Here is a 922,746-nt window from a genome sequence, read left to right as displayed (position 1 = left end):
CCTCTTTACTATTTTTATATTCTTGGCCTGAGAGTAAAGAGCGACTGTGTCTATAAATAATTACATAAAATAATAATTTAGTGGATTATTTTAATTTTAAGGAGGAAATAGATTTTGAATAGTGATGATTTAAAAAGAGAATGCGCAAAAGAAGCTCTAAAGTATATAAAAAATAACAGTATAATAGGTCTTGGTGGAGGAAGTACTATATCTTATTTAATCGACTACATAAGAGAAAATAGAAATCTAAATGTGAAGGTGGTTACTCCCTCTTTTAAAACTAAAATGTTGTGCATAGATAAGGGATTAGAAGTACTTCATACTTGTGTCGTAGATGAGGTATCTATAGCATTTGATGGTTGTGATGAAGTGGATGAAGAGTTAAATGCTTTAAAAAGTGGAGGAGGAATACATACCAAAGAGAAATTGATTGCTAGTATGGCAGAAGATTACGTATTACTAGTGGACAAAGCTAAATTTTCAAAGACATTAACCTTTAAACATCCCGTAGTTTTAGAAGTATTGCCAGATGCTTTAAAATATGTTGAAAAAAAGCTTAAGAAAATAGGTGGAGTACCAATTCTTAGAACTAGTGCAGCCAAAGATGGCGGAACAATAACTGAAAATGGAAATTTGCTAATTGATACAGATTTTAATAATGTCACAAATATTCAAGAACTTGAAAATAATTTAAAAAATATTTCTGGAGTTATTGACACTTCTTTATTTACCAAGGTAGTTACTAAGGTTTTAATTACTGATGAGGAAGGTACAAAGGTAATATCTAAAAATTGATATAACTATTATAGAGTATTTTTTTATTTAAAGTATTTTTTACAAATTAATCAAAGCATATTTGATAAAGTGGGACTTGTTTATTATTTAATGATGCAAGTCCTTTTTTGTGTTGTATTAAAAAATAAATGTAAATTTACAATAATTAATGGATAAGATTTTAGATATAGATAAAGATAATTGTATAACTATAAATATTAAGATAAAAGGTGTAGTATATGGAAAACTTTATAGAATTAAAAAATGTTAAGAAAATTTATAATATGGGTGAAATTATTGTAAAAGCAGTAGATGATATTTCATTTTCTATAGACAAAGGAGAATTTGTAATAATATTAGGGGCCAGTGGTGCAGGTAAATCTACTATATTAAATCTTTTAGGTGGGATGGATCATGTGACTGAAGGAAGTATTTATGTAGATGGAAAGGAAATAAGCAAATATAATAAAAAAATGTTAACAAAATATAGAAGAGAAGATATAGGTTTTGTATTTCAATTTTATAATTTAGTTGAAAATTTAAATGCATTAGAAAATGTAGAGTTGGCAGTGGAGATATGCAAAGATGCTGTGAATCCTAAAGAAGTACTTAAAAATGTTGGACTTGAAGCCAGAATGAGTAATTTCCCGTCTCAACTATCTGGAGGAGAACAGCAGAGAGTATCTATTGCAAGAGCACTTGCTAAAAAACCCAAACTTCTTCTCTGTGATGAACCCACAGGAGCATTGGACTATAGTACGGGAAAATCTGTATTAAAATTGCTATTGGATACTTCACAAAACTATAATATGACAGTTATAGTTATAACTCATAATTCAGCTATTGCACCAATGGCCAATAAAATAATAAATGTAAAAAATGGGAAGATAACAAGCTTAAAGAAAAACTTAAAACCTGTATCTATAGAAAGTATAGAGTGGTAGCTATGAAGAAGACTTTTTTTAAAAATTTGTTTAGAGATATAAAAAAGAGTATTTCCAGATTTTTGTCTATAGTTATAATTATTGCTATAGGCGTAGCCTTTTATGCAGGAGTGAGAGCTACAAGCCCGGATATGAAAATATCTGCAGATTACTATTTTAACAATAATAATTTTATGGATTTTAAATTGATTTCTACTCTTGGTATAACTGAGGATGATATAGAGGCTATTGAAAAACTAAAAGGTATATCGAAAGCAGAAGGTTCTTATTCAATAGATGGGGTGATAGAAAAAAATAATCACTCCATTGTAGTTAATATTAATTCATTACCTGATAAAAATTCTATGAACAGAATAAATATTACCGAGGGCAGAACTATTAAAAGTGATAAAGAAGTAATAGTTGAAGAGAGATTTCTTAAAGAGTATAAGTTAAATATAGGGGATATCATAGTTATTAAGTCTGGTAATAAAAGTAATATAAAAGATAATTTAAAAAATGATAGCTTTAAAATTGTTGGAACAGCACAATCACCGTTATATATATCGGCTCAGAGGCAGATAAGTTCAGTGGGAGATGGTGATGTAAAGGGATTTATATACATACTTCCAGAAGTATTTAAAAATGATGTTTATACAGAAATGTATGTTAGATGTAATAATAAAGAATCTAGATACAGTCTTTTAAAAAACGAAGAATATAAAAATATTATGACTGAAATGGAAAAACAGCTTAAGTATGCAGGAATTGAAAGAAATAAAATAAGATATATACAGGTTTTAAAAAATGCTGAAGATAAAATAGATGAAGCAGAAAACAAATTAGTTATTTCTAGAAAAGAAGTAGAAAATAAAGTCTTACAAGGACGTAGTAAAATTGAAGAAGCTAGAGATAAATTAAATCAGGGCAAGGTGGAATTTGAGAAAAATGAAAGTGATTTTAATAAAAAAATATCTGATGCTGAAAAACAGATATCCCAAGGTAAAGTTAACATTAAAATCGCAAAAGAAAATATAGATTTAAAAGATAGAGAGATAGAAAATGGCAATATAGAAATTAAAAAAGCAAAAGATAAAATTAGCCATTCTGAAAATAAGTTGATGGAAAGTAAACTGCAAGCGGAAAATAGAATATTAAAACAAATGAAGGCAAAATTGGAAAAAGCAAAAAATAATAAGGATTCTATGCCCTTTAATCCATTATATATAAGAGAATACAATTCTATATATAACATATATAAAAACATAAAGGGAAAAGATTTTGACAGTATATATACTAATTTAAATGATAGTGGCTTTATAGATATATTTAATGGATATTTTGATATAAAAGTCTTAAAAGCTAATTTTGATAAAGCTGCTTTGGATATAAGCAAAGGAAAACAGCAAATATTTACTAGAGAACAGTTATTAAAAGAGGGAGAAATAAAACTTAAAAAGGGAAAATCTGATGTGGAAGTAAATAAAAAAAGATTATCAGCTTTAGAAGTAAAACTTGATAAAAAGAAAAAAGATGGAATTGCAAGGCTTAGTAAAGAAAAGATAAACATAAAAGATAGCGAAAAAGCTATTAATGAAAATATTGAGAAATTAAATGCTGAGGAATTAAAGGCAAATTCACAGCTTAAATTAGCAGAAATAGAAATTCAAAATAATAGAGAGAAACTTAAGCATATAAAAAATCCACAATGGTATGTATTAGGAAGAGCTTTTAATATAGGTTATGAGAGTTTTAGACAGGACAGTGATAGAATTGATAATATAGGAAAGGCATTTCCTTTAATATTTTTTCTAGTAGCTGCACTGGTAAGTTTAACTACCATGACTAGAATGGTACAAGAAAAAAGAATTGAAATAGGAACATTTAAAGCCCTTGGCTATTCAAGACTAGCCATTGTATCTCACTATTTAATATATTCATCTTTGGCAAGTATCATAGGAAGTATTATAGGAATATCCTTTGGATTCAGATTATTTCCACCACTTATAATGAATGCATATGGTTCACTATATACTATTCCCCATTATTTAACACCTTTTAATGCTAATTTGGCATTGAAAGCATCTTTAATAGCTATAATTTTTACAACCTTGGCATCTATAGGGGCTGCCTTAAGTGAATTAAGAGAGGTACCTGCTTTACTAATGAGGCCTAAACCGCCTAAAGCTGGAAAAACTATATTAGCAGAAAAAATGAGTTTTTTATGGAAAAGACTTAGTTTTACAAAAAAAGTTACTGCGAGGAATATATTTAGATATAAACAGAGATTTTTTATGACAGTAATAGGCATTGCTGCCTGTACAGGATTAATTATAACTGGTTTTGCTCTTAAAGAGGGTATAATTGGGGCAATGTATAAACAATTTAATGAAATTTACAAATATGATATGCAGATTAATCTTAATGACTATGTAGACAGTGAAAAAAAGAAGAATATATATAATAGTATTATAAAAAAAACTAATATAAAATCCGCTCTATTTATATATTCAAAAAATGCTTCTGTTAAGGAAGCAGGAGCAGGAAGTGAAGATGTATATATAATAGTACCGGAGAGTAAAGATGAGCTCAATAGATATATAAACCTCAGCATGGATGATAGTACTTTAACACTTGGTGATGAAGGAGTAGTAATTACAGAGAAATTATCAAAACTCATAAATAAAAAGGTTGGAGATAATTTTAAGATAAATATAGAAGGTAAAGTAGTAGAGGGTAAGATATCATCTATAACGGAACAATACATTCAGCATTATATTTATATAAGCCCCAGCTATTATAAAAAAATTACTGGTGAAAATATAGAATTCAATAGTATGTATGGAACTTTATATAATTCTTCAAACAGCAGCCAGGAGAACACCTTAAGAATGTTAAAAACTATAGATGAAGTTAATTCTGTAAGTTTTAAAAATAATATTAAGGTGAGTCTCAATAAAAGTATTGACAGTATAAATTCAGTAGTTTTAGTATTAATAATATCAGCAGGAATACTAGCTTTTGTGGTAATATATAATCTTACTAATATAAATATAAATGAGAGAAAAAGAGAATTAGCTACTATAAAGCTTTTAGGGTTTTATGATAATGAATTAGCTCTGTACATATATAGAGAAAACATAATACTAACAATTATAGGTGCTTCTGCGGGAATACTGTATGGCATATTTATTAGTAAGCTTATAATAAGTAGTGCAGAAATAAATGCAATGATGTTTATAAAGAGTATAAATTTTATTTATTGCATTTATTCTTTTATGATCACAATAGTATTTTCTTTCATAGTTAATTTAATAATGTATAATAGATTTGCTAAAATAGACATGATAGAGTCTTTAAAAAATCCAGAATAAAAATTATTATTATAATTAAGTTAACAGATTACTGTAGGAAACATGAAATTTTTCAATAGTATTTATACTAATAGATAGATAAATTAACTAAAGGAGCTATTTCACTAACATTGTGAGATAACTCCTTTAATATAAAATTTCTTCAATCGAAGTAAATAGAAATTACTAATTTCCTATTATATGAACTTTTACATTCCTTCTGCCCCAACTTAGAGCTTCACTATCAGAGTGTACATATAGATCTATTATATTTCCTTTAATAGCACCACCAGTATCACTGGCGATGGCATAGCCATAACCTTCTACGTATACTTTAGACCCCAGTGGAATAACTCTAGGATCAACAGCTATAGTACTATAGCCATTAGGGTCTCTATGAGTTTTATTACCGGATGCCGTAAAGCCATTATCACTATAAGCGGTTGCTTCCATATATAATACATTAGAAGAATTACCACTAGGTATGGCACCACGATTTATAGGTACAGGGGAACTTGTACTACCGCTTACAGGATTACTAGCTACTTTTTTTGATGTATTTTCAGATTGTGCAACCTGTACAGACTTTTTAGCCTGTGCTTGTGCAGCAGCTAATTTAGCTTGCTCAGCAGCGGCTGCAGCTCTTGCAGCTGCCTGTGCTTCAGCCTCTTCCCTTGCCCTCTGCTCCGCTATTAATCTATTCTCTTTTTCTTTTGCATCAGCAAGTAATTTATTCTGCTGTTTTATGTCATTGTTTAGATTTGATAAAATAGATTCATTATTGGCTTTTAAAGCAGTTAATTGATTATTTTTATCATCTAAATCTTTCTTCTTGTCATTTATAACATTCTTTTGTTCTTGTAATTGAGCAACAAGCTTATTATCATATTTCATGACTATAGAAATTGAATCCATTGATGATATAAGATCACTTACACTACGGGACCCTAAAATTACATCTAGGTAGTTGTTGCCACCGCCACTTATATATATGGCTCGTAAACGTTTTTTGAATAAAATCTCCTGCTCTTTTGAATGTTCTTCCAAGGTATTTAATTTTTCTTCAGTTTTTTGAATGTCTTGGTCAATTTTGTTCATGTCCTTTTTATTTTTGTCCACTTTTTCTATTATGTCATCAATTTGTGTATTTAAGTTTTTAATTTTACCCTCTAGTTGTTTTTTAGTATTTTGAGTTTGCTTTAGTTCAGCTGATTCATCAGTGGTCGGTGCAGCAAAACAATTGCTGCCTATGATGATAGTAAAAAGTGCTACCATCATAATAATGGACACCGCTTTTTTGTTCAATATAGCTTTCCTCCTTAGACTGGTTATCAACCTATTTTGCTTTTTATTAAGCAATAATTTATATTATAACATAATATAGCTAAAGATATGTTAAAAATTGTAAAAATAATTTAGAATTGATAAAGTGAATGTTTTAATTGAAAATGTGCTTGAATACAGTAGTGAAAATTAATATGTGTTAATAGATACCAACTACTTACTTTATATAAATAGTAAATATTTATACATTTTAGCAGGAAAAGATTTTTTTAATTAAAACAAATATTTTTACAAGTTTACTCTTATTAATTAATCTTACTTAACTAGAATTTATATTTTCATTAAGCTTAGATTAATTATCCTAAGGTGTGAAAATATTCTTTTTATAGTTTAATTATATAATAGAATATTATCTCATCCATTATAGGATAAACTTATATTATGTTATATGAAAGTATATTATAGATAAATTGCTTTTAGAAGTCAAGTTGTAGTAATAACTTCTAATAAACAGAACGTGTAAATGTTTTATAACTTGTATGATATTATACTTTGAGGAATATGTCAAATTTACTAATGAATTAAAAGTCTTTATTAATGGCATTTCTGTTGATTTTAAAGTACTATTTTTAAGTTTAATATATCTATAAATAATAAAGTGTAGAATAATAAATTAATCCGTACTATCAATAAACCAAGACAAGTACGGATTAATTTTTATTCTATTCTTCGTAAATATTATTTTTTATTGTTGAAGTCCATTGATTATCAGTAGCTGTTTTTTCTTTTTTATGAGAATAATTTTCTTTTTTTGATGAAGCTTCAGGTGTTGAAGTCCATTGATTATTAGTGGCTGTTTTTTCTTTTTTACTCATAATTTTAATCTCCTTTTGCCTATAAATAAAATTATATAAAGTAATTTAAATATATAATTTTATATAATCATTAAATAATTTTTATAATTATATTTTTGCTTAAATAAAAATTTTAATTCAAGGAAATATGTGTAATATAATAATTTTAAATAATAGAGACAGAATTTAAAAAATTATAAATTCTGTCTCTATTATAAAATTGGATTAATGGTGGTAATTATTTAAAATTAAAAAGTTAGCTCTTCTAGAATTATTTACAATACACATTTTTTTAAACAATTTTAAGTAAAAATATTTTAACAAAAATACTAATATATTTGATAGATTGATATTAAATAAATATATTAATATTAAATAGAGTTTAAATTTTTTGCACCATTATTATTTTTTTGAATAAAATGGATATAAAATAAACAAAAAGGCTAGATTAATAAAAGTAAGGAGGTTATGTTATATGAAATTTCCTATACTAAGTAAAAATAGTTCTTTAAATATAGATAATGATAATTATACTTTGGAGCAGCTATCTGAGAAATTAGAAATTGAACAAAAAGAATTAAATAAAGCCATAATGGAGGATAGAAACAAAGGAGTTATTGCTGAAGAATTATTTGATACTATACAAACCTGTATTGGGATGCTTAATAAATTATCTGAAGATGGGATAGACATGAGATATCTAGCTTTGAAACATGAAAAGAAATTAATTAAATTAGGATGGAGATGGAGAGGTTATATTGAGTTTAAAACTATGATAATGGAAAGAAATCTTAAAAAATAATTAAATGTTAAGAGAATAATGGAGTGAAATACACTATCATAGTATAAAAATTTGATAGTGTTTTATTTATTTTGATTTATTGAGTAAAAAATTTTTAAAAGGGAAATATATTATTAATTCTAAGGTGAATTACAATTAATGTTTAGAAAGGATGATTTACATAGCTATGAACAATAAAGACTATCTTGGAAAATTATTTAGAACTTTTGATGATTTTGTTTCCCTGGTGGCTTCAAGAGAATTGGAATATATTATTTTTGATGCAAAATATACTACTTATTTTAATAATAAGATGAGAAAAGTATTAAATGAAATAAATAGAAGTAAAAGGGATTTAGAGCTTTTTGTAATGTTTAATACAAGAGGAGAGATTGCTATTATTGATTCAAAGATCGTAGGAAAATATATAGCAAATTATTATAATATTCAGATGGAAAAATATTATAAAGATATAAAGCTCAATAAAATAGTATGGGATGTAATTAATGGAAAAAGTAAAACTAAAACTAAAAGAGATTTTATGGTTATTTCATATAAAATAATCTATAAAGTATTAAATGAAATATATATGGATATAAAGTGTAACAAGAGTATTTTAAATGAATATAAATTTAGGTATGGACTTGAAAATTATTCAAGAAAAAATATTTCAACAATAGTTATTTCTATATTGATATTGGAAGATATATGTAATTATATTGGTATTGAAGAAGATATATTATTAGATTACTTAAGAAAAATATATGATGATAATATATAATAATCGACAAAAAAATCATTATTTATGATAACATAAAAAACTTAATTAGTATAGATATATTGATTTAAAGAAATATTTATAATAATAGTGTCATTTCAAAGAGATAAATAATTATTTTATTATATCACAAATTGACACTTTTCTCTGATTAATAGTGTTAGTATATTTTTATTAAGTAGTGGGGGGAATTTGATAATGAATATAGTTGATGTTTTTACTAAATCAATAACAAATGATGAAATTGAACATAAATATGAGTATAGGATAACAAAATCAAATATAGAGATTTACAATTATGGTGTAAATAATGATGTACAATCTTATGGAATTGAAATTGAAAGAAAAGACATACTAAATGGGAAAACTATTAATTTAGAGAGGGATTCTGTATATAATATAAGTCCTCATAGACATAAAGTACAGCAATTAACTAAGTTATTATATGATAATGAAGTTTCTCCAATAAATGCCATTGAAATTCTAGGTGACTATGTTGATGAATATATTATTGATTTCGATAATGTACTTAAAGAAATTTCTATTGGATAGAGAGGTGAACCTCTCTTTTATTTTTATAATAATTTCATATTACATATATTCAACTTATAGTTAAATATTTTTAAAGCATAAATATATATTTTAGGTTGAATACATATGATGAGAGTAACTATATTAAAATTAATATATTATAATAGATAGTTATTATATGATTGATTTAAATAAGCGTTAGTATAGACTTCAAATAAGTGACATTCATTGATAATAGTTTACCTTATATATTATAATAAAGTCATATTAAATAATAAAGTGTATTCGCATAAGTGGGAAAAGACGAACTAAAAGGCAAAGTATAAAGTTCAAAGAACAAATATCAAATAGGAAAAAGTGTTTCGCCCTTTTCTACTTATGCTTTTAAAGGAGACTGTTATATGATATTAGGTGTGGGCATAGATATAGTGGAAATAAATAGGATAAGAGATGCTATAGAAAAAAATTCATTGTTTTTGAAAAAGGTGTATACTCAAAATGAAATTGAATATTTAAAAAGCAGAAATTTGAGACCGGAATATGCAGCTGGAAGATTTGCGGCTAAAGAAGCTGTCTCAAAAGCCTTGGGAACTGGATTTATGCAGTTTAGTATTCGTGATATAGAGATAGATAGAAATGTTAAAGGAAAACCAGTAGTAATTTTAAAGGGAAAGGCAAAACAAATAGCAAATAAATTTGGTGATTATAAAATACATTTAAGCATATCTCATAGTAAAGAAAATGCAATAGCGTATGCTATATTAGAGGTGATTTAATTGAAATTTGTATCAAGTAATATTATAAAAAAAATTGATAATTATTGTATAAATGAATTGGGAATTTCAGAACTGGTTTTGATGGAAAATGCGGCTTTAAAAGTAATAAAGAATATAGATTTAAAAGATAATAGTTATTTCACTGTGATTTGTGGAACTGGAAATAATGGTGGAGATGGATTTGCTGTAGCAAGACATCTAATTTCATTGAAAAAAAATGTACAAGTTTTCTTTGTAGGAAATGTAGAAAAAATGACTGATAGCTGCAGAGCAAATTATTCTATTTTAAAAAATATGGAAGTTAATATAATTTTCATTCAAGATTTAAAAGATATAGAGCATTTAGAAGTATATTTGGTTTATTCAGACGTTATTATAGATGCACTTTTAGGTACTGGTATAAACAGAAATGTAGAGGGGATATATGATACTGTTATATCAACTATAAATGAAAATTCACAATTTACAGTATCTATAGATGTACCTTCAGGATTAAATAGTGATACTGGGGATGTAATGGGAAATTGTATTGATAGTAATAAAACCATAACCTTTGAGCTGTACAAAAGTGGATTTTTGAATTACAATTCAGAAAAGTATACTGGAGAAATTATTGTTGAAAAAATAGGTATACCAGAATTTGTGATAAGTGAATTTCATGATGGCGGCTTTGTTACAGATAAAGATATATTTAAGAAAAAAGTTGCAGTTAGAGATAAATATTCTCATAAAGGTAATTATGGAAGAGTATTGATTTTTGCAGGATCAGAGCAATATACTGGTGCAGCCTATATAAGTACAGAAGGAGCAGTTAGAAGCGGAGCTGGACTCGTAACTTTATGTTGTGATGAAGACATACTTCAAACTTTAAGATCTAAATTCAATGAAGCAATGACTATTTCCTCTAAAAATATAGAAGGTGTAAATAAACTCTTGGCAAATAGTAATTGTGTTGCTGTAGGACCAGGAATGGGTGATAATGAAAATACATATAAAGTTTTAAATTTTGTATTAAAAAATAGTAAGTGTCCTGTGGTTATAGATGCCGATGGAATAAATGTATTAAGTAAAGATTTAAGTATATTGGAAAATTCCAAAGTACCTGTATTAATAACTCCGCACCCAGGTGAAATGTCAAGACTTACTGGATTACCAGTAGATTATATAGAGAAAAACAGAATCAAAGTTGCTAAGGAATTTGCAAAGAAGTACAATGTCATTGTACTTTTAAAGGGATACAATACTGTTATTACCAAGGGTAATTCAGTTATAGTAAATTCTACAGGTAATAGTGCAATGGCATCAGGTGGAATGGGTGATTGCCTGACTGGTATAATAACATCGTTTATAGCTCAGGGACAAGATGTTATTGATGCTGCTGTAACAGGTGCATTTTTGCATGGATATTGTGGAGAGATGTTGTCAAAAGAGATGTTTAACGTCAGTGCCAGCGATGTATTGGATGCAATTCCCTATGCCATAAAAAAATTACAAAACTAATAATTAAATATGAATTTTGAGGACAAGAATTGAATAGATATTAATAAGAAAATTATTTATTTGGAGGAGTTATGAAAAAAATATTATTAATATTTATATCAATTGTCTTGATTCTAATAGTAACTGGATGCGGAAAGGGAAAGAATGATAAAAGTAGTATAGCGTATTTAAAAGATTTAAAAAGCTATACTACAGATATGAGTATTGAAGTTAAAAATAACAAACAAAAGCTCGATTATAGTGGTAGACAAATGTATTTTTTAGGTTTAGGATATAGATTAGAATTAAATAATCAAAGGGTGCTTATTTACAAAGATGATAAAATTTATATTACTGATTTGCAAAATGGAAATAAGTATATTACAGATATGAATTTCGATGATGTATACAAAATCAGTTTTTTGGGAAATTTTATTGATTTATTATACACAAATGAAAGAATAAAAACTTCTTATAAAACTGTAAATGGTAAGAAATATGAACTTATAAATACAGATATGCCTGATAGTAATAGAAATATAAGTCATGGTATTTTATATGTAGATGTTAATAAAAAGATTCCGCAAAAACTAGTTGTATATGATATAAAGGAAAATGAAAAATTTATAGTAAATTATAAAAATTTTGTACCAAATTGCAGTGTAGATAAATCTCTTTTCAGAGTTAACTAAAGGAGTTATTTATCTATTATCAATATAAAGTAAAGACATATCTGGGAAGGTGATAATATGTTTAAACATTTAAGACCTGTTTGGGCAGAAATTAATGTTGATAATTTAGAATTTAATATGAGAGGGATAAAAAAGCTTTCCAAAAGTAATGAAATCTTTGGAGTGGTAAAAGCTGATGCCTATGGACATGGAGCTGTTGATGTTGCAGCTGTGCTTTTAGAAAACGGTGTTACTAGATTGTCAGTGGCAGTAGTAAGTGAGGCTGTAGAACTTAGAAGAGCGGGAATTGAATGTCCTATTATGATTTTAGGATATACTCCTTTAAGTCTTGCTGATGAAATACTAAAATATGATATAGAACAAACTGTATTTTCCTATGAATATGCATTGAAACTTTCTTCAATAGCCGAAAAGAGACATATAAAAGTTAAAATACACATAGCATTAGATACGGGGATGGGGAGAATTGGATTTTTGCCTGATGGTAAAAGTATAGAGGATGTATATAAAATAAGCAGGTTGCCAAATATAGAGATAGAAGGATTGTTTTCTCATTTTTCTACAGCGGATGAAGAAAATAAGGAATATACTTACAGGCAATTTGAAATTTTTAATTCTTTTTATAAAAAACTTAAAGAAAAGGGTGTATCAGTAAGAATAAGACATATAGCTAATAGTGCTGCTATTATGGAATTGCCTAATACACATCTTGATGGAGTACGACCAGGTATAATATTGTATGGATATTATCCTTCCGGGGAAGTAGATAAGAGCAGATTAGAATTAAAGCCTGTAATGACTTTAAAAACAAATATAGTACATATAAAAACTCTTAAAAAAGGAGAATACATAAGTTATGGTAGAAAATTTACCTGTGAAAAAGACAGTATTATAGCAACATTACCTGTAGGTTATGCTGATGGTTATACAAGACTTATGTTTGGAAAAGCAAAAGTTATAATAAATGATAAATTTGCCCCAGTGGTTGGAAGAATTTGCATGGATCAGTGTATGGTAGATATATCTCATATTCCTGAAGCTAAAGTTGGAGATGAAGTTATACTTATGGGACAGTCTTTAAATTGTAAATTTGATGCCGATGATATTGCTAAAAATATAGACACTATAAATTATGAAGTTGTTTGTATGGTAAGTAAAAGAGTTCCTAGGGTTTATGTGAAACATGGAAAAGTTACAAAAATAAGGAACTATGTATAACATATTCATAAGAAAAATGTAGATAAAATATAACGAATCCTTTGACATATTGACAAATTTTAAATTATAATAGGTACATACATATTTTCGTTTTGGTAAATAGGAGGTATTAATTGTCCAATGTCAAGCTCAAAGAGATTAGTAGTAAACCTCTCAGATACACTATGTAGTGAATTTGATAAAGCACTAAAGGAAGATTGTAAAAAAAGAAGTGAATTTATTCGTGAAGCAATAATATTATATATAGAAGAGAAGAAAAAAATCAATTTTATGGAAGAAATGAAAAAGGGATATATGGAGATGTCAGAATTAAACCTAGAAATTTGTGAAATGGGTTTTTGCTCTGATATAAAAGAATTAAAAGAATATGAAGTTAAGCTTTCGGAGAGTGATTTGCCTGATGACGATGGTGGTGAAACGAGGAGATATATTCTATGCTGATTTAAGTCCAGTAGTTGGATCAGAACAGGGTGGAATAAGGCCTGTTATCATTATTCAAAATGATATAGGCAATAAGTACAGTCCTACAGTAATTGTAGCAGCGATTACTTCACAGATAAATAAGGCAAAACTTCCAACTCATGTTGAAATTTCTTCAGAGGAATATGGATTAAATAAAGATTCGGTAGTTTTGTTAGAACAGATAAGAACTCTTGACAAAAAACGACTTAAGGAAAAGATTGGTCATATGACCGAGAGTGATATGGAAAAAGTAGATAAAGCACTCTTAGTAAGTATAGCTCTTAAGTGTGATTAATATTTTAAGTCATTTAGAATTATATATTTTAGATAGCATTCTAGTTTATTCTAGAATGCTATTTTTGATTTTAATAATAAAGGATATAAATTCTAGTAATTAATTACTGATATTTTTAGTGCTATTTTTAACATGTTTTATATAAAAATAGCATTTTATTAGATATTTTAACATTTAGTATATATTAAATAATTATATTATTAATTAATTAAAAACATAATAAAAATTAAATTTAAAATATATGTTATTTTATTAATATATGTGTTATTATTATTGTATAAATATGCTATACTATATTACATAAGTGTAGTCTTTTAAAAAGTTTATAACTAGGATTGTTAAATATGTAGTTATAAATAGGGGGTAATAACATGCAAAATGATTTAAAACTTCTTAAGGAAAATGCTGTAAAAATTAGAGAAGATATTATAACTATGCTTACTGAGTCAGCTTCAGGTCATACAGGGGGTTCATTATCGGCAGTAGAGATATTAACAACTTTGTATTTTAAAGAAATGAATATAGATCCTGAAAATTCAAAGGATGAGAATAGAGATAGATTTGTCTTATCTAAAGGTCATGCAGCACCAGCTCTCTATAGCACTTTAGCGGAAAGAGGATATTTTAATAAAAGTGAGTTAAAGAGTCTTAGAAAATTTGGATCTATCCTTCAGGGGCATCCTAATATGAATTATGTACCTGGTATAGATATGTCCACAGGATCTTTAGGACAGGGAATTTCAGCAGCAGTGGGAATGGCGTTAGCAGGTAAAATTGACAAAAAAGATTACAGGGTTTATGCACTACTTGGAGATGGTGAATTAGAAGAAGGACAGGTTTGGGAAGCATCCATGGCTGCGGCACATTATAAATTGGATAACTTAACTGCTTTTGTTGATCACAATGGACTTCAAATTGATGGAAAATGTGAGGATGTAATGTCGCCAGAACCAGTAAGTAATAAATTTGAAGCTTTTAATTGGCATGTAATTAATGTAAATGGACACGATTTTAATGAATTAATACAGGCGATAGACGAAGCTAGGAAAACTAAAGGAAGACCTACAATGATAGTATGTAAAACCATAAAGGGAAAAGGTGTAAGTTTTATGGAAGACCAAGTTTCTTGGCACGGAGTTGCACCAAATAAAGAACAATGTGATAGAGCTTTAGCTGAGATTAGAGCGGAATAGTAAAAGTTGATTTATTGTCAATAAAGTATTATTTTGGAAGTTTTTGCTTGAACTAAATTTCTATATAAGTTACTTAAAAGTTTTTAATTGTCAACCGGATAAAAATTAAATTTTAGTTAGGAAGAATATGGGAGGGTAAAATAATGTCAAAGAAAGTAGCCACAAGAGAAGCTTATGGAAAAGCTTTAGCTAGAATAGGATCAAACAATAAAAAAATTGTTGTGCTGGATGCGGATTTGTCCAAATCTACTAAAACGGCAGAGTTTAAAGAGAAATGCACTGACAGATTTATTAATATGGGAATTGCAGAGGGTAATATGATGTCAGTAGCAGCTGGACTTGCTACTTGTGGTAAAATTGCCTTTGCTAGTACTTTTGCTATATTTGCAGCAGGAAGAGCTTTTGAGCAAATAAGGAATTCTATTTGTTATACTAAACTGAATGTAAAGATATGTGCTACTCATGCGGGAATTACAGTGGGGGAAGATGGAGCGTCACATCAATCTGTAGAAGATTTATCTTTAATGAGAAGTATCCCAAATATGACTGTTATATCTCCAAGTGATGCAGTTGAAACAGAAGCGGCTATTGAAGCTATAGCTGAATATCAGGGACCTTGTTATGTTAGACTTGGAAGAGCACCAGTAAATGTTATAAATGATGTACCTGATTATAAATTTCAAATTGGTAAAGGTGTTGTCTTAAGAGAAGGTACAGATGCAGCTATTGTTGCTACGGGGATTATGGTAGATGCAGCTTTAGAAGCTCATGATATATTAAAAGATCAAGGTATAAATGTTAAAGTAATTAACATACATACAGTAAAGCCTATAGATAAAGAATTAATTATTTCAGCAGCAAAAGAAACTGGTATTATTGTAACTGCAGAAGAGCATAGCATAATTGGAGGATTAGGTTCAGCAGTTTGTGAGGTTACTGGAGAAGAATATCCTGTGCCTGTGCTTAGAGTTGGTATTAAAGATGTATTTGGAGAAAGTGGAAAACCAGATGAACTTTTAAAAGCATATAATTTAACTGCTCAGGATATAGCAATGCAGGTTAAAAAAGGTATAAACTTAAAAAGTAATCAGCTGTTGTTCAAGTAACCATTAAAACACCATATCATAGGCGTTCACTTCCAGTGGACGCTTTATTATTGTTAGTTTTAAATATTTTTAATTTAAATTTTGTAATATTCTATTGTCAAAGATAGAATAATCTATGACGGTATATATACTTTATTTATAATAAAAAATTAATAATTGAATTGAAATTATATTAACTGTATAAACTAATAATCAATAAATCTTATTTAGTTGAAATTTGTTATATCAATTAAGGTTAGATAAATTAAGTAGAAAATTGTTTCTATTATCTTTATAATAGAAGTAAAATATCCCAACTACTGGTTATAGGATAAAATATCTAAGAAAATTAAGCGGTGATAAAATGAAAAAATTAAAAGAATATGTAATAATAACAATAGGATCTTTAATAGTTGCCCTAAGTATAAAGCTTTTTTTAGAACCGAGCAAAATAGCTGCAGGTGGAGTTATGGGAATAGCAATAATATTAAATGAAGTATTCCCAATGCTTTCAGTAGGACTTTTAATGACTTTGTTGAATTCGGCTTTATTTATACTGGCTTTCAGTGCTATAGGCGGAAAATTTGGAGCCAAAACCATATATTCAAGCTTAGGTCTTTCAGGAATGGTTTGGATTATGGATCATTTTTTTACCTTCGGAACTATTACTAACAATGTATTGCTTGCAACGCTATTTGGAACTCTTTTAAGCGGTATTGGTATGGGTATAGTATTTAATCAGAATGCCTCTACTGGAGGAACTGATATTATTGCAAAGATTTTAAATAAGTTTTTTCATATTGATATTGGTAAATCTTTACTAATTGTAGATCTTGTTATAACATTTTTTGCAGGAGCTACCCTTGGTGCTGACCTTGGTATGTTTTCACTGTTATCAGTTATAATTCAAGGTTTTATAATAGATATGGTTATAGAAGGATTTAATAGATGTAAACAAATAATGATAATTAGTAGAGAAAATGAAAAAATAAGTAAATATATCATAGAAAAGCTTAATAGAGGGTGTACTATTTTTAATGGTAAAGGTGGCTACACTGGGAATGATACTTTTATATTATATACAGTGCTCAGTAGAAATGAATTTATAAAATTAAGGAATTATATAAAAGAAGTTGATGATAAGGCTTTTATATCTGTAAGTGATGCCAGGGAAGTATTGGGAAATGGTTTCAATAATATAATAAGCGAAGATTAAACTTATGTGTTTAATTATCATATAGAATTTATTGAATAATTTTATTAAGATTATAATTATGTGAAAATAATGGGATAAATGAAAATTTATTTTGTAGAAAAAATATATATTGTTAAATATTATAGGGATAGGAATATTCAATTAATAAAATTAATACAATTTTAATAAAAATGTGACTTTAGAAAATGGTTAAGTATGCTATAATTATTACAAGCGTATTGCGTAGATAAAACAATATAAGTTGAGGAGATAAATAATGATTGAGTTTAAAAATGTCAGTAAGGTTTATATGAATGATGTTGTAGCACTTTCAAATATTAATATAAGTATAAAAAAGGGTGAGTTTGTTTTTTTAGTTGGTCCTAGTGGAGCTGGTAAATCTACTTTTGTAAAGCTTCTGATGAGAGAGATTGAACCTACTGCTGGAAGTATAATAGTAAATGACACTGACATTACTACATTATCTAGAAAACAGATTCCTTTTTATAGGAGAAAAGTGGGAATGGTATTTCAGGATTTTAGACTTATACCAACGCTAAATGTTTATGAAAATGTAGCTTTTGCCATGAGGATTATTCAGGCAAGTCACAAAGAAATAAAGAAAAGAGTACCTCTAGTATTAGCAATGGTAGGGTTGTCTGATAAATATAAAGATTTCCCAAATCAGCTCTCTGGTGGAGAGCAGCAAAGAGTTTCAATTGCTAGGGCCATAGTAAATAATCCAGCTATACTAATAGCGGACGAGCCTACAGGAAATCTTGATCCGGATACTGCTAATGATATAATGAATATAATAAGCGATATAAATAGAGCGGGTACAACTGTTTTAATGGCAACACATGCTAGGAATATAGTTAATGATATGAAAAAGAGGGTTCTAGCTATTGAAAATGGTGTCTTGGCTAGGGATGAACAGAGAGGTAGATACGATGAGAATTAGTACTATTAAGTTATTTATTATAGATGCTATGAAGAGTATAAGAAGAAATGCAACAATAAGTTTAGCGTCTGCAGCTACGGTAATGGCTACATTATTTATTTTGGGAGCCTTTTCAATGCTCCTTTTAAATGTAAAAGTTGGTATAACAGATGTGGAATCACAAGTTGAAGCTCAGATCATTTTAAAGGATGATATTAAAATAGATCAACAGCAGCAAGTATATAATAAAATAAGTAAATTAGATGGTGTAACAAGTATTACTTTTAAAAGCAAAAAGCAGGCATTGCAAGATTTGAAACAGCAATTGGGCGACAAGAATAAAGGGTTAGTTGCAGGTATGGAAAATGATAATCCTCTTCCAAATTCATATATAGTAAAGGTTAAGCAGCCTGATTATGTATCACAAGTTGTTAGCGCAGTACAGTCTGGCGGTAAATATATGGACGGTATAGAACAAGCTAAGGATGGAAGAGATATAGTTAATAAGATTTCAGCAATAACTAAAACTATACAGTGGGTTGGAGGAGCTTTATTTGTTATATTAATAGGAGTTTCGTTATTTCTTATAGGAAATACTATTAGACTTGCGGTATACTCAAGGCGTAAAGAAATTAACATAATGAAATATATAGGTGCTACAGATTGGTTTATAAGATGGCCTTTTATTATAGAAGGAATGATAATTGGATTGTTTGGATCTATCGTATCAGTGTTACTCTTATATTATATATATGGATTAGCTTATAATAAGGCAACTTCTTCAATATCTATGATGATGAGCTTTATAAGTCCTATTTATATATTTACACATATATCTTGGCTATTTATGATTATTGGAATATTTATAGGAGCTATTGGTAGTATAATAGCAATAAGAAAATTCTTAATAGTGTAAGCTACATTTATTAATATAATATTGTCTTAAATTTAAATTGAATATATAATTTTGACATGCAGATATAATTTTATTTTGCATGTCATTTTATTTACTTAACTTTGAATTATGAATTATACTATAGTAAAATAACATTTTGAATAGAAAACATATATAGATTATTTTATTTATAGATTTTAACCAAAAAATTTATAGGCTTTAATTAATTTTTTAAGAATTTTGCAATTTATTTTTTTATAGTGTTATAATTAATTCATATTTACATAAATAATAAAAGGAGTACTACCAAAACAGAGGAGTGAATATATTGATAAATAACAAGAAAAAATGGATAATATTTACTGTGGCTATATTAATAGTAACAAATGTGCTGACATTTTTAATTGGGAATAGAGTTACTTTAAGTTTACCTAATGGAAATGTAGAGATAAGCAGAACCAGTTTAGATGAAGTAATGAAATTTAAAAAGTTATTTTTAGTAAGAGAACAATTGTATAAATATTATGACGGTAAAATTGATGATAACGCTTTAGTGAATGGGGCTATTAAAGGTATGACCAATTCTCTTAATGATCCTTATACAGTATTTATGGATGCAGAGGAAACAAAGTCTTTTAATAATCAACTTCAAGGACAGGAGTATGTAGGAGTTGGTATACAGGTTGAAAATAGAGAAGATAAAGTTACTGTTAATGCTGTATTTGAAGGTTCACCAGCAGAAAAAGCCGGTGTAAAATCAGGAGATAGTATAATTAAGGTAAATGGAACGCAAATTACAGGAACAGAGCTTAATAAAGCAGTTTCTCTTATGAAGGGAAAAGAAGGTACAAATGTAACATTAACTATACAGAGAGCTGGTAAGGGAAATTTTGATGTAGTTGCTAAAAGAGAAAAAATTGAATACAATACGGTTACAGGACAGATGTTATCTAACAGTATTGGTTACATAGACATATCTATGTTTGATGAAAATACCGGAGAAAATTTTAATAAAAAATTACAAGAACTCAAGAATTCAGGAATGAAAGGATTAATATTGGATTTAAGAGATAATGGAGGCGGAATTTTGGATGATTGTTTAGATGTTGCATCTAACTTCGTAGATAAAGGAAAGACTGTAGTTTATACGGTAGATAAAAATGGTAAAAAACAAGTTTATAAATCAAAAGGTGGAAGTGCTATTGGTATTCCATTAGTAGTACTTACAAATGGAAATACAGCTAGTGCATCGGAAATATTCTCTGGTGCAATAAAAGATTATAAGGCAGGTACTTTAATTGGTGAAAAAACTTTTGGTAAAGGGGTAGTTCAAACAAGTTTTAATACTGGAGATAATACTCAATTAAAAGTTACTATATCAAAATGGTATACTCCTTTGGATGAAAATATAAATCATAAAGGATTTCAACCAGATATGGAAGTGAAATATCCACAAGAGTTGTTAAATAAGCCTTATGATAGAAATTCAGATCCACAATTTAAAAAGGCTTTAGAAGTAATCAGCAGTAAGATTAAATAAATATTTTTAGCAGTATTGAAGCTTTATTTACAGAGTGACTTCAGATAATGTATATTTTTGTCTGAAGTCATATATTTAACCTGACTAACTTGGCGTAAGTCTCCAACGCACTCTGTACAGCCCACACACAAAATCAAAAAGAAGATTTTGGTTCTCTGCTTGCACTCTGTGAAAGCGACCAAATACAAAATAAATTTTGTTTTGTCTGCTTTTCTTTAAGTGGGAGTTCGACGCCAATGCCAAGTAAGTCATGCATTTGCAGTTCTAAAATTAAGATGGGATAAAAGAATCCCCACCTGAATTAAGAACTTGCTTCAATTGTGATAGGATCACAGGGAAAAGTAGTTTGGTGAGAGGGGAATTTTATTTTAATGAATATTGCATTATATGTACTTAAGTCAATTTCACAGGCAATAATTACACCACCATATGTTTTTATACTTCTTATGTTAGCATTTATACTATACACAAGGAATAAAAAAATTGTTATGATGCAGAAAATGATAATAGGTGAACAGCTAAATTCAACTTTTGTATTGACTATTTCTCAAATAGTTATTGGAATATTTGCTGGAACTATAGCTAGCTTAATAAGTTCTTATCTTGGAATAGCATTTGTCAGTCAAATAACTATAACTTTAATGTTTATGATATCCATTATACTTATGATATTTGGCAATAGATTTATATGTTTTTCCTATTCTGCTGGTATATTGTCTTTGATGAGTGTAGGTATACAGTTTATAGGGTTGATTTACCATATAAATATGAATCAATTTGAGTTTTTAAAGACAAATGTAGTTATGCTGATTTCACTTGTAGCTATATTACACATAATAGAAGGTATACTTGTGATTATAGATGGGGATAAAGGAACAATTCCTGTATTTACTAATAAAAATAATACTATAATAGGAGGATTTGCACTTAAAAGATATTGGATAATTCCTGTAGCATTGATGTTTGTTTTAAGTGGTCCAAACATTTCATCTGGATCTGAAGTTATTGGTTACAGCATAGTAAAAAATGCTGCTGTTGCTTTTTTTGCCTTTTATGGAGTAATAGGATACAATTCTATAACTTTTACAAGGAGCAAGAAAGAAAAAGTTATATCTTCAGGGATGGGCATAGCAATATATGGTATTATTTTGCTTATAGTAGCACAAATTGGCAGAATAAATTTATTAGGGGAATTTTTAATAGCTATTTTTGCACCTTTAGCCCACGAAATAATGCTTAAAATCCAAACTTATATGGAAACAAAAGGAGCACCTAAATATGTAAGTACTGATGAGGGACTTATGGTTTTGGAAGTGGCACCATCTTCTCCAGCTTCTGAAATGGGAATTAAAAGTGGAGATAGAGTAGTTGAAGTAAATGACAAAAAGATAATAAATGATCAGGACATAATAGAAGCTTTAAATAATGTATCCACATTTATATGGCTTAAAATAAAAACTGTTCATGGAAAATTAGAACAAGTTGATTATAATAAAATGAATAAAAATAAAAGATTGGGAATAGTTTTTGTTCCTAGAACTATTCCTAAAAATAGTGTAGTTATGAAATATGATAGAAGTTCTTTTCAAGAAACTTTGGATAAAGTAAAGAAAGATGAAGAAGATAAAAAATAACTCTACGGAGTTTATATAAATAAATTGACAATAGCATTATGAAAGTGTAAAATTGTTATACGAACAAATGTTCAGTGGAGGAATTTTGTATGGGTAAATTTAAAATATGTTCAAAATTTAAGCCTACAGGAGATCAGCCTGATGCTATAGATAAATTGGTGAAAGGAGTCCAAAGTGGCAATAAATTTCAGACTTTGCTTGGAGTTACAGGGTCAGGAAAAACTTTTACCATGGCTAACATAATTGAAAGATTACAAAAACCAACTTTAGTATTAGCACATAATAAGACTTTGGCAGCACAATTATGTTCTGAGTTCAGAGAATTTTTTCCAGACAGTGCAGTGGAATATTTTGTATCTTATTATGATTATTACCAACCTGAGGCCTATGTACCTCAAACGGATACATATATAGAAAAAGATGCATCTATAAATGACGAAATAGATAAATTAAGACACTCAGCTACATCGGCACTTTTTGAGAGACAGGATGTAGTCATTGTAGCTTCTGTATCTTGTATTTATGGATTAGGTAATCCTGATGAATATAAAAAGTTATCCATTTCCTTAAGAGAAGGTATGGAAAAGGATAGAGATCAGGTGTTAAAGAAGCTTATAGAAATTCAATATGAAAGAAATGAGATAAACTTCATCAGAGGAACTTTTAGAGTCAGAGGAGACACACTGGACATTTTTCCAGCATCCTCTACCAGTAAAGCTATAAGAGTGGAGTTTTTCGGAGATGAAATTGACAAAATAAAAGAATTTGATGTATTAACTGGAAATATAATAGGTGAACTTAAGCATACCGTTATTTTTCCAGCATCCCATTTTGCTACTTCAAGAGATAGATTAGAAGTAGCTATAAATAAGATAGAAGCTGAGCTTGAAGAAAGACTTAAACAACTTACAGCAGAAGACAAACTTTTAGAGGCACAGAGACTTAAGCAGAGAACTAATTTTGATATAGAAATGATGAGAGAAGTGGGATATTGCACCGGTATTGAAAATTATTCCAGGATTATGGATGGAAGATCCGTGGGAGAGCCACCCAAAACACTTATAGACTATTTTCCGGAGGATTTTATGTTGTTTATTGATGAAAGCCATGTAACACTTCCTCAGGTTAAAGCTATGTATGGTGGTGACAGATCTAGAAAAAATACACTTGTAGAATATGGATTTAGGCTTCCATCGGCTTTTGATAACAGACCTCTTAAATTTGAAGAATTTGAGAAAAAATTTCACGATGTAATTTTTGTCAGTGCCACGCCCGCTAAATACGAATTGGAGCATTCAACTAATGTGGCAGAGCAGATAATAAGACCTACTGGATTACTGGATCCTGAGATAATTGTCCTTCCAGTTAAAGGCCAGATAGATGATTTGTATGGAAAGATAAATGAAACTATAGATAAGGGCTTTAGAATATTAGTTACTACTCTTACAAAGAAAATGGCTGAGGATTTGACAGATTATTTGAAAGGGATGAATATTAAAACTAGATATATGCACTCTGATATAGATACTATAGAGAGAATGAAAATCATTCAGGGACTCAGAAAAAAAGAATTTGATGTTTTAGTGGGAATCAACCTTTTAAGAGAAGGGCTGGATATTCCAGAGGTAGCTTTAGTAGCTATTTTAGATGCAGATAAAGAGGGTTTTTTGAGATCAGAAACATCTCTTGTTCAGACTATAGGAAGGGCAGCAAGGAATTCTGAAAGTAAAGTTATAATGTATGCAGACACTATAACTAGATCTATGGATAAGGCTATAAGTGAAACCAATAGAAGAAGAACTATACAAATAGAATACAATACAAAAAATGGAATTGTTCCTACCACTGTAAAAAAAGATATAAGAGAAATACTGGAGATATCTAAAGTGGCAGAAGAAAAAGCTGAGTATAATAGTTTAGAAGAGGCAGTAAATGCAAATAATGAGAATATAGAGAAAGTAATTAAAAAATATGAAGAAGAAATGAAACAGGCAGCTAAAGACCTTCAATTTGAAACTGCTGCAAGACTTAGGGATACAATTTTTAATCTTAAGAAAAAGCTGAAGAAAAAATGAAAAGTTCATAGATTAATTGAGTTAATGTATCAATTGATCTATGCTTATAAGGGGTGAAATACTTTGCAGGATAAAATAGTTATTAAAGGTGCTAAGGTAAACAATTTAAAAAATGTTAGTCTCACTATACCTAGAGATAAATTTGTTGTATTTACAGGACTTTCTGGATCGGGAAAATCTTCTTTAGCTTTTGATACTCTTTATGCAGAAGGTCAGAGGAGATATGTAGAATCATTATCTTCCTATGCAAGACAATTTTTAGGGCAAATGGATAAGCCGGATGTAGAATACATTGAAGGACTTTCTCCAGCTATATCTATTGATCAAAAAACTACAGGAAGAAATCCAAGATCTACTGTTGGAACAGTTACAGAAATATATGACTATTTAAGATTGCTTTATTCTAAGGTAGGTATTCCTCACTGTCCAAAATGTGGTAAGGAAATAAGACAACAGACCATTGATCAAATGGTGGATAAAATTTTAGAACTACCAGAAAGGACCAAAATACAAATATTATCACCAGTAATTAGAGGAAGAAAAGGTGAACATGTAAAAGTACTGGAAAATATTAAGAAAAATGGATTTGTAAGGGCAAGGATTGATGGGGAGATACAGGAAATTGAAGGTGAATCAATTAAGCTTGAAAAAAATAAAAAACATCATATAGATGCAATTGTGGATAGAATTGTTATAAAAGATGGAATAAAGAGCAGACTTACAGATTCATTGGAAACGGCTTTAAAACTTGCAGAAGGAATTGTAATAGTGAATATAATTGATGGAGAGGATATGCTCTTTAGTGAAAGTTTTGCATGTCCTGATTGTAATATAAGTATTGGAGAATTAGCTCCAAGAATGTTTTCCTTTAATTCACCTTTTGGGAAATGTGATACTTGTGATGGACTTGGAACCCTTATGGAGATTGATGAGGATTTAGTTATACCAGATAAGGAGAAAAGTATATCAGAAGGTGCCATAGCTCCTTGGGGAGAAGGAAGACTAAAGGAAGATTCCTGGACCTATAGTATACTTACAGCTCTTCAAAAAAGATATAATTTTACTATAGATACCCCTGTAAAAGATTTGGATCCTGAAGTATTAGATATAATATTATATGGAACTAAAGGGGAGAAACTTGTAGTCTATTATAATAAAGACAATCAAAACATGCAGTTTAACCATCAGTATGAAGGTATTATAAATGAACTTAGAAGAAGATATATGGAAAGTAATTCTGAATATATAAAAAATGAAATAGAAAATTATATGAGTGATAATCCCTGCCCTAAGTGTAAAGGAGCTAGATTAAAACCAGAGGTATTAGCGGTTACAGTGGGAGATAAAAATATATTTGAATTTTGCAGCTTACCCATAAGAGACGAACTCAACTTTATAAATAATTTGGAATTAAGTGAAAAGGATAAAATAATAAGTAATCAGATACTTAAAGAAATAAAAGACAGACTGAAATTTTTAATTGATGTAGGGTTAGATTATTTAAATCTTACAAGAGCGGCTAGAACCCTCTCAGGAGGAGAATCACAGAGAATTAGACTTGCTACTCAAATAGGATCAAGTCTTGTAGGGGTTTTATACATACTTGATGAACCAAGCATTGGTCTTCATCAAAGAGACAATGATAAATTAATAGCTACTATGAAACATTTAAGGGATATAGGAAATACATTAATAGTAGTTGAACATGATGAAGATACTATAAAAGAAGCAGATTTTATAGTAGATGTAGGACCTGGAGCAGGAGAACATGGAGGAGAAATAGTTGCAGCTGGTGATCTTCAATATATTAAAAATTGTAAAGAATCTATAACTGGTCAATATATTACTGGAGAGAAAAAGATAGATGTACCAAAAAAAAGAAGAAAATTCAGCGATAATTTTATTAAAATAATTGGTGCTAAGGAAAATAATTTGAAAAATATAAAGGTAAATTTCCCAATAGGAGTATTAACTTGTGTAACTGGAGTTTCTGGATCGGGAAAGAGTACTCTTGTCAATGAAATATTATATAAAGGACTTAACAAAAAAATAAATCACAGTAAGGCTAATCCAGGAAAACATAAGGAAATTCAGGGGATAGAAAATATTGATAAAATAATAGATATAAATCAGAGCCCTATTGGAAGGACACCAAGATCTAACCCGGCTACCTATACTGGAGTATTTGATATAATAAGAGAATTATTTTCTGTAACAAATGACGCTAAGATGAGAGGGTATAAACCTGGAAGATTTAGTTTTAATGTTAAAGGTGGAAGATGCGAAGCCTGCAAAGGTGATGGAATTATAAAAATAGAGATGCAATTTCTATCAGATGTATATGTACCCTGTGAGGTATGTAAAGGAAAGAGGTATAATAGGGAAACTTTGGAGATAAAATATAAAAACAGGAATATAGACGATGTACTGAATATGACTGTAGAAGAAGCAGTGAAGTTTTTTGAAAATATACCTAGGATTAAAAATAAACTAGATACATTAATGGATGTAGGATTAGGATATATAAGACTTGGGCAGCCTTCAACACAACTTTCTGGAGGGGAAGCTCAGAGAATAAAGCTTGCCTATGAATTATCTAAGAGAAGTACTGGGAAAACTCTTTATATATTAGATGAACCTACTACGGGGCTTCATATAGATGATGTAAGCAGGCTTGTTGAAATACTTCAGAGACTTGTGGATACTGGAAATACTGTAGTAGTTATAGAACATAATTTAGATGTAATAAAGTGTGCAGATTATATTATCGATTTAGGACCAGAAGGCGGGGAAAAAGGAGGAAATATATTGTGCACAGGTACTCCTGAGGATATAGTAAAAAATAATTTATCTTATACAGGACAATATTTAAAAAAAATGCTATAATTGTACTAGGACTAGCATGAATATTATGCTGGTCCTTTATATTACACGGCGAGAAGGTGAAGTGTTTGATACTTAATAATTTATATCTAGGATTAGTACTAGAGACTTCAGGTTTTAGTAAATTAAGTCTCATCTTTAAAATATTTATTATTGCAGTAATATATTTAATAATTGCTTTTGCACTTAGAATAATGTATAAAGACATGAAAAGTGGAGATAAGAAGCGAGTAAAAAGAAAAAAGACCTTTGGTTTAGAAGTTGTAGATGGCGGAATGAATAATATGGTAAGAAAGGGTTCAGTGATACCCATAGACCGTGAAGTAACTATAGGACGAAAAGAAGATAATACAGTTGTACTTGCTGAGGAATATATTTCAGGTCATCATGCAAGAATTTATATGAAAAATAATAATTATATATTTGAAGACTTAAACAGCACTAATGGTACTATAGTAAATGGACAAAAAATACAGGAGAAAGTGTATATTCGTCCAGGAGACAAAATAGAAATAGGAACAATTGTATTTAAGGTAATAGGATAGGTGAATTATGGATAGTATAAAAGAAGAAAAGCGGTTGCTTAGAGTTACATATCTTTTTTGTATAATAAGTTTTTTTAATATATTTTTGATAAAAACACCCTTTGATAATGTAGCACTTATTATAGGTGGAATTATATGTATACTTATGGGATATTCAAACTTTATAGTTAGAAGATTTTTCCCTGATGGAGATAAATACATTCTCATTTTTGCCTGCATACTTTCAAATATAGGTATGGTTATGATATATAGACTAAAGCCCGCTGATGCCATAAAGCAGATTATATTTTTTGTGGTTGGAATTGTAATCTTTATTTTGATAGTGGTTATATTACCAGAGCTAAAAAAATATGTGAAGTTTAGATATATATTTCTTGTATTAACCCTGGTATTTATATCTATGCCTACTCTACTAGGGGCTGCTGATGTTAACGGTTCCCAGAACTGGGTTCATTTTGGCGGCTTTAGTTTTCAACCATCAGAGTTTGCAAAATTATTTTTAATTGCCTATTTGGCATCTGCTTTCAGTAAATATAAGAATTTTAAACAACTTATAGAACCGGCATTTATAGTAATGGTTTCGCTTGGTTTTATGGTATTGCAGAAAGACCTTGGTTCTGCACTTATATTTTTTGCTATATCAGTAACTATGTTATATATTTGTACTGGTAAATTTAAATATGTTTTAATTTGTCTATTGTTGTTTTCAGCAGGAGCTTTTATAAGCTATAAACTGTTCGGGCATGTAAGACTTAGAGTTATGATATGGCAGGATCCATGGCCTTATAAGACGAATCAAAGTTATCAGGTAGTGCAATCAATGTACTCTATAGCTTGGGGAGGATTATTCGGAACCGGTTTAGGGCTAGGATATCCAGGATTTGTGCCAATAAATGATTCTGACTTTATATTTGCATCCATAAGTGAAGAAATGGGAGTACTTATGGGATTTGCAATAATGATTTTATATTTCTTGTTATTTTATAGATGTATGAGAGCAGCTCTATTTGCAGAAGATAAATTTTCAAGGCTTTTAGCAGTTGGCTACAGTGCGATGATAGGTGCTCAGGTATTGGTAATAGTAGGGGGGGTCACAAATATGATTCCACTTACGGGGATTACCCTGCCACTTGTAAGTTATGGAGGTACTTCCATGATTATTACATTTATGGCACTTGGCATACTGCAAAAGATCTCTGAAGGAGGAAGGTAAGCTTGAATGATATTTCCGTTGGAATAAAGAAGGTATTGTTTGTTTTTCTCTTATTATTTATAGTGGTTATATCTTATGTTGCATATTTTGAAGTATATGTGGCTCCTAAAATTGTAAATAATACAGATAATAAAAGACTTTGGGCTAAAAGAAATGAAGTATTGAGAGGAACTATTTACGATAGAAATAAAAATGCTCTTACAAAGAGTTCAAGGGTTAATACATTAACTCAAAAAAGAGAGTACACTGGTGGTGCCGTATTTGCGCATGTACTGGGCTATGTGAATCCAAGTTATGGAATAACTGGCCTTGAATCTAAGTATGATCAATATCTTATGGGTGCAAATGATATGAGTATAGTGCAGTATTTAAAAGAATTTATAGCTAATAAGGGCTCTGTAAAAAAGGAAGATAAAAAGGGAAATGACCTTATTACCACTCTTGATAGTGATGTACAAAAACAAGCCTATAATCTATTGAGTAATACTGGACAAAAAGGGGCGGTAGTGGCACTTAATCCTAAAACTGGTGAAATATTGGCCATGGTATCAGCACCTTCTTTTAATCCAAATGATAGTGAACTTACAGCACAGTGGAAATCAATTTCTACTGATAAAAGCAGACCCTTATTAAATAGAGCTGTATCTGGTCTATATCCGCCTGGTTCTACTTTTAAAACTGTTACAGCTATAAGTGCATTAGAAAATATTAGTGGAGTTATGAATCAAACTTTTAATGATACTGGAGGAATTAGATTTAATTCAAAGTATGCACTTAATAACTTTGGAGGAGAAGTCCTTGGAAGTATAAACTTAAAACAAGCTTATATACACTCTAGTAATCAAATATTTGGTACCTTAGGTTTGACTTTAGGTAATAATAAGCTAAAAAAGACAGCAGAGGATTTTTATTTTAATAAAGATATACCTAGTGATGGTATTGTCATAGATAAAAGTAGATTTCCTACTTATGATTCCAGTGAACCGGGAAATATAGCACAAAGCGCTATAGGACAAAGTCAGGATCTTGCTACACCCATGCAGATGGCATTGGTAGCAAGTACCATAGCTAACGATGGAGTAATGATGAAGCCCTATCTTGTTAATTCTGTAATATCAAGTACAGGAAATACTATAATGACTTATAAACCTGAAAGTATAGGAAATGTTACTACTCCTGAAATAGCTGCCACTATGAAGGAATTTATGAGAGGTGTTGTAACAGATGGTACTGGAGGAAATGCAGATATAAGTGGTTTAAATGTATGTGGAAAAACTGGTACAGCAGATCATCAGGATACATCAAATGCAAGGCCTCATTCATGGTTTATTGGATTTGCACCTATGGAAAATCCTAAAATTGCAGTAGCTGTAATTGTGGAAGATGGAGGTCAGGGAGGTATCCAGGCAGCTAAAATAGCTGCTGGGGTTATAAAAACTTCACTTTCAAAATAGGTCAATGATATAAATATAAACAAAGGAGAAATGTATGACAGGAAAGACTCATGCTGTAATGGGAGCATCTGTTGGAATTGCAATAAGCAGTAAGATTCCTGGAGAATTGAGTATTATAGCGGTGATAATTCTTATTATTTCATCACTGCTGCCAGATATAGATCATCCTAAAAGTATATTTAATAAATATATATTACCAGTAAAAAATAAAATGGTTAAGGTAAGCGTGTATGGAGGCATAGGGACAATATTAATAGTATTTAATATATTTTATAGGAATATACCTGAACTTATGGTGATTGGAATGGTACTGATAATTGTTGCTTTTTCATCGCATAGAATGGGATTTACACATAGCATATTAGGTATGATTGTATTTGCATTTATAGTAAATTATAGGGCTTTACAATATAATAATATCTATTTAGTTTATTACTTTATCATAGGATATAGTACACATATCATAGGTGATATGTGTACTAATAGGGGAGTGCCTCTTTTCTATCCCTTAAAAGGTAAAAATATAAAATTTCCCTTTACTTTTAGAGTAGGATCTAATAATGGAAAATTCATTGAAGATATTATAGTGATTATTTCTATTTTATACATAGCTTATCGATTTCCAATGCTCCTTAAGTTAAAATAGGAGGTGATTTAATGTTTGATTTCAAGTATCAGCTAAAGCTTTTGCCAGATAAACCAGGAGTTTATCTTATGAAGAATTCTCTAGGTGAAGTTATATATGTGGGTAAAGCTAAAATTTTAAAAAATAGAGTTAGACAATATTTTCAAAGTTCTAAGAATCATTCTGAGAAAGTAAAAGCTATGGTGAAAAATATAGCTGAATTTGAATATATCGTTACAGATTCTGAGATAGAAGCTTTAATTTTAGAATGTAATTTAATAAAAAAATACAAACCGCGATATAATATTTTGCTTAAAGATGACAAACACTATCCTTTTATAAAAATAACTACAAATGAAGATTTTCCAAGAATTTTTGTAACAAGAATTATTGCAAAAGATGGAGCAAAATATTTTGGACCCTACGTAGATGTTTCGGCAGTATATGAAACTATGGAGCTAATAAAAAAAATATTTCCTATAAGAACCTGTAAAAGAACTATAATAGAGAATGGAAATATTACAAGACCGTGCCTTAATTATCATATAAATCTTTGTACGGCACCTTGTGCAGGGCTTATAAGTAAAGAGGATTATAGTAAAACTGTAGGAGAAATTATAAATGTTTTAAATGGAAAGGATAGTATTATAATTAAGCAGCTTAAAATGGATATGGAAAAAGCTTCAGAAGAGATGGACTTTGAGAGGGCAGCTTTTTTAAGAGATAAAATTATAGCTTTAAATAAAGTAAGTGAAAAACAGAAAATAATGACAGGCAGTTTTGAAAATGAAGATTTTATAAATTTAGACAGTGATGAAAAGGATACCTGTGTAAATATATTTTTTGTGAGAAATGGAAAAATAGTTGGAAGAGAACATTTTATGCTTGAAAATACTTCTGGAGAAGATAAAGCTATAATCATATCCCAATTTATCAAAGAATTCTATGGTGGAACAGCTTTTATACCTAAAAATATATATGTACCAGATATATTGGATGTAGAACTTTTAGAACAGTGGCTTACTATGAAAAGAGGTTCAAAGGTAGAAATTAAAATTCCTCAAAAAGGTGATAAGAAGAATTTATTGGAAATGGTAAAAAGGAATGCTTCCGCTACTCTAGATCAATTTAAATTAAAGATATTACAAGATAAAGCTTTACATAAGGAAACTTTACAGGATTTAGCTCATATACTAAATCTTGAAGAACTTCCTAATAGAATTGAGGCCTATGATATTTCTAATATTCAGGGAGTTGATTCCGTTGGTTCAATGGTGGTATTTGAAAAAGGAAAGCCCAAAAATAGTGATTACAGGCGTTTTAAAATAAAGACAGTTAAGGGAGCCAATGATTATGACAGTATGAGGGAAATACTTATCAGAAGATTTAAAAGGGGATTGGATGAGGTTAAAGCTATAGAAGAGAGAAATTTAGAATTAAGTGCGGGAAAGTTCTGTATTTTCCCAGATCTTATACTTATGGATGGCGGACTGGGACAAATAAATATAGCTTTAGAGGTTTTAAAAAAATTAAACATAGATATACCTGTTTGTGGTATGGTTAAAGATGATAGACATAATACAAGAGGACTTATATATAATAGCGAAGAATTGTTTTTGAAAAAAAACTCAAATGTAATGCATTTTATTACTAGAATTCAAGACGAAGTTCACAGATTTGCTATAAGTTATCATAGAAGTCTTAGAGATAAAAGAATTCTTCACTCTGTATTAGAGGATATACCTAATATAGGTGCTAAGAGAAGAAAAGAGCTTTTAAAAAAATTTGGAAGCATAGATAATATAAAAAAAGCTTCTTATAAGGAATTATTAAGTATAGATTCTATTGATACTAAGGCTGCAAATAGTATATTAGATTATTTCGGTAAGGCATCTTTAGAAAAATAGCTATTTGAAACATCATTTTTTTATATTTAATTAGAATAATTGAATTTATTGTAAGTAATCTAAGAATTTTTTCGATTTTTATTAAATTATATATTAAATTTCCTAGAAAAGAATGTAAACTTAAAAATTTTATTCTTGATTACGATAGAGGGATAGATTATACTAAATTTTATATGAATATTTTTGAGGAGATTCAATATGGAGCATTTTAATGATTTTTTGATTAAACTATCTAAAATAATTGACGAAGAAAACATAGAATTTAATGCAGAAATGAAAGAACATACTTCATTTAGAGTAGGTGGACCTGTAGATGTATTGGTGACTCCTACTAATTATGATGAAATAATTAATATAATACAACTATGTAAGAATTATAATGTTTCCTTCTATATAATTGGTAATGGATCTAATTTATTAGTTAAAGACGGTGGAATTAGAGGTGTGGTAATTAAGCTTACAAAACTAGACAAAATCGTTGTAGATGGCGAAAAAATAACAGCCCAGGGAGGAGCAACTATAGCAAAGACCAGTAGGATTGCTAGAGATGCTAGTCTTACTGGATTAGAATTTGCATGTGGCATTCCGGGAAGTGTAGGTGGGGCTTTAGCCATGAATGCTGGAGCTTATGATGGAGAAATGTCAATGGTAGTGGAAAGTTCATTGGTATTAGATAAAAATGGAAAGTTTTTAAAATTGGATAAACAACATTTAGAATTGGAATATAGAATGAGTACTATATTAAAAAATGATTATGTGGTTTTAGAAGTTACTTTTCAACTAAAAAAAGGTGATTATGAAAAGATTAAGAATAGAATAGATGAACTTATGGAGAGAAGAAGAGAGAAGCAGCCTTTAGAATATCCTTCAGCTGGAAGTACTTTTAAAAGACCAACGGGATATTTTGCAGGAAAACTTATTCAAGATAGTGGACTTAAAGGCAGAAGAGTAGGGGATGCAGAAGTATCTACTAAACATTCAGGATTCATAATAAATAAAGGTAATGCTACGGCTAAGGATATACTTGATTTAATCCATATAGTAAAAAAGACCGTTAAAGAAAAATTCAATGTAGAACTTCATCCAGAAGTTAGAATAATTGGAGAAGATAAAAAGAAAAAAAACTGATTTTATGTTTTTAAAGCATAAAATTAATCTTTTATGCTATCATATTTATATAAACTTTTCACATGACTAACTTGGCGTAAGTCTTCAACTTCTTCAAATGGGAGTTCGACGCAAAGTAAGCCATGCATTTGCAGTTCTAAAATTCAGATGGGATAAAAGAATTCCCACCTAAATTAAGAACTTGCTTCAAATTGATAGACAGGGAGGTTAAGATGGTGAAGATAAAAAAGGTATCATTAATAGGCTTAGGAGCTATTGGTTGTGCTTATGGAAGTAAAATATATGACATGAATCCCGACTCAATAAAAATTATAGCTGGCGGTGAAAGGATAAAAAGGTATAGAGAAAATGGATTTTTTATCAATGATAAAAAATATGATTTTAAATATGTAACTCCAGAAGAAAAATGTGAGCCGGCAGATTTGATTTTAATAGCTGTAAAATCAAATCAGTTGTTAGAAGCTATGGAAGATATCAAAAATCACGTGGGAGAGAATACCATTATATTATCTTTATTAAATGGAATTACCAGCGAAGAAATAGTCGGTAAAAAGTTTGGAATGGATAAAATGCTTTATTCCCTATGTGTTGGTATTGATGGCAATCGTGATAAAAATAATATTAAATTTTCCAGCTGTGGAAATATAACTTTTGGAGAAAAAAAGAATGTTAATTATTCAGAAAGAGTAAAAGCGGTAAAGGATCTTTTTGAAGAGGCTGATATACCCTATGAAATTCCAGAAGATATGATGCATGCTCTATGGTGGAAGTTTATGATTAATGTCAGTATAAATCAATCTTCGGCAGTGTTAAGAGCTAAATATGGTGCTTTTCAGACTAATGTTGAAGCAAGAAATCTTATGGATTCAGCTATGATGGAAGTAATAAAGTTATCCGAAAAAGTGGGTGTAAATTTAAATAATGATGATGTAAAAAGATGGTATGAAGTGTTGTATAGCATGAATCCTGATAGCAGAACTTCAATGCTCCAGGACATCGAAAGCTGCAGAGAAACAGAGGTAGAGATGTTTGCAGGTACAATATGTAAGTTGGGAGAAAAATATAAGGTGGATACTCCTGTAAATAGGACTTTATATAGTATAATAAAAGTTATTGAAAAGAAAGATAATTAATTTAGAGGTTGCCCTTAGATTGTAAATTTTAAGGACAACCTTTCTTTTCTGATGATTCATCTGATGAATATGAGTTTGGAAGATGATAATGGAATAAATATGTATAAAATTTAAGAGTATAGAATTTTCATGCTTGATAGCTTTATGTTATAATTAAAAGACTATTAAAATAATATTTTGATAGCTTAATTGATAAATTTAATTAGCAATGTAATTATACATTGAATATCTATAAATGAAATTTTAGTTTTAAGAGAGAATTTAGAATTAGAAAGGTAGGTGAAACCCTGATTTAGAGTATATTAATAACAACTAGATCAGGCATTTATGAGATTTGTAATTGTTACAGGATTATCAGGAGCTGGTAAAACTCATGCAATAAGAAGTTTAGAGGATTTAGGATATTTTTGTGTTGATAATTTACCGCCAACTTTAATATCAAAATTTGCAGAAGCCTGTTTTCAAGCAGAGGGTAAGATAGATAGAATAGCATTAGTTATAGATATAAGAGGAGGAGAATTTTTTCATGATTTATTTGAAAATCTCAGTAAGCTTGAAAATGCAGGATATAAATATGAAATATTATTCTTAGATGCCAGTGATGAAGTACTTGTGAAGAGATATAAAGAATCTAGAAGAAAACATCCACTTTCACCTCAAGGAAGAGTTATAAAAGGCATTGAATTGGAAAGATTAAAATTAAAACAAGTAAGAAATAGAGCAAATAATGTAATAGATACTTCTAATCTTACTACCAGAGAACTAAGAGAAAAAATAACTCAAATATACGAACAGGAAGGGCAGATGGAAACTCAACTTATTATAACAGTACTGTCCTTCGGCTTTAAATACGGCATACCAGTGGATTCAGATTTGGTTTTTGATGTGAGATTCCTGCCAAACCCATTTTACATACAGGATTTGAAGTATTTCTCAGGAAATGATAAACCCGTAAGTGATTATGTATTGGGATTTGAAGAAACTAGAGTATTTATAGATAAATTAGCTGATATGCTTGAGTATTTAATTCCTCATTATTTAAAAGAAGGCAAAAGACAGCTAATAGTTTCCATTGGATGTACTGGTGGAAGGCACAGATCTGTTACTATAGCAAATTCTATTTACTCAAAGTTAAAGGCTTCAGGGCATAATGTTAATGTAGACCACAGAGATATTAATGAAGATGTAAATAAAGGTGGTAAAAAATTATGAAGCTAATAGATTGGATCAGACCTGGCATTAAAGTTAAGAGATGGGTAATGCTTGGAATCCTAGGAATTATGCTGATTACCTTTGGATTAGCAGAGATTATTAATAAAAGCAGGTTTTATAGTAAGGAATATAATGCTTATTATATATTTCTTATAATAAGCGGAGCTTTCATACTTTATATGTCAGTAACTCAGGGAATGAAATCTATTATTGCGTTAATAAATAAAGGATACTTAAATGTATCTTTGGACTCAAGAAAACTTGGAAATCTTATATATGAAAAGAGACTTTTAGTAAAGGGACCTAAAATTGTTGCCATAGGTGGTGGAACAGGACTTTCCACTATGCTTAGAGGATTAAAATATTATACATCAAATATAACAGCAATCGTTACAGTAGCTGACGATGGAGGCGGCTCAGGGGATTTAAGAGAAGATCTTGGAATGCTTCCTCCTGGAGATATAAGAAACTGTATTTTAGCTTTATCAGATACAGAACCATTAATGGAGGAATTATTACAGTATAGATTTAAAGATGGAAGGCTTAAAAATCAAAGTTTTGGTAATCTATTTTTAGCAGCTATGGATGGATTATCAAATAATTTTGAGGAAGCTGTAAGAAAGATGAGTTCTGTATTAGCTGTAACTGGTAGAGTTGTACCTGTAACTTTGGAAAATGTCACTCTAAAAGCGGAACTGAAAAATGGAGTAATTGTAGAAGGTGAATCAAATATTCCGGAAGCTGTAAAACAATATGAAAGTGCTATTGAAAGAATATTTATAAATCCTAAAGATGTAAAGGCACTAACTGAAGCCATTAATGCTATATTAGAAGCAGACGCAATAATACTCGGCCCGGGAAGTCTTTACACCAGCGTAATTCCAAATCTTTTGGTAAAGGACATAGCTTCTGCACTGCATAAGACAAAAGCTTTGAGATTATATGTTTCCAATATAATGACTCAACCTGGAGAAACAGATGGGTATTCTGTATCGGATCACATAAAAGCTATATATAAACATGTAGGAGATGGTATAGTAGATTATACGGTGATAAACACTGAAGAAATAGATGAGGTACTTCAGGATAAGTATCTTGAGAAGACTTCAGAATTAGTTAATATAGATGAAGAAACTCTGAAAAAAATGGGTGTAGGAACCGTTAAGGGTAAATTTATAAAGATTAAAAATGGATATGTAAGACATGATTCAGAGAGATTAGCAGATATATTAGTTGAAACTATTATGGATAAGAAATTGTTCTACGATCGAAAGAAAATTATTGAATATTTCTATTTGTCTGAGAGATTAAAAGAAAACAAAGGATTTGAAAGAAAAGAATAAAAATCAAAGAGGTGTATTGATTGTTTATTTTTAGCTAAATAAAAGAATTTTAACATTAAATATATTGGAGTCTTATACTTTTAAATATTTAAACTAAAAATAAATGAGGAGTAGAATAAAAATGTCATTTTCATCTAAAGTAAAAAATGAAATTTGCAGATTTACTGATTTTTCAAAAAAGGAAGCTGTAGCAGAATTATCTGGTATAATGAAGGCAAGTGGAACTCTTTCTTTTGTAGGAAATAAAAAAATAAATTTTAGAATTATTACGGAGAATCCTGCTATAGCAAGACTAATATTTAAATTGTTAAAGGATCATTTTAAAATACATACTAAGCTAATGGTGAAGAAAAGTAATTCTCTAAAGAAAAGTAATGTATATATAGTTCACATAAGTGAGGAAATGCATATAGGGGATATTTTGAAGGAAGTAGGAGTGCTGAAGGAAGATAATGGTATTATATCATTAAATTATGGTATTCCTGAAAGAATAATTAATGGAGATGAATATAAAAAATTATATATTAGAGGTGCATTTTTAGGTGGAGGAAGTATTAGTAATCCTGAAAAAACTTATCATTTGGAATTTGTAACTCACAATGAACAGTATTCAAGAGAGCTTAGTAGTATAATAAATAGTTTTGGATTGAATTCCAAGGTTATACAGAGAAAAAGCAGTTTTGTGGTATATATAAAAGAAGGAGAGCAGATAGTAGATTTATTGAATATAATTGGAGCTCACAGCAGTCTTTTAGAATTTGAAAATATTAGAATAATGAAAGAAATGAGAAACAATGTAAATAGATTGGTTAACTGCGAAACTGCAAATCTCAGTAAGACTGTTAATGCGGCAGTGAGACAAGTGGAAAGTATAAAGCTCATTGAAAAGGAAATAGGACTTTCAAGGCTTCCTAAAAATCTTAAAGAAATAGCTGAAATAAGATTAAATTTTCCAGATGAATCTCTTAAAGAATTGGGGCAGATGTTGAATCCACCAGTGGGAAAATCAGGGGTTAACCATAGACTTAGAAGAATTGAAAAAATTGCAGGAGAACTCAGAAGAGAGGGAAGATAAAAACTTATGTCAAAACATCAGGAAATTATAAATTATGTACGTTCACTTAAATCAGGAACTAAAATATCGGTTAGAGGCATAGCAAATAAATTAGAAGTTAGCGAGGGAACTGCCTATAGAGCTATAAAAGAATGTGACTCCATGGGTATTGTTACTACCATACCAAGAGTTGGAACTATAAAAATTGATAAAGTTGAAAAAAAAAGTATTGAAAGTTTAACTTACGCAGAGGTTGTAAATATAGTTGAAGGAACAATACTTGGTGGAGAAAATGGTATTCATAAAACTCTCGATAAATTTTTAATAGGTGCTATGACCTATGATGCAGCAAAAAAATATATTAGTCCGGGATCTCTTGTCATTGTAGGTAACAGAGAGGATATACAAAGCCTCGCACTTATGAGTAATTGTGCTGTTTTGATAGCAGGGAGCTTTGGATGTGCAGAAAATATAAAGAAATTGGCAAATGATAAGGAGCTACCTGTAATTTCTTCTTCCTATGACAGTTTTACTATTGCTACTATGATAAATAAAGCAATATCAGAAAGTCTTATAAAAAAAGATATCATATTAGTAGAGGATATTATGGAATCAGATGTAAATTATATGAACATGGATGATTCTGTAGGTAAATGGAGAGAGCTTTTAAGAACTACTAAACGTGATAAATATTTAATACTGGATCGTAATAAGAAAATAGTGGGAATAATTACGCTTAAAGATATAGATATTGATATAGAAAATGATGAAATTATAAGTAAATTTATGAATAAAGATATAATGACTGTTACTCCTAAGACTACTGTAGCATATACGGCTCATATTATGGGATGGGGAGGGGTAGAACTGGCCCTTGTAATGGAAGATAAGGAATTAGTAGGTATAGTTGACCGTGAAGATGTTATAAAAGCCCTGCAATATGCATTAAGACAGCCTCAAGTAGGAGAAACTCTTGAGGACATTATACTTAAAAATTTTAAGTATGAGTATAATGAGTTGGGAAGAATGCATTTTAACGGTAGAATAATAGCTGAGATGTTAGATGTTATAGGAACTGCTTCTTGGAGTTCATTGAATATGCTATTGTCAACTATGGGAATTATGACATTAAGACATAAAAACAATATAAATGTTTCCGTAGATAGTATTACTACGTATTTTATGAAACCAGTTCAAATGGATAGTGTCATAGATGTTTTTACAGAAATAGTAGATATGGGAAGAAATTTTTCTAAGGTACAGGTTGATATGTTTGATTGTAATAAAGAATTAATTTCAAAACTCATGTTATCTGCAAAAGTGCTCAAAAAGTAGTTAGATTTTTTAAATTTATTATAGAGTTGAAATTTTTTTGATTTCATATATTATATAATTTATAAGGAGGAGTTATTATGTTTACTCATATTGTATTTTTTAAATTAAAGGATAGAAATAATACTAAAAAGGCAAAAGAATTACTTCTTTCCATGGAAGGAAAGATATCCTTTTTAAAGGAAATTAAAGTTGGAGAAGACGTAGTACATTCACAGAGATCCTATGATATAGCATTGATTACTAAGTTTGATTCTAAAGAGGATATGGATAATTATCAGGTGAATCCAGTACATGTAAATGAAGTAGTAAAGTACTTAAAGCCTATGCTGGAGGGCTCTGCTTCTGTGGATTTTGAGGAATAGAGGAGGAGTCAAATGGAGAAGGAGAGTTCACATAAGGATTTTGTTCATCTCCATGTACATACAGAGTATAGTCTTTTAGATGGTTCTGGTAAGATAAAAAAATTGGTTTCAAGGGCTAAAGAACTTGGAATGAAAAGTCTTGCTATAACAGATCATGGTGCTATGTATGGAGTGGTGGATTTTTATAAAGCTGCTAAAGAAGCTGGGATAAAACCAATTATAGGCTGTGAAGTATATGTAGCAGGAAAATCTATGCATATAAAACATCCAGATAAAGAAAATGAAACTTATCATCTTGTATTATTGGTAAAAAATGAAGAGGGCTACAGGAACCTAATGCAGATAGTGTCTTCTGCTTCCATTGAAGGATTTTATTATAAGCCTAGAGTAGATCACGATTTTTTAAAACAGCACAGCAGTGGAATAATTGCTCTAAGTGCTTGTTTGGGAGGAGAAGTACAATCTAAGATTTTAAAGAAAAGTAGGGAAGCTGCAGTAGAAGCTGCTCTTTTTTATAAAAATATATTTAAAGATGGATTTTATCTTGAACTACAATATCATGGAATTGATGAACAGCTGAGGGTAAATGAGGAACTGGTAAATATGTCAAAAGAACTGGAAATCCCCCTTGTAGCTACCAATGATGTACACTATATAGATAAAAGAGATTATAAATCTCATGATGTCCTTCTATGTATTCAAACAGGAAAAACTGTCAACGAGGAAAATAGAATGAGATATGCTTCTGATGAATTCTATTTAAAATCTCCAGAAGAGATGTATAAACAGTTTTCCTATGTACAAGAAGCTATGGATAATACCTGTAAAATTGCACAAGAGTGCAATTTTGACTATAAATTTCATGAATCAAAATTGCCTAATTTTCCATTAAAAGAAGGATTAGATCATTTTGAGTATATGAAAGCCCTTTGTTATGAGGGACTAAAAAAGAGATATAATCCTGTAACAGATGAGCTTACAGGTAGACTGGATTATGAACTTAAAATAATAAAAGAAATGGGATATGTGGATTATTTTTTAATAGTATGGGATTTTATAAGATTTGCCAGAGAAAATGGTATAATGACAGGGCCAGGAAGAGGCAGTGGAGCAGGTTCTATAGTAGCCTATACCCTAGGAATTACTAAGATAGACCCTATAAAATATAATCTTATTTTTGAAAGATTTTTGAATCCAGAGAGAGTATCTATGCCCGATATAGACTCTGATTTTTGTTATGAAAGACGTCAGGAAGTTATAGATTATGTGGTAGAGAAGTATGGTAAAAATAATGTTTCACAAATTGTTACCTTTGGAACTATGGCAGCAAGGGCTTGCATAAGAGATGTAGGAAGAGCAATGGATTATTCCTATGCGGAAGTGGATAAAATAGCTAAAATGATACCCTCTATGTTGAATATTACCATTGATAAAGCGCTTGAAATCAATCAGGAGTTAAAACAAATCTATGAGGAAGATGATAGAATTAAAACTCTTATTGATATTTCAAGAGATTTGGAAGGGCTTCCAAGACATACATCAACCCATGCTGCGGGAGTGGTTATAGCATCGCAGCCTTTAGTAAATTATGTACCACTTCTTAGAAATGAAGATGCCATAGTAACTCAATTTACTATGAATACGTTAGAGGAACTTGGATTATTGAAGATGGATTTTTTAGGACTGAGAACACTTACAGTTTTAAGAGATGCTGTAAATATGATAAGGGATAATAAAGGGGTAAAAATAGACTTAGATTCTATAGACTTTAATGATGAAAAAGTATATAAGATGATTGGAGAAGGTAAAACAGTTGGAGTATTTCAATTGGAATCTCCGGGAATGACAAGTTTTATGAAAGAACTTAAACCAGATAATTTTGAGGATATAATAGCCGGTATAAGTCTTTATAGACCTGGTCCCATGAAAGAGATACCAAGGTATGTAAAAAACAAAAATGATCCAGAGGGAGAAGAATATATCACACCAGAACTAGAGCACATATTAAATGTTACCTATGGCTGTATGGTTTATCAGGAACAGGTTATGCAGATAGTTAGGGATCTTGCAGGATATTCCATGGGAAGAAGTGATCTGGTAAGACGTGCTATGTCGAAAAAAAAGCATCATGTAATGGAAGAGGAAAGGCGTAATTTTATATATGGAATTACAGATGATGAGGGAAATATAGAAGTAGCAGGATGTCTTAGAAATGGTATTTCAGAAACAGCTGCTAATAAAATATTTGATTCTATGATGGACTTTGCAAGCTATGCTTTTAATAAATCTCACGCAGCAGCTTATGCAGTAGTAGCCTATGAAACTGCATATCTTATGAAGTATTATCCAACAGAATTTATAGCTGCTATGCTTAACAGTGTAATGGGAAATAATGAAAAGGTAGCATATTATGTAAGATTTGCAAAAGAAATCAATACAGAACTTTTACCGCCAGATATAAATGAAAGCTTTTCAAAATTTACTGTTAAAAATGAAAAAATACGTTTTGGAATGGCTGCAGTTAAAAATGTAGGTGTTAATGTAATAGAGAGTATAGTTAAATCTAGAAATGAAAAAGGTAAATTTATAAACTTTGTTGATTTTTGTAACAAAGTCGATATTGGAATAGTAAATAAAAGAGCAGTTGAAAGCCTCATAAAGGTAGGAGCTTTTGACTATTTTAAAATATATAGGTCAAGACTTTTAGCGGTTTATGAAAAAGTAATGGATGGAATCAGTAATCAGAGAAAGAAAAATATTGACGGACAGATAAGCTTATTTGGTAATTATCAAATGAATAGTGAAAATTCTTATAGTGATATGGATGTAAAGTATCCAGATATTAAAGAATTTCAAAAAAAATATATATTGACAATGGAAAAAGAGATGACCGGTCTCTATATATCGGGACACCCTTTAGATGAATATAAAGAAACTTTAGATGCTTCAGTAAATACAAATATATCAGATATAGTAATTGCAGAATCTTTGGAAGAAGTAAATTCCTCTGAAAACTATAAGGTTAAAGACGGGGATAGAGTAGTTATAGGCGGCATATTGACAGAGGTAACAAAGAAAATAACCAGAAATAACTCCATGATGGCATTTTGCAAAATTGAAGATATGTATGCTTCCGTAGAAGTTATAATTTTTCCTAATGTACTTGAAAAGTTTAAAATTCTTATAAAAGAAGATGAGATGATAATACTAAAGGGACGGGTAAGCATAAGAGAAGATGAACAACCTAAAATTATATGTGAGGATATAAAACCATTGGTAAAGATAAATAGTTCTAAGGTTTATATTCAAATTGAAGATGAAAATCAGGTTGTAAATACTATAAAAGAAATAGAAAATTTTCTTTCGGAATTTAAAGGTAGTACGCCCATATATATATGTACTAGGAAAGAAAGAAAAAAGTTTATGCTTCCCAGCAGTTTATGGATAAAAGAGGATATAGAGATATTAAACTTTTTGAGGAAGAGATTTGGAGAGGAAAATCTAAAAGTATGTTAACAATTATTGTATATTATTTTGTAAAATAGTACAAAATAATATGGATAATTTTTAATTTATTATATAATATAATAAAATTTAATTATATTTGTTATAAAGCATTGAAGTTTTTCTCTATTTCTATTAGAATAAAGACGGAGTGATTAATTTTTAGGGTGGACATTTCAATTCATAGTGAATTTTATAAAGCGTGTGGGACATATTTAGTCCCCGATGGTCGTAGGAGGTATGTATATGAAAACAATAGCTGTGCTAACAAGTGGTGGAGATGCACCTGGTATGAATGCTGCCATAAGAGCAGTGGTAAGAACTAGTCTTGACAAAGGAATTAAGGTTATGGGCATTAAAAGAGGTTACAGTGGATTAATAAATGGTGAACTCTTTGAAATGAAAAGACAAGATGTATCTGATATAATTCAAAGAGGTGGTACTGTTTTAAGAACTGCTCGTTGTGCTGAATTTTTAACAGAAGAAGGTAGGAAAAAGGCTGCAGGAGTTCTAAAGGTATTTGGTGTAGATGGATTGGTAGTTATAGGTGGAAATGGATCATTCATGGGAGCACAAAAGCTTTCAAAACTTGGAATTTCTACTGTGGGAATTCCTGGAACTATAGATAATGACTTACCATATACAGAATATACATTAGGATTTGATACCACTTTAAATACAGTATTAGATGCAATAAATAAATTGAGAGATACTTCTACTTCTCATGAAAGGGTAAGCATAGTTGAAGTAATGGGAAGAGACTGTGGAGATATTGCTCTATATTCAGGTATAGCTGGAGGAGCAGAAAGTGTTATAATTCCAGAAAAAGGTTATGATTTTGATGAGTTATGCAAAACTATTCTTGAAGGAAAATTAAAAGGAAAGATGCATAGCTTAATTTTAGTGGCAGAAGGTATAGGTGGTTCAATGGAACTGGCTAAACAGGTAGAAAGTGTTACTGGTATTGAAACAAGAGCAACTATTTTAGGACACATACAAAGAGGTGGAAGTCCATCTGCCTTTGATAGAATGCTTGCTTCAAGAATGGGAGTTAGGGCTGTAGAAGTTCTAATTGAAGGAAAAACATCCAGAGTTATTGGAATAAGAGAAAACAAAATAACAGATGATGATATAGACGAAGCATTAGCTGTACCAAGAAAATTTGATGAAAGACTTTATGAGATATCAGAGATACTTTCAAGATAGCTTTCATTAAATATATATATATTAGAATTTTAAAGTATAAGGAGAGTTTAAGAATGCAAAAGACTAAAATGATATTTACCATAGGACCAGCAAGTGATACTGAAGAAATGTTATCAAAATTTATTGAAGCAGGAATGAGTGCTTCAAGACACAATTTTTCACATGGCGACCATGCTGAACACAAAACAAGAATGGATCTTATTAAAAAATTAAGAGAAAAATACAATAAGCCAATAGCTATAGTACTTGATACAAAAGGACCAGAAATAAGAACACATAATTTTGATGGTAAAAAGCTTGAACTTCAAAAGGGATCTAAATTTACAGTAGTTTGCGGAGAAGAAGTTCTTGGTGATGCAACAAAATGTTCTATAACTTACACTGACTTATATAAAGATGTAGTGCCAGGAAATACAATATTAATCGATGACGGTCTTGTAGGATTAACTGTTGATGCAGTTGAAGGTACAAATATCCATTGCACAGTAGCTAATACAGGATTTGTAGGAAGTCATAAAGGTGTAAATGTTCCTAATGTTTCAATAAAGCTTCCAGCTATGACAGAAAAGGATAAATCTGATCTTATATTTGGATGTGAACAAGAAGTTGATGCAATAGCAGCTTCATTTATAAGAAAAGCAGATGATGTAAATGCTATAAGAAAAGTTCTTCAAGAAAATGGCGGAAGCAATATACTAATCTTCTCAAAAGTAGAAAATCAAGAAGGTGTAGATAATATAGATGAAATTATCGAAGCTTCTGATGGTATAATGGTAGCAAGAGGAGACATGGGAGTTGAAATTCCTATAGAATTAGTTCCACTAACTCAAAAAATGATTATTGAAAAATGTAATAAGCTTGGAAAACCAGTTATAACAGCAACTCAAATGCTTGATTCCATGATAAGAAATCCAAGACCAACAAGAGCAGAAGCATCAGATATAGCAAATGCAATATTTGACGGTACAGACGCTATAATGTTAAGTGGTGAAAGTGCTAATGGAGATTATCCAGTAGAAGCTACACAAACTATGGCAAAAATCGCTCAGGCTGCTGAAAGACAATTAAACTATAAAGATGTACTTGCAAAGAGAAAAGAAAATTCAGTTAAAAATATTGCCAATGCAATAAGCCTTGCTACTTGTGAAACAGCATCAGAACTTAATGCAGCTGCAATAGTTACTGCTACTCAAACAGGAAATACAGCAAGAATGGTTTCAAAATACAGATCAGAAGCACCAGTGATAGCTGTAACACCAAGTGAAAAAGTTGCTAGATCTCTTGCATTAAGCTGGGGAGTATCTCCAATAGTAGCTGAAAAAGTTGAGTCTACAGATGAATTAATAGTTAGATCAGTAGAAAAAGCTAAAGAATACGAATATGTTAAAGATGGTGACTTAGTAGTTGTGGCTGCAGGTATACCAGTTCAAAATACAGGAAGTACAAACATGATGAAAGTTCATGTAGTTGGATCTGAAAAATAGTTTTTAGGAATATATAAATTTGTATTGAATAGTTATTAATTATTCAAATACATAGAAGTATTGTGTATCAAATGAATCTTACTTGGCGGAAGATTATTATACTCCTGCTAAGTTTAGATGAATTATCTAAAAATATATAGTTGTTGTTTCTTACTTCTATGTAGTGTTACAGGGCTATTTATTAGATAATATTGAAAATATAAAAAATGAGCATTATTGATTGTAAAATTAATAGTGTTCTTTTTTATTAAAAATTTACTTTTTGAATAATATTTTATATTGTGGTTAAAATAATAAGATGTTAAAATATACTGGAGTATTGAAAATTTGGCAACTGATTCATTTATAGCACCTTAATAAGGTGCCCTTTTTTGTTTTTTGAATATTTTTATTTAAATAGGAAGAAAATAAGAGTATTTAATAATATGCTTTTAAAAAGATTCTAAACTATGAAAATTTCTTTGTAAGGAGTAATATAATTATGCCAAATTTAATATGTAGTGCTATAAACTGTTTAAATAATATTGATGGATTATGTACAGCTAGAATTATACATATAACAGGAAAAGATATAAATTCTAATAACAAGACTTATTGTAATACTTTTAGGTATAGAACTCTGAAAAATTCTTTGACAAATCTAAGAAATACAAATCTGCTAGGGGAAATAAAACAGATTTTTAATAAAGATTCCATAGTTATGAGTCCCAAAATAACCTGTGAAATAAATAGGTGTGGATATAATTTTAGAGGAGAATGTATATCATTAAAGGTTCAGATATATGGAATAAATTGTAATAGTGATCAATGTACAGAATGTGAAACTTTCAATGAAGGAAATTTTTAAAAATTAAAGTTAAGGGTGGTATAAAATTCTTTTCAATAAAGGTTTTATATCATTTTTTATTTTATAGGATAATTAACTATTTATTTGAAATTTTTATAAGTGAATTTTATGTATTATAATGTAAAAATATACGTAAATAAATAAAAAAATATATAAATAATACAAAATTTTATTTATAATAACTTAATATTAATAAATTTTATCCGATAAATATAATAATAAATAATATTTGTGTATAAATATAAAAATCTATAATGATAATAGCATACTTACTGAAAGGTAGGGGCGCAAAGCCATGAGTCTAAAGAAAATTCCAATTTCCATGATTGTCAGGCTGCCAAAATATAGTTATAACAATAATTTGTATTTTTGTTTGTATTTTGGTGTCTATAGTTTATGGACACCTTTTAATTTAGTATTGTTTCAGAAAAAATAGAGTGAAAAATCATATTTAATTATTGCAGTATAAATTAAAAATAAATTAGATGGAGGGAAGTTATGTTTAAAACAAAAATATCAATTATTGGTGCGGGGCTTGTGGGTTCATCTATAGCACATACTTTAATGCTAAGTTCAATAGTAACGGATATTATATTAGTTGATATGAATATGGAAAAAGCTGAGGGAGAGGCTATGGATTTAAACCATTGTATACCTTCAATAATGCCTATAAAAGTAAAAGCGGGGAAATATTGTGATTGCGCTGATTCTAAGATAATAATTATAACTGCTGGGACTATTCAAAAACCAGGAGAATCAAGATTAAATCTTACGCAGCGTAATACTGATATAATGAAATCTATAATAAGTGAAATCAAAGATTATTGTAAAGATTCAATTATTTTAATAGTTAGTAATCCAGTTGATGTTTTAACTTTTGTAGCAAATAAATTAATTGATACTGAATCAAAGAAGATAATAGGTTCTGGAACAATTTTAGACACTTCAAGATTTAAATTTTTAATAAGTGAATATATTAATGTAGACAGCAGAGATATATGTGCCTATATAATTGGTGAGCATGGGGATAGTTCTGTTCCTGTATGGAGTGCAGTAAATATCTTAGGTGTAGATATGGAAAAGTTTTTGAATAAACATCACAAGGTTGAAAAAATAAGAGATATAATACATAAAGAAGTAGTAGAGTCTGCATACAAAATAATAGAGAAAAAAGGTTCAACTTATTACGGAATTAATGATGTATGTATATCACTTCCAACTATTATAAATTCTTCAGGTATAGAAAAAGTAATAGATATCCCGTTGAACATAGGCGAGGTAAAAAAACTTAAAGAATCAGCTAATTCATTAAAAAGTATAATTTCAAGTTTGAATATTTAATATTCATCTTAAAAAAATCGTAAATACTGATAAAACAAAAAAGGAGGATATGATTATTTTTTTACGATTTTAATAGTCATAAATAATATATGAACAAAATAGATGATTTACTTATACAAATGGAAAACATCATACAAAAAGATTTAAATAAAGAGGGAGTAATACATATATTAAATATTTTAAAATGTTCTTTTCCCTTTGAAATACTAGATGAAATTCAATTATATGGAGACTATCTACCTAAAAACAAAGAAATAGGTTTTTCAGAAGAAAAGAGATATCTACATTTTTTATGGGATGCATTGGACAAGTCTCCTATGTGTCTTATAGCTAACTTTGCCATTCCATTTAGAGCAATACTAGCAAATAAGCTATTTAAGTCTTGTGGAAAAAATTTTATATGCGAAGAAAATGTTCGTTTCAATGTGCCAGATAATATGGAAATAGGTGACAATGTTTTTATAAATAAAGGAACACTTATAGATGCCAAAGGTGGTTTAATAGTTGGAAACTCAGTAGGAATAGGAGAAGGAGTAACAATATTTACACATTCTCATGCAGAACATGATCATTCACTGAGAACTTATGCCCCTGTTATAATAAAAGATTATGCAAAGATATATTCAAATTCAACTATATTACCAGATACAACAATTGGAGAACAGTCCATAGTTGCAGCTTGTTCTTTAGTAAACAAAAATGTTGCACCAAATTCTTTGGTAGCAGGAATGCCTGCTAAACATATAAGAGATAGAAAGACTTTTGATAATACTAGAGACAGATTGGGACATGTATGGCTTTATAATGGTGAATTCCAAAAAGAGGAGAGCTCTCAAAAGAAATAAATATTTAATGCAATTAAAATAAATTTATTTACCTATAAAAAATTAGATTTCAGTAGCTACTTATAATAGTATAAAACTAAAAAGACGTCTCACAGTGTGTATATGCATTGTGAGACAACTTTTAATTATTACAAGGAGATAAAAATTTATGAAAATGTCTTTTAAATCTAAACTTATTGCTATGATTTTACCATTGGTTATAGCAGGATTATTAATATTAACAGGAGTAGCATATATACAATCAAAAAATGTAATAGAAACAGAACTTATCAATGCTATGTCCATAAGGACTGAGGAATCTACAAAGCATATTGATACCTGGCTCACAGGCAGGCTGGCAGAAGTGCGTGAAACTGTACAAAGTCCAATTTTAAAACGTATTTTGCAAACTAATCCCAATATGGATCTTAAAAAGAATGATGATTCCATAAGATTAATTGATGAATTAAATTTATCCCGTTGGAATTTTATTAATACTGCATATCCAAATCAATATGCTGCTTTACATATTTTAAACACTTTAGAACCAAATGAGTGGTCAAATACTGATAATTTAAGTAAACTTACAGCAAGATATTATAATGCAAAGACTGGAGAATTTAAAACCGATCCTTGGGCTAAAGCTGCGGCTACAGAAGCAGCAGAGAGATATTCTAAGTCAAATGGTATTCCCTATGATGCCATTTTTAAACCGGCATATTCACAAGCTTATGGAAGAAATGTAGTTATGATGGTAGCTTGGCTTAAAAATGACACTGGAAAAGTTGTAGCTGGAGCAGGGTCAAGTTTAACTATAGAAACTGTAGAAAATCAAGTTAAAAACTTAAAGTATGGTAATAAGGGGTATGGAGTATTATTATCAAATGATGGAACTTTTGTTGTACACCCAAATAAAAATTGGGCAATGAAGGAAAAGGTAAGTACAGTTAATGACCCAGCTATGCAAAGAATTTCTGAACTTGCTGCCAGTGGAAAATCAGGAGTATACAGGTATAGTGAAGGAAAAGAAAAGAAGATTGCTTTTTATGATTCAGCATCAATAGCAGATTGGACAGTTGTCAATGTGGTATATGAGGATGAACTCTTTGCTTCCTCAAATAAGCTGCTTACTATAATGCTTATAATAGCCTGTATAATAATTGCAATTGTATCTTTAACAATTTATTTTGCAGCTAGTCATCTTATAAAACCACTGACTAAGCTCAATGATTTTGCTGAAATTGTATCCACTGGAGATTTAAGTGGCTCTATAGAAATTAATTCAAAGGATGAGATTGGAAACCTTGCAAGGGCTTTTAATAATACCATTGGAGCACTTAGAGGTATAGTGGGAGACATAAGTGTGGAAGCAGAAAAAGTTAACAATCTATCCAGTAATCTTGCCACCTCTTGTAATGACAGCAGTAAGGTTACAGAAGAAGTAGCCAAGGCCATACAAGTGGTAGCTGAAAATAGTACAGAGCAGGCAAAACAGGTAGGATTATCTGCTGATAAGACTGTGGAGATGGAAGAAGCAAGCAGATCAGTTACTGATAAATGTAATTATATGATTGAAACTGCTGAGCAATCTCATAATATAAGTGCTGTAGCCTTTGAAGCTGTGGAAAAGGCCATTTACAGTATGAAGGTAATAGTTGAAAATAATGAAAAGAATTTAGGTGAGAGTAAATTATTGCTTGAAAAATCATCAGAAATCGGTAAAATAGTTGAAGTAATTACCGGCATAGCTAATCAAACTAATTTACTTGCCCTTAATGCAGCTATTGAAGCTGCCCGTGCAGGAGAACAGGGGAAAGGCTTTGCTGTGGTAGCTGATGAAGTTAGAAAACTTGCAGAACAATCTGCTGTAGCTGCCAATCAAATATCTAATCTTATTAGTGGAATACAAACGCAGATTGCATCTATTACTGATAGTATGAATGATGGATCACAAGAAATTACTAGTGGTATGGAAACAGCAGCTGAGGCTGGAACCCATTTTGATGATATTGAAAAGGCTATAAGTAATATTTTCTCCGTTGTCCGTGATGTAAATTCTGCCACAGAAACAATGATTGAGACTGCTAGTAGTACTGTAACGGAGATGAAATCCACCTCTTCTATATCTGAGCAGACAGCAGCAGCAACAGAAGAAGTATCCGCAGCAGCAGAGGAACAGGCAGTTACTATGGATGAGATAGGTAATACAGCAAATCAACTGTCAACTCTTTCTCATAGACTTAATGAATTGGTATCTAAATTTAAGACTAAATAATATGGACTAGTGATTAGTGGTTGTAAAATTCCACACTTAAAGGAAGGATCATAACCACATGTTGCTGGATAATTCATTTAAACTATAATATTCATTTGATAGTGAAAGAAGCTGACCTGAAAAAATAAGAAAAAGCACTCTGAAAGGGTGCTTTTTTAGTGCATAATTTGCAATTGTATTCTGTGTGTAATAATGGATTATATAGGATATTATTTATAATGATTAAACCTAAATTATAATTTTAACTTTCAGCTAGCTTCTATCTTTATCATGTATAGTATATATTAGCGTGTACAAAGTTAGGTAGATATTTGTAAGTGGTTATAGATATATAAAGAAAATGGATAGAGATTTACCCTAGAGAATAACGGTTCTAAGTATCTAAAATACAGATAATTAGAACTCTGTCAGTAAGTTTCAGAGGTATAAAAAAACTCCATCTGAAACAAAGAACTCTGTTTATGTAATATATTTATGATATAATTAACTAGAAAATTTATCTCGTAAACAGTTTATATCAATGAATTTTTACTTAGTTGGAGTTTGCGCTCTAATTAAATTTTTAAATAAATTATTTAGTAACGTATTTCTGTTATCTTTAACTTTAGGAGTTGCAGCATTATAGCAAAAATAGTTATTGGATAAAATCAAAAGTATTATAGTGACAGTTAAGGGGATAATTTATATATAAAATATCATTGCGATGGAAAGGTGTAATTATTTAATGAAAAACAGTGTACCTGTAGTTAAAAATGAAGAATACATAATTGATATAGATTCCTTAGGTTATGAAGGAAAGGGAATAGGAAAAGTAAATAATTTTACTGTATTTGTTAAAGGAGCTTTAAAAGGAGAAAAGGTTAGGGTTAAGATCATAAAGGTAAATAAAAACTTTGCCTTTGGAAAGCTTATAGATATAATAAAACCATCAGTACATAGAGTAGAACCTGTCTGTAGTATATATAACAGATGCGGTGGCTGTCAGCTGCAGCATTTAAGTTATAGTGAACAACTGATTTTTAAAAGGAAAAGAGTGGAAGACTGTCTTGAGAGAATTGGAAAATTAAAAATCAATAAAAACTATAATTATGAGGATAAAAATAACCATAAATACAATGAAAATATAATAAATGATGGTGAAATAATTGAGAGTAATAACAGGGATTTTTCAAAAGACCTTAAGGACAGCAGCGGAATAATTATTCATGATACCATAGGAATGAACAATCCCTATAGATATAGAAACAAGGTTCAACTGCCTGTAGGAAATATAAAAGGCAAATTTTTAGTGGGATTTTATTCTCCAAGAAGCCATAATATCATAGACATGGAAGAATGCCATATTCAGCATATTGCAGGAGATAAAGCAGTAGAAGCTATGAAAAAATGGCTTTCTAAATATAATATATCTGTATATGATGAAAAAACGGGTACAGGACTGGTAAGACATATAATGGTAAGAAAAGCCTTTAAAACTGGTGAAGTGATGATAGTAATTGTAACATCTCAAGATAAATTACCTTATAAAGAAGAATTTGTAGAACTTATGCAGAAAAATATAGAAGGCTTAAAAAGCATAGTTCAAAATATAAACAGTAATAATAGCAATGTTATATTGGGAAAAACATGTAAAACCTTATGGGGAAAAGATACTATAGTTGATTCCATTGGAGAATTTAAATTTAATATATCACCTTTGTCATTTTTTCAGGTTAATCCAGTGCAAACAGAAATTTTGTATAACAAAGCTTTGGAGTATGCGGATCTTAAGGGAGATGAGATTGTATTTGATGTCTACTGTGGAACTGGAACTATTTCACTATTTCTATCTCAAAAAGCTAAGAAGGTATACGGTGTTGAAATTATACCCCAGGCAATAGAAAATGCAAAGATAAATGCAAAGCAGAATAACATATATAATGTGGAGTTTATAGTAGGAGAATCAGAAAAGGTCATTCCTGAAATTATAAATACTGGCGTAAAAGCTGACGTAGTGGTGGTGGATCCACCACGCAAAGGCTGTGAAAGATCTCTTTTAGAGGCTATAGCCAAAATGAAACCTGAAAGAATAGTTTATGTGTCCTGTGATCCTGGAACTTTGGCAAGAGATCTTGGCATATTAGATGGACTTGGATATAAGACGATAGAGGTGCAACCGGTGGATATGTTTCCGATGACAGGGCATGTGGAGTGCTGTGTGTTACTAAAAAAAGCTGAAAAATAAATGGATGACTCCGAGAATCTATAAAAGATTTTCGGAGTTCCATCTGATACAACACTGGTGAAAATTTAATTTAAACTTTTCACCAGTGTGATATACTTTTTGTATTTTTTCGCCATCACCAAAATGTCGTTCAGAGTATTTTTTACATTATATAAAAAATACATGTTATTTCCTTAATAGGGTTAAAAGGAAGTCCAATATTACTTTTTGTTTTTAGTTCTATATGGTCTGAAGAAGGCCCGAATTTCTTCAGCTAGAAGTTCAGGTTCTTCCATGGCAGTAAAATGTCCTCCACTAGGCATTGTAGTTAAGCGGGTGATATTTAGATTACGTTCAGCCCATTCTTTAGGTGGTAACAATATATCAGCCGGGAAAAGAGCTATACCTGTTGGCACATCTATACGCCGCATTGATGGCAAAGAGTGCATGTTTTCATAATATATACGTGCTGATGATCCTATTGTATTTGTAACCCAATAGATCATTATATTAGTGAGCAGTTCATCCTCGCTAAATCTTTGCTGTAAGTCACCATTACAATCGCTCCATGCACGAAATTTTTCAATAATCCAAGCAGCCAAACCTACTGGTGAGTCAGAAAGTCCGTATGACAGAGTTTGAGGTTTTGTGGATTGAAGAGACATATAAGCTCCCTCATTGGAAATCCATGCAGGGGCACTTTTCTTGTAGTTTAATTCTTCTTCTGAAAGTTCTTCATCCTGTGAAATCATGAGATCTCTAATGATACCAATATCGGTAAGGTGGATTCCCATTAGAAGTTCGGGATGGTTTAATGCCAGATATCTTGTAACACCTGAACCAACATCCCCGCCTGCAGCAGCGAATTTACTATAGCCAAGTTTTTCGGTCATTAGTTTTGCCCAGAGCTCAGAAACACGATAATTATTGACACCACTATGTTTAGGGCGGCTAGAGAAGCCAAATCCGGGTAGTGAAGGGACAATTACGTCAAAAGAGTCTTCGGGATCACCGCCGTGATGGGCAGGATCAGTAAGAAGAGGAATAATCTTTTGGTAGCGTATGTAACTATCAGGCCATCCATGAGTAAGAATAATTGATATAGGACTAGGCCCATTACCACGCTCATGTACGAAGTGAATATCTATCCCATCCACATTACAGCGAAACTGAGAAAAGCGGTTTAACTCGGTTTCTTGTGCACGCCAGTCAAATTGTTCCCGCCAATACGAAACCAGCGATTGCAAATAATTTATATCAGTACCTCGTTCCCAAGTTGAGCCTTCTAACTGATCAGGCCAGCAGACATGTTCTAGTCTGTATTTTAAATCATCAAGTACTTCATCAGATACTTGAATATGGAAGGGTTGAATAGACATAATGATTCTCCTTTCAATAAGTTATAGGAAAATTTGTTAACCATAACTTTTCTTCAGTAATTATTAACAGTATATCATTTAAAAATTATGATACAATGTTATAAATGAAGCTTTAAACTATACTATTTGTTAATGGAGGAATATTTATGCCCCAAATGGACCGTCATAAGAATAGAACTGTATATATTGAATTTATTGCAGATGAAAGTTTTAGTAATCTCCCGTATAAGGAGAGATTCACTATAATTTTTATTACAAGTGGAAGTATGAATTTACAACTGAATGACTATCCCATAAAAATTGTTGCTCCAAGTATTCTTTGTTTGTCTATGGAGGATACCATACAAGTTTCCGAAAAGCAGAATGTATCTTCACAGTCATTTTGTTTCCATCCTAATTTTTTTAATACAGCTCATTTTTCTGAATCCCAGGGCTATATGTCAACCAGTTTAAAAATAGAAACAGGTCTTTCGCTTTTTAAAAAAGATAATATTCATAATGGGGTATATACTGTAACTGAGAAATCCTATCCCAAATTATATGAGTGGTTCTTTGTTATAGGAACAGAAGTATATGCACAGAGCGATTCACTTTGGGTGTGCAGAATAAAAAAGTACCTAATACAAATATTAGGGTTACTTGAAGAGTTGAGCCACCATAGCGAACAATCACCTGTCAATTTAGTTTTGGAATATATACACACAAACTATTCTGATAAAATAAGTTTAGAAGACTTAACAAGATGTGCTCATTTGAATCGCGTGTCACTAAATAAAAGGGTTCAGGATTTATGTGGATGTACAGCTATGGGATACCTATTCTCATATCGTCTAAAGGTTGCAGAGAATCTTCTGACGCATACAGGTATGAGCTTGAACGAAATTGCGCGTGCTGCCGGGTTTGAGTATGACACGTACTTTATAAAACAATTTACTGCTAAAAGAGGCATGACTCCAACTGAATTTCGAAATAGCTCACGGGAGTTTGGAAATTACCAATGATAAATTTCAATTTTGCAAAGAAAATTAGTTTCGGTAAATCTTGTAAAGAAACATTTCTGCAGATATACCTAATTCACCGATAAGACGGAACAGGGCATCATAGCTTGGTTTCTTGCTTTCGTTCTCAATCGACATGAGATAGCAATGAATATGTCTCTTCATCGTCTAAACTATATTTTTACTCTACTTCTGAAAAAATATAGTTGACAATTAGTCTAATTAGACTATAATATTTAAGTGTCATTAGTCTAATTAGACTAATGATAAATTTGGTGGTTTTTGATATCTAGGAAAATTTACTGAAGCAATGAATTAAATAAGTAACTACTTAGTATTTATTGAGAACTGGAAACATTTCTTCATAAATATTAAATAAAAAGAGAGGATGAAAAAAGTGGTTAAATCGTTTTTAATGTTAGGACAGTCAAATATGGCTGGACGGGGATTTATTCATGAAGTACCCCCGATTTATAATGAAAGAATACAAATGTTGCGTAATGGTAGATGGCAAATGATGACTGAGCCCATCAATTATGACCGTCCTGTTTCGGGAATAAGTCTAGCGGGTTCATTTGCAGATGCATGGTGTCGTCAAAATCAAGAAGATATTATTGGCTTAATTCCTTGTGCTGAAGGTGGAAGTTCACTGGATGAGTGGGCTGTAGACGAAGTGCTTTTTAGACATGCAATAACTGAAGCTAAATTTGCTATGCAAAGTAGTGAGTTAACAGGAATTCTATGGCATCAAGGAGAAAGTGATAGTGTTAATGGTAACTACAAAGTATATTATAAAAAGTTACTTTTAATTATTGAGGCTCTTAGAAAGGAGTTGAATGCTCCAGATATTCCAATTATTATTGGTGGTTTAGGAGATTTTTTAGGCAAAGAAGGATTTGGAAAAAGCTGTACTGAATATAATTTCATTAATCAAGATTTAGAAAAATTTGCTTTTGAACAAGATAATTGTTATTTTGTCACTGCTTCAGGTTTAACTTCTAATCCTGATGGTATTCATATTAATGCAATTTCTCAAAGAAAATTTGGTTTACGATATTTTGAAGCCTTTTCTAATAGGCAACATGTATTGAAGCCATTAATTAATGAAAATGAGTTGCTAAATTTAAATCATGACAGAACACATACCGAAGCAGAAAAGATATATATAAAAAGTATGGATTTTGCATTAGGAAAAATATCATATGATAAATTCGTATCTCAAGTCATGCAAATCAACAATGATTAAACCTTATAATTATGAAATAACTATTAATATAATTTTGAGGAACATAAAGGAGATGTTTTTTTGATACCATTACTAATTTTAGGTTTATTAAAACAAAAACCAGGTTCTTACGGATACGAATTATTAGCGTTAATGGAAGACAGACACTATAAATATATAGTGAATTTCACTAAAGGGTCATTCTATTATAATCTTCAACAATTAGAAGAAAAACAATATATTAAAAAAGTTGACCAATTAGACAATACTAGAGAGACGCGTAATTATATTATCACTGAACTAGGGAATAAAGAATTTGAAAAATTGATGTATAAGTATGGCTCTAAGACTGAGTATGTAAATTTATCTTTTTATGCAGCAATGCTATTTGCTAATGAATATAAAAGCGAGGAACTAAAAAAGCTAATAGAAATACAAATCGAACAAACTAATCAGAAAATTTTTTTATTAGAACAATCTCTTGAACATAATGAGACTATCCCCACTTATTTTAAAAAAATGTTGGAAAATTCACTTTCTCATCACTTAGTAAATGTTCAATGGTTTGAAGGATTGTTAAAAGATTTAAGAAATGAAAATTAATTTAAGTGAATATCTGTTATTTAGAAATCCATAAGGATAAGTTGAAGTGGGTATGTGCGAATTGGATTATGGAGATATAGAGTTTTTGTGTGAAACAACAAGGCCTAGTAAAATAGGCAATTTCAAAAATTATAGTTTGTAAATCCTTTTGTGTATCGGCTATAACTCACGACCTCCGCTCTCTAAAAAGCCCCCCCCGGGGTATAAGTACAATAATTCTGCGTTTCAGTATCATTATTTTGCCCAGACACATCTCGAGTGTGTTGTTAAGATAGAGAAGAAATAGCCTGATATCAAAGGCTTGGGGCATTTTGCCCCTTTTTTAATGTGCGTTATATACTGACGTAAGGACAATAAAAAGGAAATGATATCCAAGTATAAAATTATAAATAAAAAAGAATAGAAAAAAGCATAGCCAAGTCCTAAAATATAAGTTGAATCTATCAAAACAAACTTATAAAAAAGGAGACAAGGCTATGTTAAACAACTAAGAATATATTATCGCAGAATTAGGAAAAATACTATATGAGATTTTGTCCATATCAACCAAGAAACTAAAGAATTTGGTATGTATTGTTATAGGAATACTGTTATGAAAATCAGTGATAATGTCAGAAGTATCAGAGAAACTGAAAGATTGTTATACAGATGCCAGTGAGGAAAGTAAAATGAAAAGAATTTACAGATTTTTTGTAAGTACAACAATAAAATCAGATTATTTTATTATAATTTTATTGATGAAGTTATGAAAAAGTATATAAAAAGAAGCAATAACAAGAAAATGGTTATAATATTTGATCATACAACTGTGAAAGGTAAATTTTTAATACTTAAGTTTTCGCTGAAGGTAGGAAAAAGAGCAGTGCCACTGTGGTATAAAATATTTGAATACGGTGAAAAGATAATAAAAATTTTAAGCACATAAAGCAGGGAATAAGTGAAATTAAAGAATTTATAGATTCATACAATTACGAAGTTATACTTTCTGGCAGATAGAGGGTTTAAAAGCATAGATTTATTTAGATTTATAGATAAATTAGGATGGAAATACTGTATAAGATGTACCAATGGCATGCTAATAAAAATAGAAAGAAAAGAAAAAATATAATTTGAAATTAAATTTAATACTTTATGATATCTAGGTTCATCAAAAAATTAAATAGACATTTAATTTCCGTGGACAAGTACACCTGTTTTTGATTGCATTAATTTCCTGATTATGATTATACTGTCTTTACAAGCATATTATTCAATTATTATCATTTGATAATATAATCTTATACATAATTTTTATGTTAATTATTCTTATTTAATGCAATTTACTGTACGTAAGTCAGGGATGAGTTCCTTAAGAGAGCAGAAACTAATCCGGATGTATTTAATAAACCAGGATTTGAAAATATTAAATTAAACTTTATTTTTCTAAAATCTTAATTGTAATTTATTAATTTTTATATATTTGCTTTGTAATATTAACAAATCCTTTTATATGATCCTGCTTATTGTTTTTGTGCCATGCAATTCCATAAGAAATTGAATCATTTATATCTATAGGAATAAAGGAAAGCTCAGGATCTTTTGGACATACAAAGTCTGGCATTACTGCGATACCAAGTCTTCCTTTAATCATTGCATAGCTAATAAGTGGTCCGTCACTAAAATAAACAGCAGACATTGGACATTGTGTTTGGATATTTTTTTGTACACGTGTCATTTCAGATGGAGATTTTAAAGGATCTAACAAAATCAGAGACTGATTTTTTAAGTTATCTATTCTAATTATACTGTTAAAAGCTAATGGATGATCTTTAGGTAATACACAAACAAATTTGCCAATAAAAAGTTCTTCGTAACAAATATCAGATAAGTCTTCAATGCTTTCTTTCACAGTAAAAATAAAATCAAAATTGTGATTTGTAAATAGGTGTCTTTTCTCTTTGAAATCAGCTATTTTTAAATACATATGTATATGTGGAAATTTTTCTTTAAAAGAACTTAATATATTGGGAAGATATTTTACCTCTGTATTACCTTCATAACCAATAGACAAATTAGAATCAAAGTCTTTTGCATAATTCTTTGCTTTTGCTATGGCTATGTTTGTTCTTGTTAAAATATCTTTCATATCATTATAAAAAGAAACACCTGCTGGAGTAAGCTCTACTTTTCTCTTTGTTCTAATAAATAACTTTAATCTAAGTTCGTCTTCTAGAGTATTAATCTGATGAGTAACAGTAGGTTGCGTAATGTATAAAAGTTCTGCAGTTCTAGAATAACTGAGAGTTTCAGCTAAATTAACAAAACATTCAAGTTGCTTAATATGCATCTTAATTGACCTCCTGTATTAATAGAAGTTTTCTATTAATGATAACATATTTCAATTTCATTTCCAAGAATTAAAATGTTAATATATTAACAAAGGTGGACATTGATGATTTAATATTTAAAGTTTATCTAATAATTTATTAAATTATTCAATTAATTATATATGGAGGAATAAAATATGCGTTATATTGTTACAGGAGCAGATGGGCAATTAGGTGGAAGAGTGTCATCAAATATGTTAAATGAGGTATCTGGAGATCAATTAATTTTTACATGTCCAGAATCCATATTCAACATAATTTGGAAAGTTCCTTAAGTACTAGTGACAACAACTCAACATTTCCGCCTTATTATGAGAAATCATTGAAATTATCTTGTGTGGTGCGATGATATGCCCTATTTCAATTTATCGATTCTCGCATTTTAATTTCTGTATCTGTATCTGTGTCCGGTGCAGGAGCATTAATAAATAATTTTAGATTCATGTTGTCTGATACAAAAAAGCTGGTATGTTCAAATGTCAGTTTCCCTGCTATTGGGTGATTGAAAATTTTATAGTTTTCTTTTTTGTTTCCAACATTATGCATTGACCACCATTTATTAAATTTATGACTCTCATTTATTAAATTTATGACTCTCATTTCTTAGTTTTTGGACAAATTCAGTTACCCATGGGTCTTCAATATACTTACCGCATTCCGCCCGAAAGCGGGCAATAAACCCTTGTGGCTGATGTTCCCAATTATCAAACATTTTCTTGTATTAGGAATTGGTAAATGTCAGCCAAATATAATTTCTATCCATAATGCTGATGTTTTCAAAATCTATTAGAGCTACTTTGGCGGCTTTATTCCAGGCGATAATATTCCAGCGGGTATCAAGAATCAATGAAGGTGAGAGTAACAGGCTATCCAGTATACGTTGCAGCATGAGGTTAATGAACTGTTGGTGTGGCGGAATGCTCATTGGTGAGGTCTGGTTTGCAAGGGTATACAAATGACGTGTTTCATCTTCATTCAGCATTAATACCGGACAGACTTTCTAATACTTGTGCCGATACCTGTATCTCTCTTCCCTGCTCCAGCCATGTATACCATGTAATTCCAGTACCGGCAAGAGAAGCAACTTCTTCCCGTCTTAGTCCGGGTGTCCTGCGGCGGGAACCTTCTGGAAGCCCTACTTGTACAGGAGAGATTTTTGATCTGCGGGTTTTTAAAAAATCACCAAGCTCTTTATATCTGGATATTACCTCTTTATGAGCGGATTGTTGATAGGCATATTGCTTTCACATGTGGTAAGTGGTCTGATTGGAATCGTAGGAGCATTATTTTCCCCATCAGCAGGTAAGATTTCAGACAGAAAAGGGACACAATTTACAGTTGGAATAAACATTGTTGTTATTATAACTGCTTATACCGTATTAAGTATATTGGGATTTAAGCTATGGGGACTGATTGTAGGTGTTATTCTGCTTGATTTGGGAGTTCAGTCCTGCAACGTCAGTAATCAGGCAAGGATTCATCAGTTAAGTGAAGAAGCACGTAACCGTGTGACATCAGTTTACATAGTATCGTACTTCTTAGGCGGGTCTTTGGGTTCTTATTTGGGAACATTCAGCTTTCAGCATTTCAGTTGGATTGGGGTTTGTGTTGTCGGGCTTTTAAGCCAGTTGGTTGCCGGGGCTGTTCATATAAGTGGGAGCAGGCACGTAGGATAACCTCTTCATCAATCTTTAATTTCTATGTTTACGCTACTGCAAAAGAATTGTCATATTATGTGAATTATGAGGAAAAACCAATCGGGAAAGATTATGTGTTCTCGGAGTTGATAAATCTAGCCCATAACAAGAGTGAAAATCAAGTGTTGGTGTCTTTTTCGGTGAAATATTTTGACCAGCGGACAACGGCAACACAGATATCGCAATTTGATTTGGTGCTGGAAAATTGTGAAATGAAAAAACGAATACAAAAAGCAGAAAACTCGTAAAAATTTCAGATTTTCTGCTTTTTGTAGATTTGAAAATAGTTCATTAATCTAGTTCGATGACCTTTATAACCAGTCCTTAAAAACAACTTGACTTAAAGCGCGCTTTAAGTGATATTTTATGTATGTAAGGAGGGGTTCTTTTATGGCAGACCTTGAAATAAGTGATGTATCAAAATTAATGAATCTAAAACCACATACGCTAAGGTACTACGAAAGCATCGGATTAATCACAGATATAAAAAGAAATGCTTCTGGAAAAAGAGTATACAGTGAGGAAGACATAAAATGGCTTGAGGTTATAGGCAGGCTTAGAGAAACCGGTATGAACATAAATAAAATGAAGAAATATGCTGAATTACGGAGAATGGGAGATTCAACTATTACAGAAAGAAAAAATATTATGAAAGAGCATTTAGAATTTATTGAAAGAAAGATTGAAGAATTATCAAAATCACGAGATTATGTTGCAAAAAAAGTTGAGATTTATACGGAAATGGAGGAGAATTTGAGTGGAAGATAGATTAAAACGAGGATTAAAAAAATTACGAGAAGTAGACGGGAAAGCCGGTGAAGATATAGCAAATAATATGAATGATATATTTCCGGATTTTGTTAAGTATATGATTGAGTATGTCTGGGGTGATATATACTCAAGAGATATATTGGATTTAAAATCAAAAGAGATGGCTGTAGTTGCAGCATTAACGGCAATGGGAAATACAGAACCACAATTAAAGGTTCATATAAATGGAGCACTAAATGTTGGGTGTACTATTAATGAAATTAAAGAAATAATACTTCAAATGACCGCATACTCTGGTTTTCCAGCATGTATAAATGCGATGAATGTATTAAAAAACTTATTAAAGGAACGTGAGAATCAAGGGATAAAGGATTGTATAGGAGAGGAACCAACAAATAAAGTTTTACCTACGGAAAGATACGAAGTTGGTCTAAAAGAACTTTGTGAATTGGATAGTCATCAGGCGGAACTTCTTAATGAAACTTACAAAGATATTTCACCGGATTTAGTTCAGCTTATAATATGTGGCCAAGCAGATATTATGGCAAGAGACAATTTAAATAGAAGACTTAGGGAGCTATCTACTATTTCAGCTTTGGCAGCTTTGGGGACTGCTGGCCCACAGTTAAAATTTCATATTAATGCAGGAATTAACATAGGTTTAACAGCTGATGACATTAAGGAAATCATGCTTTTGATTTCTGTATATTCAGGTTTTCCAAAAGCCATAAATGGAACAAACGCTTTAAAAGAGGTTTTAACAGAGAGAAGCATTAAAGGAGCGGGATTAGAAATTGAGTAGCAATATAAAAGATTCTATTAATACAAACAGATTTAATAATATATCTAACGATTTTCCAATTCTGGGGCTGCTTGCTTTGACAATGACAGGATTTACAGCAATTATGACAGAAACGCTTCCGGCAGGTCTGTTGCCACAAATGGGAAAGAGCCTTGAAGTCTCCGAAAGTCTTGTTGGGCAGTTAGTTACGCTATATGCGATTGGCTCATTAATTGCCGCTATACCATTGATTACCATGACTCGAAGTTGGCGACGTCGCCAACTTCTCCTTATATCTACTTGCGGATTGCTTATTTTTAATACAATTACAGCATTATCCTCTAATTATACATTGACATTAATTGCACGCTTTTTTGCAGGAGTATCTGCCGGCGTTTTGTGGGGAATGATTCCTGGATATGCTCGACGCATGGTTTCAGATAATTTAAAGGGACGAAGTTTAGCTATAGCAATGATGGGTGTTCCAATTGCCTTAGCCTTTGGAGTACCTGTTGGGACATTTCTGGGCAATATTATTGGATGGCGTTATATATTTGGATTTATGGTAATACTTAATCTGATATTGGTAATATGGATTATTTTAAAAGTCCCTGACTACCAAGGGCAATCAGATAAATCCTCGGTTTCTGTTTTAAGTATATTTAAGACTCCTGGAGTATACTCTATTTTATTTGTTATCATGACTTGGATACTGTCTCACAATATTATTTACACATATATACATCCATTTCTTAAGTCATTGGGTATGGGAAATCATATTGATTTGGCATTGTTTATTTTTGGTATTTCAGCAATTGTAAGCATATGGATTGTTGGTCTATTCATTGACCGTTGGTTGCGTTTATTAGTTTTGATTAGTATATTTGTATTTTTGTTGGATTCAATCATATTTGGAATGTCTATCAATAATCTTATAGCTACCTATGTATGTACTGCTATTTGGGGACTGACATTTGGCGGCTCATCTACACTATTAAGCACATCACTTGCTAATACTGTTCCAGATGAAGGCGTAGATATAGCCATGTCAATAAGCACTACTGTATGGAACTTGGCTATAGCAGGGGGAGGATTAGTTGGTGGAATACTCCTTAAAAGTTTTGGTGCTACTTCGTTTCCTAAAGTATTATTTATATTATTAATTATAGCATTTTTGATAGCTTATATGGCAAAAAAACATGGATTCACTAAATAAAAACATAAATCTGAAAATTATTTATCATAACGGGATTATTTCGTAAATAGATAAGAAATTTTAATCATTAAAAAGTGAGAGTTGGTTTTAATTAATCAAAATATTATCCTTAATAAACATCACATATAAAATATCTTGACCAGCAGACAAAAGCAACGCAGATATCGTAGTTTGATTTGGTGCTGGAAAAGGACGGAAACTGGAAAATAATAAAGTAATAAAATTAAATAAAGAGGCAGATAATTGAATTATGATTATCTGCCTTAATTGATGTTATATAGTAATTAGAGTTGATGAAATGAAAACCCAAATTCTATAAATTTAAGTAATTGTTTGGATAACATTTTAGAAATACAATGAAAATTATTCTTTCTTAGGAATATGTTTTTCTCCCCACTGATACATCAATTCAAGAATAGGAATAAGAGTTTTTCCTTCATTAGTCAAAGAATATTCAACTTTGGGAGGAACTTCATTATATTGCTCCCTATGAATTAATTTGCTTGTTTCCAATTCCTTTAGTTGTTTGCTTAATGTTTTATGCGCAATTGGTTGTAGCTCTTCCCTTAATTTGTTGTATCGTATCACTTCAGCCTTATAAATCTCCCATAATATAATCCATTTCCATTTACCTTCCACTGCTGACATTGTGTAATACATTGGGCATTTACCAAACTTGCTCTCAAAATCTATCATATAAACCTCCTTTACTAACTAAAAGGCTAGTATATAACAAATATGTGCATACTTGAACACCTTCTCATTAGCATATATAATTTATAACATAAAGTCAAGGTTAAACACCAGAAAGGAAAATGTCATGAAAATAATAGGAATAAATGGAAGTCCTCGAAAAAACAAAAATACTGCAATTTTGCTAAAGAAAGCTCTTGAAGGTGCAGAGTCATGTGGAGCTGAAACAGATTTCATTCACCTTTATGACTTTGAGTATAAAGGATGTATTAGCTGTTTTGCCTGTAAATTAATAAATGGAAAAAGCTATGGAAAATGTGCATTTAAAGATGGATTAACGCCTGTTCTTGAAAAAATATCAGATGCAGACGCAATAATTCTTGCATCTCCGATATATTTCGAATCAGTTACAGGTAATATGAGGTCTTTCATGGAGAGACTACTGTTCCCATACCAAACTTATACTGATGGATATAAAAGTATATTCGGACGGAAAATTCCAACTGGATTTATCTATACAATGAACGTAACAGTGGAGCAAATGAACGAGTTAGGTTATGCGCAGGGATTGAAATTTTCAGAAATGGATTTAAAGAGAGTATTTGGTTATTTTGAATCATTAGTTGTGAACGATACTTATCAATTCGACGATTACTCAAAATACGTTGTGACAGTTTTTGATGGAGCTAAAAAGGCAAAGGTAAGAGAAAAGGAATTCCCAGTATATTGCAAAAAAGCATATGATTTGGGCGCGAAATTCACACAAATAAATTTATAAGGAGGACATCAACATGGAATTTGATAAGCTGATACATCACAGATATTCTATGAGAAAGTTTAATAATCAAGAGGTTGAACAAGAAAAAATAAATGCTATTTTAGAAGCGGGCAAGGCTGCACCTACTGCGGTAAATTATCAGCCACAACGTACTCTTGTATTAAATACTAAGGATTGCCTTGAAAAAATAAAGGACTGTACCCCTTATCATTTTAATGCACCCTTGGCTCTGATAGTTTGTTATGATAATACTTCTAGCTTGAAAAGGCCTGTTGACAACAAGGAAACAGGAGAAATCGATGTAAGCGTACTCATATGATGTTAAAAATAACAGATTTGGGATTGAGTAGTACATGGGTAGGAAATTTTAATTCTCAAAAAATAAGAGAAAGTTTTGCATTACCGGATAATATTATTCCAGTTGTAATATTACCGATTGGATATCCCCATGAAAAGAGTGTTCCTCATATCAATCATGAAAAACGTTTTGATATAAATGTAACTACCTTTTACAATTCATTTTAAATTTGCCTATTATATAATAACTGGCAAATAAAATCTAATTTGGTTTGATTTTAGATTGAACAGGGAAAGATTATTGATAAAGAGATAGTAAAACTCGTAGAAAATAGTCTATTCACAACATTGACAAATGTAAACTTTGATGCAGAGGTTCATGTAAGAAGATTAAAGGAATCACAAAAGATAAAGGAAAGCTTAAGAAATGAAGCGCCTGAAGGAGAATATCCAGATGCTGCTACATATAATCTAAGTGATACTAAAGAAGCTATGTTAAAGGATTCGGTAAAAGCAGAAATTATGTATGACCAAGATCTTGATGCTGATATTCGATCCTTAAGATCAACTATATTATATGGATTAAAAGGTATAAGTGCTTACGGACATCAGGCAAGGTTTATTGGTTATAATAGTTACCAAGTAGATCAATTTTATTTTTTGGGACTGGAATCTACCACGAATGACAACTTAGCTCTTGAAGATATGATACGTATGGCTATGAGAACTGGAGAGATGAGTGTACAAGTAATAAAAACTCTAGATGCAGCAAATACCACTAGATACAAAAAACCTTCACCTCATAAGGTAAATGTTAATATTAAAAAAGGTCCATTTATTATAGTATCCGGACATGATTTAAGAGATTTAGAAATGCTACTTGAGCAAACCGAAGGTAAGGGAATTAACATTTATACTCATGACGAAATGCTTCCGTCACATGGATATCCAGAATTAAAAAAATATAAACATTTAGTAGGTAATTTTGGTTCTGCTTGGCAAAATCAGCAGAAAGAATTTGATGGAATACCAGGCTGTATTTTAATGACAACTAATTGTTTAATGAGACCAAGAGAAATATGTAAAGATAGAATATTTACTACTAGCGTTGTAGGTTGGGATGGAGTAAAATATATAGGAGTTTCTGAAGATGGAACTAAGGATTTTAGTGAAATAATAAATAAAGCATTAGAACTAGGTGGATTTAAAGAAAATGAAGAAGAAGAGGAAATACTAGTGGACTTTGGACATAATCTCCATGCCGCTCACCATTGTACTTTCTTGGTATGAACAAAAGGCTGTAGCTGATTTACTAGCACTATTATCACTGGTCATAAAAGGAATGTACTTAGGACCAAGTTTGCCAGCATTCTTATCATCTATAAAAATACATAATCCAATTAATAATGCTCTTTTAACTTTATTTAGCAATATAAACCTATGTTGATGGTGAATTATATTCATAATATATGAAATTATTTTTGTCATTTTAAACCCCACCTTTACAGCTTATAATGTTTAATTTAATATATCACGTTATAGTAAAATTTGCTGTGACCATCGTCACAGCAATCATATTAATTTATTTCATAACTGACCTGAAATACGCCAATAAAGAGTTTTTATCATTTATGAGAAATTTTTTCTAAGATAACTAATGATCAGGTATATTATTATAATTAGTTGTTTGAGGTGTATTAAGATAAGCTTCAAATAGCTAAATTAAAATTATTTTACACATGTATTGAAAATTGTACAATAATTACCTTTGCTAGTTCTACATTTGGAGCAACTAAGGCATATAGAAGCTTTTCTATCTCCAGATTTCCACCTTTTTATCAAATCAGGTTCTGCGAGTAAAGGTCTAGATAAACCAAAAAAATCAATATTTGTTTCATTCAATAATTTTTCAATCTTATCAATATTCTTAAATCCACCTACCGTAATTATTGGAATGTTAATTTCATTGCTAATTATTTTTGCATACTCAGTAAAATAGCCTTCCTCTTGTATTCTATATCCATCAAATACTTCTCCAACCATTGACTTAGCTTTTCCATGAATATTACCAGTAATTTCAATAGCATCAACACCTACTTCTTCTAGTTTTTTACATATAAGTTTGGTCTCATCAAAAGTTAATCCACCTTGAAAAAATTCACTAGAAGTAAGTTTTATTAAAATTGTAAATTTATCTCCCGCTTTTTCTCTTACTTTATTATATATTTCAAGTAAAAATCTCATTCTGTTAGCTAAGCTGCCACCATATTCGTCAGTTCTTCTATGGTTAAATTTTGTTTTCGTTCCGCCATAAGCTACTTGCATTATTATTTTTGAATTATAATTATGGACAATATTAGTTAGCTTTTTATATTCATCAATAAATGAATCATCATATATTCTCATCATACCATGATTAGGTTGTTCTTCTTTTACAATATTGGCATATCCCGTTATAATTAATCCTACACCAGACTTTGCTAGATTTTCATAGATCTTATAAAGTTTATCCGTAAGATGTCCATCTTCTGTAGTCATATTTTCCCATGTAGCACTTCTAAGAAATCGGTTTTGTATAGAAATATTCCCTAATTTAGTTTCTTCAAATAAAGTTTTCATTTAATCAATCCTTTCAAAGTCATATTAGACTCTTTATCAATTAATTTTAAAATTAATAAATAAAATAAGAATATTTTTGCTCATCAATCTTTCTTGTGATCTAAATAAGAATAAATTTCATTCACTGGCTTCTTCAAAGAGTTCGTTTTCCTCATAATTTTTTATTTCAGTTTTTTTCTCAAATTTAATTCCTGAAAAAAGTAAACAGCCTCCAATTAGTACTATCCCTGCTGCCACTTTCAAAGAAAGATAATAATTTTGAGTAGATGATGCTAAAAATCCAGCTATTGTTGGTCCTATCATTTGACCAGTAGCATATATGGCTGTAAAATATCCAATAAAATTATTTTTGCCTGAGGGGCTTATTTCATTTACTAATGTTGTACCAAGTGCAGTTATTCCCACAAATGTAGCTCCAAATAATAATGCGCTTATAATAATACCAGTTTTGGACATCCAAAATACAGGTATCACAATCCCTATGGCTTGCATAAGCATTGCTATTATTAGTGATTTAACGAATCCGCATTTTTTCCCAAGTGCTGACCAGATTATGCATGATGGAGCAGCAGCTAATCCTACTACAACCCAAACCAATGCAGCATTTCCATTAAAACCTGGAATTTTTTCAGCTATGGCGACGATAAATGTGCCTGTGACTATATAGCCCAATCCTTCAAATCCATAGGATATAAATAGCCAGGGAAGCCATTTAGCTGGAGGAATTTGGGGAAGATTTTTATGATTAATTTTGGGAGAACATACAATTGGTTTGTCTTTTAGCCATTTCCATACAAATACAGTGAGGATAATGCTTATTATACCTAATCCAATCCATGCACCTTCCCATTTGAATAAATTACTCAAAATTGGAACTACAATGCCAGATAGAAAAATGCCAAGACCTGGTCCTGAATAGAAAAATCCTGACCAATTTGTTTTATTTTTAGCAGCTAGATTATCCAGTACTATACTTGAAGCTAAAATAAATGCTAAGGCACTGGCAACTCCAGAGAAAAAACGAAATACAAACCAAAGTAAGTAAGAATGGGATACTCCCATAAAAGCAGTGGTTAGAATACTAATAATAACGCTTGACCTCAATAAAATAGTTCGGTACCGCTTCATAGGAATGATTCCTGCTAATATTGATCCAATCAAATATCCTGCATAGTTAATTGAAGCAAGATATCCAGCAACTGTGTTTGAAAAAGAGATATCATTTTGCATAAGTGGAAGTATTGGAGTATAGGCAAATCTGCCAATGCCCATAGCAATGATTAAAGCCGATATTCCGCCTAGTAAAAATAAAAAAAGTTGTTTATTCAAACTCTCACCCTCTTAAAAAATATAATACATTAGGGCTGAACCTTGGCGGAAAACGAGCAATACATTTGGCAAGCTTGCTATTTGACACCTGCCAGCAATAGCTATGGGAAATTGTTTTTTTGATGTCCAGATGCAGACGTTATGAATATATTTCAAATTGAATCAATCGCAAACATAGAACACAGGAAGAAGATGTAAGCATATGAATAATGAAATACAAGTAGACGAGACGGTTATCCATTCTTTTCATCAAATGTGGGATGGATTTCCGGGCTTGCACGCCTGATAAATAAGAAATATGTTGTACTTGCATCTAATAAAGCTTCGAAGGAAAAAGGATTTACAGAAGGTGTTATATATGCAAGAGTATTAACTCCGGGATCACATAAAGGGTGCCTAGCACATGTTATGTTGAAAACACAGACGGCTCAGCTTGACAGGCCAGCAGAAGATAAAATACGGGAATGGATACCAGTAGAAGGGTATGAAGAATTATTTGTTCAATTCACATTGACAATTCCACAAAAGAAGTAATTTTTTAATATTCTTGTCAGCAATAGAATTAGCTTTAGAAGTTATATTATGGGAATACAAAGTTGACGCTTATATTTTCATATTGATGAGAGAGTTCTTCTTCTATGCAGGATGTTTTTTGAAGCAATTCTTTCTTGCTGATTGTGTCGGATTGGCTATCCAAATGAACGGAGATTCTGAAACTCATACCAATTTTGTGAATATGGCAGTTTTTAAGAACAGTATCCTTTGGAAGATGCCTTCGAAGAACTTGTTCAATTGGCACTATTATTTCCTGTTTGGTGACGATTCCGTTGGCAAATTCAATAAATGAATCCTTCAAAACCTTTATTGGTTCCTTTATAGAAAATGTTACCAATATAATTGTTATAAAAAAATCTCCTGTATACAGCAAAAAGGAAAAAGGACTGTTCTCATTACCTCCTTCAGTGATGAAAGAAATTATCAAGACACCAACGCCAATTCCACCTGACATAAGACCGTCAATTAATGTAGATCTTGCTTCTGCGGTCAGCATTGTGCTTGTATTGTTGGTGCGTTTGTTTTGATTCCAGTAAAAAAAGGACAAGGCAATACACAGAATCACCATAACTATTTCATAGGGAATGACAGGACCATAGTTCATTTTTTCACCAATTCCATGGAGAAAGTAATTCAGAGCCTTGGTGGTGACGCTTATAGTAGCATAAACTAGCAGGACAAGTGTAAGCATAGTTTTCAAAATAGCATAAAAGGGCTCAAGCATGAAATATCCATGGGGAAAAGATTTACTTGTCTTTTTGCTATGCTTGGATATAATTATTGCTACTATGCCGGATAGGACGGCAACCAACGTAAAGTACGCATCCAGGAAAAGAGCTCCTATTTTTGTTATATGGTAGACCCATAGCCCTGCTCCTCCCATCAGAATATTTGTGGCAATTCCGACAATCAACGCTCTTTGCTCATATTTTTTCTGGTTCATGTAAAGCCTCCTTTTATAAGTTGTTGTCAATTTTAGTAAGAATACTTTTTAACTGCTTTATTTCATCCTTACTTAGAACGGATAAGCAGTTTTCATATATCTTATCAAAACGACGGTAGCTTTCATCAAAATACTGTTTTACATTATCGCTTATTTCCAAGTAGTAAACACGTCTATCTTTTTCACAGGAAATTTTCTGAACATATCCTTTCTCAATATAACGTTTCATAATCTGAGTTGCAGCGGGTTTTGTAATCTGAGCCGTTTCTGCAAATTGTGTAAATGTTGGTTTTCCTAAGCAGTAAAGAATATCCAGATAATATTCTTCGTTTACCGTCATATCAGGAAAACATGAAGAACTAGCACTATTTTGATATATTGCCATAATTTTGTTATAGACACGAGAAAAAATTGAACTGATTTCTTTCATGATACACCTCCAATTAGTTAATAAAATTAATTTATTTTCTTAACTATATTAACATTTATTTTAAAATTTTGTCAAGTTAATCTTAAAAAATTCGGAAAGAAATGAACCTCTATGTTAAAAAAAACACATTGATGATAGGGTTTTATACCAAACTTTTATAAATACCTTCAATGCCATCATTGAAAATAAGGATTACTTTATGGAGAAGTGGAAGGATGGACTTAAGAGTGACAATGTTTGAAAGGAAAAAGATTATTGTAAGCTTGTTTGATGGGACTGATATACTTTTTGGTTTTAGTTCTATATGGTCTGAAGAAGACCCGAATTTCTTCAGCTAGAAGTTCAGGTTCTTCCATGGCAGTAAAATGTCCTCCACTAGGCATTGTAGTTAAGCGGGTGATATTCAGATTGCGCTCAGTCCACTCTTTTGGTGGCAACAATATATCAGCCGGGAAAAGAGCTATACCTGTTGGTACATCTATACGCCCCATTGGAGGCAAAGAATGTGTGTTTTCATAATATATACCTGCTGATGATCCTATAGTATTTGTAACCCAATAGATCATTGTATCGCTGAAATGACAGCCTTCTTGAACGAGCAGCCAAGTGAGTCTACAGAATTTGATGAGCAGCTGGTAAGGAGGCTTATTGAGAAGGTAACGGTCTTTGATTATAAAGTCATTGGTGAATTCAAATCGGGTGTTGAAATTGAGGTTAAAATATGAGGTAAAGTATATTTTCATATGTTCGTTTTAATAAAAAATCTATTTTGGCATATTTTTTTCACCCCATTTACACATGGATTCAAGTACCGGATATAATGAAAGTCCTTTTTCTGATAGAGAATATTCTACCTTTGGAGGAATTTGAGGATATTCCTTGCGTATTATTAAGCCATCATTTTCTAATTCTTTAAGCTGAACACTTAGTGTTTTGTATGTAATTGTGCCGATAAGACGTTGTAACTCGTTATACCGAATTGGTTGTGCTTCAATAAGCCAGTAAAGTATAACCATTTTCCATTTACCACTTATCAACGAAAGAGTGTATCCAAATGGAATATTTTTTAGGCTTTCAATAGGTTTGTATTCTTTCATGCTCATATTATCACTTCCCTTTAGGATAGTATACATCAAAAAAGTGCATACTATTATATGTATATGTAATATTGTATACTAAGAATAAAATAGTGAAGCTGGATGTGAAAATAAAGGAACTTAGAGAAAGAGGAATAAGATTTTTAGGTTATATAAATCCTTATATTGCTGTAGAAGGTTATTTATTTAAGGAAGCCAGTAAGAAAGGATATTTAGCTAAGAATAACAAGGGTCAAGATTATTTGGTGGAATTTGGAGAATTCTATGCAGGTGTAGTAGATTTCACCATACCTGAAGCCTATGAATGGTATAAGGTTGTAATCAAAAAAGAAATGATTGATTTTGGACTTTCCGGCTGGATGGCTGATTTTGGTGAATATCTGCCAACGGATGTTATTTTAAACAATGGAGTCAGTGCTGAAATAATGCATAATGCATGGCCTGCTATATGGGCAAAGATAAATAGAGAGGCAGTAGAAGAGGCAGGAAAGCTTCAGGATGTTACATTTTTCATGAGGGCAGGTTATACGGGAAGTCAAAAATACTGCACAATGATGTGGGCAGGAGATCAAAATGTAGATTGGAGCTTGGATGATGGATTAGCTTCTGTAATTCCAGCAGCATTATCCCTAGGAATGACAGGATGCGGACTTCATCACAGTGATATTGGAGGCTATACTACTCTATTTGAAATGAAAAGAACAAAGGAATTATTTATGAGATGGGCTGAAATGGCTGCATTCACTCCTGTAATGAGAACTCACGAAGGTAATAGACCAGAGGATAACTGGCAATTTGATTCAGATGATGAAACTCTAGAACATTTTGCAAAGATGAGCAGAATATACACCACTTTAAAATCATATACTAAAGCCTTAGTAAAGGAAAATTCAGAAATTGGAGTGCCTGTACAAAGACCTTTATTTATGCATTATGAACAGGATAAAAGAGCTTATAATATTAAATATGAATATTTGTATGGAAGAGATATATTAGTAGCACCGGTTTATGAGCCAGGTAAATCTACTTGGAAGGTATATCTTCCGGAAGATGAGTGGATACATATATGGACAGGTAATGTATACAAGGGGGGAGACATAGAGGTAGATGTACCTCTTGGCAAGCCAGCAATATTTTATAGAAAAGCTTCTGAATATGTGGAGATATTTAAATCCTTGTCAGAGCATGTTTAAGCATAGCTGAATAGTTACAGATTAAACCTTTGATTTTGAATAAGGTCTATTAGATTCTTTGATTTTCTAAAAATTGGGAAGCTTCTGTTTGCTAAAGCTTATTTCATAATCTACATCAGCACTATGCTTATTAGTTGAACAATTAGGAAAAAGCTTATTAGCACAATATGTTACAACAGTGCTTGTAAGCATATAATTCCTTAAAGTTTCTATTTCTTATCAACTAATCAATATTATAGTTATTTGTATTTTAGTAGGTTGACTTTGTATATTATCTGAAGCTATGTTTCAATCCTCTAAAGGATTATCACTTGTATTATATAAATAGATGTTATTTATTTTGATGTATCTGCCATAACTCAGCACCTCTCTAAGCCTATTTTAAGGCAAAAAAAGAATCTAGCAGAAATACTAGATTTGTATAAAAAGGTACACCATAAAGTAAGTCTTTTTAAAAATATTTTAAGATAATCTTTAATTAAAATATAACAAATTATTTAAGATCCGTATTTAATTTATTAGCTATATCTATATTTTGAAAGTTCATTAGTAAAATTATTTAAAAAATCAACATTTGTTGCATAATCAGTACTATCCAAATTATCTTGGTATCTTGTTGTGAAATAATTTGTGAAATCTTTCATTAGATTTAGGTATCCGTCAACATTATTATTAGTGATATCAATAGTATCACCAGTTTCCTTTTGATAAGCATACATATAGAATGTCATACCTTTAGGAATTGTACTATTTTCAGCGGCTACCCTGTAAGCTTTTCTTACATTTGCAGGAGCATTAAGTGGTGGAAATGATTGAACAGCATTTTTATAAAAGTCTAGTGAATGAATAGTAAAGTCTAAGCCTGCTGATTTTAGATGTTGATATAAAAGTTCATCCTCTTCCTTTTGTACTGGATTAGATTCATTATTTATTTCATCCATTATCTTAGTATCAGTGTTATTGCTTACTGATTTACTAATAAAATTACTATTGAAATAGGAACTAGAAGATACTTGACTAATATTCATACACCATACCATCCTTTAAATTATTTTGACAATCCTTCAATTTTTTTAAATTCATCCACGCTTATCGTTTTTGTTGGACTTTCCTTTAATATTTTTAACAAATTTGCTGTTTTACTAGATTTAGATGTATTGTTTATTTTTAATAAACTTGAAGAAGCAGTTGCTGGTGGTTCAATATCCAAAGTTATTGTATCACTCATTGTATTGTAAGGATAATTATAACTATTACAAGCCATTCTAATACTATTTACTCCAGTAGGTACATTTGTTAATGCTGTTACTTTAATAAATCCAACAACAGTATTATTAGAATCTGTTATACCGAACGAATCAATAGTCTGTTTATTATAAGGTGTTAACATCGTCCCATAGCCTAATTGATAGGTTACAATATAAGGCACTGAATCTTCTACTGGGATTGTTGAAGCATATGAAGCATCAAGATAACTATAATCTGGATAATATAAGTCATGCTATGAATAACCCATTATGTAAAATTCAGTAATTGGTGGTGCTGTAGCAGCTTGTACATTTTTTGGATTACTAAAGCTATTAATACCTACAATAGATAAAATTAGTACAATAGCAACCAAAAAAGGTTTTAATGATTTTTTCATAAAAACACTTCCTTTTTAATAATTTATTTACATTTTACCTAATAGTATATAAAATGTAAAATTATCTATTATATTACCTAAATAATCTATTTAAGTAATATAAAATTTAATGATATTTCTTATTTGGTATATATTTCGCTTTATATTTTCAATATTTTTATTAAGCTAATCCTGACTGTAGCAAGGAGAAACTTTTAGTCATCTCCTAGTACTTCCGAGGTTATAACAGGAGATGATTATCATGCCAAATATTAAACCAGTTTCAGATTTAAGAAATTATACGGAAGTACTAAAAGAAGTAACAGAAGATAGTCCAGTTTATCTAACTAGAAACGGACGAGGAGAATATTCAATTATAAAATTTAAGGAATTAGATAAGTTAAAAGTCATAGTCAGATTATTAGCAAAGATGGAAGAAGAAGAAAAATCAGCACGAGAGAAAGGGTGGATTTCAGCAGATGATGCCGAATCTGCTTTGGGATTATAAGTATGTTAAAAGTTGAATATTCTCAAGCGTCATTAGAAGATTTGCAACGTATCCGTGATTACATTTTAGCTAATTGAGGAGAGAATATTGCAGAGAATCTCGAAAAAGATTATATCTGATATTAGAAGCTTAGTAGCACCTCAGAGGTCATACACAGTATCTATTGAAAACAGCCACTGCAGTGCATAGGGAAATCGTCTGACAAAGGCTTCTTTACTATGAACTGCTCCATTATCTAGGGTTAATTTTAAATTTCCTTGTACAAAACCTTTGGATAATAGTATTCTACAACCTTCTTGAACTCTTTTTACCATAAATTTTTGTATGTTTTTTTTAGTTAATCCTTCTTCGCTGCCTACATCCATATATATTTTATTATTTAAAACTTGTAGGTCTTGTTCTATCATAAAGTCAATAAATCCTTCATACCATAAAGAAGGGGATATGGCACCAATCTTACCAAAAATGTTAGGATAGATATAAGCAGCATATAATGAAATAAGACCACCTAAAGATGCACCTATGATTCCAGTATTTTCTTTATCCTTCTTAGTGTTATATTTACCATCTATATAAATTTTTAATTCTTCCACTATAAAAGATAAATATTCTTTACCTTTACCGCCAAAATCTTCACCTTTTTCTACTAGTGATTTTGAATACCAAGGTGTATATTCATCAATTCGCTTCTTACTTTCTATGCCAACTAATAAAAATTCTTTTAATGCTTTATTTTTAAACATAAGCTCTAGTTTTTCTAATATATTATATTTATTGTAATCAAATAGACTTTCTTTATCTTGAACATATACAACAGGAATTTTAGCTTTATACTTTACGTAAGATGGCGGAATATATATCACTAAGTTTCTATTTTTAAATTTATCTTTAACTATTACTCCCTTCAAATTTTTTTCCTCCTTAATCTTTTACTGAATATTTTTATATTTAAAGTATAATATTTATTTTTATATTAGGCTATATATTAATGATGATAATCATAAATAACTGAATAGTTTAATTTATAAAATTTAAAGGATATTATTTTAAAATCACTAATATCGACCTCAATTGTAAATCGAATTGCAACCCTTCAACTCTATTTGAGTTATAAAATTTTTGATTAAATATATATGCTCAGGAGGTTGCATCCTGGCTTACAAAAAGATTGGTGATGAGCCAGTCTTTTTTGTTGCATTATTTTTATCAGAGATTTATCCTTAAAACGTTGGTGGCAGAATGGAGGATATATGTCTAAATTTTTTACTTATGAAGAAAGACTTGAGTTACAGAAACATCTGAAAGAAAGTCTTTCATTTAAAGAAATCAGTCGCAGATTAGATAAGAATCCAACTACGATTTCCAGAGAAGTACGTAAAAACAGCTCTGAAGTTGCTACAGGTTATCCTGGTTTCCCTTATAATACTTGCAAGAACCGTTTTAACTGTAGAAAGAAGAATATCTGTGGCAATGACTGCTCTAGAAAATCGGCGGCCTACTGTAAGCTGTGTGCTCAGTGCAATGCAAGATGCGATGATTTCATAGAAGAAATATGTACTGCCAGATTTCGTGTCCCATATGTGTGTAATGGCTGTGAAAGCCTTGGCAAATGCACATTACTCAAAAATATTTATGATGCAGAACATGCCCATATCAAAGCTTCAGAAGTAATATCGGAAGCAAGAAGCGGTTTATGTGTTTCTGAAGATGAAATAGCAAGACTAAACGCTATTATTTCTCCACTGGTTAAAAACGGTCAATCTGTTCATCAAATATACGTTACGCATGAAGATGAACTTATGTGTAGTGAGAAAACTATTTACAACTATATAGACGCCTGCCTGTTTGATGTACGCAACATTGATCTTCCTCGCAAAGTTAAATTCCGCGAACGTTATAAAAAGCCGGAATTCAAGGTAGATAAAGGTTGTCGTATTGGACGTAATTACGAAGACTTCAATGTTTTTCTGAATAAGAATCCAGATATATCGGTGGTACAGATGGATTCTGTGATTGGAACCAAAGGTGGAAAATGTATTCTTACTATTCACTTTGTGGAAAGCAGCTTAATGCTGGCATTCCTGCGTGATGCAAATACCTCCCAATCCGTGATTGATATATTCAACATGCTTGAAAAAGATCTTGGTGAGGAACTTTTTCGAAAACTGTTTCCTATTATCCTAACAGATAACGGCAGCGAGTTTTCCAACCCAAAAGCAATCGAGTATCGTCCTGGACCACGGTTTGGTTTAAGAACCCATGTGTTTTACTGTGATGCGGGAAGTCCGTTTCAAAAAGGAGCGATTGAGGTAAACCATGAACTGATACGTAGGGTTCTTCCTAAAGGAACTAGTTTTAATAGCCTGACGCAAGAAGATATCAGTCTGATGATGAACCATATCAACTCATACAAAAGAAAAAAGCTGAACAACCGTAGCCCATACGAAACGTTCAGCTTTTATCACGGAGAAGAAGTTTTAACAAAACTTAGATGTGCACCAGTTGCAGCCAGTGACATCATGTTAAAGCCAGTTCTTCTCAAAAAATAAAACGATAAAACTGCGCCGCCAGCAATTCATACAGAAGCTAAACAGGGGTGGATTCTCCGATTACAAAAAAATCGAGAGGGAATCGACCTCCCTTTGGCTTGCAGTTTTCTATTATGATACAGCAGAAAAGTAGGAAAATCAAACTGCATTTTGGTTAAAAAAACTGCATTTCATTTACAAAACTGGCTTTTCGAGTGCAAAAACTGCATTTCATTTACAAATATTTAGTTGTTGATTACAAACATTGCATCTGGTTTTACAAAGTTGCGTCTTCTTTTACTATTGAGTTCACTAATATCGAAATATCAATTTGAACAATAAATATATAATTTAAATTAATAAAAATTTATTGACAAACAATAAATATGATATTAAAATCAAAGTACAATAAAGTAGTAAGGTGCTTTTATGAAACGCAAACAAGTTTCAATAATTTTCTTAACTTTCAGAAATAGTTGGAATAACCATGGCTAGTCTTTCCATATTGAAAAATGGAAAGGCAAAAGCCCTTCGATTATCAACTTTAGAGGCAATTTGTAGGACTCTAGAATGTTAGTCTGGAGATAGTTTAGAAGGCAAAAGTTACGAAAATAAAAAATAATACCTAATAAGGAGGTAAAGTTCAATGTACGATATAGTGATTGTTGGAGCTGGACCAGCCGGAGCCACTTTAGCCAGACTGCTTGGTAAAAAATTAAAAATATTAATTATGGATAAAAGGCAACTGCTAGATATGAATTCTAAAAGCAATTTTGAAAAATGTTGCGGTGGATTACTTGCTCCGGATGCACAGCAGATGCTAGCCAAGTTTGGACTAGGCATTCCTAAAGATATATTAGTTGGGCCTCAGCTATTTACGGTGAGAACTATCGATATTCAGAATAACATAGAACAGTATTATCAACGTCACTACATAAATGTTCATCGAGAGAAATTTGATAAATGGTTAGTTTCAATGGTTCCTCCTGAAGTTACAGTAGTTTGTGAGGCAGTCTTTAAAAGATTTGAAATAGCAAATGATAATAATATTAAGGTGCAATATTTTGAACAGGGGAAAGAACGTACTATTTATACAAAAGTTTTGGTAGGTGCAGATGGAGCTTTTTCAACTGTAAGAAGAAAGATTTCATTAGACTCACGAAATCCCAAGACATATATTTCAATTCAAGAATACTATAAAATGAATAGTAATCTACCATATTTCTCTTCCATATTTGATGATGATATCACTGATTTTTATTCATGGACAATTCCAAAGGATGATTTACTTGTTTTGGGAACAGCAGTTATGCCAAAGAATAAACCCTATGAAAAATTTATGGCATTAAAAAAGAAGCTTATTTTGAGAGGGTTTGAGTTTGGTCCCTGTGTAAAGAAAAATGGTGCTTATTTATTGAGACCTGAAAAACTGGATCAGATTTGTCTTGGTAAAGCAAATATTCCATTAATTGGTGAAGCTGCTGGCTGGATTAGTCCTAGTTCCGCTGAGGGATTAAGTTATTCATTTAAAAGTGCATATGCATTAGCAAATGCAATACAAAAGCGGCCTGATAGTATTATTGCTGAATATTATCGAAATACCAATAAACTACGGATTAATATAAGATTGAAACATCTCAAGTCACCATTTATGTACAACACTTTTTTAAGGAAGATAGCAATGAAATCAGGTTTAATGAGTATGGATATTATTAATTAATCATTGCAAATTTACTAGATATGTATTAATATATATAACGGTAAATTTCAATATTCAGATGAAGATAGCGGGAGAGTTATGGTTATATCCATTCACCGAAGAAGTAAATCTTTCAGGTATCTATTTAATTAGAGATGACTGCTATTAGATGAAACCTTGGAGAGACTCTTGATGAGCACCGAAGGAGAAAGTCGTACGGCAAAACTCTCAGGTAAAAGGACAGGGAAAAGGAAAAGAAAAAGGCAGCATATTTCTTATCATTTCTTATAAAAGTACTTACTTAAATCAATTTTACTGTACGTCTAGTATTACTTCAATCATAAAAAGGTGACATTGACATGAATTTATCAGTAGTAATATTAGAAAGGCGGAATACATATGTCGGAAAATGAAAATCTATCCAGAGGGTTAAAAAATCGTCATGTTCAGTTACTTGCAATTGGAGGTGCAATTGGAACTGGATTATTTCTTGGTGCAGGCAGATCCATTCATCTGGCTGGTCCATCTATTTTATTTGCATACACCATAACAGGGGCAATTTGTTTCCTTATTATGCGTGCTCTTGGGGAATTATTGCTTTCCAATTTAAATTATCATTCTTTTGTAGATTTTGTACATGATTATTTAGGAAACACAGCAGCATTTATTACAGGATGGACCTATTGGTTCTGCTGGATTTCACTTGCTATGGCTGATTTAACTGCTTCAGGACTTTATATTCAGTACTGGTTCCCAAGTATACCTCAATGGGTTCCAAGCTTTATATTCCTTTTAATTTTACTAGCTATGAACCTTACTGCAGTAAAATTATTTGGTGAAATGGAATTCTGGTTTGCATTGATTAAAATTGTTGCAATTTTATTGCTGATTATAATTGGTATATTTATGATTGTTAAAGGATTTTCTACAAATGCTGGTGTATCTAGTTTTTCAAATCTTTGGAATCACGGTGGTTGGTTTCCAAATGGGGCAAGTGGTTTTATACTTTCTTTCCAAATGGTTGTATTTGCTTTTACTGGAATTGAATTGGTTGGTTTAACAGCTGGTGAAACTGAAAATCCAGCACAGGTTATTCCAAAGGCCATTAATAACATTCCAATTAGAATTATTATTTTCTACATAGGGGCACTTATTGTTATTATGAGTATATATCCATGGAATTCAATTAATCCAGCTAAGAGTCCCTTTGTACAGGTATTTGCTGCAGTGGGAATTGCAGCAGCAGCAAGTATTATAAATTTTGTTGTACTGACATCAGCTGCGTCTGCTTGTAACAGCGGTATATTCAGTACAAGTCGTATGGTTTATTCTCTTGCCAAAGAAGATAATGCACCTAAGTCAATGGAAAAATTAACTTCTCATAAAGTGCCTTCTAATGCTTTAATATTCTCTGCAGCTGTCATATTAATTTCAGTTATCCTGAGCTATATTATGCCAGAAGGAGTATTTGTACTTATTACCAGTGTATCAACATTCTGCTTTATATTTATTTGGGCTATTATAGTTGTCTGTCATCTAAAATATCGCAAAGCTAATCCTGAACTTGCGGCTAAGAGCAAATTCAAAATGCCCTTTTACCCAATTGCCAACTATGTAATTTTAGCATTTATTGCTTTTGTTTTAGTTGTATTGGCGCTTAATAAAGAGACTCGTGTGGCCCTATTTGTAACACCTGTATGGTTTATAATGCTTTGGGTGATTTATAGTAAGGTTAGTGTTCCTTCTTTCTCAAAGGATACAGCTAAATTACATAAAATAGAATAAATATAAGCAAATTTGATTTTATACTTTAAAATTAAAGAGAAAATTAAAAATCCAGTTGAGGTAATATTAGTTATTTCAGGTTTAAATCAAAAAGAATATAATGTGGTGAAGCTTAGCTTTACAAATCAAATAAATAATCCACCTGAACTTATTTGTATTGAAAAAATTTTTATTTAGGATGTGTTTTCTATGAAAATACATCTGTTTTTTTGTATTTTTTTATATAAAATTTCAAAAGATAATCTTAAATGCTAATGTCTTAAAAATATTAGTATTAATTTAACAGTTTTAACAATATATTTTATATTGAAATTTTTATAAATTTATTTTAAGTATTGATTAAATAATATAATTATGATATCTTATTATCATAGAATTGTAATTATTAAATAATAATTAATGTTTATTAATAAGGCGTAAAAGGAGAGATTAATATGAGCAAAATTGTTTTGGTAGGTGCAAATCATGCTGGGACTGCAGCAGCTAATACTATTTTGGATAACTATCCTGAAAATGAATTGGTTATTTTCGATAGAAATAATAATATCAGTTATTTAGGATGTGGTACTGCTTTGTATGTTGGAAGACAAATAGAAGATACTGCTGGTCTATTTTATTGTTCTCCAGAAATATTTGCTTCTAAAAAAGCTGTGGTACATATGGAAGCAGAAGTAAAAAATGTGGATTTTCAAGAAAAGAAAGTTTATGCGGTAGATAAAAATGGCATAGAAATAGTTGAAAGTTATGATAAGTTAATTTTGGCTACAGGATCCCTTCCTATTATTCCTAAAATTCCTGGAGTTGATTTAGAAAATGTAGAAAATGTGAAGTTATTTCAGGATGGTCAAAAAATTGATAAATTGCTTCAAGATGGTTCAATTAAAAATGTAGCAGTAGTAGGAGCAGGGTATATTGGAGTTGAAATTGCAGAAGCCATTAAACGTCGTAATAAACAACCTCTATTATTTGATGTGGCAGATACTAGTCTTTCAAGTTATTATGATGAATGGTTCAGTCATGACATGGATGAAATCTTAAAAGACAATGGAGTAGAATTACACTACAATGAAATGGTTAAGAAAATCAAGGGTGATACTAAGGTAACGGGTATTGTCACTGATAAAGGCGAGTATGATGTGGATTTAGTAATTGTTTGTATAGGATTTTATCCAAATAGTTATATTGGTAAAGATAAAATTAATACTATTGGAAATGGAGCTTATAAGGTAAATCTTAATCAAGAAACAAATATTAAAGATGTATACGCCATTGGTGATTGTGCTACTGTATATAGCAATGTCATAAAACAGAGTAATTATATAGCACTGGCAACTAATGCAGTACGCAGCGGTGTAGTAGCCGGACACAATGCTTGTGGTACATCTATTGAATCAGCAGGGGTACAAGGTTCTAATGGAATATGTATATTTGGATATAAGATGGTGTCTACTGGTCTTAATTTAAAAGCTGCAAAAAAAGCGGGATTTGATCCAGTTTATACACAGTATGAAGATTTACAAAAACCGGCTTTTATTAAAGAAGAAAATGAAAAGGTAAAAATTCGTATTATCTATGATAGGGAATCCCGCAGAGTACTAGGGGCAGAGATGGCTTCATATTATGATATTTCCATGGGTATTCATATGTTCTCCTTGGCCATTGAAGAGGGAGTTACTATTGATAAGATAAAACTTCTTGATATATTCTTCTTACCTCATTTTAATCAGCCTTATAATTATATAACTATGGCAGCATTGAGTGCTAAGTAATAGTATAAAAATAAGGTATTAATATTTACAGTAGGAAATCTTGTGACTGTAGACTTGTATTAATTTTAATAATAAAAATTATATAAAAAGGCATTCAATCTGTGAATTGAATGCCTTTTATGCATCTGAAATACATAATTAATTTTTTATTACAGTCAACAGCATTTTAAATTTTTTACGAGCTTCTAAACCGTGTGGGATATTAGAAGGCATAACTATAGTTTCTCCTTCTTTAACCGTAAATATATTGTCACCTATGGTGATTTCAGCTTCTCCATCTAATATCTGGACCATAGCATCTCCAGGAGTGACATGGGAACTTATACCTTCATTCTTATCTAGTGAAAATAAAGTAATATTTGCATTAGGTGTCTGCGCAATAGTTCTGCTTATAACCTGGCTTTCTTGATAAGATACTAATTCTTTTAGATTGACTATCTTTGAAAATTCTATATTTTTTATTAAATTATTCATTATCTTCACCTCTTTATATTCTTTAATCATAGTATAAGCCTTTTATTGATAAAAATATGTATCACAGGTTACCAAATGTATAAATTTAATTTGCTATATAGAGATTTTAATTGTGATTTTTATAATTATTTTAAATATATTACTTATATATTGACACTGGGAAATATAAGTAATATAATTACAGCTAACATATATGTTTACTAAGATTCGAGTTTTTTATATTTTAATTAATTAATCACATCAATTATGACAATCTAAGAATAAGCCTGTTATTAAAGAAAATTGAAACAAGTTCTTAATTCAGGTGGGGATTCTTTTACCCCCTCTGAATTTTAGAACTGCAAATGCATGGCTTACTTGGCGTCGAACTCCCACTTGAAGAAAAGTAGAGAACCCAAATTTTAATTTGGTGTGAATCACTTTCACAGAGTGCAAGTAGAGAACCCAAATTTTAATTTGGTGCGAGGACTGTACAGAGTGCGTGGGAGACTTACGCCAAGTTAGTCAGGTTAAATATTATGAATGGGGGCATAAATTTGAATAGTGTTAAAAAGAAGATAGTTTTAGTTATTATTATTTTACTGGTCATTGGCATTTATCCTATTTATAAAATTGTTTCTAGCGATAAAGCTAGTGCAGCTGTAACAAATAAAAAGAATATTCAAGTATCATCTATAAATTTTGACAAAACTACATATAGCTTAAGTATAGGTAATACATATGCTTTAAATGAAATTATATTGCCTAGTAATGCTACAAATAAAGCTGTTACATGGTCATCATCGTCACCTAATATAGTAAAAGTAGATTATGATGGAGTTATAACTGCCCTGCAGAAAGGCACAGCAAAGATTACAGCAACTACTGATGATGGAGATAAAACAGCTGTCTGTACCGTAACTGTAAATGATCGTGATGTTAATGATACAGTAATAACTTTTAAAGACAAAAATTTAGAACAAAACATAAGGTATAATATTCATAAACCTACAGGTGATTTATATAAAAGTGATGTTAAAAATATTACTAATTTATCTGCGAGTTATCAAGATATAAAAGATATTAGCGGTATAGAAAATTTAATAAATTTACAAGTACTTAATTTAAGCAGAAATCAAATAAAAGATATAAATGCTATAGGAAATCTAACTAAATTAGAGACGATTTATCTTGAAAATAATCAAATAAGTGATATAAGTCCGCTAAAAGGGTTAGCTAACTTACAGATTCTTGGATTGAAGAAAAATCGAATAAATGATATTAATTCACTAAAAGGGTTATCTAATTTAAAAACTCTTGCTTTAAATTTTAATGAAGTAAGTGATATTAATGTATTAAAGGAATTAAGCAATTTATACAGTGTTGATTTACAATCAAATAAGATAAGCGATATAAGTTCATTAAAAGACTTAAAAAACTTACAGTATCTTTATTTAGAGTCTAATAAAATAAAAGATATAAGTATATTGAAGAATTTAACTAATTTACAGGATATTAGTTTGGAATCTAATGAAATAGACGATATAAGCAGTATAAATAACTTAACTAAGTTAAATAGTCTTATTTTATCAAATAATCAAATAAGTGATATTAGCGCGTTAAGCCAATTGACTAATTTGCAATTTAAACTTGATCTAGAAGGAAATAATATAACTGATGTAAAACCATTAAAGGGATTAGTTAAATTACAAAATCTTGTACTGAATTCCAATAAATTGAGTAATTTAAGTGGGCTAGATTCTTTAACTAATTTACAAATACTTGAACTAAAAAACAATCAAATAAGCGATATAAATCCATTAAAAAAAATGTCTCGTCTTCAATATCTTTTTTTACAAGGAAACAAAATTAGTGTTGATAATCAGCAGGCATTGAAAAAGGCTCTATTGCAGCTAAAAAATATATATTTTTAAAAGTATTGTATATATTTTTAGGGGTAAAAACGATATGAAATAATTTATTTCAATAAAACTTTGTTTAAAATACAGTAATAAAATTGTAAATAATTTAATCAAGGGAAATTAAAATTATAATATAACTTTAATTTCCCTTGATTTTTATTTTATAATTTTACAATGTTATTTTTGATTTCATTTAAGTATTATTGATAAAAATTATATATATAAATTTTTTGATTAATTTTAATAATAATAGTACTTATATAGATTATTTAATGAATATACGGTAAAATAATTGTATGCATACATAATATTGTCAAAAATAAATGTTGTTAATACATAAGTTCTTTTTAAGTTAAGGTATATAACATGATTTAAAGGTGCTTATAATTTTGTTTTTAGGAGAATACCATATGAATATAATGAATCTTTCAGAAATAATGGATAGGTCTATTGAAATTTTAAAAAAATATATTAAAACTATAATTTTATTTAATCTTGCCTATGGTGTTATTTCATTTATCGCAGTGGTTGTGTTATTTGTAATAGGAATAATTTTAATGTTTTTATTTCGTGATAGTCTGACAAGTCCAATAATCTTTGGAATCATATTTTCTATTTTGTCTCTTTTGGGAGTTTCATTTTTTTTATCTACAAATATAGGGATGATTAAAATTTCCAGTCAAGATTTTCTTGGAGGAAAGGTCTACGCAGATGAAGCAATAAAAATTTCCTTTAGATATATATTTAAAGTATTTGCTATTGTAATATGTGTTTTTATTTTGTTTATTCCTGTTATGGCAATTTTAGGAACTATAATTTATTATGCTTACAAAGGTAATGAACTGATATTTAATTCTTTTGACTTCTATAATCCAATTGAAATAACTTTAATTATTACTTCAGTAATAATATTATTAGTTACGGCTATTATATTTTTATCTTACATAACTTGGATTATATTCTCTCTTCATACACTTGTTATAGAAAAACAAAGTATTTTCACATCAATAAAACGTAGTTTTCAATTAGTTAAAGGTGATTTTTGGAAAATACTTGGATGTATAATAATATTCAGTTTATCAACTTTTGTAATAAGACTATCCCTTGATAGTTTTTTGGCTGTGATATTGAGCATATTCTATATGCTTCTTAAATTTTTAAGTGTAGAAGGAGATTATGTCACTTTTATGGGAGTAATTTTTGTATATGCCAGATGGCCTTTAAGTATTTTATCCTGGCTTGTTATTTCACCAGTTGTTACTATAATGATATCCCTATTATACTTTAATCAGAGATTTAAAAAGGAAGGCTATGACATTCTATTAAAGCTTAAAAAAATACAACAAAGTGAAGAAAGGAATAGAACAAGTGAATCTACTGAGTTTAATGATACCATCTGAAACACAGTTTAATGATACAGTACAGGAAATACTTAAGGGTGCTGAGTATAAACATTTAAATAATGCTTTTAGTGATATGATAGAGGGAATTAAAGAAACATTGATAAAACTTATTTTAAAAGTTCTTGAAAATACTTTTTCTAATATGTCTAATGTTTCTTCAATATCTGAAAATCTTTCTACTGTGTTCATAATTATAGGTATTTTAATATTATTGGGTTTGATAATTTTTATATCCATAAAAATAAGTAAGTCCTTTGAGAAAAGACAGAGAATAAGAGAAATATTAGGAGAAAAAATAGATAATAACACTACGCCAAATAGTTTAAGGCACAAGGCTGATAATTTTAGAAAACAAAAGGATTTTAGGAAGGCTATACGTTATGAATTTATAGCATTATTGCTTCTAATGCATACAAAGGGTGTTTTATATCTTGATGAAGCAAAAACCAATAGAGAAATTTATGAATATCTTGAGAAGAATAAAATTTCTACTTTAAAAGCTTTTAAATATTTGTCAGAAACTTTTAATGAGTGTTGGTATGGTCATAAATTAAAGGAAGATAGAGTATATGATCAGTGGCAATCCAATATGTCTTCAGTTTGGAATGAGGTGATAAATCTTGAAAACAAAAATAAGTAGGGATTTAATATTATTTATTATATTCATTCCTGTTTTTCTTATAATTACTTTTTATGTATCCAGCAGAATGCAGGATAAGATGCCTTCCTATTCTGTCAGTAATAAATCAAAATTTGGGATTAGTGTTTTTTATGAAGCCATGAAGAAACTTGATTATCCTGTAGAAAGAACTCTAAAACCTGTAAATACATTTAGTACAGATAATATTCAAATAGTACCTGCAGGTGGGGATTTTGATATAAATTCTGATGATATAAAAAACTGGATAAATAAAGGAGGTAAACTTATATATATTGCTCCTGAAAGTATACATTTTATAAATTATGCAGTTCCACAGGAAGAGAAGGGTGATTTTACTGTATACAAATATGGTAAGGGTAATATTATTACTTACAATTCATCAAATATTACAAATAAAACTCTAATGGTAAATACTAATAAAGCTTATGAATTTCTTAAGGAGATTGATAGATATTCTTATAACAAAATATATTTTAATGAAAATTACTTGTTTTCTTTGGAGGGTGGTAAATCCCTATGGGATTATGTACCTTTACAATTGAGATATTTTATCTATCAGATTTTAATAATAGTGGTTGCATTTTTCTATTACAAAGGTAAAAGATTTGGCAGATCAATCCCATTGTATGAAGAGATTGAAAGAAGTGAAAATGAATACTTATACTCTGCTGCATCTTTATACAGATCAGCAAATTGCTGGGATATTATGCTTGAAAATTATTATGAAAGCTTTTTAAGACAAATTAATTGCTCTCATGAAAATTGGCTGCATTACTGGGGAAAAAAGGAATTTGATTCTCTTGAACAGGCAAAAAAGGTATATAAGTTCATTGATAAAAAAGATAAGAAATTAAAATCAAAAGAATGTATGTCTATAATTGCCAGTATAGAAAATTTAAAAAATATTGAAAAGCAAAGGAGAGATTCATATTGGAAAATAATCAAGAAAAGCTTGTAAAAAATAGTATAGATAAAATAACCTCAGAATTAAAAAAAGTAATAGTGGAGCAGGATGAATTAATAGAATTCTCCCTTATAAGTTTAATTTGCGGAGGGCATGTCCTTTTAGAAGGAGTTCCTGGTCTTGCTAAAACACTAATGGTTAAAGCTCTATCAAAAATAATTTCTATGGAGTTTAAAAGAATTCAATTTACTCCTGATCTGATGCCGGCAGATGTAACGGGTACGAAAATATTCAATATGCAGACAAGGGAATTTGAACTTAAAAAAGGTCCTATTTTTACAAACTTACTTTTAGCTGATGAAATTAATCGTACTCCACCTAAGACACAGGCAGGACTTTTAGAAGCTATGGCTGAAAATACTGTTTCCATTGACGGGGAAATGATTTCTCTTCCTTCTCCTTATATGGTACTTGCAACACAGAATCCTTTGGAATATGAGGGAACATATCCACTGCCAGAGGCACTGATAGATAGATTCCTAATGAAGCTCGTAATTGATTATCCATCTATTGCAGCGGAAAAAGAAGTTCTAAAACGTCATCATCAAGGTTTGCATAGTATAGATTTGGACAATTATAATTTACAAAAGGTATGTACAGCAGAAACTATTTTAAAATGCAGACGGGAAGTGCAGTCAGTAGGAATAGAGGATAGCCTTATGAAATACATAGTAAGTATAATTTCTGAAACTAGGAATAATCCTCTTATTGATATAGGAAGTTCTCCTAGAGGGTCCATTGCTGTGCTGGAATGTTCTAAAGCTTATGCTGCCTACTCAGGTCGTGATTATGTAATTCCAGAAGATATAAAAAAGGTAGTTATACCAACACTAAGACATCGTATAATTTTAAAACCAGAATTAGAGCTTGAGGGAGTCAATCCAGAACAGGTGCTTTCAGATATACTATCAAAAGTAAAAGTACCCAGGTAGGAGTGATATTATTGAATTTTACTAGACGTTTTATTTGTTTATTGTGTCTGGGATTTTTAATCCTTATTTTGGAAATTATAGTAAATAATTATTTTAGCTTATTTATAATTTATAATTTAATCTGTGCTGCACTGCTTATAACAGATTACTTTATATCCGTTAATGAGCAGGATTTTATAGTTGAACGCTGTGGAGATGAAAATCTATCTATTTATGAAAAAGAGTCTATAGGTTTTAAAGTATACAATAAAGGTGATTATAAGTTATATGTGAAATTGAAGGATGAGATACCTGATTTCCATTTTAAAGCTGAAAATAAAATTATGGAAGACTATATACTTCCTAAAGAGAAGAAATTTCTACAGTATTTTGTAGTTCCAACTAAAAGAGGAGCCTTTACTTTTAATAATGTCTATGTAAAATGTAGAGGAAAATTAGGGCTATGTGAAAAAATATTTAAAATAAATATTTCTAAGGAATATAAAGTGTATCCCAATTTAAAAAATCTTCGTAAATATAGGATTAGTATATGCAATAATAGAATGTTTAAACAAGGTCAAAGAAATTTGAGAATTCTTGGAAAGGGAACTTCTTTTGAAAGTTTAAGAGAATATGTATCTGGTGATGAGTATAGAAAAATTAATTGGAAGGTTACAGCTAGAGCAAATAAACCTATAATAAATCAATATGAACCAGAAAAAAATCAGCACGTATATATATTTATAGATGCAGGCAGACCTATGAGTTACAGTATAAAGGGCTACAGAAAGCTGGATATGGCAGTAAATACTGCCCTTGTTTTATCCGATGTAGTAAATCGTACTGGAGATCAGTCAGCACTTATATTATTCAGTACAGAAGTGAAAAACATGCTTTTGCCAGGTAAAGGTAATGAGCATAGAGCTAAAATGCTGGAAATGCTCTATCACGTACAACCCAATAATGAAACTTCAAATTATGATGAAGCCTTTTACTATTTTAAGAAGAAAGAACGTCATAATAGTATAATTTTTCTTTTTACGGATTTTGATACTTTAGAAGAAGCAGAAAATATGATTAAAGTATTGCCCATTATTTCAAGAAACAATAGAGTTGTAATAATACTAATGAAAAATGAGGAATTAAATAAAATAAGTACTATGGAAATTAAAAATGAAAAAGATATATTTAATAAAGGTGTGGCACTGGAGCTTTTAGAGGATAGACGTAAAATTATAAGTTTACTTAATAGGAGAGGGGTTCTTTGTCTGGAATGCGCCGCAGAAGAAATTGAGTATGCCGCAGTGAATAAATATATTCAGGTTAAAAATAAAAGTTATTTATAGTTTATAAGCACTAGGTAATGTTGAGTGATATAGATATCCAACTTGAAGTATAAATTTATAATTTTAAAATGCATTTATAATTATAAATATTTGATTATAAAACTGTGGATATCTATATTAATAATACTGACTGTCTTAGCAACTTTAATGTAAATGCAACTTTAATTAACTATTTTTTTATTATATAGGGAAGTGAAAAATATATAGCTAAAATTAAAGCAGTTACAGCGGCGAAGATAAGCTTTATTACTGCAGGAATATTAAGAGGAGTAAAAAAGCCTTCTATAATACCTGCTATTATAAGCATAAATACTATTCCGCCAAGTAAGGACACAGCATTTTTTGTACCTTTTATTAAAGAATGTATTCTGGAATATTCACCGGGTATAAGTATACTTTTGGCAATTATCAGGCCTGCTGCTCCAGAGATGAATATAGCTGTGAGTTCAATTATTCCATGGGGTAAAATCAGTGACCAATAGTTTATTGGATCACCATAGGAATAAATCAATGCCGTTAGAGCACCAAGGAGTGCACCATTAAAAAATAATGCATAAATTGTACCAATTCCTAGGGTTATACCCATAACAAAAGCTTTTAATGACACAGTAATATTATTTGTCATTATATAGCTGGACATAAGTGGATAATTCCATTGGCTGTTCCCAGAAGATCTACCGCTTTTTATTCCCTGTACCAAACTTGGATCTAAAAAAATATTTGCATTGTCGGAGTTATATAGAACTAATATAAGACTCAATAATGTTCCTATAATAAAAAATGAAAAGGAGCCTAATATATACCATCTGTATGTTTTTAAAAGTTTTGGGAAGCCATAGCATATGTAATCTTTAATTTCTTGCAGAGGTATCTTTTTTACAGTGTAAATATAGTTTTGACTTTTACCAATTATAGAATTTAAATACATCACTACATTACTCTGTGGATAATGAGTTTTTGCATAAGCTAGGTGGTGACTGCTTAGCCTAAAAAGGCTTAAAAATTTTTTTACATTTGTTGAAGATAAGGATTTAATACCTTTTTTATGAATTTTCATGGAAAGTTCCTCAAGTTCTCTCCAAGTGTCTGAATTTGACTTAATAAATCTTTCTTCGTTCAATATTTTCACCTCATGACTATTTTATCAGATTAAGGTGAAATTGTGTATATTTGTATTGGAGTGATAATATGAAAAAAATTAAAATTACAACCCCTGAAAATATAGATATAGAGTATGCTCTTGCAGGACTAGGGTCAAGAAGTGCTGCAGCTTTTATTGACATGCTTATTCAAAGTATAGCGATAGTTTTACTTATTGTTGCAGCAGTACTTATAAGAAATTATTCAAATTGGTTTTGGGTAAAATATTATGGATGGATATTAGGTATATGTTTATTTATTTCTGTATTAATTATTTATGCTTATTTTATAATTTTTGAGCTTAATACCAATGGAGCAACTTTTGGAAAAAAAATTCTTAAAATAAGAACTATAAGAGAAAATGGTCAGCCTATTACATTAAAACACTCTGCTATAAGAAATTTATTTAAGATATTTATAGATATGCTTGGAGTAGGTGTGGTATTAATGTTTTTTTCAAAGAAATATAAGCGATTAGGGGATTTTGCAGCATCTACTATAGTTATAGCTGATGAAAATAAAACTATGCCAATTACTTTGGAGGATCTTCAAAACATAAATGAGAATTTTAGTTATTATATATCCAAAGAAGAACAGGAGATTTTAAGAGAATATTTTCAAAGAAAGAATCAATTAGAAAATTATATTGAATTGAGACAAGAGCTAAGAATGCATTTTACAAATAAATTTGAAAGCTTAGGAATATTAAAAGAATGGCAGGATTTTATAAGTAAAATTTAAATGGGTATACGAATAAATATTTTTTATTCCATTAGTAGCCACTGAATTCATCTAAGCTTGGAAGGGTATAATAAAACTCTTCCAAGTTTAAATGAATTGATACTGTTTATTTACAGATTAATACTTTGAAACCTCTTTTAAATTCTCATAAAAATTAGCGGTTGTTGTATTGATATAGGGAATAAGGAACAAATAGCCTATAGCTGCCAAAATTAATAAAATAATACCTAATACAATACTTGTATCAAGTAACGAAATAACAATAACATATCCTAAGACTAAAGCAATTGATATAAGTATACCCCAACCTATAAAGCTAAGGTGAAGAAGAAATAATTTACCTTTATGACCTGTCATCATTTTTTTACTTTCTCGTAGTGCATTCATTGCTCCTATTTCAGGATTATCATTGAGTATATAAAAAGCCATACTATATCTGTATGCAGCAATTATACCAGGTATTATGAAAAGTAAAGACCATAGAAATGTAAATATTCCCATTAATAACATTAATACAAATGAAGATGCAAAATTTTTAAAACCATCAAATAAATTTTCGAATCTAAAATCTTCATTTCGTACAAGTCTTAAAAAGCATGAAATGAGTCCAAATGTTAGTGGCCCAGATATAATCCAAGATACTATTGCTCCAGCAATAGGTATGCATCCTAATAATCCAGTTATAAGGAAAAATATAAAGTATAATAAAATTGCTGTTCCCCATTTTCCTTTCAATTGTTTTCGAGATAGAGCTCTTAACTCAGAGTTGTTTTTTATAAGTCCAGTATTGGTTTCCATAAAATCTCTCCTTTAAAAATATATAATAATATAATAATATATTATACATGAGGAAAATATTACTTTACAATAAAAATATACATTATTGTTACAAATAATAAAAATTAATACAAAATAATAGAAGTTTATATTATAAAATATGTAGAAATAACATATTTTATATAAAATTTTGAAACTTATAGGAGATGCTAAAATAGATTTAAAAATAATTTAATAATATGGTTTTATAGAAAAAGGTTTAATATGGAGGATTATTTATGGGTATATATGAGGATAATGCAGTAAGAGAGTTATTGAATTGGCAGAAAGAAATGACAAAAAAATCTGGATTTATGGAAAACCTAACTAAAGGTGCTCAAAAAAAGATAAATAATATTATTCCTGAAAAGCTTCATATTGTAATAACGGAAGCAATAAAGAATATGGTAAAGGCAGTGATTTTTGGCTCAGAATATACTACTTCATCTCCGTTAATAAATCAATCCCTTGAGATTAGAGAAAATATGGTTAGAGAGAAGATTGATTTTTATAAAAAAGCAGCAGCAGTTAGTGGAGCAGGTACTGGAGGAGCTGGATTTTTGGTGGGTTTAGCAGATTTTCCTATACTTTTGAGCCTAAAAATGAAATTTTTATTTAAGTGTGCAAGTCTATATGGTTTTGATGTAAAGGACTATAGAGAAAGATTGTATATACTCTATGTATTTAAACTTGCTTTCTCCAGTCAGGAAAAGAGAAATGAAACTTTTGATATTATTAAAAATTGGGATATATATTATAAAACTTTGCCTAAAGATAAAGAAGCTTTTGATTGGAGAGAATTTCAGCAGGAATATAGAGATTATATGGATCTTGCTAAACTGCTGCAAATAGTTCCTGGAATTGGAGCAGTAATAGGCGCTTATGCAAACTATAAGCTTATGGATCAGCTTGGAAAAACTGCAATAAATGCATACAGATTGAGAGTTTTTAAATTTAATTAGCTGTCTATATAATAGCAAGGTCTTAAGTAAGTAAATAGAATAATTTTGTAAATATTAAAAAAGAAGATGAGTATATAATATTCTATATAAATTATTTTAAAAATAAATATATATAAAAGTATAAATATTATCTGAATTTTATGATATCATTGTCATATAAAAATAATTTTAATATTTTTATTTATACCTAAAGTTAAAAGATTAGGAGTTGGTACTCTGTGTCAGAAAAAGCTGTTGTTAAGGAAGAAAATAGGATAAAGATAAAAAAGCCTAGAATGTATAAGGTTATTATGCATAATGATGATTATACAACTATGGAATTTGTTATTAAAGTTCTTACTGAGGTTTTTAACAAAGATGCTATTGAAGCTACAAAGATAATGTATGATGTACACAAAAAGGGTATTGGAATAGCTGGAGTATATACTTATGATATAGCAAAGACTAAACTTAATCAGGCTATGGATATGGCAGAAAAAAGTGGCTTTCCCTTTAAATTAAGTATGGAAGAGGAATAATTATGAGAATAGATGATTTATTAAATGAAATTATTACTGCTGGTTACAATGAGGCTAAAGATAAAAAACACGAATACTTTACACCAGAACATATTCTTTATGCTTCACTATTTTTTGATGAAGGAAAAAAATTGATAAAAAACTTTGGTGGAGATGTGGAACTTTTAAAAAATGATTTAAATACTTATTTTAAAGATAATATAAGTATTGTAGAAAATGCTGATCCAATACAGACAGAAGGAATACAAGATATATTAAATAAAGCGGCACAACATATATTGGCAGCGGGGAAAAATGAAATTAAATTAGGCGATGCTATTATAGCCATATATGATGAGGAAGAATATTTTGCTAGCTATTTTTTAAAGAAGCAAGGTATAAAGAGACTTGATATTTTAAACTATATTACTCATGGAGTTTCTCTTGTAGAAGATTATGAAGACATAGGTGAAAATGAAAATAGTGATAAAAGTCAAAGTGAAGATAAAAATAGTATAAATGAAGAAGAAAGTTTTATAAGCAAATTTACTATTGATTTGACAAAAAAAGCAAGAATGGGAAATATTGACCCTCTTATAGGCAGAGAAGATATTTTAGAAAAGAGCATACAGGTTTTATGCAGAAGATTTAAGAATAATCCTGTACACGTTGGGGAACCTGGTGTAGGTAAAACTGCCATAACAGAGGGTCTGGCAAATTTAATTGCTGAAAATAAAGTTCCAAAGGCTCTTAGAGGAAGTAGTATTTATTATCTTGATATGGGAAGCTTATTGGCAGGAACTAGATATAGGGGAGATTTTGAAGAGAGGATAAAAAAGGTTTTAAATAAGCTGAGAAAAAAGGGAAACGTTATTGTATATATTGATGAAATTCATACTATAGTGGGGGCGGGTTCTGTCTCTGGAGGATCCATGGATGCTTCTAATATTTTAAAACCATTTTTGCTAGATGGAAGAATTAAATTTATAGGGGCAACCACCTATGATGAGTATAAGAAGATTTTTGAAAAAGATAGAGCACTATCTAGAAGATTTCAAAAAATAGAGGTGTTGGAACCTTCAGTGGAAGAAACTTATAAAATTTTACTTGGTCTTAAATCAAACTATGAAAAATTTCATGAAGTGGAATATACAAATGAGGCCCTAAGTGCAGCAGCAGAGTTATCTGCAAAATATATTAATGATAGATTTCTCCCAGATAAAGCTATTGATGTAATAGATGAAGTTGGGGCCTATATTAAGATACATAAAGCTAATGAAGAGGATATAAGTATAATAAAGGAAGAAGATATTCAAAAAGTTATTTCTTCCATGGCAAAAATTCCAGAGCAAAATGTATCTACTAGTGAAATTGATAAGTTGAAAAGTCTTGAAAATGATATGAAGGCAGAAATATATTCACAAGATGAGGCCATAGAAACAGTTGTTAGAGCCATAAAACGTTCTAGAGCAGGGTTTAATGAAGACAATAGAACTGTTGCAAATTTATTGTTTGTAGGACCTACTGGAGTGGGAAAAACAGAAATATCAAAACAATTATCAGAAATACTGGGGATACCTCTTATAAGATTTGATATGAGTGAATATCAAGAAAAACACTCTGTTGCGAAGTTAATAGGTGCACCACCGGGATATGTAGGATATGAAGAAGGAGGACTATTAACAGATGCTGTGAGAAAAACTCCTTATTGTGTACTTTTATTAGATGAAATAGAGAAAGTCCATCCTGATATCTTAAATGTTCTCCTCCAATTGATGGATTATGCAACACTTACAGATAATACAGGGAAGAAAGCTGACTTTAGAAATGTTATTTTGATAATGACTTCTAATGCAGGTGCTTCTAAAGTTGGAAAATCCATAATCGGTTTTGGTGAGAGAAAATTGGAAGGTGAAGAGATCCAAAAGGAAGTTGAAAGAGTATTTTCACCAGAATTTAGAAATAGACTTGATGATGTTGTAGTATTTAACCCTATTAGTGAAGACATGGCATTACTGATTGCAAAGAAAGCACTTAGAGAATTTGAAGAAAAGCTTTTACAGAAAAATATAAAATTAAAGATTACGGATGCTTGTTACAAATGGATTGCAGAAAAGGGATATTCATCAATTTATGGAGCTAGAGAAATTTTTAGGGTAGTACAGCATAAAATTAAGCCTTATTTTGTAGATGAAGTTCTTTTTGGAAATTTATCTAAAGGCGGAACTGCCGTGATAGATGTTAAAGATGAAGATATAATAATCAGCAATGATTTTAATTAAAAGTTTTTTTATATTGGAGTAATAAAAAGCCATATTATAATGCATTATTTATGTATTGTAATATAGCTTTTTTATTTAAAATATTTGTATTGAATTATTGTATAAAAAATAGTAATTTGTAAATAATCTAAAACAAGTGGACAGCTTATTTTGAGGTCAGCTGCTGTAAAAATAATATATTTATAACAGCAGCTAAATTTTATTTGAAAATTTATCCGATGACTATCAGCCGCAATACTTCCAACGCACTCTGTACAGTCATCGCACCAAATTAAAATTTGGGATCTCTACTTTTCTATCAAAGTGGGAGATAATGGCTGGTACGTCTCTGAATAACGATTTCTAAGTTTCATCTGGAAAGAAACTTCGCCTGAAACAAAGAACTCTGTTTGTAGATTATATTTATTAATTATTATACAAAGAATTTTATAAAAATCAAATGTTATGTGATTATTAAAAAAAATGAAAAAGTTGAAAAGGAGTGTCTGATAAATGGAAATTCCAATATTGAAAAATAGTTTTAATACGAAGATAGATGAAATAGAATTTAAAGATTTGGTGAAAAATTTGTATAGTCATTGTAATAAACTTGATGAAGCTGGAAAAATGGAATTCTCGGAAAATAAACAGAAAATATCCACTGAAACTTTATATATAATTCAAGACTGCATTCAAATATTAAAGCAGCTTAAAGACAGTGGATATAATATAGATATAGATTTCCAGGTCCATAAGTATAAGCTTAGAAAATACAAAAAAGTTGGAACTGCAGAGTTAAAATTTAATTTTTAGCTACTTTCCCTAATTACTAAATCTGGACGAACCAATATATTCGATGCTACATTTTTCTTTTCTATAAGATCTGTTAATAGTTTAACGCTCAAGGAACTGGTAGTTTCTACCTTATTATCTACGGAGGTCAATTCAGGATAACAGCATCTAGCAAAAATAGAATTGTTAAAACCTGTAATGGCCACATCTTTTGGAATATGAAGACCCAAAGATCTGAGTTTCTTTATGCCTCCAATAGCAGTTATATCTTCACCGAATATTATAGCTGAAAATTTTTTATTTAGTTGGATGAGTTTTTCTACAGCATCAGCTCCTCCTTCTAATCCCTTTTTTACATTTATTATAGAATTATCATCTATAGAAAGATTATTTTTATTCATACCCATTATAAAGCCTTCTTTTTTTTGATTGGCACTGTAGGTATTTTGATCTTTTACATATACAATGTCTCTGTGACCACTATTAATCAAATGATCTACACAAAGGCTTATGCCATAAGCATCATCTACTAATATCGAGTGTGTATTTTCTATATTTAAGAAACCATTTATAATAACCATGGGAATATTATTAATGTAGGAAGCCATGGAAGATTTTATATCATCATCGTTAAATACCGACCCCATCAATATAATTCCATCTATATTTCGTTCCGATAACATTTTAATATAATTAATACTCTCCATAGTTTTTCCACCAGTATTGCAGAGAATTACATTGTATCCTATTTTATTGAATTCTCTTTCAATTATATAAGCGGTATTTCCATGATGTATATCTGTAATATCTGTAGTTACTACACCTATTGATTTCATGGATTTGGCTACTAAACCTCTTGCTATAGCATTAGGCGTATAATTATATTTATTTAATATAGATTGGACTTTTTCTTTTGTCTTTTTACTTATATTCTCTTTATTATTGAGGACTCTAGATACTGTTGTTATGGAAACTCCTGCTTCTTTTGCAATGTCATATATATTCATATTTATTCCTCCATAAAAGCTAAAAAATTGAAAGCGCTTATAATTTTAAATATATATCTATGATTTATTGTATATTTATGTAAATTATTGTTGCTATTATTAAAAATAAATTAATGTAAAAAATTTTTATATTAATTTATTTTTAATTTTATATTAATTATATTTTATTAGTATATATAATGTCAAACTTAACTGACAATGGACAAAAATATAATTCTTTGATTATAAGAGTAATACTCAGTAGCAAGGGTATTAGTACTGCATAGATTGCGAATAATGCAATTATTATTATTTAAATTATAACTGTGAATTTAAAAATAGTTAGTTATATAGAAAAAATAAATTTTATTATATTTTGATAAGTCTTATTAAAGTATTTATAGAAAAAAATTTTAAAAATAACTATTGAAATATTTTTTCACATGTACTATAATTAAGACATGGTTATGAAAGCCCTTTCATAAAATAGTCAAGAATATGACTATAGGGGGATATATAATGAACATAATTAAAAATTCGGGGGTGTAATTATGATATTTGGTGATATAAATAATCTTGGTGATATGGAGAAAAGTCTTCCTGGACCTATTTTGAAAACGATTAATTATTTAAAGAATAATGATTTTTTAAATATGAAAGCAGGTGTCTATGAAATTGAGGGAAATGATATATTTGCACAGGTTATAGATGCTACTACGAAAGAAAAAAATGATGCAAAACCTGAAGTTCACAAAAAATATATTGATGTTCAATTTTCTGTAGAAGGCAAGGAGAAAATAGGTTTTGCTAGAGATACTGGTAATAATAAGATTACAGAGGATTTACTTGATGAAAAGGATATTAAGTTTTATGAAAATGCAGAAAATGAAATAGATTTGATAATGAAACCGGGAAATTTTGCAGTGCTTTTTCCAAATGATGTCCATAGACCTGCCTGTTCAGTAGGAACTCCAGAAAGTATAAGGAAAGTTATTGTAAAGGTAAATACTGCATTGCTTTAGAAGGTGAAAAAATGATGAGAACTGTACATTGGGGAATGATTGGCTGCGGGGATGTAGCAGAGGTCAAAAGTGGGCCAGGATTTTATAAATGTGAAAATTCAACCTTAGAAGCTGTAAGCAGTTTGAGAGTCGAAAAAGCTAAGAATTATGCTAAAAGGCATAATGTTCCTAAGGTTTACGAAAGTGCAGATGAATTAATTAATGATCCAATTATAGATGCAGTATATATTGCAACGCCTCCAGCTTTTCATAAGGAATATGCCATAAAATGTGCTATAGCTAAAAAGGTTGCCTATATTGAAAAGCCTATGGCGCAGACCTATAAAGATTGTCTGGAAATAATACAAGAATTTAAAAAAACTAATACCTGTGCTTTTGTTGCTTATTATAGAAGAGCTATGGAACGCTTTAATAAAGTTAAAGAATTAATTGATAATAAATTTATAGGAGATATAAGATTTGTAAATGTGATTTTATATAAAAAAACTGAAAAAGAAGATTATTGTAAGAACAATTTACCTTGGAGATTGATACCAAAAGTTGCTGGCGGAGGAAAATTTGTTGATATGGCAGTTCATGCAATTGATATTTTAGATTTTCTATTTGGACCTCTTTCAGAAGTGAAGGGAAAGGCATCCAATCAAGCTGGATTATACGAAGTAGAAGATATAGTAACAGCTAATTGGAATTTTAAAAATGGTATACAAGGTACTGGAACTTGGTGTTTTACAGCTTTTGAAAACTATGATAAGGTTGAAATAATAGGAAGTAAAGGGAAAATATATTTTGAATTTTTCAGCCAAAATCCTATATATGTAAAAACAGAAGAAAATACAGTAGAATATAGATATAATGATCCTGAACATGTTCAGCAACCTTTCATTCAAAGTATAGTAAATCAATTGACGGGAAAAGGAAAATGCAATGGTGATTTAGAAAGTGCTGCAAGGACTAGTAAGGTAGTAGATGAAATATTAAAAGAATACAGAATAAATAAAAATTTTAAAGAATTTATTTAAATAAAGAGGTGTAAATTTTTTATGAAAGCTGTTTATTTAGAGGATCCAGGGAAAATAGGTATTAAAGACATAAAAAATCCTATTAGAAAAAAGGGTGAGGCTCTCATAAAGGTAAAATCCATAGGTATATGCGGGTCTGATATAGGTGCATATCGTGGTACCAATCCCTTAGTAAGCTATCCTAGAGTTATAGGTCATGAAATAGCCGGTGAAGTAATAGATGTAGAAGAGAATGATAAGGATATTAAAGTTCACGATAGAGTAATAATAGATCCTTATGTCTATTGTGGAAATTGCTATCCTTGTAGTTTGAAGAGAACAAATTGTTGTGAAGATTTAAAAGTTTTAGGAGTTCATATAGATGGCGGAATGACGGAATTATTTTCTCATCCAATTAAACTTATGAATAAAGTTCCAAGTAACATTTCCTGGGAACAAGTACCTATGGCGGAACCGCTTACAATAGCACTTCATGCTATTCACAGGACTGAGGTCAAAGAAGGAGAACATGTAGCTATAATAGGGGCTGGTCCTATAGGACTTTTGGCAGCACTGGCTGCATTAGCTTATAGAGCAACACCAGTACTTGTGGATATAGTAGATGAAAGATTGGAGTTTGCAAAGAAATTAGGAATAAAATACATTATAAATTCAAAAAATCAAAATGCAGAGGAAGTTATAAAAAATATTACTAACGGAAGGATGGCGGAGGTTGTAATTGAAGCGTCTGGAGCAAATACAGCTATAAGAAATACTATTGATTTTGTTTCCTATGCAGGAAGAATAGCATTTACAGGATGGCCTAAAAAGGACACTTTGCTTCCTACAGGACTTTTTACTAAAAAAGAAATCGATATCAGGGGATCAAGAACTAGTGCTGGTGAATTTCCCGAGGCATTGGAATTAATATCTAAAGGTATTATAGATGTAAAACCTATAATTAGTAAAGTGGTTAGGCTGGATGAAGTACCAGAATCAGTGAAGGACTTATCAGAACATCCAGAAAAATATTTGAAAATAAATGCTGTATTATAGATAAAGTATTTATATATAAAATAAAATTTATAAAAGGAGAGGGAAAACCTATGCAGATGACATTTAGATGGTATGGAGATGATGATAAAGTAACTCTGGATCAGATAAAACAGATACCGGGAGTAACAGGAATAGTATCCGCAATTTATGATGTTCCTGTAGGTGAAGTATGGCCTATGGAAAAAATAATAGCCCTAAAAAAGAAGATAGAGGATCATGGCTTAAGTTTTGAAACTGTAGAAAGTGTACCAGTTCATGAAGATATAAAAATGGGACTTCCAACTAGAGATAGATATATTGATAATTATTGTGAAAACTTAAGGAATTTATCTAAAACAGGAATAAAAGTTGTTTGTTATAATTTTATGCCAGTATTTGACTGGACTAGATCACAGTTGGATTATGAATTAGAAGATGGTTCCACAGCACTTATATACAGACAGGAAACTGTAGAAAAGATGGATCCTGTAAAGGGAGAATTATCTTTACCAGGATGGGATTCAAGTTACACAAAAGAGGGACTTAGAGATTTACTAAATCAGTATAAGGAAATTTCAGAAGAAGACCTTTGGAATAATCTAAAATATTTTTTAAAGAAAGTTATTGCTGTAGCTGATGAAGTATCAATAAAGATGGCAATACATCCGGATGATCCACCTTGGTCAATATTTGGTCTTCCAAGGATAATAACCAGCAAGGAAAATTTTGACAGATTGATAAATCTAGTAGATAGCCCAAATAATGGTATAACTCTTTGTTCAGGTTCCTTAGGACCTAATCCTAAGAACGATATACCAGATATGATTCGTTATTTTGGAGGTAAGGGAAGAATACATTTTGCACATACGAGGAATATAAAAATTACTGGAAATAAGAGCTTTGAAGAGTCAGCTCATAGAAGTGAAGATGGTTCCTTGGATATGGTAGAAATTATGAAGGCCTATCATGATGTAGGTTTTGATGGACCAATGAGGCCAGATCATGGAAGAATGATATGGGGAGAAACTGGAAGACCTGGATATGGACTTTATGATAGAGCTTTAGGAGCAACTTATTTAAATGGCATATGGGAAAGTCTTGAAAAGCAATCTAAATAAAGATTAATTGCAACATTATAGGAAGTCTCGTGAAATAGAACATAAAAAACTAAATCATAAATTAAAAATTTATAGGGGGATGTAGTTTATGGAATTACCATTTCAAATTGATTTAAAAGATAAAGTTATAGTAGTTACTGGTGCTGGTGGAGTTATATGTGGTACTTTTGCTAAGGCATTAGGTCAATGCGGAGCCAAAATAGCTGTTTTAGATAGAAATGAAGAGAGAGCTGCTACTGTTGCAAAAGAAATTAATTCCAATGGTGGAGTTGCCATCAGCGTGGTAACAGATGTACTTGACATTGAAAGTCTTAAAAATGCTAAGAGTGTAGTAAATGAAAAATTTGGTACTTGTGATGTGCTATTAAATGGTGCAGGAGGTAATAATCCAAAGGGTACTACTTCAAAAGAATATCTATCTAAAGAAGATTTAGAAAATAAAAAAGAAGGAGAAACAACTTTCTTCGATTTAGACCCAAAGGGCATAGAATTTGTCTTTAATTTAAATTTCCTTGGAACACTTCTTCCAACTCAAGTATTTGCAACTGATATGATAGATAAAAAAGATGCAGCTATAGTTAATATATCTTCCATGAATGCTTTTACTCCTCTTACAAAAATTCCAGCATATAGTGGCGCCAAGGCAGCAGTATCTAACTTTACTCAATGGTTGGCAGTGCATTTTTCAAAGGTTGGAATAAGAGTTAATGCAATAGCTCCAGGTTTTCTTATAACCAATCAAAATAAAGCACTTCTGTTAAATGAAGATGGAAGTTATACTGAAAGATCTAAGAAAATATTAAATGCAACTCCAATGGATAGATTCGGTGAATGTGAAGAATTATTGGGAACATTACTTTGGCTTATAGATAGCAAGGCTTCAAGCTTTGTAAATGGTGTAGTTATACCAGTAGATGGAGGTTTCTCTGCTTATTCTGGTGTTTAAATAATAATCATTAATATATAAATATCCTAAATAATATATGTTAAACTCTGTTTAGATAAGTTAAAAAGCTTATCTAAACAAGAGTTCTGTATCCTTATCAACAATCACATCATAGATATTAATTATTTTATATACAATATAAAAGATTAAAAAAATAATTCCCTAAAAATATATTATTAATAAATGATTTGTATAAAAGTTTATTTTGTTACTAGTAATTAGATGTTTTTGGTAAAAATTATTGTAAAAGTAACAATATTTAATTATAGGTAATAATAAAAATACAACCGTTTGGTAAACGCTTTCATAAAAATATAAATTAGGAGTGTGTAAATATGAGTGAAAGTACATTAACAACAAAAAAAATTCCCAATAAACGTTGGTTGCATATTATTCCACCTATTCTTCTGGTATATATAGTGGCTTACATGGATCGTACCAATGTAGGTTTTGCTATGGCAGGCGGAATGAGTAAAGAACTTGGAATGACTGCTAGTGTCTCAGGGATAGCAGCTGGCATATTCTTTATAGGATATTTGTTTCTTCAAGTACCGGGAGGACAAATTGCAGAGAAAAGAAGTGCTAAAAAATTTATAAGTTTTACTATAATAGCTTGGGGTATTCTTGCAATTGCTTCTGGATTTTCAAGAAATACAACTCAGCTGCTTATTTTAAGATTCTTACTTGGAGTTGCAGAAGGTGGAGTTATGCCAGCAGTGCTTACAATAGTTCGTCATTGGTTTCCAAGCGAAGAACGTGGAAGAGCTACAGCTTTTGTTATAATGAATAATCCTATTGCCTCAATTATAACAGGACCTCTTTCAGGACTTATTCTAACTAAATTTACATGGCACTATGTATTTATAATAGAAGGAATAATATCATTGGCATTAATTTTAGTTTGGTTACCATTAATAAGTGATAGACCGGAAACCGCTAAGTGGATCAGTAAGGAAGAGCGAGATTATCTTGTTGAAAGATTAGAAGCAGAACAAAAATGTATGGAAGTAAGTCAGCAGAAAAAGACATCTTTAAAGGATATTTTAAATAATAAAACTTTATGGAAATTAGTGCTTATATTCTTCTTTGTTCAAACCGGTGTATATGGATATACTTTGTGGCTGCCAACAATTCTTAAAAATTTAACTAATACAGGTATGGGTCAGGTTGGAATTTTGTCTATTTTCCCTTATATAGCAACTATAATTGGTTTATTTGTTTTTCCATCCCTTTCAGATAAGAGTATGAAGAGAAAAAAATATATTGTAATTACAATTGTAGGATTTGCAATATGCTTATATTTATCAGTTGGATTTCAGCAGTCTATATGGTTATCTTTCATAATGCTTGTAGGTTGTGGATTATTTTTACAAGCATCTTCAGCTATATTTATGACGATACCACCAGCAGTATTCAGTTCAGAGGTAGCTGGTGGAGCTACTGGACTTATAAATGCATTGGGTAATCTTGGTGGATTTATAGGACCTTTCTTAGTTGGACTTTTAATGCAGGTGTTTAGTTATAGTATGAGTATATATAGTCTTGTAATATCTTTAGTACTTGCTATTATAATCACTTTTACTTTACCAAAAGAGAAGAATGATTGCGCTCATCAAACTGTGCCAGAAAATTCAGTAAAAAATACTTCTGATGTGAAATCTGAATTTTAAGAATAGATGTAAATAACTTTTTATATTGAATTTAATAAAATATTGAAATATTATCCTTCTTGTATTATAATTACTTATGAAAGGGCTTTCATGAATACGCATTATAATATTTAAGAAAAATTTTTATAGATAATAGAGTTAAGTGAGGTGTGGTATGATATTTGGAAATATAGACAATATTGACGACATAAAAAAGGTATGTCCCAAACCAATATTGAAAGCTGTTAACTACTTGAAAGATAACGACTTTAACAATATGGAGGCAGGGGTATATAGTATCATGGGAGATGATATATATGCTCAGGTAGTAGATAAAATTACAAAAGATAAACAGGAGGCAAAGGCAGAAGTTCACAGAAAGTATATTGAAATTCAGTTTTCTGTGGGAGGTAATGAGGTTATAGGTTATGCAAGGGACACTGGAAATAATATTGTTACGGAAGAATTACTTGAAGAAAAAGATTCTATTTTTTATAATAATGTAGAAAATGAAATCGATTTATTCATGAATGCTGGAAGCTTTGCAATATTTTTTCCAGAAGATGTTCACAGACCTTGGTGTGCTTATAATAAACCCTGTAAAGTTAGAAAAATTAATATAAAAATTAATAGAGATTTAATTTAGTTAATTTAAGACTATAATGAATGTTATTTAGTGATGAGATTTTATATTTTAATAAATATTAGATGAGTTATCCAGTAGCATAAAACTATTATCCCCATCTTGCTTGTATAAGATGGAGTGTTACAATTATTAGTTATAGGGTAAATTTATTATGAAAGGTAAGGTTTTGTTATGAGAGTTGGTTTTGAGGAAATGAAAAGTGAATTCAAGAGAATATTAATTAAAAAAGGCTTCAGTGAAGAAAGAGCGGAAGCTTCAGCACAATTATTTACTGAAACTAGCTGTGATGGAGTTTATTCTCATGGATATGTTAGATTTCCAAGAGTAATAGAATATATAGATAAAGGATTTATAGATATAAATGCAGTTCCAAGCAAAGTGGAAGGTACAGGAGCTTTTGAAAAGTGGGATGGAAATCTTGGAATGGGAAATTTAAATGCCAAGTTTTGTATGGATAGAGCTATAGAAATAGCTAAAATAAATACTATAGGATGTGTTGCTTTAAGAAATACAAATCATTGGATGAGAGGAGGCAGCTATGGATGGCAAGCAGCGGATAAAGGCTGTATAGGAATTTGCTGGACTAATACTTTTACCAACATGCCTGCATGGGGTGCTAAAGATAGCAGGATAGGTAATAATCCTCTTATATTGTCTGTACCAAGAGAAGGTGGACATCATGTAGTTGTTGATTTGGCTATGGCTCAATTTTCTTATGGAAAAATTGAAGTAACAAAACTAAATCATGAACAATTGCCAATACCAGGTGGATATGATACAAAAGGAAATATAACTACAGATCCAGCTGAAATTGAAAAGACTGGTAGGGTTTTGCCTATAGGTTATTGGAAGGGCTCTGGACTATCAATACTGTTGGATCTTATAGCTACAGTATTGTCAGGTGGAAATTCTGTTTCTAAAATAGGTAAAATAGATGGGGCATCAGAGTATAAACTATCACAGATATTTATAGCTGTTGATGCTGAAAAAGTAGCTGGAAATCAATTCTTAAAATCTGCTGTAGATGAAGTACTAGAAGATGTGAAAGCCTCACAAAAGGTAGATGAGAATAAGGAAATATTCTATCCTGGAGAAAGAACATTAAATACCAGGGAAAAGAATCTAGATCTTGGAATACCTGTAGATGAAGCAGTATGGACAAAAATAAAAAATATGTAGAAATGAAATGTTGGATGTTTTAATTACTTGTTGTAAAATAAAAACTTAAATTGTCGTAAAATAAGAAAGAAGAATGGACAAAATTCTTCTTTCTTATTTTTGTACTATTCTAAAGTTTTATGGAAATAAGGTAGCATGTTGTTATTAAATATAAGGAGGAATCATATATGAATTATTTTGATTTGAAGGGTAAAAAAGCTATTGTTACTGGAGGAAGCAGCGGTCTTGGTAAAGGAATGGTTGAAGGATTATTAGAGGCTGGAGCAGAAGTGGTTATTGTAGGTGTATCTGATAGATGCTATAAAACTTGTGAAGAATTTAAAAAATTAGGATACAGAATACATGCAGTAAAAGGTGATGTTGGAGAAATAGATGGATTAATAAAATTATTTAATGATTGTTTAGATAAACTAGATGGAACTTTGGATATAATGATAAATAATGCGGGTATTCAGAGAAGAAATAAAATTGAAGAATTTATACTGGAAGATTGGAATGAGGTTATCAATGTAAATCTTACAGCTGTTTTTCAACTATGCAAGCTTGCGGGAATAGAAATGATAAAAAATGGTGGTGGGAAAATTATAAACATTGCATCCATGCTTAGTTTCTTTGGTGGATATACTGTACCTGCTTATGCTGCAAGCAAAGGAGGGGTAGCACAACTTACCAAAGCACTTGCAAATGAATGGGCAAGTAGAGGGATCAATGTAAATGCTATAGCACCAGGGTATATTGATACTGATATGAATACTAATTTAATAAAGGATGAAATTAGAAATAATGAAATACTTTCAAGAATACCACAGAGGCGTTGGGGAATACCTGAGGATATAAAGGGAATAACTATATTTTTGGCCTCTAACGCTTCTGATTATGTAAACGGTGCTATTATACCATTAGATGGAGGATATTTAGGAAGGTAAAATATTATAGTTAGGATTGATACCATGAAAGTTATTGTAGATAGATTTGAAGGTAAGTATGCTGTATGTGAAAAAGAAGGCAATGTAATGATTAATATTGAGAAATCGCAATTACCTAAAGGAGTAAAGGAAGGAGATGTGATTATCATAGAGTCAAAAAATATTTATATAGATTTAGATGAAACAAAATATAGAAGATCTAAAATTAAAGAATTAATAAAAGATATCTGGAAATAATATTGAAAAATATTCCCATAATATTTTATTGATTTTATAAAATGCTCCATGATTTATTAATACTTAAGTATAATTTAAAAGTAAAATTTTTTTAAAATAATTTTTATATAAAATTTCAATAAATAATTAGTATGAAAATTTTATTGACAAAAAAAATTTTTTGATTTATTATATAGTAAATCGAATAAAGCTTATCAAGAGAGGTAGAGGGACTGGCCCGTTGAAACCCGACAACCAGCATTATTGTTAGTATGCATGGTGTTAATTCCAGCAGATTGTTTCTGAGAGATAAGGAAAACTATTTTAGTTTGCTAGGTTGTTTTCCTTTAAATGGAAAACAACCTTTTATATTTACTTATTAATGACTTTGCTTTGTAATATTTTATGCATTGATAATTTACATAAGGTTAAGAGTTTATGTTTTCTATTTTTGTGTGAAAGTAGAAACATACTATGTAAGTTTTAGGTAATTAATAATTAGATGGAGTAATGCTAGGTTTTAATAGATAGGACTCAATTGTTGGAATAAGTGCATTAAGTGTAAGACATAATTAATATATATAACTATGTTTTCTATAATAACCCATTAAACTGATATGATAAATATGAAATTATGGGTGCATTTTGCACAGTAAAAAGCTAGATTTAATTTTATTAAGATAGGAGTGAGTGTTTGTCGATGCCGATAAATATACCGAATAATCTTCCAGCAGCTAAACTTTTGAAAGAGGAAAATATATTTGCTATTGATGAAAATCGTGCTAATAAGCAGGATATAAGACCGCTTAATATTGTGATAATGAATTTAATGCCTCTAAAAATTGTAACAGAGACACAAATACTAAGGCTTTTAAGTAATTCACCGCTGCAAGTAGATATAACTTTAATATATCCTAAAACCCACTCTTTTAAAAATACTTCAGAAGAGTATTTATTTAGATATTATGAAACTTTTGAGGATATAAAAAATAAAAAGTTTGATGGCATGATAATTACAGGAGCTCCTGTGGAACAGATGGATTTTAAAGATGTAGATTATTGGAATGAATTGGTTGAAATTATGGAATGGAGTGTTCATAACGTATATTCAACTTTTCATATATGTTGGGGTGCTCAAGCTGGTTTATATTATCATTATAATATTCCCAAATATCCTCTTTCCCAAAAAATGTTTGGAGTGTTTCTTCACACAATAACTGAAAAAAATGTAAATTTACTAAGAGGGTTTGACGATGTATTCTTTGCTCCACATTCAAGACATACAGAAGTGAGAAGAGAGGATATTGAAAAAGATTCAAGGCTTAAAATTTTATCTGAATCTAAGGAGTCAGGTATATATATAGTCACAGCAAAGCATGGACGACAAATTTTTGTTATGGGTCATTCAGAGTATGATCCTCTAACTCTAAAGAGTGAGTATGATAGGGACATTTCACAAAATAAGAATATTGAAATTCCAAAGCACTACTTTATAGAGGATGATCCAAGTAAAGAACCTATAGTAAGATGGAGAAGTCATTCTAATTTGTTATTTTCAAATTGGTTGAATTATTACGTATATCAAGAAACACCTTATAATTTAAATGATATTAAATAATAAAAATTATATTTTGCATTTAACAGTATAGTCTAATTTCTCATTAATAAAACTCAAATTTATTTTAGAGATCTGTTTATATGTAAAGTATATAATATATAAAATATAATGAAAAGGAGATATTAAGAATGAGTGAAGAAAGAAAGTATAGTTTTGAAACACTTCAAGTACATGCAGGTCAGGAGGTAGATCCAACAACAAGATCAAGAGCAGTTCCAATTTATCAGACAACATCTTATGTTTTTAAGGATGCAGATAATGCGGCAAATTTATTTCAATTAAAAGAACCTGGAAATGTTTATTCAAGAATAATGAACCCTACTACAGATGTTTTTGAAAAAAGAGTGGCAGAACTTGAAGGTGGAGTTGCAGGTCTTGCAGTTTCATCAGGTCTTGCGGCAATCACTTATTCAATACTTAATGTAGCTAATTCAGGAGATGAAATAGTATCTGTAAGTACTTTGTATGGTGGTACTTATGAACTATTTGCAGTAACTTTAAAAAAGCTCGGTATAAAAGTGACATTTGTTGATCCGGACGATCCTGAAAATATAAGAAAAGCTATTACAGATAAGACAAAGGCTGTCTATGCTGAAACTCTTGGAAATCCAAGAATTAATGTACTTGATATAGAAGCTGTAGCTAATATTGCTCATGAAAATAAAATACCTTTGATAATAGATAATACATTTGCTACTCCATATCTTGTAAGACCAATAGAATATGGTGCTGATATAGTGGTACATTCTGCTACTAAATTTATAGGTGGACATGGAACTACTATTGGAGGAATTATAGTTGATGGAGGAAAATTTGACTGGAGAGCAAGCGGCAAATTCCCTGATTTTACAACACCGGACAAAAGCTATAATGGACTTGTATATGCAGATTTAGGAGCACCTGCATTTGCTTTAAAGGCAAGAGTACAGCTTTTAAGAAACACTGGAGCAACATTATCTCCTCAAAGTGCATTCTTATTTTTACAGGGCTTAGAATCTCTATCTTTAAGAGTTGAAAGGCATGTATCAAATACAAGAAAAATAGTAGAATTCCTAAGTAATCATCCAAAAGTTGAATGGGTAAACTATCCTGAATTGCCAGATAGTCCATACAAAGGATTAGCTGAAAAATATCTACCAAAAGGAGCTGGTTCAATATTTACTTTTGGAATAAAAGGCGGCCTTGAAGCAGGTAAGAAGTTTATAAATAGTGTTAAATTATTTTCACTGCTTGCAAATGTGGCAGATGCAAAATCTCTTGTAATTCATCCTTCAAGTACAACTCATGCAGAACTTAATGAAGAGGAACAAAAAGCTGCAGGAGTTACTCCAGATCTTGTAAGACTTTCAATTGGTGTTGAAGGTGTAGATGATTTAATATATGATTTGGATCAGGCTTTAGCACAGGTATAAATATATAATTCATTTATAGATTATAGTTATCAGAAATCTGTCTCGTTATTAACAAAATTACGAGGCAGATTTTTTATTATAAAATAGTTAAAAATAATAGGAGCTGTCGCACTAAAAAATTAGTGGGACAGTTTTTTGCGTAAAAAAATAAATCTCCCACTCGGAAGAGTGAAAGATTTATAGTAAAATTAACATATGGCAAAATATATTAATTTACATAAAAATTATACTTTAAATCGCGGAAGTTATCAATTAAAACTTCCACTAAATATGGATTACATGATTCCAGATAATGATTCGGTGCGTTTGCTAAGTCAGTTTGTAGAGGAGATGGATTTAACAGATTTATATTTGACTTATTCTCGATTAAGGGAAAATCAGGCTACGCCTCGTCAGATGCTGAAGATTGTACTTTATTCTTACATGAATCATAGATATTCTTCTAGGGAAATGGAAACCTCCTGCAAAAGAGATGTAAATTTCATGTACCTTTTAGAGGGTTCACCAGTACCAGATCATTCTACCTTTGCAAGATTCCGTAGTATCCACCTTTCTCAATGCGCAGAAACAATTATGGCAGAAATGACAAACTTTCTTTATGAAATTGGAGAAATATTAGGGGACGCTATATTTATTGACGGTACAAAGATAGAGGCATGTGCCAATAAGTATACTTTCGTTTGGAAAAAAGCAGTTTCAAAAAATTTGGAGAGACTACTTTATAAATTAGCTGATTTTGTAGCTGAATGCGAAGAACTATACGGACTAAAGCTCGTATATGAAAACAGAGTAAAAATAAAGCATGTAAAGAAGCTACGCAAGAAACTTTATGCCTTGAAACAAGAAGAAAATATTGAATTTGTACATGGATGTGGTAAAAGGAAAACTCCAATTCAACGTTCTATTGAAAAACTCGAGGAATATCTTAATAAGCTAAAAGAATACACACAGAAAATCCATATCTGCGGTAAGCGTAATAGCTATTCGAAGACAGATAAAGATGCAACTTTTATGAGGATGAAAGAAGACGCCATGAAAAACGGTCAGTTAAAACCTGCTTACAATGTGCAGCATGGAGTTGATTCTGAATATATAGTGTGGCTTACTGTAGGCGATCAGCCTGCGGACACCACAACGTTGATTCCATTTCTAAAAAGCATGGAGAACTTCTTGTATTTTAGATATTTAAAAATAACTACAGACTCAGGCTATGAGAGTGAAGAAAATTATGTTTATACTAAAGAAAATGGACAGTTATCATATATTAAGCCAGCAAATTATGAAATAGCTAAAACAAGAAAATATAAGGATGATATAAGCCGAATAGAAAACATGGACTATGATGAATTTGGTGATTATTATACTTGCAAAAATAATAAGAAGCTAACAGTAAATAGAATAATAAAAAGAAAAAGTAAGACTGGTTATGTAAGTGAAAAAAACAATCTACACATGTGAGGATTGCAGTAATTGTAATCAAAAAAATAAATGTATAAAAGGACATAACTGTAAAACGCCATTAGAGGATAGAGTTAAAAATCTTGAAACTTCAAAGCTCTTCAACATGCTTCGCAAAGAGAATCTTGAAAGAATTGTAAGTGAAGAAGGTTGCGAGTTAAGAATGAATCGAAGTATTCAAGCCGAAGGCTCTTTTGCAGAGATAAAACAGGATATGGGATTTCGTAGATATCTAAGTAGAGGTAAAAAGAATGTTTTGGCGGAAAGTATTCTGTTAGCTATGGCACATAATATAAATAAGCTACATAATAAAATCCAGTCAGATAGAACTGGAACACATCTTTTTCCACTTAAAAAGAGTGCTTAATTTTAAAATCTTAAAAACTCTGCAAATCAAAAAAGGCCTTAATATCAAAGGTTTATTAAAGTGCGCCATTTTTTAATTATCGAGCTTATTGGGGATTAAAATATCATTAAATTTTCTATGACACACACAAAAAACGCTGCCGCGTTAGCATACTTTTTTATGCTAATGCGACAGCTCCTAAATTACATATCAAAAAGATTCTAGACTATTTACCACTTAATTTATTTTCGTACTCCTGAACCATCTTTTTAACCATTTGACCGCCAACAGAACCATTTTGTCTTGAAGTAAGATCCCCATTGTATCCTTCAGTTAAAGGAGTACCAACTTCATGAGCTGCTTCCATTTTAAATCTGTTTAAACCTTCTTTTGCTTCTGGTACTAAAATTCTATTACTTCTACTTGCCATGTGTTCCATCTCCTTTTAATTAATTATTTATGTTACAATAGTATATTGTGTAGTTTGAATAATCGTATTCTAGGGAATTGAAGGTGGGACAGGAAATAAATCCAAGCTGTAAAGTGTTTGTATAAAAACTTTCAATTCTCAATATATAAAATGAAAGTATATTCTGCATTACTATATTGATTATTTTTTTATAAAATGTTAATCTAACAAGTATGGTTTTTATTATATAATTTTTGAAAACAAAAATTATTTAAGAAAGGAGATAGATAGAATGAAAAGCTTGAACAAATTTTTCCAATATTATAAGCCCTATAGAGGATTATTTTTTGCAGATATGTTTTGTGCTTTGCTTTTATCAGCTATAGATCTTATTTTTCCTATTATAGTAAGATTTTTATTGAATGATGTATATGTCTTGAAGAATGAAAATAAGATACTAAAATATGTTTTTATAATTGGAGCAGCTTTACTTATAATGTACATAGTAAGATATTTTTGTCAATATTTTATAACCTCTTGGGGACATATTATGGGTGCAAAGATGGAAGCAAATATGAGGAAAGACCTTTTTAATCAATTTCAAAAGTTACCATTTTCATATTACGATAATAATAATACGGGAACACTTATGTCGAGAATAATAACAGATCTTTTTGATATATCTGAATTGGCACATCATGGTCCGGAAGATTTATTTATTTCCATATTGAAGATAGTAGGCTCGTTTATTATACTTTCAAGTATTAACCTTCCAATAACACTTGTGCTTTTAGTTATTACTTTGGGAATGGTATATTTTTCTGTTTTTTATAATAGGAAAATGAAACATGTATTTATGAGAAATAGAAAGGAAATTGCAGAGGTTAATGCAGTTGTACAGGATAGTCTTGCAGGCATAAGAGTGGTAAAATCTTTTGCTAACGAAAATGTTGAAGAAAAGAAATTTAAAAAGGGAAATAAGCAATTTTTAAAAACCAAGGAAGAAAGCTATTTCATAATGGGAAAATATTATAGCGGAAATGGTTTTTTTCAGGGAATATTATATCTTGCTGCCATACTGTTTGGAGGAATATTAATAAGTAAGTCATTGTTAAGTGTGTCAGATTTGGTAATTTATATTCTATATATAAATATATTTTTAAATCCAATTGATAAATTAGTTAATTTTACAGAACAGTTTCAAAGAGGTATTACAGGTTTTGAAAGATTTTTACAAGTAATTAATACAAAGCCTGCAATTGTAGATAAAGAAGATGCAATAGAAGTATTTAATCCAAGGGGAAGTATTAAATTTAATAATGTTTCTTTTGGATATGATGACAAAAATGATGTTTTAAAGGATATAGATATTGAAATATCAGCTGGAAAAAATATTGCTTTGGTAGGTCCTTCAGGAGGTGGAAAGACTACTTTTTGTAATCTTATACCGAGATTTTACGAGGCTACTAAGGGGGATATAACTATAGATGGGATAGATATAAAAGATATAAAATTAAATTCTTTGAGAAATGCTATAGGACTAGTACAGCAGGATGTATATATGTTTGGTGGAACTATAAAAGAAAATATAGCTTATGGTAAACAGGATGCTACAGATGAAGATATAATAGAAGCAGCTAAAAGGGCAAATATACATGAATTTATTGAGAACTTGGAATATGGATATGAAACTCATGTAGGTGAAAGAGGGGTTAAGCTTTCAGGTGGACAAAAGCAGAGAATATCTATAGCTAGAGTTTTTCTTAAAAATCCTCCAATATTAATACTTGACGAAGCTACATCTGCTCTTGATAATGAAAGTGAAAGATTTATACAGCAGTCTTTAGAGGAACTTTCAAAAAATAGAACAACTATAGTTATTGCTCATAGATTAAGTACTATAAGAAATTCAGACCAGATAATAGTATTAACTGATAATGGTGTAAAGGAAAAGGGAAGTCATAAAGAGTTAATCGCAAAAAATGGATTATATGCGACACTTTATAATATGCAATTTGATATATTAAAATAAGATAATTAGATATTAAAATTATATAGTGAAAGGATTAAAGATATGGAACTTTTAAAGAAAAGAATATTAAAAGATGGAATTGTCATTAAGAATAGAATATTAAAGGTTGACAGTTTTTTAAATCATCAAATGGATATAGAACTATTTAATGAAATAGGAAAAGAATTTAAAAATAGATTCAAGCACAAAAATATAACAAAAATACTTACAATTGAAGCTTCTGGTATTGGAATTGCATGTATAGCAGCTCAACATTTCAATAATGTACCTGTAATATTTGCAAAGAAATATAGTGCTACAAATCTTGATAAAGATGCCTATGAGTCAGAAGTATATTCTTTTACTAAAGAAGAATCTTATAAAATAAGAGTTTCAAAAAAGTACATAAATAGTGGTGATAGGATTCTTATCATTGATGATTTTCTTGCTAGTGGCAGTGCAGCACTTGGATTAATTGACATAATTAGACAAGCTGGAGCTGAAGTTTGCGGCATAGGAATTGTAATTGAAAAATATTTTCAGGGTGGAAGAAAAATGATAGAGGAATGCGGTGTATATCTTGAATCTCTGGCAATAATAGAGGATATGAAAGATAACAGATTAATTTTTAAATAATATCAAAATATTCATTGAATTTGAAAATGTACTCATTTGGCTGTTGAAAATTGGATTTTAATGATTCTTTTAATAGTAGAATAGCTAAAGAGCTGTCTCACATTTATGCATATATATGGTGAGACAGCTCTTTTTATAAGCTGCTAAATATTAAACTGCTAAATTTCTGATATTCACTTATTCTCTTACAGCTTTTTTTCTAGTAACCACTTTATAAATTATAAAAATTACTAGTAATATTACTACGGCTATATCTGCATAATGATAATAAGAATGTATAGTTTCCCAGTTTTCACCCATTATAAATCCCAAATATACCAGAAATGTACTCCATATTGCAGATCCTACTACTGTGTATAATACAAATTTTGAAAAATTCATTTTAGCAACTCCAGCTGGGAGAGATATAAATGTTCTAATAACAGGTAGAAGCCTTGAAAAGAATATTATCTTATCACCATACCTGTTAAACATGGAATCACTCTTTTCAATTTTTTCTTTTGATAAATGGAGTTTGCTTGCATATTTTTCTACAAGTGGTCTTCCCCCTAGAGAACCTATGAAATAAGCTATAATAGATCCAGTAGTTCCACCTAAGGTCCCCGAAATTATTACTATTACTAAATTTAAATGTCCTTGAAAGCTTAAATATCCACCAAAGGGTAAAATAATTTCACTGGGGATAGGTATACAAGCACTTTCAAATAACATACCTAAAAATGTTCCTAAGTAACCAAGCTTATCCAATATACTTATTAATATATTTATGATGTTTTCTACCAATTTTAATGCAGTCCCTTCTTATAATAATAACCAGCAAATAAATATTATTTAAGATGAATTGATATTTTGATTATCTAATAAATAAAATTTTAAATTTTGCTTTAGTTATTTAAATTAATTTATGTAAAATATGCTATAATTATATTTTAATATTTTAATAAGAAATTTTCTATAATAATTTTTAATAAAATACAATTTGTAATATAGATATCCAGCTTGTATAAATTGTGAAATAGTTAAATAGATGTTCATTGACAATTTTAGACTATAATGATATCATATTATAAGTGAGATAGCCTTTAAATTCAGTTCCGTGAGACTGGGAAGGTAAAAGTAATGGAATTTTTATGCCTTCTTTTGTGGAGGCATTTTTTAATGCACTAAAATAAATATACAAGAAAAAGATTGATTTTATCTTATCAATTTTAATACCTTTAAATTTAGTACAGGGAGACTAAGAAGGAGGATGATTATGTTAAAGGGAAGAAGTCTTATTGATCCTATGGATTTTACTATAGAAGAGCTTGAAGAAATATTTTCTCTGGCTGATAATATAATAGAAAATCCCAAAGAATATTTGCATGTAGCAGAAGGAAAAATTTTAGCAACGCTTTTTTATGAACCTAGTACAAGAACTAGATTTAGTTTTGAGGCTGCTATGCTAAGACTTGGAGGACAGGTGGTTGGTTTTTCAGAGCCTAATTCCAGTTCCGTGTCAAAAGGAGAAACTGTAGCAGATACTATCAGAATAGTATCTTGCTATGCGGACATAACTGCTATGAGGCATTCAAAAGAAGGAGCACCTAAAATAGCCTCCATGTATTCAGAGATTCCTGTGATAAATGCAGGTGATGGAGGACATCAACATCCAACTCAGACACTGACAGATCTTTTAACTATAAGAAAAATGAAAGGAAGTCTTTCAAATTTTACCATTGGTATATGTGGTGACTTGAAATTTGGAAGAACAGTTCACTCTCTTATAAAGGCAATATCTAGATATGAAAATAATAGACTTGTATTAATTTCTCCTAAAGAGTTAACAATACCAGAGTACATAAAAAAAGAAATACTTGAAAAAAACAATATAGAATATGTGGAAGCAGAAAATTTGGAAGATGTAATAGATGGATTAGACATACTTTATATGACAAGAGTTCAAAGAGAGAGATTTTTTAATGAAGAAGATTATATAAGGTTAAAAGACAGTTATATATTGGATAGGCAAAAACTTGATAATGCAAAAGATGATATGATAATACTGCATCCTCTTCCTAGAGTTAATGAAATAGATTATGAAGTAGATGAAGATAAAAGAGCTTGTTATTTTATACAGGCGAAATTTGGTATGTATGTAAGAATGGCGTTAATAGCTAAGCTTTTGGGGGTGTGCTAATTGATTACTATAAATAGTATAAAAAATGGCATAGTTATAGATCACATAAAAGCAGGTCATGGAATAAAGATTTATAATTATCTGAATTTACTAGATGCGGACTTTCCTACAGCTTTGATTATGAATGTAAATAGTACAAAAGATAAGAAAAAAGACATTATTAAAATTGAAAATGTAATAGATTTAGATTTTAAAATGCTTGGTCTCTTAGATCCTAATATTACGGTTAATATAATAGAGGACGAAAAAATCAAGGAAAAGAAAAAGCTCAGTTTACCGGAAAGAGTTGAAAATGTAATTAAGTGTAAAAATCCAAGGTGTATAACTTCTGTTGAAAAGTATGTTCCTCATATATTTCATTTGGTAGATAAAGAAAAAGGGGAATACAGATGTGAGTATTGTGATGAAATAGAGACAATATAGAGTATATAAAATAAAAATAATTAACAAAATAGCTTATATATTTAATAAAGATTTTCTTTTAACCTGACTAACTTGGCGTAAGTCTCCCCCTTCTTCAAGTGGGAGTTCAACGCCAAGTAAGCCATGCATTCGCAGTTCTAAAATTCAGATGGGGTAAAAGAATCCCCACCTGAATTAAGAACTTGCTTCAAAATGTGATATAAGGAGCGAAAAAAATGGAACTGTTAGTAAAGAACGGAAGAGTTATAGATTATACCTCAGATTTTGTTGGTGATATATATATTAATAATGGAATTATAGAAGAAATAGGCTATAATTTACAAAAAGATTGTGATATTCTTGATGCAAAGGGATATGTAGTTACACCTGCCTTTGTAGATTTGCACAGCCATTTTAGAGATCCGGGATTAGAATACAAAGAGGATATAAAAACAGGAAGTAGAGCGGCAGTAAGAGGTGGATACACTACTGTAAATCTTATGGGAAACACTAAGCCTGTATGCAGTGATATGAGAACAGTAAATTATGTTGTAAATAAAGCCAAAGAGATAGGTCTTGTGGATGCATATCAAACTGTTAGTATTACCAGAGATCTTCAAGGTAAAGATATAAGCCATCTTGAAAAAATTGATGATTCTGTAAAGTGCATATCTGATGATGGAAAAGGTGTAAACAGCGACAGGATAATGCATGATGCTATGGTTGTAGCAAATAAGAGAAATTTTGTGGTCATGTCCCATGCAGAGGATGAAGAAATTACTCCTATAAGTACAAGATTGTCAGAAAATATGATGACAGAAAGAGATATTACACTGGCTAAATTTACTGGATGTCATTTGCATCTATCTCATGTTAGTACAAAAGAAGCTATGAAAGACATTATTGAAGCTAAAAAAGAAGGTTTTAATATAACCTGTGAAGTAACACCACATCATATAGCTTTAACCGGGGAAAATTTATACAAAGTTAATCCGCCAATAAGAGAGGCTGAAGATGTAGATTATATTATAAATGCCATTAGAAAAGGGTATGTGGATGCTATAGGAACAGATCATGCACCTCATAGTAAAGAGGATAAGGAAAAGGGAGCCTGTGGAATATCGGGGATAGAAACTTCATTTTCTGTATGTTATACAAAACTTGTTAAAGAGGGAAATTTAACTATAAATAAGCTTTCAGAGATAATGTCAAAAAATCCTGCTGATATACTAAATATCAATAAGGGAAAAATATCTATAGGATATGAAGGAGACTTAGCAATCATAGATTTGGATAATAAATATACTGTTGATTCACAAAAATTCCACTCAAAAGGAAAAAATACACCTTTTAATGGGATGGAGTTATATGGAACAGTTATTAAAACTATAAGAGCAGGTAAAATTGTTTTTCAAAACATGTAGGAGGATTTATTATGATTATAGATGAACTTTACCAAAGAGTTGAAAAAAATGGGCATGTTTGCTTGGGACTAGATACTGATATAGAATACATACCAAAATGGTTTTTGAATAAATACGATAATTTGGAAGATGCAATATTTAATTTTAATAAAAAAATAATTGATGAAACTATTGATGTGGCTGCCTGTTATAAAGTTCAAATTGCATATTATGAAGCTTATGGAATCAATGGTCTCAAAGCTTATGAAAAGACTTTAAAGTACATAAAGAATGAGAATGCTATATCTATAGCTGATATAAAAAGAGGGGATATAGCAAAAACTGCCGAAATGTATGCAAAAGCTCATTTTGAAGGAGATTTTGAAAGTGATTTTGTTACTTTAAATCCTTATATGGGTTTTGATAGTGTAGAATCATATGTTCCGTATATTAAAAACAAGGAAAAGGGAGCGTTTATTCTTCTTAGAACATCAAACCCTGGTTCAAAGGATATTCAATATATAGATGTTGAAAACGGTGAAAGAGTGTATAATGCTGTGGGTGATAAGATATATGAAATTGGTAAAGATTGTCTTGGAGAATGTGGATACAGTTCTATAGGAGCTGTAGTTGGATGTACTACTGGCTTTGAAGGAAAACAGATAAGAGATAAATATGAATCAACATTTTTCTTAATACCAGGTTATGGTGCACAAGGAGGAACTGCTGAAGATGTGGCTAATTACTTATCAAAGGGTAATGGAGGAATTGTAAACTCTTCAAGGGGTATACTTCTTGCGTATAAGAAAGTTGAGAATGGAGAGCATAGTTTTGAAAAAGCTGCAAGAAATGCTTCTATAAATATGCGGGATGATATTTTAAAGCACATAAGTTAAGGCATATTCAAATAAATAACTAGTCAGTATGCTAGCCTATTTTGAATCCTACTGCGTCGGCAGAACCCTCAGATAGCCCACTATCCTGGTCACCTGCTTCCATGTTGGATTCAAAATATTCGTCGCATCTTTGACTTACTATTTATTTTCACATGCCTAAAATATTTATATTTGGAGGGAACTCATGAGCGAAAAATATATGGTGAAAAACGTATTTAGTAATGAAAAGATAGAGGAAGATATATATGAGATTACTATAGATGGGAAATTTGAGGGTAATCCTGGTCAGTTTTATCTGTTAAGAGCTTGGGATGAAGAACCTGTATTATCCAGGCCTATAAGCATATATGATAAAGATGAGGAAAAAATAAAATTTTTATATAGAGTGTGCGGCAGAGGAACAGAAATTTTAACTAAATTAAAAAAAGGTGACGAAATAAAACTTACAGGACCGCTTGGAAATGGTTTCCCTTTGGAAAAATTGAAGGGGAAAGTTGCTTTAGTGGCAGGAGGTATTGGTATTGCACCAATGCTGTATTTAGCCAAGAAATTAAAAAATTCTTCATTGGATTTATATGCTGGGTTTAGAAGCGGTAGTAAAACTGTGGATGATGTGGGAAAAAATGTTAATAAATTATACTTATCCACAGAAAATGGTGAAGTTGGACATAAAGGATATGTAACAGATTTGCTTAATGTGGAAAATTATGATGTGGTAGTTTGCTGTGGACCAGAAATAATGATGTCAAAGATAATTAAAATGTGTGATGAAAAAAAGGTGCCATTATATGTATCTATGGAAAATAGAATGGCCTGTGGAATCGGTGCATGTCTTGTATGTACTTGTAAAACTAAAGATGGAAGAAAGAGATCTTGTAAAGAAGGTCCTGTATTCTTAGGAGAGGAGCTAGTAATAAATGACTAATGTTAGTATTTCTGGAGTTGATTTTAAGAATCCTGTAATTGCTGCCTCTGGAACTTTTGGTTTTGGAAATGAGTATATGAATTATTTTGATGTAGGTAGACTTGGGGGAATTTCTTCGAAAGGCTTGACTATTATGCCTAAAGAAGGTAATAATGGTATGAGAATTTATGAAGTAGCTAGTGGAATAATGAATAGTGTAGGATTACAGAATCCGGGTGTTGAGCATTTCATAAAAGAGGAACTAGAAGATATGAAAAAGCTCAATACTGTAGTAATAGCTAATTTAGGCGGAGGAACAACGGAGGATTATGAAAAGGGCATTGAATTGCTTGATAAGACAGATGTAGATATTATAGAATTAAATATATCTTGCCCAAATGTTAAGCATGGTGGAATGGCTTTTGGCATAAAATCTAAAGTTGCCTTTGATGTAGTCAGCAAAGTGAGAAAACTTTGTCATAAACCTCTTATGGTAAAATTGTCACCTAATGCTGAGGATATAGTGGATATGGCCGTTAAATGTACTGAAGCAGGAGCTGATTCTATATCTTTGGTTAATACTTTTAAGGCTATGGCAATTGACATAAATAAAAGGAGACCTGTATTTGACAATGTAAGCGCAGGACTTTCTGGTCCCTGTATAAAACCTATTGCTTTAAGAATGGTATATGAGGTAGCAAAAGCGGTAGATGTACCTGTAGTTGGTATGGGTGGTATATCTAATGGAAAGGATGCTATAGAATTTATCATGGCAGGAGCAACTGCAGTGCAGGTTGGAACAGCTAATTTTATGAAACCGGATATATGTGTTGATATAATAGAGGATATTGAAAAATTTATGGAAAGAGAAGGAATAAATAATCTTTCAGAAATAATCGGTATAATTAAATAACTTAATATAGTGTTAACAATATTAAGTATCAGGATTTTTTACTAAAATTAGTTTTACATGAAATATTTAAGAATTTTTGGCTGCTATAAGCTAATTTAGTTTTTACAAAATTATTTAGGATAAATTTTAGGAGAGTGTTTAAATTATGGAAAATACAGATAACAAAGTTATAGAAATACTAAAAGAGTCAGAGGCTCTTTTAGAAGGACATTTTTTACTATCATCAGGGAGACATAGTGAAAGATATTGTCAATGCGCTAAACTTTTACAGCACCCTGATAAGGCAGAAAAAGTTATACAGGTAATTAAAGATAAAATAAAAGATGTAGATTTTGATATAATCGTTGGACCTGCTATGGGAGGAGTTTTGGTTTCTTATGAACTGGCAAGACAAACAGGAAAACCAGGAATTTTTGCTGAAAGAGTAGATGGTAAAATGACTATTAAAAGAGGATTTGAAGTTAAAAAAGGAGATAAGGTAATAATTTCAGAAGATGTTATTACTACAGGAAAATCTTCTCTTGAAGTCGTAAAAATTTTAAGAAACATTGGAGCGGAAGTAGTAGCACTATGCTGTATAGTAGATAGAAGAGCTAAAGATGTAAAAACTGAATTCCCTATATACAGTGCCGTTAAGCTTGAAATTGAAAGTTATGAAAAAGAAAATTGTCCTCTTTGCAAAAAAGGTATACCATACATAAAACCTGGCAGCAGAAATATAGTTTGATTTATCAAATATTTTTAGTATAATTGACTTTATTTAAAACATAATTGTTTGATTTGTAATTGTTGAATTAAATACAAATTTATAACTTTAATATGATTTTATAGGTTTAGATTTATAGAAGAATTTTAACTTATGAAATCATATTTTTTTATTTTAATCTATGTATGATATAAGTAGATTTTACATAAACTTTCATTCAGGAGGAATGTTTATGTTGAAAAAATTGTGTAAGATTATATGTATAGTTACAGTTATAGTATTATTAACCTCTTCCTGTGGAAGAGGAAGTGAAAGTGCACAAACTTTTAATCCCAGTAGCCCTGCAATAAAAAGTATAAACTCTATAAAACCTGCAGTAGAAAGCAGCACAAAAGTTGATTTTCCTAAAAATATATATAAGATGGATGTAAATTTGGATACTAAATCAAAAATGTTAACAGGTGAAGAAAAACTAACTTATATAAATAAGAGTAAAATTTCACTTAAAGAAGTGTATTTTCATATTTACCCCAATGCCTATAGAGAAAAAGAAACTACACCTGCTCAATTTGGCTTTAATGAAACCTTCCCAGAGGGATTTAGTGAAGGAAATATGAACATAAAGGACATATATGTAAATGGAAAAGTTTCTGATTTCGAAATAAGTGGAAAAGATAAGACAATATTAAGAGTACCATTAAAAAAAGAATTAAAACCGGGAAGTAAAGTTAATTTTAATTTAAATTTTACGGTGAAAGTTCCTAAAGGGAAAGATAGATTAAGTTATTATAATAGTTCTTATAATTTTGGAAATTGGTATCCTATAGCTGCAGAATATGACGATAAAGGATGGCATTTAGATTCATATTATAGTATGGGAGATCCTTTTTATAGTACAGTTTCTGACTACAAGGTAAATATAACAGTGCCTAAGGATTATGTAGTGGCGGCTACAGGGGAGTCTGCCAGGGAAAAGCTAAAAAAAGGTCTAAAGACCTATTCTTTTAGTGAATCTAATGTAAGAGATTTTGCCTTTACTACTAGCAACAAATTTAAAGTTAAGGAAGAAAAGGTAGATGGCATAAATATAAAATGCTATAGTCTTGGTACAGATAAAGAGCTCTCAGAGCAAATGAATTATGCAACGAATTCTATAAAGATCTTTAATAGATTTTATGGTAAGTATCCCTATAAAACTTACTCTGTAGCAGAAAGTAGCTTTTTAACAGGTATGGAGTATCCTGGTATAGTTTTTATATCCGATAATCCAGTATATAAAAAAGGCGGTTATTATGAAGCTATTGTAGTCCATGAAACAGCTCATCAGTGGTGGTATGGTGTCATAGGTGATGATGAGGTCAATGAAGCTTGGCTAGATGAGAGTTTTGCCTGCTATTCTGAAAATATATATAATGAAAGTATAAAAAATAGCAGAGAATATTTCTTACAATTAAAAGATTATTACTATATATATTCTAAAAATAACCCTGATAAAAAAGTTATGTTAAAGCCAGTACAGGATTTTAAAGATGACATGGAGTATTCAATTCTGGTTTATTATAAAGGAGCTGTCATGCTGGACGATTTTAGAGAAAAGGTAGGAAATGAAAATTTCTTTAAAATAATTCAAACTTACTACAACAGATACAAATATAAGGTTACCAGAACGGAAGACTTCATAAAAGTATCAAATGAAATTACGGGGAAAGATTGGAATGAATATTTTAATAAATGGTTAAAAGGTGAATAAATTATTTTTAAAATAAATAATTGATATATATGTAATAATAGTGTATTATAATATATAGAAAATTAAATACGACCTTTAAATTTGGTCCAGAGAGGCTGAAAAGGTAAGATTGTATATAATTGTGTAAAAGCAGCATTTTTATGTATAGCTTTATTTCGTATGCAACGAGCCTTCTGCCATAGTAGAAGGCTCTTATTTTTATGTAATGAGCATAAAGTAAGAAATATAAGCACATAACGTAGGTTGACAGGGAAAATGAATTTATGTTAATGTATGAATAAATATAAAAAAAGCTGTATAAATATTAATGACAAGGTTTTTTAATATAAAGAAGAGGTGGATTTTATGAAAGGCATATTATATTTGGAAGATGGAACAATATATAACGGAGATGGTTTTGGAAAAATTGGAACATCTGTTGGTGAATTAGTTTTTAATACCTGTATGACTGGATATCAGGAAGTACTTACTGACCCATCTTACGCAGGACAAATAATAAATATGACATATCCTTTGATTGGTAATTACGGAACAAATTCTTTTGAAAATGAATCAGATAAGGTATATGCTAAAGGCTTTGTGGTAAAATCTGTATGTAATAATCCATCAAATTATATGAATGAGGCTAGCTTGGATGATATGCTTAAAAGTATGAATATAGTTGGAGTTTACAATGTAGATACTAGGTCTATTACAAAAAAAGTAAGAAATGTAGGATCTATGAAGTGTGTAATATCAAATGAAGAATTCTCTGTAGAAAAACTTAAGGATATTATGGAAAAAACAGAACTTAGCAAAAGTTATGTTAGAGATGTAAGTCCAAAAGCTGTTAAGCATATTCCAGGAACCGGTTCTAAAGTTGCATTAATGGATTTTGGAGCTAAGCAGAATATAATTGAAAACTTAAAGCAGAGAAATTGTGATATTACAATATTTCCCTATGATGCTACTTATAATGATATTATGGATATAAGCCCAGATGGATTATTCTTAAGCAATGGTCCTGGAGATCCAAAAGCTATACCAGAAACAATTGAAACAGTAAGTCATTTAATGAAGGTTTTACCTACCTTTGGTATATGCCTTGGACACCAAATATTAGCACTAGCTGTAGGTGGAGATACTTACAAGTTGAAGTTTGGTCATAGAGGTGGAAATCATGGAATTTATGATATTGAAAGAGATAAAGCTTATATAACTTCTCAAAATCATGGCTATGCAGTAGATGAGAAAAGTATAGAAAGCAAAGGTATGATAGTGACTCATAGAAACCTTAATGATAACACTGTTGAAGGAATGAAACATAAATCTTTACCAGTTTTTTCAGTACAATTTCATCCAGAAGGAGCACCGGGACCAATAGATACAGCTTATTTATTTGATAAATTCATAACTATTATGGATGGAACTATTAATGACAAAGCAATGTAATAAAATTACTTACTGTAAGATTTAATTAGTTACTACAGATATATATTTATTATAATTTGGCCTCTCTAGTTTTAGATGCCCAATACTAATGATTTTGGAGGAAACAAATATGCCTTTAGACAAAACTATAAAAAAAGCTCTTATTATTGGATCAGGTCCAATAATTATCGGTCAAGCGGCTGAATTTGATTATTCAGGTACAGAAGCCATTAAAGCCATAAAAGAAGAGGGAATAGAAACTGTCCTTGTAAATAGTAATCCAGCTACTATAATGACAGATTACCATATATCAGATAAAGTATATATAGAACCTTTGACTGTGGAAGCATTAGAAAAAATAATAGCTTTTGAAAAGCCTGACGGAATATTAGCAGGTTTTGGCGGCCAAACAGCTCTTAATCTTGCTATGAAACTAAGAGATGAGGGAATTCTTGAAAAATATAATGTAAGGCTTCTAGGTGTAAATAGTGAAGCTATAAAAAAAGCTGAGGATAGAGAAGAATTTAAAAATCTTATGGAAGAAATAAATGAGCCTATACCTAAAAGTATAATTGCTACTCATGTTGATGAATGTATTGAATTTGTCAATAATTATGGGTTTCCAGTAATTATAAGACCGGCATATACACTAGGTGGAACTGGCGGCGGAATAGCAGAAAATATGGAAGAGTTGATTGAAATAGCCAGCATGGGAATCGAAATGAGTCCTATAGATCAGATACTTCTAGAACAAAGTGTTGCTGGATGGAAGGAAATTGAGTATGAGGTAATTAGAGATAAAAAAGATAACTGTATAATTATATGTAATATGGAAAATATTGATCCTGTGGGTGTTCATACTGGAGACAGTATAGTTGTAGCACCTTCACAGACTTTGAGAGATACAGAATACCAAATGCTTAGAAACGCAGCCATAAAGATTATAAGAAATCTTAAAATAGAAGGTGGCTGTAATATACAATATGCATTGGATCCAAAAAGTAATAATTATATAGTAATAGAAGTAAATCCTAGGGTAAGCCGTTCCAGTGCATTGGCATCTAAGGCTGCAGGCTATCCAATAGCTAAGATAGCTGCTAAAATAGCTATTGGATATAGTTTAGATGAACTAAGAAATTATGTTACTAAAAATTCCAGTGCTTGTTTTGAGCCAGCTTTAGATTATTGTGTTGTAAAGATACCAAAATGGCCTTTTGACAAATTCAGTACAGCCCTTAGAACACTTGGTACACAGATGAAAGCTACGGGAGAGGTAATGGCCATAGATAGAACTTTCCACAATGCTCTTTTAAAGGCTGTTACATCTTTAGAGGGGAAATTTAGTGCCCTTAGAATTGATGCTTTTGAAGCATTAGATGTGGACACTCTTATAGATAAAATAAAGAAACAGGATGATGAGAGAATTTTTGCTATAGCAGAAATTATGAGAAAAGGTATTTCAATAGATGAGATCCATAATGTAACTAAAATAGATAAATGGTTCTTAGAAAGCATTAAATTAATAGTAAACACAGAATTTAAGCTTAAGGAAGATCCATCAGAAGAAAATATAATTGATGCCAAAAAAATGGGATTTACAATAAAAGAAATAAGCAGACTTACAAAAATAACTGAAAGTAAAATATTAGATGTTTTAAATGATAATAATGTTAAACCAGTTTATAAAATGGTAGATACCTGCAGTGGAGAATTTGAAGCTGATACTCCTTATTATTATTCATGTTATGAAGAGGAAGAAGAAGATACTATTTCAGAAGAACAAAAAATAATAGTTTTAGGTTCTGGACCTATAAGAATAGGTCAGGGAATTGAATTTGATTATTGCTGTGTTCATGGAGTTTGGGGTATTAAAGATGCTGGGTTTAAATCTATAATTATAAATAATAATCCAGAAACGGTAAGTACAGATTTTGATACAGCAGATAAATTGTACTTTGAATCACTATACATAGATAATGTTCTTGATATTATTGATAAGGAAAAACCTTATGGTGTCATTGTACAATTTGGTGGTCAAACGGCTATAAATCTTGCAGAAAAACTTTATAAAAAAGGTATAAAGATTCTTGGAACTTCCTTTAAATCCATAGATTTAGCTGAGGATAGAGAAAAGTTTAGTGAACTCTTAAATAATATAGATATACCATTACCTAAAGGTTTTTCGGTAACAAATATGAATGAAGCCTATAAAGCAGTTGAAGCTTTAGGATATCCTGTACTGGTTAGACCTTCTTATGTAATAGGAGGAAGAGCTATGCAGGTAGTACATGATAGAGATACTCTTGAAAAATATATGAAAGAAGCGGTTAATTTATCTACAGAGCACCCTGTACTCATAGATAAGTATATAAGGGGAACAGAGATAGAAGTAGATGCAATTTCAGATGCTGAAAATGTATTAATACCAGGTATTATGGAACATGTAGAAAGAACTGGAGTACATTCAGGAGACAGTATAACAATGTATCCAACTAGAACTCTTTCAAAAGATGTGCTTAATACATTAAAAGAATATACAGAGAAAATTGTAAAGGCGCTTGCAATCAAAGGACTTGTAAATATACAATATGTATTTGATGGAGAAAATGTATATGTAATAGAAGTAAATCCAAGAGCCTCTAGAACAGTACCTATTTTAAGTAAGGTTACTGGAATACCTATGGTAAAACTTGCTGTAGAAATCATACTTGGTAAGAAGCTCAAAGAACTTGGATACGGTATTGGTATTAATGAAAATCATAAATTATGTGCAGTGAAAATACCTGTATTTTCTAATGAAAAGTTAGTGGATGTAGATACTTATCTAGGACCTGAAATGAAATCTACCGGTGAAGTGCTTGGGGTAGGTCATGATTTTGAATCTGCAATATATAAAGGATTCTGTGCAGCAAATTATCAGATACCTAAAAAAGGTAATATATATGTATCTTTAAAAGATATAGATAAATTAGAAGCCTTAGAAGTAATTAAAAAATATATTGAATTAGGCTTCAATATAATTGCCTCTGAAGGAACAGGAAAATTTTTAAGAGATAAAAATACAGAGTGTACTATAAAACCATTATCTGATATAATAGACAATCTTATTGAAAATAAAATAGCCTTCATAATTGATTCACCTACTAAAGGAAATAATATTAATACTTTAGGATTTAAACTTAGAAGAAAGGCAGCAGAACATAGAATACCCGTATTTACCTGTATAGATACTGCAAATATATTTGTAACGGCTGTAAACTATAAAATATCAGGTAAAGATGTGGAATATTCTTCTATGAATAAGTATTTTGTAAAATAAAGAAAATTATAATTCACATAAACCGCTATTTAATTTAAAAATTTTAACGGGGATTTTAAAATGCAATATATAAACACTATCAAAGTTATTGTTAATAAAATAATTTTGATAGTGTTAATTTTTAATTATTCTAATTTAATAATTACATAATAAGATTTATTTTAGATATGATACTTTTCACCTGACTAACTTGGCGTAAGTCTTCAACTTCTTCAAGTGGGAGTCCAACGCCAAGTAAGCCATGTATTTGCAGTTCTAAAATTCAGAGGGGGTAAAAGAATCCCCACCTGAATTAAGAATTTGCTTCAATAGTGTTAACTTTAAATATACAAAAAATTATTATTAAAATATTATACAATGAGTTATAATATTTAATGTATGCTTATGTAAGGAGGTTTTAAAATGGGAAAACCAAGTATTTTTAGCAATCAGTATAGAAGTGAAATGAGAAAGAGGAGAAATAGAATTATTCTTACTATAATAGCAGTTATTATTGTGGTTGTAGTTGGTATAATAGTAATTTCAAATAATTGGACTAAAAATAATTCTGATGTGAAAAATATATCCCAAGGAAGCAGTAATAAAAATCAAAATACGGCAGTTAATAAAGATGCATCTAAAATTGATGAAAAACAGAATTCTGATAAAAAACAAGAAGAGAAATCAGAAAAAATATTTACTGTGAATATAGCTGATGGAAAAGTTTTAAATATTAAATACGATGATAGTTCTAATGTAAAGAAGATTACAAATATACAGAATCAAGATTCCGATATAGATTTCAATATTAACCCATCAGGAACTTTTGCTGTTGCCTACGAGAAAAGCAAACAGAGTTTAACACTTATAAATGCAAATGGAACATCTTCAGATATAACAAATACTTCATATACTTCAAGTAATGGGAAAGTATTTACAAAAGACAGTATATTAGCTCAAAAAAATAATTACATATGGCAGCAATTACCTAAATTTATTGACGATGAAAATATAGCATATATAAGTCAATTGCCATGGCTCAATAAAGCAAATAAATATATATGGAAATATAATATTAAAGATAAGACGAATACGAACACAAATATAACAGGTGAAAATATTCAAATAAATAATATTGTAAATGGCAAAGGACTGGAAGTAATAGTAGATAATATTACTGGATATTTAAAAGGAGACGGTTCTTTAAGTAATTAAAAACAGTGTTTAGGAGAGATTTTATGGAGATTGGGTTATCGTCAGCAGTTTTTTATCCAAATATAAAGACAGAGGATAGTATAAAATTAATTTCTGATTTAGGATTTACCTGTGCTGAGGTGTTTCTAAATAGTCCTTTTGAGTATGAAAATGATTTTATTAAAAAGCTTACATATATAAAAGAAAGTTGTGGATTAAAAATAAATAGTGTACATAGTTTTTCATCTTCTTTTGAACCCTATCTTTTCGATGCATATAAAAGGAGAAGAAGAGATATGTTAAAGTTTTTTGAAATGGTATGTAAAGCAGGAAGTTCTTTAGGAGCAAGTTGTTATACCTTTCATGGCATGAGAAATGGACCAACAGATTTTATAAGTAAAGATTTAATACATGATGTGTATAATAATCTTACATATATAGCAGGAGAAAATGATATAAAATTAGCTCAGGAAAATGTGTCTTGGTGTATGTCCAGTAACCTTGAGTATTTACAGGATTTAAAGGATAACTGTAGATACCCTTTGTACTTTACCCTTGATATTAAGCAGGCTTATAGAGCAGGAGTAAATCCATTAGAATATTTAAATATTATGGATAAAGATTTAATAAATTTCCATATTAATGATAGGAATGATATATACTCTTGTCTGCTGCCTGGAGATGGTGATGTAGATTTTCAAAGCATATTCAGTAAAATCAAGTCATTAAATTACAAAGGAAATGCTATAATGGAGGTATACAGTAATAATTATACTTCTTATGAGGATATAAAAAAATCTAAAAGATATCTAGAAAAATTTGTTTAAATTAAGAAATAAATTAGTTAACTTATAATTGTAAACTAATAGGTGTTTGTTATATAATATATTAAAGTAGTTTTTGTTACCAATAAATTTAATTAGTAAGCATTGGATAAATGGTCATTAGATTGCAGTAGACTATTTTTTAATATTATTTGTAAATGTATGAGAATATGTTATAATATTAAAGTTGAAATAAGAAGGCAGTACTTATAGGAGGAATTTACGTATGAACGCTAAAATGGAAAAAGTAGAAAATAACGTGGTTAAACTTGAAATAACAGTTGAAGCAGAAAAATTTAATGAAGCAGTTCAAAAAGCATATAAAAAGAACAGCAAAAAGTTTAATGTACCTGGATTTAGAAAAGGAAAAGCACCTTTATCTATAATTAAGAAATACTATGGAGAAGGAGTATTTTATGAAGATGCAATAAACTTCTGTTGTGACGATACATATCCAATAGCTTTAAAAGAAAATGATATAAACCCTGTTGACTATCCAGAAATTGATATAGTTGAAATTGGTGAAGGAAAAGATCTTGTATATACAGCTAAAGTAACTGTAACTCCAGAGGTTGAACTTGGAGAATACGAAGGTGTTGAAGTTAAAAAAGTAGAATATCCTGTAACAGAGGAAGACATAGATAACGAATTAAAGGCTACACAGGAAAAAAATGCAAGAATAGAAACAAAAGAAGAGAATGAAGCCGTAGAAAAAGGCAATATAGCAGTAATTGATTTTAAAGGATCTGTAGATGGAGTAGCCTTTGAAGGCGGTGAAGCTACTGACTATTCACTAGAGATAGGTAGTGGTGCCTTTATAGATAATTTTGAAGATCAGCTTATTGGACTAAAAAAAGGTGAAACAAAAGATGTAGAAGTTACTTTCCCAGAGGAATATGGTAAAGAAGAATTAAATGGTAAAAAAGCTGTATTTAACGTAACTATAAAGGAAATAAAGATAAAAGAATTACCTGAGATAGACGACGAATTTGTAAAAGAAGTATCAGAATTTGATACTCTTGAAGAACTTAAAAATGATATAAAGACAAAAAAAGAAGAAAGTAATAATGAAAAAGCAAAAGCAGAATATGAAGATCATGTAGTAGATGCAGTATGTGATAATGCAAAAGTTGATATTCCAGAAGTTATGATAAAAAATGAAACAGATCAAATGATTAAAGAATTAGAAATGAAATTAAAATATCAAGGATTAGATTTAGATTCTTATTATAAATTTACAAATAGCTCAGAAGAAAAAGTTAGAGATTACATGAAAGAAACTGCTGAAAAGAGGGTTAAAACAAGACTTGTCATTGAAAAAATAGCTGCTGTTACAGAGATTAAACCTACAGAAGAAGAATTGCTAGAAAAGGCAACAGAGGCAGCTAAGCAATATGGAACTAAAGATGTGGAAAAAATGGCAAAAGTACTTTTAGATGCACAAAGACCTATGCTTGAACAGGATTTAACAAATGGCAAAGTTATAGATTTATTAGTAGAGAAAAGTAAGGCAATTGATTAAAAAATTTTTTAATTATATATTGATTATTTGCTGTTATATGTTAGCATAATATAAAAGGGGTTAATTGCCAGAATGATTTTCTGGCAATTAATTTTAATATTTATACATGAGGAGGGAATTTTTATGGCTTTAGTACCAATGGTAGTAGAACAAACAAATAGAGGAGAAAGGTCTTATGATATATATTCTAGACTTTTAAAGGATAGAATTGTATTTCTGGGGGAAGATGTAAATGATGCAACTGCTAGTTTGATTGTTGCACAGCTTCTATTTTTGGAAAGTGAGGATCCAGATAAAGATATATCACTGTACATAAATAGTCCAGGTGGTTCCATAACTGCTGGTATGGCTATTTATGATACAATGCAATATATAAAACCAGATGTATCAACAATCTGTGTTGGTATGGCAGCATCAATGGGAGCATTTCTATTAACTGCGGGTGCAAAAGGTAAGAGATTTGCACTGCCTAATAGTGAAATAATGATTCATCAACCGTTGGGCGGATTTCAAGGTCAGGCCACAGATATAGGGATACATGCCAATAGAATATTGAGTATTAAAAAGAAATTGAATTCAATTTTAAGTGAAAGAACTGGTCAGCCTTTAGAAATTATAGAAAAAGATACTGAAAGAGATAATTTCCTAGATGCTGTAACTGCTAAAGAGTATGGCTTAATAGACGAAGTTATTACAAAAAAGAAATAACCTTTAAAGGGGTGCAGATATGTCAAAATTTGAGGATAAGAAACAATTAAGATGTTCTTTTTGTGGCAAAAGTCAAGATCAAGTTAGAAGGCTTATTGCTGGGCCAGGAGTATATATTTGTGACGAATGCATAGAGTTATGTTCTGAAATAATAGCTGATGAGTTTGAAGATAATTCTTCTGTAGAAGTAGGTTCATTACCAAAACCTATTGAAATAAAAAATTATTTAGATCAATATGTTATAGGACAGGAAGAAGCAAAAAAATCCTTGGCTGTAGCAGTTTATAATCACTACAAGAGAATAAATTCCAATGTGTCCAATGAGGATATAGAGCTGCAAAAAAGTAATATTTTACTTTTAGGACCTACAGGTTCAGGTAAAACTCTTTTAGCTCAAACTTTAGCTAAGTTTTTGAATGTTCCTTTTGCTATAGCAGATGCTACTACTTTGACTGAAGCAGGTTATGTAGGAGAAGATGTAGAAAATATCTTATTAAAGCTTATACAGAATGCTGACTATGATGTAGAGAGAGCTGAAAAAGGTATTATATATATCGATGAAATAGATAAAATAGCAAGAAAATCTGAAAATCCATCTATAACAAGAGATGTTTCTGGTGAAGGTGTACAACAGGCACTTCTTAAAATTTTAGAAGGTACTGTTGCATCTGTGCCACCTCAGGGAGGAAGAAAACATCCACATCAAGAGTTTATACAAATAAATACAACTAATATTTTATTTATTTGTGGAGGAGCCTTTGATGGTATAGATAAAATAATAGAACATAGAACTAGAACTAGTTCTATGGGATTTGGGGCAGATGTTCAATCAAAGAAAGAAAAAGACATTGGTGTTTTATTAAAAGATATTATGCCAGGAGATTTATTGAAATTTGGTCTTATTCCTGAATTTGTTGGAAGATTACCAATTCTTGTTACGCTGGATGCATTAGATGAAAAGGCTTTGATAGAAATATTGAGTAAACCTAAAAATGCATTGGTAAAGCAATATAAAAAATTATTTCAGATGGATAGTGTAGATTTAGAATTTAAAGAAGAGTCCCTTACTGCTATAGCTAAAGAGGCTATAAGTAGAAATACTGGTGCAAGAGGATTAAGAGCAATAATAGAAGAAATGATGAAAGATATAATGTTTGATATACCATCAAGACAGGATATTAAAAAAGTATCTATAACAGAGGATACTTTGAAATCAAAGACACCAGAGTTTGAATTAAAAGATGCAAGTGAAATACCTGCATTACAGCCTCAAGTAAAAAAGACTGAGGATATAAAAAAGAAAAAGGGTCCAGAAACTGCTTAAATCTTAAAGAAGAGTAATGTTTAGTTACTCTTCTTTTTATTATGGAATATGTTATCATAAAAATGTGCATACTAAAAATAATATTGTTCTTAAAATTATTTTTAGAAAGGAATGGATATTTTATAATATCTTTGGTGCAGATTAATATGACGAATATTTTATTAACTATAGAAATAATTTTTACTGTTATAGTTGGATTATATTTTTTCAACGCTTTAAAGAGTCAACAATCCAGTAAAATTGTAATCAATAAAGATTCTACAAAAGAAATGAATAATCTTCAAAAACTCAGAAAAATAACTCTTACTACTCCTTTAACAGAAAAAAGCAGACCCATAAGTTTTGAAGAAATAATAGGCCAAGAAAAAGCTTTGAAGGCCTTAAAGGCAGCACTTTGTGGACCTAATCCACAGAATGTGATAATTTATGGACCACCTGGAGTTGGTAAAACTGCTGCAGCTAGATTGGTTTTAAAAGATGCTAAGAAAAGAGATTGCTCTCCTTTTAAATTAGATGCAAAATTTATTGAAATAGATGCTACCACCGTGAGATTTGATGATAGGGGAATTGCAGATCCTTTAATAGGATCCGTTCATGATCCTATATATCAGGGGGCTGGATCCCTTGGGGTAGCAGGTGTACCTCAGCCAAAGCCTGGTGCAGTTACTAAAGCTCATGGAGGAATTCTATTTATCGATGAAATTGGTGAATTACATCCTATTGAAATGAATAAACTTTTGAAAGTATTAGAGGACAGAAAAGTATTTTTTGAAAGTGCCTATTATAATTCCGATAATAGTAATATGCCTAATTATATAAAAGAAATTTTTGAAAAAGGGCTTCCTGCAGATTTTAGACTTATAGGAGCTACTACAAGAAATCCTGAAGAAATTTGTCCAGCATTGAGATCAAGATGTGTAGAAATATTTTTTAGGGCATTACTGCCAGATGAGGTGGAAAAAATTGCTAGCAATGCATCTGATAAAGTAGGAACTAAGATAGAGGAAAGAGCATTAAATTTAATTGGAAAATATGCTAATAACGGAAGAGATGCTGTAAATTTAGTTCAATTGTCTGCTGGTATTGCTATAAATGAAAATAGAAATGAAATAAATTTACAAGATGTAGAATGGGTTATTGAAAATGGTCAATATTCACCGCAACCTGATAAAAAGATAAATAATAGACCTCAAATAGGTTATGTAAATGGTCTTGCTGTGTATGGTGCAAACATAGGAGCGGTTATGGAGATAGAAGCCAGTGCAAAAAAAATAAAATCAAGAAAGGGAATTTTAAAAGTAACTGGTATCGTTGAAGAAGAAGAAATAAAAAATTCTACAGGTAAAATTTTAAGAAAGAGTAATGCTAAATGTTCTATTGAAAACGTCATTACAATGCTTGAAAAAATTTTTGATATAGATTGTGATAAATATGATATACATATAAATTTCCCTGGGGGAATACCTGTAGATGGTCCATCAGCAGGTATAAGTGTGGCAACAGCAGTATATAGTGCGATAATGGAGATGCCTGTAAATAATAATGTAGCTATGACTGGAGAGATATCTCTATATGGTAAAGTTAAACCTGTAGGAGGTATGAATGCCAAGATAAATGCAGCAGTGAAAGCAGGAGCAGATAAAATTATAATACCTAAAGAAAATTGGCAGGAAAGTTTTAATAATATTTCTGGTGTGGAAATTTTTCCTATTGAACATATAAGTGAAGTATTTAAAATAGCTTTTTCTACAGACAATAAATCTGAAAAAATTGTAGTTGAATCTAATGCAAAAATTCTTGCTGCCCAAAAACTGAAATTTTGATTTTTGAATTTAGAAATAAATTAATTAAATAATAGTACTTATAATTGAAAAAAACTTGTTTTAAATGTATAATGTATAGGACTATCTATATGATTAGATAGTAATGAAAGTGAGGAGAGAAATATGAGCAGTAACAATATAAAAATTCTTCCTCTAATTCCGCTAAGAGGTATAGTTATATTTCCTTATATGGTAATGCATTTTGATGTTGGCAGAGAGAAATCAATACTTGCTTTAGAGGATGCTATGATAAATGAACAAGAGATATTCCTGGTAGCACAAAAAAAAGCAAAGACTGAATCACCAGAAGAAAGAGATATATATTCCATAGGTACTATTTGTACTGTTAAGCAGCTCTTAAAATTACCTGGCAATACTATGAGAGTATTAGTTGAGGGAAATAAAAGGGCAAAAATTAATAAGTATATTGAAAAAGAACCATTTTTTAAAGTGGAAGTAGAAGAAATTGAAAATAAAGATTTATTGAATGATGAAAAAATTCAAGCTTTGATAAGATTAGTAAAGGAAAGTTTCAGCACATATATAAAGCTTTCAGGTACAGTACCTAGTGATGCATTAATACCACTGGATAATGTTGATGATCCAGGAAGATTTGCAGATATAGTGTCTTCTTATTTAATAATAAAGCAAGATAAAAAGCAAGAGATGTTAGAGGCAATTACTCCTATTGATAGATTGGAAAAAGTACTTGAAGTACTAGAAAATGAAGTTAATATACTTGAAGTGGAAAAAGAGATAGGAAATAAAGTCAGAGATAAAATAGATAAATCTCAAAAGGATTATTATTTAAGAGAACAAATTAAAATTATGCAGGAAGAATTAGGAGAAGAAGACGAAGATAAAAAGGAACAAAAGAAATATAAGAATAAAATAGCAAAAAGCAAACTTCCTAAAGAAGTTAAAGATAAAGCTATGTACGAATTAAATAAGCTAAAAAATTCTGGGAGTTATTCCTCAGAAGGAGGAACTATAAGAAATTATTTAGATTGGATTTTGGATTTACCTTGGAATGTAAAGACAAAGGATTACATTGATATAAAAAAAGCAAGGGAAATTCTTAATAAGGAACATTATGGACTTAATGATGTTAAAGATAGAATTATTGAATACCTTGCGGTTAAAAAAATAAGTAATTCATTAAAGGGACCAATACTCTGTCTTGTAGGCCCTCCAGGGGTAGGAAAAACATCTATCGCCAGGTCAATAGCCCATGCACTAAATAAAAATTTTGTTAGAATGTCCCTTGGTGGAGTAAATGATGAGGCGGAAATAAGAGGTCATAGAAGAACTTATATAGGTGCAATACCTGGTAGAATAATATATAGTATGAAAAAGGCAAAATCAAAAAACCCCCTTTTTCTATTAGATGAAATAGATAAAATGGGAGAAGGCTATAAAGGAAATCCTGCAGATGCACTTTTAGAAGTTTTAGATAGTGAACAAAATAATACTTTTAGAGACCATTATTTAGAATTAGATTTCGATTTATCAGAAGTTATGTTTGTAACTACAGCTAACACTCTGGATACGATTCCAGGACCACTTTTAGATAGAATGGAAATAATAGAAGTATCAGGCTATACTTCAGAAGAAAAATTCCATATAGCTAAAAATTATCTTATACCAAAACAATTGCAAGAGCACTCTGTGGATTCCAATAAAATTATCTTTAGTGATAACAGTATTTATTATATAGTAGATAATTATACTAGAGAATCTGGAGTAAGAAATCTTGAGAGAAACATTGCTAAAGTAATACGAAAATCAATTGCTGATATGGTAGAAAATGATAAGAGAAATATAAATATAACAATAACTCTTGTAAAAAAATATTTAGGCCCAGACATATATACTTTTGATAAAGTGGATAAGGATGATAAAGTTGGTATAGTTACGGGTATGGCTTGGACTGGCTATGGTGGAGATACTTTGCCTGTGGAAGTAGCAGTGATGCCTGGTAGTGGAAAATTATCTCTTACTGGTCAATTAGGTGATGTAATGAAGGAATCTGCAGAGACAGGTTTTAGTTATGTTAGAACTAATGCAAGTAAATATGGAATTAATGAAAAATTTTATAAAGAGAAAGATCTACACATCCATGTACCAGAGGGAGCTGTACCTAAAGATGGCCCATCAGCTGGGGTAACAATGATAACAGCTATGGTTTCTGCTTTGACTGATACAAAGGTAAAACATAATATAGCAATGACAGGAGAAATTACACTTACAGGAAGAGTTTTACCTATTGGCGGGCTTAAGGAAAAATCCTTAGCGGCCTATAGAGCAGGTATAGATACAGTTATAATTCCAAAGGATAATAAGAAAGATTTAAAGGATGTACCTAATTCAGTGAAAAGCAAAGTGAACTTTATATTGGCTGAAAAAGTTGAAGATGTGATAAAAACTGCATTGGTTGGTGATATAGATGGAAATAAAACAAGCTGAATTTATAATTTCAGCTGTAAAGAGAGAACAATACCCTAAAGATCAATTGCCAGAGATAGCATTTGTAGGAAGATCTAATGTGGGAAAATCTTCTATAATAAATGCACTTACCAATAGAAAAAAGTTAGTGAAGGTAAGTGGTACTCCTGGAAAAACTAGATTGATCAATTTTTTTCTAATAAACGATAATTCATATTTTGTGGATTTGCCAGGATATGGTTATGCGAAAATATCCAAGGAACAGAAAAAGGATTGGGGAAAAATTATAGAAACTTATTTAAAGAATAGAAATCCTCTTAAAAAAGTCGTACTCTTATTGGATTGCAGAAGAATACCTAATGAAGATGACATACTCATGTATAATTGGATTAAACATTATGGTTATAACTGTATGATAATATCTACTAAAAGTGATAAACTAAATAGAAGTGAATTATCAAAAAGTGAAAATACCATAAGAAAGACTTTAAAACTCCAAGAAAATGAAAAAATAAGTTTTTATTCATCCTTAAAAAAAGCGGGTACAGAGGAATTATTGGATAAAATTTTCTCTGAAGTTATATAAAAAATTATTTATTTTCAATAAATTTGAATAAGGATTTAAAAAGTGGATATTATAATAAATGTGATTGAAGATAATATCTTCAAGAGTGTGAAATGAGGGCAATTATGTAGTCTTTATTTTATACTAAAACCCCCCATCCCCCTTGGGACCGTAAAACGGTCCCTTTTTAATATATTAGGAATTTAAAAATTTTTTGTATAAAAATATTGCCCGGCAGGGCTTGAAAAATCTAATGTTAGAAGTTTGAGGAAAATATTACAAGTAATATTTTGGAATAGGATTTTTGATATAATTATTAGCAAATTTAGTGATTGGTGATGATTATGCAAGGTGTTATAAAACAAATATTTGTGGATAATTGGGAAAAATTCAGTGAGATATATAAAGGGAAAATTAGAGCTAACATAAGTAGAGAAGTTGATAAGATGATTAATTGTAAATCCTTAGATAATGGATTTATTGAGTTTAAGTGTGAAAATTGTGGTCATATAAAAAGAGTTGGATTTAGCTGTAAAAGTAGATTTTGTACCTCATGTGGTAAGAAAAAATCTGAAGAATGGTCTGATGAAATGGTGGCAAGACTTATTAACTCAAAGCATAGACATATGGTATTTACAATTCCACAGGAACTTAGAATATATTTTGCTAGGGATAGAAAACTATTATCATTATTACCTAAATGTTCAGCAAAAGCAATTATGAGCTGGTTTAGAGATTTAAATAAAAAAGAATGTTTTACACCAGGAATAATCTCAGTAATTCATACTTTTGGAAGAGACTTAAAATGGAATCCACATGTTCACTTAATTGTCACCGAAGGTGGTGCTGGAGAAATTACAATTTGGAGGAATACAAAACATATAAATTATACAGCACTAAGGAAAAGATGGCAAAAAATATTGTTAGACGAAATAGGAATTAATCTTAAAAGTGGAAAAAAAGAATTTAAAAAATTAAAAAATAAGCTATATAAAAGGTTAGAGAATGGATTTTATGTATATGGAAAAGGTGAAATAAAAACAGCAAAGCAAGCAGGAAAGTATGTTGGAAGATATACAGCAAGACCAGCTATCGCTGAATCAAGAATAATAAAGTATGATGGTAAAAAAGTAACTTTTCGTTATGAAAGACATGAAGATGGTGAAGAAGTTGTAGAGGAAATAGATGTTATTGATTTTATAGGTAGAGTAATAAGACACATACCAGAAAAGAATTTTAAGATGATAAGATATTATGGAATATATGCTAAAAACACAAGACATAAAAATAAATTTTTTAAGTTGGTAAATGAAAAAGTTGCTGAGTTCAAAAGAAAAATTAATAATTGGCAAACAAGAATACTTCTTACATTTGGAGTGAATCCATTAAAATGTGAAAAGTGTGGAACACAGATGAAATTTCATGATATATACTATAAAAATGTAAGTGTAAGAGAAAAATTTAAAGAGAAAATAATAGGTGAAAACAAAATAAAAATTGAAGAGATAATGTACAATTATGGTGTGATTAAGGGAATAATTCGTGATAAAATAGAGCCATTATATGTATAAAGGAAGGTAGTTATTATGGCTAAAAAGAATAAAAAAATAAAAGATAAACAAAGGGCAAAATATAAAGCTAAATTGAAAGAAAATTTAATTGAAGAAGACGGAGTCTTATATATATGTACAGAATGTGGAGTGGAAGAATATATACCAAGGGATGTAGTTGAGATGTTTGATGAAATAGATGATGAAAATGTAATTGAACCTCCTACATTTAGTTGCGAGAAATGCGGAGCTATAATGAAACCAAGAAAATATGACGGAGTTCATGGTATAACTTATGAGTATTAAAATGCGGAGCATCAATATGCTTCGCAAAGGTTTTAGCTTTATAAAAATATTATGAAATAGATATGCTAAGAAATGGGTCTAATTAAAGGGCTTCGCCCAAAAGAAGTTGAGCGAAGCGAAATAACGCGGCTGTGGCCGCTTTTTTATTTTAATAAAATTTTTTGGTATTATTTTTGAGAGAGAATTTGAATAGATAATATTTTAAAATAATTTTTATCACTTGGGTCTCCTTGTGACTTTAATAATAGATCTAAAGTGTAATTTTTTACTACATTTTTATCTTTATTGGAAATTGCTTTAAAGTTTAGTGTCCATTTAGTTTCAGTAATATCTCCATCCTTATTGCAACGGTTGTCCATAAAAATACCATCTTGAAATGTAAAAGTATTGTCTGAAGCAGATAATGTATTTATAGCATTTATATAGGCAGCGTCAGTATCAGGCAAAAATATGTCTAGTGGCTTTTCAGATTGGTTTTCAGGTAAACTCTGAATATAATTTATAAAGGATAGAATAGAATCTTTACCTAAAAAATTATCATTGTAATCATTGAAATAATTTATAAGCTTACCTTGAGAAAATATGTAATTAGACATAGTTATAGTATTCTTATATATATTGCCAGATATTATTTTTGGAGTCCTATTATTATGAAGATCTATAAATCCTATTAAATTATTAGCATTACATAAGAGATCTTTAAATTTATTATTATTCCATATAAATGTATGTTGAATTGATTTACCATTTTCAGAGGCTTGGATAAAAACTTCTGGAATTTTGTCCCTAGATATATCTAGAAAAGTAACTCTTAAAGGCCAATAATCATAATGATTACCAAGTGTATCTAGTTTTTTATTAGGAGTTAGAGGGTAATTTTTACCGTTAGAAATTACATCTATATTATAGCCTTTATCAGTCCATTTTATGGATATCAAGTCCTTTATTCCATCACCAGTAATATCATGATTTTTTATAGTTTTATTAGTGTTTATGGTACTGATAGTTGGTAGAGAATCTTTTGAAATAAAAAATAAAATTGACAATATAATTAAAAGTATAGTTAAAACAGAGTAATAAATATATTGTTTTTTGAAAAAAAATACTTTAAGTTTCATATTAATCACCTCATAGAAAATATATGATTAACATGATTAAGTTAGTATAAAAAAATAGATTATGTATTAAATACATAATCTATTGGGGGAAATAAAAAATTAGTAGACACTATTCTAAAAATCAGTATTGTCTTTATCCGCACAATCTTTACAAACACCGTAAAAATAAACTTTATTAGTCAATACTTTATAGTCGGTAAATTCAGCTATTTTATCATTTAAATTAGTAAAAGATACATTCTCTACATCATCTACTCTTCCACAGCACACACACTGTATATGTGGATGAGAACATACATTACTATCATATCTAAAATTACCTTCACCAACATTTAGCTCATTGACTAAATTTACTTCTGTAAGAGTTTTAAGTGCTTTATAAACAGTAGCTAAACTCATAGTTGGATAATCTGTTTGTAAAGCTTTGTATATAGTTTCAGCAGAAGGATGTTCTTTAGTAGATTGTAAATATTTATATACGGCTATGCGTTGAGGTGTCAATTTTAATTTTTTTTCTCTAAATATATTAGTTATGCTGTTCATAAACACCATCCTTATTTTTTAATTAATTATATTATATAATAAACATTATTAGTTGTCAAAAGGATAATTTTGGTAGTAAATAAAGTAACAGTAAGGTATACATGGAATTCATATTTTACATATATTAATATAAAAACTGGAAATTCAAATGAATTTTAAATACGTAATATTAATTTTAAAAAAATTAGCTATAATTTATAGAATGAATTAACATTTAATATATTTATAGATAATATAAATAATATATCAGAATATATATTTTTTACAAGATTTATTTAAAGTTAATTTATTCCTTTAATTTTAAGGCTAATTAAAATTATCTTCAAAAATCTAATGAAGAAGTTGCATGTTTTATACAATTTCATAAGTTTTAATAAAATTATTAAGAAGATAATTTTTAAAATATCTTTGAAACATACTATATGTTTTTATGTGTTTAATTTGTTGGGGTGAACTTGAAAGGGGGAGTTTTTTTGAAACGTACTTATGTTTTAGATACAAATGTTATCCTCTATTCTCCAGGAGCAATAACTTCTTTTGCAGACAATGATGTAGTTATTCCAGAAGTAGTTCTTGAAGAATTAGATTCATTTAAAAAAGACAATAGTGATTTAGGAGCTAATGCAAGACATGCAGCAAGAATATTAGATAAATTGAGAAAAGAAGGTAATATAAATAAAGGCATAAATCTTCCCGGTGGAGGTAAATTGAGAGTTGAGATGAATCACCATGATACAGTAATTCCTCAAAGTTGGGATAAATCTAAGGCTGATAATAGAATACTTCAGGTGTGTAAAGCTCTTAAGGAGCAGGGAGAAGATGTATATTTAATTAGTAAAGATATATTTGAAAGAATAAAAGGAGATTGCGTAGGCGTAAATGTAGAAGATTTTTATGAAAAAGTAGTGCCAGAATATGACAGTCAATATACTGGTAGAATTGATGTCTACGTGCCAGCAGAAAAATTGCAGGATTTTTTTAAAAATAAATATTTGGATTTACAAAATGTTTTAAGCTATTCTTATGAAGATAAAGAATATTATAAACCTCAGTTGTATATGAATCAATTTGTCATAATCCATTCAATGGATAACGATAAGCAAACAGCACTTGGCAGATTTGATGGAAAAAAAGTAGTTCCACTTATATTTACAGAGATGAAACCTCTGGGGCTTACCACAAGGAATGTTGGACAAAAATTTATGCTGGAAGCTCTTTATACTAATGCGGATAGAGCTCCATTAGTAATAATAAAAGGGCCTGCTGGTACCGCTAAAACATTATTTTCTTTAGCAGCAGGGCTTTATAAGATATTAGAAGAAAATGACTCAGAATACAGGAGAATTCTTGTATGCAGGCCTAATGTGACTATGGATGAGGATATAGGATATCTTCCTGGATCGGAGCAAGATAAAATCTCTCCATTTATGAGACCTATTTTTGATAATTTGGAGATACTTGTAGATTCAGATGAAAATGAAAGATATAAAAATGAAGGAGAGCTAAATGATAAAATAAAAGAACTTTTTGATAGAAGAATAATAACTACCGAAGCAGTAGCTTTTCTTAGAGGAAGATCCATATTGAAAAATTGGGTTATAGTAGATGAAGCACAAAATTTATCTCCTAAGCAGGTTAAAGCTATAATTACACGAGTGGGAGAAGGTACTAAGCTTATATTAATTGGGGATCCGGACCAAATAGATCATCCTTTTTTAGACTCAAGATCAAATGGGCTCTGTTATGCTGCAGAAAAGATGAAGGGAAGTAAGATATGCTATCAGGTTACGTTAAAGTTTGATGAATGTGAAAGATCTCCACTTGCTTTTGAAGCATCTAAAAGGTTATAATAATATCCAAGTACTCTGTTTATATATTACAGAGTACTTTTTGCTAGGTAACTTATTGTCAGCTAGTTAAAAACAATTAACAATTATTTTGTTTTAAATTTTAGAAACAAATTGCTAAAGTGATCAAAATAAAAATAAAATTTTAATCTGACTATAGTATTTTAAATTTTATAAATATTATGATTTAATTCTTAGTTACAAAAAATATACAATTTATATGTGAAAAGCTATTAAAAATGTTGTAAAATATAACTTAGGTATGTAAAACAAATTACATTTATGGGATTCACACTATAAAAAAAATTTTTATGAGGTACAGAAATGAAAAAGAGAGTTAATAATGAAACCAATTTAAGGAAAAATAGAATTAATAAAAATAGAGTAAAAAAAGTTAAAAGGTCAAGACTTTTAATATACTTTATAATTTTTCAGATTATTTTTGGCATAGCTACTGCTCCATTTATAGTTTTTTATGGGCCCTTTTCTACGCTTAAAAAGATGATTGTAGGTCAAGCTATGAGTACAATGAGCCATCAATATATAGCTACGCTTTTTTTATCGGAAAAACAGATTAACGATATATTGTATAGTGGTGAAGGCAATGGTAATCAAAATGATTCTGGAGTCATTGGCTCATTAGAGGAAGATTTACAAAAAATAAAAGTAGGAAATCACGATAATACTATTGAACTAGAAAAAGTTGATGGTAAAAAATTTACCGGTTTAATGCTAGTTGTCCATGATCCCACAAGGGTCAAAATTGGGTATTCTTCTAAACTTGGAGATGTAGGAGAAAAGACTAGCCAAATAGCTAAAAATAATGATGCAATAGCGGCTATAAATGGAGGAGGATTTCAGGATAAAGCTAAAAATTCTACAGCCACTTGGACAGGAACAGGAGCATTACCTACAGGTATAATAATTTCAGGTGGAAAACTAATTTATCCAAAAGAAAATGTAGATTATAATCAAAAATACATAGGAGTAACTGGTATTACGAAAGAAGGTCGTTTAGTAGTAGGTGATCACAGTATAAATGAATTAATGAAATACAACGTTAAAGAAGCTATATGCTTTGGCCCAACACTTATAGCAGGAGGGACACTGATGACCAGAGACAGTTATGGAAGACCTATAGATAGCCAGGGAGCTAATCCAAGAACTGCTATAGGCCAAAGAGCTGATGGAGCAATTCTTATGCTTGCTATAGATGGAAGACAGGGACTACAGATGGGAGCAACTATTGGCGATGTACAAAGAGTTATGAAAGAACAGGGAGCAGTAAATGCAGTTAATCTTGATGGAGGAGCTTCAACTACTTTATACTATAATGGAAGCGTACAAAACAATCCAAGTGATAAGTTTGGTGAAAGACCAATACCAACTGCTATATATGTGAAATAGACGAGGAGGATTAAGTAGTGAGAGCTTCTAAAAGAATTGTTACATGGGTTATAGTTTCATTGATATTACAATGTTCTGTTTACTTTTATTTAAATAATTTTTATTTCTCTCCAGAAGGAAATATAAAATTTACAAAAATGAATACTTTTGATAAAAAAAATACAATAAAACCTAATGTTACATTTTTAAGCAGTGATGAAAATATATCATTAAGTGATAATTTTGCCTATACGGCATCTTTGACTGATGGAATTGTAAAAGTAATGGATACTAGTACAGGAGAAAAGAGAAAGATAAGTTTTGGTAATGGAGTAAAATGCCTAGCTTATAAATGGGTGCCGGATACAAATAGAATGATCATAGCAGAGGAATTATATAATAGTAGAGGAAGAAAAGTTATAAAATTTTTCTACTATGATGCTGAAAAGCAGGAAAAAGCGGAGATATATAATTACGAGAATAAAGTAGAAAACTCAATGCCAGTAGGTGAAAGGGTAGATTTTCAAATTTCGGAATTAACTGGAGTACTCTATGCAAAGATAACTTATAGTAAAGTCTTGGCTAGCATATATAGATTAGATAGAAATGAAACTCTTAAAAGAGAGAGTACTGTAACAAGGAATATAGGGAATATATCTGTAGCTGCTAATAATGATCAGTTGTTATATGAGGATCTAGCTTATGGTGGGATACATAGTAATTATACGCCAAGGAGTACAGTAAGGCTTAATAAAGGTTCAAGTGTTTCACTTCTTGGCTCAGACGATGATGATAATTTTTATTTGGGACTTGGAAAATCTAGGATTAATAAGATATACTATGGAAAACTTACAGAGAATACTTCTCAATGGAAAGAAATATCTTTAAATACTCCAGCAGATATTAATAACATTATAATAAGTCCAGATAACAATGTATATGTAGTTGACAGAGAACAGGGAAATATCCTAAATGTAAAAAATAATAAAACAACTAACTTTAAAGGTACTTTTATAGAATTAAATAATAATTCAATTATTTCAAAAGTTGACAATAAACTTACTATAAAATCTTTCTAAGGTATATGAAAATAAATAGAAAGCCAAAGAGGAGGACATTTATTTGAATGTTCCTAAAAGTAAATTAATCATGAACACTATTTAAAATTTTGTCTATTTATAGTAGAATGTAGTAGTATTTATTTTAGAAAGGATAGATAAAATGTCTGATTCCAAATTAGAAAAAGAAGGTAAGAGGAAAAATAAATTTAGTAAATTAAAATATTCAATGGGTTTCCTTCTATTTGAGATTATTTTTACATCTATTACTTTAGTATTTATAGTATTTTATGGACCTTTTTTAAATATAAAAAAGACAGTTGTTGGTGCATTTATGACTTCTGGCAGACATCAATATGTAGCTAAATGGTTTTTGTCAGATGCAGATATAAATAAACTTACTAACACTGATTTAGCCCATCAAAAACTTAGTGAGAGCACAGAGAAGGTAAACGTAGACCAGATAAATGTTGAGCATAAAAACGACAGTGACATAGAAAGATATGATGTTGATGGTAAAAAATTTAAGGGATATATGTTAATCATACATGATCCAACTAGGGTAAAAGTTGGTTATACAAAGAATCTAGGTAAAGAAGGTCAATGTACTAGTGTAATTGCACAGGAAAATAATGCAATAGCAGCTATTAATGGTGGAGGTTTTAGTGATGAATCTTCTTCTGGAAATTCTAAGTATACTGGAACTGGAGGAAATCCTATAGGTATTTTGATGTCTAAAGGAAGGGTCATATCAAATAATTCGGGAAATTTATCTCAGAAAGTACCTACTATGGGAATTGATGTTGATGGAAAATTATTGGTCGGAAATTACAGTATTGAAGATTTAAAATCAAGTAATGTCACAGATGCTATTTCTTTTGGACCTGTGCTGGTGATAAATGGTAAACCTCAGCCCATTACTGAAGAAGGTGGTATTGCTCCGAGAACTGCTATAGGACAGAGAAAAGATGGCGCTATACTTTTGTTGGTTATAGATGGAAGACAATTAAAGAGTGCTGGTGCTACCTATGAAGATGTAAGAACAGCTATGCTGCAGTATGGAGCTGTAAATGCTATAAATTTGGATGGAGGTTCTTCAACTACAATGTATTATAATGGAGATGTTATAAATAATCCATGTGATGCTGTTGGGGAAAGATATGTACCTTCAGTTGTCTATGTTGAAAACTAGGAGGAAACCAATGGGCAAAATACTAAAACATATAACTATATGGATTATTATATCTTTAGCAATACAATTTACTACATTATATTATATAAATAAAAATTATTTGCAGGCAGAGGCAGCCTTTCAAACAAAAAAGATAGAGGTAAAATCAACTAAAAAGCAAGAGGCATCAATAGATATACCGGTAGATGTTCAAAAGGTAATGGCATCTTATGATGGAAATTTCATTTCTTATTGTCAAAATAATATTATTAAAGTCATTAATACTTCTAATGGTCAGGAAAAGAGTGTAAAGGCCTCTGAAGGTAATAAAATATCAATGTATAAATGGTTACCGGATAGGCATAGAATTATTATAGCAGAGAAAACTGCTGGTGATAATAGCGGTAGTATTGAATTAAAATATTATGATGCTTCTAAAGATGTTAAAGATAATATAGAGAGAATATCTTGGTCAAATAGTGAATCAGAGGTAGAAGATATACAAGTTTCACCGATAACAAATCTGATGTTCTTAAAAGTTAAAAGAGATTCCTCAAGAACAGATGTTTATGAAGTAAATGCCATGAATGAAGTAACTAAAATTAATATAAGTACTAAGCTTGGGAATATTAAAATTCTTCCTCATGAAGATGAATTGATTTATGAAAATACCTATAGTAATAATATACAGACTACAAATAAAAACCACAGCATAGTATTTAAAGATATTCAGAATCCCGTTATTTTGGGATGTGATAATAATGATAATATTTATATAGGAAATCTTTCTAACGGTAAGATAGATAAAATATATTATGGAAGTCCACAAAACTCTACAGATCAATGGCAGTTATTAAATCCTACTGAAGCATTTAATACTAAAGATGTATATATATCAGAAAATGGAGAAATATATGTTGATAGTCCATTAAAAAAGCAGGTACAAGCTTTAAAGAGCAATAAAATTACTGCTTATGCAGGAAATTTACTTGAAATGAATGAAAAGGTTATAATTTCTAATGATAACGGAAAATTAGTGAAAACCATTTATAAATAAGTCTTAATTAGTATTTGTTGTTATCTATCTATATATAAGTTAGAGATAACAGCGTATATACTTGTTTATTTAACATAAATTATTAAATACTAAGTTGATTTTTGGACTTATTTTACTATTTTTCAATAAGTATTATATATTTATTGAAAATTTGTTATAATGAATATATGTTGTTTAAAAAGGAGGAATATTTTTTGTTTGATTCGTCAACACTTTTAAATAAAATTTTATTAATACCAGCCATATTATTAGCCTTTACAGTTCATGAATATGCTCATGCGTTTGTAGCAGATAAATTAGGTGATAAAACTCCTAAATTTCAAGGAAGACTTACATTAAATCCAATAGCACACATTGATCCCATAGGATTTATATTGATATTGTTGATGGGATTTGGCTGGGCAAAACCTGTACAAACTAATCCTAGTGCTTATAAGAATTATTATAAAGATGATTTAAAGGTATCAATTGCTGGACCATTATCTAATTTAGCAATAGGTTTAATTTTTGCATTTGTAACTGCAATACTTTCTAAGATAGTACCAATATCGGATCTTACTGCTGTTATTATAACTATATGTACTTTTATATCTTATTTAAATTGTATGCTTTGTATATTAAATCTTATACCAATACCTGGATTTGATGGGTTCCACGTTTTAAGGGATTTATTTCCCAAGTTTTTTTACAATATAGCTGATTCTATGTATAGATATCAATTAATTATATTTATAGCTTTTGTAATGCCTATAATTGGAGGCAGATCAGTTTTTGATTATATCGTAGGAATACCTTCAAATGCCATATATAGAGCTTTTAGAAATTTGGCTTCAGTAGTTATAGGTTAAGAAATTATATAATTTAATTACCAGAGAAATATATACAATAGATATATTACGGTGTTTTGAATATAATGGTTAATTTGTTTTATTATATTTTTAAGACATCGTTTTATTTTAGTGCCTATATGAATTTATTGTGATTAATTGATTATCTATAAATCTGGTACTTTTATGTTTTTAATAAGTAAAGTGTTATATAAATTATTTATTAAGTAGAGGTCAATAGATTTTTTATTATTATATTATATACTTAGAATGAGATTAACGGAGGAAAAACAATGCGACTTAGAAAAAAGTGGTGGGCTAGACCTGAAATGGAGGAAAGTCCATTAGTTATAACAGAACCTAGAGAATACACAGGTAGATGGAAAGAAATATTTAATAATGATAATGAAATATACTTAGAACTTGGTTGTGGCAGGGGAGAATTTATAACTAAAAATGCAATAGACAATCCAGATAAAAATTATATAGCCATAGATTTAAAGGATGAAGTTTTAGTATATGTACTTAGAAAGATTAAAGAGGCTGAACTTGATAATGTTAGAATAATCCCTCTTGAAATAGCTTTTATAACTGAAATATTTGATAAGAATGAAATAAGCAGAATTTATATTAACTTTTGTAATCCGTGGCCTAAAGATAGACATAATAAGAGAAGACTTACTCATACAAGATTTTTAGAAAAATATAAACAATTTATAAAACCAGGTACGGAAATTTGGTTTAAAACTGACAATAGAGAATTGTTTGATGCTTCTTTAGAATATTTAAATAATTTTGGATTTGAACTATTGTTTTATACTTATGATTTGCATAGGAGTGGATTTGAACCTAATGTAATGACTGAATATGAAAAAAAATTTACTGATCTAGGTATGGAAATTATGTTTTTAAAAGCTAAGTTAAAAGATAGTAACAATTAACTAGTAATATGTTAATAGTATAATAAATGCTAATCTGGATAACATATATATTAAAATGAATGTTACTGTTTACCTGTAATATTATTGTATGACTTAAGGAGGAGTTCTATGCAATTTGCCTTTAGAAGTTCACATATAATACAAGATACTATTAAAAACAATAATAATGATGTTATCGCATATAAGTTAGAAAATGGAGATATAATAATGAAGGAAGAGGCAGTAAGTATGGCATCTCAGGGATTGATTAGAGGAGTTACAATTGAGTCTGATTCGGAAGGAAATGAACATTTGAAAAATATTGAAGATCCTAATAGTATGAGTTGATTTAAATTATAATATATTCTATAGAACTTGCTTGATTGTAAATATTCAAGTAAGTTTTTTTGCTGATTAGGAATAATTATAATTACCTTTAATTTTTATTTTGAGGTATGTATTATAAATTTTATGCAAATTTAATTATTTATTAATTGACAAAGTATACACTTTTTATGGATAATAACTTTAGTGTAAATTTTTTGTATGGGGGTTTCCAATTTGAAAAAGTGGATTATAGACATTAGGTTGTTAAGACAAATTGATGTACCATTAGTAGTTGTTACATTAGCTATAGCTATTTTTGGTGTTATGAATATATATAGTGCAACTAGAATTTCTTCAGGTACTTTTTATTTAAGAACGCAAGTTATATATATACTTGTAGCCATAGTGATTTGCTATATTATATTATTAATTGATTATAATTTAATAAGTAATTATTCAGATGTTTTTTATTGGATTGGTATAGTATTATTATTGGCAACTGAACTACAGGGTACTGTTATAAATGGTTCCAATTCATGGCTTAAATTAGGACCTTTACCAGCTATACAACCAACAGAATTTTTAAAAATAGCATTAATAATTATTATTGCTAAAAAAGTAAGTACTATGGATGGAAGTATAAATGAACCTAGAAATTTGATTAAGATAATAGTATACACAATGATACCTCTAATATTAATACTGAAACAGCCTGAAATGGGATTAGCTGTAATATGTATTTTTATAGTTTCTTCTATATTATTTATATCAGGACTTAATTTAAAAATAATATTGGGAACTATAGCTTTAGGTATAGTTGTATGTTTTATAGCCTGGGAAGTGTTGTTACAACCTTATCAAATAGCAAGAATAACCTCATTTTTAAATCCTGAAGCTCATCAACAGAGTACAGGCTATCAGCTTATCAATTCAAAGATTGGTATAGGATCGGGGGGATTTTGGGGTAAGGGATATCTAAATAGTACTCAAATATCTGGAGGCTATGTACCTTTCGCTCATACAGACTTTATATTCTCGGTAGTAGGAGAAGAATGGGGGTTAATTGGTACTGGTACACTTTTAATTTCATATGGAATACTTCTTTATAGAATATTAAAAATATCTAAAATGTCAAAAGATATTTTAGGTAAACTCGTTTGTGTGGGGACTTTTGCTTCACTTACATTTTCAATATATCAAAATATAGCAATGACTATAGGTCTTACACCTATATCGGGAATAACTCTTCCTTTTATGAGTGCAGGAGGTAGTTCTATAATATCAAACTTTATGGCTTTGGCATTAGTGTTAAATATAAGTATGAGAAAGAAAAAAATAAATTTTTAGTATTATTAAGATGGAGATAAAGGGCTTTTCAGATAATTTCAGTTAATATCTGACAGGCTCTAGTTTCTATTTGACAAATAGTATACTTTTATTAATAATGAAAATAGCATAAAATTTTGTTTGGAGGTCCTTAGCTTGAGAAAATGGATTATAGATGCTAGATTATTAAGACAACTAGATATTACTTTGATCATTACAGCACTTGCAATTTCAATTTTTGGAGTCATGAATATATATAGTGCTTCAGGTATTTCCTATTTGAGAACACAAATTATCTTTATAATTATGGCAATATTAATTTGTTATGTTATATTATTAATTGATTATAATATAATGAGCAATTATTCTGAAATTATATACTGGATTGGAGTTGTTTTATTATTAGCTACAGATATACAAGACATGAGTGTAAATGGTGCTAATTCATGGCTTAAAATAGGCCCACTACCAGCTATTGAACCAGCAGAATTTTTTAGAATGGCATTAGCATTAATTATTGCTAAAAAAATAAGCTATATGGAAGGCGATATAAACAGACCTAAAAATCTCATTAAGATATTATTTTATACTGCCATACCCACAATAATGCTCTATAAACAGCCTAATTTGGGTATGGCAATAATTTGTATTTGCATATCCTTTGGCATACTTTTCATATCAGGACTTAATTTAAAAATAATATTTGGAGCTATAGCTCTAATTATACCTGCCTCATTTATTGTATGGAAAGCACATATTCTAAAGGCATATCAGATGGCAAGAATAACATCTTTTTTACATCCAGAGCTTACAGAGCAGACTACAGGATATCAGTTGACTAATTCAAAAATAGGTATAGGTTCTGGCGGTATTTTGGGAAAGGGATTTTTACATGGTACTCAAGTAGCAGGAGGATATATACCAGAAGCCCGTACAGATTTTATATTTTCAGCAGTAGGTGAACAATGGGGACTAATTGGTGCTATTGTACTTTTAGCATTATATGTAATAATTCTCTATAGGATATTGGTTACAGCTAGAAATTCAAAGGATAATTTGGGAAGGTTTATTTGCATAGGAACATTTGCAGGACTCACTTTCTCAATATATCAAAATATAGCAATGACTATAGGACTTGCACCTATCTCTGGAATAACTCTTCCGCTTATGAGTGCTGGAGGAAGTTCTATAATAGCCAACTTTATGGCTTTGGCATTAGTATTAAATGTTGGAATGAGAAAGAAAAAGATAAACTTTTAATAATAAAGAGTTTTGGGGGAGTTATAGTTTAATGGGATGTTTAGATGGAAAAGTTGTACTTGTAACTGGATCTTCTAGAGGAATAGGAAGACATATAGCCATAGAAATGGCAAAGGAAGGTGCATCAATAGCAATAAATTATTTAAAAGATGAAGTTGGGGCAAAAGAAACTTTGATGATTTTAAATAGAGAGGGAGTTTATGCAAAAGAATATAGGGTAGATGTAAGAGATTTTGAAGCTGTAACGGCTATGATGAAAGATATAATAGAGAATTTTGGTAAAATAGATGTATTGATTAATAATGCAGGCGTATCAAAAATAGGATTATTTATGGATCATTGTGAATCAGATTACAATGAAGTTTTTGATGCTAATTTTAAATCTGTTTTTAATTGCACTAATGCTGTGATAAAGTATATGCTGGAAAAAAAGAAAGGTTCTATAATAAATATCTCTTCTATATGGGGAAATGTTGGAGCTTCCTGTGAAGTATTGTATTCGGCGTCAAAAGGAGCCATAAATTCATTTACAAAGGCACTGGGAAAGGAACTGGCACCTTCAAACATAAGGGTAAATGCTATATCGCCAGGAGTTATTGATACGAGCATGAATAGTGTATTTAGTGATGAGGATATAAAAAATATTAAAGAAGAAATTCCTATGATGAGATTTGGAAGGTGTGATGAAATTGGAAAATTAGCAGTATTTCTTGCCAGTGATAATTCAAGTTATATAACTTCACAAATTATAACTATAGATGGTGGTATGTTATAATAAATCTTATTATATGAATAGTTAGAGGATAAAATGGCAATATTTCTAATAAATGAATTAAAAGGAGTGATTTGTTTATGGAAATATTGTTACTGGTTTTTGGAAGCTCGTTTGCAGTGTTTTTTATTACTATGGGTATGAATTCTATTATTAAAAGAAATAGTAAAACTAAATTTTATTTTATAGGAGTAATTATTTCGTTTATAATAGCATTTATAGGCTTTTGGAAGATTCCTATAAATACAGAAAATAATCTCTCCAATAAAAATGATGTTACAATGTCAAAAGATCAAGGATCAATAATAACCAATCTTGAAGCTATGGATAGTCAGGCTGTAAGCAGTGTCATAAAGAACAATCCATTAAATGTAAGCTTTATTAACAATGGTTTGAATGGTGCTGTGCTAATTCAATTTGATGGTAAGAATATACTTGTTGATTCTGGAAAAACTGATAATATAAAGTATATAGAAGACTCTTTAAAAGGACATTCTGTAAAAAATATAGACAGTATTATTTTAACTACTTCAGATGAGGATTCCATTGGAGCAGCTGCTGATCTTATAAAAAATTATAATATAAAAGATATAAGATACATTGAAGACTCGATAAAAAATGGTAAATCTTTTAAAGATATACAATCCTCGGCAGAGGTAAATAATACTATTGTTAAAAAAATAGATTCATCTTACAGTATTAATAATGCTATTATAAGCACTAGCAGTATTACAAAGGGAGTTAAAGTTGATTTTAAATTTCCAGAGGATCAATATGATTCCAGTATACAGGCTATGTCTTTTGTTAAGGATTCCTTTAACAATGAAAGTAATCAAAATTTACGTCACTCTGTAACTACAAGTTGTGATTCTTTAGGTAATATAGTTGTGTCTGTAGCTGCTTACAGGAATTAAAAATTATTTATTAATTATATTTTGTTATATCCTCTTATTATTTTTTTATATTATAAATAATTAAAGTAGTATGGCAGTATAAATATAAGTTTTATATTTGTATTATAAATTAAAAAATAGTATAATTTGAATAAGTATTAAATGATAACAGATATTATTTTTTAGCCAACTATGGAATTGGAGTGATTTGGTGTTACAATTTAAAAAGCTTGATTTAGAGGATAAAGAATTATTTGATAAATATTTAAAACCTTTTAACTTTAAAAGTTGTGAGTATTCTTTTACAACTCTTTTTATATGGAAAGAAGCCTGTAATATAGAGTATGCCGTATATGATGGTGTACTTATATTAAAAAAGATGGATTTTAATGGTAAGACTCATTTTATGCAGCCAATTGGTTATGATAAAAATCAATTAAAAGAAATTTTTCAAGTACTTGATAATTATAAAATAAAAAACAATATGGACTATTTATTTAAGGATTTAGAATGTGAATTTGTAGAAGACCTGAGAGAATATTGCCCTGTGGAAAGGGAGATAATTGAAGATAGAGACAATTTTGATTATATTTATCCAAGCAATAGTCTCATATCTTTAGCAGGAAAAAAGCTTCATGGCAAGAAAAATCACTATAATCAATTTGTAAAAAATTATGATTATTATGTTAAAAATATAAGAGAAGTACCTATAGAAAATTGTATTGAATCTATTAATAAGTGGCTTATGCACAAGGGTGATGTAATAGATGAATATTTAAAATATGAAGCACAAGGTATAGAAGCGATATTAAAAAATAAAGATAAATTAGAATATAATGGTATAGTTGTTTATGTTAAGGATGATATAGTTGGATTAACTATAGGAGAAAAAGTCAATGAAGAAATGGCTATTATTCATATTGAAAAGGCAGATCCTGAGATTAGAGGACTTTACGCATTTGTAAATAAAACTTTTGTTGAACAATGTTTTAGTGATGTTCAAGTAATTAATAGAGAACAGGATTTAGGAAAAGAAGGACTTAGAAAGGCTAAACAATCATATAAGCCTTTTGAGTTCGTAAAAAAATACATAATTCAGTAAAAAAGAAAGCTATTAATTAAAAAATAAATATTGATTAAACTTGAGAGTATTCTTACTATTAAAGTTATATACTAATATCTATTTTTAATAGTAAGATAATATTAAGCTATGCTACAATGTAAGAATACATTGTAGCATAGTATAAATAATTAAAACAAGATTTTTGTAAATAACTAAAATTAAAAGTAAATTAATAAATATTTACTTTTAAAAATATTCTATTTACTAGTACCTTTATTAGCAGCAGATTTCTGATTTAGTTGTCTTGTTTCTTCAAGATTGGAATTAGAAGCTGTAGTATTTGAAAAACTAGAATTAGCAGCTCCACTATTAGCAGCAGATTGTTGATTTAATTGTCTTGTTTCTTCAAGACTAGAACCAGCTGTAACATTTGAAAAATTGGAGTTAGCAGCACTAGCATTGCCTTTATTAGCGGCAGATTTTTGATTTAATTGTTTTGTTTCTTCTAATGATTTGTCCATATGAGTAATCTCCTTTTAAATATAAATTTTATTTACTGAAAACCAGTACGTTTTTTAGATTACCCAGATGTACATAAATATATAATGAAACATTTTGGATGATATTGAAAAATTATGAATATATTATTTCTTCGCCTCTTTTTTGTATTTCAATAATTGTAGTATTTGTGTATTTTACTTTTTCTTTAAATTTTGTAGTAATTGAAAATTTGCTTCCAAAATGCATTGGTATAAATAACTTTGGGTTCAATTCTTTTATAAAATATTCCCCGCCTATATAATAATATTCCTTAAGCCTTGGATCTACAGGACAAAAAGCTATATCTATATCAATTCCCTCTAATTTTTTTATTTCTGATTTAAAAGATTTCTCCATACTTAAATTAAATTCTCCATTTTCATCCCACCAATTCCACCAATTTAAGTCTCCTGAATGGAATATATTAATATTGTCTACTTTTACTAAAAAAGAAACACCCAAGTCATTGGAACTAAAAGCTTTAATATATATATTATCTAAATATAAATCTTCATAAGGAGATAAGATATTAATATTAGTATCTTTATTATCTATATTAGTAATATCATTGCTTAATACATAATTAATATCGGGTCTTATTTTTTTCCAGGTGAATATAACTGGATTAAAGTGATCAAAATGACTGTGAGAAGAAAAAACTATAATTTTTTTTGGAATTTTTAAATTTAATTCTGAAATAGCACCATTTTCTATGGATTTTATACCTTTTGAAACAGAATCTTTATAATAATCAAATATTAAAAGGTAATTTTCTGTTTCAACTGTAAAACCGCTGTTATATAGATAATTAATTTTTGCTCTATAATTATTCATAACTACCATCCTTTCATTGATTGATTTAAATATTATATAATGTTTATTTAATAAATATTATTGCACATATCTATACATATTTCTATAGACCTTATACATAAGTTGAAGTTCTAATTTACAATTTATAACAAATAAAAATATATCTTTCTATGAGTTTTAAATTATGAATTCAGCATATACAATAAATATTTTAAATTTTAAATATATTATATTATAATATATTTGTAATATATAAATAGGAAAGGGTTGGTGGAAATGAAATTTAAATTTGATCATTACAATTTTAATGTTTTAGATTTAGAAAGAAGTCTTTCATTTTATAGAGAAGCTCTTGGTTTTGAAGAGGTAAGAAGACATAATGCAGAGGATGGAAGCTTTATTTTAGTATATCTTGGAGATAAGGAAACAGGATTTACCTTAGAACTTACTTGGCTTAAAGATAGAAAGGAAGCTTACAATCTCGGAGAAAGTGAATTTCACTTAGCTGTAAAAACAGATAATTTTCAAGATGCTCATGAACATCATAAAAAGATGGGATGCATATGTTATGAAAATGAAGCTATGGGAATATATTTTATAATGGATCCTGATGGATATTGGATTGAAATTGTACCTAATAAAAAATAAATATTTTACTATATATTTATGACTTATTAACAGAGTTCTAAGTATCGGTATTTATTATACTTGGAACTCTGTTTTATATTAATTCCAATTAAAAATATAATTATCAACGGTATTTTTAATGTGGTTTCATATTATTTTTCTTTAACCATCTATAAAAATTTATTGAAAAAATTTTACTACAAATAGGAAATAAAATAGGAACTATTCTGTTAATAATACTGCCGATAATAAATAAAACGGAAGGATATATGCTCTTTAAATTTAATTTTATACCCAGTATTATAATATCAGCAACAATATTGACCGATTGTACAGGCCAGGGGATAGGGGCATCATTTCCACCAGCTCGTGTAAAAAAATTTGTTCTCGTTGCTACTGGATAAACTAAAGTAAGTCTTCCTCTATTCCTCATTTCATACCTGTAAGTTTTTGCAAACATATGCATAGCAGCTTTTGTTGAACAATAAAGAGAATAGCCTGGCAGAGGGAATGTACTTACTGCAGAACAAGTTATAACCATATGATAAGGTTTGTTTACATTAATCTCTTTCATTTTCTCAGTACTGTATATAGGTGAAAAAACATTAGTCTTATATATTTCTTCTGTATGTTGCCAATTTGCCTCCGCAATTTCTTCACAATAGGCAAAACCGGCATTGGCTATAAATATGTCTATATGATTAAATACATTTACAGCATATTCAAATAATTTATCAATTTCTTCTTGTCTTGATATGTCACAGGAAAAGGGTATAACTTTATCGTTATTAGGTATCATATCAATATTTCTTGCTACAGCAATTATCTTTACATCGTAATTTAGTAACTTTTTTAAAAGTCTTGCTCCAATACCTGAAGAAGCACCAGTTATAATTATATTTTTACTATTTATATTCATATGCTGCCTTCTTTCATATTTAATCACAGTATGTGTATATTAGAATTATATACCTAAAGTGGTGTAAGTTATAATATTATATTAAAAATTTCTTGTTTGCATATAATTTTGTTGAATAATTTGATATTTAAAGGAGTTTATCTATATAAAAATTAAATTTAATTAAAGAAAGGAAAATAAGTTATGAATTATAAAAAATATAGCAGTAAAATAGAAATTATAAAGGGTGATATAACTAAAATTCAAGTAGAAGCCATTGTAAATGCAGCTAATAGCAGACTTGCTGGAGGAGGTGGTGTTGATGGGGCTATTCACAGAGCTGCTGGAGGAGAAGAACTCCATAGAGAATGTATTAAGATAATAGAAGAAAAGGGAAATTGTCCTCCAGGAAAAGTTGCTATAACTTCAGCAGGAAAACTTAAAGCAAAATATATAATTCATACTGTAGGTCCAATTTGGAGAGGCGGCAATAACAACGAAGAAGAAACTCTATCACAATGCTATTGGAATACACTTAAACTTGCTATTGAAAATAAAATTAAAACTATAGCTTTTCCAAATATAAGTACAGGGATATATGGATTTCCAAAGCTACCAGCGGCAAAGATTGCACTAAATACTGTTTCAAAATTTGTAGAAGAAAATAAAGACATAGAGAAGGTTATTTTTGTTTGTTTTGATGAAGAGAATTGGGGGATTTATAGGGGGATGCTTAACAGTGCTAGAAAATAGATATATCTATAATTTAATTTAGTAAATTGATAATATTCAATAAGATTTTACCAAGTAAGATAAAAATAAAGATACCTATGAAGTACTTATACATAAGGCTTATAGGTGTTTTTCTATTAAAATTTACGTAAGACTAAAAATAGCTGGTAAAATTTTTGCTAAATCCTTTATTTTTAATGAATAGAGCATTATAATTATAGTAAAGAATGGCTAGTTTTAAGTAGTTGAACCTTAACATAGGATGTATTTAAATAATTTTAAGTATCTAAATTACATTACCTTGCTCTAGTTGAACCTTAACATAGGATGTATTTAAATTGGACAGGGATTGCAATTACTGGTGGTCTTACTCCGTTGAACCTTAACATAGGATGTATTTAAATTTGAGTAACAGCATTGCTTTAAAGGTAAGTACCACAGGTTGAACCTTAACATAGGATGTATTTAAATCAGGTCGAAATTGCTAAAAAATTAAATGCCAGTCAGCGTTGAACCTTAACATAGGATGTATTTAAATGACTATATTGCATCTTCCTGTAGATGGTATAGTTGGGTTGAACCTTAACATAGGATGTATTTAAATCAGTCATCTTTATCTATGCTCTTATGCTCCTTACCGTTGAACCTTAACATAGGATGTATTTAAATATATGTGAACTCAATATCTTGTAGAGAGCATCTAGTGTTGAACCTTAACATAGGATGTATTTAAATAGTGAATGGCAAGAAACAAGAATTAAAGGCAAACTGGTTGAACCTTAACATAGGATGTATTTAAATTGCGTTGATATACCGTCTAACAGCAGAGAAAAAGTAAGTTGAACCTTAACATAGGATGTATTTAAATAAAATCTTGGTTGATGAATTTAGTGTAACAGGTAAGTTGAACCTTAACATAGGATGTATTTAAATCCTCAAAACAAAAGCTAAGCTATTAACCTTTGTTTGTTGAACCTTAACATAGGATGTATTTAAATATAATGTATTAAACACAAAAGACATTTTAAAGAATAGTTGAACCTTAACATAGGATGTATTTAAATGCTAGCAGGTAAAGCTACACCAGTAACAATAGATAGTTGAACCTTAACATAGGATGTATTTAAATACTAAGTGGAATTATCAGGATGAAGAATCACTTCTTGTTGAACCTTAACATAGGATGTATTTAAATTTATTACATCCGTTTCGTTTCTTCTAGCCAGTTTGGTTGAACCTTAACATAGGATGTATTTAAATTGTGAAAAAATAAAAAAAGAACTTGACAGAAAAAGGGTTGAACCTTAACATAGGATGTATTTAAATTTGTAACTGTAAACAGTGAGGAAGTTGAAGTGATTTGTTGAACCTTAACATAGGATGTATTTAAATGTAAAATTTGATTGTCCTCATTGCGATGAAGAAAGTTGAACCTTAACATAGGATGTATTTAAATATTATTACTGTGTATTGGACTGAGATAGAAAAAGTGTTGAACCTTAACATAGGATGTATTTAAATAAATAGGATAGGTGCAATACCAAAGCATACATTATAGTTGAACCTTAACATAGGATGTATTTAAATAAAAGTTGAAGAAGATGTTGCAGTTGCTAATAGTACGTTGAACCTTAACATAGGATGTATTTAAATGCAAATTTGGTATGCTGATCTTGGCGATGAAAAATCAGTTGAACCTTAACATAGGATGTATTTAAATGACATTTCATATTTGATAAGACTTGTTTCTTGTTTTTGTTGAACCTTAACATAGGATGTATTTAAATTTGCAATAGAATGTGATAAAGACCATACTCATATGTGTTGAACCTTAACATAGGATGTATTTAAATGAGAAGCTAATTATACCAAAGAGATATGTATTGAGTTGAACCTTAACATAGGATGTATTTAAATTTTCATTTTCTACGGAAGAATTGAATTTATTTGTAGTTGAACCTTAACATAGGATGTATTTAAATAGTAATGACTAAAAAGGAATTAGTTTTGAATATAAAGTTGAACCTTAACATAGGATGTATTTAAATCTTGGAACTCCAACGGAACTTGGCAATCACCTAAATGTTGAACCTTAACATAGGATGTATTTAAATCCAAACAAGATGGCGATAGAGTTTATTTATTTAGTGGGTTGAACCTTAACATAGGATGTATTTAAATATAATATGGATTGAAGAGTGTTCAGAAGTTAAATAGTTGAACCTTAACATAGGATGTATTTAAATTCTTTACCAATTGCAAACATAGCACTGGCAGAGATGGTTGAACCTTAACATAGGATGTATTTAAATAATTAATGAACTTGTAAAGAGCTCATATTCTTCTACGTTGAACCTTAACATAGGATGTATTTAAATAAAACAAAAATAGAAAGGTAGGTGAATTTATCTATGGTTGAACCTTAACATAGGATGTATTTAAATGGAAGGTGTTACAAAGGATGAAATTATAAAAGTATAGTTGAACCTTAACATAGGATGTATTTAAATACAAATATCTGCGGCATTTGGTATAAAATTGCATGTTGAACCTTAACATAGGATGTATTTAAATGCACAAAAAATGATTGTTAATGCAACTTTAGCATCAGTTGAACCTTAACATAGGATGTATTTAAATTACATATTGACTTATATCTGTATCTAAACTACCACCGTTGAACCTTAACATAGGATGTATTTAAATGTTAAAATAAAGGATAAATGATTAATAAATATGTTATAATATTAATTATCTAATATTTAAATTAAGGATGGGATTTTATTATGGATAGAACAGAGTTATTAAATGTTATTAAGAATGGAGAAAATTCATATATAGAATTCAAAGAAGAAGCTATAAAAGCAAAAGATTTGGCAGAAGAATTTGTAGCTTTTGCTAATGCCGAAGGTGGAACGGTGCTAATAGGAATAGCTGACGATGGAGGCATAAAAGGGGTAACTGATAGTAATATAGAAGAGAAGATTATGAATATTTGCAGGAATAATTGTATTCCTAATATAATTCCTCTTTATGAAGAAATAGAATTTAATCAATTGAAAGTTGTAGTAGTTGCTATTTCAAAGGGATTAAATAAACCTTATTATACTGTTGATAATAAATATTATATAAGAGTAGGTACTACAAAACGAATTGCTTCAAGAGAAGAATTAATGAGATTATTTGAAGCCAATGGAAGTATTCATTTTGATATATCTCCAGTTTATAATACTTCTATAAAAGATTTACACTTTGATATTATAAGGGATTACTTCTTCAAGTACAATACTTTTGATTTATATGAAGAGGACAAAAAAAGTGTTGAAAGAATATTAATTAACGCAGATATATTAAAAGAAGTAGATGGAAAAGTAGTGTGTTCTGTTGGTGGCTTATTGATATTTGGTAAAAATCCAGATAATACTTTGCCACAGAATGGTATTAGTTTTGCTCATTTTCGTGGAAATGAAATAACTGATGAACTTATAGATAAAAAGGTTATTAATGGAAGATTGCAAGATATAGCAGAACAGACTCTAGTTGTACTAAAAAATAATATGAAAAATCCTTCAACTATTAATCAGCTAAAGAGAGAAGAACGAGAGGAGTATCCTGTATTGGTATTAAGAGAAGCTATTGTGAATGCTCTTGTTCATAGGAATTATAGTATTTCAGGATCTAAAATAAGAGTCTTTATGTTTGATGACCGTATTGAATTCCATAGTCCAGGAAAGCTGCCTAATACTGTTACAATTGAAAAAATGAAAATAGGAGTGTCTTATGCAAGGAATCCATTCTTAGTAAAGTATATGGAAAATATGAGATACATAGATCAGCTTGGCAGGGGGATTCCTATGATAATGAAAGAAATGAAGGATATGGGAGTTAAAGACCCTGATTTGAGAGAAGTAGGAGAGGAATTTATTCTTACAGTGTATAAATGATAAATATTAGTTATGTGTAATATAAAAACTATAAATAAATGCTTTATAGTTTTTAAAAATGAAGGTTTATTATGTATAAGCCATATTGAATATTATTTAAAATAGATAGATTTATATAAAAAATATGTGGTGATAAAAATGTGTAGGATAAATCCAAAAGTAGATTTTGCTTCTAAAAAATTATTTTGTAGCCTAGAAAATAAAGTGGATAAGATTTCCATATTTTAAGAAAAACTATAGCAATAAATATACTGGATTTCAACTACTAGTAGGAAGAACATTTTCATAATGTATATAGAATATATAATGAAAATACGAGAAAAGAATTATCAAATATATTTGAAATGCACTTCATAGAACTCGGTAAATTTAAAAAACACTATAAGGATTTGAATGATACATTGAATATATGGATAACATTTTTAAATAAAGCCTATGAAATAGATGTAAATAAAATCCCTGAACAATTATCACAGGATGAAGCTGTGAAAAAAGCTATAGAAAAACTTGATATAATGTATTTGGATAGTGAAGAAAGAGAATTGTATGAAAATGATTTAAAGAGTATGAGAATTCAAAAAGCAGAGTTAAAAACTGCAGAAAGAAAAGGGGAAAAGTAATAAGGCTATAGAAATAGCAAAGAATTTATTGGATGTATTGGACGTAGAGACAATTGAAAGGAAGACTAGATTGGATGTAGGGGTTATAAAGGAACTTAAAAATAAAAATTTAATTTAAGTAAATTTTGAATAAAACTTTTTAAAAATAAAAAAATGATTTTTAAGATTAATAATTATTTTCTTATTTTATTTGTAATTTTTATTAAATTATTATAAAATAGAAACGACAATTTATAAGGTTAATGTATTTAAACCATAATAAATATTGTATTTAAAAACTTAAATTATTAAAGGAATGATATAAGTTTTTTGAACCTTAACAAGTATTGTTATTTTATGAATTCTAATCAATTAGAATTCATAAAATAACAAATATCAACTTAAATTATTAAAGGTAAATTGACAATATTAGCTTTAAATGATATATTAATAATTACACCACTTTACAATAAAATTAACTAGCATCATTTAGAGAAGCTAAGGAATTAATTGCCTTTAGAACTTCCTCTTGAATTTTGTGCTTTTGTAGCTTTTGCACGAAAGTGCGTAATATTAACTCTTTGGATATTTGGTAAGATACAGCATTTTTTATTACCTGAGGACTCTCAAATTTGTATTTTAAAAAGTTCCTATTAATAAAAGGTAATATTACTGCAAAGCTATAGGCGACAGCCAGTAAGTTAACATATTTTTCTATAGCTTCTTGAGACCTTACCATATATTTACCAAAAGACCAGAAGAATTTATGCTTATAAAAAATAACTTCTATATTCCATCTTATTTTGTATGTATAAAATGGAATAAGATGTGGTTTACTTTTATCAATATTTAAATCATCAGTAATATAGTTTTTAAAAGCTTTCAATTCTGAAGGTTCTATAGAACTAATGTACAGTCTTACAGATGAGAATTTATCAATATCTGTAGTAGTTACAGTTACAAATACTGGTTCATCAAATAAGTTTGTTATTACTTTTTTAGTTGCTATATAGTAGTTATCTACTTTTTCATAGTTAAAATTTTTAATCTTGAGTTTTTCACCTTTTTTTCTTGGGCGTCCTCTTTTACCTGTAGGTTTAGGTTGTAAATCATATAAGCAAGTATCAGAACGTACCGCCCCTATTATATCGATGTTATTGAAGTTTTTTAATATTTCTAAAAATGGTTTTTTAGTATACCAGCTGTCGTATAGTACAATAACTTGATAATCTATAAGTAGTGGCATAACATTTGCAATCATATTTCCTGCAATTTCAAGTTTACTTTTTGTTTTATCATACAGCTTATATCCTACTGGTAAACTAATATATTTAATTTTACCGTTAAAAAGTACAGGTATATTTATGACTAAAGATACAAAACAATGTCCATTTAGGTACGAAGTACCATTATGCTGCGCATGGTCAAAAAGTTTACTATAACAATCAAATTTGTTCCCAAATTTAGGTTGAAGAGTATCATCTACAATTAAGAATATAGTAATAGATGATTTTATATCTTCTGGAATGAGAGTTAATGCTATTCTAACTGTAACTATCATTAAACTCTCTACCGAAAACTTGGTGTAGGATAAAAAGTAATAAAAGCTATTTAGAACTTTAGTCCAATATTTTTTTATAAAATTATCATATAAAAATTTTATTGAGCGAAGCTCTTGAACCTCTAGTATAGCTTCAATGAGTATAACAAATATAACAAAGCTTCGCTTCTTAAAAATTGATCTATATTCACTTAAATAAACTTTTATTGTTTGAATTAATGATTTTTGGTCAATACTAACCATAGTACCAGATACCTCCATTCTCTACTGGTTTCTTTCAAAGTTAGTATTGATATTTTAGAGGTATTTGGTACGTTGTATTTTTTGGTATTTTTTAATTACTTGTAAAGTGGTGTAATAATTAGAAAAACAATTTAAAATCATTAAGGTGGGGGAGAGCATAGTGGATAAATATAATACATTAACTTTAATAATGATGATTTTATACATAGTAGTGTCTGATATAAAATTTAGTTTAGTGAAAGTTGATAAAAAATCCAAATAAAATTTATTTTTAAAGCAAAAAAATAAAAATGCACAAAGATTTTCTATAATACTCAAATTTGTAATTTCAAGTTAGGATTAAAGCCTTATGTTATTAATTTAAAGAAATAAGGCTTTTGATAAGATATTATTACAAATTTCAAATGAAATATTTTTAATAAAAAAAATAAAAAAATTAGTATAAAATGGAGGAATTATAGAATATAGGTAGAATAATATACATCAAGTGTAAATTATCTTAAATTACTTAAGAAAAATCTATATATTTATTTTATTATGTCTAAAAATTAAAATGAGAGGAGAGTAACATGAATATATTTCAATGTGATTTCAAGGTTTATTTATTAAAAAATATATTTAAAAAAGATATTCAGGAATGTTTAAGTAAACTAATTGACAAATCTTTTTATGAAAATCCTAGTATGAAAAATTTTCATGATGAAAATAAGATTAAAAAGTATTCATTTAACCAGCTATATCCTGTAGAAAAAAATGGAATATATAAAGAAGGTTACATTTATAATTTTCAAGTTAGGTGTATTGGTGAAGAGTTAAAAGATCACTTTATTAGACACTTGACTAATGAATATACTTCTAATATGAAAATACTTACTTCCATCAGTAAGAAAATAATTAAGAGACCCATAGATAGAATTTATAGTATTTCATCATTGATAGTAAAAATTGCTGATACTGAAAAGACTCAATACTGGAGAAACAACCACAATGAAGAAGATTTCTTTGAATACATTAGAAAGAGTTGTATAAAAAAGTATGAAATGTTGACTGGTGAAGTCTTGGATAAGGAATTAAGACTTTTTAACTACGAACGAATAGACAACGTAAAACCCATAGCCACGAAGTTTAAAGATAAGAAACTCTTGGGGGATAAAGTAACTCTAAATATTGAAACCAGCAATGAAGCACAAAATATATCTTATATGCTTATAGGGACAGGTGTGGCAGATATGGCTCCCCGAGGATACGGATTCATAAACTATCAGTATGTTAAATAATGAAGTGAGGTGATTATTATTGATAAATGAAATTTGTGAAGTGTTTAATAGAGAATATGAAAAATTAGAAGATAATATGATTACTGATGACTACACTCTTGCACTTGGTGACTATGCAAGGTTTACATTGGAAGATACCTATGACACATTGGAATTTTTCAAAGTTGATAAAAATACAGATGTAGAACAAGATGATTACAAATATTTTGCAAAATTAGATTTAATGAGCACACTTATTTCAATGAATAAACCTATTGATTCTAAAAAGATTATTCACAGCAATAATATATATACATTTTTCATAAAAAAAGATAATTTAGATCCTAAAAATGGGAAACTTAATGATGACATTATTGATGAATATTACAATATATTAAAAAATCCATCACTTAAATATAAAAACAAACGTAAAAGCATGGAACTATATTTAGAAATGGAAGAGGCTTATGGAAAGCCTAACATAGAACTTATTGATAAAATAAATTTTTGGATTAAAGAAAATATATTTAGTATGGAGAAACAATTCAGTAATGAGAAAACATATCTTAAATTATTTTATGATACAAGTTTGGAAAATTACAAAGGTGAAAGTGAAAAATATATTCTTCCTAACATTTATAATAGTACAGATTACAATGTGAAGATTAATGGAAAAGTTTATGGACTTCCTGATTTTAATATGGGATTAAATTCTAAAAAACCATACTTAGAAAATAAAACAAGAAAAAGTAAGCTACCGATATTGGTAGCCAGAGATAAAATAATAATACAAAAAAAGCTTTTTGATTATTTAATGAATCATTCAGCTCAAGGTAAAAATTATCTTTATATTGATAAAGAGATAGAAGGAGTATCTCCAAAGGAAAACAATAAAAATAATTTTCAAGGATATTTTTTAAGAGTAACTAAAGGAAAAGAAGTTCAAATTGAAGATAGTGATAGTATTACTAGATATAACTATAATTTCATAAATTCTATAAAAGTTATTCCTATATTAGAAGATGGAGTTGGAAAAGACTTTAAATTATTAAAAGGGCAATTAAAGAATATTGGAGAGCTTAAAATAGCAATAGATGAAGTGTTTTTTTATAAATGGTTAAATGGAAATTTATTTACAGAGGCAAAAAAAATAAGTATAAATGATAGTGTGTTAAAGAGAATACTTATTCAGTTAAGATATGGATTTTATACATGGTTTTATAAAGGAGACGATTCTATTGTAAGATCCTTCTGGAACAAAGTAACCAAGGAAATTTTGTATAATTCCATGAGTGAAGGCAATATAAACGGAGCTATTAACCAATTTAATTTAAGACACACATTGCTGGATTATTTTGAAAACAAAAATGGAGGAGAGAATATGGCACGTATTATAGAAAATATTCGAAGAGATGTAGATGAGAAAATAAATATAATAAAAGATGAAGAGTATAAAGTAGAGATAGACAATGATAAAGAATACTATTTTTGTATAGGTCAATTAATGAGATATTTTTATGTAATAAATAAATCTAATAGTAAAAATTATTCTTTTCTTAGACCGCTTTTAGTTGCAAATGATGATAAATTCATGAAAGAACAACTTAAAAGGTTATTTGTAAAATATAGCTATGCAATAACAGGATCAATAAGATTTAATAATATGTATTATATGGTGTCTGCATATGAATCAAAAGAAGTTGTAGATCAAGATACTTTTATAGCTGGATTTTTATGCCCGAATTTAATACTAAAAAAGAAAGAAGAAAATAATTAAAAAAACTTGGAGGGAAATTAAATGAATAGAGTATACGGTGTTATTGGAATTAAAGCAATTATGGCAAATTGGAATGCTGATTTTAGTGGATATCCTAAAACAACTAATGATGGCAGTATATTTGGGAGTGATAAAGCCTTAAAATACAGCATAAAAAAGTATTGGGAAGATAGAGGAGAAAGAATACTTTATATGAAATCCTATAAAGTTGATAAAGATAAGATGAGACCAAGATCTTTGGAAGAAAGATATAATCAATTATTTAATACAACACTAAAAAATGAAGATAGTACTACAGTAATTAAAAATCTTTTTTCAGCTACAGATGTTAAAGCTTTTGGGGCTACTTTTGCGGAAGAAGGAAACAATATATCACTAATAGGTGCAGTGCAAATTGGACAGGGATTTAACATTTATAAAAAAGCATTTCCAGAAGAACAGCAGATACTCTCACCTTTTAGAAGTGACAAAAAACCTAAAAAAGGGGATGAAGCAAAAGAAGCAAATCAAAGTACTCTTGGTACAAAAATTACTACTGACGAAGCACACTATTTATATCCATTTTATATAAATCCTATATCCTATAACAATTATGTAGAAATGGATGCTACGGAAGGATATACGGAGGAAGATTACAAAAAATTTAAAGAGGCCGCACTTATAGGGGCAACTGCACTTAATACCAATGCAAAAGCAGGCTGCGAAAATGAGTTCGCTATATTTATAGAGACAGAAGAAGATACTTATCTGCCAAATTTAGCACAGTTTATAACCTTTGATGAGGAAGATGGAAATGAAGCATCAAGTAGAACGCTTAAATTTGAGCAATTGAATAGTCTATTAGATGGAGTTAGAGATAAAGTTAAGAACATAGAGATTTATTACAATAACTATAGTTTAAACATAAAAGGAGATACACTAGAAGGAGCTAGAAAATTTAATATATTTACTAGAAAGGAGCTTTAAAGAATGCAGGTTATAAGATTTAAGCTTTCAGGTAAGACGGCATTTTTTAAAAAGCCAGATGTAAATACCTACTATTATTTTACTTATGGAACTATACACAAAATAGCTGTTCTTGGTATTATGGGCAGTATCTTAGGATTAGGTGGATATAATAAGCAAAGTGAAAATAGTAAAAATGAAGTTTATCCTGAATTTTATGAAAAGTTAAAAGAATCAAAAATAGCTATAATAACTTGTAATGACAAAGGTTATATAACTAAGAAAGTTCAAAGTTTTAACAACTCAGTTGGTTATGCAAGTTTAGAGCAAGGTGGAAATCTTATAGTAAAGGAACAATGGCTTCAAGAACCTAAGTGGATTATATATGTAAAAATTGATGAAGCTACAGAAAAGTTTGCAGAAATGCTTGAAAATAAAAAGGCTATGTTTATCCCTTATTTAGGTAAAAATGATCATTTTGCAGATATTACAGAACCTAAAAGACTTAATTTAAAAAAATCAGACAATTCAAATACTGTAGATAGCCTATTTATTACTAAGAATTTTCAAGTGGGGAATGCTACCATTAATAGAAAGATACTTTCATGGAAGTATCAAGAGTATTTGCCAGTATCTCTTGATGAAGAATTAAATCAGTATCAATTTGAAGATTTTACAGCTACCAATAAGAAAGTATTAAGTAATAGTAATGTAGATTTATACCGTGATGATGAACTTGATAAGGTGGTATATTTCTTTTAAATTAAATTTCTTGGGGGATAAGAATGTATTTCAATAATATAGATATTTTTAAAGTGAAGGATCATATAGATAACTTGGATAATATATATGCCCATACGAATGATAAAAATCCTAATGAAAAAGAGGAAAAACTTACAGAACATACGAAGCGTACTCACGATTATTTCATTATGTTAGTTAAGCAAAAGAATCTAGAGAATGTATTTATAAATCTGGAAAAGATATTTTTTCAAGATAAAAATATAGAATTAATTAATTTGTGGAAAGAAATGACAATTAACTGTATATGTATGCATGATATAGGTAAAATAAATCCTGGCTTTCAATGTGATGTAATGAAAAATGAAAGATATAAACATAATAATGCAGATGATAGCAAGCATTCATTATTAAGTTCATATTTTTATATAAGTTACTTTGACGAAAAAATACAAAACTCTTTATTATCTGAGGAAGATAAAGATTATATAACTTATTTCATGTATATAAATGCTTATCTAATATCTAGGCATCATGGATATTTAAAAGATTTTAGAGAGTATAAAAATTCTTATGAAGGGCATGAAGGCAATTCACAAGAAGAAATAAATGAAGAAAAAGAAAATAATTTTCCTGATCTTAAATTTAATGTACTTGAAAAATGCATTTGTGAAGTGTTTCTTGAAGATAGTTTTAATGAAATAACATATAATAGATTAAAGAAAAATGACAAATTTAATTTCAATATATATATTTACTCTAAATTATTGTTTTCCTTGTTAACAGCTTCTGATTACTATGCTACTTCAGAATTTATGGATGGACAAAAAATAGCGGATATTGGCATAATAACTGAAGAATTAAAGGGAAAATTTAAGAATGCTTTTGATAATTATGCAATTACTAAAGAGATAAGGAATTATGGAAAGAATCCAGTTTTAGATGAAAATTATGAAAATATTAATCAGCTTAGAAGTGAGATTACCTTAGAAAGTGAAAAAAATTACTTAAAGAATAAAGATAAAAACATATTTTATCTTGAAGCACCTACTGGTGCTGGAAAGACTATAACTTCTGTAAATCTGGCAAGTCTTATGTTGAATTCAGATAATAGATTAAATAAGCTTTTTTATGTATTTCCATTTAATACTTTAGTAGAACAGACAGAGAAAGGGTTAATGGATATATTTCAAAATAATGATGAAATAAAACAAAATATATCGGTTATTAATTCTTTAACACCTATAAAAACTGTTGACGAAAATGAAGATTATAAAGATTTTAAAAGTAAAGAAGACAATAAAAAAATTGACTATAAAAGATCATTGTTAAACAGAATATTTCTACATTATCCTTTTATTATAACTACTCATGTAAATCTATTTAGTTATCTTTTTGGAACTAGCAGAGAAGAGGGGTTTCCTCTAATTGATATATGCAATTCTGTAATTATTATTGATGAAATACAAAGTTATAAAAATGGTATATGGAAAGAAATAATAAATTTTTTTAATTCCTATGCAGAAATTTTAAATATAAAACTTGTCATAATGTCAGCAACGCTTCCAAGACTAAATAAACTTGTAGAGGGAGAAAATGATAATTTTGTATATCTCATTAATAATAGAAAGCATTATTTTGAAAATCATTTTTTTAAAGACAGAGTAAAATTTGAAATTTTAGACTTGAGCAAAGTAGATAAGGACAATAAATATGAAGATGCATTTAAAATCTTAAGTGATAACATAGAAATGGAAAGTAAATCTGATGATAAAATCTTAATTGAATTTATTTTTAAGAAAAGTGCCGATAGATTTTTTGACTATTTTAAAAGTAATTATGATTTTAAAAATACTACTGGACATGAAATTAAAATTATAACCTCTGATGATAATAAGATAGATAGACTAGAAATTATAAATTTAGCTAAAGAAAAAAATCGTAAAGTTATTATTGTGGCAACTCAAGTTATAGAGGCTGGTGTTGATATTGACATGGATTTAGGGTACAAAAATATATCAATATTGGATTCAGAAGAACAGTTTATGGGAAGAATAAATAGATCCTGTCTCAATGCGGGAAGAGTTAAGTTTTTTAAATTAGATTCTTGTGGAATACTTTATCAAAGCGATGTTAGAAAAGAAAAAAGATTCACTCTTGAGGATGAGAATATACAGGGAATTTTGAGAAATAAGGATTTTGAAAGTTATTATAAAAATATTATATCTGAAATTGAAGTAAGAAAAAAGCGAAAAAATGACAGTGGATATTTAGCTTTTATTAAAGAGCTTAATAGATTAAATTTTGATAAAATAAAAGACTACATGAAGCTTATAGATGAAAAAGTTGATCAAAATAAATATACTATTTTTCTTTCAAGGGAAATAAAGGACCTGCATGGAAATATAATTCATGGTAATGAAATATGGAAAGAGTATGAGAATTTATTGATGGATAATAAAATAGATTATGCTGAAAAAAGAGTAAGACTTTCTGAGATAAATTCAAAATTAAATTATTTCATTTATAAGGTTAAAAGAGTTGAACAATATAATGAAGTGTTAGGAAATATTTTCTATATTGAAAATGGAGAAGAGTATATAGTAAATGGAAGATTTAATAATGAAAAGTTTATTGGAGAAACACCAGATCAGGCTAATTTGATACTATAAAAAATAAAATGATGTTTTAAATATAGATAAGAAACTTCATATATGAACCTATATATTAAAATAATATTTAATTATGAGATTGAGTATCTATAATTTTAAATCAACACATGAACAAAGCTTCCAAGGGGGCATTCCTATGAAAATCACAGGTACAATAATAAACTACTATTTCCACTGTAAACGTCAATGCTGGCTTCACGCAAATAGAATAAATCTCGAAGATAACAGCGAAGAAGTTAGGATAGGTAAAGTTTTGCATGAACTAAAAGCAGAAGGAAAGAAAAATACAGAGATATCTATAGACAACATTAAAATAGACAAAATTACTGAGGACTATTTAGTTGAAATTAAAAAATCAGATGCAGATTCTGAGGCTGTAAAGTGGCAGGTGTTACTTTACTTAAAGAAATTAAGAGAGAAAGGCATAGAGAGAAAAGGTAAAATTGAATTCATAGAAAAAAATAAACAGGATAAAAAAATCATCTACATTGAGCTTACGGATAAAAATGAAAAAAACTTGAATGACTTTTTGTATAACATAGAGCAATTTCTTATTGAAGAAGAACCACCAGCAGTAGAGCTAAAACCAAAGTGCAAAAAATGTGCTTATTATGAATATTGTTTTATTTAATAAAACTGAAAATAAATAATGAATTTAATATGACAAGAATGAACTATATTGGACAAGCGATATAGTCTGAAGATAATAATAAACCTAGGTGTTAGTGTTCTACTACAAAACATTAAGTAAGCATATTGAATGATTAATTGTTTCAAATGTTTAATCATTACTAAAGATTATAGAGGGAGAGAGTACTATATGGGGAAGGGAACAAGGTTTATAATGTCTCAAGGAGAAATAACTAGAAAAGATAACTCCATTTGTTTTAGAAGGAATAGTAAAAATGTATATATGCCAATAGAAGCCATAAGGGAAATTTATTTTCTAAATGAGGTAAGCTTAAATACTAAATTTTTAGATTTTGTAGCAAAAGCTGGTGTTGTTATACATTTTTTTAATTACTATGGATATTATAGTGGAACTTTTTATCCAAAGGAATATTTGATTAGTGGAAAGATGACTATAAAACAATCAGAAGCTTTCATAAACAATAGGATAGAGATTGCAAAAGCTTTTGTAAAAGGTATAGCAGCTAATATATATGAAGTTGTTTATCATTATTATAAACATGATAAAAAAGAAACAAAGCTCTTTCTAGATTGGATTAAGAAAGATTTTATAGATTTAATGGATAAGAGTAGTGATATAAAGCAAATATTATTTTTAGAAGGCCAGGTGTGGATGCAGTTCTATGATAACTTCAAATATTTTCTGCCGGAGAATTTCTTAATGAACAAGAGGGTAAAAAGACCACCTGATAATCCCATGAATGCTATGGTTTCCTTTGGTAATTCTATACTTTATGCTAGAACTATTTCCCAGATATATCATACGCATTTGAATCAAAGTATAAGTTTTCTTCATGAACCAAGCGAAGGACGATTTTCTTTAAGTCTTGATTTATCTGAAGTATTTAAACCAGCAATTGTATTTAAAACAATATTTGATCTAGTTAATAATAAAAGAATACAAGTATCCAAACATTTTGATAAAAAATTAAATTATTGCCTATTAAATGAAGCTGGGAAAAAGATATTCGTTGAAGCACTAGAGACTAGATTTAATAATGTGTTTCAACATAAAAAGTTAAAGAGAAAAATAAGCTATGAAACAGCTATAAAGCTTGACGGATATAAACTTATAAAACATTTGATTGAGAAAAGAGAGTTTACTCCATTTAGTCTAAAGGAGATGATGTAATATGCCTAAGGAAGTTAACTATAATTATGCATTTGTTTTCTATGATGTGAATGAAAAGAGAGTAAATAAAGTATTTAAGATTTGCAAAAAATATTTTAAACATCATCAGAAATCTGTATTTCGAGGAAATATAACTCCTGCTAACCTTATAAAATTAAGGGCAGAGATAAAAAAAATTATAGATGAAAGAGAAGATTTTGTATCTATAATAAAATTAATGAGTGAAAATAGTTTTCGTGAAGAAACTCTAGGAGTAAATGCTAATAATAGTGAATCATTGATTATATAATTGGTATTAATACTTTTATTATGTATATAATTTAGTATATACAATAGTAGTAGTGGAAGAAGGTGAACCATTTGAAAAAATTAATTCTAATAGGTATTTCAGGTTTTAAAAAATTAATAGAGAGTAATTGTTATTTTATAGATAAAAGTTTATTAATAAGAGAATTTATAGAGAATTCTTCAGAGATAATGCTAATTCCAAGACCAAGAAGATTTGGTAAGACTCTTAATATGAGTATGATAAAGTATTTTTTTGATATAAGGGAAGAAAGTAAAAATTTGTTCGATGGTCTGAAAATAGAAAAATGTGAAAATATAAAAAGCTTAAAAGGAAAATATCCTGTTATATATATCTTTTAAGGATTTAAAAAGTAGCAGCTATGAAATTTTTTGTGAGAAAATAAAGCTTGTAATATCAAAGGAATACCAGTCACACAAAGAAGTATTACTAGGAGATAAGCTAGATGAAGTAGATAAAACATTTTTTGAGAAGATTTTAAAGGGAATGGGTACAGAAGCCGACTTAGAACTAAGCTTAGCTTACTTATGTGAATATTTATATAAATATTATGGGAAAAAAGTAATATTATTAATAGATGAATATGATACTCCAATAGAAGCTGCATACATAAATAAATATTATGATAATGTTATTGGTTTTATGAGAAATATTTTAGGTTCAGCTTTAAAAGATAATATCTATCTTCAAAAAGCTATGGTTACTGGAATTTTAAGAGTAGCCAAAGAAAGCATTTTTTCAGGATTAAATAATTTGAGTGTCTCATCTATAATAAATTATAATTTTAGTGATAAATTTGGCTTTACAGAAAAAGAAACAAGAATTTTATTAGATTACTATAATATTTCGGAAGATATAGAGAATATAAAGCAATGGTATGATGGATATATTTTTGGTAATGAAATTATCTATAATCCTTGGTCTATAGTAAATTATATTGAAAATCCTTTAGAGGGATTAAAATCTTATTGGGTCAATACCAGTGCTAATGAGTTAGTAAAAAAATTTCTTTCAAAGAGTGATGAAACTACAAAAAGAGATCTTGAAATGCTTATGGAAGAAAAATCCATAAAGAAAACTGTAGATGATAATATCATAATGACTGAGATAGAATATTCAAGTGAAAATATTTGGAGTTTTTTATTATTTACGGGATATCTAAAGGCTACTAAAAAGGAAAATATAGATGGAGAATTAATCTGTGAGTTAAAAATACCAAATAAAGAGGTGTATACTTTTTATAAAGGTATAATAAAGAAATGGTTTTCTGAAACTATAAATAATACAAAATATAATGCCATGATAAATGCCCTAGTATCAGGAGATGTTAAAAGCTTTGAATATATAATGAAAGAGTTTGTAATAAATAGCATAAGTTACTTTGATGCAGCTGGAAAAGAACCAGAAAAAGTCTATCACGCTTTTGTTTTAGGAATGTTAGTATCTCTTTCAAATGAGTATTATGTAAAATCAAATAAAGAAAGCGGATATGGGAGATATGATGTAATGCTAATTCCTAAAAATATATCAAAATTAGGCATAATAATTGAATTTAAGAAAATAAATGATTTCTCTGATAGTACTATTGAAGAGGTTACTAAGGAAGCATTGGATCAAATTTATGACATGAATTATAGAGCAAATTTAGAAGAAAAAAATATTAAGAATATACTAGAATTAGCTATTGTATTTAAAGGGAAAAATGTTAAAGTTACATAAAGATAACAATAATTATCTTCTAACACCTCTTCGTCTAAACTTAGGAACAACAAATTGAGTTACAATAAAAATCAATAATGCTACTGATGCTGCAAATTGGATAGCTTCATGTCCTAATGGGTTTATGTGGGATATGAAGGCTATAGTATCAAAGATAAAGTGAGCTATTATTAAAATATAAAGATTTTTATATTTTAATAGATATAAAAAGCATGGAATTGTATTAAACATTATAGGTATCATAGCTGTTAGCTTATAATTAATTCCATGCATAGCTCCAAATATTGTACAGGTGATTAAAATAGATATAAGTATATTAACTAGATTTTTTCTATGTATTATAGATAAGAATGCAATAAATATGGTGAATTTAAAAAACTCTTCACTAAAAGCTACAATTACTGTCTGTATAACGTGATTATTTAAATAGTAGTTTAATGAGTAGGAAATATTTTTTATACCTTGGGGATCTGGGTTTCTCATAATTAAAATTACTAATGAGGATATAATTATTTGAATACAATATAATTGCATTGATAAGAATAGTATTTGCTTTAAAGATTTATTTCCTGTATTGAGATATGAAGATACATCAGACCAACCAGGAATTAGAGCAAAAAGTATAAAAATTAAATAAAAAACAGCCTCAAAAATTATATGGTTTTTTATAGGACGATAGGCAAGAAATAAATACATAATTGGAATTTGAAGTAGATAAATAATAGATTTATATTTTTCAGTAAATTTGATATCATAAAAATTATACATAAATACTCCTTAAATTGTTGATTATTTTAAATTATATTAATAAGAGATAATAAGTATAACTGGAATATCTATTCTAGTATTAACTATCAATAAATCTTACTTAGTAGAGTTTTATAATTTTACTAAGTTTTGATTAATTATACAGGAATGTGTCACTGTTATTGAATAAAATAATTGAGAAAGTTATTGAGCAATAAATTTTTAAGGGCAATATGAGGAACACCAATAGTTATAAGGTATATTTGAGGACAGAACTTTATTATGCCTAGGTAGGAAATCTTTTAGAAAAATATATTGACAATTACATTAAATAATAATATACTTAAAATCAAGTTATTGATATTGGATGTAAAACTAAGATGGAGAAAAAAATGTTCGTTTTGTTAATCGAAGAGAGTCGGCGTTAGGTGAAAGCTGATATTAGCATGAATATATAATGATCACTCCGGAGTTTCCAAGTTGAAAGATTTTTATCAAGTAGATAAGGACGTTTACCAGCGATATATGGTTAGGATTAACAGTGAATTTTTTATTTCATTAAGATCCGATTTGAGAGGCGGTTAATGTAATAACCGCAAAAAAGGTGGTACCACGGAAGTTAATCTTTCGTCCTTATGAGCATATGATTGTATATTATATGTGCTTATAAGGACGAGAGATTTTTTATTTATATTAAATTTTTAGAAAGAGGGGTTTTAAGCTATGGAACAGAGTTCAGTAGTGGAAAAAGAAAATGAAACAAATTGTATAACTTTAAATGATGTGTTAGAAGCAAGAGAGAGAATAAAAGATATATGTATAAATACAAAATTAATATATAGTTCATGTTTTAGTAAAGAAAGTGGTAATGAAGTTTATATAAAGCCAGAAAATCTTCAAATTACTGGAGCATTTAAGTTAAGAGGAGCATTAAATAAAATAAGCAAACTAAGTGATGATCAGAAAAAAAGAGGATTAATAGCATCTTCTGCAGGAAATCATGCACAAGGTGTTGCCTATTCTGCAAGTAAACTTGGAATTAAAGCAACTATTGTTATGCCAGAAACTACGCCTTTAATAAAAGTACAGGCTACTAAAAGTTATGGTGTTGATGTAGTTCTTAAAGGACAGATATATGATGAGGCTTATGAAGAAGCTAAGAGATTAGAAAGAGAAAATGGATATACTTTTATACATCCTTTTGATGATTTAGATGTTATGGCTGGACAGGGAACTATAGCTCTTGAAATAATAGATGAATTAAAAGATGTAGATGCTATTTTAGTACCAATAGGTGGCGGCGGATTGATAAGTGGTATATCCGTAGCAGCAAAAGCTTTAAATCCTAATATAAAAGTCATAGGAGTTCAATCAGATGGGGCAAGTGCGATGAAGGTGTCTTTTGATACGGGTATATTAACTGCATCAGATAAAGTTGATACTATTGCAGATGGAGCGGCAGTAAAACAGCCAGGAGATAAAACTTTTGAGGTAGTTAAAAAATATGTAGATGAAATTGTAACTGTAAGTGATGCAGAACTTATAGAAGCTGCCTTTGTACTTTTAGAAAAACATAAGCTTGTAGCAGAAGCTACTGGAGTTATGTCCTTAGCTGCTTTAAAGAGATTGAATTTTAAAGGTAAAAAAGTAGTTTCACTAATAAGCGGAGGAAATATAGATGTAGTAACTATAGCTTCAATGCTTAATAATGGATTATTGTCTAGAGGAAGAATATTCTGTTTTTCAGTTAAATTACAGGATTCTCCAGGACAATTATTAAATATTTCAGAAATATTGGCAAAACAAAAAGCAAATGTAATAAAATTAGATCATAATCAATTTAAAGCTATTGACAGATTAAAAGATGTTATGCTTGAAGTTACTGTAGAAACTAATGGACATGAGCATATACAGGAAATAGTAAAAGCTTTAAATGAAGCAGGATATGATGTTTATAAAGTTTATTAATATTAAAAAATATGTTGACATTATAAATAAAAATGTATATCATATTGATTAAGGAAAATTTAATAGATACGAATATTGTTCTTATCAAGAGAGATGGAGGGACTGGCCCAATGAAATCCAACAACCGGCATTTATATTTAAATGTGACGGTGTTAATTCCAGCAGAAATTTTTTCTGAAAGATAAGAAAAGAAGCCAATAGTATTATTTGCTGCTTTTCTTATGAAAAGCAGCTTTTTATGTTGCAAAAATAAGATCAAAATTATGATAAAAATAAGTTAAATTGTTTATTATAAAAATTCAATATATAAGCTCTTATCAAGAGTGGTGGAGGGATAGGCCCGATGAAACCCGGCAACATTCAACTACAGTTGAAAATGTGCTAATTCCTACAGAATTTTCTGAAAGATAAGAGGCGATTTTATAGCCTCTCATCTTTTAGAGGCTTATTTTTATTATCAATAGTATTATTCTGTTTATAAATTCTATTTAGTCAGTTTTGTATTTTCATCTAATATTTATAATATAGATTAAATTTGAGAAATTATATGTTTTACCGGGGAGGGATTTTTATGTCAGAAAATTGTAGGAGATTAGAAACAATTATGGTTCAGGGTTCTAGGGAGAAAGAAGATATAAAAGGTGCTATAAGCACACCAATATATCAGAGTGCAACTTTTAAGCACCATGGATTGAATGAGAGTACGGGATATGATTATTCAAGATCAGAAAATCCAACAAGGGAGGAACTTGAAAATACAATTGCAAAACTTGAAGGTGGGAAGGCTGGATTTGCTTTTTCAACGGGTATGGCAGCTATAGATGCAGTTATAAGACTTTTTATACCTAAAGACCATATAATTGTATCGGAAGATTTATATGGTGGAACCTATAGATTATTTGAAGAAATATACAGAAGATATGGTATTGAAACTACTTATGTAGATACAACAGATATAAAAAAAGTTGAAGAATCCATAAAGAAAAATACTAAGGCTATTTTTATAGAGACACCTTCAAATCCTATGATGAGAATAACGGATATAAGTAAAATAACATCCCTTGCTAAAGCATTTAAAATATTAACTATAGTAGATAATACATTTTTGAGTCCATATTTTCAAAGACCACTTCTATTGGGAGCGGATATAGTAATTCACAGTGGAACCAAGTTTCTAGGAGGACATAATGACACTCTTGCAGGAATCATAGTGGCAAATAAATTTATTGAGGAAATTAAATTTATGCAGGTATCTACTGGAGCAGTGTTGTCCCCCTTTGATAGTTGGCTTATATTAAGAGGGATAAAAACTCTGGCTATAAGATTAGAAAAACAGCAGAAGAATGCAATAAAAATATCTAAATGGCTTAGTGAATGCAAAAGGGTTAAAAAGGTTTATTATCCAGGACTTAAAGCTCATAAGGGGTATGATATATCAGTAAAACAGACTACTGGTTTTGGATCAATGATATCTTTTGAGGTAAATGAAAGAGAAATTATTGAGAAATCACTTAAGAAATTTCAAACTATATATTTTGCAGAAAGTCTCGGCGGTGTTGAAAGTCTCATAACTTATCCTTATATTCAGACCCATGCCTCAATACCAGAGGATATAAGAAACAGAATAGGAATTAAAGATACACTTTTAAGACTGTCTGTGGGAATCGAAAATGTTAAGGATTTAATAGAAGATCTTGATAGATCATTAAATTTATAATTTAGGTAAAGGAGATAGAAAAATGGATTTTGGAACTAAACTTATTCACAATGGGAATGAAATAGATAAGACCACAGGAGCTTTAAGTATACCTATATATCATGCTTCAACTTTTCATCAATTTGATATAGATAATTTTGGTAAATATGATTATTCAAGATCAGGTAATCCTACAAGAGAAGCTCTTGAAAATACTATAGCTGCTTTGGAAGAAGGGGATAGTGGTTTTGCATTTTCTTCTGGAATGGCTGCCATATCTTCTGTATTGTCTATTTTTTCTGCTGGAGATCATATTTTAGTTTGCAGAGATGTTTATGGTGGTACCTACAGGGTAACTTCTTCATTTTTTAAAAAATTTAATGTGGAAACAACTTTTATAGATGCTACTAACATTGGAGAAATTAAAGAGAGAATAAAAAACAATACTAAGGCTATATTTCTTGAATCGCCTTCTAATCCACTTTTAAAAATAACTGATTTTAGAGCAGTTATAGAAGTTGCTAGAAAAAATAACATCGTAGTTATCGTAGATAATACTTTTATGTCTCCATATCTTCAAAATCCTATTAAATTGGGAGCAGATGTTGTGGTACATAGTGCTACAAAGTTTATTGGAGGACATAGTGATGTTATAAGTGGACTTGTGGTAGTAAAAGGCAAGGAACTTTCAGATAAAGTGAAGTTTGTACAGAATTCCTTTGGTGCTGTTCTTGGACCACAGGATTGCTGGCTGCTTTTAAGAGGACTTAAAACGCTTAAAGTGAGATTGGACTATCAGCAGAAAAGTGCACTTAAATTAGCAAAATGGCTTAGAGAACAGGAAGAAGTAGCTAAAGTTTATTATCCTGGACTGCTAGAACATCCAGGTAGTGAACTTCATCTGTCACAAGCTAAAGGTGGTGGAGCAGTTTTATCTTTTGAAACTAAAGATGATGAAACAGCTAAAAGGTTTATGAGAAAGGTAAAACTTGCAGCAGTAGCAGTGAGCCTTGGAGGGGTGGAAACTATAGTTTCCTATCCAGCTAAGATGTCACATGCTGCTGTCCCAAAGGAAGAGAGGGAAAGTCTTGGAATAAAGGATAGCCTTATAAGAGTTTCTTTAGGTCTTGAGGAAACAGAGGATATTATAAAAGATTTTAAAAATGCACTTTCTATATAATATATAAAATAGAATCATTATGCTGTATAAAATATTCAGTGTGATGATTTTCCTTTTATCATAGAGAATTTTGAATTTATTTAGTTTAAATATTCACATATGTCGTAAAAATGAATTTTATAGACTGGTAAAAAGTCATTATAATAATTTGTTAAGAGTTATTATTGTATAAAAAAGTCTTTCACAAGGAGATGAGCTCTAGTTATCTCCTTGTTTCTTAGAATAACTTGCAGAAGTTGAGAATAAAATGCAGAACTTCCATTTGACATTATATTTAGCTATTATGCTATAATAAATTAAATAATATAAAACTTTAGGAGGATATAATGAGTAAGTTACAGGAAATACTAGATTATAATAAACTTTTCGTAGAAAATAAAGAGTATGTTAAGTACATAACATCTAAAAATCCAAATAAGAAGTTAGTAATTTTATCATGTATGGATACTAGATTAACAGAACTTCTTCCAAAGGCATTAAATCTTAAAAATGGTGATGCTAAGTTCATTAAGAATGCTGGTGCTTCTATAATGCATCCCTTTGGAAGTATAATAAGAAGTATTATAGTAGCTGTTTATGAATTTAAAGCGGATGAAGTGTTAGTAATTGGACATCATGGTTGTGGTATGAGTAACTTAAATGGAGACGAAGTTTTAGAAAAAATAGTGCAAAGAGGTATCTCTAAAGAGGTTATAGAAACTCTATGTAATGCAGGAATTGATATAAAAAAATGGCTACATGGTTTTGATTCAGTAGAAGAATCTATTAAAGAGAGTGTGGAATTAATAAAAAGTCATCCACTAATACCTAAAGACATAGTGGTACATGGTTTAGTGATAGATCCAGAAACAGGGAAATTAGAAGTTGTTGTTAATGGATATGAATAGCTCTATATAGAGTATTTTTTATACACAAATATAAAAGTGGTATTTATATTAAAAAATATTATTTATCCTAAAAAAGTATACAAAGAATTATTTCAAAAATAAAAAAGTATTAGTAGTGATTAAATGTATCATAACGCAATCTGAGTTATGATGCATTTTTATTTAAAATTATTTTTCTATATATTATTAATCATAATGAAGGCTCCTTCAAACTATAATATATTATTCAGCAGTTAATGAATATTAAAATATATAATTATACAAGGAGGTCATTATTATGGTTAATATATTGAAGGTTAATGATAAAATTGAAATTTTGAAGGCATTTCTCAGTATTATTATTGCAGAGGGAATAGGAATATTAAGTGTATATGTAGGAAATGCAGATTCTAAAATATATGAAGCTTTAGAAAAGCCTGTAATAGCGCCTACAAGCTATATTTTTATAATAGTGTGGCCTATTTTATATTTACTAATTGGATTAGCGGCTTATAGAATATGGGAATGGAAGAAACAAGATAGATATGAAAATGGAACTTTAAAGCTGTATAGTTTTCAACTTTTTCTAAATTTTTTATGGCCTATACTATTCTTCAGATTTAGATTATATGGACTTGCATTCGTTGAATTATTAGTACTCATCATATTTATATTATTAACTACTTTTCATTTTTTTAGACAGGATAGATTGTCAGGATTTCTTATGATACCCTATATAATATGTAATTCTTTTGCAGCAGTTTTAAATTTTGCACTATGGTTTTTAAACTGTTAAATTAAAAGTAATGAATTTTAAACATATTATTTTTATATTTATTTTATATGGAAATATTAAATGATAAAATTTATAATAAATATATAATTGATAAAGTTATTCTGTCATATAATTAAAATAAAAAGATATTTTGATTAAAAATTAGCAAATAGGGTAATGAATTTTATTAGTAGGAATTATTATATTTACATGTAAAATATATAAGATACTTAAGAAAAATGGGGAGGATAAAATTTTGAAGGATGAAATATTAAGGCTTTTAAAAGAAAATACAGAGGGATTTATATCAGGGCAGGAAATTAGTGAAAGATTTGGGGTTAGTCGTACTTCTATATGGAAATACATAAATCAATTAAAATTAGAAGGATATGAAATTGAATCAGTATCAAAAAGAGGTTATAAATTAATAAAATGTCCAGATTTACTGACTTATGAAGAAATTCAAGAGGAGTTGCATACTGAATTTATAGGAAGAAAAATAATACATTTAAATAGTATCGATTCTACTAATTCCAAAGCTAAAGATATAGCGCTAGAATTAGAAGAAGATGGGGTTGTAATAATAGCAGAAGAACAGACCAGGGGAAAAGGAAGATTAGGAAGAAATTTTATATCTCCAAGGGAAAAAGGAATATGGATGTCAATAATTTTAAAGCCTGATATAAATCCACTTAAGGTATCTCTAGTAACACAAATAGCCGCAGCAGCTATAAATAAGGCATTTAGAGAAATGAAAATAGAAACTTTTATAAAATGGCCTAATGATATACTTTTAAATAGAAAGAAAATTTGTGGTATACTTACTGAAATGAATGCAGAATTGACAAAAGTGAATTTTATAGTTATAGGTATAGGTATCAATGCAAATCTTGATGAAGATGATTTTTCAGAAGAAATTAGAGAAACCGCTACTTCTATAAAAATAGAGATAGATAAAAAAATAAGCCGAAAAAAAGTAGTAGGAAAAATATTGAATAATTTTGAACCTTTATATAAGGATTTTATAGAAGAGGATAATATAGAAGAAGCTATGAAGATTTGTAGAGAAAATTCCATTTTAATAGGAAATGAAGTGAGAGTTATTAGAAAAGATGAATCCATAAAAGCTCATGTGATTGATATAAATAAAAATGGAGAATTAGTGGTAGAGTATGAAACTGGTCAGGTAGAAAATTTAATATCTGGAGAAATATCTATAAGGGGTTTAAAAAGTTATGTCTAAAAGCCAGTAATTACTGGCTTTTAAGTTTGTTTTCTATATATTCTGAAAGTCTATTTTCCCAGCTTGGAAGCTCTAGGTCAAAACAATTTTTAATGAGAGATATGTTTAAAGAAGAATTTTTAGGCCTAGTAGCAGTATTTCTTAAAAAGTTCTCAGGTATTTCTAGTATACTTCTTTCTATACCAGCATAGTTGAAAATTTTTTTTACCCAAGCTGATTTAGTTGTACTTAATGGATTGCCGCAGTTATATATTCCGTATAAATCGGAGTGAAGCATTTTTTCAATTACCCTGCATAAGTCCTCTACGTATGTGGGGTTTCCCATTTCTGTACTGCATACGAACATAGACACATTACTATTATTCAGTACCTTTTGTACAAAGCAATTTTCTTCTCCGAATATCCATCCGGTTCTTATAATGAAATATTTTTTGCAGAGAGTTCTAATAAGTTTTTCTCCAGCGAGTTTTGTTTTACCATATATATTTACCGGATGGCACTTATCTGTTTCAAAGTAAGGGGAATCTTTATCTCCATCATAAACGTAGGAAGTAGATAAATAAATTATAGGAATATTTAGTATGCTGCAAGGATAGGCAGCATTTAAGGTGCCTATGGTATTTATAGTGTAGGCTAGAGATTCATCGCCTTCACAAATATCAATATTGTTCATGGAATCAAGATGAATTAAGAGATCAGGATTGCTGTCAGTTATTTTTTTGTAAGTTGAATTTTTATCAGATATGTCTAATTCATCACGATTAAAGCTATCTATTTCTATATCTTTAGTATTTTTAAACCTATTTTTGATATATTTTGCTAAAGAATTTTCAGCTCCTGTAATCAGGATTTTCATAATAGAACTACCTCCTTGAATAATGCAGTCATAATAAATTTATATGCAGTAAAAAGTTAAAATAGTTCTATTGATTAAATTAAGTACTAGATATATAATTTTATCCAATGACTACAGAACTTCATATTTGTATGTTTTTATGTAAGTATAAATTATATTAAAGTATTGTTTCATAGATATATTATAGTGAGGTGATAGTATTGACTATAGATAAAAAGGAATTTGAATTTGAAAAAGATAGATTGAATTCTACAAAAAAATGGATAGACAATGAAATAAATATAATAAATAAAAATGACCTGGATCTTCAAAATAAAATAAGTGAACTTAGAAAACAAGCTAAAGGCAGATACAACGAAGAACTGGAAACAACTCAAAAGCTATATAATATAACTCATAAAAACTTAGAGAAATACACAGAGGCAAAAGATCAGCCCTATTTTGCACGAATAGATTTCAGAGAGAAATACAGAGATAATGAAAGCTATTATATAGGTAAATTTGGGCTTGGAGATAGTAAGACAGGTGATGAAATTGTAATTGACTGGAGGTCTCCCATAGCAGATTTGTATTATAGTGGAACTCAGGGGGAAACTTCTTATGAAATACCAGATGGTTTTGTAGATGGAACCTTAAATTTAAAGAGAAAATTTTTAATTAGAGATTCAAAACTTAAAGACGCATTTGATGAAGGTATAAATGAAATTATATTAAAATCAAAAGGTGAGGATAATGTTTTAGTAGACGAGTTCTTAAAGATAAATCTTGAAGAAAGTGTAAGCAGTAAACTTAAAGATGTAGTAGCTACTATACAAAAAGAGCAAAATGATATTATAAGAGCTAGTAAAAACTCTCCTCTTATAGTTCAAGGCTCAGCAGGTTCTGGAAAAACCACCATTGCACTACATAGGCTTGCATATCTTTTATATAAATATAGTAAAACTATATCAGGAAACAATATTTTAGTTATTGCACCTAATAAATTATTTTTAGATTATATATCAATGGTACTGCCAAGTCTTGGTATTGATAAAGTAAGACAAAAAACCTTTGAAGAACAGGCTGTAGAAATTCTTCAGTTAAAGGGCAAGATACTTACAAAAGATAAAAAGCTGACTGGCTTATTAGAGGAAGAAGATAAAAATAATAAGCTTATGCTGGAAAGCAGCAGCCTTAAAGGTTCAATTTTGTATAAATCTATTATGGATGATTATATATCCTATATAGAAACTAAGGACTCAGAAATTGAAGATATAAAAGTGGATAAATATGTTCTGTTTTACTCTGAAGATATAAAAAGACTTTTTATAAAAGATATGAAACATCTACCTATAGATAAGAGAAAAGATGAGATAAAAAGATATTTTATGATTAAATTTAATGATAGAATTTTAGAAATAATGGAAAAAGTGGTATTTAAATATGAATATAATATAGCTAGAATAAAAAAGCTTATGGAAGATGGTCCTGAAAGAAGAAAAAAAATAATAGAACTTTATGACGAAAGAGATACCAGTAAAAAATATATATTAAAATCAGCAAAACATAATATAGAAGAGTACTTTGAAAACTGGAAGCATAAAGATACAAAAGAACTTATTTATAAACTTTTTAATGATGAAAATATATTTGATAATGTGGTTAAAAACAATATATCAAAGGAATTGTCACAATATATAAAAGATGAATTAAATCATAGTCTAGAGAAGGGTATCGTGGATAGTGATGATTTATCCTCTATGATTTATTTGAAATTTAGAATTGAGGGTGTGGAAGAAAAATTTAGATTTAAACATATTGTTATAGATGAAGCACAGGATTATAGTCCTTTTCAATACTATATAATTAAAGATATGGCAAAAAATAATTCCTATACTATAGTAGGGGATATTGGTCAGGGAATTTATTATTACAAAGGTGTAAATGATTGGGAAAAGTTTATTAAAGAAGTATTTAACAATGAAGGGAACTATGTGCAGTTAACTCAAAGTTATCGTTCTACAGTAGAAATTATAGATTTTGCCAATAAAGTATTAATTAAGCAGAAAAATAGTCTTAAACCTGCAAAACCTGTGCTAAGACATGGAGCTAAACCTGAAATCAAAGAATTCCAAAATAACAAGGATTTTGCTTGTAATTTAGATGAAATAGTAAATCATTGTGAAAAAATTGGTAAAAGCAATGTGGCTGTAATAGGAAAAACCTATGAAGAATGCAAAAAGATAAAAGGATTTTTGAAAAAATACAGCAATTATAATTGGAATATAATAAAGGATACGGATAAGAATGTAAATTTAGAAAAGATAATTATTCCATCTTATATGACTAAGGGATTAGAATTTGATTGTAGTGTTATATATAATTGTGATGAAGGAAATTACAATGACAGTGAATTTGATAAAAAGATATTATATGTTGTACTTACAAGAGCTCTGCATCTAGAATATATTTTTTATAATAAAAAGTTATCATCTCTTTTATCTGATGTATAAAAAGTTATTGTTAATTGATAATATATATTTTGAAAATTGATTTTGAAGAGCATATAATATTTATATGAAGAGGCCGTCTCACAATGCATATATATACATTGTGAGACGGCTTTTTAATTTATATATTTGAAAGTCCAATCAACCAAATCAATAACTAATTTAGTCGTAGAATCATTTCTGTCTAATAAAGTGTTTAGTTCAACCATATCCATAGATTTTATAAGCTTCGTATTCATGAGGTATTTTAGCAAAAATTTTGCATCTTCTACAGACATACCATCTGTAACTGGAGTTCCAGTGCCAGGAACTATAGATGGATCAAGACAATCTATGTCAAAACTTAAATGTACTGCCTCTATTCCATTTTCCATAAGTTTGTGATGAATTTCTTTCAGAATAGATTCTATACCCATATTTTTTATATTTTCCATAGAATATACATTTAAGCCCTTTTCTTGAACTAGGCTAAATTCTCCTGAATCCAGTGATCGTGCTCCAACTATAAATACATTTTTATATTTTACCTTTATACCTTTAAAGTATAAATCTGTTAGAGATTGTGGACCTATTCCCATGGCAGCGGCTAAAGGCATTCCATGTACATTACCAGAAATGGAAGTCTCATCAGTGTTTATATCTCCATGAGCATCCACCCATATTACTGCAAGATTTTTGTAGTATTTACTAGCACCAGAAATGCTTCCAAGTCCTAAAGAATGATCTCCTCCAATTATAAAAGGAAAGCTTCCAGAAGTAAAAGAGCTGTATACTTCATGAGCAAGATTTGTATTTACATCTATAATAGGTTTTAAATATTTCATTCTGCTATTATAAGAGAATTTAGTGTTTTCATCTACTTTAGGAACAAAAATATTTCCACAATCATATATTTCATGATTATCATTATGAATTACATCTATTATATTATTTTCTCTTAATTTGTTTGGAGCACAATCTACACCTTTTTTATCAGAACCATAAAATAATGGTACACCTATCATATTTACAATCATACGTAACACCTCCTGTAAGTATATTTTTAAAAAATTTTAAGCAGTGATAATAATTTAGATATTTATGTGATATTATATTACAAGATAAACTTTTAATATTAGATTTAACCAAAAAAGCTGATAAATATTAAAAATTTTTGGAGGTTTTTTATTATGGATAAAAAGAGTATTGTAAAATTTTTAAAGGAAAATCAAATAGATGATATAGAGGAAATAAAATATATAGAAGATATTTATATTCTAAGATTTTATTATGACTTTGACTCTTCTGAAATAGAAGCAGCTGAAGCTTATGCTAATGATGAATGCACGGAAGATAAAGAAAGTGAAGTTTGGTATAATGAGTTTTTTAAACCTTATCTAAATGATATAGCTATAGACAATGTAGGAGATATACTTGAAGATTGTATGAATGAATTCAATATAGCTATTCAGTTTATTACCTATGAATATGAAGAGGAAGAGGAGTCCAGCGAAATAGTTGCTGTATTCCATGATATAGAAAAATCAGTGGATATAAAAAAGGTTATAGATGATTTAAAGCTCTAGTAAGATTATCTTGTAGTTCGTTATTAAGTAAATAAAAGATATAGGGAGTAAAATGGAGATAGTACCTATTTAGACTATAAAAATCACATAAATTCAACAAGTGAAAATTTGAAACTAAAATAAAAAATGTTATAATAATACACGTAGTTAATTCTGATGTGCCCGTGAAGCTTATATGTTCAACCGACATAATCAATAAGGGATTTTCAAAATATTATTTGTGAATATGGAACTTCCGTTTAGTATAGAAGTAGATAGAAGCAAATTGAGAAAAACCCACCTGCTATAGTGCGGGTGTGACTTTTAAGTGTGGCGACACGTCGGAAGTATATTTGATAATAATGTTTTATTAATTAGTGACATGGGATCAGGTCCCATGTTATAAAAATGTAAAAATATGGCCTCATGGTCAAGCGGCTAAGACGTCGCCCTCTCAAGGCGGAATCACGGGTTCGATTCCCGTTGGGGCTACCAAATAAAGAAATAAGCCAGTTTACAGGTTTTGTAGGCTGGCTTATTTTTTATTTTCTCACACATTAAATAAATAGATCATTTAATTTTTTTAACTAATTATGAAATATAGATAATTTATTTTTCGGGATTATTTTCGTGATATTTCACATTCTATAAATTCATTCTTCATTTTTTATTCAAATTATTTATATATTTTATAATAAGTGTAATTTTTGTATTTATTTATAAATTTTGAAAAAATATTTAAGAACTACTTCTTTAATATTTAGAGTTAAAAAACAATAAAGATTTATTTAATAAATAATTTATATATTTTATAAAATATATTGTTATAATAATATGTAATATTATGGTGAACAATGATATAATTAAATATAATAGAATATAATATTATATTATATAAATAATTTTATCTAATAGTTATGTATAAGGAGCGAATGCTATGGAAGTTGTGAATAAATTTGTAAATAAATATAATAAGATTACTGCAGGAATAATAGTTTGTGTTTGTACCTTATTTACTGTATATTTTTTGTTTTCAATATATTTTATGAATCATCTATATTTTGGTTCTAAGATTAATGGTGTTGATGTATCGGGTAAAACAGTAGAAGAAATAAAATCACAGATAACTTCTCAGCTGAATACATATTCTTTGAATATAAAAGAGCGAGGTGGCAAGAATGAACAAATTAAAGCAGGTGATATTAATTTAAAATACCAGTCTGATGAACAATTTAATAATATCAAAAAGGAACAGAATCCTTTAAAATGGCCTTTATCATTTTTTAATAAAAAATATACTAACATGACGGCAGAAATTTCATATGATAAAGGGATGTTAGAAAAAAGGATAGATAATTTATCAGCCCTTGCGGATAGCAATATAATTGAACCCAAAGAACCAAGTTTTAAATATGTGAATAATTCTTTTACAATTGTAGATGAAATTAAAGGTAACAAAATAGATAAAAATGTTTTACTTAAACGTATAGAAGATGCCATATCTAATCAAGAATCAACAATAGATTTAGAGTCTTCTAATTGTTATACAAATCCTAAGTATACTTCAAAGTCTCAAGAAGTTATTAAAGCTAAGGACATGCTTAATAAATATGTATCTTCAAAAATAACATATAATTTTGGAAATAATACAGAAATTTTAGATGGTTCAACAATAAATAAGTGGCTTACAGTTGATAATAATTTTAATGTTGTACTTGATGAGTCAAAAGTAAAAGAATATGTAAAATCCTTTGCTAATACTTATAATACCGTTGGAAAGACAAGGAGTTTTCATACATCATCAGGGAATACTATAAATGTTAGTGGTGGTGATTACGGTTGGCAAATTAACATTAATAAAGAAGTACAAAATTTAAGTGAAGCTATAAAAGGAGGACAAACAGTAACAAAAAAACCGTCATATACTACTACCGCTACATCTTATAACAGTAATGATATTGGAAATACCTATGTAGAAATAGACATGACAAAGCAGCATCTATGGTTTTATAAAAATGGTTCACTGGTGGCCAATGGAGATGTTGTTACAGGTAACGTAAGCCTTAATCATACAACACCTCCGGGTATTTATAGATTGAAATATAAAGAAAGAAATGCTACTTTAAAAGGTGAAGACTACAGTACTCCTGTTAGTTTCTGGATGCCCTTTAATGGAGGAATTGGAATACATGATGCAACTTGGAGAAGTGTATTTGGTGGACAGATATATAAGACGGATGGTTCTCACGGTTGTGTAAATTCACCATACAATTTGGCCGAGACAATATTTAATAATATTAATGTAGGTACTCCTGTTGTGTGCTATTATTAGAAAATTGCTGAAAATTAAATTAATTTAAATTTTTAGTTTTAATGTATATTGAATTGACAAACTTTATAACTTTACACAATATTAATGGGTTTTTGAAATTAATCACATAAATAAAAGCTAAACTATGAATATAAACAAAATAAATATTTATAGAGGATGTGTTTAATTTGAAAAAATCTAATAAAATAGTTAGTGCTATTATTGCAGCTTCTCTTTCTGTATTAATATTTGCAGGTTGTCAGAGTAATAGTAGTACAAGTTCTCAAAATTCAACGAAAAAATCAACTGAGGAGAAAACTGCTAATAGTGAAGAAATGCAAAAAAATTTTGAGAGTAAACTTAAAGAACTGGTAAGTGCTGGTACAATAACAGAAGCTCAATCAACTAAAATATTAAGTACACTTACATCTGATATGAGTAAAATGGGAAATAAAGGGCAAAGATCTAATAGGGAAAGGGAAAATCCTCTGGAACAAGGTAGTTCAGTATCACCTGAAAATAAAGATGAGGAAAACACTACGGGCAATGAACAAGGTCAGGTTGGGCATGCAAGAAATAATCCTTTAAGTCAATTAATAAGTGATGGAGTTATTACAGAAGATCAAGCTAATAAGGTTATGAGTGCTTTAATGGGAGATAGACAAAATTCTAATGATACAAATAAGAGTACAAGCAGCAATGTTACAAATCAATAGTAAAGTATCAGAGTAAGTTTGCTGACCTGATATTTCTTATATAATTAACATATAAAATTGATTTAATAACTAAAATATTAGCTTTATAAGTATAAAGTATTCTCTAATAAAAATTTTTTATTAGAGAATACTTTATTAAATCTACAGGAATTTCTTTTGATGGATCTTCAAGAATTGACTTTTTATTTAATCTAATCTTGATTTAGAGTGATTTCTTATAAGATCTATAGAAAATTTTACAAGATACAAAAAAGTAACTACATTTAAAAACGAAGTAAGTATGGTCAATAGGTTATAAGAACTTGTACCAAATCCATTAAATCTATCAAATAACACTGAATGAGTGTTAATATAGATTATTAATGTGAATAGGGCAGACAATATTAATAATCTTATATTTTTATTATATATGTAAGCTGCAATTGAAATAATAATAGATGCAAACATATATCTTTCATGCATTCCTACAGAAAAATTAAATACACCAACTACCTGAATAAGAGCTGCAATAAATGCAGAATATTTGCTGGTGATCTTTATATATACAAATCCTGAAAAAATAGTGATAAGTACAATAAAAATCATTCCAAAGGTATGATAATCTAATATAAACATAGTATTTGCAGCATTAACCATATTTGCTTTAATTAAGCTAAAAAAGTTAAATGCATTGATAGAAGCGTAAGGATATTCCTTTATTGTGCTCATATATAGATTGAAAGTCCAAGTTATATTACCATTATTTATGGAAAAAGGCAATATAATGATTATTGCAGTCAATAATGCCGGCAAAATACACTGAATGATACTCTTTATATTTCTTCTTTTTATTAGTTCAAATAAAAGCAGAGGGAGAAGTATTATTCCTTGTGGTTTCATAAGAACTAAGATTGTAAATAAAACTGAAGAAAATACTAGTTTGTTATTAGATAAGAAAAATATTGAAAGTATAGCTATGAAAGCAAATACAGAATCTGATTGACCCCAAATACTTGAATTAATTAAAACTGCAGGGTTAAAAATATAGAAAGCACTTAGTAAGATAGCAAATTCTTTAGATAAATGCTTATATGCTATTTTATATATAAAATAACCAGATAGAATGTCTGTAATTATAGATGGCAATTTAAGAAAAAGATAATAATAGTTATTAAATATAGGTGTATTTGCAAGCTTTCCTATTACAAATAAAATATAAATATAAACCGGTGGATAATCTATAGAAGAATTATTGTCGTATATTTGTAAGATATTATTTGCAGCATTGGTAGCCCATCTTTTATATAAACTAATATCAAAGGGATGTCCATCTATTAGTAATCCAGAATAAATACGTAATAAAATTCCTATTATAAGTATGCCTAATATAAGTGCACAAGCATCAGAATTTTTTAATTTTATTTTTTTACAAATAAAAAGTAAATAAATAGATATTGATAATGTAAAAAACAGCAGTGAATATGTTATAAATGCAGAGGAATATTTACTATAGGAACTGTTATTATATATATTTGGTCGATTTTTATTATCTTCCGAATTTGATCTAAATCCTCTTGAAGATGGCTTAGGACTTTTATTACCATCAGTACTTAAATTTAATGAATTAGGGGTACTGCTCTGTAAGATGTGAGTATTAGGTTTAGCACTTTTGATTTTTAAGTTATTATCTATAGCTGTGATACTTTTTTGTGAAAGGTTTTTTGAAAAACTACTACTACCATAGTTCAATACAGTATAAATACATAGACCAGCTAATAGTAAGGTTATTAATACTATAATTATTTTTAATAGATTATTTTTTAGAAATTGCAAGTTCATTCCTCCTAAATTATAGTTCCTATTAATTAATTATAGACAAAAGTTATTGAATTATTATTAAATTTTTATGTGAATTTTATGTGATGTATTTTGAATTCTTTATCACATAAAGTTCACATAATTTTTTGATATTTACACAATAACTATTAAGTATAATTTTGCCATAGACAAAATTTAAGTCTTATGGATTTTAATTTTGTTCTATAGAAATACTTATTATAACATTATATAAAGAAAAGGGTGAATAGTATATGAAAAAAATTAAATTTACTAGAGAAACAATTGCACTAATAATAATTGTAATATTATCTGCAATACTAAATTTTGTAAATCTTAGCAGTGCACAATATAACTCCTATTATGCAGCAGCAGTAAAAAGTATGACAACAAGCTTTAAGAATTTTTTCTTTGTGGCTTTTGATCCAGCTGGATTTGTGACAATTGATAAGCCACCTGTAGGTTTTTGGTTCCAGGCAATTTCAGCAAAAATATTTGGATTTAGTACAGTAAGCATTTTGTTACCTTCAGCTATAGCTGGAGTACTATCGGTAGTAATAATATATATTATCGTTAAAAGAGCTTTTGGAACATCAGCAGGATTGTTGTCAGCCTTATTTCTTGCAATAACTCCTGTCTTTGTGGCCGTAAGCAGAAATAATACCATAGATAATATACTTATATTTTTCTTGTTACTTTCCTGCTTAGCACTTTCAATTGCAGCAGGAAAAGGAAAATTTAAATATCTAATATTGAGTATGGTCCTTCTGGGCATTGGATTTAATGTAAAGATGCTTCAAGCCTATTTAATAGGACCTGCACTTTATGTAACCTATCTCCTTTCAACAACAGTTTCATTTAAGAAAAGAATAATAAATCTTGCAGCAGGTACAGTGATATTGCTTGTAGTATCTTTATCCTGGGCGTTAATAGTTGATGCAATTCCATCATCAAGTAGACCTTATGTTGATAGTAGCACTAATAATACTGTAATGGAACTTATTGTTGGACACAATGGATCAGAAAGATTCTCATTATCTAAAAATAATAATGGACCAGGAAACATAGGAGGTGGAGGTACCCCACCTGGAATTTCTGGAAATAATTCAAGTTCTTCCTCAAATAGCGACAATACAACGGGAGAGCAAAGACCTTCAAGGGATTGGAGACAACAGGGTAATTCTAATGGATCTTTTCCATCAGCAATGGCTGGAGGTGGACCAAGCAGCAATCCTATGGGGGGCGGATCAGGACTTCAAGGTAGTTTTGGAGGACAAACTGTCCAAGGGTTTAGAAGATTGTTTTCTAAAAATATGCTTTCGGATCAAATTGTATGGTTCTTACCTTTGGCAATTATAGGATTTATAGCAACTGTTATAAGAGAAAAAATGAGATTTAAGCTTGATAACAAAAAGAAACAATCTTTAATGCTATGGACTGTATGGTTTTTTCCGTTATTTTTATATTTTAGCTTTAACGTAGGAACTTGGCATGATTACTATTTGACAATGCTTGCTCCGCCAGCCTCAGCTTTAGCAGCAATAGGGCTCGTATCAATGTGGAAAATGTTTAAAGAAGGTGGATGGAGATCATGGATTTTACCGACAGCACTTATTGTTAATGGAGCAGTACAATTACTAGAATGTTCTTATTTTACAAGTTATTCATCTATTGTATTAGTATTAATGATAATAATAGCTGTTTTAAGTATAGGTTCTTCTATAGTTCTTATAATATTAAATTTATCGGGTAAAGATAAATATTTAGATTTAAAGAAAATTTTTTCATGCATAGCCATTATTGGATTTTTGGCAGCTCCTTTTACTGGATCAGCAGCACTTCTGTCTGGAGGAGGAAATGGATCTTCACCTTATGGTGGACTTGAACTTCTATCTGAAGGAGGAATGGGGGTCAGAATGGGGAATAATGGCCTTAATTCAAATACAAAACTTATAGAATTTTTACAAAAAAATAAGACTTCTAAACAAAAATATCTACTTGTAGTTTCTAATTCAAATTCTGCGTCAGATATAATAATTAATACAGGAGAACCTGTAATGTCTATTGGAGGTTTCCTTGGCAAAAATAATGCTATTACATTAGAAGAATTCAAGAAAATGGTTGTAAATGGAGAAATAAGATATGTAATGGCAGGTGGCATGGGACAAGGAAATGGAAGCAGTGATATAATGAACTGGGTTAAACAAAATGGCAAACTTGTTTCTTCCAGTGAATATAGTGATTCAGATAACATCAGTAATAATGTGAGTGATTCCAATTCAAATAGTATATCAAATTCAAAAAATGATAATAGAGATGATGGAAGAAATGGAAATTCATCACAACAGCTTTATGATTTAAATTCTTATACAGAAGCTAATAATTAATTAAATAGATGAATCTTAAGATTATCTTTCCTGAAAAGAAATAAATATTTACAGATATTTGGTAAGAATTCTAGATATTCACTAAAATCACATTTCAATAATTTGTTATCAATATTAGAATGCTTAAAGCTGTCTTGCAATGTATATACATAGTAAGACAGCATATTTTTTACTAATTAATTTAAATAAAAAAATAAGTATGCTTTAAGCATACCTAACAAATAATATATATAAATTAAAATATAAAATGCAATCAAAAAAATCATTTAAAATAATTAAGATGCTTTTTTTAATAATTTTCGTGCATTGTGATATTCAACTAATAGTTTGTCCAATTTTTGACTGTAAGTAACTACTTTATCGTCAGTTAAAGAATTATTGAGTAAAAGCTTATATAGCTCATTTCTCAGATCATCTATTTCACTGACTAAAAGATTCAAGTTATAATCCATATTAAACCCTCCTTATTTCAAATTACCCCTTATCTTTTTGACTGCAAATTTATTTTACCAAATTATGCATCACATGTAAAATGATTTTAAAAGCCATTAAAAAACATAAATCTACATCTGATGTCAATTTACACTTAAATTCAAAGATTTATTCAAATTTACTGTTTTTGGTATGTGTTCGAAGATGTTGAAAAAAGCTATCTGTTATAATATGTAAATGACGGAATGTGTCATATATTTTATCTAATATAACTAATTATTCAAAGTTGTTTTTTTTGTAGAATAATTGTGTTATAATATTTATGTAAAATAGGTTATTTATAAAGCAAATATATTTTTACTGATATATTTAATCATAAAATGAGGTTGAAGACAACAGATATCATGTATGGATATATTGGTTGTTTTTTAATATGCTAAAATTTGGACACAGAAATATTCAGGAGGTAATTTTATTTATGTTGAAAGTTGATATAACAATGGCTCTCGTAAGAGTAACAGAAGCTGCGGCTATAAGATCAGCAAAATTTATGGGAAGAGGAGATAAAATAGCTGCAGATCAAGCAGCAGTGGATGGAATGGAAAAGGCTTTTGATTTAATGCCTGTAAGAGGAACTGTTGTAATTGGAGAAGGGGAGCTTGATAAGGCACCTATGCTTTATATAGGTCAAAAAGTTGGAATGAATAAACCTGATATGCCTGAAATGGATATAGCAGTTGATCCCTTAGATGGAACTATTTTAATTGCTAAAGGATCCCCTAATGCCATAGCAGTTGTTGCTATGGGACCAAAGGGAAGCCTGCTTCATGCACCAGATATGTATATGAAAAAAATAGCTGTAGGTGCTGGTGCTAAAGGTGCAATAGACATAGATAAAAGTGTTGCTGAAAATGTAATAAGTGTGGCAAAAGCACTTAATAAAGATGTGACGGAACTCACAGTAGTAGTTCAAGAGAGAGAAAGACATGATTACATAGTTCAGGAAGCAAGGGATATTGGAGCAAGAGTTAGACTGTTTGGAGAAGGAGATGTGGCTACCATTTTGGCTTGCGGATTTGAAGAGTCAGGAATAGATTTGTTCATGGGAATTGGAGGAGCTCCAGAAGGAGTTATTGCAGCAACAGCTATAAAATGTATGGGCGGAGAAATGCAGGCAAGACTTATGCCTTATAGTGAAGAAGAAAAGATAAGATGTAAGTCCATGGGTATTGAAGATGTAAATAAAACATTAAATATAGATGATTTGGTAAAATCAGATGATGTTCTCTTTGCAGCTACAGGTATAACAGATGGAGATCTTCTTAAGGGTGTTTCCTATTCTAAAAGGAGATTTGCTACTACGCATTCTATTGTCATGAGCTCTGAAACTGGTGTAGTAAGGTTTGTTGAAGGAAGACATGATTTAAGTAAGAGCGAATTAGTAATATAATAATATTTAATTATAAATTCATGAAAGGCGTGATATTTAATGCCTGTTAAGGTTAAAACATTAGTAGAAGATTTAGGGTTAGAAGTACTTATTGCAGGATCAGAGGAGACAGAAGTTTGCTTAAGTGACATAAACAGGCCTGGATTGCAATTTGCTGGATTTTATAATTATTTTGCCAACGAGAGAATACAGATTGTAGGGAAAACAGAATGGAGCTTTTTGGAGGCAATGAGATCTGAAATAAGAAAAAAAAGATTGAAAAAATTTTTTCAATTTGAAACTCCATGTATAATTATAGCAAGGGATCTTATACCTCATGAAGAATTTATAGAAGAAGCTACGAGAAGAAACACATGGCTTGTTAGGTCTAATGCTATTACTACTAGATTTATAAGTAAGGTTATGAATTATTTGGATGATAAATTGGCACCGGAAACAAGACTTCATGGAGTTCTAGTGGATGTATATGGTTTTGGTATACTTATAACCGGTGAAAGCGGTATAGGTAAAAGTGAAACGGCTTTGGAGCTTATAAAAAGAGGCCATAGGCTTATAGCTGATGATGCAGTTGATATCAAAGCTATTGAGGGAGTATTACATGCAAGATCACCATTTATAACTTCAGGAATGCTTGAAGTCAGAGGGATGGGTATAATAGATGTTCCAGCCCTGTATGGTCTTAGTTCTGTTTTGGAAACAAAAACTATTGATTTAGTTATGTATTTAGAACAATGGAAAGAAGGCAAGGATTATGATAGACTTGGGATAGATAACGAATGTATAGAAATTCTGAATGTTCCCGTAAGAAAAATGACATTGCCTATAAGACCGGGTAGAAATTTAGCTGTCATAATTGAAGCGGCTGCAGCAAATTATAGATATGGACTTAGCTGTAAGATATCACCAGTGGAAACAATTAATCATAGAATGGATGTGAATGAAGACGAGTAATGCAAAAAGTGATTTTAGAGAATGTATAGCTAAAAGAAGAGAAGAATTATCCTTATCAGACAAAAAAGAAAAAGACAGTGCTATATATGAAATAATAACTAAAAGTAAGGAATTTATTGAAGCAGAAGTTCTATTTATCTATGTAAGTTTTGGTAAGGAAGTGGATACACACAATATAATAAAATACGCTCTTAATTTAGGTAAAAAAGTCTGCGCTCCAAGGGTTATCAGTCGCTTAAGTGGAATGAAAGCACTTAAAGTAAATGATTTAGAAGAACTTGAATTGAGCAGCTATGGAATTTTAGAACCAAAGGATACAGCAGAAGAAGTAAAGTTAGACGATATGGATTTGGCTATAATTCCAGGCTTGGCTTTTGACTTAAAAGGAGATAGAATTGGCTACGGTGGTGGTTTTTATGATAGGTTTTTTTCAAATAAAAACTCACGTGTAAAAAAAATGGCTTTAGCTTATGGATTTCAACTATTTGATAAAATTCCTATAGAAGATCACGACATGTCTATTGATTGTATAGCAACTGAAAATGCTTTGAAAAGTATTAGATAGTATATATTAGGTAGAATAGTACATAAGTATAGTAATGATTACATTGCTATATCTATTTTAGCATATAGAAGTAAATTCTTTATATGATAGATAATTAATTTAATACTTTGTTATAATAAAGTGTTAGAATAATAGCTGTACAGGGGTGTATAGTTGCTCTAAATTTAGTGGAAGTACCAATTCCACTAGATAAAATTCATTGAACTGGGAGGGAATGTTATGTCAGATAAAAAGAGTGATTTGGAAAAAAACTATGAGTATGCATGGCAAAAGTATTCTCAAGGAGATTTAACTAAAATATTTGAATTGGCAGATAGATATAAAAATTTCATATCTATATGTAAAACTGAAAGAGAGTGTATTGCTGAATTTATAAAACTAGCAAGAAAACAGGGCTATTCAGATATAAATGATATTATAAATGATGGTAAGACATTAAAAGCTGGAGATAAAGTATATGCAAATAATAGAGGAAAAAGTTTGGCTTTGTATGTAATAGGTAAAGAACCTTTTGAGAAGGGATTAAAAATATTAGGAGCTCATGTAGATTCACCAAGAATGGATTTAAAACAGAATCCTCTTTATGAGGATACAGATCTGGCAATGCTTGAAACTCATTATTATGGTGGAATAAAAAAATATCAATGGGTTACTATACCTCTTGCAATACATGGAGTAATAGTAAAAAAAGATGGAGAAATAATAAATGTAATTATTGGAGAAGATGAGTCGGATCCAGTCTTTGGAGTATCAGATCTCTTAATACATTTATCTCAGGATCAGCTTAAAAAATCTTTAGCTACTGGTATTACGGGAGAAGATTTAAACATACTAGTTGGTAGTATACCATCATCAGACAAGGATATAAAAACTAAAGTTAAGTACAATATACTTAAAATTTTGAATGAAAAATATAATATAAGTGAAGAAGATTTTGTATCTGCAGAACTGGAAGTTGTCCCTGCCGGAAAGGCCAGAGATTATGGTTTTGATAAGAGTATGATTATGGGGTATGGTCAAGATGACAGAATATGTGCCTATACTTCCTTTGAAGCTATGATGGATATAAATGAAACTGATAAGACCTGCGTAACAATACTAGCTGATAAAGAGGAGATTGGGAGTGTTGGAGCTACTGGTATGCATTCAAAATTCTTTGAAAATGCTACGGCAGAAGTGGTGCAATGTGCCGGAGATTATAATGATATAAAGCTTAAGAGAGCTCTTGCCAATTCTAAAATGTTATCTTCCGATGTAAGTGCAGCTTTTGATCCAAACTATCCTTCTGTTATGGAAAAGAAAAATACAGCTTATCTTGGAAAGGGTGTTGTGTTTAATAAATATACAGGAGCAAGAGGGAAGTCTGGTTGTAATGATGCTAGGGCTGAATATTTAGCTGAAATAAGGGCTATGATGGATAAGCATAATGTTTCCTGGCAGACTTCAGAACTTGGCAAGGTGGACCAAGGTGGTGGTGGAACTATAGCATACATACTTGCACAATATGGCATGGATGTAATAGATTCCGGAGTAGCACTTTTAAATATGCATGCTCCTTGGGAGATTTCCAGCAAAGTAGATATTTACGAAACCCAAAATGCCTATAGGGCTTTTCTGATAGAAGCCTAATTATCAGTGAATTTTAAAAACTTCTGAGTGTGTATTTTAAAATGATTGAAACACATTCAGAAGTTTTTTTATAAATATACAGGATATCTACATAGCATCTATTGATTAAATTTCTTAAGAAATTTTTCTATATTATAAGAATCCAAATAAACAGAACCTAGAGTACCATGTTTTGTATCAGCTTTTTCACCACTGTGAAAATCAGAACCAGCAGTTATTAATTTATTATAATCTTTAGCTAGTTTTAATAGTCTTTCAGTATCCTCAGAAGTGTTAAGGGGATAAATGGCTTCTATTCCATCAAAATCAAACTTCAGTAACTCCTTCACTGGAGTTTTTTTCGCCAATACAGGATGAGCAAGTACAACAATGGAATTTACAGATCTGAGTAATTGTATCCCCTCTTCTAGTGGAAGTTTTTTATTTGGAACATATGCCGGGCTTCCTTCATTTATAATGTTTTTAAAAATATAGTCTATAGTATAGTTGTATCCAGCATTTATTATAGCTTTCGCAATATGAGGTCTTGCCACTACGCCATTTGCACTTTGGAGAACCTTTTTATAGTCAATGTCTATATCAAAAAATTTTTTTAGATTACTTGTTATAATTTCAGCTCTTTTTACTCTATAATCAGTTAAATTCTTTAGAAAATCCTGAAAATCACTGTTATTAAAAGAATCATCTTTAAAATAAGCAAGTACATGAATGCTTTCATCATTGTATCGTGTTGAAAGTTCCATACCAGGGATTACTTTTAAATTTAATTTATTGCCTGCTAGGACAGCTTTATTAATACCTTTTGTAGTATCATGATCAGTAATTGCCATAATATCTATATCTTTAGTCTTGGCTAAAGTTACTAACTCTTCTGGAGAAAGTTTTCCATCGGATTCTGTTGAATGACTGTGAAAATCACCTTTAAAATACATTAATTAAATCACTTCTTTCCTATTTTACATTAGAAATATTATATACTAATAATGATAATAATGAAATAGTGTTTTAATCTCTTGGAATGGAGTATTTACAAAGTGAAAAAAGATTATAGGATACAGGTATATTCTCCATACTGATATAATCTTTATTATAAGAGCCATCCCAAGGATATACAGATATATATTTTTCATTAAATACTTCTATGACATACTTGTCCGTTTTAAATGTAAAATAAATTTTATAAGTGGGCTTTCCTGGTAAGTCTTTTGGTTTACTTATGAAATCCTTTCTGCTGAGATAAAAAATAAAATTTTTAACTGTATCATTTTGATCTTTAGTAAGAGTATGTTCTCTATAAAAATTAGTGTCTAGTATTATTCCTAAAAATGAATTTTCAAATTTCATGTCTCTAGTAAGCAAATTTGTATAATAAAAATTATAGGGTTTTTGACGTTTTAAAAGTGAGGTGGAATTAGCATCAAGACTACAGCCTGTAATACTTAAAGTAAGAACAATTATAATTCCTATGTAAATTAATTTATTAACTTTCAATGCTATTACTCCTTTTGTAAGTATTCTCTAAATTAAAATATGAAAATATTAGAGTTTTTATTACAATATTAAATTTTAAAAATTAAAATAGTTATTTTGAAGATAATTATAGGTGTGATATAATTTAGTATGCTAATGTTTTATGAAAGTTATGATTTTTATTTATAAAAGGAGAGATATTTAAATGCCACAGCATTCTTTGTCAAGAACAGAGCTTTTGATTGGAAAAAAATCTTTAGATAAATTAGAAAATAGTAAGGTAGTAGTGTTTGGTATAGGTGGTGTAGGAAGTTTTACAGTAGAAGCACTGGCTAGGGGAGGAATAGGTAAACTTGTACTCGTAGACGATGATACAGTTTGTTTAACCAATATAAATAGACAGATTCATGCTACCTTTAAAAGTATAAGTAAACCCAAGGTAGAAGTTATGAAGGATAGGATACTTAGTATAAATCCTAGATGTGAAGTGACAATACATCAGACCTTTGTAAAAGAAGATAATATAAGTGATATTATTGGATTAGATACAGACTATGTAGTAGATGCTATAGATACTGTATCATCAAAAATATCATTAATATTATGGTGTAAGGAGCATAATATTGAAATTATAAGCTGTATGGGTACAGGAAATAAACTGGATCCAACTAAATTTCAGGTTACAGATATATATAAGACAAAAATATGTCCTTTAGCGAAGGTAATGAGACATGAAATGAGAAAGAGAGGAGTAAAGTCTTTAAAAGTTTTATATTCTGAAGAAATTCCCTTAAAGCCTAAAGAAGATGAAGTTATAACTTGCAAGGAAGGCTGTGTGTGTACTGGAGGAACAAAAAAATGTCTTGCTAAAAGACAGATACCTGGGAGTATATCTTTTGTACCTCCTGTAGCTGGGATGATAATAGGAGGAGAAGTTATAAAGGATATAATAGGGATTAGTTAATTTTATATTTTAAGTGATATATAATGGGAACTGAATTTTATAGGCAGGTATATGCTTGTTCTATGAATAATCCAGAAAAGCTGTATGATTTTTAGTTATATAAATTTTTGCAGCTTTTCTAGATTGACAAATCTCAATAATTAATTTATGAGAAAAATGTACTATGAAAAATAATTTTAGCTGCTTTTTCTGTTTTTATGATGCCTTAATTTATCTTCTATAGTTAATCCAGTTTTTTTCTCATCTATTCTGACTACGGTTATTACTCTTTCACTGCCAACTTCAAAGGGAATTCGGTGAACTTTTTTTATAAGCTCAAAGACTTCATCATATTCACCTTCAACGGTGGTACTCATAGCTCCTATTTCATATTTTAAGCCGCTATTCTTTATATAGTCAATGGCTGCGTCTACCTGCCTATATAGTTCTTCTTCTGAAACAGCGGGAACTAAGGGCATAACGGCTATATCTGCAATTACCATATATTATCATCTCCTCTATCTGTAAACATTATTTTTTTCATTTTTACTTAACATACTTATTGGTAATAATGCAATTAAGAATACACAAATTATACCATCTGTAAGCATAAATGTGCCATTTACAACTAAAGAATAAATTATTGGAGACATTTCCTTTGGAGCAAAACTTCCAAAGAATACTACTCCAGATATAAAATGAAATATAAATTTTGCAAAAATAGCAACTATGGCTCCAATTACTTTTTTAGATTTAAAGTATCCAGCCAGACCAAGTGCCATGGATGGAAGGGGATAATCAAACAGCAGTTGTATAGGATGAAGTATATAAGGATCTAAGAATAAAGTAATTATTCCATGGAGGAACCCTGTTAAAAAACCAATCTCTGGACCATATATCAATGCTATTATAAGTATAGGTACTAGGCTTCCAAGGGTTACACTGCCGCCTTGGGGGAAATGATACAGCCTAAAAATTTGAAGTACTGCAGATAAAGCCAGGGCTATCCCGATCCTAGTAGTAATTTTAGGCGTTATCTTAATCCTTTTGATTTTTATGAATACAAAAATTAGAATTAGTACGCCTATTAAAGTGATTATAGCTGTAGGATGCTTCAGTATCTCAGCTAAATTTTGCGTTAATGAAAAAACTTTAACAGGAAAGAGTTTTAAATTAAAAAAATTCATGTGAAAACCTCCTATAATAATTTTACTAGGAGACCTAATGTCGTTAAAAGATTAAATAATATAATAAAGGGCTAAAGAAAAAATGCTTTCCTACGCTAGAATTATCTAGATCAGGTCTGAGGGTTAATGAACACCATTTCTCAGCCATTAGGCACCCCTAGCTAATTTGTAAATTATGTTCTTATAAATTATATTACAATAGCAAGAGGTTTACAATATTGTTTTATTGATGATATGGTTCCACATGAATTAGTGTGTTAGAATCAGGAAAAATAGTTTTTATGTCCTTTTCTATGAAATTGCATAAATTATGAGCTTCTATTAAGGAATAATCTGAATCTACAAGCAAGTGAAGGTCTATTTCACGGGTATAGCCACTTTTTCGTGTTCTAAGTTTATGATAAGATTTTACTTCGGGATACTTTTTTATAATATCTAAGATTTTACCTATATCTTCAGAAGATAATCGACTGTCTACTAGATCTTTCATGGATTTTTTTACGAGACTTATAGATGTTTTTATGATTAAAGAGGCAACTATGATAGCTGAAATTGAATCAAATATTCTTAAACCAGTTATTTTTAAAACTATAAGACCTGCAAATACACCAAAAGAAGTAAACACATCAGTCAATAGATGTAGGGCATCTGCTTCTAAAGCAATGGATTTTTCTTTTTTTGATATTCTCAATATATTAAGAGAAATTATGAGATTAATTACAGTGGAAATAAACATAATTAGTAATCCAGAATGTATATTTTCTATGGAGGAACCAGAAAAGAGTTTATTTAAAGATTCATATACTATAATAATTCCGGCAAATAAAATTAAAAGGGCTTCAACAAAACCAGATACATTCTCATATTTACCATGACCAAAAGGGTGATCTTTATCCTCTGATTTGCTAGCTTTTTTTATAGAAAAAAAAGCTATAAGGCTAGCAATTAAATCAATAGAGGAATGAATTCCTTCTGATATTACACTTATGGAGTTCATAGATATTCCTGCGGAAATTTTAAATATAACCAGTATACTATTTGATGCTATAGATAAAAAAGCACCATTTTGTTTGTTCATTTTTATCTCTCCAGTTATAATTATTTCAATTGATAATAGAAACAAAATCATTATGTTTTATTATATGTGATTATATAAGAGTTGTTCACAAAAAAATATTTATATAATTATTGATTATGATTGTCAATTGATATTGAATGGAAATTGATTTTGCAGTATTCAGGTAAACTAATTGAATTTATTTATTACGTAAAATTATAAAAATGAACATAATTTTAAAAGACTTACTCTGTATATATAAGTTTGTTATAATTAAGAAAGGTATAATAATATTAATATAAAATTTGATATGGATTATACGGAAAGGAAGATACTAGATGAATTTAATATCTCTTGAGAATATAAATAAAAGTTATGGAGAAAAAATATTATTTAATGATATTTCACTTGGAATAAATGAAGGACAAAAAATTGGATTGATAGGAGTTAATGGTACTGGAAAATCTACTCTTCTAAAGATTATAGCTGGAATAGATACTGCGGATACAGGAAAAATTATAAAAAAGAATAAATTAAGAATAGAGTATCTGTCTCAAAGTACAAATTTTACAAAGGATGATAGGGTTATTGAAGCTGTTTTTAAAGGTAATTCACCAATAATGATATTATTAAGGGAGTACGAAAAAGTTGTGGAGAAACTCTCTAAAAATCCTCAGGATACTATACTTCAAAGTGATTTCAACAGACTTTCAGAAAAAATGGACACATTAGAGGCATGGAACATTGAAAGTGATGCAAAAACTATTTTGACAAAGCTTGGCATAAACAATTTTGAAGACAATGTAGAAAAACTGTCAGGAGGGCAACGAAAAAGAATAGCATTGGCAGGGGCTCTCATATCACCTTGTGATTTACTTATATTGGATGAACCTACTAATCATATAGATGATGAAACTGTAAGCTGGCTGGAAAACTATTTAAATGGAAGAAAAGGATCAGTAATTATGATTACTCATGATAGATATTTTCTTGATAGAGTTGCCAATGAAATATTGGAATTGTATAAAGGAAAATTATACAGCTATGAGGGAAATTACAGTAAATATCTTGAAAGTAAATTGGATAGATTGAGTAAAATGGAAGCTAAGGAAGAAAAGAGACAAAATCTAATAAGAAATGAGCTTAAATGGATAAGAAGAGGTGCAAAGGCAAGATCTACAAAACAAAAAGCCAGGCTAGATAGATTTAAATCTTTAACAGATGAGAATATAGATATAAGCAATGAAAAAGTTGAAATATCAGTTGGAAATACAAGACTTGGGAAAAAGATAATAGAAATTGATAATATAAGTATGAAGTTTCAGGATGAAGTTTTGATATCAGATTTTAGCTACATAATAGGTAAAGAAGATAGAATAGGTATAGTTGGACCTAATGGTATGGGAAAGAGTACTTTTTTAAATATAATTTCGGGAAAATTAAAACCTGTTTCGGGCTGTGTAGAAATTGGTGAAACTGTAAAATTGGGATATTTTTCTCAGGAATACAGAGATATAGATGAAAGCTTGAGGGTAATAGATTATATAAAGGAAACAGCAGAATATATGCGTACATCAGATGGTACACTTATAAGCGCATCGCAAATGCTGGAAAAATTTTTGTTCCCAGGTGTTTTGCAGTATAGTCCTATATCTAAACTTTCTGGTGGAGAGAAGAGGCGATTATATCTTTTAAAGGTATTAATGGATGCTCCAAATGTATTACTCCTAGATGAACCAACTAATGATTTGGATATAGAAACATTAACTATATTAGAGGAGTACATAGAAGAATTTACAGGAACTGTTATAGCTGTATCCCATGACAGATATTTTTTAGATAAAATAAGTAACAAGATTTTTGCCTTTGAAGGAAATGGAAAAATATTAGAGCATACAGGTAATTATACAGATTATATTAATTTTCACAATACAATTGATGAAGAAAAAGATAGCAAAGCAAAAAAGCAAGTTAAACAGGAAAAAGAGCATAGAGGAAATAAAAGGGGCAAGATGTTGAAATTTACTTTTAAAGAGCAGAAAGAATATGAAGAGATAGATAGTAATATATCCAATACTGAAAGTACTTTAGAAGAAATAAATAAAGAGATAAGTAAATCCTCTAGTGATTATGTTGTCCTGCAGGAATTAATGAATAAAAAAGAGGAAACAGAAAATTATTTGAATTATCTTTTAGATAGATGGGTGTATTTAAATGATTTAGCAGAAAAGATTAATAATAAAAATGGCTAGAATATTTTTATATAGTTAATTTGATTTATTTATGGTTAAAATAAAAATATGTGATAAATTTTTTGATGAAAATATAGAAAAACATAAAAATTAAAGTGGTGATAAATTTTGCATAAAAAAAATAGAAGGTTGGCAAATTTACTTCTTTTAATATTTGCTATTGGTTTTCTAATTTCCTATGCATTTAAGGATAATTTTGCAGCTGAACTTATTTCAAGATGCTGTATGGCGGCACTTATAGGGGGACTTGCAGATTGGTTTGGAATAACAGCTATATTTAAAAAGCCCTTTAATATGAATTGGCCGGAGTTTTTATTTAGAACGGATATTATAAATAAAAACAGAAATAGAATTGAAGAAACTATTATAGATACAATAGAAAAAGAGTTATTGAGTAAAGAGAAAATAAAAGATGAACTAAAAAGCTATAATTTGGCAGGAATTATAATAAGATTCATAAAATCTAAAGAAGTTGATGCAGCATTAATAAAATCTATTGATGAATTTTTTCCTTATAAAGATAAGATATTTAAAGGTGAGAACAGTTTAATATATGATTTTGCTTTAAATTTTTTAAAGAATATTAAAATAAGTCCATTATTATACAAGAGTTTCTGCTGGGCTTCTATTAGAGGTTATGATGATATATTTATAGACAAAATTATTGACTCAGCTGTTACTATTTCTAAAAAGGAGGATATAACTGAATTTCTAGAAAAATTATATAAAGATGCCTTAAAAAATTATGAGAAAGATAATATAAATAGAAAAATTACAAATAAGATGATATTAAATTATATATTAGATATATCGCCAGACAGTGCAGCTTACAGTATTCAAAAGAAAATAGTAAAGACTTTAAATAATATGAAAAGTTATGATGATAAAAATAGAATAATATTAAAGGATAAATTGGATACTTATATATTAAAATTTAATAATGACACAGAATTTATAAATAGAGTTGAAAATTATAAATTGGAATTTTTGAATAAGAATAATTTTTTAGAAGAAAAAATCAATAAAATTTTAAATGATTATATTATTGAAAACTTCTATAATAATAAATATTTAATTAAAAGTTTCAAATTGCAAAAGAGAAAATTGATATTAAAATTTCTAAAGGATAAGGAAAAGGTCAAAGAGATTGATAGGACTATTAAAAGTATATTATTCAATATTATTGATGATAAATATAGTTATATAGGAAATTTAATAAGAGAAAACTTAAGTAAATATAATAATGAAGAAATTGTAAAAACCATGGAGCATAAGCTTTCAGAAGATCTTCAGATCATTAGAATAAATGGTTCTATAATAGGAGGATTAGTGGGATTATTTATATTTTTATTGACATTTTGGATAAAATAGTTTTTATAGAGCCTGTGGAAACAATTAGTATTAGGTAAATTAATTTAGTAGTGTGTCAATTGCCATTAAATCAAATTTAAGGATAATTCCTAAAAGATGGGGAAGTGGTTTAAGTGAATTATAAGAATAAAGCAAATATTACTTTACTCTGTGTATTTTTAGTTTTTATAGTAACTTTATTTTTAAGATATTTTTATGGAAATATTTTTATTTTTAATTTTCTTTTTATAGTAATGGAGGCATCTTTAGTAGGTGGAATTGCAGATTGGTTTGCTATTACTGCTATATTTAGTAAACCCCTTGGTATATCCTATCATACAGAACTTATACCTAGAAATAGAAAAAAAATTATACTTGGAATTTCAAATATGGTAGAAAAGGAATTATTGACTAGTGAGGTTATAAATAAAAGAATTTCCCAAGTAAAAGTAATTGATAAATTAATTATATTTATTGAAAATAAAAAATACAGTATATTAAAATATGTGGAGAAATATATTAATGACTATATTTCTAATCATGGTAAAGATACGCTAATATATATTTATAATAATCTAATTGAAAAGCATATAGAAAAGTTTAGTATAACGGATAATATAAAGCTATTAATTAAAGAAATAGAAAATAACCAAAGCGAAGAAAAAATCATTGATTTTATTATTGATGGGGCTATTAAAATATGTGAAAGAGAAAGAACTAAAGATTTTATATACAGTAAGCTAGTAGAGTTAAAAGAAAAAAAAATTAACAATTTTTTTTCAAAATTAAGCTTTTCAATATTTGAAAAAACAGACAGTGTAAATTTTTTAAGTGCTGCTTCTAGTATTCAAAATGGTATTATTGACAGTTTTTTAGAAATGAAAAATAAAGATAGTGATATGCGAAGGATGTTAAAAGAACAATTCAGGGAATGTATTTCCAATATAGAATATCATAGAGAGGGAATAGAAGAATTTAAAATTAAATTAATACGAGAACTGGATATAAGATCTATAGCATTTAACAATCTAGATGAAAATAATAAACAAACATCTATTTTGTGTAAATGGATACTTTTACAAATGAAATTTTGTTTTAAATACTTTGTTAGGAATGAAGATTTGAAGAAATCAGCAGAAAATATATTAAAGAATATTATTTGCAGTTTTGCAGAAAAAGAACATAGATTTATAGGTACTATTGTAACTGAAACTTTAAATGAATTTGATGATAAAAAGCTAAATGAATTTGTAGAACATAAATTTGGTAATGACTTACAGTGGATAAGAATTAATGGATCTGTAGTAGGTGGAATTATAGGTGCACTTATGTTTATATTTTTGACTTTTATATATGATCCTTATATAGTTCCTATTATAAGAAATACATTGTAATTAAAAAATTTCTATATGTGATTTTTGGAGAAAACTAATTCTATAGAATTCAGATAGAATAATGTTACTATTCAAGAAATTTTAAAATTCATGATTATATGAAATTCTTTGGTAAGATAAAGTTATTAATTAAGGAGGAGAAATTTTTGATTGAAGAGATAGGTATAATAATTTTACTTATAATAGTAAATGCATTTTTTGCAGCGGCAGAAATAAGTATAATATCATTAAAGGAAATAAACATTGAAAAAAGAGCTAGTGAAGGCGATAAGAAGGCAAAATTACTTCTAAACATAATAAAAGAGCCTAGTAAATTTTTGGCTACTATTCAGGTTGGTATTACTTTGACTAGCTTTTTTACTTCTGCATCTGCAGCAGTAGGATTGTCTAATGGATTTAAAATTTTTTTGCAGAATACTAATATAAGTTTCTTAGTGAATAATAGTTCACGAATAGCTTTTATATCGGTAACAATAGTAATATCCTTTTTTTCTCTACTTTTTGGAGAGTTAATCCCAAAGAGAATAGCTCTTGCAAAAGTAGACTTTATAGCAGATAAATCTATAGGGATTATTCATATTATTAATGTTATAAGTAAACCCATAGTAGAGGCACTTACTGCATGCACTAATTTTTTTGTAAGATTAATTCTGGGAAAAGACAGTAACAAAGAGGAAGATATAACAGAAGAAGAAATAAGAATGATGATAAATGTAGGAGAAGAAAAAGGTATTTTTCAAGCTATGGAAACAAAAATGATAAATAGCATATTTGAATTTGATGATACTACTGTAGTAGATATAATGACTCCAAGACCAGATGTAATAGCACTTGATATAGAAAGTGATTTTCAAGAGACGATTAAAGTTATTACAGAAGAAAAATATTCTAGAATTCCTGTATATAAGGAGAATATAGATAATATTGTAGGTATATTATATAGTAAAGATATAATTGACTATATGGCTTTTAAAAAAGATCATACAAAATTTGATTTAAAAAATTTTATAAAAGAACCATTGTTTGTAATAGAATATAAAAAAATTGATGAACTATTAAAGGATATGCAGAAAAGAAATATACATATATGTATAGTAATAGATGAATACGGAAGTACTGCAGGTATAGCAACTATTGAAGATATGTTAGAGGAGATTGTTGGAAATATCTATGATGAATATGATGAAAAAGAGGATGAAATACATAAGATTAAGGAAGGTGAATTTGAAATAGATGCAGGTATAAGCATGATAGAATTAAATAAATTGCTACAAACTGATTATGAAGAAAATTACGATACGGTAAGTGGTCTTATATTAGATCGGATAGGCAGATTGCCAAAAGAAGGTGAAAATATAATAATTGAAAATTTTAATTTTAAAATTCTCTCTGTGAAAAAAAGAAGAATAAAAAAAATATTGGTAACTAAAATTAAAGAAGAAAATTTATAAAAATAGTTATAAATTATAGATTTATCATATTAAATTACTATTGAGAAAATTCATATTTAGTAGTAATATTAAATTGTAAGTAAATTCTGAAATAAACATTTATAAGAAAATATTTAATATAAATAACAATTACGATAATTTAAATATTTTTAATAAAACATTATTGGGGAAGTGTTAGTTTTTGCAAAATGAGAAATGTGTGGTATGTGGAAAAGCGGGAGAAAAACACCATATAATTTTTAAATGTGAAGGCGGTCTTGATTTCCCATTAAATTATATTTATCTTTGTGCCGAACATCATAGGGGGAAAAAAAGTCCACACAGAAATAGAAGAATAAATCTCATGTATAAATTGGAATTTCAAACTAAATTAAAGAATATTTTGGCAAAAGATTACTATTCCATGGATGAGATAATAAAAACATTATCTTTAAATCCTTCTCAAGGAAGAAGTATATGTAAAAAATTTAAAATCTATAAGGAAGGATATAAAAGAGAAGATATAATAAAACGACTTATGGGTGGAAAATTTTATTATGACTTTATGTTAGATGAGTTTTATGACGATTCTTGGAATATAAGTAATGACTTTATAGATGATTTAGATCTAAATTTATATGGTAACTGTGAATTTTAATAAAGGATACACAATTAAAGTTTTGAATATTTATTATAATATTTAAAATTTTAATTGTGTTTTTTATTATAGATATTTAATGTATAATTAAATATTGTAAATTATAATTATATTATACAGTTTGAATTTTAAAGATATAAATTTATTGATTTAAACTATAATATATAGAACCAAAAATGTTATAAAAATCATAGTAATTATAAATATACTTTGGGCAAGATAAGTTTATAGATGTATTATATAAATATAATGTGGGAGTGAGAGTATATGAGTAATGATTTAACTAATACAAAAAATAATAAAAAAGAAGATGGAAATTTCAAAAAGAAAAATATTAAACATAGTCCTAAAGATGAAAGTTCAAGGGCAGAATTAGATGAAAGATTAAAAGTAACAAGTGAATTTTAAAATATAATTTTATAATTTGTTGATTTAATAGACAAAATAACCTAAGGAGTGAGAAAGTCTATGGAAAAGCATGAAAAGACAAATTACAGACCTAAAGCACAAAATGCAGGTAATGAGCCTAAAACTTGGTCACATAATCCTAATAGTGCAAAATATCATTCAAGAAGTGCAGAATTTAAAGCAAAAGAAAAAAATAATTGATAAATATACGTTATCTCACAATGTATTTATATACATTGTGAGATAAATTTTTGTTCATTATAAATACTAAAGATAAATATTAAAATCTAATTTTTAATAATTAATTGTACTATATTTTTAAGTTTAATTAATATTTCTTCTTTTGAGATAATCTCTTGCTTGAAAATTAAATAGTTTGATGTAATAATATTATTAATAATTAAGTATTTTTATTTGAAGTGTAGGTGAATAATTTGGATAAAATTGTCTGTTTGGTAGGAGAATCTGGCTCTGGAAAATCTACTGTAGTAGAATGTCTGGAAAGAGAGGGATATAATTATATAAAAAGTTATACTACAAGACCTAAAAGAAGTGAAAATGAAAATGGACATATTTTTGTGGACGAAGAGTATTTTAAAAATAAATACAATAATGAAAGATTTAAAGAAAAATTGATTGCATATACGGAATTTAATGAATATAAATATTGGAGCACAGAAGAACAATATAAAGATAAGGGTATATCTGTTTATACAGTGGATCCCTCAGGAGCAAGTGAACTTAAGAATAATACTAAAAATTGCGAAGTTATTGTTATATATTTGAGAGTAGATGCTGAAGAAAGATTTAATAGAATGGAAAAGAGTAGAGGAAGAGACCATGCCTTAAATAGACTTAACTATGATCGTAAAGTTGATATATTTAACATAATTCCATGTGATTATGTGGTAAATGGTAATAGAACTATAGAAGAAATAGTTAAAGATATAAAAGGAATAATATTTTCATTAACAATATAAAAAGGTATTAGGCTTTATATTGTCTAATTATTTAAAAAATTACAATAATTAATATTTACAGGTTAAAATGTAAATATATTAATTAAATTATCAGAAAATATAAAAAATTCCCACTATAAAATATTTTTATTGAGGAGATGATGTATTATGCTTTTATTTAAAATTAAACCTAAAAGAAATACTTACTATAAGACACCATCTGACTATTGGACAATAAATATATTTGATCAAGAAGAAATAAATTGGTGGTGTAAAGAATTAAGCTGTTCAGAGCAGGAATTAATAGGTGCAGTTAATAAAGTAGGGGATTCTACTTACAAGGTAAAAGAATATTTCGGAGAATATTGATTTTTTAATAAAACTAAGGGACTAACTCACAATGAATATATGTGTATTGTGAGTTAGTTCCTTAGTTATTTTATTTAGCTGGCTCTAACTTAATGACAAATCGTTTATTTGGAGTATATGTAAGTATATACCTTTGGCCTTTCTTAATTTTAAAATCAGTTGATCCACAATAAAAAGATTTACCATTTGCTAAAAAATCATTACCAAGCTTACTGGATAATCCGATTTTTTCAACAGTACAAGTGCTTACTAAAAAATTTTTAGTTAAAATATAATTCATATCTTGAAAATAAGGTAAAGTATCCTTAATTACTATAATTAAGATCAAAGCGGCTAAAGTAACTATAATTAATATGAAATCTTTAAGCTTTTTTTCAAACATTTCTTTGATACATGAAATTAATCCAATTAAGAGTACTAAAATAATAAATAAAGTAAAGCCTAAGTTTATCCAAAAATATTGCATAATTAATCTCCTTTCACTATATAGATTTAATCTTCATTATGTATAGACGATAGAAAGGCATAAATTCCTTTAAATAATATAAAAATTTAAATTTATTAATAGAATGTACTTATATAATATTTAATTATTGTTATAGATAAATAATACACTATAAGTAAGAAAAAATCAATATTCTATATTATGATATAAAAAATGACCGCATCACACAGTATTAAAACTAAGTGATACAGTCATTCTTCTAATTATTTGGTGCCGGTGGTGGGATTTGAACCCACATGGTTTCCCGCACGATTTTGAGTCGTGTGCGTCTGCCGTTCCGCCACACCGGCAAAGCTGACATGTAATAATATAACATAAGGACTGTATATAGTCAAGTTTTTATTAAAGTTTGTTTATTATAAATTAAAAGTAAATAAATATTATTACATTTATAATAAAATTTTAATGTGTTTTTATTATAAAATAATGTGAAATTTTAATTATATATGATTTTATTTTAAATAAATAATAATTTTAAATATATTACAATTATAAGCAATACCAAAAAACAAATAAACATTAATAGACATAAATGGAAGTTTATATAGCAATAAAATACAAAAATTCTACTATAAAGCTATGTTTTTTCAAAAACGTATTGTTAGTTTTTAAACAATTTGCTACAATGAAATAGGTTAAAAAGTAATTACTAGTACATATTCAAGTAGAATTATGTACACCCTTTTTATTATGCAAAGGGTAATTGTAAATTATTTGTATAGGAAGGAGATAAAAATATGATTTACTCAACAGAAGTATCAAACATGATGTGCGTTGCTAAAGGACCTAACCATGGACCAGCACCAATACCAGAAGAAGGAAAATGGGTACAAGCTAAAGAAATTAAAGATATATCAGGATTAACACATGGTGTAGGTTGGTGTGCTCCTCAACAAGGTGCTTGTAAACTAACTCTTAATGTTAAAGATGGTGTTATTGAAGAAGCATTAGTTGAAACAATTGGATGTTCAGGAATGACTCATTCAGCTGCTATGGCTTCAGAAATACTTCCAGGAAAAACTATACTTGAAGCATTAAATACTGACCTAGTTTGTGATGCTATAAATACTGCAATGAGAGAATTATTCTTACAGATAGTATACGGAAGAAGCCAAACTGCTTTCTCAGAAGGTGGACTACCTATTGGAGCAGGTCTTGAAGATTTAGGAAAAGGTCTTAGAAGTCAAGTTGGTACAATGTACGGAACTAAGGCTAAGGGAACTAGATACTTAGAAATGGCAGAAGGATATGTTAAACACATAGGTCTTGATGCTAACAATGAAGTTATTGGTTATGAATTTATACACCTTGGAAAAATGATGGACATGATTAAAAAAGGTATGGACGCTAACGAAGCTATGGAAAAAGCTACTTCAAGTTATGGAAGATTTGCAGAAGCTGCAAAAGTTATCGATCCAAGACACGAATAATAGGTAAGGAGGAGAATAGTAATGGCATTATTTGAAAGTTATGAAAGAAGAATAGACCAAATTATACCTGTATTAAAAGAATACGGCATGAATTCAATTGAAGACGCTAAAGCTGTCTGTGATGAAAAAGGAATAAATGTTTACGATATAGTAAAAGGTATTCAGCCAATATGCTTCGAGAATGCGTGTTGGGCTTACACTGTAGGTGCTGCTATAGCAATAAAAAAAGGTTGTACAAAGGCTGCTGACGCTGCTGAAGTAATAGGTTTAGGATTACAAGCTTTCTGTATACCTGGATCAGTTGCAGATGACAGAAAAGTTGGTATAGGACACGGAAATCTAGCTGCAATGCTTTTAAGAGAAGAAACTAAATGTTTCGCTTTCCTTGCTGGACATGAATCATTTGCAGCTGCTGAAGGTGCTATTGGACTAGCTAGATCAGCGAACAAAGTAAGAAAAGAGCCTTTAAAAGTTATACTTAACGGTCTTGGAAAAGACGCTGCATTTATAATTTCAAGAATAAACGGATTTACATATGTTCAAACTAAATTCGATTATTATACTGGTGAATTAAATATAGTGAAAGAAACTGCTTATTCAGACGGAGAAAGAGCTAAAGTTAGATGTTATGGTTCTGATGATGTTAGAGAAGGTGTTGCAATAATGCACAAAGAAGGCGTTGACGTTTCAATAACAGGAAACTCAACTAACCCAACTAGATTCCAACATCCAGTTGCTGGAACATACAAAAAAGAGTGTATGGATCTAGGAAAGAAATACTTCTCAGTTGCATCAGGTGGTGGTACTGGAAGAACTCTTCACCCAGATAACATGGCAGCAGGTCCTGCTTCATATGGTATGACTGATACTATGGGAAGAATGCACTCTGATGCTCAATTTGCAGGTTCATCATCAGTTCCAGCTCACGTTGAAATGATGGGTCTTATTGGAATGGGTAACAACCCAATGGTTGGAGCTTCAGTTGCAGTAGCAGTTGCTATTGAAGAAGCTTCAAAATAAATCCATTGATGAAGGCTTTGATTAACTAGAATAGACTATTTTAAATACACATATCTAATAGATTTTAATATCTATGGATGTGTGTATTTTTTTTATACATAAAAAGCTACTCCCATCTATACGTGTGAGGAGGTGTATAAATTGAAAAAAATAAATATGAAAACTAAAGTGGATAATAAAACTTTTGAAGAAGGCTTTGAACAATTTATATTGGAACATTGCACTATGAAAAATTTTAGACCAAGTACAGAAAAACATTATCGAGAAGTGATAAAATATAGTTTTTATAAATTTTATGATAAGGATACTAAATTAAATGAATTGGAACAAGATGAAATTAATAACTATGTTTTGTGGCTAAAAGAACGTGATATAAAAGATAGTACAGTTAATATTCAACTAAAAGCACTAAAAACAGTTATTAAGTTTTTCAAGGATAAAGAATGGATAGATAGTAGTATAAAAGTAGAATTAATTAGAGCTAATATAGAACAAATAGAAGCTTATACTGACGCTGAGATAACGAAGCTATTAACAAAACCAAACTTAAAAAAATGTAGTTTTGTAGAGTTTAGAAATTGGGTTTGTGTCTGTTTTCTTTGCAATACAGGTGCTAGAAGGTCTACTTTAATAAGCATACAAATTGAAGATTTAGATTTAGATAATGGTTATTGCTATTATAGGCATACAAAAAATAGAAAATCACAAACAGTACCTATATCTCCAAGTATGTGTAATATTCTTAAAGAATATTTAGAGTATTTACCAAAAGATTGTATATATCTATTTCCTACTGTTTTAGGAAAACAAATGCAACCTAGAAGTTTATCACATACGGTAGATGACTATAACAAATCTAGGGGAATAAGCAGAACAGGCATTCATAAATTTAGGCATTGGTTTGCTAAGAAAAGTGTGTTATTAGGAATGGATTTAATAAGATTACAAAAAATTCTTGGTCACAGTAATTTAGAAATTTTAAGAAATTACGTAAATTTATTAACTCAAGATTTAAAGAAAGATGAAGTGATTTTTAATCCATTAGAAGATATGCAAAGAAAAAATAAAGAAATAAAGCATATAAAGCTTAGACGGTAGAAATTAATAAGAGGTGATTTATAAATGAGTGAATATAAATTTTTAGACCAATTTTATAAAGATGCATTAATAGATCCAAAACAGATTGTATTTAAAGAAGTAAATGTTAGTGATTTATTTGTAACCATTTATATAGTTGCTAAAAATAAAAATATGTTCGATATTTTTACAGCAGTAGGGGATATAGACAAGCCTATAAAAAATGAAAGTATTAACCATGTATTAGTTTTTGAAAATCAACTAAAGAAATTATGTAAGCAAATAGAATAAGCCAGTGCCTAGACCACACTGACTTATCTCATAAAAAATTGAATATAGTTTAAATGAAACCTTACCAATTCCAATTACCGTACCTTGATTTTATCAAAAAAATGGGATTTGGTCAAGGTCTAATTTCCTATTGCCTTTTTTTAGGGTGATAGGTCAGTTATCTAAGCACTGGAATAACTATAAAAATATCCAGTAGGTTAGTTGAGCCGCTGCAAATAAATCAACTATTACACATAAAACACTATTCCCTTCTTTAGTGGTGTAATGCAAGGTGCGGACTACCATTAAAGGTTCGGGCAGGTTACTTGGTGATATAGTATCAGGTAGGTATTAACAAGCCATATAGGTACTTATAGGACAAGTATTATAAGTTAAGTTAATATTGCAGTAGCAATAAATAAGAAGGGTATTAGCGACGTCACAAGGCTTTAACCAACTATAGATTAATAGTTTATCTACTTATATAAGTAATTAAGATTTTTTCTTTTTTGCTTGTATAGGTAGATAAACTATATCCACTCAGAACACAGACATTTCCCAACTATAAGAGATTAAGTTCAATAGGGCAAGAGATGAATCAAAAGAAGTATGAATTTTATTCAAAATAAGATAAGATTATATTAATATATTATTTTTATATATTATAAATTATTGGGAGGGATTAATATGCAACCAGATAAAGAGCAACTAAGACAAGTAATAGCAAATGGTAATGATAATGTAGATAATATTTTGCTTCTTAACAGAGATGGCAATTTTATTCTTTTTCAAGGAGCAGGGGGAGGTGCGGTAGAACATTTAGATTACGTTACTAGATGGGAAACATTTGATGCAGGAAGTGATTATGTAGGAATTGAAGCATCAAAGGATGAGAAATTATTAGATGATTTAGTGATGAAATGGGCTAATGAGGCATGGAAAAGGTATGAAAAAACAGGGAACACTCAAATAATGAATCCATATTTGTAATTATATATTAAGTGTTTAATTAAAATACTGTATTACTAGTTAAACAATACAGTATTTTAATTAGAATTAGAAAATCTACAAACAGCAGACAGTAAAAGATTTATAAAAGAAAGTAGAAAAAGAGTTTTCAAATCAATTATCGATGATTAATTTGGGTACTGGAAAATATTTGTTTTATTGGATGTACCTTTAGAAAATATTTTGTATATTATTATCTATAAATTCTAATCCCACATCATTCTACGATACTCTACAGTTTTATGTTTAATAGAATTAACGTTTTCATACATTAAATCTCTAATTTTCATATATTCGATTACATCATCTTTTGAGCAGTTATACTCTTTGATTTGCTCACTTAAACATATAATTTTACCGACGGCAATTTCATATTTAGCAATAATCATTTCTAAATCTTCTATGTTTGAATCATATAATTTATCATCTTCACTAATGTTTAAATAAGTATTGTAAGTAGTATTAAAATTATTTGACAATGTATCTATATTTGACTTATTTCTTATCTCTCTATAGTAATTATTATAATCTAATTTTTGATCTTTCTTTTTAGGGTTCTTTGAAAAGTATTTATAAGTGTATATGTGAAAATATCGGCTATATTCATAATTTCTGTATACTTTAGATACACCATTCATATCTTTTTGTATAAGCAGTTCTTTTTTTACGGTATCATATAAATCTTCAAACATTAAATTCAACCTCCATTCTGTATGTAATTATATCACATTATTTACACAATAATATATTGATAAGCATAACAAAAACAGGACTATTTTATAAAATAATTTAATAAAATGGCTGTAAGCATAAGCTTTTTGATCACTTATGAGAAATTAAAATACAACGTCATTTATTGAATATTATAATTATGCAGCCGACAATACCTTGTAATTCTGCTTTAGTTACGATACATAGTGATTAAATTCTACTTTACTTTCGATATCTAATTTAAAATAATAAATACAAAATTTATTAAAAAATAATATTATAACACTTGCAATTCTAGATATATCAATGATTATAAGGATTTTGGCTAGTAGAATATAATGTTATATAAAAAGATTCAATTTATGCCGATGTGATTTATTACAAGGTAATGTCGTAAGTAAATACTAAAACATATCGGATAAATTTTTTTTCAAAGTCTTTTTAAAAATAAAATCATTTTGCTTTAATGGGGTTTTATATAGTTCTAGTAATATATTTGTCAATTGTTTGTTTTTTTCTTGTTCTATTTTTAATTGCTCAAGAATTGGTTCCGAATATTTTTTTAGTGCAATATCTAATTTTTCTTCAATAATTTTTTTTATTTCAGAGTTAAATTCCTTAGATTCTAATTTTAAATTTTTATAATTTTCATTCATAATATTTGTGATTTTTTTATAATTTTCATCCATAAGATTTTTAAGTTCTTTTTCTATTAATTCCAATTCTTCATTTAAATGTTTTGACAATTCTTTTGATAATTCTTTTGATAATAATTTTATAAAAATAGGGTCATTCTCTTTCAATCTATCCATACCATCATCTATAGTCTGTTTTTTTAAATGCTCGTATACTTGATAAATGGTAAAATGATTTATTCTAAGTAATTTTTGAATCTGTTTTAAAGTATTTATATCTTCTTCTTTAAACCGTCTATGACTACCTTGCCTTTTAATTGGAATAAAATCTTTAAATTTTGTACACCAAAATCGAATTGTGCTATCTAATTCTCCCAGCATTTTTGCTACTTCGGTTGTTGAATAATATATAGTTTCCATGTATAACCTCCAAAATTTTTATTTTGTAATAGAAGAGCTTTCATCATCAATATAATCTATAACATCACTTAATTTTATATTACTATCAAGTGCCTTAAAAGCCTTGACAATTGCATTTAAGTCTTCTGAATTAATTCTCTTAATATTTTCACTATAGTAGAGACCAATTGTTGAAGGTCGGATTCCTGTTTCATCTGCTAACCATCGTTGGCTCTTTTTAAATTTACCCAACAAATCTGATATGTAAAATTTTATCATAATAGTTCGCTCCTTAATATGCATTACTACTTTATAGGTTAAATTATACCTTTTATGTATATAAAAGTCAAGTGAAAGTTAAAAAATGTTCTTAAGAGTTATTGACTTGTCACGTTAGGAGTGATATTATATATGTATAGGAGATGAATTAACTGATAAATAAAATATTAAGGGGAATAGAAAATATGTTTTTAAAAGATGGCAATATTAAAGAATTTGGTTTTGAGGTTGGTTTCCAAGAATTTGAATTGTATTTAAATGAAGTATCAGAAAAAACTGTTACACTAGATATTCACGGGATAGTTAATACACAACTTACTTTTGAAGATTTTGGTTGGTATATAGATGAGTACAAGCATAGTAATAAAAGAGTTTTAATATTAGATGATTTAACTGAACAAATATGTTCCGTACTTGTAGATATGAAAGACATTAAAAAGATTATTATGGGTGTTGGGTTCTTTGAAGGTAGTTATATATTAATTCTCAAACATAATATCATGTACAGATTTATTATGGAAGAGTAGGTGATAGAGTAAAAAATATAAAAATATGAAAAAATTATAAAATAAATATTGACAAGCTATAATGTAAGATGATAAAATAATTTACGTAGCCAAGATATGGCACTTAAAGAAAATTGCATAAAATGTTATAAATTAAACCAAGAGGAGTCGGTGATACAAGAAGGTATTTAACACGCAATTAGATTTAAGAATTTAAGTTGATATTTTACATTATTGTTAAGATTTTATTTTATAATAGGATTACATACATTTATAATACTTAATAACTTTAATTGAATGATATTTAATTTACACTTATAAGCTTTTTATATTATATGTTTATAATATTATATAAAGTCTATTTGGGTACGATTAGAATATTTATAAGTATTATTTGTATATAAACCAATAATGTTGAATAATATATTGAATTTTTAAACCTAATTAGTATTGTTAAATCATTCTTAATCACATTGGCTCTTTTTTATTCGTGTTTTTAATTAAAATGTTATATAGTAGCAGATTAATTAATATAAATATTAAATTTTTTAGGAGGAATAATAAAATGATAAAAAAATAACAACATGAAATCAAAAGAAAAATACAAATTATACAGGAGGTTATTTAATATGATGCTATATGTAACTGATGATGATTCACCAGAAGTTAAAAAATGGTACAGATTATATACTTATTTTGCATGTGCAACAGAAAATACATGGGAAAACTTCTTAAACTCAATAGATTGTTTGGAAATACTGGGATACTTAAAAGACGACAAGGAAATTCTTAAAGAAGTAACAAAAACCCGATTCAATTTAGCAAAGGACGCAGAATTTAATTTAAGTGAGGATGCATGTTAATACGAATTATAAGTAGAGTAGAGATTGAAAATATTATTGATTTTCTTTGATCTTTGAAATAAAATCATTGGCTAAATACAAATTTAATTATAACACAAAAAGAATATAGAAAATTATTAAAAAAATCTATACTTAAATCTTGACATATTCAAAAAAATAACATATACTTGAGAAGTCGATACAAAAAGTTCATATAAAGTTAATACTCATAATAGAGGGTTACTCCAATAACCTTCTAACAGTATTAATATTATTACCAATTTAATTAACTTCTATACATTCACGATGAATATTTAACTTTTTAATTTATTATTATGTATTTGATGGTGTTTCTTTAAACTGTACTGTAATTATATCATTATACAAATTGGAAGTCAATGGGCAACCGTCTATAATAAAATATTATGAACACATAGCTCTAAACTGGCTGATACCAAGGGCTTCAAAGATTAGACCTACCCCAAAAACAAATATTTTATACAAAAAAAGTACATTTTTATACTGATATTTTAGTGCTTTTATACCAATATTTTAGGACTTTTATACTGATATTTCAGAATTAACATAAAAAATATAAGGTGGCGACCCAAAAACGCAGAATGAAAGTGAGGAAAAATAAATTATGAAAAAGAAAATTTTTATTAAAAATGATATTAACTTAGGAAACGGAATTATTTTAAATAATTTTCAAAAAGAAAATATTGATTTATTAATTAATAAAATTGAACAAGGTAATTTAATTATTTTATCAGTTAAAGAAGGGTCATCATATGTGATAGTTCAAAAATTTTCTTATGGTTATGAAATGGATGTAATTGGTGATAAGTCATGTAATTCAGACAATACCTGGGTACAGATGAAACATGATAACCATAGTTTAAGAGTTGCATTAAAGGTAATATATCAAACACCAGAAATAAGAGATACAAAATTTTATTTATATAAATATAATGAGGAAAATATAACAGAGACTTATATGAAAATTATTGATTTATTACTTAAACAGATAAACAAGACAAGCTTATTAAAAAGCATATAAATCAGCAATGATTTTATAAATATATAAAAATAAAATTTAGGAGGAAAATTAATATGTTAAATTATGATGAACTAAAAAAGGTTATGAGAAAAGAAGGTTGTACAGAAGAAGAAATTAAACAACAAATTAAAGATTTAATGGAATCCGAAGAAGAATGGGCAATGGAGGAACAAAAAGAACAAGAAGAACAATATTCAATTATATGTCCTAAATGTGGGAAGAAAGCAATGCCATTTATGGATACAAATGCACCAGAAGAATTACAACCAATGATTTATGGACATAAATGTGAAAAGTGTGGATGGATAGAGTAATTGAAATAATATAATTTTGAATAAAATAGGAGGATATTTCAAATGGATAAATATGTATTAATAGATGGAGACAAAATTAATGGAAAGGTGATTGTACATACCAGTGATTTACAGGAAGTAACTGTGGATAACGAAAATGATTCTATTGTAATTAATAAGAATACAGGAGAACATTACAAAATTAAAGGAAACCCAGAGCATCCTTATTATAATGTTGTGGATACCGTGAATTCTATAGAAAGTAAAGGTGATAATATTAACAATTTAAGATATTTATATTGGTCAGATGATAATAATGTAGGTTTTTATAAAGAAAGAAAAGAGGATAAAGAACTAACAAGTATTGATGTATTAGAAATTTTACAAAGAAATAATATTAATAATTTCCTGAAAAAGTTTGATAGTAAATACATGGTTGTTACAAAAGAAGGTATATATAAATTGGAAAAATGCAATAGTATTGGTATTTATACTTATAAAAAAGTAGAGACTTTTGAACCGTATGAGGGAGAGCTGACAATTTATAATGAAGATAAATGGCTGGATGGAGTTAAAAGAAATTCTAATATTAAATCTTATACATTTGAAGAAGATGAAAGTGATGAAACTATTTAACTAATATATATAAGGGTAGTCAGTAACTGCCTATCCTTATTATATAAACTTGTAGCATAATATGAATTATTAAGTAGATAAGAGGGTGAGCATTATAAATCAATTGGATAAAATCAATGAAATAGATGAAATTACAAAAGAGATATTAGAACTAAAACAACAAACTGCACAAAATATTATTGAAATAGGTAAAAGACTAAGCAAGATTAAACAATCCTTAAATCATGGGGAATTTAAATTGTGGCTAGAAGAAAAAGTAGATTATACTCCAAGGACAGCACAAAAGTTTATGAAAGTAGCAAAAACTTTTGAAAAAACGAAGTCGCCTTCACTTTTAAGTTCAGAAAAATTATATTTATTAACTAATTTATCTGAAGAAGATAGAGAGATATTTATAAATAATAATGATATAGAAAATATGTCTACTAGAGAACTTAAACAAGCTATTAAGGAGATTAAAAAGTCAAATAAAAAGCTTATAGAACCTAAAGATGTAAAGTGTGATGTTAATGTAAATAAACTTATAGAAAATGATAACTATCTTATGGATGATTATTATGAAGCTGATAAAATATGGGAGGATACTGCTAGATTAAAGTGTAATATTGAATTTTTAACTGGAAGTTTTGATTTTGATAATAATGGAGATTTAGAATTAGATAGTGTTGAGAGTCTTATTTTAACAAGGTATTTAAATAAAGAAATTAATCATAATCAATTAGAAAAAGTTATTAAAATTCGCAAAATGGATATACCTTTTATCTATAATGAGGATAAATTTAAAAAATTCCTTGATAGTTTAGATTTATGGAATAGCTATCAACATATATCGGAAAATGGTGATAAATACTATAATGCATTAGAAAATATTGATTTATCGTATGAAAATGTTTGTGAGTTTATTTGGGAAAAAAATGAAGAAGAAAGGCAAAGTTATATTGAAGATAATAAATATATATTTAATGAAAATAATATCACAATAGCCAAAGGATATATAGATACAAATGCATATATATGTATCTACAAGGATAAAGAATTATTTGCACATTACCCAGTTACATCTAATTACCATAGGTATCTTTATAATATTACTGAATTATTTAGATTCTATAGGATTAATAAAAGATATCTAAAGCTAGTAGATAAATTTATTAAACAACAACAAAAAGATGATTATGAAGAATTAATAGAAAGATTTAATAGAGCTAAAGAAACTGCTAAATTTATTTTTGAGAAAGACAATGAGTGTTATATGCTGATTTCTTATGCAACTAATAGGGATTGTATAAAAGTATATAAGCATAAAAAGGAATTAACCTATTATATTTTTGATGTAGGAATGTGCTTAGAAAATTTAGAGTTTTATAATACTATAATAACTAATAATTGGTTAGATGTTATAAAAGATAAACTAGATTTTCAACCTAAATACTTAATTAATTTTCATAAAGAACTTAAAACAAAAGCTAAAAAGGTTAAAGAAGAAATAGAAGAAGCACAAAGAAAGCAAGAAAAAAATTATGAGGATTTCTATAAAAATTATAACTTTTTCGGAGAGAAGAAAACAAATAATAGTTTAGAAACGGATTGACCCCTTTATTTTCAACAAAAGCTAACGAATGCTAACTATATTATAGATTTTCTTATAAACTCATTTGGACTTAAATAATTTAAGCTTCCATGAATTCTTTCTTCATTATAGAACTCTATATACTCATCAATAAGCATATACCCGTGAGTAAAGTTCCTAATCTCATTCCAACTAATGCACTCCTTAGAAAGTAAGGAATGAAAGGACTCTATATGTGCATTATAGTTAGGTGAGCTTGTTGGGATAAGCTCATGATATATATTATTTGTTTTGCAGAATTGTTCAAATTTTACAGATGTAAACTGGGGACCATTATCGCTTCTTAAAACTATATTTGAAGTAACATTATTCTCTATAAGTGCTCTTTTTACAGCTGTTTTTGCATCTTCTGTGGTAGCAGTTGGTGTAATTTCTCTACCAACTAATTTTCTAGAATAAACGTCAATAATATCAGTAAGCATTATAAACTGTCCATTTAAAGCTTTTACATACTTTATATCAATTTGCCATAATTTATTTATAGCTTTTACATCTCTTGCGATAGCAAGATGTCCTTGCTTAGTGTGTTTTACATATGGAAGAAGCAATCCTAGCTTTTTAGCTAATCTATATACTTTTTTGGCATTAAGTTGAAGTCCATGACTCCTACGGAGTATACAAGTTACTTTTTTATAGCCATAGAATGGATATTTTTCACATGCCTCATGTAAAAGAGTTTCAATAACAGAGTCATCAACAATGCAGTTGTTTATTCCATATGAAAAACCAGGTATTGGTCTACCGACATTTCTTATTGATGATTTTTTATCCACAACAAGTTTTTTCCTTGGGTAAAATGATGTTCTTGATATTTGTAATAGCCTACATGCTCTAGAGATCTTAAGTCCCTTTCCAGTATATTTTATTCCAAGAGTCTTTTTATCTTCTAACGTAGGTAATTCTTTTTTTTTAATAATTCTTGAAGCATATCAAGTTCTAGCTCTTTTTTGCCAATAAGCTCTTTAAGTTTACGGTTTTCTTCTTCTAGAGCTTTTTCTTTAGGCGTAGCCTTTTTATCCTTTGGCTCTGTTGCATTAATTACATTAAGTTGCTTCTTAAATGTAGATAATGTTGATGATGTAATTTCATATTTTTTGCATATTTGTGCATTAGTTAACCCTTTATTTAATTCTTCAACTATTTTAATTTTTTCCTCTAAAGTATACTTTCTTCTTCCCATAGTTCTAACCTCCACTGTGTATTTTTATACTACCATGCTCGTTAGATTTTGTCGAAGGTTATTATGGGGTCAGAGAGGAAATATTTACAGAAGCTGAACAAAAATTATTAAAGGAGATACTGGTAAATGAAAAAATAGCTAAAAAATTATATCTTATGGCAGCAATGGAGTTTCATCCTGATAAGGTAGCTAAAAATGGAGAAGGTGCTGTTAAAAGAGCTGAAGAGCAAATGAAATTATTAAATGCTATAAATTTAAAAATAAAAGGTTAAAGCTAATTAAATATAGGGGGATTATTATATGAAAGATAAAAAATTGTATAAGTTACTAAAATTAAATTTAAAAAATGTATTTGAGGAAGATAATAAAGATGGTAAAAAGGAAAATGTAATATATATTAAAGAATCGGATTTGACAAAGAACTTAACACTTATAAGAGAAACAGATACTATAAGAATTGCCAATGCATTAAGTAATAACATAGAGGAATTAGAAGGATATAAATATATAAAAGATTTAATTGCTTTTTCCGTGAACGTGGGTACATATAAAACTATTATAAAAGATAAAAATAGTTTAATTAAGATAATAATTACTAAACCTCAACATATTAGTAAGAAGAAATTACATAATATCAAAAGTAAAAATAAGATTAATAATATAAAAATGTATTCTAAGAATATAAAGGATGTTATAGATAAAACAATAGTATTTAAAAGACTTCTATCTTCTAGCGGAAATATTAGAAATAAAAAGGTTATATACATTAAGCAAGATTTATGGAATAAAGCAAATGAAATATTATTATGTGGTTTACCTAAAGATATGAAGCATCCAGTGTTTAGTAAATTTAATAGTTACTATGCTTTAGTAAATACAGATAGTATACCGGTTACAACTCCTAGTTTTATTGTTGTGGATGACTATGAACATGAAATTGAAGAATACTTTGATATAGTAGAAGAAACTGCTAAAGACATTTATAAAGTAAAGAATAACCAAAAAAGAAAAATATCAATTTTGCCATTTGACGGGGGTGGATTAGTTGATATTTCACTTGCGAAACAATGGCATAATGAATTGGAATTAGACTATGTACCAGCAAGTTTTCAGTTCAGAGCAATACCAGGAATTAAGGGTAATTTATTTACATTTGATATTAAATCTTTTGCAGAACAAGAAGGTGTTACTCCAATTGTGAAGGATGCTTTCGGAAATAAACATAATGTATTAAAAGAAGGAATTAATTGTATAATTACTAAAAGTCAATTTAAATTTTTTAAGCAGTATAAGGAATTATTTGGGGAGAAGAAAGCTTTTGATACATGGAAGGAAAATTTCAATAGAGAACTATATGGATATAAAAAAACATTTAATATATCCAGAGTCTCTCCAAAATGTGAAGAATTAAAAGATAAGATTCTATTATCATATCAACCACTTCAAAGTTTAGATATTAGTCAAATTGATATTGAAAAAATATGTAAAACAACTGTAGATTTTATAAGTAATATCTCTACAAATGTTGATGAATTTTTACAATTTAGAGGCATTAATGAAGAGAATAATACTTATAAAATACCTCCTTATTATAAATCATTAGCAAAAAATAAAAGTTTGTTTAATGATAGTTTTATTCAATCTAAAGTAAAAGAAGACTTGAAAAGATTTAAAGAGAATACACTTAAAGGTTGCATATGGATTAATGGTAATTTTCAAACTTTAGTACCTGATGTTTTGGCACTGGCAGAGCATTCTTTTGGATTGGATATTAAGGGGGGATTAAATAAACATGAAGTATATAGTAATTATTGGATTAAAAAAGATAAATCAGAAATAGATGTTATAAGATATCCTCATATAGCCAATGAACATAATTTATTGAAAGTAGTAACTCCAAAGAAGTTTGACTGGTATCAGTATAGTACTGAAGGAATTGTGACTTCAATCTATGATTCATTAGCCTTAAAAGCTAATAGTGCTGATTATGATGGAGATGAAGTTGCATCAACCAGTAATGCTATTATATGTAAAAATGCTAGAAATCAAAAAGCAAATACAATTTACAATATTGATTATGTTGATTCTAATGCAAAAGAAATAGAATCTAAAAGTATAGATGATATGAAAGAAATAATTGATTGTGATGTACGAGGAATGTCTAATGATATTGGTAAGGTAGTAAATTGTATTACCACTTTATGGAGTATAGAAGATAAAAATAAAGAGATTAATGATGACGGTTTAACGGCAATGGATTGCATTAAAATCATGTCAATTGTTGGTTCTAAGACAATAGATTATGTTAAACATGGAGTTAAAGCTGATATACCAAAAGAAATAAAAGTGCTCGTAGATGGAATAAAAAAACCAAAATTTCAAAGAGTCATATATAAAAGTAATGTGAAGACAGAAAGAGAAATAAATAATAATAATAAAATACTTGGAAAAGAAAAAGTTAGATTATTTAATAACAATGATTGCACTATGAATAGATTATACGATTATATGGAACAACAAATTAAACCTATAAAACTATATATTACTGAAGATATAGAATTTAAATTTACGGATTTGTATGATAACAAAAAAATAAATATTAGAAGTAGTAAATCTTATAAATTAATAGAAGAAATGATGTTTAATTTTATAAAAGATAGTAATGAAATATCACAAAAGAATTCTATAGAAAATAAATCAAAGGATTGTAATAACGATGATACAGAGCAGGAACATAGCTATAAATGGACAATCTTCTACAACCACGTGAGAACTGAATTAATAAATTTATTACTCAATAAGAATTTAAAACTCACTAAGGACAAGTTGCTAGATTATGTAATTTATATTTTCTATGAAAATAAAGAATTCATAAAACATAATGATGATAAAGCTCTACTTTGGAATGTATTTGGAAATGAATTAAATGTTAGATTACATGGGGAAAAATTAAGACCGACTAAAGAATATACAGAAGAAGAAATTGAGAAAAAGCTAGAGAGAGCCGAAAAGCTTAAAAATAAAGTTGGAAAAATAAAGGAGCAATCTAATAAAGTATACATAAAAGATTTTGCTGGATATTTAGATGTAAAAATTAATACCAATGTTATAAGGAAGATTAGGAAATTAACTAAGGATATAGATGAAAAAAGATTATTAACAGTTTTATATGTCATTAGTCAATTCAGTAAAACTTATAACAAAAAAGAAGTAGAAAGTGAAATATTCAGCATAGAAACCAGTTCAAAAAATAAAATTACTAAAAGCAATATTCAAATTTTAGCAAGGATTGATGATAGAAAATACAAAAAATTAATGAAAAGATTAAATGATAATAAAATGATTACAATAAATACAAATAAAAATGGCACTATTTTAAAGATTAAAATTAATATTGAATGTGATGAAGAAGACAATGAGGTTTTACAGGATATTAATAAGTGTAAAACTTTATTTAAATATTTTAGATAGTTAAATAAAGTTAAAGTCTATATGTACATAGGGGGTATCTGTAAAAGGATACTCCTATAACAAAAATAATAAGGACGTAAATATTATATACATTAAATATAGAAAAAGAGCAAGAAAATGGGGACATTTATCATATTATTTTTATAATTGTATAAGTTATAGAGATTCTAATGATAAGAAAGTAAAGACTAAACAGGATTATATATTAAAACTAGATCAGGAGGATATAGAAAGTAGAGATTATATAAATTATGAAGATATGAAAACTTTAAGGAAAAAAGATATTAAAACATGGATTAGATTAGTTTCTAAGATTGAATTTGATATTTTAACTTATGAAAATTGTACTTACATTTAGATAAAAATAATAAAGTATTTGTACTTGTAAGTACAAAATTAATGGCGTGCACATAATGGATGCACCTATCAAAAAATTCAGGAGGTAATGATTATGGAAACAACTAATAGTAAAAAGAAATATTATCATGTTAACAAAAAATATATGGCAGATGCACTAAACTTTCTAGGGTGCAAATTCTATAAATTTACAAATGATGATGGGACGGTATATAGTTTTGAAGATAATGAGAAATTTAGAATTGCATTAACAGGATTAAATCAATTAAGAAATCAATTAAGAAAAATGTAATGGGAGATTAATATTATATGAAGATTCAAAATTTAGAATTAAATATTAAATATAAAAGTTATAGAGCAATATGTACTACGTTAGAGGAAGAAATCAAAACAGGCAATGCAAAAATAGCACAATTAAAAGATTGGTCAAGATATTTTAGATACCATAAAGAGGGTAATGGATTTATTGTTGATGAGATATATGGCATTCCAAAGGAAAAGGTGGATAATAGAAAAGGGCATAGTGGTAAATCTGAAGGTAGTAGAAATAATTATATAGGTATTTATGGTAAATATATAGATATATTATTAGAAAATAAATTATATAATATAATACAAAAAAGACAAATCAAAGAAGATAATATAGTTTACATAACCAATGTTTGTATAGCAGAATTAGTAAAAATGGTTAATTTTAATTATAGGACTTGCAATGCTAATAGGGAAAAATTTCATAGATATCTATATAAAAAGAATTTATCTAGCTCTTTAGCGGAACAAGATATATTTACTTGTATATATGCTCATATAAGACCTGCAATAATATCTTCATTAACAAGATTAGAAAAGTCAAATAAGATTGTTGTACAAGCATCTTACATATTTTATTTAAATGATTATAAGCAGAGATGTGCAACAGATAAAGAAACAAAATATATTAAAGAGGTTGAAAAAGAACAAATGCAAGTGATGGAAATAACTAATGCACAAAAAATGTGGAATATAAATATCAGAAAGAAATTTTATGAAAAAGTACAAAAAATAGTATTAGATCATTTTGCAGAAGTAGATAGTGAAATAAATGGATATTATCAAGGATATAAAATTACAGTAGAAAATTGCAATGCACAAGAGAATATTAAAGCATTAGAAAAAGAATTTAATACTTTATTTGCTGCTAATGTAATGGATTCTATTAGCAAAAAGATAGAGAAATTAAAAGATGATTGGGGCGGTATTGTATTATTTAAAAATGAATGGGATAGAAAAAGAATCGGATTGAAATATGGTAAATCTATAGAACGTTTAATTAAGATATTAATAAGTTATAATACATTAAATATTACAGATATCATAAGCAATATAAAAACTCAAAAACAAATAGATCAAGAGAATATAGAATTAGCAAAGGATTTTGATTTTTTATTTAAAGAAGTAGAGTAATAATAGTATAGCAGACAACCCCCCGTACCTTGGGGGTTTTCCGCACCTTTCCCGAAGCTAACTTTCATAATTTTGCTACGTTTCACTACGCAAAAGTTATTCAAGTTATGGAATATTTTTAATTTTTCTCAATCACAATATAAAAAGTTGTCCAAGTTTCAGAAATCATAAATATACAATTAATTAATGTTATAATATATTTACGAGAACTGAAAGATGGACAACTTTTATAATTATACTGAATTGCTAGGTGATACATGCTAATAAATAAGTTCAAAAAATGATATTGTTGACACAAAATATTGCGTGCTTTTCGCAATTTTTGGGGCAAAGGCTGTAAAATATTAGATTGCCTTAGTGTCGTAGGAAACTTGTTTCCGTTAGACACTTGGATAGATAATTTTTAGAGTTGAAGCCATGTGCACGTGATATTCTATTTTACTATTTTTAATATTTGCATAGATTGCAGTAAAGCTGCTATAAAAGCTATTATTTGGGATATAATAATTAATGCTTTTATTAACATGTTTTTTATAGAAGGTTTATTTATTGACATATTACCTATAATAGTTATTAGTCCTCTAACTAGTCCAAATATTCCTAATAATAAAATAAAGGAGAAAAGTACATTTAACCAGATATACAAAAAATAATAATGTAATAATTGGGTAATAATAACTAATATTAAGCCTACTCCAAAATCATCAAATCCAATTATTTTATGTTTTTCAATTATTTTATTTAATTCAATAGTTAATCCTAAAATTCCTATTAAAATAACAATAATACTAACAGTTCTTGTTATAAATTCATTTCCAAAAAACTTTGGTATAAAAACAAAATATAATCCAATAATTAAAAAACTAAAAGATAAAGCTAATTCATCTTTTGTATTTTTGAGGTTACCACCATAATTTTTATCTTTCATATATTTATCACTCCAAAATCAATATAATATCATGTTGACTATTACTTAATAAATAATCTTTCATTGGTCTGTGTGTATATTTTAAAGCTAATTGGAATTTAAAATAAGTTTCATTTTTGAGTGGAATTAATCCATATGTTCTTTATAAGTAATTATAACATTAATAATAAAATTATATTTTATTTTTATATAGAAAAGATGAAATAAGACAATGCTTTTCAAGTAAATAAAATTATTTGTGTTTTCATATTATATAATAATCATTATTTGAACTTCGACAAAATATAAAAAACTGCGACAAAAATAAAGCGCATTTTATAATAAATATCAATAAAAAATGAACATTAATGCTAAAAAATGTAAAAGTTAATATAGGAAAGGGAATAATGAAATAAAAATTACGTATAATTGGAGGTGATAATATGCTAGAACAAGAGATTGTTAGATTAAAATTAATTGAATATATAAATGAATATGATGTTAAAAGTAAAAGATTTTCAAAACTATGTGATGTAAGTGAAGTAACAATATCTCTATTTATTAATGGTAAACGTATGTTGTCACAAAAAAATTTACACATAATTTGGAATGATATAAATAATAATTAATATTGAAAGTCTTAAAATGAATTTATTAATAGGTATTATTAGATTGATTCTAGGACTTTCGCAGTCTTAGGTCTTTTGAAAATTTTATAAATTTTCTTGATTGTGTGAAAGCATATTTATTTTTTTAATGGTTAGTTTTTCGTAGGATTTTTGTTGTGAGTTCGATTCTCACCGCCTCCTTAATCGTATAAAATCCTACATATTCTAATGAATTAATAAGTTAAATGCAGTCATATCATTTTGAGGTGGTTGTTTTTATAAAATACTTTATACATTGTTAAGGGACTCCACATCCCTGTTTTTGAGTATATATAAAGAGAGCATCTAATGGGGATTAGGTGCTTTTTATTATGTATTTAAATAATGGAGTTTGTTAAGAGTGTATAAAATTCAATATGCTCAAAAATAAAATGTGGAAGGAAGTGAATAGCTATATTACAAATAATGGCTATTAAATAAAGGTATTTGGAAGGTAGGTGGAGCTGTCAATACGGACAATAAAGTATTTATATACAATTTAACAATACGACTAAAGGCATAAGTGGTAATAATGCTAAAAAAATGGAACAAAAATTAATAGGAAAAAATAGTAGATTAAATGAAGTAAATTATGATGATAGACTTGAAAAAAAGGCATATCATACTTGGTACAATATGTTGACTAGATGCTATAACGAAAAATGGCAGGAAAAATATCCTACATATAAAGGATGTATAGTGTGTGAAGAATGGCACAATTATCAAGTGTTTTCAAAATGGTTTTATAAAAATTATTATGAAATTGAAGGGCATAGGATGGATCTAGATAAGGATATTTTAATTAAAGGAAATAAAATTTATAGCCCTGAAACATCGATATTTGTACCTCATTGCATCAATGCTTTATTTATCAAAAAAGATGCAAATAGAGGTCAATTACCAATTGGAGTAAACGTAGCACCTTCAGGTAAATATTATTCTCTATGTAGTAATATACATAATAAAAAACCTATAAGAATAGGATTGTATGATAATATTGAAGAAGCATTCTATGCATATAAACATTATAAAGAAAATTTAATCAAACAAATTGCAGATGAATACAAAGACGAAATCCCTAAAAGACTTTATGATGCTTTGTATAAATATGAGGTTGAAATTACAGATTAAAATACAATATATTTTATCTTATAAATAATTATATAATATATTTATTTATATTTCAATGCTTTTATTAAAAAGTTTATAAAAAATCATAATAATTATAATATATATTAATTACAATAGTCAATAATGAAATGTTAATATATTATTAATAAAATTAATTTAATAATAAAAACAGCTTTTACAATCTTGTAGTTAGCTGCTTTTTTATTATATATTTTTTTTCATAATTCCCTTAAGATTTCTTTTATAAATAGATATAAGTATCTTTTCTTATATCTATTTATATTTTAGGCGAAAGAATCGCATGATTTTTAAAATGAGTTTATTAATACCTAGTAAACTGATTCTAAGAATCATTATTCTTAGGGAAAATATCTTATTTAAAATTTTGTTGTCAATAATTTGATGGTACTTATTACTAGTCAATAATGTTTTAATATAAGTCATAATTGGTAATTTTGTTTACTTTATGTTAGTTCAAATCTAACCTTCCTCATAAATGAAAAGTAAACTGTGTATGGGGATAATGCTATATAAAGCACACATGAATGTGTTAGAGACTAGTAAATAGTCTCTTATTTTTTGTTAATTTTTTTAAACAAATGGAGGAAATAACATGGAAACGAGGGATTGCATTGAAAAATTAATTGCAACAGGATTTAAGGCAAATGTAATAGCATCTTTTATGGGTGTAAGTGATGCATATATAAGTATGTATAGAAAGGGTAAAAGAAATTTAAGTAAGAAAAATCAAATGAAACTTACTGAATTTTTAAATAAATATAAAAATATTTTATAAAGGGTTTGATTTAAGTAACTATTATCTAGGGGCTAAATTAAAAACTTGAAAGGGGATTAAAAACAATGGAATTAAGCGAACTAAATTTAAATGAGGAGCAATTAAGTGGTGTACAGACTTATATTAAGGATGTAACTGCAAAAGCAAGAGAAGGACTGTTTGATGAAGATACAGTTACTAAAAGAATACAAAGTGAAACAGACAAAGTAAGAACAGAGTATTCTAAGAAATTAAAAGATGTAGAATAAATGAAATAAAAAATGCGGTTGACGGAGCAACTTCTGTAGTAGAAGCAATAGCTAATTTACCAAAACCATTACAGCAAATGCTTTATATATTACCTCAAGTAGCTATAGGAGTGAAAGTATTTTCTAGTTCATTGAAATTTATTACTGGAAGCAACTTAACTCAATGGTTAGATAAAGCTAATTTATCTTTTACCGCACTTGGACATACTTTTAGTACTGGTGCAAGTACATCAGTTAAAGGATACGAAGCGGCAGTTCAATCTTTAAGTAAAGAAGTTCTTAAAGGCAATATTACAGCAGAAGAGTCAGCAACCATTTTAAATATTGTTGGTCAAAAAATGGGAATTGCTAAATCTAGTACAAATGTATTAGCATCAGCAGAACAGGCATTAAATGCTCAAGTGGCGGCAGGGACAATAACTAAACAAGAGGCAACTATTGCTTTAGATGCTTTAAAATTAAAGACTGCTGCTAATGCAACAACTTCAGCAGCTGCAACTGCATCTAATACAGCGTTAGCAGCGTCTCAAAGAGCAGTAATGATGTCATCTTTAGCCTTAAGTGCAATTATTGCAGGAGTTACGTTAGGTATAAGTGCATTGATTATTGGATTCTATTCATTTCATAGAAGTGTTTCAGACATAAGAAATGATATTACTGATTTATCCCAGAAGATGAATGAAACTAATGAATCTGACCAGTTATTAAAAAGATACAAATCCTTAGAAGACCAATTAAAAAAAACTAGTAAATCTAGTGAAGAATACAATAATATACAAAGTCAAGTTTTAGAAGTACAGAGACAATTGGCGGAAAAATTTCCTACTTTAATATCTGGATATGATGCAGAAGGTAAAGCGATAGCAACGAATTATGAAGCTTTAAAGAAATATAATGATGAAAAGAAAATACAAATAGCAGGAGAGCAAGGAAAAAATTATGATGATTTAAAAGATAAATTAACAAATTCGGTTGGATCTTGGCAAATGAATCAAATTGACATATATAATTCCAAAAAACAACAAATGGACACATACGAAAAGAATGGTCAATGGGAAAAATATGATAACGCTGCATCGTCAATAAAAGATATTTCTAAAAATATAGATTCTTTGAATAATAGTGCTGCTACTCTATATTATGCTCTTGGTAGAGATACAGAAATGTTTGATACCCAAACAGGAAAATGGATTAAGTATTCTCAATTCATAAAGCAAAATTCTTCGATAACTGAAGGAAATACAAGTAAAAAGAAGGATAATACTGATGCTAATTTAGAAAATGGAGATGCAATTGAAAAAGCTAGTGAGCAAGTAGATAATGCTTATACAATTCAACAGAAATATCAACAAGCTTTAACTACTTCTACAGATAACGTTAAAGATTACAGTAAATACATCAAAGAAATGAATGATAATAGCGGTCATCTTAAAGCGGCATCTGTAGAAGATATAGTTAAAAATCATCCCGAGTTAATACAATATTTAGGTGATGAGAAAACTTTATATGACCAAATTAATAATGCTATTGATACTAATAAAGAAAACGCTCAACAAGCATATATGGGGATGATGGTATCTCGAGAGCAAAATAATCAACAATTGGTAGAGGAGATACAAACATATCAACAATTAGAGTCTTCTCACAAAACTGATACAGAGACAAGGAAGCAAATGTCAGATATAGCTAAATCTTTAGCTGGACAAATTGAAGGATTAATTGTTATTACTGATGCAGAAGGAAATAGTAGAATTCAAAATATAGGATTATTGAATAGTCAAATGAATATGTTATCTCAAGAAGGTGAAGCATATAAAGCTTTGGCTAATGTAAAGATATCTACTACAAAAGAGTCTTCTATAATTGATACTGGGGTTACACAAACTACTTATGCAAATGCAAAAACTAGAATTGGTGTAATTATGGCAGAAGTTCAAGCTTTACAAGCTAAAAGAGATGCAGAAGCGGCGGTTGCATCAGCAGGTGGAGCAATGGATATGCCTACTGACAAAGCATTTAAACCTTATAATGATGAAATTAATGCTAAACAAGCAGATATACAAAAAATACAAGATGCGATGAGTTCTTTAGATAAAATATGGAATGACTCGGGCAAATATAAATCTAGTGTTTTAGACAATATGGATACTGCATCAGAAGGTGGATATAAAACAACGAAATCTAAAGCAGATACTGAAGCATCAAAAGCATTAACAGCGGAATCACGTAATATAGCTAATCGTGAAAGAGAACTTGATGTTGAATCTAAAGGATTGGATGCTCAACGTAAAGCATTGGAATTACAAAAGAAACATGCCCAAGATTCTTTAGAAGAAGGTTATTGTTACGTGTCAAATTATTTAATCCTTAAAAAGTCAAATTATTTCAGCCTAAAATTAGTAATAATGTGGTAAAAAATCAGTTTAAATAATCTTACTAATGGCAAATTAAGTCTCAAAAATCAAATTAAATAACCCTTTCTCCACAATATCCACAATGTATAAAATTCTAAAATTGGTCAATAAATATAGGCATAGAAAAACACTGCTCAGAATAAGCAGTGTAAAAAATTTTAAATTGTAAGATCAATTTCACTCTGAGATTTATAAACTGTATCTGAATTAATAGAAGTAAGTCTTTCATTAGCACCAGAGATAAGGCACATTCTCGTTAGAGAATTTAGTGGTCTTATAGCTCCATTAGTGCTTGAATAAATGAGTTCAAAAGCATCATCAGTAAAAATTGGTTCTGAACAGCCTGCGGCTTTTAGCATAGAAGTTATGTAGGGCTTACATTCATCATGCGTTAGCCCTTTTAAGCAATAATTCATTATGATTCGTTGACGTAGTGCTTCATGGACCTGCCTGCTGAGTTGAAGTAAAAAATTAGGTTGACCTGAAAGAATTAACATAGCATAATTCTTTGAGTCCATATGAAAATTAAATATTATTCTTAAATCATCAAGAATGGAATTGCTTAAAAATTGACATTCATCAATTATAATAACTGGAATTACATTTTTACTGTGGCTATAAGTGTATATAGACTCTTGTATTTGCTTAAACATAGTTACTTTTTTCTGAGCATGAATTATTCCAAGACCATCGCATAATGCTCTATAGAAGTCCATAACAGTTAAAGTGGAAATAGGAATGTATACGCACTTATATAAATTTGGATTTAGTGAATCTACAAAATTGCGGAGCAAGAAAGACTTACCAACTCCAGGCTCTCCAGTAATAACGCCAATCCCTAAAACAGATTTTAAAAATTCTAATCTATTCATTGCTTTAGAGAAATCCTCAGATTTAAAACTGTATTTTAAGTCAAGATTTTTATCAAAAGGATCAAAAGTTAAGCCATAAAAAGCTTTATACATAATATCAACCTCCGGTTAGTTAGCTTCAAAGGCAGAAAAATCAACAGAATTAGTATTGTTAGTTCTTCTGATTTTTGAATTATCAATTTTTTTAACAGGGAAAATAGTATCTTCAAGTTTACCATCCTGTGAAAAAATATAAGCTTTATCAATAGATGATGGATCATAGCGTATATTTATTTTGTCACCAACATATTTTAGTGGTACTTCAAATATTTTTGTACCTATAGATACTGTGGAGTCATTTTTTACAGTACGGAGTACTTTATATAAAAATAAATAGTCTAGTTCAGTTTTAGAATCAATAAATCTTATATTTTCAACATTAGACATGTACTTATCAATTGGTTTTTTGTTTATTGAGGAATGTATAGTGTTGTTATAACTGTTAACATAACCCGACAGGGATTCATTTAAAAGGTCTATAGATTTAAAATCATTCCAATTAATTGAATTCATCCATTGTTTTTGCATAGTTTGGAACCATCTTTCAATTTTGCCCTTAGATTGAGGGGAATATGGTCTTGCAAAACTTAAAATACTACCAAGAGCTGCACAAATCAAATGAAATTGCTCACTTTTATATATCTTTCCATTATCAACGAAAACTTTTTTAGGAATTCCCTTTGATGCTACCGCATCTTTAAATACAGACATAAGAGATAAAAGATCATCTTTAAAAAATGCTTTGCATCCTACAATGACTCTACTGGAATCATCTAAAAAAGCTATAATATAAGTCTTGAATTTTTTATCTTCTATAGTAAGGTAAGGACCTACAGATACGTCAGATTGCCAGCATTCATTGGAAAACTCAAATTCAAAGGCTCTTCTATCATCAGGTACAAGCTTTTTAGAACCTATCTTAGCCTTATTTATAAATCTAGTTACTGTTGACAGGGAAATACTAGTTTCACTTTCAAAACCTTTAGCTATAACTTCATGATATATGTACTTGGCAGTTTTTTTAGGTGAATTTAATTTACTGTTTATAATAAATTCTTTGGTTTCATTTGAAATTTTTCTGGAAGTACCTTTATCAGCTCTTGATTTTGGATATAAGCCATCAATACCATATTTCCTATATTGAACTAGCCATCCTTTGATTGTTGCAGGAGAATACTCTTTTTTCTTGCCGTTAGGCAGTGTATAAGACTTTGCTGCAATTTCTGCTAAATAATCTTTTACAGAAGTCTGAGTAAATGTATTGGTTATAATGGGTGCAATCAGAGAATAACGAAATAATGCTATCTTTTGATTAAATTCTTTTAATATCATTGATTATCAACCTCCTATTTTTATTAATAATTATGACTTAAAATCGATATTTAAACCGTTAAAGGTTGTGTGGAATTATACAAAAATTTTAGATAGAACAAGAGAAATGAGGACAAGATTGATATAAAAAGACATTAAAAAAGTGTGAAGTATTTAATTTGATAAAAAAGATAGATCTAATTTGTACCTATTAAATTATCATTTACAAAAGAAATACTTAGGCATGTGTAAAAAATAATCCAAGTTAAAATCGTGCCTTAAACGGCAAAAGATAATAATTTTTTTTATGATATCAATAGGTAATTTGCTATTTATGTTAGAATTATAGAATTTATACTGTGCAAAAAATAAACGAATACTCGATAATGAGCTTACTAGCCTATTTTTCCAAAATGATAGATCTGTTGTATTAAGAGATGAGTAGTTAATATTAAGAGATTTTATAAGAGTTAATATTTTACTAAAGGAATAACCTAGTTTTAGCATCATAATAATAGAAGTTAGAATAACTTCATAAGCATATTGCCTATAAGGAATAATAAAACTGGGTATAAGAGAATAGGTTTTACCACAGGATTGACATTTACAACGCAGGATGACTATCTTGTATGCACCTTTAAGGGTAATTAAGTTTCTATAATAAAATCCATGTCTGTACAGCTTACCTTCAAATCCACATGCTTCGCATCCATATTTACTTGGAAATTGATTAAACTTACAAAGTTTATTGTATTTTTTTATTCCGTAAGGCATTTTTACTATATTTATCATTATTATTTCTTCTCATAATTAAAAAATTTTCTCCTTACTAATTATCGTCAGATTAAATAATCTTATTCTTTTTGAGTCAGATTATTTAATCTGACCTATAAATTAAGTCTATAATAATTTGACTTTTTTGAATGTTTTTTAGCTTAAGTAAAATGCCTAATAACAGGTTATAAAGCTGAACAGGCACAACAAAATGCAATAATTGATAAATATAAATCTCAATTAGATATGTTGCAAAAGAAAAAGGATTTACAGGATGAAAATAATTCAGCTATTGATTATGAGAATAAAATAAAGAAAGACCAATTAGAATTAGATAATGCACAGAATGAAAAAACTGTATTAATAACTGAAAATGGTCAAGCTATGTGGGTAGCAGACCAAACTAGAATAGATTCTGCCAGAGAACAATTAGCAAAAGACCAAGAGGATTATAGACGTTGGAAAGAAAACCAAGCTATTGAAAAACAGAAAACTGATATACAGGATAAAATTGATGCAACTAGTAAAGCAAAGGATATAGCACAGGAAAATTATAATACTCAAAAGGATGCAATAGAAAAAACATATGAAACTAAATTTGAAGCAATTGATGCACAGAAAGATGCTATTAGTAATCAAAAGGATGATATATCTAATCAAAAAAATCAATTAAATGATAAAAAAAGTGATTTAGCAGAACAACAAAATAATATTAATAATAGTAGAAATGCCTTAGATGGATATGCTAAGGGGACTGATGATGCTGATGAAGGTATTGCAGAAGTAGCTGAAAATGGATTAGAAATAGTAATCGGTAGACAATCTAGAAAATTTCAAGGTGGAGAACAAGTTATACCACATAATGAATCTATGAATATACTAAATGGAACTAATTCTATTGATGTTAATTCTGATTCAAGTAAAAACATTGATAAACAATCAAAATCAGCTAAAAATACATTAAATGCAATAGGGACTACTATTGAAAATAATAAAAATCTAGTTAAAAAGCCAGTTAATGAATTATTAGATGAAGTTGATGATAATGTTCAACATTTTGTAAATGAATCACCACAATATGGTAAAGATACAAATAAAAATGTTGGAGATTCAGTTACTAATAATAAATTATTAGTTAAGAAACCTGTAGATGATTTAATTACTGAAGTTGTAAATCTGATTCAGAACTTTGTTAATAATGCAGGACAATATGGTCAAAATACTGATAAAAATATTGGTACTGGTATAACTAATACTCAAGAATCCGTATTAACTCCTACTAGAACATTAATATCTAATGTTAAAGGATTAATTACTCCTTTCGTATCATCAATGCAAGGTGCAGGTAAAAATATTGATATTAATATTGGTAAAGGTTTATCAGATGGCAATGATGATTTAATGAAAAACATTGAAAATTTATGTAAGAAGATGGTAGATAAATTCAATGAAAAATTAGATATTCATTCACCTAGTAAGGTTATGTATAAGATAGGTCAATATATGATAGAAGGACTTATTAAGGGTATGGATGAATCTGATATTGAAAAATTTATTACTGATAAGGTTAGTGGAATGACTGGTGCAATTAATGGACAAGTTGCTAATGTACCAGGTAGTGTGACAGATTGGTTAAAAGAAGCTATAAAATTGACTGGAGTACCTGAAAGTTGGCTACCAGCATTACAAACTATTGCGATGCATGAATCTAGTGGAAATCCTAATGATATTAATAATTGGGATAGCAACGCTAAAGCTGGTCATCCGAGCCAAGGATTAATGCAAACCATACCGTCTACTTTTGCTGAGAATATGGTATCTGGTCATAATCAAATATTAAATCCTATAGATAATGCGGCGGCGGCTATTAATTACATAAAAAGTAGATATGGTACTGTTAGTAATGTTCCTGGAATAAAGGCACTTGCACGTGGAGGAAACTATATAGGGTATGCTAGTGGAGAAGAATATGTTCCAGAAACTGATAGATATCAAATAAATGAAAAAGGTGAAGAGACAATATTATTAAATAAAGGTAGTGGAGTAGTAACATCAGAAAGAACACGAGGATTAAATATATTAGCGGATAATGTTCCTAATATAATGAATACAGTAGATAAATTAAGTATGTTTATGCCACAATTAAATACACCTGATTTTAGTAATATAAAATTACCACAGCAATCTCAAAATATTGATAATAGTAAGAAAATTCATATTGACAATGTAGAAATAGTGCAACCAACAGATTTTGAAGATTTTGTAACACAATTTGAACAGTATGTAATTACTCATACTTAGAATTATAATAGTAGAAATAAATAAGGTATAGAATTGAACTTAAAATCTAATTCTATACTTTATTATTCTTTATAGATTAAAAAAAGGATAAATTTATCCTAAATATGATATAATATATATAAGATAAATATTTGGAGGGATTTATATGCTAGTGAATACTAAGAAAATCATTTCTATGTCTGAAGCTAATCAGAATTTTTCTAAAGTAGCAAAAATGGTTGATGAAGATAAATCTGTAGTAATAATGAAAAATAATAAGCCTAAATATATTCTTTTGGATTTTGAAGAATTTAGTAAAGAGACTTCTTCAGAAGAACAGTTAGATACTATTGCTGATAGAATATTAGAAGAAAATATGGAAGCGTTTAAGGAATTAGCTAAATGAAGTACATTTCAATTGAATATGTTTTAAAACTTCATAGCAAACTTATAGAAACTACAGGTGGATCAAGTGAATTAAGAGATATAGAATTGTTAAAATCATCAATAGAAAATTCAAAAGCAACTTTTAATGGACAAAATCTTTACCCTACTATTGAAGATAAATGTGCAAATATTTGCTATAGTATGATAAATAATCATCCTTTCGTAGATGGAAATAAAAGAATAGGACTATATGTAATGCTTATATTATTGGAATACAATGGGATAAAACTAAAGTTTACTCAAAATGAATTAATTAATCTAGGCTTAGGTATAGCAAAAGGAGATTTTAAACAAGAGTATATAATATTATGGACAAAAAATCACTATGCCAAGTAATTGTGTATAGTGATTTTCATTTAATATATACAAAATTATACATTAGGTTAAAATATTATTTCTAGATTTTGTTTTGATGTGCTATAAGCTATAAAATATAATTATTGAAGATATTATTAAAACATAGTAATATCATATTTATAATAATATTAAACAAAGGAAAGAAATTATATGAAAGATAGAAACAAAGGTATAGCACAATCTATAAGTATGTTTGGTATTTTTTTCGGAAGATGGTTTTCAAGAAATTTTGGAGATAATACCTATTTTGGATTGAATGGTAGAGTATTAATAGGTATAATAGCTGGGATAATAATAGGAATGGCTTTAATAATTTTGATTACAAAAAAGTTTTATTTTGCATCATTTATATTTTTAGTTTTATTTTCGCCTATGATAATAACATATATAGGAATGTATTATGATAATACAACTTTAATGGACGTAGGTTTTGTAACTTTTATTATTATATTAATAATATTTTTAATAATTACAAAGCGATATGTAAGAACTACTAATGATAGCGATGATAATATCAATTATGATAGATATAAAAATAAATATTAATATAGGAAATTTTTAGGGCGTTGCCAGAAATGGTAATGCTTTATTTTTTTGACTTTTTATTAGGAATAATGAAGAAATTATTGATACATATACATAATTATGATTATAATGGTATCAAGTAAAGACCAAAAATATTGATATATAAATAAAAGAAATGTAGGATTTAGGACTTAATGAAAGAGATATATTTATTGATAAGGTAAACAGTAAGAATTTTAATAGGCAGTAGCATCAAGCATTAAAACAATGTTTATGTGAAGATGATTTACTTTACATTAAGTCATTGGATACATTTGCTAGGAATTATAAAGAGATAATGTAAGATTAGATTTAAAAAAGAATACATTTTATAAATTAGTAAAACAATTTGAAGAAAAATAAGTTAATAGAGAGGTTTAATAAATGGATAATGATGTTAAAGTCTATAAAGAAAATTTGATGAAAAATATCTTTTATACAGAGGAAGAAGTATCAAAAGAAGAGTATAAAAAATTAGATAAAGATGAACGATATACACTTGGTAGTGATCTTGGAGAAGGAGAAAAATATTATAAAAAAATACCTCTTAATATTGATGATAGTGAATTGGCACTATTGATCCAATTAAAAATATATGAAAGGTTAGAACAAATTGACAATAAGCAGTCAACAATAAAAAATATTATGGTATTTTGGCTTATAATTACAATAATTGGCTTATCAATTGGCGTTATATTAATTAATAATTAAATTATAATTACATAATATCTATGCTATTTTTATCTTGATTTATTTTTTTTATTCCTTGGATGTTTTGTAATTAAAGACGGTCAATGGACTTGAGTATCAGATTCATTAAAGGTAAATAAAGCTAAGGAAGAGATTTAAGAGGCTCAAAATAGATTAACTAAAACTCAAATATTAATAAAAGGATTAGAATAGTAATTTATAAGTATAAAGATAGTTATAAAAATTAACTGTCTTTTTTAAGTTATTATAAATTATTAAATGTAAAAACTTATTGACATTTAATTTGAATCATTGCTAAAATATAAATGTAAAAAGAATTTTACATTTTAGGAGATGATTTTATGAGGAAAATGGATGAAATGGAATTAAGTATTAACTTGAAAGCAATAAAATGGGCTTGGGCTTATACAATTATATTTTTGTTTGGTTGGATTGTTTATGATTATCTTCATGGGAATAGAAATTCGGTGTCATTATTTCTTTTGATAACTCAAAATTTTGTTTGGATAGCAGTTCAATATTTTTTAAAATGGAAGATGAACAAAGATGAAAAATAATATAAAAAAACTAAGAAAAGAACTTGGATATAGGCAGGAGGACATGGCAAATACTCTAGGGGTAACTAGGCAAACTATTAATGCAATTGAGAATGAAAAGTATAACCCTACACTAGAATTAGGAATGAAGCTTGCTAGATTATTAAATACTACAGTAGAAGAATTATTTATACTTGACAGTTAAAGGGTGTCCTAAAATAGGATATCCTTATTTTTCATGGGTGGGAATTTTGAACTGCCTTAAATTTGAGAGACTTTATTTTTTAGAGTATTTAAGTGTTTAAGATAGAAATAAAAATATATCTAAATTAAATATTGTAAAAAGTAAAAAAAGGTATTGCAATTATATTAGTAAAAGTTTAATATAATTATATTAGATGTGTGTATAGATTCATAAAAGATGCGTTTATTTATAATTATAAATAGTCTATAAACCTAGTGTTTTCATCATCAGTTCCAGCTCACGTTGAAATGATGGGTCTTATCGGAATGGGTAACAACCCAATGGTTGGAGCTTCAGTTGCAGTAGCAGTTGCTATTGAAGAAGCTTCAAAATAAGCCGATTTAGATGTAATCAGCAAATAAAGTTTGTCCATGAAGCATGGAGGAAATGCAAGAGAAATCTTGTATACCTTCATGCTTTTTTCGTTTTCTCGTTCAATTATGAGAGAAGATGTAAGAAAATAGGGGGATTATTGGGTGGGTAATTGAGGGAAATGATATGAATTTAAAATGCGAATATTTGGAGAAAATATTGAGAAAATCATTGAAAATACAATGGCTAAGGGAGAATAATCTAAGGATTATTCTCCCTTAATAAGTGGCTTATAAGACCACCGTAGGTGGGGAAAGGGAGAAGAAATAATGAGATTATAGCAGGTTTTGGATTGGAATTATTATAGAAAATATAGTGATAAATTATAGTGATGCAGCAGTTATTAGCGGAGGTTAAGGGAGGAAAAAACAAACGAGAGATGTATGAGAAAGAAAATGAGAGGATTTGAGAAAATGCAAGAACCTCTAAAAAAGTGCAAGTTCAGGGACAAACTTAATTTTCAGAGTACAAGAGAGATTTAATACTTAGTAAATTAAAAATTAGAGAATACACGTTAATGTATAAAAATTTCATTAGCGTGTATTTTTATTTTTTTGAAAGGTGTTAATATTAGCTAAATGAGAAGAAAAACGAAAATAATTACAGAAGACAACGTGATGTTTAAACAGGGCTTTTAATGTTTTTAGATAACTGTAAAGCTAAAAATTTAAGACCAACAACTATAGAGCATTACAAACAAGGTTATAAATCTATTGTTAGATTTTTGATGAAAACAGTTTGATTAAAGATATTATACAGGAAACTACGGGTAATTATGTAATTTATTGTAAATATAATTTAAATCTTGCATCTCAAACTCTTCATACGCATGTTAGGAATTTTAAAATTACATTGTATTATTTTATGAAACTAGAATATATGAAAACATTCAAAATTCAATTACCTAGAGAGTGGCAAAAGAGGGGAAAAGCAAATTGCATGAAATGTGAGCGCCTAGAATGATGGAATCATAATATTAGTTATAGGCTTTAATAAGGTTTTATTAAATAATACATAATTAAAATAGGCAGTTTAAGGGTAAATCCTAGATTGCCTATTTTTTTCGAACTATATTTGTTACGTCTAAAAAGAATATTATGTTATAACTAATTTAATAATTAACAGTATGAATGCCAGCCATATTGATACAATTGGTATTGCAAAATACCACCTTTTAGGTTTTCCGATAATCCATAAATTTTCTGCTTCAATTCTGCATTTATTAAATATTTCTTCTGGTATAAATTTTATTGTTATTACAACAAGTATTGGAAGTAAAATCAGATCATCTAACAAACCTATAACAGGTATAAAATCTGGTATAAAATCAATAGGTGATAACGCATATCCAATTGTAATCACTGCAAAAATCTTTGCGATTACTGGTGTTTCTTTCTTCTTTAAAGCAATGAATACAGTAGGTATATCTAACTTTAATTTTTTCTCTTTAACTTTTAAATCCATTATTTAAACTCCTATTCACTGTTCTATTTTATTCCAGGTTATTTTATTAGTCTGTATTGTTTTATAATGACAATTATACATTGCATTAAAACAAATATGTTTTAATTAAATATTGTGAAAAGTAAAGATTTTATATTGCATAACCCATAAAAATAATATATTATAATAATATACATTTAACGTGAGTAAAATGTGTAATACATTTTTAATTAACCAAGTATTTGTGCAACTTTAGGAGTAAAACTCCTAAACTGTCGTTGAAATGATGGGATTTATTGGAATGGATAATAATCCAATGGTTGGAGCTTCAGTTGCAGTAGCAGTTGCTATTAAGGAAGTTTCTAAATAATTGAGTTTAAATTGCTTAGGATTTAAAAATCCATATAAAATATTAATATCAAAAAAGATACATTGTATCATAAAAAAATGATATGATGTGTCTTTTTTTATTTTTAAAATACATAATGTGAAGACAAATAAATTTATAGTGAAAAATTTTTTTGTTCAAATATCTTTCTTTTAAAAATTATGAAGGAAAAAAGCAATTTATTGTAGAATATCATATATAGTAATTATTCAATACTGATGGGGGGATTAAAATGAAAAATATTAAAAATTTGTTAGTATCAAAATCAATGAAATTTTTAGGTTCTATAGCTTTATTTTTAGGAGCAATAGTTATAGTACCAACATCAACTCTTTTAGGACATCAGCCAAAGTGCCCTGATGAATTTCTAAAATAGAAATTCATTTTTTATAAATGCCATGGATTAATGTTTTTATCTATGGTATTTATAAAAAAGTTATAATTAAAGGAGATACTATGGCTATTATAATGGAAATACTATCAGATGTTATTGAATCATTGCTCTTTCTAGGAATTTTTGCAGCACTACATAATAAAAAAAGATTTTTAATAGAAAATAAATTAAGATCAATCTTATTTTGTATATTATTTGTGTCTATGACTTATTTCAGTACAATTTATATTAACAATATCTATCGTATATTATTTATTACAATATTTGATATTTTATTATTGGCTTACATTACAAGAATAAAAATATTCGCGTCTATAGTCATATTTTTTGTATTCCTTTCAGTGCTTTCTGTAACTGAATATTTTATTGGAATTATTGAAATGATTATTTTGAATATAAACCTCAATCAAATTTTTTTGAATTTTAAATATTCACTTGTTTTTATAATAGCTACTAAAATAATGCAAGTAATTATTGTATTATTACTTTTCAGATTTAGTAAGTATTTTAATAAGTTCAAATTATTTCAACAAGAAGGTATTCTTTTTTCTAATTTAATAATGCAAATTGGAGTTTTTGCATTACTTATACTTATTATTAATTTTAGTATTTTTGATGTAAAGGATCTTAAAATATATAATTGTTTTATATTCATCGTATATTTTATATTTTTAATAATACAATTAAATGGATTAAAAGAATATAGAAGAATTGTAAATGTGGAAGCTAAATATAAAATACAAGAACATCAGATTAAAGACATGGAAGAGATAATTAAAATAATTAGACAAGAAAAGCATGATTTCGCAAATCATATTAATGTTATATGGGGGTTATGTTCTCTAAATAAACCAGATACTGTTGAAAAGATAAAAAACTATGTAAATGGAATTTCAAATACACTTCATTCATCATTTAAATACATAGATACTGGCAATGATTGTTTAAGTGGATTGCTATCTATAAAAAGTAATTATGCAGTAAAAAATAATATAAATTTTGATATAATGATTGATGAACCTTTCAGCTCAATAGAAATTAAAGAAAATGATCTAATAAGTATTATAAGTAATATTATAGATAATGCCTTTGAAGCATTTGAAGTTAAATCTAATATTGAAAATAAAGAGATAACAATAGATTCTTTTAGTAAAGATAATAAATTTTTTATTGAAATATCTAATAATGGAGATATGATTCCTGAAGATATTCAAAATAAAATTTTTGATAGAGGATTCTCTACAAAGACTAAAAAATCACAAGATCATGGATTCGGATTATATATTATTAAACAATTGATTGAACAAAATAATGGAATTATATCCCTAGAAAGTACTCTGGAAAGAACTACATTTTTAATTGAATTTAAAATGAAGGAGTTTAGATAAATAAATACAAGTATAACTCTTTTATAAAGAAAATTTCTGAATCAAATCATAAATATTTTCTTTACAGAATATTGCATAATTGTCATATTGTTTTTGTGATGTAAGATTATTTTCAAGTGGATATCATGGAAAACTTATTGAGGTTGCTTTTTCATAAGTTTTAATTAGTAGTATTGTAGATATAAAAAAAATCAATTCAAATATAAAAAATACCTGAAAATATATTTATCTCCAGGTATTTTTTAATATATTACGAATGCAAAACTTTATTACCACTGATGAATAACAGATGGATCATCAAATATGGAATCCAGCTTTTTTAAAAATGGAATAATAGAACTGAAATCAAGTGCTCTATGATCAAAGGCTAGGCACATTGGAAGTGTTTTTCTTATTCCTATTTGTTTAGATCCGTTGTCATCTAAAAAAACTCCTGGTTTTTCCTGAACTGAGCTTAGGCCTATCGCAAATACTTGTGGTGGTATAACTTCAAGTAGACAAAAAGAGCCTTTTTGTTCTCTATAAAGAGATCCAATATTTGAAAATGTTATTGTTCCATAAATAAAGTCCTCTTTTGTTAGACGTTCACTGTCAGGTATTTTATAATAATTATCTTTTTCTTTACCTTCAAGATAGGGCTTTTCACTGCTGAATTCCGACGACAGTATATTTGTTATTTCTTTAATGTCTGAATTATTTATTTTATTAGTCAAATTTGAAATGTAGTCAGAAATTTCTTCTAATGATAGTTTACCAGCATTCATTATACTTGGAGTTATATGAGAACCATCAGATAAAATCCAGGGAATAGCTATGTTAATTTCATCTAATATATGTAAAGTACCATCGCACTTTTCGTGATCATATTCTAAATATGAATTCAAATCAGCAGCACTTAACAATCCCTCTGATATAACTTTTATCATTAAACTATTAAAGGAAATTTTCTTCCCTTCACTTTTTAATTTTTTAGATAGTTCAACAAATTCTTCATAAAAGTTTGTTATGTCTGGCTCATAGTTGTAAGTAATATGTGGTATATTATACCATGATTCTCCCGTTGCATGAGCAACGATTTTTCTTTTAGCATCAAAAGGTATGGATTTTTTTATTTTAATGTTATTATTTGTCATAACTAAGTCCTCCTTATGTGTTAGTATAAATTCAGTTATATAATTATTATTGTATAATTTATCTTTTTTATTATAACGTAATAAAAAGAATATTTCTACTTTTTCAAATATTTATTCAGTATGATTCAGCTATTGTAAAGTGAATTTAGTATATATACTAAATGTAGTAAGAATTTATTTTTAGTTTTGTGGTATGTTTATATGAGTAGGCATAGTTCATTCATAATTGCTCCATAATTTAATTTTATAATTTAATTATAGAAAATTAAAAGGAAGGTGATATTATGTTTGGTTGTGGTTATGGTAATGGATTTATAGGCGTGGGAGGGCCATATCTCATAATATTTATGATAATACGACTTTTAATAATTATAGGAATAGTTGTTGCAGCAGTAAAATTATTTAAGGGTTATTTTAAGGTAAATAACAATGCAATTAAAACTCTTGATAACATGTATGCTAAAGGAGAAATCAGCGAAGAAGAATATAAAAAGAGGAAAGAATTTATCAAAAATAACTAGAGATTAATCTCTAGTTATTTTTGATATAATGATAATTGTAAGAAATAATAAATTGTATTGAGGTGCTCGAAAAATGAAAGATACCATTAATATACTTGTAGTTGATGATGAATATACAATACTGGAAGTAATTAAAGCTTATTTAGAAAAGGATAATTTTAAAGTATATATAGCAACAAATGGTGAAGAAGCCATTGAAATTTTTAAAAAAGAGAATATTAAACTCATCGTATTGGATTTAATGCTTCCTAAAATTTCTGGAGAAGAAGTTTGCAGAAAGGTAAGATCAGTATCTGATGTTCCTATTATTATGCTTACTGCTAAAATAGAGGAAGATGATAAAATTGAAGGCTTAGCGATAGGGGCAGATGATTATCTTACAAAGCCTTTTAGTGTAAGAGAGCTTGTAGGAAGAATAAGAGCACTTCTTAGAAGAGCTTATAGAGATGATAATCCACTTGCTGATTATCTTGTATTTAATGATGGTGATTTGAAAATAGATGTGAGAAAAATGAAAGTTAAAAAGAAAAATAAAGAAATAGATATCACTCCTTATGAATTTAAAGTATTGGTAGCACTACTTACGAATCCTGGTCAGGTATTTACAAGAGAACAATTAGTTAAAAAGGCCTTTGGAATTGAATATGAAGGCTTTGATAGAACGGTGGACAGCTATATAAAGAATGTAAGACATAAAATTGAAGACGACACTAAGAATCCTAAATATATAAGTACAGTTTATGGAGTAGGTTATAAATTTACAGGCTCAAAATCTTAATAATATTTTAGTTAATACAGGAGGTTATAGTAGTGAAAATAACACTTGGTAAAAAGTTAGCCTTAGGTTTTTTTATTGCTCTTATGGGCTCTTTAATCATTACTGGTATTATTTCAAATTTAAGGATTTCCAATGAATTTAGTAAATATTTAGTAGATGAACACAATACAAGGATAAATGAAATAGTTAAATTTATTGAAGATTCTTATAATAAAGATAATGGATTTTCAGGTGACAGCCAGGAAGCAATGGTCAGAAATGCAAATATGAATGAATTATATATTGAAGTAAGAGATAATTCAGGTAGTATTCTGTTTTCTTCAGGGACTACGTACATGCAGCATAAAAATATGATGAATTCAATGATGGGCGAAGGGAAAAACGGCATGATGGGCAATTTATCCAGTATTAATTCAGGAGAGTACAAAGAAGAAAAACATGAACTGACTAAAGATAATAGTGTAGTGGGGACAATAATCATTGGTTATTACGGCAGCTCTTATTTTTCTTCCAATTCATTAGCGTTTATAAATAATCTTAATCAATCCTTTATAATATCTTTTTTTATAACATTGATTTTTGGATTATTAATAACTTTCTTTTTATCAAGGCAGATTGCATCTCCTCTTGAAAAGATAACTAAAACTGCTTCTGAAATGAGAATGGGGAATTTAAAAGTTCGTTCTAATATAAAATCCAATACAAAAGAAATAGAAGAACTAGCTTGCTCAATAAACTACCTTGCAGAAACATTACAGAATCAAGAAGAACTCAGAAAAAGGCTTACTTCTGATATGGCTCATGAAATAAGGACTCCGCTTACTACTCTAAAAACTCATGTTGAAGCTTTAATTGATGGCATATGGGAACCCTCAAAAGAAAGATTTCAAGTATTTTATGAAGAATTAGATAGACTTTCAAAATTAGTAAATAATCTTAGAAACATATCAAAATTTGAGCAGGCAGATATAACTCTGAATAAAAGTAAATTTAATTTATCTTCTGAAATTGCAAATATTGTAGATACTTTTAAGCCTATATTTATGAGAAAAAACTGCATGATTACGGCTGAAGTTGCAGAAAATATAATTGTATATATGGATAAAGATAATTTAAAACAAATACTGCACAATCTTCTTTCAAATGCCAATAACTATCTTGAAATTAATGGCAGAGTAAAGGTATCTCTATTTGAAAAAAAAGACCATATTATAATAGAGGTAGAAGACAATGGTATAGGCATTTCTGAAAAAGACTTACCCTATATATTTGAGAGATTTTATAGAAGTGATATATCAAGAGACAAAAATACTGGCGGATCAGGCCTTGGACTTACCATAACTAAAAGTTTAGTAGAAGCTAATGGAGGAAAAATACGGGTTAAAGGTAAAATTGGAGAAGGTACTGTGTTTAGTATAAGCTTTCCTAAAAATATATGTTTATAATACTAATCATCCCTAATTTTAATCTAGAATACTTGAACCTTAATTCAATATATTCCTATTATCAAAATTATATATAAGTTGCAATTAGAATTGCTCATTTAATAAATAAGATTTAGTTAGAATCTGTTTATATGTAATGAATATAATTTATTGTAATATATATAAAGTTGTTTTATATAATTTTCAAAAATAACACCTGAATTGCCTAGTAAGAACTCAGTTAATTCAGGTGCTATTTATTACTATATAAGCATTTTATTTATATTGCACATGATTTCTTTCAAATTCATTAGCGCAATTCTTACTGTAAAAATAATATGTCTTGTCATCTATCTTTCTAGAGATAGCATCTTTCTTTGATACATTCATACCGCATACAGGATCTCTAGTAGTATCTATACTTATATTTGTATACAGTATAGAATTATGTAGATAAAATGAAGAATAACATATTATTTAATTACAATGGGCTTTGTACCATAGTGTATAGAAGCTATACCTCCGGACAGGGATTTGTAGCTAGCATTTTTGAAACCTGTAGATTCAAAGGCATACTTCAGATCAGATTTTGACATAAATTTGTTTACAGAGTCTCTAAGATAGGAATAGGCATTTTTATCACCAGTGCCTAAATATCCAATAATGGGGAGTATGTTGTTGAAATATACTCCATATACTTGTTTGAATATAGGTATTTGTGGAGTTGATAATTCTAAGCAAATTGCTTTTCCACCTGGTTTTAGAACTCTGTAGATTTCAGATAGTGCCTTTGTCTTATTGGGAATGTTTCTTAATCCAAAGGCAATAGTCACACAATCAAAGCTGCAGTCTTTAAAAGGGAGCGCTTGAACATCACCTTTAAGTAATTTAAATTTATAGTCAGGAATACTTTTATTAAGATTTTTATAACCTACCTCAAGCATAGCTTCATTGAAATCTAAACCTATAACTTCAGTATTCTTACCAACTTTTTTGCAGGTATAGTATACCATTTTACCAGTACCGCAGCATAAATCCAAAACTTTACTGTCTTCATTTATATTTGAAATATTTATAGCTTTTTTTCTCCAAAGACTATCAATATTAAGAGTTAATACTGTATTCAATATATCATATTTTTCAGCAATAGATGAAAAGATATTTTGAACATTTGATTTTTCACTGGTCATATGCTAACCTCCTTTTTATATTAATGGGAATAAAACAAATATTATAAGATCCCAAAGTGCATGAGATATAATTACTGGTGTAAGAGTTTGTTTTCTTTTGTAAATCCATCCCAAATATAATCCACACACTAAAGCTGCTAAAACTAACATGAAGTTTCCAGTAATAATGTGTACTAATGCATAAAGTACTGCTGATAAGATATATCCTTTATTTTCTCCCAATATTCTAGATAAAGTAGTTTGAATAAAGCCCCTCCAGTAAATTTCTTCTCCTGGACCAATTGACAAAAGAAGCAGTAAGCTTATAAGTTTTAGGTTTCCCTGTGCTTTATTATTGTAAATTGATAGTATTTCTGTATCTTTGAATGAAAATAAATATCCGGATATTATATTTCCAAGATAAAATATAGCATATAACACAATAGCTGAAAAAATACCTAAAAGTATATCTTTGAGGGCTATTTTCTTAAAAACAAAAATGCTATTTTTTGAAAATGAGGCAGCAAGTATTAGAATAAATATAGAAATACTCATTTCTATCCAAAAGTTAAAAGGCTTAATAACAAACAATAAATACCATAAAACTGATGCTAATATTAATGTGAAACATATATAAGCTAAACTTTTTTTATTTTCAGTCAAAAAAACAACTCCTTTGAAGGGTAAAAATTCATATTAGCTAATTTAAGCAAAATTATATTTGTTATGTGAAATTGTATAAAGTTGCAATTAAAATTGTTTATTTAATAAATACATTTAGATAATAGCTACTTAAAGGAAATGAATATTTTATAAAGAGAGACCATACTATCATTCTTATCTAATAACTAGGGGCTATATTTTAAAACACAATGTATGAGTCCTTAGATTTTGATGAGAGATATGGTCTTAAAGTTTTAATATTTAGATTTTAACAGCTTAAATTACATACGCATTTCCATTGGAAGAGCAAATAATATAAGATTTACAACTGCTAAAAATACTAATAATATTGTATAAACAACTGTGGTTTTTATGGAATTTTTGTTTCCATAAGTATGCTTTGAAATCTTATATACAGTATATATTGAACCTAAAGCTCCAATAACAATTAATATATATTGAAGGGCTTGTATAGTTTCATTATCTAATAGAGCTGTTGATCCATGCATGTTTACCCCGAAAAGTTCTACAAAGGTGAAAATTACAGATTTACCTTCTGCTAGTAAATGAAATAAGTTATGAGCTATATGAGCTGCTAAATCTAATGGTATAATAGCATATCCAAATCTGGCAAAATTTTGTCTAACTGAGTCTCCATTAAATTTCTTTGCAATCAATCCTGTTACAGAAAGTAGAATAATAGGAATTAGCATTGCAATAATAAAAGTTACAGTGAAAGTTACATAGTAGCTTGTAGTTCCAGTTGTGCGTTCAAGCCAGCTTAATATATCTTTCCATATAGCCAGCATAGTGATATTTTGAACAAATACAATACCCATAATTACAACAGCAAGGAATGATTCCGGAAGCTTTGGCTTACGAATAGACCATAATTCTTTAGTAGGTACGCGTGGATACATTTTAATGGAATCATTAGGACAATTTTTTACACAATTACCACAAAAATTACATTCTGCATTGGTTTCCATAGCTCTTGGGAACTCAAACATTGGACATCCATCAGCTTTTTCACTACCTTTATAGCAGGCAAGTACCTTACATTTAGCACATTTTTCAGGAGTTGCTCTTAGTTCCATCATACCAACTCTTGTATAGTTGCTAGATACACCGCCAAGGAAGCATAGATATCTACACCAGGTTCTGCGTTCAAAGAACGCACCTGAAAAAATAACTCCAGCGGTAATAATCAGTAGTACAACTGCTGAACCACGAGGGGATTCAACAACTCCCCAAACATGGTCGCTCCAGGTTATCATTATAAACATTGCATCTATAATCCATATTCCATATTTTCTCAAGAATTTAGGAACTGGACGATTATTGCCAACAAACTTTTGTACAAGATCATTTATAAGTCCAAAGGGACATATAGCACACCAAAATCTTCCAAGGAGAAATAACATGATTGGAAGTAAAGGCCACCAGAGCACCCATGTACCAGCTGTACCAAAGTTGTCGTGAGCAACAGATGGGCCAACTAATAATTCATAGACAATAAAAGCAAAAACTATTAAAACTGGCCACTGAAATATACCAGGATACCATCTGCTTTGCATAAATTTTTTAAACATTTTATTTTTAAGTAAATTTACATTGGACGAGGAATTAGAATCTTTTTTATCCTCATATTTTGTTTTTTCTTTTTCTTCCATAAGAATTATTACCTCGCTTTCTAGGCTGCTGAAGCTTTCTTCTTACTTTTAGATACTGCAGCGATAATAATGATTAAAGCAACTAAACCTAGGAAACCACCTATTACAAACCAATTGGGACCAGAACTAGACACTTTTACATCAAAATCAGCCATTTTTTCCTGATTTGCTGCTGTAAAATCTGTTTTAATTGTCCAATTACCTTTATCAGAGAAATTTACGGTTCCAGTATATTCTCCCTTTTCATGACCTGGTTTAAAGTCAATAGCTTCAGGCTTAGAATTATTCATCTTCATGTCATCCATATTATTACCTGGCATATCAGCAGTTACTTTAACATTTGCATTTTCTATTGGTTGTCCCTTTGTATCATAAAGTTTAATTGTTAATTCATTATCGCCAGTTTTCAATGTATCACTGCTTAAAATTAAGTCTGCTTTTATTCCATCTACATTTTTCTCGATTTTAGTTCCGTCGCTATCCGCCAGTGCTGTTGTGGATAATGCAAGTACGAAAAGTAAACCTAACACTACATTTTTGATTAATTTTTTTTTCATATCGTAAAATTCCTCCTATTAAATAAATTTCATTAAAACATTAACTGGTGATTTTTTTATTAAATATCTTAGGTAAAATAAATCTATCAAGTCCTAAAATATATGCATTGGTACCAGCAACCATAAGTAAAATAGCTGCAGTATATAAAATAGGATTTGTACTAGTTGTACCTGCTAACATATAGTTTAAATTCATGAAAGCTCCTGCAATAAGACCAACAATAGTTAAAGCTCCAAGAATTAAAGAAATACCAACTAATATTTCTCCAAATGCAACTAAATAACTAAAAATTTTAGCATTAGGCAGGGCGAAGCTTTTAATAAAACTTGCATACCACCATTGTACTAATGGATGCTCTCCTGTGGCTTTTGCAAGCGCACCCTTTAGAAAGCCTGTTATGGATACACCAGCTTTACTTCCAATCCAACCTTGCCCGGTAATTTTTTCTATTCCTGCAGTTAGCCACTGATATCCAAGCCAAATACGCAGAACTGTCCAAATTATACTAAATCTTTTGTCACGAAATATTTTCATAGTTTTATTTCCTCCAATTTATATTTTTAAATGCCAGACATTTTTTATAATAAATTTATAAAAGTCTAATATATAACAACATAATCTCAGATATTTCATATGCAATACCTGAGTTATGGACACAATAAATAAGTGAGTAGTATGTTTCTTCCTTATATAATTTGTTAGTATATATATTGAAGCGAATGGCCTAAGTATATAAATTTTATATGAAGATATTATGAAGATAAAAATAAATTTAGAAGGTAAGCATATAGTGTTAATTAAAATTTTTTTCTCCTTATAATTGTAATCTTCATAAGATTAACATATTAATCTGATAAAATAATTTAGAAATATATACATTAATAAGAAATATAGTTTTAAATTCTATTTATTATAAAATTACAAATATATGAAACTAACTGTGATGTATAAGTTTATATATAAATTTGGAGGTAATATTTTTGCAGAGTATTAGGAGAAGACTAGGTATAATAATAATTTTTTGTTCAATTATTGCTGTAATTTTATCAGCACTATTTGTTAACTGGGCACTTAACAGCACATTTAATAAATATATGATGAACACTCAAAATCAAAGAAATCAAAGAATTGTCGATTATTTTCAACAAATATATAAAAGGGATAAAAAATGGACTGTAAATTCTGGAGAAGAAATGATGCATGAAGCTTATATGAGCAACTATTGTTTAACTCTCTTAGATGATAATAAAAATGTAATTTGGGGTATGAATCCAAATGACATAAGAGAAAGATATCACTTAATGATGCAGAGGGCTGGAAATAATAATGGAGTCTATACATCAAATTTCTTTGAAATTAAGACAGATGGAAAAATTGTAGGATATGTAGAAATTGGTCAGTATTCTCCAATTTTGTTATCTCAGCAGGATATAAATTTTAAAATATCAATAAATAGAAGTATTATTATTAGTGTTTTAATAACAATTTTTATAGCTGTTATAATCAGTATAATCATATCGAAACAATTTTCTGCACCTATTAAAGCAGTATCAGATACTTCAGTTAAACTTTCTAATGGAAATTATGATTCTGTTTCCAATATAAAAAGTAATATAAAAGAACTGAATAATCTCACTGAAAGCATAAATACATTAGGTAAGAGATTGAAAGAACAGGATCAGCTTAGAAAAAGATTAGTTTCAGATATTTCTCATGAAATAAGAACTCCACTAAATATTCTTCAAAATAATTTAGAAGCTATGATTGACGGAATATTTCCTGTAAATGAGGAGCGTTTAAATTATCTAAATGATGAGGTTATAAGGTTTGGAAAATTATTAAATAATTTAAATCTTTTAAAAGAATTCGAAGAAGAAAAATTAACTCTTAATACAACTACTATATTTTTAGATGAACTCGTATCTTCTGTAAGTAATGAGTTCTATATTGACTTTGAAAATAAAAATATTAAATTTAATTTAAATATTGATAAGGATAAGGATTTTCAAATAATAGGAGATGAAGATAAAATTAAACAGGTTTTTATAAATTTGTTAAGCAATGCCATTAAATTTACTCAGGCTGGAGGAAATGTGTGGGTTAATATAGATGCAAATAAGGATAAGGTTATAGTTAAAGTTAAAGATGATGGTATGGGTATAAAAAGGGAAGATTTGCCTTATATTTTTGAAAGATTATATAGAGGAGATAAGAGTCGACATGAAATAGAAGGGAGCGGTATAGGATTAACTATTGTAAAAAGAATACTTACTCTTCACTCTGCAACCATTAATGTTGAAAGTGTCGTTGGTATAGGGACATCATTTACATTATATTTCAATAAGAAAATGTCTTAATATGTGATTAAAATAATGGGAATAATTATCAAAGATTTCGCTTCTTTAATGAATATTTAAAAAGCGGATAAAAAGTTTACTTATAATCTTGATAATTAGTAATGATCTATATATTTATAAAATAAGGAGAATAAGAATGAATAATATTTTAATAATTGAGGATGAAGCAAAAGTATCAGAGGTAATTAAAGCCTATCTTGAAAGAGAAGGATATAAAGTATATTGTGCAATTAAAGGATATGACGGACTTAATCTATTCAATAAAATGGATTTTCAGCTGATTATATTGGATTTGATGCTTCCAGATATTGATGGGGAAGAGGTTTGTAAGTTTATAAGAAAAACATCCGATGTGCATATATTCATGCTTACTGCAAAAGTGGAATTAAGTGACAAAATCCAAGGACTTAATATTGGAGCTGATGAATACCTTACTAAACCATTAAGTCCAAGAGAACTTACCGCAAGGGTAAATGCTTTGTTTAGAAGGGTAGATTCAAATAAAACAACAATGCTTTCCTATGATAATGGAAAACTTAAGATTGATAAAGAAAAGAGAAGTGTGCTATTAAAAGGAGAAGATATAATTTTGACTCCAAATGAATTTGATATTTTATATACACTTGCTTTAAATGAGGGTAAAGTTCTATCACGAGAACAGCTTATTCAAAATGTATATGGTATCGATTTTGAAGGATATGACAGAACTGTAGATGTCCATATTAAAAATCTAAGAAAAAAAATAGAGGATAACAGTAAAACACCTCAATATATAATCACTGTTGTTAAAGTGGGGTATAAATTTGGTGGCAAAAGGGATATATAATATTGTTTTAAAGCATTTTATTAAAAGAAAAAGTTAAGTGATTAGTTTCACAATTATCTTCATAAAATCTACATGGTGTTATATTATAATAAATCAATAAAATAACTAAAGATTTATTTGTACTGAGGTGTATAGCTTGAAATATCATAAAATACAAATCAAATTAGATAATCCACTTACTTTCTTAAAGTATTTTAAAAATGAAGAAAGTTTTTTCTTTTATAATCCATTGAAAAAGGAATTTATTTTTGGAGCAAAGCGTTTAAAAGCCCTGTCTTTGGAGGAATGTTTAAAGGACTATCCATATACTTTTTCATCAATGACCTTTTTTAATTCCATCAAAGATGAAAAGTGGTCAGGCTTTGGAAATGAAAATATTGCATTTGAATATTATTTAATTGAAAAGAAAGGTATACAGACGCTTTATTATTTGAAAGATTTTGTTGAAATTGAAAATATGAAAGTGGAATTTTATAGACATTCTTTTAGATATGAAATGGATGATTATAATTCTTGGGAGCAGCTATTTTCTGCTGCTCATAATGCTATATTGAATAAAGAATTAAATAAAGTTGTTATTTCAAGAGAGGTTAAAATTAAATGTAATGGGTCAATAAATACAGAAAGTATTTTACAAAATCTTTTGAAGCAGAATGCAAATAGTTTTATATTTTCATATCGTAAAGATGGAAAAACTTTTCTGGGTGCAACACCTGAAATTTTAATTCAAAAAGAAAAAAATAATATTTTAAGCTATGCCTTAGCTGGTACTGTTTTGCGGAGTTATAAAGAGGATGAGGGTGAAGGGGAAGGATTGTTAGTTGATATCAAAAATCGTCATGAACATCAAATCGTCATTGACTCGATAGTTAATTCTATGAGGAATTTTACAGATGAATTGACAGTGGATGAAACAAAGATTTTGGAACTTAAAAATTTATATCATTTACAAACTTGTATTCATGGGAAAAATACAAGCAGAACTCTGCTTCAATGGGTAAAGTTGCTTCATCCTACACCTGCACTGGGAGGAGATCCCGTAAATAAAGCATTGGAACTTATTAAAAGATATGAAAAGCATGAAAGAGGTCTGTATGCGGCACCAATAGGAATAATAGATGAAAATGGAGACGGAATATTTGTAGTGGGGATACGATCTGCATTGATTGAAAAAAATATAGTCTATGCGTACAGCGGCTGTGGTATAGTGGATAAATCAAATTGCAAAAGTGAATATATTGAAACTACAAATAAATTGAAAACTATAATTGAAAGTTTATCCGATAAATAAGATTTATTGATAGTTGAGAGGGGAAAGAAATGACAAATTACATTGCAGCTTTAGTTGATGAATTATATGAATTAGGTGTTCGTGAGGTTGTAATTAGTCCTGGATCACGTTCTACGCCTTTAGCATATTTATTTTGCGAGCATAACTTTAATAATTTTGTGAATGTTGATGAACGATCCTCCGCCTTTTTTGCACTTGGAATTGCAAAGGAGCATGAAAGACCGGTGGTATTAGTGTGTACTTCAGGTTCAGCAGCAGCAAATTATTTACCTGCAATTGTAGAAGCAAAATATTCAGGAGTGCCATTAATTATTTTAACAGCTGACCGTCCGCCTGAATTGCGTAATGTTGGGGCGCCACAGACAATTGATCAAAATAAAATATTTAATAATTTCACTAAGTATTATGAAGAATTACATTTACCCGAGGAAAATGAAAATATGTACCGTTATGTGCGTGTGGTTATGCAAAGGGCATATTCAAATGCCATGTCAAAAGAATATGGCGTAGTTCATATTAATATACCGCTTAGAGACCCTTTAATTCCAGAGTTTGAAGAGTTGAATTTCACTAAAGGACGATTTGAAAATAAATTTGAATATATAAAAGGTGAAAATCAAGTTATTTTTGAATCTTCAATTCTTAAGAATAAGAATGGTATTATTATTTGTGGGGGAGATGCCTATTCAAATTACCATAAAGAAGTTATAAAACTAGGAGAACGCTTAAAAGTACCTGTATTAGCAGATCCAATTTCCAATTTTAGAAATTATTCAAAAGATATCATTGTTGATAGCTATGATGCATTTTTAAAAAGTGATGATATTAAAAGAGAATTGAAGCCTGAGTTTATCATTCACTTCGGGCAAGTGGCTGTATCAAAACGCCTTCAACAATTTTTGTCTATGCATAAAGATGCTCTATATCTACAAGTATCTGAAACATTTTACTACCATAATCCAGCCCTTTCAACGAAAAAATATATTGTTTCATCACCAAGAGCGTTTGCTCAGTCTATTTCAATTGAAAATAGCAGCACAACTTATTTATCAAAATGGCTAAATTATCAAGATGAAATGAGAAAACAATTAAATAGCACTAAAGAGGAAGCAAAGTTGTTCGAAGGAAAATTGATTCAAAGTTTGCAAAATCTCCTTCCATCTGGAAGCAGATTGGTTGTTTCAAATAGTATGGCAATTCGCGATGTAGATTATTTCTTTGAAGCACGAAATCAAAATATCAAGGTATTGTGCAACAGAGGGGCAAATGGAATAGATGGTATTGTTTCCACCGCATTAGGAATATCTACATCAAATAAGCCAACGGTATTGTTGACTGGTGATTTGTCCTTTTATTATGATTTAAATGGATTATTAATTGGCAAAGCAAATAATTTAAATTTGATTATTTTGTTATTAAATAATAATGGTGGAGGTATATTTAGGTATTTACCACAAAGTAAAGAAAAAAATTTCAGTTATTTATTTTTAACTCCTCATGAGATAAACTTTGAAGGTATAAAAACTTTATATGGTATAACATATTATAAAGCAATTGACTATAAATCATTTGAAAATGCTTTCAATGAAGCATTAATTTTAGATGGAATTAAGCTTATTGAAGTGAGAATTGATTCTGAGTTAAGTAAGAGGCTGCATGATAAATATACAACTTTGTAAAATAAGTTATTACGAATATTTTAAACTTAGGAAAGTTTAATTGTTATATATCCAATGTTGTATAGATTCATAATAGCTCCATAATTAAACAGTACAATAAATATATAAAGAAAAATAATTATGGGAGTGATATTAAATGAAAAATAAAATTTTAGTTTTAGTACTATCAGGTGTACTTGCAGTAGGAATTATTTCAGTTGTATATGCACAGGGAAGAAATAACACAAGTTCCGATAATTCCAGTAGCCCAATGATGAGTGCACAAAATATAGGATCTCAGTTAAAGGATAGCTTTAACAATATGATAAAAATAATGCAGGATAATGGTTTTAGTGATGAAGCAAAGGCTATGCAAAATAGAGATTATGATGCTATGAATAAGTTTATGAATAATTTGAATGATACTGATTATAAAAAGATGATTGATATAATGCAAAGCAATGGATACGGGTCTATGGCTAACATGATGAAATCCGTAGATAAAGGCAATATGACACAAATGCATCAGGACATGATGGGAAGATAATTAGTTAAAATCTCAGATGCTTTACGATTAAAAATAAGATTTGCAATACATTTTAACAAAACAGATGTTAAAATTTTTTAAATATATGTTTATACAATTTTTATATAGTCTTCATATTCTCTTTATATTAAATCATTATAATGTAAAGAGAAAAATTTTGTTTAAAACGTACTAAGGAAGAGAGGAAACTACATGAGACGGGGGATAGTTTTACTAGTAGCCATAGCAATTAGCAGTTCCATATTTTCTTATGCATATGGAGCAGGGATTCAGGACAGTCAAAACAAACTAAATGAAATAAACAAGTCTATTCAGCAAAGTAAGGACAGTCTAAATAATGTTACTGCAGACAAAAATAATGCAGAAAAAGAATTGGAAAACTTAGATAAAGACATGAATCAAGTGGGTTCACAAATTCAGAAACTAAATGGTAAAATTGCAAATCTAAATTATCAGATAAAGGAAAAAGAAAATGATATTGAAGTAAAAAAACAGGAATTTTCTAAAGAAAATCAATTGTTTAAATCAAGAGTTAGAGCTATGTATCAGTCAGGAAATAGTGGATATTTGGAAGTAATCCTAAATTCAAAGAATTTTTCTGATGTCATAAGTAGAATAGATATGGTAAAAAGAATCATTGCTTATGATAAAGCACTTATGTCTGATATTAAAGATAGGCAGGAGAGTCTGGAGAAAAATAGGCTGGAACTTGAGAGTAATAAGAACATTGCAGCTAAATTAAAGAATGAGGCAGACGGAAAATATAAGTCTTTGCAGACCACAGCCAATGAAAAAAAGCAATTAGTTGAAAAGCTTGAAAAGGACAAGAATTTTTATGAAAATATGATTTCCAAAGAACAGTCTGAATCTCAGAAACTTGAGAAATCTATTCAAGAAATTAAAAAAGAAAGCAGCAGAATTGTGGCTTCAAGAGGGGGGAATATTGGTGCATCTTCTTCACAAAGCAGTTCTCAAGGAGATAAAATCAGTACATCGTCTTCAAAAATTAGTTCTAAAGGAAACTTGTTTTCTGTAACAGGGAGCTCTTATCCTATAACCTCTCCTTTTGGTATGAGGTTTCACCCTGTTTTAAATTACAGCAGACTTCATGCAGGTATGGATATAGGTGTACCAATGGGTACTCCGATTTATGCTTTAAAGGATGGAGTGGTCATTGCTGCAGAGTCCATGTCCGGATATGGAAATGTAGTAATGATTAATCATGGAGATATAACTTCTGTGTATGCACATAATTCCTCATTAGCTGTGTCGGTAGGTCAGAAAATAAAAGGTGGACAGCTAATTTCATATTCAGGTAATTCTGGTGTGTCTTCAGGAGCACATCTTCATTTTGAAATAAGAAATTCAAGTGGACAACCTATAGAGCCTAGTGGTTATTATGTAAATTAAATTTTGGTATTTAATGTTAATAAAAAACAAATGATAGAAAAATATATATTTTGAATTAATAGGGTATTTATTGTATTTAAGGCAATAAATACCCTATTGGTTTTGAAAGAATTTTATTAAAATAGACTATGCTATATGCCCTCATAAATTAGATTATTATCTTTAATGTTTTTTATTTTACCAGTAAGTATTGTTTCATTGACCATGTTTTGTATCATTTTTCTAGAGATTGTTTTATCTTCATATATAACTTTTATTTTTTTAGATTCAAGACTTAGTTCTAAGCTCTTTACACCTGGAAGATTGCTTAGGCATTTAACTACGTTTATTAGACACCTATTACATAACATATTATATTGTTTAAATTTAACTATACTATCTTTCATATATAAAACCTCCTTAGTAGTAAGATACAAAATTTATATGTAGATTATATGAAAAAATAAGAAAATTACTTTTTAGATTTAATTGTAATTGCAAGTAATTCACAATGATAAGAAGTATATTTAAAGGAGATACAATTATCTTCATAATATCTTTATAAGTATTTTGTACAATAAGTTTTAAGAAAATATAAGAATGATGAATATACAAGCTTGCAAGGTGATAGCATGATTATTGAAATTGAAAATATTAAATATCATTTTGAAATAAAGGGTGAAGGCAAACCAATTGTTTGTTTACATGGCTTTTCTGAAAATTTAAGTACTTGGAATTTACTTGAATTAAAGGGACATCAACTGATATTGATAGATTTTATTGGGCATGGAGAAAGTGATAAACCATACTTACGTAAATATTATAGCTTGAAAGTGATAATTAAACACTTAAATAAGCTCATTTATCAATTAAACTTAAAAAAATATTCAATGTTAGGTTATTCCATGGGGGGAAGAATTGCCTTAGCCTATGCGGTAGCTTATTCACAGGAAATTGATAAACTGATTTTGGAAAGTTCATCCTATGGTGAAGCGGGATTCATAAATCGCTTTAAACGAAGAAGAAGGGATTTGAATTTGGCAAAAAATATACTGAAAAATGGAATAGAATGGTTTGATGAGTATTGGTCAAATTTGAGTATATTCCAATCACAAAGAAAACTACAAAAACATACTATAGATGAAATAAGAAAAAGACGTTTATCGAACAGAACTTATGCACTTTCAAATACGTTGCTGTGCACTGGACAAGGAAAATTTCCATGTATGAAAAGTCATATAAGTAAATTATCTATGTCTCTATTATACATCAGTGGAGAATATGATAAAAAATATAAGCATATAGGTGAAAATTTTAAAGAATTCAATGCTAACATTAAACATGAAACAATGAAGGGTGTGGGACATAATGCACATATTGAAGCACCTGATGCTTTTATTGAAGTTTTAAGTAAATTTTTATAAGAAATCTTTCATAGTAAAAATCTTATATCTGTATTATAAGTAATAAAATTATAAAACATTAAAATGTAGAAAGGAGTCACAAGATGAACAAATTTCCTTGGAGAGAATTAAAACGTAATTATGAAGATGTTATTTATGAAGTATATAATGGAATTGCAAAGATCACAATCAATCGTCCTGAAGTGCGTAATGCATTTCGTCCAAAAACAATTATGGAATTAATTGATGCTTTTACCTTAGCTCGTGAAGATGAAAGAGTAGGTGTAATTATTTTAACAGGCGCAAATCATGGGCAAGATCAGGATAAAGAGGCATTTTGTTCTGGTGGAGATCAGAAGGTACGTGGCCATGGTGGTTATGTTGGAGATGATAATATACCACGTTTAAATGTTTTAGATTTACAACATCTGATTAGAATACTTCCAAAACCGGTTATAGCAATGGTAAATGGTTATGCAATTGGTGGTGGACATGTATTACATATAGTATGTGATTTAACAATTGCTTCTGAGAATGCCAAGTTTGGACAGACAGGACCAAAGGTAGGTTCTTTTGATGGTGGATATGGAGCAGGGTATCTGGCACGTATTATTGGTCATAAAAAAGCACGAGAAATTTGGTATCTATGCCGTCAATATACTGCTAATGAAGCACTTGATATGGGTCTGGTGAATGCGGTGGTGGCCTTTGATGAATTGGAAGAAGAAACAGTAAAATGGGCAAAAGAAATCTTACAGCATTCACCTACAGCCTTACGTTTCTTAAAAGCATCTTTTAATGCCGATACCGATGGATTGGCCGGTTTGCAGCAATTAGCTGGAGATGCTACATTATTATTTTACACTACAGAGGAAGCAAAAGAAGGACGAGATGCCTTTAAAGAAAAGCGAAATCCTGATTTTGAGCAATTTCCTAAATTTCCGTAGAGTAGTATTAAACTATATAACTAGATGATAAGAGTAAAAAATAGTGAAAATGAATTTGATAAAGGTGAAAAAATGAATTGGCTTAAAAAGTATAGTGTTGAAAGACCTGATAAAAAATTTATTAATGATCTAACATTTAGAAAAGTATATGAGAGTGTAACAGACTTGGCTAAAAAACTATTTTCATATGTAAAAAATGAGAAAAGAGTTGCTCTTTATGCCAATAATTCAGATGATATGGCACTTTTCTTTTTGGCACTTCAATTTTTAAATAAAGAAGTGTTGATGCTGAATACACGTTTAACTGATGAAGAAATAAAAAAACAATTAAAATTATTAAAGGTTCAAATTGTTTTTTCTTATGATAATAAATTTATATCCTTTAGTAAAGTATATAAAAGTGAAAAACAAGATATAAAATTGGTAGAAGAATTTGATGAAGAAAGTATTGCAGTTATAATGAATACCAGTGCCACAACAGGAGAATTTAAATCAGTACCTATACGCTGGAAGCAGTTTTACTCTCATGTAAAAGCATCTCAAAAAAGTCTTGGAGTAACAGAGAAGGATAATTGGCTTGTGGCATTACCAATGTATCACATTAGCGGATTATCCATTTTAATACGAAGCTTATACAATGGAACTTCTATTACCATATTAGAGAAATTTCACGAAGAACAAGTTATAAAATTAATTGAGAACGATAGAATAAACATGATATCTATTGTGCCAACAATGTTAAATAGGATTGTGGATAAGATTGGAAAGCATAATTTACGTGTAGTGTTAGTAGGTGGTGAATTTATTCCTAAGCCGATGGTTGAGAAAAGTATAGCAAAAAATATCCCCATTTACAAAACTTATGGAATGACTGAAACAACAAGTCAAGTTACAACCTTTTCTGTATTAGATTATCCAGAAAAAATTGATTCTGTGGGATTGCCGCTTGAAAAAGTAACTGTTAACATTGAAAACCCTGATAAAAAAGGCATTGGGGAAGTTGTAATTAAAAGTCCAATGCTAATGGATGGATATATTGAAAAGAAAAAAGTTTTTAATTGTTTTAATTCAGAAGATGTAGGCTATATAGATGAAGATGGATTTCTATATATACTTGATCGCCGCAAAAATATAATTATTTCTGGTGGAGAGAATATATATCCAAAAGAGATTGAAAATATTTTATATGCACATCCCAAAATACAGGAATGTGCAGTGGTAGGGGAAAAGGATGACAGATGGGGACAAGTTCCTATACTATATGTGGTTTCTCCAATAGATAGACAAGAAATATTAGCCTATCTTTCAAGTAAACTGGCAAAATATAAATTACCTAAAAAAATTATTTATCTAGAAGAGCTGCCTAAAAATGCTTCAGGGAAAATATTAAAAAAGAATTTCACCTGACTAACTTGGCGTAAGTCTCCCACGCACTCTGTAAAAGTGGGAGTTCAACGCCAAGTAAGCCATGCATTTGCAGTTCTAAAATTCAGATGGGGTAAAAGAATCCCCACCTGAATTAAGAACTTGCTTCAAAAGAGGTTGATTAGATGCGAATTAATAGAATAGAACTTTTCCATGTTAGAATTCCTCTGAATTTTATATTTAAAACATCAAAAACTGCTATAGATCATCGTGAGACAATTATAATTAAAGTTACTGATGAACTTCAGAATAAAGGTTATGGTGAAGTAGTTGCATTTAGTGAACCCTCTTATACTAATGAAACATTAATAGATTCCAAGTATGTATTAATGTATAATTATATTCCAGATATAATACGCAAGGATATTAAACATCCCTTTGATATTCATAAATGGATCAAGCCATTTTATCCAATGGCGCTTGCAGCACTGGAAAATGCTTTGGTAGATTTATATGCTAAAAGGCAAAAACAATCCATTATGGATGTTGTATTTAGTGAAGGAACTAATGATGACATATATGCAGGAATTGTATTAGGAGACCAAGATGTTCAGACATTAATTAAACAAATTGACCATTATCAAAGTGAAGGGTATGTTCGTTTTAAAATAAAGATTAAACCAGAAGATGGATTTTTAAAATTGAAGACTATTAGAGAAAAATATGCTAATATTCAATTGCTAGCTGATGCCAATAAAAGCTATAAGTTTCAACAAATTAATGAATTGAAGAAATTGGATGAACTAGACTTACTTTGCATAGAGGAACCCCTAGATTCAGTGGATTTTTTAGAATATCAAAGACTTCAAAAAGAGCTGAAGACCCTCATATGTCTTGATGAAAGTATTCAAACAATTAATGATTTAATAACAGCAATTGAACTTAAAGCCTTCAAGGTATTAAACATAAAAGTAGGACGTGTGGGGGGACTATATTATGCAAAAAAAATGATTGAATTATGCAGAAAAAGCAATATTGAGTATTGGGTAGGAAGTATGGTGGAAAGTGGTATTTCTAAAGCATTGCATGTACATTTAGCCAGTCTAAAGGATACTTATATTCCTGGAGATTTGTCATCATCAAATCGATACTTTAAAAGGGATATAATTAAACCAGAAATAATAGTTAAGAATGGTATTATTAAAGTACCAGAAGGCTATGGCTTAGGTGTAGATATTGACAAAGCATCATTAAAAAATTATACAATTGACTACAAGAAAATAGGTGATTAATAGTATATGAACTTAATAGAGGGTTTAAATATTGAATATGTCCATGTATATGAAAGTGGACTTGAGGCTAAAATGACTTTGACACAATTTCATGATCAAACCTTTGGCTATTTGCATGGTGGTGCAACTATTGCCTTTGGAGAAACTATTGCTGGATACGCTTCAAATAAAAAGATAAATAAAGATGAAATGGCAGTAGGTCAAAATATTACTGCAAATCATATGAAGCCAAAAAAAATAGAAGGTTATATTATTGCAAAAGGGAAGCTTATGCGTAAGGGAAAGACATCTCATGTCTGGAGTATAGAAATGTTTGATGAAGATAAGTTGTTAATTTCATATTTAACTGTTACAAATTCCATTATTAAGTCAAATAAAGATTAGCTGTTATGATTTACTAGAAAGCTATTTTTATGTTAAGAATAGACACTTAAGTGAGGAGAGATGAGAATATGAGTTTTAAGTCAATAATAAAACTTATGGATATAAAAACTCTTGTTGCAGGAACTATTCCTGTAATTTTAGGTTCAATATATTCATTTTATGCTTTTAAAAAATTTAATATTCTTTATTTTATATTATTGATATTTGCCATGATATTGATTCAAAGTTCTACTAATATGATTAATGACTATTTTGATTTTAAACGAGGAGCAGATAATGGAAAGAGTGGTAATGAAAAAGCTTTAATAAGCGGTGAGATTACCTCTAACCAGGTATTGTTTATTATAGTTATATATGAAGTGATTGCTTCTATAATTGGTATTTTTATAGCCAGTCAAACAAGCTATTATATTTTACTGGTTGCTGTTGTAGGAGGTATTGTTTCAGTATTATATGCTTTTGGACCTTTGCCAATTTCCTATACACCCATAGGCGAAGCAGTGTCAGGAGTAACTATGGGTATTGGTATAACTACCACGGTGATTTATATTCATTCAGATGTATTTACCTTGAATACAGTGCTGGTAGCAGTTCCTACTGCTCTATTTATTGGTACTATATTATTGTCTAATAATTTAAGTGATTTACAAGAGGATAGATTAGTTGGAAGAAAAACTTTACCTATAATTATTGGCGTCAAAAATGCTGAGAAGCTGTGGATATTTAATGTAATAGGACTGCTTGTATTGACTGCTGCTTTAGTAGTAATGAATATTTATCCTGTTGTTGTACTGGCACCTGTTATTGTGTTTTTTCCATATAAATCAATCTCTAATTTTTTATCCTATGATAAGAATGTTCATACAAAGGGAAGAACAATGGGTCTTATTGGACAGGTTGGATTGAAATACCATATAACAGTAATTGCAGGTTTATTAATATCAATTTTAATCTCTTCATTTATTCAATAATACCTAACTTGATTCTTCTTAAGCAATAGTCTAGTTCTTCTTTATTTTCTAGTCTATTGTTATTTTTTACTATTGGAATAAAAACTTGTACTTTAGTACTATATCTAAATACTTTTAATACATATGGACTTTTTTTATTTAAGACCATGTATATAAAACAGGCGAATTGTCTATTTATAAGGGCGGAATATATTAATTCTTGATTTTTTAAAATTATAATTTCTTTTAGATTATTGTATTTATGCTGAATTAAATCATTTTTATCTCTAATTTTATTAGATATTTTTCTTGGCATATATTATACTCCTTTGAATTTAATTTTTATATATTTAGATTTTTATTGACAAAAATATATTAAGACAATATTGTATGCTAAGCATTCATAATCCGCATTTTTAAAACTACAATTCTGAATTTAAGTTTAAATTGATTTTTGTCATAAATTTTTAGAAAATAATGGGAAAATAGCCTGATTTAAGATCTGTCATAGGTGTAAATACAATATAGCTTGCAGTTAAAATTTAAAATACAAATTATATATTTTTATAGATAGGGATTTAAGGCTTAGTTAGTTCTTGACAGCCTGATATTATTTGATTTTAGAATTAGCATGTTATGTATTGAGATAATTGAATAGCTGGACTTTTATAATGCCATTTGAAGCATTGGAAATATTCATTCCCAATACTTACTTACAATTGCATTGCTGAAAGTCTGATTATTAGAGCTTTTAATACTATTGTGGAAAGCATTAGAATAATTATTAAAGTAAATAATCTGATTTTAATTAATTTAATTCCAATATACCAGTATCTTTTTAATATTTCTGACTTACAGTAGTTTAAGCATTTTCAGCTTTACTATGTGAGAATGTTAAAATATGATCAACCATGTTTATTAAGCTATCTTTATAGGTCGAAGCTTTAAAATTTTTTAATGAATTTTTAGCTTTTTCACCAAAATAATTAGCATCTTCCAAAGTTACATTATTTATGGTTTTTATATCGCCATCCATATAATCATCAATTATTTGGTATGTCATACCAAGATTTAAGCCGTATTCTTCTAAATCTAATATTTCCTCTTCACTTCCTCCGGCAATTTCACATCCTAAGCTGCAGCAAATCCCCATAAAAGAAGCTGTTTTGCCCTTTATGATATTGAAATACCTTTCTCTATCCGGTAGAGTATTTTGAGCCTGATCTACTTCAGCAGCACACATATTTGCAGTTACTTGAATCAAATTGTGCACTAATTTTTTAGGAAGGTATTTATTAATGATCAAAAAAGCATGAGCATAAAGTACATCACCAGTCAGCACAGATATCTTTTTTCCGTAGGTTTTATTTAAGGTTTTTTGACCTCTGCGAAAGATATCATCATCAATGACATCATCATGAATTAAACTTGCACTATGTATGAGCTCTACCGCTACAGCCAGCTGTAATAGTGAAGATTCAGCATGAGTTGAAAGCTTTGAATTTATAGTTCCTGCTGACAATAAGACTAAGGTAGGACGAAGATGTTTACCTGGAATCTTAAAAAAATAATCTATGATTTCATGTATTGAATTATAAATCATACTTGAACTTAAATTTTCAAGTTCTCTTTCTACTTGATCAAGTTCACTTATTATTGGTTTATAAATTTCTTGAAATTTCATTTATTCTCAAAACCTTTCTTATATTATTCAGGATAATCAAAAAATTCTCACTTAATTGATATTGTGGTTAATTATATAAAAAAGATGTAAAGATAATATGTAGATATTAAGGTGTCTTAAAAAGTATGTTTACTTATTTTTTTAAATCTTCATAATATCTTTATATTATTTTGTAATTATTGTCTTTAGATAGATTTAACTAGTAGAGTAATGAATAAAAACATTTCTCTTTGAGAGTTAGATGGAGAGGAGATAAAATGTTACAAAATTTTCTGATGATAGGAATTTTTCTCGTAGCCTCATTTGTCTTTGGAATGGTTGTCTTGTTAACTGCTTACTTTGTAAGACCTAATAAGCCCAATAAAGAAAAGCTATCTACTTATGAGTGTGGTGTTGAGACTACTGGCTCAACTTGGATAAGGTTTAAAGCCAGTTATTTTATGTATGCCTTGGTATTCCTGTTTTTTGATGTTGAAACAGTTTTTCTTTTACCCTGGGCAGTGAAATTTAAGACTCTGGGCTTATTTGCCTTTGCTGAGATGTTTATTTTTATTGGTATTCTAATCATTGGTTTATGGTATGCGTGGAAAGAGGGGGCATTAGAGTGGAAATAAAATCTGAACAGAATAAATTTATTCAAGAGGAGATAGAAAAAAATATTAAATTAACTAAATTAGATGATGCATTAAATTTTTGTCGTGCTCATTCTTTTTGGCCGCTAACATTTGGTTTAGCCTGCTGTGCTATTGAAATGATGGCAGCAGGAGGTGCTCGTTATGATATTGCACGCTTTGGCTATGAAGTTTTTCGTGCTTCACCAAGGCAGGCAGATTTGATGATCGTTGCTGGGACTATTACTGAAAAAATGGCACCTGTAGTGAAAAAAATTTACGAACAAATGCCAGAACCAAAATGGGTAATTGCTATGGGAAGCTGCGCTACCAGTGGTGGTCCTTTTGTAGACTCCTATAGTGTTGTCCCTGGTGCAGATACTTTTTTACCAGTAGATGTCTATATTCCAGGTTGCCCTCCCCGGCCTGAAGCATTACTTCATGGACTTTTAACGTTAAAGGAAAAAATTATTCATCCGAAAGAGGTGGGTATGAGTGAGTAAAATTTGTGAACGGATGATTTCGTCATTAAAAGAAGAGTATCAGCAAAATGTTGAAATCATAGAAAATACGCAAATGGCTATTTGTATAGAAGTTAATATTTTTTTAGGAACTGTAAAAAAGGTAAAAGAGTATGGTTTTAATTTTTTAGTGGATTTGACGGCAGTGGAAGAAGAAGGATTAAGCTGTATTTATCATTTTATGTCCTTAAGAACTCATGAGCTAATTAGAATCAAGGTAAAACTTGATGAAAAACTTGAGATTCCTTCATTGACTAAGGATTGGACGGCGGCCAATGTTCAGGAAAGAGAAGTATATGATCTATTTGGGATTAACTTTACTGGCCATCCGAATTTAAAGAGGATATTGTGTCCAGATAATTTTATTGGACATCCACTGCGAAAAGATTTTAAAATTATTCAGCGAAGATAGAGAGGAGGTTTGGTGATGATACAAGAGAATGTGTTTCATACTGAGGAAATGACTCTAAATTTTGGACCACAGCATCCTAGTACTCATGGGGTATATCGAGCAATTTTTACTTTGGATGGGGAGAGTATTGTCAATGTGGAAAATGTTATTGGCTACTTACATAGAGGTATGGAAAAATTAGCTGAATCCAGAACCTATACCCAATTTATACCTTATACCGATAGATTGGATTACTTATCCGGGATGTTAAATGAATTAGGTTATGTTCAAACGGTGGAGAAGCTTATGGAAATTAAGGTTCCAGAAAGAGCCGAATATATTCGCATCATTATGGCTGAACTGCAGAGAATAGCCAGTCACCAAGTTTTTTTAGGCAGTATGGCAATTGATCTCAATGGCCATACCCCTTGGATGTATTTTTTTAGAGATAGAGAAAAAATTTTGGATTTATTTGAAATGGTTTGTGGCTCCAGAATGACAACAAATTATATGCGCATTGGAGGAGTAAGTCAGGATCTGCCTGAGGAATTTATTCCAAATTTAAGAAATTTCCTTACAGAGATGGACAAAAATTTTGTAGAATATGAACGCATTATTACAGGCAATGAAATTTTTCAGGCCAGAACTAAAGATGTGGGCATTATTAATGGGGAAAGAGCTTTGGATTATGGATTGACAGGTCCAAATTTGAGGGCCTCCGGTATTGATTTGGACTTAAGGCGTGATGTACCCTATGGTATTTATGATCGTTTCAAATTCAAGGTGATTGTCGGGAAAAATGGTGACTGCTACGAAAGATGGCTAATGCGTATTGGTGAAATGGAGGAAAGTATAAAAATTATTAAACAAGCATTACAGCAAATTCAAGAGGGACCAATCTTAGCTAAAGTTCCTAGAATGATAAAACCACCAAAGGGAGATGTTTATCATCAAATTGAGGGATCTAAAGGTGTTTTAGGTTATTATCTTGTAAGCGACGGATCCAATAAACCTTATAGACTTCACATTCATGGACCATCCTTTGTTAATCTTGGTGCCTTCCCTGAAATGGCTAAAGAAGGTACAATTCAGGATGCAGTGGCTATTTTAGCCTCATTAGATCCCATATTGGGTGAAGTGGATAGATAATAGGAGGGAAAAATGGAAAATATCTTTATAAATATATCTAACTGGGCTGAAAAATTGATTTTGGCATTAGGAATACCCAATGTTTTGGTGAGTATCATTATGAGTATTATTTATTTTATAGCTATTGTAGTTTTTGTTTTGTTAAATGCTATGTATTTAATCTATTTAGAGAGAAAATTTTGCGGCTTTTTGCAGCAGCGTCTTGGACCAAATAGATTCGGTCCTCGGGGGATTCTTCAGAGCCTTGCCGATGTGGTTAAGCTTTTAGGTAAAGAAGATATTATTCCCAGTAAAGCAGATAGATGGGTTTTTAGGTTGGCATCTTTATTAGTTATGGTTCCTGCTCTATTAGTTTACGCGGTTTTACCCTTTGGCAAAAATATGATTGCAGCTAATTTAAATTTGGGTGTAATTTATTTTATAGCCATTTCAGGAACCGCTTCCGTACCCATTCTAATGGCAGGATGGGGATCTAATAATAAATATTCTCTCCTAGGGGGAATGCGAGTAGTTGCCCAAATGATAAGCTATGAAATACCTATGATTTTTTCTCTTCTTGGCATTGTCATGCTGAGTGGTTCTTTAAATCTAGGAGAAATCATTTCAGCACAACATAATGTCTGGTTCATTTTTTTACAGCCTATTGCCTTTGTTGTTTACTTTATTGCTGCAACAGCAGAGCTGAATAGGGGACCTTTTGACTTACCTGAAGGAGAGCAGGAGATAGTAGCTGGACCATTTACAGAATATAGTGGAATGCGATATGCACTTTTTTATCTTGCTGAATACACCAATATGTTTGCTATTTCGGCACTTATGGTAACCTTGTTTTTTGGTGGAGCCAGCGGTCCCATATTACCTTCCTGGATTTGGTTTATCTTAAAAACCTATGTAATAATTTTATTATTTATGCTGGTTCGCTGGACTTTTCCTAGATTTAGGTTGGATCATATGATGTCTTTAAATTGGAAATATCTTATTCCTATTTCTTTGATGAATGTTTTATTTACGGGAATAGGTGTTAAGATATTTCAGTTAATTAAGGGGTGAGCGCATGTTTGGTAAAGGATTAATCAATGGTCTTAGAGTAACCTTAGGGCATTTATTTGAAAAAAATATTACACAGCAGTATCCAGAACAGCATCCTAAGCTGCCAACCCGTTCCATTTGTTCTTTTAAGCTGGATTCAGAAAAATGTACTTCCTGTGGTATTTGTGCTTTAAGCTGTCCTAATAGAGTTATTACCATTGACAGTTATAAAGATGAAAATAATAAAAGACATCTAAGTAAGTATGAAATGGAATTGATGTACTGTCTTTTTTGTGGACTTTGTGTTGAAAGCTGTCCTAGTAAAGCCTTACAGTCTACTTCTGATTTTGAATTAAGTGTTTACAATAGAGCTGGAACCAAATTGACATTATTCAGCAGTAAGGAGGATTTGCCATGATTTCGTCTTTTGTTTTTTGGCCCATAGCAATTCTAATTTTAGCCTGTGCCATAGGAGTTATTCATTCAAAAAATATTGTGCATAGTGCACTATTATTGATATTAACCTTTATGGGTATTGCAGTAGTTTTCATTTTTCTTGAAGCGGATTTTCTTGGCTTAGTACAGATTTTAATTTATGCCGGTGCTATTTCTATTTTAATCGTATTTGCTGTAATGCTTACACGAAGAATTGAAATGAAAAATAGTAATCCATTTAATAAATTAAGATGGGCTAGTCTAATATTTTGTTTAGGATTTTTTGGGTTGATTGTACGTTTGATTCTAGTTACTGGTTTCACTTACAAAAATTTAGAAGTAAAAAATACAATTAGCTCTATTGCAGAAGGATTTTTTGGAAATTACATGATTCCCTTTGAAATTTCTGCCATACTTTTGTTGATTGCTATGGTAGGAGCTATTATTTTAGCTAAAGGAGTGAAAAATTAAATGGTTGGTTTAGAGGGTTATCTTATATTAGCAGCAGCTTTGTTTTGTGTTGGACTTTATGGAGCTTTTGCAAAAAGAAATGTTATAAGTGTATTAATGTCTGTGGAAATTATGATGAATGCAGTTAATATAAATTTAGTAGCTTTTAATAGGTTCTTAGCACCTGAAAAAGTTACCGGACATCTTTTCGCTATTTTTGTCATTGTGGTTGCAGCAGCTGAAATTGCTTTAGGATTAGCTATTATCTTAAATATTTACCGCAGCCGTAATACAACTAATGTGGAAGATTTCAATATTTTGAAATGGTAGGTGTTATGATGATATTTATAGGTTTAGCTTGGTTAATTCCAATATTTCCAGCAATTGCATTTTTGTTTATAAGTTTTATTACAAAAAGATTTAAACCCGTTAGTGCAGTAATTGCAATAGCAGGTATGGGTCTTTCTCTTATATTTTCTTTAGGTGTTTTTTATGAGGTCATTACTTCTGGAGTTAGTATTAATCAGCCTGTTGAATATGCTGTTTCCTGGCTTTCAGTTCCCATTAATATTGGAGCTGGAGTATTAATTGATCCACTTACTGCAATTATGCTTCTGATTGTGACTTTTATTGGATTGCTGGTGGAAATATACTCATTAGGATACATGCAAAATGATCCAGGGTTTTCTAGATTCTTTGCAAATTTATCGCTGTTCAGCAGCTCCATGTTAGGCTTAGTAATTGCCAATAACTATTTTCAGATGTTCTTTTTCTGGGAATTGGTAGGTTTGTGTTCCTATCTTCTCATTGGCTTTTATTTTCATAAGCCTTCAGCTGCAAGAGCTAGTAAGAAAGCGTTTATTGCCAATAGAGTAGGAGATTTTGGATTTTTGTTAGGAATTCTCTGCCTTTTCATAGCTTTTGGAACTTTTAATTTCAGGGAACTTGCTGTTAGTATTCCAGTTTATTCCAATGTTCTCTTTCTTATTATTGCGGCATTATTAATTTTTGCAGGTCCAGTGGCAAAGTCAGCTCAATTTCCACTGCATGTGTGGCTTCCAGATGCTATGGAAGGAGCAACACCAGTAAGTGCTTTAATTCATGCAGCTACCATGGTGGCTGCAGGTGTGTATCTTATTGCACGTGGTTATATCTTATTTTCTTCATTACATGAAGTGAGTTTAGTAATTGCTTACATTGGAGGAATAACTGCCTTTATGGCAGGTACTATTGCTCTGGTGCAAAGGGATTTAAAAAGAATATTGGCCTTTTCCACCATGAGCCAGTTAGGTTATATGATTATGGCAATGGGTGTAGGAGGATTTACAGCTGGAATATTTCATCTTACCAGCCACGCATTTTTTAAAGCTCTATTATTTTTGGGTGCTGGTAGCATTATTCATGCTGTTGGGGTACAGGACATTTTTAAAATGGGCGGTTTAATTAAAAAAATGAAAATTACCAGCTGGACTTTCATTATCGGTTCTCTAGCCCTGGCAGGGATTCCACCTTTGTCTGGTTTTTTTAGCAAGGATGAAATTTTATCTGTAACTTACGAGCATGGTTATAGGTTTTTATATTATTTAGGTTTGTTCACAGCATTTTTAACAGCTTTTTATATGGCCCGTTTGGTTTTTATCGTCTTCTTTGGTCAGGAAAGGCAAAAGAATCCAGTACACAAAACTCCTTGGAATATGAAGTTACCTTTAATAATATTATCAGTTTTTGCAGTATTCTATGGTTTCCTGAGTAAGACTTTTGCTTCATACATATATTTTCAGGCAGCTAAAGGTATAGAGCCAAACCTAATCATAATGAGTGAATCGGTGGCGGCAGCTTTCGGTGGAATCATATTAAGCTGGCTTATATATGGTAAGCAGGTAGTGTCAAGTGAAGCTCTTAGTGTGAGATTTAAGCCAATTCATCAACTTCTTTTTAATCAATACTATTTTAATGAGCTTTATAATTGGCTATATGAGAGAATAGTTTCAAATATTTCACGTTTCTTCCACTGGTGTGATCGAAAGATAGTAGATGGAATTTTTGATAATACTACTTTTTTAATAAAAAGGATGGGTATCAAGCTTAGACTTGTTAACTCTGGCAGTGTGCAGAATTATGCCTTCATCTTTTTTATAGCAATTGCTTTCATAATTTTATGGCTGGCAGCACCGATTTTAGGAGGGATATAGATGCAATTTCCGATATTAACATTAATATTATTAGCACCCATTTTAGGTATTATAATAATACTTTTGTTTCCGGCCTCTAAAGTTAAGGAAATAAAAGTAACTGCAGCAATTGTCACTTCAATTTCATTGCTGCTGTCCATTGTAGCTTTTGTAACTTATAATAGGGGAACAGGTGGGCTTCAATTTATAGAATCATATCCCTGGATACCTGCCTTTGGAATAAATTATTCTGTAGGAGTAGATGGTCTAAGTCTGCCTTTGATACTGCTTACTTCCATCGTTATTTTTACAGGTGTCTTTGCATCCTGGAAAATGGAAAAGAGAATTAAGGAATTCTTTATATTTCTACTGTTATTGGTTGCAGGTGTTTTTGGTGTATTTATTTCCCGAGATTTATTTTTGTTTTTCCTATTCTTTGAAATAGCTGTCATTCCAATGTATGTATTAATTGGAGTTTGGGGAAGTACCAGAAAAGACTACGCAGCAATGAAATTAACTCTGTATTTATTGGTAGGCAGTTCACTTGTTTTAGTTGGGATCATTGCAACCTTTGTCTATGCAAATGGTCTGGGCATAAGAAGTTTTGATATTCAAACTCTAAGCAGTATCAGTTATAGTTTTGGATTTCAGAAATTTGCCTTTTTTCTCATGCTAATAGGCTTTGGTGTTTTAGTTCCAATGTGGCCTTTTCATACCTGGTCTCCTGATGGACACGTAGCAGCACCAACAGCTGTGAGTATGCTCCATGCTGGAGTTCTGATGAAGCTGGGAGGTTATGGAATTATAAGGGCAGGAATATTTCTTTTCCCGGAAGGTGCAAAATATTGGGTTCCCTTAATTGCAGTACTATCCATTGCCAATGTAGTATATGGCGCTCTGGTTGCCATGGCTCAAAAGGATTTAAAATTTGTAATTGGTTATTCCAGCGTAAGTCACATGGGATATGTACTTTTAGGGATAGCTTCTCTAAATGTTACAGGAATTGATGGGGCAGTAGCACAGATGTTTGCTCATGGCATTATGACTGCATTGTTCTTTACTTTAATAGGTAATATTTATCATAAGGCTCATACAAGAGAAATTGCTAAATTTGGCGGTTTAATGCATCAAATGCCAAGAATATCCATTGGCTTTATAATTGCTGGCTTTGCATCACTGGGGCTGCCAGGGCTAAATAATTTTGTTGCTGAATTTCTCATATTTATAGGTTCCTTTAGCAAAACAACAAAACTATTTTCAGTTATACCCTTTAAAGTTATCTCAATTTTAGCTGTTCTAGGAATTGTCATTACTGCCGTATATATATTGAAGGTAATTCAAGATACTTTCCTTGGTCCTAGAAAAAAAGAATGGGATCACTTAAAAGATGCTAAAGGCGTGGAAATGGTTCCTATAGTTATCTTATCAGGTGTATTAATATTCTTTGGACTATTCCCAGCACCGCTGATTAATCTTATTCATAGCGGGGCAATTCCATTGATTAAGAGAATATCAGAAGCAGGGCTTATAGGGAGGGGATTTTAATGGTTAGCTATATAGTTGAACTTTTAACTGCAGCTTTATGTATTATTCTTTTGGCAGTAAATTTATTACTTCCAAAGCATAAAGAAAAATTTGCACTGCTCACAGGAATAGGTCTCCTTACGATTTTAGTAATTTCTTTATTCAATGGTAATCATCCACAAACTTTCTTTGGTGGAGCTTACATTATTGATGCTTTCAGTACTTTTTTTAAACAGCTGTTTTTAATTGCTGCCATCTTAACGGTTTTAGTTTCTAAGGATCATATAGTATTTAAGCAAGGAGAGTTCTATGCCTTAATTGTTTCAGCACTTTTGGGAATGATGATTATGGCATCTTCTGGAGAACTTATAACCCTGTATATGGGGTTAGAATTAATGACCATTTCCTTTTGTATTTTAATTGCTTATCGAGGGGATGAAAAGTCCAAAGAAGCAAGTTTAAAATATATTATTTTAGGTGCAATGTCTTCAGCAATTTTTCTGTATGGCTTAAGTTTAATGTATGGTGTAACACAAACTACCATTATTAAAGAAATTGCTGGCGTACTATCAGCAGGGCATCTTGTACCATTAGAAATACTGGGAATGATATTTTTAATGGCAGGTTTTGCTTTTAAAATCTCTATTGTTCCTTTTCATATGTGGGCACCAGATATTTATGAAGGAGCACCTACTTCAATTACTGTATTTTTGGCAGTAGCATCTAAAACTGCTGCTTTGGCAGTTTTACTAAGACTTTTTATGGGCGGTATGTCATCAGTTTCCAGTTATTGGGTTGAATTAACCATACTCTTAGCTGTTTTAACTGTAATATTAGGTAATCTAGCTGCCATTCCTCAGACTAATATAAAAAGAATGCTAGCTTACTCAAGTATTGCTCACGCTGGTTATTTTTTATTGGGTGTTGTTGCTGATTCAAGCCTTGGTGTGGCAGCAATTTTACTCTATAGTTTATTTTACCTTTTTGCCAATATGGGCGCTTTTGGGGTTGCAATTGCCGTTTCTAAAGCAACAGGCAGTAATGAAATTAAAGATTATGCTCATTTATCCCAAAGGTCACCTTTTCTGGCGGCAGCTATGCTCATTTCTTTACTTTCCCTGGCAGGAATGCCGCCCTTGGCTGGATTTATAGGAAAATTTTATCTTTTCTTAGCTATAATAGAGAAGGGACAATTATGGCTGGCGTTTTTAAGTATTGGTATGAGCGTGGTATCAGCATACTACTATCTTAGAGTGGTTAAGGTCATGTACTTTGGAGAAAGTCCTAAGGGATTTGAAACAATTACTGTGTCAAAAAGTACTAAATTGGCACTGACTGTATCTATGATAGCCCTTGTGGTTCTTGGAATTTATCCAAACCAATTAATCAATGTGGTTTTAGCGGTTTCTAAAGCGTTTTTACCGTAACAATTGAAAAACTTAAGATATATGTTATTTTCTGATTTATATGATTATTGTAAAGGTATTGGTAAATTTGGTGAAGACTACAAAATATTATTTAAGATTGCAAAGAATCAATAATAGATAAAGATTATAAAAGAGTTATGGTAAAGGTACTGTATATATTTGCCATAGCTTTTTTATTTTATCTAAGTTAATAGCAATTATTCTAGTATTTTTGTATTCATTAATTGAAATTTTCATATTTTCTACACATTAATTTGATAAAGTTAACCTAGAAACCTAATTAGGAAATAGGAGGTATTGTAGCTTGAATAAAAAATTTAATGGATATAGTGCATTCTTATAATGAGAATGAAACTCATTAATAAATAATTAAAAATATCATTAAAGGGCGGTAATCAATATGAAGAAAAAAAGAATAATAATATCATTAGCAGCAGCACTTTTAACAACAGCAATTTTAGCAGGATGTGGTAGAGCAGCATCTACAAACACTTCTGAAGGGGAAAACAAAAAGGAGCAGGTTGTTAACGTATATTCTGAGAGAAATTATGACACTGATAAACAGCTTTTTGCAGATTTTACAAAACAGACAGGCATTAAGGTTAATGTAGTTGAAGGAACCGCAGATGAGTTGCTGGAGAGGCTAACAAGGGAAGGTAAGGATACTGAGGCTGATATGTTTGTAACAGCGGACGTAGGAAGATTACATAGGGCTAAAGAGCAAGGACTTTTGCAGTCCTCTTTATCAGACACTATATCAAAAAATGTTCCGGAGAATTTAAGGGACAAGGATGGCCAATGGATAGGCTTAACAGTAAGAGCAAGAGTTATTGTTTATGATAAAGAGAGAGTAAAGCCTGAGCAGTTATCAACTTATGAAGATTTAACAAGTCCAAAGTGGAAAGGTAAAGTTGTAGTTAGATCTTCAAGCAGTGTTTATAATCAATCGCTACTTGCTTCTTTTATAGCAATAAATGGTGAAGAAAAAGCCAAAGAATGGGCAAAGGGAATCGTAGCGAATCTTGCAAGAGAACCAAAGGGAAATGATAGAGATCAGGCTAAAGCAATAGTATCAGGTGTAGGTGACGTTGCAATAATGAACACATATTATATAGGAAAGATGATTAATTCCTCTGATGCTGAAGAAGTGAATGCAGCTAAGAAGGTAGGAGTTTTCTTTCCAAATCAAGTAACTAACGGAACACATATAAATGTAAGTGGTACTGGGATTACAAAGAGTTCTAAAAATAAGGAAAATGCAGTTAAGTTAATAGAATTCTTATCAGGTGCAGAAGCTCAAAAGAGCTTTGCAGAAGCCAATTTTGAATATCCTGTAAATAAGGCTGTTGAACCTTCAGAACTTCTTAAGTCTTGGGGAGAATTTAAAACTCAAGATATAAACTTAACAAAACTTGGCGAGTACAATAAGAAGGCAGTAGAAATAATGAATGTAGTAGGTTGGAAATAATTTTAAAGGCAGTCTTCCTGGACTGCCTTTAGTATTAGTAAATGCTACTTTAAGAAAAGGATGTGGAAGTAATTGAAGAAATTTAAATTCATGAAATATAAGCCAAGCTCCTGGGGACTTTTAAGTTTTATATCTGTACTTTTGGTGATTTTGCCATGTATGTATATATTATTTCATATATTTGATAAACCAAATGAAAACTGGTATCATATTAAAGCTTTTCTTTTGAAAGATTATATTATAAATACTATAAAGATAGTTATTGCTACTGGATTTTTTACAATGATAATTGGAACTACATTGGCCTGGTTAATTGCCGCTTATGATTTTCCCTGTAAAAGAATTTTTAAATGGGCACTTATTCTACCTCTCACAATACCCACCTATATAGCTGCTTATACATATAATGGGATATTTAATTACACTGGAGTAGTACAGATATTTCTTAGAAATGTTATGAAGATGAATTTGGATCCTAAATATTTTGACATAATGTCAATAAAAGGTGTAGTGTTTATATTTACAATTTTTTTGTTTCCTTATGTTTATATGATAACTAGATCATTTCTTGAAAAGCAATCTGCTACACTTATTGAGAATGCAAGGCTTCTTGGAAGAGGAGGCAGTGATATTTTTATACATGTAATTTTGCCTATATCTCGTGGAGCTATTGTTGGAGGTACTTCATTAGTACTGCTTGAGGTACTTAATGATTTTGGTGTAGTATCTTATTTTGGAGTACAAACCTTTAGTACAGCTATATTTAAAACCTGGTTTTCCTTAGGAGATACCAGTACTGCAGTAAAACTGGCTTCTATGTTGATGGTTACAGTGTTTATTGTATTAATTATAGAGAAGTGGCTGCGAGGAAGAAAAAAATATAGCTATACTACAGCTAAAGTGAGAGAAATTGTTCCTGTAAAATTAAAAGGGGTAAAAGCTGTAGGAGCACTTCTTTACTGCTTTAGTATTTTAAGTATGGGTTTTATTATACCACTGCTTCAACTAAGTCACTGGAGTATTTTAACTTATAAAAAAATACTTAATTTTAAATTTGTAGGCTTCATGTTTAATTCTATATGGCTGAGTATTATAGTAGCAGTACTTATAATAGTTATGTCTGTAGTTATTGCAAATTTTTGCAGAATAAATAGTCATTGGATTTCTAAGGTTTTTTCTAAAATATCTATTATGGGATACTCTATTCCTGGTGCGGTTATTGCAATTGGAGTAATTCTTCTAATGGTAAGTGTAGATCGAAAGATGGTAGGGATTTATAAGGATATTGATTCTAGCTCAAAGACACTTGTGTTGAGTACAAGTGTGTTCATGTTAGTTTTTGCTTACACTATAAGATTTTTAGCAATAGGTTATCAAGCCATTGAATCAGGATTTGACAAAATAGGAATGAAGTTTTCAGAAGCTTCAAGGACATTGGGGTATGGTGTTACTAAAACATTTTTCAAAGTGGACTTACCTATGATGAAACCAGCATTAATCAGCGGTTTTGCATTAGTTTTTGTTGAAATAGTAAAGGAACTTCCATTAACTTTAATTTTGAGACCTTTTAATTTTAATACTTTAGCAACAAAGACCTATGAATATGCCAATGATGAAATGATACATGAAGCTTCAATTCCATCACTTATTATAATACTTGTTAGTATTGTTTCAGTATATTTACTTTATAGAATAGAAAATAAGGAGAGAAGATAATGTTTATAGAAATACGTAATTTAACTTTTAAGTATAGAAATTCACAACAAAAGACACTTAAGGATGTCAGTTTCAATGTGCAAAAGGGTGAAATACTTTCTATTCTAGGGGAGAGCGGCGGAGGCAAGAGTACAATTCTAAGGTTAATAGCAGGACTGGAGACACCTTTAAGTGGCAGCATTATTGTAGATAATAAAATTATGTTTGATAGTAATACTCTTGTTATACCTGAAAAACGAGGGGTAGGTATGGTATTTCAAGATTACGCTCTTTTCCCACATATGAAAGTAGATGATAATATCAAATTTGGACTTACTAATCTTAACAAGAAGGAAAAGGATGTTAGAGTTTTAGAAATGTTAAAACTTGTTAACTTACAGGATTTTAGCAGTCGATATCCACATGAACTAAGCGGTGGTCAGCAGCAAAGAGTTGCCATTGCAAGAGCTTTAGCTCCAAAGCCATCAGTACTTTTATTGGATGAACCCTTTAGTAATTTGGATACGGATTTAAAGAGTAAAATCAGGGAAGAATTAAAATCAATATTAAATCAAGCAGGCATAACGTCTATTTTTGTAACTCATGATAGAGAGGATGTTAAGAGCATAGCAGATAAAGTAGTTACTTTGAAAGAAGGAGAAATTTTAAAATCAGGGAAACTTGAAGAAGTTTTGTGAATTTATTCCGAAATCTGCACAAAAATAGCATAGAATGATCTATGTCCGTAATATCAGGAATTTATAAATAGCATACTATATTTCATTATTTATTTTTTACAAAGCCCAATATTGTAAAAATATTGAGTTTTGTAAGTTTTCGTGTCGTTGTTGACTCAAATCTTCATATGTTCTACACATTAATGTAATAAAATAAATTAGGAATTAATGTAGGGAGATCCATAAACAAGATTTTACTTTGTATTAAATATATAAAATTAGGGGGATAATAATTTGAACAAGAGAATATTATCTGCTGTTCTGGCTTTGGGTGTAGTACTTACAATGAATGTTAGAGCTTTAGCGGAACCATCCTTAGATGAGCAATTAAATTCATCACAGCAGCAATATAATCAAGAACAAAGCACGTTAAATGAAGCACAAAAAAAGGTCAGTGATATAGAATTAAAGATAGAAATGCTGGATGACGAAATTCAGAAGAATATGATTGAAATTGATAATGTTAAGGGTAAAATAAGTAAAACAGAGGCAGACATAAATAATGCACAAAAAAGCATTAAGAGAGCTGAACAAGATATAAAGGCTGAAAAAGAACTCTATAATAAGAGAATGAGAGCTATGTATATTAATGGCAGCGGTGGATATATAAATATTCTATTGGATTCTAAAGGAGTGAGTGATCTTATTTCAAAGGTGGAAACGATAAAGAGTATAGCTGAATTTAACGACAAAATAATATCAAATTTGAACGAAAGAAGACAAGCTGTACAGGAGAAAAAAGATAAATTTGCACGTGATAAAGAAAAATTAATTGTTTTAAAAAGTGATAGTGAGAAAAAGTTAAGTGATTTAAATAATAAAAAAACACAGCAGCAGCCACTTATTGCAGAGGCTAAAGCACAGCAGAATTCAGCAGCTGAATTAAGTGCATCTACAAAATCTCAAATTGATGCAATAAAGCAAAGAATTGCATCTGCTAAAGCGGCTGAACAGGCGGCTGCAAATGCAAGTCAAAATAATAGTTCAAATAATGCAAATAGTGAAGCAAATAGATCTACGAATATTACTGCCAATAACAATTCAAATACAAATGTTAGTATAAATAGAGGAGGATCATTACCAGCAAGTACTGGCGGATCTGTTTCAAATGATTCAGTTATAGCATATGCATCAAGTTTTTTAGGTACACCATACGTATGGGGAGGTACATCTCCAAGCCCTGGTTTTGATTGTTCTGGATTTACCCAATATGTATATAAAAAATTTGGCGTATCGGTTGGCAGGACTACATATGATCAAATAAAAGATGGAGTAGGAGTGTCAAGAGATCAGCTTAAGCCAGGAGATTTAGTTTTCTTTGGGACATACTCTAATCCACATCATATGGGGATGTATGTAGGAGATGGCATGTATATACATGCACCACATACAGGAGATGTGGTTAAAATATCACCTCTAAATAGAAGTGATTATTTAACAGCTAGAAGAGTAAAATAAAATTAATAAAAAGCTGTGATTTTAAATTCTTCATCTTATCTACATAACTTTTATATATAATACATATAGACAATGGATTAAGGCACATGAAAGGGAGTAAAAAGTTAAAGATATGGATTAGTATACTGACTGGCTATTTCTTTTAATATGCATAAAGGTATTTGTGCTTTTAATATAAAAGAGAGGTGATTGATTTGAAATTTCTAGCTGAGAACTGGTGGTATTTCTTGATTGTTTTTGCAATGGCATTTATGATGTTTAGAAAAGGAGGATGCTGTGGAAGTCATTCTCATCAGGAAGCTAGTAAGATTAACTCTGGGAAAAATATGAATAGCTGTTGCAAGGATAAATCCTCAGAGAACAAAAGAGAATAAAAATTAGTATAAAACTAAGATTGAAGATAAACAGAATTTTGAGATTTATTTGGAATAAAAATTTTTATTAGAATTTTAGGAGGAATATTATGAATTGTCATGATAATAAAAATAATAATCAAGAAAAACCACATAGTCCTTTAAAACATATGCTTCATATGATTCTTTGTTGTGCCATTCCAATTCTTTTAGTGGCAGCTCTACCATTTTTGAAGTTAAATGGAACGCTCAACACAGCTATATTGGCTATTTCACCACTTATATGTCCTATAATGATGGGATTTATGATTTTTATGATGCTAAAAGGTTCAAAGAAGAAAAAGGCAGGTAATGAGAATTTGCAGGAAAGTACACAGATAGCGAAAAAAGATTAAAAATTAAGATATAAATGATAATAAGATTTATTAGTTAAATAGATTTCTATTTTGGAAAGATATGCCCTTGGAGTAGTTTGTGAAGTTTCACTATTTCAGGGGTATTTTTATATGTAAATATAAAATTAATAATGATGAAACACTTACATTAATTTACATGGTTTTAATTTCAATGAATTACAGTTGATGAACCCCATTTTTTTATAGATAGTAGTAACAATGGACAAACTGCGTCCTGCATACTTCCTTTAGATACATTAAGTTCTATTGAAGACAAGTAATCTAATAATTCTCAAATTACTTGTCTATTTTAATATTGAATATTTTACAATTTTTATTTATAGTAGTTTTGCTTAAATATTTTTTTTATTTCGCATAAATCATTAGTAAATCCAAGTGCTGCCATGAGTTTTATTCTGGCCTTTTGTCCATTAAGGTTGCCGCCTAGAATCACTCCTCTATTAGTAAGATCTTTTCCTCCTCCTTTATATCCATAGCTGTCAGAAACTTTTCCGGTTATGCATCTTGAAACTAGAATTATAGGTATATTTCGATTTATAGCATAATCGATCCCGGGAAGCATACCTGGTGGTATATTTCCGCTGCCCATACCTTCAATAACTATGCCTTTTGTTCCTGAATCAACACAAAATTTTATAAGTTTATAGTCCATACCACAGGCACACTTTATAAGAGATACACCACTTTCAATTTTTGATACAGATATATATTCAGATTTTGAATAATCAAAATAAAAATATGGCTTGTTATTGTCAACAAAACCTATAGGACCAAAATCCAAACTTTTAAAGGTATCTAGAGAATGAGTATTGGTCTTTGTTACCTGGGCAGCACAGTGAATTTCACCATTCATTATAACTAAAACCCCTTTGTTTTTAGCACTTTCAGATGCTGCTGTAAGAACAGCAGTCACTAAATTTGCAGCACCATCCCATCCAAGCTCAGAGCTGCTTTTCATTGCTCCTGTAAAAATTACAGGATTTGAAGTATTACAAGTTAAATCCACTAAATATGCAGTTTCTTCAAGTGAATCAGTTCCGTGAGTTACCACTATACCATCATAAACTTTAGCCTTTTCACTTATCATTTTTGATAATTCCAGCATCTTTTCTGGAGTTATATGGGGACTTGGGATAGTAGAAAAATCCATACAGTGAATGTTGGCTATATTGTCTACATTTGGGATTAGATCTAATATATCTTTACCACACATAGATGGAACGGATGCATTTATATTTTTATCTCTTTTCATTGATATAGTTCCACCAGTAAATATAATAAGAATGTTTTTCATTTTATTGCTCCTTGTCTTTATTCTGGGGGTAAAATTATAAGTGATCATTAAATGAAACAAGCTATTAAATTTACTTTTATTTTATCATAATCTGTTGGTAAGGTATATGTGAAAAATAATGTAAAATTCAATGTAAATGTTTTATAATTAATAAATTGACAAAAGATGTTATTGATTTAGTTATTTGCTTAAGAAATTATTAATTTTGCTTATGTATAAAAGTAAAAAGAAATACCCAAGTTAAAATATCATGTTTTTGTTTATATTATAAAAATTTGTTAAACTAATAAAATCAAGCATATATTAAAATAAATATAATAACTATAGGTGTATAAATTAACAATTAGATATGATTTTAATAAAAAATGTGGTATTATAGAATAAATAGAAAAATAAATAACTGTTATATAACTGAATAAAATTTTAATTTTATAATTTAAAGATAGTTGGTGGGAGTATTATGAATAATAAAGTAGAACAAGCTGTATGGAAATTTAGCAGAGGAGTTAATTGTGCTCAAAGTGTATTGTTAACTTATTGTAATGAATTGAATTTAGATATGAATTCAATTCTAAAATTAGGAAATGGTTTAGATGAAAAACTGTATAAAAGTGAAGTTTGTGGAGCAGTAACTGGGGCAATAATGGTTTTAGGCTTAAAATATGGAAATAATACAAATATAGATAGTGCATCAGAAGAAAAAGTTTATGAAATGATTAATCTTTTTAGAGAAAGATTTCAGAAAATGAATTGTTCAACCATATGCAAAGATTTAATTGGATGTAATTTAAGGCAAAAAGGTATGAGGGATTATGCTATACAAAAAGGTGTATTTAAGGATATATGTCCTAAGCTTATTAAAGATGCCATTGATATTATAGAAGAACTTAAGTGTTAAATTATAATGATAATTAATCTTACTTAGTAAGAGTTTTTGCTCTTACTAAGTTTAGATGAATTATAGAGATAATAGGATGATTATATGATACTAAAATTTATTTATGCTGGAAAAGAAATAGAGTTTGAAGTGATTTTTAGTAAGAGAAAGACCATGGAAATATCTATAAATCCAAATGGAGATATTAAAGTTAGATCACCTGTAGGAATCTCGGAAGAAGTAATAATAGAACAAATGAGAGTAAAGGCCACTTGGATTGTTAAAAAACTTTATCAGTTGAAACATAGGAGAATTAAGTCTTTAATTAGAAAATTTGTTAATGAAGAAATATTCATGTATTTGGGAAAAGAATATTTTTTATACATAGATAGGAACCCCAATGTACTTAAACCAGAAGTTAGCCTGGTTGATGATAAAATTATAGTTACTATTGATAATAAAAATGAAGAAAATATAAGAAAAATTATGGAGCTTTGGTATAGAGAAAAAGCAAAACAAGAGATAATCAAGAGAATTAATTTTTATCAGAAATTTTTTGATAAAGTTCCTCTAGAAGTTAAGATAAAAGAGCAAAAGAGGAGATGGGGGAGCTGTACATATAGAGATTCACTTCTTTTTAATTGGAGATGTGTTATGGCTAGAGAAGATGTTTTGGATTATATAGTAGTTCATGAAATGTGTCATATGGTTCAAAAAAACCATTCAAAACAGTATTGGGATTTAGTACATTCCATTTTACCAGATTATAAGAAAAGGCATCAATGGCTTAAAGATAATACTTTGAAGATGGATTTTTAATTTTAATATTATATAGATTGGTGATACATATAGAACAAATTATTAAGAATTTTGTTGATAATGATCTATAAATATATAAAATATAGGTGTATTCTTCAAAATATTTATTAAATCTTCATATTTTCTTAACAAACATTTGATAAGATAAGTTATAATTAACATATTAGGGTATTTATCCGATAAATTGCTTGTTTACAATATTTTTTTATAGAACGAGAACAAGTAGTGGATAAGTATTTAGATAACGATTTCTGAGCATTAGATAGAACAAAAATCTATATAACACTGAGAATTTTAATATTAAGTACATAGGGGGATAAAAATTTGAATAGGAGAATACTTTCTGTTATTTTAGCATTAGGAATAGTTTTTACAGCTAATGTTAGAACTTTAGCCGCGCCATCTTTAGATGATCAGCTCAATCAATCACAAGATAAATATAAGCAAAGTCAGAATATGATAAATGAGGCACAAAAGAAGATTAATGATATAGAAATAAAAATAGAGATGCTGGATAATGAAATTCAGAAGAATATGGCTGAAATTGATAATACAAAAAATAAGATAGCTAAAACAGAAGACAGTATAAATAATGCAAGAAAGAGTATTGAAAGATCAGAACAGGATATAAAGGCTGAAAAAGAACTCTATAATAAGAGAATGAGAGCCATGTACATTAGTGGCAATAGTGAATACATAAATATTTTATTGGATTCTAAAGGTGTAAGCGATTTTGTTTCTAAGGTTGAAACAATAAAAAGTGTAGCAAAATTTAATGATAAGATAATATCTAATTTAAGTGTGAGAAGGCAAGCAATTCAGGATAAAAAGGACAAGCTTGAAAGGGATAAAGAAAAATTAGTTGTATTAAAAGTTGAAAATGAGAAAAAAGTAAATGAGTTAAATAATAAGAAATCAGAACAACAGCCTCTTATTGCAGAAGCAAGAGCACAGGAAAGCGCAGCAATTGAATTAAGCACTTCTACAAAAGCTCAAATTGATGGAATAAAGCAAAAAATTGCAGAAGTTAAAGCAGCTGAGGCTAGAGCAGCTGAACAGGCGGCACAGCAGCAAGCAGCGGCAGCTTCAAACTCCAATAATTCAGGAAATCAGACAAGTTCAGCAAAAAATATTACCGCAAGTAGTAATAACAATATAAGTATAAATAGAGGTGGAGCAGTACCTTCTAATTCTTCAGGTAATTCAATTATAGCTTATGCTTCTAACTTTTTAGGAACTCCATATGTTTGGGGAGGAACATCTCCAAATCCTGGATTTGATTGCTCGGGATTTACTCAATATGTGTATGCAAAATTTGGAATATCCATTGGAAGAACTACCTATGATCAAATAAATGATGGAGTAGCTGTGTCAAGAGATCAGCTTCAACCGGGTGATTTGATTTTCTTTGGAAGTTGGGGTGACCCTCATCATGTAGGTATGTATGCTGGTAATAATATGTACATACATGCACCTCGTACAGGAGATGTAATAAAGATATCACCATTAACTAGAAGTGATTATTTAACAGCTAGAAGAGTAAAATAAAGTAAGACTAATAAACGTTTGATGAAAATCAAGCGTTTTATTTTTATATATTAGGAATTTAAAAATTTTTTGTATAAAAATATTGCCCGGCAGGGCTTGAAAAATCTAATGTTAGAAGTTTGAGGAAAATATTACAAGTAATATTTTGGAATAGGATTTTTGATATAATTATTAGCAAATTTAGTGATTGGTGATGATTATGCAAGGTGTTATAAAACAAATATTTGTGGATAATTGGGAAAAATTCAGTGAGATATATAAAGGGAAAATTAGAGCTAACATAAGTAGAGAAGTTGATAAGATGATTAATTGTAAATCCTTAGATAATGGATTTATTGAGTTTAAGTGTGAAAATTGTGGTCATATAAAAAGAGTTGGATTTAGCTGTAAAAGTAGATTTTGTACCTCATGTGGTAAGAAAAAATCTGAAGAATGGTCTGATGAAATGGTGGCAAGACTTATTAACTCAAAGCATAGACATATGGTATTTACAATTCCACAGGAACTTAGAATATATTTTGCTAGGGATAGAAAACTATTATCATTATTACCTAAATGTTCAGCAAAAGCAATTATGAGCTGGTTTAGAGATTTAAATAAAAAAGAATGTTTTACACCAGGAATAATCTCAGTAATTCATACTTTTGGAAGAGACTTAAAATGGAATCCACATGTTCACTTAATTGTCACCGAAGGTGGTGCTGGAGAAATTACAATTTGGAGGAATACAAAACATATAAATTATACAGCACTAAGGAAAAGATGGCAAAAAATATTGTTAGACGAAATAGGAATTAATCTTAAAAGTGGAAAAAAAGAATTTAAAAAATTAAAAAATAAGCTATATAAAAGGTTAGAGAATGGATTTTATGTATATGGAAAAGGTGAAATAAAAACAGCAAAGCAAGCAGGAAAGTATGTTGGAAGATATACAGCAAGACCAGCTATCGCTGAATCAAGAATAATAAAGTATGATGGTAAAAAAGTAACTTTTCGTTATGAAAGACATGAAGATGGTGAAGAAGTTGTAGAGGAAATAGATGTTATTGATTTTATAGGTAGAGTAATAAGACACATACCAGAAAAGAATTTTAAGATGATAAGATATTATGGAATATATGCTAAAAACACAAGACATAAAAATAAATTTTTTAAGTTGGTAAATGAAAAAGTTGCTGAGTTCAAAAGAAAAATTAATAATTGGCAAACAAGAATACTTCTTACATTTGGAGTGAATCCATTAAAATGTGAAAAGTGTGGAACACAGATGAAATTTCATGATATATACTATAAAAATGTAAGTGTAAGAGAAAAATTTAAAGAGAAAATAATAGGTGAAAACAAAATAAAAATTGAAGAGATAATGTACAATTATGGTGTGATTAAGGGAATAATTCGTGATAAAATAGAGCCATTATATGTATAAAGGAAGGTAGTTATTATGGCTAAAAAGAATAAAAAAATAAAAGATAAACAAAGGGCAAAATATAAAGCTAAATTGAAAGAAAATTTAATTGAAGAAGACGGAGTCTTATATATATGTACAGAATGTGGAGTGGAAGAATATATACCAAGGGATGTAGTTGAGATGTTTGATGAAATAGATGATGAAAATGTAATTGAACCTCCTACATTTAGTTGCGAGAAATGCGGAGCTATAATGAAACCAAGAAAATATGACGGAGTTCATGGTATAACTTATGAGTATTAAAATGCGGAGCATCAATATGCTTCGCAAAGGTTTTAGCTTTATAAAAATATTATGAAATAGATATGCTAAGAAATGGGTCTAATTAAAGGGCTTCGCCCAAAAGAAGTTGAGCGAAGCGAAATAACGCGGCTGTGGCCGCTTTTTTATTATAAAATAAATAGTAAGATAAAATAAATTGTAATTTAGTGTTAAAATATAATAGGGAATAGTAATATAATTTTATGTTAAATATAAATCAAGAGGGTGGTATTTTGAAATGTGAGATAAAAACTAATAAAAATCAGGAATTTATTAATATAACAAATTTGGTTAGAGATGCTGTAAGAAAAAATGATGTTAATGATGGTATTGTTACTGTATTTGTTCCTCATACCACTGCAGGAATAACTATAAATGAAAATGCTGATCCGGATGTAGTGACAGATATGCTATCATCTCTAAATAGAAGATTTCCAGTTGAAGATGGATATTTACATAGAGAAGGAAATTCTCATGCACATATAAAGGCGTCACTCATGGGATCATCTTGCAGTGTGATTGTAGAAAATGGTAAATTAATGCTTGGCACCTGGCAGGGAATTTATTTTTGTGAATTTGATGGACCAAGAAGAAGAAATATTTATGTAAATATAATAAGAGGGTAAAAATATTTAAATATTTTCTATTTTTAATATTCTCATATAGATTACTTTTTAAAGTGCAAAAATTATTTTGTAATGAAGTTAGTCTAATTATGATATAATATGTATAAATATAAGATTGTTAGAGGTGGTTATTGTGAAAAATGGAAAAGTTATTGCTTCTATTCTAGGTATTATTACAGTTTTATCTTTAATTGTAACAATATGTACTTTGATTAGCAAAAATAAATCTTATATAGAAGTAAAAAATAATTAATCTTTATGCTTAAATGATAGAAGGTTTATGGCAAATACTATATTTAAATTTAATTGTCTATTAAATTTAAATATAGTATTTGTTAATTATTTGAGCATTTTAATGACAAATTTTTTGCATTCTATAACTAAAATATCTTTATTAAAATTTGAATCTTTATTATAAAGAACTTCATGACACATTCCTTCAATTAAAGCGTATACTAAAAATAATTTTTCTTTTATGTTGGAAAAACTAGAGGTGTATTCAGAAAGTTTTTCCATATATTTATCTATTTGAATTTTCTGATGTTCATTATAACAATTCTTAATGTAAGTATCTGTACAGGCTAGCATGGCAATTTCTTGATGAAATCTTGGAGAAAATTTATGGTTTTCAAGCACTGAATTTACAATAACATCTACTAAGGATATTAGATCATTTTTATTTTTTATCTTATTTAAATTTTTTATTGTATTGTTATATATAGAATTACTGTATAATTTTAAGACTTCAACAAAAATATCCTTTTTATCTTTAAAATAAGCATATACGCTTCCTGTGGCTAAGCCTGCCTCTTTGGCTATTTCAGCTGTAGTGGTATTTAAATATCCTTTGTCATTGAATATTTTAGTAGCAGTATCAATTATTTTTTTTCGCTTTTCAATAGATCTTTTTTGTACAGGTATACGTATTCCTTTACTCATATATTATCACCCACTTAAATTTTAGAATTAATTTATTATTTTGTCAACAATATGAAATGTATTTCATATCATTGGTATTTTGACTATTATTAATGAGTTGTATTAATAAATGAATAAAAAATACAGTAAAAAAATTAGAAATTTATAAAACTCACTTGATTTTTATATAAATACTAAATATAATAATATAAAATGATATAAAACATAACTATATAGATAAAAAATTCCATATAGTTAATAAATATATTAAATGAAATTATTTGCATTATAATATAGAATGATTTTATTTGCAAAATGTTTTTTAAAGTAATATAACTTGATAAAATGAATTTATTTTATCTTGAACTAGAACAATTATCATAGATAGATTGAGTATTGAAAGGGTGATATTATGATAACAAAAGATATAACTATAGGAAAGATAATTAAACATTATCCTGAAAAGCTTGAAGTTTTGATGGAATTTGGGCTATATTGCAATGATTGTCTTTCTGCTAAGTTTGAAAGTGTAGAAAAAGCAGCAGCAGTTCATGGACTTGATGTTGAGGAATTGATTTATCAATTAAATTTATCTGAGGAGAGATGAAAAATGTTAAAAAAATATGAGATTCTTTTAACTGTGGTATTTATGGGGATTTTTGCAGGTATATATTTATATGTGTATGGAGAAATTTCTAGAGAAGCAAGTATAGCTGTTTTTTTCTTGGGTATGCTGAGTTTATTTTCTTTTGCAGCTAATGATAATGATATTGAAAAATCTATATATTCTTTGGAAAATATTGAAATGCAGTAGAACATATAAAAAATAACCGATTAGCATGTTTAGTATATTTTGTTTTTTTCTTTGCTTTTAGATGCTTAAATAATTTTTGAGATTATATATATAGTATTGACATTTAACATAATCAGATATATGATATAGAAAAATGAAAATTAAAGCCAATGAAGAGAAGTAGTAGATATAGAAAATTAGTTAAAGCGAGTTTGGAATGGTGGGAGCCAAGTACTATAGTCTATATTGAATGGATCTCTGAGGTGTGATGCGAAATAGTAGTAGCAGTAAACGGTAGTCTACCGTTAAAAAGACAGGGTATCGAGTAAAATCTGTACCTGATGAAGATTGCTTTATATTAAGGTGGTATAGCAAAATAACCATTTTGTCCTTATTGGATGAAATGTTTTTTTGTTTCTATGGCTTTTAATTTTGGCTTATTTAATGCTAGTTCATGAAGCGTTTAAGGCATTAAATAAAAAGTTAACTTTAAGGATAATTATCTTATTATAAATCAAAAAATATGGGTGGCACCACGGTCACTTCGTCCCATTTTAGGATGAAGTGGCCTTTTTTTATTCTATAGATGAATTAAAATTAAATTATAAAACTGAAATATAATTTTATGGAGGTAAAGGATGAATAAAAAATTACAATTAAATGATTTTGTTCTCATAGGGAGGACTTTTGAAGAGTACTATAAAATGTTTGATTTAAAAGACTTTAGTAAAAGCGAAAGAATATTAGATGTAGCCTCAGGAGTAAGTTCGTTTTGTGCAGAAGCAAATGCAAAAGGATATAATGTTACCGCTGCGGATAGAGTTTATGCATTCAATCCTGAGGAAATAGAAGAAAAATGTGCAAAAGATTTGGAAGAAACCATGGAGAAAGTGTCAACAATAAAGGAGCTATATAAATGGAACTTTTTTAAAGATATTGAACAATTAAAAAGTCATCGTGAAAGAGCATATAGAGGATTTATAAAAGACTTTAAATTGCATAAGGAAGATAGATATATAAGTTCAGAATTTCCTAGTAATAATTTTAAAGGAAATCAATTTGATATATCGCTTATATCACACTTTTTGTTTTTATATGATGAACATATGAGCTATGAATTTCACAAACAAATTATTAATGAGATTATAAGAATAACAAAGAAAGAGATAAGAATATTTCCAATTGCCAATTTAAAAGCTCAAAGATCTCCTTTTATTGAGAAATTTATGAAAGATAAAGCTTTTAATAATTATGAAATTAATATAGTGAAAGTTAATTACGAATTTATAAAAGCTGGAAATGAAATGCTAGTAGTTAAGATTAAGCAATAAATAACGCAAAGGGCGGGTCATTTTTATTTTGCTATTGGTTATGAAAAATCAGCTGAATATTTTAGAAAATTGTTGTAATATATAATAAGTACACATGAAATATCTAGTGACATTTAGCTGTTATCTCAAACTTTCAAAATAAATGTTACGGTGGCTATTCATGATACAGGTAATATTAAAATATATAAAGGTTGTGATATTTAATGAATAAATTGTTTTTTATTTCCGATATACATGGCTCACTATACTATCTAAAAAAGATTTTAGAAATATATGAAAGTGAAAAAGCTGATTATATAATAATTTTAGGGGATGAATTATACCATGGACCAAGAAATCCACTGCCGAAGGATTATAATCCTAAAGAAGTATCACAGATTTTAAATACATATAAAGATAAAATTATAGCTGTACGTGGAAATTGCGATAGTGAAGTTGATCAAATGGTACTGGAGTATCCTGTAATGGATACCTATTCTATATTTTTATATAACAATAGAAGATTGTTTTTAACTCACGGACATGTATATAATAGAGATAAATTACCTTATTTAAATAGCGGTGATGCTATAATATATGGTCATACTCATATACCTTTAGCTGAAAAGCAAAATGATATTTTTGTAATTAATCCGGGATCTATCAGCATGCCAAAAGAAGGTAATCCTAATTCCTATGGAATTCTAGACGATGACATTTTTAAAGTTAAGGATTTAGAGGGTAATACTATTAAAGAAATAAGTTTCAACAAATAATTAAATTAATTTAAATCTATGAATTAATTTAATATGAAAAATGATAAAAATATTGTATTATAATAATGGATGTTAATTTTTATAAACCTTAAGAAAAACTATAAAATATCCACATAATGGAATAATGAGGTGAACCAATGAGTATTTTAACAAAAAAAAATACAATACATACAAAATTAAAGGGTAGAGAGTTATTGAATAATCCTTTTTTAAATAAAGGAACTGCTTTTTCAAAAGAGGAAAGAAAAAAACTTGGATTGGAAGGATTATTGCCTATACAGGTTGAAACTATAGAAAAACAGGAAAAGAGATGCTATAAACAGTTTAAAGTAAAACCAGATAATTTTTCAAAGCATCTATTTTTAATGGATTTATATGACATAAACAGAACACTTTTTTACAAGGTAGTTACTTCTCATATAAAAGAGATGCTTCCTATAATATATACTCCTACTATAGGTACAGGAGTAAAAAAATATTGTGAAGAATTTAAGAGCCCAATGGATAGTTTTTATTTATCTATAGATGATAGAGAAAATATGGATAAGGCTTTTGATAATTTAAGTCTTAATGAGGATGATATTGAAGTAATGGTTATTACGGATTCTCAAGGTATTCTTGGGATTGGTGACTGGGGAGTAAATGGAATAGACATATCTATAGGTAAGCTTGCTGTTTATACTGCAGCAGCAGGAGTTGATCCATCTAAAGTACTGCCGGTAGTTTTAGATGTAGGAACAGATAATAAAGAACTTCTTGAAAGTGAATTTTATTTTGGAACTCCTCATGAGAGGATACAGGGTAGTAAATACTATGATTTTATAGACCAATTTGTAAAAACAGCATTAAAAAAATTCCCTAAGGTTCTAATACACTGGGAAGATTTTGGAAGAGAAAATGCACATAAAGTTCTGGAAAAATATAAAGATAATATTCTAACTTTTAATGATGATATTCAGGGTACTGGTGCTATGATAGTGTCTGCAGTTATGTCTATGAGTAAAGCCTCAGATACTCCTTTGAAAGAACAAAGGATAGTGATATTTGGAGCAGGAACAGCAGGTATAGGTATAGCAAATCAGATTTCTGCAGCTATGGAAAGAGAAGGATTATCAAAAGAGGAAGCTAGAAATAGATTTTGGTGTATTGATAGATATGGACTTCTTATTGAAGACATGAATACAGTAATAGATTTTCAAAAACCCTACGCAAGAAAGCGAAGTGAATTTTTAGAATTCAAAGATAAAAATGTGGAATTGCTTGATGTGGTTAAGATAGTAAAACCTACTATGCTCATAGGATGCTCTGGAGTATCTGGTGCTTTCAAGGAAGAAGTGATAAGGGAGATGGCTAAAGGAGTGGAAAGACCAGCTATAATGCCTATATCAAATCCAACAAATCTTGCAGAGGCAGTTCCAAAGGACTTGATAGAATGGACTGAAGGAAGAGGACTTGTAGTTACAGGCAGTCCCTTTGAACCTGTAGAATATAAGGGTACTACTTATAAAATAGGTCAGGCAAATAATGCTCTATTATTCCCAGGTCTTGGTTTTGGTGCTATGATAGCAAAACCTAAATATATAAGTGAAAGATTGCTTGAGGCATCATCAAAAGCTGTAGCTGAATTTGTGGATTTAAGTGAAAAGGGTGCTCCACTTCTACCAGAAGTTGAAAAACTCCATCAGGTTTCACAGGCTGTAGCTGTAAAAGTCATAGAAGCAGCTTTAGAAGAAGAAATTAATACTGTTGAAATTAAAGATGTAAAAAAAGCTGTCAGTGATGCAACTTGGTATCCGGAATATAAGGATGTATTGCCGGAGGATTAATATTTTCAGGTTTAATGATAAAATTTTAATAATTTAAGAAAAGACGAAACTTTTCTATATTTGTTCTTTGAACTTTATACTTTGATTCTTGTTTCGTCTTTTCTCACCACTATGGCTTAGAGGCAATAAATCTATATTGCTTTGTATTAACTAAACATATGACTTTATATTATAATCATCAGGAAGATGACTGGTATCATTTAAACACAATATAAGAGGATTCATATTATCATCAAAGTATAATCTGGTTATAGAAGTATTACCTAGACGAATTTTGTGATACATACTCATATTCCAGTTAAAGATACCTATCAAAGCTGCCTTTATGATACCTCCATGAGCAACTACTGCAATATTTTTATTCTTGTTTTCTTTAACGATTTCTAAAATGGCATCTGTGGCTCTTATACTGGCTTTCTTTAGGCTGCCATCTCCGCCGCAAAGAGGACCTGTAGTATCATCTATCAGCCAGAGCTTAAATAGTTCAGGGTAATTATTTTTTATATCTTTTACAGTTAAACCTTCCCATTCACCAAAATCTATTTCACGTAATTGTGGATAGATTATGGGGTGAAGATTCATATCCTCTGATATGATTTTTGCAGTTTTTAAAGCTCTCTTTAATGGACTACAATATATATAGTCAAAATTTTTTTTAAATCTGTTCTTTAAAAATTCTGCTTGTAATATACCCTCTTTTGACAAATCTATATCTTTACTTCCTTGAAATTTTCCTAAGGCATTCCATTCAGTTTCTCCGTGTCTTATTAGCATTATTGAAGTGCTCATTCAAAACCTCCATGTATTATTTGTTTTTATTAATTATCATAAGCATAAATCATATAATTAAATTGTCAAGCTTTAGAATTTTATATTTTAAGTTTAACATATAAAGTGAAGTTATAAAAATATATACATAATATAATACTGATAATGCTAAGTAAAATAAATTTAAATAAAATTCTATTAATAATTTTTGTAAAATCCATTGACAGTTATGTGAAAAATATATATCATATGAAATAAAGAAATTTAATAATTTTAATTTTTAATCTTATCAAGAGAGGTGGAGGGACTGGCCCTATGAAACCCGACAACCGGCATTTAATGGAAAATGTGGCGGTGTTAATTCCAGCAGAGGTTTTCTGAAAGATAAGAGAAGAAGTGAGTATGCGTTATTTACTGCTTTTCTTAGGAGAGGCAGTTTTTATTTTTGATTTTACACTTGGAAAATCTATATAAGATGTTTAGTCTATTTATAATATTAAATTTACGTTATTTACAGGTTAGGGGGCTTGCTATTTATGAAGTGCAGTATTAAAGATTTACTTGATAAAAAAATTGTGATACTTGATGGAGCAATGGGTACTTGTATTCAAAGCTTTAGACTGGAAGAAGAAGATTATAGAGGAAACCTTCAGTGTAATATAAATCAGAAGGGAAACAATGATATATTAAACATTACAAAACCAGAGATAATAAAAGAAATACATAGGCAATATTTTGAAGCTGGTGCGGATGTAGTTGAAACAAATACTTTTAATGGAACCAGCATCTCTCAAAGTGATTATGGTATGGAAGATAAAATATATGAGATAAATTTTAATGGAGCAAGGCTTGCAAGAGAAGTAGCTGATGATTTTAACAGCAAAGATCCTGAAAAACCTCGTTTTGTAGCTGGCTCTGTAGGACCTACAAATAGAACGGCTTCCCTTTCACCAGATGTAGAAAATCCAGGCTTTAGAAATGTAACTTTTGATGAACTTTCAAAGGCTTATGGAGATCAGATAGAAGGACTTATAGATGGTGGTGTGGATTTTATAATTATAGAAACTATATTTGATGCTCTAAATGCAAGAACTGCCATATTTGCTGCAAAAAATGCATTTGAAAAAAAGGGAATAAAACTTCCTATAATGATTTCAGGAACTATTGCAGATAAAAGCGGAAGAATTTTATCTGGGCAGACTCTTGAAGCTTTTGCAGAGACTATGAGAGATGAGGATGTACTCATTATAGGACTCAATTGTTCTTTTGGAGCAAAGGATCTTATTCCCTTTATAAGGCAGTTGTCAAAAACTCAAAATAAATATATAAGTTTTTATCCTAATGCAGGTCTGCCTAATTCCATGGGAGAATATGATGAACATCCTGACGATACTGCAGCATTTGTAAAAGAAATTGCAAGGGAAGGGCACATTAATATTGTAGGTGGCTGCTGTGGAACTACACCTGACCATATTAAAGCCATAAGTAAAGCCGTCAGCGATGTACAGCCGAGAAGAATTCCAGAACTTGAAATGGAAACTGTCTTTTGCGGTCTTGAAGCTCTAAAGATAAATAAATCAAATAATTTTGTAAATGTGGGAGAGAGAACAAATGTAGCCGGTTCTGCAAAATTTGCAAGACTTATAAGGGAAAAGAAATACGAAGAAGCACTAACGGTAGCTAAAAACCAAGTGGAAAATGGAGCACAGATTATAGATGTAAATTTTGATGATGCTCTTTTAGACGCTAAAACGGAAATGGACACATTTTTAAAACTTGTTGCCAGTGAACCGGAAATCTCAAGAGTACCAATAATGATAGATTCTTCAAAGTTTGAAGTGCTTGAAGCTGGACTTAAGGCAATTCAAGGTAAAGCTATAGTAAATTCCATAAGTCTAAAGGTAGGAGAAGAAGAATTTATAAGGCAGGCTCAATTGATTAAAAAATATGGAGCGGGAGCTGTAGTTATGGCCTTTGATGAAAAAGGTCAGGCAGATACTTATGAGAGAAGAATTTCCATATGTAAAAGAGCCTATGACATACTAGTAAATAAAGTAGGATTTTTACCTTGCAATGTTATCTTTGATCCTAATATTTTGGCCATTGCTACGGGAATAGAAGAACATAATAATTATGCAGTAGATTATATAAATACTACAAAGTGGATAAAGGAAAATCTTCCTTATGCAAAGGTGAGCGGAGGGGTAAGTAATTTATCCTTCTCTTTCAGGGGAAACAATGTTATAAGAGAAGCAATGCATTCAGTATTCCTGTATCATGCTATAAAAGCGGGTATGGATATGGGAATTGTAAACCCTGGAATGATTCAAATATATGATGAAATTGATAAGGATCTTCTTGAAAAAGTAGAAGCAGTAGTATTGAATAAAACACCAAATGCAGCAGAGGAACTGGTAGAATTTGCAGAAAATTATAAGGCTGCAGAGGGAAAAGAAAATGACAATAAACATTCCTGGAGAGATAAAGATTGCAAAGAAAGATTAACTCATGCTCTTGTAAAGGGGATAGTTGAGTATATTGATGAAGATGTAGAAGAATGCAGAGTTCAGCACCATAGAGCATTGGAAGTAATAGAAGGACCTTTAATGGATGGAATGAAAACTGTAGGTAAATTATTTGGAGAGGGAAAGATGTTTCTTCCTCAGGTAGTTAAAAGTGCTAGGGTTATGAAAAAAGCAGTGAGTTTTTTACTACCTTATATTGAAGAGGAAAAGAAAGAGGGAGGCAGCACCAGTGCGGGAAAAGTTGTCTTTGCTACGGTTAAAGGTGATGTACATGATATAGGTAAAAATATAGTATCAGTAGTTCTCTCCTGTAACAATTTTGAAGTGGTTGACCTTGGAGTAATGGTACCTGCAGAAACTATTTTGGAAACTGCAAAAAAGGAAAAGGCAGATATAATAGCACTTAGTGGGCTTATAACTCCATCCTTAGAAGAGATGGCAAATGTTGCTGAAGAAATGGAGCAGCAGGGCTTTAAAATACCTTTAATGGTAGGTGGAGCAACTACCTCTAAAACTCATACAGCATTAAAAATTGAAACACAGTATTCTAATGGAGTAGTTCATACTACAGATGCCTCAAAAGCAGTGGAAGCGGCAAAAAAATTAGTTGATCCAGAGAAGAGAGAAGCATATATAAAGGAAGTACAACAAGAATATAAAAATATAAGAGAAAATTATTCTAAAATAGATAGAAAGCTTGTAACTATAGAAGAAGCAAGAGAAAAGTCATTAAAACTTGACTGGAATAAGGATATTGTGGAAACTCCAAACTTTACTGGAATTAAAAAATTTCTCAACTTTCCAATAAAGGAGCTTAGAAAGTATATAGATTGGACATTTTTCTTCATTGCCTGGGATATGGGAATGATATATCCTAAAATTATGGAAGATCCTAAATATGGTGAAGAGGCAAAGAAACTTTACAAGGATGCTAATGATATGCTGGACATTTTAGAAAGAGAAAATATACTCACTGCTAATGCTGTTTTTGGAATTTTTCCTGCGAACTCCGTAGGAGATAATATTGAATTATATAGTGGTGATAAAGCTGAAACCTTTAATATGCTAAGACAGCAGGAGGTTTCAAAGAAAAATGTATATAGATGTCTTTCTGATTATGTAGCCCCTAAGGAAAGTGGAATAAAGGACTATATAGGTGGATTTATTGCTACGGCTGGTATAGGTGCAGCTGAATATGCAAACAGACTGAAAGAAAAAGGCGATGAATATGGAGCTGCCATGGTAAAAATTCTTGCAGACAGATTAGCAGAAGCTTTTTCTGAATATCTTCACATGGAAGTAAGAAAGAACTATTGGGGATATTCTCCTCATGAAAATATAGAAATTTCAAAGGTGCTGAAGGGCGATTACATGGGAATAAGACCAGCCTTTGGTTATCCATCCTTAAGAGATCATGCAGAAAAGACAAAGCTCTTTGATATTTTAGACCCAGAAAGGGAATTGGGAATAAATTTAACTGACAGCTATATGATGAATCCTGTAGCCAGTACCTGTGGACTTTATTTTGGAAATAAAGAGGCAAAATATTTTGATATAAACAAGATAGGCAAGGATCAGGTAGATGATTATGCAAAGAGAAATAATAAAGAATATAGAGAAATAGAAAGAGTATTAAATACAATATTGATTTATAAGTAAATGAGAATAAGCTTTAAAATAACCTTCAAAAGCAGGCTTGCTATGTGATTTAGGATATCCTTCATTTCATTAAGAAAAGCTAACCTTGGCTTAATTTGAAATTCTATGACTTTTAAACTCACTTCGTTTAAACAGTAAAAGTCACTTAACGAATTTCAAAGTCGCCAAGGTAAGTTTTTCTAATAATTTATTCGAGGATATCTCTACAATTCACATAGCAAGCCTATGAAGGTTATTTTAAGCTTTATTATTATGAATGTAAAGATAGCAATATTTAGGCGTACTATATAGGAACGGATAAAAAGGAGGGATTATTTCCCTCCTTACTATTTTACAGATTTTAGATATGTAATATCTACACAGTTTAAACCTGTTACAACTTCTAATTTTTTTAAGTTATTTTTTATTTCAGTTAAGTCCTGTTCAATTTCTAAATGACGATTAGCATTCTTAGGTTCTAAGTCGGACACGATAGCTTTTAGTTCTTTTATATCTGACTTAACTTCGTTCATGTCAGTTTGAAATTTTTGCTGATTTTCTTCAAGTTTTTGTTGATTTACTTCAAGCCTTTGCTGATTTCCTTCAAGTCTTTGCTGACCTGATTTTAAGTCGGATATATCCTCTTTAATGTTACTGATTTCACTTTTAATGCCGCCAAGTTCATTTTTAATTCCACTGATTTCAGTAACTAATGTTTGTAACAACTGCTCATATTTATCCAATTTACGAATCACCTCCGATATTCTAATTATATATTATTAATAAGCAATTTTGAAGCATTATTTTTCACCTGATTAACTTGGAGTAAGTCTCCCCCTTTTTCAAGTGGGGGCTCAACGCCAAGTAAACCATGTATTTGCAGTTCTAAAATTCAGATGGTGTAAAAGAATCCCCACCTGAATTAAGAACTTGCTTCAATTTTACTTTGGTAAATTATAGAAAGCATTATTGCTAAATAGTAATAGGTAACCAATAAATAACTAGCGTCATATACTAACTCATAGGTAGTAATATGAAGGGTGGAAGCTGGTTATGGGCTTATGGTTTGTAGTAATATTACTTATAGCAATAGTTAGTAATACGGATAGTTTAGCTGTTGGGATTTCCTATGGTACAAGAAATATACTTATACCCTTTTTATCAAATATACTTATAGCATTGATAGGAGGTATTGGAACTCTTATGTCAATGTATATAGGTAAGGGAATATCAGCTATTTTAAACCCTAAAATTGCTGGATATATGGGATCGGCAATTATAATAATAGTAGGAGTTTGGATCTGTATAGGGGAAATAAAAAACAATATGAAGAAGTCTTCAGCAGAAGAAAAGGAAAAAACCTCAGGGACAGGTCTCAGCAGTTACTCTTTTTTCGGCAGGATTCCAAAGGTTTTAGAAAATCCATTTTTAGCTGACTGGGATTTTTCTGGTTATATTAGTGTTAAAGAGAGTTTGGTGCTGGGAATTGCCCTGGCAGTAAATAATATGGCAAATGGTATTGGAGCCGGCATGGCAGGGATCAATCCTGTAATCACTTCAATAGTTGCATTTCTTGTAAGTCTATTTGCAATTTGGATAGGTATAAAGCTGGGACACGAATATGTACACCGCTGGCTTGGAAAATTGGCTGCACCTGCAGCAGGCATTATACTTATACTTATCGGAATTTATGAAATATTTTTTTAAGGAATTTTTTAATAAGTCTAGGCTTAATTTATGAATTTTATTTAAATTGGGCTTAGATTTTGTCAATAAAATAGAGTTCCATAATAAATAAAAATTGTTAATATGTAATTGTTTTGATTATATATTGGCAAAAAGTGTATTTTAAATATAATAAAAGCTATGATAGTATATAAATATAGAAAAATTGTTAAATAGATATTTTTATTGTTAAAAATATTAAATTAGTATTACTACAGGCAGGTGATATATCTAGTGAAAAATATTCTAGTGGCAGAAGATGATATTAAACAATGTGAAAATTTAAAGAAAATGCTATACATGATAGATGCTGAATTTAATATACATGAAGCTCAGGATAAAGATCAGGCATTAAAAATTTCAAATAATGTACATATAGATTTATTTTTTATAGACATTTCTTTAAAAAATTCTTCAGGATTAGAGCTTGCTCTTGACCTTAGAAAAATATCTAGATATGAATTCAGTTGGATGGTTTTTTTAACTACTCATGTAGAATATTTAACTCAGGCTTTTAAACAGGCACATTGTTATGATTATATTGTTAAGCCCTATGATAAAGATGAGATTATAAGTATGATTAAAAAATTTAGTGCTCATGCTAAAAATAATTCTGTTCAGGAAAAGGAAAGAAAGTCTGTATTTCTTGACTTAAAAAGCGGAGTCAGCATGAAATTTTATATTGATGAAATAATCTTTATTGAAAGCAGTATGAGGACATGCATAGTAAATACTATAAGGGACAGTTACACCTTAAAGAAAGTATCCTTAAAAAATATATTGAAGCTTATAAACTGTAATTATATAATTCAAAGTTATAAATCTTTTTTAGTAAATATTAATTATATAAAGTTTATTGAAAAGATAGATTCCAGATTAAGTGAGCTTTACTTTGAAAAATCCAGTAAAAAAGCTCTTTTGGGATATAAATTTAAAAATAGTGTTTTGGAAAAATTAAAAGGAAAATAAATTATATTAACCAAGGGGGATAGAATGATTGAATTTATTAAAACTTTTAGCAATATTTTTATTGAATTGATTACAATTATATTTTTGTGGTCTAAACTTTTCTTAAAAGAAGAAAGTAACCTGTCAAAAAATCTATCTGTAATTTTTATAAGTTCAATAGCAGTAACCTTTATTGATTTGATGGATATTAATACTGTTTTTGGATTTTTGATTACCATATTTGCAATTAAATTTTTGTACTGTAAAAAATTAATTAAAACAATTCTTGAATTTGTAATATTAGGTGCAGTTCTTATTATACTGCAATTAATAGGTATATTTTTTCTACAGCAATATATTAATGAAATGTATTCAGAAAGATTTATGAGTGATATTACAATCAATATACTTATTTTAATTATAGCTATATTGGGTTACTATTTAATATTCAATAAAAGAAAAAAAAGTATACAAATTATAGATTCTAAAGTTATATACTATTTTTCCATAAATATTGGAATGTGTTTAATAATATCCAAGATAATATGGGAATATAATAAAAATATTATTTTATATAATGTGATGATTTACATAGTATGTTTAGTAATAATCTTTTTAGTACAGATATATTTGTTTATATATATATCAAAAATTATAGAAGAAAAAAGGGTGTTAGAAGTACAAAAGGAATATAGTTCCATTATAGAGGCTACCATTGATGAAGTTAAGAGAAAACAGCATGATTTTAAAAATTATATAAATACCATAAATGGAATGATTGAAGTAACGGATGAAAAACTGTTAAAAAGTCAATTAAAAGAATATATTAAATCATCAATTTCTGCAAATAAAAATATAGAAGATATATTATACATAAATAATACAATAATAAAAGCTATAGTATATAATAAGAAATGTGAAGCAGAAAGACTTAAAATAAAGTTTTTATACAATGTAAAAGATAAGTATTTAGAAAATAAGTTGCGAGATTATGAAATATCAGATATACTTGGCAATCTTTTAAATAATGCCTTTGAAGCGGTACAGATTCAAGAGGAATATAAAAATAATATTAAAACAGTTATTTTGAACATATTAATTGAAAATAATAAAAGTATAATAGAAGTTAAAAATAATGGAATACCCATAAAAGAAGAACAGATTAATAGTATATTTAAAAGTGGGTTTTCTACTAAGGAAGGTAAAAATAGAGGATATGGACTGTACAATGTGAAAAAAATAGTGAAAGGAAAAGGTGGTGACATTCAAATGTTTTTTGATGAAGATTACACTGTCTTTAAAATTATCATTTAAATCATCAATGAATCTTACTTAGTTGGAGTTCGAACTCCAACTAAGTTTAGATAAATTATCTAGGAACGTGTCGCTGTAACAGGATAAATTCTATTTAGTGAAAGTAAAAGACTTCCACTAGATTTAAAATAAGAATATCGTATATACCTAGGCTGAAAGGAAATAATGTAGAAAATTAATCATTATATAAACTTTTAGGCGGGGTAGGTTCCCCTAGAAGGAATAAAGAACTAGACACAGTTATAAAGCTGGCTACAGCAATTAAACAAAAGCCTGCCTTATTTAAGATGGATTTATGTAGTTTTTTATTAATCATTTATTTTCACCTCCCAGTAGAAAAATTTGAAGAACTTCTAATAAAATTGTAGAGAATCCACAATTTAAATAGCTTGGATTATCAACTTTAAATAACAAAATACATATCCAAGTCAACACAGAAAAAACTGATATCAATTTTAAATTATACCTTCTTTTTTCTGTTTTAACAGGCCTTTTAAAATTCGGAAAAGGTGCATATAAAATGATTATCAGTATACTCAATATTGAAATTCCATAATAAACTAATGCATTAACATTAGAAAATGAAGAAACTATCAAAGATGTAATTATAAAAAAGAATGCTGAAGATAATAAACACCTCAGAGTAGTTTTACAATGGTAACCACCTATGAAAATCCTAGTGGAAATTAAAACAATCATAGAAAATAAGAAATAATGTAACCTTCCTAAAATAGAAAATACTAAAATTAAGATGATTATCTTAAATAGTTCGCCTAAAATAACCTGTAATACATAATTTATTTTATCTAAATCATCAGAATTGCTTATATCACTATTGTACTTTATATATTCAGTTATCTTGAATGCACATTTATTTATCATTTTATCACCTTTTATGTATCATTTGACTTCTAAGATACTAAAAATTTAAACAAATGTATATGAGCAAGGCATGAAACGTCATTTTTTGAACATAAACAGTTATTTTTAAAAAATATACTGCAGTTTATGTTTAGAAATTAACGTTTTGTGTATAATAGGTTTAAATTTGGTGATTTTTATGTGAAAATAAATTTGTAGATAAGCAGTACATAAAAATATTTTTCTATAAAGTTACACTGTTTTATTAAATCAGATCCTTTTACTGTATATTTTATGCTAGTTAATAAACAATACAGATTAGGTATAAAATTATTATGATGGAGGGGTAAACATGAAAAAATTAATTATGTCAGGTATTGTTTCTCTTATAATATTAGCAATAAGTGTACCAGCTTTTGCTGATACAGCTCTATTTGATTTTACACTTAATCCAGGACAATCTGGTTATTCTAGCTTTGTGCATAAGGCAGATAGTGAACAACGAGCTTATGTAAGTATTACGAGCAGCAATTTTATAAACAGTGATAAAACATGGTTTCGTGTAAGAGATTCTGCTGATAATATAAAAACTGAAACTAAGTGGGCTAATGCAAATATAAGTTTTACATTGAATTATATATCAACAGGATATGCTGGTGATTATTATAGACTTAAAGGTCAACAAGATTCAGCTAGTCCTTACTATGTGCATGTAGCTGGTCGTTGGACACCATAATAACAATAAAATAAGTGGTCAAGCTTACTAGCAGCTTGATCATTTATTTTTTATGATAAAAATCTTAAACCTATTTAAGATTTTATTAATTTTTTAATTATGTAAGAATGAATAAATCATAAAAAATTATTATATTCTTATGAATTTTAATTTATTTATAAGAAAACATTGATGATAACGATAGTACCTTTTTTATTGTTATATTAACGGTTGTAGTAATGTACAAAAAATATATAAATTTCTATATAATAAATAATTTTTACAATTTCACAACATTTCCATGAAAACTTTATAAAAGTAAATTGATACCATAATACAAGTGATTATAAATTACTTATAAATTTCATTTACAAAGCGGGAGGTTCATTAAGCTAATGTTAAAATTAAACAAGGCCTTATTAAGTTTAACAACAATTTTTTTTATTCTCACGTTTTCAGCATGTACCACTGAGGAAATTATAAAAACGGATAAAAGTACAAAAAATAATAGTACAGAGGTAAGTGGTAAAGAATTAAGTGCAGATCAGTCGGGAAAATATAAGGCATCACTAGGAAATAATATAGTGGTAGATGCTGTGGTAGACAAGCCAAATATAAATAATGCATCTATATTACAAGTTGAAGATGCTGTATTTGACGAAAAAAAGCTATGTGATATATTTTTAGGTTCTAGTGTAGTAAAAAAAGAAAAATCTCCATATAGTACACAATATTCTATTGGGGGAAGAATACTTGATATTCCTTTTAAAGCTCCATTTAAAGTTAATACACCTTTATCAAAACATATTGATACCATTGTTAACACATTACAAAGTGGTAATCTTAATAAATTTAAATCTCAAGAACTTCCATTTATGACAAAGGAAAAAGCAATTGAAGAGGCACGTAAAGTTTTGATGGAGCTAAGTATTATTCCTTATGGTTCGCCTACTGTTTATGCATTAGACAATAAAACTATTAAGCAAGAGCAGGAGCGACTTCTTAGGGAGGATAAAGCTTTTAAGGATTTTGTAGATATGGGAAAGATAAGACTGAAAGATAACTGGAGCAACGAAGATGACAGCTATTATATATTTTTTCGTAACTCTATTAGAAGTATTCCTTGTGATCCATTTGGTTATGCAGTTACAAATACTGATATTCAGGCAGAAGGTAGTGAGGTAAGTATACTTATTTCTAAAAATGGTATACAATCTTTTTTTATAAATGGTACAGTATATCGTGAGAAATCCGTAAAAAAAAGTAATTTACCTTTAATTACAATATCTCAGGCACTTATCAGTATTGAAAAAAAATATTCTGACGTGATATTATCAGATAAAATAGTAGTGTCTGGTATATCTTTAGTGTATTCACCTGTAGTAACTAATTCAAAAGGGGAAAATCGAAATATAGAATTAATACCTACATGGCTTTTTAATATTAATCAGAGAGAAAGTAAAGGGAAAGAAGAGACACAAATTTATACTAATGTTCGTATCAATGCAGTAGATGGAAAGGAAATTCGTTAGGAGGATTTTTATGAATCGTATTATTCACACTATATTCATGGATATACGGAGAGCTTTTATATCCTATGGTTTTTGGGCATCTGTAATTGCCGTATGTATTTTTTACTATGCAGCTTCATGGAATGAAATGAAAATTGCGTCAGACGGTCTTTATCTTTTCAAATATGCTTCTGAAGCAAGTGGTATAGGTGCTTTGGTAATAATATTATGTGTATTACCATACACTAATAGTTTTTGTACTGATTGGAATAGTCAATATATAAAATTTATAGCAGTACGCAGTGGTATAAAAAATTATGGTGTCTCAAAGGTTATTAGCTGTGCATTATCCTCTGGCTGTGCTATAGCCATAGGAATGATATTGTTTTTTATATCCCTGATGCCATGGATAAAACTTGTTTCAACCTCTGCAGCAAATTTTGAATCTTTTGCTACTCAAACTTTAGGTGGTATTTACCTTTCGCAGGGGCATTATATTATGTATTTTGCAGTATATGTATATCTTGCTTTCCTTACAGGTGCATTTTGGTCTGTTGTAGGACTTTGCGCATCCGCTTATCTTCCCAATAAATATGTTGCATTGTGCACACCTTTTATTGCATCCTCTTTGATCAATATAGTCACCTACAAATTTCCTGTATGGTTAAGATTAAATAGAATAGCTGAAGGAAGCTTTATAATAAAGGGAACTTTTTTTAGTTTGGTATATGCTACAGTGTTGTATAGTATACTTATAATTTGTATTGGTTTATTATTTGTGAATAGTGGAAAAAGGAGGTTATCTAATGGCTAATTTACAAAAAACTTTTTTTATATCCATTAATAACATTAGAAAATGGGCATCAAATCCTCGAATTTATATTTTAGCTGCATTACTTTTTTTGATGCTATGGAACTATGTCAATCCTATATTAAGTTTTTCTAAAATTGTAAATTATAGAGTTGCACCTTGGTTATTTCCATATATATCAAACTGGTATTTTACACAGATGCTAATGATGCTGGGTATAGTCTTCCTCTTCTGTGATGCACCCTTTATGGATGAATGTCAGACCTATCTTATGGTAAGAAGTGGACGTATACCTTGGGGTGCAGGTCAGGTTCTATATATAATGTTGGGTACAGCTATTTATTTTTTATTTATTGTGATTATAAGTATATTAATATTATCTCCAAGCTTATTTTTAAGTAATGGTTGGGGAAAAGTGCTTGGCACTTTAGCTCAAACAAATGCAGGTCAAAAATATGGAATACTTTTACCAATAAGTTATAATATACAATTGCAATATACTCCCATAGAAGCTCTTTTACTAAGCTTTCTACTACAATGGTGTGCAGGTACTATGGTTGGACTTGTGATGTTTATAATAAATATTTATTTAAAGCGTTCAATTGGTGCCATAGTTGGTTCTTCTATTGTGCTATTTGATTTCGTAGTTGCAAATAGCTTGCCTTATTACTACTATCATTTTTCACCATCCTCCATGGCGCGGTTAACAATACTTGACCCAACGGGAATGTCACCAAGGCCTACAAACCTTTATGCTTACATATTCTTTATCATTGGTATAATAGTGCTAAGCGTCATTTCAGTTATATCAGTACGTAAGCGGCAGATAGAAGTGCTTCCGCCAGTTTAAAATTTTGAAAGAACATAAAAATAAAGGAGGAATCGTGCATGAATAATTTGGCAGTATGTGTTAATGATGTTTGCAAAGCATTTAAAGAAAATCAGGTTTTAAAAAATGTTTCTATAAATTTTGAGAAAAACAAGATACATGGTTTAATTGGACGAAATGGTTCTGGTAAAACAATGCTTTTAAAATGTATATGTGGTTTTGTACCTATAACTTCTGGCGAAATAATTGTAAATGACAAAAGGATTGGAAAGGATACAGATGTTCCTAAAGATGTAGGGATAATTATAGAAACTCCAGGGTTTTTACCAAATTATAATGGTTATAAAAATCTGAAATTTCTTGCTTCTATTAATAATATTATTGATAAAAAAGATATTAAATCAGTTATAAAGCGAGTTGGACTTGATCCTGAAAGTAAAAAGTGGGTAGGGAAATACTCTCTCGGGATGCGTCAAAGATTAGGTATGGCTCAGGCTATAATGGAGAATCCATCTATTTTACTATTGGATGAACCATTAAACGGCATTGATAAACATGGGGTAAAGGATATGCGTGAATTATTGATTAAACTACGGGATGAAGGGAAAACCATTATACTTGCCAGCCACAGTGCAGAAGACATTGAAATGCTTTGCGATACTGTAAGTGAAATGGATTCAGGGGTACTCACTGTCCTTAGATAAGAAATATGCAACAAAATTTCTATATATTTTTGAATCATAGGTAACGGGAAATAGTGAAAGATGTTCATAGTAGTATACTTTGGTAATCAATATACAATTTAGAAGAGCAGTTTATAAGAGAAAGGGATGCTTTTTCAACATCCCTTTTTAAGTTACCCAAAAAGCTAGGATGTATTTATTTTGTAAAATTTAAATAAAAAGTCTGTCTGACGTAACAGTAAATGCTATAATATTGTACATATCTATGAAAAAAGCAGGTGATTCAATGAACAATATTCTAGTAGTGGAAGATGAAATACCTATTTCAAATGTAATATGCAAATATTTAAAAGTAGCCGGATATGATACAGAAACAGCTTATAATGGACAAGAGGCTTTACATAAAATTGAAACAGATAAATTCGATTTAGTATTATTGGATGTTATGATTCCTTATCTAAATGGTTTTGATTTGATAAAAATTCTTAAACCTAAGAATATTTCTGTAATCTTTTTAACAGCTAAGGATGAACTGACAGATAAGCTTCAGGGTTTTAGATTAGGTGCAGATGATTATATTACAAAACCTTTTGAATATCAGGAATTATTGGCACGTATAAGAGCTGTACTAAACAGAAATAACAAACTTACAAATAAAATTGTTTATGGTGATGTAGAAATTAATTTAGATAGTCATGAAGTTATAAAGAATGGTAAACAGATAGAATTGCTGCCTAAGGAATATGAATTGTTGATTTTATTCATAAAGAACAGGCATATTGCTTTGACAAGAGAAGTTCTCATGCAAAAGGTATGGGGTTATGATTTTATGGGAGAAACAAGAACTATAGATGCTCATGTGCAGCGCATAAGAAAAAAATTAGGATGGAAAAATGAAATTAAAACAATTTTTAAAACAGGCTATAGATTGGAGTAAAATATGAGATTTTGGCAAAAAATTTTTCTTAGCGGATATATTGTGCTATTCTTATCTTTCAATGTGATTGGCATACTATGGCTTAGCAGAGATTATAGTGATATGGTAAAAAGAGAAAATTCCGTTGCACTTTTAGCTCATCAATCCTTTCAGCAGTCTCTATATACCAGTCTTGTTTATTGGAAAAATCAACTGGCAGACTCACCAGATATATATAAGGTTTACCAATCAGATATTATATTAAAGCTTACCCATACAGGAGATAATTCAAGGCAGGTTATAGTAACAAATTCCAATAATGAAATTATTTTTTCAAATACCAGTGATACAATAAAAAATAACATAGAAAATACTATGAATAAGCTTGATAAAGATATTTCTTATGGTATGTATAAGTTAGATAAGGACAGAGTGATTATTGCTGGGAATAGCTTTAAAGTTGGAGATGATTCCTTTAATCTTTATACCATAAATAATATTACTGAAGAATATAACTATCAAAATAAAAAAATAAATGATTTTATAGAGTTTGGCTCTATAATTTGTATTCTTGCTGCAGGTATATTAGGTATTATTTCATATTTACTTACTAAACCTCTTAGAAAACTTGAAACTATTACTAAGCACATATCAGAAGGGGATTATTCCAGAAGAGTACCTTTGGTTGGAAATGATGAAATTTATCACTTGACTGAGCAAATAAACCTTATGGCAGAAACAATAGATAATAGAGAGAAGAAACTTAAAAGTATAGCTGAACAGAGACAGAGATTTGTGGAAAACTTTACTCATGAATTAAAAACGCCACTTACATCTATTATAGCCTATGCCGATCTTATGCGTACAGTAAAGCAGGAACCCTATGAAATGGATGAAGGACTTAATTATATATCCAGTGAAGGGAAAAGACTTTCTTCTATGGCCCATAAGCTTATGACTATGTTTCACCTAAAAAGTGGGGACCTTGAACTTAAAACTACACCATTGGATATTATATTTGAACAGGTGCATGACATTCTTAAATTACGTTTAAAGGAAAAGAATATTGAACTTAAAATTCATTGTGATGATATTTCTCTCAATATAGAAAGAGATCTTTTTAAAACTCTACTGATAAATCTACTGGATAATTCTATAAAGGCAAGCACATATGGAGATGAAATCTATCTTGCGGGTAAAGAACAGGATGATAAAATTATTATTGAAATTATAGATAAAGGTTTTGGAATACCCGAAAAGGAATTGTCATACATAATGGAACCATTTTATATGGTGGATAAATCTAGAACTCGTAAACACAATGGTGCAGGTCTTGGCTTAACTCTTTGTAATGAAATTGTTGTATTACATCATGCTGTTATGAATATTAAAAGTGAGGAAAATAAAGGTACTTGTGTATCAATTATTTTTAAAAAGGGGAAAAGCGGTGGTGAAACAGAATTATAAAAAGAAAATAATTTACTGTAATAATACATTATTTATAACAATAGCACTGTTTCTTGTGGTTATACTGACAGTTATATTCAGCAGGAGAATAATACCTTATCTGTTGATGAGTGTTAACAATAAGAATATAGGTGTAATCCATAAGATAAGCGGCTTTGAAATTCAAGCTTTATTAGAAGATACTAAAGTGAAAAGTATTATATTAGTAAAAAATGATAAAGATGCAGAAAACATGGCAAAAAAATATGAAAAACTACTTTTTGGCAGCAATTTTCAGGATTATAAGGTAAATATACTTCAAAGAAATAAGGATTTTTGGAGATTAGAATTAAGAGCAAAAAATCCATCTGAAAAAACTTACTATACTGGTGGTGAATATTTTATATCTCCAAGTGGTGAACTTTTAGGTTTTCAAATGTTAGATTTTAATACAAAATCCAGTGCAGCTTTAAATAACGAATCAGTTAGAGAAGAGGCTTCTAAGGCAGCAAAGGAGATACTTCAAAGCTTAGGTTATGAGGATGATTATACATTGCAGTTGAGAGAACATGATATAGTGATAACCAGATTATCAGTTAGATATCAGCCAATGTATTTATCTTTTGGAATGTATGAAAATAAACTTTATCTATTGAATATGAAAGGTAATTGGACAGACTAACATAAAATTAGTCTATACTCAGTGGAAATAACATATGACAGCCCTTAATAATTTATCAATATCTCTTAAGTAGAACATGAAATGATATCACAAATATATTGCAGTTTATGCTTGAAAATTAACAGTTTGTACATAATAGGTTTAAATTTAGTGAACTTTATGTAAGAATAAATGTGTAAGGTACGTATCTATACAAAATATTTTGAAATCCAAAAATTTGATTGTACAGTTATTTTGTCATATTAAATTAGCAAAATATTAATTTATGGAGGAAATTTTATATGAAAAAATCAAAAAAAATAATTGCTGTTTTAGCTCTTTTAGCAATACTTGTTCCATATACAAATGCCAAAGCTACTACTGATATGGTAACTAGTGCAGGACATAGCTTTAATAATGATTGGGAAGCTTCTGTAACTAGTTCTAGGTATAAATATATATATGGATATAACACATCTTGGATAAATGAAGATTATGTACATGCAATTCATTATGACTACCAGCATGATGCAGCAGTTTCAAATGGAGGTGGTGGATCTGGTAGAGATAGTGCAGGTCCTAATAGCTGGGCGAAAATCGAGATTACACATAAAAGTTCAGCAGTAAATTATGGAATAATATATTAGTAGTAATATATCACTATGTTTATTGATAAGTATTAAATTTTTAAAATTTTACCATTAGTATTCACGTATATGATATTAATGGTAAAATAATATATTATTATAATCATTATCCATAATGATAATTAAAGATCCGGAGGGTTTTTTTTTGAAAAAAATTAAGTTTATTATCAGTTTTTTCATTATTTTTATAGGTTTTTTAATTATAGGGGAAAGCCATGTTTTTTATTTAGATAATTTTTATACTCAATACAATAATACTACATTATATTTACAAGGGAATACAACCAGTGAAGAAATGATTGCTGATATAGTTGATTCATCAAATAAAAATAGAGTTCAGGTATTTACATTCATAAGGTCTCATCCATCTATTTCTCTTACTGAATACGATATTTATTGTACCCCAGGAGCTGAAAAACATATAAACGAAATTTCAAATATATTTGGAAGAAAATACAGAAGTCTTTTTTTAGGGAATGCTAATTTTAAATTTAATAATATTCAGAGTATACCTAATATTAAAAGTCAACATGATTATTATGTTATTGGCAGTAAGGAACAAGTTAATAAATTTAAGATGGATTTAATTGATAAATATGCAGGCAATCATCCTAAACAAGGCTATGCTGATAAGGAATCAAGAAATAATACAATGGCTATATGGCTACTTATCATTAGTATTATTTTATTATTGTCTTACTATGATGCTATCAAGCAAAAAAAAGAAAATGTTGTTAGGATCTCTATGGGAGAAAGAATAAGTAAGATTATCTTAGAAAATGTTCTCTTAGATTCTCTAGTATTCATAATAACTTTTGTAATAATACTATCTATTTTATCAAGATATACTTACATATTGTTTCATTTTAAAATTTCAATTATAGCATTTATTATTTTATTAGGTATCAACAGTTTATTGTATTTAAATTTATATTTTTATGATGTAAAAGAAGTTTTTTCTAACAGCAGAAGTTCTAAAAATTTGTTAGCACTTAATTATGTTTTAAAATTAGTGACAACTATTATTACCATTTTTATAATATCTAGTAATATAGCCTTAATTTCTCAATCTTATAGTTTTTATAAACAAAAATCTTTTTTTGATGCCCACTCAGATTATTACTATATTGAGTTTGTGTATAAGCAAATTGAAAACAGTAATGGCATTATTGATAATAGGGTTTTTGATAAATCTGCAAGTGCAGATGCAGAATTTTATAGAGAATTCTTTGAAGAGTTTCACGTAACTTCAGTAAAAAATATCTCGGATTTTTTAGGTATAAAAGGTATTTCAGCTAATAGAAATGCTCGTGCTTATTTATCAAGTAAGATAGATGAAATTAACAATGTTAATTTAGATAAAGATTTTTATTTTATATTACCTGATAAAACAAAAAATAAATCTGACATTATTAATCTACTAAAAAATGATATACGAGCTAAAGAGGGTACTGAATTTGTTTACAATTATGGTGTGATTTATTACCATAATAATATAGATATTGTTGGAATAGACGAGGATTATATATATGGAAGTGATTTAGTTAAAAACCCTGTTATTCTTTATAATAACATGTCAGGTAAGCAAGTTAGAAGTCAGAGTAGTGATAAGGATTCAATAAAAGGAGATTATTTAGCAGACGTTATGTATAAACTATCATCAGAAGATGCATTTGATAAATTTAACAAATTTATAGTAGACCATAATTTAGAAGAGCAGTTTATTGAAAAAAATAATTCGTTGGAAAAATATGAGAATATGTGGATTATAGCTAAAAAGGCTTTGTATATTAATTTAGTATTTAGTATTTTAGTTTTACTATTGGAATTTATTATTATTAACTCAATTATAAAACTAGAGTATGAAGTGAATGCCATTGAGCTTTCTATTAAGAAAGTCTTAGGATATAGTATTTTAGAAAAAAATAGGAAAATTATTATGTTGACAATTATAACTACAATATCAAGTATAATAATGGCTGTTATTGTTGCTATAATACTGAAAACTGAAGAAGTATACTATTTAGCTTTTGGAGGAATAGGAATCTTAGTATTAGAACTATCTGTTATTACATTTTATATACATAAAATTGAAAATTCTAAAATTCAAAACATACTGAAAGGAGGAAATTTATGATTGAAATAAAAAATTTAAATAAAAAATTTGATGAAAAAATAGTATTTTCAGATTTTAATTTAACAATAGAAAATGGGGATTTTATTATATTTTCTGGACCAAGTGGTTGTGGAAAAACAACTTTATTAAATATGATTGGTGCAATTGAAAAAATTGATAATGGAAAAATAATAGTTGACGGTATAGATATTAAAAATAAAAAGAATCATCTAAATTATTACAGAACAAAAATAGGTTTTTTATTTCAAAACTTTGCATTAGTTGATAATAAGACTGTTAAAGAAAACTTAAAATTAATTCGTAAGGATTGCAAAACAAATTTATCAATTGAAGATGCTTTGAGTATTATAGGTTTAGAAGACAAATTAAATAAAAAGATATATACATTATCAGGAGGAGAGCAGCAAAGAGTAGCTTTGGCTAGATTGATGCTAAAAAAGTGTGATGTTATATTGGCTGATGAGCCTACAGGTTCTCTTGATAAAAAGAATGCAGAAGCTGTACTTGATATTTTAAAACAGTTAAATAAACAGGGTAAAACCATTATACTTGTTACCCATGATGAGAATATAAAAAAACAAGGAAATAAAGTGGTGAATTTATGAAGAAGATTACTGGAAAAAGAATTTTTATATTTATCATATTAGTATTTGTAGCTCTAAATATTAGCTGGTTTCTAATAACAACCATCAAATATAATAAATTTGTAAAAGCTGTACCGAAAGATCGAGATGGTGTACATTCTCTATTAAAAGATGGTTACAATTATCATGTAAAAAAACCAGATTACTTACATTATACAGGGAATTTGGCAATATCAACTAGATCAGCTAGTAATAGAGGTGAGCTTTTAATTATATGGCCATTGATATCAGGTGGATATGAGTATGGTTTTAGTATACAAGAGGATAATGAAGCATATGAACTCTATGTGGATAAAAATATGAAACCAATAGACACAACTGATACATATGTTATACAAAAATTTGAAGAGCATAAAGCTGGTTTAGAACAACTATTTTCTAAGGCTGATGAGATGTGGCAGTTAAAATAATACTATGTTATGGAAAAGAATCAATTTATACAAGAGATTAAAAGTAAGATAAAAAATTAAAAAGCTACAAACTAATCAATGCAGTAATTAGTTTATAATTGATGCAGTGATTTTTTTGTAAGAGTTAACTGTAATTTAGAAAATTAATAATCTTATTATATTTCATTAGAGAAATGTATATGATATAGTATTATTAGGTAAATGTAAACCTAAGTAGGGATGAGATTAGTAATTAGCATAGTACTTTTACTAAATCTAATTATAAGCTTTGGATAACAATATGTATATACAACAAATTTGGTGGTGATTATATATGAATAATATTATAGATGAAGTCAAGCGTTTTATCATTAATATAAATAAAAAATACGCAATAAAATTTGCATATATTTTTGGATCACAGGCAACAGGAAAAGCTTCGAAAAATAGTGATGTAGATATAGCGGTATACTTTAAAAATAATTATACAAATTTGGAAGAGGCTTTTATAAGAGGAGAGATTATAGAAGAAGGAAAATCTTTTTTTAAGAAGAATATAGACATAGTTTCACTAAACAATGCCTCACTGCTATTAAAATATGAAATAATTCATGATGGAATAGTAATTAAGGATGATGATGAAAGAGGAGATTTTGAGTCCTTATCTCTAAGAGAGTACTTTGATTTTAAATATTATTCCGATATATACGATAATGTAATTATTGAAAAAATAAAAAAAGGGGAATATTTTAGAGGGTAAAATTTATGGTAAAAAGAGAAATTGTGATTTCAAGGATAGATAAATTGAATGAATATATGAGAATACTTAAATCTTTAACAAAATATGATAGGAAAACATATATTAATGATCCATTGATATATGGATCTGCAGAAAGATTTCTTCATTTAAGCATAGAATGTATTCTCGATATAGCAAATCATGTTATAGCAGATATGAGATATAGAAGACCAGAGAATAACAAAGATATATTTTTAGTGTTACATGAAAATAAAATAATTGATGAAAAGTTGAAAAATAATCTTTGTAATATGGCAGGATTTAGAAACATTTTAGTTCATGATTATTTAAAACTAGATAGAGCACTAGTATATGATATTATAAATAATAATTTAAATGATATAGAAGATTTTATAAAAATAGTAGTGGAATACATATAATAAAAGTTAATCTATTTTTCAGAAATTAAAACTTTTATATAAGAAGTAATTTTAAAAGATAATTAAAGTATAAATATTAGTACAGATATTATGATGCTATTCAAGGAGTGTTTTGGGAACACTCCTTTTTTGCATATCTAAAATTTCAATAAAGCTTTTCTTAAGAAATTTGTAAGAATCTTATTGAGTATATTGTAAATTTCATATTCTATAATCTAATTACAGGCTGAAAAGGAGGGATTAAAGATGTTATGATATAATATATTGCTAGAAGAAAAGGGGAAGCTGTATGAAAAAATATAATATACTAATAGTTGATGATGATCAGGAAATAAGAGATGCCATAAAAATTTATCTGAAAAGTGAAGATATAAATATATATCTGCAAAGGATGGTTTAGAGGCTTTAATGCTTCTAGAAGAAGAGGAAATTCATCTTATCATAATGGATATAATGATGCCAAAAATGGACGGTATAAAAGCCACTTTTAAAATTAGAGAAAATAAGAACATACCAATTATAATATTATCTGCAAAGTCTGAAGATACTGACAAAATATTAGGACTTAATATAGGGGCTGATGATTATATAACTAAGCCTTTTAATCCCATGGAATTAGTAGCTAGAGTACGTTCTCAGCTTAGAAGATATATTAATCTTGGTAATTATAAAAATAGTGAAGATAAAATAGTGGTAAGAGGTTTAGTACTAGATAAATCTTCAAAAGCTGTACAAGTTGAAGGAAAAGATGTGCGTGTTACACCTATTGAATACAAAATTTTAGAGCTACTCATGGAAAACAGAGGCAGGGTATTTTCCATTGAACAAATTTACGAAAGAGTTTGGCAGGAGCCTTCCTACAATGCTGAGAATACTGTGGCAGTACATATAAGAAGAATAAGAGAAAAAATAGAAATAAACACTAAGGACCCAAAATATTTAAAGGTGGTGTGGGGTATTGGGTACAAAATTGAGAAATAATAAGTATGTGTTAGGCGGCACATTAGTACTATTAATTTATTTGTTGTCATTTTCACTATTTTTAATATCAGATGTGTATAAAAACAGAAGTTTTTATAAAAGTGAACCCTATTTTAGCAGTGATAGATTTACTCATGAGTTAGATGTTTTTTCTAAAAATCTTATGAGTTTTTATTTTGATTACAAGGATTTTGATAATAAATCTGATAATGAAAAGGTCAGTGATAATGAGGTGAATTCTGCATTATCACTAAATGAAAGATATATAATGAACGCTCAGCAGGAAGCTACAAACAATTACTATAATCTTATAGTGGAAGCTATAAATAGAGGAAATTATGATGCTGCAAAAAATCTAAATGAAGAGATGACAAAGAAAAGAGAAGATATTAGAAATAAAAATTCAAAGACTTATGATGAAATACGGGATGAAATTATTAAATGGAAAACTAATGACTATGAAAATATAAAAATTAGTCTTATGAAAAATACTTATATTAAATATTATATTAGAAATTTTAAAGCTAATGAAGTATATACTAATATGAATCCTGCCTTGTCTGATGACGAAGTCGAAAATTATATTAAAGATAATGCCTTGTACTCAATGCACTTTCCAAATGATTTAGAAGAAACTAAAAATAATTTCTTTAATAATAGTTATCTTAATAGCTATATAATAATTCCAAAGGATATTGATAAGAATAGTTATATATATAAAGACTATGAATACTATAATTCAGTTAGAAGTAGAATTATGAATGAACAGGTTATGCTATTGGCGGTAATTTTAATAATTGCAGCACTATTTGTGTATCTTCTTTATAATAAGAAGTTTTTACAGAATACAAGTTTAGCGAAAAAAATATTTTCATTTACAAGAAGAATACCTTTAACCTTAAAAATAATTATTGTTTTAATTTTGTTTCTAGCAGTAGTTTTTTATATGGAAAATTTATATTTCTTTTATGTGCCTTTAGACATTGTCCATTTTTTAAGACTTACATTACTTTCAAGTTTTGTTTTAGTTTTATCAATTATATTGATTGATATAATTATGATAATAAAAAATAAGGATAATTTGAAACACGAAATAAAAGGTATAATAGTAAATCATATTTTGTTAACAATTAAATATTTGCTAGAATATAAGAAAAGTATACTTAAAATAGTTTCTATTTTAAGTATAGGTATAGTTATATGTATTTATATGTTTATACAACAAATTAGTAGCTTTTTTATAGCTATTGTTTGCATTATTTACATATTAATTATATTTATTTATGTTATGAGAACTTTTGTAAAATTTTGCAAAATAGCACATGGAACAGATAAAATAACAAGTGGTAATCTTAACTACGAAATTGACATTTCAGGTAAAAGTACCATGGCAAAGCTGGCAAATAATATAAATAATATGAAACTTGGTTTTAAAAAGGCTGTGGAAGATCAGGTTAAAAGTGAACGACTAAAATCAGAGCTTATAACTAATGTATCCCATGACTTAAAGACACCTCTAACCTCCATAATAAATTATGTGGATTTACTGAAGGTTGAGGATATAACAGAGCAGGAGAGAATAAATTATATAAGTATATTGGATAAGAAATCTCAAAGAATTAAGGTGCTCATAGAGGATCTATTTGAAGCCTCAAAGCTTTCCAGCGGTAATATTGAAATGAATATAGAAAGGATAGATATTACTTCTCTGTTAAAACAAGCCTTAGGAGAGCTAAATCATAAAATTGAAGAATCAAATCTGATATTTAAAATAAATATATCGAAAGAAAAAATGTATTCAAATTTAGATGGAAAGAGAACCTGGAGAGTATTTGATAATTTGATAAACAATGCATTAAAATATTCTCAACCCAATACAAGGGTATATATAAATTTAGAGGAACAAGAAGAGAACATAGTATTTACAATTAAAAATATATCCGCCTATGAGCTGGATTTTAATGCTGAGGAAATATTTGAAAGATTTAAAAGAGGTGATAGTTCAAGAAGTACTGAAGGATCAGGGCTTGGTCTTGCTATAGCTAAAAGTATAGTTGAACTGGAACAGGGGTCAATTGATATTAATATTGATGGTGATCTATTTAAAGTTATAGTTAAATTTAAAAAAATCAAGTCATAAGAATTATTTATGCAAAGATGGATATTATAAAGATTATTAAATAAAAGAAGGGGCTGTCGCATTAGCACAAAAAAATATGCTAACGCGGCAGCGTTTTTTGTGTGCTTCATAGAAAATTTAATAATATTTTAACACCCAATAAGCTCGATAATTAAAAAATGGTGCACTTTAATAAGCCTTTGATATTAAGGCTTTTTTTGATTTACAGAGTTTTTAAAATTTAAAAATTATGCACTCTTTTTAAGTGAAAAAAGATGTGTTCCAGTTCTATCTGACTGAATTTTATTATGTAGCTTATTTATATTATGTGCCATAGCTAACAGAATACTTTCCGCCAAAACATTCTTTTTACCTTTACTTAGATATCTACGAAATCCCATATCCTGTTTTATCTCTGCAAAAGAGCCTTCTGCCTGAATACTTCGATTCATTCTTAACTCGCAGCCTTCTTCACTTACAATTCTTTCAAGATTTTCTTTGCGAAGCATATTGAATAGCTTTAAAGTTTCAAGATTTTTAACTCTTTCTTCTAATGGCGTTTTACAGTTATGCCCTTTTACGCATTTGCTCTTATGCTCACAGTTACTGCAATCCTCAGAAGTGTATATTGTTTTTTCGCTTATATAACCAGTCTTACTTTTTCTTTTTACTATTTTATTTACTGTTAGCTTCTTATTATTTTTGCAAGTATAATAATCACCCAATTCGGTATAATCCATGTTTTCGATTCTGCTTATATCATTTTTATATTTTCTTGTTTTCGATATTTCATAACTTGTTGGCTTAATATATGATAACTATCCATTTTCTTTAATATAAACATAATTTTCTTCACTCTCATAGCCTGAGTCTGCAGTTATTTTTAAATATCTAAAATACAAGAAGTTTTCCATGCTTTTTAAAAATGGAATCAACGTTGTGGTGTCCGCAGGTTGATCACCTACAGTAAGCCACACTATATATTCAGAATCAACTCCATGCTGCACATTGTAAGCAGGTTTTAACTGACCATTTTTCATAGCATCTTCTTTCATCCTCATAAAAGTTGCATCTTTATCTGTCTTGGAATAGCTATTACGCTTACCGCAGGTATGGATTTTCTGTGTATATTCTTTAAGTTTATTAAGATATAACTCAAGCTTCTCGATAGAACGTTGAATTAGAGTTTTTCTTTTACCAGGTCCATGTACAAATTGTATATTTTCTTCATGCTTCAAGGCGTAAAGTTTCTTGCGTAGCTTCTTTATGTGCTTTACTTTTACTATATCTTCATATACAACTTTTATTCCATACAGTTCTTCACATTCAGACACAAACTCAGCTAATTTGCAAAGTAGTCTATCCAAATTTTTTGATACTGCTTTTTTCCAAACGAAAGTATATTTATTTGCACAAGCTTCTATTTTGGTACCATCAATAAATATAGTATCCCCTAGTACTTCTCCAATTTCATAAAGAAAATTTGTCATTTCAGCCATTATTATTTCTGAACACGGAGCAAAATGAATACTACGAAATCTTGCAAAGGTATAATGATCTGGTACTGGTGAACCCTCTAAAAGGTACATGAAATTTACATCTCTTTTGCAGGAGGTTTCCATTTGCCTAGAAGAATATATATGATTCATGTAAGAATAAAGTACAATCTTCAGCATCTGACGAGGCGTAGCCTGATTTTCCCTTAATCGGGAATAAGTCAAATATAAATCTGTTAAATCCATCTCCTCTACAAACTGACTTAGCAAACGCACCGAATCATTATCTGGAATCATGTATTCCGTATTTAGTGGAAGTTTTAATTGATAATTTTCATGATTTAAAGTATAATTTTTGTGTAAATTAATGTATTTTGTCATATGTTAATTTTACTATAAATCTTTCACTCTTCCGAGTGGGAGATTTATTTTTATGCAAAAAAGCTGTCGCACTAATTATTTAGTGCGACAGCCCCTTCTTTTGCGTTTATATTAATTTTATATAATTAAAACTATAACTTTTTCACATTCAAAGCTCTCATGGAATTAAATACGGCTATAAGGGCTACACCTACATCTCCAAATACAGCTTCCCACATATTTGCAAAGCCCAGGGCACCTAGAATTAGAATTACAGCCTTTATTCCCAGTGCAAAAATTATATTTTGCCAAACAATAAACTGAGTTTTTCTTGCTATTTTTATAGCAGTAACTATCTTTGAAGGTTCATCGGTCATAATTACTACATCAGAAGCTTCAATGGCAGCATCTGAACCAAGGCCGCCCATAGCAGCGCCAACGTCAGCTCTTGCTAGAACAGGGGCATCATTTACTCCGTCACCTACATATAATATTTTTTCTTTAGGTGATTTCATACTATAGAGTATTTCAAATTTATCTACTTTTTCATTTGGGAGCAATTCAGAGTAAACCTCGTCTATATTGAGTTTATTGCCTATGGCTGTTCCAACTTTGGCAGCATCACCAGTAAGCATGATTGTTTTCTTTATGCCAAGTGTTTTCAAATCCTTTATAGTATTTGCAGCATCAGTTTTTATTTCATCAGATATTACAATATATCCAGCATATAGATTATCTACTGCTATATGAATTATAGTTCCTATAGTATTTGAATCTTCATAGGCTATATTTTCTTTTTTCATTAATTTTAAGTTTCCCGCAAGAATGTTTTTACCATTTACAGTAGTTTTTATTCCATAGCCTGCCAGTTCACTGTAATTTGAAGTATCAGTATTTATATTAGTATTTTTGCAAGGATTTAATATACTCTTTGATATTTTCCCTGCAGAAGAAGAAGTTTTTAATTTTTTCAAGTTAATAGTATTTGGCATGATATTCTGGCACTTTGCTTTAACTTTGCAGGCAGCAATATGAGAATTAGGTACTGATTCAAGTTTTCCGTACTTATCTTCATAACATTTTAAAATAGATTTTGCTATAGGGTGATTGGAATAGTTTTCTGCCAGTGCAGCATATTTTAAGAGTTCATCCTCTGTAAAATTATTTGTGGCATTTATTTTTGTAACTTTAAATACACCCTTTGTTAAAGTTCCGGTTTTATCAAATACTACAGTTCTTACATTGTATAGAGCTTCTAGATAATTGCTGCCTTTAACCAGTATACCTTTCTTTGAAGCTCCCCCTATACCTCCAAAGAATCCTAGTGGTATGGAAATTACAAGGGCACAAGGACAGGATACTACAAGGAAAACTAAAGCTCTATATATCCACTGGGAGAAAGTATCATCAGGAATTATTAGAGGAGGTATAATAGCAAGTAATACAGCTGAAAGTGTAACTACAGGAGTATAGTATTTAGCAAATTTAGTTATAAAGTTTTCTGTTTGAGCTTTTTTACTGCTAGCGTTTTGAACAAGATCTAATATTTTAGATACTGCGGATTCAGTAAAAGGCTTTGTAACTTTAACAGTTAGAACTCCATTTTGATTTATAAAACCTCCCAGTATTGTACTGCCTGAGCTCACTTCTCTTGGAAGGGATTCACCTGTAAGATCAGAGGTATCCACCATGGAAGTGCCCTCTAATATAACTCCATCTAGGGGAACTTTTTCACCGGGTTTTATAAGAATAATGTCATCTATGGATACTTCTTCTGGGTGTACTTTTTTAAAGCTGTCATTAACTTTAACATTAGCAAATTCAGGTTTTATATCCATAAGTTTTGTTATAGATCTTCTGGACCTATCCACTGCCATATCCTGAAAAGTTTCACCAATTTCATAGAAAAGCATAACAGCTATACCTTCTGAGTATTGTTTAATTGCAAAGGCTCCAATACTTGCAATACTCATGAGAAAATTTTCATCAAAGACTTCTCCTCGAAGTATATTCTTTAAAGATTTCATTAATACATTTCCACCTATTAATAGATAAGCTGCAATTGAAACAATAAGTCTCAAGGTAGAAGCATCTGAAAGAAAAAAAGTAATTATATATAATATTACACCGGCAATAAGTGCTGCAATTTTAAATTTCTTGTTGGCACTAGCTTCTTCATGAATATTTGTGCTATCAATTTTAGCGCTGGTATCTATTATTTTAACATCTGGTTCTAGTTTTTTTATAATATCCTTAGTTTCATCTAATATTCTTATAATTTCATTTTCATCTTTTATTTCCAATGTTAATTTTTTAGATACGAAGTCCATATTGGCTGATTCTACACCAGAAATATTTTTTGATTTATTTTCTATCTTAGCTGCACAGTTGGGGCAGCATAGACCCTCCAGTATAAGTTCTTTCTTCTTTGCGTCCAAGGTAACCCCTCCATCCTTAAAGCAATTTAGATATTATTATATTTATCTAAATTATCTAAATTATCTTAAATATCTTTATAAAAGTGAGTATATTTAGAATTAAATTAATTCATATAGGGATGCATCCTTATCCTAAGTTAATATATGAATAAAGTTGATATATAGGATAATATATTACTTTTCTGTTATATGTGCTAATCCCTGGTTAAAAATTTCTACTACATGATTATCATCAAGAGAATAGTAAACTACTTTGCCGCTTCTTCTATACTTAACCAGCTTAGCCTGTCTTAATGTTTTTAACTGGTGTGATACTGAAGACTGTTTCATGCCCAGTAGTGCAGATATATCACATACACACATTTCTGAGATAGACAGAACGTGAAGAATTTTAATTCTTGTAGTATCACCAAATACTTTGTACAAATCGGATAAATCATAGAGCAGTTCTTCATCAATCATATTATTTTTAACTTTAGTAATTATATCTTCATGTATTACATTACAGTTGCAGCTTTCTATGTTTTCTATTTCTTTATTACTCAATAGATCACTTCCTTTATTACAATTTATGTATGTTCATATGCTCATATGTTCATATGTTTATATATTTAATATATGACTAATTTTAAATTTAGTCAATGATTTTTCAGAAAATTTATTATAATAAATTTTCTGTTATATTTCTTATTTGATTTAGAAATATATTAAAATAGTTAAAAAAGCTTTCTCACAATACAAGAGAGTGTATTGTGAGAAAGCATCTTTATAAAATAGTCTTTTAAATTATTATGTTTAAGATTTAACTAAACAATAAAAGTAATAACTCTTAAATTTAGATAATAAAAATCCTTATCTGTATGTACCAGAATACTTTAAGCTTACATTTACCGCATTATATAGAATTATAGATACTACAGTATTTATTATAGTAGCGGGTACAACTACGCTTAGAACAAGTGCTGTGAAGGTAGATGGTAATCCTGCTACAATAGAGGCAACTATGAGAAAAACAGTTCCGCTTACTGCGGTACATACAAATCCTATTATAGCAACCATAATCTGTTTTGGTACTCTGTTTTTCATTGCTCTAAACATAAGAAAAACCACCTGACAGGTAATGAGTTTATCAACTATATTACCTACTTGTCCCCCTGGGAAAGTACTTATAATTGCACAATAAATACCTGATACTAATCCAATTAAAATAGTTAGCTTATAATCATCAGCTAATATAATTGCTATAAACATCATTGCTAATAAAAAATTTGGTCTCATACCCATGACAAAGGGTGGTGTTATTTGATATAATACCATTCCTATGGCTAGCAGAAGAGCTATGGTGACTAATTTTCTGAGGTTGTTCTTTGAACTCATTTTAATCCACTCCCTATAAAATTTAATTAATTTTTAAATTTTACTTTATGTAAAAATAAATGTCAATAGAATTATTTATAAAAATATGCTAATATTATTTTGAGACAAAGGGTTTATTTATAAAAATTTATATATTATAATAGCTAAGTACGAATAAAATTATTTATTGCGAATTTATTGTTCGTAAATATCTATATAAGGAGAATTAAAATATGGATAACACTGTTAGAAGAATATTTGTAGAGAAACGAGGGGGATTTAATGTTGAAGCCCTTGAATTATTAAAGGATATTAAAGAAAATCTTAACATTAAACAATTATCCAGTATCAGAATTTTAAACAGATATGACATAAGTGGTATTTCAGATGAGGAATTTGAAAAGTCAAAAAAAATAATATTTTCTGAACCTGTAACAGATAATGTATTTAATGAAAAAATAGAGATTAAAGATAATGATATTGTCTTTGCTGTAGAATACCTGCCGGGTCAATATGATCAAAGAGCTGATTCCGCGGATCAATGCATTAGAATATTATCACAAAATGAAGATTCTAAAGTGGCAACGGCTAAGTTGTATATTTTAGAGGGAGATCTTAAGGAAGAAGATATAAAAAATATAAAGAATTATTGTATAAATCCTGTGGACTCTAGAGAAGCCCTTCTTGAAAAACCAGATACTTTGGAATCAGAAGCAGAAATACCAGAAAATGTAAAAATTCTGAAGGAGTTTTCAAGTCTGTCAGAAGAAGCATTAGAACAATTCAGAATAAGTGAAGGTCTTGCCATGAGCCTTGCAGATCTCAAATTTTGTCAGGAATATTTTAAAAACACAGAAAAGAGAAATCCAACTTACACAGAAATAAAAGTAATTGATACCTATTGGTCAGATCATTGCAGACATACTACTTTTGACACAAAGTTAAATAACGTAGAATTTGAAAAGGGTAAATTTAATAAAATTGTTAAGCAGACCTTTGAAGAATATGAAAATTCAAAAGTTAATTTAAAGAGAGAAGATAAGGCTACATGTCTTATGGATGTAGCTCTTATGGCCATGAGAGAGCTTAAGGCAGAGGGAAAACTTCAGGATTTGGATACTTCCGATGAAATCAATGCCTGCAGTATAGAAAAAGAAGTTGATATTGATGGAAAAAAAGAAAAATGGCTAATTATGTTTAAAAATGAAACTCATAATCATCCTACAGAAATAGAGCCTTTTGGTGGAGCAGCAACTTGTATAGGTGGCTGTATAAGAGACCCTCTTTCAGGAAGAGTTTATGTGTATCAGGCAATGAGAGTAACTGGAAGTGGAGATCCTAGAACAAAAATAGAGGATACTCTTCAAGGTAAACTCCCACAGAGAAAAATAACTGTAGGAGCCGCTCATGGGTATAGCTCTTACGGTAATCAGATAGGTCTTGCTACAGGGCAGGTAACAGAAGTATATCATGATAATTACGTAGCCAAGAGATTAGAAGTAGGAGCGGTTATTGGAGCAGCACCAAAGGAGAATGTAGTAAGAGAGAAACCACAATCTGGTGATATTATAGTACTTCTTGGCGGAAGAACAGGAAGAGATGGCTGTGGTGGTGCCACAGGTTCTTCTAAAGAACATGATGAAAAGTCTATACTTACTTGTGGTGCAGAGGTTCAAAAAGGAAATGCACCTACAGAGAGAAAAATACAGAGATTGTTTAGAAATACTGAAGCAAGTAAGCTCATAAAGAAATGTAATGATTTTGGTGCTGGTGGAGTTTCCGTGGCTATAGGAGAATTAAGTGATGGTTTAGATATAAATTTAAATTTAGTACCAAAAAAATATGAGGGATTAGATGGAACTGAACTTGCAATATCAGAATCTCAGGAACGTATGGCTGTAGTTGTAACGGAAAAGGATGCAGATAAGTTCATTAGTTTGGCACTTGAGGAAAATCTGGAAGCAGTTAAAGTGGCAGTAGTAACTGAGGACAGAAGATTAAAACTCAGATGGAGAAATAGTTATGTAGTTGATATAAGCAGAGATTTTCTAGATACAAATGGTGTAAGACAGGAAATAGATGTATATGTTAAAAAACCAAAGAAATCTTTAAATTATTTTGAAAAAGATGAAAAAATTAAAGATGTAAAGAAAAAGTGGTTCTCCACATTAAAGAATTTAAATGTGTGCAGTCAAAAGGGTCTTGTGGAGAGATTTGATAGTACTATAGGTGCAGGAAGCGTGTTCTTGCCTTTTGCCGGTAAATATCAGATGACTCCTACAGAGGCTATGATAGCCAAAGTACCAGTGTTAAAAGGAGAAACCAATACAGCAACAATTATGGCTCATGGTTATAATCCTAATTTATCAAGCTGGAGCCCTTTCCATGGAGCAGTTTATGCAGTAGTGGAGGCTGTGGCAAAGGTAGTATCTTGCGGCGGTAGATATGATACTATAAGACTTACTCTTCAAGAGTACTTTGAAAGACTTGGGAAAACACCAGAAAGATGGGGAAAACCTCTAGCAGCACTACTTGGAGCATATCATGCTCAGAAGATGTTTGGTATACCAGCTATAGGCGGAAAAGATAGTATGTCAGGTACTTTTAAGGACATGGACGTACCACCTACTTTAGTTGCCTTTGCAGTGGATGTAGTGAATGCCAATAAAGTGGTATCTCAGGAATTTAAAAATTCAGGGAATACTGTGGTATTAGTTAAAGCGGCAAGAGATGAAAATGAGTTACCAGATTTTGAAGTACTTAAAAAGAATTATAAGAGAATTCATAAAATTATTGAAAAAGGCAGGGTACTTTCTTCATATACAGTAAAACAGGGTGGAGTTGCTGAAGCTATAACGAAAATGTGTCTTGGAAATAAAATAGGTTTTACCTTCAATAAAAATGTTTCCGAAGAACTTTTATTTGAACATTGCTATGGATCTATAATTCTTGAAATAGATAAGGAAGAAAATATAAAGAAGGTTATGGATGGAGCAAACTATATAGTCCTTGGAAAAACTAATAGTAATGCTGATATCAATTATGATAAGATTGAATTCAGCATAGAGGAATTATTAGAACAGTGGACTAAACCTTTAGAGTCAGTATTCCCAACTAAAACTCAGGTAAGCAGCGAAAAGATAGAAAATGGTGTTTGGGATAAGAGAAGTACAAAAGCACCTGTTATAAAATATGCAAAACCAAGGGTATTTATACCTGTATTCCCTGGTACAAATTGTGAATATGATTCAGCAAGAGCCTTTGAAAAAGCAGGAGCAGAAACTAGTGTTAAAGTATTTAAAAATTTAACTCCAGAACTTATAAAAGAGTCAGTAGATTATATTGCAAAGGAAATTGATAAATCACAGATGATCATGCTTCCAGGAGGTTTTAGTGCTGGAGATGAGCCTGATGGTTCAGGTAAATTTATTGCTTCAGTTTTGAGAAATTCTAAAATTGCAGAGAGTATAATGAAACTTCTTAAGGAGAGAGACGGACTTATGCTTGGTATATGTAATGGCTTCCAGGCATTAATAAAGTTAGGACTTGTACCATTTGGAGAAATAAGGGATATAGATGAAGATTGTCCTACGCTTACTTATAACAATATAGGAAGACACGTATCCAGAATGGTAGATACAAAGATTGTTTCTACACTATCACCTTGGTTCAGTCAGGTTAACTGCAATGAAGTTTATACTATACCAGTATCTCATGGAGAAGGAAGATTTGTTGGAAAAGAAGAAGTAATTAAAAAGCTGTTTGAAAATGGTCAGGTAGCTACTCAGTATGTGAACTTTAAAGGTAATCCAACTTATGATATTGACTTTAATCCTAATGGATCTATGCAGGCTATCGAAGGTATAACAAGCCCTGATGGAAGAATACTTGGTAAAATGGGTCATAGTGAGAGAATAGGAAATAATATTGCAAAAAATATACCTGGAAATAAGGATCAAAAAATATTTGAATCTGGAGTAAAATATTTTAAATAAAAAAGATATAAATATGTAAAATATGTGCTTGATTTTTTATTAACAGATAAATATTATATAATTTATAATTTCAAGCGCATATTTTAATAAATATATAAATATATGAATCGAATATTATTAAAAAGTTATTTTGAGTAATATTTATAACGAATAAAGAGACTTAAAAATAATTTAATGTACGTCGTATACACGAATGTTATTGTCAATAGATTTATAAACACATTGACTTTTTATAACTCTAGTGATAATATTTATTTGCGGATAATTGTAAAATTAAATATGCATCCATATAATCCTGATAATAGGGTTCGGGAGTTTCTACAAAAAGCCTTAAACTTTTTGGCTATGGGTAAATTTATAAAGCAGGAGGGTTAAGAAATATTAGCTCTCTGTATTAAAGTGGCTCTTAAGTGAATTTACTCAAATTTCATTTTTGAGCATTTTTAATTTTATATTTAAAATTAAATAAGATTTTTGTTATATTTTGTTGGAAAACTGACAAATATTTATTAGTCTGTACGTAATTATCATTATTTATCAATAAATTCTGTAAAAAATAAACAATAAAATTTGTTTAATAGTATAGGAGGAAATTATAAATGAAAGTTGCAATAATATTTGGTAGTAAGTCAGATGTAGATAAAATGAAAGGTGCTGCCAAGGCTCTTAAGGAATTTGATATTGAATACAGAGTTCACATACTATCAGCTCATAGAGTTCCTGAAAAATTATCTCAGGTAATACAAGATCTAGAAGCTGAAGACTTTGATTGTATAATTGCAGGGGCAGGACTTGCAGCACATCTGCCAGGAGTAATTGCTTCACATACTACACTTCCAGTAATAGGAGTACCTATAAATGCAGCTCTTAATGGATTGGATTCACTTTTATCAATAGTTCAAATGCCAAAATCAATTCCAGTAGCTACTGTTGGAATAAATAACAGCTACAATGCAGGAATGTTAGCAGTTCAAATGTTATCATTAAAATATCCAGATTTAAAAGAAAAACTTATTCAATATAGAAAAGATATGAAAAGTAAATTTATAAGTGAAAATGAAGAAGGAGTGGAATTATAATGACAAAGAAAGAATTATTATATGAAGGTAAAGCAAAAAAGGTATATGCTACTGATAAAGAGGATGAAGTTATAGTTTATTATAAAGATGATGCTACAGCTTTCAATGGAGTTAAGAAGGGACAGATAGAAGATAAAGGAGAATTAAATAACAGCATAACTTCTATGTTATTTGAACTTGTAGAAAAACATGGTGTAAAAACTCACTTTATTGAAAAACTAAACGATAGAGAACAGCTTTGTAAAAAAGTAGATATAGTTCCACTAGAGGTAATAGTAAGAAATGTAGCAGCAGGAAGTATGGCTAAGAGACTTGGTGTGGAAGAAGGAAGTCCATTAAAGACTACTGTATTTGAGATTTGTTATAAAAATGATGATTATGATGATCCATTAATTAATGATACTCATGCAGTTGCACTAGGATTCTCAACTTTTGAAGAATTAAAGACTATTTATGCAATGACTGATAAAGTAAATGAAATACTTAAGGAATTTTTCTTAAAACAAAATATTAAGCTTATTGATTTCAAATTGGAGTTTGGTAAAACTGCTGACGGGGAAATACTATTAGCAGATGAGATATCTCCAGATACCTGCAGACTTTGGGATGCAACTACTAATGAAAAACTTGATAAAGACAGATTCAGAAGAGATATGGGAAATGTAAAGGAAGCTTACGTTGAAATATTAAACAGAATCGCAGGAAAATAAATTTTTTTAAGAGAGGGAGTTTACTGTGATAGATTTAGAACAAGATAAACTTAAAGAGGAATGTGGTGTTTTTGGTATTTTTTCAAAAGAGAATATAGATGTATCACATTTGACCTATTACGGACTCTATGCTCTTCAGCATAGAGGACAGGAAAGTGCTGGTATTGCAGTTTGTAATAATGGTAATATTGACGTGCATAAGGGTATGGGACTTGTAACGGATGTTTTTGATAATGATAGTCTTGATAAGATGATTGGAAATGCAGCTATCGGTCATGTAAGATATTCTACTACAGGTGGAAGCTGTGCTAGTAACGCCCAGCCTATAGTTAGTAATTTTGAAATGGGTTCGATCGCTCTTGCACACAATGGAAATCTTGTAAACACAGATATTATAAGAGAGTTATTGCAGTATGGTGGAACTTCATTTGAAACTTCAATAGATACGGAAGTTGTACTTAAATTAATTGCTAAAAATGCAGCAAAAGGCATAGAAAATGCTATAACAGATGCAATTCAAGCCATTAAAGGTTCTTTTGCCATTGTTATCTTAACAGAGGATAAGTTAATCGGAGTTAGAGATCCTAACGGTATACGACCTCTCTGTATAGGTAAATTTGATGATAATAGTTATGTAATGTGTTCTGAAACCTGTGCACTTGATGCAGTAGGTGCTGAATTCGTAAGAGATGTAAATCCAGGAGAGATTGTAATAATAGACAAAGAGGGAATAAAAAGCATAAATTTTGCAGAAAAAACCAAATGTGAAACTTGTGTTTTTGAATATATATATTTTGCAAGACCAGATAGTGTTATAGATGGAATTAGTGTCTATAATTCAAGGGAACTTGCAGGAGAAGAACTCTACAGAGAAGCTCCAGTAGAAGCTGATATAGTAATTGGTGTACCAGATTCAGGGCTTGCAGCAGCTGCAGGGTATGCCAAAGCTTCAGGTATACCTTATGGTATAGGTCTTATAAAGAACAGATATGTGGGGAGAACTTTTATATCACCTACGCAAGAGCTTAGAGAAAAGGCGGTTGCAGTAAAATTAAATCCTTTAAAAGTAAATATTGAAGGAAAAAGAGTAGTAATTATCGATGATTCCATTGTAAGAGGAACTACAAGTAAGAAACTAGTAGATATACTCAGAAAAGCAGGAGCAAAGGAGATACATTTTAGAGTATCCTCTCCTATTATAAAGTATCCTTGTTATTTTGGAATAAATATAGCCTCTAGGAAAGAACTTATAGGCGGACATAAGACGGTAGAGGAAATAAGAGAGTTTATAGGTGCAGATAGTCTTGGCTATTTAAGCATAGATGCTCTTTTAAAGACTTTAGGCAAGGAAAATAATTTTTGCCTTGGATGTTTAAATGCGGTGTATCCTGTATCTGCTCCTATGGAAGTAGAAAAGGAAAGATTTGAAGTATAAATTTGAAAGGTTGTGTACTAATGGTAACTTATAAGGACGCTGGTGTAAATATTGAAGAGGGCTATGAAACTGTAAGCAAAATAAAGAATTATGCTAAAAAAACTTACTCAAAAAATGTATTAAACAATTTAGGTAGCTTTGCAGGAATGTTTGCTCTAGGGAATTATAAAAATCCTGTACTTGTTTCTGGTACAGATGGTGTTGGAACAAAACTTGCCATAGCATTTAAGCTGAAAAAGTATGATACAGTTGGTATTGATTGTGTTGCAATGTGTGTCAATGATATTTTATGTCATGGTGCAAAACCGTTATTTTTCCTTGATTATATGGCTTGCGGTAAGCTTGAATCTGAAACCGCATCACAAATTGTAAAGGGTGTATCAGAAGGTTGTCTTCAGGCAGAAAGCGCTCTTATAGGTGGAGAAACAGCTGAAATGCCAGGATTCTATAAAGATGGAGATTATGATTTGGCTGGTTTTTCTGTAGGTATAGTTGAAAAAGATGAGATTATAGATGGAAGTAAAATTCAAGATAAAGATGTACTTATAGGAATTTCATCTTCTGGTGTTCACAGCAACGGGTTTTCCCTTGTAAGAAAATTAGTACCGGATATGGATATAGATTTTAATGGTAAAAAAGTTGGAGAAGTTCTTCTTGAACCAACAAAAATATATGTAAAACCTGTATTAAAACTTATGGAGAAGTTTGAAATAAGAGGTATGGCCCATATAACTGGCGGTGGTTTCCACGAAAATATTCCAAGAATGTTTAAAGGGGATTTTCAAGCTGTAATAAATAAAGACAGTTATGAACTTCCAGAAATATTTAAATATTTGATGTCTCTTGGAGTAAAAGAGGAAGATATGTATAATACTTTTAACATGGGTATTGGTTTTGTATTATGTGTAAAAGAAGAAGATAAAGATGCAGTAATAAATGAATTAAAGGAATTTGGAGAAAAAGCTTTTGAAATTGGCTATGTAAAAGCAGGAGGCAATGGTGTATGTATAAAATAGCAGTGCTTATTTCAGGCGGAGGCACAAATTTGCAATCTATAATTGACAAGGTTAAGGCAGGATATTTGGATTGTAAAATTGAAATAGTAATTAGCGATAATGAAAAAGCCTATGGAATAGAAAGAGCTAAAGAAAATGATATATATGCTGTGGCTTTATCAAAAAAGCAATATGGAGACAAATTATCTGATGAAATTTTGAAAATTTCACAGGAAAGAAATGTAGATTTAATTGTTACAGCAGGCTTTCTCTCTATAATAAAGGGTGATTTGCTTAAGAAGTTTAAAAATAGAATAATAAACATTCATCCTTCACTTATACCTTCTTTTTGCGGTAAAGGTATGTATGGTTTAAATGTGCATGAAGCGGCCATAGAATATGGTGTTAAGATTTCAGGCTGTACAGTACATTTTGTAGATGAGGGGACTGATACAGGACCAATTATCATACAAAAGTCAGTGCCAGTATTTGCAGAGGATACTGCTGAAGAGCTTCAGAAAAGGGTCCTTGAAAAAGAACATGAAGCATTACCAGAGGCAATTAAACTTATAGAAACAGGTAAAGTAAAAGTTCATGAGAGAAAAGTAATTATAGAAAATAATTAATTCTAAGTGCGGTGGGCTCTTTCCAAGAGCGGAAACTGGTAAAAATTATAACCGTCGGTGCGACGGGTTTAGCGTGGGCAAACTTACTACAATAGGAGTATTGACCACGAAAACCCCTACTTGAACAAAGTAAGTGGAGAGTAGTTCACAAGAATAAGGCATCTGAAAAGAACATAAATTAGTATACTAACTAGTTATTTCTTTCATGATGTCTTATATTATGGATAAAAGTTTCAGCATTGCTTAATAATAAACGTTAATAATTATTAGATCAAAATTATCAATAAATTTTGTTTAATGGAAAATTTTTGTTCTAACTAAGTTTAATTGAATTTTATATTATTAATTATTTTTGAGTTTAACTATAGATAATGGAGGTAATAAATATATGATAAAAAGAGCCTTAATCAGTGTATATAATAAAGACAAAGTACTTGATCTAGCTAAGTTCCTCATTGAAAAGGATGTAGAGATAATTTCAACAGGTGGTACATACAGATATTTAAAAGAAAATAACATAGCAGTAACAGAAGTAGAAGAAGTTACTGGATTTCCTGAAATGATGGATGGAAGAGTAAAAACTCTTCACCCTAACATCCATGGAGGCATACTTGCCATAAGAGATAATACTGAACATATGAAAGCTATTAAAGCTAAAGGAATTAAACCTATTGATATGGTAGTAGTTAATCTTTATCCTTTCTTTGATAAAGTTCAGGAAGATTTAACCTTTGAAGAAAAAATTGAATTTATAGATATTGGCGGCCCTACTATGATAAGAGCGGCTGCAAAGAATTTTCAGGATGTAGTTGTACTTACAGACGTTAATGACTATGAAGATGCTATAAATCAGATAGATAAAAATGGTGATGTAGATTTTGAAAGCAAAAAGAAATTTGCAGGTAAAGTATTTAACTTAATGGCTGCTTATGATGCAGCTGTAAGCAGATTTTTGCTTGGTGATGAAGTTTATCCGGAGTATCTTAATATGTCCTATAAAAAATCTATGGATTTAAGGTATGGTGAAAATCCTCATCAAAGTGCTGCTTATTATGTATCCACAGCTACAAAAGGAGCTATGAAGGACTTTCAGCAGTTAAACGGTAAAGAACTTTCCTATAATAATATAAAAGATATGGATATAGCTTGGAAGGTAGCTTGTGAATTTGAAGAACCAATGTGTTGTGCACTAAAACACAATTCTCCTTGTGGTGCAGCTATAGCTGACAATATTCATGATGCCTATGTTCGTGCTTTTGAATGTGATCCTACATCAATTTTCGGTGGTATAGTTGCCGTTAACAAAAAATTGGATGCAGCAACTGCAGAAGAACTTGTGAAGATTTTCCTTGAAATAGTAATAGCCCCTGATTTCGATGAAGTTGCACTGGAAATTTTAAAGACAAAGAAAAATTTAAGAGTTATAAAGGCAGAGCACAAGCCACAGGATCATAGAGAGTATGCTAAAGTAGATGGTGGAATTTTAGTACAGAGTTCTGATGATAAGCTTATAGATGAATTGAAATATGTAACAGAGAAGAAGCCTACAGAAGAAGAATTAAAGCAGCTCTTATTCGGAATGAAAGTGGTGAAATATGTTAAATCCAATGCCATACTAGTAGTTAAAGATGGAATGGCTAAAGGAATTGGCGGCGGACAGGTAAACAGAATATGGCCAACAATTGAAGCTCTTGATAGAGCAAAGGATGGTACCCTACTTGTATCGGATGCTTTCTTCCCATTTAACGATGTTGTAGAAGAAGCAGCTAAACACAATATAAAGGCAATAATACAGCCTGGTGGATCTATAAGAGATCAGGATTCCATTGATGCCTGCAATAAACATGGTATTGCAATGGTGCTTTCAGGAATAAGACATTTTAAACACTAATATAGAAGTGCAATAGTTGGAAAAGACGAAACAAAAATACAGTGGAGAGTTAAGAGTTGAAAGTTGAGAGTGAAGGAGATTTTTTCTCCGTTACACTACGAAAAAATAATTAAATAATTAATTCTAAAGCATTTTCGCAGTATAACGGAGAAAAAGCATCCCTAACTCTTAACTGGTTTTTAACTTTCCACTGTCCACTATCAACTTTCAACTGAAAAAAGTGTTTCGCACTTTTCTCCTAGTTTTGTATCATTTTTTATTAAAAGTAAGGAAGTGATAAATTGAAAATTTTACTTATTGGAAATGGTGGTAGAGAACATGCTATAGCATGGAAAATGGCACTTAGCCCCATTGTAGATAAAATATATTGTGCACCAGGAAATGGTGGTACTCATCTTGAAGACAAATGTGAAAATGTAAACTTAGATACTATAGATGAATTATTAAATTTTGCAAAAGTAGAAAAAATAGATTTAACTGTTGTAGGTCCAGAAGCAAAGCTGGTAGAGGGTATTGTAGATGTATTTAAAGAAAACGGATTAAAGATATTTGGACCATCAAAGGCAGCAGCGGAGCTTGAAGGAAGTAAAGCTTTTGCTAAAGCATTTATGAAAAAATATGGAGTTAAAACAGCTGCTTATGAAGTTTTTGAAAATGTAGAAGAAGCCCTTGACTATGCAAAAAAGTGTCCTTATCCAATAGTTATAAAAGCAGATGGCTTGGCAGCAGGTAAAGGTGTAGTTATATGTAACACTCAGCAGGAAGCTGAGAATACCTTAAAGGATTTTATGGTAAATGATGTATTCAAGGGATCTGGTAAAAAAGTAGTTATGGAAGAATTCCTTGATGGAGTAGAAGCTTCAATACTTTCTGTTACAGATGGAAATGTTATTGTACCTTTTATATCAGCTAAAGATCATAAACAGATTTTCGATGAAGATAAGGGACCTAATACAGGTGGAATGGGTGCTATAGTTCCTAATCCTTACTGCAGTGAAGATGTAATTAAAGAATTCAATGAGACTATGTTAAAGCCTACTCTTACTGGAATAAAGGAAGAGAAAATGGATTACTGCGGAGTTATATTCTTTGGTCTTATGATTACTAAAAAAGGTACATATTTACTGGAGTACAATGTAAGAATGGGAGATCCTGAAACTCAGGCAGTGCTTCCAATGCTGGAAACTGATCTAACTGAAATTATATTAGCTGCTATAGATGGAAAGCTTAATGATGTGGAAATCAAGTGGAAAAAAGGCGGCGCTTGCTGCGTAGTACTAGCTTCTAAAGGATATCCTGGAAGCTATGAAACTGACAAAACTATTGAGATTAAAGGGGAAGACAATAAAGTATTTATAGCAGGAGCTAAGTATCAAGAAGATTCTCTAAAGACTTCTGGAGGAAGAGTTATGTCCATTGTATCTACTGGTGATACAATAGAAGAAGCTATTAAAAATACCTATGAAGATATAAAAAATGTAAATTTTGATGGTATGTATTTTAGAAAAGATATAGGAACGCTATATAGATAAGGGGAATAATCCAAGAAATTATTTCCTAGATTATATTTATTAAATTATAAAGAATAATTTAATAAAAGGTTTAGATATATAATTAAGATCTATTAATAAAAACTAGTATCCAGTTAAATATTGGATACTAGTTTTTATTATCAAAAAATCTGTCTATTATTTTTTGTGACATACGCACATTTATGTTAGCTTCAGCTATAAGAGTTAATACCATAAGTATTAATTCATTTTTAGTGTTGTCACCATGATCTATATTTTTTAATTTATTCTTACTTTTCTCCAAAATAGAATAAAAATGTTCACTATAATTATTTTCATTTTCTCTTTTTAATTCTAAAAAGGTATCATATAAATTTTCCACAGAGATAAGTTCGCTACTTTCTTTCGACATATCTTCCAATAGGGGTTTAAAAACTTTTCCTATATCAGATAATGACAAACTTTGTTTTAAAGTGTATATTATAGATAGTAGAACTATTTGTTCTTTAGTATATTTTTTGCTTTTAACAGGTGGAAAGATTTTAGCTTTAGCGTAGTTGTTAATCATAGTTTTAGTCATTATTTTATCTTCACTATTTCTTTTTAAAGAAGAGAGCTTACTTTCAAACAGAGTAGTCACTTGATCCATATACAAATCAATATTGGGAATATCACTAAGAGTTAGCTCGCTAAATTCAGTAATTTCAGAGAGAATATCATCTAAGTTTTTATCTTCATTTGTGTCCAAATAAATCACCTCGTAGTTTATTATATAGTATTTATTACTATGAAGCTAGATATAAATATAAAGTTTTTTTATATGAAGGTGAGAATAATAAATTGAATGTATCTAATTTTATAATTAAATATTGTTTTAAAATTCAAATTCAGAATAGAAAGCATTTATAAATTAATCAATATGTAAGTTTAGTTTTAAACCATTTGAGTAAACCTTTTCTTAATATATAAGTATACAATATAGTATTGATAAATTCATATTAATAAAAGTATATTTATAATTGGATATCCATAATAAATGTGGAAATAATAAAAAATAAGTTTACAAGTATATATGAATATAAATTATAAGAATGCATAATATTATTTATAAAGAGTATTGCAATATAGATGTATTATTATTATAATAGTAATATATTGTTACATAGTATGTAAAACTACGTAATGAATATATGGATAAAGGAGTGGGTGTTGTGTTTAAAAAGTTTAGAGAGCCTGTTAGTGGACTGACACATTTGTTTGGAGTGGGTATTTCTATAATTGGATTAATCATTTTAATTAAATATGCTTTAAAATTAAGTGATGTTCAATATATAGGTGCCTTCGTAGTTTTTGGAGTAAGCTTAATATTGCTTTACAGTGCCAGTACAGTTTATCATTTGACTGCTGCTTCTCAAAAGGTAATTAAAGTACTTAGAAGGATAGATCATTCCATGATATATGTTTTAATTGCAGGCAGCTATACACCTATTTGTTTGATTGCATTAAAAGGAAAGCTTGGATTAACTATTTTGACTATCATATGGAGTTTAGCTGTATTTGGTATACTGGTTAAAAATTTTTGGTTTGATGCACCTAAATGGCTTTCAACTTTCTTTTACATATTTATGGGATGGCTTGTAATAGTGGCAATCTTTCCACTAGCAAGAGTATTTACAGGTATTGCTATAATGTGGTTGGTTATAGGCGGCATAGCCTATACTGTAGGAGGAATAATATATGGTCTGGATCGTCCAAAATTAAAAAACAAATATTTTGGTGCTCATGAGATATTTCATATATTTGTACTTGTAGGGAGCTTTTGCCATTATTGGCTTGTATTAAGGTATGTAACCATTATGTAATTTATTTATAAAATCCCTATATAATTAATTGTAAATTTTATATAAAAAAATTGTTATAAAGTTAAAATAACTTTTCATTGGTAAACAAAAAGTGTTATAATGTAAAAATAGGTGATGGAGTTCACCTTTAAGTGCTGAAATGCTGATGACTCCTACAGATTTTATCTGTGGGAGTTTTTTGCATTTAATAGGAGGAGTTTAATTTGAAAAAATATATGTATATTGGTGCCTTTGGATTTTTGGGAGCAATACTTAGATTTTATGTAAAAAATATAAAGTTTGAAAACTATAATGGGCAAATACCTGTAAACACACTAATTATTAATATAACTGGAAGTTTCTTTTTAGCATTTATATTTACCTTAATAATGGAGGGATATAATATAAAAGAAAAATTAAAATTAGGTATTACTACTGGACTTTTAGGAACCTATACTACTTTTTCTTCACTGTGCAAAGAGGAATTTAATTTAATATTAAAGAGAGAATATTACTCTGCTTTTATGTATATTTTTTTATCCTTATTTTTAAGTGTTTTAAGTATATGTGCTGCTACCATACTATCAAAATTTATATTAAAAAAGTTAAGTCAAAAGAAGTACAATCTAAAGATGTAAATAGTATTTATTGATAATATTTAAAGGTATTATGTTAAAATAAAATCATCAGGAGGATAAATATGGAATATATGCTGGTAGGGATAGGTGGCATTTTAGGAAGCTTATCCAGATATAAATTAGGCAAAATCATAATTTTAAAAACTAAGAGTACTTTCCCTATAGGGACTTTTATTATAAATATTACAGGTGCTTTTTTATTGGGACTACTTACTTCAATAAATTCCGATAATTCTATTTATAGTTTTATTGGAGATGGATTTCTAGGAGCTTATACTACCTTTTCTACTTTTATGTATGAAGGATTCTCACTTTTTAAGAATAATAGAAAATTAAATGCTGTATTTTATATAGGCATTTCTATTATAATAGGAATAGTAGGATATTCTATGGGATATGGTATAGGTAATTTATAAGAGTATGATGGACTAGATTGAAAAATTTTTATTATATAATTGGTGCTGTTTTTAAAGCGTTATATAATTGGAAATTTATATTGTTGGAATATACTTAAGAATTGATCGTTAGAGGGGGAGATAAAATGAAATTTATTACTTATGTAAAGGAAGATAGAGAAAGTATAGGAGTATTAAAAGATAACTATATCATAGATTTTAGCTACATATTTAAAAATATAGGGGAAGAAAATCCACCTGAAACTATGATGGAGTTTATAAAGTATTCAAATAAGAATAAATTAAATCAAATAGAAGAATTTTTAAATAGAGATAATTTAGAAGAATTTTCTGTAGATAGAGTTAAAGTATCTGCACCTATCCCTTATCCTGAAAGAAACGTTTTTTGCCTTGGAAAAAATTATGCAGAACATGCAAGAGAGGTAAAAATAACCAGGATAACTGGTACAGATATTCCAGAAAATCCTATATATTTTACTAAGATTGCATCCCCAGCTATAGGACAAGAGGATAGTATAAAATTTTCTACAAAGGTTACACAGCAAGTAGATTATGAATCTGAACTGGCAGTTATAATAGGAAAGGATGGATCAAATATAAAAGAAGAAAATGCAGAAGATTATATATTCGGTTATACCATAATTAATGATGTTTCTGCAAGAGATCTTCAGGGGAAACATACTCAGTGGTTTAAAGGTAAGAGCTTGGATACCTTTTGTCCTATGGGCCCTGTTATCGTTCATAAAAATGAAATACCCTTTCCAGTAGAATTAAATATAGGTTCTAAGGTTAATGGTGAATTAAGGCAGAATTCAAATACTAAAAAGCTTATATTTGATATACCCTACATTATAAGTGATCTATCAAAGGGAATAACCTTAAAAGCTGGAGATATAATAGCAACAGGTACGCCTAGTGGAGTGGGAATGGGATTTGATCCTGTAAAAGTACTGAAGGATGGCGATGTAGTAGAATGTTTCATTGAAAAAATAGGAAGTTTAAAGAATGAGATTAAAGAAATTTAACCTGACTAACTTGGCGTAAGTCTCCCCCTTCTTCGAGTGGGAGTTCAACGCCAAGTAAGCCATGCATTTGCAGTTCTAAAATTTAGATGGGGTAAAAGAATCTCCACCTGAATTAAGAACTTGCTTCAATTTATTTATATTTATGCATAGATTAATTCAATATAAAAAATTTTAAAATAAAGCTTTATTTAGTAAATTAAAGCAATCAAATATATAAAAGTGGAGCTGTCTCATAATTGTATACATGATATATGTATTATAAGACAGCTTTTGGTTATTTTGTTATTAAAAACAACAATTAGATAAGTAGGTTTTTAAAGGGTTCCTTTTATTTTAGGAAGTTTAATTGGTTCATAAGCAGGTATGTTAAAAGCTTTGATAATTTTTAAGGATTTTGAAAAATCTTTAAAAAAATGAATATCTTTATCCATAAATTCATACTTTAAACTATTATTGAAATAGTTACAGTAGGAGTAATAGTCTTTTCTCTCTCTAGAATATTTTTTATAGGATTCACCAGATTTTTTTATAATTTCTCTGCAAAGGTATAAGTTACAAGGGTGAGGTCTTAATTGAAAATCTATAGTACATCCTTTTTTGCCAACAAAAGGACAAACTCTAAAGAATAATTTAGAGTCAAAGTCTAATTGAGGATTATTGTTTTTACAATATACTTTATGTTTAATACTATTGTAAAAACCCTGTACTTCTATAAAGTATTGAGATATTTTTGAATTTGCATTTTTTATAAGTGAATAAATAAAATCTATTTTACCTATGTTTATTATATTTTTAATATCCATAAGGGTATACTTGGGAAAATACCAACAGCAGCCTCTATTTATACCTATATAAGAAGTAGATTCTATAAAATTTTTACAATTTCCACAGGTATCGCAATGAAAAACAGGTATATTATCTTTGAATTCACAGCTCAATGTAAACATAAATAGTCATCCCCATTCATAAAATTGTTTAGATATTAAATTACAAATTAAAAATAATAATTTATTTAATAAGGTATATGAAAATAAATAGGCTAGCATACTGACTAGCTATTTATTTGAATGTGCCTAAGCTCTGAGAGCTTCTAAAATCTCATTTCTTGGTAGATTACCTTTTATTAGATCTTCATCACTTTTTTTTAGAAGATCACTGTAAAATTCTTTAAGATTATTTTCTGTAAAATCTTTTTTTTGAGGATCTTTTATAAGATCATAAAGATAGTCCTCCGCTTTAGAGAATACACCCAGTGATTTATAAAAATAAAATAGCTTTTCTTGATCCTCTGAAGTAATTTCAAACTTTTCCATAGCATTGGCAATTTCTTGTGAAAGTTCTTTATAACCTTCTAATTCACATTCAAGTTCCAAGGAAAATATAGTATAAATTAAACTAAAAGCCTTTGAATATCTAAAATATGCTTCATTATAGTTTCCTTCTTCATAAAAGATATTTCCTTCTTCAAATAGAAATACTGCTGCAATGGCACATTGTATACCTTGAATTTTATCGCCTTTTTTCATAAGATTTAAGAGATCTTTTTCAGAAACAGAATTTACAAAGCTGGAACTGAAACCGAGAAATCTTTTGAAGGCTTTATCAATTAAGGTAAAAGCTTCTAATCTTAAATTTTTAACATTCTTTATTTGTTTTATTACAGAAAGAAATTCTTTGGATATTTTTGAATTATAGTCATCCTTTATCAAGTAAAACACCTCAATTTCTAAGTTTTTATTTATTGTATTATAGTCTATAATAAGTATTATAGTAAATATATCTAATTTATAAAATAGATATGAAGTGAAATTTTTACAATATATTTACATTTAATTATCTAGTTATTAATAGTTTTGTTATGTGATAATAAATGTGGTAATATATATTTTAGTTTATAACTTTAAAATTAATATATTAGGGAAATATACTCTTAGCAGTATTTTTAATATAAAACTTTAAAAGTCCTAGTGATAATGATGAGATGAAGATTTTAACAAAGAAAGTCCGAGAATGGAGAAGTGATTAGATGATGGAAAGATTGCTTATATTAGATGGCAATAGTCTTATGAATAGAGCTTTCTATGCAATACCTGCCTTAAATAATTCAGAAGGTTTAAATACTAATGCTATTTATGGATTTATAAATATGCTGTTTAAAATGAGGGAAGAACTTAAACCTAATTATATAGTTACAACTTTTGATAAAAAGGCACCTACTTTTAGGCATAAGGATTATAAAGATTATAAGGCTGGCAGAAAGAAAATGCCTCCAGAACTTTCAGAACAGTTTCCAGTAGTAAAGGAACTTTTAGAAAAGCTTGCTATAAACATATTTGAAATAGAAGGCTTTGAGGCAGACGATTTAATAGGAACTCTTGCTTCTTTCTCCAGAAATCAGGGGATAGAAGTTTATATAGTTACAGGGGATAAAGATGCTCTTCAACTGGCAGAGGATAATGTAAAGATAGTCATAAATAAAAAGGGAATGACAGAAAAAGAAATTTATGATAAAGATAGAATGCTTATGGATTATGGAGTTACTCCAAAACAGTTTATAGATGTGAAAGGTCTTATGGGAGATAGTTCGGATAATATTCCAGGAGTACCTGGTATTGGAGAAAAGACAGCACTTAAGCTTATAAAGGAATATGGCAGCATTGAAAATGTTCTTATGAATATAGATAATTTAAGTGGTAAAAAGATCAAAGAAAACCTTAAGGAGTATAGAGAGCAGGCGGTATTTAGTAAAAAGCTTGCTACTATAGTAACGGATGTTCCAATAGAGATAGATTTAGAAGACATAAAATCCAAGGAGAAATTCGATGTAGAAGCTGTAAGGAAAATGTTTGTGAAGCTTGAATTTAAAAGTCTCATGAATAAGATTCCAGTTTCCTCTAAGGAAGATGGGCAGGAATCTTTAGAGGATATAAAAGTAGAATATAAACTTATAGATACTATAGAAAAACTTAAAGAAGCAGCAAATTCAATAAAGGATATATTGTATATTTTATTTGAAAATGAAGATGAGCAAATTTATTCTAAGAGCAGTATAAAGAAAATATATTTAAATACAGGGGATAGAAATTATATAATTGATTATGCTGAAATTTTTAACAGTGATTCGGAAGAATTAATAGGTGTTTTGAAAAAAATTTTTGAAGATGAAAATATAGAAAAAGTCATTCATGATTCAAAAATACCTTATACTATATTGGCAAAAATAAATGTTTCACTAAAAGGATTGATTTTTGATACAAAGATAGCTGCTTATCTCATTGATCCAGCCCAAAGTGAATATGGACTTAATGGACTAATAAGAGATAATTTAAATATAGATATAAAAGATGAAGATGAACTTCTTAGAGTAAAAGAAATCCAATATTTAAAGCCTATCTACGAAGATTTAAGTGAAAAGATAAAGTTATTAAATATGGAGGAGTTATTTTACAATGTAGAAAAACCTTTAATAGAAGTGCTATCATCTATGGAAGCAAGAGGTTTTAAAATTGATAAATTAAAGCTCAATGAACTAGGAGAGAAATTTAGTGAAAAAATACAGGAGACTAAAGAGGAAATTTACAGTCTGTCTGGGGAAGAATTTAATATAAGTTCGCCAAAACAGCTAGGTAAAATTCTATTTGAAAAGCTTGATTTGCCTGTAATCAAGAAGACAAAGACAGGATATTCCACTAATGCAGAGGTACTTGAGAAATTAAGAGATAAGCATCCTATAATAGATAATATAACTTATTATAGGCAGCTTACAAAATTGTATTCCACTTATGTGGAGGGCCTTAAAACTGTTATTGATTCTGATGATAGAATACATTCAAGTTTCAATCAGACGGTTACCACTACAGGAAGACTTTCAAGTACGGAACCTAATCTCCAAAATATACCTATAAAGCACGAAATGGGAAGAGAGATAAGAAAGGTATTTATACCTGATGATTCTGAATGTGTAATCTTATCTGGAGATTATTCACAGATAGAATTAAGAGTTCTTGCCCATATTGCCAATGATGAAAATTTAATAAATGCCTTTAAACATCACAGTGATATACATACAAAGACTGCTTCAGAAGTATTTAATGTGCCAATTGATCAGGTTACACCTCTTATGAGAAGTAATGCAAAGGCAGTTAATTTTGGTATAGTTTATGGTATAGGGGATTTCAGTCTTGCACAGGATCTTAAAATACCAAAAAGTAAGGCAAAGGAATATATAGATACTTATTTTGAAAGATATCCTAATGTAAAAAAATACCTTGAGGATATTGTAATTAAGGCAAAGGAAGATTTATATGTTACCACTATATTAAATAGGAGAAGATATATACCTGAAATAAAGGCCAGAAATAAAATGGTAGCATCTTTTGGAGAAAGACTGGCCATGAATACTCCAATACAGGGAAGTGCAGCAGATATAATTAAGTTAGCTATGGTAAAGGTATATAACAAACTTAAAGAAGAAAATTTAAAGAGTACTATTATACTTCAGGTTCATGATGAACTGATTTTAAATGTATATAAGGATGAGATTGAGGTTGTGAAAAAATTAGTTAAAGAAGAAATGGAGAATGCAATTGAACTAAAGGTTCCATTAGAAGTTGATATAAATATAGGGGAAACTTGGTATGAAGCAAAATAAATAAAGAATTGGGGAATGATTATGTTAAAGGTGGGACTCACAGGTGGAATTGGAAGTGGAAAGAGTACTGTAGCTAGGATGTTTAAAGAGAGATCTATTCCTGTTATAGATGCAGATGTTATTTCAAGAGAAGTTTTAAATATTTATCCTGAATTACTATCAGAAATAAAACAGGAATTTGGAATAGAATTTTTTGATGGAGATGGAAAACTTTTAAGAAGAAAGCTTGGAGATTATGTATTTGCCTCCTATGCTAGAAGAAAAAAATTAGAGGAAATAATAATGCCCTATATTAAAAAGGACATATTCAAGCATATTAAACTATATGAGGATTTAAAGGAAAATATTTGTGTCCTTGATGCTCCAATACTAATTGAAACGGGAATAAATAATGATATGGATTTGAATATTCTAGCTTGGGTTGATAGAGAAACACAAATAAAAAGAGTTATGGAAAGAGATAAAATGAACCTTCAGCAGGTAATCAACAGAATAAATGCTCAGATGCCCTTGGAAGAAAAGAAAAAATATGTAGATGTTATAATAGATACCAGTGTAAGTATAGACTATACTGAAAGTCAAGTTGAAAAACTATTGACATCTATAAATATATTGTAGGAGGAACAATGAAAGGAAAAAGTTTACTATTCATTTTTGTTATAGTGGTTATAGTAATAGTTGCAGCATTAAATGTAAAAACAATAGGAAAACATTATTATCCTATGAAATATTCTAAATATATATATGAATATTCAAGTAAATATAATTTGAGTCCCTACTATGTAGCTGCTATTGCAAAAACAGAAAGTAATTTTAATCCAGAAGCTAAATCTAATAAAAATGCCTATGGAATAATGCAGATAACTGAAGAAACAGGGCAATGGGCCGCAGAAAAAATGGGACTTAAGGGCTTCAGTGCTGATAAGTTATATGATCCCGAATACAGTATAAGAATGGGATGCTGGTATCTGGATAATCTTAGACAGGAGTTTAACAACTGGGACTTGGTATCTGCTGCCTATAATGGTGGAAGAGGTAATGTTAGATCTTGGCTCAACAATAAAGATCACTCAAAGGATGGAAAAAATATTCACTATATACCTTTCCCTGAGACGGACAAGTATGTTAAGAAAATAAGGGTGAACTATAATATATATAGATGGCTTTATAGTAATAATTAGTTTGAAAATAAGTTTTTAAATTGATATTGTAAATAATTTAAAGCCGAGCTTTGATATTCTACATTTCAATATCAAAGCTCACTTTAGTTTAAATATATAATATGATTTGTTTTTTAGTAACAACTATGTTTTTAGATATGCAAAAAACTATTGACGAAATCAAATCTATATAATATAATCTATATCGTGATTATTTACAGTATATGAAAATACTTATTTAATAGAGATAGTTGTTTTTTAGTAAAAATTAAATATGCGAGAGTGCTGGAACTGGCAGACAGGCTACTTTGGGATGGCGTTATGTCAGTGCCAAAGTTGAAGTAAAGATAGTAAAAAATCCTCGTTAAAATAAAAATTTAAATATTATGCAGGTGTGCTGGAATTGGCAGACAGGCACGTTTGGGATGGCGTTATGTCAGTGCCAAAGTTGAAGTTAAAATTGTGAAAAACCCTCGTTAAAATAAAAAATTGAATATTATGCAGGTGTGCTGGAATTGGCAGACAGGCACGTTTGAGGGGCGTGTGTCGAAGACGTACGGGTTCAAGTCCCGTCACCTGCACCAGATGGAACTACTCATTAAGATGGGTAGTTTTTTGTTAGCTTTAATTCGAAAAGTAATACAGCAAACCATTAAAGATAATTCTTTAAAAAAATTTCACAAGTCAATAAAGTGATATCAATATTTATGAGAATTACTTGCTGAATATATAAGATTAAAGAGAGATAAGCAAAATTTTGTGCAAAATCTTAAAATAATATATTATAATGTATATATTAAGTCAGTGTAGGATGTGGTGAAAGTGAAAAATAAAAAACACATGTATCTTTTAATAAATTTGCTTCCTGTACTTATTACATTTTATTTAATTAAGTTTAAGAACACATTTGCAAAAGAAAACTGGTATATTATAGTTATGTGTTATTCATTGCTGGTTTTTGTGAATGTAATGTGGTATATGCAACCCTCAATAACTTATGAAAATAGAATGAAAATTAGGAGAACATATTATTGCATAAGTACTTTTGTATTATTATTTTTATTGGGGACAGTAGATAATAATATTATAAATATTATAGGGCAAAATAAGTTAGGTATTTCAAATAATCTAGTTTTTACATTATACACTTTTATTGCTATAATATTAGTAGATATATTTATAATTTCATGCAAAGGGCTAGATGAAATTACATTTGGAGCTACTAAGGTAAAATTTCATACAATAGAAAAAAGCATTGAGACCCAAATAAACATTACGGAAACATTGATTGATAAGATAAAGTCAGAATATAAGGCTGTGCAGAATATTGATTTATACATAAGTGATGTAGAAAATGACTTGAGAATGGCTGCAAGTAATACAAGTCATGATGTTGATATTTTAAAGCATTTAGAAAATTATTTGGAAAAATATTTTTGTACACAAGAAAAAGACAAAATTCATATTGAAATATTGGCTTTAGAAGAAGTGCAAAGTTGTTTAAGTTTATCAAATAGTATAAAGAAATATTATTCACGATATGAAAGTATTGTAATAGAAACAAGATTATTTGATGAAAATAATAAACATTACTTATGTATTCCTTATCAGTGTACCTTAGTACCTGATGTTGAATCTATTATTATTTTAAAATCTGATTCTAATTTAATTTTAGCAGAAGAATGTATTATATATAATTTAACTAAAATTTTTGAAAACAAGTTATTGTCTATTATCGATGAAATAAATTGCACACAGGAACAATAAAGTTGTGAGAGGAGGGTACGAATATGAAAAATATTTCTAGAGCCGTAAACTGGAATAAGCTTAAAGATGCTAAAAAAAATGTTAAAAGTAATAGAAGTATTAATTATGCATCATATGCATCATCACGACATATAAATGATAGAATATCAGATGCAAAATCACGTTCAGAAATTGCCATTACTCTACTAAAGGAAGCAACTAAAGAGAGAAGATAGTAAAGATAAGTATATTCTTAATAGATGACATCATATCATTATAGTAAAGTAATTTATTGGGGATATGAATGCGATGCCTAGAAAAGTTAACTGGACAAAAATTCAGGAGGCAAGAAATTTAATTAGAAAAAATAAAACTTTTGTTATTAAAAATATAAGTACAAGTTTTTTCAACGAGGATAGGGTAGCGATTGCTAAAAGAGAAATGATGATAACTATAGAATTATTAAAATGTTATTTTCAATAATGTTAACCTCATTGAAATTATGCTTCCTATGACATGGCATGTGGAATGCGTGGTTCTGCTATATAATAAGGAGTATTACGATAGGAAAGTTAAGGCTGAAGTGGTAACGGAAGTTTAGGATAGAATTAAATAGAGGTTTATGTATTATATAAAGGGCGTTCATATTATGTAAATGAGTGCTCTTTATTATTGCCCAAAATAATAAAATTACTGAAAATATATCCCAAAAACATACAACTATGTTATTATAATATTATATTTTGGGTATAGGGGGGAATGAAAAATTGTATTTTATTGATACTCCTTGTTATATAGAAGGAAATAAAAAGTTAAGGAAGCCACAAATTGAAGCATACTTAAAAATTTTATCTCATTTTAAAAGTAATCCAAAAGAAGCTTCATTGGTTGTCTTACCAACAGGAACAGGTAAAAGCGGATTAATATCAATAGCACCTTATGGCATATGTGAGGGCAGAGTATTAATAATAACTCCTGGAACTGTAACAAAAAAAAGTATAGCAAAAACTATGGAAGCTTTAGAAGATAATTTTTGGATAAACATGGATGTTATATTTAATATAGATGACCTTCCGGTGTTAGTACCATATAAAAATGAATTGTTTGATTCTGAATTATTTTCAGCTGACATTGTTTATACTAATGTTCAGAAACTAAATCCTAATTTTCAGAATTCTTTGTTAAATAGAGTGAAACCTGATTTTTTTGATATGATAATTGTAGATGAAGCACATCATGCACCAGCTAATACATGGCAAGCAGCGTTAAATTATTTTAAGGATGCAAAGGTATTACATGTAACAGGGACACCTTACAGAGGAGATGGGCTAAAGGTTCCTGGTAAGTTAATACATGAAACAAAACTGTCAGAAGTCATGGAAGCTAGGTATGTAAAATGGCTAAGGAACAAAACATTGAGTTCTTCAGAAATATATTTTATCGATGAGAAAGGTAAAAAACTTAGTATAGAAGAAGCAAAAAATTTACATGATGAAGAATGGGTTCAGCGTTCAGTTGCTATGTCAGATGAATGCTCTTTAGAAGTTGTACGTAGTAGTATAGAAGAGTTAAATGAATTGAAGAAGCATTCACCTAATGTTCCTCATAAAATAATGGCTTCAGCTTGCAGTATAAGACATGCTGAAAGGTTATATGAATTATATAAATCTGAAGGAATAGAAGTAATTTTGATACATAGCAAAATGCCCAAGAATGTGCAAGAAGAAAAGTTTAAGGATATTGAATTAAACAAGTGTAATGTGGTGATTAATGTTGGAATGATGGGAGAGGGCTATGATCATCAGTATTTAACAATAGCAGCTTTATTTAGACCATATAAAAGTTTGAATATGTTTGCACAAATTATAGGTAGAGTTTTAAGAGCAATTCCAGATGAATATATTACTGCATATGAAATTGATAATAATGCGCTAGTAATATATCATAAAGAATTAGGAATGGATAAATTGTGGGATTATTTTAGAAAAGAGACGGAAGTAGTAGATCATTATAAAAAAATTAGAGAAATTGATTTTAAAGATGATGAATATGAAAAACGGGAAGTCTTATATGGAAAAACAATAGTTGAGGGTGAAATTTTAGAATTTAAGGACTCGTACAGTGAAAGTATAGATTTTAATGCTGAATATGAAAAAGCAAAGTTAGTAATAAATGATGAAGTAAATAAAAGAAAAAAGGAATTAGAAGCATTAGGTTGGGATAAAGAAGATATTGAGGATGCTATAAATAATTTAATTAAAAAAAAGACAAGAAAAAAATCAGATGAGTTAAATAAAATATATAATGAAAAAAGACCTTTAGAGAGAAGAAAAATGATAAAAAAAATACTCAAAGAAAAAATTGAGTTAGTAGCTATTGAACTTCTTAATAAATATGGCATCACTGAAAAGGGAACAGAATTATATTTAAAATTTAAGAGAAGTTTACCTTCATATACAAAATCCAATACTAAAAATGATGGTGTACTTGTAATATATATAAACACAAAATTAAAAGTTAAATTTTCTGGACGAGATGAAATGGAAATAGATGATTTAATAAAGGCAGAAGAATATTTAGATGTTATAAAACTTGAATTGAGGAGGATATTAAATGGAATACAATTACATAAAAATAAATGATAGATTAGAGGAATTGATTAATTTAAGGATGAATAAGGGGGTACAGCCCAATGAACTTATGGAGAATATTACAAATGAAGAGTATTCAAAGGTAAGTGCTAAAAAATTTTTTGGAGGAATTCAATGTAATGTAGAGTTTTCTGATTACGGAATTTTCGACAATATAAAATCAAAATATGAGTATGTTTATATTTATGACAATGATATGTTTTTAAAAGAAATTAGAATGATTAAGAATAAAATAGAAACAAATATTTGGAATAAAGTGAGTGAAGAAAAGAAACTATTAGATGACATTATGTTGCAATTAAGGAATATTCCTAATAGTAGCAAATATATAAATAAATTTATTGAAACTTTACCAAATGATTTATTACAATTAATTTCTGATAACTATTCTTTTATTAATATTGTATAATAATGATATGGCACTTGTAAAATACAGGTACTTTTCTTTTGTAATAAAAAAGAAAAATTTATTGAAAATTCTTGATTTTCATTATAAAATATGGAAAGTGTGAATATAATTGTAATATATATTTTTACGAATAAGACTTTGGGGGGATATAATGAAAATAATTTCTGTTTTCAATAATAAAGGGGGCGTTGGAAAAACAACGTTGTCTTATCATATGGCATATGCACTTACTGAAATTGGATATAAAGTTCTGATGATAGATCTTGATCCTCAATGTAATTTAACTATACACGGGATTGATATAGAACAACTACATGATATATGGAAAAAAGAAGATGAATTTATTGAAACAGGATTTGATGCTGCAAAAAAAGAACTATCATCAAATGAATTCTTAGAAATGAATAAAGAACCGAGAACTATTCATTACCTATTAAAGCCAACAGAAGAAGGAACAGGTGATTTGGAAACTTTGCCACCACCATTTGTAATTACAGATAAATTAAATATAATTCCTGGTAGATTAACATTACACATGTATGAAAATAAAATATCATCTAGATGGACTGAGGCATATGTAGGAGATCCATTAGCCATAAGGACTATAACTAAGATTAGAAGCTTAGCTTGCGATTATGCTAGAATATATGGCTTCGACTTTGTAGTAGTAGATACATCACCTAGTTTAGGCGTATTAAATAAAGTTATTATTTCTACAGTTGATGGTTTTTTAATTCCAGCGTTACCAGATATGTTTTCAATGTATGGAATAAAAAATATAGGTAGCTCTTTGGCAAACTGGAAAAAAGATTTCGATGCCATATATAATTTGATTTCAAGTCAGAAAAGAAAACAATTTCCTAGAGAGTTTGTAAAATTTCTTGGATTTACAATTTACAATGCAAAAAAATATAATGGAAATAATAATAATCCTTGGGATTTAGCACAATCACATTATAATTATGCAAAACAAATACCATTAACAATAAAAAAATACATAAGTAAGGAAATTAGAAAACATTTAACAGAAGATATGATAAATACCCCAGTAGGATTAAAAAATGTAATGCATTCTCATAATACACTACCAGGAATGGCACAGAAATATAAGAATCCAATATGGAAGATACCAAGTTTAGGCAACTTAGGAATAGAGGATTCAGCTACAATAAGAGGAAATAGAAAGATTTATGAGAATACAAAACAAGCATATATTAATTTTGTAAAAGACTTATTAGAAAGAATAAAAACTCTAGAATAATTTAATATTTCAACACTATAGAGCAGCTGTTAACTCAGGTGCTTTTATCATGTCTAAATTTAATTTTTATTTACATTAATTATGGCTTTGGATGTTTCAACAATAAGTTTAAAATCTAATTCACTGCAATTCTCAGTTACTTTAGCTAATTCATCTTTTAAGTATTCTTTTGATTTATATATAGAATCTAAAAGTATTAAATCAGGTGTAATCTCAAGTGCATTGCATATTTTTACAAGAGTTGGAAGACTCAATTTTGTTGTCCCACATTCTATGTGACTCATATGTTCTTTTGACACATCAATCATTTCTGCAAGTTTTTCTTGAGAGATATTTAATTTTAATCTTTCTTCTTTTATCCTAATTCCAATCTTCTTATAATCTAATCCCATAACAAAATCCATCCTTTTATATAAGTTTAGCAACTTCAATAATTTTTAAGAATGAACTATATAAGCATAATGCTTATAATAGGTTGATTAATGATAAAAAAAGTAATAAAATTGGAGTTGAACTATGTAGACATATTGCTTATAAGAGGCGGTGAATTTATTGGAACATCATAATGATTTAACATTTTTTACAAATGAACCAGATAGAAATTTATATGATAGATTTTCAAAAATATTAAAATCAAACACAAAATTTTTTGATGTGCTTGTAGGTTATTTCAGAACCAGTGGCTTTTATTTGATGTACCCTGCTATGGAATACATAGAGAATATAAGAATATTGGTTGGTTTAAATGTTGACGGAAAAACTGTTCAAATAATTCAAAAGTCAAAAGGAGAACAATTATCTTTTGAAATGTCTCATAAAGAAGTAAAAGATGAATTTAAAGATAATATACAGGATGAAATGGAAAATTCAGAAGATAGTTTTAAGGTTGAGCAAGGAATTAAAATTTTTATTAAGTGGTTACAGTCTGGAAAACTTAAACTTAGGATATATCCTGAAAGTCCAATCCATGCAAAAGTTTATATCATGAGAAAAGACATGGATAAATGCCAAGATACTTATGGTTCTGTAATTACAGGTTCAAGCAATTTTTCGCAGGCAGGTCTTGTTAACAATCTTGAATTTAATGTGGAACTTAAAGATAGCAGAGATGTTGATTTTGCTTTAGAAAAATTTGAGGATTTATGGAGCAGAAGTATAGATATTACTAATGAATATATAGAAACAATTAACAAGCATACATGGATTAGAGATGATATAACACCCTATGAATTATTTTTAAAGACCCTTTATGAATATTTTAAAGAGGAAATCAATGAAGATAAAAATGACACATGGATTGATAAACTTCCTGATAATTTCATGAGGTTACAATACCAAACTGATGCAGTAGTTCAGGCTAAAAAGACATTGGAATCCTATGATGGAGTATTTATTTCTGATGTTGTAGGACTTGGGAAAACTTATATTTGTGCAATGCTTATGCAGAGATTAAAAGGGAAAATGCTTGTTATATGTCCACCAGTCTTAAAGGATTATTGGGAAAGGACATTATACCAATTTGAAGTTGGTACTGCCACAGTTGAATCTCTTGGAAAACTTGATGATATTTTAAATGATAATGAAATTATGAGTAAAACAAAATATGTTTTTATAGATGAAGCACATAGATTTAGAAATGGTAAGACAGAGAGTTTTGAAAAAATACATAGGATTTGCTACAACAAAAAAGTCGTATTAGTTACAGCAACCCCGCAGAATAATTTTTCTACAGATATAGCGAATCAAATATATCTATTCCAGCCTAAAAATAACAGCGCAATAATACCTAATAATAAAAACCTTGAAGGATTTTTCAACAAATTAGATGGACAACTTAAAAAGTTAGAAAGAGGTACAAAGGAGTATTCAGATACATTAAGATCAAATTCAGAAATAATAAGAGATGAGGTTCTTAGAAATGTAATGATAAGAAGAACCCGTAAGGAAATCATGGAGTTTTATAAAGATGACCTTGAAAGGCAAGGACTTAAATTTCCGGAACTTAATACTCCTGAAAAAATAGTTTATATATATAAAAATGAAATTGAAAAGGTATTTAATTATACAGTTTCAGTTATTAAAAGCATGAATTATTCAAGATATCAACCTCTTACATATCTTAAGAAGATAAATAAGGACATAGCTTCTCAAATGGTTTCTCAAAGAAATATGGGTGGATTTATGAAGTCTATACTCATTAAGAGATTAGAGAGTAGTTTTGAGGCATTTAAGAAAACATTAAATAGATTTATAAAATCCTATGAACAGTTTATTAATATGTGCCAAAAAGGTGATGTTTACATAAGTAAAAAAGTTGATGTTTACGACCTTTTAGATAATGGTGATGATGAAAAACTAATGGAACTCGTGGATGCAGATAGAGTTCAACATTATAAAATAAATGAATTTCGAGAAGATTTTATTTCAGCCTTAAAGCAAGATTTGTTATTTCTAAAATTACTGCAGGAACAGTGGGAAGACATAATAGATGATCCTAAAAAAGACCAATTTTTATTTGAATTACAAAATAATAAAAATTTTAAAGATAACAAGATGATAATATTCACTGAATCTAAGGAAACAGCAGAATATATAGGATTATATTTAGAAGAAAAATATCCTGAAAAAGTACTTGTATTTAGTGGACAAGGTTCAAGACGTGAAAGAGATAAAATTGAAGCTAATTTTAATCCAGATTATCATGGGAATAAAAAAGATAATATTAGATACCTTGTTACAACAGATGTGCTTGCTGAAGGCATTAACCTTCACCGTTCTAATATTATCGTAAATTATGATTTGCCTTGGAATCCAACCAAGGTAATGCAGAGGGTAGGTCGCATAAATCGTGTTGGAACAGAGCATGACAGAATTTATGTTTTTAATTTCTTCCCCGCTGCACAGGCAAATGCAGAGCTTTCTATGGAAGAAAACATTATCTCAAAGATACAAGCTTTTCATGATACTTTAGGCGAGGACTTTAAATATTTATCAGAGGATGAAGAGGTTACATCCCATAAATTATATCAAAAGTTAAATAGCAATGACATTTTCGATGAAGGAGATAGTTATGGCGAATCTGAACTTGAATATTTAAGTCTGATAAGAAAAGTAAGGGACACTGGTGAAAAGCTTTTTGAAAAAATAAAAAGGTTACCTCAAAAATCAAAGAGTAGTAGGGAAATTCAAGGTATAAAAAAAGAAGCCACTTTATCATTTTTAAGAAAAGGAAGCTTAAAAAAGTTTTATATAACAGATGGTATTTCTATAAAAGAAGCAACTTTTATAGAAGCAATGAAATACTTAAAGTGCACTGAATATGAAAAGAAGTTAAACGTTCCTAAAGAATACTTTGAACATTTAAAGATTAATAAAGAAAAATTTGAAGATTTATTTAATGAAGAAATATTTGTAAACACTGATAAATCATCGAGAACTGGTAATGATGCAAAGATTATTAAAATACTTAAGGGAATTTTAAAAGCTTGTAAGGCTTTCACAGACGAGCAAGAAAAGAAAATAAAATGTCTGCAAGAGTTATGGGAAGATGGGAATATTCCTTCAAGCATTAGTAAAGAAGTTGTGAGAGTAATAAAAGATATGAATGACCCGATAAAGATTTACTACGAAATAGAAAGGCTCGTTCCAGATAAATATTTTGAAAAACGAGAGAACAAGCAGAAGAAAAATATTGAGGGAAAGATAAAAGTCATTCTTTCAGAGTATTTACAAAGGGGTGAGAAGTAGAAATGGTTACAGCAAAACTTCAACTATTACAAGAAACTTTTGAGAGTAAATTTGATATAGATAAATTTAAGACTTTTACAAGGGAATTCTTTAATGAACCAGAAATGCTTTCAGGGAGAAGACATACAGGAATATGGAGAGAGTATGAAAATAGTATTATATCTTATAGTGATATAGCTAAATTCAAGGATGCAGTAGGAAATAACATCATAGTTTTTGCAGTAGAGTTAAGAAGTGAAAAGGGTGTAGAGAGAGCAAGGAGCCTTCAAAGAAACTTCATTTCAAAAATACTTGATAAGCAAGGTTGCGAAGCTGCCATAGTAGCATTTTATTCAGAACATGATGTTAACTGGAGGCTTTCATTTGTAAGGCTTGATTATACATTTACAGATAAAGGACTTGAATTGGATTTGACACCTGCAAAGAGATATTCTTATCTTGTAGGTGAGAATGAAACAAGCCATACTGCGCAGAAACAATTGTATCCTATATTTGAGAATGATAAGGATAATCCTAAACTTGATGAAATAGAAGCTGCATTCAGTATTGAAAAGATTACTAAAGACTTCTTTGAACAATACAAAAATAAATATTATGACTTAAAAGAATATCTTGAAAAAGATGAGGCATTTATTAATGAAACATTAGCATTAGGATTTGAAATTGATAAATTTTCAGAGCAATTTGCTAAAAAACTTATGGGACAACTTGCCTTTTTATATTTTCTTCAGAAGAAAGGATGGCTTGGTGTTAGAATAATGCCAGCGATACATACAATTTCAATTGATTCATTTAAGGTGATTTATGATAAACAGGACGGTATCAATAAAAACGTATTAGAAAAGGTGTTTAAAAATACCAAAGATGGAAATATGAAGTTGTCATCTGAGGAATTATTTATGATCGATGAACATGAAGCAGAACTTCTATCAGATTGTTTTATTGGGACAGAATATGATATGCCATGGGGAAGTGGAAATAGGAGATTTATTAGGGAAATTTTTGATTTTTGTAAAGAAAATACGAATAATAATTTCTTTGATGATTATCTAGAGCCATTTTTCTATGATGCCTTAAATAAAAAAAGAAAAAATCAATATTTTAAAAGATTTAATTGTAAAATTCCATTTTTAAATGGAGGGTTATTTGAACCGTTAGAAGGTTATCATTGGAAAGATGTAAATTTTCAAATTCCAAATGAACTTTTCTCAAATAAAAAGGAAAAAGGTAGAGAAGCTGACGGTATTTTAGATATATTCGATCGTTTTAACTTTACAATGAATGAAGACGAGCCTCTTGAAAAAGAAGTAGCTGTTGACCCAGAAATGTTAGGTAAGATATTTGAAAATTTATTAGATGTAAGCGATAGAAAATCAAAGGGAGCATTTTATACACCGAGGGAAATTGTTCATTACATGTGTCAAGAAAGCTTAATCAATTATCTTGTAAATGAAGTAAATGTAGCATATGAGGACATGAAAGAATTTATTTTATATGGTGAACTGATTAGGGATGCTGATAGTAGAAAAAATGTGGGATATAGTAAAGATTTCACAATTAAGCAATCAATTTTTGATAATATTGTAAACATAGATGATGCATTAAAAAATGTTAAGGTAGCTGACCCAGCTGTTGGCTCGGGAGCATTTCCGTTAGGTATGTTAAATGAAATTATTAGAGCTCGAAATAATATTACGGAATATATTATAAGAAAAGATAAAGAAGGAGCATTCGGAAAAGAGTATGGAGAAGAATTTATAAGAAAATGGCGTTCTCCATATAAAATGAAATGGGATACAATTAAAAATAATATATTTGCAGTAGATATTGAACCAAGTGCAGTAGATATTGCAAAGCTTAGATTATGGCTTTCGGTAGTGGTAGATCAAGAAATTGATGATGAGAATTTAGAACCTCATCCACTCCCAAACTTAGATATGAACATTCATATTGGAAATAGTTTGATTGATGAATATGAAGGAATAAAGCTATTTGATGAGTCTATACTTGCTCAAAAGGATAATAAGAAAGGTAAAAAAGCAAGTGGAATGTCAGAGCAATTAAGACTTTTCTTTGATTCAGATGAGATTTTAAAAGAAATGTTTGATAAACAAAGCCAGTATTTTGACGAAGCCAATGAAAAGAACAAAAAGGATTTAAAGGAAAGAATTGATGAGTTAAGAGATCAGCTGATAGTTTATAAGTTGAGAGAAAGTGGAAATAAAGAGGCATTAGAAAAATATAATGCTATTAAACATGAGAAATCAAAACCATATTTTATTTGGGAACTTGAGTTTGCAAAAGTATTTCAGGATAAAGGTGGCTTTGATATTGTAATTGGCAATCCTCCATATGTTTTTACTAGAGATACTGATTTATCAGAAATGAAAAATTATATAACTAACAATTTATTAAAAGGGCTTAAAGGTAATCAAGAAGGGAAAGCAAAACAGTCAGGAAAAATCAACTTATTTGCAATATTTATTTTAAGAACTGTAAATTTGTTAAAAAAGAAAGGACACTTGGGCTTTATAATCCCAAATACCTTATTAAGGGCAACGGTGTATGATGTTATTAGAAAATTCATATTAGATAATACAGCAATCCTTAATATTGTGGATTTAGGAGAAGGCGTTTTTGAAAATGTTACTGCTTCATCAATAATAATTATTTTAGAAAATAATTATTCTGATGACAATGAAGTCAAAATTACAGACTCTGTAATAAGTGAAAACTTAAATATTATAAAACAACAAAGCTTTAATAATAATACAAGCTATACTTTTAATATTCATACAAATAGTAGTAAGGATGATATTTTTGAGAAAATACGTAAAAATACAAAAGTATTAGGAGATATAGTAGATATTTCATGTGGAATAGCTACACAAGGAGGGAAAAGTAAATTTATAACTGATTGTAAAATATCAGAAAAGTACAAGCCATTACTGGAAGGAAAAGATATTAAAGAATATAGACCAGAGTTTAAATACAAATATATAATTTATGATAAGAATCTATTGCACAGAGCAAGAAAGGAAGAAAGCTTCTTAGCAAATGAAAAACTTATTACACAAAGAATCGGTGGCGGCAATAAAGTATTAGTTGTTGCTTATGATAATAAACAATATTATACATTTAATTCTACTAATATAATGATTTTAAAAGAACATAGTAATTTTAACCTTAAATATGTTTTAGCAATATTAAATTCAAAGTTAATGAATTGGTACTATGTGCAAAACTATACAAATGGTTCTAAATTAACGGTAAATATATCAAAAACTTTTCTTAGTACGTTACCAATAAAATATACTAATTCAGATTTTGAAGATAAAATAGTAGCACTTACTGACAGAATTATTGTTGGTTTCGAAAAAAATTTAAATTTTCAAGGCACTGTTGAATTCGAAGATTATAAAAACCAAATTGATAAATTTGTGTTTGAACTATATGAAATGACACCGCAAGAAATAAAAATCATTTTAAATAATAATGGCTAAGGAGGAGTAAAATATGGCAGATATAAAATTTGAAATCAAACAAACTATAGGTACTCTTTCAGAATCACCAAAAGGCTGGAAGAAGGAACTAAATCTAATAAGCTGGAATGACAAAGAACCAAAATATGATTTAAGAGACTGGGATTCAGAACATAAGAAAATGGGTAAAGGGGTAACTCTTAATGCCGAGGAATTGAAGAAGCTTAGAGATTTACTTAATTGTATAGAACTATAATAATTCTAGAGCACTAGGTACAGCAGTATCTGGTGTTTTATTTTGCAACAAATTGAAGGAATTTTTTGTGAAATATAGAATTATATATAATTATGTAAAAAATATAGAGATGCATAAATATTACATAGTTTAATTAGCCAATAGTAGATAATATAGAAAATTAGAGAGGGAGATGTAACAGTAACTGTGAGTAATTATTGTAATAAAAATTTGGATAATGAGTTAGATGATGTTGTAAAGTTCAAATTTTATGTTTACGGTGTAGAAGAATCTAAAATTAATGAATTTGAGGAAATGGAAAAAAAATATTATGAAAATATGGAGAATAACTTTGAACCTGATGAGTTTTATTTTTTTGAAGAGTACTGGAGGGAGTGGTGGGAATATAATTCAAATATTTTTTGGGGCTATATGGAGAAAACACATGGTATTTTTAAAGCTAGTAAAAGTGGATTAAAAGGATTTATAGAATTTGAAATAAATAAAATTGTAAAGGAAAGAAAAAATTATGAAGTGATATATGAATATGATGTTGTTAATAATACTGGAATAATAATTAATATTATCATACAAAGAATGATTGATGAAGAAGGTCAAATAGATAAGGAAGATAAATATGATAATGATTTAGAGAATATTAAAATAGATATTAAAAACTTTTGGATTAACAGATTAGAAGAAAGGAAAAAGCAGATAGGAAAAGATATTGTAAGATATAAATGCATTTGGATTGAAGATACACAATCGCTTGATTTATCAAATAAAGCATATAGTAAAATAAATATAATAGAAAATTCATTAAGAACCTTTATTAATAAGATAATGTTAAATAGATGTGGGCTAAATTGGCAAGGAATATTTTTAAAATCAAAGGTTGAAAAGAACTATTCTAATCGAACTGGAGGATATAAGGCAGCGGTTAAAAATTTTAGCGACATCGATGATTTTCTGCTGTCAATTGATGCAATGGATTTAGTAAATCTTATGGATTATGAAGAAGAATTTATAATGCTAAAAGACGTTGATAATAAAGTAAATGAATTGAATGAAAAAATAAAAAATACTAACAGCAACATACATTGGTGGAATGCTAAAAAAGTTGAAATGCTATTTGACGAAATAGTTAATAAAAATAAAATAAAGAGCAAATCCGTTTGGGAGAATTATTTTTCAGATTTATTTGATATTAAAGATAAATATGGAGCAGAAAAGTCTAGTGAATTATTAAAATCTAATTTTAGAGAACAATGGAGAGAATTCTGTATGTACAGAAATCACATTGCACATAATAAATTTATTGATAGCATTTTTTTTAACGATTTGCAGAAGTTAATTAATGAATTGAAATACGAAATAGATGAAGCAGAAAAAGAATTTTCTTTAGTGATAGAAAACGAAAAAAATTCTTCTAGTTGGAATTATGATTTAGTGTTTGTTAGTAAAAAAGACAGAGAAAAAATTATACATCAACAATTAATAGAGCTAACCTGTAATATAGTAAATGAATTTAAATGCAGAGGTATAGATATAAATATAGGAAAAGGATTTAGATATTACGTAAATGAGAGTAAAGAGTTTGAAGATGAGGTTAAAATTTTTATAAATAAAACTAGAAATAGTGTAAAAGCAGTTAAAATTTTTGAAGTTCAAACTGATAATAAGATAACTTTGCAGTTAACTAGAAAAAAAGGAGAATTATGTTCATATATTGTTGAATTTTTAGTTAATGAAAACTTTATTAAAAGAACAGAAATAGGTCATGATGGACATGGATTTTGCTGTGAAGGATATGGTGAAATAACAGGAGATGATAATAACTCAGAATATTACAGAGCAGTTATAGGACAATCATGGGATTATTGGGCAGATTTTAAAAATAATATAATAGGATATTTGCATGAATTATTGAATAAAATTTGTAGATAATATAAAAGTTATGATTTTAATGTAGAGTTGTTAGCGAATATTACTATTAGAATGTTATTTATAAGTAGAGTAAAATCACTAGGTATAATTTAAATGTATCTGGTGTTTTATTTTTTGTAAAACAGAAGGAAATTTAAGTATCTTGTGGAATATAATAATAATTAAATCCGAAATATAGATTAATATGGGGGACAGGGGGATTATATGATTTCAAAACGTCAATATCACATATGGCAGTATAATCTTGATGATATTTATGAAAATGATGGCAAGCTTATGGTTAACTTTTCTGAGGAAGAAGCTGTAAATACTAGTGAAACATTAATGTTATATATTTTAAATGAGAAAATAAAGAAATGTAAATATGATTATAAAAAAGAATATAAAAAGGATGAAAATGGTAATGAGATAAGAGTAAAGAAAAATATTGCACCTATAATTACAGTTGAAACGGGTAGAAGTAGAAATGAAGAGCAAACTGCAAAGCTTAAAAAACTTTTAGAAAATGGATTTTATATTAATACTGACCCACTAGGGCATTTTGTATTTTTAGATAATGTGCTTTCAGGGTCACAGAATAAAGAGTGCAGACAGATTTTTGTTTATGAAGATTATTATGAAAAGCTTAAAGAGTATATTTCTCTTGGTGCTGAGCCTAATAAATGTACTGTATCAAAGAACCTAACAAGAAATGCCTTGACTACAACAGATGTTTATTTAGTTCCTGTTCACATAAAAGAAGTTGGAATATGTATTATCCCAGACTGTGAAGTGCCTGTATATGAAGATGTAAATATTATAAAATCCTATACTCGCACGGAAGAGGAAGAAAAAAAGTATGAAGAGCTAATGGCATGGATTGAGGCTGATAAAGAGTATTATAAAATGATAAAAGAAGCAAGTGAAGCAGTTAATTCTGTTGATTGTAAGGTAGAGAAGAAATCTAAAGAAAACAGACAAAAGGGAACATATAAGACTGTTAATCAATGGAAAGATACTGATCGTAAAGTAAAAGCAGAGGAACTTGGAAATCCTAAAGCAAGAATATATGTGGATACTAAATCAAAATACTATCCTTTATATATTGAAGAGCAGACTGACGAAATAGGAAAAGAAGAAATAAAGGAGATTCCAATTACCGAGTGGTCAACTGGACTGCAACTTTTTACTGATGAGAATCATAAGTGCATTGAAAATGTTTTTGACGGCATGGGTATTATTTCAAAGGAACTAGGTGTTACGTGTCAAATTATTTAATCCTTAAAAAGTCAAATTATTTCAGCCTAAAATTAGTAATAATGTGGTAAAAAATCAGTTTAAATAATCTTACTAATGGCAAATTAAGTCTCAAAAATCAAATTAAATAACCCTTTCTCCACAATATCCACAATGTATAAAATTCTAAAATTGGTCAATAAATATAGGCATAGAAAAACACTGCTCAGAATAAGCAGTGTAAAAAATTTTAAATTGTAAGATCAATTTCACTCTGAGATTTATAAACTGTATCTGAATTAATAGAAGTAAGTCTTTCATTAGCACCAGAGATAAGGCACATTCTCGTTAGAGAATTTAGTGGTCTTATAGCTCCATTAGTGCTTGAATAAATGAGTTCAAAAGCATCATCAGTAAAAATTGGTTCTGAACAGCCTGCGGCTTTTAGCATAGAAGTTATGTAGGGCTTACATTCATCATGCGTTAGCCCTTTTAAGCAATAATTCATTATGATTCGTTGACGTAGTGCTTCATGGACCTGCCTGCTGAGTTGAAGTAAAAAATTAGGTTGACCTGAAAGAATTAACATAGCATAATTCTTTGAGTCCATATGAAAATTAAATATTATTCTTAAATCATCAAGAATGGAATTGCTTAAAAATTGACATTCATCAATTATAATAACTGGAATTACATTTTTACTGTGGCTATAAGTGTATATAGACTCTTGTATTTGCTTAAACATAGTTACTTTTTTCTGAGCATGAATTATTCCAAGACCATCGCATAATGCTCTATAGAAGTCCATAACAGTTAAAGTGGAAATAGGAATGTATACGCACTTATATAAATTTGGATTTAGTGAATCTACAAAATTGCGGAGCAAGAAAGACTTACCAACTCCAGGCTCTCCAGTAATAACGCCAATCCCTAAAACAGATTTTAAAAATTCTAATCTATTCATTGCTTTAGAGAAATCCTCAGATTTAAAACTGTATTTTAAGTCAAGATTTTTATCAAAAGGATCAAAAGTTAAGCCATAAAAAGCTTTATACATAATATCAACCTCCGGTTAGTTAGCTTCAAAGGCAGAAAAATCAACAGAATTAGTATTGTTAGTTCTTCTGATTTTTGAATTATCAATTTTTTTAACAGGGAAAATAGTATCTTCAAGTTTACCATCCTGTGAAAAAATATAAGCTTTATCAATAGATGATGGATCATAGCGTATATTTATTTTGTCACCAACATATTTTAGTGGTACTTCAAATATTTTTGTACCTATAGATACTGTGGAGTCATTTTTTACAGTACGGAGTACTTTATATAAAAATAAATAGTCTAGTTCAGTTTTAGAATCAATAAATCTTATATTTTCAACATTAGACATGTACTTATCAATTGGTTTTTTGTTTATTGAGGAATGTATAGTGTTGTTATAACTGTTAACATAACCCGACAGGGATTCATTTAAAAGGTCTATAGATTTAAAATCATTCCAATTAATTGAATTCATCCATTGTTTTTGCATAGTTTGGAACCATCTTTCAATTTTGCCCTTAGATTGAGGGGAATATGGTCTTGCAAAACTTAAAATACTACCAAGAGCTGCACAAATCAAATGAAATTGCTCACTTTTATATATCTTTCCATTATCAACGAAAACTTTTTTAGGAATTCCCTTTGATGCTACCGCATCTTTAAATACAGACATAAGAGATAAAAGATCATCTTTAAAAAATGCTTTGCATCCTACAATGACTCTACTGGAATCATCTAAAAAAGCTATAATATAAGTCTTGAATTTTTTATCTTCTATAGTAAGGTAAGGACCTACAGATACGTCAGATTGCCAGCATTCATTGGAAAACTCAAATTCAAAGGCTCTTCTATCATCAGGTACAAGCTTTTTAGAACCTATCTTAGCCTTATTTATAAATCTAGTTACTGTTGACAGGGAAATACTAGTTTCACTTTCAAAACCTTTAGCTATAACTTCATGATATATGTACTTGGCAGTTTTTTTAGGTGAATTTAATTTACTGTTTATAATAAATTCTTTGGTTTCATTTGAAATTTTTCTGGAAGTACCTTTATCAGCTCTTGATTTTGGATATAAGCCATCAATACCATATTTCCTATATTGAACTAGCCATCCTTTGATTGTTGCAGGAGAATACTCTTTTTTCTTGCCGTTAGGCAGTGTATAAGACTTTGCTGCAATTTCTGCTAAATAATCTTTTACAGAAGTCTGAGTAAATGTATTGGTTATAATGGGTGCAATCAGAGAATAACGAAATAATGCTATCTTTTGATTAAATTCTTTTAATATCATTGATTATCAACCTCCTATTTTTATTAATAATTATGACTTAAAATCGATATTTAAACCGTTAAAGGTTGTGTGGAATTATACAAAAATTTTAGATAGAACAAGAGAAATGAGGACAAGATTGATATAAAAAGACATTAAAAAAGTGTGAAGTATTTAATTTGATAAAAAAGATAGATCTAATTTGTACCTATTAAATTATCATTTACAAAAGAAATACTTAGGCATGTGTAAAAAATAATCCAAGTTAAAATCGTGCCTTAAACGGCAAAAGATAATAATTTTTTTTATGATATCAATAGGTAATTTGCTATTTATGTTAGAATTATAGAATTTATACTGTGCAAAAAATAAACGAATACTCGATAATGAGCTTACTAGCCTATTTTTCCAAAATGATAGATCTGTTGTATTAAGAGATGAGTAGTTAATATTAAGAGATTTTATAAGAGTTAATATTTTACTAAAGGAATAACCTAGTTTTAGCATCATAATAATAGAAGTTAGAATAACTTCATAAGCATATTGCCTATAAGGAATAATAAAACTGGGTATAAGAGAATAGGTTTTACCACAGGATTGACATTTACAACGCAGGATGACTATCTTGTATGCACCTTTAAGGGTAATTAAGTTTCTATAATAAAATCCATGTCTGTACAGCTTACCTTCAAATCCACATGCTTCGCATCCATATTTACTTGGAAATTGATTAAACTTACAAAGTTTATTGTATTTTTTTATTCCGTAAGGCATTTTTACTATATTTATCATTATTATTTCTTCTCATAATTAAAAAATTTTCTCCTTACTAATTATCGTCAGATTAAATAATCTTATTCTTTTTGAGTCAGATTATTTAATCTGACCTATAAATTAAGTCTATAATAATTTGACTTTTTTGAATGTTTTTTAGCTTAAGTAAAATGCCTAATAACAACTAGGAGATTACTTTGAAGAAGTTCTTCACGTTAATTATCTTGTTACAGGATATCAACTTAGGCTTCCAGCAGTTAAAGGCTTTTTCCCAGTGGTAGATTTTCATTCGTATTTTAAGGAACATAATATTGAATACATAACTGATATGTGGGGACAAAGCCATGAAGTTAGTGGTATCAATATAATTACTACAGAATCAACTTTTAAGGGGAAATTAAATGTAACAGGTCTTAAAGAAGATGGTTCTGAAAAGAAAGAATGGTTATTTGGCAGCATAAAAGAGTATATAGATTTGCTTGATAAATACGGCTATGATGTTATAGGTATTTCAAACTTTGCAAAGCCTGTGGAAGAAGAATTTAGAAGAGCAACTTATCAGCTGTGGCTGGCACTTAATATAAACAGATTGGACTTAGTTGCTCTTTCTAATACTCAGGGTGATGTTATTCATAAGGTTCTAAGTATTTACCGTAAAGATGAAATAGACTGGCAGGATATTAAGTATATTGAAACTTTCCTAAATCTTATCCAAAAGGAGAATGCTGACACTAATCTGGCAAAAGAATGTGCAGATGCTATTAAAGCTATCCATATAAATAAAAAGATGGTCTTTGATAGAAAGGTAATCCAGACTATTAAAGATGTTATAAATAAAAAGCTTAATGATATGTGTATGGGAAGATTCTATGTAAAAGGAAAATACCTCTATGTTACACAGGATATTCTTGCCTTTTTAAAATATGCAGGAACTGAAAATAGAGCAAAGTGGGAGTATTCAGGTTTCCTTGGAAAGAAACAGTTTTATTGTGGTGGTAAAATAACAGGTAGAAATTTACTAGCAAGGAATCCAATCATGAGTTACTCAGAAATTGCAAAGGTTAATTTTGTAGACTATGAGGGGGAAGATTCAGAGTTTATTAAGCACATGGATAATATAATTCAAATGCCACTTGGTACAGAGTCTAATAGACTTGGGGGCAATGATAAAGATGGCGATGAATTATTTGTACTATCTACAGATTATAATTTAAAAGAAATAAAGATTGAGTATTTACAGAATTATAACTTTGTTGTTAAAAATGAGACCAGTGAGAATTTTAATAAAAACTTACTTGATTTAATAAATCAGAAACTACAAGAACACTTAAATAAGCAATTTTCTAATAAAGATGTGGTGACTATTGAAGATTTTGTTGTTCCATCTTTGGTTCAAGTTAATGATGAGGATAAAGCTACTGCTCCTAGTAAGGAGTGGAATAAAGAAAATGTAATACAGTTTATTATTGAATCTGAGGACAAAACTGGTGTAATAACTGATATTAATACTGCTGTTGAAAATATTGCAAATGAAGAAAGGAATCTACCAAAGTATGCTCTGCCTATTGCTATAATGAAAGATTTGCAGGGAAAGATGATTGATGCAAGTAAGAGTGGTTTGTTTGACCAAGTAGTTGTGCCAGAGGTTATCAAGCTTAAATTTAGAGAAAAGCCTCAATTTATGTATTTTAAGGATGGGAATAAATTTAATAAGGATTATTCAACTGAGTCTGCTATGGATTTCTTTTCAGAAAGGATGCAGAAGTTTAAAGAGTATGTTAACAAAGTTATGAGAGAGGATACCAATAGAAAAATAAGGACTCAAAAGTTTGAAAATATTTACAATTATTTAATGAATCCAGAACTTGATGGTAATAAAGTGCAGAAGGTCATAGAAGAATTAGGTAGTATATATTCAAAGTTTATAAATGAGAATAAGACACTTGCTATATTGAAATCTAAAATAAATGCTTATTCTAGTGATGACAAATATAAAAGAGAACGTGAAATTGTTGATCAGAAATATAAGGCTTTGTATGAGAAAACAAAGAAGGCAGCAGAAGATGTTTGTAACTGTCCATCTCTTCTTGCCACTGCTGCTGTTCGTATGACATATATAAACTCAAAATATAATAATCAAAATGATAACTACTCCTTCTGCTGGATTGTTGCTTCTGAAGGAATTCTCCAAAATATTAAAATGCATGAGGATAAAGAAAAAATATATGTAGTTAAAGCTGATAAAGGAGAAGATGATGTTTTTGAATGGCTTGGAGAATATTATAAAACTGAAGTTTTTGATGGGGAGTATCCATTAGATTTTAATGAAGAAAAAGATATGAGTATTCCTGATAAATATTTGATAAAAGAAAATGAGGAGCTTCAGGATATTTGTGATTTAAAAATCACTATTATGGGAGTTGAAAAAGGCAAGGCAGAAGAAGTTGCTCAAAAGATGCTTGGTAATCCATATAAATTATTTGTTACTGAAAATAACTGGCTTGGAATTGATGGCAATATGAGCATAAAGGAAAGAGAAACTCTTACTTCAGGAATTGATTTAAGAAAATATATTGATCATCATATTACTATAAAAGAAATTGTTACAGCAAAGAATTCTCAAACTATAATTAAAGCAATTGCTGATGTTAAAGGATAGAACGCCAGCGAAGCTGGCTTAGAGTGGACAATGCAGAGTTAATGTATTGCTCCACACTAAAATATAGGAGGTCATAATCAATATGAATAATGAAACAATTGTAATATTACAGGAGAGAATGGCAGGTTATTTGATGTTTCGAAGATTTCATAAAATTGGTGAAAAGAGAGATTTAAAGAATTCACAGAGAAACATTTATATATTTAAAGATTCGCCTGAAATTAGAAATGCTATGGAAGAATATAAGACACATAAAGAACTTATGAGCTAGATGTAAGGTGGGGGAACGGTATATATGGGGGAGTTGAAAAAACAAGAGAAATCTATATTTGATGAAATAGTCTACAATAAAAGAGTTGAAGAAAAAAATGGTGAAACAATACAGTATCAGTATTTTTTTAGTCATGTAATAAAATCTAATACTGTAAATGAATTAATTGAAAGCACAGATGAGAAAACAATTGAAATTGCAAATTCTGTGAAAGAAAATTCAAAGAAGGTATTTGAAGATAATAATGCATATGTATCAGAACAACAAGTGAATTTCTACAATGATTGCACCAAGCTCATTTATAGTGCTTTAAAAGTAGAAAATCCAATTTTAATTCCTGTTAGATGCGGTTTTGGTAAGAGTACTTTTTTAAAAACTCTTATAGGTACAATTATAGGAAAAACTAAGTATGGCTTTGTTTCAAGTGAAATCAAAAATAACTATTTGCCAATGATAATAACTACAGATAGAGTAAATGATTTAAAAGATCTTAGTAATTACATTACTAAAAAATATGGATATTACAATGATTACACTTATTATGATGAGAAAGTTAATGATGTGGTTACTACTAAGCAGCCATACATATATGTTTTAAAGGGTTGGAATAAAAGTATACAATGTAAAAATTACAAAAAGGTTAAGACTTATAAAGAAAGTATCATAAGGTGTACACAAGAAAAGTGTGAATTTTTTGATAATTGTGAAATGGGAAGGCAGAAAAGAGAACAACTGTATTCACCGATACTTGCAATGACAAATGCCAGATTAAGCTATCTAACAAACACAGTTGATGCAGATAAAGGAATAAATAGATTTACAAGTTTTGTTGACAAAGATAAAAAAGAAATAACAAGAAAAAGGTTACTGATAGATGAAAAACCTCAATTACTTAACAATAGTGTTGTTAGTGTTGATGAAATTGGTAAAATGAAAAAACTTGTTAATAATTATGATTCTTCAGATGATGAAAAATATAATAACTACAAATTGGAAATGTTAAAAGAACTAAATAATATTGAAAAAAGAGTACTTGAAATACAGGAAGAATTCAAAGATTATAGGAATGCTTTTGTAGTATTAGACGAAGAAATATTTAGTGCAGAATTTAAAGAAAATTGGTTTAATTTCTTTAATCTAAAATATAATCAATATATAAGTGCATTTGAGAATATGTTTAGGAATGGTGCTCTTTGGTGTAAAGGCAAAAAAATGTTTTTCTATACTACAAGCAGAAATAGTTTTAATGTTGGAGATTTAAAAACATTTATATTTGATGGAACTGCAGAAATGAGTCTTGAATATGAAACAGGAGAAAATGATTTTGTATATTTGAATATTGACGATTATAAAAAATACGATTATGTTACTTTCCATATAATTCAAGAGAATTTTAGCAGGAATTCTATTAAAAAGAGACCTAAAAAGTTAAAAGCTGTTTGTGATTGGATTAAAGAAAGTATTAATGACAAAACATATGTTATAAGCTATAGAGAATGTGATGATATACCTGTAAATGAGATACTAACAGAAAACTTGAAAAATATTCCTAATATAGTAATGTGTAAGGATAGCAATAAATTACCTTATTTCGGGAACACAAAAGGAAAGAATGATTGGAGTAGCTGTATCAACATGGTTCAAATTGGATGGAATAGATACAACTCAGATATTTATATTGCTGAATATTTAGCATCCAGTCATATTATAAAAAAGCAGATTAGGGAAAGGTATGAAAAAACAAAATACAAAATACCTGAACTATTATTTGGACTAGATGAACGAGGGAAATTTAAATTTCATGATCTTGAGCAGTATAGGTTAATGAAAATGATTGTTGACTTTGAACAGGAAGCTTTTAGAACTAGAATAAGGGAATTTAGTAGTAATAAAGAAGTGCATATATATTTATTTGCCGTTAGTGATGCTATGAGAAGTATGATATGGCAGAGATTTAGTAAGTGTAAATTTATTGAGCATAGAGAGATTAAACAATTTGATGAATTTAAAAAACTTGACAGAAAAGGAAATGAGGATATTGAAAGATTAATTAATTGGATGGACAAAGAGTGGAATAAAAAGAAGATTGAAAGTAAGAATGTAAAGGAACTACTTAAGGTAAATAATGATAGTTGGACTTATGTTTTTAATAAAGATAAAGGTTTTCAAAAGATGTTAAAAGACAGAAGAGTAAAACAGAAAAAAGAAGGAAGAAAATATTACTTAATTAAATATTAAAAACTAAAAGTTAAGACCTTTATAGCATCTAATCGTTGATATATAAAGGCTTAGAAAGATTTAAATAGTAATTTCTTTATATAATAATTAAATAAGGATTTTACGAGTGAAAGTCGTATAAAGCTTTATATGACAAGGATTGATGGTATAAAAGGTGCAAATGATATAGGGATATGAGATGTGTTGTTTGATGATTTGAATGTAAATAGAATTAAAAAATAACATTCAGCTCTGAGGGGGTATGGGGGTGGTAGAGCTAAAAAAACTTTTATGTAGCAAAGCGAAATAAAAGTTTGGTAGCACCCCCATGTGAGTGAAATTAGTCTAATTGTTTATTGGTGTTGAAATAATATAAATAATCAATAGAAAAGAATTAAATATAGATTATAATAATTTTCAATGCATATAAGGTTCCTCAACGCCAGCGAAGCGTGGCATTGAGTGGAAAAAGAAAAAAGTATTGGGATTAATAGAACTGTCTATTCAAATAAGAGTAGGCAGTTTTTTTATTATTAAAATTAAGGAGGATCAGCAAAATGTACAATAATTTAAAATTAACTATTTCAGAAGAAAGAAAAAATAATATAAAGAATAAACTGTTATGCTCAATTGTTTTTAAACATAAAAATTTAACTAAGTTAGAAACAAAAAGTTTACAACAATTAAATCCAGAATATATTACAGCTTATTATACTTTATACAATAAGATAAACACTGAAGCAGAAGCCCGAAATAACATAGCATGGATTAAAAGAATATATTATTTTTTTAAGGATGAACTTAAATGGTGGAGAGAATTAAAGCATGAATGGACAGAAACATATAACAAAAATCTTATTGAAATCAGAAAAAAGCTGGGATTAAATGGTGAAGAAATACTAAATATAGACCAAATATCAGAAGAAGAATATGATAATTTAATGTATCTTCAGGAACGTATTGATATGTGTGATAACAATGTAGGATACATTAAAGATTTATTTATTACTTTGAATAATAAGCTTATGGAATGCTGTAAATATATAGAAAATATATCCTTTAATGATTTCTGTTCATTGATTGGAATTAACAAAGTTACAGCACTAAAAAATCTTAAAGATCATTTTGATTATACTAAGGGTGATTATTTTTCTTATTACTATAGTTTGCTATGGTGGGGAATAGAAGATGCTAGAGAGGAGGAAGGGTGGAAAAGTAATAGAAATGGAATGCCTTATTTTTACCTTTGCACTGAAGCTTTCTTATTTGAATTAGATAGAAATAAAGAAGCCAAGAAAAAGGTTGATGATTATTTGATTTATGACATGGGATTAGGAAGCAGTATGTATACATTAAATACTAATCAAAATGGTGAGCAAACTATAGAAAAATATTATCCACCATTAAAAGCTATTAAGTAGGGAGTGTCTTAGGATGCTCCTATTATTTTTGAAAGGGGAAATCAAATGGAGTTTAAAAAGTTAAAAATTAACCAGTTAAAACATGCAGAATATAATCCTCGAAAGGATTTAAAGCCTGGGGATTTAGAATTTGAAAAAATAAAGAATAGTATTACAGAGTTTGGTTACTGTGAACCAATAATTGTAAACAGTGATTTTACCATTGTAGGAGGACATCAAAGAGCTAAAGTATTAAAAGAACTTGGTTATGAAGAAATTGATTGTGTAGTAATTGATATTGATAAAACTAAGGAAAAAGCATTAAATGTTGCTTTGAATAAGATTAGCGGTGAATGGGACTTTGAAGCTTTGGCAAAGTTACTGGATGATTTAAAAGTTGAAGATTATAATGTGGAGCTTACAGGTTTTGATATGAGTGAAGCTGAAAAGTTATGGGATGAATACATAAAGGAAGAAACACAGCAAGAGGAAGAAGAAATTCCTGAAGTGTCAGAAGGACCTGTAATTAAAACAGGAGATATTATATTGCTTGGTAAACATAGATTGATTTGTGGAGATGCAACTAAATCTGAAGATATAGAAAAATTGATGAATGGAAAAAAGGCTAAGCTTACAGTTGTAGATCCTCCATATGGAATAGCTTATGTGGGGAAAACAGAAGATGCTTTAACTATACAAAATGATAATCTTGATGATGAAGAATTTTATAATTTCTTACTTGAAGCATTTAAGAGAATTTATGAAGCATCAGATGATGGAGCAAGTATGTACATATTTCATGCAGATGCAAAAGGATTAATTTTTAGAAAAGCATTTGTTGATTCAGGATTTAAACATTCTCAATGCTGTATATGGGTGAAGAATACTTTTGTTATGGGAAGGCAGCCATACCAGTGGCAACATGAACCAGCTTTATTTGGCTGGAAACCTACAGGAGCACATTATTGGAATGGGGATAGAAAGCAGAGTACAATATGGAATTTTGATAAACCAAGAACTAATGATGTACATCCTACCATGAAGCCAGTTCCTCTTATTGAGTATATTATTAAAAATTCAAGTAAATATGGTGATATTATTGTAGACACTTTTCTTGGCAGTGGTACTACTTTAATTGCATCAGATAAGGCAGATAGAATTTGTTATGGAAGTGAGCTTGATCCCAAGTATTGCCAAGTTATTATTGAAAGATGGATTAATTATAAGGATGAAGCAAATGGTGATGATGTAATTATAGAAAGGGATGGACAGCAATATAAATATTCAGAATTGAAGGAGGAAGTGGTATGAGTAAAGCACAAGCTATTATTGCAATATTATATTTAATTTATATATTTATTGATTTAGAGTATATTTATGAAGCAAAGTCACTGGTAAAATTTCATAAAAACTATGAGCAAGGTATTATAATTTTTATAGTTGGACTTATAGGGATGTTTATGAATTGTATTTTTATTCAGTTTACTATTCCATTTGTTATTGGATTTTTTGCTAATCTTATTTATTGGTTTATAGCAGATATGTTAGTAATTAAAGCACAAGCAACTAATAATTAAATAGGTAATTTATTTCAAACATTAAGTTGACTTTACTGTGTTATAGAGTGATTAATGTACACAACAAAAACATAGGAGGTCAGTAACCATGAAGAATCAAGCTTTTGGAATTGAAATTGAACTTACAGGAATTACAAGGAAAAAGGCAGCAAAAACATTAGAACAATATTTTAATACAACAGCCATTTATGAAGGGGGAGGATATTGTACCTATAAGGTCAAGGATTCACAGGGAAGAGAATGGAAAATTATGAGGGACTCAAGCATTGAACCTGAAAAGAAATATATCAACGGTGAAATAAGGAGACCAACAAGTTCAGCTGATGAATATAAGGTTGAACTTGTAAGTCCTATATGTAAATATGAAGATATTGAAACTATACAGGAAATTATACGAAAGCTTAGAACAGCAGGAGCTTCTTCAAATAATAGTTGTGGTATACATATCCATATTGATGGAAGTAACCATAATGAAAAGACTTTGAGAAATATTACAAATATAATGGCAAGTAAAGAGGATTTGATATATAAAGCCTTACAGGTTGGAGGGGTAAGAGAATACAGGTATTGCAAAAAGGTTTCGGAAGAATTCTTAAAGGATATAAACAAAAAGAAACCTGAAAATTTACAAGACCTTAAAAAAATATGGTACGAACCTTATGGAGGAGATGGGAGCAGTCAGCATTATCACTCAAGCAGGTATCATGGATTAAACCTTCACAGCTTTTTTTCAAAAGGCACAATAGAATTTAGACTTTTCAATGGAACTACCCATGCAGGAAAAATTAAAGCCTACATACAATTTTGTCTAGCAGTAAGCCAACAAGCAATAAATCAAAAAAGTGCATCAGCAAAGAAAACTGTAACCGATAATGAAAAATATACATTTAGAACTTGGCTACTAAGGCTTGGATTAATAGGAGATGAATTTAAAACAGCAAGAGAACATTTACTTGCAAACCTAGAGGGAGATATAGCATGGAGACATGCAGCTTGAAGAAATAGGTAAAGAGGGTGAAAATAATACCCCACCCTCTAATCCTAAAATGTGAGAGGAGAAATTTTCAATGAATAAACTTTATATAGCTTATGGAAGCAATATGAATCTTGAACAAATGGCATATAGATGCCCAACAGCAAAGGTAAAAGGAGCAGGTAGTATAATTGGTTGGAATCTAGTTTTTAGGGGAAACAAAGGCAATGCTTATGCAACAATCGAGCCTGTTGAAAATAAAGAAGTTCCGGTGGTTATATGGGAGATAGAACCTTCTGATGAAAAGGCACTAGATAGATATGAAGGTTATCCTCGGCTTTATAGAAAGGAAAATATAAAAGCTATTCTCGATGGTGAAGAAGTAGAAGCTATGGTTTATATTATGAATGGTAAGGCTATTGAAAAACCAAGTCAAAGGTATTATGAAATTATAAAACAGGGATATATTGATAATGGAATTGATGTTGGGATTTTAGATGGATTTTTGAAAGGTTAAATGATTGATTTATGAATTAGTATGAATGTGTTTTTGTTGAGAGAACTCTGTAAAAAGGGTTCTTTTTATATTGTAGTTATCCTTTTATTGGTATAAAATTATCAGTAGAAGGGGATGGTTTTATGGGTATAGAAAGTATATTAAAGAAAGAATTAAAGCTAGAAGATAATTTTGATTATCATGTGTTGTATAATGATGATAGAGGATCTATACATAAAGATGAATATAAATCATTAATTTATTGGTGTATTAAAGAAAAAGTAATTGAAGTTAAAAAGTATATTATACAAGAAAAGATTTCTCAAGATATATTTTATGATATAGCCGACAAAAAAGGCAGAGAACAATATCAATTAAAAGAAATGTTAAAAGAGTACCACCAAGAAAACTATTATAATATTGCACCATTTATATATTTATTAGAAATTGTAGAACCAAATTATAAAATAAATAGCAAAAGAAAAGAGTATGAAGATCCAGTTTTAGAATTTCCAGATAATATTTTAATAGGACACAGATTTAAAGGAACAAATGCATTTTCAAGATTATATTTTCAGGATGACAAAATTGCTATAAATTCATTTAATGATGAAATTGAAAATTTAGTTGATACTTTAGAAATAGATGATATTATGGTTTATGTGTTAGTTGTTGAAAATGCTGTAAGAAGTGAACAAAATATTGTTCTTTATAAATTAACTAAAAATGATATGTTTAATAAGTTGAAAGATGAGGCTGAACATAAATTTCTTGAAGAAATAAATAAGTATATAAATAAATTATAATTTATAAAAGTATCAGGTTAGTACTGATGCTTTTTTAATTGGAGGTGAGGTGATGAAAAATAATAGAAAGGCTTTAACCAAGTATGAAACCAATGTTAAACCTAAACTTGATGAAATAAAACAATGGGTTACAGATGGACTTACAGATGAAGAAATTGCTGAAAATCTTAATATACATGTATGGACTCTTGGAGATTATAAAAAGAAACATTCAGAATTATCCAAAATTATAGCAAGACCCAGTAAATGGGAAACGCATATATTACCTAATCTTAAGGACATACAGAAGTGGTGTGAGGAAGGAGTGACAAATGATATTATTTGCCAACGATTGGATGTACAAGAAAGCACATGGTATGAATATCAAAATAAGCATCCAATTCTAAAGGAGTTAGTCCAAGCATCAAAATCTGTCATGGATACAAAAGTCGAAAATGCTCTTCTTAAAACAGCCCTTGGTTATGAATATGAAGAAATAAAAACAGTTATTGAAGAAGATAAAAATGGAAAGAAAAGAACAAGGATTGAGAAAACTAAAAAATATATGCCTCCTAATCCAACTGCTCAAGCCTTTTGGTTAAAGAACAGAAGACCTGAGTTGTGGAGTGATAGAAGAGAAATAATACTTGATACAAAGGCTCAGGAAGAGGAAAGAAAAAAGCTTTTCTTAGATATGATAAATGAAAATGAAGTCCCTGCCGATTATGAAGTTTCAGAGGAAACCACCGATGTAGGTGGAGAAGATAGCGAAGCATAAAAATATTATGTATCCAGTTTTTTTATAGATAAACCTTAAAACCATTGCTATGAATGGCTTAACACCGTCAGCATATCTTGCAAACTGACTGCATAATGATTGTTATGTCTTTACTTATTGTCTTGAATGTGGACACCACTAGAGTTATCATGTGACAAATGATATTGAAGGTGGTGTTTTTATTTTGGATTATATTAAAGGCTTTGAGGATTGGCTTAAAGAAAGAGATAAAAGTAACAATACAATAAGCTGTTATTTAAGAGACATAAAGGAGTTTGAGGGGTGGCTTTCTATTTACAGCAGTGATGGGTTGCGGGAAGTGCCACAGATATTTTTGATACATTTTAAGAAATTTCAAAAAGGCACTGAAGCTTCAATAACTACAATAAATAGAAAGTTGGCTTCAGTAAATTCCTTCTATAAATATATGTATCAAAAAGGTTTTATAAATGAAGAATTAAAAGTTGAACAATACAAAGATAAAGATGCTAAGCAGTATAAGGGATTAGATGAGAGACAGTTATGGAAGATTAGAGCAGAAATACATAAAGCAAAAAATCTGTTTCATATTTGTATATTTGAGATTCTTATAAATACAGGGATTAGAGTTTCAGAACTTATAAATATAAAGCTTTCTGATATACAAATCAGCGATAGGAAAGGTTCTCTTACTGTAATAGGGAAAGGAGAAGCTAAAAGAACAGTTCCTTTAAATAAGGCTGGAAGGAAAGCAATAACTGATTATTTAGCAGTAAGAAGGAATGATGAAAGTAGATATTTGTTAATAGGGCAGAGAGGTAAATTAAAAAGAAATGCTGTAAATTTAATATTAGAGAAGTATGGAAATAGAGCAGGAGTAAAGGTAACGCCACATATGGCTAGGCATACACTTGGGTATAATTTAATAAAACAAGGGAATCCAATTACTACAATTCAGCAGATTCTTGGACATGAAAATGTCCAGACTACTAATCGATATACTTTAACTACAGAGAGGGATATAAGTGCAGCTCTAGAGAGATTGGAATAATATTATATACAAATCTCTCTATTAATACATTAAAAATTATTAATCATGTAATTTGCTAATTTATCGTATTCCTTTTCAGTTTTTTTCATTAAGGAAACTTGATTTTGAGACCAAGTTCCTCTACCTATATCACGGGTTGGTTTAGCAGATTTTAAATATTTTATAGGTGTATTTTGAACAATACTATCGGGAGCCATAACATTTAAATCTTCAATTTCTCCAATTGGTTCAGATGGTACAAAAGATGGAACACAAGCATATGCAGATATTTTCTTCAAGTTAGGAATTAATTTTTCTTGAATTGCACTTGAAATCTGATCGTATTGGGCTTTGTCAGCACCAATTGGCTTATTATTTCTAGTATCAAATCCATTAAATATCCAACCAGCGAATTTAGGATGACCTTTTGTAGGAATAATAGTATCGTATCTGTTAGAGGCTAAATACCTATCTTTACCTTGTTCCCAATCAGTAATAAAAGCAGGAAGTACTTCGCCAATTAAGCCAACACAGTATGCAGAAAATAAATCAGGGGTGCATGGAACCATAAAATAATCAGAACAGTATAGTGCTGCTCTAACCAAAGTGTTAAATGATGGTGGTAAATCAATAAGAACAAAATCATATTCCAAATTATTATTTTTTTCAATTTCTTCTACAAGTTTGTGTATAAGCATAAAACGATATAATCCAGAACCACTTATAACATCAGTACCAACATTTAAAATATCAGCAAAATTGTTGAGCCAAAAGTCACCAGGTACAATATGTAATGTTTTCTTTCTTCTTTGGTTACTTTTTGGTTTTAGAGTGCAAGTAGAACCTATTATATTTTGTTGTATATATGGTTGAGCAAAGGAACGGATAGTTTGTCCATATGGATATTTTTCAGAAGTATTTAAACAAGCAGCAAATTCACTACCTCCAAGTGTAGCAATTGAAAGATTACATTGAGGATCAAAATCTATGAGTAATACCTTTTTACCTAATTCACTTAGAGAAATACCTAAATTCCAAATAATTGTAGTTTTTCCGACACCACCTTTGTTGTTGAAGATAGAGACAGTTGTTTTCTTCATTTTTTCATCCCCTAACTGTTAAGATAAAAGTTATAATACATCTATATGAATTATTTTACAATATATACAATAGTAAGTCTATCAACATTTAGAAATTTAGAAAAATACAAGGAGTGATGTCGTTATAAATAAAGAATTTCAACAACAAAATAAATTATTACATCAATACATACAAAAATACTTCTCACCACAAAAAATAAAACAGCTTATAGAAACATTCTCATTTTCAGAACTCCGTAAGCTATTAGGTGAGATGGATATAGAATTCTTTGCTCTCTGTTATTTTCCGAAATACTTTGATAGGCAGTTTGGAAAATTCCACAGGGAGCTTTTTAATGAATTGAAATATATGTTAAACAATAAAGGGTTAATTGAAGCTTTTGGATTACCAAGGGAACATGGTAAAAGCACGATTAACTCTTTTTTATTTCCGTTGTATTCTACACTTTATAATAAATCTCAGTTTACATTGATTATTTCAGCCACAGAGCAAATTGCTGTTCCTTTCCTTGATATGATTAAATCAGAGTTTGAAGAGAATCAAATGCTTATTGAGGATTTTGGTATTAGAAAGGGCAACAGATGGAATAACAATGAGATTTGGATTAAGACTAAAGGTGGAATTGATTCTTGTATTATGATTAGAGGAATTGATGGATCTTTAAGAGGAATACATTATAAGCAGCATAGACCTACATTGGTTCTGTTAGATGATCTTTTAAAAGATGATACTGCTAAAAGTGAAGCTAAAAGAGAACAGGTTAAAAGTACATTTACAGATGTAGTGCTTCCTATAGGAACTCGTGATACTAATATTCTTGTAGTTGGTACAATTCTTCATGAAGAGGATTTAATGTCTGAAATGCTTAAAGGTAAAATTCCAGGAGTAAGAAGTATTAAAAAGGCAGCAGTAATAAGCTTTGCTGAAAGAGATGATTTATGGGCAGAGTGGGAAACAAAATATAATAATTTACAGGATGAAGATAGAATTAAAACAGCTCTATCTTTTTTTTATGCCAATAAAGAGGAAATGTTAAAGGGTACAGAAATCCTATGGGATGAATACTTAGATTATTATTATTTAATGTGTAAAAAACAAGCTATGGGAGAGAATTCTTTTCATAAGGAACTTCAAAATAATCCAAGAAGCACAGATGATTATATATTTCAAAATATTAGTTATTGGGATAGACTACCTAACTTTGAAGAAATGGAGGTTGTTGTATATATTGACCCTGCTATTAAAAATGGAAAGAGAAATGACTATTCAGCTATAACAGTCATAGGGAAGCATAAAAAAACTAATCAAAAATATGTTATTGATGGAAGTATAAATAAACTTCTTCCCGATGATTTATTTACATTAGCAGTAGAAAAATTAAAATTATTTCCTGTAGATAGGATAGGCTTTGAAACCATACAGGCACAATCCTATATGAAGCAGAAATTTGAGGAAGAACTATGGAAGAATAAAATTTATATACCAGTTGAAAGTGTAAATAGCAAAGGTAAAAAACATGAAAGAATAATAAGTCTTGAACCAGAAATCAAAAAAGGACATATTTTATTCAATGCAGATAATAGGGCTTACAATAACCAAGTTAAGGATTATAACAAATTTGCTAAACATGATGATGCTCCGGATAGTTTATATGGAGCAGTTCAGTTATTGCAGGGAATGAAGAAGTTGAAGTTCTTTGATAGAAGGTTATTATTTTAATTGAAAGCATCAATCATTATGTTATAATATACATATATATGTGGTATTAAGAATGAAACATAAGGTGATAATATGGATGTACATATAAATTTAAAAATTAAGTCAAATCAAAACTATGAAATTGCTAATTTAGCTCAACAAAGAAAATACTATGATGTTGCTGTGAGTAGATACTATTATTCACTATTTCAACTTATTGATTATATTATGTATAGTAGTAATAAAAACTTTATAATTCCAAGCTATGAAGCACCTCATGCATATACGATTAAAAAATTCAATATATTTATTCATAAAAACAAAAGATGTAAAAATATATTAACGGACGAGAATATTGCCGATTTGATGGTATTGCAAGATTTAAAAAGATGGAGGCAGGATGCGGATTATAAAAATAGATTTATAAAAGAAGAAGATTTTATAAATGAATTTATGAAAAAGTATGAACCGTGTTATAAAACTATAAATGAAAAAATAATGTGTCAGGAGTGAAATGTATGAATAATTATATTTTAGATAAAATTTGTGAATTTATTTCTTTGGTAAAATCTGAATTAAAAGTTAAGATAGAGATAGGATATGAATATAATGAAAAAGAAGATATGTTTAATTTATGGCACGACTATGTAAAGTTCGATGATCACAATTTTAAGAAGGTTATAGGAAAAGGCATAAGATTATGTTTTTTTGAAAATGATATTTTTAATATTTCAATATCATACAGAAATGATAAAGCAATGGAAGTAAAAAAGATATATAATACTTTACAACATGTAGAAACTCAATCTTATAATTTAAAATTGAGTTTTGAAAATGCTATTGATAATCAAAACTATAATATTAAGATTGACTCTGAATTAGAAAATATTAATAAAAATTTTAAAATAAATTTGCCACAGCAAGAATGTATAATGAGTAAAAAAATAAATACAAATGTGGAAATATTGGAGGTGCCAGCTGCATGATGGATAAAGATAAACAGCCAGGAATTAGTTTTGATGGTATTTTATTATCTAAAGAAAGCTTTTATAGAGTGCCTTCTATGCCAGATAAGTTAAAAATAGATCTTAATTTTAGTATGGTTTTAAATAGTCTAAATAGTTCATTTTCAAATGAATTGAAAACTAATTTAATATGTTTATCAAATGAAAATGAAGAAGTTTTAAAATTTGAATTTACTTTTGTCGGGATTTTTTCAGTTGTGGATGGAGAAGAAAATATGGATATAAAGAATTTTATGGAGCATAATTCTCCAGCAATTATGTTTCCATATATAAGAGAACATATTACAAGTGTTACGCAAAAATCTGGAATTAATCCTATACTATTACCACCAATAAATATAATAGCATTAACTAAAAATGTAGAAAATAATATTTAAAAATGGAAAAGACTGATTTAAGTCTTTTTTTTATGTGAATTTTTAAGAAGGAAGTGTTAATTTGGAATTAAACGAACAACTAATAAAAGACTGTTTACAGGAATTAAGAACAAATCAGCAGTCAAAAAAAGTATATAAAGACTACTACGAAGGTAACCATTCTATTTTAAAAAACTACAGAATGCAAGATTCAAGAAGCAATATGAAGCTAGTTTTTACATATCCTAAGAAATTTGTAGATAATGAAGTAGGATATATTTTAGGAGAGCCAGTTAATTATGTTTCTAAAAGTGATAATGATGAAGCTATTAATTATATTGACCTAAATTTAAGTCATTGGGATAAACATCATAATCAAGAATTAAGAAAGCAGAGTGAAATATTTGGTGAGAGCTATGAGCTTCAATATATAAACTCTGATGGAGAATTTAGTGCAATGGTTTTAAATCCAACTAATTGCTATGTACTAACGGATGGAACTGTTGATGATAATGTTATACTGGCACTATATAATTTTAAGAAAAAATTCGATATAAGTGAGTACCTTGATGTGTATTTTCAAAATTATATTTATCATTATAGATTGGAAGGTAGTGAGATAATAAGTTTAGGAGAAGATATACACATATTTGATAGAGTACCTATTGTTACTTGTCAAGCAAATGCAGAAAAACATTGTGGCTTTAAAGATATTATTTCTTTGGTGGATGCCTATAATGCCTTAAATTCTGACTTGGTGAATGAGATTGCTGATTTTAGAAATAGCTATATTTGTATTGAAGGGGCAACTATTGAGGAAGAGGATTTAGCTAAAATGAAATCTATGGGGATAATTCAAGTGCCATCAAATGCAAAGGTATATTTTCTTACAAAGCAAATTAATGATTCTTTTGTTCAAAATGAACTAAATAATATTGAAAAGAAAATCTACGATTTAAGCGACCAAGTAAATTTTAATGAGAACTGGGCTAGTAATACATCATCATTAGCATTAAAAAATAAATTAATTAATCTTGAAAATAGATGCTCATTAAAAGAAAGTATAATGGAGAAGGTTCTAAAGCAAAGGCTAAGGAACTTTTTTTTATTTATGCAAAAGAAAACAGGTAAGTATTTTGATTACAGGGATATATCTATAAAGTTTACTCGAAACCTCCCTGTTGATTTGGCTACTACTGCTCAAATAATTACACAATTAAAAGGTGTTATTTCTCAAGAGACAGCTCTTTCACTTCTTAATTTTGTAGAAAATCCAAAGCTGGAACTTGAAAAGTACAGGAATGAGCAAGATTATAATATGATTGATTTGGAAAAGGTGAATGACAATGGAGGACAATGATTTAAGTAAAGGTATTAAAGATATAAGAGTTGAGATGGAACAGAAAGTAGTAGCGCCAATAAATACAATTCTCAAAGAATATAAGAAAAGCCTTGAAAATATAAAAAATGAAATAGCTCAGTTATATTTAAAATATTCAGTAGATGGAGTTTTAAAAGTCAGTGAAAAGCAAAGAGCTAATGTGTTACTGTATATAGAAAAGAAACTTATTGAAGAAATGAGGAAGCTTGGAGATGTAGATGAAAAAGAAACTACAGGATTACTCAAAGAAGTTTTTGGTGAAAGCTATTATAAAACAGCCTATGAGATAGATAGAGGAATGGATATTAATTTAAAATTCCCACTGCTTACCACTGAATTTATTGAGAGTGCAATTAAAATGCCAATAAAAGGAGAAATGTTCTCAGATAGGATTTGGTCAAATAAGAAGAAGCTATTAAATAGAGTGAGAGATGATGTCAAAAGTGCAGTTATTGAAGGAATACCAATTGATAAATTAGCAGCTCAAATAAAAAAAGATTATGGAGTAAGTGCATATGAATCAAGAAGACTTATTTACAATGAAGTGGCAAGATGTGTAGGGTCAGCACAGGATGAAATATATACAAAAACTGATGCAGTTGTAGAAGTAATGTTCGATGCTACGTTAGATAATAAAACATCTAAAATATGTATAGGTTTAGATGGGAAAAGATTTTCTAAAGATGAACATCCTATAATTCCAGAAGATACTCATATAAATTGTCGTTCGTGTATAATTCCAGTAGTTGAAGGTTGGAATCCAACAGTTAAAAGAGAAAATATAAAAGGAAAGGATGGAGAAAAACCTATTATTGATTATACTGATTATGAATCATGGGTTGAAAGCAGGGGGATTGATAAATGATATGAAAAATATTAATAAATTTAAAAGGTTGATAATAAAAGATTGTGCAAATCATTTTATTGAACAAGGCTCTATTAATCATTATTGTTGTATGATTGATGGAGTCTGTCTATTTTTTGAAAATAAAGAAAATGAAAGATGTGGATATTTTGAGGAAGGAGTGCTGCCTTTAGATGGTGTTTTAGAAAGAGGATATTATACAGAAATTGATGTTAAACCTATTAAAGAACAAGGCGATAAACCTAAACCAAGAATTAAATGTAAAAATTGTGGTAAGAATATTCAAGCAAATTCTAATAGGTAGCGGTATTGTGATATATGTAAGAAAATTATTAAAAGAAAACAGGCAAGGGTATCAATGAAGAAAAAAAGAGATAAGGGGTAGATGTTAACCGTTAGATATACCTCAAAGATAGTAATACCAATGGGTGTAAAATTGAAGAGTTAGGTTTTAATATAAATACACGGTAAGCCCATTTTTTATGGTTTTATTGGTTAACATTGGTTTATTATGATATAATTGTTGCAGGCTAAATTATTTTAATGATTTGAAATTGTAAGAAAATGGCCAATGAAAATTATTTATATAATACGCAGGTAAATAGTAATTTGAATCAGTGGAGGGACAATATGGTATCATCAAAAAAAGATCTTTTGAAGAAAATCATTGGGGTTTTGGGAGACTCAGGGCGTGAGGCATTTAATTCTATTATTAACAATGAAGTTGAGGAGGCCGTGGCTTATGAAAGAGAAAATGGAATTATAAATGCAGCTGCTGCGCTCAAAGACGCAAAGGTTAATGAGGAAGATATTCTCACTTTTTTGCAAAAACATTGGAATATATGTAGAGATGAGGCTGAAGATTACTTAAGAGTCAAGTATCCATACAGAGAACTGGAGTCTTATTTAACCAAGCGAGGGTTGAGCTCTGAGGCTGTTGAAAACTTTATGAAGTCAAATTTGGTTAGAATCAAACTGCGACATAATCAAATACTATGGAAGTTATCCCCTGAAAAGTTGATGAAAGCAATAGAGGAAAATAAATAAGCATATAGTCTAAACAGTTCTACAAATTCCAATTTATCGGATACTTTCTTAAGTTAACACTAACTAAAAAAATAGGGGGATAATGAAAATGAAAATAAAAAAACTGGCGATACTTAGCCTTTGCGTGGCTCTGCTCATAACAATATTTAGTGGGTGTAGCTCCACGCCTACAAGCACTGGAAATGACAGTAATACCACTAAAAAGCAAATACCTGACTTGACGGGTGAATGGAAACAAGAAAATAGCAAATCTGCTGATTCTTATCAAGCTGCAACAATAAGTGGTGATACGATTACAATTTACTGGGTAAGTGATAAAGGCGACACAAAATCACTTTATTGGGCTGGTTCTTTTGACGCTCCAACAACTGCTGACGAACCTTATTCATGGACTTCGAAAAATGACCATAGTAAAACTAAAAGTGCTTTGCTAGCTTCGAGTGATGATACTAAAACTATCACATACCAAAACGGTGTATTAAGCTATGAAGCTTCTGCTATGGGCACGACTACAACGGTTAAACTCAAAAAGCAATAATAATGACAACAAAAGAGCGGAGGGCTTTCGTGCATAACCCACCAAATAAGCATAATGCTATAGTTAAATTCCAATTTGTCTGACTGAATAAAATGAGAATAATTTATGGCTGGGTTAATGCAAATTTTTCATATATTATAAAACCAACACAAATAAATATTAACAAAACTAGGCATCCGAAAGGGTGTTTTTTTTATATTACCGAGGGATTGAAGTCTTTAACTAATAAGGGGAAGATTCAATAACTCAAACAAAAAATAATAAAATCAAGGAGGAATTTTTATGGAAGAAAACAAAGAACAACAAAATACTGAGGGCACAGAAAATCTGGACACTCAAGGGGATAAGGATATTAATATTGAAGGAATATTAAACCATCCTGAATTCAAAAAGTATATGGAGTCTTATGCTGATAAAAGAGTTTCAGACGCAGTAAAGACTACTGAGAAAAAGCTTAAAACAAAATTTGAGGAGGAAAAGAAAAAATCAGAAATGACTCAAGAGGAGCTTTTACAGCAGAAAGAAAATGAATTAAGAGACAGAGAACTTAAGTTAGAAAAAATCCAGTATTTCAAGGATAAACAATATGACCTTGATTTACTGGATTTTGTTTTTGGTGAGGATATTGAAGCTATTAAGGAAAATTCAGATATGCTGGTAGCTAACATTAATAAGGTTATTGAACAGAAAGTAAATGAAAGACTTAAGGGTGGCTATGTTCCACCAAAGAATGATGACAGTAAAAGTAGCAATACAGACAGCATTGGATTAAGACTTGCAAAACAAATTGATGAAAGTCAGAAAAGGGCTGTAGAAAGCCAAAACCAATATTTTAAATAAAAGAGGAGGAATTTTTATGAGTAAATTTATTGAAACAACTTACACAAACAAGAAGGAAATTTTAAAATTTCCAGATCACTACATTGCTATTGCAGTAACGGTGGATGATACAGCAATTACTGCAAATGCTGATGGTAAAAAGATTGTTCCAGCAGGAACTATAGTTGGGGGCAGTACTAAGCCAGTACTTACAAATACTGATGAGCCTGCTTCTAAGAAGAACGTTCAGGGTACTGATGCAGATAAAGCAGAAGGTGTTCTTTTAGATGATGTGGATGTTACTTTTGGAAAAGCTTCTGGAGCAATGATTATTCATGGCTTTATTGCAATAGATAAACTACCAGAAGCTCCAGCTGCCAGTGCAGTTACAGCTTTAAAACAAATTACATTTATAAAATAAGAAAGGGATAGGTGATATTTAATGGCAAACATATTTGATTTAGTAAACTCAAAGGAAATAGGTACATATTATACAAACAATCCATCTAATTCAGTTCCATACTTAGGAGCTACATTGTTTCCAAGTAAGAAGCAGTTAGGACTTGATTTATCATGGATTAAAGGAGCAAATGAATTACCTGTAGCTTTGATGCCTTCAGCTTTTGATACAAAGGCAACGCTAAGAGACAGAGTAGGTTTTTCAAAGATTGAGACTGAAATGCCATTCTTTAGGGAAGCCATGAGAATTGGAGAAAAAGATAGACAGGAAATAAACAAGGCAGCAGGGGCATCAAATTCACAGTACATAATGCCAATAATTCAGAAAATATATGATGATGTTAACGGTCTTGTTCAAGGAGCAGAGGTCAATAATGAGAGAATGAGAATGCAGTTATTGAGTACTGGAAAAATTCTTATTACAGCTAACAGAGTAAATTTAGATTATGACTATAAATTTAAGGCAGCTCATAAGGAAACTCTGCTTACAACAGCTAGATGGAGTGATAGTGAAAACTCAACTCCTGTAGAGGATATTATGAGATGGCAGAAGGTTATTGAAGATGATACAGGAGAAAAGCCAACAAGAGCTATTTGTTCACTTAAAACTTGGAATTATTTAATGGTGAATAAATCTATAAAATTAGATTTAAATCCAATAGGTGGACAAAATGTTATTGTGACAGATGCTATGCTTAAACAATATTTTCAGACTAAGCTTGGACTTTCTATTGCTGTATACAATAAAAAGTATGCACTTCAAGATGGAAGTACTAATCAGTTCTTTCCTGATGATATTTTTACATTAATACCAGAAGGAAATCTTGGGAATACATACTATGGCACTACTCCAGAAGAATCAGATTTAATGAGTGGAAACACAGATGCACAGGTTCAAATTGTAAATACAGGAGTTGCTGTTACTACAATAAAGATACCTCATCCAGTAAATGTTGAAACTATTGTAAGTGAAATAGCTATGCCTTCATTTGAGAGGATTGACAGCATTTTTATAGCAACAGTACATGCATAAATATTGAAATAAAATATTTTAAGGGCTGATGTAAAAGTCAGTCCTATTTTAATTTAAAAAAGATTATAAAGAAAGGGTGAAATTTATGGCAGCTAATAATGAAGAAGGCAAACAAGAAAATAAAACTACCAAGTCAAAAAATATGGATACAGTGGAGTTTATCATAAATGTTAAATATGGAGATAAAGTTTTAAAAATAGGTGAAACGCTAGAAGTATCTCCTATACAGGCTAATATTCTTGCTAAGCAGGGTATTGCTAAGAAATTGTAGGTGATAGTTATGCTGGAAGAAATAAAAACACTGCTTGGTATTTCAGATAACGCTAAAGATGAACTAATAAATCTTTATATTAGAAAAGCTGAGACCATGATTAAGAATTATCTAAATAAAGATATTAGTGATTTTTCAATTTATCAGGATGCAGTAAATGAATATGCTGTACTTTGTTTTAATAAAAAGGGAAATGAAGGACTAAAGCAATATGCTCAGGGTTCAAAGAGCGGAACATACACTAATGATTTGCCTGATTCTGTGAAAGCACTGCTGCCTATGCCCAGGATTAAAATGAAGGGGTGATTGGATGATTAAAAATTATTTGGTAAGTGTATATAACAAAGAAGAAGGATATAAGGATGAGTATGGAGCCTTTGCAGAAGGAGATTTAAAATTTATAAAATCTAAGTTTGTTGATATTCAGCCCTATTCTACAGAATTATTGCTGAAAGACTATGGCTATAACATTGAAGTTTCAAGCAGAATCTTTGATGAAATTGATGACGATATTAAAATAGGAACTATTCTTCAATATAAAGATGAACAGTATGAGGTAAGAAAAATTATAAATTGGGATGACTACAGGGAGGTGATGTGTTATGGGATATAAGAGTTATAAGGATAAAGTGTTAAAAGCTTTAGATGAAGCAAAAAAGGATGCCTGTGAAACTATAGGAGCTTTTGTTGTAGCAGAAGCAAAGCTTAGAACTCCTGTGCTTACTGGTAATTTAAAGAGATCAGAAACCTTTGAGGTAATGAGTGATAACAAGGGAGTAATTGTTGGAAGTACTCCAAATGCACCTTACGATATCTGGGTTGAAAAGGGGACTGAATCTCAGAAAGCTAAGCCTCACTGGGAGCCAGCAGTTATGGAGAATATTTCAAAAATAGAACAGCTTACAGGATATAAAATTAAAGAAAAGATGAGTGGTGATTAATTTGCTGGATATTTATAAAATCATTAATTCTAAAGTAGGAGAAGTATGTTCAAACTCCTTTGCAGATCATTACCCTGAAGAAAAGAAAAAAATATATCCCTATGTTGAATTTAAGTTTCCGAGTACTCAATCAAATGGCTTTAGTGAAGTAAACAATCTTGATATTGATATATGGAATAACAAAGCAAATGATATTTTTGAAATTGAAACTATTACTGAAAACATAGACAAGCAGTTAAATAAATTACAGGTAAATAATGAAACAATGCAGCTTTGTATTTTTAGAAACAATCCATATAAATTAAGGATTAATGATCCGGATATTCATATTCAAAGAAGACAATTAAGATATATCTTAAAAGTTTACTATAAATAAGAAAGGAAAGTGATAACATGGCAGTTAACAGTACAAATACAGTTGGATACACGTCTACAACACCTGACCATTTATTAATTGATAGCGGTGCATTATATAAAAACTATGGCATTGACACAAAAGAAGAGTTAATAGGTGCAACTTCTGGTGGTAACGAATTTGATATTACAGTTAAAACTAGGCAAGTAAAATGCGATGGGATAAAGGGAAATGCTAAAGGATTAGAATTTATTACTGATGTAGAAGTTACTCTTAAGACAAATATGCTGGAAGTAAGAAGTGATATATTAGTTATAGCTTTAATGGCACAAGTGGATAGCGTAGCAAATCCTGATTACGATATTATAACAGGTAAAACTTACATAGCAGACACAGATTATTTGGATAACATAGCATTAGTAGGGAAGCTTTCAGGAAGTCAAAAACCAGTAGTTATAATTCTTAAAAATGCTTTATCTACAGATGGAATAAAGTTCAAAACAGAAGATGACAAGGACAATGTACTTCCAGTAACTTTTACAGGGCATATTGATCCCACTACACCAGATATTCTTCCTTATGAAATACATTTCCCAAAATTAAGTTAAGAACTATATAATTTCATTACTAAAAAGTTATTTAAAAACTATAAATACTTATACATATTTTAAGCACTCTTTAAACAGGGTGCTTTTTCTTTTTATAAAAAATAATTGAAAGGGGTAATTACATATATGAGAAAATTGAAAACCAGTGATTTATTTTCATTAAGCAGAATCTTTAAAAAGATGGATATAAAGGATGAGATTAAGACTTTGACAAGAGATATAACAGGCTTAAGTGAAGAGGAAAAAATAAAAATTAGTCAGGAACTTCAAGTAAATTTATCTATTCTCTTTATTGAAAATATAGGAAATGCAGAAAAGGAAGTATATAAACTATTTGCTAGTTTAACGGATAAAACTGCTGAAGAAATAGAGAATATGGACTTAGATAAATTCTTTAAATTAATACAGGAACTATTTAATCAAGAGGGCTTTGAAAATTTTTTATCCAGAGCACTCAAATAGAAGATGAATTTGAGTGCATGGACTTACTTTTAACTAGATACAAAAACATTGACTATGTTATGGATATGGATTTAGAAGAGGGGATAGAAATAATAAATACAGCTTATAAAAAGAAGGCAGAAGAAATGCTGTGGCAGAGGTGGCTGGTGGATTACTCTAATATGGACAAGGAACATTTTATTCCTTTTACAGATTATAAAAATAAAGTATTCAAAGATGTAAATATAACTGAAAATAACAACAAAGTTAGTAAAGAGTCTATTGAAGAAACTGCTAAAAAAGCTATTGAAGAAGCTGAAAGAATAAAGAAAGCAGATCAGAAAGGAGGTAGTACATAATGCAGATATTTAGTCTGTTTGGTGAGATACTTTTAAAAGATAACGGAGTAGAAAATGAACTAAACAAGATAGATAAAAAAGCTAGAGATACTGGAAATAATTTTGACAGTACATTTAGCAAAATAAGAAATGGAATATTAAAGATTGGAGCTGTACTTGGTGTTGGTTTTGGCTTTAAATCAATGATAGAAGAAGGTTATAAGTTGGCAGAAAGTGCAAGTAATTTATCAGAAGCTCAAAATGTAGTTGAGCAAACCTATAAGAGCAGTGCAAAATCAATTGAAGCATGGACAGCTACCACAGCAAAATCTGCTGGAATATCTCAAACAGCATCAATGCAGTGGGTTGGTTTTATGGGAGCAATGCTTAAGAGTTCAGGAGTAACTGAGCAAAAAGCTGGAGACATGTCTAAATCCTTAGTTCAGCTTACAGGGGATATGAGTTCTTTTTATAATGTGGGTACATCTGATATGTGGGAAAAAATAAGATCAGGCATATCTGGAGAAACAGAACCTTTAAAAGCATTAGGTATTAATATGAGTGTAGCTAATCTAGAAGCCTATGCACTTAGTGAAGGAATTAAGAAACCCTATGCTCAAATGAGCCAGTCAGAACAGACAATTCTCCGTTATAACTACTTGATGTCAGTAACTAAGGATGCTCAAGGGGATTTTGGAAGAACTTTGAGTACAAGCTTTGCAAACCAAGTAAGAGTTGCACAATTAAATTTGACAAATTTAGGACAAAGTATTGGTACAGTGCTCCTGCCTTATTTTAATAACGCAGTAACAGCTTTCAATACCCATATTCCTCAAATGCAGGCTCTTGTAAGTAATGCTGCTAAAAATATAGGTGATACAATGCAAACATTACTGCCTAAAATAGGAGAAATAATAACGGTTGTAATAAAACTTGCACAGGATTTAATACCTAGCTTTGGTAAATCTACAGGAGATGCAAAATCAAAAACTTTAGACTTTGTAAAAGGCGGTTTGGATTTAGTTATAGCTAGTTTGAAATTTTTAGATGAACATATAACAGCAGTTAGAATAGCCTTAGGTATATTAGGTGGTGTTTGGGTAATTCATCAAGGAATACTATTAATACTAAATGTACAACTGGCAGTTCAAAATGCACTTAAAGCGGCACATGCAATTGCCAGTGGTATAGAAACAGCACAAATTATAGCTTTGTATATAGCAGAAGGTATTCATAATGGAATAATGATAGCTGGAACAGCAGCGCAAATAGCATTAAATGCAGCTACCTCAGCCTTTGGAGTAATATTAGCAGTTGTAACTAGTCCTATATTTTTAGTTATTGCAGCACTAGCAGCATTAGGTGTAGGAATATATTTGGTAGTTAAACACTGGGATGTTGTAAGTGCAAAAACTAAAGAAGTATGGAACACAATAAAAAGTGCAGTACATGAAGCAGTAGAAAATATACGTGAAAAAATACAAAGTGCAGGAAATGCTATAAAGGCAGCTTGGAATTCTATTTGGAATTTTAAAATACCCCATATTGATTTACCACATTTTAATGTAACGGGCAAATTAAGTTTAAATCCTCCCAGTGTACCATCTTTAGGTGTTAAATGGTATGCACAGGGAGGTATTTTTGACAGTCCAAGTGTTATTGGTGTTGGTGAAGCTGGAAAAGAAGCAGTAGTACCTATTAATAAACTTGATGAATTGATAGCAAGTTCTATTGAAAAAGTTAAAGATAAAAATATGGGAAAAGGTTTAACACTTAATATTGAACATTTTTATAATAATACTGATAAAGATATTGAGCAGTTAGCTTATGAATTAGAGTTTTACAGACAGAAGGTTGCTATGGGGAAAGGAGGAATATAATGCTCAGTTTTAATTTTAATAGTAAAGATAGTTTTAATGATTATGGTATTTATGTTCTTCAAAATCCATCTATTTTGTCTCCCAAGAGGAGAGTGACCACCAGCAATATACCAGGAAGAAATTCATCATTAAGATATGATGAAAACACCTATGAGGATATTACTATTTCTGTCAGCTGTGGTGTAAAAGATGACAGCATTGCAGATAAGATTGATGACATAAAGGGCTGGCTTATAGGAGCAGGAGAAAGTGAACTTATCTTTGATTTTCAGCCTAATAAAAAATACATAGCCCAAGTAGTGAACTCCATTGACTTTGCTCAGTCCATTGAGATTTTTAGTGAGTTTCCAATAATATTTAACTGCAGACCTTTTAAATACGCAGTAGACAATTCTATTATAACCATGACTTCTTCAGGAATAATAAATAACATAGGAACAATATATTCGGAACCTAAAATAAAAGTTTTTGGCAGTGGAGATATAAATTTAAATATAGGTTCACAGGTTATAAATCTAATAGGAATAAATAACTACATAATAATAGATTCGGTTTTGCAGGACTGCTATGATGACAATGGCAGTAACTTAAATAATAAAATGAATGGAGAATTTCCTATATTTAATGCAGGGGATAACAATATATCTTGGACAGGCAGTGTTACTAAATTAGAAATTACACCTAACTGGCGGTGGTTATAATGATATGTATTTATAATAAAAAGACTACTAAAGGAAACTTCAATAATAACGGTTTAGCAGTACTAAATGAATGCATTAAATGTGAAGTAACAGAAGAATTAAATGGAGACTATTCACTATATATTGAGTATCCAATCTTTTCAAAGAAAGTTGAATACTTTGATAAATACAACATTATAAAAATTGATAATGGACAGCTATTTAGAATTTATAGATACAAGAAAGATGATAGAACAAAACTTATTATGGTATGGGCTAAGCATATTTTTTATGACTTATCTTACTACTTTATAGAGGATTCAAGAGCTGAAAATTGCAGTATAAAAACAGCTATGACTAAAGCCATGATAAGTGATTTACTTAATATTTATACCGTTGATAGTGATATAGTTTTGGCAAACACTCTATATATGGTTCAGTGTAATGTTGTAGAAGCTATGTTCAAGATTATTGAGAGATGGGCAGTAGGTGAATTAAAAAGAGATAACTATGATATAAAAATAATGCAAGCAATAGGAAAGGATAATGGAGTCTTAGTTAAATATGGTAAGAACATTGAAGGTATAGATATTATATATGATTCTACAGATATAGTTACAAAGCTTTATCCAATAGGTAATAATGGCTTAACTTTATCTGAAAAATACATAAGTATTGTAAATTGGGGCAGTGAAGAATATCCTCCATTTCCTATAGTTAGAAAAGTTAAATTTGATGCAGATGATGAACCTACAGTAAGAACTCTGGCACAGGAAGCTGCTGAAACTATAGGACTTGAAAGAACTACCATAGAAGTAGACTTTTTAGAATTATCAAAAACAAAGGAGTATAAAAACTATGAACAGCTTGAATATGTAAATGTAGGAGATATAGTAACTTTATATTACAGTGAGTGGGATATAAATGTTAAATTGCCTGTTGTGAAAATAGTAAGTGATGAGATAACTGGCTTAAACACAAAGGTAACTTTAGGACAGCCTAAAAAAGCCATACAGGACTTAAATGCAATAGTTAAAACTGCTACGGATGAATTGGGAAATAAAGTTGCTCAGGCATTAAGTTCCATGATGTACTATTCTAATACAAATTCCCTAGCAGCTTCTACAACTTCAATTCAAGCAATTTATTTGGGCGTTACTGCAGTTAGTAATACAAATCTTACATGCTTAATTTCAATATATGGAACAGCAAGTGTAGTTAATACTTTGACAATAAATATTCAACTAGATAATAAGACTATAGCTTTTGTGCCAAAACAAAAATTACAGCAGGGTGATAATGTTATAGGAATACCTTTAGGGATACCACAAGTACAAGCTGGTGCTCATTATTTGAGTATAAATTTGTCTGTAGATACTGGAACTTTCACTATTCCAGCCTTTAACTGTCAATGTATGCTTGACGGTAGAAATTTACAAGGAGGATTAAGTGCAGAGCGTCCACATGCAGAAGCTAGTGAGTTCCTACATTATATATACATTAATTCTACAGATAGAGTTCACTCAGGTGAAAATACAAATGTGATAATTGCTCAGCCAATTACTATTCAAAAGGGAGAGATGATACCACGCTCAATTTATAATTCAAACAAAAATATAATGGAAACAGTAAACATTATTTTAAATTAATAGAGGAGGTTTGATTATGGCTGTAAGAGAAAGTTTAGCCTACAGTAAAGATTTAATTACTGGAAAATTAAAAGAAATAACTAAATATAAACCAGAAGGATATCCCATGAGAGGAGTATTCTCAGTGGAATTATTTGATGCATCAACAGGAAAGAAAACTTATGAAGCAAAAAGTGAAAACAGAATAACTCCAGTATATGCCAATGCGGCATACTTAGATGCTTTTTGTGGAAGAATTTTAAACAATTCTGTTGATAATGTGATTACCAATGCTAATGGAAATACTGATAATCCCTGCAGATGTATGCTGCTCACTGATGGAAATGTTCCAGAAGATTTATATGATTACTGGACGTTCGGAAATATTATTGGATATGCCGATTTATGGACTACCTACTCAGGAAGTGATAACTTAAGAGGAACAATAAATCAAAGTGAAACAACTTTTATTGATAATCTTCAGGTGAATAGCAAACTGATTCAAAGTAAAACAAGACATTTTGTTGTGGATTTCCCCACAAATGCAGCTAATGGAACCTTTAGCAGTATTTATCTTATGGGTGGTGCTAAGACATCTTTTTCAGCATATTATCCAGGTTATTATAATTTATATACTAAAATATATTTAACTCTTGGAGGAGGAACTGCAAATGCGATATGTATTGATGATAATAATATATACAATTATGCTACTACAACCTCTGGGTCTACCACTTTGTACGTAATTGATAAAAGAACTTATATGCAAAAGGACAATATTGTACTTCCCTTTCCAGTCTATGCGATGGAGTATGATAAAATCAATGAGACATTTTGGGTTGCTTTAAGCAGTGGAGCATTTAAAAAATATGATAAGAATTTTAATTTGTTAAATTCTTACTCAAAAACTTCCCCTTATACGTTATCAGGTATTTCAGATATATGTGTAACTGATGCATATATTCTGATATCCTATAGAGGTGCATCTCAAAATGGAACTTCCAATAGGGCAGCTATAACAGTATATAATAAATCTGATGGAATTTATAATAAAACTATAGATGTTGCTTCTTTTACATACAGTTATATTAGTTTATCAAGACTTAAGGCAAAGGGGAAAATATTTGTTAAAGTAGGTGATTCCAGTGGAACTGTGGTAGTTTTAAATGAAAGCGATTTAAGTGTTATGTCATCAAATGCTGGTAATATAGGCTCCTTTACAAACTCTGCTACATTTGAAAATTATAATTATTATTTGAGATGGGATGATGACACTCAGCTCTTTATAAGAATTAATACAACAACTGGAATTTTATATGTTTCGTATTTAGTTCCTGCTTTTGCACATACACTTCTAGCGTCACCGGTAACTAAAACCTCTACAAATACAATGAAAATACAATATGATTTAACAGTGGATTATGTATATCCACTGGATATGCCTGCACATTAAATAAAACATTACATATGAATCTGAGTAACAAGCTTACTTGGATTCTTTTTTTATGTCATTTAAGACGACACATTACATAAATTTCGGGGGAAATAAATATTTTGAGAATTAATTGAAGGGGGTATGGGGTTTGGAACAAGTAGAAATTATAAAAGATAATCATCCAAGAATAAATAAAGTTGTACATAAATATGCTGGAACTTCTAAATGGGAGGAGATTCTAGAAAAGATAATAATTAATCACTTAAAATCAGATAAATTGCTTGATTAAGCAAAAATAGAATTATATCATGTGATGAACCAAGAAGGAACGCCATTTAGACGTTCCTTCATTTAAAAGCGGGAGGGATAAAATGAAGGCTTATGGATATGTAAGAATTTCAAGAGATGAAGATAATAAAAAAGAAAGTATAGAAACTCAGAGAAAAGTTGTAGAAGACTTTGCCAAAGAACAGGGTTTCATTTTAAATGATACATTTCAGGATAATAATGTAAGTGGATATACATTTGAAAGACCATCACTATTGCAATTAAAGGAATTAATAGAAGATAATAAAGTAGATATATTAGTAGCAAAAGACCTTTCAAGAATAGGCAGACATAATGCAAAGACACTTCTATTTCTAGATTATCTAGATGAACATAATGTAAGGCTTATGCTTAAAAATGATAATTATGATAGCGATAGTGATGATGATTCAATAATTGGAATTAAAACCTGGTACAATGAAATGTATTTAAAAGATTTGAGTAAAAAGATAAAAACTAATATAAAGCAAAAACAAAAGGAAGGGCTTGTTATAGTACCTAATTATGGATACATGAAAGATCCTAATAATCCTAAAAAAATAATAGTTGATGAGGATGTAGTTGATACAATAAAATTAATATTTAGACTCTACATAGAAGGAATGGGCTGTACAAAAATAGCCCATTATTTAAATGAAAAACATGTAGAAACTCCATCAATTCATAAAATGAAAAAGTTTGGCTTTGGCTGGAAGCCTGATTGGACTCAAAAGGAATTATGGTATGCTACAAGTATTAAAAGGATACTTCACAATGATGCTTACATAGGAGTATTAAGGTGTGGAGTTACCAAGCTTTCTAAGATGAAAGGCAAAAAGGTTAGAATTCCAAAAGAGGAACAGATAGTTCACGAAAATTACTTTGAGCCAATAATAAGTAAAGATGATTTTGAATTGGTTAAGATGTTAGCTGAAAGTAGATGCAATAATAATATAAGAGCTAAAAATGAAAAAATACATAGATATGCAGGTATATTAAAATGTGGTGATTGCAATAAGGGATTTGTAGCAAGAAAAAATAAGACCCAAAATTATGAACATAAAATTACATACGTATGTGCTACTTTTCACAGATATGGCTCAGAATTATGCAATGGACACAGGCTATTTGAAAGTGATATTGATGAACTGGTACTTGATGAAATTAAAAGTTTATTACATAATGCAAAGATAAATCTTGATAATATAGATAAAAATATAGAAGAAAAAAGAAATCATAGAAAAGACTATGATAAAGCCATTGAAGTATTAAAAATTAAAATTGTTGAACAAAAAGAAGAAATTAAGAATTATGCTAAGCAGCTTGCCAAAGGATTAATTGGTGAAGAAATATTTGAAGAATTGACCAGTGAAGCAAAAGTGGAACTGGATAAATTAGAAAAGCTCTTAGTCGAGGCAGAAAATTCAAGAGATAATCATGCAAATGACAAGGAAAAGATAATAAAGTGCATTGAGGTTTTGCAGAAGATATTAGATAAAAATGAACTCACCAATGCGGATGTTACAATGCTCATTGAAAAGATAGTGGTAACTGAAACAGATGAAGTAGGCAAATATAATATGTCCAAGCTCGATATTGAGATTAACTGGAATACACAGTTTGTTCTATAGGCATGAAATAAGTAATTATGATATAATAAGTTAAATTATAACAATAAATTCATATATTATGGGGTGATCTTATGGATTTTAAGTATGTTTCAGGAGATGAGAGAGAAGCTTTATATAATGAAGTTTGGGCAGAACCAATGACAATTGTAGCAAAACGATATAATATGTCTCATAAGAGTATTACAAAAAAACTTCTTGAAAAATGTTTATTGAATAGTTTAATAACGAAGATAGTTTATTAAAAATGAAATATATGCTATAATTTAGGAAATTATGTATTTTGAGAGGTTTATATGGACAATATAGATAAGAGTCTTGATATAAAAAAACTTGAAAAAAAATATAAGAAGTCTTATATCGTATTTTTATTAAAAAAAACTTGGGGAATAGGTAAGATTAAAAAAAACTTATCCACTTTAAATAGAGATAATGAATATAAAAAAGAAATATTTCCTACACCATTTCCTAAAACAATCGATGATCTTAACAGTGATAGCTATTTAACTGAAAACTTAAGTTTAGATATTCAATTAAATTGGGCTAGCAATATTATATATATTTTTAGAAAAGAAATTAATGTATTTTTGAAATTGAAAAAACAATTTGAATACAATTTAATAATTGGAAATTTAAAAAAGTCTTTAAATATATTAGATAAAATATATGAGAAATTTGGATTATCATATTGGTATATAGAAAATAAATTGCTAGTACTTCAATATGTGTATGGATATGAAGAACAGCGTGATTTTTACAATGAGATGATTAGTCCAATTGATAGGAACTTTATATCAAATATAATAATAGAACAGGTTGACAAGAAAATATATAAGAGCTTCTCGTACAATCAAATTAAAAAGTTTTTTGAAAAAGAAATTAAACCTGCTAAAGATGCTTCTAAATATAAAGAAATAGTTGAATACATTATTTTTAAGATAAATCCATTTTATAGTGAAGAAGAATTTAGTTGGGGAGAGATTCTAGCTTTTGAAAGTAAGTCTTCAATTATAGATTATTATTTAACTACTTTAAGAATTTTAAAGTTTACAGTTACTAAGAATAATTATAGTAAAATTAATGTTTCAGGAATTATTAATGTAATTAAATTGCTTACAAATAGTATTGATGATGAAAATTTGAAAAGCTTATATTCTATCTCTAATTTTAAACATAATTATTATAAAGAATCATATTCAAATTCAAAGATGATTCTTCAGCTTATTGATAGTTATACAATTGGAGATTACAAGAAGTGTATTAAATTATGTAATGTACTTTTAGAAAATGAAATATTAAGTGCAGAAGTACTAGAGTTGTACCCTAAGTGTATAATAAAGTTAAATATGGAATTGCCCAAGCTATTTGAAGGTAGTTTTTTAGATAACTATTTAAAAGCAAGAATAAGTTTAGAACTAAAAGATAGTAGTATAGAAGATAGCATAAATATTCTTAAAAAACTTTCATTATCGGTATCATACACAATTTTGGGTGAATATGTTCACTCATATATACAACGAGAATATAATAATTCAAAAGAACTTAAAATGTCATCATTTAATTTAATTGGTTACTTAAATTATAATTATATTAATCCTTTGCTCATTGAGTTTATTAACGAAGATGAACATAAAAAATATATTAATGAATTATATCTTTCTTACCCTAATTCTATAACAATAAAAATGTACAAGACTATATATGAAAATAATATAGAAGAATTAAAAAAAATTCAATTACCTAAGGATAGATATTTAAAATATTATTCAAAAATTTTGATAAATCAAGGGAAGTATAAGGATGCTATAATAATACTAAAGAAACTAGAAATAGTTTGTAGTTCAATAGACCTTAATGAAATTACTAAATGGTTATTAGAGTGTTATTTAGATTTAAATATGATTGAAGTTAGTTTGGAAATAATCGTTTTATATTCACTTAAAAATAATAGTTTATATTATAATTTTTCTTTTACAAGAATTTTAAATAAAATTGATTTAAATATAAAGGAGCATTTAAATCTTGCAATTTTTTATGATTTATATATAAAAAATATAGAAGATGTTGAGGAAATAAATAATGACTTACAAGAAAAACTTTTTGATGCATATGAAGATTATTTAGATAGTCAGAATTGTAATAAGCCATCTGAGTTACTTAAAGAGTCTTTGAATGAAAAGTCAATTTATTTTTTAAATAATATTTGTTCAATTTCTTTGATATCAAAAAGTACAGTTTTTGAAGATATGGCAGAGGTAGAAGATGAGAGAATAAATCTATGTAACTTTCTTATAAAAAATGATTTAAATAATTATGATAAGTACCTTACAGAAATAAGTTACTTATCAGAAAAAAGATTATTAAGGAAGAGTTTAATTGAAGTTGAAAATAATAAAATAGCAGTAGATGTTGTAAAAATAAAAAATGCAGTTGAAAAAACAATGAAAGATAATTACTATAGATATATTTCTAATTGTAACAAAAGTGTAACAAATATTGAATATGTTGTTGAAAAAATTACCAAGGATGTATATGATCGTGAAATAATAGGACATATTCCTAAGGATGATAATATTAGATTGATATTTTCTCTAATATTATCTTTAAGAGACCATTTTATATCTAATACAAACTATGGATTGGATGGAAACTTAAGTCTTGAGATAAGACATGGTAAGATTATTTCTCAATTAAGAAGACCTTTTGAACAGTACCATTTAATTACTGCAAAAGATAAAAATACTCAAAAATATACTATAAATAAATATTGGTTAAAAAAATATTCTGATTTTACTGAAAAAGATAAAATAATAATATCGGAAAAATTGAATGCTTTTTCTGAAAAAATTGATAGCTATTTTTATCGAGTAAAAGATATATGGATACAGATTAGTACAGAAAGTAATGAAAATGGTGGAGTTTTTAATTTTTCATTTTCAATTGATACACTAGAAGCTATGTTACAAAAAATAAACAAAAATACAGAGTTTGATGAATTCTTAGATTATGTATTTGAAGTTCTTTGGAGAAAAACCGACAATAATCTTGTTGCTATGAGAAAGAAAATTACTGTCGATTTGAATGATTTTATTAATAATGAATGTATTAATTTATTAAAGGAATTAAATAATGTTTCACCTGAAAGTAAATATAAATGTTCAGAATTAAAAAACTCAATAAATTCAGCTAAAACGGCTTCTCAATATAATTTGGAAACTATTGCAAATTGGTTTAATATTTCAGATGTCATGGAAGGAAAGCCATTTTTTATTGGACATGCCTTAAATGTAGCATTGGAAATGCTTAAAAGTATGCATCCTAATATTCAAATACTATGTGATGAAAATATAGATGAAGAAATAATATTGCCTAGAAGAACTCTGAAAAATTATGTTAATATATTCTTTATTTTACTTGAAAATACTATTTCTCATAGAGACGTAAATCAGAATGAAATTTATACAAAAATCAATGTTTTTTTGCAGAATAAGAATGTGATAGGAATAAGTTTTATAAATAAATCTAAGTGTTATAACAGAAGTACGATAGATTGTAATAATTTGACTGAAATTAATGAAAGCCTAAAGAAAACAGTATCTACTGAAATTATAAAGAAGGAAGGTGGTACTGGATTTTTAAAAATTAGGAAGATTATTACTATTGATTTAAATAGTACAGTTGAAAAAATATATCTGTTTTATAATATTGATTCTATGTTTGAAGCAGATATAAGGTTTATCACGGGGGATATTGTTTATGAAGATATTGATCGTAGAAGATGATAAATTAAAAATAGAACAACTTGCAAATATTATTACAAATACTTTTCATATTGAATATTTAGAAAAAAAATATTCATTTCAAAGTGGTATGAAAGAAATAAAACAAAACAAATATGATTTAATTATATTAGATATGAGTATGCCAACTTTCGATATTTCACCAAAAAATAATTGTGGACCTATAATGTCTTTTGCTGGGAAAGAAATAATGAGACAGATGAAAAGAAAGAATATTGAAGCTCCTGTTATTGTTGTTACTCAATATGATACTCTAGGAGAAAAAGCCATAAAGTTATCTCAATTAAACAACGAATTAGAATTAAAATTTGGTGATTTTTATTTAGGAGTTGTTTATTATGACATTACACTTGAAAATTGGAAAGAGGATATAGTTAGAGTTATAAAAAAAGTTTTAAAATAGGGAGCTGTGATCTATGAAAATATTAGTTGTAGATGATAACTTAGATAAAATAAAACATATTTTATCTGTAATTAATGATATTTCAGGATATAAAATAGATAGAACAGATTATGCATTAGAATCTATAGATGCCAAAAGAAAACTAGAAGAAATTTATTATGATATTGTAATACTTGATATTATGTTGCCTGAAAGAATAAATGGTAAGGTAGTAGAAGATGGTGGAGTTAAATTATTGGAAGAAATCAAAAGAAAACCCAAGTATAATTATCCAGGAAATGTAATAGGTATAACATCAAGTGAATCAGTTATTGAAAAATACAAAAATAGCTTTTTTTCATGTATAAAATATGAAGCAGACACATGGAATTGGAAAGAAGAATTGGATAGTTATATTAAACTTGCTTTGGATACAACATTATCTAAACAAAGGAATAGCATAGTTGATTATAACTATGATGTTGCAATAGTTTGTGCACTCAGGCATACTGAACTTGAAGCAATTAAAAAAGTATTTGGTTTAGAAAAATTAGTTGAGCATAAAAATGATTGTGAAAGCTATTTTGAAGGATCTATAGGTAAAGGTAAAAATATTAAAAAAATTGTAGCAACTTCTTGTGTGCAGATGGGATTAACTTCAGCTGCTGTATCTACAATGAAGATAATAGAAAGGTACAGACCTAGATATGTTTTTATGACGGGTATTGCAGCTGGAATAAAAGGAAAAGTTAATTTTGGAGATATTCTAATTGCTGATCCCATATGGAATTATAGTAATGGAAAATATATTACACGAGATAACGATGTCTTTTTTTGTGCTGACCCAATTCAGCTGAGAATGGATGTTGAATTAAGTAGACTTATAGTGGAACTATCATATAATAAAGAGATATTGAAACAGATAAAAAAAGAATATGATGGTGAAGCTCCAAGGAATAATTTAGATTGTAAAATCGGTTCATTTGCTTCAGGAGAAGCTGTACTAGCGAATTCTAAAAAAATTGAATCTGTGAAAGATCAGTCTAGAAATTTAATTGGAATTGATATGGAAGCATATTCGGTTTATTTTGCTGGACAGTATTGTACAAAGCCAAAACCAAAAGTTGCAAGTATTAAATCGGTATGCGACTTTGGAGATGAGACTAAGGGAGATAACTATCATGATTATGCAGCGTATACAAGTGCAAAATTTTTATATATTTTGATAAATCAATATTTATAATGTAATTACACGTATTCATTCTATGTAATAGTAACTCTGGTATAAAAAGTAAATTTAAAATTATAAAACTATAGATAATTTGTTGGAAATCTCAAATGGTTGAAAATAAGTTTGATTTATTTGAATGATAAAGAAACATAATATGAATATTTAACTTTAATTTTAAGGATAAAAAATTATAAGTTTATTAAAAAACAATCATGTTTTTCAGAAATTAAATATTTTATAAAATAAAAAGTACCATAATATAACGCCACCTTGAGGGGCGTGTGTCGAAGACGTACGGGTTCAAGTCCCGTCACCTGCACCAAAGTAAATATATTCTGGGGTATTTGTGAAGCTCTTATTTTGAACCTACAGTTCAAGCAAGGGAGTTCAATATTTAGATGAGGATATGTACATTCTAGTGAGCCCTTTTATGGCATGAATGAGTTAGAGGCATCTGTGAGAGCACCCACCTATCGAGAGATAGGTGTCAAAATTAGAGTAACGGTATTTTGGAATTACATTTGAAAGTAAGGAGAGGTTGATTAAAATCTCTCTTTTTTTATATATTAGGAATTTAAAAATTTTTTGTATAAAAATATTGCCCGGCAGGGCTTGAAAAATCTAATGTTAGAAGTTTGAGGAAAATATTACAAGTAATATTTTGGAATAGGATTTTTGATATAATTATTAGCAAATTTAGTGATTGGTGATGATTATGCAAGGTGTTATAAAACAAATATTTGTGGATAATTGGGAAAAATTCAGTGAGATATATAAAGGGAAAATTAGAGCTAACATAAGTAGAGAAGTTGATAAGATGATTAATTGTAAATCCTTAGATAATGGATTTATTGAGTTTAAGTGTGAAAATTGTGGTCATATAAAAAGAGTTGGATTTAGCTGTAAAAGTAGATTTTGTACCTCATGTGGTAAGAAAAAATCTGAAGAATGGTCTGATGAAATGGTGGCAAGACTTATTAACTCAAAGCATAGACATATGGTATTTACAATTCCACAGGAACTTAGAATATATTTTGCTAGGGATAGAAAACTATTATCATTATTACCTAAATGTTCAGCAAAAGCAATTATGAGCTGGTTTAGAGATTTAAATAAAAAAGAATGTTTTACACCAGGAATAATCTCAGTAATTCATACTTTTGGAAGAGACTTAAAATGGAATCCACATGTTCACTTAATTGTCACCGAAGGTGGTGCTGGAGAAATTACAATTTGGAGGAATACAAAACATATAAATTATACAGCACTAAGGAAAAGATGGCAAAAAATATTGTTAGACGAAATAGGAATTAATCTTAAAAGTGGAAAAAAAGAATTTAAAAAATTAAAAAATAAGCTATATAAAAGGTTAGAGAATGGATTTTATGTATATGGAAAAGGTGAAATAAAAACAGCAAAGCAAGCAGGAAAGTATGTTGGAAGATATACAGCAAGACCAGCTATCGCTGAATCAAGAATAATAAAGTATGATGGTAAAAAAGTAACTTTTCGTTATGAAAGACATGAAGATGGTGAAGAAGTTGTAGAGGAAATAGATGTTATTGATTTTATAGGTAGAGTAATAAGACACATACCAGAAAAGAATTTTAAGATGATAAGATATTATGGAATATATGCTAAAAACACAAGACATAAAAATAAATTTTTTAAGTTGGTAAATGAAAAAGTTGCTGAGTTCAAAAGAAAAATTAATAATTGGCAAACAAGAATACTTCTTACATTTGGAGTGAATCCATTAAAATGTGAAAAGTGTGGAACACAGATGAAATTTCATGATATATACTATAAAAATGTAAGTGTAAGAGAAAAATTTAAAGAGAAAATAATAGGTGAAAACAAAATAAAAATTGAAGAGATAATGTACAATTATGGTGTGATTAAGGGAATAATTCGTGATAAAATAGAGCCATTATATGTATAAAGGAAGGTAGTTATTATGGCTAAAAAGAATAAAAAAATAAAAGATAAACAAAGGGCAAAATATAAAGCTAAATTGAAAGAAAATTTAATTGAAGAAGACGGAGTCTTATATATATGTACAGAATGTGGAGTGGAAGAATATATACCAAGGGATGTAGTTGAGATGTTTGATGAAATAGATGATGAAAATGTAATTGAACCTCCTACATTTAGTTGCGAGAAATGCGGAGCTATAATGAAACCAAGAAAATATGACGGAGTTCATGGTATAACTTATGAGTATTAAAATGCGGAGCATCAATATGCTTCGCAAAGGTTTTAGCTTTATAAAAATATTATGAAATAGATATGCTAAGAAATGGGTCTAATTAAAGGGCTTCGCCCAAAAGAAGTTGAGCGAAGCGAAATAACGCGGCTGTGGCCGCTTTTTTATTTAACTGTATAATTAATTTGACACGGCTATTTTAAAATTGGGAGTTGAGTATATGAGAGTGCTAGATTCTTCTGATAATATGGATAGTTTTATAAAAGAAAATAAAATTTCAATGATATATTTCTCTTCAAATGCTTGTAACGTGTGTGTTGGACTTTTACCTAAAATAGGAGAGCTTATGGAAAAATATAGAAAAATTGCTTATGTTAAAGTGGACATTGATAAATTGCAGTCAGTTGTAGGTAAGTATTCAATTTTTACTTTACCAGCTATCATTTTATTTATAGATGGTAAGGAGATAATTAGAGAAGCTAGATTCATAAGTATTGTTGAATTAGAAAAAAAGATACAAAGATTTTATGATCTTGTATAATAAGAAGTTGATATTAATGCTTGATTACAAGTTTATGAATATCATTTAGGCATACAGTTTATGAAAGCGATATTCTATTGAGGATATCAAATTTAGTAAATGATAAAGATATTTTATTAAGGTGGAATTCATTTTGTAGAAAAACAATAAAGTTTCATTTAGACTTTAAAGTAGTCATTTTAGAGATATTAAAGTTTATAGAAATACCTTTTAAGGCAATATTAGAAGAAGATGAAACATTTTATATATGGTATCATGAACAAAAAACAATATGTAAAAATTAAGGAGTAAATAATGAATTATAATAAGCTTTATAATAAATACATGAAGCTGTTAGAAGAAAATCAAATGCTCAGGGCATAAAATGAAAACTACAGAAAGCATTAAGAAACGGTATGTTTTTGCATAAGTTTTAAATTAATTGCTCTGCAAAAAATGGATATTGCTAAACTGGGCAAATAGCAGCAGATGTTTCTTGAACGGCGAATTGTGATATAATATACACACTGAAGTTTGTGAAAAGGTGGTGTTTTCGTGACAAAGGCTAGTAAAATTCTATTGTTGTTATATGGACTCTTGTTAATTTGGATATTACTTTTCAAGTTTTCGATTTCACCTAGTGCTGTAATTAGTCGAGCAGTTGATGGTGCAAGTTTTCGACATATTAATTTGATACCTTTATTGGAATCTGGTGGTAGAAAAGAAGTTTTACTTAATTTTATTGTCTTTATTCCGTTGGGGGTTTTTGCTCAAATAGTAGGCAAGAAAAATCCAGTAGTTAAAAATGCAATTTACATTTTGTTATTTAGTCTAGTTATTGAAATGAGTCAGTATATTTTGGCAGTCGGTGCTACCGATATAACAGACCTTCTTACGAATACACTTGGTGGTGTCGTGGGAATACTGATTTATTTAGGATTAAGTAAAAGTGTTAATGAAAAAATGCTGGATAAGATACTGACCGTTGCAGGATTAGTATTATTAGGTTTGGCAATGTTATTTGTTTTCTATTTGGTATTTTTCATGGGAGTTCGGATTAAATATTTTAACTAAAAATTGATACTTGATAACGTTTCTTTATTGGGATTACGGCACTCTTCTTGGGAAAGTGGGGAGCTGTTTCACGTTTCAATTTTTAAGAGATATTAAATCGCAAATCTATACGAAGACGTATGGGTTCAAGTCCTGTCACCTGCACCAAGATAAAACTACTCATGAAATATGGATAGCTTTTGTTATAAATATGATATAATAATAGTAAATTAAAGATTGTAAAGAAATAATGATTTATATATAAAATAATTCTAATGCATAATAAAATATATCAAGTATATATAATTATATTATATTTTTATACACTTGATAGAGATGGATAGATTACGTTACATAAACTAGACAACTAAATTACCTTATACAAGGAAGTGACATTATGCCAAAAGATAGATTAAATAAAGTTAGTTGTAGTTCCTATAGATGTGAAATTGAAGTTACTTTAGAAATTTTAAGTGGTAAATGGAAAGCTCTTATTATTTGGAATCTTAGCATACATAAAGTTATAAGATATAATGAATTCAAAAGATTAATTCCAGGAATAACTCAAAAAATGTTAAGTCAACAATTAAAAGATTTAGAACAAAATGGACTAGTTAATAGAACTGTTTATTATGAAGTACCACCTATGGTTGAATATTCACTTACTAAAATGGCAGAAGATTTAATTCCTATTTTGGAAGCAATGGATAAATGGGGAAAGTATTTTGTAGATAATTATAAACACTCAAATTTCACCTCTTAAAATCTATTTGCTTCTATAAATAATTAAAGTTATAGCTAGTTATTAACCAGCTATAACTTTTGCATAAACTTAGAAATTAACTTCTGTTCCATAATAAGTAGCTTCAAATAATTTCTTCATCTCTTCTACAGATATTTCTCTTGGATTTGTACCTGTACAAGGATCAGCTACCGCACTCTTAGAAATCTCATCTAATTTAGATTTAAAATCTTTTTCTGACAAACCAAATTCTTTTAAAGTCGCAGGCATGTTCATAGCAACTCTAAAATCTTTAACTAATTGAATTAATGATTGAACTAATTCATCTGATGTTTTTCCCTTTAACCCTAATCTCTTAGCTATATCAGCATAAGCAGCTCCAGCTTTTTTTGCATTAAACTGTATAGCATACGATAAGTATATTGCATTTGCACAACCATGAGGAATATTGAATATTTTTCCTGTCTTATGAGACATTGAATGAACTATTCCAAGTATTGCATTAGAGAATGACATACCAGCTAAGCATTGAGATATATGCATATCTTTTCTAGCTTTCTCTTCTTCCTTAAAGGATTTAACTAAATTATCAACAGTCATTTCTATTGATTTCATAGCCAATGCATCAGTTATTGGATTTCTAACTGTTGAAACATAAGCTTCAAAAGCATGAGTTAAAGCATCCATTCCTGTATTAGCAACTAATGTTTTTGTCATACTTTGAACTAAATTAGTATCAACTATAGCAACATCTGGAGTTATATTATAGTCAGCTATTGGATATTTAATTCCTGTTTCATGGTCAGTTATTACTGAGAATGAAGTAACCTCTGTACCTGTACCACTTGTAGTTGGTATAGCTATAAATTTAGCTTTTTGTCTTAACTCCCGTAAGTTAAATGGCTTAGCAGCCTCTTCAAATGTGAACTCTGGATATTCATAAAATATCCACATTGCTTTAGCAGCATCGATTGGTGAACCGCCGCCAATACCGATTATTAAATCTGGATTGAAATTTTCCATAACTTCAACACCTCTTCTAACCGTTGCAACTGAAGGGTCATTTTCAACACCTGAAAATACTGTTGTCTCAATATTAGTTTCTTTTAATAATTCTTGTATTTTGGGAACAGTTCCGTCCTTTATTAATCTTTCAGAACCAATAACAAGCATTGCCTTAGTTCCCTTTACTGATTTTAAATGCTCTATAGCATTATCTCCAAAATAAATATCTCTTGGTATAGTAAATCTTTGCATTTACATTTCCCCCTTAAATTAATCTTTCTTTGTGTCCTTGATACGAGTATTAGTATAAATCTATTAATTTCAAAAAAAAAGAAGCCACTTTTCGGTAGGACGGTTTCAAAAAGGTAGGAAATATGGTGGTTTTAATAAAATAAATCTTTTCTTCTATGTAGTTGGGTTTACTGCATATTCTTTTTGAATATGCAGCAGTGAGGAAATATGAACTAAATAAATATAAAGGATGGATTTGTACTGCCTTTTTTATTTATTGAATTTTGTAATCTTGCTGAATTTACTATTATAAAACTAAAATGTATAATATTTTTATAAATAATAAAAATGGAGTGATTTGTGTGAGCGCTTTATACTATTTTTATAAATTTTCATAGATGGGAAAAGAAATCTTTAAATTATTGGGAACTTTAAAACAAACAAACTATTATTTAATAGTTATAGATTTAAGACATGCTTTGGAATAAAATGCTAACCATTACAGTTTAATGATTATTTATGATATAATTTAAAAAAGTAAACCAAATTATAAGTTAATTTAATGAGAAATTGTAAGTAAAGACGAAGTAGCTATAAAGTTAGTTAATGTGATTTTAAATATTGGAGGCTGATCTTATGGAAAATCAAGGATTAGAGGTCATTGGTAAACGAAGAAGTATTCGTAAATATAAAAAAGAGCAGATTTCAGAAGAAAAACTTTCTCTAATTATTGAAGCTGGGCGTTTTGCCCCAAGTGGTGGAAATAATCAAACAAATCATTTTATTGTAATACAGAATGGAGAAACTCTTCAAGAACTAAAATCTATGGTAGAAAAAGAATTTGCCAAAATGGAGATTAAAGAAGATACCTATAAGAGTCTAAAAAATTCAATTTTAGCATCGAAAAAAGGTGGTTACGATTTTACATACAATGCTCCTACATTAATTGTGGCTGCAAATCAAAAAGGATATGGTAACGCTATGGCAGACTGTTCAGTTGCTTTGGAAAATATGATGCTGGCAGCAGTTTCTCTGGATATAGGGTCTTGTTGGATAAATCAGCTTTACTGGTTAGAGGATAATAAGTCTATTCATGCATACATGATGAAATTGGGTCTAACTGAAAATGAAAGGATTTGTGGAGGACTTGCACTAGGATATTCTCAAATATCAGATATGGTACCCCTTAAGAGAATAGGAAATACTGTTACTTATATTAAGTAATAATATAAATCGATTAGTATTAACTAAAAATATAGACCAGCTAGTAAAAGTCAATAAAAATTAAAAAAATAATTTATGAGTAAAAATTTGCATAGCAAATAATCCATTGAAAAAGCACGAACAATGGAATTAATTGTAAGATGATTAGTCTTTAAGTTTTTAGCCGTTAGGCTGCTGTAGTAGAACCATTATTAAGATACATTTTAATATGTATTTTAGGATCACGTATTTCATACTCTTTTTGGTTCCTTAGGACGGAGAATATGTAATTAACAAGTTTATGCATTATTGCCACTAAAGCAACCTTTTTGCTTTTACCATTTAGGTTTTCTTTATAGTAGGTAAGTAAAACTTTGTTTATAGGTTCACCGCTTCTACTGGTTCGTATGGATGCTAATGCCACAGCATATAAGGCTCTTCTGCCTATTCTGGTACCACGTTTAGACATAGTATTTTTATTACTGTTAAACTTACCAGATTGATTGACAGATGGGTCAATACCAAAGTAAGCAACTAAATGTTTAGCTTTTACAAAACCTTTAATATTGCCTATTTCACTCATTATTGTGATGGCAGTTAATTCACCAATACCTGGTATTGAGTAAATCAATTGAACATTTTTCTTAAATTGCTCTGAAATCCTATTGCTTTTCATCAATGAATGAATTTCATTTAATAAATTGTTAAGCTGATTTTCTAAAGTTTCTATTACAGAAATTGTGTTCATGATTTTTACAAACAGGCTAGGCGATTTAAGACCAATGTAAATAGCTTCTTCAGCAGCATCAATTAGCTTTTTATAGATTTTTTCACTATATGTTAGTCCTTTTCTTGAATGACTGCGAATAAGATCTATTAACTCATTTTTATCAGCATTTAAGATAGCTTTAGGACTTGAATATTCTTTTAAAATTGCTATTGATGTTTTGCAAGTAATGTTTGAAAAAACAGAGCTATAGCTAGGAAAAATAATTTTTAAGTCGGTAGAAAGCTTTTTCTTAAAAGTAGATTTACTATCAGTAAACTTATAGTAATCTCTACAGAGAGCTTTTAAGGTATAAATTTCAATATCAAATGCAGAAGTATATTTAACATTTTGAAATTTGCCTATTTTAGCAATGGTTAATGCATCTTTTTTATCATTTTTCACTTTTCTTATGTCTCCATTCTTGTTACAATTAGTAATGAGTGGATTTAAGATACATGTTTCAAATGTATCCCTAAGAAAGTGGAAAAGAGTAAGATGGTATACACCAGTAGATTCCATGAAAATTGCCGTTTTCATGTTAAACTCTTCTTCCGCTTTTTTTATTTGATCTACTAGGTAATCAAAACCATTTCTATTGTGCTTAATTTTAAAAGGCTTTCTATAAACTTCACCGTCAGGTGCTAGTATAGCAACTACTGAAAAGTCTGCTGATACATCGATTCCAACTATTGGTCTATAAAAAAATTTACTCATAAAATAATATCTCCTTTGCTTTGTGAGATAGAATAGATATTCCATTTCTATCAGTAATTCTATAACCTTGTTTGTGACACGGGTAATTCCCAAAGGGAAACCCAACCAGCTAAACATAGAACTCTCACTGATGGAATGATACGCTAATTTTCGGGTATCAATGACTCGTTAGAGTTACTTCCCAGGAGGAATACATCTATCTTCTATTCAGGAGATATTATACATCAATATTTACTAGTATGGATTCCCACTTGGGAAAAATAGAAAACTAAGTTAGATGAGATTAGTACACCCTATCGGGTAGAAAATCTTCGAATAAATTAAAAGAAATGAGTTGTAATGTTCGTTAGAATTCAAGATAGTTTTCTATTGAATGTTATGACTACATTATACAAGAGGGGAATTATTAAAGGAAAAAATGAACAAAAAAAGAACGACAATTTGAATTATGACAACGAAAGAAGAAGGAAAAACACAATGGGCATTAATTATTTATAATGTATTAGAAAATAAGATTGACAATTATATTACTATAAGATACACTTATAATATCATTAAATGGCAATATTTGTAATGAAATTTGTCGAAAATAGGTTTTTCATTTCATGAGAGCGTCATATTATCTTGAAAAAAGATTTCTAAATTATTTACTTCAGATTAATCAAGTATTAACACTTATGATGAAATATCATATAAAATTTTAACATCAGATCATCATTTTGAAGTTTCACAACTGATAAATTAAAATATAATAAAAAATTAGGAGGTTCTTTATGAAAAGTGTGAAAAAAATTATTTTCTTAGTAATTGTTTTATGTTTTACTATGATGGGCACAGTTATCGTAAGTGCAGCACAATATAATGTATCAGGTAATAATACGTTTGATACAGCTTATTCTGCTGGAACATGGAATGTGGCAAATAGCTACATGAGGTCATTTAACCCGCAAGAAACAAGTTCATTTATTTCGTTTAGTGCTACTGCTGGTGACCATATCGGCATTAGAATGACAGATGTAGGCTTAACACCTACAACTGACTTAAATAATTTTACATTAACAGTTTATAAGGCTGATAGGACACCAGCATTGCCACCAGGCATTCCACTGACTGACCCCAGTCTGCCTACTCTTAGATTCAAATATATAAGATTCGATGTTCCTACTACAGGTACATACTATATTTCTATGGTAAGGAATTCCAATCTTGATCAAAGCACTGTTGGTACAATCAGCTTTGAAAATAGAATTAAAAGTGGAAACGGTACATTTACTATGTCTCCGTCATCTATATCAAATCCGGGCAATGTAAATCTGCTGCCAGGTGGCGTTGAATCAAGCGTAGCCAGTGTTGATTTAACCCAAAACGCTTCTATTCCTAAGGACGCAGCCGTTACAAAAGTCACAACCTCTTCCACGCAAACGCCAAGTCAAGGCAATGTACATCATGAAGTGAAGTTGAGTTCACAGAGTGCTTGGTATATAGCTACCGTTTCCAGCGCTACAAGCGGTTCCTATAACATATCAGCCGCCAATAACTTAGCTGCAAAATCGGTATGGCAATTTAGATACAATGCTATGGCCATGGGATCATCTACAATGTCAAACATTAAGTTGAACTTAAGCTATACCTATGATTATACACTAGCCTATCAACCGTAAATTACAATTTGTGCCGCCGGTGTTAGCGGTGAGAGGAGGGGCAGTATGTCCAATATAAGTATTAGTAATGCCATTAGTTACAACACTACAACCATCACCAGCAAACCAGTTTCTTCTGGCAATGCTACTAGTAATGCTACGACACAGGATTCCGTTGGAGATTCAGCCGCAATTAACAGTTCCAACCCAAGGCCTGTAACTGAAACTGACAAAATTAGAGAAATTTTAGAACCTGTTTATCGTTCTGAAGTAGCTTATGACCGAAGTGTATGTAAATCTGATAGTGATTTACAAGAATATATCTGGAAAAAATATCAGATAACACCTTTACCTGATCTGAGGGTGATAAATGGAGCTGATTGTTCACAAAGATTAGCGATGGCTGAAACTGAATATTATATGGCGAAGTATGGAACCTTACAACTAAAAGGCGGGACATCATTCGTATCATGCATGGACTCGCATTTGAATGGTAAATACAACATAAATGCTGATGTTATGGAGGCATCACAAAAACTCTACGACCGTCAACAGGTAAACAGCCAAATGAATAGTATGTTTCTTAAAAATGGCATTCAAATTCCGCAGAATCTACGATTAACCTTTACGATAGACCCCAATAACTATAAAATGAAAGTGTCAGGAACGACAGATAGTACTTTGATTGCTCAATTGGAAAGTATTTTGCAGAGCGGAGAAAATGCAGGAGAATTGTTCAAACACATTATCAAATCTGCCGGGTTTCCATCAAAATATAATCAAGTACAATTTACTGACGCACAAAACTCCAAGTACCAGTTTGCTTTGCAAATCAAGCGATATACAGGCTACAGCATGAGAGATTTGCCGCTTATAGACGGAGCTTTCCGTACACCAGATGGTGACGATATTTTCAATGTACTCAAAAGTGCCGTTGAAAATGATTCATATTACAAAGGAGATTCAGTTAGCAGAAATGCTTTCCTTAAATGGACAGGAAATGAACTGAAAACTCTTTCCGTAAATGGATATGATTCTGTACCAGATATGTTTCTCAGTATAGATTGGCAAAATGGGTCTTTGTATGATGTTGGACAAACAAAGCAGTATGGAGACGGTGAAACAAAGTGGATACAAAACCTTATACAAGATACAGGAAGTGGTTGGTTTTATAATAAGACAGTTTAAAAATATTCAAAAATTTTTGAGATTAGTCAATACTTTTAAAAGTTATGCATTTATATTTAACAGAGATTTCAGAGATCGTAATTACTTTTGTGGAAAATAAACAAGGATAAAATTAAACAAGGCAAGTGATTTTGCAAAAAAAGTCAATTACATATGTGCAATTGACTTTTTTTCGCTTTGCATGGTAAAATTTGAGTATGTATTATTTATTTAATGATGTTCACGATTTCTTAATTTTCAAAGAGCTTTTTGCTGCTTAGTATTATCATGAATGCTAATAACAGTTGAGAGGAGTGATAAAATGAAGAATATAATTGAAGTTCGGAATTTTGTAAAAAAATATGGTGATTTTACAGCTGTAAATAATGTTTCATTTGAGGTAGAGGAAGGCAGCATTTTTGCTTTTTTAGGTCCAAACGGAGCGGGTAAAAGTACTACAATTAATACACTATGCACTATATTTGACAAGACTGATGGTACACTGCTGATTGATGGAAAAGACGTTTCTCGTGATAGGGATGCAGTTAGAAGTATTATAGGAGTTGTTTTTCAAGAATCAACACTGGATAATAAAATGACTGTTTTTGAAAATCTAAATATGCATTGTTATTTTTATGGAATTCCTAAAAGTGAAATGCTTGAACGTATTGAATTTGTTTTGGATATAGTGGACTTAAAGGATTGGAAAAAATCAATGGTGAGCAGTCTGTCAGGTGGTATGAAACGTCGTGTGGAAATAGCAAGATCTCTCCTACACTATCCTAAAGTATTATTTTTAGATGAGCCAACTACAGGGCTTGATCCTCAAACAAGGGCACATATATGGGATTATATTGTGAAGCTGCAAAAGGAAAAAAACATAACAATTTTTCTAACAACCCATTATATGGATGAGGCTGAGATCTGCAGCAAAGTTGCCATTATGGATGATGGTAAAATTGTTGCCATGGATACACCATATCATTTGAAGCAGCAATATACAAAAGATAAGGCATATATTACAACCAGTGACGAGCAAGGGTTAGAAGCACTGCTTAATAAAGAGGAATTTATTTACAAGAAAAAAGATGGCTATTACTCTATTGAAGTCGAAAAATTGCCAGAATTTATGGAAGTATTGAGTATTCAGAAATCCATGATTAAAGATTTGGAAATTAAAAAAGGAACATTGAATGATGTGTTTTTAGAAATTACAGGAAAAGATATAAGGGAGTGAGAAATTATGCAGGTTATAGCAGCTTTATGGTTCAGAAATCTTAAAATTTTTGCACGGAATCGTGTTCAGCTTGTTTTCACAATTATCATGCCGTTTTTCTTTTTATATGTGTTTAGTGCAATATTTAAAAATGACAATATTTCCAATCCGGTAAATTATATGCTTGCAGGTATTGTTATAACAACTGTCTTTCAAACTGCCATTACTATAGCTACCAGTACAATTGAAGATATTGTTTCGGGTTTTATGAAGGAAGTGCTGGTAAGCCCGGTTAAACGAATGCAGATTGCTGCGGGTCAGCTCTTGTCTGCAGCCACAATAGCAACTTTACAGGGAATTATAATTTTATTTATTGGCTATTTTATAGGTCTTAAATTTACATCTTTTATTACACCTTTTGCAGTAATTGTTGTAATGGCTGCTGTGGGACTTGTGTTTTCTGGTTTGGGGTTATTTTTAGCTGCACTGGTAAAGAATTCTCAAACCTTTCAAATTGTAATAACGGCTATTACAATGCCATTGACATTTCTTTGTGGCGCATATATTCCACTTTCGTTGTTACCAAAAATATTGCAATATTTTGCTTACCTCAATCCAATGACATATACAACAGCATTTTTTAGAACTATTATATTGGAAAAGACTTCTTTAACAACGGAGCAATTGATTGAGGAACAACTTGCTTTTAAAATTGGAAATTTTGTAATTACTCCTACTATCAGCATGTTGATTGTAATAATTTTTGGACTTGTATTTTTATTACTGGCAACATTAGTTTTCTCAAAAGTAGATTTTTCAAGAATTAATCGTTCTAAAAGTAAAGAAGCTGATATATGGAGTTAGTGATAATAGTGTAAAATAATTGACGTGTGTAGTAATCTAAATAGGTGTACTGCACACGTCAATTGTTACTTGTAAAATATTTTTTATATACATTTTATAAATATAATAACACATAATGAATAATTAGAAAATTATATACTTATATATTATTAAAGTTAAATAAGGTATTTTTGTTAAAAAATTATCTAATGACCATATTTATATATGGTATAATATAGATAATATTTAGATTGTATTACTAATAAATATTTTTAATAGCTTTTACCAATAAAATTAATTAATAAAATTTAAAAACATGTAAATAAAATTAATTAATTAAAATTATAGAGGTATTTAAATTGTTAAATTTTTTGCAATGTAAATTTTGATAATTACCCGTAAGTATAACCCAATATTAATTTATAATGTTATTTTAATATTACTTCTTGTATTGAATTTTATTGTATCTATAAAAGAATAAATTAATATAAGAATAAAATAAGGGGAGTGTATATAATGAAAGCTAAGATAACTAAAATCAAAGGAATTTATCAAAAGGGAAAATCTTTCAGCAATATAGGAACTTACTTTATGGCATATAAGGGTAAAAAATATTATAGTGGAGATGTAATAACCATATATGACAGGCATAATATTTCTTATAATACTATAATTGTTGAAGAAAATAGTAAGTGTTATATCTATGGATTTTCATATGCAAGTATTAATGGTAACATAGATAAAAGTGAAATATCTGATATAGTTCTATATAAAAGCTATAAGGATTTAAAAGATGGAGAAATTATTTTTGATTTTAAAATATGTATTACAGAAAAGAATAATATTACGGAAAAAGATAATTCAGATATAAGAAATGCAGATCAGAGAGAAATTAATGTTAATCTAAGTGCAGAAGTCAAATTAAGATTAGTAGAAATGGATTTATATCCTTTGTTAGATAGGATAAAAGACACTAATTTAAATGAGGAACAAAAAATGGCTATAGATGAAAAATTACATGAATTGGGAAAGCAATATATAATTTTATATGATATAGTAAAAGAACATAAATATATAGAAAAAAATAGTTTGAACTAATTAATTCTATTTTTTAAAGCAATGCACTAAAATTTATTATATTTTATGGATATATCTAAAATACTTATAATGACTCCCTGTTTTTAGTTTGTAAAAATAGGGGGTCATTATAAGTATTTTTAAGAAAATCAGATAAATAGTAATTGGTTATTAAAAAACAATAGAGAATTGAAAAAATAAGTATTATAATATAATTAATAATTTGGTACAATATGTATATTTGATAAAGACACTAAATATTATGTGAAATTTCATTAAGAAGGTGATTTAAAAAACAGTATTAAGAAAGTATTTACAATGATAGATTTATTTTATGAAATTTTAATTATGAAATTTATCAGGATGATTATAATAAAATATTAAGATAGGATGAGTGTTTTGTGTCAATAAAGGGAAAGTTTTATTCAAGCTTAAAAACTGATAGAAAAAAATTTTTAAAATATTCAGCTGTAAAGATATGTTTTATATATTTGATCCTTGGTTTTAATTGGATTTATTTTTCGGATAGAATTGCAAATAAGTTATCTAATAAAAAAAGTATTGTATTGATTATAAATACATATAAAGGATGGATTTATGTTTTGGTAACATCAATTATTTTATATTTATTAATCAATATTTTTTTAAACAAGGTTTGTTTAACTGAGAAGAAACTTGATGATAGTTATAAAAAATTAGAGCAGGTAAATGAAGAACTTCAAGCATATGTACAGCAATTGGCAGCTTCTGAAGAAGAGTTAAAAATACATTATGATAAAACTATGAAGATCAATGAAAGGTTAAGTAGAAGTGAAGAAAAGAATAAAAGTATTATTAAGGCTATACCAGATTTGATATTTATATTAGATAATAGAGGATTTTTTATTGATTGTAATACAAATGATGAAAACAGATTATTAGTTCCTAAAGAGAATTTTATTGGAAAAAATCTTTGGGATGTTTTGCCTGAAGAAGTAGCTGATATTGCCTGGAAAAAGATGAAAATGTTATTTAAAAATGGAGAACTACAAAATTTTAAATATAAATGGAATTATAACAATAAGGGTATAGATGAATATTATGAAGTTAGAATGGTGAAAAATAGCGAAAAAGAAGTGCTTTGCATGGTAAGAGATATTACTGAAGAAAAATACATGGAATTAAAATTAGAATATTTAAGTTATCATGATCAATTAACAGGTTTGTATAATCGCAGATTTTTTAATTTAGAATTAGAAAGATTGGATACAGAGGCAAATCTTCCTTTAACTATTGTTATGGCAGATGTAAATGGATTAAAGCTCATAAATGATTCTTTTGGTCATGTTATGGGAGATGAATTACTTAAAAAGGTTTCAGGATCTATCATAGAGGGATCTAGAAAAAATGATATTATAGCCAGACTTGGAGGAGATGAATTTATAATTCTTTTGCCTAGAACAGATATTATTAAAGCAGAACAGATTATTAAAAATATTAAAAATATAGCTTCTAAGCAAAAAATAAAATCAATTAACATATCTATTTCTTTTGGTTATGAAGTTAAAAAGAAGAAAGGGCAAAATATAAAAGAAATTTTAAAGAAAGCTGAAGGTTATATGTATAAGAAAAAACTCTTTGAAAGTCCAAGCGTAAGAGAAAAAACTATAAAGGCTATAATTAGTACTCTTCATGAAAAAAATAAAAGGGAAGAGCAGCATTCTTTTAGAACGGCAGAGTTGTGTAGAAAAATGGGGAAGGCACTTTCCTTACCTGAAAGTGAAATTGAGGATCTTAAAACTGCTGGATTACTTCATGATATAGGTAAAATTGCTATAGAAGAAAATATACTCAACAAAAAGGAAAGATTAACATCTAATGAAAGGGAAGAGATGAAGAGACATCCAGAGATAGGTTATAGAATATTAAGTACAGTAAATGATATGCTTGAAATATCACAATATGTATTAGCCCACCATGAAAGATGGGATGGATGTGGATATCCCAAAGGACTGAGAAGAGAAAAAATACCACTCCAATCAAGAATTATAAGTATAGCGGATGCTTATGATGCAATGATTAGCAAAAGAAGCTATTCTGATGTTATGCCAGAAGAAATTGCTGTACAAAAATTGAGAGAGGATGCTGGGACTCAATTTGATCCGGCATTAGTAAATATATTTATTCAAGAAGTACTAAAGAAATAATTATAAAATACTACAAAAAACTGTATTACAATGCATATATGTACAGGCATTGTAATACAGCTTTTGATTATTTTACTATTAAAAATAGTTATTAAAATCTGATTTTTCATAGCTAAATAGTAATAGCTCTAAGTTTGACAGTTATTTATTTACCAGGATTTATAAACATTTGAACCCAATAAGGAGTACCATTTGTATCTTTAACCATTCCAACTCCTATTTCTGTGAAATTGGAATTTAATATATTTGCTTTATGACCTGGAGAATTCATCCATCCATTCATTACATCTGAAGGAGTCTTTTGACCATATGCAATATTCTCACCAGCAGCACTATAGTTTATACCAAATTTTTTCATCATATCAAAAGGTGAACCATAGGTAGGCGAAGTATGGCTAAAATAATTCTTATCTATCATATCCTGAGCTTTAGCTGTAGCAACTTTAGATAACTCAGCATTAGCTTTAAGTGGAGCTAGTCCATTTTTACTTCTTTCTACATTCACTAATTTAATTACTTCAGTTGCCTCCGCGCTTATAGCAGAATTAGAAGCTTGTCCGCTATTTTGATTTGTTGTATTAGCATTATTTGTTGCAGGTTTAGTAACCGGTGCAGTTGAATTAGTATTATTTGCTGCAGGCTTAGCAACCGGTGTGGTTGGTTTAGTGTTATTTGCTGCAGGTTTAGCAGCAGGTGTAGCTGGTTTAGTGTTATTCGTAACCGGCTTTGTAGTTGTTGTATTTGTTTTAGTAATAACTGCCCAATTTTTTAGTTGAGGATATTTATCTAAAATATTTTTTATCCAAGCTTCTTCTGTTGCGGAGTTAGTACAAGTAACTTCAGCTGCCTTAGCAGTATTTGGTGCAATTGTTAATATAGTTCCTGTTATAGCTAATGCTGCGATTATTGATTTAACTCTTCTATTCATAAAGAAAAACCCCCTAAAAGTTTTAGATTATTACGAATTTATATTAAATGTGTAATATAAATTTATAATCTAATTTTTGTTTTGTTTTCAAAACTTATGTTAGAGTATAAATAATAAATATGAATATTGTGATTCTATTCTGTAAACAGAATAAAAACATTTGAAAAAATATTCAGAAAATTATAGTAAGTGAGGATTATATTTGTATATAATCCTAGGATTATATTAAAAATATAGTGTTTGTTACATAATTAAGGAGTAATCATAAAATAGATTTTTATAATAATGATTTAAATAAAATCCTAATTAAAAATAACTTATACATTAAAAAATGTTTAAAACTATATAAAAAATATAAATAATGGTATATAATATTATAAGATGCGAACATATATTCTTATTAAATGAGGTGAATAATATGGATAACACTATAGAAAAATTAAGAGAGAAATTGCATTTAATGTTAAATTCTGATGAATATAATTATGAAGAAATATTAAAAGTAAGCCAGCAATTGGACAAACTAATTGTAGATTATTATAATTTACAATTAGCTCACTAGAAAAAATTTTTATGTATATTTTTAAGAATATTATATAACCATTAGTTAAATAATAAAATTTATTTTTACTATCTATAAAATCTTAAGTAGTGATAAAAATATATAGATAAGGTTATAGACTAAATGATAAGCTTTTCTATTAAGCAAAATCTCTATAATAAATTTTTTAATATTGAAAATTTTCAGTATATTCTGTATTATTAAATTGTAAGTAGGATTTACACATTATTTATAGAAAAATTAATAATACTAGAGTTTGGAGGGATGTATTATGAAGTTAAAATTTCAAGAATTATTTAGAGCTTTATATAAAAAAATTTTTTTCAGTATTAAACGATTTCCTATAACTTTGATAATTATATTGATTACTTCAATTATTCTTATTTACTATAATCACAGCTATAAATTTGTTTCAAGTGAAAACAGAGAATTAATTAAGCGATTTGCTATGATTTCATCTTTGGGAATTCCAATTTCTTTATGCGTAAAAATGTTTTTTGAAAGAAAATCAAAAATAAATATATTGATAAAGGTAGTTATTTATATAGCTTCATTTACTCCTTTAATATATTTTTATTATCTATTTAAACAGGGGGATATGATATCCATCACAAGTTATATAGCTTTTACTATTGCTTTTTATATAATCTTTACCATTGTACCATATTTTTATAGAAGAGATAATTATGAAATGTATATAGTAAAGCTTTTTACTAATTTTTTTATTACTTACCTTTATTCATTAATACTTTATGGTGGATTATCAGCTATTATTTTTACAACAGATAAACTCTTCAATATAAATATAAATGGTAATATATATATAGATATATTAATATTAGTTATATGTATTTTTGCTCCAGTTTATTTTCTTTCTAGTATACCAAAATATAATGAAACAGTTACTTCCTATAGTTATCCAAAAGTTTTAAGTGTACTAATTATATACATTATAATTCCGATTATAATTATTTATTCTATTATAATGTATGCATTCTTTGTAAAGATAATTATTACTGGAGAATGGCCAAATAACTTAATATCTCATTTAGTATTATGGTATTCATTAATTGATGTTTGGATAATACTTTTTATTTATCCATTACAAAAAATTAATAAATTCACTAAAAATTTTACTCTTTGGTTTCCTAGAATAATTATTCCTATAATGATTATGATGTTTATAGCTATTGCTATAAGAATTAATTCCTATGGAATAACGGAATCTAGATATTTTGTTGTATTAGCTGGAATATGGGTATTTATAAATATGGTTTATATAGGGTTTTATAAAAACTCAAAAAGACTATTTATAACCTTATCATTAGCTATATTTTCTCTTATATCTGTCTTAGGTCCTTTTAGTTCTTATAAATTATCAATATATAGTCAAAATAATAGGTTTAAAAAAATTCTTGAAAAAAATCATATGATTACTGAGTATAATACTGTAAAGCCTGCATCATCAATATCTAAAAATGATATTCTAGATTTAACATCTATTATTTACTATTTTAATAATAATCACAAATTAACAGATTTAAATTATATACCTGAAAAATTTGGTATAGATAATATTGAAGACGTGTTTGGATTTAAACCAGATTATTATGTACCTGGTAATGATATAAATAATATTAGCTATACTTTAAATGGTAATGAAATAGTATTTCCAATAGGTGAATATGAGTACTTTATTGAGTATAATAATTATATAGTGAAAGATAATTCTATTAAAATAAAGGATAGGGATATAACTATAACCTATAATAGGAACGATTCAGAATTAAAAATAATTAAAAAAAGTGAACAGGTGTATAAAATATATATTAATGATATTGTCCATAGGATAAATGAAAAAAATAGAGGAAAAGATATTTCATCAATAGATGATATGACTTTTATGGATGAAAATAATAAAATTAAAATAAAACTAATTTTTAAAAATATTTATGGAACTATTAATGATGATAAAATTCAATCTTTAGAAACTAATTTTTATACTTTTATAAGCATAAAATAAATATATAAGTATGCTTGTCTCTGTATATTTGAGGTAAGCATATTTATTATTTTTAAATTAAATTAAAAGTTAATTATAAATTTATTTCATAAATATGTATTGACAAAAAAATTCATGTAGAATATAATTACTTTAGTAATTAAACATATTAAATTTATATGTTTAATATGTTTATGTAAATTTATTAAACTGACTAGAAAACTAGAGGTTTAAATTTAATTGTTATATTTGTTGTGATAAATACACTAATTACTAAATTTTATTATGTTAATTTTTTATGATTAATATAATGTTTGGAAATGTTTAAATGTGTATTTATTTAGAGACAACTTATATTGAATTGAATTTAAGCCTTTTGTATTAATAAAATTACATTTATAGATATCCAACTTGAAGTATATACTTTTTGAAATATACTTGTACACTGGATAGATACAATATAGCTAAACGGTTTAATAAATAGTTTATGAATTTAGTAAAATTTTATATAAAGTTATGGAATTGGAGATGAAAGAATGCCGAAGGAAAAGAGAATAAATTTGGATTTTGTAGATGTTGAAAATCGTGAGAAACGTTTAGGCACAATTACCGCTTGGGATGGTTCTGCATCAGATTTGGTAAAAGAATCAAATTATCAGATTAGAGCACTTAAAAAAGGTAAAGGTTGTGCTGGCGAAAAGGGCAAAGGATGCAAGCTTTGTGAATTAAAAATGCCTTTTAATCAGCAGACTATGTGTAGTCAGTCTATAGTGGGATGCCAGGTTGGAAATATACCTGATGCAATTTTAATAGAGCACTCATCTATAGGATGCTCTGCAATTCATCCTAGATTTAATTTAGGCTATAAAGTGGGATTAATACGCAGAGGAAAAAAGGTTGAAAATATACAAATATTAAGTACAAATCTTTTGGAAAAAGATATGGTATTTGGTGCCACACAAAAATTAAAGCAATCTATACAGGATGCTTGGGTTCGATTTAATCCCAAAGCAATTTTTATTTCAGCAGCCTGTGCTACGGCAATTATTGGTGAAGATATAGCCAGTGTAGCTAAAGAAGCTGAAAATGAACTTGGAATTCCAGTTATTCCTCTATCCTGTGAAGGCTTTAGATCAAAACATTGGAGCACAGGATTTGATATCTCTCAACATGGGATTTTAAGACAAATAGTCAATAAACATCCTAAGAAGCAAGAAGATCTAATAAATATTATAGCTTTATGGGGTACTGATTATTTTAGTGAAATGCTTAACCCAATAGGACTAAGAGTAAACTACGTGATAGACATGGCCACTGTTGACGAATTAGCCCAATGTTCAGAAGCAGCAGCTACAGCTACTTTTTGTTTTACATTAGGATCTTATATGGCAGCCGCATTAGAACAAGAATATGGTGTTCCTGAAATTAAAGCACCACAGCCTTATGGTTTTAAGGGAACAGATACTTGGCTTAGAGAAATAGGAAAAATTGTCCATAGAGAAGATCAGGTAGAAGAATTTATTAAAAGTGAACATGAAAGGGTTAAACCTAAAATAGAAGAGTTGAAGAAAAAGCTTAAAGGTGTAAAAGGATTTGTTGCAACAGGTTCAGCCTATGCTCATGGAATAATTGCAGTTTTAAAAGAGCTTGGACTTGAGGTAGATGGTTCTATAGTATTTCATCATGATCCTGTTTATGATGGAGGAAATGAAGATCAAGACAGCTTGAAATTTTTGGTGGAGAATTATGGTGACGTAGAGCATTTTACAGTAAGTAAGACACAACAATTTCAGTTTTATGGAATACTGAGGAGAGTTAACCCTGATTTTATAATTATCAGACACAATGGATTGGCTCCATTGGCGGCTAAGGTTGGTATTCCAGCATTCCCATTAGGAGATGAACATCTTCCTTTCGGATATGAGGGAATAATCAGAATGGGAGAAGCGTTATTAGAGGTACTTGCTCATAAAAAATTTGGCGAAAATTTAAAGAGACATGTTAAGCTGCCTTATACAAAATGGTGGCTAGATCAAGAAGATCCATTTGTTCTTGCTAAACATCCTGAAATTTTAGATGAAGAATAATAAATAATAAATTTTGTTGTAAAAAAGGAGATATTTATGTTAGGCAAATTAAATTCTAATGAACAGACTAATTCAATAGTTCATCCACGTTATGCCTGCGCTATAGGTGCGGCATATACTGTAGCAGCAATTCATAAGGGGATTCCTTTAGTACACTGTGGTCCTGGTTGCGTTGATAAACAATATTTCATGCTTTCTTATAATAATGGTTATCAAGGAGGGGGATACAGCGGGGCATCTGTTATACCAAGTGTAAATGCTGGAGAAAATGAAGTTGTATTTGGTGGAGCTAAAAAGCTGGATGACCTTATAAAATCATCTTTTAAAATAATGGATGGAGACTTATTTGTTGTATTGAGTGGATGTATCGGAGAACTAGTTGGGGATGATGTAGGTTCTATTGTTAAAAAATATCAGAAAAAAGGTTATCCTATTGTATTTGCAGAAACTGGCGGATTTAAGGGAAATAATTTAATTGGTCATGAAATAGTTACTGAAGCTATAATAGATCAGTTTGTAGGGGACTATGAAGGAGAAAAGGAAAAAGGATTGATAAATCTTTGGACTGAAGTACCTTATTTTAATACTTATTGGCGTGGAGATTTTATTGAAATTAAGAGAATACTTGAGGGAGCTGGCTTTAAAGTTAATGTTTTATTTGGTTCAGAAAGTAAGGGCGTAGAGGAATGGAAGAACATTCCTAAAGCTCAGTTTAATCTGGTACTTTCCCCTTGGGTAGGAGTTAAAACAGCTAAGCATTTAGAAGAAAAATACAATCAGCCTTATTTGCATATCCCTATTATTCCAATTGGCGCAGAGGAGACAACAAAATTCATACGTCAGGTTGTTGATTTCGCAGGAATAAATAAAGAAACAGCTGAAGAGTTTATTAAAAAGGAAGAAGATAGATATTATTATTTCCTTGATCATTTTTCTGATTTCTTTTCTGAATTTTGGTTCGGATTGCCATCTAAATATGCAGTTGTAGGTGACAGTGCATATAATATAGCCTTAAATAAATTTTTGGTAAATCAGCTTGGATTAATTCCAGTAAAGCAAATTATAACAGATAATCCACCGGAAAAGTACAGACAAGCTATTCAGGAGGAATATAAAAATTTGGCGAAGGATGTGTCTACTGAGGTCGAATTTATTGAGGATGGATATATTATCGAGAAAAAATTAAGAGAATCAGATTTTGGAAGCAGTACACCAATAATATTTGCTTCAGCTTGGGAAAGAGATGTAGTAAAAGAATTAAAGGGGTTAATAGTTGAAGCTAGTTGCCCAGCTACTTTTGAAGTAGTAGTTAATAAAAGCTACATTGGATATACTGGTGCATTAACTCTGTTAGAAAAAATATACACAACTTCAATAAGTAATGGATTATAGATATATAATAGACTAGAATACTGATTAGTTGTTTATTTGAATGTGTCTTAGAGGCTGCCGCATTAGCATAATTTTTTATGCTAGTGCAACAGCCTTATTTTTTATATGCAATTTATTTTTTATCTTGTTCAGCACATCTACCTAAGGTAAATAAAAAATTATAGAGATTTGCATGCCTAAGTTCATCAGTTATAATTTCCGTAAGCATATTTATATGAACTCTATTCTGCATAGCAAAAAGAATTCTTCTGTATCTTTGAACAGCCGCTAATTCTCCCTGTAATGCTCTTTTAATTCCACTACAGTATGATAGGGGTTTTTCAAAGCTTACATTTTCATCAGGTGTTAATACTTGACCGGTTAATTCTGTATAAATTTTTCTAAACATTCCATTATGCTTTATTTCATCGTTTCTAATACTTGTAATTATACTCTTGGCTTCCTGAGTAGGGGCAGTATTTATTAGATAATCATAAAAGAGTTCATCTTCTCTTTCACCAGATACTGCTTCCTTAATAAGGTTTATTGCACCAGGAAGATTTCCAGGATAAGTATAAGGATCAGTTTGCATAGTATTGTCATTTCGGTACATATGAGAATAAACTGGATTAAAAGTAAAAGGATAGTAATGGTACATTAATTTAACCCCCAATTTAATTAACTACAATATATTTTATTAAATAATATTGAAAAATGTTAATATATCTTGGATAAATAAATTTTTCAGTATGAATTTAAATTGTATAATAAGCAATTCAGTGATAAAATTATACAGTGGAATTTGTATTTAATGAAGATAAAATAGATTAAAGGTGGTACTATATGAGAAACTTAAAAATGACAATTCAGTATGACGGAAGTAGATATAAGGGCTGGCAGAAACAAAAATATGGTGAATCAACTATACAATATAAAATAGAAAATATACTATCTAAAATGACTGGAGAAAACATACAGGTAATAGGTTGCGGAAGAACTGATGCAGGGGTTCATGCTGAAAATTATATAGCAAATTTTCATACAGAGTGTGAATTGACTATAAATACCATGCTTGACTACTTGTATGAATTTTTGCCAGAAGACATAGTAGTAAAAGAGATGGAAGATGTTCATGAAAGGTTTCATGCAAGATACAATGCAAAATCCAAAACTTATGTGTATAGAATAGACAATAATAAATTTAGAGATGTATTTACTAGAAAGTATATTTATCATACTGATGAGCAGCTTAATTTAAAGGAAATGAAAAAAGCAGCAGAGATTTTAATTGGAACTCATGATTTTAAGAGCTTTACTAATTTAAAATCTAATAATAAATCTACCATTAGAACTTTGAATTACATAAATATATTAGAAAAAGATAATATTATAGAAATGGAATTAAATGCAAATGGATTTTTGCTTAATATGGTAAGAATTATTGTTGGAACTCTCTTAGAGGCAGGTAAGGGTAAACTTAGTACCGTAGATATACAAAAAATACTAAGAGAAAAGAAAAGAGAAGAATATGGACCTATAGCCTATTCAAAGGGTTTGTATCTAAAAAATGTTCAATATTAATATTGAACATTTTTTAAAATTAATTGATTGATAAAAATTATATGTAAATTAAATATTTAACATTATTGCATAGATTTTTAGAAATTATAAAATAAGAGAAAAAGTTTTATACCATAAAAAGCTAAAAGGAAACTGAATTTACGTAATATATTGAGATAATATTATATTGTTTGAAAAATAACTATTATTGAAGTTATTTGAATATAATGATATTATAGGAATGTAAAGTAAGATTATGGAAATGAATTTATAGTTTTAATATTAATTTGCAATATAATTATATTTCTTGTGAAAACGATTACTAAACAAATTGTATTACTTTCTGATTAGAAAATGATAAGAGGTGTGGAATATATTTTACTGTAATCCAAATATTTGTAGATAAGTGATCTGCCTATAATTCGACAAATACAAAAGCGACGTAGTCGCTTTTTGTATGAGAATAAAAAGTTACAGAATAAATATATTTAATAATGTTTCAGTATATAAATGGGGGGAAAAATTATGAATGCTTATTTATTATTTTTTATTGCGCTTATTCCAATTATATGGCTGCTGATTTCTCTAGTAGTACTGAAAATGCCAGGTCACAAGACATGTCCTGCTACACTGTTTATAACTATAATTTTAGCTATATTTGTCTGGAAAATGCCTTTAGTAGAATCAATAACTGCTTCTTTAGAAGGAGTAGCAATGGCAATATGGCCTATAATGCTTGTAATAATTGCTGCTGTATTTACTTATAACCTATCTGTGTATACTAAAAGTATGGATGTCATTAAAAAGATGATGACAGGTATTACTACAGATAAAAGAATTTTGGTTCTCATTCTTGCCTGGGGATTTGGCGGTTTTCTTGAAGCTATTGCAGGGTTTGGAACGGCAGTAGCCATACCGGCTAGTATAATGGCAGCTCTTGGCTTTAATCCAGTATTTGCAGCAATTATATGTTTGATTGCAAATACAACACCTACAGCTTTTGGGGCTATAGGACTTCCCGTTTCTACACTTGCTAAGATAACCAATATAGATGTGAATATGTTAAGTTATGCCGTTGGGATACAATTGGCACTATTAATTATTATAGTTCCAATAATATTAGTTATGCTGACGGGTAAAAGTGTTAAAGCTATAAAAGGAGTATTTTTTATATCTTTGGCTTCAGGACTTTCTTTTGCAATCCCCGAGATTATAGCTGCTAAATACCTGGGAGCAGAATTACCTGCAATACTAGGTTCTGTTATTTGTTTGATAGTTACTGTAGGGATAACTAAAGTATTTTATAAGACTTCCTCATTGAAAAAAGTTGATAGAGTATCTCTTAAAGAGGGATTTCTGGCATGGATACCATTTATTTTGATTTTTATATTTATTATATTTACCAGCCCTTTATTTAAGCCAATAAGTATTACATTATCAAATATTCAGACATCGGTTCAAATTTATACAGGTAAGGGTGCCAAAGCCTATTCATTTTTATGGATTTTAAATCCAGGAACATTGATTATAATAGCTACTTTTATTGGAGGATTGATTCAAGGAGCTAGTGTTAAAGAAATAGTAAAGGTTTTTATAAATACAATTAAACAGATGAGTAAATCTACAATTACAATAATATCAATACTGGCATTAGCAAAAGTTATGGGGTATTCTGGAATGGTAAAATCCATAGCTGTTGTATTAGTGTCAGGAACAGGAAAGTTTTATCCAGTAATAGCTCCGTTAATTGGTGCTCTTGGAACCTTTGTAACCGGAAGTGATACCTCTGCTAATGTTTTATTTGGCGGTCTTCAAGTTGAAATGGCAAAATCTTTAGGATTAAATCCTTATTGGCTTGCAGCAGCTAATACTGGAGGGGCAACGGCTGGAAAGATGATATCACCTCAAAGTATAGCTGTAGCAACAGCTGCTACGGGTATAGCAGGAAAAGAGGGAAAGATATTAAATTCAACACTAAAATTTTGTGTAGTTTATGTAATAGTACTAGGAATATTTGCTTATTTTATGGGGCCGGTATTTGGATTCTAAATCTATTATCTATAAGTGTTAAAAGGATTTTTTAATTTTAATTAGATGTAATAGTTATTATATAGTATAATTAGTATAAAGTTGTTTATATAGATTGGTATAAAATGTATTTGGAGGTAATCTACTTAAATGATATGGATAATTGCACCAGCTAAAAGCATGAATGAACATAAGCATATAGCTGCTACTGTATACACTAAGCCTATATTTATTGGAGAAGCTGAAACTCTAATTGGGGAGCTTAAAAAATATGACCCTGTACAACTTTCAAGTTTAATGAAGATAAGTGATAAATTATCGGAATTAAATATTGTAAGGTATCATAGATGGAAAAGTATCCATGATAAAGTTAATTCGAAAAGAGCCATAGCTTATTATGACGGTGAAGTTTATAAACAAATAAATGCAGAAGAACTGGATTCTAGGGCACTGAATTTTATGCAAAGGCATTTAAGAATTATATCTGGATTATATGGAATTTTAAGACCTTTTGATATAATAAAGCCTTATAGGTTAGAAATGGGCATTAAGTTGAAAAATTCTAGAGGAAATGATTTATATGATTTTTGGAGAGAAAAAATTACAGATTATTTTAATGAGGAGATAAAGGAACAAAAGGATGATATTTTAATAAATTTGTCTTCTAAAGAATATTCACAGGTTATAGATGTGAATAAATTTAAAGGAAGTATTATAAATATAATTTTTAAGGAATACAGAAATGGTAAATATAAAATTATTCCTTTTAATGCTAAGAGGGCAAGGGGGCTTATGGTTAGGTATATGTCAGAAAATTATATTGAAGATCCTGAAAAGTTAAAAGATTTTGATTATGGATATAGCTATAATCAAGAGTTGTCTACAAATTCAAATTGGATATTTTTAAAAGATATATTTTAATATAAAACAAAAGTTTTGATTAGAAAATATATTGAGTGGAAGAAGAGGTGAAGGAGCCTGTATTTATAAAACAGGTACGAAAGATGAATACTGAAAGACAAAAGAACTTTATAATAAAGCTGGCATATATTTTAGTTATAGCGGCATTGATATTTGTTATTTTAAAATATGTAATTCCACTATTTATGCCCTTTATTATTGGATTTTTTATTGCTTTAATTTTAAAACCTATTATAAATTTTATCAGTAAAAAAATTAAAATAAAAAGAGTTAAAATTTCGGCAGTGGTATTAATAGTTTTTTATTTGTTATTTTTTTTGATTATTAGTATGTTTGGGGTGAAAATATATACTTATACAAAAGAAATGTTTTATAATTTACCTCAATTTTATGTTAATACTATAGAACCTGTATTAAATGATGTTGTAATATGGCTAAGGAAAACCGCACCTCAAATGGATATTTGGATAGCTAATAGTTTTGAAAGCATAAATGATTCTATACTTTCCTTTGTAAAATCTATGTCTTCAACGGTTATGAAGGCTATTATGAGTGTTGCAGGAGGAATACCATCATTTTTTATAAGATTTTTATTTACTATCGTAGCATCTTTCTTTTTTACAATTGATTATAGCAAGATAACTAAATTTATATTAATGCAGTTTTCAGAAAAGAATCAGAATATAATATTAAATGTTAAAAAAAATGGTGTGGATACAATTTTCAAGTTCATAAGAGCCTATGCCATTTTGATTATGATTACATTTATAGAATTATCTATAGGATTAACTATATTAAAAATACCTAACTCAATTTTATTTGCAGCACTAATTGCTATAATAGATATATTGCCAATTTTGGGTACTGGAGGAGTTCTGCTGCCCTGGGCAGCTATATGTATTATTACTGGAAATGTAGGTTTAGCTATAGGATTAGTTGTTTTATATTTGGTGGTGCTTGTAATAAGGCAGACTTTAGAACCAAAGGTAGTGGGTAATCAGATAGGACTTCATCCACTTGTTACATTGATGTGTATGTTTGTTGGTGCACAATTATTTGGATTCATCGGATTATTTCTTCTACCTATTCTAGTAACCATATTAAAAAATATGAATGATGAGGGAGTAATCCATCTTTTCAAGTATTAAAGAATTAGTGAAAATCATCTATAAGTTCATTTATAGATGATTTTTTATTTTATCTAATTAAGGTCGTTCCAATACTATTGTTGATTGGTATAAAATTAAAATTTTGTATTTCTACTTTTATTAAATTAGAAGTTAATACACTTAATTTATTTGTACAAAAATTAAAAAAGCTATTGAAAAATATTGAAATTATGATAAAATTAATATTAGATAATAACTAATATTAATTAAAAATTATTTTAGAGGTGATTGTTATGAATAATAATAATAATAAAGATTTAGATAAAGATATAAAAGTAGATAAAAACCTTTTGGAAGATAAAAATATTTTCATTCCTGAAGAAGATGAAATAGTTATGAATTGTGAAGGTGAACCTTGTAACTTTTCATATTTTCAAGAATAGTATAAAAATTTAAATTTAAAACATTATATAAAATTATTTTACTGCAAGGGGGAAATAACATAAATGGCTCATATTGTTTTTTATACTAAACCAGGCTGTAGAGGAGGGATAATGCAAAAGCAATTACTTATCTCTTCAGGTCATGAGATAGAAGAAAGATCTATTTTAGATGAAAAGTGGACACCAGATACACTCTATCCGTATTTAAAGGGATTAAATGTTAAAGAGTGGTATAATAAAAATGCTGTAGCTGTTAAAAATGGTACTGTAATTCCAGGAAGTTTACCTGAGGATAAAGCTCTTGAACTGCTTTGCAGTGATCCACTACTGATTAAGAGACCTCTCATGATAGTAGGTGATAAATTAGTAGCAGGATTTAATGTTGAATATTTAAAGGAATTGATAGGATTGTATAATATTCCAGAAGAAGATTTGACTAAGTGTCAGGGAAAAACTGAAGCTAGTATTTGTGAAAAAAATTCATAGAATGAGTTGTAATGAAAAAGAATAGAAAATTTATTAAAATTGTGGGATAGAGAAATTTATAATGTATATTATAAATTTCTCTATCTTTGATTAAAAGAAGATTAGAATAAGCCTATATAATTACTACCAGTAACACTTTCATCTTCTACAAAACAGGATATTTTTTAAAGAAAATAAGTATTATTAATGATAATTTTATAACAAAAAAGTCCTTTAAATTAATATTTAGAATCAATTTATTTTATTTTTATGTGATATGAATATTTTATAATACTTGATGTTAACAAAAAATTAATATTAATTATTATTCATCTGAGTTACATATAGATATCTGAGTCTTTAATTAAAAATTTTTGATTATAAATATATCTTAAACTTTGTATTTTAAAATTATAAATTTGGATATATATAGTGAAATTAGTTTCAAACTAAAACTAAAAAATTTGTAAGCCTTAATAATACTATATTTGTATCTATTAATTTTAAGCTTGGATGTAGTTTCACTATATATAATTCCTATAAAAATATATTTATATTTTTTATTAACTTAAAAAACTGCGTCACAATGCGGAATATTGTAACGCAGTAGTATTTTATCTATTCAAAAGATTAATATAAACCTATCTTGTCATCTGAAATATTTATAAATATATTTTTGGTCTGAGTATAGGCATCCAAAATTGATTTATAAGTTTCTCTGCCTATTCCAGATTTTTTATATCCACCAAAAGGAGCACCAGCAGGTAATTGATTGTAAGTGTTAACCCACATTCTACCTGTTTCTACGGCTTTAGCTACTCTTAAGGCTCTATTTATATTTGTAGTCCATACTGCACCACCAAGACCATATTCAGATTCATTTGCAAGCCTTATAACTTCAGCCTCATCTTTAAACTTTATAACTGTAGCTACAGGACCAAATATTTCCTCCTGGGCTATTCTCATGGTATTTGTAGCATCTGCAAGAATTGTTGGTTTAATAAATTCTCCAGATGAAAGCTCACCTTCATTAACCTTATAGCCGCCAGTTATAAGAGAAGCACCTTCTTTTTTGCCAATATCCACGTAATTTAATATCTTCTCTAATTGACCATGATTTACTTGAGCACCCATTTGAGTTTCATTATCCCAAGGAAGACCTACTTTTACTTTTTCAAAGGCTTCTTTTAAAGAGGCGAGGAATTTATCATAAATGCCTTCTTGAACAAATAATCTTGAGCCGGCACAGCAAACTTGACCTTGATTGAAAAGTATTCCAAGTTGAGCACCTTCAATAGCTTTTTCAAAAGGAGCATCATCAAAAAATATATTTGCAGATTTACCACCTAATTCTAAAGTAGCAGGTATAAGTTTATTGGCAGCTTCCTTTGCAACTTCATAACCTATTTCTGTAGAACCAGTAAAAGCAAGTTTACTGAAGCCTTTGTGTTTAAGCATATAATCTCCAGATTTAGAACCTTTTCCTGTAATTAGATTCAATACTCCTGCAGGAAGTACATCACCTATAGTTTTTACAAGTTCCAAAAGGCTTAGAGAAGTAGATGATGATGGGTGAATAACTATGGTATCTCCTGCTGCAAGGGCTGGTGCTATTTTCCAAGCTGCCATGAGCAGTGGGAAATTCCAGGGAATTACCTGACCAACTACACCAATAGGTTCTTTTAAAACTATGCTCAATGTGCTATTATCTATATCTTGGGCAGTTCCTTCTTCTGTTCTTATAGCAGCTGCAAAATATCTAAAATGATCTGCACTGGCTGGTACATCTATATTTAGAGTTTCTCTTAAAGGTTTTCCGTTATCAAGGGTTTCTACTAGAGCTAAGTGTTCTAAATTTTCTTCAATTAAATCAGCGATTTTTAAAAGAATTTTACTTCTTTCCTCACGACTTACTTTTTTCCATTCGTGAAAAGCTTTCCAAGCTGAATCTACGGCTTTATCCACATCGTCATTGCTAGCGTCTGTAAATTCAGAGAGAAATTTACCATTCGATGGATTATAGGCCTTAATAGTACTTTTTTCAGTGCTGTCAATCCATTTGCCCCCAATATATAGCTTATAATTTTTATCTACAGTATTTTCAATATTTTTATTTGTTAATGACATAATAAAACCACCCCAATCAAGTTTTAATAGTTTATAAGTTTATAATATCACTATTATTTTTATTGTCAAATAACAGAAAATATGTTAAAAAATTATCAATTTTTGGACTTTATATATCAAAAAAGCTTAGCAAAGTTTTTGCTAAGCTTTTTTTCTTCGAGTGAATAAATAGATAAAGAAAACAAATATAAATAAAGCTAAAAGGATGACAACTACTTTTGAATAAACGTCTAAAAATCCTAAAATTTGCTGCCATTTGTCACCTAAAATAGCTCCGGCACCTATAAGTACAATATTCCATATAAGAGATCCGGCAGTTGTAAGCAATAGAAAAGAAGAAAATTTCATTTTAGAAATACCGGCAGGTATAGAAATAAGACTTCTAAGTAAAGGTACCATTCTACATAAGAAAACAGTTTTATTTTCATATTTTTCAAACCATAAATAAGCTCTGTCAACATCTTTTCCCTTAATTCTCAGTACACGGCCATAGCGTTCAACTAATTCATTAAATTTAAGAGCTCCAAGCAGCTGGCCTATTTTGTATAGGACGATTGCTCCTACTACAGAGCCTGCAGTAGCAGATAATATAACTCCTTCTAAAGTTATATTAGATTTTGTGGTCATAAAACCACTGAAAGTTAAAATTATTTCTGATGGAATTGGTGGAAAAAAATTTTCTACAGCAATTAATAAAAATACTCCTAGATATCCTATTTCTTCGATAATTGCAATAATATATTGTTCCATTAATTTAATCTCCTTATAAAAGCTAAATTTTTAAATTACACATTATAGATAACAAACTTTATATATAAGTTTAAAAAAATTTTATATTTTAAAACAGTATTGTATATCTATAATAAAATATTAGGCATTATTAGTATAAATAAAAATGTGAAGTAATGCAAAAATATTTTGAAAAATTCATATTTTTTTAATTTTTCGATTAGTATTCCAGTATCTTTCATTAGTATGTTTTATGTGATATTATTAAATTTATACATATGTGAAAATGATTACACGGTTTCTAGGAGGATTTTATGAATAATATCAATAATCAATTTATAATATCTATGTTTATTATAATACTTGGATATGTCTGTAAGAGGTTTAATATAGTCAAAGAAAAAGACGGGGAAGGGCTGGCAAGAATAGTTATCAACATTACATTACCCTGTTTAATTATAAGTACCTTTAGTACCTTAAAGGTTGAATATTCACTTATTAAACTTACATTAATAAGTGTTGCCTATGGAATTCTTATGACAGTAGTTGGTATGTACTTATTTAGGAAAAAAAGGAAGAAGACAAAAGGTATTCTTCTTATGCTTCTTCCAACTTTTAATATAGGTCTTTTTGCTTACCCACTTGTTCAAGCTATTTGGGGGCATGAAGGTGTAAAATATTTTGCCATGTTTGATGTGGGAAATTCTTTTATAATATTTGTATTATGTCATATTATTGCCAGTTATTATTCCAAAGAAAGTGAAACACTTGATATTAAATCAGCAATTTTTAAGGCATTTAAATCTATACCTTTGATTACATATATTATAGTAGTAGTTATAAATATATTGGGCATTAGCATTCCAAAGATGATAATTGATTTTTCGGGTATTATATCAAAAGCAAATATGCCTATGTCCTTAATACTTTTAGGTATATATTTGAGCTTTAAGTTCGATTTTAAAAATTTTAAGGATATTATTTCTATATTAGCCTTAAGATATATAATAGGCTTCAGTGTAGGACTATTATTCTTTATATTTTCACCCTTTGATAAAATGACAAAATATACACTTTTTGTTGGATTTATTCTTCCCATAGCTTCTACTATTATACCTTTTTCCATAGAATTTAACTATGATGCTAAACTTGTAGGTGTACTATCGAATATGACCATATTAATAAGTTTTATATTGGTTTGGATTTTAGTAGGTATAACAACTTAATATATTATAACTCTTAATTATCAATAAATCCTATTTTACAAAAGATTAATGGTGTTAAAAGCATTAGGTTAGATTTATTTTTTTGGAGTGTATTCAGCAGAAACATTTTTTATTAAAGTATCATTATTCTTTGAATCTTTATTTATATAATTAGCTTTTGCAGTAGAATCATTCTCAGAATTTCCAACCTCTATCTCGCCGCTATAAAGAACTCGACTGCCCCAGTAAATGTTCCCTTCTATTTTGTAAACATATTTACCTGGTTTTACAGCAGAACCTTTTGTATCTTTACAATCCCAGATAAGAGTGATGTTCCCTGGACTTTGTGTTGCGCTACTAACAGTATCTATTTCGCTTTTTGATGCATTTTCCCATTTTGATTTTTTAATCCATTCTGTAAGAGCTTCTGATCTTTGCTTATAACCACCACTAGCAGTGTAATTGCTGGCATATATAGAGCGAATATAATTGCCATTAGAATCTTCTATCCATACAGCTACTTGATTACTAGCTAGTTTACGTATATAGCTAAGATTGTATTTGATTTTTACAGAACCGGGTGACTGTTCATTTGAACTGCTAATTTGTGAGCCGCTCTCATTTGGATTTGAAGTATTGTTTGTAATGGCAGTATTATTAGAAATATTATCAGGTTTTTTTACACTACATCCACTTAAAAATACTAACATACCCATGGATAGAGCTAAAGTTTTAATTTCTGGGCTTTTCATTTTAATACCTCCCGTTAAAGCTATAAAATTATATATTTTATGGTAAACTTATTGGTTAAATAAGTCAAATTATAAAAAATTAACTTGCGATTTTTAAATATATACATATTAAGATTAACTGTACAATAAAGATGATTACATGCACTTTTGTTGTATTTTATATTGTGGTTTTCATATTTTGCTGATAAAATAACCATATGTAAAATGTCTAAATATAACTAATTATAATATTTAGTTACTATTTAAATTGGTTATATTAGATTTTGTTCTTTTATGTTAACAAAATGAAAAACAAAGGATGTGTACTTATGAAAAACAAATTTAAATCTATCATCTTTATCATTTTAATTTTCTCTCTAGTAGGATGTGGAAATAACAACAATGCTAATAATGCTAATGCTCAAAAAGCAGAAGAAAAAAAGCCTGATACAAAAATAATTACTGATGTTACAGGCAAAAAAGTAGAAATACCTACAAATATTAAAAGAATAGCAGATTCGTGGCAGGCCCATAATGAGGTTATTACTATGCTTGGTGCCGGAGACAAAATTGTTGCTACTGTGCTTACTGAAAAGTCCAGACCGTGGTTATACAAAGTAAATTCACAGATGCATAATGCTGTAACTGTATTTAACAGTGACGGAAGTGCTAATACAGAAGAACTTATAAAAACGAAACCAGATATTGTATTTATGCCTTTAAATGCAAAAAATGCAGATCGGGTATCACAACTTGGTGTACCTACAGTTCAATTAAATTTTACTGATTTCGATGGACTTAAAAAAACTTTTAAACTTACAGGAGAAATTCTTGGAAGTGATGCTGAAAAAAGAGCAGATGAATACATATCATATTTAGATGGTAAGCTCAATATGATAACAGATGTAACTTCTAAAATACCGGAAAGTGAAAAGCCTAAGGTGCTTCACGTAACATCATTATCTCCACTTACAGTTGATGGAAGTGATACAATAATTGATGCATGGATAAAGGTGGCTGGTGGAATAAATGCAGCTTCTGACGTAAAAGGTAATAATAAACAGATATCTATGGAACAGATGCTAAAATGGAATCCAGATGTAATTATATTAAGTAGTAATACTTTAATGAAACAAAGTGGTAAACAAATTAAAGATATTTTATTACAGGATCAAAGCTGGAAACAAGTAAATGCAGTTAAATCTGAAAAAGTATATTTTAACCCAGATGGAGCTTTTTATTGGGATAGATATAGTGCAGAAGAAGCATTACAAATACAATGGGCTGCTAAAACATTGCATCCAGATAAATTTTCTCAAATGGATATACTCAAAGAAACTAGATCTTTCTATAAAAGTTTCCTAAATTATGATCTTTCAGAAAAAGAAGCTAATAAAATTATCAATAATGAAGCACCTGATAAATAAATATATAGTGAAAGGATTAAATATGGATATACAGCATATAATAAATGATTACTGGTCAGAGAGATCAAATGAGTTCAGTAAGTGCAGACTAAAGGATTTACAAGGGTTTCAACGAAAGATTTGGACAGCGATTATTAGAGAAAAGATACCCTCTGGCAGGGGACTTCATGCTTTGGATGTAGGAACTGGTGGAGGATTTTATGCTGTACTTTTATGTGATATGGGTTTTGAGGTTACAGCTATAGATTATTCAGATAAAATGATTGATAATGCCAGAGAAAATTCTAAAAATCTAGGATATAAAAATATAAAATTTATTAAAATGGATGCTCAAAATTTAGAATTTAAAGATGAAAGTTTTGACTTTATAATATCAAGAAATGTAACATGGACCTTACCAGATCCTGAAAAAGCTTATAAAGAGTGGTGCCGTGTTCTTAAATCTAAAGGTAAAATTATGAATTTTGATGCTAATTATGGACAAACTTTTAAATTAGCTGATGAAAAAGGTGAAACTTATAGAGAAATGCAAAAATGGGTACCTAGTTCCTACAACCGCACTTTACAAAGTGAAGATCTCATTCGTAGAAGGAATGATTTTGCAAAACAATTATATATATCTAATTATGTAAGACCTCAATGGGATGTAGATATACTTATTAAAAATGGCATTAGAAAAATAGATATAGATACAGATATAAGCAGTAGAGTATATGTTGATATACAATATGCACAGGGAAAAAATGAGGGAGAAATTCAGAAAAAAAGAGATTTTGGATCAGACTCGGAAATGTTTATGGTATATGCTGTTAAAAAATAGGAGAATTATTTGCAAAATATTAAAATATAATTGTTTCAATTTAATGGTATCTGCTTAAGTAGATACCACTTTTTATAAAAAGTAGTATAATAATAAATAAGTATAAAAAATCAGCATGACAGAGAATGGTTACCAAAATTTTTAAAAGAGCTGTAAAAAGGAAGGTGGAAATATGTATGATGTTGCAATTATAGGTGCTGGTGTTGTAGGAGCAGCTATAGCAAGGGAACTCTCAAAATATCAAATATCTATTGCAATTATTGAAAAGAATAGTGATGTGTCTGAAGGTACTACAGGTGCAAATTGTTGTAATATTTATGAACCTTTTCGTCAGCCTAAGGGAAGTTTAAATCAAAAATTACTAATAAGAGGAAATGAAATCTATGATGAAATGTGCAGAGATTTAGATGTGCCTTTTAAGAGAATGGGATCCATTACAGTAGGTTTTGATGAAGAGGATAGAGAGAAAATAGAAAATATGTATAATAAGGCAGTTGAAAACAATGCTTCCGGTGTACGTATAGTAAACAGAGAAGAAATAGCTAAATTAGAACCCAATATAGATGAAAAATTTAAATTTGGATTTTATTCTCCAAATTGCGGGTGTGTATGGCCCTTTCAATTAGTAGTGGCCTTAGTTGAAAATGCTATGGATAATGGCGCTGAATTGTTTTTAAATAGTGAAGTTAAAAATGTAGAAAGAATTGCTAGAGGTTTTAAAATAATTACAAAGGATAAGTTTATATATACAAAGTATGTAATAAACTGTGCTGGACTCCATGCAGATGAAATAAACAATTCTTTAGCAGAATATTCTAAATACACTATTGTACCTAAAAGGGCACAATTTATTGTATTCAATGAAAATATAGGAACTATGTTTAAACATCTCGTAAACAGATGCCCTAAAGAAGGTGATAGAGGATTAAATATTTTACCTACTGTTGGGGGAAATATTGTTATGGGACCTGTATTTGAGACTGCACCAGATAAAGAAGCACTTGGAACTTCAGAAGATAAAATTGAAATTTTAAAGAAAAAGATGTCCAGGCTAAGTGATAAGATACCTTTTGACAAAGTTATAAGATGCTTTGCTGGATTAAATGGTAAAGAAGAAAGCGGAAAAGTTATTTTAGGTGAATCTGAGGAAGTTAAAGGTTTTATAAATGCAGCCAGTGTAGATCAGGGAATAACTTGTGCACCAGCTATTGCAGAAATGATATCAGATATAGTTAAAGATATATTTGAAAGGGATTATGAACCTATAAAAGAAAATCCAGATTTTAATCCTAAAAGGAGAAGGATTTATAGATTTAAAGAACTTAGTGATAATGAAAAAGAAGAACTATTAAAAAGAGATCCCAAATATGGACGAGTTATATGCCGCTGTGAAATGATTACAGAGGGTGAAATAGTTGATGCTATCCATAGAAACTGTGGGGCTACAACAGTTAAAGGAATAAAAAATCGTACAAAGGCTCTTATGGGAGAGTGCCAGGGAGGATTTTGTGAACCTAGAATTTTAGAAATCCTAGCAAGGGAGCTTGGAAAAGAAATGAATGATATCCAATATGACAATAGAGGATCTTATATTTTGTCAGATAATATATGATCCTTTAATCTATAATAATATTATCTAAAAGTCAATAAAAGATTACGTGGAAAGTGGGTGAGATATTTATGATTAATTATGATATTGTAATTATAGGTGGTGGTCCAGCAGGTTTGGCAGCTGCTATAGAAGCTAAAAAAAATGGTGCAAAGGATGTACTTATTATAGAAAGAGAAATGGAATTAGGCGGTGTTTTAAGGCAATGTGTACATAGTGGCTTCGGAATTCATATATTTAAAGAAGAACTTACAGGCCCAGAATATGCAGAAATATTTATTGATAAAGTAAAGAAATTGGAAATTGAATATAAGTTGGATACCATGGTACTAAGTATTGACAGAGAAAAGCATATAACTGCCAGCAGTGAAAATGAAGGATTTATAAAAATAAAAGCTAAAGCAATAATTTTAGCTACGGGCTGTATGGAAAGAGTTAGAGATTCTATAGGAATATTTGGAAAACGCCCTGCAGGAGTATTTACAGCTGGAACCGCCCAAAGGTTTATAAATATAGATGGATACTTAGTAGGTAAAAAGATAGTTATTTTAGGAGCTGGAGATATAGGCCTTATAATGGCACGGAGAATGGAAATGGAGGGTGCAGAGGTGATTGCTGTAGTTGAAAAAGCTAATTCACCGGGAGGATCCTATAGAAATGTAGTTCAGTGTTTACAGGATTTTGATATTCCGCTTTTGTTAAATCATACAATAACAGAAATACAGGGAAAAGAAAGAGTGGAAGCTGTTATTGTATGCCAAGTTGATAAAGGAGGGAATCCACTGCCTGAAACAAGTAAAAAGTATGAATGTGATACAGTGCTCCTTTCAGCAGGTTTAATACCAGAAGCAGAACTTGCAAGAAATGCTTCTATTGAAATAAAAAGTACAGGTGGAATAAAGATAGATAATTTAAAACAGACAAGTAAAGATGGAATTTTTGCCTGTGGAAATGTAGTAAAGGTACATGACCTTGTGGATAATGTAACTAAAGAAGCAGAAGAAGCAGGCAGGAATGCTGCTTTATATATAAAAAATTAAGTTAGGGGAGGTTACGGTCTTGGTTGATAATTTAATATGTACGGTTTGTCCTGTGGCCTGCAATATGACTATTGAAGGGCAGAGAAAGGATAATTATATAGTTAGTGGTAATAAGTGCGATAAAGGTAAAAGCTATGCAATCCAAGAAATTAAAAATCCTGTAAGAATATTTACTAGTACCATTAATATAACTGGAGGAAGTATAAAAAGACTTCCTATTAGAAGTAAAGAACCTGTTCCTAAAAATATTATAAGAGAAATTATTACACCTATCAGAGAAATTAAGGTAAAAGCACCTATAAAAAAAGGTGACGTAATTATTAAAAATATTTTAGGATCGGGAATAGATATTGTAGCTTCTAGAAGTGTTGATTAGGAATTATCAACTTTCAACTAAAAAAGGGAAACATGACACCTGTTGGATGAAATGTTTCACTTTTTTAAATTATTGTGGATAATTTAACGTTTCATTACTAATCTTTAAAAGCACTTCATTAAGATATTTATTTGCAACGTATTTAGCCATAGGAAGATTCATATCGAGATAATTTCCACAGTCTCTAGCTGCAGCTCCAGGAATTTCTCCTTCATAATTTGCTACAAATTTAAATAAATCAATTAATAAATTCACTATATCTTTTGACTCATAATCCCCAGCTAATATCAGATAAAAACCTGTTCTGCAACCCATAGGTCCAAAATAGATAGTTTTTGATGAGATGTCTTTATCATTTCTCAAATAAGTTGCTGCTAAATGTTCTATTGCATGAATTTCAGCAGTATTTAATACTGGTTCCAGATTAGGCGTTGTAAATCTAAGATCAAAGGTAGTAATAATATTATCACCAACAGCATCCTTTCGTGAAACATATACTCCTGGTTTCAATTTCAAATGATTTACTGTAAAACTTGCTATTTTTTCCATAGCATATTTCCCCTCCATTTTTTACTTTTAATTTATTCAGTTACATAATAATAAATTATAGTTTTTTAGTATAAAAATATTATAACACTATAGCAGAAAAATAATATAGATGCAATTTAATACATATCCACTCACGTAAAGGTATTCTGTATATTTCAGACTATATTATTGAAACTTACTTATCTATAAGCTTGTAGTTATTATATAAATTTTATTATATATGAATAAACTTATAAATACAATATGTATAGTTGGTAAAAGCAAATTATTCCATGAAATATTTATAAAATAGAATTTAAAATGATTATTATGTTAATTTATTATATATATAGTAATAAATTTTAATTAGATTAATAATATTTTATTAAATATAATATTGTATCCAATAGGATTATTATATAGGGAGGAATAATCATGAAAAAAAATTATTATAATAACTTTTTTGCTAGACATTATCAGAACAGATATCCATACAGAAAGCCTTATGAAAATTTTGCTGAAATTCCAGTATTTCCAATAATGAATTATCAGGAAAGCTTTTTCCCGGTAATGCATGAAAATACTTTATCAGATAATGAACTTGAATTTAGAAATTATAATGAACTTGATATAAATTATAATATGGATATATATGGTGCTATGGATTGTGAGGAGAGTTTTTTTCAGAATAGGAAAGATTTTCATTTTCCCCAAATTGGGCCTTCTATTACGGCCATGCCTACTATAATTGATTTTGAAGAAGAAGATTAATAAATACAAGATAATTTTTATAATTTATTATAGGATTTTGTGAAATAAAATTTTAATTCACATCAAAAACTCCGTTTATATTAAGAAGATTTTTACAGGGTGAAAGGAAATTATGATTTTATGTAGAATTTATTAATAGAGAGAAGAGGTGGAGGTATGTTTGATGTAAATATAAAGTATGGAGATGTGAGCATTTCAAGTATAGAAAAAGAAGATGTTAAACATATACGGATGTGGTATAATAGCCAAAAATCTTTTCTATACAACAGTAATGATTATCTGGAAACTAATGAGTTCTATGAAAGATTTATAGAATATTATATGAGTGAATGTGAAATTTTCTTGAAGATAAAAAAGATGAATAATATTATAGGTATTTTCAAAGGTAGGATTGAATTTAAAAATAAAAATATGGTATGGGTATCCTGTTTTGATATGGAGACAGTTTTTTTAGATAACAATGAAGGAAACATTGTATTAGATAATATATTAAAATTCTTTTTACATAATTTTGGTATAGAAGATTTCTTAATAGGTGTTTCGGTGAGAGATAAAAAAATACTAAATGTATTAAAAAACAGTGGATTTCAAATGGTTAGAATAAGTAATGATTTTTTTATGAATGAAAGCAATAGTGGAAATGCAGTAATATTAAAAAAGAAAATATATGGTTAGAAAAGGATAGGTTTTAATAAAAAATATCAGAGTTCTGTGAAGTGTACATTGTATTTATTAAATAATAGCGTATTATATCTCAAATTCTAGTATAAATTTCACTATATTAAAATATATTTATAGTAGTGAAATTTAAGGAGGATGAGAAAATGAGATATACCAGATATGATATAAAGAGAAAAGAGAAAACCAATAGAATATATTTTGTAATTGTATTTATAATATTAGTATGTGCAATATTAATAGGAACTTTTGTATCAAATATATTTTTAAAAAATAATAGCAGTATTACAGGAACTTCAGAAAGTGGAACTGTTTTCAATCAAAACACTTCAAAGGATGAGGCAAATTTTGTATTTTTGCAATGTGGTATATTTACTAGTAAAGAAAATGCTCAAGATTTAATTAACAAGCTTAATAAAATAGGTAATCCTTTTGAAGTAGAAGATGATGGGAAGATAAGAGTTATATTTGGAATTTACTTCAATCAAAAGGATTACGATGCTTCTGTAAAACTTTTAAAGGATAATAAATTTGAAGCACATGATATAAGTTATAGTCTTAATAAAAATGACATTTGTGATTTGCAGATAATAAGTATTTTAAATGCAAATTTACAGATTATAAATAAAGCCTATGATAAGGATGTTAAAGAAGTTCAGACAGCTGCTTTAAAAGATTGGACTAAAAAGCTTGATAAAGTGGAAGGAAATTATAAAAATAAAAAGGTTTTAGATGAAATGAAAGAGTATATTTATAAGCTTCCAGAAAAATTTTCAAAAAGCAATGCTGATGGCAATAAAGTATATCTATATTCTCAATTAAAAAAGTTGTCTAAATAGTCTGCTAAAAGCAGACTTTTTAATTGAAAACAAACTAAAAAATTTTTATTAATAACTCACAGAAATACTTGTTTAAAGCTACATTAAATGATAAACTATATTAGACATACAGGGTTTAATTTAACAAGGAATTTGCCAATATATTTGGTGAAAATTTAAAAAAATTACATTTCTTATATATTGATAAAATAGGTAAAATTGCGACAAATGATGCATGAACACTGAGTTTTACGACTATGTGTATGATATAGCAATGTAAATCTATTTTATATAATATTAGGATTTTGTTAATAATGTTAAGAGGTATAAGTCTTAGTATGGTGATTATCACATTGTAAGTATAGTATTAAAGATAGTATTATGCAGAAATCATTGGGAAGTGAAAGCATGAACTTAATTTTAGCTTCGTCCTCTGAAAGAAGAATAGAACTTTTAAAGAGAATTACTGAAAAATTTAAAGTTATTCCAAGTAATTTTGATGAAAAGAAGATTGAATTTAAAAGTAATGTTCCTGAATATGTTATGACGCTGGCAGAGGGAAAGGCAAGAGATGTTGAAGGTAAAATAACTGAAAGAAAAAATACTTTCATTATAGGATGCGACACCGTTGTTGCATTTGAAAACATTATTTTGGGAAAACCTAAAGATGAAAATGATGCATTCAGAATATTAAAGATGTTAAGTGGCAATATTCATAATGTATACACAGGTATCTCAATACTGGATTTGAGTTCTGGTAGAAATAAAATAGATTATATGTGTACAGAAGTGAAATTTTCCAATTTAACAGATGAAATGATCAATAAATATGTATATTCTGGAGAATGTTTAGATAAAGCAGGTGCCTATGGTATACAGGGTAATGCTGCAATTTTTGTAGAATCTATAAATGGGTGTTTTTACAATGTAGTTGGATTACCGCTTAATAAATTAAATAAGATGTTTGGGGAGATGGGAATAAATCTGTAAAGGAAGGTGCAGTATGGCTGGTTCTTTTAAAATTATGGATTTGCCCGAAAATGAAAGACCGAGGGAAAGGCTTTTTAGATATGGCGCTGAAGTTCTATCTAATAGTGAACTTTTAGCTATAATATTAAGAAGCGGAACAGCTAAAGAAAATATATTGAGTTTGTCAAATAAGCTATTAAAACTTAATGGCGGACTTAATGGACTATTAAACTTAAATGTTGAACAGCTTTTGCAAATTGATGGTATAGGTATGGCTAAGGCAGTACAATTAGTTGCATTAGGTGAGCTTACAAAGAGATTTGGTACATATAAATCAGGAGACACTTACAGCATTTCAAAGCCTAAAGATGCTGCGGTTTTGGTGATGCAGGAAATGAAAAGTTTGAACAAAGAAGTGCTTAAGGTTATTTTGTTGAATACAAAGAATGTAGTTATAAGAATAATAGATGTATCTGTTGGAAGTTTAAATTCTTCTATAGTGCATCCAAGAGAAGTTTTCCATAGTGCTATTTTATCTCATAGTGCATCAATTATAATATGCCATAATCATCCATCAGGTGATCCAACACCTAGTACTGAAGATATTAATATCACTCATAGATTAAAAGAATGTGGTAAGATAATTGGGATTGATCTCCTGGATCATATTATTATAGGAGATGAAATTTATGTGAGTTTAAAAGAAAAAGGAATTTTGTAAGGTTGAAAGGAGAAAAATTTAAATGGGATTTTTTGGTATATCTAGAGACATGGGTATAGATTTAGGAACAGCAAACACCTTGGTTTATGTAAAGGGAAAGGGGATTGTTTTAAGGGAACCCTCCGTTGTAGCTATAAATACAAATACAAAGACTGTACTTGCTGTTGGTAATGAGGCAAAGCAGATGATAGGAAGAACGCCAGGAAATATAGTAGCTATAAGACCTTTAAAGGATGGAGTTATAGCTGATTTTGATGTTACAGAGAGCATGCTTAGAAAGTTTATTGCAAAGGTTACCTCAAAAGGAGCTTTTGCAAGTCCTAGAATAATAGTTTGTTTTCCATCAGGAGTTACAGAAGTGGAGAAAAGAGCCATTGATGAAGCTACTAAGAGAGCTGGAGCTAGAGATGTACAGCTTATGGAGGAACCAATGGCAGCAGCTATTGGAGCAGGACTTCCTGTAGAGGAACCTAAGGGAAGCATGGTAGTAGACATAGGCGGTGGTACAACAGAAGTTGCAGTGGTATCTCTTGGGGGTATAGTTACTAGTAAATCACTAAGAGTTGCTGGAGATGAATTAGATGAGTCAATTATAAACTACATTAAAAAAGTTTATAATTTAATGATAGGTGAAAGAACGGCAGAAAATATTAAAATGCAGCTTGGATCAGCTTATAAGGTTTCAGATGTGGAAGAAACCATGGAAATAAAAGGTAGAGATTTGGTTACTGGTCTTCCTAAAAATATTGAAATAACTGAATCAGAAGTTAGAGAAGCTTTAAAGGAACCAGTAGCTTCTATAGTAGACTCTATTAAACTCACTCTTGAAAAAACTCCGCCAGAGCTGGCAGCAGATATTATGGATATAGGTATAATGCTTACAGGAGGAGGAGCTCTTCTTAGAGGTCTAGATTGTTTAATAAATAATGAAACCCACATGCCTGTACATATAGCAGAAGCACCATTAGATTGTGTAGCATTAGGAGCTGGTAAAGCTCTTGAACATTTTGATAAAATAAGTAAAAATAGAGGCTAAACATGAAATTTGTAAAAAATAGACTGGCAGTAACAATTATTGTTCTGTCAGTTAGCTTTTTGGTGCTAATAGGCTATAGTGTAAAAAGACAAAATCCTTCTTTGATGGAAAATGGCGTGGGTGTTACTTTTAATTCAGTACAGGGTATTATTTATAGAGGTATTAGTGGTGTAAAAAATTGGACTGGTTTTATAACTCATTTTTCTGAAGTAAAACAGGAAAATGAAGATTTAAAGAAGAAGAATATACAGATGCAGCAAAAGGTTGCAGCTTATGATTCTTTAGAAGCAGAAAACAAGAGATTGAGAAACATGTCGGATTTTAAAGATCAGCATTCTCAATATAATTATGTTGCTTGTAATATTATAGCAAAAGGTGCTAATAGTTTACTAGATACATATATTATAGACAAGGGTAAAAATGATGGAGTTAAAAATGGATTGGTTGTGATTACTCCAGAGGGACTGGTAGGTAAAGTTATATTTACAGGAAATAGCTGGAGTCAAGTTGGTGGACTAAATAATCCAAATGTTCAGGTGGCAGCTAAGATTCAAAACACAGGAGACACTAATGGTTTTGTAAAAGGATATATAAACAGCTATAATGAAAAATTAGCTATGATAGATAGTCTGCTTATGGATACAGATATAAAAAATGGATATGAAATAGTTACTTCTGGTGTTGGCAATATGTATCCAAAGGATATTCCTATAGGGAAAGTTACCAGTGTGGCAGACGATAAGACTAAAATTAGCAAATATGCCATAATTAAGCCTTATGTGGACTTTAATAAATTAGAAGAGGTATTTATTGTTGAACCTAAAAATACCGACGAAATAAAGTACTAGGGTGATATAGATGAAAAAATTTTTAACTTTGATAATAATAATTTTTATACTTATGGTGATGGATAATTCAGTTATGCCTTTTGCTGCGGTATATGGTTACTATCCCAGCCTGCTTTTTATATTTGCTTTAAGTTATTCAATTATAAATGACAGATTCTCTGCACTTGGAATGGGTATTATAACCGGAGTACTGCAGGATGTATTTTTCCCAAATGTATTTGGTATCAACATTTTGTTAAATATGCTTTTATGTGTACTAGCAGGTGAAATAGGAAGAAATTTATTCAGGGAAAAGAGATTAATGCCTGTTGTTTCCGTATCTGGATTGATTCTATTTAAGGGGATATTAATTTTTATAATATTAGATGTGATGCATATTCAAATTAGTCTATACAGTTCTTTGATTATTGCGGTATATAGTCTTATCATAACAATATTTGCCTATAAATTTGTATTTAACTTATGTAAAAAAGATTATATGATACGTAAATGGAAATTTTAAGGGTGGTGATTTTATGATAAAGAATAAAAAGAGAAAAAAGATATTTAATAGATATTCTGTTTTAATCATAGTTATGCTGATGGCTTTTTCTGCTATTGGAGTAAGACTTTTTAATTTACAGGTGGTTCAGGGTACATATTATAGTGAAAAAGCCAATACCAAATCTCATAAGCTTATACCAGAGGAAGGACCAAGGGGAGCCATTACAGATAAGAATGGAATAAAACTTGCTACTAACAAGCAAAGTTACGAGGTTACTTTTATGGATACGGAAGATAGTGAAAAACAGTTCTTCCAGACCATGGCAAAGGTCTTTGGTATTTTAGATGAAAATAACGAAAAACAGGATGACAGTTTTGCACTTAAGGTGAATCCCTATAGATTTGAGTTTAATACCAGTGATGCCAAAAGCATTCAGACTTTACAACTTAGATTTTTAAAGGATAGGTCACTTGAGGATTCAATTTTAAAAAAGCAATTCGACAGTAAAAAAGAAGCAGATTTAACGGATGCAGAAAAAAGTAAATTAAATGCGGAACTGCTCAAGTTAACTCCAGAAGAGGTGTTCAACACACTTATTGATGATAAGCACTATGGTGTTAAATCAGGAGTTTCAAAAATTAAAAGTAATTATACTGTAGAAGATCTAAGAAGATACCTTTTGGTAAAAGATGCTATAAAAATGAATAGTTTTTCTGGATATAAACCAGTACCTATTTCCAGTAATGTAAAGAAAGATACATATCTGGTGTTTTTACAGAGAATATCAGAGCTCCCTGGTGTAAATGCAGATATTCAACCTATGAGGTATTATCCCTATGGCACTCTTGCTTCCTCTGTTCTGGGTTATATAAATAAAATAAGTTCTACAGATCAGCAGAAGTATTCTGAAAAGGGTTATGATGTAAGCAGTGATTATGTAGGTGCTTCAGGCATTGAAGCTGTTTATGAAGACAGGTTAAGGGGAGCTAATGGAGGAGATATAGTTCAAATTGACAAACAGGGAAGAATAACAAGTAACTTGGCCAGCAGAGAATCCTATCCAGGACAGAATGTGCAGCTTACCATTGATGCTAATGTACAGTATGCTGCAGAGCAGGCACTGCAAAATAGAATGAATTATTTACAGCAAACAGGAACTGTTTGGAATCAAAGCACAAGAAATGCTACAAGAGGAGCAGCTGTAGTTATTGATGTGCATACGGGAGGAATTTTAGCTCTTGCCAGTACGCCAAGCTTTAACCCCAATGACTTTGCAAACCCCAGTGGGTTAACTGAGGAACAGGTGGAAAAGTATTTTAGTCCTGATTTCCAAAAAATGGCAAAGGATAGAGGTATGTCTCAAGATTTAATTAACTTTATGTTTCCAGTAGACAGCAGTATTAAGGGAAATACCACAAAAAGAGTAGATAAATATGATTTTTTCCCAAAGTATCTGTATAATTATGCTACTATGTCATTGTTGCCACCGGGATCAACTTTTAAGCCATTAACAGCCATTGCGGGGTTGCAATCAGGTGTCATAAATTCTACATCAACAGTTAATGACCAAGCTTTTTTTACGGGAGATGATGGAAAGCCTATACTATTTCCTTCAGAAAAAGCAAATGGTATTGTAAATGTCGTTAGTGCACTTGGATATTCAAGTAATCCATTCTTTATGAATGTAGGTAAATTGCTTAAAGACCAGTATGGTAATGATGCTTTAGCAAAATATGCATGGCAATTTGGACTAGGGGCAGATCCTAATGGAGGAAATGCCAGTACAGGCATTGAAATACCAGAAAACTTTGGTCAGGTATATAATGTTATATCCAAAAGAAATGTAAACTCAGTACAATTTCTTCTAAATATTATCGATTATTTAAACAAAGGATCAAATGATAAAGGTATTGACAATTTTCAGACAATAGATTTATATGACAGAGTGGATGACAGTAAAAAAGTTTTAGAAATTAAGGGCAAAATAAAAGATTCAATAAAAACAGCTATTAAAAGTGGAAAGATAGACAGTGATAAAAATTATATAAACTTATATACACCATTGTTTAAGGAATTAATAGATACTGATCCTAAGTATAAAGGGAAAAATTACAGTGATAAAGATATAAATAAGATAGTTACAATTACTTATAGTGAAATAAAAAATGCTATTAATGACTCAAATTTAGGATATAATATTTATAATGCATCTATAGGTCAAGGTATAAATGCCTTTACTCCTCTTCAGATGGCAAGCTATGTATCTACTATTGCCAATGGAGGAACTAGATATAAGGTTCATCTATTAGATAAAATAACAGATGCTGATGGTAATGTGTTAACTGAGACCAAACCAGAAGCATTAGATAAAATTAATATCAGTGTTGAAAATAGAAATTTAGTTATGAAAGGTATGGAAAATGTTACTGGTACAGGAGGGGCAGCAGGTACAGCGGCGGATGCATTAGGATCTTTTAACAACTATATACCTAGTGCAGGTAAGACTGGTACAGCTCAGGTTAATTCAGATATACAAAATAAAATTGGCAGATCTGACTATGCTTGGTTTGTAGGTTATGCACCTGCTGATAACCCTCAAATAGCCGTAGCAGTAGTTATTTTTGATGGTGCTTTGGGTAGCCAATCTGCATATGTAGCTAGAGGAATTTATGAAGGATATTTTAAAGATGAACTTATTAAAAAGAATTATAACAACTTTAGTATAGAAACTGATTTAAATAAAAAGACAGCTGATAAATAAAAGTAACTTCAGAAGTGAAAGTATGTAATATAGGCTTCAATTAATATAAACATCATAAAACTTAGTTCTAAATTATATGAGTTTCATGATGTTTTTTGTTTCATTAATAGCTTTTTTATTTTTATTGAATAGATTTTAGCATACATTTTTATTCAGTTTAAATAATTTTTCTTAATTAACGTGAGTTTGAAAAAATCAATTTATTAGTGGATAAATATAGTGATGAAAAAATGTAAAAAAGGATACCTAATAACTTTTGTTGGTATAATATAACAATTAAGCTAAAACAATGTACTCATATTTGACATGTGTTTTTCAAGTGGTCATTTATAGTTTCTATAATAAATCTTTTTCTAAGAAGAAAGAATCTTATCTTATATGAGCATTAGTTTATTTTTCATATTTTTCTTTATCTTTTTTATGAGCTGTATACCCTTAGAATAAAGGATATCTGATATCTTCTTGAGTAAATAACCTTTATCACCAAATAGTTTTCCAAACAGCTCTTTTGCTAGTGATTCTATGACTTTAGGATCTCTATCATCTACATTTCTTGGTATTAGATAGAAAGAGAGAATTTCGCCTTTATCATTGATAACCAGATGAAGTTTAAAGCCATAAAACCAGCCTGTTGAACTTTTACCACGCTCTGCTATTCCTTTAAAAGCCTTGTGAGAATGTATTCTTCTGTTATGGCAAACATCAAGGATTGTGGAGTCAATAAAGGAAATTCTTGTGCACTTGCTAGTTCTAAACTTTGTCATGTATAACAGGTTCGTAGAACTAATGCAGGAAGCATTAATTCTACGAACCTGTTATAGCTTACAAGCTTTGTAAAATAAGGCTTTAGAACAGTAGAAACGTGTTCTTTATAATAATTTTGAATGTTCTGTAGCATGATAGATGAAAATATACAGTTATTGTCATAATCTTACTTAAGCAAAGAATTTTACTTGATGTAAATATTAACATACAAAGCTGTATAATTCATCGGATAAGAAATTCCATAAAGTACATTCCATCTAAAGACAGTAAAGAATTTATGAAAGATTTCAAAAATGTATATAAAGCTGTTAATGAATCTACAGCGGCTGACGTCTTACAAACACTAGAAGAAACCTGGAGAGATAAGTATTCTATAGTAATAGATTCATGGAATAATAATTGGGAAAATCTATCTACTTATTTTAATTTTCCTCCGGAAATAAGAAAGATAATATATACCACTAATGCTATCGAAGGATTCAATAGGCAACTAAGAAAATTTACAAAGATAAGGACTACATTTCCTATAGATGATTCCTTAAGAAAAGCCCTTTACCTTTCTACAGAACAGATTATGCTTAAATGGACCTCACCATCACCAAATTGGCATATACTTTGGCTCAATTAACTTTAATGTATAGAGATAGACTTGAACAATATATATATAAAATATGAATTAAAGCTTGCACTATTTTAATTATACATGAATAATAATGGTATTTTTGCAAATAATAATAACAAATAAAAGCTATATAAACCCAGTCTTAGTATTATCATATAAATTTAAAATTACTACAGAGATAATTTCCCATAGTAATTTCCAGTTTTGATTTATCATGTTTATTATATTTTACACAGACTTATGGGCTTTCTCATAGCTTTAGAAAACTTTAGTTTTTGAATAGATTTTAGTCTAAATCTTTAGATGGCTTTAGCCTTAACTGCGACTTTTAGTCGCTTAAACAACCCCTGTTTTAGTACAGGGTGGTTGAGTTAATTTTCTTTTAGTTCCAGTACTATGTTCCATTTCTAAACCAACTAAACCTTTTGATTTATAATTTTTTATATATCTGCCTACGGCATGAATCTCTAAACCTTCCATCTTAGCTATTCTTTTATTAGTAAATCCTTCATAATGTCTTAATAATACTGAATATCTTTTACACATCTCTATATTTTTTATTGTTTTTAGAGCCTTTTTAAGTTCACTAACTCTTTCTTCACATTGGATATCATTTTTTTATAACTAAAGTTTTCATATAAAAATCCCCTCTATAATATCTTTTTTATTTATTTTGGATTTTTATAGGTCCTTATATTAATGGTATTTTTTATATGTGAATTTTTATTATTACAACTTATATATAACAAAATATTAATATATAGTAATATTTTATTATGCTTTTAATTTTAGAATTTAATTATTTTGATTTTTAAGATATTATCTTTAGAGTTGAATTTTTGTGCAAAAAGAATAAAGCACTACAAATTATGATATATTGTTTGTAGTGCTTCCTTTTGATTCCAAAAACAAAAAGGTGCTGTAGCACCTTAAAAATTAATTTCTAATTTGATATAGTTGGTTTATATTTAATTATACCAACCATTTTTATCTCTTAAAACATCATATGTATTAGGACCAACTAATCCATCAGCAACTAATCCATTATCATGTTGAAATCTTTTTACTTGTGTTAAGGTATTAGATCCAAATACTCCATCAACATATCCACAATTATAACCAAGGTTATTTAAACCTTCTTGTATACATCTAACAGGAAATCCAGTATCTCCATAACTAACATATCCTTTTGTTTCCCAAACATACCAAAATCCAACTTCACCCCATGCTGTTGCTATTTTTACAGTTCCAGGTATAGTAGGTGTAGATTTATTAGTATCCTTATTGGTAGTACTTGTAGTAAGTGGTTTGTTATTTATAGTTGAAGCCTTATGAGAATTAGTGCTTGTACTAGTAGTGGCAAAAACTGGTGTTGATGATATTATTAAGGTAGTCAAAAGTCCTAAAGTTAATACTTTAATTTTTTTGCTTTTCATTGTTAAATTCCTCCTTAAAAGTTATATTATAATTAGTATATACTATATAATTAGAAAATTTTGTTGAATATAGTCGTATACAACAAAAAATATTAATTATATGATATTATTATATTATATTACATTTTAAAGGAGAGATTATATTGAAAAGAATTAAAAGGTTTATTTTTATTTTATTATTTTTTGCTATATCGGTATTAAATATTAATGCTTATGGACAAGAAGTCCCTAATAGTAGTATTAACTTAATCATTACTTATAAAAATAATGGCATTGACAAAAATATCGAAAGTTTTATAAGTAATTCTAGTGGACAAGTTATTTCTGAGATGCCTGAATTAGGAGCTATAGAAGTAAGATGTAATCCTAACCTGATACCTAAACTTAAGAATTATTCAAATGTAGAATCAATATCACCAGATCTTATAATCAAATTACAGAAAACAAAAATAGTACCATTTACTGAAGTAAATAAAGTTAGTACAAATAATGCTGATTTATTCAACAAATATCAATGGGATATTAAAAAAGTAACAAATAACGGTAAAAGCTTTAATTTGCAAAGTGGAAATCATAATGTAGTTGTAGGGATTATTGATACTGGTGTTGATGAAAATCATCCAGATTTAAAGTCGAATTTTTTAGGAGGTAAGAATTTTATTCCTAAAAATTTTGAGAATGATCCAACTGAAACTGCTGATCCTAATGATATAGAAGATAGAAATGGACATGGTACCCATGTTGCAGGTACAATTGCAGGTAACGGTAGAATTATTGGAGTAGCACCTAATATCGGTTTTAAATCATATAGAGTTTTTAATGCATTAGGAGATACTAGTGCATCAATAATTGCTTCGGCAATAATTCAAGCAACAAAGGATAAAGTAAAAGTTATTAATTTAAGTATTGAAGGATATAATTTCAAAGGAAAATGTTTTTGGACAGACCCATCTACAGATACAGTTTATGATCTTGGAAATGATATGAAGGATTATTCATTATATAAAAAGGCTATTAAATATGCTGTAAATAATGGGGTTACAGTGGTAGCTTCAGCAGGAAATGATTCTTTAGACTGTTCTAATGGCAAAAATATAACAGATTATCTTAACGAAGAATATGGCAGCCAAGGATTTAAATATGTTGGTGTAGGTATCGAAGTACCAGGAGATATTAAAGGTGTAATAAATGTTTCTGCTACAGATGAAAACAACACTCTTGCATCCTATTCTAATTATGGATTAGGTGTTGTAGATATAGCTGCACCTGGTGGTGATATGAATTTCGTGAATGATTCAATAGATTTTTCATCTATGTGTCTTAGTACATATCTTAATAATTCATATATGTATATGGCTGGGACCTCAATGGCTGCACCTAAAATATCTGCTACTGCTGCTCTTATTATAAGTGAATATGGTAATGTTAGACCTGAAGTAGTAACTAAAAAAATTTATAAATCTGCTGAGTCATTAAATATAAAAGATTCTAATAAATATTTTGGACATGGTTTAGTTAATGCATATAATGCATTAACTAATTATTAGTATATACGAGAAGATGATTAAAATGAATAGAAATAAATATTTTAAGGAAGTAGATGAATTAATTAAGAAAAATGAAGATCTGATAAAGGAAGATTTTGAATTACTTTATTTATCAGTATCTGGAGTTAAAATGGATGTGAATATTAGTTATTTAGCAGATAAAATAATAAGAAGTTTAAATAATAATGTTGATTTAAATGTATTAAATTTTTGGGAATTTTTACAGACAGAAATTGGTAGGGCAATAGTAAAAGCAAAATTTAAATTGGATAATGATATATATTTTGTAGATGATGTTAAAGAAATAACTGGATTTTCAAGAGAATTTATATTAGAAGAGATAAAATCTAAAAATATAAAGTATGAAAAGCGAAATTCAGAGATTTTTTTTACAGGAGATAACATTAGAGAATATCTTTCTATAAAAAATATAGATAAGTTTGATAAAGAAATTGAAGAAAGATATGAAGAACAACGAAAAAAATTGATTAATGGTATCTTCAAAAGATAAAATTAATAAGAAATGAGTAAGAGTAAAGTAAAATAAAAGTACTTTACTCTTATTTTTTTGTTTAAAATATTAATAATTTATCTTTTTTATAAGTTTGCTTTATATTTTTAATATAACTACACATTTATTTTTATATAAAAATTAAATATAAATTATTACATTTTTGTAAATACAGGTTACATATATCGTAAAATCCCCCTTTTTATAAGTTGATAGGAAAAAAAGGGGGATGTATCTTGGATAAATTAAGATGTTTGGTAGGAAAAGCCAAAAATAATAATGAAGAATGTATGTTATTTATTATTAGAAAATTTAAGCCATTACTAAAAAAATATAGTAATAAATTAAATTACGATGGGTCAGATAGTGATTTAGTAATAGCTTTAATAGAAATTATTAATTGTATTCCTATATATAAAAATTCAAAATTTAATGAGGACAAGTATATAGTTGGATATATTAATAATTCTATTAAGCATAAGTATATTCAACTATCTAAAAGAAATGAAAATATAATAAAAAAGGAAACCGAATTGGATTTAAATATTATATCAAATTATGAAGCAATTCAAGATTGGAATTTAATAGATACTAGTATATTTATAAACAATTTAGTAGACAAGCTATCATCCTATCATAAATATATTATAAAAAAAATTTATATATATAACATTTCAGAAGCTGATTTGGCTAAAGAATTAAATATTTCTAGACAATCTGTAAATAGAGCTAAAAATAGAGCGTTAAATAATTTGAGGAAAATTGCTACTGAATAGTGTGGTGAGCAAATAAAAATGGAGAATGATGTACTAAAATTAGCAGCATCTCAAGGTATATGGGCTTTACTAGCTATAGTATTAATATTTTATATTTTAAAGGCTCAGGAAAAAAGGGACCTAAAACAACAAGACAGAGAAAAAAATTATCAAAAAATAATATTAAAGTTAACAAAAGAATTTGAGGTAATAGGACATATACAAAAGGATATCAATGAAATTAGGGAATATATAGATAATAAAAGTTAAGGAAAGTGAGATTATGTTAAAAGATAGAATTAATGAAATATTACCAGTGGTTATGAGTACTGTTATTTCTATATTAGGAATAATCATTACTACTTTAGGCGCTTATACTGTTAATTTTATTAAGTTGAAAAGAGATTCAGTTATTAATGAAATTAGTATAAATAAATATAATCAGGATAAAAAATTAGCTTTAGATATATGGAACATAGTAGAAGAGCATTTTAGAGTTAATGAAATAGTCACAAATGCTCTTAATAGTAAAATTAAAATGTTTAATTATGAAATAAAAAAGAAATGTCCTTATCTAACACAGCAGGAAATAGATTTTTTAAGACAAGCTGTAGCAGGTCAAATAAACAGTATCAAGAATGAAATAAATGATTAAGTATACAGAAAGGAGTATAACCTTATGAAAGGAATAGATATATATTCGGGTCAAGGAAATATTGATTTTAATAAAGTAAAAAATGATGGGATAGAAATAGTATATATTAAAGCTACAGAAGGTTTAACTTATACGGATGATACTTTTAAAAATTTTTATAATGACGCAAAATCAGTGGATCTTAAAGTGGGTTTTTATCATTTTTTAAGAAATAATAATCCTGTAGAAGAAGCTAAACATTTTATTAATGTAACAAATGGATTAGAGGTTGATTGCAGATATGCTATAGATGTAGAAGTTGTGCTGGGACAAACTTCTGATAAAATTTTAAATAATGTAACACAATTTGCTAATTATTTAAAAAGCAATGGAAAAGATATAGTTGTATATACGTATACAAGTTTTTTGAAAGAATATCTTAAGAGTATTAACAATAGCTTTCAATTATGGATAGCTGAATATGGAGTAAAATCTCCTAATATTAATGTACCTTACATAGGTTTTCAATATAGTGATAGTGGAAGTGTATGCGGAATAAATGGAGAAGTAGATTTAGATGAATTTAGTGAATCTATTTTATTAAGAAATGCGGGAAGTAATTTAACTTTAAATAATTGCAATATTCAATCAATAGATGGATTTGTCAATGAATATAATTTTCATAAGGTTAAGAGTCTACAGGAACTTATAAATGGATTAGGGTTAAAGGATGATTCAGGTAACAGCTTGATTGTAGATGGCATCTTTGGAGAATTAACGGAACAGGCTTCAAGAAAACTCCCTATAGCACAAGTAACAGGTTACCATAATGATGCCTATACAGATTGGATTGAAATACAATTTAATCAGAAACCAGATCATTTTTTTGGAAAGGTTATGGATAATATTATAAGGGAATTTCAAAGATTAAAAGGATTAATTGTAGATGGTAAAGTTGGAATTAAAACATTAAAAGAAATATTAAAGCAGCCATAATTATAAATTAATTCTAATACAGGGTTACAAATCATTTCTTAAAGTCTTTTTTATATATGAATACAAAATAATTTAAGAAATGAGGTTGTAAAAATGGATTTAATGGTTTCACAAGTTCAGCAGTGGTTGAACACTACTTATGGTAATAATGAAAATTATACGACAATACCTGAAGATGGAGTAACAGGCGGAGGAACAGTAGCAGCATTAATAACAGCTCTTCAAATTGAATTAAATATTTCACCAGCAGATGGAGTTTTTGGTCCAGCTACACAAGCTGTATGTCCAACTTTATCTAGTGGAAGTACTGCTCAAAATCAGGTTTATATTCTACAAGGTGCTCTATATTGTAAGGGCTATAACCCAAATGGACTTGATGGAGGATATGGTAATGGTGTTATAACTGCTGTAAAAAAATTTCAGGCAGATGCTGGTTTAACAACTCAAGATGGAATAACAACGCCTATGATATTTAAAGCACTATTGAATACTGATGCTTTTGTATTATTATCTAGTGGAGATTCTAATATAAGAATTATACAGCAGCATCTTAATAGGGATTACAATAATGTATTTGGACTAATACCTTGTGATGGTATATATTCAAAATCAACTAATGTAGCCTTAATAAAAGCTTTGCAGCATGAAGAAGGAATTGCTACAGATGGTATTTGGGGACCCACTACACAAAATTTATGTCCAACAATTCCTGGTCAATATGCTAATACAAAATTCATATTATTACTCCAATATGCTTTATATTGCAATGGTTATAATCCAAATGGTTTTGATGGACTATATGGTAATGGAGTTAAGAATGCGGTAACAAGTTTTCAGGTATTTGCAGGATTATATGCTGACGGATATGCAGGAAAACAGACATGGGCTTCCCTTTTAGTTAGTTATGGTGATCCGAATAGACAAGGAACTGCATGTGACTGTTCTACTACTATAACAGATGAAAAAGCAGCAACGCTTAAAGCTAATGGATATAATATTGTTGGAAGATATCTTACTGGAAGATATGCAATGACATTTGAGGAGATATCAGTTATATCTCAGAATAATCTTAAAGTTGTTCCTATATTTGAAGTTGGAGGATATCAGTTAAGTTATTTTACTTCTTTACAGGGAATGGTAGATGGAAACTCTGCAATGGTGGCAGCTACTACTTTGGGTTTTCCTGACAATACCATAATATATTTTGCAGTAGATTTTGATGCTTTGGATGAAGACGTAACAAATAATATCCTTCTATATTTTCAGGCAATCAACAACAGATTTACTGAATTAAATTCAAGTTATAAAATAGGTATATATGCTCCTAGAAATGTATGCAGCAGAGTTGCAGGAGCAGGATATTCATGCAGTAGCTTTGTATGCGATATGTCTTCAGGATTTAGTGGAAACTTAGGATATCCATTACCACATGACTGGGCATTTGATCAAATATCTACTATTTCATGTGGAAGTGGATATGGATATATAGAAATTGATAATAATATTTGCTCTGGTAAAGATACTGGTGTAAGTGTTCCAATTAATGGTGGCAAATGGGTACCAAACAGCACCTTTGCTAAAGTAGTATCATTTGCTGGATTTTTATATGATCCGAATCAAGATATTATATATTCTAAGATAGATCCACTTCAAGAAAATTTTGGGTATTGTAAATTTTATGATGATAGTGCTGCTACAACATTAATGAGTACAATAATTGATTGTGAGCCAATTTATTTTACGTATGACACTAAAGATTGGTTAATTGAATTATGGAAAGGTCAGTATTGTCTTGAAACAGGAGCAGAAATAGGTATTTATAATAGAGACTCAGGAATAACTGACCCGAGAGATGCTGTATTAGGTAAATTTTTTGATTGTGCAAGACATGACCTTTTAAATATGTCATTTGTATTAAAAAAAGATGGTGTAGAGATATTTAGAAGGGGACCAGAAAATCACTGGTGGCTAACAGGTTTTAAATGGGGTGAATTTACTGCTAATCCAAGTAATGATTTGACAATGGATGTAACTATTACATTAGAAAATTTAGTAATGAGAAAGGCATTTTTGAAAGGATTAAATGATTTGGGATATATTGAATCTAATATAGATATAAATAGTCCATCTAATCCAACTGGTCCAGTAATATGGAATGAAGAAAATACAGTAAGTTTTACTTTTGATGTTCCTAAATCACAGCAACCACAGTCAAAAATAGATAATTTTAATTCTATTCAATCACAAAATCAATCCCGTGTTGCAGACTATAATTTAATAAAGAATGAACTAAATTTAACTAGTAACGATCCTAATTTAATACAAGAAAGTACAATTGAAGAATTATCAACTGAAGCTCAAGAGGCATATAACAGAATTACAGATTGGTTTAATTCTATTATACCTAATTTAGAGAATATTACAAATTCTTAATTGTGATAAATTATAATTATATTATTAAATTCCATAGTAAGAAAAACTATTACATAGCTAACTGTTTTGTTAGCTGTGTAATATCTTTCATTTTGACTTTGTGAATATGAACAATGCTTTTTTAAATATTTTATTATCCTCTTTAAAAATAGCATCTCTTTTAAGTTATTTATACGTTTTTTCTTTGTTAAATAATTCTATTATTATATTCTTGTGTATAGTTTCTAACTATTCTTACCAATTTTACGTTTTTGTTAAGTTATAACTTTGTATTATCATCAAATATGTAAATCTATTGATATATTTTATTTGGTGGCATATTGATTTAAAATACTTATAATCTTGTTATAGTACTCTTTATTAGCGTCAATATTATTTACATTTTGTTCTTTTACTAATATAAGAAGCTTTTCTAAACTGGTTGTTTTAGTGTTTACTAGTGCCCCATGTTCCAATAAACTCTTTATAATTGTATAGGTTCCATAGTTAGATTTTTTAGCACATGCATATTCTAAAACTGTTTTACCTTTATTGTCAGTAGCATTAACATCTGCACCATTTTTAATTAGGAGGTCTAAAACTGTATAGTTTTCATAATTAACTGCTGTAATGAGAGGAGTGTATCCATCTGAAGATGCTTTATGGTTTACATTAGCCTTGTTTTCTATAAGCAATTTCACAATATTATAATTTTGTTTCTCAGGTACAGCATACATGAGAGGTGTATATCCTTTTTCTTTTCCATCACTATATCCTTTAAATTCAATGTCCACTGTAGCCTTATGTTCTATAAGAAGCTTTGCGATATCATATTTGTCTACTCCCGTACACGCATGTGTTAATGCTGTATAATTATTCCCAGTATTTTGGTCTGGATTAGTTCCACTATCTAAAAGCTGTTCTACTCTTGATAAATCTCCTCTATCGGCAGCTGCTTCTAGTGTTAACTCATATTGTGTTTGGCGATGGTTGTCGTATACAAGCATACCACCAAAAGCTGTGGGAATAACAAACATTATTGAACCAGCTAGTAGTATGATAATTAATAGTATACGAATTATTAAATTTGCTTTTTTACCTTTCTTTTTCTTGTATGCTTTGCATCCTATAAGTCCTATTATTGATGGCACTGTTAGGATGAAACTGGCAAAAAACATAATAATCATAATAAGAACAAAACCTGTGGCTGCCATTTAAATTACCTCCAATTTTGGTTAACTAAAATTAATGTTAAGTATTTATTTTTGATTATATATAGATTTCTAACTTCCCACCAACATTTAAATAAGCTTATTGTTCAGTTCATAGGGAAGATTTTTTAGTTTTTTGTATTTTTGAAATAAGGTAATAGATATTACATTATTATTTTTAATTATTACATAAAGATATATTAAAATAATATCATATATTTAAGTATAATTTCTATATTCAAGAAAATTTTCTAAAAACATAATGTATACTAAATTATGATAAGAATTTTAAGGTAGAAATTAACTTAGTAACAAAAGTTAATTTTTATAATAAAAACATGATTTTAAAATAAATATTTCCTGTAATTATTTTAAAAAATCAATTATAAAAGAAGGATTTTTAATAAATTATGTTGAAATGTATAAAAGAAGCTTAAAAACCTTTGGAGGTTTAATATTTATGGGTGAAGAAAAGATTGTACTAAAAGGAAATAAAGATGGACTAAATGTGCTAATTGATATGAATGCCTTTAAAGATTTCGGTGAAATGCTGGAAAAATTAGAACAAAAGCTTTTGAGAGGTAAAAGATTTTATAAGGGTTGTACATTAAAAATCACTACGCAGCTTAAATTTATAAGTGAAAGAGAGCTTAGAAAATTAAAGGATATTCTTTTTGAAGAATTTCTTATAAAAGATTGTATATTTCAGGACATTGAAGAAAATGAAAGTAGAATTTTTACAGGGATTTATGAAGGAAGAACTAAATTTTTAAGAAAAACTGTAAGAAGTGGTCAGGTAATAAGTTATTCTGGAAATATTGTTATAATAGGAGATGTAAATCCAGGTTCTGAAATTTTTGCGGCTGGCAATATCATTGTCCTTGGAACTCTTAAGGGGGATGTACATGCTGGTGTAAACGGTAATGAGCAGTCAATTATAGCTGCTTTTAGACTGGAACCTAAGGTTTTGCAAATAGCTAATATAATGACAAGAGCTCCAGAAAATGATGAGAAGCCTGATTACCCGGAGGTAGCAAAAATAAAAGGAAAAACTATAATTGTAGAACCTTATTCACCTAATAAATTCATATAATGGAGGTAAATTAAATGGGAGAAGCTATTGTAATAACATCTGGAAAAGGTGGAGTTGGTAAAACTACTACTACGGCAAATATTGGTACGGCACTTGCAGCTATGGGTAAAAAAGTAGTTATGGTGGATGGAGATACAGGACTTAGAAACTTGGATGTGTTAATGGGCCTTGAAAATAGAATTGTCTTTACACTTCTTGATGTAGTTGAGGAAAATTGCAGGTTAAAGCAGGCACTCATAAGAGATAAGAGATATGAAAATTTGTTCCTGCTGCCTACAGCTCAGACTAGGGATAAAAATGATGTAAACGCGGAACAGATGCTCAATTTAATTAATGAACTTAAAAGTGAATATGATTATATATTGATTGACTGCCCTGCAGGTATTGAACAGGGATTTGAAAATGCTGTAATAGGTGCTGATAGGGCCATTGTTGTGGTAAATCCAGAAGTCACATCAGTGAGAGATGCTGATAGGGTAATTGGAAAACTGGATGCTAGAGGACTGGACGATCATAAGCTTATAATTAACAGGATAGATGCAGATATGGTAAAGCAAGGGGACATGCTTGGCATTAATGATATAATAGACAATCTTGCAATAAAGCTCATTGGGGTTGTACCTAATGATAGGGATATAACAATTTCAACTAATAGAGGAGAGCCCATAGTATTAAATAACAATTCAAAAGCAGGACATGCATTTTCTGATATTGCAAGGAGAATAATCGGGGAAGAAGTTCCTTTTATTCCCTTAGAGGATCAGGAAACATCAAAAGGTTTTGTAGCTGCTATAAAAAAAATATTTAAATTTAGATAGTTAGGAGATAAGGTATGGATTTATTCAGATTATTTTCAAACAGACCTTCTTCAAAGGATGTGGCCAAAGAAAGATTAAAATTGATTTTAATTCATGATAGAGCTGATTTATCTCCAGAACTTCTTGAACTTATAAAGGGTGAGATAATGAATGTAATAGCAAGATATGTGGAGATTGATAATTCTGATGTGGAAGTAAAACTTACAAAAGTCAAAGAACAAGACGGAAATTCTCCTGCACTTGTAGCAAATATACCTATAAGAAAAATGAAAGCTAAAAAATAAAATTATTAAAAAAACTGTTCTAAGATAATTAGGGCAGTTTTTTTGTCATAAAAATTTATTAAATAAATATATATGATATTGTATGAATTATATATGGGGAGGAAATAATGGGTAGCTTCAATAGTCAGTATGGAAATTACTACAATACTTTATCAAAGAAAAACTATGGTCAGAATAGATTATCATACAATGGACAATCTAGTTTTCAACAACCTTTTTTTACTAAAAAGAAACTTTTAAGGACTTTTGAAATACAGCTTATTGGTACTTTAGTTCTCTTTCTCGTTGCATTTACCTGTAAAATTTATGTTAATCCACAGACAAAGGCAGTATATACTTATTCTAAAAGCATTGTAAATCAAAATTTTGATTATAAATCTGCAATGATATATTTAAAGGAAATCAATGTAAATAGTTTAATAGCTTCGGTTAAAAGTGGTAACATAACAGATATTCAGAGTAAAGTGATTAATTGGATTGATATTCTTAAGACAAAATTTACAGGAGGTAAAACTACAAGGGAAAATATAAGTCATAATTTTATATTACCTGTAAGCGGTAAGTTGATACAAAGCTATGGCAGTATAAAAGACAATAATAAAAATTTGGTAAAATTTCGTAAGGGTATAAATATATATTCCACCTTGAATTCAGATGTAAAAGCTTCCTATGATGGATTTATAAAAGAAATTGGAGAAGATAAATCTCTTGGAAAATATTTAGTTATAGATCATGGAAGTGGTATTGAGACAAAATATGCTCATATGGATTCACTTAAAGTTAAAAAGGGTGATAAAGTTATTAAGGGACAAATTATTGGAAGAGCTGGTAGTACAGAAGACAGAAAGAATTCATCACTATATTTTGAATTGACATATATGGGTGAAGAACTTAATCCCCAAGAATACTTAAACATTTAATATTTTAGGGACTTTGAAAATGAATAGTCAGTATTTTAGTATTGACTATTTATTTTTGTATTTGTAAGCAATGAACTTGGAGTGATCCTTTGATTAAAATAAATAAATTTTTTATACCGTATATAATACTACTTATTTTTATAGGCTTTAATGGAAATCTAATTACAGCTTTTATAATGGTTATTTTTCATGAATTTACCCATTATTTTGTAGCTAGATATTTTGGATTTAAAAGCGGTAATGTTGAAATTTTGCCTTTTGGTGCTGTACTAACGGTTAATGATTTTGAAGAAGCATCTTTTAAAGAGGATCTAATAATTTCACTGTCAGGACCAATATTCAATTTAGTACTGGCAGTAATTTTTTATATAGTGTACTTATATTTTCATAATACAATTATAAATTCTCTATTTTTAACTAATGCTGCTCTTGGCGTATTTAATCTAGTGCCGGCATTGCCTTTAGATGGTGGTAGAATATTTAGAAATTTAATGGCTAGAAAGATAAGATACAGACTTGCAAATTTTATTATTATTATAGTTAGCATATGTATTGGAAGTGCATTTATGTTATATTATATATATTGCTTTTTTAAAGGTCAGATGAACTTGTCCTTTGGGATTATAGCACTTTATATAATAATATATTCTTTTAGGGAAAAGGAAAGGATAGCATATATAATTATGAGTGATATTATAAAGAAAAAGTTTAAATTTATTAAAAGAGGATATATAGAAAATAAAAGTTTTTCTATATACAGTAAAAATGATTTGTTGAAGGCCCTTAGTCTTGTAGAGAAAAATAAATATAATATATTTACAGTTCTTGATGATGAGCTTAGGGTTATAGATATAATTTATGAAGAGGAAATTTTGGAGGCCTTGAAAAGTTATGGTAACATAACTCTTGAAGAACTTGTAGATATACGAGAAAAAAATGAATTGTAAATTATACACTTTTGATAATACATTTTATATGTTAGAATATCAATGAATTGTAATGCAGCAGCTAAGGAGGAAATGTAATTGAAAAAAATAACTGATGATATTTTACATAGAGTTGAGAAACCTGCCAGATATACTGGTGGAGAATTCAATTCCTGTGTTAAAGATAAAAATAAGGTAGATATAAGATTTGCCTTTTGTTTTCCAGATGTATATGAAGTTGGTATGTCTCATCTAGGTATGAAAATACTTTATCATGTTTTAAATAAAAGGGAAGATACCTATTGCGAGAGAAGTTTTGCTCCTTGGCCGGATATGGAAAAGTTAATGAGGAAAGATAATATACCATTGTATACTCTTGAAACAAAGGATTCTTTAAGAGAATTTGATTTTATTGGATTTACACTCCAATATGAAATGAGTTATACAAATATTTTAAATATGCTGGATATGGCTGGTATAGAAGTAAGAGCCTCAAAGAGAAAGGAAGAAGACCCTATAGTAATATGCGGAGGTCCCTGTGCTTATAATCCTGAACCACTATATGACATAGCTGATATATTTTCTATTGGAGAGGGAGAAGAACATCTAAATGAATTACTGGATTTATATAAAAAATATAAAGGTAAGAGTAAAAGGGAATTTTTAAGAGAAGCTGCTAAGATAGAAGGAACTTATGTGCCAAGTCTCTATGAAGCTTATTATAATGAGGATGGAACCCTAGAGGAATTGAGACCCAAATATAAAGATCTGCCTAATAAGATAAAAAAGAGAATAATTAGTAATTTAAATGAAGTAGAATATCCAGATAAACTTATTGTTCCTTACAATGAAATTGTACATGATAGAATTATGCTTGAAACTTTTAGAGGATGTACTAGAGGATGTAGATTTTGCCAGGCAGGAATGATCTATAGACCTGTAAGGGAGAAAAAATCAGAAAAATTATTGGATATATCAGAAAAATTAATTGAAAATACAGGGTATGATGAAATTTCTCTAACCTCCTTAAGTATTTGTGATTATTCTGACATACAGAGTTTAATTAATTCTATGATAGAAAAGTACAGAAATGAAAAGGTTGGAATATCACTTCCATCTCTTAGAATAGATTCTTTTTCAGTAGATTTGATAAAAGAGATTCAAAAGGTAAGAAAAACAGGACTTACTTTTGCTCCAGAAGCGGGATCTCAGAGAATGAGAGATGTAATAAATAAAGGAGTAACAGAAGAGGATCTAATTAATTCTGTGGGAAGTGCTTTTAAAGCTGGATGGTCCACTATTAAACTTTATTTTATGATAGGTCTTCCTTTTGAGACTATAGAGGATGTTAAGGGAATAGCCTATTTATCTAAAAAAGTTGTAGAAGAGTATTATAAAGTTCCAAAGGGAGAGAGAAAAAAGGGATTAAAGGTTACCGCAAGCACCTCTATATTTGTACCTAAACCCTTCACTCCTTTTCAATGGGCACCAATGGATAAGATGGACTCTGTAAGAGAAAAAATAGGTGAATTACAAAAGGTTATGGAGAGAAGAGTAACTTATAATTGGCACGAAACTCCTGTAAGCTATTTAGAGGCAGTCTTTGCCAGAGGAGACAGGAGAATGTGTGATGTGCTTGTAAGAGCTTTTGAAAAAGGAGCAAAGTTTGATGGCTGGGATCAATACTTTGATTATGAACTTTGGATGGAAGCACTAAAAGAGTGTAATGTAGATGGAGATTTTTATGCCTATAGGGAAAGAGAGTATGATGAAGTTTTACCGTGGGATTTTATAGATATAGGTGTAGATAAAGAATTTCTAATTAAAGAAAATGAAAAGGCAAAAATAGCATCAGTTACTCCTGATTGCAGAGGCGGATGTAAGAATTGTGGAATAAATGTAAACTTTAAAGAAGGGAAGTGTTTTGAAGGTGCGATATCTAATTAAATTCACTAAGGGATCAGACATAAAATTTGTTTCTCATCTGGATATTATGAGAACTATTCAAAGAACTTTTAAAAGAGCATCGCTTCCTGTAGATTATTCAAGGGGATTTAATCCACATATGAAGTTGTCCATTGCGCAGCCTTTGTCTGTAGGTATGTATTCATTAGGAGATTATATGGATATAGAATTTAAGGAAAAGGTGGAAGAAAGGGAAATAGAAAAAAACTTTAATGAAAGTTCCACAGAAAATATAAAATTATTAAAAGTAGTAGGTATCAGAGAACCCTATGATAAAAATGGTAAAAAAGTTCCTCAGGCTATGGCAGCTATAGATGGAGCAAGTTATATAATAAAAATAAAATATTTAAATACAGATAATCTTAGTTCTGAGCTTGATAATATGCTTAAATCTAAAGAATGGAATATTGTGAAAAAGACTAAAAGTGGTGAAAAAGAGGTTAATATTAAGCCTATGGTTAAAGATTTAAAATTGACTATAGAAGATAATTACCTAATTATGAATGCACAAATTTCCTGTGGCAGCAGAGAGAATTTATCTGCAGATTTATTGGCACAATATATAAAGAAAAATACTAAAGCTGTAGATGAAGAGGCTTTTACGGAAATGGTTAGAACTGAAATGTATGGAATTAAAAATAAGAAATTAGTGCCACTATGGCAGTATTTTCAGCAATAAATATTATTAGAGGTGCTGAAGTTGAAAAATATATTCGTTGAAAGGCAAGATAGCTTACTGAGAATTGCTATAACGGAAAAAGATAAACTTATAGGATGTCGTATGGAGGAAGAAGGTACAGAGGTATATCCAGGTCAAATTTATAAGGGCATAGTTAAAAATATTGTACCTGCTATAAAATGTGCTTTTATAGATATTGGTCGTGGCAAAAATGGCTATATGTATATGGATTCCAAATTTAATAATGTAGATATAAAAAAAGGTCAGGAAATTTTAGTTGAAATCATTAAAGAAAGTATGGGATCTAAAGGTCCTAAACTCACTAATAAAATAACTGTGCCTGGAAGGTATGCTGTAATCGAAACTTTAAATAATGAAATTTCTATTTCAAAAAAAATAGTAGATAGTGAAGTCCAGAATTACCTGAGAAAAAATATACAAAAACCTGATAATACAGGCGTGATGCTTAGGACTAATGCGGAAAAAGTACCTATAGATGAAATAAATGATGAAATTAAAAGATTGTATGAAATTTATCAGGATATTGTGAGAAGGTCAAAGTTATCTAATAAACCTGAGATCATATATAATGATGATGGTGCTTTGGGCAAAGTTTTAAGGGATCTGTTAGATGAATATACAGAAAAAGTAATTGTAAATAGTGAAAAAGATTTTCATTTTATAGAAAATTATATAAAAAATAAAAAAGATATAAAAATAAAATTGGAAAGACATAATTCTTCCATTCCAATTATGGAATACTACAGTATTGAAAAGAAAATATTAGAGCTCAGAAATAATACTGTAGAACTTCACTGTGGTGGTTCCATAGTAATTGATAAGACAGAAGCTATGTATGTTATTGATGTAAATTCAGGTAAGAATGTCAGGCAGAGAAATATTAAAAATACTGCAGAAATTACAAATATAGAAGCAGCAAGGGAGATTCCTCTGCAAATTAGACTTAGAAATTTGAGTGGCATAATAGTTATAGATTTCATAGATTTAGAGGATGATGAGGTGAAAAATAAGATTTTAAATATCTTAGAAAATGGCTTTAAAGAGGATAAAAATAAAACCATAGTCTATCCTTTTACAGAGTTAAATATTGTGCAAATAGCCAGAAGAAGAAGGGGAAAGTCCATATTGGACTACATTGAACAAAGATGCGGCAATTGTAACGGCAATGGAAAAGTATTAAAATTATCCTATTTATCTAATTTAATAAGGAACAATATACTCAGATTAGATAGTGAAAGTGAAAATTTCAATAAACATATTTATATTGAAGTAAATGATGAATATAGAAATATTATATTAAATCATACAGATAAGTTCATAAAGTCTATAGCAGGTGAAGATAAAAATATTTATGTAAAGTTTATAAAGTCTTTTGATACATATAAAGTTTTTCCTTTAATTTATCAAAGTCAAATAGAAGAAAAAAATATATATAGAATATATGGATAAATTTATTTACAAATATTATTATCTGTGTTAAAATGGCATTTGTAGACCGCGCACACAAGGTTTTGTATAAACAGTTTACTGTACCTGAGTTGGCGAGACTGGTTTGAGGAGGTGTTTTAATGTACGCAGTATTAGTTACTGGAGGAAAACAATATAAAGTTTCAGAGGGAGACGTAATATTCGTTGAAAAACTTGAAGCTGAAGTTGATTCTAATGTAGAATTGACAAGTGTTCTTGCGGTTGGAAAAGAAGATGGATTAGTTATAGGTAAGCCTGTAGTTGAAGGCGCTAAGGTTGTTGCTAAAGTAGCAGAACAGGGAAAGGCTAAGAAGGTTATAGTTTTCAAATATAAGCGTAAAAAGGACTATAGAAGAAAACAAGGCCACAGACAGCCTTACACTAAGCTTTTAATCGAAAAAATTGAAGCATAGTCATGATTGATATTATTTTTATGAAAAAACATAATTGTCTTGTTTCTTTTAACATAAAGGGGCATGCAGGTTTTGCTGAAGAAGGATACGATATTGTTTGTAGTGCCGTATCTGCTTTAGCTTATACCTTTGCTAACGGTATTACAGAAGTTATTGGAATAGATGCCGATATAAATATCTGTGATGGTTTTTTAAACTTGAATTTAGAAAATCAAAACTGTGACAATATAGAAAAATGTCAAGTATTGCTGAAAACAATGTTATATGGAATTCAGAATATGAAAATTAATTATGGTGACTATATAAGAGTAGATATAGAGGAGGTGCAGTAGAATGTTAGTTATGAATCTACAGCTATTTGCTCATAAAAAAGGAGTAGGTAGTTCAAAAAACGGTAGAGATAGTGAGTCTAAAAGACTTGGAGTTAAAAGTGCTGATGGAGAATTTGTACTTGCTGGAAATATATTGGTTAGACAGAGAGGAACAAAGATTCACCCTGGAACTAATGTAGGTAAAGGATCTGATGATACTCTTTTTGCTAAAGTTGACGGAGTAGTTAAATATGAAAGAGTTGGCAGAGACAAGAAAAAAGCAAGTGTTTATCCTGTAGTTGTAGAAGAAAGCATAGCTGAATAATTTAAAGCACCCTTATAGGGGTGCTTTTTTACTCCATAAAAGGAAGGTGAAAATGATGTTTATTGATACAGCTAAAATATTTATAAAATCTGGTAATGGAGGTAATGGCTCCGTTTCTTTTAGAAGAGAAAAATATGTACCACTAGGTGGTCCAGATGGAGGCGACGGTGGTAATGGTGGAGATGTAATCTTTATAGCAGACCAGAATATGACCACTCTTTTAGATTTTACCTATAAGAGAAAATATGTGGCAGAAGTTGGAGTACCTGGTTCAGGATCAAAATGCTATGGTAAAGATGGAAAGGATCTTTATATAAAAGTTCCTATGGGTACAATAATTAAAGATGTGGAAACTGGTAAAATTATTGGAGATTTAGCTCATGCAGGAGATAAAGTTATTGCTGCTAGAGGTGGTAAGGGAGGAAAGGGAAATGCAAAATTCTGTACTCCTACAAGACAGGCACCAAACTTTGCAGAGCCTGGTATGCCAGGAGAGGAAAGATGGATAACTCTAGAACTTAAACTTTTAGCCGATGTAGGGCTTATAGGATTCCCAAACGTAGGTAAATCTACTTTGCTTTCTATGGTGTCAAAGGCAAAGCCTAAAATTGCAAATTATCACTTTACAACTATAAAGCCTAATCTTGGTGTAGTTAGTTTACCTGGAATTCAAGGATTTGTCATGGCAGACATTCCAGGTATTATTGAAGGAGCTGCAGAAGGTGTGGGGCTCGGATTGCAATTTTTAAGACATATTGAAAGAACCAGACTCCTTATTCATGTAGTCGATATCTCTGGCAGTGAAGGAAGAGATCCTATAGAAGATTTCATTAAAATTAATGAAGAGTTAAAAAAGTATAGTGTGAAGCTTTGGGATAGACCTCAGATAATAGCTGCAAATAAAAGTGATATAGCTTATGATGATGAAAATTTCAATAATTTTAAAAAGAGATTAGAAGAAATGGGATATAAAAATATTTTTAAAATTTCAGCAGCTACAAGGCAAGGGGTAGATGAATTGCTAAAAGAAACTGCAAAACAGCTCTCTAATATACCTGTTACTGAACTTGAAATTAGTGAAGAAGAAAGATTTGTCCCAGAGGAAAAGAGATTTACTTATGAGATTCATAAGGAAGAAGATGCTTATGTAATAGAGGGATCTTTTGTGGATAGACTGTTTAACAGTGTAAATATTAATGATCCTGAATCGCTTATGTATTTTCACAAGGTTCTCAGAAACAAAGGCATTATTGATGAATTAATCAGCATGGGAATAAAAGATGGTGAATTAGTAAGATTAAATGACTTTGAATTTGAGTTTTTATTGTAGGAGGAATTTTAAAATGATAACAAGCAAACAGAGAAGTTATTTGAGAGGTCTGGCAAATAAAATTCAGCCTATTTTTCAAATAGGTAAAAATGATATAGAAGAAACTTTTATAAAACAAATAAATGATGCACTTACTGCTAGGGAACTCATAAAGATAACGGTCTTGGAAACCAGTGACTATACTGCTAGAGAGGCTAGTGATTTACTTTGCAAAAAATTAAAGTGTGAAGGTGTTCAGGCAATTGGAAGAAAATTTGTATTATATAGAAGATCTAAAGATAATGCTAAAATAGAATTGCCTGTTTAGTCATACTGAATAAATAACATAAGTGCATATATATTTTTGCATTATATATAATAGAATTCTGAAATTGAGAGTTTGTAATTATACTTTAATTTTTGGAATTCTATTTTTATTATTAATTATATGAGAAGAAAATGTAATATTACAATAAATTACATATATCTATATTATAAATATGATATAATGTATTTGTTATATTTAACAATTGAAGAATTAAACATTATTTTAATGATATATTAAAGAGGTATTAAAATGAAAAAAGGCATTTTAGGAGGGACTTTTGATCCTCTTCACAATGGACATTTAAATATTGCTTATGAAGCAGCAGAAAGATTGAATTTAGATAAAATAGTTTTTATACCCACAGGTAATCCTCCTCATAAAAAAGATAAGCTAGTAACAGATGCATCTATAAGGTATAAAATGGTTGAAAATGCAATAAAAGATGAAGCTATTTTTGAGATAGATGATTATGAAATCAATAAAAAAGATCTAAGTTTTACTTATATTACTTTAGAATACCTTAGTAAAAAGGAACCAAATACTGAGTGGTATTTTATAAGCGGAGCTGATTGTCTTGTTGAAATGGAAAGTTGGAAAAATATTAAGAGAATATTAGAACTTTGTCATTTTGTAGTATTTAGCAGGGCTGGGTATAAAAAGGTGGAGCTGGAATATCAAAAAGAAAAAATTCAGAAAAAATATAACGCAGATATTATACTTTTAAATTTACCATTAATGGATATATCTGCATCTTACATAAGAGAAAAAATTAGATGCAGTAATAATATATCATATTTAGTACCCAATTCAGTTTTGAAGGATATTAATAGACTAAAACTTTATCAGGGAGAGAAGTATTATGTGGAATGAATTTGAAATGGAAGAGTATCTAAAAAAGAATTTAACAAAGGGAAGATTAAAACATAGCTTGGGTGTAAGGGATACTGCAGAAATATTGGCAAAAAAATATGGGGCAGATGTCCATAAAGCCAGAATTGCTGGTTTAATACATGATTGTGCCAAACAAATGGATGAGAATAAGATATTGGATATTTGTTCTGAAAATGGATACAAATTAGATTATATAGCCTGTAAAAATCCTTCTATTATGCATGGAGCAGCTGCATCTGTAATTGCTAAAAAACTAATGGGAGTGGAGGATGAGGATATATTAAATTCAATTGAATACCATACAACAGGTAGAAAAAACATGAGCTTGTTAGAAAAAGTAATTTATTTAGCAGATTATATAGAACCTTCGAGAGATTTTCAAGGAGTTGATATTCTCAGAGAAACAGTAAATAAAGATTTAAATGAGGGATTGCTGCTTTCGTTTAATAATACTATAGAATTGGTAATTTCAAGAGGAAATTTAATTCATCTGAATACTGTTGAAGCTAGAAACTATATTATATGTAATGAAAAGTAGGTGTATTTAATGGGGGAAAAAAGGGAAAGAAAAAAATCAAATAAAGTGATGAAAACAGTTATAATTATAGCTTTGGCTTTAATTATATGTGTTGGAGTCGGAGTTACATGTTTCACTGTTTTCTATTTATCAAGTATTAATAGTAAGTCCAGTGCTATTAATATTAATTATTTAGAACCACAGAAGGGGCAGCCTGTAAATATATTAGTAGCAGGAGTAGATATAGCTTCTAATAATTCCTTGGAGTTAGGAAAGAAAAATAATATAAAAAAGGCAAATGCCATAGTACTTCTTCACTATGAACCTAAGGATGAAAAGTTAAAAATTATCTCAATTCCAAGAGATACTATGATTAAACTAAATGAAAAAAGGCAGAAAATAAATATATCTAATTCTGTAAATGGTCCTAAGTATTTGACTAATAATGTAGAAGAGTTGATGAATACAAAGATTAATTATTATGTTCAATTGGACTATAATGCTTTTAGAAGTGTAATTGATTCTCTTGGTGGAGTTGATGTAAATATAGATAAGAACATGAATTATGATGATAATGTGCAAAATTTACATATAAATTTTGATAAGGGTCTTACTCGTTTAAATGGTGAAAAAGCAGAAGAATACTTTAGATGGGTTAAAAATAGCAGTGATAAAGATTCAGAAGGTAATGATTTACTTAGGATAAAGAATCAGCAGATGCTCATGGAGTCAGTTATAAATAAGTTTGGAAAATTTTCTACTATTTTTAGATATCCTGCTATAATATCTTCGATCTCTAAACATTTAGAAACAAATATGACTCCTAATCAAATTTTAAAGTATGCACGAATTTTCAGTAATTTAAAAAATGAAAATATAAGTCTTACTACAGCAAAAGGATTAAAAGTTTCTATTGAAGATGAAAATTATTTTTTATTGGATACAGCAGGTAATGCTGCTAATCTTTCTACATCTAAAACGGTAAGTAAATCTGAGGATATAAATAATTCAATATTAAAAATAAGTATACTAAATGGAACGGATAAAGCTGGACTTGCAAAAAATTATCAGACAAAGTTTAAGGATTATGGATTTAACAATATAATTACTGGTAATGCACCAAAAAAACCAGTAGAAAATACTAAAGTTGTTTTTTATGGTACTGATGAAAACCAGTTGATACAGATAAATAATAGTATAAATAAGGGTTTAAAAGCTGATAGTTATGAAATTGTACCGCAAAAGACTTCAAAATATGATGTATTAATTATTTTAGGAAATGATTTAGGCATATGAAAATAAATAGAAAGTAAAGATGCTACAGATATTTTGAATGTGCCTTAAATAAGTAGTATAGAAGAGGATATAAAATGAATAGTAAACTCACATATTATATAGAAAATGATGATGCAGATATTAAAATAAGGGAATATCTAAAGCATAAATTAAATTTATCTACAAGGTTTATAAAAAAGGCAGCTATAGAAAAGAGAATAACCGTAAATGATTGTGCAGTAAAAATGAATTATGTACTTAGACTTAAAGACAGAGTTGAAATAGATACTTTTAGAAAAGAAGAGCAGGATATAACTCCTGAAAAGATGGATATTGATGTAATATATGAGGATCAGGATTTGATAGTTGTAAATAAACCAGCTGGAATTGTGGTTCATCCTACTAGAAGTTATCCAGAAGGAACTCTTGCCAATGGGCTTTTATATTACTTTAAAGAAAGAGGAGAAAAATGTATAGTCAGGCTTGTAAGCAGACTTGATATGGATACTTCTGGATTGATATTAATAGCTAAAAATCAATTTTCCCATATGTCATTGGCTAGGGATATGAAATTAGATACTTTTAAAAAGGGATATTTAGCTGTAGTACAAGGTAATTTAAAGGAGAAATATGGAACTATTGATCTGCCAATATATAAACAAGAGAATAATATAAGAAGAGTAATAGATGACAGAGGACAAAGAAGTATTACTCATTACGAAGTAGTGGAGAGTTTTGCACAAGGCGAACTTGTAAAGCTACAATTGGAAACAGGCAGAACTCATCAGATAAGAGTGCATTTAAACAGTATAGGACATCCAATTTTAGGAGATACCTTATATGGCGGTGAAGACAATAATATTATAGCAAGGCAGGCCTTGCATGCGTATAAACTTACATTTCCTCATCCAAGGACTGATAAAATAATAGAGCTTTCAACAGATTTACCTGAAGACATAAAGAATTTAATAGAAATTCTTAGATAAATAGAGTCACTTATTCTAGAAGGAGTTCTTTTCTCTATCTGAAATTTAGAAATGCACTTTACAAATTGCTATAGTAATAAAAAATACTGTCTCATAATGCTTATACACATTATGAGACAGTATTTATTTTAATCTTTTGTATTTTATATATCTTTTTCTTCGAAGCACAGATTTTCTTTTAATTCTATAGAGATTCAACAAAAATAAAACTATCAATAAACCTATTATATAAATAATTTTATTATTTTTAATATTTTTTGAAATGGAGTTAATGGATGCAGTTTTAGGGTTATAATCTGAACTGCTCACAAGTTTTAGAGTTCCAATTTTTTCTGAATTTAATTTCATATTTAAATTTGAAACTACATCGCCTTTATGAAAATATTTATTCTCCAAGGAGGTTTCATCAAATTTAAATGTAGGCACTTTACTGGAAGTTGTATCATTCACATAATAAAAATCCTCTGAGGCTAAAAGTGAGATTCTATTTCCATCCCTTTCTTTGAAATAGGTTACTACGTCACCCTTTGAATACATTTTTTTTAATTGAAAATTTTGAAATCCATAATCAAAAAGAGCTCTTGTATCCTGAAAAAAAGTTTTATCTTTGCTATGTAAAATTGTTACTATAAGTCTATGATTATCTCTTGTGGCACAGGCCACGTAAGAATGAAGTGATTGTATAGTATAACCTGTTTTACCACCCTCTGTTCCCTCATAATAATATGAAGGAAAATTCTTATAGAGCAGTTTATTTTCATTATTAAGAGTTCTATCACGTTTTGTTAAATTGGGATCCGTTTTATTTGTAGGAGCCATAGTATAGCTGATTGTACTGGCAATTTCACCGAACTCTGGATGAGATGCAAGTTCTCTTAAAATTATAGCCAAATCTCTAGCTGAAACCTTATGATTTGGATTATACAATCCATTTGGATTTTGAAAACTGGCGGAAGTACAGCCAAGTTCTTTTGCCCTTTTATTCATAAGATTAGCAAATTCAGGAACAGAACCACTTATGTGATCTGCTAGTGCCACGGCAGCATCATTAGCAGAACGTAAAAGAAGGGCATATAATAAATCTTTTACGGTGATTTTTTCTCCATTTGCTATATTTATTCTGTTTCCATCCAATAGTTCCAAATCTTTACTGGTAAAATCATTGCTTACAGTAACTACATCATCCAGTTTGCAATTTTCTAAAGCAAGTAAAGCTGTCATTATTTTTGTAGTAGAAGCAGGGGGGAAGGCCTCATCTATATTCTTTCCATATAATATTTCACCAGTTGTGGCATCCATTAGAACCACACCATCTCCATTTATATTAGGCGGTGCTGGTGTGTCAGCATTAACAGTGTAAGTTGTGTTAGCAATTAATAATAAAAGCGTAACAGCAATTGTTATTATCTTTTTCATGCTTACCTCCCGAATTTATTTTTCTTGTAACAGTATAGCAAAAAAAATATGTTATGGCAAAATAATTGAAAAATGACTAATTTTTTTAGAGGTTGTTAATAATCTTAATAATCTATTCAGGAGGTAATTTTAGTGAATAAGAAGAAATTTTTAGGGTCTATTATAATATTATCTATATTTTTAATATTCCTATTTGTTGGATACAGATTACAAAATGAAAAGGCAAATTCAAAAAATGATAATATATCTATATATAAAGAAGAAAATATGGAAAACAATTATAATGAAGCGAATAATGAAATACAAAATACGAAAGATAGTGATGGAAAAAAGGAAATAAAAGCACAAATTTATGGAGAAATTAAAAATCCAGGAGTGTACTCCTTAAAAAGTGGTGACAGAATCAAAGATTTAATAGATCTAGCTGGCGGTTTTACAGAAAACTCAGAACCCTATAGTATTAATGGAGCAAAAAAAGTAGTGGATGGAGATAATATAGAAATTAAATCAAAGCAAGATAAATTAAAGGGAATAAATATAAATAAATCGGAAAGCAATTCATCTTTAAATAATTCAGGTGATTCAGGCTCTAATAATGAAAATGAAAAATTAGACATAAATTCTGCTTCAGAAGAGGATATAGTAAATAAAAAAATACCTGGAATAGCAAAGGGATTATCTAAAAAGATTGTTGAATACAGAGAAAAGAACAATGGAAGAATAAATTCCCAAAAGGATTTAGAAAAAGCCATAGGGCCAAAAAGGGCAGAAAAAATTATGGAATATATAGAAATAAATTAACAGTTCTTTAAATTAAAAGCAAATCATAAAATATTAAAGACGAAATTATTAAAGTTAGTTGAGCTGAGAGTTAGTAAATTGGAGGCTTTATTATGGATATAAAAAATGTAGTATCCAAATATAATTTTAGTATTCTAATATTGAGATTTTTTGCTATGATAATTGATATATTAATTTTTGCAGTAATTTTTTTATATTTGGAATTGGCATTTGAAGGAGAACTTAATATTAAGATGATTATAAGAATTTTCTCCGTTATACTTATATACTATTCACTTTTAGAAGGATTAACTGGCTATACTTGGGGAAAGCTTATAATGGGTGTAAAAGTTTTAAATAAGGATTTATCTGTGCCTGGGTTTTTAAAGGGAATAATACGTACATTTATAAAAATTTTAGAATTTAGTCCTTTTTTACTTTTTGGATTAGTGTCTGTAATATTTATTTTTATTTCGAAAGATAAGCGGAGACTTGGAGATGTATTTACTAATACTTATGTAGTAAGAATGAAGGACTTACAATTGTTATATTATAATAAAGAAAAAATAGATTCTGAAGAACTGAATTACACAGAAGTTATTTGCCATAATGTATTATTAAATAGTTGGATAAAGTTTATCAATTTAACAAAAGAGTTAAATATAAAAAAAATTATTGTAAAGCAGATAATTCCTATTATTATAAGTATAACTTTTATTTTAATTACTTATAAGTGTAGTGATTACATAAATATAAGCAGCAATAAAGTTTTAACTGGTTGTAAAGATAAATATGAAATAACATTACCAGAGGGGTGGGATGAGAATAGAAAACTCAATAGTGACGCAATTTTTCAGTTATCTAATGAAAAAAATAAAAACTATATTATCGTTATATCTGAAAACAAGGAAGATATTATAAAGGAACTTACTTTAGAACAATATTCTAATATTATTAAAAGCAATATACATAAGAGTATAGATAACGCTAGAATAGAAAATTCAAAAAATACAAAAATAAATAATCATAAAGGAATTCAATTTGAAATTACAGGATATATGAATAAGATAAAAATAAGATATCTATATATAATTCTTGAAACTAAAGATAATTTTCAACAGATAATAGCTTGGACATTGGATTCAAATTATAATTATGACAAAGAAAAAATGTTAAATATTATAAAAACTTTTAAAGAGGATGAAAATAAATTTAATGATAATGAAAGTATATAGAAAGTTTATATAATGTATCTAAACTTAATGGGAATGAAATCCCATTAAGTAAGAGCATTAATGTATAGATATACAACTTGAAATATATTTAGATTTTTCTACAATAACCTAGTCAAGTTATTGATTATTATCAATGTTTAATTAAGAATTTAGATATCTATACTATTTTAATAAAAGTATTCGTCATATAATCTATTGGTACAACCATAATCAATTAGTACAGGCTTTTTATCTAATATTCCCCAAGAGGAAATTGTTTTTACATCTGGATAGAGCAGGTCATAATGTTTTGCAATTTTTTTTAGAGTTTGAAAAAATTCACTATCTGGCCTAATGTTAGTGAATTCAAAAATGTTTCCATGTCTTACTCCAAGCATTTCCGTAAAAGGTAAAGCTTTTCTCATAACTACCATGTTTTCCTTATACCATACTATAGGACAAAAATATTTTTTATATTTTTCATCAATATTATTAAAAATGTAATTTTCAGTTCTAGATTGATATTTTCCAGTTCTATTTTTAGATATTTTGATTACAAAGTTTTCATCAAATTGGTAGACCATTCTGCTTGCACCTTGACCTAAAAAAGTATATTTATCCCTTAAATTGTGACGCAAACGATGGCGATCAACTGAATATAGACTTTCAAATATATCTACTGGAACATTTGAAGTATCCATAAAATCACCCCTATTGGTACTGCAGTATAATAATAAAATATCCTTCCTTATTAATATATAAAATCTTTTATGAAAGTGACTATGATTTCAAAATTTATAGTTAAAAATTTTCATATTTAATAAAATATAATATTTTAGTATAATAAAAATATATTAGTAATTAATGGAGGTAAATTTTTTATGACAGATTGGTGTAATCTATCATGGACTGATGTAGTGAATTTATTTCAAAGTGATAGTAATAAAGGCTTAGATGATAACAAAGTTTTAAAAAATAGAGAGGATTTTGGTTCCAATGAAATAAAGTTAAAGAAAAATAGATTATTTATAGATTTATCTAAAAAATTATTTAAACCGTGGATAATTTATTTGGTAATTGCTATTATTGTGCAATTTGTTATAGGTAGTTTTATTTCAGCAGTAATTTTATTGATTATACTTTCAACAAATATTTTTATAATTATTTTTAGAAAATATAGAAACCAGAAAATTTTTATATTGTTGCATAAGCTAAATTTTGGATATTGTAATGTAATAAGAAATGGTAACTTAATTCGTATAAAAAATACAGAAGTAGTAGTTGGGGATATAATTACTTATGAAAAAGGAAGTATTATACCAGCAGATGTAAGAATAACTAATTGTGATGAACTAATGGTAAGAGAAGAGTCAATTACAGGTGATCAAAATATAGTAGAAAAGTATTCTGCTAAAATTAATAAAAATGACTTAAATCAATCTGAGATGAAGAATATACTATTTAAATCTTCTACAGTTCATAGAGGAAGTGGGGAAGGCATAGTAGTAGCAGTAGGGCTAAATACAGAAATAGGCAAATATGTTAATCCTCTTATTAATATTTGCCAGAATAATAGTAGTTTTTATGAAAATACATACAATATACAAAATATTTTATCTATAATGGGATTTATAGGTTTAATAATAATATTTATTATTAGCAGATTCAGAGGCGATAATTATAATAATTACATAGGGATTTCGGCTGCTATTTTTAGTACATTAGTTCCTATTTACTCAATACTGATAGTAATTTTTATGTATTTTATTATTAGAAAAAAGAAAAAAAAAGAAAAAATATTTCTAAATAATATTGAAAAAATTGAAAGTATAGCTAATACAGATGTAATTTGTATGGATAAAATAGGAATAGTTACAAAAAAATTAATGATTTTAAAAAAGATTTATGATGTAAGTGAAATTCATAATTTAGAGAGAAATTTTATTATAAATGATAATACAAAAAGAATATTGGAAATAGGGATTCTATGTAATGATGTAAAAGATGAATGTAACTACAATGAAAAAGACGAACTTATGGAGAAAGCTTTTGTAGTGTTTGGAAATAAATATAATATAAAAAAGAGTATATTGGATGAAATTCACAAAAGATTACTAAAACTTCCCTATGAAGAAGAAAGCGGAATAAAAACTACAATAAACAAAGTTGATAAAAAATATAGAGCCTATATAAAAGGAGATTTAAAAGAAATTATAAAAAAATGCACTCATATTATGAGAAATGGTATTGAAAAGGAAATAACAAAAGAGGATATTGAGAATATAAAAAATTCTAATATAAGTTTATTAAGTGAAGGTCTTTATGTATTGGCTCTTGGTTATAGAAATTTTAATTATAAACCAAGCAGAAATGAGAATATAGAGAGTAATATGGTTTTTGCCGGATTAGCTGCTTTTGATAATCCAGTAATGAATCAATTTGAAAATAATCCTATTGAAAGATGTAGACCAATGACAATAAAACCTATAATTTTTACAGAGGAAAATAAGCTTAGTGCTGAGGCTTTTGGTAAAAAAATAGGAATATTAAATGCATCAGATATGGTTGTTTCTGATGTAGAAATTGATTATATGAATAAAACAGATATAGAAAGAGCTGTAGAAAAAGTTAGTATTTTTTCAAGAATAAAAGCTTACAATAAATTAAAGTTAATGAATGAATATATACAGCTAAATCATAAGCTTATGTTAATTGGCAATACCATTATAGATTTACCTTCGTTTATGACAGCTAATATACATATTTCCTTTGGAAATAAATGTAGTAATATAATAAAAGAAATTAGTGATATTTATTTTGAAAATATGGATTTTAATAAATTATTAGACTTGATAAAATCCAGCAAAAATTATATATACATTATAAGAAAAATTATTAGATGTCTATGTATATTTAGTCTTAGTGAATTTCTCATTTTTATTTTAAGTGTAATTTTTAATTCTGGTATACCTTTTAATTTAAAAAATATATTTTGGAATAATATATTTAATGGATTTTTACTATCTATAGCAATTTTTTTCTCATGTAATAATGGAAATAGAGATTATTATGAAATTGAAGATAGCGAAGATGATGTAATAAATGATGTTTCCTTTACATATGTTAGAAAAAATCTATTGTTAAATTCCATTTTATTAGGTGGTATAACCTTCTTAGGATTCTATGTTTCTAAAATCATGAAAAGTAATGCTTATGAAACAGTGGCTTTATCTATATTGTATTTTTTACAGATAATATTTATAATAAAAAGAAATTTGTTTAAAAATCTATATTTTAATGGAATAATATTAATTTATATTATAATTAATTGTGGTATATTATATACAAATTTTGCTAAAGATTTATTTGATTTAAAATTTATAAATAATAAAGATATAAATATTATTGTAGGAAGTTTAGTTTTATATGTATTAATTATATTAATCAAAAATATTTCAAAAAAAAATACAGAAATAATATGATTATATTTATTTAATAATTAATATGGATAGATTATATATATACAAATAGAGATTTGTTATTTTACATATATTATATTATATATTTTGTTTAAGGCCTTAGGTTATTGGATAAGATAATAACACGGAGGTGGATATTATGATGGAAGATATTTTTGAAACTGTTAGTGAAGACAGTAATACTATATATTTAGATATGCCTAAAAAAGACTTCTTATTTAAGTACGATAATTTAAATAGGGATTCAGCACAAAATTTGGTGGATAATTATTTTAAGGAAAAAGGCAGAGATGGTATACCTGAAGTTAAGGAAATAAGTATTGATGATTCTCGTGGAATAATGAAAATAACTGTAGCGGTTAATTATGATAGGAATTTTAAACTTGAGGAATATAAAATTCCAGATTCATTAAATGAGGCAAGAAAATGATGGATAAGCCTCTTGTATATTTTTGTATTTCCATGATAATGGGATGTATTTGTGCTTTGATTCTACAAATAAACTTATTTTTAGATGTAGCTATTGCTGCATCTTTTTTTATCATTATAGTGTTAAGCTGTGAAAAAAAGTATAGTTTTATCGTAATAGGATTTTTTATAATAGGATTCATAAATTTTAATTTATATTTTAAATTGGATTTAACCAATAAATCTAGTTATACCTTTAGAATTATTACAAAAAATAAATTTTATGCTACGGGAAATTATAAAGGTAGGAATATAAGTATTAGTGGAAATATTTTTGATGTTCAACAAGGAGAAAAAATAACTGTCACTGGAGAATTTGAAAAAAATATAGATTATGAGAATGGAAGTCTAGGTGATTTTAAAGTTAAATATGTTAAAGACAAACAGAGAGATACCATTTCCTATTTGTATTCCTTTAGAAAAAATATATATAATAAATTCTATTGGAAATTTGGAGAAAGAAATACTGCAAAAATAATGTCTGTAGCTTTTGGTGATACTTCTTATTTGTCTATGGAGGATAAATATGATTTTAAAAAACTTGGAATAGTACACGTTATAAGTGTATCAGGTCTTCATATGGCAATAATATTTAAAGTGCTGGAAAGCTTTTTAAATTTACAGATATCTATATTTATTTCCATTATATATACCATATTTACAGGATCTCAGGCAGCTACTTTGAGATCACTTATAATGATAATTGTATTAAAGCTATCTAAAAAACTTACTAAAAATTATGATGCTTTTTCGTCATTGAGTATAGCTGCTATGATTCTGCTTATGATTAAACCTTATTATGTTATAAATATTGGATTTGGGCTTTCATTTTTATCAACATTGGGAATAATTTTATTTTATAAAAAGTTATCTAAAGTACTATATAGACTACCCCTTAGATTAAATGAAAGTATAAGTTTGACTTTAAGTGCACAGTCTCTTTCTATGCCTTATGTTCTATTCAGTATTAAAAATTTTGCTTTAGGATTTCTTTTAGGGGATTTATTTATTATTCCACTATATTCTATTATTGTAATTCTATCAAATATAGCTTTAGTTGTAAGTTTTATAAAGCCTATTTTCAACCTAGTATGTGCATTTATCAATATTATAATGATGTCAATTAATGGAGGCACTGTATCACTGATGAAAGTATCTCCACCAATTGTATATATATCAACTATAAATACAATATTTATTTTATTTTTATATCCCTGTTATATACTTATGAAAAAAGGCTATGAAAAATTAAAATTTGCTCCTATAATATTACTTTTAGCTATAATAATTTATCAATATAACTTCTTTCCAAAGATAGATCATGTTGCTTTAAAAAATGGCAGCGGTTTTATAGTACGATATAGAGGTGAAGATATCTTAATAGCTAATTATGAAATAAAAGATGAAGATGAAAAGAGTAGATTGCAGGGAATGCTAAGCGTAGATACTTTTATGAGCAATTATAGTGAAGATTATAAAATTGCAATAGCTAAGTATTTAATTTATATACCTAAATGTCAAGGAAAGGAGAATAATATAATAAAAGTTATTAAAAAGGATAATAGGATTTCACTAATTGATTTTAAAGGGGATACTGTAAAGTATAAAACCATGAAGATGAATAAAAATTATGATATAATGAAAGTCAATATAAATAAAAAAAATAGAAGTATTGATTTACCTAAGAACAATATTAATTTTCAAATATTTGCAGATAGAGTTATAGTTTATACGGATTAAAAATTTTTTGAATTTTGTCTAGATGCAAATATGTAATATTGGAGGATGAAATGATTAATTTTTTAGATTTAGACAGTAGAATAAAAAAGACAATAGATAATTTTTATATATTTTGTGGTCATAATGAACAGATGATAAAAGATAGTATTAAAAAAATTGTTAAGCTTTCAGTAAATAATGATTTTTTAGATTTAAATTATTTTGAATTTGATGGAGTGGCTGTAACTTATGAAGAAATAATTAATTCCTGTGAAACGTTGCCTTTTATGAGTGATAATAAAGTTATAGTTGTCTATAGGGCAGATTTTCTTTCTGACAGAACTAAGCATATAAATAAAAATGGAGATACCATATTAAAAAAATTAAAAAAGTATAGTGAGGATTTCCCAAAACAAAGTATATTAATTATGTATTATGTTTTTGATAATGATAGGGAAAAAATCAGTAGTAAAGTAAAACGGTTAGATAAAAATGCTTGTGTAGTAGAATTTACTAAATTAAAAGGTGTTATGCTTCAAAATAAAGTAAAGGAAATATTTAATGAGAAAGGGAAAAATATTGACAGAACTAATTTAAGTTTTTTCTGCAGTGAAGTTGAAAATAATATGGATATAATTAAAAATGAGGTAGATAAGCTTTGTTGTTATACGGAAGGAAGAAATATTGAAAAACAAGATATTTTAGATCTTCTTCCACAAAAAAGTGATAATGATATTTTTAATCTTGTGGATTTTTTATCTCAAAGAAGACCGGAAAGAGCTATAGAAGTTTTATCAGAGCTTATTTATAAGGGAGAAAAAGCTACAAATATTTTATCGATGATAGAAAGACAATTTAGAATTATGATGAATTTAAAAATTGGTATGGAGAATAAAAGGGGAAAGGAGGAGCTAGCTAAAGAATATAGGCTTCATCCCTTTATATGCGAAAAGATGATGAGACAATGTCAAAAATACACGTTGGAACAAATAATAAAATCAGAAGAAATATGTATTGAAACTGAAAGGGAACTAAAAAGTCAAGGAAGTAATGAAAGGGTTAAATTAGAATTGCTTATAATAAAAAGTGCTATGGTTTAGTATATTAATTAGATATAATAAGCAAATCATTATAATAATTTTACAAAAAATAAATAGGCCGGTGCTTATACACCGGTTTATTTATTATGCAGTTAAAGCATTTAATTTTAGTGCTAATCTTGATTTAGATCTAGCCGCTTTATTTTTATGAATAACTCCTTTTGAAACAGCCATATCTAAAGATTTAACTACCTTTACATAATTAGCTTTAGCTTCTTCAGCTTTGTTTTCTGTAACTGCTAGTTCAAATTTCTTTATAACAGTTTTTAGAGCAGATTTTATCATCTTATTTTTAAGAGTCTTAGTTTGAGTAACTTTAATTCTTTTTTTTGCAGATTTTATGTTAGCCATTAATTTTCACCCCCTTATATTTTTATAACACTCGCTTTTGGGGAATATTATACGAGCTTTCTCCATATTTAACAAAAAATATTATAACATTAAAAAAAATATTCTTCAAGCATTAATCAGAAGTTATTTATAACTTTGTAAGTTAAATTAACAAAAAAGAATAGTTAAAATTTGTATGGGAAAGATAGATTTATAAATATTTAATGGGAGTGATTATTTTGAGTATAAGAACAGACCTTGCAGTAGAGGCAAAAGAAGTATATGAAAAGGAAAATAGCAGAAAGATTCAAGGGGTTGAAGTTTCAAACAGTAATAAAGGTAAAATAAAAATAACCAATGTAAAAGTAGTTACGGAAGAGGGAGCAAAAGCTATGGGTAAACCTAAAGGAACTTATATAACTATAGATATGCCTAGACTCATTCACTATGATATTGATGCTATGGATGATGTAAGCGAAGTTCTAGGGGAAGAACTTTCAAAACTTGTAAATTTGGAAGATAGTATGACGGCACTGGTAGTAGGACTTGGTAATTGGAACATAACTCCTGATGCTTTAGGACCTAAAGTTGTTTCAAAAATAATGATAACAAGGCACTTAAAGGAACTTGTACCGGATAGTATCGATGAGAGAATAAGGCCTGTATGTGCTTTGGCACCAGGAGTGCTTGGGATTACAGGTATGGAAACTAGTGAAATAATAAAAGGAGTAGTAGATAAAATTAAACCTAATTTAATAATATGTATTGATGCTTTGGCATCAAGAAAAATGGAAAGGGTAAACTCAACGATACAAATTGGTACTACTGGTATTTCACCGGGATCTGGTGTTGGAAATAGAAGAATGGAAATAAGTGAGAGAACACTGGGGATACCGGTCATAGCGGTAGGCGTTCCAACAGTGGTAGATGCAGCTACTATGGCAAACGATACTATTGATATGGTAATTGATCAGATGATTAATAGTGCAAAACAGGGAGGAGATTTTTATAATATGCTTAAAACTATGGATAAAAATGATAAGCAAAGTATGATAAAAGAAATATTAGATCCTTATGTAGGAAATCTTATGGTTACACCTAAAGAAGTAGATATGGTTATAGATTCTATATCGAAAATAATAGCAAATGGAATAAATATTTCTCTTCAACCTGCTCTTGGTAGAGAAGATATAGATAGATTTTTACAATAAATAAAAGTTATAAATACATATTATTTCTCATATAGTTTAATTAAGGCATATTGAAGCAAGATCTTAATTCAGGTGGGGATTCTTTTACCCCATCTGAATTTTAGAACTGCAAATGCATGGCTTACTTGGCGTTGAACTCCCACTTGAAGAAAAGCAGAGAGTCCAAATTTTAATTTGGTACGAATCGCTTTCACAGAGTGCGTGGGAGACTTACGCCAAGTTAGTCAGGTGAAAGAAATAATTGGATGTTGTTTTTATTTCTTTTGCTTTTTTATAAGCGGGAGGTAATGTGGATGATTAATAAAGGGATAAACCATGAGAAGAATAGTTTTACATTAATTTTAGGTCTTACTATAATGATATTTTCTATTTATATGTTCTTTAGTTTTTTTAATTTACAAAAAACTCAGCAAAGATTAACTGGCAGTAAAGGAAATATGTTCTATGTGCAGATGGTTAATTATGTTATGCCTATAGTTAAAGTTACAAATTTTGATGAAGAAGATATGGCAGAAAGTACATTTTCGCTAAAAAGTGGACTTTTAAATTATATAGGAATTAACTTAAGAAGTCCTGACGAAATTTTAAAAAAGGAAATATCTTATTTTAAAGAAGATAATAATTATGTAGCTTATAATGTTGATAATAGAATAAGTGATTTTAATTTGAAAGATAGTGATATAACTAAAACCAGTACAGACAACAATGTGAATAAAGATAATAATGAACCTAAGCAGATCTTTCAAATTTATAATCCTCAACTAAAGAAGAATTTAGATAATTCAAAGCCGGAAATACTTATATATCATTCTCATACCACTGAAAGTTATGGACAATATGGACCAGATAATCTTGATCCTACGAAAAATGTATGTGCCGTTGGAGATGAACTTGCTAAAGAGCTCTCTAATAACTATGGTATTTCTGTAATACATGACACCACTATACACAATGTTTTAGCTTATAATAAAAGTTATCAGAGATCAGGAGAAACTCTAGATAAATATTTAAAAAAATATGGGGATTTCAAAATGATAATTGATATACATAGAGATTCGGATCCCAATAAAGCTAATGTTACTGCCAATATAAATGGAGAAAATGTGGCTAAAATAATGTTTGTAATGGCTAGAAAAAATCCTCATTTTGATAAGAATATGTTGATTGTAAATTCTATGCTCAATACAGCAAAAAAGAATTTTCCAGGATTGACTATAGGAAATGGAATATATTACTATGATTATGGAATGAATTTTTTTAATCAAGCAAAAAGTAATAATGCATTTTTATTGGAAATTGGATCCACTCCAAATTCCCTTGATGAATCTAAGGCCTCATCAAAGTATATAGCAAGAATGATTGCAGAATATTTAAATGGAAAAAAATGAATAAAAACCATAAAAGAGTACATCCTTTAAATATCAGGAGGTACTCTTTTTATGAAAAGAAAAATATATTATATTTTTATTTTATTAATAATATTGGAAATAGTTATTGGACTGGGCATAAATAATATTGCTTTAAATAGAAATATATATTCTAATGAAATACATATGAAAGCCTCAGAAGTATCTTATAGAAATAAGATAAATAAATATAACTTAGATGATATGGAAAAAAAATTAGATTTACTTGAAGATAAAATGGATAATCCTGAGAAATATGAATCAGATGACACAGATATAGTTTTTAAGGTATATGTACCAAGATTTAGAATACTTTTTAGTATGAATCCTTTAGATTTAAGATTTGAAACTAAAAATTATAAAGTATATTTAAATAACAGCATAATGCGCAGCATAGAAAATGAAATAACTTATATGTCAAATATATTTGCAAAATTATTGAATAATATTATGGATAACTTAGGTAATAGTGATAAAAAATTCAATAATGTTAAATCTCAAATAACTTCATTTAAAGAAGGAATTTACCCAAGGACTGATTACTTTAATACTTCTAATTTTTTTAAGAGCATAGAAAGAATAATAGCCTCCTTGAAAAATGATTTCTAAGTATTTGAAATAAAACACTAGAATTTTATTTACAGTAATTAAAATTAAGATAAAAACCTTCGTTATTGACATAATCTCAAGTATTTGTGTTATAATTTAAGCTGATTTTATATATATAGTTATGGAAAAATACTTTTAAATAAATGGGGGTAATTGATTAATGCAAAGCAAAAGAGAACAAAATATAAGAAATTTTTGCATAGTTGCTCATATAGATCACGGAAAATCTACACTTGCAGATAGATTATTGGAAAAGACAGGAACCCTTACTCAAAGAGAGATGGAACAGCAAGTGCTTGATAATATGGAGCTTGAGAGAGAAAGAGGTATAACTATAAAATCTCAGGCAGCAAGACTTGTGTATAGAAGAGAAAATGGAGAGGAATATATATTGAATTTAATTGATACTCCAGGACATGTAGATTTTAATTATGAAGTATCTAGAAGCCTTGCTGCCTGTGAAGGAGCTATATTAGTTGTAGATGCCACTCAAGGGATACAGGCTCAAACTCTTGCTAATTGCTATTTAGCTGTAGATCATGGTCTTGAAGTGGTACCAGTTATAAACAAAATAGATTTACCCAGTGCAAGACCAGATGAGATAAAACAGGAAATAGAAGATGTAATTGGAATAGAGGCATCAGATGCACCTCTTATTTCAGCTAAAACAGGGTTGAATGTGGAAGATGTTTTAGAAGCTGTAATAGATAAGATACCAGCTCCCGACGGAGATGAAGATGCACCATTAAAAGCTCTTATATTTGATTCCTATTATGACAGTTATAAAGGTGTGGTAAGCTATATTAGAGTTAAAGACGGTATTGTAAAAGCTGGAACCAAAATAAAACTTATGGCTACAGGGAAGCAGTATGAAGTTACAGAGGTGGGGGTTTTTGTACCTAATTTTTATCCTATAAAAGAACTTAGGGCAGGAGATGTTGGATATGTAACAGCTTCAATTAAGAATGTAAGAGATGCAAGAGTAGGAGACACAATGACTGAGATTGGAAAGGGTGCCGTAGAGCCATTACCTGGTTATAGACCAGCTATACCTATGGTATATAGTGGTATTTATCCTGTGGATGGAGCTAAATATGGTGAACTTAAAGAAGCATTGGAAAAACTTCAAGTAAATGATGCGGCTTTAAATTTTGAACCAGAAACTTCTATAGCCTTGGGATTTGGTTTTAGATGCGGTTTTCTTGGACTCCTCCATATGGAAATAATTCAAGAAAGAATAGAAAGAGAATTTAATCTTGATATTATAACTACGGCTCCATCAGTAATATATAAAGTTACAAAGACAGATGATACTATTTTAGAGATAACAAATCCAACAAATTTACCAGAGACTTCTGAGATAAAATTTATGGAAGAGCCTATAGTTAAGGCTTCCATAATTACTCCATCTGATTATGTTGGAGCTATTATGGAACTTTGCCAGGATAGAAGAGGAACTTTTATAGATATGCAGTATATAGAAACTACAAGAGTTATGCTAAACTATAAAATGCCTTTAAATGAAATTATATACGATTTTTTTGATGTATTAAAATCAAAGAGTAGAGGATATGCATCTTTTGATTATGAACTTGATGGATACACTCAAACTAAATTGGTAAAATTGGATATAATGCTAAATGGAGATGTGGTAGATGCTCTTTCAATGATTGTACCAGAAGAGAGAGCTTACAATAGGGGAAGAAGTATAGCTGAAAAGTTAAAGGAAATAATACCAAGGCAGATGTTTGAAATACCTATACAAGCAGCAGTAGGAGCAAAGATTATTGCAAGGGAGACAGTAAAGGCACTTAGAAAGGACGTACTTGCTAAATGTTATGGTGGAGATATAAGCAGAAAGAAAAAGCTTCTTGAAAAACAAAAAGAAGGTAAAAAGAGAATGAGACAGGTGGGAAGTGTGGAAGTTCCTCAAGAAGCATTTATGTCTATACTAAAAGTAGACTGATATTATTAAAAGAAAATGAGAGTATCAATGAATCTTACTTAGTTGGAGTTTGTACTCCAATTAAGTTTAGATGAATTATATAAAATTAGCTATTAAGTTAAGTTGATATTAATTAAAAAATGAAATTACAATGGAGTAGATAATATGGAAAAAACCGCCTTATACATTCATATACCTTTCTGTAAACAAAAATGTTTATATTGTGATTTTCCTTCTTTCGCCAATAATGAAAATTTAATGGAACAGTATATTATAGCATTGAATATAGAAATAAAAAAAGTTGCAGATAAAAAAATATCAACAATTTTTATAGGTGGGGGAACTCCCACCTATTTAAATTTACAATGTTTAAAAAATTTAAAAGAAATTTTAAAAAATTTAAATTTATCTAAACAAGTAGAATTTACAATAGAAGGGAATCCTGGAACATTTACAAAAGAGAAACTTAAAGTTTTAAAAGATATGGGAGTAAATAGACTCAGTATAGGTCTTCAGTCAGTACAGGACAGTTTACTAAAAACTTTAGGAAGAATACATAATTATAATGATTTCTTAAATAGTTATAATATGTCTAGAAGTATGGGTTTTAATAATATAAATATAGATTTGATGTTTGGTCTTCCTGGACAGAATGTTGAAATGTGGAAACATTCTTTAGAAGTTATAGTTGATTTAAATCCGGAACATTTATCTTGCTATAGTCTTATATTAGAAAAGGGCACTCCTTTTTTTAATAAATATGATGAAATGGATTTACCAGATGAGGATGTTGTAAGTGAAATGTATTCTATTACAAAAGAGTTTTTAAGTAAAAATGGATATTTTCAATACGAAATTTCTAATTTTTCAAAGAAGGGTTTAGAATGTAAACATAATCTTACCTATTGGAATTTACAAAATTATATTGGAATAGGTTCGGGAGCACATTCATATTATGATGGAATAAGGTATAGAAATGAATCTAATGTAAAAAAATATATACAATTGATTAAAGAAGATAATACTGCAGTAGTAGAAAATTATACTAATACATTAGAAGATGAAATGGAGGAATTCATATTCCTTGGACTTAGAAAAATTAAAGGGATTTCTATAGAAGAATTTAAAAATAGATTTAGAAAGGATATATTTTCTATTTACAGCGATGTTATAGAAAAGTATCAATCTCTGCATATGCTAATTGTTGAAGAAGATAGAATGTATTTTTCACCAAGAGGAATGGAAATATCAAATTATATACTGAGTGATTTTATTAATATATAATTTGATGAATATAATTTATACGAACATGTATACTATTATTTAGATATAAATATGATATGGCAATATATCTAGTAATTTTAAGAATTAAGGAGTTAAATTTTATAAATGCTTAAATTTAATCTCAATTAATTATAATAAAAAACTTGACAAAAAAATTATCCAGTGATATTTTAAAAACATAGTGATTAGCACTCAACACGGACGAGTGCTAATAAAGAGGTGATAATTATGGATGGGATTGATGGTAGAAAACTAAAGATACTCAGTGCAATAATAAATGATTATATAAATACAGCAGAGCCAGTAGGTTCAAGAACTATAGCCAAGAAATATGACTTAGGTATAAGTTCTGCTACTATAAGAAATGAAATGGCAGATCTTGAGGATATGGGATATATAGAACAGCTTCATAGTTCCTCAGGGAGAAAACCGTCAGATAAAGGTTATAGATTTTATGTTGATCAAATTATGCAGGTTTCAAAATTATCACCACAAGAAGAGTATATGATAAAGAGTCAGCTTATTGATTTTGCATTATTTGAAGTTGATAGACTCATACGTCAAGCCACTGTTTTACTATCAGAGCTTACAAAATTAATAAGTGTTGTCAAAACTCCATCTGTGGAAGAAAGCAGAATAAAGTCAATACAACTTATAGGTATAGATAATTTCAGTATTGTATCAGTTATTGTAACTGACAGTGGTCTTATAAAGAACAATATTATAAAAGTTAAAAATCCACTGGATAATAAAGTACTAAATAAGATAAATAATTTATTAAATTTAAGACTTAGAGATTTAAGTATAAATATGATAAATCTTGAAGTTATAAATAATCTTAAAAGGGATCTTTATGGTTATGAAGATATATTTGATGCAATTATTCCACATCTATATGACAGCTTAAATAGTAAAAGTAATAATTCAGAAGTGTATTTTGAAGGAATTACAAATATATTGGATTATCCTGAATTTAAGGATATAGAAAGAGCTAGAGAGATTTTATCTTTTGTAGATGATGTCAGTAATATAAAAAATATTTTAGATAATAAATCTAAAATATCTATACGTATTGGTCATGAAAATTATATTCCAGGTGTAAGAGATTGCAGTATTATATCTGCAGTTTACAGCTTAGGGGAAAGACAACTTGGCTCAATAGGTGTAATAGGCCCAACCAGAATTCCTTATTCAAAGGTTGTTTCTATATTAACAAAGGTAACAAAAGAATTGAACAAAAACATTAATAAGATTTATTTTGATGATGATTAGAGGTGAAGTGAATGTCTGATATTAATAATATTGACAAAGAGACTAATGAAAACTTGAAGAATGAAGAGGTAAATGAAACTTTGAAAGATAAGCAGAATGCTGATTCATCTGAAATCCTTGAAGATGAGCAAAAACTTGAAGATGAAGAATTTGAAGAGTTACAAGAAGATGCCTCATCTAAAGATAAGGAGCTTGAAGAAATGAAGATATTGAACAGTAAGCTTAAGGATGAAAATGAAAAGTTAAAAAATGAATTGGACACAGTTAAAGAAAGACTTCTAAGAACTGTAGCTGAATATGAAAACTACAGAAACAGGACAGCTAAGGAAAAAGAGGGAATATATTCAGATGCTTGTGCTGATGTACTAAAAGATATATTACCAGCTCTTGATAATATGGAAAGGGCTTCTTCTATTGATGGTAGTGTGGAAGATTTAAAAAAGGGAATTGAAATGACAGTGAGACAGTTTAAGGATTCTCTTACAAAGCTTGGAGTAGAAGAAATAGATTCCAGCGGGGAATTTGACCCAAATGTACACAATGCAGTTATGCATATAGAAGATGAAAGCCTTGGAGAAAACAGTATAGCTGAAGTACTTCAAAAAGGATATAAAAAGGCAGATAAAGTTATAAGATACAGTATGGTTAAAGTCGCAAATTAAGATAGTTTAAAATAAATAGCACATAAGTCATTTATTTTAAATATGTCTATAAATAGAAATATTACTTAATTTAAAATAGAATAAATTTTTAAATGAAAACTAGGAGGTTTTACATTATGTCAAAGGTAATAGGTATTGACTTAGGAACAACAAACTCATGTGTTGCAGTTATGGAGGGAGGAGATCCTGTTGTTATAGCAAATGCAGAAGGGGCAAGAACTACTCCATCTGTAGTATCATTTCAAAAAGATGGTGAAAGACTAGTTGGTCAGGTTGCAAAAAGACAGGCAATTACAAATCCTGATAAGACAATAATATCCATAAAGAGACACATGGGTACTGGTTATAAGGTTAATATAGATGGAAAAGAACATACACCACAGGAAATTTCAGCTTTCATACTTCAAAAGTTAAAAGCAGATGCTGAAGCTTATTTAGGTGAAACAGTTACTCAGGCAGTTATAACTGTACCAGCATATTTTAATGACAGTCAAAGACAGGCAACAAAAGATGCTGGAAAAATAGCTGGCCTCGAAGTATTGAGAATAATAAATGAGCCTACAGCAGCTTCTCTTGCATATGGTCTTGATAAAATGGATACAAATCAAAAGATATTTGTTTATGACCTTGGCGGTGGTACTTTTGATGTATCTATACTAGAATTAGGAGATGGAGTTTTTGAAGTAAAAGCTACTAATGGTAATACACGTCTTGGTGGAGATGACTTTGATAATAAAGTTATGGATTATATAGCTGATACTTTTAAAGCTGAGAATGGTATAGATTTAAGAAATGATAAAATGGCACTTCAAAGATTAAAAGAAGCTGCTGAAAAAGCTAAGATAGAATTATCATCTTCTACTCAAACTAATATAAATTTACCATTTATAACTGCAGATGCTACTGGTCCTAAGCATATAGATCTTAATCTTACAAGAGCAAAATTCAATGAATTAACTAGTCAACTAGTTGCAGATACAATAGAACCAATGAAAAAAGCACTTGCTGATGCAGGACTTAGCATAGGTGATATTGATAAAATATTACTTGTAGGTGGATCTACAAGAATTCCAGCAGTACAGGAAGCTGTTAAAGAATTTACAGGCAAAGATCCTTCAAAGGGCGTTAATCCAGATGAATGTGTTGCAGTAGGTGCAGCTATTCAAGCAGGTGTTTTAACTGGAGATGTTAAAGATGTATTACTTCTTGATGTAACACCATTAACACTTGGAATTGAGACTTTTGGAAATGTTGCTACTCCATTAATAGAGAGAAACACTACTATACCTACAAGAAAGAGTCAGGTATTCTCAACAGCAGCAGATGGTCAGACTTCCGTTGAAATACACGTAGTTCAAGGTGAAAGGCCAATGGCTAATGATAATAAGACTCTTGGCAGATTTACATTGTCAGGAATTGCTCCAGCACCAAGAGGAGTTCCTCAAATAGAAGTTACATTTGATATAGATGCAAATGGTATAGTAAATGTTTCTGCAAAGGATAAGGGAACTGGAAAAGAAGCTAATATAACAATAACTGCATCAACAAACCTTAGTGATGATGAAATAGATAAGGCTGTTAAGGAAGCAGAAAAATATGCTGAAGAAGATAAGAAGAGAAAAGAATCTATAGAAGTAAAGAACAATGCAGATCAAATTGTTTATCAGACAGAAAAGACATTAAAGGATCTTGGAGATAAGGTTTCTGCTGAAGATAAATCCAGCATTGAAGCAAAACTTGAAGAAGTAAAAAAAGTTAAAGACGGTGAAGATATAGAAGCTATAAAGAAAGCTACACAGGAATTAACTGATGCCTTCTATGCTGTTTCTTCAAAAATATATTCAGCAGCTCAAGGAGCAGAAGGAGCACAGGGAACAGCTGGTGCGGCAGGTGCAGGAACTGAAAATAATGAAGAAAAGAAAGATGACAATGTAGTAGATGCTGATTATAAAGTAGATGAAGATAAATAATTATAGAAAAAATATAATCTACACAGTATAATATATATAAGGGAAGGGGCTTACCATTCCCTTATATTTGAGTTATAAAGACTAAAAATGTTGTTGTATGTAGCATTGTTTTCTTAAATATTATATAATGCTGAATGTACGTTTAAGATAAATAAGCAATTTGTTGTTATATAGGTGGTGAATTGAATGGCAAAAAAGGATTTTTATGAGGTACTTGGTTTACAGAAGGGTGCCAGTGAGGATGAGATCAAAAAGGCTTTTAGAAAGCTTGCAATAAAATATCATCCTGATAAAAATAAAGGAAACAAGGAAGCCGAAGAAAAATTTAAAGAGATAAATGAAGCTTATCAGGTTTTATCAGATCCTCAAAAAAGAGCACAATATGATCAATTTGGAACAGCTGATTTCAATGGAGCAGGTGCTGGTGGATATGGAGGTTTTGATGGAGGAGGTTTTGACTTCTCAGATTTAGGAGATATATTTGGGTCATTCTTTGGTGGTGGATTTTCACAAGGGGGAGGACGAAGGCCTAATGCTCCTCAGAGGGGAAATGATATGGAATACTCCATAAATTTAACCTTTGAAGAAGCGGTTTTTGGGGTAGATAAGGAAATATCTATTACTAGAAGTGAAACTTGTGATACCTGTCATGGATCTGGTGCGAAACCTGGAACTTCTCCAAAAACCTGTGATAAATGTCACGGCTCTGGACGCATAAGAGTTCAAAGGAATACACCTCTTGGAAGTTTTGTTAGTGAAACAACCTGTGATAAATGCGGAGGTAAAGGAACTATAATTTCAGATCCTTGTCATACCTGTCATGGATCTGGTGTTCAGAGAAAAAAGAGAAAAATAACGGTAAAGATACCAGCAGGAGTAGATACTGGAAATGTAATACCATTAAGAGGCCATGGAGAACACGGAAAAAATGGAGGTCCTGCTGGAGACTTATATATAAATATAAGAGTAATGCCTCATAAGACCTTTAAAAGACAAAATTTTGATATATTTATAGATAGTCATATATCTTTTGTGGAAGCTACATTGGGAATTGAACTTAAGGTGCCAACTATAGACGGAGATGTAAAATATGCGGTTCCAGCAGGTACTCAGCCGGGAACAAGATTTAGACTTAAAGGTAAAGGCGTACCTAGAGTTAATGGAAGCGGAAGAGGAGATCAATATGTAAGAGTCATAGTAGATATACCAAAGGGGTTAAATGAAAAACAGAAAGAGGCTCTTGAGATGTTTGAAGAAGCTAGTGGTGGAAAATCTGAAACTAGTGGTAAAAAGTCTTCATTTTACGATAAATTAAAGCATGGATTTAAATAAATTTTATTTTTTATAGGTTGAATTTAAAAATCGCACATATTTTGTGCGTTTTTTTTGATATAATAATAATAGGAATAAGTTTTAATAAATAGTTAGGAGGGATATTTATGATGATGAATCTTGAAAATAAGGATATTGATAGATTGAGAAATCTTATCAGTAATAGAATTGCCGAACTAAGATATGATATAAATGATGAAATGCAGTATGGTGAGGATGAAATAAGAAAAGTCATAAGAGAATATAAAGCACTCCTAAAAAAAATTAATGAACAAACAGTGAAAACAGGTGTGATGAAATAAAAAAGATTGATATTATTATGCATTTCGGGTAAATATTTTAGAGATCTTAAGATTCTAAATTGCAAGAAAATTCATTTAATTTTCTTGTATACCGAAATGCTTTTTATTTTTTATCAATATGAGTCTATATTCTCATATTGATAAAAATGAAGAAAAAGTTTATTATAATAATATTGAAAATCATAGATTTTAAATATCTTATTGTTACTCTATTGATATTTTCTCTTATATGATTTACTATAGATTTTATGTGAAAATTATATTATTTTAATATATTTATTGTAATAAGAAAGGCTTAAAATATACAAATTATAGATGGAGGAGTTAAATTTTGGAAAAAGATTGGTTAGAAGTAAGTATAATCACCAGTAGCGAAGCTGTAGAAGCTGTTAATGGAATACTATACAATACAGATGTTAAAGGAGTTTCTATCGAAGATCCTAATGACATAGAATTTAAAAAGAAGCATCCAGGGGATTGGGATTATTTTGATGAAACATTGTTGACAGTGAAAGATGGAACTACCATAAAGGCGTATTATAAGGAAGGCAAAAATTTTAATGAATACATAGAGTATATAAAAAAATCTATAAATAATCTAAGTGAATTTGGTATAGATAAAGGAGCGGGAATTGTAACTGTAAATACAGTAAATGAAGCTGATTGGGAAAATAATTGGAAGAAGTATTATAAACCAACAAAGGTTGGAGCTAGAGTTGTAGTAAAACCCATTTGGGAGAATTACATAAAAAAAGATCATCAACTTGTTGTGGAATTAGATCCAGGAATGGCTTTTGGAACAGGTACTCACGAAACCACAAGAATGTGTGTTCAGGCATTGGAAAGATATGTGGAAGATGATTATACTGTATTTGATATAGGAACTGGTTCTGGAATACTTGCCATTACTGCTGCAAAGTTAAATACTAAAAAGGTTACTGGTGTAGATTTGGATCCTGTGGCTGTGGATTCAGCAAGAGAAAATATAAAATATAATGATTTAAGTAATATTGAGATTTTACATGGTGATCTTATGGAAGTAGTTCAAGGCAAAGCTAATATAGTGATAGCCAATATAATAGCTGAAGTAATAATGCTATTGACTCCAGATGTACCTAAATTTTTGGAAAAGGGAGGATATTTTATTTCCTCTGGTATAATAAAAGATAGAGCTGAAGAAGTTATTTCCACCCTTAAGAAAAATAGATTTGATATACTTGAAGTAAATAACCAAGGTGAATGGATATGTATAGTGGCTCAGCTTTAATAACAGCAGGGAGAGTGTAGAATTTTATGCATAAGTTTTTTGTGCCTGAAAATAATATGGATGGAAAGATTGCAACTATTACAGGAGATGATGTTAAGCATATTTACAAAGTATTAAGACTCAAAGCCGGAGACAAGATAAATATAAATAATTATAAAGGAAAAGAATTTGTTGCAGAAATAAGGTCTATAGATAAGGCTGCTGTTATTTGTAATATAATAGAAGAAGTTAATGCTGACAACGAAAGTAGCATAAAGATTCATTTATATCAAGCCCTTCCAAAGGCTTCAAAAATGGAACTTATAATTCAAAAAGCTACAGAACTTGGAGTTATTTCAATAATACCTGTTATAACGAAAAGAGTTGTTGTAAAAAATGAATTCGGTGAATCAAAAAAAATAGATAGATGGAATAAAATAGCTTTGGAAGCTTGTAAACAGAGTAAGAGAACTCTTATACCTAAAGTTAAAAATACTATTGATTTTAATGAATTCTTAGAGGAAGTGAAAGAATTTGACTTAATAGTTGTTCCCTATGAGAACGAAAAAAATCATGGTATTAAAAATATGATTTCAAACATAAGAGACAGATATATAACCAACGTAGCTATAATGGTTGGTCCGGAAGGCGGTTTCGAAGATGAAGAGATAAAGCGTTTAGAAGAAGTTGGTGCATATATAGTAACTTTAGGACCAAGGATATTGAGGACGGAAACGGCAGGGTTTGTATGCTCCTCTTTAATTATGTATGAGTTAGGAGATATTGGAGGGGAAATTCAATGAAGGTTGCCTTTATAACATTGGGATGTAGAGTAAATCAGTATGAAACTGAGGCTATGGCAGAAAAATTTATAAAAGAAGGTTTTAAAGTAGTAAACCATAATGATGCAGCAGATGTATATGTTATAAATACATGTACAGTCACCAATATGGGAGATAGAAAGTCAAGGCAGATGATAAGCAAAGTTAAAAAATTAAATACAGAAGCTGTAATTGCTGTAGTAGGTTGTTATTCACAGATTGCTTCTGAGGAAATATCACAAATAGATGGAGTAGATGTTATTTTAGGTACCAAGAACAAAGGTCAAATTGTGTATTTTGTTAATAGAGCAATAAATGAAAAAAATCAAATTATAGCCGTAAATGATATTTTTACTGATAAGAATTTTGAAGAGCTTAATATAGAGGAATATCAAGATAGAACTAGAGCTTTTCTTAAAATACAGGATGGATGTAATAGATTTTGTTCTTATTGTTTAATTCCCTATGCTAGAGGTGGTGTATGCAGCAAAGATCCAGAAAAAGTACTGGAGGAGGTTAACAAATTAGCTGATCATGGATTTAAAGAGATTATCTTATCAGGAATACATACAGCCTCTTATGGGATAGATATAGAAGGAGATTGGAATCTTGTAAGATTACTGGAAGAGATAGAGAATATACAAGGGATTGATAGAGTGAGAATTGGTTCTATTGATCCTACCTTTTTCACAGAAGGAGTTATTGAAAAGATAGCTGCTTTAAAAAAGTTATGCCCTCATTTTCATCTTTCTCTTCAAAGTGGTTGTGATGAAACTCTACGCAGAATGAATAGAAAATATACCTCAGAGGAATATAAAAATATAGTAGTAGAACTTAGAGAAAATATTGAAGATGTATCTATAACTACAGATGTAATTGTAGGTTTCCCAGGAGAAGATGAAAGTGAATTTGATAGTACTTATAAATTTTTAAGTGAAATAAAATTATCAAAAATGCACATATTCAAATATAGTCCAAGGGAAGGAACTAAAGCTGCTAAAATGAAAGAGCAGGTAGATGGGGCTATAAAGGAATTGAGGAGTAAAACATTAATTGAATTGAATGATAAGCTTGAAAAAGAATTTATTAATAGATTTATTGGTAGAAAAATGAAGGTTCTCTATGAAGATAATTTTAAAGGTATTAATAATTTATATGAAGGCTATACTCCAAATTACATAAAAGTAATTTCTAAATGTGATAATAATATATGCTCAGAGGTTCTAGAAACAAAATTACTTAAAATGAAGGATGAGCATTTAATAGGAGAGATTTTATAGAATATATAAATTAAAATATTTATAGCTTAAGTTAAGAAAAAAGAAAAAATTTTCAAGTTTTCTAAAGGGAAATGGAATATTTTGTTGAATAAATAAATAGAGGGAGGTGATAAAATGGAAGATTGTATATTTTGCAAGATATTAAAGGGAGAGATACCTTGTGATAAGGTATATGAAGATGATAGAGTTCTAAGCTTTAAAGATATAAATCCTGAAGCACCTGTACATGTCTTAATTATACCTAAAAAGCATATAAGTAGTATAAATGAATTAAAAGAAGATGATGAAAAGCTTATAGGATATATTTATACTGTGGCTGGAAAAATTGCTAAACAATTAGGCATATCAGAAAAAGGATATAGAATAGTATCAAATTGTGGAGAAGATGGTGGACAGACGGTAGGTCATATACATTTTCATTTTCTCGCAGGAAGAAAGTTAAACTGGCCTCCAGGTTAAAAAACAAACTTTATTAACAAATTTTATATAAATTATTTTAATATACTTGAAATTGTTGACATTAATAATTATAATGTTGTATAATAAAAAATGTGCTATTTAGCCCATATAGAAGCTAGTTTAAATTTAAAATTTGAATTGTGCTAGCGGAGGGAGGGATACAGATGTCAGAAATTAAGGTTGGAGAAAATGAAACATTAGAAAGTGCTCTAAGAAGATTTAAAAGAAAATGTGCTAGAGCTGGAGTTCTCTCAGAAGTAAGAAAGAGAGAACATTATGAAAAACCTAGCGTGAAGAGAAAGAAAAAATCAGAAGCTGCTAGGAAAAGAAAGTTTAAATAGGGTTTTGAAAGAAGGTAGACAGATGTCCCTTAAGGAAAAGCTACAGCAGGATTGGAAAGATGCCTTAAAAGGTAAGGATAAATTTAAAGCTAATGTAATTAGTATGGCCAAGGCTGCTATCTTACAAATTGAAAAGACTAAAGTAGTTAAGTTAAATGACGAAGAAATTATTGAAGTTTTAGCAAAGGAAGTTAAGTCAAGACGTGACGCTTTGCTTGAATTTAAAAAAGGCAAACGACAAGATTTAGTTGATACAGCTAATGCTGAAATTGAAATTCTTATGAGTTACCTTCCTCAGCAGTTAACAGAAGACGAAATAAAAGATATAATAAAAAGTGCAGCTAGTGAAGTTGGTGCTAATAGCATAAAAGATATGGGAAAAGTTATGGCTGCTATTGTTCCTAAAACTAAGGGACGTGCTGATAATAGTAAGGTGAGCAGCCTAGTAAAAGAATATTTAAATAAATAATGTAATATGTTAAGTCCGGTTTTACCGGGCTTTTTATTTTTTTGAGTAATTAAATCTATTTTTCCTTCATAAATTTATATAAGAGCATTTTGTGGATTAAAGGATGGGAGTATGCAGAATAGAATTTCAAAGGTTAAAAAGGATTTGGCGGAAAAATTAGATATACCTGCAGATGTGATTTTAAATATACCGAAGATAACTATAGTTGGCAACGATGAAATAACCATTGAGAATCATCAGGGGATTTTGCAGTTCAGCGATAATTTTATAAGAATAAAATCCAGTCTTGGCAATATAGGTATAGAAGGAAGTAATTTTGAGATTTTATTTATTTCAGGTACTACTATAGTGCTAAGTGGTGTCTTTAAGTCTATGGAATATGAGGGGAAGTAGAATGGGAAATAAATTTAATTTTAGAGAGTATAAAAACGGAACTATAACAGTACAGCTTCAATCTAAACAGATAGAGAGAATTATAAATATATTATGGTCTCATGGAATAGTTATAAGTAATATAAAGAGAAATAGTATAAATGTAATAACTTTTGATACAAGTTTTAATAATTACTACAAGGTGAAAGATTTAGCTTCTAGGACAAATAGTAAGATAAAAATACTAAATAGAAGAGGAATGATATTTTTAAAAATAAAAGTAAAAAGGCGAATATCTATGGTTATAGGAGTGTTTTTGTTCATAGGAATCATATCCTACCTGTCAAATTATATATGGGGGATTGATATAACTACTGAAAAGAATATTGCACCTTATGAAATAAGGGAAGAACTCAAAAATATTGGTATAACTCCTGGAATAAATAAAAAAAAGATAAATGTATATGATATAGAGGAGAAATTAAAAACTAATAATGACAATATAATGTGGGTAAGAGTAAGAATTCAAGGGTCTAAACTTAAAGTAACTACAACAGAAAGACAAGCGCCCCCGGAAGTTGTAAGAGATGATAGTCCCTGTGATCTCATGGCAAAAAAAGATGGACAGATAGTAAGAATATATACAAAGGCTGGAACGTCAGTAGTAAAGCCAGGAGACATAGTGAAAAAAGGGCAGATTATAGTTAAAGGCGAGCAAGGGAATGAAGGCAGTGAATATGAGGTACATGCTAGTGGCAGTGTTATAGCAAAAATTTATTATGAAGAAACAAGAACTGTATCTTTATTGAGAAAGGAAAAAAATAGGACAGGTAATCAGTTTGCAAACTATTATATATCTATATTGGGTAAAAAATTTTATTTGAAAAATAGTTTAAATAAATTTGCTAAGTATGATAAAATAGAAGAGAATAATAATTTCATAAAAAAGGAAATGTATTATGAAACTCAGGAAAAAAATATAAAAGAAGACCCTAAGGTTCTCGTAAATAAAACAGCAGATTCTATATATAAAAATATATTAATGAATTTTGATAAATCTGTTGATGTTATTGATAAATCGGTGGAAAGCAGCATAGAAGGAAATACTTGCAGAGTAAGAGTACTGGTAACTACAGAAGAGAATATAGCAGAAGATGCAAAATAGTTTGAAAAATTTAAAATCACAAGATAGGATATTTTAGATAAACAAAAGGGTGAATTATTATGAAAGTAATAGATTTGATAGAAAAGAAAAGTATTTCAAAGATATATATATATATAATTACATTTATTATAATCTACTTAATTATGCTTAGTTCTGTTGTAACTCAAAAATATGATCTTAAAGAAGGGGATATAGCAAAGGTAGATATAAAAGCTTCAAGAGAAGTAGAAGATAGATTAGCAACAGATGCTAGAAGAAAACAAGCAGCAAATTCAGTAGGTCAGCAATATAATAAAAGGACAGAAGTAGGTGTAAATTCAGAATCAGATTTAAATAACAATTTTGATAAAATAAATAATATAAGAAATTCCAATGTGGATGTAAATCAAAAATCTTTTAATATAAGAAATTCTATAGTCTATAATCTATCTGATCAGGATGTTAATACATTAATTACTATGAATAAAGATGAATTCGACAGTCTCAGAGCGTTAATAATAAAAAGTATTAAAGGTATATATTCTAATGATATAAGGGAAGGAAATAGTGATGATATTAAAAAGGCTCAAGATTATGTAAATTTACAATTTACTAATTCTAAATTCACCAAGAATATAAATGATTTAGGAATTGAAATATCTAATTTTTATATAAAGCCGAATCTTTTTTTAGATGAAGATAAAACCAATGAAATAAGAGATAGTGCAGAAAAAAAAGTTTCACCAGTAATAATAAAAAAAGATCAAATTATTGTAAAAGAAGGAGAACCAGTAACTAAAGAACAATTACAAATATTGCAGGATTTAGGCCTTTTAAACAGTAATAATAATTTTAATTGGTTTATGTATATTAACCTTGCAGTATTAATTTTAGTTGTATTATTTATAGAAATATTTTATTTATATAAATTTCATGAAGATTTATATAAGGATAACAGCAAATTAATATTAATATTTTTGCTTAATATAATCTCATTAATTTTAGCTAGATCTATATACATAATTTCTCCATTTTTAATTCCTTTAGCTTGTATGCCGATGCTTTTGATACTTTTAATAAATGATAAAGTATCTTTATTTATAAGTATATTGAACTGTATACTTATTAGTGGAGTTGTAGAATTTAATGCACAGATAACGCTTATTTCTGTAACCAGTGCACTACTTCCTGTAATTGTACTGAAGAAAATGCAGATGAGAAATGATATATTGTATTCATCAATTTATGTAGCTGTAATAAATTCATTAATTACTTTTTCGGTGGGATTTTTAATTAGTAATAATGTTGTAGAGGTATTAAAGATAACAGGATTTTCATTTTTGGGTGCCTGCATTTCAGCTATATTGACAGTTGGGTTTCTACCATTTTTGGAAAGCACTTTTGATATCGTAACTACTGTTAAGCTTTTAGAACTGTCCAATCCAAATCAACCTTTATTGAAAAGATTGTTAATGGAAGCACCAGGGACCTATCATCATAGTATTCTAGTAGCAAATATTGCAGAAGTAGCAGCGGAAAACATTGGAGGTAATCCAGTATTAACTAGAGTATGTGCTTATTATCATGATATCGGAAAGATAATAAGGCCTTATTTTTTCAAAGAAAATCAAATTGGAAATGATAATCCTCATGATAAAATATCACCTAATTTAAGTGCTTTAGTTATAATATCCCATGTAAAAGATGGATTGGAGTTAGCTAAGGAATATAAATTACCAAAAGCAATACAGGATACTATAGTAGAGCACCATGGCACTACTTTAGTAAAATATTTTTATATAACTATGAAAAATCTAAGTGAAAAGCCAGAGGATATAAGTGAAGAGAGCTTTAAGTATCCTGGACCTATTCCAACTACTAAAGAGAATGCAGTAATAATGCTGGCAGATAGTGTAGAAGCTTCTGTAAGGTCAATTTCTAATCCTACAAGGGGTAAGATTGAAGAAATGGTTAACAATATAATAAAATCCAGACTAAATGAAGGTCAGCTTGATAATTGTGATTTAACTTTAAAGGATATAGATATTATAAGAAAATCTTTTTTAAAGACTTTAGATGGAATTTATCATCAAAGAATTGAATACCCTATAGATAAATCTCAAATACGCAAATGAAGAGGCAGAGGGAGATAGTTTATGATTTTTATTGATAACAGACAAGATAAAATAAAATTTTCTTCAGAAGATGAAAAGATAATGAGAGACATAATAGACTATGCGCTTAGAGAAGAAGGTGTTACTGTAGATTATGAAGTTTCAGTTATATTAATTGACAACGATGAAATTAAAAGAATAAATGGTGAAATGAGAGATATTCATAGGGTGACAGATGTATTATCTTTTCCAATGCTTGAATACCCTGAAGGAAGAGTATATAGTCAGGTTTTTGGAGAAAATAAATTTGATGAAATTTTTTTAGATAATGGAAAGCTTATTCTGGGAGATATAGCTTTATCGCTAGAAAGAGCAAAAAAGCAGAGCATAGAATTTAATCATTCTTTTATAAGAGAATGTATATATTTAACTGTTCACTCAGTACTCCATCTTATGGGATATGATCATATTTTAGACGAAGATAAATTGGTTATGAGAAGAAGAGAAGAGGAGATATTAAACAAGTTCAACATAAATAGATAATCATAAAAGGGTGGCTGATTATGAAAGTAAGAAAAGTAGTTGATAGTTTTAATTATGCTATCGATGGAATACTATATGCTGTCAGAACTCAAAGAAATATGAGAATAGAGATGATAGGTGCATTACTTGTACTTACTGCATGTTTCTTTACAGATTTAAGCAAAATAGAACTGCTCATTATAACCATAACTATCACTATGGTTATAAGTGCTGAAATGGTAAATACAGCAGTGGAATGTACAGTGGATATGTCGGCAAATTATTATCATCCACTGGCTAAAATAGCAAAGAATGTAGCAGCAGGGGCAGTATTAGTTACAGCTATAAATTCTGTGCTAGTAGGATATATTATATTTGGAGAAAAATTAAAACCTATATCCTTTAATTTAATAGCAAAGATAAAAAATTCTAATCCTTATATGATATTCTTTATATTAGTAATTGTATCTATTAGTACGTTGATAATTAAAGCTATATTTGGGGAGGGTACTCCTTTAAGAGGAGGTATGCCTAGTGGTCATAGTGCTATTGCCTTTGCAATTGCTACTTCTATTACATTAATGTCTCAACAGCCTACAGTGATTATATTAAGTTATTTTTTAGCTTTTATAGTGGCTCAAAGCAGAGTGGATTCAGAAGTACATTCAATTCTTGAGGTACTGGTAGGAGGAATATTTGGTACTTTGTTAACTATATTATTATTTAGATTATTTGAATAAAATTTTTAATAGGAGAATTATATGAATTATAAAAAATTAATTTTGAAAGCTATGGAGGCTAGGGAAAAAGCTTATGCACCTTATTCAAAATTTAAGGTAGGAGCTGCTGTAATAATGGATGATGATAAATTATACTCAGGTTGTAATATAGAAAATGCTTCTTATGGGGCAACAAATTGTGCTGAAAGAACTGCCATATTTAAAGCTGTATCTGAGGAAAGTAAAATTATTAAGGCTATTGCAATTGTGGGAGACACTGTGAATTATACATATCCCTGTGGCATTTGCAGACAAGTAATTGAAGAGTTTTCTGATGGTAATACAAATATAATTTTAGCTAAAAATGAAAATGATTATATTATAAAGAGTTTTAGTCAACTTTTTCCAGGAGCTTTTTCAAAAAAAGATTTAATTTGAACACTTTAAATAAAATTTTATTAAACAAAAGGAGAAAATATGTATAAATCAGGTTTTGTTACGATTATAGGTAGACCTAATGTTGGAAAATCTACTTTATTAAATTATATAATGGGGGAAAAGTTATCAATAGTATCTAGTAAACCTCAAACTACTAGAAACAATATTCAGACAATACTTACAGGAAAAGATTCTCAGCTTATATTTGTAGATACACCAGGAATACATAAACCTAAACACATGCTTGGAGAATATATGGTAAAAGTTGCTACAGATTCATTTAAAGATGTTGATTTAATAGTTTTTGTTACTACCCCTGATGTTACCATGGGTAAAGGAGATGAATTTATTTTAGAGCAGCTTAAGGAAGTTAAAATTCCTGTTTTTCTTGTAGTAAATAAAATAGATGAGACTACTAAAGAAAGAGTCGCAGAAACCTTAAAGAATTACTCTGAAAAATTTAATTTTAAAGAAATCATACCTATATCTGCAGCAAAAGGTAAAAATGTAGATAAACTTTTAGAAATTATGGTAGAAGCTATGCCAGAAGGTCCCCAATATTATCCGGAAGATATGTTGACAGATGTGCAAGAGAGATTTGTAGTAAGTGAAATTATAAGAGAAAAAGCATTGAGACTTCTATCAGAAGAAGTACCACATGGTATAGCAGTAGAGATAATGTCAATGAAGCAAAAGCCTAATGGTAGATATAATATAGAAGCTACTTTATTCTGTGAAAAAAACTCTCATAAGGGCATTATAATAGGTAAAGAAGGCAACATGCTAAAGAAAATAACTAAATATTCTAGAGAAGATATAGCAAAATTTTTAAATATAAGAGTTGATTTAAAAATTTGGATTAAAGTTAAAAAAGAATGGAGAGATAATCCATTTTTACTAAATGAACTGGGATATAAAAAATCAAAAAAATAATTAATTCTTATAAAAGAGGATACAATATAAATAATGGGGTGATTTTCTGTCTATATTTAATAGCAGAGGCGTAGTTATAAAATCTATGGATATAAAAGAAAATGACAAAATGTTGTGGATATTTACAGAAAAATTTGGTAAAATAACAGTAATGGCAAGAGGGACAAAAAAAAGCAGAAGTAGATTAATGCCCATTTCGTTGATTTTTTGTTTTGCAAATTATATTTTATTTAAAGGGAAAAGTATGTTTAGTATTAATGAAGGTGAAATAATAGATTCTTTTCAAGAATTTTTATCTGACTTAGATATACTTACCTATACTTCATACCTTTGTGAGTTAATTGATTTATCAATGACTGAGGGAGAAAGTAATAGAGAATTGTTCAGGGAATTTGTCACTGCATTTTATCTTATAAAAAATAAAGTAGGAGACATTGAAACCTTAATTAGAACTTTTGAAATTAAGCTTTTAACTTTAACTGGGTATGGTTTGAATTTAGATTCTTGTGTAAAATGTCGAAAAAAGTTGTCAGTTTCTAATTATCTTAGTTACCAATATTATGGTGGCATTTGTAATGAGTGTACAAAGGATAATGGTAAAATTATAAGTTATACTGCTTTTAAAGTATTGAGTTATTTATCTAGATTACCCTTGGATAAGGTTTATAGAGTTAATCTTAACAGCAAAATTAAAGATGAAATCTATAAAGTTTTAAGTGATTTGATTTTACAAAGTTACGGTAGAAAACCAAAAAGTTTAGAAATACTGTATAGTCTAAAGAGGAGTGATTAATATGGCAGAAATAACATTAGAGAAAATTGATATTATAAGAGATAGAACTGGAGTATCCTATACTGAAGCGAAGGAAGCATTAGAGGCTACAGAGGGAAATGTAGTAGATGCACTAATATATATAGAAAGAAACTCAAAAACTACAAAGGAACAAATTTATACCTCAAAAGAGGAATTTACTGAATGGATAAAGGAAACCATAAGAAAAGGAAATGTAACAAGAATTAGAGTAAAAAAAGATGAAAAAGTTCTTGTAGATATACCTGTAAATGCAGGTGTAGCAGCAGGAATTGCAATAGCTGCAGCACTTCCAACTTTACTTGCTGTAATATTTTTAACTGCTGTAGTTACCAGAGTAACTGTAGAAATTACAAAGGAAGATGGAAGTGTAGAGGTAGTTAATAAAATTATAGAAAATGCTGTTTCAAATGTTAAAGATAAAGCAGCAGAAGTTAAAGATAAATTTTCTAAAGAAGATAAACATAGTGATGGTAACTCTTATCAATATACTGTAAAGTTTGAAGATGTAGATAAGAATAAGACAGATGATATAAATAAAGAAGATAAATAGAGCTTTTAATGCTTATAAAAATTACCTTGTTAATTTAATAAGGTAATTTTTTATTATAACATTTAATTAGACGTAATTAAATGTTATAATAAAATTGTAGGAATTAGAAAGGGGTGTTACTCATTAGATTATCACCAAGACAAAAGGAAATAATAAAAATAGTTAAGGAAAAACAACCTATAACTAGTGAACAACTGGCGGGAAAATTAAGTGTTACAAGAGCTGCTTTAAGACCTGACCTTGCAATTCTTACTATGACTGGTATATTGGAGGCAAGGCCTAAAGTGGGATATATATATTCTCAAAAACCATCCAATAGCATAGTATATGATTATATAAGAAATATAAAGGCAAAAGATATAATGTCTAAACCTGTAGTCATGGAGGAAGAAACTAAAGTTTATGATGCAATTATATACTTATTTTTAAATGATGTGGGGACATTATTTATTGAAAATAAAGGTTATCTTGTAGGAGCTGTATCAAGAAAGGATTTTTTGAAAATTGCCATGGGAGGTACTGATATGAATCAAGTACCTGTTGGTGTAATTATGACAAGAATGCCTAATATAATTTGTGTAGAAGCCGAAGATTCAGCATATATAGTAGCTAAAAAGATAATAGAACATGAAGTTGATAGTTTACCGGTGGTAGAGAAAATTATGGAAGGAAACAAAGAGCTTTATAAGATTATTGGTAAAATATCTAAAACAAATATTACAAGACTATTTGTGAAGCTTGGTGACGATGTTTAAGAGTTTAATTAAATTTATTATATAAATAAAATGTTTTTTAAAAGGGGGATGTGACTATGGAGAATAAAAAGTATGTATATCTTTTTAGTGAGGGAAACGCTAAAATGCGAAACTTATTAGGAGGAAAAGGTGCAAACTTGGCAGAAATGACTAGACTGGGGATACCAGTTCCTCAAGGTTTCACTGTTAGTACAGATGCTTGTTTGAAATATTATAAAAATGGGGAAAAAATATCAGAAGATATTATAGAACAGATAAATAATTCCATAGAAGATTTGGAAAAGATAACTGGAAAACATTTTGGCATCTCAGACAATCCATTACTTCTTTCTGTAAGGTCTGGTGCCAGGGTGTCTATGCCTGGAATGATGGATACTATTCTAAATCTGGGATTGAATGATGTTACCGTAGAAAAAATAGCTGCCTTAACCAAAAATCCTAGATTTGCATATGATTCCTATAGAAGATTTATACAAATGTTTTCTGATGTAGTTATGGGAATAGAAAAGAGGAAATTTGAAGATTTAATTGACAAAGCTAAAGGAGAAAAAGAAGTAAAGTATGATATTGAACTGGATGAAAACGATTTAAAAAAATTGGCTTTAGGATTCAAAAAACTTTATGAAAGGGAAATAGGTAAACCGTTTCCCGATAATCCAAAAGAACAGCTTATAGAGTCTATAACAGCTGTATTTAGATCTTGGAATAATCCTAGGGCTATAGTATATAGGAGATTGAATGACATACCAGGAGAATGGGGTACCGCTGTAAACGTTCAAGCTATGGTTTTTGGTAATATGGGCAGCAATTCAGGTACAGGAGTGGCCTTTACGCGAAATCCAGCTACAGGAGAAAATAAAATATTTGGAGAATATCTTATAAATGCTCAAGGAGAAGATGTAGTTGCAGGAATAAGAACCCCAGAACCTATTGCAAAACTTAAGGAAGATTTACCAGAATGTTATGAGGAGTTTATAAATACTGCTCATAGATTAGAAAATCATTATAGAGATATGCAGGATATGGAGTTTACAATCGAGCAGGGTAAACTATATTTTTTACAGACAAGAAATGGTAAAAGGACTGCCCAGTCTGCTTTAAAAATAGCAGTAGATATGGTTAATGAGAGAGCTATTACTAAAGAACAGGCCATTTTAAAAGTAGAACCAAGACAACTGGAGACACTTTTACATCCCGCTTTTGATGCAGAGGATATTAAGAAAGCAAAGGTTATAGCTAAAGGACTTCCAGCATCGCCGGGAGCTGCCTGTGGTAAAGTTTATTTCACTGCAGAGGAAGCAAAAAAACATCATGAAAAAGGAGAAAAAGTAATACTTGTAAGATTAGAAACTTCACCAGAAGACATTGAAGGAATGGTTGCAGCAGAAGGAATACTTACAATAAGAGGTGGTATGACTTCTCATGCAGCAGTAGTTGCTAGAGGGATGGGAACTTGTTGTGTAGCAGGGTGTGGTAGCATAAGTATAGATGAGGAGAAAAAGGTTTTTAAAGTTCAAGGGAAAGAATATATTGAAGGTGATTATATATCTCTTGACGGGAGTACGGGAAATGTATATGGAGGAGCTGTTAAAACTACTTTACCAGCTGTAAGTGGCAATTTTGAAATATTTATGAAATGGGCGGATGGAATTAAAAAATTACAAGTTAGAACTAATGCTGATACTCCTAAAGATGCTAAAGAAGCAATAAAATTTGGTGCTAAGGGTATAGGACTTTGTAGAACTGAGCATATGTTTTTTGAAGTAGATAGAATTCCAGCTGTGAGAGAAATGATAGTAGCATCTACTGTAGAGCAAAGAAAAAGAGCATTAGATAAGTTATTGCCAATGCAAAGGGAAGATTTTATAGGGATATATGAAGCTATGGAAGGAAATCCTGTAACCGTAAGATTTTTGGATCCGCCACTACATGAATTTCTTCCTTCAGAGGAGATGGATATAGAGAATTTATCAAAGGAAATGAATATAGATTTACAGGATCTTAAAGCAACTATTACATCGCTTCATGAGTTTAACCCTATGATGGGTCACAGGGGGTGTCGACTTTCAGTGTCCTATCCTGAAATAGCAGAAATGCAAACAAGAGCTGTTATAGAAGCCGCACTTTATGTTAATAAGACAAAAAAACTTAATATAATTCCTGAAATAATGATACCTCTTGTAGGAGAAATAAAAGAATTGAAATTTGTTAAGGACATTGTAGTTAAAACTGCAGAGGAAATAATTAATAAATCAGGTGAAGAGCTTAAATATCAGGTGGGAACTATGATAGAGATACCAAGAGCAGCACTTACAGCTGATGAAATTGCCAAGGAAGCAGAGTTTTTTTCCTTTGGTACAAATGATTTAACTCAAATGACTTTTGGATTTTCAAGAGATGATGCAGGTAAATTTTTAAGTTATTATTACGATAACAAAATATATGAATTTGATCCTTTTGAAAAATTAGATCAGATCGGTGTAGGAAAACTTATAAAAATGGCAGTGGAACTTGGTAAAAAGACTAGACCGGATATACATCTTGGTATATGTGGAGAACATGGGGGAGATCCATCTTCTGTGGAGTTCTGTCATAATGTAGGGCTAGACTATGTTTCTTGTTCACCTTTTAGAGTACCTTTAGCAAGACTTGCTGCAGCACAGGCACAAGTTAAAAATCCAAGATAGAAAAATATTTATGATTAGTATTATTATATATTTAAAAATCAGATACAATTATTAAAAGTAAAAAGGTGTTTTACAAATGATTTTTTTAGTTTGTGAAACACCTTTTAAAAATTTTTTATATAAATTTTAGGATATTATAATAAGTAATTTTCCTCAATAAAATTTTTGAACCCATATATCATTTCTAACTGTTTTTCGGTGTGCTTAACAGTTTTCGACAATAATGTTATAAAAGAAGATTTGTTGCATTTTTCTATGTTATTATAATAGTCCCTTGAAAGTTTCCAATACTTTTGAGGAAAACTTATATAAGATAGAATATATCTATAGTCATCTACAGTTAAGGGTATAATTTTTTCATATTCATGTATACAATCTATTAGAAGATTTAAATCCCAATTTGTATTTTCACGTTTTAAAAATCTTCTAAGAAAATATGAAATGTCATGAGCACAATAATCCAGTTTGCATTTATCAAAATCAATTATCCAAACATTTTGTTTATTGTCGAAGATTATATTTTTATTTACGAAGTCTAGATGACAAAGGGATTTTCTCATATTGCTAGTATTTATATGTGAGGCTACATCATTAGATATTTTAGCTAGATTAATACATATGTCAAAATGACTAATGAATATATTAGAAAAAATATCCTGATATTCAAAGGCTAAATTTGAGTAATTAAGTAATTGATGAAAGTGCTTATTCATAGATGAATATATGTTCTCGTACCCAAGCCTTAAGTTACTTCCCTCTATGGGGAAAAAGTTTTCTGTATACTTATGGACCTTGGCCAAAGTTTTAGCTGACTTGATTATATGAGAAGTATTGTCATAATTACATTTTTCACCTTCTATCCAGGGAGTTAATATAAAAATCATATCATTATAAATTACAAATCTTCCACCTGATTTTGTAGAAAGTATTTTTGGAACATTTAAATTAAATCGGTAGAGCCATTCAATACTAGAATATACAAATAGAAGTTCTTCTACGGTATAGTAGACTTTTTTTAAACAGTAAGATTTGGAGTTATATTCTACTTTATACACAGCTCTTTGCTTATCGGTATCTTTAAATTTAATCTGGTTAATATAAGCATTTTCCAAATTATATTCACTTAGTATAAACTTTTTTAATTTATCTTCAGATAATAAAATATATTTTACAGCCGATTGAGGCATAACTAACACTCCTTACATGAAGCATATTTAAAGAATTATACATTATAATAATATTAATAAAATTTTTATAATATACGTTTAAATAAAAGGTTATTAATAAAATAATAATTCATGAATATATTATTAAAAAATTATAAAAATAAAAAAGGAATTTTAGCAATTATTATAGAATAAAATAAACAGGATAGGTGATTAAAATGCATATAAGAGAGATAATTGAGGAAAAAGAAAAAAAATTAATGAATGCTCATGGTACTATCTCTCTAAATACAATAGGGAGACAAAGGGCAGAAGAATTAGACGAAATAAGAACTTGCTTCATGGTTGACAGGGATAGAATAATTCATAGTAAATCCTTCAGAAGATTAAAACACAAAACTCAGGTCTTTATAAAAACATTTGGTGACCATTATAGAACAAGACTTACTCATACTGTAGAAGTATCGCAGATTGCAAGAACTATAGGCAGAGGCATAGGATTAAATGAAGATCTCATAGAAGCTATTTCATTAGGACATGATATAGGGCATGTAGCTTTTGCTCATAATGGGGAAGAGGTTCTAAATGAACTGCTTCCAAAAGGATTTAGTCACAATGTAAACAGTATAAGAGTTCTTACTAAACTTGAAAATCAGGGTAAAGGCTTAAATTTAACTAAAGAGGTTTTAGATGGAGTACTTAATCATAGCGGATTATCTGATAAAGTGAATAAAGCCTTTACTTTAGAAGGTCAAGTAGTTAGATATAGTGACAAAATTGCCTATGTAAATCATGATATAGATGATTCTATAAGAGCAGGAGTTCTGAGGGAAGAAGAACTGCCAAAAGAATATATTGAAGTCTTAGGAGTTAATTGCAGTAATAGAATAAATACTTTAGTAAAAGATTGTATATATAATACTCTTAAAAATATTGAAAAAAATAAGATAGAAGTAAGCCTTAGTGGGGATATAGAAAGAGCTCTTTTAGGACTTAGAAGTTTTATGTTTAAAAATGTATACAGCGGCAGTAAACTTAAAATTGAAAGAGATAAAGCTAAGTTTATATTGGAACAGGTATTTCTTTATTTTTTAAAGAATCAGAAGGAACTTCCAAAATTTTATAGAAATATAGTAGAGGAAGAAGGACTCTATCAGGGAGTTGCTGATTATATATCAGGGATGAGTGATGATTATTGTCTATTGACTTTTAATGAAAAATATGTACCCAAATTAGTAGTTTATTAATATAATTAGAATAATTTATCATTTATTTTGGGTAGAATAATAAAATAAATATTCTATTAAATAAATTTTTGAAAATAAAAAGGAATTTTGATATTTTTGTCGAAATACATAGATGTTTGATATTAGATATCTAGGAAATGAGGAGGTAAACTATTCTCAAAGATACTTTAAAATAATTAGTTAGGTGGTAGTTGCCCAGTGATACCTGAAGATGTTATAGAAAAAATTAAATATGAAAATGATATTGTAGATGTAATATCTGATACGGTTAAACTTAAAAAAAGTGGTAGAAATTATATGGGACTTTGCCCTTTTCATAATGAAAAGTCTCCTTCATTTAGTGTGTCCGAAGATAAGCAGATATATAAATGTTTTGGATGCGGTGAAGCAGGTAATGTAATTACATTTGTCATGAAGACAAAAAGTTTATCATTTATAGATGCAGTAAAGCTACTTGCAGAAAGAATTCATTTGGATTTAGATTATTTAGAAAAGGGTAACAATAAAAAAAAAGATACAAATGATAAACTTTTAAAATTGAATGTAGACGCTGCAAGATTCTTTTTTTCCAATCTAAACTCAAATAAAAAAGCAAAAAATTATTTTATAAATAGAGGTATATTAGAGAGTACCATAAGGAGTTTTGGATTAGGATATGCATTAGATGATTGGCATGGTATAATGAATTTTCTAAAGAGAAAAGGCTATTCTGATTTAGATCTATTAAATGCTGGATTAATAATAAAAAATGAAAAGGGAAATAAGTATGATAGATTTAGAAATAGAGTTATGTTCCCGGTATTTGATTATAAAGGTAAGGTTATTGGCTTTGGAGGAAGGGTTTTAGATGATTCAAAACCAAAATATTTAAATTCGCCAGAAACTGCCTTGTTTAAAAAAGGAATAAACCTATATGGACTGAACTTTGTATTAAAAAATGATAATAAAAGAACGATTATAATTGTTGAGGGATATATGGATTGTATAACTCTACATCAATATGGAATTAATAACACTGTGGCATCACTTGGAACTGCGCTTACAGTAAATCAAGCAAAACTTTTGAAAAGATATGCTGATAATATAATAATATCCTATGATGCAGATACTGCTGGTCAAAAGGCTACCTTAAGAGGATTGAAAATATTAAGGGATGTGGGACTTAATGTAAAAGTATTAATAGTTCCTAAAGGAAAAGATCCTGACGAATTTATAAGAAACAATGGGAAAGAAGCTTTTGAAGAACTTATAAAGAATTCAATGAATCTAATAGATTACAGAATTAAGAAAGCAGGAGAAAATGTTAATTTTAGAAACAATAGGGAAATACCTGCCTATATAAAGAAAATAGCTGATATTTTAATTGATCTTGATCCAATTGAAAAGGATGTTTATATTAAAAGAGTTTCAGAAGAAACAGGTATAAAAGAACAAGCAATTTATGACCTTTTAAGTGAAGAAAGACATAAAAGCACTAATTATTTACAAAACATGAATAATATAGGCGATTACGGACAAAAATTATATTTAGAGCCTGCTTATATTAAAGCGGAAAGACTTCTATTAAAACTTATGAATTCAAATGAAGAAGCTTATAATTATATTGTAAAAAAGCTGGATCCCGACAATTTAAACTTAGAAAGTCATAAAAAGATTTTTAATTTGATAGCTGAAAATAAGTTATTAGATCTAGAGAGTAGAAATAAAATTATAGAAATAAAATGCGATGATGCAAAGAGCTCATCTGAATGGATAAATATCTGTGAAGAGAAATTTGCTAATAATGACTGTAATATAGAAGAACTTATTGATGATTATATATTTAATATAAAAAAATTTAAATTAGAGGAGTCAAAAAAAGAAATAATGAAGAAAATAAAATATTATGAGACAAATGGAATGATTGAAAAATCCTTGAAAATGGTAAAAGAACTAAATCATATTCAGGAAGAAATAAATAGTTTACTATAAAAACGAAAGGAGGATAATTATATGAAGGAAAATAAGCAAGTTCAAGTTAAAACTAGAGGTACAAATAAAGAGACGGATTTAAAAACTCAAAGTGAGAAAATGCAATTTGTAAAAAAACTTGTGGATAAGGGCAGGAAAAAAGGAAATTTAACTTATAAAGAGATAATGGATGAATTAGAGAATATAGATTTGAGTCCAGAACAAATTGAAAAAGTATATGAAGTTCTAGAGACAATGGGTATTGATATTATTGGAGATATTCAGGATATAGAAGTTGAAGAAGAGGAATTAGATTTATCTGTACCTGAAGGAATAGCTATAGATGATCCTGTTAGAATGTATCTTAAAGAGATTGGTAAAGTACCATTATTGGCTCCAGATGAAGAAATTAATCTTGCTCAGAGAATAGAAGATGGAGATCAGGTGGCAAAGAAAAAACTGGCAGAAGCAAATTTGAGACTTGTGGTAAGTATAGCAAAGAGATATGTGGGCAGGGGAATGCAATTTTTGGATTTAATACAGGAAGGAAATCTTGGACTTATAAAGGCTGTAGAAAAATTTGACTATAGAAAGGGGTATAAATTCAGTACTTATGCCACTTGGTGGATTAGGCAGGCCATTACAAGAGCTATAGCGGATCAGGCCAGAACCATAAGAATACCAGTGCACATGGTAGAAACTATTAATAAGTTAATAAGAGTTTCAAGACAATTACTTCAAGAGCTGGGTAGAGAACCTCAGGCAGAAGAAATTGCTAAGATTATGGAAATGCCTGTGGATAAAGTAAGAGAGATAATGAAAATAGCTCAGGAACCAGTTTCACTTGAAACCCCTATAGGTGAAGAAGAAGATAGCCATCTTGGCGATTTTATTCCAGATGATGAGGCACCGGCACCAGCAGAAGCAGCAGCTTTTACAATGCTTAAAGAACAGCTTATAAATGTACTTGATACATTAACTCCTCGTGAAGAAAAAGTACTTAGATTGAGATTTGGATTGGATGACGGAAGAGCTAGAACTCTTGAAGAAGTTGGAAAAGAATTCAATGTTACAAGAGAGAGGATACGACAAATAGAAGCAAAGGCTCTTAGAAAGTTAAGACATCCAAGCAGAAGTAAAAAGTTGAAAGATTATTTGGATTAATAATCTGCATAAAACTGCAATCAATTATAATTGGTTGCAGTTTTATATAATAATATTTTTAGAGAAGGTGGTAATGTGGAATACTTTAAGCCCTTAGACAGACAAAAAGGCATTCAATTTATAGTTTTTATAACTTTATTATGTGATATCCTTATTATCCTTGGTTCTATATATTTAGATGATTATGTATTAAATATTTTTTTAAGAGCTTTTCTAATTGTTTTTAATATATATCAGATTTATCATATAGCTGTATTTGCTACTCTTAATTATGCCATGGATAAAGATAATTTTTACATAATTACTTTTGGTGGAATAAAAAAAGTTATTCTTCCCTTTAGCGATATGGAAAGGTATATTAAATCAGGTGGAGATATTAATGCTATAAGATTAAGTGGTTATGGTAAGAAGAATTTTGTCATAGGAAAATGTTTTTTTAAAAAAATAGGATTAGTAAATATGTACGTAACTTCAAGTAAAAATATATTTTATTTAAAAAATAACTATGGTGTATATGGAATTTCCCCAAGTAATTTTGAAAGAGTCGAAGAGAATTTAATATCAAAGGATATATTTATAGGAGATTGGTATGCTAAAGTAAATAAATCCGTAAATTTATATAAAGATAAACATTTTATTGTACCTCTCATTATATCTGTACTTATAATTGTATTTTTTACAATGAGACCAGCTATACTTTACTATAAAGGGTTACTTCCTTCATCTATGCCTTTAAGTTTTAATATAAAATTTCAACCTACTATAATTGGTACAAGCAGAGACTTTTTATTTAAACAAATGAGTTATGGTGCCTTCAATACAGCTATACTACTATGTATGTATTTTGCTGCTCATTTTAGTGCAAAGCACCATAAAAAATCATCTTATAAATATTTATATATTTCTCTTGTCATAGCATTAATATTCTTTTTAATTCAAGAAAAAATATTATCAAAGGTCATCTGATTACAAGCTATTTTAATTAATTTACATAGGAGAGCAAATATGGATATAAGTAATAGGTTGAAAACTATAGCAAATATGGTTGATAAATGTGAGTGTATGGCAGATATAGGAACAGATCATGGATATTTACCAATATATTTGATAGATGAGAAAATTTGTAAAACTGCTATTGCTTCAGATATAAATAAAGGTCCTGTAGAAAAGGCGAAAAAAAATATCAAATTTTTTCATAAATCTAATAGCATACAATGCAGATTGGGACCAGGTCTTACAACTATTATTCCTGGAGAAGCAGATTGTGCTGTTATAGCTGGAATGGGTGGAAATCTAATAAGGGATATATTAGAAGAAAGTATTGAAGTTTTTAAAAAATTAAATTATGTAATATTGCAACCCGTTCAAAATCCAGAGGTACTTAGGGAATATATATTAAAGAATGGACATAATATACTAGATGAAGAACTTTGTAAAGATGAGAATAAGTACTATGAAATAATAAAAGTTTCTTACCATAAGGGTAAAAATAATAAAAATATAGATGCAATATATTGTGAAATAAGTGAAAAATTACTACAAAAAAAACATTATCTTTTAAAAGATTATATCTTTTTTAAAATAGAAAAATATGATAAAATATTAAGTAGTATAATTGATAATAGCAGACTTGCTATGAATAGAAAGAATGAAATAAAAACAAAGATTGTAAAGCTTAAGGAGTTGTTAAAATGTCTTTAAGAGTTAAAGATATCTGTTCCATTATGAACAGTATTGCACCTAAAGAATTAAGTGAAAGTTATGATAATGTGGGACTTATGATTGGAAATCCAGAAGATAATGTAAGTTCTGTTTTAGTTGCATTAGATTGTACTTTAGCTGTAATTGAAGAGGCTAAGAAAAAAGACTGTAATTTTATATTTACACATCATCCTTTGCTTTTTAGAAAACCAAGTTCAATAACTACAGAAACTCTCCTTGGGAAAAAAATTATGAATTTGATTAAAGATGATATAAATTTATATTCAAGTCATACTAACCTGGATTCTGTAGAGGGTGGACTTAATGATACTTTAGTAGATATTTTAGGATTTTCTAATTCAACAGTTATAGAATCATCACTGGTTGAAGGATTTAATGATGGAAATTCTGGAATTGGTAGAATTGTGATTTTGAAAGAGAAAATTCAGCTTTGTGAATTGTGTAATTTAGTAAAGCAAAAGCTAAATCTTACTCATTTAACATATGTTGGAGAAGATGAAAATTTTATAGAAAAGATAGCATTGATTAATGGAAGTGGAACTGACTATATGGATATAAGTAGAAAGTTAGGGGTAGATTGTATAATTACAGGAGATGTGACCTATCATTATGCTAGTGATTATAGAGAAATGGGTATATCCGTTATTGACGCAGGTCACTTTGGAACAGAATGGACTGCATTAAAAAAAATAGCATCAATTCTTAAAAATGAAATTGATAGATTGGGACATGATAATTCTGTATTATTATCAGAAGTTGTAATAGATCCATACAAAATGAAGTAGAAATAGTAATAAGCTATTTCTACTTCATTTTGTTTATATAAATAGAAATAATATGTAATTTATTATTTTTAGTGGATATTAAAATAACCTTACTTATTTAGAATCAGGGAGGAATGATTACCATGAGTAATTCAAAATTATTGCTTGAGCTTCAAAGATGTTATGAACAAATCGAAGAGAGTAAAAAAGTTTTAAATGATGGATCCCATCTATATTTATTAAAAAAGATGAAGAAGGAATTTGAAAAAATTAAGATAAAATATAATGAAAAACGTAAAGCTCTTGGAGATTTGAAAGTTGAATATACATCTATAGGTAAGGACCTTAGAGAATTAAAAAACAAAATTGATAAAAATGAAAATGATTTGTATAATAACTCCAATAATGATATGAAATCTATAAATGCATTGCAAAATAATATTGAAATAAATAAGGAGAAATTAAGAAATTTAGAAGATAGAGCTATAGAATTCCTGGAAGTAGAAGAAAAATTGAAACTTGATGTAGAATCACTTAAAATGGATTTAATAAATACAAAAAATAACTTCTATAGCTATAAACAAGTAACTAATGAAAAAATGCATGAGGCAAAAAATAAAATAGAGGATTCAACAAATAGAATAGAAGAATTAAAAAAGATAATTCCAGAAAAGGAATTGAATATTTTTTATAAAATGTTAGAGAAGAGAAAAGTTGTAGTAGTGAAATTGAATAATCAAGTTTGTGACGGCTGCAAGATGAAGGTTTCGTCAGTTACCTTAGATAATATAGCTAAAGGACAAAATATAGTTTATTGTGATAATTGCGGAAGGATTTTAGTATACCAAGATGAAAAAAAGCTTAAAGAAGCTAAATGAAATTCAAAAAAAAGTTGACTTTATAATAATAATATGATATTCTAGTATTCGCGAGTAAGCCAGACAATCGCTGCTGCTTTTGCAGGAGAGGAAAGTCCGAGCTCCATAGGGCAGGGTGCCAGGTAACTCCTGGTGGAGGCAACTCTAAGGAAAGTGCAACAGAGATATACCGCTAAAGGTAGCTTTTAGCTATACTAGTAAGGGTGGAAAGGCGAGGTAAGAGCTCACCAGCACATTGGCAACTATGTGGCTATGTAAACCCCATCTGGAGCAAGATCGAATAGGAAGACTTAATGGAATTGCCCGTTCCGTCTTCGGGTGTATCGCTTGAGCCTATATGGTGACAATAGGCCTAGATAGATGATTGTCTAACACAGAACTCGGCTTACAGGGTTGCTCGTCCACTTTAAACACTAGGTTTCGTGCCTAGTGTTCTTGTTTTACCATATTAATAATTATGCATATTTTAATATTTTTTGCTTAGCTATTGTGAAAACATATAGTTTTAAAATGAAATTAAAAATAATTTAGATTGATACATAAGTTATCTTAAATAAATGAAGAAGCTATATCTTAATGTACGGTTATGCATTAAGATATAGCTTCTTTTACTAATAAAATTAAACTTTATATTTTTTCCATGGAATTTGGTGGTAAGAAACATCTGTAAGCAATTCCACTATGTCTTTTCGTCCATAGTACTTAGGATCATTAATTGAGTCTTTAATGAATAAAATTATAGGAATGAATGGAAAATATAACTGATATTTTCTTTGAGTATAATTTATGGACAAATCATCTTTAACAGCAAAACTGTCAACTGAAACTATGGCAAAAGTAATGCCTTTTTCTTTTACTACTGCAGCATCAAATGTCAAATATATCACCACCTAATCTTTCTATAATAAATAATTTTTTAGTTTTACTATAAGATTAAAATAGAAATTAATTCAATTGATATAAAAAGTTATATATTTAAAAGTATGTTTAATAGTTGTCATTATCTAATTATATGTTTATATTTTATCAGGTTTTCAAGGGGATTTTCTATAAAATAATATAAAAATATGAAATAATAAAAAATGATTGTTTAATTAAAAAAATAAAAGACCCAAATATAATTAAATTCAGGTCTTTTAAAGAGTGATTTTTCATGAAAACTACATTTAAATTATTACCATATAGATGTTAACTATTCATTTTTGTCAAAAAAATTATGAACTCATATAATCGCCGCCATTTACATGTAGTACTTGACCAGTTACATAGCTGGAATCCTCAGAAGCTAAATATTTATAATATAAAGGTTAAAACTATTCCTCATAGGTATATATTTTCTATAACAATATATGGGATAAAAAAATACTTGTTAAGATTATACAAGTTGAATCTATCTAGCTTGTTATTTTGTTTTTAATGACTTATAATTTTTATATAATATTTATAAAACATATAGGAAAGGTTGGGGTATTTGTGCCTAGGGAAGATAAAATTAAATTTATTACAAAATGTGTTCATGTAGGTAATGAAATAGATAAAGAAACAGGAGCTATAAGAAGACCAATTACTATGGCCAATAGCTATAGATTGCCAGAAGATGCATCAACTCTCAATTGGAGTGATCCAAATAATTTAGTTTATACAAGAAATACTTCTGCTAATCAAACTTATCTTCAGCAAAGATTGGCGGCCTTAGAAGGTGGAGAGGATTGTGTTGTACTGGCAAGTGGTGTGGCTGCACTGTCCTCTGTATTTTTTACATTTTTAAATAAAAATTCTCATGTTATTTGTTCTAACGTATCATATATAGCAGTTTATAGATTATTAAATGAATATCTACCTGAAAAATATGGTATAGAAGCAACTCTTGTGGATAGTGCCAATATAGATGAAATAAAAAAAGCAATAAGGCCAAATACGAAACTTATACACATAGAAACACCGGGAAATCCTACTACAAGGATAAGTGATATTGAGGAAATATCAAAAATTGCTAAAGAGATAGGGGCTTTACTTTCTGTAGATAGTACTTTTGCATCACCTTTTTTACAGCATCCACTTGAATTGGGGGCAGACCTTGTAGTTCACAGTTTAACAAAGTACATAAATGGACATGGTGATGCTATGGGAGGAGCTGTAATTGGTAATAGAGAACTTATAGATAAGATTAAACGTGAAGCTATGGTAAATGTAGGAGGAGCCATAAGCCCTTTTAATGCTTGGCTAATAATGCGTGGTGTTGTTACTTTACCTTTACGTATGAAACAGCATAGTGATAGTGCTCTTAAAATAGCAGAATTTTTAGAATTTCATCCATCAGTAAAATTTGTTGCCTATCCAGGATTAAAAAGTCATCCGCAGCATGAAATTGCAAAAAAACAGATGACTATGTTTTCAGGAGTTATTTCCTTTGGACTTAAAGCGGATGTAGAAACACATAATAAATTTGTAAATTCTTTAAAGATTGTTATCTCAGCAGTGTCTATTGGACATGATGAAAGTCTTATTGTATATACTGGACCTACAGATGAAAGAAATCATTTTTATCCTGAGGAGTTTAAAGATGGACATCTTAGATTCAGTGTAGGACTTGAAGATCCGGAAGATATTATAAATGACTTGAAACAAGCTTTTGACAGTTGTGGATTATCTTAAGAGTAATAATATTTAAGAAAAAATTTATAGGGTATTTTAAACAGAAATAAGTAAGATAATTAATGGTAATCTAATTATCTTACTTATTTTTTATATTAAAATCTTGGCAAATTAATAATATCTATGAATTTAATCAACTTTATAATACAATAATATTGAATGGATTAAAAAATAGTTTGGGGTGGAAAATATGACTGCTGAACTTCTTTTGAAGGATATTATAAAAATTAAAGAATTTCAGAAAATTCAAGATGATATTGCCAATTCAATGGGTATTTCAATTATTACTACGGATTATAGAGGGAAACCAATAACTAATCATAGCAGATGCACTGATTTTTGTAAAACTCTCCGTAAAGGTAATAATACAAGAATTTTATGCCAAGAATGTGATTCTAAAGGAGGATTAGAATCAGTAAAAAGAGGAATACCATATATATATAAATGTTATATGAATATTATAGATTTTGCAGTTCCGATTATATTTAAAGGCCAATATTTAGGTGCATTGATGGCTGGGCAGGTGTTAACTGAAAAAAGCAAGCTTTTAGAATTAAAAAACATTATTAGTGTAGATACAAAAGTAGAAGTAAAAGAAGAACTTATAGAACAATATAAGAAACTTTCAACTATACCTTATGATAAGATTAAATCTATAGCACAAATGTTATTTCGTATAAGTAACTATATAGTAGATCAAGGAGCATTAAAAATAGTACAGCAGGAACTAAATAAAAAAAACATAGAATTTATGGAGGCTGAAGGAATTAAAACAGCACTTGAAAAAGAACTAAAAGATGCTCAACTTAAAGCATTACAATCCCAAATTAATCCTCATTTTTTATTTAATATATTGAATAGTATTTCAGCATTAGCACTAATTGAAGGAGCCCCTAAAACTCAAGAAGTTGTCTGTGATTTATCGGAGATTCTCAGATATACACTAAGAAAGACAAATCAAGTATCTCAGCTGGGAGATGAAATTAGTTATGTGAAGTCATATTTAAATTTACAAAAAATAAGATTTGATTCAAGATTGAATTTTAATATTACTATAGAAGAAAACTGTAAAAACATAAAAGTTCCATTTATGATTATACAACCCTTTGTTGAAAATTCTATTATTCATGGAATAGAGACAAAGGAAAGTGGTGGATTAATAGAAATTAATATTTATGAAGAAGGTAACTCTACAGTTATAGCTATTAAAGATGATGGAATAGGGATTGATAAAAATAAATTAGAATCAATAAATAATATTAATGGTAGGTATATACAAAACACGGCATCTAATGGAATTGGTATTAATAATGTATTACAGAGAATAGATTATTTCTATGGAGATAAATATTATTTTAACATAAATAGTAAAAAAAATAAGGGAACAAAAGTAAAAATAGTATTATTTAAATAATTTTTTAAAGACTAATGCTATAAAAAGTAGGCAAGATAATTAGAATTATTTTAATTATATTGCCTACTTTTTAATATACAAACCTTTTCAATAGCTATATTTTATGTAAAATTATGTTGTTAATAGCAAATTATATTTAGTGCAAAAAAATACAAATGGTAAAGTTAAGTATAAATAATAAGCAAAAAAGTATAAAAATAAGACAAAATTATTTGATAATATTTTAACAATATAGGCTATGATTATATTAAAGACAGATAAGAACAACAGAGATTTGATAAAGGAGGATTATATATGAAGTCAAAACGATTTCAAGTATTATCAGAGCGTCCTGTAAATAAGGATGGATTTATAGGAGAGTGGCCTGAAGAGGGTTTAATTGCAATGAGTAGTCCCAATGATCCAAAGCCTAGTATTAAAATTAAAGAGGGAAAAGTTATAGAATTGGATGGTAAAAATCGAGAAGATTTTGATATGATTGATAGATTTATTGCTAATTATGGAATAAATTTAAATAGAGCAGAAGATGTTATTAAAATGGATTCAGTAAAATTGGCAAAAATGCTTGTGGACATTAATGTAGACAGAAAGACAATTGTAGAACTTACAACAGCTATGACTCCAGCTAAGATTGTGGAAGTTGTAGGTAATATGAATGTTGTAGAAATGATGATGGCACTTCAAAAAATGAGAGCAAGAAAAACTCCATCTAATCAATGCCATGTAACAAATCTTAAAGACAATCCAGTACAGATAGCAGCAGATGCAGCTGAAGCTGCCATAAGAGGATTTGATGAACAGGAAACTACGGTGGGAATTGTTAGATATGCACCTTTTAATGCTTTAGCTTTATTGGTGGGAGCACAAGTAGGCAGAGGTGGCGTTTTAACTCAATGTGCCATAGAGGAAGCTACTGAATTGGAACTTGGAATGAGAGGATTGACAAGTTATGCTGAGACTGTTTCTGTATATGGCACGGAAAATGTTTTTACAGATGGAGATGATACTCCTTGGTCTAAGGCATTTTTAGCATCAGCCTACGCATCTAGAGGATTAAAGATGAGATTTACATCGGGATCAGGATCAGAAGCTTTAATGGGATATGCAGAGGGAAAATCAATGCTTTATCTTGAAGCTAGATGTATTTATATAACTAAAGCCGCAGGAGTACAAGGCTTACAAAATGGTTCAGTAAGCTGTATTGGAATGACTGGTGCTCTTCCTTCTGGAATAAGAGCAGTACTTGGAGAAAATCTTATAACTACTATGCTGGATATAGAAGTAGCATCTGCAAATGATCAAACCTTCTCTCATTCAGATATAAGAAGAACTGCGAGAATGCTTATGCAGATGTTACCTGGAACAGATTTTATATTTTCAGGATATAGTTCAGTTCCAAATTATGATAATATGTTTGCTGGTTCTAACTTTGATGCTGAAGATTTTGATGATTATAATGTGATTCAAAGAGATCTTATGGTTGATGGCGGATTAAGACCGGTTTCAGAAGAAGAGGTAATTACTATAAGAAATAAGGCTGCTAGAGCAATACAAGCTGTATTTGAAGGATTAAAACTTCCAGCTATTACGGATGAAGAAGTAGAAGCAGTAACTTATTCTCATGGTAGTAAAGATGTGCCAGAAAGAAATGTAGTGGAAGATCTTAAAGCTGCAGAGGAAATGATAAATAGAGGAATCACTGGAATAGATGTGGTGAAAGCACTGAGTAAGCATGGTTTTGATGATATAGCTGAGAATATTCTTAATATGCTTAAACAAAGAATATCAGGGGATTATCTTCAAACATCCGCAATAATAGATAAGAATTTTAATGTAGTTAGTGCAGTGAATGATTGTAATGATTATATGGGACCAGGAACAGGCTACAGGTTGAGTAAAGAGAGATGGGATGAAATTAAAAATATTCCTAATGCCATGAAACCAGAAGATATAAAGTAAAAAAGTATTAACTTGGAAGGGAGTTATAAAATGGAATTAAAAGAAAAAGATATTGCATTGTCGGGAAATCAGAGTAATGAAGTAGTGATTGGAATTGCACCTGCTTTTGGGAAATATCAACATCAGAGCATTGTAGGAGTACCTCATGACAAAATATTGAGAGAGTTAATTGCAGGAATTGAAGAAGAAGGTTTAAAATCACGTGTGGTCAGAATAATAAGAACATCTGATGTTTCTTTTATAGCACATGATGCAGCTGTACTTAGTGGTTCTGGAATAGGTATTGGTATTCAATCTAAAGGTACTACTGTAATTCATCAAAAGGATTTATTACCCCTTAATAATTTGGAACTTTTTCCACAAGCACCATTATTGGATTTGGATATTTTTAGATTAATTGGTAAAAATGCAGCAAAATATGCAAAAGGAGAATCTCCAAATCCAGTACCTACACGAAATGATCAAATGGTAAGACCAAAGTTTCAGGCTAAGGCAGCTTTATTGCACATAAAGGAAACAAAGCATGTTGTACAAAATGCAAAACCAATAGAATTAGAAATAATTAGCTGAAAGGAGAATCTTTAATGAGTGATATAACAAATAACATAAAAGTAGACTATGAAAATGATTATCCATTAGCTGCTAAAAGATCTGAATGGATTAAAACTCCTACAGGTAAAAATTTGAAGGATATAACTTTAGAAGCTGTTATAGATGAAAATGTTAAGGCAGAAGATGTTAGAATATCTAGAGATACACTTGAATTGCAAGCCCAAGTTGCTGAAGGATCAGGTAGATGCGCTATTGCAAGAAATTTTAGAAGAGCTGCTGAACTAATATCTATATCAGATGAAAGAATACTTGAAATATATAATGCATTAAGACCATATCGTTCAACTAAAAATGAATTACTTGCAATAGCAGATGAGCTGGAGGAAAAATATGATGCAAAAGTAAATGCTGATTTTATTAGGGAAGCTGCTGAAGTATACAGTAAGAGAAATAAAGTTAGAATAGAGGACTAGTTGGCAGGTGGAAATTATGAAATTCGTTGCTGGTATTGATATAGGAAATGCTACAACAGAAGTAGCAATAGCAAAGATTGAAGATGGTAATAAAATAGAGTTTGTTTCAAGTGGCATTGTAAAGACTACAGGAATTAAAGGAACGAAACAGAATATTAAAGGGGTTATAGATTCATTAAATCAGGCTTTGGAAAAATGTTCTACAGATATAGAAAATTTGGGTTTAATTAGAATTAATGAAGCAGCTCCAGTAATTGGAGACGTAGCTATGGAAACTATAACAGAGACAATTATAACAGAATCAACAATGATTGGACATAATCCTTCTACTCCAGGGGGAATAGGAACGGGTGTTGGAATTACTGTTGACATTGAAGAACTTGAAAGTATAAAGAACAATAATACTGTTATCGTAATAATTCTTAAAAAAGTGGATTTTGAATATGCAGCAAAAACTATAAATAAATATTTAAAAAAAGGTGTAAATATAGTTGGAGCTATTGTTCAAAGAGATGATGGTGTGTTGATTAATAATAGATTAGATAAAGTTATTCCTATAGTTGACGAAGTTACCTTACTAGAAAAAGTTCCTTTAAATATGAAGGCAGCAGTTGAAGTAGCACCACAAGGTGGTGTAGTTGAGGTATTATCTAATCCCTATGGTATTGCTACAGTATTTAATTTAAATGCAGAAGAGACGAAACTTGTAGTTCCAATATCAAGAGCATTAATAGGAAATAGATCAGCAGTGGTTATAAAAACACCAAAAGGTGATGTGCAGGAAAGAAGAATACCTGCAGGAAAGATTAACATAACTGGAATCAGAAGAACCAGCGTAGTTGATGTAGAAGATGGTGCTTCAAAGATAATGGAAGTAGTAAAATCTACAGTATCAATAGAAGATATAAAAGGTGAATCAGGCACTAATGTTGGTGGTATGTTTGAACGAGTAAGACAAGTTATGTCAAAGCTAACTAATCAAGATTTTCAAAGTATAAAAATACAGGATATTCTTGCAGTAGATACTTTTGTTCCACAGAAGATAGTAGGGGGCTTAGCTAGAGAATTTTCCTTAGAAAATGCTGTAGGAATTGCTGCCATGGTTAAAGCTGATAAACTTCAAATGCAGATAATAGCTGACGAATTAAAAAATAAGTTATCAGTAGAGGTTGAAATAGGTGGAGTAGAAGCAGAAATGGCAATACTAGGAGCACTTACTACACCTGGAAGCAATAAACCATTAGCTATACTGGATATGGGTGCTGGATCTACAGATGCTTCTATAATAAATAAAAATGGTGAAATAAGTTCTGTACATTTAGCTGGAGCAGGGAATATGGTAACTATGCTTATAAATTCTGAATTAGGATTAAATTCATTTGATTTAGCAGAGGATATAAAAAGATATCCATTAGCCAAAGTAGAAAGTCTATTTCATATAAGACATGAGGATGGAACTGTTGAATTCTTTGAGGAGCATTTTGATCCTTCTATATTTGCAAGAACTGTAATATTAAAAGAAGGTAATTTAATACCGATAAATATAGAAGCTTCTATAGAAAAGATTAAAATGATTAGAAAAATGGCTAAGGAAAAGGTGTTTGTTACAAATTGTATTAGAGCTTTAAGTATTGTTTCACCAACAGGCAGTATAAGAGATATAGAATTTGTCGTATTAGTTGGAGGATCTTCTTTAGATTTTCAAGTACCACAACTGATTACAGATGCTTTATCAAAATATGGTGTAGTTGCAGGCAGGGGGAATATAAGAGGTTTAGAAGGACCGAGAAATGCAGTGGCTACAGGATTAATACTAGATATTAATAAGGATAGGTAAGAAAAATGAAAGAAAAGTTTAATATTAATAAGCCTACCATAAATGTATACTTTAATCCTAATATTAAAGATAAAAATATATTAAATAACATACTTTTAGGCATGGAAGAGGAAAGTATACCTTATAAAATAGAAGAAAACAGTGAAAAAGATTCTGTTAAACTGGGATATATTGCAGCAAAGAATTCCAAGTTAGAAGTTGGTATAGGTATTGGAACAGATAATATAATAGTCATTCATTATTCAAAATTAACTTTAAATAATCCATTATTTAAAGTTAAAATAACAGATACCAAAAAGAATATTAGATTCATTGGGGCCAATGCTGCTAGATTAGTAAAGAAAAATCCCTTTAAAAACATGGATTTCATGTATTAGGTGGTGAAGAAGTATGAGTATATATACTAGAAGTGGTGATAAGGGAGAAACTGGTTTATTTGGAGGAAGCAGAATTAATAAAGATGATTTAAGAGTAGAATGCTATGGATGTTTAGATGAAGCAAATTCCTTTATAGGTCTTGCTTATTCCCTTATTAAAAGTAAAGATATAAAGATTATCTTAAGAAATATTCAGAATAAAATTTTTATAGCAGGGGCAGAGCTTGCCAGTGATGAAAAGGGAAAAGCCTATCTAAAAGATACAATATCACAAGGGGATATTGAAGAATTGGAAAAGATTATAGATAGATATACAGAAATTGTGGGACCTCAAAAAAGTTTTGTTATTCCAGGTGATACAATTTCATCAGCATCATTACATGTATCAAGAACTGTGGTTAGAAGATCAGAAAGATTAATGGTGGCCTTAAAAAGCAAATTAAAAGTTAGAAAAGAGTTGTATAAATATATAAATAGATTATCAGATGTTTTGTTTATACTTGCAAGAGTAGAAGCAGAAACAAATAGAAGTTAGAAAGGAAGTATATCATGGCAATAAAAATAAATGATTTTAAGCAGATAAGCTTAGAAACAGTTAAAGAAATGTGTAAGGCTGCAGAAGAAAAAGCTAAAAGTATAAGTATTTCAATAGTTTTTTCAGCGGTGGATGCTGGCGGAAATTTGATGCTTCTAACCAGAATGGAAAATGCATTTATAAGCAGTATAGATATAGCTGCCAATAAAGCTTTTACTGCATTAGCTTTAAAACAAGGAACTCATGAAGTAACTCCAGTAATACAACCAGGAGCAAGTCTTTATGGTTTACAATTGACAAATAATTGTAGAATTTCAACCTTTGGAGGAGGATTACCTATAATAGTTGATGATCAAGTAGTAGGTGCCATTGGAGTAAGTGGGGGAACTGTAGAAGAAGATATGTCTATTGCTAAATATGCATTAGATTCAATAAATGATGTTTAATTGTAATCATCATATTAAATAAATATAATTTTAATTTCTAGGAGGAATTATAAAATGAGAATGTATGATTTTTTAGCACCAAATGTAAACTTTATGGGAGCAGGTGCAATAAAATTAGTGGGAGAAAGATGTAAAATATTAGGCGGAAAGAAAGCTTTAATAGTTACAGATAAATTCTTGAGAAATATGGAAGATGGAGCTGTAGCTCAAACGGTTAAATATATTAAAGAAGCAGGAATAGATGTTGCTTTTTATGATGATGTAGAGCCTAATCCTAAGGATACTAATGTTAGAGATGGATTAAAAGTATATAGAAAAGAAAACTGTGATTTAATAGTTACTGTAGGAGGAGGAAGTTCTCATGACTGTGGAAAGGGAATAGGTATTGCAGCTACACACGAGGGAGATCTTTATGACTATGCTGGTATAGAAACCCTTACTAATCCATTGCCTCCGATAGTAGCTGTAAATACAACAGCTGGAACAGGCAGCGAGGTTACTCGTCATTGTGTTATCACAAACACAAAAACAAAGATTAAATTTGTTATTGTAAGCTGGAGAAATCTGCCGTTAGTATCCATTAATGATCCAATACTTATGATTAAAAAGCCTGCAGGATTAACAGCAGCTACAGGAATGGATGCCTTAACTCATGCCATAGAGTCCTATGTTTCTAAAGATGCAAACCCAGTAACAGATGCCTTAGCTATACAAGCAATAAAATTAATAGCTAACAATCTGCGTCAGGCAGTAGCCCTTGGAGAAAATCTGGAAGCTAGAGAAAATATGGCCTACGCATCACTTCTGGCAGGAATGGCATTTAATAATGCAAATTTAGGATATGTACATGCTATGGCACATCAATTAGGAGGCCTGTATGATATGGCACATGGTGTTGCCAATGCCATGTTATTACCACATGTAGAACGCTATAATCTTATATCAAATCCTAAGAAATTTGCAGATATAGCAGAATTCATGGGAGAGAATATTGAAGGACTTTCAGTAATGGAAGCAGCAGAAAAAGCTATAGATGCTATGTTTAGACTTTCAAAGGATGTTGGAATACCAGCAAGTCTTAAAGAAATGGGAGTTAATGAAGAAGATTTTGAATATATGGCAAAAATGGCATTGAAAGATGGAAATGCATTCAGTAATCCAAGAAAAGGTAATGAAAAAGATATAGTTAAAATATTTAGAGAAGCATTTTAATTGTAATCTTTCATATAATAAGTATTCCTTAGAAATATAAATATATCCTCGATAAGTTTATCAAGGATATATTTATTAAACATTTATAAAAAGCATGAAGGGAAGAAGTACATAGAACAATTTATAAGTGAAATTTTAGAGGATTACATTTCAATACTGCAGTAGCACCTATTTGTGGAGATGCTGTAGGGGTATTATTGTATAAAGTTATATTTTAATACCATAATGTGTTGTATGGATTTTTATTTAATCTTATGTTATGATTTAAAATATAGTAGGAAATATTATGTTTAAATAACTATATAGGAGATTCCTGATGTATAAAATATTATTAGTTGATGACGAAAATTTAGAAAGAGAAGCCTTGAAAATTATGTTAAAAAACATTAAAGATGAAATAGAAGTTGTAGGCGAAGCTGAAAACGGCAGAGAAGCTATAGAGCTTGATGAAAAATTAGATCCAGATATAATTTTTATGGATATAAAGATTCCTGGTATAGATGGCATGAAGGCTTCTGAGATAATTAAAAATAAAAATCAAAATAAAGTGATTATAATGCTTACAGCCTATGATGACTTTAATTTAATTCATAAAGCTTTAACTTTAAATGTAAACGATTATATATTGAAACCTTTAAAATATAATCAATTACTGGAAATTTTAAATACTCAGATTATTAATTTAAAATTCAACAAGAATAAAATAAAGGAAATGGAATTTCAATTAATAGATAAGATTGTATATTATGAAAAAAAGCAAGCAATAGATTTAATGAATAACATTATAAATAGTTATATTCATATTAGTAATAATGATGCTGTCTTATTTAAGGAAAGATTACAACTTCTCATGGAAAGAATAATAAAGGCAGCATGTACTTTCAATTTTAAAGATAATGATTCAATATCAGAAGAATATTCTAATAAGCTAAAATATTCTTCTGATATTGAATCTGCTTCTAAAACTATAGAAAAATTTTTAATATTAATATTAGAGAAAACTATAGAAGAAGATTCTATAAAAATAAACAATAAAAGTGAAAAAGGTAAAGTTTATATCAATAAGACTTTAGAACCAGCTATAAAATATATACAAGAAAATTATAGAGAAGAGATAGGTTTAGAAAAAATGGCCTGTATTACTAATTTAAGTGTATATTATTTTAGCAGATTATTTAAGAGGGAAATGGGAGTCAATTTTATCAACTATGTAAACAACTTCAAAATGCAAAAAGCAAAGAAGATGCTAAAAGATACAGATTTACCAATAGTAGATATAGCTGCAGATCTTGGATATTATGAATGTGGATATTTTACTAAGGTCTTTAAAAAAATTATTGGAATAACTCCCAGTAAATATAGAAACTATGATAAAGAGGATTATTAAATATTTCTGCTTATCTTATAACAAATGAAGTGGTTTAAATTACACGATAATGAAAAAATACTATATAATTAAATATATTAAAATGACATATATTTCAAATCTTCATGCAAATCTATATAATAAATTAATTATTAAAATTGATATTAAAATAAGATATTTAACTTAGTATAGATATGATATAGTACAGATTATTTAAGATAGAAGAGAATTTTAATTTATTCAATGGGAATTCACATTATAAAACAAGTAATAAAAACTATATTGACTTTTGCAATATTAAATGATAAAATCTTTCACGTATAATAAACATCCGTATAATCTTGACAATATGGGTCAAGAGTTTCTACCAAGGTACCTTAAATCTTTGACTATGGATGAACCTAATTTAATATTTTAGGCCTTTATATTTTTTATTAAGACTTAAAGTATAATCCGTTATTAAAGAATAACGGAATTTTGTTTTATTCTATATTTTTTAAGGGAGGAATATATTTTGACAAAAGACGGAAGTACAAAAGAAAAATCATTTTTGGAATCATATTTTAAGTTATCAGAGAATAACACAAATCCAAAGACAGAGATTGTAGCAGGTATTACAACATTTATAACTATGGCTTACATTATATTTGTAAATCCAAGTATATTGAAGCTTACTGGAATGGAACCTAATGCAGTTTTTGTTGCCACTTGTCTGGCTGCGGCAGTGGGAACACTTATAATGGCATTATATGCCAATTTGCCTTTTGCACAGGCTCCAGGTATGGGACTTAATGCTTTCTTTACTTTTACAGTATGTTTAACATTGCATTATACCTGGCAGCAGGCATTGGCGGCAGTTTTTATTTCAGGGGTATTGTTTATAATAATTACATTGACATCTATAAGAGAAAAAATAGTAGATGCACTGCCACAAACTTTGAAATTTGCCATATCTGGCGGTATAGGCCTTTTTATTGCACTTATTGGACTTAAGAGTGGCGGCATTATAGTTTCAAACCAAGCTACATTAGTTGGATTTGGTAAATTAATTGAACCAAGTGCAACATTGACTTTAATAGGAATTCTTATTACGGCAATACTTATGGCTAAGAAAGTTAAAGGGTCAATATTAATAGGTATATTAGCTACGACAGTTATAGGAATACCTCTTAAAATAACACATCCTGTATCCTTTGATAAACTTATAGGATTACCACCTAGTATATCACCTACATTTCTTAAAATGGATTTTGGAGGACTTCTTGGCATAGGTAAAGCTGGAGTTGTAGGAGCAATAGTCAGTGTGATAATGGTAGTTATAACTATATGCTTAGTAGATCTATTTGATACTTTGGGAACTCTAGTTGGAACTGCACAAAAGGCTAATATGGTAGATGAAAATGGAAGAGTTAAGAATATGTCAAAAGCATTACTTTGTGATGCGGTAGCTACAACTGCAGGTTCTTTACTTGGCACTAGTACTGTAGTAACTTATGTTGAATCTACTTCTGGTGTAGCAGAAGGAGGAAGAACAGGGCTTACTTCACTTGTAACGGGAATACTATTTTTATTTGCTTTATTCTTTTCTGGACTTGTGGGTATGGTTCCAGCCCAGGCAACTGCTCCAGCACTTGTTATTGTAGGAGTTTTAATGATGGGATCAGTTACAAAAATCAATTTTGACGACTTTACTGAAGCATTACCAGCATTTTTCACTATAGCAATTATGCCTTTTAGCTATAGTATTGCCAATGGAATAGCAGCAGGAATAATATCTTATCCAATATTGAAATTAGTTACTGGAAGGGGTAAAAAAGTACATCCATTAGTATACATATTGGCAGTAATATTTATTATAAGATTTTTAATACTTCCAGAATAATTATATACTAATAAAATAGTAAGTAGAGTTATTTATTTTCATATGTCTTAAGTAAAAAAGAAGAGGTCTTACAATCTGTATTTATTATTGTAATACCTCTTCCTTTTACTATTAAAAATTTTTAATAGTAAAAGGGTGTCACATAATGAAAATTAATAAGTGTACATTATATAATAACATTTTAATCTTCGAATTCAATTAAATCTGTATTTGCAGAACCAGGAGGGACTATAGGTAAAACTTTTTCTTCTTTTAATATTTCACAATCTATTATAACTGGTTCATTTAAAGCAAGAGCAGCTTTTAATACTTCTTCTATTTCATTATTAGAAGATATTTTGAAAGATTTTATTCCATAAGCTGCTGCGAGTTTACAAAAATCTGGTGTAGAATCAAATACAGTTTGAGAAAAATTACGATTATAGAACATATCCTGCCATTGATATACCATACCAAGTACGTGATTGTTTAGAACAAGCTGAATTACTGGAAGTTTATACTTTGCCAGAGTTGCCAGTTCATTACAATTCATTCTAAAGCTTCCATCACCAGCGATATTTATTACCTTTTTGCCCTTATTCCCTATACAGGCTCCAATAGCCGCACCTAAACCAAAACCCATGGTTCCAAGACCACCAGAGGTAATAAAACTTCTAGGATGCAGAAATTTAAAAAATTGTGCTGTCCACATCTGATTTTGACCAACTTCAGTAGTGATTATGCAGTTTCCCTCTGTAAATTTATATAATTTATCCAGTACAATCTGTGGATTTACACTGGTATTCTCTTTATACATTAGAGGATGAGAAGTCTTCCAAGCATTAATTTGTCCTAACCATTCAGCCTCATATTTATTATCTAAAGATTTTATTAGTTTAGAGAGAACAGCTTTAACGTCACCTCTTATAGAAACATCTTCAGGTAAATTTTTGCTGAACTCAGAGGCATCAATATCTATGTGAATTATTTTTGCGTTTGGTACAAAAGAGCTGACTTTTCCGGTAACTCTATCGCTGAAACGTGAACCTATGGCAATGAGCAAATCACAATTGGAAAAGGCATAATTAGAAGTATAAGTACCGTGCATACCTATCATACCAAGAAATAATTCATCATCACTTGGAAATCCGCCAAGTCCCATAAGTGAACAAGATACTGGACAATTTATTTTTTTCGCAAAATCATATAATTCCTTTGCCCCATTAGAACTTATTACTCCACCTCCAGCATAAATAACGGGTTTCTTTGAACTATTTATAAGATCAATTGCCGCAGATAAATTACCAGGTTCAGGCAGAGAATCTTTTTTTGATTCAACTAAAGGATTATAGTCGATTATAGTATTTTGTATATCTTTTGGAATATCTATAAGTACAGGACCTGGACGGCCAGCTGAAGCAACTTTAAAAGCTCTTCTTATAGTATCTGAAAGACTTTCTGGATCTTTTACAATATAGTTTTCTTTAGTTATGGCTTTAGTTATACTAGTAATATCAACTTCCTGAAAGGAAGATTTGCCAAGATAAGATTTAGCAACTTGACCAGTAACAACTACTAAGGGTATGGAATCCCCATAGGCAGTAGCAATACCTGTAACTGTATTGGTGGCACCAGGTCCAGAGGTTGCTATTACAACACCAACCTTTCCTGTTGACCTTGCATAACCATCAGCAGCATGAGTTGCACCCTGTTCATGAGCAGTCAATATATGTTTAATATCTTTTTCATAATACAGAGCATCATATATAGGCAGCACTGCCCCACCAGGATAACCAAAAATTACGTCAACTCCTTGTTCTTTTAGGCATTCTAATAGTACTTTCGCACCAGATAATTTCAATTTAAATCCCCCTTAAATATTTTAGATGTTAATGATTAAAATATAATAAATAATTAAAAAATTTTAAGTTTCAATAATCAAACAATTAAAAAAATACAAAAAAATAGACACAATGCCCTGGGGCGAGTGTCTGTTCGCGGTACCACCCAAAAATTTTCTTGTAAGATAACGATCAATAGACCGGCACAGCTTACTAACTTCAGCCTGCAGCTCTAGGGTGATTTTCAACATAATAGGTATCCACAGGTTTTCAGCTTCTCCTGCTCTCTTTTGAATAATACTATGCATACTCTTCCCTGTCATGGCATTTAATTTTAAATAAAAATAAAAAACAGTACTCCGCCCTGGGGCGAGGAGACTGTTTCGCGGTACCACCCAATTTATTTCTTGATTTATATAACGGTTTTAACCGGCGCAACCTACTTAATTCAGTCTACAACTCCAGGGTGAGATTCGGCATACAATTATCCACAGGTTTTCAGCTACCCCCGCTCTCTTTTGGACATCTCTTATACTTACTGTTCCCTTTCAAGGTTTTTTAAATTTCGTATTTATTTATGTATTAATATACTATCTGAATAAAAATAAGTCAATGATATTTTTTAAAATTTGTATTTGTTTAATTTTTTATGCTTTTTATTAAAAATGTGATAGAATAGCTGGCTAATATTAATACTTTAAAAAATATGTATACACAGGTTGACAATTTAAATTTTTGGTGTTACGATTTTTGGAAAGTGATGAATGTACTATGTAAAATAATTAAAGAGTTTAATTTACATAAAATTGAACAGAATATTAATGCATCAGTTTATTTGTGCATTGTTTTTTTATTGTGTTTTAAGTATATAAAATTTGTTAAAAGTTAAGTTTTTTAAAGAATAATAAATTAAAGCTTTTTAATTATAGAGTAATTGTAGTAAAATAGTATATGCTTATAAAAATTTAAAAAATTTTTAAAATAAATCTAGGGGGCATTTATAATGGCAAAAGTTTATTATGAACACGACTGTAATTTAGGATTTTTAAAAGGTAAAAAGGTTGCTGTAATTGGTTATGGTAGCCAAGGTCACGCACATGCACTTAACTTACATGAAAGTGGTGTTGATGTTATAGTTGGACTTTATAAGGGAAGTAAGTCTTGGGCAAAGGCTGAAGCAGCTGGTTTAAAGGTTGAAACTTCTGAAGAAGCAGCAAAAGAAGCAGATATAATAATGATTCTTATAAACGATGAAAAGCAAGCTAAACTTTATAAAGATTCAATTGAACCAAATCTAACTGAAGGAAAGGCATTAGTATTTGCACACGGATTTTCCATTCACTTTGGTCAGATAGTACCACCTAAAAATGTCGATGTATTCTTAATAGCTCCAAAGGGACCTGGTCATACAGTAAGAAGTCAATTCTTAGAAGGAAGAGGAGTTCCATGTCTTATAGCAATTCATCAGGATGCAACTGGAAAAGCTAAAGATATAGCACTTGCATATGCACTTGGAATTGGTGGTGCAAGAGCCGGTGTTATAGAAACTTCATTCAAAGAAGAAACTGAAACAGATCTTTTCGGTGAACAGGCAGTATTGTGCGGTGGAGTTTCAGCACTTATAAGAGCAGGTTTTGAAACATTGGTTGAAGCTGGATATCAACCTGAAATGGCATACTTTGAATGTTGTCATGAAATGAAACTAATTGTAGACTTAATAAATGAAGGTGGACTTAACCTAATGAGATATTCTATCAGTGATACTGCAGAATATGGTGATTATGTTAGTGGTGAAAGAGTAATAACAGATGAAACTAAAAAAGCTATGAAGGGCATATTAAAAGACATTCAACAGGGTGTATTTGCTAAGAACTGGCTTTTAGAAAATCAAACTAATAGACCATATTTCAATGCTAGAAAGGCACTAGATAGAGATCAACAATTAGAAACAGTTGGTGCTGAGTTAAGAAAAATGATGTCTTGGAGCGATAAGGAAAAATTGGTAAAATAGTTCCTGACAGAACATATGTTGACATTTTCTAAAGCTTACAAATAGGAGATGCTTTACTTAAGTAAGAACTGAAAATATATAAATATGCTATTTTTAGAGAACCAAGTTTATAAATAAACTTGGTTCTCTATTCTATAATTAAAGTTGGAATATACTGAATATTGAATTTATTACAAATATATAATAATATATTCTTTAGGATGGTTTGTTTAATAACCTGCAGTTATAATAGATATAATTAATATGTATTTTAATTATATAATAAAAGAGGTTATAATAAAATGTAGCTTAATTATAGTATGTATTAAAATAGATTATTATAAGATTTAGTCTTAAATCCAAGGAGGAAAATCATATATGAAAAAAGGCATGACAATGACTCAAAAAATAATAGCAGCACATGCTGGACTAGATTATGTTGAAGCGGGACAACTTGTAAATGCTAATTTAGATTTAGTTTTAGGCAATGATATTACCAGCCCTGTAGCCATAAAAGAATTTAGAAAATTAGGAATTGACAAGGTTTTTGATAAAAATAAAATAGCTCTAGTACCAGACCATTTTACACCAAATAAAGACATAAAGTCTGCTGAACATTGTAAATTAGTAAGAGAATTTGCCTATGAAATGGAAATAGTTAATTATTTTGAAGTAGGGGAAATGGGAATAGAACATGCACTTCTTCCTGAAAAAGGACTTACTATACCAGGAGATATAGTAATAGGTGCTGATTCACATACTTGTACTTATGGAGCACTAGGTGCTTTTTCAACAGGAGTAGGTAGTACAGATATGGCTGTTGGAATGGCAACTGGTAAAGCATGGTTTAAGGTACCAGAAGCAATTAAGTTTGTATTAAAAGGTAAATTTAATAAATGGGTAAGTGGTAAAGATCTTATTCTTCATATTATTGGAATGATAGGTGTAGATGGAGCACTTTACAAATCTATGGAATTTGTTGGTGAAGGGGTAAAAGAGATATCTATGGATGGTAGATTTACCATAGCTAATATGGCCATTGAAGCAGGAGCTAAAAATGGAATATTTCCTGTGGATGAAAAAGCTCTAGAGTACGTTAAAGACAGAACTGATAGAGAATGGAAAGTATTTGAAGCGGATGAAAATGCTGAGTATTCAAAGGTTATTGAAATAGATTTAAGTGAAGTAAAACCAACAGTTTCTTTCCCTCATTTGCCTGATAATACAAGAACTATAGATAATGTAGGTGAGGTAAAAATAGATCAAGCAGTTATAGGTTCCTGTACTAATGGACGTATAGAAGATTTAAGAGTTACAGCAGAAATTTTAAAGGGTAAAAAAGTTAAAAAAGGTGTAAGACTTATAATACTACCAGGTACCCAAAGCATATATCTTCAGGCAATAGAAGAAGGACTTGCTAAAGTATTTATAGAAGCAGGAGCAGTGCTAAGTACACCAACTTGTGGACCATGCCTTGGAGGATATATGGGAATACTTGCTAAGGGAGAAAGAGCTATATCCACAACAAATAGAAATTTCGTTGGTAGAATGGGACATCCAGAAAGCGAAGTATACTTAGCTAGTCCAGCAATAGCAGCAGCATCTGCAATAGCGGGAAAAATTGTTTCACCAGAGGAGGTATTATAATGAAAGCAGAAGGTAAAGTTCTAAGATATGGAGATAATGTGGATACGGATGTTATAATTCCAGCAAGATATTTAAATTCATCAGATCCAAAAGACCTTGCAAAACACTGTATGGAAGATTTAGACGTAAATTTTCTTGAAAAATTAAACCCAGGAGATATAGTAGTTGCAGATAAGAATTTTGGATGTGGATCTTCAAGGGAGCATGCTCCTATAGCATTAAAAGCAGCAGGAGTATCCTGTGTTATTGCTAAAAGCTTTGCAAGAATATTCTATAGAAATTCCATAAATATAGGATTCCCAATACTTGAATGTGAAGAGGCTGTAAATGATGCAAAAAATAATCATGAACTTGAAGTTGATTTTACTACAGGTATAATAAAAAATATAACTTTGGGAAAAGAATATAAAGCACAGGCTTATCCTCAGTTTATGATAGATATTATGAAAAATGAAGGACTTATAAACTGTGTTAAAAATGGAAGCTTTAAATAGTTTTATGAGGTAATATATAGTCAACGGATAAAAATTTTGTTACATTTTAGATACGTATATAAATATGGATTATAAGGAGCTTGAATATAGATGAAAGAATTTAAAATTGCAGTTATACCTGGAGACGGTATAGGTCCGGATATTGTAAGAGAAGCTGTAAAGATAATGACTAAAGTTGGAGAAAAATATGATACAAAATTCAATTTTGTAGAAGTTAAAGCTGGGGGAGATGCCATAGATGCTTATGGTGAACCACTTCCTAAGGAAACAATAGATGTGTGCAAAAGCAGTGCGGCTGTACTTTTAGGAGCAGTGGGAGGACCTAAGTGGGATAATCTTGAAGGCTCTAAAAGACCAGAGAGAGCCCTTCTAGGACTTCGTGGTGCCCTTGGCTTATATGCAAATCTAAGACCAGCAAAAGTTTATAATGTATTAAAATCTGCATCTCCTTTAAAAAATGAAATAATAGATGAGGGCGTTGATCTATTAGTAGTAAGAGAACTTATAGGTGGTATATATTTTGGAGATAGAGGAACTAAAGAGGTAAACGGAGTAGAAACAGCTTTTGACACAGAAAAATATAATGTAGATGAAGTTAAAAGAATAGCTCATTCTGCTTTTAAAGCTGCAATGAAGAGAAGAAAGAAAGTTACTTCAGTGGATAAAGCCAATGTACTGGATGCATCAAGATTATGGAGAAAAACTGTAAACGAAGTATCTAAAGAATATCCTGAAGTAGAATTAAGTCATCTATACGTTGATAATACTGCTATGCAGCTGGTTAGAAAGCCATCTCAATTTGATGTAATATTAACAAACAATATATTTGGTGATATATTATCAGATGAGGCTTCTATGATAACAGGTTCTATAGGAATGCTTGCATCTTCAAGTATAAGAGAGGACAGCTTTGGAATGTATGAACCTATCCATGGTTCAGCTCCTGATATAGCTGGACTGGATATAGCTAACCCCCTTGCACAGATACTTTCAGCTGCTATGCTTATGGAGTATTCTCTTGATATGTCAGAAGCAGCAAGAGATGTAGAAGCAGCAGTAGAAAAAGTATTAAATGAAGGATATAGAACTGCAGATATATATATTGAAGGGACTAAAAAAGTTGGAACATCAGAAATGGGAAATTTAGTTCTTGAACGACTATAGAGGAGGGATTTTATATGAGATCGGATTCAGCTAGAAAGGGTTTAGAAAAAGCCCCACATAGATCACTTTTTAAAGCCTTAGGTTTTATAGATGAAGAAATGGAAAGACCACTTATTGGTATTGCAAGTTCCTATAGTGAAATAATACCAGGTCATATGAATTTAGATAAAGTTGTACAAGCGGTAAAAGATGGAGTAAGAATGGCTGGAGGAGTTCCAGTAACTTTTGGAACTATAGGTGTTTGTGATGGTATATCCATGAATCATAAGGGTATGAGTTATTCATTACCTTCAAGACAGTTAATTGCAGATAGCGTAGAAATAGTTGCAAGTGCCCATGCCTTTGATGGTATAGTACTTGTACCTAATTGTGATAAGGTTGTTCCAGGAATGATGATGGCGGCAGCGAGACTTGATATTCCTGCAATAGTTATAAGTGGTGGGCCAATGCTTGCAGGTAATACTTGTGGTAAAGCTACAGACTTAAGCGGAGTATTTGAAGCAGTAGGAGCTGTAAAAGCAGGAAATATGACTGAAGAGGAACTTTCAGAACTTGAAAATACAGCTTGTCCTACATGTGGCTCCTGTTCAGGTATGTATACAGCTAATTCTATGAATTGTCTTTCAGAAGTTCTTGGACTTGCCCTTCCTTATAATGGAACAATACCAGCAGTATACTCTGAAAGATTAAGATTGGCTAAGACTTCTGGAATGAAAATAGTAGACCTTGTAAAAAAAGGTTTAACACCATCAAAAATACTTACTGAAGAAGCTTTTATGAATGCTATAACAGCAGATATGGCTCTTGGATGTTCTACAAACTCTCTACTTCATTTACCAGCTATAGCTAATGAAGTTGGAATAACTATCGATTTCGATAGAGTAAATGAAATAAGTGAGAGAACACCAGATTTTTGTAAGTTAAGTCCTGCTGGGCATCATCATATTGAAGATTTCCATTTTGCAGGAGGAATACCTGCATTAATTAATTCATTAATCGACAGAGAATTAATTAATGAAAATTGCTTGACAGTTACAGGTAAAACTGTCTATGAAAATGTGAAAAATGCAAAAGTAAGAAATAATGATGTAATAAGATATGATCATCCTTATAGCGCTACTGGCGGTCTTGTAGTATTAAAGGGAACTCTAGCTCCCGATGGTGCTGTAGTTAAAAAAGCAGCAGTGGCAGAGGAAATGCTTCAGCATAAAGGACCAGCCAGGGTATATGATAGTGAAGAAGAGGTTTCAAAGGCTATACTTGGCGGAGAAATTAATCATGGAGATGTAGTAGTTATAAGATTTGAAGGACCAAAGGGTGGTCCCGGTATGAGGGAAATGCTTTCGCCTACATCTTTACTTGCAGGTATGGGTATGGATAAAACCGTAGCACTTATAACAGATGGAAGATTTTCTGGAGCTACAAGAGGGGCATCTATTGGACATGTATCACCAGAAGCTGCTCTTGGTGGACCTATTGCCTATGTTCAGGAAGGCGACATCATAGAAATTGATATGGTTAAGAAAACTTTAAATCTTCTAGTAGATGAAGAAGAGCTTAAAAAGAGAACTCCTAAAACTAAGGAAAAGGAAGTTAAGGGATATCTAAAGAGATATGCTAAAGGAGTTTCATCAGCAGATAAGGGTGCCATATTTGAAAGATAGTTCATATTAAATTGAAGCAAGATCTTAATTCAGGTGGGGATTCTTTTACCCCATCTGAATTTTAGAACTGCGAATGCATGGCTTACTTGGCGTCTAACTCCCACTTGAAGAAAAGCAGAGAACCAAAATCTTCTTTTCGATTTTGTGTGAGGGCTGTACAGAGTGCAAGTAGAGAGCCCAAATTTTAATTTGGTGTGAGGACTGTACAGAGTGCGTGGGAGACTTACGCCAAGTTAGTCAGGTGAAAAGAAGCTGAGCTGCAATAGATTGATTTATTGCAGCTCAGCTTTTTATTTTAATTAAATAGGGAAACTAACATTTTTACAGCTACTGCAAAGGACATGGTAATAAATATAGGTTTTATTATCTTTGAGCCTTTAAGGAGAGCAAGCTTTGTACCTAATCTTGCTCCAAAAATCATACATATAGCAACTGGAATTCCCAAAATATAATTTACTTGTCCATTTAATGCAAATAATATGAGAGAAGCTAGATTGCTTACTAAATTTAAAAATTTAGCATTTCCTCCCGCATTAATATAATCAAATCCAAAGATACTTATGAAGCCAAAAATTAGAAAAGAGCCAGTGCCAGGTCCCAAAAATCCATCATAAAAACCTATGGAAAAAGCTAATAAAATTCCAAGAGTAATATTTTTTCCGGTTAATCCTTTAAAATTATTTGAAAGTCCTCTTGACTTTGATAAAAGGCTAAAAATTCCTACAAGTAAAATTGCTATAAGCACAATAGTATGCATAAAAGTTTCATTTATATTTAGTACAGTTAAAACTCCAAGGGCAGCTCCAACAAGAGTAAAAGGAGCCAAATATTTTACTAATTGAAAATTTATTTTGCTATTTTTGTTGTATTGAAAAGAACTCATTAAAGTACCAGAAGTAGAACAAAATTTATTGGTACCTAGAGCTAACCTCGCAGGTAGTCCGGCTAGTAAAAATGCAGGAAGGCTTATTAATCCGCCGCCGCCAGCAATAGAGTCTACAGCTGCCGCAATAAATCCAAATACGCATAATAGTATTAAGACACTTGGATTTATTTGATGAAATGTGGGATTTTGAAATAAGTTAGCAGCTAAATTGTTATGGATTTGTAAAAATTGTGTCATTGAATATTCTCATCGTCCTTTCTTTAAATTGGCTTGTATTATTTTACAATAATTTCGAAAGATAGCATTATATTGTTCAATAAAAAATTACTTTCAGTAAAAAGACTATACTAAAATTCATGAAAAATCAATAAAGTTAATATTTATGAAAATTGTATAATATAATTTCATTTTTAATTTGATAATTTTTTTATGGTAATATTAAGATAAAAATTATAAATATATATTAAATTTAAATATATATAATTAAATTTAAATAATTATTATTAATGTAAAATAATTTAAAAGCTGTGTCACAAGCATTGCGACACAGCTTCAAACTAATAAATAAAATCAAACTTTATTTATTAGACTTATTTTCACTGTCTTCCTGAAGAAATTTTTTCAAGAGATTGTGATTTAAAATATCGTCTGAATACTGAAGTTCCGTAAGTGTAGTCTCCTTTTTAGCTTCTAAGGCTGGAGTAGAAGGAATAACTTTTTTGGTTTTAACATCATAATAGGTATTGGTCCAGGATACATAAAAGGCATTTCCATCAGTGAAGGAACCACTTCTAAAATTCACATCTCCAGTACTGCTATTTAACATATCTTTTCCAAGCATATATTTATTGGAAAGATTATAAAGGTTAGCTATAGTAGGGAATAAGTCTATTTGGCCTGTATATAGACTGTTTATACCTTTGTGTTCATCTTTAGGAAAATGTATGAGCATTGGAACCTTCTGAAGCTCAAACCAATCTAAGTCTGTAGGATTTTTAATGCCTTCAAAATCATATAGCAAAGGCATACTGTTTTTAGGAATAGCATAATGATCTCCGTATAACACTACTATAGAATTATCCATCATTCCAGAAGATTCAAGTTTGTCCAAAAACATTCCAAGCTGCTCATCAGTATAGTGTATTCCCTTAAGATAATCACCTAATAAAGTGTTTTCATATTTTCCTGAATTAAATTTATTAGTAGTACCTTTGTCATAGCCATTTACATCATCATAAGGATAATGACTGCTTAAAGTTATAGTAAAGGCAAAGAAAGGTTGAGAAAAGCTTTTTATCTTATCAAAACTCTGATTTAAAAAGGATTTATCACTTAAACCCAGGCCTACATTTTCATTAATGTTATAGGCTCTTTGTCCATAAAAATCATCAAATTTTTCAGATTTATACATTACATTTCTGTTCCAGAAACCTTCTCTATATCCATGCAATGCAGCGGTATAATAGTCTTTTTCCTTGAATTCTTTAGCCATGGAATTTAAAGTGTCACCAGAATACATGTAATAAGCAGCACCAGAAGCAGCTGGATATAGTGAATTGTTTGATAAAAATTCTGCATCAGAAGTATTACCTGCTGCTACTTGATAGAAATAATTATTAAAATATAGACTCTTATTTATCCACCTGTTTAGATTAGGGGTAATTTCTTGACCATCAAGTTTTTTATTTATGACAAATTCCTGCAGAGCTTCTACTTGAATTACTATTAAATTTTTACCATTACCAGCACCTTTTAAATTTGCAGTTGTAGTTGTATTGGAATTCTTATTTTCTAGATAAGTCTTTATTTCATTTTGCCTTTCTTCAGGCAATTTCTGCATATTAGATACAGCTGTTGAAGTTACATTATAAGTATCCAGTATGTGAAAATTTATAGGACCTAATACTTGAGCAAGATAAAGTCTGTTGAACATTGTAGAAATAAGTCTTGGCTGTTCCTTATCTAGATCGTGTATTTTTTTTGCATCTACAGCTACAAATATGGCAAATACTATTAAAAAGATTGCAAATCTCTTAATAAATTTCAGTTGTATTCTTGGAACTTTCTTATAAAATCTTAAAAATGGAATTAATATAAATATATCTAAAAGATATAAGAAATCTGTTGGCTTTATAAGCTCTTTTACACTGGCACCAACCCCACCTAATAAAAATCCATTTCTCACTACACCAAGAGACATTAAATCCTTAAAATATCTGTAGTAAACAGTATCTACAATTATAAGTACACTTAACACTATATTAAATATATATAGGAGTCTTGTCCTAGTGTTATTTTTAAACAATAAAGCTATACTGGCAAAAACCCCCACAGCGGATATGGTAGCGGCACCAATATAAAAATAATTAAAATATACAGGAGAGATAAATTTATTAAAGTTAAAGGATTTTATAGACAGTATGACTATAAAATAAATTATATCTAGGTTTTTAATAAAAAATTGCTTGATTTTTTCTGACTTAGTCAATTTTGTAGTATTGTTATCTATGTACATTTATGCAAAAACCTCCTACGAGAATAATTATATAAAAAATATTATCTATAAATATATAACACAATTCTATGTATACAGTAAAAATAAAATGTGAACTATTTTATAAGTAATTGTTTGATATATTTATATAATTCAAGTGTACAAAGTTGTAGACCAACTTACATTATATCATTATGCTATTTATTATGTTAAATTTTCATAATATATCTTTTATTCTGATATATTTTTTACAATAGGATAAATATATAATATATAATTCTATCATAAGATAATCAAAATTAACTGTATTAATTATAAATGTTACAGTATATTCAATAAATATATATTTACATATAAGTCACACTATTGCATAATAATGATGTTATAATAATAAGTAAATATATTTTTTTACTATTAACTTTATTGGTTTTAGTCTTAGATGTTTTATCTAAAAATTAAGCTATAGATTCTAGTATAAAAAATTAAAGGTATTATAGTCTTGTAATAAAATTATTAATTGGAGGATGCAGAATGAGTGTAAAAAATGAAAATAATGAAATAAAAAAGGAAGAAAATGCAAAAATAACTTCTGTGGATACAAGTTCACAGGAAAATTTAAAAACAGATGTACCAAAAACAAAGGATGCAGTAGACAGTAAAAAGGAAGATAAAGTTAAAGATAAGATAGGAAAGATAAGTGTTAAGGATTCCTTTATAAGTATTATAATAGATCAGGCAATTTCTGTTGGAATATCTGCTGTAGTTTTGTTTATAATAGATGGTATTATTCATCTCTTTGGATGGAAAATAGCAAATAGAGAAGGTATGTTTATTATTTTATTTGTAATTGTAAATATAATATATAATACAATACTGCATAAATCAAAAGCGTCAAATACCTTTGGAGAGAAACTAGCTCATTTAAAATTAACAAAATAAAAGCTTGATAGAAAGAGAGTTTTTTGTTTCAGGTGGAGTTTTTTCTCCATGTGGTAGTAATAGAATAAATTGTAATTATTAAACAACAGTAAAAATAGCCTAGGAGAGATTGGTTTGAGAAGACACAAGGAATATGAATTTGAAGTAGTAGATATAGAATTCCCAGGTATGGGTATTGCCTATAGTGAAGATAGAAAAATATACATAAAAGGCGCAGTTCCAGGACAAAAAATACTGGGAAATGTAAAAAAACTTAAGAAAGAATATGGTGAGGCAAAGCTTATAAAATCTCTTAACAGTATAGAAGGAGAAGTTACTCCAAAGTGTCCTCACTTTGGAGTCTGTGGAGGTTGTACTCATCAATTTATTGATTATGAAGAGCAAATTAGATTAAAAGAAATACAGCTGTTAAAACTCTTTAAAGAGGCAGACATAGAAGGTTTTGAATATGAAGGCATAGAAAAAAGCCCTAAAGAATTTGAGTACAGAAATAAAATGGAGTTCAGCTTTGGAGATGTGGAAAAGGGCGGAGAGCTTACTTTAGGTATGCATATAAGAAATAAAGCCTTTGGAATTGTAAATGTCCATGAATGTACTCTTGTTTCCAAAGATTTTAGAGTGATCTTAGACACAGTTGTAAACTACTTTAGAGATAAAAATACAACTTATTATAGAATAATGAAAAGAGAAGGATATCTTAGAAATCTGGTAATCAGAGAGACAGAACATACAGGAGAAATTCTAGTTAATTTAGTAACCACTTCTCAAGATGAGTTTAATATAGAAGAATTTACTAAATTATTGCTGGATCTTGATTTAGAAGACAAAATAGTCGGAATTCTTCACACTACCAATGATTCCTTTTCAGATGTAGTAGCGGCGGATAGAATTGATATACTCTATGGAAGAGATTATATAGTTGAAAAAGTACTTGGACTTAAGTTTAAAATATCACCACTGTCTTTTTTTCAAACTAATACTCTTGGAGCTGAAAAACTCTATAGTATAGTTATGGACTTTATAGGCGAAGCAGCTTCAAAACTTATCTTTGATTTATACTGTGGTACAGGTACCATTGGTCAAATTGCAGCGGCTAAAAATGCTAAAAAAGTCATAGGTATTGAACTTATAGAAGAAGCAGTAAAAGCTGCGAACGAAAATGCAAAGCTGAATGATCTGGATAACTGCAATTTCATCGCAGGAGATGTAGCAAAAGTAATTCAGGATCTTCAGGATAAACCAGATGTAATAATCCTTGATCCACCAAGACCGGGAGTGCATCCAAAGGCATTGGATTATGTAATAAAATTTGATGCCAAGGAGATAGTATATGTTTCCTGCAATCCTAAGACTCTTATGGTAGATCTTAGGAAGCTTATAGACAGAGGGTATAAGGTGGAGAGAGTAAAAGGGATGGATATGTTTCCTATGACAGGGCATTTGGAATGTGTGGTGAGGCTAGAAAGGAAACACATGTAGCTAAAATATATTAACACTAATGGTTTGCAGTCCTTCAGTACAAGTATTTACACTGGAGGGCTTTCGCGTGCTGAGACATATAAATATAGCAAAGTTATTTCAGTAATATATACATATTAGAGACGAGGAGGATACATATGAAAATTTCAAAGAAAGATGCTTTGGCATGGTTTGAATTTTTTTCAATATTGCCAGAGGATGAGGAAGTTATGATAAAACAGCAAGAAATAATTTATGCTGCCTTTGCACAAATTGAGGCAGCTATTGATCATAGAAATGATATGTTAATGTCAGAAATTAAGGGCTTGAAAACTTTGGAAAATAGAACTTTTTTTGTAGGAAACGAAAATAAATTCTCTGAGGGATGCCGTTCTTGTCTGACGGGAACCGGGTTGAGTGCAATTAGGAAAACAAACAAATGTAACGTAGAGTGCAAGTTCTGTTATAATTATGGAGAATTGGATAATATTCCTCCAGTTGGCGAAGGTATGTGGGAGATAGGAGAAACAAAATTTTATGAGAAGGATATTGATTTACTTCTTTCGGTGCAACAGAAACCTACGGGTATTTCCTATGTTTATTTAGAGCCATTTATGGAAATTGAAAAATACTATTCTATTATAAAGAAATTTAGTGATGCTGAAATTTATCAACATTTATATACAAATGGCACTTTAGCTACAGAAGAAACATTAAGAGCATTAGGTGAAGCTGGACTTGACGAAATACGTTTCAATCTAGGTGCTTCCAACTGCTCAGATAAAGTTATTGAGAATATTGGAATAGCTAAAAAATATATTAAAAGCGTAGGAATTGAAACTCCAATGACTCCTGAGTTTTTCGAAGAATTTTTTAAGAAAAAGCAAGCAATATTGGACACAAAACTTGATTTTATCAATTGTGCAGAATTACATTTAAATGAGAATAATATAGATAATTATTATGGAGAAAATATGTATATTTCAAGACATGGCTATATTTCTCCAGCTTGGAGCAGAGAATTAACTTTAAAATTCATGAAAATAGCCTATGAAGAAAGCTGGGATTTAGCAGTTCATGATTGCTCAAACCATACAAAATTTGCTAGAGATTTGAATTTGAGCAGCAAAGAGGGTAAGTGGTTTGGATCAAGTAATTATGGTTGTGAATTTTCAAGAATACCATACGAAGTATTTTTACCAATATTGCGTGATGACAATTTTAAATTTTTAAGTGAAGAAGAATTGCCTGATGGCTATAAAGCAGGAGAGATGATTTTTTAGAGAGTCTTGTCATTTTGTTTTTCCTTTATTTTCAACAAATAATAATTTGCCGCTAAGACCTTACTAGGTTCAAGCGGCATTATTGTTTTGCATTTCTTTCAAATAAAAAAACGATCCACTATGTAAGAATTTAATACTGTAGATTATGTGGCTATTCTTAATTCGTTATCTAAATGAATGGTACGTGCACAGATACAGGCCTTTTCTCATGAATTATATTTACAGAAGAATGAATAACTTAATTTAAATGATGGTGATATCAGTCTTTGTTCTTTATCCTTGCTTCCTTTTAATGAATGAGCTAATTAAAAAACTATATGACATATCTGGAAAAGAGTGCAAGAAAATTACAAATATGATGATTGCAGAAGTTATTAAAGAAGTTTTTGAAGGCATTGCACTAGGTGCCGTTATGATATCAAAGGGTTTTAAGTAAATATTGAGTATGTTTTATGCTTCTTCAAATTATGGTATGAGTTTTTTTACCCAAGCAAGTCCTGCACACTACATTATTTTTCTATACAGTGGTATAATAATCTATATTAAATTACAAAAGGAAAGAAATATTATGGAAGAATCAAAGCTTATTAAAATTATAAAGAAAAACCCGTATGCTATAGCACATATAGATAATCCTACAGATGAGATGAAGCTATTGGCAGTTAAGGGAAATGGACTTGCATTAAAAAATATAGATAATCCAAGCAAAGAGGTACAGGAAGCTGCTTTAGAGAGTAACGGGAGAGCTATTGAGTTTATAGATAATCCTTCAGAACATATGAAGATAAAAGCAATAAATTCTGGATGGACTAATTTGGAGTTTATTAAGAATCCAACGGATAAATTAATTGAATTGGCTATAAATCAAGCCGGATGGGCTATTAAATATATTGATAATCCAAGTGAGGAATTGCAGTTGTTGGCTGTAAGAAAAAATTACGAGTCATTAAAGTTTATTAAAGAACCCTCTGAGCGTGTACAAGAAGAGGCTGTAAAAATAAGCTACGATGCATTGAGATATATAAATTCACCTTCTCATAATGCCCAGTTTATGGCTGTAAAGAATAATTACAAGGCTATTAATCTTATAAACAATTTAGATAAGAATAAAATATTGGAATTTTTAAAGGTAAATTTTTTGGTGATTAAATATTTCATTAAAGAAATAACTAAAGAGGAATTAGAACAACTGTTAAAGGAGCAATTATCAAAGGAAGATGTTGATGAAAAATATGTGAGAGATTTTTTAAATTATAATAATACAGATAAGAATAATCACATTATACCAGAGAATAAGGTAATGTTTATTTATAAATATGGAAGTAAAAAGGCTAAAAAAGTAACTGTAGATGAAAAGCTGAAGATAGTATAGGGGTGATTATAATGAATTTTACAGATACATTAAAAAGTGTTGACTTAGTACTAGCTACTGGAGAAGTTCCATTAATAGTTGGTGAAAGCGGGATAGGAAAAACAGCTTTAGCAAAAGAAATTGTTGAAAAAAATAACTTTAGTTTAGTTGTAATTGATGGTAATCTCCTTAAAGAAGGTGAAATAGGCGGTCTTCCAACTATAGAAGCTTATGACAAAGTTAATAATAAAGGAGAAAAGGAACTAAAGAAAACCACAGTATATGCAGTGCATAATAAGCTGAGGGAAATTGATGAAGAAATATCCAAAGGCAAAACAGTTCTTTTATTCATAGATGAGATAAATCGTTGTGAACATACAGTACAACAGGAGCTTATGAATTTAATATTAAATAGAGAAATTAATGGATATAAGCTGCATAGGAGTGTAAAAATATTAGCAGCCATGAATCCTTCAAGTAAATATGGCTATGATTACCAGGTTGTGGATATGGATACAGCGCAGGAAAATAGATTTGTGTGGCTATATATGGAGCCTGACTATATTCAGTGGTTAGATTGGGCAGCAAATGCAGGAATAGAAGAAAAGGTTATAGAATTTATCGGAACCTTTCCGGAATATTTATATAAAATAAATGAAGATGATATAATGGCAACTCCAAGAAGTTATGAGAGAATTTCTAGTGCTTACAAAATTTATAAAGAGAAAAAAGATACAATACCTAGAGCAGTTTTTCTAAATGTTATAAAAGGAAATGTAGGTAAATTAATTGCTGAAGAGTTTGTAAGCTTTATTGAATCAGATTATAATCCTCTAATATCCTATGCAGATGCTTTTTTAGCAGATTCTCTCAGTGGGGCTATTATAGAAAGAGTGAAAAATGAAAGTCATACAAGACTTTATCTGTCTGCAAAGAATATTTTGAAAATCTTGGAAGCTAGTATAAGCAATAATAATTATGATTCGGATTATTACATTAACAGACTTAATGAACTTTTAAAAATATATCCTGCAGATTTAAGGGTAGGAATTATGAAGGATATTAGGAACAGTTATAGTGAAATATATAAACATGCCATTGAAAATGAAGCTTTTGTAGAATCCTATTTTAAATCCTATAATTTAATAAGGTGATAGTATATGGAAAATAATTTTGAAGATCATGTAAAGGAACTTTATGAAAGAGCAAATAAAATTGCAGATGTTTCTTTTAAAACAAATTATAAGAATAGTAAAGCTGATAAAGATGTACTAGAAGATTTTGAAAAAGAATTTTTCAGCCTTGTAGATAAAGTTAATTTAAGTCTTATGGAGGACAAAGATAATTTTTATGGATATTTTTTGTTTCAGATGTCACGAAAGATAAGATTTGATATAAACAGTCCTACTGCCGTGAATTTTAAAGGAGCTAAATATATTATATATTTTAATCCCATAATTTTTTTAAATCTTAATATAAAACAAATGGAAACCACTATTAAACACGAAATACTCCACATATTATCTATGCATCTAATAAGGGCAAAAGAATTTAAAAGAGACTATAGTACACTGGTTGTTAATATGGCAATGGATATAGTAGTAAATACCTATTTAGATAATCTGCCTCCATATGCCACTACTTTAGATTGGGTGAATGTAAAATATTCTTTAAAACTCTTACCATATAAACCTTTTGAATATTATGCAGAAAAGCTTAGAGCTGTCATAGATTTGGTAGAAGAAGGAAAAGATGTTCCTAAGGATAATGATAATAAAGATAAAAAAATAGAAACTGAATATAGTCCTGAAAACACCCATGATATTTGGGAGGATTCAAGTGAGATAGATGAAAAAACACTTAAAGAATTTACTGAGAAGTTTATCAATAGCTCTCAAAAGGGTACAATTCCTGACTATTTAGACAGTGTGATATTATCATTTAAAAACAGTAAAGGTGAGCTGCCTTGGAACTTATATCTTAAAAGGTTAATGGGAACTGTTATTAGCAATAAAAAGAAAACTATAACCAGAAGAAGCAGGAGACAGCCTTATAGGCTGGATTTAAGAGGTCAGCTTAGGAGTTATAAGGCAAAGATTGCTGTTGCTATTGACATAAGCGGAAGTATTAGTGATGAAGAATTTAATCAGGCTATTAAAGAGATAATTAGTATAGTAAAAAACTATAATCATGAAATTACCGTTATAGAATGTGACAGTGAAATCAGAAGGGTGTATAAAATCAAATCAGTAAAGGATATAAGAAACAGAATGAACATAAGGGGAGCCACCAGATTTAATCCTGTTTTTGAATATGCTAATAATAATGACATTAATTTGCTGGTGTATTTTACCGACGGTAAAGGTGAAGATAAACTACAGGAGGTACCTAGAGGATATAAAACTTTATGGGTTATTTCTGGAAGAGGGGACAAGCTTTCTTTGAAGAAACCTTATGGAGTAGTAAAAAAACTTAACAATGTTGAAGTAAAAGATGATATGTCCAATATTAATGAATGTATAAGAAGCGGATATTCCATGATGAACCAGGAGCCTGAGCAGATTTAAATAATTTTTTTTATGGCCTCAATTGTAAATTGAAATTCAATCCTTCCGATTTCAGATTGAGTTATAATTCTTAAATAAAATATATATACTAGGAGTTTACATCTTGGCTTACAAAAAGATTGGTGATGAGCCAGTCTTTTTTGTTGCGTTATTTTTATCAGAGATTTATCCTTCCTCAATTGTAAATCGAATTGCAACCCTTCAACTCTATTTGAGTTATAAAATTTTTGATTAAATATATATGCTCAGGAGGTTGCATCCTGGCTTACAAAAAGATTGGTGATGAGCCAGTCTTTTTTGTTGCATTATTTTTATCAGAGATTTATCCTTAAAACGTTGGTGGCAGAATGGAGGATATATGTCTAAATTTTTCCTCAATTGTAAATCGAATTGCAACCCTTCAACTCTATTTGAGTTATAAAATTTTTGATTAAATATATATGCTCAGGAGGTTGCATCCTGGCTTACAAAAAGATTGGTGATGAGCCAGTCTTTTTTGTTGCATTATTTTTATCAGAGATTTATCCTTAAAACGTTGGTGGCAGAATGGAGGATATATGTCTAAATTTTTTACTTATGAAGAAAGACTTGAGTTACAGAAACATCTGAAAGAAAGTCTTTCATTTAAAGAAATCAGTCGCAGATTAGATAAGAATCCAACTACGATTTCCAGAGAAGTACGTAAAAACAGCTCTGAAGTTGCTACAGGTTATCCTGGTTTCCCTTATAATACTTGCAAGAACCGTTTTAACTGTAGAAAGAAGAATATCTGTGGCAATGACTGCTCTAGAAAATCGGCGGCCTACTGTAAGCTGTGTGCTCAGTGCAATGCAAGATGCGATGATTTCATAGAAGAAATATGTACTGCCAGATTTCGTGTCCCATATGTGTGTAATGGCTGTGAAAGCCTTGGCAAATGCACATTACTCAAAAATATTTATGATGCAGAACATGCCCATATCAAAGCTTCAGAAGTAATATCGGAAGCAAGAAGCGGTTTATGTGTTTCTGAAGATGAAATAGCAAGACTAAACGCTATTATTTCTCCACTGGTTAAAAACGGTCAATCTGTTCATCAAATATACGTTACGCATGAAGATGAACTTATGTGTAGTGAGAAAACTATTTACAACTATATAGACGCCTGCCTGTTTGATGTACGCAACATTGATCTTCCTCGCAAAGTTAAATTCCGCGAACGTTATAAAAAGCCGGAATTCAAGGTAGATAAAGGTTGTCGTATTGGACGTAATTACGAAGACTTCAATGTTTTTCTGAATAAGAATCCAGATATATCGGTGGTACAGATGGATTCTGTGATTGGAACCAAAGGTGGAAAATGTATTCTTACTATTCACTTTGTGGAAAGCAGCTTAATGCTGGCATTCCTGCGTGATGCAAATACCTCCCAATCCGTGATTGATATATTCAACATGCTTGAAAAAGATCTTGGTGAGGAACTTTTTCGAAAACTGTTTCCTATTATCCTAACAGATAACGGCAGCGAGTTTTCCAACCCAAAAGCAATCGAGTATCGTCCTGGACCACGGTTTGGTTTAAGAACCCATGTGTTTTACTGTGATGCGGGAAGTCCGTTTCAAAAAGGAGCGATTGAGGTAAACCATGAACTGATACGTAGGGTTCTTCCTAAAGGAACTAGTTTTAATAGCCTGACGCAAGAAGATATCAGTCTGATGATGAACCATATCAACTCATACAAAAGAAAAAAGCTGAACAACCGTAGCCCATACGAAACGTTCAGCTTTTATCACGGAGAAGAAGTTTTAACAAAACTTAGATGTGCACCAGTTGCAGCCAGTGACATCATGTTAAAGCCAGTTCTTCTCAAAAAATAAAACGATAAAACTGCGCCGCCAGCAATTCATACAGAAGCTAAACAGGGGTGGATTCTCCGATTACAAAAAAATCGAGAGGGAATCGACCTCCCTTTGGCTTGCAGTTTTCTATTATGATACAGCAGAAAAGTAGGAAAATCAAACTGCATTTTGGTTAAAAAAACTGCATTTCATTTACAAAACTGGCTTTTCGAGTGCAAAAACTGCATTTCATTTACAAATATTTAGTTGTTGATTACAAACATTGCATCTGGTTTTACAAAGTTGCGTCTTCTTTTACTATTGAGTCTATTGAGTTTTTGTTTAAATTTACAAAGTGATAACAATAAATAAGTAATTAAATTCAATAATAATATATTGTTAAACGATAAAATACGTGCTAAAATTAAATTAACAATATATAAGTGAGGTGCTTTTTATGAAACAATGTTCAACAATTTTCTTAAGGATATCTGTAATTCTTATTGGAATTCCAGTTCTTGCTCTATGTATATTTTGGTTGCCTTCAGCTGCAGATTATTTACACTATCCCATTTTAATAGGTGTGTATGCAACCGCCATAACGTTTTTCTTTGCTGTATATCAAGCTTTAAAACTTTTAAGCTATATTGACAAGAACAAAGCTTTCTCGGAATTATCTGTAAAGGCTTTAAAGTATATCAAATACTGTGCAATAACAATAAGTATTATATATGCAGTACTCCTGCCATTGGTATTTCCTATAGCGGATGCAGACGACGCCCCAGGTCTCATGGGATTCCCAGTGATTTTTATTTTTGCTTCTTCTGTAGTTGGAGTCTTTGCTGCTGTTCTTCAAAGGCTTTTACAAGATGCTATTGATATAAAATCAGAAAATGATTTAACGGTGTGAGGTGAATAACATGGCAATTATAATCAATATTGATGTGATGCTGGCTAAAAGGAAAATGAGTGTAACAGAACTTACACAGAAGGTTGGAATAACCATGGCAAACCTCTCTATACTAAAGAATGGAAGAGCAAAAGCTATTAGATTTTCAACTTTAGAGGCAATATGCAAAGCTTTGGAATGCCAACCAGGTGATATTTTAGAATATAGAAATGATACATAAATGGGAAGTTGAATACTACAAGTAGATTAGTAAAATGTTGAGTAAAGTTTATTTCAGGAGGTAATATATGAAGATTAAATTAATTCAACCTGCAATGCTGCCAAGGCCTATGGATACAAAGTTAAAAACAAGAATGTCTCCTTCATTAGCTTTATTGACAATAGCAAATCTTACGCCGAAAGAGTATGAAGTTATTATTGAAAATGAAAATGTTGAAAAGATAGATTTTGATGAGCATGTAGATTTGGTAGCAATAACTGTCACTGTGGATGTTATGAATAGAGCGTTGGAAATATCAAAGGAATTCAAAAATCGTGGAATAACAGTAATTGCAGGAGGTATACATATTACAGCAGATCCAGAGGGTGTTCTTAATAGCTTTGACGCAATATGTGTGGGAATGGCTGAGAGAGTTTGGGCAAAAATCCTTAAGGATAAAGAAAATAATTCACTTAAGAATATATATTATGATATGGAAAATCTTGCTGGGAAAGAAATAGTATCACCTAACTATTACATTATTGATAATAAAAAGTATTTATATACTAATATAATTAGTACAAGCAGGGGGTGCCCCTTTGAATGTGATTTCTGCTATAATAGTTGCAAAAATGTACTTAAAACTTATATTAATAGACCCATAGATGATGTAATTAAAGATATAAATGCATTAAAAACAAGGCATATAATGTTTATTGATGATAATTTTATTGGAAATTCCAAATGGACAAAAAAAGTATTAAAGGAAATAAAACCTCTTAAACTAAAGTGGAACGCAGCAGTTACTTCTAATATAGTGTACATGCCTGAATTATTAGATGAAATGAAGGAGTCTGGTTGCCAAAGTCTATTTATAGGTTTTGAAAGTATAAATAGTAAGTCAATAGATAGTGTCCACAAGGTGCAAAATAGTGTAAAGAGATATGAGAAACTTGTAGATGAAATTCATAAAAGGGGAATAATGATAAATGCAAGCTTTGTTTTTGGATTAGATGAAGATGATGTCTCTGTATTTAAAAATACATTAGAATGGATAGTTAAAAATAAGATAGAAACGGTAACCTCACATATCCTTACCTCATATCCTGGTACAAAGTTATACTCATCATTAATAGAGGAAAATAGAATTGTAGATTTTAATTTGTCAAATTATAATACTGCGCATGTGGTATATAAACCCAAGAATATGACAGCAGAAGAATTATATAATGGATATCTATGGATATATAAAGAAGTGTACACGTTTAAAAATATAATGAAAAGACTACCAAAATCTAAAAAGCAATGGATTCCATTTCTAACATTTAATTTCCTTTATAGAAAGTTTGGAAAGCTGACAGAATTATTGTGCAATATAGTCTCTTTTAAAAATATAGGAAGATTTTTTAGATGGTTAGCTTATTGTATAAAGTAGGCGATGGAATTTTAATCTTTCCATTTGCAAAGGTAACTGTGACTTGGGGAAAATAGTAAATGTCTTAAAGGAATAACTTTATTTTGAAAATGAATTTCTAATACTAATACCATTGCCATAAAATCAATTGCTGGTAGGTACGGAGAAACGTATTCTATAAAAGAAAACTTAATATCTAATGATTTAACCCATAAACAAATTGTTATTGCATATGCTAATAATTAATATGGATTCATTTAATAAGACAGCAAAAAGGGGAGAAATAAGAACACCAAATTTATCTGTTATTATATCAGCATAGAGATTTATAAAAAATTAAAGCGTTAAATATAAATAGCTTCTGAGGATATTGTCCTAGAAGTTTTTTTATTTAGAGAATTAGATATGGCTCTCAATAAATGCAGAATATGCGTGTAGATTAAAAAAAGAAGATATACTTTCTGATTCTTATGAAATTATAAATATATATAAGAAAAAAGATATCTAAAGTCATATATATATTTATAAAATAAATTTTTAGGAAAAATAAAAATCAAATAAGAGGTGTTGTATATGAATATTAATTTAAAAATTACATTAGAATCACCAAAGCTTATGGAAGCTTTATTAGCTTTAGCAGAAGAAATATCAAAGTTACAATCAGAGATTATTTTGAGGACAAAAGAAGGACAAGTTTCTAAAAAAGAAAAGAGTATGTAAGCATTCAAAAAAATTTAATTATGATGTGTTTTAACTATAGTAAACATATTGACAAAGTATATTTTGCGGAGTATCATAAAAAAATAAAGTATTAAAAGTAGCTATTATAAAGTTAGACAAGGGGGCTGGCAACTATGGCATTTGAAAATAATAAACCATCAATTGTGAATTCATCAGTTGATGGAATGCGTGATATTAGTGCGAGAAGGGCAGCTACAATAAGTAATATGTTAGAGACGGCTAAAAAGCATGGGCTTGATGATATATTTGCACGTGAAGCAATTGCAAAGTATGGTGCAGATAATGGAAAAGACTTATATAATAATATGAAGGATTCATCAGATTTTAAAGAGTTTGCATCAATTTTTGGAACAGATCATAATAAAGATATATTTGAAATGGAAGTAGTAGAAAAAAACGATGAAGTATTAGCCATAGATTTTCACTATTGTCCTTATGTAACAGAATGGTTAAAGCAGGGGAAAACACCAGAAGAAATTGCAAAATTATGTGAGATTACCATGGAGGGTGATCATGCATTTGCTAAACAATTTAATAATTTGGAGTTTAAATTAGAAGGAACAATTGCAGATGGATTGCCTGTATGTAAATTACGATTTAACAAAATTAATTGATAGTAAACCTTTGAGTATATGTATCATATTCAAAGGTTTTGTTGTATATAAATAAGATAATAAATATAAAAAAACATAATAAGAATGTGAGGCAGTAAAATGGGAAAAAAAGATAATATTCATTGTTCAATTGAGCATCATGCGGTATTATTTGCGATTTTTGCTAAATATACTATAGAGCAGTTTAAGGAAAAAGGGGAGGAAATAATTTATAATTGTGTTGAAAATTATGGACGTGAACGGGGAAAAAGAATGGCAGAAAGAACAATTGCAAATGGAGATTCTTTAGATTTTATAAATAGTCAAGCTTATGGGGAATGGGCTGCAGAAAAAGGACAAATGGAATTTGGAATTGTTAATCTGGAGCCAGAGTATATTACTAATGTTACAAGATGCGAATGGTGTGAGAACTGGAAAAAATATAATCTTTTAGATCATGGAAAATATTACTGTGTTAATATAGATTCAGCGGTCTTTAATGGTTACAATGAGAATTTTCATATGAAGGCAACAAGCGATCTAAGTTTTGGAGCAGATTGCTGTGAATTTCATTGGGGAAATGCTATGACGGAAGAGGATATTAAAAAACTTACTAAAAAGAAAGAAGAATTAGGTAGCAGCTTTACTAGAAATTTTGATTTTCATACAGCACATCTTCTATATTCCATAAGTAAAACTTTAAAAAATGAGCTTGGTGAAGAAGGACAGCTAATTACTGATAAAGTATTAGATAAATATACAGAATTATTTGGAAAAGACTACTTATCTGTACTATATGGGCAATATGATGATAAATGGAACAGGCCCTGAGAGGTATTATATAAAAAAATTATCTATAATAAATTAAAACATAAAGATAGGAGGCATAATTTTATGTTAGATAAGAAAATTACTTTTATTGGCGGAGGAAATATGGCAGAGGGTATTATTGGAGGACTTGTATCCAATGAAGTTTTCAAACCTAAAAATATTACAGTTTTTGATATATTAGATGAAAGAAGAAAATATCTTGAAGCTACATATGGAATAAGTAGTGCTAACACCGCTGTATCTGTTGTTAAGGATGCCGATGTTGTTGTAATTGCAGTACTTCCACAAGATATTGTGCAGGCTTCACAGCATATAAAGAATGAATTATCTGAGGAAACTATTATTATATCCATATGTGCGGCAGTTAGAATTGAAAAATTAGAAAATATATTTGGAAGTCAGCATAAGATAGTTCGTGTTATGCCCAATACTATGATTGAAGCAAAACATGGTTATAGTGCTGTAAGTTTAAATGAAAAAACTAAAGATGGTGATAAGGAAATTATAGTAACACTTTTAAGCGGATTAGGAAAGGTTATGTTTATTGACGAAAAACTTATTAATGCATTTACGGCATATAGTTGTGCTGGGCCTGCTTATATTATGTATTTTATCGCAGCATTGATAGATTCAGGAGTAGAATCTGGATTTTCACGTAAAGATTCAACATCAATTGCATTGGAAAATTTGATTGCTTCTGCAGTAACTCTTCAAAAAATAGGGAAGCATCCATATGAAATTACAGATAGAATGAATTCACCAGCAGGTATTGGGATTAATGCATCTCATGTATTAAATGAATCAGGTTTTCATGGAATTGTTATGTCTGCTGTAAAAAAAGCTTTAGAGAGAACCAATGAATTGGAAAATAAAGTTTTTTGACTTTGCTCAGTGGAAATATAAGTGTAAAAAGTGAACTAGGTAAAGGCAGTATATTTAAAATAGTATTGCCTGCAAGACTTACAGAAATAAATTTCAATATAAATAATTATTTTAACAAATAGATGATAGATATGGAATTTTCTGATATATATCCTTGAGTGGTCATTAAAAGTTAACAGGAGCATTAAGGTCGTATATGATTATTTAACATTTATATTTAATATTACGGTGGAAGAGTTATTTAATTTTGAGGAATAAGATACAAAAATTAGTATGAAAGGGAATTGAATTATTATATAAATATGGTACAATTAAATTGGATTATTAGTTAATAACGTATATTAAAAAGCTAAATTTAGGAGGGGTACACAAATGAAAACAGATTTATTAGAAAAGGGAGCAATAGTACAAAGAGATAAAGAAACTTATGCAGTTGCACCACATTTAACTGCTGGAATTGTAACTCCAGATAATTTAAGAACTATTGCCGATATAGCTGAAAAATATAATGCGGCAGCTATTAAAGTTACTGGAGCTCAAAGAATTGCAATAGTTGGATTAAAAGAGGAAGATTTAGATAACGTCTGGAAAGATTTGGACATGAATCCCGGTGCAGCAATAGGTTTATGCGTAAGAAGTGTAAAAGTATGCCCAGGAACTACTTTTTGTAAAAGGGGCCTTCAGGATTCAGTAGCAGTTGGATCAAAATTAGATAGTTTATATCATGGTAAAAAATTACCTAATAAATTTAAAATGGGTGTAAGTGGTTGTCCTAATAGTTGTGCAGATAGTGCCTTTAAAGATATAGGATTAATAGGAAGTGGAAAAGGCTGGATGTTTTATGTTGGTGGAAAAGGTGGAGCCAGACCAAGAATAGCAGATAAAATAGCAGCCTGTATATCAGAAGAGAAGATATATGATTTAGTAGAAAAAGTTATTCAAGTATATGAAGAAAATGCAACTGTTAGAGAAAGATTAGGAAGCTATATAGATAGAGTAGGATTAGATGAGTTCAAAAAACAAATAGATCTTGATAGTTATTTATAAAAAAATAGTGCTGTAACAGGCACTTTTTTTATATTAGTTTTTAGAGGGAATAAATGTTAAAGCTACCAGTGGCAAAATACAGCAGTATAAATTGTACTAAATTAAAAATTATACACATTTTTTATAAATTAACTTTAAAATTTAAGGACCTTTTAATAGGGTCCTTTTTATTATTACATGAATAAATGTTGTTTAGTTTAAGGTTATATTTTTAATAAAAAAATTGTACATAATATATCAAATATTTCCGAATTTTGCTAATATTTTTTAGTGAAAGGAGGGATATTATGAAAACAATGGAAGAAGTAATTGAGAAAATAGAAGAATTAAGACAGCTAATGTATTCTCTAATGAATGAAAATTCTTCATTAACTGACCCAAAGTTAGTAGCATTAAGTCAAAAAATAGACAAGCTGCTAAATGATTATGATGAGTTAATAAATAAAGATATTTAACTTATTATATCAAAATGAAAAATGAGGGCACCTTCAAGGGGGTGTCCTCTACAGTTTTATAAAATTTTTTATTTTAGAATTATAGATGTTGATTATTATTAAAAATTAGAAAGGCATATATCATTTCTTTTTGTCAGATTTATAAGCATATATTCCTATAAGGGTAAATGCAATAGAAAATCCAATAAATAATATTATACCATTAAAAAGATTTATATGACCACTACGGTTTACTAAATCAAGAAATTTGCTGAACACTATGTTCATCTCCCATTACTTATATTTTTTATTGAGTAAACTTAGTGTTTCCAATTATTGATAATATAAACATAATTAATACATAAGAAATTTTACTATTTAACATATTTTTCTAAAGGATTTTATAGTATTTTGTAGAATTGAACTTTAGAAAGGTGGTGATTAGCGTGAGATTAAATAATGACTGTATAAGAGACATACTTTTATATGTAGAAAAAAATACAACTTATGAATATCCCTTTATAGCTGCAGAAGATTTAATATCGCATTTAAAAGATTATGATGAAGACACAGTAAATTACCATATTACCAAAGTCCATCAAGGAGGACTTATTGATGTAATAAACTATAGGAATAAAGTTCCTTTAGATGTGTCCTTTTTATCTTGGAAAGGTCATGAATACATAGATGCAATTCGAGATGACAAGGTATGGGAAAAACTAAAGAATTCAACTAAAGATATAGCTTCTGTATCATTGGCGATTTTAGTTAGATTAGCAGAAGATGTAATTAAGTCTCTTTTGATTGAGGAAGAACAATAGAAAGTTTTAGTATGTTTTTAAAATGTTTTTGCTATATGACAATAAGAAGTTATTTCATAATGCATATTATCTATGTACTATGAAATACTTCTTTATAGTTAAGTAAGGTGCTATTTTTAGGTTCAATAGTTATTTTATTAATATATTTGCTTTAGTGATTTTACTAGACATTTTATATATTAGAAATTATTATAATTAATTCCTCCAGATGTGCCACATAGCATTATTTGTACCTCTTGCAAATACATCAGTTCTGTTTGGACCCCAGGAAACAGCAGCAGGAGCAGAGGTTATAGTGCCGTCAAGATTTCTCCAATTGCTCCATCTAGAACCATTCCAGGACATAGTGATTAACTGATTGTTTCTATTCCTTGTAAATACTTCAAGTCTATTGGATGATCTTGAAGAAACTGCAGGGGCAGAGGTTATATTACCGCCAAGGTTCTGCCAATTGCTCCATCTAGAACCATTCCACCATAAATGTAATAGACGATTGCCTTGACCTCTTGCAAACACATCAATTCTGTTTGGTTCCCAAGAAACAGCAGCAGGAGCAGAAGTCAGATTTCCACCGAGACTTTCCCAGTCACTCCATCTAGAACCATTCCACCATTTGTGCCAGAGAGCGTTATCAGTTCCACGTACGAAGGTATCTAATCTATTAGGTGCCCAAGAAGAAACTGCAGGAGAAGAGGTCAATACGCCACCAAGACTTTCCCAGTTACTCCACCTAGAACCATTCCACCAAATATGCCACATAGCATTATCTGTACCACGAGCGAATACATCAATTCTGTTTGATCCCCAGGAAACAGCAGCTGGAGCAGAGGTTAATACGCCACCAAGGCTTTCCCAGTCACTCCATCTAGAACCATTCCACCATTTGTGCCAGAGAGCATTATCAGTTCCACGTACAAATGTATCCAATCTATTAGGTGCCCAGGAAGAAACCGCAGGAGCAGAACTCAATATTCCGCCTAAATCCTCCCACTGACTCCATCTGTCAAGCATAGAGGGCGGGATGAATCTTTCACCAATAGTGAAGCTTATTACACCTTTAAAGGTATTATCAACTATATCTTCAGGTACTCCAGCAGATAAAACTGAAAAAACAGCAGGATAGTTTTCTTTTTTAAAATCATCATATATTCTATTTGTTAATGTTTCTATATCTCCTCTATATTTTGTCTTATTGTCTAGGGCATAGGGTATAGCTTCTCTGAAAAAATTATTAACCATCTCGGTACTTATTCTGAATCGTTTAAAATTGGAAAAGAGACCAGGTTCGTTATTGTAAATTAATTCCAATATTACATTTGTCTCTATATCTGAAGATCTAGTGTTATCAGAATAGTTTTCTTCTATAAATTCATCAAAATCTTCAGTTCCATTAAAATCATTATTATAATTAAATCTATAAAAATCTTCTATTGCTGCGTTAAAAAATGGATAAGTATTTTCGGGTGAGTAATGTGGATAATCAAAAAAGTCATTATTATACATTGGAAACCTCCTTGTATTTTTGTTGCGGTTTCAAAATATTATCAGTTATATTTTATGATTTAAATTAAATTGTGTTACAAAAAATTATATAGAAATCGTTGGTACTTAAAAATTTTTGTTATTTGTATTAAATCCTATAACATAATTAAGGTTTGATTCATAAGATATATAAAGCTTGTATTTTAAAGGAGCCATTTATGTATAATTATTTTAGAGAAACTGCAGTACACCCTAGAATTGTAGCTTATGCAAGAGGAGATGTGAATGGAGATATAATACCAGATGGAGTGTATTTAACAGGAGTAAAGACTCCAGATAGTCCTTTTGTTCAAAATATTACTCTTGTAATACAGGATGGAAGAACTGGTAGATTTGCAAATATACAACTTAAACAAAATTCAGGATATAATCCAACATTGTTTTTAGGAGATTTTACGGGTAATTCTATAAATGATATATTAATAGGTATTAATTCGGGTGGTAGTGGTGCAATAATGTATTACTACATTTATTCATTTATCAATAATAGGCCACAATTATTATTTGACTTTGATGTATACAATGAAGAATATCAATATACTGTTACTTACAAGGATAACTATAGGGTAGAAGTTGTCAGTGAGAGTAATAATAAAAAATATATTATAGATATATCTACTAGGGGGGCCGATTATTTAAATGAGATATATGATGCAAATGGTAAACTAAAAAGTCCTATTAGTGGATTTGTAAATCCGCTTAGTGGTTTGTATCCAGTTGATTTTGATGCAAATGGAGTATATGAGTTATTGGCATACCAAAGAATAGCAGGCAGGTATAATGCAGATGGTTTGGGCTATGTCTTAAATACTTTAAAATGGGAGAACAATAGATTTGCTTTAGATAATCAAAATGTAGCTATCTGGGGATCGTGAAAAAACATAAGTAAATTTGAAATTACAGCAGAAGTATATAATAAAACTTTTAATAAATAGAAGTTGTAGCAATAAATAATTAAATAAAAATTTAAAGCTTAGATCTGTATCTTACAGGTCTAATTATTTTATAAAAAATAAGTTAAAAAATGAATCTTTTAGAATATAAATAATAAATTTTTTGTAATATAAAAATTTATTATGTTATAATTTTAGTACTGATGTCTTAAGGAGCGTAGAATCTTATGAGAAAATCTAAAAAGATATATAGAATGATTCGTATTATTACGGTAGGAATAGCTATTTTAGCTCAAATATTCTTGCTGGCTTTTCTTGCAATTAATTTAAGACAAAAATCAGTCTATCTGTATTTTTTGATTGAGATTTTTGGATTGATTGGAGTACTGATTCTAGTAAATAAAAAAAGCAACTCTACTTATGTTATTGCATGGATTTCTATTATTATTTTATTACCTGTATTTGGATATTTGTTATATATTTTATGGGGAAGAACTGGCACACAGGCATTGCGAAGCAAAAGAATTAGAAGAATTTTATCAAATAAAAGGATATGGCTCAACAGGGATTCTGAGATTCAATTGATGCTACAGGAATATTATCCAATCAGAAAAAAATTTTCACAATATTTAGATCATGAGGGATTTCCTCTATATAAGCATGCTGAAAGTAAGTATTATAAATTAGGAGAACTTCAGTTTAAAGATATGCTTATAGATATGAAAAATGCCAAGAAATTTATTTTTCTTGAGTATTTTATTGTTTCTGATGGAAAGCTGTGGAATGACATATATGAAATTCTCAAGGAGAAAGCAGCACAAGGAGTAGAGATTAGGCTGCTTTATGATGATCTTGGAAGTATTATGACAGTACCCGATAATATAGTTAAAGAATTGAAAAGTAAAAATATAAAGGTTATTCCTTTTAATCAAGTGCATAAAAATATTTACAGACTTTATATAAACTATAGAAATCATCAGAAAATAGCAGTTATAGATGGCAATATTGGATATACTGGAGGAACTAATATTGCTGATGAATATGCTAATTTATATAACAAGTATGGACATTGGAAGGATACTGCTATCAGAATAGAAGGAGATGCAGTTTGGAGTCTTACTGTAACATTTCTTCAAATGTGGGAAACTGAAAGTAAAATAAAAGAAAATTATCTAAAATATGAACCTACTGTAAAAATAGTTGGAGATGGATTTTATCAACCTTTTACTGATGGACCTGTTAACAATCCTCATAACCCAGCAGAAGTTATGTATAGACAAATAATTTACAATGCTAAGAAATATGTATATATAACTACTCCCTATTTAGTGATTGATGAATCTATGATGGATGCATTATGTTTGGCAGCTATGGGTGGTATAGATGTTAGAATTGTTACTCCTAGAATATGGGACAAATGGTATGTTCATATGGTCACTCGTTCAAATTATGGTAGACTTATAAAAGCTGGAGTGAAAATTTATGAATATACGCCGGGATATATTCATTCAAAAACTATAATCAGTGATGACGATAATGGAATAACAGGAAGTATAAATATGGATTATCGAAGTTTTAATCTTCATTTTGAAAATGGTATTTGGATATGTGGAGCTCCTATAATAGAGGATATGAAAAATGATATAATTGAAACTTTTAAAGTAAGTGCAGAAATAAGTTTTAATGAATGGAAATGTAGACCCTGGTATATTAAAGTTATTCAGGCCTTTTTAAGATTATTTGCACCACTTCTTTAAAATTTTATTAATAACTTTTCTATACATATAAAACTCGCCTGATTATTATACCTTCAGTTGATTCAACCTTTTAATTAGATCAGAAGACAGAGCTTTTCAGCAATAATAAGAAAAAGTACTTTGCAAGGGAATCTATTTTTAAATCCATTTTGCAAAGTACAGTTGTAACTGTATAGATTAATTTTTTTCTTCGATAAGTGTATTAACTACAAATCTGTTTTGAATAGCTTTTATTATAATGTCTGTAATTAGCCCAAGAAAAGCTATTACAAGTGCTGTTGCAAATATCCTCTTTATATCATAGGTTTGCTGATAGCTTAAAAGCAGCCATCCAAGTCCTGAACTGGCTCCCATCATTTCTGCTGCTATAAGCATAAAAAATGAATAACCTGCACTAATTCTAAGCCCCACAAAGATTGAGGGTAAGATTGCTGGTATAACAACTTTATGAAATAATTTCCATCTGCCAAGTCCAAAGGATCTGGCTTCTTTTAATATTAAGGCATCCATATTTCTGATGCCGTAAACTGTGTTAAACATTATGGGCCATATGCATGTCCACGCAATAACACTTACTTTAGTACTTTCTCCAATACCTAGAATTAAAATAAAAACGTGAAACAATAGAAATGGATTAATTTGAGAAAAAATCTCTATAACAGGCTCTGCTATTAGGTCCAATTTGGAAAACCAGCCTCCAAGTAAAAATCCTAACGGTATACCGATTATAATTGAAATAGCAAGTCCAAGTAAAGCCCTCTGTACACTTATAGCAACACTTAGCATGAGGTTTTGAGAAAGAAGCATGGTCCATAGAGTTATCAGTATACTGGAAAAAGATGGAACAAATTGAGGGTCTAGTATTTCTAATTTACTGCTGATTTCCCATATTGAAAGGAATATGAATATAATCAAAAATTTATAAAAAGTATCATTTTTTTTCTTTGACATCAGTTGGATTCTCCCTTCTTAAAGAATATTATTTATCCATGTTCATATGGCTAGATTTATTACTATCATTCATATTCATATGGTTTGAACTATCATCTTGCATGTTTTTAGAGGAACCATCAACTTTGTTATGATTATCCATATTCATATGATCAGAATTAGTTTTATTATCAGTGTTTGTGGTATTTGTATTATTGGAATCTTTCTTATTATTCATATCCATATGATCCATATGACCAGGAGCATTACTATTACTATATTTACTGCTAAATTCTACAGTATTGGCATAATTAACTTCATAGCTTCCAATACCTATAATTAAAATTATTAATATAGTCAATGCTGAAATTTGAAATTTACCAAATTTAGTACTTGACTTGTTTACTTTAGAAAAGCTAAAACCGTGCTCTGCTTCCTTCCAAAAAAACAACTTGTTTTGAACATATATTAAAGATCTATTTAATATAACTCCAAAAAACACAATAAATAAACCAGCTGAATACATGCGAGGAATCTGATTATTCATGGAAGCATTATGAAAAAGCCATCCTAATCCTGCACTTGCACCTATCATTTCTGCTGCAATCAACATAAAAAAGGACATCTCCGCTCCAACTCTAAGGCCAGCAAAAATTGAAGGCTCAGCTGATGGTAAAAGTACTTTCCTGAACAACTGCCAGTTAGATACATTCATGGAAACAGCAGTTTTTATTATAAGCTTATCTGCACTTCTAGCACCTAATATAGTATTATATAAAACCGGCCATATACATACCCAGGCAACTACTGCAAGTTTTGCAGTTTCACCCATTCCAAAAAAAAGTATGAATATAGGCATTAATGAAAAAGGATTTACTTGCCCAAATATTCTAAAAAGTGGATCCATCCAATCAGCAATATCGCTGAACCAACCACCGAGTAAGAACCCCAGAGGTATTGCAATAATAGAAGCTATAATAAGTCCCAATAAGACTCTCCATAAACTTACCATAATATTTGTAAATAAGGCATTGTTAAACCATAAGATATAAATTTGTCCTAGGATTTTTGAAAAGGGTGGGATAAATTGAGGATTTAAAACACCAACTCGAGAAAAAAATTCCCACAGAATTAAAAATAATGCAACTCCACTATATCTCCATATATAATAACTATAATTTATCTTTGTTTCACTCATAATAATCTCCTTATTGTTTTTACAAATTATTTGTTCTACATATTCTAAGAAAGCAATTCACAACAAATTAAAGACCTTTATAGAGAAACTTTCAGGGAAGCTTTTTCATTTGTCTTATTGTTAGGCTTATTATTGTGAAGAAGGTTCCATATCTTAGAAAATTCTTTAGAGTTTATTACATCAGAAGTATTTCGAGGTCTTCGTAAACTTATTTTAATAATTTCTTCAATCTTGCCGGGGTTAGAAGACATTACTACTACTCTATCTGCTAGAAATATTGCTTCTTCAATACTATGCGTTATAAATACAATAGTTTTATTTGTCTTTTCCCAAATAATTAATAATTCTTCCTGCAGTGATTCTCTGGTTTGAGCATCTACAGCTGCAAAGGGTTCATCCATAAGTAAAACTTCCGGATCATAGGCGAGGGCCCTGGCAATTGCCACTCTTTGTTTCATACCGCCTGATAATTCATGAGGATATCTATTCTTAAACTTATCCAATCCTACTAAATTAATAAATTTAGCACTTATTTCTTTTCTTTTAGCTTTTGAAATTCCTTTTATTTCAAGTCCAAATTCAATGTTTTGTGTTACATTTAGCCATGGAAATAATGCATATCCCTGAAGAATAATTCCTCTATCAAGGTCTGGACCTGTTATTAATTTGCCGTCAATATATATTTCACCAGAAGTAGGTTTAGATAATCCAGCTAAAATATCTAAGAAAGTAGATTTACCGCAACCACTAGGCCCAACTATAGTTATAAATTCACCTTTTTTTATCTGTAAATTGAAATTTTCCAATGCTAAAAATTCTTCATCTGTTTTTCCTTCATCTGATATTACAGTATAGGATTTTTTTATATTTTTAATGGTAACTTTGTAATCATTATCTTCTCTTTCTTCATGTACGTTTTCAATTATTTCGCTCATTTAAAATTCCTCCTAAAATATTGTTTATTTTTAATATAACAAAAGACTAGACATCTAAAAAATAGATATCTAGTCTCCAGCCTTCTGGTCAACTGTATCACTTAAAAATCAATAAATCAAGTAATCATATTTGATTACTATGTTAACACTTTTTAATACCATTGTCAATATGATTTACTTTTTATTAATAGATTCTACATAAGTTCTACATTATTCATGTAATACATAAATTTTATTTCTTATTTTTGCATTTTCATTGTTGAAATTTAATTAATTATTACACATATTCTTTAAAAAAAACAATAATAACAATAAAAATTTAAAGTAAAATTTAAGGGAATAGTAAATTTATATAGTTCTCTTGACAAAGAAGAATAAAGCTTTTAATATATAAGCAAACATATTGGAATACTTAATAATTGGCTTTGCATAGCTTTACTAAAATTTTAATCAATAAATTAAGGAGGTTAAAAATGTTAAAAAGAATTAGAAATTACAATTGGAAATTACATAAAATAAAAATAATAAGAATTATTTTACAAATTATATTTTTGATATTATTTCCAGGACTATTTTCATTAATATTTAGTGAAATAAAAAATGTATATTTGGAAATTATTAAAGGTAATTTTAATTTTATACAGATGTATCCTAATTTAATTGAAATTATAACCATTGCAATTATGACTATATTTTTAGGAAGATTTTTTTGTGGATTTATTTGTGCTTTTGGAACATTAAATGATTTAATTTATCTATCAATAAAAAAGGTATTTAAGATTAATTTTAAATTAGATAGACAAGCAGATTCTATTTTGAAATACGCAAAATATGTGATTTTAATGCTTATAATAATTTTTTCATGGACGATGAAAAGTAAAATTTTTAAGATTAGTAATCCTTGGGAGGCTTTTGCTGGAATAATTGAATTTTGGAGTATTAACAGTAGTTTAATTTTAGGGTTTATAGTTTTAGTATTTATATTAATTGGATCTGCATTAATTGAGAGATTTTTTTGCAGATATCTATGTCCCTTAGGTGCTTTATTTGTATTAAGCTCTAAAATAGCACCTTTTAAAATTAGTAAATTAAAAGAAAGATGTGGCAGTTGTAGAATTTGTACAGATAATTGTTCTATGGGATTATCATTATATAAGTTTAATAGTATTCATAATGGTGAGTGTATAAATTGTTTGAAATGTGTAGAAATATGTCCTAGAAAAAATATAAAAACAGATATATTTAATAAAAATATTAATGCAACAGTAGTGAGTTTAGTTGCTATAGTTAGTTTTGGAGTGATATATTTTGCTAATGGTATGGCCGGTGCAGCTGTAAATAAAAATTATATAGCTATGGAAGCAACGGTGAATACAGTTCAAAGCAAAAAGTCATTAAATAAAGTTAAGTATAAAGATGGTATTTATACGGGAAATTCTTCTATTTATGTTAAACCTAATGTACAAGTTTCGGTAACCATTAAAGATGGAAAAATTGTAGATATTAAAGCAAAACAAACGGAGGGCACACAAGGATACTATGAAAAAGTCATAAATATAATACCAAATGAAATAATAAAAGCCCAATCAACAGAAGTGGACGTAGTATCTGGAGCTAGTGCAAGTTCTGAGGGGATTATTGTAAGTACACAAGAAGCATTAGAAAAAGCCAAAATTAAATGATAATTAATATGTGGAATTTATTGATAAAATCACAAGATAATATTACAATGGCTTAAAATACAACTAAACATATTTGAAAACTTGATATATATTTTGAAAATATTATATTGATGTTATGGAGGGATAAATATGAGTACAAAAGAATCTATTATCAAGATATTAAGTGAAACTGAGCATTCATTGAAAACTAATGAAATTGTTAATTTAGTTAATATTGAAAAGAAAGAAGTAGAAAAAGCCATTAAAGAGTTAAAGGCGGAAGGCAAGATAGTATCACCTAAGAGATGTTATTATTCAATAAGTAAATAAAAGAAATATAAAGTAAATCTATACAAAAGAGAGCTATTACAGCGAAAAATATAAAATAAGAAGTTCTAAAATTTAACGAACTTCTTATTTTATATTATAAAGTCAATTATTAATAAGTTATATTTAAAGAAATAAATGCTGCTGCATAATAGCAATTTCTTAAAATTTATCATTTAACTGTGATATAATATATAATAAATTAGATTTTAATGTAATTTTATACTTTAATAAATAGCCATATAAGAAAGGAATTGATCCTTATGATTATTACATATGAAGTAAAAGATAACCTCTATGTTAATGTAACAAATAAATGTTCAAATGCCTGTGATTTTTGTGTGAGAAATCTTAAAGATGCTTTCCAGAATGATTTATGGCTTGAAAAGGAGCCAAGTTCAGAGGAAGTAATAAAGGATATATTTTCAAGAAACCTTAGCAAATATAAACAATTGGTGTTTTGTGGATTTGGAGAGCCACTTGAAAATATTGATGTAGTAATTGAAGTCTGTAAAAAGGTTAAAGAAAAAGCTAATATACCTATAAGGATAAATACTAATGGTCAGGCAAATAAAATTCATAACTATGATGTTACACCTAGATTTCAATATATTGTAGATAGTGTATCTATAAGTTTAAATGCCAGAAATGCTAAAGAATATGATCACATATGCCATAGTATATTTGGGGAAGAAGCTTTTAATTATATTTTAGATTTTACTAAGAAATGTAGAAAAATTGTTAAAGATGTACAACTCTCTGTAGTGGATTGTTTACCTCCAGAACACATTGAAGAGTGTAAAAAGATTGCAGACAGCTTAGGAGTAAATTTTAAAATAAGAAAAGAAATTAAATAAATATTAAAAAAGCGAAATCAAAAAAATTTATCATCATAATATATAGTAAACGTTTTATTTACTTTTTCAATATTAAACTAAAAATAAATTTATTTTCTAAAGATTAAAATTTGTTGTATAAAATACAAATAAAAGCTAAATATAGAAATATTACTATTTAATAAACTATATTGTAGTTAGTTTACTATTCAATTATTATATAATTAATTTTATATTAAAAATTTTTAATAATGGAGGTATAAATATGGCTTTTAAAAGAGTAAAGGTTAGATTAAAAGAAAATGTAACTAAAAGAGATTTTTGGAGGGCTACTTATAATACAGATTCAAATTTAGGTATAAGGCTTGTTCAAAATTTTGATAACATGAAAAAAAACTATTTAGATGGTAAACTCTCACAAAGAGGATCTTTGGAAGTTACTATACCAATATCCTATTATAATAGAGAACGAGAAACAATAGATGATGATTTTATTGAATATGGATATATCAAGGAAATGAAAAATATATGGGAAATTGTAGAATAGATTATAAAAATTCTGATCTATAATTCAATAAAAAACCTGTTTAATTATATTTTTTAATTAAACAGGTTTTTTATTGATAATAATATAAATTTATATGTAATTCAAAAAGTAGCAGGGCAAATTTTCAATGAAATAATGGGGTAGGCATAAAATATTAAGATATACAAATACAATTTAAAGGCAATTGACCTTAAGTATAAAATGAAGTATTATTTAAATAAATGAACATGATAATGATTATTAAGTAATACTATTGTAATTAGGAGGCAGTATTTATATGAGTGATATGGCAAAAAGATTAAATCAATGTAGAAAGCCTGCAGGCGATACAGGAAAAGTTGTTGTAGAAGATATGAATGAAAGTCATTTTGAATTGACAGGCTGGGGACTAAGAAAGGTAAATATACAGGAAAATAGTAAGATTTTAGATATAGGCTGTGGTGGAGGAAGAACTATAAATAGGTTAGCTTCTTTAACACCTAAAGGAAAAGTTTTTGGAATTGATTATTCAATAGATTGTGTAAATTGGGCTAGTGATTACAATAAGGATCTTGTAGCTCAAGGAAAGGTGGAAATCTATAATGCTACTGTAGAAAAACTTCCTTTTGAAGATGAAAAATTTGATTTTGTGTCTGCAGTGGAAACTATTTACTTTTGGCCAGATGTAGTAGATAATCTTAAGGAAATAAAAAGAGTTTTAAAACCATCAGGAAAAATTCTTGTAATAAATGAAATATATAAGGATGAAAAGTTTAAAGATAGAAATGATGAGTATGTAAAAATGGGAAATCTTAAAATATATACTCCTAAAGAATTTGAAGAGTTATTTAAAAAGGCTGGTTATAGGAATGTACAGATAGAAATAAAAGAAGAAAAAAATTGGATTTGTTCAGTTGCAGAAAAATAATAAATTTAATGTTTAAAAATAGAATTATCTGTCAATAATTCCTCTATAGGAGGGATTAACATGGATAATAAGAGAAAGATCGCTATAGGAATTTTAATATTATTAGTTACTTTTACAGCTTCATATTGTTATGGATATAGAAGTGTTTTAAAAACTGATATAGCTTATTTGTATAAAAAGTATTTAAAAACAGGAGAAACAGATTCTAATGTACAGACTATAAATGTATATAATAGTGAAAAGAATCCTGCTGCAAATGATACAATAATAAAAGAGGACTTGCCAGTTATGTATGTGGATAGAAAATATAATAATTTAAATGGCAAGAATGAGTTTAGTGAAGATATATTAAAGACTTCTAATACCACTAGTGAAGATATGGCTGGTAAGAAGGTTAAAGATGTATATAATAGTTTTAAGGAAAAAGGATTTATAATTGAAACCAAAGATAATGAAATATTATGTGTAAAAGTTCATTCTCCGGGTAAATTTGTACCAAAACTTAATGGAAATTCTTTTGAAATTTATGTAGCTAATGATAAGGGAGAACTAGAACTTCAAGAGGTTGGAGGAAATATTAATCATAAAGGTGAAGACGAAGTAATATTTAATAAAGATTCTCAGGAGTATGATACTATAGAAGAAGCAAGAGACAGCCTTTCAGACTTTACATCTTAAGTCTGAGGGCTTTTTTCTTCTGCTATGAATTTAAGGTTTCCATAATAACTTGAATTACCCTAATTAAAATGGTAAAGTATATATTAGATTTTAAAGATAATGAGGGATTAAGTTTGTATACATACATAAAGGGTATTTTTATTGGTATAGATAAAGATTACATTATTATAGAAAATAATGGTATTGGATATAAGATATATGTTTCAGGAAGTACTATAGCTGCTATGCCTAAAACAGGAGAAGATGTTCTTCTATACTTAGAGCAAATAGTGAGAGAAGATTTTATTGGGCTCTATGGATTTCATACAGAGGAAGAGAGGGATATGTTTAACAAACTGCTTACAATAAATGGAGTGGGTGCTAAGGCATGTCTGTCTCTTTTATCTATATCTACAGTTAATAATTTAAAGTATGCTGTATTAACGGGAGATGAGAAACTTATAACAAGAGCACCTGGTATAGGTAAAAAAATAGCTCAAAGGATAATTCTTGAATTAAAAGATAAATTTGAAGCAGATGAATTTGTGGCAAAAGTTACTGAAGGCAGTGGATCAGAAGATATTTTTGTACAGGAAAGAAATATAGCTGAGGCTATGGGGGCATTAATATCTTTAGGTTATTCTGAAAAAGAAGCAGAAAAGGCAATTAAAGCTTCTGATAAAAGTGAAAGTTTAGAATCCATAATAAAGGAATGTTTAAAATTTTTAATGAATTGAGGGGGTAAATATGGAGGAAAGGATTGTAAGTTCTGTAAATTTAAATGAAGACTTAGATGTAGAATATAGTTTAAGACCCCAAAGATTAAAAGAATATATAGGGCAAAATAAGGTAAAGGAAAAGCTCAGTATATTTGTAAAGGCGGCAAAAAAGAGAAAAGAAGCTTTAGATCATGTTTTATTTTATGGACCTCCGGGACTTGGGAAAACTACTCTTGCAAATATTATTGCAAGGGAAATGAAGGGAAATCTTAAAATAACTTCAGGACCGGCTATAGAAAGAGCTGGAGATTTAGCTGCTATATTGACTAGTCTATCTGAATTTGATGTATTATTTATAGATGAAATTCATAGACTTAATCGAAGTGTGGAAGAGATATTATATCCTGCTATGGAGGATTATGCTTTAGATATAGTTATAGGTAAAGGAGCGGCTGCTAAGTCTATAAGATTAGACTTGCCAAAATTTACTCTAATTGGAGCTACTACTAGAGTTGGACTTTTAACTTCACCTCTTAGGGATAGGTTTGGAGTAATGTGTCCTATGGAGTTTTATAAAGATGAAGAACTTAAAGAGATAATTGTCAGATCATCTTCAATATTAAAAGTAGGTATAGAGGAAAAAGCAGCTCTTGAAATAGCAAGACGTTCTAGGGGAACTCCAAGAATTGCCAATAGGCTTTTAAAGAGAGTTAGAGATTATTCAGAAGTAATGGGAAATGGAACTATTGATATTCCTTCTTCAGAAAAAGCTTTGGAACTATTGGAAATAGATAAAGAAGGTTTTGATAAAATAGATAATAAAATTTTGGAAGCTATAGTTGATAATTTCAATGGTGGGCCAGTAGGACTTGAGACCTTAGCTTACTTTATAGGGGAGGAACTGGATACTTTAGATGATGTTTATGAACCTTATTTACTTCAAAAAGGATTTATAATGAGAACTCCAAGGGGAAGAGTGGCTACAGATAAAACTTATAAGCATTTAAATAGACCTATAAGTTCTGATAGAAATTATACTCAGTGTTCTGTATTTAAGGAAAATAGGAAATAGAAAATATTTATATAGTATAAAAAGTAATTAATTTAAGATTTTACATACAACAGTTAACTTTGAAGAGGGTGAAGTTTTTGCAACTTAAAGATTTTGATTTTGATTTACCAGAGGAATTGATAGCACAGCATCCATCAGAAAAGAGAGATGAGTGCAGATTAATGGTATTAAATAAACAGACAGGAGAAATTGAACATAAAATTTTTAAAGATATAATTGAATATTTGGATCCTAAGGATTGTTTAGTTTTAAATGATACAAGAGTTATTCCAGCACGTCTTATAGGGAGTAAAGAAGATAGCGGTGGTAAAATAGAATTGCTTCTGTTAAAGAGATTGAATAAAAATACTTGGGAAACTTTGGTTAAACCTGGCAAAAAAGCTAAAGTAGGGGCAAAATTTGAATTTGGAGAAGGCATGTTAAAGGCCCAGGTGAAATCAATAGCTGAAGAAGGTAATAGAATAATAGAATTTCAGTATAGTGGGATTTTTGAGGAAATTTTAGACAAATTAGGTCAAATGCCTCTCCCACCCTATATAACAGAAAGACTTAAGGATAGAGAGCAATACCAAACGGTGTATTCCAAAAATGAAGGATCTGCAGCAGCACCTACAGCTGGATTACATTTTACAGAGGAGCTTTTAGATAAAATTCGAGGCAAAGGGATAAAAATAGTATTTTTAACATTACATGTGGGATTAGGTACTTTTAGACCTGTAAAAGTAGACAATATTCAAGAACATCATATGCACTCAGAGTTTTATCAGTTGTCAAAGGAAAGTGCAGATATAATAAATAAAACAAAAGAAGAAGGTGGCAGAATTATTTCGGTAGGAACAACTTCCACAAGAACTCTTGAGACTATTGGAGATGAGCAAGGGAAAGTAAAGGAAGCCTCTGGATGGACAGATATATTTATATATCCAGGTTATAAATACAAAGTAGTAGATGGACTTATAACCAACTTTCATCTTCCTGAATCTACTCTTATAATGTTAGTTAGTGCTTTATCTAACAGAGAAATAATAATGAAAGCTTATAATACAGCAGTGAGAGAAAAATATAGATTTTTCAGTTTTGGAGATGCTATGTTTATAAGATGATCATATCCAATATTTAAAGGACTTTGTTTGTAGTAAGATTATTTTAACCTGACTAACTTGCCGTGAGTCTCCCCCTTCTTCAAGTGGGAGTTCAACGCCAAGTAAGCCATGCATTCGCAGTTCTAAAATTCAGATGGGGTAAAAGAATCCCCACCTGAATTAAGAACTTGCTTCAATAGACTACGTAAGGAGAAGATAAACCTAATGTACAAATTACTAAAAACCACTGGTAAGGTGAGAAGAGGAGAATTTACAACGACCCATGGAGTTATACAAACTCCTGTGTTTATGAATGTAGGTACTTTGGCTGCTATAAAAGGGGCAGTATCTACTATGGATTTAAAGGAAATAAATTGTCAAGTGCAGCTTTCAAATACATATCATTTAAGTTTAAGACCAGGAAATAAAATTGTTAAGCAATTAGGTGGTCTACATAAATTTATGAATTGGGATAGACCAATTTTGACGGACTCTGGAGGATTTCAAGTATTTTCTTTATCTAATATAAGAAAAATAAAGGAAGAAGGAGTATATTTTAGCTCTCACATAGATGGTAGAAAAATCTTTATGGGACCAGAGGAAAGTATGCAAATTCAAAGCAATTTAGCATCTACTATAGCTATGGCATTTGATGAGTGTATTCCAAATCCCTCTTCGAGAAGTTATGTAGAAAATTCCGTAGCCAGAACTACAAGATGGCTGCAAAGGTGTAAGGATGAAATGGATAGACTTAACTCTCTTGAAGATACTATAAATAAAAAACAAATGCTTTTTGCCATAAACCAAGGTGGCATCTATGATGATATAAGAATAGAACATGCTAAAACTATTTCAAAATTTGATTTGGATGGATATGCTATTGGAGGACTTGCAGTAGGAGAAACCCATGAAGAAATGTATAGGATTATAGATGTGGTAGTTCCACACCTGCCACAGAATAAGCCCATTTATTTAATGGGAGTAGGTCTCCCAAGCAACATTCTGGAAGCAGTATCAAGGGGAGTAGATTTTTTTGATTGTGTTCTTCCAGCTAGAAATGGAAGACATGGACATGTGTTCACAAAATATGGTAAAATAAATCTATTCAACGCAAAATATGAATTGGATTCATCACCAATAGATGAAGGATGCGAATGTCCTGCTTGTAGAAACTATTCAAGGGCTTATATAAGACATCTATTTAAAGCCAAAGAAATGCTTGCGTTAAGGTTATGTGTCCTTCATAATCTCTATTTTTATAATAAACTTATGGAAGACATAAGAAATTCTATAGATGGAGATTATTTTGAGGAGTTTAAAAAAGAAAAGTTGAATATGTGGGATGGAAAAGCCTAGAAAGGAGGAATTTTTTGTGCAGAACTATATTATTATAATATATATGGTAATAGTGCTGGGATTATTCTATATGATGATATTCTTACCTGAAAGAAAGAGAAAGAAAAAATTTAATGATCTTATCAGCAGCATAAAAGTTAATGATGAAGTAGTAACAACAGGCGGGATTATTGGCAAAATTACTAACATTCAAGATGATTATGTAATTATTCAATCTGGTCCTGATAAGGCAAGACTAAAAGTTTTAAAGCGTGCTATAAATGCCATAGTTAGCAGTAAGTCTAAAGAAATAGAAACAAGTAAATAATAAATAGTAATAAAACACCTCTTGTCTACATAAATAGTATTAGATAGGAGGTGTTTTTTATGGAGAAGAGAAGAAAGGGTATATATGTTAATGTTATAGAAGGCGTACTTATGGGCTTCTTTATGACTCTTGCTATATTACTTATATATGCGGTAGTAGTCCATTTTGTGCAAGTTAATGAGAGTATTACCTCAGTACTTATTATTGTTGCAACTCTTTTAAGCGTAGTGTATGGTTCGGTGTATGCTTCTAGAAAAACTGGTAAAAAAGGATGGCTAAATGGACTTATGGTGGCATTAATATATTTTATAATATTTTATTTGGTTGCCCTTGTAGCTCAGAGTAGAGATGCAATGCTTACAGTAAAGGATTTATCTAGATTAGGGTTATGTGTGTTTGTAGGCATATTAGCTGGAATGCTTGGAATTAACATAGAGTGACTTTATTTAAAAGAGTTATTGTGTTATAATTGAGCAAGTAATTTATTGAATGGAGGAATTTTTATGAAACACATAAAAAGTATAAACAAATCAAATATAAAAGAAAGTTTAAAAAAACCTGGCTGCAAAGAGTGTGCTAATTCATGTCAGTCTGCATGTAAAACTTCATGTACTGTGGCAAATTTAGCTTGTGAGCAATAATTAATACAAGCAGTAGATTAAGACATCTTAGATAAATGGACTAGTAATTATTCTAGTCTATTTATTTTCAGATGTCTTAATTATTGCTTTAAGTTTATATTTTGAGGAGGAAAATGATTTGTCATTAATTCATAAATTTATTCAAGGTAATAATTATTATGTTATAGATATAAATACAGGAAGTGTACATGCTATAGACCAATTAGTTTATGATTTGCTGGATGAAGAGGGGCTGAAATCAAAAGAAGAGCTTATAAATAAGTTTTCAGATATATATACTATAGAAGAAATATCTGAAGCTTATGATGAAATAAAAATACTTGTTGATGAAGAAGTCCTTTATTCAAAAGATTTATATGAAGATATAGCAAGAGAATCAGTAAAGGGTAAGTCATATATTAAAGCTTTGTGTTTAAATATAGCACATGATTGTAATTTAAAGTGTAAATATTGTTTTGCGGAGGAAGGCGAGTACAAAGGATGTAGAATGTTAATGTCTCCAGAAGTAGGTAAAAAAGCTATTGACTTTGTCATAAAACATTCAGGCCCAAGAAATAATATAGAGGTAGACCTGTTTGGTGGAGAGCCGCTTTTAGCTTTTGATACAGTTAAAGAAATAGTTGAGTATGCAAAAGTACAGGAAAAATTACATAATAAAAATATAAGATTTACTATGACTACCAATGCAACTTTATTAAATGATGAAATAATGAAATATATTGATAAAAATATGGGGAATATAGTTTTAAGTATAGATGGAAGAAAAGAAGTTAATGATAGTGTTAGAGTAAGGGCAGATGGAAGTGGATGTTATGATGTAATTTTGCCCAATATTAAAAAAATGGTAGATATGAGAGACAGTTCTAAACAATATTATGCAAGAGGTACTTTTACAAGAAATAACACAGATTTTTTTGAAGATGTAAAACATATGGCAGATTTGGGGTTTAAAGAAATTTCTATTGAACCAGTGGTACTCCCAGAGGAAGATCCACTTTCTATAAGAGAAGAAGATTTAGAAACAATATTTAAGCAATATGATAAATTATATGAAGAAATGCTTAAGAGACATAAAGAGGGAAATGAATTTAAGTTTTATCATTTTAATATAAATTTACAGGGTGGTCCTTGCGTTTATAAGAGAATATCCGGATGCGGGGCAGGTCATGAATATGTGGCAATAACACCTGATGGAGATGTGTATCCCTGTCATCAGTTTGTAGGTAATGAAGAATTCAAATTAGGTACCATATTTGATGACAATATAAATGAAGAAATTTCAAAGGAGTTTAAAGAAGCTCATATATATAATAAACCTAAATGCAGGGATTGCTGGGCAAGATTTTACTGCAGCGGTGGATGTCAGGCCAATAATTATAATTTTAATAAGGATTTCCATATACCTTATGAAATAGGCTGTAAGATGCAGAAAAAGAGAATAGAATGTTCTATAGCACTGAAAGCAAAAACAATGAAATATTAAAGACACTAAGAAATTACCTAATATTGACTAATTATATGTGCACAACTATAATGTAAAATGGGTGGCTAAAAATATTTCCAACAAAGGAGGATAAAAATGAAGAAAAAGAGTGCAGTTTTCTTTGTACTGAGTATAGTTATAATTGGAGTTTTAGCTTATTTAGGTACTTTTGGTTTTGTGGGAAGTACCTATGAGGTGAAACCTTTCAGTAAAACTATAAATAGAGGTCTGGATCTTCAAGGTGGAGTGTCAGTAGTACAGCAGATTACAGACAAAAATGTTTCCAATGCTACTATGCAGCGAACTATACAATTACTTGATTCAAGGGTAAATAGAATGGGAGTAAGTGAAACCAGCGTAGCGAAAGAAGGAAGCGATAAAATAAGAGTTGAGGTTCCAGGCAAGTATAATCCTGATGATGTACTGAAAACTATAGGTAAAACTGGTCAGCTGAAATTTGTAGGTCCTGACAATACAACAGTTTTAACGGGAAGCGATGTGAAAAGTGCCAGTGTAGGTACTGATCCACAGAATAATAAGCCGCTTATAAACCTTCAGTTAAGTGACAGCGGTACTAAAAAATTTGCAGCTGCTACTGAAAAATACTTAGGTCAGACTATTTCTATATATATGGATGATGAAGTTCTTACAAGTCCAACAGTGAATTCTGTTATATCTGATGGAAAAGCTCAAATTACTGGGTCTATGAGTATTGAGGAAGCAAAAAGACAAGCAGATATAATAAGTGCTGGAGCACTTCCTGTAACACTTAAAACTGTAGAAGTTAAAACTGTAAGTGCAACTCTTGGTGCCAATGCACTGCCTTTGAGTGTACGTGCAGGTGTAATTGGTATAGCAATAGTTTTAGCACTTATGTTTATATGGTTTAGACTTCCGGGAATTATGGCGGATATAGCTCTTATACTATATGTATTTTTAGTACTTTTCATATTTTCTGGTATAGGTGCAACACTTACTCTCTCAGGAATAGCCGGATTTTTATTGACTGTTGGTATGGCAGTAGATGCAAATGTGCTTATTTTTGCAAGGATAAAGGAAGAGCTTAAAGCTGGAAAATCTATAAAGTCAGCTACTAGAGCAGGTTTTCAAAATGCTATGTCCTCCATTGTAGATTCAAATATAAATACAATAATTGCAGGGGTTGTATTATATTTTCTAGGATCAGGTGTTGTAAAAGGATTTGCCTTAACACTTATAATAGGAGTACTTGTAAGTTTATTTACAGCATTATTTGTAACAAAACATCTATTAAATTGGGCTATTGATATTGGAATAATAAGTAAGCCTAAACACTTTGGGGTAAAGAGGGGGTAAACAGATGATTAAAGTTGTTGAAAATAGAAAAATTTGGTTTACCATTTCCGCCATTTTAATTATAATCAGTATAGGCTTTACTGCCTACAGAGGACTTAATTTTGGTATAGATTTCAGAGGCGGTACTATTATTCAAATAAATATTAACAAGGATTTTAATAAAGAAGATGCGGATAAGATAATACAAAAATATGTTAAAGCTAATGAGTTTGAGACTACTAAAGCAAATAACAAGGAATTGGATATAAGAATTAATAGTGAAGCTATTTCAGATGAAAATTCAACAAAATTGTTTAATGATATTAAGGAAAAGTATAAATTAAAAGATTCAAATCTAATAAACAGAGAAAGAATAGGAGCTACTGTAGGAAACGAGCTTATAAAAAAAGCTGTAATTTCATTAGCAGTATCTATGGTATTGATGTTAGCTTTTATAGCCTACAGATTTGAATTTAAGTTTGGTTTAGCAGCGGTAATAGCTCTAATTCATGATATATTAATTACATTGGGAGTGTATGCTATAGGTAATCTTCCTATTAATACACCTTTTATAGCAGCAATCTTAACTATAATAGGATATTCTATAGCTGATACTATAGTTATATTTGATAGAATAAGAGAAAATCAAAGGAAGCTGAGAGGCAAAGATTTGATAGAAATGGCTGATATAAGTATATATCAAACCGTAGGAAGGTCAATATGTACTGTAACAACTACAATAGTTACAATAACCTGTGTACATATATTTGTTCCAAGTGTAAGGGAATTTACGCTTCCAATACTGGTTGGTATAGCTTCAGGTTGTTATTCATCTATATTTATAGCTAGTCCAGTATGGTTTTTACTAAAAAAGAGAGCTAATAAAAGAAAAATAGAAAGTAAAAAGTCTTAATTAATTTATTAAAATTTAAATGAATAGTGGTATACTTTAGTTTTTAGCTCAAAACATTTGTATTATGAAAGTATATATTATATAATATATTATGTTTTCTATAAAACTGGAGGAATAAATTATGGAGATAATTGAAGAAAATGTCCACTATTTAAAACAGTTAAAATTTCATAATCCTTTTTTTATGGATGGCATGAGGGAAGCTATAAATAGAGTTCTTAAAGCAGTAAATAATAAAGAAAAGATAATAATATATGGGTATAGTGATGTAGATAGTATATCAGGTATATCCATACTATTTTTATTATTAAAATATCTTAATGCTGATGTAGAATATTTTATACCAGATTACATGGATGAGGAATATAGAATAAGCAGTGAATCTTTGAAGGAATACATAAGGTATCTTGGTGCTGATTTACTTATAACAGTAGGCTGTGGAAGTAATTCAAAAGATGAAATTATGTTAGCACAAGATATGGGAATAGATGTTATAGTTACTGATTATCATGAAATCTATAGTGATTGTGAACAGGCAATAATCATAAATCCTAATAAAAAATTGTGTAAATATCCTTTTAAATTTTTATCTGCTGCAGGTATTGCATTTAAGTTCTGTGAAGCAGTTTCTAGGTACTATAAAATAAAAGGGGTATATAAGTATATAGATTTAGCTATGATTGGGACTATTTCAAGTAAATTGCCTTTAGAAGCAGAAAATAGGACAATAGTTGACATAGGATTAGAACATCTTGCTGCTACTAATAATTATGGGATAAAAGCGCTTATGAAGATTAATAATTTTAAAAAAATTGATCAGAAAGCAGTAATTAAATTGTCACAATCAGTTATTTCCGCAAAAAGTGTGGTTGGAAGAATTGATAATGCCAGAATTGCTGTGGAGCTTTTTACTACTCATGACAGTTATAGAGCATTTCAAATTGCAAAGTATTTAAATAAAGAGATTTTAAAATAAATTTAATTGCAAATATGTGCTAATATTTATTGTTAATACCTCACTATGGAGCTAACCCAAATTAAATAAGGTTCATTTATGTTTGTTTTAATTTAGGAGGAATAAAAAATGAATTTGGAAGATAAGATTAGAGTTATTGAAGATTTCCCGAAAGAAGGCATAAGTTTTAAAGATATAACTACGTTGCTTAAGGATAAGAAAGCCTTTAAATATGCAATTGATTCCTTTGCTGAAATACTGAAGGATAAAAATATAGATTTAGTTATAGGACCGGAAGCAAGGGGATTTATGTTTGGTGCACCACTTGCGTATGCATTAGATGCTGGTTTTATACCCGCAAGGAAAAAAGGAAAATTGCCTTCTGAAGTTTTAGGTATTGAATATGGTCTTGAGTATGGAAAGGATATTATTGAAATACATAAGGATGCTATTACTAATGGAGCAAGAGTGGTAATAATAGATGATTTACTTGCTACAGGTGGAACTATAGAAGCTGTGACAAAACTTGTAGAAGAACTAGGTGGAGAAGTAGTTTCTATAAATTTTCTAATAGAACTTACTGGTCTTAATGGAAGAGAAAAATTGAAAAAATATGATGTAGATTCACTTATTAAGTATGAATTTTAAGTTAAGACAAATAAAACCACTAAAGCCTAATTTTAAATTGCAAAGTATTACATAATAATATATAATTATAGTAAAATAATTTGGCTGGTGTAATAACCAGCCTTTGATTTTAGGGAGAGAAATCAATGCTTAGCAAGCTAATGGAAACGATAGATAAATACTGTTATAATGTTGATAAAAATTTTATTAATAAAGCTTATAATTTCGCTATGAATGCCCATAAAAAACAGAAAAGAGAATCTGGAGAACCTTATATTATACATCCAGAAGAGGTAGCATGTATTTTAGCAGAGATGGGCATGGACCAAAATACTATAGCAGCTGGGCTTCTTCATGATGTTATAGAAGATACGGAATATACTCATGAGGATCTTACAAGAGAATTTAATGGTGAAGTGGCAAACTTAGTTGAAGGTGTAACAAAGCTAGGTAAAATAAGTTATAAGACTAAAGAAGAACAGCAGGCAGATAATGTGAGAAAAATGTTACTTGCAATGGCAAAGGATATAAGAGTTATATTAATAAAATTATCAGATAGATTACATAATATGAGAACTTTAAAATATATGTCTGCTAGCAAACAAAAGGAAAAGGCAAAAGAAACTCTGGATATATTTGCTCCCCTAGCTCACAGGCTTGGTATTTCAAAAATAAAGTGGGAATTAGAAGACTTGGCTTTTAGATATATAAAACCTAATGAGTACTATGAATTAGTAGATGATATAGCAGAAAAAAGAGTGGAAAGAGAAGAATATATAAGGGGCATAATTAGTGAACTTTATAAAAATTTGGAAGATGCTAATATAATGGCAGATATTGATGGAAGACCTAAACATTTTTATAGTATATACAGAAAGATGGTAAATAAAAATAAGACTTTAGATCAGATATTTGATTTGACGGCCATAAGGATACTAGTTAATGATATAAGAGAGTGTTATACAGTTCTTGGAATAGTCCATACAATGTATAAACCTATACCGGGAAGATTTAAGGATTACATTGCTATGCCTAAGCCTAATATGTATCAGTCTCTTCACTCTACAGTTATAGGACCTCAAGGAAAGTCTTTTGAAATTCAAATAAGAACTTATGAAATGCATAAGACCGCTGAATATGGTATTGCAGCTCACTGGAAGTATAAAGAGGGAATAGTAGAGGGAACAGATAATAAAGGTGTAGAAATAGAAAAGGCAGATTTTGATACAAAACTTACTTGGGTAAGAGAAATGTTGGATTGGCAGAAAGAAACTACTAATCCGGAAGAATTTATGGAAAATTTTAAGATAGATTTATTCGAGGATGAAGTCTTTGTATTTACACCTAAGGGATCTGTTATCAGTTTACCTTCAGAAGCTACACCAGTGGATTTTGCTTATAAAATCCATACAGATATAGGAAATAGGTGTGTAGGTGCCAAAGTAAACGGCAGAATAGTTCCTTTAGATTATAAACTCAAAACGGGTGAGATAGTAGAAGTTTTAACTTCTGGAATAGATAAAGGACCTAATATCCAGTGGCTTAACAGTGTTAAAAGTAACCAGGCAAAGATTAAAATAAAGGCCTGGTTTAAAAAAGCTAAAAGAGAGGAAAATATAACTAGGGGAAAAGAAATTGTAGAGAAGGAAGCAAAAAAACAAGGACATAATTTTGCTGAATTTATAAAAGAAATTGGTTTAGAATCAATTTTAAAGAAAAACAATCTCAATAGTATAGAAGATCTCTATGTTTCCATAGCTATTGGTACTACCTCACCTTCATTGTTAGTATCGAAATTGAAGGAAAATATTCAAGGGAAAAATGCTTCAGATGAAGAAGAATCAGCTTTAAAGGACATAAAAGATCATATAAACAAGGAAAATAGAAAAGAAAAAGCAAGAAAGAGTTATAATCCTGGAGTTACCGTAAAAGGAGAAACAGATATACTCGTAAGATTTTCTAGATGCTGTAATCCTGTTCCTGGTGATGATATTATAGGTTATATAACCAAAGGGAGGGGTGTATCTATCCACAGAAAAGACTGTGAAAATGCCAATAATTTAATAAAACAGGATCCTGGCAGAATAGTTGAAGTGGCGTGGGGAAATGGAAATGAAGCTTATATTGCAGAAATACAGATAAAGGCAGATGACAGACCTAGACTTTTGACGGATATAATGGAAATACTAAACTCTATGGATACAAATATTCAATCTATGAGTGCAAAAGCGGTGAAGGGCGATATAGCTTTCATTACTTTTAAAGTTAAAATAGTTGATATAGGGCATTTAGATATAATTATGAGAAACATAAAAAAACTAAAAGGTGTTATGGAAGTATATAGAACGAAAAGTTAGGAGGATTACTATGAAAATTAATATTATACCTGCAGGCATTTATGATGCCAATTGTTATATTTTATTGGATGAAACTTCTGGTGAAGCTGCAGTTATTGATCCCGGCGGGGATGCAAACATTCTTATAGATAATATAAAATCCTTAAAGGCAAAAGTTAAAATGATTTTATTGACTCACGGACATGCAGATCATACTGGGGCAGTAAGTGAACTTAGAAACGAATTTAAGTGCAATGTATATATAAATGAAAAAGATGCAGAGTTTATAAAGAAAAAGGTGCCTATTTATGGAAATGAAAATGAGAATGGAGATAAATTTCTTAAAGAAGGTGATGTACTTCATTTTGGAAACTATGAAATTAAATGTATAGAGACACCAGGACACACACCTGGAGGTATGTGTTTTTTAATAGGTAATGTGGTTTTTACTGGTGATACTCTGTTTCAAAGATCTATTGGAAGAACAGATTTTCAAGGTGGAAATTTTGAGAGTATAATAAAAAGTATAAAAAATAAATTGTTAACACTGCCAGATGATACAGTAGTTTATCCAGGTCATGGTCCGAAATCCAGCATAGCCTTTGAAAGAAATAACAATCCTTTTTTATAGATTGCTATTATTTAATTGCTTTTTAAATATTCAAAGTTGGAAATTAGTGGAGATAATATGGCTAAAATAAAAGTTGCTGATGAAAAGTTTAAATATGAAATATATAATGTATTTCATTTGTTTTATGATGAAGTAAAATTTGTCAATGACAGTAAATATGACTATAAGCTGGTTGTTAAAATGGATAGTATAGAAGTTTCACAGGGTAGTATATGTGAAATTTATAAATATGAAAAAGAACTGACAGAAAAAGAAAATGTGAAAAAGATTTTATATAGGCACTTAAGTAAAGTTACAGGGAAAAATTTTCCATGGGGGACTCTTGTGGGAATAAGACCTACTAAAATAGTATTAAGATTATTGAAAGATGGCAAAACCACAGAACAGATTAAGAAATATTTTAAGCATCATAGCTTGACAAGAGAAGATAAAATAAATCTTTGCATAGATGTAGCGAAAATTGAAAAAACTTTTGTGAATAAAAAGAGTAAAAGTATAAGTATATATATAGGTATGCCTTTTTGTCCAACTAGGTGTCTTTATTGCAGTTTTATTTCTGATACAATAAAAAACTGTAAGAATATAGTGGAGGATTATTTAAAGGCAATGTATTATGAGATGGATAGAATAGCAGAATATATTAAAAGTAAAAATCTCAATATTGAATGTGTATATTTTGGAGGGGGAACTCCTACATCTATAGATAACTATCAATTTCATGATACTATGATGAAAATATATAATAATTTTATAGTAAACAACAATGTAAAGGAATTTACTGTAGAATGTGGCAGACCAGATAGCATTAATGAAAGAAAGCTTAATATATTAAAAAAATTTAAAGTTCAAAGAATAAGTATAAATCCTCAAACTATGAATGATTCCACTCTCAAACTCATAGGAAGAGGTCATAATTCTAAAGATATGATAGATAAATTTAAGCTTGCTAGAAACTTGGGATTTAATAATATAAATGTAGATATAATTGTTGGACTTCCCGGAGAAAATTTAAAGGAAATTAAATATACTTGTAATGAGATTTTACAGTTAAGTCCAGAAAGCTTAACTGTTCATGGTATGTCTTTAAAAAGAGGTTCAAAGCTGCATCAAAATATTTTAAATAATATTGAGATGAAAATAGCATCAACTGATGAACTGGATAAAATGTATAATGAAACAGTCAAGCTTTCAAGGAAGCTAAATCTTAAACCCTATTATATGTATAGGCAAAAGAATATGGTGGGCCATATGGAGAATGTTGGCTACTCAATTCCTGGTAAGGAATGTATTTATAATGTAGAAATGATTGAGGAAAGACAGACTATCATAGGAATAGGTGCTAATGCAGTTTCTAAAATTATATTTTTAGATGAAAATAGATTGGAGAGATTTCCAAATTTAAAGGATATAAGAGAGTATACTAAAAGAATAGAAGAAAAAGTTAAAAGTAAAATAGAATTTCTAAATGAATTATATAGTTAAGGAGGACTTAAAATGTCAATTCAAGCACCAAAAGGTACAAAAGATATGCTGCCACAAAATGCATATAAGTGGCATTATATAGAAAATAAATTAAAAGGTATTGCTGAAACTTATGCTTGTCGTGAGATAAGAACTCCCGCTTTTGAAAGTACTGAATTATTCGAAAGAGGAGTAGGGGATACTACGGATGTAGTACAAAAGGAGATGTATACTTTTGAAGATAAAGGCGGAAGAAGTGTAACTCTTAAGCCGGAAGGAACTTCACCAGCAGTAAGAGCTTTTGTTGAAAATTCACTTTTTAATGAAGCACAACCAACTAAATTATATTATTTTACACCTGTATTCAGATATGAAAATGTGCAAAAGGGAAGACTTAGAGAACACCATCAGTTTGGTGTGGAGATTTTTGGATCTAAAGAGGCCTCTTTAGATGCAGAAATAATAAGTCTTGCCATGAGGGCTTTTAGAGAATTTGGTATAAAAGGTTTAAAATTAAATATAAACAATATTGGATGTCCTAAGTGTAGAAAGAACTACAATGATGCTTTAAAATCATACTTAAAGAAAAATTATGATGATCTGTGTGATGTATGTAAATCTAGATTTGAAAAAAATCCTATGAGAATATTGGATTGTAAAAATAAAAATTGTAAGAAGATTGTGGAAGGTGCACCGATTATTCTTGATTACGTATGTGATGATTGTAAAGATCATTTTGATAAGCTGAAAAACTATTTAACTGCTCTTGGAATAGAATTTAAGATAGATCCGCTTATAGTAAGAGGTCTTGATTACTATACAAAAACTGTATTTGAAATTATAAATAAAGATATTACTGTTTGTGGTGGAGGAAGATATGATGGGCTTATTCAGGAAGTAGGCGGACCAGAGATGCCAGCAGTAGGATTTGGTATGGGACTTGAAAGACTTATACTTACTTTAGAAGAAGAGGGAATAGAAATACCAAAACCTAATTATATAGATTTATATATTGCATCTATGGATGAAGCAAGTAAAATAGAATCTCTAAAAATTGTAAATGGATTGAGGGAAAAAGGTATAAAATGTGAATGTAATCACATGTCTAGAAATGTAAAAGGTCAAATGAAATATTCTAACAAAGTTGAAGCAGCCTATACTGTTGTACTTGGAGAAACAGAACTTGATCAAAAAAAGGCAAAATTAAAAAGAATGAGCGATGGTGAGCAAATAGATATTGATATAATGGACCTTAGGGATATTGCAGATAAAATTAAATAGCTTATATGAAAATTCTATAATCTTATTTTAGGAGGAGTACTAATGGGAGAAGCATTAAAAGGTCTCAAAAGAACTGTTATGTGCGGTGAACTTAGAGAAAACAGTATAGGAAATACTATTACAGCTATGGGATGGGTTCAGAAAAAGAGAAATCTTGGTGGACTTGTCTTTGTGGACTTAAGAGATAGAACAGGACTTCTTCAGGTTGTATTTGGAGAAGAAATAAATGAAGATGCCTTTACAAAAGCTGATACTGTAAAATCAGAATATTGTATAGCTGTTACTGGTAAAATAGTAAAAAGGGAAGCACCTAATGAAAATATGCCAACAGGTATGGTGGAATTACTTGGTGAGAATATAAAGATTCTATCTGAAAGTGAAACACCACCTATATACATAAAGGAAAATTTAGATGCTGGAGAAAATATAAGATTAAAATATAGATATCTTGACTTAAGAAGACCTGATATGCAGAAAATATTTATGATAAGACATAAAACTGCAAAGGTTATAAGAGATTTTTTAGATGAAAAAGGATTTTTGGAAATTGAAACTCCAATTCTTGGTAAGAGTACTCCGGAAGGAGCAAGAGATTATCTTGTACCAAGTAGAAATTTCAATGGAAAATTTTATGCATTGCCTCAATCACCACAACTTTTAAAACAACTTTTAATGGTCTCAGGTTTTGATAAATATTTTCAAATTGCAAAATGTTTTAGAGATGAAGATTTAAGGGCAAACAGACAGCCGGAATTTACTCAGGTGGATATGGAGCTTTCCTTTGTAGAAGAAGATGATGTTATATTACTAAATGAAGAACTTATAAAGAAAGTATTTAAAGAGATAGCTGGAGTAGATGTAAAAACTCCTATAGAGAGAATGCCCTATAAAACTGCCATGGAAAAGTATGGGAGCGATAAGCCAGATTTAAGATTTGGTATGGAAATAAATGATTTAAGCGAAGTGGTTAAAGATACTGAATTTAAGGTGTTCAAAGATACATTGGAAAATGGCGGCAGTGTAAGAGCGATAAAAGCAGAAGGCTGTGGCAGTATGGGAAGAAAACAGATAGACAAATTGGGTGATTTTGTTAAAACTTTTAAGGCAAAAGGCCTTGCATGGATAGCTGTAAAAGAAAATGAGATAAAATCTCCTATAGCTAAATTTTTTACAGAAGAGCAATTAAAGTCTATAGTAACTGCTATAGATGCTAAGGTTAATGATTTAATATTGATAGTTGCAGATAAGGATAATATAGTATTCAAGTCTCTAGGAGAATTGAGACTTCACCTTGCAAAAGAAATGGAACTGTTAAAGAATAATAAAGAGTTTAGATTTGTTTGGGTTACAGAATTTCCGCTTTTATCCTACAATGAAGAGGAAAAAAGATTTCAGGCCGAGCATCATCCTTTTACAATGCCCATGGATGAAGATATTAAGTATCTTGAAAGTGATCCAGGGAGGGTACGTGCTAAAGCCTATGATATAGTTTTAAATGGAGAAGAATTAGGTGGAGGCAGCATAAGAATACATGAAACAGATCTTCAGGAGAAGATGTTAAAGGTGCTTGGATTTACTAAAGAGAGAGCTTGGAATAGTTTTGGTTTCTTACTGGAGGCATTTAATTATGGTCCACCTCCACATGGTGGTTTAGCTTATGGCTTTGATAGACTCACAATGTTTCTTGCAAGTACTGAAAATATAAAAGATGTTATAGCATTCCCTAAAAATCAAAATGCAGCCTGCGTTATGACAGAAGCACCTAATGTGGTAGATGATAAACAGCTTGACGAATTGGGAATAAGTGTATTAAAAGAAGAAAACTAAATAAATGTTATAGATTGCCATTTTAAAATAACAATTGATATAGTATAATATATAGAGAATAACAATTAAATAAAATTCCTACTGTGTTCGAGAAGTGGATTTATGTTGACCCAGCACTTTTTTTTAGGGAACTTATCCCTTCTTGTGGAATGATGTTCATTTGTAAAAATGAAAACAAGAAGCAAGAAGGCAGTGCCCACCTGCTGAGAGCGGGTTATCTTTTAAATTCATCATACGGTACAGTAGGATTTTATATTATATAGCAGTTGTGTAAATGTATTTTCTAAATAATTTTCAATGATAGGTTTATTATTGAGAATTATTTTTTTTCTTTAAAAATACAAGTTTGGATAAAGAAGATACCATGGCAATTGCTATGGCTATGGAACCAGCAGCACCTAAAGTTTGAAGGCCATAAGAAGTGGCTTTAGGTAAGTTACCTATAATGGTTTCATACATGGTGTAATACATTCCATTACCTGGTACTAGGGGTATAATACCACATATTATGAAGGTAGTCACTGGTGCCTTGCGCAATCTTGCCATTATTTCAGAATACATAGAGACAGATATAGCTCCAATAAATAGAGATAATAAATTTGAATTATATATATTATTTATTAAAAGGTATACAAGCCATGAGATACCACCTCCTATACCAGCTATAATAACATTTTTCCCTTTTACATTATAGATTATTGCAAAACCTAAGGATGAAATAAAGGAGTAAAAAGCATACATAATCATAAAGTTATACCTCCAAAAAAAGCAAACCAAAATTTAAAGATCATACCTGTTCCAACTGCTATGGCTACAGCTATAAAAAGTGCTTCTATAGCTCTGGAAGTTCCAGAAATTAAATCTCCATTCATGGCATCTCTAATGGCATTGGTAATGGCTAGGCCCGGGACTAAAAGCATTATATCTCCAATTATGACTTTATCGTAGTTATCAGCAAAACCAAGTTTATAAAAAATAATTGCAAAAAAGGCCGCTTCCATGCCACCTACTATATTTGTGAAGAAATAATCTACCTTAAATTTAGCTAAAAAGTTCATAGAAAATTTTATAATTCCTGCTATAATAAAAGCCGACCAAAAGTCTTTAAAAGTACCTCCAAATAATATGGTGAAAAATGACCCTATAAAACAAGCAGATAATAAAGTTATTTTATCAGAATAGGAGGGCATATTCTTTATGGATTCAAGTTGTACTTCTAAATCTTCAATAGTTAATTGCTTTTTTTCTATACTTCTGGAGAGAGTATTTATATTTGATATTTTATCTATGTTAAAAGTTCTGCTTACTATCCTCTTTATAATTGAATTATTAATATTTTTACTGTTTTTACCTGATAGAAGTATTGCTGTTGGAGTTGCATAGGCATCTACAGAAATTATTCCAAAAGCCTTTGATATTCTAATCATAGTTTCCTCAACTCTGTAAGTTTCAGCACCGTTTTCAAGCATTATCTTTCCAGCCTCTGCAGCTAGATCTAATATTTTATTTGTGTCCATTTATATCTCCTCAATAATATCATAATTTTATCCCATGACTATCATCCGTAATATAGGAGTAAGAGATAACGGCTTCTACGTCTCTGGATAACGATTTCTAAGTTTCAAATGCCAGAAAAAAATCCATATGAAACAAAGAACTCTGTTTATAAGCATAATTATATCATAATAAATAGTTTAAATTACTGTTGTTTTATTTCTATTTACATTATATAATCATAATTATAGTGAATTTTTATAGACCATAATTATAATACTACATTCTAATTGATATATACATAAGGAATTATATTAGATAATACTTTATCTATGACTAACCCCTGTTATCTCCATTCTAATAAGAAATGGAATATTATAGTGTTATGCCCACGGATAATTTTTAATCTAAACTCCTGGCTTTAATAAAGCCTTAATATAGTAACAACTAGACTATAGGCAAGTAGGATTTGTATGTAATATTATAATTTAGGCTAATTACAATAACAGTTATCAATAAAAGGGAGTGTAAACATTGGATTTTCAAAACGTAAAAGAAAGTGACCAAAAGGTGTATGAAATAATTGAAAAAGAACATGCGAGACAAGAAGATAATATCGAGCTTATAGCTTCAGAAAACTTTACTAGTAAAGCTGTTATGGAGGCTATGGGATCATATCTTACAAATAAATATGCAGAAGGTTATCCTGCAAAAAGATATTATGGTGGGTGTCACATAGTAGACCAAGTAGAAGATTTGGCACGTGATAGAATGAAAGAGTTATTTGGTGGAGATCATGTAAATGTACAAGCACATTCAGGTTCTCAGGCAAATATGGCGGTATATTTTTCAGTGCTAAAACCAGGAGATACTATACTTGGTATGAATTTAAGCCATGGAGGACATTTAACTCATGGAAGTCCAGTTAGTTTTTCTGGAAAATTATTTAATGTAATAAGCTATGAAGTAAATAAGGATACTGAAACTATAGATTATGAAGAACTTAGAAAAAAGGCAATTGAGCATAAACCTAAATTAATTGTAGCTGGTGCCAGTGCTTATTCAAGAATAATAGATTTTAAAAAATTTAGAGAAATCAGCGATGAAGTTGGTGCATATTTGATGGTGGATATGGCTCACATAGCAGGTCTTGTAGCTGGTGGAGTACATCCATCTCCAGTGCCTTATGCAGATTTTGTAACTACTACAACTCATAAAACTCTAAGAGGTCCTAGAGGTGGAGCTATTATCTGTAAAGAAAAATATGCAAAAGAATTAGATAAAACTATATTTCCTGGAATGCAAGGTGGTCCATTAATGCATATAATTGCAGCAAAGGCAGTTTGTTTTGGAGAAGCTTTAAAACCTGAATTTAAGGAATATGCACAGCAAGTAATAAAAAATGCAAAAGTTTTGGCAGAAGAACTTATAAAATATGGCTTTAGATTGGTATCTGGTGGTACAGACAATCATCTTATTCTTATTGATTTAACTAATAAGAATATAACTGGTAAAGATGCAGAAAAACTTTTAGACGCTGTAAGAATTACTGCAAATAAAAACACAATTCCTTTTGAAACTAAGAGTCCATTTATAACAAGTGGTATAAGAATAGGAACAGCTGCAGTAACTACAAGAGGCTTTAAGGAAGAAGAAATGAAAAAAATAGCAGCCTTTATTAATGAAGCTATTGAAAAGAGAGATGAAGATTTAACCGAATTAAAAGAAAAAGTAACAGCTTTATGTAATAAATTTCCTATATATAAATAAGAGTTTTATAGTTTTTTTATAATAATAAGAGAGTGCTGAATTTAAACTATTATATAGTTAATTTAGTACTCTTTATTTGATTTAAAATACATATATTATGATAATAATATAAGAGAGTATGATAGAATATAATTGTGAGTTTTTAGCAAACAATATTAAATTCATCTAAATAAGTTTTAATTAAATAAGATTTATTGATATAATGTGTATTTAAAATTAAAGGAGTTTAAATTTATGAGTTTAAGATTTGTGTACGGAAGGTCAGGAAGTGGTAAAAGCCATTTTTGTATAGAGAGTATAAAGAAAAAAGTAGAAGATGAAGTAGAATATCCCCTTATATACCTTGTACCAGAACAATATTCTTTTCAATCAGAAAAGAATATTTTAAACGCTATTGGAGAAAAATCAAATTTAAATGTTACAGTAATTAGTTTTAAGAGAATGGCTTTTAGAGTGATGAATGAAGTAGGTGGAATTACTCGTAAGCGTATAGATTCTTCAGGAAAATGTATGCTTATTTCTCATATAGTAGACAAAATATTGGAGGAGCTTTCTGCATTCAGAAGGGCTGCAGTTCAAAAAGGTTTTATAAATACTTTGTCAGATTCTATAAGTGAATTTAAAAGATATTCGGTTACTCCAGAGTTATTATTAAAAACTGCTGAGGATATAGAGGAAGGTATAAGTCTTAAAGACAAACTTTTAGATTTAGGTAAGATATATGGTGAATTTGAAACTTTACTGCATAAAAATTACATAGATTCTGACGATGATCTGACTTTGTTATCAGAAAAATTAGAGGAATCAAAAGTTTTTAATAATGCTGAAATATGGATAGATGAATTTTATAGCTTTACTCCTCAGCAGTATAAGATAATTGAAAAACTTTTAAAAAAATCACGAAGAGTAAATATAACATTAACCAGTGATTATGTAGACGGCAAAAATTATGGCACAGATATTTTTCAATTTACAAAAGGTACAGAGGATAGAATTTTAGAAATAGCAAGAAATAATAATATTAAATTAGATAAACCTATAGTACTGGCTAAAAGACCTTTTTATAGATTTAAGGATAGTAGAGAAATATCTTTTCTAGAAAAAAATTTATTTGCCTTTCCCTATGGAAAATATAAATATAAGACTTCTGATTTAAAACTTTTTAGAGCGCAAAATACTTATTCGGAGATAGAAAGTACTGCTAGAGATATTATAAGGATTTGTAGAGATGAAGGATATAGATACAAGGATATAGCTGTAATAACGAGAGATTTGGAAAATTACGAAACTCTTGTAGCCTCAATTTTTGAAGAGCATGGTATTCCATATTTCATAGATGAAAAAAGAAATATCGAAGGTAATTTAATAGTTGTTTTAATAACTTCTGCTATAGAAATTATTACTAAAAACTGGTCCTACGAGTCTGTATTTAGATATTTAAAAACGGGACTTACAAATGTAGATATTGAAGATGTAGATGTACTTGAAAATTATGTTTTGGCATCAGGAATAAAGGGAAAAAAGAAATGGATAGATGAAGAAAGTTGGGATTATAGACCAGATTCATTGTTTGGAAAGGATCAAATTTCTATTGAGGAAGAAGAGTTTTTAGATAAAATCAATTCTATAAAAAAAGTTGTTATAGTTCCTCTAAAAAAACTGTATAAAAACACCAGAGGAAAGAAAAGTGGAGAAGAAATTTGTAGGATAGTATTTAATTTTTTAAATGACATAAATGCCTCAGAAAAGGTAGAAAATTTAATTGAAATGTTTAAAAACAGCAAAAATCAGACTCTTGCAAATGAATATAGTCAAATATGGAATATAATAATGGATTTATTGGATCAGACTGTAGAGGTAATGGGAGATATGCCTCTTAATCTTGAGGAATTTGAAAAAATTATGTCTATAGGTTTTAGAGAACATAAAATGGGCCTAATACCACCCTCAGTAGATCAAGTATTAGTAGGTAGTGTTGATAGATTAAAAAGTCATAATATCTGTATTCTATATTTGATTGGAGTAAATGATGGAGTATTTCCAGCAGTAAACAATGAAGAGGGAATATTAAATGATATGGAAAGAGAATTATTAAAGAATAAAGGTGTAGAACTGGCAAAGAATACTAGGGCTGCTGCTTTTGAAGAACAATTTTTAGTATATACCACGCTTACGATACCGGGAAAATACCTAAGAATAAGTTATCCCATGGCAGATTATGAGGGAAACACCTTGAGACCTTCTATAATAGTTTCCAGATTAAAAAATATATACCCTAATATAACTGAAGAAAGTGATTTGATTTTTTCAGAAAGTGACGAAGATAGATTAAAGCTAGTAGATGCTAAACGTCCAACTTTTAATCAGCTTGTGTATATTTTGAGAAAAAGATTAGATGAAAATAATGATGCTTTGTTTTGGAGAGATGTATATAAGTGGTTTAGCAGTGATGAATATTGGAGAGAAAAATGTAAAAGAGCCTTTAGTGGAGCCGCCTATACTAATCAAACAGAGCTCATAAACAGCGAAAAAGTAAGAAAACTTTATGGCGACAATGTGCATATAAATGTATCAAGAATGGAAAAATATGCTCAATGTCCCTTTGCCTATTATGTACAGTATGGATTGAATGCAAGGGAAAGAAAAATATTCAAACTTACCTATCCTGATATAGGAACCTTTATGCATAAAGTTATAGATGAATTTAGTGAAAAAGTAAGAACACAGCAGCTTTCCTGGGATAATATAGAGGAAAAGTGGTGTGAAGAAAATATAAGTAATATAGTAGATAATAATTTAAAGAAAAGTAACAGTTTTATTTTAAATAGTTCTCCAAGATATAGATATTTTACAGAAAGACTTAAAAGAGTACTTATAAAAACCGTTATTGTAATGACAACTCATATAAAAATGAGTGGATTTAAACCTATAGGATATGAGATGGATTTTAGTGAAAAAGGAGCTTATCCTCCAATAGTAGTTCAGTTACCTTCTGGAGAGGAAATAAAGCTTATAGGAAGAATAGATAGAATTGATATGCTTGTGAAAGAAGGGGAGACTTATATAAGAATAATAGATTATAAATCGGGGAGTAAGCTCTTTAGACTTTCGGAGGTGTATTATGGACTTCAAGTACAACTTTTGCTGTATTTAGATGCTATACTTACACAGGAGGGAAAAGATTTTGATAAAAAACCTATTCCAGGGGCCATATTGTATTTTAAAATAGATGATCCTCTAATAAAGACTAGCAAAGATTTAGGGGATGATGATTTGACGAAGGAAATAATGAAAAAATTTAAAATGAAGGGATTGTTGATTGACGATCTGGAAATAATTAGAGAAATGGATAGGGAAATGGAAGGCAATTCATTTATTATACCAGCCAGAATAAATAAAGATGGTTCTCTTGGAAAATCTCAAGCAGCTTCAAAAGAACAATTTGAACTTCTTAGAAATCACGTAAAGAATGTTATAGCAAAAAATTGCGAAAATATGCTTCGAGGGAATATTAGTATTAAGCCTTGTAAAAGTAAAGACTCTAAGCCCTGCGACTTTTGTATGTATTCTTCTATATGTACTTTTGATGAATCTCTTGAAGATAATAGCTATAGATTTATTTATGACAAAAGTGATGAAGAGGTTTGGAATCTAATTTATAAAGAATATGGAAAGGAAGGTGAAAATGATGGGGAATAATTGGACTGAGGAACAGATAGAAGCTATTGAAACCAGGGGATGCAATTTGTTAGTAGCTGCTGCTGCTGGAGCGGGAAAGACAGCAGTACTTGTAGAGAGAATAATAAAAATGATTACAGATAGAGAAAAGCCTGTAGATATAGATAGGCTTTTAGTAGTTACTTTTACCAATGCAGCAGCAGCAGAGATGAGAGAGAGGATAGCTAATGAACTATCGAGGAAACTTTTTGAGGAGCCAGAATCAAAGCTCTTGCAGAGGCAATTAGTACTTCTGAATAAAGCAAGAATTACTACAATTCATTCCTTTTGTTTGGACGTAATAAGAAATTATTTTCAACTTATAGATTTAGATCCTAAATTTAGAATAGCAGATGATACAGAAACTGTATTATTGAAGAATGAAACTATAGAAGAACTCTTTGATAAAAAATATCAAGAGGAAAATAATGAAGATTTTTTGAACTTAGTAGAATGTTATTGTTCTAACAGAGATGATTCAGCTCTCATGGAAATAACAATTTTTCTTTACAATTTTGCAAAAAGCAGCCCTTATCCAAAGGAGTGGATTTGTAAAGCAAGCGAAGTTTTTAATATAAAAGAAGATTTTAATTTTCAAAATTCTATTTGGGTAAAGTCAATTTTATCTGGCACTATGATAGAACTTGAAGGTATAAGTAAAATGATAGAAAAATCTTTAAGAATTATCAATAATGAGGAAACTTTAAAAGCCTATTTAGAGACTTATGAAGATGATCTATCAATGATAAATAATTTAATAAGAGAAAGCAAGATTTCATGGAATAATTTTATAGATTATCTAAGGAATGTGAAATTTTTATCTCTTAAAAGATGTGGAAAAGATGTAGATAAGGATAAAAAAGAACAAGTACAGAAAATAAGAGATAAATATAAAAAGCAGATAAAAGATATACAAGAAGAAATACTAAATTCTATTGGTGAAAAGGTATTAATTCATATTAAAGAACTATATCCAATGATGAAATGCCTAGGAGAATTAGTTCTAGAGTTTGACAGAAAATATATTGAGAAAAAGCGGCTCAGGGGTTTAATAGATTTTAATGATTTTGAACATCTCACCCTTGAAATACTTACGGATAAAGAGGAAAATGGAAAAGTAATTCCGTCTAAGGCAGCTTTGGAGCTTAAAGAAAGATATGAAGAAATCCTAATAGATGAATATCAGGATAGTAACTTAGTTCAGGAAGTTATATTAAGTACAATATCAAGAAGTGAAAGTAAAAATCCAAATATGTTTATGGTAGGAGATGTAAAGCAAAGTATATATAGATTTAGACAGGCAAAACCAGAACTTTTTCTTCGTAAATATTCTAATTATTCCAGTGAAGCAGGAGCAAAAGATAGAAAAATACTTTTGTTTAAAAATTTTAGAAGCAGAAAGACTGTGTTAGATGGAGTTAATTATATATTTAAAGCTATAATGTCTGAAAATATAGGAGAACTTAATTATGATGAAAAGGAAGAACTAAAGGCATCAGCAGAATTCAAAGAAATAAATAGAGAAGAATTTACTGAACTAGGAGTAAATGAAATACATATAATTGAAAAGAATAAAAATCAAAATAATATCAATAAAGAGCTTGTATTAATAGATCAGGAAGAAGAACAAGAAAATATTGATAATATACGGCTTGAAGCCAGGATGGCAGCTTTGAGAATAAAAGAATTGGTATCTAAAAGAGATAAATCTTATGCTGTTTTTGATAAGGGGCTTGGTGATTATAGGAGTGTTCAGTATAAGGATATAGTAATACTGCTGCGAGCTACCACAAATTGGTCATCAACTTTTGTAGAAGAATTGAAAAATTTTGATATACCTGTATTTTCAGATACTGGTACTGGTTATTTTGAAACCACAGAAATAAAAACTATTCTTTCATTGCTTCAAATAATAGATAATCCTCTTCAAGATATACCTCTTCTTTCAGTATTGAGATCCCCTATAGCTTCTTTTACCGATGAAGAGCTTATTGATATAAGGTCAATAAATAGGAATATTAAATTTTATGAAGCTATGAATATTATAGTGGACAGATATAATGATTTATTTAATAAAAATTTAGAAATTATTTATGCTGAAAATGATGATTACAATGAAAATAGATTTGAGCATTTAAAAGAGATTTTAGATAATACTAGCAAAGAAGAAATTTATGCAGAGTATGATGATGCAACTAAAGATATTGATGAATATATAAAAATAGATAGAGAAAATAGTATAAGTAAGCCATTAACTAAAAAATGTTGTGATTTTATAAACAAACTTAAACAGTTTAGAAGTTTATCTATTCATATGCCTATAGATGAATTTATATGGTATTTATATTCAGAAACAGGTTATTACAGTTATGCAGGAGCTATGCCATCAGGGATTCAAAGACAGGCAAATTTAAGAATACTATTTCAGAGGGCAAAATCTTATGAAAATACAAGTTATAAAGGGTTATTTAACTTTATAAACTTTATAAATAAATTGAAAATAAGCAGTAAAGATATGGGAAGTGCTAAAATATTAGGTGAGAATGAAAATGTAGTAAGGATAATGAGTATTCATAAAAGTAAGGGATTAGAATTTCCAGTGGTTATTTTATCTGGTTGTGGCAAAAATTTTAATTTGCGTGATATTACAAATCAAATATTGTTTCATCATGAACTTGGTATAGGACCAGATTATGTTAATTTTAGGAGAAGAATATCCTATCCTACAATATTTAAAAATGTCATTAAGAAAAAAATAAAATTTGAAAATCTTTCTGAGGAGATGAGAATACTCTATGTAGCACTTACTAGAGCAAAAGAAAAGCTCATAATAACAGGTGCTGTAAATAATATTGAAAATGCTAGTAAAAATTGGTCAGAAGATATAGATAATTTAGAAGATAAGATATCAGAAAATATAATATTAAAAGGAAAAAGCTATTTAGACTGGATAGGCCCTGCTATTATAAAGCATAGGGATGGAAAAATTCTAAGAGAAGTGGCAAATATATCTATATCAGATGTATGCAATATACACAGTGAATCTAACTGGAAAATAAAGCTATGGAATAGAGAGAAAATATTAAAGGAAGATAGGAAGTCTGTAGAAGAAGTTTATAATAATAAAAATGACGTTGAAGATAAAAATTTAAATAAAATAGATATTATTAAAGAAATTCTTTTAGAAATAGAAAATAAAGAGCCAAGGACACCTTATTATGATGAAATAAATAGGAGACTTAGCTGGGAATACAAATATAATTTTTTAAAAGGTATTCCTTCTAGTATATCTGTAACAGAACTAAAAAGACAACAAAACTCCCAGGATGAATATTCAAGAAATGTATTTCCGCCAGTACTTAAAAAAAGACCAATATTTTTAGAAGAGAAAAAAGACCTTACCCCAGCAGAGAAAGGAACAGCTATGCATGCTGTAATGCAAAGACTAGATTTTAATTTACCTGTAACAGAAGAAAGTATAAAAGAGCAAGTATACAGAATGGTTTCAAGAGAATTTATAACAGAAAAACAAGCTGAAACTATAGATATAGGCAAAATAGAAAGGTTTTTTCAAAGTAATCTTGGAAAGAGAATGTTATCTGCTGAAAATATAAAAAGAGAAATTCCCTTTGTAATGAGATTAAAAGTTTCAGAAGTATATAGAGAATTACCTGAAGATAGTTGTAAAGATGAAATAATAGTATTACAAGGAGCCATGGATTGCTATTTTGAAGAAGAAGATGGTTTGGTTATAGTAGATTATAAAACAGATTATGTTACAGATAAAAATATAGATATTGTAGTAGAAAAATATAAAAATCAAATAAAATATTATGCTGAAGCACTTAGAAAGATTACAGATAAAATAGTTAAAGAACAGTATCTATATTTATTCTATAATGGAAGCATTGTTAAAATTTAAAAATAGGTTTAATATTGATAATATAAAAAAGAGAGGAAGATAAATATGAATAATATGATTAATGCTACAGAAAAACTATTTTATAAAGACCCATATCTTTGTCAGGCTGACTGCGAAGTAGAAGATGTAATAGAAAAAGATGGAAAATATGAAGTGATACTAAAAAGTACTCCTTTTTATCCAGAAGGAGGTGGGCAACCCTCTGATATAGGTTACATGGATAATATAAAGGTAGAATATGTATATGAAAAGGATGAGGTAATATATCATGTTATGTCGGAAAAACCAAGAAATAAAATTGTACACTGCGAAGCAGATCTTGAAAGAAGAATAGATCATAATCAGCAGCATTCAGGAGAGCATCTGATGTCAGCAGCTTTTTTTAAATTATATAATGGCGTAAATGCCGGTTTTCATCTTGGAGAAGACTATGTGACATTAGATATTAAAATTAAAGATATGACAGAAGATATGATAAAAAAAGCAGAAATGGAAGCCAATTATTATGTCTTTAAAAATGAACCTGTGAAAACTTATTTTGTTACAAAAGAAGAAGCTGAGAAGCTTCCTTTAAGAAAGGCCATTACAGCTGAGGGAAAAATAAGAATGGTACAAATGGGAGAAAACCTGGATTATAGTGCCTGCTGTGGAACACAGGTAAGAAGAACTGGAGAAATAAGAATTATTAAGATAGTTAAATGGGAAAAGAATAAGGGAATGACTAGAATTTATATAAAATGCGGTCTTAGAGCTTTTAAAGACTATATTACTAAAAATGATTATGTTACTGAAATTGCCAGAGGATTCTCAGTAGAAGATTCTGAAATAATAAATAAAGTAAAAAGTCAAACTGATGAAATAGGTAATTTAAAGAAGAAAATTTCTACATTGTATAGTACCATAGCTCAAAATGAAGCAGAGCAGCTAATGGAAAATTCCAAAGATAAGTATATAATTAAGGAATATAAAGAAGAAGGGTTTGATTTTTTGGACAAGCTTTATGAACATTTAAAAAATGAGGAATATATACTTATTTTAACTTCTTTAAAGGATAATAGACTTTTGTTTGCGCATAATGGTTCTTTTGCCATAGAATGTGGAAAATTATTTAAGGAAAAATTAAAAGAGTTTGGTGGCAGAGGTGGTGGAAATGCTAAAAGAGCTCAAGCAAATTTTCAGGATACAGATTCTATGAGAAGTTTTACAGAATATTTAAAAGAAAATGCTTTAAACTAGTTAAGTATATAGACCTATAGTGGTATAAATATCAATATAATTTTGTGAAATAAGTACTTGATGATTAATAATATATAAATCTTAAAGGACTATAGATAATATATTGAATTATCTATAGCTTAAATTTTACTTATTTTAAGGTTATCAATGATAATATATAAATTTGTAGAAATATAAACTTTTAAAAAGGTAATTTATTTTACAATGTAGAATAACTCTATATAGGGGAGGGTTTTATATGAAAAATGATAAAGAGTTAAATAATTTAATTAAAAGAATTGAATTTACAGAGAAAGCAATGGAAGAAACTCTCATAGTATTACAGACATTAAATAAGATATTTATTGACAAGGGCATATATGATATAGAAAAATTTCATGATCTTATGGAGAAAGTTTCAAATGATGATACAACTAATTTTACATATAGGGATACTATAAATAAACTTAAGGAAAACAGCGAAGAATAAGTAGCTATTTAAGTATATAGAGGGCAAATATGGAAAGTAAAAAGATCAGCACTGATAGCAGTGTATTTATATTTAATGAGTTAGAAACGTATAAAACTAATGTCTTTCTAATTGAGAGAAAGGCAAAGGTGTTTTTAATTGATACTTTTTGTGGCACAGATAGTATGAATTTGATAAAAGGAATATTAAGTAAAAAACTTAATAAAGAAATTATCATTGTAAATACACATTTTCATTGGGATCATGTATGGGGAAATTGTGCTTTTAAAAATAATTTAATAATTAGTCATAAATTGTGTAGAAAATTTTTAGATAAATATTGGAAACAACAGTTGAAACAAAATAAAAAGTATATATTAGGTAATGTTGAAAAGGTGTTACCTAATTTTACTTTTAAAGAAGGCATTAAATTTGAAAATGAAGAAATAGAAATATTTTATAGTCCTGGACATACTTTGGATAGTATATCCATATTTGATCACCATAATGGAATATTATATGCAGGTGATAATTTAGAAAAACCAATTATATACGTAGAGAACAAAGATATTGAAATATATATAGAAACACTTGAGAAATATTTGAAGCTTAAACCTAAAAAAATTATGGCTGGTCATACTATATATTTGAATGAAGAGGATATTTTTAAAACAATAAAATATCTAGAAGACTTAAGAAACGGAAGCCATATACAGTTTGAAAGTGAATATATGACAAAGGTGCACAAGGAAAATTATAATTTAATCAATGAAAAAACTAATTATAAAAAATTTAACATATAAATTTTTTATAAAATGGACAAAATTTGATAAAATATAGAAATTAATAACTATTAGAAAGATAATAGGAAATTAATTAGTATAAAATTTACCATATTAACTCATAATAATTATATAAGTAATTTTGTAATTTTTATAATTTTACAAATTAAAAATGAATTCATTAATTGACAACATTATATAAAGGTGAGGTACAAAGAATATGATAAAAGATATATTTAAAGAATTTCCAGAAGTTAAAACAGATAAAATAATATTAAGAGAATTAAATTTTAATGATATTAAGGATATGTTTGAAATATTTTCAAATGAGGAAATATTAAAGTATTATTATATATCACCACATAAAAGCATTGAAGATACTGAAAGGTTATTTTTTATGTTTATTAATGATTATAGAGATTGTAAAGCTATAACATGGGGAATTGTTAATCCAAAAAACAATAAATTAATTGGTATTTGTGGATTTAATAATTTTGACTGTAAATTAAGCAGAGCACAAATTAATTATGAACTCAATAGAGCATATTTGAGACAAGGTTTTATATATGATGCTCTCAATGAAATTATTAAAATTGGATTTAAGAACAGTTCTATAAAGAGAATTGAAGCAATAGTTGATGATAAAAATAAAAACTCTAAAGAGATACTTGAAAATTTAGAATTTAAGTATGAGGGTTGCTTAAGAAAACGATTTTATTTCAATGGAAATTTTAAAGATGAAAATTATTTTGGCTTATTAAAGGATGAATGGTATTAGTTAAAATTAGAATATGAAAAAAGGGCATTTAAAATTTTAAATACCCTTTTTTATATTGTAAATTATCATAATAAATATTTGAAGTCATTATTACAAAATGTAATGAATTTAAACATAATAATTAGAAATTAATAAAAAAAGATTGAAATACATATGTTATTGTAATATAATATACAAAATGATATAAAAATAGATAAAACGATGTTTGCGTTATCTGTTATGTTTGTTTATATATGATTATATTTTGATAAGTAAGTCTTACTTAGTTAGAATTTGTACTTTTGATAAAGTTAGATAGGTTATCTAGTAATTATATAGACTATTACATTTTAAAAATTGGGTTATTATTGTTACTTAATTATTGAATGGATAAGAGATGTATTTTGAAAGGATAGATAATGATATGTGTGAAGACAAAGAAAAATTAAATTCAGAAAATTGTAAGAATTTATCTTTTATGCAGTGTGCTGATTGTCAGTCGCCTATAATATCTAATGTGTTATCTACAATAAGAAATAGTGTAGTAATTATTCATTCCCCACTAGGTTGCGCCTCTTCTTTTATTGATTTTAATATTAAATTCAAAATAGGATTAAAAAAACGTGGTTTACCAATAAAAAATGCTAAACTTGTCAGTAGTAATATTACGGAATCAGATGTAATTTTTGATGTTGATAAAAAATTAAAAAATGCAATAGATCGTTCAATAGAGAGCTTTAATCCTAAAGTTATTTTTATAACTTCTAGTTGTGGATCTGGAATAACAGCATTAGATATACAAAATGTCATTAATTCTATACAAGATGAATATTCGATTCCGTTAATAATTATTACTTGTGAACTCTATAATTCTGGATTCTGGAGTTCTGGAGCTAAATTAGGACAATCTAAAAATTTAAATAAACTTATAAAAAATAATAATATTTGTGAAAAATTTTATAATGTTATAAATTTTACTGGCAATGATGATATAAAGGAAATACTTGATAAAATACCGGTTAATTGGAATTATATTACTTGTTATACTGAGTATGAGTGTTTGGAAAAAATGTCAGGGGCATCGGGTACACTGTTAATTTCTCCAGATCGTTTCAGCAAATATATTTCAGAGTGGCTGAAAGATGAATTCAATATACCTTGTATTAATAAAACTTTACCTTATGGAATAGAAGCTACGGATAATTTTTTTGATGAAATTGATATATGGTTTAAAGAAAAATTTTCAGTTCATAATATAATTTCTAATGATAAGAATAGATACATGGAAAAATTAAAAGAAATTAAAATTAAATTAAATTACATAAAGTGTTTGCCGATAATAATGGGATACGGATATGAAAAGAGTATATTAGTGATGTTGAAAGATTTAGATATTAACATTATGGATTATGATAGTAAGTATAAGATGATTTTTGATAATAGTGATATGCCTTTTTTTAAAAAAGAATTAAGCGGAAATTTATATGGATTACAAGGGGTAAAGATTTCTTTTAATCAAGCATATATATTAATTAATTTTATTGGTCATATGAAACCTGATTTAGTGATTGTAAAGCATTATAGCTTACGAGCTTGGACTGCTAAAATGGGCATACCAACCTTATGGATTGAAGATGAATTTGAATTCTATGGATATAAAGGTATGCTACAATTTGCACAAAGATTGTTAGATTTAATTAGTAATAAAAACTTTATAAAAAATATAAATAAATATTCGAAATTACCATACAGAGAATGGTGGATGAGAGAAAATCTATTAAAAAAGGTGTAAAAATTATGGAGAATACTATATTTCAACCTAGAAATTTTTGTGAACTTGGTGCATTACATAGTGTATTGGCTATTAATAAAGCTGTTCCTATAGTTCACTCAGGGGCAGGGTGCTGTTTGAGGTTATATCAGGGAATGAGTTATTGTAATGGTTATCAGGGCTTTGGATACAGTGGTGGAAGTTTTATCCCAAATGATAATATCCATAGAGAAGATTTTATATACGGAGGAGAAAATAGGATAAAACAATTAATTGAAAGTACTGTAAAACTTGTAGATGCAGAATTATATGTAGTATTCACAGGGTGTAATGTACAGTTAGCTGGAGATGATGTAAAAGCTGTAGTTAGTGAATTTAAAGAAAAAGGAATACCTGTAGTATATGTGGATACTGCAGGATATAAAGGAAATGCCTATATTGGACATGAATTACTATTAAAATCCATTATAGAACAATTTGTTTCAAAAAAATTACCAATTAAAAAGGGAAAAATAAACCTTTGGGTGAATCCGCCCTATTTAGATCCTTTTTGGAGCGGTAATATAGACAATTTGAAAAATATGTTGGAGAAGATTGGACTTGAGGTAAATGCTTTATTTGGATTTTCTGCGAATGTAAATTCATGGAGTGAAATTCCAACTGCTGAATTTAATATATTGATATCTGGTTGGACAGGTATAAAGACTATGGAGTTTTTAAAAAAAAGATTTGGAACACCATATATTCATTATTCAATATTACCTATTGGAGCATATCAATCAAGTAAATTTTTAAGAGACATTGGAGAATTTTGTAATGTGGATATAAATATAGTAAATAAATATATAGAAAAAAAGGAGTCAATATTTTATTATTATATGAATAGACTAACTGAACTTTTAAATCGGTATGATAGTTCTTTTCCACAACGTTTTTTTCTTATAGGAGAATCTAGTTATGTATTAGGTGTTACTAGTTTTTTAATAAATGAATTGGGTATGATTCCAGGGTGCCAACATATAGTAGACAATCCCCCTAATATCTACAAGGAGGATATAAAAAATAAAATAGATTCATGTGTAATTTTTTCAGATGATTCACAAATAATTATAAAAAATATAAAAGAAAAAAGTGAAAATTTTATTCCATTGATAATAGGGAGTAGTTGGGATAAAGAAATTATATCTGAATTGAATGGATATTTTTTATCTTTAAGTACTCCGGTGTCTGATAAGGTTATACTCAATAAAAGTTATATAGGATATGAAGGAGGGTTGAATTTTATAGAAGATATTTTTTCTTGCATATTTAATAAGTTATAATTAGAATTGGAGATGGTATTATGAAGGAGTTTAATGAAAAAATATTAAGTAAGGGTGTACATCATATTGCCCTTAAAGTTAAAAATTTTGATAATACAATTAAGTTTTATACAGAAGGACTTGGTTTTAAAAAATATTTATGTTGGGAGCAAAATGGAAATAGAGTATCATTTTTGAGCGCAGGGGGGAATAGTTTTATACAAATATTTGAAGATGATTCTAAAGAAGATATATCCAATGCTACTTATACTCATATGGCTTTTTACACAAAAAATTGTGAAGAGGCTATAAAAGCAGCTAAAAATGCTGGGGCAAAAGTGAAAGGACCTATTGAAATAAAAATACCATCTAATCCTGATATTATAATGAGAACAGCTTATTGTAAAGGTCCTGATGGTGAATCTATCGAGTTTTTTGAAGAAAATACTATTGTGTAGTTACAAAAGAAGTAGAAGTTTAATAACAGGTATTTAATTATCATATAAAAAATAATTTGTTTTATTTGTCAAGAACAAATAAAAGCAGTTAATCCACTTAGATTAAACTCTAAGTGGATTTTTAGAATGAGAGAATTACTATTTTGAACAGTTAATGGAAATATTTATTGAAAATAAATAGTCATTTATATATAATATAAATATAAAATAGTCGACGTCGACTATTTTTAAGCTTTTATAAACATACATTTTTATAAATAATATATAGAGGCAGGAAGGGGTTTATACTATGGTAAAATCTATTAAGGATGTTATAACTTTAAATAATGGAGTTGAAATACCACAACATGGTTTTGGTGTATATTTAATCACAGATGAAGAAAAAGCATATAAAGCAATAAATAAAGCTTTAGAGGTTGGATATAGAGCTTTCGACACAGCACAATTTTATGAAAATGAGCCTTTACTAGGTAAAATATTAAACGAGTCTTCTTTGAGTAGAGATGAATTGTTTATAACTACCAAAGTAGCCAATTATAATCAAGGATATGACAGTACACTGAGTACTGTTGAACAATCATTAAAAGATTTACGTGTAGATCAGCTAGACCTTTTGTTAATTCATTGGCCGAGTAAAAAGCGTTTTTTTGAAACTTGGAGAGCTATGGAAAAATTGTATAATGAAAAATTAGTTAAAGCTATTGGGGTATCTAATTATGAAATTCACCATTTGGAAGAGCTTATATCAAATTCAGATATAAAACCAGTTATAGATCAGGTAGAGTCTCATCCCTATTTAATACAACAAGAACTTAAAGATTATGTAGATAAAAACAATATAGCTTTTCAAGCCTGGAGTCCTCTCGGAAGGGGTGCTGTTCTTAAAGATCCTATTATTAAAATAATAGCAGAACAGCATAATAAGTCAATTGCACAGGTAATTATTCGTTGGCATTTACAGAAAGGCAATATTGTAATTCCTAAATCAATTACACCTTCTCGTATTGAAGAAAATGCTGATGTATATGATTTTGCTTTAACTGAAGAAGAAATGAAAATTATAGATGCTTTAAATAGAGCTGAAAGAACTGGGGATGATCCAGATTCCATATATTTTCAGATGTAAAATATAAGATTGCAAATAAATAGTTTAATGAGGAAGTTCTATTTTATTAGAGAACTTCTTTATTTTTTGAGTAACAAAATTCAATCTATATATGTATAATAATTTTGTACACAATATAAATGGAGGATTCAAAATGTATTACAATAGCAGAAGATGTTATTATAGTGAACCTGTAAATTATTATCCTGGAATGTATATAGATTATTATCCTTACTATAGAAATGATTCCGTTGTAAATGATGAACCTATTGCTATAGAACCGAATGTTGGTAACACAAATGAGGATTCAGTTATGGGATTAAGTGCTAGAAATAGATTTCCAGGTGTAGTTACAGACATAAAAATGGGAAATGTAGTAGGAGAAGTTTTGGTAGACTTAGGATGTAATCATTTAGCATCAGCTATAATTACAACTACTTCCATAAGAAACCTCGGAATCAGAGTTGGATCAAGAGTTAATGTTGTCATTAAGGCAACTTCTGTAATGATTAGAAAAGCCACAGAGAGTGATTCTGATTTTAGTGCAAGAAATCAGTGGCCTGGTACTGTTACTCAGGTAAATAAAGGAGATGTAGTAGGTGAAGTGATTGTTGATATTGGATGTAGGCATATAGTGTCAGCAATAATTACAACTACATCAATAAACAATCTTGGAATTAAAGTAGGGTCAAAGGTTAGTGCTGTTATTAAGGCAACAGAAGTAATGATAATGGCAAGGAGCTGATTTTATATACGGGCTGTATCATAATGTATATATTTATACATTATGATACAGCTTTTTATATTTTTAATAATTTATTAAAAATTAATTATTAATAGGCAAATTAGTAATTAAAGCACTATAAAAATATTAATTTATTAATAAAATGTTGAAATTGCAATATAATTATATTATAATATACATAAATTAATATAAAATGATATAAATTAATATAAAATAATATAATATAAAATAATATATAATATTTCAATTAAATAATGTTATGTTTTGTATTTATATAATGTAAAATATATGGTTTTATATTAATATGAAAGATTTAATGTTAAAAAATATGAATGATCAAGGGGGATTTTTATGAAAAATTTAAAATCTAAAATTGTAATTATGTCATTACTAATTATAGTTATGATTACAACAGTTATTAGTGCAGGGTGTGGAAAGGAAAAGAGCAGTTCAAGTAATCAGAATACAGTAACACCGTCAACAAGGACTGTAGTTGATGGTAATGGAAATAATGTAACAATACCATATAAAGTTGATAGAATAGCAGCAGGTGGAGCTTTAAATCAGGTAGTTTTATTAGTAGGTGGAGCAGATAAACTGGTAGCAACAGCAGAAGGCGTGCAAAAGGGCTTTTTCCCTAAAGTGTATCCTAGGATAAAAGAAATTCCTGCTGCATATACAGGTTCAGGAGGCGGGACATTAAATGTAGAAACTATACTTCAAACAAATCCTCAAGTAGTTTTTGGTGGTACAACGGGTTTGGCAGACCAGGAAAAGTTAAAAGAGTCTAAAATAGCATTTCTAGGATTAAAGCTAGAAACTCCTGAAGATATAAAAAATACTGTCAGTATGGTGGGAAAAGTTCTTGGAAAAGAAAGTGAAGAAAGAGCTAAAAAATTTAATGAATACTATGATAACAATTTGAAATACGTTAGAGATAAAACAAAATCAGCTGCAAAAGTTAAAGTTTTTGAAGCTACTGGTTCACCTAAAGGGGCAATTACTACAATAGCAGCCAATGATATAAATAGTTCATACATAGAAGCAGCTGGAGGTGTAAATATAGCAGCAGAAAAATTTCCTAGTGCTCCAGCTAATTCGGCAAATATAAGTGTCGATTTTGAATTTTTATATAAAAATCAGCCAGATGTAATTACGGTCAGAAGTAGAGATATGTACGATTATATTATGAATCCTAGTACTCCAAATCAATGGCAGTCACTAGAAGCTGTAAAGAATAAAAAAGTCTATCTTGAAGCTAAAGGAGTGTATCTATGGTCTGTAAGAAGTGCTGAAGGTGCATTACAACCTTTATGGCTTGCAAAAAATCTTCATCCAGATTTATTTGAAAGTCTAGATATTAAGGCAAAGACAAAAGAGTATTATAAAACTTTTTATGATTATGATTTATCAGATTCTGATTTAGATGGAATATTAAACCCTAAAAGTTAAATAAATATTGGAAATGGTATTCCACAATCTACTAAAATATATTGTGGAATACCATTTTTTATTTTTACATTAATAAAAATAATTATTAGAGATTTATATATTAGGTTTATTAAAAAATATATTTGATGAATTATTGGAGTTTTCATTATATGAAAATATATTTTGATTGAATATATGAACGATTGTTAATAATTAAATTTTTAAAATAATTTGAAATAATCTAATAAATTTGTTATATTAATAATATAAACTGTGTAAAATAGTATAAAAAAACTTATCTCATAAGTTTAAATCTCTATCGAAACAAATTATATGTTATTTTTAAAAACAGCATATAATATAAATTAGTTAAGTATAATAGTAATCAAATCTCTATTCAATTCTATGGGTTATAGAAATTAAAAAATGGAATAGGTATTTTGACTTTGATATAGAAAGAAAATTCAGAAAATTGAATGTTCTCAATTCACACATTTTCTAGTAATGTCATAAACTATCAATACAGTGTTCTTTATTGTAAATGAAAACGACTAAACCGGTTTTTACAGATAATTATCTTAAAAATATAATTTATTTAAAATGAAAAATGAAAGGGGATCTTAATTAAAAGGAGGATGATTTATGAAAAATAATTATGAACTAGAAAACAGAAATTGGCATAGTATATCTTCGGAAGAGGTAGTAAATCGTTTAGAAACAAGCATTTCTGAAGGAATAACAGAAAAAGAGGCTGAAAATAGACTTGAACAATTTGGTAGAAATTCGCTTCCAGAAGGAAAAAAAGAAAATTCTTTAATTAAATTTCTAAAGCAATTTAATGATGTGCTTATTTTTGTACTTTTAGGCTCTGCATTAATAACTGCATTTTTAAAACATTTTATTGATACTGGAGTAATAATTGCAGTTGTGGTTATAAACGCAATTATAGGTTTTTTCCAAGAAAATAAGGCAGAAAAAGCACTTGAAGGAATAAAAAATATGCTTTCTCTTAAGGCACATGTGGTAAGAGGTGGCAGGAGAATAGAGATGGATTCATCAGATTTAGTCATTGGTGATATTGTCATACTGAATCCTGGAGATAAAATACCAGCTGATATGAGACTTGTTAAAGCTATAAATCTGAAAGTAGAAGAATCTGCGTTGACAGGTGAATCAACTTCTATAGAAAAAAATGTGGATATTATTGATGAAAATTCAGCACTTGGAGATAGAATTAATATGGTGTTTTCTGGTACTTCTGTTAGTGCTGGTACAGGTATTGGTGTGGTAACAGCCACTGGTAAGGATACTGAAATTGGTAAAATTAATAAGATGATGGCTGAGGTAAAAAAAATAACAACACCACTTATTAAGCAGACATCAAAATTTGGAGAAACTGTATCAATTTCCGTTGTAGTCATATCTATATTAATATTTATTTTTGGTTTTATTTTTAGAAATTATGGATCAAAAGAGCTATTACTTTCAGTTATAGGTCTTGCAGTTGCAGCGATACCAGAGGGACTACCAGCAATCTTGTCTATTATTCTAGCTATTGGAGTAGAAAATATGGCAAAGAGAAAAGCTATAATACGTAATTTACCTTCTGTTGAGACATTGGGATCTGTTTCAGTAATATGTTCTGATAAAACCGGTACACTTACAAAAAATGAAATGACAGTAAAGTCAGTAGTTACCAGTGATTCTCATTATAATATTGAGGGAAATGGTTATTCACCACGGGGAAGAATAATCAACAATGAAAAAGAAGTGGATATTAAAAGTGAAAAAACATTAAAAAATACTCTGTTGTGCTTTAAAACTTGTAATGATGCACATTTAGGAAAGGATACTAATGATGAATGGTCTATTAAGGGAGATCCTACAGAGGGAGCTTTACTGACTTTAGCTAAAAAATCAAATATAAAGTTGGATAATCTTGACAGAGAAGCCACTATACCTTTTGATTCAGAATATAAATATATGGCTACATTAGTTAAATATAATGGAGAAAATATAGTTTATATAAAAGGAGCTCCAGATAGGTTATTTGACATTGCTGAAAAAGAAGAAAATAAGGATGGACAAAGAGATTTTAACAGAGCTTATTGGGAAAAGCAAATGAAAGATTTTGCAAGTTCAGGTAAAAGAGTTATAGGTGCTGCATATAAAAAAGTGCCTAAAGATGTAATATCCATAGATCATTCCGATTTAAATGGGGAAATAGTATTTTTAGGATTGGCAGGAATAATTGATCCACCTAGGGAAGAAGCCATTGAAGCTATTAAGGAATGTACAGAAGCTGGCATAACAGTAAAAATGATTACCGGAGATCATATTGAGACTGCTAAAGCCATTGGTAAGCAAATGGGAATTACAAATGCAGAAATGGCTTTAGAGGGAAAAGAAATTGAAGCTATGGATGATGATGAACTAAAAGAAGTAGCTGTCAAATATAATATATTTGCAAGGACAAGTCCAAATCATAAATTAAGATTAGTAGAAGCACTGCAGCGAAAAGGTTTAATTTGTGCTATGACTGGTGATGGTGTCAATGATGCACCAGCTCTTAAAAGAGCAGATGTAGGAATTGCAATGGGGATAAAGGGAACAGAAGTTACAAAAGATGCTTCTGAAATGGTTCTTGTGGATGATAACTTTAGGACTATTGTTAATGCTGTAGAAGAGGGAAGAAGAGTATATGATAATCTTAAAAAAACTATTTTATTTATACTTCCTACTAATGGTGCAGAAGGATTTTTAATAATGGCAAGTATTCTTTTTGGAACACTTATACCACTTACACCAGTTCAAATACTTTGGGTAAATATGGTTACTTCTGTAACAGTATCTATGGCATTAGCTTTTGAGAAGATGGAAAAAGGAGCTATGAAAAGACCGCCAAGGAACTCTAAGGAACCTCTTCTTAATGGGTATTTTATATGGAGAATAATATTCGTATCAGTACTGATTGGTGGGGGAACACTGTTTATGAATGTCAATCTCATAAACAGAGGATATGATTTAAATGAAGTTAGAACTATAACTCTTCATACAATTGTTATTACCCAAATGTTCCATTTATATAATAGCAGAACTATAAGAAACTTTGCTTTTAATAGAGACTTTTTTACAAACAAAGCGGTATTTATAGTATCAGGACTACTTGTATTATTACAGCTTTCAATAACATATATACCATTTATGAATGAAATTTTTGGGACAATTTATATGAAACCTTCTCATTGGGCTTTTCCTATATTGATGGGAATAGGAGTATTTATTATTATTGAAATAGAAAAATTTATTATGAGAAGAGTTGATAAAATAAAAGAAAATAAATAATATAAGGGGGCTGCTAAGAAAATTTAAATATTAGCAGCTTCTTAATTATACATATTTTTATAAGTAACTAATGTAATGTTACTTGATTATCTTTTGTATTTTTATATAATTAAAATAAAGATTTAACACAACTAATATATTGATAAAAAGTGAGTTTAATTATGGAACATAAACGTAATAGATTTTTATATGGAATTATTATAATTATTGTAATTATTTTAGGATTATATTCACAAAAAATTGATGGCAATATACCATATTTTATAAAAGATTACTTAGGTGATTCTCTTTGGTCATTAATGATTTTCATTGGATTTACTTTTATTTTTAATAGAATGAAAACTATAAAAATAACAATTATGGCTTTAATATTTTCTTTTATAATTGAAATAAGCCAACTTTATCATGCTGATTGGATAGATGGTATAAGAATTACAGTTTTAGGTAGACTAGTGCTTGGTTCCACATTTTCATGGAGTGATTTGATAGCCTATATTATAGGAATAATATTTGGACTTATTATTGATGAGATGATAATATTAAAAAAAATCGATAAAGGGTGATTTTATGAATAGATATTTTATTAAAGTTTATGGAAGAGTTCAGGGCGTGGGTTTTAGATTTAACACTGAATATTTAGCGGATCACTTTAGTTTAACGGGATGGGTAAAAAATTGTGACGATGGAACTGTAGAGATAGAAGCACAAGGGCAAGAAGATGATATAGAAGCATTTAAAATAAAAATTCAACAGGGAAATAGGTTCATAAAGGTAAAGGATGTCTATTTAAAAAAGATAGATGTTTTATATGAAGAAAAATCCTTTAGAATCATTTATTAAAAATTGCGATATTAGTTTGTAGATATAAGTAAATTTTTAAATGTAGATAATAAGATATAAATTTACTTAGTGGAGGATTTTTATAATGTTAACAATAATAGCGGCAGTAGCAAAAAATAATGTTATAGGTAAAGATAATAAATTATTATGGAATTTGCCAGAGGACTTAAAAAGATTTAAGGAAATTACTAAAGGTCATACAATAATAATGGGAAGAAAGACCTTTGAGTCCCTGCCTAAAATTTTGCCTGATAGGCATCATATTGTAATTACAAGAAATAAAACATTTAAGGTGGAAGATGATAGGGTAACTGTAATTAATTCTATAGAAAAACTTATGAATTTGATAAAAAAAGATGAAGAATATTTTGTCATAGGTGGTGCTGATATATATAATCAGCTTTTACCTTATGCAGAAAAGATGTATATAACTGTTTTAGATTATGAATTTGATGGAGATGCTTTTTTCCCAGTTATAGATAGTAAATTATGGAGAGCTATAGATAGTGATAAGCAAATCAAAAGCAGCAAAAGTTCTTTATTTTATAGATTTATTACATTTAAAAGAATTAGTGATAATAAGAAATGAACTGATTATGTGCTATATTGACATTTATAAAAAGCTGTGGTATATTTTCACTAATATATTTTCCTATGATTAGAGTCTGTAATATTTAATTTCCTAAAGTGACTTTATTATATAGGAACTTTGAGAATGATTGATTTAGACAATTTTACTAAATGGAAATCTTAATATTTAAGCAAATGCTAACTGGAAAACCAGAGGCTTTGTGTGGAGTAATATAATTCCGCTCAAAGTCTTTTTTTGTTCTTAAAATTTAATAAGATTATATTTTAAAATATAGAAAGGAAGAAATAAGTATGAGTATTAATTTAAAAGATACTGCAGCACCTCTTAGAGAAAAGAGATTAGGTTCCGTTTCAGGATATAGCGGTGATGCTGAAGAATTATATAAAAAATCTCATGATGGTAGTTTGAAGGATATAGATAGATCTTTTTCACAATGTACTTCCTGTAGTGCAAATCAAGTGAAAAATCAGCTTGTATATATACAAGATGCTGCGGTGGTAGAACATGGCCCAGCAGGTTGCAGCGGAGATATACCAAATAGAAATATGGTGGGAAGATCAGGAAGAAAGAAAAGAAAGCTTCCCATTAGAAATCTACACTATATAAACACAAATTTAACTGAAAAAGATACAATATATGGTGGTGCAAAAAAATTAGAGCTATCAATAAAAGAGGCCAAGAGGAGATTTAATCCTAAAGCAATTTTTGTAACCACTACTTGTGCATCGGGAATAATTGGAGATGATGTGGAAGCTGTATGCAATAAAGCAGAAAAAGAAATAGGTATACCAGTTATTACTATAATTTGTGAAGGCTTTAGATCTAAGATTTGGGCATTGGGATTTGATGCTGCTTATCATGGAATACTTAGAAAAATAGTAAAACCAGCTGTAAATAAAAGAAATGATCTAATTAACATAATTAACTTTCAGGGGAAAGATATTTTTACAGAACTTTTTGGAAGACTAGGACTTAAAGTAAACTATCTTGTTCCTTACACTACTATTGAACAACTATCACATATTTCTGAAGCTGCTGCTACCGTACAAATATGTGCTACTTTGGGCACTTATTTTGCAGCAGGGCTTGAAGAGCATTTTGGAGTACCAGAAGTAAAATCACCACCACCTTATGGAATAGCTGGTACAGATGCTTGGTTTAGAGAACTTGGGAGGATAGTCCATAAGGAGGACGAAGTTGAAAAGCTAATAGCTGAAGAGAAGGACAGAATAGCCCCTAAGCTTACAGAATTGAAAGAAAAATTAAGGGGGAAAAAGGTATATATAGGTGCCGGAGCTGCCCATGGACATGGAATGATGTCTATAGTTAAAGAATTAGGCATGGACCTTGTAGGAGGTTGTACTTGGCATCATGATGCTAAATTTGATAATAGCGACGAAAGATCGGACAGTTTAAAACATGTTGTGGATAATTATGGAAATTTTAAGCTGTCGATTTGTAATAAGCAATCTTTTGAACTAGTTAATAAATTGTATAATTTAAAGCCGGATTTATTTATAACAAGGCATGCTAGTACCATATGGGCAAGTAAATTAGGTATTCCTTCTTTAGAAATTGGAGATGAACATTTTGCTATAGGTTATCAGGGATTATTAAATTATGGAGAGATTATCTTAGATACTATAAGTAACTCTATGTTTGTAGAAAATATTGCAAAACACAGTAAACTTCCCTATACAGATTGGTGGTTAAAGCAAAATGCCTTTAAATTTTTGGGAGGTGAAGTTTAATGAGTGAAATAATACTTCAAGAACCGAGACATTTTTGTGCACTAGGTGCTCAACAGACAGTTATTGCTATAGAAAGAGCTATTCCAATTGTACATGCAGGTCCAGGCTGCAGTGCAAAACTTACTACGGCCATGGCTTCTTCTGGAGGAAATCAAGGCTCAGGGTATGCAGGTGGAGATTCTATACCTTGCAGCAATTTAATTGAAAAAGATGTGGTATTTGGTGGCGAAAAAAAATTAAGAAAGCTTATTGAAGGAACCTTAAAAGTTATGGATGGAGATTTCTTTGTAGTACTTACTGGATGTATTTCAGATATAGTGGGAGACGATGTGGGCAGCATAGTAAAAGAGTTTGCTGAAAGAGGAGTACCTATAGTATATGCAGAAACAGGAGGATTTAAAGGAGATGCCTATAAAGGGCATGAATTGGTTTTAGAGGCCATAATAAATCAATATTTGAAACCTTCTGAGGAGAAGATTAAGGGACTTGTAAATGTATTTGCATCAATACCAACTCACGATCCATTTTGGGAAGGTGATTTGAATGAAATTAAAGAATTACTGAAAAGTATTGGATTTCAAGCAAATATACTATTTGGTCATAATAGCGGAGGTATAAATGCTATAAACAACATACCTAAGGCAGAATTTAATCTCGTAGTTTCACCTTGGATAGGTTTAAAGTCAGCTAAGCTTTTAGAGAAAAAGTTTGGAACTAAATATTTACATTATCCAGTACTTCCTGTAGGAGGAGTAGAAACTAGTAAGTTTTTAAGAACGGTAGCTGATTTTGCTGGAGTTGATAAAGAATTAGTGGATAAGATTATTGAGGAAAAAGAAGAGGAATTTTATCATTATTTGGTTCGTTCTGGTGAACTTCTTGTAGCATCAAGGTATGAAGTGCCAAAAAAGTTTTTCATAATAGACGACTCTTCTTATACTCTTGGATTTACTAAATTTTTGGTTAATGATTTAGGACTTTTACCAGGGCATCAATTTATTACGGAAGATGTACCAGATCAGTTTAAAGATAATATTATAGAATATTTCAAAGACTTTGATAGGGGAATAACTTCTGATGTAACTTTTTCACAGGATGGTGGAGTTATAAATGAAAAATTGAGTAAATATGAAATTAATACTTATCCCTTAATACTGGGAAGTTCCTGGGATGTAGACATAGCTAATGAAATAAATGGATTACATTTAAGTGTAGGACTTCCTATAACAGACAGGCTTATATTAAATCATACCTATGTAGGATATAGAGGTGGACTGAATTTAATTGAAGATATCTATACTAAGCTTTTATCTTTACAGATTTAAAAAATTTATGTTAAAAACAAGAATGAGTAAGTAAGTGAAGATGCTGATATATAAAATGTTTATATAATTGTTATATGGGATTTGTCCTTATTTAGATGGACTTTAATCATTTATAATTATATTACTTTGTTAAAAAGCACTATGAAATCAATGGATTACCATTGATTTCATAGTGTTTATGTTTATATGTTAATTTGGATCTAAAAATAATTTATTAACTTTCAATTATTTTAGAGTATTTAGAATATTAAATCATAGTTATTGATTTTTACATGTATTTCAATCTAAGTACAATTCATATAAGGCCTGTGTTCCAAGATCTTCTTTACCTTGCTCTATAAGCTTGTCATAAAGCTTTTTTGAAAGGCTTAAGGCAGGAGTGTCCAGTCCCATGGCAGCAGCTTCTTCTAATGCTATTTTCATATCTTTTACAAAGTGTTTAATATAAAAACCAGGTGCATAATCACTTTTAAGTATACGTGGTGCATAGGCATTTAATTGCCAGCTGGCAGCACCACCGGTACCGATGGATTTTAAAACAGTTTCTGAATCAAGACCGGATTTTTTTGCATATACTAAGGCTTCACACACTCCCATTATATTGGAAGCTATAGCTATTTGATTACACATTTTGGTGTGCTGACCAGCACCAGCGCTACCCTGAAGAACTATATTTTTACCCATTAATTGAAATATTGGTTTTAAATTTTCAAAGGCTTCCCTGTCTCCGCCTATCATTATGGATAAAGTACCTTCAGCTGCACCTACATCTCCACCTGATACTGGGGCATCTAAAGCAAAAATTTCTTTTTCCTTTGCGGCATTATATATTTTCTTTGCAAGAGATGGTTTGGAAGTGGTCATGTCCACAACATAGCTGCCTTTTTTTATATTATTAATAATTCCATTTTCTCCTAGATATACTTCTTCCACATCTTTTGGATAACCTACTATAGTTATAACTATGTCTGAATCTTTAGACAGTTCAGCTACAGAATCTTTCCAAATTGCACCTTTATTAATTAAAGCTGATGCTTTAATTTTAGTTCTGTTATAAACTGACAGCTTATAGCCACCATCTAATATATGAGAAGCCATAGCAGATCCCATTACTCCAGTTCCAATAAAGCCTATATTTATATTTGACTTTGACATATTAAAAATTCTCCCCTCTTATTTAAATATCATCAATTTAATTATAGGCATTGTTTGTTATTTATACAATGGGAGTATGAAATGTATATTAAAGAAAATACATGAGAAAAGTATGGTTAACAATCTTAGTAATATTTACAATAACTATTTGTTTTATCTGGTTGCTTATAAAGATATAATAGAAGCTAAATAGCTGAAAGTTCAAATAATAATACAAATAATAATAATTTTGAAAATATTACAGATAATATAAGTAAAGAAAAAGAGTTTAATGTAGATGATGAATTTCAAAAATTAATTAATTGGAGGAATACTTATATGGAAATTAAGAAGGCAAATATGGAAAGTTTAGATATATTACTGGAAATAATTAAACTTGCAGTAGCAGATATGCATGAACAAGGAGTATATCAATGGGATCATACTTATCCTAGTAAGGACATAATAAGTGATGATATAAGAGAAGAAAATCTTTATATGTATGTAGATGAAAATATTATTAAAGGATTTATTGTATTAAATGAATATCAAGATAAGGAGTATGAGAAAGTACAGTGGAAATGTACACAGGGAAAGCAGTTAATCGTTCATAGATTGTGTGTCGGTCCTAAATATAAAGGTAAGGGCATAGCTACAAGGCTTATAGAATATGCAGATATATACGGGAGGGATAATAATTATTCATCTATACGTTTGGACACATTTATAGATAACAAACGTGCTCGCAGATTGTATGAAAAAGAAGGTTATAATATGGTAGGTGAATTAAACTTCAGGCTGGGTACATTTTGCTGCTTTGAAAAGCCAATTGAGAGAGTTACAACTTATATATAGTGTTATGTAAATATCTATTATAATCAAATAAAATATAATATAATAATTATAAAGATTATAAAGGAGATTTTTATATGAAGTATGAAGGAATTGTATATAGACCACCCAGTGAGGCCTATAGTTTAATTGTTCAAGTAACTATAGGATGTGCACATAATACCTGTAGTTTCTGCAATATGTACAAAGATAAAAAATTTAGAATAAGAACATTAAAAGAAATAGATGAAGATTTATTAGATGCCAGAAATCAATATGGTCATGTAAAACGTATATTTTTAGCAGATGGAGATTCACTGGTATTGTCTATGGATAGTCTTAAACATATACTGTTGAAAATAAAAGAATTATTTCCTGAATGTGAAAGGGTTGCAGCTTATGCCACCCCAAAGGATATATTACGAAAAACTAAAGAAGAACTTAAAGAATTAAAAAGTTTGGGCTTAGGTATATTGTACATGGGGATAGAAAGTGGAAGTGATACAATATTAAGAGAAATAAATAAAGGAGTTATTTCTTCTGAAATAGTAAAAGCAGGACAAAAGGTTAAAGATAGTAGTATAAAGCTGTCTGTTACTTTTATTTCAGGAATAGGCGGAAAAGATAAATGGAAAGAAAATGCTCTAGAGTCTGCAAGAATAATAAATCTAATAAATCCAGACTATGTTGGACTTCTAACTCTTATGGTGGAACCAAATACAAAAATGAATGAGCAGGTTAAAAATGGTAAGTTTAAACTCTTAAATCCAGAAGAGGTAATATTGGAAACAAGAGAATTGGTCAAAAATATAAAGGTAGACAATTGTATTTTTAGAAGCAATCATGCTTCAAATTATTTCTCTCTAGGGGGAACATTTCCTCAGGACAAAGAAAAATTAATCGGTGCCATTGATGATTTATTAAGAGGAAAATATGGGTACAAGCCTGAAAATCTTAGAAGATTATAGTATAATCTATATGATATAAATTATAAGGAGAGATTATATGACAAAAATTAAAGTTTGTAAACACACAGTAGACTATAATAAGCTGATAAAGGAATTAAAAAACAATAATATGGATTTTGAAATTAGGGGTTGTGTCCATAAATGCTCAAAATGTAAAGAAAAAGTTTTGGTAAAAAGAGATGATGAATATATATCAGCAAAGACTGTGGAAAAGTTGATATTAAAATTAAAGGATAAAAATTAGTTTGGGTAAGACAAAAAAGACCTCTTGCAATAAAATAGTTTTTATTTAAAAGGTATATTAAATAAAGAATATATATAGATAAAAGATGATTTCCGTATTGAATGGAAGTCGTCTTTTTTAGTTCTATTGAAATATCTATGGTTATTATAATAATCTAAGTAATTATTAATTTTGGATTTTAGGTTTTCGCATGTAGAGGAATACTTAATTTTATATATGCTATAGAAATAAATGATATTTTTATAGCATATATATTATTTAATAATAAATTATATGGGAGCTCAATATAAGTGGATATGCATAAATTAATACTTATATATATTATAAAATGGAGGAATATATGTTATATGTATATGATTTTGTAAAGATATTAACTGCCTGTATTTTAGGGGGACTCATAGGATATCAAAGGCAAAAAAAAGGCATGTCTATGGGTATGAGGACACACATTATTGTATGTGTTAGTGCTACTTTAGTACAAATAATATCCGTAGATTATAATATTTTAAATAAAAATAATTCAGATGTAATGAGATTAGGGGCACAGGTTATATCTGGCATTGGTTTTTTGGGAATGGCAAGCATTATAAAAGAAGGTGGAAATATTGTAGGATTAACTACAGCTGCAAGTGTGTGGTTTATTGCTTGTGTTGGTCTGGCGGTTGGAAGTAGTATCTATATTCCAGCTGTAATTTCTACATTAATTGTGTATTTTATCCTCAGAGATATATTTAAGATAGATAAAAGAATAAAAAAGATTAAGGAAAATGAAAATACTTATGAACTTCATATAGTATTGGATGGAAGTATAGATGGCAATAATAAAATAAAGACAATTTTTAGTATAATGATGAAAGAAAAATTTAAGATTTGTGAGATGGATGTAAATAAAGATGATGACAGTAATATAAAACTCTACATAAATGTAGTTTTATCTGTAGACAGAGATCCCAGCAGTATATTTATAGATTTACTTAAATATGAATACATTAAAAAAGTAAATATGTTATAATTTGAAAGAATTGTAGTCTATTTTTTTATTTTTGTAGGAATATGATAGATTTAGCTTGAATATTTGAAAGAATGTGTTATAATTGTTTCATAGTACGCTTGCAAAAAATAGATTTGTAGAAATATGGTTCATCAGATATTAATATTTAATATTAAAGGTGAACCAAAATGTTTGATTTTAATGTAAAGGATTAAAATTAAATGTTTTATATCATAAATTATAGGTTGGAGGAATACAATGAATAAAAATTTAAAAAATATGATAATTGTTTTTATAGGTTTCTTTTTTTTATCTTTATTTTCTAATACTTTATCACCTTTTATAACTACAATAAAAAGTACCTATGGAGTATCAAACGATCTTATTGCAATATTGCCGCCAGTAGTTTACTGTTCTTCTTTTATAATGAGTATAGTTAGTGCAAGATTACAAAATATGATGACCCTTAAGAGAGGATTGCATGTGGGATTTTTATTTGCAGCTATTGCTAGTATTGTAATTTTGGTTTCAAAATCATTTTATGTACTTTTAGTTGGATATTTTATATCAGGACTAGCAGTTGGTATGGGGACAGTATTTTTAACTACCACACTTTCATTACTTCCTAAAGAATATCAAAAATTTAGTTTAGGTCAAGCTTGTTTTGGATTAGGTGGAATTTTAATTTTACCTATAGATAGATTTATTTTAAAAAATAATATAGCTTTTAATTATACCTATATTATACATATAATCTGCGTGATTGCATTTATTATAATATCTTCAAAAGTTGAAGTTAATGCTCCCTGTGAAAAAGAAGATAGATGTGTTAATACTTTTTCTATATTGAGAAATCCACTGGTTTTACTATTGTCTCTTGCGATTTTCTTTTATGTAGGAGCAGAAATATCAACAACTAACTGGACAGGAACTTTTCTTGAAAGCTATTATGGTCTTACCAAGGCTGAAGTTCCAGGAATTTTATCTAGTTTTTGGATTCTATTTACTGTGGGAAGAGCTATGGGAGATAAAATCTTAGAAAAGGTTGGAACTTTGAGATTTCTTTCAATTTCACCTTTAGTATCAATTTTAGGAATATTTATAATTTTATCAGGTAACACTAAAATTCAATCATTAATAGGTATTGCTGTTATTGGGTTATCCATGTCTTTAGTGTATCCAGCAATTCAAGGATATGTTATACAGCATGTGGATAGTGAATATGTACCTGCAGCTTCTGCAATTGTAACAATTTTTAATAATCTTGGAGCTACATTTTTAACATATATTATAGGCTTTGCTGGAGGAATAAAAGTTAGTTATGTATTTATAATTCAGATATTCTTCTATGCATATATATTTATAGTAGCTTTACATTATTTGATTTCAAAAACTGGTAAGCGACAATTAAGTTAATAAAAGTTTTAAAAAAGGATTTAATATTAAAAATTAGTTTTATTTTTAATATTAAATCCTCTTTTTTATATTTTAATTGTATTTTTTATAAAAATTATCATTTTCATTTATAGTTATTAAATCATCACGAATTTTATCAAAAATTCTTAATATTCCCCACATGCCCAATTCTACATCCCAACGGAATATTCCAGATCTATAGGAATAATCACCTGGATTTTGGTTCGCTCCATTTTCTAGGATTATATTAAATACATTACCGATACTTATTGCTCCTTGTACAGATATAATATTAGAAAATGGGTCGGAATATTGAGCTTTCCAGGAATGCCCATGCAATACAAAGCTGTGATTCCTTGGTTTATCTGCTGGCATAAGGAGCCTTATTCTTACAGGATCACCAGGATAAGATTTAAAAACAGGCGTGGCTGGATCACCATGAATTTTTGAGCTCATTACAAGATGTACTCTAGGATCTTTTTTTAAGTGATTCTCAAAGCGTTCAGATCTATAGTTAATTCCCTTTTGACCTTGGTCCTCAAAATCTAGACGAGGTACATCATGCCCTTCGTCAACAGGGTCGAAATGAGCTGAATTCTGTCCTTGGTTAGCTGGATCTGGATGAGCTGCACCATGTCCTCCGTCAACGGGATCTGGTATTGGCTTATTATTTTTATCATATAAGCTTATACCATCTTGCATAAACACTACAAATTCTCTAAAGTCTGGTATGCCTGGATTGGATATCACTATTTCTTCTAGATAACCATTTTTTACTTCATTACCAGTTTTTGCATTAATATATTTAGAGCCTGTAGGTTCAATTATAATAGTACCGAAGAGACCGTGATGTCTATGGTTTCGTATATCTCCAAAGCCAGTAAGGGTACAGGTACCTAATTCTGAGTCAGCAAACCATCTGTAGGTTATACTTTCACCAGGAGCAATGCTTTGATCATAGTTAAAACCTACTGTTGCTCCATCGGAGTTTAAAACATCGTATTTTAGTAATTGTGCATGAAGAGAAACTCTATTTGATGGAGGAAAGGGAGCTTCTACAGGAACTTCTGGGTGGTTATCCTGTACCAGTGGTTTAAAAATATGATTAGTTAAGGTTACCTCTATGCAATCTCCCGCATTTGCTCTTAATATTAATGGTTTAGGTTTCATAGTTCCAGCCATAATTGCCTTTTCATGTTCTGCTAATACAAACATCAAGCCATTTGGATCATGATCTCCAAATTTATTGTATACAATATCCTTTTGTATGGCAACAACATCAAATTTTCTTGTGTTAGCATCTTTAAGACATGGATGAGCAGGGCATTTTGCTTTAAGCGGTGGATTACCTGTTTTGCAAGGTAAGGGTTTTGTTCTAATTGGAGGTAAAGGTCTATCCTCAAGAGGCAGTAGATGATCAACCCTTTCTTTATGAACTCTTAATATGCCCCATAAACCAAGCCATAAGTCATCTATTCCTCCTAAATAATATAAATAATCCCCTTTTTTATAATCTTCATCTATTTCTATATTGAAGGCTTCTGATATACCTAAAGTTTGTGCTTGAATAATAGGAGATACTGCATATGTTGGTTCTTTTCTCCATCTTAAGCCGTTGAGATTAAAAGAATGTTGTTCTTCCTGTGCACCATCAAATAACCTTATTCGTATTGGGTCTCCTTCATAAGTTTCAAGAAGAGGTGTAACGGGATCACCGTGTACATAGGAGCTAAAAACATAAGCGGGATCGCCTTTGCGAAATTGAAAAGGCTCATTTTTATAATTTATACCCATAACTCCTGGATCCTCCTGAGATCCTGGAAAAGGTGGCGGATTTAAAGGCTTACCATCTTTATCAAAAAGAAGTGCAAAGTCATGAACTACAAGGACAAACTCTCTAAAGTCAGGTTCACCGGGTCTTTTTATTATTGCCTGAGTTCCACTTTTTATTTCTTTACCAGTTTTAGGATCGTGAAAAGTGGCGTTAGAGGGTTCAATAATCAATGCACCAAATAATCCATGCTGTTGATGAGTACTAGGAAATAAGTGATCATGGAAAAATACTGTTCTCAGTTCTGTATTGGCATAAAATCGTTCAATAAGAGTATCACCAAAATTAGCAGATGAATCATTATCCCATCCATTAGCACCACCGTCAGAAACAATGCCGTCAAATTTAACTAAGTGTATATGCCAGCCAACTTCTGTGGTTTTGGTTAATAATTGAAAGGCATTTCCACCTATTGCTTCAGGAAGTTTATTTGTAAGCCTAATTTCTATGCAATCTCCTACATTTGCTCTTATAACAAAAGGTTCGGGTGATTTTTTGCCATTTCTAACTGCATCTTCATCCTCTTTTAGAACAAATATTCTTCCTTCAGGGTCATGCCATCCTGCATTGTTGTATTTTATAGGAACTTGAATAGCTACTATTTCAAAAACTTTAGTAACTGCATCTGCTGGACAGGTGCCAGAATATAAAGCTCCTGAAATTGCATTTGGAACAAAATTTGCTTTTTCTAAAGGTGTTGGACCTCTGCCATTGACTATTCCTAGTGGTGGTTTAAAAGGCTTTTTACCAACCTCTCCAGCTATAAATCGTGGAAATCCAGGATGGTCATCATCTTGGGATGATGGAGGTGTTCTATCCGGCAGTGGAATCAGAGCAGGTACACAACTGCCGTCTGGAAGCTGACTTTTACCATCTTCCAGACGGTCAAGTATTCTCCACAGTCCCCACATTCCCTCAGCAAAATGAGGATAAAGATGACAATGCCATATAACATCACCTATACATCCAGTTAAGCTTCCAGCTCCAAATAAAGGTTCAATAGTAAAGCTTTCTTGAGGACTAAAGGATATGGAGTCAATTATAGTGGATTTAGGATCATTAGTGTCCAATTTCCATTGATGATTATGAAGATGAAATACGTGGGTTTCCTTTATCCCTGCATGAATTAATCTAAATTTAGCAGGATCACCTTTATAGGCACGTAATACTGGAGTAGAGGGATCACCAAAAGTCCATGAACTCAAGGCTACTTCCTCGCCAACACCTCCTGTACCATCAGGATGACGATTCCTCATAGGATCTGCTCTATAATTTATTGGCATTGTTGCTTCAGGCATTCCAGTTTCATGATTTATAGGCTGATTGCCATTAATATCTTTTATTTCCGGTTCATCATGAAATATTGTAACATACTCTCTGAAGTCAGGAAGTGCTGGATGGTGTATATCTGCATATAAGCCGCTTTTTATATAATTACCTGTTACAGGATCGGTCCAGGTTGCACCTACAGGTTCAACTATTAGTGCACCAAAGAGTCCATGAATATTTGTAGATTTTTCTGAACTTCTGGTATCAGCCATATCATTAAATAAGAATATACCTTCTTTGTCAGCAACCCATCTATATCTTATTTTGTTTCTTGTTGTAGTATCGGGATTAAAACCTATGGCGGCGCCATCTGAACGTAAAACATTATAATCTATATCTTGAATGTGAATAGACACAGGTCTGTTCAATTTGTTTTCAAAATCTATAATTAAAATATCACCTAAATTTGCTCTTATTACTAAAGGACTAACAATATCTACAGGTTTAAATGGATTTTTTTTAACTGCTTCTATTAGAGTGTTTTCATCTTCTTTTAAAACGTACATTAATCCATTTGGATCATGATCTCCTTCATTGTTATATACTATTTTAGTAGGTATGGCAACTATATTAAAGTGTTTAACTTGTACATATCCTCCGTCAAAATAAATTCTGTTATCGTTAAGTTTATAATTTTTTAATCCCATTATAGTGTTACCCCTCCTTATGAGTAGAAAATTATTAATTTAAATAATGAAAAGATTATTCATTGCAGTATATATTATGAGATTAATATTTTAATTGTTAAATTAAATATTATTTAAATGACACAGTATATTAATCCCCCATCTGAGATGGGGCGAATAGAATAAGCAGTAGATTTGGCTAGAGTAAAAGAACCTCCAATGATATAATGATACAGGTTTCGCAGGCCGTATCAAATCAAAGGAGGTTATCCAAATGGATAATGCAAGTATAGCACATACTAGATGGAATTGCACATATCATATAGTGTTTATTCCAAAGTATAGAAGAAAAATAATGTATGGTGAAACAAAAAAAGATATAGTAGAAATTTTAAAGAAGTTATGTGAAATGAAGCAGATCACATTGATAGAAGGAAAGGTTTGTAAAGATCATGTTCATATGTATATAGCAATTCCACCAAAATTATGTGTATCTGAGTGTATGGCATATTTAAAAGGAAAAAGTGCATTAATGTTGTTTGATAGGCATCCAGAGTATAGAAGTAGATGGGGAGAAAGACATTTCTGGGCAAGAGGTTATTATGTAGCAACGGTAGGAAATGTAAATGAAGATACAATAATAGAGTATATAAGGCAACAAGAAGAGAGTGATAAACTAGAAGACGGAAGAAAATAGCAAAGGCCTCGCATGAGAGGTAACCAGTAAAAATGGCTTTGCGAAACCGCCTTTAGGCGTGCCAGTAACGTGTCCTGGAGGGACCAAAATTAAACCACCATTTGAAATGGTGGTTGCTAACTTTTGTTGTATTAAATTATATGTTAAAATATTTAGTACATAATTTAGAAATTAGAATATAATTTGATAGGAGAATTACTATGAAAAAAAATTATAATACCATTTTGTTTGATTTAGATGGCACTTTAACTAATCCCAAGGTAGGCATTACTAAATCTATACAATATGCATTAAAATACTTTGGTATATTTGAAAGTGATTTAGAGAATTTAAATAAATTTATTGGTCCACCTCTTAAAGATTCCTTTAAAAAATATTATAATTTTAGTGATGTTGATGCAAATAATGCTGTTGAAAAATATAGAGAATATTTTTCTGATAAAGGTATATTTGAAAATAAATTATATAATGGCATTGTTGAATTATTAAATAAACTTTACAATAAAGATAAAAATCTAATTATAGCAACTTCAAAACCTAAAATTTTTGCAGAAAGAATATTGACATATTTTAATATAGATAAATATTTTACATTTGTAGCTGGCAGTAATTTAGACGGTACTTTAAGTAGAAAAGGAGAAGTAATTTCCCATGCATTAGAAGTGTGTAAATGTGAAAAAGATAATGTAATTATGGTGGGGGATAGAAAATATGATATCATTGGTGCAAAAGAGATAAAAATTCATTCTATAGGGGTATTGTATGGATATGGATCTTATGAGGAATTAAAAAAGGAGCAGCCTGAGTATATAGTTAAAGATATTAATGGATTAAGCCAAATATTGGATTAAATAATATATTTTAGGGATTGACTTAGAAAATATAATTGAATTATTTTAATATTTGAAATAATTCAATTAATCATTCATTATATACTTTAAATACTTATAAAAAAATAGTAAAATATAGATGTAAGCGATAAAATGGACAGGGTTTTGATAATACTAATGAAAAATATTTAATTAACTAGTGAGAGGAGAGATATATTTGAAATCATTAAAGGGAACAAAAACTGCCGAAAATTTATTAAAAGCTTTTGCAGGAGAATCACAAGCTAGAAATAGATATACTTATTATGCCTCTGTAGCAAAAAAAGAAGGTTATGTACAAATATCAAATATATTTATAGAAACAGCTGATAATGAAAAAGAACATGCTAAAAGATTTTTCAAATTTTTAAATAGTAATCTTTGTGGAGAAGCGGTTACTATTAATGATGCAGCCTATCCTATTGCATTGGGTGATACTAAAGTTAATTTGCTTTCTGCGGCCAATGGAGAAAATGAAGAATGGACACAGCTATATCCTGAGTTTGCTAAAGTAGCAGAAGAAGAAGGTTTTGATGAAATAGCTATAGTATTTAATAGAATATCAGAAGTTGAAAAACATCATGAAGAAAGATATAGAAAATTGCTTGAAAATGTTGAAAAGGAAAAAGTATTTGAAAAAGAAAGTGTTGTAAAATGGAAATGTAATAATTGTGGATATATATATGTAGGACAAGCTGCACCTAAGGCATGCCCTGCTTGTGCTCATCCACAATCTTATTTTGAAGTTCTTGAAGAAAATTATTAATTTAAAATAAAAAGGCTGCCTCATGTATTTTAGATATTTGAGGCAGCCTTTTATTTTAATTAAATTTTTTTATAGGTAGATTTAAATAAATTGATTGGCTAAACTAACTGTATATTACAAATTGTAGATAATTGCATCATGCATGTTATATAAATTTTGTGGTATACTTTACCATAGTATACAATTAAAAAATATGTATAGTATAAAAAATCATATAAAAAGAGAGGAGTTTCCATTATGAATTATAATATTTTAAAAAAATATGCTGAGCTTATAGTAAAACAAGGTATTAATATTCAAAAAAATCAAATTCTTGTAATTAATTCTCCTATTGAATGTGCAGAATTTACTAGAAAGGTTTCGGAAATAGCTTATAAAGAAGGAGCTAAGGATGTAGTAGTGAGCTGGAATGATGAACTTCTTTCAAAGATAAAATATTTAAATGCACCGGATGAAGTTTTTAAAGAATTTCCTAGTTGGAGAAAAGAATTATATGTTTCCTATGCGAAAGAAGGGGCAGCTTTTTTAAGTATCTCAGCTTCAGATCCAGAGTTAATGAAAGATGTAAATCCAGAAAGGCTTATGAAAGCTAATAAGGCCTCAAGTGTAGCTTTGAAGGATTATAGAGAAAGACTTATGAGTGACAAAAATGTATGGTGTGTAGTATCTGTACCAACTAAAGCTTGGGCAAAAAAGGTGTTCCCAGGTACAACAGAAGGCATAGCAGTGGAAAAGCTTTGGAATGCCATATTTAAAGCAGTAAGAGCAGATGTAGATAATCCTGTAGCTGCCTGGGAAGAACATAAAAACAATTTAAATAAGAGTATGGATTTTTTAAATAAAAATAATTTTAAGTATCTTGAATATAAGAATTCCTTGGGTACAGATTTAAAAATAGAACTTCCTGAAAATCACATATGGCTTGGAGGATCTTCCTATACTCCTGAATATGTAGAGTTTATTGCAAATATACCTACAGAAGAGGTATTTACATTACCTAAAAAGACAGGTGTAAATGGTATTGTAGTAAGTTCCAAACCACTAAATTACAGAGGAAATCTAATTGAAAAATTTTCAATTACTTTTAAGGATGGAGAAATTGTAGATTTTACTGCTGATAAGGGATATGATACTTTAAAAAGTCTTATAGATACAGATGAAGGAAGTAAATATCTTGGTGAAGTTGCATTAGTTCCCTATAATTCTCCTATTTCAAATTCTAATATATTATTTTATAATACATTATTTGATGAAAATGCCTCCTGTCATTTAGCTATAGGTAAAGCCTATCCTGTATGCGTAAAAAATGGAGAAGAAATGTCAGCAGATGAACTGAAAGCTATAGGTGTTAATGATTCAATAGAACATGTAGACTTCATGATAGGAACAGAAGATTTAAATATTACAGGTATAAAAGATAATGGAGATAAAATAACAGTATTTGAGAATGGAAATTTTAAATATTAAAAATATATGTTTTAAATATTTATTTAATAATGGACTGTATCACAATACATATTTATGAATTGCAATACAGTCCATTATTAAAAAATTAAAACATTAAAACATTAAAAAAATTTGTAGAGTATTTAATAATAAATACAAAATAAATTTAGAATATTTCTAAAATTTTCAATAAAATTTGTCAATATGATATAATTTAAATAAAATATTTTAAGAAGGTGATTCTTTGTTTCAATTTTTACCCGTAATATATAAATCTAGAAACGGAAAAGAGATAGTTAATGATTTCTATTGTGATAAAGATAAAAATAATTCTCTAGTTGTATTGTTTCCTGGAGTTAATTATAGTTTTGAAAAACCTTTATTGTACTATGCAAGAAAGGCAGCATCTATGGAAAAAATGGATGTATTATGTGTTAGATATGGATATAAATTATCTAAAGATGATATTGGAAAAGATATAATTAAAATTATAGCAGATGAAATATTGCCAGTTATAAGAAATTGTAGTCATAAGAGATATAATAAACTTTATTTTATAAGCAAAAGTATAGGTGGTGAAATAGCAGGTAATATTGCAAAAAATATTGGATATGAAAATGTTCAGTCCTTGTATTTAACACCTACCCCCCATACTGTAGAACATATGATAGAAGTAGAAACTTACACAATTATAGGAACAAGAGATCCAATATTTGGTGAAAAAAATATAAGATCATTACAGCACCATAAAAATATTAAATTGAAGTTAATTAATAATGCACAACATTCATTAGAAGTTGATGATAATATTCAGGAAAGTATAAAAATTTTAGGTGAAGTAACAACCATCTATAAAAAGTTTTTAAATGAAGATAAGCAGAATTCTTAGTATCTGTATTCTCGATACTTAGGAATCGTTATCCAGGGACATAGCAGCCGTTATCTACCACTTTACAGAGTGCCATAAGTATTACGACTGTTAGTCATCGGATAAAGAATTTAAGTCATTAATTGACATAAAGTTTTTATAATATTATAATAAGCTTAATTCCTAGATTTTAGATATGAAAACTAGGATATACTTTGCTATTTAGGAGGAATAAATTGTTTTGGATGTTATATTGGATATAGATAAAGTTGAAAAAATTTTTGACGATGTAAAAATAATTGACAATATGTCTCTAAGAATAAGAAAAGGAGAATTTTTAACTCTCTTAGGTCCTAGTGGATGTGGTAAAACTACTACATTAAGAATGATCGGTGGATTTGAAGAACCAAGCAGCGGTAATATTTTATTAGAAAATGAACCTGTTCATAATAAAAAGCCTCATGAGAGAAATGTAAATACAGTATTTCAAAATTATGCACTCTTTCCACATATGACAGTATACGATAATATTTCATATAGCCTCAAAATTAAGAAGGTAGACAAGAAAGAAATATCTAAAAGAGTAAAAGCTATGCTTAGTTTAGTTAAGCTTGAAGGTTTTGAAAAAAGAAAGCCAAGCCAATTGAGTGGTGGGCAAAAGCAAAGGGTTGCTATAGCAAGAGCACTAATAAATGATCCCAAAATATTATTGCTGGATGAGCCGCTAGGGGCTTTGGATTTAAAACTTAGAAAACAAATGCAAGTAGAACTTAGAAAACTTCAGAAAAATCTTGGTATAACTTTTATTTATGTTACACATGATCAGGAAGAAGCTTTAAATATGTCTGATAGAATTGTTGTAATGAACAATGGAATAATTGAGCAAGTAGGAACACCTGAAGAAATATATGAAAGACCTAGAACAAAATTTGTGGCAGGATTTATAGGGGAATCCAATATAATTAAAGTAAATTTTGAAAACAGTGAAGATGGAAAAATATTAGCAAAGATTCATAACGATGTTATAAAAATAAAGAATATCGGTATTAATAATCAAGAACTCTATATTTCAGTACGACCAGAAAATATAAAATATTCAAGTGATAAAAAGGATTTCTCTGTTAAAGCCACTGTAAAAGAATATAATTATAGTGGATCATTAATTAAAATGATTGTTTCATTAATAGATGGTCAGGAGATAATTATTTATAATTACGATAAGAAAGCTGCATTACCTAAGATAGACACTGACATTTGGATTTATTGGGCAGAAGAGGATATGTCTATCATCGCTGATGTATAGGAGAGATACTATGAAGAAGAAAATAGATATGTCAAAATTAACAACCACTATACCCATAATGCTGTGGATGTTTATCTTCGTGGCAGTACCGCTTTTATATATAATATTTATAAGTTTTATGCAGAGAGGAACAAATGGAGGAATTTTTTATAATTTCACTATTGAAAATTATACTAGAATGGGAAATCCTTTATATTTTAAAGTATTTGTGGATTCACTGATAATTGCTCTTATTACAACTGTAGTAACTTTAATTATAGGATATCCCTTCGCATATTTTTCTTCAAAGATACCAAGAAAATTTAATATTATAATACTAATAATTATTATTTTACCCTTTTGGACTAATTCACTTATAAGGAATTATGCATGGATGATACTTTTAAGGTCACAGGGGGTTATAAATCATTTTTTGATGATCACTAATATAATCAAAGAGCCATTAAATATGTTGTATACTTATGGGGCAGTTCTTATAGGAATGATATATACTCTATTTCCGTTTATGGTACTTCCAATATATAATTCTATAGAAAAATTAGATAGAAGTTACATAGAAGCGGCTAAAGATTTAGGAGCATCACCATTAAAGGCATTTTTAACTATAACAATTCCACTAACTACTTCTGGAATAATAGCTGGATGCATTTTAGTATTTGTACCTTCTGTAGGATTATTTTTTATAGCGGATTTAATGGGAGGCAGCAAGGTTATGTTAATAGGAAATCTGATAAGAAATCAATTCTTAGTATCAAGAGATTGGCCTTTTGGTGCGGCATTGTCCATTGTAATGATTGCAATTTCCATTATACTAATAGGTATTTATACAAAAATAGTTGGTAAAAAAGTTGATATGGAGGTTTTTTGATGGGAGTAAAAGCATTAAAAAATTTATCGTGCATTTATATGCTGCTTATATTTGCATTTTTATATGTTCCAATAATAATTGTTGTTATATATTCTTTTAATTCATCAAAAAGTAGTGCAATTTGGGCAGGTTTTACTATGGATTGGTATGTAAAATTAATGAATGATGATAATGTATTAATTGCTATAAAGAATAGCTTTACAGTAGCAATTATTAGTACTTTCATTTCATCTGTAATTGGTACCATAGGTGCCGTTGGTTTACATAGATATAAGTTCAAAGGTAAAAATGCAGTTAATTTATTATTATATATACCTATAGTAATACCAGAAATAATAATGGGTATATCTTTATTGATTTATTTTTCTCTACTTAAGGTGGATTTTGGTATTACTACATTAGTAATTTCACATACAACCTTTTGTATTCCTTTTGTCTTAATTAATGTTAAAGCTAGATTAGCTGATTTTGATTCATCTATTGAAGAAGCAGCTATGGATTTAGGAGCTAATAATTTTATTGTTTTTAAAACTATAACTTTGCCTATAATATTTCCAGCAGTAATATCAGGAGCTATGTTGGTTTTTGCTTTATCTTTGGATGATATAATAATAAACTTTTTTGTAGGTGGGCCAGAGAGTACTACTTTGCCTATAAAAATATTTTCTATGCTTCGTTTTGGTCTTTCAGGGGAAATAAATGCATTGTGTACTATAATGTTAATTATAACTTTTTTAGTTTTAATTATATCACAGACTATCAAGGTCTCTTTAAAAAAATAAAATTATAGGAGTGATTTTTGTGTCAAAGAAATTATTAAAAATTTTTAGTATTATGCTAGTTTTTATGATGATTCTGTTAACTTTTTCAGGCTGTTCAAATAAAAACTCTTCAAATTCTGAAGATAGCAGTGAAAAAGTAGTAAATCTTTTTACTTGGGCAAATTATGTTCCAGATGATGTAGTTAAGCAATTTGAAAAGGAAACTGGAATTAAAGTGAATTATAGTAATTTTTCTACTAATGAAGAAATGCTTGCAAAGCTTCAAGCAGTAAAAGGTTCTCAATACGATGTTATAATTTGTGCTGATTATATAATTCAAGTCATGGGGAAGCAGAAAGAAGTATTAATTCAGCCCATAAATAAAGCTAATGTACCAAATTACAAGAATATAGATTCTTCTTATTTAAATCAATACTATGATAAAGATAATAAATATTCTATACCTTATACATTGGGTGGACAAATGATTGTATATAATCCTGATAAAGTAAAAAAAGATATTAATGGAATTAAGGATTTATGGGATCCTTCACTTAAAGATTCGGCAGTACTTCTAGATGATCCAAGATCCGTAATAGGAATGGCTTTAACAAAGCTTGGATATAGTATAAATGAAACTGATCCTGCAAAACTTAATAAGGCAAAGGCAGAACTTAAAGATCTAAAACCAAACGTGAAAGTATTTGATGCAGATACACCTCATAATAGTTTAATAAGTGGAGATACATCCATAGGCATTATGTGGGGATCACAGGCTTCAGCTGCACTAAAAGAGAATCCTAAACTAAAAATTGTCTATCCTGAAGAGGGAATGCAATTTGAAGAAGATAATTTTGTAATACCTGTAAAGGCACCGCATAAAGCTAATGCAGAAAAATTTATTAATTACCTACTTGACGGAAAAATAAATAATGATATAACTAATAATATAGAGTATATAAGTGTAAATACAGCAGCTAAAAAGTATATGTCAAAAGAATATTTGAATAATAAAGCTGTTTATGTTCCCCAGGAAGAATTTAGAAAAGCTAAACATCTAGAAGATGTAGGCGATGTTACAAAACAATATGACTTAATTTGGTCTGAATTTAAGCAGCAATAAATCAGAGGAAGTGAGGATATGAATATTTATGATTTAGTTGTGAAAAATGGCAATGTTGTAGATGTAGAACAAAAAATTATTAAAAAAGCGAATGTTGGAATTTGCAAAAATAAAATATGTACAATAACTGATAAAAATATTAAGGGTAATGTAGAAATAGATGCAAGTGGACTTATTGTAAGTCCAGGATTCATAGATATTCATGGTCACGTAGATGGTTCCATCCCTTGTGGAAAACTTTCAGTACTTCAAGGTGTAACAACTACGGTAGGAGGAAATTGTGGTGGTGGAATATTAGATATTAAAAAATTTTTTGATGAGCAGGATAATAGAGGATTTTTTATTAATCAAGCACAATTGATAGGACATTCTTTTAGGTTGAGAGAGGCTGTGGGGATAGGAGATCCCTATATTTCAGCAACAAAAAGGCAGATTGAAATTATGTCTGATCTATTAAAAAAATCTTTTCAAGATGGAGCTATAGGATTATCCTTTGGGATTGAATATGCACCTGGTTCCTCCAGAGATGAAATAATGACTTTGAGCAGTATTGCTGAAAAATATGATAAAATTGTAGCAATACACACTAATGTAAATAATCCTAATGATTTAAGTTCTCTTAAAGATGCCATAGATATATCTGAAGAAACAGGAGTAGAAGTTTTAGTATCTCATTTTGTATATCAATATGGAACTGGTATTATGACAGAAGCTTTAGAAATGATGGACAGAGCAAGAGATAGAGGATTAAGGGTTTCGGCGGATAGTGGTATGTATACTGCCTTTTCTACATTTATTGGTTCTACAATTTATGATGAGCAGTACATGAAAAAGTTTGGATGGAAATTTGAAGATCTTTTAGTGGCTACTGGTAAATATAAAGGTAAAAGATTAACCAGAGATACTTATGAGGAACTTAGAAAATATTCAAAAGAGGAAAGTGTAATTTGTTTTACTGGAATTGAAGATGAAATATATGAAGCTCTTGCTAAAGAATATGTTATATTATCCTCTGATATAGGACCTAGTCCTACAGGGCGTACCAGTGAAGGTCATCCACAGAATGCAGGTACTTTCCCAAGATTTTTTAGGAAAATGGTAAGGGAGAAAAAAATTCTTTCACTGCTAGAAGCTGTTGAAAAATGTACTTTATCTCCTGCTAATAGATTAGGACTTACAAATAAAGGCAGAATGAAGGTTGGTGCGGATGCAGATATAGTAGTTTTTGATATTGATACTATAAGTGATAAAGCACAATTTCCTGATATAGGGGAACCGGATGCTAAGCCAGAAGGTATATCTACTGTTGTAGTGAATGGTAAACTTGTGGTAAGTGAGGGAGATTTAATTTTAAATTCTATGCCGGGAAAATGCATAAGAGATTTACCAGCTTGTACTATATGGTAATTAAAAAAATTATTCTATATAATCTAATATTAAAATTGGACAGGTAATTTTATATTACATTGTTCAATTTTTTATTTTATAATAAAAATACTAAAAATATGCATACTAAATATATCTTATAGAATTAATAAAGGGTGATATTGATATGACTTTATTGAAATGGATAGGAATAATTGTTATAATATTTTGGATTTTGGGATTATTATTGAGAATAGGTGGTACATTAATTAATTGGCTTCTTATTATAGCTGCAATTGTGTTTATAGTGGATCTAATTATTGGGATGGGACATAGAACTTAGACTTCAATTTCTATTAATTTTAGAATATCCTACCTCTTAAATTTTTAATATTATTAGACCATTGTTATATTTTGTGATATTCTAATAATAGTATTTAAAATCAAATGGAGGGATTATATTGGATTTTAAACAAATAAATGAACTAAAAGCCGGTACTAGAATAGATAGTTTTTATGTTATAAAATCTGTTTTAAGTAGAGTTTCATCAAATAATAAAAAGTTTCTTGATTTAATTGTAGGAGATAAAAGTGGAGAAATAAGTGCTAAACTGTGGGATGCATCTGCTGAGGATGAAGAATTATATAGAGAAAATACACTGGTAAAAATAAGAGCAGCTGTAGTGGAGTGGCAAAACAATCTTCAGCTTAAAATAGATAAGATAAGATTAGTGACAAAAGAAGATGGATTAGATATAAAAAACTTTGTTCCGTCAGCACCTTATGAAGCAGATGATATGTATATTATAATGCTTGATTATATATCAAAGATAAAAAATAAGGATATAAAGAATATTGTAAATTATATTATAGATAAAGCAGGGGATAAGCTTATGAATTTTCCTGCTGCTAAGAAAAATCATCATTCTGTAAGATCTGGATTATTGTATCATATAACTACTATGCTCAAGGCTGCAGAAGCTCTTAGCAATGTATATGTGTTTTTGAATACAGATTTACTCTATTCAGGAGTAATTCTTCATGATATGGCAAAGCTGGAGGAAATGGATGCTTCAGAACTGGGTATAGTTACTTCCTATACTATAGAAGGTCAGCTTTTGGGTCATATAGTAATGGGAACAGAAAAAATAGCACAGGCAGCTGAAAAAGTAGAAGCAGATATAGAAATTTCAATGATACTTCAGCATATGATTTTAAGTCATCATTATGAACCGGAGTATGGAAGTCCTAAAAAGCCTATGATTCCAGAAGCAGAAATGCTTCATTATTTAGATGATATGGATGCAACTATGTTTGATATGAAAAAAGCTGTAGACTCTGTGAGCCCAGGCGAAGTATCTGATCCTGTATGGTCTTTAGAAAAGAGAAGAATATATAATTCAAAATTTGATAAGTAATATCTATAAAATTTAAATTAATACTAAATAATTTAAATATAAATTATAATAAAATAATAAATCCTAATGTTATAATACATAATGCTGACTGTAAGTGACAGTCAGTTTTTATTTTATTATTATACAAAATGATGAAAATAATATAAAATAATATTGTACATAAAAATGATTTTAAGTATAAGAAAACTGGAGGAGAAAAATGAAAGCAAAAAATATTTTTAAAGATTACATAGCACCTGTGTTAGTTGCAATTATACTAGCACTATTAATAAGACAATTTTTATTTTTTAAAATTATGGTTCCAACAGCATCTATGTATCCAACTATAAAAGACAATGATCAGATAATTGTAACAAGAATTTATAGTAAAAATAGCCTTAAGAGGGGAGATATAGTAGTATTTAAATCAGAAGAACTTAAGGAAGAGTTAATAAAAAGACTTATAGGACTTCCAAAGGATACTGTTACAGTAAACGAGGACGGCAGTGTATATGTTAATGGTAATAAATTAGATCAAAGCTATGTAATAAATAATGGGGGAAAAAGTGGTACTTTTAAGGTTCCTGAAGGGCATTATTTTTTTTTAGGGGATAATCGAAGTAACTCTTTAGACTCTAGATATTGGCAAAATCCCTATATTGATTGGTCGGATATAGAGGGAAAAGCTAGATTTATTATATATCCTTTCAGTAGATTTGGTAATCTTAAATAGATATGTTCTTGAATTGTAAACAAGAAATTAAACTGTACCACTTGTAAAATATACGGTAGAAAGGCCGTGTAACTTACAGGGTACAGTTTATTATTTTATTATATATCTATATCAAAATAAAGAGTTATACAATTCGCTATATTTATATGCAGAATTATTCCAAGAATTATCTTGCCACATACCTCTCAAAATTAAGCTGTTCCATATATCCTTTCTATTATAGAAGAAATATTCAGCACGTCTAATAGTATGAAGCATATCCTGGGCATTATAATTGGCAAAAGTAAATCCATTACCTTCACCAGTATCATCATTGTATGAGAATACGGTATCTCTAAGACCTCCCGTTTCTCTTACTATAGGTATAGTACCATATCTTAGAGAAATCAACTGGCCTATGCCACAAGGTTCAAAAAGGGAAGGCATAAGAAACATATCTGATCCAGCATATATTTTTTGAGCCAGAGAATTACTGAAGGTAATATTTGCAGATAATTTATTAGGATATTTATATGCAAAATATTTAAATATATCTTCATATCTTCTATCACCAGTTCCTAGAACTACTATTTGAATTCCATCCTGCAGTAATTCTTCAAGCATATATGCAATTAAATCGAATCCTTTTTGATCAACTAATCTAGATACTATGCCGATAATTGGTATATTGTTATTTACAGGTAGATTTAACATTTTTTGAAGTTCGGATTTATTTATATATTTATTGCCATAATAATTTTTGTCATAATGGGCAAATATGTCTTTATCAAAAGCTGGATTATAAACATCAAAATCTATACCATTGAGTATACCCCAAAGATCCCAATTTTTACTTCTAAGAAGTCCGTCTAAACCTTCTCCATAAAAGGGAGTTTGGATTTCTCCAGCATAACTATTGCTTACGGTAGATACTTTGTCAGAAAATTTAATTCCGCCTTTCATAAAGGATATACCATCATAAAATTTTAATGCATCCTCATGAAAATAACCTGTATTTAGACATAATAATTCTGCTAAAATGTTTTTATCAAATACACCCTGATATTTCAAATTGTGTATTGTGTATATAGTTTTTATATTATTATGTCTTGGACTAAATCTAAAAATATCTTTTAACATCACTGGAATCATGCCAGTTTGCCAGTCATTACAATGTATAATATTTGGAGTGAAATCACCCATATAATGTATAGCTTCAAGTACTGCTCTTGAAAAGAATGCAAACCTTTCTGCATCATCATAGTATCCGTAAGCTCCTTCTCTATAAAAGTAGTATTCATTATCTATGAAATAAAAGGGAACGGAATCATGTTGTATATATTCTAGACCACAGAATTTTTTTCTCCAGCCCACAGGAACGTCAAAACTTTGAATATGATGCATATTATTTTTAAAATAATCAGACATGGCACCATATTTAGGAAGTATAACTCTAGCATCAATACCAATTTTCCTTAAGGCTTTAGGAAGTGCATAAGCTACATCTCCAAGACCTCCAGTTTTCAAAAATGGAAAGCATTCTGAAGCAGTAAATAAAATGTTCATAATATTACTCCTTTAGTGTAGTGATTTTTTTTCAATAACTAGTGGAAAGTCGATATCGCCTTTCAACTCTTTATTTTTATCAATGATATTATCTTTATCAATAATTATATTTGATAGTTTAGCATTTGATTTAATATGACAGCCTTGCATTATTACACAATTATTAACTTCTGCACCCTCATCAATTATTACTCTACGTGAAAGTATACTGTTAGTAACTTTCCCTTTAATAAGACATCCATTTGCTATAAGGGAATTTGATACATCAGCATTACTAAAATGTTTAGTAGGAGACTCATCCATTATCTTCGTATATATGAGGCCATTATTAAAGAATAATTCTTTATTTATATCTAAATTTAACATGTCCATATTTGCTTTATAATAGGAATTGATAGAATTTATATAGGATAGATATCCTTTAAATTCATAGGCATTTACATTTAAATCCGTTATATTATTATATATGCAATCCTTCAAATCCGCCCAATAACCTGTTTTTATACAAGTATTTAAAATATTTATCAAAGTATCCTTATCTAAAATAAATACTTCCATAGATACGTTTTCATTGCCATCAGAAATTAAATTTTTTCTATTGTATAATTCAGTTACTTTTATATTTTTTCCTACACTTATTACTGAACTATCATTACTTATATTTAATATATTGCAATCTCTGAAGTAATTATTACTAGATTTTATTTTTTTGTAAATGATAGTAATATCCTTGCCGGATTCCTCATGAAATTTTGCTGCTTCATTATAATCTATATTACAAATCATAGAAGAGGAGCATAAGATAACTTTATCCTGCTTGCTTCTATAAATATATTCCATGTTATTTTTTATCATTTCTACATCACTTAAATAAGAATTTCTTTCACCAAAATTAAATATAAAAAGTCCATTAATTTTTCTGTCTAAATCCCAAGGCTTTCCAGAACCTATATGGTCAATTAATGATCTCGCTTTACTTTGAGTGAATATTCCAACATTTCTAACACCGGAATTTATAAGATTTGACAATGCAAAGTCAACAATTCTATATCTACCAGCCACGGGTATTGAAGCAATTAATCTGTTTTTCGTAAGACTTTTAATATTATCTTCGTTTTCATTTAAATTTAATATAGCCATGTAATTGGAAAGCATCTATAATCCCCTCTTTCTTTTATCATACCGCTGCACTTTCTTTTACTTTATTTCCTTCACCAATTACTGTTACTTCCTCAGAGTTACCGATTAAACATCCATTGGAAATTATGGAATTACTGCCTATAATGGCTTTTCTTATAGTAACATTATCACCTATAATGGTATTTGGCATTATCACAGAATCATATATCTTAGAATTTTTACCTATATGAACTCCAGGGAAAAGTACTGAGTTATTCACTTCTCCAAGTATTACACATCCTTCAACTACAAGAGAACTCTTAACTATAGCATCACAGCCTATATATTGAGGGGGTCTTGTTGGATTTACAGAATAAATTCTCCAATCTGAGTCGTGTAAATTTAAATTATTATTATCGTCAATCATATCCATATTAGATTGCCAAAGACTTTCTATTGTACCTACATCTTTCCAGTAACCACTAAAAGGGTATGCAAAAAGTTTTTTACCACTTAAAAGCATTTTGGGTATTATATTTTTACCAAAATCATTACTAGACTTTTCATCTAATTCGTCTTCATGAAGAAATCTCTTTAATATTTTCCATTTGAATATATAGATTCCCATAGAAGCCATATTATTTTTAGGTATTTTAGGTTTTTCTTCAAATTCAAAAATTTCATTATTTTCTTTTGTATTCATTATTCCAAATCTACTGGCCTCATTTAAAGGAACTTCAAAAACTGCAATAGTACCATCTGCATTTTTTTCCTTGTGATATTCAAGCATTTTAGAATAGTCCATTTTGTAAATATGATCTCCAGAGAGTATGATTACATATTCTGGATCGTAAGAATCGATAAAACTTCTATTTTGATAAATTGCATTTGCTGTGCCTTTATACCAATTACCTCCATGTTCTCTCATATATGGTGGTAATAGAAAAACTCCCCCATTTGTTCTATCTAAGTCCCAAGGACTGCCAATTCCAATATGATTATTTAATATAAGTGGTCTATATTGTGTTAATACCCCAACTGTGTCAATACCTGAATTTGAACAATTACTTAAAGTAAAGTCTATTATTCTGTATTTGCCTCCAAAGGGAACTGCAGGTTTTGCTGTTTTTTTAGTTAGTATTCCTAATCTACTACCCTGTCCACCTGCTAAAATCATTGCAATCATTTCTTTCTTTGACATTGTATACCCCCCCTATGTTAAGTAAAATAAAATGCTGAATTTAAATATTTAATTTAATATTATATATATATATTACCTTATTTTGTGAAAAAAGGCACTAATAAAAAATATAAATTTTGTAAATTTAAAAATGTTTTTTTAGCATAAAATTGAAATAATGGATATTATAAATAATTATATGATATTTTTTTATTAATAATTACTGTACCTATAAGAATTCTTTAATTGTTAATAAAAAATATCTATATTAGATGAATATAGAAGAATAAAAATTTATAAAAGAATAAAAATATATATTGGAGGTGTTTAAAATGTCAAAGCGATCAATGGTTAAAACTTCACCGGAAAAAATCAAATTATATGATGATAGAAATCCTGAAAATAAAGATACACAATCAATACAAAGTAATGAATTAAATGAATCTTCCTATGCCTTTGGAAAAAATACAGTAGAAAGTTCTAAAAATAATATAAGTAGATAAGAGCATTAGACATGTAAAAATTTAAGCAAGATCTAAATTTTTATATGTCTAAAAATTTTTTAAGTATTAAATTTAAAAATATTTAGCTTAATGCATTGTTATTATCATTACATATCTCATAAAAAAAAGGATAGAAGTAATAATCTCTATCATGAATAGAGGAATATAACAGGTTATTAAAATAATTGTATTCTGAAATCTCTATTTTATTTATTAAATCATAATCTGTAATACTATTATCTACAATGTTTTTCATAGGTTACCTCCTAAATATGTCTGCACTATTAATATAATGTAATTATGCATATAAAGTTACATATACTATACTTTTAAATTAAATAAATAAATTATTAAAATAAAAAAGGCTAAATTATAAGTATAATATTTTTTTAATTACTCATACTATTTTTGTCTAAAAAAAAGGAGGAATTAAAATGGCAAATACTTCAATGAATAGTGGTCACAATAATAGCATAGGATGTACAGTTAATGAGTGTAAATACAACGATAGATCAGATAATTACTGTACTTTACAAAAAATAGAAGTAGTAAAGCATGAATCTATTGCAAATACAGTTGAGTGTACAGATTGCGGAAGTTTCGAAAAGAGAAACCAATAAAATTAAATTAAGTAAATAATAAATAGAGGAGTAATATTATTCCTCTATTTATTAAATTTTAGCTATTATTTTTTTTGTGACAGAATATATTAAAATTTTTAATTAAATCAGGATTAGATTCAATAAAATCAACAAAATTTTTAAGATATATTAGGGTATCATTACTAAGAGTATGTTCAATTTTCTCTGTTTGTTCAAGTATGTTATTAGAAATTCCAAGTAATTTTAAAAAATTTTCTATAGTATTATGTCTGTCTAAAAGAAAATTCCCCAAAACCTTTCCCTTATCAGTCAATAATATTATCCCATAGCGCTCGTAATTTATTAATCCATAGTCTGAAAGCTTTTGTACCATTTTGGTGGCAGAAGGTGGTTGAACATTTAAGGCCTTTGCTAAATCATGAATTCTAGTAAAATGTGTTTCTAAAGATAGTCTATATATCATTTCAAGATAATCTTCCATAGAAGCTGTAAGGGTATCTTCTTCTTTTCTCATATATTCATTAAATGTATAAAAACTTTCTTTTGACATATTTACACCTACCTAATATTAAGCTATTTAGTAAATTATATACATAATACTTGCTTTAAAGAACGATGGAAAAGATAAATTTATTTAGAGTTATTAATAAAAGTATAATTTATTAATTATGGATATGAAATTGTGAAAAATATATGATATTATAGATTAAAATTAATACAATGTTCTTTAATAAAATATAGGATAAGGCAGGTTAATTATATGAAAATATATTCGTGGAATGTCAATGGACTTAGAGCAGTAAGTAAAAAAGGTTTTTTTGAATTTGTTAGTTATGAAAATCCAGATATATTATGTATACAAGAAACTAAATTACAGCTTGAAACTTTAAGCGAGGAACTTAAAAATATAAAGGAGTATTATTCCTATTTTTCTTTTGCAGAAAGGAAGGGATATAGTGGTGTAGCAACTTATACTAAGAAGAAACCTGTTTCTATAAAACATGGTATAGGTATAGAAAAATTTGATAAAGAAGGAAGAATATTAATTACAGAATTTAATGAATTTATATTATTTAATATATATTTCCCAAATGGACAAAAGGATGAAGAAAGACTTAATTATAAATTGGAGTTTTATGATGCTCTATTTGAATATTTGGATAAACTTAAAATTGAAGATAAAAAAATCATAATATGTGGTGATTATAATATTGCTCATAGGGAGATAGATATTAAAAATGCAAAAGCAAATGAAAAGATTTCAGGTTTTTTACCTATAGAAAGAAAGCTCATTGATAAATTTATTTCCAAAGGATATGTAGATACTTTTAGATCAATACATAGGGAAGAAATTAAATATTCTTGGTGGAGTTATCGTTTTAAGGCTAGAGAACGTAATGCAGGCTGGAGAATTGATTATTTTCTCGTTACTGAGAATCTGCTTGAAAATGTAAAGGAAGCAGATATACTAAATGATGTAATGGGATCAGATCATTGTCCTGTAAGCATTTTACTGGATATATAATATATTTTATATTGTATTTATAAAAATTGACAATAAAGATAATATATTAATTGTCAATTTTTAAATAATAATTATTATTTTAAGTGTGTACCATCTTTATCTTGAAAAATAAGATTTTGCTTCATAAGGCCACCTAGAGCATTTTTAAAGTAGTTTTTACTCTGATGAAATATACTTTTTATATCTTCTGGAGAACTTTTGTCATTATAGGGCATAAAGCCATTATGATCTTTTAAATATTCAAGTATAGTTTCTTCAAGAGCTAATCTTTCATCTTTAGGAGGTTTTCTTGGAGTTAAGGACATTTTACCATCTTCAAAATGTTTTTTTACTCTAAGTTTTAAAATCTCACCAGGAGTAAGTTTTGAAAAATATTCATTTTTTAGAATTACTCCTCTATATTTATTTTCAACGGCTATCATAGCACTTCCATTTGTTTGGAATCCATACACAATCCCTTCCACATCATTTTCTACAAGGTACTCCTCTGTATTTTCCAAATACTCATCTATAAAAGTAGTAGCTGCCAGTCTATCAGTTTTATCTACGTATACATAAAATAAGTATTTATTTCCTGGAATTAGTGAATAGTTTTGCTCTTTCAAAGGGACGAATAAATCTCGTTCCAAGCCAAAGTCTACAAAGGCTCCTATTTTAGTTACAGAGACAACCTTTAAGTAGGCCAATTCAAAAGCCAAAGCATAGGGCTTTTTTAATGTGGCAATAAGTCTGTCTTTAGAGTCACGATAGATAAAAGCTTCTACTATATCTCCTACATCAATTTTAGTATCATTACAATTATTGTTTGGAAGTAGAATATCATCACTTGTATTATCTGTTTGAGCATTTAAAAAATACCCAAAAGAAGATTGTCTTACTACTTCTAATTTATTAAATTTACCAATTTCAATCATAAACTAAATTTCCTCCTTAAAATATAACTATCAAATGCCGGAATAATTCCAATTTGCAGTATATCTTTTTATTTTAACATATTTTAATAAATAATGTTATAATTAATAGGTTAACTGTTATGATATTTCATAGTTTAAATTATTCCCATGAATATTAATATTATGTTATAATAACTTAACAGCTCAAAAGGCTTAAGTTATATTTTAATTAAATAAAAAAATTTTTAGTAAGGATGGTTGGTATTTTAATGATAGTTGCAAATAATGTAAGCCTTAGTTATGGCGGTAGAAAGTTATTTGAAGATGTAAATATAAAATTTACTCCTGGAAATTGCTATGGAGTAATTGGAGCAAATGGTGCAGGAAAATCTACATTTTTAAAAATATTGTCTGGAGAAATAGAACCTAATACTGGAGATGTAAGTATGTCTCCTGAGGATAGATTAGCGGTATTGAAACAAGATCATTTTCAATTTGATGAATTTGAAGTTCTAAAGACTGTCATTATGGGGCATTCAAAATTATATGATATTATGGTGGAAAAAGACGCTATATATGCAAAGCCAGATTTTTCTGATGAAGATGGAATAAGAGCATCAGAGCTGGAAGGCGAGTTTGCAGAATTAAATGGATGGGAGGCAGAATCAGAAGCTGCTACTTTATTAATGGGACTTGGAATACCTGTAGAAGATCATTTTAAGAAAATGAGCGAACTTAGTGGTGCTGAAAAGGTAAGGGTATTATTAGCTCAGGCACTATTTGGTCACCCGGATATCCTGCTTTTAGATGAACCTACAAACCATTTAGATATGCAGTCTATAAATTGGCTAGAGGAATTTTTGATAAATTTTGAAGGCACAGTAATAGTAGTATCTCATGATAGACATTTCCTAAATAGTGTGTGTACTCATATGGCAGATGTAGATTTTGGTAAAATACAACTATATGTAGGTAATTATGATTTTTGGTATGAATCCAGTCAATTAGCCCTTCAAATGGCAAAGGATCAGAATAAAAAGAAGGAAGAAAAAATGAAGGATCTGCAGACATTTATAGCAAGGTTCAGTTCCAATGCATCTAAAGCAAAACAAGCTACTTCAAGAAAAAAGTTGCTTGACAAAATAACTTTAGATGACATAAGACCTTCTACGAGAAAATATCCTTTTGTAGGATTTAAAGCAGACAGAGAAGCTGGAAATGATATTTTAACTGTGGATAATATAAGCGCAACAGTAGATGGCATAGAAGTACTAAAGGATGTTAGTTTTATAGTTAATAAAGGTGATAAAATTGTATTTGCAGGTGAAAGTGAAATAGCTAAAACTACACTTTTTAAAATATTGATGGGTGAAATGGAGCCAGATAGCGGGTCATTTAAATTTGGTGTTACTATAAGTACATCTTACTTTCCAAAAGATAATTCAGAGTATTTTAATAATGTAGATTTAAGTTTAGTTGATTGGCTTAGACAATATTCAGAGGAAAAGTCTGAAAGTTTTATTAGAGGATTTTTAGGAAGAATGCTTTTTTCTGGTGAAGAAGCACTTAAAAAGGCAAATGTACTTTCTGGAGGAGAAAAGGTTAGATGTATGTTATCAAAGATGATGCTTAGCGGGGCAAATCTATTAATTTTAGATGAACCTACAAATCATCTTGATTTGGAATCTATTACAGCTTTAAATAATGGTCTTATTGACTATAAGGGAAATTTACTCTTTGTCTCACATGATCATCAATTTATAGAAACAATTGCAAATAGAGTTATAGAGATTACACCAAAGGGAATAATAGACAGAAATATGACTTTTGATGATTACTGTACAAATGAGGATATTAAAAAACTCTCAGCAGAAATGAATTCTTAATAGAAGAAAAGGACGAATTAACTTTTTTCAGTGGAAAGTTAATTCGTCCTCTTCTATTATTCTTCCTCAAAGGCAATTTGTGCAGCTGGAAATGGCTTTAAAGCTCTTTTGAGAATACCGTGCACATAAGCTATTAATACACCATAATTAACTATTGGGACTCCATCCTTAACGGAGTTTGATATTCTATGAAGCATAGCTTTTCTATTCAGCATACAGCCTGCACAATGAACTACTAGTGCGTAGTCTTTTAAATTTTCAGGAAAGGAAAAACCACTGGAACATTCAAAGATTAAATCTTTTCCGGTACTTTGTCTAAGCCATCTTGGTATTTTTACCTTTCCTATGTCATCTGATTGTCTATGATGGGTACATGCTTCTGAAATAAGTACCTTATCACCATCTTTAAGATTATTTATAGCTTTGGCGCCTTTTACCAATTCTGTTAGATTACCTTTATTTCTTGCAAAAAGTATGGAAAATGAAGTCATTAATATATCCTTTGGGGTATCAGCAGATACTTTTAAAAATGCCTGAGAGTCTGTTATCACTAAACGGGGTTTCTTATTTAGGTTTTCAAGGGTTTCACGAAGTTCATATTCTTTTGTAACAATGGAAATAGCATCACTTTCTAGAACGTCTCTTATTACCTGCTGCTGTGGCAGTATTAATCTTCCTTTTGGAGCAGCTTTGTCTATAGGAGTTACAAGAATTACAAAATCTCCTGGTGAAATTAAATCTCCTAAAATCCTAAATTTCTCTTCGTTTTCAGGTATTAATTTTATTATTTCATCTTTTATATGATCTATTCCTGTATTATTATAGGCTGAGGCTTTTATAATTTTTAATTTAAATTTATTTTCTAAATTTTTAATAGAGGAGATATCTATAGTACTTATGTCTGATTTGTTTAATATAACAACAATAGGTATTTTCTTTGATTTTATTTCTTCTATTGTTTTAATGTCAAAATCAGATATACCTATGGAACTATCTATTATTACAAGAGCTATATCTGTTTTATTAAGGACGTCCATGGTTTTTTTCTTTCTTAATTCACCTAATTCTGTTTCATCATTGAGACCGGCTGTATCAATTAAAACTACAGGACCTATAGGAAGAATTTCCATAGATTTATATACTGGATCCGTAGTAGTTCCTTTTATATCTGATACAAGGGCTATATTTTGACCTGTAAGGGCATTTATAATACTGGATTTACCTGCATTAGTTTTGCCGAATAGGGCAATATGAAGTCTATTTGAACGAGGCGTTTCATTTAAATTACTCATAAGCTCACTCTCCATTATATTATGAATTTATTGGTTTTCCAGGAATTCCTGGACTTGTTAAGGCAAAAGGATTTAATATTTTTTCTATCAAATCTTCTGAAAGTATATTTTCACGTATAAGTATATCTCTAAGAGGGATATTTTCTTCAATAACTTTTTTTGCTATTTCAGAGGCTTTATCGTAACCTATATAGTATTCAAGGGCGGTTATTAAAGCTGTAGAAGAATCCAAATTTAATTTGCATTTTTCTACATTGACTTTTATATTTTTAATACAATTATTTGTTAAAGAAATTACTGCATTATTCAGAATTTCTAAAGATTCAAGTATATTTTCGGCAATGAGCGGAGCAAAGGCGTTTAATTCCAGTTGACCATTGGCGGCAGCAAAAGTAATAGAAACATCATTTGCAATTATTTTCATAGAAACTTGAGATATCATTTCTAAAATTACAGGGTTAACTTTGCCAGGCATTATAGATGAACCCGTTTGAACAGGGGGAATTAAAATCTCTCCTATACCGCCTTTAGGGCCGCTGCCTAAAAGTCTTAAATCATTAGAAATTTTCATAAGATTTACAGCAGCAGCTTTTAAAAGACCTGATACTTCACAAAATACATCCATATTTTGTGTTATATCTATGGGAAAATCACTTCTAGAAAGACCCAGTCCAGTTAAGTCCTGAAGTATATCTGTTATCAAAAATATGTATCTTTTAGGGGCATTCATACCAGTACCTATAGCAGTACCACCTATATTTATTTCTCGCAATCTTTCTTCTACTTTATACAATCTCCATCGATCTCTGGCTATGGCTTTTGCATAGGCACCAAATTCTTGACCTACCATAATTGGAAGGGCATCCATTAATTCTGTTCTGCCCAGTTTTAGAATATGAGAAAATTCATTTTCTTTTGTCTGAAGGGCAGTTTGAAGCTTAGAAAAGGAATCAGCCGTAGTTCTCAATAGTTTTATAGCAGCTATTCTTAAAGCAGTGGGATAAACATCATTAGTGGATTGACACATATTAACATGCTGTATGGGATGTATTAAACAATAATCACCTTTTTTACCTCCAAGAAGTTCTATTGCTATATTGCTAATGACTTCATTTACATTCATATTTGTAGAAGTACCCGCACCACCTTGAAGGGAATCTGTTATAAATTGGTCTTTAAATTCTCCATTTAATATTTTATCACAGGCTTTTATTATAGCCTGTGACTTTTTTGAATCAAGTAATTTTATTTTTTCATTAGTCAAAGCAGCAGCTTTTTTTACAATAACTAGAGATTTTATTAAATTAAAATTAACTCTTTTATTACTTATATTAAAATTTTCGGAAGCTCTTAAAGTGTTGATTCCATAATATGCCTCAAGAGGAAGTTTACGTTCGCCTATAATATCTTTTTCTAATCTAAAATTTTCCATTGAGAAAGTCCTCCTCGTCAATCTGTAAATAACTTAGTAACTTGTAAAGTAATTTTAACAAAGTTTAAATTTAAATTCAAATAGTATTGAAAATTTAATTGAGTGCATAATGTTCATTTAAATTACAGTGAATCAGATATTCAAAAAAACATTAATCTATATAAATAATTATTATATAAAATGAAGAATAATAATATATACTAAACAATATATTGAATTGACTAGATTTAAAAAGTATATTACAGTTAATTAATATAGGAAAACCATAAATAAACAAAAACAATAACATAATTTTACAAAAGATTAATTACAAGGGGTAAAAAATTATTAAAATTTTATGCAGGTAAGCTTAATGAAGTCGAAGTGTTAATTATAGAGAGGAGCAAAGAATATATGAATTTTGAAATCAATAGAATTTATTCCGGATTCAAATTGCTAGAAGAAAAAAATATTAGCGATATAAGTTCCACAGCCAGATTGTTTTATCATGAAAAAAGTGGGGCAAAACTTATCAGTATAGAAAATTCTGATGACAACAAGGTGTTTTCTATAAGCTTTAAAACACTACCAGATAATAGTACTGGAGTTTTTCATATATTAGAACATTCTGTTTTATGCGGATCAAGAAAATTTCCGTCAAAAGAACCTTTTGTAGAACTTGTAAAGGGATCATTAAATACTTATTTAAATGCTGCCACTTATCCAGATAAAACTATGTATCCTGTAGCTAGTAAAAATGATAAGGATTTTAGAAATCTTATGGATGTATATTTAGATGCAGTTTTTTATCCAAATATATATAAATATCCTGAAATAATGAAACAAGAGGGATGGCATTATGAAATAAACAATAAGGATGAAGAGTTGAAATATAAAGGAGTAGTATATAATGAAATGCAAGGAGTTTACTCTTCACCAGAATCATTACTTTTTAGAGGAATAAATAGTAATTTGTTTCCAGATACTCCCTATGCTTTTGATTCAGGCGGTGATCCTGATGACATACCAAATCTTACTCAGGAGCAATTTTTGGATTATCATAAAAAATTTTATCATCCTTCTAATAGTTATATTTATTTATATGGAGATATGAATATTGAAGAGAATCTTAAATTTATAGACGAAAATTATCTAAGCAACTTCAATAAATTAAATTTAAATATTGAGATATCAAGTCAAAAACCTTTTAAAGAAATGCAAGAAAAATTTATAAATTATCCTATATCCAATGAAGAAAGTGAACTTGATAAAACCTATTTGAGTTTAAATTTTGTAATAGGTGATGTAAAGGACAGGGAACTGTACTTAGCTTTTGATTTGCTGGAGGATATGCTTCTGGAAACTTCGGCATCACCTTTAAAAAAAGCTTTAATAGATTCATCTATAGCGAAAGATGTGTTTGGTATCTATAATAATGGTTCACTTCAAACTTCTCTTAGCATTATTATTAAAAATTCCAATGAAGATAAAAAGGAAAAGTTTAAATCAGTAGTTTTCAATACTCTTAAAGATATTGTGAAAAATGGTTTTGATAGAGATTTAATTGAAGCAGTAATTAATTCGAAAGAATTTGAACTTAAAGAAAGTGATTATAGTAGTTATCCAAAAGGGCTTGCTTATTGCGAAAAAGTATTGGGTAGTTTACTTTATGGAGGGGATCCTTTCCAAAACTTAGAATTTAACCAAATGTTAAATAAAATAAAAGCTAATGCTTACAATGGGTATTTTGAAAAATTAATTGAAGATAATATATTAAACAATAATCACAGTTTACTATTTATGGTTATTCCTAAGAAAAATTTAGCAGAAAAAAAAGCAAAGGAACAAAGAGAAAAACTATCAGCTATTAAAAGTTCTTTAACAGAAGAAAAAATAGAAAAGCTGATAGAAGAAAATTTTATACTCACGAAAAGACAATCATCACCAGATAGTCAGGAAGACTTAGAAAAAATTCCATTGTTATCCATTGAAGATGTTAAAAAGAATTTGGATACCTATAATACGATAATTGGAGATAAAAAAGACTATAAAATTCTGTATACGGAACTTGTAACAAATGGTATAGACTATATAGATTTTTATTTTGATACTAGTTATGTAGCTCAGGAAAAAATACCATATATAACTCTACTTTCTTATTTATTAGGAAGAGTGGATACTGAAAATTATTCCTATGAAGAACTTTCTAATGAAGTTAACAAGAATACCGGGGGTATAGATTTTAGTGCAGAAGCTTATTCAAATATAGCTGTTACAGGAGAATATTCTCCTAAGTTTATAGTTAAAGGAAAATCGCTGCATTCTAAATCACAAAATTTATTGGATATTGTCTTTGAAATAATTAAATTAAGTAAATTTGATAATCATAAAAGACTAAAGGAGATATTTGATGAATTAAAATCGAGAATAGAAATGATAATTGTAAGTGGTGGTCATAGAATTGCGTCCTCTAAATTAGCATCTTATTATTCTGAAATGGGCAAATATATAGATACTATTAATGGATTTACTTTTTATAAGTTTTTGACTGATATAGAAAAAAACTTTAATAGTAAAAAGGATGAAGTTATAAAAAATCTTTTGGAAGTATCAGAATCCATATTTACAAGTAGTAATTTAATTGTAAATATTGGAGCTGCTAAAGAAGATTATAAAAATTTATCAGAAATTTTACAAAGCATTATTTCGGATAAATTAAAACCTAGTTTAAAGGAACCGACAAAGTATAAGTTTGAATTGAAAAAAGAAAATGAGGCCCTAGTTACTTCATCTAAAGTGCAATATGTAGCAAAAGGATATAATTTTTCTCAATTTGGTTTTAAATATAGTGGTAAACTTCAAGTGTTGAGAACTATATCAAATTATGATTATTTGTGGAATAATGTAAGAGTAAAAGGTGGAGCCTATGGAGTTTTTATAAACTTTAAGAGAAACGGAAATATGAGCATTACTTCTTATAGAGATCCTAATTTAAAAGAAACTATAGATGTCTATGATAAATTTTATAAATATATTAATACTTTTTCTGCAGATGAAAGAGAAATGACAAAATACATTTTAGGAACTATAAGTAGTTTAGATACACCACTTACAAATTCAATGATTTGTGATAGGCAAGCGGCACTATATATTGGTAACATAGATGATGATTTTTTACAGGAAGAAAGAGAAGAGATATTGAAAACAAGTGTAGAAGACATTAGAAGTTTTGCACCATTAATAGAGCAATGCATGAAAGAAGATTGTATTTGTGTTTTAGGTGGAAAAGAAAAAATAGAACAAAATTCAAATCTATTTAACAGTATAATCAATGTATTTAATTAGCACTGAATAAAAGTTGATTTCACCTTGAAAAAGAATGTTTGTTTTTTAAAAAGAGTTTATTTAATAATTTAAATTTAAAAATCTGTGTTACAAATCATACATTGTAGCACAGATTTTTAAATTTAAATATCTACATGTATGCCTTTTGCATTCCATATTTCCTTAGAGTATTGTTTTATAGTATTATCACTGGAAAAAATTCCAGAATGAGCAATATTGTATACACACATTTCACGCCATTTAGATTTGTTTCTATATAGTTGATCTATTCTATTTTGAGCTCTTACATAATCGGCAAAATCTTTTAGCACAAAATATTCATCATTATTAGCCAGCAAATATTTGTGTATATCACTAAATTCTGAATTAATTACGCCAAGAGAACCATTTACTAGATTATCTAATATTCTTTTTAGCCTTGGATCAGAATTATATAAATCATAGGAATGGTAATTTTTGTTTTTTTCATAGGCTAAAACTTCATCTTTTTTCATACCGAATATCACTATATTATCACTGCCTACAGCATCATAAATTTCTACATTAGCTCCATCTAAGGTAGCTATAGTAACTGCTCCATTCATCATAAATTTCATATTACTTGTACCTGAAGCTTCTTTAGTAGTAGTGGATATCTGTTCACTTACATCCGCACAAGGTATAATTTTTTCAGCCAGGGAAACAGAATAATTTTCAAGAAAAAGCACTTTTATCTTTTCGTTTATACTATTATCATTATTAATTTTATTGGCTACAGTATTTATTAATTTTATTGTCTGTTTAGCTAAATAATATCCAGGAGCAGCTTTTGCACCAAAGAAAAAAGTTCTTGGTATAATATCTAAATTTGGGTTTTCTTTTAATCTATAATATAAATCTAAGATATTAAATATATTTAATACCTGTCTTTTATAGGAATGAAGCCTCTTTACCTGTATATCGTAAATAGAATCTGTGTCAATGGCAATGCCATATTTATCTTTTACGTACTTTGCAAAGTTTATTTTATTATTTTGCTTAATTCTGTGTACATTATCTTGAAAACTTTTATCTTTAGAAAAAGCTAAAAGTTTAATGAGGTTATTAGGAGTAGCTATCCAATCACTTCCTATGGTTTCAGTAATAAGATTAGATAATTTAGGATTAGCCTCCATTAACCACCTTCTATGAGTAATTCCATTAGTTTTATTATTAAATTTAAGAGGATAGAAATTTGCAAAGTTTGCAAGTTCCTTATTTTTTAATATTTCTGTATGAAGTTTGGCCACTCCATTTACTGAATGACTTCCAACTATTGCTAAATAGGCCATTTTTACATTACCATCAGCTATAATTGACATATCATAGACTTTTTTTTCATCTTTATATTTTTCTCGTACTTCATTACAAAATCTTCTATTAATTTCTTCAATTATCATAAATATTCTTGGCAAAAGTTTTTTAAATAAGTCAATAGGCCATTTTTCTAATGCTTCACTTAGTATAGTATGATTAGTGTATGCAATAGTATTAGTGGTTATATGCCAAGCATCTTCCCAAGATAAATTTTCTTCATCTACTAGTATTCTCATTAATTCTGCAACAGCTACGGAAGGATGAGTATCATTTATGTGAATTGATATATACTCATTAAATAAACTAATAGGTAGTTTATTTTTTTTAAATCTTCTAATAATACTTTGAATACCAGCACTTACGAAGAAGTACTGCTGTTTTAAACGTAATATTTTTCCCTCAATCCTAGTATCATCAGGATAAAGTACCTGAGAAATAGATTCAATTGAGTATTTATGCTCTACTGCTTTACTATATTCACCTTTACTGAAAGAATCTAAATCAAAATCTTTGTCTATGGTTTGAGCACTCCACAGTCTCAAAGTATTTACGGTGTTATTATTATATCCAATAACAGGAGTGTCATAAGGAACTGCAAGAACAGCTTCATAATTTTCATGTTTAAAGGAGAGTCTGTCATTTTCAAAAGCAGGAATAACTGTACCGCCAAATTTTACTATGACAGCTTTATCTTCCTTTCTAACTTCCCAAACATTACCTTGCCTTAACCAGTTGTCAGGAATTTCAACTTGATATCCATTTATTATTTTTTGTTCAAATAGTCCATAATCATACCTTATACCACATCCATGACCTGGAATCTCAAGAGAAGCCATGGAGTCAAGAAAACATGCTGCAAGTCTGCCTAAACCTCCATTACCAAGACCTGCATCGTTTTCAATTTCTTCAAGCTCTGAAAGGTTTATTCCCAAATCTTTAAGGGCTTCTCTGCATAAATCCGTTATACCTAGATTTAAAAGATTACTTCCAAGTAATCTTCCTATTAGAAATTCCATTGAAAAATAATAAACTTGTTTTACTTGTTTTTTATAGTATTGTTCATTAGTTTTCATCCATTTTTCAGATGCATATTCTCTTACTAGAGAACCGAGAGCTAAATATAAATGTAGTTTTGAAGATTCGGTGATATCTTCAGAATAAAGGTTCATGAGCTTCTTTTTAAAGTCATTTTTGATGAGGTCTTTCGTTAAATCCATGTTATTCCTCCTGATAAATTTAATATCCATATTTTTTCAAATACACAATAATAAATTATTAACTATATAATCTTTACTTCTTATTTATGAAATTTATTTTGAGTTATTTAGGGATATAAATTAATGAATAAAAGTTTATAAATAAATGAATAAATTATGCTTATAGATATTTGAAAAATGTAGGATTGAATAATAATACAAGTTTATAGAAATAATTTAATAGTTAAAATATCATAAGTAAATATTACATCTTTTGGATTATATAGTCAATATATCATGAAATAATAAATATATAAAATATGAATTTTAAAATAGATTATTGATAATAATATGTTTATATAATAATAATATATGGAGGTCGACCAGATGAAACAGGGAACGGTTAAATGGTTTAATGATGAAAAAGGTTTTGGTTTTATTTCTGTAGAAGGAGAAGATGATGTATTTGTTCACTATTCTGCTATAAAAGAAGAAGGAAAGAAAAAGAACTTAGATCAGGGGCAGGAAGTAAAATTTGATGTAGTGGATGGACCTAAAGGGCTACAGGCATCAAACGTACAAAAGTTATAAGATTAATAGAAATTAGCACTTCATTAAATAAATTGTATAATAGAGTAGTTTATAAGTATGTATACAATTATTTAATGGAGTTTTTAATTATAAATATATTAATTTTTAAATGAAAGTGGTAAGATGTTTTTATAAATATAAAAATTTTGCTGCAGCTTTACTCTTTATTGATAAACTAGCTTTTTATGTATGGAATAAATTATTGTTCATAATTGAAAAAGTATTGATCAGCAAAAATAGGAAAGAAAATATTAAAAAGAAAGAAGAGGTGAAAATCCTGATTTTAATACAGTATATAGAAATTTATAAAGCTTATTAAAATAAACTTTGTAATAGAATCAGGAACGCTTTGGATTTATTTACAATGGCTATGGAAAATAATAAAAGTAATAAACCATTAGCAGAAAGAATGAGGCCTAGAAATTTAGATGAATTTTATGGCCAAAATAAAATAGTAGGTAAAGGGAAAATTTTAAGAAGACTTATAGAGTTAGATAATTTGACTTCTATAATATTATATGGGGCTCCAGGAGTTGGAAAGACTACTTTGGCATTAATAATTTCTAAGGAAACTAAATGTGAATTTATAAAACTCAATGCTGCTACTATTAGTGTAAAGGATATTAAAGAATATATAAATAAAGCTGAAGAAGCATTAAAATTTTATGGTAAAAGAACTATATTTTTTATAGATGAAATTCATGGACTAAAAAGAGGAGCTCAGCAGGATGTACTGTTAAATGCTGTTGAAAGAGGCATAGTTATATTAATTGGTGCAACTACGGAAAATCCATATTTTGAGATAAATAATGCCCTTTTAAGCAGATCCAAGATATTTCAATTGGAAGGACTTAATAATGAAGATATATTCAAAATATTAAATAATGTTTTAAAGGATAAAGAGAGAGGCTATGGAGAAATAAAAATAAATATAGAAGAAAAATCTCTATATTATATAGCGGAGTTGTCAGGAGGAGATGCAAGATCTGCTATTAATACACTGGAATTAGCTGTTTTGTCCACCTGCAAAGATGAAAAAGGTATAATTAATATAACTAAAGAAATAATACAGGAATGTACTCAAAAGAAAATTATAAATTATGATAAAGCTGGAGAAAATCACTATGATATGGCTTCTGCTTTTATAAAAAGTATGAGAGGATCAGATGCTGATGCGGCTCTGTACTGGTTTGGAAGGATGATTATTGGTGGTGAAGATCCAAGATTTATTGTAAGAAGAATAATAGTACATGCCTCTGAAGATGTAGGAATGGCAGATCCAAAAGCAATGATAATAGCTCATGCTGCTTGGAATGCTCTTGAAACAATAGGTATGCCAGAAGCCAGAATACCTATTGCAGAAGCTATAATATATATATCAAAAGCACCTAAAAACAACTCTGTGATTGTTGCTGTAAATAAAGCTTTTGAGGATGCTGAAAAATATCAGTATAGAGTGCCTATATATTTAAGAGATGCACACTATAGAGGTGCAAAGAATTTTGGCAATGGAGTTGATTATAAATATCCACATGACTATCCAGGACATTATGTTGAACAAAAATATTTCCCAGAGGAAATGGAGCACAAAAATTACTATATAGATAATGAAAATTATAAATATGAGTAGTATTACTAATATAAAAGTATCAGTAAGAGATTTAATTGAATTTGTTTTAAGATCTGGAGACTTAATATTTACTTTTAGTGGTGGAAGTAGAAATATAGATGCAATTAAAATACATCAAAAAATACAAAACAGTTCTGGAGATAATTATAATTCTGAAGTGAGTATTTCTTATATTATTCTCAAGGATAATATTTCCTTGGAAATAAACGGGAGAATAGATGGGGTTATCATAGGTGAAAAGAATATTATAATTGATGAAATTAAAACTACTACTAATGATTTAGATAACATAAATGAAGATTATAATGATATGCATTGGGCTCAAGTCAAATGTTATGCTTATTTCTATTGTGTGAATAAAAATTTAAATACTATTGATACGAGATTAACTTATTATCAAATGGATTCTGGTGCAATAAAATATTTACTTAAATCTTACAGTATAGAAGAATTAGAAAAGTTTTTTATGGGTATTATTGATAAATATATATATTGGGCAAAACTGCAAAAAAATTGGATAGAAGTAAGAGATTCATCTATAAAAAGAATATTGTTTCCCTATGGAGAATACAGACTGGGTCAAAGGAAGTTGGCTGTTGCTGTATATACTTCAATTAAAGAAAATAAAAAAATATTTATAAAAGCACCTACAGGTATAGGAAAGACCATGTCAACTATTTTTCCTGCGTGTAAAGCTCTGGGTGAAGGAATTATATCAAAAATATTTTATGCAACATCTAAAAATATTACGGGTAAAGAAGTAGAAAAGGCCTTTACTCTATTAAATAAAAAAGGTCTTGAATTTAAAGTTGTATGGATTACAGCAAAGGATAAAATATGTTTTAATGAAGAAAGAAATTGTAATCCAGATTTATGCGATTACGCTAAGGGACATTTTGACAGAGTAAATAATGCTTTAAAAGATATACTGAATGAAAATATAATTACTAGAGAAGTAATAGAAAAATATAGTAGTAAATATAGAGTTTGTCCTTTCGAATTATCTTTAGATCTGACAGATTGGTGTGATTGTGTTGTTTGTGATTACAATTATATTTTTGATCCTAAAGTTTACTTAAGAAGATTTTTTTCAGAAGAAGGAGGGGATTATTGTCTCCTTGTAGATGAGGCTCATAATTTAGTAGATAGAGCAAGAGATATGTATTCAGCAGAGCTGTATAAAAAAGATATTTTAAGTTTAAAAAATAAATGTAAGGGTATATCTTCTTTACTTTATAAAAGTTTAAATAAAATAAACTCATATTTTATACAAGAAAGAGAAAAATGCGAAAAAAACAATTTAGAGATAGAAGTAGAAAAAACTTCTCCAAAGGAAATAATTCCTTTATTAAAAAGTTTTATATATCAGGTAGAAAAATTTTTAGCAGCAAATGAAAAGAGTGTTATTAAAGAAGATATATTAGAAATTTATTTTACTTTTAATTCTTTTATAAGAGCTTATGAAATTTATAATGATAAATATGTTACTTATAGACAGAAACTTAAGGATGAAGTATTACTAAAGATTTTTTGTATTGATACTTCAGAAGTAATAGGAAACTGTATAAAAAAGGCAAAAGCTGTTGTGTTTTTTTCAGCTACTTTAACTCCCATGAATTACTTTATATATTTATTGGGAGGAGATAAAGATTCTTATAGGATTAATTTGCCATCCCCTTTTAAAAGAGAAAATTTATGTCTCTTATTAGATGATAGTGTATCTACCAAATATATTAACAGAAAATATAGCTATAAAAATATAATTTCTATAATATATAGATGCATAACTGAAAGAAAAGGAAACTATTTTGTGTTTTTTCCTTCATATGTGTATATGAAAAGTGTTTTTGATATATTTTGTGAAAGATATAGTAAAATTAATGTAATTTGTCAGAAGAATAGTATGAATGAAGATGAAAAAAACAGTTTTCTCCGACTTTTTTCTGAAAAGAATGAAGAAACATTAATTGGATTTGCGGTAATGGGAGGAGTTTTTAGTGAAGGAATTGATTTAGCTGGAGAAAAATTAATTGGTGCTATTATTGTTGGAGTAGGACTCCCTAAGATATCTTTAGAAAGAAATTTGATTAAAGAATATTTTAATGAAAATAAAAGAAATGGTTTTTTATATTCTTATGTTTATCCAGGCATAAATAAAGTTTTGCAATCTGCAGGAAGAGTAATAAGGACTGAAAGTGACAAAGGTATTATTGTATTAATAGATGAAAGGTATTCTGAAAATACCTACAAGAAACTATTACCAGCAGAATGGGCCAGCATAATAAATATAAATAATATAACCAAAAACTTAAATAATGTTATTAGAGAATTTTGGTATAAAGAATAATTTGATTGTGAATATTTCAACAATATATATTTCATATATAAATTTTTTATTAAAAAAATAAATTTTACAAAAATTATATATATTCATTAATTTTTTATGGCAAGTAGTATTATAAATACAATATGTGTATTAAAATGGTAATAAAATAAATTTAAATTATTTATAATTATTCTATCAAATGTATATATTTAAAAATTTAAAATGATTAATTTTTCAATAAAAAAATAATAATAAGTAAAAATGCAAGTTTTCAGTTGAAAAGCGTCAAAAATACAATTATAATATATAATACACAGGTTCACTAAAATAAATATATATAATATATAAATTTGGAAGAAATTTTTATTGATATATATTGATAAAAAATATAATATATCAGTATAATTTTAAATTTCAGGGGGGCTAAAAATAATGAACGTAAAAATTGGTTATCCAGAAAACCAAGGACTATATGATTCACAATTTGAAAAAGATAATTGTGGTATAGGGTTTGTAGCAAATATAAAGGGTGAAAAAACCCATGATATTATAAAAAAGGGTATAGAAATATTGGTGAATTTAACTCACAGAGGTGGTGTTGGATCCGATGTTAAAACTGGTGATGGTGCTGGTATAATGTTTCAAATACCGCATGAATTCTTTAAAATAGCATGTGATAATCTCGGAGTAGTGTTACCGGAAGAAGGTGACTACGGAGTAGGTATGATTTTTTTACCTAAAGAAACAACCTTAACTCATCAATGTGAAGGAATAGTAGAGAGAGTAATACAGGAAGAGGGTCAGGAATTTCTTGGATGGAGAAATGTGCCGACTGATGGCAGAGTTATAGGAAGAACTGCAAAGGGATCGGAACCTGTAATAAAACAAATATTTATAGGAAATAAATGTGCAAATAAAGATGAGTTTGAAAAAAAATTATATATAATTCGAAAAAGAGCTGAAAGTGAAGTAAAAAGACTATTAGATAATGGATCAAATTATTTTTATGTTTGTAGTCTGTCCAGTAAAAAAATTATATATAAAGGTTTGCTTCTTCCAGATCAAATTACAAATTATTACATGGATTTAAATGATATAAATTTTACAAGTGCTTTTGCTTTGGTTCACCAGAGATTTAGTACAAATACTTTCCCTACTTGGGATTTGGCACAACCTTTTAGATATTTAGCCCATAATGGTGAAATAAATACTATAAGAGGTAATAGAAATTGGATGCATGCAAGAGAAGGAGTTTTGGAATCAAAGGTTTTTGGCAAAAATATAAGTAAATTATTCCCAATTATAAATCCTGCGGGAAGTGATTCTGCTTCATTAGATAATGTTTTTGAACTTTTGGTTATGGATGGAAGAACACCTGCCCAGGCAATGATGATGCTTATACCAGAAGCTTGGGAAGAAAATAAAGAAATGAATGAGGATAAAAGAGCTTTTTATGAATATTATGGTTCTCTTATAGAGCCTTGGGATGGGCCAGCTGCTGTTACTTTTACTGATGGAGTACAGGTTGGAGCGGTTCTTGATAGAAATGGATTGAGACCAGCTAGATATGTAATAACAAAAAGTGGAACAGTAGTTCTTTCTTCAGAAGCAGGGGTTTTGGATTTTGCAACAGAAGATATACTTGAAAAGGGAAAATTAGAGCCAGGAAAAATATTCTTGATCGATACAAGTAAAGGTAAAATTATCAGTGATGAAGAAATTAAAAAATCTATTTGTTCTGATAAACCTTATAAAGAAGCTATATCAAAATATAAATTTGATTTAGATGATTTAAATGGATTTGAAGAAGATTCACAGATAATACCAGAGATATTAAAGGAAAGACAACAGGCCTTTGGATACACCCTAGAGGACTTAAAAATAATTTTAAAAGGTATGGCATCTACAGCTAAAGAACCTCTTGGATCTATGGGTAATGATACTCCACTTGCAGTTTTATCCAATAAGCCACAAGTATTGTTTGCTTACTTTAAACAGTTATTTGCACAAGTTACAAATCCTCCAATAGATCCAATAAGAGAAGAACTTGTAACTTCACTTATAAACTATATAGGATCACAGGGAAATATACTAAATAAAGAACTTTATAACAATCCTTTTATAGAAATACAGTCACCTATTCTTACAGATTTAGAAATGTCAAAAATAAAGGTGTTAAATAATAATGACTTTAAGGCTATAACTATACCAATTACATTTAAGTATGATACAGGTATAGATGGATTTAAAGCAGCTTTGGAAAAGATTTGTGAAAGAGCTTCTGATGCAGTAAATAAGGGCTACAATATATTAGTTTTAAGCGATAAATCAAGTAATTCATATGAGGCTGCAATACCAAGTCTTTTGGCAGTATCTGCAGTTCACCATCATTTGATTAGAGAAAAAACTCGTACTAAGGTTTCTATTATAGTAGAAACTGGTGAAGCAAGAGAGACTATGCATGCAGCTCTTCTTTTAGGATATGGAGCAACAGCGGTTAATCCATATATAGCTTATCAATCTATAAAAGCTATGGTGAACGATGGAGAAATAAAAGATATATCTTATGAAAAAGCTGTAGATAATTATATATATGCAGTAAATCATGGATTACTTAAAATTTTATCTAAAATGGGTATATCAACATTGAGAAGTTATCACGGTGCACAAATATTTGAGGCTATAGGACTTAAGAGTGATTTTGTAGATAAATATTTTGAGGGAACACCTTCAAGGATAGAAGGCATAGGAATAGAAACATTAGCAGAAGAAGTCCTAATAAGACATAAAAATGCTTTCAATAAGATAAGAAAACCAGTTTCGGAACTGGATGTAGGTGGAAATTATGCATGGAGAAAAAATGGAGAATTCCATTTATTTAATCCAGAATCCATATACAAACTTCAAGTTTCTACAAGAAATAATGATTATAAATTATATAAAGAATATGCTGGGCTTATAAATAATCAAGACAAAAATTTATGTACTATTAGAGGGATGTTTAAATTTAAAGAAGACAATTCAATTCCAATAGAAGAAGTAGAACCAGTAAGTGAAATACTAAAGAGATTCTGTGCAGGAGCTATGTCTTTCGGCTCAATAAGTAAAGAAGCTCATGAGGCTATAGCAATTGCTATGAATAGAATAGGCGGGAAAAGCAATAGCGGTGAAGGTGGAGAAGATCCGATAAGATATAAAAAATCACCTAATGGAGATTGGAAGAGAAGTGCTATAAAACAAATTGCTTCAGCTAGATTTGGTGTTAATGCAGAATATTTAGTTAATGCAGATGAATTACAAATAAAAATGGCTCAAGGAGCAAAACCTGGAGAAGGTGGACAATTACCAGGCAGAAAAGTTGATGAAGCTATAGCTAGAGTTAGACATTCAACACCGGGAATAGATTTAATATCACCACCACCTCATCATGATATATATTCAATTGAGGATTTAGCACAGCTTATTTATGATTTGAAATCTACAAATCCTGAAGCTAGAATAAATGTAAAATTAGTATCAGAAGTGGGTGTTGGTACAGTAGCAGCAGGAGTTGCAAAGGCTCATGCAGATGCAATACTTGTAAGTGGTCATGATGGAGGTACAGGTGCTTCACCAGTGTCATCTATTAAACATGCAGGTATACCTTGGGAACTTGGTCTTTCAGAAGCACAACAGGTACTTTTACTAAATGATTTAAGAAGCAGGGTAGTTCTTCAAACTGATGGACAGTTAAAAACTGGTAGAGATATAGTGGTAGCAACTCTTTTAGGTGCAGAAGAATTTGTATTTGCAACAACATTACTAGTAGTACTCGGATGTACAATGCTTAGAAATTGTCATTTAAATACTTGTGAGATGGGAATTGCAACTCAGGATCCAGAATTAAGAAAGAATTTTAGAGGAAAACCAGAACACATAGTGAACTTCCTGACATTTATTGCAATGGAAGTTAGAGAATATATGGCAAAACTTGGATTCAGGACTATGAACGAAATGGTAGGAAGAGTTGATAAAATAGAAGTTAAAGATGAAAGCAGCCATTGGAAGGCAAAAGGAATAGATCTTTCTAAAGTATTATATAAACCTGATATGCCAAGTAGAATAAAGCCATATTGTGTAAAGAAACAAGATCATGGAATTGAAAACTCTATGGACTATAAATTAATAAAAATAGCTCAAGATGCTTTAAATAATGGAAGTAAAGTAGTTGCTAATTTTGAAATAAAGAATACAGATAGAACCGTTGGGGCTATGATTAGTGGAAAAATTGCAAAACTATATGGAAATAAAGGCTTACCAGAAAATACAATACAGTTTAACTTCAAAGGATCTGCTGGACAAAGTTTTGGTGCCTTTGGTGCACATGGATTGACACTTAATCTTGAAGGTGAGGCAAATGATTATGTTGGTAAAGGTCTTTCAGGAGCTAATATAATAATTAAGACACCAGCTAATGCAAGTTATAAGCAAGATGAGAATGTAATAGCAGGTAATACTATTCTCTATGGAGCAACTGAAGGGAAATTGTTCGTAAATGGATTGGTAGGAGAAAGATTTGCAGTAAGGAATAGTGGTGCTTTAGCAGTAGTAGAAGGTGTTGGCGATCATTGCTGTGAATATATGACTGGTGGAACTGTGCTTGTTATCGGTAAAATTGGAAGAAATTTTGCTGCTGGAATGAGTGGTGGAATAGCTTATGTACTTGATGAAGAGGATTCATTGAGAAGCAATATTGTAAATGCTTCTGTAGATATTGATGAATTAGATGAAGATGATATAGAGAAAGTCCATGCAATGATTGCAGAACACGAAAAATACACTCAAAGTTTAAAAGCAGCTAGCTTAATTAAAAATTGGGATAAAGCACAGAAGAAATTAAAAAAGATCATACCAACTGCTTATAAGAAAATTTTGCTAGAGAAAAATAAAGAAATTTCCGCTTTGAGAGCATAGGAGTGAAATGATATGGGAAAAACAACTGGTTTTAAAGAGTATAAAAGAAAGACGGCAAAAAAACGTCCCGTTAAAGATAGAATAAAAGATTATAAACAAATTTATCTTCCAATGAAAGAAGAAGAATTAAAAGAACAAGGTGCTAGATGTATGGAATGTGGAACTCCTTTCTGTTCATGGGGCTGTCCGCTTGGCAATTTAATGCCGGATTTTAATGATATGGTATATAATAATGATTTTGAATCTGCTTTTAAAAGATTATATTTAACAAGTAATTTTCCTGAATTTACAGGTAGAGTTTGTCCAGCTCTTTGCGAAGGTGCTTGTACGTTAGGGGTAAATTCTGATCCTGTAGCAATAAAGGAACTAGAACTTGGTATTATTGAAAAAGCTTTTAAGGAAAATTTAATAAAGCCTAATCCACCAAAAGTTAGAACAGGAAAAAATGTAGCTGTAGTAGGGTCAGGTCCATCTGGACTTGCTGTGGCTGCTGAATTAAACTCTGTAGGACATACCGTTACTGTATTTGAAAGACATGACAGAATAGGTGGACTTCTAAGATATGGTATTCCAGATTTTAAGTTAGAGAAAGAAGTTATTGATAGAAGAGTAAGTCTAATGAAAGAAGAAGGAATTATATTTAAAACCAATGCAGATATAGGAAAGAATTATGATATAAAAGATATTAAGGAAAGCTTTAATGCAGTAGTTCTTTGTGGTGGATCTACAATTCCAAGGGATTTGCCAATAGAGGGAAGAGAACTTGATGGTATATATTTTGCTGTTGACTTTTTAACTTATATAAATAAAAAAGTAGCTGGTGATGATGTAGAGCCTATAGATGTAAAAGATAAAAATGTTTTAGTTATAGGTGGAGGAGATACTGGTTCTGACTGTATTGGTACTTCTATTAGAGAAGGAGCTAAAAATGTATATCAATTTGAAATAATGCCAAAACCTCCTGAAGAAAGAGATGAAACAATGCCATGGCCATTATATCCTAAAACATTAAAAACATCTACTTCTCATGAAGAAGGATCTATTAGAGAATGGTGTATTGAAACTAAGAAATTTATTGGAGAAAATGGAAAAGTTACAGCTATAGAAGGAATAAAAGTTAAATGGGGTAAGGATGCCTCTGGAAGATTTGTTCCTACAGAGGTTCCAGGTTCTAAGTTTACCAAAAAAGTAGATTTAGTATTATTGGCAATGGGATTTGTACATCCTCAACATGAAGGTATTATAGATACTTTAAATTTAAAGCTGGATAATAGAGGTAATATTGCTGCAGACGAGAATCATATGACTAGTGTAAAAGGAGTATTTACAGCTGGAGATATGAGAAGGGGTCAATCACTTGTAGTTTGGGCTATAAATGATGGAAGACAGGCAGCTAAAGCTGTTGACGAATATTTGATGGGTGAGAGCCTATTAAGAGGTTAGTATATAAAGGTATGTATACATAATGTATGCATACCTTGCTTTTTTATTTTTGCTTAAATTGAATAAAATATTTATTTATTATTATGAGAAAATTAGGTGATTGATTTTAAATAATGTCTATAGCATAAAATGATATATTGTTTTATAATTCTATGCAAAAATATATCAATTAATAGATTGATTTGATAATTTATTAAAATATTGCTGATATAATTTAAAATTTATTTAAGATAAGTTTTAAATTATATAAAATTATTGTTGACAGTTTTACTCTGGTTTGATATTATAATGACATAAAGTTTAGTAAAATACTCAAGTTTAAAATTAATGGGTCATAATCATAAAGGAAGTGAGCTAATGAAGCTTTCAACTAAAGGAAGATATGGTGTGAAAGCCATGGTTGACTTAGCTATAAACTATGGAAAAGCACCTGTTTCAATTAAAAGTATTTCTGAAAGACAGAGTATTTCCGAATATTATTTAGAACAATTATTCTCAGCTCTTAGGAAAGGTGATTTAATAAAAAGTATTAGAGGAGCACAAGGTGGTTATGTTTTAAACAAAAATCCTAGAGAAATAAGTGTTAATCAAATTTTAGATATACTTGAAGGGCCTATAGAAATTTCAGAGTGTATTGAAGAAGATGGAGTTTGCAGTAACAGTAGCTGTTGTGCTACAAGACTTCTATGGGCCAAGCTTAAGGAAAGTATAGACAATGTTACCAGGTCCATAACATTACAGGATATGGTTGACGATTATAAGAGTATACAGCTTAAAGGAGAGGATATACATGAGTGAAAAAAGAGTTTATATGGATTATGCAGCTACTACTTACACAAGGTCAGAAGTTTTAGAGGAAATGTTGCCTTATTTTACAGAGGAATTTGGTAATCCATCTTCTTTATACACTTTTTCAGACAACACAAAAAAAGCTATTAATATTGCAAGAGAAAGAGTAGCTAAAGCTATAAATGCTGAAAAAGATGAAATATATTTTACTGGAGGTGGATCAGAAGCAGATAACTGGGCATTAAAAGGTATAGCCCTTGCACATAGGAATAAAGGAAATCACATAATTACTACACAGATTGAACATCATGCTATTTTACATACTGCTAAATTTTTAGAAAAAAATGGTTTTGAAATCACTTATCTTCCTGTAGATGAAGAAGGATTTGTAAAAGTAGAAGATTTAAAGAATGCCATAACAGAAAAGACTATATTAGTATCTGTTATGTTTGCCAATAATGAAATAGGTACAATTGAACCTATAAAAGAAATTGGAGAAATTTGTAGAGAAAAGAAAATATTATTTCATACAGATGCAGTACAGGCAATTGGTCACGTAAAAGTTGATGTAAAAGATATGAATATAGATTTATTGTCTTTAGCTGGACATAAATTCTATGGACCAAAGGGTATAGGTGCTTTATATATAAGGCGTGGTATAAAAATAGAAAATTTAATACATGGCGGAGGACAGGAAAGGGGAAGAAGAGCAAGTACAGAGAACATTGCTGGTATTGTTGGCATAGGAAAAGCTATAGAACTTGCTACATCAGAGCTTGAAGAAGAATCACAAAGACTTAATAATTTAAGAAATAAATTGGTAAAGAGAATAATGGAAAAAATACCTTATACAAAATTAAATGGCCCTAGCGACAATAGAAGACTACCAGGAAATTCAGATTTTAGTTTTATTGGTATAGAAGGAGAAACTTTACTACTTGATTTAGATTTTGATGGTATATACGCTTCTACTGGTAGTGCTTGTGCATCAGCTTCTTTAGATCCATCTCACGTACTTTTAGCTATAGGATTGCCACATGAAACTGCTCATGGATCTCTTAGATTAACTCTAGGAGCAAAGAGTACAGAAGAAGATGTAGATTATGTATTAGAAGTATTACCAGAAATAATAAGAAAAAGAAGAGAAATGTCACCACTTTGGGAAGATTTCTTAAAAGAGAAAGGGGAAAGATAATTATGATATATAGTGATAAAGTAATGGATCATTTCAGAAATCCTAGAAATGTTGGAGAAATAGAAAATGCTAATGGTATTGGTGAAGTTGGAAATCCACAATGTGGAGATATAATGAAAATCTATATAGAAGTAAAAGATAATATAATTAAAGATGTAAAATTTAAAACTTTTGGATGTGGATCAGCTATAGCTTCTTCAAGTATGGCAACAGAACTTATAAAGGGAAAAAGTATTGAAGAGGCTTGGAATCTTACTAACAAAGCTGTAGCAGAAGCACTAGATGGTCTTCCACCAGTAAAGATGCATTGTTCAGTTTTAGCAGAAGAAGCTATTCATAAGGCTATAAATAACTATAGAGAGAGTGTAGGACTTGAAGCATGGGAAATGAAGACTCATTCAGAGTGTATACATGAACATGTTCATGGCAATTAAATAACTAGATATATATAATTTAAGATTAAAATACAGATATTATAGCATTGATTATTAAAATTCAAATTTAAAAGCTGCTTTAAAAATAATAATTATTTTTAAAGCAGCTTATTTTGTATTAAAGAATATATTGATGGTTATAATATCTTTAGGTGGTGCGACAGTTCGGTGCCAGGTGTATAGTTGGTGAGAAGCCGACACGGTAAGGTCTAGCCAACCGCCGTTATCCAGCCTTGGAGCCGAAGCCGTGAGGCTAGGTTTAAGCGTAGGTAAGAAACTATGCGAGCCGTAATGCGAAAGCGTGAAGTGATTGAATCTCGTTAGTTTATATAGAATGGAAGCCGATACCTTCACCTCGGTAGCAGGCAATAATACTTGGTCGTAAAGGGCAAGAACAAGTAGGTTCCATCGGGGTCTTAGAGCACGGCGAGCATAAGATAGTTACACATGGCATACCTGTGAGACCTTGCATATTCCCGTTAGGGTATTTGTTACACAAGGAGCATTTCATCCAAGGTGATAGAAATGGTATGCAAGGAGTCGGATTTGCTCATAGTACCGAAGAAGCTTGTAACGAAAGTGGAGGAAAGGGGCAAACATATAAGCCGTTTTGAAAATAAAACATTGGTCACACTGGAGGTGGCAGAAGACAATGGCAAATGCGTTTGAAGAAATAGCATTACAAGCAGAAAAGCATAATAAAGTACAGACCATAATGCACTATGTCAACAAAGAAAGTTTGATTATGGAACACATAAAACAGACAAGTGGAAAGGCTATGGGAATTGACGGAGTAAACAAGGAAACCTATGGAGAACAGCTAGAAGAAAATATAGATAATCTACTAGCAAGAATGAAGAATTTTAGTTATAAACCACAGGCAGTTAGACGGACGTACATTCCTAAAGCAGGTAGTGATAAGCTTAGACCTCTTGGAATTCCATCATATGAAGATAAGCTTGTTCAAGGAGTAATGAGGAAGATACTTGACCAAATCTATGAAAATAAATTTTATGATTTCTCTTATGGGTTTAGGGAAGGTAAAAGTTGTCACGATGCAATTAGAGAAGTAAATCAAATAATCATGACTAAGAGAATTAACTTTATTGTGGATGCCGATATTAAAGGATTCTTTGATAATGTAGATCATGAATGGTTAATAAAATTTCTAGAACATGATATCCAGGACAAGAACTTTCTACGCTATACTAAAAGGTTTCTAAAAGCTGGTATTATAGAAGATATGAAATTTTATGAAAGCGACAAGGGAACGCCGCAAGGCGGCTTAATATCACCTGTTTGCGCTAATGTGTATCTCCACTATGTATTGGATATGTGGTTTGGTATTGTAGTAAAGAAACATTGCAAAGGTGATGCATATATTGTGCGTTATGCAGATGATTGTGTATGCTTCTTTCAGTATAAGAAAGAAGCGGAAAGCTTCTATAAATCTCTGATAGGAAGACTTAAGAAGTTTGGACTTGAACTTGCAAGTGATAAAAGCAAAATTATTCCTTTTGGAAGATTTGCTACTCAAAATAGTAAGGACGGCAAAACAGATACCTTTGACTTTCTAGGTTTTACGCATATAAATGGTAAGACAAGAACAGGTAAATATAGACTTCAACACAGAACCAGTAGAAAGAAGCTGAAAGCCAAGAAACTAAAGGTAAAGGAATGGCTGAAAAGCAACATACATGGGAAACCATCAGACACAATAAAGCTTCTAAACCGAAAGATAAAAGGACATTATGCTTATTATGGAATATCAGGCAACTATCGAGGATTACTGAATTTCTATAGATTTGTAAAAGTTGCACTGTATAAGGTGATTACACGAAGAAGCCAAAGAGCCTATCTTAGTTGGGCTCGCTATCAGTATCTTCTTAAGAAACACCCCATATCAGAACCTAAAATTTATGCAAATATTTGGTTGTAATGTAAGGAATATATGAAGAGCCTAATGCCTTAGTAGGGCACGTTGGGTTCTGTGAGGGGCAATAGACTAGCCCTCACTTTAATGAAAGAGAGGTGAAAGTCGAGTTGTCTACTCGACATTGTATGTATAGAAGAAAAGATTTTATGTGGATGTATGTCTATGATTTACAGGGAAAAAAATTAGGTTTTATAAGAGATTTAATTATAGATATGAATGAAAATAGTGTAAAGGGATTTGTAGTTTCTGGAATGAGTCTTTTAAAAAGCGTTTCAACTGTCTTAGTAAAAGATATAGTTTCTTTTAATAAATATATGATTGTAAAAAAACTAAGTAAAGATAACTATCTTAAATTTAATAATATAAGAGGACTAGATGTAATCGATAATTCGGGAAATGTAGAAGGTATAGTTGAGGAAATAATATTTCAAATCTCAAATTTTAAGATTAAAGGATTGATAATATCTCGAGGAATTTTATGTAATTTTAAAGAAGGTAAAAAAGTAATTTTACAAAGAGATTATATAATTGGGGATAGAAATATATTACATATAGATAAAAATAAAAAATTTAATTTTGTAACTGTTTTTCATAAATTAAATCTAGAAGATGGTGAAAATGAAAAAAAAACTTAAATATATAATAATTTTTATAATGATATGCATAATAGCATACATATTTTATTATAGCGAAATGATAAGAAACATATTCTATATAGTATTTACAAGTTTTATAATTGCATATATATTAAAACCTTTTAATGATTATTTAGTAGAAAAGGGTATGAAGAGAAAATTTGCATCTATCATTTTATTGATTGGCTTATGTTCACTAATAATAGGATTAGTATTATTTCTTATACCTGCTATAATTAAGGAAGGCAGTAATATAAATCAAACAAATAGAGAAATTTTTAATTATATTAATATTATCAATGAAAAGATAAAATTTATGAGAAATAGCTCATCTGGTAATAAGGCTTTTTTTATGCTATATAATAAAATTGAGCATATAATAAGAGGGCTTGCAAATAATTTAATAGAATTAAGTATAAAAATAGGTCAAAATATTTTAGCAATTGCTGTTATACCTGTAATTTCATATTACTTCTTATCAGATAGTAAAAATATAAAAAATAAGTTTTTAATTCTATTTAATGCAAAATGGAGAAATACTATTAGAAGGACATTAGATGATATAGATAAAAACTTAAGCAGATATATAATTGCCCAATTTATATTATCTTTTTTAATAAGCATACTTACGTTTATAGTATTATTTTTTTTAAAAGTTGATTATCCTATAATTTTATCTATGCTCAATGGAATATTTAATATAGTACCTTATTTTGGACCTGTCTTTGGTGCTGTACCAGCAATAATAGTAGCACTTATGGAATCACCTAAACAAGCATTGTGGACGGTTATAGGACTTTATGTACTTCAGCTTATAGAGGGGAATATAATATGTCCTAAAATTACTGGTGAGTCAGTAGATATACATCCCCTTTTAGTGATTCTACTTTTACTAATTGGTGAAAAGTTTGGAGGTATTATAGGTATGATACTTATAATTCCTATTTGTGTAATTTTAAAGGTAATATACGAGGATTTAAATTATTATTTATATTAATTTTATATGTAAAAAATGAATTTACTTAAATACCTTATTCAATTAATATTGACATAATGGATAATTTTAAATATAATCGTAAATGACTAATAATTTAAAGTGATGATGAGAAATAGTAGATATTTTTGATATACAAAGAGAGGAAGTGGCTGGTGAAAACTTCTTAGTCAATTTATCGAAGCTGTCTTTGAACTATATTTAGACATATTTAAATAGATAATGAGTCAATAGAGTAAATTATATTGCAGTATAAGGTCGGATCTTTATATTAAAGTAAGAAGCTTTAGTTATATTTGTCTATCTTATTATGATATGAGGATATTGATGTAATTTTTTTATATGTCGTAAGTGACACTATTATGTGTAATTAGGGTGGTACCGCGGAAATATAGCTTTCGTCCCTTGAATTTTCAGGGATTGGAAGCTTTTTATTATATGTAATTATTATCTAGAATAAAGAATTATCAATGAATTTTACTTGTTAAGATTTTGTATTTTTATATTATCACAGGAGGAAATAAGCATGGAAAAAATGGGATTAAATGAAATAAGAGAAGCATATTTAAGTTTTTTTGAGAGTAAAGGTCATTTAAGGTTACCTAGTTTTTCACTAGTACCAAAGAATGATAAAGGATTACTTATTATAAATGCAGGTATGGCACCTTTAAAGCCATATTTTACAGGATTGCAGGTTCCTCCAAGTACAAGAGTTACTACTTGTCAAAAATGTGTTAGAACTGGAGATATAGAAAATGTAGGTAAGACTTCAAGGCATGGAACTTTTTTTGAGATGCTAGGGAATTTTTCTTTTGGAGATTATTTTAAGGAAGAAGTTATTCCGTGGGCCTGGGAGTTTATAACTGAAATATTAAAACTTCCAAAAGAAAGATTATATGTTACAATATACTTAGATGACGATGAGGCTTTTAAAATTTGGACTGAAAAAGCTGGAGTAGATCCAAAACGTATATTTAGGCTTGGAAAAGAGGATAATTTTTGGGAGATAGGTAAGGGGCCTTGTGGACCTTGTTCAGAGATTCACTATGATAGAGGAGAAGGCGTAGTAACTTCTGTGGATGAATTCGTTAAAGCTGCTGATGAAGATAGAATTGTAGAATTTTGGAATCTTGTATTTACACAATTTGATAAAGATGAAGAAGGAAATTACAATAAACTTCCAAATCCTAATATAGATACAGGAATGGGACTTGAGAGAATAGCTGGTATAATGCAAAATAAATTTAGTATATTTGAAGTTGATACTATAAGAAAAGTACTTGATGAGGTATGTAATATATCACAAAAAGTATATGGAGAAAATGAACATAACGATATTTCTATAAGAATTATAACGGATCATATTAGAAGTACAACTTTTATGATTAGTGATGATATACTTCCGTCAAATGAAGGTAGAGGATATGTGCTTAGAAGGCTTTTAAGAAGGGCTTCAAGACATGGAAAGCTTTTAGGCATAAATGGTGCTTTCCTAGGCAGATTATGTGATGTTGTTATTGAAAAATCCTTTAAGGCCTATCCTGAACTAAAAGAAAAGAAAGATTATATAAAAAAGATAATAAAACTTGAAGAAGAAAGATTTGCAGAAACTATAGATAGTGGTATGGATATTTTAAATGAGTACATATTAGAGCTTAAGAAGGAAAATTCAAATATTCTGTCAGGAGAAAAAGCCTTTAGATTGTATGATACTTATGGATTCCCACTGGAGCTTACTGAGGAAATACTTGAAGATAAAGACATAAAAATTGATATAGATGAATTCAATAAAGAAATGCAAGAGCAAAGGGAAAGAGCAAGATCTGCAAGGGAAGAATCAAATTATATGGGAGTAAATAATGGTATTTTAGATAAAATACCGTATGATATAAAGACTGAATTTAAAGGTTATTCCAATTTAGAATTGCCATCTAAAGTTAATTTATTAATTTTAGGAGAAGAATTTGTGAATGAATTATCAGAAGGAGATAGTGGTATTTTAGTTACTGAGGAAACTCCATTTTATAGTGAAATGGGAGGTCAAATAGGAGATAAAGGAATAATCTTTGGAGATAATTTTGAAGGTATAGTTACTGATTGTAAGAAAAATATTTCAAATAAAATTATTCATTTTATAAATATAGAAAGAGGTATATTAAAACTTGGTGAAGAAATAACACTAAAAGTTGATAAAAATATAAGAAGCAGTGTATCAAAAAATCATACTGCAACTCATATGCTTCATAAAGCTCTTAGAATAGTACTGGGAGAACATGTACATCAATCTGGCTCTTATGTGGATGATGAAAGATTAAGATTTGATTTTACACATTTTACATCTTTAACTGAGGAAGAAATAAAAAGAGTTGAGTTTATTGTAAATAAAAATATAATGGAAACATTTGGGGTAGAGACTAATGTGATGACTTTAGAAGAAGCTAAGCAGTCTGGGGCAGTTGCTTTGTTTGATGATAAATATGGCGATGCTGTAAGGGTTGTATCCGTAGGTGATTTTAGCAAAGAATTATGCGGAGGAACTCATGTAAATAATAGTGGTGAAATAGGTCTATTTAAGATAATTTCAGAATCGGGGGTAGCTGCTGGTATAAGAAGAATTGAAGCAGTTACTGGATTTACGGCATTAAAAAGTATAGATGAAAAAATTGAATTGATAAAGAATATTGAAAGAGATTTAAAGTGTGCAGAAAAAGATATTTTAAATAAGATAAACATAGTCACAAACGAAGTGAGAGAGAAAGATAAAGAAATAATTAAATTAAAGTCAAAATTGGCATCAGGTTCTGAAAATGATATAATTAAATCTATTAAGGAAATTAAAGGGATAAAATTTGCAGCAGCGGCCTTAAAAGATGTTGATATAAATTCATTGAGAGATTTAGCAGATAAAACTAGAAATAAGATGGGTGAAGGTGTAGTTGTTTTAGGTAGTGATATTAATGGGAAAGTACAATTAATAGCTATGGCAACTAAAGATGCTGTACTAAAAGGTATTAATTGCGGTAAGATAATAAAAGAAGTAGCTTCTATCTGTGGTGGAGGCGGTGGTGGAAGACCAGATATGGCCCAGGCAGGAGGTAAAAAACCAGAAAAATTGGAGGAAGCAATAGAAAAAGTTGAAAGTATAATGGAAAAATTAGTTAAATAGTATACTTTTGCTGAAATATGATTTATAATATAAATATCTAGTTTTATACCATTTCACAAAGGAGTGAAAGTTTAGATGGGAAATAACAATGATAATACTATTCAATTTGATGTATTAAAAAATAAAAAGGATTTAACAAAGGCTATACTAAGTGAAGTATATGATTCTTTAAAAGAAAAAGGATATAATCCTATAAATCAGTTGGTAGGATATATAATATCTGGAGATCCTACATATATAACAAATTATAATGGCGCACGTGCTCTTGTAAGAAAACTTGAGCGGGATGAGATACTGGAAGAAGTATTAAAATCTTATTTAAATGTAAAATAAAAGTGCCTGTTATGGGCATTTTTATTTTTATTTTAGGCATAATAAAAGGAGTTAGATATGAGGATTTTAGGATTAGATATAGGTGATAGGACCATAGGTGTTGCTGTAAGTGATCCTTTAGGTTATACCGCTCAAGGGATTACTACTATAAGAAGAAAAAACGAAGAAAAAGATATAGAGGAATTAATAAAATTGTGTAAACAATATAATGTGGAGACCATAATTTCAGGACTGCCTAAAAATATGAATGGTACAATGGGTCCACAAAGTGAAAAGGTTTTACAATTTTGTGAAATTTTAAAAGAAAAAATAGATATACCTATAAAAATGTGGGATGAAAGACTTACTACCGTGGCAGCTCACAAAGCTATGTTGGAAGCAGATCTATCAAGATCAAAACGTAAAAAAATAGTAGACAAAATAGCTGCTACTTATATTTTACAAGGATATTTGGATAGTTTGTAAAAGTAAAATTTGACAAAGACTATTGTAATACTTAAAATAGTAATAAAATGGAGGTACATTGATTATGGAAAATGATGTAACAAATATTACTCTTTTAGATGAAGAAGGTAATGAAATAGATTTTGAAGTTATAACCAAATTGGATATTGAGAAAAATGAGTATGTAATAGTTGCACCTAAAAATGGTGATGATAATTCTGAAGCCGTTGTGCTTAAAATAGATAAGGATGAAGAAGGTAATGATATCCTTTATACTATAGAAGATGACGAAGAGTTTAACATGGTAAGCGAAGCCTATGAAGCTTTGTTCCCAGAAGGGGAATTAAATTAAAAAGCTTTTAATATGTAAATTTGGCTTTTTTATTTATGAAATGGGGGATTTATGTGCCTAAGTTATCGATAGATGAAATAGAAAAATTAAAAAATAATCTAAAAGAAAAAGGTTATAAATTAACGCCTCAAAGACGAGCCGTTTTAGATACTATAATAAAAAGTGAAGGCCAGCATCTTACGGCTGAAGAAATTTATGAATTAGTAAAAGTAGATTGCCCAGAAATTGGATTGGCTACAGTATACAGAACTGTACTTTTACTTGAAGAGTTAAATGTAGTTTGTAAGCTTGATTTAAATGATGGTTGCAGCAGGTATGAGCTTATTCATGAAAATGAAAATCATCAGCATCATCATCTTATTTGTATAAATTGTGGAAAAGTTATAGAAGTAGAGGGAGACTTATTAGAGTCCTTAGAAAATACTATTGAAGAAAAGTATGTTTTTAAAATAAAAAATCATAGTGTTAAATTTTACGGATTATGCAGTGATTGCAATAAATCTAGTAAATTAAAATAAATTTAGAAATATTTATAAATTATTATATAAATATTAAGCATAGGAAAAGAAATAATGATATTTATATATATAATATATTTTTGTATCGATAAATTTAAAAAGTTTAAATGCTTGTCTAAATACTTTAATAATTAGATATAATATAAAAATATATTTGTATGTTATATTTTATTTCTTTAAATATGACTAATTGGAAAAGGAGGGTAGAATTAATTATGCGTAGAGAAAGAGATAAAATTAAAATTATACCTTTAGGTGGTTTAAATGAAATTGGTAAAAATATAACAGCCATAGAATATAAAAATGAAATAGTAATAATTGATTGCGGATTAAAATTTCCCGATGAAGAAATGTATGGAATAGATATAGTTATTCCTGATGTGACCTATTTAGTTAAGAATATTGAAAAAGTAAAGGGAATATTTTTAACTCATGGACATGAGGATCATATTGGAGCACTTCCATATGTTTTAAAACAAGTAAATGTTCCAGTTTATGGAACGAAATTAACTTTAGGTATAGTTGAAACGAAATTAAAAGAACACGGTCTTTTAAGCATTGTTAAGCTTGTATGTGTTAAGCCAAGAGATATTATTAAACTGGACAGTATGTCAGTTGAATTCATAAGAACAAGTCATAGCATAGCAGATTCAACTGCAATAGCTATTCATACTCCAATGGGTGTAGTTTTACACACTGGAGATTTTAAAATAGACTATACTCCGATTGATGGTTGTGTTGCTGATTTTGCTAGATTTGCTGAATTAGGTAAGAGAGGAGTCTTACTTATGCTTGCGGACAGTACTAATGTGGAAAGACCAGGATATACAATGTCTGAAAGTACTGTAGGAGAAACACTCCAAAAGATATTTGCTAAAGCTACTGGAAGAATAATAGTTGCTACTTTTGCATCTAATATTCACAGGATTCAACAGGTAATTGAAGCAGCAGAAAAATTTGATAGAAAAGTAGCTGTATCAGGTAGAAGTATGGAAAATATATTGGCAGTTGCTATTGAATATGGATATTTGACAGCTAATGAGGGTACAATAATAAGTATAGATGCCATAAATAGATATCCTGCTGACAAAATCACAATAATAACCACTGGAAGTCAAGGGGAGCCTATGTCTGCCCTTACAAGAATGGCAGCATCTGAACACAAAAAAGTTAACATTGTTGAAGGTGATATGGTTGTAATTTCAGCATCACCAATACCTGGAAACGAAAAATTGGTTTCAAGAGTAATAAATCAATTGTTTAAAAAAGGTGCAGATGTTATTTATGAAGCTTTAGCAGATGTACATGTGTCTGGTCATGCCTGCCAAGAGGAATTAAAATTGATTCATACTTTAATTAAACCGAAATTTTTTATGCCAGTTCATGGGGAATATAGACATTTGAAACAACATGCTGAACTCGCTGTAAGGCTTGGTATGCAAAAGAAAAATGTACTTATAGGAGACAATGGAGATGTAATTGAGCTCACAAGAAGTTCTATAAGGAAAAATGGCAATGTAGTTTCAGGTCAGGTATTTGTAGATGGTCTTGGAGTTGGTGATGTAGGAAATATTGTTTTAAGAGATAGAAAGCACTTATCACAGGATGGAATTTTAACTGTGGTTGTAACAATTGAAAAAGAAAATGGCAGTGTCATAGCTGGACCTGACATTATTTCTAGAGGTTTTGTATATGTAAGAGAATCTGAAGATCTTATGGATGAAGCAAGGGAAATTGTCAAAAATGCTTTAAAGGAATGTGAAGAAAATCATATAACCGAATGGGCTACAATAAAATCCAATATAAAAGATGCTTTAAGATTATTTTTATATGAAAAAACAAAAAGAAGACCAATGATATTGCCAATAATTATGGAGATATAAGCAACTTAATTATTTTCTTAAGTTGACTTTTTATAAACATAATATTAGAATAAATATGGTGAAAGTAAAATTGGATGCTATATAGTATCCAATTTTTATTTATGACTTTTGTAATCATACATTGTAGTATAATTATTATTGAGGAATAAGTTTGGAGGATAAAACATGGAATTATTTACTAGAAGTGACATAAGAAATATAGCTATAATAGCACACGTTGACCATGGTAAGACAACACTTGTAGATTCGCTTTTAAAGCAGAGTCACGTATTTAGAAGTAATGAAAAAATTCAAGAAAGAGTTATGGACTCTAATGATTTAGAGAAAGAAAGAGGAATAACAATACTTTCAAAAAATACATCAGTAATACATAAAGGTATCAAAATTAATATTGTAGATACTCCAGGCCACGCAGATTTTGGTGGAGAAGTTGAGCGTGTATTGAAAATGGTTGATAGTGTTCTATTATTAGTAGATGCTTTTGAAGGACCTATGCCACAGACAAAGTTTGTTTTGAAAAAGGCTTTAGAACTTGGATTAAGGCCAATAGTTGTAGTAAATAAAATAGATAAACCTAATGCTAGACCAACAGAAGTTATAGATGAAGTTTTTGATTTATTTGTAGAATTGGGAGCTGATGATCAGCAACTTGAATTTCCAATAATTTATGCTTCTGCAAGAGATGGTATAGCTAAGTATGAAGTAGAAGATGATAATGACAACATGGAACCTTTATTTGATACAATAATTGAGCACGTAAAGGCACCAACTGGGTATTTAGACGCTCCTTTCCAAATGCTTGTAACTACTATTGATTCTAATGAATATGTGGGAAGAATAGGTATAGGAAAAGTAGAAAGAGGAAGATTAAAAAAGAATCAACAGGCTGCTCTTATTAGAAAAGATGGAACTACAGAAAATGTTAAAATATCATCACTTTATGTATATGAGGGCCTAAAGAGAGTAGAAACTGATGAGGTTATGATAGGTGATATAGCTGTTGTTGCTGGTATACAGGATGTAAACATTGGTGAAACTATAGCTGATGCCGCAAATCCAGAAGCACTTCCATTTGTAGAAATAGATGAGCCTACTCTAAGTATGTATTTTATAGTAAACAATTCTCCTTTTGCAGGTAGAGAAGGTGATTTCGTTACTTCAAGACATATAAGAGACAGATTAAATAAAGAATTAGAGACAAATGTAAGTCTTCGTGTGGAAGAAACAGATTCCGCTGATTCTTTTAAAGTAAGCGGAAGAGGAGAATTACATCTTTCAATATTAATAGAAACTATGAGAAGAGAAGGATTTGAATTCCAAGTTTCAAAGCCAATGGTTATATATAAAGAAAAAGATGGTAAAAAACTTGAACCTATAGAGAATTTAACTATTGATGTTCCAGAAGAATTTATGGGCGTAGTTATGGAAAAACTAGGACCTAGAAAAGCTGAACTTAAAAATATGACTTCAGCTATAAATGGTTATACAAGATTGGAATTTAGAATACCATCTAGAGGCCTTATTGGCTTTAGAAATGAGTTTATGACTGATACTAAGGGCAATGGTATAATGAATAGTGTACTTGATGGATATGAGCAATACAAAGGAGAAATACCTGAAAGAAGCAGAGGCTCTCTTGTAGTGTTTGAACCAGGAACAGCTGTAACTTATGGATTGTACAATGCACAGGAAAGAGGAAAACTCTTTATTGAAGCTGGTACAGAAGTTTATGCAGGAATGATAGCAGGAGAATGTTCAAGAGCTGAAGATATTGATGTTAATGTCTGCAAGAAGAAGCATCTTTCCAACACTAGGTCTTCTGGATCTGATGATGCGTTAAAATTAGTACCTGTAGGCGATATGACACTTGAGAGATGTCTTGAGTTTATAGCTTCTGATGAATTAGTGGAAATTACGCCTAAGAGTATAAGGATGAGAAAGAGAATATTAGATTCAAATCTTAGAAAAAGAGCAAGTAGAAATAAATAAAGATTATTGGATGGTATTGATATGAAAAGAAAATATAAAAGTAAAATAATTATTTGTATTTCTATAGTTATTATAACATTACTTTTTTTCTTCATATACATAGTAAACTCATTGAATCATCCTTTTAAGGTTACTAATAATAAAGAGTTTGAAATAAAAAGTGGAGATACTCTTTATGGAGTAATATCTAATCTTGACTCTAAAGGTCTTATTAGAAATCCTATAATTATAAAGGCTTATGTAAAATATAAAAAAGTTCCCGGCAATATTAAACCGGGACTTTATACTCTTTCAAGTAACTTGACTGTAGAAAAATTTATAAATAATATAAATAATGGTGCTTTTGATAAAAATACAGTATTTGTTACTATACCAGAAGGGTATGATTTATTACAAATTGCAGAATTATTAGATAAAAAAGGTGTTATAGCTAAGGAAGATTTTATAAAGGCAAATAATAATTATAAACTTCCTAATTATATAAATAAAAATAATAATAGAAAATATAAGTTAGAGGGATATCTTTTCCCAGATACTTATCAATTGAAAAAAAATATGTCTGGAGAAAAGGTAATAAATTTAATGTTAACACATTTTGAAAAACGATTTAGTGCTTTATTAAAAGAGAATAATATATCTTTAGATAAATCAAAATATGATAATATAATTACTATGGCATCTATAGTTGAAGGAGAAGCTAAAAAAGATGATGAAAGAAGTATAATAGCTTCAGTCTTTTACAATAGATTAAATAAAAATATGAAACTTCAATCCTGTGCTACGGTGGAGTATGCATTGGGTTATCATAAAGATAAATTGTATAATAAAGATTTAGAAATTAAATCTAATTATAATACCTATTATGTAAATGGATTACCAGCAGGACCTATATGTAATCCAGGATTAAAATCTATAGAAGCAGCTTTAAAACCTAAAAATACCAATTATATTTATTTTGTATCAAATAATGATGGAACTCACTTCTTCACAGACAATTATAAGAAATTTGAAGAGGTTAAAAACATTACTCAAGGTTCCAATTAGCTTGGAGGAATTTTTAATGAGTGGAATTACCTTTGATTATAATGAAGAATACATTAGAGGACTTATTTATGAAGAATCTGATATATTAAGAGAAATAGAAGAATTTGCCCATAAAAATCGTGTGCCTATAGTTCAAAAGGAAACCGCAAGATTTTTAGAATTAATGCTCACTATAAAAAGACCTTTAAATATATTGGAGTTAGGTACGGCAATTGGATATTCAGCTATATTGATGAGTATGTATTCTAGTAAAAATTCAAAAATAACAACTATTGAACGTGATATAAGTATGATAGAAGAAGCTAAAAAGAATATAAAAAAATATAATCTACAGAATAGGATAGAAATAAAACAAGGAGATTGTCTAGAAGTTTTAAAAGAATTAAAAGATAATGAATACGACTTTATATTTATGGATGCAGGAAAAGGCCATTATAATCACTTTCTTCCAGAGTGTTTAAGACTTATGAATAAAGATGCTGTTATTGTAGCAGACAATGTCTTATTTAGGGGTATGGTGGCAAATAATGAACTTGTAAAGAGAAGAAAGATTACTATTGTAAAGAGAATGAGAAATTATTTGGATATGGTTTCAAGAAATAAAGAACTCATAACATCTGTAGTCCCTATGGGAGATGGGATAGCTATTACTACAAGGAGGAAATATTAGATGAATAAACCAGAGATACTTGCACCAGCAGGAAATCTAGAAAAATTAAAAGCGGCTATAAATTTTGGAGCAGATGCAGTATACCTTGGTGGAAGTAAACTTAATTTAAGAGCTTTTGCAGATAATTTTACCACAGATGAACTTAAAGAAGGTATAGAATTTGCTCATAGTAAAAATAAAAGAGTATATGTTACATTAAATGTATTTCCACACAATGAAGATTTAGAAGGTTTAGAAGAGTATTTGAAAGAATTATATGAGCTTAAAGTAAATGCTATTATTGTATCAGATCCAGGTATAATTATGACTGCCAGAGAAGTGGTACCAAATTTAGAATTGCACTTAAGCACTCAAGCAAATAATGTAAATTGGAGATCTGCTATATTTTGGCATAAACAGGGTGTAAAGAGAATTGTTCTTGCAAGAGAACTATCTATTGAGGAAATAAAAGAGATAAGAGAAAAAATTCCAAGTGACTGTGAAATTGAAGCTTTTGTTCATGGCTCCATGTGCATGTCTTATTCAGGAAGATGCCTTCTTTCAAATTATATGACAGGAAGAGATTCCAATAGAGGACAATGTGCTCAACCCTGTAGATATAAATACTATCTGGTGGAAGAAAAAAGACCTAATGAATATTTTTCTATAAATGAAGATGACAAAGGAACCTATATAATGAATTCAAAAGATCTATGCATGATAGAACACATACCAGAACTTGTTGAGGCGGGGATAAATTCATTTAAAATTGAAGGTAGAATGAAAAGTTCTTATTATGTAGCTTCTGTAGTGAAAGCTTACAGAGAGGCTCTTGATCATTATTTTGAGAATCCTATTGCATATAAATTTGACCCTAAATGGATGGAGTATTTAACGAGACCTAGCCATAGGGTATATTATACCGGCTTTTACTTTGGAGAAAAAGATAAACAATATCATAGCTCTTCAGCTTACATAAGAAATTTTGATATTGTTGGAATGGTATTAGACTATGATTTGAAAACTAAAAGAGCTGTTATAGAGCAGAGAAATAAAGCTTTTCAGGGAGATACTGTGGAAGTTTTAAAGCCAAAGGGAGACAATATTATTATAGAATTACAGGATTTAAAAGACAAAAATGATAAACCTATTGAATCTACACCAGTAGCTCAGATGATATATTCAATAAAAACGGATGTAGTTTTAGAAAAAGGTAATATTCTTATTAAAGAAAAAAATCAGAATATATAAATTTTAATTTATATATTAATATAATTACAATATAAAAAATATCTATTTATTAATGGATATTTTTTGTTAAAACACGTATATTTTAAATTGTTTATAGAGATCATTTTGTATAAAATACCTTGCTTTAGTCTAGAATTAAGACTAGGGTGAGGTGTTTTTTGTGAATATAAAAAGTAAAAAATGTTCCATAGTTCTGATTGTTTTTTTTAGTATGTTTATTTTTTTGATATATAAATTGTATTCTATAGCTTATATTAAAAATGCTACTCTTATGACAAGCTTTAATGCCCAAAATACTTCTTTTGAAAGGACAACAGATCTAAATTATAATGTATTAGATACCAATGGTAAGCAGCTTTTAAACTATCAACAGGAATATTATGCAGTAATAAATCCATATATATTTCTTAAGAACAATAGCGACACAAATATGTATGATCTTAGAGCATTAACCTATACTCTGAGGAATTATAATAAAGATTATGATCTATTTAATGATAGCATTAAGACAGAAAATCAGAAGCTGTATTGGAAAATTGATGAGGATATTTATAATAAAATTAAAAATATAAAAGATGTAAATGGATTTTATGCTTATACCTATTATAAAGTTGACCGAAGTGAGGCAGCGGACATAGGCAATATATTAACCAATATGAAAGATAATAACAATAAAGATAAAGGTAAGGATTCTTTAGAGTATTATATTTCAGATAGATTAAAAGACAATTCTTATAATCAGAAAGCTTTTGAAAGAGATGTATATGGAAATCTTTCGGATATAAAAGATATAAAAAATAATAGTAATATAAATGTAAAGTTAACTATTGATAATGATATGAATAATAAAGTAAATTCTATTTTAAATGAAGATGAGTTTAAAGATTATGATCAAATTAGTGCTTTAGTAATGGAGAGTGATACTGGTAAAATAAGAGTATTAACTCAAAAAAATTTTAACAGAGGGAATGTTAATATGGGAATAGAAGATGGATATCTTTTTCCGGGATCCATATTTAAGATTATAGTGGAAGAAGCAGCTTTAGAAAGTAACAGCATAAATACTACACAAAAATTTCAAGATACAGGTAAATATAATCAAGAGGGTAAAACAGGAAATTACACAGTAAATGAAGCCTTTATATTATCTTCTAACGAGGCTTTTATGAAAATAGGAAATATTACAGGCTACGATAATATATATAAATATGCAAAAGATCAGGGGATTTTTGATAAAGTATTGGGGTTAAATTATGAACAATATGCCATACCTAAATTAGATCCAAATTCTGTAGGGGATATAAGTTTAATGTCTATAGGACAGAAGTTTAGAATAACTCCGTTAGAAGCATTAAGTCTTCCAAATACAATTATTAACAATGGAACATATGTGAAACCAAGTATTATAGAGTCATATGTAGATACAGATGGTAAAGTGGTTTATACTCCAGACACTATAAGAAAAAATGTATTGAGTATAAGTACAGTAAATATAATAAAAGATCAGATGAGAAAGGTAGTAACTGATAAAAAAGGAACTGCACAGTTAGCTTATGTAGCTAACAATGATATAGGAGGTAAAACTGGAACATCCACCAGAATTGAAAAGGAGAAACACGTAGATGGATGGTTTGTGGGTTTTTTTAAGATAAAAGATAAATATTATTCAGCTGTAGTTCAGGTACCGAATATAAAAAGTAGTGAAGAAGCCGGGAATACAGCGGTACCTGTATTTAAGCGGATAGTAGAGGAACTTAATAAATGATCATAATCAGTATAGAAATATAATATTTTTTAATAATGATCTTTAATTAATATAGTACATGCACTTTTTTTATAAACAAACATAATATATTAATAAGCACTATTGGGAGGGGCATCTCTGTGTTTATAATATATTGCCTACTAAATATGTTTGGTAGCATAACTTTTTTGACAGCTTATGTTGGAAATGGTGCTTCATTTCCAAAACCGTTAACAGAAAGTGAAGAAAAGTATTACTTAACTAAATTAAAGGAAGGAGATAAATTTGCCAAAGGTGTATTGGTGGAAAGAAATCTAAGATTAGTGGCTCATATTGTAAAAAAATATTCTTATTCTGGAAAGGATTCGGATGATTTAATATCAATAGGCACGGTAGGACTTATTAAAGCTATTGATTCATTTAACGATTCTAAGGGTACTAGGCTTGCCACATATGCTGCTAGATGTATTGAAAATGAAATATTAATGCTAATAAGAAATAATAAGAAAACAAAAGGTGAAGTATATCTTCAAGATCCTATTGGTATAGATAAAGAGGGAAATGAAATTTCACTTATGGATATTTTAAGCAGTGAAGAGGATTCTGTTATAGAAATTGTGGAAAATAGAATTCAAGTTAAAAAGCTCTATGAAGAAATAGATAATTGTTTAAAGGGAAGAGAGCGATTAATTATTTTGATGAGGTATGGATTAAAAGATGGAAGAGCAAAGACTCAAAGAGAAATAGCAAGTTTACTTGGAATCTCAAGGTCCTATGTTTCTAGAATTGAAAAAAGAGCACTGAAGAAATTAAATCGTCAATTAAACGTAATGGATAAGTAAATCATGTTTATCAATTGAAGCAAGTTCTTAATTCAGGTGGGTATTCTTTTACCCCATCTTGAATTTTAGAACTGCAAATGCATGGCTTACTTGACGTCGAATTCCCACTTGAAGAAAAGCAGAGAACCAAAATCTTTTTTTGATTTTGTGTGAATCGCTTTCACAGAGTGCAAGCAGAGAACCAAAATCTTTTTTTGATTTTGTGTGAGGGCTGTACAGAGTGCGTTGGATACTTACGCCAAGTTAGTCAGGTTAAAAAGATACTCTATAAGAAAAGCGAAAAACAATATAATTTTGTTTTTTCGCTTTTTTATTGCATAATAATCAATAGTTAGATTTTATTAAAATATTTATTTTAGTATGAAGGTTTAAACTATAGTGTATAATTGTTAATTTTTTTTTACTAAATAACAATTATGTTATATAATTATTGTATATTATAAATGTTAAGTACTGGAGGATTAAAGTTGAAAGATTTAAATGAACTATTAAAATTGACACTAGATAATAAAGCATCTGATTTACATATAACTGTTGGGGTACCACCGGTTATAAGAGTAAATGGTGAACTTAATCCCATAGATGAGGACAAACTCTTTCCACAAGATACAGAAAAATATGCAAGAGAATTACTTCAATCCAAGTTCAATGAATACTGTGAAAAAGGTGAGATGGATTTATCTTATTCTGTAGCTGGTATAGGAAGGTTTAGGGTTAATGCCTATAAACAACGTGGAAGCGATGCCATAGCAATTAGAAATGTAGGATTAAAAATACCAGAACTTAAAGATTTGAAATTTCCAAAATCCATAGAAGAAGTGATTCAGGCACAAAGGGGATTAATATTGGTTACAGGACCTACAGGAAGTGGTAAAAGTACTACATTAGCAGCAATGATAAATGAGATTAACGCTAATAGAAAGGCTCATATAATAACCTTAGAAGATCCTATTGAATATATGCATAAACACAATAAATCAATTATAAATCAAAGGGAGATAGGAAGAGACAGCAGCAGTTACGCTACTGCGTTAAAAGCTATTTTAAGAGAAGATCCTGATGTTATTTTAATTGGAGAGATGAGGGATTTGGAAACTATATCTATAGCTATTACGGCAGCTGAAACAGGTCATCTTGTATTTTCTACATTGCATACAATAGGTGCTGCAAAAACTATAGATAGAATAATTGATGTATTTCCACCTTTTCAGCAGCAACAAATAAAAATACAGCTTGCCGCTGTTATTAAGGGTATAGTATCTCAACAATTAATACCTATGGAAGATAATACTGGCAGAATAGCAGCTTTGGAGATAATGATTAGCACTCCTGCTATTCAAAATCTTATAAGGGAAGGAAAAACCCATCAGCTACAATCACTTATACAAACTGGAAATAAGTATGGTATGAAAACTATGGATATGTCTTTGGTAGAATTATATAAAAAAGGTATTATCTCTAGAGAATCTGCTTTAATGTATAGTGTAGATAAAGAACTTATTTCAAAATTATTAATTTTCTAGATATAAGTTCTCAAATTGAATACATTATATATTTTAAGGTGACTTTAAATATATTAAAAGAAAGTGGATATAATATTTAGTAATAATATCAATTATGATTACGTTGTATATTAAAATATTTTTAATGTTTTTATAGTAATTAAAATATTTTTGTGCTAAAATATCTTTGTTTGGGGGGATACATAGTGGATGAACTAAAAAATATAATTATTATTGGTTCACGTGCCTTAACAGGTTTTGTATTTGTTTTTTCTGCATATTGCTTATTTATTTCTTTATTTGGATTCCATAAAAAGAAGGAAGTTTCTTCTGTAAAACCTAAAAAAAGATTTGCTTTAATAGTAGCCGCACACAATGAAGAAACTGTTATAAGTGATATAGTACTTAGTCTTAAAGGACTAGATTATCCAAAGGAAATGTATGATACTTTTGTAATTGCCGATAATTGTACTGATAATACTGCTGATAAGGCAAGGAAAAATGGTGCTTTAGTGTATGAAAGATTCAATAATGATAAAAGAGGAAAAGGATATGCACTTGAATGGATGTTTAAAAAATTATTTAAAATGAAAAAGAAGTATGATGCTGTGGTTATATTTGATGCAGATAATATAATTTGTAAAGATTTTTTAAATGCCATGAATAAAAAACTCTGTGAAGGCTATAAAGTAGTGCAAGGTTATTTAGATAGTAAAAATCCTAATGATACTTGGATTACTGGAAGTTATTCTATCTCTTTTTGGGCAAATAATAGAATGTTTCAGCATTCAAGAGATAATTTAGGAATATCCAGTCAATTAGGAGGTACAGGGTGTTGTATTGACATAAAAATGCTTGAGAAATTAGGTTGGGGTGCTACTTGTTTAACAGAGGATTTGGAGTTCACCTGTAAACTAGTGAGCAATGGATATAAAGTAGGATTTGCCTATGATGCTGTAGTATATGATGAAAAACCACTTACATTAGTTCAATCATGGAAACAGAGAAAAAGATGGATGCAAGGTTATGCTGATGTATCAGAAAGATATTTTTTTAGATTGTTGAAAAAAGGTATAAAGGAAAGAAATTTTACTGCTATTGATTGTGCTATCTATACAATACAACCTGTGCTATTTATCTTAATGGGTATATCAACAGTAATTGGAATAGGCAAGTTATTGTTAAATAGTTATAACTATTTATTTGGTACTAATATAGTTGTGGGTTCTTCAAATACTGGTGTATTTACAACTATGACAGGAGTTTTGGCTATAATAATGTATCTATACACACCTTTTTTATTGCTTTTAGATAAAAAATTTAATTTAAAAATTTTAATTTATTATATTATACTGCCTGTTTATGCTATAACATGGTTGCCGATTTCTATTCAAGGTATTTTAAATAGAAAAAATAAGGAGTGGAGTCATACATTACATACAAGAAGTGTTGATATAAAAGATTTCGAAAAAGCAAATTAATTAACCTTAGGTATTATAATAAAGAGGTTAGGTAATACCTACCTCTTTTTGTGCTATATAGCATTAAAATAATTAAGTAGTATAGAGATAGATTAAAAATTAAGTTTAAATTCCATTTATAGGTACTAAAAATAACTATATAGACAATAAATTTAAATCTAATATAAAAATATATTAAAAAAAAAGAGGAAAAATAAATTATATGTTGAATATCTTATAATGAAAAGGGTTCTCTTATAGGGGGGGAAACTGTATGAATGATTATTTAGTAGGAATAGATATTGGATCTTCGAAGATATGTGCGGCAGTAGGCAGATTTAATAAAAATGGGGAACTTACAATACTAGGTGTTACTTCTGTTGTGAGCCGCGGATTAAAAAAAGCTGTTGTAGTTGATATTGACAATTCAGCAGAATCCATAAGGGAATGTGTAAAAAAGCTTGAAAGAATGGTTGATATTGAAATAAAAGAAGCTTATATTTCACTCCCTGGAGGAATAAGTGAACTTGTACATAATACTGGAATAGTAGCTATATCCTCTGAAGATAGGGAAATAAGAAAGAGTGATGTTGATAGAGTTTTAGAAGCTGCTAAGCTTATATCAATTTCATCTGATAAAGAAATTATAGGTATTGAGCCACAACAATTTATTATTGATGGTTACGATAATATTAAAGATCCAGTAGGAATGAGCGGATTGAGATTGGAAGTAGAAGCGGAAGTGCTGTTGGCGCAAACAACTATAGTTAATAATCTTATTAAAAGCGTAAATAAAGCTGGAATTGAGGTTAATGGTATTTGCCTTCAACCTAAAGCCACAGCTAAAGTAGTATTGATGCAAGAAGAAAGAGAAATGGGAGTTGCATTGGTAGATGTAGGTGCTGAGATAATAGATGTAACTATAATAAAAAATGATAATTTATGTTTTACATCAATAATACCGCTAGGTGGAAACAGTATAACTAATGACATATCATTGGGTCTAAAAATACCATTGAGTGAAGCAGAAAAATTTAAAGTTAAATATGCTAATTTACTGGAAGATTCTATAAACTCGGAGAAAAGGGATTTCAATATTAAGTCATCTTACAATGAAGACATAAAAGTAGATTATAATTTTCTGAAGGAAATTATAGAGGCTAGAGTAGAAGAACTAATAACACTTACTAAAAATGAAATAATTAGAAGTGGTCATTTTGAAGAAATTACTGATGTTGTATTTGTTGGAGGAGGTATTTCCTCCATTAAGGGAGTTGTAGATTTGTCAAAGAGCATATTGAAAAAACCTGTTAGAATTGGATCACCTAAGTATGTAGGTGCTGCTAATCCTATATATGCTGCGGCAGTTGGTATTGTGAAAGATGCCTCTGATATTTTTAAACAAACTGAAACATTAAATAATTATCATGAAGAAACAGAAAATGATAGTATTTGGAATCAAAGTAATAAAAAGAATTATGAAAATACAAGTGTTTTATCAAAAGTAAGAAATTTTCTTGCAGATTTTTTCTAATGAGGAGGGAATATTGTGCTTGATTTTGATGTTGATGTTCAACAATTTGCGCAGATAAAAGTTATAGGATGTGGTGGCGGAGGAAACAACGCTGTTAATAGAATGATTGTAGAAGGGCTTAAAAATGTAGAATTTATTGCTATAAATACAGATAAACAGGCTTTGGCACTTTCACAAGCCTCGCAAAAAATACAAATTGGAGATAAGCTTACCAAGGGTCTTGGAGCGGGAGCTAATCCAGAAATAGGTCAAAAGGCCGCAGAGGAAAGTAAAGATGAAATATCTGAAGCTATTAAAGGTGCGGATATGGTATTCATAACTGCTGGTATGGGTGGTGGAACTGGAACTGGTGCTGCACCTGTAGTTGCAGAAATAGCAAAATCTATGGGTATACTTACAGTAGGAGTTGTAACAAAGCCATTTCCTTTTGAAGGAAGAAAAAGAATGATTCATGCTGAGGGCGGTATAAAAAGCCTAAAAGAAAGAGTAGATACTCTGGTAACTATACCAAATGAGAGATTACTTTCAATTGTAGATAAAAAGACTACGTTAGTTGAATCCTTTAAATTTGCAGATGATGTTTTAAGACAGGGTGTACAAGGTATATCAGATCTTATAACAATACCAGGACTAGTTAACCTTGATTTTGCAGATGTAAGAACTGTAATGTTAGATAAGGGGCTTGCTCATATGGGAGTAGGATCTGGTACTGGTGATACAAGGGCAGCAGATGCAGCAAAAGAAGCCATATCTAGTCCATTGTTAGAAACTTCAATTGTTGGAGCTACTGGTGTGCTTTTAAATGTAACTGGTGGAGAGGATCTAGGACTTCTTGAGATAAATGAAGCAGCACAAATTGTACAAGAAGCTGCAGATCCCGATGCAAATATAATTTTTGGAGCAGTTATTGATGAGAATCTAAAAGATGAGTTAAGAATAACTGTAATTGCTACAGGATTTGAGAGTGATAAAACTGAAACCACATTTGTAAATAATATCAAAGAAGAAATTAAAAAGCCAGAACAAGAAGTTGCAAGTACGATAGATTATTCATCTAATATTAAACAAGATGATTTAGACGTTCCTGCATTCCTAAGAAGGCAGCATAAAGGAAGATTATAAATAAAAAAGCACTGTTTTATTTAAGTTAGATAAAACAGTGCTTTTTTATTTTAAAATTTATAGTTTATCTATTAGTTTTATTTAAAAAATTTTATCTTTGTATAATATATATAAAGGTAAAATTTTTGTATGAGAATGAATTTAATTGATATTATTTATTGTAAACTGGCATATTTAAGGAATAAAAAGTTTTGATTAGGGATTACAAATTGACAAAATTTTATAGAATTAAGTTATATAATAAAGTCTAAAGGAGGGATTCAAGTGGTTGTATATTTGGATATACTTATTATTGAAAATTTAATTGTAAATATGTTTTTGTTATATATAACTTCTCAGACATTAAAAATAAAAATTAAATTACAATATTTACTTGCAGCTGCTCTTTTGGGAAGTATGTATGTTTTAACTATTATATATCCCTTACCTAAACTCTTATCTTCCATAGGTTTTAAGTTTTTTGTAGCCTTATTAATGATAATTGTAGTTTTTAGAAAGAGTAATGTAATATTTAATATTAAAGCAGCTGCTATATTTATATTATATTCAATGATGACTGCTGGATTTTGCATTTTTATAGAATTTTATTTTAGTAAAGGTTTAACTTTTGATAATATGCCTGTGTTTTCTTATAAATATATTTTATGTTCTATAATGATTTTATATATAACAATTCACAGAATAATTATTTTTATAAAAGACCGTAAGGAAATAGTAAGTTTTATATATGATGTGGACATAATGTTTGATGAAAAGAAAAAGAGAGTAAAGGCATTTTTAGATACAGGAAATGAATTGAGAGAGCCTTTGACTAATCTTCCGGTTATGATTGTAGAAAGATCCATTTTAAAAGACATAAATATAAAAGAAAAAGATATGTTTTACATACCATTTAAAGTTGTAAATGGCTCAGGAGGATATCTAAAAGGATTTAAACCATCCAATGTAAATATATATAAAAATAGTATGCTTGAAAAAACTGAATTAATTGTTGCTGTTTGCGATACTAAGCTCAGTGACTTAAATGATTATAATGCTTTATTATCTAGAGGAATTATTTAGTATTGGGGGAAATAGGGATGTGGTTAAGTGTCTTGTTTAATAGAATATTAGTAAGATTTAAAATTTTTGCAAAAAAAATAATGTATATTGGAGGAAATGATGCTTTGCCACCACCTCTTACAAAAGATGAAGAGAATGATTTAGTGAATAAGCTAGTAGAAGGTGATGAAAGTGTAAGAGCTATTCTCATTGAAAGAAATTTAAGGTTAGTTGTGTATATAGCGAGGAAATTCGAAAATACAGGTGTTGGTGTAGAAGATTTAATTTCAGTAGGTACTATTGGTCTTATAAAAGCTGTAAATACTTTTAATCCAGATAAAAAAATAAAATTGGCAACTTATGCATCTAGATGTATAGAAAATGAAATATTGATGTATTTGAGAAGAAATAGTAAAGTAAAAGCTGAAATATCATTTTATGAACCTCTTAACATTGATTGGGATGGAAATGAATTGTTATTATCAGATATATTGGGCACAGAAAATGATGCTGTATATAATTTAATAGAAGATGAGGTAGATAAACAACTTTTGATAATAGCAATGAAAAAACTAAGCATGCGAGAAAAAGAAATAGTTGAGCTTAGATATGGCTTAAATGGTAAGGGAGAAAAGACTCAAAAAGAAGTAGCAGATATGCTTGGAATTTCTCAATCCTATATTTCAAGACTTGAAAAGAGAATTATAAAAAGATTAAAAAAGGAAATTAAAAAAATGTTGTAAGGTTGTCTTTAGTATAAAATCAGTTTTCAGAGGGAATAATTTAAATGCTATTATTCTAAAGGGGCTGATGATATTGATGATCAATAAAGTAGAAATATGCGGCGTTAATACTTCAAAACTTCCAGTGTTAAAAGAAAAGGAAATGAGAGAACTTTTGCTGCAAATGAAAAATGGCAATACAACTTGTAGAGAAAAATTTATAAGAGGCAATTTAAGATTAGTGTTAAGTGTTATACAAAGATTTAATAATAGAGGAGAAAATGCAGATGACTTATTTCAAGTTGGATGTATTGGGTTAATAAAATCAATAGATAATTTTGATTTAAGTCAAAATGTTAAGTTTTCTACATATGCAGTTCCTATGATAATAGGAGAAATAAGAAGATATTTAAGGGATAATAATTCTATAAGAGTTAGTAGATCTTTGAGAGATATTGCCTATAGGGCATTACAGGTAAGAGATAAACTTATTGCAAAAAACAATAAAGAACCTACAGTATCACAAATTGCTGAGGAGCTTAAAGTTCCACGAGAAGATGTTATATTTGCATTAGATGCTATACAGGATCCCATATCTTTATTTGAACCAATATATCACGATGGAGGAGACGCTATATATGTCATGGATCAAATTAGTGACAGTAAAAATCTAGATGATAGTTGGCTTGAAAATATATCTATAAAAGAAGCTATGAAAAAACTAAATGACAGAGAAAAACTTATATTAAATATGAGATTTTTCGATGGAAGAACTCAGATGGAAGTGGCAGATGAAATAGGAATATCTCAAGCACAAGTATCGAGACTTGAAAAAACGGCGTTAAGGCATATGAGAAAATATGTATAGATATACTATATAAAACTACAAGTAAAAAATAATTAAAGTTGCTATTTATTTTTAATGGCAACTTTAATTATTTTTATATAGAAAAATTGCATGATTTATTAATATTAAAGTAATTATATATAATTACTTTAATATAATTTAATATAAACATTATATATTTTGTTAATAAAAATATATAATCCTATTTAATTTATAATATTTTTACAAGGAGAGAGATATATATGGATATGAGTATGTATTCTTTAAATAGCTTGAAAGCTATGGAGATAATAGATATAAATACAGGATGTAAGCTTGGATATATAAAGGATATGGTCATAGATTGTAATAATTATAAAATTATTTCTATTTTGATTCCCAATCAGCAAAATGGTGGATGGTTTTCAAAAAACAATGATATAGAAATTCCATGGTCACAAATAACTAAGATAGGAGTTGATGTTATTTTAATAGATGGAAAGGATATACTATATAATAATGATTGAAGATATTATGATTTTAAGTGTATAATATAATTATTATTGTATACAAAGGACGTGAAGAATATTGAAATGCCCATTTTGCGGATTTGAAGATAGTAAAGTTATTGATTCTAGATCTACGGAAGATAATATGGCTATTAGAAGAAGAAGAGAGTGTTTACAATGTAATAAAAGGTATACTACTTATGAAAAGATAGAAGATATTCCTATACTAGTGGTAAAAAAAGATTCAAGTAGAGAATTTTTTGACAAATCTAAAATAATCAATGGACTTATAAAAGCATGCCAAAAAAGACCTGTTTCCAGAAAGCAAATAGAAGATATTGCTACAAAAGTTGAAAAAAGCCTTAGTAATGAGATGTTAACAGAAGTAAAATCAGATATGATTGGTGAAGTTATAATGGAAAAATTAAAAGAGATAGATGAAGTTTCCTATGTTAGATTTGCATCAGTATATAGACAGTTTAAGGACATAAATACTTTTATGAAGGAGATAAGTAATTTATTGACAAGTAAAAAATCTAAATAATATGAGAATAATAAATTTCCATGTTAAATCCTTGTTAATAATATTAAATTTAAAGTTTAAAAGTATTATTATATTAAATATGGAGGTTGAAATATGGATATTGTAATTGATAATTATAAATTTATAAATTTTAAAGATGATAACATAAATATTAATTTTTCTACGGCTAAAAATAATCTTGATTTTAATATTAATACTTCAGAAGGATTAAATAATCTTGAAAATATAAAACAATGGTTTGGGGTACAGTCAGTAGGATATCTTAGACAAACACATAGTGATAAAATATGTTTATATGATGGAGTTATTCATGAAGGTGATGCTATAATAACGGACAAGCCTCATACAGCCATTGGAATATTTACTGCTGATTGTGTACCAGTTTTGATTTACAGTAAAACTAGAGCTGTAATAGCGGCAGTACATAGCGGCTGGAAAGGTACCCTTTCTCAAATTGTTTATAAAACTATAAAGAAAATTATAAGTTTATTTTATATAAATATAGAAGATATTAGAGTTTATATAGGTCCTCATAATAGAGAATGCTGTTATGAGTTTGGAGAGGATGTAGCTGAACAATTCTATAATAAAGATATTTATAGAAACCTAAAGATTTATGAAAATGGAAAATTAAATTTAGAAACTTGTATAAAAAAACAGATCACTGAAACTGGTGTTCCAGAAAAAAATATAAAGAGTTTAAATATATGCACTTACTGTAATGAGGAATATGACCTTTTTTCCTATAGAAAGCAAAAAATTAATTATGGAAGAATGTATTCTTTTATATATATAAAGTGATAATATTTGGAGGTTAAATTTATGGCTGGAGAAAAGATTTTAATAGTTGATGATGAAGAACATATTATAGAATTGATAAAATTTAATTTAGAAAATAGTGGATACAAAGTTACATTTACTAATAATGGTAATGATGCGGTTAAACTAGCTAAAAGTGAAATTCCTCAACTTATATTATTAGATTTAATGATTCCTGGGCTGGATGGGTATGATGTTTGCAGAGAGATAAGAAAAGATCCATCAATTGCTACTATACCAGTAATTATGATTACTGCTAAAAGTGAAGAAATTGATAAAATATTAGGATTGGAACTGGGAGCAGATGATTATATAACTAAGCCTTTTTCCATAAGGGAGATGATGGCAAGAGTAAAAGCCATGCTTAGAAGGGCTAAAACCCAATATCAGGATGACATATATACTATCGGCGATATGAGTATTGATTTTCAAAGACATGAAGTAATAAAGAATAATAAAAGAGTAGAACTAACTTTAAAGGAATTTGAGTTGCTTCAGATACTTATAAAAAATAAAGGAAGAGTTATGACTAGAGATTTTTTGTTAGATAAGGTTTGGGGTTATGAATACATGGGAGAAACTAGAACTGTTGATGTACATATAAGACATTTGAGGCAAAAAATTGAGGATGATGATAAAAATCCAAAATATATTGAGACTATCAGAGGCATAGGATATAGATTTAATTGTAATGGAGAATAACATGAAAAAAAAGATTAAACTATACACTTTATTTACTATATTTTTTACATTAATAATAGTAACGTTACTTTTTATATCTTTAATTAATTATCAATATGAGCAGAATACTAAACTAAAGCTTAAAGATAATAATAAGTTCATTATAACTGTTTTAGATTTTAATGATTTAAATAAAACTAAAGAATTTTTAAATAAAGAATATATAAGTTCTGATATAAGTGTTACTATTATAACTAAATATAACAATGATATCATATTTAGTTCGGACAAAGATATTAATGGAACTAATAAAAACTTCTATTATGAATCTATAAAAACGAAAAATTCTAAAGACTATTATGCTATAAAGTATAGTAACATATCCAATAGAAATATTATGTATTATGGAACTAAATATAATAATTATATTATTCTAAGTTCACAACCATTAAATCTTAGAGAAACACTAAAAGTATATTATTTGAAATATTACGCTTTTATGATGATAGTAGTTCTTTTAATGTCTTTTTGGTTTGCAAAAAAATTGTCCGATATAATTATAAAACCAATAAAAGATCTAGAAACTATTGCAGATATGGTAGATAAAGGTGAATTTAAAAAAAGTATTATGATTGATTCTGATGATGAACTAGCAAGTCTAGGAGAAAAGTTTAATAATATGGCACAAAAACTAAAGCTTACTATGAAAGATTCATTAGATAAACAAAATAGAATGGAAGCCATACTTAAAAGTATGGAGAGTGGAGTAGTTGCAGTAAATAGAAATCGTAAAGTTATATTGATAAATCCCTATGCTGAAATGCTGTTTGGTATAGAAGAAAATATTATAGGTAAAAATTTAATGGACAGTATTAGAGATTTTGAAATTGAAGATGTATTTAAATCTGATTTCACGGATTTTAAAGAAGTTAAGATATTGTGGCCTGAAGAAAAAGTTATTAGAATTAAAACTACTGATATAGTTAATGGGAAAAAACATATTGGTAAGGTTGCAGTATTTCAGGATATAACAGATATCAGAAAATTAGAAAATATGAGATCACAATTTGTTGCAAATGTTTCTCATGAATTAAAAACTCCACTAACTTCAATAAAGGGATTTACAGAAACCCTAAAATATGTAGTAGATAATGAAAAGAGAATTAAATTTTTAGACATAATTGATGAAGAAGTGGAGAGGTTAACTAGATTAATAAATGATATTTTGACTTTGTCACATATAGAAGCACATAAAGAAATGAAACAGGAAATATTTTTTGTAGATGATATTATAAATAATGTATATAATTTAATGAAGAATATAGCTAAAAATAAAAATATATCTTTGTCTATTATAGAAAATTCTCATATAAAACTTTCGGGAGATAAAGATAGATTTAAACAGATGCTAATCAATTTAGTAGACAATGCTGTAAAGTATTCAGAAAGTAACGATAGGGTATATGTATCTTCCACTATAGAAAATAATATTAATATTATAGTTGTAGAAGATACGGGACTTGGTATATCAAAGGAACACATAAAAAGGCTTTTCGAAAGATTTTACAGAGTTGACAAAGCACGTTCAAGAGCAAAAGGGGGAACAGGGCTGGGACTTGCCATTGTTAAACATATAGTATTGAATTTTGGAGGAACTATAGAGGTGGAAAGCGAACTTGGGGAAGGTAGCAAATTTATTATTAAATTACCTCTAACTTTCTAATTCTTTTACAATTAACATATAGTTAACAGTAATTAAATTTTAGTTAACATAAATAGTTTAATATTTAATTGTTATTATTAATTACTGGAGGGAATACTATATGAAAAAATTTAATTTACTATATAAAATTAAAGGTTTTATATTCTCATTAAAAATTAAAGACTCAATAGCATTAAAGGTAATCGGGATTGTATCTTTAGCAATAATATTAATTATGCTAATGGTGGGGGGAAGTATATATTTTATAACTTACAATAAAATACTAAATGTAAATAAAGAAAATATGATAATTTTATCTCAGGAAATAAGTAATAATTTTGATAGTTTGATATCGTTACAAGTTAGTGATGTACAAAATATATCTTCTAATAGTTATGTAAAGAAAGTTGCCAGTGAAAGTGTAAACAATCCAAAAGATATGTTCCAGCAAAAATATGGTAGTGATATAGAAAAATCAAGAAATATTCTTAAAAATTATTCTAATTTAAATAAATATAATGAAAATATATTTATTGCCGATAAAAATGGAGTGATTATTACTTGCAGCAATGAAAACTTTTTAAGATTTGATTTAAGTAATAATGATTATATAAAGCAGGCTTTAAAAGGAAAATCTTTTATGAGCACTGTATATACTTCTGTAATATCAATTAAGCCAGTGGTTACTTTTGTTGAACCTATAAAGGATGATAATGGGAATATACTTGGTGTTGCGGGAAAAAATGTTTTTACAGATTATTTTTCTAATAAATTTGATAAGTTTAAATTTTTAAATTCAGGTTATGTATTTATTGTAGATGGACAGCAGAATACCATATATAGCCCTATTAAAAGGGATATTAATAAAAAAGTAGATATTAAACCCATTTATAGTTTGTCTAAAGATAAAAAATTTATAGATACTAAAAATTTAAAATATATGGAGTATGACTATAAAGGAAAAACCTATTATTCAAATTCTACAAGTATACCTGAATTGAACTCCATAGTAGTTCTTACTGTTAGTAAAAATGAAATTGAAAAAGTTCCAAAAACAATAGGTATAGTTATAATAATATTGAGTTTGATTTTAATTACAATAGTAATTACATCTTTAAATTTAGTAATTAAAAAGATATTTCAACCTATGAATTTGTTAATTAAAAATACTCATGAAATATCTAATGGAAATCTTACTGTGATAAATGATATAAGATCTAAAGACGAAGTTGGAAAACTTACTCTTAGTTTTAATAACATGACTTTTAATTTGAAAAATCTTTTAATAGACATAAAGAATACTATTAAAAGTCTTATACATATAAATGATTTAGTAAAAATTGCCCAGAGAGATACTGCTGTGGGTATGGAAATTATAAATAAAAGCACTGAAAATATACTAGAAGATACTATTAAAATATCTGATGCAGTAGAATGGAGTTTTAATTCTTTTAGTAATATAAGAGATAAACTTTTAAATATTAAATTGAAATCAGAAAAAGTATTATATGAAGCTGATAATATAAGAAAAATAAATAAACAAGGAATACGTACTATAGATGATCTTAAAAATATTAATATAGAATCAAAGGATAAAATGGAGGAAGCCGCAGATTCATTTAAAAGATTAAATGATAATTTAAAAAATATAGGTAGAATAGTAGAAGTGGTAACAAATATATCAAAACAAACTCATATACTATCTTTAAATGCATCCATAGAGGCAGGCAGATATGGAGAGATGGGAAGAGGATTTAATGTAGTTGCAGTTGAAATAAAAAAGTTATCCCAAAATATTTTTTCACAAATGAATAAAATAGAAGAGATTGTAGAATCATTAAATTTAGATATGTATTCTGCGGAGGAAAAAATGCAAGATGCAAAGGAGGTAATAGTATCACAATCAACATTTGTTAATAATACCATAGATAATTACAGTAATATGCTCAATTCTACTGAAGATATAGTTGGCTATATAAATGATGTGGATAAAAGTATAGAGTCATTAAATGATGAAAATAATTGTATATATGAAAAGTTAAATGATGTTAAAGAAGCTTGTGAAGATTTTAATGATTCAATAAAAGTAGTGAAACAGGTAGTAGAAGAACAATATGAAGGTACAAAAAATATGAATAATATTATAGATAAAATGGGAGAAAATACAGATAGTATAGCTATAAGTATTAATAAATTTACTATATAAATGCAACAAATATGTTGTAATATGTATTTTTATGGCTGTATTTGGAATGTTAAATTTTATTAACAAATGTATAATATAAGATTAACTTTCACATGATAATATATTTGTTGTAGAAGAAATGATAATAATGTTTTTATAGTTTGAATGGAGGTAACTTTATGAAAAGTAAAAAGCTTAAATTTGTGGTAACAGCTATAGCTATTACCTTGGTTGCTGGATTGTTTGCAGGTTGTGGAAATAGTGATTCCTCAAATAATGCTAGTAATAACTCATCTGCTTCAACACAAGGTGTTTCAGGTTCTATAACAGTTTCTGGATCAACTGCTCTTCAACCATTGGCTGAAAAATCGATAGAAGGATTTAACAAGAAAAATCCAGATGCTACTGTGAATGTACAAGGCGGAGGTAGTGGTACTGGGCTAACACAGGTGAGTCAAGGAGCTGTGGATATAGGAAATTCAGATGTTGCTGCAGAAGAAAAGTTGGATGCTGCTACAGCTAAGACTTTAGTAGACCATAAGGTATGTGCTATAGGTTTTGCCGTAGTTACTAGTAAAGATGTAGATGTTACTGACTTGACAAAAGCTCAAATTCAAGATATATTTACAGGTAAGGTGAAAAATTGGAAGGACGTTGGAGGAAAAGATTTAGCTATAAATGTTGTTCATAGAACGAGTGGTTCTGGAACTAGAGCTACTTTTACTAAAACAGTTCTAGATGGTAATAAGGAAAAAGACGATATAGGAACTACTCAAGATTCAAATGGTGCAGTTAAAGCTGCTATGACAAAAACTCCAGGAAGTATAAGTTATTTAGCTTTATCTTATCTAAATGATGAAGTTAAAAATGATATAAAGGAATTAAAAATTGGAGGTGTTGAAGCTTCTAAGGAAAACATAACTACAGGAAAATATCCTTTCTGGTCTTATGAACATATGTATACTAAAGGAGAACCTACAGGAGTATCTAAGGCATTTATTGAGTACATTACTAGTGATGAGAATAAGAAATTGATTGAGAAATTAGGATATATAGCTTCCAGTGACATGAAAGTTAAATAGTAAGTACATTAGACTGGCTAAAATTCAGCCAGTCTAATGTACTGTAAAATTAAATTATTTGAGGTTGATTATATGAATAAAAGAAGTATTTTGCAAAAGATAAAAACAGAATATCTAGGTAGAGGATTTTCTATAATTTGTGGATTGTTAATAGTTGTTTTAACATTATCCATAATATTTTTTGTTGCGTCTAAAGGTATAAGAATATTTACAAAGGATCATTATTCTATAATAGATTTTATTTTTGGTTCTAATTGGAAGCCCGATGCTGAGAAGCCACAATTTGGTGCTTCAATTTTTATTGTTGGATCTACATTTGTATCTATTGGTGCAGTTATAATAAGTGCTCCTATAAGTATAGCTTTAGCAGTGTTTATGAATTTAATATCACCAAAACTTGGAGAAAAAGTTCTTCAGCCTGCTTTAGAATTATTTGTAGGAATACCTTCTGTTGTATACGGTTGGGTTGGAGTTATACTTTTAGTTCCTTTCATTAGAAGTATTGGAGGTGGTGTTGGATTTAGCCTTATAGCAGGAATGATTGTGTTAAGTATTATGATCCTTCCAACTATTGCAAGTATATCTTCTGATGCTATAAAGACTATTCCAAAGGATTACATAGAAGCTTCTTATGGACTTGGAGCTACTAGATGGCAAACTATTTATAAAGTTATTATTCCTGCTAGTAAAAATGGAATTTTAACAGGAGTTGTTTTGGGGATTGCAAGAGCCTTTGGAGAAGCATTAGCTGTCCAAATGGTTATAGGTAATACATTAAAATTTGCAGATAAATTAACCTCTCCTACAGTGACTTTGACTAGTATATTAACTATGAGTATATCTAATACTGTTGACAATACTCCTTGGAATGATGCACTTTGGTCAATAGCACTTATACTTCTACTAATATCATTTGTTTTTATATTGTTAATAAGGTTTATTGCTAAAAGGAGTGAAGCATAATGAAGGCTAAGACTTGTGATAAAATAGCTACTGCAATATTATATATAATATCAGCTTTTATAGTTTTGCTATTAATAGGTTTTATAGGTTACATAATTTATAATGGTAGACATTCTTTAAATTTAAGTTTTCTCTTTGGTAAGCCTAAAATAGATGAACCTGGTGGTGGAATTGGTCCTCAACTTTTTAATTCTTTTTATATGCTTATAATATCACTTATAATAACCGTTCCAATTGGAATAGGTGCTGGAATATATATGTCTCAATATGCTAAAGAAGGTAAAATACTTAATATAATCAGACTTTGCATTGAGACTATGGCATCTCTCCCATCAATAGTTGTAGGTTTATTTGGTCTATTGGTTTTTGTAACTATGACTCAATGGGGTTACACACTGTTATCAGGTGCATTAGCTATAACTGTAATTAATCTTCCTGCAATGACCAGAGTGTGTGAAAATGCTATAACTGCTTCAGCTGCAAAGGTAAAAGAAGCAAGTCTTGGGCTTGGAGCTACTCAGTGGCAGACTATACAAAAAGTAATGTTACCCTCTGCAATCCCACAAATTTTAACGGGAATAATTTTAGCAGCAGGTAGAATATTTGGAGAAGCAGCAGCACTTTTATATACTGCTGGTATGAGTGCACCTATTTTAAAATATAGCAATATAAGTTTAATTGATAAGGCTTCACCTTTTAGTCTATTTAGACCAGCAGAAACATTGGCTGTACATATTTGGAAACTAAATTCAGAAGGTATGGTTCCTGATGCCTCTAAAATCGCTACAGGATCTTCAGCAGTACTGGTAATAATGGTGTTAGTGTTCAATATTTTAGCTAGAATAATAGGGAAAAAAATATATAATTCCTATAGCGGAAAGTAAGGGGGATATAATAAAATGGGTATAATTAAGACTAACAATTTAAATTTATACTATGGAAATGTTCAAGCACTGAAAAATATTAGTCTTGATATAGAAAAAAATTCTGTAACTGCACTAATTGGACCTTCAGGTTGTGGTAAATCTACCTTCTTGAGGACTATCAACAGAATGAATGATTTAATTGAATCTGTAAGAATAGAAGGAGAAGTATTATTCGAGGATAAAAATATATATAAAGACTATGATGAAATACAACTTAGAAAGAGAGTAGGAATGGTATTTCAAAAGCCTAATCCCTTTCCCATGTCTATATATGACAACATTGCTTATGGACCAAGAATACATGGAATAAGAAATAAAGGTAAACTAGATGAGATTGTAGAGAAAAGCTTAAAGGGAGCTGCTCTTTGGGAAGAAGCCAAGGATAGAATTAAGCAAAGTGCTTTAGGGCTTTCAGGAGGTCAGCAGCAAAGATTATGTATAGCAAGAACTCTAGCTGTGGAACCTGAAGTACTTCTTATGGATGAACCAACTTCAGCTCTTGATCCTATATCTACGTTAAAAATTGAAGAATTGATGGATGAGTTAAAAAAGAAGTACACAGTAATAATAGTAACGCATAATATGCAGCAGGCAGGTAGAATTTCTGACTATACAGCTTTCTTCTTAAATGGAGAAGTTGTAGAAAATGGTAAAACTGAAAATATATTTTATAAACCAGTAGATAAAAGAACAGAAGATTATATTACAGGCAGATTCGGGTAAATTTTTATTCTAATTATGCTATTAATTTAATATGGTATATTAAAAAAAGAGGTGATTTTAATGCCAAGAAAAGTTTTTGATTTGCATTTGGAAGAAATGCATACGGATCTTTTAAGAATGGGAAGTATGGTTGAAAAGCAGATATTTCAATGTATAGAGTCATTAGTCAATCAAGATCAAACTTTAGCTCAAAAAGTAATAGATAATGATGACATAATTGATGATATGCAAAAGGAAATAGAAAATAAGGCCATAAAGCTTATAGCCATGCAGCAACCTATAGCTATGGACCTGAGAAATATATTTACTACTACTAAAATAGTAACAGATCTTGAGAGAATAGCTGATCATGCTGTAGATATAGCAAAAGTAACAAAAAGACTTAAAAAGTATAAAGATATAAAAACTTTAACAAACATTTCTCATATGGCAGATTTAGTTAAAGAAATTCTAAAGTATTCTCTTGATGCATATGTACAGGGAGATGTAAAAGCCGCCTATGCTATATGTAAAAAGGATGATGAAATAGATGCCATATATAAACAGATTTTCAGTGAATTTCTAGTGATTATGATGGAGAATCCTAAAACCATAAATCAGCTAACACAATTTTTGTTTGCTTGTAAGTATCTTGAGAGAATAGCAGACCATACTACTAATATTTGTGAATCTACTATTTATTTAGTAACAGGAGAACAAATAGATCTAAATGAATAATTACAGGTGAATTTATTTTTTATTATAGATGCCGTCTTATAATGTATAGAAATATATTATAAGACGGCTTTTTTGTTTCTCCTAATATTAAGTTAATGTTAAATAAAGTTAAAACATAAGTCTTTATTGTAAATAGCACTTAATAATTGTTTTTGTAAGTTACTTTATCCTTTATACTTATATTGATAATAATTAATGAGGGGGATTCACAAATATGATAAAAAGAGTGAAAAAAATAGTAGTTTTAGTATTGACAACTACTATGTTGTTTACAACAGGTATTACTGCATTTGCAGGAAGTGAAGATGGATGGAATGAGGCTAAGTATACAGATGCAGCTAAAAATGGAGCTTGGGATAAATGGGTAAAAACCTGGGAAACAGTAAAAAACAATCCCACAGAAATTTCGTTGACACCAGGAAGAAATGCTTCTGAATTAAATTTTGCTTGGTATTCAAAGAATGCTGAACCAAATTCAAAATTTAAAATTGGCAAAAAACAAGATCTTAGTGATGCAAAGGAATTAAATGTAAAAACTGAAAATGCTGTTACAGGATACAAGAGTAATAAAGCTACTGCTACAGGACTTGAAGAAAATACTAAATATTACTATAGTTATCAAGTAAATGGTGTCTGGAGTGTTGCTACTCCTTACAAAACACAAAGCACAAAGAGTTTCAGTTTCCTATATGTAGGTGATCCACAAATAGGTTCTTCAAGTAGCAATATTGCTAAAGGTGCTGATACAACTCAGGGTCAAGATGCCGCAGTAAGAAATGATAGTTTTAACTGGAACAATACCATAAATACAGCCTTAAAATCACATCCAAATGTAAGCTTCATGCTTTCAGCAGGAGATCAAATTCAAACTTCAAGTCCTAAAAGTGATGAGCAGAATATTGAATATGCAGGATATTTAAGTCCAGATGCACTAAAATCACTACCTGTTGCCACAACAATTGGTAATCATGATTCAAAAAGTCCAAACTATTCATATCATTTTAATAATCCAAATGCTTCAACTTTGGGAGCAACAGCAGCAGGGGGAGATTATTACTATTCCTACGGTAATACATTATTTATAACTTTAAATACTAATAATACAAATGAAGCAGAGCATGAACAAGTTATTAAAAAAGCTATTAGTGAAAATCCAAATGCAAAATGGCGTATAGTAACAATACATCATGATATATATGGATCTGGTGATTCACATTCCAATGAGTTGTCAGTAATTGAATTGAGATATAAATTAGCTCATATATTTGAAGAAAATAAAATCGATGTTGTTTTAACAGGACATGATCATACTTATTCAAGGTCTTTTATGTTAAAGGGCGGAGTAAATGATGGTAAAATGATGGATGATGAAGATACTTATGAGGAGCAATATGCAAAGGAGTTGGCAGGAGAAGAAACAACTCAACAATATAAAGATTATTTAAATAATATTGATGATCCTGAGGCAATTCAACAAGTTAAAGAAGATATTACTTATAAAAATGGAAACGTAGTAGATCCAAGTGGTATATTATATATGACTGCTAACTCAGCATCAGGTAGTAAATACTATAATTTAATAAATACGAAACAATCTTATATAGCTACTAGATGGCAAGAAGATATTCCAACTTATTCTACTATTGATATTGACGAAGTAAGTTTTACAATAAATACATACAGAACAGATAATGGACAAAAAATTGACAATACTTTTTCAATTATAAAATCTATTGATAAATCAAGTTTAAATGAATTAATTTCTGCTGGAGAAGAAAAATCCAAAGAGACTTTTACTCCTTCAAGCTTTAATAAATTAGAAAAAGCATTAGCAGCTGCAAAGGCAGTTTCAAGCAAACCATCTGCTAATTCACAAGAAATTGCTGATGCCTATACTAATTTAAAAGAGGGTATTAATGGTCTTGAAGATAAGGGTGATAAAACAGAACTTAAAAAGTCAATAGATGATGCACAAGCTTTATTAGATAGTTCAGTTGTAGGAAATGAGGAAGGCCAATATCCATCAGAAGCAAAAGAAAAACTTCAATCAGCAGTTGCTTCAGCAAAAGCTACTGTTGAATCAGATGATGCTACTCAATCAACAGTGGATAAAGCAGTTGATGCATTAAATGAAGAAATAAAAGGCTTTAAATCAAAGAAAGTTGTTAAACAAAATACAGAAACACCAGGAAATCAACAAACAACATCTAATAATAATTCAACAACACCTAATAATAATGATTCAACAGCATCTAACAATGATAATGATTCAGTATCAACAACAACTTCAGGTAAAGTTAAAACAGGTGATGATTTTAATGCCTATCCTATTATAGCTATAGCAGGCGTTTCTGCTGCGGCATTAGTTTATGTAAACAGAAAGAAAAAATTTAAGGAAGCAAAGTAAATTATTTTAAAGTTAATAGGTAATTGGAAATTACAGGAGTATTTAGGTACTCCTGTAATTTCAATATAAACTCGGAGGATGTGGACTATGTTTTTAAAACTATTTAATAATAAATTGATTAATATTAGAAGAATAATTATAGCTGTATTAACACTGGGTTTTTTTATATTTCTGTACTTTTTTAATCAAGTAGATAAAGTTGAATTAGTTAATCAAAAAGGTACTGAGTTTTCAAAAGCTGTAGTTGAAGAGGTTGTAAAAGATAATATACAAGAAGATGGTTCACGTGTTGGAAACCAACAAGTAAGAGTTAGAATGTTAAGTGGAAGCCAAAAAGGAAAATTATTAAATGCCAATAGTTTTTCAGGATATCTCTATGGTGCAGATTGCAAGGAAAATATGAAGGTTATTGTGTCATTAAGTACATCAGGTAATAATTACGTAGCCTCTGTTTATAGTTATAATAGAGAACCAATTATATATGCTTTTGTAGCGTTGTTTCTTCTGATATTATGGGCAATTGGGGGCAAGAAGGGATTTAAATCGGCAATAGGACTTATATTTACATTTATTTGCATTATATTTTTGTTTATTCCCATGATATATAAGGGATATTCTCCATTTTTAGCAGCAGTTATTGTGGGTATTTTAACTACTATAGTTACAATGTATTTAATAGATGGATTAAGTATAAAAGCAATATCATCTGTTTTAGGAACTGTTATAGGAGTAATTATTGCAGGAGGAACTGCCACTGCATTTGGATATTTTGCAAAGATATCAGGATATAATGTATCAGAAGTTGAAGAATTAATATTTATATCAACTAAAACAAATTTAAGTGTAGGTGGAATTTTGTTTGCTGGAATACTTATAGCATCTTTAGGAGCAGTAATAGATGTTAGTATGTCTGTAGCATCTACAATAAATGAAATTTATGATAAAAATCCTGATTTGAGTAATAAGGAGCTGTTCCTTTCTGGGATAAATGTTGGAAGAGATATGATGGGTACTATGTCAAATACACTTATACTGGCTTTTACAGGAGGAGCTATTAACACCTTAATTTTAATATATTCTTATAGTATGAGATATAATCAAGTGGTGAATATGTACTCTGTTGGTATAGAGATCATGCAGGGAATATCAGGAAGTATTGGAGTTATTTTAACGGTACCTATAGTATCTATTATAACATCAAAATTACTAACTAGTAAATCAACAAAAGGTTTATATAGAGGAAAATTATGAAGAAAAATATGAAAATTTTTATAAATATAATTTTAATTATAATAATTTTAATTTGTGCATTTAAAATAGGATATAAATATTTAGAGTATTATAGAGATGGTAAAAATTATTCTAAAGTTCAGATTTTAAAACCAAATATACAACAGAATGTTAAAGAGGACTCTAATGAAGAAAAATTAAAACAGATTAATTCAGACTATAAATTTTGGATTAACATTCCTAGTTCAGATATAAACTATCCAGTGGTTCAAGGAAAAGATAATAAATTTTATCTCCATAATAATTTTTATAGAGAAAAGAGTGCATCAGGAACTGTTTTTATTGATTATAAAAATAATATTAATTCAGATAAAAATATAATTATTTATGGTCATAATATGAAAAATGGCACTATGTTTAATAAAATAAATGATTTTAAAAAACAGGAAAACTTCAATAATGGGACTATAAAAATTACAAAAGATAATAAGGATTATAATTATGAAATTTTTTCTGTTTTTGTAGAAGATGGAGATTATACAGGGCTGAGAACTAATTTTAATTCCAATGAAGATTATAAGAAATATATTGATTATTTAAAAGAAAAATCTATGTATAATAAAGATATTAAAGGAAACAATTATAATAATATTATAACCCTATATACTTGTAGTTATGAATTTAAAGATGCTAGAACTATAGTGTGTGCAATGTTGAAATGAGAATATACTATAAAATATAGCCTGTACACTCTAGAGAAAAAATATATAATTGAATAAATTAATTTTATATTAAAAATTAGTCTGTATATCTATCCATAAATGAGTTTCTAATGGAAGTTATATAGATTGTTTTTTTTATGACAGATAAGATCTATAATTGAAGCAAGTTCTTAATTCAGGTGGGGATTCTTTTGCCCCATCTGAATTTTAGAACTGCAAATGCATGGCTTACTTGGCGTCGAACTCCCACTTGAAGAAAAGCAGAGAGCCCAAATTTTAATTTGGTGAGAGGGCTGTACAGAGTGCATGGGAGACTTACGCCAAGTTAGTCAAGTTAAATTTAATAAAAAACAAAGTCCTTACTGAAATTTAAGCGTTAAAGTTTTGAATAAATTGTCTATTTCTTGACTAAAGTTTTCTATTAAGGTAATATAACTTAAGGTATGTTAAGATAGGTAATAGGTAAATATAATTTTGTATTTAATTTATCCGATGACTACCATCCGTAATACTCCCATGGCACTCTGTACAGTGGGAGATAACGGCTGATATGTCCCTGGATAACGACTTCTAAGTTTTAGATGGAGAAAAAAATTCCACTTGAAACAAAGAATTCTGTTTATGTACTATGTGAAATTAGAATTTTTAATTTTAAATAAACACTGTACTTAATATGTGAATGCACTATATGAAATGGTTATCTAATAAACTTAATTATTACAGGCATTGATTTGGGAGAGATTAAAAGTATATGCAAAATGAAATTTCAAAGGTTTACAATGGAAGTATTGCTGAAGAGTTAGGCGTTGAAGTGGGAGATAAGATTATAAGTATAAATGGCAAAAAGGTAAAAGATATAATTGATTATAGATTTTTAATGGCAGATGATTATGTAGTTATTGAAATAGAGAAGAAAGATAATGAGGAAGTTTGGGAACTAGAAGTAGAAAAAGAATTTGATGAGAAGCTAGGCGTGGAATTTAAAAATGGAATAATGGATAACGCTCAAAGCTGCAAAAATAAATGCATATTTTGTTTTATAGATCAGCTTCCTAAGGGTATGCGAAAATCCTTGTATTTTAAAGATGATGATTCTAGATTATCATTTCTTCAAGGAAATTTTGTTACTCTTACAAACATGAAAGATGAAGATATTGACAGAATAATAGAATATAAGATAAGTCCAATAAACATATCAGTTCAGACTACCAATCCTGAACTCAGAATGAAAATGCTTACTAATAGATTTGCAGGCAATATTATGGATAGAATTAAGAGATTGTCAGAAGGCGGTATTGCTATGAATTGCCAAGTGGTCCTTTGTCCAGATGTAAATAATGGTGAAGAATTAAGAAAAACTATAATGGATTTATACAAGTTTTATCCTAACGTGAAAAATGTTGCAGGAGTACCTGTGGGAGTAACTAAATACAGGGAAGGACTATTTAATTTAAAAACCTATAATAAAAGTATGGCAAAAGAGGAAATTAACCTGGTAGAACAAATTCAAAGGAAGTTTATGAAAGAAATAGGCTTTCCCTTTGTAAGACTTTCTGATGAATTTTATGTTTTGGCAGAGATAGAAGTACCAGAAAAAGAATTCTATGAAGAGTTTGATCAGTTAGAAGACGGTATAGGTATGATTAGAATTTTTAGAGAAAATATAAAAAGTACTCTAAAGGATTTAAAAATGGAGGTCAAGGGAAACTTTACCTTTGTAACGGGCAGTTCAGCCTTTGAAGAAATAAAATCAGCTGCAGATAAAATATCCTCTGTAAATAGAAATCTCAATATAAATACTGTAAAGATATTAAATGATTGTTTTGGACACAGCATAACTGTAGCAGGTCTTATAACAGGTAAAGATATTATAAATCAACTTCAACAGACTAGATATGCAGAATATATTATAATACCTAGAAATATGCTTAAAGTTGATACTGAAATGTTTTTAGATGATAGGATGATTGAAGATATTCAAAAAGCTTTAAATACTAAAGTTTTAGTTTGCGAGTATACAGGAGAAGATTTAATAAAAATTATAAATGAATATGCAGGGAGGAATAGTATATGTCAAAACCAATAGTTGCAATAGTAGGAAGACCAAATGTAGGAAAATCAACTTTATTTAATAAATTAGCAGGAAAAAGAATTGCAATTGTAGAAGATACACCAGGAGTAACTAGAGATAGAATCTATGCAGAGGCAGAATGGCTTAATAATTTATTTACAATAATAGATACTGGAGGTATAGAACCGGAAAGCAGTGATATTATATTGGCACAAATGAGAAGGCAAGCTCAAATGGCTATAGAGACTGCAGATGTAATTGTATTCTTGGTAGATGGAAAACAGGGGCTTACAGATGCAGATAATGAAGTGGCCTTAATGCTTAGAAAATCTAAAAAACCAATTGTTCTTGTAGTAAATAAAATAGATAAATTAGCAGATGAGCAAAATTCTTTTGAATTCTATAATTTAGGTATTGGGGATCCCGTGACAATTTCAGCATCCCAAGGATTAGGTCTGGGTGATATGCTGGATAAAATTGTAGGCAATTTTAAAGAATTAGATAATGGTTCTGAGGACGATGAGTACATTAAAATTGCAGTAGTAGGAAGACCAAATGTAGGTAAATCTTCATTAATTAACAAATTGCTTGGTGAAGACAGGGTTATAGTAAGTGATATACCAGGTACTACCAGAGATGCTGTAGACAGCTATCTTGAAACAGAAGAGGGAAAATTTGTTTTAATAGATACAGCTGGTCTTAGAAGAAAAAGTAAAGTGAAAGAAGAGATTGAAAGATATAGTGTTATAAGAACATTAGCAGCCATAGAAAGAGCTGATGTGTGTATACTTATATTAGATGCAACAGAACAACTGAGTGATCAAGATGAAAAAATTATTGGATATGCTCACGAGTTGAACAAGGCAATAATGGTGATCGTAAATAAATGGGATCTTATAGAAAAAGACGATAAAACTATGAATGTATTTAAGAAAAATATACAATATAAATTATCATTTATGCCTTATGCTCAGTATATGTTCATTTCTGCAAAAACTGGCCAAAGAGTCAATAAGGTGCTAGAGGAAGTTAAAAAATGCTATAATAATTACTGCAGAAGAATATCTACAGGAGTGTTAAATGATATAGTTAGTAAAGCTGTTCTTATGAAAGAACCTCCTGTAGTAGCTCTAAAAAGACTTAAAATTTACTATGTAACTCAGGTATCTATAAAACCACCTACTTTTATCTTTTTTGTAAATGATACAAATGCCATTCATTTTTCTTATGAGAGATATTTAGAAAATAAATTAAGAGAAAGTTTTAATTTTGCAGGAACTGGTATTAAAGTTATTTTCAGAGAAAGGAAGGAATGATATGAAAAATGTAACTTTCATCGGAGGTGGAAGTTTTGGAACAGCATTGGGTATACTATTAGCTAATAAGGGACACAAAGTTGTCATATGGGATAGAAATTCTAGTGTGGTAGAGGATATAAATAATAATAGGCTAAATAAAAGATATTTGCCTTTTGCCAAAATTCCAGATGGAATTTTGGCTACAAATAAGATAGAAGATGCAATAGAAAAAGGTGATTATATAATTTTGGCTGTTCCTTCTTATGCAATAAGAGATATATGTAAGCTCATTTGTAGTAACGTTCATAGGCAACAGGTCATAGTCAGTATTGCAAAAGGAATAGAAGAACAGTCTAAAATGAGACTTTCAAAGGTAATTAAAGAAGAATTGCCTTTGAATCCAGTAGTAATATTATCTGGACCAAGCCATGCAGAGGAGGTAGCCAAAAATTTGCCTACCACAGTTGTGGTTAGCTCTGAAAATATGGAGTATGCTTTTAAGGTTCAGGACCTCTTTATGACTAATACTTTTAGAGTATATACAAATGATGATATAATTGGAGTTGAAATAGGAGGTGCAGTTAAAAATATAATTGCACTAGCTTGTGGAATTTGTGATGGATTAGGTTACGGTGATAATACCAAAGCTGCTCTTATGACTAGAGGTATGAGTGAAATAGTGAGAGTTGGAACATTGCTTGGAGGTAGAAGGGAAACTTTTTATGGACTTACTGGTATGGGAGATTTAATTGTAACTTGCACAAGTTTGCACAGTAGAAATAGAAGAGCTGGAATTCTAATTGGAGAAGGTGTTCTGAGGGAAGAAGCTTGTAAAAGGATTGGTATGGTGGTAGAGGGGATTAAAGCCTGCGAGGCCTTTTATGAATTGAAAGATAGGCTTTTAGTAAATATGCCTATAACAGATATGCTGTACAAAGTATTGTTTAAAAATAAAGAGGTAAAAACAGCGGTAAAAGAACTTATGGAGAGAGATAAAAAACATGAAATGCACTGAGTTTCTGTAAGATTATTTTAAATGCTCTTATGTAAACATTTGAGCTTACAAGTATTATGTATAAAATTATACTAAATTAAAAAATGCTGTCTTGAAAATTATAAATAGTTTTCAAGACAGCATTTTTATATAAATAATATTACAAGAAAAATTTTATTAAATATAAATTAGGTATATTTAATATTACAAGACAATATATATATATTGTTAATATTAAGACACAGGAGGGTACATTTTGGATAATTTTGATATATACAAAGATATAGCAGAAAGAACCCAAGGAGATATTTATGTAGGTGTAGTAGGACCTGTAAGAACAGGTAAATCCACATTTATCAAAACTTTTATGGATCTTATGGTTATTCCGAACATAGAAAATTCCTATAAAAAAGAAAGAGCTAAAGATGAACTTCCTCAAAGTGGGTCAGGAAAATCTATTCATACCACAGAACCTAAATTTATTCCAAATGAAGCTGTAGAAATAGGCATAGGTGAAGGTATAAAATTTAAGGTAAGAATGGTGGATTGCGTTGGATATATAGTAAAAGGTGCACTGGGCTATAAAGAAGGGGATAATGATAAAATGGTGACTACACCTTGGTATGATCATGAAATACCTTTTGAAGAAGCGGCGGAAATAGGGACAAAGAAGGTAATAAATGAACATTCAACCATAGGACTTGTAATAACTACAGATGGAACAATAACAGATATATCACGAGAAGAATATTTAGAGGCCGAGGAAAGAGTTGTAAATGAACTTAAATCAATAAATAAACCCTTTATAATTGTACTTAATTCTGCTAAGGCAACAGATCCTAAAACTTTGGAACTTTCTAGTGAATTAGAAAATAAATACGATGTTCCAGTTCAAATAATGGATGTACTTAATATGAAGGAAGTAGATATAACTAATATATTTAAAAGAGTATTAAAAGAGTTTCCTATAAAAGAAATAAACATAGATATGCCAGAGTGGATTGAAAAGTTGGAATCAAAACATTGGCTTAAAGATAACTATTGGGGGCTTGTTAGACAAATATGTAAAAATGTAAATAAAGTAAGAGATATAGGTAAAACATTAAATGGTTTTACGGAAAATGATTTTCTTGAGTATTCACAAATTGATGAGATGGACATGGGAAGTGGTGTAGCAAGGGTTAGTCTTAATCCTAAAAAGGGTATATTTTATAAAGTATTAAGTGAATACTGCGAAACAGATATTTTAGGAGAAAGTCAGCTATTGAATACTATTAAGGATTATCACAAAGCAAAGGTTGAATATGATAGAATTTCTGATGCATTAAGAGATGTAAAAGAAACAGGCTATGGACTTGTTGCTCCTCAGCTTACAGAAATGAAATTGGAAGAACCTAAAATAGTTAAAAATGGATCTAGATATGAGGTTAAGCTTAAGGCAAGTGCACCATCATTTCATTTCATAAGAGCAGATATTCAAACGGAAATATCTCCTATAATGGGAACGGAAAGAGAAAGTGAAGAATTGGTAAAATCACTTTTGGAGGAATTTGAAAGTGATCCTTCTAAAATATGGGAGAGTAATATGTTTGGAAAATCTTTTGATTTAGTGGTAAAAGAAGGATTACAAAAAAAGTTATTTAAAATGCCAGAAGATGTTCAAGTAAAAATTCAAAAAACCTTAGAAAAAATAATTAATGAAGGTAACGGAGGACTTATTTGCATAATTCTTTAATAATAGTTAACTATACCGACATAAAGCGGTATAGTTTTATTTTTTTATGAAGATTAATTCAATATAATTGTATACCTATTTTAGTAACAATTAGTAGGAATAAGGAATATATTAAAATGATAGACACAATTCTAGGAGGAATAAAAAGTGAAAATTAATAATAGAATTGCAAAACTAGGTGAATATCATTTTAAGAAAATAGATGATGAGAAAAAGGAATTTTTACGGTCTGGTAAAAAAATAATTGATTTAGGTATAGGGGATCCAGATCTTCCAGTTCACCCTGATATTTTGAAAGAATTAGTTGATAGTCTATCTGTAAAAGATTTTAATAAATATCCACCTTATGACGGACTTGAAGAATTAAAAAAGCAGATTATAAAATATTATAAAAACACATATTCTGTAAAATTAGATTTGGATGAAGTTTTAGTCCTCATAGGTTCAAAGGAAGGGATTAGTAATATTATACCAGCAGTTTGTAATTTTGGTGATGGTATTATAATGACAGATCCATCTTATCCAGTTTACGAAACTGCTGCAAATCTCTGGGGAGCAGTGCCCTATAAAATACCATTAAAAGAAAAAAATAAATTTCTTCCTGAATTAAATCACATTTCAGATAGAGATATGTTAAAATCGAAAATTTTTATAATAAATTATCCTAATAATCCTACAGGGGCAGTTGCAAATGAAGAGTTTTATAAAGATATAGTAAAATTTTGTGCTGATAGGGATATAGTTTTATGCAATGATTCAGCCTATAACGAAATAATAGAAGAAAATAGAGATCCTATAAGTATTCTTCAATATGATAGGGATAAAAAAAATTGTATTGAATTTGGAACTATGTCTAAAACTTATAATATGACAGGTTTTAGAATAGGTTATGCAGTGGGAAACAGAGGAGTTATAAAGGCACTTTTAACTATAAAAAGTAATTTGGATTCAGGACAGTTTAAACCAATACAATATGCTGCAATTAAAGCATTGAACTTAGACCGAGGTTATATAAATTCTATTAGACATATATATGATGAAAGAAGAAAATCTGCAGAGGTTATTTTGAAAAATAAAAATATAGAGTTCTTTAAAACCACGGGAACTTTTTATATATGGTGTAAAGTACCCAAAAATTATACGACTTATGAGTTTTGCAGTGAGGTTTTAAGGAAGCATGGAATAGTTGTTACACCAGGATATAGTTTTGGAAATCTAGGATATGAATATTTTAGGATAGCACTTACAAAAGATAAATTTATAATTGAAGAGGGCTTAAATAAATTTGATATATATAATTTATAAATAAATATAAAAAAATATTATGCATTAGAAAAAATGTGGTATAATCATTAAAGTCAAATATAATACTTGAATTTATGCCTGTAGTTTTTGTATAATAATAAGGATGAACTGTTGGCATAATAATGGAAGGATGATTTACCATGGTAAGTAGTATGACAGGATATGGAAGAGCTTTTTATGAATGTAAAAATAGAAATTTTACCATAGAAATAAGAAGTGTAAATCATAGATATCTTGATTTAAATATAAAGATGCCAAGAAGTCTTATTTCTCTTGAAGATAGAATAAGAAAAAAGTTACAAGAGAAATTGAGTCGAGGGAAAATAGATATCTATATAACGCAGACTGTATTAGAAACAGAATCTTCTAAAGCTGTATTAAATAAAAATTTAAGTGATAGTATTGTAAATTGCCTAAGGGAAATGAATGAACGTTATGAGATTAAGGAACCGTTATCACTTTCATTAATAGCTAAATTTCCAGATGTAATAACCATAGAACAAAAGGATGAAGATTTTGATGAAGTTTGGAATAAATTGCAAATGCCCTTAGAAGAAGCAATAAGTGCCTTAGTTTCCATGAGATTAAAAGAAGGTGTAAAATTAAGAGAGGATATAGAATATAAATGTTTAACTATAGATAATCTAGTTAACAGTATAGATGTAAAATCTAAAGTGGTAGTAGAACAATACAGAATAAAGCTCAATGAAAGAATTAAGGAACTTATGGGTGATAATAACGTAGATGAAAATAGATTAGCAATGGAAGTAGCAATTTTTAGTGACAAAGCATGTATAGATGAAGAAATTGTAAGACTTAAAAGTCACATTTTACAATTAAAAGAAAGTTTAAAAAGTGATAAACCCATAGGACGAAAATTAGATTTTATAGTTCAAGAAATGAATAGAGAAGCGAATACCATTGCTTCTAAAGCAAATGATGTGAACATAGTTCATCTTGTTTTGGATATAAAGAATGAGATAGAGAAGATAAGAGAACAAGTGCAAAATATACAATAATCTCAAGGAGGATAAAAATGGGTATACGATTAATTAATATAGGATTTGGCAACATAGTTTCTGCAAATAGATTGGTTGCTATTGTAAGTCCTGAATCTGCACCTATTAAAAGGATAATACAGGAAGCAAGAGATAGAGGAATGCTTATAGATGCAACTTATGGAAGAAGAACAAGAGCGGTTATAATTACTGATAGTGATCATGTTATACTTTCAGCTGTTCAGCCTGAAACAGTGGCTAATAGATTGGCATCTAAAGATGAAGAAGCTATAGACGAGGTTGAAGAATAATGAAAAAGAACAAAGGACTTTTAATAGTATTATCTGGGCCTTCAGGAGCAGGAAAAGGTACTCTTTGCAAAGAATTGTTAAATAGACAAAGATTTTGGCTTTCAGTATCTGCCACTACAAGGCAGCCGCGAGAAGGAGAAGTACCAAACGAGAGTTATTATTTTTTAAGTAGGGATGAATTTAAAAACAAGATTTTGAATGGTGATTTTTTAGAATATGCAGAGGTATATGGAAATTTCTATGGTACACCAAAATCCAATGTTATGGAAAGACTGGAAAATGGAGAAGATGTAATATTAGAGATAGATATTCAAGGAGCATTAAAGGTGAAGGATAACTATCCAGAGGGAGTATTTATATTTATATTACCACCATCTATGGAGGAACTTAGAAATAGAATTATAGGAAGAGGCAGTGAAACAGCAGAATCTTTGGTAACCAGATTTAAAGCTGCTTATAGAGAAATAAATTATGTTTCAAAATATAATTATGCTGTTATAAATGATACTGTAGATTTAGCAGTAAATAAAATAGAAAGTATAATAGCTGCTGAAAGATGCAGAGTTGACAGAATAAAAGATAAAATATTAAATTCTAAGGAGGATTTGATTCATGAACAATTCAATGATTAATCCATCAATAGTAGATCTAGTAAAAAAAGCAGGAGATAGATATTCCGTGGTTGTAATAACTTCAAAAAGAGCAAGACAGATAATATCAGGTTCTAAGCCATTAGTAGATATTGATGCAAATAAACCACTTACAATTGCTATAAATGAACTGGATCAAGATAAATTCCAATATGATACTGAAAAAGAAGGAAGTAAGTAATATGTCCTCAAAAAATATAGTTTTGGGAATATGTGGAGGTATAGCAGTCTATAAAGCACTTGATATAGTAAGTCGTCTTAAAAAGAAAGATATAAATGTAAATGTAATTATGACTAAATCTGCTACAGAGTTTGTAACACCTTTAAGTTTTCAATCTTTAAGTCAGAATATGGTCATATCTGATATGTTTGAAGAACCAAGAGCTTGGGAAATTCAACATATCTCTTTAGCTAAAAAGGCAGATTTAATGCTAATAGTTCCTGCTACGGCTAATATTATTGGAAAAGTGGCAAATGGCATAGCTGATGATATGTTATCAACTACTATAATGGCTACTACAGCACCGGTAGTATTTGCACCAGCTATGAATACAAATATGTATAGAAATCCTATAGTTCAAGATAATATTCAAAAATTACAGAGATTTGGTTATAAATTTATATTACCAAGCAGTGGAAGACTGGCTTGTGGTGATGTGGGAGAGGGTAAACTTCCAGATACTGAGTATATTTCAAATGTTGCATTAAGTATGTTATATGATAAAAAAGATTTAATCGGTAAGAAAGTTCTAGTTACTGCCGGTCCAACTGTTTCATATATAGATCCTGTAAGATACATTACTAATAAGTCTTCTGGGAAAATGGGGTATGCCATCGCAGAAGAGGCTAGAGATAGGGGAGCAGAAGTAACTCTTATTTCAGGACCTTCTTCATTAGAGAAACCTTATGGCGTAAAAATAATTGATGTAGATACCAATGAAGATATGTATAACAAAGTTTTAGAATATTATAATGATAGTGACATTGTAATAAAATCTGCAGCTGTCGCAGACTATAAAGTAAAAAACTATTCAGAAAAAAAAATAAAAAAGGCGGATGGAGATTTAAACATTACATTTACACGAGATAATGATATTCTTAAAGTTTTAGGAGATAAAAAGAAAAATCAAATTTTAATTGGCTTTGCAGCAGAAAGTAATGATTTAATAGAAAATGCTAAATCTAAAATATATAAAAAAAATTTGAATTACATAATTGCAAATGATATAACCTTAAAAGATACAGGATTTTCTAGTGATGATAATTTGGTTACCATTATAAGTAATACTGGAGAAGTATATAATTTGGATAAAATGTCTAAAAGGAATATAGCAAGAAAAATGTTTGATTTGCTAGAGGAAAAGCGCTAAAAGCGCTTTTTTAATACAGAAAAGCGAGTTTAATCGCTTTTTTCTATTTGTTATAAAAAGGGTGATTCAGTGTTTAAATATGCAGGCGTTGTGATAAATAACGAATCTAGTGAGGTAGATAAAATATTTACCTATAAAATTCCAAAAAATTTAATGAATTTAATAAGAATAGGTCAGAGAGTAAAAGTACCTTTTGGTAGAGGAAATAAAATGGTATTTGGATTTATAATTGAGCTTTATGAAACATACGAAAGTACATATAATATAAAGAATATAGATAGTATTTGTGATGATTTTACAGTTCTTAGAGAAAAAGATATAGAACTTATAAATTTAATGAGAAAAAAATATATATGTACCTATTTGGATTGTATAAAATTAATTATACCTACAGCTATTAATAGAGGCATGAAGCAAAAAACAAGTAATAAAATTTTCATAAAAAACAGATTAACGGATAAATATAATCGAGAACCCTATAGTAATATATTTTTTGCAGTAGAAAATAATAATGGGAAATATAGCAAAAGTGAATTGAGTAAAAATTTTAAATTGTCACTATCTTCTATAAATACATTGATAAAACATGATTTTTTAAGTGCAGATAAGAAGATAATTGATAGATATAATCAAAAAAAATATAAAAAATATTGCGAAAAAAAATTAAATGAAAATCAGCAATTTGCAGTAAATAAAATAATAAATAGTAATAAAAATAAATTTTTAATACATGGTGTGACAGGTAGTGGTAAAACAGAAATATATATGAATCTTGTAAACATAATGATGAAGCAGGGAAAAGATTCTATTGTTTTAGTTCCAGAGATTGCTCTAACACCACAAACTGTAGAACGGTTTAAGGGAAGATTTGGGGATAAAATAGCTGTATTTCATAGTGGACTTTCTGATGGAGAAAGATATGATGAATGGATTAGAGTAAAAACTAATAAAGTAAAGATAGCTGTAGGAGCTAGGTCGGCAATATTTTTACCCTTTTCCAATTTAGGGATGATAATAATAGATGAAGAACATGAAACCAGCTATAAATCAGAAATAACACCTAAGTACACCGCTGTAGAAGTAGGTATAATTAAAAGTAATTTAGAAAATTGCAAATTAGTATTGGGTTCTGCTACACCTTCACTAGAGACCTATTATAAATGTACCAATAAGGAAATGGAAATAATAACTATTTCTAAAAGAGCTGATGGAGCTAAATTTCCTAAGATAAGTATTGTAGATATGAAGGAAGAACTGGCTTTAAATAACAAATCTATGTTTAGTGGACTTCTTTTAAATGAAATTCATAGGACTTTAAGCAAGGGAGATCAAATTATACTTTTTTTAAATAGAAGAGGCCATTCTACTTTTGTTTCCTGTAGAAAATGCGGTTATGTTTTTAAATGTGAACATTGTGATATATCACTTACTTATCATAGTGGAATTAATAAATTAATTTGCCATTATTGCGGCAATACTAAAAATTTGACTTCAATTTGTCCTAAATGCGGAAGTAAGTACGTAAAATACTTTGGAGTTGGAACAGAAAAAATAGAAAAAGAAATAAATAAAATTTTTACTGGAGCCAAAACATTGAGAATGGATTATGATACTACAAGGCGCAAAAATGCCTATGAAATAATATATAATAAGTTTAAGGCAGGAGAAGCTGATATACTTATAGGAACCCAAATGGTGGCAAAGGGACTTGATTTTAAAAATGTTACTTTAGTTGGAGTTATTGCTGCAGATTTATCTTTAAATTTGCCAGATTATAGGGCCAATGAAAGAACCTTTCAACTTATTAATCAAGTTTCAGGAAGGGCAGGTAGAGGCTTAAAAGAAGGAAGAGTTATAATACAAACTTATAATAGTGAGAGTAATGCTATAATAGCAGCTGCCAATAATGACTATTTGGGATTTTATGAAGAAGAAATAAAAATAAGAAAATCTATGGAGTATCCACCCTTTAGTGATATATTTTTAATCAATATAAGTAGTAAAAATGAAGATTTATTAATAAAAAGTACACAGAATATTAGTTTGTTATTAAAAAATATTATAAAAGAATATAGTAATATAAAGATGTTAGGACCATGTCCCTGTGTTATATCTAAAATAAAGGAAATGTTTAGATGGCAGATAATCTTAAAGGGTAAAATAAACCATGAGTTTGCAGCTTATATGAAAAAATTTCTTTATGAATGCATTAAAAATGATTATAATGATATAAGGATTAGTGTAGACATAAATCCTATTAGTTTATTGTAATATAGTAAGAATGGTTTAATATTTTATTTTGGAGGTTTTTTAATATGGCATTAAGAAATATAAGAACTTTAGGAGATAATATTTTAAGAAAGAAGAGTAGACCTATTGATAAAATAAATGATAGAATACTCACTTTAATAGAAGATATGAAGGAAACTATGTATGAAGCACAAGGAGTGGGTCTTGCAGCACCACAAGTGGGAATACTTAAAAGATTAGTTGTTATAGATGTAGGTGAGGGACCTATAGTGCTTATCAATCCTGAAATTATTGAGACTAAAGGAAATGTATTAGATGAAGAGGGATGTCTAAGTATACCAGATCAACAGGGTAAAGTTGAAAGACCTGAATATGTTAAAGCAAAGGCATTAAATGAAAAAGGTGAGGCTATAATAATAGAAGGAAGAGAACTTTTAGCTAGAGCCATTTGTCATGAATTAGACCATTTAGATGGAGTGCTTTATATTGATAAAATAGTAAAAGGAGATGAAAAATAATTTGAATATAGTATTTATGGGAACACCAGAGTTTTCTGTACCTTCTTTAGAAAAACTTATAGAAAAATTTAATGTAAAAGCTGTGTTTACTCAACCGGATAAACCTAAGGGAAGAGGTAAAAAAGTGAGTATATCTGCAGTTAAGGAAATAGCATTAAAAAATAATATTCCTGTATATCAACCAGAGAAAATAAAGAAAGAAACTGAAATAATAGAAAAGTTAAAGGAGATAAATCCAGATTTCATTATAGTTGTGGCCTTTGGACAGATATTATCTAAGGAAATATTAGATATTCCAAAGTATGCCTGTATAAATCTACATGCATCTCTATTGCCAAAACTTAGAGGTGCAGCTCCTATAAATTGGGCTATTATAAATGGAGAGACTGTATCTGGTAATACTACTATGCTTATGGATGTAGGGCTGGATACGGGAGATATGCTCTTAAAAGATATTGTAGATATAACCGGCGATATGACAGCTGGTGATTTACATGATATTCTTATGGAAAGAGGTGCTGATTTATTAGTAAAAACTATAAATGAATATGTTAAGGGTACTATAGTTCCAGAAAAACAAAAAGATGAAAATTCTAATTATGCCCCAATGCTTACAAAACAAAGTGGGGAAATCAACTGGAATACAAGTGGTAAAGATATTTATAATTTAGTAAGAGGATTAAATCCTTATCCCCTTGCCCACTGTAAATATAATGAAAAAAATATGAAAATACACAAGGTTAAAGTTTTAGATAAGGTGTATGATGAAATACCTGGTACAATAATAGAAGTGAATAACGATGGAATAATAGTTGCTTGCAAAAATAGCAGTTTACTTATTGAGGTAATACAATTTCCAGGAAAAAGATCTATGACGGTAGAAGAATATACTAGAGGCAATAAAATTGATAGAGGAGTTATTTTACAATAATTTCTTGTAATTATTTTGGAGGGTGTTGTTATTATGTGGTTTTTTGATCCGACTTTTATAATACTGATTCCAGCTATAATTATATCATTTTGGGCACAATTAAAAGTGAGTTCAACCTTTGACAAATATTCAAGGGTTAGAAGCAGAAATGGCTATACAGGTGCAGATGTAGCTAGAATGATTTTAGATTCAGCAGATTTGAGAGATGTTCCCATTGAAGTTATACCTGGGAAACTTACAGATCACTATGATCCTTCAAGCAGGGTAATGAGGTTATCTCCAGAGGTATTTCATGGCGATTCTGTTTCAGCTATTGGAGTTGCAGCCCATGAATCAGGGCATGCGCTGCAGCATAAAATGAACTATGCTCCTTTGAAAATTAGAAATTCTATAGTTCCAATTGTAAACTTTAGTTCTAATGCATCTTGGATAATATTTTTGATAGGTATTATCTTTTCCATACCAGCTTTAGCTGAGATTGGAGTTATACTTTTTACAGCTGTAGTTGTATTCCAACTTATAACTTTACCTGTAGAGTTTAATGCTTCAAAAAGAGCAGTAAATATACTGGAAAGCAGAGCAATATTGATGGGGGATGAAGTGAAAGGTGCTAAAAAAGTTTTAGATGCAGCAGCCATGACTTATGTAGCAGCAGCACTTATGGCTATATTAAATCTTGTTAGACTTATTCTCATAAGTAGAAGAGATGATTGATTGAGGTTATATAATGAATAAAAGTAGAGAAATAGTAGCAAAAGTTTTAACAGGGGTTTTAAGAGACAAATCCTATTCCAATATACTTTTAAGTAATTCATTGGATGATTCAAATTTGGAAGCTAAGGATAGAGCCTTAGTTACTGAAATAGTATATGGCACGTTGAAATACAAATATACAATTGATAAAATATTATCTAATTTTATTAGAAAAGATTTGAAAAGCATAGATATATATGTATTAAATATTTTAAGATCTTCTATATATCAGATGAGGTACTTAGATAAAATACCAGAATTTGCAGCTGTAAATGAGGCTGTACAAATAGTAAAAAAGAAAAAAGGTGTAGGAGTATCCAAGTTTGTAAATGCAGTCCTCAGGAATTATATAAGATCCAAGAATGTAAATTTTGAAAAAGATGATGATGAAATACATAAGCTTTCTTTTCAGTATTCTTTTGAGCCTTGGATGGTAGAGCTTTTTGTTAAGCAGTATGGAATTGAAATGGCAATTTCTATAATGGAAGGTCTCAATGAAGTAGCATATATATCTGTAAGAGTAAATCTACTAAAAGAAAATTATGATAATATTTTTAATATACTTTTAGAGGGGAATTTTAATATTGAAAAAGGTTATATAAATAAAGAGGCTATTAATATAATAAAAGGTGGAAATATTGAGCAAAATAATCTATTTAAAGATGGATTTATAACTGTTCAGGACGAAAGTGCAATGTTAGTAGCTTCATCTATGGAAATCAGCAATAATATGACTATTCTTGATTTATGTAGTGCACCTGGAGGTAAGACTACTCACATTTGTGAGATATTAAATAATACTGGAGAAGTTAAGGCTTTTGATCTTCATGCAAATAAATTAAGGTTAATAAAAAAGAGTGCTGAAAGACTGGGAATAAAAAATTTAATCTGCAGTGAAATGGACGCAAGAAAGTATGATGATAAATATAAAAAAATTGCTCATAGAGTTCTAATAGATGTACCTTGTTCAGGACTTGGAATCATAAAAAAGAAACCTGAAATAAAATGGAATAAATCTATTAAAGATTTAAAGAACATTGTAAAGACCCAGAGAAGTATTATGATGAATGCAGCAGAATATGTTAAATATGGTGGATATTTAATATACTCCACCTGTACTTTAAATTCAGAAGAAAATGAAAAAAATATTCAATGGTTTTTAGATAACAATCTAAAATATAAAGTTGAACCTTTATATTTTGGAAATTATGATAATATAATATATAGTAAAGAGGGATGGGTTACTATAATACCAAACAAATATATGGATGGTTTTTTTATTTGTAAACTTAAGAAAATACATTAGGAGTGTCTATGGTTAACATATTAGATTTTAATTTAGAGGATTTAAATATTTGGATGAAACAAAATGGGGAAAAAGAGTTTAGGGCAAAACAAGTAATTAACTGGATTTATAATAAAATTTGGGATTTTAATAAAATGAGTAATTTACCTAAATCTACACGGGAAAAGTTAAAATCTTTTTTTTATATAGGTATTCCGGAAGTAGTAGAAATTTATGAATCTAGCGGTGATGATACAAAAAAATTTTTGTATAAATATAGAGATGGAAGTGTAATTGAATGTGTAGAAATGGATTATAATTATGGTAATTCAATTTGTGTTTCTACTCAAGTAGGTTGTAGAATGGGATGTAAATTTTGTGCTTCTACTATTGGCGGAGTTATAAGAAATTTAACAGCAGGTGAAATAATAGCACAAATACTATGTACCGAAAGTATAACCCATAAGAAAATTTCTAATGTAGTACTTATGGGCAGTGGTGAACCTTTGGATAACTATGAAAATACAATTAAATTTTTAGATATAATAAATAAAGATTATGGCTTAAATATAGGTCACAGGCATATAACTTTATCTACCTGTGGAATTGTTCCTAAAATATATGAATTGGCAGACTTAAACCTACAGATAACACTGGCAATATCTCTGCATGCATCAAGTGATGAGGAAAGAAGAAAAACTATGCCTATAGCTAATAAATATAGCATTGAAGAAATTATTGACTCCTGTAAATATTACATAAATAAGACCAATAGAAGAATAACCTTTGAATATGCATTGGTAAAGAATATAAATGATAGTATAGAATCAGCAAAAAAACTTGCTAAATTACTCCAAAGTCTTCTTTGCCATGTTAATTTGATACCAGTTAATCAAGTTACAGAGAGCGATTTAAAAAAGCCAGCTAAAGAAAATATAAAAAAATTTAGCAATATATTAACTGAGCTTGGTATTAATAATACTATAAGAAGGGAAATGGGAAGTGACATTAATGCTGCCTGTGGTCAGTTGAGGAGAAACTATATGAATAATATAGAAGAGAGGTGCTAAAATGTTTGGATTTTTAAGTGATATAGGCATATCGAGGAAACTAAATGAAGACTATGTAGGAGCTTATGAGGATGAACTAAAGAAAATATATGTGGTAGCAGACGGCATGGGAGGACATAATGCAGGGGAAATTGCCAGTAAGATAGCTGTAGATTCTACACTGGATTACATAAAAAACTTGAAAGAATTTGAAAATTTAGAAAATATCTTATGCAAGGCAATAAAGACGGCAAATATAGATATTTACAATAAGGCAAAAGTTAATTCAAGTATGGCAGGTATGGGAACCACAATTACAGCTTGTCTAATTGTAAAGGATAGATTGGTAATTGCCAATGTAGGTGATAGCAGCTGCTTTATTGTAAAACGCAATAATATCACTAAAATCACTAAAGACCATTCATTAGTTCAGCAATTGGTTGATTCTGGAAGTATAACGGAAGAAGAAGCAGTAAATCATCCAAATAAAAATATTATAACTAGAGCATTAGGAACTAATGAAGAAGTAAAAGTAGACTTATTTACTATGAGCACAGAAGGAATTTTTAAAATAATTTTATGTAGTGATGGTTTAACAAATGTTGTGAATAGGCATGAAATATATGATATAATAATAAAAAATAATAATGATGACGCTTGTACCAAACTGGTTGAACTTAGTAAATTGAAGGGCAGTAAGGATAATATATCTGTTATTATTTTTGAAGGAGAGTGTGAAAATGATAGGGACTACACTAAATAATAGATATGAACTTCTGGAGAAAATAGGTGAAGGTGGAACTGCAATAGTATATAAAGCTAAATGTCATCTTTTAAATCGTTTTGTTGCAGTAAAAGTTTTAAAGGATGAACTAGCTAATGATAAAGAGTTTGTAGAAAAATTTAAGAGAGAAGCATCTGCTGCGGCTGGCTTATCATGTAATAATATTGTAAATACTTATGATGTGGGAACAGAAAATAATATAAATTACATTGTTCTTGAATATATTAAAGGCAAAACTTTAAAACAAATAATAAACGAAGATGGAAAATTAAATTGGAAAAAAGCTGTAGATATAAGTAAGCAGATTGCTTCAGCTCTTGATTGTGCACATAAAAATAATATTGTACATAGAGATATAAAACCTCATAATATTTTAGTTACTGAAGATGGTATTGTAAAAGTTGCAGATTTTGGAATAGCAAAGGCTTCAGATTCAGTTACAATTACTAATAGTAATAAGATAATGGGATCAGCACATTATCTATCTCCAGAGCAAGCTAAAGGTATGAGAGTTGATGGAAGAACAGATATATATTCACTGGGAATAGTTATATATGAAATGATTACAGGAAAAGTTCCTTATGATGCTGAAAGTCCAGTATCAGTGGCTTTAAAGCATATTCAAGATCCTGTAGTACCTCCAAGAGATATTAATCCAAATATACCAATAAATTTGAATAATTTAGTGCTGAAATGCATGGAAAAAAATCCCGAAGCTAGATATGAAAATGCTAAAAAACTCATAGATGATTTAAATAATATAAGTAATAATTCAAATAATAATTTTGATAATAATTCTCTAAAAGATGATTATACCAGAGTTATGGATCCTATTAATGATACAGTACAGTTTTCCCCTGTTGGTAATAATGGCAGTTTAAATGAAAATGAGTTTAATAATAATGAAAAAAATTTTGATGAATCAGAAAGTACAGATGAAGAGGACGTGAATGAAGAGGTTAATAATAAAAAAACTAGTTCTCTTTCAAAAAATAAGAAGAAAATAATAGTAGCTACTCTTGTTGCTCTATTAGCTATTGTAGTAGTTATAGGTGGACTTAAATTGGGCCAGTTAAATGCAGTAAATAGAGTTGTTGCTAATACCAAGAAAGTCCCAAGTATTTTAGGTATGAAGCAGCAAGATGCTAAAAAACTTGTGGAAAGTGAAGGGCTTAAATTTGTTATAGCAGGAACTGAAAATAGTGATCAGGAAAAAGGAACCGTAATAGAGTGTTATCCTAATGTAGGAAATAATATTAATAAAGGTGATTCAGTTAGAGTAACAATAAGTTCAGGACCAGATGAATCTATCGTACCTCCAATAGAAGGCCTTGATTTAGAAAAAGCTAAGGAGCAAATTGAAAATTCAGGATTTGTTTTAGGTGATGTGAGTAAAGATTATAGTGATAGTACAATTAACACTGTAATAAATGTAAATCCAAGTGTAGGTACTACTTTGAAAAAAGGTACTGCTATAAGTATAGTTTTAAGTAGAGGACCACGCATAAGACAATCCGTAGTTCCTTCATTGATTGGAAGATCCAAGGATGCGGCGATAGCAGCATTAAACGATAAAAATCTTGTTGCTAACGTGGTATATGAAACTACTGATGATAGTAATCAAAATAATGTAGTATCTAAACAGGATATAGCAGCAGGTACTACGTTAAATCAGGGAGCTAAAGTAACTATAACAGTTTATAATTACAGTCCACCAGCACCTTCAAATAATTCATCTGATCAGAATAACAATGCTTCTAATACGAGTAACGATAATAATACTTCTGATAACAATAAAACGTCTGATAAAAATGATACTAATAATGCTACGAGCAAAAATGATGCTAATAATTCATCTAATAGCAGCAAAAATCAAGGCAATGACAATAATAATAGCAATAGCAACAATAATTCCGTAAACAATAATACAACTGGAAACAATGGAAATGATAACAAAAAATAAAAACTAAAATAATAAAATATTAAGGAGTTATAATGCAAGGTATAATTATAAAAGGTATAGGCGGTTTTTATTATGTAAAGGTGAATAGTAAAATATATGAATGTAAAGCAAGGGGAAAGTTCAGGCACAAAGAACTTTCCCCATTAGTAGGAGATAATGTCATAATAGATTTAGATGAAGATAATAAAGGCGTTATCAAGGAAATATGTGATAGGACTTCAAAACTTATAAGACCATCTATAGCAAATGTAACACAGGCTTTTATAATTTTTGCTGTACGTAATCCTGATTTTAATATGGATTTGTTGAATAAATTTTTAGTTCTCTGTGAAGTTAATAAATTAAAAGCAGTAGTGTGTTTTAATAAAATTGATTTAGCTACTAAAGAAGAAGTGGATAATACAGTTTCTCTGGTAAAGAGTATAGGATATGAAACCATTTATTTAAATGCAAAGACAGGATATGGAATAGATAAAATCAAAGCTCATCTAGAAGAAAATATTACTGTATTTTGTGGCCCTTCAGGAGTAGGTAAATCTACCATTTTAAATTCTATAGTGGGACATTCAGCTATGGAAACAGGGGATATAAGTAAAAGACTGAATAGAGGTAAGCATACTACAAGACATTGTGAACTTTTAGAAATAGATGGCGGATATGTAGCAGATTCACCAGGGTTCTCTTCTTTAGATATAAGTTTTATAAAAAAAGATCAGCTTCAAGGGTGTTTTCCTGAGTTTTTGGAATATTATGATACCTGTAAATTTTCAACCTGCATGCACTATAAAGAACCTGGATGTACAGTGAAAGAGGCGGTTGAATCTGGTAAAATAAATAAAAATAGATATATGTTTTATATAAAAACATTAGAAGAAATTTTAAGTAGGAGGGAATGGAAATGATAAAATTATCTCCATCTATATTGTCAGCAAATTTATCAAACCTAGGGAAAGATATAAAGGATTTGGAAAAATTTGGAGCGGATATGGTTCATATTGATGTAATGGACGGAAGATTTGTTCCCAATATATCTTTTGGTATGCCAATTATTAAGGCTGTACGTGGAATATCAAATTTAATTTTTGATGTACATTTGATGATTGAAGAACCTTCCAAATATATAGATGAATTTGCAAAATCTGGTGCGGATATTATAACTATACACTATGAAAGTGACATACATATAGACAGAACAATAAAATATATAAAGAGTTTAGGTAAAAAAGCAGGTATTGCTATAAATCCAGCAACACCTGTATCCGTACTAGAATGTATTATACAAGAATTAGATATGGTACTTATAATGTCTGTTAACCCGGGATTTGGTGGGCAGAGTTTTATAGATTATACTTTAAATAAAATAAAGGAGATAAAATTACTTTCGGAAAAATGCAATCCATCTCTTATGATTGAGGTAGATGGAGGAATAAATAAAGATAATATAAAATCCATTGTAAAGGCTGGAGCCAATGTAATTGTGGCAGGATCATCAGTTTTTAAAAATGAAGAAATAGAAAAGAATATAAGTATTTTAAAAGAAGGCATATAATATGAAAATAGTTATTGTTTCTGGAGGTAAACCGCCCAGAGAACAAAATTTAAAAAAATATATAGACAATGAAACTTTTATCATAAGTGCTGACAGCGGGTCAAATATATTATATAAGTATAATATAATACCTGATATAATATTAGGAGATTTTGATTCGATTGATAGGGAGGTTATTAATTATTTTAGGGAAAAAAAGTGTAAAATAATTTCTTATCCTACAGAAAAAAATTTTACTGATACTGAAGCGGCGCTAAAAGAGGCGATTAAAATGAGTCCAGATAGCATTTTGTTATTTGGATGTACGGGCAGTAGATTGGATCATACCTTTGCTAATTTAGGTTTGTTATACAGATGTTTAATTAGTAATATAGAAGCCTATATTATAGATGAAAATAATACAATATCTCTTCACAATGAAGCTTTTAAAATTGAAGGAAAAAGAGGAGATTTATTTTCTCTACAAGCCTTTGGCAGTGTAGTAAAAGGTTTATCAATCAGTAAAGCAAAATATGAGCTTAATAATTATGATTTAAAATTTGGAGATCCGCGAACGGTATCTAATGAATTAATGGATGGTAGTGTTTTCATTACTTTCCATAAAGGAATATTGTTATTGATTAAATCTAAAGATTAATATAATTATAAATAAGTATTTGATTAATATTATCAGTGTACTATCTAAAAACATAATTAAATAATTTAAACCAAATATGCTTTCTAATAATATGCAGGAAAAACTTTTAAGAGAAAAACTTAGAAGTTTTTCTCTTTTTATGAAATAAACTTCAATTTGAATCATATAATATTAATGGAATGGCAATGGGGGTAATTAAATTGACGAGAAAGCATAATAAGTTAAAAAGAAAAAAGTGGGGACTTATAATTGCCTCTATTGGTGCAGGCATTATAATAACTTTTATTATTCCAGTTTGGGGATGGGTTATGGCAGTTGGTGCCGGTCTCATATATGGGGGCTGGTGTTTAATTAATAATTCGCATGATGACTAGGAGGATTTATATGAAAATTTTTGCTTTTAAACTTCCAAAATTTTTATCTTCAGTAATAAAAATTTTTATAAGAAAATAGGTAAAATAAAAAATGCAATTGTCTGTACAACTGCATTTTTTAAATTTATCCTATAGAATAAAAAATTCCATGGGATGTCTAAAAATCCGCTTATATAGCACGTTGAACCTTACCAGAACGAAGGCATCTTGTACATACATGTATTGTTCTTGGTGTTCCATTTACAATAGCTTTAACTTTTTTCACATTAGGAAGCCAAGTTCTTTTTGATTGACGGTGTGAATGGCTGTATTGAACTCCTGCTACTAAACCTTTATCGCATATATCACATTTTCTTGACATTAAAAAACACCTCCTTAAATGAAGTTATAAACTTCATAATTAGCACAAACATTATTTTATCATAATGCATGTAAATTATGCAAGTAGAAAATAGTGAATATAAAAGTAATTGGATTAAATTTCTTGAATTATCAATAAGATTAATATAAAATATTTATATGGTAAAGAATAAGGAGGAGTTATAATGATGGGTATAACCAATGAAAATGGGTCCATTAACTATTCAGTTGATGTTCTTGCTAATATAGTAGGAATTTCTACAATGGAATGTTACGGTGTTGTTGGCATGGCTTCAAAGAATGCCAGTGACGGTTTTTGGGAATTAATTAGAGGGGAAAATCTAAGTAAAGGTGTAAAAATAAACTCAAAAGATAATAATATTAATATAGAATTATATATAATCGTAGAATATGGTACAAAAATTTCAGTTATAGCAAATAATATAATACAGAAAATAAAATATAATTTAGAGAATTATACAGGACTCAAAGTCTCTAGTATAACGGTGAATGTTCAGGGTGTTAGAGTCTAGGGAGGTAAAAAAGTGAAATACTTAAAGATAGACGGCTGTAGATTTTATAACATGATGATAAATGCCTGTAACAGATTGGAGAATCAAAAAGAATTTGTTAATTCCTTAAACGTTTTTCCTGTACCAGATGGAGATACTGGTACTAATATGTCTATGACCTTTAGAAGTGCCGTTTCAGAAATTAAAATTAAGGATAACTCAACTATCTCAGAAGTATCAAAACAACTTTCAAAAGGTGCTTTAATGGGAGCTAGAGGGAATTCAGGGGTTATTTTATCGCAGATTCTAAGAGGTATATCTATTGGATTAGAAAATACTAATGAAGTAGATTCTAATGAATTTGCCAATAGTCTTCTAGAGGGTAGTAAAGCTGCTTATAAGGCTGTCATGAGACCTACAGAAGGTACTATACTTACTGTTATAAAGGCTGCTGGAGAAAAGGCTGCCAGTACTAAAGATGAAAATATAACTACATTGATGAAGGCAGTTTGTGAACACTGCGAAGAAGTTTTAAATAAAACCCCTGATATGCTGCCTGTTCTAAAAAAGGCAAAAGTAGTAGATGCTGGAGGCATGGGACTTTTAATAATACTTAAAGGTATGTACGAAGCTCTTAGAGATGATATACAACCATCTTTAGAGGAAAAAAATCAAAATGTAAAATCAGAAACGGTTATGCATCAACAGGAGATAGATCCAGCTCAAATAAGATTTGGATATTGCACTGAGTTCTTTATTAATTCTAAAAAAGAGAATTTAGAGGACTTTAAAAAAGATCTCTCATGCCATGGAGATTCTATGATTATAGTTGGAGAAGAGGGAATCATAAAAGTTCACATTCACACTAATGATCCTGGGCTTATTTTATCTAAGGCATTAAAATTAGGAGAACTTTCAAAAATAAAAATTGATAACATGAGAGAACAGCATAGGAGAATTTTAGAGGATAAATATAAACCTCAAGAACAACTTGTAGAAATGGAAAAATCTGATGAAAATATAAATTTAAAGGAGTATGCATTTATTGCTGTAGCCTCTGGAAATGGAATAATTGAAATATTTAAAGAACTGGGAGTAGATTGTGTAATTGAAGGCGGGCAAACTATGAATCCAAGCACACAGGATATTTTTAGTTCAATCAGCAAATTAAAAGCACAAAATATATTTATATTACCTAATAATAAAAATATTATAATGGCTGCTACTCAAGCAGCTGAACTCAGCGATAAAAATATTATAGTGATTCCTACAAAAACTATTCCTCAGGGTATAACTTGTATTACAGAATTCAATGAGAATGAGGAAGTAGATACAAATATAGATAATATGATAAATTCAATATCAAAAGTGGCTACAGGTACAATAACCTATGCTGTAAGAGATACAGAGATTAATGGTAAAAATATTTTCTCTGGGGATATTTTGGGCTTAATTGAAGGTGACATTATAGAAATTGGCAATGATATATACAGTATGTGTGAAAATCTAATAGGGAAATTAGTAAAGAAAGATAGTGAACTTATATCATTGTATTATGGAGAGGGTTGTGTAGAAAAATCAGTTAAAGATTTAATTAAAAGAATAGAAAAGTCTTATCCAGAAGTGGATATTCAATGTATTAATGGACAGCAGCCTCTATATTATTTTATAATTTCAGTTGAGTAGAAAAAGCCTAAGGGCTTTTTTTATTGTATATAAAAATTATAATATGGTTTTAAATCTGTTTTATCAATATAAAATATTAAAATTTTGACAGGAGCCAATTATGAATATATATAGTGATATAAGTTATATAAAAGGAGTAGGTCCTAAAATTAAGATGGAATTAAATAAATGTGGTATCTTTTCCATATTGGATTTGCTTTTGTATTTTCCAAGAGATTATGAGAATATACCTCGTATGGATAATATAGCTAAAGCAAATAGAGGAAATAAAATAATAATTAACTGCAGATTTATAAAAAATGAAGGTAGCTTTAGAAGCAAAAATGGTAAATTAATTTCAAAGCTAATGTTTACTGATGGCTTTAATCTATTTAAAGGGATTTGGTTTAACATGCCATATATTAGTAAAGGCTTTTATGTAGACAATAAATATACACTAATGGGTAAATTGAATTATATTAAAGGTGAGACGGTTTTAGAAGTTCCAATAGTTATTAAAGAGCAAAATAGTGGAACTGATAAGATTGTTCCTATTTATTCATTAAAAGAAAATCTAAAGAATTCATATTTTACAAAGATTATATCACAAGTATTATCTAAGGTAATTATTGAAGAAAATTTACCAGATTGGATTATAGAAAAATATAAATTTTATTCTTTAGACAGGGCTATAAGGTGTATTCACAATCCTAAGAATTTTATTGAATTAAATGAGGCTAAAAAGAGATTAAAGTTTCAAGAATTATTTACCTACTCTTTAAAAGTACTCATGTTAAAAGATTATGTGAATCGAGGAAAAAAGGGAATTGCTTTTAAAATTTCAAAAGAACTTACGGAATTAAAAGAAAAAATTCCCTATGATTTAACTAAAGCTCAAAGTAAAGTTATAAGGGAAATTTTAATAGATGAGAAAAAATCTATAGCAATGAATAGATTATTGCAAGGAGATGTAGGGTCTGGAAAGACTATTATAGCTTTAATTGCCATGTTTAATGTAATTAAGAATGGATATCAGGCAGTTCTCTTAGCTCCTACAGAAATATTATCAAGACAACATTATATTGAAGCTGAAAAGCTTTTAAGTGAGTTTAATATAAATATAGAACTATTGATTGGAAGTATTAGTGAGAAAAATAAAAACAGAATTAAAAATGAATTAAAAGAGGGTAAAATTCATATGATAATTGGAACTCATGCTCTTCTTGAAGACAATGTAGAATTTTCAAATCTTGGATTGGTGGTAACGGATGAGCAGCATAGGTTTGGTGTTATGCAGAGAAGTAAATTATTCAATAAAGGAAATAATATAGATATATTAGTAATGACTGCAACACCTATACCAAGAACTTTAGGATTATATTTATATGGAGATTTAGATGTTTCTATTATTGATGAACTTCCGCCTGGAAGAAAGAAAGTAGATACTTATTATGTAGATAAGAAAGATAGAGAGAGAATATACACATTTGCACTTAAAGAATTGGAAAAGAGCAGACAAATATATGTGGTTTGTCCTTTAGTAGAAGAAAATGAAGAACTGAATTTGAGTTCAGTTAACAGCCTTTTAAGTGAATTGAGAGAAAAATACTTTAAAAGTTTCACTGTAGAGATGATTCATGGAAAAATGACTGGAAAGAATAAAGATAATATAATGTCTAGATTTAAAAAAGGAGAAATTCATATATTGGTATCTACAACAGTTATTGAAGTAGGAGTAAATGTTCCTAATGCCAGTATTATTATTATAGAAAATGCGGAACGATTTGGACTTTCACAGCTTCATCAGTTGAGAGGCAGAGTTGGAAGAGGAGCAAATAAATCTTATTGTTTTTTAATTGCCAATATAAAAAGCAAAGTGGTGAAACATAGAATGGAAGTTCTAAAAAATAGCAATGATGGATTTTATATAGCAGAAGAGGATTTTAAAATCAGAGGTAGTGGTGAATTATTTGGATTTAGACAGCATGGTGAAGATAATCTCATATTATCTGATTTAATAGAAGATTCTCATATATTAAAAGAGGCAAATAGAGAAGCTAAGATGTTAATAAAAAGTAATAGAGAAAGAGATATTTTTATTAAAAATCATATTTTAAATAAACTAGAGCTTACATCAAAATATATATGCTTTAATTGATGCAAGTGTGTAAATTTTATAATAATGTTGTAAAATAAGCAAAAAACTTTGTATAATTTAATACTCTATGCTACAATGTTATGGAAATAACAGATGTAATATAAAAAGAGGTAATTTATAGTATATAATGGATAAAATCGTTAATATAAAGAGGAGGTAAGAATATGAGAATAATTGCTGGTCTTGCAAAGGGAAGAAAATTATTGTCTCCTGAAGGAATGGAAACGAGACCAACTTTAGATAGAATAAAAGAATCTATATTTAGTATAATTCAAAATGATGTGCCTTATGCCACTGTTTTAGATGTATTTGCAGGTACGGGAAGTCTTGGATTAGAAGCTGTAAGTCGTGGTGCAAAACAATGTTATTTGATTGATAAAAGTCCTATAACATTTCCTTTACTTAAGAAAAATGTAGAAAACTTAAAATTTCAGAATGTTTGCAGATGCTTAAATATGGACTCTTATAATGCACTATATAAATGACACAGTATATTAATCCCCCATCTGAGATGGGGCGAATAGAATAAGCAGTAGATTTGGCTAGAGTAAAAGAACCTCCAATGATATAATGATACAGGTTTCGCAGGCCGTATCAAATCAAAGGAGGTTATCCAAATGGATAATGCAAGTATAGCACATACTAGATGGAATTGCACATATCATATAGTGTTTATTCCAAAGTATAGAAGAAAAATAATGTATGGTGAAACAAAAAAAGATATAGTAGAAATTTTAAAGAAGTTATGTGAAATGAAGCAGATCACATTGATAGAAGGAAAGGTTTGTAAAGATCATGTTCATATGTATATAGCAATTCCACCAAAATTATGTGTATCTGAGTGTATGGCATATTTAAAAGGAAAAAGTGCATTAATGTTGTTTGATAGGCATCCAGAGTATAGAAGTAGATGGGGAGAAAGACATTTCTGGGCAAGAGGTTATTATGTAGCAACGGTAGGAAATGTAAATGAAGATACAATAATAGAGTATATAAGGCAACAAGAAGAGAGTGATAAACTAGAAGACGGAAGAAAATAGCAAAGGCCTCGCATGAGAGGTAACCAGTAAAAATGGCTTTGCGAAACCGCCTTTAGGCGTGCCAGTAACGTGTCCTGGAGGGACCAAAATTAAACCACCATTTGAAATGGTGGTTGCTAACTTTATCTGATGATAAATGCATATTTAATTTAATATTTATTGATCCACCCTATATGAAGAATATGATTCCAAAAGCTGTAGAAATTATTGATGATAAAAATTTATTACATAGGGATGGAGTGATTGCAACTAAAATTGATTCTAGTGAAGAAATATATTCTGGGAATGGGAATATTAATTTAGTTGACTTTAGAAAATATGGTAATACAACTGTTTGCTTCTATAGATATAAGGAGGATTAATATGAAAGTAGCTGTTTATCCAGGAAGCTTTGATCCGATAACTAATGGTCACTTAGATATAATTAAAAGAGCAGCAAAGGTATTTGACGAAGTTATAGTAGTGATACTTTTAAATCCACAGAAAAAAAGCTTATTTTCTGTAGAGGAAAGGGTTGAATTAATAAAAAAAGTTTTGAAATTTAATAAAAATATAAAAATAGAATGTTATAATGGGTTACTTGTAGATTTTATGAGAGAAAAAGGAGCAAAGGTTATAATTAAAGGACTTAGAGCTATGTCTGATTTTGAATATGAATTTCAGATGGCACTAATGAATAATAAATTAGATCCAAATGTAGAAACAGTGTTTATGATGACAAGAGCTGAATATTCATATTTAAGTTCTTCATCTGTAAAGCAGGTTGCTGTGTTTGGAGGGTGCATTAAGGGGCTAGTTCCAGATGAAATTATACCAGACATACAAAGAAAATCTGAATCTCAAAGCTGTAATAAGGGGAGAGTATAAATATGAATGTTATGAAGCTTTTAGAATATTTATCGGATATCATAGAAACCTCTACAAAATTACCTATGACAGGTAAAGTTGTTATTAATAAAAAAGAAGTTGATGAAGTTATCAATGATATAATTTCAGCTCTTCCTGATGAATTAAAAAAAGCTGAATGGATAATAAATGAAAAGGACAGAATATTAAGTGATGCTTTAAAAGAAGCTGATATTATAAGAAGACGAAATGCTCAAACGATAATGAAGGAAATTGAAAAACATGATATAACTAGAGAGGCAAAGAAAAATGCAGAAGAAATAATTGCTTCAGCACAAAATACTGCAAAGGACATAAGAATAGGTTCAAGAGAGTATGCAGATAATGTGCTAAAAGAATTAGATAATGAAATTAAAGAATTAAGTGACATTATGCTTTCAAATATAAAAGTTGAAATGGAAAAGTTTTTAGTTAGTTACCAAAAAAAAGTTAAGTTTAAGCGAGATATTATTAAAGAGAATATTAATGAAGTTAAAAAGATTCAATAAATTTTATACTTTTATATACCACAAAAGGAAATATTGCTATTAAGATTAATATTAGTATTAAAATATTTGAATTAGTGAAAGCTATATAATTTTTTTGATTCACAGTAAATATACTATAATTACTAATTTTAAGTAAAATTAAAGTAGCAAAGGATGAAATTATTCCTTGAATTACTTTTCTGTATATGTATTTAAATAAAGAAAAATTATGATGGCTTGTATAAGCATAGGTTTGCGCTATAACACATAGCCCTCCAAAGGAAGTAAAAAAACTAAATAACATTAATTTTAAATCTATATTTAATGAAGACATGGATACTAAATTACATCCATTTGTCATTTCAATAGATCCTAAAATTAGTGAACCTAATACTATATTATTATTTACTGCAGAAAATACTGCAGTATTTTTTATTATACCGAGAAGTACAGAAAAAATAGTTACAAAACCAAGCACTAAAAGGGAAGAAGTTATAGAATTCTCTACGCTGTTTTTTAGTACGCTGCCTATGTTTTGCTTTTGAAAAACATGGTTTTTATTATTTTTAGACTCTTGAAACATAGGAGAGGCTGGAAGTATCAATCCCATAGCAAAACAACCAATATAACTTGAAAGTAATAGAATATATCCATAATGGGAAGAACCAAGCATACTCTCACCTATAGTTCCAACTAAAAATAAAGGACTGCAGTTGGTGGCTATATTAATAAGTCTTGAAGCTATACTAATATTAATTTCTTTTTTTTCTAGAAGTTCACAACAATATTGAGCTCCCATGGGATATCCGCATAAAAAGCTTATTATTAATACAAGACTGCATTTGCTTGGTAGTCTTAAGGGTTTACATAGTAGTTTTCCAAAAACTTTTGAATAAATATATATTCCATCATAGGCTATAATTATATTAAGAAGCAGTGTAAAAGGAAACATAGTTGGGAATACTTTGTAAGCAAAGAGCTTGGCTCCATTAATTGCACTATTAATACAATTTAATGGATTTATTATAATGGAAAAAATAATAAAAGAACATAAAATAGTTATAATAATACTTATTAATTGATTTTTATTATAGCTGTGTATTAAAATAAAAGTTGTAAAAAAAGTTAATATAAGAATTATGTAAAAAATAATATTCAAATAAAAATCTCCTTATAATTAATCTAATTTATTTATATTTAAAAAGGAGATAATTATTCCACAATATTTAAGTTAATGTTTATTTTTAAAGTATTACAGGACTATTTAAATAGTCTGCTAAAGGATTTATACTTTTATTTAGTATGCTATAAGCTTTTGTTGAAAGGATATCAAGCTCCAAACAACTATTCATATCTTTTGACTTTGGAAGTTTTGAATATAAAGGTATATATGAATTCTTTTTAATGAGTTTTAAGATTTCTAATCCTTTTTTATTAAAAGCTAGTATTCTGGCATAAGGGCAAGAAGCTTTCCTTAAAATTTCTGTATCATAATTATCAAAACCAATAAAATACTGACATAGAATTCTGCTTAATCTTGTATAAGAATATCTTTTGCTTTTTATATTAGACATAAGATCTTCAAAATCCGTTGAATTAATTATAGATTTATAAATTTTATTATGAAGACCTTCGTTAGCATCTGGAATTTTATCTATATTATTATTATTAGTTAAACATTTATATCTTAAAAATTTAAACATATCTTTAGAAAAAGCAAAATCATAATTATTTTTATATAGGGAAATAATTTTCTCATAGACAGAATCAGGCAAAAGATTCTTTATAGAATTTAGATCATAATCATTTTCTATTAATTTTCTTATTGCAGTTGCACTTGGAAATTCAGAATTTATATATTGACAATTATAATCATCACCTTGCCTTTTTATAGTAAAAGCTTTTATAGAACTATTTAATTTTATTAGACTTTTGCAATACTCAATTCCTAAAATATTGTTAGAGCTAGACAAAATAGATTCTAGAGAGTTTGTTAAATTTATATCTATATTATTCTGGGAAATTTCAAATAGTGCTTTACTTCTGGCGGTAAAGTATGGAAGTCCTGAAGCTATATATTTTCTTAATAAATCTAAATATTCATAGGATGGATTTTGCAGAGTATTGGCTATATAATAGATTGGTTCTAAGTTTCCACATTCGCTGCCAAAACACAATGAATCTACTACATTTATATTGTTTAAAAGGCTTATAGCTCCATAAGAAAAGAATTCTGCTGATGAAATACTATAGACAGAAGGCAATTCTATTACTAAATCTATTCCGTTTAAAACTGCTAATTCTGCACGAGTCCATTTATCTATTATCGAAGGCTGTCCCCTTTGAACAAAATTTCCGCTGATTACCCCAATTATTCCATCGCAGTTTGTCAATTCTCTTGTTTTATTTATATGTAATATATGACCTTTATGCATTGGATTATATTCTGCTATTATTGCTGAAATTTTCAAAAAATCACCTACCATTATCAAATAATATATATATTATACTTGATAAACAAATAACATGGAAATAAAAATATAAATATAAAATGTTAAAAATAACTTACTTAAATTACAATTTCATAGATTTACTAATAGGTTTATTGTTAAAATTTTATTTTGTTATTAGAATTGTAAGAAATTTTTAAATATATTGAATTTAAGATTTTTCATTTTTTTATTGAAATACCCTCGTCAAAAGATGTATATTAGAAGTATATGTTACAAGTATATGTTTAACTTAAGGAATTAAATATATACTATAAGGAAGGGAGAAAGACAGATGGAATTAATGGAATCAATATGGAAAATGGCAAAAAATGACAAAAAGAAAATTGTTTTAGCAGAAGGAGAAGAAAAAAGAAACCTGCAGGCATGTGATAAAATATTGAAAAATGGACTAGCTAATATTGTCTTAGTAGGAAGTGAAGAAAAGGTAAGAGAAAATGCAAAAAATTTAGGATTAGATATTAGTGGTGCAGAAATATTGGATCCTAATACTTCAGATTTTACAGAAGGTTATGCAAAAGAATTTTACGAACTTAGAAAAAAGAAGGGCATGACTCTAGAAAAAGCTGAAAAAATGGTAAGGGATCCATTATATTTTGCAACTATGGCTATAAAAACAGGATATGTAGATGGTATGGTTTCTGGTGCGATTCATACTACTGGAGATCTTTTAAGACCAGGTTTACAGATTGTAAAGACTGCTCCAGGAGTAAAAATTGTATCAGGATTTTTTGTTATGATGGTACCAGATTGTAAATATGGAGAAAGTGGATTACTTTTATTTGCAGATTGTGCAGTAAATCCAAATCCAACGGCTGAAGAGCTTGCAGCTATTGCAATAACTACTGCAGAAACAGCTAAGAAATTATGTAATCTTGATCCAAAAGTTGCTATGCTTTCATTCTCAACTATGGGTAGTGCAAAAGGAGAACTTGTAGAAAAAGTACAAAAAGCGACAGCAATAGCAAAAGAAATGAGAACTGATTTGGATATTGATGGTGAGCTTCAATTAGATGCAGCTATTGAAGAAGAAGTAGCTCAATTAAAGGCACCAGGAAGTCCAGTAGCAGGAAAAGCAAATGTTTTAGTATTTCCAGATTTGCAAACAGGTAATATTGGATATAAACTAGTACAAAGATTTGCAAAAGCAAAAGCTATAGGACCTATATGCCAAGGATTTGCAAAACCTATAAATGATTTATCAAGAGGATGTTCTTCAGATGATATAGTTAATGTGGTTGCAATGACTGCAGTTCAAGCACAAAAGGGAATTTAATAAGCTTTGTAAATAAATAAAAAAATTTTTATAAAAGAATAGCTAGAAAGCTGTCTCACAATCTGTATCTATACAATGTGAGACAGCCCACTGTTATTTCTTTTTAATATGTTTATTGAAAGGTAGGTAATTTTATGAAAGTTTTAGTAATAAATTGTGGAAGTTCATCACTAAAATATCAGTTAATAGATATGTCAGGTGAAAATGTATTAGCAAAGGGACTTGTGGAAAGAATAGCTATAGAAGGGTCCATACTTACACAAAAGGTAAATGGAGAAAAATATGTAGTTGAACAACCAATGAAAGATCACAAGGAAGCAATAAAATTGGTATTAGATGCATTAGTAGACAGTACTCATGGAGTAATAAAAGATATGTCTGAAATATCTGCTGTAGGACACAGAGTTGTTCATGGCGGTGAAAAATATGCAGATTCTGTACTTATTGATGAAAATGTAATGGAATCAATTAAAGAATGTGTAAAATTAGCTCCATTACATAATACACCTAATATTATTGGCATAAATGCATGTAAAGATTTAATGCCAAATACTCCAATGGTAGCCGTATTTGATACAGCATTCCATCAGACTCTTCCAGATTATGCTTATATGTATCCATTGCCTTATGATCTATATACTAAGCATGGTATAAGGAAATATGGTTTTCACGGTACATCACATAAGTATGTTTCAAAAGCTACAGCAGAGTTTTTAAATAAAGATATAAGCTCACTTAAAATAATCACATGTCATCTTGGAAATGGAGCTAGTGTAGCGGCTATATCATCAGGAAAATGTGTAGATACAAGTATGGGATTTACACCACTAGCGGGAGTCGCAATGGGAACAAGAAGTGGAGATATTGATCCTGCAATAGTGACATTTTTAGTGAAAGAGTTAAATTTAAGTGCAGATGAAGTAAATAATTTATTAAATAAACAGTCTGGTATTTATGGAATCTATGGTAAAAGCAGTGATATGAGAGATATAAAAAAGGCAGGTTTACAGGAGCATGATGAAAGAGCAACTCTAGCCTTAAATATTTTTCACTATAAAGTAAAACAATTTATAGGTTCTTATGCTGCAGCTATGAATGGAGTAGATGCAGTAGTATTTACAGGCGGTATTGGGGAAAATTCTCCGGAAAATAGAGAGGGAATATGTGAAAACATGGACTTCTTGGGAATTAAAATTGATAAGAAAAAAAATGCAGAAACTATTGGCGATGATGAAGATATAAGTGCAGCAGATTCTAAAGTTAAGGTTTTAGTTATTCCTACTAATGAGGAACTTATGATTGCCAGAGATACAAAGGATATTGTCAATAAGTTAAATTAAATCTTGACATTTCTACCGTGGATTTATATAATAAATTGTGTTATTTTGCATATGAGGATTAATTAGTTAATAGCTATCTGTATATTAAGGAGGGAATAGCAGCTTTAGCTCGAGCTATGTGATTACACATTATATACATGACTTTATGTATGAGAAAAATTTATAATTTTTCAGAGCTAATTATATTATGGTAAATATTTCTGATTTAATTAATAAAAAGATAAATAAAAAAGATATTGATGTAGTATTGGATCTAAAAGAATTCAATGATAATTATGAGACCTATAAAGTGTTGGAACCTATAAGAGTTAAAGCAACTTTAACGAAGCAGGGAGATGTAATTTCTATTTTAGGACTGATTAGTGGTAAGATTCAACTTACTTGTTCTAGATGTCTCCAAAATTTTAGCTATGAATTGCAACTTGAATTACAGGAAAAGCTGACTAATAATCCTGAAAATAAAGATGATGAAATCATCTTTATAAATAATGATAAACTAGAGTTAACAGAAATTGTTGAAAACAATATCATAATGTCACTTCCTATACAAAGGTTGTGTAAAGAAGATTGTAAGGGTTTATGTCAAGTTTGCGGTACAAATCTCAATAAAGGTTCATGTAATTGTGATAATCCAGATATAGATCCAAGGCTAGCAGGACTTAAAGATTTGTTTTCTAACAACTAAGGAGGTGTTTATTGTGGGAAATCCAGCAAGAAAATTTTCAAAAGGTAGAAGAGATTCAAGAAGAGCTCAAACATTTAAATTAAGTGCGCCAGGTATAGTTGAGTGCCCAAATTGTCACGAAATGAAACTTGCACACAGAGTTTGCAAAAACTGTGGACATTACAAAGATAAAGAAGTTGTTGCAGTAGCAAAATAGAAAGAAAAGAAAGTCGTAAGACTTTCTTTTCTTTCTATTAGAAATAAAAAATTAGCTATGGTAATTTATTGAATACTATGATTAAATTTATATAGTATATAGTAATAAATTTAATCATAAAAGGGATGTGTGATATATAGTGATTATAGCGGTAGATGGAATGGGTGGAGATAATGCACCTAAAGCTGTAGTAAAAGCTTGCACAGAAGCTGTAAATGAATTTTCAGTGGATATAATTATAACGGGAAATGAAAAAATTATAGCAGAAGAACTAGAAAATTATAATTATAATAAAAATAAAATAGATATACTAAATACTACAGAAATTATAACTCAAAATGAACATCCAGTAATGGCTATTAGAAAGAAAAAAGATTCAAGTCTCTACAGAGCTTTAAATTTAGTAAAAGAGGGAAAAGCACAGGCGGTTATTTCAGCAGGAAGCACAGGAGCATTGATGGCAGGAGCTACCTTCATAGTTGGAAGGATAAGAGGTATAGATAGAATTGCGCTGGCACCAATTATTCCAGGAAAAAATAGACCCTTTATGTTAGTAGATGCTGGAGCTAATGTAGATTGTAAACCTCAATATTTATTACAATTTGCATTTATGGGTAAAGTATATTTTGAAAATATATTAAAAGTAGAAAATCCAAGTATAGGACTTATAAATATAGGTTTAGAAGAAGAAAAGGGAAATGAACTTACTAAAAAGACTTATGAACTTTTAAAAAAATCCAACTTAAATTTCACAGGTAATGTGGAGCCACGAGATATTTCTAGTGGAGATGTCAATATATTAGTGTGTGATGGCTTTGTGGGAAATACTGTATTAAAGATGTATGAAGGGGTAGCTTCAAATATTTTTAGTATGTTGAAATCGGAAATAATGTCATCCATGAAATCTAAAATAGGTGGTCTTTTGTTAAAACCAGTTTTTAAAAACTTCAAAAATAAATTTGATTATACTGAGTATGGAGGATCTGCATTTCTAGGTACTAAGGGAATAGTATTAAAAGCTCATGGAAGTTCTGATGAAAAAGCCTTTAAAAATGCTATAAAGCAAGCAAAAATATGTTATGAAGGTAAGTTCATAGAAAAAATATCTGGTGAACTTGAGAATATAAATAATCTTATTGATAAATCTGAATCAGAAATGCCTAATCAATAATATTCCAAAAATTCCTTGATTATCTATATTTACCTGTTGTATAATCATAAAAGATAAAAATATAATTGTCTTTTAGTATATAAATTTAAAATTAATCATAATAATATTGACGGTAGGGTTTATATGTAATATTATCTATATTAGAGTTTAGGAGGTGAATTTACATGTTTGAAAAGGTTAAAAGTATTATAGCTGATCAATTAGGTTTAGATGCTAGTGAAATAACAATGGAATCTTCATTCGTTGATGATTTAGGTGCTGATTCACTTGATATAGTTGAATTAATAATGGCTTTGGAAGAGGAATTTGATATAGAATTTCCTGATGAAGATGCAGAAAAAGTATCAACTGTCGGAGATGTGGTGGAATACATAAAAGCACATACCGAAGAATAGTAGGCTAGTCCCGTTTAATACGGGGCTTTAAATTTTTAAAAAGTTTATTCTTGAATCTTTATGTGTATATGGATTGAAGAATGGACTTTTGGGGAGATGTTTTATTGTTAATGCTAAAAGAAGATATTGAAAAATTGGAGAAAATACTAAAAATAGATTTTCATGATAAAAATTTATTGAGGACAGCTATTACTCATAGCTCTTATGCAAACCAGAAAAATATACAATACAATGAAAGATTGGAATTTCTAGGTGATTCTGTACTTCAGATTGTCATTTCAGAATATTTGTTTTTGAACTATAAAGATAAAACAGAGGGGGAACTTTCCAAAAAAAGAGCGTTAATTGTATGTGAAAATTCTCTTTTTAAAATTGCTAATAGTTGGCACCTAGGTAAATACATATTTATGAGTAAAGGTGAGGAAATTACTGGAGGAAGAACAAGAGTATCTATATTATCAGATTGTGTTGAAGCAATAATTGCAGCTATATATCTGGATAAAGGATTTGAATTTTCAAAAGAATTTATATTAAGTAATTTTCAAAAGATTATTGAAATGGCTATGAAGAATCAAATAATTTTGGATTATAAAACTAGACTTCAAGAAGTTCTACAGAAGAATGGAGATGCGGATATAAAGTATAAATTATTAAAATTTGAAGGACCACCTCATAGACGAAAATTCTATATTTCAGTGGCGTTTAATGGAACATTAAAAGGAGAAGGTACAGGTTTTAGTAAAAAAGAAGCCGAGCAAGATGCGGCACAAACTGCATTAAAAACTATAGGAGAGTTATATGAATAAAAGACATTATATAATTCCAATTTTTGTACCCCATGAAGGCTGTCCTCATAATTGTGTATTTTGCAATCAAAACACTATAACGGGGAATAGTAATTTAGTTAATGGTGAATTTGTAATAAATATAGTTGAAGAATACTTAAAAACTATAGACAGGGAAAAATCCATTATAGAAATTTCTTTCTTCGGAGGAACTTTTACGGCAATAAACATAGATAAACAAAAGGAGCTTTTATCTGTGGCTAAAAGTTATAAAGATAGGGGAAAAATAGATTTTATAAGGTTGTCTACAAGACCAGATTATATAGATGAATTTATACTAGATAACCTTAAGACTTATGGAGTGGATATAATTGAATTAGGTGTTCAATCTATGGATGATAATGTTCTGAAACTGTCGGGCAGAGGTCATGACTATAGAGATGTATTTAAAGCTTCTAAACTTATTAAAAAGTATAATTTTTTACTGGGACATCAAATAATGCCTGGACTTCCTGGAAGTAATTTTGAAAAAGATATTTATACAGCTAGAGAAGTTATAAAATTAAAACCAGACATATGCAGGATATATCCAGCGTTAGTAATAAGAGATACACCTATGGAAAAAATGTATATAAGCAATACATATAATCCTTATACTTTAGATAAAGCTGTAGAGGTATGTAAAAAAATATATGGTATGATGTATGTTAACAATATAAATGTAATAAGAATAGGACTTCAACCAACGGAAGAAATAAATATAGGAAAAGAGTTAATTGCAGGTCCCTTCCATCCAGCTTTTAGAGAATTGGTACAGGGAAGTATATATAATGATATGATACTTTCTGTAATTCCAAAACAGTATAAAGGAGTAGTTTTTATTGAAGTTAACAATAAAGATATATCAAAATTATATGCCAATAAAAAAGAATATTTTAATGCTATGAAGGTTAAAAATCCAAATTGTATATTTAAAGTATCTCAAAATATAAATATACCCTTAGAAAATATAAATATAAAATTTAATGATAAATTAAAAAGTTTATCTATGTATAATTATTTTTTACAGCATAGTTAGTTACAATATGTTTAATTGAAATTTTTATCTTTATAATATAAACTAAAAATAAATATATTCTTAAATATTAAATTTTAGGAGGATAAAATGAAAAAATCAAGTAGAGAAAAGTTCTTGAGAACGGCAATTGTATTTATAGTATTTATTTTTATTTTAACTACAGTTTTAAGCTTTATTCAATAACCATTTCAGCTTTATCTATTAATAGGATAGAAATAGTTAATTTATTTAAAGTTAGTTTAAGTAGAAACTGCTACTAATAAATAGATTCATTTGTATTAGGAGAGTGTAATAAATAATGTTCTTGAAGACCATTGAAATAAGGGGATTTAAATCCTTTGCAGACAAAATAGAATTGGATTTTAAGAAAGGTGTAACAGCAGTAGTGGGACCTAATGGTAGTGGTAAAAGTAATATATCTGATGCAATAAGGTGGGTTTTAGGAGAACAGAGTATAAAGACTTTAAGAGGCGGCAAAATGGAGGATGTAATATTTGCGGGAACTCAATATAGAAAATCTGTGGGACTTGCTCAAGTGGTACTTACTTTGGATAATTCAGATAAAGGTATACCTATGGATTATAATGAAATAACTATAGCTAGAAGATTGTATCGTTCTGGTGAAAGCGAATATTATATTAACAACACCAAATGCAGACTTAAAGACATACAGGAAATGTTTATGGATACCGGTATAGGCAAAGAGGGCTACTCAATAATCGGACAGGGTAAAATAGAAGCAGTTCTCAGTGGAAAATCTGAGGAAAGACGTGGACTCCTAGAAGAAGCTGCTGGTATTGTGAAGTTTAAGACAAGAAAAGAGGAAGCTGAAAAGAAACTTGAAAGCACGGAGGAAAATCTTGTAAGAATAGATGACATATTGAGTACTTATGAAGAAAGACTTGAACCTTTAAAAAAAGAAAGTGAAAAGGCTAAGAGTTTTGTTAAATTATCTGAGGAACTTAGTAAAAAAGAAATAAATTTATTAGTCAATTCAGTAGAGAAGCTTAAAATAAAGATTAAAGATATATCAGTTGAAATTAAAAATTTGGATTGTGAAATTAATAAATTAAATAATGAAAGACATAAAAATAAAGTTGATTTAAAAAGCTATAATGAATCTCTATATGAAATTGAGAATCTGTATAAGGTTCAAAGAGAAGAATATTATGAAAAAAAAGCTCAGTATCAGAGTATACTTTCAGATAATAATTTAATAAATGAGAAAATACAGAATTTAAATAACTTAAAATCACAGTATACAAGAGATTTAGAACAATTAAGAAAAAAGGTTGACAGTTATTTACTTGAAAATAAAAAATGTACTGATGAATACTTATTATTAAAAAATACATTAGAAGAATATAATGAGAAATTTAATTGTATAGAAAATAATTTAGAAATAAAACAGGAAAAGATGAAAGAAAATGAAGGCCTTTTAAAAAAATATAAAGATGAAGAATTTGATACTTTAGGAAATGTATCGGATTTAAAAAACCTTATGATAATAATAAAGAGAGATATAGAGAGTTATGATTTGAATATAAATCAAATTAAAAGTGCCTGTGAAAGTTATTCAAGTTCTATTAAAATAAATACAAATACTAAAATTTCGCTTGAAAATGAATTATCAAAAATAAAAGTTAAGATAGAAAAATATGAATTAGATATATCAGAAAATAAACGCAATATATCAAAAATCAGTAGAATTTTAAGTGCTGATGAAAGGCTATTTAATAATCTAAATGCTGAAATCAATAAATTGGAAGCTAATAAAAATATGCTTAATAGTTTAGAAGATCAATATGAGGGATATAACAAATCAGTAAAAAATCTTATGATACATATAAAAAAGGGTTATATTAATAAAGAAAATAAAAAGTGTATTGTATTAGGTGACTCTATAAATGTGGAAAAAAGGCTGGAAATAGCTATAGAAATAGCATTGGGATCAGCTATTTCCAATATAATTACTGAAGATGAAATCTTAGCAAAAGATCTTATAAAATATTTAAAATATAATAAATTGGGTAGAGCTACTTTTTTACCATTAAATATTTTACAAAATAAAAAATTTAATATAGATAATTCTATAAAGAGTATCGTTGGATATATTGGTATTGCAAGTGAATTAATAGAGTATGATAGCTCACTTACAAAGGCAATTGAGCATGTACTTGGAAGGACACTTATAGCAGAAAATATGAATAGTGCTTTGGAAATATCAAAGAAATCTAACTTTAGATTTAAAATTGTAACTTTATCTGGAGAAGTTGTTAATCCTGGAGGGGCTCTTACTGGTGGAAGTATATATAAAAAGAATTTTAACATCATTGGGAGGAAAAGAGAGATACAAGAATTGGATTCTAAGATTATTTCAATGAAAGAAGAAATTAATAAACTTTTTTTGAAAAATAAAGAAAATGCTAATAATATTAAAAAATTAGATGACATGAATTTGAATTTGAAAGACTCTATACATTTTGAAAATATAGAAATTACAAAAATTCAAAGCAGGATTACTTCCATTGATATAGAAAGTAAAAAGTTAAATAAAAATTATAGTATTTCTGTTGATGAAATTAATATTCTCCATAGTAAAAAGAAAGAATCTACAGAGGAATTAACAAATAAGCAAAAAGAAATTGACAATTTGGAGGAAAAGCAAAAAAAGCTACTGGATTTACAGAAAAGAATTGAAGATGAACTGATAAATGTGAGTAAAGATGTTTCATCTTTAAAAGAAAATATAACTTCTATAAAAATAGAGAAGGCTAAGTTAGATGAAAGTAGTATAAATAAGAAAAGAGAAATTAATAGATTAAATGAGGAAATAGCTATTGCAAGAGATAAATGTCAAGAGCTTGAGAGTAACATAAATAACTTTGAAGGTAATTTTTTAAAATTTAAGGATAAATTAAAACTTAATAAAGAGGAATTAAAGGAAATAGAAGAATTTTTATCAGATATGGATGTCAATTTTCAAGAAACTGAAATTAATAAGATAAATATGAATCAAAAAATAAAATATTATAGTGATAAAATTGAAGAATTTAACATCTTAATTAATAGGAAGGAAGAAGAGAGACATAAGATACAGTTAAGTTTAACAAGACTTGAAACTGAAAGTGATGCTTTAACAGGGCGTTTGAAAGAAGAATTTAAACTTGATTTTTTAGAAGCTCTATCATACAAAGTAGAAATTTATGATTTAACAAGCTATAAAAATAGTATTAGAGAAATAAAGAATAATATTTCTAAAATGGGTACTGTTAATGTAGGATCTATTGAAGAATATAAAGGTGTTAAGGAAAAGTATAATTTTATGTACAATCAAAGAGAGGATTTAGTAAAATCTAAAGAAGAGATAGTAAATGTTATAAATGAAATGACTTATAAAATGAAAAGCGTATTCAGTGAAAATTTTGAAAAGATCAGAAAGAATTTTGCAGAAACCTTTAGAGAGCTGTTTAAAGGAGGAAATGCTGACCTCATACTTTCTGGAGAGGATGTATTATCTTCTAATATAGAAATCAACGTAGAACCACCAGGTAAAAAACTTCAAAATATAAATTTAATGTCTGGAGGAGAAAAAGGACTTTCTGCCATTGCATTACTTTTTGCAATTTTAAAAATGAAACCTACACCTTTTTGTATACTTGATGAAATTGAAGCAGCTTTAGATGATGCAAATGTAGCTAGATATGCTGATTTTTTAAGAAAGTTTTCAGAAAAGATACAGTTTATAGTGATAACCCATAGAAAGGGTACTATGGAAGCAAGTAATATATTATATGGGGTGACTATGGAGGAAAAAGGTGTGTCAAAAGTAGTGTCTGTGGATTTAGCAGTTTAATAAAACTCAATAATTATGTGATTTATAAGGAGGAACTATGATTAGTGGATTTTTTAATAAATTAAAGAGTGGTCTTTCTAAGACTAAAAGTAATTTTACTGACAGAATTACTGAAATTTTAACAGGTACTGTATCCATAGATGAGGATATGTATGATGAACTAGAAGAGATACTTATAACCTGTGATATTGGAGTGGAAACATCAGTATACATAATTGATAAATTAAGAGAAAAGATAAAGCAGGAGAAGATAAAGGATCCTTCAGAGGTGAAAGACTGTTTAAAACGAGTGATATTAGATATATTGGAAAACTCAAAGGGGTCTATAAGTCCAGAGTCTAAACCTGAAACAATTCTGATTGTAGGGGTAAATGGCGTTGGAAAAACTACTTCCATAGGTAAAATAGCATCAAAGTTAAAAAAGGAAAAGTATAAAGTAATTATGGCAGCAGCAGATACTTTTAGAGCTGCGGCTATAGATCAGCTTGAAGTTTGGAGTAAAAGGGCTAATGTTGATTTAATAAAGCATCAGGAGGGCTCTGACCCTGCAGCTGTAGTATATGATGCTATACAAGCAGCTAAAGCGAGAAGAGCAGATGTACTTATCTGTGATACTGCAGGAAGACTTCATAATAAGAAAAATTTAATGGATGAGCTTGGTAAAATAAATAGAATTATAGACAGAGAGTTCAGTGATAGTGCTAGAAAAACCTATTTGGTATTAGATGCTACTACTGGACAAAATGCTGTTATACAGGCAAAACAATTTACAGAAGTATGTAATATAGATGGAATAATACTTACTAAATTGGATGGTACCGCTAAAGGTGGAGTAATTATATCTATTAAGCATACTTTAAATATTCCTGTAGAACTTATAGGTGTTGGAGAAGGAATAGATGATCTTCAGGAATTTAATTCAAATGAATTTGTGGAAGCCCTATTCTAGTTTTATTGAAGGTGTTAAGTAAAAATACTTGACACCTTTTTTTTATTTTGTTATTATAATAGCTGTGAGTTGGTGATTTATATGGAAGAGAGATTTCTAATATCTATACTTTTAGATATATACGGTGAATTATTAACTAATAAGCAAAAAAATATAATGAATTTTTATTTTAATGAAGATTTGTCTTTATCCGAAATATCTGAACTCAATAATACTAGTAGACAGGCAACTTACGATATAATAAAAAGATGTCAAAAACTTTTGCTGGACTATGATAGTAAATTGGGGCTTTTGGAAAAAGAACAGAGAATTTCCCAAATTAAAAAAGATATTCATATAAAATTAGAAGAATTAAGAAAAGATATTGATATAAATAAAAAAATAGATATTATAGAAGACATAAAATTAATTATTAGTAATATATAAATATAATTTAAGAGTTATAGGAGGACTAATATGGCTTTTGAGGGATTAACTTCTAAACTTCAAGAAACAATAAAAAAATTAAAAGGCAAGGGAAAGCTTTCTGAAGGTGATATAAAAGAAGCCATGAGAGAGGTAAAAAGGGCTCTTTTAGAGGCCGATGTAAATTTTAAGATTGTTAAAGATTTTGTAAAAAAAGTCAGTGAGAAATGTCTTGGAAATGAAGTTATGGAAAGTTTAACTCCAGGGCAGATGGTAATAAAAGTAGTTAATGACGAATTGACAGCATTAATGGGTAAAACGGAAAGTAAAATAAATTATAGTGATACTGGAATAACTGTAATTATGCTTGTGGGACTTCAAGGTGCTGGTAAAACAACTATGTGCGGTAAGTTGGCACTTTCTTTAAAAAAGAAAAATAAAAAACCACTATTAGTAGCTTGTGATGTGTACAGACCAGCTGCAATTAAACAGCTAACTGTAGTAGGTAAATCCATTGATATTCCCGTGTTTTCTATGGGAGATAAGGTAAATCCAGTGGATATTTCTAGAGCCGCTATTGAGCATGCAAAAAATAATGATTGTAATGTGGTAATTGTAGATACTGCTGGTAGGCTTCACATAGATGAAGCATTGATGGATGAGTTAAAGAATATTAAATCAAATATAAATCCAAGTGAAATATTACTTGTGGTAGATTCTATGACTGGTCAAGATGCAGTAAATGTAGCTGAAAGTTTTAATAATACTCTTGATATTAATGGAGTTATACTTACAAAGCTTGATGGAGATACAAGAGGTGGAGCAGCTCTTTCAATAAGATCAATGACAGGCAAACCAATAAAGTATGTAGGTCTTGGTGAAAAGATGAATGATTTAGAAGTATTCTATCCAGATAGAATGGCTTCTAGAATACTTGGCATGGGTGATGTATTGTCATTGATTGAAAAGGCTCAAAGTGCTATTGATGAAAAAGAAGCTAAAGAGCTTGGTGAGAAAATGCTTAGCCAAGATTTTAATTTTGAAGACTTTTTATCTATGTTTAAGCAGGTAAAAAAGCTGGGACCTATTGGAAAATTGCTTGAAATGCTTCCGAATAATGCAAGCACTAAAATGCTTCAAGGTGTTGATTTGAGTAATAGTGATAAAGAGTTGAAAAAAGTTGAATCTATAATATATTCAATGACTGTAAAAGAAAGAAAAAATCCTACATTGATAAGCTCTTCCTCTTCTAGGAAAAAGAGAATTGCATCGGGGTCAGGTACATCAGTTCAGGAAATTAACAAATTATTAAAACAGTTTGAAATGATGAGAAAAAGTATGAAACAGATGAAAGATATGCAAAAGATGGCTAAAAAAGGTTTGTTTGGTAAATTTCCTTTCTAGCTTTAATATATTACTCAATATAATCTATATTATTTTTAAGCTATTTAAATTAACTAGTAGTTTATATTTTGTAAGATTCATAATTCTTTGAAGGAGGTGATTTTAAATGGCAGTTAAGATAAGACTAAAGAGAATGGGTGCAAAAAAAGCTCCATTTTATAGAATTGTTGTTGCAGATTCAAGAAGCCCAAGAGATGGAAGATTTATAGAAGAAATAGGATATTACAATCCTACTACAGAGCCAATAACTGTAAAAGTTGATTCTGATAAAGTAGCTGAATGGATGAAGAATGGTGCTCAACCATCAGAAACAGTTAAAAGACTTTTAACTAAAAATGGAGTGATTAAATAGTAACTGGGAGGATTTTATATGAAACAACTATTGTACATAATTATAAGATCATTAGTTGATAACCCAGATATGGTAGAAGTAACTGAAGTTATTGAAGAAAATTCTTTAGTACTCAAGTTAAAAGTTGCACAAGAGGATATGGGCAAAGTTATTGGTAAACAGGGACGAATAGCTAAGGCTATAAGAACTGTTATAAAGGCAGCAGCTGTAAAACAGAACATGAAAGTTGTTGTAGAGATAATATAAGAGTTAGGATTAACCTAACTCTTTATTAATTTAATAATTTTATATAGAGGTGAGAATTTTATATGAAGGAATTTCTTACAGTTGGTCAAATTATAAATACTCATGGTATAAAGGGCGAAGTTAAAGTTTACCCATTGACGGATAATACAAATAGATTTAGAAAAATAAAAAAAGTTTACATAGATGATGAAGAAAGAAATGTTTTATGGTGCAAAATACAACCAGATAAGATCATTATGAAAATAGAGGGAATTGAAACACCAGAGGTGGCTTTTAAGTATAAAAATAAATATTTAAAAGTATCAAGAAAAGATGCAGTTGCTCTTGAAAAGGGAAGCTATTTTGTAGCAGATATAATAGGTTGTACTGTTATTGACGAGGAAGAGAAAATTATTGGCACAGTTCACGATGTCATATTTACAGGAAGTAATGATGTATATTGGGTAAAAGGAAATGAAGATGACGTAATGATACCTGCGCTTAAATCTATAGTGGTCAATATGGATATGAGTAATAAGCGTATAGTTATAAAGCCGGTGAGAACATGGAGTTAACTATTGATATATTGACTTTATTTCCAGAAATGTTTAATATTTTTGATTACAGCATAATTGGAAGGGCTAAAAATAAAGGAATAATAGATATAAAAGCTCATAATATTCGTGATTATACTCTTAATAAACATAATAAAACAGATGATTATACTTATGGTGGTGGTGCAGGGATGCTTATGACTCCACAACCTATAGTTGATTGTATTGAATATATAAAGAAAAGCAGCAAGGGAAAAGTTATATTTTTAGGTCCACGTGGAAAGACTTTTAACCAGAGTATGGCTAAGAAACTATCTAAAGAAAAGGAATTAATATTCTTATGTGGTCATTATGAGGGAATAGATGAGAGAATATATAAATATATTGACTTGGAAATATCACTAGGAGATTTTGTGCTGACTGGTGGTGAAATGGCCTGTATTCCTATAATAGATAGTATAAGTAGGATGATACCAGGTGTTCTAGCTCGTAATGAGAGTTTTACAGAAGAGTCTTTTTATGAAGGACTTTTGGAATATCCACAATACACAAGGCCAGAGTGTTTTAGAAATGAATCTGTTCCAAAGATTCTACTTTCAGGGCATCATGATAATATACGAAAATGGAGGAGAAAACAAGCTCTTTTAATAACAAGGGAAAAAAGACCAGATTTGTTTAAAAATATTAAATTATCTAAAGAGGATAAAAAACTTTTATCAGATGATTAATATGCTAATACTGCTAAAGTAAAAAGGATGCGTATCTGTATGAGGATTTAAATATTAAAAGCTACCATGTTTTATCAATTTCGTAGATAAAAAAATTTTTCTTGAAAAAGTATTTTATTTGCATTATAATGTAATTTGTGCTAGTACGGGCGGTCCTCTGATTGTATTATTAATAATGCTGGTTATGAACGTCAAATAAATTTTAGGAGGGAATGCACATGTTAGATATAATTAAAGCTATAGAAGCAGAACAAATTAGAACAGATTTACCAGAATTCAATGTAGGAGATACTATTAAGATTGATGTAAAAATTAAAGAAGGTGAAAAGGAAAGAATCCAGGCTTTTGAAGGTACAGTTATTAAAAAGCAAAATGGTGGATTAAGAGAGACTTTCACTGTAAGAAGAGTAGCTTATGGTGTTGGTGTTGAAAGAACTTTCCCAATTAATGCTCCTATAATAGACAAAATTAAGATTGTTAGAAGAGGTAAAGTTAGAAGAGCTAAGTTATACTACTTAAGAGATAGAGTAGGAAAGGCTGCAAAAGTTAAGGAATTAAAGTAAAAACGGGGCTAGATGGCCCTTTTTTATTTATTTAATATTTGGCCTATAGTGGCTGTCTTTGTTTATATTTTAAGTAAATAAACTAAATTTAATGCAATATATATATATCCAAGTTGAAATATAAATCTTATATTTCTTAAATAATGACAGTAAGATATTTGTTGTGCTTATTAATATTTAATTGTGAAAGTGGATATCTATAAGTTACAATTAATTAAAATTATTGATATTGGTGGTGAAGTAATATAGCAAGAAGAATTATAAGAAGGTTTATTTTAGCTTTTATTTCAGCAGTATTGATTATGGCTTTTTTATTGCAGATAGTGAGTGTAAATGGACCTTCTATGCTTAATACCTTTTTTACTAATGATAAAATTGTAGTAGAAAAGATAACTTATTATTTCAGCTCTCCTAAAAGACAAGATATAATATTATTTAGGCATAATAATGAGAAATACATAAAGAGAGTTATTGCAGTAGAGAATGATAAAATAAAAATTGTAGAAGATAAAGTATATGTAAATGGCAAACTTATTAAAGAACCTTATGCAGTTTATGATGTTAAAAATAATAAGTCTAAAAATGACAATTCAATTCATAACCTTACAGAAACTGTAGTACCAAGAGGTATGATTTTTGTTATGGGTGATAATAGATATGATAGTTTAGATAGTAGATTTAAAGAGATAGGATTTATAGATAAGAAATTAATAGTTGGCAAAGTAATTATGAGAATTTATCCTATTGCTAAATTTGGAAAGGTATGATAATTATTATGGTAAATGAAATAAATTGGTTTCCAGGCCATATGGCAAAGACTAGAAGAGAAATAAAAGAAAATTTAAAGTTGGTAGATGCCGTTATTGAAATAAGAGATTCTAGAATAGTACAATCCAGCGCAAATCCTGAAATTGATAAAATTTGTAAAGATAAACCTAGAATAATATTACTTAACAAATGTGATTTAAGCGAAGAAAAGGTAACTAAGGAATGGATTAATGTTTTGTCTAAAAATAATGTAAAAGCTTTAGCTGTAAATAGTTTAAATGGATTAGGATTAAATAGTATTAAAGGAGAAATTGACAAACTTCTTAAAGAAAAAATAGATAGACTTAAGCAAAAAGGAGTTATCAGTGTAATTATAAGAGCAATGGTAGTTGGTATACCAAATGTAGGGAAATCTTCCTTTATAAATAAGATGGCTAAAAATACTGCAGCAAAAATTGGTGATAAACCAGGAGTAACTAAAAGCAAGCAATGGATAAAAACAAAAATGGGAATTGAACTTATGGATACTCCAGGAGTGTTATGGCCTAAATTTGAAGAGAAAAAAGTTGGATTAAATTTAGCTTTTACAGGGGCTATAAAGGACGAAATTATGGATGTAGAAGAATTGGCATTAAGTCTTATTGAGAGACTTCAAAAATATTATCCCGATAGATTGATAAAAAGATATAAATTAGATTCTTTAGAGGAAACTGCATTGGAAAATATGGATAAAATAGCAAAAAAAAGAGGGGCTATTTTATCTAAAGGTAATATTGACTATAACAGGGTGTCTATTATGCTATTAGACGAATTTAGAGGAGGTAAATTAGGGCAAGTTTCATTAGAACGTCCTGTAGAATAATATGAATTTTTATAATATGAGTTATATAAAAATAAAAGAATATGCAGATGAATTGAATATAGATGAGTATGAAAAACTAGCTGAACAATTAAAAGATGATAGTAGAAAAAATGTTCAGAGATTGATCAAGAGGCTTTTAAATATGAAGTATAGAAAAGATCAAGAGATAGCTAGGGTAAAAAACATGTATGATTTTGATATGAAATTTCTTAAATACGGACATCTATCTGGAGTGGATGAGGTGGGAAGAGGACCTCTTGCAGGACCTATTGTGGCTGCAGCTGTTATATTAGACTTGAACAAATTTAATGAAGATATGATACTTGATATAAATGATTCTAAAAAGTTATCAGTAAAAAAAAGAGAAGAACTTTCTAAAATAATAAAGGAAAAATCAATATGTTTTAATATTTCATTAATTGATAATATGGAAATAGATTTGAAAGGCATAGGTGTTTGCAATCAACAGGTATTAAAATCAGCGGCAGAAGGACTTAAAATTACTCCTGATTATGTGATAAGTGATGGATATCCTATAAAAGAACTGGATATACCTAGCAGCTATGCTGTAAAAGGTGATAGTAAAAGTGCCAGTATAGCTTGTGCTTCTATTATAGCTAAAGTGTATAGAGATAATTTGATGAAGGAATATGCTGAAAAGTACCCAGAATATAATTTTGAGAATAATGTAGGCTATGGAAGTAAAGTACATATAGAAGCTATAAAGAAGTTTGGGATAACTCCTATTCATAGAAAGAGTTTTTTAAAAAATATAATATAAGGATAAATTAATGTACTGAATATAATTATTTTGTAATATTCAAATGAGGTTTGATAGTTGATGTGCTGTAGAAGTCTTATTCTAAAAATCAGTACGATGTAAAGGAAATTAATAATATAGTTGGATGGTTTCAACAAAATTACGAATTAAAAAAGAGTCTTATTTAAAGGCTCTTTTTTGTTTTTATAAAAGTAAAATTAGTATTTATTTTTCCAATCATCATCATTGCTGTTGCACTAACTATTGATATTGCTGCAGTATTTAAAAATCTATTTGGAATGAAATAACATGCTATAATTAAAAATAGAGTAATAAATATAGAATAATATTTAAGTTTTAGTCTTCGCTCCTTACTTTTTATTGGTTTATTAATATTATCTACAGGGGAAAAAATACAAATAAGTATAAATGAAATAATTAATAATGATATTATAATGATAGTATTAATTATTAGATATTTACCACAAATAATTATCATAAAAAATACAATAAAACTTATGAAAAAACAGCCCCAATAAGTTTTTGCATGATATCCACCAGAAAATAATCTAATAGGGCAAAAAAATAATAGGGCGATTATGTAATACTTTTGCAAAGATAATATCCAAAATATAATAAAATAGGGAACAAACTTTGTAATCTCATCAATGAAACAAATTAATCCATATTCCATTTTCTTTAGATCCAATTCTGAATAACCAGGATTAGATTCAGAGATTTTCTTTACGAAAGAAGATATAAGTGTATTCATTTATCTAGCTCCTTCATTTTAAATTCAATTAAAAATGTAGTTCTTTCTGGAGTACTTTCTAGGAATATACTTCCGTTGTTTTGTTCAATCAATTGTTTAATAATATATAGTCCAAATCCATGATCTTGTGATTTTTTAGTCTTGGTAGAAAATCCTCTACCAAAAATTTTACTTTGAATATCTTCAGGTATCATATCTCCATTATTAGATATTTCAATAAAAAATTTATTATCTTTACTAAAAGAATCTATTGTTATTTCTTTATTTTCAATACTAGATTTGACTTCAAATGCCTCAAAGGCATTATCTATAATATTGCTTATAATACTTATTAGGTCATTTTCTTTAATGTCTATTGAGCTGAAAGGTTCATCAATCATTACATCAAAATTTATATTGTTTTTTAATGCGTAACTATTTTTTATAGATAACAATCCACTTAAATAATCATTACCTGTGTCTATGTATTTGAATGACGAGTGAAGTTTACCTGAAATTCCACTTACATAGTTTTTTATCTTTTGAATGGTATTTGATTTGTTCAAGGAACACAATCCCCATATAACATTTATATGATTTGTAAAATCATGTTTTTCCTGCCTGATTATTTTAATTATTTCTTCCATATTTTTTATTTGATTTTCTTGTATTTTATATTTAGCTTCTATCTTTACAATCCTTTTATATTCGTCGATTCCTTTTAATTGAAATATTATAAATATAAAAAATATAATAAATATAAAACAATTATATACTTTAGTATTTTGTATAGTGAATATACTAAAGTTAATGCTAAATATAAGAGCAGAAAAAATGCCTGTTTGAATTATTATATTTGAAAAAATAATACCATCTTTTTCGAATAATTTAAATATCTTAAAGTGTTTACTGAATTTAAAAATCACAAGAGCTATTATTATTTGAAGTGATTTAGCAGTTATTAAAAAAATATATAAGTATTTAGAGGTCAAATAAATTTTATCTAAGCTTATAGAGAACACAAACATTTCAATAGTTTGAATAAAATATTCTGTTATTGAAAGAATTACAATAAATAATGATATTATTATGACAGAAGAAAATAATTTGATTTTTGTAATATATGTTAGTAGCAAAGCATCAAATATATATAGAAAAATATTATGATAAGCATCAGCTATATAAAATGTAGAAAAGTATGTTACAAATATAAATAATGTGAAAAATAAAATTGATCTTAATTTGTTTCTTATTATGAAATCTTTCTTATCATATACAGCTTCAAAAATTATTAAAATTAGTATTGCTTCAATACTATCTAACATTATTTCTCTCAAGAAATCCATTTCGAGTCTCCTTTATGCCTAATTGTTATAAAAATCATAGATAAATATTTATCTATGATTTTTATAAAGATTAATTCTTATTTTAGAAATTCATCAGGACATTTTGGTTGATGTGACCCTAATGTTGATGCTGGTGTTATAACAATTGTTCCTAAAAATAAAGCTACAAAACCTGCAATTTTCATTGACCTTGATACTAATAGATTTTTAATGTTTTTCATTTTAATTACCTCCATTGTAAAATAATAACTCAATATATTTATTCTACAACAATTTACTTTTTCCTTCATAATTTTAAAAAAAATTATATTTAAATAAAAAAAGTTTATATTATAAATTAATTCTTATCATATTTGTAATATTTAATAATTAAAAAGTAGAGTTTGTCAGCAAAACATATCTGAGTTTTGATTATAATTTTAAGTAATAAATTTAATTATAATTTTAACAACAAATATTAAAGTAAATATAATGCTGAAAAAATTAGGGCAAAAAGTAATTAAAATAACGCTATCAAGTTTATCTGATAGGTATCCAGGTTCTGTTTGATAGCTAAATAAACTTTTGGGATGTTTTATTTTATGAAAATATCTGTTTATACTGAAATTTGTTAGATATTTACATATAAGCAGTATAAGATTACAACAGGAGATGAAAATAAAAAGTTCAATAAACATATTTACTTTGTCCCAATTGATTTTATGTACTTCTATCCACCATTCATTATATGTAAGCCAATCATAAAATGCCATAAAATTTCAGTAAATAGACAATAAATAATAAAAGATCTATAATTATCATATCCACGAAATAGTCTTTTTGTTTTATATATAAACATCTAATTAGAAATAAAAATTAGCAATATCATAATTAAAATTAATATTAATATGGTATCTCCTATAACCAAATCTATATAATGTTTCATAAAATCTCCTTATTATCATAGGATTCATCTTCTTGTGGATATCCAATACATACTTTTTTTATATTTTATGTAATTTACTTATTTTTTGTATAAGACAAAATTATAACTGTAAATATAATGCATGCTATTCCTAACCATTGATGTATACCTAAGGGAACATGTAACCATATCACAGATAAAAAAGCTGCAGATAGAGGTTCAACAGAAGATAATATGCTTGCTTCTGTTGGTTGTATATAGTTTAAACTTTCCAAATAGCAACAGAAAGCAATAAGAGTTCCAAATAATACTATAAATATAACAGCAAATATTGAAGTAATAGACCATTGACCTATAATATTCCAAGGCTGATGGACAAAACTAAAAGCTATTCCACCAATGAGCATTCCCCAACCAACTACAAGTATAGAACCAAATTTAGCAAGAAGGGGGCGAGGTTGCAATGTATAGAAAGCTGCTGCAAAAGCAGAACTAATTCCCCAAAATAATGCTAATTTAGAAATAGATAAGCTATGAATATTACCTTTTGTAATGATAAAAAAAGTACCTAATATTGCTAAAGTAATAGCTGTGATTTCTTTTAAATTTGGCATTTTTTTAGTACGAATGATTAAATAACAAGTAACTAGTACTGGTGACAAATATTGAAGTATGGTGGCTGTAGATGCATTTCCATATTTAATAGCAGCAAAATAGGTATACTGTACACCTAATATTCCTATAATACTAAAAAGAATGAGACTCAATATAGTATGTTCAGACTTCCAAATTGCCCATATATTTTGTTTATTTTTCATAAAAGCATATAATAACAAAATTAGCCCAGATACTAATAGACGAATCACAACAAGCCACTCTGGACTAAAACTTTTTTTCTGAAATAAATATTGTGCAACAGTGCCGGATATTCCCCATAACATGGCACCTGTGATTACAAGAATTATTCCTTTTGTTTTCGGTTGAAACTTCATTAAACTTTCACTCACTTTCTTTGCAGTTATTCTGAAACAGTTATAAGTTAAATGCAAATATATTGATTTATCCGAATAAATATGTAATAATTTTATTACTATTTTCAATATATAACAATTAATATATTGTCAAAAATTAAAACTATATTAGCGAGATGGTAAAAATGCAGGCTTCAAAAATAGAAGTGGATGACAATTTACAGGAGACAACAAAACATGGTTCTTATGATTTCCCAATAGCAATTTATACAGATAAATTTAACCTATTTGAAGAAGGGTATATTAGGTGGCATTGGCATAAGGAACTACAGTTTTCCTATTGTCTTTATGATAAGGTGATTTTTTTCATTGAAAATCAAAAAATTATCTTAGAAGCTGGGGAAGGAATTATGGTGAATTCAAATGTACTTCATCAAATTAAGCCGTATAAGAATAATAATTGTATGATGTTTTCCATTGTCTTCGACTCAGCTTTAATTGGAGGTAATAAGCATTCACTTATTGCAAAAAAATATTTAAATCCAATTCTTGAAAGCAGTAATTTGAAATTTATTTGCCTAAAGCCTGATGTTCAGTGGCAGAAAAATATATTGGTGAATATAAAAAAAGTTTTTTCTTTGTGGAATAAAGAATCCTATGGGTATGAATTGGGAATAAGAAATTATTTATGCAGTATTTGGTTAAATATAATTAGAGAAGTGAAAGAAGAAATTAAGAATTCTGTACTAGTAGTCTCCCATGATGAGGAACGTGTAAAGTTAGCGTTACAGTATATACATGAACATTATGCAGAGAATATTTCATTAAATAATATTGCAATGATAGCCAATATAAGTAAAAGTGAATGCTGTCGTAGCTTTAATAGGATTTTAAAAGTAACACCTTTCGGATATTTAATGGAATATAGAACTTTAAAGGCATCAGAACTACTTTTAAAAAGTGAGAAATCTATTTCTATCATTGCTTTGGAGGTAGGTTTTAATGGAATAAGTTATTTTGGAAAAGTATTTAAAAAATATATGAATTGTACACCTTCTGAATATAGAAATAAATATAATTTAAAATAGCTTAGGCATTTTCTTGTATATGTATTTTTTAACAATATATAGTTAGGACTTTACACATACTATTTTACTAGAGTGTATTAATTTATATAGTAATTATGTCTTTAATTAAACAGCATTTCTAAATTTTATTTACAAAATGAAATAGATGTACCGCAACATTGGAGTACATCTATCGTAGAAGAATATTATGAAAAATTTAAAGCTTAGCTTAATTATTGACATATATTATGGATTTATTTATAAAATTAAAGTTTACAAATAATTCTTAATTATGAAATGAAATAATAACGATTATAAAATATAATTATTTGTAAAATAAAGGTTTTAAAACAGGGGGTAAAAAATAATGAATGATAATTCAGAAATAAAAGAAACTCCAGATGAACCAAGAATAAATATAGAAGAACCATGGGAAATGAATTTATGGTGTGCATTACTAAAATGTACGAAAGATGAATTACTTACGGCCATTAAATTAGTTGGAAATCATGAAAAAGATATAAGGAATTATTTAAATAGTAAGAATGAGTAGCTCGTATAGCTATTCTTTTTTTCAGACAAAGAAATATATGTTGCCTAACCAACAGGAAGGCAACATGAAAAAGTGTTATCAGTAATGTTCTATATCATAACGTATGTATATGCATTAATAGACAGACCATTATTTTTATTGTTATAAATTATTATTAAGGAAATTGATGGAAATATACTATACGATTTTTTCATCTACAAATTTTCTATATTGTGTTGCTTCAATAATATCTACAGGATTTATTTTATTATTTCCATGCATATCTGCAATAGTTCTTGAAACTTTTAATATTCTACTATAGGCTCTAGTACTTAATTGAAACTTATTAAAAATATTTTTAATAATCCTATTTGATTCATTAGTAAGTTCACAAAATTTTTTTATATGTCTTTCTTCCATTTGTGCATTGCAATGAATTGCATCATTTTTAAATCTATCCAATTGTATCTCTCTAGCCTGTAATACTCTTTTAGCTATATCTATAGAAGATTCTGATTTTTTTTTCATGCTTAATTCCTCATAATTTAAAGTATTTACAAAAGAAAAAAGATCTATACGATCAAGAAGAGGATTTGAAAGTTTACCAAGATATCTTTTCCTTTCATATTCTGTACACACACATTCTTTGTTGGAACCGTAGTTACCACAGAGGCATGGATTTAAAGATCCAATTAACATAAAATTACAGGGATAAGTCACATTTCCCGTAGCTTTAGAGAGTTTTATTACTCTATCTTCTAGAGGCTGTCTTAATACTTCTAAAGTGGATTTTTTAAATTCTAATATTTCATCTAAAAATAGTACTCCATTATGTGCTAATGAAATTTCACCAGGAATGAGTTTTGCTCCACCGCCAACCAAGGCTATTTGTGAGCTAGTATGATGAGGATTTCTAAAAGGTCTTTTAAATATTAAAGTGTTATTTTCAAGCTTTCCGCATACGCTGTATATTTGAGTTACTTCTAAGGCTTCATCATAATTTAGCGGAGGCAGAATACTAGGAATTCTCTTAGCTAACATAGTTTTTCCTGAGCCTGGAGGACCAAAAAGTATCATATTATGTCCTCCAGAAGCTGCTACTTCTATGGCACGTTTAGAACTTTCTTGACCTATAATATCTTTAAAATCCAATAGGGATTTATGAACTTCAGCTATTTCTTCATATTTAAAAGGCATAGAATCTTTATATTGAAAGTAATTTACCACTTGAGACAAATTATCGAAAGGAAAAATTGAGCAATTTTTAACCATGGAACATTCCTTTGCATTTTCTGTGGGAATAATAACATTATTAATTCCCTCTTCTACACTTTTTAATGCAATAGATAGTGCCCCCTTAATTTTCTTTAAGGAGCCATTAAGAGATAGCTCACCTGCTATGATATATTTATCTATAGAATCTATACTTATTTGATTGGTTATTGCTAAAATTCCAATTGCTATGGGTAAATCAAATAAAGCTCCCTCTTTTTTTAAATCTGCTGGAGCAAGATTTATAGTTATTCTATTTACTGGAAATTTAAATCCAGAATTTATTATAGCAGATCGTACTCTTTCTTTAGATTCTTTAACAGATGTATCTGCAAGACCAACTATATTAAAAGAAGGTAATCCCTTTGATATATCCACTTCAACATTAATTATAATACCATTAATACCAGTAAATGTAGCTGCATTAATTTGTAATGCCATTTTATCACCTCTTAGAGATTATTATTGACATATTTTTATAAATATAAGCCATTATAAAATTAATAATTTTAGTATAATATTTATTTTATTTGGCTATAAATTCTATTATCGGTATTTGATAAAATATATTTTTGAGAGGCGATGTCATGGGTAGATATAATAAAGAAATAGGAAATTATGGCGAAAATGAAGCAGTACAGTATCTGCAAGACTTGAACTATGAAATAATAGAAAGAAATTTTAAATGTAAAATGGGTGAAATAGATATAATTGCTAAATACAAAGAAACATTATGTTTTATAGAAGTAAAAACTAGATATGCAACAAATTATGGATTTCCAGCAGAAGCTGTTGATAGGAGAAAGCAATTTAAAATATATAAAATTTCTGAATTGTATATCATAAAAAATAAGATTTCAGATTTAAATTTTAGATTTGATGTTATAGAAGTTTTATTGAACAGTAAAAATAATAGATTTTCATTAAGATTAATAGAAAATGCTTTTCAAATATAAAAGTAAGGAGATTTGTATGAATGATTATGATTTATGGTTTATTTTACTTAATATAAATAATAAAAGAAAAATAAATTTAATAAAAAGATTTAAAAGTACTAGAGAAATATGGTATTATACTGTAAATGAATGTAACGATAAACAGGATAAATTTAATAAAAAGATAAAATGGGAAAAAGATAAGATTGAATTTGTTAAGAATTTAATTTTTAAAAATAAAATAAACATCATTACCTTTATGGAAAATGATTATCCTGATATATTAAAAAATTATGATGATTCTCCCTTTGCACTTTTTTATAAAGGAAATTTAAAAAAGTTAAATGAATCCATAAATATTTCTATAGTTGGATCTAGGGCATGCTCACCTTATGGAGTTAATGTAACTAAGATAATATTAAAAGAACTTAAAGGACATAATATAAATATAATTAGCGGCTTAGCCAAGGGAATAGATTATTATGCTCATTTATATGCTGTTGAAAATGATATGTTTACTTGTGGAGTACTTGGATGCGGCATTGACGTTGTGTATCCAAAATCAAATAAAAAGCTATATGAATCTATATTAGAAAAAGATGGCTGTATAATTTCTCAGTTTATGCCAGGCACACAGCCTCTAAGTTATAATTTTCCACTGAGAAACCGTATTATTAGTGGACTAAGTAAAATTACAATAGTAGTAGAAGCAAATTTAAAAAGTGGATCTCTAATTACTGCTAGTGCTGCTTTAGATCAAGGTAAAGAGATTATAGCAGTTCCAGGTTCAATATTTTCTAAAAATAGTTTAGGCACTAATAAATTAATTAAAGATGGAGCATTTCCACTGACTTCTATAGATGATATATTTGATTTATTATCTATAAATCATTATGATAGTAAAATCAGCGGCGATGAAAGAAATATGAATAATTTAGAAAAAAAAATTTATAATGTAATTAGTGATGTACCCATACATATGGACGATATTATAAAGTTAACTAATATTGACATATCGCAAATTTATGAGTTATTATTTGAAATGCAAATAAAAGATGAAATTATGTGTTTAAGTGGTAATTATTATGTTAAATTAAATAATAATATTTAGAATATGAAATTATAATTGAATTGTAAAAATTGTAAATAAATATATCAAATATTATTTATAATACTTTTTATAGAAATTTGTCATAATATATAATTTCTATAAAATATGTTTTAATAAAATGATTTAAATTATGTATAGACAGAATTTTGGAGGGGATAAGATGGGACAAAATTTAGTTATTGTAGAATCACCGGCTAAAGCTAAAACTATAGGTAAATATTTAGGAAGTAAATTTACTGTGGAAGCTTCAATGGGTCACGTTAGAGATTTACCTAAAAGCACTTTAGGGGTTGATGTAGAGAATGATTATAATCCTAGATATATAACAATAAGAGGAAAAGGTGAACTTTTAGATAAACTTAGAAGGAAGGCAAAAAAGAGTGATAAAATATATCTTGCTACCGACCCTGATAGAGAAGGAGAAGCTATATCATGGCATTTAGCAAAAGTTTTAAAAATTGAAGAAGATAAGAAATGTAGAATAGTATTTAATGAGATAACTAAAAATGCTATAAAATCTGCAATAAAAAAACCAAGAATAGTAGACTCAAATCTTGTAAATGCACAGCAGGCACGTAGAGTTTTAGATAGATTGGTAGGCTATAAAATTAGTCCTATACTATGGAGAAAAGTAAAGTGGGGATTAAGTGCTGGTAGAGTTCAATCTGTAGCTCTAAAGATGATATGTGACCGTCAAAAAGCTATAGATGAATTTAAACCTGAAGAATATTGGTCTATAGAATGTCTATTAAGTAAGAGCGCTAGAAATAAACCTTTTTTAGTGAAACTTCATTCTGCTAATAATAAAAAGATTTCCATAGGCAATAAAGAAGAGACGGATAATATTATTAAAGAATTAGAAAAAAATGATTTTTTAGTAAAAGATATAAAAAAATCCACTAAAAACAAAAATCCTTTGGCTCCATTTACTACCAGTACATTGCAACAGGATGCATATAAAAGATTGAATTTTTCTACTAAAAAAACTATGTCTATAGCTCAAATATTGTATGAAGGAGTTGAAATAAAAGGTCATGGAACTATAGGATTAATAACTTATATGAGAACAGATTCCGTAAGAATATCAGAAGAATCCCAAAATAATGCTAAGGAGTATATAAAGTCTAATTTTGGAGAAGAATTTATTCCAAAAGCTCCAAGAAATTTTAAAGGCAAAAAAAATATACAAGATGCTCATGAAGCAATTAGACCTACCTATATAGATGTTACACCAGAAGAAGCTAGATCAAGTCTTAAGGATGATCAATTTAAATTATATAACTTGATTTGGAATAGATTTATGGCAAGTCAGATGGCATCCTGTGTTATGAATACTATTACTCTAATTATAGAAAATGGAATCTATTCTTTTAGAGCAACTGGATCTAGTATTAAATTTCCTGGATTTATGAAGGTATATAATTATACTTCTGATGAGGAAAATGATGATATTAAAATTCCTGATTTAAACAAAGAGGATATATTATATAAAAAAGAGATCAAAGGGAACCAGCATTTTACTCAGCCTCCAGCAAAATTTTCTGAAGCATCCTTAGTAAAGACCCTTGAAGAAAATGGTATTGGAAGACCAAGTACTTACGCACCTATTATATCCACATTACTTGACAGAAAATATATTGAAAGAGATAAAAAAACATTAAATCCTACGGAACTTGGTAATATAGTAAATAATATTGTTAGTGAATACTTTAAAGAAATTATTGATATAGAGTTTACTGCTGAAATGGAACATAAGCTAGATAATATAGAAGAAGGTAAAGAAAACTGGAATAAGGTAGTAGACGAATTTTATAAACCTTTGGAAGTTTCAATAGATATAGCAGAAAAAGAAGTATCTAAAATTACCATTGAGGATGAAGTAACTGACATTAAATGTGATAAATGTGGGAAATTTATGGTTATTAAGCATGGACGGTTTGGAGATTTTCTAGCATGCCCAGGATATCCTGAATGTAAAAATACAAAACCAATAGTTCAGGAGTTAGATGTAGCCTGTCCAAAATGTAGTGGGAAAATATTGGTAAGAAAGAGCAGGAAAGGTAGAAAATTTTTTGGATGCAGCAATTATCCTGAATGTGACTTTGTAAGTTGGTTTGAGCCAACTAACGAAAAATGCGAAAAATGCGGCTCCTACATGGTGAAAAAGTACAATAAGACAAAAGGAGACTATTTAGAGTGTTCAAATCAAGAATGCAAAAATAAAAAATTTAATAAAACATCTTAATTAAATTTTTGGATTACTAATTATTCTATTAAGTATAATTATCATTGGATATATTTAATGGTAAGATTGTTGATTTGTTAAGTATTGTCGAATATAATAAACTTTTAGTTGAAAAATAAAAACTACTATGATATTATAACAAGAGAGATTGTTTAACAATTCGGAATATTAAAAATTATTCTGAAAATTTATTTATTAATCTTCATTATGTACTATAATAAAATTTATATCGTACATAGATAGTATAAAGTAGGGGGAATACCAAATGTCTACACTATTAGATAAGACAAGAATGTTAAATAAGATATTACAAAAATCTGGTACTGAACCGGTTGTATTTAATGATATATGTGAAATTTTAAGTGAAGTATTATCATCAAATATATATATAATAAGTAGAAAAGGAAAAATATTAGGATATAATTTAAATAGTGCTTTTCAATGTGACATGCTTAAAAATGATGTGATTAATAATATGAAGTTTGCTGATTTGTATAATAATAAACTTATGGATGTTCATGAAACAGAAGCTAATATACCCATGAACGGCAGTTGTACTTTTAATGATAAACATAATTGTGGTTTAGATAATAAAATTATCACTATTGTACCAATTATAGGGAATAGAGAGAGATTAGGAACGTTGGTTCTTGCAAAATTTAATGAAAAATTTGATGATGATGATATAGTTTTAGCTGAATATAGTTCTACTATAGTGGGTCTTGAGATATTAAGATCAAAGCATGATGAAATTGAATATGAAGCTAGAAAGAAAGCAGTAGTTCAATTAGCTATTGGAACCTTGTCTTACTCTGAATTGGAAGCGGTAGAACATATTTTTAATGAATTAGATGGAACAGAGGGGTTGCTAGTTGCTTCAAAAATTGCAGACAAGGTAGGCATAACTAGAAGTGTTATAGTAAATGCACTTAGGAAGTTTGAAAGTGCTGGTGTTATTGAATCAAGATCATTAGGTATGAAAGGCACACATATTAAAATATTAAATGATAAATTATTAGATGAATTAAAGAAGATAAAATAATTAGAATAACTTTAGTTATTCTAATTATTTTTGCTTTTTAGAAAAAGTATTTTATAAAAAATGTTGAATATGAAAATACTATGTGGTATACTTACAAAAGTAAAAAATACACACATTGTCTAATTTGTGAGCTGGTGCCTTTGGGTAACTTGCAGATATGAAGATAATGGAGGTAAAAACCTAGGAGGTAAAATTATGGCAGTTATATCAATGAAACAATTATTAGAAGCTGGTGTTCACTTTGGACATCAAACAAGAAGATGGAACCCTAAAATGGCTCCTTATATTTTCACAGAGAGAAATGGTATATATATTATAGACCTACAAAAAACAGTGAAAAAAGTTGATGAATCTTATGAATTCATAAAAAGTATATCTGAAGAAGGTAAAGATGTATTGTTTGTAGGTACAAAAAAACAAGCACAAGAAGCAATTCAGGATGAAGCAGTAAGATGTGGTATGCATTTTGTAAATAATAGATGGTTAGGTGGAATGTTAACTAACTTTAAAACAATCAAGACAAGAATAAATAGACTTGGAGAAATCCAGAAGATGGAAGAGGACGGAGTTTTTGAAGTCTTACCTAAAAAAGAAGTTATTAATTTAAAAAATGAAGAAGAAAAGCTAGTTAAAAATCTTGGAGGAATCAGAGAAATGATTCAAGATAAAATAGGAGCTTTATTTGTAGTAGATCCAAGAAAAGAAAAAAATGCTATTTCCGAAGCTAAAATTCTTGGAATACCAGTAGTAGCTATTGTAGATACTAACTGTGATCCAGATGAAGTCGATTATGTAATACCTGGTAATGACGATGCTATTAGAGCGGTTAAATTAATAACAGCTAAGATTGCTGATGCTGTTATAGAAGGAAGACAGGGAGAACAATTAGCTGAGTAATTTTTATACAAATATATTAATATAGGTTATTAGCTATTTGTACTAAGTGTTTAGGATAATAATAAAATATTATTTTGAATTTAGTGGTTCTAAGCATCAGGTGGAAGCAAATTCCAAATGATGCTTAGAAATCTGTTAGAAAGATAAAATGATCGGAGGAATAACAATGATTTCTGCAAGTATGGTTAAAGAATTAAGAGATAGAACAGGAGCTGCAATGATGGCTTGTAAAAAAGCCTTAACTGAGTCAAATGGTGATATTGATAAGGCTATTGAAATCCTAAGAGAAAAAGGTTTGGCAGCAGCAGCTAAGAAAGCAGGCAGAGTAGCAGCAGAAGGATTAGTCGTTACATATTTAAGTGACGATAAAAAATCAGGTGCTATAGTTGAAGTTAATTGCGAAACAGATTTTGTTTCAGCAAATGAAGAGTTTGTAGCATTAGCAAATAATGTTGCTAAAATGGCAGCAACAACATCAGCAACTACTGTAGAAGAATTATTAAATGAAAAATATATAGATAATAGTGGATCAAATCTTAAGGATACGCTTACAGCATTGATAGCTAAATTAGGCGAAAATATGAATGTAAGAAGATTTATTAAGTATAATGTAGCTGAAGGTATAGTTGAAAGTTATATCCATGGTGGTGGAAGAATCGGAGTATTAGTTAAACTATCTTGTGAAAAGGAAAGTGATATACTTTCAGAATTGTCAAAAGATATATGTATGCAAATAGCAGCTGCTAATCCTCTTTTCTTAAATGAAGATCAAGTGGATACTAAGACTTTAAATAGTGAAAGAGAAATCTATAGAGTTCAAGCTTTAAATGAAGGAAAACCTGAAAAAATTGTTGACAAAATGGTTGAAGGTAGAATTAAAAAATATCTTAAAGAAGTTTGTCTTGTAGATCAGGTTTGGGTTAAAGATTCAGATTTGACAATTGCAAAACTCCTTCAATTGAAATCTAAGGAAATAGGTGCTCCTGTAGCTATAGAAGCATTTACAAGATTTGAAAGAGGAGAAGGTATTGAAAAAGTAGAGGAAAATTTTGCTGAAGAAGTTCAAAGACAAATGCAGCAGGGTAAATAAAAAAGAGAACACTGCGTGTTCTCTTTTTTTAAAGTAATTAAATTTTATAAGAGAACTTCCAAAGAAGTATATGGGGGTTAAATATCATAAAATTAAATGAGTTATCTAATAACCTTCCGCTGTTTTATTTATAATACATATAGGAAATAATTTGCAGTGGTTAGTCATCAGATAAATAAGAGTTTAAACTAGCAAGTTTGGAGGTATATTATAAAATGGAATCTGTAAAATATAAAAGAATAATGTTAAAATTATCTGGTGAAGCCTTAGCTGGAGAAAATGGATATGGTATAGATTTTCAAGTAGCAAAGAGAATTGCAGAGGAAATTAAAGAAATTGTAAAAATGGGTATAGAGGTCGGAGCTGTAGTTGGAGGCGGAAATATATGGCGTGGCAGACAAGGTGAAGATATGGATAGGACTACTGCAGATTATATGGGAATGCTTGCCACTTGTATAAATGCAATGGCATTACAGGATTCATTAGAAAGTATAGGCGTATATACGAGAGTTCAAACAGCTATAGAAATGAAAGAGATTGCAGAACCTTTTATAAGAAGAAGGGCTATGAGACATTTAGAAAAGGGAAGAGTAGTTATCTTTGGTGCAGGTACGGGAAATCCATATTTTTCAACAGATACCACAGCAGCTTTAAGAGCAGCTGAAATAGAAGCTGATCTTATATTATTAGCTAAAAAAGTAGATGGGGTTTATGATAAAGACCCTAAAAAATATAATGATGCTGTTAAATTTGATAATCTTACTTATATGGATGTATTAGAAAGAGGATTACAGGTTATGGATTCTACCGCTACATCTTTATGTATGGATAATAATATTCCAATTTTAGTCTTTGGCTTAGATATGCCAGGTAATATAAAAAGAGCTATTACTGGTGAGAAAATTGGTACATTAGTAACTAAATAATAAAAGGAGAATTTTATATGATAAAAGATATTATTAATGTTGCTGAAGAAAAAATGAACAAGACTATCTCTGTTTTAAAAAATGAACTTGCTTCTATGAAAGCTGGTAGAGCAAATCCTGCTATGTTAGATAGAATACAGGTTGAATACTATGGAAGTTCTACAGCTTTAAATCAACTTGCAAATGTATCTGCACCAGAAGCTAGGGTTTTATTAATTCAACCTTATGATAAATCTGCAATAAAAGATATTGAAAGGGCTATACTTATGTCTAATTTGGGATTAAATCCATCCAATGATGGTTCTGTAATTAGACTTGTAATACCAGAACTTACAGAGGAAACCAGAAAAAATATTGTAAAATCTGTAAAAAAGGCTGGTGAAGATGGAAAGGTTGCTATTAGATCTGTAAGAAGAGATGCAAATGATAAAATTAAAGCGTTAAAGAAAGATAATACTATAACGGAAGATGAAGTAAAAAAAGCTGAAGATGATGTACAAAAAAAGACAGATAGCTATATTAAAAACATAGATGAGATAGTAGATAAAAAAGAAAAAGATTTAATGTCCATATAACATTTATCATTAAAAACCTGCGAATTCGCAGGTTTTATTGATAAGATGAATTTTATATGATAAAATGTCATGTACTTAAATTGAATCTGTAATTCCTATATAGTGGCATTTTATTATTGAGCTTATTATAGCTTTATAAATACCATATTTAAACTCTATATAGGTTTAGAAATTTTTATACTTTAAATTAACGTTTAATTATTGTATAACTATAGTGGGACATTTTTTATTAGTATATTTATTCATTAACTAAAAATGTGGGGATGGAGTGAGTTATATGTGGAAATTTTTAGAATCAAAAGAAAAAAACAATAAAAATAATATAGAAAAAAAAGATGAATTAAATTATAATAATATTCCAAAACATGTTGCTATAATTATGGATGGCAATGGAAGATGGGCAAAAGAAAGGAATCTTCCTAGAAGTTTTGGACATAAGGTTGCAGTAGAAAATTTAAATAAAATTGTAAAAGAAGCTAGTGATTTGGGTATTAAATATTTAACTTTATATGCTTTTTCTACAGAAAATTGGAATAGACCACCAGAAGAAATAAATACCTTGATGAAACTTTTAGTTGAGTATTTGAGAAAACAATTAAGTGAGCTAAATAAAAATAATGTTATTATAAAGACAATTGGAGATATATCGAAATTACCCAATATTTGTATACAAGTATTAGAGGAATCTATGGAAGAAACAAAAAATAATAGTGGAATGGTATTGAATCTAGCTTTAAATTATGGTGGCAGACATGAAATATTAAATGCAGTAAAAAATTTGTTTAAAGAGTATAATGCAGGTAATATTTCTAAAGAAGATGTTGATAATATAGATGTAAATATGTTTAATCAGTATTTATATACAAAAGATAGTCCAGATCCAGATATTATAATAAGAACTAGCGGAGAACAGCGATTAAGCAATTTTATGCTTTGGCAATGTGCTTATTCTGAATTTTGGTATACTAATGTAAAATGGCCTGATTTTAGTAAAGAAGATCTTCATCAGGCAATAAAAGATTATCAGCTTAGGCATAGAAGATTTGGAGGAATAAAGTAGAGGTGTAATTTATGAACAAAAGATACATAGGAGCTTTAATTTTAGCTCCACTTATAGTATTCTTGTTTTTAGGTGGAGTCTACCTGAGGATTTTAATGTTGATTTTATCGCTTATGGCTATGCATGAATTTTATAATGTAGTAAAAGAAAAGGACTTCAATCCTATAGCTATAATAGGATATTTATTGTGCATTATATACTATATTTTACTTAATAATAATTTACAATTTAAATACATAATATTATTATTTACATTGGGATTAATTGTAATGTTTTGTATACCTGTACTTGATACAAAATATAATTTTATAGATATTGCAATAACTATATTAGGTTTTATGTACATTTCTATATTCTTTAGTTTTATAGTACTTATAAATATGAAGACTTTTGATTTTATGAATAGTAAAATACTTGTAGGTAAATATTTGGTGTGGCTTGTACCGTTAGCTTCATGGATATGTGATACTACAGCATATTATGGAGGTAAATATTTTGGGAAAAATAAATTGTGCCCTAAAGTTAGTCCTAAAAAGACTATAGAAGGATCTATAGCAGGATTACTGGGGAGCATTATAGCTTGTGTTATATTTGGGGTATTAATAAATAAATATGCTGCTGGTATGAATATAATAAATATTCATATATATAATTATGTATTAATTGGATTGCTATGTGGAATATTTTCGCAGCTTGGAGATTTAACTGCTTCTTCTATTAAGAGATATGTTGGGGTTAAAGATTATAGCCAATTAATACCAGGGCATGGTGGGATACTGGACAGATTTGATAGTATATTATTTTCTGCTGCTATAGTTTATCTATATATAAGTTTTATTTTAAATATATAATATTGATGCATTCATTCAATTAAAAAGGAATAAAGATTTATTGTCTTTATTTCTTTTTATATATAATTTTAAATATATATAATTTTAGTTCTATAATTTAAATTACAATATAAAATATTATAGAAGATATATTTTATAGATAAATGAAGATTAATTTTATTATATAGATATCCAATTAGACTTTTTAGTTAAAGTTATCCAAGCTTATTAAATATTTAATTATGGATTGTATATCTATATATTAATTTTTATTTATTGTATATAGTAATAATATGGAGATGTGATTTTGTACGAAAAATATAAAAAATTATTTAATTCTCTAATACTTTTAATTATATTTGTAATTGTAACTATAATTATAAAAAATTATTTCAAGCCCTTTTTAAGTATTGTAATACTACTGATATTTGCTAATCCAATTTATAATTTCATGTGTAAACACAAATTTTTCAGTAAAAGATTGAATGCAATTATAACAATTATATTTATAAATATTTTGTTTTTTATAATCATTATTTACAGTGGTAATTTTATATTTGAAAAGATAAAATATTTAATTTCAAATTTTTTTGCAGATTTTACTTTAAATAATGTGGATAACGGAATTGGAATTGAAAAATATTTTAGAGTTAATGAGATTATTGAAAAAGCTAAATCATTATTGATTAATAATTTTTATAGCGTAGTACTTAGGCAAGGGGCTATATATACTACTGATGGTGTCTTTTCGTATTTTATCAGTAATATATCTGTTTACTTTATTTTAGTGGATAAATATGTTATAGTAAAAAGTGCTGAAGGATTATTAACAAGAGAAAAATTAATATTAATAAGTAAAAAAATGCAAGATATAAAGAAAATGATTTCTGTTGAAGTCAAATTAGTGTTACTTACTACTATACAAACTATTTTTGGATTTCTCATTTTAGAAATTGATAGTGCTATCTTTTTAGGAATATTATGTGGTGTTTTGGATATATTACCTTATGTTGGAACTATATTAATATTCTTGCCTTTAATAGTTTATAAATTTTATTTAAAACAATACATAATAGCGGTAGGATTAATATTTCTATATATATTACTTCAATTTAACAGGCAGATAATGGAGACTAGATTTATGAGTACAAAACTTCAAATACATCCATTACTGCTAATTATATCAATATATATAGGTGGAAAAGTATTTGGTATAGTGGGTTTTATTATGGCACCAATATATGTTTTGACTGTAAAAGAAATTATTTTTTCATAGTAGGGAGAGATTTTTTTGAAAAATGTTGCAATATTAGGTGCTACAGGTTCAATAGGAACACAAACTTTGGATGTAATAAAAAATGATAGAAAAAATTTTAAATTGTTAGCCGCAACAGCAAATAACAATCATGCTAAAATTATAGATATAATAAAAGATTTCAATCCTAAAATAGTAGTGTTAATGGACGATATTTCTGCGAAAAAAGTAAAGAAATATTGTATTGAAAATAATAAAGATGTAGAAGTATTAACTGGATTTAAAGGACTAAGTACTGCAGTAACATTAAAAGAAGTTGATATAGTTGTAACTTCTGTTGTTGGAATGGTAGGGCTGATTCCTACGATTAATGCTATAAGGGCAGGTAAAAATATAGCTTTGGCAAATAAAGAAACTCTTGTGGTTGCTGGTGATATAGTAATAAATGAATCAATAAAATATGGATCAAAAATATTGCCTGTAGACTCAGAACACGGTGCAATATTCCAATGTATTAATGGTAATAATAAAAGTGATATAAGTAAAATATTACTTACTGCTTCCGGTGGTCCCTTTAGAGGAAAGAATAAACAGGAACTTAGGGAAATAGCTCCTAATGATGCACTTAAACATCCTAAATGGCACATGGGAAATAAAATTTCTATTGATTCATCTACTTTAATGAATAAAGGTCTTGAAGTGATAGAAGCTCATTGGTTATTTAATATTCCCTATGAAGATATTGATGTAGTTATACATCCACAGAGTATAATTCATTCAATGGTTGAATACTGTGATGGAACTGTAATTTCGCAAATGGCTACTACTGATATGAGACTTCCAATACAATATGCATTAAATTATCCTAATAGAGGAAAGAGGATAATAGATAAATTGGATTTTTACAAACTTGAAAAATTGACTTTTGAAAAACCGGACATGGAAACATTTGGATGCTTGAGATTGGCTTATGAAGTTGGTAAAAAAGGTGGCAATTTACCTACTATTTTGAATGCTTCTAATGAAATAGCTGTAGAATTATTTCTACAGAACAAGATTAAATTTCTTCAAATACAGGAAATTATAGAAGATTCACTAGATCAATTTGAATATTTTAAAGAAGTAGATATTGATATGATTTTAAATACTGATATAAGAGTGAGAAATTATATAAATAGAAAGTATAATATTTAGGAGGGATATTTTTGTACGTTATAGCTGCAATAGTTGCTTTTGGTATACTGATTTTAATACATGAACTTGGACATTTTACGTTGGCAAAACTTAATGGTGTTGTAGTAGAAGAATTTGCTATAGGAATGGGACCTAAATTATTTGGAATTAAAGGTAAAAACACTCAGTATTCTATTAGAATATTGCCTTTTGGTGGATATGTAAAAATGCTGGGAGATCAAGAAAAAAGTGATGACCCTGGTGCCTTTAACAATAAATCACCATTACAAAGACTAAGTATAGTAATTGCCGGTCCTATTATGAATCTTATACTGGCTGTAGTATTGTACTGCATAATAGGAGGTATTGGAGGATTTGCTCTGCCTACTGTTAATAAATTAGTACCAGATGCTCCTGCTGCCAAGGCTGGTTTAAAAACTGGAGATCAATTGGTAAAAATAAATGGCATGAGAATACTTACATGGGAAGATTTTTCCATGGGTGTAGCCCTTGCAAAAGACAATCCTATTAATTTAACTGTTAATCAGAATGGTGAATTAAAAGGATATACTTTAGATACTATTAAAGAAGAGGGAACTAATAGGCGTATAGTTGGAATATATCCTGAAATTGTTAGTGCACCTACTATTTCTCAATCTATTGTCTATGGATTTAAAGAGACTGTGTCCATTATAAAACAGGTATTTTTGAGCTTTAAAATAATATTTACAGGAGGTGCTTCATTAAATGATGTAGGAGGACCTGTTACTATAATAAAAATAACTCGTCAAGCAGCTATAGCAGGAATTATACCCCTTTTAACAATAGTGGCATTTTTGAGTTCCCAACTGGGAATACTCAATTTGGTACCATTTCCGGCATTGGATGGAAGTTATGTTCTAATATGTTTGTATGAAATTATAACAGGTAAACCAGTGGATGAAAATAAAATAGGAATTATAAATACAATAGGATTTAGTATATTAATGGCTTTTATGGTGCTTATAATTATAAAGGATATAGTTTTTCCTGTGAATTTTTAGGAGTTGATACAAATGAAGAGAGTAAATACCAAGAGTGTCAAAGTGGGTAATATATATATAGGTGGTAGTAATAGAATAACAGTTCAATCCATGACAAATACAGATACGAGGAATATAGAAGATACTGTAAATCAAATCTTAAAATTAGAAGAAGAAGGCTGTGATATAGTTAGATGTGCAGTACCAGATGAAGAGGCTGCTGATGCCATAAAAACTATTGTTAATAGAATACATATACCTTTAGTAGCAGACATACATTTTGATTATAGATTAGCGTTAAAGTCCATAGAAAATGGTGTTTCTGCACTTAGAATAAATCCGGGAAATATTGGAAACGTAGATAAGGTTAAAGCAGTGGCTAAGGCTGCTAGAGAAAAAAATATTCCAATTAGGATAGGAGTCAATTCTGGTTCTCTTGAAAAAAATCTATTAAATAAATACAAGAAGGTATGTGCAGATGCATTAGTAGAAAGTGCATTAAATCACGTAAACATACTGGAAAATATAAATTTTGATGATATAGTAATATCAATAAAATCTTCTAATGTAATGATGATGATTGATAGTTATAGAAAAATATCAGAAAAGATAGCCTATCCATTACATGTAGGTGTAACGGAGGCGGGAACTGTATGGAGAGGTACTATAAAATCAAGTGTAGGTATAGGCACTCTCTTATGTGAAGGTATTGGAGATACTATAAGAGTTTCTTTAACTGGAGACCCTGCTGAAGAAATTAGAGTTGGTAAAGAAATACTAAGGGCAGCTGGATATTTATCTAAGGGAATTCAATTTATTTCCTGCCCTACTTGTGGAAGAACACAAATTGACCTTATAAAAATTGCACAAGAAGTAGAAGAAAGATTGCGTAATTGTGATAAAAATATAAAGGTGGCTGTTATGGGATGTGTAGTAAATGGACCTGGGGAGGCACGGGAGGCCGACATTGGTATAGCTGGAGGAAAAGGAGAAGGCCTTATATTTAAAAAAGGTAAAGTTATAAAGAAAGTAAGAGAAGACTTACTTGTAGAAGAACTTATAAAGGAAATAAATAAGTTGGATTAACAAGATTGTGGAATTATTATCTTGAGTACAAATAAATTCCTTGGCTGAAATTGCTTCTGATTACCTATAGTAATTTTTTGTTGAAATTAATAATTTGTTATGATAAAATAACTAGAGGTAATCTTTTACTTATATTTTTTTGCAAAAGAGTGGGATAAAAAACCCGCTCTTTCTATTTGTAACGCAACTATGGTTGCGTTTTTCATTAGTATTAAATTATGTATTCCATTTATAGGATAAATATATCAAAAATGCAGAAGATATTCATAAAGGAGGGAGATTAATTGGACAAAGAAACTTTAATTAATAATCTTATAGGTTTGTTTAAACCATTAGTTATAGACTTAGGATATGAATTTTATTATTTAGAGTTTGTAGAAGAAGACGGTGAAAATTATCTTAGAGTATATATAGATAGTAAAAATGGTATTGGACTAGACGATTGTGAGAAAGTAAGCAGGAGAATAAGTGAAATTTTAGATGAGGAAGATCCGATTCCAGAAAGCTATTACTTAGAAGTATCCTCTCCAGGTATATTTAGGACTCTTTTTACAGATGAACATTTAGAGAAATATATAAATTCAAATATTAATTTGGATTTAAATAAGTTATATAAAGGAAAAAGAAAATTAGATGGAAAACTTGTTAAATTTAACTCTGACGGTATTACTATAAAAAATAAAAACATTGATTTAACAGTACCAAGAAGTAGTATTGATAGAGTTAGTTTAAAAGGGGAGCTTGAGGAGGATTAAAAATGAATGAAGAATTTATTGGTGCATTAAGAGAAATTGTTAAAGAAAAAGGTATAAGTGAAGATTTACTATTTTCTACAATTGAAGATGCATTAGTTGCTGCATATAAGAAAAATTATGCTAAAATAGCGGAAAATGCACACAATGTAAAAGTTACTATGGATAGAGAAAATGGAGATATTCGTGTTTATTCTCAAAAAACTGTAGTGGAAAAAGTATTTGATGATATAAATGAAATATCTTTAGAAGACGCTAAAATTAAGAATCCTAGATATCAATTAGGAGATTTAGTGGATGTGGAGGTTACACCAAAAACTTTTGGAAGAGTAGCTGCTCAGTCAGCAAAACAAGTTGTTGTTCAAAGGATTAAAGAAGCTGAAAGAAGTATAATATATAATGAATTTTCTGAAAAGGAATTTGATATTATTACAGGTACTGTCATAAGAAAAGATAAGGGAAATGTGCTTGTTGATCTTGGTAAAATTGAGGCCATATTGACTCCTAATGAGCAAATACCTGGCGAGGATTATATATATAATACTAAGATAAAATTATATATAGTAGAAGTAAAAAACACTACAAAAGGTGCTCAGGTGGTAGTTTCAAGAACTCATCCAGGACTAGTAAAGAGATTATTTGAATTAGAGGTTCCTGAAATATATGAAGGAATAGTTGAAATAAAATCTATATCTAGAGAAGCTGGATCCAGAACTAAAATAGCAGTATACTCAAATGATGAAAATGTAGATCCTATGGGCGCCTGTGTTGGAACTAAAGGAATAAGAGTTCAAAATATCGTGGATGAATTAAAAAATGAAAAAATTGATATTATCAAATGGAGCAAACTGCCAGAGGAATATATAGCTAATGCATTAAGTCCGGCAAAGGTGATTGATGTATCTATTGACGAAGAAAATAAAAATGCAAAAGTTATTGTAGATGAAGGACAGCTTTCATTGGCAATAGGTAAAGAAGGTCAGAATGTAAGACTTGCAGCTAAACTAACTGGATGGAAGATAGACATTAAAAATAGAGTTCAAGCTGAAAGTATTGAAAATTCTATTGAAGAATAGAGGTGTTTAGTACTATGGTTATAAAAAAAATACCTAAGAGAATGTGTACTGGATGTATGGAAATGAAACCTAAGAAAGAATTAATAAGAATTGTTAGAAATAAAGAGGGAGAGGTTTCTATAGATTTTACAGGTAAGAAACCTGGAAGAGGTTCCTATATTTGTAAGCATATAGACTGCCTTGAAAAATCAGTAAGAGCAAAAAGGCTTAATAAAAGTCTTGAAACAGATATTAGTGATGAAATTTATTCAAGGCTAAAGGATGAAATTATAAATGGAGAAGGATAAATTTTTAAAATTTCTAGGTCTTGCAAAAAAAGCAGGAAAATTAAAAGAAGGTTATAATAAAGCTGAGGATACAATAAAGGCTGGAGGTTCTAAACTTATAATAATATCAATAAATGCTTCTTTAAATACAAAAGATAAATTTAATACATATGCTGATAGATTTAATGTAAAAGTTATTGAAGATTTTACTAAAGAAGAACTTGGTAGTGCTTTAGGAAGACCGGAAATAAATATATTGTGCGTTACTGATGAAAATATGAGTAGAAAACTTTTAGAATTGTGGCAGGAAAAAATATAATCGGGGGTGACTGATTTGTCAAAAATAAGAGTTCATGAGTTGGCAAAAGAGTTAGATATTTCTAGTAAAGATTTAATAAATTTACTTCTAGAGGAGTTCAGTATAGAAGTGAAAAATCATATGAGTACTATAGATGATGAAGATGCTGAACTTATTAAAGAATTTTTTGCAGATAATGAAAAACAGGATATTGCAGAAAGTGCTGTAGCAAAAAAAGAAGATATAGTTGAAGAATATGAAGAAATTCTCAATGACAGCATAAAGGAAATAAAGCATAAAAAGAACAAGAATAAAAAGATGGAACAGCAATCAAATAAAGATTCTAAAGAAGAAGCCAGCGAAGAAGAGATTATTATAGAAATAGATAAAACTATAACAGTAAAAGAACTATCTGAAAAATTAAGCAAACCAACAGCAGAGGTAATTAAACAGCTAATGTTTATGGGAGTTATGGCAGCTATAAATCAAGAGATAGATTTTGAAACTGCTGAAAAATTGTGTGAAAAATTTAATGCCATTGCTATGCCTAAAGAAGAAGATAATGAAAGTGAATTTACTGAAATTGACAGTGAAGCAGATGATGATGAATTGTTGGAAAAAAGACCACCTGTTGTTACTGTAATGGGTCATGTTGATCACGGTAAAACTTCATTACTGGATGCTATTAGAAAAGCTAAGGTAACAGAAACTGAAGCAGGTGGAATTACACAGCATATTGGTGCTTATGTGGTGAATATAAATAATGAAAGAATAGCATTTCTTGATACACCTGGACATGAAGCTTTTACAGCCATGAGAGCTAGAGGTGCTCAAATTACAGATATAGTTATACTAGTAGTTGCAGCAGATGATGGTATAATGCCTCAGACTAAAGAAGCTATAAACCATTGTAAAGCAGCAAATGTACCTATAATTGTTGCTATAAATAAAATTGATAAACCTGGAGCTAATCCTGATAAGGTTAAACAAGAACTTACTGAACATGGGCTTGTTCCGGAAGATTGGGGTGGAGACACTATATGTGTGCCAGTTTCAGCTAGAACCAAAGAGGGTATAGATAATTTACTTGAAATGATAATATTAACAGCTGAAGTTCAAGAGTTGAAAGCAAATCCAAATAGAAAAGCTAAAGGAGCTGTAATTGAATCAAAACTTGACAAAGGTAGAGGACCTGTTGCATCTCTTTTAGTTCAAAATGGTACTCTTCATGTGGGGGATTCTATATTAGTAGGATCAACTTATGGAAGAATAAGAGCTATGTTTGATGATAATGGAAGAAAGATAAAGAAAGCAGGACCTTCAATACCTGTTGAAATACTTGGACTTTCAGACGTTCCTTCTGCTGGAGACAAATTTAATGTAATACGAGATGAAAAAACTGCAAGAAATATGTCTGAAAAGAGAAAAGAAAAGCTTAGAACAGCTTCTTTAAATTCAAATCACAAAGTATCTTTAGAAGATTTATATAATCAGATACAAGAAGGTAAGGTTAAAGAACTTAATATTATTATTAAGGCAGATGTACAAGGATCAATTGAAGCTTTGAAACAATCTCTTGAAAAACTTTCTACAGATTCTGTAAAAGTAAGAGTTATTCATGGAGCGGTTGGTGCTATAACTGAAACAGATGTAACTCTTGCCAGTGCATCTAATGCTATAATAATTGGATTTAATGTAAGGCCTGATACAAATGCTACCACTGCAGCTGAAAAAGAAGATGTAGATATAAAAACTTATAGAATAATATATAATGCACTGGATGATATCAAATCAGCAATGATAGGTATGCTTGAGCCAGAGTTTAAAGAAGTTATATTGGGTAAAGTTGAAATTAGACAGGTGTATAAGATATCAAGTATAGGTACAGTTGCGGGATGTTATGTATTAGACGGAAAAATAACAAGAAACAGTAGTATCAGAATTATACGAGACGGTATAGTTATTCTTGAAGGAGAACTTGGATCTCTTAAGAGATTTAAAGATGATGTTAAAGAAGTAGCTGCTGGTTATGAATGTGGTCTTACAATAGAAAAATTCAATGACATAAAAGAAGGCGATATTCTAGAAGTTTTTGCTATGGAGGAAATAAAAGCTAAAGAATTATAATGTAAAGGGAGAGAGTTCTATGGTTAAATACAGAAGTGGAAGGATTAATGAAGAAGTAAAAAAAGCTGTTAGTAGTATTATTCAAAATGATATAAAAGATCCAAGACTTAATACCCTTATAAGTGTTACTAAAGTTGATGTTACTAAGGATTTAAGATATGCTAAGGTATTTGTAAGCATACTTGGTGATGATAATGTGAAAAATGAAAGCTTGAATATTCTCAAAAAAAGTGCGGGATTTATAAGAAGAGAAGTAGGGCACAAAGTAAGTTTGAGATTGACTCCTGAAATAATTATTGAACTTGATAATTCTATTGAACAAGGTATGCATATAGATTCTATTCTCCAAAAGATAAAGGAGACAACAGAAGATGACAATTGATAGAATTATTAATATATTGATGAAAAGTAATAAAATTTTTGTTACTTTTCATCAATCACCAGATGGTGATTCTTTGGGAAGTTCTTTAGCTTTAATTAATGGTCTGAGATCAATTAATAAAAATATTTTTATAGTATCCAAAGAAGCTATTCCAGAAAATTTTTCTTTTTTAAGTTTAAGTAACGAAATAGATGGTAATTTAAAAGAAATACCTTCTAATGCTGATTGTTTAGTAACCTTGGATTGTGGAAATGTTGAGAGATTAAATTGTGATGTGAAGTTAGATAATAGAAACTTTATTGTTATAAATATAGATCATCATCTGTCTAATGATTATTATGGAGATATAAATTATGTAGATACTAAAGCAGCTTCGGTAGGAGAAATAATTTATAGAATACTTACCGAAATGAAAATCGATATAGATACTAAAATTGCTGAATGTATATATACATCAATTTTAACAGATACAGGTTCTTTTAGACATTCAAATACTACTTATAATACTCACCTAATTGCAGGTGAGTTAATAAATACAGGTCTTGATTTTAGTTCTGTTCATAGAAAAATATTTGATAATAAAAAAATTGAAATTATAAAACTTCAAGGACTGGTCATTGACAGTTTATATACTAATGATAGTAAAGATATCTGTATTATGAAACTTACGGAGGATATGCTTTCTAAAGTCGGAGTAAAAGAATGTGATAGTGCTGATCTCATTTCTATTGGATTAAAAATTGTCTCTGTAGAAATCGCAATATTATTAAAAGAGACAGAGGATGGAGTTAAAGTTAGTTTGCGATCTAAAAACTATGTTGATGTAAGAAAAGTTGCAGAAAAATTTGGCGGCGGGGGGCATATAAGAGCAGCTGGACTTAAGCTGGACGCTCCTATTGAAGAAGTGGAAAAAATATTGCTTAAAGAATTAGAAAAAGAGTTGATATAAATGGACGGTATTTTAAATGTGTACAAAAAAGCTGATATGACCTCTTTTGATGTAGTAAGAATTGTACGTAAATTGAGTAAAATTAAAAAGGTTGGTCACACGGGGACATTGGATCCTTTAGCTACGGGAGTACTACCTATTTGTATTGGAAAAGCTACTAAACTTGTAGATTATATTATGGATGATTTTAAAGTATATGATGCTGCTTTGAAGCTTGGCGTTACAAGTGATACTTATGATAAAGAGGGTTCTATAATTGAAAATAATTGTGTAAATATAGCTGAAAAGGATATAATTAATACTGTAAAATCTTTTCAAGGAACAATAGAACAGATTCCTCCCATGTATTCAGCTTTAAAAGTAAATGGAAAAAGATTGTATGATTTAGCTAGAAAGGGAATTGAAATAGAAAGAAAGAGCAGGCAGATAACTATATTTGATATAGTTATTACAAATATTTCAATACCTTACGTTTATTTTAGGATAAAATGCTCAAAGGGAACTTATATAAGAAGCCTTTGTAATGATATAGGATTAAAACTTGGCTGTGGCGCTCTAATGTGGTCTTTAGAAAGAACCGCTACAGGCATTTTTACAAAAGATAATTCAGTTAATATAGATCGTTTAACTGAAGAAAATATAAAAGATTATTTAATTCCTATGGATAATTCTCTAAGTAAATATAGAGAATTATCTTTTGATAAAAGTTTAGAAAAATTGCTTGTGAATGGAGTTATAATTAAAAATCCTTTATTAATAGATCATATTCCTAAAGGAGAATTATTCAGAACTTATTTAAAAAATGATAAATTTATTGGCATAGGTACAAAAAATGAAGCTGGATTTAAGCTGGTTAAATTATTAATTTAGGAGTAAATAAGATATGATTATTTTACAGGATAATTTTAAGATGAAATTAAAATACAATACTTTTATAGCTTTGGGAAGCTTTGATGGTCTCCATAAAGGACACATGACTTTAATTAATAAAGTTTTGAAATTGTCAAAATCAAACAATAATTCCAAAAGCATGGTGAATACTTTTGGAAATCATCCTTTAACAATAATAGATAAAACTAAAGTTCCTAAACTTATTATGGATAATGACACTAAAGCGGAAATTTTAGATGAACTGGGTATTGATTTGGTAAATTTTGCTTTGTTTAATCAAGAAATAATGAAAATGTCTCCGGAAGATTTTGTAACTAGTATGATTAAATGTTATAATCCAGTAGGTATTGTAGTGGGATTTAATTATAGATTTGGCAATAAAAATCTTGGTGATGTTGAGCTGTTAAAGAAATTTAGTGAAATATATAATTTTAAATTATATGTAATAAATCCTATTGAATATAATGACAATGTTATAAGTAGTACTAGAATAAGAACTGCTATTAGTGAAGGAAAAATAGAGGATGTAAATCATATGCTATTAAAACCATATATGCTTAAAGGAAAAGTAATGTATGGAAAAAGACTAGGTAGAACTATTGGATTCCCTACGGCAAATTTAGATTATAATAAAGATTTTGTCATACCTAAAGGTGGAGTTTACTACACTTTAGTCAAATATGAAAACAAAGTGTACAAAGGTATAACCAATATAGGTACAAATCCTACTGTTGGTGAAAATGAATTGACTATAGAAACTCATATATTGAATTTTGATGACAATATATATAATAAAAATATTAAGGTATACTTTATAGATAGGATAAGAGAAGAAAAAAAATTTAATTCCTTAGAGGAACTAAAAAAGCAACTGGAAAGAGATAAAAAATTTGCAGATTTGAGAAATATTGAAATTAAACTGTAAAAATTATTTACATTTCAATTTTAATTTGTTATAATTTAGTGTAGTAACCTTTTTCTAAGATTATTGATTGACCGACGATATTCTTGGTGTAAGGGGATAATATTTGGAGGTGTCAACATTAATGGATAAATTAACAAAAGAAACTATTATTAAAGAATATGGCAGACATGAGGGAGATACTGGTTCTCCAGAAGTACAAATAGCTCTATTAACTGAGAAAATAAATCATTTAAATGAGCATTTGAAAATTCATAAAAAGGATTTTCATTCAAGAAGAGGTCTTCTTATGATGGTAGGTCAAAGAAGAGGTCTTCTAAATTACTTAACTAAGAAAGATATTGAAAGATATCGTACTATTATTAAAAAACTTGGATTAAGAAAGTAATCTAGTAGAGCGGTTTAAACCGCTCTATTATTTTAAGTGTCATTGTTACATATAAATTTTTAATTATTACAATAATATATAATATACATTACTATTTATTAAAGGAGGTAAATGTATGAATCATGTACTTGAAGCCACTGTGGCTGGCAGAAAGATGAAGGTGGAATTTGGAAAAATAGGTATGCTTTCAGATTGTGCTATTTTTATGAGCTATGGTGAAACGGTTATTTTAGTAAATGCTAATGCTTCAGAAGCCCCTAGAGATGGAATAGATTTTTTTCCACTAAGTGTTGAATATGAAGAAAGGTTATATTCAGTAGGTAAAATACCTGGAGGCTTTATAAAAAGAGAAGGTAAACCATCAGAAAAAGCTATATTACATGCTAGAGCTATAGATAGACCTTTAAGACCACTTTTTCCTAAAGGCTATAGAAATGATGTTCAAATTGTGTGTACAGTAGTATCTGTTGATCAAGATAATGTTCCGGATATATTAGCTATGAACGGTGCATCAATGGCACTATGTCTATCATCTATTCCATTCACTACACCAGTAGGAACTGTATCTGTGGGAATGATTGAAGATAAATTTATATTAAATCCTACTGAGGAAGAAAGAGAAAAAAGTGTATTAAATCTAACTGTTTGTGCTACAAAAGAAAGAGTAATGATGATTGAAGCAGGTGGAAATGAAATACCAGAGGATGTAATGATAAATGCTATAGAGTTTGGATTTAATGCTTGCCAGGAAATTGTTGCGTTCCAAGAAGAGGCAATGAAGCAGTTTGGTAAGGAAAAAGTTGAACCTGTATTGCATAAAGTGGATAAAAATATAGAAGAGGATGTAAAAAGTTTTGCCTTTGATATGTTAAAAGAAGCTATGTATATTACTGATAGAGACAAAAGAAATGAAATTTTAAAGGATATAAATGAGAAAATTCAAGAAGAATTTGAAGAAAAATATCCAGATAACAGTTCTGAAATAGGTGAAGTGGTATATTCAGTACAAAAAGAAGTTGTTAGAAATATGTTACTTCATGAAGAAAGAAGACCAGATGGAAGAAGTTTTGATGAGGTAAGAAAGATTAGCTGTGATGTAGGAATATTACCAAGGACTCATGGAACAGGATTGTTTACAAGAGGATTAACTCAAGTTATGACTGTTGCAACTATAGGTGCCCTGGGAGATGTTCAGATTTTGGATGGACTTGGAACAGAAGAATCAAAGAGATATATGCATCACTATAATTTCCCTTCTTATTCTACTGGTGAGGTTAGACCATTAAGAGGACCTGGAAGAAGAGAAATTGGTCATGGAGCTCTGGCAGAAAAAGCTTTAGAACCATTAATTCCTTCAGAAGAGGAATTCCCATATACAATAAGATTGGTTTCAGAAGTTTTAAGTTCTAATGGTTCAACTTCTCAGGCAAGTGTTTGTGGAAGTACTTTAGCTCTTTTAGATGCAGGAGTTCCTATAAAAAGGCCTGCAGCAGGTATAGCTATGGGCCTTATAACTAGTGAAGATTTATCAGAAGAAAAAGTTATTACAGATATACAAGGATTAGAAGATTTTTTTGGAGATATGGATTTTAAGGTGGCAGGTACAGAAGAAGGAATAACTTCTATCCAAGTGGATACAAAAATTCATGGACTTTCAAAAAATTGTATAGGTCAGGCTATAAAAGGCGCAAGAAAAGCTAGACTTTTTATACTGGAAAAAATAAAACAATGTATTCCAGATCCAAGGGAAGAATTATCTCCTTATGCTCCAAGAGCTTATACTATAAATATACATCCAGATAAAATTAGAGATGTTATAGGTGCTGGTGGAAAGACTATAAACAAAATTATAGCTGAAACTGGAGTAAAAATAGATATAAATAATGATGGAAAAGTTTTTGTTATGTCTAGTGATGGTGAAAGTGCCAATAAAGCTCTCAAAATGATAGATGATCTTACTAGAGATGTGAAGGCAGGAGATATATATCTTGGGAAAGTTACAAAGATAACTAATTTTGGAGCTTTTGTGGAAATATTACCAGGAAAAGAAGGCCTTGTTCACATTTCAAAACTTGATGTAAATAGAGTAAATAAGGTAGAGGATATAGTATCTACAGGAGATGAAATATTAGTAAAAGTAACTGAAATAGATAATCAAGGTAGAATTAATCTTTCAAGGAAAGATGCTATAGTTCAATCTAAAGCAGACGAGGATAAAAAAGAATAACTAAAATAGAAGGGCAAAATTGCCTTTTTATTTTTGCCTTATTAATTTGCAATTATCAGTTTATAATAATTATGTCTTATATTTTACATATTATAGTAAATGATATATATTTATTTTATTTATATTCTAATTTAGAGGATATTTATAGATATTATTAAATGAATAATTTTAATTAAATTTTATATAATTTATTATAATGATTTTTATATAAGGAGTGGTTATTTTGAAAGATGCTTTGGAAAATATTAAATTATATAGTGAAATTGAAAAATACGAAATTATAAATGTTAATGATGGAGAAAAGTATTCAGTTCTTGCCAATAATGACATAGTTATAGATGAAAATGGAAATATGAAATTACTAATTTTAAATGAAAATAAATCTGGACTAAGTTTTTTTAATAAAAGTGAATTCTTTGAAGTACCCTGGGAGTATGTAAAAAAAATAGGTACTAGAACTATAATAATTGATGCAGAATACAATGATTTAAAAAAGTCTCAATTATAATATGCATTAATAATGTATACATTTCAGTCAGTATGTGCAAAATATATATAGACTGGGAGTGATATTTATGGGCAAGACTAAGGATAAAAAAAATGAAAAAAAATTAAATGAAGAACAGGTTGAAAATATAAAGGAATTGGGAGTTAATGATTTACCTGAAGAAAATGAAAGAATATATGTGTTACCTATAATAGGACAGATTGAGGGACATACGGTTCTTCCACCTCAAACAAAAACAACCAAGTATGAACACGTAATTCCTCAATTAGTTTCTATAGAGAAAAGTAAAACTATAGAAGGTGTATTAATAGTTTTAAATACTGTTGGCGGTGATGTGGAAGCTGGGCTGGCTATAGCTGAAATGATTAGAAGTTTAAGCAAGCCAACTGTTTCATTGGTTATTGGTGGTGGTCATTCTATTGGAGTCCCACTAGCTACTTCAGCAGATTATTCTTTTATATCTCCTAGTGCCACAATGATTATTCATCCTATAAGAATGAATGGTCTTGTAATTGGAGTACCCCAAACTTTTGAATATTTTAACAAGATGCAGCAGAGGATAATAGAATTTATTTCAAGAACTTCAAGAATTGATAAAGATACTATTAAAAAATTGATGATGCAAAGTGATGAATTATTAAATGACATGGGTACTATACTTATTGGAATTCAGGCGGTAAACTATGGATTAATAGATAATGTTGGTGGTATAAAAGATGCACTGGAAAAACTGGAACAGATTATTCAAACACAACCATAGGGAAAATTACCTATGGTTAATTTATATTATATTATTTACAATGGATTTAATGATATTATAAAGGGATATTTGACGTAAATGTAGAATAAACAATTGGAGGTGAATTCATTGGCCAGAAGAAAAAATGTTAAAAACAATAATACTTCAAATAAAAATTCAACTTTAAATAGTGATATTGCAGGAGTAGTATTGATATGCTTTGGTATATTTATAATATTCAGTCTATTTTTTACTAACACTAGTGGTATACTTGGAACTGGTATGAGAAAATTGCTTTTTACAATAATAGGCTTAGGAGCTTACATATTTCCATTTATATTAATATTAATAGGAATGGGATATATGATAAAAAGAGGCAAGCTAGGTTATAATAAAAAATTTTATGGATTTATTCTTTTTATAATAAATACCCTTCTTATTATTACAATGATAAATTTAAATGATTATTATATAAATGGACAAGTATTAGAAGGAATAAAGAGGATATATAGTACTGATAATACAATGCATGGAGGCATAATCTCTTACATTATAGATATTCCTATATCAAGGTTATTTGGCAAGGGTTGCTATGTGGTGTTTTTTTGTATTTATATTGTTTCTTTTGTACTTATATCAAAGAGATCTTTAGGAGATTCTTTAAAAAAAACTCTTCTTGAGCTCAGAGATAGAAGAAAAATTAAAAATGAGATATCTTCAGATTATAATATTCAGGAAAAAGAAGATAATAGTATATTAAAAAATACTTTAGATAAAATAAAAGCTACTGATTTTATAAAAAGTAAATCTGATCAAAAAGATAAAGATATTGTTTCTGAATCCAATATTGAAATAAAGGATAGCAATGATCACATTAAAGAAGCTGCTGTGGAGGATATAAGTGAAGAACTTGAAAAAGAAATTGAAGATAATTCAATCCAAAGTATTCAAGGAGATTATGAACTGCCAAGTATAGATTTTTTAAATGAAAATGAACTTAGTAAATTAAAACGAAGTGATAAAAAAGAACTTTTGACAAGTGCTACAAAATTAACAGATACTTTAAATAGTTTTGGAGTAGACGCAAAAGTAATTCAGGTTACAAAAGGACCCTCTGTAACTAGATATGAGCTTCAGCCAAGTGCAGGGGTTAAAGTTAGTAAAATAGTAAATTTATCTGATGATATAGCATTAAACTTAGCCTCTGCTGGTGTTAGAATAGAAGCTCCTATCCCTGGCAAAGCAGCTATAGGGATAGAAGTTCCGAATAAAGATTTAACACCAGTAGTTTTACGAGAAGTTATAGAGTCAGAATCCTTTGTAAATACAAAAGCTAAACTTGCCTTCTGTCTTGGTAAAGATATAGGTGGAAATTGTGTTGTAGCTGATTTAAGCAAAATGCCTCATGTATTAATAGCCGGTGCTACTGGTTCGGGTAAAAGTGTATGTATTAATACTTTAATTATAAGTATATTATATAAGTATTTCCCAGATGATGTAAAACTTCTTATGATTGATCCAAAAGTAGTAGAATTAAGCATATATAATGGAATACCACATCTTTTGATTCCAGTAGTGACTAACCCTAAAAAAGCAGCAGGAGCCCTTAGTTGGGCTGTAAATGAAATGACTAGGCGTTATAAGATATTTGCAGACAACAGTGTAAGAAATATAGAAGGTTATAATGAATTATTTCATAGAGGAAAAATAGATAATAAACTTCCTTGGATAGTTATAATTATTGATGAGCTTGCAGATTTAATGATGGTATGTCCAAATGATGTGGAAGATTACATAGGAAGACTTGCTCAGATGGCAAGGGCAGCTGGTATGCATTTGGTTATTGCAACGCAGAGACCTTCTGTAGATGTTATTACAGGGGTAATTAAGGCAAATATTCCTTCTAGAATATCTTTTGCTGTATCAAGTCAAATAGATTCTAGGACTATTCTTGATACAGCTGGTGCAGAAAAACTTTTAGGAAAAGGTGATATGCTGTTCTATCCCGTAGGGGAATCTAAGCCTTTAAGAATACAAGGAGCCTTCATATCAGAAGAAGAAGTAGAAAAGATTGTAACATGTATTAAAAATCAAAATCCAAAATCTGAGTATAGAGAGGAAATAATTGAGGAAATAAATAATAATTCTACTCAATCAAAATCTACAGATGAAGATGAATTATTGAATGAGGCTATAAAAATTGTTATAGAGGCAAATCAAGCTTCAACCTCTTTAATTCAAAGGAAATTAAGAATAGGATATAATAGAGCGGCTAGAATTGTTGAACAGTTAGAAGAAAAGGGAATTATATCAAAGAGAGACGGCAGTAAGCCTAGAAATATTTTGGTTACAAAGGAGGAATTGGGGAATTTGTAATATTTCTCAGGAAATAAATGTAACAAAAAATTTTCTTGTTAATACTGATTTTTAGCTATAAAATGATTAGTGTTAATATAAATAATTAAAAAGTAACTATTAAATTTATTCCAAGACTAACTACTCTAATTATAATTATCTTCATAAGATTGAAGGTAAGGGTGGCTGTATATCTGGATAAGGAATTCTAAGTATCTGATAGGTGAAAATTTATGTTTGATGCTAAGAATTCTGTTTGTATTTAATTTGTTATTTATTTTTATATGTAAACATAGGAGGATTTTAGGTGAACAAATTAAATTTTGGACTTATAAGTTTAGGCTGTGATAAGAATAGAATTGATTCAGAAACTATATTAGGAAATATTGAACATAATTATGAAATAGTAAATGATCCTAAAAAGGCTGATATTATTTTAGTAAATACTTGTGGATTTATTGAAGCCTCAAAACAAGAATCTATAAATACCATATTGGAAATGGCAGAATATAAAAGCAAATATAATTGTAAAATGCTCATAGCTACAGGATGTTTAACTCAAAGATATGGGGATGAGCTCTTAAATCTAATGCCAGAGTTAGATTTAATATTAGGAGTAAATGACTATAATGGGCTTAATGATGCTATTAACAATTTTTTTAGTTGTGGTGGTAAAAAGCAGAGTTTATGTAATTACAGCGACAAAAATATAAATGAGGGAAAAAGAATTGTAACTACAGGATCTTTTAGCGCTTATGTTAGAATATCAGAAGGTTGTAATAATTCCTGTTCTTATTGTATAATTCCTAAAATTAGAGGAAAATATAGAAGCAGAACTATGGAGGATATTATAGATGAATGTAATGAACTTAACAAGCAAGGGGTAAAGGAGATAATACTTGTTGCACAAGATACTACAAGATATGGAATAGATATATATAATAAGAAGATGCTTCCTGAATTACTTAGAAAAATTTCAAGGATAAAATCTATTGAATGGATAAGAATATTATATTGTTATCCAGAAGAAATAACAGAAGAATTAATAGAAGAAATATCTGTTAATGATAAAGTATGTAAGTATATAGATATACCGATACAGCATATTAGTAATAATATACTAAAAAATATGAAAAGACACACTAAAAAAGATAAAATAATTAAAAGTATATTAAATTTAAAAGGTAAGGTAGAAAATATATGTCTTAGGACTTCAATTATTGTTGGATTTCCTGGTGAAACTGAAGAAGATTTTCAAGAATTAAAAGAATTTATTAAGTTTATTAGATTTGATAAATTGGGAGTTTTTAAATATTCTAGAGAAGAAGATACAGAAGCTTTTAATATGCCTAATCAAATAGATGAATCTGTAAAAGAACAGAGACAGGAAGAATTAATGCTTATGCAGCAGCAAATATCAAAAGAAATAAATAAAAGTAAAATAGGCAATATATATAAGGTTATCATAGAGGGAAAAAATGATAATGATTATTGGTATGGAAGAAATTATGAAATGTCTCCGGAAATAGATGGTGAAATTTTTTTCAAATGTGATAAAATATTAAATGTAGGTGATTTTACTAATATAAAAATTATAGATAGTCTAGAATATGATTTAATAGGGGTTGTATGCGATGAATCTTGCTAATAAATTAACTTTAATAAGAATAATTTTAGTTCCAATATTTTTGATTTTTATTGCCGTAAGGGGAATTCCTTACGGTAGAAGTATTGCCACAACAGTCTTTATAATCGCTGCTCTTACAGATAAGTTAGATGGTTATATTGCAAGAAGCAGAAATCAAATAACGCGTTTTGGAAAATTAATGGATCCTTTGGCAGATAAACTATTGGTATCTGCAGCTTTAGTTTCTTTAGTAGAATTTCACATACTAAGTAGTTGGGTTGCTATAATAATAATTGCTAGGGAATTTGCAGTTACTGGTCTTAGGTCTATTGCAGCAGCAGATGGTGTAGTACTAGCGGCTAGCTGGTGGGGAAAAATTAAAACAGTCATACAAATTGTAGCAATAATATGTGCGCTGATGAATTTAAATATACGTCATATTAAATTTTTACATAATTATTTTAACATTGATATTGTATCTTTGTTTCAGAATTTAACAAAAGTAACTATGTTTTTGGCTGTAATAATTACTATTATCTCAGGGATAGATTACTTTGTAAAAAATCGAGAAATTTTAAAGTCCGATAAATGATTAAAAAAATATATTTTGACCATAATTTTACTATAAATAAAGTTCCTGTAATTACAGGAACTTTATTTATAGTGTTGACCTAGATTAAATTTTATTATATAATGAAAAAAGAACAAATGTTCGATAATGTGAAAGGTTGGTGAACCCTTAAAGGGATGTAATATGGATAACGAAAAGTTTAAAGCATTGGAAGCTGCCTTGGGACAAATTGAAAAGCAGTTTGGAAAAGGCTCTATTATGAAATTAGGAGAACATAGTGTATTAGATATAGATTCAATATCGACAGGGTGTTTATCTTTGGATATAGCCTTAGGAATAGGCGGAGTACCTAGAGGAAGAATTATAGAAATATATGGACCTGAATCTTCTGGTAAAACTACAGTAGCGCTTCATGTTATAGCAGAAGCACAAAAAATGGAAGGAACTGCTGCCTTTATCGATGCTGAACATGCTCTAGATCCAGCTTATGCAAGAAGACTAGGAGTTGATACTGAAAATTTAATAGTTTCACAGCCAGATACCGGAGAGCAAGCACTGGAAATAGCAGAGGCTCTTGTGAGATCTAATGCTATAGATGTGATAGTAGTTGATTCTGTTGCTGCGTTAGTTCCTAAGGCTGAAATAGAAGGGGAAATGGGTGACTCTCATGTGGGACTTCAAGCAAGACTCATGTCTCAGGCTCTCAGAAAACTTGCGGGAGCTATAAACAAGTCAAAATGTGTAGTTATATTCATAAATCAATTGAGAGAAAAAGTTGGAATTATGTTTGGAAATCCAGAAACAACACCTGGTGGAAGAGCTTTGAAATTCTATGCTTCAGTTAGAATGGATATTAGAAGAATAGATTCTATAAAACAAGGTGATGAAATAATAGGAAACAGAACAAGGGTAAAAGTAATAAAAAATAAAATAGCGCCTCCTTTTAAACAGGCAGAGTTTGATATAATGTATAATGAGGGTATTTCAAAAGAAGGCAATATTGTAGATGTTGGTGTGAAAGAAGAAATAATTCAAAAAAGTGGTGCTTGGTTCTCTTATGGAGATATTAGACTTGGGCAAGGAAGAGAAAATGCTAAACAGTATTTAAAAGAAAATCCGGATATAAAACTTGAAATAGAAACTAAAATAAGAGAAAAAAATGAACTTCCTATAAAAAAATCAAAGGATTCTTCTGAAGATTTAGTTGAGAATACAGCTTCAGATAAAAAATTATCTAAAGCTTAGAGTTTAAAAAGTATAATTATAATAATATTTAGATATAATAAATATGCTATAAAAAACATTGTAAATATTTTTTATAGCAATTATATTTGTTTTAGATTTAAGTTTTATTCAGTAACGAGTTTATGTAATCTGAAGTTGAATATAATATATAAACTTTTTATAAGTTTAGTCAAAATAAAAATTTTTACTGAGAAAAAATCACTTATAATAACATTTATAGTATTTATTCACCATAAACTTGACAGTAATCTTAAATTAATATACAATTAAGCTAAATACAAATACTGGTTTAGCATATTCAAATTATTGCCAATTGAATAAATATGACACCTTTTCAAAGCTTTCATTTTCGCAATTTTATGGAGCTATATAAGCAAAGGAGGTGTTTACGGCAATGGAACGTAATTATTGGATGATAATTGTTGTTGTACTGGTAATTCTGGTGGTTGCAATAGGACTTTATATTATAAAAAAATATTCTTTAGCTAAAATAACTAAGGCTGAAGAAGAAGCAAAAAATATAAAGGATGAAGCTAGCAGAGAAGCTGAATCAATGAAAAAAGAATCCATTTTAGAAGCAAAAGAAGAAGTCCATAAGCTGAGAGTTGATTTTGAAAAAGAATCACGAGAGCGAAGGTCTGAAATTCAAAGACTCGAAAGAAGAAATATTCAAAGAGAAGAGGCTCTAGATAAAAAGAGCGATTTAATTCAAAAGAGAGAAGAAAGTTTAAATGCACGTGAAAGTGCACTTGAAGAAAAAGAAAATAATATTGAAGAATTATATCAAAACCAAAGGAAAGAAATTGAAAGACTTTCAAATCTAAGTGCCGAAGAGGCAAAAGAATTACTGCTTGAAGAGGTTCGTAAAGAAATAAAGCATGAAACGGCAGTTATGATTAAAGATATTGAGACTAGGGCAAAAGAAGAAGCCGATAAAAAGGCTAGGGAAATTATAACTTGTGCAATACAAAGATGTGCTGCAGATCATGTGGCAGAATCAACTGTTTATGTGGTATCTTTACCTAATGACGAAATGAAAGGCCGAATAATTGGAAGAGAAGGTAGAAATATTAGAGCTTTGGAAACTCTTACAGGAATTGATTTAATAATCGATGATACACCTGAAGCAGTTATACTTTCTGGCTTTGATCCTATAAGAAGAGAAGTTGCAAGAATAGCCTTAGAAAAATTAATATTAGATGGGAGAATTCATCCCGCTAGAATTGAAGAAATGGTGGAGAAAGCTAAGAAAGAAGTAGAAAACAATATAAAAGAAGAAGGCGAACAAGCCACTTTCGAAACCGGTGTTCATGGTTTACATGCAGAACTTATAAGACTTTTAGGAAGATTAAAGTACAGAACAAGTTATGGTCAGAATGTATTAAAGCATTCTGTAGAAGTATCGTACTTAGCTGGATTTATGGCATCTGAACTTGGTATAGATCCAACACTTGCAAAAAGAGCAGGGTTATTACATGACATAGGGAAAGCAGTGGATCATGAAATAGAAGGTCCTCATGCTTTAATTGGATCTGAGATAGCAAAAAAATATCATGAATCTTCTGTAATAGTGAATGCTATTGGAGCTCATCATGGGGATATAGATCCTCAATCCCTTGAAGCTATACTTGTTCAAGCTGCAGATGCTATATCTGCTGCAAGGCCTGGTGCAAGACGAGAAACTTTAGAAGCATATATAAAGCGCTTGGAAAAGTTGGAAGAAATTTCAAATTCGTACGAAGGTGTAGAAAAGTCATATGCCATTCAGGCTGGAAGAGAAATTAGAATAATGGTTAAACCAGAAAGTGTTGATGATGCAGGAGCATCAGAAATGGCAAGGAATATTGTCAAGAGAATAGAGAGTGAATTGGAATATCCTGGCCAAATTAAAGTTAATGTAATAAGAGAAACAAGAGCAGTAGAGTATGCAAAATAAATAGATGTTATTTTCCTTTATAAATTATAAAGGAAAATTTTAATTGTGAGAAAAATTCCTTTGAATTTTGTGAAATTTAAAGGAATTTTTTATGCTATGTAGAATAATATACCTGTAGGTTTAAATATCTAAATTTACTATTTTTAATTGAACTTTAGGAGGGTTATTATGGAAGTATTAAAAGTTTCAGCAAAATCAAGTCCAAATTCAGTAGCAGGAGCTTTAGCAGGAGTATTAAGAGAAAGAGGAGCTGCAGAAATACAGGCTATTGGGGCCGGTGCAATAAATCAAGCCATTAAGGCTATTGCTATTGCAAGAGGATTTGTAGCTCCTAGTGGAATAGATTTAGTATGTATACCAGCCTTCACGGATATTGAAATAGATGGTGAAGAAAGAACAGCCATAAAACTTATTGTACAACCTAGATAGAGGGAATTTTAAGTTTTTATATTTAATAAATTAAACAAAAGGACTTGATTATTATTCTTCAAGTCCTTTTATTTGTGCATTAAATATGTTAAATTATAAATTGTGTATATTTTAGAGTATCTTCAATTTATTAATAATGCAAGATGTTAAAATAACTTTTGGAGGTAGTTAATGCTTAAATTGAATTTTCGTCATATATTTAAACTTATGAGACCTAAACAATGGACAAAAAATTTATTTGTTTTTGGAGCTATGATATTTTCAGGAAAATTTGTTGATGAAAATATATTTATAAAAAATATTTTTATTTTTATAATGTTTTGTTTGATATCTTCCTGTGTTTACATATTAAATGATTTAGTAGATGCGGAAAAAGATAGACAACATCCGGAAAAGAAAAATAGACCTATAGCAAGTGGAAAGGTCACAAAATTTCAGGCTAGAATTGTAGAAATTATTCTTCTTTTTGTAATTTTTACTGTTTGCTATGAAATGAATATAAAATTATTTATAGTATTATTAATATATTTTCTAATTAATGTGCTATATTCTTTTAAGTTAAAAAATATAGTCATAATAGATGTTATGATAATTACTTTTGGATTTGTTCTTAGAGTTCAAAGTGGCGGTATTGCAACAAATGTACAATTATCTCCATGGATGATTTTATGTACAATTTTAATTTCATTATTTATAGCACTTAATAAGAGAAAAAGTGAAATAATTGTATTAAAAAGTAAAAGAGGAGAGCATAGAAAAATATTAGATGAATATTCAGTAGAACTTATAGATAATATGCTCACTATAGTGACTCCCAGTGTATTCATTGCATATTGTCTATATACCTTTAGCTCAATACAGAGTAGAACAATGATGTTTACCATACCTTTTGTACTATATGGTATATTTAGGTATCAATATTTGACAATGAAAGAAAATATAGGAGGAAAACCAGAAGATATTTTTCAAAAGGATTTTCCATTTTTAATTAATATAGTATTATGGATAATTACTGTTATAATAATTATATATTTTAAATTATAGCAGTTAAATAATTTTAATAGGTGCTAAATTAATTTTTATAGTACTGATTTAAAAATATTTATATTAGTATTGTTTACTAATTTAATTAGGAATATAATTTCTATAGATGTAATTATATATAATTTAAATTTTACAATAGTCAAAATTATACATATCAGGAGGTATTCTTTATGATTTTTTCTAACAAGGCAAAAAATATTTCTCCATCTCTTACTTTAGCTATTACTGCAAAAGTAAAAGAAATGAAGAAAAATGGTATAGATGTTATAGGTTTTGGTGCTGGTGAACCTGACTTCAATACTCCTAAAAATATTCAAAATGCAGCAATAAAAGCTATGAAAGATGGTTTTACTAAATATACTGCAGCATCAGGTATAATAGAGTTAAAGAAAGCTATAATTAATAAATTTAAAAAAGATAATAATTTGACTTATGATATATCACAAATTATAGTATCAAATGGTGCAAAACAATGTATAAGTAATGTATTTCAAGCTATATTAAATCCTATGGATGAAGTTATAATAAGTAGTCCTTATTGGGTGACTTATCCTGAACTTGTAAAATTATATGATGGTGTTCCAGTAATAATTAGTACAGAAGAAAAAAATTCTTTTAAATTTAATGTAGAGGATCTTAAAAGGGTAGTTACTCCAAAAACTAAAGCTATAATATTAAACAGTCCTAATAATCCTACAGGAACAGTTTATTTAAAAGAAGAAATTCAAGAAATTGCTGAATTCTGTAGAAAACATGATATATTTATAATTTCTGATGAAATATATGAAAAGTTAATTTATGGAGATTTCAAACATACAAGTATAGCAAGTATAAATGAAGATGCCTTTAATAGGACAATTGTAATTAATGGACTTTCTAAAACTTATGCTATGACTGGCTGGAGGGTAGGATATGCAGCTAGTGGAAATACAGAAATAATTAAATTAATGTCAAATATACAGGGACATACAACTGCAAATCCTAATTCTATAGCTCAATATGCTTCTGTAGAAGCATTAGACGGAGATCAATCTTCAGTTGAATTTATGATAAGTCAATTTAAAGATAGAAGAAATTATATGGTAGAAAAGATAAATAGTATAAATAATCTATCCTGCACTAATCCAGAGGGTGCTTTCTATGTAATGATGAATATAAGTAAATTGATAGGCAAAAAAATAAATGGTGAAATTATAAATGGATCTATAGATTTCGCTGAAAGTCTTTTAGATGATAGTAAAGTAGGCGTAGTTCCAGGGGATGCTTTTGGGGTCTCAGAATATGTAAGGCTTTCCTATGCTACTTCTATGGAAAATATAAAATCTGGACTTGATAGAATAGATAATTTTGTAAGTAAAATTAATTAGATATATGAATAAATAATATATAAAATTATACAAAAATACTAAAAAAGTTTCTGCTTTTATGGTTTTAATAGTATATTTATAGATATAAAATAAATTAAAAAATTTGAGAAAGGGGATATTATCAATGAGTAAAATTATAAAATTATTACTTCCAATAGATGGGCAGGTAGCTCCATTATCTGAAGTTAATGATTATCTATTTAATAAAAAAGTAATGGGAGAAGGTGCTGCAATAAAACCAACTGGTAATTATGTATATGCGCCAATAGATGGAGAAATAGCTTCAATTTATGATTCAAAACATGCTTTGATTATAAAAAGCACTGATGGGCTTCAAATTCTTATTCACATAGGTCTTGATACTTCAAAATTAGAGGGAAGGGGATTTGGAACTTATGTTAAAATAGGTGATAAAGTTAAAGCTGGAGAAAAAATATTATTCTTCGATAGAGAATATATAGAAGCTAGATCATCTACAGAAACTCCTGTACTTATAACAAATGTAGATTTAATAGATAAAATTGATATAAACTATAATATTAAAAATGCAGGAAGTGAATTTGCAGAAGTTACATTAAAGTAAGATAAATTTTCTAAAATTTACTTGAATAAATTGTATTAAAATGATAAACTTATAAAAGAGATTCTAAATAGTATATGATTAGCAGAGGTGGATATAATGGTAACAAAAGAAGCTACAGTTAAAAGTTCAACTGGTTTACACGCTAGACCAGCTACACTATTAGTAAAAAAAGCATCATCTTTTAAATCAGACGTTAGTCTTGAATACAATGGTAAAAAGGCTAATATTAAAAGTTTAATAGGAGTTTTATCTTTAGGAGTTACTAGCAACGCTGTTGTTAAAGTAACTGCTTCAGGTGATGATGAAACTTTAGCAGCTGAAGAAGTTGCTAAGTTGATTGAATCAATTACTGAATAATTAATTTAAGTGTGATTTATAAGATAAAAGGATAGCCTTTAAGGCTATCCTTTTATCTTTATCATAAATAATTATAATTATTATTATTATAATCATTTAATAGAATGTATTTTTAATATATATCATATGATACATTAAAAACTTAAAGAAATTATATATTTTTCAAGGAGGCTTTTTAATGTTACCTTGGTATAAAAAAGCAATTTTTTATCATATTTATCCTTTAGGATTTTGCGGAGCAAAAAAGTTAAATGATTTTAATTTAAAGACTATGGAAACTTTAGAAAAAACTTATGATTGGATTAAGCATATAAAGTACTTAGGGGCTGACGCCATTTATTTTGGACCAATATTTGAGTCAACTTCTCATGGATATGATACAGTAGATTACAATGTAATTGACAGACGATTAGGCAATAATGATACTTTTATTAAACTTGTAAAAACTCTTCATAAAAATAATATAAAGGTAGTAATTGATGGCGTATTTAATCATGTAGGTCGAGATTTTTTTGCTTTTAAGGATATACTTTTAAAAGGTAAAAAATCACCATACTGCAGTTGGTTTCATAGACTTGATTTTAATCAAAATAGTCCTCTTAATGATCCTTTTACCTATGATACTTGGAATGGCTATTATAATCTTGTAAAACTTAATTTATGTAATTCAGAAGTTAAAGATTATCTTTTTAAAGCTATAAATATGTGGATTAAAGATTTTGATATTGATGGTTTGAGATTAGATTGTGCAGATTGTCTTGATTTTAATTTTATCAAAGAGCTGGCTTCTTTTTGTAAAAAGCTGAAACCAGATTTTTGGCTTATGGGTGAAATTATACACGGTGATTACAATAGATGGGTAAATAATAATATGCTTGATTCTGTAACAAATTATGAGTGCTATAAGGGATTATATTCCAGCCACAATGACAAAAACTATTTTGAGATTGCTTATTCTCTTAATAGACAATTTGGTAAGGATTTTGGCATTTATAAAAATATGTATTTATACAATTTTATAGATAATCATGATGTTAACAGAATTGCAAGTACATTGAAATTTTCAGATTACATTTATCCGGTATATATAATTTTGTTTACTATGCCTGGTGTACCATCTATTTATTATGGAAGCGAATTTGGAATTAAAGGTGTAAGGAATATATCAGATGATGATTTAAGACCAGAACTTAATTTAAAAAATATACTATCCAGCAACTATAATAAAAAATTAATAAAGTTAATTCATAATTTATCAAATATAAGAAGAGGTTCAAAAGCATTAGAAGAGGGAAAATATATTCAAATAAAGATTTTAAATGAGCAATTTGCATATGCTAGAATAATTGAAGGAGAATGTATAATAGTTATATTAAATTTATCGCAAAATTTTAGATTTATGGAAATTAATGCTCCTATAAAAGCATCTAAGGCTATTGATATGTTAAATAATAAAGATATCTATAAAATTCAGAATAATAATTGCTTTACAATAAAATTAGAGCCTTGTTGGGGGAAAATTCTTAAATTACAGCAGCAATAATATTTGTGATATAATATTTATAAATAATTCTCTATAAAATTAAAAGATATAATAATAAATAAATTATTATTAGTAAGATAAATAAAAGAAATATTATTAATTACTAATAATATAAATTATAAACTGTTCAATAATAATATTATAAAAAAATATTCTTTATAAAATGAATTTGATAATTTAATGTGGGGCAAATTTAAATATACATTAATCTATGATATAATATGAAGTATGTTTATTTTACATTAAGCAACGTTCGCTAGGAGGAAATTTAAATGAGAAACATTTATCAAACGCCGCTAAATACTAGATATGCATCAAAAGATATGTCATATCTATTTTCTGATGAAATGAAGTTTAAAACTTGGAGAAAGCTTTGGGTGGCTTTAGCCGAAAGTGAAAAGGAATTAGGCTTAAATATAACTGATGAACAGATAGAAGAATTAAAAAGCCATATTGATGATATTAATTACGAAGTAGCGGAAAAAAGAGAAAAAGAAGTTAGACATGATGTAATGAGTCATGTATATGCTTATGGTGTTCAATGTCCTAAAGCTAAAGGAATAATTCACCTTGGAGCTACAAGTTGTTATGTAGGTGATAATACAGATATAATTATAATGAAAAAAGCTTTGATACTTATAAAAAATAAAATTATAAATGTCATTGAACATTTATCAGAATTTGCATTAAAATATAAAGATTTGCCTGCCTTAGGATATACTCATCTTCAACCTGCACAACTTACAACTGTAGGAAAGAGAGCTACTCTTTGGATGCAGGATTTATTTTTAGACCTTGAAAATATAAATTTTGTAATTGATACAATAAAATTAAGAGGGGTAAAAGGAACTACAGGTACTCAGGCAAGTTTTATGGAATTGTTTGATTGTAATGAAGAAAAGATTAAAAAACTAGAGAAAAAGGTTACAGAAAGAATGGGTTTTAAAGAAGCTTATGCTGTAACTGGTCAAACTTATTCAAGAAAGGTAGATTCTATAGTACTAAATACACTTTCAGAAATAGCTCAGAGTGCCTATAAATTCAGTAATGATCTTAGAATACTTCAAAGTTTTAAAGAGATAGAGGAACCTTTTGAAGCCCATCAAATAGGTTCATCTGCTATGGCTTATAAGAGAAATCCAATGAGATCAGAAAGAATAGGTTCTTTGGCAAGATACGTAATCGTAAATTCTCTTAATCCTGCAGTAACTGCTGCAACACAGTGGTTTGAAAGAACTTTAGATGATTCAGCAAATAAGAGAATATCTATTGCAGAGGCTTTTCTAGCTTTAGATGGAGTATTAAACCTATATATAAATGTATCCAGTAATTTAGTGGTATATGACAAAGTTATTGCTGCTCGTGTAAATAATGAATTACCTTTTATGGCTACAGAAAATATATTGATGGAAGCCGTTAAAAGAGGTGGAGACAGACAAGAGCTTCATGAGAAAATAAGAGTTTATTCTATGGAAACTGCAAAACGCGTAAAACAGGATGGTCTTGATAATAATTTAATTGATTTAATAGCTAAAGATCCAGCTTTCAATATAAAGAAAGAAGAAATTCTATCAATATTAGATGCCAAGAATTTTGTTGGAAGAGCTCCGGGTCAGGTGACAGATTTTATAAAAGATTATGTTGAACCTATACTAGAATCAAATAGAGAAATTTTAGATATAAATGTAGATATAAATGTATAATTAATGTATTTTAAAAAAGTTGCTTTTTTAACTAAGCAGCTTTTTTTATTTGCCTTAAATTTAAATATAAAAATAGCTTATAAATTCTTTAATAATTAACAATAATAAAATTGTTAAATTAATTTTATAGAATGGAAAGGGTGAATATAATGTTAAGTACTTTAGATTATCCTGAAACTATACCGGCGCAAAAACAAAATCAACAACCGGGATTGGAAACCATGATGAATCCCAAACCTGTGTATGAAGATCCTGAATACAAAGGTAGTAAAAAACTTAAAGATAAAGTTGCTATTATTACTGGAGGAGATAGTGGTATAGGAAAGGCTGTTGCAATAGCTTACGCAAAAGAAGGGGCTAAAATAGCTATAGTATATTTAAATGAACATGAAGATGCTAAGGAAACTAAAAGAATTATAGAAGAAAAGGGAGCCAATTGTTTGCTTATTTCAGGAGACATTGGAGATGAGCAATTTTGTAAGGATGTAGCAGATAAAACAATAAAACAATTTGGAAAAATAGATATACTTGTAAACAATGCAGGGGAACAGCATCCTCAAAACAGTATTGAGGATATAACTAAGCAGCAGTTAGAAAGAACTTTTAAAACTAACATATTTGGAATGTTCTATATGACAAAAGCTGTAATGCCATATTTAAAAAATGGAGATTCAATAATAAATACTGCTTCAATAACTGCTTATAAAGGAAATGAGACATTAATTGATTATTCTGCTTCAAAAGGAGCAATTGTTTCTTTTACAAGATCTCTATCACTTTCTTTGGAGAATAGAAAAATAAGAGTTAACGCCATTGCCCCAGGACCCATATGGACTCCGCTTATACCGGCTTCCTTTAGTGATTATGATGTATCACAATTTGGATTAAATACACCTTTAGGAAGAGCAGGACAGCCATCAGAACTGGCACCAAGTTATGTGTTTTTAGCTTGTAATGATTCATCTTATGTTTCAGGACAGACAATTCATATAAATGGAGGAAATGTTCTAAATGGTTAGATAAACAGATTTCTAAGTATAGGTATTTTGATACTTAGAAATCGTTATCCAGGTATTTGGCAGCCGTTATCTCTTACTATGGATGGTAGTTATCGGATAAAAAGTAACACTAGGATTATTTTAAAGTTATTAGAAGTAGTTTACTTAATTTATATTATGTAAATTAAAATAAATGTAAACAAAAACATATAAAATCAAAAGTTGAGATTATTAAGTACATCTTAAATATTATTTTATAAAAAAGTAAAAATAAGGATTGACAAATTAAATTAATTATTATAAAATGATACTCAACATATAGGAAAAATAAGTAATTCTGACTAGGAAACTAGAGGGAAATCTCATTATAATGAGGTTTCCCTTTGCGCTTTAATAAAAATATTAAAGTATATATGTTGCAATAAATTATATTCATTATAAAATTGTTGTTTTGCTTAATACGTGTCTATTGATTATTATTAATGTATAATTTTAATTGCAACTTATATATAAATAATAAATATAAGGGGGAATAAAAATGAGTGAATTATTAAAAAATGAAGCATTAAAGAATTTATTTGAAAGAAGAAGCATTAGAAGTTTTAAAAGTGAGCAAATAAAAGATGAGGAATTAAAGGAGATATTGGAAGCAGGCAAATATGCTCCTAGTGCGGCTAATCAACAGTCTTGGCACTTTACTGTAATACAAAACAAAGAAATATTACAAAAGATAAATGATGTAGCAAAATCTGCATTTGAGAAATCTGGAATTAAAAGATATGAAGAAAGAGCAAAAGCAGAAGATTTTAGTGCTTTTTATAATGCTCCAACTTATATTATAGTATCTGCAGATGAAAAGGCAATTGCTCCAATTGCCGATAGTGCTCTTGCATTAGGAAATTTGTTTCTTGCGGCTGAGTCTTTAGGCATTGGATCTGTTTGGATACATGCTGTAAATTTTCTTTATACTACAGAGGAAGGAAAAGCTTTGTTTAAAGAATTAGGGATACCAGATGGTTATGTTACTTATGGGTCAGGGGCCTTTGGCTACAATGCTGGAGAAAAACCTAAACCTGCCCCAAGAAGAGAAGGAACTGTTAATATTATAAAGTAGATTAATTAAAATTACTAACTAGAAAAACTAGAGGTAGTATTGCATTGTAATACTACCTCTAGTTTTTGTATAAATAGGAGGTGGTAAATAATATTATGGAAGATATTTCTTTGAAAATACACGGAATGACCTGTTTTTTATGTTCTATTACAATTGAATCAAGTCTAGAAAAACTGGAGGGAGTTAACAAGGTAAATGTGAGTTATTCCACTGAAAAAGCTAAATTAGAATATGACTCAGATAAGATTCAGTTAGATAAGATTAAAAACGTAATAGAATCATTAGGTTTTTTAGTGGTAGGAAATGAAGAGGAAGATGATAGCAAAGAAATAAATTATGATTTAATGCAAAAAAATAAATTAAAAAATATATTTATAATATCTGCTATTTTAAGTTCTCCATTAATCTTAGCTATGATACTTGGAGGATTGGGATTTTGCCATGATTATATAGATCCTAATTCTACTACAAAAATTGGTAAAGTTATTGAATATGTAAGATGGAGAGCACTAATACTTCATGATTGGAGATTACAGTTTGCATTAGCTACACCGGTTCAATTTATAATAGGATTTAGATTCTATAGAAATTCATTTTATTCCTTGCGTGCTAAGGTTGCAACTATGGATTTACTTGTGGCCGTAGGCACTACAACAGCATATTTTTATAGCTTGTATATTGTGTTTTTTCAAAGACCATCTTTTCTTTATGGGATGCGGAATATATATTTTGAATCTTCAACTGTAATTGTAACACTTGTTTTACTTGGAAAGTATCTTGAAGCAATTGCCAAAGGAAAGACATCAAAAGCTATTAAAACATTAATGGGGCTTAAAGCCAAAAAAGCAAGAGTTTTAAGAAACAATATTGAAGTAGAGATAGCAATTGAAAAACTATTAGTAGGAGATATTGTCATTGTAAGACCAGGTGAAAAGATTCCAGTAGACGGAATAATTATAGAAGGTACTTCAACAGTTGATGAGTCTATGCTTACCGGAGAAAGTATGCCTGTAAAGAAAGCTAAAAAAGATTTTGTAACAGGTGCTTCTTTAAATAAAAATGGTAGCTTTAAATTTCAGACTACAAAAGTTGGTGAAGGAACAGTTCTTTCTAATATAATAAAGATGGTTGAAGAAGCTCAAGAAAGTAAAGCTCAAATACAAAAAATTACAGATAGAATATGTGGTTATTTTGTACCATTTATCTTTTTTGTAGCAGTTAGCACATTTTTAAGCTGGTATTTTATTATATATCATGGTCAATTATTGGATGTAGCTTTGATTAATGCTGTTTCAGTTTTAGTAGTTTCATGCCCTTGTGCACTTGGACTTGCTACACCTACAGCAATTATTGTTGGAATGGGTAAAGGAGCACAGAATGGAATATTAATTAAAAATGGTGAAGATTTAGAAAAAATGTGTAAAATAAATAGTGTGGTTTTTGATAAAACTGGTACTATTACAGTGGGAAGGCCAGAGGTAACTGATTTAATTATATTAAATAAAAACTATGGATATGATGAAAAAAAAATAATACATATTGCTGCTGCGGCTGAAAAAAATTCTGAACATCCTATAGGTACAGCTATATATGAAAATAGAAAAGAAATAATAGATGAACAAAGTGAAGTGATTGAAAATTTTCAAGCTATACCGGGAAAAGGAATTAAAGCAATTATTAATGGTAAGAGCGTATTAATTGGAACAAATAAGCTTATGGAGGAAAATAAAATCAATATAGAGAATGCTGAGACAATTTTAGATTCACTCCAACAAGAGGGGAAAATTGCAGTACTTATGTCTATAGATAATAAATTAATTTCAATTCTAGCCCTTTCAGATAAAATTAAAGATAAATCTGAAAAAGTAGTTTTTTCTCTTAAAAAAATGGGAATGGATGTTTATATTCTTACTGGAGATAGTAAAAAAACAGCTTTTTCTGTAGCAAGTAAAATTGGTATAGAAAAGGTTATAGCAGAAGTTAAACCAGAAAACAAAGCACAGGTTATTCAAAATTTAGTTAATAGCGGTAAAGTTGTAGCTATGGTTGGAGATGGAATAAATGATGCACCAGCTTTAGCAACAGCAAATATAGGTTTTGCAATTGGTACTGGTACCGATGTAGCTATCGAAACAGGAGATGTAATCTTATTAAGAGATGATTTAAGTTCATTGCCATTAGCAATTAAATTGTCAAAGAAAACTATGAGTAAAATCAAACAAAATTTATTTTGGGCATTTATTTATAATTTGATAGGAGTACCTGTTGCTGCTACGGGTCATTTAAATCCTGTTTTAGCAGCAGCAGCTATGGGGCTAAGCTCAATATCTGTGTTAATTAATTCGCTAAGTTTAAAGAAATTTGAATTTCGTATTTAATGCATTGTAATTAAATCTAATTTAAAGATATTTATCCAAAATTTTAATTAAATAATAAATGTTAATTAATACTGACTAGATAACTAGAGGTAGCTTTGTAAATAAAAGCTACCTCTTTGTTACAGATACTAGTTATCGGATAAAAATATAAAAGTTATTTAAATTTTAATATTAATAAATGGAGGGTTTAATATGAAAAAGAAACTTAAAATCTTAGTTACATCTATAACCATTATTTTACTTGTATTATCACTAACGAGTTGTGGTAAAAGTGAAAATGCTACGGCAAAAAATGGGGATAAGGAACTGTTTACACTTAGGGTACCAACACAAACTGGTTTCAATGAAATCAATATTGCTGATGAACTTGGTTATTTCAAAGAACAGGGTATTAAAATTAAATATACAGGAGTGCTTAAACCTGGTATGACTGAATACCAACTTATTGCACAGGGAATAAATGACGTATTTACTGGAGGACATCCGCCAAATGTAGCACAAGCTAGATTGGCTGGAATAAAGGTTACAGCTGTAGCACCTGGTATGGTTGATAATAAAGAATTTCCACATGTAAGATACCTAGTAAAAAATGATAGTCCTATAAAGACATTAGATGATATTAATGGTAAAAAAGTTTCTATCTCTGGTGTTGCTGGATGCACAGATGGATATCTCAAATATTATTTCAAGCAAAAAGGAAAAACTGAAAATATAAAGTGGGTTACATTGCCAAATCCAGGACAGCAGGAACAATCTGTAGTGCAAGGACTAGTGGATGTTACAACCTCTCATCCTCCTTATGCGGGATTAGCAGTGGCTGCTGGAGGAGTGCGCCAAATTGCTACAAGCTGGGATATTCTTCATTCCCCTGGGGCAGGTCTTTCGGTACGTGGATTTAGTGATGAATTTATAAAAGAACATCCTGATGTAGTTAAGGGTTTTACTGAAGCATTATATAAAGCACATGTATATATAAATTCACATCAAGATGAATCTAAAACTATTATTGCCAAATGGTTAAAACTTAAACCCGAAGATTTAAGTGTATTCTGGTATGAGGAAAGTAAAACTATAAATCCAGAATATATAGAAAAATGGTTTGAAATATCTGAAAGTATAGGGTTATGGAAAAAGGGAGATATAAAACCTACTGATATTTACACTAATGATTATGCTCCAAAATAATATTTTTTTATTATATTGAGATCATATATATAAGTTATTTATAAACATAATTAAATAAAGATGAATAAAAAACTAAATAAAATTTTTACCTAGCTTTTATCCAATTAAATTTCATATAGATTTAAATTAAGAATAGTGTTAAAAATTACATGGGGGAGATATAATATGTTATTAAAAAATTTGAATGAAGGAAGTAAAATAGTGTTGAAAGATTCATATAGTAGAAATGGATCTTTATTAAAAATTTTTAGGAAAGTATATGAAGTGTTTTATAATCTACTGGCTGTATTTGTTTTTATTGGATTATGGGAGTTTATTTCTAGACTTGAAGTAATTAATCCTGTTTTTTTACCTCCTTTCTCAAAAATTGTTAGTGCATTCTTAGGGTTGTTTATTTCTGGTGACATATATGTAAATCTTTTTATAAGCATTCAAAGATCATTTATTGGTTTTTTTGCAGGACTTGCTGTAGCAATTCCTTTAGGATTGATAATAGGCTGGTTTAAAAGATTTGAGAGATTTATAGATCCTCTTATGCAAACTTTTAGAAATCTTTCAGTTTTAGCACTTCTGCCTGTATTTGTACTTTTCTTTGGAATAGGAGAAACTTCTAAAGTTATTGTAATAGCTTGGGCAGTTACATGGTCTGTACTTATAAATACAATTTCAGGAGTTAAAAATGTTGAGCCTCAACTTATAAAAGCTGCTAGATCTATGGGGGTTTCAAATTTATCTTTATTTAAAACGGTAATTTTTCCAGGAGCTTTAGCATCAATTTATACAGGTGTAAGACTAGGTGCAACAAGCTCTATTTTAGTATTGATTGCGGCTGAAATGCTTGGTGCTAATGAAGGATTAGGTTATTTACTGTATCTTTATCAATCAAACATGAAGATACCTGAAATGTTTTCAATTATAATTATATTGGCTTTGCTGGGGCTATTGGTAAATTACTCCTTGGTAGGTGTAGAGAAAAAATTATTCAAGTGGAAAGAAAGAGCATAAATGGCAATGATAAATATCTATTAAACACAGTATAATCTAGTTTGATTTTGTGAAAATATGTAATTACATTAGTTGATTTTAATATAGCTTTATAAAAAACATACTCTAAACTATTTAATAGATCAGAGTATGTTTTTTGAGGAGCTTTATATAGAAGAATATCAGGATAGAATTAGTTGAGATTTTTTAAATATACCTTCTCTGTATCTTAAATTTTATAGCTTTTTCTATTTCCTCTAATTCTCGTTTATTTTTAGGATCTATAAACATGCAGGTATAGCCGTATTCACCAGCTCTTCCGGTTCTACCAATACGGTGAATATAAGACTCTGCACTTTCTGGAATATCATAATTATATATATGACTAACTCCACTTATATCTAATCCCCTAGCTGCAACATCTGTGGCTATTAAGTATTGAATGTCTCCATTTCTAAAAGATTTCATTATTCTTTCACGTTTTGACTGAATTATATCACTATGAAGTTTTACACAATCATATCCACGTCTATACAAGTCTACTTCAAGATCGTCAACTCTTCTCTTAGTTCTGCAAAATATTATAGCCATAAAGGGTTTATCTTCATCTAAAACACTACATAAAGCATCTTGTTTTTGTCTGTCTGTAGTTTCTACCACATATTGTTTAATATTATCCAGTGTAATTTTCTCTTTTTTAGCAGTAACTATTAAGGGATCCTTCATATATCTATAGGCTAGTTTTTTAACTTCAGCATTCATAGTTGCAGAAAAACATAATGTTTGACGTTTTTTAGAAGTTTCCTTTATAATATTTTCAATATCATTTTTAAAACCCATAAGTAGTATTTGATCGGCTTCATCTAGTACTAAAGTCTTTAAATTCATGAGGTTTATTGTTTTTCTGGCAAGATGATCTAAAAGTCTGCCTGGGGTCGCTATAATTAAATGGATACTTCCCTTTAATTTTTTCATTTGAGATCCTATATCTTTACCACCATAGGCTGCCAAAATATTGATATCTTTAGCTTCTTTAAGTTTCATAGCTTCTTCAGTTATTTGAATTGCAAGCTCTCTTGTGGGGGTTACAATCAAGGCCTGAATTGCTGAAGAATTAACTGATATATTCTCAAAAATAGGCAGTAAGAAAGCAAGAGTTTTTCCAGTACCTGTTTGTGCTTCTGCTATAATGTCTCTTCCATTTTTAATAAATCTAATACTTTCTTTTTGAATCACTGTTGGTTCAGTAATGCCTGTTTTCTTTAATGTATTTATTATATCCTCACTAATTCCCAATTCTTTAAAATTCATTTTCATATACCGTCCATTCTCAGGTATATTTAGAAAATAATCAATCAGCATGCTAGTCTATTCTGCATAATGTATTTATTTCCATATACCTTATTCATATTTTTATAAATCATCTAATAATATCACATTGTTGAGATTATTACTAATATAAATAAAATGCATTTTCATCAGCTGACATCTGTAGAATATGGTATTTACGTAATAAATATTATGTAAATTAAATCAAATGTAAACTAGATTAAATCCAAACTTTATAATAAAATTCTTAAATTATAAAAAATTAATTAAGCACATATCTAAAAATAGTAATTTAAACAACCCCATTATTTGAATCTGTAAATATTTCATCTAAAAAAACTATTATTTCTATGTGGTTAAAAATTTTATGATTAGGCATATGAAAATAAATAATAAGTCAAAGATGCGACGGATATTTTAAATCCAACAAGGAAACAGGTTCCGCAAATAGTGAGTTATTTAAGGGTTCTGTTAACGCAGTAGGATTCAAAATACACTAGCATACTGACTAGTTATTTATTTGAATGTGCCTAAGTTACTACTGAAAATTTATATTAATAAATCTATTTATACTTAAAGATTTTAAATATTTATTTGAAAACTTGTTTATAATGTATAATAATAAATATATATTATAGTTTTAAACGAGGTGCCAAAATTGATAAATGAAGCATTAAATACATTACAAAAATATTATGGATACAAAGAATTCAGAAAATCACAAAGTGATATAATTGATAGTATATTATGCAAAAAAGATACTTTAGCTATTATGCCTACAGGAGGAGGTAAATCTATCTGTTATCAGATACCAGCATTATTGTTTAATGGTATTACTATTGTGATTTCTCCATTAATATCTCTTATGAAGGATCAAGTAGACAATATAAAAGATTTGGGTATAAATGCTGAATATATAAATAGCTCTTTAACTGTTAAAGAAACTCATTCAATTATTGAAAAATTAAATAATAATGAAATAAAAATACTCTATTTAGCACCAGAAAGATTAGAATCAATAGATTTCTGTAATCTTATAAGAACATTAAATATATCTCAAATAGCTGTAGATGAAGCTCACTGTGTATCCCAGTGGGGACATGATTTTAGAACAAGTTACAGATACATAAGTAAATTTATAAAAAGTCTTTCAAAACCTCCTGTAGTAACTGCTTTTACTGCTACGGCTACAAGGGAAGTACAAAATGATATAATAAAACTTATAGAACTCAATAATCCAGAAGTTTTTATATCGGGATTTGATAGAGAAAATTTAAAAATAAATGTATTAAAAATACCAGGAAGATTAAAGTATGTATTAGATTATGTAAATAAAAATAAAGATCAATCTGGAATAATATATGCATCTACTAGAAAAGAAGTAGATAATATTTATGAAAATCTTGTTGAAAGTAGTGTGTCTGTTTCAAAATATCATGCAGGTTTATCAGATGCTGAAAGAAAACAAAATCAAGAAGATTTTGTATATGATAGAGTAGGAGTTATGGTAGCTACTAATGCCTTTGGTATGGGAATTGATAAATCAAATGTACGTTTTGTAATCCATTATAATATGCCTAAAAATATTGAAAGCTATTATCAGGAGATAGGAAGAGCAGGTCGTGACGGCGAAAAAAGTGAATGTATTTTATTATTTTCACCTCAGGACATTATGACGCAAAAATATTTAATTGAATTGGGAACTCAGAATCCTGAGAGAAGAATAAATGATTATAAAAAGCTTCAGAATATGATTGATTTTGTACATCACAATGGATGCCTTAGAAAATATATATTAAATTATTTTGGAGAAGAAACTCCCTATGACAATTGCAATAATTGCAGCAGTTGTTTAACGGAGGGAGAAATGGTAGATAAAACTTTGGAAGCACAAAAGGTGCTATCCTGTATATATAGAATGAGAAGAGATTTCGGAGTAAATACAATTGTAGATGTACTAAGGGGTTCTTCTCAAAAGAAAATATTACAGTATAGATTTAATGAACTGTCAACCTATGGATTAATGAAAAATTATTCTAAAAAGAATTTAGCAGAATTCATAAATACTCTTATATCTCATGGGTTTATAAACTTAAAAGAAGGAGAATATCCTACAGTTGTACTTAGTAATAAATCTATGGATGTTTTAAAAGGTCATGAAAAAGTAGTTTTTAAGGAATCCATTGAGGCTAAAAAAATATCTGAAGATAATGAACTATTTGAAATCTTGAGAAATCTACGTAAAGAAATAGCTGTAAAAGAGGGTATTCCTCCCTACTATATTTTCTCTGATAATACGTTAAAGGAAATGAGTTTAAGATATCCTCTAGATAAAGACCATATACTTGATATATCGGGAGTGGGCCAGGTTAAATATGAAAAATATGGAGAAACTTTTTTAAATATAATAAATGAATATGTAAACAAAAATAATATTGAAGTAAATTGGACTGAAAAAATAGAAAACAAGATATCCCATGCAACTAAAGCAGTAAATAAAAAAGAAAAAACTCATGAAATAACTATTGATATGATAAAATCTGGTAATAGTATAAAGGATATTGCCAGCCAAAGAAATCTTACTATAGGTACTATACTTACACATATAGATAAATATTTTAGAGAGGGCAATGCAGAAAAACTTAACATTAATTTTGATGGTATTTTTACAGAAGAACAGGAAAAAAGCATTATTTCAGCTGTTGACAAATTAGGAGTAGAAAGACTTGCACCAATAAAAGCTGAAGTATCTGATGAAATAAGTTATGATGCTATAAAAGCTGTAATATTAAAAAATTATTTAACAAATAGAAACAATTTACAATGAAAGGATAGTAAAATCAATTGAGATATGTTATAGTAAATGCATTAAATGGGAAAGCTTTAAAATTTCATGATAAATTGACAACAGAAGTCTGCAGTAAATTTAATTTAAAAAGGACTAAGTTACCTGGCCATATTACTTTGAAAGCTCCTTTTGAAAGTGAAAATATAGATGAGTTAATAAACATGCTTGAATCTCTTGTAAAAACTAATAATAAAGCACCAATATCCGTTCATGGATATGATCATTTTAGAAATGATGTTGTATTTATGAAAACAATATTTTCAAAAGAAGCAAATGGAGTATATAATGAATTTTATAAACTCCTTAAAACTTTAAGCTGGCTTCAGTGGAAGAAAAATGAAGATTCTCAAAGAATTTTTCATACCACTATAGTTTCAAAGAAAATAAAAAATAAATTTAATGAAATATGGGAATATATAAATGAATTCCAATGTAATTTCCATATATATTTTGATAATATATCCATTTACATATGGGAAGAAAATACATGGAGACTATATAAAAAATTTTTGCTTAAAGACAATAATGAGACAATTTATTAAAACAAATATAAAAAATTACTGGACATAATATTTATGCCAGTAATTTTTTTCAGGTATATTTCTCTACTTTTAAAATTTTTTAACTTTCGGCAGCAGTATTGTTGTATATTTGTATATTATTTATATTATAATCTTGATTATTTAATACATTATTGCTTATTTCAATGGCTTCATCTACTGAACTGCAAAAATTTTTTTCGCCAATCATATCTACAAAACCATATTTTTTAAGCATTGCAAATGGCTGAATTTGAATTTTTAGTATAATTAATTTTGTATTATGTCTTTTGCATATATCATTTAACATTTCAAAAGAGTGATAAGCTGTAGAATCCATAAATGGAACCTTACTCATTTTTATTATTAATACTTTGGGAGGTATACCCATTTCTCTTATGACAGTAATAAATTTATTTGCAGCTCCAAAGAAAAAGGCACCACTTATTTCATAAATAGAAATATGATCAGACAATTTTACATTTTCTATAAATTCACTGACATCTTTGTTTTTATCATCATCTAATAGGTATTTGATTTCTGTAAGTTCTCCCATTTTCCTCATAAATAAGAAGGAAGAAAGAACTACACCTATTCCTATAGCTACCACCAGATCTAAAAAAACAGTCAATAAAAATGTAACTATAAAAAGCAGGAAATCACTTTTAGGTGATTTAAATACTAGTTTAAAAGCTTTCCAATCTCCCATGTTATATGCAATCACTACAAGCACTGCAGCTAAGGATGCCATAGGAATCAATTTAACATAGGGAATAAATAACAACATAATAATTAAAAGTGTAATTGCATGAACTATTCCTGCTACTGGAGTTCTTCCACCATTCTTAATATTTGCTGCTGTTCTGGCAATAGCTCCCGTAACTGGTATACCTCCAAAAACTGCTGAAAAAACATTAGCAAAACCTTGGGCTATTAGTTCCATGTTAGAACGGTGATTCCCGCTAATTATTCTATCTGATACTACTGCTGATAATAGTGATTCAACAGAACCAAGAATTGCAATTGTCAAAGCTGGAAGCATTAATTCATTTATCATAGCAAAATTGATATTTGGGAAATTAGGCCGTGGAAGAGATGAAGAAAGATTTCCAAACTGACTTCCTATGGTTGTAACATTTAATTTAAAAAATGCTGCAACTAAAGTTACTGTTATTATGGCTATAAAGGCCCCAGGGATTCTTTTATTCAACTTTGGCCATAATATAATTATTGCAATAGTTAAAAGAGATATTAATAAGCTTTGAAGATTAATGGTATGAAAGTTATTAAAATATGCCATTAGTTTTTCTATAAAATGAGACGGTACATTTTTCATATGTAATCCAAAAAAATCTTTTATTTCTGTGGATAAAAGAACTACTGCTATACCATTTGTAAATCCAGTTGTTATGGAAGAAGGTATGTATTTTATTAAACTGCCAAATTTTAATAGACCCATTATAATAAGAAAAATTCCTGCCATTATAGTTGCTATAAACAATCCTTCTATGCCAAATTTTTCTATTATTCCATATACAATAACAACAAAAGCCGCAGTAGGACCACCGATTTGGACTTTACTTCCCCCAAGCAATGATACAATAAATCCTCCAATAATGGCAGTATAGAGACCTTTTTCTGGCGAGACACCAGAAGCAATTGCTAGAGCTATGGATAGGGGAAGTGCAATAATGGCAACTATGATACCCGATATAAAATCCTTTATAAATTGTTCTTTAGTATAGCTTTTTATGCATGTAATTGATTTTGGAATTAGCACATTATCACTCCTTACATAAAATTTTTATAATTAGTTAGTATTCGAATGTTGAAATAAGTTACATGAATAATGATATCTTATTTCATATAAATTAACAACATTTTTTTATAAATTAATGTTTGCTTTAATATTTTAATCTATGTTAAAATTAATTTGTTTGCTTTATAATGTATCAATTTCTTATTTTATTATGAAAGGATATAATATGAAATTAAAAAATAAACTATTTGATATTCATAGGTTTTATAATCTATCAAGATATTTATTTTTAAATATAGAATGGAATTATAATAATTTTGTAAGTAAAACAGATATAACATTACCTCAGCTGAGAGTATTATGGATTATCAATATATTTAAAGGAATATCCCTTAAAGAGATAGCAAAAATAGGATGTTGGTCTCCACCTACAGTAACAAAAATATTAAAACTTTTAATGAAAAAAGGATTAGTTTTACGTGAAAAAACTGAAAATAAAAAATTATATACTTTAAATATCACTGAAGCAGGGCATAAATTAATTAGAGTGAACAAAATGAAAAAACAGGATGACACTGCATTACTTCAATTAATTTATTATGTTAATGAAGATGATTTGAATTTTGCTATAGAAATATTAAAACTAATAACTATCAATTCAACTAATACTTTTTTATTTGAATATATAGAAAAACTAAATAAATTAGAACTAAAAGTTGATTTTAGTAATTTTAACTGTAGAGAAAAACTTATTATTGAAAAGCTAATTTTATTTTATAATCTATTAAGAATTTTTATACTGACTTTAGTAAATAATCATCGAAATTTACTTTCTGATTTTAAACTTACTTATCCTCAGCTTAGGGCTCTATGGATTATTGATGCATTTCCCGGCATTACTTCAGCTAGATTGAGTAAAATTATTTATCTAGCTCCATCTACAGTTAATGTTATAGTAAAAAAACTTTATGAAAAGAATTTAATATATAAAGAAAAATCTAAATTAAAAAATTCACTTTTTTTATATATTTCAGAAAAAGGAGAAGGATTACTTATTAAAGAATTTAATATAAATCAAAAGAGTTTTTTAATATATAAAAATTTAGAATTTTTATCGGAAAATCAATTGTTTAAATTGAATAAATTTATGTTAAATTTAAACTTAGTTTTAAAAAATGATTTTGTTAAAGAATATATTGATGAGACTTTTTCAGTGATAGAAAAGAGACTTTACCCCAATATTGCTTGTGTTCACAAGAATTTATAATATAAAAATAATAAATATTTTTGTGTATCTTCTAGATAATTAATAATTAAACTTGGTGTGAGGCCGCTACACTCACACCAAGTTTAATTATTATATAGGAATGCAACTGTATCCTATTATAATATTATATTTCTAATGCTGATTGTATTTTTGTAATACTTTTCTAAATTCTTCTCCTTCACCTATGGACAGATATACTGTTTCTCCATTTTTTATCATTGATTTATAAGCATAGGCTTCATTTGAATCTTTAGGCCCAGCTATAACATATTCATTCCCATCTACTTTAATAGAATCAATAAATTCTAAATCTACTTTTTCACCTTTTTGATTTATTACAGAAATTAATCTATTGGTTTCCATATAAATACCACCTTTCTCTTATTTATATATTGTCTATAAAAGAAAGTTTTATACTAAATTTAAATAATTAAAAATATTTTAAAAGAATTAAAGTTTATCTATTCTCAATAGATTTCCCTTTTTTCTTTAAGAAACTTAGTAACTCACTAGGGCTTCTATTTATAATAAGTTCCTCTGGCATATCAATATCCTTTAATATTTTTAATGCTGCATCAAAATTTCCAATACTAAAACAGGAATGTGCATCACTATTCAATATTATTTTTACATTATTTTCTTTACATAGACGGGCAATTTTTGAACAGGTTTTTTCACTTCCTATTCTTGATCTAATAAAAGAACTATTATTTATCTCAATAAGTACATTTTTTTCTTTAGCTTTTTTAACAAGTTCTTCTGCATGAATTGGAAAAGCTGGATTACCAGAGTGACCTATAATGTGTACGTTAGGATTATTCATAGCATTTAAAAAAGCTTTAGTATTTAAGTCTGGATCATCAACAGGTTTCATTACAGGATCATGTATACTAGCTATCATAATATCAATTTGCTCTTGTCTTTGCAGTGGCAAATCTATATTTCCATCATAATCAACAATATTAGCTTCACAGCCATACAGCATAGTAACTCCATAAATTTCTCTTGGAAGAGCTTTAAAATTTCCAAAATACCACTCATGAGGTGCATCAGGCATACTTGGAGCATGATCTGTAGTACCTAAAATTTTAAGGCCAATTTCACTAGCATATTTTGCATTTTCTAATAGAGTAGTATAAGCATGACCACTAGCTACTGTATGTGTGTGTATATCTATAGGATATTTCATTAATTATTCATTCCTTTCAATTAAAATATGTTTAAAGTTAAATACTAAAAAAGTTATTTAATTTTAAATCCCCATTTTAAATTATAACTTAAAAATTATCTATTTGCATGAATTTAAGGTTAAATGTATTTATTGCATACAAAATATTTATTTATAACAAATATAATTATTTCTATAGTTATAAAATATTTCTGCAGCTTTGTTGTCTTTTATGGTCAAATTGTTTAGTAATTGCTATAATATTGTTAAACGGATGAAAACTAAAAACTATAGAGGCAAGTGCTAGAATTTTACAAAGTGTGATGATAGTATTATAAATGTTAGTAATACGATAAAATTATAAATATTATTATATGAAAGGAAAATGTATATTTAGTAAAAAAGTATGAGAAATAAATTCTCTTACTAAATATTAAAAAACAAATTATGGAAGTTAGAAAATGTAAAATAGGAAATATGGAGAAGGTTACAATCAGACAAGTTAAAATAAATGATCTGGATTTTGTAGCAAAAGTAGAAGAAGTATGTTTCTCCAAGGCAGAAGCAGCTTCAAAGGAATCTTTAAAACAACGTATTAATACATTTTCAGAAGTTTTTTTTGTAGCAGAAATAAAAGGTGAAATTATTGGATTTATTAATGGCTGCGTTACTAATAAAACTACTATTCATGATGAATTATACAAAGACTCCTCACTACATATTCCTGATGGAGATTACCAAACTATTTTTGGACTTGATGTAGTGCCGGAGTATAGAAATCAAGGGATTGCAGCAAAACTGATGAATTATATGATAAAAGTATCCAAAGAATCAGGTCGTAAAGGTGTTATTTTAACTTGTAAGGATAAACTAATCCATTATTACGAAAAATTTGGATATATAAATAAAGGTTTATCTAAATCGGTGCATGGTGGAGCTGAATGGTATGATATGATTTTAGAGTTTTAATCGAAATAAAAATAGATATTAATATCTTGATATAAAAAATAAATTATACATTGGAGGGATAATTGTGGCTAGAATTATAAATACTTTTGAATTTCAAGATGAAGTTTTAAATAAATCGGGAATAGTAATTGTAGATTTCTTTGCTACATGGTGTGCTTCATGTAAAACATTAGATCCTATATTAGATGAAATATCTGTTTACCTGAAAGGAAAAGCGAAAATATTAAAATTAGATGTAAACAAAAGCCCAGAAATAGCACAAAAATATGAGGTATCTGGAGTACCGATTATGATACTTTTTAGAGATGGCAAAGCTATTGATAAAATAGTAGGTTTTCAGCCTAAATATGTTTTGAGGTCAAAATTACAGAATCTTTTATAAAAATTTCAATAATATCAATAGGCAAAAAAGTCAACGTAATTATAAAGCTTTATAGTTACGTTATTTTTATATACATAAAAAATCAGCTTAATGTTTTCTTAACATTAAATCTGATAAAATATTATAGGGGGATTTTAGAACTGCAAATGCATGGCTTACTTGGCGTCCAACTCCCATTCGAAGAAAAGCAGAAAACCAAAATCTTTTTTTGATTTTGTGTGAGGGCTGTACAGAGTGCGTTGGAGACTTATGCCAAGTTAGTCAGGTTAAAATTTAAAGAAGGTGAAGGATATGAATTTATTAATAGTAGAAGATGATAGAGAATTATGTGGTCTATTAAAAGATAGTTTAAAAAAATATAATTATATATGTGATACTGCTTATGATGGGGAAGAAGGGTTATATTATATAGGAATAAATGAATATGATGCAATTATTTTAGATATAAATTTACCTAAGATTGATGGGATAGCCCTTTGTAAAACTGCAAGAGAAAAACTTATAACAACACCAATAATAATGCTGACAGCAAGGACAGATACAGAAGATAAAATAATTGGGCTGGACAGCGGGGCAGATGATTATTTAGGAAAACCCTTTGCCCTTAAAGAATTAAGAGCTAGGTTACACGCTTTAATCAGGCGTAATTATAATAAGCCTTCTAATATAATTAAAATAGGAGAATTATGGATAAATACTAAGGAAAAAGCAGTGGAGTTAAATGAAGAAGAAATTGAATTAACTGCAAGAGAATATGATATTTTAGAATTATTGTGTTATAATTACCCAGGCATTTTGTCATCGGAGAAAATAATTGAACATGTATGGGGAGCAGAGGCTAATGAATTTTCTAATGTAATTAGAGTACATATTACCAACTTAAGGAGAAAATTAAAAAATAGTAATGGTGAAACTTTAATTGAAACATTGAGAGGAAAGGGATATAGAATATGCTTAAAATAAGAAATAGAATAGCATTATTATATAGTTTGCTTACTATTGCTTTGATCATTATTTGTTTGATTTTATTTTACTGTTTTTTAAAAATAAATATTAATAGGCAACCTATACTACCAAGTATCATATCTGACAAATCTTATGTATCTAGTATGAAAAAAGAAAATAAGGTAGCAAAAGCTAATGATGCAAATGATCAGATTACTATATCTTTAAAAGATAATAATATTAACAATAACATAGAAGAAAATCTAAATTTTAAAAACTGCCTTCTTATAATTCTAGATAAAAATAATAATGTCATTTATTCAGAACATTTACCAAATAATTTTGATGAAAATCTAATAAATAAAACTTATGGAACCAAAGGTGTAGAATTGAATTTTAAAAATATGAATATAAAAGATATTATAAATAATCATAATAAAAATAATATACTTATTATTGGAGATGGCAATAATAAAGTTGTTCGCTATCAAATATTATCTGATGATTTTCATCTATATAACAATGAAGATTCCACAAATGTTATAAACCTCACTTGGGGAAATTTTGAAAGTATATTTATGAATATTCTTTACAAAAGAATTATTATAGTTATTTTAATAGTAATAGCTATAATTTTAATGATAAATTTTGTTTTGAGCAGACAATATGCTTCCTTTGCATTAAAACCTTTAATTGAATTTACAGGAAAGGTTAGAAAACAGAAAAATTTTGAAACCATAGAGCTTATTGCCCCCGCAAAAACTAAAGACGAAATCTATGATTTAACAGTAGCTTATAATGACGCTTTGAGTAAAGTTAAATTATCTTACGAAAACCTGCAAAGATTAAATTCCTATGCTTCCCATGAGCTTAGAAATTCCTTAGCAGTTTTAAGAGCTAAAATAGAAATTGGAGAAGATACTAAGGAAATTACACAATATATAGATAGTTTAAATGGAATTATTACTGATATTTTAGCTATGTCTACTTCCAGCTTATCTAATAATGAAGAAAGAGTAGATTTAGCTTTAGTTTGCGCCAAGATAGTTGATGAATATACTGTGATTTTCAACAATATAAAATTTAATATGCCAGAAGAAGGTGTTGAAGTAATTAAGGGAAAGGAAATATGGATAGAAAGATGTATTGTTAATCTTATTGATAATGCTATGAAATTTGTAGATAAAAATAAAAATAATAATGAAATAAATATTGAAGTTTATGATAATGATACCAGAGTTATTGTAGAAGTTTACGATAATGGTATTGGTATTGATGAGTCTAAATTACATGAAATATTTACCCCCTACTATGGAACTAAAAAGCGAACAAGTACAGGTATAGGCCTTGCCTATGTAAAGCATGTAATGGACCTGCATAAAGGTAAAGTTTTAGTTGAAAGTAAAAAGGGAAAGTATTCCAAATTTTCTTTGGTGTTTATAAAATGATACTATATTTACTCTTAGAAGCTGACGCTTCGATTTTGGTACCATCTACAGCAATAAGCTCTTTCTCATATAATCCAAGAGCAATGCAATATTCTACAAACGATTGAAAAACCTTTGTTAAAGCATCAATATTATCTTTTCTAAAGTCTGAAATAGCCCTATATTTAGGTTGTACTCCATTTATCAGCCAGATAACTTCACGATTTATTTTTGCTTGCTTTGCAAGTTTACGTGAAGATCTTATTCCATTAAAATATCCGTAAACAAATAATTTAAGCATATCCATTGGGTCATACATAGGTCTTCCTGTAGTAAAATTATTTCCGATTTTGAAGCCTAAAGATTCTATATTTAAAGAATCAATTATCTTATCAATTATTCTAACTTCACTATCTGTACCAACATAATCTTCAATACATTCAATTCTTACTTGGCTCCTATCATTTCCTAAAATATAGTTCATAGTATGACCTCCATATACTAAAATTTCTATATCTATTCTACCATTTTATCAAGACTCTTTGTAGATATTATGGCTACTTTTCGCCCAGCCTGCCGGTGGCTATGAGCACCATTTATGAGGTCTAAAACCCCCGACTTGAGTCGGGAATCTTTAACAAACTCTATAGGGATTTTGTATATATTTGTTAAAACCCTGCAAGCTTTTGAAATCAAGGTATCACAAATTTCATGCGTTTGCCGTGGCAATTGAGTGATTAGAACTTTAGTCTAAATCTTTAGATGGCTTTAGTCTTAACAGCATCAGATATTAAAGAAGATTCGTTTGTAGACGTGTGGGCTAAAAAAGATGGAGACACAGTTACAGCTGCAAAGGTAATAGTATATATATTCAATTAAAGATTTATATTTTCATAGTTATTATATGTTTTATTGAAAATGTAGTAAATTATAGGTGTAATTAATAATGATTCTTCTAATACAGAAAAAATAATCAGATTTGCAAATATAGTATTTTTATATGCTAAAGCTATAATGCCAAGCAAGAAAGTTATCAGAAGAGAATAAAATTTAAGCTTTTTTCGCAATTTCTTACTCACAAGAGGTCGAGCTTCAGTGTCAGAAGGAGCATATAGAAAAACTATTATTAAACTTAAAGTAATACTAACTATAATCATTGTTTTATCTAGGAGAATATTCATGCTTAAATATACATTACCTAAAAATAATATTATATTAGTTGTAGTGCAATTTAAGTTAGATTCAGCATGTACACCAGAAGCAAACACCCTAATAGAAGCAAAACTTATTACAGCGATTAATGTATAAGTTGTTATTCCTAAAATAGATGCAATTATAAATAAAACAGTTAATTTAATCAAATTTACAAGGATTATCTCAACTCCATATTTTATTTTTTCTAATTCCTCTTCAGTCTTTTTTAGATTTTTAGATACAAATTTTATACATATTGTGCTTATTTTGTCAACTATATCCACTATAATAGCATCTCCTTACATATATTATGAATTTATACATAATATTATATCATAATATAGTTTTCTAATATAATAATTTAATAGTAAATAATATAATTTAATTAAAATATATATTATTTTGTAAAAATTATGTACATTAATTGAAAATTATTACTTAAATTGATATAATTTTTTATAATAAAGGTTTTAATAGTAATATTAGAAAATTAAGGGAGGCAATAATATGATGGATGTTATAATTTGTGAAGACAACAATGCTCAAAGAATACAAATTGAAAACATTATTATTGAAGAAATAAATAGCTCAAATTTGGATTTAAATATAACTCTTAGTACTTTTAGTCCTAAACAAATAATTGAATATATATCAAATTCTAAAAATACGAACTTTATTTATTTCTTAGATATTGAATTAAATAGTGAGATTAATGGAATAGAGCTTGCTACTGTAATTAGAAAATATGATCCTAAAGGATACATTATATTCGTTACATCACATGCAGAATTAACTTTATTAACTTTTGAATATAAAGTACAAGCTATGGACTATATACTTAAGTATAATACTGAAAATCTGAAGGCTAAGATTATTGAATGTTTAAAGGCAGCTTATAATAACTCCAAAAGACTGAAAAATATTGAAAAAAAATATATTTCTATAGATATTGGACATAAGATTGTAAATTTACAACCTGAAGAGATTCTTTTTTTTGAAACAGATAAAGATCATCGAATTAGATTACACACCTTGGATGAGAATATAGAGTTTTATTATTCATTAAAACAAATAGAAACATTAGTACCACCACATTTTTATAAATGTCATAGATCCTATATAGTCAATACTAGGAATATAAAATCAATTGATAAGGATAATTTTACTGTATATATGATTAATGGTGATAAATGCTATGTTTCAAAACGCTATATGAAGGGAATGCAAAAAAAATGTATGACATAATATATTATTTTTTATACTTACTTATTTTATCAGTAAATTTTCTAATTATATTTTGTAATTTTACCTCTAATAAAATTACAAAAGCTGCTATCTTTTATATATTAATAAATACTTTAATAGATTTAATTATTGTTGGAATAGGAAAAGAAATTTTATTACTTCCAATATCAACTGTAATTTTGACTTGTTTTAGTTTTATGAATTTCAGAAAAATATCTTATTCTATATTTATAGTTATTTTAACAGATCTTGTTTTTGCAGTTAGTGACGCTATTACTGCTTTTCTTGCAATTACTTTTTTCCATATAAATTTTAATAGCATATCAAAACGATCTTTAGCATACTTTGTTATCGCAATAATTATAACATTTATATCTTTCATTATAAGTAAATTATTGAAAAAAATATTGAACAAGGTGAATATTCATAGCTATGAAATTTCAAGAAATTTAAGAAATAGATTAGTTGTATTTTTTTATGCGGGATTTGTTTTAATCACGGTAAATGTAAATATATTTGAATACAAGTATTTTGCTAAAAACCTAGACAATTTTGTCGTAAATTTAAATGCTTTTAATACAGTAAGTAACTTTACTATTGTTATTATTTTATTATATTTAAATAATAAAATAATTAAAAATAAATTACTTCATGAATATAAGGATAAAGAATTAAAGCATCTTAAAGAATATATGGTACTATGTCAAGAAAAAGTACAAATTAAAATGAGAAAATTTCTAAATTATTTTTTGAAATTAGCCTGTTAGTAACATAGTAGATTTTTTATTTTTTCTGTAAGCTTTTTCGAATTCATCTGGTGACATATAGTTACAGTGACTGTGAATTCTTACGGTATTATAAAATGCTTCAATATACTCAAATACAAGATCATAGGCATGCACGTAGTTCTTAATTTTAAAGCGGTTTATCCACTCACGTTTAATAAGAGCATGAAAAGACTCAATGCATGCATTATCCCAAGGAAAAGCTTTTTTAGAATAACTTGTTTGCATATTAGCAGTAGCTTTTCTATATTCACTAGAAACATATTGGCTGCCACGGTCACTGTGGATAATTACAGGGTTAATCATTTGCCTTGAGTTTTTGGCTTTATTGATTGTTTCAACAACACAGGAAACATCTAAAGTCTCTGTAAGATTCCATGCTATAATTTTTCTTGAGTATAGATCCATAATGCTTGTAAGATATATAAAACCTGTATTGGTCCAAAGATACGTAATATCTGTGCACCAAGCTGCATTGGGCTGAGAAGGGTTAAACTGCTCATTTAGAATATTTTCAAGCTTATTGCTGAAATCGGAATCTTTTGTAGTTACAGTATAAGGCTTTATATATTCGGCTTTTATTCCAATCTCTCTCATGTATTTTCCAACAGTGCGTTCTGATATTTTTATACCAGCATTGTGTATTTTTTCAGTTATTTTAGGAGCTCCATAAATTTGGTGTGATTTGTTATATATCTCATTGATTCTTTTTTTTACAGATTCCTTTCTTATTTGTTGATTAGATGGAAGTCGGTGCAGCCATGAATTATAGCCTGAACGTGAAACGCCTAATACACGAAGCATCCCGCTGACAGAAACGCGGCGTTTCCCCTTGACTCTCTGACCCCATAATAACCTTCGACAAAATCTAACGAGCATGGTAGTATAAAAATACACAGTGGAGGTTAGAACTATGGGAAGAAGAAAGTATACTTTAGAGGAAAAAATTAAAATAGTTGAAGAATTAAATAAAGGGTTAACTAATGCACAAATATGCAAAAAATATGAAATTACATCATCAACATTATCTACATTTAAGAAGCAACTTAATGTAATTAATGCAACAGAGCCAAAGGATAAAAAGGCTACGCCTAAAGAAAAAGCTCTAGAAGAAGAAAACCGTAAACTTAAAGAGCTTATTGGCAAAAAAGAGCTAGAACTTGATATGCTTCAAGAATTATTAAAAAAAAAGAATTACCTACGTTAGAAGATAAAAAGACTCTTGGAATAAAATATACTGGAAAGGGACTTAAGATCTCTAGAGCATGTAGGCTATTACAAATATCAAGAACATCATTTTACCCAAGGAAAAAACTTGTTGTGGATAAAAAATCATCAATAAGAAATGTCGGTAGACCAATACCTGGTTTTTCATATGGAATAAACAACTGCATTGTTGATGACTCTGTTATTGAAACTCTTTTACATGAGGCATGTGAAAAATATCCATTCTATGGCTATAAAAAAGTAACTTGTATACTCCGTAGGAGTCATGGACTTCAACTTAATGCCAAAAAAGTATATAGATTAGCTAAAAAGCTAGGATTGCTTCTTCCATATGTAAAACACACTAAGCAAGGACATCTTGCTATCGCAAGAGATGTAAAAGCTATAAATAAATTATGGCAAATTGATATAAAGTATGTAAAAGCTTTAAATGGACAGTTTATAATGCTTACTGATATTATTGACGTTTATTCTAGAAAATTAGTTGGTAGAGAAATTACACCAACTGCTACCACAGAAGATGCAAAAACAGCTGTAAAAAGAGCACTTATAGAGAATAATGTTACTTCAAATATAGTTTTAAGAAGCGATAATGGTCCCCAGTTTACATCTGTAAAATTTGAACAATTCTGCAAAACAAATAATATATATCATGAGCTTATCCCAACAAGCTCACCTAACTATAATGCACATATAGAGTCCTTTCATTCCTTACTTTCTAAGGAGTGCATTAGTTGGAATGAGATTAGGAACTTTACTCACGGGTATATGCTTATTGATGAGTATATAGAGTTCTATAATGAAGAAAGAATTCATGGAAGCTTAAATTATTTAAGTCCAAATGAGTTTATAAGAAAATCTATAATATAGTTAGCATTCGTTAGCTTTTGTTGAAAATAAAGGGGTCAATCCGTTGAGGTATTCACATTTATTTTCAACCTCAAGATATATTGTTTCCGTCACTTTCCCAGAATGCTTATGGCTTTTTTTAGTACATCTAGAGCATCCTCCGTATCACGAAGTTTACGTCTTAACTGCGCAATCTCTTTTTGATCATCGCTTGCATAATTACCAGAACCTCGTACTTGAATTCCATTTTCACTTTGAGATTCTTTTACCCATTTTCTAAGAGTACTGATGCCTATACCAAGATTCTTTGCACAGCCTTTTACACCAAGATCCTTATGTCCTAAATAATACTGCACAGCATCTTCCTTAAACTGTTTATCGTGTTGTTTTGCCATGATTAAGTTCCTCCCATTTATTATCTTTATTTTAATACTTTTAAGGAACTTTCTCAATTTCTATTGTACTATTTTTATTCTAGCATCAATACAGACATGATTGAAACTATGTCAGATGACTTAAGAAGATTTAAGCATGACTATGCTAATGTACTCCATATATTAGAAAGCTATATAGAGTCTAATGATATAAAAGGTCTAAAAACATTTTATAAAAATGAACTCCAACCTGACAGTGAAAAAATAATAAATAAGAATAGGAGTTTATATTTACTTAAGAATATAAAAATTAATTCTCTAAAGGGATTAATCTCATCTAAAATTTATAGTGCAAATTCAAATAATATTAATACTTATATAGAAGTCTATGATGATATACATGAATTATCCATTAACGAAATAGATATATGTAGAATTGTTGGCATTCTTCTTGATAATGCAATAGAAGCAGCAGTTTTATGTGATAAAAAAGTTATTCGTCTAGCCATAATAAAGAAAGAGAATTATACATCTTTTATAATTAGAAATATTTGCCGTAAGAATACTCCACCTATACATAAGATGTATGAAGATGGTTTTTCAACTAAAGGTTACGGTAGAGGAATAGGCTTAAATACAGTTAGAAAAATTATAAATGAAAAGTATGCAAAAAATGTATTTTTGCATACTAAAGTTAAAGATTATATATTTAAACAAGAATTAGTTATTAAAGACTTAAATTAACTTAATCTACTTTGTATAAAGATTTTGGCATTTTAGTTTCTTTGGCTAAGAAAAACAAACACATTGAAGATGAAGTTTCCGCAATTATCATTGATACTGTACATAGTGCAATTGCTATGCATTTTTTTATTTTTAGCGTTCTCATAATTATATACATTCCTTTCCTTAATAAAAAATTTCAATCAGTTTAGCTTTAAACTAAACTGATTTATTATTATCTAATTATATTATATAGGATTTAATATTTATAGTACTTATACCATAAATATATAAAATATCTCCTAAAGTCATTCTGTGATAAAAATGCACCTTTAGGATGAATAAGATATGCATTGAGGAAAATCCATTGTAAGAGAAATAAAATCATGTTATTCTCTAATTATACAATAATTACAAATATTTCTAAAGCATGTTTATAAATGCAAAATTTAATTGTATATTATTATTTTTAGGAGGTAAGATATGTTGAACTTTCAAGAATCAGCTAATAAAATTGATGGATACATAAACTATTTAAAAGAGAATACAAATCAGCCAAGAGCTTTAGCTAAACTTTTTAAAACAGACTCATCTTGTTATATTTATGATACTGGGACAAGTAAAGTTTTAAATTGCAGCGAATTTGAGTATAGGATATTGGAAAAAATTATAACTGGCAAAATAGATGAAATAGTAAACTTGAAGAATGAAGTTAGTGAAGAAGAATATTTTGAGGCAATAATAAATATTAAGAATGCTATAGAAGAAGACGATATTCTAAAAGCAGGCAGTGAATTCAAATTTTTTTCTCCAGGTCATTATGAAGAATTAGACGATGAGTTAGATAATCGTGTAAGGCAAATTGTATTAGAGTTAACAGAAAAGTGTAATTTGAGATGCTCATATTGTATTTATTCTGAAGACTATACCGAGAGAAGAAGTTTTGGTGAAAATGATATGACAGAAGATATTGCTAAAAGAGCAATTGATTATATTAATTTGCATGGTGATAAAGAAAAAGGGATTGCTGTAACTTTCTATGGAGGAGAAGCACTTATAAAATTTGATTTATTGAAAAAGTGTGTAGAGTATGCAAAGAATACAATCAAAGATAAAGAACTTTCTTTCTCTTTGACAAGTAATCTGACATTAATGACAAAGGACATTGCTGAATACTTGGCATCTGTAGATGGGTTTAATATAACCTGTAGTATAGATGGTCCACAAGAAATTCATGATAGTTCAAGAAAGGATATCAATGGTAAAGGCAGTTTCGAAAGAGCTATAAAGGGTTTGAAGTATATAGTGGATGCTTTAGGTGATAGTGCAGCGGATAGAATAACACTCAGTATGGTTTTTAATAGACCATTTTCTTTTGAGAAAATAAAAAAAATAGACAGTTTTTTCAAAAATTTGAACTGGCTTCCTAAAACAATAAGCAAAAATATAACATATCCAACTGCAAGCAATGTCAATTATGGCGAGATTGAAAGAATGATTGCTGAAAAAGGAGGATTTCCGGACTATCTAAGAATTTGGTCTTCAGAAACATATCTAAATAAAGTGAAAAATTCAGAAGACAAGGAGTTCTTTTTAAGAGATGCTGTCGAATCAATATTCATTAGAATTCACCAACGTACAATATTGGTAAAGCATATTAAAGATAACAATTTAAATGCATGTTGTGTTCCTGGTGGCAGAAAGATATATGTTACAACAAATGGAGATTTTCAAATATGTGAAAGAATTGATGGGTCACCAGTAATAGGGAATGTATATCATGGAGTAGATAGAAAAAAAGTTAAGGAATTATTAGTGGAAGAGTATGCTGATAAGTCTTTAAATGATTGTAAAAACTGTTGGGCATCCAGATTATGTGAAGTATGCTATGCTATGTGCTTAAAAAATGAAAAGCTTGATATGAGAAAAAAAAGATTTTATTGTAATGCCACTAGAAAGAACATGGAAAAATATCTAATACTCTATCATAAATGTTTGGAAATTAACCCTAAGGAATTAGAATACTTAAATGATATCAAAGTACAGTAGAGTATTATCATGAAAAAGAATATTAATTCACATTATAATAAAATGGACAAACTCAAATCAGGAATTTTAAAAAATGGCTTTAGTTATTATATATATGAAAATGATGTTGAATCAGATGTAATAAGAATATCTTTATTGGTTAAAGTTGGTTCTCTAATGGAAAATGATAATCAATCAGGAATAGCACATTTTATTGAGCATATGTGTATCTACAATAGTGATTTTGTGCACGAAAATCAAGATAATAAAGACTTTAAGAAAAATAAATTAATATCAGGTTATACCAATTTCGAACAAACAGTATATTATTTAAATTGTAAAGCTAGTCAACTTAAGGATGCTTTATCCATTTTTAAAGATATAATAATGGGACGTAATCTTGTGATAAGCAGTATGAATCAAGTAGAAGAAGAATTGATATTTGAAATAACTGCTGAAAGTAAATCACCCAAATTTAGATTACAACAAGCTATTTTGCCCGAACTAGTTGGCATTAGAAATCTAAAAGATAAGTTACCTTTGGGAAAATTAGATTGTATTCATAATTTAAGTTTTGAAGATGTACAAAAGTTTCATAACAAATGGTATAAGCCAGAAAACAGTGCTGTTTTTATAGTTGGCTCAACTGAAAAATGTAAATGTAAAGAATTGTTAGAGAAAGTTTTTTCAACTATTGAAAGAAGTAATCTAAGTTATGTAAAACCATTCTTTAATAATTATAAAAGTTCAAATAAAGTTTTAATGAATATTGTTGATAGTCTGAAGTATGATGAGATGCAGTTATACTACTTGAAACCAGTCATATATTACAATTCAATGGATGATAACCTAAAGTCGAAAATAACAGATTATTTTGGTTTGACATTAATTGAAGGATATATTAAAGAAGCATTGAGAAGCAAGGAGGTAGATTTTATCAGCTTAGATTTTGTATCAGAACAATTGTTGAGTGAATTGAATTTTAGCGTTCTGGAGTTGAAGGTTAAAGAAGGGATTTTAAAAAAAGCTGAATATGTCTTTAATATTATAAAGGAACTGGCATCTCATGGACTCTCAGAAAAACAATTTATAAAATATAAGCAAAGTTTTTTATACGAGTTAACAGAATATTATAGACAGAATCAAGTGATTAGTAATAAAACCATAACAAAAGAATGTATAAAAAATTATTTGTATAAGGAACCATTAATTTCTGTTAACTATGAATATAATTTGTGTTGTTCTATTGTTCAGGAACTTTCACTTAAAGACTTCAATATTCTCATAGAAAATATTTTTAAAAATGAAAATTTGTTAATTTCATTTAATTCTAAAAAAAATTTGTTTGAAAGTAAAGATGAACTTGAGAGAATATTGAAATTAAATCAATAGTAACTTTAATTTCTCTAAAGGTGCCGAAATGTACATAAGAGGAAATTAATGTTTATTATAAATTTTAAAAAAATAGGGGAGGAAAAAATTATGAAATTAGTAAATCCAGTAGGAAGAAATGTTACTACATTTGCAACAGAGGTAAATCGTTGTACATGCTATTGCGCTAATAATTGGAATGCAGGATTTAACCAAGGAAATGATTACTTATGTGGATGCAACTGCTATTGGCTTAATACCAACAATGAAAATGCTAACCTTAATGTAGCTGTTGTTGCTATATAAGAGTAACACAAAAAAATCTCGCATAATTTTTATTATGCGAGAAATTTTATTTTTCTATATTGAAAGGAAATGCTTAGAATATGGTAAAGATTAAAACCTCCATTAATGAAACAAAAAAGATAACTATTTTTATATTAAAAACAATAAAATTATTATGGGATAGTTCAAAAACAAGTTTCATAATTACACTGATAGTTACAATTATTAATGGTGTAATTAGTCCCTTAAACTTAGTAATTTCTAAGTATTTGATTGACAGTGTTGTAGCTGCCTTGGCTCATTCAAATAATCATAAATATTATAATTTGGTATTTTTGTGGTTAGGTATAGAATTGACAGTTGCTGTTTTTTCCCAATTAATTCAGCGAGTAAATGCATATTATTCCACAATTCAAGTGAAGATTTTAAATAATTATATATCTAAGCTTATAGTGAAAAAATCAAATGAATTAGATCTTTCATTTTTTGAAAATAACGATTTTTACAATAAAATTGAAAAAGCAAACAATCAATCAGCTTATTCTGCAATGGCAATTAGCAATGCATTAATGGAAGTAATAAAAAGCTTTACTACATTGGTGGGGTCTATAGCAATCGTAATTCAGCTAAGTTCAGTTATGCTTATTTTATGCGTGCTGACATCTATTCCTATGTTTGTTTTAAATATAAAAATATCAGAATTTCAATATAATATTTATAGTAAGAGAATAGAAAAAACTAGATTTGCACAGAATCTTCAGAAGCTAATGTTTCATTATAATAGTGTTAAGGAAATTAAACTAAGTAGATTAGGCAAGTATTTTGAAAACTTAATATTATTAGTATATAAGAATAATCTTGATAAAGATAAATCCGTGGAAAAGAAGAGGTTTGGACGTTTGAGTATTGCCGATTGTTTAAGTTTGGTTATTGCATATTGCTATAAAATTTATATAATTTTTACTACTATTACTAATGGGTTAACTATAGGATCGATGAATATGTATATGACAGCAGTAACCAATGTAGATAACTCCGTTAAAATCACTTTGAATAACATGGCACAATTATATTCGTACAATCTTTATATAGAAAATTTATTTTATGTATTAGATTTGAAACCAATAATTGTAGATAAAGAAGAAGTAAAAATGCTTAAGAATGTCATAATGGATTGTATTGAATTTAGAAATGTATCCTTTAAGTATTCAGGAGCAAATAAATATACATTAAAAAATGTTAGTTTTAAAATAAAAGCAAATGAAAATTGTGCCATTGTTGGACTAAATGGATGCGGAAAAACAACAGTTATTAAACTTTTGGCAAGGTTATATGAACCAACAGAAGGTGAAATTTTTATTGATGGAATAAATATTAATGAATTTAGATTAGAGTCGCTATATAAATGTATAAGCGTGGTATTTCAAGATTTTATGAAGTACCCATTTACAGTGAAGGAAAATATAGGCTTTGGTGATATAGAAAACCTTGATGATATGGATAGGATAGAGCTTTCAGCTAAAAAGGCAAATGCCTACGAGTTCATTCAATCATTAGAAAATAAATTTGATACAAGATTAGAAAAATTATGGTCAAATGGAGTTGAATTATCCTTAGGACAGTGGCAAAAGCTGGCTATTAGCAGAGCATTTATGAGTGATTCATCAATCTTAATTTTAGATGAACCAACAGCTTCTGTTGATGCTGAAACAGAATATGAATTGTTTAAAAATTTCAAAGAATTAGTAGGTAATCGAACTAGTATATTAATATCTCATAGATTTTCTACAGTGAGGATGGCTGATTTAATAATAGTATTGAATGAAGGTACAGTTGTTGAAAAAGGGACACATAAAAGTTTATTGCTAAAAGAAGGTCTCTACTCAAAGTTATACAATATGCAAGCAGAAGGATATTTAGATAATTCTGTAGATGTGGCTAATTGAACAATGAATGTATTTACTACTTTCATTGTTCATTATCATCTTAACGTTATCTTAATGTTGATTTTGTTATTATATATAAAACAAATAAAAATATTAAAAGAAGGTGGATTAATGAAGAAGAAGAGAATTGTATTATTTGTATCTTTGATAGTAATCATATTAATTATTGGTCTTTATCCTATTATTAGTAAAAATCAATTAGATACTAGAGAAAGTAACACTTTGAAAATTTATATAACTGGAAAAGATGATGTTTATGACAGAAGATTAGGTGGAATTATTAATGAATTTGAAAAAAAATATCCTAATATAAAGATTCAAAAAGTGATGTTTAATCCTAATATAAAGATTCAAAAAGTGATGTTTAATCCTAATGATGGTGATGGATATGTAAAAAAAATGCTTGCAGATATTTTAGCAGGAGATGGTCCAGATGTACTATATTTAGATAATATGAGTACCAGAAAATTAGAAAAATCAGATATGCTTCTTGATTTAAAACCCTTTATTGAAAAAGATACGAGTTTCAAGAAGGAAGACTACAATATGAAAGTTATAGAGGCAGGTTTATATAATAGTCATCAGGTAATAATGCCTTTAGATTACTATGTTAACCAATATATAACTACCGAACAACTTTTGAAAAAAAATAATGTTAATTTACAAGATAACTACTCTCAAAAAGATTTTATGAAGGCACTGGATGGATATATTACTTCAGCAAATGGAGATAAAAATAAACTTCTCTTTGCTATGCCAATGAATATAGAGGATTTTTTAGCCAGCAGCGGTGAAAAATTTATTGATTATGACAATAAAAAAGTATATTTTGATAAGCCAGAGTTTAAAGAAATAATAGATAACTATAAAAAAATCTATAATGCATCTAAAAAGCCAGCAGATATCACGGGTACTTCTGGAACTGATGGTTTTGAAGCTTTAAAGAATGGAAATACCCTGTTCTCAAATGATCCAATTGATAGGACTCAAGATATTTTTTTTCAATATGAATCTCTAGTAAATCAAGTTATTGGGGAGAAACAAATTATTAATGCAATGCCAAACTATAAAAGAGGCGATAATGTTACTGCTATTGTAGGCTATTCATTGGCTATAAGTAAAAATACTAAAAATAAACAAGCTGCCTATAACTTCATAAAGATTGCTATATCTGAAGATATACAAGGATCACGCAATCTACCTTCAAGCATACCAGTTAATAAAAAAGCTGCAAGAGATTTAGAAAATCAGTATATGAAAGCTGAAGTTAATCATACCTATAAATACAGTAAAAACATAACAATAGCACAACAGCCTTTATCTAATAATTTTCAAAACTACTACAATAAAATAGTAGATAATGTAGGTAATGCACAGATTACTAATTCTGATATAGAACGGATGATGATGGAATCTTTAACTCCATATTTTGAAGATAAATCATCTTATGAAACCTGTATTAAAACTTTAGAAAACAAAGTCAAATTATATATTAATGAGTAAGAAATATTGTAACTATTCAGCCATTGACAAAATAAATTAATTGGTTCAACGGCTTATATAGCTAATTATTATTTGTAAAATAATACCAATCCTTAAAAAGTCCCAAAATACTGTGATGATTTTTGAATTTCACTCTATCATTTAACTATATATTGTGATTTTTTAAATATAAAAATCAATATATAGTGGCTGAATAGTTACGAAATATTAGACTATGGGAATCCCTACTAGAAAAATGGAAATTTCTTCTTAATCTATACAAAATATAAACTTATTATTTGAAGGAGTATGTATAATGAAAGGTAAAAAAATATAAAAATTGTGATAATTGTAGTTAGTATGTTTATTTTGATGTTCGTAGTAGGATGTTCAAATACAAATAAAAATTCTGGTAATCAACAATCTTCAACAACCAATGGCAATTCTCAAAATAATAAATCTCCAGATGCAGCATCATCAGATGACGAGGCAAAAGATGCAATTGTACGAACTGTATCTGGTAAAGGAGCGGAGAATTCAGTTGCAAAAGATACAGCTGGATCCGCATCCGATATTAAAGAACGTTCATTGGTATATGTGTGGGGGAATAAAGATGGAGATACAGTTACTGCTAAAGATTATTTTTAACCAGTAAGGAAGTTAATGGAGATAGTGAATTATAATAAGCGAGAAAACATAATCGGATATATATTTGCAGCTCCATCCATAATAGGATTTCTGTTATTCTTTGGAATTTCTTTCATAATAAGTTTAGTGTATTGTTTTACACAAGGAGCTTGAAATATAGAGTATGTTGGTTTTAAAAATTTTATAGATTTATTTAATAATAGTGCCTTTCAATTAACAGTTAAAAATACCATCTTAACGTTATCTTAATGTTTGTTTTGCTAATATATAGATAGCAAGAAAAAATGTTAAGAAGGTGAAGTAATGAAGAAAAAAATTATATTATTTGTACCCCTGCTAATAATTATATCAGTTATAGGTATTTATCCTGTAATACATAGGGAAAATTTAGACTCCAACGAAAGTAATACTTTAAAAATCTATCTTCCAGGACAAAATGGAAATTATGATAAGCGACTTGAAGCTGTTATTAATGAATTTGAAAAGAAATATCCCAATATAAAGATTGAAAAGGTGATAGTTGACGATAGTTTTGGGAATGCAGAATATACAAAAAAATTACTTACAGATACTTTAGCGGGAGACGGTCCGGATATACTAGATTTAGACAATATGAGTACCAGAAAACTAGAAAAATCGGAAATGCTTATGGATTTAAAACCTCTTATAGAAAAGGATAAGGATTTCAAAAAAGAAGATTACAATACAAAAGTTATTGAAGCAGGCTTGTATAATGGCAAACAATTACTAATGCCTTTAGATTATTATGTTAATCAATATATAACTACTGAACAACTTTTGAAAAAAAATAATATTAATTTACAAGATAACTACTCTCAAAAAGATTTCATGAAGGCACTGGATGTATATATTACTTCAGCAAATAGTGATAAAAATAAATTTCTCTTTGTCACGCCAATGAATATAGAGGACTTTTTAGCTAGCAGTGGTGAAGAGTTTATTGATTACAACAATAAGAAAGTATATTTTGACAAGCCAGAGTTTAAGGAGATAATAGAGAACTATAAAAAAATCTATAATGCATCTAAAAAGCAATCAGATATTACGGGTATTTCTGGAATTGATGGCTTTGAAGCTTTAAAAAATGGAAATGCTCTATTTTCAAATGATCCTATTAATATAAGAGACACTTTTTTTGTATACGAATCTATGATAAATCAAGTTATTGGAGAGACAGAAATTATAAATAGTATGCCAACTTATAAAGAAGGAGGTAAAGCTACTGCTATTGTTGGTCGATCCTTAGCTATAAGTAAAAATTGCAAAAACAAATCAGCAGCATATAACTTTATAAAGATTGCTATTTCTGATGATATACAATCATCACCTAATTTACCTTCCTTTATACCAGTCAATAAGAAGGCTGTAAAAAATTTGAAAGATCATTATATGAATAATGAAGTAAATAGTATTCTTCAAGTGCCTTTTCATAAGAATACAAAAATAGTAAAACAGCCATTATCTGATAATTTTCAAAAATATTACGGTAAGATAACAAATAATATAGAAAATGCTGTAATTCCTAATTCTGAAGTAGATCAGATGATGATTGAATCTTTAACTCCCTATTTTGAGGATAAATCATCTTATGAAACATGTGTTAAAACTTTAGAAAATAAAGTCAAATTATATATTAATGAATAAAGGGAAAAGGAGTATGTATAATGAAAAGTAAAAAAAATATAAAAATTGTGATAAGTGTAATTAGTCTGATTATTTTAATGCTTGCAGCAGGATGTTCAAATACAAATAAAAATCCTAGCAACCAACAATCTTCAACAACCAGTGGAAATTCAGAAAACAATAAACCTTCCAATGCAGCATCACCAGATTCCGAAGCAAAGGATGCAGCCCTAAACGGACTAGTAGCAAAAATAGATGGAAATAAGATAAGTATTATAAAAATGATAAAAAAAGACAATAAAGACAATTCAAACGGATCAATGCCTAAAAAAGGATCATCAGCAGCGACTAAAAATATGATTACATTTGAACTTAGTAACAACACTACTGTAATTGTTAGAACTGTGTCTAACCAAGGAATCAAGAATACAGATACAAAAGATGCAGCTGGGTCCATATCAGATATTAAAGAAAATTCGTTTGTAGAGGTGTGGACTAAAAAAGATGGGGACACAGTTACAGCTTCAAAGGTAATAGTATCTATATTCAATTAAGCATTATTTTTAACCAATAAGGGAGTGAATAGCGATAGTGAATTATAATAAACGTGAAAGTATAATTGGATATATTTTTGCAGCTCCATCCATAATAGGATTTCTGTTATTCTTTGGAATTCCTTTCATAATAAGTTTAGTGTATTGCTTTACACAAGGAGCTGGAATTGTAGAGTACGTAGGTTTTAAAAATTTTATAGATTTATTTAATAATAGTGCCTTTCAATTAGCAGTTAAAAATACATTGTTATTTAATTTAATAAGTGTACCATTAGTTATGATAATATCTTTAGGAATCACTATTATTTTGAATAGTAAGATAAAAAGAGGTTCCTTCTTTAGAACAATATTAACTTTACCACTGGTTATTCCTGTAGCCTCTGTAGTGCTTGTATGGCAGATATTCTTTGCCCATACAGGTACTGTGAATCAGCTGCTTTCTATGCTGGGAATTGCTGGGCCTGATTATCTTAGTACAGGCTGGTCATTTTTTATTCTTGTTTTACTTTATGTATGGAAAAATTGCGGCTACAATATGATAATATTTCTTGCAGGACTGAACAATGTACCAAAGGAATACTATGAAGCAGCAGCCATTGACGGCTATGGAAAGGTTGGGATTTTTTTTAATATTACTTTACCACTAATAGTTCCCACCATATTCTTTGTATTTATAATTTCACTTATAAATTCATTGAAAATTTATAGAGAAGCCTACCTGCTTTCAGGACAATATCCTGATTCAAGCATTTATATGCTGCAGCATTTTATAAACAATAATTTTGCCAATTTAAATTATCAAAGACTTTCCACCGCATCAGTTATAGTTTTTATTTTTATATCAATTTCCATTTATTTTTTATTTAAATTGCAGAACAAATATGATGTATAAGGAAGGATGATTATGATAAAAGAAGTAAAAGAGAACATATTTTTAAAAGTAAGTAAATACTTAATTTTAATTGTTTTTGCTGTCTGTGCCTTGCTTCCGGTAGTATATATGCTATCAAGTTCATTTATGGACACTGGAGAGGTTCAGCAGTCACTTTCAAATTACAGCTTTCATATTGTGCCTAACTCTTTTACCTTAATTCAATATTATGAAGTTTTTCTTAGAAGTCCGGAATTTTTATTGAAATTTTGGAATTCTATAATACTTACATTACCTACGGTTTTGGGTCAGATATTAATATCTGTTTTAGGAGCTTATGCTTTTGCAAAGATAAATTTTCCATTTAATAAACCTATATTTTTTATGTTTATTTTACTTATGCTAATGCCCTATCAGGTAACTCTTGTACCGATATATATTATTCTTAAAAAAATGAATTTAGTAGGCAGCTATGCCTCAGTAATACTTCCAGGAATGTTTTCAACCTTTGGTGTATTCTTGTTAACCCAGTTTATAAAATCTATTCCTGACGAACAGTGTCAGTCAGCAAAAGTTGATGGGGCTAATCATATTCAAATATTATTTAAAATTATACTGCCTCAATGCAAAGGTGCTGTGGCTTCACTTGCCATACTCAGTTTCTTAGATAACTGGAACATGATTGAACAACCTTTAATCTTACTAGAAAATACAAAACAACCAATGTCTATTTTTTTATCACAAATTAATGAAACAGAGCTTAGAGTAGCTTTTGCAGCAGGAGTATTATTTATGATTCCATCAATACTTATATTCTTAAAAGGTGAAAAACAGCTGCTGGAGGGAATACAGCATCTTGATTTGAAGTAAGTTCTTAATTCAGGTGGGGATTCTTTTACCCCATCTGAATTTTAGAACTACGAATGCATGGCTTACTTGGCGTTGAACTCCTACTTGAAGAAAAGCAGACAAAACAAAATTTATTTTGTATTTGGTCGCTTTCACAGAGTGCAAGCAGAGAACCAAAATCTTCTTTTTGATTTTGTGTAAATCGCTGTACAGAGTGCGTGGGAGACTTACGCCAAGTTAGTCAGGTTAAAATAGGAGGATTTATATGAATAAAAGAAATAAGACTATTAATATAATTATTATAATTTTCATTGCTATTATAGTTTTCTGCACATATTTTTCTAAAACTATAAAGAATATGCTGCTTCCTGAAGTTAGTGTAGTTACTTTGAAGTCAGGAACCATAGGAAATAATTATCAGACGGAAGGAACTATAAAATATGCAAATACTCATAAAATTTATGCTATAAATAGTTGGAATGTTAAGGACGTTCTTGTAAATATAAATCAAGATGTTAAAAAGGGGGATATTTTAGCTAAAGTAGATAATGATGCAATAACTTTAAGTGAAAGAGAAGAAAAAGCCACAATAATAAACCTTAAAAATCAAATAGAAGCTTTAAAAAAATTACCTAATCCTGATGAGAATAAGATTAAAGAATTTCAATTTCAATTGGATACAGAGAATATGAAATATAAACAGATTCGTAAAGGATTAACTTCAGATGGAAGTATATTGTCAGATATAGATGGAAAAATAGTAGCTGTAAATTCACAAAATGGAACTGAAAGCTCAAATTCCAGTAAATCATCACTTAGCAGTGTCAGTACTGGAGCAGGTGGTAATCCATTGTTTGAAATTGTAGCAAGCCATCCTGATTTTCTCGTTAATTGGACTAATAATTCTAATGATGCAAAAAATATTGCAGTAGGTGATAAAGTGAATATTATAACCTCCAGTAGTGATAATAATAATTCGGCAAAAGAATTAACCGCTAACGTTTTACAAAAACAATATAATGATCAAACAAATGAATATGAATTTTCCGCTAGTATAGATGGTAAACCAAACCTTAAAGAAGATGACAATGTTATTATAAGTACTGCAGACAATACAAAAAGATATGACAATGTAATACCAAAAAGTTGTTTGACTGAAGACAATGGTTTGAATTACATATATGTTGTAAGCCAAAAGGGTGGGGCCTTAGGATATTATGAATATGTTCAAAAGGTTCAGGTACAGGTGGTAGCTTCCGATGATGAAAATTGTTCCATCAAACCGGAAGATGAAGGATCACTTCCAAGTAATAATCTTGGCATTGTAATGAGCACCTCTAAAGCTATAGATGACAACTCAGAAGTTAAATTGGATACGGGAAATTAGTAGAGGTGATTTTGTGAATATAAGAAGAATGATAAAATTAAGATTCATAATAAGTTTAATTGTGTTAATTCTGCTGATTATATTGAGTACTTATTTTAATTTAGCTTTAAACAAAAATGTTTCCAATATATTAGAATACAAAAAAATAAGTAAAAGTTTGAATACAAAGGACAACGGTATAACCTTTGACGACCTCAATAAAGTAAAGGAAAAATATAAAGAACTTACCTTTACAGGCTATAAGGAAACTTTGTGTGATGTAAAGAATAAATACGGTAATTCACCTGGTAAAAAAGCAAAAACAAAAATGGTGTTAACAGATGAAAACTATTTTAGTTTATACCCTTATAAAATGATAGCAGGGGGCAAAATTGACTTTTTATCTGTAGAAAATGGGAATAAGATTGTAGTAATAAGTGATGTTTTGGCTAATGATCTATTTAAAAGCACTAAAGTAGTTGGAAACATTATTTCTTTAAATGATGAAAATTACAAAATTGTTGGCGTATATAGAGAAAATCAATCTTTTGCTTACAGCATCTCAGAAGATGCCTATGAAAGGGTATATGTTCCCTATACCTCCTATAGCACAAAGAATAAAAATGAAAGTTTATTTTTGGATATATTTTCCACTAGGGAAACGGCAAAAACCACTTATAAGAATATTAATAATAATTTGAGCAGAACGCTAGGAGGAGGCTTATCCTTATACAATATAGTTAACTATACAACATTAAAGAAAATAAGTTTTCAGTATACACGAATATTCTATTTTATAATAGGTATTTGCGGGATTATTCTTCTAATAAAAATAGCATTAAAATATTTTAAAAGCTTAGCAGCATTTTTTAAAGAGAAACTTAAAACTAATTATTTTGGTGAGATATTAAGAAATAATAAGAAAGAAATTTTCTTTACTTCTTCAAAGATACTATTGTGTTTAGCCAGTATAATTATAATTTTCAGTCTAATAAAATTTAATATAACCATTGATAATAAATATCTACCAAATGACAATATTTTCGAAATAAGTTTTTATAGAAAAACTTATTTCGAAAATATGCAGCTTAAGAATGCCAATGAAAGTGGCTTTAGTAATGTTTATGACAGGTATATAACTAATGTAACTAATATAGAAAAGATAATTCTTTTAGGGGAAATAATAAGTTTTATTATTCTTATGGTGGATGGAAAATTATTATTAATGTTAAAGTCAAAAAAGAAAAATAAATAATTTAGAAAGTAAATAGGTATAACTAAACAAATTTATCTTGATAAAAAGTGAATATAGTTAAGTTTTATATTTATTTTTGCATATTATTATGTATAAACTACAATAATTTGTATAATAATACAATGATATGAGAAAATTTTCCGGGAAAATACTTTTTAATACTGCATAAATATTCATTCCCTATTATTATAGAATGTTACTCATTATCTTTATAAACTTTACATTTTAGTGATATTTTTTTATATTTTAATTCGAAATTTTTTCCTCTAATAGCCGCTATAGCAATAAACCATACTATCATATTTAAAATTAACAAAATTATAATCAAAATATTTTCATCTCCATGTTTATTTTTTGAAATAATTTGGTATAATAAAGGTAAGGGAGCTATTAGCTTCAAGTGTTGATATAAAATTTAATTGGAAGATAAGTAGTTACAGCTACTTATCTTCTTTTCTTTTGGAACCTATCTTTAAATGCAAATCTTTTATTGTTAATTGTATTTCAATAGGGTGTTTAGAATTACATATTATAATTAACCCAATCAGTATTGCTACTGATAAGATTACATCTCCTATGTATTTCTCCATAAGGCTCACCCCCTCATTGGTTACTTCTATTCACCAATAGCTCCCTTATAACAGGGGTAAACCTTTATATCAACTACACCAATAATTTTCATCTATTATTATACCATAAAATATAGTTTATAATCTTTATTTTAAATTCATCGTTTGTGTCAAGTTTACGTTGGCACTTTTCTTATCTAAATTTTACCATTATAATTTAATCAAATTTTTTATATTAAAAGGGTTTTGTTTTTTAGCCCGAAAGGGCGTATTTTCCCCTTGTATTTTATTACCATTTCTTTCTTACCTATAAACTAATTCACTAAAACATCTATCTTCAAAAATTCTTCTTATTGCTTTTCTTCCGTTAGTTATGGCGGAGCCTGTAAATGGGACCTTACCCTTGTGTACAGCATATGTTTTAGATTTAGAAATATTTTTATTTACTTCAGCAGCTGATAAAACTATTATTTCTTCAATTTTATCAAATTTTTCTTTGGTCAAAACACTATTGCATAGTTCATCTAAGCTCTTATAAAGTCTATTACTAAATCTCTCTGCTTGTATTTTAGCCATATTTTCTGCACCACTAATTGACCAGCTCATTTTTCTGCCTTTCATTCGTTGAGCCAATACATCACATATATTATGTTCCATAGTACCCAAATGTCTATATTCAAGCCCTTCGGGCGGTTCTGGCAGCTTTATGTCTTCCCTAAGATGATATGGTATTAATCCTTCTTTATTATTTACAAAGTAATTGTACAAATTAGATAATTTCTTCATTTCTTTTTCATCAGCATTATTTTTTATCATTAATTGTTCTATACTATTCAAGCTTTCAGATACTTTCCCTTTGTGTAATAAATCTATAAGTTTTTTTGCTTCTTGTTTATCATTTACTGCTCTCAAAACGGCTTGACTCTTGTGAAAAGGATCAAGTTGATAATATATACCTTCGTCTTCAATACTTGCCTTTATCCAGGCTGCGCCATCACCATTTATTATACGAGTATCTATTTCATCCACGTTATACACTTCTTCAACTGTAGCTTTTGATAACTCTTTAAAAGTCTTAGCATCTCCAAAACTTGCACAGACTAATTTATTTTCTACAACATATTCATTTTTACTAGAATGACGCTTTTTCCAGCCTTCATAACTTATACCTAACTTCAATTCTTTTTTCTTGTTTTTACCCTTTACAGGCTTATTTTTACCTTGAATATTCAGCCATATTCCATCCTGTTCTTGAAAAAGCACCTTGACTTCTTTTGCTCCAGAAAGTTTTCCTTGTTTGCTAAGCTCAACCTTTCTTGCATCTCTTTCTTTAAGCTTTTCTCCAAAACCTTGCACAACATTCCACACTGCCGTGTGACTGACATCTTGATTACACATGAGCTTTATATTATTAGCTGTCTTTCTATATGAAATTTCAGTAACATTACTCAAAATATTTTCAACAAGGTTCATAGACATATGTCCTATAGTATCCATTTCTAAATACTCATCTAAGAGGTATTTATACGCTTTTTTACCGCCATCAACTCTATATTCATAAATTCGTCTGTCAATTTCTACATTGCCCATAATAGTCTTTATGCAAGTATGCCTTTTTCCTTTATCCCGTAGGGAACTGGTATCTCTTTCATCCATCAATCTTTTATCAATCTGATCTAAAGTGTTATTAGGCATTTTACTTAAGCTAAAAAACATTCAAAAAAGTCAAATTATTATAGACTTAATTTATAGGTCAGATTAAATAATCTGACTCAAAAAGAATAAGATTATTTAATCTGACGATAATTAGTAAGGAGAAAATTTTTTAATTATGAGAAGAAATAATAATGATAAATATAGTAAAAATGCCTTACGGAATAAAAAAATACAATAAACTTTGTAAGTTTAATCAATTTCCAAGTAAATATGGATGCGAAGCATGTGGATTTGAAGGTAAGCTGTACAGACATGGATTTTATTATAGAAACTTAATTACCCTTAAAGGTGCATACAAGATAGTCATCCTGCGTTGTAAATGTCAATCCTGTGGTAAAACCTATTCTCTTATACCCAGTTTTATTATTCCTTATAGGCAATATGCTTATGAAGTTATTCTAACTTCTATTATTATGATGCTAAAACTAGGTTATTCCTTTAGTAAAATATTAACTCTTATAAAATCTCTTAATATTAACTACTCATCTCTTAATACAACAGATCTATCATTTTGGAAAAATAGGCTAGTAAGCTCATTATCGAGTATTCGTTTATTTTTTGCACAGTATAAATTCTATAATTCTAACATAAATAGCAAATTACCTATTGATATCATAAAAAAAATTATTATCTTTTGCCGTTTAAGGCACGATTTTAACTTGGATTATTTTTTACACATGCCTAAGTATTTCTTTTGTAAATGATAATTTAATAGGTACAAATTAGATCTATCTTTTTTATCAAATTAAATACTTCACACTTTTTTAATGTCTTTTTATATCAATCTTGTCCTCATTTCTCTTGTTCTATCTAAAATTTTTGTATAATTCCACACAACCTTTAACGGTTTAAATATCGATTTTAAGTCATAATTATTAATAAAAATAGGAGGTTGATAATCAATGATATTAAAAGAATTTAATCAAAAGATAGCATTATTTCGTTATTCTCTGATTGCACCCATTATAACCAATACATTTACTCAGGCTTCTGTAAAAGATTATTTAGCAGAAATTGCAGCAAAGTCTTATACACTGCCTAACGGCAAGAAAAAAGAGTATTCTCCTGCAACAATCAAAGGATGGCTAGTTCAATATAGGAAATATGGTATTGATGGCTTATATCCAAAATCAAGAGCTGATAAAGGTACTTCCAGAAAAATTTCAAATGAAACCAAAGAATTTATTATAAACAGTAAATTAAATTCACCTAAAAAAACTGCCAAGTACATATATCATGAAGTTATAGCTAAAGGTTTTGAAAGTGAAACTAGTATTTCCCTGTCAACAGTAACTAGATTTATAAATAAGGCTAAGATAGGTTCTAAAAAGCTTGTACCTGATGATAGAAGAGCCTTTGAATTTGAGTTTTCCAATGAATGCTGGCAATCTGACGTATCTGTAGGTCCTTACCTTACTATAGAAGATAAAAAATTCAAGACTTATATTATAGCTTTTTTAGATGATTCCAGTAGAGTCATTGTAGGATGCAAAGCATTTTTTAAAGATGATCTTTTATCTCTTATGTCTGTATTTAAAGATGCGGTAGCATCAAAGGGAATTCCTAAAAAAGTTTTCGTTGATAATGGAAAGATATATAAAAGTGAGCAATTTCATTTGATTTGTGCAGCTCTTGGTAGTATTTTAAGTTTTGCAAGACCATATTCCCCTCAATCTAAGGGCAAAATTGAAAGATGGTTCCAAACTATGCAAAAACAATGGATGAATTCAATTAATTGGAATGATTTTAAATCTATAGACCTTTTAAATGAATCCCTGTCGGGTTATGTTAACAGTTATAACAACACTATACATTCCTCAATAAACAAAAAACCAATTGATAAGTACATGTCTAATGTTGAAAATATAAGATTTATTGATTCTAAAACTGAACTAGACTATTTATTTTTATATAAAGTACTCCGTACTGTAAAAAATGACTCCACAGTATCTATAGGTACAAAAATATTTGAAGTACCACTAAAATATGTTGGTGACAAAATAAATATACGCTATGATCCATCATCTATTGATAAAGCTTATATTTTTTCACAGGATGGTAAACTTGAAGATACTATTTTCCCTGTTAAAAAAATTGATAATTCAAAAATCAGAAGAACTAACAATACTAATTCTGTTGATTTTTCTGCCTTTGAAGCTAACTAACCGGAGGTTGATATTATGTATAAAGCTTTTTATGGCTTAACTTTTGATCCTTTTGATAAAAATCTTGACTTAAAATACAGTTTTAAATCTGAGGATTTCTCTAAAGCAATGAATAGATTAGAATTTTTAAAATCTGTTTTAGGGATTGGCGTTATTACTGGAGAGCCTGGAGTTGGTAAGTCTTTCTTGCTCCGCAATTTTGTAGATTCACTAAATCCAAATTTATATAAGTGCGTATACATTCCTATTTCCACTTTAACTGTTATGGACTTCTATAGAGCATTATGCGATGGTCTTGGAATAATTCATGCTCAGAAAAAAGTAACTATGTTTAAGCAAATACAAGAGTCTATATACACTTATAGCCACAGTAAAAATGTAATTCCAGTTATTATAATTGATGAATGTCAATTTTTAAGCAATTCCATTCTTGATGATTTAAGAATAATATTTAATTTTCATATGGACTCAAAGAATTATGCTATGTTAATTCTTTCAGGTCAACCTAATTTTTTACTTCAACTCAGCAGGCAGGTCCATGAAGCACTACGTCAACGAATCATAATGAATTATTGCTTAAAAGGGCTAACGCATGATGAATGTAAGCCCTACATAACTTCTATGCTAAAAGCCGCAGGCTGTTCAGAACCAATTTTTACTGATGATGCTTTTGAACTCATTTATTCAAGCACTAATGGAGCTATAAGACCACTAAATTCTCTAACGAGAATGTGCCTTATCTCTGGTGCTAATGAAAGACTTACTTCTATTAATTCAGATACAGTTTATAAATCTCAGAGTGAAATTGATCTTACAATTTAAAATTTTTTACACTGCTTATTCTGAGCAGTGTTTTTCTATGCCTATATTTATTGACCAATTTTAGAATTTTATACATTGTGGATATTGTGGAGAAAGGGTTATTTAATTTGATTTTTGAGACTTAATTTGCCATTAGTAAGATTATTTAAACTGATTTTTTACCACATTATTACTAATTTTAGGCTGAAATAATTTGACTTTTTAAGGATTAAATAATTTGACGCGTAACACTAAAGTTTCTCTCATGATACTACAAGCTAAATTACACACATATTCATATATTTTCTTCTCTAGTCCCTTGAAAGTTATGTTCTCATCATTTAAACTTATATTATACATAATTTATCCCACCTAATGTTTTTCTTGTCAATTAACATTATAATGGATAATTTATGTATTGGGGATGCTTTCGCATCTCCTTTTATATTTTTCGTAGTATTTAATAACTCTTTTGCCTACAAAAATTATACACTAAGAATTCATCTAAATTTTCTTTTTTAAATGCTATTTTTAGTGCGTAGTATAAGATTTGAAAAATCTAGATAAATGATTTAAAATTTTATTATAAGAATATTGTTTGTTTTAAGATATATTATTCTGCTTATTTTTGAATTTCCAATTCAATTACCAATTAAAACATATACCCTAAAAATATAATTGATAACCGTTATCATTTGATTATCAATGAAGCAGAATAGGGGAGAATTCAACGATTTTCAATGTATCTCTATTACAATAGGCCAAAATCAAATCTCTTGAAATTTTAATGAAATAGAATTTTTAAAATTACTTTTGATATGTGCGATAAAAAACTTTTTTAATAAAAATTTATATAAATCCAATACAAAAATTACTGTAAAAAAGAAGGATTTTATCTCCCTCACGTCGAATTATTTATGCGTAAAATAAGAATTTGACGCAGTTAGATTAAAATTAGCAATATTTTAGGAGGATTTTAATGAAATATAATATAAAAAATTTATTTGATAATACTATACCAAAACAAGTTAATGACTTTTTAAATTATTTAGGAACTATTCGAGGAAAATCAGAAAATACTATTTACAATTATAAAATTGATCTTATTCTATTCTTTCGATTTTTAAAATTATATAAAGGTCAAGTAAAAAAAGATATAGACTTTAATGAAATATTTATTGGAGATATAGATGATGAATTTATTAAAAATATATCACTTTCAGATTTATATGCCTTTATATCTTTTGCAGAAAACTTTAGAAATAATAGCAATTATGCTCGTGCAAGAAAAGTTGCTACATTAAAGTCATTTTTCAAATATTTATCTTCTAAGGCGAAAATATTAAAAGAAAATCCTACTTTAGAATTAGAATCTCCTAAAATTCATAGTAGGAATCCCATATATTTAAGCCTAGATCAAAGCAAAGCTCTTTTAAATGCAGTTAAGGGTGAAAAATATGAAGAAAGAGATTATTGTATATTGATACTATTTTTAAATTGCGGAATGAGACTTTCAGAACTTGTTGGCATAAATATATCAAAGATAAAAAATGATACTCTATCTATAATCGGTAAAGGTAATAAAGAAAGAACTGTATATTTAAATCATATATGTATTAACGCAATCAAAAACTATATAAATATACGAAAAGAACAATTACCAAAGGTATTAGAAGAAGATAAAGATGCCCTTTTCTTAAGTAGAAATAATAAGAGAATAAGCAAAAGAACTGTAGAGATAACAGTAAAAAAGTACATAAAAAAAGCCAACTTAGATTCTGACAAATATACTCCTCACAAACTAAGGCACACTGCTGCAACTCTAATGTATAAGTATGGAGATGTTGATATAAGAAGCCTTCAACAAATTTTAGGACATGAAAGTGTATCCACAACTCAAATATACACTCACGTGGATGATGAAAAATTAAGAGAAGCTGTTAAATCAAATCCATTAAATGATCTTTAAAAAAGAAAGGAGTATCGAAATTATATATTTATTCTGATACTTCTTTCTTTTTACCTGTAATCAACTTAGATAGCCACATAAAATTTATCTAAAAATATTGTCTTTATATAACAAAGTCTATTTTTTCTTTTTCACAATAAAAAATCCAGGATATCTTTCTTCAATAACTTTACTTTCTTCATCTTCATTATAAGATTCTAATATTTCTTTCAATCCATCAATATCGTCAATTAATTCTATATCCATTGGTATATCGTCTTTTTCATCTCTAACGTAGTTTTCATCGTAATCATTAAAAATTTCTCTGGAACTATCTTCCTCATCATAGTCATAGCTATCTTCTTCTATTTTTTCTATTTCTTCTGGATCTTCAATAATTCCATCTATTAAAATTGATTTTTTATCTCCATCTAAATCAAGGCAGTTACCACAATTATTACAAATTTTATTTACATCTAAATCACATATATTACAATCGCCGCAGTTATTACAGGCTTTTTCAATATCAAAAATACACGTTTTACTCATATTATACATTAACCCTTCTTTACTTTAAATTTAAACAGTAAAACTAAATATAACATAAACATTAGTAATTATCAAGACTTTAAGTTTAAATTTTGGTATTTTAAACTATATGTGTTTTTGATAATTTGTTTTTGTGATAGATTTATATGTATAATTTGAAATTTAAATTTTAGGTTTACATATTTTTAATTTACATAATATTTATTAAGTAAATTAAATACTGTAAATATATAACTAAAATAAAAATTTTAAATTATTTTCACTTAAGTCTTCTTCGTTATTAATATTTAAATTTAATAATATACTTACCCAAATTATACATATCATAATATTTTAACTAACTCTTTTGCTATTTTTTTATGACCAATACTATTTAAATGTAACCCATCAATATAATATATAGGATTAACTTCCTCATTTTCTTTATAAAACATAGAATTAAAATCTATATTTCTTATAGTATAATCTTTAGAAAACTCCTTTATCCAAACTCCTAATTTTTTTAGATTATCATTAATAGAATTCCCACCATAATTTGCAACCGATTTCCATTTCTTTTCTGCCAAAGAACTATAAACTGGTGTTGGAATTGCTATAATGGAGTTTATATTATAATTAAGCATATGAAATAAAACAGTTGCTATATTAGCCCTAACCTGTTCTTGTGCAACTCCCCATATAAAATCATTTGTTCCTATCATAATTATTGCTTCACTAGCTTTATTTAAAATTACATCTCTATAAATTCTGCTTAAAACTCCTGTACTTGTATCACCACATATTCCTTTATTCAATACTTCTGAATAGATTTCATTTTCAAGTATTGAAGACCATCTTTCACTTTTCTTAACTCCATATCCGTAGGTTAAACTATCTCCTATACAAACTATTTTTTTCATCACACAATATGCCCCCTAAAATTATTCTATAAGAATTTAATTTAAAGTATAAATTATATTTTGAAAAAATAAGCCATTTGAACTATGCTTAATTGTTTACAAAATATAATTTTATAACAATATAAAATTCCCTGGAATATGATAGATACTAAAATATACTTTATATCAATTAAATATCATAGGGGGAGATTATTTTATTAATATAATAAATAATCTTAATTAATATATTTTAGTATCCTAACAAAATTACAGAGTATTTTATTATTTATTTACCATATGAATAGCACCTTTATTAACAGCTAAAGCTGCCTCTTTCATAGCCTCACCTACAGTAGGATGTGCATGTACTGTAGTAACAATTTCTTCTACCGTCGCTTCAAGCCTTAGAGCTAGTGCTGCTTCAGTTATAAGATCTGTTGCCCTTGGTCCATATATATGAACACCTAAAACCTCATCATATTTTTTATCTGTAATAAATTTTATAACACCGCTAGTTTCACCCATTATAAGAGATTTACCATTGGCAGCTAAAGGAAATTTACCAATCTTATAATCTATACCCTTCTTTTTAGCTTCTTCTTCTGTCAAACCTACAGATGCTATTTCTGGTTTAGTATATACACAAGAAGGCACTGTTTTATAATCCATTTTCTTATTTTCACCCATTATATTTTCTACGGCTACTATTCCTTGATCTGAAGCAACATGAGCAAGCATGTTTTTACCAGTACAATCTCCTATAGCATATATACCTTTTATATTGGTTTCCATTTTATCATCAACTAAAATACATCCTCTTTCCGTTCTTATACCAATCTTTTCAACTTCTAAATCAACTATATTAGATCTTCTACCTACAGCTACTAACACTTTTTCCGACTCTATACTAAAATCACCTTTATCATTTGTAAATAAAACCTTTAGCCCATTATTGCTTTTTTCAATAGCTGTAACTTTTGAATTATTATATATATCTACACCTTTACTTATGAGTTCTTTTCTAGTAAGTTCTGCAATTTCCCTGTCTACAGGCGGTAAAATGTAAGGAAGCATTTCAATAATACTTACCTTACAGCCTAATGGATTAAATATGCTGGCAAATTCTACTCCGATTACTCCACCACCTATAACAACTAAACTCTTAGGGTTATTTTCTAAATTTAGAGCTCCTGTACTGTCAATTACTCCTGGCAATTTGCTTCCTATAATAGGAGGTATAAAAGGCACTGATCCTGATGCAATTATAGCAGTATCAAAATTTATTTTTTCAACAGATCCATCTTTTTTTTCTACACTTAATGTATTATTTGATTCAAATGTTGCCGTTCCCTTAATTACTTTAACTTTGTTTGCAGCCAGTAATCCTTTTACTCCAAAAACCAGCTTGTTTACCACAGCTTTTTTTCTGTTCTGAATAGATTCCCAATCTACAGTTACTTTTCCTTCAACTTTAATTCCGATATCAGCTCCAGCTTTTATCTGCTGAAGAAGTTCTGAAGAATGTAATAAAACCTTGGTAGGTATACATCCTACATTTAAACAAGTACCTCCTAAAGTATCCTTCTCAATTACAGTTACTTCTGCTCCTAATTGAGCTGCACGAATAGCTGCTACATATCCCCCTGGTCCACCACCTATAACTGCTAATTTCATAATTAATCCTCCTTTATAACAAAAGCAATTCTGGCTTTTCAATATACTTTTTAAGCGTAGATAAAAATTGAGCAGCTACAGCCCCATCCACCGCTCTATGATCTGCAGTAAGAGATAAATTCATAAGTGGTTTTATTACTATTTCGCCATCTTCAACTACTGGTGTTTCTGTTATTTTATTGACGCCTAGTATAGCAACTTCTGGTTGATTTATAATGGGAGAGAAGTACTCTATACCGAACATACCTAAATTTGTTATAGTAAACGTTCCACCTTTTATACTATCAGATGCCAGTTCATTATTTTTTGCTTTTCCAGCCAATTCTTTAACCTCTTTAGAAATTTCTTCTAATCCCTTATTATTTGCATATTTGATAACCGGAACTATTAATCCTTGATCTAAAGCTACTGCTACTCCCATATTCACATAGTTTCTCATAATCAATTCATTTCCAGCAACAGAACAATTGAGTAAAGGAAATTGTAACAATACCTTTGAAACTATTTTTATCAATAGATCTGTATAGGTTATCTTACATATATCTTTAAAATCATTCCTCAATTTCCTTAAATTACTGGTATCTACCTTTATATCATAAGTAACTGTCGGTGATGTATTCCAGCTTTCACTCATTCTTGCGGAGATTACTTTTCTCATAGGTGATAATTCAATTTTTTCCTCAGAATAAACTTCATTATTCACAATTTCATTGACTGCGCTGCTATTATTAAAATTAAGTACATCCTCCTTCATTATTCTTCTTTCTGAATTTATTTCTTTAAGATCCACATTTAAATCCTTTGCTAATTTATAAGCTGTAGGTGATACTTTAACTTTATTATTTTCTATATATTTTTTTACATCTTCCAGTACTATTCTTCCCTCTGGCCCTGTTCCTGTAATAATCTCAAAGTCTAAATTATTTTCAAGGGCAAGTTTTTTTGCTGCAGGGGATATTTTCACTCTTCCCTCTTTAACCTTGGTAATTGTATTAGCTTTTTCTTCTTCTTTTCCCTTGATATTGTCAATTTCCACACCTTCTTCTGCTGAATCCCCATTGGCTTCCTTTAACAAATCATATATATCCTCATCTGCATCTGCAATTATGGCTACAGCCTTTAAACACTCTACAGTTTCTCCTTCCTCAGTCAGTATTTTTCTCACAACTCCACTTACTTTAGATTCAATTTCATTAGTTAATTTATCAGTAGTGACATCAAATAGTATTTCTCCCTCTTTAATCTCTTCACCAACTTTTTTATGCCACTTTTCTATTTCTCCTTCCGTCATAGTCAATCCAAGCTTTGGCATAACAACTAAACTACCCATAAATAATCCTCCCTTATTTAAATTTTATGGACCATACCTAGTGGAACTTATCCTATTAGTGATTTAGCAGCTTCTGTTATCTTCTTAGCGGTTGGAAGTACAAAGCTCTCAAGACCTGGAGAATACGGTATAGGCGTATTAAGAGAGGCGACTCTTATTACTGGTGCATCTAAATAATCAAATATTTTCTCATTTATTTCTGCTGAAATCTCTCCACTATAGGCTCCTCTTTTATTTTCTTCAGTGACAATAAGAACTCTGTTAGTTTTCTTTATAGAATCAAATATAGTTTCTTTATCCAGTGGGAATAATGTTCTTGGATCTATTACTTCTGCATCTATGCCATTCTTTTCTAATTGTTTTGCAGCTTTTAAAGATTCATGTACCATTCTTCCTGTAGCTATAATTGTAATATCTTTTCCCTCTCTTTTTATATCTGCTACCCCAAAAGGTATAGCTTTTATTTCTTCAGGTACTTCTCCTTTCATGGCGTAAAGCATCTTGTGTTCCATAAATATAACTGGATTATCATCCTCAATGGCAGTAATTATAAGCCCTGCTGCATCTGCCGGAGTTGATGGATAAACTACTTTGAGCCCAGGTATATGAGTAAACCAGGCTTCTAATGATTGAGAATGTTGTGCTGAAGCGCCTACGCCTGCACCGCAAGGCATTCTTACAACCAAAGGTAAATTCATTTTTCCTCCAGTCATATATCTAAGCTTAGCAGCTTGATTTACAATCATATCCATAGCTACTGTGGAAAAATCCATAAACATCAATTCTGCAATAGGTCTTAAACCTGTAGCTGCAGCACCTATAGCACAGCCTAAAATAGCACCTTCAGATATGGGTGTATCTCTAACTCTCATTTCTCCAAATTCTTTATGCATGCCTGAAGTTACACCAAAGCATCCTCCAAAAGGACCCACATCCTCTCCAAATATAAAAACGTTTTCATCTTCCAACATTTTAATTCTCATACCTTCTCTTATGGCCTCTGAATAACTCATAGTCTTCATATTATTCCATCCCTTCTTTAATATCAGAATATATATCTTCAAAAACAGTTTCTAATTCTGGATAAGGACTATTATTTGCAAAATTTACAGCTTCTGAAATTTCTCCATCAATATCCTGTTGTATCTTATTCAATTCTTCTTCACTTGCAATTTTTTTATATATAATATATTTTTCAGTACGTAATATAGGATCTTTTTTTAACCATTCTTCCTGTTCTCCTTCTGGCTTATATATGCCAGGATCTCCTTCATAATGACCTCTGTGTCTATAGGTCTTAAATTCAAGAAGCGTTGCTCCAGCACCTTCTCTTGCTCTATCTATAGCTTTTTTTGCAGACTCATAAACTGCCAGTACATCATTTCCATCTACTATGATTCCAGGTATTCCATAAGATGAAGCTCTATCTGCTACATCTACTATCTTTTGATGCCTCTTTTGACTTACTGAAATTCCATAGCCATTATTTTCACACACAAATACTATAGGCAAATTCCATACACTTGCCATATTTAACGCTTCATGAAATGTACCTTGATTTGTGGAAGCATCACCAAAGAAACATATAGAAACCTGTTTTGTTCCTTTATATTGGGCAGATAATCCTGCACCTAAGCATATGTCATGGCCAGCACCTACTATACCATTGGCTCCTAATATTCCTTTAGTAGCATCAGCAATATGCATAGATCCTCCTTTTCCCTTACCATAACCAGTTGCCTTTCCAAATAATTCAGCCATCATAAAATTCAATTCTCCACCCTTTGCAATAATATGTCCATGACCTCTATGAGTGCTGGTTATATAGTCATTCTCATTTAAATTTGCAGAAACACCTGTTGCCACTGCCTCTTCTCCTATATATAGATGCACAAATCCTGGTATTTTACCTTCAGCAAATAGATTCATAGCTGTTTCTTCAAATTTTCTTATTCTAAGCATAGTCTTATACATACTAATAACAGTATCATTATTTACTTTTACCATGACAATCCCTCCATAATAATATAATAGTATAGAAAACAATAATATTTTAAAGGCTTCTTCGTAGTATTTTTCAGTACATTTACTATATACAGCAAAAGGCATGCCAAAATCAGCATGACTTTCTGTTGTTCCCTTTGGATCCTATTAAATTAAATATCCATGAGACATCCTCTACATTTTGTACTCTCATCACATTTAGATAAATTATACTACTATCATATAAAAAGTCCAAATGTGGAAAATATTTTTCTCTAAATGGGAAATTTCCATTATAATTCCCATTTAAAAACTTTTAGAATAGTTATTAATATCATATATTTTAATTTTTCTATATAATGTTGATTTACCTATACCTATAAGTTTACTTGCTTCAACTACGTTTCCATTACAATTTTTCAGAGCTTTTAAAATAAGATCCTTTTCTCTTTCTTTAAGGGTTTCTACATTGCCTTCATTGAATTTATTTTCATTAATATTTTTACTGTTTCTATATACAAATGAATAATTAATAATTTCATCTTTTGATAAATAATATGCCCTTTGTACTACATTTTCAAGTTCTCTAACATTTCCTGGCCAATTGTGACTTTTAATTTCATTTATAAATGTTTCTCCAAAAATCTTTTTATATTTACAGTTTTTATTATTTAATCTATCTAAAAATAAATTTGCACACAATACTATATCCTCTTTTCTTTTCCTTAAAGGAGGAATGTGTATACTGAAAACATTTAATCTATAATATAAATCACTTCTAAAGTTATTTATTTCAGTTTCTCTATATAAATCTCTGTTGGTTGCAGCTAATACTCGCACATTCAATTTTCTTTCATACTTTCCGCCAAGCCTGGTTATTGTATGATTATCTAAAACTCTTAGAAGTTTAGATTGTACCTCTAGCGGAAGTTCTCCAATCTCATCCAAAAATATAGTCCCACCATTGGCTAATTCAAATTTACCTGGATACCCTTCTTTAGAGGCTCCTGTAAAGGCTCCTGCCTCGTAACCAAAAATTTCACTTTCCACTAGATTTTTAGGAAGGGCTGCACAATTTATTGCTACAAAAGGTCCATCTCTTCTACTGCTCTCATTGTGAATTGAATGAGCAAATAATTCTTTACCTGTACCACTTTCTCCCATTATAAGTACTGAACATTCATTTTTTGCAATATTCTTAGCTTCATCTATTATAGACAGCATTTTAGGATCTTCAGTCATAATATTTTCAAAGGAGTATTTTGAAGAAAATCCCATCATTTTATTTATAACACTTCTTACATTCTTTAAATTTTTTACAATAATTACAAGTCCCTTTTGAATACCAGATATTTCAACAGGTGTGATATTTATATTACATTCTATTCTGTGTTTTTTTACGTGTAAAATAGCTTCTCTATCAGAAATTCTCATATCTTTTGTATTATCTGTATTTTTTATAACATCTTTAAATAGAAATTTTATATCTAAATCATATATTTCTTCCTTAGATATTTTTAGTATATTACATAATTTTGAATTAAAATTTTTTAATCTAAAATCATTATCCATAACTAATAGACCATCATCAATGGAATTAAAAGCCGCATCTACTAATTTTCTCTGTTCAATCATTGAAAATTGCTTTTGTATAGTATCTGCAGCTTCAACTACTATTCCTATGGTGTGTGAATGAAAGTTAGAAAAATTTCCTGATAAATTTATACATCCTATAATATTACCTTCGCTGTCGTGTATAGGTGATGCTGAACAAGTCCATTGATGCTGTTTTTTGCAATAGTGTTCTGCTCCCAATATTTGCATTGGTTTATTTAAATAAATACTTGTACCTATAGCATTAGTACCTACATCCTTTTCTAACCAGCAACAGCCTTTTAAAAAACTTAATTTTCTATTTTCATCCATTATGGTCTCATTTCCTATTACTTTTAGAATAACTGCATTTTCATCTGTCAAAATAATGGAATAGTTAGATTCCTTTAAAAGATTGTATAGATCCAGCATTACCGGTAAGGCTATCTGTATAAGTTCTTTTTTATTGTCCAATATTCTATTTAACTTTTCTATAGATACTTTTTTACCTTCTCCCATATTGGGATTTACATTTAAACCTTTACATCTCATCCAAGAGTTCAATATATCCTGTCTCATATCTTTAGATACTCTATTATGATTTACAAACTCATCCCATATTTTTTCTATCTTTGCTGAATAGTTCATAAATATTCTCACCCCCTAAAAGGTATAAAAGTTTTATAATTAAGCTGTGCTTTTATATAATTTATTTCCTAAATAAATTATAATCTATTATATTTATCTAAATCAACCCACCTATGAAAGAGAGGTTATCTTAAAAGGATTAAATATTCATTAAATTTGAAAATACCTTCATGTAATTACGCAAAATTATATTAATAACTAAAAAAAACTGCCTCACAATACCATATATATGTATTGTAAGACAGATATATATTAATTGATATTTTATTAATGTACTAATAACTCTGTCTATTAAAATTTTTTAGAGTTTCCATTCCTTCAAAAGCTTTATAAGAACTACGTACAAAAGGACCTGAAGCTACAAATTTAAACCCTTTATTTGAGGCTGTATACTTATAATCATTAAACTTTTCTATTGATACATATTCTACTACTGGTACATGTTTTTGAGACGGAGAAAGATATTGTCCTAAAGTTAATACATCACATTTAACAGAAATTAAATCATCCATTACCTTCTCTACTTCTTCCTGTTTTTCTCCAATCCCCAGCATAATTCCAGATTTAGTATATATTCTTTCATCCATACGCTTACATTGATTTAAAAGCTCAATGGATCTTTCATAAACTGCTTTAGGTCTAACCTTTTTATATAATCTTGGAATTGTCTCTATATTATGATTGATTATATCTGGCTTTGCCTCTACTATCTTTCTAAGAGCTTGCCAATTTCCCTTTAAATCTGGTATTAGAAGTTCTATAGTAGAATTAGGATTTAATTTTCTTAAGGCATTAACAATTTTAACAAAATGATCTGCTCCTCCATCTCCTAAATCATCTCTAGTAACAGAAGTTATAACTACATGCTTAAGTCCTAATTTTTTACTAGCTATTGCTACATTTACTGGCTCTTCACTATCAAGATCTCTAGGTAATCCTTTTCTTACAGCACAAAATCTGCAGTTTCTTGTGCAAACATCTCCCATAACCATAAAGGTAGCAGTTTTATTTTTAAAACACTTTCCTATATTAGGACAATTTGCACTTTCACAGACAGTATGAAGTGATAGTTTTTTAAGCATACTTTCCATTTCTTCTAATACTTGCATTTCTGGTGCTTTCACTTTAAGCCATTCAGGTCTTTCAGACATAATATCACTCCCTATCTAATCAATAAGCATCTTTAAAATTTAATTTATATAAACCTAATAGTCATCGGATAAATCTTCTATATTAGCTTTATCAATTAATTCCATATGAAAAGTTTTCTCAAATTGTATCTTAACGTTATATAGTATTTCATCATAATATACATCTGAAATAAAGTCTTCAAGAGAACATATTCCAAATTTGGTTATACCGCAGGGATTTATTAGTGCAAAGTGATCTTTATTTATAGAAATATTAAAAGAAAATCCATGCTTGGTTATCCATCTTCTAAGTGCCACCCCTATAGCTGCAATTTTAGCATCATCTATCCATACTCCAGTGTACTTAGCTTTTCTTCCAGCTTTTATATGATATATCTGTAAAGTTCTAATTATTACTTCTTCTAATTTTCTTAAATATAAGTGAGCATCTATATTAAATTTATTTAGATTTAATATAGGATAAGCTACTAGTTGTCCTGGGCCATGATAAGTAATATTTCCTCCTCTTGTACTTTCATACAACTCTATTCCCAATTCCTTTAATTTTTTCTCTGAAATAAGTAAATTTTCTCTACCACCTGCTTTTCCGATGGTAATAACAGGACTATGCTGAAGCAATAATAATATACCATCTATTTTACCGCTACTTACAATATCAAAAGCTTTTTTCTGTAATTCAAGTCCTTCTTTATAGGATATAAAATCTTTTAATTCAGTAACATAACAACTTTTCAAAATTTTCGCCTTCTTTCTTTGATGAGGCCAATTATCTTTTTATTCAATATATTATTTTGAATACAACACATATTAATTTTAATTTATAATAATTCTCTTATTATAAATTTATAGCAATTTTTATACCAATTCTTATACTTGAATATTAAATTAAGCTTTTAAACTAAATATATTATAATAGAATACTTATTTACCTATTATAACTTCATGGATTTCAATGTGTTAAATATTTTATATACATTATAATAGAAATTTATATTAAAAATAGCTCTCAAAATGGGAATAATTTTCTCATATTCCCATTTTGAGAGCTAAAATTCTATCAAGAGATTTATTATTTATTTTTATCCCATGATTACAAGGACACTAATTCTCTACTTTCATCACAAGCTGTACAGTGTTTCACGCAAAATTAAAGAGCTCTGAGTTACGTTTATTAAAATGCTCCAGATCCACCGCCGCCTCCAGAACAATCTCCTCCACCAGAAAATCCGCCAAAATTGCTGCTATCCCCATATAAATTTTCAGTATTATCATCATATACTAATTTTTCTGAATAAAATTCAAGAAAATCTTTATCTATGTCTAATGCTATTGCATAAATTAAAATATCATCAATACATTGATTATTTATAGCTTCATGCTGTTTACATGCGCACTCTTCAATATAGTTTTTATATGCTTTCCACATTAGGAATCTAAAATTAATATGATATACTATAAAAAGAATATATTTTACTAGAAATACAATTTATATTGTAAAAGGGGTGTATTAATGAAAGTAGTTTGCATTGGAGACAGTTTAACCTATGGGTATGGAGTATATTCAGATGAATGCTGGGTTGAATTACTTGGCAAAAATTTAGATATAGAAGTCATAAATAAAGGTGTTAATGGTGATACTACTGCTGGAATATTATCAAGATCCAATAAAGATATATTACAATTAAAGCCTTCTCACACTATAATCATGGCAGGAACTAATGACTTACTCTTAAATTATCCTCTAGATAATATTATTGATAATATTAAATTTATATTAGAAGAAATTAAAATAAATAATATAATTCCCATTTTAGGTCTGCAACCACCTATTGTTAATGATCTTGCCATAAAACACTGGGATAAGTACATAGATTATAAAAAAGTTAATGAAAATTTATTAGAATATATAAAAATACTACAAACCTTTGCCTGTAAAAATAACATTGATTTTATAAACTTCTATGACTATTTTATAAAAACTAAGGATATAATTAACTTATATAGCGATGGAATCCATCCAAATAGCCTAGGTCATAAATTAATGTTTGAAATTATTATTGAAGCAAGTTCTTAATTCAGGTGGGGATTCTTTTACCCCATCTGAATTTTAGAACTGCAAATGCATGGCTTACTTGGCGTCGAACTCCCACTTGAAGAAAAGCAGAGAACCAAAATCTTTTTTTGATTTTGTGTGAGGGCTGTACAGAGTGCGTTGGAGTCTTACGCCAAGTTAGTCAGGTGAAATCAAAGATTATTAGAACGTAAGTTTGCATCCTATATAATAATGTGTTATAATTTTATAAAATACTGTTATAGTTAGAGGTGTCACAATGGTAAAAGATAAAAAAGTAGATATGCAGACTGAAATATATGAATTTATAAAGTCTGAAGTTATAAATAAAGGATATCCTCCATCTGTCAGAGAAATATGTGCTAAAGTAGGTTTAAGTTCCACCTCCACTGTTCATGGGCATCTTTCAAGAATGGAAAAAAAAGGATTGATAAAAAGGGACCCAACAAAACCTAGAGCAATAGAATTATTAGGAGATGAAGGAGCAAAAAAAGAATTAGTAAACATACCTATAATAGGTAAAGTAACTGCAGGTAAACCAATTCTAGCCTTTGAAAATATTGAAGACTACTTTACTATGCCACTAGAGTTTACCAAGAACAAAAATGATTTGTTCATACTTAAAATATCTGGCGAAAGTATGATAGATGCTGGAATATATGATGGTGATTTTGCTATAATCGAAAAGACAAACTCCGCTAAGAATGGTGACATTGTTGTAGCTCTAATTGGTGATGAAGCTACAATTAAGCGCTTTTATAAAGAAAAAGATCACATAAGACTTCAACCGGAAAATTCCACCATGGATCCTATAATTGTTCCAAATTGCAATATTATAGGTGAGCTAGTGGGAATATACAGACGTTATTAAAAATGAAACAAAATATTTTATTATAAAAGGATATTCAGCATATATTTGTTATATTGCTAAATATCCTTTTAGCTATTTATATTATTAAAATCTAATTCTATAACTAAATATATTATATATGCATTTTCAAATTTACTAAATGCATTAAATTTATATACAATTTATAAATTTGAAAGAGCCATCATAACACCTATTTTAGCGTGTTCAAAAGTTAATCCTCCCTGCAAGTAAGCAATAAAAGGTTCTCTTATAGGAGCATCTGCTGAAAGTTCTATAGAAGCGCCTTGAATAAATGATCCTGCTGCCATTATAACCTGATCTTCATACCCTGGCATATCCCAAGGTTCACATTCTACAAAGGAATCAATGGGAGATCCCTTTTGTATACCCTTACAAAATTTAATAAGCTTATCTTTATCATTAAATTTTATGGCCTGTATTATATCACTTCTACTATCATTGAATTTAGGAAGCACTTCAAAACCAGCAAGTTCCATAAGTCTTGAGCAGAAAACAGCTCCTTTTAATGCTTCAATAGATACATGAGGTGCCAAAAATAATCCCTGATATAGAGCTCTCATAACGCCAAAGGTTGAACCACATTCTCCTCCAATACCAGGTATAGTAAGTCTATAAGAAGCTTGAGTTATATATTTCTCTTTTCCAACTATATAACCCCCAGTTGGAGCTATTCCACCACCTATATTTTTAATCAGAGACCCAGCAGCTAAATCTGCTCCCACTTCTGTAGGTTCTTTTACATCAATAAATTCACCATAACAATTATCTATAAAACATATTACATTTTCTTTTATATCTTTAATAAATTTTATAACTTCCTCAATCTCATCAATAGTTAGTGCTTTTCTCCAGCCATAACCTGTAGATCTTTGTATGTGAACTAATTTTATGCTTTCATCTTCTCTTAGTACTTTTTCTATGTCTTTAAAATTAAATTCACCTTTTTCAGTTAAATCAATTTTTCTATATTTTACTCCATACTCCATAAGAGACCCTACATTTTTTTCTTTACTTATGCCTATTATATTATGTAATGTATCATAGGGAGTTCCACAAATAGAAAACATAGTATCTCCAGGTCTTAAATTTCCAAATAATGCTGCTCCAATAGCATGAGTACCATTTACAAAATGTGGTCTCACAAGAGCACTTTCTGTTTTAAAAATTTTTGCATAAACTTTATCTAAACTATCTCTGCCTATATCTCCATAACCATAACCTGTACTATTTGTAAAATGAGATTCACTTATTCTCTCTTCCTGAAATGCATTTAGCACCTTTAATTGATTATATTCTCTTATAGAATCATATCTGTAAAATTCATCTTTCACATCCTCTAAAGCTTTTTCAGATAAATCTATTACAGATTCTTTTATTTTATATTTATCTATTAATAATTTTTTTGTAAATTCTATCATATGTGTAAAGCCCTCCTCTAATTCCACTATAGACCACTAAACATATTATCATATAAAAAAAGAATAGGCAAACAACACAGATTTTTAGATATATAAAGTATTTCTATAGATCCAGTTTTCTATAACACCTCTTTTGGAATAAACCATTACATAACTAAAATCTCATATATATTGCCTATGTCTTCTATACTTCATAGTCATAAATGAATTAATTAAATCTTCTAATAGATTAATAACACCATCAAAACCTGCATAACCTCTGTTACCAATGCTTACAGAATCAAATACGGGATATACATATCTTATAAATGATATTCCAAGTTCTTCTGATATTTCTCTCTCAAAAGATGACCCAAATAATATTACTGTATCAGAGTTTTTTACAAGTTTTCTAAATTCATTCATATTTTTACATTCATAATATACCTGTACATCCATTCCAAGTTCATCTTCAAGAAAATTTTTTAGCGCAGCAGCTCTTAAAGTATCTCCAAACACGGCACAGGGTACAGAATATAAATGTCTTATATAATCATAAACATTTTTAAGAGTTAACACAGTAAATTTTTCTGCTTGCTTTAAAACATCTTCATATTTTAGGTTGAAAAAAGAAAATACTTTTCTTATAAAGTTTTTACTACTCTCAAATCCATAAGGATATTGAACAACTACATATGGTATGTTAAACTTTTTCTGCATCAAATCACCTATAGTTTCAAATCCCTTAAAAACTACATTTAATTCAGCACAAGGAACTTTTTCTATATTTTCAATAGTGTCAAAAGGAATTATTGAATTTATGCTTATTTTATCTCCAAGCATATTTCTTATATTATTAATATCTCCTCTTACCATATAATCATCAGATAATAGCCCTATAATATTTATTGATTTTTCTGTCTTTTTTTCATACTTCATTAAATCTATCATTGATTTTATTCCTTGAACTTGTCCTTCTTCCATATTTAAAACAAATCCAGGAGCTTTTATATATACAATTTTTCTACTTTTAAAATGATTTTTTATTTCAACCTCAAAATCCTCGACTAATATTCCTGACACACATCCAGAAATAACAAATAATATTTTAGGATTATACATCTCTATAACGTTATCAATAGCCTTTTTAAGTATTTTTAGTCCTCCAAATATGACATCCTCATTATATATCACAGTAGAGGATTGCCTTATGTCATTTAGATTAGATGGCATATGAAATATAGATGTGCCCCAGTTACATCCAATAGTTGTATGCAAAAGTACATAGGAATCCTTAACACTCATAGCACTTCTATATACACCAAAATTGCCTCCCTAAGCTTCTTTTCTGTTCCAAAGATAATATCTCCTTCCTCCAAATTACTACATTGAGCTTTATAAAGGGGTAAATATCGCCTTCTGGCTATATATTTATAGTGAAATCCACACCCCTTTGGACTATGAATTATTGGAATGGCATCTTTTATTTCACTTACTACATTCATGGCTCCTGATATTTTACCGCTTACTCCCATATTGTGAATTATTCTTGAAGGATATATGCCTGAATAACAATGTTCTTTATAGTATTCTCTCATTACTTTCACCCTCCAGTAAAATATAGATATATACATCTTACATTATTAGTTTATTTGCTATAAAACTAAATATAGACCTATTAACATATTTATAGCATAATGATATATAATGATTTTATAATCATGTATTATATTGTTATATATATTTGTATATCGTTTTATATTTTTTGATATTATATCATATGATTTTATAAAATACTATAATATTTATAATTTTTTTAACATTTCCTATAGATTTATTAATACTTTGAACTTATTGTTGTCAATATATTTATTTCACACAATGAATTACATACTTTTATATGTAATAAAACAAAAAAGATTACTGAAATATTATTTTTCAGTAATCTTTTTTAAAAAAATTATTATGAAATTAAGAACATAATTTAACTTTTTAAATTTTTTATTATTGTATAAGGTTATTTTCTTAAGTTAAATGAACTTATTTTAACTATTCTCTTGTTTCTTCCTCTAAGTTTTGATTAAATAATATTGGCTTTAAAGGAGTAATAGTTGAAATAGCATGTTTGTAAATCATCATTTGCTTCCCATCAGAATCAATAATTACTGTAAAACTATCAAATCCCTTTACATTTCCCCTAAGTTGAAATCCATTTGTCAAATGAATTGTAACTGGTATTTTATTCTTTCTTGAACCATTTAAAAATATATCCTGTAGATTATTTGTGGCTTTATTCATCATATCTAACCTCCGTTTGTTTTATATAAGTATTCTATAAAAATCATTTAAATCCTTTTATTTTTAATTATTTTCTTTAAGAATGAATAAAATAATACTTCTTTTATCTATTCTTATTTAAATTTATATCTTTAATAATAAATTCAACAATTTCTTCTTCACTATTAAACTTATCTTTATTAATCCAATTTACCCTTTTATCTTTTCTAAACCAAGTTAACTGTCGTTTAGCATAATTTCTACTACCTTTTTTTATCATTTCAATAGCTTCCTCTAAGGAGATCTGATTATCTAGATAAAATAGTATTTCCTTATAGCCTATTCCCTTCATAGACTGCATATTTGAATTATACCCCATATTTTTTAGTTTTATTACTTCCTCTATCAGACCTTTTTCAATCATATTATCTACTCTTTTGTTTATTCTGTCATACAAATTCTCTCTGTCCATATTTAAAACATAGTAATGAACATTATAAGGGATATCATATATATTTTGATTTTCATTTAATTTCCCTATAGTTTTACCTGTAGTTTTATACACTTCAAGAGCTCTTATAACTCTTTTTAAGTCATTTGGATATAACCTATTATATGAATCTATATCTATTTTTTCTAACATTTTATGTACAAATTCTTTACCTTTTTCTTCAGCTAAATGCTGTAAATATTCTCTGTACTCACAATCTTTATAAGTTCCAGTAAATTCATAATTGAAAATCAATGAATTTATATAAAGTCCTGTGCCCCCCACAATCATGGGATATCTATCTCTTGAAATAATTTCTTTTACTTTGTCTTGTGCTAACTGTTTATAACTGGCTACACTAAATTCCATATTAGGATCTAAAAAATCTATCAAATGATGAGGTACACCATCCATTTCTTCAGGTAAGACCTTTGCAGATCCTATATCCATATATTTATATATCTGCATAGAATCTGATGATATAATTTCTCCATTAATTTTCTTTGCAATATCAATAGAAATAGCTGTTTTTCCTATACCTGTTGGGCCACTTAAAATCAATATATCTTCCATATTTTTTTATTAGTTTAAAACTAATATATGCCATCCTCCCTGTATATATAAATTGCAGTAAATTATATTAAATATAATTTGTTAAATAAACAATTTTAATTGCATCTTATATAATTAATTTTAGTATATACACACTATTTATTGTATCCTTTTAAACTTCTTTTCTATTTCATAAAGAGTCATTTTTATTATGGTTGGCCTTCCATGAGGGCAATTAAAAGGCTCATCAATATATCTAAGCTGCTCTACTAAAGACTTCATTTCCTCTAGGCTTAAATAATCATTTGCTTTAATAGCTGCCTTGCAGGCAATAGTAGCTATCTTATTGTATTTTACTTCATAAGTTTCACCAGAACCTAAATTTTTAAGATTATCTAACATATCTGAAAATAAATTCTTAAGTTGAGGTTTTCCTAAGAAATTAGGAACTTCTCTTATACTTATAGTATTATCCCCGAATACTTCTATGTTAAAGCCTGCATTAGAAAATATATCTTTGTTTTCTATATACTGTATAAAGTCCTCTGGGCTCATCTCAATGACCTCAGGAGTTAAAAGGATTTGAGCCGTTACTTTACCTTCTTTTATTTCTTTACTATATTTTTGAAATAATATTTTTTCATGAGCTGCATGCTGATCAATTAAATAAAAGTCTTCTGTACTCTCAGCTAAGATATAGGTATTATGATACTGACCTATAACTCTAAGATCTGGGAATTTAGGTTTTACTAATTCATCTCCGTCATTACTTGTACTGAGATTATTATTTATTTCAGAAGTATAACTAGATACTTTATTCTCAAAAACTTCTTCACTGACAGAAATATCTTTATTATCTTTCAAAGATATTTTTTTATTGTCTTCATTTGTACTGAAAATACTTACAGATTCTTCAGGACCATTTTTAAATTCTTCGTCTATTCTGATATTTTCATGGGATTTCAAATCTATAGGTATCTGAATATTTTCTCTTTTAATTTCTAGTGGTGATTCCTTAGAAAGGTCTATAGTATTTTCTATATTAAAATCAAAATTATCCTTAAAGCTCTCCTTTATTGCCTCATGTACTGCATCAAATACCAGTTTAAATATTTCCCTGTCATTTTGAAACTTAATCTCAGATTTTGTTGGATGAACATTTACATCTATAAATTCTGGATATATATCCAGAAACAATACAAAAAAAGGATATTTATTTATCATCAAAAATGATTTTACTGCATTTTCTACGGCAGTAGCTATAAGCCTATTTTTAATATATCGTTTATTTACGAAAATACTTTGATTATTCCTGCTTCCTCTGCTTATTTCAGCATTTCCTACATAACCATAGACAGAAGCTACATCACCGTGTTTTTCGAATTTTATAATATTATCTGAAGTATTTTTACCATATATATTCCTTATGGTATCAAACAAATTTTCAGTAGAGTAGGTGTTAACTACCTTTTTGCCTTTATTAACTAATCTAAAAGATATATTTGAATGAGCAAGAGCAAGCCTATTTACTATATCCGATATAAGAGCTGCCTCTCTTTGAGAAGATTTCAAAAATTTTTGTCTTGCAGGAACATTATAGAAAATATCTCTTACTTCTATAGATGTACCCATACTGCAGCCTACATCTTTTATATAATTTTTAATTCCCCCGCTTATGGCTATTTCTTTACCTCCTTGAAACTCTTTTACTCTGCTTCTCAAAATAGTATGGGACACTGCTGAAATACTTGGAAGAGCCTCACCTCTAAATCCCAATGTATTTATAGCATATATGTCATCAATTGAACTTATTTTACTTGTAGCATGGGGAAGAAAAGCCTTTTCTATGTCCTCCGGGTCTATTCCATCACCATCATCTGTAACCCTTATAAGCTTTTGACCGCCTTCTTCAATTTCTATAGTTATAACCTTAGAATTAGCGTCAATAGAATTTTCTACTAGTTCCTTTACTGCAGAAGAGGGTCTCTCTAAAACTTCCCCTGCTGCTATTTTATTTGAAGTTTCCTGATTTAATAAATTTATTCTCTTCAAATTATCACCTGTATTCTTATATTGGTACTACTAAATAGATTAATAATTTAAACTTTTCATATATTTACTTATGTTCTAAAAATTTTTTGCATCTTTTATAATTTTATATAAGGTATTCATACAATCCATCGGTGTCATATTCATTATATCAATGTTAGAAATATCTTTCAAAAATTCTTCTTTTCTTAAATCATCAAAACCCAATTGAAGTATTTCATTATCCCTTTTCTTTTTCTTATTTTTATTATTCACTTTTGAAGAAGCACTATTTATAGAATCAACAGCCACTTCTTTGTCATTATCTTTTTCTAATTCTTCTAATATTTCCTTTGCACGTTTAGTTACCTTTTCTGGAAGTCCTGCCAGTTTAGCCACTTCTATACCATAGGATTGATCTGCTCCACCTGAAACTATTTTTCTCAAAAATACAATATTATCCTGAATCTGCTTAACTGCTATAGAATAATTTTTAAGACCAGAAATTACACCTTCAAGGGCAGTAAGTTCATGATAATGGGTAGCAAAAAGTGTTTTACATTTCAAATTTTTATTAGTACACAAATACTCTACCACTGACCAAGCAATACTTAGTCCATCATAAGTACTAGTTCCCCTTCCCACTTCATCTAAAATTATAAGACTTTTTGTGGTGGCATTTTTTAATATATTTGAAACTTCCCACATTTCCACCATAAAGGTACTTTTTCCTGCTGCTAAATCATCTGAAGCACCTATTCTTGTAAATATTCTATCACAAACTGAAATAACTGCATTCTTTGCTGGAACAAAACTACCAATTTGAGACATAATAACTATTAAAGCTACCTGCCTCATATATGTAGATTTACCTGCCATATTAGGACCTGTAATTAACATAAGTTGTTCATCTGTGGTATTTATCTTAGTATCATTGGCAACAAAAGTACCCGCTGAAAGCATATTTTCTACTACTGGATGTCTGCCCTCCTCAATTTTTATAGCTCCATCTGTAGATATCTGAGGTTTACAATAATTATTTTCTAGAGCAACACTTGCAAAAGAACAAAGGCAATCAAGTTCAGATAACAATTTAGCGCTTTTTTTCATTCTATCTATGTGGGTGGATATTTTATCTCTTATCTCAACAAATAATTCATATTCTATATTTATAAGTTTTTCTTCAGCTCCTAAAATCTTTTCTTCCATTTGCTTAAGTTCTTCTGTTATGTATCTTTCACAATTTGCTAGAGTCTGCTTTCTTATATATTTTCCTTCAGGAACCAAATTTAAATTTGATTTAGTAATCTCTATATAGTATCCAAATACTTTATTATACCCTACTTTTAAAGATTTAATTCCTGTTTCTTCTCTTTCGCTGCTTTCAAGCTTTGCTATCCACTCTTTTCCATGAGTTTTAGCTTGACGCAGTTCATCTACCTCAGTATTGTAGCCATCTTTAATTATATTTCCTTCTTTTATTGAAATTGAAGGTGAATCCAAAACAGATTTATCTAAAATATTGTAAATGTCCTTTAGATCATCTAAGTTTTCCTGCATTCCTTTAAGCAAGCTACTTTTGCATCCTTTCAATATATCTTTTATAGCTGGTAGTTTTTCTATAGAGTTTTTTAAAAATATCATTTCCTTTGCATTTACACTTAAAGTAGATATCTTTCCAATTAATCTTTCAATATCATAAACTTGTTTTAATGCATTTTTTAAATCTTCATGAAGAGATAAATTTTCTGTAAATTCCTGTACTGAATCAAGTCTTTGATTTATAGCTTTTTCATCTATCAGTGGTTCCTCTATCCATCGTCTTAGCTGTCTTCCTCCCATAGCTGTACTGGTTTTATCCAGCACCCAAAGTAAAGAGCCTTTTTTACTTTTTTCTCTAAGAGTTTCCGTAAGTTCTAAATTTCTTCTTGAATTTGCATCTATACTCATATAGTCAACAACATTATAATAATTCATATTATCAATATGTGCTAGAGAAACCTTTTGAGTATCCATCAAGTATCTCAATAATCCATTGGAACTTGCTACAATTAAATCATTGAATTTTTTTTCATCAAAATTTGAAAATTTCTGTTTTAAATTTTCATAAGCATCCTTATTAAAAAATTCATCTTTAAATTTAGTAAAAGAACAATTGAATCTTTCTCTTATAGATTCTAATAATTCTACATTTAAACTCTCCTGGACCAATATCTCCTTAGGAGAATATTTTGATATTTCATTTATAATTAAATCTCCTTCCATATCCCAGGAAGTACAGTTAAACTCTCCAGTTGAAACATCAGCTATACTAATACCAAATTTACTTTTATCTATAAAAATACTCATTATATAGTTGTTCTTTGTATCCTCTAAGAAAGAGGAATCTGTATAAGTTCCAGGAGTAACTATTTTAACTATTCCTCTCTTAACTATACCTTTAGCTGATGCCGGGTTCTCCAGCTGCTCTCCAATTGCAACTTTATAACCTTTACTTATCAGCTTAGTTATATACATATTAGCAGAGTGAAAGGGCACACCACACATAGGTGCCCTTTCAGAAAGTCCACAATCTTTACCAGTAAGAACAAGTTCAAGCTCTCTAGAGGCTATTTTAGCATCCTCAAAAAACATCTCATAAAAATCACCAAGTCTAAAAAACAATATGCAATCTTTACATTTTTCTTTTACATTTATGTATTGCTGCATCATTGGTGTTAATCCCATATCTACAACTCCCTACCTGAATAAAATTAATCTTTAAATATACTTTAAACTTCTTCACCATATAGTGAAAAAGATTGAGCTTTTGTTATTTTTACTTTAACTAAATTACCTATGTTCTCCCTTAATCCTTCAAAGTTCACAAGTTTTCCCGTTCTCGTTCTCCCCATAAGCTTATTTTCGTCATTTTTACTAGTACCTTCCACTAAGACTTCCACAATTTTATTATGATATTCTCTATTTTTCTTTGCACTAATATCATTTACCAAAGTCACAAGTCTGTTAAATCTCTCGTGTTTTACTTCCTCACTGATCATTTCTTCTTCCATCTGTGAGGCTGGTGTTCCCTTTCTAGGGGAATATAAAAATGTAAAGGCTGAATCATATTCCACATCTTCTATAAGTTTTAATGTATCATTAAAATCTTCTTCTGTTTCTCCCGGAAATCCTACAATAATATCTGTACTAAGGGCTATACCCGGAATTTGTTCTTTTATATTTTTTATAAGTTTCATATAATATTCTCTATCATAGTGTCTATTCATTTTTTTAAGAATTTTTGAAGAACCAGATTGCACTGGCAAATGTATATGCTTACAAACTTTTTCACTATCTCTAATAGCTTCTATTACTTTAAGAGATAGATCTTTTGGATGGGAAGTCATAAATCTTATTCTCTCCAATCCTTCAATTTTATTTATTCTCATAAGTAAGTCTGCAAAATCTAAAGCAGGAGTAAAATCTTTTCCATATGAGTTTACATTTTGACCAAGTAAGGTTATCTCTTTATATCCTTCTTTTACAAGTTCCATTATTTCCTTTTCTATGTCCTCTGGTGTTCTACTTCTCTCACGACCTCTTACATAGGGAACTATACAATAAGTACAGAAATTATTGCATCCATACATTATAGTTACAAAGGCTTTGATTTTACTAAGTCTATCTACAGGTAGGCCCTCAACTATTCCCTTTTCTTTATCCCATATTTCAATAATAGATTTACCTTCCTGCTTAACTCTATTTAAATATTCTGGAAGCATATGCGAATTATGAGTTCCAAAAATTATATCTACAAAGGGAAATCTTTTTATAATATCATCTGCCATATTTTCCTGCTGCATCATGCATCCACAAATTGCAATAATTAAATCTGGCCTTTTTTCTTTTACACTTTTCAATGCCCCTAAATTTCCATATACCTTTTGTTCTGCATTTTCTCTTACACAGCAGGTATTAAATATAATTAAATCGGCTTTTTTCTTATCCTCAGTTCTTTCATAGCCACTTAATTTTAACATTCCTGAAAGTTTTTCAGAATCTTCCTCGTTCATCTGACAACCCCAAGTTTCTATATAAAATTTCTTGATATTTTTCTCCATTTATTACACCTCTTTTGCTTTATCCATTGAATTATTATCCTAGTACTTAAATCAAACTATATTCATCAATTCATATAAATTAAAAATTTTATTCTTTATTTTTAAATATAGAACTCAATATAGCAGTATTATATTTATTCATAATTAACTTAAATTAGCTAAAGTACAATTTTTAATATCAATAACTTGCTCTTAACTAATACATTATACTTTATTTTATATTAAAATAAAAGTTCATAAACAAAGAAATTGTTATCCAGAGACGTAACAGCCGTTATCTCCCACTTTATAGAAGCTGGAAGTATTACGGATGGTAGTCATCAGATTTAAATCGGAAATTTTTTTGCCTATATATATATTAGAATAATTAAATTTTTTGTAAATCAATAGAATTATTTATACATATATTGAGAATACTAACATAGAAATAAATCTACTTTACAGGAGGAGAGATTTATATGTATGATGCTAAATTAGAGACAAAAGATGAAGAATTAAAATATGAAACAATTAAAGATAGAATGTATTTTGAAAGAGTTCCTAACAGAAGTTTATTAAATACTCCTACATCCTATGTACCTTTTAGTGATCTTTTCGAAGAGTAATATTTAAAGAGGGGCTGTCGCACTAAAAAATTAGTGCGACAGTTTTTTGTGTAAAAAAATATATAATTAAGATTTAAATTTCCAGGTACATATTTCTTTTTCTATTTCAAAACCTACACTTCTATACAAATTGAAAGCTATAGTGTTTGAAGAATCTACTCTTATAAATATCTCTCTAAACTTTTGTTGTTTAGCTTTTGAAATTAAAAATAATAAAAATAATCTGCCGTAGCCTTTACCTCTAAAATTCTCCAGTATACCAAAATTAACAATTACAGGAATGCCATCGTTAATTATTATCTGTCCATATCCTATGACAAATCCTTTAAGCTTTATAAAAAAGCATCCTTTATCAAAGTAATAATTTTGACATTGGTCAAAATAAATATCTTCAACAGTAAGAGGTGTTCTCCCATCCTTTTTGAATATGGCATTTTGAATTGCACATCTCTTTTTTTCATCTCTGTTCAAAACTAAATTTTCAATGACTATATCACCTTTCACGTTGAAATTATATTCTCTGTCTAAATTACATTTCATCTCTAATGTTCCATTTAAAATTTTAAAACCTATATCTTTTAAAGTTTTAAAATTATAGTCATTTTTTTCACATTCATATATAAAAACACCCTTATTACTTACTGAATGTAATAACTTCTCATAACATTTCTTTAAATTTAAATTATTATTGGATACTACACTCATTGCTTCTATAGTATATACTGCCCTGAAATTATTAGTAGTCCATATATATCCAATAGATTCTTCACCATAATTTAAAATTTTCACTCTTTTTCTTTGAAAATGTTTCTGTATAAAATTAGAATTATCATAAATATTGAAAAAATCTTTGTTTAAATTATTAAATTTAGGGCTAAAAGCCGTAAGCTTTTTCAAATTATAAATATTTGTTTTATTTAAATCTATACAATTGTACATACTAACCCTCTTATACTTTATATTGATTTAAAGCATCCATAAATATAAACTCACGGAGTTTTAAAAAGCTGATTTAAATCAATCAGCCCTAGAATTGACACTTTTATAAATTTATTATTGTATATGCATAAGTATAAATATTTATATTATTATTGTCAATTCGTTAAATTATTTTCAAATAAAATCATATAAATAAATTTTATATTCTTCAACAAATTTTTTTTCTTTTCCTTTTAACTCGATAATTCTTTTTAACTTGTGTATATACTTATTTTCTATCCAATTCTTATTCTTTACATATCTTTTCTTTCCTAGTTTCCAAAACTTCCTTGGAAATACAATATAAGCTAACATAGTTTCCATTTCTTCATAAGAAAGTTTATTTACTGAGTTATATGCTTCTATTAAAATCTTAGCTTTATTAAAATTCCATTTATAATGGCTGCTGTACATGAGCCTACTTATCATCTTTCCTAAATCGTAAATTTTTAAATTAATAATAATACTATCTAAATCTACTATATAATAATCATCATTCTTTTTTATTATATTTTGATAATAATAACTATCATGGCATATTGTTTTTTCTTTAGAACTTATTAATTTATTATAGTGAGATTTATATAACAAATTAAATGCAAAAATACCCTGATTATAAAAATAACTTATATTTTCTTTATATAATATATCAAATTCACTTACAATATCTTTTTTGTCTATAATCTTTTCATATCTTTTTATATCATTTAGATATTTTATAAAAACTTTATCCCATTTCCTACTATCATCTTTTATGTTGTATAATTTTTTGTTTTCTATTTTACTAGTTGCTAAATGAAATTCCCCCAGCAATTTAGCACAATTTACGGCTTCATCTAAATTTTTCATTCTACATTCTTCGCCATCAATCCACTCAATTAGATAAAATATAAATCCTTTATATTTTACAAAGAGCTTATTATTATTAGTTTTTATATACATAGGTACATTATTAAATTTATTCTTCTTTAATTCTTGTACTAAAATATTTCCATTTACAGGCTTCATCTTTCCATGTTTCATTTTTTTTAAACATAAAAATTTATCTTCTGTCTTTATCTTGTAAACACTTCTTATCTTTTCTATATACTTTACATTTATATTGTATTTTTTCATTATATTTTTTATCATACTTATCTCATAATCTGTTAAACCAGTAGTAGTATTGAAGTTTTTAATTTGTTCCATACAAATCCTCCTATACCCTCAATACTAAAATATATTACTAAAAAATATACTTTATTACATTAAAAATAGATGCATTAACAACTAGTGTCAAATGCATCTACTTTTTAATATTTTTCTATAGAAATTTATATACTAATCAACAGTCTCTTCTACTTCTTTTATGCTAAGGCCTATTTTTTTATTTTCCTTATTTACATCAAGTATTTTAGCTTTAATTTCTTCACCAATACTCAATACTTCTGAAGGCTTAGCTATTCTCTTGTGACTTATTTCTGATATATGTACAAGAGCATCCACTCCTGGTTCTAATTCAATAAAAGCACCAAAAGCAGCAAAACGTACAACTTTACCTAATACTACTGAACCTACTGGATATTTTTCTTCAACATTTGTCCATGGATCCTCCATTAATTTCTTAATGCTGAGAGATAATTTTTTATTTTCCTTATCTATATCTAAAATATAAACTTTTACCTTTTCATCAACTTTTAATACATCTGATGGTTTTTCAACTCTTCCCCAAGATATTTCAGATACATGTAAAAGACCATCAACTCCATTTATATCAATAAAAGCACCAAAATTTGTTAACCTCTTTACTTGACCTTCTACTACTTGGTCTTTTTCAAGGGAATTCCAAGTCTCATTTTCTTGTTCTTCTTTGACAGCTTTTAATACTTCTCTTCTGGAACCTACAATTCTATTTGCATTTCTTCTCTTGGTAAATTCAATTATATTTACTTCTAATTCTTTTCCAACATATTCATTTAAATCATCTACATGATAAAGTTCTACATGAGAAGCTGGAATAAATACCCTTATGCCCTTATAATTTGAAACAAGACCTCCATTAACAGCTTCTTTTACTAATACCTTTATTGAATTTTTATTTTCAAATGCATCTTTTATAGATTTAAGGCCTTGATCTCTCTCAAGCTCACTTTTTGAGAGAACTACGTAATTATCCTCATTCTTTAATTTGATTACTTTAGCTTCAATTTCTTCACCTACAGTAAATAAATCTGTCAATTTTACATTTTCATCACTGGTAACTTCATTTAATGGAAGTATACCATCATTCTTATATCCAATATTTAAAAATGCTGCCTTTTCATTAATTTGTATTATTTCACCTTTTACCAAAGCTCCAACATAGACCTTCTTTTCATTCTCATCCATCATTTTAATTACTTCATTCATACCTTCTAATTTTTGTTCATCACTCATTTTATTTATTGCCTCCTTTATAATCCAATCCGGTGTTGAAGCTCCTGCCGCAACGCCTATTATAATGTTATCTTTTCCTTTATATAATTCATCAGGTATTTCACCTGAATTCTCTACATGTATAGTATTTTCACAATTTCTTTTACATATTTCAAAGAGCTTAGTAGTATTTGAACTATGATGTCCTCCAAGAACCACTATTACCTGTGCTTCTTTTGATAATTCATCAGCTTTTTTTTGTCTTACTTCAGTAGCATTACATATAGTATTAAAAGGAATTATTTCCTCGGCTCTTTCTGAAACTATTTTCAGCACTTTTTGCCAGTTTTCCTGTTTTTCTGTAGTTTGTGCTACTAAACACACTTTCCCTGAAATATTATCTAGATTTTCACCTTTCTTAGATATAATGGCCTTATTATCACACCATCCATTTATACCAATCACTTCTGGGTGATTTTTGTCTCCCACAATAACTATTTGATATCCTCTGTTACTATATTCTTTTACTTTTTTGTGTATATTGGCTACATAAGGACAAGTAGCATCTACAATATTTAAATTTTTTGATTTTAACAATTCTATTATATCTTGAGAAATACCATGAGACCTTATAATAATAATATCATTATTACTCAGTTTATCAATATCTTTAATATCTACTGCATGAATATTTTTAGACTCCAGATATTTAACTACATCATTATTATGAATTAGCTGACCTAAAGTATAGATCCTCTTGTTTTTATACTGCTCTCTTTTTGTACTTATTGCAATATCAACTGCTCTTTTCACACCGAAACAAAATCCTGCATTATCTGCCAAAATAATTTTTCTCATACCAAAACCACCTAAGTGTTAATCTAAAGCTTCATATATGTCCTTTTTTATACAATTTGTTATGAAAGCAACTACCTCTTCTATAGTCATATTGGAAGAATCTATTTCTATTGCATCTTCTGCTTTAGTCAAAGGGTTTACTTTTCTATGGGAATCTATATAATCTCTCTCTATTATATCCCTAAGTATTTTTTCGTATTTTACATCAATACCTTTATCTATAAATTCTTTAAATCTTCTAGTTGCACGATTTTCTGGAGATGCTGTTAAATAAAATTTAAAAGCTGCATCTTTTAAAACTACTGTTCCAATATCCCTGCCATCCATAACTACATCATATTTTTCAGACATTTTTCTTTGAAGTTTCACAAGTCTTTCTCTTACCTCTAAAACTGCAGCATAATTGGATACCTGATTACTTATTTCGGGCATATTTATTTTATCACTTAAATCTTCATTATTTACAATAATTTTATCTTTTTCAAAATGTATTTCCAGTGAATCTACCAGAGTACATAATTTTTCTATATCAGAATAATTTATATTATTTCTAATGGCAAGTACAGTAACAGCTCTATACATTGCTCCAGTATTTATATACATAAGATTAAAATTTTTGCCTATTATTTTTGCTATGGTACTTTTACCTGCCCCAGCAGGCCCATCTATGGCTACAGACAATCTCAATTACAATCCGCCTTTCTTATCATAAAAGTTCACTTTATATATTCTATAAAAAATATTAAAATCCTTTAAACTTTACTATAAATTAATAAATTATTATTTCATAGTACTGTAAAGCCATATTATTATACACTTTTTCCCGCTAAGTATCCCGTAGAAAATGCTATTTGTATATTATACCCACCAGTATATGCATCTACATCCATTACCTCTCCTGCAAAAGACATGTTATTTATTATTCTAGATCTTAAAGTAGATGGATCTATCTCCTTTATATCTACTCCTCCAGAAGTAACTATAGCCTCTTTAATATCACGTAAACCCTTAATACTTAAAGTAAACTTTTGTATAATGTCAACCAGATTCTTTCTTTCTTCTCTAGTTATAGAATTCACTTTTTTATTTTCATCTATACCCGAAAGATTTACAATAGTATTTATTAGTTTTTGCGGTAATAGTTCATTTAGAGAATTTTTAAAATCCTTATTTGAAAATTTTGTGAAATCCCTTTGTATTCTCTTATCCAATTCATCTCTTTTCAAGGCAGGTTTTAAATTTACTAATACAGACATATTTTCTTTTTCGTTGACCATTCTACTGGCTTTCAATACAATTGGTCCTGATATTCCATAATGGGTAAATAACATTTCACCAAAATCTCTGTATATTATTTTATTTTTTTTCATAATAGATAGTTCAACATTTCTAAGTGATAATCCCTGAAGATTACTTATCCAATCTTCATTTATTTCTATAGGCACAAGAGAAGGCTTTATTTCTGTAATGTTATGCCCAGCTTCCCTTGCAAAATCCAATCCATCTCCCGTAGAACCAGTCTGAGGATAAGATAGACCTCCCGTGCATATTATAAAATGATCTCCTTTAATTATATTTTTTTCATCTGTAACTAAGCTTTTTATATTACCATTTTCTATATTAATACTACTTATTCTCGTATTCAACATAATTTCTACATTTTTATTTTCTAAAGATCTTTTAAGTGCATTTATTATGTCAGAGGATTTATCTGATTTTGGAAAAACTCTATCTCCTCTTTCTACCTTTAAACGTATTCCCATATTTTCAAAATAATTCATTACATCAAAATTAGTATAAGTATACAGAGAACTGTACAAAAATTCTGGATTTCCAGGAATATAATCAAAAAATTCACTAATATCTTTATTGTTGGTTACATTACATCTTCCTTTACCAGTAATGTATAATTTCTTACCTAATTTTTCATTTCTTTCAATTAATATAACCTTATTTTTTTCAGCAGCTGCCATAGCTGCCATAATACCAGCCGGTCCGCCACCAATAACTATAACTTTTTTCAAAAGATATCCTCCTTACAAAGTAAAAAAAGCGACCATGTCGCTTTCGCTAAAGATCTAATGTCTTTATGGATTCAGCATATATTATACTAAAAAACAGCTTTTCTATTTCCTGGTGTTTTCTTTAAAGGAATAAACTTGATATTCTTGCCATATATTTTCCAGTTCTTCAAAATTTCGTGATATTTTTTCTTTTTCTCTAAGTCCCACTGCTACAATTAGTGCATTTATTACACTTAAAGGAGCTACTAGTGAATCCACAAAAGATGCCATATTGCTTTGAGCTATTAATGTGTAATCAGCTTTTGCAGCTAAAGGTGAAAGTACACTATCTGTTATAGCTACAACCTTTGTCCCCTTACTCTGAGCATAATTAAGTGCTTCTATAGTCCTTATGGCATATCTTGGAAATCCTATAGCTATTACAAGATCCTCGTGAGATATATTGATAAGCTGTTCAAATATATCACTCATACCATATGCAACCATATTTACATTATCTAAAATTAAATTTAAATAAAATCCCAGAAACTCAGATAAAGCTGTTGAACTTCTAAGCCCAATTATGTATATTTTTCTTGCAGCAAAGATGCCGTTTACTACTTCTTCAAAAGCATTGTGATCTATTTTTTCCAAAGTAGTTCTTATATTTTCCATATCAGATTTTAAAACGCCTTTCAAGGCATTTTCTTCACTTATAAAATTATTTGAAAGTTCTAATCTCTGAACTGTAGTTAATTTATTTTTTATTAATTCCTGCAGTGCTTTTTGCAATTTAGGATAACCGCTAAATCCCAATTCATTTGCAAACCTGACCACTGTAGATTCACTTACTCCAACGCTTATACCTAATTTTGCTGCGGTCATAAATGCAGCTTTATCGTAATGTTTTAATATATATTCAGCTATTAATTTTTGCCCTTTACTCAGTCTTTGAAATTTTGACTGAATGGTAATCATTAAATCTTGCTTGCTGCTTTCCTCATTATTCTCCATACAAATCAGCCCTTTCTTAAAATGAAGCCTCAAGTAAAATATTCACTTCATTTTACCATCAAATCACAAACTTATCAATGATGTATTCATTTTCAGTGAAAATTTACAATAAATTAATTCATTTATCTAAAATTTTAGAAAAATGAATTACAAATTTTTAAGATAATCTATTTCACTATCTTTCAAGAATCTCCATTGTCCTTTCTTCAAATGTGAATCTAATTTTATATCACCAATTGATAGTCTATTTAGAGTAATTACGGGATGATTTATACATTTGCACATTTTTCTTATTTGTCTCTTCTTACCTTCATGAATTGTAATTTTGACTTTGGATTCTCTTTCACTGCCATCAATTATCATAAAATTTGCTGGTGCAGTAATATAATTGCCTATATCTATACCCTTACAAAATTTCTCTATTTGTTCTTTTGAAGGATATCCCTTAATAGTGGCTTCATAAATTTTATCAACTTTTTTTCTTGGATGTATTACTTTATTATATATATCTCCATCATTAGTCATAAGTAATAAACCAGATGTATCATAGTCAAGTCTTCCAATTGGAAATATCCTTTCCTGTACTTTTACTATATCCAGTACAGTTTTTCTCCCTCTTTCGTCTTTTAAAGTACAAAGATATCCTTCTGGCTTATTAAGCATAATATAAATCTGTTTTTTCTCCACAAAAATTTTTTCATTATTCACTAGTACTTCATCTGAATCTGTTTCAACTTTAACCCCTAATTCTCTAACTACTATACCATTAACCTTTACTTTTCCCTCTTCTATCATTTTTTCACAATTTCTTCTGGATGCCACACCACAGCTAGCCATAAACTTTTGTAATCTTTCCTTCACAATACTCACCTATTATTCAAAATAATATATTATTAATCAGACAGCATTTATTTGCCTATTTAAAATATACATTTAAGTTTTTTTATAATCCTATTATATATGAAATTTATTACATCAAATAATTGAAATTGAATTTACTTAATATATACATACTTAAATTGAAATATACATTTATTAAACTATATACAGGTTATTTATAATTATCAACATTTAATTACGAATTTGAACATATATAATAAAATTTACATATTGAATTATATATTTTATAAGCCTTAAAATCAAATAATATAGAAATATTTTTCTGTATATTGCTTTTTTGTTTTGCTAACAATACTATAGAGGTGATAATTATGATAAGAACTATTGGTGTAGAAAAGGGATTAACTAATGTAGAAGATTTTTTAAGGAGCAGAGGTTACAACACAAAAGAATTTGAAACTTCACAAATTAATGATAACAGTTTTCTTAATAGTGTTGACTTTATAGTTTCTACTGGTGGTAATGAAAATTTTATTGGAATTGAAAATTCCTCTACAAAGGTTCCTGTTATATCCGCTGAAGGTAGAACTCCTGAAAATATTGAAAAACAGATAATACGAGGAAGATAAATAGATTTTTAGGAATAGAAGAAGATGTTTTACAATCCATAAATACTTATTGTAAAACATCTTCTTAGCTATTATACTGTTGTAAATAGCTATTAAAATCTATCTAATTTTTCACAAATAAATAAGAATATTTACAATTTTAATTAATATTGCAAATTCCTCTTTAAATATTTGAATTATCATTAAAATATAAAATGATACAATTTATAATAAATAACTTAAGTATTATTGTTATTAACTGGTATGGATGATAAAATATATTTATAGAATATATTTAGGGGGCGCAATATTATGAATAAAAAAGTTAAAAGTTTAAATCATTTGAAAAATATAACTGTGGATGCTTCTAAAATTACTGCCAAAAAGTTCATAGATGCTTCTGAAAATGCTAAAGATAATTTACAAAAAAATTTAAACGATTTGAAGGATGCTTCTAAATCTACTGCTGAAAAAGTGAAGACTGTTTCAAAAAACGCAAAGAAAACAATTACAAAAACCTCTGAAGATATAGCAAAAAAAGTCAATATAAAATCTATAAAGGAAAATATAGAGCCTCCTTTAAACAAATCTAAAGAAAATATACAGAAAAATTTAAACGATTTAAAAGATGCTACTTTGGATGTTTCTAATAAAGTTTTTACTGCTTCCGAAGAACTTATAAATTCTGTAAAAGACAATATCAAGGCTAAAACTTTCACTAAATCTCTTTATATACAGTACTTTGGCAAAGAAATGAGTGAAGATTATTTGATAGAACAATTTAAAGTTAAATGGTCTGAATCTAAAAAATTGTCTGATGTTAAAGATTTAAAAATATACTATAAAGTTGAAGAAAATACAGCCTATTATTTAGTAAATAATGAAACTACTATATCTATAAAATTTCTCTAAAAAATAATTTATGAACTCTCATATATTCATTGACAAGCTTCAAATAGAAATATATAATATCCGTATATGTATACTAGGATATTTAAATTTGTTAACCAGAAAACTGGAGACTAAGTATCTCACTAAATCTATATGTGAGATACTTAGTCTTTTATATTTATGGAGGTATGTATATGACTTATATTGAAAAACCCAGATTTTCCTGTGCTCTTGGAGGTGCTCTAAGTACTATAAGTGCATTGCCAAGAGTAGTTCCAATAGTCCATGCTACAGCGGGCTGTGGTTCAAATCTTTTTGGAGCATATATGGGTGGCAGTGGATTTTGGGGTTCAGGTTATTGTGGAGGAAGTTCAGTTCCCACTTCAGGCTTAACTGAAAATGATATTGTCTTTGGAGGATCTTTAAGACTAAATGAACAAATAAACAGTACCCTTGAAATTATTGATGCAGATTTATTCTTGGTAACCAGCGGATGCATGACAGAAATAATTGGAGATGATATAGAAGCAGTCCTCAGAAACTTTAAAAATTCAGAGGTTCCTATATTGTCTGTGGAAACAGGAGGTTTTAAAGGAACTTCATATAATGGTTATGAATTGGTACTGGAAAAACTGTTTATCAACTATTTAAAAGAAAAGAAAAGTAAAAGAAAAAACTTAGTAAATATTTTTGGATTAGTTCCAGCTAGTGATCCCTTCTTTAGAGGAGATTTATCTGAAATAAAAAGGTTACTCGAGAAGCTTGGATTAGAAGTAAATACTTTTTTTACTAATGATCAAAGTATAGATAATTTAAAAAATGCCTCAGAAGCTTTATTAAATATCGTTTTATCAAAAACCTATGGCATCGGTGCCGCAAAAAGTTTTGAAAAGAAACACAATATACCTTATTATGCCAGTGAACTTCCAATAGGACCAACAGCTACTGCTGAGTTTTTATTATCTATCTCTAAGCTACTAGAAATAGATAATAAAAAAGTTGAAAAATTAATAAGTGAAGAAAATGCAAACTATTATAAGTATATTGAAAGAATATCAGATATCTATACAGATTCGGATTTTCAACATTATGCAATAGTAGTAGGAAATGCAAATAATACCCTGTCAATAACAAGATTTTTATATGAAGATTTAGGCTGGATCCCTAAAATTGCTGTCGTAACAGATCAGCTTGAAGATAATCAAAAGAGTATTTTAGATGATAGTTTTAAGAATATAAATTTAGACAGAGATATGAAACTTTTATATGAAACAGATACTTCAAAAATTTATGAAAATTTCACAAACATTTTTGAAGTTGATAAATCTAAAAAATATCAGGATTCTATTTCCCCTCTTTTTATATTAGGCAGTTCTTTTGAAAAAGATTTTGCCAATAAAATTGGTGCAAAAATATTAAGTGTAAGTTATCCAATACTAAATAGAGCAATATTAGACAGAGGATATGCTGGATATAATGGTGCCCTTCATTTGGTAGAAGATTTGTTAGATGTAATTCTTAGTGGGAGGTAGATTGAAAATGAGCTATTTTGATAATAAAGTTGCACCTAAACGTGAACATAGATTGAATTTTGTAGGGAGTGCCTTTGGAGGTAACGCCTGTGAACTATTGAGTTGTGCTAAAGAAGGTTGTTTAAAGAATAAAAAAA

The 922,746-nt window shown here is 29.1% G+C and carries 848 protein-coding genes, 3 tRNA genes, 4 other RNA genes, 15 pseudogenes, 1 CRISPR repeat array, 10 riboswitches and 4 other annotated features (1 of these 885 cut by a window edge); of the genes and pseudogenes, 708 read left to right on the top strand and 162 right to left on the bottom strand.

The features are described from left to right. Positions 1-114 precede the first annotated feature (114 nt). The 3 genes from rpiA (at position 115) to CLPA_RS13600 (ending at position 5,071) form a co-directional block, all read left to right on the top strand. The gene (rpiA, locus tag CLPA_RS13610; RefSeq protein ID WP_003442943.1) at positions 115-795 is read left to right on the top strand and encodes a ribose 5-phosphate isomerase A; all 681 of its coding nucleotides are present in this window, start codon (positions 115-117) and stop codon (positions 793-795) included. A 218-nt stretch (positions 796-1,013) separates the two neighbouring features. Beyond that, the gene (locus CLPA_RS13605) at positions 1,014-1,718 is read left to right on the top strand and encodes an ABC transporter ATP-binding protein (RefSeq protein ID WP_003442942.1); all 705 of its coding nucleotides are present in this window, start codon (positions 1,014-1,016) and stop codon (positions 1,716-1,718) included. A gap of 2 nt (positions 1,719-1,720) precedes the next feature. Further along, a complete protein-coding gene (locus CLPA_RS13600; protein WP_003442940.1) occupies positions 1,721-5,071 on the top strand; it encodes an FtsX-like permease family protein in 3,351 nt (1,116 codons plus the stop codon). A 165-nt stretch (positions 5,072-5,236) separates the two neighbouring features. Here the strand turns inward: CLPA_RS13600 and CLPA_RS13595 are convergent, their stop codons facing one another. Beyond that, positions 5,237-6,355 carry a 3D domain-containing protein gene (locus tag CLPA_RS13595; protein WP_003442939.1) on the bottom strand — a complete coding sequence of 373 codons (1,119 nt, stop codon included), beginning with the start codon at positions 6,353-6,355 and terminating at the stop codon, positions 5,237-5,239. Between the two features lie 701 nt (positions 6,356-7,056). Then, positions 7,057-7,209 carry a hypothetical protein gene (locus tag CLPA_RS21375; RefSeq protein ID WP_003442935.1) on the bottom strand — a complete coding sequence of 51 codons (153 nt, stop codon included), beginning with the start codon at positions 7,207-7,209 and terminating at the stop codon, positions 7,057-7,059. Positions 7,210-7,663: 454 nt separating this feature from the next. On the opposite strand from CLPA_RS21375, the gene CLPA_RS13590 reads away from it, so the two are divergent. The 38 genes from CLPA_RS13590 to rlmD (CLPA_RS13405) all read left to right on the top strand — a co-directional run bounded on the left by CLPA_RS13590 (position 7,664) and on the right by rlmD (CLPA_RS13405) (position 54,656). Continuing rightward, on the top strand, positions 7,664-7,990 hold the full coding sequence (locus CLPA_RS13590) for a nucleoside triphosphate pyrophosphohydrolase family protein (protein WP_003442933.1): 327 nt from the start codon (positions 7,664-7,666) through the stop codon (positions 7,988-7,990). Positions 7,991-8,156: 166 nt separating this feature from the next. Further along, positions 8,157-8,750, top strand: coding sequence for a hypothetical protein (locus CLPA_RS13585; RefSeq protein WP_003442931.1), 594 nt, complete (start codon positions 8,157-8,159; stop codon positions 8,748-8,750). Between the two features lie 195 nt (positions 8,751-8,945). Beyond that, positions 8,946-9,299 carry a DUF6514 family protein gene (locus CLPA_RS13580; RefSeq protein ID WP_003442928.1) on the top strand — a complete coding sequence of 118 codons (354 nt, stop codon included), beginning with the start codon at positions 8,946-8,948 and terminating at the stop codon, positions 9,297-9,299. A 380-nt stretch (positions 9,300-9,679) separates the two neighbouring features. Continuing rightward, positions 9,680-10,054: a holo-ACP synthase gene (acpS, locus tag CLPA_RS13575; RefSeq protein ID WP_003442926.1), complete on the top strand. Its 375-nt coding sequence runs from the start codon at positions 9,680-9,682 to the stop codon at positions 10,052-10,054. Next, a complete protein-coding gene (locus tag CLPA_RS13570) occupies positions 10,055-11,554 on the top strand; it encodes an NAD(P)H-hydrate dehydratase (RefSeq protein ID WP_003442924.1) in 1,500 nt (499 codons plus the stop codon). Between the two features lie 71 nt (positions 11,555-11,625). Next, complete coding sequence (locus tag CLPA_RS13565; protein WP_003442922.1) at positions 11,626-12,225, top strand: germination lipoprotein GerS-related protein; 600 nt, start codon at positions 11,626-11,628, stop codon at positions 12,223-12,225. Positions 12,226-12,282: 57 nt separating this feature from the next. Then, a complete protein-coding gene (gene alr / locus CLPA_RS13560; protein ID WP_003442920.1) occupies positions 12,283-13,443 on the top strand; it encodes an alanine racemase in 1,161 nt (386 codons plus the stop codon). Between the two features lie 120 nt (positions 13,444-13,563). Further along, a complete protein-coding gene (locus CLPA_RS13555) occupies positions 13,564-13,884 on the top strand; it encodes a CopG family ribbon-helix-helix protein (protein ID WP_003442919.1) in 321 nt (106 codons plus the stop codon). Next, positions 13,844-14,200, top strand: coding sequence for a type II toxin-antitoxin system PemK/MazF family toxin (locus CLPA_RS13550; RefSeq protein ID WP_034829934.1), 357 nt, complete (start codon positions 13,844-13,846; stop codon positions 14,198-14,200). The genes CLPA_RS13555 and CLPA_RS13550 overlap by 41 nt, the downstream gene beginning before the upstream one ends. A gap of 371 nt (positions 14,201-14,571) precedes the next feature. Next, positions 14,572-15,393 carry a transketolase gene (locus CLPA_RS13545; protein WP_003442917.1) on the top strand — a complete coding sequence of 274 codons (822 nt, stop codon included), beginning with the start codon at positions 14,572-14,574 and terminating at the stop codon, positions 15,391-15,393. A 143-nt stretch (positions 15,394-15,536) separates the two neighbouring features. Continuing rightward, on the top strand, positions 15,537-16,499 hold the full coding sequence (locus CLPA_RS13540; RefSeq protein WP_003442916.1) for a transketolase family protein: 963 nt from the start codon (positions 15,537-15,539) through the stop codon (positions 16,497-16,499). A 343-nt stretch (positions 16,500-16,842) separates the two neighbouring features. Continuing rightward, on the top strand, positions 16,843-17,694 hold the full coding sequence (locus CLPA_RS13535) for a YitT family protein (RefSeq protein WP_003442915.1): 852 nt from the start codon (positions 16,843-16,845) through the stop codon (positions 17,692-17,694). A 256-nt stretch (positions 17,695-17,950) separates the two neighbouring features. Beyond that, positions 17,951-18,634 (top strand): cell division ATP-binding protein FtsE, encoded by a 684-nt coding sequence (gene ftsE, locus CLPA_RS13530; protein ID WP_003442914.1) that lies wholly within the window; start codon positions 17,951-17,953, stop codon positions 18,632-18,634. After that, a complete protein-coding gene (gene ftsX / locus CLPA_RS13525; RefSeq protein WP_003442913.1) occupies positions 18,624-19,529 on the top strand; it encodes a permease-like cell division protein FtsX in 906 nt (301 codons plus the stop codon). The genes ftsE and ftsX overlap by 11 nt, the downstream gene beginning before the upstream one ends. Positions 19,530-19,839: 310 nt before the next feature. Beyond that, positions 19,840-21,048: a S41 family peptidase gene (locus CLPA_RS13520; protein WP_174548965.1), complete on the top strand. Its 1,209-nt coding sequence runs from the start codon at positions 19,840-19,842 to the stop codon at positions 21,046-21,048. Positions 21,049-21,419: 371 nt separating this feature from the next. Beyond that, the gene (locus tag CLPA_RS13515) at positions 21,420-22,682 is read left to right on the top strand and encodes a PDZ domain-containing protein (protein ID WP_003442911.1); all 1,263 of its coding nucleotides are present in this window, start codon (positions 21,420-21,422) and stop codon (positions 22,680-22,682) included. 89 nt (positions 22,683-22,771) lie between these two features. After that, positions 22,772-24,757, top strand: coding sequence for an excinuclease ABC subunit UvrB (gene uvrB, locus CLPA_RS13510; protein ID WP_003442892.1), 1,986 nt, complete (start codon positions 22,772-22,774; stop codon positions 24,755-24,757). Between the two features lie 63 nt (positions 24,758-24,820). Continuing rightward, positions 24,821-27,643: an excinuclease ABC subunit UvrA gene (uvrA, locus tag CLPA_RS13505; RefSeq protein WP_003442890.1), complete on the top strand. Its 2,823-nt coding sequence runs from the start codon at positions 24,821-24,823 to the stop codon at positions 27,641-27,643. A 65-nt stretch (positions 27,644-27,708) separates the two neighbouring features. Beyond that, positions 27,709-28,185, top strand: a complete 477-nt coding sequence (locus tag CLPA_RS13500; RefSeq protein WP_003442886.1) for an FHA domain-containing protein — start codon at positions 27,709-27,711, stop codon at positions 28,183-28,185. Between the two features lie 7 nt (positions 28,186-28,192). Further along, the gene (locus CLPA_RS13495) at positions 28,193-29,398 is read left to right on the top strand and encodes an FtsW/RodA/SpoVE family cell cycle protein (protein ID WP_003442872.1); all 1,206 of its coding nucleotides are present in this window, start codon (positions 28,193-28,195) and stop codon (positions 29,396-29,398) included. Positions 29,399-29,400: 2 nt separating this feature from the next. Next, positions 29,401-30,852, top strand: coding sequence for a peptidoglycan D,D-transpeptidase FtsI family protein (locus tag CLPA_RS13490; protein WP_003442869.1), 1,452 nt, complete (start codon positions 29,401-29,403; stop codon positions 30,850-30,852). A gap of 34 nt (positions 30,853-30,886) precedes the next feature. Then, positions 30,887-31,498, top strand: a complete 612-nt coding sequence (locus CLPA_RS13485; protein ID WP_003442865.1) for a metal-dependent hydrolase — start codon at positions 30,887-30,889, stop codon at positions 31,496-31,498. An 11-nt stretch (positions 31,499-31,509) separates the two neighbouring features. Continuing rightward, positions 31,510-33,384 (top strand): excinuclease ABC subunit UvrC, encoded by a 1,875-nt coding sequence (gene uvrC / locus CLPA_RS13480; protein ID WP_003442863.1) that lies wholly within the window; start codon positions 31,510-31,512, stop codon positions 33,382-33,384. Positions 33,385-33,582: 198 nt separating this feature from the next. After that, a complete protein-coding gene (gene murB / locus CLPA_RS13475; RefSeq protein ID WP_003442862.1) occupies positions 33,583-34,512 on the top strand; it encodes a UDP-N-acetylmuramate dehydrogenase in 930 nt (309 codons plus the stop codon). Positions 34,513-34,724: 212 nt separating this feature from the next. Then, a complete protein-coding gene (locus tag CLPA_RS13470) occupies positions 34,725-35,645 on the top strand; it encodes a ketopantoate reductase family protein (protein WP_003442859.1) in 921 nt (306 codons plus the stop codon). 327 nt (positions 35,646-35,972) lie between these two features. Continuing rightward, on the top strand, positions 35,973-36,857 hold the full coding sequence (gene rapZ, locus CLPA_RS13465) for an RNase adapter RapZ (protein ID WP_003442850.1): 885 nt from the start codon (positions 35,973-35,975) through the stop codon (positions 36,855-36,857). Beyond that, entirely contained in the window at positions 36,854-38,200 is a 1,347-nt protein-coding gene (locus CLPA_RS13460) for a gluconeogenesis factor YvcK family protein (protein ID WP_003442839.1), read from the top strand. Before rapZ ends, CLPA_RS13460 begins: the two co-directional genes overlap by 4 nt. A gap of 121 nt (positions 38,201-38,321) precedes the next feature. Beyond that, positions 38,322-39,275 carry a DNA-binding protein WhiA gene (whiA, locus tag CLPA_RS13455; protein WP_003442836.1) on the top strand — a complete coding sequence of 318 codons (954 nt, stop codon included), beginning with the start codon at positions 38,322-38,324 and terminating at the stop codon, positions 39,273-39,275. A gap of 6 nt (positions 39,276-39,281) precedes the next feature. Continuing rightward, positions 39,282-40,589, top strand: coding sequence for a DRTGG domain-containing protein (locus tag CLPA_RS13450; protein ID WP_003442833.1), 1,308 nt, complete (start codon positions 39,282-39,284; stop codon positions 40,587-40,589). A gap of 77 nt (positions 40,590-40,666) precedes the next feature. Further along, positions 40,667-40,951: a Dabb family protein gene (locus tag CLPA_RS13445; protein ID WP_003442830.1), complete on the top strand. Its 285-nt coding sequence runs from the start codon at positions 40,667-40,669 to the stop codon at positions 40,949-40,951. 12 nt (positions 40,952-40,963) lie between these two features. Beyond that, positions 40,964-44,467: a DNA polymerase III subunit alpha gene (locus CLPA_RS13440; RefSeq protein ID WP_003442827.1), complete on the top strand. Its 3,504-nt coding sequence runs from the start codon at positions 40,964-40,966 to the stop codon at positions 44,465-44,467. Positions 44,468-44,701: 234 nt separating this feature from the next. Further along, positions 44,702-45,661 carry a 6-phosphofructokinase gene (gene pfkA / locus CLPA_RS13435; protein WP_003442824.1) on the top strand — a complete coding sequence of 320 codons (960 nt, stop codon included), beginning with the start codon at positions 44,702-44,704 and terminating at the stop codon, positions 45,659-45,661. Positions 45,662-45,714: 53 nt separating this feature from the next. Next, on the top strand, positions 45,715-47,145 hold the full coding sequence (gene pyk / locus CLPA_RS13430; protein WP_003442821.1) for a pyruvate kinase: 1,431 nt from the start codon (positions 45,715-45,717) through the stop codon (positions 47,143-47,145). A gap of 481 nt (positions 47,146-47,626) precedes the next feature. Beyond that, a complete protein-coding gene (locus tag CLPA_RS13425) occupies positions 47,627-47,992 on the top strand; it encodes a DUF1540 domain-containing protein (protein WP_003442818.1) in 366 nt (121 codons plus the stop codon). Between the two features lie 252 nt (positions 47,993-48,244). Continuing rightward, positions 48,245-48,334: riboswitch (cyclic di-GMP riboswitch) on the top strand. 156 nt (positions 48,335-48,490) lie between these two features. Beyond that, positions 48,491-49,333, top strand: coding sequence for a lactate/malate family dehydrogenase (locus tag CLPA_RS13420; RefSeq protein WP_003442815.1), 843 nt, complete (start codon positions 48,491-48,493; stop codon positions 49,331-49,333). 89 nt (positions 49,334-49,422) lie between these two features. Further along, positions 49,423-50,178, top strand: a complete 756-nt coding sequence (locus CLPA_RS13415; protein ID WP_034829939.1) for an acyltransferase — start codon at positions 49,423-49,425, stop codon at positions 50,176-50,178. A gap of 148 nt (positions 50,179-50,326) precedes the next feature. After that, positions 50,327-52,432 carry a methyl-accepting chemotaxis protein gene (locus CLPA_RS13410; RefSeq protein ID WP_003442809.1) on the top strand — a complete coding sequence of 702 codons (2,106 nt, stop codon included), beginning with the start codon at positions 50,327-50,329 and terminating at the stop codon, positions 52,430-52,432. Between the two features lie 724 nt (positions 52,433-53,156). Beyond that, positions 53,157-54,656, top strand: a complete 1,500-nt coding sequence (gene rlmD / locus CLPA_RS13405) for a 23S rRNA (uracil(1939)-C(5))-methyltransferase RlmD (protein ID WP_003442806.1) — start codon at positions 53,157-53,159, stop codon at positions 54,654-54,656. A gap of 200 nt (positions 54,657-54,856) precedes the next feature. On the opposite strand, the gene CLPA_RS13400 is transcribed toward rlmD (CLPA_RS13405), so the two are convergent. Next, positions 54,857-56,014 carry an epoxide hydrolase family protein gene (locus CLPA_RS13400; RefSeq protein WP_003442802.1) on the bottom strand — a complete coding sequence of 386 codons (1,158 nt, stop codon included), beginning with the start codon at positions 56,012-56,014 and terminating at the stop codon, positions 54,857-54,859. 146 nt (positions 56,015-56,160) lie between these two features. Between CLPA_RS13400 and CLPA_RS13395 the strand changes: the two genes are divergently transcribed. From CLPA_RS13395 to CLPA_RS13380, 5 genes are all read left to right on the top strand, one after another. Then, a complete protein-coding gene (locus CLPA_RS13395) occupies positions 56,161-57,015 on the top strand; it encodes a helix-turn-helix domain-containing protein (protein ID WP_003442799.1) in 855 nt (284 codons plus the stop codon). Between the two features lie 394 nt (positions 57,016-57,409). Beyond that, the gene (locus CLPA_RS13390) at positions 57,410-58,258 is read left to right on the top strand and encodes a sialate O-acetylesterase (protein ID WP_003442793.1); all 849 of its coding nucleotides are present in this window, start codon (positions 57,410-57,412) and stop codon (positions 58,256-58,258) included. 60 nt (positions 58,259-58,318) lie between these two features. Further along, positions 58,319-58,840 carry a PadR family transcriptional regulator gene (locus tag CLPA_RS13385; RefSeq protein WP_003442791.1) on the top strand — a complete coding sequence of 174 codons (522 nt, stop codon included), beginning with the start codon at positions 58,319-58,321 and terminating at the stop codon, positions 58,838-58,840. A 608-nt stretch (positions 58,841-59,448) separates the two neighbouring features. Further along, the gene (locus CLPA_RS21225; RefSeq protein ID WP_155760381.1) at positions 59,449-59,589 is read left to right on the top strand and encodes a hypothetical protein; all 141 of its coding nucleotides are present in this window, start codon (positions 59,449-59,451) and stop codon (positions 59,587-59,589) included. Next, entirely contained in the window at positions 59,586-59,765 is a 180-nt protein-coding gene (locus CLPA_RS13380; RefSeq protein ID WP_034829942.1) for a hypothetical protein, read from the top strand. Before CLPA_RS21225 ends, CLPA_RS13380 begins: the two co-directional genes overlap by 4 nt. Before the next feature lie 519 nt (positions 59,766-60,284). On the opposite strand, the gene CLPA_RS13375 is transcribed toward CLPA_RS13380, so the two are convergent. Continuing rightward, positions 60,285-61,166, bottom strand: coding sequence for a LysR family transcriptional regulator (locus tag CLPA_RS13375; RefSeq protein WP_003442789.1), 882 nt, complete (start codon positions 61,164-61,166; stop codon positions 60,285-60,287). Positions 61,167-61,343: 177 nt separating this feature from the next. Here CLPA_RS13375 and CLPA_RS20885 point away from each other — a divergent pair, with 177 nt between their 5' ends. Next, complete coding sequence (locus CLPA_RS20885; RefSeq protein WP_003442787.1) at positions 61,344-61,481, top strand: hypothetical protein; 138 nt, start codon at positions 61,344-61,346, stop codon at positions 61,479-61,481. Between the two features lie 85 nt (positions 61,482-61,566). On the opposite strand, the gene CLPA_RS21920 is transcribed toward CLPA_RS20885, so the two are convergent. The 3 genes and pseudogenes from CLPA_RS21920 to CLPA_RS21735 form a co-directional block, all read right to left on the bottom strand. Then, positions 61,567-61,752, bottom strand: coding sequence for an MmyB family transcriptional regulator (locus CLPA_RS21920; protein ID WP_003442785.1), 186 nt, complete (start codon positions 61,750-61,752; stop codon positions 61,567-61,569). A 28-nt stretch (positions 61,753-61,780) separates the two neighbouring features. Continuing rightward, positions 61,781-62,095: pseudogene (locus CLPA_RS21915) on the bottom strand (MmyB family transcriptional regulator). Between the two features lie 82 nt (positions 62,096-62,177). Next, entirely contained in the window at positions 62,178-62,360 is a 183-nt protein-coding gene (locus CLPA_RS21735; protein ID WP_236900418.1) for a helix-turn-helix domain-containing protein, read from the bottom strand. Positions 62,361-62,420: 60 nt separating this feature from the next. Between CLPA_RS21735 and CLPA_RS21730 the strand changes: the two genes are divergently transcribed. The 5 genes from CLPA_RS21730 to CLPA_RS13350 all read left to right on the top strand — a co-directional run bounded on the left by CLPA_RS21730 (position 62,421) and on the right by CLPA_RS13350 (position 65,671). Next, positions 62,421-62,882, top strand: a complete 462-nt coding sequence (locus CLPA_RS21730; protein ID WP_003442783.1) for an MFS transporter — start codon at positions 62,421-62,423, stop codon at positions 62,880-62,882. Further along, positions 62,798-63,151 carry a conjugal transfer protein gene (locus CLPA_RS21725; protein ID WP_335617744.1) on the top strand — a complete coding sequence of 118 codons (354 nt, stop codon included), beginning with the start codon at positions 62,798-62,800 and terminating at the stop codon, positions 63,149-63,151. Before CLPA_RS21730 ends, CLPA_RS21725 begins: the two co-directional genes overlap by 85 nt. A 142-nt stretch (positions 63,152-63,293) precedes the next feature. Beyond that, positions 63,294-63,671 (top strand): MerR family transcriptional regulator, encoded by a 378-nt coding sequence (locus CLPA_RS13360; protein WP_003442782.1) that lies wholly within the window; start codon positions 63,294-63,296, stop codon positions 63,669-63,671. Beyond that, positions 63,661-64,476: a carboxymuconolactone decarboxylase family protein gene (locus tag CLPA_RS13355; protein WP_003442780.1), complete on the top strand. Its 816-nt coding sequence runs from the start codon at positions 63,661-63,663 to the stop codon at positions 64,474-64,476. Before CLPA_RS13360 ends, CLPA_RS13355 begins: the two co-directional genes overlap by 11 nt. Then, on the top strand, positions 64,469-65,671 hold the full coding sequence (locus CLPA_RS13350) for an MFS transporter (protein ID WP_003442778.1): 1,203 nt from the start codon (positions 64,469-64,471) through the stop codon (positions 65,669-65,671). Before CLPA_RS13355 ends, CLPA_RS13350 begins: the two co-directional genes overlap by 8 nt. A 363-nt stretch (positions 65,672-66,034) precedes the next feature. Here the strand turns inward: CLPA_RS13350 and CLPA_RS13345 are convergent, their stop codons facing one another. After that, positions 66,035-66,367, bottom strand: coding sequence for a winged helix-turn-helix transcriptional regulator (locus tag CLPA_RS13345; RefSeq protein WP_003442776.1), 333 nt, complete (start codon positions 66,365-66,367; stop codon positions 66,035-66,037). A 124-nt stretch (positions 66,368-66,491) separates the two neighbouring features. On the opposite strand from CLPA_RS13345, the gene CLPA_RS13340 reads away from it, so the two are divergent. The 4 genes and pseudogenes from CLPA_RS13340 to hcp all read left to right on the top strand — a co-directional run. Further along, positions 66,492-67,142 (top strand): flavodoxin family protein, encoded by a 651-nt coding sequence (locus tag CLPA_RS13340; protein WP_003442774.1) that lies wholly within the window; start codon positions 66,492-66,494, stop codon positions 67,140-67,142. A 13-nt stretch (positions 67,143-67,155) separates the two neighbouring features. Next, on the top strand, positions 67,156-67,461 hold the full coding sequence (locus CLPA_RS22150; protein WP_003442772.1) for a nitroreductase family protein: 306 nt from the start codon (positions 67,156-67,158) through the stop codon (positions 67,459-67,461). Continuing rightward, positions 67,458-67,667 carry a nitroreductase family protein gene (locus tag CLPA_RS22145; protein WP_003442770.1) on the top strand — a complete coding sequence of 70 codons (210 nt, stop codon included), beginning with the start codon at positions 67,458-67,460 and terminating at the stop codon, positions 67,665-67,667. The genes CLPA_RS22150 and CLPA_RS22145 overlap by 4 nt, the downstream gene beginning before the upstream one ends. Positions 67,668-67,721: 54 nt before the next feature. Beyond that, positions 67,722-68,886 (top strand): annotated as a pseudogene (hcp, locus tag CLPA_RS13330) (hydroxylamine reductase); the annotation flags it as partial. A gap of 281 nt (positions 68,887-69,167) precedes the next feature. Here the strand turns inward: hcp and CLPA_RS13325 are convergent. Then, entirely contained in the window at positions 69,168-70,058 is an 891-nt protein-coding gene (locus CLPA_RS13325) for an NADH:flavin oxidoreductase (protein WP_003442768.1), read from the bottom strand. Between the two features lie 117 nt (positions 70,059-70,175). Beyond that, positions 70,176-71,387, bottom strand: a complete 1,212-nt coding sequence (locus CLPA_RS13320) for a YbfB/YjiJ family MFS transporter (RefSeq protein ID WP_003442767.1) — start codon at positions 71,385-71,387, stop codon at positions 70,176-70,178. A 255-nt stretch (positions 71,388-71,642) separates the two neighbouring features. On the opposite strand from CLPA_RS13320, the gene CLPA_RS21220 reads away from it, so the two are divergent. Next, positions 71,643-71,921 carry a hypothetical protein gene (locus CLPA_RS21220; RefSeq protein ID WP_003442765.1) on the top strand — a complete coding sequence of 93 codons (279 nt, stop codon included), beginning with the start codon at positions 71,643-71,645 and terminating at the stop codon, positions 71,919-71,921. Positions 71,922-71,967: 46 nt separating this feature from the next. Here CLPA_RS21220 and CLPA_RS13310 read toward each other — a convergent pair whose 3' ends face one another. The 4 genes and pseudogenes from CLPA_RS13310 to CLPA_RS13295 all read right to left on the bottom strand — a co-directional run bounded on the left by CLPA_RS13310 (position 71,968) and on the right by CLPA_RS13295 (position 74,418). Continuing rightward, complete coding sequence (locus CLPA_RS13310; RefSeq protein ID WP_003442762.1) at positions 71,968-72,885, bottom strand: cation transporter; 918 nt, start codon at positions 72,883-72,885, stop codon at positions 71,968-71,970. Positions 72,886-72,898: 13 nt separating this feature from the next. Then, a complete protein-coding gene (locus tag CLPA_RS13305) occupies positions 72,899-73,315 on the bottom strand; it encodes a MarR family winged helix-turn-helix transcriptional regulator (protein WP_003442760.1) in 417 nt (138 codons plus the stop codon). 299 nt (positions 73,316-73,614) lie between these two features. Then, positions 73,615-73,890 (bottom strand): annotated as a pseudogene (locus CLPA_RS13300) (alpha/beta fold hydrolase); the annotation flags it as partial. A 189-nt stretch (positions 73,891-74,079) separates the two neighbouring features. Continuing rightward, positions 74,080-74,418 (bottom strand): winged helix-turn-helix transcriptional regulator, encoded by a 339-nt coding sequence (locus CLPA_RS13295; protein WP_003442753.1) that lies wholly within the window; start codon positions 74,416-74,418, stop codon positions 74,080-74,082. A 98-nt stretch (positions 74,419-74,516) separates the two neighbouring features. On the opposite strand from CLPA_RS13295, the gene CLPA_RS13290 reads away from it, so the two are divergent. Next, positions 74,517-75,605 (top strand): alpha-glucosidase, encoded by a 1,089-nt coding sequence (locus tag CLPA_RS13290; protein WP_003442751.1) that lies wholly within the window; start codon positions 74,517-74,519, stop codon positions 75,603-75,605. Positions 75,606-76,123: 518 nt separating this feature from the next. Here CLPA_RS13290 and CLPA_RS13285 read toward each other — a convergent pair. The 3 genes from CLPA_RS13285 to CLPA_RS21215 form a co-directional block, all read right to left on the bottom strand. After that, positions 76,124-76,633 (bottom strand): hypothetical protein, encoded by a 510-nt coding sequence (locus CLPA_RS13285; RefSeq protein WP_003442749.1) that lies wholly within the window; start codon positions 76,631-76,633, stop codon positions 76,124-76,126. 20 nt (positions 76,634-76,653) lie between these two features. Further along, the gene (locus CLPA_RS13280; RefSeq protein WP_003442748.1) at positions 76,654-77,034 is read right to left on the bottom strand and encodes a hypothetical protein; all 381 of its coding nucleotides are present in this window, start codon (positions 77,032-77,034) and stop codon (positions 76,654-76,656) included. A 72-nt stretch (positions 77,035-77,106) separates the two neighbouring features. Further along, positions 77,107-77,250 carry a hypothetical protein gene (locus CLPA_RS21215; protein ID WP_155760380.1) on the bottom strand — a complete coding sequence of 48 codons (144 nt, stop codon included), beginning with the start codon at positions 77,248-77,250 and terminating at the stop codon, positions 77,107-77,109. Between the two features lie 241 nt (positions 77,251-77,491). Between CLPA_RS21215 and CLPA_RS13275 the strand changes: the two genes are divergently transcribed. Continuing rightward, complete coding sequence (locus CLPA_RS13275) at positions 77,492-77,737, top strand: type II toxin-antitoxin system Phd/YefM family antitoxin (RefSeq protein ID WP_003442747.1); 246 nt, start codon at positions 77,492-77,494, stop codon at positions 77,735-77,737. 140 nt (positions 77,738-77,877) lie between these two features. Here CLPA_RS13275 and CLPA_RS13270 read toward each other — a convergent pair whose 3' ends face one another. After that, positions 77,878-78,645, bottom strand: a complete 768-nt coding sequence (locus CLPA_RS13270) for an alpha/beta hydrolase (protein WP_003442746.1) — start codon at positions 78,643-78,645, stop codon at positions 77,878-77,880. Between the two features lie 342 nt (positions 78,646-78,987). Between CLPA_RS13270 and CLPA_RS13265 the strand changes: the two genes are divergently transcribed. The 5 genes and pseudogenes from CLPA_RS13265 (at position 78,988) to nox (ending at position 85,518) form a co-directional block, all read left to right on the top strand. Beyond that, positions 78,988-80,286 (top strand): IS30 family transposase, encoded by a 1,299-nt coding sequence (locus tag CLPA_RS13265; protein ID WP_003441674.1) that lies wholly within the window; start codon positions 78,988-78,990, stop codon positions 80,284-80,286. A 442-nt stretch (positions 80,287-80,728) separates the two neighbouring features. Further along, positions 80,729-80,842: pseudogene (locus CLPA_RS20875) on the top strand (helix-turn-helix domain-containing protein); the annotation flags it as partial. Positions 80,843-80,911: 69 nt separating this feature from the next. After that, positions 80,912-81,985: an FAD-binding protein gene (locus tag CLPA_RS13260; protein ID WP_003442745.1), complete on the top strand. Its 1,074-nt coding sequence runs from the start codon at positions 80,912-80,914 to the stop codon at positions 81,983-81,985. Between the two features lie 146 nt (positions 81,986-82,131). Continuing rightward, a riboswitch (glycine riboswitch) is annotated at positions 82,132-82,218 on the top strand. Between the two features lie 145 nt (positions 82,219-82,363). Next, positions 82,364-83,749, top strand: coding sequence for an amino acid permease (locus tag CLPA_RS13255; RefSeq protein WP_003442744.1), 1,386 nt, complete (start codon positions 82,364-82,366; stop codon positions 83,747-83,749). A 434-nt stretch (positions 83,750-84,183) separates the two neighbouring features. Further along, complete coding sequence (nox, locus tag CLPA_RS13250) at positions 84,184-85,518, top strand: H2O-forming NADH oxidase (protein ID WP_003442743.1); 1,335 nt, start codon at positions 84,184-84,186, stop codon at positions 85,516-85,518. A 138-nt stretch (positions 85,519-85,656) separates the two neighbouring features. Here nox and CLPA_RS13245 read toward each other — a convergent pair whose 3' ends face one another. Beyond that, entirely contained in the window at positions 85,657-85,992 is a 336-nt protein-coding gene (locus CLPA_RS13245; RefSeq protein WP_003442742.1) for a cupin domain-containing protein, read from the bottom strand. 536 nt (positions 85,993-86,528) lie between these two features. On the opposite strand from CLPA_RS13245, the gene CLPA_RS13240 reads away from it, so the two are divergent. The 6 genes from CLPA_RS13240 (at position 86,529) to CLPA_RS13215 (ending at position 93,178) form a co-directional block, all read left to right on the top strand. After that, positions 86,529-87,905, top strand: coding sequence for a leucine-rich repeat domain-containing protein (locus CLPA_RS13240; RefSeq protein WP_003442741.1), 1,377 nt, complete (start codon positions 86,529-86,531; stop codon positions 87,903-87,905). Between the two features lie 398 nt (positions 87,906-88,303). Next, positions 88,304-89,293 carry a glycerophosphoryl diester phosphodiesterase membrane domain-containing protein gene (locus tag CLPA_RS13235; protein WP_003442740.1) on the top strand — a complete coding sequence of 330 codons (990 nt, stop codon included), beginning with the start codon at positions 88,304-88,306 and terminating at the stop codon, positions 89,291-89,293. Next, positions 89,280-89,936 carry a hypothetical protein gene (locus CLPA_RS13230; RefSeq protein WP_003442739.1) on the top strand — a complete coding sequence of 219 codons (657 nt, stop codon included), beginning with the start codon at positions 89,280-89,282 and terminating at the stop codon, positions 89,934-89,936. Before CLPA_RS13235 ends, CLPA_RS13230 begins: the two co-directional genes overlap by 14 nt. Beyond that, positions 89,917-90,915, top strand: coding sequence for a DUF4350 domain-containing protein (locus CLPA_RS13225; RefSeq protein WP_003442737.1), 999 nt, complete (start codon positions 89,917-89,919; stop codon positions 90,913-90,915). The genes CLPA_RS13230 and CLPA_RS13225 overlap by 20 nt, the downstream gene beginning before the upstream one ends. Further along, the gene (locus CLPA_RS13220) at positions 90,888-91,853 is read left to right on the top strand and encodes an AAA family ATPase (protein ID WP_003442736.1); all 966 of its coding nucleotides are present in this window, start codon (positions 90,888-90,890) and stop codon (positions 91,851-91,853) included. The genes CLPA_RS13225 and CLPA_RS13220 overlap by 28 nt, the downstream gene beginning before the upstream one ends. A gap of 11 nt (positions 91,854-91,864) precedes the next feature. Further along, the gene (locus CLPA_RS13215) at positions 91,865-93,178 is read left to right on the top strand and encodes a DUF58 domain-containing protein (protein ID WP_003442735.1); all 1,314 of its coding nucleotides are present in this window, start codon (positions 91,865-91,867) and stop codon (positions 93,176-93,178) included. A 169-nt stretch (positions 93,179-93,347) separates the two neighbouring features. Here the strand turns inward: CLPA_RS13215 and CLPA_RS13210 are convergent, their stop codons facing one another. Next, entirely contained in the window at positions 93,348-94,298 is a 951-nt protein-coding gene (locus CLPA_RS13210; RefSeq protein ID WP_003442734.1) for a stage II sporulation protein M, read from the bottom strand. Between the two features lie 68 nt (positions 94,299-94,366). Between CLPA_RS13210 and CLPA_RS13205 the strand changes: the two genes are divergently transcribed. Next, on the top strand, positions 94,367-95,059 hold the full coding sequence (locus CLPA_RS13205) for an RDD family protein (RefSeq protein ID WP_003442733.1): 693 nt from the start codon (positions 94,367-94,369) through the stop codon (positions 95,057-95,059). 117 nt (positions 95,060-95,176) lie between these two features. Here the strand turns inward: CLPA_RS13205 and CLPA_RS13200 are convergent, their stop codons facing one another. Further along, positions 95,177-95,857 (bottom strand): DUF975 family protein, encoded by a 681-nt coding sequence (locus tag CLPA_RS13200; protein WP_003442732.1) that lies wholly within the window; start codon positions 95,855-95,857, stop codon positions 95,177-95,179. Positions 95,858-96,114: 257 nt separating this feature from the next. On the opposite strand from CLPA_RS13200, the gene CLPA_RS13195 reads away from it, so the two are divergent. The 4 genes from CLPA_RS13195 to CLPA_RS13180 all read left to right on the top strand — a co-directional run bounded on the left by CLPA_RS13195 (position 96,115) and on the right by CLPA_RS13180 (position 100,408). Further along, on the top strand, positions 96,115-96,837 hold the full coding sequence (locus tag CLPA_RS13195) for an EcsC family protein (protein ID WP_003442731.1): 723 nt from the start codon (positions 96,115-96,117) through the stop codon (positions 96,835-96,837). 218 nt (positions 96,838-97,055) lie between these two features. Then, entirely contained in the window at positions 97,056-97,355 is a 300-nt protein-coding gene (locus CLPA_RS13190) for an ATP-dependent Clp protease adaptor ClpS (protein ID WP_003442730.1), read from the top strand. Between the two features lie 2 nt (positions 97,356-97,357). After that, positions 97,358-99,616, top strand: a complete 2,259-nt coding sequence (gene clpA / locus CLPA_RS13185; protein ID WP_003442729.1) for an ATP-dependent Clp protease ATP-binding subunit ClpA — start codon at positions 97,358-97,360, stop codon at positions 99,614-99,616. A gap of 492 nt (positions 99,617-100,108) precedes the next feature. Continuing rightward, entirely contained in the window at positions 100,109-100,408 is a 300-nt protein-coding gene (locus CLPA_RS13180) for a hypothetical protein (RefSeq protein WP_003442728.1), read from the top strand. Here CLPA_RS13180 and CLPA_RS13175 read toward each other — a convergent pair. Continuing rightward, positions 100,405-101,394, bottom strand: a complete 990-nt coding sequence (locus tag CLPA_RS13175; protein WP_003442727.1) for a LacI family DNA-binding transcriptional regulator — start codon at positions 101,392-101,394, stop codon at positions 100,405-100,407. The two genes, CLPA_RS13180 and CLPA_RS13175, sit on opposite strands and share 4 nt — an antisense overlap. A gap of 530 nt (positions 101,395-101,924) precedes the next feature. Here CLPA_RS13175 and CLPA_RS13170 point away from each other — a divergent pair. The 13 genes and pseudogenes from CLPA_RS13170 to CLPA_RS13110 all read left to right on the top strand — a co-directional run bounded on the left by CLPA_RS13170 (position 101,925) and on the right by CLPA_RS13110 (position 115,963). Beyond that, positions 101,925-102,395, top strand: coding sequence for a NanQ anomerase/TabA/YiaL family protein (locus tag CLPA_RS13170; protein ID WP_003442726.1), 471 nt, complete (start codon positions 101,925-101,927; stop codon positions 102,393-102,395). Between the two features lie 11 nt (positions 102,396-102,406). Beyond that, entirely contained in the window at positions 102,407-103,414 is a 1,008-nt protein-coding gene (locus CLPA_RS13165; protein ID WP_236900342.1) for a Gfo/Idh/MocA family protein, read from the top strand. A gap of 21 nt (positions 103,415-103,435) precedes the next feature. Next, entirely contained in the window at positions 103,436-104,449 is a 1,014-nt protein-coding gene (locus tag CLPA_RS13160; protein ID WP_003442724.1) for a zinc-binding alcohol dehydrogenase family protein, read from the top strand. Positions 104,450-104,499: 50 nt separating this feature from the next. After that, entirely contained in the window at positions 104,500-105,546 is a 1,047-nt protein-coding gene (gene uxuA, locus CLPA_RS13155; protein ID WP_003442722.1) for a mannonate dehydratase, read from the top strand. An 88-nt stretch (positions 105,547-105,634) separates the two neighbouring features. Then, a complete protein-coding gene (locus CLPA_RS13150) occupies positions 105,635-106,492 on the top strand; it encodes an SDR family oxidoreductase (RefSeq protein WP_003442711.1) in 858 nt (285 codons plus the stop codon). Positions 106,493-106,827: 335 nt separating this feature from the next. Then, complete coding sequence (locus CLPA_RS13145) at positions 106,828-108,162, top strand: MFS transporter (RefSeq protein ID WP_003442710.1); 1,335 nt, start codon at positions 106,828-106,830, stop codon at positions 108,160-108,162. 154 nt (positions 108,163-108,316) lie between these two features. Next, positions 108,317-108,787, top strand: a complete 471-nt coding sequence (locus CLPA_RS13140) for a NanQ anomerase/TabA/YiaL family protein (RefSeq protein ID WP_003442708.1) — start codon at positions 108,317-108,319, stop codon at positions 108,785-108,787. Between the two features lie 171 nt (positions 108,788-108,958). Beyond that, a complete protein-coding gene (gene yiaK / locus CLPA_RS13135; RefSeq protein WP_003442705.1) occupies positions 108,959-109,966 on the top strand; it encodes a 3-dehydro-L-gulonate 2-dehydrogenase in 1,008 nt (335 codons plus the stop codon). Positions 109,967-110,133: 167 nt separating this feature from the next. Next, positions 110,134-110,892, top strand: coding sequence for an SDR family NAD(P)-dependent oxidoreductase (locus CLPA_RS13130; protein ID WP_003442702.1), 759 nt, complete (start codon positions 110,134-110,136; stop codon positions 110,890-110,892). 24 nt (positions 110,893-110,916) lie between these two features. Continuing rightward, positions 110,917-111,129, top strand: coding sequence for a DUF3006 domain-containing protein (locus CLPA_RS13125; protein WP_003442699.1), 213 nt, complete (start codon positions 110,917-110,919; stop codon positions 111,127-111,129). A gap of 188 nt (positions 111,130-111,317) precedes the next feature. Then, positions 111,318-111,424: riboswitch (SAM riboswitch) on the top strand. Between the two features lie 384 nt (positions 111,425-111,808). Next, positions 111,809-112,726, top strand: coding sequence for a homoserine O-acetyltransferase MetA (metA, locus tag CLPA_RS13120; protein ID WP_003442695.1), 918 nt, complete (start codon positions 111,809-111,811; stop codon positions 112,724-112,726). Between the two features lie 128 nt (positions 112,727-112,854). Then, on the top strand, positions 112,855-114,138 hold the full coding sequence (locus CLPA_RS13115; protein WP_003442692.1) for a homocysteine synthase: 1,284 nt from the start codon (positions 112,855-112,857) through the stop codon (positions 114,136-114,138). Positions 114,139-114,333: 195 nt separating this feature from the next. Next, positions 114,334-115,963 (top strand): annotated as a pseudogene (locus tag CLPA_RS13110) (IS1182 family transposase). Between the two features lie 205 nt (positions 115,964-116,168). Here the strand turns inward: CLPA_RS13110 and CLPA_RS13105 are convergent. Next, positions 116,169-116,372, bottom strand: coding sequence for an alpha/beta-type small acid-soluble spore protein (locus CLPA_RS13105; protein WP_003442685.1), 204 nt, complete (start codon positions 116,370-116,372; stop codon positions 116,169-116,171). Between the two features lie 271 nt (positions 116,373-116,643). On the opposite strand from CLPA_RS13105, the gene CLPA_RS13100 reads away from it, so the two are divergent. Further along, entirely contained in the window at positions 116,644-118,383 is a 1,740-nt protein-coding gene (locus CLPA_RS13100; protein WP_003442680.1) for an ABC transporter ATP-binding protein, read from the top strand. A 42-nt stretch (positions 118,384-118,425) separates the two neighbouring features. Continuing rightward, the gene (locus CLPA_RS13095; protein ID WP_003442679.1) at positions 118,426-118,998 is read left to right on the top strand and encodes a xanthine phosphoribosyltransferase; all 573 of its coding nucleotides are present in this window, start codon (positions 118,426-118,428) and stop codon (positions 118,996-118,998) included. 177 nt (positions 118,999-119,175) lie between these two features. Here the strand turns inward: CLPA_RS13095 and CLPA_RS13090 are convergent, their stop codons facing one another. Next, on the bottom strand, positions 119,176-119,781 hold the full coding sequence (locus CLPA_RS13090; RefSeq protein ID WP_003442677.1) for a DedA family protein: 606 nt from the start codon (positions 119,779-119,781) through the stop codon (positions 119,176-119,178). A gap of 472 nt (positions 119,782-120,253) precedes the next feature. Between CLPA_RS13090 and pyrB the strand changes: the two genes are divergently transcribed. From pyrB to CLPA_RS12990, 20 genes are all read left to right on the top strand, one after another. After that, on the top strand, positions 120,254-121,177 hold the full coding sequence (gene pyrB / locus CLPA_RS13085; protein ID WP_003442675.1) for an aspartate carbamoyltransferase: 924 nt from the start codon (positions 120,254-120,256) through the stop codon (positions 121,175-121,177). Next, positions 121,178-121,600 carry an aspartate carbamoyltransferase regulatory subunit gene (locus tag CLPA_RS13080; RefSeq protein WP_003442673.1) on the top strand — a complete coding sequence of 141 codons (423 nt, stop codon included), beginning with the start codon at positions 121,178-121,180 and terminating at the stop codon, positions 121,598-121,600. A 215-nt stretch (positions 121,601-121,815) separates the two neighbouring features. Continuing rightward, positions 121,816-123,003, top strand: a complete 1,188-nt coding sequence (locus CLPA_RS13075; protein ID WP_003442670.1) for a dihydroorotase — start codon at positions 121,816-121,818, stop codon at positions 123,001-123,003. Positions 123,004-123,014: 11 nt separating this feature from the next. Then, positions 123,015-123,878, top strand: coding sequence for an orotidine-5'-phosphate decarboxylase (gene pyrF / locus CLPA_RS13070; RefSeq protein ID WP_003442668.1), 864 nt, complete (start codon positions 123,015-123,017; stop codon positions 123,876-123,878). A gap of 184 nt (positions 123,879-124,062) precedes the next feature. Continuing rightward, on the top strand, positions 124,063-124,803 hold the full coding sequence (locus CLPA_RS13065) for a dihydroorotate dehydrogenase electron transfer subunit (RefSeq protein ID WP_003442660.1): 741 nt from the start codon (positions 124,063-124,065) through the stop codon (positions 124,801-124,803). Beyond that, positions 124,796-125,695: a dihydroorotate dehydrogenase gene (locus CLPA_RS13060; RefSeq protein ID WP_003442657.1), complete on the top strand. Its 900-nt coding sequence runs from the start codon at positions 124,796-124,798 to the stop codon at positions 125,693-125,695. Before CLPA_RS13065 ends, CLPA_RS13060 begins: the two co-directional genes overlap by 8 nt. A gap of 145 nt (positions 125,696-125,840) precedes the next feature. Beyond that, complete coding sequence (pyrE, locus tag CLPA_RS13055) at positions 125,841-126,422, top strand: orotate phosphoribosyltransferase (protein WP_003442654.1); 582 nt, start codon at positions 125,841-125,843, stop codon at positions 126,420-126,422. Positions 126,423-126,633: 211 nt separating this feature from the next. After that, positions 126,634-128,151, top strand: a complete 1,518-nt coding sequence (locus CLPA_RS13050; RefSeq protein WP_003442650.1) for a M1 family metallopeptidase — start codon at positions 126,634-126,636, stop codon at positions 128,149-128,151. Between the two features lie 345 nt (positions 128,152-128,496). After that, on the top strand, positions 128,497-129,582 hold the full coding sequence (gene carA, locus CLPA_RS13045; protein ID WP_003442647.1) for a glutamine-hydrolyzing carbamoyl-phosphate synthase small subunit: 1,086 nt from the start codon (positions 128,497-128,499) through the stop codon (positions 129,580-129,582). 109 nt (positions 129,583-129,691) lie between these two features. Continuing rightward, positions 129,692-132,880 carry a carbamoyl-phosphate synthase (glutamine-hydrolyzing) large subunit gene (gene carB / locus CLPA_RS13040; RefSeq protein ID WP_003442644.1) on the top strand — a complete coding sequence of 1,063 codons (3,189 nt, stop codon included), beginning with the start codon at positions 129,692-129,694 and terminating at the stop codon, positions 132,878-132,880. A gap of 402 nt (positions 132,881-133,282) precedes the next feature. Then, positions 133,283-134,074: a hypothetical protein gene (locus CLPA_RS13035; RefSeq protein ID WP_003442642.1), complete on the top strand. Its 792-nt coding sequence runs from the start codon at positions 133,283-133,285 to the stop codon at positions 134,072-134,074. Between the two features lie 23 nt (positions 134,075-134,097). Then, the gene (locus tag CLPA_RS13030) at positions 134,098-134,880 is read left to right on the top strand and encodes a sugar phosphate isomerase/epimerase family protein (RefSeq protein WP_003442639.1); all 783 of its coding nucleotides are present in this window, start codon (positions 134,098-134,100) and stop codon (positions 134,878-134,880) included. 223 nt (positions 134,881-135,103) lie between these two features. After that, positions 135,104-136,399 carry a trigger factor gene (tig, locus tag CLPA_RS13025; RefSeq protein ID WP_003442635.1) on the top strand — a complete coding sequence of 432 codons (1,296 nt, stop codon included), beginning with the start codon at positions 135,104-135,106 and terminating at the stop codon, positions 136,397-136,399. Positions 136,400-136,522: 123 nt separating this feature from the next. Continuing rightward, entirely contained in the window at positions 136,523-137,107 is a 585-nt protein-coding gene (clpP, locus tag CLPA_RS13020) for an ATP-dependent Clp endopeptidase proteolytic subunit ClpP (protein WP_003442632.1), read from the top strand. A 19-nt stretch (positions 137,108-137,126) separates the two neighbouring features. Further along, positions 137,127-138,431, top strand: a complete 1,305-nt coding sequence (gene clpX / locus CLPA_RS13015) for an ATP-dependent Clp protease ATP-binding subunit ClpX (RefSeq protein WP_003442629.1) — start codon at positions 137,127-137,129, stop codon at positions 138,429-138,431. Between the two features lie 146 nt (positions 138,432-138,577). After that, positions 138,578-140,254 (top strand): ATP-dependent protease LonB, encoded by a 1,677-nt coding sequence (lonB, locus tag CLPA_RS13010; protein WP_003442626.1) that lies wholly within the window; start codon positions 138,578-138,580, stop codon positions 140,252-140,254. 123 nt (positions 140,255-140,377) lie between these two features. Continuing rightward, entirely contained in the window at positions 140,378-142,720 is a 2,343-nt protein-coding gene (gene lon, locus CLPA_RS13005; protein WP_003442623.1) for an endopeptidase La, read from the top strand. After that, positions 142,701-143,285, top strand: a complete 585-nt coding sequence (yihA, locus tag CLPA_RS13000; protein ID WP_003442620.1) for a ribosome biogenesis GTP-binding protein YihA/YsxC — start codon at positions 142,701-142,703, stop codon at positions 143,283-143,285. The genes lon and yihA overlap by 20 nt, the downstream gene beginning before the upstream one ends. A 323-nt stretch (positions 143,286-143,608) precedes the next feature. After that, positions 143,609-144,835, top strand: a complete 1,227-nt coding sequence (locus CLPA_RS12995) for an IS91 family transposase (protein WP_003444845.1) — start codon at positions 143,609-143,611, stop codon at positions 144,833-144,835. 15 nt (positions 144,836-144,850) lie between these two features. Then, complete coding sequence (locus CLPA_RS12990; RefSeq protein WP_003441259.1) at positions 144,851-145,120, top strand: SIR2 family protein; 270 nt, start codon at positions 144,851-144,853, stop codon at positions 145,118-145,120. 167 nt (positions 145,121-145,287) lie between these two features. On the opposite strand, the gene CLPA_RS12985 is transcribed toward CLPA_RS12990, so the two are convergent. Further along, a complete protein-coding gene (locus CLPA_RS12985; protein WP_003442617.1) occupies positions 145,288-146,238 on the bottom strand; it encodes a hypothetical protein in 951 nt (316 codons plus the stop codon). Positions 146,239-146,352: 114 nt separating this feature from the next. Then, positions 146,353-146,781: a transcriptional regulator PerR gene (perR, locus tag CLPA_RS12980; protein ID WP_003442614.1), complete on the bottom strand. Its 429-nt coding sequence runs from the start codon at positions 146,779-146,781 to the stop codon at positions 146,353-146,355. A gap of 473 nt (positions 146,782-147,254) precedes the next feature. On the opposite strand from perR, the gene CLPA_RS12975 reads away from it, so the two are divergent. From CLPA_RS12975 to CLPA_RS12915, 13 genes are all read left to right on the top strand, one after another. After that, positions 147,255-148,631: a PhoH family protein gene (locus tag CLPA_RS12975; RefSeq protein WP_003442611.1), complete on the top strand. Its 1,377-nt coding sequence runs from the start codon at positions 147,255-147,257 to the stop codon at positions 148,629-148,631. A 321-nt stretch (positions 148,632-148,952) separates the two neighbouring features. Further along, positions 148,953-150,035, top strand: coding sequence for a phosphodiester glycosidase family protein (locus CLPA_RS12970; RefSeq protein WP_003442608.1), 1,083 nt, complete (start codon positions 148,953-148,955; stop codon positions 150,033-150,035). A gap of 17 nt (positions 150,036-150,052) precedes the next feature. Then, positions 150,053-151,093 (top strand): hypothetical protein, encoded by a 1,041-nt coding sequence (locus tag CLPA_RS12965; protein WP_003442605.1) that lies wholly within the window; start codon positions 150,053-150,055, stop codon positions 151,091-151,093. Positions 151,094-151,235: 142 nt separating this feature from the next. Beyond that, positions 151,236-152,264, top strand: a complete 1,029-nt coding sequence (locus CLPA_RS12960; RefSeq protein ID WP_003442602.1) for a phosphodiester glycosidase family protein — start codon at positions 151,236-151,238, stop codon at positions 152,262-152,264. Positions 152,265-152,274: 10 nt separating this feature from the next. Further along, on the top strand, positions 152,275-153,300 hold the full coding sequence (locus tag CLPA_RS12955; RefSeq protein WP_003442599.1) for a hypothetical protein: 1,026 nt from the start codon (positions 152,275-152,277) through the stop codon (positions 153,298-153,300). 194 nt (positions 153,301-153,494) lie between these two features. Then, on the top strand, positions 153,495-154,148 hold the full coding sequence (locus CLPA_RS12950; protein WP_003442596.1) for a site-2 protease family protein: 654 nt from the start codon (positions 153,495-153,497) through the stop codon (positions 154,146-154,148). Between the two features lie 272 nt (positions 154,149-154,420). Beyond that, positions 154,421-155,068, top strand: a complete 648-nt coding sequence (trmB, locus tag CLPA_RS12945; protein ID WP_003442595.1) for a tRNA (guanosine(46)-N7)-methyltransferase TrmB — start codon at positions 154,421-154,423, stop codon at positions 155,066-155,068. Positions 155,069-155,176: 108 nt separating this feature from the next. Then, entirely contained in the window at positions 155,177-155,395 is a 219-nt protein-coding gene (locus CLPA_RS12940; protein ID WP_003442592.1) for a DUF3892 domain-containing protein, read from the top strand. Between the two features lie 213 nt (positions 155,396-155,608). Next, positions 155,609-156,721: a rod shape-determining protein RodA gene (gene rodA / locus CLPA_RS12935; RefSeq protein ID WP_003442590.1), complete on the top strand. Its 1,113-nt coding sequence runs from the start codon at positions 155,609-155,611 to the stop codon at positions 156,719-156,721. A 135-nt stretch (positions 156,722-156,856) separates the two neighbouring features. Beyond that, a complete protein-coding gene (locus tag CLPA_RS12930; protein WP_003442578.1) occupies positions 156,857-157,960 on the top strand; it encodes an FtsW/RodA/SpoVE family cell cycle protein in 1,104 nt (367 codons plus the stop codon). 31 nt (positions 157,961-157,991) lie between these two features. After that, on the top strand, positions 157,992-158,735 hold the full coding sequence (gene ymfI, locus CLPA_RS12925) for an elongation factor P 5-aminopentanone reductase (RefSeq protein ID WP_003442575.1): 744 nt from the start codon (positions 157,992-157,994) through the stop codon (positions 158,733-158,735). A 77-nt stretch (positions 158,736-158,812) separates the two neighbouring features. Further along, the gene (locus CLPA_RS12920) at positions 158,813-159,646 is read left to right on the top strand and encodes an MBL fold metallo-hydrolase (protein WP_003442574.1); all 834 of its coding nucleotides are present in this window, start codon (positions 158,813-158,815) and stop codon (positions 159,644-159,646) included. Positions 159,647-159,836: 190 nt separating this feature from the next. Further along, entirely contained in the window at positions 159,837-160,727 is an 891-nt protein-coding gene (locus tag CLPA_RS12915) for a DUF2156 domain-containing protein (RefSeq protein WP_003442565.1), read from the top strand. Between the two features lie 218 nt (positions 160,728-160,945). Here CLPA_RS12915 and CLPA_RS12910 read toward each other — a convergent pair whose 3' ends face one another. After that, positions 160,946-161,209, bottom strand: a complete 264-nt coding sequence (locus CLPA_RS12910; RefSeq protein WP_003442563.1) for a hypothetical protein — start codon at positions 161,207-161,209, stop codon at positions 160,946-160,948. 112 nt (positions 161,210-161,321) lie between these two features. Beyond that, positions 161,322-162,062 carry an MBL fold metallo-hydrolase gene (locus tag CLPA_RS12905; protein WP_003442561.1) on the bottom strand — a complete coding sequence of 247 codons (741 nt, stop codon included), beginning with the start codon at positions 162,060-162,062 and terminating at the stop codon, positions 161,322-161,324. Between the two features lie 255 nt (positions 162,063-162,317). Here CLPA_RS12905 and CLPA_RS12900 point away from each other — a divergent pair, with 255 nt between their 5' ends. Then, on the top strand, positions 162,318-162,689 hold the full coding sequence (locus CLPA_RS12900) for a VOC family protein (RefSeq protein ID WP_003442558.1): 372 nt from the start codon (positions 162,318-162,320) through the stop codon (positions 162,687-162,689). Between the two features lie 115 nt (positions 162,690-162,804). Here CLPA_RS12900 and CLPA_RS12895 read toward each other — a convergent pair whose 3' ends face one another. Beyond that, the gene (locus tag CLPA_RS12895) at positions 162,805-163,587 is read right to left on the bottom strand and encodes an SDR family NAD(P)-dependent oxidoreductase (RefSeq protein WP_003442556.1); all 783 of its coding nucleotides are present in this window, start codon (positions 163,585-163,587) and stop codon (positions 162,805-162,807) included. A gap of 183 nt (positions 163,588-163,770) precedes the next feature. Here CLPA_RS12895 and CLPA_RS12890 point away from each other — a divergent pair, with 183 nt between their 5' ends. From CLPA_RS12890 to CLPA_RS21715, 3 genes are all read left to right on the top strand, one after another. Then, entirely contained in the window at positions 163,771-164,319 is a 549-nt protein-coding gene (locus CLPA_RS12890; RefSeq protein ID WP_003442554.1) for an O-acetyl-ADP-ribose deacetylase, read from the top strand. A gap of 223 nt (positions 164,320-164,542) precedes the next feature. Beyond that, a CRISPR array of direct repeats spans positions 164,543-167,004; the repeat unit is 30 nt; unit sequence GTTGAACCTTAACATAGGATGTATTTAAAT. Positions 167,005-167,084: 80 nt separating this feature from the next. Further along, positions 167,085-168,242, top strand: a complete 1,158-nt coding sequence (locus CLPA_RS12885; RefSeq protein ID WP_003442552.1) for an RNA-binding domain-containing protein — start codon at positions 167,085-167,087, stop codon at positions 168,240-168,242. Positions 168,243-168,541: 299 nt separating this feature from the next. Then, positions 168,542-168,862 (top strand): PD-(D/E)XK nuclease family transposase, encoded by a 321-nt coding sequence (locus CLPA_RS21715; protein ID WP_308463418.1) that lies wholly within the window; start codon positions 168,542-168,544, stop codon positions 168,860-168,862. A gap of 454 nt (positions 168,863-169,316) precedes the next feature. On the opposite strand, the gene CLPA_RS12875 is transcribed toward CLPA_RS21715, so the two are convergent. Continuing rightward, positions 169,317-170,645, bottom strand: a complete 1,329-nt coding sequence (locus tag CLPA_RS12875) for an IS701 family transposase (RefSeq protein WP_051803910.1) — start codon at positions 170,643-170,645, stop codon at positions 169,317-169,319. 569 nt (positions 170,646-171,214) lie between these two features. Between CLPA_RS12875 and CLPA_RS12870 the strand changes: the two genes are divergently transcribed. The 10 genes and pseudogenes from CLPA_RS12870 (at position 171,215) to CLPA_RS22130 (ending at position 181,884) form a co-directional block, all read left to right on the top strand. Continuing rightward, positions 171,215-171,922, top strand: coding sequence for a CRISPR-associated endoribonuclease Cas6 (locus tag CLPA_RS12870; protein WP_003442548.1), 708 nt, complete (start codon positions 171,215-171,217; stop codon positions 171,920-171,922). A gap of 19 nt (positions 171,923-171,941) precedes the next feature. Continuing rightward, complete coding sequence (locus CLPA_RS12865; protein WP_003442547.1) at positions 171,942-173,678, top strand: hypothetical protein; 1,737 nt, start codon at positions 171,942-171,944, stop codon at positions 173,676-173,678. Positions 173,679-173,699: 21 nt separating this feature from the next. After that, the gene (locus tag CLPA_RS12860) at positions 173,700-174,644 is read left to right on the top strand and encodes a type I CRISPR-associated protein Cas7 (protein ID WP_003442546.1); all 945 of its coding nucleotides are present in this window, start codon (positions 173,700-173,702) and stop codon (positions 174,642-174,644) included. A gap of 3 nt (positions 174,645-174,647) precedes the next feature. Next, positions 174,648-175,385, top strand: a complete 738-nt coding sequence (cas5b, locus tag CLPA_RS12855) for a type I-B CRISPR-associated protein Cas5b (RefSeq protein ID WP_003442545.1) — start codon at positions 174,648-174,650, stop codon at positions 175,383-175,385. A 23-nt stretch (positions 175,386-175,408) separates the two neighbouring features. After that, positions 175,409-178,036 carry a CRISPR-associated helicase/endonuclease Cas3 gene (locus tag CLPA_RS12850; RefSeq protein ID WP_003442544.1) on the top strand — a complete coding sequence of 876 codons (2,628 nt, stop codon included), beginning with the start codon at positions 175,409-175,411 and terminating at the stop codon, positions 178,034-178,036. A 136-nt stretch (positions 178,037-178,172) separates the two neighbouring features. Continuing rightward, positions 178,173-178,667, top strand: coding sequence for a CRISPR-associated protein Cas4 (gene cas4, locus CLPA_RS12845; protein ID WP_003442543.1), 495 nt, complete (start codon positions 178,173-178,175; stop codon positions 178,665-178,667). Between the two features lie 189 nt (positions 178,668-178,856). After that, entirely contained in the window at positions 178,857-179,858 is a 1,002-nt protein-coding gene (gene cas1b / locus CLPA_RS12840) for a type I-B CRISPR-associated endonuclease Cas1b (protein WP_003442542.1), read from the top strand. Between the two features lies 1 nt (position 179,859). Further along, positions 179,860-180,147, top strand: a complete 288-nt coding sequence (cas2, locus tag CLPA_RS12835; RefSeq protein WP_003442541.1) for a CRISPR-associated endonuclease Cas2 — start codon at positions 179,860-179,862, stop codon at positions 180,145-180,147. A 62-nt stretch (positions 180,148-180,209) separates the two neighbouring features. Further along, positions 180,210-180,843, top strand: a pseudogene (locus CLPA_RS22135) (AAA family ATPase); the annotation flags it as partial. Positions 180,844-180,861: 18 nt separating this feature from the next. Next, complete coding sequence (locus CLPA_RS22130; RefSeq protein ID WP_443092738.1) at positions 180,862-181,884, top strand: PD-(D/E)XK nuclease domain-containing protein; 1,023 nt, start codon at positions 180,862-180,864, stop codon at positions 181,882-181,884. 12 nt (positions 181,885-181,896) lie between these two features. Here CLPA_RS22130 and CLPA_RS12825 read toward each other — a convergent pair whose 3' ends face one another. Further along, positions 181,897-182,652, bottom strand: coding sequence for a CPBP family glutamic-type intramembrane protease (locus CLPA_RS12825; RefSeq protein WP_003442535.1), 756 nt, complete (start codon positions 182,650-182,652; stop codon positions 181,897-181,899). 347 nt (positions 182,653-182,999) lie between these two features. Beyond that, positions 183,000-183,269, top strand: a binding site (T-box leader). 85 nt (positions 183,270-183,354) lie between these two features. On the opposite strand from CLPA_RS12825, the gene ilvA reads away from it, so the two are divergent. The 6 genes from ilvA to CLPA_RS12795 all read left to right on the top strand — a co-directional run bounded on the left by ilvA (position 183,355) and on the right by CLPA_RS12795 (position 190,359). Continuing rightward, a complete protein-coding gene (gene ilvA / locus CLPA_RS12820; RefSeq protein WP_003442533.1) occupies positions 183,355-184,599 on the top strand; it encodes a threonine ammonia-lyase in 1,245 nt (414 codons plus the stop codon). Positions 184,600-184,677: 78 nt separating this feature from the next. Beyond that, a riboswitch (SAM riboswitch) is annotated at positions 184,678-184,787 on the top strand. A 123-nt stretch (positions 184,788-184,910) separates the two neighbouring features. Beyond that, positions 184,911-185,013, top strand: a riboswitch (SAM riboswitch). Positions 185,014-185,170: 157 nt separating this feature from the next. Continuing rightward, complete coding sequence (locus CLPA_RS12815; RefSeq protein ID WP_003442531.1) at positions 185,171-186,316, top strand: trans-sulfuration enzyme family protein; 1,146 nt, start codon at positions 185,171-185,173, stop codon at positions 186,314-186,316. A gap of 22 nt (positions 186,317-186,338) precedes the next feature. Next, positions 186,339-187,475 (top strand): trans-sulfuration enzyme family protein, encoded by a 1,137-nt coding sequence (locus tag CLPA_RS12810; RefSeq protein WP_003442529.1) that lies wholly within the window; start codon positions 186,339-186,341, stop codon positions 187,473-187,475. A 326-nt stretch (positions 187,476-187,801) separates the two neighbouring features. Beyond that, positions 187,802-188,362: a beta-class carbonic anhydrase gene (locus CLPA_RS12805; RefSeq protein ID WP_003442526.1), complete on the top strand. Its 561-nt coding sequence runs from the start codon at positions 187,802-187,804 to the stop codon at positions 188,360-188,362. Positions 188,363-188,639: 277 nt separating this feature from the next. Continuing rightward, positions 188,640-189,137 carry a TspO/MBR family protein gene (locus tag CLPA_RS12800; RefSeq protein WP_003442524.1) on the top strand — a complete coding sequence of 166 codons (498 nt, stop codon included), beginning with the start codon at positions 188,640-188,642 and terminating at the stop codon, positions 189,135-189,137. Positions 189,138-189,372: 235 nt separating this feature from the next. Next, on the top strand, positions 189,373-190,359 hold the full coding sequence (locus CLPA_RS12795; protein WP_003442522.1) for a biotin--[acetyl-CoA-carboxylase] ligase: 987 nt from the start codon (positions 189,373-189,375) through the stop codon (positions 190,357-190,359). Positions 190,360-190,369: 10 nt separating this feature from the next. On the opposite strand, the gene CLPA_RS12790 is transcribed toward CLPA_RS12795, so the two are convergent. Beyond that, positions 190,370-191,215, bottom strand: a complete 846-nt coding sequence (locus tag CLPA_RS12790; RefSeq protein ID WP_003442520.1) for an SDR family oxidoreductase — start codon at positions 191,213-191,215, stop codon at positions 190,370-190,372. Positions 191,216-191,415: 200 nt separating this feature from the next. Here CLPA_RS12790 and helD point away from each other — a divergent pair, with 200 nt between their 5' ends. Then, positions 191,416-193,707 carry an RNA polymerase recycling motor HelD gene (gene helD / locus CLPA_RS12785; protein ID WP_003442518.1) on the top strand — a complete coding sequence of 764 codons (2,292 nt, stop codon included), beginning with the start codon at positions 191,416-191,418 and terminating at the stop codon, positions 193,705-193,707. 113 nt (positions 193,708-193,820) lie between these two features. Here the strand turns inward: helD and rocF are convergent, their stop codons facing one another. Continuing rightward, complete coding sequence (rocF, locus tag CLPA_RS12780) at positions 193,821-194,720, bottom strand: arginase (protein ID WP_003442516.1); 900 nt, start codon at positions 194,718-194,720, stop codon at positions 193,821-193,823. 153 nt (positions 194,721-194,873) lie between these two features. Here rocF and CLPA_RS12775 point away from each other — a divergent pair, with 153 nt between their 5' ends. From CLPA_RS12775 to CLPA_RS12760, 5 genes are all read left to right on the top strand, one after another. Further along, complete coding sequence (locus CLPA_RS12775; RefSeq protein ID WP_003442514.1) at positions 194,874-195,269, top strand: hypothetical protein; 396 nt, start codon at positions 194,874-194,876, stop codon at positions 195,267-195,269. 147 nt (positions 195,270-195,416) lie between these two features. Beyond that, a non-coding RNA gene (ssrS, locus tag CLPA_RS20505) (6S RNA) lies at positions 195,417-195,600 on the top strand. Positions 195,601-195,668: 68 nt separating this feature from the next. Beyond that, positions 195,669-195,743 (top strand) — tRNA-Glu (locus tag CLPA_RS12770). A 442-nt stretch (positions 195,744-196,185) separates the two neighbouring features. Next, positions 196,186-197,580, top strand: a complete 1,395-nt coding sequence (locus tag CLPA_RS12765; protein ID WP_003442512.1) for a L,D-transpeptidase family protein — start codon at positions 196,186-196,188, stop codon at positions 197,578-197,580. Between the two features lie 167 nt (positions 197,581-197,747). Next, a complete protein-coding gene (locus CLPA_RS12760; RefSeq protein WP_003442510.1) occupies positions 197,748-198,275 on the top strand; it encodes a hypothetical protein in 528 nt (175 codons plus the stop codon). Between the two features lie 186 nt (positions 198,276-198,461). On the opposite strand, the gene CLPA_RS12755 is transcribed toward CLPA_RS12760, so the two are convergent. After that, positions 198,462-200,093: a membrane protein gene (locus CLPA_RS12755; protein WP_034829959.1), complete on the bottom strand. Its 1,632-nt coding sequence runs from the start codon at positions 200,091-200,093 to the stop codon at positions 198,462-198,464. A 251-nt stretch (positions 200,094-200,344) separates the two neighbouring features. Here CLPA_RS12755 and CLPA_RS12750 point away from each other — a divergent pair, with 251 nt between their 5' ends. After that, complete coding sequence (locus CLPA_RS12750; protein ID WP_003442508.1) at positions 200,345-202,477, top strand: glycosyltransferase family 39 protein; 2,133 nt, start codon at positions 200,345-200,347, stop codon at positions 202,475-202,477. Positions 202,478-202,752: 275 nt separating this feature from the next. Here the strand turns inward: CLPA_RS12750 and CLPA_RS12745 are convergent, their stop codons facing one another. After that, positions 202,753-202,929 carry an aspartyl-phosphate phosphatase Spo0E family protein gene (locus CLPA_RS12745; RefSeq protein ID WP_003442506.1) on the bottom strand — a complete coding sequence of 59 codons (177 nt, stop codon included), beginning with the start codon at positions 202,927-202,929 and terminating at the stop codon, positions 202,753-202,755. A 458-nt stretch (positions 202,930-203,387) separates the two neighbouring features. Between CLPA_RS12745 and glpX the strand changes: the two genes are divergently transcribed. From glpX to CLPA_RS12725, 4 genes are all read left to right on the top strand, one after another. Next, positions 203,388-204,359: a class II fructose-bisphosphatase gene (glpX, locus tag CLPA_RS12740; RefSeq protein ID WP_003442505.1), complete on the top strand. Its 972-nt coding sequence runs from the start codon at positions 203,388-203,390 to the stop codon at positions 204,357-204,359. Positions 204,360-204,398: 39 nt separating this feature from the next. Continuing rightward, positions 204,399-205,310, top strand: coding sequence for an HPr(Ser) kinase/phosphatase (hprK, locus tag CLPA_RS12735; RefSeq protein WP_003442504.1), 912 nt, complete (start codon positions 204,399-204,401; stop codon positions 205,308-205,310). Next, positions 205,297-205,875 carry a 5-formyltetrahydrofolate cyclo-ligase gene (locus tag CLPA_RS12730; RefSeq protein ID WP_003442503.1) on the top strand — a complete coding sequence of 193 codons (579 nt, stop codon included), beginning with the start codon at positions 205,297-205,299 and terminating at the stop codon, positions 205,873-205,875. The genes hprK and CLPA_RS12730 overlap by 14 nt, the downstream gene beginning before the upstream one ends. Positions 205,876-206,094: 219 nt before the next feature. Beyond that, complete coding sequence (locus tag CLPA_RS12725; protein WP_003442502.1) at positions 206,095-207,504, top strand: aminopeptidase; 1,410 nt, start codon at positions 206,095-206,097, stop codon at positions 207,502-207,504. Positions 207,505-207,602: 98 nt separating this feature from the next. On the opposite strand, the gene CLPA_RS12720 is transcribed toward CLPA_RS12725, so the two are convergent. Both CLPA_RS12720 and CLPA_RS12715 read right to left on the bottom strand, forming a co-directional pair. Beyond that, positions 207,603-208,436 (bottom strand): PHP domain-containing protein, encoded by an 834-nt coding sequence (locus CLPA_RS12720; protein WP_003442501.1) that lies wholly within the window; start codon positions 208,434-208,436, stop codon positions 207,603-207,605. Positions 208,437-208,509: 73 nt separating this feature from the next. Beyond that, the gene (locus CLPA_RS12715) at positions 208,510-208,995 is read right to left on the bottom strand and encodes a DUF4883 family protein (protein WP_003442500.1); all 486 of its coding nucleotides are present in this window, start codon (positions 208,993-208,995) and stop codon (positions 208,510-208,512) included. 184 nt (positions 208,996-209,179) lie between these two features. On the opposite strand from CLPA_RS12715, the gene CLPA_RS12710 reads away from it, so the two are divergent. After that, positions 209,180-209,938 (top strand): tRNA threonylcarbamoyladenosine dehydratase, encoded by a 759-nt coding sequence (locus tag CLPA_RS12710; RefSeq protein ID WP_003442499.1) that lies wholly within the window; start codon positions 209,180-209,182, stop codon positions 209,936-209,938. 176 nt (positions 209,939-210,114) lie between these two features. Here CLPA_RS12710 and CLPA_RS12705 read toward each other — a convergent pair whose 3' ends face one another. From CLPA_RS12705 to CLPA_RS12695, 3 genes are all read right to left on the bottom strand, one after another. Then, positions 210,115-210,420: an MTH1187 family thiamine-binding protein gene (locus CLPA_RS12705; protein WP_003442498.1), complete on the bottom strand. Its 306-nt coding sequence runs from the start codon at positions 210,418-210,420 to the stop codon at positions 210,115-210,117. Between the two features lie 15 nt (positions 210,421-210,435). Further along, the gene (gene thiT / locus CLPA_RS12700; RefSeq protein ID WP_003442497.1) at positions 210,436-211,104 is read right to left on the bottom strand and encodes an energy-coupled thiamine transporter ThiT; all 669 of its coding nucleotides are present in this window, start codon (positions 211,102-211,104) and stop codon (positions 210,436-210,438) included. 70 nt (positions 211,105-211,174) lie between these two features. Further along, positions 211,175-211,273: riboswitch (TPP riboswitch) on the bottom strand. 54 nt (positions 211,274-211,327) lie between these two features. Then, positions 211,328-212,182, bottom strand: a complete 855-nt coding sequence (locus CLPA_RS12695) for a cation diffusion facilitator family transporter (protein WP_003442496.1) — start codon at positions 212,180-212,182, stop codon at positions 211,328-211,330. A gap of 317 nt (positions 212,183-212,499) precedes the next feature. Here CLPA_RS12695 and CLPA_RS12690 point away from each other — a divergent pair, with 317 nt between their 5' ends. From CLPA_RS12690 to CLPA_RS12660, 9 genes are all read left to right on the top strand, one after another. Beyond that, on the top strand, positions 212,500-214,413 hold the full coding sequence (locus tag CLPA_RS12690; protein WP_003442495.1) for an ABC-F family ATP-binding cassette domain-containing protein: 1,914 nt from the start codon (positions 212,500-212,502) through the stop codon (positions 214,411-214,413). 129 nt (positions 214,414-214,542) lie between these two features. Then, the gene (locus CLPA_RS12685) at positions 214,543-215,784 is read left to right on the top strand and encodes a DUF445 domain-containing protein (RefSeq protein WP_243444602.1); all 1,242 of its coding nucleotides are present in this window, start codon (positions 214,543-214,545) and stop codon (positions 215,782-215,784) included. Positions 215,785-215,897: 113 nt separating this feature from the next. Beyond that, on the top strand, positions 215,898-217,157 hold the full coding sequence (locus tag CLPA_RS12680) for a DUF445 domain-containing protein (RefSeq protein ID WP_003442493.1): 1,260 nt from the start codon (positions 215,898-215,900) through the stop codon (positions 217,155-217,157). A gap of 146 nt (positions 217,158-217,303) precedes the next feature. After that, positions 217,304-218,608 (top strand): hemolysin family protein, encoded by a 1,305-nt coding sequence (locus CLPA_RS12675; RefSeq protein WP_003442492.1) that lies wholly within the window; start codon positions 217,304-217,306, stop codon positions 218,606-218,608. A 181-nt stretch (positions 218,609-218,789) separates the two neighbouring features. Beyond that, a complete protein-coding gene (locus CLPA_RS12670; protein WP_003442491.1) occupies positions 218,790-219,245 on the top strand; it encodes an HNH endonuclease signature motif containing protein in 456 nt (151 codons plus the stop codon). Positions 219,246-219,512: 267 nt separating this feature from the next. Continuing rightward, on the top strand, positions 219,513-219,653 hold the full coding sequence (locus CLPA_RS21365) for a CPC_1213 family protein (protein ID WP_003442490.1): 141 nt from the start codon (positions 219,513-219,515) through the stop codon (positions 219,651-219,653). Positions 219,654-219,713: 60 nt separating this feature from the next. Continuing rightward, positions 219,714-219,854 carry a hypothetical protein gene (locus CLPA_RS21360; RefSeq protein ID WP_162838517.1) on the top strand — a complete coding sequence of 47 codons (141 nt, stop codon included), beginning with the start codon at positions 219,714-219,716 and terminating at the stop codon, positions 219,852-219,854. A 233-nt stretch (positions 219,855-220,087) separates the two neighbouring features. Continuing rightward, a complete protein-coding gene (locus CLPA_RS12665; protein WP_003442489.1) occupies positions 220,088-220,633 on the top strand; it encodes an ATP-binding cassette domain-containing protein in 546 nt (181 codons plus the stop codon). Between the two features lie 147 nt (positions 220,634-220,780). Beyond that, on the top strand, positions 220,781-220,981 hold the full coding sequence (locus CLPA_RS12660; protein WP_003442488.1) for a DUF3606 domain-containing protein: 201 nt from the start codon (positions 220,781-220,783) through the stop codon (positions 220,979-220,981). Positions 220,982-221,051: 70 nt separating this feature from the next. Here CLPA_RS12660 and CLPA_RS12655 read toward each other — a convergent pair whose 3' ends face one another. After that, the gene (locus CLPA_RS12655) at positions 221,052-221,447 is read right to left on the bottom strand and encodes a hypothetical protein (protein ID WP_003442487.1); all 396 of its coding nucleotides are present in this window, start codon (positions 221,445-221,447) and stop codon (positions 221,052-221,054) included. A 247-nt stretch (positions 221,448-221,694) separates the two neighbouring features. Then, a tRNA-Leu gene (locus CLPA_RS12650) sits at positions 221,695-221,776 on the bottom strand. A gap of 447 nt (positions 221,777-222,223) precedes the next feature. Between CLPA_RS12650 and CLPA_RS12645 the strand changes: the two genes are divergently transcribed. The 5 genes from CLPA_RS12645 (at position 222,224) to CLPA_RS12625 (ending at position 226,273) form a co-directional block, all read left to right on the top strand. Further along, entirely contained in the window at positions 222,224-222,916 is a 693-nt protein-coding gene (locus CLPA_RS12645; RefSeq protein WP_003442486.1) for an iron-sulfur cluster assembly scaffold protein, read from the top strand. Between the two features lie 21 nt (positions 222,917-222,937). Beyond that, positions 222,938-223,936 carry a GGGtGRT protein gene (locus tag CLPA_RS12640; RefSeq protein ID WP_003442485.1) on the top strand — a complete coding sequence of 333 codons (999 nt, stop codon included), beginning with the start codon at positions 222,938-222,940 and terminating at the stop codon, positions 223,934-223,936. 141 nt (positions 223,937-224,077) lie between these two features. Then, positions 224,078-225,034: a tyrosine-type recombinase/integrase gene (locus CLPA_RS12635; RefSeq protein ID WP_003442483.1), complete on the top strand. Its 957-nt coding sequence runs from the start codon at positions 224,078-224,080 to the stop codon at positions 225,032-225,034. Positions 225,035-225,058: 24 nt separating this feature from the next. Further along, positions 225,059-225,304, top strand: coding sequence for a hypothetical protein (locus tag CLPA_RS12630; protein ID WP_003442482.1), 246 nt, complete (start codon positions 225,059-225,061; stop codon positions 225,302-225,304). Between the two features lie 666 nt (positions 225,305-225,970). Next, positions 225,971-226,273 (top strand): hypothetical protein, encoded by a 303-nt coding sequence (locus CLPA_RS12625; RefSeq protein ID WP_003442477.1) that lies wholly within the window; start codon positions 225,971-225,973, stop codon positions 226,271-226,273. Between the two features lie 224 nt (positions 226,274-226,497). Here CLPA_RS12625 and CLPA_RS12620 read toward each other — a convergent pair whose 3' ends face one another. From CLPA_RS12620 to CLPA_RS12610, 3 genes are all read right to left on the bottom strand, one after another. Further along, positions 226,498-226,983, bottom strand: a complete 486-nt coding sequence (locus tag CLPA_RS12620; protein WP_003442474.1) for a hypothetical protein — start codon at positions 226,981-226,983, stop codon at positions 226,498-226,500. A 423-nt stretch (positions 226,984-227,406) separates the two neighbouring features. Then, positions 227,407-228,057, bottom strand: coding sequence for a MerR family transcriptional regulator (locus CLPA_RS12615; protein WP_003442471.1), 651 nt, complete (start codon positions 228,055-228,057; stop codon positions 227,407-227,409). An 18-nt stretch (positions 228,058-228,075) separates the two neighbouring features. Next, positions 228,076-228,315, bottom strand: coding sequence for a helix-turn-helix domain-containing protein (locus CLPA_RS12610; RefSeq protein ID WP_003442466.1), 240 nt, complete (start codon positions 228,313-228,315; stop codon positions 228,076-228,078). Positions 228,316-228,500: 185 nt separating this feature from the next. Here CLPA_RS12610 and CLPA_RS12605 point away from each other — a divergent pair, with 185 nt between their 5' ends. The 6 genes from CLPA_RS12605 (at position 228,501) to CLPA_RS12580 (ending at position 233,243) form a co-directional block, all read left to right on the top strand. Further along, a complete protein-coding gene (locus CLPA_RS12605) occupies positions 228,501-228,842 on the top strand; it encodes a hypothetical protein (RefSeq protein ID WP_003442465.1) in 342 nt (113 codons plus the stop codon). 563 nt (positions 228,843-229,405) lie between these two features. Continuing rightward, positions 229,406-229,684 carry a hypothetical protein gene (locus tag CLPA_RS12600; protein ID WP_152414177.1) on the top strand — a complete coding sequence of 93 codons (279 nt, stop codon included), beginning with the start codon at positions 229,406-229,408 and terminating at the stop codon, positions 229,682-229,684. 622 nt (positions 229,685-230,306) lie between these two features. Further along, positions 230,307-230,723, top strand: a complete 417-nt coding sequence (locus CLPA_RS12595; RefSeq protein ID WP_003442461.1) for a hypothetical protein — start codon at positions 230,307-230,309, stop codon at positions 230,721-230,723. 53 nt (positions 230,724-230,776) lie between these two features. Next, positions 230,777-231,037, top strand: coding sequence for a hypothetical protein (locus CLPA_RS12590; protein ID WP_003442457.1), 261 nt, complete (start codon positions 230,777-230,779; stop codon positions 231,035-231,037). A 42-nt stretch (positions 231,038-231,079) separates the two neighbouring features. Continuing rightward, positions 231,080-231,652 (top strand): hypothetical protein, encoded by a 573-nt coding sequence (locus CLPA_RS12585; protein ID WP_003442454.1) that lies wholly within the window; start codon positions 231,080-231,082, stop codon positions 231,650-231,652. 85 nt (positions 231,653-231,737) lie between these two features. Then, the gene (locus CLPA_RS12580; protein ID WP_034829965.1) at positions 231,738-233,243 is read left to right on the top strand and encodes a DUF3102 domain-containing protein; all 1,506 of its coding nucleotides are present in this window, start codon (positions 231,738-231,740) and stop codon (positions 233,241-233,243) included. 35 nt (positions 233,244-233,278) lie between these two features. On the opposite strand, the gene CLPA_RS20500 is transcribed toward CLPA_RS12580, so the two are convergent. Beyond that, entirely contained in the window at positions 233,279-234,196 is a 918-nt protein-coding gene (locus CLPA_RS20500) for an IS3 family transposase (protein WP_257786239.1), read from the bottom strand. Then, entirely contained in the window at positions 234,169-234,462 is a 294-nt protein-coding gene (locus CLPA_RS12570; RefSeq protein WP_003442347.1) for a transposase, read from the bottom strand. The genes CLPA_RS20500 and CLPA_RS12570 overlap by 28 nt, the downstream gene beginning before the upstream one ends. 300 nt (positions 234,463-234,762) lie before the next feature. Between CLPA_RS12570 and CLPA_RS12565 the strand changes: the two genes are divergently transcribed. The 3 genes from CLPA_RS12565 (at position 234,763) to CLPA_RS12555 (ending at position 239,733) form a co-directional block, all read left to right on the top strand. Beyond that, the gene (locus tag CLPA_RS12565; protein WP_003442442.1) at positions 234,763-237,933 is read left to right on the top strand and encodes a hypothetical protein; all 3,171 of its coding nucleotides are present in this window, start codon (positions 234,763-234,765) and stop codon (positions 237,931-237,933) included. Positions 237,934-238,384: 451 nt separating this feature from the next. Continuing rightward, positions 238,385-238,582, top strand: coding sequence for a hypothetical protein (locus CLPA_RS12560; RefSeq protein ID WP_003442440.1), 198 nt, complete (start codon positions 238,385-238,387; stop codon positions 238,580-238,582). 17 nt (positions 238,583-238,599) lie between these two features. Then, positions 238,600-239,733 (top strand): hypothetical protein, encoded by a 1,134-nt coding sequence (locus CLPA_RS12555; RefSeq protein ID WP_003442437.1) that lies wholly within the window; start codon positions 238,600-238,602, stop codon positions 239,731-239,733. 433 nt (positions 239,734-240,166) lie between these two features. On the opposite strand, the gene CLPA_RS12550 is transcribed toward CLPA_RS12555, so the two are convergent. Then, complete coding sequence (locus CLPA_RS12550; protein ID WP_003442434.1) at positions 240,167-240,661, bottom strand: hypothetical protein; 495 nt, start codon at positions 240,659-240,661, stop codon at positions 240,167-240,169. A 422-nt stretch (positions 240,662-241,083) separates the two neighbouring features. Here CLPA_RS12550 and CLPA_RS12545 point away from each other — a divergent pair, with 422 nt between their 5' ends. From CLPA_RS12545 to CLPA_RS12525, 5 genes are all read left to right on the top strand, one after another. Next, positions 241,084-241,269, top strand: a complete 186-nt coding sequence (locus CLPA_RS12545) for a hypothetical protein (RefSeq protein ID WP_003442429.1) — start codon at positions 241,084-241,086, stop codon at positions 241,267-241,269. A gap of 561 nt (positions 241,270-241,830) precedes the next feature. Next, on the top strand, positions 241,831-242,418 hold the full coding sequence (locus CLPA_RS12540; RefSeq protein WP_003442426.1) for a hypothetical protein: 588 nt from the start codon (positions 241,831-241,833) through the stop codon (positions 242,416-242,418). A gap of 613 nt (positions 242,419-243,031) precedes the next feature. Further along, positions 243,032-243,214, top strand: coding sequence for a hypothetical protein (locus CLPA_RS12535; RefSeq protein ID WP_003442424.1), 183 nt, complete (start codon positions 243,032-243,034; stop codon positions 243,212-243,214). Positions 243,215-243,279: 65 nt separating this feature from the next. Next, positions 243,280-243,462, top strand: a complete 183-nt coding sequence (locus CLPA_RS12530; protein WP_003442422.1) for a hypothetical protein — start codon at positions 243,280-243,282, stop codon at positions 243,460-243,462. A gap of 77 nt (positions 243,463-243,539) precedes the next feature. Then, positions 243,540-245,876 (top strand): hypothetical protein, encoded by a 2,337-nt coding sequence (locus CLPA_RS12525; protein ID WP_071169253.1) that lies wholly within the window; start codon positions 243,540-243,542, stop codon positions 245,874-245,876. A gap of 158 nt (positions 245,877-246,034) precedes the next feature. On the opposite strand, the gene CLPA_RS12520 is transcribed toward CLPA_RS12525, so the two are convergent. The 3 genes from CLPA_RS12520 to CLPA_RS22125 form a co-directional block, all read right to left on the bottom strand. Continuing rightward, the gene (locus CLPA_RS12520) at positions 246,035-246,841 is read right to left on the bottom strand and encodes an ExeA family protein (protein WP_003448320.1); all 807 of its coding nucleotides are present in this window, start codon (positions 246,839-246,841) and stop codon (positions 246,035-246,037) included. A gap of 15 nt (positions 246,842-246,856) precedes the next feature. Then, entirely contained in the window at positions 246,857-248,119 is a 1,263-nt protein-coding gene (locus CLPA_RS12515; RefSeq protein WP_236900340.1) for a DDE-type integrase/transposase/recombinase, read from the bottom strand. Positions 248,120-248,317: 198 nt separating this feature from the next. Then, positions 248,318-248,872 carry a DUF6431 domain-containing protein gene (locus CLPA_RS22125; RefSeq protein WP_076719224.1) on the bottom strand — a complete coding sequence of 185 codons (555 nt, stop codon included), beginning with the start codon at positions 248,870-248,872 and terminating at the stop codon, positions 248,318-248,320. 246 nt (positions 248,873-249,118) lie between these two features. Between CLPA_RS22125 and CLPA_RS12505 the strand changes: the two genes are divergently transcribed. From CLPA_RS12505 to CLPA_RS20495, 8 genes and pseudogenes are all read left to right on the top strand, one after another. After that, complete coding sequence (locus tag CLPA_RS12505; RefSeq protein WP_003447358.1) at positions 249,119-251,173, top strand: lytic transglycosylase domain-containing protein; 2,055 nt, start codon at positions 249,119-249,121, stop codon at positions 251,171-251,173. Positions 251,174-251,318: 145 nt separating this feature from the next. Further along, positions 251,319-251,558, top strand: coding sequence for a type II toxin-antitoxin system prevent-host-death family antitoxin (locus CLPA_RS12500; RefSeq protein ID WP_003447359.1), 240 nt, complete (start codon positions 251,319-251,321; stop codon positions 251,556-251,558). Beyond that, positions 251,555-251,935: a type II toxin-antitoxin system death-on-curing family toxin gene (locus CLPA_RS12495; RefSeq protein ID WP_003447367.1), complete on the top strand. Its 381-nt coding sequence runs from the start codon at positions 251,555-251,557 to the stop codon at positions 251,933-251,935. The genes CLPA_RS12500 and CLPA_RS12495 overlap by 4 nt, the downstream gene beginning before the upstream one ends. 171 nt (positions 251,936-252,106) lie before the next feature. Then, the gene (locus tag CLPA_RS12490) at positions 252,107-252,502 is read left to right on the top strand and encodes a hypothetical protein (protein WP_003447368.1); all 396 of its coding nucleotides are present in this window, start codon (positions 252,107-252,109) and stop codon (positions 252,500-252,502) included. A gap of 402 nt (positions 252,503-252,904) precedes the next feature. After that, positions 252,905-253,231 carry a hypothetical protein gene (locus CLPA_RS12485; protein WP_003447375.1) on the top strand — a complete coding sequence of 109 codons (327 nt, stop codon included), beginning with the start codon at positions 252,905-252,907 and terminating at the stop codon, positions 253,229-253,231. 341 nt (positions 253,232-253,572) lie between these two features. Then, positions 253,573-253,788: a hypothetical protein gene (locus CLPA_RS12480; RefSeq protein WP_003447376.1), complete on the top strand. Its 216-nt coding sequence runs from the start codon at positions 253,573-253,575 to the stop codon at positions 253,786-253,788. Continuing rightward, positions 253,778-253,972: a helix-turn-helix transcriptional regulator gene (locus CLPA_RS12475; protein ID WP_003447377.1), complete on the top strand. Its 195-nt coding sequence runs from the start codon at positions 253,778-253,780 to the stop codon at positions 253,970-253,972. Before CLPA_RS12480 ends, CLPA_RS12475 begins: the two co-directional genes overlap by 11 nt. 260 nt (positions 253,973-254,232) lie before the next feature. Then, a pseudogene (locus CLPA_RS20495) lies at positions 254,233-254,346 on the top strand (GGGtGRT protein); the annotation flags it as partial. Between the two features lie 1,132 nt (positions 254,347-255,478). Here CLPA_RS20495 and CLPA_RS12465 read toward each other — a convergent pair. Beyond that, the gene (locus CLPA_RS12465) at positions 255,479-255,847 is read right to left on the bottom strand and encodes a YkvA family protein (RefSeq protein ID WP_003447381.1); all 369 of its coding nucleotides are present in this window, start codon (positions 255,845-255,847) and stop codon (positions 255,479-255,481) included. Positions 255,848-256,103: 256 nt separating this feature from the next. Here CLPA_RS12465 and CLPA_RS21910 point away from each other — a divergent pair. The 3 genes and pseudogenes from CLPA_RS21910 to CLPA_RS12460 form a co-directional block, all read left to right on the top strand. Then, positions 256,104-256,196, top strand: a pseudogene (locus CLPA_RS21910) (GGGtGRT protein); the annotation flags it as partial. A gap of 250 nt (positions 256,197-256,446) precedes the next feature. Then, the gene (locus tag CLPA_RS20490; RefSeq protein ID WP_003447383.1) at positions 256,447-256,590 is read left to right on the top strand and encodes a cyclic lactone autoinducer peptide; all 144 of its coding nucleotides are present in this window, start codon (positions 256,447-256,449) and stop codon (positions 256,588-256,590) included. Between the two features lie 80 nt (positions 256,591-256,670). Then, on the top strand, positions 256,671-257,996 hold the full coding sequence (locus tag CLPA_RS12460) for a sensor histidine kinase (protein WP_003447384.1): 1,326 nt from the start codon (positions 256,671-256,673) through the stop codon (positions 257,994-257,996). Positions 257,997-258,265: 269 nt separating this feature from the next. Here the strand turns inward: CLPA_RS12460 and CLPA_RS12455 are convergent, their stop codons facing one another. Next, entirely contained in the window at positions 258,266-259,129 is an 864-nt protein-coding gene (locus CLPA_RS12455; RefSeq protein ID WP_003447385.1) for a 2-oxo acid dehydrogenase subunit E2, read from the bottom strand. Between the two features lie 284 nt (positions 259,130-259,413). On the opposite strand from CLPA_RS12455, the gene CLPA_RS12450 reads away from it, so the two are divergent. The 3 genes from CLPA_RS12450 (at position 259,414) to CLPA_RS12440 (ending at position 261,873) form a co-directional block, all read left to right on the top strand. Continuing rightward, positions 259,414-259,650, top strand: a complete 237-nt coding sequence (locus tag CLPA_RS12450; RefSeq protein WP_003447386.1) for an SHOCT domain-containing protein — start codon at positions 259,414-259,416, stop codon at positions 259,648-259,650. 73 nt (positions 259,651-259,723) lie between these two features. After that, entirely contained in the window at positions 259,724-260,428 is a 705-nt protein-coding gene (locus tag CLPA_RS12445; RefSeq protein ID WP_003447387.1) for a response regulator transcription factor, read from the top strand. Positions 260,429-260,460: 32 nt separating this feature from the next. Next, positions 260,461-261,873, top strand: a complete 1,413-nt coding sequence (locus tag CLPA_RS12440) for a sensor histidine kinase (protein WP_003447388.1) — start codon at positions 260,461-260,463, stop codon at positions 261,871-261,873. 452 nt (positions 261,874-262,325) lie between these two features. Here CLPA_RS12440 and ubiE read toward each other — a convergent pair whose 3' ends face one another. The 5 genes from ubiE to CLPA_RS12415 all read right to left on the bottom strand — a co-directional run bounded on the left by ubiE (position 262,326) and on the right by CLPA_RS12415 (position 266,449). Then, on the bottom strand, positions 262,326-263,042 hold the full coding sequence (ubiE, locus tag CLPA_RS12435) for a bifunctional demethylmenaquinone methyltransferase/2-methoxy-6-polyprenyl-1,4-benzoquinol methylase UbiE (RefSeq protein WP_003447389.1): 717 nt from the start codon (positions 263,040-263,042) through the stop codon (positions 262,326-262,328). Positions 263,043-263,057: 15 nt separating this feature from the next. Continuing rightward, positions 263,058-263,684, bottom strand: coding sequence for a CPBP family intramembrane glutamic endopeptidase (locus CLPA_RS12430; RefSeq protein ID WP_003447390.1), 627 nt, complete (start codon positions 263,682-263,684; stop codon positions 263,058-263,060). Between the two features lie 281 nt (positions 263,685-263,965). Next, positions 263,966-265,357, bottom strand: a complete 1,392-nt coding sequence (locus tag CLPA_RS12425; RefSeq protein WP_003447391.1) for a 4Fe-4S binding protein — start codon at positions 265,355-265,357, stop codon at positions 263,966-263,968. A 20-nt stretch (positions 265,358-265,377) separates the two neighbouring features. After that, the gene (locus tag CLPA_RS12420) at positions 265,378-265,914 is read right to left on the bottom strand and encodes a FixH family protein (protein WP_003447393.1); all 537 of its coding nucleotides are present in this window, start codon (positions 265,912-265,914) and stop codon (positions 265,378-265,380) included. A 40-nt stretch (positions 265,915-265,954) separates the two neighbouring features. Beyond that, on the bottom strand, positions 265,955-266,449 hold the full coding sequence (locus tag CLPA_RS12415; protein WP_003447396.1) for a DoxX family membrane protein: 495 nt from the start codon (positions 266,447-266,449) through the stop codon (positions 265,955-265,957). A gap of 446 nt (positions 266,450-266,895) precedes the next feature. Here CLPA_RS12415 and CLPA_RS12410 point away from each other — a divergent pair, with 446 nt between their 5' ends. The 6 genes from CLPA_RS12410 (at position 266,896) to CLPA_RS20125 (ending at position 274,004) form a co-directional block, all read left to right on the top strand. Beyond that, positions 266,896-268,272, top strand: coding sequence for a sensor histidine kinase (locus tag CLPA_RS12410; protein ID WP_003447398.1), 1,377 nt, complete (start codon positions 266,896-266,898; stop codon positions 268,270-268,272). Positions 268,273-268,408: 136 nt separating this feature from the next. Further along, entirely contained in the window at positions 268,409-269,098 is a 690-nt protein-coding gene (locus CLPA_RS12405; RefSeq protein ID WP_003447400.1) for a response regulator transcription factor, read from the top strand. A 136-nt stretch (positions 269,099-269,234) separates the two neighbouring features. Further along, positions 269,235-270,389 (top strand): isochorismate synthase, encoded by a 1,155-nt coding sequence (locus CLPA_RS12400; protein ID WP_003447401.1) that lies wholly within the window; start codon positions 269,235-269,237, stop codon positions 270,387-270,389. A gap of 29 nt (positions 270,390-270,418) precedes the next feature. Beyond that, positions 270,419-272,068, top strand: coding sequence for a 2-succinyl-5-enolpyruvyl-6-hydroxy-3-cyclohexene-1-carboxylic-acid synthase (gene menD, locus CLPA_RS12395; protein WP_003447403.1), 1,650 nt, complete (start codon positions 270,419-270,421; stop codon positions 272,066-272,068). Between the two features lie 136 nt (positions 272,069-272,204). Further along, positions 272,205-272,594, top strand: coding sequence for a hypothetical protein (locus CLPA_RS12390; RefSeq protein ID WP_003447405.1), 390 nt, complete (start codon positions 272,205-272,207; stop codon positions 272,592-272,594). Between the two features lie 192 nt (positions 272,595-272,786). Further along, positions 272,787-274,004, top strand: coding sequence for a murein hydrolase activator EnvC family protein (locus CLPA_RS20125; RefSeq protein ID WP_003447407.1), 1,218 nt, complete (start codon positions 272,787-272,789; stop codon positions 274,002-274,004). Between the two features lie 131 nt (positions 274,005-274,135). Here CLPA_RS20125 and CLPA_RS12380 read toward each other — a convergent pair whose 3' ends face one another. Beyond that, the gene (locus tag CLPA_RS12380; protein ID WP_003447409.1) at positions 274,136-274,390 is read right to left on the bottom strand and encodes a heavy-metal-associated domain-containing protein; all 255 of its coding nucleotides are present in this window, start codon (positions 274,388-274,390) and stop codon (positions 274,136-274,138) included. Between the two features lie 225 nt (positions 274,391-274,615). Between CLPA_RS12380 and menH the strand changes: the two genes are divergently transcribed. From menH to CLPA_RS12350, 6 genes are all read left to right on the top strand, one after another. Further along, positions 274,616-275,407 carry a 2-succinyl-6-hydroxy-2,4-cyclohexadiene-1-carboxylate synthase gene (gene menH, locus CLPA_RS12375; RefSeq protein ID WP_003447411.1) on the top strand — a complete coding sequence of 264 codons (792 nt, stop codon included), beginning with the start codon at positions 274,616-274,618 and terminating at the stop codon, positions 275,405-275,407. Positions 275,408-275,490: 83 nt separating this feature from the next. Continuing rightward, positions 275,491-276,333, top strand: a complete 843-nt coding sequence (gene menB / locus CLPA_RS12370) for a 1,4-dihydroxy-2-naphthoyl-CoA synthase (protein WP_003447413.1) — start codon at positions 275,491-275,493, stop codon at positions 276,331-276,333. Between the two features lie 24 nt (positions 276,334-276,357). Beyond that, on the top strand, positions 276,358-277,740 hold the full coding sequence (menE, locus tag CLPA_RS12365) for an o-succinylbenzoate--CoA ligase (protein ID WP_003447415.1): 1,383 nt from the start codon (positions 276,358-276,360) through the stop codon (positions 277,738-277,740). Positions 277,741-277,883: 143 nt separating this feature from the next. Next, the gene (gene menC / locus CLPA_RS12360) at positions 277,884-278,990 is read left to right on the top strand and encodes an o-succinylbenzoate synthase (protein ID WP_003447417.1); all 1,107 of its coding nucleotides are present in this window, start codon (positions 277,884-277,886) and stop codon (positions 278,988-278,990) included. Positions 278,991-278,996: 6 nt separating this feature from the next. Further along, positions 278,997-279,374 carry a PaaI family thioesterase gene (locus tag CLPA_RS12355; RefSeq protein WP_003447419.1) on the top strand — a complete coding sequence of 126 codons (378 nt, stop codon included), beginning with the start codon at positions 278,997-278,999 and terminating at the stop codon, positions 279,372-279,374. 68 nt (positions 279,375-279,442) lie between these two features. Further along, positions 279,443-280,345 carry a prenyltransferase gene (locus CLPA_RS12350; protein ID WP_003447421.1) on the top strand — a complete coding sequence of 301 codons (903 nt, stop codon included), beginning with the start codon at positions 279,443-279,445 and terminating at the stop codon, positions 280,343-280,345. Here the strand turns inward: CLPA_RS12350 and CLPA_RS12345 are convergent. Next, positions 280,335-280,640 (bottom strand): hypothetical protein, encoded by a 306-nt coding sequence (locus CLPA_RS12345; RefSeq protein ID WP_003447423.1) that lies wholly within the window; start codon positions 280,638-280,640, stop codon positions 280,335-280,337. The genes CLPA_RS12350 and CLPA_RS12345 overlap by 11 nt on opposite strands. A 546-nt stretch (positions 280,641-281,186) precedes the next feature. Then, positions 281,187-282,008: a polyprenyl synthetase family protein gene (locus CLPA_RS12340; RefSeq protein ID WP_003447425.1), complete on the bottom strand. Its 822-nt coding sequence runs from the start codon at positions 282,006-282,008 to the stop codon at positions 281,187-281,189. 257 nt (positions 282,009-282,265) lie between these two features. Here CLPA_RS12340 and CLPA_RS12335 point away from each other — a divergent pair, with 257 nt between their 5' ends. From CLPA_RS12335 to CLPA_RS12260, 17 genes are all read left to right on the top strand, one after another. Further along, positions 282,266-282,622, top strand: coding sequence for an NADH-quinone oxidoreductase subunit A (locus CLPA_RS12335; RefSeq protein ID WP_003447428.1), 357 nt, complete (start codon positions 282,266-282,268; stop codon positions 282,620-282,622). Continuing rightward, on the top strand, positions 282,583-283,122 hold the full coding sequence (locus CLPA_RS12330; RefSeq protein ID WP_418219437.1) for an NADH-quinone oxidoreductase subunit B: 540 nt from the start codon (positions 282,583-282,585) through the stop codon (positions 283,120-283,122). Before CLPA_RS12335 ends, CLPA_RS12330 begins: the two co-directional genes overlap by 40 nt. After that, positions 283,115-283,552, top strand: a complete 438-nt coding sequence (locus CLPA_RS12325) for an NADH-quinone oxidoreductase subunit C (protein WP_003447432.1) — start codon at positions 283,115-283,117, stop codon at positions 283,550-283,552. The genes CLPA_RS12330 and CLPA_RS12325 overlap by 8 nt, the downstream gene beginning before the upstream one ends. 15 nt (positions 283,553-283,567) lie before the next feature. Continuing rightward, a complete protein-coding gene (locus CLPA_RS12320; RefSeq protein WP_003447434.1) occupies positions 283,568-284,680 on the top strand; it encodes an NADH-quinone oxidoreductase subunit D in 1,113 nt (370 codons plus the stop codon). A 12-nt stretch (positions 284,681-284,692) separates the two neighbouring features. Further along, on the top strand, positions 284,693-285,730 hold the full coding sequence (gene nuoH / locus CLPA_RS12315) for an NADH-quinone oxidoreductase subunit NuoH (protein ID WP_003447436.1): 1,038 nt from the start codon (positions 284,693-284,695) through the stop codon (positions 285,728-285,730). Between the two features lie 4 nt (positions 285,731-285,734). Continuing rightward, complete coding sequence (locus CLPA_RS12310) at positions 285,735-286,127, top strand: 4Fe-4S binding protein (RefSeq protein ID WP_003447438.1); 393 nt, start codon at positions 285,735-285,737, stop codon at positions 286,125-286,127. Beyond that, positions 286,124-286,615 (top strand): NADH-quinone oxidoreductase subunit J family protein, encoded by a 492-nt coding sequence (locus CLPA_RS12305; protein WP_003447440.1) that lies wholly within the window; start codon positions 286,124-286,126, stop codon positions 286,613-286,615. Before CLPA_RS12310 ends, CLPA_RS12305 begins: the two co-directional genes overlap by 4 nt. Beyond that, complete coding sequence (nuoK, locus tag CLPA_RS12300; protein WP_003447442.1) at positions 286,616-286,924, top strand: NADH-quinone oxidoreductase subunit NuoK; 309 nt, start codon at positions 286,616-286,618, stop codon at positions 286,922-286,924. After that, complete coding sequence (gene nuoL, locus CLPA_RS12295; RefSeq protein ID WP_003447443.1) at positions 286,918-288,786, top strand: NADH-quinone oxidoreductase subunit L; 1,869 nt, start codon at positions 286,918-286,920, stop codon at positions 288,784-288,786. Before nuoK ends, nuoL begins: the two co-directional genes overlap by 7 nt. After that, on the top strand, positions 288,787-290,310 hold the full coding sequence (locus CLPA_RS12290) for a complex I subunit 4 family protein (protein ID WP_003447444.1): 1,524 nt from the start codon (positions 288,787-288,789) through the stop codon (positions 290,308-290,310). It begins immediately after the preceding gene. Further along, a complete protein-coding gene (locus CLPA_RS12285) occupies positions 290,310-291,716 on the top strand; it encodes an NADH-quinone oxidoreductase subunit N (protein WP_003447446.1) in 1,407 nt (468 codons plus the stop codon). The genes CLPA_RS12290 and CLPA_RS12285 overlap by 1 nt, the downstream gene beginning before the upstream one ends. 400 nt (positions 291,717-292,116) lie before the next feature. Continuing rightward, positions 292,117-293,184 carry a Fe(3+) ABC transporter substrate-binding protein gene (locus tag CLPA_RS12280; RefSeq protein WP_003447448.1) on the top strand — a complete coding sequence of 356 codons (1,068 nt, stop codon included), beginning with the start codon at positions 292,117-292,119 and terminating at the stop codon, positions 293,182-293,184. 72 nt (positions 293,185-293,256) lie between these two features. Next, complete coding sequence (locus CLPA_RS12275) at positions 293,257-294,900, top strand: ABC transporter permease (RefSeq protein ID WP_003447450.1); 1,644 nt, start codon at positions 293,257-293,259, stop codon at positions 294,898-294,900. Further along, the gene (locus CLPA_RS12270) at positions 294,900-295,577 is read left to right on the top strand and encodes an ABC transporter ATP-binding protein (protein WP_003447452.1); all 678 of its coding nucleotides are present in this window, start codon (positions 294,900-294,902) and stop codon (positions 295,575-295,577) included. The genes CLPA_RS12275 and CLPA_RS12270 overlap by 1 nt, the downstream gene beginning before the upstream one ends. A 273-nt stretch (positions 295,578-295,850) precedes the next feature. Next, entirely contained in the window at positions 295,851-297,074 is a 1,224-nt protein-coding gene (locus CLPA_RS12265) for a C40 family peptidase (protein ID WP_003447474.1), read from the top strand. A gap of 194 nt (positions 297,075-297,268) precedes the next feature. Next, the gene (locus CLPA_RS20860; RefSeq protein WP_143756580.1) at positions 297,269-297,448 is read left to right on the top strand and encodes a hypothetical protein; all 180 of its coding nucleotides are present in this window, start codon (positions 297,269-297,271) and stop codon (positions 297,446-297,448) included. An 89-nt stretch (positions 297,449-297,537) separates the two neighbouring features. Then, positions 297,538-297,822 carry a hypothetical protein gene (locus CLPA_RS12260; RefSeq protein ID WP_003447475.1) on the top strand — a complete coding sequence of 95 codons (285 nt, stop codon included), beginning with the start codon at positions 297,538-297,540 and terminating at the stop codon, positions 297,820-297,822. Between the two features lie 334 nt (positions 297,823-298,156). On the opposite strand, the gene CLPA_RS12255 is transcribed toward CLPA_RS12260, so the two are convergent. Then, a complete protein-coding gene (locus CLPA_RS12255) occupies positions 298,157-299,137 on the bottom strand; it encodes an asparaginase (RefSeq protein ID WP_003447476.1) in 981 nt (326 codons plus the stop codon). A 460-nt stretch (positions 299,138-299,597) separates the two neighbouring features. Between CLPA_RS12255 and CLPA_RS12250 the strand changes: the two genes are divergently transcribed. The 6 genes from CLPA_RS12250 (at position 299,598) to CLPA_RS12225 (ending at position 304,736) form a co-directional block, all read left to right on the top strand. Next, positions 299,598-300,035 carry a C-GCAxxG-C-C family protein gene (locus CLPA_RS12250; protein ID WP_003447477.1) on the top strand — a complete coding sequence of 146 codons (438 nt, stop codon included), beginning with the start codon at positions 299,598-299,600 and terminating at the stop codon, positions 300,033-300,035. A gap of 84 nt (positions 300,036-300,119) precedes the next feature. After that, the gene (locus CLPA_RS12245; RefSeq protein WP_003447478.1) at positions 300,120-300,833 is read left to right on the top strand and encodes a M48 family metallopeptidase; all 714 of its coding nucleotides are present in this window, start codon (positions 300,120-300,122) and stop codon (positions 300,831-300,833) included. Between the two features lie 324 nt (positions 300,834-301,157). Then, complete coding sequence (locus tag CLPA_RS12240; RefSeq protein ID WP_003447479.1) at positions 301,158-302,381, top strand: C40 family peptidase; 1,224 nt, start codon at positions 301,158-301,160, stop codon at positions 302,379-302,381. 199 nt (positions 302,382-302,580) lie between these two features. Then, positions 302,581-303,807, top strand: a complete 1,227-nt coding sequence (locus CLPA_RS12235) for an IS91 family transposase (protein WP_003444845.1) — start codon at positions 302,581-302,583, stop codon at positions 303,805-303,807. A 15-nt stretch (positions 303,808-303,822) separates the two neighbouring features. Next, complete coding sequence (locus CLPA_RS12230) at positions 303,823-304,092, top strand: SIR2 family protein (protein ID WP_003441259.1); 270 nt, start codon at positions 303,823-303,825, stop codon at positions 304,090-304,092. Positions 304,093-304,343: 251 nt separating this feature from the next. Next, the gene (locus CLPA_RS12225; protein ID WP_003447482.1) at positions 304,344-304,736 is read left to right on the top strand and encodes a secondary thiamine-phosphate synthase enzyme YjbQ; all 393 of its coding nucleotides are present in this window, start codon (positions 304,344-304,346) and stop codon (positions 304,734-304,736) included. Positions 304,737-305,075: 339 nt separating this feature from the next. Here the strand turns inward: CLPA_RS12225 and CLPA_RS12220 are convergent, their stop codons facing one another. Continuing rightward, positions 305,076-305,675 carry a TetR/AcrR family transcriptional regulator gene (locus tag CLPA_RS12220; RefSeq protein WP_003447484.1) on the bottom strand — a complete coding sequence of 200 codons (600 nt, stop codon included), beginning with the start codon at positions 305,673-305,675 and terminating at the stop codon, positions 305,076-305,078. Positions 305,676-306,066: 391 nt separating this feature from the next. Here CLPA_RS12220 and CLPA_RS12215 point away from each other — a divergent pair, with 391 nt between their 5' ends. From CLPA_RS12215 to CLPA_RS12195, 5 genes are all read left to right on the top strand, one after another. Beyond that, entirely contained in the window at positions 306,067-306,261 is a 195-nt protein-coding gene (locus CLPA_RS12215) for a DUF1858 domain-containing protein (protein WP_003447486.1), read from the top strand. 3 nt (positions 306,262-306,264) lie between these two features. Next, entirely contained in the window at positions 306,265-306,468 is a 204-nt protein-coding gene (locus CLPA_RS12210) for a hypothetical protein (RefSeq protein ID WP_003447487.1), read from the top strand. Positions 306,469-306,608: 140 nt separating this feature from the next. Beyond that, positions 306,609-306,843: a binding site (T-box leader), on the top strand. A 242-nt stretch (positions 306,844-307,085) separates the two neighbouring features. Continuing rightward, on the top strand, positions 307,086-307,778 hold the full coding sequence (locus CLPA_RS12205; protein ID WP_003447488.1) for a hypothetical protein: 693 nt from the start codon (positions 307,086-307,088) through the stop codon (positions 307,776-307,778). 203 nt (positions 307,779-307,981) lie between these two features. Further along, positions 307,982-308,533: a phosphodiesterase gene (yfcE, locus tag CLPA_RS12200; protein ID WP_003447490.1), complete on the top strand. Its 552-nt coding sequence runs from the start codon at positions 307,982-307,984 to the stop codon at positions 308,531-308,533. 137 nt (positions 308,534-308,670) lie between these two features. Next, entirely contained in the window at positions 308,671-310,359 is a 1,689-nt protein-coding gene (locus tag CLPA_RS12195; RefSeq protein ID WP_003447492.1) for an NAD-dependent malic enzyme, read from the top strand. A 150-nt stretch (positions 310,360-310,509) separates the two neighbouring features. On the opposite strand, the gene CLPA_RS12190 is transcribed toward CLPA_RS12195, so the two are convergent. After that, positions 310,510-311,148, bottom strand: a complete 639-nt coding sequence (locus tag CLPA_RS12190) for a histidine phosphatase family protein (protein ID WP_003447494.1) — start codon at positions 311,146-311,148, stop codon at positions 310,510-310,512. A 262-nt stretch (positions 311,149-311,410) separates the two neighbouring features. Next, positions 311,411-311,518: riboswitch (SAM riboswitch) on the top strand. 145 nt (positions 311,519-311,663) lie between these two features. On the opposite strand from CLPA_RS12190, the gene metH reads away from it, so the two are divergent. Further along, the gene (gene metH / locus CLPA_RS12185; protein WP_003447497.1) at positions 311,664-315,311 is read left to right on the top strand and encodes a methionine synthase; all 3,648 of its coding nucleotides are present in this window, start codon (positions 311,664-311,666) and stop codon (positions 315,309-315,311) included. Positions 315,312-315,637: 326 nt separating this feature from the next. Here the strand turns inward: metH and CLPA_RS12180 are convergent, their stop codons facing one another. Then, the gene (locus CLPA_RS12180) at positions 315,638-316,033 is read right to left on the bottom strand and encodes a coiled-coil domain-containing protein (protein WP_003447499.1); all 396 of its coding nucleotides are present in this window, start codon (positions 316,031-316,033) and stop codon (positions 315,638-315,640) included. A 310-nt stretch (positions 316,034-316,343) separates the two neighbouring features. On the opposite strand from CLPA_RS12180, the gene ytaF reads away from it, so the two are divergent. The 3 genes from ytaF (at position 316,344) to CLPA_RS12165 (ending at position 319,277) form a co-directional block, all read left to right on the top strand. Continuing rightward, complete coding sequence (ytaF, locus tag CLPA_RS12175) at positions 316,344-316,997, top strand: sporulation membrane protein YtaF (RefSeq protein ID WP_003447500.1); 654 nt, start codon at positions 316,344-316,346, stop codon at positions 316,995-316,997. 252 nt (positions 316,998-317,249) lie between these two features. Next, positions 317,250-317,984, top strand: coding sequence for a LytR/AlgR family response regulator transcription factor (locus CLPA_RS12170; protein WP_003447501.1), 735 nt, complete (start codon positions 317,250-317,252; stop codon positions 317,982-317,984). Between the two features lie 24 nt (positions 317,985-318,008). Beyond that, the gene (locus tag CLPA_RS12165) at positions 318,009-319,277 is read left to right on the top strand and encodes a sensor histidine kinase (protein WP_003447502.1); all 1,269 of its coding nucleotides are present in this window, start codon (positions 318,009-318,011) and stop codon (positions 319,275-319,277) included. 175 nt (positions 319,278-319,452) lie between these two features. On the opposite strand, the gene CLPA_RS21210 is transcribed toward CLPA_RS12165, so the two are convergent. Beyond that, complete coding sequence (locus tag CLPA_RS21210; protein ID WP_155760379.1) at positions 319,453-319,593, bottom strand: hypothetical protein; 141 nt, start codon at positions 319,591-319,593, stop codon at positions 319,453-319,455. Next, positions 319,590-320,159, bottom strand: coding sequence for an accessory gene regulator ArgB-like protein (locus tag CLPA_RS12160; protein ID WP_003447503.1), 570 nt, complete (start codon positions 320,157-320,159; stop codon positions 319,590-319,592). Before CLPA_RS12160 ends, CLPA_RS21210 begins: the two co-directional genes overlap by 4 nt. A 331-nt stretch (positions 320,160-320,490) precedes the next feature. On the opposite strand from CLPA_RS12160, the gene CLPA_RS12155 reads away from it, so the two are divergent. From CLPA_RS12155 to CLPA_RS12080, 16 genes and pseudogenes are all read left to right on the top strand, one after another. After that, complete coding sequence (locus CLPA_RS12155) at positions 320,491-320,874, top strand: hypothetical protein (RefSeq protein ID WP_003447504.1); 384 nt, start codon at positions 320,491-320,493, stop codon at positions 320,872-320,874. A gap of 374 nt (positions 320,875-321,248) precedes the next feature. Next, positions 321,249-322,385 carry a hypothetical protein gene (locus tag CLPA_RS12150; protein ID WP_003447505.1) on the top strand — a complete coding sequence of 379 codons (1,137 nt, stop codon included), beginning with the start codon at positions 321,249-321,251 and terminating at the stop codon, positions 322,383-322,385. A gap of 10 nt (positions 322,386-322,395) precedes the next feature. After that, positions 322,396-323,178 (top strand): hypothetical protein, encoded by a 783-nt coding sequence (locus CLPA_RS12145; RefSeq protein WP_003447506.1) that lies wholly within the window; start codon positions 322,396-322,398, stop codon positions 323,176-323,178. Then, the gene (locus CLPA_RS12140) at positions 323,171-324,025 is read left to right on the top strand and encodes a hypothetical protein (RefSeq protein WP_003447507.1); all 855 of its coding nucleotides are present in this window, start codon (positions 323,171-323,173) and stop codon (positions 324,023-324,025) included. The genes CLPA_RS12145 and CLPA_RS12140 overlap by 8 nt, the downstream gene beginning before the upstream one ends. Before the next feature lie 38 nt (positions 324,026-324,063). Then, positions 324,064-324,708, top strand: coding sequence for an ATP-binding cassette domain-containing protein (locus CLPA_RS12135; RefSeq protein WP_003447508.1), 645 nt, complete (start codon positions 324,064-324,066; stop codon positions 324,706-324,708). A 265-nt stretch (positions 324,709-324,973) separates the two neighbouring features. Beyond that, positions 324,974-325,624, top strand: a complete 651-nt coding sequence (locus CLPA_RS12130) for a response regulator transcription factor (RefSeq protein WP_003447510.1) — start codon at positions 324,974-324,976, stop codon at positions 325,622-325,624. A 63-nt stretch (positions 325,625-325,687) separates the two neighbouring features. Continuing rightward, on the top strand, positions 325,688-327,070 hold the full coding sequence (locus CLPA_RS12125; protein ID WP_158380942.1) for a sensor histidine kinase: 1,383 nt from the start codon (positions 325,688-325,690) through the stop codon (positions 327,068-327,070). Beyond that, positions 327,054-327,731 (top strand): Con-6 family protein, encoded by a 678-nt coding sequence (locus tag CLPA_RS12120; RefSeq protein WP_003447514.1) that lies wholly within the window; start codon positions 327,054-327,056, stop codon positions 327,729-327,731. Before CLPA_RS12125 ends, CLPA_RS12120 begins: the two co-directional genes overlap by 17 nt. 281 nt (positions 327,732-328,012) lie before the next feature. Next, a complete protein-coding gene (locus CLPA_RS12115; protein WP_003447516.1) occupies positions 328,013-328,357 on the top strand; it encodes a mediterrocin family bacteriocin in 345 nt (114 codons plus the stop codon). Positions 328,358-328,502: 145 nt separating this feature from the next. After that, a complete protein-coding gene (locus tag CLPA_RS12110; RefSeq protein ID WP_003447518.1) occupies positions 328,503-330,494 on the top strand; it encodes a DUF1430 domain-containing protein in 1,992 nt (663 codons plus the stop codon). Next, positions 330,491-331,099, top strand: a complete 609-nt coding sequence (locus CLPA_RS12105; protein ID WP_003447520.1) for an ABC transporter ATP-binding protein — start codon at positions 330,491-330,493, stop codon at positions 331,097-331,099. The genes CLPA_RS12110 and CLPA_RS12105 overlap by 4 nt, the downstream gene beginning before the upstream one ends. Beyond that, on the top strand, positions 331,096-331,548 hold the full coding sequence (locus CLPA_RS12100; protein WP_003447524.1) for a hypothetical protein: 453 nt from the start codon (positions 331,096-331,098) through the stop codon (positions 331,546-331,548). The genes CLPA_RS12105 and CLPA_RS12100 overlap by 4 nt, the downstream gene beginning before the upstream one ends. A gap of 313 nt (positions 331,549-331,861) precedes the next feature. After that, positions 331,862-332,287 (top strand): type VII toxin-antitoxin system MntA family adenylyltransferase antitoxin, encoded by a 426-nt coding sequence (gene mntA, locus CLPA_RS12095; RefSeq protein WP_003447526.1) that lies wholly within the window; start codon positions 331,862-331,864, stop codon positions 332,285-332,287. A gap of 5 nt (positions 332,288-332,292) precedes the next feature. Beyond that, positions 332,293-332,706 (top strand): type VII toxin-antitoxin system HepT family RNase toxin, encoded by a 414-nt coding sequence (gene hepT, locus CLPA_RS12090; RefSeq protein WP_003447528.1) that lies wholly within the window; start codon positions 332,293-332,295, stop codon positions 332,704-332,706. A gap of 289 nt (positions 332,707-332,995) precedes the next feature. After that, positions 332,996-333,687: pseudogene (locus tag CLPA_RS12085) on the top strand (response regulator transcription factor). Next, positions 333,665-335,827, top strand: coding sequence for a HAMP domain-containing sensor histidine kinase (locus tag CLPA_RS12080; protein WP_003447535.1), 2,163 nt, complete (start codon positions 333,665-333,667; stop codon positions 335,825-335,827). The pseudogene CLPA_RS12085 and the gene CLPA_RS12080 overlap by 23 nt, the downstream one beginning before the upstream one ends. 227 nt (positions 335,828-336,054) lie before the next feature. Here the strand turns inward: CLPA_RS12080 and CLPA_RS12075 are convergent. The 4 genes and pseudogenes from CLPA_RS12075 to CLPA_RS12060 form a co-directional block, all read right to left on the bottom strand. Beyond that, positions 336,055-337,683 (bottom strand): annotated as a pseudogene (locus CLPA_RS12075) (IS1182 family transposase). A 131-nt stretch (positions 337,684-337,814) separates the two neighbouring features. Then, complete coding sequence (locus tag CLPA_RS12070) at positions 337,815-340,100, bottom strand: heavy metal translocating P-type ATPase (RefSeq protein WP_003447537.1); 2,286 nt, start codon at positions 340,098-340,100, stop codon at positions 337,815-337,817. A 174-nt stretch (positions 340,101-340,274) separates the two neighbouring features. Next, positions 340,275-340,646: an ArsR/SmtB family transcription factor gene (locus CLPA_RS12065; protein WP_003447538.1), complete on the bottom strand. Its 372-nt coding sequence runs from the start codon at positions 340,644-340,646 to the stop codon at positions 340,275-340,277. A gap of 306 nt (positions 340,647-340,952) precedes the next feature. Beyond that, positions 340,953-341,477: a tryptophan transporter gene (locus tag CLPA_RS12060; protein ID WP_003447540.1), complete on the bottom strand. Its 525-nt coding sequence runs from the start codon at positions 341,475-341,477 to the stop codon at positions 340,953-340,955. 212 nt (positions 341,478-341,689) lie between these two features. Between CLPA_RS12060 and CLPA_RS12055 the strand changes: the two genes are divergently transcribed. The 8 genes from CLPA_RS12055 (at position 341,690) to purD (ending at position 353,719) form a co-directional block, all read left to right on the top strand. Continuing rightward, positions 341,690-345,451, top strand: a complete 3,762-nt coding sequence (locus tag CLPA_RS12055) for a phosphoribosylformylglycinamidine synthase (protein ID WP_003447542.1) — start codon at positions 341,690-341,692, stop codon at positions 345,449-345,451. Positions 345,452-345,716: 265 nt separating this feature from the next. Further along, positions 345,717-345,817, top strand: a riboswitch (purine riboswitch). A 233-nt stretch (positions 345,818-346,050) separates the two neighbouring features. Further along, positions 346,051-346,530, top strand: coding sequence for a 5-(carboxyamino)imidazole ribonucleotide mutase (purE, locus tag CLPA_RS12050; RefSeq protein WP_003447544.1), 480 nt, complete (start codon positions 346,051-346,053; stop codon positions 346,528-346,530). Continuing rightward, complete coding sequence (gene purC, locus CLPA_RS12045) at positions 346,530-347,240, top strand: phosphoribosylaminoimidazolesuccinocarboxamide synthase (protein WP_003447546.1); 711 nt, start codon at positions 346,530-346,532, stop codon at positions 347,238-347,240. Before purE ends, purC begins: the two co-directional genes overlap by 1 nt. Before the next feature lie 25 nt (positions 347,241-347,265). After that, the gene (purF, locus tag CLPA_RS12040; protein ID WP_003447548.1) at positions 347,266-348,675 is read left to right on the top strand and encodes an amidophosphoribosyltransferase; all 1,410 of its coding nucleotides are present in this window, start codon (positions 347,266-347,268) and stop codon (positions 348,673-348,675) included. Positions 348,676-348,695: 20 nt separating this feature from the next. After that, the gene (purM, locus tag CLPA_RS12035; RefSeq protein ID WP_003447549.1) at positions 348,696-349,691 is read left to right on the top strand and encodes a phosphoribosylformylglycinamidine cyclo-ligase; all 996 of its coding nucleotides are present in this window, start codon (positions 348,696-348,698) and stop codon (positions 349,689-349,691) included. After that, positions 349,679-350,296: a phosphoribosylglycinamide formyltransferase gene (purN, locus tag CLPA_RS12030; RefSeq protein WP_003447550.1), complete on the top strand. Its 618-nt coding sequence runs from the start codon at positions 349,679-349,681 to the stop codon at positions 350,294-350,296. Before purM ends, purN begins: the two co-directional genes overlap by 13 nt. Positions 350,297-350,684: 388 nt before the next feature. Continuing rightward, positions 350,685-352,187 (top strand): bifunctional phosphoribosylaminoimidazolecarboxamide formyltransferase/IMP cyclohydrolase, encoded by a 1,503-nt coding sequence (gene purH / locus CLPA_RS12025; protein ID WP_003447551.1) that lies wholly within the window; start codon positions 350,685-350,687, stop codon positions 352,185-352,187. A 281-nt stretch (positions 352,188-352,468) separates the two neighbouring features. Then, the gene (gene purD / locus CLPA_RS12020; protein WP_003447552.1) at positions 352,469-353,719 is read left to right on the top strand and encodes a phosphoribosylamine--glycine ligase; all 1,251 of its coding nucleotides are present in this window, start codon (positions 352,469-352,471) and stop codon (positions 353,717-353,719) included. Positions 353,720-353,846: 127 nt separating this feature from the next. On the opposite strand, the gene CLPA_RS12015 is transcribed toward purD, so the two are convergent. Beyond that, complete coding sequence (locus CLPA_RS12015; RefSeq protein WP_003447553.1) at positions 353,847-354,446, bottom strand: DUF1836 domain-containing protein; 600 nt, start codon at positions 354,444-354,446, stop codon at positions 353,847-353,849. 463 nt (positions 354,447-354,909) lie between these two features. Between CLPA_RS12015 and trhA the strand changes: the two genes are divergently transcribed. The 4 genes from trhA (at position 354,910) to CLPA_RS11995 (ending at position 357,618) form a co-directional block, all read left to right on the top strand. After that, entirely contained in the window at positions 354,910-355,560 is a 651-nt protein-coding gene (gene trhA, locus CLPA_RS12010; protein WP_003447555.1) for a PAQR family membrane homeostasis protein TrhA, read from the top strand. 101 nt (positions 355,561-355,661) lie between these two features. Further along, positions 355,662-355,722: riboswitch (Fluoride riboswitch) on the top strand. Positions 355,723-355,763: 41 nt separating this feature from the next. After that, positions 355,764-356,177 carry a fluoride efflux transporter FluC gene (locus CLPA_RS12005; protein WP_003447557.1) on the top strand — a complete coding sequence of 138 codons (414 nt, stop codon included), beginning with the start codon at positions 355,764-355,766 and terminating at the stop codon, positions 356,175-356,177. A 62-nt stretch (positions 356,178-356,239) separates the two neighbouring features. After that, a complete protein-coding gene (gene crcB / locus CLPA_RS12000; protein WP_003447559.1) occupies positions 356,240-356,593 on the top strand; it encodes a fluoride efflux transporter CrcB in 354 nt (117 codons plus the stop codon). A gap of 125 nt (positions 356,594-356,718) precedes the next feature. Beyond that, positions 356,719-357,618, top strand: a complete 900-nt coding sequence (locus CLPA_RS11995) for a fumarylacetoacetate hydrolase family protein (RefSeq protein WP_003447561.1) — start codon at positions 356,719-356,721, stop codon at positions 357,616-357,618. 314 nt (positions 357,619-357,932) lie between these two features. On the opposite strand, the gene CLPA_RS11990 is transcribed toward CLPA_RS11995, so the two are convergent. Both CLPA_RS11990 and CLPA_RS11985 read right to left on the bottom strand, forming a co-directional pair. Then, complete coding sequence (locus CLPA_RS11990; RefSeq protein ID WP_003447563.1) at positions 357,933-358,565, bottom strand: hypothetical protein; 633 nt, start codon at positions 358,563-358,565, stop codon at positions 357,933-357,935. 126 nt (positions 358,566-358,691) lie between these two features. Continuing rightward, positions 358,692-359,336: a DUF6483 family protein gene (locus tag CLPA_RS11985; protein ID WP_371877606.1), complete on the bottom strand. Its 645-nt coding sequence runs from the start codon at positions 359,334-359,336 to the stop codon at positions 358,692-358,694. A 311-nt stretch (positions 359,337-359,647) separates the two neighbouring features. On the opposite strand from CLPA_RS11985, the gene polA reads away from it, so the two are divergent. The 10 genes from polA (at position 359,648) to CLPA_RS11940 (ending at position 369,496) form a co-directional block, all read left to right on the top strand. Then, complete coding sequence (gene polA, locus CLPA_RS11980) at positions 359,648-362,269, top strand: DNA polymerase I (RefSeq protein ID WP_003447567.1); 2,622 nt, start codon at positions 359,648-359,650, stop codon at positions 362,267-362,269. Positions 362,270-362,290: 21 nt separating this feature from the next. After that, positions 362,291-362,887: a dephospho-CoA kinase gene (coaE, locus tag CLPA_RS11975; protein WP_003447569.1), complete on the top strand. Its 597-nt coding sequence runs from the start codon at positions 362,291-362,293 to the stop codon at positions 362,885-362,887. A gap of 8 nt (positions 362,888-362,895) precedes the next feature. Next, the gene (locus CLPA_RS11970) at positions 362,896-363,450 is read left to right on the top strand and encodes a lytic transglycosylase domain-containing protein (protein ID WP_003447571.1); all 555 of its coding nucleotides are present in this window, start codon (positions 362,896-362,898) and stop codon (positions 363,448-363,450) included. A gap of 479 nt (positions 363,451-363,929) precedes the next feature. Continuing rightward, positions 363,930-364,013, top strand: a tRNA-Leu gene (locus CLPA_RS11965). A gap of 238 nt (positions 364,014-364,251) precedes the next feature. Then, positions 364,252-365,196: a hypothetical protein gene (locus tag CLPA_RS11960; protein ID WP_003447573.1), complete on the top strand. Its 945-nt coding sequence runs from the start codon at positions 364,252-364,254 to the stop codon at positions 365,194-365,196. A gap of 23 nt (positions 365,197-365,219) precedes the next feature. Continuing rightward, positions 365,220-365,411: a hypothetical protein gene (locus tag CLPA_RS11955; RefSeq protein ID WP_003447575.1), complete on the top strand. Its 192-nt coding sequence runs from the start codon at positions 365,220-365,222 to the stop codon at positions 365,409-365,411. Between the two features lie 73 nt (positions 365,412-365,484). Next, a complete protein-coding gene (locus CLPA_RS21205) occupies positions 365,485-365,658 on the top strand; it encodes a hypothetical protein (protein ID WP_155760378.1) in 174 nt (57 codons plus the stop codon). 284 nt (positions 365,659-365,942) lie between these two features. Next, on the top strand, positions 365,943-367,817 hold the full coding sequence (locus tag CLPA_RS11950; RefSeq protein ID WP_003447576.1) for a DEAD/DEAH box helicase: 1,875 nt from the start codon (positions 365,943-365,945) through the stop codon (positions 367,815-367,817). Then, entirely contained in the window at positions 367,789-368,235 is a 447-nt protein-coding gene (locus CLPA_RS11945; RefSeq protein ID WP_003447578.1) for a hypothetical protein, read from the top strand. The genes CLPA_RS11950 and CLPA_RS11945 overlap by 29 nt, the downstream gene beginning before the upstream one ends. Positions 368,236-368,386: 151 nt before the next feature. Then, a complete protein-coding gene (locus CLPA_RS11940; protein ID WP_003447580.1) occupies positions 368,387-369,496 on the top strand; it encodes a ParA family protein in 1,110 nt (369 codons plus the stop codon). A 59-nt stretch (positions 369,497-369,555) separates the two neighbouring features. Here the strand turns inward: CLPA_RS11940 and CLPA_RS11935 are convergent, their stop codons facing one another. After that, positions 369,556-369,888, bottom strand: coding sequence for a helix-turn-helix domain-containing protein (locus CLPA_RS11935; protein ID WP_003447582.1), 333 nt, complete (start codon positions 369,886-369,888; stop codon positions 369,556-369,558). 160 nt (positions 369,889-370,048) lie between these two features. Here CLPA_RS11935 and CLPA_RS11930 point away from each other — a divergent pair, with 160 nt between their 5' ends. The 5 genes from CLPA_RS11930 to CLPA_RS11910 all read left to right on the top strand — a co-directional run bounded on the left by CLPA_RS11930 (position 370,049) and on the right by CLPA_RS11910 (position 380,164). Further along, on the top strand, positions 370,049-373,243 hold the full coding sequence (locus CLPA_RS11930) for a helicase-related protein (RefSeq protein ID WP_003447584.1): 3,195 nt from the start codon (positions 370,049-370,051) through the stop codon (positions 373,241-373,243). Positions 373,244-373,245: 2 nt separating this feature from the next. Beyond that, positions 373,246-376,746 carry an Eco57I restriction-modification methylase domain-containing protein gene (locus tag CLPA_RS11925; RefSeq protein ID WP_003447586.1) on the top strand — a complete coding sequence of 1,167 codons (3,501 nt, stop codon included), beginning with the start codon at positions 373,246-373,248 and terminating at the stop codon, positions 376,744-376,746. Positions 376,747-376,759: 13 nt separating this feature from the next. Then, on the top strand, positions 376,760-376,981 hold the full coding sequence (locus CLPA_RS11920) for a YdbC family protein (protein WP_003447589.1): 222 nt from the start codon (positions 376,760-376,762) through the stop codon (positions 376,979-376,981). Between the two features lie 186 nt (positions 376,982-377,167). Then, the gene (locus CLPA_RS11915; RefSeq protein WP_003447592.1) at positions 377,168-378,907 is read left to right on the top strand and encodes a hypothetical protein; all 1,740 of its coding nucleotides are present in this window, start codon (positions 377,168-377,170) and stop codon (positions 378,905-378,907) included. A 204-nt stretch (positions 378,908-379,111) separates the two neighbouring features. Next, complete coding sequence (locus tag CLPA_RS11910; protein WP_003447595.1) at positions 379,112-380,164, top strand: hypothetical protein; 1,053 nt, start codon at positions 379,112-379,114, stop codon at positions 380,162-380,164. Positions 380,165-380,372: 208 nt separating this feature from the next. Here the strand turns inward: CLPA_RS11910 and CLPA_RS11905 are convergent, their stop codons facing one another. The 3 genes from CLPA_RS11905 to CLPA_RS22120 form a co-directional block, all read right to left on the bottom strand. Beyond that, positions 380,373-381,179, bottom strand: coding sequence for an ExeA family protein (locus CLPA_RS11905; RefSeq protein WP_003448320.1), 807 nt, complete (start codon positions 381,177-381,179; stop codon positions 380,373-380,375). Positions 381,180-381,194: 15 nt separating this feature from the next. Then, entirely contained in the window at positions 381,195-382,457 is a 1,263-nt protein-coding gene (locus tag CLPA_RS11900; protein WP_236900340.1) for a DDE-type integrase/transposase/recombinase, read from the bottom strand. 198 nt (positions 382,458-382,655) lie between these two features. After that, on the bottom strand, positions 382,656-383,210 hold the full coding sequence (locus CLPA_RS22120) for a DUF6431 domain-containing protein (protein WP_076719224.1): 555 nt from the start codon (positions 383,208-383,210) through the stop codon (positions 382,656-382,658). Between the two features lie 274 nt (positions 383,211-383,484). Between CLPA_RS22120 and CLPA_RS11890 the strand changes: the two genes are divergently transcribed. The 11 genes from CLPA_RS11890 to CLPA_RS11840 all read left to right on the top strand — a co-directional run bounded on the left by CLPA_RS11890 (position 383,485) and on the right by CLPA_RS11840 (position 395,396). Beyond that, on the top strand, positions 383,485-385,869 hold the full coding sequence (locus tag CLPA_RS11890; protein ID WP_003441152.1) for a hypothetical protein: 2,385 nt from the start codon (positions 383,485-383,487) through the stop codon (positions 385,867-385,869). Between the two features lie 82 nt (positions 385,870-385,951). After that, a complete protein-coding gene (locus tag CLPA_RS11885; protein WP_003441153.1) occupies positions 385,952-386,140 on the top strand; it encodes a DUF5659 domain-containing protein in 189 nt (62 codons plus the stop codon). A gap of 24 nt (positions 386,141-386,164) precedes the next feature. Beyond that, positions 386,165-388,378, top strand: a complete 2,214-nt coding sequence (locus tag CLPA_RS11880; protein ID WP_034829985.1) for a hypothetical protein — start codon at positions 386,165-386,167, stop codon at positions 388,376-388,378. Between the two features lie 536 nt (positions 388,379-388,914). Then, positions 388,915-389,778, top strand: coding sequence for a hypothetical protein (locus CLPA_RS11875; protein ID WP_003441154.1), 864 nt, complete (start codon positions 388,915-388,917; stop codon positions 389,776-389,778). 45 nt (positions 389,779-389,823) lie between these two features. After that, on the top strand, positions 389,824-391,068 hold the full coding sequence (locus tag CLPA_RS11870; RefSeq protein ID WP_003441156.1) for a site-specific DNA-methyltransferase: 1,245 nt from the start codon (positions 389,824-389,826) through the stop codon (positions 391,066-391,068). Next, positions 391,065-391,334, top strand: a complete 270-nt coding sequence (locus CLPA_RS11865; protein WP_003441158.1) for a hypothetical protein — start codon at positions 391,065-391,067, stop codon at positions 391,332-391,334. The genes CLPA_RS11870 and CLPA_RS11865 overlap by 4 nt, the downstream gene beginning before the upstream one ends. Before the next feature lie 88 nt (positions 391,335-391,422). After that, positions 391,423-392,331 carry an amidoligase family protein gene (locus CLPA_RS11860; protein ID WP_003441161.1) on the top strand — a complete coding sequence of 303 codons (909 nt, stop codon included), beginning with the start codon at positions 391,423-391,425 and terminating at the stop codon, positions 392,329-392,331. A gap of 70 nt (positions 392,332-392,401) precedes the next feature. Continuing rightward, complete coding sequence (locus CLPA_RS11855; protein WP_003441163.1) at positions 392,402-392,824, top strand: gamma-glutamylcyclotransferase family protein; 423 nt, start codon at positions 392,402-392,404, stop codon at positions 392,822-392,824. A gap of 122 nt (positions 392,825-392,946) precedes the next feature. Further along, a complete protein-coding gene (locus CLPA_RS11850; protein WP_003441166.1) occupies positions 392,947-393,609 on the top strand; it encodes a hypothetical protein in 663 nt (220 codons plus the stop codon). 52 nt (positions 393,610-393,661) lie between these two features. Next, on the top strand, positions 393,662-394,366 hold the full coding sequence (locus CLPA_RS11845; RefSeq protein WP_003441168.1) for a hypothetical protein: 705 nt from the start codon (positions 393,662-393,664) through the stop codon (positions 394,364-394,366). Between the two features lie 184 nt (positions 394,367-394,550). Continuing rightward, on the top strand, positions 394,551-395,396 hold the full coding sequence (locus tag CLPA_RS11840; protein WP_003441170.1) for a tyrosine-type recombinase/integrase: 846 nt from the start codon (positions 394,551-394,553) through the stop codon (positions 395,394-395,396). A gap of 29 nt (positions 395,397-395,425) precedes the next feature. Here the strand turns inward: CLPA_RS11840 and CLPA_RS11835 are convergent, their stop codons facing one another. Beyond that, complete coding sequence (locus CLPA_RS11835) at positions 395,426-396,475, bottom strand: ParA family protein (RefSeq protein WP_003441172.1); 1,050 nt, start codon at positions 396,473-396,475, stop codon at positions 395,426-395,428. A gap of 349 nt (positions 396,476-396,824) precedes the next feature. Here CLPA_RS11835 and terL point away from each other — a divergent pair, with 349 nt between their 5' ends. The 36 genes from terL (at position 396,825) to CLPA_RS11665 (ending at position 426,163) form a co-directional block, all read left to right on the top strand. Next, positions 396,825-398,195, top strand: a complete 1,371-nt coding sequence (gene terL, locus CLPA_RS11830) for a phage terminase large subunit (protein WP_236900338.1) — start codon at positions 396,825-396,827, stop codon at positions 398,193-398,195. 72 nt (positions 398,196-398,267) lie between these two features. Next, complete coding sequence (locus CLPA_RS11825) at positions 398,268-398,687, top strand: hypothetical protein (protein WP_003441177.1); 420 nt, start codon at positions 398,268-398,270, stop codon at positions 398,685-398,687. Positions 398,688-398,692: 5 nt separating this feature from the next. Then, complete coding sequence (locus tag CLPA_RS11820; RefSeq protein ID WP_003441180.1) at positions 398,693-399,160, top strand: hypothetical protein; 468 nt, start codon at positions 398,693-398,695, stop codon at positions 399,158-399,160. Continuing rightward, the gene (locus CLPA_RS11815) at positions 399,157-399,576 is read left to right on the top strand and encodes a protein-export chaperone SecB (protein ID WP_003441184.1); all 420 of its coding nucleotides are present in this window, start codon (positions 399,157-399,159) and stop codon (positions 399,574-399,576) included. Before CLPA_RS11820 ends, CLPA_RS11815 begins: the two co-directional genes overlap by 4 nt. A gap of 61 nt (positions 399,577-399,637) precedes the next feature. After that, positions 399,638-400,915: a phage portal protein gene (locus CLPA_RS11810; protein ID WP_003441188.1), complete on the top strand. Its 1,278-nt coding sequence runs from the start codon at positions 399,638-399,640 to the stop codon at positions 400,913-400,915. Further along, the gene (locus CLPA_RS11805) at positions 400,902-401,801 is read left to right on the top strand and encodes a minor capsid protein (RefSeq protein WP_003441190.1); all 900 of its coding nucleotides are present in this window, start codon (positions 400,902-400,904) and stop codon (positions 401,799-401,801) included. Before CLPA_RS11810 ends, CLPA_RS11805 begins: the two co-directional genes overlap by 14 nt. Beyond that, positions 401,764-402,105, top strand: a complete 342-nt coding sequence (locus tag CLPA_RS11800; protein WP_155760556.1) for a hypothetical protein — start codon at positions 401,764-401,766, stop codon at positions 402,103-402,105. The genes CLPA_RS11805 and CLPA_RS11800 overlap by 38 nt, the downstream gene beginning before the upstream one ends. Before the next feature lie 326 nt (positions 402,106-402,431). Further along, the gene (locus CLPA_RS11795; RefSeq protein WP_003441199.1) at positions 402,432-402,848 is read left to right on the top strand and encodes a hypothetical protein; all 417 of its coding nucleotides are present in this window, start codon (positions 402,432-402,434) and stop codon (positions 402,846-402,848) included. Between the two features lie 88 nt (positions 402,849-402,936). Continuing rightward, a complete protein-coding gene (locus CLPA_RS11790; RefSeq protein WP_003441200.1) occupies positions 402,937-403,386 on the top strand; it encodes a hypothetical protein in 450 nt (149 codons plus the stop codon). Positions 403,387-403,668: 282 nt separating this feature from the next. Then, positions 403,669-404,226 (top strand): capsid assembly scaffolding protein Gp46 family protein, encoded by a 558-nt coding sequence (locus tag CLPA_RS11785; protein ID WP_003441201.1) that lies wholly within the window; start codon positions 403,669-403,671, stop codon positions 404,224-404,226. Between the two features lie 16 nt (positions 404,227-404,242). Next, complete coding sequence (locus CLPA_RS11780; RefSeq protein WP_003441202.1) at positions 404,243-404,626, top strand: hypothetical protein; 384 nt, start codon at positions 404,243-404,245, stop codon at positions 404,624-404,626. Between the two features lie 21 nt (positions 404,627-404,647). After that, positions 404,648-405,697, top strand: coding sequence for a major capsid protein (locus tag CLPA_RS11775; protein WP_003441203.1), 1,050 nt, complete (start codon positions 404,648-404,650; stop codon positions 405,695-405,697). Between the two features lie 85 nt (positions 405,698-405,782). After that, entirely contained in the window at positions 405,783-405,968 is a 186-nt protein-coding gene (locus CLPA_RS11770) for a DUF7210 family protein (protein ID WP_003441204.1), read from the top strand. 9 nt (positions 405,969-405,977) lie between these two features. Further along, on the top strand, positions 405,978-406,274 hold the full coding sequence (locus tag CLPA_RS11765; RefSeq protein WP_003441207.1) for a head-tail connector protein: 297 nt from the start codon (positions 405,978-405,980) through the stop codon (positions 406,272-406,274). Between the two features lie 4 nt (positions 406,275-406,278). Continuing rightward, positions 406,279-406,581, top strand: a complete 303-nt coding sequence (locus CLPA_RS11760) for a hypothetical protein (RefSeq protein WP_003441209.1) — start codon at positions 406,279-406,281, stop codon at positions 406,579-406,581. Continuing rightward, positions 406,571-406,909, top strand: coding sequence for an HK97-gp10 family putative phage morphogenesis protein (locus CLPA_RS11755; protein ID WP_003441214.1), 339 nt, complete (start codon positions 406,571-406,573; stop codon positions 406,907-406,909). The genes CLPA_RS11760 and CLPA_RS11755 overlap by 11 nt, the downstream gene beginning before the upstream one ends. 1 nt (position 406,910) lies before the next feature. Then, positions 406,911-407,285: a hypothetical protein gene (locus tag CLPA_RS11750; RefSeq protein ID WP_003441216.1), complete on the top strand. Its 375-nt coding sequence runs from the start codon at positions 406,911-406,913 to the stop codon at positions 407,283-407,285. A 17-nt stretch (positions 407,286-407,302) separates the two neighbouring features. Further along, complete coding sequence (locus CLPA_RS11745) at positions 407,303-407,872, top strand: hypothetical protein (RefSeq protein ID WP_003441218.1); 570 nt, start codon at positions 407,303-407,305, stop codon at positions 407,870-407,872. A 126-nt stretch (positions 407,873-407,998) separates the two neighbouring features. Beyond that, positions 407,999-408,334: a hypothetical protein gene (locus CLPA_RS11740; protein WP_003441221.1), complete on the top strand. Its 336-nt coding sequence runs from the start codon at positions 407,999-408,001 to the stop codon at positions 408,332-408,334. Between the two features lie 65 nt (positions 408,335-408,399). Further along, on the top strand, positions 408,400-408,672 hold the full coding sequence (locus tag CLPA_RS11735) for a hypothetical protein (RefSeq protein WP_158380941.1): 273 nt from the start codon (positions 408,400-408,402) through the stop codon (positions 408,670-408,672). Beyond that, a complete protein-coding gene (locus CLPA_RS21710) occupies positions 408,672-410,531 on the top strand; it encodes a phage tail tape measure protein (protein WP_003441227.1) in 1,860 nt (619 codons plus the stop codon). The genes CLPA_RS11735 and CLPA_RS21710 overlap by 1 nt, the downstream gene beginning before the upstream one ends. Beyond that, complete coding sequence (locus tag CLPA_RS11725) at positions 410,531-411,232, top strand: distal tail protein Dit (RefSeq protein ID WP_003441229.1); 702 nt, start codon at positions 410,531-410,533, stop codon at positions 411,230-411,232. The genes CLPA_RS21710 and CLPA_RS11725 overlap by 1 nt, the downstream gene beginning before the upstream one ends. After that, positions 411,232-412,860 (top strand): phage tail spike protein, encoded by a 1,629-nt coding sequence (locus CLPA_RS11720; RefSeq protein ID WP_003441232.1) that lies wholly within the window; start codon positions 411,232-411,234, stop codon positions 412,858-412,860. The genes CLPA_RS11725 and CLPA_RS11720 overlap by 1 nt, the downstream gene beginning before the upstream one ends. Before the next feature lie 16 nt (positions 412,861-412,876). Beyond that, on the top strand, positions 412,877-414,292 hold the full coding sequence (locus CLPA_RS11715; protein ID WP_003441235.1) for a hypothetical protein: 1,416 nt from the start codon (positions 412,877-412,879) through the stop codon (positions 414,290-414,292). 130 nt (positions 414,293-414,422) lie between these two features. Beyond that, entirely contained in the window at positions 414,423-414,563 is a 141-nt protein-coding gene (locus CLPA_RS21200) for a hypothetical protein (RefSeq protein ID WP_155760376.1), read from the top strand. A gap of 82 nt (positions 414,564-414,645) precedes the next feature. Continuing rightward, positions 414,646-416,211: a recombinase family protein gene (locus CLPA_RS11710; protein WP_003441238.1), complete on the top strand. Its 1,566-nt coding sequence runs from the start codon at positions 414,646-414,648 to the stop codon at positions 416,209-416,211. A gap of 71 nt (positions 416,212-416,282) precedes the next feature. Next, on the top strand, positions 416,283-416,453 hold the full coding sequence (locus tag CLPA_RS21195; RefSeq protein ID WP_003441241.1) for a hypothetical protein: 171 nt from the start codon (positions 416,283-416,285) through the stop codon (positions 416,451-416,453). A gap of 51 nt (positions 416,454-416,504) precedes the next feature. Continuing rightward, positions 416,505-419,990 (top strand): hypothetical protein, encoded by a 3,486-nt coding sequence (locus tag CLPA_RS11705; protein WP_003441244.1) that lies wholly within the window; start codon positions 416,505-416,507, stop codon positions 419,988-419,990. Continuing rightward, positions 419,965-420,411: a response regulator gene (locus CLPA_RS11700; RefSeq protein WP_003441247.1), complete on the top strand. Its 447-nt coding sequence runs from the start codon at positions 419,965-419,967 to the stop codon at positions 420,409-420,411. The genes CLPA_RS11705 and CLPA_RS11700 overlap by 26 nt, the downstream gene beginning before the upstream one ends. Positions 420,412-420,424: 13 nt before the next feature. Then, positions 420,425-421,633, top strand: coding sequence for a phosphorylase family protein (locus tag CLPA_RS11695; protein ID WP_003441250.1), 1,209 nt, complete (start codon positions 420,425-420,427; stop codon positions 421,631-421,633). A gap of 317 nt (positions 421,634-421,950) precedes the next feature. Next, a non-coding RNA gene (gene ssrS, locus CLPA_RS20475) (6S RNA) lies at positions 421,951-422,141 on the top strand. Positions 422,142-422,336: 195 nt separating this feature from the next. Beyond that, on the top strand, positions 422,337-423,563 hold the full coding sequence (locus CLPA_RS11690) for an IS91 family transposase (RefSeq protein ID WP_003444845.1): 1,227 nt from the start codon (positions 422,337-422,339) through the stop codon (positions 423,561-423,563). Between the two features lie 15 nt (positions 423,564-423,578). Then, positions 423,579-423,848: an SIR2 family protein gene (locus CLPA_RS11685; RefSeq protein ID WP_003441259.1), complete on the top strand. Its 270-nt coding sequence runs from the start codon at positions 423,579-423,581 to the stop codon at positions 423,846-423,848. Positions 423,849-424,047: 199 nt separating this feature from the next. Next, positions 424,048-424,368 carry a thioredoxin family protein gene (locus CLPA_RS11680; protein ID WP_003441264.1) on the top strand — a complete coding sequence of 107 codons (321 nt, stop codon included), beginning with the start codon at positions 424,048-424,050 and terminating at the stop codon, positions 424,366-424,368. A gap of 534 nt (positions 424,369-424,902) precedes the next feature. Continuing rightward, entirely contained in the window at positions 424,903-425,421 is a 519-nt protein-coding gene (locus tag CLPA_RS11670) for a VanZ family protein (protein WP_003441270.1), read from the top strand. Positions 425,422-425,797: 376 nt separating this feature from the next. Then, entirely contained in the window at positions 425,798-426,163 is a 366-nt protein-coding gene (locus tag CLPA_RS11665) for a winged helix-turn-helix transcriptional regulator (RefSeq protein ID WP_003441274.1), read from the top strand. 69 nt (positions 426,164-426,232) lie between these two features. On the opposite strand, the gene CLPA_RS11660 is transcribed toward CLPA_RS11665, so the two are convergent. Beyond that, positions 426,233-427,399, bottom strand: a complete 1,167-nt coding sequence (locus CLPA_RS11660; RefSeq protein WP_003441277.1) for an iron-containing alcohol dehydrogenase — start codon at positions 427,397-427,399, stop codon at positions 426,233-426,235. Between the two features lie 615 nt (positions 427,400-428,014). Between CLPA_RS11660 and CLPA_RS11655 the strand changes: the two genes are divergently transcribed. Further along, the gene (locus CLPA_RS11655) at positions 428,015-428,602 is read left to right on the top strand and encodes a nitroreductase family protein (protein ID WP_003441281.1); all 588 of its coding nucleotides are present in this window, start codon (positions 428,015-428,017) and stop codon (positions 428,600-428,602) included. Positions 428,603-428,768: 166 nt separating this feature from the next. Here the strand turns inward: CLPA_RS11655 and CLPA_RS11650 are convergent, their stop codons facing one another. Then, positions 428,769-430,064, bottom strand: a complete 1,296-nt coding sequence (locus CLPA_RS11650) for an IS110 family RNA-guided transposase (protein WP_003440352.1) — start codon at positions 430,062-430,064, stop codon at positions 428,769-428,771. Positions 430,065-430,837: 773 nt separating this feature from the next. Between CLPA_RS11650 and CLPA_RS11645 the strand changes: the two genes are divergently transcribed. The 6 genes from CLPA_RS11645 (at position 430,838) to CLPA_RS11620 (ending at position 438,193) form a co-directional block, all read left to right on the top strand. After that, positions 430,838-431,725, top strand: a complete 888-nt coding sequence (locus CLPA_RS11645) for a hypothetical protein (protein ID WP_003441284.1) — start codon at positions 430,838-430,840, stop codon at positions 431,723-431,725. 45 nt (positions 431,726-431,770) lie between these two features. Further along, entirely contained in the window at positions 431,771-432,892 is a 1,122-nt protein-coding gene (locus CLPA_RS20110; protein WP_003441287.1) for a DUF4885 family protein, read from the top strand. A gap of 301 nt (positions 432,893-433,193) precedes the next feature. Further along, complete coding sequence (locus CLPA_RS11635; RefSeq protein ID WP_003441290.1) at positions 433,194-434,108, top strand: ABC transporter ATP-binding protein; 915 nt, start codon at positions 433,194-433,196, stop codon at positions 434,106-434,108. A 6-nt stretch (positions 434,109-434,114) separates the two neighbouring features. Beyond that, positions 434,115-434,951 (top strand): ABC transporter permease, encoded by an 837-nt coding sequence (locus CLPA_RS11630; RefSeq protein WP_003441294.1) that lies wholly within the window; start codon positions 434,115-434,117, stop codon positions 434,949-434,951. Positions 434,952-435,446: 495 nt separating this feature from the next. After that, positions 435,447-436,028: a hypothetical protein gene (locus CLPA_RS11625; protein ID WP_003441298.1), complete on the top strand. Its 582-nt coding sequence runs from the start codon at positions 435,447-435,449 to the stop codon at positions 436,026-436,028. 380 nt (positions 436,029-436,408) lie between these two features. Continuing rightward, positions 436,409-438,193 (top strand): HD domain-containing phosphohydrolase, encoded by a 1,785-nt coding sequence (locus tag CLPA_RS11620; RefSeq protein WP_003441302.1) that lies wholly within the window; start codon positions 436,409-436,411, stop codon positions 438,191-438,193. 145 nt (positions 438,194-438,338) lie between these two features. Here CLPA_RS11620 and CLPA_RS11615 read toward each other — a convergent pair whose 3' ends face one another. Next, positions 438,339-439,121 carry a CAP domain-containing protein gene (locus tag CLPA_RS11615; RefSeq protein ID WP_003441304.1) on the bottom strand — a complete coding sequence of 261 codons (783 nt, stop codon included), beginning with the start codon at positions 439,119-439,121 and terminating at the stop codon, positions 438,339-438,341. Between the two features lie 418 nt (positions 439,122-439,539). Here CLPA_RS11615 and CLPA_RS11610 point away from each other — a divergent pair, with 418 nt between their 5' ends. From CLPA_RS11610 to CLPA_RS11595, 4 genes are all read left to right on the top strand, one after another. Beyond that, the gene (locus CLPA_RS11610; RefSeq protein ID WP_034829996.1) at positions 439,540-439,683 is read left to right on the top strand and encodes an aspartyl-phosphate phosphatase Spo0E family protein; all 144 of its coding nucleotides are present in this window, start codon (positions 439,540-439,542) and stop codon (positions 439,681-439,683) included. Positions 439,684-439,954: 271 nt separating this feature from the next. Then, the gene (locus CLPA_RS11605; RefSeq protein WP_003441306.1) at positions 439,955-441,706 is read left to right on the top strand and encodes a DUF4153 domain-containing protein; all 1,752 of its coding nucleotides are present in this window, start codon (positions 439,955-439,957) and stop codon (positions 441,704-441,706) included. A gap of 515 nt (positions 441,707-442,221) precedes the next feature. After that, complete coding sequence (locus CLPA_RS11600; protein ID WP_003441308.1) at positions 442,222-443,772, top strand: nitrogenase component 1; 1,551 nt, start codon at positions 442,222-442,224, stop codon at positions 443,770-443,772. Positions 443,773-443,808: 36 nt separating this feature from the next. Beyond that, positions 443,809-445,164, top strand: a complete 1,356-nt coding sequence (locus tag CLPA_RS11595; protein ID WP_003441311.1) for a nitrogenase component 1 — start codon at positions 443,809-443,811, stop codon at positions 445,162-445,164. A 112-nt stretch (positions 445,165-445,276) separates the two neighbouring features. On the opposite strand, the gene CLPA_RS11590 is transcribed toward CLPA_RS11595, so the two are convergent. Further along, the gene (locus CLPA_RS11590) at positions 445,277-445,801 is read right to left on the bottom strand and encodes a ferritin family protein (protein WP_003441315.1); all 525 of its coding nucleotides are present in this window, start codon (positions 445,799-445,801) and stop codon (positions 445,277-445,279) included. 185 nt (positions 445,802-445,986) lie between these two features. Here CLPA_RS11590 and truA point away from each other — a divergent pair, with 185 nt between their 5' ends. The 6 genes from truA to CLPA_RS11565 all read left to right on the top strand — a co-directional run bounded on the left by truA (position 445,987) and on the right by CLPA_RS11565 (position 451,690). Continuing rightward, the gene (gene truA, locus CLPA_RS11585) at positions 445,987-446,724 is read left to right on the top strand and encodes a tRNA pseudouridine(38-40) synthase TruA (protein ID WP_003441319.1); all 738 of its coding nucleotides are present in this window, start codon (positions 445,987-445,989) and stop codon (positions 446,722-446,724) included. Positions 446,725-447,228: 504 nt separating this feature from the next. Further along, the gene (locus CLPA_RS11580) at positions 447,229-448,752 is read left to right on the top strand and encodes an L-lactate permease (protein WP_003441321.1); all 1,524 of its coding nucleotides are present in this window, start codon (positions 447,229-447,231) and stop codon (positions 448,750-448,752) included. A gap of 129 nt (positions 448,753-448,881) precedes the next feature. Beyond that, a complete protein-coding gene (gene yaaA / locus CLPA_RS11575; protein ID WP_003441324.1) occupies positions 448,882-449,652 on the top strand; it encodes a peroxide stress protein YaaA in 771 nt (256 codons plus the stop codon). 35 nt (positions 449,653-449,687) lie between these two features. Next, complete coding sequence (gene ytvI, locus CLPA_RS11570) at positions 449,688-450,800, top strand: sporulation integral membrane protein YtvI (protein WP_003441327.1); 1,113 nt, start codon at positions 449,688-449,690, stop codon at positions 450,798-450,800. 254 nt (positions 450,801-451,054) lie between these two features. Next, positions 451,055-451,204 (top strand): hypothetical protein, encoded by a 150-nt coding sequence (locus CLPA_RS21355; protein ID WP_162838518.1) that lies wholly within the window; start codon positions 451,055-451,057, stop codon positions 451,202-451,204. A 63-nt stretch (positions 451,205-451,267) separates the two neighbouring features. Beyond that, on the top strand, positions 451,268-451,690 hold the full coding sequence (locus CLPA_RS11565; RefSeq protein WP_003441330.1) for an ArsC/Spx/MgsR family protein: 423 nt from the start codon (positions 451,268-451,270) through the stop codon (positions 451,688-451,690). A 609-nt stretch (positions 451,691-452,299) separates the two neighbouring features. On the opposite strand, the gene CLPA_RS11560 is transcribed toward CLPA_RS11565, so the two are convergent. Together CLPA_RS11560 and CLPA_RS11555 are read right to left on the bottom strand one after the other, a co-directional pair. Continuing rightward, the gene (locus CLPA_RS11560) at positions 452,300-453,796 is read right to left on the bottom strand and encodes an aldehyde dehydrogenase family protein (RefSeq protein ID WP_003441332.1); all 1,497 of its coding nucleotides are present in this window, start codon (positions 453,794-453,796) and stop codon (positions 452,300-452,302) included. Between the two features lie 141 nt (positions 453,797-453,937). Further along, the gene (locus CLPA_RS11555) at positions 453,938-454,546 is read right to left on the bottom strand and encodes a DedA family protein (protein WP_003441335.1); all 609 of its coding nucleotides are present in this window, start codon (positions 454,544-454,546) and stop codon (positions 453,938-453,940) included. A 293-nt stretch (positions 454,547-454,839) separates the two neighbouring features. Between CLPA_RS11555 and CLPA_RS11550 the strand changes: the two genes are divergently transcribed. Further along, entirely contained in the window at positions 454,840-455,751 is a 912-nt protein-coding gene (locus CLPA_RS11550) for an AEC family transporter (protein WP_003441337.1), read from the top strand. A 74-nt stretch (positions 455,752-455,825) separates the two neighbouring features. Here the strand turns inward: CLPA_RS11550 and CLPA_RS11545 are convergent, their stop codons facing one another. Further along, complete coding sequence (locus tag CLPA_RS11545) at positions 455,826-456,482, bottom strand: DUF2271 domain-containing protein (protein ID WP_003441339.1); 657 nt, start codon at positions 456,480-456,482, stop codon at positions 455,826-455,828. Between the two features lie 308 nt (positions 456,483-456,790). Between CLPA_RS11545 and CLPA_RS11540 the strand changes: the two genes are divergently transcribed. The 5 genes from CLPA_RS11540 to CLPA_RS11520 all read left to right on the top strand — a co-directional run bounded on the left by CLPA_RS11540 (position 456,791) and on the right by CLPA_RS11520 (position 461,733). Beyond that, positions 456,791-457,888: an ABC transporter substrate-binding protein gene (locus CLPA_RS11540; RefSeq protein ID WP_003441341.1), complete on the top strand. Its 1,098-nt coding sequence runs from the start codon at positions 456,791-456,793 to the stop codon at positions 457,886-457,888. Positions 457,889-457,910: 22 nt separating this feature from the next. Then, complete coding sequence (locus CLPA_RS11535; protein WP_158380940.1) at positions 457,911-458,708, top strand: class I SAM-dependent methyltransferase; 798 nt, start codon at positions 457,911-457,913, stop codon at positions 458,706-458,708. 172 nt (positions 458,709-458,880) lie between these two features. Further along, positions 458,881-460,320 carry an NAD(P)/FAD-dependent oxidoreductase gene (locus CLPA_RS11530; RefSeq protein ID WP_003441344.1) on the top strand — a complete coding sequence of 480 codons (1,440 nt, stop codon included), beginning with the start codon at positions 458,881-458,883 and terminating at the stop codon, positions 460,318-460,320. 68 nt (positions 460,321-460,388) lie between these two features. After that, on the top strand, positions 460,389-461,357 hold the full coding sequence (locus tag CLPA_RS11525; RefSeq protein ID WP_003441347.1) for an NAD(P)/FAD-dependent oxidoreductase: 969 nt from the start codon (positions 460,389-460,391) through the stop codon (positions 461,355-461,357). 19 nt (positions 461,358-461,376) lie between these two features. Further along, the gene (locus CLPA_RS11520) at positions 461,377-461,733 is read left to right on the top strand and encodes a DUF1667 domain-containing protein (RefSeq protein ID WP_003441349.1); all 357 of its coding nucleotides are present in this window, start codon (positions 461,377-461,379) and stop codon (positions 461,731-461,733) included. Positions 461,734-461,802: 69 nt separating this feature from the next. Here the strand turns inward: CLPA_RS11520 and CLPA_RS11515 are convergent, their stop codons facing one another. Further along, positions 461,803-462,282 carry an S-ribosylhomocysteine lyase gene (locus CLPA_RS11515; RefSeq protein ID WP_003441351.1) on the bottom strand — a complete coding sequence of 160 codons (480 nt, stop codon included), beginning with the start codon at positions 462,280-462,282 and terminating at the stop codon, positions 461,803-461,805. Positions 462,283-462,696: 414 nt separating this feature from the next. On the opposite strand from CLPA_RS11515, the gene CLPA_RS11510 reads away from it, so the two are divergent. The 9 genes from CLPA_RS11510 (at position 462,697) to CLPA_RS11470 (ending at position 471,347) form a co-directional block, all read left to right on the top strand. Then, complete coding sequence (locus tag CLPA_RS11510; protein WP_003441353.1) at positions 462,697-463,032, top strand: hypothetical protein; 336 nt, start codon at positions 462,697-462,699, stop codon at positions 463,030-463,032. Positions 463,033-463,188: 156 nt separating this feature from the next. Beyond that, positions 463,189-463,707, top strand: a complete 519-nt coding sequence (locus CLPA_RS11505; RefSeq protein ID WP_003441355.1) for a GNAT family N-acetyltransferase — start codon at positions 463,189-463,191, stop codon at positions 463,705-463,707. A 149-nt stretch (positions 463,708-463,856) separates the two neighbouring features. Next, positions 463,857-464,549, top strand: a complete 693-nt coding sequence (locus CLPA_RS11500) for an SPOR domain-containing protein (RefSeq protein ID WP_003441357.1) — start codon at positions 463,857-463,859, stop codon at positions 464,547-464,549. Positions 464,550-464,936: 387 nt separating this feature from the next. After that, the gene (locus CLPA_RS11495; protein WP_003441359.1) at positions 464,937-465,518 is read left to right on the top strand and encodes a Maf-like protein; all 582 of its coding nucleotides are present in this window, start codon (positions 464,937-464,939) and stop codon (positions 465,516-465,518) included. Between the two features lie 13 nt (positions 465,519-465,531). After that, on the top strand, positions 465,532-466,218 hold the full coding sequence (radC, locus tag CLPA_RS11490; protein ID WP_003441362.1) for a RadC family protein: 687 nt from the start codon (positions 465,532-465,534) through the stop codon (positions 466,216-466,218). 22 nt (positions 466,219-466,240) lie between these two features. Further along, the gene (locus CLPA_RS11485) at positions 466,241-467,254 is read left to right on the top strand and encodes a rod shape-determining protein (RefSeq protein ID WP_003441364.1); all 1,014 of its coding nucleotides are present in this window, start codon (positions 466,241-466,243) and stop codon (positions 467,252-467,254) included. A gap of 2 nt (positions 467,255-467,256) precedes the next feature. Beyond that, positions 467,257-468,102: a rod shape-determining protein MreC gene (gene mreC / locus CLPA_RS11480; protein ID WP_003441366.1), complete on the top strand. Its 846-nt coding sequence runs from the start codon at positions 467,257-467,259 to the stop codon at positions 468,100-468,102. A 10-nt stretch (positions 468,103-468,112) separates the two neighbouring features. Next, entirely contained in the window at positions 468,113-468,604 is a 492-nt protein-coding gene (gene mreD / locus CLPA_RS11475) for a rod shape-determining protein MreD (RefSeq protein WP_003441368.1), read from the top strand. Between the two features lie 13 nt (positions 468,605-468,617). After that, a complete protein-coding gene (locus CLPA_RS11470) occupies positions 468,618-471,347 on the top strand; it encodes a peptidoglycan D,D-transpeptidase FtsI family protein (protein ID WP_003441369.1) in 2,730 nt (909 codons plus the stop codon). 298 nt (positions 471,348-471,645) lie between these two features. On the opposite strand, the pseudogene CLPA_RS20105 reads toward CLPA_RS11470, so the two are convergent. Further along, positions 471,646-472,301 (bottom strand): annotated as a pseudogene (locus CLPA_RS20105) (IS982 family transposase); the annotation flags it as partial. Positions 472,302-472,308: 7 nt separating this feature from the next. Between CLPA_RS20105 and CLPA_RS11460 the strand changes: the two are divergent. After that, a pseudogene (locus tag CLPA_RS11460) lies at positions 472,309-472,787 on the top strand (transposase); the annotation flags it as partial. A 283-nt stretch (positions 472,788-473,070) separates the two neighbouring features. Here the strand turns inward: CLPA_RS11460 and CLPA_RS11455 are convergent. Both CLPA_RS11455 and CLPA_RS11450 read right to left on the bottom strand, forming a co-directional pair. Further along, a complete protein-coding gene (locus CLPA_RS11455) occupies positions 473,071-473,280 on the bottom strand; it encodes a terminase gpP N-terminus-related DNA-binding protein (RefSeq protein WP_003441376.1) in 210 nt (69 codons plus the stop codon). Between the two features lie 422 nt (positions 473,281-473,702). Next, on the bottom strand, positions 473,703-474,170 hold the full coding sequence (locus tag CLPA_RS11450; protein ID WP_003441377.1) for a peptidoglycan-binding domain-containing protein: 468 nt from the start codon (positions 474,168-474,170) through the stop codon (positions 473,703-473,705). A 143-nt stretch (positions 474,171-474,313) separates the two neighbouring features. Here CLPA_RS11450 and CLPA_RS11445 point away from each other — a divergent pair, with 143 nt between their 5' ends. The 7 genes from CLPA_RS11445 (at position 474,314) to CLPA_RS20100 (ending at position 481,046) form a co-directional block, all read left to right on the top strand. Further along, on the top strand, positions 474,314-475,717 hold the full coding sequence (locus CLPA_RS11445; RefSeq protein ID WP_003441391.1) for a S8 family serine peptidase: 1,404 nt from the start codon (positions 474,314-474,316) through the stop codon (positions 475,715-475,717). A 22-nt stretch (positions 475,718-475,739) separates the two neighbouring features. After that, positions 475,740-476,228, top strand: a complete 489-nt coding sequence (locus CLPA_RS11440) for a hypothetical protein (protein ID WP_003441393.1) — start codon at positions 475,740-475,742, stop codon at positions 476,226-476,228. A gap of 236 nt (positions 476,229-476,464) precedes the next feature. After that, entirely contained in the window at positions 476,465-477,004 is a 540-nt protein-coding gene (locus CLPA_RS11435) for a sigma factor-like helix-turn-helix DNA-binding protein (RefSeq protein ID WP_003441394.1), read from the top strand. Positions 477,005-477,022: 18 nt separating this feature from the next. After that, positions 477,023-477,253 carry a BhlA/UviB family holin-like peptide gene (locus CLPA_RS11430; RefSeq protein ID WP_003441396.1) on the top strand — a complete coding sequence of 77 codons (231 nt, stop codon included), beginning with the start codon at positions 477,023-477,025 and terminating at the stop codon, positions 477,251-477,253. Between the two features lie 13 nt (positions 477,254-477,266). Further along, positions 477,267-477,638 carry a hypothetical protein gene (locus CLPA_RS11425; protein ID WP_003441398.1) on the top strand — a complete coding sequence of 124 codons (372 nt, stop codon included), beginning with the start codon at positions 477,267-477,269 and terminating at the stop codon, positions 477,636-477,638. A gap of 24 nt (positions 477,639-477,662) precedes the next feature. Next, on the top strand, positions 477,663-478,613 hold the full coding sequence (locus CLPA_RS11420; protein ID WP_003441400.1) for a GH25 family lysozyme: 951 nt from the start codon (positions 477,663-477,665) through the stop codon (positions 478,611-478,613). Between the two features lie 93 nt (positions 478,614-478,706). Then, complete coding sequence (locus tag CLPA_RS20100) at positions 478,707-481,046, top strand: DUF4474 domain-containing protein (RefSeq protein WP_003441403.1); 2,340 nt, start codon at positions 478,707-478,709, stop codon at positions 481,044-481,046. A gap of 305 nt (positions 481,047-481,351) precedes the next feature. On the opposite strand, the gene CLPA_RS11410 is transcribed toward CLPA_RS20100, so the two are convergent. Continuing rightward, positions 481,352-482,239 (bottom strand): ankyrin repeat domain-containing protein, encoded by an 888-nt coding sequence (locus CLPA_RS11410; RefSeq protein ID WP_003441404.1) that lies wholly within the window; start codon positions 482,237-482,239, stop codon positions 481,352-481,354. 457 nt (positions 482,240-482,696) lie between these two features. On the opposite strand from CLPA_RS11410, the gene minC reads away from it, so the two are divergent. The 17 genes from minC to CLPA_RS11325 all read left to right on the top strand — a co-directional run bounded on the left by minC (position 482,697) and on the right by CLPA_RS11325 (position 496,764). Continuing rightward, positions 482,697-483,329: a septum site-determining protein MinC gene (gene minC / locus CLPA_RS11405; protein WP_003441414.1), complete on the top strand. Its 633-nt coding sequence runs from the start codon at positions 482,697-482,699 to the stop codon at positions 483,327-483,329. A gap of 14 nt (positions 483,330-483,343) precedes the next feature. Further along, positions 483,344-484,147 carry a septum site-determining protein MinD gene (minD, locus tag CLPA_RS11400; RefSeq protein ID WP_003441425.1) on the top strand — a complete coding sequence of 268 codons (804 nt, stop codon included), beginning with the start codon at positions 483,344-483,346 and terminating at the stop codon, positions 484,145-484,147. A 14-nt stretch (positions 484,148-484,161) separates the two neighbouring features. Next, positions 484,162-484,431, top strand: coding sequence for a cell division topological specificity factor MinE (gene minE / locus CLPA_RS11395; RefSeq protein ID WP_003441427.1), 270 nt, complete (start codon positions 484,162-484,164; stop codon positions 484,429-484,431). A 107-nt stretch (positions 484,432-484,538) separates the two neighbouring features. Next, positions 484,539-485,351 carry a M23 family metallopeptidase gene (locus CLPA_RS11390; RefSeq protein WP_003441429.1) on the top strand — a complete coding sequence of 271 codons (813 nt, stop codon included), beginning with the start codon at positions 484,539-484,541 and terminating at the stop codon, positions 485,349-485,351. Between the two features lie 89 nt (positions 485,352-485,440). Continuing rightward, complete coding sequence (locus tag CLPA_RS11385) at positions 485,441-486,298, top strand: M50 family metallopeptidase (RefSeq protein ID WP_003441431.1); 858 nt, start codon at positions 485,441-485,443, stop codon at positions 486,296-486,298. A gap of 78 nt (positions 486,299-486,376) precedes the next feature. Further along, positions 486,377-488,224 (top strand): TIGR03960 family B12-binding radical SAM protein, encoded by a 1,848-nt coding sequence (locus CLPA_RS11380; protein WP_003441432.1) that lies wholly within the window; start codon positions 486,377-486,379, stop codon positions 488,222-488,224. Beyond that, positions 488,202-488,921 carry a TIGR03936 family radical SAM-associated protein gene (locus CLPA_RS11375; protein WP_003441437.1) on the top strand — a complete coding sequence of 240 codons (720 nt, stop codon included), beginning with the start codon at positions 488,202-488,204 and terminating at the stop codon, positions 488,919-488,921. Before CLPA_RS11380 ends, CLPA_RS11375 begins: the two co-directional genes overlap by 23 nt. 21 nt (positions 488,922-488,942) lie before the next feature. Further along, positions 488,943-490,391 (top strand): Rne/Rng family ribonuclease, encoded by a 1,449-nt coding sequence (locus CLPA_RS11370; protein ID WP_003441438.1) that lies wholly within the window; start codon positions 488,943-488,945, stop codon positions 490,389-490,391. Positions 490,392-490,510: 119 nt separating this feature from the next. Next, positions 490,511-490,822 carry a 50S ribosomal protein L21 gene (gene rplU, locus CLPA_RS11365; protein ID WP_003441440.1) on the top strand — a complete coding sequence of 104 codons (312 nt, stop codon included), beginning with the start codon at positions 490,511-490,513 and terminating at the stop codon, positions 490,820-490,822. A gap of 2 nt (positions 490,823-490,824) precedes the next feature. After that, positions 490,825-491,154 (top strand): ribosomal-processing cysteine protease Prp, encoded by a 330-nt coding sequence (locus CLPA_RS11360; protein ID WP_003441442.1) that lies wholly within the window; start codon positions 490,825-490,827, stop codon positions 491,152-491,154. A 1-nt stretch (position 491,155) separates the two neighbouring features. Beyond that, entirely contained in the window at positions 491,156-491,458 is a 303-nt protein-coding gene (gene rpmA / locus CLPA_RS11355; RefSeq protein WP_003441445.1) for a 50S ribosomal protein L27, read from the top strand. A gap of 55 nt (positions 491,459-491,513) precedes the next feature. Further along, complete coding sequence (gene obgE / locus CLPA_RS11350) at positions 491,514-492,788, top strand: GTPase ObgE (protein ID WP_003441448.1); 1,275 nt, start codon at positions 491,514-491,516, stop codon at positions 492,786-492,788. A 13-nt stretch (positions 492,789-492,801) separates the two neighbouring features. Next, positions 492,802-493,095 (top strand): ribosome assembly RNA-binding protein YhbY, encoded by a 294-nt coding sequence (gene yhbY, locus CLPA_RS11345; protein ID WP_003441450.1) that lies wholly within the window; start codon positions 492,802-492,804, stop codon positions 493,093-493,095. Between the two features lie 249 nt (positions 493,096-493,344). Then, positions 493,345-493,965: a nicotinate-nucleotide adenylyltransferase gene (gene nadD / locus CLPA_RS11340; RefSeq protein ID WP_003441452.1), complete on the top strand. Its 621-nt coding sequence runs from the start codon at positions 493,345-493,347 to the stop codon at positions 493,963-493,965. Further along, positions 493,955-494,524 (top strand): bis(5'-nucleosyl)-tetraphosphatase (symmetrical) YqeK, encoded by a 570-nt coding sequence (gene yqeK, locus CLPA_RS11335; RefSeq protein ID WP_003441455.1) that lies wholly within the window; start codon positions 493,955-493,957, stop codon positions 494,522-494,524. The genes nadD and yqeK overlap by 11 nt, the downstream gene beginning before the upstream one ends. A 9-nt stretch (positions 494,525-494,533) precedes the next feature. After that, the gene (locus CLPA_RS11330; RefSeq protein WP_003441458.1) at positions 494,534-495,799 is read left to right on the top strand and encodes an LCP family protein; all 1,266 of its coding nucleotides are present in this window, start codon (positions 494,534-494,536) and stop codon (positions 495,797-495,799) included. Positions 495,800-495,873: 74 nt separating this feature from the next. After that, positions 495,874-496,764 (top strand): RluA family pseudouridine synthase, encoded by an 891-nt coding sequence (locus tag CLPA_RS11325; protein ID WP_003441461.1) that lies wholly within the window; start codon positions 495,874-495,876, stop codon positions 496,762-496,764. Positions 496,765-496,887: 123 nt separating this feature from the next. Here CLPA_RS11325 and CLPA_RS11320 read toward each other — a convergent pair whose 3' ends face one another. Further along, the gene (locus CLPA_RS11320) at positions 496,888-498,180 is read right to left on the bottom strand and encodes a D-alanyl-D-alanine carboxypeptidase family protein (protein ID WP_003441465.1); all 1,293 of its coding nucleotides are present in this window, start codon (positions 498,178-498,180) and stop codon (positions 496,888-496,890) included. Positions 498,181-498,312: 132 nt separating this feature from the next. Here CLPA_RS11320 and CLPA_RS11315 point away from each other — a divergent pair, with 132 nt between their 5' ends. Both CLPA_RS11315 and CLPA_RS11310 read left to right on the top strand, forming a co-directional pair. Continuing rightward, positions 498,313-498,981: a ComEA family DNA-binding protein gene (locus tag CLPA_RS11315; RefSeq protein ID WP_003441468.1), complete on the top strand. Its 669-nt coding sequence runs from the start codon at positions 498,313-498,315 to the stop codon at positions 498,979-498,981. Between the two features lie 92 nt (positions 498,982-499,073). Further along, positions 499,074-500,195, top strand: a complete 1,122-nt coding sequence (locus tag CLPA_RS11310; RefSeq protein WP_003441469.1) for an RDD family protein — start codon at positions 499,074-499,076, stop codon at positions 500,193-500,195. 167 nt (positions 500,196-500,362) lie between these two features. Here the strand turns inward: CLPA_RS11310 and CLPA_RS11305 are convergent, their stop codons facing one another. Continuing rightward, entirely contained in the window at positions 500,363-500,875 is a 513-nt protein-coding gene (locus CLPA_RS11305) for a hypothetical protein (protein ID WP_003441473.1), read from the bottom strand. A gap of 180 nt (positions 500,876-501,055) precedes the next feature. Between CLPA_RS11305 and CLPA_RS11300 the strand changes: the two genes are divergently transcribed. The 4 genes from CLPA_RS11300 to holA all read left to right on the top strand — a co-directional run bounded on the left by CLPA_RS11300 (position 501,056) and on the right by holA (position 506,940). Next, positions 501,056-503,656, top strand: a complete 2,601-nt coding sequence (locus CLPA_RS11300) for a P-type ATPase actuator domain-containing protein (RefSeq protein WP_003441476.1) — start codon at positions 501,056-501,058, stop codon at positions 503,654-503,656. Between the two features lie 136 nt (positions 503,657-503,792). Beyond that, positions 503,793-504,083 carry a hypothetical protein gene (locus tag CLPA_RS11295; RefSeq protein ID WP_034830006.1) on the top strand — a complete coding sequence of 97 codons (291 nt, stop codon included), beginning with the start codon at positions 503,793-503,795 and terminating at the stop codon, positions 504,081-504,083. Continuing rightward, complete coding sequence (locus CLPA_RS11290) at positions 504,080-505,861, top strand: ComEC/Rec2 family competence protein (RefSeq protein WP_003441481.1); 1,782 nt, start codon at positions 504,080-504,082, stop codon at positions 505,859-505,861. The genes CLPA_RS11295 and CLPA_RS11290 overlap by 4 nt, the downstream gene beginning before the upstream one ends. 50 nt (positions 505,862-505,911) lie before the next feature. Next, positions 505,912-506,940, top strand: coding sequence for a DNA polymerase III subunit delta (gene holA / locus CLPA_RS11285; protein ID WP_003441483.1), 1,029 nt, complete (start codon positions 505,912-505,914; stop codon positions 506,938-506,940). An 84-nt stretch (positions 506,941-507,024) separates the two neighbouring features. Here the strand turns inward: holA and rpsT are convergent, their stop codons facing one another. Continuing rightward, the gene (rpsT, locus tag CLPA_RS11280; RefSeq protein WP_003441485.1) at positions 507,025-507,291 is read right to left on the bottom strand and encodes a 30S ribosomal protein S20; all 267 of its coding nucleotides are present in this window, start codon (positions 507,289-507,291) and stop codon (positions 507,025-507,027) included. 215 nt (positions 507,292-507,506) lie between these two features. Between rpsT and gpr the strand changes: the two genes are divergently transcribed. From gpr to ppdK, 27 genes are all read left to right on the top strand, one after another. Further along, positions 507,507-508,481, top strand: coding sequence for a GPR endopeptidase (gene gpr, locus CLPA_RS11275; RefSeq protein WP_174548964.1), 975 nt, complete (start codon positions 507,507-507,509; stop codon positions 508,479-508,481). 293 nt (positions 508,482-508,774) lie between these two features. Next, on the top strand, positions 508,775-509,869 hold the full coding sequence (locus tag CLPA_RS11270) for a stage II sporulation protein P (protein WP_003441490.1): 1,095 nt from the start codon (positions 508,775-508,777) through the stop codon (positions 509,867-509,869). Between the two features lie 51 nt (positions 509,870-509,920). Continuing rightward, on the top strand, positions 509,921-510,496 hold the full coding sequence (locus CLPA_RS11265; protein ID WP_003441493.1) for a hypothetical protein: 576 nt from the start codon (positions 509,921-509,923) through the stop codon (positions 510,494-510,496). 160 nt (positions 510,497-510,656) lie between these two features. Next, complete coding sequence (gene lepA, locus CLPA_RS11260) at positions 510,657-512,462, top strand: translation elongation factor 4 (RefSeq protein ID WP_003441496.1); 1,806 nt, start codon at positions 510,657-510,659, stop codon at positions 512,460-512,462. A gap of 144 nt (positions 512,463-512,606) precedes the next feature. After that, positions 512,607-513,725: a radical SAM family heme chaperone HemW gene (gene hemW / locus CLPA_RS11255; RefSeq protein ID WP_003441498.1), complete on the top strand. Its 1,119-nt coding sequence runs from the start codon at positions 512,607-512,609 to the stop codon at positions 513,723-513,725. A 228-nt stretch (positions 513,726-513,953) separates the two neighbouring features. Beyond that, on the top strand, positions 513,954-514,997 hold the full coding sequence (gene hrcA / locus CLPA_RS11250) for a heat-inducible transcriptional repressor HrcA (RefSeq protein ID WP_003441501.1): 1,044 nt from the start codon (positions 513,954-513,956) through the stop codon (positions 514,995-514,997). A gap of 11 nt (positions 514,998-515,008) precedes the next feature. Continuing rightward, the gene (gene grpE, locus CLPA_RS11245) at positions 515,009-515,659 is read left to right on the top strand and encodes a nucleotide exchange factor GrpE (RefSeq protein WP_003441504.1); all 651 of its coding nucleotides are present in this window, start codon (positions 515,009-515,011) and stop codon (positions 515,657-515,659) included. Positions 515,660-515,775: 116 nt separating this feature from the next. Next, positions 515,776-517,629, top strand: a complete 1,854-nt coding sequence (gene dnaK / locus CLPA_RS11240) for a molecular chaperone DnaK (protein WP_003441507.1) — start codon at positions 515,776-515,778, stop codon at positions 517,627-517,629. A 186-nt stretch (positions 517,630-517,815) separates the two neighbouring features. Further along, the gene (gene dnaJ / locus CLPA_RS11235; protein ID WP_003441512.1) at positions 517,816-518,961 is read left to right on the top strand and encodes a molecular chaperone DnaJ; all 1,146 of its coding nucleotides are present in this window, start codon (positions 517,816-517,818) and stop codon (positions 518,959-518,961) included. A gap of 107 nt (positions 518,962-519,068) precedes the next feature. Continuing rightward, complete coding sequence (locus tag CLPA_RS11230; protein ID WP_003441515.1) at positions 519,069-519,263, top strand: hypothetical protein; 195 nt, start codon at positions 519,069-519,071, stop codon at positions 519,261-519,263. A gap of 331 nt (positions 519,264-519,594) precedes the next feature. Continuing rightward, a complete protein-coding gene (gene prmA, locus CLPA_RS11225) occupies positions 519,595-520,530 on the top strand; it encodes a 50S ribosomal protein L11 methyltransferase (RefSeq protein ID WP_003441518.1) in 936 nt (311 codons plus the stop codon). 26 nt (positions 520,531-520,556) lie between these two features. Then, positions 520,557-521,312 (top strand): 16S rRNA (uracil(1498)-N(3))-methyltransferase, encoded by a 756-nt coding sequence (locus CLPA_RS11220; RefSeq protein WP_003441521.1) that lies wholly within the window; start codon positions 520,557-520,559, stop codon positions 521,310-521,312. Beyond that, the gene (gene mtaB, locus CLPA_RS11215; protein ID WP_003441524.1) at positions 521,309-522,610 is read left to right on the top strand and encodes a tRNA (N(6)-L-threonylcarbamoyladenosine(37)-C(2))-methylthiotransferase MtaB; all 1,302 of its coding nucleotides are present in this window, start codon (positions 521,309-521,311) and stop codon (positions 522,608-522,610) included. Before CLPA_RS11220 ends, mtaB begins: the two co-directional genes overlap by 4 nt. 114 nt (positions 522,611-522,724) lie before the next feature. Further along, the gene (locus tag CLPA_RS11210; protein ID WP_003441528.1) at positions 522,725-523,069 is read left to right on the top strand and encodes a histidine triad nucleotide-binding protein; all 345 of its coding nucleotides are present in this window, start codon (positions 522,725-522,727) and stop codon (positions 523,067-523,069) included. A gap of 164 nt (positions 523,070-523,233) precedes the next feature. Beyond that, complete coding sequence (gene rpsU, locus CLPA_RS11205; RefSeq protein ID WP_003441547.1) at positions 523,234-523,410, top strand: 30S ribosomal protein S21; 177 nt, start codon at positions 523,234-523,236, stop codon at positions 523,408-523,410. 22 nt (positions 523,411-523,432) lie between these two features. Beyond that, positions 523,433-523,879, top strand: a complete 447-nt coding sequence (locus CLPA_RS11200) for a GatB/YqeY domain-containing protein (RefSeq protein WP_003441549.1) — start codon at positions 523,433-523,435, stop codon at positions 523,877-523,879. A 111-nt stretch (positions 523,880-523,990) separates the two neighbouring features. Then, positions 523,991-524,272 (top strand): sporulation protein YqfC, encoded by a 282-nt coding sequence (yqfC, locus tag CLPA_RS11195; RefSeq protein WP_003441551.1) that lies wholly within the window; start codon positions 523,991-523,993, stop codon positions 524,270-524,272. 1 nt (position 524,273) lies between these two features. Next, on the top strand, positions 524,274-525,416 hold the full coding sequence (gene yqfD / locus CLPA_RS11190; protein WP_003441553.1) for a sporulation protein YqfD: 1,143 nt from the start codon (positions 524,274-524,276) through the stop codon (positions 525,414-525,416). A gap of 59 nt (positions 525,417-525,475) precedes the next feature. Next, positions 525,476-527,530 carry an HD family phosphohydrolase gene (locus tag CLPA_RS11185; RefSeq protein ID WP_003441555.1) on the top strand — a complete coding sequence of 685 codons (2,055 nt, stop codon included), beginning with the start codon at positions 525,476-525,478 and terminating at the stop codon, positions 527,528-527,530. 21 nt (positions 527,531-527,551) lie between these two features. Continuing rightward, positions 527,552-528,052: an rRNA maturation RNase YbeY gene (ybeY, locus tag CLPA_RS11180; RefSeq protein WP_003441557.1), complete on the top strand. Its 501-nt coding sequence runs from the start codon at positions 527,552-527,554 to the stop codon at positions 528,050-528,052. 20 nt (positions 528,053-528,072) lie between these two features. Beyond that, complete coding sequence (locus CLPA_RS11175; RefSeq protein ID WP_003441560.1) at positions 528,073-528,771, top strand: diacylglycerol kinase; 699 nt, start codon at positions 528,073-528,075, stop codon at positions 528,769-528,771. 21 nt (positions 528,772-528,792) lie between these two features. Next, a complete protein-coding gene (locus CLPA_RS11170; protein ID WP_003441562.1) occupies positions 528,793-529,188 on the top strand; it encodes a cytidine deaminase in 396 nt (131 codons plus the stop codon). Positions 529,189-529,227: 39 nt separating this feature from the next. Beyond that, positions 529,228-530,121 (top strand): GTPase Era, encoded by an 894-nt coding sequence (gene era, locus CLPA_RS11165; RefSeq protein ID WP_003441565.1) that lies wholly within the window; start codon positions 529,228-529,230, stop codon positions 530,119-530,121. A gap of 46 nt (positions 530,122-530,167) precedes the next feature. Further along, entirely contained in the window at positions 530,168-530,914 is a 747-nt protein-coding gene (recO, locus tag CLPA_RS11160; protein ID WP_034830008.1) for a DNA repair protein RecO, read from the top strand. A gap of 1 nt (position 530,915) precedes the next feature. Next, positions 530,916-531,485, top strand: coding sequence for a DUF4342 domain-containing protein (locus CLPA_RS11155; RefSeq protein WP_003441569.1), 570 nt, complete (start codon positions 530,916-530,918; stop codon positions 531,483-531,485). Between the two features lie 113 nt (positions 531,486-531,598). Next, positions 531,599-532,240 (top strand): transcriptional regulator CcpN, encoded by a 642-nt coding sequence (gene ccpN, locus CLPA_RS11150; RefSeq protein WP_003441572.1) that lies wholly within the window; start codon positions 531,599-531,601, stop codon positions 532,238-532,240. 56 nt (positions 532,241-532,296) lie between these two features. After that, on the top strand, positions 532,297-534,927 hold the full coding sequence (ppdK, locus tag CLPA_RS11145) for a pyruvate, phosphate dikinase (RefSeq protein WP_003441575.1): 2,631 nt from the start codon (positions 532,297-532,299) through the stop codon (positions 534,925-534,927). 134 nt (positions 534,928-535,061) lie between these two features. Here ppdK and CLPA_RS11140 read toward each other — a convergent pair whose 3' ends face one another. Then, entirely contained in the window at positions 535,062-536,114 is a 1,053-nt protein-coding gene (locus CLPA_RS11140; protein ID WP_003441578.1) for a CotS family spore coat protein, read from the bottom strand. 197 nt (positions 536,115-536,311) lie between these two features. On the opposite strand from CLPA_RS11140, the gene CLPA_RS11135 reads away from it, so the two are divergent. The 8 genes from CLPA_RS11135 to rnpB all read left to right on the top strand — a co-directional run bounded on the left by CLPA_RS11135 (position 536,312) and on the right by rnpB (position 544,222). Beyond that, the gene (locus tag CLPA_RS11135) at positions 536,312-537,340 is read left to right on the top strand and encodes a deoxyguanosinetriphosphate triphosphohydrolase (protein ID WP_003441580.1); all 1,029 of its coding nucleotides are present in this window, start codon (positions 536,312-536,314) and stop codon (positions 537,338-537,340) included. A gap of 198 nt (positions 537,341-537,538) precedes the next feature. Beyond that, complete coding sequence (gene dnaG, locus CLPA_RS11130; protein WP_003441584.1) at positions 537,539-539,311, top strand: DNA primase; 1,773 nt, start codon at positions 537,539-537,541, stop codon at positions 539,309-539,311. A gap of 21 nt (positions 539,312-539,332) precedes the next feature. Further along, positions 539,333-540,454, top strand: coding sequence for an RNA polymerase sigma factor RpoD (gene rpoD, locus CLPA_RS11125; RefSeq protein ID WP_003441587.1), 1,122 nt, complete (start codon positions 539,333-539,335; stop codon positions 540,452-540,454). Positions 540,455-540,529: 75 nt separating this feature from the next. After that, positions 540,530-541,420, top strand: coding sequence for a PH domain-containing protein (locus CLPA_RS11120; RefSeq protein WP_003441590.1), 891 nt, complete (start codon positions 540,530-540,532; stop codon positions 541,418-541,420). A 39-nt stretch (positions 541,421-541,459) separates the two neighbouring features. Next, positions 541,460-542,155, top strand: coding sequence for a tRNA (adenine(22)-N(1))-methyltransferase (locus tag CLPA_RS11115; protein WP_003441593.1), 696 nt, complete (start codon positions 541,460-541,462; stop codon positions 542,153-542,155). Further along, positions 542,146-542,961, top strand: coding sequence for a Nif3-like dinuclear metal center hexameric protein (locus tag CLPA_RS11110; RefSeq protein WP_003441596.1), 816 nt, complete (start codon positions 542,146-542,148; stop codon positions 542,959-542,961). Before CLPA_RS11115 ends, CLPA_RS11110 begins: the two co-directional genes overlap by 10 nt. Positions 542,962-543,083: 122 nt before the next feature. Continuing rightward, positions 543,084-543,818 (top strand): zinc ribbon domain-containing protein, encoded by a 735-nt coding sequence (locus CLPA_RS11105; RefSeq protein WP_003441599.1) that lies wholly within the window; start codon positions 543,084-543,086, stop codon positions 543,816-543,818. Positions 543,819-543,869: 51 nt separating this feature from the next. Beyond that, positions 543,870-544,222: RNase P RNA component class A (gene rnpB / locus CLPA_RS20195), an RNA gene on the top strand. Positions 544,223-544,438: 216 nt separating this feature from the next. Here rnpB and CLPA_RS11100 read toward each other — a convergent pair. Then, entirely contained in the window at positions 544,439-544,696 is a 258-nt protein-coding gene (locus CLPA_RS11100) for a hypothetical protein (RefSeq protein WP_003441602.1), read from the bottom strand. Between the two features lie 336 nt (positions 544,697-545,032). After that, a pseudogene (locus CLPA_RS21705) lies at positions 545,033-545,116 on the bottom strand (SDR family oxidoreductase); the annotation flags it as partial. 118 nt (positions 545,117-545,234) lie between these two features. Here CLPA_RS21705 and CLPA_RS11095 point away from each other — a divergent pair. The 12 genes from CLPA_RS11095 (at position 545,235) to CLPA_RS11040 (ending at position 558,526) form a co-directional block, all read left to right on the top strand. Beyond that, positions 545,235-546,473 carry a trans-sulfuration enzyme family protein gene (locus CLPA_RS11095; protein WP_418219436.1) on the top strand — a complete coding sequence of 413 codons (1,239 nt, stop codon included), beginning with the start codon at positions 545,235-545,237 and terminating at the stop codon, positions 546,471-546,473. Between the two features lie 190 nt (positions 546,474-546,663). Beyond that, positions 546,664-547,887, top strand: coding sequence for a sensor histidine kinase (locus CLPA_RS11090; protein WP_003441608.1), 1,224 nt, complete (start codon positions 546,664-546,666; stop codon positions 547,885-547,887). A gap of 294 nt (positions 547,888-548,181) precedes the next feature. After that, a complete protein-coding gene (locus CLPA_RS11085) occupies positions 548,182-549,846 on the top strand; it encodes a propanediol/glycerol family dehydratase large subunit (protein WP_003441619.1) in 1,665 nt (554 codons plus the stop codon). 30 nt (positions 549,847-549,876) lie between these two features. After that, positions 549,877-550,416: a propanediol/glycerol family dehydratase medium subunit gene (locus CLPA_RS11080; RefSeq protein ID WP_003441624.1), complete on the top strand. Its 540-nt coding sequence runs from the start codon at positions 549,877-549,879 to the stop codon at positions 550,414-550,416. Positions 550,417-550,430: 14 nt separating this feature from the next. Continuing rightward, a complete protein-coding gene (locus CLPA_RS11075; RefSeq protein ID WP_003441628.1) occupies positions 550,431-550,871 on the top strand; it encodes a diol dehydratase small subunit in 441 nt (146 codons plus the stop codon). A 16-nt stretch (positions 550,872-550,887) separates the two neighbouring features. Beyond that, positions 550,888-552,708, top strand: coding sequence for a diol dehydratase reactivase subunit alpha (locus CLPA_RS11070; protein ID WP_003441630.1), 1,821 nt, complete (start codon positions 550,888-550,890; stop codon positions 552,706-552,708). 5 nt (positions 552,709-552,713) lie between these two features. Continuing rightward, the gene (locus CLPA_RS11065; protein ID WP_003441632.1) at positions 552,714-553,085 is read left to right on the top strand and encodes a glycerol dehydratase reactivase beta/small subunit family protein; all 372 of its coding nucleotides are present in this window, start codon (positions 552,714-552,716) and stop codon (positions 553,083-553,085) included. Between the two features lie 13 nt (positions 553,086-553,098). After that, positions 553,099-553,620 carry a cob(I)yrinic acid a,c-diamide adenosyltransferase gene (locus CLPA_RS11060; protein WP_003441634.1) on the top strand — a complete coding sequence of 174 codons (522 nt, stop codon included), beginning with the start codon at positions 553,099-553,101 and terminating at the stop codon, positions 553,618-553,620. 14 nt (positions 553,621-553,634) lie between these two features. Continuing rightward, a complete protein-coding gene (locus CLPA_RS11055; RefSeq protein WP_003441636.1) occupies positions 553,635-554,066 on the top strand; it encodes a GlcG/HbpS family heme-binding protein in 432 nt (143 codons plus the stop codon). Between the two features lie 54 nt (positions 554,067-554,120). After that, positions 554,121-555,278 carry a 1,3-propanediol dehydrogenase gene (gene dhaT / locus CLPA_RS11050; protein WP_003441638.1) on the top strand — a complete coding sequence of 386 codons (1,158 nt, stop codon included), beginning with the start codon at positions 554,121-554,123 and terminating at the stop codon, positions 555,276-555,278. Between the two features lie 316 nt (positions 555,279-555,594). Next, positions 555,595-556,665, top strand: coding sequence for a response regulator transcription factor (locus CLPA_RS21700; RefSeq protein ID WP_003441641.1), 1,071 nt, complete (start codon positions 555,595-555,597; stop codon positions 556,663-556,665). Positions 556,666-556,955: 290 nt separating this feature from the next. Next, positions 556,956-557,056, top strand: a riboswitch (purine riboswitch). A 102-nt stretch (positions 557,057-557,158) separates the two neighbouring features. Continuing rightward, positions 557,159-558,526 carry an NCS2 family permease gene (locus CLPA_RS11040; RefSeq protein ID WP_003441643.1) on the top strand — a complete coding sequence of 456 codons (1,368 nt, stop codon included), beginning with the start codon at positions 557,159-557,161 and terminating at the stop codon, positions 558,524-558,526. Between the two features lie 181 nt (positions 558,527-558,707). Here CLPA_RS11040 and ilvB read toward each other — a convergent pair whose 3' ends face one another. After that, positions 558,708-560,366, bottom strand: a complete 1,659-nt coding sequence (ilvB, locus tag CLPA_RS11035) for a biosynthetic-type acetolactate synthase large subunit (protein ID WP_003441645.1) — start codon at positions 560,364-560,366, stop codon at positions 558,708-558,710. Between the two features lie 115 nt (positions 560,367-560,481). Beyond that, positions 560,482-560,678, bottom strand: a binding site (T-box leader). A gap of 30 nt (positions 560,679-560,708) precedes the next feature. Next, positions 560,709-560,907 (bottom strand) — a binding site (T-box leader). A gap of 442 nt (positions 560,908-561,349) precedes the next feature. Between ilvB and ilvC the strand changes: the two genes are divergently transcribed. The 5 genes from ilvC to ilvD all read left to right on the top strand — a co-directional run bounded on the left by ilvC (position 561,350) and on the right by ilvD (position 567,305). Next, positions 561,350-562,357 (top strand): ketol-acid reductoisomerase, encoded by a 1,008-nt coding sequence (gene ilvC, locus CLPA_RS11025; protein ID WP_003441649.1) that lies wholly within the window; start codon positions 561,350-561,352, stop codon positions 562,355-562,357. Positions 562,358-562,714: 357 nt separating this feature from the next. Beyond that, on the top strand, positions 562,715-563,983 hold the full coding sequence (leuC, locus tag CLPA_RS11020; protein WP_087946537.1) for a 3-isopropylmalate dehydratase large subunit: 1,269 nt from the start codon (positions 562,715-562,717) through the stop codon (positions 563,981-563,983). Beyond that, on the top strand, positions 563,983-564,477 hold the full coding sequence (gene leuD / locus CLPA_RS11015; protein ID WP_003441653.1) for a 3-isopropylmalate dehydratase small subunit: 495 nt from the start codon (positions 563,983-563,985) through the stop codon (positions 564,475-564,477). The genes leuC and leuD overlap by 1 nt, the downstream gene beginning before the upstream one ends. Positions 564,478-564,567: 90 nt before the next feature. After that, a complete protein-coding gene (gene leuB, locus CLPA_RS11010) occupies positions 564,568-565,641 on the top strand; it encodes a 3-isopropylmalate dehydrogenase (RefSeq protein ID WP_003441655.1) in 1,074 nt (357 codons plus the stop codon). Between the two features lie 14 nt (positions 565,642-565,655). After that, complete coding sequence (ilvD, locus tag CLPA_RS11005; RefSeq protein ID WP_003441657.1) at positions 565,656-567,305, top strand: dihydroxy-acid dehydratase; 1,650 nt, start codon at positions 565,656-565,658, stop codon at positions 567,303-567,305. A gap of 295 nt (positions 567,306-567,600) precedes the next feature. On the opposite strand, the gene CLPA_RS11000 is transcribed toward ilvD, so the two are convergent. Then, a complete protein-coding gene (locus tag CLPA_RS11000) occupies positions 567,601-568,428 on the bottom strand; it encodes a sulfite exporter TauE/SafE family protein (RefSeq protein ID WP_003441659.1) in 828 nt (275 codons plus the stop codon). Between the two features lie 340 nt (positions 568,429-568,768). Next, positions 568,769-570,706, bottom strand: a complete 1,938-nt coding sequence (locus CLPA_RS10995) for an LTA synthase family protein (protein WP_003441661.1) — start codon at positions 570,704-570,706, stop codon at positions 568,769-568,771. A gap of 510 nt (positions 570,707-571,216) precedes the next feature. On the opposite strand from CLPA_RS10995, the gene CLPA_RS10990 reads away from it, so the two are divergent. From CLPA_RS10990 to CLPA_RS10915, 17 genes are all read left to right on the top strand, one after another. Further along, complete coding sequence (locus tag CLPA_RS10990; protein WP_003441662.1) at positions 571,217-571,624, top strand: hypothetical protein; 408 nt, start codon at positions 571,217-571,219, stop codon at positions 571,622-571,624. Between the two features lie 114 nt (positions 571,625-571,738). Then, entirely contained in the window at positions 571,739-573,103 is a 1,365-nt protein-coding gene (gene rlmD, locus CLPA_RS10985; protein WP_003441664.1) for a 23S rRNA (uracil(1939)-C(5))-methyltransferase RlmD, read from the top strand. A 137-nt stretch (positions 573,104-573,240) separates the two neighbouring features. Further along, entirely contained in the window at positions 573,241-574,365 is a 1,125-nt protein-coding gene (locus tag CLPA_RS10980) for a radical SAM protein (RefSeq protein WP_003441665.1), read from the top strand. Between the two features lie 292 nt (positions 574,366-574,657). Continuing rightward, positions 574,658-574,801 (top strand): hypothetical protein, encoded by a 144-nt coding sequence (locus CLPA_RS21190; protein WP_155760375.1) that lies wholly within the window; start codon positions 574,658-574,660, stop codon positions 574,799-574,801. Positions 574,802-574,933: 132 nt separating this feature from the next. Beyond that, positions 574,934-575,737, top strand: coding sequence for a hypothetical protein (locus tag CLPA_RS10970; protein WP_003441668.1), 804 nt, complete (start codon positions 574,934-574,936; stop codon positions 575,735-575,737). 11 nt (positions 575,738-575,748) lie between these two features. Beyond that, positions 575,749-576,870, top strand: coding sequence for an ATP-binding protein (locus CLPA_RS10965; protein ID WP_003441670.1), 1,122 nt, complete (start codon positions 575,749-575,751; stop codon positions 576,868-576,870). A gap of 6 nt (positions 576,871-576,876) precedes the next feature. Beyond that, positions 576,877-578,283 (top strand): vWA domain-containing protein, encoded by a 1,407-nt coding sequence (locus CLPA_RS10960; protein ID WP_003441672.1) that lies wholly within the window; start codon positions 576,877-576,879, stop codon positions 578,281-578,283. 557 nt (positions 578,284-578,840) lie between these two features. Continuing rightward, positions 578,841-580,139: an IS30 family transposase gene (locus CLPA_RS10955; RefSeq protein WP_003441674.1), complete on the top strand. Its 1,299-nt coding sequence runs from the start codon at positions 578,841-578,843 to the stop codon at positions 580,137-580,139. 418 nt (positions 580,140-580,557) lie between these two features. After that, positions 580,558-581,010, top strand: coding sequence for a DUF2975 domain-containing protein (locus tag CLPA_RS10950; protein ID WP_003441676.1), 453 nt, complete (start codon positions 580,558-580,560; stop codon positions 581,008-581,010). 10 nt (positions 581,011-581,020) lie between these two features. Next, positions 581,021-581,230: a helix-turn-helix domain-containing protein gene (locus CLPA_RS10945; RefSeq protein ID WP_003441678.1), complete on the top strand. Its 210-nt coding sequence runs from the start codon at positions 581,021-581,023 to the stop codon at positions 581,228-581,230. 67 nt (positions 581,231-581,297) lie between these two features. Continuing rightward, positions 581,298-582,644, top strand: a complete 1,347-nt coding sequence (locus CLPA_RS10940) for a B12-binding domain-containing radical SAM protein (protein ID WP_003441680.1) — start codon at positions 581,298-581,300, stop codon at positions 582,642-582,644. A gap of 552 nt (positions 582,645-583,196) precedes the next feature. Further along, complete coding sequence (locus CLPA_RS21185; protein WP_155760374.1) at positions 583,197-583,343, top strand: hypothetical protein; 147 nt, start codon at positions 583,197-583,199, stop codon at positions 583,341-583,343. 134 nt (positions 583,344-583,477) lie between these two features. Next, positions 583,478-583,978 carry an L-2-amino-thiazoline-4-carboxylic acid hydrolase gene (locus CLPA_RS10935; protein WP_003441682.1) on the top strand — a complete coding sequence of 167 codons (501 nt, stop codon included), beginning with the start codon at positions 583,478-583,480 and terminating at the stop codon, positions 583,976-583,978. A gap of 99 nt (positions 583,979-584,077) precedes the next feature. After that, positions 584,078-584,788, top strand: coding sequence for an L-2-amino-thiazoline-4-carboxylic acid hydrolase (locus CLPA_RS10930; RefSeq protein ID WP_003441685.1), 711 nt, complete (start codon positions 584,078-584,080; stop codon positions 584,786-584,788). A 63-nt stretch (positions 584,789-584,851) separates the two neighbouring features. Then, the gene (gene proC, locus CLPA_RS10925) at positions 584,852-585,670 is read left to right on the top strand and encodes a pyrroline-5-carboxylate reductase (protein ID WP_003441687.1); all 819 of its coding nucleotides are present in this window, start codon (positions 584,852-584,854) and stop codon (positions 585,668-585,670) included. Positions 585,671-586,042: 372 nt separating this feature from the next. Then, positions 586,043-586,717 carry a nitrite/sulfite reductase domain-containing protein gene (locus CLPA_RS10920; RefSeq protein ID WP_003441691.1) on the top strand — a complete coding sequence of 225 codons (675 nt, stop codon included), beginning with the start codon at positions 586,043-586,045 and terminating at the stop codon, positions 586,715-586,717. A gap of 287 nt (positions 586,718-587,004) precedes the next feature. Further along, the gene (locus tag CLPA_RS10915; protein ID WP_003441693.1) at positions 587,005-587,172 is read left to right on the top strand and encodes an aspartyl-phosphate phosphatase Spo0E family protein; all 168 of its coding nucleotides are present in this window, start codon (positions 587,005-587,007) and stop codon (positions 587,170-587,172) included. Between the two features lie 120 nt (positions 587,173-587,292). Here CLPA_RS10915 and CLPA_RS21180 read toward each other — a convergent pair whose 3' ends face one another. Continuing rightward, positions 587,293-587,430, bottom strand: coding sequence for a hypothetical protein (locus CLPA_RS21180; protein WP_155760373.1), 138 nt, complete (start codon positions 587,428-587,430; stop codon positions 587,293-587,295). 167 nt (positions 587,431-587,597) lie between these two features. Here CLPA_RS21180 and CLPA_RS10910 point away from each other — a divergent pair, with 167 nt between their 5' ends. Beyond that, a complete protein-coding gene (locus CLPA_RS10910) occupies positions 587,598-587,972 on the top strand; it encodes a DUF2513 domain-containing protein (protein ID WP_003441695.1) in 375 nt (124 codons plus the stop codon). A gap of 195 nt (positions 587,973-588,167) precedes the next feature. Here the strand turns inward: CLPA_RS10910 and CLPA_RS21430 are convergent, their stop codons facing one another. After that, the gene (locus CLPA_RS21430) at positions 588,168-588,983 is read right to left on the bottom strand and encodes a PLL family lectin (RefSeq protein WP_080751554.1); all 816 of its coding nucleotides are present in this window, start codon (positions 588,981-588,983) and stop codon (positions 588,168-588,170) included. Between the two features lie 689 nt (positions 588,984-589,672). Here CLPA_RS21430 and CLPA_RS10900 point away from each other — a divergent pair. Both CLPA_RS10900 and cls read left to right on the top strand, forming a co-directional pair. Further along, positions 589,673-590,389, top strand: a complete 717-nt coding sequence (locus tag CLPA_RS10900) for a hypothetical protein (RefSeq protein WP_003441698.1) — start codon at positions 589,673-589,675, stop codon at positions 590,387-590,389. 245 nt (positions 590,390-590,634) lie between these two features. Beyond that, entirely contained in the window at positions 590,635-592,164 is a 1,530-nt protein-coding gene (gene cls, locus CLPA_RS10895; protein ID WP_003441700.1) for a cardiolipin synthase, read from the top strand. Between the two features lie 177 nt (positions 592,165-592,341). Here cls and CLPA_RS10890 read toward each other — a convergent pair whose 3' ends face one another. From CLPA_RS10890 to CLPA_RS10880, 3 genes are all read right to left on the bottom strand, one after another. Further along, on the bottom strand, positions 592,342-593,115 hold the full coding sequence (locus CLPA_RS10890; RefSeq protein WP_003441702.1) for an ABC transporter permease: 774 nt from the start codon (positions 593,113-593,115) through the stop codon (positions 592,342-592,344). Positions 593,116-593,143: 28 nt separating this feature from the next. Further along, positions 593,144-594,292, bottom strand: a complete 1,149-nt coding sequence (locus CLPA_RS10885; protein ID WP_003441704.1) for an ABC transporter permease — start codon at positions 594,290-594,292, stop codon at positions 593,144-593,146. A 77-nt stretch (positions 594,293-594,369) separates the two neighbouring features. Then, complete coding sequence (locus CLPA_RS10880) at positions 594,370-595,227, bottom strand: ABC transporter ATP-binding protein (RefSeq protein WP_003441706.1); 858 nt, start codon at positions 595,225-595,227, stop codon at positions 594,370-594,372. A gap of 473 nt (positions 595,228-595,700) precedes the next feature. Between CLPA_RS10880 and CLPA_RS10875 the strand changes: the two genes are divergently transcribed. From CLPA_RS10875 to ssrS (CLPA_RS20460), 24 genes are all read left to right on the top strand, one after another. Beyond that, positions 595,701-596,909: a 4Fe-4S binding protein gene (locus CLPA_RS10875; RefSeq protein WP_003441708.1), complete on the top strand. Its 1,209-nt coding sequence runs from the start codon at positions 595,701-595,703 to the stop codon at positions 596,907-596,909. A gap of 129 nt (positions 596,910-597,038) precedes the next feature. Continuing rightward, positions 597,039-597,218 carry a hypothetical protein gene (locus tag CLPA_RS10870; protein ID WP_003441710.1) on the top strand — a complete coding sequence of 60 codons (180 nt, stop codon included), beginning with the start codon at positions 597,039-597,041 and terminating at the stop codon, positions 597,216-597,218. Between the two features lie 260 nt (positions 597,219-597,478). Next, positions 597,479-598,072, top strand: coding sequence for a TatD family nuclease-associated radical SAM protein (locus CLPA_RS10865; RefSeq protein ID WP_003441712.1), 594 nt, complete (start codon positions 597,479-597,481; stop codon positions 598,070-598,072). Between the two features lie 244 nt (positions 598,073-598,316). After that, positions 598,317-598,598 carry a hypothetical protein gene (locus tag CLPA_RS10860; protein WP_003441715.1) on the top strand — a complete coding sequence of 94 codons (282 nt, stop codon included), beginning with the start codon at positions 598,317-598,319 and terminating at the stop codon, positions 598,596-598,598. 277 nt (positions 598,599-598,875) lie between these two features. Continuing rightward, the gene (locus CLPA_RS10855) at positions 598,876-599,505 is read left to right on the top strand and encodes a class I SAM-dependent methyltransferase (protein WP_003441717.1); all 630 of its coding nucleotides are present in this window, start codon (positions 598,876-598,878) and stop codon (positions 599,503-599,505) included. 60 nt (positions 599,506-599,565) lie between these two features. Next, complete coding sequence (locus CLPA_RS10850) at positions 599,566-600,183, top strand: hypothetical protein (protein ID WP_003441719.1); 618 nt, start codon at positions 599,566-599,568, stop codon at positions 600,181-600,183. Between the two features lie 113 nt (positions 600,184-600,296). Further along, complete coding sequence (gene ruvA / locus CLPA_RS10845) at positions 600,297-600,899, top strand: Holliday junction branch migration protein RuvA (RefSeq protein WP_003441721.1); 603 nt, start codon at positions 600,297-600,299, stop codon at positions 600,897-600,899. Between the two features lie 10 nt (positions 600,900-600,909). Beyond that, positions 600,910-601,953: a Holliday junction branch migration DNA helicase RuvB gene (ruvB, locus tag CLPA_RS10840; RefSeq protein WP_003441723.1), complete on the top strand. Its 1,044-nt coding sequence runs from the start codon at positions 600,910-600,912 to the stop codon at positions 601,951-601,953. A 77-nt stretch (positions 601,954-602,030) separates the two neighbouring features. Continuing rightward, positions 602,031-603,056, top strand: coding sequence for a tRNA preQ1(34) S-adenosylmethionine ribosyltransferase-isomerase QueA (gene queA, locus CLPA_RS10835; RefSeq protein ID WP_003441725.1), 1,026 nt, complete (start codon positions 602,031-602,033; stop codon positions 603,054-603,056). A 204-nt stretch (positions 603,057-603,260) separates the two neighbouring features. Continuing rightward, positions 603,261-604,391, top strand: a complete 1,131-nt coding sequence (gene tgt / locus CLPA_RS10830; RefSeq protein WP_003441728.1) for a tRNA guanosine(34) transglycosylase Tgt — start codon at positions 603,261-603,263, stop codon at positions 604,389-604,391. A 43-nt stretch (positions 604,392-604,434) separates the two neighbouring features. After that, positions 604,435-604,698 (top strand): preprotein translocase subunit YajC, encoded by a 264-nt coding sequence (gene yajC, locus CLPA_RS10825; protein ID WP_236900415.1) that lies wholly within the window; start codon positions 604,435-604,437, stop codon positions 604,696-604,698. Positions 604,699-604,757: 59 nt separating this feature from the next. Then, complete coding sequence (locus CLPA_RS10820; RefSeq protein ID WP_003441732.1) at positions 604,758-605,138, top strand: TIGR04086 family membrane protein; 381 nt, start codon at positions 604,758-604,760, stop codon at positions 605,136-605,138. Between the two features lie 63 nt (positions 605,139-605,201). After that, positions 605,202-605,339, top strand: a complete 138-nt coding sequence (scfA, locus tag CLPA_RS10815) for a six-cysteine ranthipeptide SCIFF (RefSeq protein WP_003441734.1) — start codon at positions 605,202-605,204, stop codon at positions 605,337-605,339. 118 nt (positions 605,340-605,457) lie between these two features. Next, positions 605,458-606,822, top strand: coding sequence for a thioether cross-link-forming SCIFF peptide maturase (scfB, locus tag CLPA_RS10810; RefSeq protein WP_003441737.1), 1,365 nt, complete (start codon positions 605,458-605,460; stop codon positions 606,820-606,822). 96 nt (positions 606,823-606,918) lie between these two features. After that, on the top strand, positions 606,919-608,157 hold the full coding sequence (gene secD / locus CLPA_RS10805; protein WP_003441738.1) for a protein translocase subunit SecD: 1,239 nt from the start codon (positions 606,919-606,921) through the stop codon (positions 608,155-608,157). 4 nt (positions 608,158-608,161) lie between these two features. Further along, positions 608,162-609,049 (top strand): protein translocase subunit SecF, encoded by an 888-nt coding sequence (gene secF / locus CLPA_RS10800; RefSeq protein ID WP_003441739.1) that lies wholly within the window; start codon positions 608,162-608,164, stop codon positions 609,047-609,049. Positions 609,050-609,170: 121 nt separating this feature from the next. Next, entirely contained in the window at positions 609,171-610,025 is an 855-nt protein-coding gene (locus tag CLPA_RS10795; RefSeq protein ID WP_003441740.1) for a DHH family phosphoesterase, read from the top strand. A 108-nt stretch (positions 610,026-610,133) separates the two neighbouring features. Beyond that, complete coding sequence (locus CLPA_RS10790) at positions 610,134-610,652, top strand: adenine phosphoribosyltransferase (protein WP_003441741.1); 519 nt, start codon at positions 610,134-610,136, stop codon at positions 610,650-610,652. A gap of 125 nt (positions 610,653-610,777) precedes the next feature. Next, positions 610,778-612,988 carry a RelA/SpoT family protein gene (locus tag CLPA_RS10785; RefSeq protein WP_003441743.1) on the top strand — a complete coding sequence of 737 codons (2,211 nt, stop codon included), beginning with the start codon at positions 610,778-610,780 and terminating at the stop codon, positions 612,986-612,988. Positions 612,989-612,998: 10 nt separating this feature from the next. Next, a complete protein-coding gene (locus CLPA_RS10780) occupies positions 612,999-613,598 on the top strand; it encodes an MBL fold metallo-hydrolase (protein WP_003441745.1) in 600 nt (199 codons plus the stop codon). A gap of 57 nt (positions 613,599-613,655) precedes the next feature. After that, positions 613,656-615,080, top strand: coding sequence for a coproporphyrinogen III oxidase (locus CLPA_RS10775; protein WP_003441748.1), 1,425 nt, complete (start codon positions 613,656-613,658; stop codon positions 615,078-615,080). A 12-nt stretch (positions 615,081-615,092) separates the two neighbouring features. After that, a complete protein-coding gene (gene hisS, locus CLPA_RS10770; RefSeq protein ID WP_003441768.1) occupies positions 615,093-616,340 on the top strand; it encodes a histidine--tRNA ligase in 1,248 nt (415 codons plus the stop codon). Between the two features lie 42 nt (positions 616,341-616,382). Then, positions 616,383-618,167: an aspartate--tRNA ligase gene (aspS, locus tag CLPA_RS10765; protein WP_003441775.1), complete on the top strand. Its 1,785-nt coding sequence runs from the start codon at positions 616,383-616,385 to the stop codon at positions 618,165-618,167. Between the two features lie 72 nt (positions 618,168-618,239). Next, a non-coding RNA gene (gene ssrS / locus CLPA_RS20460) (6S RNA) lies at positions 618,240-618,420 on the top strand. A gap of 56 nt (positions 618,421-618,476) precedes the next feature. On the opposite strand, the gene CLPA_RS10760 is transcribed toward ssrS (CLPA_RS20460), so the two are convergent. Next, a complete protein-coding gene (locus CLPA_RS10760) occupies positions 618,477-618,914 on the bottom strand; it encodes a threonine/serine exporter family protein (RefSeq protein WP_003441786.1) in 438 nt (145 codons plus the stop codon). After that, on the bottom strand, positions 618,911-619,684 hold the full coding sequence (locus tag CLPA_RS10755) for a threonine/serine exporter family protein (RefSeq protein ID WP_003441787.1): 774 nt from the start codon (positions 619,682-619,684) through the stop codon (positions 618,911-618,913). The genes CLPA_RS10760 and CLPA_RS10755 overlap by 4 nt, the downstream gene beginning before the upstream one ends. A 511-nt stretch (positions 619,685-620,195) precedes the next feature. On the opposite strand from CLPA_RS10755, the gene glyA reads away from it, so the two are divergent. From glyA to CLPA_RS10660, 19 genes are all read left to right on the top strand, one after another. Further along, positions 620,196-621,431, top strand: a complete 1,236-nt coding sequence (gene glyA / locus CLPA_RS10750; protein ID WP_003441788.1) for a serine hydroxymethyltransferase — start codon at positions 620,196-620,198, stop codon at positions 621,429-621,431. A 234-nt stretch (positions 621,432-621,665) separates the two neighbouring features. Next, the gene (addB, locus tag CLPA_RS10745) at positions 621,666-625,130 is read left to right on the top strand and encodes a helicase-exonuclease AddAB subunit AddB (RefSeq protein WP_003441789.1); all 3,465 of its coding nucleotides are present in this window, start codon (positions 621,666-621,668) and stop codon (positions 625,128-625,130) included. After that, positions 625,117-629,070: a helicase-exonuclease AddAB subunit AddA gene (addA, locus tag CLPA_RS10740; protein WP_034830019.1), complete on the top strand. Its 3,954-nt coding sequence runs from the start codon at positions 625,117-625,119 to the stop codon at positions 629,068-629,070. Before addB ends, addA begins: the two co-directional genes overlap by 14 nt. A 45-nt stretch (positions 629,071-629,115) precedes the next feature. Next, complete coding sequence (locus CLPA_RS10735; protein ID WP_003441794.1) at positions 629,116-630,306, top strand: alanyl-tRNA editing protein; 1,191 nt, start codon at positions 629,116-629,118, stop codon at positions 630,304-630,306. Between the two features lie 238 nt (positions 630,307-630,544). Beyond that, positions 630,545-630,775 carry a hypothetical protein gene (locus tag CLPA_RS10730; RefSeq protein ID WP_003441797.1) on the top strand — a complete coding sequence of 77 codons (231 nt, stop codon included), beginning with the start codon at positions 630,545-630,547 and terminating at the stop codon, positions 630,773-630,775. Between the two features lie 29 nt (positions 630,776-630,804). Further along, on the top strand, positions 630,805-631,557 hold the full coding sequence (locus CLPA_RS10725) for an MBL fold metallo-hydrolase (protein WP_003441800.1): 753 nt from the start codon (positions 630,805-630,807) through the stop codon (positions 631,555-631,557). A 199-nt stretch (positions 631,558-631,756) separates the two neighbouring features. Then, on the top strand, positions 631,757-632,314 hold the full coding sequence (locus CLPA_RS10720; RefSeq protein WP_003441803.1) for a GNAT family N-acetyltransferase: 558 nt from the start codon (positions 631,757-631,759) through the stop codon (positions 632,312-632,314). Between the two features lie 376 nt (positions 632,315-632,690). Continuing rightward, positions 632,691-634,085 (top strand): nitrogenase component 1, encoded by a 1,395-nt coding sequence (locus CLPA_RS10715; RefSeq protein ID WP_236900336.1) that lies wholly within the window; start codon positions 632,691-632,693, stop codon positions 634,083-634,085. A gap of 5 nt (positions 634,086-634,090) precedes the next feature. Then, the gene (locus tag CLPA_RS10710; RefSeq protein WP_003441808.1) at positions 634,091-635,386 is read left to right on the top strand and encodes a nitrogenase component 1; all 1,296 of its coding nucleotides are present in this window, start codon (positions 634,091-634,093) and stop codon (positions 635,384-635,386) included. 20 nt (positions 635,387-635,406) lie between these two features. Next, complete coding sequence (locus CLPA_RS10705; protein WP_003441811.1) at positions 635,407-635,823, top strand: VOC family protein; 417 nt, start codon at positions 635,407-635,409, stop codon at positions 635,821-635,823. A gap of 289 nt (positions 635,824-636,112) precedes the next feature. Next, positions 636,113-636,949, top strand: coding sequence for an aldo/keto reductase (locus CLPA_RS10700; protein WP_003441814.1), 837 nt, complete (start codon positions 636,113-636,115; stop codon positions 636,947-636,949). Positions 636,950-637,082: 133 nt separating this feature from the next. Continuing rightward, positions 637,083-637,673 (top strand): TOBE domain-containing protein, encoded by a 591-nt coding sequence (locus CLPA_RS10695; protein ID WP_003441818.1) that lies wholly within the window; start codon positions 637,083-637,085, stop codon positions 637,671-637,673. 351 nt (positions 637,674-638,024) lie between these two features. Then, positions 638,025-639,125 (top strand): ABC transporter substrate-binding protein, encoded by a 1,101-nt coding sequence (locus CLPA_RS10690; protein WP_003441821.1) that lies wholly within the window; start codon positions 638,025-638,027, stop codon positions 639,123-639,125. Between the two features lie 621 nt (positions 639,126-639,746). Continuing rightward, positions 639,747-642,449, top strand: a complete 2,703-nt coding sequence (locus CLPA_RS10685; protein WP_003441824.1) for a cation-transporting P-type ATPase — start codon at positions 639,747-639,749, stop codon at positions 642,447-642,449. A gap of 161 nt (positions 642,450-642,610) precedes the next feature. After that, positions 642,611-643,012: a ribosomal maturation YjgA family protein gene (locus CLPA_RS10680; protein ID WP_003441827.1), complete on the top strand. Its 402-nt coding sequence runs from the start codon at positions 642,611-642,613 to the stop codon at positions 643,010-643,012. A gap of 4 nt (positions 643,013-643,016) precedes the next feature. Then, complete coding sequence (locus CLPA_RS10675) at positions 643,017-643,289, top strand: acylphosphatase (protein ID WP_003441831.1); 273 nt, start codon at positions 643,017-643,019, stop codon at positions 643,287-643,289. Between the two features lie 85 nt (positions 643,290-643,374). Further along, a complete protein-coding gene (locus CLPA_RS10670) occupies positions 643,375-643,878 on the top strand; it encodes a dihydrofolate reductase (RefSeq protein WP_003441833.1) in 504 nt (167 codons plus the stop codon). 293 nt (positions 643,879-644,171) lie between these two features. Then, entirely contained in the window at positions 644,172-645,632 is a 1,461-nt protein-coding gene (locus CLPA_RS10665) for a nitrogenase component 1 (protein WP_003441835.1), read from the top strand. Continuing rightward, entirely contained in the window at positions 645,632-646,957 is a 1,326-nt protein-coding gene (locus tag CLPA_RS10660; protein WP_003441838.1) for a nitrogenase component 1, read from the top strand. Before CLPA_RS10665 ends, CLPA_RS10660 begins: the two co-directional genes overlap by 1 nt. Before the next feature lie 279 nt (positions 646,958-647,236). Here the strand turns inward: CLPA_RS10660 and CLPA_RS10655 are convergent, their stop codons facing one another. Then, positions 647,237-648,112, bottom strand: coding sequence for an NAD(P)-dependent oxidoreductase (locus tag CLPA_RS10655; protein ID WP_003441840.1), 876 nt, complete (start codon positions 648,110-648,112; stop codon positions 647,237-647,239). A 318-nt stretch (positions 648,113-648,430) separates the two neighbouring features. On the opposite strand from CLPA_RS10655, the gene CLPA_RS10650 reads away from it, so the two are divergent. The 5 genes from CLPA_RS10650 (at position 648,431) to CLPA_RS10630 (ending at position 652,541) form a co-directional block, all read left to right on the top strand. Next, positions 648,431-648,946 carry a GNAT family N-acetyltransferase gene (locus tag CLPA_RS10650; RefSeq protein ID WP_003441842.1) on the top strand — a complete coding sequence of 172 codons (516 nt, stop codon included), beginning with the start codon at positions 648,431-648,433 and terminating at the stop codon, positions 648,944-648,946. Positions 648,947-649,020: 74 nt separating this feature from the next. Further along, entirely contained in the window at positions 649,021-649,890 is an 870-nt protein-coding gene (locus CLPA_RS10645; protein ID WP_003441847.1) for a radical SAM protein, read from the top strand. A 37-nt stretch (positions 649,891-649,927) separates the two neighbouring features. Beyond that, positions 649,928-650,134, top strand: a complete 207-nt coding sequence (locus CLPA_RS10640) for a hypothetical protein (RefSeq protein ID WP_003441850.1) — start codon at positions 649,928-649,930, stop codon at positions 650,132-650,134. Positions 650,135-650,474: 340 nt separating this feature from the next. Beyond that, positions 650,475-651,146 (top strand): MgtC/SapB family protein, encoded by a 672-nt coding sequence (locus tag CLPA_RS10635; protein ID WP_003441853.1) that lies wholly within the window; start codon positions 650,475-650,477, stop codon positions 651,144-651,146. Between the two features lie 237 nt (positions 651,147-651,383). Continuing rightward, complete coding sequence (locus CLPA_RS10630) at positions 651,384-652,541, top strand: MFS transporter (RefSeq protein ID WP_003441856.1); 1,158 nt, start codon at positions 651,384-651,386, stop codon at positions 652,539-652,541. A gap of 72 nt (positions 652,542-652,613) precedes the next feature. Here CLPA_RS10630 and CLPA_RS10625 read toward each other — a convergent pair whose 3' ends face one another. After that, positions 652,614-656,348 (bottom strand): multicopper oxidase domain-containing protein, encoded by a 3,735-nt coding sequence (locus CLPA_RS10625; protein ID WP_003441859.1) that lies wholly within the window; start codon positions 656,346-656,348, stop codon positions 652,614-652,616. Positions 656,349-656,601: 253 nt separating this feature from the next. Here CLPA_RS10625 and tnpA (CLPA_RS10620) point away from each other — a divergent pair, with 253 nt between their 5' ends. The 13 genes from tnpA (CLPA_RS10620) to lepB (CLPA_RS10565) all read left to right on the top strand — a co-directional run bounded on the left by tnpA (CLPA_RS10620) (position 656,602) and on the right by lepB (CLPA_RS10565) (position 668,523). Then, positions 656,602-657,024, top strand: coding sequence for an IS200/IS605 family transposase (gene tnpA / locus CLPA_RS10620; protein WP_003441862.1), 423 nt, complete (start codon positions 656,602-656,604; stop codon positions 657,022-657,024). 200 nt (positions 657,025-657,224) lie between these two features. Beyond that, a complete protein-coding gene (locus tag CLPA_RS10615; RefSeq protein ID WP_003441863.1) occupies positions 657,225-657,875 on the top strand; it encodes an HAD family hydrolase in 651 nt (216 codons plus the stop codon). Positions 657,876-658,071: 196 nt separating this feature from the next. After that, the gene (gene rbr, locus CLPA_RS10610; RefSeq protein ID WP_003441864.1) at positions 658,072-658,659 is read left to right on the top strand and encodes a rubrerythrin; all 588 of its coding nucleotides are present in this window, start codon (positions 658,072-658,074) and stop codon (positions 658,657-658,659) included. A 237-nt stretch (positions 658,660-658,896) separates the two neighbouring features. Next, positions 658,897-660,126 carry an aminopeptidase gene (locus tag CLPA_RS10605; RefSeq protein ID WP_003441865.1) on the top strand — a complete coding sequence of 410 codons (1,230 nt, stop codon included), beginning with the start codon at positions 658,897-658,899 and terminating at the stop codon, positions 660,124-660,126. A 223-nt stretch (positions 660,127-660,349) separates the two neighbouring features. Next, positions 660,350-660,994, top strand: coding sequence for a hypothetical protein (locus CLPA_RS10600; protein ID WP_003441866.1), 645 nt, complete (start codon positions 660,350-660,352; stop codon positions 660,992-660,994). 220 nt (positions 660,995-661,214) lie between these two features. Beyond that, a complete protein-coding gene (locus tag CLPA_RS10595; protein WP_003441867.1) occupies positions 661,215-662,276 on the top strand; it encodes an ABC transporter ATP-binding protein in 1,062 nt (353 codons plus the stop codon). Positions 662,277-662,286: 10 nt separating this feature from the next. Continuing rightward, on the top strand, positions 662,287-663,144 hold the full coding sequence (locus CLPA_RS10590) for an ABC transporter permease (protein ID WP_003441868.1): 858 nt from the start codon (positions 662,287-662,289) through the stop codon (positions 663,142-663,144). After that, positions 663,144-663,926, top strand: coding sequence for an ABC transporter permease (locus tag CLPA_RS10585; RefSeq protein WP_003441869.1), 783 nt, complete (start codon positions 663,144-663,146; stop codon positions 663,924-663,926). Before CLPA_RS10590 ends, CLPA_RS10585 begins: the two co-directional genes overlap by 1 nt. Before the next feature lie 19 nt (positions 663,927-663,945). Next, positions 663,946-665,028 carry a polyamine ABC transporter substrate-binding protein gene (locus tag CLPA_RS10580; protein ID WP_003441899.1) on the top strand — a complete coding sequence of 361 codons (1,083 nt, stop codon included), beginning with the start codon at positions 663,946-663,948 and terminating at the stop codon, positions 665,026-665,028. Positions 665,029-665,046: 18 nt separating this feature from the next. Next, entirely contained in the window at positions 665,047-666,435 is a 1,389-nt protein-coding gene (locus CLPA_RS10575) for an amidohydrolase family protein (RefSeq protein WP_003441902.1), read from the top strand. 145 nt (positions 666,436-666,580) lie between these two features. After that, positions 666,581-666,736, top strand: a complete 156-nt coding sequence (locus CLPA_RS20845; RefSeq protein WP_003441906.1) for a lmo0937 family membrane protein — start codon at positions 666,581-666,583, stop codon at positions 666,734-666,736. Positions 666,737-666,854: 118 nt separating this feature from the next. Further along, the gene (locus tag CLPA_RS10570) at positions 666,855-667,811 is read left to right on the top strand and encodes a 3'-5' exoribonuclease YhaM family protein (RefSeq protein WP_003441909.1); all 957 of its coding nucleotides are present in this window, start codon (positions 666,855-666,857) and stop codon (positions 667,809-667,811) included. Between the two features lie 199 nt (positions 667,812-668,010). Beyond that, positions 668,011-668,523: a signal peptidase I gene (gene lepB, locus CLPA_RS10565; protein WP_003441912.1), complete on the top strand. Its 513-nt coding sequence runs from the start codon at positions 668,011-668,013 to the stop codon at positions 668,521-668,523. Between the two features lie 111 nt (positions 668,524-668,634). Here the strand turns inward: lepB (CLPA_RS10565) and glgA are convergent, their stop codons facing one another. From glgA to CLPA_RS10550, 3 genes are read right to left on the bottom strand one after another with little or no spacing between them, the layout of a single operon-like run. Then, positions 668,635-670,068 (bottom strand): glycogen synthase GlgA, encoded by a 1,434-nt coding sequence (gene glgA, locus CLPA_RS10560; RefSeq protein WP_003441921.1) that lies wholly within the window; start codon positions 670,066-670,068, stop codon positions 668,635-668,637. Between the two features lie 12 nt (positions 670,069-670,080). After that, positions 670,081-671,223 carry a glucose-1-phosphate adenylyltransferase subunit GlgD gene (glgD, locus tag CLPA_RS10555; RefSeq protein ID WP_003441924.1) on the bottom strand — a complete coding sequence of 381 codons (1,143 nt, stop codon included), beginning with the start codon at positions 671,221-671,223 and terminating at the stop codon, positions 670,081-670,083. Positions 671,224-671,245: 22 nt separating this feature from the next. Continuing rightward, positions 671,246-672,388 carry a glucose-1-phosphate adenylyltransferase gene (locus CLPA_RS10550; RefSeq protein ID WP_003441925.1) on the bottom strand — a complete coding sequence of 381 codons (1,143 nt, stop codon included), beginning with the start codon at positions 672,386-672,388 and terminating at the stop codon, positions 671,246-671,248. A 311-nt stretch (positions 672,389-672,699) separates the two neighbouring features. Between CLPA_RS10550 and CLPA_RS21175 the strand changes: the two genes are divergently transcribed. Further along, positions 672,700-672,870: a hypothetical protein gene (locus tag CLPA_RS21175; protein ID WP_155760372.1), complete on the top strand. Its 171-nt coding sequence runs from the start codon at positions 672,700-672,702 to the stop codon at positions 672,868-672,870. Between the two features lie 82 nt (positions 672,871-672,952). Here the strand turns inward: CLPA_RS21175 and CLPA_RS21170 are convergent, their stop codons facing one another. After that, positions 672,953-673,126, bottom strand: coding sequence for a hypothetical protein (locus tag CLPA_RS21170; RefSeq protein WP_155760371.1), 174 nt, complete (start codon positions 673,124-673,126; stop codon positions 672,953-672,955). A 178-nt stretch (positions 673,127-673,304) separates the two neighbouring features. On the opposite strand from CLPA_RS21170, the gene CLPA_RS10545 reads away from it, so the two are divergent. Beyond that, complete coding sequence (locus CLPA_RS10545) at positions 673,305-673,490, top strand: DUF1540 domain-containing protein (protein ID WP_003441927.1); 186 nt, start codon at positions 673,305-673,307, stop codon at positions 673,488-673,490. A gap of 58 nt (positions 673,491-673,548) precedes the next feature. On the opposite strand, the gene CLPA_RS10540 is transcribed toward CLPA_RS10545, so the two are convergent. Continuing rightward, positions 673,549-674,022, bottom strand: coding sequence for a metal-dependent transcriptional regulator (locus CLPA_RS10540; protein ID WP_003441928.1), 474 nt, complete (start codon positions 674,020-674,022; stop codon positions 673,549-673,551). Between the two features lie 210 nt (positions 674,023-674,232). Here CLPA_RS10540 and xth point away from each other — a divergent pair, with 210 nt between their 5' ends. Beyond that, on the top strand, positions 674,233-674,997 hold the full coding sequence (xth, locus tag CLPA_RS10535; protein ID WP_003441930.1) for an exodeoxyribonuclease III: 765 nt from the start codon (positions 674,233-674,235) through the stop codon (positions 674,995-674,997). Between the two features lie 74 nt (positions 674,998-675,071). Here xth and CLPA_RS10530 read toward each other — a convergent pair whose 3' ends face one another. Next, positions 675,072-675,911 carry a CvfB family protein gene (locus CLPA_RS10530; RefSeq protein ID WP_003441931.1) on the bottom strand — a complete coding sequence of 280 codons (840 nt, stop codon included), beginning with the start codon at positions 675,909-675,911 and terminating at the stop codon, positions 675,072-675,074. A gap of 248 nt (positions 675,912-676,159) precedes the next feature. On the opposite strand from CLPA_RS10530, the gene CLPA_RS10525 reads away from it, so the two are divergent. Next, positions 676,160-677,776: an ABC-F family ATP-binding cassette domain-containing protein gene (locus CLPA_RS10525; protein WP_003441932.1), complete on the top strand. Its 1,617-nt coding sequence runs from the start codon at positions 676,160-676,162 to the stop codon at positions 677,774-677,776. 56 nt (positions 677,777-677,832) lie between these two features. Here CLPA_RS10525 and hydF read toward each other — a convergent pair whose 3' ends face one another. Together hydF and CLPA_RS10515 are read right to left on the bottom strand one after the other, a co-directional pair. Continuing rightward, on the bottom strand, positions 677,833-679,068 hold the full coding sequence (hydF, locus tag CLPA_RS10520) for a [FeFe] hydrogenase H-cluster maturation GTPase HydF (protein WP_003441933.1): 1,236 nt from the start codon (positions 679,066-679,068) through the stop codon (positions 677,833-677,835). A gap of 19 nt (positions 679,069-679,087) precedes the next feature. Then, positions 679,088-680,500, bottom strand: coding sequence for an aspartate ammonia-lyase (locus CLPA_RS10515; RefSeq protein WP_003441934.1), 1,413 nt, complete (start codon positions 680,498-680,500; stop codon positions 679,088-679,090). 393 nt (positions 680,501-680,893) lie between these two features. On the opposite strand from CLPA_RS10515, the gene CLPA_RS10510 reads away from it, so the two are divergent. Next, a complete protein-coding gene (locus tag CLPA_RS10510; protein ID WP_003441935.1) occupies positions 680,894-683,824 on the top strand; it encodes an insulinase family protein in 2,931 nt (976 codons plus the stop codon). 122 nt (positions 683,825-683,946) lie between these two features. Here CLPA_RS10510 and CLPA_RS10505 read toward each other — a convergent pair whose 3' ends face one another. After that, positions 683,947-686,376, bottom strand: coding sequence for a glycogen/starch/alpha-glucan phosphorylase (locus CLPA_RS10505; protein ID WP_003441937.1), 2,430 nt, complete (start codon positions 686,374-686,376; stop codon positions 683,947-683,949). 366 nt (positions 686,377-686,742) lie between these two features. Here CLPA_RS10505 and CLPA_RS10500 point away from each other — a divergent pair, with 366 nt between their 5' ends. The 67 genes from CLPA_RS10500 to CLPA_RS20095 all read left to right on the top strand — a co-directional run bounded on the left by CLPA_RS10500 (position 686,743) and on the right by CLPA_RS20095 (position 763,738). Beyond that, on the top strand, positions 686,743-686,946 hold the full coding sequence (locus tag CLPA_RS10500; protein WP_003441939.1) for a cold-shock protein: 204 nt from the start codon (positions 686,743-686,745) through the stop codon (positions 686,944-686,946). Between the two features lie 109 nt (positions 686,947-687,055). After that, positions 687,056-687,265, top strand: a complete 210-nt coding sequence (locus CLPA_RS21165) for a hypothetical protein (protein WP_034830023.1) — start codon at positions 687,056-687,058, stop codon at positions 687,263-687,265. 30 nt (positions 687,266-687,295) lie between these two features. After that, positions 687,296-688,576: a replication-associated recombination protein A gene (locus tag CLPA_RS10490; protein WP_034830024.1), complete on the top strand. Its 1,281-nt coding sequence runs from the start codon at positions 687,296-687,298 to the stop codon at positions 688,574-688,576. Continuing rightward, complete coding sequence (locus CLPA_RS10485) at positions 688,554-690,923, top strand: ATP-dependent DNA helicase (RefSeq protein ID WP_003441944.1); 2,370 nt, start codon at positions 688,554-688,556, stop codon at positions 690,921-690,923. The genes CLPA_RS10490 and CLPA_RS10485 overlap by 23 nt, the downstream gene beginning before the upstream one ends. Positions 690,924-691,334: 411 nt before the next feature. Next, positions 691,335-695,855, top strand: coding sequence for a glutamate synthase large subunit (gltB, locus tag CLPA_RS10480; protein ID WP_003441947.1), 4,521 nt, complete (start codon positions 691,335-691,337; stop codon positions 695,853-695,855). 12 nt (positions 695,856-695,867) lie between these two features. Then, on the top strand, positions 695,868-697,298 hold the full coding sequence (locus CLPA_RS10475; RefSeq protein ID WP_003441949.1) for a glutamate synthase subunit beta: 1,431 nt from the start codon (positions 695,868-695,870) through the stop codon (positions 697,296-697,298). A 357-nt stretch (positions 697,299-697,655) separates the two neighbouring features. Then, positions 697,656-698,096 carry an RrF2 family transcriptional regulator gene (locus CLPA_RS10470; protein WP_003441951.1) on the top strand — a complete coding sequence of 147 codons (441 nt, stop codon included), beginning with the start codon at positions 697,656-697,658 and terminating at the stop codon, positions 698,094-698,096. After that, positions 698,089-699,282, top strand: coding sequence for a cysteine desulfurase NifS (gene nifS, locus CLPA_RS10465; protein WP_003441953.1), 1,194 nt, complete (start codon positions 698,089-698,091; stop codon positions 699,280-699,282). The genes CLPA_RS10470 and nifS overlap by 8 nt, the downstream gene beginning before the upstream one ends. Before the next feature lie 2 nt (positions 699,283-699,284). Beyond that, on the top strand, positions 699,285-699,716 hold the full coding sequence (gene nifU, locus CLPA_RS10460; RefSeq protein ID WP_003441955.1) for a Fe-S cluster assembly scaffold protein NifU: 432 nt from the start codon (positions 699,285-699,287) through the stop codon (positions 699,714-699,716). Positions 699,717-700,368: 652 nt separating this feature from the next. Beyond that, positions 700,369-701,655: a group II intron reverse transcriptase/maturase gene (ltrA, locus tag CLPA_RS10455; RefSeq protein WP_003441957.1), complete on the top strand. Its 1,287-nt coding sequence runs from the start codon at positions 700,369-700,371 to the stop codon at positions 701,653-701,655. A gap of 122 nt (positions 701,656-701,777) precedes the next feature. Then, entirely contained in the window at positions 701,778-702,287 is a 510-nt protein-coding gene (locus CLPA_RS10450) for a PRC-barrel domain-containing protein (RefSeq protein WP_034830027.1), read from the top strand. Then, a complete protein-coding gene (locus CLPA_RS10445; protein ID WP_003441962.1) occupies positions 702,271-703,284 on the top strand; it encodes an AI-2E family transporter in 1,014 nt (337 codons plus the stop codon). The genes CLPA_RS10450 and CLPA_RS10445 overlap by 17 nt, the downstream gene beginning before the upstream one ends. A gap of 523 nt (positions 703,285-703,807) precedes the next feature. Further along, on the top strand, positions 703,808-706,447 hold the full coding sequence (gene alaS, locus CLPA_RS10440) for an alanine--tRNA ligase (RefSeq protein ID WP_003441963.1): 2,640 nt from the start codon (positions 703,808-703,810) through the stop codon (positions 706,445-706,447). A gap of 75 nt (positions 706,448-706,522) precedes the next feature. Beyond that, positions 706,523-706,780, top strand: a complete 258-nt coding sequence (locus CLPA_RS10435; RefSeq protein ID WP_003441965.1) for an IreB family regulatory phosphoprotein — start codon at positions 706,523-706,525, stop codon at positions 706,778-706,780. Between the two features lie 57 nt (positions 706,781-706,837). Next, on the top strand, positions 706,838-707,245 hold the full coding sequence (gene ruvX / locus CLPA_RS10430) for a Holliday junction resolvase RuvX (protein ID WP_003441969.1): 408 nt from the start codon (positions 706,838-706,840) through the stop codon (positions 707,243-707,245). A gap of 64 nt (positions 707,246-707,309) precedes the next feature. Further along, positions 707,310-707,576: a DUF1292 domain-containing protein gene (locus CLPA_RS10425; protein ID WP_003441972.1), complete on the top strand. Its 267-nt coding sequence runs from the start codon at positions 707,310-707,312 to the stop codon at positions 707,574-707,576. 53 nt (positions 707,577-707,629) lie between these two features. Further along, entirely contained in the window at positions 707,630-708,094 is a 465-nt protein-coding gene (locus CLPA_RS10420) for a Fur family transcriptional regulator (protein WP_003441975.1), read from the top strand. A 215-nt stretch (positions 708,095-708,309) separates the two neighbouring features. Continuing rightward, on the top strand, positions 708,310-709,977 hold the full coding sequence (locus CLPA_RS10415) for a ribonuclease J (RefSeq protein ID WP_003441978.1): 1,668 nt from the start codon (positions 708,310-708,312) through the stop codon (positions 709,975-709,977). Positions 709,978-710,142: 165 nt separating this feature from the next. Continuing rightward, a complete protein-coding gene (typA, locus tag CLPA_RS10410) occupies positions 710,143-711,966 on the top strand; it encodes a translational GTPase TypA (protein ID WP_003441980.1) in 1,824 nt (607 codons plus the stop codon). A gap of 21 nt (positions 711,967-711,987) precedes the next feature. Beyond that, positions 711,988-713,010, top strand: coding sequence for an endolytic transglycosylase MltG (mltG, locus tag CLPA_RS10405; protein ID WP_003441981.1), 1,023 nt, complete (start codon positions 711,988-711,990; stop codon positions 713,008-713,010). Positions 713,011-713,026: 16 nt separating this feature from the next. Beyond that, on the top strand, positions 713,027-713,680 hold the full coding sequence (locus CLPA_RS10400) for an O-methyltransferase (RefSeq protein ID WP_003441982.1): 654 nt from the start codon (positions 713,027-713,029) through the stop codon (positions 713,678-713,680). Next, a complete protein-coding gene (locus CLPA_RS10395) occupies positions 713,681-714,910 on the top strand; it encodes a peptidase U32 family protein (RefSeq protein WP_003441983.1) in 1,230 nt (409 codons plus the stop codon). It abuts the gene before it with no gap. A gap of 160 nt (positions 714,911-715,070) precedes the next feature. Then, positions 715,071-716,675 (top strand): penicillin-binding transpeptidase domain-containing protein, encoded by a 1,605-nt coding sequence (locus tag CLPA_RS10390; RefSeq protein WP_003441984.1) that lies wholly within the window; start codon positions 715,071-715,073, stop codon positions 716,673-716,675. 119 nt (positions 716,676-716,794) lie between these two features. Continuing rightward, complete coding sequence (sigK, locus tag CLPA_RS10385) at positions 716,795-717,496, top strand: RNA polymerase sporulation sigma factor SigK (RefSeq protein ID WP_003441985.1); 702 nt, start codon at positions 716,795-716,797, stop codon at positions 717,494-717,496. 467 nt (positions 717,497-717,963) lie between these two features. Then, complete coding sequence (locus tag CLPA_RS10380) at positions 717,964-719,019, top strand: type IV pilus twitching motility protein PilT (RefSeq protein WP_003441986.1); 1,056 nt, start codon at positions 717,964-717,966, stop codon at positions 719,017-719,019. Between the two features lie 185 nt (positions 719,020-719,204). After that, positions 719,205-720,479: a glycosyltransferase family 2 protein gene (locus CLPA_RS10375; protein ID WP_003441987.1), complete on the top strand. Its 1,275-nt coding sequence runs from the start codon at positions 719,205-719,207 to the stop codon at positions 720,477-720,479. A gap of 253 nt (positions 720,480-720,732) precedes the next feature. Next, a complete protein-coding gene (gene ftsA, locus CLPA_RS10370) occupies positions 720,733-721,992 on the top strand; it encodes a cell division protein FtsA (RefSeq protein ID WP_003441988.1) in 1,260 nt (419 codons plus the stop codon). 15 nt (positions 721,993-722,007) lie between these two features. Next, positions 722,008-723,114 carry a cell division protein FtsZ gene (gene ftsZ, locus CLPA_RS10365; protein WP_003441989.1) on the top strand — a complete coding sequence of 369 codons (1,107 nt, stop codon included), beginning with the start codon at positions 722,008-722,010 and terminating at the stop codon, positions 723,112-723,114. 264 nt (positions 723,115-723,378) lie between these two features. Further along, positions 723,379-724,176, top strand: a complete 798-nt coding sequence (gene spoIIGA / locus CLPA_RS10360) for a sigma-E processing peptidase SpoIIGA (RefSeq protein WP_003441990.1) — start codon at positions 723,379-723,381, stop codon at positions 724,174-724,176. Between the two features lie 17 nt (positions 724,177-724,193). Next, entirely contained in the window at positions 724,194-724,898 is a 705-nt protein-coding gene (gene sigE, locus CLPA_RS10355) for an RNA polymerase sporulation sigma factor SigE (RefSeq protein WP_034830034.1), read from the top strand. Between the two features lie 73 nt (positions 724,899-724,971). Then, positions 724,972-725,745 (top strand): RNA polymerase sporulation sigma factor SigG, encoded by a 774-nt coding sequence (gene sigG / locus CLPA_RS10350; RefSeq protein WP_003441994.1) that lies wholly within the window; start codon positions 724,972-724,974, stop codon positions 725,743-725,745. Between the two features lie 221 nt (positions 725,746-725,966). Further along, positions 725,967-726,230 carry a YlmC/YmxH family sporulation protein gene (locus CLPA_RS10345; RefSeq protein ID WP_003441997.1) on the top strand — a complete coding sequence of 88 codons (264 nt, stop codon included), beginning with the start codon at positions 725,967-725,969 and terminating at the stop codon, positions 726,228-726,230. Between the two features lie 61 nt (positions 726,231-726,291). Continuing rightward, positions 726,292-726,756 carry a transcriptional regulator NrdR gene (nrdR, locus tag CLPA_RS10340; protein ID WP_003442000.1) on the top strand — a complete coding sequence of 155 codons (465 nt, stop codon included), beginning with the start codon at positions 726,292-726,294 and terminating at the stop codon, positions 726,754-726,756. Between the two features lie 93 nt (positions 726,757-726,849). After that, complete coding sequence (gene pgeF, locus CLPA_RS10335) at positions 726,850-727,557, top strand: peptidoglycan editing factor PgeF (protein ID WP_003442002.1); 708 nt, start codon at positions 726,850-726,852, stop codon at positions 727,555-727,557. 21 nt (positions 727,558-727,578) lie between these two features. Then, positions 727,579-728,277, top strand: coding sequence for a response regulator transcription factor (locus CLPA_RS10330; protein WP_003442004.1), 699 nt, complete (start codon positions 727,579-727,581; stop codon positions 728,275-728,277). A gap of 1 nt (position 728,278) precedes the next feature. Continuing rightward, positions 728,279-729,979, top strand: coding sequence for a HAMP domain-containing sensor histidine kinase (locus CLPA_RS10325; protein ID WP_003442007.1), 1,701 nt, complete (start codon positions 728,279-728,281; stop codon positions 729,977-729,979). 100 nt (positions 729,980-730,079) lie between these two features. Continuing rightward, positions 730,080-732,164: a methyl-accepting chemotaxis protein gene (locus tag CLPA_RS10320; protein ID WP_003442009.1), complete on the top strand. Its 2,085-nt coding sequence runs from the start codon at positions 730,080-730,082 to the stop codon at positions 732,162-732,164. A gap of 158 nt (positions 732,165-732,322) precedes the next feature. Continuing rightward, positions 732,323-733,225, top strand: a complete 903-nt coding sequence (locus CLPA_RS10315; RefSeq protein WP_003442012.1) for a phosphate ABC transporter substrate-binding protein — start codon at positions 732,323-732,325, stop codon at positions 733,223-733,225. A 72-nt stretch (positions 733,226-733,297) separates the two neighbouring features. Then, positions 733,298-734,188 carry a phosphate ABC transporter permease subunit PstC gene (pstC, locus tag CLPA_RS10310; protein ID WP_003442015.1) on the top strand — a complete coding sequence of 297 codons (891 nt, stop codon included), beginning with the start codon at positions 733,298-733,300 and terminating at the stop codon, positions 734,186-734,188. Continuing rightward, positions 734,188-735,072: a phosphate ABC transporter permease PstA gene (pstA, locus tag CLPA_RS10305; RefSeq protein ID WP_003442018.1), complete on the top strand. Its 885-nt coding sequence runs from the start codon at positions 734,188-734,190 to the stop codon at positions 735,070-735,072. The genes pstC and pstA overlap by 1 nt, the downstream gene beginning before the upstream one ends. Before the next feature lie 15 nt (positions 735,073-735,087). Continuing rightward, positions 735,088-735,837 (top strand): phosphate ABC transporter ATP-binding protein PstB, encoded by a 750-nt coding sequence (gene pstB / locus CLPA_RS10300; RefSeq protein WP_003442021.1) that lies wholly within the window; start codon positions 735,088-735,090, stop codon positions 735,835-735,837. Between the two features lie 60 nt (positions 735,838-735,897). Continuing rightward, entirely contained in the window at positions 735,898-736,554 is a 657-nt protein-coding gene (gene phoU, locus CLPA_RS10295; RefSeq protein ID WP_003442024.1) for a phosphate signaling complex protein PhoU, read from the top strand. Between the two features lie 214 nt (positions 736,555-736,768). Further along, entirely contained in the window at positions 736,769-738,961 is a 2,193-nt protein-coding gene (locus CLPA_RS10290; protein ID WP_003442027.1) for a purple acid phosphatase family protein, read from the top strand. 87 nt (positions 738,962-739,048) lie between these two features. Continuing rightward, positions 739,049-740,212 carry a YibE/F family protein gene (locus CLPA_RS10285; protein ID WP_003442030.1) on the top strand — a complete coding sequence of 388 codons (1,164 nt, stop codon included), beginning with the start codon at positions 739,049-739,051 and terminating at the stop codon, positions 740,210-740,212. Beyond that, a complete protein-coding gene (gene srtB, locus CLPA_RS10280; RefSeq protein ID WP_003442064.1) occupies positions 740,209-740,913 on the top strand; it encodes a class B sortase in 705 nt (234 codons plus the stop codon). The genes CLPA_RS10285 and srtB overlap by 4 nt, the downstream gene beginning before the upstream one ends. A gap of 751 nt (positions 740,914-741,664) precedes the next feature. Next, positions 741,665-742,999, top strand: coding sequence for a radical SAM protein (locus CLPA_RS10275; RefSeq protein ID WP_003442066.1), 1,335 nt, complete (start codon positions 741,665-741,667; stop codon positions 742,997-742,999). Then, positions 742,984-744,300 carry a ribosome biogenesis GTPase Der gene (gene der, locus CLPA_RS10270; protein WP_003442068.1) on the top strand — a complete coding sequence of 439 codons (1,317 nt, stop codon included), beginning with the start codon at positions 742,984-742,986 and terminating at the stop codon, positions 744,298-744,300. Before CLPA_RS10275 ends, der begins: the two co-directional genes overlap by 16 nt. 1 nt (position 744,301) lies before the next feature. Continuing rightward, positions 744,302-745,297 (top strand): NAD(P)H-dependent glycerol-3-phosphate dehydrogenase, encoded by a 996-nt coding sequence (locus CLPA_RS10265; protein WP_003442070.1) that lies wholly within the window; start codon positions 744,302-744,304, stop codon positions 745,295-745,297. A 235-nt stretch (positions 745,298-745,532) separates the two neighbouring features. Further along, entirely contained in the window at positions 745,533-747,011 is a 1,479-nt protein-coding gene (gene spoIVA / locus CLPA_RS10260) for a stage IV sporulation protein A (RefSeq protein ID WP_003442071.1), read from the top strand. A 147-nt stretch (positions 747,012-747,158) separates the two neighbouring features. After that, the gene (locus CLPA_RS10255) at positions 747,159-748,316 is read left to right on the top strand and encodes an aminotransferase class I/II-fold pyridoxal phosphate-dependent enzyme (protein WP_003442073.1); all 1,158 of its coding nucleotides are present in this window, start codon (positions 747,159-747,161) and stop codon (positions 748,314-748,316) included. A 140-nt stretch (positions 748,317-748,456) separates the two neighbouring features. Beyond that, a complete protein-coding gene (locus CLPA_RS10250; protein WP_003442074.1) occupies positions 748,457-749,335 on the top strand; it encodes a YicC/YloC family endoribonuclease in 879 nt (292 codons plus the stop codon). Between the two features lie 17 nt (positions 749,336-749,352). Next, the gene (gene remA, locus CLPA_RS10245; RefSeq protein ID WP_003442079.1) at positions 749,353-749,625 is read left to right on the top strand and encodes an extracellular matrix/biofilm regulator RemA; all 273 of its coding nucleotides are present in this window, start codon (positions 749,353-749,355) and stop codon (positions 749,623-749,625) included. After that, the gene (gene gmk / locus CLPA_RS10240; protein ID WP_003442080.1) at positions 749,625-750,257 is read left to right on the top strand and encodes a guanylate kinase; all 633 of its coding nucleotides are present in this window, start codon (positions 749,625-749,627) and stop codon (positions 750,255-750,257) included. Before remA ends, gmk begins: the two co-directional genes overlap by 1 nt. Then, entirely contained in the window at positions 750,238-750,456 is a 219-nt protein-coding gene (gene rpoZ / locus CLPA_RS10235; RefSeq protein WP_003442083.1) for a DNA-directed RNA polymerase subunit omega, read from the top strand. The genes gmk and rpoZ overlap by 20 nt, the downstream gene beginning before the upstream one ends. 1 nt (position 750,457) lies before the next feature. Continuing rightward, entirely contained in the window at positions 750,458-751,645 is a 1,188-nt protein-coding gene (coaBC, locus tag CLPA_RS10230; protein WP_003442085.1) for a bifunctional phosphopantothenoylcysteine decarboxylase/phosphopantothenate--cysteine ligase CoaBC, read from the top strand. A 69-nt stretch (positions 751,646-751,714) separates the two neighbouring features. Next, entirely contained in the window at positions 751,715-753,916 is a 2,202-nt protein-coding gene (gene priA, locus CLPA_RS10225; RefSeq protein WP_003442087.1) for a primosomal protein N', read from the top strand. A 44-nt stretch (positions 753,917-753,960) separates the two neighbouring features. After that, entirely contained in the window at positions 753,961-754,413 is a 453-nt protein-coding gene (gene def, locus CLPA_RS10220; RefSeq protein ID WP_003442089.1) for a peptide deformylase, read from the top strand. After that, entirely contained in the window at positions 754,403-755,344 is a 942-nt protein-coding gene (gene fmt / locus CLPA_RS10215; protein WP_242834548.1) for a methionyl-tRNA formyltransferase, read from the top strand. The genes def and fmt overlap by 11 nt, the downstream gene beginning before the upstream one ends. Before the next feature lie 33 nt (positions 755,345-755,377). After that, positions 755,378-756,058: a zinc metallopeptidase gene (locus tag CLPA_RS10210; protein ID WP_003442092.1), complete on the top strand. Its 681-nt coding sequence runs from the start codon at positions 755,378-755,380 to the stop codon at positions 756,056-756,058. Positions 756,059-756,071: 13 nt separating this feature from the next. After that, positions 756,072-757,403 (top strand): 16S rRNA (cytosine(967)-C(5))-methyltransferase RsmB, encoded by a 1,332-nt coding sequence (gene rsmB, locus CLPA_RS10205; protein ID WP_003442094.1) that lies wholly within the window; start codon positions 756,072-756,074, stop codon positions 757,401-757,403. An 8-nt stretch (positions 757,404-757,411) separates the two neighbouring features. Then, positions 757,412-758,452, top strand: a complete 1,041-nt coding sequence (gene rlmN, locus CLPA_RS10200) for a dual-specificity RNA methyltransferase RlmN (RefSeq protein WP_003442096.1) — start codon at positions 757,412-757,414, stop codon at positions 758,450-758,452. Between the two features lies 1 nt (position 758,453). Further along, positions 758,454-759,194, top strand: coding sequence for a Stp1/IreP family PP2C-type Ser/Thr phosphatase (locus tag CLPA_RS10195; protein ID WP_003442098.1), 741 nt, complete (start codon positions 758,454-758,456; stop codon positions 759,192-759,194). Next, complete coding sequence (gene pknB / locus CLPA_RS10190; protein WP_003442101.1) at positions 759,172-761,178, top strand: Stk1 family PASTA domain-containing Ser/Thr kinase; 2,007 nt, start codon at positions 759,172-759,174, stop codon at positions 761,176-761,178. Before CLPA_RS10195 ends, pknB begins: the two co-directional genes overlap by 23 nt. Positions 761,179-761,210: 32 nt before the next feature. After that, positions 761,211-762,080: a ribosome small subunit-dependent GTPase A gene (rsgA, locus tag CLPA_RS10185; protein ID WP_003442103.1), complete on the top strand. Its 870-nt coding sequence runs from the start codon at positions 761,211-761,213 to the stop codon at positions 762,078-762,080. Further along, positions 762,077-762,727, top strand: a complete 651-nt coding sequence (rpe, locus tag CLPA_RS10180; protein WP_003442105.1) for a ribulose-phosphate 3-epimerase — start codon at positions 762,077-762,079, stop codon at positions 762,725-762,727. Before rsgA ends, rpe begins: the two co-directional genes overlap by 4 nt. Position 762,728: 1 nt before the next feature. Beyond that, positions 762,729-763,364 carry a thiamine diphosphokinase gene (locus CLPA_RS10175; RefSeq protein WP_003442108.1) on the top strand — a complete coding sequence of 212 codons (636 nt, stop codon included), beginning with the start codon at positions 762,729-762,731 and terminating at the stop codon, positions 763,362-763,364. Positions 763,365-763,564: 200 nt separating this feature from the next. Further along, the gene (locus CLPA_RS20095) at positions 763,565-763,738 is read left to right on the top strand and encodes a hypothetical protein (RefSeq protein ID WP_003442109.1); all 174 of its coding nucleotides are present in this window, start codon (positions 763,565-763,567) and stop codon (positions 763,736-763,738) included. Positions 763,739-763,907: 169 nt separating this feature from the next. Here CLPA_RS20095 and rpmB read toward each other — a convergent pair whose 3' ends face one another. Beyond that, the gene (rpmB, locus tag CLPA_RS10170; protein ID WP_003442111.1) at positions 763,908-764,099 is read right to left on the bottom strand and encodes a 50S ribosomal protein L28; all 192 of its coding nucleotides are present in this window, start codon (positions 764,097-764,099) and stop codon (positions 763,908-763,910) included. A gap of 184 nt (positions 764,100-764,283) precedes the next feature. On the opposite strand from rpmB, the gene CLPA_RS10165 reads away from it, so the two are divergent. The 8 genes and pseudogenes from CLPA_RS10165 (at position 764,284) to CLPA_RS10130 (ending at position 770,867) form a co-directional block, all read left to right on the top strand. Then, positions 764,284-764,631 carry an Asp23/Gls24 family envelope stress response protein gene (locus tag CLPA_RS10165; protein WP_003442113.1) on the top strand — a complete coding sequence of 116 codons (348 nt, stop codon included), beginning with the start codon at positions 764,284-764,286 and terminating at the stop codon, positions 764,629-764,631. A gap of 12 nt (positions 764,632-764,643) precedes the next feature. Next, complete coding sequence (locus tag CLPA_RS10160) at positions 764,644-766,296, top strand: DAK2 domain-containing protein (RefSeq protein WP_003442115.1); 1,653 nt, start codon at positions 764,644-764,646, stop codon at positions 766,294-766,296. Between the two features lie 100 nt (positions 766,297-766,396). Continuing rightward, complete coding sequence (gene recG / locus CLPA_RS10155; protein ID WP_003442117.1) at positions 766,397-768,433, top strand: ATP-dependent DNA helicase RecG; 2,037 nt, start codon at positions 766,397-766,399, stop codon at positions 768,431-768,433. A 164-nt stretch (positions 768,434-768,597) separates the two neighbouring features. Continuing rightward, a pseudogene (locus tag CLPA_RS10150) lies at positions 768,598-768,909 on the top strand (RsmD family RNA methyltransferase); the annotation flags it as partial. A gap of 141 nt (positions 768,910-769,050) precedes the next feature. Next, entirely contained in the window at positions 769,051-769,473 is a 423-nt protein-coding gene (gene tnpA, locus CLPA_RS10145; protein WP_003441862.1) for an IS200/IS605 family transposase, read from the top strand. 140 nt (positions 769,474-769,613) lie between these two features. Next, positions 769,614-769,835 (top strand): annotated as a pseudogene (locus CLPA_RS10140) (RsmD family RNA methyltransferase); the annotation flags it as partial. Between the two features lies 1 nt (position 769,836). Then, positions 769,837-770,340: a pantetheine-phosphate adenylyltransferase gene (coaD, locus tag CLPA_RS10135; protein WP_003442124.1), complete on the top strand. Its 504-nt coding sequence runs from the start codon at positions 769,837-769,839 to the stop codon at positions 770,338-770,340. A gap of 2 nt (positions 770,341-770,342) precedes the next feature. After that, positions 770,343-770,867 carry a hypothetical protein gene (locus CLPA_RS10130; protein ID WP_003442125.1) on the top strand — a complete coding sequence of 175 codons (525 nt, stop codon included), beginning with the start codon at positions 770,343-770,345 and terminating at the stop codon, positions 770,865-770,867. Here the strand turns inward: CLPA_RS10130 and ylbJ are convergent. Both ylbJ and CLPA_RS10120 read right to left on the bottom strand, forming a co-directional pair. Beyond that, positions 770,851-772,005: a sporulation integral membrane protein YlbJ gene (gene ylbJ / locus CLPA_RS10125; protein WP_003442128.1), complete on the bottom strand. Its 1,155-nt coding sequence runs from the start codon at positions 772,003-772,005 to the stop codon at positions 770,851-770,853. The genes CLPA_RS10130 and ylbJ overlap by 17 nt on opposite strands. Positions 772,006-772,090: 85 nt before the next feature. Then, positions 772,091-773,317, bottom strand: coding sequence for a nucleotidyltransferase (locus CLPA_RS10120; protein ID WP_003442130.1), 1,227 nt, complete (start codon positions 773,315-773,317; stop codon positions 772,091-772,093). Between the two features lie 313 nt (positions 773,318-773,630). Between CLPA_RS10120 and pta the strand changes: the two genes are divergently transcribed. From pta to CLPA_RS10020, 20 genes are all read left to right on the top strand, one after another. Continuing rightward, positions 773,631-774,632 carry a phosphate acetyltransferase gene (gene pta, locus CLPA_RS10115; RefSeq protein WP_003442134.1) on the top strand — a complete coding sequence of 334 codons (1,002 nt, stop codon included), beginning with the start codon at positions 773,631-773,633 and terminating at the stop codon, positions 774,630-774,632. 134 nt (positions 774,633-774,766) lie between these two features. Further along, positions 774,767-775,972 (top strand): acetate kinase, encoded by a 1,206-nt coding sequence (locus tag CLPA_RS10110; RefSeq protein ID WP_003442135.1) that lies wholly within the window; start codon positions 774,767-774,769, stop codon positions 775,970-775,972. A 187-nt stretch (positions 775,973-776,159) separates the two neighbouring features. Beyond that, a complete protein-coding gene (locus CLPA_RS10105; RefSeq protein ID WP_003442136.1) occupies positions 776,160-776,657 on the top strand; it encodes a YceD family protein in 498 nt (165 codons plus the stop codon). 13 nt (positions 776,658-776,670) lie between these two features. Then, a complete protein-coding gene (rpmF, locus tag CLPA_RS10100; RefSeq protein WP_003442137.1) occupies positions 776,671-776,853 on the top strand; it encodes a 50S ribosomal protein L32 in 183 nt (60 codons plus the stop codon). Between the two features lie 139 nt (positions 776,854-776,992). Beyond that, positions 776,993-778,024 carry a phosphate acyltransferase PlsX gene (plsX, locus tag CLPA_RS10095; protein ID WP_003442138.1) on the top strand — a complete coding sequence of 344 codons (1,032 nt, stop codon included), beginning with the start codon at positions 776,993-776,995 and terminating at the stop codon, positions 778,022-778,024. 164 nt (positions 778,025-778,188) lie between these two features. Further along, a complete protein-coding gene (acpP, locus tag CLPA_RS10090) occupies positions 778,189-778,419 on the top strand; it encodes an acyl carrier protein (protein ID WP_003442139.1) in 231 nt (76 codons plus the stop codon). 110 nt (positions 778,420-778,529) lie between these two features. Beyond that, entirely contained in the window at positions 778,530-779,225 is a 696-nt protein-coding gene (gene rnc / locus CLPA_RS10085) for a ribonuclease III (RefSeq protein ID WP_003442140.1), read from the top strand. After that, positions 779,218-780,282 carry an elongator complex protein 3 gene (locus CLPA_RS10080; RefSeq protein WP_003442141.1) on the top strand — a complete coding sequence of 355 codons (1,065 nt, stop codon included), beginning with the start codon at positions 779,218-779,220 and terminating at the stop codon, positions 780,280-780,282. The genes rnc and CLPA_RS10080 overlap by 8 nt, the downstream gene beginning before the upstream one ends. 298 nt (positions 780,283-780,580) lie before the next feature. Next, a complete protein-coding gene (gene smc, locus CLPA_RS10075; protein WP_003442143.1) occupies positions 780,581-784,138 on the top strand; it encodes a chromosome segregation protein SMC in 3,558 nt (1,185 codons plus the stop codon). A 37-nt stretch (positions 784,139-784,175) separates the two neighbouring features. Then, entirely contained in the window at positions 784,176-785,087 is a 912-nt protein-coding gene (ftsY, locus tag CLPA_RS10070) for a signal recognition particle-docking protein FtsY (protein ID WP_003442144.1), read from the top strand. 81 nt (positions 785,088-785,168) lie between these two features. Beyond that, positions 785,169-785,513, top strand: coding sequence for a putative DNA-binding protein (locus tag CLPA_RS10065; protein ID WP_003442145.1), 345 nt, complete (start codon positions 785,169-785,171; stop codon positions 785,511-785,513). A 30-nt stretch (positions 785,514-785,543) separates the two neighbouring features. Next, positions 785,544-786,896, top strand: a complete 1,353-nt coding sequence (gene ffh, locus CLPA_RS10060; protein WP_003442147.1) for a signal recognition particle protein — start codon at positions 785,544-785,546, stop codon at positions 786,894-786,896. 106 nt (positions 786,897-787,002) lie between these two features. Beyond that, a complete protein-coding gene (gene rpsP / locus CLPA_RS10055; RefSeq protein WP_003442149.1) occupies positions 787,003-787,248 on the top strand; it encodes a 30S ribosomal protein S16 in 246 nt (81 codons plus the stop codon). Positions 787,249-787,266: 18 nt separating this feature from the next. Next, positions 787,267-787,494, top strand: a complete 228-nt coding sequence (locus CLPA_RS10050; RefSeq protein ID WP_003442151.1) for a KH domain-containing protein — start codon at positions 787,267-787,269, stop codon at positions 787,492-787,494. Between the two features lie 62 nt (positions 787,495-787,556). Continuing rightward, positions 787,557-788,048 carry a ribosome maturation factor RimM gene (gene rimM, locus CLPA_RS10045; RefSeq protein WP_003442153.1) on the top strand — a complete coding sequence of 164 codons (492 nt, stop codon included), beginning with the start codon at positions 787,557-787,559 and terminating at the stop codon, positions 788,046-788,048. Further along, positions 788,039-788,755 (top strand): tRNA (guanosine(37)-N1)-methyltransferase TrmD, encoded by a 717-nt coding sequence (gene trmD, locus CLPA_RS10040; protein ID WP_003442156.1) that lies wholly within the window; start codon positions 788,039-788,041, stop codon positions 788,753-788,755. The genes rimM and trmD overlap by 10 nt, the downstream gene beginning before the upstream one ends. Before the next feature lie 218 nt (positions 788,756-788,973). After that, positions 788,974-789,318, top strand: coding sequence for a 50S ribosomal protein L19 (gene rplS / locus CLPA_RS10035; RefSeq protein ID WP_003442159.1), 345 nt, complete (start codon positions 788,974-788,976; stop codon positions 789,316-789,318). Positions 789,319-789,563: 245 nt separating this feature from the next. Beyond that, on the top strand, positions 789,564-790,085 hold the full coding sequence (gene lepB / locus CLPA_RS10030) for a signal peptidase I (RefSeq protein ID WP_034830036.1): 522 nt from the start codon (positions 789,564-789,566) through the stop codon (positions 790,083-790,085). Between the two features lie 8 nt (positions 790,086-790,093). Beyond that, complete coding sequence (ylqF, locus tag CLPA_RS10025) at positions 790,094-790,948, top strand: ribosome biogenesis GTPase YlqF (protein ID WP_034830212.1); 855 nt, start codon at positions 790,094-790,096, stop codon at positions 790,946-790,948. A gap of 16 nt (positions 790,949-790,964) precedes the next feature. Further along, entirely contained in the window at positions 790,965-791,729 is a 765-nt protein-coding gene (locus tag CLPA_RS10020) for a ribonuclease HII (protein ID WP_034830215.1), read from the top strand. Between the two features lie 163 nt (positions 791,730-791,892). Here CLPA_RS10020 and CLPA_RS10015 read toward each other — a convergent pair whose 3' ends face one another. The 4 genes from CLPA_RS10015 to CLPA_RS10005 form a co-directional block, all read right to left on the bottom strand. Further along, complete coding sequence (locus tag CLPA_RS10015; RefSeq protein ID WP_003442171.1) at positions 791,893-792,480, bottom strand: accessory gene regulator ArgB-like protein; 588 nt, start codon at positions 792,478-792,480, stop codon at positions 791,893-791,895. Further along, positions 792,477-793,805, bottom strand: a complete 1,329-nt coding sequence (locus tag CLPA_RS10010) for a sensor histidine kinase (RefSeq protein ID WP_003442174.1) — start codon at positions 793,803-793,805, stop codon at positions 792,477-792,479. Before CLPA_RS10010 ends, CLPA_RS10015 begins: the two co-directional genes overlap by 4 nt. 77 nt (positions 793,806-793,882) lie before the next feature. Continuing rightward, positions 793,883-794,026, bottom strand: a complete 144-nt coding sequence (locus tag CLPA_RS20455; protein WP_003442177.1) for a cyclic lactone autoinducer peptide — start codon at positions 794,024-794,026, stop codon at positions 793,883-793,885. Between the two features lie 778 nt (positions 794,027-794,804). Continuing rightward, the gene (locus tag CLPA_RS10005; RefSeq protein WP_003442179.1) at positions 794,805-795,701 is read right to left on the bottom strand and encodes a DMT family transporter; all 897 of its coding nucleotides are present in this window, start codon (positions 795,699-795,701) and stop codon (positions 794,805-794,807) included. Positions 795,702-795,865: 164 nt separating this feature from the next. Here CLPA_RS10005 and CLPA_RS10000 point away from each other — a divergent pair, with 164 nt between their 5' ends. Together CLPA_RS10000 and CLPA_RS09995 are read left to right on the top strand one after the other, a co-directional pair. Further along, a complete protein-coding gene (locus CLPA_RS10000; protein ID WP_003442183.1) occupies positions 795,866-796,768 on the top strand; it encodes an AraC family transcriptional regulator in 903 nt (300 codons plus the stop codon). Positions 796,769-797,114: 346 nt separating this feature from the next. After that, positions 797,115-797,300 carry a DUF3606 domain-containing protein gene (locus tag CLPA_RS09995; RefSeq protein WP_003442186.1) on the top strand — a complete coding sequence of 62 codons (186 nt, stop codon included), beginning with the start codon at positions 797,115-797,117 and terminating at the stop codon, positions 797,298-797,300. Between the two features lie 177 nt (positions 797,301-797,477). Here CLPA_RS09995 and CLPA_RS09990 read toward each other — a convergent pair whose 3' ends face one another. Further along, positions 797,478-798,992, bottom strand: coding sequence for a YifB family Mg chelatase-like AAA ATPase (locus CLPA_RS09990; RefSeq protein WP_003442189.1), 1,515 nt, complete (start codon positions 798,990-798,992; stop codon positions 797,478-797,480). Between the two features lie 146 nt (positions 798,993-799,138). Between CLPA_RS09990 and CLPA_RS09985 the strand changes: the two genes are divergently transcribed. The 44 genes from CLPA_RS09985 to CLPA_RS09770 all read left to right on the top strand — a co-directional run bounded on the left by CLPA_RS09985 (position 799,139) and on the right by CLPA_RS09770 (position 846,763). Then, positions 799,139-799,507 (top strand): YraN family protein, encoded by a 369-nt coding sequence (locus CLPA_RS09985; protein WP_003442192.1) that lies wholly within the window; start codon positions 799,139-799,141, stop codon positions 799,505-799,507. Between the two features lie 16 nt (positions 799,508-799,523). Beyond that, positions 799,524-800,597 carry a DNA-processing protein DprA gene (gene dprA / locus CLPA_RS09980; RefSeq protein WP_003442196.1) on the top strand — a complete coding sequence of 358 codons (1,074 nt, stop codon included), beginning with the start codon at positions 799,524-799,526 and terminating at the stop codon, positions 800,595-800,597. A 160-nt stretch (positions 800,598-800,757) separates the two neighbouring features. Further along, the gene (gene topA / locus CLPA_RS09975; protein ID WP_003442199.1) at positions 800,758-802,842 is read left to right on the top strand and encodes a type I DNA topoisomerase; all 2,085 of its coding nucleotides are present in this window, start codon (positions 800,758-800,760) and stop codon (positions 802,840-802,842) included. A gap of 265 nt (positions 802,843-803,107) precedes the next feature. Then, positions 803,108-803,884 carry a GTP-sensing pleiotropic transcriptional regulator CodY gene (gene codY / locus CLPA_RS09970; RefSeq protein ID WP_003442202.1) on the top strand — a complete coding sequence of 259 codons (777 nt, stop codon included), beginning with the start codon at positions 803,108-803,110 and terminating at the stop codon, positions 803,882-803,884. A gap of 195 nt (positions 803,885-804,079) precedes the next feature. Then, positions 804,080-804,781 carry a 30S ribosomal protein S2 gene (gene rpsB / locus CLPA_RS09965; protein ID WP_003442205.1) on the top strand — a complete coding sequence of 234 codons (702 nt, stop codon included), beginning with the start codon at positions 804,080-804,082 and terminating at the stop codon, positions 804,779-804,781. A gap of 166 nt (positions 804,782-804,947) precedes the next feature. Continuing rightward, positions 804,948-805,871: a translation elongation factor Ts gene (gene tsf / locus CLPA_RS09960; protein WP_003442208.1), complete on the top strand. Its 924-nt coding sequence runs from the start codon at positions 804,948-804,950 to the stop codon at positions 805,869-805,871. Between the two features lie 215 nt (positions 805,872-806,086). Further along, on the top strand, positions 806,087-806,797 hold the full coding sequence (gene pyrH / locus CLPA_RS09955) for a UMP kinase (protein ID WP_003442211.1): 711 nt from the start codon (positions 806,087-806,089) through the stop codon (positions 806,795-806,797). Between the two features lie 17 nt (positions 806,798-806,814). Then, positions 806,815-807,372, top strand: coding sequence for a ribosome recycling factor (gene frr, locus CLPA_RS09950; RefSeq protein ID WP_003442214.1), 558 nt, complete (start codon positions 806,815-806,817; stop codon positions 807,370-807,372). 277 nt (positions 807,373-807,649) lie between these two features. Continuing rightward, positions 807,650-808,432: an isoprenyl transferase gene (locus CLPA_RS09945; RefSeq protein ID WP_003442216.1), complete on the top strand. Its 783-nt coding sequence runs from the start codon at positions 807,650-807,652 to the stop codon at positions 808,430-808,432. A gap of 11 nt (positions 808,433-808,443) precedes the next feature. Beyond that, positions 808,444-809,283, top strand: a complete 840-nt coding sequence (locus CLPA_RS09940; RefSeq protein WP_003442219.1) for a phosphatidate cytidylyltransferase — start codon at positions 808,444-808,446, stop codon at positions 809,281-809,283. Positions 809,284-809,569: 286 nt separating this feature from the next. Beyond that, the gene (locus tag CLPA_RS09935) at positions 809,570-810,538 is read left to right on the top strand and encodes an AI-2E family transporter (RefSeq protein ID WP_003442222.1); all 969 of its coding nucleotides are present in this window, start codon (positions 809,570-809,572) and stop codon (positions 810,536-810,538) included. A 15-nt stretch (positions 810,539-810,553) separates the two neighbouring features. Then, positions 810,554-811,711 (top strand): 1-deoxy-D-xylulose-5-phosphate reductoisomerase, encoded by a 1,158-nt coding sequence (locus tag CLPA_RS09930; protein ID WP_003442225.1) that lies wholly within the window; start codon positions 810,554-810,556, stop codon positions 811,709-811,711. 11 nt (positions 811,712-811,722) lie between these two features. Then, positions 811,723-812,733, top strand: coding sequence for a M50 family metallopeptidase (locus tag CLPA_RS09925; protein WP_003442228.1), 1,011 nt, complete (start codon positions 811,723-811,725; stop codon positions 812,731-812,733). Between the two features lie 12 nt (positions 812,734-812,745). Next, a complete protein-coding gene (ispG, locus tag CLPA_RS09920) occupies positions 812,746-813,798 on the top strand; it encodes a flavodoxin-dependent (E)-4-hydroxy-3-methylbut-2-enyl-diphosphate synthase (protein ID WP_003442231.1) in 1,053 nt (350 codons plus the stop codon). A 284-nt stretch (positions 813,799-814,082) separates the two neighbouring features. Further along, positions 814,083-814,553 carry a ribosome maturation factor RimP gene (gene rimP / locus CLPA_RS09915; RefSeq protein WP_003442234.1) on the top strand — a complete coding sequence of 157 codons (471 nt, stop codon included), beginning with the start codon at positions 814,083-814,085 and terminating at the stop codon, positions 814,551-814,553. 2 nt (positions 814,554-814,555) lie between these two features. Continuing rightward, entirely contained in the window at positions 814,556-815,626 is a 1,071-nt protein-coding gene (gene nusA, locus CLPA_RS09910) for a transcription termination factor NusA (protein ID WP_003442237.1), read from the top strand. Between the two features lie 14 nt (positions 815,627-815,640). Then, positions 815,641-815,913, top strand: coding sequence for an RNase P modulator RnpM (gene rnpM / locus CLPA_RS09905; RefSeq protein ID WP_003442240.1), 273 nt, complete (start codon positions 815,641-815,643; stop codon positions 815,911-815,913). Then, positions 815,900-816,211, top strand: coding sequence for a ribosomal L7Ae/L30e/S12e/Gadd45 family protein (locus CLPA_RS09900; RefSeq protein ID WP_003442243.1), 312 nt, complete (start codon positions 815,900-815,902; stop codon positions 816,209-816,211). The genes rnpM and CLPA_RS09900 overlap by 14 nt, the downstream gene beginning before the upstream one ends. Before the next feature lie 15 nt (positions 816,212-816,226). Beyond that, on the top strand, positions 816,227-818,317 hold the full coding sequence (gene infB, locus CLPA_RS09895; protein WP_003442246.1) for a translation initiation factor IF-2: 2,091 nt from the start codon (positions 816,227-816,229) through the stop codon (positions 818,315-818,317). A 19-nt stretch (positions 818,318-818,336) separates the two neighbouring features. Next, on the top strand, positions 818,337-818,699 hold the full coding sequence (gene rbfA / locus CLPA_RS09890; protein ID WP_003442249.1) for a 30S ribosome-binding factor RbfA: 363 nt from the start codon (positions 818,337-818,339) through the stop codon (positions 818,697-818,699). After that, positions 818,689-819,648: a DHH family phosphoesterase gene (locus tag CLPA_RS09885; RefSeq protein WP_003442252.1), complete on the top strand. Its 960-nt coding sequence runs from the start codon at positions 818,689-818,691 to the stop codon at positions 819,646-819,648. Before rbfA ends, CLPA_RS09885 begins: the two co-directional genes overlap by 11 nt. After that, positions 819,649-820,518 (top strand): tRNA pseudouridine(55) synthase TruB, encoded by an 870-nt coding sequence (gene truB / locus CLPA_RS09880; RefSeq protein ID WP_003442255.1) that lies wholly within the window; start codon positions 819,649-819,651, stop codon positions 820,516-820,518. 13 nt (positions 820,519-820,531) lie between these two features. Then, a complete protein-coding gene (locus CLPA_RS09875) occupies positions 820,532-821,464 on the top strand; it encodes a bifunctional riboflavin kinase/FAD synthetase (RefSeq protein ID WP_003442258.1) in 933 nt (310 codons plus the stop codon). Positions 821,465-821,585: 121 nt separating this feature from the next. Further along, positions 821,586-821,849 (top strand): 30S ribosomal protein S15, encoded by a 264-nt coding sequence (gene rpsO / locus CLPA_RS09870; protein WP_003442261.1) that lies wholly within the window; start codon positions 821,586-821,588, stop codon positions 821,847-821,849. A gap of 115 nt (positions 821,850-821,964) precedes the next feature. Beyond that, entirely contained in the window at positions 821,965-824,076 is a 2,112-nt protein-coding gene (locus tag CLPA_RS09865; RefSeq protein WP_003442265.1) for a polyribonucleotide nucleotidyltransferase, read from the top strand. 223 nt (positions 824,077-824,299) lie between these two features. Continuing rightward, positions 824,300-824,584 carry a YlmC/YmxH family sporulation protein gene (locus CLPA_RS09860; RefSeq protein ID WP_003442268.1) on the top strand — a complete coding sequence of 95 codons (285 nt, stop codon included), beginning with the start codon at positions 824,300-824,302 and terminating at the stop codon, positions 824,582-824,584. A gap of 67 nt (positions 824,585-824,651) precedes the next feature. Further along, the gene (locus CLPA_RS09855; protein ID WP_003442271.1) at positions 824,652-825,344 is read left to right on the top strand and encodes a ClpP family protease; all 693 of its coding nucleotides are present in this window, start codon (positions 824,652-824,654) and stop codon (positions 825,342-825,344) included. Between the two features lie 108 nt (positions 825,345-825,452). Continuing rightward, positions 825,453-827,699 carry an FtsK/SpoIIIE family DNA translocase gene (locus CLPA_RS09850; protein ID WP_003442274.1) on the top strand — a complete coding sequence of 749 codons (2,247 nt, stop codon included), beginning with the start codon at positions 825,453-825,455 and terminating at the stop codon, positions 827,697-827,699. A 286-nt stretch (positions 827,700-827,985) separates the two neighbouring features. Continuing rightward, a complete protein-coding gene (rimO, locus tag CLPA_RS09845) occupies positions 827,986-829,326 on the top strand; it encodes a 30S ribosomal protein S12 methylthiotransferase RimO (RefSeq protein WP_003442277.1) in 1,341 nt (446 codons plus the stop codon). Beyond that, positions 829,313-829,897, top strand: coding sequence for a CDP-diacylglycerol--glycerol-3-phosphate 3-phosphatidyltransferase (gene pgsA, locus CLPA_RS09840; RefSeq protein WP_003442280.1), 585 nt, complete (start codon positions 829,313-829,315; stop codon positions 829,895-829,897). Before rimO ends, pgsA begins: the two co-directional genes overlap by 14 nt. 162 nt (positions 829,898-830,059) lie before the next feature. Continuing rightward, positions 830,060-831,121, top strand: a complete 1,062-nt coding sequence (recA, locus tag CLPA_RS09835) for a recombinase RecA (RefSeq protein ID WP_003442282.1) — start codon at positions 830,060-830,062, stop codon at positions 831,119-831,121. Positions 831,122-831,515: 394 nt separating this feature from the next. Then, positions 831,516-833,057 (top strand): ribonuclease Y, encoded by a 1,542-nt coding sequence (gene rny / locus CLPA_RS09830; protein WP_003442286.1) that lies wholly within the window; start codon positions 831,516-831,518, stop codon positions 833,055-833,057. A 168-nt stretch (positions 833,058-833,225) separates the two neighbouring features. Further along, positions 833,226-833,486 carry a stage V sporulation protein S gene (locus CLPA_RS09825; RefSeq protein ID WP_003442288.1) on the top strand — a complete coding sequence of 87 codons (261 nt, stop codon included), beginning with the start codon at positions 833,226-833,228 and terminating at the stop codon, positions 833,484-833,486. 171 nt (positions 833,487-833,657) lie between these two features. After that, a complete protein-coding gene (locus CLPA_RS09820; RefSeq protein ID WP_034830042.1) occupies positions 833,658-834,530 on the top strand; it encodes a decaprenyl-phosphate phosphoribosyltransferase in 873 nt (290 codons plus the stop codon). 170 nt (positions 834,531-834,700) lie between these two features. Then, positions 834,701-835,897 (top strand): pyridoxal phosphate-dependent aminotransferase, encoded by a 1,197-nt coding sequence (locus CLPA_RS09815; protein WP_003442291.1) that lies wholly within the window; start codon positions 834,701-834,703, stop codon positions 835,895-835,897. Between the two features lie 124 nt (positions 835,898-836,021). Next, complete coding sequence (locus CLPA_RS09810; protein ID WP_003442293.1) at positions 836,022-836,480, top strand: PTS sugar transporter subunit IIA; 459 nt, start codon at positions 836,022-836,024, stop codon at positions 836,478-836,480. A gap of 96 nt (positions 836,481-836,576) precedes the next feature. After that, positions 836,577-836,837 carry an HPr family phosphocarrier protein gene (locus CLPA_RS09805; RefSeq protein WP_003442296.1) on the top strand — a complete coding sequence of 87 codons (261 nt, stop codon included), beginning with the start codon at positions 836,577-836,579 and terminating at the stop codon, positions 836,835-836,837. A gap of 178 nt (positions 836,838-837,015) precedes the next feature. Beyond that, on the top strand, positions 837,016-838,380 hold the full coding sequence (locus CLPA_RS09800; protein WP_003442298.1) for an alpha-amylase family glycosyl hydrolase: 1,365 nt from the start codon (positions 837,016-837,018) through the stop codon (positions 838,378-838,380). A gap of 272 nt (positions 838,381-838,652) precedes the next feature. Further along, positions 838,653-840,083, top strand: coding sequence for an adenylosuccinate lyase (purB, locus tag CLPA_RS09795; protein WP_003442300.1), 1,431 nt, complete (start codon positions 838,653-838,655; stop codon positions 840,081-840,083). A gap of 149 nt (positions 840,084-840,232) precedes the next feature. Further along, the gene (locus CLPA_RS09790) at positions 840,233-841,102 is read left to right on the top strand and encodes an SDR family oxidoreductase (RefSeq protein WP_003442302.1); all 870 of its coding nucleotides are present in this window, start codon (positions 840,233-840,235) and stop codon (positions 841,100-841,102) included. Positions 841,103-841,619: 517 nt separating this feature from the next. Continuing rightward, positions 841,620-842,195 (top strand): nitroreductase family protein, encoded by a 576-nt coding sequence (locus CLPA_RS09785; RefSeq protein ID WP_003442304.1) that lies wholly within the window; start codon positions 841,620-841,622, stop codon positions 842,193-842,195. A gap of 92 nt (positions 842,196-842,287) precedes the next feature. After that, positions 842,288-844,573: a heavy metal translocating P-type ATPase gene (locus CLPA_RS09780; RefSeq protein WP_034830219.1), complete on the top strand. Its 2,286-nt coding sequence runs from the start codon at positions 842,288-842,290 to the stop codon at positions 844,571-844,573. 192 nt (positions 844,574-844,765) lie between these two features. After that, positions 844,766-845,758 carry an ABC transporter substrate-binding protein gene (locus CLPA_RS09775; protein ID WP_003442309.1) on the top strand — a complete coding sequence of 331 codons (993 nt, stop codon included), beginning with the start codon at positions 844,766-844,768 and terminating at the stop codon, positions 845,756-845,758. A gap of 165 nt (positions 845,759-845,923) precedes the next feature. Further along, on the top strand, positions 845,924-846,763 hold the full coding sequence (locus CLPA_RS09770; protein ID WP_003442311.1) for an ABC transporter permease: 840 nt from the start codon (positions 845,924-845,926) through the stop codon (positions 846,761-846,763). Positions 846,764-846,949: 186 nt separating this feature from the next. Here CLPA_RS09770 and CLPA_RS09765 read toward each other — a convergent pair whose 3' ends face one another. Continuing rightward, a complete protein-coding gene (locus tag CLPA_RS09765) occupies positions 846,950-848,053 on the bottom strand; it encodes a DEAD/DEAH box helicase (protein ID WP_003442313.1) in 1,104 nt (367 codons plus the stop codon). Positions 848,054-848,732: 679 nt separating this feature from the next. On the opposite strand from CLPA_RS09765, the gene recQ reads away from it, so the two are divergent. Beyond that, on the top strand, positions 848,733-850,898 hold the full coding sequence (recQ, locus tag CLPA_RS09760; protein WP_034830221.1) for a DNA helicase RecQ: 2,166 nt from the start codon (positions 848,733-848,735) through the stop codon (positions 850,896-850,898). A gap of 17 nt (positions 850,899-850,915) precedes the next feature. Continuing rightward, entirely contained in the window at positions 850,916-851,461 is a 546-nt protein-coding gene (locus CLPA_RS09755; RefSeq protein WP_003442317.1) for a 2'-5' RNA ligase family protein, read from the top strand. 79 nt (positions 851,462-851,540) lie between these two features. On the opposite strand, the gene CLPA_RS09750 is transcribed toward CLPA_RS09755, so the two are convergent. After that, entirely contained in the window at positions 851,541-853,238 is a 1,698-nt protein-coding gene (locus CLPA_RS09750; RefSeq protein WP_003442320.1) for a SulP family inorganic anion transporter, read from the bottom strand. A gap of 205 nt (positions 853,239-853,443) precedes the next feature. On the opposite strand from CLPA_RS09750, the gene CLPA_RS09745 reads away from it, so the two are divergent. Further along, a complete protein-coding gene (locus tag CLPA_RS09745) occupies positions 853,444-854,484 on the top strand; it encodes a MarR family transcriptional regulator (RefSeq protein WP_003442322.1) in 1,041 nt (346 codons plus the stop codon). A gap of 132 nt (positions 854,485-854,616) precedes the next feature. Here the strand turns inward: CLPA_RS09745 and CLPA_RS09740 are convergent, their stop codons facing one another. Continuing rightward, the gene (locus CLPA_RS09740) at positions 854,617-854,847 is read right to left on the bottom strand and encodes a DUF1292 domain-containing protein (RefSeq protein WP_003442324.1); all 231 of its coding nucleotides are present in this window, start codon (positions 854,845-854,847) and stop codon (positions 854,617-854,619) included. 94 nt (positions 854,848-854,941) lie between these two features. Beyond that, entirely contained in the window at positions 854,942-855,673 is a 732-nt protein-coding gene (locus CLPA_RS09735; RefSeq protein WP_003442326.1) for a phosphatase, read from the bottom strand. Positions 855,674-856,099: 426 nt separating this feature from the next. On the opposite strand from CLPA_RS09735, the gene CLPA_RS09730 reads away from it, so the two are divergent. From CLPA_RS09730 to CLPA_RS09715, 4 genes are all read left to right on the top strand, one after another. Further along, positions 856,100-856,621, top strand: a complete 522-nt coding sequence (locus tag CLPA_RS09730) for a GNAT family N-acetyltransferase (RefSeq protein WP_003442328.1) — start codon at positions 856,100-856,102, stop codon at positions 856,619-856,621. 64 nt (positions 856,622-856,685) lie between these two features. After that, complete coding sequence (gene trxA, locus CLPA_RS09725) at positions 856,686-857,003, top strand: thioredoxin (RefSeq protein WP_003442330.1); 318 nt, start codon at positions 856,686-856,688, stop codon at positions 857,001-857,003. A 291-nt stretch (positions 857,004-857,294) separates the two neighbouring features. Further along, the gene (locus CLPA_RS09720; protein WP_003442332.1) at positions 857,295-857,966 is read left to right on the top strand and encodes a response regulator transcription factor; all 672 of its coding nucleotides are present in this window, start codon (positions 857,295-857,297) and stop codon (positions 857,964-857,966) included. 146 nt (positions 857,967-858,112) lie between these two features. Then, positions 858,113-859,396, top strand: coding sequence for a sensor histidine kinase (locus CLPA_RS09715; protein WP_418219441.1), 1,284 nt, complete (start codon positions 858,113-858,115; stop codon positions 859,394-859,396). On the opposite strand, the gene CLPA_RS09710 is transcribed toward CLPA_RS09715, so the two are convergent. After that, complete coding sequence (locus CLPA_RS09710) at positions 859,386-859,859, bottom strand: transposase (RefSeq protein ID WP_003442338.1); 474 nt, start codon at positions 859,857-859,859, stop codon at positions 859,386-859,388. The two genes, CLPA_RS09715 and CLPA_RS09710, sit on opposite strands and share 11 nt — an antisense overlap. Before the next feature lie 391 nt (positions 859,860-860,250). Continuing rightward, complete coding sequence (locus CLPA_RS09705) at positions 860,251-860,853, bottom strand: accessory gene regulator B family protein (RefSeq protein WP_003442341.1); 603 nt, start codon at positions 860,851-860,853, stop codon at positions 860,251-860,253. A 223-nt stretch (positions 860,854-861,076) separates the two neighbouring features. Here CLPA_RS09705 and CLPA_RS09700 point away from each other — a divergent pair, with 223 nt between their 5' ends. After that, on the top strand, positions 861,077-861,814 hold the full coding sequence (locus CLPA_RS09700) for a LytR/AlgR family response regulator transcription factor (protein ID WP_003442343.1): 738 nt from the start codon (positions 861,077-861,079) through the stop codon (positions 861,812-861,814). Positions 861,815-862,011: 197 nt separating this feature from the next. Continuing rightward, positions 862,012-862,581, top strand: a complete 570-nt coding sequence (locus CLPA_RS09695; protein ID WP_152414172.1) for a hypothetical protein — start codon at positions 862,012-862,014, stop codon at positions 862,579-862,581. Here CLPA_RS09695 and CLPA_RS09690 read toward each other — a convergent pair. Continuing rightward, complete coding sequence (locus CLPA_RS09690; protein ID WP_051035243.1) at positions 862,570-863,478, bottom strand: IS3 family transposase; 909 nt, start codon at positions 863,476-863,478, stop codon at positions 862,570-862,572. The two genes, CLPA_RS09695 and CLPA_RS09690, sit on opposite strands and share 12 nt — an antisense overlap. Positions 863,479-863,512: 34 nt before the next feature. Here CLPA_RS09690 and CLPA_RS09685 point away from each other — a divergent pair, with 34 nt between their 5' ends. Further along, positions 863,513-863,806: a transposase gene (locus CLPA_RS09685; RefSeq protein ID WP_003442347.1), complete on the top strand. Its 294-nt coding sequence runs from the start codon at positions 863,513-863,515 to the stop codon at positions 863,804-863,806. Continuing rightward, on the top strand, positions 863,776-864,696 hold the full coding sequence (locus CLPA_RS20450; protein WP_143756622.1) for an IS3 family transposase: 921 nt from the start codon (positions 863,776-863,778) through the stop codon (positions 864,694-864,696). Before CLPA_RS09685 ends, CLPA_RS20450 begins: the two co-directional genes overlap by 31 nt. Before the next feature lie 89 nt (positions 864,697-864,785). On the opposite strand, the gene CLPA_RS09675 is transcribed toward CLPA_RS20450, so the two are convergent. After that, entirely contained in the window at positions 864,786-865,070 is a 285-nt protein-coding gene (locus CLPA_RS09675) for a transposase (RefSeq protein ID WP_003442353.1), read from the bottom strand. Positions 865,071-865,178: 108 nt separating this feature from the next. Between CLPA_RS09675 and CLPA_RS09670 the strand changes: the two genes are divergently transcribed. After that, a complete protein-coding gene (locus CLPA_RS09670) occupies positions 865,179-865,793 on the top strand; it encodes a sensor histidine kinase (RefSeq protein WP_051035244.1) in 615 nt (204 codons plus the stop codon). A gap of 1 nt (position 865,794) precedes the next feature. Here the strand turns inward: CLPA_RS09670 and CLPA_RS20840 are convergent, their stop codons facing one another. Then, positions 865,795-865,938: a cyclic lactone autoinducer peptide gene (locus CLPA_RS20840; RefSeq protein WP_087946539.1), complete on the bottom strand. Its 144-nt coding sequence runs from the start codon at positions 865,936-865,938 to the stop codon at positions 865,795-865,797. Between the two features lie 317 nt (positions 865,939-866,255). Between CLPA_RS20840 and CLPA_RS09665 the strand changes: the two genes are divergently transcribed. The 12 genes from CLPA_RS09665 (at position 866,256) to CLPA_RS09610 (ending at position 880,071) form a co-directional block, all read left to right on the top strand. Then, positions 866,256-867,821: a radical SAM protein gene (locus CLPA_RS09665; protein WP_034830048.1), complete on the top strand. Its 1,566-nt coding sequence runs from the start codon at positions 866,256-866,258 to the stop codon at positions 867,819-867,821. A 9-nt stretch (positions 867,822-867,830) separates the two neighbouring features. Then, the gene (locus CLPA_RS09660; protein ID WP_003442358.1) at positions 867,831-869,192 is read left to right on the top strand and encodes a M16 family metallopeptidase; all 1,362 of its coding nucleotides are present in this window, start codon (positions 867,831-867,833) and stop codon (positions 869,190-869,192) included. Between the two features lie 90 nt (positions 869,193-869,282). Beyond that, positions 869,283-869,477, top strand: coding sequence for a CA_C0660 family putative sactipeptide bacteriocin (locus tag CLPA_RS09655; protein ID WP_143756567.1), 195 nt, complete (start codon positions 869,283-869,285; stop codon positions 869,475-869,477). Between the two features lie 80 nt (positions 869,478-869,557). Beyond that, positions 869,558-871,402, top strand: coding sequence for an ABC transporter ATP-binding protein (locus tag CLPA_RS09650; protein WP_003442361.1), 1,845 nt, complete (start codon positions 869,558-869,560; stop codon positions 871,400-871,402). Between the two features lie 111 nt (positions 871,403-871,513). Beyond that, positions 871,514-872,905 (top strand): ABC transporter substrate-binding protein, encoded by a 1,392-nt coding sequence (locus tag CLPA_RS09645; protein ID WP_003442362.1) that lies wholly within the window; start codon positions 871,514-871,516, stop codon positions 872,903-872,905. Between the two features lie 321 nt (positions 872,906-873,226). Next, positions 873,227-873,532, top strand: a complete 306-nt coding sequence (locus tag CLPA_RS09640) for a hypothetical protein (RefSeq protein ID WP_034830050.1) — start codon at positions 873,227-873,229, stop codon at positions 873,530-873,532. Positions 873,533-873,835: 303 nt separating this feature from the next. Continuing rightward, entirely contained in the window at positions 873,836-875,197 is a 1,362-nt protein-coding gene (locus CLPA_RS09635) for an ABC transporter substrate-binding protein (protein ID WP_003442364.1), read from the top strand. Between the two features lie 20 nt (positions 875,198-875,217). Continuing rightward, a complete protein-coding gene (locus CLPA_RS09630; protein WP_003442365.1) occupies positions 875,218-875,730 on the top strand; it encodes a hypothetical protein in 513 nt (170 codons plus the stop codon). Between the two features lie 37 nt (positions 875,731-875,767). Next, positions 875,768-876,622 carry a carbohydrate ABC transporter permease gene (locus CLPA_RS09625; RefSeq protein ID WP_003442366.1) on the top strand — a complete coding sequence of 285 codons (855 nt, stop codon included), beginning with the start codon at positions 875,768-875,770 and terminating at the stop codon, positions 876,620-876,622. 12 nt (positions 876,623-876,634) lie between these two features. Beyond that, the gene (locus CLPA_RS09620; protein WP_003442369.1) at positions 876,635-877,471 is read left to right on the top strand and encodes a carbohydrate ABC transporter permease; all 837 of its coding nucleotides are present in this window, start codon (positions 876,635-876,637) and stop codon (positions 877,469-877,471) included. Positions 877,472-877,715: 244 nt separating this feature from the next. Beyond that, the gene (locus CLPA_RS09615; protein WP_003442371.1) at positions 877,716-878,837 is read left to right on the top strand and encodes an efflux RND transporter periplasmic adaptor subunit; all 1,122 of its coding nucleotides are present in this window, start codon (positions 877,716-877,718) and stop codon (positions 878,835-878,837) included. Between the two features lie 13 nt (positions 878,838-878,850). Further along, positions 878,851-880,071, top strand: a complete 1,221-nt coding sequence (locus tag CLPA_RS09610; protein WP_003442373.1) for an ABC transporter permease — start codon at positions 878,851-878,853, stop codon at positions 880,069-880,071. Between the two features lie 440 nt (positions 880,072-880,511). Here the strand turns inward: CLPA_RS09610 and CLPA_RS21160 are convergent, their stop codons facing one another. Then, complete coding sequence (locus tag CLPA_RS21160) at positions 880,512-880,661, bottom strand: hypothetical protein (protein ID WP_155760369.1); 150 nt, start codon at positions 880,659-880,661, stop codon at positions 880,512-880,514. Between the two features lie 282 nt (positions 880,662-880,943). After that, positions 880,944-882,335 carry an ISLre2 family transposase gene (locus CLPA_RS09605; RefSeq protein WP_051803911.1) on the bottom strand — a complete coding sequence of 464 codons (1,392 nt, stop codon included), beginning with the start codon at positions 882,333-882,335 and terminating at the stop codon, positions 880,944-880,946. A gap of 152 nt (positions 882,336-882,487) precedes the next feature. Here CLPA_RS09605 and CLPA_RS22115 point away from each other — a divergent pair, with 152 nt between their 5' ends. The 4 genes from CLPA_RS22115 (at position 882,488) to CLPA_RS09585 (ending at position 887,291) form a co-directional block, all read left to right on the top strand. Next, positions 882,488-883,060, top strand: a complete 573-nt coding sequence (locus tag CLPA_RS22115) for a DUF6431 domain-containing protein (protein WP_051803905.1) — start codon at positions 882,488-882,490, stop codon at positions 883,058-883,060. A 198-nt stretch (positions 883,061-883,258) separates the two neighbouring features. Continuing rightward, on the top strand, positions 883,259-884,521 hold the full coding sequence (locus CLPA_RS09595) for a DDE-type integrase/transposase/recombinase (protein ID WP_236900380.1): 1,263 nt from the start codon (positions 883,259-883,261) through the stop codon (positions 884,519-884,521). Positions 884,522-884,536: 15 nt separating this feature from the next. After that, positions 884,537-885,343, top strand: a complete 807-nt coding sequence (locus CLPA_RS09590; protein WP_003448320.1) for an ExeA family protein — start codon at positions 884,537-884,539, stop codon at positions 885,341-885,343. Between the two features lie 958 nt (positions 885,344-886,301). Next, the gene (locus tag CLPA_RS09585) at positions 886,302-887,291 is read left to right on the top strand and encodes a tyrosine recombinase XerC (protein WP_003444353.1); all 990 of its coding nucleotides are present in this window, start codon (positions 886,302-886,304) and stop codon (positions 887,289-887,291) included. A 117-nt stretch (positions 887,292-887,408) separates the two neighbouring features. Here the strand turns inward: CLPA_RS09585 and CLPA_RS09580 are convergent, their stop codons facing one another. The 10 genes from CLPA_RS09580 to CLPA_RS09535 form a co-directional block, all read right to left on the bottom strand. Further along, complete coding sequence (locus CLPA_RS09580; RefSeq protein WP_003444351.1) at positions 887,409-887,819, bottom strand: hypothetical protein; 411 nt, start codon at positions 887,817-887,819, stop codon at positions 887,409-887,411. A 323-nt stretch (positions 887,820-888,142) separates the two neighbouring features. Continuing rightward, entirely contained in the window at positions 888,143-888,718 is a 576-nt protein-coding gene (locus CLPA_RS09575; protein WP_003444349.1) for a GDSL-type esterase/lipase family protein, read from the bottom strand. A gap of 261 nt (positions 888,719-888,979) precedes the next feature. Beyond that, positions 888,980-890,371 carry a dihydrolipoyl dehydrogenase gene (gene lpdA, locus CLPA_RS09570; RefSeq protein ID WP_003444347.1) on the bottom strand — a complete coding sequence of 464 codons (1,392 nt, stop codon included), beginning with the start codon at positions 890,369-890,371 and terminating at the stop codon, positions 888,980-888,982. Positions 890,372-890,384: 13 nt separating this feature from the next. Next, positions 890,385-891,701: a dihydrolipoamide acetyltransferase family protein gene (locus tag CLPA_RS09565; protein ID WP_003444345.1), complete on the bottom strand. Its 1,317-nt coding sequence runs from the start codon at positions 891,699-891,701 to the stop codon at positions 890,385-890,387. 47 nt (positions 891,702-891,748) lie between these two features. Next, entirely contained in the window at positions 891,749-892,723 is a 975-nt protein-coding gene (locus CLPA_RS09560) for an alpha-ketoacid dehydrogenase subunit beta (RefSeq protein ID WP_003444343.1), read from the bottom strand. Between the two features lies 1 nt (position 892,724). Beyond that, positions 892,725-893,708: a thiamine pyrophosphate-dependent dehydrogenase E1 component subunit alpha gene (locus CLPA_RS09555; RefSeq protein ID WP_003444341.1), complete on the bottom strand. Its 984-nt coding sequence runs from the start codon at positions 893,706-893,708 to the stop codon at positions 892,725-892,727. 282 nt (positions 893,709-893,990) lie between these two features. Further along, entirely contained in the window at positions 893,991-895,925 is a 1,935-nt protein-coding gene (locus CLPA_RS09550) for a sigma-54-dependent Fis family transcriptional regulator (RefSeq protein ID WP_003444339.1), read from the bottom strand. Between the two features lie 275 nt (positions 895,926-896,200). Further along, positions 896,201-897,076 (bottom strand): lipoyl synthase, encoded by an 876-nt coding sequence (gene lipA, locus CLPA_RS09545; RefSeq protein WP_003444338.1) that lies wholly within the window; start codon positions 897,074-897,076, stop codon positions 896,201-896,203. A 54-nt stretch (positions 897,077-897,130) separates the two neighbouring features. Beyond that, positions 897,131-897,811, bottom strand: coding sequence for a lipoyl(octanoyl) transferase LipB (gene lipB / locus CLPA_RS09540; RefSeq protein WP_003444335.1), 681 nt, complete (start codon positions 897,809-897,811; stop codon positions 897,131-897,133). A 436-nt stretch (positions 897,812-898,247) separates the two neighbouring features. Next, entirely contained in the window at positions 898,248-898,502 is a 255-nt protein-coding gene (locus CLPA_RS09535; RefSeq protein ID WP_003444332.1) for a hypothetical protein, read from the bottom strand. 84 nt (positions 898,503-898,586) lie between these two features. Here CLPA_RS09535 and CLPA_RS09530 point away from each other — a divergent pair, with 84 nt between their 5' ends. Beyond that, positions 898,587-899,150: a GDSL-type esterase/lipase family protein gene (locus tag CLPA_RS09530; RefSeq protein ID WP_003444331.1), complete on the top strand. Its 564-nt coding sequence runs from the start codon at positions 898,587-898,589 to the stop codon at positions 899,148-899,150. A gap of 256 nt (positions 899,151-899,406) precedes the next feature. Further along, entirely contained in the window at positions 899,407-900,018 is a 612-nt protein-coding gene (gene lexA, locus CLPA_RS09525) for a transcriptional repressor LexA (protein ID WP_003444329.1), read from the top strand. Between the two features lie 161 nt (positions 900,019-900,179). Here lexA and CLPA_RS09520 read toward each other — a convergent pair whose 3' ends face one another. From CLPA_RS09520 to miaB, 8 genes are all read right to left on the bottom strand, one after another. Beyond that, the gene (locus CLPA_RS09520) at positions 900,180-901,457 is read right to left on the bottom strand and encodes a methionine gamma-lyase family protein (protein ID WP_003444327.1); all 1,278 of its coding nucleotides are present in this window, start codon (positions 901,455-901,457) and stop codon (positions 900,180-900,182) included. 162 nt (positions 901,458-901,619) lie between these two features. Beyond that, positions 901,620-902,741, bottom strand: coding sequence for a nitrogenase component 1 (locus CLPA_RS09515; RefSeq protein ID WP_003444325.1), 1,122 nt, complete (start codon positions 902,739-902,741; stop codon positions 901,620-901,622). Next, positions 902,738-903,034: a nitrogenase component 1 gene (locus CLPA_RS09510; protein WP_003444323.1), complete on the bottom strand. Its 297-nt coding sequence runs from the start codon at positions 903,032-903,034 to the stop codon at positions 902,738-902,740. The genes CLPA_RS09515 and CLPA_RS09510 overlap by 4 nt, the downstream gene beginning before the upstream one ends. A gap of 451 nt (positions 903,035-903,485) precedes the next feature. Then, entirely contained in the window at positions 903,486-903,737 is a 252-nt protein-coding gene (hfq, locus tag CLPA_RS09505) for an RNA chaperone Hfq (RefSeq protein ID WP_174548953.1), read from the bottom strand. Between the two features lie 100 nt (positions 903,738-903,837). Then, a complete protein-coding gene (miaA, locus tag CLPA_RS09500; protein ID WP_034830709.1) occupies positions 903,838-904,776 on the bottom strand; it encodes a tRNA (adenosine(37)-N6)-dimethylallyltransferase MiaA in 939 nt (312 codons plus the stop codon). A 138-nt stretch (positions 904,777-904,914) separates the two neighbouring features. Beyond that, positions 904,915-906,807: a DNA mismatch repair endonuclease MutL gene (gene mutL, locus CLPA_RS09495; RefSeq protein ID WP_003444318.1), complete on the bottom strand. Its 1,893-nt coding sequence runs from the start codon at positions 906,805-906,807 to the stop codon at positions 904,915-904,917. A 75-nt stretch (positions 906,808-906,882) separates the two neighbouring features. Beyond that, the gene (gene mutS, locus CLPA_RS09490; RefSeq protein WP_003444316.1) at positions 906,883-909,510 is read right to left on the bottom strand and encodes a DNA mismatch repair protein MutS; all 2,628 of its coding nucleotides are present in this window, start codon (positions 909,508-909,510) and stop codon (positions 906,883-906,885) included. A gap of 44 nt (positions 909,511-909,554) precedes the next feature. Beyond that, entirely contained in the window at positions 909,555-910,886 is a 1,332-nt protein-coding gene (miaB, locus tag CLPA_RS09485) for a tRNA (N6-isopentenyl adenosine(37)-C2)-methylthiotransferase MiaB (protein ID WP_003444315.1), read from the bottom strand. 458 nt (positions 910,887-911,344) lie between these two features. Between miaB and CLPA_RS21155 the strand changes: the two genes are divergently transcribed. Then, complete coding sequence (locus tag CLPA_RS21155; protein ID WP_155760368.1) at positions 911,345-911,491, top strand: hypothetical protein; 147 nt, start codon at positions 911,345-911,347, stop codon at positions 911,489-911,491. Between the two features lie 66 nt (positions 911,492-911,557). Here the strand turns inward: CLPA_RS21155 and CLPA_RS09480 are convergent, their stop codons facing one another. The 7 genes from CLPA_RS09480 to CLPA_RS09450 form a co-directional block, all read right to left on the bottom strand. Next, positions 911,558-912,430, bottom strand: coding sequence for a GNAT family N-acetyltransferase (locus tag CLPA_RS09480; protein WP_003444314.1), 873 nt, complete (start codon positions 912,428-912,430; stop codon positions 911,558-911,560). 174 nt (positions 912,431-912,604) lie between these two features. After that, positions 912,605-913,657, bottom strand: coding sequence for a CotS family spore coat protein (locus tag CLPA_RS09475; RefSeq protein ID WP_003444313.1), 1,053 nt, complete (start codon positions 913,655-913,657; stop codon positions 912,605-912,607). A gap of 132 nt (positions 913,658-913,789) precedes the next feature. After that, positions 913,790-915,721, bottom strand: coding sequence for a bifunctional 4-hydroxy-3-methylbut-2-enyl diphosphate reductase/30S ribosomal protein S1 (locus tag CLPA_RS09470; RefSeq protein ID WP_003444312.1), 1,932 nt, complete (start codon positions 915,719-915,721; stop codon positions 913,790-913,792). 18 nt (positions 915,722-915,739) lie between these two features. Beyond that, positions 915,740-916,408 carry a (d)CMP kinase gene (gene cmk, locus CLPA_RS09465; RefSeq protein WP_003444311.1) on the bottom strand — a complete coding sequence of 223 codons (669 nt, stop codon included), beginning with the start codon at positions 916,406-916,408 and terminating at the stop codon, positions 915,740-915,742. Positions 916,409-916,530: 122 nt separating this feature from the next. After that, complete coding sequence (locus CLPA_RS09460; RefSeq protein ID WP_003444310.1) at positions 916,531-917,745, bottom strand: BaiN/RdsA family NAD(P)/FAD-dependent oxidoreductase; 1,215 nt, start codon at positions 917,743-917,745, stop codon at positions 916,531-916,533. Between the two features lie 102 nt (positions 917,746-917,847). Continuing rightward, positions 917,848-918,738, bottom strand: coding sequence for a MurR/RpiR family transcriptional regulator (locus CLPA_RS09455; RefSeq protein ID WP_003444309.1), 891 nt, complete (start codon positions 918,736-918,738; stop codon positions 917,848-917,850). A gap of 147 nt (positions 918,739-918,885) precedes the next feature. Beyond that, on the bottom strand, positions 918,886-919,599 hold the full coding sequence (locus CLPA_RS09450; protein WP_003444308.1) for a pseudouridine synthase: 714 nt from the start codon (positions 919,597-919,599) through the stop codon (positions 918,886-918,888). 350 nt (positions 919,600-919,949) lie between these two features. On the opposite strand from CLPA_RS09450, the gene CLPA_RS09445 reads away from it, so the two are divergent. The 4 genes from CLPA_RS09445 to CLPA_RS09430 all read left to right on the top strand — a co-directional run. Further along, on the top strand, positions 919,950-920,207 hold the full coding sequence (locus CLPA_RS09445) for a YkuS family protein (RefSeq protein WP_003444307.1): 258 nt from the start codon (positions 919,950-919,952) through the stop codon (positions 920,205-920,207). 291 nt (positions 920,208-920,498) lie between these two features. After that, positions 920,499-921,098, top strand: coding sequence for a DUF6465 family protein (locus tag CLPA_RS09440; RefSeq protein ID WP_003444306.1), 600 nt, complete (start codon positions 920,499-920,501; stop codon positions 921,096-921,098). 173 nt (positions 921,099-921,271) lie between these two features. After that, positions 921,272-922,609, top strand: a complete 1,338-nt coding sequence (locus CLPA_RS09435; protein WP_003444305.1) for a nitrogenase component 1 — start codon at positions 921,272-921,274, stop codon at positions 922,607-922,609. A gap of 7 nt (positions 922,610-922,616) precedes the next feature. Further along, a protein-coding gene (locus CLPA_RS09430) for a nitrogenase component 1 (protein ID WP_003444304.1) crosses the window boundary here: on the top strand, positions 922,617-922,746 show its 5' end (the start). Its footprint extends 1,379 nt past the window's final position; only the first 130 of its 1,509 coding nucleotides appear in the window; the start codon lies at positions 922,617-922,619; its stop codon lies beyond the right edge, outside the window.

Source organism: Clostridium pasteurianum DSM 525 = ATCC 6013, assembly GCF_000807255.1.
GTDB classification, from domain to species: Bacteria; Bacillota; Clostridia; order Clostridiales; family Clostridiaceae; genus Clostridium_I; species Clostridium_I pasteurianum.
Note: the sequence above shows the minus strand (reverse complement) of the source record. Positions and strands in the feature narration are given on the sequence as shown.

Coding starts and splice junctions, on each gene's coding strand:
- CLPA_RS13605 (WP_003442942.1), top strand. CDS start 1,014: ATGGAAAACTTTATAGAATTAAAAAATGTTAAGAAAATTTATAATATG.
- CLPA_RS13600 (WP_003442940.1), top strand. CDS start 1,721: ATGAAGAAGACTTTTTTTAAAAATTTGTTTAGAGATATAAAAAAGAGT.
- CLPA_RS21375 (WP_003442935.1), bottom strand. CDS start 7,209: ATGAGTAAAAAAGAAAAAACAGCCACTAATAATCAATGGACTTCAACA.
- CLPA_RS13590 (WP_003442933.1), top strand. CDS start 7,664: ATGAAATTTCCTATACTAAGTAAAAATAGTTCTTTAAATATAGATAAT.
- CLPA_RS13585 (WP_003442931.1), top strand. CDS start 8,157: ATGAACAATAAAGACTATCTTGGAAAATTATTTAGAACTTTTGATGAT.
- CLPA_RS13580 (WP_003442928.1), top strand. CDS start 8,946: ATGAATATAGTTGATGTTTTTACTAAATCAATAACAAATGATGAAATT.
- acpS (WP_003442926.1), top strand. CDS start 9,680: ATGATATTAGGTGTGGGCATAGATATAGTGGAAATAAATAGGATAAGA.
- CLPA_RS13565 (WP_003442922.1), top strand. CDS start 11,626: ATGAAAAAAATATTATTAATATTTATATCAATTGTCTTGATTCTAATA.
- alr (WP_003442920.1), top strand. CDS start 12,283: ATGTTTAAACATTTAAGACCTGTTTGGGCAGAAATTAATGTTGATAAT.
- CLPA_RS13555 (WP_003442919.1), top strand. CDS start 13,564: ATGTCAAGCTCAAAGAGATTAGTAGTAAACCTCTCAGATACACTATGT.
- CLPA_RS13550 (WP_034829934.1), top strand. CDS start 13,844: ATGACGATGGTGGTGAAACGAGGAGATATATTCTATGCTGATTTAAGT.
- CLPA_RS13545 (WP_003442917.1), top strand. CDS start 14,572: ATGCAAAATGATTTAAAACTTCTTAAGGAAAATGCTGTAAAAATTAGA.
- CLPA_RS13540 (WP_003442916.1), top strand. CDS start 15,537: ATGTCAAAGAAAGTAGCCACAAGAGAAGCTTATGGAAAAGCTTTAGCT.
- CLPA_RS13535 (WP_003442915.1), top strand. CDS start 16,843: ATGAAAAAATTAAAAGAATATGTAATAATAACAATAGGATCTTTAATA.
- ftsE (WP_003442914.1), top strand. CDS start 17,951: ATGATTGAGTTTAAAAATGTCAGTAAGGTTTATATGAATGATGTTGTA.
- ftsX (WP_003442913.1), top strand. CDS start 18,624: ATGAGAATTAGTACTATTAAGTTATTTATTATAGATGCTATGAAGAGT.
- CLPA_RS13515 (WP_003442911.1), top strand. CDS start 21,420: ATGAATATTGCATTATATGTACTTAAGTCAATTTCACAGGCAATAATT.
- uvrB (WP_003442892.1), top strand. CDS start 22,772: ATGGGTAAATTTAAAATATGTTCAAAATTTAAGCCTACAGGAGATCAG.
- CLPA_RS13495 (WP_003442872.1), top strand. CDS start 28,193: ATGGATAGTATAAAAGAAGAAAAGCGGTTGCTTAGAGTTACATATCTT.
- CLPA_RS13485 (WP_003442865.1), top strand. CDS start 30,887: ATGACAGGAAAGACTCATGCTGTAATGGGAGCATCTGTTGGAATTGCA.
- uvrC (WP_003442863.1), top strand. CDS start 31,510: ATGTTTGATTTCAAGTATCAGCTAAAGCTTTTGCCAGATAAACCAGGA.
- murB (WP_003442862.1), top strand. CDS start 33,583: ATGGAGCATTTTAATGATTTTTTGATTAAACTATCTAAAATAATTGAC.
- CLPA_RS13470 (WP_003442859.1), top strand. CDS start 34,725: ATGGTGAAGATAAAAAAGGTATCATTAATAGGCTTAGGAGCTATTGGT.
- rapZ (WP_003442850.1), top strand. CDS start 35,973: ATGAGATTTGTAATTGTTACAGGATTATCAGGAGCTGGTAAAACTCAT.
- CLPA_RS13460 (WP_003442839.1), top strand. CDS start 36,854: ATGAAGCTAATAGATTGGATCAGACCTGGCATTAAAGTTAAGAGATGG.
- whiA (WP_003442836.1), top strand. CDS start 38,322: ATGTCATTTTCATCTAAAGTAAAAAATGAAATTTGCAGATTTACTGAT.
- CLPA_RS13450 (WP_003442833.1), top strand. CDS start 39,282: ATGTCAAAACATCAGGAAATTATAAATTATGTACGTTCACTTAAATCA.
- CLPA_RS13445 (WP_003442830.1), top strand. CDS start 40,667: ATGTTTACTCATATTGTATTTTTTAAATTAAAGGATAGAAATAATACT.
- CLPA_RS13440 (WP_003442827.1), top strand. CDS start 40,964: ATGGAGAAGGAGAGTTCACATAAGGATTTTGTTCATCTCCATGTACAT.
- pfkA (WP_003442824.1), top strand. CDS start 44,702: ATGAAAACAATAGCTGTGCTAACAAGTGGTGGAGATGCACCTGGTATG.
- pyk (WP_003442821.1), top strand. CDS start 45,715: ATGCAAAAGACTAAAATGATATTTACCATAGGACCAGCAAGTGATACT.
- CLPA_RS13425 (WP_003442818.1), top strand. CDS start 47,627: ATGCCAAATTTAATATGTAGTGCTATAAACTGTTTAAATAATATTGAT.
- CLPA_RS13420 (WP_003442815.1), top strand. CDS start 48,491: ATGTTTAAAACAAAAATATCAATTATTGGTGCGGGGCTTGTGGGTTCA.
- CLPA_RS13415 (WP_034829939.1), top strand. CDS start 49,423: ATGAACAAAATAGATGATTTACTTATACAAATGGAAAACATCATACAA.
- CLPA_RS13410 (WP_003442809.1), top strand. CDS start 50,327: ATGAAAATGTCTTTTAAATCTAAACTTATTGCTATGATTTTACCATTG.
- rlmD (WP_003442806.1), top strand. CDS start 53,157: ATGAAAAACAGTGTACCTGTAGTTAAAAATGAAGAATACATAATTGAT.
- CLPA_RS13400 (WP_003442802.1), bottom strand. CDS start 56,014: ATGTCTATTCAACCCTTCCATATTCAAGTATCTGATGAAGTACTTGAT.
- CLPA_RS13395 (WP_003442799.1), top strand. CDS start 56,161: ATGCCCCAAATGGACCGTCATAAGAATAGAACTGTATATATTGAATTT.
- CLPA_RS21225 (WP_155760381.1), top strand. CDS start 59,449: ATGTCAGAAGTATCAGAGAAACTGAAAGATTGTTATACAGATGCCAGT.
- CLPA_RS13380 (WP_034829942.1), top strand. CDS start 59,586: ATGAAAAAGTATATAAAAAGAAGCAATAACAAGAAAATGGTTATAATA.
- CLPA_RS13375 (WP_003442789.1), bottom strand. CDS start 61,166: ATGCATATTAAGCAACTTGAATGTTTTGTTAATTTAGCTGAAACTCTC.
- CLPA_RS20885 (WP_003442787.1), top strand. CDS start 61,344: ATGCGTTATATTGTTACAGGAGCAGATGGGCAATTAGGTGGAAGAGTG.
- CLPA_RS21920 (WP_003442785.1), bottom strand. CDS start 61,752: ATGCATAATGTTGGAAACAAAAAAGAAAACTATAAAATTTTCAATCAC.
- CLPA_RS21730 (WP_003442783.1), top strand. CDS start 62,421: ATGAGCGGATTGTTGATAGGCATATTGCTTTCACATGTGGTAAGTGGT.
- CLPA_RS13360 (WP_003442782.1), top strand. CDS start 63,294: ATGGCAGACCTTGAAATAAGTGATGTATCAAAATTAATGAATCTAAAA.
- CLPA_RS13345 (WP_003442776.1), bottom strand. CDS start 66,367: ATGATAGATTTTGAGAGCAAGTTTGGTAAATGCCCAATGTATTACACA.
- CLPA_RS13340 (WP_003442774.1), top strand. CDS start 66,492: ATGAAAATAATAGGAATAAATGGAAGTCCTCGAAAAAACAAAAATACT.
- CLPA_RS22150 (WP_003442772.1), top strand. CDS start 67,156: ATGGAATTTGATAAGCTGATACATCACAGATATTCTATGAGAAAGTTT.
- CLPA_RS22145 (WP_003442770.1), top strand. CDS start 67,458: ATGATGTTAAAAATAACAGATTTGGGATTGAGTAGTACATGGGTAGGA.
- CLPA_RS13325 (WP_003442768.1), bottom strand. CDS start 70,058: ATGAAAACTTTATTTGAAGAAACTAAATTAGGGAATATTTCTATACAA.
- CLPA_RS13310 (WP_003442762.1), bottom strand. CDS start 72,885: ATGAACCAGAAAAAATATGAGCAAAGAGCGTTGATTGTCGGAATTGCC.
- CLPA_RS13305 (WP_003442760.1), bottom strand. CDS start 73,315: ATGAAAGAAATCAGTTCAATTTTTTCTCGTGTCTATAACAAAATTATG.
- CLPA_RS13295 (WP_003442753.1), bottom strand. CDS start 74,418: ATGAGCATGAAAGAATACAAACCTATTGAAAGCCTAAAAAATATTCCA.
- CLPA_RS13285 (WP_003442749.1), bottom strand. CDS start 76,633: ATGAATATTAGTCAAGTATCTTCTAGTTCCTATTTCAATAGTAATTTT.
- CLPA_RS21215 (WP_155760380.1), bottom strand. CDS start 77,250: ATGAAAAAATCATTAAAACCTTTTTTGGTTGCTATTGTACTAATTTTA.
- CLPA_RS13275 (WP_003442747.1), top strand. CDS start 77,492: ATGCCAAATATTAAACCAGTTTCAGATTTAAGAAATTATACGGAAGTA.
- CLPA_RS13265 (WP_003441674.1), top strand. CDS start 78,988: ATGTCTAAATTTTTTACTTATGAAGAAAGACTTGAGTTACAGAAACAT.
- CLPA_RS13260 (WP_003442745.1), top strand. CDS start 80,912: ATGTACGATATAGTGATTGTTGGAGCTGGACCAGCCGGAGCCACTTTA.
- CLPA_RS13255 (WP_003442744.1), top strand. CDS start 82,364: ATGTCGGAAAATGAAAATCTATCCAGAGGGTTAAAAAATCGTCATGTT.
- nox (WP_003442743.1), top strand. CDS start 84,184: ATGAGCAAAATTGTTTTGGTAGGTGCAAATCATGCTGGGACTGCAGCA.
- CLPA_RS13245 (WP_003442742.1), bottom strand. CDS start 85,992: ATGAATAATTTAATAAAAAATATAGAATTTTCAAAGATAGTCAATCTA.
- CLPA_RS13235 (WP_003442740.1), top strand. CDS start 88,304: ATGAATATAATGAATCTTTCAGAAATAATGGATAGGTCTATTGAAATT.
- CLPA_RS13230 (WP_003442739.1), top strand. CDS start 89,280: ATGATACCATCTGAAACACAGTTTAATGATACAGTACAGGAAATACTT.
- CLPA_RS13205 (WP_003442733.1), top strand. CDS start 94,367: ATGAAAAAAATTAAAATTACAACCCCTGAAAATATAGATATAGAGTAT.
- CLPA_RS13200 (WP_003442732.1), bottom strand. CDS start 95,857: ATGGAAACCAATACTGGACTTATAAAAAACAACTCTGAGTTAAGAGCT.
- CLPA_RS13195 (WP_003442731.1), top strand. CDS start 96,115: ATGGGTATATATGAGGATAATGCAGTAAGAGAGTTATTGAATTGGCAG.
- clpA (WP_003442729.1), top strand. CDS start 97,358: ATGAGAATAGATGATTTATTAAATGAAATTATTACTGCTGGTTACAAT.
- CLPA_RS13180 (WP_003442728.1), top strand. CDS start 100,109: ATGGAAATTCCAATATTGAAAAATAGTTTTAATACGAAGATAGATGAA.
- CLPA_RS13175 (WP_003442727.1), bottom strand. CDS start 101,394: ATGAATATATATGACATTGCAAAAGAAGCAGGAGTTTCCATAACAACA.
- CLPA_RS13170 (WP_003442726.1), top strand. CDS start 101,925: ATGATATTTGGTGATATAAATAATCTTGGTGATATGGAGAAAAGTCTT.
- CLPA_RS13165 (WP_236900342.1), top strand. CDS start 102,407: ATGATGAGAACTGTACATTGGGGAATGATTGGCTGCGGGGATGTAGCA.
- CLPA_RS13160 (WP_003442724.1), top strand. CDS start 103,436: ATGAAAGCTGTTTATTTAGAGGATCCAGGGAAAATAGGTATTAAAGAC.
- uxuA (WP_003442722.1), top strand. CDS start 104,500: ATGCAGATGACATTTAGATGGTATGGAGATGATGATAAAGTAACTCTG.
- CLPA_RS13150 (WP_003442711.1), top strand. CDS start 105,635: ATGGAATTACCATTTCAAATTGATTTAAAAGATAAAGTTATAGTAGTT.
- CLPA_RS13145 (WP_003442710.1), top strand. CDS start 106,828: ATGAGTGAAAGTACATTAACAACAAAAAAAATTCCCAATAAACGTTGG.
- CLPA_RS13140 (WP_003442708.1), top strand. CDS start 108,317: ATGATATTTGGAAATATAGACAATATTGACGACATAAAAAAGGTATGT.
- yiaK (WP_003442705.1), top strand. CDS start 108,959: ATGAGAGTTGGTTTTGAGGAAATGAAAAGTGAATTCAAGAGAATATTA.
- CLPA_RS13130 (WP_003442702.1), top strand. CDS start 110,134: ATGAATTATTTTGATTTGAAGGGTAAAAAAGCTATTGTTACTGGAGGA.
- CLPA_RS13125 (WP_003442699.1), top strand. CDS start 110,917: ATGAAAGTTATTGTAGATAGATTTGAAGGTAAGTATGCTGTATGTGAA.
- metA (WP_003442695.1), top strand. CDS start 111,809: ATGCCGATAAATATACCGAATAATCTTCCAGCAGCTAAACTTTTGAAA.
- CLPA_RS13115 (WP_003442692.1), top strand. CDS start 112,855: ATGAGTGAAGAAAGAAAGTATAGTTTTGAAACACTTCAAGTACATGCA.
- CLPA_RS13105 (WP_003442685.1), bottom strand. CDS start 116,372: ATGGCAAGTAGAAGTAATAGAATTTTAGTACCAGAAGCAAAAGAAGGT.
- CLPA_RS13100 (WP_003442680.1), top strand. CDS start 116,644: ATGAAAAGCTTGAACAAATTTTTCCAATATTATAAGCCCTATAGAGGA.
- CLPA_RS13095 (WP_003442679.1), top strand. CDS start 118,426: ATGGAACTTTTAAAGAAAAGAATATTAAAAGATGGAATTGTCATTAAG.
- pyrB (WP_003442675.1), top strand. CDS start 120,254: ATGTTAAAGGGAAGAAGTCTTATTGATCCTATGGATTTTACTATAGAA.
- CLPA_RS13075 (WP_003442670.1), top strand. CDS start 121,816: ATGGAACTGTTAGTAAAGAACGGAAGAGTTATAGATTATACCTCAGAT.
- pyrF (WP_003442668.1), top strand. CDS start 123,015: ATGATTATAGATGAACTTTACCAAAGAGTTGAAAAAAATGGGCATGTT.
- CLPA_RS13065 (WP_003442660.1), top strand. CDS start 124,063: ATGAGCGAAAAATATATGGTGAAAAACGTATTTAGTAATGAAAAGATA.
- CLPA_RS13060 (WP_003442657.1), top strand. CDS start 124,796: ATGACTAATGTTAGTATTTCTGGAGTTGATTTTAAGAATCCTGTAATT.
- pyrE (WP_003442654.1), top strand. CDS start 125,841: ATGGAAAATACAGATAACAAAGTTATAGAAATACTAAAAGAGTCAGAG.
- CLPA_RS13050 (WP_003442650.1), top strand. CDS start 126,634: ATGTTGAAAAAATTGTGTAAGATTATATGTATAGTTACAGTTATAGTA.
- carA (WP_003442647.1), top strand. CDS start 128,497: ATGAAAGGCATATTATATTTGGAAGATGGAACAATATATAACGGAGAT.
- carB (WP_003442644.1), top strand. CDS start 129,692: ATGCCTTTAGACAAAACTATAAAAAAAGCTCTTATTATTGGATCAGGT.
- CLPA_RS13035 (WP_003442642.1), top strand. CDS start 133,283: ATGGGAAAACCAAGTATTTTTAGCAATCAGTATAGAAGTGAAATGAGA.
- CLPA_RS13030 (WP_003442639.1), top strand. CDS start 134,098: ATGGAGATTGGGTTATCGTCAGCAGTTTTTTATCCAAATATAAAGACA.
- tig (WP_003442635.1), top strand. CDS start 135,104: ATGAACGCTAAAATGGAAAAAGTAGAAAATAACGTGGTTAAACTTGAA.
- clpP (WP_003442632.1), top strand. CDS start 136,523: ATGGCTTTAGTACCAATGGTAGTAGAACAAACAAATAGAGGAGAAAGG.
- clpX (WP_003442629.1), top strand. CDS start 137,127: ATGTCAAAATTTGAGGATAAGAAACAATTAAGATGTTCTTTTTGTGGC.
- lonB (WP_003442626.1), top strand. CDS start 138,578: ATGACGAATATTTTATTAACTATAGAAATAATTTTTACTGTTATAGTT.
- lon (WP_003442623.1), top strand. CDS start 140,378: ATGAGCAGTAACAATATAAAAATTCTTCCTCTAATTCCGCTAAGAGGT.
- yihA (WP_003442620.1), top strand. CDS start 142,701: ATGGAAATAAAACAAGCTGAATTTATAATTTCAGCTGTAAAGAGAGAA.
- CLPA_RS12995 (WP_003444845.1), top strand. CDS start 143,609: ATGCAAGGTGTTATAAAACAAATATTTGTGGATAATTGGGAAAAATTC.
- CLPA_RS12990 (WP_003441259.1), top strand. CDS start 144,851: ATGGCTAAAAAGAATAAAAAAATAAAAGATAAACAAAGGGCAAAATAT.
- CLPA_RS12985 (WP_003442617.1), bottom strand. CDS start 146,238: ATGAAACTTAAAGTATTTTTTTTCAAAAAACAATATATTTATTACTCT.
- perR (WP_003442614.1), bottom strand. CDS start 146,781: ATGAACAGCATAACTAATATATTTAGAGAAAAAAAATTAAAATTGACA.
- CLPA_RS12970 (WP_003442608.1), top strand. CDS start 148,953: ATGAAAAAGAGAGTTAATAATGAAACCAATTTAAGGAAAAATAGAATT.
- CLPA_RS12960 (WP_003442602.1), top strand. CDS start 151,236: ATGTCTGATTCCAAATTAGAAAAAGAAGGTAAGAGGAAAAATAAATTT.
- CLPA_RS12955 (WP_003442599.1), top strand. CDS start 152,275: ATGGGCAAAATACTAAAACATATAACTATATGGATTATTATATCTTTA.
- trmB (WP_003442595.1), top strand. CDS start 154,421: ATGCGACTTAGAAAAAAGTGGTGGGCTAGACCTGAAATGGAGGAAAGT.
- CLPA_RS12940 (WP_003442592.1), top strand. CDS start 155,177: ATGCAATTTGCCTTTAGAAGTTCACATATAATACAAGATACTATTAAA.
- ymfI (WP_003442575.1), top strand. CDS start 157,992: ATGGGATGTTTAGATGGAAAAGTTGTACTTGTAACTGGATCTTCTAGA.
- CLPA_RS12920 (WP_003442574.1), top strand. CDS start 158,813: ATGGAAATATTGTTACTGGTTTTTGGAAGCTCGTTTGCAGTGTTTTTT.
- CLPA_RS12910 (WP_003442563.1), bottom strand. CDS start 161,209: ATGGACAAATCATTAGAAGAAACAAAACAATTAAATCAAAAATCTGCC.
- CLPA_RS12905 (WP_003442561.1), bottom strand. CDS start 162,062: ATGAATAATTATAGAGCAAAAATTAATTATCTATATAACAGCGGTTTT.
- CLPA_RS12900 (WP_003442558.1), top strand. CDS start 162,318: ATGAAATTTAAATTTGATCATTACAATTTTAATGTTTTAGATTTAGAA.
- CLPA_RS12895 (WP_003442556.1), bottom strand. CDS start 163,587: ATGAATATAAATAGTAAAAATATAATTATAACTGGTGCTTCTTCAGGT.
- CLPA_RS12890 (WP_003442554.1), top strand. CDS start 163,771: ATGAATTATAAAAAATATAGCAGTAAAATAGAAATTATAAAGGGTGAT.
- CLPA_RS12885 (WP_003442552.1), top strand. CDS start 167,085: ATGGATAGAACAGAGTTATTAAATGTTATTAAGAATGGAGAAAATTCA.
- CLPA_RS12875 (WP_051803910.1), bottom strand. CDS start 170,645: ATGGTTAGTATTGACCAAAAATCATTAATTCAAACAATAAAAGTTTAT.
- CLPA_RS12870 (WP_003442548.1), top strand. CDS start 171,215: ATGAATATATTTCAATGTGATTTCAAGGTTTATTTATTAAAAAATATA.
- CLPA_RS12860 (WP_003442546.1), top strand. CDS start 173,700: ATGAATAGAGTATACGGTGTTATTGGAATTAAAGCAATTATGGCAAAT.
- cas5b (WP_003442545.1), top strand. CDS start 174,648: ATGCAGGTTATAAGATTTAAGCTTTCAGGTAAGACGGCATTTTTTAAA.
- CLPA_RS12850 (WP_003442544.1), top strand. CDS start 175,409: ATGTATTTCAATAATATAGATATTTTTAAAGTGAAGGATCATATAGAT.
- cas4 (WP_003442543.1), top strand. CDS start 178,173: ATGAAAATCACAGGTACAATAATAAACTACTATTTCCACTGTAAACGT.
- cas1b (WP_003442542.1), top strand. CDS start 178,857: ATGGGGAAGGGAACAAGGTTTATAATGTCTCAAGGAGAAATAACTAGA.
- cas2 (WP_003442541.1), top strand. CDS start 179,860: ATGCCTAAGGAAGTTAACTATAATTATGCATTTGTTTTCTATGATGTG.
- CLPA_RS22130 (WP_443092738.1), top strand. CDS start 180,862: ATGGTTACTGGAATTTTAAGAGTAGCCAAAGAAAGCATTTTTTCAGGA.
- CLPA_RS12825 (WP_003442535.1), bottom strand. CDS start 182,652: ATGTATAATTTTTATGATATCAAATTTACTGAAAAATATAAATCTATT.
- ilvA (WP_003442533.1), top strand. CDS start 183,355: ATGGAACAGAGTTCAGTAGTGGAAAAAGAAAATGAAACAAATTGTATA.
- CLPA_RS12815 (WP_003442531.1), top strand. CDS start 185,171: ATGTCAGAAAATTGTAGGAGATTAGAAACAATTATGGTTCAGGGTTCT.
- CLPA_RS12810 (WP_003442529.1), top strand. CDS start 186,339: ATGGATTTTGGAACTAAACTTATTCACAATGGGAATGAAATAGATAAG.
- CLPA_RS12805 (WP_003442526.1), top strand. CDS start 187,802: ATGAGTAAGTTACAGGAAATACTAGATTATAATAAACTTTTCGTAGAA.
- CLPA_RS12800 (WP_003442524.1), top strand. CDS start 188,640: ATGGTTAATATATTGAAGGTTAATGATAAAATTGAAATTTTGAAGGCA.
- CLPA_RS12790 (WP_003442520.1), bottom strand. CDS start 191,215: ATGAAAATCCTGATTACAGGAGCTGAAAATTCTTTAGCAAAATATATC.
- rocF (WP_003442516.1), bottom strand. CDS start 194,720: ATGATTGTAAATATGATAGGTGTACCATTATTTTATGGTTCTGATAAA.
- CLPA_RS12775 (WP_003442514.1), top strand. CDS start 194,874: ATGGATAAAAAGAGTATTGTAAAATTTTTAAAGGAAAATCAAATAGAT.
- CLPA_RS12765 (WP_003442512.1), top strand. CDS start 196,186: ATGGAAGTTGTGAATAAATTTGTAAATAAATATAATAAGATTACTGCA.
- CLPA_RS12755 (WP_034829959.1), bottom strand. CDS start 200,093: ATGAACTTGCAATTTCTAAAAAATAATCTATTAAAAATAATTATAGTA.
- CLPA_RS12750 (WP_003442508.1), top strand. CDS start 200,345: ATGAAAAAAATTAAATTTACTAGAGAAACAATTGCACTAATAATAATT.
- CLPA_RS12745 (WP_003442506.1), bottom strand. CDS start 202,929: ATGGATTATAACTTGAATCTTTTAGTCAGTGAAATAGATGATCTGAGA.
- glpX (WP_003442505.1), top strand. CDS start 203,388: ATGTTGAAAGTTGATATAACAATGGCTCTCGTAAGAGTAACAGAAGCT.
- hprK (WP_003442504.1), top strand. CDS start 204,399: ATGCCTGTTAAGGTTAAAACATTAGTAGAAGATTTAGGGTTAGAAGTA.
- CLPA_RS12730 (WP_003442503.1), top strand. CDS start 205,297: ATGAAGACGAGTAATGCAAAAAGTGATTTTAGAGAATGTATAGCTAAA.
- CLPA_RS12725 (WP_003442502.1), top strand. CDS start 206,095: ATGTCAGATAAAAAGAGTGATTTGGAAAAAAACTATGAGTATGCATGG.
- CLPA_RS12720 (WP_003442501.1), bottom strand. CDS start 208,436: ATGTATTTTAAAGGTGATTTTCACAGTCATTCAACAGAATCCGATGGA.
- CLPA_RS12710 (WP_003442499.1), top strand. CDS start 209,180: ATGCCACAGCATTCTTTGTCAAGAACAGAGCTTTTGATTGGAAAAAAA.
- CLPA_RS12705 (WP_003442498.1), bottom strand. CDS start 210,420: ATGGTAATTGCAGATATAGCCGTTATGCCCTTAGTTCCCGCTGTTTCA.
- thiT (WP_003442497.1), bottom strand. CDS start 211,104: ATGAATTTTTTTAATTTAAAACTCTTTCCTGTTAAAGTTTTTTCATTA.
- CLPA_RS12695 (WP_003442496.1), bottom strand. CDS start 212,182: ATGAACAAACAAAATGGTGCTTTTTTATCTATAGCATCAAATAGTATA.
- CLPA_RS12690 (WP_003442495.1), top strand. CDS start 212,500: ATGAATTTAATATCTCTTGAGAATATAAATAAAAGTTATGGAGAAAAA.
- CLPA_RS21365 (WP_003442490.1), top strand. CDS start 219,513: ATGAGTAATGATTTAACTAATACAAAAAATAATAAAAAAGAAGATGGA.
- CLPA_RS21360 (WP_162838517.1), top strand. CDS start 219,714: ATGGAAAAGCATGAAAAGACAAATTACAGACCTAAAGCACAAAATGCA.
- CLPA_RS12660 (WP_003442488.1), top strand. CDS start 220,781: ATGCTTTTATTTAAAATTAAACCTAAAAGAAATACTTACTATAAGACA.
- CLPA_RS12655 (WP_003442487.1), bottom strand. CDS start 221,447: ATGCAATATTTTTGGATAAACTTAGGCTTTACTTTATTTATTATTTTA.
- CLPA_RS12645 (WP_003442486.1), top strand. CDS start 222,224: ATGATTTACTCAACAGAAGTATCAAACATGATGTGCGTTGCTAAAGGA.
- CLPA_RS12640 (WP_003442485.1), top strand. CDS start 222,938: ATGGCATTATTTGAAAGTTATGAAAGAAGAATAGACCAAATTATACCT.
- CLPA_RS12630 (WP_003442482.1), top strand. CDS start 225,059: ATGAGTGAATATAAATTTTTAGACCAATTTTATAAAGATGCATTAATA.
- CLPA_RS12625 (WP_003442477.1), top strand. CDS start 225,971: ATGCAACCAGATAAAGAGCAACTAAGACAAGTAATAGCAAATGGTAAT.
- CLPA_RS12620 (WP_003442474.1), bottom strand. CDS start 226,983: ATGTTTGAAGATTTATATGATACCGTAAAAAAAGAACTGCTTATACAA.
- CLPA_RS12615 (WP_003442471.1), bottom strand. CDS start 228,057: ATGGAAACTATATATTATTCAACAACCGAAGTAGCAAAAATGCTGGGA.
- CLPA_RS12610 (WP_003442466.1), bottom strand. CDS start 228,315: ATGATAAAATTTTACATATCAGATTTGTTGGGTAAATTTAAAAAGAGC.
- CLPA_RS12605 (WP_003442465.1), top strand. CDS start 228,501: ATGTTTTTAAAAGATGGCAATATTAAAGAATTTGGTTTTGAGGTTGGT.
- CLPA_RS12600 (WP_152414177.1), top strand. CDS start 229,406: ATGAAATCAAAAGAAAAATACAAATTATACAGGAGGTTATTTAATATG.
- CLPA_RS12595 (WP_003442461.1), top strand. CDS start 230,307: ATGAAAAAGAAAATTTTTATTAAAAATGATATTAACTTAGGAAACGGA.
- CLPA_RS12590 (WP_003442457.1), top strand. CDS start 230,777: ATGTTAAATTATGATGAACTAAAAAAGGTTATGAGAAAAGAAGGTTGT.
- CLPA_RS12585 (WP_003442454.1), top strand. CDS start 231,080: ATGGATAAATATGTATTAATAGATGGAGACAAAATTAATGGAAAGGTG.
- CLPA_RS12570 (WP_003442347.1), bottom strand. CDS start 234,462: ATGGGAAGAAGAAAGTATACTTTAGAGGAAAAAATTAAAATAGTTGAA.
- CLPA_RS12565 (WP_003442442.1), top strand. CDS start 234,763: ATGAAAGATAAAAAATTGTATAAGTTACTAAAATTAAATTTAAAAAAT.
- CLPA_RS12560 (WP_003442440.1), top strand. CDS start 238,385: ATGGAAACAACTAATAGTAAAAAGAAATATTATCATGTTAACAAAAAA.
- CLPA_RS12555 (WP_003442437.1), top strand. CDS start 238,600: ATGAAGATTCAAAATTTAGAATTAAATATTAAATATAAAAGTTATAGA.
- CLPA_RS12550 (WP_003442434.1), bottom strand. CDS start 240,661: ATGAAAGATAAAAATTATGGTGGTAACCTCAAAAATACAAAAGATGAA.
- CLPA_RS12545 (WP_003442429.1), top strand. CDS start 241,084: ATGCTAGAACAAGAGATTGTTAGATTAAAATTAATTGAATATATAAAT.
- CLPA_RS12540 (WP_003442426.1), top strand. CDS start 241,831: ATGGAACAAAAATTAATAGGAAAAAATAGTAGATTAAATGAAGTAAAT.
- CLPA_RS12535 (WP_003442424.1), top strand. CDS start 243,032: ATGGAAACGAGGGATTGCATTGAAAAATTAATTGCAACAGGATTTAAG.
- CLPA_RS12530 (WP_003442422.1), top strand. CDS start 243,280: ATGGAATTAAGCGAACTAAATTTAAATGAGGAGCAATTAAGTGGTGTA.
- CLPA_RS12525 (WP_071169253.1), top strand. CDS start 243,540: ATGCTTTATATATTACCTCAAGTAGCTATAGGAGTGAAAGTATTTTCT.
- CLPA_RS12520 (WP_003448320.1), bottom strand. CDS start 246,841: ATGTATAAAGCTTTTTATGGCTTAACTTTTGATCCTTTTGATAAAAAT.
- CLPA_RS12515 (WP_236900340.1), bottom strand. CDS start 248,119: ATGATATTAAAAGAATTTAATCAAAAGATAGCATTATTTCGTTATTCT.
- CLPA_RS22125 (WP_076719224.1), bottom strand. CDS start 248,872: ATGCCTTACGGAATAAAAAAATACAATAAACTTTGTAAGTTTAATCAA.
- CLPA_RS12505 (WP_003447358.1), top strand. CDS start 249,119: ATGTTGCAAAAGAAAAAGGATTTACAGGATGAAAATAATTCAGCTATT.
- CLPA_RS12500 (WP_003447359.1), top strand. CDS start 251,319: ATGCTAGTGAATACTAAGAAAATCATTTCTATGTCTGAAGCTAATCAG.
- CLPA_RS12495 (WP_003447367.1), top strand. CDS start 251,555: ATGAAGTACATTTCAATTGAATATGTTTTAAAACTTCATAGCAAACTT.
- CLPA_RS12490 (WP_003447368.1), top strand. CDS start 252,107: ATGAAAGATAGAAACAAAGGTATAGCACAATCTATAAGTATGTTTGGT.
- CLPA_RS12485 (WP_003447375.1), top strand. CDS start 252,905: ATGGATAATGATGTTAAAGTCTATAAAGAAAATTTGATGAAAAATATC.
- CLPA_RS12480 (WP_003447376.1), top strand. CDS start 253,573: ATGAGGAAAATGGATGAAATGGAATTAAGTATTAACTTGAAAGCAATA.
- CLPA_RS12475 (WP_003447377.1), top strand. CDS start 253,778: ATGAAAAATAATATAAAAAAACTAAGAAAAGAACTTGGATATAGGCAG.
- CLPA_RS12465 (WP_003447381.1), bottom strand. CDS start 255,847: ATGGATTTAAAAGTTAAAGAGAAAAAATTAAAGTTAGATATACCTACT.
- CLPA_RS20490 (WP_003447383.1), top strand. CDS start 256,447: ATGAAAAATATTAAAAATTTGTTAGTATCAAAATCAATGAAATTTTTA.
- CLPA_RS12460 (WP_003447384.1), top strand. CDS start 256,671: ATGGCTATTATAATGGAAATACTATCAGATGTTATTGAATCATTGCTC.
- CLPA_RS12455 (WP_003447385.1), bottom strand. CDS start 259,129: ATGACAAATAATAACATTAAAATAAAAAAATCCATACCTTTTGATGCT.
- CLPA_RS12450 (WP_003447386.1), top strand. CDS start 259,414: ATGTTTGGTTGTGGTTATGGTAATGGATTTATAGGCGTGGGAGGGCCA.
- CLPA_RS12445 (WP_003447387.1), top strand. CDS start 259,724: ATGAAAGATACCATTAATATACTTGTAGTTGATGATGAATATACAATA.
- ubiE (WP_003447389.1), bottom strand. CDS start 263,042: ATGACCAGTGAAAAATCAAATGTTCAAAATATCTTTTCATCTATTGCT.
- CLPA_RS12425 (WP_003447391.1), bottom strand. CDS start 265,357: ATGGAAGAAAAAGAAAAAACAAAATATGAGGATAAAAAAGATTCTAAT.
- CLPA_RS12420 (WP_003447393.1), bottom strand. CDS start 265,914: ATGAAAAAAAAATTAATCAAAAATGTAGTGTTAGGTTTACTTTTCGTA.
- CLPA_RS12415 (WP_003447396.1), bottom strand. CDS start 266,449: ATGAAAATATTTCGTGACAAAAGATTTAGTATAATTTGGACAGTTCTG.
- CLPA_RS12405 (WP_003447400.1), top strand. CDS start 268,409: ATGAATAATATTTTAATAATTGAGGATGAAGCAAAAGTATCAGAGGTA.
- menD (WP_003447403.1), top strand. CDS start 270,419: ATGACAAATTACATTGCAGCTTTAGTTGATGAATTATATGAATTAGGT.
- CLPA_RS12390 (WP_003447405.1), top strand. CDS start 272,205: ATGAAAAATAAAATTTTAGTTTTAGTACTATCAGGTGTACTTGCAGTA.
- CLPA_RS20125 (WP_003447407.1), top strand. CDS start 272,787: ATGAGACGGGGGATAGTTTTACTAGTAGCCATAGCAATTAGCAGTTCC.
- CLPA_RS12380 (WP_003447409.1), bottom strand. CDS start 274,390: ATGAAAGATAGTATAGTTAAATTTAAACAATATAATATGTTATGTAAT.
- menH (WP_003447411.1), top strand. CDS start 274,616: ATGATTATTGAAATTGAAAATATTAAATATCATTTTGAAATAAAGGGT.
- menB (WP_003447413.1), top strand. CDS start 275,491: ATGAACAAATTTCCTTGGAGAGAATTAAAACGTAATTATGAAGATGTT.
- menE (WP_003447415.1), top strand. CDS start 276,358: ATGATAAGAGTAAAAAATAGTGAAAATGAATTTGATAAAGGTGAAAAA.
- menC (WP_003447417.1), top strand. CDS start 277,884: ATGCGAATTAATAGAATAGAACTTTTCCATGTTAGAATTCCTCTGAAT.
- CLPA_RS12355 (WP_003447419.1), top strand. CDS start 278,997: ATGAACTTAATAGAGGGTTTAAATATTGAATATGTCCATGTATATGAA.
- CLPA_RS12350 (WP_003447421.1), top strand. CDS start 279,443: ATGAGTTTTAAGTCAATAATAAAACTTATGGATATAAAAACTCTTGTT.
- CLPA_RS12345 (WP_003447423.1), bottom strand. CDS start 280,640: ATGCCAAGAAAAATATCTAATAAAATTAGAGATAAAAATGATTTAATT.
- CLPA_RS12340 (WP_003447425.1), bottom strand. CDS start 282,008: ATGAAATTTCAAGAAATTTATAAACCAATAATAAGTGAACTTGATCAA.
- CLPA_RS12335 (WP_003447428.1), top strand. CDS start 282,266: ATGTTACAAAATTTTCTGATGATAGGAATTTTTCTCGTAGCCTCATTT.
- CLPA_RS12330 (WP_418219437.1), top strand. CDS start 282,583: ATGGTATGCGTGGAAAGAGGGGGCATTAGAGTGGAAATAAAATCTGAA.
- CLPA_RS12320 (WP_003447434.1), top strand. CDS start 283,568: ATGATACAAGAGAATGTGTTTCATACTGAGGAAATGACTCTAAATTTT.
- nuoH (WP_003447436.1), top strand. CDS start 284,693: ATGGAAAATATCTTTATAAATATATCTAACTGGGCTGAAAAATTGATT.
- CLPA_RS12310 (WP_003447438.1), top strand. CDS start 285,735: ATGTTTGGTAAAGGATTAATCAATGGTCTTAGAGTAACCTTAGGGCAT.
- CLPA_RS12305 (WP_003447440.1), top strand. CDS start 286,124: ATGATTTCGTCTTTTGTTTTTTGGCCCATAGCAATTCTAATTTTAGCC.
- nuoK (WP_003447442.1), top strand. CDS start 286,616: ATGGTTGGTTTAGAGGGTTATCTTATATTAGCAGCAGCTTTGTTTTGT.
- nuoL (WP_003447443.1), top strand. CDS start 286,918: ATGGTAGGTGTTATGATGATATTTATAGGTTTAGCTTGGTTAATTCCA.
- CLPA_RS12290 (WP_003447444.1), top strand. CDS start 288,787: ATGCAATTTCCGATATTAACATTAATATTATTAGCACCCATTTTAGGT.
- CLPA_RS12285 (WP_003447446.1), top strand. CDS start 290,310: ATGGTTAGCTATATAGTTGAACTTTTAACTGCAGCTTTATGTATTATT.
- CLPA_RS12280 (WP_003447448.1), top strand. CDS start 292,117: ATGAAGAAAAAAAGAATAATAATATCATTAGCAGCAGCACTTTTAACA.
- CLPA_RS12270 (WP_003447452.1), top strand. CDS start 294,900: ATGTTTATAGAAATACGTAATTTAACTTTTAAGTATAGAAATTCACAA.
- CLPA_RS12260 (WP_003447475.1), top strand. CDS start 297,538: ATGAATTGTCATGATAATAAAAATAATAATCAAGAAAAACCACATAGT.
- CLPA_RS12255 (WP_003447476.1), bottom strand. CDS start 299,137: ATGAAAAACATTCTTATTATATTTACTGGTGGAACTATATCAATGAAA.
- CLPA_RS12250 (WP_003447477.1), top strand. CDS start 299,598: ATGAATAATAAAGTAGAACAAGCTGTATGGAAATTTAGCAGAGGAGTT.
- CLPA_RS12245 (WP_003447478.1), top strand. CDS start 300,120: ATGATACTAAAATTTATTTATGCTGGAAAAGAAATAGAGTTTGAAGTG.
- CLPA_RS12235 (WP_003444845.1), top strand. CDS start 302,581: ATGCAAGGTGTTATAAAACAAATATTTGTGGATAATTGGGAAAAATTC.
- CLPA_RS12230 (WP_003441259.1), top strand. CDS start 303,823: ATGGCTAAAAAGAATAAAAAAATAAAAGATAAACAAAGGGCAAAATAT.
- CLPA_RS12220 (WP_003447484.1), bottom strand. CDS start 305,675: ATGAGTAAAGGAATACGTATACCTGTACAAAAAAGATCTATTGAAAAG.
- CLPA_RS12215 (WP_003447486.1), top strand. CDS start 306,067: ATGATAACAAAAGATATAACTATAGGAAAGATAATTAAACATTATCCT.
- CLPA_RS12210 (WP_003447487.1), top strand. CDS start 306,265: ATGTTAAAAAAATATGAGATTCTTTTAACTGTGGTATTTATGGGGATT.
- CLPA_RS12205 (WP_003447488.1), top strand. CDS start 307,086: ATGAATAAAAAATTACAATTAAATGATTTTGTTCTCATAGGGAGGACT.
- yfcE (WP_003447490.1), top strand. CDS start 307,982: ATGAATAAATTGTTTTTTATTTCCGATATACATGGCTCACTATACTAT.
- CLPA_RS12195 (WP_003447492.1), top strand. CDS start 308,671: ATGAGTATTTTAACAAAAAAAAATACAATACATACAAAATTAAAGGGT.
- CLPA_RS12190 (WP_003447494.1), bottom strand. CDS start 311,148: ATGAGCACTTCAATAATGCTAATAAGACACGGAGAAACTGAATGGAAT.
- metH (WP_003447497.1), top strand. CDS start 311,664: ATGAAGTGCAGTATTAAAGATTTACTTGATAAAAAAATTGTGATACTT.
- ytaF (WP_003447500.1), top strand. CDS start 316,344: ATGGGCTTATGGTTTGTAGTAATATTACTTATAGCAATAGTTAGTAAT.
- CLPA_RS12165 (WP_003447502.1), top strand. CDS start 318,009: ATGATTGAATTTATTAAAACTTTTAGCAATATTTTTATTGAATTGATT.
- CLPA_RS21210 (WP_155760379.1), bottom strand. CDS start 319,593: ATGATTAATAAAAAACTACATAAATCCATCTTAAATAAGGCAGGCTTT.
- CLPA_RS12160 (WP_003447503.1), bottom strand. CDS start 320,159: ATGATAAATAAATGTGCATTCAAGATAACTGAATATATAAAGTACAAT.
- CLPA_RS12155 (WP_003447504.1), top strand. CDS start 320,491: ATGAAAAAATTAATTATGTCAGGTATTGTTTCTCTTATAATATTAGCA.
- CLPA_RS12150 (WP_003447505.1), top strand. CDS start 321,249: ATGTTAAAATTAAACAAGGCCTTATTAAGTTTAACAACAATTTTTTTT.
- CLPA_RS12145 (WP_003447506.1), top strand. CDS start 322,396: ATGAATCGTATTATTCACACTATATTCATGGATATACGGAGAGCTTTT.
- CLPA_RS12140 (WP_003447507.1), top strand. CDS start 323,171: ATGGCTAATTTACAAAAAACTTTTTTTATATCCATTAATAACATTAGA.
- CLPA_RS12135 (WP_003447508.1), top strand. CDS start 324,064: ATGAATAATTTGGCAGTATGTGTTAATGATGTTTGCAAAGCATTTAAA.
- CLPA_RS12130 (WP_003447510.1), top strand. CDS start 324,974: ATGAACAATATTCTAGTAGTGGAAGATGAAATACCTATTTCAAATGTA.
- CLPA_RS12115 (WP_003447516.1), top strand. CDS start 328,013: ATGAAAAAATCAAAAAAAATAATTGCTGTTTTAGCTCTTTTAGCAATA.
- CLPA_RS12105 (WP_003447520.1), top strand. CDS start 330,491: ATGATTGAAATAAAAAATTTAAATAAAAAATTTGATGAAAAAATAGTA.
- CLPA_RS12100 (WP_003447524.1), top strand. CDS start 331,096: ATGAAGAAGATTACTGGAAAAAGAATTTTTATATTTATCATATTAGTA.
- mntA (WP_003447526.1), top strand. CDS start 331,862: ATGAATAATATTATAGATGAAGTCAAGCGTTTTATCATTAATATAAAT.
- hepT (WP_003447528.1), top strand. CDS start 332,293: ATGGTAAAAAGAGAAATTGTGATTTCAAGGATAGATAAATTGAATGAA.
- CLPA_RS12060 (WP_003447540.1), bottom strand. CDS start 341,477: ATGAGTTCAAAGAACAACCTCAGAAAATTAGTCACCATAGCTCTTCTG.
- CLPA_RS12055 (WP_003447542.1), top strand. CDS start 341,690: ATGGATAACACTGTTAGAAGAATATTTGTAGAGAAACGAGGGGGATTT.
- purE (WP_003447544.1), top strand. CDS start 346,051: ATGAAAGTTGCAATAATATTTGGTAGTAAGTCAGATGTAGATAAAATG.
- purC (WP_003447546.1), top strand. CDS start 346,530: ATGACAAAGAAAGAATTATTATATGAAGGTAAAGCAAAAAAGGTATAT.
- purM (WP_003447549.1), top strand. CDS start 348,696: ATGGTAACTTATAAGGACGCTGGTGTAAATATTGAAGAGGGCTATGAA.
- purN (WP_003447550.1), top strand. CDS start 349,679: ATGTATAAAATAGCAGTGCTTATTTCAGGCGGAGGCACAAATTTGCAA.
- purH (WP_003447551.1), top strand. CDS start 350,685: ATGATAAAAAGAGCCTTAATCAGTGTATATAATAAAGACAAAGTACTT.
- crcB (WP_003447559.1), top strand. CDS start 356,240: ATGGAATATATGCTGGTAGGGATAGGTGGCATTTTAGGAAGCTTATCC.
- CLPA_RS11995 (WP_003447561.1), top strand. CDS start 356,719: ATGAAATTTATTACTTATGTAAAGGAAGATAGAGAAAGTATAGGAGTA.
- CLPA_RS11990 (WP_003447563.1), bottom strand. CDS start 358,565: ATGTTTACATTGAGCTGTGAATTCAAAGATAATATACCTGTTTTTCAT.
- polA (WP_003447567.1), top strand. CDS start 359,648: ATGGAAAGATTGCTTATATTAGATGGCAATAGTCTTATGAATAGAGCT.
- coaE (WP_003447569.1), top strand. CDS start 362,291: ATGTTAAAGGTGGGACTCACAGGTGGAATTGGAAGTGGAAAGAGTACT.
- CLPA_RS11970 (WP_003447571.1), top strand. CDS start 362,896: ATGAAAGGAAAAAGTTTACTATTCATTTTTGTTATAGTGGTTATAGTA.
- CLPA_RS11955 (WP_003447575.1), top strand. CDS start 365,220: ATGAAAAATATTTCTAGAGCCGTAAACTGGAATAAGCTTAAAGATGCT.
- CLPA_RS21205 (WP_155760378.1), top strand. CDS start 365,485: ATGCCTAGAAAAGTTAACTGGACAAAAATTCAGGAGGCAAGAAATTTA.
- CLPA_RS11945 (WP_003447578.1), top strand. CDS start 367,789: ATGGAATACAATTACATAAAAATAAATGATAGATTAGAGGAATTGATT.
- CLPA_RS11940 (WP_003447580.1), top strand. CDS start 368,387: ATGAAAATAATTTCTGTTTTCAATAATAAAGGGGGCGTTGGAAAAACA.
- CLPA_RS11935 (WP_003447582.1), bottom strand. CDS start 369,888: ATGGGATTAGATTATAAGAAGATTGGAATTAGGATAAAAGAAGAAAGA.
- CLPA_RS11925 (WP_003447586.1), top strand. CDS start 373,246: ATGGTTACAGCAAAACTTCAACTATTACAAGAAACTTTTGAGAGTAAA.
- CLPA_RS11920 (WP_003447589.1), top strand. CDS start 376,760: ATGGCAGATATAAAATTTGAAATCAAACAAACTATAGGTACTCTTTCA.
- CLPA_RS11910 (WP_003447595.1), top strand. CDS start 379,112: ATGATTTCAAAACGTCAATATCACATATGGCAGTATAATCTTGATGAT.
- CLPA_RS11905 (WP_003448320.1), bottom strand. CDS start 381,179: ATGTATAAAGCTTTTTATGGCTTAACTTTTGATCCTTTTGATAAAAAT.
- CLPA_RS11900 (WP_236900340.1), bottom strand. CDS start 382,457: ATGATATTAAAAGAATTTAATCAAAAGATAGCATTATTTCGTTATTCT.
- CLPA_RS22120 (WP_076719224.1), bottom strand. CDS start 383,210: ATGCCTTACGGAATAAAAAAATACAATAAACTTTGTAAGTTTAATCAA.
- CLPA_RS11885 (WP_003441153.1), top strand. CDS start 385,952: ATGAATAATGAAACAATTGTAATATTACAGGAGAGAATGGCAGGTTAT.
- CLPA_RS11880 (WP_034829985.1), top strand. CDS start 386,165: ATGGGGGAGTTGAAAAAACAAGAGAAATCTATATTTGATGAAATAGTC.
- CLPA_RS11875 (WP_003441154.1), top strand. CDS start 388,915: ATGTACAATAATTTAAAATTAACTATTTCAGAAGAAAGAAAAAATAAT.
- CLPA_RS11870 (WP_003441156.1), top strand. CDS start 389,824: ATGGAGTTTAAAAAGTTAAAAATTAACCAGTTAAAACATGCAGAATAT.
- CLPA_RS11865 (WP_003441158.1), top strand. CDS start 391,065: ATGAGTAAAGCACAAGCTATTATTGCAATATTATATTTAATTTATATA.
- CLPA_RS11860 (WP_003441161.1), top strand. CDS start 391,423: ATGAAGAATCAAGCTTTTGGAATTGAAATTGAACTTACAGGAATTACA.
- CLPA_RS11855 (WP_003441163.1), top strand. CDS start 392,402: ATGAATAAACTTTATATAGCTTATGGAAGCAATATGAATCTTGAACAA.
- CLPA_RS11850 (WP_003441166.1), top strand. CDS start 392,947: ATGGGTATAGAAAGTATATTAAAGAAAGAATTAAAGCTAGAAGATAAT.
- CLPA_RS11845 (WP_003441168.1), top strand. CDS start 393,662: ATGAAAAATAATAGAAAGGCTTTAACCAAGTATGAAACCAATGTTAAA.
- CLPA_RS11835 (WP_003441172.1), bottom strand. CDS start 396,475: ATGAAGAAAACAACTGTCTCTATCTTCAACAACAAAGGTGGTGTCGGA.
- terL (WP_236900338.1), top strand. CDS start 396,825: ATGTTAAACAATAAAGGGTTAATTGAAGCTTTTGGATTACCAAGGGAA.
- CLPA_RS11825 (WP_003441177.1), top strand. CDS start 398,268: ATGGATGTACATATAAATTTAAAAATTAAGTCAAATCAAAACTATGAA.
- CLPA_RS11820 (WP_003441180.1), top strand. CDS start 398,693: ATGAATAATTATATTTTAGATAAAATTTGTGAATTTATTTCTTTGGTA.
- CLPA_RS11815 (WP_003441184.1), top strand. CDS start 399,157: ATGATGGATAAAGATAAACAGCCAGGAATTAGTTTTGATGGTATTTTA.
- CLPA_RS11805 (WP_003441190.1), top strand. CDS start 400,902: ATGGAGGACAATGATTTAAGTAAAGGTATTAAAGATATAAGAGTTGAG.
- CLPA_RS11800 (WP_155760556.1), top strand. CDS start 401,764: ATGAATCATGGGTTGAAAGCAGGGGGATTGATAAATGATATGAAAAAT.
- CLPA_RS11795 (WP_003441199.1), top strand. CDS start 402,432: ATGGTATCATCAAAAAAAGATCTTTTGAAGAAAATCATTGGGGTTTTG.
- CLPA_RS11790 (WP_003441200.1), top strand. CDS start 402,937: ATGAAAATAAAAAAACTGGCGATACTTAGCCTTTGCGTGGCTCTGCTC.
- CLPA_RS11785 (WP_003441201.1), top strand. CDS start 403,669: ATGGAAGAAAACAAAGAACAACAAAATACTGAGGGCACAGAAAATCTG.
- CLPA_RS11780 (WP_003441202.1), top strand. CDS start 404,243: ATGAGTAAATTTATTGAAACAACTTACACAAACAAGAAGGAAATTTTA.
- CLPA_RS11775 (WP_003441203.1), top strand. CDS start 404,648: ATGGCAAACATATTTGATTTAGTAAACTCAAAGGAAATAGGTACATAT.
- CLPA_RS11770 (WP_003441204.1), top strand. CDS start 405,783: ATGGCAGCTAATAATGAAGAAGGCAAACAAGAAAATAAAACTACCAAG.
- CLPA_RS11765 (WP_003441207.1), top strand. CDS start 405,978: ATGCTGGAAGAAATAAAAACACTGCTTGGTATTTCAGATAACGCTAAA.
- CLPA_RS11760 (WP_003441209.1), top strand. CDS start 406,279: ATGATTAAAAATTATTTGGTAAGTGTATATAACAAAGAAGAAGGATAT.
- CLPA_RS11755 (WP_003441214.1), top strand. CDS start 406,571: ATGGGATATAAGAGTTATAAGGATAAAGTGTTAAAAGCTTTAGATGAA.
- CLPA_RS11745 (WP_003441218.1), top strand. CDS start 407,303: ATGGCAGTTAACAGTACAAATACAGTTGGATACACGTCTACAACACCT.
- CLPA_RS11740 (WP_003441221.1), top strand. CDS start 407,999: ATGAGAAAATTGAAAACCAGTGATTTATTTTCATTAAGCAGAATCTTT.
- CLPA_RS11735 (WP_158380941.1), top strand. CDS start 408,400: ATGGATTTAGAAGAGGGGATAGAAATAATAAATACAGCTTATAAAAAG.
- CLPA_RS21710 (WP_003441227.1), top strand. CDS start 408,672: ATGCAGATATTTAGTCTGTTTGGTGAGATACTTTTAAAAGATAACGGA.
- CLPA_RS11725 (WP_003441229.1), top strand. CDS start 410,531: ATGCTCAGTTTTAATTTTAATAGTAAAGATAGTTTTAATGATTATGGT.
- CLPA_RS11720 (WP_003441232.1), top strand. CDS start 411,232: ATGATATGTATTTATAATAAAAAGACTACTAAAGGAAACTTCAATAAT.
- CLPA_RS11715 (WP_003441235.1), top strand. CDS start 412,877: ATGGCTGTAAGAGAAAGTTTAGCCTACAGTAAAGATTTAATTACTGGA.
- CLPA_RS11710 (WP_003441238.1), top strand. CDS start 414,646: ATGAAGGCTTATGGATATGTAAGAATTTCAAGAGATGAAGATAATAAA.
- CLPA_RS21195 (WP_003441241.1), top strand. CDS start 416,283: ATGGATTTTAAGTATGTTTCAGGAGATGAGAGAGAAGCTTTATATAAT.
- CLPA_RS11705 (WP_003441244.1), top strand. CDS start 416,505: ATGGACAATATAGATAAGAGTCTTGATATAAAAAAACTTGAAAAAAAA.
- CLPA_RS11700 (WP_003441247.1), top strand. CDS start 419,965: ATGAAGATATTGATCGTAGAAGATGATAAATTAAAAATAGAACAACTT.
- CLPA_RS11695 (WP_003441250.1), top strand. CDS start 420,425: ATGAAAATATTAGTTGTAGATGATAACTTAGATAAAATAAAACATATT.
- CLPA_RS11690 (WP_003444845.1), top strand. CDS start 422,337: ATGCAAGGTGTTATAAAACAAATATTTGTGGATAATTGGGAAAAATTC.
- CLPA_RS11685 (WP_003441259.1), top strand. CDS start 423,579: ATGGCTAAAAAGAATAAAAAAATAAAAGATAAACAAAGGGCAAAATAT.
- CLPA_RS11680 (WP_003441264.1), top strand. CDS start 424,048: ATGAGAGTGCTAGATTCTTCTGATAATATGGATAGTTTTATAAAAGAA.
- CLPA_RS11665 (WP_003441274.1), top strand. CDS start 425,798: ATGCCAAAAGATAGATTAAATAAAGTTAGTTGTAGTTCCTATAGATGT.
- CLPA_RS11660 (WP_003441277.1), bottom strand. CDS start 427,399: ATGCAAAGATTTACTATACCAAGAGATATTTATTTTGGAGATAATGCT.
- CLPA_RS11655 (WP_003441281.1), top strand. CDS start 428,015: ATGGAAAATCAAGGATTAGAGGTCATTGGTAAACGAAGAAGTATTCGT.
- CLPA_RS11650 (WP_003440352.1), bottom strand. CDS start 430,064: ATGAGTAAATTTTTTTATAGACCAATAGTTGGAATCGATGTATCAGCA.
- CLPA_RS11645 (WP_003441284.1), top strand. CDS start 430,838: ATGAAAAGTGTGAAAAAAATTATTTTCTTAGTAATTGTTTTATGTTTT.
- CLPA_RS20110 (WP_003441287.1), top strand. CDS start 431,771: ATGTCCAATATAAGTATTAGTAATGCCATTAGTTACAACACTACAACC.
- CLPA_RS11635 (WP_003441290.1), top strand. CDS start 433,194: ATGAAGAATATAATTGAAGTTCGGAATTTTGTAAAAAAATATGGTGAT.
- CLPA_RS11630 (WP_003441294.1), top strand. CDS start 434,115: ATGCAGGTTATAGCAGCTTTATGGTTCAGAAATCTTAAAATTTTTGCA.
- CLPA_RS11625 (WP_003441298.1), top strand. CDS start 435,447: ATGAAAGCTAAGATAACTAAAATCAAAGGAATTTATCAAAAGGGAAAA.
- CLPA_RS11615 (WP_003441304.1), bottom strand. CDS start 439,121: ATGAATAGAAGAGTTAAATCAATAATCGCAGCATTAGCTATAACAGGA.
- CLPA_RS11610 (WP_034829996.1), top strand. CDS start 439,540: ATGGATAACACTATAGAAAAATTAAGAGAGAAATTGCATTTAATGTTA.
- CLPA_RS11605 (WP_003441306.1), top strand. CDS start 439,955: ATGAAGTTAAAATTTCAAGAATTATTTAGAGCTTTATATAAAAAAATT.
- CLPA_RS11600 (WP_003441308.1), top strand. CDS start 442,222: ATGCCGAAGGAAAAGAGAATAAATTTGGATTTTGTAGATGTTGAAAAT.
- CLPA_RS11595 (WP_003441311.1), top strand. CDS start 443,809: ATGTTAGGCAAATTAAATTCTAATGAACAGACTAATTCAATAGTTCAT.
- CLPA_RS11590 (WP_003441315.1), bottom strand. CDS start 445,801: ATGTACCATTACTATCCTTTTACTTTTAATCCAGTTTATTCTCATATG.
- truA (WP_003441319.1), top strand. CDS start 445,987: ATGAGAAACTTAAAAATGACAATTCAGTATGACGGAAGTAGATATAAG.
- CLPA_RS11580 (WP_003441321.1), top strand. CDS start 447,229: ATGAATGCTTATTTATTATTTTTTATTGCGCTTATTCCAATTATATGG.
- yaaA (WP_003441324.1), top strand. CDS start 448,882: ATGATATGGATAATTGCACCAGCTAAAAGCATGAATGAACATAAGCAT.
- CLPA_RS21355 (WP_162838518.1), top strand. CDS start 451,055: ATGAATAATAATAATAATAAAGATTTAGATAAAGATATAAAAGTAGAT.
- CLPA_RS11565 (WP_003441330.1), top strand. CDS start 451,268: ATGGCTCATATTGTTTTTTATACTAAACCAGGCTGTAGAGGAGGGATA.
- CLPA_RS11560 (WP_003441332.1), bottom strand. CDS start 453,796: ATGTCATTAACAAATAAAAATATTGAAAATACTGTAGATAAAAATTAT.
- CLPA_RS11555 (WP_003441335.1), bottom strand. CDS start 454,546: ATGGAACAATATATTATTGCAATTATCGAAGAAATAGGATATCTAGGA.
- CLPA_RS11550 (WP_003441337.1), top strand. CDS start 454,840: ATGAATAATATCAATAATCAATTTATAATATCTATGTTTATTATAATA.
- CLPA_RS11545 (WP_003441339.1), bottom strand. CDS start 456,482: ATGAAAAGCCCAGAAATTAAAACTTTAGCTCTATCCATGGGTATGTTA.
- CLPA_RS11540 (WP_003441341.1), top strand. CDS start 456,791: ATGAAAAACAAATTTAAATCTATCATCTTTATCATTTTAATTTTCTCT.
- CLPA_RS11535 (WP_158380940.1), top strand. CDS start 457,911: ATGGATATACAGCATATAATAAATGATTACTGGTCAGAGAGATCAAAT.
- CLPA_RS11530 (WP_003441344.1), top strand. CDS start 458,881: ATGTATGATGTTGCAATTATAGGTGCTGGTGTTGTAGGAGCAGCTATA.
- CLPA_RS11525 (WP_003441347.1), top strand. CDS start 460,389: ATGATTAATTATGATATTGTAATTATAGGTGGTGGTCCAGCAGGTTTG.
- CLPA_RS11515 (WP_003441351.1), bottom strand. CDS start 462,282: ATGGAAAAAATAGCAAGTTTTACAGTAAATCATTTGAAATTGAAACCA.
- CLPA_RS11510 (WP_003441353.1), top strand. CDS start 462,697: ATGAAAAAAAATTATTATAATAACTTTTTTGCTAGACATTATCAGAAC.
- CLPA_RS11505 (WP_003441355.1), top strand. CDS start 463,189: ATGTTTGATGTAAATATAAAGTATGGAGATGTGAGCATTTCAAGTATA.
- CLPA_RS11500 (WP_003441357.1), top strand. CDS start 463,857: ATGAGATATACCAGATATGATATAAAGAGAAAAGAGAAAACCAATAGA.
- CLPA_RS11495 (WP_003441359.1), top strand. CDS start 464,937: ATGAACTTAATTTTAGCTTCGTCCTCTGAAAGAAGAATAGAACTTTTA.
- radC (WP_003441362.1), top strand. CDS start 465,532: ATGGCTGGTTCTTTTAAAATTATGGATTTGCCCGAAAATGAAAGACCG.
- CLPA_RS11485 (WP_003441364.1), top strand. CDS start 466,241: ATGGGATTTTTTGGTATATCTAGAGACATGGGTATAGATTTAGGAACA.
- mreC (WP_003441366.1), top strand. CDS start 467,257: ATGAAATTTGTAAAAAATAGACTGGCAGTAACAATTATTGTTCTGTCA.
- mreD (WP_003441368.1), top strand. CDS start 468,113: ATGAAAAAATTTTTAACTTTGATAATAATAATTTTTATACTTATGGTG.
- CLPA_RS11470 (WP_003441369.1), top strand. CDS start 468,618: ATGATAAAGAATAAAAAGAGAAAAAAGATATTTAATAGATATTCTGTT.
- CLPA_RS11455 (WP_003441376.1), bottom strand. CDS start 473,280: ATGTGTAAAAGATATTCAGTATTATTAAGACATTATGAAGGATTTACT.
- CLPA_RS11450 (WP_003441377.1), bottom strand. CDS start 474,170: ATGAAAAGCAAAAAAATTAAAGTATTAACTTTAGGACTTTTGACTACC.
- CLPA_RS11440 (WP_003441393.1), top strand. CDS start 475,740: ATGAATAGAAATAAATATTTTAAGGAAGTAGATGAATTAATTAAGAAA.
- CLPA_RS11430 (WP_003441396.1), top strand. CDS start 477,023: ATGGAGAATGATGTACTAAAATTAGCAGCATCTCAAGGTATATGGGCT.
- CLPA_RS11425 (WP_003441398.1), top strand. CDS start 477,267: ATGTTAAAAGATAGAATTAATGAAATATTACCAGTGGTTATGAGTACT.
- CLPA_RS11420 (WP_003441400.1), top strand. CDS start 477,663: ATGAAAGGAATAGATATATATTCGGGTCAAGGAAATATTGATTTTAAT.
- CLPA_RS20100 (WP_003441403.1), top strand. CDS start 478,707: ATGGATTTAATGGTTTCACAAGTTCAGCAGTGGTTGAACACTACTTAT.
- CLPA_RS11410 (WP_003441404.1), bottom strand. CDS start 482,239: ATGGCAGCCACAGGTTTTGTTCTTATTATGATTATTATGTTTTTTGCC.
- minC (WP_003441414.1), top strand. CDS start 482,697: ATGGGTGAAGAAAAGATTGTACTAAAAGGAAATAAAGATGGACTAAAT.
- minD (WP_003441425.1), top strand. CDS start 483,344: ATGGGAGAAGCTATTGTAATAACATCTGGAAAAGGTGGAGTTGGTAAA.
- minE (WP_003441427.1), top strand. CDS start 484,162: ATGGATTTATTCAGATTATTTTCAAACAGACCTTCTTCAAAGGATGTG.
- CLPA_RS11390 (WP_003441429.1), top strand. CDS start 484,539: ATGGGTAGCTTCAATAGTCAGTATGGAAATTACTACAATACTTTATCA.
- rplU (WP_003441440.1), top strand. CDS start 490,511: ATGTACGCAGTATTAGTTACTGGAGGAAAACAATATAAAGTTTCAGAG.
- CLPA_RS11360 (WP_003441442.1), top strand. CDS start 490,825: ATGATTGATATTATTTTTATGAAAAAACATAATTGTCTTGTTTCTTTT.
- rpmA (WP_003441445.1), top strand. CDS start 491,156: ATGTTAGTTATGAATCTACAGCTATTTGCTCATAAAAAAGGAGTAGGT.
- obgE (WP_003441448.1), top strand. CDS start 491,514: ATGTTTATTGATACAGCTAAAATATTTATAAAATCTGGTAATGGAGGT.
- yhbY (WP_003441450.1), top strand. CDS start 492,802: ATGATAACAAGCAAACAGAGAAGTTATTTGAGAGGTCTGGCAAATAAA.
- nadD (WP_003441452.1), top strand. CDS start 493,345: ATGAAAAAAGGCATTTTAGGAGGGACTTTTGATCCTCTTCACAATGGA.
- yqeK (WP_003441455.1), top strand. CDS start 493,955: ATGTGGAATGAATTTGAAATGGAAGAGTATCTAAAAAAGAATTTAACA.
- CLPA_RS11330 (WP_003441458.1), top strand. CDS start 494,534: ATGGGGGAAAAAAGGGAAAGAAAAAAATCAAATAAAGTGATGAAAACA.
- CLPA_RS11325 (WP_003441461.1), top strand. CDS start 495,874: ATGAATAGTAAACTCACATATTATATAGAAAATGATGATGCAGATATT.
- CLPA_RS11320 (WP_003441465.1), bottom strand. CDS start 498,180: ATGAAAAAGATAATAACAATTGCTGTTACGCTTTTATTATTAATTGCT.
- CLPA_RS11310 (WP_003441469.1), top strand. CDS start 499,074: ATGGATATAAAAAATGTAGTATCCAAATATAATTTTAGTATTCTAATA.
- CLPA_RS11305 (WP_003441473.1), bottom strand. CDS start 500,875: ATGGATACTTCAAATGTTCCAGTAGATATATTTGAAAGTCTATATTCA.
- CLPA_RS11300 (WP_003441476.1), top strand. CDS start 501,056: ATGACAGATTGGTGTAATCTATCATGGACTGATGTAGTGAATTTATTT.
- CLPA_RS11295 (WP_034830006.1), top strand. CDS start 503,793: ATGATGGAAGATATTTTTGAAACTGTTAGTGAAGACAGTAATACTATA.
- CLPA_RS11290 (WP_003441481.1), top strand. CDS start 504,080: ATGATGGATAAGCCTCTTGTATATTTTTGTATTTCCATGATAATGGGA.
- holA (WP_003441483.1), top strand. CDS start 505,912: ATGATTAATTTTTTAGATTTAGACAGTAGAATAAAAAAGACAATAGAT.
- rpsT (WP_003441485.1), bottom strand. CDS start 507,291: ATGGCTAACATAAAATCTGCAAAAAAAAGAATTAAAGTTACTCAAACT.
- CLPA_RS11270 (WP_003441490.1), top strand. CDS start 508,775: ATGATTAATAAAGGGATAAACCATGAGAAGAATAGTTTTACATTAATT.
- CLPA_RS11265 (WP_003441493.1), top strand. CDS start 509,921: ATGAAAAGAAAAATATATTATATTTTTATTTTATTAATAATATTGGAA.
- lepA (WP_003441496.1), top strand. CDS start 510,657: ATGCAAAGCAAAAGAGAACAAAATATAAGAAATTTTTGCATAGTTGCT.
- hemW (WP_003441498.1), top strand. CDS start 512,607: ATGGAAAAAACCGCCTTATACATTCATATACCTTTCTGTAAACAAAAA.
- hrcA (WP_003441501.1), top strand. CDS start 513,954: ATGGATGGGATTGATGGTAGAAAACTAAAGATACTCAGTGCAATAATA.
- grpE (WP_003441504.1), top strand. CDS start 515,009: ATGTCTGATATTAATAATATTGACAAAGAGACTAATGAAAACTTGAAG.
- dnaK (WP_003441507.1), top strand. CDS start 515,776: ATGTCAAAGGTAATAGGTATTGACTTAGGAACAACAAACTCATGTGTT.
- dnaJ (WP_003441512.1), top strand. CDS start 517,816: ATGGCAAAAAAGGATTTTTATGAGGTACTTGGTTTACAGAAGGGTGCC.
- CLPA_RS11230 (WP_003441515.1), top strand. CDS start 519,069: ATGATGATGAATCTTGAAAATAAGGATATTGATAGATTGAGAAATCTT.
- CLPA_RS11220 (WP_003441521.1), top strand. CDS start 520,557: ATGCATAAGTTTTTTGTGCCTGAAAATAATATGGATGGAAAGATTGCA.
- mtaB (WP_003441524.1), top strand. CDS start 521,309: ATGAAGGTTGCCTTTATAACATTGGGATGTAGAGTAAATCAGTATGAA.
- CLPA_RS11210 (WP_003441528.1), top strand. CDS start 522,725: ATGGAAGATTGTATATTTTGCAAGATATTAAAGGGAGAGATACCTTGT.
- rpsU (WP_003441547.1), top strand. CDS start 523,234: ATGTCAGAAATTAAGGTTGGAGAAAATGAAACATTAGAAAGTGCTCTA.
- CLPA_RS11200 (WP_003441549.1), top strand. CDS start 523,433: ATGTCCCTTAAGGAAAAGCTACAGCAGGATTGGAAAGATGCCTTAAAA.
- yqfC (WP_003441551.1), top strand. CDS start 523,991: ATGCAGAATAGAATTTCAAAGGTTAAAAAGGATTTGGCGGAAAAATTA.
- yqfD (WP_003441553.1), top strand. CDS start 524,274: ATGGGAAATAAATTTAATTTTAGAGAGTATAAAAACGGAACTATAACA.
- CLPA_RS11185 (WP_003441555.1), top strand. CDS start 525,476: ATGAAAGTAATAGATTTGATAGAAAAGAAAAGTATTTCAAAGATATAT.
- ybeY (WP_003441557.1), top strand. CDS start 527,552: ATGATTTTTATTGATAACAGACAAGATAAAATAAAATTTTCTTCAGAA.
- CLPA_RS11175 (WP_003441560.1), top strand. CDS start 528,073: ATGAAAGTAAGAAAAGTAGTTGATAGTTTTAATTATGCTATCGATGGA.
- CLPA_RS11170 (WP_003441562.1), top strand. CDS start 528,793: ATGAATTATAAAAAATTAATTTTGAAAGCTATGGAGGCTAGGGAAAAA.
- era (WP_003441565.1), top strand. CDS start 529,228: ATGTATAAATCAGGTTTTGTTACGATTATAGGTAGACCTAATGTTGGA.
- CLPA_RS11155 (WP_003441569.1), top strand. CDS start 530,916: ATGGCAGAAATAACATTAGAGAAAATTGATATTATAAGAGATAGAACT.
- ppdK (WP_003441575.1), top strand. CDS start 532,297: ATGGAGAATAAAAAGTATGTATATCTTTTTAGTGAGGGAAACGCTAAA.
- CLPA_RS11140 (WP_003441578.1), bottom strand. CDS start 536,114: ATGCCTCAATCGGCTGTAAAATATATTTTATTATCTGAAGATAAATTA.
- CLPA_RS11135 (WP_003441580.1), top strand. CDS start 536,312: ATGCATATAAGAGAGATAATTGAGGAAAAAGAAAAAAAATTAATGAAT.
- rpoD (WP_003441587.1), top strand. CDS start 539,333: ATGAAGGAAAATAAGCAAGTTCAAGTTAAAACTAGAGGTACAAATAAA.
- CLPA_RS11115 (WP_003441593.1), top strand. CDS start 541,460: ATGGATATAAGTAATAGGTTGAAAACTATAGCAAATATGGTTGATAAA.
- CLPA_RS11110 (WP_003441596.1), top strand. CDS start 542,146: ATGTCTTTAAGAGTTAAAGATATCTGTTCCATTATGAACAGTATTGCA.
- CLPA_RS11105 (WP_003441599.1), top strand. CDS start 543,084: ATGAGTAATTCAAAATTATTGCTTGAGCTTCAAAGATGTTATGAACAA.
- CLPA_RS11095 (WP_418219436.1), top strand. CDS start 545,235: ATGACTTATAATTTTTATATAATATTTATAAAACATATAGGAAAGGTT.
- CLPA_RS11090 (WP_003441608.1), top strand. CDS start 546,664: ATGACTGCTGAACTTCTTTTGAAGGATATTATAAAAATTAAAGAATTT.
- CLPA_RS11085 (WP_003441619.1), top strand. CDS start 548,182: ATGAAGTCAAAACGATTTCAAGTATTATCAGAGCGTCCTGTAAATAAG.
- CLPA_RS11080 (WP_003441624.1), top strand. CDS start 549,877: ATGGAATTAAAAGAAAAAGATATTGCATTGTCGGGAAATCAGAGTAAT.
- CLPA_RS11075 (WP_003441628.1), top strand. CDS start 550,431: ATGAGTGATATAACAAATAACATAAAAGTAGACTATGAAAATGATTAT.
- CLPA_RS11070 (WP_003441630.1), top strand. CDS start 550,888: ATGAAATTCGTTGCTGGTATTGATATAGGAAATGCTACAACAGAAGTA.
- CLPA_RS11065 (WP_003441632.1), top strand. CDS start 552,714: ATGAAAGAAAAGTTTAATATTAATAAGCCTACCATAAATGTATACTTT.
- CLPA_RS11060 (WP_003441634.1), top strand. CDS start 553,099: ATGAGTATATATACTAGAAGTGGTGATAAGGGAGAAACTGGTTTATTT.
- CLPA_RS11055 (WP_003441636.1), top strand. CDS start 553,635: ATGGCAATAAAAATAAATGATTTTAAGCAGATAAGCTTAGAAACAGTT.
- dhaT (WP_003441638.1), top strand. CDS start 554,121: ATGAGAATGTATGATTTTTTAGCACCAAATGTAAACTTTATGGGAGCA.
- CLPA_RS21700 (WP_003441641.1), top strand. CDS start 555,595: ATGTATAAAATATTATTAGTTGATGACGAAAATTTAGAAAGAGAAGCC.
- ilvC (WP_003441649.1), top strand. CDS start 561,350: ATGGCAAAAGTTTATTATGAACACGACTGTAATTTAGGATTTTTAAAA.
- leuC (WP_087946537.1), top strand. CDS start 562,715: ATGAAAAAAGGCATGACAATGACTCAAAAAATAATAGCAGCACATGCT.
- leuD (WP_003441653.1), top strand. CDS start 563,983: ATGAAAGCAGAAGGTAAAGTTCTAAGATATGGAGATAATGTGGATACG.
- leuB (WP_003441655.1), top strand. CDS start 564,568: ATGAAAGAATTTAAAATTGCAGTTATACCTGGAGACGGTATAGGTCCG.
- ilvD (WP_003441657.1), top strand. CDS start 565,656: ATGAGATCGGATTCAGCTAGAAAGGGTTTAGAAAAAGCCCCACATAGA.
- CLPA_RS11000 (WP_003441659.1), bottom strand. CDS start 568,428: ATGACACAATTTTTACAAATCCATAACAATTTAGCTGCTAACTTATTT.
- CLPA_RS10995 (WP_003441661.1), bottom strand. CDS start 570,706: ATGTACATAGATAACAATACTACAAAATTGACTAAGTCAGAAAAAATC.
- CLPA_RS10990 (WP_003441662.1), top strand. CDS start 571,217: ATGAGTGTAAAAAATGAAAATAATGAAATAAAAAAGGAAGAAAATGCA.
- CLPA_RS10980 (WP_003441665.1), top strand. CDS start 573,241: ATGAAAATTTCAAAGAAAGATGCTTTGGCATGGTTTGAATTTTTTTCA.
- CLPA_RS21190 (WP_155760375.1), top strand. CDS start 574,658: ATGAATGAGCTAATTAAAAAACTATATGACATATCTGGAAAAGAGTGC.
- CLPA_RS10970 (WP_003441668.1), top strand. CDS start 574,934: ATGGAAGAATCAAAGCTTATTAAAATTATAAAGAAAAACCCGTATGCT.
- CLPA_RS10965 (WP_003441670.1), top strand. CDS start 575,749: ATGAATTTTACAGATACATTAAAAAGTGTTGACTTAGTACTAGCTACT.
- CLPA_RS10960 (WP_003441672.1), top strand. CDS start 576,877: ATGGAAAATAATTTTGAAGATCATGTAAAGGAACTTTATGAAAGAGCA.
- CLPA_RS10955 (WP_003441674.1), top strand. CDS start 578,841: ATGTCTAAATTTTTTACTTATGAAGAAAGACTTGAGTTACAGAAACAT.
- CLPA_RS10950 (WP_003441676.1), top strand. CDS start 580,558: ATGAAACAATGTTCAACAATTTTCTTAAGGATATCTGTAATTCTTATT.
- CLPA_RS10945 (WP_003441678.1), top strand. CDS start 581,021: ATGGCAATTATAATCAATATTGATGTGATGCTGGCTAAAAGGAAAATG.
- CLPA_RS10940 (WP_003441680.1), top strand. CDS start 581,298: ATGAAGATTAAATTAATTCAACCTGCAATGCTGCCAAGGCCTATGGAT.
- CLPA_RS21185 (WP_155760374.1), top strand. CDS start 583,197: ATGAATATTAATTTAAAAATTACATTAGAATCACCAAAGCTTATGGAA.
- CLPA_RS10935 (WP_003441682.1), top strand. CDS start 583,478: ATGGCATTTGAAAATAATAAACCATCAATTGTGAATTCATCAGTTGAT.
- CLPA_RS10930 (WP_003441685.1), top strand. CDS start 584,078: ATGGGAAAAAAAGATAATATTCATTGTTCAATTGAGCATCATGCGGTA.
- proC (WP_003441687.1), top strand. CDS start 584,852: ATGTTAGATAAGAAAATTACTTTTATTGGCGGAGGAAATATGGCAGAG.
- CLPA_RS10920 (WP_003441691.1), top strand. CDS start 586,043: ATGAAAACAGATTTATTAGAAAAGGGAGCAATAGTACAAAGAGATAAA.
- CLPA_RS10915 (WP_003441693.1), top strand. CDS start 587,005: ATGAAAACAATGGAAGAAGTAATTGAGAAAATAGAAGAATTAAGACAG.
- CLPA_RS21430 (WP_080751554.1), bottom strand. CDS start 588,983: ATGCTTGACAGATGGAGTCAGTGGGAGGATTTAGGCGGAATATTGAGT.
- CLPA_RS10900 (WP_003441698.1), top strand. CDS start 589,673: ATGTATAATTATTTTAGAGAAACTGCAGTACACCCTAGAATTGTAGCT.
- cls (WP_003441700.1), top strand. CDS start 590,635: ATGAGAAAATCTAAAAAGATATATAGAATGATTCGTATTATTACGGTA.
- CLPA_RS10890 (WP_003441702.1), bottom strand. CDS start 593,115: ATGTCAAAGAAAAAAAATGATACTTTTTATAAATTTTTGATTATATTC.
- CLPA_RS10885 (WP_003441704.1), bottom strand. CDS start 594,292: ATGAGTGAAACAAAGATAAATTATAGTTATTATATATGGAGATATAGT.
- CLPA_RS10880 (WP_003441706.1), bottom strand. CDS start 595,227: ATGAGCGAAATAATTGAAAACGTACATGAAGAAAGAGAAGATAATGAT.
- CLPA_RS10875 (WP_003441708.1), top strand. CDS start 595,701: ATGTTAAAAAGAATTAGAAATTACAATTGGAAATTACATAAAATAAAA.
- CLPA_RS10870 (WP_003441710.1), top strand. CDS start 597,039: ATGAGTACAAAAGAATCTATTATCAAGATATTAAGTGAAACTGAGCAT.
- CLPA_RS10865 (WP_003441712.1), top strand. CDS start 597,479: ATGATTATTACATATGAAGTAAAAGATAACCTCTATGTTAATGTAACA.
- CLPA_RS10860 (WP_003441715.1), top strand. CDS start 598,317: ATGGCTTTTAAAAGAGTAAAGGTTAGATTAAAAGAAAATGTAACTAAA.
- CLPA_RS10855 (WP_003441717.1), top strand. CDS start 598,876: ATGAGTGATATGGCAAAAAGATTAAATCAATGTAGAAAGCCTGCAGGC.
- CLPA_RS10850 (WP_003441719.1), top strand. CDS start 599,566: ATGGATAATAAGAGAAAGATCGCTATAGGAATTTTAATATTATTAGTT.
- ruvB (WP_003441723.1), top strand. CDS start 600,910: ATGGAGGAAAGGATTGTAAGTTCTGTAAATTTAAATGAAGACTTAGAT.
- tgt (WP_003441728.1), top strand. CDS start 603,261: ATGTACAAATTACTAAAAACCACTGGTAAGGTGAGAAGAGGAGAATTT.
- yajC (WP_236900415.1), top strand. CDS start 604,435: ATGGTAATAGTGCTGGGATTATTCTATATGATGATATTCTTACCTGAA.
- CLPA_RS10820 (WP_003441732.1), top strand. CDS start 604,758: ATGGAGAAGAGAAGAAAGGGTATATATGTTAATGTTATAGAAGGCGTA.
- scfA (WP_003441734.1), top strand. CDS start 605,202: ATGAAACACATAAAAAGTATAAACAAATCAAATATAAAAGAAAGTTTA.
- secD (WP_003441738.1), top strand. CDS start 606,919: ATGAAGAAAAAGAGTGCAGTTTTCTTTGTACTGAGTATAGTTATAATT.
- secF (WP_003441739.1), top strand. CDS start 608,162: ATGATTAAAGTTGTTGAAAATAGAAAAATTTGGTTTACCATTTCCGCC.
- CLPA_RS10795 (WP_003441740.1), top strand. CDS start 609,171: ATGGAGATAATTGAAGAAAATGTCCACTATTTAAAACAGTTAAAATTT.
- CLPA_RS10790 (WP_003441741.1), top strand. CDS start 610,134: ATGAATTTGGAAGATAAGATTAGAGTTATTGAAGATTTCCCGAAAGAA.
- CLPA_RS10785 (WP_003441743.1), top strand. CDS start 610,778: ATGCTTAGCAAGCTAATGGAAACGATAGATAAATACTGTTATAATGTT.
- CLPA_RS10780 (WP_003441745.1), top strand. CDS start 612,999: ATGAAAATTAATATTATACCTGCAGGCATTTATGATGCCAATTGTTAT.
- CLPA_RS10775 (WP_003441748.1), top strand. CDS start 613,656: ATGGCTAAAATAAAAGTTGCTGATGAAAAGTTTAAATATGAAATATAT.
- hisS (WP_003441768.1), top strand. CDS start 615,093: ATGTCAATTCAAGCACCAAAAGGTACAAAAGATATGCTGCCACAAAAT.
- aspS (WP_003441775.1), top strand. CDS start 616,383: ATGGGAGAAGCATTAAAAGGTCTCAAAAGAACTGTTATGTGCGGTGAA.
- CLPA_RS10760 (WP_003441786.1), bottom strand. CDS start 618,914: ATGATTATGTATGCTTTTTACTCCTTTATTTCATCCTTAGGTTTTGCA.
- CLPA_RS10755 (WP_003441787.1), bottom strand. CDS start 619,684: ATGGACACAAATAAAATATTAGATCTAGCTGCAGAGGCTGGAAAGATA.
- addB (WP_003441789.1), top strand. CDS start 621,666: ATGAGTTTAAGATTTGTGTACGGAAGGTCAGGAAGTGGTAAAAGCCAT.
- addA (WP_034830019.1), top strand. CDS start 625,117: ATGATGGGGAATAATTGGACTGAGGAACAGATAGAAGCTATTGAAACC.
- CLPA_RS10735 (WP_003441794.1), top strand. CDS start 629,116: ATGAATAATATGATTAATGCTACAGAAAAACTATTTTATAAAGACCCA.
- CLPA_RS10730 (WP_003441797.1), top strand. CDS start 630,545: ATGAAAAATGATAAAGAGTTAAATAATTTAATTAAAAGAATTGAATTT.
- CLPA_RS10725 (WP_003441800.1), top strand. CDS start 630,805: ATGGAAAGTAAAAAGATCAGCACTGATAGCAGTGTATTTATATTTAAT.
- CLPA_RS10720 (WP_003441803.1), top strand. CDS start 631,757: ATGATAAAAGATATATTTAAAGAATTTCCAGAAGTTAAAACAGATAAA.
- CLPA_RS10715 (WP_236900336.1), top strand. CDS start 632,691: ATGTATTTTGAAAGGATAGATAATGATATGTGTGAAGACAAAGAAAAA.
- CLPA_RS10710 (WP_003441808.1), top strand. CDS start 634,091: ATGGAGAATACTATATTTCAACCTAGAAATTTTTGTGAACTTGGTGCA.
- CLPA_RS10705 (WP_003441811.1), top strand. CDS start 635,407: ATGAAGGAGTTTAATGAAAAAATATTAAGTAAGGGTGTACATCATATT.
- CLPA_RS10700 (WP_003441814.1), top strand. CDS start 636,113: ATGGTAAAATCTATTAAGGATGTTATAACTTTAAATAATGGAGTTGAA.
- CLPA_RS10695 (WP_003441818.1), top strand. CDS start 637,083: ATGTATTACAATAGCAGAAGATGTTATTATAGTGAACCTGTAAATTAT.
- CLPA_RS10690 (WP_003441821.1), top strand. CDS start 638,025: ATGAAAAATTTAAAATCTAAAATTGTAATTATGTCATTACTAATTATA.
- CLPA_RS10685 (WP_003441824.1), top strand. CDS start 639,747: ATGAAAAATAATTATGAACTAGAAAACAGAAATTGGCATAGTATATCT.
- CLPA_RS10680 (WP_003441827.1), top strand. CDS start 642,611: ATGGAACATAAACGTAATAGATTTTTATATGGAATTATTATAATTATT.
- CLPA_RS10675 (WP_003441831.1), top strand. CDS start 643,017: ATGAATAGATATTTTATTAAAGTTTATGGAAGAGTTCAGGGCGTGGGT.
- CLPA_RS10670 (WP_003441833.1), top strand. CDS start 643,375: ATGTTAACAATAATAGCGGCAGTAGCAAAAAATAATGTTATAGGTAAA.
- CLPA_RS10665 (WP_003441835.1), top strand. CDS start 644,172: ATGAGTATTAATTTAAAAGATACTGCAGCACCTCTTAGAGAAAAGAGA.
- CLPA_RS10660 (WP_003441838.1), top strand. CDS start 645,632: ATGAGTGAAATAATACTTCAAGAACCGAGACATTTTTGTGCACTAGGT.
- CLPA_RS10655 (WP_003441840.1), bottom strand. CDS start 648,112: ATGTCAAAGTCAAATATAAATATAGGCTTTATTGGAACTGGAGTAATG.
- CLPA_RS10650 (WP_003441842.1), top strand. CDS start 648,431: ATGGAAATTAAGAAGGCAAATATGGAAAGTTTAGATATATTACTGGAA.
- CLPA_RS10645 (WP_003441847.1), top strand. CDS start 649,021: ATGAAGTATGAAGGAATTGTATATAGACCACCCAGTGAGGCCTATAGT.
- CLPA_RS10640 (WP_003441850.1), top strand. CDS start 649,928: ATGACAAAAATTAAAGTTTGTAAACACACAGTAGACTATAATAAGCTG.
- CLPA_RS10635 (WP_003441853.1), top strand. CDS start 650,475: ATGTTATATGTATATGATTTTGTAAAGATATTAACTGCCTGTATTTTA.
- CLPA_RS10630 (WP_003441856.1), top strand. CDS start 651,384: ATGAATAAAAATTTAAAAAATATGATAATTGTTTTTATAGGTTTCTTT.
- CLPA_RS10625 (WP_003441859.1), bottom strand. CDS start 656,348: ATGGGATTAAAAAATTATAAACTTAACGATAACAGAATTTATTTTGAC.
- tnpA (WP_003441862.1), top strand. CDS start 656,602: ATGGATAATGCAAGTATAGCACATACTAGATGGAATTGCACATATCAT.
- CLPA_RS10615 (WP_003441863.1), top strand. CDS start 657,225: ATGAAAAAAAATTATAATACCATTTTGTTTGATTTAGATGGCACTTTA.
- CLPA_RS10605 (WP_003441865.1), top strand. CDS start 658,897: ATGAATTATAATATTTTAAAAAAATATGCTGAGCTTATAGTAAAACAA.
- CLPA_RS10590 (WP_003441868.1), top strand. CDS start 662,287: ATGAAGAAGAAAATAGATATGTCAAAATTAACAACCACTATACCCATA.
- CLPA_RS10585 (WP_003441869.1), top strand. CDS start 663,144: ATGGGAGTAAAAGCATTAAAAAATTTATCGTGCATTTATATGCTGCTT.
- CLPA_RS10575 (WP_003441902.1), top strand. CDS start 665,047: ATGAATATTTATGATTTAGTTGTGAAAAATGGCAATGTTGTAGATGTA.
- CLPA_RS20845 (WP_003441906.1), top strand. CDS start 666,581: ATGACTTTATTGAAATGGATAGGAATAATTGTTATAATATTTTGGATT.
- lepB (WP_003441912.1), top strand. CDS start 668,011: ATGAAAGCAAAAAATATTTTTAAAGATTACATAGCACCTGTGTTAGTT.
- glgA (WP_003441921.1), bottom strand. CDS start 670,068: ATGAACATTTTATTTACTGCTTCAGAATGCTTTCCATTTTTGAAAACT.
- glgD (WP_003441924.1), bottom strand. CDS start 671,223: ATGCTTTCCAATTACATGGCTATATTAAATTTAAATGAAAACGAAGAT.
- CLPA_RS10550 (WP_003441925.1), bottom strand. CDS start 672,388: ATGTCAAAGAAAGAAATGATTGCAATGATTTTAGCAGGTGGACAGGGT.
- CLPA_RS21175 (WP_155760372.1), top strand. CDS start 672,700: ATGTCAAAGCGATCAATGGTTAAAACTTCACCGGAAAAAATCAAATTA.
- CLPA_RS21170 (WP_155760371.1), bottom strand. CDS start 673,126: ATGAAAAACATTGTAGATAATAGTATTACAGATTATGATTTAATAAAT.
- CLPA_RS10545 (WP_003441927.1), top strand. CDS start 673,305: ATGGCAAATACTTCAATGAATAGTGGTCACAATAATAGCATAGGATGT.
- CLPA_RS10540 (WP_003441928.1), bottom strand. CDS start 674,022: ATGTCAAAAGAAAGTTTTTATACATTTAATGAATATATGAGAAAAGAA.
- xth (WP_003441930.1), top strand. CDS start 674,233: ATGAAAATATATTCGTGGAATGTCAATGGACTTAGAGCAGTAAGTAAA.
- CLPA_RS10530 (WP_003441931.1), bottom strand. CDS start 675,911: ATGATTGAAATTGGTAAATTTAATAAATTAGAAGTAGTAAGACAATCT.
- CLPA_RS10525 (WP_003441932.1), top strand. CDS start 676,160: ATGATAGTTGCAAATAATGTAAGCCTTAGTTATGGCGGTAGAAAGTTA.
- hydF (WP_003441933.1), bottom strand. CDS start 679,068: ATGAGTAATTTAAATGAAACGCCTCGTTCAAATAGACTTCATATTGCC.
- CLPA_RS10515 (WP_003441934.1), bottom strand. CDS start 680,500: ATGGAAAATTTTAGATTAGAAAAAGATATTATAGGCGAACGTAAACTT.
- CLPA_RS10510 (WP_003441935.1), top strand. CDS start 680,894: ATGAATTTTGAAATCAATAGAATTTATTCCGGATTCAAATTGCTAGAA.
- CLPA_RS10505 (WP_003441937.1), bottom strand. CDS start 686,376: ATGGATTTAACGAAAGACCTCATCAAAAATGACTTTAAAAAGAAGCTC.
- CLPA_RS10500 (WP_003441939.1), top strand. CDS start 686,743: ATGAAACAGGGAACGGTTAAATGGTTTAATGATGAAAAAGGTTTTGGT.
- CLPA_RS21165 (WP_034830023.1), top strand. CDS start 687,056: ATGAAAGTGGTAAGATGTTTTTATAAATATAAAAATTTTGCTGCAGCT.
- CLPA_RS10485 (WP_003441944.1), top strand. CDS start 688,554: ATGAAAATTATAAATATGAGTAGTATTACTAATATAAAAGTATCAGTA.
- gltB (WP_003441947.1), top strand. CDS start 691,335: ATGAACGTAAAAATTGGTTATCCAGAAAACCAAGGACTATATGATTCA.
- CLPA_RS10475 (WP_003441949.1), top strand. CDS start 695,868: ATGGGAAAAACAACTGGTTTTAAAGAGTATAAAAGAAAGACGGCAAAA.
- CLPA_RS10470 (WP_003441951.1), top strand. CDS start 697,656: ATGAAGCTTTCAACTAAAGGAAGATATGGTGTGAAAGCCATGGTTGAC.
- nifS (WP_003441953.1), top strand. CDS start 698,089: ATGAGTGAAAAAAGAGTTTATATGGATTATGCAGCTACTACTTACACA.
- nifU (WP_003441955.1), top strand. CDS start 699,285: ATGATATATAGTGATAAAGTAATGGATCATTTCAGAAATCCTAGAAAT.
- ltrA (WP_003441957.1), top strand. CDS start 700,369: ATGGCAAATGCGTTTGAAGAAATAGCATTACAAGCAGAAAAGCATAAT.
- CLPA_RS10450 (WP_034830027.1), top strand. CDS start 701,778: ATGTATAGAAGAAAAGATTTTATGTGGATGTATGTCTATGATTTACAG.
- CLPA_RS10445 (WP_003441962.1), top strand. CDS start 702,271: ATGAAAAAAAAACTTAAATATATAATAATTTTTATAATGATATGCATA.
- alaS (WP_003441963.1), top strand. CDS start 703,808: ATGGAAAAAATGGGATTAAATGAAATAAGAGAAGCATATTTAAGTTTT.
- CLPA_RS10435 (WP_003441965.1), top strand. CDS start 706,523: ATGGGAAATAACAATGATAATACTATTCAATTTGATGTATTAAAAAAT.
- ruvX (WP_003441969.1), top strand. CDS start 706,838: ATGAGGATTTTAGGATTAGATATAGGTGATAGGACCATAGGTGTTGCT.
- CLPA_RS10425 (WP_003441972.1), top strand. CDS start 707,310: ATGGAAAATGATGTAACAAATATTACTCTTTTAGATGAAGAAGGTAAT.
- CLPA_RS10415 (WP_003441978.1), top strand. CDS start 708,310: ATGCGTAGAGAAAGAGATAAAATTAAAATTATACCTTTAGGTGGTTTA.
- typA (WP_003441980.1), top strand. CDS start 710,143: ATGGAATTATTTACTAGAAGTGACATAAGAAATATAGCTATAATAGCA.
- mltG (WP_003441981.1), top strand. CDS start 711,988: ATGAAAAGAAAATATAAAAGTAAAATAATTATTTGTATTTCTATAGTT.
- CLPA_RS10400 (WP_003441982.1), top strand. CDS start 713,027: ATGAGTGGAATTACCTTTGATTATAATGAAGAATACATTAGAGGACTT.
- CLPA_RS10395 (WP_003441983.1), top strand. CDS start 713,681: ATGAATAAACCAGAGATACTTGCACCAGCAGGAAATCTAGAAAAATTA.
- ftsA (WP_003441988.1), top strand. CDS start 720,733: ATGAATGATTATTTAGTAGGAATAGATATTGGATCTTCGAAGATATGT.
- sigE (WP_034830034.1), top strand. CDS start 724,194: ATGTGGTTAAGTGTCTTGTTTAATAGAATATTAGTAAGATTTAAAATT.
- CLPA_RS10345 (WP_003441997.1), top strand. CDS start 725,967: ATGGATATGAGTATGTATTCTTTAAATAGCTTGAAAGCTATGGAGATA.
- pgeF (WP_003442002.1), top strand. CDS start 726,850: ATGGATATTGTAATTGATAATTATAAATTTATAAATTTTAAAGATGAT.
- CLPA_RS10330 (WP_003442004.1), top strand. CDS start 727,579: ATGGCTGGAGAAAAGATTTTAATAGTTGATGATGAAGAACATATTATA.
- CLPA_RS10325 (WP_003442007.1), top strand. CDS start 728,279: ATGAAAAAAAAGATTAAACTATACACTTTATTTACTATATTTTTTACA.
- CLPA_RS10320 (WP_003442009.1), top strand. CDS start 730,080: ATGAAAAAATTTAATTTACTATATAAAATTAAAGGTTTTATATTCTCA.
- CLPA_RS10315 (WP_003442012.1), top strand. CDS start 732,323: ATGAAAAGTAAAAAGCTTAAATTTGTGGTAACAGCTATAGCTATTACC.
- pstC (WP_003442015.1), top strand. CDS start 733,298: ATGAATAAAAGAAGTATTTTGCAAAAGATAAAAACAGAATATCTAGGT.
- pstA (WP_003442018.1), top strand. CDS start 734,188: ATGAAGGCTAAGACTTGTGATAAAATAGCTACTGCAATATTATATATA.
- pstB (WP_003442021.1), top strand. CDS start 735,088: ATGGGTATAATTAAGACTAACAATTTAAATTTATACTATGGAAATGTT.
- phoU (WP_003442024.1), top strand. CDS start 735,898: ATGCCAAGAAAAGTTTTTGATTTGCATTTGGAAGAAATGCATACGGAT.
- CLPA_RS10290 (WP_003442027.1), top strand. CDS start 736,769: ATGATAAAAAGAGTGAAAAAAATAGTAGTTTTAGTATTGACAACTACT.
- CLPA_RS10285 (WP_003442030.1), top strand. CDS start 739,049: ATGTTTTTAAAACTATTTAATAATAAATTGATTAATATTAGAAGAATA.
- srtB (WP_003442064.1), top strand. CDS start 740,209: ATGAAGAAAAATATGAAAATTTTTATAAATATAATTTTAATTATAATA.
- CLPA_RS10275 (WP_003442066.1), top strand. CDS start 741,665: ATGCAAAATGAAATTTCAAAGGTTTACAATGGAAGTATTGCTGAAGAG.
- der (WP_003442068.1), top strand. CDS start 742,984: ATGTCAAAACCAATAGTTGCAATAGTAGGAAGACCAAATGTAGGAAAA.
- CLPA_RS10265 (WP_003442070.1), top strand. CDS start 744,302: ATGAAAAATGTAACTTTCATCGGAGGTGGAAGTTTTGGAACAGCATTG.
- CLPA_RS10250 (WP_003442074.1), top strand. CDS start 748,457: ATGGTAAGTAGTATGACAGGATATGGAAGAGCTTTTTATGAATGTAAA.
- remA (WP_003442079.1), top strand. CDS start 749,353: ATGGGTATACGATTAATTAATATAGGATTTGGCAACATAGTTTCTGCA.
- gmk (WP_003442080.1), top strand. CDS start 749,625: ATGAAAAAGAACAAAGGACTTTTAATAGTATTATCTGGGCCTTCAGGA.
- rpoZ (WP_003442083.1), top strand. CDS start 750,238: ATGAACAATTCAATGATTAATCCATCAATAGTAGATCTAGTAAAAAAA.
- coaBC (WP_003442085.1), top strand. CDS start 750,458: ATGTCCTCAAAAAATATAGTTTTGGGAATATGTGGAGGTATAGCAGTC.
- def (WP_003442089.1), top strand. CDS start 753,961: ATGGCATTAAGAAATATAAGAACTTTAGGAGATAATATTTTAAGAAAG.
- fmt (WP_242834548.1), top strand. CDS start 754,403: ATGAAAAATAATTTGAATATAGTATTTATGGGAACACCAGAGTTTTCT.
- CLPA_RS10210 (WP_003442092.1), top strand. CDS start 755,378: ATGTGGTTTTTTGATCCGACTTTTATAATACTGATTCCAGCTATAATT.
- rsmB (WP_003442094.1), top strand. CDS start 756,072: ATGAATAAAAGTAGAGAAATAGTAGCAAAAGTTTTAACAGGGGTTTTA.
- rlmN (WP_003442096.1), top strand. CDS start 757,412: ATGGTTAACATATTAGATTTTAATTTAGAGGATTTAAATATTTGGATG.
- CLPA_RS10195 (WP_003442098.1), top strand. CDS start 758,454: ATGTTTGGATTTTTAAGTGATATAGGCATATCGAGGAAACTAAATGAA.
- pknB (WP_003442101.1), top strand. CDS start 759,172: ATGATAGGGACTACACTAAATAATAGATATGAACTTCTGGAGAAAATA.
- rsgA (WP_003442103.1), top strand. CDS start 761,211: ATGCAAGGTATAATTATAAAAGGTATAGGCGGTTTTTATTATGTAAAG.
- rpe (WP_003442105.1), top strand. CDS start 762,077: ATGATAAAATTATCTCCATCTATATTGTCAGCAAATTTATCAAACCTA.
- CLPA_RS10175 (WP_003442108.1), top strand. CDS start 762,729: ATGAAAATAGTTATTGTTTCTGGAGGTAAACCGCCCAGAGAACAAAAT.
- rpmB (WP_003442111.1), bottom strand. CDS start 764,099: ATGTCAAGAAAATGTGATATATGCGATAAAGGTTTAGTAGCAGGAGTT.
- CLPA_RS10165 (WP_003442113.1), top strand. CDS start 764,284: ATGATGGGTATAACCAATGAAAATGGGTCCATTAACTATTCAGTTGAT.
- recG (WP_003442117.1), top strand. CDS start 766,397: ATGAATATATATAGTGATATAAGTTATATAAAAGGAGTAGGTCCTAAA.
- tnpA (WP_003441862.1), top strand. CDS start 769,051: ATGGATAATGCAAGTATAGCACATACTAGATGGAATTGCACATATCAT.
- coaD (WP_003442124.1), top strand. CDS start 769,837: ATGAAAGTAGCTGTTTATCCAGGAAGCTTTGATCCGATAACTAATGGT.
- CLPA_RS10130 (WP_003442125.1), top strand. CDS start 770,343: ATGAATGTTATGAAGCTTTTAGAATATTTATCGGATATCATAGAAACC.
- pta (WP_003442134.1), top strand. CDS start 773,631: ATGGAATTAATGGAATCAATATGGAAAATGGCAAAAAATGACAAAAAG.
- CLPA_RS10110 (WP_003442135.1), top strand. CDS start 774,767: ATGAAAGTTTTAGTAATAAATTGTGGAAGTTCATCACTAAAATATCAG.
- CLPA_RS10105 (WP_003442136.1), top strand. CDS start 776,160: ATGGTAAATATTTCTGATTTAATTAATAAAAAGATAAATAAAAAAGAT.
- acpP (WP_003442139.1), top strand. CDS start 778,189: ATGTTTGAAAAGGTTAAAAGTATTATAGCTGATCAATTAGGTTTAGAT.
- rnc (WP_003442140.1), top strand. CDS start 778,530: ATGCTAAAAGAAGATATTGAAAAATTGGAGAAAATACTAAAAATAGAT.
- CLPA_RS10080 (WP_003442141.1), top strand. CDS start 779,218: ATGAATAAAAGACATTATATAATTCCAATTTTTGTACCCCATGAAGGC.
- smc (WP_003442143.1), top strand. CDS start 780,581: ATGTTCTTGAAGACCATTGAAATAAGGGGATTTAAATCCTTTGCAGAC.
- ftsY (WP_003442144.1), top strand. CDS start 784,176: ATGATTAGTGGATTTTTTAATAAATTAAAGAGTGGTCTTTCTAAGACT.
- CLPA_RS10065 (WP_003442145.1), top strand. CDS start 785,169: ATGGAAGAGAGATTTCTAATATCTATACTTTTAGATATATACGGTGAA.
- ffh (WP_003442147.1), top strand. CDS start 785,544: ATGGCTTTTGAGGGATTAACTTCTAAACTTCAAGAAACAATAAAAAAA.
- rpsP (WP_003442149.1), top strand. CDS start 787,003: ATGGCAGTTAAGATAAGACTAAAGAGAATGGGTGCAAAAAAAGCTCCA.
- CLPA_RS10050 (WP_003442151.1), top strand. CDS start 787,267: ATGAAACAACTATTGTACATAATTATAAGATCATTAGTTGATAACCCA.
- rimM (WP_003442153.1), top strand. CDS start 787,557: ATGAAGGAATTTCTTACAGTTGGTCAAATTATAAATACTCATGGTATA.
- trmD (WP_003442156.1), top strand. CDS start 788,039: ATGGAGTTAACTATTGATATATTGACTTTATTTCCAGAAATGTTTAAT.
- rplS (WP_003442159.1), top strand. CDS start 788,974: ATGTTAGATATAATTAAAGCTATAGAAGCAGAACAAATTAGAACAGAT.
- ylqF (WP_034830212.1), top strand. CDS start 790,094: ATGGTAAATGAAATAAATTGGTTTCCAGGCCATATGGCAAAGACTAGA.
- CLPA_RS10020 (WP_034830215.1), top strand. CDS start 790,965: ATGAGTTATATAAAAATAAAAGAATATGCAGATGAATTGAATATAGAT.
- CLPA_RS10015 (WP_003442171.1), bottom strand. CDS start 792,480: ATGAATACACTTATATCTTCTTTCGTAAAGAAAATCTCTGAATCTAAT.
- CLPA_RS10010 (WP_003442174.1), bottom strand. CDS start 793,805: ATGGATTTCTTGAGAGAAATAATGTTAGATAGTATTGAAGCAATACTA.
- CLPA_RS20455 (WP_003442177.1), bottom strand. CDS start 794,026: ATGAAAAACATTAAAAATCTATTAGTATCAAGGTCAATGAAAATTGCA.
- CLPA_RS10005 (WP_003442179.1), bottom strand. CDS start 795,701: ATGAAGTTTCAACCGAAAACAAAAGGAATAATTCTTGTAATCACAGGT.
- CLPA_RS10000 (WP_003442183.1), top strand. CDS start 795,866: ATGCAGGCTTCAAAAATAGAAGTGGATGACAATTTACAGGAGACAACA.
- CLPA_RS09995 (WP_003442186.1), top strand. CDS start 797,115: ATGAATGATAATTCAGAAATAAAAGAAACTCCAGATGAACCAAGAATA.
- CLPA_RS09990 (WP_003442189.1), bottom strand. CDS start 798,992: ATGGCATTACAAATTAATGCAGCTACATTTACTGGTATTAATGGTATT.
- CLPA_RS09985 (WP_003442192.1), top strand. CDS start 799,139: ATGGGTAGATATAATAAAGAAATAGGAAATTATGGCGAAAATGAAGCA.
- dprA (WP_003442196.1), top strand. CDS start 799,524: ATGAATGATTATGATTTATGGTTTATTTTACTTAATATAAATAATAAA.
- topA (WP_003442199.1), top strand. CDS start 800,758: ATGGGACAAAATTTAGTTATTGTAGAATCACCGGCTAAAGCTAAAACT.
- codY (WP_003442202.1), top strand. CDS start 803,108: ATGTCTACACTATTAGATAAGACAAGAATGTTAAATAAGATATTACAA.
- rpsB (WP_003442205.1), top strand. CDS start 804,080: ATGGCAGTTATATCAATGAAACAATTATTAGAAGCTGGTGTTCACTTT.
- tsf (WP_003442208.1), top strand. CDS start 804,948: ATGATTTCTGCAAGTATGGTTAAAGAATTAAGAGATAGAACAGGAGCT.
- pyrH (WP_003442211.1), top strand. CDS start 806,087: ATGGAATCTGTAAAATATAAAAGAATAATGTTAAAATTATCTGGTGAA.
- frr (WP_003442214.1), top strand. CDS start 806,815: ATGATAAAAGATATTATTAATGTTGCTGAAGAAAAAATGAACAAGACT.
- CLPA_RS09945 (WP_003442216.1), top strand. CDS start 807,650: ATGTGGAAATTTTTAGAATCAAAAGAAAAAAACAATAAAAATAATATA.
- CLPA_RS09940 (WP_003442219.1), top strand. CDS start 808,444: ATGAACAAAAGATACATAGGAGCTTTAATTTTAGCTCCACTTATAGTA.
- ispG (WP_003442231.1), top strand. CDS start 812,746: ATGAAGAGAGTAAATACCAAGAGTGTCAAAGTGGGTAATATATATATA.
- nusA (WP_003442237.1), top strand. CDS start 814,556: ATGAATGAAGAATTTATTGGTGCATTAAGAGAAATTGTTAAAGAAAAA.
- rnpM (WP_003442240.1), top strand. CDS start 815,641: ATGGTTATAAAAAAAATACCTAAGAGAATGTGTACTGGATGTATGGAA.
- CLPA_RS09900 (WP_003442243.1), top strand. CDS start 815,900: ATGGAGAAGGATAAATTTTTAAAATTTCTAGGTCTTGCAAAAAAAGCA.
- rbfA (WP_003442249.1), top strand. CDS start 818,337: ATGGTTAAATACAGAAGTGGAAGGATTAATGAAGAAGTAAAAAAAGCT.
- CLPA_RS09885 (WP_003442252.1), top strand. CDS start 818,689: ATGACAATTGATAGAATTATTAATATATTGATGAAAAGTAATAAAATT.
- truB (WP_003442255.1), top strand. CDS start 819,649: ATGGACGGTATTTTAAATGTGTACAAAAAAGCTGATATGACCTCTTTT.
- CLPA_RS09875 (WP_003442258.1), top strand. CDS start 820,532: ATGATTATTTTACAGGATAATTTTAAGATGAAATTAAAATACAATACT.
- rpsO (WP_003442261.1), top strand. CDS start 821,586: ATGGATAAATTAACAAAAGAAACTATTATTAAAGAATATGGCAGACAT.
- CLPA_RS09865 (WP_003442265.1), top strand. CDS start 821,965: ATGAATCATGTACTTGAAGCCACTGTGGCTGGCAGAAAGATGAAGGTG.
- CLPA_RS09855 (WP_003442271.1), top strand. CDS start 824,652: ATGGGCAAGACTAAGGATAAAAAAAATGAAAAAAAATTAAATGAAGAA.
- pgsA (WP_003442280.1), top strand. CDS start 829,313: ATGAATCTTGCTAATAAATTAACTTTAATAAGAATAATTTTAGTTCCA.
- recA (WP_003442282.1), top strand. CDS start 830,060: ATGGATAACGAAAAGTTTAAAGCATTGGAAGCTGCCTTGGGACAAATT.
- rny (WP_003442286.1), top strand. CDS start 831,516: ATGGAACGTAATTATTGGATGATAATTGTTGTTGTACTGGTAATTCTG.
- CLPA_RS09825 (WP_003442288.1), top strand. CDS start 833,226: ATGGAAGTATTAAAAGTTTCAGCAAAATCAAGTCCAAATTCAGTAGCA.
- CLPA_RS09820 (WP_034830042.1), top strand. CDS start 833,658: ATGCTTAAATTGAATTTTCGTCATATATTTAAACTTATGAGACCTAAA.
- CLPA_RS09815 (WP_003442291.1), top strand. CDS start 834,701: ATGATTTTTTCTAACAAGGCAAAAAATATTTCTCCATCTCTTACTTTA.
- CLPA_RS09810 (WP_003442293.1), top strand. CDS start 836,022: ATGAGTAAAATTATAAAATTATTACTTCCAATAGATGGGCAGGTAGCT.
- CLPA_RS09805 (WP_003442296.1), top strand. CDS start 836,577: ATGGTAACAAAAGAAGCTACAGTTAAAAGTTCAACTGGTTTACACGCT.
- CLPA_RS09800 (WP_003442298.1), top strand. CDS start 837,016: ATGTTACCTTGGTATAAAAAAGCAATTTTTTATCATATTTATCCTTTA.
- purB (WP_003442300.1), top strand. CDS start 838,653: ATGAGAAACATTTATCAAACGCCGCTAAATACTAGATATGCATCAAAA.
- CLPA_RS09790 (WP_003442302.1), top strand. CDS start 840,233: ATGTTAAGTACTTTAGATTATCCTGAAACTATACCGGCGCAAAAACAA.
- CLPA_RS09785 (WP_003442304.1), top strand. CDS start 841,620: ATGAGTGAATTATTAAAAAATGAAGCATTAAAGAATTTATTTGAAAGA.
- CLPA_RS09775 (WP_003442309.1), top strand. CDS start 844,766: ATGAAAAAGAAACTTAAAATCTTAGTTACATCTATAACCATTATTTTA.
- CLPA_RS09770 (WP_003442311.1), top strand. CDS start 845,924: ATGTTATTAAAAAATTTGAATGAAGGAAGTAAAATAGTGTTGAAAGAT.
- CLPA_RS09765 (WP_003442313.1), bottom strand. CDS start 848,053: ATGAATTTTAAAGAATTGGGAATTAGTGAGGATATAATAAATACATTA.
- CLPA_RS09745 (WP_003442322.1), top strand. CDS start 853,444: ATGAAATTAAAAAATAAACTATTTGATATTCATAGGTTTTATAATCTA.
- CLPA_RS09740 (WP_003442324.1), bottom strand. CDS start 854,847: ATGGAAACCAATAGATTAATTTCTGTAATAAATCAAAAAGGTGAAAAA.
- CLPA_RS09735 (WP_003442326.1), bottom strand. CDS start 855,673: ATGAAATATCCTATAGATATACACACACATACAGTAGCTAGTGGTCAT.
- CLPA_RS09730 (WP_003442328.1), top strand. CDS start 856,100: ATGGAAGTTAGAAAATGTAAAATAGGAAATATGGAGAAGGTTACAATC.
- CLPA_RS09720 (WP_003442332.1), top strand. CDS start 857,295: ATGAATTTATTAATAGTAGAAGATGATAGAGAATTATGTGGTCTATTA.
- CLPA_RS09715 (WP_418219441.1), top strand. CDS start 858,113: ATGAAAAAAGAAAATAAGGTAGCAAAAGCTAATGATGCAAATGATCAG.
- CLPA_RS09710 (WP_003442338.1), bottom strand. CDS start 859,859: ATGAACTATATTTTAGGAAATGATAGGAGCCAAGTAAGAATTGAATGT.
- CLPA_RS09700 (WP_003442343.1), top strand. CDS start 861,077: ATGATGGATGTTATAATTTGTGAAGACAACAATGCTCAAAGAATACAA.
- CLPA_RS09695 (WP_152414172.1), top strand. CDS start 862,012: ATGAATTTCAGAAAAATATCTTATTCTATATTTATAGTTATTTTAACA.
- CLPA_RS09690 (WP_051035243.1), bottom strand. CDS start 863,478: ATGCTCGTTAGATTTTGTCGAAGGTTATTATGGGGTCAGAGAGTCAAG.
- CLPA_RS09685 (WP_003442347.1), top strand. CDS start 863,513: ATGGGAAGAAGAAAGTATACTTTAGAGGAAAAAATTAAAATAGTTGAA.
- CLPA_RS09675 (WP_003442353.1), bottom strand. CDS start 865,070: ATGGCAAAACAACACGATAAACAGTTTAAGGAAGATGCTGTGCAGTAT.
- CLPA_RS09670 (WP_051035244.1), top strand. CDS start 865,179: ATGTCAGATGACTTAAGAAGATTTAAGCATGACTATGCTAATGTACTC.
- CLPA_RS20840 (WP_087946539.1), bottom strand. CDS start 865,938: ATGAGAACGCTAAAAATAAAAAAATGCATAGCAATTGCACTATGTACA.
- CLPA_RS09665 (WP_034830048.1), top strand. CDS start 866,256: ATGTTGAACTTTCAAGAATCAGCTAATAAAATTGATGGATACATAAAC.
- CLPA_RS09660 (WP_003442358.1), top strand. CDS start 867,831: ATGAAAAAGAATATTAATTCACATTATAATAAAATGGACAAACTCAAA.
- CLPA_RS09655 (WP_143756567.1), top strand. CDS start 869,283: ATGAAATTAGTAAATCCAGTAGGAAGAAATGTTACTACATTTGCAACA.
- CLPA_RS09650 (WP_003442361.1), top strand. CDS start 869,558: ATGGTAAAGATTAAAACCTCCATTAATGAAACAAAAAAGATAACTATT.
- CLPA_RS09645 (WP_003442362.1), top strand. CDS start 871,514: ATGAAGAAGAAGAGAATTGTATTATTTGTATCTTTGATAGTAATCATA.
- CLPA_RS09635 (WP_003442364.1), top strand. CDS start 873,836: ATGAAGAAAAAAATTATATTATTTGTACCCCTGCTAATAATTATATCA.
- CLPA_RS09630 (WP_003442365.1), top strand. CDS start 875,218: ATGAAAAGTAAAAAAAATATAAAAATTGTGATAAGTGTAATTAGTCTG.
- CLPA_RS09620 (WP_003442369.1), top strand. CDS start 876,635: ATGATAAAAGAAGTAAAAGAGAACATATTTTTAAAAGTAAGTAAATAC.
- CLPA_RS09615 (WP_003442371.1), top strand. CDS start 877,716: ATGAATAAAAGAAATAAGACTATTAATATAATTATTATAATTTTCATT.
- CLPA_RS21160 (WP_155760369.1), bottom strand. CDS start 880,661: ATGGAGAAATACATAGGAGATGTAATCTTATCAGTAGCAATACTGATT.
- CLPA_RS09605 (WP_051803911.1), bottom strand. CDS start 882,335: ATGCCTAATAACACTTTAGATCAGATTGATAAAAGATTGATGGATGAA.
- CLPA_RS22115 (WP_051803905.1), top strand. CDS start 882,488: ATGATAAATATAGTAAAAATGCCTTACGGAATAAAAAAATACAATAAA.
- CLPA_RS09595 (WP_236900380.1), top strand. CDS start 883,259: ATGATATTAAAAGAATTTAATCAAAAGATAGCATTATTTCGTTATTCT.
- CLPA_RS09590 (WP_003448320.1), top strand. CDS start 884,537: ATGTATAAAGCTTTTTATGGCTTAACTTTTGATCCTTTTGATAAAAAT.
- CLPA_RS09585 (WP_003444353.1), top strand. CDS start 886,302: ATGAAATATAATATAAAAAATTTATTTGATAATACTATACCAAAACAA.
- CLPA_RS09580 (WP_003444351.1), bottom strand. CDS start 887,819: ATGAGTAAAACGTGTATTTTTGATATTGAAAAAGCCTGTAATAACTGC.
- CLPA_RS09575 (WP_003444349.1), bottom strand. CDS start 888,718: ATGAAAAAAATAGTTTGTATAGGAGATAGTTTAACCTACGGATATGGA.
- lpdA (WP_003444347.1), bottom strand. CDS start 890,371: ATGAAATTAGCAGTTATAGGTGGTGGACCAGGGGGATATGTAGCAGCT.
- CLPA_RS09565 (WP_003444345.1), bottom strand. CDS start 891,701: ATGGGTAGTTTAGTTGTTATGCCAAAGCTTGGATTGACTATGACGGAA.
- CLPA_RS09560 (WP_003444343.1), bottom strand. CDS start 892,723: ATGAAGACTATGAGTTATTCAGAGGCCATAAGAGAAGGTATGAGAATT.
- CLPA_RS09555 (WP_003444341.1), bottom strand. CDS start 893,708: ATGGTAAAAGTAAATAATGATACTGTTATTAGTATGTATAAGACTATG.
- CLPA_RS09550 (WP_003444339.1), bottom strand. CDS start 895,925: ATGAACTATTCAGCAAAGATAGAAAAAATATGGGATGAGTTTGTAAAT.
- lipA (WP_003444338.1), bottom strand. CDS start 897,076: ATGTCTGAAAGACCTGAATGGCTTAAAGTGAAAGCACCAGAAATGCAA.
- CLPA_RS09535 (WP_003444332.1), bottom strand. CDS start 898,502: ATGTGGAAAGCATATAAAAACTATATTGAAGAGTGCGCATGTAAACAG.
- CLPA_RS09530 (WP_003444331.1), top strand. CDS start 898,587: ATGAAAGTAGTTTGCATTGGAGACAGTTTAACCTATGGGTATGGAGTA.
- lexA (WP_003444329.1), top strand. CDS start 899,407: ATGGTAAAAGATAAAAAAGTAGATATGCAGACTGAAATATATGAATTT.
- CLPA_RS09520 (WP_003444327.1), bottom strand. CDS start 901,457: ATGATAGAATTTACAAAAAAATTATTAATAGATAAATATAAAATAAAA.
- CLPA_RS09515 (WP_003444325.1), bottom strand. CDS start 902,741: ATGAGTGTTAAGGATTCCTATGTACTTTTGCATACAACTATTGGATGT.
- CLPA_RS09510 (WP_003444323.1), bottom strand. CDS start 903,034: ATGAGAGAATACTATAAAGAACATTGTTATTCAGGCATATATCCTTCA.
- hfq (WP_174548953.1), bottom strand. CDS start 903,737: ATGATGAATAAAGCCACAAATAATCTACAGGATATATTTTTAAATGGT.
- miaA (WP_034830709.1), bottom strand. CDS start 904,776: ATGGAAGATATATTGATTTTAAGTGGCCCAACAGGTATAGGAAAAACA.
- mutS (WP_003444316.1), bottom strand. CDS start 909,510: ATGGGATTAACACCAATGATGCAGCAATACATAAATGTAAAAGAAAAA.
- miaB (WP_003444315.1), bottom strand. CDS start 910,886: ATGGAGAAAAATATCAAGAAATTTTATATAGAAACTTGGGGTTGTCAG.
- CLPA_RS21155 (WP_155760368.1), top strand. CDS start 911,345: ATGTATGATGCTAAATTAGAGACAAAAGATGAAGAATTAAAATATGAA.
- CLPA_RS09480 (WP_003444314.1), bottom strand. CDS start 912,430: ATGTACAATTGTATAGATTTAAATAAAACAAATATTTATAATTTGAAA.
- CLPA_RS09475 (WP_003444313.1), bottom strand. CDS start 913,657: ATGGAACAAATTAAAAACTTCAATACTACTACTGGTTTAACAGATTAT.
- CLPA_RS09470 (WP_003444312.1), bottom strand. CDS start 915,721: ATGAGAAAAATTATTTTGGCAGATAATGCAGGATTTTGTTTCGGTGTG.
- CLPA_RS09455 (WP_003444309.1), bottom strand. CDS start 918,738: ATGGAGAATAATGAGGAAAGCAGCAAGCAAGATTTAATGATTACCATT.
- CLPA_RS09445 (WP_003444307.1), top strand. CDS start 919,950: ATGATAAGAACTATTGGTGTAGAAAAGGGATTAACTAATGTAGAAGAT.
- CLPA_RS09440 (WP_003444306.1), top strand. CDS start 920,499: ATGAATAAAAAAGTTAAAAGTTTAAATCATTTGAAAAATATAACTGTG.
- CLPA_RS09435 (WP_003444305.1), top strand. CDS start 921,272: ATGACTTATATTGAAAAACCCAGATTTTCCTGTGCTCTTGGAGGTGCT.